At 75.0% G+C, this 902,070-nt stretch carries 880 protein-coding genes, 7 tRNA genes, 3 rRNA genes, 6 pseudogenes and 4 riboswitches (2 of these 900 cut by a window edge); of the genes and pseudogenes, 403 read left to right on the top strand and 493 right to left on the bottom strand.

Annotated features, from left to right (window positions below):
• The 8 genes from FHX36_RS02365 to FHX36_RS02400 form a co-directional block, all read left to right on the top strand.
• On the top strand, positions 1-312 hold the 3' portion of the coding sequence (locus tag FHX36_RS02365; RefSeq protein WP_110552505.1) for a VOC family protein. The gene continues 60 nt to the left of window position 1, outside the view; the window shows 312 of its 372 coding nt (coding positions 61-372); its start codon lies beyond the left edge, outside the window; its stop codon occupies positions 310-312.
• A gap of 240 nt (positions 313-552) precedes the next feature.
• Entirely contained in the window at positions 553-1,869 is a 1,317-nt protein-coding gene (locus tag FHX36_RS02370; RefSeq protein WP_181428778.1) for an aminotransferase class V-fold PLP-dependent enzyme, read from the top strand.
• Positions 1,870-1,981: 112 nt separating this feature from the next.
• Positions 1,982-2,320 carry an ArsR/SmtB family transcription factor gene (locus FHX36_RS02375; protein WP_110552507.1) on the top strand — a complete coding sequence of 113 codons (339 nt, stop codon included), beginning with the start codon at positions 1,982-1,984 and terminating at the stop codon, positions 2,318-2,320.
• Positions 2,317-2,793, top strand: a complete 477-nt coding sequence (locus tag FHX36_RS02380) for an SRPBCC family protein (RefSeq protein ID WP_110552508.1) — start codon at positions 2,317-2,319, stop codon at positions 2,791-2,793. Before FHX36_RS02375 ends, FHX36_RS02380 begins: the two co-directional genes overlap by 4 nt.
• Positions 2,793-3,413: a dihydrofolate reductase family protein gene (locus tag FHX36_RS02385; protein ID WP_110552509.1), complete on the top strand. Its 621-nt coding sequence runs from the start codon at positions 2,793-2,795 to the stop codon at positions 3,411-3,413. Before FHX36_RS02380 ends, FHX36_RS02385 begins: the two co-directional genes overlap by 1 nt.
• Positions 3,414-3,578: 165 nt before the next feature.
• Positions 3,579-4,361, top strand: a complete 783-nt coding sequence (locus FHX36_RS02390) for an amino acid ABC transporter substrate-binding protein (RefSeq protein WP_110552510.1) — start codon at positions 3,579-3,581, stop codon at positions 4,359-4,361.
• On the top strand, positions 4,358-5,026 hold the full coding sequence (locus tag FHX36_RS02395) for an amino acid ABC transporter permease (protein ID WP_110552511.1): 669 nt from the start codon (positions 4,358-4,360) through the stop codon (positions 5,024-5,026). Before FHX36_RS02390 ends, FHX36_RS02395 begins: the two co-directional genes overlap by 4 nt.
• Positions 5,023-5,778, top strand: coding sequence for an amino acid ABC transporter ATP-binding protein (locus tag FHX36_RS02400; protein ID WP_110552512.1), 756 nt, complete (start codon positions 5,023-5,025; stop codon positions 5,776-5,778). Before FHX36_RS02395 ends, FHX36_RS02400 begins: the two co-directional genes overlap by 4 nt.
• A gap of 26 nt (positions 5,779-5,804) precedes the next feature.
• Here the strand turns inward: FHX36_RS02400 and FHX36_RS02405 are convergent, their stop codons facing one another.
• Positions 5,805-7,007 (bottom strand): MFS transporter, encoded by a 1,203-nt coding sequence (locus tag FHX36_RS02405; RefSeq protein WP_183513462.1) that lies wholly within the window; start codon positions 7,005-7,007, stop codon positions 5,805-5,807.
• A gap of 63 nt (positions 7,008-7,070) precedes the next feature.
• Positions 7,071-7,919: a helix-turn-helix domain-containing protein gene (locus FHX36_RS02410; RefSeq protein ID WP_110554019.1), complete on the bottom strand. Its 849-nt coding sequence runs from the start codon at positions 7,917-7,919 to the stop codon at positions 7,071-7,073.
• Between the two features lie 102 nt (positions 7,920-8,021).
• Here FHX36_RS02410 and FHX36_RS02415 point away from each other — a divergent pair, with 102 nt between their 5' ends.
• Positions 8,022-8,762: an SDR family oxidoreductase gene (locus FHX36_RS02415; protein ID WP_110554018.1), complete on the top strand. Its 741-nt coding sequence runs from the start codon at positions 8,022-8,024 to the stop codon at positions 8,760-8,762.
• A gap of 11 nt (positions 8,763-8,773) precedes the next feature.
• On the opposite strand, the gene FHX36_RS02420 is transcribed toward FHX36_RS02415, so the two are convergent.
• The gene (locus tag FHX36_RS02420) at positions 8,774-9,136 is read right to left on the bottom strand and encodes a DUF4267 domain-containing protein (protein WP_110554017.1); all 363 of its coding nucleotides are present in this window, start codon (positions 9,134-9,136) and stop codon (positions 8,774-8,776) included.
• 57 nt (positions 9,137-9,193) lie between these two features.
• Here FHX36_RS02420 and FHX36_RS02425 point away from each other — a divergent pair, with 57 nt between their 5' ends.
• Positions 9,194-9,736: a TetR-like C-terminal domain-containing protein gene (locus tag FHX36_RS02425; RefSeq protein WP_110554016.1), complete on the top strand. Its 543-nt coding sequence runs from the start codon at positions 9,194-9,196 to the stop codon at positions 9,734-9,736.
• 9 nt (positions 9,737-9,745) lie between these two features.
• Here FHX36_RS02425 and FHX36_RS02430 read toward each other — a convergent pair whose 3' ends face one another.
• The gene (locus tag FHX36_RS02430) at positions 9,746-10,570 is read right to left on the bottom strand and encodes an SDR family NAD(P)-dependent oxidoreductase (protein WP_110554015.1); all 825 of its coding nucleotides are present in this window, start codon (positions 10,568-10,570) and stop codon (positions 9,746-9,748) included.
• Between the two features lie 92 nt (positions 10,571-10,662).
• Between FHX36_RS02430 and FHX36_RS02435 the strand changes: the two genes are divergently transcribed.
• Complete coding sequence (locus tag FHX36_RS02435) at positions 10,663-11,586, top strand: LysR substrate-binding domain-containing protein (RefSeq protein WP_183513464.1); 924 nt, start codon at positions 10,663-10,665, stop codon at positions 11,584-11,586.
• Positions 11,587-11,673: 87 nt separating this feature from the next.
• Here FHX36_RS02435 and msrA read toward each other — a convergent pair whose 3' ends face one another.
• The 12 genes from msrA to FHX36_RS02495 form a co-directional block, all read right to left on the bottom strand.
• Positions 11,674-12,186, bottom strand: a complete 513-nt coding sequence (gene msrA, locus FHX36_RS02440) for a peptide-methionine (S)-S-oxide reductase MsrA (protein ID WP_110551534.1) — start codon at positions 12,184-12,186, stop codon at positions 11,674-11,676.
• Positions 12,187-12,297: 111 nt separating this feature from the next.
• Positions 12,298-12,516, bottom strand: a complete 219-nt coding sequence (locus FHX36_RS02445; protein ID WP_110551533.1) for a hypothetical protein — start codon at positions 12,514-12,516, stop codon at positions 12,298-12,300.
• On the bottom strand, positions 12,513-13,496 hold the full coding sequence (locus tag FHX36_RS02450) for a 2Fe-2S iron-sulfur cluster-binding protein (RefSeq protein ID WP_181428706.1): 984 nt from the start codon (positions 13,494-13,496) through the stop codon (positions 12,513-12,515). The genes FHX36_RS02445 and FHX36_RS02450 overlap by 4 nt, the downstream gene beginning before the upstream one ends.
• Positions 13,497-13,522: 26 nt before the next feature.
• Positions 13,523-14,701 (bottom strand): sugar ABC transporter substrate-binding protein, encoded by a 1,179-nt coding sequence (locus FHX36_RS02455; RefSeq protein WP_181428705.1) that lies wholly within the window; start codon positions 14,699-14,701, stop codon positions 13,523-13,525.
• 41 nt (positions 14,702-14,742) lie between these two features.
• On the bottom strand, positions 14,743-15,816 hold the full coding sequence (locus tag FHX36_RS02460; RefSeq protein ID WP_110551531.1) for an ABC transporter permease: 1,074 nt from the start codon (positions 15,814-15,816) through the stop codon (positions 14,743-14,745).
• Positions 15,813-17,396, bottom strand: a complete 1,584-nt coding sequence (locus FHX36_RS02465; protein ID WP_181428704.1) for a sugar ABC transporter ATP-binding protein — start codon at positions 17,394-17,396, stop codon at positions 15,813-15,815. The genes FHX36_RS02460 and FHX36_RS02465 overlap by 4 nt, the downstream gene beginning before the upstream one ends.
• 243 nt (positions 17,397-17,639) lie before the next feature.
• Positions 17,640-18,590, bottom strand: coding sequence for an MBL fold metallo-hydrolase (locus tag FHX36_RS02470; protein WP_258372637.1), 951 nt, complete (start codon positions 18,588-18,590; stop codon positions 17,640-17,642).
• On the bottom strand, positions 18,587-19,528 hold the full coding sequence (locus FHX36_RS02475; RefSeq protein ID WP_110551529.1) for a fumarylacetoacetate hydrolase family protein: 942 nt from the start codon (positions 19,526-19,528) through the stop codon (positions 18,587-18,589). The genes FHX36_RS02470 and FHX36_RS02475 overlap by 4 nt, the downstream gene beginning before the upstream one ends.
• Positions 19,525-20,556, bottom strand: a complete 1,032-nt coding sequence (locus FHX36_RS02480) for an amidohydrolase family protein (protein WP_181428703.1) — start codon at positions 20,554-20,556, stop codon at positions 19,525-19,527. The genes FHX36_RS02475 and FHX36_RS02480 overlap by 4 nt, the downstream gene beginning before the upstream one ends.
• A gap of 26 nt (positions 20,557-20,582) precedes the next feature.
• Positions 20,583-21,713, bottom strand: coding sequence for an FAD-dependent monooxygenase (locus FHX36_RS02485; RefSeq protein WP_110551528.1), 1,131 nt, complete (start codon positions 21,711-21,713; stop codon positions 20,583-20,585).
• A 19-nt stretch (positions 21,714-21,732) separates the two neighbouring features.
• On the bottom strand, positions 21,733-22,671 hold the full coding sequence (locus FHX36_RS02490) for a VOC family protein (RefSeq protein WP_110551527.1): 939 nt from the start codon (positions 22,669-22,671) through the stop codon (positions 21,733-21,735).
• Between the two features lie 32 nt (positions 22,672-22,703).
• Positions 22,704-23,693, bottom strand: coding sequence for a fumarylacetoacetate hydrolase family protein (locus FHX36_RS02495; protein ID WP_110551526.1), 990 nt, complete (start codon positions 23,691-23,693; stop codon positions 22,704-22,706).
• A 280-nt stretch (positions 23,694-23,973) separates the two neighbouring features.
• Between FHX36_RS02495 and FHX36_RS02500 the strand changes: the two genes are divergently transcribed.
• Complete coding sequence (locus tag FHX36_RS02500; RefSeq protein WP_181428702.1) at positions 23,974-24,933, top strand: LysR family transcriptional regulator; 960 nt, start codon at positions 23,974-23,976, stop codon at positions 24,931-24,933.
• A gap of 18 nt (positions 24,934-24,951) precedes the next feature.
• Here FHX36_RS02500 and FHX36_RS02505 read toward each other — a convergent pair whose 3' ends face one another.
• On the bottom strand, positions 24,952-25,623 hold the full coding sequence (locus FHX36_RS02505) for a GntR family transcriptional regulator (RefSeq protein WP_110551524.1): 672 nt from the start codon (positions 25,621-25,623) through the stop codon (positions 24,952-24,954).
• 306 nt (positions 25,624-25,929) lie between these two features.
• On the opposite strand from FHX36_RS02505, the gene FHX36_RS02510 reads away from it, so the two are divergent.
• A complete protein-coding gene (locus tag FHX36_RS02510) occupies positions 25,930-26,673 on the top strand; it encodes an alpha/beta fold hydrolase (protein WP_110551523.1) in 744 nt (247 codons plus the stop codon).
• Between the two features lie 57 nt (positions 26,674-26,730).
• Here FHX36_RS02510 and FHX36_RS02515 read toward each other — a convergent pair whose 3' ends face one another.
• From FHX36_RS02515 to FHX36_RS02530, 4 genes are read right to left on the bottom strand one after another with little or no spacing between them, the layout of a single operon-like run.
• A complete protein-coding gene (locus FHX36_RS02515; protein ID WP_110551522.1) occupies positions 26,731-27,630 on the bottom strand; it encodes an SDR family oxidoreductase in 900 nt (299 codons plus the stop codon).
• Positions 27,627-28,382, bottom strand: a complete 756-nt coding sequence (locus FHX36_RS02520; protein ID WP_110551521.1) for an SDR family oxidoreductase — start codon at positions 28,380-28,382, stop codon at positions 27,627-27,629. The genes FHX36_RS02515 and FHX36_RS02520 overlap by 4 nt, the downstream gene beginning before the upstream one ends.
• A gap of 59 nt (positions 28,383-28,441) precedes the next feature.
• A complete protein-coding gene (locus FHX36_RS02525) occupies positions 28,442-29,284 on the bottom strand; it encodes a helix-turn-helix domain-containing protein (RefSeq protein ID WP_246405697.1) in 843 nt (280 codons plus the stop codon).
• On the bottom strand, positions 29,284-30,135 hold the full coding sequence (locus FHX36_RS02530) for a helix-turn-helix domain-containing protein (RefSeq protein WP_110551519.1): 852 nt from the start codon (positions 30,133-30,135) through the stop codon (positions 29,284-29,286). Before FHX36_RS02530 ends, FHX36_RS02525 begins: the two co-directional genes overlap by 1 nt.
• A gap of 136 nt (positions 30,136-30,271) precedes the next feature.
• Here FHX36_RS02530 and FHX36_RS02535 point away from each other — a divergent pair, with 136 nt between their 5' ends.
• The gene (locus FHX36_RS02535) at positions 30,272-30,955 is read left to right on the top strand and encodes an SDR family NAD(P)-dependent oxidoreductase (RefSeq protein WP_110551518.1); all 684 of its coding nucleotides are present in this window, start codon (positions 30,272-30,274) and stop codon (positions 30,953-30,955) included.
• On the top strand, positions 30,952-32,157 hold the full coding sequence (locus FHX36_RS02540) for an MFS transporter (RefSeq protein WP_221202744.1): 1,206 nt from the start codon (positions 30,952-30,954) through the stop codon (positions 32,155-32,157). Before FHX36_RS02535 ends, FHX36_RS02540 begins: the two co-directional genes overlap by 4 nt.
• Before the next feature lie 42 nt (positions 32,158-32,199).
• Here the strand turns inward: FHX36_RS02540 and FHX36_RS02545 are convergent, their stop codons facing one another.
• From FHX36_RS02545 to FHX36_RS02560, 4 genes are read right to left on the bottom strand one after another with little or no spacing between them, the layout of a single operon-like run.
• Positions 32,200-32,658: a MaoC family dehydratase gene (locus tag FHX36_RS02545; protein WP_110554405.1), complete on the bottom strand. Its 459-nt coding sequence runs from the start codon at positions 32,656-32,658 to the stop codon at positions 32,200-32,202.
• Positions 32,655-34,199 carry a long-chain-fatty-acid--CoA ligase gene (locus tag FHX36_RS02550; RefSeq protein ID WP_183513465.1) on the bottom strand — a complete coding sequence of 515 codons (1,545 nt, stop codon included), beginning with the start codon at positions 34,197-34,199 and terminating at the stop codon, positions 32,655-32,657. The genes FHX36_RS02545 and FHX36_RS02550 overlap by 4 nt, the downstream gene beginning before the upstream one ends.
• Positions 34,196-35,059, bottom strand: coding sequence for an amidohydrolase family protein (locus FHX36_RS02555; protein ID WP_110554308.1), 864 nt, complete (start codon positions 35,057-35,059; stop codon positions 34,196-34,198). Before FHX36_RS02555 ends, FHX36_RS02550 begins: the two co-directional genes overlap by 4 nt.
• A gap of 8 nt (positions 35,060-35,067) precedes the next feature.
• A complete protein-coding gene (locus tag FHX36_RS02560) occupies positions 35,068-35,991 on the bottom strand; it encodes an SDR family NAD(P)-dependent oxidoreductase (RefSeq protein WP_110554307.1) in 924 nt (307 codons plus the stop codon).
• Between the two features lie 78 nt (positions 35,992-36,069).
• On the opposite strand from FHX36_RS02560, the gene FHX36_RS02565 reads away from it, so the two are divergent.
• Positions 36,070-36,498, top strand: coding sequence for a MarR family winged helix-turn-helix transcriptional regulator (locus tag FHX36_RS02565; RefSeq protein WP_183513466.1), 429 nt, complete (start codon positions 36,070-36,072; stop codon positions 36,496-36,498).
• Positions 36,499-36,519: 21 nt separating this feature from the next.
• On the opposite strand, the gene FHX36_RS02570 is transcribed toward FHX36_RS02565, so the two are convergent.
• The gene (locus FHX36_RS02570; protein WP_183513467.1) at positions 36,520-37,389 is read right to left on the bottom strand and encodes a PaaX family transcriptional regulator C-terminal domain-containing protein; all 870 of its coding nucleotides are present in this window, start codon (positions 37,387-37,389) and stop codon (positions 36,520-36,522) included.
• A gap of 165 nt (positions 37,390-37,554) precedes the next feature.
• Between FHX36_RS02570 and FHX36_RS02575 the strand changes: the two genes are divergently transcribed.
• The 6 genes from FHX36_RS02575 to FHX36_RS02600 all read left to right on the top strand — a co-directional run bounded on the left by FHX36_RS02575 (position 37,555) and on the right by FHX36_RS02600 (position 44,841).
• Positions 37,555-39,117 carry an ATP-binding cassette domain-containing protein gene (locus FHX36_RS02575; RefSeq protein ID WP_110551579.1) on the top strand — a complete coding sequence of 521 codons (1,563 nt, stop codon included), beginning with the start codon at positions 37,555-37,557 and terminating at the stop codon, positions 39,115-39,117.
• Positions 39,118-39,190: 73 nt separating this feature from the next.
• On the top strand, positions 39,191-40,084 hold the full coding sequence (locus FHX36_RS02580; protein ID WP_110551580.1) for a branched-chain amino acid ABC transporter permease: 894 nt from the start codon (positions 39,191-39,193) through the stop codon (positions 40,082-40,084).
• Positions 40,077-41,237 (top strand): branched-chain amino acid ABC transporter permease, encoded by a 1,161-nt coding sequence (locus tag FHX36_RS02585; RefSeq protein ID WP_110551581.1) that lies wholly within the window; start codon positions 40,077-40,079, stop codon positions 41,235-41,237. The genes FHX36_RS02580 and FHX36_RS02585 overlap by 8 nt, the downstream gene beginning before the upstream one ends.
• Positions 41,234-42,502, top strand: coding sequence for an ABC transporter substrate-binding protein (locus FHX36_RS02590; RefSeq protein ID WP_110551582.1), 1,269 nt, complete (start codon positions 41,234-41,236; stop codon positions 42,500-42,502). The genes FHX36_RS02585 and FHX36_RS02590 overlap by 4 nt, the downstream gene beginning before the upstream one ends.
• 3 nt (positions 42,503-42,505) lie before the next feature.
• Positions 42,506-44,068, top strand: coding sequence for a class I adenylate-forming enzyme family protein (locus FHX36_RS02595; protein ID WP_110551583.1), 1,563 nt, complete (start codon positions 42,506-42,508; stop codon positions 44,066-44,068).
• A complete protein-coding gene (locus FHX36_RS02600) occupies positions 44,065-44,841 on the top strand; it encodes a TIGR03084 family metal-binding protein (RefSeq protein ID WP_110551584.1) in 777 nt (258 codons plus the stop codon). Before FHX36_RS02595 ends, FHX36_RS02600 begins: the two co-directional genes overlap by 4 nt.
• 62 nt (positions 44,842-44,903) lie before the next feature.
• Here FHX36_RS02600 and katG read toward each other — a convergent pair whose 3' ends face one another.
• Positions 44,904-47,132, bottom strand: coding sequence for a catalase/peroxidase HPI (gene katG / locus FHX36_RS02605; protein ID WP_110551585.1), 2,229 nt, complete (start codon positions 47,130-47,132; stop codon positions 44,904-44,906).
• A complete protein-coding gene (locus FHX36_RS02610) occupies positions 47,129-47,599 on the bottom strand; it encodes a Fur family transcriptional regulator (RefSeq protein ID WP_110551586.1) in 471 nt (156 codons plus the stop codon). Before FHX36_RS02610 ends, katG begins: the two co-directional genes overlap by 4 nt.
• A 117-nt stretch (positions 47,600-47,716) precedes the next feature.
• Here FHX36_RS02610 and FHX36_RS02615 point away from each other — a divergent pair, with 117 nt between their 5' ends.
• From FHX36_RS02615 to FHX36_RS02625, 3 genes are all read left to right on the top strand, one after another.
• Entirely contained in the window at positions 47,717-48,310 is a 594-nt protein-coding gene (locus tag FHX36_RS02615; protein WP_220035875.1) for a TetR family transcriptional regulator, read from the top strand.
• Positions 48,311-48,460: 150 nt separating this feature from the next.
• On the top strand, positions 48,461-48,679 hold the full coding sequence (locus FHX36_RS02620) for a hypothetical protein (RefSeq protein WP_146251550.1): 219 nt from the start codon (positions 48,461-48,463) through the stop codon (positions 48,677-48,679).
• A 127-nt stretch (positions 48,680-48,806) separates the two neighbouring features.
• A complete protein-coding gene (locus FHX36_RS02625; RefSeq protein ID WP_183513468.1) occupies positions 48,807-49,445 on the top strand; it encodes a phosphoribosyltransferase family protein in 639 nt (212 codons plus the stop codon).
• Positions 49,446-49,463: 18 nt separating this feature from the next.
• Here the strand turns inward: FHX36_RS02625 and FHX36_RS02630 are convergent, their stop codons facing one another.
• Positions 49,464-50,090 (bottom strand): dihydrofolate reductase family protein, encoded by a 627-nt coding sequence (locus FHX36_RS02630; RefSeq protein ID WP_110551588.1) that lies wholly within the window; start codon positions 50,088-50,090, stop codon positions 49,464-49,466.
• A gap of 137 nt (positions 50,091-50,227) precedes the next feature.
• Here FHX36_RS02630 and FHX36_RS02635 point away from each other — a divergent pair, with 137 nt between their 5' ends.
• The 3 genes from FHX36_RS02635 to FHX36_RS02645 are packed head-to-tail and all read left to right on the top strand — an operon-like array spanning position 50,228 to position 52,565.
• Complete coding sequence (locus FHX36_RS02635) at positions 50,228-51,010, top strand: ABC transporter ATP-binding protein (protein WP_110551589.1); 783 nt, start codon at positions 50,228-50,230, stop codon at positions 51,008-51,010.
• Positions 51,007-51,768: an ABC transporter permease gene (locus FHX36_RS02640; RefSeq protein WP_110551590.1), complete on the top strand. Its 762-nt coding sequence runs from the start codon at positions 51,007-51,009 to the stop codon at positions 51,766-51,768. Before FHX36_RS02635 ends, FHX36_RS02640 begins: the two co-directional genes overlap by 4 nt.
• A 23-nt stretch (positions 51,769-51,791) precedes the next feature.
• A complete protein-coding gene (locus FHX36_RS02645) occupies positions 51,792-52,565 on the top strand; it encodes a MerR family transcriptional regulator (protein ID WP_110551591.1) in 774 nt (257 codons plus the stop codon).
• Positions 52,566-52,580: 15 nt separating this feature from the next.
• Here FHX36_RS02645 and FHX36_RS02650 read toward each other — a convergent pair whose 3' ends face one another.
• Positions 52,581-53,480 carry a helix-turn-helix transcriptional regulator gene (locus tag FHX36_RS02650; RefSeq protein WP_110551592.1) on the bottom strand — a complete coding sequence of 300 codons (900 nt, stop codon included), beginning with the start codon at positions 53,478-53,480 and terminating at the stop codon, positions 52,581-52,583.
• A gap of 137 nt (positions 53,481-53,617) precedes the next feature.
• On the opposite strand from FHX36_RS02650, the gene FHX36_RS02655 reads away from it, so the two are divergent.
• Together FHX36_RS02655 and FHX36_RS02660 are read left to right on the top strand one after the other, a co-directional pair.
• On the top strand, positions 53,618-54,658 hold the full coding sequence (locus tag FHX36_RS02655; RefSeq protein WP_110551593.1) for an NAD(P)-dependent alcohol dehydrogenase: 1,041 nt from the start codon (positions 53,618-53,620) through the stop codon (positions 54,656-54,658).
• Positions 54,655-55,920 carry an MFS transporter gene (locus FHX36_RS02660; protein ID WP_258372643.1) on the top strand — a complete coding sequence of 422 codons (1,266 nt, stop codon included), beginning with the start codon at positions 54,655-54,657 and terminating at the stop codon, positions 55,918-55,920. Before FHX36_RS02655 ends, FHX36_RS02660 begins: the two co-directional genes overlap by 4 nt.
• Before the next feature lie 36 nt (positions 55,921-55,956).
• Here the strand turns inward: FHX36_RS02660 and FHX36_RS02665 are convergent.
• From FHX36_RS02665 to FHX36_RS02675, 3 genes and pseudogenes are all read right to left on the bottom strand, one after another.
• Positions 55,957-56,979 (bottom strand): annotated as a pseudogene (locus FHX36_RS02665) (DUF2332 domain-containing protein); the annotation flags it as partial.
• Between the two features lie 225 nt (positions 56,980-57,204).
• Positions 57,205-57,555 (bottom strand): helix-turn-helix domain-containing protein, encoded by a 351-nt coding sequence (locus FHX36_RS24105; RefSeq protein ID WP_258373055.1) that lies wholly within the window; start codon positions 57,553-57,555, stop codon positions 57,205-57,207.
• Positions 57,556-57,792: 237 nt separating this feature from the next.
• Complete coding sequence (locus FHX36_RS02675) at positions 57,793-58,767, bottom strand: helix-turn-helix transcriptional regulator (protein ID WP_110554213.1); 975 nt, start codon at positions 58,765-58,767, stop codon at positions 57,793-57,795.
• Positions 58,768-58,876: 109 nt separating this feature from the next.
• Between FHX36_RS02675 and FHX36_RS02680 the strand changes: the two genes are divergently transcribed.
• Positions 58,877-59,308: a VOC family protein gene (locus tag FHX36_RS02680; RefSeq protein WP_110554212.1), complete on the top strand. Its 432-nt coding sequence runs from the start codon at positions 58,877-58,879 to the stop codon at positions 59,306-59,308.
• Positions 59,309-59,357: 49 nt separating this feature from the next.
• Here the strand turns inward: FHX36_RS02680 and FHX36_RS02685 are convergent, their stop codons facing one another.
• Positions 59,358-60,314 (bottom strand): leucine-rich repeat domain-containing protein, encoded by a 957-nt coding sequence (locus tag FHX36_RS02685; protein ID WP_183513469.1) that lies wholly within the window; start codon positions 60,312-60,314, stop codon positions 59,358-59,360.
• 37 nt (positions 60,315-60,351) lie between these two features.
• On the opposite strand from FHX36_RS02685, the gene FHX36_RS02690 reads away from it, so the two are divergent.
• On the top strand, positions 60,352-60,948 hold the full coding sequence (locus FHX36_RS02690) for a 5-formyltetrahydrofolate cyclo-ligase (RefSeq protein ID WP_183513470.1): 597 nt from the start codon (positions 60,352-60,354) through the stop codon (positions 60,946-60,948).
• Between the two features lie 2 nt (positions 60,949-60,950).
• Here FHX36_RS02690 and folP read toward each other — a convergent pair whose 3' ends face one another.
• From folP to FHX36_RS02745, 11 genes are all read right to left on the bottom strand, one after another.
• Positions 60,951-61,790, bottom strand: a complete 840-nt coding sequence (folP, locus tag FHX36_RS02695) for a dihydropteroate synthase (RefSeq protein WP_343056557.1) — start codon at positions 61,788-61,790, stop codon at positions 60,951-60,953.
• Positions 61,787-63,118 (bottom strand): glutamate ligase domain-containing protein, encoded by a 1,332-nt coding sequence (locus tag FHX36_RS02700; RefSeq protein WP_183513471.1) that lies wholly within the window; start codon positions 63,116-63,118, stop codon positions 61,787-61,789. The genes folP and FHX36_RS02700 overlap by 4 nt, the downstream gene beginning before the upstream one ends.
• Positions 63,115-63,756, bottom strand: coding sequence for a cyclodeaminase/cyclohydrolase family protein (locus FHX36_RS02705; RefSeq protein ID WP_110552536.1), 642 nt, complete (start codon positions 63,754-63,756; stop codon positions 63,115-63,117). The genes FHX36_RS02700 and FHX36_RS02705 overlap by 4 nt, the downstream gene beginning before the upstream one ends.
• Positions 63,753-65,558: an aminodeoxychorismate synthase component I gene (pabB, locus tag FHX36_RS02710; RefSeq protein ID WP_110552535.1), complete on the bottom strand. Its 1,806-nt coding sequence runs from the start codon at positions 65,556-65,558 to the stop codon at positions 63,753-63,755. Before pabB ends, FHX36_RS02705 begins: the two co-directional genes overlap by 4 nt.
• Positions 65,558-66,418, bottom strand: coding sequence for a bifunctional methylenetetrahydrofolate dehydrogenase/methenyltetrahydrofolate cyclohydrolase FolD (folD, locus tag FHX36_RS02715; RefSeq protein WP_110552534.1), 861 nt, complete (start codon positions 66,416-66,418; stop codon positions 65,558-65,560). The genes pabB and folD overlap by 1 nt, the downstream gene beginning before the upstream one ends.
• Before the next feature lie 51 nt (positions 66,419-66,469).
• A complete protein-coding gene (locus FHX36_RS02720; RefSeq protein WP_110552533.1) occupies positions 66,470-67,333 on the bottom strand; it encodes a methylenetetrahydrofolate reductase in 864 nt (287 codons plus the stop codon).
• A 268-nt stretch (positions 67,334-67,601) separates the two neighbouring features.
• On the bottom strand, positions 67,602-68,873 hold the full coding sequence (locus FHX36_RS02725; protein ID WP_110552532.1) for an ABC transporter substrate-binding protein: 1,272 nt from the start codon (positions 68,871-68,873) through the stop codon (positions 67,602-67,604).
• Complete coding sequence (locus tag FHX36_RS02730; protein ID WP_110552531.1) at positions 68,870-70,021, bottom strand: branched-chain amino acid ABC transporter permease; 1,152 nt, start codon at positions 70,019-70,021, stop codon at positions 68,870-68,872. The genes FHX36_RS02725 and FHX36_RS02730 overlap by 4 nt, the downstream gene beginning before the upstream one ends.
• On the bottom strand, positions 70,021-70,911 hold the full coding sequence (locus FHX36_RS02735; RefSeq protein WP_181428782.1) for a branched-chain amino acid ABC transporter permease: 891 nt from the start codon (positions 70,909-70,911) through the stop codon (positions 70,021-70,023). The genes FHX36_RS02730 and FHX36_RS02735 overlap by 1 nt, the downstream gene beginning before the upstream one ends.
• The gene (locus FHX36_RS02740) at positions 70,908-71,765 is read right to left on the bottom strand and encodes an ABC transporter ATP-binding protein (RefSeq protein ID WP_110552529.1); all 858 of its coding nucleotides are present in this window, start codon (positions 71,763-71,765) and stop codon (positions 70,908-70,910) included. Before FHX36_RS02740 ends, FHX36_RS02735 begins: the two co-directional genes overlap by 4 nt.
• A complete protein-coding gene (locus FHX36_RS02745) occupies positions 71,762-72,526 on the bottom strand; it encodes an ABC transporter ATP-binding protein (protein ID WP_220035962.1) in 765 nt (254 codons plus the stop codon). The genes FHX36_RS02740 and FHX36_RS02745 overlap by 4 nt, the downstream gene beginning before the upstream one ends.
• Positions 72,527-72,768: 242 nt before the next feature.
• On the opposite strand from FHX36_RS02745, the gene FHX36_RS02750 reads away from it, so the two are divergent.
• The 8 genes from FHX36_RS02750 (at position 72,769) to FHX36_RS02785 (ending at position 79,963) form a co-directional block, all read left to right on the top strand.
• The gene (locus FHX36_RS02750) at positions 72,769-74,604 is read left to right on the top strand and encodes an acyl-CoA dehydrogenase (protein WP_183513472.1); all 1,836 of its coding nucleotides are present in this window, start codon (positions 72,769-72,771) and stop codon (positions 74,602-74,604) included.
• 130 nt (positions 74,605-74,734) lie between these two features.
• Positions 74,735-76,387: a sensor histidine kinase gene (locus FHX36_RS02755; protein WP_246405391.1), complete on the top strand. Its 1,653-nt coding sequence runs from the start codon at positions 74,735-74,737 to the stop codon at positions 76,385-76,387.
• A complete protein-coding gene (locus FHX36_RS23755) occupies positions 76,384-77,046 on the top strand; it encodes a response regulator (RefSeq protein ID WP_110552766.1) in 663 nt (220 codons plus the stop codon). Before FHX36_RS02755 ends, FHX36_RS23755 begins: the two co-directional genes overlap by 4 nt.
• 160 nt (positions 77,047-77,206) lie before the next feature.
• Entirely contained in the window at positions 77,207-77,506 is a 300-nt protein-coding gene (locus tag FHX36_RS22370) for a 2Fe-2S iron-sulfur cluster-binding protein (protein ID WP_220035980.1), read from the top strand.
• Between the two features lie 179 nt (positions 77,507-77,685).
• Positions 77,686-78,423, top strand: a complete 738-nt coding sequence (locus FHX36_RS02770) for an alpha/beta hydrolase (protein ID WP_110552768.1) — start codon at positions 77,686-77,688, stop codon at positions 78,421-78,423.
• Between the two features lies 1 nt (position 78,424).
• The gene (locus FHX36_RS02775; RefSeq protein ID WP_110552769.1) at positions 78,425-78,703 is read left to right on the top strand and encodes a muconolactone Delta-isomerase family protein; all 279 of its coding nucleotides are present in this window, start codon (positions 78,425-78,427) and stop codon (positions 78,701-78,703) included.
• Between the two features lie 50 nt (positions 78,704-78,753).
• A complete protein-coding gene (ligA, locus tag FHX36_RS02780) occupies positions 78,754-79,116 on the top strand; it encodes a protocatechuate 4,5-dioxygenase subunit alpha (protein ID WP_110552770.1) in 363 nt (120 codons plus the stop codon).
• The gene (locus FHX36_RS02785; RefSeq protein ID WP_110552771.1) at positions 79,109-79,963 is read left to right on the top strand and encodes a class III extradiol dioxygenase subunit beta; all 855 of its coding nucleotides are present in this window, start codon (positions 79,109-79,111) and stop codon (positions 79,961-79,963) included. The genes ligA and FHX36_RS02785 overlap by 8 nt, the downstream gene beginning before the upstream one ends.
• Before the next feature lie 61 nt (positions 79,964-80,024).
• Here the strand turns inward: FHX36_RS02785 and FHX36_RS02790 are convergent, their stop codons facing one another.
• Together FHX36_RS02790 and ligM are read right to left on the bottom strand one after the other, a co-directional pair.
• Complete coding sequence (locus tag FHX36_RS02790; protein WP_110552772.1) at positions 80,025-81,386, bottom strand: aminomethyltransferase family protein; 1,362 nt, start codon at positions 81,384-81,386, stop codon at positions 80,025-80,027.
• Between the two features lie 264 nt (positions 81,387-81,650).
• Positions 81,651-83,051 carry a vanillate/3-O-methylgallate O-demethylase gene (gene ligM / locus FHX36_RS02795; RefSeq protein ID WP_110552773.1) on the bottom strand — a complete coding sequence of 467 codons (1,401 nt, stop codon included), beginning with the start codon at positions 83,049-83,051 and terminating at the stop codon, positions 81,651-81,653.
• Between the two features lie 338 nt (positions 83,052-83,389).
• On the opposite strand from ligM, the gene FHX36_RS02800 reads away from it, so the two are divergent.
• The 6 genes from FHX36_RS02800 to FHX36_RS02825 all read left to right on the top strand — a co-directional run bounded on the left by FHX36_RS02800 (position 83,390) and on the right by FHX36_RS02825 (position 89,536).
• Entirely contained in the window at positions 83,390-84,628 is a 1,239-nt protein-coding gene (locus FHX36_RS02800) for an MFS transporter (RefSeq protein WP_183513473.1), read from the top strand.
• A gap of 207 nt (positions 84,629-84,835) precedes the next feature.
• Complete coding sequence (locus FHX36_RS02805; protein WP_110552043.1) at positions 84,836-85,618, top strand: ABC transporter ATP-binding protein; 783 nt, start codon at positions 84,836-84,838, stop codon at positions 85,616-85,618.
• The gene (locus FHX36_RS02810; RefSeq protein ID WP_110552044.1) at positions 85,605-86,315 is read left to right on the top strand and encodes an ABC transporter ATP-binding protein; all 711 of its coding nucleotides are present in this window, start codon (positions 85,605-85,607) and stop codon (positions 86,313-86,315) included. Before FHX36_RS02805 ends, FHX36_RS02810 begins: the two co-directional genes overlap by 14 nt.
• 1 nt (position 86,316) lies before the next feature.
• Positions 86,317-87,198 carry a branched-chain amino acid ABC transporter permease gene (locus tag FHX36_RS02815; protein WP_110552045.1) on the top strand — a complete coding sequence of 294 codons (882 nt, stop codon included), beginning with the start codon at positions 86,317-86,319 and terminating at the stop codon, positions 87,196-87,198.
• Positions 87,198-88,283 (top strand): branched-chain amino acid ABC transporter permease, encoded by a 1,086-nt coding sequence (locus FHX36_RS02820; protein WP_110552056.1) that lies wholly within the window; start codon positions 87,198-87,200, stop codon positions 88,281-88,283. Before FHX36_RS02815 ends, FHX36_RS02820 begins: the two co-directional genes overlap by 1 nt.
• A complete protein-coding gene (locus FHX36_RS02825) occupies positions 88,280-89,536 on the top strand; it encodes an ABC transporter substrate-binding protein (RefSeq protein ID WP_220035923.1) in 1,257 nt (418 codons plus the stop codon). The genes FHX36_RS02820 and FHX36_RS02825 overlap by 4 nt, the downstream gene beginning before the upstream one ends.
• 75 nt (positions 89,537-89,611) lie before the next feature.
• Here FHX36_RS02825 and FHX36_RS02830 read toward each other — a convergent pair whose 3' ends face one another.
• Positions 89,612-90,385: an IclR family transcriptional regulator gene (locus FHX36_RS02830; RefSeq protein ID WP_110552047.1), complete on the bottom strand. Its 774-nt coding sequence runs from the start codon at positions 90,383-90,385 to the stop codon at positions 89,612-89,614.
• A gap of 156 nt (positions 90,386-90,541) precedes the next feature.
• On the opposite strand from FHX36_RS02830, the pseudogene FHX36_RS23760 reads away from it, so the two are divergent.
• From FHX36_RS23760 to FHX36_RS02870, 8 genes and pseudogenes are all read left to right on the top strand, one after another.
• Positions 90,542-91,465 (top strand): annotated as a pseudogene (locus tag FHX36_RS23760) (PDR/VanB family oxidoreductase); the annotation flags it as partial.
• Between the two features lie 13 nt (positions 91,466-91,478).
• A complete protein-coding gene (locus tag FHX36_RS02840; RefSeq protein WP_110552049.1) occupies positions 91,479-92,687 on the top strand; it encodes a cytochrome P450 in 1,209 nt (402 codons plus the stop codon).
• 110 nt (positions 92,688-92,797) lie between these two features.
• Positions 92,798-93,448, top strand: a complete 651-nt coding sequence (locus FHX36_RS02845; RefSeq protein ID WP_258372701.1) for a GntR family transcriptional regulator — start codon at positions 92,798-92,800, stop codon at positions 93,446-93,448.
• Positions 93,445-94,146, top strand: coding sequence for a 4-carboxy-4-hydroxy-2-oxoadipate aldolase/oxaloacetate decarboxylase (locus FHX36_RS02850; RefSeq protein ID WP_110552050.1), 702 nt, complete (start codon positions 93,445-93,447; stop codon positions 94,144-94,146). The genes FHX36_RS02845 and FHX36_RS02850 overlap by 4 nt, the downstream gene beginning before the upstream one ends.
• Positions 94,143-95,222, top strand: a complete 1,080-nt coding sequence (locus FHX36_RS02855) for a 4-oxalomesaconate tautomerase (protein ID WP_110552051.1) — start codon at positions 94,143-94,145, stop codon at positions 95,220-95,222. Before FHX36_RS02850 ends, FHX36_RS02855 begins: the two co-directional genes overlap by 4 nt.
• A gap of 101 nt (positions 95,223-95,323) precedes the next feature.
• A complete protein-coding gene (locus FHX36_RS23765; RefSeq protein WP_110552052.1) occupies positions 95,324-96,280 on the top strand; it encodes a VOC family protein in 957 nt (318 codons plus the stop codon).
• The gene (locus FHX36_RS02865) at positions 96,277-97,056 is read left to right on the top strand and encodes an NAD(P)-dependent oxidoreductase (protein WP_110552053.1); all 780 of its coding nucleotides are present in this window, start codon (positions 96,277-96,279) and stop codon (positions 97,054-97,056) included. Before FHX36_RS23765 ends, FHX36_RS02865 begins: the two co-directional genes overlap by 4 nt.
• Positions 97,053-98,069 (top strand): amidohydrolase family protein, encoded by a 1,017-nt coding sequence (locus tag FHX36_RS02870; RefSeq protein ID WP_110552054.1) that lies wholly within the window; start codon positions 97,053-97,055, stop codon positions 98,067-98,069. The genes FHX36_RS02865 and FHX36_RS02870 overlap by 4 nt, the downstream gene beginning before the upstream one ends.
• A gap of 22 nt (positions 98,070-98,091) precedes the next feature.
• Here the strand turns inward: FHX36_RS02870 and FHX36_RS02875 are convergent, their stop codons facing one another.
• Positions 98,092-98,721 (bottom strand): putative quinol monooxygenase, encoded by a 630-nt coding sequence (locus tag FHX36_RS02875; protein ID WP_309147307.1) that lies wholly within the window; start codon positions 98,719-98,721, stop codon positions 98,092-98,094.
• 255 nt (positions 98,722-98,976) lie between these two features.
• Between FHX36_RS02875 and purU the strand changes: the two genes are divergently transcribed.
• A complete protein-coding gene (purU, locus tag FHX36_RS02880) occupies positions 98,977-99,849 on the top strand; it encodes a formyltetrahydrofolate deformylase (protein WP_110552055.1) in 873 nt (290 codons plus the stop codon).
• Between the two features lie 148 nt (positions 99,850-99,997).
• Positions 99,998-101,107 carry a transglycosylase family protein gene (locus FHX36_RS23770; RefSeq protein WP_343056559.1) on the top strand — a complete coding sequence of 370 codons (1,110 nt, stop codon included), beginning with the start codon at positions 99,998-100,000 and terminating at the stop codon, positions 101,105-101,107.
• A 14-nt stretch (positions 101,108-101,121) separates the two neighbouring features.
• Here the strand turns inward: FHX36_RS23770 and FHX36_RS02890 are convergent, their stop codons facing one another.
• Positions 101,122-101,691 (bottom strand): hypothetical protein, encoded by a 570-nt coding sequence (locus FHX36_RS02890; protein ID WP_183513474.1) that lies wholly within the window; start codon positions 101,689-101,691, stop codon positions 101,122-101,124.
• 81 nt (positions 101,692-101,772) lie between these two features.
• Here FHX36_RS02890 and FHX36_RS02895 point away from each other — a divergent pair, with 81 nt between their 5' ends.
• The gene (locus FHX36_RS02895) at positions 101,773-103,011 is read left to right on the top strand and encodes a 3-deoxy-7-phosphoheptulonate synthase (protein ID WP_110554030.1); all 1,239 of its coding nucleotides are present in this window, start codon (positions 101,773-101,775) and stop codon (positions 103,009-103,011) included.
• Positions 103,012-103,060: 49 nt separating this feature from the next.
• On the opposite strand, the gene aztD is transcribed toward FHX36_RS02895, so the two are convergent.
• From aztD to aztB, 4 genes are read right to left on the bottom strand one after another with little or no spacing between them, the layout of a single operon-like run.
• Complete coding sequence (aztD, locus tag FHX36_RS02900; RefSeq protein WP_110554029.1) at positions 103,061-104,299, bottom strand: zinc metallochaperone AztD; 1,239 nt, start codon at positions 104,297-104,299, stop codon at positions 103,061-103,063.
• Positions 104,300-104,342: 43 nt separating this feature from the next.
• Positions 104,343-105,251 (bottom strand): zinc ABC transporter substrate-binding protein AztC, encoded by a 909-nt coding sequence (aztC, locus tag FHX36_RS02905; RefSeq protein WP_110554028.1) that lies wholly within the window; start codon positions 105,249-105,251, stop codon positions 104,343-104,345.
• Entirely contained in the window at positions 105,248-106,489 is a 1,242-nt protein-coding gene (locus FHX36_RS02910; RefSeq protein ID WP_183513476.1) for an ABC transporter, read from the bottom strand. The genes aztC and FHX36_RS02910 overlap by 4 nt, the downstream gene beginning before the upstream one ends.
• Positions 106,490-106,520: 31 nt before the next feature.
• Positions 106,521-107,336: a zinc ABC transporter permease AztB gene (aztB, locus tag FHX36_RS02915; RefSeq protein WP_110553320.1), complete on the bottom strand. Its 816-nt coding sequence runs from the start codon at positions 107,334-107,336 to the stop codon at positions 106,521-106,523.
• Positions 107,337-107,385: 49 nt separating this feature from the next.
• On the opposite strand from aztB, the gene aztA reads away from it, so the two are divergent.
• The 6 genes from aztA (at position 107,386) to FHX36_RS02945 (ending at position 113,331) form a co-directional block, all read left to right on the top strand.
• Positions 107,386-108,051: a zinc ABC transporter ATP-binding protein AztA gene (gene aztA / locus FHX36_RS02920; protein WP_220036028.1), complete on the top strand. Its 666-nt coding sequence runs from the start codon at positions 107,386-107,388 to the stop codon at positions 108,049-108,051.
• Positions 108,052-108,191: 140 nt separating this feature from the next.
• The gene (locus FHX36_RS02925) at positions 108,192-109,814 is read left to right on the top strand and encodes an ABC transporter substrate-binding protein (RefSeq protein ID WP_220036029.1); all 1,623 of its coding nucleotides are present in this window, start codon (positions 108,192-108,194) and stop codon (positions 109,812-109,814) included.
• On the top strand, positions 109,796-110,845 hold the full coding sequence (locus tag FHX36_RS02930; protein ID WP_258372919.1) for an ABC transporter permease: 1,050 nt from the start codon (positions 109,796-109,798) through the stop codon (positions 110,843-110,845). The genes FHX36_RS02925 and FHX36_RS02930 overlap by 19 nt, the downstream gene beginning before the upstream one ends.
• Positions 110,838-111,659, top strand: a complete 822-nt coding sequence (locus tag FHX36_RS02935) for an ABC transporter permease (protein ID WP_110553321.1) — start codon at positions 110,838-110,840, stop codon at positions 111,657-111,659. The genes FHX36_RS02930 and FHX36_RS02935 overlap by 8 nt, the downstream gene beginning before the upstream one ends.
• A complete protein-coding gene (locus tag FHX36_RS02940; RefSeq protein WP_110553322.1) occupies positions 111,656-112,639 on the top strand; it encodes an ABC transporter ATP-binding protein in 984 nt (327 codons plus the stop codon). Before FHX36_RS02935 ends, FHX36_RS02940 begins: the two co-directional genes overlap by 4 nt.
• Positions 112,633-113,331, top strand: coding sequence for an ATP-binding cassette domain-containing protein (locus FHX36_RS02945; RefSeq protein WP_183513477.1), 699 nt, complete (start codon positions 112,633-112,635; stop codon positions 113,329-113,331). Before FHX36_RS02940 ends, FHX36_RS02945 begins: the two co-directional genes overlap by 7 nt.
• A gap of 26 nt (positions 113,332-113,357) precedes the next feature.
• Here FHX36_RS02945 and FHX36_RS02950 read toward each other — a convergent pair whose 3' ends face one another.
• The 7 genes from FHX36_RS02950 to FHX36_RS02980 are packed head-to-tail and all read right to left on the bottom strand — an operon-like array spanning position 113,358 to position 120,343.
• Entirely contained in the window at positions 113,358-114,797 is a 1,440-nt protein-coding gene (locus FHX36_RS02950) for an NAD-dependent succinate-semialdehyde dehydrogenase (protein WP_343056560.1), read from the bottom strand.
• Positions 114,794-116,032: an iron-containing alcohol dehydrogenase gene (locus FHX36_RS02955; protein ID WP_146251509.1), complete on the bottom strand. Its 1,239-nt coding sequence runs from the start codon at positions 116,030-116,032 to the stop codon at positions 114,794-114,796. The genes FHX36_RS02950 and FHX36_RS02955 overlap by 4 nt, the downstream gene beginning before the upstream one ends.
• On the bottom strand, positions 116,025-116,780 hold the full coding sequence (locus FHX36_RS02960) for an SDR family NAD(P)-dependent oxidoreductase (RefSeq protein ID WP_110550762.1): 756 nt from the start codon (positions 116,778-116,780) through the stop codon (positions 116,025-116,027). Before FHX36_RS02960 ends, FHX36_RS02955 begins: the two co-directional genes overlap by 8 nt.
• Complete coding sequence (locus FHX36_RS02965) at positions 116,777-117,577, bottom strand: HpcH/HpaI aldolase family protein (protein WP_110550763.1); 801 nt, start codon at positions 117,575-117,577, stop codon at positions 116,777-116,779. The genes FHX36_RS02960 and FHX36_RS02965 overlap by 4 nt, the downstream gene beginning before the upstream one ends.
• Positions 117,574-118,485 (bottom strand): hypothetical protein, encoded by a 912-nt coding sequence (locus FHX36_RS02970; protein ID WP_110550764.1) that lies wholly within the window; start codon positions 118,483-118,485, stop codon positions 117,574-117,576. The genes FHX36_RS02965 and FHX36_RS02970 overlap by 4 nt, the downstream gene beginning before the upstream one ends.
• A complete protein-coding gene (gene kce / locus FHX36_RS02975) occupies positions 118,482-119,423 on the bottom strand; it encodes a 3,5-dioxohexanoate:acetyl-CoA acetone transferase (protein WP_110550765.1) in 942 nt (313 codons plus the stop codon). The genes FHX36_RS02970 and kce overlap by 4 nt, the downstream gene beginning before the upstream one ends.
• Positions 119,423-120,343 carry a DUF6282 family protein gene (locus FHX36_RS02980; RefSeq protein ID WP_110550766.1) on the bottom strand — a complete coding sequence of 307 codons (921 nt, stop codon included), beginning with the start codon at positions 120,341-120,343 and terminating at the stop codon, positions 119,423-119,425. The genes kce and FHX36_RS02980 overlap by 1 nt, the downstream gene beginning before the upstream one ends.
• 181 nt (positions 120,344-120,524) lie before the next feature.
• Between FHX36_RS02980 and FHX36_RS02985 the strand changes: the two genes are divergently transcribed.
• From FHX36_RS02985 to FHX36_RS03015, 7 genes are all read left to right on the top strand, one after another.
• Positions 120,525-121,313 (top strand): IclR family transcriptional regulator, encoded by a 789-nt coding sequence (locus FHX36_RS02985; RefSeq protein WP_181428624.1) that lies wholly within the window; start codon positions 120,525-120,527, stop codon positions 121,311-121,313.
• 16 nt (positions 121,314-121,329) lie between these two features.
• Positions 121,330-122,250 carry an ABC transporter permease gene (locus FHX36_RS02990; protein WP_110550768.1) on the top strand — a complete coding sequence of 307 codons (921 nt, stop codon included), beginning with the start codon at positions 121,330-121,332 and terminating at the stop codon, positions 122,248-122,250.
• The gene (locus tag FHX36_RS02995) at positions 122,247-123,098 is read left to right on the top strand and encodes an ABC transporter permease (RefSeq protein ID WP_110550769.1); all 852 of its coding nucleotides are present in this window, start codon (positions 122,247-122,249) and stop codon (positions 123,096-123,098) included. The genes FHX36_RS02990 and FHX36_RS02995 overlap by 4 nt, the downstream gene beginning before the upstream one ends.
• Positions 123,099-123,108: 10 nt before the next feature.
• Positions 123,109-124,233, top strand: a complete 1,125-nt coding sequence (locus tag FHX36_RS03000; RefSeq protein WP_110550770.1) for an ABC transporter ATP-binding protein — start codon at positions 123,109-123,111, stop codon at positions 124,231-124,233.
• Between the two features lie 263 nt (positions 124,234-124,496).
• A complete protein-coding gene (locus tag FHX36_RS03005; RefSeq protein WP_181428625.1) occupies positions 124,497-125,597 on the top strand; it encodes an extracellular solute-binding protein in 1,101 nt (366 codons plus the stop codon).
• A gap of 62 nt (positions 125,598-125,659) precedes the next feature.
• Positions 125,660-126,421, top strand: a complete 762-nt coding sequence (locus FHX36_RS03010) for an IclR family transcriptional regulator (protein WP_110550772.1) — start codon at positions 125,660-125,662, stop codon at positions 126,419-126,421.
• 41 nt (positions 126,422-126,462) lie between these two features.
• Entirely contained in the window at positions 126,463-127,113 is a 651-nt protein-coding gene (locus FHX36_RS03015; RefSeq protein ID WP_110550773.1) for a nuclear transport factor 2 family protein, read from the top strand.
• A gap of 7 nt (positions 127,114-127,120) precedes the next feature.
• Here the strand turns inward: FHX36_RS03015 and FHX36_RS03020 are convergent, their stop codons facing one another.
• The gene (locus FHX36_RS03020; protein ID WP_146251510.1) at positions 127,121-127,399 is read right to left on the bottom strand and encodes a hypothetical protein; all 279 of its coding nucleotides are present in this window, start codon (positions 127,397-127,399) and stop codon (positions 127,121-127,123) included.
• Positions 127,400-127,723: 324 nt separating this feature from the next.
• On the opposite strand from FHX36_RS03020, the gene fabG reads away from it, so the two are divergent.
• From fabG to FHX36_RS03035, 3 genes are read left to right on the top strand one after another with little or no spacing between them, the layout of a single operon-like run.
• Positions 127,724-128,428, top strand: coding sequence for a beta-ketoacyl-ACP reductase (gene fabG / locus FHX36_RS03025; RefSeq protein WP_110550803.1), 705 nt, complete (start codon positions 127,724-127,726; stop codon positions 128,426-128,428).
• Positions 128,429-128,430: 2 nt separating this feature from the next.
• The gene (gene fabI, locus FHX36_RS03030) at positions 128,431-129,213 is read left to right on the top strand and encodes an enoyl-ACP reductase FabI (RefSeq protein ID WP_110550775.1); all 783 of its coding nucleotides are present in this window, start codon (positions 128,431-128,433) and stop codon (positions 129,211-129,213) included.
• 7 nt (positions 129,214-129,220) lie between these two features.
• The gene (locus FHX36_RS03035) at positions 129,221-130,399 is read left to right on the top strand and encodes a ferrochelatase (protein ID WP_110550776.1); all 1,179 of its coding nucleotides are present in this window, start codon (positions 129,221-129,223) and stop codon (positions 130,397-130,399) included.
• A gap of 84 nt (positions 130,400-130,483) precedes the next feature.
• Here the strand turns inward: FHX36_RS03035 and FHX36_RS03040 are convergent, their stop codons facing one another.
• A complete protein-coding gene (locus FHX36_RS03040) occupies positions 130,484-131,224 on the bottom strand; it encodes a hypothetical protein (RefSeq protein ID WP_110550777.1) in 741 nt (246 codons plus the stop codon).
• A 112-nt stretch (positions 131,225-131,336) separates the two neighbouring features.
• Between FHX36_RS03040 and FHX36_RS03045 the strand changes: the two genes are divergently transcribed.
• Together FHX36_RS03045 and FHX36_RS03050 are read left to right on the top strand one after the other, a co-directional pair.
• The gene (locus FHX36_RS03045) at positions 131,337-131,768 is read left to right on the top strand and encodes an NfeD family protein (RefSeq protein WP_110550778.1); all 432 of its coding nucleotides are present in this window, start codon (positions 131,337-131,339) and stop codon (positions 131,766-131,768) included.
• Between the two features lie 137 nt (positions 131,769-131,905).
• Entirely contained in the window at positions 131,906-133,144 is a 1,239-nt protein-coding gene (locus FHX36_RS03050) for an SPFH domain-containing protein (protein ID WP_110550779.1), read from the top strand.
• Between the two features lie 57 nt (positions 133,145-133,201).
• Here FHX36_RS03050 and FHX36_RS03055 read toward each other — a convergent pair whose 3' ends face one another.
• Together FHX36_RS03055 and FHX36_RS03060 are read right to left on the bottom strand one after the other, a co-directional pair.
• Entirely contained in the window at positions 133,202-134,140 is a 939-nt protein-coding gene (locus tag FHX36_RS03055; protein WP_110550780.1) for an RNA polymerase sigma factor SigF, read from the bottom strand.
• Positions 134,137-134,628, bottom strand: a complete 492-nt coding sequence (locus tag FHX36_RS03060; protein WP_110550781.1) for an ATP-binding protein — start codon at positions 134,626-134,628, stop codon at positions 134,137-134,139. Before FHX36_RS03060 ends, FHX36_RS03055 begins: the two co-directional genes overlap by 4 nt.
• Positions 134,629-134,919: 291 nt before the next feature.
• Here FHX36_RS03060 and FHX36_RS03065 point away from each other — a divergent pair, with 291 nt between their 5' ends.
• Positions 134,920-135,909, top strand: a complete 990-nt coding sequence (locus FHX36_RS03065) for a DNA topoisomerase IB (RefSeq protein ID WP_110550782.1) — start codon at positions 134,920-134,922, stop codon at positions 135,907-135,909.
• Between the two features lie 57 nt (positions 135,910-135,966).
• Here FHX36_RS03065 and FHX36_RS03070 read toward each other — a convergent pair whose 3' ends face one another.
• Entirely contained in the window at positions 135,967-136,326 is a 360-nt protein-coding gene (locus FHX36_RS03070; RefSeq protein ID WP_110550804.1) for an STAS domain-containing protein, read from the bottom strand.
• Between the two features lie 283 nt (positions 136,327-136,609).
• Positions 136,610-137,149 carry a hypothetical protein gene (locus tag FHX36_RS03075; RefSeq protein ID WP_110550783.1) on the bottom strand — a complete coding sequence of 180 codons (540 nt, stop codon included), beginning with the start codon at positions 137,147-137,149 and terminating at the stop codon, positions 136,610-136,612.
• A gap of 179 nt (positions 137,150-137,328) precedes the next feature.
• On the opposite strand from FHX36_RS03075, the gene FHX36_RS03080 reads away from it, so the two are divergent.
• The 9 genes from FHX36_RS03080 (at position 137,329) to FHX36_RS03120 (ending at position 145,281) form a co-directional block, all read left to right on the top strand.
• Positions 137,329-137,919, top strand: a complete 591-nt coding sequence (locus FHX36_RS03080; protein ID WP_110550784.1) for a DUF1360 domain-containing protein — start codon at positions 137,329-137,331, stop codon at positions 137,917-137,919.
• A gap of 180 nt (positions 137,920-138,099) precedes the next feature.
• Positions 138,100-139,101, top strand: a complete 1,002-nt coding sequence (gene ku, locus FHX36_RS03085) for a non-homologous end joining protein Ku (RefSeq protein WP_110550785.1) — start codon at positions 138,100-138,102, stop codon at positions 139,099-139,101.
• A 6-nt stretch (positions 139,102-139,107) separates the two neighbouring features.
• Complete coding sequence (ligD, locus tag FHX36_RS03090; protein WP_110550786.1) at positions 139,108-140,586, top strand: non-homologous end-joining DNA ligase; 1,479 nt, start codon at positions 139,108-139,110, stop codon at positions 140,584-140,586.
• Positions 140,583-141,497: a non-homologous end-joining DNA ligase gene (gene ligD, locus FHX36_RS03095; RefSeq protein ID WP_110550787.1), complete on the top strand. Its 915-nt coding sequence runs from the start codon at positions 140,583-140,585 to the stop codon at positions 141,495-141,497. Before ligD (FHX36_RS03090) ends, ligD (FHX36_RS03095) begins: the two co-directional genes overlap by 4 nt.
• Positions 141,498-141,650: 153 nt before the next feature.
• A complete protein-coding gene (locus FHX36_RS03100; RefSeq protein WP_110550788.1) occupies positions 141,651-142,286 on the top strand; it encodes a DUF6518 family protein in 636 nt (211 codons plus the stop codon).
• A gap of 72 nt (positions 142,287-142,358) precedes the next feature.
• Complete coding sequence (locus FHX36_RS03105) at positions 142,359-142,805, top strand: Fur family transcriptional regulator (RefSeq protein WP_110550789.1); 447 nt, start codon at positions 142,359-142,361, stop codon at positions 142,803-142,805.
• A 21-nt stretch (positions 142,806-142,826) separates the two neighbouring features.
• Complete coding sequence (locus FHX36_RS03110; protein WP_110550790.1) at positions 142,827-144,491, top strand: catalase; 1,665 nt, start codon at positions 142,827-142,829, stop codon at positions 144,489-144,491.
• 138 nt (positions 144,492-144,629) lie between these two features.
• Entirely contained in the window at positions 144,630-144,926 is a 297-nt protein-coding gene (locus FHX36_RS03115) for a hypothetical protein (RefSeq protein WP_110550791.1), read from the top strand.
• A 10-nt stretch (positions 144,927-144,936) separates the two neighbouring features.
• Positions 144,937-145,281 (top strand): nuclear transport factor 2 family protein, encoded by a 345-nt coding sequence (locus FHX36_RS03120; protein WP_110550792.1) that lies wholly within the window; start codon positions 144,937-144,939, stop codon positions 145,279-145,281.
• 78 nt (positions 145,282-145,359) lie between these two features.
• Here FHX36_RS03120 and FHX36_RS03125 read toward each other — a convergent pair whose 3' ends face one another.
• Both FHX36_RS03125 and FHX36_RS03130 read right to left on the bottom strand, forming a co-directional pair.
• The gene (locus FHX36_RS03125; RefSeq protein ID WP_110550793.1) at positions 145,360-146,313 is read right to left on the bottom strand and encodes a proteasome assembly chaperone family protein; all 954 of its coding nucleotides are present in this window, start codon (positions 146,311-146,313) and stop codon (positions 145,360-145,362) included.
• A gap of 28 nt (positions 146,314-146,341) precedes the next feature.
• Positions 146,342-147,721, bottom strand: a complete 1,380-nt coding sequence (locus FHX36_RS03130; RefSeq protein ID WP_110550794.1) for an AI-2E family transporter — start codon at positions 147,719-147,721, stop codon at positions 146,342-146,344.
• 95 nt (positions 147,722-147,816) lie between these two features.
• Here FHX36_RS03130 and FHX36_RS03135 point away from each other — a divergent pair, with 95 nt between their 5' ends.
• Genes FHX36_RS03135 through FHX36_RS03145 form a run of 3 tightly spaced genes read left to right on the top strand, consistent with a single transcriptional unit; the run spans position 147,817 to position 149,438 of the window.
• The gene (locus FHX36_RS03135; protein ID WP_110550795.1) at positions 147,817-148,281 is read left to right on the top strand and encodes a PPOX class F420-dependent oxidoreductase; all 465 of its coding nucleotides are present in this window, start codon (positions 147,817-147,819) and stop codon (positions 148,279-148,281) included.
• Between the two features lie 54 nt (positions 148,282-148,335).
• On the top strand, positions 148,336-148,920 hold the full coding sequence (locus FHX36_RS03140) for a hypothetical protein (protein ID WP_110550796.1): 585 nt from the start codon (positions 148,336-148,338) through the stop codon (positions 148,918-148,920).
• Positions 148,917-149,438, top strand: a complete 522-nt coding sequence (locus FHX36_RS03145) for a hypothetical protein (protein WP_110550797.1) — start codon at positions 148,917-148,919, stop codon at positions 149,436-149,438. The genes FHX36_RS03140 and FHX36_RS03145 overlap by 4 nt, the downstream gene beginning before the upstream one ends.
• A gap of 12 nt (positions 149,439-149,450) precedes the next feature.
• Here FHX36_RS03145 and FHX36_RS03150 read toward each other — a convergent pair whose 3' ends face one another.
• Positions 149,451-150,995 carry a helix-turn-helix domain-containing protein gene (locus FHX36_RS03150; RefSeq protein WP_110550798.1) on the bottom strand — a complete coding sequence of 515 codons (1,545 nt, stop codon included), beginning with the start codon at positions 150,993-150,995 and terminating at the stop codon, positions 149,451-149,453.
• Positions 150,996-151,198: 203 nt separating this feature from the next.
• Here FHX36_RS03150 and FHX36_RS03155 point away from each other — a divergent pair, with 203 nt between their 5' ends.
• From FHX36_RS03155 to FHX36_RS03165, 3 genes are read left to right on the top strand one after another with little or no spacing between them, the layout of a single operon-like run.
• On the top strand, positions 151,199-151,750 hold the full coding sequence (locus tag FHX36_RS03155; protein ID WP_110550799.1) for a hypothetical protein: 552 nt from the start codon (positions 151,199-151,201) through the stop codon (positions 151,748-151,750).
• Between the two features lie 37 nt (positions 151,751-151,787).
• Positions 151,788-152,540: a dienelactone hydrolase family protein gene (locus FHX36_RS03160; RefSeq protein ID WP_110550800.1), complete on the top strand. Its 753-nt coding sequence runs from the start codon at positions 151,788-151,790 to the stop codon at positions 152,538-152,540.
• 58 nt (positions 152,541-152,598) lie between these two features.
• Positions 152,599-152,988 carry an ankyrin repeat domain-containing protein gene (locus FHX36_RS03165; protein ID WP_110550801.1) on the top strand — a complete coding sequence of 130 codons (390 nt, stop codon included), beginning with the start codon at positions 152,599-152,601 and terminating at the stop codon, positions 152,986-152,988.
• Between the two features lie 2 nt (positions 152,989-152,990).
• Here FHX36_RS03165 and FHX36_RS03170 read toward each other — a convergent pair whose 3' ends face one another.
• A complete protein-coding gene (locus FHX36_RS03170) occupies positions 152,991-154,394 on the bottom strand; it encodes an MFS transporter (RefSeq protein ID WP_343056561.1) in 1,404 nt (467 codons plus the stop codon).
• A gap of 162 nt (positions 154,395-154,556) precedes the next feature.
• Between FHX36_RS03170 and FHX36_RS03175 the strand changes: the two genes are divergently transcribed.
• Both FHX36_RS03175 and FHX36_RS03180 read left to right on the top strand, forming a co-directional pair.
• Positions 154,557-155,879, top strand: coding sequence for an alpha-amylase family protein (locus FHX36_RS03175; RefSeq protein ID WP_183513478.1), 1,323 nt, complete (start codon positions 154,557-154,559; stop codon positions 155,877-155,879).
• A gap of 58 nt (positions 155,880-155,937) precedes the next feature.
• A complete protein-coding gene (locus tag FHX36_RS03180; protein WP_110554358.1) occupies positions 155,938-157,284 on the top strand; it encodes an MFS transporter in 1,347 nt (448 codons plus the stop codon).
• 13 nt (positions 157,285-157,297) lie between these two features.
• Here the strand turns inward: FHX36_RS03180 and FHX36_RS03185 are convergent, their stop codons facing one another.
• From FHX36_RS03185 to FHX36_RS03215, 7 genes are all read right to left on the bottom strand, one after another.
• Positions 157,298-157,972, bottom strand: coding sequence for a polyamine aminopropyltransferase (locus FHX36_RS03185; protein ID WP_220036125.1), 675 nt, complete (start codon positions 157,970-157,972; stop codon positions 157,298-157,300).
• Between the two features lie 4 nt (positions 157,973-157,976).
• Positions 157,977-158,900, bottom strand: coding sequence for an alpha/beta fold hydrolase (locus FHX36_RS03190; RefSeq protein ID WP_183513480.1), 924 nt, complete (start codon positions 158,898-158,900; stop codon positions 157,977-157,979).
• 91 nt (positions 158,901-158,991) lie between these two features.
• Positions 158,992-161,208, bottom strand: coding sequence for a winged helix-turn-helix domain-containing protein (locus tag FHX36_RS23320; protein WP_183513481.1), 2,217 nt, complete (start codon positions 161,206-161,208; stop codon positions 158,992-158,994).
• A gap of 32 nt (positions 161,209-161,240) precedes the next feature.
• Entirely contained in the window at positions 161,241-162,092 is an 852-nt protein-coding gene (locus tag FHX36_RS03200; RefSeq protein ID WP_183513482.1) for a 5-oxoprolinase/urea amidolyase family protein, read from the bottom strand.
• Entirely contained in the window at positions 162,089-162,700 is a 612-nt protein-coding gene (locus FHX36_RS03205; RefSeq protein ID WP_183513483.1) for a 5-oxoprolinase subunit B family protein, read from the bottom strand. The genes FHX36_RS03200 and FHX36_RS03205 overlap by 4 nt, the downstream gene beginning before the upstream one ends.
• Complete coding sequence (locus tag FHX36_RS03210; protein ID WP_181428886.1) at positions 162,700-163,467, bottom strand: LamB/YcsF family protein; 768 nt, start codon at positions 163,465-163,467, stop codon at positions 162,700-162,702. The genes FHX36_RS03205 and FHX36_RS03210 overlap by 1 nt, the downstream gene beginning before the upstream one ends.
• A gap of 14 nt (positions 163,468-163,481) precedes the next feature.
• Positions 163,482-164,735 carry an NRAMP family divalent metal transporter gene (locus FHX36_RS03215; RefSeq protein WP_110553585.1) on the bottom strand — a complete coding sequence of 418 codons (1,254 nt, stop codon included), beginning with the start codon at positions 164,733-164,735 and terminating at the stop codon, positions 163,482-163,484.
• 159 nt (positions 164,736-164,894) lie between these two features.
• On the opposite strand from FHX36_RS03215, the gene FHX36_RS03220 reads away from it, so the two are divergent.
• A complete protein-coding gene (locus FHX36_RS03220; RefSeq protein ID WP_110553583.1) occupies positions 164,895-165,602 on the top strand; it encodes a GntR family transcriptional regulator in 708 nt (235 codons plus the stop codon).
• A 2-nt stretch (positions 165,603-165,604) separates the two neighbouring features.
• A complete protein-coding gene (locus tag FHX36_RS03225) occupies positions 165,605-166,402 on the top strand; it encodes a putative hydro-lyase (protein WP_110553581.1) in 798 nt (265 codons plus the stop codon).
• A 10-nt stretch (positions 166,403-166,412) separates the two neighbouring features.
• On the opposite strand, the gene FHX36_RS03230 is transcribed toward FHX36_RS03225, so the two are convergent.
• Together FHX36_RS03230 and FHX36_RS03235 are read right to left on the bottom strand one after the other, a co-directional pair.
• The gene (locus FHX36_RS03230) at positions 166,413-167,432 is read right to left on the bottom strand and encodes a hypothetical protein (RefSeq protein ID WP_110553579.1); all 1,020 of its coding nucleotides are present in this window, start codon (positions 167,430-167,432) and stop codon (positions 166,413-166,415) included.
• Positions 167,429-167,971 (bottom strand): SigE family RNA polymerase sigma factor, encoded by a 543-nt coding sequence (locus FHX36_RS03235; RefSeq protein ID WP_110553578.1) that lies wholly within the window; start codon positions 167,969-167,971, stop codon positions 167,429-167,431. Before FHX36_RS03235 ends, FHX36_RS03230 begins: the two co-directional genes overlap by 4 nt.
• Before the next feature lie 125 nt (positions 167,972-168,096).
• Here FHX36_RS03235 and FHX36_RS03240 point away from each other — a divergent pair, with 125 nt between their 5' ends.
• Positions 168,097-168,870, top strand: a complete 774-nt coding sequence (locus tag FHX36_RS03240) for a putative protein N(5)-glutamine methyltransferase (RefSeq protein WP_183513485.1) — start codon at positions 168,097-168,099, stop codon at positions 168,868-168,870.
• Positions 168,871-168,919: 49 nt separating this feature from the next.
• On the opposite strand, the gene FHX36_RS03245 is transcribed toward FHX36_RS03240, so the two are convergent.
• Both FHX36_RS03245 and FHX36_RS03250 read right to left on the bottom strand, forming a co-directional pair.
• Complete coding sequence (locus FHX36_RS03245; protein ID WP_110550272.1) at positions 168,920-169,756, bottom strand: HpcH/HpaI aldolase/citrate lyase family protein; 837 nt, start codon at positions 169,754-169,756, stop codon at positions 168,920-168,922.
• Between the two features lie 43 nt (positions 169,757-169,799).
• Positions 169,800-170,399: a hypothetical protein gene (locus FHX36_RS03250; protein WP_110550273.1), complete on the bottom strand. Its 600-nt coding sequence runs from the start codon at positions 170,397-170,399 to the stop codon at positions 169,800-169,802.
• A gap of 53 nt (positions 170,400-170,452) precedes the next feature.
• Between FHX36_RS03250 and FHX36_RS03255 the strand changes: the two genes are divergently transcribed.
• A complete protein-coding gene (locus tag FHX36_RS03255) occupies positions 170,453-171,208 on the top strand; it encodes an SDR family oxidoreductase (RefSeq protein ID WP_110550274.1) in 756 nt (251 codons plus the stop codon).
• On the opposite strand, the gene FHX36_RS23775 is transcribed toward FHX36_RS03255, so the two are convergent.
• Positions 171,166-173,673: an arginase family protein gene (locus tag FHX36_RS23775; protein WP_309147299.1), complete on the bottom strand. Its 2,508-nt coding sequence runs from the start codon at positions 173,671-173,673 to the stop codon at positions 171,166-171,168. The two genes, FHX36_RS03255 and FHX36_RS23775, sit on opposite strands and share 43 nt — an antisense overlap.
• A 174-nt stretch (positions 173,674-173,847) precedes the next feature.
• Here FHX36_RS23775 and FHX36_RS03270 point away from each other — a divergent pair, with 174 nt between their 5' ends.
• Entirely contained in the window at positions 173,848-174,156 is a 309-nt protein-coding gene (locus FHX36_RS03270; RefSeq protein ID WP_110550276.1) for a hypothetical protein, read from the top strand.
• Positions 174,157-174,204: 48 nt separating this feature from the next.
• Here the strand turns inward: FHX36_RS03270 and FHX36_RS03275 are convergent, their stop codons facing one another.
• The 4 genes from FHX36_RS03275 to FHX36_RS03290 all read right to left on the bottom strand — a co-directional run bounded on the left by FHX36_RS03275 (position 174,205) and on the right by FHX36_RS03290 (position 177,488).
• Positions 174,205-175,941: a pyruvate dehydrogenase gene (locus tag FHX36_RS03275; RefSeq protein WP_110550277.1), complete on the bottom strand. Its 1,737-nt coding sequence runs from the start codon at positions 175,939-175,941 to the stop codon at positions 174,205-174,207.
• 65 nt (positions 175,942-176,006) lie between these two features.
• Positions 176,007-176,153: a hypothetical protein gene (locus FHX36_RS03280; RefSeq protein ID WP_181428590.1), complete on the bottom strand. Its 147-nt coding sequence runs from the start codon at positions 176,151-176,153 to the stop codon at positions 176,007-176,009.
• Positions 176,154-176,161: 8 nt separating this feature from the next.
• Complete coding sequence (locus FHX36_RS03285; RefSeq protein ID WP_110550291.1) at positions 176,162-177,073, bottom strand: Dyp-type peroxidase; 912 nt, start codon at positions 177,071-177,073, stop codon at positions 176,162-176,164.
• A 25-nt stretch (positions 177,074-177,098) separates the two neighbouring features.
• Entirely contained in the window at positions 177,099-177,488 is a 390-nt protein-coding gene (locus FHX36_RS03290; protein WP_110550278.1) for a cupin domain-containing protein, read from the bottom strand.
• Positions 177,489-177,634: 146 nt separating this feature from the next.
• Here FHX36_RS03290 and FHX36_RS03295 point away from each other — a divergent pair, with 146 nt between their 5' ends.
• The 7 genes from FHX36_RS03295 (at position 177,635) to FHX36_RS03325 (ending at position 184,135) form a co-directional block, all read left to right on the top strand.
• Entirely contained in the window at positions 177,635-178,048 is a 414-nt protein-coding gene (locus tag FHX36_RS03295) for a DUF5709 domain-containing protein (protein ID WP_110550279.1), read from the top strand.
• Between the two features lie 163 nt (positions 178,049-178,211).
• Positions 178,212-178,754 carry a universal stress protein gene (locus tag FHX36_RS03300; protein WP_110550280.1) on the top strand — a complete coding sequence of 181 codons (543 nt, stop codon included), beginning with the start codon at positions 178,212-178,214 and terminating at the stop codon, positions 178,752-178,754.
• A 2-nt stretch (positions 178,755-178,756) separates the two neighbouring features.
• A complete protein-coding gene (locus FHX36_RS03305; protein ID WP_110550281.1) occupies positions 178,757-179,398 on the top strand; it encodes a class I SAM-dependent methyltransferase in 642 nt (213 codons plus the stop codon).
• A gap of 166 nt (positions 179,399-179,564) precedes the next feature.
• A riboswitch (cyclic di-AMP (ydaO/yuaA leader) is annotated at positions 179,565-179,714 on the top strand.
• A gap of 16 nt (positions 179,715-179,730) precedes the next feature.
• A complete protein-coding gene (locus FHX36_RS03310) occupies positions 179,731-180,663 on the top strand; it encodes a lytic transglycosylase domain-containing protein (RefSeq protein WP_246405398.1) in 933 nt (310 codons plus the stop codon).
• 284 nt (positions 180,664-180,947) lie between these two features.
• On the top strand, positions 180,948-181,547 hold the full coding sequence (locus tag FHX36_RS03315) for a YceI family protein (RefSeq protein ID WP_110551684.1): 600 nt from the start codon (positions 180,948-180,950) through the stop codon (positions 181,545-181,547).
• Positions 181,548-181,667: 120 nt separating this feature from the next.
• Entirely contained in the window at positions 181,668-182,918 is a 1,251-nt protein-coding gene (mftD, locus tag FHX36_RS03320) for a pre-mycofactocin synthase MftD (RefSeq protein ID WP_110551683.1), read from the top strand.
• 68 nt (positions 182,919-182,986) lie between these two features.
• On the top strand, positions 182,987-184,135 hold the full coding sequence (locus tag FHX36_RS03325; protein ID WP_110551682.1) for a serine hydrolase domain-containing protein: 1,149 nt from the start codon (positions 182,987-182,989) through the stop codon (positions 184,133-184,135).
• 3 nt (positions 184,136-184,138) lie between these two features.
• Here the strand turns inward: FHX36_RS03325 and FHX36_RS03330 are convergent, their stop codons facing one another.
• From FHX36_RS03330 to FHX36_RS03350, 5 genes are all read right to left on the bottom strand, one after another.
• The gene (locus FHX36_RS03330; protein ID WP_343056562.1) at positions 184,139-185,026 is read right to left on the bottom strand and encodes a maleylpyruvate isomerase N-terminal domain-containing protein; all 888 of its coding nucleotides are present in this window, start codon (positions 185,024-185,026) and stop codon (positions 184,139-184,141) included.
• Positions 185,023-185,871: an alpha/beta fold hydrolase gene (locus FHX36_RS03335; RefSeq protein ID WP_110553961.1), complete on the bottom strand. Its 849-nt coding sequence runs from the start codon at positions 185,869-185,871 to the stop codon at positions 185,023-185,025. Before FHX36_RS03335 ends, FHX36_RS03330 begins: the two co-directional genes overlap by 4 nt.
• A 22-nt stretch (positions 185,872-185,893) precedes the next feature.
• Positions 185,894-186,523: an FMN reductase gene (locus FHX36_RS03340; RefSeq protein ID WP_110553960.1), complete on the bottom strand. Its 630-nt coding sequence runs from the start codon at positions 186,521-186,523 to the stop codon at positions 185,894-185,896.
• Positions 186,520-187,665: an LLM class flavin-dependent oxidoreductase gene (locus tag FHX36_RS03345; RefSeq protein WP_110553959.1), complete on the bottom strand. Its 1,146-nt coding sequence runs from the start codon at positions 187,663-187,665 to the stop codon at positions 186,520-186,522. Before FHX36_RS03345 ends, FHX36_RS03340 begins: the two co-directional genes overlap by 4 nt.
• A gap of 101 nt (positions 187,666-187,766) precedes the next feature.
• Positions 187,767-188,642, bottom strand: coding sequence for a helix-turn-helix domain-containing protein (locus tag FHX36_RS03350; protein ID WP_110553958.1), 876 nt, complete (start codon positions 188,640-188,642; stop codon positions 187,767-187,769).
• 110 nt (positions 188,643-188,752) lie between these two features.
• Between FHX36_RS03350 and FHX36_RS03355 the strand changes: the two genes are divergently transcribed.
• Entirely contained in the window at positions 188,753-189,400 is a 648-nt protein-coding gene (locus tag FHX36_RS03355; RefSeq protein ID WP_183513486.1) for a TIGR04222 domain-containing membrane protein, read from the top strand.
• A gap of 40 nt (positions 189,401-189,440) precedes the next feature.
• On the opposite strand, the gene FHX36_RS03360 is transcribed toward FHX36_RS03355, so the two are convergent.
• Together FHX36_RS03360 and FHX36_RS03365 are read right to left on the bottom strand one after the other, a co-directional pair.
• The gene (locus tag FHX36_RS03360) at positions 189,441-190,577 is read right to left on the bottom strand and encodes an acyl-CoA dehydrogenase family protein (RefSeq protein WP_110553003.1); all 1,137 of its coding nucleotides are present in this window, start codon (positions 190,575-190,577) and stop codon (positions 189,441-189,443) included.
• Positions 190,578-190,584: 7 nt separating this feature from the next.
• Positions 190,585-191,760 (bottom strand): acyl-CoA dehydrogenase family protein, encoded by a 1,176-nt coding sequence (locus FHX36_RS03365; RefSeq protein WP_110553002.1) that lies wholly within the window; start codon positions 191,758-191,760, stop codon positions 190,585-190,587.
• 259 nt (positions 191,761-192,019) lie between these two features.
• On the opposite strand from FHX36_RS03365, the gene FHX36_RS03370 reads away from it, so the two are divergent.
• Genes FHX36_RS03370 through FHX36_RS03380 form a run of 3 tightly spaced genes read left to right on the top strand, consistent with a single transcriptional unit; the run spans position 192,020 to position 196,498 of the window.
• Positions 192,020-194,092, top strand: a complete 2,073-nt coding sequence (locus FHX36_RS03370) for a putative bifunctional diguanylate cyclase/phosphodiesterase (protein ID WP_343056563.1) — start codon at positions 192,020-192,022, stop codon at positions 194,090-194,092.
• A 43-nt stretch (positions 194,093-194,135) separates the two neighbouring features.
• Complete coding sequence (locus tag FHX36_RS03375) at positions 194,136-194,960, top strand: HDOD domain-containing protein (protein ID WP_181428839.1); 825 nt, start codon at positions 194,136-194,138, stop codon at positions 194,958-194,960.
• 47 nt (positions 194,961-195,007) lie between these two features.
• Positions 195,008-196,498: a mannitol dehydrogenase family protein gene (locus tag FHX36_RS03380; protein ID WP_110552999.1), complete on the top strand. Its 1,491-nt coding sequence runs from the start codon at positions 195,008-195,010 to the stop codon at positions 196,496-196,498.
• A gap of 4 nt (positions 196,499-196,502) precedes the next feature.
• Here FHX36_RS03380 and FHX36_RS03385 read toward each other — a convergent pair whose 3' ends face one another.
• Positions 196,503-198,227, bottom strand: coding sequence for an amidase (locus tag FHX36_RS03385; protein WP_183513487.1), 1,725 nt, complete (start codon positions 198,225-198,227; stop codon positions 196,503-196,505).
• Between the two features lie 144 nt (positions 198,228-198,371).
• Between FHX36_RS03385 and FHX36_RS03390 the strand changes: the two genes are divergently transcribed.
• Positions 198,372-199,226, top strand: a complete 855-nt coding sequence (locus FHX36_RS03390) for a hypothetical protein (protein WP_183513488.1) — start codon at positions 198,372-198,374, stop codon at positions 199,224-199,226.
• Position 199,227: 1 nt separating this feature from the next.
• Here FHX36_RS03390 and FHX36_RS03395 read toward each other — a convergent pair whose 3' ends face one another.
• Positions 199,228-200,319 (bottom strand): DUF3616 domain-containing protein, encoded by a 1,092-nt coding sequence (locus FHX36_RS03395; RefSeq protein WP_110554272.1) that lies wholly within the window; start codon positions 200,317-200,319, stop codon positions 199,228-199,230.
• A 98-nt stretch (positions 200,320-200,417) separates the two neighbouring features.
• On the opposite strand from FHX36_RS03395, the gene FHX36_RS03400 reads away from it, so the two are divergent.
• Entirely contained in the window at positions 200,418-200,663 is a 246-nt protein-coding gene (locus FHX36_RS03400) for a hypothetical protein (protein WP_110554273.1), read from the top strand.
• A gap of 75 nt (positions 200,664-200,738) precedes the next feature.
• Positions 200,739-201,095, top strand: a complete 357-nt coding sequence (locus FHX36_RS03405) for a TFIIB-type zinc ribbon-containing protein (protein ID WP_246405401.1) — start codon at positions 200,739-200,741, stop codon at positions 201,093-201,095.
• Here the strand turns inward: FHX36_RS03405 and FHX36_RS03410 are convergent.
• Complete coding sequence (locus FHX36_RS03410) at positions 201,076-201,492, bottom strand: VOC family protein (protein WP_110554275.1); 417 nt, start codon at positions 201,490-201,492, stop codon at positions 201,076-201,078. The genes FHX36_RS03405 and FHX36_RS03410 overlap by 20 nt on opposite strands.
• Before the next feature lie 106 nt (positions 201,493-201,598).
• Here FHX36_RS03410 and FHX36_RS03415 point away from each other — a divergent pair, with 106 nt between their 5' ends.
• The 4 genes from FHX36_RS03415 to FHX36_RS03430 all read left to right on the top strand — a co-directional run bounded on the left by FHX36_RS03415 (position 201,599) and on the right by FHX36_RS03430 (position 205,289).
• Positions 201,599-202,543, top strand: coding sequence for a helix-turn-helix transcriptional regulator (locus tag FHX36_RS03415; RefSeq protein ID WP_183513489.1), 945 nt, complete (start codon positions 201,599-201,601; stop codon positions 202,541-202,543).
• A 62-nt stretch (positions 202,544-202,605) separates the two neighbouring features.
• Positions 202,606-203,673 carry an SDR family oxidoreductase gene (locus FHX36_RS03420; protein WP_221202757.1) on the top strand — a complete coding sequence of 356 codons (1,068 nt, stop codon included), beginning with the start codon at positions 202,606-202,608 and terminating at the stop codon, positions 203,671-203,673.
• Positions 203,674-203,682: 9 nt separating this feature from the next.
• A complete protein-coding gene (locus tag FHX36_RS03425) occupies positions 203,683-204,033 on the top strand; it encodes a hypothetical protein (RefSeq protein WP_110553093.1) in 351 nt (116 codons plus the stop codon).
• Between the two features lie 149 nt (positions 204,034-204,182).
• Positions 204,183-205,289, top strand: coding sequence for an NAD(P)-dependent alcohol dehydrogenase (locus FHX36_RS03430; protein ID WP_110553094.1), 1,107 nt, complete (start codon positions 204,183-204,185; stop codon positions 205,287-205,289).
• Between the two features lie 44 nt (positions 205,290-205,333).
• On the opposite strand, the gene FHX36_RS03435 is transcribed toward FHX36_RS03430, so the two are convergent.
• Positions 205,334-207,163, bottom strand: coding sequence for an alkaline phosphatase D family protein (locus FHX36_RS03435; RefSeq protein ID WP_220036008.1), 1,830 nt, complete (start codon positions 207,161-207,163; stop codon positions 205,334-205,336).
• A 211-nt stretch (positions 207,164-207,374) separates the two neighbouring features.
• Here FHX36_RS03435 and FHX36_RS03440 point away from each other — a divergent pair, with 211 nt between their 5' ends.
• Positions 207,375-208,799, top strand: a complete 1,425-nt coding sequence (locus tag FHX36_RS03440) for an NADP-dependent succinic semialdehyde dehydrogenase (protein WP_110553095.1) — start codon at positions 207,375-207,377, stop codon at positions 208,797-208,799.
• 9 nt (positions 208,800-208,808) lie between these two features.
• Here FHX36_RS03440 and FHX36_RS03445 read toward each other — a convergent pair whose 3' ends face one another.
• From FHX36_RS03445 to mrf, 4 genes are read right to left on the bottom strand one after another with little or no spacing between them, the layout of a single operon-like run.
• Positions 208,809-209,201 carry a hypothetical protein gene (locus FHX36_RS03445; protein ID WP_183513490.1) on the bottom strand — a complete coding sequence of 131 codons (393 nt, stop codon included), beginning with the start codon at positions 209,199-209,201 and terminating at the stop codon, positions 208,809-208,811.
• On the bottom strand, positions 209,198-209,359 hold the full coding sequence (gene rpmF, locus FHX36_RS03450; RefSeq protein WP_110553097.1) for a 50S ribosomal protein L32: 162 nt from the start codon (positions 209,357-209,359) through the stop codon (positions 209,198-209,200). The genes FHX36_RS03445 and rpmF overlap by 4 nt, the downstream gene beginning before the upstream one ends.
• Positions 209,360-209,362: 3 nt before the next feature.
• On the bottom strand, positions 209,363-209,629 hold the full coding sequence (locus FHX36_RS03455) for a type B 50S ribosomal protein L31 (RefSeq protein WP_110553098.1): 267 nt from the start codon (positions 209,627-209,629) through the stop codon (positions 209,363-209,365).
• Positions 209,629-210,909 carry a ribosome hibernation factor-recruiting GTPase MRF gene (mrf, locus tag FHX36_RS03460; protein WP_221202758.1) on the bottom strand — a complete coding sequence of 427 codons (1,281 nt, stop codon included), beginning with the start codon at positions 210,907-210,909 and terminating at the stop codon, positions 209,629-209,631. The genes FHX36_RS03455 and mrf overlap by 1 nt, the downstream gene beginning before the upstream one ends.
• A 90-nt stretch (positions 210,910-210,999) precedes the next feature.
• On the opposite strand from mrf, the gene FHX36_RS23330 reads away from it, so the two are divergent.
• The 8 genes from FHX36_RS23330 to FHX36_RS03495 are packed head-to-tail and all read left to right on the top strand — an operon-like array spanning position 211,000 to position 217,750.
• On the top strand, positions 211,000-211,122 hold the full coding sequence (locus tag FHX36_RS23330; protein WP_258373092.1) for a hypothetical protein: 123 nt from the start codon (positions 211,000-211,002) through the stop codon (positions 211,120-211,122).
• Positions 211,122-211,289: a 50S ribosomal protein L33 gene (rpmG, locus tag FHX36_RS03465; RefSeq protein WP_110554442.1), complete on the top strand. Its 168-nt coding sequence runs from the start codon at positions 211,122-211,124 to the stop codon at positions 211,287-211,289. The genes FHX36_RS23330 and rpmG overlap by 1 nt, the downstream gene beginning before the upstream one ends.
• Before the next feature lie 16 nt (positions 211,290-211,305).
• Positions 211,306-211,593: a 30S ribosomal protein S14 gene (rpsN, locus tag FHX36_RS03470; RefSeq protein ID WP_425487825.1), complete on the top strand. Its 288-nt coding sequence runs from the start codon at positions 211,306-211,308 to the stop codon at positions 211,591-211,593.
• Complete coding sequence (rpsR, locus tag FHX36_RS03475) at positions 211,590-211,814, top strand: 30S ribosomal protein S18 (protein ID WP_258373060.1); 225 nt, start codon at positions 211,590-211,592, stop codon at positions 211,812-211,814. Before rpsN ends, rpsR begins: the two co-directional genes overlap by 4 nt.
• A gap of 46 nt (positions 211,815-211,860) precedes the next feature.
• Positions 211,861-213,420, top strand: coding sequence for an ABC transporter substrate-binding protein (locus FHX36_RS03480; RefSeq protein WP_110554248.1), 1,560 nt, complete (start codon positions 211,861-211,863; stop codon positions 213,418-213,420).
• A 10-nt stretch (positions 213,421-213,430) separates the two neighbouring features.
• Positions 213,431-214,384 (top strand): ABC transporter permease, encoded by a 954-nt coding sequence (locus FHX36_RS03485; RefSeq protein WP_110554247.1) that lies wholly within the window; start codon positions 213,431-213,433, stop codon positions 214,382-214,384.
• 49 nt (positions 214,385-214,433) lie between these two features.
• A complete protein-coding gene (locus FHX36_RS03490) occupies positions 214,434-216,938 on the top strand; it encodes an ATP-binding cassette domain-containing protein (RefSeq protein ID WP_183513493.1) in 2,505 nt (834 codons plus the stop codon).
• A complete protein-coding gene (locus FHX36_RS03495) occupies positions 216,935-217,750 on the top strand; it encodes a class I SAM-dependent methyltransferase (RefSeq protein WP_110553610.1) in 816 nt (271 codons plus the stop codon). The genes FHX36_RS03490 and FHX36_RS03495 overlap by 4 nt, the downstream gene beginning before the upstream one ends.
• Before the next feature lie 44 nt (positions 217,751-217,794).
• On the opposite strand, the gene FHX36_RS03500 is transcribed toward FHX36_RS03495, so the two are convergent.
• The 5 genes from FHX36_RS03500 to FHX36_RS03520 are packed head-to-tail and all read right to left on the bottom strand — an operon-like array spanning position 217,795 to position 222,978.
• Positions 217,795-218,679, bottom strand: a complete 885-nt coding sequence (locus FHX36_RS03500; RefSeq protein ID WP_258372969.1) for a metal ABC transporter permease — start codon at positions 218,677-218,679, stop codon at positions 217,795-217,797.
• On the bottom strand, positions 218,673-219,401 hold the full coding sequence (locus FHX36_RS03505) for a metal ABC transporter ATP-binding protein (protein ID WP_258372970.1): 729 nt from the start codon (positions 219,399-219,401) through the stop codon (positions 218,673-218,675). The genes FHX36_RS03500 and FHX36_RS03505 overlap by 7 nt, the downstream gene beginning before the upstream one ends.
• Positions 219,392-220,363, bottom strand: coding sequence for a metal ABC transporter substrate-binding protein (locus FHX36_RS03510; protein ID WP_110553611.1), 972 nt, complete (start codon positions 220,361-220,363; stop codon positions 219,392-219,394). Before FHX36_RS03510 ends, FHX36_RS03505 begins: the two co-directional genes overlap by 10 nt.
• A 57-nt stretch (positions 220,364-220,420) precedes the next feature.
• Complete coding sequence (locus tag FHX36_RS03515; RefSeq protein ID WP_183513494.1) at positions 220,421-222,664, bottom strand: heavy metal translocating P-type ATPase; 2,244 nt, start codon at positions 222,662-222,664, stop codon at positions 220,421-220,423.
• Positions 222,664-222,978 (bottom strand): DUF1490 family protein, encoded by a 315-nt coding sequence (locus FHX36_RS03520; protein ID WP_183513495.1) that lies wholly within the window; start codon positions 222,976-222,978, stop codon positions 222,664-222,666. Before FHX36_RS03520 ends, FHX36_RS03515 begins: the two co-directional genes overlap by 1 nt.
• A 176-nt stretch (positions 222,979-223,154) precedes the next feature.
• On the opposite strand from FHX36_RS03520, the gene FHX36_RS03525 reads away from it, so the two are divergent.
• The 8 genes from FHX36_RS03525 (at position 223,155) to FHX36_RS03560 (ending at position 229,348) form a co-directional block, all read left to right on the top strand.
• Positions 223,155-224,060, top strand: coding sequence for a permease (locus tag FHX36_RS03525; protein ID WP_220035995.1), 906 nt, complete (start codon positions 223,155-223,157; stop codon positions 224,058-224,060).
• Positions 224,057-224,773 carry a TIGR03943 family putative permease subunit gene (locus tag FHX36_RS03530; protein WP_110552941.1) on the top strand — a complete coding sequence of 239 codons (717 nt, stop codon included), beginning with the start codon at positions 224,057-224,059 and terminating at the stop codon, positions 224,771-224,773. The genes FHX36_RS03525 and FHX36_RS03530 overlap by 4 nt, the downstream gene beginning before the upstream one ends.
• A 106-nt stretch (positions 224,774-224,879) precedes the next feature.
• Positions 224,880-225,797, top strand: a complete 918-nt coding sequence (locus FHX36_RS03535; protein ID WP_110552942.1) for a metal ABC transporter solute-binding protein, Zn/Mn family — start codon at positions 224,880-224,882, stop codon at positions 225,795-225,797.
• 21 nt (positions 225,798-225,818) lie between these two features.
• Entirely contained in the window at positions 225,819-226,637 is an 819-nt protein-coding gene (locus FHX36_RS03540) for a metal ABC transporter ATP-binding protein (protein WP_110552943.1), read from the top strand.
• On the top strand, positions 226,634-227,533 hold the full coding sequence (locus FHX36_RS03545) for a metal ABC transporter permease (protein WP_110552944.1): 900 nt from the start codon (positions 226,634-226,636) through the stop codon (positions 227,531-227,533). Before FHX36_RS03540 ends, FHX36_RS03545 begins: the two co-directional genes overlap by 4 nt.
• 4 nt (positions 227,534-227,537) lie before the next feature.
• Positions 227,538-227,936, top strand: a complete 399-nt coding sequence (locus tag FHX36_RS03550) for an ArsR/SmtB family transcription factor (protein WP_110552949.1) — start codon at positions 227,538-227,540, stop codon at positions 227,934-227,936.
• A complete protein-coding gene (locus tag FHX36_RS03555) occupies positions 227,933-228,355 on the top strand; it encodes a Fur family transcriptional regulator (RefSeq protein ID WP_110552945.1) in 423 nt (140 codons plus the stop codon). The genes FHX36_RS03550 and FHX36_RS03555 overlap by 4 nt, the downstream gene beginning before the upstream one ends.
• A gap of 45 nt (positions 228,356-228,400) precedes the next feature.
• Positions 228,401-229,348, top strand: coding sequence for an NADP-dependent oxidoreductase (locus FHX36_RS03560; RefSeq protein WP_110552946.1), 948 nt, complete (start codon positions 228,401-228,403; stop codon positions 229,346-229,348).
• A 49-nt stretch (positions 229,349-229,397) separates the two neighbouring features.
• On the opposite strand, the gene mgrA is transcribed toward FHX36_RS03560, so the two are convergent.
• The 8 genes from mgrA to FHX36_RS03600 form a co-directional block, all read right to left on the bottom strand.
• Entirely contained in the window at positions 229,398-230,435 is a 1,038-nt protein-coding gene (gene mgrA, locus FHX36_RS03565; RefSeq protein WP_110552947.1) for an L-glyceraldehyde 3-phosphate reductase, read from the bottom strand.
• A gap of 22 nt (positions 230,436-230,457) precedes the next feature.
• Complete coding sequence (locus FHX36_RS03570; RefSeq protein ID WP_110552948.1) at positions 230,458-231,942, bottom strand: amino acid permease; 1,485 nt, start codon at positions 231,940-231,942, stop codon at positions 230,458-230,460.
• A 17-nt stretch (positions 231,943-231,959) separates the two neighbouring features.
• A complete protein-coding gene (locus FHX36_RS03575) occupies positions 231,960-232,802 on the bottom strand; it encodes a pentapeptide repeat-containing protein (RefSeq protein ID WP_183513497.1) in 843 nt (280 codons plus the stop codon).
• Positions 232,803-232,822: 20 nt separating this feature from the next.
• A complete protein-coding gene (locus FHX36_RS03580) occupies positions 232,823-233,497 on the bottom strand; it encodes a response regulator (protein WP_110554372.1) in 675 nt (224 codons plus the stop codon).
• Positions 233,494-234,714, bottom strand: a complete 1,221-nt coding sequence (locus FHX36_RS23335; protein ID WP_183513498.1) for a histidine kinase — start codon at positions 234,712-234,714, stop codon at positions 233,494-233,496. The genes FHX36_RS03580 and FHX36_RS23335 overlap by 4 nt, the downstream gene beginning before the upstream one ends.
• A gap of 2 nt (positions 234,715-234,716) precedes the next feature.
• On the bottom strand, positions 234,717-235,439 hold the full coding sequence (locus FHX36_RS03590; RefSeq protein ID WP_110554067.1) for a hypothetical protein: 723 nt from the start codon (positions 235,437-235,439) through the stop codon (positions 234,717-234,719).
• The gene (locus FHX36_RS03595; protein ID WP_110554066.1) at positions 235,436-236,350 is read right to left on the bottom strand and encodes an ATP-binding cassette domain-containing protein; all 915 of its coding nucleotides are present in this window, start codon (positions 236,348-236,350) and stop codon (positions 235,436-235,438) included. Before FHX36_RS03595 ends, FHX36_RS03590 begins: the two co-directional genes overlap by 4 nt.
• Before the next feature lie 90 nt (positions 236,351-236,440).
• A complete protein-coding gene (locus FHX36_RS03600; protein WP_110554065.1) occupies positions 236,441-236,629 on the bottom strand; it encodes an RGCVC family protein in 189 nt (62 codons plus the stop codon).
• A gap of 189 nt (positions 236,630-236,818) precedes the next feature.
• On the opposite strand from FHX36_RS03600, the gene FHX36_RS23340 reads away from it, so the two are divergent.
• Positions 236,819-236,941, top strand: a complete 123-nt coding sequence (locus FHX36_RS23340; protein ID WP_258373035.1) for a hypothetical protein — start codon at positions 236,819-236,821, stop codon at positions 236,939-236,941.
• 22 nt (positions 236,942-236,963) lie between these two features.
• Here FHX36_RS23340 and FHX36_RS03605 read toward each other — a convergent pair whose 3' ends face one another.
• From FHX36_RS03605 to FHX36_RS03620, 4 genes are read right to left on the bottom strand one after another with little or no spacing between them, the layout of a single operon-like run.
• Entirely contained in the window at positions 236,964-237,440 is a 477-nt protein-coding gene (locus tag FHX36_RS03605) for a heme-degrading domain-containing protein (RefSeq protein WP_110554064.1), read from the bottom strand.
• Positions 237,441-237,442: 2 nt separating this feature from the next.
• Positions 237,443-238,294, bottom strand: coding sequence for a pyridoxal kinase PdxY (gene pdxY, locus FHX36_RS03610; RefSeq protein ID WP_181428935.1), 852 nt, complete (start codon positions 238,292-238,294; stop codon positions 237,443-237,445).
• A 34-nt stretch (positions 238,295-238,328) separates the two neighbouring features.
• Positions 238,329-239,159 (bottom strand): IclR family transcriptional regulator domain-containing protein, encoded by an 831-nt coding sequence (locus FHX36_RS03615; protein ID WP_183513499.1) that lies wholly within the window; start codon positions 239,157-239,159, stop codon positions 238,329-238,331.
• A gap of 13 nt (positions 239,160-239,172) precedes the next feature.
• Entirely contained in the window at positions 239,173-240,672 is a 1,500-nt protein-coding gene (locus FHX36_RS03620; protein WP_110552248.1) for an amidohydrolase family protein, read from the bottom strand.
• Between the two features lie 216 nt (positions 240,673-240,888).
• Between FHX36_RS03620 and FHX36_RS03625 the strand changes: the two genes are divergently transcribed.
• Genes FHX36_RS03625 through FHX36_RS03650 form a run of 6 tightly spaced genes read left to right on the top strand, consistent with a single transcriptional unit; the run spans position 240,889 to position 247,227 of the window.
• Entirely contained in the window at positions 240,889-242,079 is a 1,191-nt protein-coding gene (locus tag FHX36_RS03625) for a CaiB/BaiF CoA transferase family protein (RefSeq protein ID WP_110552249.1), read from the top strand.
• Positions 242,076-242,900: a citryl-CoA lyase gene (locus FHX36_RS03630; protein WP_110552250.1), complete on the top strand. Its 825-nt coding sequence runs from the start codon at positions 242,076-242,078 to the stop codon at positions 242,898-242,900. Before FHX36_RS03625 ends, FHX36_RS03630 begins: the two co-directional genes overlap by 4 nt.
• Positions 242,901-242,917: 17 nt before the next feature.
• Positions 242,918-243,805, top strand: coding sequence for a DODA-type extradiol aromatic ring-opening family dioxygenase (locus FHX36_RS03635; protein ID WP_110552251.1), 888 nt, complete (start codon positions 242,918-242,920; stop codon positions 243,803-243,805).
• Positions 243,802-244,161 carry a hypothetical protein gene (locus FHX36_RS03640; protein ID WP_110552252.1) on the top strand — a complete coding sequence of 120 codons (360 nt, stop codon included), beginning with the start codon at positions 243,802-243,804 and terminating at the stop codon, positions 244,159-244,161. Before FHX36_RS03635 ends, FHX36_RS03640 begins: the two co-directional genes overlap by 4 nt.
• A gap of 40 nt (positions 244,162-244,201) precedes the next feature.
• A complete protein-coding gene (locus FHX36_RS03645; protein WP_110552253.1) occupies positions 244,202-245,977 on the top strand; it encodes an FAD-dependent oxidoreductase in 1,776 nt (591 codons plus the stop codon).
• 14 nt (positions 245,978-245,991) lie between these two features.
• The gene (locus tag FHX36_RS03650; RefSeq protein ID WP_181428763.1) at positions 245,992-247,227 is read left to right on the top strand and encodes an acyl-CoA dehydrogenase family protein; all 1,236 of its coding nucleotides are present in this window, start codon (positions 245,992-245,994) and stop codon (positions 247,225-247,227) included.
• A 12-nt stretch (positions 247,228-247,239) separates the two neighbouring features.
• Here FHX36_RS03650 and FHX36_RS03655 read toward each other — a convergent pair whose 3' ends face one another.
• The gene (locus FHX36_RS03655) at positions 247,240-247,569 is read right to left on the bottom strand and encodes a putative quinol monooxygenase (protein ID WP_110552255.1); all 330 of its coding nucleotides are present in this window, start codon (positions 247,567-247,569) and stop codon (positions 247,240-247,242) included.
• A gap of 214 nt (positions 247,570-247,783) precedes the next feature.
• Here FHX36_RS03655 and FHX36_RS03660 point away from each other — a divergent pair, with 214 nt between their 5' ends.
• Positions 247,784-250,234 carry an endo-1,4-beta-xylanase gene (locus tag FHX36_RS03660; protein WP_181428764.1) on the top strand — a complete coding sequence of 817 codons (2,451 nt, stop codon included), beginning with the start codon at positions 247,784-247,786 and terminating at the stop codon, positions 250,232-250,234.
• Positions 250,235-250,297: 63 nt separating this feature from the next.
• Here the strand turns inward: FHX36_RS03660 and FHX36_RS03665 are convergent, their stop codons facing one another.
• Complete coding sequence (locus tag FHX36_RS03665; RefSeq protein ID WP_110552257.1) at positions 250,298-250,798, bottom strand: NADPH-dependent FMN reductase; 501 nt, start codon at positions 250,796-250,798, stop codon at positions 250,298-250,300.
• Positions 250,799-250,863: 65 nt separating this feature from the next.
• Positions 250,864-250,977, top strand: a riboswitch (SAM riboswitch).
• 36 nt (positions 250,978-251,013) lie between these two features.
• Between FHX36_RS03665 and FHX36_RS03670 the strand changes: the two genes are divergently transcribed.
• Positions 251,014-252,396, top strand: coding sequence for an aminotransferase class V-fold PLP-dependent enzyme (locus FHX36_RS03670; RefSeq protein ID WP_183513500.1), 1,383 nt, complete (start codon positions 251,014-251,016; stop codon positions 252,394-252,396).
• Between the two features lie 8 nt (positions 252,397-252,404).
• On the opposite strand, the gene FHX36_RS03675 is transcribed toward FHX36_RS03670, so the two are convergent.
• Complete coding sequence (locus FHX36_RS03675; protein WP_246405405.1) at positions 252,405-253,313, bottom strand: glycoside hydrolase family protein; 909 nt, start codon at positions 253,311-253,313, stop codon at positions 252,405-252,407.
• Between the two features lie 56 nt (positions 253,314-253,369).
• Between FHX36_RS03675 and FHX36_RS03680 the strand changes: the two genes are divergently transcribed.
• From FHX36_RS03680 to FHX36_RS03690, 3 genes are read left to right on the top strand one after another with little or no spacing between them, the layout of a single operon-like run.
• Positions 253,370-254,377, top strand: a complete 1,008-nt coding sequence (locus tag FHX36_RS03680) for a sulfotransferase (RefSeq protein WP_110553699.1) — start codon at positions 253,370-253,372, stop codon at positions 254,375-254,377.
• Positions 254,374-254,724 carry a beta-class carbonic anhydrase gene (locus FHX36_RS03685; RefSeq protein ID WP_110553700.1) on the top strand — a complete coding sequence of 117 codons (351 nt, stop codon included), beginning with the start codon at positions 254,374-254,376 and terminating at the stop codon, positions 254,722-254,724. The genes FHX36_RS03680 and FHX36_RS03685 overlap by 4 nt, the downstream gene beginning before the upstream one ends.
• A 3-nt stretch (positions 254,725-254,727) precedes the next feature.
• Positions 254,728-255,528 (top strand): DUF1684 domain-containing protein, encoded by an 801-nt coding sequence (locus FHX36_RS03690; protein ID WP_110553702.1) that lies wholly within the window; start codon positions 254,728-254,730, stop codon positions 255,526-255,528.
• Between the two features lie 38 nt (positions 255,529-255,566).
• Here FHX36_RS03690 and FHX36_RS03695 read toward each other — a convergent pair whose 3' ends face one another.
• The 3 genes from FHX36_RS03695 to FHX36_RS03705 all read right to left on the bottom strand — a co-directional run bounded on the left by FHX36_RS03695 (position 255,567) and on the right by FHX36_RS03705 (position 258,612).
• On the bottom strand, positions 255,567-256,070 hold the full coding sequence (locus tag FHX36_RS03695; RefSeq protein ID WP_110553704.1) for a GNAT family N-acetyltransferase: 504 nt from the start codon (positions 256,068-256,070) through the stop codon (positions 255,567-255,569).
• 53 nt (positions 256,071-256,123) lie between these two features.
• The gene (locus FHX36_RS03700) at positions 256,124-257,647 is read right to left on the bottom strand and encodes an HNH endonuclease signature motif containing protein (RefSeq protein WP_181428895.1); all 1,524 of its coding nucleotides are present in this window, start codon (positions 257,645-257,647) and stop codon (positions 256,124-256,126) included.
• Positions 257,648-257,739: 92 nt separating this feature from the next.
• Positions 257,740-258,612 (bottom strand): LysR family transcriptional regulator, encoded by an 873-nt coding sequence (locus FHX36_RS03705; protein WP_183513503.1) that lies wholly within the window; start codon positions 258,610-258,612, stop codon positions 257,740-257,742.
• 84 nt (positions 258,613-258,696) lie between these two features.
• On the opposite strand from FHX36_RS03705, the gene FHX36_RS03710 reads away from it, so the two are divergent.
• Positions 258,697-259,422, top strand: a complete 726-nt coding sequence (locus FHX36_RS03710; protein ID WP_110551875.1) for an SDR family NAD(P)-dependent oxidoreductase — start codon at positions 258,697-258,699, stop codon at positions 259,420-259,422.
• A gap of 4 nt (positions 259,423-259,426) precedes the next feature.
• Here FHX36_RS03710 and FHX36_RS03715 read toward each other — a convergent pair whose 3' ends face one another.
• From FHX36_RS03715 to FHX36_RS03740, 6 genes are all read right to left on the bottom strand, one after another.
• Positions 259,427-260,533, bottom strand: coding sequence for an FAD-dependent oxidoreductase (locus FHX36_RS03715; RefSeq protein ID WP_343056564.1), 1,107 nt, complete (start codon positions 260,531-260,533; stop codon positions 259,427-259,429).
• 35 nt (positions 260,534-260,568) lie between these two features.
• Complete coding sequence (locus tag FHX36_RS03720) at positions 260,569-261,564, bottom strand: ABC transporter substrate-binding protein (protein ID WP_110551874.1); 996 nt, start codon at positions 261,562-261,564, stop codon at positions 260,569-260,571.
• A 26-nt stretch (positions 261,565-261,590) separates the two neighbouring features.
• Entirely contained in the window at positions 261,591-262,565 is a 975-nt protein-coding gene (locus FHX36_RS03725) for an ABC transporter substrate-binding protein (RefSeq protein ID WP_110551873.1), read from the bottom strand.
• 91 nt (positions 262,566-262,656) lie between these two features.
• Complete coding sequence (locus FHX36_RS03730) at positions 262,657-263,463, bottom strand: amino acid ABC transporter ATP-binding protein (protein WP_110551872.1); 807 nt, start codon at positions 263,461-263,463, stop codon at positions 262,657-262,659.
• On the bottom strand, positions 263,460-264,428 hold the full coding sequence (locus tag FHX36_RS03735; RefSeq protein ID WP_110551871.1) for an amino acid ABC transporter permease: 969 nt from the start codon (positions 264,426-264,428) through the stop codon (positions 263,460-263,462). Before FHX36_RS03735 ends, FHX36_RS03730 begins: the two co-directional genes overlap by 4 nt.
• Entirely contained in the window at positions 264,425-264,976 is a 552-nt protein-coding gene (locus FHX36_RS03740) for a GNAT family N-acetyltransferase (protein WP_110551870.1), read from the bottom strand. Before FHX36_RS03740 ends, FHX36_RS03735 begins: the two co-directional genes overlap by 4 nt.
• Positions 264,977-265,205: 229 nt before the next feature.
• Positions 265,206-265,317, bottom strand: a riboswitch (SAM riboswitch).
• Between the two features lie 269 nt (positions 265,318-265,586).
• Between FHX36_RS03740 and FHX36_RS03745 the strand changes: the two genes are divergently transcribed.
• Genes FHX36_RS03745 through chrA form a run of 5 tightly spaced genes read left to right on the top strand, consistent with a single transcriptional unit; the run spans position 265,587 to position 271,995 of the window.
• Entirely contained in the window at positions 265,587-267,500 is a 1,914-nt protein-coding gene (locus tag FHX36_RS03745; protein ID WP_110551869.1) for an FAD/NAD(P)-binding protein, read from the top strand.
• Between the two features lie 14 nt (positions 267,501-267,514).
• Positions 267,515-268,711 (top strand): LLM class flavin-dependent oxidoreductase, encoded by a 1,197-nt coding sequence (locus tag FHX36_RS03750; protein ID WP_110551868.1) that lies wholly within the window; start codon positions 267,515-267,517, stop codon positions 268,709-268,711.
• A 10-nt stretch (positions 268,712-268,721) separates the two neighbouring features.
• Positions 268,722-270,068 carry an NtaA/DmoA family FMN-dependent monooxygenase gene (locus FHX36_RS03755; protein WP_110551867.1) on the top strand — a complete coding sequence of 449 codons (1,347 nt, stop codon included), beginning with the start codon at positions 268,722-268,724 and terminating at the stop codon, positions 270,066-270,068.
• A complete protein-coding gene (locus FHX36_RS03760) occupies positions 270,065-270,556 on the top strand; it encodes a flavin reductase family protein (protein ID WP_258372672.1) in 492 nt (163 codons plus the stop codon). Before FHX36_RS03755 ends, FHX36_RS03760 begins: the two co-directional genes overlap by 4 nt.
• A 50-nt stretch (positions 270,557-270,606) precedes the next feature.
• Positions 270,607-271,995 carry a chromate efflux transporter gene (chrA, locus tag FHX36_RS03765; RefSeq protein ID WP_110551866.1) on the top strand — a complete coding sequence of 463 codons (1,389 nt, stop codon included), beginning with the start codon at positions 270,607-270,609 and terminating at the stop codon, positions 271,993-271,995.
• Here chrA and FHX36_RS03770 read toward each other — a convergent pair.
• A complete protein-coding gene (locus tag FHX36_RS03770; protein ID WP_183513504.1) occupies positions 271,992-273,653 on the bottom strand; it encodes a Na+/H+ antiporter in 1,662 nt (553 codons plus the stop codon). The genes chrA and FHX36_RS03770 overlap by 4 nt on opposite strands.
• A 46-nt stretch (positions 273,654-273,699) precedes the next feature.
• The gene (locus FHX36_RS03775) at positions 273,700-274,656 is read right to left on the bottom strand and encodes a PfkB family carbohydrate kinase (RefSeq protein ID WP_343056565.1); all 957 of its coding nucleotides are present in this window, start codon (positions 274,654-274,656) and stop codon (positions 273,700-273,702) included.
• A 179-nt stretch (positions 274,657-274,835) separates the two neighbouring features.
• Here FHX36_RS03775 and FHX36_RS03780 point away from each other — a divergent pair, with 179 nt between their 5' ends.
• From FHX36_RS03780 to FHX36_RS03800, 5 genes are all read left to right on the top strand, one after another.
• Positions 274,836-275,459: a DUF4956 domain-containing protein gene (locus FHX36_RS03780; RefSeq protein ID WP_183513507.1), complete on the top strand. Its 624-nt coding sequence runs from the start codon at positions 274,836-274,838 to the stop codon at positions 275,457-275,459.
• A complete protein-coding gene (locus FHX36_RS03785; RefSeq protein WP_110553332.1) occupies positions 275,456-276,250 on the top strand; it encodes a polyphosphate polymerase domain-containing protein in 795 nt (264 codons plus the stop codon). The genes FHX36_RS03780 and FHX36_RS03785 overlap by 4 nt, the downstream gene beginning before the upstream one ends.
• Entirely contained in the window at positions 276,247-278,022 is a 1,776-nt protein-coding gene (locus tag FHX36_RS03790) for a carbohydrate-binding domain-containing protein (protein ID WP_110553331.1), read from the top strand. The genes FHX36_RS03785 and FHX36_RS03790 overlap by 4 nt, the downstream gene beginning before the upstream one ends.
• A gap of 156 nt (positions 278,023-278,178) precedes the next feature.
• Complete coding sequence (locus FHX36_RS03795; protein WP_110553330.1) at positions 278,179-279,570, top strand: hemolysin family protein; 1,392 nt, start codon at positions 278,179-278,181, stop codon at positions 279,568-279,570.
• The gene (locus tag FHX36_RS03800) at positions 279,567-280,592 is read left to right on the top strand and encodes a hemolysin family protein (protein WP_110553329.1); all 1,026 of its coding nucleotides are present in this window, start codon (positions 279,567-279,569) and stop codon (positions 280,590-280,592) included. The genes FHX36_RS03795 and FHX36_RS03800 overlap by 4 nt, the downstream gene beginning before the upstream one ends.
• 96 nt (positions 280,593-280,688) lie before the next feature.
• Here FHX36_RS03800 and FHX36_RS03805 read toward each other — a convergent pair whose 3' ends face one another.
• Positions 280,689-281,756: a Gfo/Idh/MocA family protein gene (locus tag FHX36_RS03805; protein WP_110553328.1), complete on the bottom strand. Its 1,068-nt coding sequence runs from the start codon at positions 281,754-281,756 to the stop codon at positions 280,689-280,691.
• 62 nt (positions 281,757-281,818) lie between these two features.
• On the opposite strand from FHX36_RS03805, the gene FHX36_RS03810 reads away from it, so the two are divergent.
• A complete protein-coding gene (locus FHX36_RS03810) occupies positions 281,819-282,406 on the top strand; it encodes a DUF1349 domain-containing protein (RefSeq protein ID WP_110553327.1) in 588 nt (195 codons plus the stop codon).
• Positions 282,407-282,482: 76 nt separating this feature from the next.
• Here the strand turns inward: FHX36_RS03810 and FHX36_RS03815 are convergent, their stop codons facing one another.
• On the bottom strand, positions 282,483-283,355 hold the full coding sequence (locus FHX36_RS03815) for an alpha/beta hydrolase (RefSeq protein WP_183513508.1): 873 nt from the start codon (positions 283,353-283,355) through the stop codon (positions 282,483-282,485).
• A gap of 102 nt (positions 283,356-283,457) precedes the next feature.
• Here FHX36_RS03815 and FHX36_RS03820 point away from each other — a divergent pair, with 102 nt between their 5' ends.
• The 12 genes and pseudogenes from FHX36_RS03820 (at position 283,458) to FHX36_RS03880 (ending at position 294,688) form a co-directional block, all read left to right on the top strand.
• Positions 283,458-283,913 carry a MarR family winged helix-turn-helix transcriptional regulator gene (locus tag FHX36_RS03820; protein WP_220035764.1) on the top strand — a complete coding sequence of 152 codons (456 nt, stop codon included), beginning with the start codon at positions 283,458-283,460 and terminating at the stop codon, positions 283,911-283,913.
• A gap of 75 nt (positions 283,914-283,988) precedes the next feature.
• Positions 283,989-284,834, top strand: coding sequence for an SDR family oxidoreductase (locus FHX36_RS03825; RefSeq protein WP_110550266.1), 846 nt, complete (start codon positions 283,989-283,991; stop codon positions 284,832-284,834).
• A 230-nt stretch (positions 284,835-285,064) separates the two neighbouring features.
• Positions 285,065-285,901, top strand: a complete 837-nt coding sequence (locus FHX36_RS03830; RefSeq protein ID WP_110550265.1) for an ABC transporter ATP-binding protein — start codon at positions 285,065-285,067, stop codon at positions 285,899-285,901.
• Positions 285,901-286,773, top strand: coding sequence for an ABC transporter permease (locus FHX36_RS03835; RefSeq protein WP_220035763.1), 873 nt, complete (start codon positions 285,901-285,903; stop codon positions 286,771-286,773). Before FHX36_RS03830 ends, FHX36_RS03835 begins: the two co-directional genes overlap by 1 nt.
• Positions 286,770-287,876 (top strand): hypothetical protein, encoded by a 1,107-nt coding sequence (locus FHX36_RS03840; RefSeq protein WP_220035762.1) that lies wholly within the window; start codon positions 286,770-286,772, stop codon positions 287,874-287,876. Before FHX36_RS03835 ends, FHX36_RS03840 begins: the two co-directional genes overlap by 4 nt.
• Before the next feature lie 28 nt (positions 287,877-287,904).
• Positions 287,905-288,186 carry a hypothetical protein gene (locus tag FHX36_RS03845; protein ID WP_110550264.1) on the top strand — a complete coding sequence of 94 codons (282 nt, stop codon included), beginning with the start codon at positions 287,905-287,907 and terminating at the stop codon, positions 288,184-288,186.
• Positions 288,183-289,547 carry an FAD-dependent oxidoreductase gene (locus FHX36_RS03850; RefSeq protein WP_220035761.1) on the top strand — a complete coding sequence of 455 codons (1,365 nt, stop codon included), beginning with the start codon at positions 288,183-288,185 and terminating at the stop codon, positions 289,545-289,547. Before FHX36_RS03845 ends, FHX36_RS03850 begins: the two co-directional genes overlap by 4 nt.
• The gene (gene ilvD / locus FHX36_RS03855; RefSeq protein ID WP_220035760.1) at positions 289,544-291,214 is read left to right on the top strand and encodes a dihydroxy-acid dehydratase; all 1,671 of its coding nucleotides are present in this window, start codon (positions 289,544-289,546) and stop codon (positions 291,212-291,214) included. The genes FHX36_RS03850 and ilvD overlap by 4 nt, the downstream gene beginning before the upstream one ends.
• Before the next feature lie 24 nt (positions 291,215-291,238).
• A pseudogene (locus tag FHX36_RS24110) lies at positions 291,239-291,772 on the top strand (UGSC family (seleno)protein).
• A 110-nt stretch (positions 291,773-291,882) separates the two neighbouring features.
• The gene (locus FHX36_RS03870) at positions 291,883-292,707 is read left to right on the top strand and encodes an IclR family transcriptional regulator domain-containing protein (RefSeq protein WP_146251482.1); all 825 of its coding nucleotides are present in this window, start codon (positions 291,883-291,885) and stop codon (positions 292,705-292,707) included.
• A 26-nt stretch (positions 292,708-292,733) separates the two neighbouring features.
• Entirely contained in the window at positions 292,734-293,936 is a 1,203-nt protein-coding gene (locus tag FHX36_RS03875) for a pyridoxal phosphate-dependent aminotransferase (RefSeq protein ID WP_110550260.1), read from the top strand.
• Positions 293,933-294,688, top strand: a complete 756-nt coding sequence (locus FHX36_RS03880; RefSeq protein ID WP_110550259.1) for a nitrilase-related carbon-nitrogen hydrolase — start codon at positions 293,933-293,935, stop codon at positions 294,686-294,688. Before FHX36_RS03875 ends, FHX36_RS03880 begins: the two co-directional genes overlap by 4 nt.
• A 9-nt stretch (positions 294,689-294,697) precedes the next feature.
• On the opposite strand, the gene fahA is transcribed toward FHX36_RS03880, so the two are convergent.
• From fahA to hppD, 3 genes are read right to left on the bottom strand one after another with little or no spacing between them, the layout of a single operon-like run.
• The gene (fahA, locus tag FHX36_RS03885; RefSeq protein ID WP_110550258.1) at positions 294,698-295,891 is read right to left on the bottom strand and encodes a fumarylacetoacetase; all 1,194 of its coding nucleotides are present in this window, start codon (positions 295,889-295,891) and stop codon (positions 294,698-294,700) included.
• Between the two features lie 7 nt (positions 295,892-295,898).
• Positions 295,899-297,104, bottom strand: a complete 1,206-nt coding sequence (locus FHX36_RS03890) for a homogentisate 1,2-dioxygenase (protein ID WP_110550267.1) — start codon at positions 297,102-297,104, stop codon at positions 295,899-295,901.
• Positions 297,105-297,132: 28 nt separating this feature from the next.
• Positions 297,133-298,338 (bottom strand): 4-hydroxyphenylpyruvate dioxygenase, encoded by a 1,206-nt coding sequence (hppD, locus tag FHX36_RS03895; RefSeq protein ID WP_110550257.1) that lies wholly within the window; start codon positions 298,336-298,338, stop codon positions 297,133-297,135.
• 171 nt (positions 298,339-298,509) lie between these two features.
• Here hppD and FHX36_RS03900 point away from each other — a divergent pair, with 171 nt between their 5' ends.
• The 3 genes from FHX36_RS03900 to FHX36_RS03910 all read left to right on the top strand — a co-directional run bounded on the left by FHX36_RS03900 (position 298,510) and on the right by FHX36_RS03910 (position 300,990).
• On the top strand, positions 298,510-299,040 hold the full coding sequence (locus FHX36_RS03900; RefSeq protein ID WP_110550256.1) for an Lrp/AsnC family transcriptional regulator: 531 nt from the start codon (positions 298,510-298,512) through the stop codon (positions 299,038-299,040).
• 110 nt (positions 299,041-299,150) lie between these two features.
• Positions 299,151-300,257 (top strand): cold-shock protein, encoded by a 1,107-nt coding sequence (locus FHX36_RS24115; protein WP_183513509.1) that lies wholly within the window; start codon positions 299,151-299,153, stop codon positions 300,255-300,257.
• Positions 300,258-300,264: 7 nt separating this feature from the next.
• A complete protein-coding gene (locus FHX36_RS03910; RefSeq protein WP_110554420.1) occupies positions 300,265-300,990 on the top strand; it encodes a DUF72 domain-containing protein in 726 nt (241 codons plus the stop codon).
• 28 nt (positions 300,991-301,018) lie between these two features.
• Here the strand turns inward: FHX36_RS03910 and FHX36_RS03915 are convergent, their stop codons facing one another.
• Positions 301,019-302,905: a sigma factor-like helix-turn-helix DNA-binding protein gene (locus tag FHX36_RS03915; RefSeq protein WP_183513510.1), complete on the bottom strand. Its 1,887-nt coding sequence runs from the start codon at positions 302,903-302,905 to the stop codon at positions 301,019-301,021.
• Between the two features lie 106 nt (positions 302,906-303,011).
• Between FHX36_RS03915 and FHX36_RS03920 the strand changes: the two genes are divergently transcribed.
• The gene (locus FHX36_RS03920; RefSeq protein ID WP_220036135.1) at positions 303,012-303,785 is read left to right on the top strand and encodes a group II truncated hemoglobin; all 774 of its coding nucleotides are present in this window, start codon (positions 303,012-303,014) and stop codon (positions 303,783-303,785) included.
• Positions 303,786-303,789: 4 nt separating this feature from the next.
• On the opposite strand, the gene FHX36_RS03925 is transcribed toward FHX36_RS03920, so the two are convergent.
• From FHX36_RS03925 to FHX36_RS03940, 4 genes are all read right to left on the bottom strand, one after another.
• A complete protein-coding gene (locus tag FHX36_RS03925; RefSeq protein ID WP_183513512.1) occupies positions 303,790-304,755 on the bottom strand; it encodes an NAD-dependent epimerase/dehydratase family protein in 966 nt (321 codons plus the stop codon).
• Positions 304,752-307,283: an alpha/beta fold hydrolase gene (locus FHX36_RS03930; protein WP_343056566.1), complete on the bottom strand. Its 2,532-nt coding sequence runs from the start codon at positions 307,281-307,283 to the stop codon at positions 304,752-304,754. The genes FHX36_RS03925 and FHX36_RS03930 overlap by 4 nt, the downstream gene beginning before the upstream one ends.
• Positions 307,280-308,305 carry a 3-oxoacyl-ACP synthase III gene (locus FHX36_RS03935; protein WP_110553302.1) on the bottom strand — a complete coding sequence of 342 codons (1,026 nt, stop codon included), beginning with the start codon at positions 308,303-308,305 and terminating at the stop codon, positions 307,280-307,282. Before FHX36_RS03935 ends, FHX36_RS03930 begins: the two co-directional genes overlap by 4 nt.
• Positions 308,306-308,497: 192 nt before the next feature.
• Complete coding sequence (locus FHX36_RS03940) at positions 308,498-309,715, bottom strand: esterase-like activity of phytase family protein (RefSeq protein ID WP_220036026.1); 1,218 nt, start codon at positions 309,713-309,715, stop codon at positions 308,498-308,500.
• 299 nt (positions 309,716-310,014) lie between these two features.
• Here FHX36_RS03940 and FHX36_RS03945 point away from each other — a divergent pair, with 299 nt between their 5' ends.
• Positions 310,015-311,115 (top strand): L-dopachrome tautomerase-related protein, encoded by a 1,101-nt coding sequence (locus FHX36_RS03945; RefSeq protein WP_110553304.1) that lies wholly within the window; start codon positions 310,015-310,017, stop codon positions 311,113-311,115.
• A 10-nt stretch (positions 311,116-311,125) separates the two neighbouring features.
• On the opposite strand, the gene FHX36_RS03950 is transcribed toward FHX36_RS03945, so the two are convergent.
• The 3 genes from FHX36_RS03950 to FHX36_RS03960 all read right to left on the bottom strand — a co-directional run bounded on the left by FHX36_RS03950 (position 311,126) and on the right by FHX36_RS03960 (position 314,717).
• Positions 311,126-312,397 carry a cytochrome P450 gene (locus tag FHX36_RS03950; protein ID WP_258372917.1) on the bottom strand — a complete coding sequence of 424 codons (1,272 nt, stop codon included), beginning with the start codon at positions 312,395-312,397 and terminating at the stop codon, positions 311,126-311,128.
• A gap of 191 nt (positions 312,398-312,588) precedes the next feature.
• On the bottom strand, positions 312,589-313,839 hold the full coding sequence (locus FHX36_RS03955; RefSeq protein WP_183513513.1) for an MFS transporter: 1,251 nt from the start codon (positions 313,837-313,839) through the stop codon (positions 312,589-312,591).
• On the bottom strand, positions 313,836-314,717 hold the full coding sequence (locus FHX36_RS03960; protein WP_110553062.1) for a PhzF family phenazine biosynthesis protein: 882 nt from the start codon (positions 314,715-314,717) through the stop codon (positions 313,836-313,838). Before FHX36_RS03960 ends, FHX36_RS03955 begins: the two co-directional genes overlap by 4 nt.
• Positions 314,718-314,800: 83 nt before the next feature.
• Here FHX36_RS03960 and FHX36_RS03965 point away from each other — a divergent pair, with 83 nt between their 5' ends.
• Complete coding sequence (locus tag FHX36_RS03965; protein ID WP_110553063.1) at positions 314,801-315,715, top strand: LysR family transcriptional regulator; 915 nt, start codon at positions 314,801-314,803, stop codon at positions 315,713-315,715.
• A gap of 37 nt (positions 315,716-315,752) precedes the next feature.
• Positions 315,753-316,355 (top strand): hypothetical protein, encoded by a 603-nt coding sequence (locus FHX36_RS03970; RefSeq protein WP_181428844.1) that lies wholly within the window; start codon positions 315,753-315,755, stop codon positions 316,353-316,355.
• A gap of 3 nt (positions 316,356-316,358) precedes the next feature.
• Here FHX36_RS03970 and FHX36_RS03975 read toward each other — a convergent pair whose 3' ends face one another.
• On the bottom strand, positions 316,359-316,631 hold the full coding sequence (locus tag FHX36_RS03975; RefSeq protein ID WP_110553064.1) for a YciI-like protein: 273 nt from the start codon (positions 316,629-316,631) through the stop codon (positions 316,359-316,361).
• A 96-nt stretch (positions 316,632-316,727) separates the two neighbouring features.
• On the opposite strand from FHX36_RS03975, the gene FHX36_RS03980 reads away from it, so the two are divergent.
• The 4 genes from FHX36_RS03980 to FHX36_RS03995 all read left to right on the top strand — a co-directional run bounded on the left by FHX36_RS03980 (position 316,728) and on the right by FHX36_RS03995 (position 319,345).
• Entirely contained in the window at positions 316,728-317,876 is a 1,149-nt protein-coding gene (locus FHX36_RS03980) for a zinc-dependent alcohol dehydrogenase (RefSeq protein WP_110553065.1), read from the top strand.
• Between the two features lie 14 nt (positions 317,877-317,890).
• Positions 317,891-318,475 carry a hypothetical protein gene (locus FHX36_RS03985; protein WP_110553066.1) on the top strand — a complete coding sequence of 195 codons (585 nt, stop codon included), beginning with the start codon at positions 317,891-317,893 and terminating at the stop codon, positions 318,473-318,475.
• A gap of 49 nt (positions 318,476-318,524) precedes the next feature.
• A complete protein-coding gene (locus FHX36_RS03990; RefSeq protein ID WP_110553067.1) occupies positions 318,525-318,773 on the top strand; it encodes a hypothetical protein in 249 nt (82 codons plus the stop codon).
• A gap of 254 nt (positions 318,774-319,027) precedes the next feature.
• Positions 319,028-319,345: a hypothetical protein gene (locus tag FHX36_RS03995; protein ID WP_110553068.1), complete on the top strand. Its 318-nt coding sequence runs from the start codon at positions 319,028-319,030 to the stop codon at positions 319,343-319,345.
• A gap of 16 nt (positions 319,346-319,361) precedes the next feature.
• On the opposite strand, the gene FHX36_RS04000 is transcribed toward FHX36_RS03995, so the two are convergent.
• Positions 319,362-320,654: a glycosyltransferase gene (locus FHX36_RS04000; RefSeq protein WP_281371726.1), complete on the bottom strand. Its 1,293-nt coding sequence runs from the start codon at positions 320,652-320,654 to the stop codon at positions 319,362-319,364.
• A gap of 208 nt (positions 320,655-320,862) precedes the next feature.
• Here FHX36_RS04000 and FHX36_RS04005 point away from each other — a divergent pair, with 208 nt between their 5' ends.
• Both FHX36_RS04005 and FHX36_RS04010 read left to right on the top strand, forming a co-directional pair.
• Entirely contained in the window at positions 320,863-321,822 is a 960-nt protein-coding gene (locus tag FHX36_RS04005; protein ID WP_110553069.1) for a Gfo/Idh/MocA family protein, read from the top strand.
• Entirely contained in the window at positions 321,819-322,901 is a 1,083-nt protein-coding gene (locus tag FHX36_RS04010) for a zinc-dependent alcohol dehydrogenase (protein WP_343056567.1), read from the top strand. Before FHX36_RS04005 ends, FHX36_RS04010 begins: the two co-directional genes overlap by 4 nt.
• A 37-nt stretch (positions 322,902-322,938) precedes the next feature.
• Here FHX36_RS04010 and FHX36_RS04015 read toward each other — a convergent pair whose 3' ends face one another.
• The 3 genes from FHX36_RS04015 to FHX36_RS04025 are packed head-to-tail and all read right to left on the bottom strand — an operon-like array spanning position 322,939 to position 325,780.
• Positions 322,939-323,967 (bottom strand): NAD(P)-dependent alcohol dehydrogenase, encoded by a 1,029-nt coding sequence (locus FHX36_RS04015; protein ID WP_110550282.1) that lies wholly within the window; start codon positions 323,965-323,967, stop codon positions 322,939-322,941.
• Positions 323,964-324,725 carry an iron-sulfur cluster assembly protein gene (locus FHX36_RS04020; protein WP_110550283.1) on the bottom strand — a complete coding sequence of 254 codons (762 nt, stop codon included), beginning with the start codon at positions 324,723-324,725 and terminating at the stop codon, positions 323,964-323,966. The genes FHX36_RS04015 and FHX36_RS04020 overlap by 4 nt, the downstream gene beginning before the upstream one ends.
• An 11-nt stretch (positions 324,726-324,736) precedes the next feature.
• Entirely contained in the window at positions 324,737-325,780 is a 1,044-nt protein-coding gene (locus FHX36_RS04025) for an amidohydrolase family protein (RefSeq protein ID WP_110550284.1), read from the bottom strand.
• Between the two features lie 205 nt (positions 325,781-325,985).
• Between FHX36_RS04025 and FHX36_RS23780 the strand changes: the two genes are divergently transcribed.
• The gene (locus tag FHX36_RS23780; RefSeq protein WP_183513514.1) at positions 325,986-327,431 is read left to right on the top strand and encodes an AAA-type ATPase lid domain-containing protein; all 1,446 of its coding nucleotides are present in this window, start codon (positions 325,986-325,988) and stop codon (positions 327,429-327,431) included.
• On the opposite strand, the gene FHX36_RS04035 is transcribed toward FHX36_RS23780, so the two are convergent.
• The 5 genes from FHX36_RS04035 to FHX36_RS04055 form a co-directional block, all read right to left on the bottom strand.
• On the bottom strand, positions 327,428-327,856 hold the full coding sequence (locus tag FHX36_RS04035; protein ID WP_181428771.1) for a nuclear transport factor 2 family protein: 429 nt from the start codon (positions 327,854-327,856) through the stop codon (positions 327,428-327,430). The two genes, FHX36_RS23780 and FHX36_RS04035, sit on opposite strands and share 4 nt — an antisense overlap.
• A gap of 118 nt (positions 327,857-327,974) precedes the next feature.
• Entirely contained in the window at positions 327,975-328,829 is an 855-nt protein-coding gene (locus tag FHX36_RS23785; protein ID WP_220035943.1) for an AraC family transcriptional regulator, read from the bottom strand.
• Positions 328,830-328,918: 89 nt separating this feature from the next.
• Positions 328,919-329,791 carry an NAD-dependent epimerase/dehydratase family protein gene (locus FHX36_RS04045; protein ID WP_110552378.1) on the bottom strand — a complete coding sequence of 291 codons (873 nt, stop codon included), beginning with the start codon at positions 329,789-329,791 and terminating at the stop codon, positions 328,919-328,921.
• Positions 329,792-329,910: 119 nt separating this feature from the next.
• The gene (locus FHX36_RS04050) at positions 329,911-331,485 is read right to left on the bottom strand and encodes an AbgT family transporter (RefSeq protein WP_220035944.1); all 1,575 of its coding nucleotides are present in this window, start codon (positions 331,483-331,485) and stop codon (positions 329,911-329,913) included.
• Positions 331,482-332,825, bottom strand: coding sequence for a M20 family metallopeptidase (locus tag FHX36_RS04055; protein WP_110552379.1), 1,344 nt, complete (start codon positions 332,823-332,825; stop codon positions 331,482-331,484). The genes FHX36_RS04050 and FHX36_RS04055 overlap by 4 nt, the downstream gene beginning before the upstream one ends.
• Positions 332,826-332,868: 43 nt before the next feature.
• Between FHX36_RS04055 and FHX36_RS04060 the strand changes: the two genes are divergently transcribed.
• The 5 genes from FHX36_RS04060 to FHX36_RS04080 are packed head-to-tail and all read left to right on the top strand — an operon-like array spanning position 332,869 to position 337,352.
• On the top strand, positions 332,869-333,618 hold the full coding sequence (locus tag FHX36_RS04060) for a 3-hydroxybutyrate dehydrogenase (protein ID WP_110552380.1): 750 nt from the start codon (positions 332,869-332,871) through the stop codon (positions 333,616-333,618).
• Complete coding sequence (gene mug / locus FHX36_RS04065) at positions 333,603-334,154, top strand: G/U mismatch-specific DNA glycosylase (RefSeq protein ID WP_258372743.1); 552 nt, start codon at positions 333,603-333,605, stop codon at positions 334,152-334,154. The genes FHX36_RS04060 and mug overlap by 16 nt, the downstream gene beginning before the upstream one ends.
• Before the next feature lie 30 nt (positions 334,155-334,184).
• Positions 334,185-335,081 (top strand): alpha/beta fold hydrolase, encoded by an 897-nt coding sequence (locus FHX36_RS04070; RefSeq protein WP_110552381.1) that lies wholly within the window; start codon positions 334,185-334,187, stop codon positions 335,079-335,081.
• 53 nt (positions 335,082-335,134) lie between these two features.
• On the top strand, positions 335,135-335,521 hold the full coding sequence (locus tag FHX36_RS04075) for a DUF6394 family protein (RefSeq protein ID WP_110552382.1): 387 nt from the start codon (positions 335,135-335,137) through the stop codon (positions 335,519-335,521).
• 13 nt (positions 335,522-335,534) lie between these two features.
• A complete protein-coding gene (locus tag FHX36_RS04080) occupies positions 335,535-337,352 on the top strand; it encodes an NAD-binding protein (RefSeq protein WP_181428772.1) in 1,818 nt (605 codons plus the stop codon).
• Positions 337,353-337,562: 210 nt separating this feature from the next.
• Here FHX36_RS04080 and FHX36_RS04085 read toward each other — a convergent pair whose 3' ends face one another.
• Positions 337,563-338,630: a sensor histidine kinase gene (locus tag FHX36_RS04085; protein ID WP_110552383.1), complete on the bottom strand. Its 1,068-nt coding sequence runs from the start codon at positions 338,628-338,630 to the stop codon at positions 337,563-337,565.
• Positions 338,631-338,633: 3 nt separating this feature from the next.
• Complete coding sequence (locus tag FHX36_RS04090) at positions 338,634-339,293, bottom strand: response regulator transcription factor (protein WP_110552384.1); 660 nt, start codon at positions 339,291-339,293, stop codon at positions 338,634-338,636.
• A 122-nt stretch (positions 339,294-339,415) separates the two neighbouring features.
• Here FHX36_RS04090 and FHX36_RS04095 point away from each other — a divergent pair, with 122 nt between their 5' ends.
• Positions 339,416-339,976: a VanZ family protein gene (locus tag FHX36_RS04095; RefSeq protein ID WP_183513515.1), complete on the top strand. Its 561-nt coding sequence runs from the start codon at positions 339,416-339,418 to the stop codon at positions 339,974-339,976.
• A gap of 1 nt (position 339,977) precedes the next feature.
• Here the strand turns inward: FHX36_RS04095 and FHX36_RS04100 are convergent, their stop codons facing one another.
• From FHX36_RS04100 to pnuC, 5 genes are all read right to left on the bottom strand, one after another.
• Positions 339,978-340,712 carry a DivIVA domain-containing protein gene (locus tag FHX36_RS04100; protein ID WP_110554300.1) on the bottom strand — a complete coding sequence of 245 codons (735 nt, stop codon included), beginning with the start codon at positions 340,710-340,712 and terminating at the stop codon, positions 339,978-339,980.
• Positions 340,709-341,848 (bottom strand): globin domain-containing protein, encoded by a 1,140-nt coding sequence (locus FHX36_RS04105; protein WP_110554299.1) that lies wholly within the window; start codon positions 341,846-341,848, stop codon positions 340,709-340,711. The genes FHX36_RS04100 and FHX36_RS04105 overlap by 4 nt, the downstream gene beginning before the upstream one ends.
• A 21-nt stretch (positions 341,849-341,869) precedes the next feature.
• Complete coding sequence (locus tag FHX36_RS04110; RefSeq protein WP_110554298.1) at positions 341,870-342,238, bottom strand: group I truncated hemoglobin; 369 nt, start codon at positions 342,236-342,238, stop codon at positions 341,870-341,872.
• A 158-nt stretch (positions 342,239-342,396) separates the two neighbouring features.
• Complete coding sequence (locus tag FHX36_RS04115) at positions 342,397-343,548, bottom strand: CaiB/BaiF CoA transferase family protein (protein ID WP_183513517.1); 1,152 nt, start codon at positions 343,546-343,548, stop codon at positions 342,397-342,399.
• Between the two features lie 39 nt (positions 343,549-343,587).
• Positions 343,588-344,259 (bottom strand): nicotinamide riboside transporter PnuC, encoded by a 672-nt coding sequence (gene pnuC, locus FHX36_RS04120; RefSeq protein ID WP_110552684.1) that lies wholly within the window; start codon positions 344,257-344,259, stop codon positions 343,588-343,590.
• A gap of 143 nt (positions 344,260-344,402) precedes the next feature.
• Here pnuC and FHX36_RS04125 point away from each other — a divergent pair, with 143 nt between their 5' ends.
• From FHX36_RS04125 to FHX36_RS04160, 9 genes and pseudogenes are all read left to right on the top strand, one after another.
• A complete protein-coding gene (locus FHX36_RS04125) occupies positions 344,403-345,590 on the top strand; it encodes an ROK family transcriptional regulator (RefSeq protein ID WP_110552683.1) in 1,188 nt (395 codons plus the stop codon).
• 191 nt (positions 345,591-345,781) lie between these two features.
• A pseudogene (locus tag FHX36_RS24120) lies at positions 345,782-346,210 on the top strand (ATP-binding cassette domain-containing protein); the annotation flags it as partial.
• Between the two features lie 387 nt (positions 346,211-346,597).
• Positions 346,598-347,293, top strand: a pseudogene (locus FHX36_RS24125) (ATP-binding cassette domain-containing protein); the annotation flags it as partial.
• Complete coding sequence (locus FHX36_RS04135) at positions 347,290-348,441, top strand: ABC transporter permease (protein ID WP_258372797.1); 1,152 nt, start codon at positions 347,290-347,292, stop codon at positions 348,439-348,441. The pseudogene FHX36_RS24125 and the gene FHX36_RS04135, both read left to right, overlap by 4 nt.
• A 149-nt stretch (positions 348,442-348,590) precedes the next feature.
• Complete coding sequence (locus FHX36_RS04140; RefSeq protein WP_110552682.1) at positions 348,591-349,649, top strand: substrate-binding domain-containing protein; 1,059 nt, start codon at positions 348,591-348,593, stop codon at positions 349,647-349,649.
• 62 nt (positions 349,650-349,711) lie between these two features.
• A complete protein-coding gene (locus tag FHX36_RS04145) occupies positions 349,712-350,905 on the top strand; it encodes a Gfo/Idh/MocA family protein (RefSeq protein ID WP_110552681.1) in 1,194 nt (397 codons plus the stop codon).
• Complete coding sequence (locus FHX36_RS04150; protein WP_110552680.1) at positions 350,905-351,912, top strand: sugar phosphate isomerase/epimerase family protein; 1,008 nt, start codon at positions 350,905-350,907, stop codon at positions 351,910-351,912. The genes FHX36_RS04145 and FHX36_RS04150 overlap by 1 nt, the downstream gene beginning before the upstream one ends.
• Positions 351,913-352,031: 119 nt before the next feature.
• Entirely contained in the window at positions 352,032-352,856 is an 825-nt protein-coding gene (locus FHX36_RS04155) for a class I SAM-dependent methyltransferase (RefSeq protein ID WP_110552679.1), read from the top strand.
• Between the two features lie 47 nt (positions 352,857-352,903).
• On the top strand, positions 352,904-354,550 hold the full coding sequence (locus FHX36_RS04160; protein WP_183513518.1) for a LuxR C-terminal-related transcriptional regulator: 1,647 nt from the start codon (positions 352,904-352,906) through the stop codon (positions 354,548-354,550).
• A gap of 6 nt (positions 354,551-354,556) precedes the next feature.
• Here FHX36_RS04160 and FHX36_RS04165 read toward each other — a convergent pair whose 3' ends face one another.
• Positions 354,557-355,825, bottom strand: coding sequence for a D-arabinono-1,4-lactone oxidase (locus tag FHX36_RS04165; protein ID WP_258372774.1), 1,269 nt, complete (start codon positions 355,823-355,825; stop codon positions 354,557-354,559).
• Positions 355,826-355,905: 80 nt separating this feature from the next.
• Between FHX36_RS04165 and FHX36_RS04170 the strand changes: the two genes are divergently transcribed.
• From FHX36_RS04170 to FHX36_RS04180, 3 genes are all read left to right on the top strand, one after another.
• Complete coding sequence (locus tag FHX36_RS04170) at positions 355,906-356,277, top strand: ArsR/SmtB family transcription factor (RefSeq protein ID WP_110552584.1); 372 nt, start codon at positions 355,906-355,908, stop codon at positions 356,275-356,277.
• On the top strand, positions 356,274-356,894 hold the full coding sequence (locus FHX36_RS04175; protein WP_110552585.1) for an SRPBCC family protein: 621 nt from the start codon (positions 356,274-356,276) through the stop codon (positions 356,892-356,894). The genes FHX36_RS04170 and FHX36_RS04175 overlap by 4 nt, the downstream gene beginning before the upstream one ends.
• A gap of 81 nt (positions 356,895-356,975) precedes the next feature.
• The gene (locus FHX36_RS04180; RefSeq protein WP_110552586.1) at positions 356,976-358,004 is read left to right on the top strand and encodes an LLM class flavin-dependent oxidoreductase; all 1,029 of its coding nucleotides are present in this window, start codon (positions 356,976-356,978) and stop codon (positions 358,002-358,004) included.
• 9 nt (positions 358,005-358,013) lie between these two features.
• Here FHX36_RS04180 and FHX36_RS04185 read toward each other — a convergent pair whose 3' ends face one another.
• Positions 358,014-358,601 carry a dihydrofolate reductase family protein gene (locus FHX36_RS04185; RefSeq protein WP_110552592.1) on the bottom strand — a complete coding sequence of 196 codons (588 nt, stop codon included), beginning with the start codon at positions 358,599-358,601 and terminating at the stop codon, positions 358,014-358,016.
• Positions 358,602-358,670: 69 nt separating this feature from the next.
• A complete protein-coding gene (locus FHX36_RS04190) occupies positions 358,671-359,156 on the bottom strand; it encodes a hypothetical protein (RefSeq protein ID WP_110552587.1) in 486 nt (161 codons plus the stop codon).
• A 72-nt stretch (positions 359,157-359,228) separates the two neighbouring features.
• Between FHX36_RS04190 and FHX36_RS04195 the strand changes: the two genes are divergently transcribed.
• On the top strand, positions 359,229-360,773 hold the full coding sequence (locus tag FHX36_RS04195) for an HNH endonuclease signature motif containing protein (RefSeq protein ID WP_110552588.1): 1,545 nt from the start codon (positions 359,229-359,231) through the stop codon (positions 360,771-360,773).
• Positions 360,774-360,944: 171 nt separating this feature from the next.
• On the opposite strand, the gene FHX36_RS04200 is transcribed toward FHX36_RS04195, so the two are convergent.
• Complete coding sequence (locus FHX36_RS04200) at positions 360,945-361,085, bottom strand: hypothetical protein (protein WP_181428791.1); 141 nt, start codon at positions 361,083-361,085, stop codon at positions 360,945-360,947.
• Positions 361,086-361,237: 152 nt separating this feature from the next.
• On the opposite strand from FHX36_RS04200, the gene FHX36_RS04205 reads away from it, so the two are divergent.
• Positions 361,238-361,825 (top strand): hypothetical protein, encoded by a 588-nt coding sequence (locus FHX36_RS04205; protein WP_110552589.1) that lies wholly within the window; start codon positions 361,238-361,240, stop codon positions 361,823-361,825.
• A gap of 13 nt (positions 361,826-361,838) precedes the next feature.
• Here the strand turns inward: FHX36_RS04205 and FHX36_RS04210 are convergent, their stop codons facing one another.
• Positions 361,839-363,371, bottom strand: coding sequence for an ATP-dependent DNA ligase (locus tag FHX36_RS04210; protein WP_110552590.1), 1,533 nt, complete (start codon positions 363,369-363,371; stop codon positions 361,839-361,841).
• Between the two features lie 40 nt (positions 363,372-363,411).
• Here FHX36_RS04210 and FHX36_RS04215 point away from each other — a divergent pair, with 40 nt between their 5' ends.
• Positions 363,412-363,873: a flavodoxin family protein gene (locus tag FHX36_RS04215; RefSeq protein WP_110552593.1), complete on the top strand. Its 462-nt coding sequence runs from the start codon at positions 363,412-363,414 to the stop codon at positions 363,871-363,873.
• Positions 363,870-364,955, top strand: coding sequence for a lysylphosphatidylglycerol synthase transmembrane domain-containing protein (locus FHX36_RS04220; protein ID WP_181428792.1), 1,086 nt, complete (start codon positions 363,870-363,872; stop codon positions 364,953-364,955). The genes FHX36_RS04215 and FHX36_RS04220 overlap by 4 nt, the downstream gene beginning before the upstream one ends.
• 17 nt (positions 364,956-364,972) lie before the next feature.
• Here the strand turns inward: FHX36_RS04220 and FHX36_RS04225 are convergent, their stop codons facing one another.
• Both FHX36_RS04225 and FHX36_RS22620 read right to left on the bottom strand, forming a co-directional pair.
• A complete protein-coding gene (locus FHX36_RS04225; protein WP_181428793.1) occupies positions 364,973-365,116 on the bottom strand; it encodes a hypothetical protein in 144 nt (47 codons plus the stop codon).
• Between the two features lie 92 nt (positions 365,117-365,208).
• The gene (locus FHX36_RS22620; RefSeq protein ID WP_221202762.1) at positions 365,209-366,132 is read right to left on the bottom strand and encodes an EamA family transporter; all 924 of its coding nucleotides are present in this window, start codon (positions 366,130-366,132) and stop codon (positions 365,209-365,211) included.
• Between the two features lie 70 nt (positions 366,133-366,202).
• Between FHX36_RS22620 and FHX36_RS04235 the strand changes: the two genes are divergently transcribed.
• The 9 genes from FHX36_RS04235 to FHX36_RS04275 all read left to right on the top strand — a co-directional run bounded on the left by FHX36_RS04235 (position 366,203) and on the right by FHX36_RS04275 (position 376,561).
• Positions 366,203-367,099: a LysR family transcriptional regulator gene (locus tag FHX36_RS04235; protein WP_110554134.1), complete on the top strand. Its 897-nt coding sequence runs from the start codon at positions 366,203-366,205 to the stop codon at positions 367,097-367,099.
• A gap of 90 nt (positions 367,100-367,189) precedes the next feature.
• Positions 367,190-368,329: a heme/hemin ABC transporter substrate-binding protein gene (locus FHX36_RS04240; RefSeq protein ID WP_110554133.1), complete on the top strand. Its 1,140-nt coding sequence runs from the start codon at positions 367,190-367,192 to the stop codon at positions 368,327-368,329.
• Positions 368,326-369,411, top strand: a complete 1,086-nt coding sequence (locus FHX36_RS04245) for an iron chelate uptake ABC transporter family permease subunit (RefSeq protein ID WP_221202763.1) — start codon at positions 368,326-368,328, stop codon at positions 369,409-369,411. Before FHX36_RS04240 ends, FHX36_RS04245 begins: the two co-directional genes overlap by 4 nt.
• The gene (locus tag FHX36_RS04250; RefSeq protein WP_221202765.1) at positions 369,408-370,226 is read left to right on the top strand and encodes a heme ABC transporter ATP-binding protein; all 819 of its coding nucleotides are present in this window, start codon (positions 369,408-369,410) and stop codon (positions 370,224-370,226) included. The genes FHX36_RS04245 and FHX36_RS04250 overlap by 4 nt, the downstream gene beginning before the upstream one ends.
• The gene (locus tag FHX36_RS04255) at positions 370,223-371,467 is read left to right on the top strand and encodes a hypothetical protein (protein WP_183513520.1); all 1,245 of its coding nucleotides are present in this window, start codon (positions 370,223-370,225) and stop codon (positions 371,465-371,467) included. Before FHX36_RS04250 ends, FHX36_RS04255 begins: the two co-directional genes overlap by 4 nt.
• On the top strand, positions 371,464-373,500 hold the full coding sequence (locus FHX36_RS04260) for a hypothetical protein (RefSeq protein WP_183513521.1): 2,037 nt from the start codon (positions 371,464-371,466) through the stop codon (positions 373,498-373,500). Before FHX36_RS04255 ends, FHX36_RS04260 begins: the two co-directional genes overlap by 4 nt.
• A 97-nt stretch (positions 373,501-373,597) precedes the next feature.
• Positions 373,598-374,776 carry an HtaA domain-containing protein gene (locus FHX36_RS04265; protein ID WP_110551863.1) on the top strand — a complete coding sequence of 393 codons (1,179 nt, stop codon included), beginning with the start codon at positions 373,598-373,600 and terminating at the stop codon, positions 374,774-374,776.
• Positions 374,777-374,867: 91 nt separating this feature from the next.
• Positions 374,868-375,908: a WxL protein peptidoglycan domain-containing protein gene (locus FHX36_RS04270; protein ID WP_110551862.1), complete on the top strand. Its 1,041-nt coding sequence runs from the start codon at positions 374,868-374,870 to the stop codon at positions 375,906-375,908.
• Positions 375,905-376,561, top strand: a complete 657-nt coding sequence (locus FHX36_RS04275) for a biliverdin-producing heme oxygenase (RefSeq protein WP_110551861.1) — start codon at positions 375,905-375,907, stop codon at positions 376,559-376,561. The genes FHX36_RS04270 and FHX36_RS04275 overlap by 4 nt, the downstream gene beginning before the upstream one ends.
• A 6-nt stretch (positions 376,562-376,567) precedes the next feature.
• On the opposite strand, the gene paaE is transcribed toward FHX36_RS04275, so the two are convergent.
• From paaE to paaA, 5 genes are all read right to left on the bottom strand, one after another.
• Entirely contained in the window at positions 376,568-377,644 is a 1,077-nt protein-coding gene (gene paaE / locus FHX36_RS04280) for a 1,2-phenylacetyl-CoA epoxidase subunit PaaE (RefSeq protein WP_110551860.1), read from the bottom strand.
• Positions 377,644-378,120, bottom strand: coding sequence for a 1,2-phenylacetyl-CoA epoxidase subunit PaaD (gene paaD, locus FHX36_RS04285; RefSeq protein ID WP_110551859.1), 477 nt, complete (start codon positions 378,118-378,120; stop codon positions 377,644-377,646). The genes paaE and paaD overlap by 1 nt, the downstream gene beginning before the upstream one ends.
• A gap of 80 nt (positions 378,121-378,200) precedes the next feature.
• Positions 378,201-379,109 (bottom strand): 1,2-phenylacetyl-CoA epoxidase subunit PaaC, encoded by a 909-nt coding sequence (paaC, locus tag FHX36_RS04290; protein WP_110551858.1) that lies wholly within the window; start codon positions 379,107-379,109, stop codon positions 378,201-378,203.
• Between the two features lie 11 nt (positions 379,110-379,120).
• Positions 379,121-379,486: a 1,2-phenylacetyl-CoA epoxidase subunit PaaB gene (gene paaB, locus FHX36_RS04295; protein ID WP_110551857.1), complete on the bottom strand. Its 366-nt coding sequence runs from the start codon at positions 379,484-379,486 to the stop codon at positions 379,121-379,123.
• Entirely contained in the window at positions 379,483-380,433 is a 951-nt protein-coding gene (paaA, locus tag FHX36_RS04300) for a 1,2-phenylacetyl-CoA epoxidase subunit PaaA (protein WP_110551856.1), read from the bottom strand. Before paaA ends, paaB begins: the two co-directional genes overlap by 4 nt.
• Before the next feature lie 131 nt (positions 380,434-380,564).
• On the opposite strand from paaA, the gene paaK reads away from it, so the two are divergent.
• The 3 genes from paaK to FHX36_RS04315 all read left to right on the top strand — a co-directional run bounded on the left by paaK (position 380,565) and on the right by FHX36_RS04315 (position 382,964).
• Positions 380,565-381,929, top strand: a complete 1,365-nt coding sequence (gene paaK / locus FHX36_RS04305; protein WP_110551855.1) for a phenylacetate--CoA ligase PaaK — start codon at positions 380,565-380,567, stop codon at positions 381,927-381,929.
• Positions 381,926-382,564, top strand: a complete 639-nt coding sequence (locus FHX36_RS04310) for a TetR/AcrR family transcriptional regulator (protein WP_110551854.1) — start codon at positions 381,926-381,928, stop codon at positions 382,562-382,564. Before paaK ends, FHX36_RS04310 begins: the two co-directional genes overlap by 4 nt.
• Positions 382,565-382,670: 106 nt before the next feature.
• A complete protein-coding gene (locus FHX36_RS04315) occupies positions 382,671-382,964 on the top strand; it encodes a hypothetical protein (RefSeq protein WP_183513522.1) in 294 nt (97 codons plus the stop codon).
• A gap of 4 nt (positions 382,965-382,968) precedes the next feature.
• On the opposite strand, the gene FHX36_RS04320 is transcribed toward FHX36_RS04315, so the two are convergent.
• A complete protein-coding gene (locus tag FHX36_RS04320) occupies positions 382,969-383,274 on the bottom strand; it encodes a hypothetical protein (RefSeq protein ID WP_110551852.1) in 306 nt (101 codons plus the stop codon).
• A gap of 181 nt (positions 383,275-383,455) precedes the next feature.
• Positions 383,456-383,607, top strand: a riboswitch (cyclic di-AMP (ydaO/yuaA leader).
• Between the two features lie 213 nt (positions 383,608-383,820).
• On the opposite strand from FHX36_RS04320, the gene FHX36_RS04325 reads away from it, so the two are divergent.
• A complete protein-coding gene (locus FHX36_RS04325; RefSeq protein ID WP_183513524.1) occupies positions 383,821-384,738 on the top strand; it encodes a VldE C-terminal domain-containing protein in 918 nt (305 codons plus the stop codon).
• A gap of 31 nt (positions 384,739-384,769) precedes the next feature.
• Here the strand turns inward: FHX36_RS04325 and FHX36_RS04330 are convergent, their stop codons facing one another.
• From FHX36_RS04330 to FHX36_RS04350, 5 genes are all read right to left on the bottom strand, one after another.
• The gene (locus FHX36_RS04330) at positions 384,770-385,216 is read right to left on the bottom strand and encodes an ATP-binding protein (protein WP_110551850.1); all 447 of its coding nucleotides are present in this window, start codon (positions 385,214-385,216) and stop codon (positions 384,770-384,772) included.
• Between the two features lie 149 nt (positions 385,217-385,365).
• Positions 385,366-386,829, bottom strand: a complete 1,464-nt coding sequence (locus FHX36_RS04335; protein ID WP_110551849.1) for a protein adenylyltransferase SelO — start codon at positions 386,827-386,829, stop codon at positions 385,366-385,368.
• A gap of 10 nt (positions 386,830-386,839) precedes the next feature.
• Positions 386,840-387,754: an NAD(P)H-binding protein gene (locus FHX36_RS04340; RefSeq protein ID WP_110551848.1), complete on the bottom strand. Its 915-nt coding sequence runs from the start codon at positions 387,752-387,754 to the stop codon at positions 386,840-386,842.
• A 119-nt stretch (positions 387,755-387,873) separates the two neighbouring features.
• On the bottom strand, positions 387,874-390,063 hold the full coding sequence (locus FHX36_RS04345) for an MMPL family transporter (RefSeq protein ID WP_110551847.1): 2,190 nt from the start codon (positions 390,061-390,063) through the stop codon (positions 387,874-387,876).
• Between the two features lie 3 nt (positions 390,064-390,066).
• Positions 390,067-390,660 carry a TetR family transcriptional regulator gene (locus FHX36_RS04350; RefSeq protein ID WP_183513525.1) on the bottom strand — a complete coding sequence of 198 codons (594 nt, stop codon included), beginning with the start codon at positions 390,658-390,660 and terminating at the stop codon, positions 390,067-390,069.
• A gap of 95 nt (positions 390,661-390,755) precedes the next feature.
• Between FHX36_RS04350 and FHX36_RS04355 the strand changes: the two genes are divergently transcribed.
• The 8 genes from FHX36_RS04355 to FHX36_RS04390 all read left to right on the top strand — a co-directional run bounded on the left by FHX36_RS04355 (position 390,756) and on the right by FHX36_RS04390 (position 397,539).
• The gene (locus FHX36_RS04355; RefSeq protein WP_110553933.1) at positions 390,756-391,646 is read left to right on the top strand and encodes an LLM class flavin-dependent oxidoreductase; all 891 of its coding nucleotides are present in this window, start codon (positions 390,756-390,758) and stop codon (positions 391,644-391,646) included.
• A gap of 2 nt (positions 391,647-391,648) precedes the next feature.
• The gene (locus FHX36_RS04360) at positions 391,649-392,485 is read left to right on the top strand and encodes an alpha/beta hydrolase (RefSeq protein WP_258373021.1); all 837 of its coding nucleotides are present in this window, start codon (positions 391,649-391,651) and stop codon (positions 392,483-392,485) included.
• Between the two features lie 149 nt (positions 392,486-392,634).
• Positions 392,635-393,894 (top strand): aldose epimerase family protein, encoded by a 1,260-nt coding sequence (locus tag FHX36_RS04365; protein ID WP_183513526.1) that lies wholly within the window; start codon positions 392,635-392,637, stop codon positions 393,892-393,894.
• 55 nt (positions 393,895-393,949) lie between these two features.
• A complete protein-coding gene (locus FHX36_RS04370) occupies positions 393,950-394,597 on the top strand; it encodes a class I SAM-dependent methyltransferase (protein WP_110553935.1) in 648 nt (215 codons plus the stop codon).
• Complete coding sequence (locus FHX36_RS04375) at positions 394,594-395,154, top strand: hypothetical protein (RefSeq protein WP_183513527.1); 561 nt, start codon at positions 394,594-394,596, stop codon at positions 395,152-395,154. The genes FHX36_RS04370 and FHX36_RS04375 overlap by 4 nt, the downstream gene beginning before the upstream one ends.
• A 6-nt stretch (positions 395,155-395,160) precedes the next feature.
• Positions 395,161-395,538 (top strand): DUF4267 domain-containing protein, encoded by a 378-nt coding sequence (locus FHX36_RS04380; RefSeq protein WP_183513529.1) that lies wholly within the window; start codon positions 395,161-395,163, stop codon positions 395,536-395,538.
• Between the two features lie 181 nt (positions 395,539-395,719).
• On the top strand, positions 395,720-396,706 hold the full coding sequence (locus tag FHX36_RS04385; protein WP_110551935.1) for an ATP-binding cassette domain-containing protein: 987 nt from the start codon (positions 395,720-395,722) through the stop codon (positions 396,704-396,706).
• Entirely contained in the window at positions 396,703-397,539 is an 837-nt protein-coding gene (locus tag FHX36_RS04390; RefSeq protein WP_110551934.1) for an ABC transporter permease, read from the top strand. Before FHX36_RS04385 ends, FHX36_RS04390 begins: the two co-directional genes overlap by 4 nt.
• A gap of 15 nt (positions 397,540-397,554) precedes the next feature.
• Here the strand turns inward: FHX36_RS04390 and FHX36_RS04395 are convergent, their stop codons facing one another.
• A complete protein-coding gene (locus tag FHX36_RS04395; protein WP_110551933.1) occupies positions 397,555-397,950 on the bottom strand; it encodes a VOC family protein in 396 nt (131 codons plus the stop codon).
• 83 nt (positions 397,951-398,033) lie between these two features.
• On the opposite strand from FHX36_RS04395, the gene FHX36_RS04400 reads away from it, so the two are divergent.
• Complete coding sequence (locus FHX36_RS04400; RefSeq protein WP_110551932.1) at positions 398,034-399,263, top strand: saccharopine dehydrogenase family protein; 1,230 nt, start codon at positions 398,034-398,036, stop codon at positions 399,261-399,263.
• 61 nt (positions 399,264-399,324) lie between these two features.
• On the opposite strand, the gene FHX36_RS04405 is transcribed toward FHX36_RS04400, so the two are convergent.
• Positions 399,325-399,528 (bottom strand): cold-shock protein, encoded by a 204-nt coding sequence (locus FHX36_RS04405; protein ID WP_110551931.1) that lies wholly within the window; start codon positions 399,526-399,528, stop codon positions 399,325-399,327.
• 477 nt (positions 399,529-400,005) lie between these two features.
• On the opposite strand from FHX36_RS04405, the gene FHX36_RS04410 reads away from it, so the two are divergent.
• Complete coding sequence (locus tag FHX36_RS04410; RefSeq protein WP_181428740.1) at positions 400,006-401,229, top strand: right-handed parallel beta-helix repeat-containing protein; 1,224 nt, start codon at positions 400,006-400,008, stop codon at positions 401,227-401,229.
• Positions 401,230-401,271: 42 nt separating this feature from the next.
• On the opposite strand, the gene helR is transcribed toward FHX36_RS04410, so the two are convergent.
• The 3 genes from helR to FHX36_RS04425 form a co-directional block, all read right to left on the bottom strand.
• Positions 401,272-403,422, bottom strand: a complete 2,151-nt coding sequence (gene helR / locus FHX36_RS04415; RefSeq protein ID WP_110551929.1) for an RNA polymerase recycling motor ATPase HelR — start codon at positions 403,420-403,422, stop codon at positions 401,272-401,274.
• Positions 403,423-403,529: 107 nt separating this feature from the next.
• On the bottom strand, positions 403,530-404,624 hold the full coding sequence (locus FHX36_RS04420; RefSeq protein ID WP_110551938.1) for an epoxide hydrolase family protein: 1,095 nt from the start codon (positions 404,622-404,624) through the stop codon (positions 403,530-403,532).
• A gap of 71 nt (positions 404,625-404,695) precedes the next feature.
• Positions 404,696-405,541: a helix-turn-helix domain-containing protein gene (locus tag FHX36_RS04425; RefSeq protein WP_110551937.1), complete on the bottom strand. Its 846-nt coding sequence runs from the start codon at positions 405,539-405,541 to the stop codon at positions 404,696-404,698.
• Positions 405,542-405,664: 123 nt separating this feature from the next.
• Here FHX36_RS04425 and FHX36_RS04430 point away from each other — a divergent pair, with 123 nt between their 5' ends.
• The gene (locus FHX36_RS04430) at positions 405,665-406,405 is read left to right on the top strand and encodes an SDR family oxidoreductase (protein ID WP_110551928.1); all 741 of its coding nucleotides are present in this window, start codon (positions 405,665-405,667) and stop codon (positions 406,403-406,405) included.
• 3 nt (positions 406,406-406,408) lie between these two features.
• On the opposite strand, the gene FHX36_RS04435 is transcribed toward FHX36_RS04430, so the two are convergent.
• From FHX36_RS04435 to FHX36_RS04450, 4 genes are all read right to left on the bottom strand, one after another.
• A complete protein-coding gene (locus FHX36_RS04435; RefSeq protein ID WP_110551927.1) occupies positions 406,409-408,538 on the bottom strand; it encodes an MMPL family transporter in 2,130 nt (709 codons plus the stop codon).
• Positions 408,539-408,714: 176 nt separating this feature from the next.
• A complete protein-coding gene (locus FHX36_RS04440) occupies positions 408,715-409,695 on the bottom strand; it encodes an NADPH:quinone reductase (RefSeq protein ID WP_110551926.1) in 981 nt (326 codons plus the stop codon).
• Positions 409,696-409,822: 127 nt separating this feature from the next.
• Positions 409,823-410,662: an NAD(P)H-binding protein gene (locus FHX36_RS04445; protein ID WP_110551925.1), complete on the bottom strand. Its 840-nt coding sequence runs from the start codon at positions 410,660-410,662 to the stop codon at positions 409,823-409,825.
• Positions 410,659-411,369 (bottom strand): hypothetical protein, encoded by a 711-nt coding sequence (locus FHX36_RS04450; RefSeq protein ID WP_183513530.1) that lies wholly within the window; start codon positions 411,367-411,369, stop codon positions 410,659-410,661. The genes FHX36_RS04445 and FHX36_RS04450 overlap by 4 nt, the downstream gene beginning before the upstream one ends.
• Positions 411,370-411,526: 157 nt before the next feature.
• On the opposite strand from FHX36_RS04450, the gene FHX36_RS04455 reads away from it, so the two are divergent.
• The 3 genes from FHX36_RS04455 (at position 411,527) to FHX36_RS04465 (ending at position 414,257) form a co-directional block, all read left to right on the top strand.
• Complete coding sequence (locus tag FHX36_RS04455; protein ID WP_221202767.1) at positions 411,527-411,829, top strand: GNAT family N-acetyltransferase; 303 nt, start codon at positions 411,527-411,529, stop codon at positions 411,827-411,829.
• A gap of 104 nt (positions 411,830-411,933) precedes the next feature.
• Positions 411,934-412,680 (top strand): M15 family metallopeptidase, encoded by a 747-nt coding sequence (locus FHX36_RS04460; protein ID WP_183513531.1) that lies wholly within the window; start codon positions 411,934-411,936, stop codon positions 412,678-412,680.
• Positions 412,681-412,781: 101 nt separating this feature from the next.
• Positions 412,782-414,257 (top strand): FAD-dependent oxidoreductase, encoded by a 1,476-nt coding sequence (locus FHX36_RS04465; protein WP_110553926.1) that lies wholly within the window; start codon positions 412,782-412,784, stop codon positions 414,255-414,257.
• Between the two features lie 7 nt (positions 414,258-414,264).
• On the opposite strand, the gene FHX36_RS04470 is transcribed toward FHX36_RS04465, so the two are convergent.
• The 8 genes from FHX36_RS04470 to FHX36_RS04505 form a co-directional block, all read right to left on the bottom strand.
• A complete protein-coding gene (locus FHX36_RS04470; protein ID WP_110553925.1) occupies positions 414,265-415,098 on the bottom strand; it encodes a CmcJ/NvfI family oxidoreductase in 834 nt (277 codons plus the stop codon).
• The gene (locus FHX36_RS04475; RefSeq protein WP_110553924.1) at positions 415,098-415,553 is read right to left on the bottom strand and encodes a hypothetical protein; all 456 of its coding nucleotides are present in this window, start codon (positions 415,551-415,553) and stop codon (positions 415,098-415,100) included. The genes FHX36_RS04470 and FHX36_RS04475 overlap by 1 nt, the downstream gene beginning before the upstream one ends.
• Before the next feature lie 68 nt (positions 415,554-415,621).
• Positions 415,622-417,334 carry an MFS transporter gene (locus FHX36_RS04480; RefSeq protein ID WP_183513532.1) on the bottom strand — a complete coding sequence of 571 codons (1,713 nt, stop codon included), beginning with the start codon at positions 417,332-417,334 and terminating at the stop codon, positions 415,622-415,624.
• Between the two features lie 5 nt (positions 417,335-417,339).
• A complete protein-coding gene (locus FHX36_RS04485; RefSeq protein WP_110550727.1) occupies positions 417,340-418,059 on the bottom strand; it encodes a DUF2652 domain-containing protein in 720 nt (239 codons plus the stop codon).
• Between the two features lie 64 nt (positions 418,060-418,123).
• Positions 418,124-418,888 carry an acyl-CoA thioesterase domain-containing protein gene (locus FHX36_RS04490; RefSeq protein WP_110550726.1) on the bottom strand — a complete coding sequence of 255 codons (765 nt, stop codon included), beginning with the start codon at positions 418,886-418,888 and terminating at the stop codon, positions 418,124-418,126.
• Positions 418,885-419,583: an SDR family oxidoreductase gene (locus FHX36_RS04495; RefSeq protein ID WP_110550725.1), complete on the bottom strand. Its 699-nt coding sequence runs from the start codon at positions 419,581-419,583 to the stop codon at positions 418,885-418,887. The genes FHX36_RS04490 and FHX36_RS04495 overlap by 4 nt, the downstream gene beginning before the upstream one ends.
• Positions 419,584-419,672: 89 nt before the next feature.
• The gene (locus FHX36_RS04500; protein ID WP_110550724.1) at positions 419,673-419,984 is read right to left on the bottom strand and encodes a hypothetical protein; all 312 of its coding nucleotides are present in this window, start codon (positions 419,982-419,984) and stop codon (positions 419,673-419,675) included.
• A 28-nt stretch (positions 419,985-420,012) separates the two neighbouring features.
• On the bottom strand, positions 420,013-420,216 hold the full coding sequence (locus FHX36_RS04505) for a zinc-ribbon domain-containing protein (RefSeq protein WP_110550733.1): 204 nt from the start codon (positions 420,214-420,216) through the stop codon (positions 420,013-420,015).
• A gap of 105 nt (positions 420,217-420,321) precedes the next feature.
• On the opposite strand from FHX36_RS04505, the gene FHX36_RS04510 reads away from it, so the two are divergent.
• On the top strand, positions 420,322-421,749 hold the full coding sequence (locus tag FHX36_RS04510; protein ID WP_110550723.1) for an APC family permease: 1,428 nt from the start codon (positions 420,322-420,324) through the stop codon (positions 421,747-421,749).
• A gap of 3 nt (positions 421,750-421,752) precedes the next feature.
• Positions 421,753-422,211, top strand: coding sequence for a universal stress protein (locus FHX36_RS04515; protein WP_110550722.1), 459 nt, complete (start codon positions 421,753-421,755; stop codon positions 422,209-422,211).
• Positions 422,212-422,251: 40 nt separating this feature from the next.
• Here the strand turns inward: FHX36_RS04515 and FHX36_RS04520 are convergent, their stop codons facing one another.
• The 3 genes from FHX36_RS04520 to FHX36_RS04530 all read right to left on the bottom strand — a co-directional run bounded on the left by FHX36_RS04520 (position 422,252) and on the right by FHX36_RS04530 (position 427,442).
• Complete coding sequence (locus FHX36_RS04520) at positions 422,252-423,454, bottom strand: alpha/beta hydrolase family protein (RefSeq protein ID WP_110550721.1); 1,203 nt, start codon at positions 423,452-423,454, stop codon at positions 422,252-422,254.
• Between the two features lie 114 nt (positions 423,455-423,568).
• Positions 423,569-426,502 carry a BTAD domain-containing putative transcriptional regulator gene (locus FHX36_RS04525; RefSeq protein ID WP_183513534.1) on the bottom strand — a complete coding sequence of 978 codons (2,934 nt, stop codon included), beginning with the start codon at positions 426,500-426,502 and terminating at the stop codon, positions 423,569-423,571.
• A gap of 193 nt (positions 426,503-426,695) precedes the next feature.
• A complete protein-coding gene (locus tag FHX36_RS04530) occupies positions 426,696-427,442 on the bottom strand; it encodes a hypothetical protein (RefSeq protein ID WP_110550719.1) in 747 nt (248 codons plus the stop codon).
• A gap of 530 nt (positions 427,443-427,972) precedes the next feature.
• Here FHX36_RS04530 and FHX36_RS23345 point away from each other — a divergent pair.
• The 3 genes and pseudogenes from FHX36_RS23345 to FHX36_RS04540 all read left to right on the top strand — a co-directional run.
• Positions 427,973-428,191 (top strand): annotated as a pseudogene (locus FHX36_RS23345) (OB-fold nucleic acid binding domain-containing protein); the annotation flags it as partial.
• 146 nt (positions 428,192-428,337) lie between these two features.
• A complete protein-coding gene (locus FHX36_RS04535) occupies positions 428,338-431,184 on the top strand; it encodes an amino acid--tRNA ligase-related protein (RefSeq protein WP_183513535.1) in 2,847 nt (948 codons plus the stop codon).
• Between the two features lie 16 nt (positions 431,185-431,200).
• A complete protein-coding gene (locus FHX36_RS04540; protein WP_146251504.1) occupies positions 431,201-432,616 on the top strand; it encodes an amino acid permease in 1,416 nt (471 codons plus the stop codon).
• A 4-nt stretch (positions 432,617-432,620) separates the two neighbouring features.
• Here the strand turns inward: FHX36_RS04540 and FHX36_RS04545 are convergent, their stop codons facing one another.
• Positions 432,621-433,514, bottom strand: a complete 894-nt coding sequence (locus FHX36_RS04545; protein ID WP_220035804.1) for a DMT family transporter — start codon at positions 433,512-433,514, stop codon at positions 432,621-432,623.
• A 7-nt stretch (positions 433,515-433,521) separates the two neighbouring features.
• Complete coding sequence (locus FHX36_RS04550; RefSeq protein WP_110550715.1) at positions 433,522-434,724, bottom strand: cation:proton antiporter; 1,203 nt, start codon at positions 434,722-434,724, stop codon at positions 433,522-433,524.
• Positions 434,725-434,900: 176 nt separating this feature from the next.
• On the opposite strand from FHX36_RS04550, the gene FHX36_RS04555 reads away from it, so the two are divergent.
• Together FHX36_RS04555 and FHX36_RS04560 are read left to right on the top strand one after the other, a co-directional pair.
• Entirely contained in the window at positions 434,901-436,154 is a 1,254-nt protein-coding gene (locus FHX36_RS04555) for an alpha/beta fold hydrolase (protein ID WP_110550714.1), read from the top strand.
• 54 nt (positions 436,155-436,208) lie between these two features.
• A complete protein-coding gene (locus FHX36_RS04560) occupies positions 436,209-436,622 on the top strand; it encodes an STAS domain-containing protein (RefSeq protein WP_110550713.1) in 414 nt (137 codons plus the stop codon).
• Here FHX36_RS04560 and FHX36_RS04565 read toward each other — a convergent pair.
• Positions 436,563-439,427, bottom strand: coding sequence for an AfsR/SARP family transcriptional regulator (locus FHX36_RS04565; protein ID WP_110550712.1), 2,865 nt, complete (start codon positions 439,425-439,427; stop codon positions 436,563-436,565). The two genes, FHX36_RS04560 and FHX36_RS04565, sit on opposite strands and share 60 nt — an antisense overlap.
• Before the next feature lie 174 nt (positions 439,428-439,601).
• Here FHX36_RS04565 and FHX36_RS04570 point away from each other — a divergent pair, with 174 nt between their 5' ends.
• The 3 genes from FHX36_RS04570 to FHX36_RS04580 all read left to right on the top strand — a co-directional run bounded on the left by FHX36_RS04570 (position 439,602) and on the right by FHX36_RS04580 (position 442,731).
• Positions 439,602-440,084 carry a DUF1269 domain-containing protein gene (locus tag FHX36_RS04570; protein WP_146251503.1) on the top strand — a complete coding sequence of 161 codons (483 nt, stop codon included), beginning with the start codon at positions 439,602-439,604 and terminating at the stop codon, positions 440,082-440,084.
• A gap of 90 nt (positions 440,085-440,174) precedes the next feature.
• Positions 440,175-440,810, top strand: coding sequence for a hypothetical protein (locus FHX36_RS04575; RefSeq protein WP_110550710.1), 636 nt, complete (start codon positions 440,175-440,177; stop codon positions 440,808-440,810).
• Positions 440,811-441,000: 190 nt separating this feature from the next.
• Positions 441,001-442,731 carry an alpha-keto acid decarboxylase family protein gene (locus tag FHX36_RS04580; protein ID WP_110550709.1) on the top strand — a complete coding sequence of 577 codons (1,731 nt, stop codon included), beginning with the start codon at positions 441,001-441,003 and terminating at the stop codon, positions 442,729-442,731.
• Positions 442,732-442,879: 148 nt separating this feature from the next.
• On the opposite strand, the gene FHX36_RS04585 is transcribed toward FHX36_RS04580, so the two are convergent.
• Positions 442,880-442,964 (bottom strand) — tRNA-Leu (locus FHX36_RS04585).
• Between the two features lie 90 nt (positions 442,965-443,054).
• Here FHX36_RS04585 and FHX36_RS04590 point away from each other — a divergent pair.
• Together FHX36_RS04590 and FHX36_RS04595 are read left to right on the top strand one after the other, a co-directional pair.
• Positions 443,055-444,383: a M20/M25/M40 family metallo-hydrolase gene (locus FHX36_RS04590; protein ID WP_110550708.1), complete on the top strand. Its 1,329-nt coding sequence runs from the start codon at positions 443,055-443,057 to the stop codon at positions 444,381-444,383.
• Positions 444,384-444,411: 28 nt separating this feature from the next.
• Positions 444,412-445,203 carry an SDR family oxidoreductase gene (locus FHX36_RS04595; RefSeq protein WP_110550707.1) on the top strand — a complete coding sequence of 264 codons (792 nt, stop codon included), beginning with the start codon at positions 444,412-444,414 and terminating at the stop codon, positions 445,201-445,203.
• A 3-nt stretch (positions 445,204-445,206) separates the two neighbouring features.
• Here the strand turns inward: FHX36_RS04595 and FHX36_RS04600 are convergent, their stop codons facing one another.
• A complete protein-coding gene (locus FHX36_RS04600) occupies positions 445,207-445,947 on the bottom strand; it encodes a GAF and ANTAR domain-containing protein (RefSeq protein ID WP_181428614.1) in 741 nt (246 codons plus the stop codon).
• A gap of 135 nt (positions 445,948-446,082) precedes the next feature.
• Between FHX36_RS04600 and FHX36_RS04605 the strand changes: the two genes are divergently transcribed.
• Together FHX36_RS04605 and FHX36_RS04610 are read left to right on the top strand one after the other, a co-directional pair.
• Positions 446,083-447,039, top strand: a complete 957-nt coding sequence (locus FHX36_RS04605) for an NADPH:quinone oxidoreductase family protein (protein ID WP_110550706.1) — start codon at positions 446,083-446,085, stop codon at positions 447,037-447,039.
• 125 nt (positions 447,040-447,164) lie between these two features.
• A complete protein-coding gene (locus FHX36_RS04610) occupies positions 447,165-448,037 on the top strand; it encodes an endonuclease domain-containing protein (RefSeq protein ID WP_110550705.1) in 873 nt (290 codons plus the stop codon).
• Between the two features lie 54 nt (positions 448,038-448,091).
• Here the strand turns inward: FHX36_RS04610 and FHX36_RS04615 are convergent, their stop codons facing one another.
• Positions 448,092-448,295, bottom strand: a complete 204-nt coding sequence (locus FHX36_RS04615; protein ID WP_014740592.1) for a DUF5703 family protein — start codon at positions 448,293-448,295, stop codon at positions 448,092-448,094.
• A 137-nt stretch (positions 448,296-448,432) separates the two neighbouring features.
• Between FHX36_RS04615 and FHX36_RS04620 the strand changes: the two genes are divergently transcribed.
• A complete protein-coding gene (locus FHX36_RS04620; protein ID WP_110550703.1) occupies positions 448,433-448,687 on the top strand; it encodes a hypothetical protein in 255 nt (84 codons plus the stop codon).
• Between the two features lie 2 nt (positions 448,688-448,689).
• On the opposite strand, the gene FHX36_RS04625 is transcribed toward FHX36_RS04620, so the two are convergent.
• On the bottom strand, positions 448,690-449,685 hold the full coding sequence (locus FHX36_RS04625; protein WP_110550702.1) for an NHL repeat-containing protein: 996 nt from the start codon (positions 449,683-449,685) through the stop codon (positions 448,690-448,692).
• A gap of 78 nt (positions 449,686-449,763) precedes the next feature.
• On the opposite strand from FHX36_RS04625, the gene FHX36_RS04630 reads away from it, so the two are divergent.
• Complete coding sequence (locus FHX36_RS04630) at positions 449,764-450,264, top strand: hypothetical protein (RefSeq protein ID WP_110550701.1); 501 nt, start codon at positions 449,764-449,766, stop codon at positions 450,262-450,264.
• Between the two features lie 28 nt (positions 450,265-450,292).
• On the opposite strand, the gene rpsD is transcribed toward FHX36_RS04630, so the two are convergent.
• On the bottom strand, positions 450,293-450,898 hold the full coding sequence (gene rpsD, locus FHX36_RS04635) for a 30S ribosomal protein S4 (protein WP_110550700.1): 606 nt from the start codon (positions 450,896-450,898) through the stop codon (positions 450,293-450,295).
• A gap of 69 nt (positions 450,899-450,967) precedes the next feature.
• Between rpsD and FHX36_RS23350 the strand changes: the two genes are divergently transcribed.
• Entirely contained in the window at positions 450,968-451,762 is a 795-nt protein-coding gene (locus FHX36_RS23350; protein ID WP_110550699.1) for a DUF2470 domain-containing protein, read from the top strand.
• A 53-nt stretch (positions 451,763-451,815) separates the two neighbouring features.
• Here FHX36_RS23350 and FHX36_RS04645 read toward each other — a convergent pair whose 3' ends face one another.
• Genes FHX36_RS04645 through FHX36_RS04655 form a run of 3 tightly spaced genes read right to left on the bottom strand, consistent with a single transcriptional unit; the run spans position 451,816 to position 455,069 of the window.
• Positions 451,816-452,085, bottom strand: coding sequence for a GlsB/YeaQ/YmgE family stress response membrane protein (locus FHX36_RS04645; RefSeq protein ID WP_220035803.1), 270 nt, complete (start codon positions 452,083-452,085; stop codon positions 451,816-451,818).
• Positions 452,086-452,139: 54 nt separating this feature from the next.
• Positions 452,140-454,086, bottom strand: coding sequence for an AAA family ATPase (locus FHX36_RS04650; protein ID WP_110550698.1), 1,947 nt, complete (start codon positions 454,084-454,086; stop codon positions 452,140-452,142).
• Complete coding sequence (locus tag FHX36_RS04655) at positions 454,083-455,069, bottom strand: aldo/keto reductase (RefSeq protein WP_110550697.1); 987 nt, start codon at positions 455,067-455,069, stop codon at positions 454,083-454,085. Before FHX36_RS04655 ends, FHX36_RS04650 begins: the two co-directional genes overlap by 4 nt.
• Positions 455,070-455,228: 159 nt before the next feature.
• Here FHX36_RS04655 and FHX36_RS04660 point away from each other — a divergent pair, with 159 nt between their 5' ends.
• From FHX36_RS04660 to FHX36_RS04695, 8 genes are all read left to right on the top strand, one after another.
• Entirely contained in the window at positions 455,229-456,047 is an 819-nt protein-coding gene (locus FHX36_RS04660) for an undecaprenyl-diphosphate phosphatase (RefSeq protein ID WP_110550696.1), read from the top strand.
• A 9-nt stretch (positions 456,048-456,056) separates the two neighbouring features.
• On the top strand, positions 456,057-456,761 hold the full coding sequence (locus FHX36_RS04665) for a histidine phosphatase family protein (protein WP_110550695.1): 705 nt from the start codon (positions 456,057-456,059) through the stop codon (positions 456,759-456,761).
• A 9-nt stretch (positions 456,762-456,770) separates the two neighbouring features.
• A complete protein-coding gene (locus FHX36_RS04670; protein ID WP_110550694.1) occupies positions 456,771-457,322 on the top strand; it encodes a DUF3090 family protein in 552 nt (183 codons plus the stop codon).
• A gap of 16 nt (positions 457,323-457,338) precedes the next feature.
• Positions 457,339-458,196 (top strand): SCO1664 family protein, encoded by an 858-nt coding sequence (locus FHX36_RS04675; RefSeq protein ID WP_110550693.1) that lies wholly within the window; start codon positions 457,339-457,341, stop codon positions 458,194-458,196.
• 39 nt (positions 458,197-458,235) lie between these two features.
• Positions 458,236-458,622: a VOC family protein gene (locus FHX36_RS04680; protein WP_110550692.1), complete on the top strand. Its 387-nt coding sequence runs from the start codon at positions 458,236-458,238 to the stop codon at positions 458,620-458,622.
• Positions 458,623-458,706: 84 nt separating this feature from the next.
• Positions 458,707-459,990 (top strand): cysteine--1-D-myo-inosityl 2-amino-2-deoxy-alpha-D-glucopyranoside ligase, encoded by a 1,284-nt coding sequence (mshC, locus tag FHX36_RS04685; protein ID WP_110550729.1) that lies wholly within the window; start codon positions 458,707-458,709, stop codon positions 459,988-459,990.
• Positions 459,987-461,036: an HD domain-containing protein gene (locus FHX36_RS04690; protein WP_110550691.1), complete on the top strand. Its 1,050-nt coding sequence runs from the start codon at positions 459,987-459,989 to the stop codon at positions 461,034-461,036. The genes mshC and FHX36_RS04690 overlap by 4 nt, the downstream gene beginning before the upstream one ends.
• A 7-nt stretch (positions 461,037-461,043) precedes the next feature.
• Complete coding sequence (locus FHX36_RS04695) at positions 461,044-461,505, top strand: AAA family ATPase (RefSeq protein ID WP_220035802.1); 462 nt, start codon at positions 461,044-461,046, stop codon at positions 461,503-461,505.
• 83 nt (positions 461,506-461,588) lie between these two features.
• Here the strand turns inward: FHX36_RS04695 and FHX36_RS04700 are convergent, their stop codons facing one another.
• Complete coding sequence (locus FHX36_RS04700; RefSeq protein ID WP_110550690.1) at positions 461,589-462,455, bottom strand: PAC2 family protein; 867 nt, start codon at positions 462,453-462,455, stop codon at positions 461,589-461,591.
• A 224-nt stretch (positions 462,456-462,679) separates the two neighbouring features.
• On the opposite strand from FHX36_RS04700, the gene metH reads away from it, so the two are divergent.
• Both metH and FHX36_RS04710 read left to right on the top strand, forming a co-directional pair.
• On the top strand, positions 462,680-466,495 hold the full coding sequence (gene metH, locus FHX36_RS04705; protein ID WP_110550689.1) for a methionine synthase: 3,816 nt from the start codon (positions 462,680-462,682) through the stop codon (positions 466,493-466,495).
• Positions 466,496-466,509: 14 nt separating this feature from the next.
• Positions 466,510-467,250 (top strand): HAD family hydrolase, encoded by a 741-nt coding sequence (locus tag FHX36_RS04710; RefSeq protein ID WP_258372572.1) that lies wholly within the window; start codon positions 466,510-466,512, stop codon positions 467,248-467,250.
• Positions 467,251-467,271: 21 nt separating this feature from the next.
• Here FHX36_RS04710 and FHX36_RS04715 read toward each other — a convergent pair whose 3' ends face one another.
• On the bottom strand, positions 467,272-467,958 hold the full coding sequence (locus tag FHX36_RS04715; RefSeq protein WP_183513536.1) for a metalloregulator ArsR/SmtB family transcription factor: 687 nt from the start codon (positions 467,956-467,958) through the stop codon (positions 467,272-467,274).
• A gap of 60 nt (positions 467,959-468,018) precedes the next feature.
• On the opposite strand from FHX36_RS04715, the gene FHX36_RS04720 reads away from it, so the two are divergent.
• From FHX36_RS04720 to FHX36_RS04730, 3 genes are all read left to right on the top strand, one after another.
• Positions 468,019-468,594 (top strand): hypothetical protein, encoded by a 576-nt coding sequence (locus FHX36_RS04720; RefSeq protein ID WP_220035979.1) that lies wholly within the window; start codon positions 468,019-468,021, stop codon positions 468,592-468,594.
• A complete protein-coding gene (locus FHX36_RS04725) occupies positions 468,591-469,385 on the top strand; it encodes an isocitrate lyase/PEP mutase family protein (RefSeq protein WP_220035978.1) in 795 nt (264 codons plus the stop codon). Before FHX36_RS04720 ends, FHX36_RS04725 begins: the two co-directional genes overlap by 4 nt.
• A gap of 63 nt (positions 469,386-469,448) precedes the next feature.
• Complete coding sequence (locus FHX36_RS04730; protein WP_110552761.1) at positions 469,449-469,745, top strand: DUF1905 domain-containing protein; 297 nt, start codon at positions 469,449-469,451, stop codon at positions 469,743-469,745.
• On the opposite strand, the gene FHX36_RS04735 is transcribed toward FHX36_RS04730, so the two are convergent.
• Positions 469,732-470,664 (bottom strand): RecB family exonuclease, encoded by a 933-nt coding sequence (locus FHX36_RS04735; RefSeq protein WP_110552760.1) that lies wholly within the window; start codon positions 470,662-470,664, stop codon positions 469,732-469,734. The two genes, FHX36_RS04730 and FHX36_RS04735, sit on opposite strands and share 14 nt — an antisense overlap.
• Positions 470,665-470,748: 84 nt before the next feature.
• On the opposite strand from FHX36_RS04735, the gene FHX36_RS04740 reads away from it, so the two are divergent.
• The 12 genes from FHX36_RS04740 (at position 470,749) to FHX36_RS04795 (ending at position 482,515) form a co-directional block, all read left to right on the top strand.
• Positions 470,749-471,702 (top strand): tRNA (adenine-N1)-methyltransferase, encoded by a 954-nt coding sequence (locus tag FHX36_RS04740; RefSeq protein WP_110552759.1) that lies wholly within the window; start codon positions 470,749-470,751, stop codon positions 471,700-471,702.
• A 140-nt stretch (positions 471,703-471,842) separates the two neighbouring features.
• On the top strand, positions 471,843-473,621 hold the full coding sequence (gene arc / locus FHX36_RS04745) for a proteasome ATPase (protein ID WP_110552758.1): 1,779 nt from the start codon (positions 471,843-471,845) through the stop codon (positions 473,619-473,621).
• A gap of 94 nt (positions 473,622-473,715) precedes the next feature.
• Positions 473,716-475,221: a depupylase/deamidase Dop gene (dop, locus tag FHX36_RS04750; RefSeq protein ID WP_110552757.1), complete on the top strand. Its 1,506-nt coding sequence runs from the start codon at positions 473,716-473,718 to the stop codon at positions 475,219-475,221.
• A 75-nt stretch (positions 475,222-475,296) separates the two neighbouring features.
• Positions 475,297-475,506: a ubiquitin-like protein Pup gene (locus FHX36_RS04755; RefSeq protein ID WP_110552756.1), complete on the top strand. Its 210-nt coding sequence runs from the start codon at positions 475,297-475,299 to the stop codon at positions 475,504-475,506.
• A gap of 538 nt (positions 475,507-476,044) precedes the next feature.
• On the top strand, positions 476,045-476,149 hold the full coding sequence (locus FHX36_RS23355) for a hypothetical protein (protein WP_281371952.1): 105 nt from the start codon (positions 476,045-476,047) through the stop codon (positions 476,147-476,149).
• Between the two features lie 105 nt (positions 476,150-476,254).
• On the top strand, positions 476,255-477,100 hold the full coding sequence (gene prcB / locus FHX36_RS04765) for a proteasome subunit beta (protein WP_181428815.1): 846 nt from the start codon (positions 476,255-476,257) through the stop codon (positions 477,098-477,100).
• Between the two features lie 3 nt (positions 477,101-477,103).
• A complete protein-coding gene (gene prcA / locus FHX36_RS04770) occupies positions 477,104-478,018 on the top strand; it encodes a proteasome subunit alpha (protein WP_183513537.1) in 915 nt (304 codons plus the stop codon).
• A 59-nt stretch (positions 478,019-478,077) separates the two neighbouring features.
• The gene (pafA, locus tag FHX36_RS04775) at positions 478,078-479,436 is read left to right on the top strand and encodes a Pup--protein ligase (RefSeq protein WP_110553967.1); all 1,359 of its coding nucleotides are present in this window, start codon (positions 478,078-478,080) and stop codon (positions 479,434-479,436) included.
• 22 nt (positions 479,437-479,458) lie between these two features.
• A complete protein-coding gene (locus FHX36_RS04780; protein ID WP_110553968.1) occupies positions 479,459-480,448 on the top strand; it encodes a GNAT family N-acetyltransferase in 990 nt (329 codons plus the stop codon).
• 39 nt (positions 480,449-480,487) lie between these two features.
• Positions 480,488-481,174 carry an alpha/beta fold hydrolase gene (locus tag FHX36_RS04785; protein ID WP_110553969.1) on the top strand — a complete coding sequence of 229 codons (687 nt, stop codon included), beginning with the start codon at positions 480,488-480,490 and terminating at the stop codon, positions 481,172-481,174.
• On the top strand, positions 481,171-481,728 hold the full coding sequence (locus tag FHX36_RS04790) for a GNAT family N-acetyltransferase (protein WP_110553970.1): 558 nt from the start codon (positions 481,171-481,173) through the stop codon (positions 481,726-481,728). The genes FHX36_RS04785 and FHX36_RS04790 overlap by 4 nt, the downstream gene beginning before the upstream one ends.
• A 37-nt stretch (positions 481,729-481,765) precedes the next feature.
• Complete coding sequence (locus FHX36_RS04795; RefSeq protein WP_183513539.1) at positions 481,766-482,515, top strand: SDR family oxidoreductase; 750 nt, start codon at positions 481,766-481,768, stop codon at positions 482,513-482,515.
• 23 nt (positions 482,516-482,538) lie between these two features.
• On the opposite strand, the gene FHX36_RS04800 is transcribed toward FHX36_RS04795, so the two are convergent.
• Positions 482,539-483,657 (bottom strand): DUF3866 family protein, encoded by a 1,119-nt coding sequence (locus FHX36_RS04800; protein ID WP_110554228.1) that lies wholly within the window; start codon positions 483,655-483,657, stop codon positions 482,539-482,541.
• Positions 483,658-483,696: 39 nt separating this feature from the next.
• On the opposite strand from FHX36_RS04800, the gene FHX36_RS04805 reads away from it, so the two are divergent.
• The 8 genes from FHX36_RS04805 to FHX36_RS04840 all read left to right on the top strand — a co-directional run bounded on the left by FHX36_RS04805 (position 483,697) and on the right by FHX36_RS04840 (position 492,174).
• Positions 483,697-484,674, top strand: a complete 978-nt coding sequence (locus FHX36_RS04805) for a helix-turn-helix transcriptional regulator (protein WP_110554227.1) — start codon at positions 483,697-483,699, stop codon at positions 484,672-484,674.
• Positions 484,671-485,636 carry a helix-turn-helix transcriptional regulator gene (locus tag FHX36_RS04810; RefSeq protein ID WP_183513540.1) on the top strand — a complete coding sequence of 322 codons (966 nt, stop codon included), beginning with the start codon at positions 484,671-484,673 and terminating at the stop codon, positions 485,634-485,636. Before FHX36_RS04805 ends, FHX36_RS04810 begins: the two co-directional genes overlap by 4 nt.
• A gap of 39 nt (positions 485,637-485,675) precedes the next feature.
• Positions 485,676-485,894, top strand: coding sequence for a hypothetical protein (locus FHX36_RS04815; protein ID WP_110554397.1), 219 nt, complete (start codon positions 485,676-485,678; stop codon positions 485,892-485,894).
• A gap of 97 nt (positions 485,895-485,991) precedes the next feature.
• A complete protein-coding gene (gene tatA, locus FHX36_RS04820; protein WP_110554398.1) occupies positions 485,992-486,342 on the top strand; it encodes a Sec-independent protein translocase subunit TatA in 351 nt (116 codons plus the stop codon).
• A gap of 25 nt (positions 486,343-486,367) precedes the next feature.
• Positions 486,368-487,312: a twin-arginine translocase subunit TatC gene (gene tatC, locus FHX36_RS04825; protein WP_258373085.1), complete on the top strand. Its 945-nt coding sequence runs from the start codon at positions 486,368-486,370 to the stop codon at positions 487,310-487,312.
• Entirely contained in the window at positions 487,313-488,215 is a 903-nt protein-coding gene (locus FHX36_RS04830) for a diacylglycerol kinase family protein (protein ID WP_343056568.1), read from the top strand.
• 34 nt (positions 488,216-488,249) lie between these two features.
• On the top strand, positions 488,250-491,111 hold the full coding sequence (locus FHX36_RS04835; protein WP_183513541.1) for a DEAD/DEAH box helicase: 2,862 nt from the start codon (positions 488,250-488,252) through the stop codon (positions 491,109-491,111).
• A gap of 109 nt (positions 491,112-491,220) precedes the next feature.
• Positions 491,221-492,174 carry a DUF4333 domain-containing protein gene (locus FHX36_RS04840; RefSeq protein ID WP_110552688.1) on the top strand — a complete coding sequence of 318 codons (954 nt, stop codon included), beginning with the start codon at positions 491,221-491,223 and terminating at the stop codon, positions 492,172-492,174.
• Positions 492,175-492,181: 7 nt separating this feature from the next.
• Here FHX36_RS04840 and FHX36_RS04845 read toward each other — a convergent pair whose 3' ends face one another.
• Entirely contained in the window at positions 492,182-493,090 is a 909-nt protein-coding gene (locus FHX36_RS04845) for a 5'-3' exonuclease (protein WP_110552689.1), read from the bottom strand.
• A gap of 75 nt (positions 493,091-493,165) precedes the next feature.
• Between FHX36_RS04845 and FHX36_RS04850 the strand changes: the two genes are divergently transcribed.
• On the top strand, positions 493,166-494,314 hold the full coding sequence (locus FHX36_RS04850; protein WP_258372798.1) for a M24 family metallopeptidase: 1,149 nt from the start codon (positions 493,166-493,168) through the stop codon (positions 494,312-494,314).
• Positions 494,289-494,777: an Lrp/AsnC family transcriptional regulator gene (locus tag FHX36_RS23790; RefSeq protein WP_110552691.1), complete on the top strand. Its 489-nt coding sequence runs from the start codon at positions 494,289-494,291 to the stop codon at positions 494,775-494,777. Before FHX36_RS04850 ends, FHX36_RS23790 begins: the two co-directional genes overlap by 26 nt.
• A gap of 9 nt (positions 494,778-494,786) precedes the next feature.
• On the opposite strand, the gene FHX36_RS04860 is transcribed toward FHX36_RS23790, so the two are convergent.
• On the bottom strand, positions 494,787-495,401 hold the full coding sequence (locus FHX36_RS04860) for a TetR/AcrR family transcriptional regulator (RefSeq protein WP_110552692.1): 615 nt from the start codon (positions 495,399-495,401) through the stop codon (positions 494,787-494,789).
• A 91-nt stretch (positions 495,402-495,492) separates the two neighbouring features.
• Here FHX36_RS04860 and FHX36_RS04865 point away from each other — a divergent pair, with 91 nt between their 5' ends.
• Together FHX36_RS04865 and FHX36_RS04870 are read left to right on the top strand one after the other, a co-directional pair.
• Entirely contained in the window at positions 495,493-496,212 is a 720-nt protein-coding gene (locus FHX36_RS04865) for an SDR family NAD(P)-dependent oxidoreductase (RefSeq protein ID WP_110552693.1), read from the top strand.
• Between the two features lie 128 nt (positions 496,213-496,340).
• Positions 496,341-496,883 (top strand): dihydrofolate reductase family protein, encoded by a 543-nt coding sequence (locus tag FHX36_RS04870; RefSeq protein WP_221202771.1) that lies wholly within the window; start codon positions 496,341-496,343, stop codon positions 496,881-496,883.
• A 13-nt stretch (positions 496,884-496,896) separates the two neighbouring features.
• On the opposite strand, the gene FHX36_RS04875 is transcribed toward FHX36_RS04870, so the two are convergent.
• Complete coding sequence (locus FHX36_RS04875) at positions 496,897-498,192, bottom strand: ArgE/DapE family deacylase (protein ID WP_110552694.1); 1,296 nt, start codon at positions 498,190-498,192, stop codon at positions 496,897-496,899.
• 74 nt (positions 498,193-498,266) lie between these two features.
• Between FHX36_RS04875 and FHX36_RS04880 the strand changes: the two genes are divergently transcribed.
• Positions 498,267-498,815 carry an Lrp/AsnC family transcriptional regulator gene (locus tag FHX36_RS04880; protein WP_181428806.1) on the top strand — a complete coding sequence of 183 codons (549 nt, stop codon included), beginning with the start codon at positions 498,267-498,269 and terminating at the stop codon, positions 498,813-498,815.
• A gap of 281 nt (positions 498,816-499,096) precedes the next feature.
• Positions 499,097-501,253 (top strand): intein-containing Rv2578c family radical SAM protein, encoded by a 2,157-nt coding sequence (locus FHX36_RS04885; protein WP_183513542.1) that lies wholly within the window; start codon positions 499,097-499,099, stop codon positions 501,251-501,253.
• 1 nt (position 501,254) lies between these two features.
• Here the strand turns inward: FHX36_RS04885 and FHX36_RS04890 are convergent, their stop codons facing one another.
• Positions 501,255-502,100 (bottom strand): hypothetical protein, encoded by an 846-nt coding sequence (locus FHX36_RS04890; RefSeq protein WP_110553113.1) that lies wholly within the window; start codon positions 502,098-502,100, stop codon positions 501,255-501,257.
• Positions 502,101-502,351: 251 nt separating this feature from the next.
• Between FHX36_RS04890 and FHX36_RS04895 the strand changes: the two genes are divergently transcribed.
• The gene (locus tag FHX36_RS04895) at positions 502,352-503,512 is read left to right on the top strand and encodes a glutamate--cysteine ligase (protein WP_110553114.1); all 1,161 of its coding nucleotides are present in this window, start codon (positions 502,352-502,354) and stop codon (positions 503,510-503,512) included.
• A gap of 53 nt (positions 503,513-503,565) precedes the next feature.
• Positions 503,566-504,426: a lysophospholipid acyltransferase family protein gene (locus FHX36_RS04900; protein ID WP_110553115.1), complete on the top strand. Its 861-nt coding sequence runs from the start codon at positions 503,566-503,568 to the stop codon at positions 504,424-504,426.
• Here the strand turns inward: FHX36_RS04900 and FHX36_RS04905 are convergent.
• The 3 genes from FHX36_RS04905 to FHX36_RS04915 form a co-directional block, all read right to left on the bottom strand.
• Positions 504,410-505,852: a lipase maturation factor family protein gene (locus FHX36_RS04905; protein ID WP_110553116.1), complete on the bottom strand. Its 1,443-nt coding sequence runs from the start codon at positions 505,850-505,852 to the stop codon at positions 504,410-504,412. The genes FHX36_RS04900 and FHX36_RS04905 overlap by 17 nt on opposite strands.
• A 15-nt stretch (positions 505,853-505,867) precedes the next feature.
• Positions 505,868-506,380: a GNAT family N-acetyltransferase gene (locus FHX36_RS04910; RefSeq protein ID WP_110553117.1), complete on the bottom strand. Its 513-nt coding sequence runs from the start codon at positions 506,378-506,380 to the stop codon at positions 505,868-505,870.
• A 96-nt stretch (positions 506,381-506,476) separates the two neighbouring features.
• Positions 506,477-507,838 carry a KamA family radical SAM protein gene (locus tag FHX36_RS04915; protein ID WP_110553118.1) on the bottom strand — a complete coding sequence of 454 codons (1,362 nt, stop codon included), beginning with the start codon at positions 507,836-507,838 and terminating at the stop codon, positions 506,477-506,479.
• A gap of 117 nt (positions 507,839-507,955) precedes the next feature.
• On the opposite strand from FHX36_RS04915, the gene kdd reads away from it, so the two are divergent.
• The 8 genes from kdd to FHX36_RS04955 all read left to right on the top strand — a co-directional run bounded on the left by kdd (position 507,956) and on the right by FHX36_RS04955 (position 516,983).
• A complete protein-coding gene (gene kdd, locus FHX36_RS04920; protein ID WP_220036010.1) occupies positions 507,956-508,990 on the top strand; it encodes an L-erythro-3,5-diaminohexanoate dehydrogenase in 1,035 nt (344 codons plus the stop codon).
• The gene (locus FHX36_RS04925; RefSeq protein WP_183513543.1) at positions 508,987-510,504 is read left to right on the top strand and encodes an amidohydrolase family protein; all 1,518 of its coding nucleotides are present in this window, start codon (positions 508,987-508,989) and stop codon (positions 510,502-510,504) included. The genes kdd and FHX36_RS04925 overlap by 4 nt, the downstream gene beginning before the upstream one ends.
• 118 nt (positions 510,505-510,622) lie before the next feature.
• Positions 510,623-512,194, top strand: a complete 1,572-nt coding sequence (gene kamD, locus FHX36_RS04930) for a lysine 5,6-aminomutase subunit alpha (protein ID WP_110553608.1) — start codon at positions 510,623-510,625, stop codon at positions 512,192-512,194.
• A gap of 76 nt (positions 512,195-512,270) precedes the next feature.
• Positions 512,271-513,017 (top strand): lysine 5,6-aminomutase subunit beta, encoded by a 747-nt coding sequence (gene kamE, locus FHX36_RS04935; RefSeq protein ID WP_110553606.1) that lies wholly within the window; start codon positions 512,271-512,273, stop codon positions 513,015-513,017.
• Entirely contained in the window at positions 513,014-513,418 is a 405-nt protein-coding gene (gene kal / locus FHX36_RS04940) for a 3-aminobutyryl-CoA ammonia lyase (protein ID WP_110553605.1), read from the top strand. The genes kamE and kal overlap by 4 nt, the downstream gene beginning before the upstream one ends.
• Before the next feature lie 576 nt (positions 513,419-513,994).
• On the top strand, positions 513,995-515,620 hold the full coding sequence (gene lnt, locus FHX36_RS04945) for an apolipoprotein N-acyltransferase (RefSeq protein WP_110553603.1): 1,626 nt from the start codon (positions 513,995-513,997) through the stop codon (positions 515,618-515,620).
• A complete protein-coding gene (locus FHX36_RS04950) occupies positions 515,617-516,423 on the top strand; it encodes a glycosyltransferase (protein ID WP_183513545.1) in 807 nt (268 codons plus the stop codon). Before lnt ends, FHX36_RS04950 begins: the two co-directional genes overlap by 4 nt.
• A 38-nt stretch (positions 516,424-516,461) precedes the next feature.
• Positions 516,462-516,983 carry an FxsA family protein gene (locus tag FHX36_RS04955; protein WP_110554072.1) on the top strand — a complete coding sequence of 174 codons (522 nt, stop codon included), beginning with the start codon at positions 516,462-516,464 and terminating at the stop codon, positions 516,981-516,983.
• A gap of 64 nt (positions 516,984-517,047) precedes the next feature.
• Here FHX36_RS04955 and FHX36_RS04960 read toward each other — a convergent pair whose 3' ends face one another.
• From FHX36_RS04960 to FHX36_RS04980, 5 genes are all read right to left on the bottom strand, one after another.
• Positions 517,048-517,392 carry an RNA polymerase-binding protein RbpA gene (locus FHX36_RS04960; protein WP_110554073.1) on the bottom strand — a complete coding sequence of 115 codons (345 nt, stop codon included), beginning with the start codon at positions 517,390-517,392 and terminating at the stop codon, positions 517,048-517,050.
• A 192-nt stretch (positions 517,393-517,584) separates the two neighbouring features.
• On the bottom strand, positions 517,585-518,319 hold the full coding sequence (locus tag FHX36_RS04965) for a thymidine kinase (RefSeq protein WP_110554074.1): 735 nt from the start codon (positions 518,317-518,319) through the stop codon (positions 517,585-517,587).
• Positions 518,316-519,704 carry an MFS transporter gene (locus FHX36_RS04970; RefSeq protein ID WP_110554075.1) on the bottom strand — a complete coding sequence of 463 codons (1,389 nt, stop codon included), beginning with the start codon at positions 519,702-519,704 and terminating at the stop codon, positions 518,316-518,318. Before FHX36_RS04970 ends, FHX36_RS04965 begins: the two co-directional genes overlap by 4 nt.
• Positions 519,705-519,750: 46 nt before the next feature.
• Positions 519,751-520,632: a lysophospholipid acyltransferase family protein gene (locus FHX36_RS04975; protein ID WP_183513546.1), complete on the bottom strand. Its 882-nt coding sequence runs from the start codon at positions 520,630-520,632 to the stop codon at positions 519,751-519,753.
• Positions 520,629-521,405, bottom strand: coding sequence for a glycerophosphodiester phosphodiesterase family protein (locus FHX36_RS04980; protein ID WP_181428917.1), 777 nt, complete (start codon positions 521,403-521,405; stop codon positions 520,629-520,631). The genes FHX36_RS04975 and FHX36_RS04980 overlap by 4 nt, the downstream gene beginning before the upstream one ends.
• A 116-nt stretch (positions 521,406-521,521) precedes the next feature.
• On the opposite strand from FHX36_RS04980, the gene FHX36_RS04985 reads away from it, so the two are divergent.
• Complete coding sequence (locus FHX36_RS04985) at positions 521,522-521,965, top strand: hypothetical protein (protein ID WP_246405414.1); 444 nt, start codon at positions 521,522-521,524, stop codon at positions 521,963-521,965.
• 87 nt (positions 521,966-522,052) lie between these two features.
• Here the strand turns inward: FHX36_RS04985 and FHX36_RS04990 are convergent, their stop codons facing one another.
• From FHX36_RS04990 to FHX36_RS05005, 4 genes are all read right to left on the bottom strand, one after another.
• A complete protein-coding gene (locus FHX36_RS04990; protein ID WP_110553912.1) occupies positions 522,053-522,304 on the bottom strand; it encodes a hypothetical protein in 252 nt (83 codons plus the stop codon).
• Between the two features lie 484 nt (positions 522,305-522,788).
• Positions 522,789-523,181 carry a hypothetical protein gene (locus FHX36_RS04995; protein WP_110553913.1) on the bottom strand — a complete coding sequence of 131 codons (393 nt, stop codon included), beginning with the start codon at positions 523,179-523,181 and terminating at the stop codon, positions 522,789-522,791.
• 87 nt (positions 523,182-523,268) lie between these two features.
• Complete coding sequence (locus FHX36_RS05000; RefSeq protein WP_110553914.1) at positions 523,269-523,715, bottom strand: SRPBCC family protein; 447 nt, start codon at positions 523,713-523,715, stop codon at positions 523,269-523,271.
• Between the two features lie 96 nt (positions 523,716-523,811).
• Positions 523,812-524,195 (bottom strand): VOC family protein, encoded by a 384-nt coding sequence (locus FHX36_RS05005; protein ID WP_246405416.1) that lies wholly within the window; start codon positions 524,193-524,195, stop codon positions 523,812-523,814.
• Positions 524,196-524,290: 95 nt separating this feature from the next.
• On the opposite strand from FHX36_RS05005, the gene FHX36_RS05010 reads away from it, so the two are divergent.
• From FHX36_RS05010 to FHX36_RS05020, 3 genes are all read left to right on the top strand, one after another.
• Positions 524,291-525,040, top strand: a complete 750-nt coding sequence (locus FHX36_RS05010; RefSeq protein WP_183513547.1) for a DinB family protein — start codon at positions 524,291-524,293, stop codon at positions 525,038-525,040.
• A 32-nt stretch (positions 525,041-525,072) separates the two neighbouring features.
• Positions 525,073-528,780, top strand: coding sequence for an ABC transporter ATP-binding protein (locus tag FHX36_RS05015; protein WP_183513548.1), 3,708 nt, complete (start codon positions 525,073-525,075; stop codon positions 528,778-528,780).
• A 62-nt stretch (positions 528,781-528,842) separates the two neighbouring features.
• Entirely contained in the window at positions 528,843-529,202 is a 360-nt protein-coding gene (locus tag FHX36_RS05020) for a VOC family protein (protein WP_110552126.1), read from the top strand.
• A gap of 42 nt (positions 529,203-529,244) precedes the next feature.
• Here the strand turns inward: FHX36_RS05020 and FHX36_RS05025 are convergent, their stop codons facing one another.
• Together FHX36_RS05025 and FHX36_RS05030 are read right to left on the bottom strand one after the other, a co-directional pair.
• A complete protein-coding gene (locus FHX36_RS05025) occupies positions 529,245-530,030 on the bottom strand; it encodes an ABC transporter permease (protein WP_110552127.1) in 786 nt (261 codons plus the stop codon).
• A complete protein-coding gene (locus FHX36_RS05030) occupies positions 530,027-530,938 on the bottom strand; it encodes an ABC transporter ATP-binding protein (protein ID WP_110552128.1) in 912 nt (303 codons plus the stop codon). The genes FHX36_RS05025 and FHX36_RS05030 overlap by 4 nt, the downstream gene beginning before the upstream one ends.
• Positions 530,939-531,087: 149 nt before the next feature.
• Between FHX36_RS05030 and FHX36_RS05035 the strand changes: the two genes are divergently transcribed.
• Together FHX36_RS05035 and FHX36_RS05040 are read left to right on the top strand one after the other, a co-directional pair.
• A complete protein-coding gene (locus FHX36_RS05035; protein WP_110552129.1) occupies positions 531,088-532,398 on the top strand; it encodes a sensor histidine kinase in 1,311 nt (436 codons plus the stop codon).
• On the top strand, positions 532,395-533,066 hold the full coding sequence (locus tag FHX36_RS05040) for a response regulator transcription factor (RefSeq protein ID WP_110552130.1): 672 nt from the start codon (positions 532,395-532,397) through the stop codon (positions 533,064-533,066). Before FHX36_RS05035 ends, FHX36_RS05040 begins: the two co-directional genes overlap by 4 nt.
• 51 nt (positions 533,067-533,117) lie before the next feature.
• On the opposite strand, the gene FHX36_RS05045 is transcribed toward FHX36_RS05040, so the two are convergent.
• Positions 533,118-533,732 (bottom strand): putative antibiotic biosynthesis monooxygenase, encoded by a 615-nt coding sequence (locus tag FHX36_RS05045; RefSeq protein WP_110552135.1) that lies wholly within the window; start codon positions 533,730-533,732, stop codon positions 533,118-533,120.
• A 95-nt stretch (positions 533,733-533,827) separates the two neighbouring features.
• Here FHX36_RS05045 and FHX36_RS05050 point away from each other — a divergent pair, with 95 nt between their 5' ends.
• A complete protein-coding gene (locus FHX36_RS05050) occupies positions 533,828-534,535 on the top strand; it encodes a M50 family metallopeptidase (protein WP_110552131.1) in 708 nt (235 codons plus the stop codon).
• A gap of 61 nt (positions 534,536-534,596) precedes the next feature.
• Here FHX36_RS05050 and FHX36_RS05055 read toward each other — a convergent pair whose 3' ends face one another.
• The 3 genes from FHX36_RS05055 to FHX36_RS05065 all read right to left on the bottom strand — a co-directional run bounded on the left by FHX36_RS05055 (position 534,597) and on the right by FHX36_RS05065 (position 539,126).
• Positions 534,597-535,880, bottom strand: coding sequence for an alkaline phosphatase family protein (locus tag FHX36_RS05055; RefSeq protein WP_110552132.1), 1,284 nt, complete (start codon positions 535,878-535,880; stop codon positions 534,597-534,599).
• Positions 535,881-536,025: 145 nt separating this feature from the next.
• The gene (locus FHX36_RS05060; protein WP_110552133.1) at positions 536,026-538,398 is read right to left on the bottom strand and encodes a glycoside hydrolase family 65 protein; all 2,373 of its coding nucleotides are present in this window, start codon (positions 538,396-538,398) and stop codon (positions 536,026-536,028) included.
• On the bottom strand, positions 538,395-539,126 hold the full coding sequence (locus FHX36_RS05065; protein ID WP_110552136.1) for an HAD family hydrolase: 732 nt from the start codon (positions 539,124-539,126) through the stop codon (positions 538,395-538,397). Before FHX36_RS05065 ends, FHX36_RS05060 begins: the two co-directional genes overlap by 4 nt.
• Before the next feature lie 107 nt (positions 539,127-539,233).
• On the opposite strand from FHX36_RS05065, the gene FHX36_RS05070 reads away from it, so the two are divergent.
• The 3 genes from FHX36_RS05070 (at position 539,234) to FHX36_RS05080 (ending at position 541,638) form a co-directional block, all read left to right on the top strand.
• On the top strand, positions 539,234-539,605 hold the full coding sequence (locus tag FHX36_RS05070) for a YciI family protein (protein ID WP_110552134.1): 372 nt from the start codon (positions 539,234-539,236) through the stop codon (positions 539,603-539,605).
• Complete coding sequence (locus FHX36_RS05075) at positions 539,602-540,858, top strand: sigma-70 family RNA polymerase sigma factor (protein WP_183513550.1); 1,257 nt, start codon at positions 539,602-539,604, stop codon at positions 540,856-540,858. Before FHX36_RS05070 ends, FHX36_RS05075 begins: the two co-directional genes overlap by 4 nt.
• Before the next feature lie 240 nt (positions 540,859-541,098).
• Complete coding sequence (locus FHX36_RS05080; RefSeq protein WP_110554418.1) at positions 541,099-541,638, top strand: YbhB/YbcL family Raf kinase inhibitor-like protein; 540 nt, start codon at positions 541,099-541,101, stop codon at positions 541,636-541,638.
• A gap of 33 nt (positions 541,639-541,671) precedes the next feature.
• Here FHX36_RS05080 and FHX36_RS05085 read toward each other — a convergent pair whose 3' ends face one another.
• Complete coding sequence (locus FHX36_RS05085) at positions 541,672-542,520, bottom strand: GNAT family N-acetyltransferase (protein WP_183513551.1); 849 nt, start codon at positions 542,518-542,520, stop codon at positions 541,672-541,674.
• Between the two features lie 90 nt (positions 542,521-542,610).
• On the opposite strand from FHX36_RS05085, the gene coaA reads away from it, so the two are divergent.
• The 3 genes from coaA (at position 542,611) to FHX36_RS05100 (ending at position 544,930) form a co-directional block, all read left to right on the top strand.
• Entirely contained in the window at positions 542,611-543,573 is a 963-nt protein-coding gene (gene coaA / locus FHX36_RS05090) for a type I pantothenate kinase (RefSeq protein ID WP_110554383.1), read from the top strand.
• Positions 543,574-543,731: 158 nt separating this feature from the next.
• Positions 543,732-543,929, top strand: coding sequence for a DUF5999 family protein (locus tag FHX36_RS05095; RefSeq protein ID WP_110554382.1), 198 nt, complete (start codon positions 543,732-543,734; stop codon positions 543,927-543,929).
• A gap of 89 nt (positions 543,930-544,018) precedes the next feature.
• Positions 544,019-544,930 carry an LppW family protein gene (locus FHX36_RS05100; protein WP_183513552.1) on the top strand — a complete coding sequence of 304 codons (912 nt, stop codon included), beginning with the start codon at positions 544,019-544,021 and terminating at the stop codon, positions 544,928-544,930.
• Positions 544,931-545,012: 82 nt separating this feature from the next.
• On the opposite strand, the gene FHX36_RS05105 is transcribed toward FHX36_RS05100, so the two are convergent.
• From FHX36_RS05105 to FHX36_RS05160, 12 genes are all read right to left on the bottom strand, one after another.
• The gene (locus FHX36_RS05105) at positions 545,013-545,849 is read right to left on the bottom strand and encodes a hypothetical protein (protein WP_183513554.1); all 837 of its coding nucleotides are present in this window, start codon (positions 545,847-545,849) and stop codon (positions 545,013-545,015) included.
• 50 nt (positions 545,850-545,899) lie between these two features.
• A complete protein-coding gene (gene gcvP / locus FHX36_RS05110) occupies positions 545,900-548,914 on the bottom strand; it encodes an aminomethyl-transferring glycine dehydrogenase (RefSeq protein WP_343056569.1) in 3,015 nt (1,004 codons plus the stop codon).
• A 58-nt stretch (positions 548,915-548,972) separates the two neighbouring features.
• On the bottom strand, positions 548,973-549,542 hold the full coding sequence (locus FHX36_RS05115; protein ID WP_110553167.1) for a MerR family transcriptional regulator: 570 nt from the start codon (positions 549,540-549,542) through the stop codon (positions 548,973-548,975).
• Positions 549,543-549,780: 238 nt separating this feature from the next.
• On the bottom strand, positions 549,781-550,275 hold the full coding sequence (locus FHX36_RS05120) for a bifunctional nuclease family protein (RefSeq protein WP_110553168.1): 495 nt from the start codon (positions 550,273-550,275) through the stop codon (positions 549,781-549,783).
• A gap of 148 nt (positions 550,276-550,423) precedes the next feature.
• A complete protein-coding gene (gene ftsR / locus FHX36_RS05125) occupies positions 550,424-551,149 on the bottom strand; it encodes a transcriptional regulator FtsR (protein WP_258372887.1) in 726 nt (241 codons plus the stop codon).
• A gap of 52 nt (positions 551,150-551,201) precedes the next feature.
• Positions 551,202-551,747, bottom strand: a complete 546-nt coding sequence (gene odhI / locus FHX36_RS05130) for an oxoglutarate dehydrogenase inhibitor Odhl (RefSeq protein ID WP_221202774.1) — start codon at positions 551,745-551,747, stop codon at positions 551,202-551,204.
• Between the two features lie 306 nt (positions 551,748-552,053).
• Positions 552,054-552,458, bottom strand: a complete 405-nt coding sequence (gene gcvH / locus FHX36_RS05135) for a glycine cleavage system protein GcvH (protein WP_110553171.1) — start codon at positions 552,456-552,458, stop codon at positions 552,054-552,056.
• A gap of 92 nt (positions 552,459-552,550) precedes the next feature.
• The gene (locus FHX36_RS05140) at positions 552,551-553,423 is read right to left on the bottom strand and encodes a DUF881 domain-containing protein (protein WP_220036013.1); all 873 of its coding nucleotides are present in this window, start codon (positions 553,421-553,423) and stop codon (positions 552,551-552,553) included.
• On the bottom strand, positions 553,420-553,752 hold the full coding sequence (locus FHX36_RS05145; RefSeq protein WP_110553172.1) for a small basic family protein: 333 nt from the start codon (positions 553,750-553,752) through the stop codon (positions 553,420-553,422). Before FHX36_RS05145 ends, FHX36_RS05140 begins: the two co-directional genes overlap by 4 nt.
• A gap of 3 nt (positions 553,753-553,755) precedes the next feature.
• Positions 553,756-554,721, bottom strand: coding sequence for a DUF881 domain-containing protein (locus FHX36_RS05150; protein WP_110553173.1), 966 nt, complete (start codon positions 554,719-554,721; stop codon positions 553,756-553,758).
• Positions 554,718-555,392: a cardiolipin synthase ClsA gene (gene clsA, locus FHX36_RS05155; RefSeq protein WP_110553174.1), complete on the bottom strand. Its 675-nt coding sequence runs from the start codon at positions 555,390-555,392 to the stop codon at positions 554,718-554,720. The genes FHX36_RS05150 and clsA overlap by 4 nt, the downstream gene beginning before the upstream one ends.
• 110 nt (positions 555,393-555,502) lie before the next feature.
• A complete protein-coding gene (locus tag FHX36_RS05160; RefSeq protein WP_183513555.1) occupies positions 555,503-556,825 on the bottom strand; it encodes a lytic murein transglycosylase in 1,323 nt (440 codons plus the stop codon).
• Positions 556,826-557,013: 188 nt separating this feature from the next.
• Here FHX36_RS05160 and FHX36_RS05165 point away from each other — a divergent pair, with 188 nt between their 5' ends.
• Complete coding sequence (locus FHX36_RS05165) at positions 557,014-557,709, top strand: NRDE family protein (protein ID WP_258372889.1); 696 nt, start codon at positions 557,014-557,016, stop codon at positions 557,707-557,709.
• Between the two features lie 10 nt (positions 557,710-557,719).
• Here FHX36_RS05165 and FHX36_RS05170 read toward each other — a convergent pair whose 3' ends face one another.
• The 10 genes from FHX36_RS05170 to xylA form a co-directional block, all read right to left on the bottom strand.
• A complete protein-coding gene (locus FHX36_RS05170; RefSeq protein ID WP_181428851.1) occupies positions 557,720-557,887 on the bottom strand; it encodes a hypothetical protein in 168 nt (55 codons plus the stop codon).
• Positions 557,888-558,096: 209 nt separating this feature from the next.
• Positions 558,097-559,458, bottom strand: a complete 1,362-nt coding sequence (locus FHX36_RS05180) for an amidase (RefSeq protein WP_110553183.1) — start codon at positions 559,456-559,458, stop codon at positions 558,097-558,099.
• Positions 559,459-559,554: 96 nt separating this feature from the next.
• Positions 559,555-559,628, bottom strand: a tRNA-Pro gene (locus FHX36_RS05185).
• A gap of 77 nt (positions 559,629-559,705) precedes the next feature.
• Entirely contained in the window at positions 559,706-561,076 is a 1,371-nt protein-coding gene (gene der / locus FHX36_RS05190) for a ribosome biogenesis GTPase Der (protein WP_110553180.1), read from the bottom strand.
• Positions 561,073-561,762, bottom strand: a complete 690-nt coding sequence (gene cmk / locus FHX36_RS05195) for a (d)CMP kinase (RefSeq protein WP_110553179.1) — start codon at positions 561,760-561,762, stop codon at positions 561,073-561,075. Before cmk ends, der begins: the two co-directional genes overlap by 4 nt.
• On the bottom strand, positions 561,759-562,121 hold the full coding sequence (gene aroH / locus FHX36_RS05200; RefSeq protein ID WP_110553178.1) for a chorismate mutase: 363 nt from the start codon (positions 562,119-562,121) through the stop codon (positions 561,759-561,761). Before aroH ends, cmk begins: the two co-directional genes overlap by 4 nt.
• A 96-nt stretch (positions 562,122-562,217) precedes the next feature.
• A complete protein-coding gene (locus FHX36_RS05205; protein ID WP_110553177.1) occupies positions 562,218-563,135 on the bottom strand; it encodes an aldose 1-epimerase family protein in 918 nt (305 codons plus the stop codon).
• Positions 563,132-564,205, bottom strand: coding sequence for an ABC transporter ATP-binding protein (locus tag FHX36_RS05210; RefSeq protein WP_110553176.1), 1,074 nt, complete (start codon positions 564,203-564,205; stop codon positions 563,132-563,134). The genes FHX36_RS05205 and FHX36_RS05210 overlap by 4 nt, the downstream gene beginning before the upstream one ends.
• A gap of 95 nt (positions 564,206-564,300) precedes the next feature.
• Positions 564,301-565,719, bottom strand: a complete 1,419-nt coding sequence (xylB, locus tag FHX36_RS05215) for a xylulokinase (RefSeq protein WP_183513556.1) — start codon at positions 565,717-565,719, stop codon at positions 564,301-564,303.
• 25 nt (positions 565,720-565,744) lie between these two features.
• On the bottom strand, positions 565,745-566,935 hold the full coding sequence (gene xylA, locus FHX36_RS05220; RefSeq protein ID WP_110554231.1) for a xylose isomerase: 1,191 nt from the start codon (positions 566,933-566,935) through the stop codon (positions 565,745-565,747).
• 152 nt (positions 566,936-567,087) lie between these two features.
• Between xylA and FHX36_RS05225 the strand changes: the two genes are divergently transcribed.
• Positions 567,088-568,308, top strand: coding sequence for an ROK family protein (locus FHX36_RS05225; protein WP_183513557.1), 1,221 nt, complete (start codon positions 567,088-567,090; stop codon positions 568,306-568,308).
• Between the two features lie 32 nt (positions 568,309-568,340).
• Here the strand turns inward: FHX36_RS05225 and FHX36_RS05230 are convergent, their stop codons facing one another.
• From FHX36_RS05230 to FHX36_RS05240, 3 genes are read right to left on the bottom strand one after another with little or no spacing between them, the layout of a single operon-like run.
• Entirely contained in the window at positions 568,341-569,252 is a 912-nt protein-coding gene (locus FHX36_RS05230; RefSeq protein ID WP_110552737.1) for a carbohydrate ABC transporter permease, read from the bottom strand.
• Positions 569,249-570,127, bottom strand: a complete 879-nt coding sequence (locus FHX36_RS05235; RefSeq protein WP_110552738.1) for a carbohydrate ABC transporter permease — start codon at positions 570,125-570,127, stop codon at positions 569,249-569,251. The genes FHX36_RS05230 and FHX36_RS05235 overlap by 4 nt, the downstream gene beginning before the upstream one ends.
• Positions 570,128-570,162: 35 nt before the next feature.
• The gene (locus FHX36_RS05240; protein WP_258372807.1) at positions 570,163-571,347 is read right to left on the bottom strand and encodes an extracellular solute-binding protein; all 1,185 of its coding nucleotides are present in this window, start codon (positions 571,345-571,347) and stop codon (positions 570,163-570,165) included.
• 439 nt (positions 571,348-571,786) lie between these two features.
• On the opposite strand from FHX36_RS05240, the gene FHX36_RS05245 reads away from it, so the two are divergent.
• Together FHX36_RS05245 and FHX36_RS05250 are read left to right on the top strand one after the other, a co-directional pair.
• Positions 571,787-572,788 carry a LacI family DNA-binding transcriptional regulator gene (locus FHX36_RS05245; protein ID WP_110552740.1) on the top strand — a complete coding sequence of 334 codons (1,002 nt, stop codon included), beginning with the start codon at positions 571,787-571,789 and terminating at the stop codon, positions 572,786-572,788.
• Positions 572,789-572,882: 94 nt separating this feature from the next.
• Positions 572,883-575,255 carry a beta-xylosidase/alpha-l-arabinosidase gene (locus tag FHX36_RS05250; RefSeq protein ID WP_220035976.1) on the top strand — a complete coding sequence of 791 codons (2,373 nt, stop codon included), beginning with the start codon at positions 572,883-572,885 and terminating at the stop codon, positions 575,253-575,255.
• Between the two features lie 72 nt (positions 575,256-575,327).
• On the opposite strand, the gene FHX36_RS05255 is transcribed toward FHX36_RS05250, so the two are convergent.
• Both FHX36_RS05255 and FHX36_RS05260 read right to left on the bottom strand, forming a co-directional pair.
• Positions 575,328-575,840: a DinB family protein gene (locus FHX36_RS05255; protein WP_110552741.1), complete on the bottom strand. Its 513-nt coding sequence runs from the start codon at positions 575,838-575,840 to the stop codon at positions 575,328-575,330.
• Between the two features lie 43 nt (positions 575,841-575,883).
• Positions 575,884-576,726, bottom strand: a complete 843-nt coding sequence (locus FHX36_RS05260) for a pseudouridine synthase (RefSeq protein ID WP_181428811.1) — start codon at positions 576,724-576,726, stop codon at positions 575,884-575,886.
• A gap of 168 nt (positions 576,727-576,894) precedes the next feature.
• Between FHX36_RS05260 and FHX36_RS05265 the strand changes: the two genes are divergently transcribed.
• Positions 576,895-578,118: an HNH endonuclease signature motif containing protein gene (locus FHX36_RS05265; protein ID WP_110552742.1), complete on the top strand. Its 1,224-nt coding sequence runs from the start codon at positions 576,895-576,897 to the stop codon at positions 578,116-578,118.
• A gap of 4 nt (positions 578,119-578,122) precedes the next feature.
• Here FHX36_RS05265 and scpB read toward each other — a convergent pair whose 3' ends face one another.
• The 4 genes from scpB to FHX36_RS05285 all read right to left on the bottom strand — a co-directional run bounded on the left by scpB (position 578,123) and on the right by FHX36_RS05285 (position 581,407).
• A complete protein-coding gene (scpB, locus tag FHX36_RS23795) occupies positions 578,123-579,028 on the bottom strand; it encodes an SMC-Scp complex subunit ScpB (protein WP_183513558.1) in 906 nt (301 codons plus the stop codon).
• A complete protein-coding gene (locus FHX36_RS05275; protein WP_110554202.1) occupies positions 579,025-579,879 on the bottom strand; it encodes a segregation and condensation protein A in 855 nt (284 codons plus the stop codon). The genes scpB and FHX36_RS05275 overlap by 4 nt, the downstream gene beginning before the upstream one ends.
• Positions 579,880-579,915: 36 nt before the next feature.
• Positions 579,916-580,413, bottom strand: a complete 498-nt coding sequence (locus tag FHX36_RS05280) for a hypothetical protein (RefSeq protein WP_110554201.1) — start codon at positions 580,411-580,413, stop codon at positions 579,916-579,918.
• 73 nt (positions 580,414-580,486) lie between these two features.
• Entirely contained in the window at positions 580,487-581,407 is a 921-nt protein-coding gene (locus tag FHX36_RS05285) for a ParA family protein (RefSeq protein WP_110554200.1), read from the bottom strand.
• 162 nt (positions 581,408-581,569) lie between these two features.
• On the opposite strand from FHX36_RS05285, the gene FHX36_RS05290 reads away from it, so the two are divergent.
• Complete coding sequence (locus tag FHX36_RS05290; RefSeq protein ID WP_183513559.1) at positions 581,570-582,304, top strand: arginase family protein; 735 nt, start codon at positions 581,570-581,572, stop codon at positions 582,302-582,304.
• A 1-nt stretch (position 582,305) separates the two neighbouring features.
• Here FHX36_RS05290 and xerD read toward each other — a convergent pair whose 3' ends face one another.
• The 4 genes from xerD to FHX36_RS05310 all read right to left on the bottom strand — a co-directional run bounded on the left by xerD (position 582,306) and on the right by FHX36_RS05310 (position 585,996).
• Positions 582,306-583,220 (bottom strand): site-specific tyrosine recombinase XerD, encoded by a 915-nt coding sequence (gene xerD, locus FHX36_RS05295; protein WP_110553880.1) that lies wholly within the window; start codon positions 583,218-583,220, stop codon positions 582,306-582,308.
• A gap of 35 nt (positions 583,221-583,255) precedes the next feature.
• Positions 583,256-584,371 carry an alanine dehydrogenase gene (ald, locus tag FHX36_RS05300; protein ID WP_110553879.1) on the bottom strand — a complete coding sequence of 372 codons (1,116 nt, stop codon included), beginning with the start codon at positions 584,369-584,371 and terminating at the stop codon, positions 583,256-583,258.
• Between the two features lie 150 nt (positions 584,372-584,521).
• Positions 584,522-585,061 (bottom strand): dihydrofolate reductase family protein, encoded by a 540-nt coding sequence (locus FHX36_RS05305; protein WP_110553878.1) that lies wholly within the window; start codon positions 585,059-585,061, stop codon positions 584,522-584,524.
• Positions 585,058-585,996, bottom strand: a complete 939-nt coding sequence (locus FHX36_RS05310; protein ID WP_110553877.1) for a helix-turn-helix domain-containing protein — start codon at positions 585,994-585,996, stop codon at positions 585,058-585,060. Before FHX36_RS05310 ends, FHX36_RS05305 begins: the two co-directional genes overlap by 4 nt.
• Positions 585,997-586,124: 128 nt before the next feature.
• Here FHX36_RS05310 and FHX36_RS05315 point away from each other — a divergent pair, with 128 nt between their 5' ends.
• Positions 586,125-586,760, top strand: a complete 636-nt coding sequence (locus FHX36_RS05315) for a hypothetical protein (RefSeq protein WP_110553876.1) — start codon at positions 586,125-586,127, stop codon at positions 586,758-586,760.
• Between the two features lie 27 nt (positions 586,761-586,787).
• Here the strand turns inward: FHX36_RS05315 and FHX36_RS05320 are convergent, their stop codons facing one another.
• The 10 genes from FHX36_RS05320 to steA form a co-directional block, all read right to left on the bottom strand.
• Entirely contained in the window at positions 586,788-587,201 is a 414-nt protein-coding gene (locus FHX36_RS05320) for a GlcG/HbpS family heme-binding protein (RefSeq protein ID WP_110553875.1), read from the bottom strand.
• Positions 587,202-587,251: 50 nt separating this feature from the next.
• Positions 587,252-589,018: a serine/threonine-protein kinase gene (locus tag FHX36_RS05325; RefSeq protein ID WP_343056570.1), complete on the bottom strand. Its 1,767-nt coding sequence runs from the start codon at positions 589,016-589,018 to the stop codon at positions 587,252-587,254.
• 121 nt (positions 589,019-589,139) lie between these two features.
• Entirely contained in the window at positions 589,140-589,724 is a 585-nt protein-coding gene (locus FHX36_RS05330) for an NUDIX domain-containing protein (protein ID WP_258373051.1), read from the bottom strand.
• On the bottom strand, positions 589,724-591,463 hold the full coding sequence (pyrG, locus tag FHX36_RS05335) for a CTP synthase (RefSeq protein ID WP_425487820.1): 1,740 nt from the start codon (positions 591,461-591,463) through the stop codon (positions 589,724-589,726). Before pyrG ends, FHX36_RS05330 begins: the two co-directional genes overlap by 1 nt.
• Positions 591,420-593,840, bottom strand: a complete 2,421-nt coding sequence (locus tag FHX36_RS05340) for a hypothetical protein (RefSeq protein ID WP_183513560.1) — start codon at positions 593,838-593,840, stop codon at positions 591,420-591,422. Before FHX36_RS05340 ends, pyrG begins: the two co-directional genes overlap by 44 nt.
• A complete protein-coding gene (locus FHX36_RS05345) occupies positions 593,837-594,994 on the bottom strand; it encodes a glycosyltransferase family 4 protein (protein ID WP_343056571.1) in 1,158 nt (385 codons plus the stop codon). Before FHX36_RS05345 ends, FHX36_RS05340 begins: the two co-directional genes overlap by 4 nt.
• Positions 594,987-596,621 carry a lipid II flippase MurJ gene (gene murJ, locus FHX36_RS05350; protein WP_183513561.1) on the bottom strand — a complete coding sequence of 545 codons (1,635 nt, stop codon included), beginning with the start codon at positions 596,619-596,621 and terminating at the stop codon, positions 594,987-594,989. Before murJ ends, FHX36_RS05345 begins: the two co-directional genes overlap by 8 nt.
• Before the next feature lie 25 nt (positions 596,622-596,646).
• On the bottom strand, positions 596,647-597,483 hold the full coding sequence (locus tag FHX36_RS05355; RefSeq protein WP_183513562.1) for a hypothetical protein: 837 nt from the start codon (positions 597,481-597,483) through the stop codon (positions 596,647-596,649).
• Entirely contained in the window at positions 597,480-598,433 is a 954-nt protein-coding gene (locus tag FHX36_RS05360; RefSeq protein ID WP_183513564.1) for a copper transporter, read from the bottom strand. Before FHX36_RS05360 ends, FHX36_RS05355 begins: the two co-directional genes overlap by 4 nt.
• A complete protein-coding gene (gene steA / locus FHX36_RS05365; protein WP_110554332.1) occupies positions 598,430-599,614 on the bottom strand; it encodes a putative cytokinetic ring protein SteA in 1,185 nt (394 codons plus the stop codon). The genes FHX36_RS05360 and steA overlap by 4 nt, the downstream gene beginning before the upstream one ends.
• A 163-nt stretch (positions 599,615-599,777) precedes the next feature.
• Here steA and FHX36_RS05370 point away from each other — a divergent pair, with 163 nt between their 5' ends.
• Positions 599,778-600,755, top strand: coding sequence for a TetR family transcriptional regulator (locus FHX36_RS05370; RefSeq protein ID WP_183513565.1), 978 nt, complete (start codon positions 599,778-599,780; stop codon positions 600,753-600,755).
• A 54-nt stretch (positions 600,756-600,809) separates the two neighbouring features.
• Here FHX36_RS05370 and FHX36_RS05375 read toward each other — a convergent pair whose 3' ends face one another.
• Both FHX36_RS05375 and FHX36_RS05380 read right to left on the bottom strand, forming a co-directional pair.
• Complete coding sequence (locus FHX36_RS05375; RefSeq protein ID WP_110554086.1) at positions 600,810-602,009, bottom strand: fatty acid desaturase family protein; 1,200 nt, start codon at positions 602,007-602,009, stop codon at positions 600,810-600,812.
• A 31-nt stretch (positions 602,010-602,040) separates the two neighbouring features.
• The gene (locus FHX36_RS05380) at positions 602,041-603,144 is read right to left on the bottom strand and encodes a ferredoxin reductase (protein ID WP_110554085.1); all 1,104 of its coding nucleotides are present in this window, start codon (positions 603,142-603,144) and stop codon (positions 602,041-602,043) included.
• Positions 603,145-603,251: 107 nt separating this feature from the next.
• On the opposite strand from FHX36_RS05380, the gene FHX36_RS05385 reads away from it, so the two are divergent.
• Positions 603,252-604,427: a PucR family transcriptional regulator gene (locus FHX36_RS05385; protein ID WP_343056572.1), complete on the top strand. Its 1,176-nt coding sequence runs from the start codon at positions 603,252-603,254 to the stop codon at positions 604,425-604,427.
• 4 nt (positions 604,428-604,431) lie between these two features.
• Here FHX36_RS05385 and recN read toward each other — a convergent pair whose 3' ends face one another.
• The 4 genes from recN to FHX36_RS05405 are packed head-to-tail and all read right to left on the bottom strand — an operon-like array spanning position 604,432 to position 608,414.
• Entirely contained in the window at positions 604,432-606,267 is a 1,836-nt protein-coding gene (recN, locus tag FHX36_RS05390) for a DNA repair protein RecN (protein WP_183513566.1), read from the bottom strand.
• Entirely contained in the window at positions 606,242-607,306 is a 1,065-nt protein-coding gene (locus FHX36_RS05395) for an NAD kinase (protein ID WP_220036083.1), read from the bottom strand. The genes recN and FHX36_RS05395 overlap by 26 nt, the downstream gene beginning before the upstream one ends.
• The gene (locus FHX36_RS05400) at positions 607,303-608,100 is read right to left on the bottom strand and encodes a TlyA family RNA methyltransferase (protein WP_110554094.1); all 798 of its coding nucleotides are present in this window, start codon (positions 608,098-608,100) and stop codon (positions 607,303-607,305) included. The genes FHX36_RS05395 and FHX36_RS05400 overlap by 4 nt, the downstream gene beginning before the upstream one ends.
• Entirely contained in the window at positions 608,100-608,414 is a 315-nt protein-coding gene (locus tag FHX36_RS05405) for a hypothetical protein (protein WP_110554093.1), read from the bottom strand. The genes FHX36_RS05400 and FHX36_RS05405 overlap by 1 nt, the downstream gene beginning before the upstream one ends.
• Before the next feature lie 204 nt (positions 608,415-608,618).
• On the opposite strand from FHX36_RS05405, the gene FHX36_RS05410 reads away from it, so the two are divergent.
• Positions 608,619-608,936, top strand: a complete 318-nt coding sequence (locus FHX36_RS05410) for a sterol-binding protein (RefSeq protein ID WP_221202783.1) — start codon at positions 608,619-608,621, stop codon at positions 608,934-608,936.
• A gap of 28 nt (positions 608,937-608,964) precedes the next feature.
• Here the strand turns inward: FHX36_RS05410 and FHX36_RS05415 are convergent, their stop codons facing one another.
• On the bottom strand, positions 608,965-610,044 hold the full coding sequence (locus FHX36_RS05415) for an HAD-IIA family hydrolase (protein ID WP_183513567.1): 1,080 nt from the start codon (positions 610,042-610,044) through the stop codon (positions 608,965-608,967).
• Positions 610,045-610,072: 28 nt separating this feature from the next.
• The gene (locus FHX36_RS05420) at positions 610,073-610,474 is read right to left on the bottom strand and encodes a tetratricopeptide repeat protein (protein ID WP_110554443.1); all 402 of its coding nucleotides are present in this window, start codon (positions 610,472-610,474) and stop codon (positions 610,073-610,075) included.
• Between the two features lie 107 nt (positions 610,475-610,581).
• On the opposite strand from FHX36_RS05420, the gene FHX36_RS05425 reads away from it, so the two are divergent.
• Positions 610,582-611,913 carry a DUF1015 family protein gene (locus tag FHX36_RS05425; RefSeq protein ID WP_183513568.1) on the top strand — a complete coding sequence of 444 codons (1,332 nt, stop codon included), beginning with the start codon at positions 610,582-610,584 and terminating at the stop codon, positions 611,911-611,913.
• A gap of 12 nt (positions 611,914-611,925) precedes the next feature.
• Here the strand turns inward: FHX36_RS05425 and FHX36_RS05430 are convergent, their stop codons facing one another.
• The 15 genes from FHX36_RS05430 to FHX36_RS05500 all read right to left on the bottom strand — a co-directional run bounded on the left by FHX36_RS05430 (position 611,926) and on the right by FHX36_RS05500 (position 630,652).
• Positions 611,926-612,285, bottom strand: a complete 360-nt coding sequence (locus tag FHX36_RS05430) for a single-stranded DNA-binding protein (RefSeq protein ID WP_110554341.1) — start codon at positions 612,283-612,285, stop codon at positions 611,926-611,928.
• Positions 612,286-612,369: 84 nt separating this feature from the next.
• Positions 612,370-613,275, bottom strand: a complete 906-nt coding sequence (locus FHX36_RS05435) for a tetratricopeptide repeat protein (RefSeq protein WP_183513570.1) — start codon at positions 613,273-613,275, stop codon at positions 612,370-612,372.
• A gap of 1,794 nt (positions 613,276-615,069) precedes the next feature.
• Positions 615,070-615,186: ribosomal RNA gene (gene rrf, locus FHX36_RS05440) — 5S ribosomal RNA — on the bottom strand.
• A gap of 138 nt (positions 615,187-615,324) precedes the next feature.
• Positions 615,325-618,446: ribosomal RNA gene (locus FHX36_RS05445) — 23S ribosomal RNA — on the bottom strand.
• 547 nt (positions 618,447-618,993) lie between these two features.
• A 16S ribosomal RNA gene (locus FHX36_RS05450) occupies positions 618,994-620,514 on the bottom strand.
• Together the 16S, 23S and 5S rRNA genes form the textbook arrangement of a ribosomal RNA operon.
• Positions 620,515-620,860: 346 nt before the next feature.
• Positions 620,861-622,159, bottom strand: coding sequence for a tyrosine--tRNA ligase (gene tyrS, locus FHX36_RS05455; RefSeq protein ID WP_110550336.1), 1,299 nt, complete (start codon positions 622,157-622,159; stop codon positions 620,861-620,863).
• Entirely contained in the window at positions 622,152-622,805 is a 654-nt protein-coding gene (locus tag FHX36_RS05460) for a DNA-3-methyladenine glycosylase (RefSeq protein ID WP_343056573.1), read from the bottom strand. The genes tyrS and FHX36_RS05460 overlap by 8 nt, the downstream gene beginning before the upstream one ends.
• A gap of 5 nt (positions 622,806-622,810) precedes the next feature.
• A complete protein-coding gene (gene argH / locus FHX36_RS05465) occupies positions 622,811-624,253 on the bottom strand; it encodes an argininosuccinate lyase (RefSeq protein ID WP_110552537.1) in 1,443 nt (480 codons plus the stop codon).
• Entirely contained in the window at positions 624,250-624,795 is a 546-nt protein-coding gene (locus FHX36_RS05470; protein WP_110552538.1) for an arginine repressor, read from the bottom strand. The genes argH and FHX36_RS05470 overlap by 4 nt, the downstream gene beginning before the upstream one ends.
• Complete coding sequence (gene argF / locus FHX36_RS05475; RefSeq protein ID WP_110552539.1) at positions 624,792-625,742, bottom strand: ornithine carbamoyltransferase; 951 nt, start codon at positions 625,740-625,742, stop codon at positions 624,792-624,794. Before argF ends, FHX36_RS05470 begins: the two co-directional genes overlap by 4 nt.
• Positions 625,739-626,923 (bottom strand): acetylornithine transaminase, encoded by a 1,185-nt coding sequence (locus tag FHX36_RS05480; protein ID WP_110552540.1) that lies wholly within the window; start codon positions 626,921-626,923, stop codon positions 625,739-625,741. Before FHX36_RS05480 ends, argF begins: the two co-directional genes overlap by 4 nt.
• Positions 626,920-627,915, bottom strand: a complete 996-nt coding sequence (gene argB, locus FHX36_RS05485; RefSeq protein WP_110552541.1) for an acetylglutamate kinase — start codon at positions 627,913-627,915, stop codon at positions 626,920-626,922. The genes FHX36_RS05480 and argB overlap by 4 nt, the downstream gene beginning before the upstream one ends.
• Complete coding sequence (gene argJ / locus FHX36_RS05490) at positions 627,912-629,063, bottom strand: bifunctional glutamate N-acetyltransferase/amino-acid acetyltransferase ArgJ (protein WP_110552542.1); 1,152 nt, start codon at positions 629,061-629,063, stop codon at positions 627,912-627,914. Before argJ ends, argB begins: the two co-directional genes overlap by 4 nt.
• Positions 629,060-630,100: an N-acetyl-gamma-glutamyl-phosphate reductase gene (gene argC, locus FHX36_RS05495; protein WP_220035963.1), complete on the bottom strand. Its 1,041-nt coding sequence runs from the start codon at positions 630,098-630,100 to the stop codon at positions 629,060-629,062. Before argC ends, argJ begins: the two co-directional genes overlap by 4 nt.
• 54 nt (positions 630,101-630,154) lie before the next feature.
• Positions 630,155-630,652, bottom strand: coding sequence for an Lrp/AsnC family transcriptional regulator (locus tag FHX36_RS05500; RefSeq protein WP_220035964.1), 498 nt, complete (start codon positions 630,650-630,652; stop codon positions 630,155-630,157).
• Between the two features lie 62 nt (positions 630,653-630,714).
• On the opposite strand from FHX36_RS05500, the gene FHX36_RS05505 reads away from it, so the two are divergent.
• The 4 genes from FHX36_RS05505 to FHX36_RS05520 all read left to right on the top strand — a co-directional run bounded on the left by FHX36_RS05505 (position 630,715) and on the right by FHX36_RS05520 (position 633,400).
• Positions 630,715-631,584: an EamA family transporter gene (locus FHX36_RS05505; protein ID WP_110552544.1), complete on the top strand. Its 870-nt coding sequence runs from the start codon at positions 630,715-630,717 to the stop codon at positions 631,582-631,584.
• Positions 631,585-631,648: 64 nt separating this feature from the next.
• The gene (locus tag FHX36_RS05510; protein ID WP_110552545.1) at positions 631,649-632,530 is read left to right on the top strand and encodes a diacylglycerol/lipid kinase family protein; all 882 of its coding nucleotides are present in this window, start codon (positions 631,649-631,651) and stop codon (positions 632,528-632,530) included.
• Between the two features lie 46 nt (positions 632,531-632,576).
• Positions 632,577-632,978, top strand: coding sequence for a VOC family protein (locus FHX36_RS05515; RefSeq protein ID WP_110552546.1), 402 nt, complete (start codon positions 632,577-632,579; stop codon positions 632,976-632,978).
• Positions 632,979-633,079: 101 nt separating this feature from the next.
• A complete protein-coding gene (locus FHX36_RS05520) occupies positions 633,080-633,400 on the top strand; it encodes an STAS domain-containing protein (RefSeq protein ID WP_181428784.1) in 321 nt (106 codons plus the stop codon).
• A gap of 4 nt (positions 633,401-633,404) precedes the next feature.
• Here FHX36_RS05520 and FHX36_RS05525 read toward each other — a convergent pair whose 3' ends face one another.
• The 3 genes from FHX36_RS05525 to pheS are packed head-to-tail and all read right to left on the bottom strand — an operon-like array spanning position 633,405 to position 637,733.
• Positions 633,405-634,211 (bottom strand): SDR family NAD(P)-dependent oxidoreductase, encoded by an 807-nt coding sequence (locus tag FHX36_RS05525; RefSeq protein WP_183513571.1) that lies wholly within the window; start codon positions 634,209-634,211, stop codon positions 633,405-633,407.
• A complete protein-coding gene (pheT, locus tag FHX36_RS05530) occupies positions 634,204-636,666 on the bottom strand; it encodes a phenylalanine--tRNA ligase subunit beta (RefSeq protein WP_183513572.1) in 2,463 nt (820 codons plus the stop codon). Before pheT ends, FHX36_RS05525 begins: the two co-directional genes overlap by 8 nt.
• Positions 636,666-637,733 carry a phenylalanine--tRNA ligase subunit alpha gene (gene pheS, locus FHX36_RS05535; RefSeq protein ID WP_183513573.1) on the bottom strand — a complete coding sequence of 356 codons (1,068 nt, stop codon included), beginning with the start codon at positions 637,731-637,733 and terminating at the stop codon, positions 636,666-636,668. The genes pheT and pheS overlap by 1 nt, the downstream gene beginning before the upstream one ends.
• Positions 637,734-637,860: 127 nt before the next feature.
• Here pheS and FHX36_RS05540 point away from each other — a divergent pair, with 127 nt between their 5' ends.
• Positions 637,861-640,110 (top strand): diguanylate cyclase domain-containing protein, encoded by a 2,250-nt coding sequence (locus FHX36_RS05540; RefSeq protein ID WP_183513575.1) that lies wholly within the window; start codon positions 637,861-637,863, stop codon positions 640,108-640,110.
• A 12-nt stretch (positions 640,111-640,122) separates the two neighbouring features.
• Here the strand turns inward: FHX36_RS05540 and FHX36_RS05545 are convergent, their stop codons facing one another.
• On the bottom strand, positions 640,123-640,437 hold the full coding sequence (locus FHX36_RS05545) for a DUF4873 domain-containing protein (protein ID WP_110552846.1): 315 nt from the start codon (positions 640,435-640,437) through the stop codon (positions 640,123-640,125).
• A complete protein-coding gene (locus tag FHX36_RS05550; protein ID WP_181428824.1) occupies positions 640,434-641,090 on the bottom strand; it encodes a TetR/AcrR family transcriptional regulator in 657 nt (218 codons plus the stop codon). The genes FHX36_RS05545 and FHX36_RS05550 overlap by 4 nt, the downstream gene beginning before the upstream one ends.
• Positions 641,091-641,205: 115 nt before the next feature.
• Between FHX36_RS05550 and FHX36_RS05555 the strand changes: the two genes are divergently transcribed.
• The gene (locus FHX36_RS05555) at positions 641,206-642,135 is read left to right on the top strand and encodes an AurF N-oxygenase family protein (RefSeq protein ID WP_110552848.1); all 930 of its coding nucleotides are present in this window, start codon (positions 641,206-641,208) and stop codon (positions 642,133-642,135) included.
• Positions 642,136-642,211: 76 nt separating this feature from the next.
• On the opposite strand, the gene FHX36_RS05560 is transcribed toward FHX36_RS05555, so the two are convergent.
• From FHX36_RS05560 to FHX36_RS05580, 5 genes are all read right to left on the bottom strand, one after another.
• Positions 642,212-643,009 (bottom strand): TrmH family RNA methyltransferase, encoded by a 798-nt coding sequence (locus tag FHX36_RS05560; RefSeq protein ID WP_110552857.1) that lies wholly within the window; start codon positions 643,007-643,009, stop codon positions 642,212-642,214.
• A gap of 109 nt (positions 643,010-643,118) precedes the next feature.
• Positions 643,119-643,508: a 50S ribosomal protein L20 gene (gene rplT, locus FHX36_RS05565; RefSeq protein ID WP_110552849.1), complete on the bottom strand. Its 390-nt coding sequence runs from the start codon at positions 643,506-643,508 to the stop codon at positions 643,119-643,121.
• Positions 643,509-643,544: 36 nt separating this feature from the next.
• Positions 643,545-643,739, bottom strand: a complete 195-nt coding sequence (gene rpmI / locus FHX36_RS05570; protein WP_110552850.1) for a 50S ribosomal protein L35 — start codon at positions 643,737-643,739, stop codon at positions 643,545-643,547.
• A 76-nt stretch (positions 643,740-643,815) separates the two neighbouring features.
• Complete coding sequence (infC, locus tag FHX36_RS05575) at positions 643,816-644,418, bottom strand: translation initiation factor IF-3 (RefSeq protein WP_110552851.1); 603 nt, start codon at positions 644,416-644,418, stop codon at positions 643,816-643,818.
• Positions 644,419-644,725: 307 nt separating this feature from the next.
• Positions 644,726-645,220 (bottom strand): PH domain-containing protein, encoded by a 495-nt coding sequence (locus FHX36_RS05580; RefSeq protein WP_110552852.1) that lies wholly within the window; start codon positions 645,218-645,220, stop codon positions 644,726-644,728.
• 76 nt (positions 645,221-645,296) lie between these two features.
• Here FHX36_RS05580 and FHX36_RS05585 point away from each other — a divergent pair, with 76 nt between their 5' ends.
• Positions 645,297-646,496 carry a uroporphyrinogen-III synthase gene (locus FHX36_RS05585; RefSeq protein WP_110552853.1) on the top strand — a complete coding sequence of 400 codons (1,200 nt, stop codon included), beginning with the start codon at positions 645,297-645,299 and terminating at the stop codon, positions 646,494-646,496.
• Positions 646,497-646,536: 40 nt separating this feature from the next.
• Positions 646,537-646,860 carry a DUF6221 family protein gene (locus FHX36_RS05590; protein ID WP_110552854.1) on the top strand — a complete coding sequence of 108 codons (324 nt, stop codon included), beginning with the start codon at positions 646,537-646,539 and terminating at the stop codon, positions 646,858-646,860.
• A 58-nt stretch (positions 646,861-646,918) separates the two neighbouring features.
• Here FHX36_RS05590 and FHX36_RS05595 read toward each other — a convergent pair whose 3' ends face one another.
• Entirely contained in the window at positions 646,919-648,301 is a 1,383-nt protein-coding gene (locus FHX36_RS05595; protein WP_110552855.1) for a nitrate/nitrite transporter, read from the bottom strand.
• A 145-nt stretch (positions 648,302-648,446) separates the two neighbouring features.
• Here FHX36_RS05595 and FHX36_RS05600 point away from each other — a divergent pair, with 145 nt between their 5' ends.
• The 7 genes from FHX36_RS05600 to FHX36_RS05625 all read left to right on the top strand — a co-directional run bounded on the left by FHX36_RS05600 (position 648,447) and on the right by FHX36_RS05625 (position 654,069).
• Entirely contained in the window at positions 648,447-649,241 is a 795-nt protein-coding gene (locus FHX36_RS05600; RefSeq protein WP_110552856.1) for a hypothetical protein, read from the top strand.
• A gap of 49 nt (positions 649,242-649,290) precedes the next feature.
• A complete protein-coding gene (locus tag FHX36_RS05605) occupies positions 649,291-651,108 on the top strand; it encodes a hypothetical protein (protein WP_183513576.1) in 1,818 nt (605 codons plus the stop codon).
• Between the two features lie 98 nt (positions 651,109-651,206).
• Entirely contained in the window at positions 651,207-651,713 is a 507-nt protein-coding gene (locus FHX36_RS05610; protein WP_110552375.1) for a SigE family RNA polymerase sigma factor, read from the top strand.
• Positions 651,713-653,152, top strand: coding sequence for a hypothetical protein (locus FHX36_RS05615; RefSeq protein WP_110552374.1), 1,440 nt, complete (start codon positions 651,713-651,715; stop codon positions 653,150-653,152). Before FHX36_RS05610 ends, FHX36_RS05615 begins: the two co-directional genes overlap by 1 nt.
• On the top strand, positions 653,145-653,270 hold the full coding sequence (locus tag FHX36_RS23370) for a hypothetical protein (protein WP_258372742.1): 126 nt from the start codon (positions 653,145-653,147) through the stop codon (positions 653,268-653,270). The genes FHX36_RS05615 and FHX36_RS23370 overlap by 8 nt, the downstream gene beginning before the upstream one ends.
• Positions 653,267-653,683, top strand: coding sequence for a hypothetical protein (locus tag FHX36_RS05620; protein WP_110552373.1), 417 nt, complete (start codon positions 653,267-653,269; stop codon positions 653,681-653,683). Before FHX36_RS23370 ends, FHX36_RS05620 begins: the two co-directional genes overlap by 4 nt.
• A complete protein-coding gene (locus FHX36_RS05625) occupies positions 653,680-654,069 on the top strand; it encodes a hypothetical protein (RefSeq protein ID WP_146251597.1) in 390 nt (129 codons plus the stop codon). The genes FHX36_RS05620 and FHX36_RS05625 overlap by 4 nt, the downstream gene beginning before the upstream one ends.
• 6 nt (positions 654,070-654,075) lie before the next feature.
• Here the strand turns inward: FHX36_RS05625 and FHX36_RS05630 are convergent, their stop codons facing one another.
• Entirely contained in the window at positions 654,076-654,864 is a 789-nt protein-coding gene (locus tag FHX36_RS05630; protein ID WP_110552371.1) for an AraC family transcriptional regulator, read from the bottom strand.
• Between the two features lie 50 nt (positions 654,865-654,914).
• Here FHX36_RS05630 and FHX36_RS05635 point away from each other — a divergent pair, with 50 nt between their 5' ends.
• Positions 654,915-655,346, top strand: coding sequence for a DUF2000 domain-containing protein (locus FHX36_RS05635; RefSeq protein WP_110552370.1), 432 nt, complete (start codon positions 654,915-654,917; stop codon positions 655,344-655,346).
• A 49-nt stretch (positions 655,347-655,395) separates the two neighbouring features.
• Here FHX36_RS05635 and FHX36_RS05640 read toward each other — a convergent pair whose 3' ends face one another.
• From FHX36_RS05640 to arfB, 6 genes are all read right to left on the bottom strand, one after another.
• Entirely contained in the window at positions 655,396-655,719 is a 324-nt protein-coding gene (locus FHX36_RS05640; protein ID WP_110552369.1) for a Rieske (2Fe-2S) protein, read from the bottom strand.
• Positions 655,716-658,256, bottom strand: coding sequence for a nitrite reductase large subunit NirB (nirB, locus tag FHX36_RS05645; RefSeq protein WP_220035942.1), 2,541 nt, complete (start codon positions 658,254-658,256; stop codon positions 655,716-655,718). Before nirB ends, FHX36_RS05640 begins: the two co-directional genes overlap by 4 nt.
• Positions 658,256-660,832, bottom strand: coding sequence for a molybdopterin oxidoreductase family protein (locus FHX36_RS05650; protein WP_258372741.1), 2,577 nt, complete (start codon positions 660,830-660,832; stop codon positions 658,256-658,258). The genes nirB and FHX36_RS05650 overlap by 1 nt, the downstream gene beginning before the upstream one ends.
• 137 nt (positions 660,833-660,969) lie before the next feature.
• Complete coding sequence (locus tag FHX36_RS05655; protein ID WP_181428770.1) at positions 660,970-661,293, bottom strand: MmcQ/YjbR family DNA-binding protein; 324 nt, start codon at positions 661,291-661,293, stop codon at positions 660,970-660,972.
• A 2-nt stretch (positions 661,294-661,295) separates the two neighbouring features.
• On the bottom strand, positions 661,296-661,673 hold the full coding sequence (locus FHX36_RS05660) for a VOC family protein (RefSeq protein ID WP_110552366.1): 378 nt from the start codon (positions 661,671-661,673) through the stop codon (positions 661,296-661,298).
• A 28-nt stretch (positions 661,674-661,701) separates the two neighbouring features.
• The gene (arfB, locus tag FHX36_RS05665) at positions 661,702-662,139 is read right to left on the bottom strand and encodes an alternative ribosome rescue aminoacyl-tRNA hydrolase ArfB (protein ID WP_110552365.1); all 438 of its coding nucleotides are present in this window, start codon (positions 662,137-662,139) and stop codon (positions 661,702-661,704) included.
• A 66-nt stretch (positions 662,140-662,205) separates the two neighbouring features.
• Here arfB and FHX36_RS23380 point away from each other — a divergent pair, with 66 nt between their 5' ends.
• From FHX36_RS23380 to mmuM, 3 genes are all read left to right on the top strand, one after another.
• Entirely contained in the window at positions 662,206-662,700 is a 495-nt protein-coding gene (locus FHX36_RS23380; protein WP_110552364.1) for a SixA phosphatase family protein, read from the top strand.
• 146 nt (positions 662,701-662,846) lie between these two features.
• Positions 662,847-663,629: a hypothetical protein gene (locus FHX36_RS05675; protein WP_183513577.1), complete on the top strand. Its 783-nt coding sequence runs from the start codon at positions 662,847-662,849 to the stop codon at positions 663,627-663,629.
• Between the two features lie 16 nt (positions 663,630-663,645).
• The gene (gene mmuM, locus FHX36_RS05680; RefSeq protein ID WP_183513579.1) at positions 663,646-664,611 is read left to right on the top strand and encodes a homocysteine S-methyltransferase; all 966 of its coding nucleotides are present in this window, start codon (positions 663,646-663,648) and stop codon (positions 664,609-664,611) included.
• On the opposite strand, the gene yidD is transcribed toward mmuM, so the two are convergent.
• From yidD to FHX36_RS05695, 3 genes are all read right to left on the bottom strand, one after another.
• Complete coding sequence (gene yidD, locus FHX36_RS23800; RefSeq protein WP_220035965.1) at positions 664,541-665,011, bottom strand: membrane protein insertion efficiency factor YidD; 471 nt, start codon at positions 665,009-665,011, stop codon at positions 664,541-664,543. The genes mmuM and yidD overlap by 71 nt on opposite strands.
• Positions 665,012-665,015: 4 nt before the next feature.
• Positions 665,016-665,873: an SDR family oxidoreductase gene (locus FHX36_RS05690; protein WP_110552558.1), complete on the bottom strand. Its 858-nt coding sequence runs from the start codon at positions 665,871-665,873 to the stop codon at positions 665,016-665,018.
• Positions 665,874-666,142: 269 nt separating this feature from the next.
• Positions 666,143-666,292: a hypothetical protein gene (locus FHX36_RS05695; RefSeq protein WP_181428788.1), complete on the bottom strand. Its 150-nt coding sequence runs from the start codon at positions 666,290-666,292 to the stop codon at positions 666,143-666,145.
• Positions 666,293-666,447: 155 nt separating this feature from the next.
• Between FHX36_RS05695 and FHX36_RS05700 the strand changes: the two genes are divergently transcribed.
• A complete protein-coding gene (locus FHX36_RS05700) occupies positions 666,448-669,054 on the top strand; it encodes a DEAD/DEAH box helicase (protein ID WP_220035966.1) in 2,607 nt (868 codons plus the stop codon).
• Here FHX36_RS05700 and FHX36_RS05705 read toward each other — a convergent pair.
• Positions 669,051-669,575: an SRPBCC family protein gene (locus FHX36_RS05705; RefSeq protein WP_220035967.1), complete on the bottom strand. Its 525-nt coding sequence runs from the start codon at positions 669,573-669,575 to the stop codon at positions 669,051-669,053. The two genes, FHX36_RS05700 and FHX36_RS05705, sit on opposite strands and share 4 nt — an antisense overlap.
• A gap of 166 nt (positions 669,576-669,741) precedes the next feature.
• On the opposite strand from FHX36_RS05705, the gene FHX36_RS05710 reads away from it, so the two are divergent.
• The 7 genes from FHX36_RS05710 to FHX36_RS05740 all read left to right on the top strand — a co-directional run bounded on the left by FHX36_RS05710 (position 669,742) and on the right by FHX36_RS05740 (position 675,001).
• Positions 669,742-671,271 (top strand): GGDEF domain-containing protein, encoded by a 1,530-nt coding sequence (locus tag FHX36_RS05710; protein WP_183513580.1) that lies wholly within the window; start codon positions 669,742-669,744, stop codon positions 671,269-671,271.
• Between the two features lie 55 nt (positions 671,272-671,326).
• Positions 671,327-672,112 carry a sulfite exporter TauE/SafE family protein gene (locus FHX36_RS05715; RefSeq protein WP_110552561.1) on the top strand — a complete coding sequence of 262 codons (786 nt, stop codon included), beginning with the start codon at positions 671,327-671,329 and terminating at the stop codon, positions 672,110-672,112.
• Complete coding sequence (locus tag FHX36_RS05720) at positions 672,109-672,870, top strand: sulfite exporter TauE/SafE family protein (RefSeq protein ID WP_110552562.1); 762 nt, start codon at positions 672,109-672,111, stop codon at positions 672,868-672,870. The genes FHX36_RS05715 and FHX36_RS05720 overlap by 4 nt, the downstream gene beginning before the upstream one ends.
• A 79-nt stretch (positions 672,871-672,949) precedes the next feature.
• Complete coding sequence (locus FHX36_RS05725) at positions 672,950-673,690, top strand: hypothetical protein (RefSeq protein WP_110552563.1); 741 nt, start codon at positions 672,950-672,952, stop codon at positions 673,688-673,690.
• An 89-nt stretch (positions 673,691-673,779) separates the two neighbouring features.
• A complete protein-coding gene (locus FHX36_RS05730) occupies positions 673,780-674,142 on the top strand; it encodes an ArsR/SmtB family transcription factor (RefSeq protein ID WP_220035968.1) in 363 nt (120 codons plus the stop codon).
• A complete protein-coding gene (locus FHX36_RS05735; RefSeq protein ID WP_110552565.1) occupies positions 674,139-674,621 on the top strand; it encodes an SRPBCC family protein in 483 nt (160 codons plus the stop codon). Before FHX36_RS05730 ends, FHX36_RS05735 begins: the two co-directional genes overlap by 4 nt.
• Positions 674,618-675,001, top strand: a complete 384-nt coding sequence (locus FHX36_RS05740; RefSeq protein WP_181428789.1) for a DoxX family protein — start codon at positions 674,618-674,620, stop codon at positions 674,999-675,001. Before FHX36_RS05735 ends, FHX36_RS05740 begins: the two co-directional genes overlap by 4 nt.
• On the opposite strand, the gene FHX36_RS05745 is transcribed toward FHX36_RS05740, so the two are convergent.
• From FHX36_RS05745 to FHX36_RS05755, 3 genes are all read right to left on the bottom strand, one after another.
• Complete coding sequence (locus FHX36_RS05745) at positions 674,976-675,617, bottom strand: hypothetical protein (RefSeq protein WP_183513581.1); 642 nt, start codon at positions 675,615-675,617, stop codon at positions 674,976-674,978. The two genes, FHX36_RS05740 and FHX36_RS05745, sit on opposite strands and share 26 nt — an antisense overlap.
• 129 nt (positions 675,618-675,746) lie before the next feature.
• On the bottom strand, positions 675,747-677,426 hold the full coding sequence (locus FHX36_RS05750) for an alpha-amylase family protein (RefSeq protein WP_110554130.1): 1,680 nt from the start codon (positions 677,424-677,426) through the stop codon (positions 675,747-675,749).
• 28 nt (positions 677,427-677,454) lie between these two features.
• A complete protein-coding gene (locus tag FHX36_RS05755) occupies positions 677,455-678,504 on the bottom strand; it encodes a TIGR03885 family FMN-dependent LLM class oxidoreductase (protein WP_110554129.1) in 1,050 nt (349 codons plus the stop codon).
• Between the two features lie 162 nt (positions 678,505-678,666).
• Between FHX36_RS05755 and FHX36_RS05760 the strand changes: the two genes are divergently transcribed.
• The gene (locus tag FHX36_RS05760) at positions 678,667-679,032 is read left to right on the top strand and encodes a nuclear transport factor 2 family protein (protein ID WP_110554128.1); all 366 of its coding nucleotides are present in this window, start codon (positions 678,667-678,669) and stop codon (positions 679,030-679,032) included.
• Positions 679,033-679,087: 55 nt separating this feature from the next.
• Here FHX36_RS05760 and FHX36_RS05765 read toward each other — a convergent pair whose 3' ends face one another.
• Complete coding sequence (locus FHX36_RS05765; protein ID WP_183513582.1) at positions 679,088-679,744, bottom strand: radical SAM protein; 657 nt, start codon at positions 679,742-679,744, stop codon at positions 679,088-679,090.
• A 23-nt stretch (positions 679,745-679,767) separates the two neighbouring features.
• Positions 679,768-681,858, bottom strand: coding sequence for an elongation factor G-like protein EF-G2 (locus FHX36_RS05770; RefSeq protein ID WP_110554115.1), 2,091 nt, complete (start codon positions 681,856-681,858; stop codon positions 679,768-679,770).
• An 87-nt stretch (positions 681,859-681,945) separates the two neighbouring features.
• Between FHX36_RS05770 and hrpB the strand changes: the two genes are divergently transcribed.
• From hrpB to malQ, 5 genes are read left to right on the top strand one after another with little or no spacing between them, the layout of a single operon-like run.
• Positions 681,946-684,426 (top strand): ATP-dependent helicase HrpB, encoded by a 2,481-nt coding sequence (gene hrpB, locus FHX36_RS05775; RefSeq protein ID WP_183513583.1) that lies wholly within the window; start codon positions 681,946-681,948, stop codon positions 684,424-684,426.
• Between the two features lie 38 nt (positions 684,427-684,464).
• Positions 684,465-685,034 carry a sugar O-acetyltransferase gene (locus tag FHX36_RS05780; RefSeq protein WP_110552810.1) on the top strand — a complete coding sequence of 190 codons (570 nt, stop codon included), beginning with the start codon at positions 684,465-684,467 and terminating at the stop codon, positions 685,032-685,034.
• Positions 685,031-685,615, top strand: coding sequence for a TetR/AcrR family transcriptional regulator (locus FHX36_RS23805; RefSeq protein ID WP_110552811.1), 585 nt, complete (start codon positions 685,031-685,033; stop codon positions 685,613-685,615). Before FHX36_RS05780 ends, FHX36_RS23805 begins: the two co-directional genes overlap by 4 nt.
• Entirely contained in the window at positions 685,612-686,820 is a 1,209-nt protein-coding gene (locus FHX36_RS05790; protein ID WP_220035983.1) for an MFS transporter, read from the top strand. The genes FHX36_RS23805 and FHX36_RS05790 overlap by 4 nt, the downstream gene beginning before the upstream one ends.
• Before the next feature lie 57 nt (positions 686,821-686,877).
• On the top strand, positions 686,878-688,791 hold the full coding sequence (malQ, locus tag FHX36_RS05795; RefSeq protein WP_110552812.1) for a 4-alpha-glucanotransferase: 1,914 nt from the start codon (positions 686,878-686,880) through the stop codon (positions 688,789-688,791).
• 44 nt (positions 688,792-688,835) lie between these two features.
• On the opposite strand, the gene FHX36_RS05800 is transcribed toward malQ, so the two are convergent.
• On the bottom strand, positions 688,836-689,660 hold the full coding sequence (locus tag FHX36_RS05800; protein WP_110552813.1) for an alpha/beta fold hydrolase: 825 nt from the start codon (positions 689,658-689,660) through the stop codon (positions 688,836-688,838).
• A 251-nt stretch (positions 689,661-689,911) separates the two neighbouring features.
• Here FHX36_RS05800 and FHX36_RS23390 point away from each other — a divergent pair, with 251 nt between their 5' ends.
• The 4 genes from FHX36_RS23390 to FHX36_RS05820 all read left to right on the top strand — a co-directional run bounded on the left by FHX36_RS23390 (position 689,912) and on the right by FHX36_RS05820 (position 692,392).
• Positions 689,912-690,919, top strand: coding sequence for a helix-turn-helix domain-containing protein (locus tag FHX36_RS23390; RefSeq protein WP_110552814.1), 1,008 nt, complete (start codon positions 689,912-689,914; stop codon positions 690,917-690,919).
• Between the two features lie 83 nt (positions 690,920-691,002).
• Complete coding sequence (locus tag FHX36_RS05810) at positions 691,003-691,326, top strand: hypothetical protein (protein ID WP_110552815.1); 324 nt, start codon at positions 691,003-691,005, stop codon at positions 691,324-691,326.
• An 86-nt stretch (positions 691,327-691,412) separates the two neighbouring features.
• Positions 691,413-692,102, top strand: a complete 690-nt coding sequence (locus FHX36_RS05815; protein ID WP_110552816.1) for an NADPH-dependent F420 reductase — start codon at positions 691,413-691,415, stop codon at positions 692,100-692,102.
• Between the two features lie 86 nt (positions 692,103-692,188).
• Complete coding sequence (locus tag FHX36_RS05820) at positions 692,189-692,392, top strand: hypothetical protein (RefSeq protein ID WP_110552817.1); 204 nt, start codon at positions 692,189-692,191, stop codon at positions 692,390-692,392.
• 26 nt (positions 692,393-692,418) lie between these two features.
• On the opposite strand, the gene FHX36_RS05825 is transcribed toward FHX36_RS05820, so the two are convergent.
• Together FHX36_RS05825 and FHX36_RS05830 are read right to left on the bottom strand one after the other, a co-directional pair.
• Entirely contained in the window at positions 692,419-693,630 is a 1,212-nt protein-coding gene (locus FHX36_RS05825) for an MFS transporter (RefSeq protein ID WP_110552818.1), read from the bottom strand.
• Between the two features lie 44 nt (positions 693,631-693,674).
• A complete protein-coding gene (locus FHX36_RS05830; RefSeq protein ID WP_183513585.1) occupies positions 693,675-695,192 on the bottom strand; it encodes a UDP-N-acetylmuramyl-tripeptide synthetase in 1,518 nt (505 codons plus the stop codon).
• Positions 695,193-695,300: 108 nt separating this feature from the next.
• Here FHX36_RS05830 and FHX36_RS05835 point away from each other — a divergent pair, with 108 nt between their 5' ends.
• The gene (locus tag FHX36_RS05835; protein ID WP_183513586.1) at positions 695,301-695,741 is read left to right on the top strand and encodes a hypothetical protein; all 441 of its coding nucleotides are present in this window, start codon (positions 695,301-695,303) and stop codon (positions 695,739-695,741) included.
• On the opposite strand, the gene FHX36_RS05840 is transcribed toward FHX36_RS05835, so the two are convergent.
• Positions 695,716-696,048, bottom strand: coding sequence for a YnfA family protein (locus tag FHX36_RS05840; protein WP_110553441.1), 333 nt, complete (start codon positions 696,046-696,048; stop codon positions 695,716-695,718). The two genes, FHX36_RS05835 and FHX36_RS05840, sit on opposite strands and share 26 nt — an antisense overlap.
• Before the next feature lie 49 nt (positions 696,049-696,097).
• Here FHX36_RS05840 and FHX36_RS05845 point away from each other — a divergent pair, with 49 nt between their 5' ends.
• Positions 696,098-696,904, top strand: a complete 807-nt coding sequence (locus FHX36_RS05845; protein ID WP_110553439.1) for a DUF998 domain-containing protein — start codon at positions 696,098-696,100, stop codon at positions 696,902-696,904.
• Positions 696,905-697,042: 138 nt separating this feature from the next.
• Here the strand turns inward: FHX36_RS05845 and FHX36_RS05850 are convergent, their stop codons facing one another.
• A complete protein-coding gene (locus FHX36_RS05850) occupies positions 697,043-697,492 on the bottom strand; it encodes a heavy metal-responsive transcriptional regulator (protein ID WP_110553438.1) in 450 nt (149 codons plus the stop codon).
• A gap of 51 nt (positions 697,493-697,543) precedes the next feature.
• The gene (locus FHX36_RS05855; RefSeq protein WP_110553437.1) at positions 697,544-697,903 is read right to left on the bottom strand and encodes an ArsR/SmtB family transcription factor; all 360 of its coding nucleotides are present in this window, start codon (positions 697,901-697,903) and stop codon (positions 697,544-697,546) included.
• A gap of 89 nt (positions 697,904-697,992) precedes the next feature.
• On the opposite strand from FHX36_RS05855, the gene FHX36_RS05860 reads away from it, so the two are divergent.
• The gene (locus tag FHX36_RS05860) at positions 697,993-699,381 is read left to right on the top strand and encodes an FAD-dependent oxidoreductase (protein ID WP_110553436.1); all 1,389 of its coding nucleotides are present in this window, start codon (positions 697,993-697,995) and stop codon (positions 699,379-699,381) included.
• Positions 699,382-699,612: 231 nt separating this feature from the next.
• Here FHX36_RS05860 and FHX36_RS05865 read toward each other — a convergent pair whose 3' ends face one another.
• From FHX36_RS05865 to arsB, 3 genes are all read right to left on the bottom strand, one after another.
• The gene (locus tag FHX36_RS05865) at positions 699,613-700,110 is read right to left on the bottom strand and encodes a DUF4396 domain-containing protein (protein WP_110553435.1); all 498 of its coding nucleotides are present in this window, start codon (positions 700,108-700,110) and stop codon (positions 699,613-699,615) included.
• Between the two features lie 62 nt (positions 700,111-700,172).
• Positions 700,173-700,586 (bottom strand): arsenate reductase ArsC, encoded by a 414-nt coding sequence (locus tag FHX36_RS05870; protein ID WP_110553434.1) that lies wholly within the window; start codon positions 700,584-700,586, stop codon positions 700,173-700,175.
• Positions 700,583-701,716 (bottom strand): ACR3 family arsenite efflux transporter, encoded by a 1,134-nt coding sequence (gene arsB / locus FHX36_RS05875; protein WP_110553433.1) that lies wholly within the window; start codon positions 701,714-701,716, stop codon positions 700,583-700,585. Before arsB ends, FHX36_RS05870 begins: the two co-directional genes overlap by 4 nt.
• Before the next feature lie 98 nt (positions 701,717-701,814).
• Here arsB and FHX36_RS05880 point away from each other — a divergent pair, with 98 nt between their 5' ends.
• The gene (locus FHX36_RS05880) at positions 701,815-702,171 is read left to right on the top strand and encodes an ArsR/SmtB family transcription factor (protein ID WP_258372942.1); all 357 of its coding nucleotides are present in this window, start codon (positions 701,815-701,817) and stop codon (positions 702,169-702,171) included.
• A gap of 16 nt (positions 702,172-702,187) precedes the next feature.
• On the opposite strand, the gene FHX36_RS05885 is transcribed toward FHX36_RS05880, so the two are convergent.
• Together FHX36_RS05885 and FHX36_RS05890 are read right to left on the bottom strand one after the other, a co-directional pair.
• Positions 702,188-703,399, bottom strand: coding sequence for an amidohydrolase family protein (locus FHX36_RS05885; RefSeq protein ID WP_183513587.1), 1,212 nt, complete (start codon positions 703,397-703,399; stop codon positions 702,188-702,190).
• Positions 703,400-703,443: 44 nt separating this feature from the next.
• On the bottom strand, positions 703,444-704,361 hold the full coding sequence (locus tag FHX36_RS05890; protein ID WP_110553144.1) for a DMT family transporter: 918 nt from the start codon (positions 704,359-704,361) through the stop codon (positions 703,444-703,446).
• Positions 704,362-704,492: 131 nt separating this feature from the next.
• Here FHX36_RS05890 and FHX36_RS05895 point away from each other — a divergent pair, with 131 nt between their 5' ends.
• Complete coding sequence (locus FHX36_RS05895; RefSeq protein WP_110553143.1) at positions 704,493-704,891, top strand: SRPBCC family protein; 399 nt, start codon at positions 704,493-704,495, stop codon at positions 704,889-704,891.
• Position 704,892: 1 nt separating this feature from the next.
• Here FHX36_RS05895 and FHX36_RS05900 read toward each other — a convergent pair whose 3' ends face one another.
• The 4 genes from FHX36_RS05900 to FHX36_RS05915 all read right to left on the bottom strand — a co-directional run bounded on the left by FHX36_RS05900 (position 704,893) and on the right by FHX36_RS05915 (position 709,897).
• Positions 704,893-705,651, bottom strand: a complete 759-nt coding sequence (locus tag FHX36_RS05900; protein ID WP_110553142.1) for an SDR family NAD(P)-dependent oxidoreductase — start codon at positions 705,649-705,651, stop codon at positions 704,893-704,895.
• 81 nt (positions 705,652-705,732) lie between these two features.
• Positions 705,733-706,386, bottom strand: a complete 654-nt coding sequence (locus tag FHX36_RS05905) for an NUDIX domain-containing protein (protein WP_110553141.1) — start codon at positions 706,384-706,386, stop codon at positions 705,733-705,735.
• A gap of 84 nt (positions 706,387-706,470) precedes the next feature.
• Positions 706,471-707,916 (bottom strand): uracil-xanthine permease family protein, encoded by a 1,446-nt coding sequence (locus tag FHX36_RS05910; RefSeq protein WP_110553140.1) that lies wholly within the window; start codon positions 707,914-707,916, stop codon positions 706,471-706,473.
• Positions 707,917-708,061: 145 nt separating this feature from the next.
• Entirely contained in the window at positions 708,062-709,897 is a 1,836-nt protein-coding gene (locus FHX36_RS05915; protein ID WP_221202789.1) for a PucR family transcriptional regulator, read from the bottom strand.
• Positions 709,898-710,287: 390 nt separating this feature from the next.
• Here FHX36_RS05915 and FHX36_RS05920 point away from each other — a divergent pair, with 390 nt between their 5' ends.
• On the top strand, positions 710,288-711,295 hold the full coding sequence (locus FHX36_RS05920; RefSeq protein WP_183513588.1) for an oxamate carbamoyltransferase subunit AllH family protein: 1,008 nt from the start codon (positions 710,288-710,290) through the stop codon (positions 711,293-711,295).
• Between the two features lie 12 nt (positions 711,296-711,307).
• Here the strand turns inward: FHX36_RS05920 and FHX36_RS05925 are convergent, their stop codons facing one another.
• The 8 genes from FHX36_RS05925 to rpe all read right to left on the bottom strand — a co-directional run bounded on the left by FHX36_RS05925 (position 711,308) and on the right by rpe (position 717,096).
• On the bottom strand, positions 711,308-711,733 hold the full coding sequence (locus tag FHX36_RS05925) for an SSI family serine proteinase inhibitor (protein ID WP_110553972.1): 426 nt from the start codon (positions 711,731-711,733) through the stop codon (positions 711,308-711,310).
• A gap of 11 nt (positions 711,734-711,744) precedes the next feature.
• Positions 711,745-712,611, bottom strand: a complete 867-nt coding sequence (gene hisG, locus FHX36_RS05930; RefSeq protein WP_110553973.1) for an ATP phosphoribosyltransferase — start codon at positions 712,609-712,611, stop codon at positions 711,745-711,747.
• A 90-nt stretch (positions 712,612-712,701) separates the two neighbouring features.
• Entirely contained in the window at positions 712,702-712,965 is a 264-nt protein-coding gene (locus FHX36_RS05935; RefSeq protein WP_110553974.1) for a phosphoribosyl-ATP diphosphatase, read from the bottom strand.
• A complete protein-coding gene (gene ribH / locus FHX36_RS05940; protein ID WP_110553975.1) occupies positions 712,962-713,471 on the bottom strand; it encodes a 6,7-dimethyl-8-ribityllumazine synthase in 510 nt (169 codons plus the stop codon). The genes FHX36_RS05935 and ribH overlap by 4 nt, the downstream gene beginning before the upstream one ends.
• Positions 713,468-714,763, bottom strand: a complete 1,296-nt coding sequence (locus FHX36_RS05945; protein ID WP_110553976.1) for a bifunctional 3,4-dihydroxy-2-butanone-4-phosphate synthase/GTP cyclohydrolase II — start codon at positions 714,761-714,763, stop codon at positions 713,468-713,470. The genes ribH and FHX36_RS05945 overlap by 4 nt, the downstream gene beginning before the upstream one ends.
• Entirely contained in the window at positions 714,760-715,377 is a 618-nt protein-coding gene (locus tag FHX36_RS05950) for a riboflavin synthase (RefSeq protein WP_110553977.1), read from the bottom strand. The genes FHX36_RS05945 and FHX36_RS05950 overlap by 4 nt, the downstream gene beginning before the upstream one ends.
• A 1-nt stretch (position 715,378) precedes the next feature.
• The gene (ribD, locus tag FHX36_RS05955; RefSeq protein WP_343056575.1) at positions 715,379-716,434 is read right to left on the bottom strand and encodes a bifunctional diaminohydroxyphosphoribosylaminopyrimidine deaminase/5-amino-6-(5-phosphoribosylamino)uracil reductase RibD; all 1,056 of its coding nucleotides are present in this window, start codon (positions 716,432-716,434) and stop codon (positions 715,379-715,381) included.
• Positions 716,431-717,096, bottom strand: coding sequence for a ribulose-phosphate 3-epimerase (rpe, locus tag FHX36_RS05960; protein ID WP_343056576.1), 666 nt, complete (start codon positions 717,094-717,096; stop codon positions 716,431-716,433). Before rpe ends, ribD begins: the two co-directional genes overlap by 4 nt.
• Before the next feature lie 82 nt (positions 717,097-717,178).
• Between rpe and FHX36_RS05965 the strand changes: the two genes are divergently transcribed.
• The 3 genes from FHX36_RS05965 to FHX36_RS05975 all read left to right on the top strand — a co-directional run bounded on the left by FHX36_RS05965 (position 717,179) and on the right by FHX36_RS05975 (position 719,939).
• Positions 717,179-717,676 (top strand): hypothetical protein, encoded by a 498-nt coding sequence (locus tag FHX36_RS05965; protein WP_110553843.1) that lies wholly within the window; start codon positions 717,179-717,181, stop codon positions 717,674-717,676.
• Positions 717,676-718,203 (top strand): SRPBCC family protein, encoded by a 528-nt coding sequence (locus FHX36_RS05970; protein WP_110553845.1) that lies wholly within the window; start codon positions 717,676-717,678, stop codon positions 718,201-718,203. Before FHX36_RS05965 ends, FHX36_RS05970 begins: the two co-directional genes overlap by 1 nt.
• Before the next feature lie 116 nt (positions 718,204-718,319).
• Entirely contained in the window at positions 718,320-719,939 is a 1,620-nt protein-coding gene (locus FHX36_RS05975) for a tannase/feruloyl esterase family alpha/beta hydrolase (protein WP_146251697.1), read from the top strand.
• A gap of 40 nt (positions 719,940-719,979) precedes the next feature.
• Here FHX36_RS05975 and FHX36_RS05980 read toward each other — a convergent pair whose 3' ends face one another.
• A complete protein-coding gene (locus FHX36_RS05980) occupies positions 719,980-720,480 on the bottom strand; it encodes an N-acetyltransferase (protein ID WP_110553847.1) in 501 nt (166 codons plus the stop codon).
• A 65-nt stretch (positions 720,481-720,545) separates the two neighbouring features.
• Positions 720,546-720,917: a winged helix-turn-helix transcriptional regulator gene (locus FHX36_RS05985; RefSeq protein ID WP_110553848.1), complete on the bottom strand. Its 372-nt coding sequence runs from the start codon at positions 720,915-720,917 to the stop codon at positions 720,546-720,548.
• An 81-nt stretch (positions 720,918-720,998) separates the two neighbouring features.
• Between FHX36_RS05985 and FHX36_RS05990 the strand changes: the two genes are divergently transcribed.
• Positions 720,999-721,409, top strand: coding sequence for a RidA family protein (locus FHX36_RS05990; RefSeq protein ID WP_110553849.1), 411 nt, complete (start codon positions 720,999-721,001; stop codon positions 721,407-721,409).
• A 27-nt stretch (positions 721,410-721,436) separates the two neighbouring features.
• Here the strand turns inward: FHX36_RS05990 and FHX36_RS05995 are convergent, their stop codons facing one another.
• From FHX36_RS05995 to pyrR, 18 genes are all read right to left on the bottom strand, one after another.
• On the bottom strand, positions 721,437-722,852 hold the full coding sequence (locus FHX36_RS05995) for a transcription antitermination factor NusB (protein ID WP_183513589.1): 1,416 nt from the start codon (positions 722,850-722,852) through the stop codon (positions 721,437-721,439).
• Positions 722,849-723,790: a methionyl-tRNA formyltransferase gene (gene fmt / locus FHX36_RS06000; RefSeq protein ID WP_183514118.1), complete on the bottom strand. Its 942-nt coding sequence runs from the start codon at positions 723,788-723,790 to the stop codon at positions 722,849-722,851. Before fmt ends, FHX36_RS05995 begins: the two co-directional genes overlap by 4 nt.
• On the bottom strand, positions 723,787-724,344 hold the full coding sequence (def, locus tag FHX36_RS06005; protein ID WP_110554410.1) for a peptide deformylase: 558 nt from the start codon (positions 724,342-724,344) through the stop codon (positions 723,787-723,789). Before def ends, fmt begins: the two co-directional genes overlap by 4 nt.
• Positions 724,345-724,391: 47 nt before the next feature.
• Positions 724,392-726,338, bottom strand: coding sequence for a primosomal protein N' family DNA-binding protein (locus FHX36_RS06010; protein ID WP_183513590.1), 1,947 nt, complete (start codon positions 726,336-726,338; stop codon positions 724,392-724,394).
• Between the two features lie 55 nt (positions 726,339-726,393).
• On the bottom strand, positions 726,394-727,605 hold the full coding sequence (gene metK, locus FHX36_RS06015) for a methionine adenosyltransferase (protein ID WP_110554336.1): 1,212 nt from the start codon (positions 727,603-727,605) through the stop codon (positions 726,394-726,396).
• A gap of 136 nt (positions 727,606-727,741) precedes the next feature.
• Positions 727,742-728,977, bottom strand: a complete 1,236-nt coding sequence (gene coaBC / locus FHX36_RS06020) for a bifunctional phosphopantothenoylcysteine decarboxylase/phosphopantothenate--cysteine ligase CoaBC (protein WP_183513591.1) — start codon at positions 728,975-728,977, stop codon at positions 727,742-727,744.
• 163 nt (positions 728,978-729,140) lie between these two features.
• On the bottom strand, positions 729,141-729,404 hold the full coding sequence (gene rpoZ / locus FHX36_RS06025) for a DNA-directed RNA polymerase subunit omega (protein ID WP_014741310.1): 264 nt from the start codon (positions 729,402-729,404) through the stop codon (positions 729,141-729,143).
• A 66-nt stretch (positions 729,405-729,470) separates the two neighbouring features.
• Positions 729,471-730,076 (bottom strand): guanylate kinase, encoded by a 606-nt coding sequence (gene gmk / locus FHX36_RS06030; protein ID WP_110554346.1) that lies wholly within the window; start codon positions 730,074-730,076, stop codon positions 729,471-729,473.
• 44 nt (positions 730,077-730,120) lie between these two features.
• Entirely contained in the window at positions 730,121-730,477 is a 357-nt protein-coding gene (gene mihF, locus FHX36_RS06035; RefSeq protein WP_110554345.1) for an integration host factor, actinobacterial type, read from the bottom strand.
• 208 nt (positions 730,478-730,685) lie between these two features.
• On the bottom strand, positions 730,686-731,201 hold the full coding sequence (locus tag FHX36_RS06040) for a hypothetical protein (RefSeq protein WP_183513593.1): 516 nt from the start codon (positions 731,199-731,201) through the stop codon (positions 730,686-730,688).
• Positions 731,198-732,088: an orotidine-5'-phosphate decarboxylase gene (gene pyrF, locus FHX36_RS06045; protein ID WP_110554210.1), complete on the bottom strand. Its 891-nt coding sequence runs from the start codon at positions 732,086-732,088 to the stop codon at positions 731,198-731,200. The genes FHX36_RS06040 and pyrF overlap by 4 nt, the downstream gene beginning before the upstream one ends.
• The gene (locus FHX36_RS06050; RefSeq protein ID WP_110554209.1) at positions 732,085-733,098 is read right to left on the bottom strand and encodes a dihydroorotate dehydrogenase; all 1,014 of its coding nucleotides are present in this window, start codon (positions 733,096-733,098) and stop codon (positions 732,085-732,087) included. Before FHX36_RS06050 ends, pyrF begins: the two co-directional genes overlap by 4 nt.
• A complete protein-coding gene (locus tag FHX36_RS23810) occupies positions 733,098-734,159 on the bottom strand; it encodes an iron-sulfur cluster-binding protein (RefSeq protein ID WP_258373054.1) in 1,062 nt (353 codons plus the stop codon). Before FHX36_RS23810 ends, FHX36_RS06050 begins: the two co-directional genes overlap by 1 nt.
• Positions 734,156-737,470: a carbamoyl-phosphate synthase large subunit gene (carB, locus tag FHX36_RS06060; RefSeq protein ID WP_183513596.1), complete on the bottom strand. Its 3,315-nt coding sequence runs from the start codon at positions 737,468-737,470 to the stop codon at positions 734,156-734,158. The genes FHX36_RS23810 and carB overlap by 4 nt, the downstream gene beginning before the upstream one ends.
• A gap of 3 nt (positions 737,471-737,473) precedes the next feature.
• Positions 737,474-738,703 (bottom strand): glutamine-hydrolyzing carbamoyl-phosphate synthase small subunit, encoded by a 1,230-nt coding sequence (gene carA / locus FHX36_RS06065; RefSeq protein WP_258372892.1) that lies wholly within the window; start codon positions 738,701-738,703, stop codon positions 737,474-737,476.
• Positions 738,700-739,986, bottom strand: coding sequence for a dihydroorotase (locus FHX36_RS06070; RefSeq protein ID WP_110553203.1), 1,287 nt, complete (start codon positions 739,984-739,986; stop codon positions 738,700-738,702). Before FHX36_RS06070 ends, carA begins: the two co-directional genes overlap by 4 nt.
• On the bottom strand, positions 739,983-740,903 hold the full coding sequence (locus tag FHX36_RS06075) for an aspartate carbamoyltransferase catalytic subunit (RefSeq protein WP_110553202.1): 921 nt from the start codon (positions 740,901-740,903) through the stop codon (positions 739,983-739,985). The genes FHX36_RS06070 and FHX36_RS06075 overlap by 4 nt, the downstream gene beginning before the upstream one ends.
• A complete protein-coding gene (gene pyrR, locus FHX36_RS06080) occupies positions 740,900-741,487 on the bottom strand; it encodes a bifunctional pyr operon transcriptional regulator/uracil phosphoribosyltransferase PyrR (RefSeq protein WP_110553201.1) in 588 nt (195 codons plus the stop codon). The genes FHX36_RS06075 and pyrR overlap by 4 nt, the downstream gene beginning before the upstream one ends.
• A 253-nt stretch (positions 741,488-741,740) precedes the next feature.
• Between pyrR and bldD the strand changes: the two genes are divergently transcribed.
• Positions 741,741-742,289 (top strand): transcriptional regulator BldD, encoded by a 549-nt coding sequence (bldD, locus tag FHX36_RS06085; RefSeq protein WP_183513597.1) that lies wholly within the window; start codon positions 741,741-741,743, stop codon positions 742,287-742,289.
• 116 nt (positions 742,290-742,405) lie between these two features.
• Here bldD and FHX36_RS06090 read toward each other — a convergent pair whose 3' ends face one another.
• The 18 genes from FHX36_RS06090 to FHX36_RS06175 all read right to left on the bottom strand — a co-directional run bounded on the left by FHX36_RS06090 (position 742,406) and on the right by FHX36_RS06175 (position 763,673).
• Entirely contained in the window at positions 742,406-745,030 is a 2,625-nt protein-coding gene (locus FHX36_RS06090) for a helix-turn-helix transcriptional regulator (RefSeq protein ID WP_183513598.1), read from the bottom strand.
• A gap of 269 nt (positions 745,031-745,299) precedes the next feature.
• Positions 745,300-748,341 carry a hypothetical protein gene (locus tag FHX36_RS06095; RefSeq protein ID WP_183513600.1) on the bottom strand — a complete coding sequence of 1,014 codons (3,042 nt, stop codon included), beginning with the start codon at positions 748,339-748,341 and terminating at the stop codon, positions 745,300-745,302.
• Positions 748,342-748,451: 110 nt separating this feature from the next.
• The gene (locus FHX36_RS06100; protein WP_183513601.1) at positions 748,452-748,697 is read right to left on the bottom strand and encodes a hypothetical protein; all 246 of its coding nucleotides are present in this window, start codon (positions 748,695-748,697) and stop codon (positions 748,452-748,454) included.
• Between the two features lie 298 nt (positions 748,698-748,995).
• A complete protein-coding gene (gene nusB, locus FHX36_RS06105; RefSeq protein ID WP_110553689.1) occupies positions 748,996-749,400 on the bottom strand; it encodes a transcription antitermination factor NusB in 405 nt (134 codons plus the stop codon).
• Positions 749,401-749,404: 4 nt separating this feature from the next.
• Positions 749,405-749,965 carry an elongation factor P gene (efp, locus tag FHX36_RS06110; protein WP_110553688.1) on the bottom strand — a complete coding sequence of 187 codons (561 nt, stop codon included), beginning with the start codon at positions 749,963-749,965 and terminating at the stop codon, positions 749,405-749,407.
• Positions 749,966-751,060 carry a M24 family metallopeptidase gene (locus FHX36_RS06115; RefSeq protein ID WP_110553686.1) on the bottom strand — a complete coding sequence of 365 codons (1,095 nt, stop codon included), beginning with the start codon at positions 751,058-751,060 and terminating at the stop codon, positions 749,966-749,968.
• The gene (gene aroQ / locus FHX36_RS06120; protein ID WP_110553685.1) at positions 751,057-751,491 is read right to left on the bottom strand and encodes a type II 3-dehydroquinate dehydratase; all 435 of its coding nucleotides are present in this window, start codon (positions 751,489-751,491) and stop codon (positions 751,057-751,059) included. Before aroQ ends, FHX36_RS06115 begins: the two co-directional genes overlap by 4 nt.
• Positions 751,488-752,546, bottom strand: a complete 1,059-nt coding sequence (aroB, locus tag FHX36_RS06125) for a 3-dehydroquinate synthase (protein WP_110553683.1) — start codon at positions 752,544-752,546, stop codon at positions 751,488-751,490. The genes aroQ and aroB overlap by 4 nt, the downstream gene beginning before the upstream one ends.
• Entirely contained in the window at positions 752,543-753,079 is a 537-nt protein-coding gene (locus FHX36_RS06130; protein ID WP_110553681.1) for a shikimate kinase, read from the bottom strand. The genes aroB and FHX36_RS06130 overlap by 4 nt, the downstream gene beginning before the upstream one ends.
• Positions 753,076-754,254: a chorismate synthase gene (aroC, locus tag FHX36_RS06135; protein ID WP_110553680.1), complete on the bottom strand. Its 1,179-nt coding sequence runs from the start codon at positions 754,252-754,254 to the stop codon at positions 753,076-753,078. Before aroC ends, FHX36_RS06130 begins: the two co-directional genes overlap by 4 nt.
• A gap of 37 nt (positions 754,255-754,291) precedes the next feature.
• The gene (locus FHX36_RS06140) at positions 754,292-754,948 is read right to left on the bottom strand and encodes a prepilin peptidase (protein ID WP_183513602.1); all 657 of its coding nucleotides are present in this window, start codon (positions 754,946-754,948) and stop codon (positions 754,292-754,294) included.
• Between the two features lie 7 nt (positions 754,949-754,955).
• The gene (locus FHX36_RS06145; RefSeq protein WP_183513603.1) at positions 754,956-755,750 is read right to left on the bottom strand and encodes a shikimate dehydrogenase; all 795 of its coding nucleotides are present in this window, start codon (positions 755,748-755,750) and stop codon (positions 754,956-754,958) included.
• Positions 755,751-755,789: 39 nt separating this feature from the next.
• Positions 755,790-757,982 (bottom strand): endolytic transglycosylase MltG, encoded by a 2,193-nt coding sequence (mltG, locus tag FHX36_RS23815; RefSeq protein ID WP_183513604.1) that lies wholly within the window; start codon positions 757,980-757,982, stop codon positions 755,790-755,792.
• Positions 757,979-758,410 (bottom strand): Holliday junction resolvase RuvX, encoded by a 432-nt coding sequence (ruvX, locus tag FHX36_RS06155; RefSeq protein ID WP_258373099.1) that lies wholly within the window; start codon positions 758,408-758,410, stop codon positions 757,979-757,981. Before ruvX ends, mltG begins: the two co-directional genes overlap by 4 nt.
• A 387-nt stretch (positions 758,411-758,797) precedes the next feature.
• The gene (alaS, locus tag FHX36_RS06160) at positions 758,798-761,467 is read right to left on the bottom strand and encodes an alanine--tRNA ligase (RefSeq protein ID WP_183513605.1); all 2,670 of its coding nucleotides are present in this window, start codon (positions 761,465-761,467) and stop codon (positions 758,798-758,800) included.
• Between the two features lie 53 nt (positions 761,468-761,520).
• A complete protein-coding gene (locus tag FHX36_RS06165) occupies positions 761,521-761,817 on the bottom strand; it encodes a hypothetical protein (RefSeq protein ID WP_110551479.1) in 297 nt (98 codons plus the stop codon).
• Positions 761,817-762,242: a DUF948 domain-containing protein gene (locus tag FHX36_RS06170; protein ID WP_110551493.1), complete on the bottom strand. Its 426-nt coding sequence runs from the start codon at positions 762,240-762,242 to the stop codon at positions 761,817-761,819. The genes FHX36_RS06165 and FHX36_RS06170 overlap by 1 nt, the downstream gene beginning before the upstream one ends.
• Positions 762,243-762,338: 96 nt before the next feature.
• Positions 762,339-763,673, bottom strand: a complete 1,335-nt coding sequence (locus tag FHX36_RS06175) for a replication-associated recombination protein A (protein ID WP_110551480.1) — start codon at positions 763,671-763,673, stop codon at positions 762,339-762,341.
• Positions 763,674-763,794: 121 nt separating this feature from the next.
• Between FHX36_RS06175 and FHX36_RS06180 the strand changes: the two genes are divergently transcribed.
• On the top strand, positions 763,795-764,655 hold the full coding sequence (locus FHX36_RS06180; protein ID WP_110551481.1) for an aldo/keto reductase: 861 nt from the start codon (positions 763,795-763,797) through the stop codon (positions 764,653-764,655).
• A gap of 204 nt (positions 764,656-764,859) precedes the next feature.
• Positions 764,860-765,738, top strand: coding sequence for a hypothetical protein (locus FHX36_RS06185; RefSeq protein ID WP_110551482.1), 879 nt, complete (start codon positions 764,860-764,862; stop codon positions 765,736-765,738).
• Between the two features lie 79 nt (positions 765,739-765,817).
• On the opposite strand, the gene aspS is transcribed toward FHX36_RS06185, so the two are convergent.
• The 4 genes from aspS to FHX36_RS06205 form a co-directional block, all read right to left on the bottom strand.
• Positions 765,818-767,578 (bottom strand): aspartate--tRNA ligase, encoded by a 1,761-nt coding sequence (aspS, locus tag FHX36_RS06190; RefSeq protein WP_110551483.1) that lies wholly within the window; start codon positions 767,576-767,578, stop codon positions 765,818-765,820.
• 24 nt (positions 767,579-767,602) lie between these two features.
• The gene (locus FHX36_RS06195; protein WP_258372634.1) at positions 767,603-768,628 is read right to left on the bottom strand and encodes an aldo/keto reductase; all 1,026 of its coding nucleotides are present in this window, start codon (positions 768,626-768,628) and stop codon (positions 767,603-767,605) included.
• Positions 768,625-769,887: a histidine--tRNA ligase gene (gene hisS / locus FHX36_RS06200; protein ID WP_110551484.1), complete on the bottom strand. Its 1,263-nt coding sequence runs from the start codon at positions 769,885-769,887 to the stop codon at positions 768,625-768,627. Before hisS ends, FHX36_RS06195 begins: the two co-directional genes overlap by 4 nt.
• Before the next feature lie 70 nt (positions 769,888-769,957).
• Complete coding sequence (locus tag FHX36_RS06205; RefSeq protein ID WP_110551485.1) at positions 769,958-770,641, bottom strand: MBL fold metallo-hydrolase; 684 nt, start codon at positions 770,639-770,641, stop codon at positions 769,958-769,960.
• A 162-nt stretch (positions 770,642-770,803) separates the two neighbouring features.
• Here FHX36_RS06205 and FHX36_RS06210 point away from each other — a divergent pair, with 162 nt between their 5' ends.
• Complete coding sequence (locus FHX36_RS06210) at positions 770,804-771,658, top strand: peptidylprolyl isomerase (RefSeq protein ID WP_110551486.1); 855 nt, start codon at positions 770,804-770,806, stop codon at positions 771,656-771,658.
• Positions 771,659-771,699: 41 nt separating this feature from the next.
• Positions 771,700-772,344 (top strand): class I SAM-dependent methyltransferase, encoded by a 645-nt coding sequence (locus FHX36_RS06215; protein WP_110551487.1) that lies wholly within the window; start codon positions 771,700-771,702, stop codon positions 772,342-772,344.
• A gap of 18 nt (positions 772,345-772,362) precedes the next feature.
• Here the strand turns inward: FHX36_RS06215 and FHX36_RS06220 are convergent, their stop codons facing one another.
• The 23 genes from FHX36_RS06220 to FHX36_RS06330 form a co-directional block, all read right to left on the bottom strand.
• Positions 772,363-774,768 carry a RelA/SpoT family protein gene (locus FHX36_RS06220; RefSeq protein ID WP_110551488.1) on the bottom strand — a complete coding sequence of 802 codons (2,406 nt, stop codon included), beginning with the start codon at positions 774,766-774,768 and terminating at the stop codon, positions 772,363-772,365.
• Between the two features lie 87 nt (positions 774,769-774,855).
• Positions 774,856-775,431, bottom strand: coding sequence for an adenine phosphoribosyltransferase (locus tag FHX36_RS06225; protein ID WP_110551489.1), 576 nt, complete (start codon positions 775,429-775,431; stop codon positions 774,856-774,858).
• The gene (secF, locus tag FHX36_RS06230) at positions 775,428-776,834 is read right to left on the bottom strand and encodes a protein translocase subunit SecF (protein ID WP_110551490.1); all 1,407 of its coding nucleotides are present in this window, start codon (positions 776,832-776,834) and stop codon (positions 775,428-775,430) included. Before secF ends, FHX36_RS06225 begins: the two co-directional genes overlap by 4 nt.
• A complete protein-coding gene (gene secD / locus FHX36_RS06235) occupies positions 776,831-778,480 on the bottom strand; it encodes a protein translocase subunit SecD (RefSeq protein WP_110551491.1) in 1,650 nt (549 codons plus the stop codon). Before secD ends, secF begins: the two co-directional genes overlap by 4 nt.
• 14 nt (positions 778,481-778,494) lie before the next feature.
• Positions 778,495-778,839 (bottom strand): preprotein translocase subunit YajC, encoded by a 345-nt coding sequence (yajC, locus tag FHX36_RS06240; RefSeq protein WP_110551492.1) that lies wholly within the window; start codon positions 778,837-778,839, stop codon positions 778,495-778,497.
• Positions 778,840-778,994: 155 nt separating this feature from the next.
• Positions 778,995-780,122: a Holliday junction branch migration DNA helicase RuvB gene (gene ruvB, locus FHX36_RS06245; protein WP_183513606.1), complete on the bottom strand. Its 1,128-nt coding sequence runs from the start codon at positions 780,120-780,122 to the stop codon at positions 778,995-778,997.
• The gene (gene ruvA / locus FHX36_RS06250; protein WP_258373037.1) at positions 780,119-780,775 is read right to left on the bottom strand and encodes a Holliday junction branch migration protein RuvA; all 657 of its coding nucleotides are present in this window, start codon (positions 780,773-780,775) and stop codon (positions 780,119-780,121) included. Before ruvA ends, ruvB begins: the two co-directional genes overlap by 4 nt.
• A complete protein-coding gene (ruvC, locus tag FHX36_RS06255; RefSeq protein WP_110554112.1) occupies positions 780,754-781,320 on the bottom strand; it encodes a crossover junction endodeoxyribonuclease RuvC in 567 nt (188 codons plus the stop codon). The genes ruvA and ruvC overlap by 22 nt, the downstream gene beginning before the upstream one ends.
• An 89-nt stretch (positions 781,321-781,409) precedes the next feature.
• Positions 781,410-782,168 carry a YebC/PmpR family DNA-binding transcriptional regulator gene (locus FHX36_RS06260; protein WP_110554111.1) on the bottom strand — a complete coding sequence of 253 codons (759 nt, stop codon included), beginning with the start codon at positions 782,166-782,168 and terminating at the stop codon, positions 781,410-781,412.
• Positions 782,165-782,857: a pyridoxal 5'-phosphate synthase glutaminase subunit PdxT gene (gene pdxT / locus FHX36_RS06265; protein WP_110554114.1), complete on the bottom strand. Its 693-nt coding sequence runs from the start codon at positions 782,855-782,857 to the stop codon at positions 782,165-782,167. The genes FHX36_RS06260 and pdxT overlap by 4 nt, the downstream gene beginning before the upstream one ends.
• Positions 782,854-783,771 carry a pyridoxal 5'-phosphate synthase lyase subunit PdxS gene (pdxS, locus tag FHX36_RS06270; protein ID WP_110554110.1) on the bottom strand — a complete coding sequence of 306 codons (918 nt, stop codon included), beginning with the start codon at positions 783,769-783,771 and terminating at the stop codon, positions 782,854-782,856. Before pdxS ends, pdxT begins: the two co-directional genes overlap by 4 nt.
• Before the next feature lie 54 nt (positions 783,772-783,825).
• Entirely contained in the window at positions 783,826-784,368 is a 543-nt protein-coding gene (locus tag FHX36_RS06275; protein WP_183513607.1) for a LemA family protein, read from the bottom strand.
• Between the two features lie 11 nt (positions 784,369-784,379).
• A complete protein-coding gene (locus FHX36_RS06280) occupies positions 784,380-785,609 on the bottom strand; it encodes a glycosyltransferase family 4 protein (protein WP_110554370.1) in 1,230 nt (409 codons plus the stop codon).
• Positions 785,609-786,571 (bottom strand): phosphatidylinositol mannoside acyltransferase, encoded by a 963-nt coding sequence (locus FHX36_RS06285; protein ID WP_183513608.1) that lies wholly within the window; start codon positions 786,569-786,571, stop codon positions 785,609-785,611. The genes FHX36_RS06280 and FHX36_RS06285 overlap by 1 nt, the downstream gene beginning before the upstream one ends.
• A complete protein-coding gene (pgsA, locus tag FHX36_RS06290; protein ID WP_183513610.1) occupies positions 786,568-787,227 on the bottom strand; it encodes a phosphatidylinositol phosphate synthase in 660 nt (219 codons plus the stop codon). Before pgsA ends, FHX36_RS06285 begins: the two co-directional genes overlap by 4 nt.
• Positions 787,228-787,824: an HIT family protein gene (locus tag FHX36_RS06295; RefSeq protein WP_110553809.1), complete on the bottom strand. Its 597-nt coding sequence runs from the start codon at positions 787,822-787,824 to the stop codon at positions 787,228-787,230.
• Positions 787,821-789,872: a threonine--tRNA ligase gene (thrS, locus tag FHX36_RS06300; RefSeq protein ID WP_110553808.1), complete on the bottom strand. Its 2,052-nt coding sequence runs from the start codon at positions 789,870-789,872 to the stop codon at positions 787,821-787,823. The genes FHX36_RS06295 and thrS overlap by 4 nt, the downstream gene beginning before the upstream one ends.
• Positions 789,873-789,947: 75 nt before the next feature.
• Positions 789,948-790,517 (bottom strand): MOSC domain-containing protein, encoded by a 570-nt coding sequence (locus tag FHX36_RS06305; RefSeq protein ID WP_258373002.1) that lies wholly within the window; start codon positions 790,515-790,517, stop codon positions 789,948-789,950.
• Positions 790,514-790,912: an HNH endonuclease gene (locus tag FHX36_RS06310; protein ID WP_181428904.1), complete on the bottom strand. Its 399-nt coding sequence runs from the start codon at positions 790,910-790,912 to the stop codon at positions 790,514-790,516. The genes FHX36_RS06305 and FHX36_RS06310 overlap by 4 nt, the downstream gene beginning before the upstream one ends.
• Positions 790,913-790,995: 83 nt before the next feature.
• Positions 790,996-791,067: transfer RNA gene (locus FHX36_RS06315), tRNA-Val, on the bottom strand.
• A gap of 25 nt (positions 791,068-791,092) precedes the next feature.
• Positions 791,093-791,443, bottom strand: coding sequence for a TIGR02611 family protein (locus FHX36_RS06320; RefSeq protein WP_343056677.1), 351 nt, complete (start codon positions 791,441-791,443; stop codon positions 791,093-791,095).
• Positions 791,444-791,562: 119 nt separating this feature from the next.
• Positions 791,563-792,453 carry an anti-sigma factor gene (locus FHX36_RS06325; RefSeq protein WP_246405419.1) on the bottom strand — a complete coding sequence of 297 codons (891 nt, stop codon included), beginning with the start codon at positions 792,451-792,453 and terminating at the stop codon, positions 791,563-791,565.
• Complete coding sequence (locus tag FHX36_RS06330; RefSeq protein WP_221202801.1) at positions 792,450-793,076, bottom strand: sigma-70 family RNA polymerase sigma factor; 627 nt, start codon at positions 793,074-793,076, stop codon at positions 792,450-792,452. The genes FHX36_RS06325 and FHX36_RS06330 overlap by 4 nt, the downstream gene beginning before the upstream one ends.
• Before the next feature lie 172 nt (positions 793,077-793,248).
• Here FHX36_RS06330 and FHX36_RS06335 point away from each other — a divergent pair, with 172 nt between their 5' ends.
• From FHX36_RS06335 to FHX36_RS06350, 4 genes are all read left to right on the top strand, one after another.
• Positions 793,249-793,731 carry an SsgA family sporulation/cell division regulator gene (locus FHX36_RS06335; RefSeq protein WP_110553782.1) on the top strand — a complete coding sequence of 161 codons (483 nt, stop codon included), beginning with the start codon at positions 793,249-793,251 and terminating at the stop codon, positions 793,729-793,731.
• 102 nt (positions 793,732-793,833) lie between these two features.
• Positions 793,834-793,905, top strand: a tRNA-Gly gene (locus tag FHX36_RS06340).
• 44 nt (positions 793,906-793,949) lie between these two features.
• Positions 793,950-794,020 (top strand) — tRNA-Cys (locus FHX36_RS06345).
• A 51-nt stretch (positions 794,021-794,071) separates the two neighbouring features.
• Positions 794,072-794,143 (top strand) — tRNA-Val (locus FHX36_RS06350).
• A 73-nt stretch (positions 794,144-794,216) separates the two neighbouring features.
• Here FHX36_RS06350 and FHX36_RS06355 read toward each other — a convergent pair.
• Positions 794,217-794,708 carry a VOC family protein gene (locus FHX36_RS06355; protein WP_110553781.1) on the bottom strand — a complete coding sequence of 164 codons (492 nt, stop codon included), beginning with the start codon at positions 794,706-794,708 and terminating at the stop codon, positions 794,217-794,219.
• Positions 794,709-794,797: 89 nt separating this feature from the next.
• Positions 794,798-795,394 (bottom strand): dephospho-CoA kinase, encoded by a 597-nt coding sequence (gene coaE / locus FHX36_RS06360; protein WP_110553780.1) that lies wholly within the window; start codon positions 795,392-795,394, stop codon positions 794,798-794,800.
• A 194-nt stretch (positions 795,395-795,588) separates the two neighbouring features.
• Between coaE and FHX36_RS06365 the strand changes: the two genes are divergently transcribed.
• Positions 795,589-795,846, top strand: coding sequence for a hypothetical protein (locus tag FHX36_RS06365; RefSeq protein ID WP_110553778.1), 258 nt, complete (start codon positions 795,589-795,591; stop codon positions 795,844-795,846).
• 331 nt (positions 795,847-796,177) lie between these two features.
• Here FHX36_RS06365 and rpsA read toward each other — a convergent pair whose 3' ends face one another.
• Positions 796,178-797,647, bottom strand: a complete 1,470-nt coding sequence (gene rpsA / locus FHX36_RS06370) for a 30S ribosomal protein S1 (RefSeq protein ID WP_110553776.1) — start codon at positions 797,645-797,647, stop codon at positions 796,178-796,180.
• A gap of 232 nt (positions 797,648-797,879) precedes the next feature.
• Here rpsA and FHX36_RS06375 point away from each other — a divergent pair, with 232 nt between their 5' ends.
• Together FHX36_RS06375 and FHX36_RS06380 are read left to right on the top strand one after the other, a co-directional pair.
• A complete protein-coding gene (locus tag FHX36_RS06375) occupies positions 797,880-798,740 on the top strand; it encodes a class I SAM-dependent methyltransferase (RefSeq protein ID WP_183513612.1) in 861 nt (286 codons plus the stop codon).
• Between the two features lie 143 nt (positions 798,741-798,883).
• A complete protein-coding gene (locus tag FHX36_RS06380; RefSeq protein WP_110551254.1) occupies positions 798,884-799,891 on the top strand; it encodes a zinc-dependent alcohol dehydrogenase in 1,008 nt (335 codons plus the stop codon).
• 97 nt (positions 799,892-799,988) lie between these two features.
• Here the strand turns inward: FHX36_RS06380 and polA are convergent, their stop codons facing one another.
• Positions 799,989-802,730: a DNA polymerase I gene (gene polA / locus FHX36_RS06385; RefSeq protein ID WP_110551253.1), complete on the bottom strand. Its 2,742-nt coding sequence runs from the start codon at positions 802,728-802,730 to the stop codon at positions 799,989-799,991.
• 70 nt (positions 802,731-802,800) lie between these two features.
• Here polA and FHX36_RS06390 point away from each other — a divergent pair, with 70 nt between their 5' ends.
• From FHX36_RS06390 to FHX36_RS06410, 5 genes are all read left to right on the top strand, one after another.
• Entirely contained in the window at positions 802,801-803,220 is a 420-nt protein-coding gene (locus tag FHX36_RS06390) for a PaaI family thioesterase (RefSeq protein ID WP_110551252.1), read from the top strand.
• 370 nt (positions 803,221-803,590) lie between these two features.
• Positions 803,591-804,811, top strand: coding sequence for a branched-chain amino acid ABC transporter permease (locus FHX36_RS06395; protein ID WP_110551251.1), 1,221 nt, complete (start codon positions 803,591-803,593; stop codon positions 804,809-804,811).
• Between the two features lie 4 nt (positions 804,812-804,815).
• The gene (locus tag FHX36_RS06400) at positions 804,816-805,814 is read left to right on the top strand and encodes a branched-chain amino acid ABC transporter permease (RefSeq protein WP_110551250.1); all 999 of its coding nucleotides are present in this window, start codon (positions 804,816-804,818) and stop codon (positions 805,812-805,814) included.
• Positions 805,804-806,853, top strand: a complete 1,050-nt coding sequence (locus FHX36_RS06405) for an ABC transporter ATP-binding protein (protein WP_110551249.1) — start codon at positions 805,804-805,806, stop codon at positions 806,851-806,853. Before FHX36_RS06400 ends, FHX36_RS06405 begins: the two co-directional genes overlap by 11 nt.
• Positions 806,850-807,701, top strand: a complete 852-nt coding sequence (locus tag FHX36_RS06410) for an ABC transporter ATP-binding protein (RefSeq protein WP_220035845.1) — start codon at positions 806,850-806,852, stop codon at positions 807,699-807,701. The genes FHX36_RS06405 and FHX36_RS06410 overlap by 4 nt, the downstream gene beginning before the upstream one ends.
• A gap of 116 nt (positions 807,702-807,817) precedes the next feature.
• On the opposite strand, the gene FHX36_RS06415 is transcribed toward FHX36_RS06410, so the two are convergent.
• The 4 genes from FHX36_RS06415 to FHX36_RS23820 form a co-directional block, all read right to left on the bottom strand.
• Positions 807,818-808,243, bottom strand: a complete 426-nt coding sequence (locus tag FHX36_RS06415) for a DUF1772 domain-containing protein (protein ID WP_110551248.1) — start codon at positions 808,241-808,243, stop codon at positions 807,818-807,820.
• Positions 808,240-808,563, bottom strand: a complete 324-nt coding sequence (locus FHX36_RS06420; protein ID WP_110551247.1) for a hypothetical protein — start codon at positions 808,561-808,563, stop codon at positions 808,240-808,242. Before FHX36_RS06420 ends, FHX36_RS06415 begins: the two co-directional genes overlap by 4 nt.
• 107 nt (positions 808,564-808,670) lie before the next feature.
• Entirely contained in the window at positions 808,671-810,008 is a 1,338-nt protein-coding gene (locus FHX36_RS06425; protein WP_110551246.1) for an ABC transporter substrate-binding protein, read from the bottom strand.
• A gap of 235 nt (positions 810,009-810,243) precedes the next feature.
• Positions 810,244-810,861 (bottom strand): ANTAR domain-containing response regulator, encoded by a 618-nt coding sequence (locus FHX36_RS23820; protein WP_110551245.1) that lies wholly within the window; start codon positions 810,859-810,861, stop codon positions 810,244-810,246.
• A gap of 68 nt (positions 810,862-810,929) precedes the next feature.
• On the opposite strand from FHX36_RS23820, the gene FHX36_RS06435 reads away from it, so the two are divergent.
• Both FHX36_RS06435 and FHX36_RS06440 read left to right on the top strand, forming a co-directional pair.
• Positions 810,930-811,006, top strand: a tRNA-Leu gene (locus FHX36_RS06435).
• Between the two features lie 104 nt (positions 811,007-811,110).
• Positions 811,111-812,898 (top strand): aminotransferase class V-fold PLP-dependent enzyme, encoded by a 1,788-nt coding sequence (locus tag FHX36_RS06440; protein WP_343056577.1) that lies wholly within the window; start codon positions 811,111-811,113, stop codon positions 812,896-812,898.
• 13 nt (positions 812,899-812,911) lie between these two features.
• On the opposite strand, the gene FHX36_RS06445 is transcribed toward FHX36_RS06440, so the two are convergent.
• From FHX36_RS06445 to FHX36_RS06530, 18 genes are all read right to left on the bottom strand, one after another.
• A complete protein-coding gene (locus tag FHX36_RS06445; protein ID WP_110551244.1) occupies positions 812,912-813,796 on the bottom strand; it encodes an acyl-CoA thioesterase in 885 nt (294 codons plus the stop codon).
• On the bottom strand, positions 813,793-815,208 hold the full coding sequence (gene pyk / locus FHX36_RS06450; RefSeq protein WP_110551243.1) for a pyruvate kinase: 1,416 nt from the start codon (positions 815,206-815,208) through the stop codon (positions 813,793-813,795). Before pyk ends, FHX36_RS06445 begins: the two co-directional genes overlap by 4 nt.
• Before the next feature lie 161 nt (positions 815,209-815,369).
• A complete protein-coding gene (locus FHX36_RS06455) occupies positions 815,370-816,857 on the bottom strand; it encodes a glutamate synthase subunit beta (RefSeq protein WP_110551242.1) in 1,488 nt (495 codons plus the stop codon).
• Positions 816,850-821,526 carry a glutamate synthase large subunit gene (gltB, locus tag FHX36_RS06460; protein ID WP_220035844.1) on the bottom strand — a complete coding sequence of 1,559 codons (4,677 nt, stop codon included), beginning with the start codon at positions 821,524-821,526 and terminating at the stop codon, positions 816,850-816,852. Before gltB ends, FHX36_RS06455 begins: the two co-directional genes overlap by 8 nt.
• 448 nt (positions 821,527-821,974) lie before the next feature.
• Positions 821,975-823,009: a prolipoprotein diacylglyceryl transferase gene (gene lgt / locus FHX36_RS06465; RefSeq protein WP_183513613.1), complete on the bottom strand. Its 1,035-nt coding sequence runs from the start codon at positions 823,007-823,009 to the stop codon at positions 821,975-821,977.
• A complete protein-coding gene (trpA, locus tag FHX36_RS06470) occupies positions 823,006-823,803 on the bottom strand; it encodes a tryptophan synthase subunit alpha (protein WP_110554100.1) in 798 nt (265 codons plus the stop codon). The genes lgt and trpA overlap by 4 nt, the downstream gene beginning before the upstream one ends.
• On the bottom strand, positions 823,800-825,194 hold the full coding sequence (trpB, locus tag FHX36_RS06475; RefSeq protein WP_110554101.1) for a tryptophan synthase subunit beta: 1,395 nt from the start codon (positions 825,192-825,194) through the stop codon (positions 823,800-823,802). Before trpB ends, trpA begins: the two co-directional genes overlap by 4 nt.
• Positions 825,195-825,267: 73 nt before the next feature.
• A complete protein-coding gene (gene trpC, locus FHX36_RS06480) occupies positions 825,268-826,077 on the bottom strand; it encodes an indole-3-glycerol phosphate synthase TrpC (RefSeq protein ID WP_183513614.1) in 810 nt (269 codons plus the stop codon).
• Between the two features lie 177 nt (positions 826,078-826,254).
• Positions 826,255-826,881 carry a TIGR02234 family membrane protein gene (locus FHX36_RS06485; RefSeq protein ID WP_110554265.1) on the bottom strand — a complete coding sequence of 209 codons (627 nt, stop codon included), beginning with the start codon at positions 826,879-826,881 and terminating at the stop codon, positions 826,255-826,257.
• The gene (locus FHX36_RS06490; RefSeq protein WP_110554266.1) at positions 826,874-828,394 is read right to left on the bottom strand and encodes an anthranilate synthase component I; all 1,521 of its coding nucleotides are present in this window, start codon (positions 828,392-828,394) and stop codon (positions 826,874-826,876) included. The genes FHX36_RS06485 and FHX36_RS06490 overlap by 8 nt, the downstream gene beginning before the upstream one ends.
• Positions 828,381-828,752 (bottom strand): phosphoribosyl-AMP cyclohydrolase, encoded by a 372-nt coding sequence (gene hisI / locus FHX36_RS06495; protein WP_110554267.1) that lies wholly within the window; start codon positions 828,750-828,752, stop codon positions 828,381-828,383. Before hisI ends, FHX36_RS06490 begins: the two co-directional genes overlap by 14 nt.
• Before the next feature lie 33 nt (positions 828,753-828,785).
• Positions 828,786-829,418, bottom strand: coding sequence for a hypothetical protein (locus FHX36_RS06500; protein ID WP_183513616.1), 633 nt, complete (start codon positions 829,416-829,418; stop codon positions 828,786-828,788).
• Complete coding sequence (locus tag FHX36_RS06505; RefSeq protein ID WP_110553287.1) at positions 829,415-831,070, bottom strand: FAD-binding dehydrogenase; 1,656 nt, start codon at positions 831,068-831,070, stop codon at positions 829,415-829,417. The genes FHX36_RS06500 and FHX36_RS06505 overlap by 4 nt, the downstream gene beginning before the upstream one ends.
• A gap of 9 nt (positions 831,071-831,079) precedes the next feature.
• On the bottom strand, positions 831,080-831,622 hold the full coding sequence (locus FHX36_RS06510) for a hypothetical protein (RefSeq protein ID WP_110553286.1): 543 nt from the start codon (positions 831,620-831,622) through the stop codon (positions 831,080-831,082).
• A 41-nt stretch (positions 831,623-831,663) separates the two neighbouring features.
• A complete protein-coding gene (locus FHX36_RS06515; protein ID WP_110553285.1) occupies positions 831,664-832,089 on the bottom strand; it encodes a hypothetical protein in 426 nt (141 codons plus the stop codon).
• Between the two features lie 64 nt (positions 832,090-832,153).
• A complete protein-coding gene (locus FHX36_RS06520; RefSeq protein WP_110553284.1) occupies positions 832,154-832,480 on the bottom strand; it encodes a hypothetical protein in 327 nt (108 codons plus the stop codon).
• Positions 832,481-832,529: 49 nt separating this feature from the next.
• A complete protein-coding gene (locus tag FHX36_RS06525) occupies positions 832,530-834,359 on the bottom strand; it encodes an ABC transporter ATP-binding protein (RefSeq protein ID WP_110553283.1) in 1,830 nt (609 codons plus the stop codon).
• Positions 834,356-836,161 carry an ABC transporter ATP-binding protein gene (locus FHX36_RS06530; RefSeq protein ID WP_110553282.1) on the bottom strand — a complete coding sequence of 602 codons (1,806 nt, stop codon included), beginning with the start codon at positions 836,159-836,161 and terminating at the stop codon, positions 834,356-834,358. The genes FHX36_RS06525 and FHX36_RS06530 overlap by 4 nt, the downstream gene beginning before the upstream one ends.
• A gap of 132 nt (positions 836,162-836,293) precedes the next feature.
• Between FHX36_RS06530 and FHX36_RS06535 the strand changes: the two genes are divergently transcribed.
• Both FHX36_RS06535 and FHX36_RS06540 read left to right on the top strand, forming a co-directional pair.
• A complete protein-coding gene (locus FHX36_RS06535) occupies positions 836,294-836,923 on the top strand; it encodes a TIGR03085 family metal-binding protein (RefSeq protein WP_183513617.1) in 630 nt (209 codons plus the stop codon).
• A gap of 55 nt (positions 836,924-836,978) precedes the next feature.
• The gene (locus tag FHX36_RS06540) at positions 836,979-837,509 is read left to right on the top strand and encodes a pyridoxamine 5'-phosphate oxidase family protein (RefSeq protein WP_110553158.1); all 531 of its coding nucleotides are present in this window, start codon (positions 836,979-836,981) and stop codon (positions 837,507-837,509) included.
• A gap of 393 nt (positions 837,510-837,902) precedes the next feature.
• On the opposite strand, the gene FHX36_RS06545 is transcribed toward FHX36_RS06540, so the two are convergent.
• The 10 genes from FHX36_RS06545 to priA all read right to left on the bottom strand — a co-directional run bounded on the left by FHX36_RS06545 (position 837,903) and on the right by priA (position 849,291).
• Positions 837,903-839,543, bottom strand: coding sequence for an HNH endonuclease signature motif containing protein (locus tag FHX36_RS06545; RefSeq protein WP_181428850.1), 1,641 nt, complete (start codon positions 839,541-839,543; stop codon positions 837,903-837,905).
• 233 nt (positions 839,544-839,776) lie between these two features.
• Positions 839,777-841,351: a glycosyltransferase family 39 protein gene (locus FHX36_RS06550; RefSeq protein WP_110553156.1), complete on the bottom strand. Its 1,575-nt coding sequence runs from the start codon at positions 841,349-841,351 to the stop codon at positions 839,777-839,779.
• A gap of 11 nt (positions 841,352-841,362) precedes the next feature.
• The gene (locus FHX36_RS06555; protein ID WP_181428849.1) at positions 841,363-842,988 is read right to left on the bottom strand and encodes a glycosyltransferase; all 1,626 of its coding nucleotides are present in this window, start codon (positions 842,986-842,988) and stop codon (positions 841,363-841,365) included.
• Between the two features lie 5 nt (positions 842,989-842,993).
• Positions 842,994-844,265 (bottom strand): family 8 glycosyl hydrolase, encoded by a 1,272-nt coding sequence (locus FHX36_RS06560; RefSeq protein WP_146251659.1) that lies wholly within the window; start codon positions 844,263-844,265, stop codon positions 842,994-842,996.
• Positions 844,255-845,739 carry a glycosyltransferase family 4 protein gene (locus FHX36_RS06565; protein ID WP_183513618.1) on the bottom strand — a complete coding sequence of 495 codons (1,485 nt, stop codon included), beginning with the start codon at positions 845,737-845,739 and terminating at the stop codon, positions 844,255-844,257. The genes FHX36_RS06560 and FHX36_RS06565 overlap by 11 nt, the downstream gene beginning before the upstream one ends.
• The gene (locus FHX36_RS06570) at positions 845,739-846,470 is read right to left on the bottom strand and encodes a dolichyl-phosphate beta-glucosyltransferase (RefSeq protein WP_181428724.1); all 732 of its coding nucleotides are present in this window, start codon (positions 846,468-846,470) and stop codon (positions 845,739-845,741) included. Before FHX36_RS06570 ends, FHX36_RS06565 begins: the two co-directional genes overlap by 1 nt.
• Before the next feature lie 51 nt (positions 846,471-846,521).
• Complete coding sequence (locus tag FHX36_RS06575; protein ID WP_110551778.1) at positions 846,522-847,013, bottom strand: GtrA family protein; 492 nt, start codon at positions 847,011-847,013, stop codon at positions 846,522-846,524.
• Positions 847,014-847,379: 366 nt separating this feature from the next.
• The gene (hisF, locus tag FHX36_RS06580; RefSeq protein WP_110551777.1) at positions 847,380-848,174 is read right to left on the bottom strand and encodes an imidazole glycerol phosphate synthase subunit HisF; all 795 of its coding nucleotides are present in this window, start codon (positions 848,172-848,174) and stop codon (positions 847,380-847,382) included.
• The gene (locus FHX36_RS06585; protein WP_110551776.1) at positions 848,171-848,563 is read right to left on the bottom strand and encodes a Rid family hydrolase; all 393 of its coding nucleotides are present in this window, start codon (positions 848,561-848,563) and stop codon (positions 848,171-848,173) included. The genes hisF and FHX36_RS06585 overlap by 4 nt, the downstream gene beginning before the upstream one ends.
• A complete protein-coding gene (gene priA, locus FHX36_RS06590; protein ID WP_110551775.1) occupies positions 848,560-849,291 on the bottom strand; it encodes a bifunctional 1-(5-phosphoribosyl)-5-((5-phosphoribosylamino)methylideneamino)imidazole-4-carboxamide isomerase/phosphoribosylanthranilate isomerase PriA in 732 nt (243 codons plus the stop codon). Before priA ends, FHX36_RS06585 begins: the two co-directional genes overlap by 4 nt.
• 61 nt (positions 849,292-849,352) lie before the next feature.
• Here priA and FHX36_RS06595 point away from each other — a divergent pair, with 61 nt between their 5' ends.
• Entirely contained in the window at positions 849,353-849,952 is a 600-nt protein-coding gene (locus FHX36_RS06595) for a nitroreductase family protein (RefSeq protein ID WP_110551781.1), read from the top strand.
• 16 nt (positions 849,953-849,968) lie between these two features.
• A complete protein-coding gene (locus tag FHX36_RS06600; protein WP_110551774.1) occupies positions 849,969-850,739 on the top strand; it encodes an SDR family NAD(P)-dependent oxidoreductase in 771 nt (256 codons plus the stop codon).
• A gap of 13 nt (positions 850,740-850,752) precedes the next feature.
• On the opposite strand, the gene hisH is transcribed toward FHX36_RS06600, so the two are convergent.
• Complete coding sequence (gene hisH / locus FHX36_RS06605) at positions 850,753-851,391, bottom strand: imidazole glycerol phosphate synthase subunit HisH (protein ID WP_110551773.1); 639 nt, start codon at positions 851,389-851,391, stop codon at positions 850,753-850,755.
• Positions 851,392-851,408: 17 nt separating this feature from the next.
• The gene (locus tag FHX36_RS06610) at positions 851,409-851,897 is read right to left on the bottom strand and encodes a GNAT family N-acetyltransferase (RefSeq protein WP_110551772.1); all 489 of its coding nucleotides are present in this window, start codon (positions 851,895-851,897) and stop codon (positions 851,409-851,411) included.
• A 119-nt stretch (positions 851,898-852,016) separates the two neighbouring features.
• Between FHX36_RS06610 and FHX36_RS06615 the strand changes: the two genes are divergently transcribed.
• A complete protein-coding gene (locus FHX36_RS06615) occupies positions 852,017-853,486 on the top strand; it encodes a SulP family inorganic anion transporter (protein ID WP_110551771.1) in 1,470 nt (489 codons plus the stop codon).
• Positions 853,483-853,845 (top strand): MerR family transcriptional regulator, encoded by a 363-nt coding sequence (locus FHX36_RS06620; RefSeq protein ID WP_110551770.1) that lies wholly within the window; start codon positions 853,483-853,485, stop codon positions 853,843-853,845. Before FHX36_RS06615 ends, FHX36_RS06620 begins: the two co-directional genes overlap by 4 nt.
• Here the strand turns inward: FHX36_RS06620 and FHX36_RS06625 are convergent.
• The 4 genes from FHX36_RS06625 to hisD are packed head-to-tail and all read right to left on the bottom strand — an operon-like array spanning position 853,830 to position 857,021.
• On the bottom strand, positions 853,830-854,009 hold the full coding sequence (locus tag FHX36_RS06625) for a hypothetical protein (RefSeq protein ID WP_110551769.1): 180 nt from the start codon (positions 854,007-854,009) through the stop codon (positions 853,830-853,832). The two genes, FHX36_RS06620 and FHX36_RS06625, sit on opposite strands and share 16 nt — an antisense overlap.
• Positions 854,006-854,602 carry an imidazoleglycerol-phosphate dehydratase HisB gene (hisB, locus tag FHX36_RS06630; protein ID WP_110551768.1) on the bottom strand — a complete coding sequence of 199 codons (597 nt, stop codon included), beginning with the start codon at positions 854,600-854,602 and terminating at the stop codon, positions 854,006-854,008. Before hisB ends, FHX36_RS06625 begins: the two co-directional genes overlap by 4 nt.
• 5 nt (positions 854,603-854,607) lie before the next feature.
• On the bottom strand, positions 854,608-855,720 hold the full coding sequence (locus tag FHX36_RS06635; RefSeq protein ID WP_110551767.1) for a histidinol-phosphate transaminase: 1,113 nt from the start codon (positions 855,718-855,720) through the stop codon (positions 854,608-854,610).
• On the bottom strand, positions 855,717-857,021 hold the full coding sequence (hisD, locus tag FHX36_RS06640; RefSeq protein ID WP_110551766.1) for a histidinol dehydrogenase: 1,305 nt from the start codon (positions 857,019-857,021) through the stop codon (positions 855,717-855,719). Before hisD ends, FHX36_RS06635 begins: the two co-directional genes overlap by 4 nt.
• 82 nt (positions 857,022-857,103) lie before the next feature.
• Here hisD and FHX36_RS06645 point away from each other — a divergent pair, with 82 nt between their 5' ends.
• Positions 857,104-858,024: an LON peptidase substrate-binding domain-containing protein gene (locus FHX36_RS06645; RefSeq protein WP_110551765.1), complete on the top strand. Its 921-nt coding sequence runs from the start codon at positions 857,104-857,106 to the stop codon at positions 858,022-858,024.
• Between the two features lie 61 nt (positions 858,025-858,085).
• On the opposite strand, the gene FHX36_RS06650 is transcribed toward FHX36_RS06645, so the two are convergent.
• The 6 genes from FHX36_RS06650 to lspA all read right to left on the bottom strand — a co-directional run bounded on the left by FHX36_RS06650 (position 858,086) and on the right by lspA (position 865,506).
• Positions 858,086-858,778 (bottom strand): DUF2567 domain-containing protein, encoded by a 693-nt coding sequence (locus FHX36_RS06650; RefSeq protein WP_110551764.1) that lies wholly within the window; start codon positions 858,776-858,778, stop codon positions 858,086-858,088.
• 43 nt (positions 858,779-858,821) lie between these two features.
• Entirely contained in the window at positions 858,822-862,379 is a 3,558-nt protein-coding gene (gene dnaE, locus FHX36_RS06655; protein ID WP_220035893.1) for a DNA polymerase III subunit alpha, read from the bottom strand.
• Positions 862,380-862,622: 243 nt separating this feature from the next.
• On the bottom strand, positions 862,623-863,114 hold the full coding sequence (locus tag FHX36_RS06660) for a GNAT family N-acetyltransferase (protein WP_183513619.1): 492 nt from the start codon (positions 863,112-863,114) through the stop codon (positions 862,623-862,625).
• Positions 863,111-863,902, bottom strand: a complete 792-nt coding sequence (locus FHX36_RS06665; protein WP_183513620.1) for a CPBP family glutamic-type intramembrane protease — start codon at positions 863,900-863,902, stop codon at positions 863,111-863,113. Before FHX36_RS06665 ends, FHX36_RS06660 begins: the two co-directional genes overlap by 4 nt.
• Before the next feature lie 4 nt (positions 863,903-863,906).
• Positions 863,907-864,875 (bottom strand): RluA family pseudouridine synthase, encoded by a 969-nt coding sequence (locus FHX36_RS06670; RefSeq protein WP_110554324.1) that lies wholly within the window; start codon positions 864,873-864,875, stop codon positions 863,907-863,909.
• A 55-nt stretch (positions 864,876-864,930) separates the two neighbouring features.
• Positions 864,931-865,506 carry a signal peptidase II gene (gene lspA / locus FHX36_RS06675; RefSeq protein WP_110554325.1) on the bottom strand — a complete coding sequence of 192 codons (576 nt, stop codon included), beginning with the start codon at positions 865,504-865,506 and terminating at the stop codon, positions 864,931-864,933.
• 298 nt (positions 865,507-865,804) lie between these two features.
• Between lspA and mqo the strand changes: the two genes are divergently transcribed.
• A complete protein-coding gene (gene mqo, locus FHX36_RS06680) occupies positions 865,805-867,235 on the top strand; it encodes a malate dehydrogenase (quinone) (protein ID WP_181428881.1) in 1,431 nt (476 codons plus the stop codon).
• 81 nt (positions 867,236-867,316) lie between these two features.
• On the opposite strand, the gene FHX36_RS06685 is transcribed toward mqo, so the two are convergent.
• Positions 867,317-868,828, bottom strand: coding sequence for a potassium/proton antiporter (locus tag FHX36_RS06685; protein ID WP_110553505.1), 1,512 nt, complete (start codon positions 868,826-868,828; stop codon positions 867,317-867,319).
• A gap of 96 nt (positions 868,829-868,924) precedes the next feature.
• Between FHX36_RS06685 and ileS the strand changes: the two genes are divergently transcribed.
• Complete coding sequence (ileS, locus tag FHX36_RS06690; RefSeq protein ID WP_110553506.1) at positions 868,925-872,071, top strand: isoleucine--tRNA ligase; 3,147 nt, start codon at positions 868,925-868,927, stop codon at positions 872,069-872,071.
• 37 nt (positions 872,072-872,108) lie between these two features.
• Here the strand turns inward: ileS and FHX36_RS23405 are convergent, their stop codons facing one another.
• The 20 genes from FHX36_RS23405 to mraZ form a co-directional block, all read right to left on the bottom strand.
• On the bottom strand, positions 872,109-872,831 hold the full coding sequence (locus FHX36_RS23405; protein WP_183513621.1) for a hypothetical protein: 723 nt from the start codon (positions 872,829-872,831) through the stop codon (positions 872,109-872,111).
• Positions 872,832-872,954: 123 nt separating this feature from the next.
• Complete coding sequence (wag31, locus tag FHX36_RS06700) at positions 872,955-873,692, bottom strand: DivIVA-like cell division protein Wag31 (protein ID WP_110554143.1); 738 nt, start codon at positions 873,690-873,692, stop codon at positions 872,955-872,957.
• 97 nt (positions 873,693-873,789) lie between these two features.
• Complete coding sequence (locus FHX36_RS06705; protein ID WP_110554144.1) at positions 873,790-874,089, bottom strand: YggT family protein; 300 nt, start codon at positions 874,087-874,089, stop codon at positions 873,790-873,792.
• A 53-nt stretch (positions 874,090-874,142) separates the two neighbouring features.
• A complete protein-coding gene (locus FHX36_RS23410; RefSeq protein WP_181428945.1) occupies positions 874,143-874,970 on the bottom strand; it encodes a cell division protein SepF in 828 nt (275 codons plus the stop codon).
• 69 nt (positions 874,971-875,039) lie between these two features.
• A complete protein-coding gene (locus tag FHX36_RS06715) occupies positions 875,040-875,840 on the bottom strand; it encodes a YggS family pyridoxal phosphate-dependent enzyme (RefSeq protein WP_309147326.1) in 801 nt (266 codons plus the stop codon).
• Positions 875,822-876,559: a peptidoglycan editing factor PgeF gene (pgeF, locus tag FHX36_RS06720; RefSeq protein WP_343056578.1), complete on the bottom strand. Its 738-nt coding sequence runs from the start codon at positions 876,557-876,559 to the stop codon at positions 875,822-875,824. Before pgeF ends, FHX36_RS06715 begins: the two co-directional genes overlap by 19 nt.
• Positions 876,560-876,623: 64 nt before the next feature.
• Positions 876,624-877,904 (bottom strand): cell division protein FtsZ, encoded by a 1,281-nt coding sequence (gene ftsZ / locus FHX36_RS06725; protein WP_183513622.1) that lies wholly within the window; start codon positions 877,902-877,904, stop codon positions 876,624-876,626.
• Between the two features lie 312 nt (positions 877,905-878,216).
• Entirely contained in the window at positions 878,217-878,804 is a 588-nt protein-coding gene (locus tag FHX36_RS06730) for a peroxidase-related enzyme (RefSeq protein ID WP_110553850.1), read from the bottom strand.
• Positions 878,805-878,887: 83 nt separating this feature from the next.
• The gene (locus FHX36_RS06735; protein ID WP_110553851.1) at positions 878,888-879,703 is read right to left on the bottom strand and encodes a cell division protein FtsQ/DivIB; all 816 of its coding nucleotides are present in this window, start codon (positions 879,701-879,703) and stop codon (positions 878,888-878,890) included.
• The gene (murC, locus tag FHX36_RS06740; RefSeq protein ID WP_110553852.1) at positions 879,700-881,148 is read right to left on the bottom strand and encodes a UDP-N-acetylmuramate--L-alanine ligase; all 1,449 of its coding nucleotides are present in this window, start codon (positions 881,146-881,148) and stop codon (positions 879,700-879,702) included. The genes FHX36_RS06735 and murC overlap by 4 nt, the downstream gene beginning before the upstream one ends.
• A complete protein-coding gene (murG, locus tag FHX36_RS06745) occupies positions 881,145-882,311 on the bottom strand; it encodes an undecaprenyldiphospho-muramoylpentapeptide beta-N-acetylglucosaminyltransferase (protein ID WP_425487821.1) in 1,167 nt (388 codons plus the stop codon). Before murG ends, murC begins: the two co-directional genes overlap by 4 nt.
• The gene (gene ftsW / locus FHX36_RS06750; protein ID WP_183513623.1) at positions 882,308-883,963 is read right to left on the bottom strand and encodes a putative lipid II flippase FtsW; all 1,656 of its coding nucleotides are present in this window, start codon (positions 883,961-883,963) and stop codon (positions 882,308-882,310) included. The genes murG and ftsW overlap by 4 nt, the downstream gene beginning before the upstream one ends.
• A 5-nt stretch (positions 883,964-883,968) precedes the next feature.
• Positions 883,969-885,381 carry a UDP-N-acetylmuramoyl-L-alanine--D-glutamate ligase gene (gene murD, locus FHX36_RS06755; RefSeq protein ID WP_183513624.1) on the bottom strand — a complete coding sequence of 471 codons (1,413 nt, stop codon included), beginning with the start codon at positions 885,379-885,381 and terminating at the stop codon, positions 883,969-883,971.
• A complete protein-coding gene (mraY, locus tag FHX36_RS06760; RefSeq protein WP_110554283.1) occupies positions 885,381-886,460 on the bottom strand; it encodes a phospho-N-acetylmuramoyl-pentapeptide-transferase in 1,080 nt (359 codons plus the stop codon). The genes murD and mraY overlap by 1 nt, the downstream gene beginning before the upstream one ends.
• Entirely contained in the window at positions 886,457-887,893 is a 1,437-nt protein-coding gene (locus tag FHX36_RS06765; protein ID WP_183513625.1) for a UDP-N-acetylmuramoyl-tripeptide--D-alanyl-D-alanine ligase, read from the bottom strand. The genes mraY and FHX36_RS06765 overlap by 4 nt, the downstream gene beginning before the upstream one ends.
• Before the next feature lie 73 nt (positions 887,894-887,966).
• Positions 887,967-889,511, bottom strand: a complete 1,545-nt coding sequence (locus tag FHX36_RS06770; protein WP_183513627.1) for a UDP-N-acetylmuramoyl-L-alanyl-D-glutamate--2,6-diaminopimelate ligase — start codon at positions 889,509-889,511, stop codon at positions 887,967-887,969.
• An 87-nt stretch (positions 889,512-889,598) separates the two neighbouring features.
• On the bottom strand, positions 889,599-891,464 hold the full coding sequence (locus FHX36_RS06775) for a peptidoglycan D,D-transpeptidase FtsI family protein (RefSeq protein ID WP_343056579.1): 1,866 nt from the start codon (positions 891,462-891,464) through the stop codon (positions 889,599-889,601).
• A 3-nt stretch (positions 891,465-891,467) separates the two neighbouring features.
• Positions 891,468-892,064, bottom strand: coding sequence for a hypothetical protein (locus FHX36_RS06780; RefSeq protein ID WP_183513628.1), 597 nt, complete (start codon positions 892,062-892,064; stop codon positions 891,468-891,470).
• A complete protein-coding gene (gene rsmH / locus FHX36_RS06785) occupies positions 892,061-893,038 on the bottom strand; it encodes a 16S rRNA (cytosine(1402)-N(4))-methyltransferase RsmH (RefSeq protein WP_183513629.1) in 978 nt (325 codons plus the stop codon). The genes FHX36_RS06780 and rsmH overlap by 4 nt, the downstream gene beginning before the upstream one ends.
• 312 nt (positions 893,039-893,350) lie before the next feature.
• Positions 893,351-893,785 (bottom strand): division/cell wall cluster transcriptional repressor MraZ, encoded by a 435-nt coding sequence (mraZ, locus tag FHX36_RS06790; RefSeq protein WP_110553223.1) that lies wholly within the window; start codon positions 893,783-893,785, stop codon positions 893,351-893,353.
• Positions 893,786-894,058: 273 nt separating this feature from the next.
• On the opposite strand from mraZ, the gene FHX36_RS06795 reads away from it, so the two are divergent.
• The 4 genes from FHX36_RS06795 to FHX36_RS06810 all read left to right on the top strand — a co-directional run bounded on the left by FHX36_RS06795 (position 894,059) and on the right by FHX36_RS06810 (position 899,476).
• The gene (locus FHX36_RS06795) at positions 894,059-895,063 is read left to right on the top strand and encodes an AAA family ATPase (protein ID WP_110553225.1); all 1,005 of its coding nucleotides are present in this window, start codon (positions 894,059-894,061) and stop codon (positions 895,061-895,063) included.
• A 13-nt stretch (positions 895,064-895,076) separates the two neighbouring features.
• The gene (locus FHX36_RS06800; RefSeq protein WP_110553222.1) at positions 895,077-896,483 is read left to right on the top strand and encodes a DUF58 domain-containing protein; all 1,407 of its coding nucleotides are present in this window, start codon (positions 895,077-895,079) and stop codon (positions 896,481-896,483) included.
• Positions 896,480-898,828, top strand: a complete 2,349-nt coding sequence (locus FHX36_RS06805) for a transglutaminase TgpA family protein (protein WP_110553221.1) — start codon at positions 896,480-896,482, stop codon at positions 898,826-898,828. The genes FHX36_RS06800 and FHX36_RS06805 overlap by 4 nt, the downstream gene beginning before the upstream one ends.
• 216 nt (positions 898,829-899,044) lie before the next feature.
• Positions 899,045-899,476, top strand: coding sequence for a hypothetical protein (locus FHX36_RS06810; protein WP_183513631.1), 432 nt, complete (start codon positions 899,045-899,047; stop codon positions 899,474-899,476).
• Here the strand turns inward: FHX36_RS06810 and FHX36_RS06815 are convergent.
• Complete coding sequence (locus tag FHX36_RS06815) at positions 899,464-899,907, bottom strand: DUF3040 domain-containing protein (RefSeq protein WP_258372895.1); 444 nt, start codon at positions 899,905-899,907, stop codon at positions 899,464-899,466. The genes FHX36_RS06810 and FHX36_RS06815 overlap by 13 nt on opposite strands.
• Before the next feature lie 132 nt (positions 899,908-900,039).
• On the bottom strand, positions 900,040-901,248 hold the full coding sequence (dinB, locus tag FHX36_RS06820) for a DNA polymerase IV (RefSeq protein ID WP_343056580.1): 1,209 nt from the start codon (positions 901,246-901,248) through the stop codon (positions 900,040-900,042).
• A gap of 224 nt (positions 901,249-901,472) precedes the next feature.
• Between dinB and FHX36_RS06825 the strand changes: the two genes are divergently transcribed.
• Both FHX36_RS06825 and FHX36_RS06830 read left to right on the top strand, forming a co-directional pair.
• Positions 901,473-901,769 (top strand): hypothetical protein, encoded by a 297-nt coding sequence (locus FHX36_RS06825; RefSeq protein ID WP_110554334.1) that lies wholly within the window; start codon positions 901,473-901,475, stop codon positions 901,767-901,769.
• A 2-nt stretch (positions 901,770-901,771) separates the two neighbouring features.
• A protein-coding gene (locus tag FHX36_RS06830) for a JmjC domain-containing protein (protein ID WP_183513633.1) crosses the window boundary here: on the top strand, positions 901,772-902,070 show its start. It continues 1,033 nt past the right edge of the window; 299 of the gene's 1,332 nt are visible here — the first part of the coding sequence; it begins with the start codon at positions 901,772-901,774; its stop codon lies beyond the right edge, outside the window.

Genomic DNA, 902,070 nt, shown 5'->3' on the forward strand with positions numbered 1-902,070 from the left:
CGCTTCTACGAGGAGCGTCTCGGCCTGCGCCGCGCGCCCGTGGCCCCGCCCGGCGCCGTCGTCTTCGCCACCGAGCCGATCGCCTTCGCCGTCCGCACGCCGCTGCCGGGCACCGACCTGGACGCCGTCCGGCCCCGGCCGGGCGCCGGGGTGGCGCTGTGGCTCGCCGCCGACGACGCGCAGGCCCTGCACGACGACCTGGTGTCGCACGGCGTGCCGGTGCTCGCGCCGCCGTTCGACAGCCCCTTCGGCCGCACCTTCACCTTCGCCGACCCGGACGGCTACGCGGTCACCGTGCACGACCGGGCCTGAGGGTGGCCCGGGCGCCGGTCCGGCCGAGGTGGCCGCGGCGTGGTGCCCGGGGTGGCCCCGGGTCGTGGCACGTCGTCACCGTCCGGCGACGCCCGACGTATCTGCACCCGCCTGTCGAGCCTCTCCTGGGACGAGGGCCCGATCGTGCGCGGTCGCCGGCCGTCATCGGGGACCAGGGGTGGGACGCTTCGGAGCGGTGGCCCACCCACCGCGCGGGGTCATGACAGGAGCCTGATGGCAATGACGTCCTCGTCCGGAGCAGGCACCCTCCCTCGCCGGGAGCCGCTCGTCGGCGGCGACCTCCACGTCCCGGTCGGCGGCGAGCTGCGTCGCTACGTGGACCTGGACGCCGCGGCCACCACGTCGGCGTCGGCGGCCGTCGTCCGTGCCGTGGCGGACTTCCTGCCGTGGTACTCCAGCGTCCACCGGGGAGCCGGGCAGAAGTCGCAGGTCGCCAGCGCCCGGTACGAGCAGGCCCGCGAGAGCCTCGTCCGGTTCGTGGGAGCGGACCCGGCGACGCACGTCGCCCTGTTCCCGCGGAACACCACGGAGGCCCTGAACCTGGTCGCCTTCCGGCTCGGTCTCACCCGGGACGACGTCGTCGTCACGACCGCGGTCGAGCACCACGCCAACCTGCTCCCGTGGCGGCGGCACGCGCGGTTGCGGGTCGTCGACGTCGACCGGACCGGCACCTACGACGTCGAGACGGTCATCGCCGCCCTGGACGAGCGCCCCGCGCCACGCGTGCTGGCGGTCTCCGGGGCGTCCAACGTCACCGGCTGGCTGCCCGACCTCGCCGCGATCGCCGCGGCGGCGCGGGACCGTGGCGTGCTGGTGGTGGTCGACGGCGCGCAGCTGGTGCCGCACCGGCAGGTGGAGATGGCGGCGCTCGGCATCGACGTGCTGGCCTGGTCCGGGCACAAGATGTTCGCGCCCTTCGGCGCCGGTGGCCTGGTCGTCCCGCGGCGGTTGCTCGCCGACGGTGAGCCCTTCCTCGTCGGGGGTGGGTCGGTCAAGGCGGTCTCCTACGACGAGGTCGTCTGGGCGGACACCCCCGACCGGGACGACGCGGGCTCGCCCAACGTCGTCGGCGTCGTGGCGCTCGCCGCGGCCGCCGAGGAGCTGGCCGCCGGCCGCGGGCGGGACCGGGTCCGGGAGGAGGCGCTCGTCCACGCGCTGGACGACGAGCTCGCCACCGTCCCGGGGCTCCGTCGCCTGGGGGCCACCACCGGCGACCGGCTCCCGGTGGCCGCCTTCGTCATCGACGGGGTGCACCACGGCGAGGTCGCCGCCCGGTTGGCCCGCGATCACGGGATCGGGGTGCGCAGCGGCTGCTTCTGCGCGCACCCCTACCTGGGCCGCCTGCTCGAGCTGACCGCGAGCGAGGTGGAGCAGTTCCACCGGGACGCCCGCGCGGACCTCCACGACCGGCTCCCGGGGGCGGTGCGCGTCAGCTGCAGCTCGGCCACCCCGCTGGCCGACGTCGCCCTGCTGGGCGGAGCCCTGCGCGGGATCGCCTCCTCCGTGCCGCAGCGACGCCTGACCGCCGTGCCCTGACGTCGAGAGCTGCGCGTTCGTGCGCGGATCGCGGTGTCCGCGGGCCGGACACCGCGATCCGTGCACAGCGGCGTCCCGGTGATACATGCTCATATGGGTATATGGTGCCGCCATGGCCAGAGCAGCAACGACGTCGGACGTGTTCAACGCGATCGCCGAACCGCAGCGCCGCCGGATCCTGGTGCTGCTGCGAGGGGGCGAGCGGCCGGTGACCGAGGTGGCCCGGGAGCTGGGGATGCCGCAGCCGGGCGCCTCCAAGCACCTGCGGGTGCTCCGCGAGGTCGGGCTGGTGCGCGACCGCACATCGGGCAGGCAGCGGCTGTACGGCCTGGACGCCCGTGGGTTGCGGCCGGTGCACGAGTGGACCGGCGGGTTCGAGGAGTTCTGGGCCGGGAGCTTCGACCGGCTGGACGCGTACGTGCAGGAGCTGGCGCAGGAGGAGCGGCGATGAGCGCGACGGCCGATCGGGAGATCGTCGTCTCGCGGGTCGTCCACGCCCCACCGGAGCTGGTGTTCGAGGCGTTCACCGAGGTGCGGCACCTGTCGCGGTGGTGGGGCCCCGACGGGTTCAGCACCACCACGCGGTCCTTCGCGTTCCGCCCCGGTGGGGAGTGGGAGTTCGTGATGCACGGACCGGACGGGACCGACTACCCCGAGTGGATCTCCTGGACCGAGATCGTCCCGCCGGAACGGATCGCGCTGCTGCACGGTGAGCGCCCCGGCGACCCGGACGCCTTCGAGTCGGTGATCACGTTCGCGCCCGACGGTGCGGCGACCCGGGTCGAGATGCGCACGGTGTTCGCCACCCGGGCGCAGCGCGACGAGGCCGTCGAGCGGTACTCGGCGATCGAGGGCGGCCGGCAGACCCTGGCCAACCTGGCCACGTACGTCACCGAGGTCGGCCGGACGGGGGCCCAGGGCTGATGGCCGGGAAGGTGTTCTTCAGCGTGTCGATGTCGCTGGACGGGTTCATCGCGCCCGAGCCGCCCGAGGAGCTCATGGGACGGCAGTGGCGGGAACTGCAGGCGTGGGTCTTCCCGCAGCGGTACTTCCGCGAGCGCCTCCACCTGGGCGAGGGCGGAGAAGAGGGGCGGGACAACGACGTCCTGCGGGAGACGTTCGAGCGCACCGGCGCGAGCGTGATGGGCAGGCGGATGTTCGACGCCGGTGAGCACGCGTGGCCGGAGGAGGCGCCGTTCCGCACACCGGTCCTCGTCGTCACGCACCAGGAGCGGGACCCGTGGGAGCGACCGGGCGGCACCACCTTCTCCTTCGTCACCGACGGCATCGAGGCCGCGCTCGACCGGGCCCGCGAGGCCGCCGGTGACCGGGACGTCCGGATCGCGGGCGGCGGGGCGACGATCGGGCAGTACCTGGACGCCGGCCTGGTCGACGAGTTCTCGGTCGCGGTCTCCCCGGTGCTGTTCGGCTCCGGCGTCCGCCTGTTCGACGGGGTGGACGCCGGCCGGGTGGCCTTGGAGCAGGTCCGCGCGGAGTCCACGGCGCGGGTGACCCACCTGACCTACGCCGTCCGGCGGCGGTGACCTCGCCCCGCTGAGCGTGCGCGGCCGACCGGTCCGGCGGCCCGCGGTGTGCGTCCGGCCACCCGTGGAATGCTGCTGCCCGCAGGAGCGGTTCCCCGTGGCGGCGGCGGGGAACCGACCTGCCGGACGCCGAACACCTGACCCCCATGAACCCGGAGCCCCACCGTGCGCACGCGCCTGCCCGTCACCGTTGCCCTCGCCACCGCTCTGCTGCTGACCTCCTGCGGCGGCGACTCCGACGACGCCGGGGGCGGCAGCGGCTCGGGCGACGTGCTGCGCGTCGCCACCGAGGGCACCTACGCGCCGTTCTCCTTCCACGACCCGGACAGCAACGAGCTGACCGGCTACGACGTGGAGGTGGCCCAGGCCGTCGGCGACGAGCTCGGCATGGAGGTCGAGTTCAGCGAGACGCAGTTCGACGCGATCTTCGCCGGCCTGGAGGCCGACCGGTACGACGTGATCGCCAACCAGATCGGCGTCAACCCCGAGCGCGAGGAGAAGTACCTGTTCTCCACGCCGTACACCTACTCCAACGGCGTGGTGATCACCCGCGCCGACGACACCAGCGTCAGCTCGCTGGCCGACATCGCGGGCAAGACCAGCGCGCAGTCGACGACGAGCAACTTCGCCGAGGTCGCCACCGAGGCCGGCGCGACGATCGAGGCCGTCGAGGGCTTCACGCAGGCGATCACGCTGCTCAAGCAGGAGCGGGTCGACGTCACCGTCAACGACAGCCTGGCCTTCCTGGAGTACCAGAAGACCACCGGTGACCAGGACGTGAAGGTCGCCGCCGAGATCGACGACCAGAGCCGGTCGGCCTTCGCCTTCCGGCAGGACAGCGCCGACCTGCAGGGCCGGGTGGACGAGGCCCTGGAGTCGCTGCGCGCCGACGGCACGCTGGCCGAGATCTCGGAGAGGTACTTCGGCGAGGACGTCAGCGCCGAGTGAGCGCGATCGACTGGGACCTGGTCCGCTCCAGCCTCTGGCCGCTGGGCCGGGAGCTGCTGCGCGGGACGCTGCCGCTGACGGCGGTGAGCTTCGCGCTGGGGTTGGCGCTGGCCGTGCTGGTCGCGCTGATGCGGCTGTCGGGCAACCGGCTGATCGCGGCGCCCGCCCGGTTCTACGTCTCGGTCATCCGCGGCACCCCGCTGCTGCTGCAGCTGTTCATCATCTTCTTCGGGTTGCCGTCCTTCGGCGTCACGATCGACCCGTGGCCCAGCGCGATCATCGGCCTGTCGCTCAACGTCGGGGCCTACGCGTCCGAGGCGGTGCGGGGCGCGATCCTGGCGGTGCCGCGCGGGCAGTGGGAGGCGGCGATGACGGTCGGGATGGGGCGGGTGACCACGCTGCGCCGGGTGGTGCTGCCGCAGGCCGCCCGGATCGCCGTCCCCTCGCTGAGCAACACGCTCATCTCGCTGGTCAAGGACACCTCGCTGGTCTCCGTCGTCCTGGTCACCGAGCTGCTCCGCCAGGCCCAGGTCATCGCCGGGCAGACGTTCGAGTACTTCACGCTCTACGGCGTCGCGGCCGTCTACTACTGGGTGGTGTGCCTCGTGCTGTCCTTCGGTCAGACCCGGCTGGAGACCCGGCTGTCGCGGCACGTGGCCGCATGACCGCCCCGCTGCTCGAGGCCCGCGGCCTGGTCAAGACCTTCGGGGAGAACCGCGTGCTGCGCGGCGTCGACGTGGCGGTGCCGGCGGGCTCGGTCACCTGCCTCATCGGACCGTCGGGCTCGGGCAAGACCACGGTGCTGCGCAGCCTCAACGGGCTGGAGGCGCCGGAGTCCGGGACGGTGCGGATCGGCGACGTCGAGCTGGACTGGGCTTCCCGGCCCGACGCGCGCGCGGTGGCCCGGTTGCGCGGTCAGAGCGGCATGGTGTTCCAGGCCCACAACCTCTTCCCGCACCTCACCGTGCTGCAGAACGTGACCTCCGGGCCGGTGTTCGCCCAGGGCCGGCCCCGCGCGGAGGCGGAGCAGGAGGCCCGGGCGCTGCTCGAGCGCGTCGGTCTGGCCGAGAAGGCGGACGTCTTCCCGGTGCAGCTGTCGGGTGGGCAGCAGCAGCGCGTCGGCATCGCCCGCGCGCTGGCCACCCGCCCGCAGGTGGTGCTGTTCGACGAGCCGACCAGCGCCCTCGACCCCGAGCTGGTCGGCGAGGTGCTCCAGGTCATGCAGTCGCTGGCCGCCGAGGGCTGGACGATGGTCGTGGTGACCCACGAGATGCGGTTCGCCCGGCAGGTGGCCGACCAGGTGCTCTTCCTGGACGGCGGGGTCGTGGTGGAGCAGGGCCCGCCGTCCGAGGTGCTGGTCGAGCCGCGCGAACCCCGCACCCGGCAGTTCCTGCAGCGCCTGCTCGACCCGCTGTGACCCGCCGTCCGCGCTGGCGTCCGAGATCAGCCGCCGTCGCCCGGTCGCGGGGTCAGCAGCAGCAGGACGAGCGCGACCGCGGCGAGCGCCGCGCCGGTGAGCGCGAGCACCGGGGGGTCGGCGACCGCGAGCTCCCGGCCGCCGAGCAGCGCACCGCCGGCGATGCCGATGTTCGTGGTGGCGTTGGTGATGCCCGGGGCGGCGTCGCCGGCGTCCGGGGTGGCGCGTCGGGCCGCCGTCTGCAGCAGCGTCGGCTGGGCGCCGAACGCCACCCCCCAGACGACCGTGGCCACCACGGTGACCACCAGCGAGCCGCCCGCCGAGCCGATGGCGGCGAGCGAGAGCCCGACGACCACGATCGCGCCGACCAGCGCGGGCCGCGGGAACCGGTCGGCCAGCGCGCCGGCGAGCACCAGGCCCAGGGCCCCGGCGGCCCCGTAGCCGAAGAGCACGAGGCTGGTCGAGGCCTCACCGACACCGGCGGCCCGCAGGATCGGGGACACGTACGTGAACGCCGTGTAGTGCCCGAGCGTGAGCACCACGCTGACGGCGACGACCAGCAGCACCGGGCGGCGGCGCAACACCTGGCGCAGCGGGGTGGGGTCGGCCGCGGCCGGCGGCGGTGATGCCGGCAGCAGGGCGGCCGCGGCCCCGGCCAGCAGCAGCAGGAGCGCGGCGATGCCGGCGAAGGCCCAGCGCCAGCCGACCGCCGTCCCCAGTGCCGTGCCGGCCGGCACCCCGAGGGTGAAGGCGAGCGTCACCCCGGCGAAGACCCAGGCGGTCACCCGCCCGGCGCGGGAGGGCGGGACCAGGCTCACGGCGGCGCCGACGGCCACGGAGAAGAACCCGGCGTGCGCCAGCCCGGCCAGCAGGCGGGCGGCCACCGCCACGGCGTAGCTGTCGGTGGCGGCGAAGACGGCGTTGCCCACCGCGTAGGCGAGCAGCAGCCCGGTCAGCGCGCGCCGGCGGGGCCAGCGGCCGAGCAGTGCGGTGAGCGGCAGGGACGCGACCGCGACCACGACCGCGTACGCGGAGACCAGCAGGCCGACCCGCGGCTCGGTCGTGCCGAGGTCGCGGGCGATCATCGACAGCAGCCCCACCGGCAGCGTCTCGGCGGTGACGGCGGCGAAGGTCGCCACGGTGAGCACCGCCAGTGCCGCGGCGACGCGGCGTCCTCCGGGCGGGGGAGTGGTCGCGGTGGTCGCCGGGGACGCGACAGGCGGGGTCACCCGGCCATCCAACCCCGGGGCCGAGCTCGGGCAGGCGACCCCCGGTCGGTGCCGCCGGCCGGCTCAGCTCTCCTGCTGGACGGCGGCGGGCGGCCGGCTGCCGGCGCGCGCCAGCGAGGCCAGCGCCTGCAGCTTCCCGGCGCTGTCGCTGCCCACGTCGGCGTAGTAGAGCACCAGGGTCAGGCCGGCGACGGGCAGCTTGTCGCGGTGCAGCCGGAGCTCGCCGACGACCGGGTGGACGACGGTGGTCGTGCCGCCCTCGAGCCGGCGGACGTCGTGGCGGGCCCACAGCGCACGGAACCGCGCGCTGGCCAGGGACAGCTCGCCGACCAGCTCGACGATGCGCGGATCGCCGTCGTCGGCACCGACGGACCCGCGGAACGACCCGACGAACTCCGCCGTCGCCGCCTCCCAGTCGACGTGGAACTCGCGTTCCTCGGGGTCCAGCAGCAGCGACCGCAGCCGGTTCTCGCCGGGGCGCAGCCGGGGGGAGAACGCGAGCGCGAGCGGGTTCGAGGCGAGCACGTCGAACGCCCGGCCCTCCACGAACGCCGGCACCTCGAGGGCGGCGAGCAGGTGGTGCAGCCGGTCGGGGACGCGTTCGGGCCGTACGCGGGGGCGGGCACGGCGCGTCGGCGTGGCCAGCGCGAGCAGGTGCTGGTGCTCGACCTCGTCCAGGTGGAGCACGCGGGCGAGGGCGGAGAGCACCTGCGGCGAGGGGTTCGTGTCCCGCCCGCGCTCCAGCCGCAGGTAGTAGTCCGCGCTGATCCCGGCCAGCAGGGCGACCTCCTCGCGCCGGAGCCCGGCGACCCGGCGGTGCGATCCCGGGGGGATGCCGGCCTGCTCCGGTGTCACCAGGCCCCGCCGCGCCCGCAGGTAGTCGCCCAGCCGGTTGGCCCCTCCGTCGTCCACACCTCGACGCTAACCGGGCCCGGGCCCGGGAGAGGGGGCCCTGCCACTACCCGGACCAGCGGGGAGTCCCCGGCGGGCGAGCGGCCGGGCGAGCGTGGGTCCATGCAGATCACCCACCGCACAGTCCTCGTCGTCGGCGGCACCTCCGGGATCGGCCGCGGCCTCGCGCAGCGGTTCGCCGACGCCGGCAGCACGGTCGTCGTCGGCGGCCGCGACCCCGGCCGACCGGCCGGCCTGGAGACCGTCCGCATCGACGTCACCGACCCGGAGTCCGTGCTCCGCGCCCGCGACGAGGTGCTCGACGCGCACCCCGACCTGGACGTCGTCGTCACGATGTCCGGCGTCATGCTCACCGAGGACCTGCGCGACCCCGCGCACATCGCCGCCGCCGAGACGACGATCGCCACCAACCTGCTCGGCACCATCCGGGTCGTCGACGCCTTCACCCCCCACCTGCTCGCCCGGGGACACGGGACGATCCTGACGGTGAGCTCGGGCATCGCCTTCCTCCCGTTCCCGCTGATGCCCAGCTACGGCGCCTCGAAGGCCGGTGTGCACGCCTACACCGAGGCGCTGCGGGCGCAGCTGGCCGGGACGGGGGTCGAGGTCGCCGAGCTGGTGCCGCCCGCCGTCGCCACGGCCGGGCAAGAGCGGGTGAACCCGGCGGCCCTGCCGCTCGACGCGTACCTGGACGAGGTGGTGGAGCTGCTGGCCGCGGAGCCGACGCCCGCCGAGGTGCTCGTCGAGGGCGTGCGCATGCACCGGTGGGCCGAGCGCGACGGCACCTACGCCGAGCTGGTGGAGCGGAGGTCGCAGTCGCTGCGCACGCTGCCCGGCCGCTGAGGCCCGGGCGCTCACCCCAGCGCCAGCACGAGCCCGGCTGCGACGAGCAGTGCAGCGGTGACGCCGTGGACGCCGAACGCGGTGGCCGGCCTGCCGCCGTTGGTCAGCACGATCACCGCGTCCGCGGCCGGGGTGAGCGCCGCGGCGACCAGCCCCCAGCCGAGCGCGGTCTGGCCGGCGGCGGCCCACACCACCAGCAGCACGGTGCCGGAGGTGATGTCGCGGACGCCCTTGATCGCGGTCAGGGCGCGGGTGCTGCCCGGCGCGACACCGAAGCCGGCCGTCGCCTGCCGCGGTCGCAGCAGGAAGCGGACCCCCAGGGCGATGATGCCGGCGCAGGCCAGGACGGCGAGCACGAGTGCGGGAACGGTCATGCGGAGGAGCTCCTCAGGTTGGCTAGCGCCGTTATCTAACGATGCTAGAGTCTCCGCATGTCACCGCGTCCAGCCCCGGACCTCGACACGAGGCGGGACCAGGTCGCCCGCGCCGCCCGGGAGCTCGCCGAGGCCGAGGGCTGGCCCGCCGTCACGATGCGCCGCCTCGCCGGCGAGCTCGGCGTCACCCAGCCGGTGCTGTACTCGGCGTTCGCCGGCCGTCAGGCGCTCGTCGACGCGGTGGCGCTGGACGGCTTCGCCGAGGTCGCCGCGGCGCTCGAGGCGGTGGAGGCCGTGCCGGTGGCGCGGATGCGGGCCTACCTCGACTTCGCCGCGGCGCACCCCCGGGTGTACGAGGCGATGTTCTCGCTGCCCTCGGGCCTGGCCTTCGCCGCCGAGGGCACCCCCGCGCCGCTGCGGCGCGCCTTCGCCGGCATCAGCGAGGTGTTCCCGGGTGAGGCGGGCACCCGCGCGGAGGTCGCCTGGTCGACGCTGCACGGGCTCGCCACCCTCGCGGCCGGCGGACGCCTGCGCGCCGGGGAGGCGGCGGCCCGGCTCGACCTCGCGCACCGCCTGCTCACCGGGGAGGGCACCGGCTGACGACGTCGCTCAGCGCTGCGGGGAGCCGAACGCCTCGAGCGCGACCGGCTCCCACTCCCGCCAGGTGTCCAGCCGGTCCTGGTAGATCGCGGCGACGTCGCTGAACGAGCGCCCGAAGAAGACCCGGTGCGGCGGCTCGGGGGAGTCGACCACCTGCAGCATCGCGGCCCGGGTCGCCGCCGGGTCGCCGAGCTGCCAGCCGCCCTCGCCCGCGGCGCGCACCGCGTCGTACGCCGGCAGCGGCGCGCTGGTCCGCGACCCGCGCGCCAGCCAGTCGGTGGCGTAGGGGCCCGGCTCCACGTTGGTCACGTGGATGCCCATCGACCCGACCTCCTGCCACAGCGACTCGGACAACCCCTCCACGGCCCACTTGGAGGCGTGGTACGCGCCGATCCCCGGGAAGGCGCGGACGCCGCCCTCGCTGGTCACCTGCACCAGGTGCCCGTGCCCCTGGGAGCGGAACACCGGCAGCGCCGCCTGGGTCACCCAGACGGCGCCGAAGAAGTTCGTCTCCAGCTGGTCGCGCAGCTCCTGCTCGGTCAGCTCCTCGACCATCCCGAAGTGGCCGTAGCCGGCGTTGTTGACCACCACGTCGAGCACGCCGAAGTGCTCCTGCGCTCGCTGCACCGCGGCGCGGACCGCCTCGCGCCCGGTGACGTCGAGCTCGAGGGTGAGGACGTCGCGCCCGAAGCGCTCGGGGTAGTCGGCGATGGTCTCCGCACGCCGGGCGGTGGCGACGACCCGGTCGCCGCGCTCCAGCGCCGCCTCCGCCCAGTGCCGCCCGAACCCGGTCGACGTCCCGGTGATGAACCACGTCTTGACTGCTGTTCCCATGCCCCCACCCTGCGCTGCGGCCGGGCCCCCCACCAGCGACGATGCGGCACCCGGCGCATTCCCCCGAGGACTGGCAGGAGGACGATCGGCGTGTGCCCCTGGACCTGACGACGCAGTCGCTGCGGTCGCTGAAGGCGGTCGCCGAGGCGGGCTCGTTCACGGTGGCCGCCGAACGGCTGGGCTACACCCAGTCCGCGGTCTCCAAGCAGGTCCGGGCCCTGGAGACGGCGACGGGCGCGACGCTGTTCACCCGCACCGCCCGCGGGGTGCAGCCGACCGCTGCGGGGCGGGCGCTGCTGCAGCGGGCCACCGCGATCCTGGACCAGCTGGACGCCGCCCAGCACGACGTCGACGCCCTCGCCGGGCGGCCCGCCGGCCGGGTCACGCTCGGCGGCTTCCCGGCCACCGCCGTCCAGCTGGTGCCGCAGGCGCTGGCCCAGCTGGCCGTCGACCACCCGGACGTCGAGGTCGAGTTCCGGGCGCTGTCGACGCCCGCCCAGATTCGGCAGCTGCGCTCGGGGCGCATCGAACTCGGGGTCATCGCGGTCGGCGAGGCGCTGCCGGACTACGACCTCACCGGCCTGGAGACGGCGGTGCTGCCCGGCGGCCCGATGCTCGTGGCCGTCTCCGCCGAGCACCGGTGGGCCGGCCTGGCACGGGTGTCGCTGGACGAGCTGCGCACGGAGCGCTGGATCGAGGGCCGGGGGGAGGCGGGCGAGCCGCAGTTCGGCGTCTGGCCGTCGCTCGGGGCGGCCGACGTGGTCCACACGGCGCGGGACTGGTCGACGCGGCTGGGCCTGGTGGCCGCCGGGCTGGGCGTGACCACCGTGCCCAGCCTGCTCGCCGCGGGGCTCCCGCGGACCGTCGCGGTGGTCCGGGTCGACGACCCGTCGCTGCCGGCGCGCCGGCTGACGCTGGCCTGGGCCGGCCGGCCCTCGCCGGCGGCCGCGGCGGTGCGCGCCGCCGTGGGCGCCGCCGCGGAGTCGATCGCCCGGACGTGGTCGGGCGCGCGCTGACCCGGCAGCGCTGCGACCCGGGCCCACGACGCAGCGAGGGGTGGACGCCCCGGTCGGGACGCCCACCCCTCGTGTCGCTGGTGGTGGCTAGGCGGTCTGCGCCGCCCGGCGCGGGAGCACCCAGTCCGGCCGCACGAAGTGGCAGGTGTAGCCGAACGGGATCTTCTGCAGGTAGTCCTGGTGCTCCTCCTCGGCCTGCCAGAAGGGGCCGGCCGGCTCCACCTCGGTGACGACCTTGCCGGGCCACAGCCCCGAGGCGTCCACGTCGGCGATCGTGTCGAGCGCGACCCGCTGCTGCTCCTCGGACGTGTAGTAGATCGCCGAGCGGTAGCTGCGGCCCACGTCGTTGCCCTGCCGGTCCTTCGTCGACGGGTCGTGGATCTGGAAGAAGAACTCCAGCAGCTCCCGGAAGGAGATCACCTCGGGGTCGAAGACGATCTCGACCGCCTCGGCGTGGTCACCGTGGTTGCGGTAGGTGGCGTTCGGGGTGTCACCCCCGGAGTAGCCGACGCGGGTCGAGATGACGCCCGGGCGCTTGCGCAGCAGGTCCTGCGCGCCCCAGAAGCAGCCGCCGGCGAGGATCGCGGTCTCAGTGGTCACGGTGTGCCTCCCTCTTGTCGAGCACGTGGGGTGAACACCGGGACCGGTGCCCGTGCTTCCCGCCTCCGACGGGCCCGCGCCCGACCACCGTAGGTGGTGGGTGGGCAGCGGTCAGCGAGGGTCCGCGGGGCTGCCCGGTGCCGCTGCGGCAGCGGGCAGGAAGCCGACGGAGGTGACCAGCCGGCAGGTCCGGCAGAGGCTCGCGCCGTCGTGGGCGCACGCCGCCGTCTCCAGCCGCCGTTCCAGCGACGCCACCAGGTGCCGCGCCCACCGCTGCTGCCACCGCTGCCGCCACCCGGTGCCCGGACGCCGCCCGGCCGCCGTGCTCACGCGTCGAAGTCCACGGTCACGGTCCGGCTGAGCGGCCGGGTCCGGCAGGTGAGCACCGCCCCCGCGGCCACCTCGGCCGCGCCGAGCTGGTGGTTGGTCACCATGTCGACCTCCCCGTCGACGACGCGGGCCCGGCAGACGCCGCACATCCCGCCCAGGCAGGAGAACGGGACGTCCAGCCCCAGCCCGCGGGCGGCGTCCAGCAGCCACCGGGACCGCGGGACGGTCGAGGTGACGGCCGCACCGCCGGACAGCAGGCGCACGGTGCTGGCACCGCCGAGCGGGGCCACCTCGGCCGGGGTGGCGTCGAACAGCTCGGTGTGCACGCGCCGGTGCGGCACGCCCAGCGAGGCCAGGACCGGCCGCAGCTCGCCGACCAGGCCCTCGGGCCCGCACAGCCACACGCCGGCCAGCCGGGACAGCGGGCCGTCGGCCCCGAGCAGCCGGCGCCAGTCCTTCGCCGACGGGCGGCCGGCGCCCGGCGTCCGGGTCCAGACCTGGGTGCGGGAGAACCGGCCGGGGTGCTCGTCGAGCAACCGGTCGACCTCGGCGCCGAACAGCCGGCTGGACGGCTCCCGGTCGACCTGGACCAGCCGGATCCGAGCCCGGGGGTCGCGCAGCCGGGTGGCGACGACGGACAGCACCGGGGTGATGCCGGCGCCGGCGGCCACGAACAGCGCGTCGCCACCGGGGGCACCCGCCCCGAAGGTCCCGGCCGGTTCGCCGACCTCGACCAGGTCACCCGGTGCCAGCCGGTGCACCAGCCACGAGGACACCCGCCCGCCCCCGGGGCGTTCCCGCACCCCGATGCGGAGCGGGCCGCCGGCCGGCGCGCAGACCGAGTACGACCGGCGCAGCTCCGCACCACCCACCCGGCGGCGCACGGCGACCCACTGCCCGGCCCGGAAGGCGAAGCGGCCGCGCACGGCAGCCGCCACCTCGAAGGTGACGGCTGCCGCGTCCGGGCCCAGGCGGTCCACCCGGGCGACGGGCAGGGTGTGGAAGATCAGGAGAGGCCCCAGACCTGCCGGTACACGTCGGTGTAGGTGTCCCCGCCCCACAGCGACTCGTCGTCGAAGCTGGACTGGTCCACCTCCACGGAGTCGATGTTCGAGGAGTCGAACGCGCGGCTCGGGCCGATCGAGGTCTCCAGCGGCTGGGCACCGGTCAGCATCCGGAGCACCTGGTCGGTGATCGCCCAGCCCGCCCAGCGGTTGCTGCCCAGGGCGTCGTAGGCCTGCTGCCCGGAGGCGACCCGCTCCAGCGAAGCGATGTCGCCGATCGCGCTGACCACCTTGACGTCCTTGCCCGTGGGCGCGTTCTGCAGGCCCTGGAGGATGTAGCTGACGTTGGCGTCGAACTCCGACACGACGTAGTCGATGTCCGGGTTCTGCAGCAGCTCGGTGCTGACCTGGCTGCCCAGCTGGGTGAGCTGGGACGCGGTCGTGGTCGTCACCGTCGTCGTGCAGTCGGGGCACACCTCCTCGAAGCGGGGGATCAGGCCCTCGTCGATGTAGGCCTGCTGCCGCGGGCTGTCGGCCTGGGCGACGACGAGCACGTTCGCGTCGCCCCCGGAGTCGACGGTCACCCAGTCGGCCATCGAGGTGATGATCTCCGCGCCTCCGGTGTCGAGGTAGGCCAGCTCCGCGGTGCCGGGAGCCGGCTCCTGCCCGCTGACCAGGATCGAGATGCCGGCCGCCTGGAGCTGCGCGACACCCTGCGCCGCGAGGCCGAGCGGGACCTGGTCGAGCACCACGACGTCGACGTCCTGGGCGAGTGCCTGGTTGATGCAGGCCGCGACACCGGCCGGGTTGAACTTGCCGTCGCAGGAGCTCACCTCCATGCCGACCTCGCCGGTGGCCTCCTGCACCGCCGCGTACACCGACTGGAACGCCGGGATCTGCAGCGAGATCGGGATGTAGAGCACCTTCTTGCCGGCCACCTGGTCGACGCCCTCGAGCGCCGGACCGGGGGCCTCGAACGGCTCGGGGACGGCGAGGTCCTCCTCCACGGCCGCCTGGGCGTCGCTGTTGACCTCGGCGGAGGTGCCGCTGCCGCCGTCCCCGGCCGACGCGGCGTCCGCGTCCTCGGCGGACGAGCAGGCGGCCGTCAGCAGCAGCGTGCCGGCGCAGGCCAGGGCGGTGAGGCCTCGGACCACGACGGTGTGGCGAGGGGGTGTCGACATGGGTGTCCCTTTCTCAGGAGGTGCGGGGTGGGGGAGGAGCGTCAGAACCGGGACCTGCGCCGACGCAGCAGCGTCGACACCGTCACCGCGACGACGAGCGAGCCGCCGAAGAAGACGTCGCTGATCCAGCCGGTGAGGCCGAGCAGCTGGAGCCCGACGATGCCGGTCGCGAGGAAGAACACCGCGATCCAGGTGCCGAGCGGGTTGAACCGGCCGGGGAAGAGGATCGCCGTGCCGAGGAAGGTGGCGGCCAGGGCCGGGAGCAGCTGGATGCCCGAGCTGGTCGGGTCGAAGCCGCCGATGTTGGCCGCGAGCAGCACCCCGGCGAGCCCGGCGATCGTGCCGGCGAAGGTGAACGCGCCGAAGCGCATCCGGTCGACCCGGATCCCGGCCAGCCGGGCGACCTCCCGGTTGGCGCCGACGAAGGCCATGTGCCGGCCGAGAGGCGTGACGTGCAGGACGTAGGCGAAGGCCAGGGTGAGGGCCAGGCCGTACCAGAAGAACAGCGGCATCCCCAGGAACCGGTCGGTGACGACCCGGCCGAAGGAGACCGGCAGCCCGGTCACCGTGCTCATCCCCGAGATCCAGAGCGCGACGCCCTGCAGGGCGGTGGCCACCCCGAGGGTGGTGATGATCGGGTCCACGCCCAGGACGACGACGATGAAGCCGTTGAGCGCACCGGCGAGGGCGCCCAGGAGCAGTGCGAAGGCCACCGCCGCGGGCAGGCTCCAGCCCTGCTGGGCGTACATGACGGTGACCGTCACGCCGGTCATGCCCATCACGCCGGCGACCGAGAAGTCGAACTCGCCGACGCAGAACGGGGCGAGCACGGCCATGCAGAGGAAGACCAGCTGGCCGTTCGCGCCGAAGACGATGTTGAACGTCCCCTCGCGGAGGAACAGGTCGGGGTTGGCCACCGCGAAGGCCGCGGCCATGGCGATCCACAGCAGGACCACCGCCCACCGCCGGAGCAGGTCGGCGCCGGACACCCGGCGACCGCCGCGTGCCGGGCGGTTGGGTGCGCCAGGGCCGGCGGGGGCCGGGGCGCCGGTGTGCTCGGCCGGCGGCTGGTCCGCGGCGCCGGAGCGGTCGGCGGCGGAGACGGAGGTGCTCATGCGGGCTGCCCTTCGGTCGTGGTCTCGGAGCGGAAGACGGCGTCGAGGACCTGGTCGGCGGTGAGCGGTGCCCGCAGCTCGCCGGCCACCGCCCCGCCGTCCAGGACGAGGACGCGATCGCAGACGCTGGCGAGGTCCTCGTTGTCGATGGAGGAGACGAGGACGGCGGCACCGGCCGCGGCGGCCTCGCGGACGGTCCGCAGGATGTCCCGCCGGGCGCCGACGTCGACGGCCTGCGTCGGCTCGTGCAGCACCAGCACCCGGGGTCCGGCGACCAGCCACTTGCCCAGCAGCAGCTTCTGCTGGTTGCCCCCGCTCAGCGCCGCCACCGGGAGGTCGCCCTGCGGCGGGGTGATGCCGAGCCGCTCGACGACCCAGGCGAACTCGTCGCGCTGCCAGTCCCGGGTCACCCGCCAGGGCCCGCTGCGGGCGCGCACCCGCGGCAGGCACAGGTTGTCCTGGGCGGTCATCGTCACCGCGAGCCCCTGCTGCGCCCGGTCCTGCGGCACCAGCGCGAGCCCGGCGTCGAGCAGCGCGCGGGGGTCGGCGCCGGTCAGCTCGACCTGCTGGTCACCCACCCGGACGCTGCCCCGGCCGGGGCTGACGCCGGCCAGCACGTAGGGCAGCTCGTCGTGGCCGGACCCGGTCGTGCCGGTGACACCGACGACCTCGCCCGCGTGCACGGTCAGGTCGAGCCCGTGGAGGGTGGGCGAGGTGACGCCGCGCAGCTCCAGCACGGCCGCACCGGGCCGGGTGGGGACGGCGTCGTGCAGGGCCTGGGTGTCGGCGTCGGCACCGAGCATCAGCCGGGTGATCTCCCGGCGGCTGGTCCGCGCGGTCGGGATCCCGGCGGCCGCGACCCGCCCGTCCTTGAGCACGGTGACCCGGTCGGTGAGGGCGATGACCTCGTCGAGCTGGTGGCTGACCAGCAGGACCGCGCTGCCGGCCGCGGCGAGCTCGCGGACCGTCGCGTAGAAGCCGGTGAGCACCTCGCGGGGGAGCGACTGGGTGGCCTCGTCGAAGACCAGCACGCCGCCGTCGCCGCTGTTCTGCAGCGCGCGGGCGATCGCCACCAGGGCGCGGTCGGCGGGCGGCAGCGTCGCGACCAGCGCGTGCGGGTCGATGTCCGAGCGCAGCCGGGCCAGCGAGGCGGCGACCGCCTGCGCCTCGAGGTCGCGGCGAACCCGGCGGCTGAACCGGCCGCGCTGGTAGCGGCCGACCCGGACGTTGTCCAGCACGGTCTGGTTCTCGACCAGGCCCAGGTCCTGGTGCACGAACGCGACGCCCAGGGCGTCGAGCTGGGCCACGCTGAGCGGCAGCGGGTGGCTCTCCCCGCCGCTGACGGCGGAGCCGGCGTCCGCCCGGTGCAGCCCGGAGAGGACCTTGATCAGCGTCGACTTGCCCGAGCCGTTCTGGCCGACCAGGCCGTGCACCTCACCGGCGTGCAGCTCGAGGCTGACGTCGTCGAGCACCCGGGCCGGGCCGAAGCTCTTGGACACCGAGACCAGGGCCAGCGCGGGACCGGCGCCCGGTGCGCGCTCGGCGCCGGGGCGGACGGGTGCGGACGACGTCGTGGGCACCTGCGACCTCGCTTCGGGTGGGGGGACGGGGGAGCCGCTCCCGGCGCCGGTGTGACCCGGGCTACATCGGGAGTGGGGAGAGCATGGGAGCAGCCGAGGGCCCGGCGGAAACGCCGTTCGCGTATGGCCGACCATCAGGCCGGCGGATGCCCGGGCCCCGGCGCGGCGTCCCCGCGCACGGCTCGGGACCGGCAGCCGTCCGGGGGACGGCTGCCGGTCCGGCAGCGAGCGGGCGACCCGGGGTCAGGCCAGGCAGGTCAGCGGGCGGCCGTCGTTGTAGGCGACCATCTCCCGCAGGGCGGCCATCACGTCGATCGGCCGGCCGCGTTCCCCGGGCGTCCCGGACAGGTCGGCGTAGGCCCGGTGCAGGTTCCCCACGATGCGCTCGGGGTCGCTGAGCTCGGCGAAGCGGCCCAGGTCGGTGGCTCGGGCCAGCTCCAGCGGCGTGACCCCCGCTGCCAGCCCCTCACGGGCCAGGGACTCGACGAAGTGCAGGTAGGCCAGCACGTCGTCGATCACCTCCGGACCGGTGACGGCGCCGTGCCCGGGCACGATCGTGCGCGCGCCCAGCGGCCGGACGAAGTGCTCCAGGACGTCGATCGCCCCCAGCACCGACCCGGACAGCAGGAACGGCGTGCCCCCGTTGAACAGCAGGTCGCCGGCGAAGAGCACCGAGCGGTCGGGGATCCACACCACGACGTCGTTGGTGGTGTGCGCCGGGCCGCCGCTGTGCACGACCTGGCACTCGAGGTCGTCGGACCACAGGGTGACCCGGTCGGTGAAGGTCAGGAACGGCGGCGCCAGCGGCACGTCCCCGAAGTCGATCGGCGTCCAGATCGGGCCGTTGCCCACCTGGCCCAGCGCCAGCACCTCCCGGCGCGCGTCCTCGTGGGCCACGATCGTGGCCCCGGTGAACAGGCCGTTGCCGCCGGTGTGGTCCGGGTGGCTGTGCGTGTTGACCAGCGTCCGCACCGGCGCGGGGCTGCGTTGCGCGATCGCGCCGAGCAGGTCGCGGGTGCGCCGCTCGGTGGAGGCCGCGTCGATGACGCTCACCCCGGTGCTGCCGACGACGAAGCCGGCGTTGTTGATCATCCAGCTGCCGTCGGGCTGGACGAAGGCGAAGACGCCGTCGGCGACCTCGTCGGCCCGCCCCGGTCCGAGGGCCAGCCGGTCGACGGCGTGGTGGGCGCTCACGCGGTCCGCCAGGGGGTGATCGGGTGCCGGGCCGCGCCGGGCACGACCCGGTTCCGGGTCCCGCCCAGCGCCTCGACCGACGTCGTCACGACGTCGCCCGGCCGCAGCGGCGGCAGGTGGTCGCGGCCGTACCGGCCCCACAGCTCCGCGAGGCAGCCGTTCTGGCAGGTGCCCGAGCCCAGCAGGTCGCCGGGGCGGACGTCGGCACCGCGCGAGGCGTAGGCCAGCAGCGCCTCGAACGACCAGGACATGTTCGCCAGGGTGTCGCCGCCGATGAGCTGGTCGTTGACCCGCACCTCCATCCGCAGGTCGTAGGAGGGGCCCGAGCGGAACGGCGCCAGCTCGTCGGGGGTGACGAAGAACTGCCCGAGCGTGGTGCTGCCGTCCTTGCCCTTGGCCGGGCCCAGGCCCATGCGCATCTCGTGGAACTGCACGTCGCGGGCGGAGAAGTCGTTGACGACGACGAAGCCGGCGATGTGCTCGGCAGCCTCCTCGACCGGGACGTCCCGGCCGGCCGGCCCGACGACCGCGCCCACCTCGAGCTCGAAGTCGAACAGCTCGCAGCCCGGCGGCACCGGCACGTCGGCGTACGGGCCGGTGATCGCGTGCGGGTTGGAGAAGTAGAAGGTCGGGATCTCGAAGAACTCCGGGGCGACCCCGCCCTCCGGCCGGCCGTTGCGGGAGATGCCGTTGGCGTGCTCGTAGAACGTCGAGAAGTCGCGGAAGGTCGGCGGCGCGAGCGGCGCCAGCAGCTCGGTCCCCGCCAGCGGGACGACGTCCGCCCGGAACCGCAGGGCCGCCTCGGCGGCGGCCGCCAGGCGCCCCGGGGTGCCGATGAGCTCGGGCAGCTCCACCCCGGCGTCCAGGCCGACCAGCTCGTCGCCGTCGACGACGGCCAGCCGCGGCCGGCCGCCCGTCGCGTGCCGGGTGATCCTCATCGGGTCGCCTCCTGGGTCGCGGGGGTGTCGAGCCCGAGCAGCCGGGCCGCGTTGCCACCGCGCACCGCCTCCGTGGTCGCGGCGTCCAGGCCGGCGGCCTCGAGCCGGTCGACGGGGTCCTCGACGCCCATGTCGAAGGGGTGGTCGCTGCCCAGGGTCACCTGGGTCGGGCCCATCACCGCGACCAGGTGCCGCAGCTGCTCGGGGTCGTAGACCAGGGAGTCCACGTAGGTGCGGCGCAGCAGCTCGCTCGGCGGCGCCTCGGTGGTCCGGGCGTCGCCCCGTACCCGCCACGCGTGGTCGGCCCGGACGGCGTAGCTGCCCAGGTAGCCACCGCCGTGCGCGGACCAGATGCGCAGCCCGGGGTGCCGCTCCAGCAGGCCGGAGAAGACGATCCGGGAGAGCGCCAGCGCGGTCTCCGTGGGGTTGCCGACGGTGTTGAACAGGTAGTACGCGTCCAGCCGCTCGCCGAGCGTGCACCCCCAGGGGTGGATCAGCACCGCCGCGCCCAGCTCCTCGGCGGCGGCCCAGAACTCCGCCAGCGACGGGTGGTCCAGCTCCCGGCCCGGGCCGGCCGAGGTGGAGATCTGCACCCCGCGGAGCCCGAGGTCGCGCACGCCGGTGCGCAGCTGCTCGACGGCGAGGTCCGGCTCGTGCAGCGAGACCGTGCCGATCGGCAGCAGCCGCCCGGGAGCCTTGTCGCAGTACGCCCGGACCCCCTCGTTCGTCGTCGTGACGAACCGGTCGGCCAGCTCGCGGTCGGCCCAGTGCGCCGGCGCCGGCATGGGGCTGACCACCTGGAGGTCGACCCGCGCGGCGTCCATCGCGGCCAGCCGCAGGTCGAGGCCGACCAGGCGGGGCATCAGCTGGGCGAGCTGGCCGATGTTGTACTGCAGGGACGCCTGCCCGAGCGTCGCGGCGTCGGCGCGCCGCTGCTCGGCCAGCCCGGCGGAGCCGTCGAGCAGGGCGTCGACCTGGGGGAGGGCGACGTGCGCGTGCACGTCGATGGTGGGTGGGGGCGTCGTCACTGGCACTCCTCGGGGGTGGTGGGCGCTCAGGCCGGCTGGGCGATGACGGCCTGGACGCCGCCCATGAGCCCGGGCAGGTCGCCCTGCACGTGCTCGAGCTGCCAGCGGGCCAGCGTCACCGAGCCCTCCACGACCGCCTGCACCCGCGGGAGCCGGCGGGCGTGGAACTGGTCCCACAGCTCGTCGTCGACGGTGGTCGCTGCCCGGAGCAGCTCGGTCAGCACCAGCGCGTCCTCCAGCGCCAGCGCCGCGCCCTGGGCGAAGGTCGGCGGGCAGACGTGCGCGGCGTCGCCGATGACCACGACCCGGCCGCGGTTCCACGGCGCCGGGAGCAGGTGCTCCTCGAACTGCGTGTAGTGGATGGCGTCCGGGTCGGTGATCGACTCGCGGATCTCGTCCCAGGGGCCGGAGTAGTGCGAGGCCAGCTCGCGCACGATCGCGACCTTCTCCTCCGGCGTCACCTGCGAGCGGTCCTGCGCGTCCTCGACCAGGAAGGCGTAGAGCCGGTCGGCCGAGGTGGGGGTGTACCCGGCGATGTAGCAGTGGCCGCCGTAGTACAGCTCGCCGGTGGGCACGTCGGCCGGCCGCGGCGCGAACACCCGCCAGATGCCCATGCCGAGCGGCCGGGTCTCCAGGTCGATGCCGAGCTGGGCGCGGGTGGCCGAGCGCACGCCGTCCGCGGCGACGACCAGGTCGTAGCGGCGCACCGAGCCGTCGTCCAGGGTCACGTCGACGCCGTCGTCGTCCTGGTCGAGCTGCGCCACCGTGGTCGCGAACCGGAAGCGGACGCCGAGCTCCAGCGCCCGCTCGGTGAGCAGCCCGGCCAGGGCCGGCCGGTACATGCCGATGGCGTTCGGGAGGTCGGTCGGCCCCCGGCCCTCGGCGCCCATCGTCGCCAGCACGGTCGCCTGCGGGTCGGGTGCCCGCAGCCGGAGCTGGGTGGAGTCGGCGCCCTCGACCAGGCACTGGTCGAGGATCCCGACCTCGCGCAGCACCCGCAGGGCGTTCGCCTGCAGGGTGATGCCCGAGCCCAGCGCGGACACCTCGGGCTTGGCCTCCACCAGGTCGACCTGGACACCGGCGTCGGCCAGCAACGCCGAGGCGGTCAGGCCGGCGGCACCGGCACCGATCACCAGGACCTTCTGCACTGCGGTCATCTCAGCTCCTCCGTGCCGCTCAGACCGGGGGCGCGACGTAGACGCCGGGGTCGGGGTCGTTGAAGCTGGCCGTGCCGACGAGCTCGTCGAACGGGTTGGCCGTGCCCCACTGGTCCTGCACCTCGAGGTCGGTGACGTCGTAGAGGCTGGGGTGCCAGCTGTCCTCGTCGAGCTGCTCGAGCTCGGTCGTGTACTCCATCGTGTTGCCGTGCGGGTCGATGAAGTAGCTGAAGGTGTTGTCGCCGGCGAGGTGCCGGCCCGGGCCCCAGATCATCTTCGTGCCGGCGCGCAGCAGCCGGCCGGTGCCCCGCATGTACTCGTCCAGCCCGCGCATCTCGAAGGAGACGTGGTGCAGCGAGGCGTGCGGCGCCTTGGCGACGGCGAAGCTGTGGTGCTGGGGGTTGCACCGCATGAACGTCATCAGGTCGCCGACGTAGGGGTGGGTGAGCTTGTCGGAGGTGGCGAACCCGAGGTGCTGCTCGTAGAACGCCTGGGTCCGGGCGGTGTCGGGGGAGTTGACCACCACGTGGCTCAGCCGCACCGGGATGGCCTCGCGGTCCTCGATCCGGCGGTGCTGCCGGTTCTCCACCTCGGTGGAGATCTCGACGGTGCGGCCGTCGCAGTCGAAGAACCGGAAGCCGTAGCCGCCGCCCAGGGTCTGCAGGACGTCGGGCTCGCTGACCAGCTGCACGCCGGCCGTGCCGAGCTGCGCGGCCATCGTGTCGACGTCCTCGCGGGAGGCCGCGCCGTAGGCGATGAGGTCCAGCCGCTTGTCGGCGTCCTTGCGCAGCCGGACGACGTACTGCTCCGGGGAGCCCTCCGCCGCCAGGTAGACCAGGCCGCTGTCCTCCGCGACCGGGGTGAGACCCCACAGCTGGGTGTAGAACTCGCGCTGCTTGGCGTAGTCGGGCACGGCGATGTCGACGTGCCGCAGGTGGGTGATGAGCCGGTCGGACATGGCTGCCCTCTCACGGTGCGGTCGGTGGGTGGTCAGGTCTCGTCGACGCAGCGGTTGGACTGCGCGCCGAGGCCGGTGATGGTGGAGTGCATGACGTCGCCGGCGCGCAGCAGCCGGCCGTGGGCCAGGCCGTTGCCGGCGGGGCTGCCGGTCAGCACGAGGTCACCGGGCAGCAGGGTCGCCACCTCGGAGCAGTAGGCGACCAGCCGGGCGACGTCGACGACCATGTCCTTCGTCGACTCGTCCTGCATGACGTCGCCGTTCAGCCGCAGCGTGAGGCGCAGGTCGCCGGGGTCGGGCAGCGCCTCGCGGGGCACCAGCACCGGGCCGGTCGGCAGGAACGTCGGGGAGTTCTTGGCGGCCAGCCAGTCCGCGCCCAGGGCGGGGGAGTCCTTGCGGAAGACCTTCTCCCGCAGGGTGAGGTCGTTGACGATCGTCCAGCCGGCCACCACGTCCAGGGCGTCGGCCACCGGCACCCGGCGGGCCCGCCGGCCGATGACCACGGCCAGCTCCAGCTCCCAGTCCGGCTGCTCGCCGTCGCGGGGCAGCACCACGTCGTCGGAGGCGCCGCAGATGGCGCTCGGCAGCCCCTGGAACACGAACGGCGGGAGCGCCAGGCGCTCGTCCATGTGCGCCGCGGCGTCCGCCCGGACCTGCTCCGGGGTGCGGCCGTCCGAACCGTCGTGGTGCGCGACGACCAGGTCGAGCACGTGGGTGCGGTAGTTGGCGCCGGCCTGGAACACCTGCCGGGGCGTGACCGGGCTGAGCAGCGTGGACCCGGCCAGCGGGGCCCAGCCCTCGGTGCTGCGGGCGAGCTCGCGCAGCACCGGCAGGACGTCGTCCCACCGGTCGAGCAGCGGCGCGGTGCCGTCGGGGCGGCCGAGCTCCGCGCGGTCGGACAGGTCCAGGACGCGGTCCCGGCTGACCAGGGCGGGGAACACCCGGCCGGCCGCGTCCTGCAACCGGGCCAGGGCCCACGTCCCCGCGTGGTCGATCTCCGCCACGCCGGCGTCGCTGTGCATCTGGGTGGGCCCCTCACGTGTGGCTCGTCGGTGGACGCCGTCGCGGACCAGGGCGTCCGGAGGCGGGCCCAGCATCTGCGACGGGCGTCACACGGCGGAAACGCCGGTTGGGTATGGCCGGTCATCCGCGCGCCTTATGCCGGGCCGTCGTCCGGGGGCTCGGAGCGGGCCGGAACCCGCCCGGACGGGTGGACGAGGCGCCGCCTGGTCCCCGGAGCGCGTCGGCCGATCTACGATCCCGCGGCAGCCCGGTCACCGACGACCTGGAGGAGGAGAGCGCATGGAGCTGCCCAGCCTCGACGTGAACCTGGTGATCGTCCTGCACGCGCTGCTCGAGGAGCGCAACGTGACCCGGGCCGGCGAGCGGGTGGGCCTGAGCCAGCCGGGCACCAGCGCGGCGCTGGCCCGGCTCCGCCGCCACTTCGACGACCCGCTGCTGGAGCGGACGGGCACGACCTACGAGCTGACGCCGCTGGCGCACGCCCTGCGCAGCCAGGTCAGCGACACCATCCAGCGGCTGGAGCGGCTGCTCAACGCCCGGCCGGACTTCGACCCGGCCACCTCGGAGCGCCAGTGGGTGCTGCAGTGCTCGGACTCGGTGCAGACGCTGCTGGGGCCGGGCATCGTGCGGGCGGTGATGGCCGAGGCGCCGCACGTGAGCCTGGACTTCCAGCCGCTGGACCCCCGGTTCGCGCTGGACCCGCTGGGCTCGGCGCGCGACATCGACGTGATGATCGCCCCGCGGGGGCTGTTCACCGCCCCCACGCTCACCGACGTCGAGCTCTACAGGGACCACTGGATCTGCGTCACCTCGGCGGGCAACACCTCCGTGGGCGACCGCCTCGACCCGCAGCAGATCGCCGACGCCCGGTGGGTCGTCTCCTTCCGCGACCCCCCGATGAACTCCCCGGTGGACGCCGCCCTGGCCGCGCTCGGCATCGACCGGCGCAGCGCGGTGAAGGTGCAGAACCTGACGCTGCTGCACCGCCTGGTCGCCGGCACCGACCTGCTGGTCCTCGCCCACGAGCTGGTCGCCGGGGACCTCGCGTCGCAGGGCCTGCGCCGGGTCGAGCTGCCGCTGGAGCTGCCGCCGGTGATCGAGACCGCGTGGTCGCACCCCAGCCGGCAGCTGGACCCCGGCCACCACTGGCTGCTCGGCATGCTGCAGCGGGTGGCGGCCGGGGTCGAGTGCGCACCGCAGCGGGACCGGGTGCCGCTCGCGGTGACCGCGCCGGCCTGACGTCCCGGCCGCCGGGCCTCAGCCGGTGCGGTCGGCGGCCGGCAGGTCGCCGGTCGGGAGGCTGTGCCAGGTGTCGTAGGCGACGCCGGCCGCACCGGCCACGTCGCCCGCGGCGCAGAGCCGGATGAACTCCTCGTGCCGGGCCACGGACGCGTGCCCCTGCGCCGAGCCGAACTGCAGTCGCTCCGCACGGCGGATCGTCGGGGTGAACTGCTCGAGGACCGTGGCGAGCGCGCGGTTGCCGCCGACGGTGACCGGGACGCCGTGCAGCTCGTCGTCCGCCTGCAGGGCCGCCTCGACGTCGCCGCGGTCGACGGCCGCGGCGAACCGGCGGTTCGCGTCCCGCATGGCGGTCAGGTCGGCCTCGGTGAGCGCGGGGACGGCCTCCCGGACCGCCACCTCGTGCATCGCCGCGACCACGTCCCGGGCGTCGCGGATCTCCCGGACGTCGAGCGGGCTCACGATGGTCGACCGGCCGGGCTGCGCCAGGACCAGGCCGCTGTGCGCCAGCCGCAGCAGCGCCTCGCGGACCGGGGTCCTGCTGACCCCGAGCCAGGTCGCGAGCTCCAGGTCCCGCAGCTGCTCGCCGGGCGCGAAGGTGCCGTCGACGATGGCGTCGCGGAGCCGGCGGTGGACGTCGTCGCGCAGCAGGGTGCGGCCGACGCCGGGGTCGTTCGGCGGGATCGGCATGCAACATGTTGGGCCGACCGCGCGCCGTTCCGCAAGCCCGCCTCCCGTCGGGGTGATCCGGCATCGAACTGGACCTCTGTGCGGGAGACCCTTGACCGACCAGGGAGCCGCATCCAATATATCGCGCATGCCAGTTGGTCGGCCTGTCGTCCACGACGGGTGCCGCGGGGGCGGGCGACCGGTGTGCGGCGATCAGCACGGACGGGTGGCCCTCCGGCCAGGTCGCCGTGCCTCGCAGACCCGCGGCACCCGCGCCGCGGCGTCGGGCAGGGCGGTCCACCGCCCGCGATCGAGAGGAACCCCCTGATGTCCCTCAGCACCGGAGCCCGCCCAGCAGACGCGACCACGCCGACCGTGGTGCTCGTCCACGGGGCCTTCGCCGAGTCGTCCAGCTGGAACGGGGTGATCGAGCGGTTGCAGCGCAGCGGCCTCCCGGTCGTGGCGGCGGCCAACCCGCTGCGCGGCCTGCGCTCCGACGCGGCGGACCTGCGCAGCGTCCTGGACCAGCTGACCGGCCCGCTCGTCGTGGTCGGGCACTCCTACGGGGGCTCGGTGGTGAGCGAGGCAGCCGACGGCCACCCCGGCGTCCGGGCGCTCGTCTACGTCGGGAGCTTCCTGCTCGCCGAGGGGGAGAGCACCGGCGAGCTGGCCGGGAGGTTCCCGGGCAACGAGCTGGGGTCCGCCCTGGTCCAGGTCCCGGTGCCCGGCAGCCCGCCGGTGACCGACCTCTACATCCAGCCGGACAGGTTCCGGCCGGTGTTCGCCGCCGACGTCCCGGCGGAGGTCACCGAGCTGATGGCCGTCACCCAGCGGCCCATCACCTCCGACGCGCTCGAGGAGAAGGCGACGCGGGCGGCCTGGCGGACGATCCCGTCGTGGACCCTGGTCACGCTCCAGGACCTCGCCGTCCCGGCCGCGGCGCAGCGCTTCATGGCCCAGCGCGCCGGCTCCACCGTGGTGGAGGTCGACGCCTCGCACGCGGTCGCGGTGTCCCGGCCCGACGTGGTCGCCGACCTGGTCCTCGAGGCCGTCCGCGCCACCGCCGGCTGAGCCGTGCGACCCCGGCCCGCCCCGTCGACGGACGACGGCGCGGGCCGGGGCCGGTGGTCAGTCCACCCGCGGGGTGAGCAGGTCCGGCAGACCGATGCGGTCGTAGAACTCCCGCCGGACCCGGTCGCCGACGCCGTAGACCTCCTCGGCGCCGTCGCCGGCCGGGTCGATGTGCACCCGGTAGGGCCGGCTGCCCCGGGGCGCGTCCACCGCGGCGACGATCTGCCGGGCCACCTCGGCCGGGTCGGCGTCGGGCGGGGACAGCTCCGCCAGCCGCGCCGACACCTGGTCCATGAGCCCCGCGTAGCGCTCCTCGTAGGCAGCCGCGACCGCCTCGTCGGCGGCGTGCCCGGCGTTGGCGAAGTGGTGGGTGCCGGTGGTGAACGACCCCGGGACGACGATCGTCGTCTCGATGCCGAACCGGGCGAGCTCGGCGGCGTAGCTGACCGCCAGCGAGTCCTCGGCCGCCTTCGCCGCGAAGTACGGCGCCAGGTAGGGCGGGGTGCCGCCGCGCGCGCTGGAGGACCCGACCCAGACCAGCAGGCCCCGCCCGCGGGCGCGCATCGAGGGCAGCACCGCCCGGTTGACCCGCTGGGTCGACAGCACGTTGACGTCGTAGGTGGCCGCCAGCTGCTCGGGGGTGAAGGCCTCGGTCGGGCCCAGCACCATGTGCCCGGCGTTGTGCACGACGACGTCCAGGTGGCCGTGCTCGGCGAGCACCTCGGCGACCCCGGCGTCCACCGACGCCTGGTCGGACACGTCGAGCTCCACCGCCCGCACGTCGGCGCCGTGCTCGGCGGCGAAGGCCGCCAGGTCGGCCACCGCCTGCGCGTTGCGGCCGGTGGTCGCGCGCATGCCGGCCCACACCGAGTGCCCGGCCTCGGCCAGGGCCCGCACGGTCATGGCGCCGAAGCCGCTGGAGGCCCCGGTGACCAGGACGCTCTGCCCGGCGGTCACCGGGCCACCCCGCCGTTGACCAGCAGCACCTGGCCGTTGACCCACCGGCCGGGACCGGCGAGGAAGGCGACGGTCTCGGCGATGTCGTCGGGCTGCCCGAGCCGCTCGAGCGGTGGGGCGGCGGCCAGCCGGTCGATGGTCTCCTGGTCCTTGCCGTCCAGGAACAGCGGCGTCGCCGTGGGCCCGGGGGCCACCGCGTTGACCGTCACGTCGCGGCCGCGCAGCTCCCTGGCCAGCACCATGGTGAGCGCGTCGACCGCGCCCTTGGTGGCGACGTAGGCGCCGTAGGTGGGCAGCGCCAGCGAGGTGACCGACGTCGAGAAGTTGACCAGCGCGCCGCCGGGCCGCAGCCGCCGCACGGCCTGCTGGTCGACGACGACGGTGCCGCGCACGTTGGTCCGGTGCATCCGGTCGAAGTCGGCCAGGTCGAGCTCCGCCAGCGGGGCCAGCAGCATGATGCCGGCGGTGTGCACGACGACGTCGACGCCGCCGTGCGCCTGCTCGACGCGGTCGAAGAGGGCGGCGACCTCGCCCTCGTCCGCGACGTCGGCCTGCTCGGCGGTGGCCTGCCCGCCGGCGGCGACGATGTCGGCCACGACCTGCTCCGCCCGGTCCGGCCGCCCGGCGTAGGCGACGACCACGGTCATGCCGTCCCGCGCCAGCCGCCGGGAGACAGCGGCGCCGATGCCGCCCGAGCCGCCGGTCACGACGGCGACCCGCGGGAGCCGTTCTGGGAGGGGTGTCTGCGTCATGCGGGGACGCTCGCGCGGCGCGGGCGGTGACCGCTTCCACCGCGTTGCTGCCCGACCGCCTACTTCTTGCGGTGCCCGCCCACGTCCGCCCGGTAGCGGGTGGGCGTGGTCTGCAGCTCCCGCCCGAACGCGGCGGTCAGGTGGCCGGGGCTGCTGAACCCGCAGGCGTAGGCGATGTCGGTGACCGACCGCGCCGTCGTCCGCAGCAGGTGCTGCGCCGCCTCCACCCGCAGCCGGGCCACGAACCGCATCGGCGTGCTGCCGGTCTCGGCCTTGAACACCCGGAGGAAGTGCCAGGGCGAGAGGTCGGCGACCGCGGCCAGCTCGGCGAGGGTCAGCGGCTCGGCCAGGTGCGCGGTGACGTAGGACCGGACCACCGCCGTTCGCCGGGTCTCCGGGCGCGGTGCCGGCAGCGGGGGCAGGGCGCCGTACCGGGTGAGCAGGTGCACGGCCAGGAACTGGGCGGCGGTCTCGGCGTACAGCTCCGGCGCGCCGCTGGCCCGGGCGCGCGCCAGGGCGGTCACGACGGCGACGGTGGTGTCGTCGGCGGCGTCCAACCGGTCCATCTCGGGGAGCGTCGTCCGGCCCCACAGCTGTGCGGCGACCTCGCCGATCGTGCGGCCGGGGATGCCCACCTGGACGGTGACCACCGGCTCGTCGGACGTCGCGCGCCACCGCAGCCGGGTGCCGCGCCCCGGGGCGGTCAGGCTCACCGTGCCCGGGCCGTGCTCGGCCCCCCGCCACTGCCCGGAGGAGCCGGACTCGATGCGCTTGTGGCCGCTCTCCAGGACCACCACCCGCTGGACGTCGGCCGGCGCGATCCGCAGCTCCTCGACCTCCGCCGGGTCGTGCACCCGGCGGACGGACAGCGACCGCCAGGGGCTGCTGTCCAGGTCCAGCATCACGGCCGGGAGCTCCGCGCGACGTCCGGTGCCGTGGCGGCGGCGGAGGCGAGGAGGGTCAGCTTCTCGGCGTCGCTGGAGCCGGCATCGGGGTGGTAGACGACCAGGTTCAGGTCGTCCGCGCCGTCGATGGCCAGCCGCTCGCGGTTGAGCGTCAGCTCCCCGACCTGCGGGTGGTCGAACAGGATCGGCGTCCCGCGCTGCCCGCGCACCTCGTGCCGCGCCCAGAGCTGGCGGAACCGGGCGCTCGCCAGGCACAGCTCGCCGGTGAGCTCGATGAACCGGGGGTCGTCGACGTCGGTGCCCACCGCCTGCCGCAGGTTCGCGACGTAGCACTCCGTGACGGCCTCCCACTGGACGTGCAGCGCCTGCACGGCCGGGTCCAGGAAGAGGTCGCGCAGCTGGTTGGTGCCGACGGCGAAGGTGGGGGAGAGCGCCGTGGCCAGCCGGTTGACGGCCAGCACGTCGAAGTAGCGGTCCTCGATGAAGGCCGGCTGGGCGAGGGAGTCCAGCAGCTTGAGCGCCCCCGGGGGCGGGGCCTGCCGGCGGGGCCGGCGCCTGCGCTGCCGCGGGACCTCGGCGACCAGCGACAGCAGGTGGGCGAAGTGCTCGTCGTCGAGCTGCAGCACCCGGGCGATGGACTCCAGCACCTGGACCGAGGGGTGGCGGTCGCGGCCGCGTTCCAGTCGCAGGTAGTAGTCGGCGCTGATGCCGGCGAGCATCGCGACCTCCTCGCGGCGCAGCCCCGGCACCCGCCGCACACCGACGTCGGGCACGCCCGCCTGCTGCGGGGTCACCAGCCCGCGGCGGGCCCGCAGGAAGGCCCCGAGCGCGTTCGTCGACTCACTCACCCGCCGAGCGTAGGACGCCGCGCGCCGGTCAGCGGGGGTCCTGCCACACCCCAGGCTGCGCAGGGCTCTGGGTGGACCGGGCCGCCGTTCCTAGCGTCGTCGACGGCTCAGCCGAGCCACCGACGAGAGAGAAGACATGACCGTCACACTGATCACCGGGGCCAACAAGGGCATCGGGTACGAGACCGCCCGGCAGCTCCTGGAGCGGGGGCACGAGGTCTACCTCGGCGCCCGGGACGTCGAGCGCGGGGAGAAGGCCGCCGCGGAGCTCGGGGCGCGCTCGGTCCAGCTCGACGTCACCGACGACGCGTCGGTGGGCCGCGCGCTGGCGACGATCGAGGCGGCCGAGGGCCGGCTGGACCTCCTGGTGCACAACGCGGGCGTGCTGGAGACCGGGCTGGACGGCCCCGCCGCGCTGCGCTCCTTCGACGTCAACGCGGTCGGGATCGTGCGGGTCACCGAGGCGGCGCTGCCGCTGCTGCGCAGGTCCGCCGCGCCGAGGGTGGTCACGATCTCCAGCAGCATGGGGTCGTTCTGGGCGGTCACCAACCCGGACCGGCCGGAGTCCGCCATGCCGCTCGCGCTGTACGCGGCGTCCAAGGCCGCCGCCACCATGCTCACGCTGCAGTACGCCAAGGCGCACCCGGGCATCACGTTCACCGCGCTCGAGCCGGGCACCACGGCCACCGACATGACCGCCGCCTTCGGGATCGGGCGGCCGGTGGCCGACAGTGCCCGGGTCGTCGTCCGGCTGGCCACCCAGGACCCGGCCGGTCCGTCGGGGACCCTGCAGGACGAGGCGGGCCTGCTCCCGTGGTGACCACCGGTGAACGGGTCGACGTCCCCGCTGCGCCGCCGCGGGGTGCGTCCTGGGCCGGCGTCGTCTCGCTGGGCCTGGGGGTCTTCGCCATCGTCATGTCGGAGTTCCTGCCGGCCAGCCTGCTGCCGCGGATCGCCGACGACCTGGGCGTGTCCGCCGGCACGGCCGGTCAGAGCGTCACGATGACGGCCCTCGCGGCGGCGGTCTCGGCGCTGTGCATCTCGGTGGTCCTGCCCCGCGCGGACCGGCGCCGGGTGATGATCGGGCTGACCGCGCTCGCGGTCGTCTCCGACGTCGTCGTCGCGCTGGCGCCGAACCTGGTGGTGCTGCTGGCCGCGCGGCTGCTGCTGGGCGTCGCCCTCGGCGGGTTCTGGGCCATGGCCACCGCGATGGCGGCACACCTGGTGCCCGCCGACCACCTGGGGCGCGCGCTGACCGTCATCAACGCCGGTGTCGCGCTGGCCACCGTCGCCGCCGTCCCGCTGGGGTCGTGGCTCGGCGAGGTGTGGGGGTGGCGCGGCGTCTTCGCCCTGGGCGCCGGCGTCGCGGTGCTGGCGCTGACCGTGCAGGCGGCGACCCTGCCGCGCGTCCCGCCCACCGCGGCGAGCGGGCTGCGGGCGCTGGGGTCGGTGTTGCGCTCCCGTGTCGTGCTGCTCGGCCTGCTCGCGCTGCTGTTGGTGTTCGGCGGGCACTTCAGCGGCTTCACCTACATCCGGCCGGCCGTGCAGGGCATGTCCGACGTCGGGGCCGCTGGGCTCGCCGCGCTGCTGCTCGTGTTCGGGATCGCGAGCTTCCTCGGCACGGCGGTGAGCGGGCCGCTGGCCGACCGGGCGCCGCGGGTGGGGGTCATCGGCTTCCCCGCCGTCCTCGGGGTCGGGATGCTGGCCCTGCTCGCCGGCGGCGGGTCGACCGTCGGCCTGTTCGGCGCGGCCGTGCTGTGGGGGTTCGGCTTCGGCGGTGTGCCGACGACGGTGCTGAGCTGGGGTGCCCGGACCGAGCCGGCCCGGCTGGAGCAGGTCGGCGGGCTGATCGTGACGGTCTGCAACGTCGCGATCGCCGTCGGGGCGATCGCCGGCGGGTTCCTGGTGGACGGCGTCGCCACCGGCGCGCCGCTGGTCGCCGGCGGCGTCGCCGCGATCGCCGGCGCCCTGGTGTTCAGCGGCCTCCGGGGCGGGGAGCGCGTCCCCGCCCCGGCGGGCTGAGCTGCCGGCGGGGCGCCCCTGGACCGCAGGGGCGCCCGCGGGTCAGCCGCCGTAGGTGCGGGTGACCCACTCGGCGATGCAGACGGGCTTGTCGCCGCCCTCCCGCTCCACGGTGACGGCCAGGGTGTTCTGCACGCCGCCGGCGACCTGCTCGACGTCCTTGAGGGTCACCCGGGCGCGGACCTTCGACCCGACCGGGACCGGGGCGGGGAACCGGACCTTGTTCAGGCCGTAGTTCACGCCCATGGTCGCGTCGGTGACCGTGTAGGTCTGCGAGACCAGCGGCACGATCAGCGACAGCGTCAGGTAGCCGTGCGCGATCGGGCCACCGAACGGGCTCTCCGCCTTGGCCCGCTCGACGTCGACGTGGATCCACTGGTGGTCACCGGTGGCCTCGGCGAACAGGTCCACCGCCTGCTGGGTCACCTCGTACCAGTCGCTGGTGCCCAGCTCCTGGCCCACGAGCTCGGGCAGCTCGGCGATGGTCGTGGTGGTGGTCATGCGTCCTCCTCGGTGGGCACGTAGGTGTGCCGCAGGTCGGGCTTGCGGATCTTGCCGGTGGCGGTCTTCGGCAGCTCGGTCACGTAGCGGACCTGCTTGGGGACCTTGAACCCGGCGAGGCGGGCGCGCAGCGTCGCGCGGAGCGCGTCGCCGTCCTGCGGGGCGCCGGGCGCCGGGACGACGATCGCCAGGCCGACCTCGCCCCAGTGCGGGTCGGGCACCCCGATCACCGCGACCTCCTGCACCTCGGGCAGCTCGAGCATCACGGACTCGACCTCGGCGGGGTACACGTTCTCCCCGCCCGAGATGATCATGTCCTTGTACCGGTCGCGGATGTAGAGGTAGCCGTCCTCGTCGGTCGAGCCGGCGTCCCCGGAGTGGTACCAGCCGTCGACGATCGCCGCCGCGGTGGCCTCCGGGGCGTTCCAGTAGCCAGCCATGATGTTCGGCCCGGAGAGCACGATCTCGCCGACCTCGCCGGGCAGGCACTCGGTGCCGTCGGGCCGCACCACCCGGACGTCGGTGAAGAACTGCGGCTTGCCCGCCGACCCGACGTGGCTGACCGCGTCGGCGCTGTCCAGGGCCGTGCCGGCCGGCGCCGACTCGGTCATCCCGTACGCCTGCTGGACGGTGACCCCGCGGTCGAGCCAGGTGCGCAGCAGCGGCAGGGGGAGCGGGGCCCCGGCCGCGCCGATCGTGCGCAGCGCCGACAGGTCCAGGGTGGTGAAGCCGGGCTGCCGGCTGAGCGCGTCCAGCATCGTCGGGACGGCGAAGAACGACGTCACCCGCTGCTCGGCGATGACCGCCAGGGTGGCCGGGGGGTCGAACCCGCGGACCAGCACCCCGCACCCGCCGCGCAGCAGGGTCGGGTTGAGCGTGCCGTTCAGCCCGCCGATGTGGAACAGCGGCGCCAGGGCGAGGGTGCGCTCGTCGGGGGTGAAGTCGAACCCGAGCACCTGGCTCATGCAGGCCCAGGTCATGTTGCCGTGGGTCAGCACCGCGCCCTTCGGACGGCCCGTGGTGCCCGAGGTGTACATGATCAGGCAGTGGTCGTCGAGGGTGACGGTCTCGTCGCGCTGCACCGGCTCGGCGGCGGCGAGCAGCTCCTCCCAGTCCAGGGAGCCGGCACCGCCGGCCAACGGCGGCTCGGCCGCGACCCACGCCCGGACGGCGGGCAGGGCGGCGCGCAGCACGTCGGCCGTCCCGCCGTGCTCCCGGCCGTGCACGACCAGCGAGGCGCCGGAGTGCTCGAGCACGTACTGCGCCTCCGGCGGGGTCAGCCGGGCGTTGACCGGCACCCAGGTCGCGCCCAGCTGACCGCAGGCGTAGAGCGTCTCCAGCCCGGCGGGGTGGTTGGCGCCCAGCCAGGCGACCCGGTCACCCCGCTGGACGCCGAGCCCGGCCAGCGCCGACGCGGCCCGCCGGACCCGCAGCGCGAACTCGCCGTGCGTCGTCGTGGCGCCCTCGAACCACAGCGCCGGCTTGTGCGGCGAGCTGCGCAGGTGCCGCTCGGGCCAGGAACCCAGACCGGCGTTCCTCACCGCAGCCCCAGGGCCCGGATCGCGTTCTCCTTCATGATCAGCGGCACGACCTCGGGCTTGACGTCCAGCTGCGCGAAGTCGGCGATCCAGCGCTCCGGACGCAGCAGCGGGTAGTCGGAGCCGAAGAGCACCTTGTGCTTGAGCAGCCCGTTCGCGGCCTTGACCAGCTGCGGCGGGAAGTACTTCGGCGACCAGCCGGACAGGTCGATGTAGGCGTTGGCCTTGTGCGTGGCCACCGAGATGGCGGCGTCCTGCCAGGGCACCGACGGGTGGGCCATGATGATCGTCAGCCCGGGGAAGTCGGCGGCGACGTCGTCGAGCAGCATCGGGTCGGAGTAGCGCAGCTTGATGCCCCGCCCGCCCGGCAGCCCGGCGCCGATCCCGGTCTGGCCGGTGTGGAAGAGCGCCGGCACGCCCAGGGACTGCAGCTCCTCGTACAGCGGGTAGACCGCCCGGTCGTTGGGCTCGAAGCCCTGCAGCGACGGGTGGAACTTGAACCCCCGTACGCCGTGGTGCTCCACCAGCTTGCGGGCCAGCCGGATGCCGGCCACCCCGCGGGCCGGGTCGACCGAGCCGAACGGGATGAGCACGTCGGGGTGCTCGGCCGCCAGGTCGGCGATCTCCTCGTTGGACAGCGGCGGCTGCCCGGTGGCCATCTCGGTGTCGACGGTGAAGACCACCGCGGCCATGTTGCGGGCGCGGTAGTCGGCGGCGATGTCGGGCACCGTCGGGTCGTAGGGGTCGCCCTTGAAGTACCTCGAGGCCGCCGCCGACAGCTCGTCGTCCAGCGCCATGTGGCCGTGGGTGTCGGCGTGCACGTGGGTGTGCACGTCGATGGCGACCAGCGCGTCGAGGTCCAGCTGCAGGGTCACTGCGCCGTCTCCTTCGCGGGCGGCTCCGGCAGCTGCTGGCCGACGGTCTGCAGCGAGCCGGCGAAGGCCTTCGGCCACACCTCGTCGATGGCGTCCGCGGACCAGCCGGCGCCGTCGGCGAACTCGACGACGACCTCGGTCGGGTGCGACCAGAGCGCGAGCCGGTCGCCGCCGATGCCGATGGCCTGGCCGGTGATCCCGGCGGCGGCGTCGGAGGCGAGGAAGGCGACCAGCCCCGCGGCGTCCTCCGGGGTGCCGAAGCCGAGCTCCTGCCGGGCGAAGGACGGCAGCGGCTCGCCCTTCTTCAGCATCTCGATGTAGGGCTGCACGAACGGCACGGTCTCGGTCATCGCCGTGGCCGCGACCGGGATGACCGCGTTCACGGTGATCTGCGCCCGGGCCAGCTCCATGGCCCAGGTGCGGACCATGCCGACGATGCCGGCCTTGGCCGCGGCGTAGTTGGTCTGGCCGAAGTTGCCGACCTGGCCGGTGGGGGAGCCGATGCAGATGACCCGCCCGCCCTCACCCTGCTCGCGCATCCGGACGGCCGCGGCGCGCGTGCAGGTGAAGGTGCCGCGCAGGTGGGTGGTGATCACGGCGTCGAACTGCTCGTCGGTCATCTTCCACAGCGTCGTGTCCCGCAGGATGCCGGCGTTGTTCACCAGCACGTCGAGGCGACCGAACTCGTCGACCGCCCGGCCGACCAGCGCCTGCGCGGCCTCGCTGGTACCGACGGGGACCACCTCGGCGACGGCGGTGCCGCCGGCCGCGGTGATCGCCGCGACGGCGGCCTCGGCGACCTCGGCCTCGACGTCGTTCACCACGACGGCGGCGCCCGCGCGGGCCAGTTCGGTGGCGTAGGCGAGGCCGAGGCCCCGTCCGGATCCGGTGACGACGGCGACCTTGCCGGTCAGGTCCACGGGTGCTCCTCATCGAGACGGGGGTGGTGCGGCGACGGTAGGTGCGTATCTTGGAGGTTGTCAACGATGGAGGTGACCATGGGACGCACGTTCGCCGACGACCTCGGCTTCCTGCTGTCGCGGGCCAGCGGGGTGGTCGTCCGGGCGACCAACGCGGCCCTGGCCGAGCACGGGCTGCGGGTGCGCCAGTACTCCGTGCTGGCCCTGGCCGAGGAGTCCCCGGAGGGGCTGTCGCAGCGCGAGCTCGGCACCGTGCTGGGGCTGGACCCCTCCCAGGTCGTGCTGCTCGTCGACGAGCTCGTCGCCGCCGGGCTGGTCGAGCGGCGGACGTCCCCGTCGGACCGGCGCACCCGGCTGGTGGTCGCCACCCCTGAGGGGCGGCGGGTGCGCGAGGCGGCCGGGCAGGCTGCCGACGCCGCCCTGGAGGGTCCGCTCGCGCTGCTCGGCGAGGCCGAGCGCGACCGGCTGAGGGACATGCTCACCCGGGTCTGGACCGCCGCGGGCTGACGGGGCCCCGCCGCCCGGAGGTCAGCGGGAGGTGGCCCGCCGGAGCGCTGCGGCAGCGGCCGGCTGGAGGGCCGCGGCCACCCGCGTGTAGAGGGCGGTGCTGGCCGCCGCCGGGTCGTCGGCGCCCAGCTGGCCGGCCGGCAGCCCGGGGTCGGTGCGCAGCAGCAGCAGCCAGTCCGCGCCCAGCAGGGTGCGCTGGGCCAGCGAGCCGGTGACCCGGGGCGGGGCGCTCCAGTCGGCGACGAACCGCAGGTGGGCGCGGCGCAGGGCGGCCACGTCCCAGGCGCGGCGCACCAGCCGGTCGACGTCGGTGCCCGGCAGCGGCCGGGCCGCGAAGGCGTCGGCGAGGTCGGCCGCCTCGGTCAGCTCGCCGGGGGCCAGCACCGCGCCGACGTCGACCGTGCCGGGGGCGATCCACAGCCCGTCGCGCAGCCCGCCGAACCCCGCCCAGGTCAGCCGGGAGCGGACCTTGTGCCGCAGGTCGCGCCGGCTCTCCGGGACCGAGTAGCTCAGCAGCGTCCACTCGCCGGGGGGATGGGCGAACGGCGCGGGCGAGCTCACCCGCTCGTCGGCCCGGCGGAGCACCCGCTCGGCCAGCGGGGTGAGCGTGTACTGGGCGGACCGGCCGACCTGCCCGCGGTCCAGCAGGCCCCGCTGGGTCATCCGCTTCAGCGTCGCCCGGGCCGCCGCCTCGGTGACGCCGAGGTCGGCCAGCACGTCCAGCAGCACGGCGGAGGGCACCGGTGGCAGCTCCTGGTCGAGCACCACCGACCCGAGGAGGCTCAGCAGCAGCGTCTGCGGCCGGTGCGCGGGCGCGGCGGCCGGTGTCGCGCCCTGGTCCGCGCCGAGGTCCGGCCACGGGTCGTCCGGTTCAGCTGCCAGCGCGCTCATGACCCTCCCCGGTCCTCGGCCGATTCCAGCACGAGCGGCCGGAGTCAGCCGGGACGTTAGACACAGTCTTGACGGACGTCGAGATGCTCTCTAGCTTTTCGGTGACTCCGACCACAGCGACCCGTTGTCGGAGCGGCCCCCTGGCGCAGCCCTGGAAGGACGTCGATGTCCGCACCGCTGTTGTCCGTCGAGCACCTCGACGTGGTCTACGACGGCACCATCACCGCGCTGTCCGACGTCTCGCTGACCGTCGACGAGGGCCAGGTGGTCGCCGTGCTCGGGTCCAACGGCGCGGGCAAGACCTCGCTGCTGCGCGCGGTGTCCCGGGCGCTGGACTCCTACGGCGGCGCCGTCACCGGCGGCACCGTCCGGTTCGGCGGCGAGGACCTGGCCGGCCTGGACACCGCGGCCGTCGTCCGGCGCGGGCTGGTGCAGGTGCCCGAGGGGCGGCGGGTCTTCCGCGACCTGACCGTCGAGGACAACCTGCGGGCCGGCGGCTACACCGTGCGCGACGGGAAGGCCCGGGCGGAGGCGCGCGACCGGGTCTTCGACCTGTTCCCCATCCTGGCGGAGCGGCGCGACCAGCCCGGCGGCCTGCTCTCCGGCGGCCAGCAGCAGATGCTGGCGATGGGCCGGGCGCTGATGGTCTCGCCGCGGCTGCTGCTGCTCGACGAGCCCTCGCTGGGGCTGGCACCGCTGCTGGTCGACCAGATCGGCGAGATCATCACCGAGATCAACCGGCAGGGCACCGCGGTGCTGCTGATCGAGCAGAACGCGGTGATGGGCCTGCGGGTCGCCGACGCGGCCTCCGTGCTCGAGGTCGGCCGGGTCACCGCCGCCGGCTCGGCCGCGGAGCTCTCGGCCAGCGACGAGGTGCAGGAGCGCTACCTCGGCGTCGCCGTCCCGGTGGTCGCCACCGAGCCGGTCGCCGCCGAGCCGGAGGTCCCGACGGCCGAGCCGCCGCGGCGGCTGCGGGTCGAGGGCCTGACCGTGCGCTTCGGTGGGATCACCGCGCTGTCCGACGTGAGCTTCACCGTCGAGCCGGGCACCGTGCACGCGCTGATCGGCCCCAACGGCGCCGGCAAGTCCACGCTGGTCAACGTCCTGGGCGGGGCCTACCGGGCCACCGAGGGCACCGTCCACTACGGCGACGAGGAGCTCACCGCCCTGCCGGCGCACCGGGTGGCCGGCCTCGGCGTGGCCCGCACCTTCCAGAACATCTCGCTGGCCCTGGAGGACACCGTCGAGGACAACCTGCTGGTCGGCCGGCACCGGCTGATGAAGGGCGGGGTGGTGGCCGGGGCCTGGCGCTCGCCGCGGGTGCGCCGCGAGGAGCGCGAGCACCGGGAGACCGTCGCCGGCATCGCCGAGCTGCTCGGGATCGCGCACCTGCTGCGCACGCCGGTGCACACGCTGGCCTACGGCGACCGCAAGCGGGTGGAGATGGGCCGGGCGCTCGCGGCCCGCCCGTCGCTGCTGCTGCTCGACGAGCCGGTCGCCGGGATGACGCACGGGGAGTCGCAGGCGATGGCCGAGACCATCCGGCAGGTCCGGCGCGACCTGGGGTTGTCGATCGTGCTGGTCGAGCACGACATGCCCTTCGTGATGGGGCTGGCCGAGCAGGTCACCGTCCTGGACTTCGGCAAGAAGATCGCCGAGGGCACGCCTGCCGAGGTGCAGCGCGATCCCGAGGTCGTCCGGGCCTACCTGGGAGCGGCAGCAGCGTGAGCGACCAGCGAGCGAGCATCGCAGCGAGGTCTGCGAGCGAGGAGCGGGACGAGCGCCGGAGCGGGGTCGCAGCGTGAGCTACTTCCTCGAGCAGGTCCTCAACGGGCTCTCCTTCGGCCTGGTGCTCAGCCTGATCGCCGCGGGCTTCGCCATCGTCTTCACCTCCACCGGCGTGCTGAACTTCGCGCACGGGTCGGTGGTGCTGCTGGGCGCCTACCTCGTCGCCGTGCTCCACCCGACCATCGGCTTCTGGCCCTCGCTGCTGGTCGCCATGGCCGGGGCGGCGCTGGTCGGGGTGCTGATCAACACCCTGCTGGTGCGCCACCTGGCCGACCAGAACGCCGGCACCGCGGCGATCCTGATGCTCGGCGTCGACATCGTCCTGCTGACCGAGCTCACCCGGCGGATCGGCAACCAGGTGCTCACCCTGGGCGCGCCGTGGGGTGCCTCGGTGGTGCGGGTGGGAGACGTGTCCCTGCCGACCGGCCGGGTGGTCGCCGCCGGCGTGACGGTCGTGGCCTTCGCCGCGCTCTGGTACCTCTTCTCCCGCACCGACCTCGGCGTGGGCATGCGCGCCGCCGCGGCCGACGGGCCGACCGCCTCGCTGATGGGCATCCGGCTGTCCCGCACCGCGGCCACCGGCTGGGCGCTCGCGGGGGTGCTGGCCGCCGTCGCCGGTGTCTTCCTCACCTCGTTCCCCGCCCCCGGGGTGGCCCCGACGGTCGCGCTCAGCGCCTTCGCCGCGATCCCGGCCTGGGTGCTCGGCGGCTTCGACTCGGTGCCCGGCGCCGTCGTGGGCGGCCTGGTCATCGGGCTCACCAGCGCGCTGGTCACCGGCTACGAGGGCGACCTCGAGCGGTTCGTCGGCACCGGCTTCGGCGAGATCGCCCCCTACGTCGTCATGATCATCGTCCTGCTCGTGCGGCCCTCGGGCCTGCTGGGCAGCAAGGAGGCCGTCCGTGTCTGAGCTGCCGCGCCGGGTCGCCGGCGCCGTGCTCGTGCTGGTCGCCCTCGCCCTGCCCCTGGTGCTGTCGGACTTCTGGCTGCAGACCGGCCTGTTCGTGATGGCCACCGCCATCGGTGCGGTCGGGCTCACCCTGCTGGTCGGCGTCGCCGGGCAGCTGTCGCTCGGGCACGCCGCCTTCGCCGCGATCGGCGCCTACGTCTACGCCTGGTCCTCCGGCGAGTCGACGACGACGGTCGACGGGGCCGGCCTGCCGCCGCTCGTCGGGCTGCTGCTCGCCGCGGTGGTCAGCGCGCTGGTCGGGGCCGCGTTCTCCCCGGTCGCCGGCCGGTTGCGCGGCATCTACCTGGGGCTGGCCACGCTGGGGCTGGTCTTCGTCGTCCGGCACCTGCTGGTCAACCTGGACCAGTGGACCGGCGGGTTCACCGGCCGCTCGGTCGAGCCCTTCGCCCTCGGCGGCTTCAGCTTCAGCAACTCCGACCCCGACTACCTCGCCGTGGGCGGCGTGGAGTTCGAGGGGCTGCACCGGCTCTGGTACCTGTTCCTCGTCCTCGCCGTGGCCGCCTGCTGGCTGGCCGGGAACCTGCGGTCGGGTCGCACCGGGCGGGCCTGGGCGAACGTCCGGGACTCCGAGACCGCCGCGGCGGCCATGGGGATCGGGGTGGCCCGGGCCAAGGCGTCGGTGTTCGTCGTCTCCTCGGCCTACGCCGGGCTGACCGGGGCGATGCTCGCGCTGGCCTACGGGCGGGTGGCCCCCGACGTCTTCAGCCTCACCGCGTCCGTCGACTTCCTGGTGATGATCGTGCTCGGCGGGCTGGGCTCGGTGGGTGGCGCGGTCGTGGGGGCGCTGTTCGTCACCGCCCTGCCGCTGGTGCTCGCCGAGTACAGCTCCGCGCTGCCGTTCCTGGCCGCGCCCGGGTCCGGCGGGCTGGACCCCTCGACGGCCTCCCGGCTGGTCTACGGGCTGGCGATCATCGCCGTCCTGCTGTTCCTCCGCGGCGGGCTGGCCGGTGCGGCCCGCCGGCTCCGGCAGCGCACCTCCCGCGGCTCCACCGCGCCCCCGGCGGGCCCCGCCCCGCGCGACCCCCTCAGCACCGATGACGTCGGCCGCCCGGCCGCGGTCACTCCATCACGGTCGAAGGAGACCACCCGATGAAGCACCTGCCCCGCGCCCGTGCCCTCTCGCTCGCGGCCGTCACCGCACTCGCGCTGGCCGCCTGCAGCACCACCGACCCCGACGACGCCGGTGGCTCCGACAGCGCGGGCTCGGGCGACGTGGAGACCGGCAACGGCGTCTCCGACAGCGAGATCCGGATCGGCATGCTCACCGACCTCTCCGGGCCGTTCGCCGCCGGCGCCGCGGTGCAGGTCACCGAGACGCAGGCCTACTGGGACCAGGTCAACGCCGACGGCGGGGTCTGCGAGCGCGACGTCGTCGTCGACGTGCAGGACCACGGCTACGACCCGCAGCGGGCGGTGACCCTCTACCGCAGCATGGCCCCCGACGTCATCGCGCTGCAGCAGGTCCTCGGCGGCCCGACCAGCGCCGCGGTGCTGCCGCTGGCCGAGCAGGACCAGGTCTACGTCGGGGGCGTCGGCTGGACGGGCTCGGCGCTCGCGTACGAGAACAACCAGCTGCCCGGCGCCTCCTACGCCATCGAGGGGGCCAACGCGATCGACTACCTGGTCGACGAGCTGGGCGTCGCCGAGGGCGCGAAGGTCGGCGTCGTCTACTTCGCCGGCGACTACGGCGCCGACGCGCTCGCCGGTGCCGAGCACGCCGCCGAGGAGCGCGGGCTGGAGATCGTCGCGCAGGAGATCACCTCGGCGACGACGGACCTCTCCTCCCAGGCGTCCGCGCTCGCCCAGGAGGGCGTGGCCGGCGTCGTGCTGGCCGCCGCCCCCACCCAGCTCGCCTCGCTGGCCGGCGTGCTCGCCTCGCAGGGCGCCGACGTCCCGCTGATCGGGATGAACCCGACCTTCAACCCCTCGCTGCTGACCACCCCGGCGGCCGACGCCCTGCTGGCGAACGCCTACTCGATCACCAGCGTCGCGCCGTACGCCTCGGACGCGGAGGGCGTGCAGACGGCCAACGAGCTGTACACCCAGGCCGACCCCGACGGTGCGATCGGCTGGGAGGTGCCGCTGGCCTACGTGCAGGCCGAGCTGCTCAAGCAGTCGCTGGACGGGGCCTGCGAGTCCGGTGACCTGACGCCCGAGGGCGTCGTCGCGGCGCTGCGCGAGAGCACGTCGGTGGACACCCGCGGGCTGCTCCCGGACGGCCTGGACTACTCGGAGGTCGGCCAGTCGCCGACCACCACCGTGTACCTGTCCAAGGTCGACGCGGACGCCCCGGCCGGGCTCGCCCTGCTGGAGGAGCTGAGCGGGCCCAGCGCGGAGTCCTTCCGCTACGGGGACTGACCGGTGGCCGCACTCGCCGTGAGCGAGCTGCGGGTACCGGCCACCGGCCCGGCGGACGGCGTCCTGGGTGACGTCCTCCGCCGGGCCGTCCGGCTCGCGCCCGACGCGGTCCTGCTCTCCACCCCGGAGACGGGCGAGCGCTGGACCGCCACCGAGCTGCTGGACGCCGCGGGGTCCGTGGCCGCCGGGCTGCTCGCCCGGCACGCGCCGGGCGCCCGGGTCGCGACCTGCCTGGGCAACGGGCCGGCGGCCGTGCTCCTGCAGCTGGGCACGGCGCTGGCGGGCATGACGCTGGTGCCGGTGAACCCGCGCTCGCGGCCCGCGGAGGTGGAGCACGCGCTCCGGCTGTCCGGCGCGGTCCTCGCGGTGGCCGCCGAGGAGGTCGCCGGCAACCCGGTGGCCGACCTCTGCGCCGCCGTCGAGGGGGTCGACGTCGTCCGGGTGGGCGTGGACTGGCGGGCGGCCGTGCCGTGGGCGACGCCGGGTGAGCTGCCGGCCGTGGACCCGCAGTCGCTGGCCCAGGTGCAGTTCACCTCCGGGACGACCGGCCGGGCCAAGGGCGTGCGGATCACCCACGCCGGGATGGTCGCGACCGGGACGGCGTTCGCCGAGCGGCTGGGCCCGACCACCGGCCGGGTCTGGTGCAACCCGATGCCGCTGTTCCACACCGCCGGCAACGTCCTCGGCGTGGTCGGGGCGCTGGCGTCGGGCGCCGAGCACGTCGTGCTGCCCTTCGCGCCGGGCCCGGTGCTCCGGGTCGTCGAGGAGCGGCAGGTGACGCTGCTGTCGGCCGCGCCCACCCTGCTGGACCTGCTCGCCGCCCACCCCGACCTGGCCCGCACCGACCTGTCGTCCCTGCGGGTGCTGTTCACCGGCGGCATGACCGTCACCCCGGCCTTCGTCGACCGGGTCGAGCAGGTCTTCGGTGCGCGGCTGTCGATCACGTTCGGCATGACCGAGACCTGCGGCGCCGTGCTGCAGACGTCGCCGGAGGACCCCGACCCGGTGCGCCGGGAGACCGTGGGGGCACCGCTGGCGGGCACCGACGTCCGGATCGCCGGCCCGGACGGCGCCGCCGTGGCACCGGGGACACCGGGGGAGCTGTGGGTCCGCGGCGAGCGGATCACCCGCGGCTACCTCGACGACCCGGTCGCGACCGCCGAGGCGATCGACGCCGACGGCTGGCTGCACACCGGCGACCTGGCCGAGATGGACGGCCGGGGCGCCTGCCGGGTGGTCGGCCGGCTCAAGGACATGATCAAGACCGGCGGGGAGAACGTCTCGCCGGTCGAGGTCGAGGAGGTGCTGGTGGCCCACCCCGACATCGCCCGGGCCGCCGTCGTCGGCGTCCCCGACCCGCGGTGGGGCGAGCTGGTGGTGGCCTTCGTCGTCCCGGCCGGTGACCGGGACCCGAGCCCGGACGAGCTGACCCGGCACTGCCGCGACCGGCTCTCCCCGTTCAAGGTGCCCCGCCACTGGCGGGTGGTCGACGAGCTGCCGATGACCGCCTCGGCCAAGGTGCAGCGCGCGGAGCTGCGCCGGATCGCCGCGGCGGACGCCGGATGAGGGCGGCGCTGCTGGCCGACCTGGCGGCCGAGGGTTCGGCGCTCGAGGAGCTGCTCGTGCCGCTCGACGCCGCGGGCTGGGCGCGGCCCACCCCGGCGGCGGGCTGGTCGGTCGCCGCCCAGGTGGCGCACCTGGCCTGGACCGACGACGTGGCCCTGCTCGCCGTGACCGACCCCGCGGCCTTCGCCGCTCGCGCAGCCGTTGACCCGGCGGGGGGCGGGGACCGCGGCGCGTCGACGGGCGCCGGCTTCGCGCCGGAGGTGCTGCTGGCCCGGTGGCGCGCCGGCCGGCAGCGGCTGCTCGATGCGCTGGCCGCCGCGCCCGAGGGCGCCCGGCTGCCCTGGTTCGGCCCGCCGATGAGCGTGGCGTCGATGGCGACCGCCCGGCTGATGGAGACCTGGGCGCACGGGGTCGACGTCCGCGATGCGCTCGGCCGGGCCGTCGAGGGGTCCCGACGGCTGGACCACGTCGCCCACCTCGGCGTCCGCACCCGGGCCTTCGCGTTCGGCGCCCACGGGCTGCCCGCCCCCGAGCAGCCGATCCGCGTCGAGCTCACCCGGGCCGACGGGTCGCGGTGGGCCGACGGTCCCGAGGACGCCGGGCAGCGCGTGACCGGGCCGCTGCTCGACTTCTGCCTGCGGGTGGTCCAACGCCGCCCGCGCGCGGCCCTGCAGCTGGTCGCCGTGGGCCCGGACGCCGACCGGTGGCTGGACGTCGCCCAGGCGTTCGCCGGGGAGCCCGGCGCCGGCAGCGAGGGCCCGCGCCGGTCCTGACCAGCGCCGGACGTGCGGAAGCCCCGGCCCGCAGCGCGGACCGGGGCATCCAGACGAGGTGCCTACCGCAGGTCGAAGCGGTCGAGCTCCATGACCTTCACCCAGGCAGCGGCGAAGTCCCGCACGAACTTCTCCTGGGCGTCGTCGGCGGAGTACACCTCGACGATGCCCCGCAGGATGGAGTTCGAGTTGAACACCAGGTCGGCCGCGGTGGCCGTGCGCACGACGGTGCCGTCGGCGTCCAGCCCCTCGTAGACGTCCTCGGCCTCGGCCGAGGTGCGCCAGGAGATGCCCAGGTCGAGCAGGTTGCGGAAGAAGTCCTGCGACAGCACGCCGGGCCGGTCGGTGAAGACGCCGTGCGTCACGCCGCCGGTGGTGGCGCCGAGCACGCGGAGCCCGCCGAGCAGGACCGTCATCTCCTTCGGGGTCAGCTCGAGCATGTAGGCGCGGTCGACCAGCAGCGTCTCCGGCGCGAGCTTGGCGCCCGGCTGGAGGTAGTTGCGGAAGCCGTCGGCCCGCGGCTCGAGCCAGCGGAAGTTGTCGACGTCGGTCTGCTCCTGTGAGGCGTCGGTGCGGCCCGGGGAGAAGGGCACGGTGACCTGCACACCGGCGTCGGCCGCGGCCTTCTCCACGGCGGCGGTGCCGCCGAGCACGATCAGGTCGGCGAGCGAGACCCGCTTGCCGGTCTGCTGCTCGAACTCGCCCTTCACCCGCTCGAGCACCGGCAGGACGTCGCGCACACCCTCGTTGGCCGCCCAGCTGATCTGCGGCTCCAGCCGGAGGCGGGCGCCGTTCGCCCCGCCGCGCTTGTCGGTGCCGCGGAACGACGCGGCGGCCGACCAGGCGGTGTGCACCAGCTGCGGGACGGTGAGGCCGGAGGCCAGCAGGCGCTGCTTGAGGTCGGCGACCTCGGCCTCGCCCACCAGCTCGTGGTCGACCGCCGGCACCGGGTCCTGCCAGATCAGCTCCTCGGCCGGCACGTCCGGGCCGAGGTAGCGGGTCCTCGGCCCCATGTCGCGGTGCAGCAGCTTGAACCAGGCGCGGGCGTACTGGTCGGCGAAGTACTCGGGGTCGTTGTAGAACCGCTCGGAGATCTCCCGGAAGCCGGGGTCGGCCATCAGCGCGAGGTCGGTCGTCGCCATCATCGGCGGGTTCTTCTTGCCCTCGATGTGCGCGTCGGGCACCAGCTCCTGCGCCTCGGCGTCCTTCGGCTTCCACTGCTTCGCGCCGGCCGGGCTCTCGGTGAGCTCCCAGTCGTAGCTGAACAGCATCTCGAAGTAGGTGTTGTCCCAGGTGGTCGGCGTCGGGGTCCAGGCGCCCTCGAGACCGCTGGTGATGGTGTCGGCGCCCTTGCCGGTGCCGTGCTGGTTGGTCCAGCCCAGGCCGTTGCCGTGCACCGGGCAGCCCTCCGGCTCCGGGCCGACGAGCTCGGGGTTCCCGGCGCCGTGCGTCTTGCCGAACGTGTGCCCGCCGGCAATCAGCGCGACGGTCTCCTCGTCGGTCATCCCCATCCGGCTGAAGGTGACCCGGATGTCGTGGGCCGAGGCGAGCGGGTCGGGCCGGCCCTGCGGGCCCTCCGGGTTGACGTAGATCAGGCCCATGGTGACCGCCGCGAGGTGGCCCTCGTCGAGGTCGAGCGGGTCGTCGCCGCCGTAGCGCTCGTCGCCGAGCCAGGTGTCCTCCGGACCCCAGAAGACCTCGTGCGGCTCCCAGACGTCCTCTCGGCCGAAGGCGAACCCGAAGGTCTTCAGGCCCATGTCGTCGTGCGCCACGTTGCCGGCCAGCACCAGCAGGTCGGCCCAGGAGAGCTTGCGGCCGTACTTCTGCTTGATCGGCAGCAGCAGGCGGCGCGCCTTGTCCAGGTTGGCGTTGTCCGGCCAGCTGTTCAGCGGGGCGAAGCGCTGCTCGCCGGCGCCGCCGCCACCGCGGCCGTCGGCGATGCGGTACGTGCCGGCGGCGTGCCAGGACATCCGGATGAAGAGCGGGCCGTAGTGACCCCAGTCGGCCGGCCACCAGTCCTGCGAGGTGCGCATGACCTGGACGACGTCGCGCTTGAGCGCCTCGACGTCCAGCGTCGCGAACTCGGCCCGGTAGTCGGAGTCACCGAGCGGGTCGGAGTCCTTCGACGGCTTGTTCAGCACGCCCAGGTCGACCTGGTTCGGCCACCAGTCGCGGTTGCTGCGCGGGCGCTGGTCGGTGTGCGCCTTCGGCGCGGGGATCGCCGGGTTCTCGCTCTCGCTGGTGCTCTCCGTCGGGGTCTTGTCGTAGACGGTCTCGTCGGTCTGGCTCACGGAGTACCTCTCTCTGGTGCGGCGTCGGGCTCGTGCGGGGTCGCCGGGGCCGCTGCGCAGGACCGGCACCGGCCCCAGTAGACGACCTCGGCGTGGTCGACGAGGAAGCCCCCGTCGACCGGGGGAGCGAGGCAGGAGGTCTCCCGGACGGCGCCGTCGACGTCGCTGACGGCACCGCAGGAGCGGCAGACCAGGTGGTGGTGGTCGTCGCCGACCCGCGCCTCGTACAGCGCGACGGAGCCCTGCGGCTGGATGCGCCGCACCAGACCCCGGTCGGTGAGCACGCGCAGCACGTCGTACACGGCCTGGTGCGAGACCGCGCCGAGCTGGGCCCGGGCGGCACCGATCAGCGCCTCGGTGTCGGCGTGCGGGTGCGCGTGGACGGCGTCCAGCACCGCCAGGCGGGGACGGGTGACCCGCAGACCCGCCGTGCGCAGGACCCGCTCGAGGTCAGCGGCGTCCGGCACGGGCCCATCGTCACGGCTTCCCTTGACCCGGTCAAGATCCGGCCGCGACGTGCCCGGCCGGGTGCGCCACCAGGCACACTGGGTCGCCCGACCGGTGCCGAGGCGGAGGGGGTCCGGGTGGCGAGCGAGCTGGACGACCGCGGCGTCGCAGGCGTCCGCGAGCGCAAGCGGGCGCACAGCCGCGCTGCCACGGTCGACGCCGCGCTGGCGCTGTTCGCCACCCGCGGCTACGACGAGGTCACCGTCGCCGACATCTGCGAGGCGGCCCAGATCGCGCCGCGGACGTTCTTCCGCTACTTCCCCAGCCGGGAGGACGTCCTCGCCGAGCCGGCCCGGCAGATGGCCGCCCGGCTGACCGCGGCGATCAGCACCGCTCCCGAGCAGCTGGGGGACGCCGGGACGCTCGACCACGCACTGCGCTCGGTGGGCGGCTACGTGGTCGACCACCGCGACCGGCTGGCCCTCTTCCTGCGCGTGGCCGCCGAGTCCGCCGCCTCCCGGCCGAGCCCGTTCCTGCACCTCGCCGACCGCGAGCGCGACGTGGCCGAGCGGCTGCTGGCCCGGCGCGGGGCCCTGCCGCCGGCGGACTGGCGGACCCGGCTGGTCGTCGCCCGCGGGGTGGCCACCTTCCGGGTGTGGCTGGACGACGTGATCGCCCGCGACGTGCCCGACCCGCTGGGCCACCTGGACGAGCTGCTCGCCACCCGCTGACCCGGCGGGGTCGGCCAGGCCGGCCGTCACCCCCGCGAGCAGCTCGGGGACGGCGTCATCGGCGCCGACTTCCCAACCGCCGGAGCACGTCGCACACTGCGCGGTGTGCCGCAGGTCACCGGCGACCTGCGCGGCTGGACGGAGGTCCCCGTGTCCGAGACGACCGCCACGTTCCTGGACATCGTCGGTCCCCTGCGGGCCGAGTTCGCCATCGACCCGGTGACCGGCGATCTGGTGGGCCGCCGTCCGCGGCTGCTGGTGCGGCTGCTCCGCGGGCTCGCCGTGCTCGGCTGCGTGCAGGGGCACGCCCTGGTCACCCCGGCGGTGCTGGGCACCGACGCGGCCGAGGGCCGCTCTCCGGAGGCGTGACCCGCTCGACGGGCGGTGCCCACCGCCGCGAGCCGCGGGCAGCCTGAAGCGGTGCCGGCCAGGCCGTGTCGCGCGGCCGTGGCGGTGGCCCTGGACAGCCGGGCCGCGGGCGCCGAGGGTCGTGGCCGTGCGGTGGTTCCGCGACCGGGCCGACGCCGGCCGGCAGCTGGCCGGGCGGCTGGCCCACCTGCGCGGTGCGCACCCCGTGGTGCTCGGTCTCCCGCGCGGCGGGGTCCCGGTCGCCGCCGAGGTGGCCGCCGCGCTGGGCGCCCCGCTGGACGTGGTCGTCGTCCGCAAGCTCGGGGTGCCGGCCCGGCCCGAGGTGGCGATGGGGGCCGTCGGCGAGGGGGGCGTGCTGGTGGCCGACGACGAGGTGCGCGCCCTGGCCGGTGTCGGCGCGGCGGAGTTCGCCGACGTCGCGCAGCGCGAGCGCCGGGAGCTGGAGCGGCGGGCCTCCCTCCTCCGCCGCGCCCGGCCCCGGGTGCCTCTGCCCGGCCGGACCGCGCTGGTGGTCGACGACGGGATCGCCACCGGCGCGACGGCACGGGCCGCCTGCCAGGTCGTCCGCGCGCAGGGGGCCGCCCGCGTGGTGCTCGCGGTCCCGGTGTGCGCGCCCCGGGCCGCCGGACGCCTGCGCGCGGAGGTGGACGAGCTCGTCGTCGTGGCGACGCCGGGCGACTTCTCCGCCGTCGGCCGGGCCTACGTCGACTTCGCGCCGGTGACCGAGCAGCAGGTCGTCGACCTGCTGGCCCGGGGCCCGGCGTAGGCCCCGGACCGGCGTCCGTCAGGCGCGATCGGTCATGTCCCCGGTCGCGGGCGTGCCCGGGACCAGGCCGTAGCGCAGGTACACCGTGCCCGACGGGCCGGCCGCGGGTGGCTCGAGGAGGGTGGTGTTCGTCGGCACCGCGCCGCCGGCGAAGACCTTCTTCCCGACACCGAGCACGACCGGGTGGAGCCACAGGTCGAGCCGGTCGAAGAGCTTCTCGCGCAGCAGCGTCTGCACCAGGTCCAGGCTGCCGACCACCGCCACGTGCTCGTGCCGGTCGCGCACCTCGCGCACCGAGGCGGCCAGGTCCGGGCCGAGCTGGGTGGAGCCGGCCCACGACAGGTCGGGCGTCCCGCGGGAGGCCACGTACTTGGGGACGCGGTTGAACAGCGTGGCGATCTCGTCGTCCTCGCCGCCCTGCTGGTGCGGCCAGAAGGCCGCGAAGATGTCGTAGGTCCGCCGGCCGAGCAGCAGCGCGTCGGTGCCCTGGTACGCCGCGGAGACCTGCGCCCCGGCGACCTCGTCCAGCAGCGGGGCCTGCCAGCCGCCGAACGGGAACCCGCCCTCCGGGTCCTCCTCGGGTCCGCCGGGCGCCTGCCCGACGAGGTCGAGGGTCGCGAACAGCTCGATGTGGATGAGGCCCATGCCGCGCTCCCTGCGGTCGGTCGTCCCGGTCGAGGTGTGGACCGCTGCCCGCCGGCGAACTCATCGCTGCCCCGGCGGGAGGTGCTCGGCAGGTCGGGCTTGACCTTGACGCAGCGTCAGGGCTCGACGCTGTCGCCATGACACCGACACCAGCCATCGAGATCGCCGGGCTGACCAAGTCCTACGGCGACCACGCGGTGCTCCGGGGGGTCGACCTCACCGTCGCCCCGGGCACCGTGCACGCCCTGCTGGGCTCCAACGGCGCGGGCAAGACCACCGTGGTGAAGATCCTGGCCACGCTGCTCCGGGCCGACGGCGGGACCGCCGCCGTCCACGGGCACGACGTCGCCACCCGGGCCGCGCAGGTGCGCGCGTCGATCAGCCTCACCGGGCAGTTCGCCGCTGTCGACGAGGTGCTGACCGGGCGGGAGAACCTCGAGCTCATCGCCGAGCTGCGGCACCTCGCGCGGCCCCGCCGGGTCGCCGACGACCTGCTCGACCGGTTCGACCTCACCGCGGCCGCCGGGCGCCCGGCGGCGACGTACTCCGGCGGGATGCGCCGTCGCCTGGACATCGCGATGAGCCTGATCGGCGACCCGCCGGTGCTCTTCCTCGACGAGCCGACGACCGGGCTGGACCCGCAGTCGCGGATCGAGGTCTGGACGACGGTCCGGGAGCTCGCCGGCCGGGGCACCACGGTGCTGCTCACCACCCAGTACCTCGACGAGGCCGAGCAGCTGGCCGACCGGATCTCGGTCCTGCACGGAGGACGGGTCATCGCCGACGGCACGCTGGCCGAGCTCCGAAAGCTCCTCCCGCCGGCGCGCGTCGAGTACGTCGAGAAGCAGCCCAGCCTGGAGGACGTCTTCCTCGCGATCGTCGGCCACGGCACCCCCACCGAGCAGGAGACCGACCGATGACCAGCACCGTCGTCCGCGACACCGTCACCCTGACCAAGCGGTCGCTGCGCCACGTGCTGCGCAGCCCGGACACGATCATCACGACCGCCGTCACCCCGATCGCCATGCTGCTGCTGTTCGTCTACGTCTTCGGCAGCGCCATCGACGTCGGCGGCGGCCGGTACGTCGACTACCTGCTGCCCGGGATCCTGCTGGTCACCGTCGCCTCGGGGATCGCGTACACCGCCTTCCGGCTGTTCACCGACGTCTCGGGCGGGCTCTTCGAGCGGTTCCAGTCGATGCCGATCGCCCGGTCGGCGGTGCTCTGGGGGCACGTGCTGACCTCGTTGGTGGCGAACCTGGTCTCGCTCGTGCTCGTCGTCCTCGTCGCCGTCGCGATGGGCTTCCGCTCCGGTGCCGGCCCGCTCGCCTGGCTCGCGGTGCTGGGGGTGCTGGCGCTGTTCACCCTGGCGCTGACCTGGCTGGCCGTCGTCCCCGGGCTGACCGCCACCTCGCTGGACGGGGTGAGCGGCTTCTCCTACCCGCTGGTCTTCCTGCCCTTCATCAGCTCCGCGTTCGTACCGACCGCCGGCATGCCGGGACCGGTGCGCTGGTTCGCCGAGCACCAGCCCGTGACGTCGATCGTCGCCACGCTCCGCAGCCTCTTCGCCGAGCAGCCGGTCGGCGACGACGGCTGGACGGCCCTGGCCTGGTGCCTCGGCCTGCTGGTGGTGGCCTACGCGCTCGCGATGCGCACCTACCGGCGGAAGATCAGCTGACCGAGGAGAGGGGACCCAGCTCGATGCTCACCATCAGCCAGCTCGCGTCGTACGCCGGCGTGACCGTGCGCGCGGTCCGGCACTACCACGCCACGGGGCTGCTGCCCGAGCCCGAGCGCGACCGCTCCGGCTACCGGCGCTACGACGCCGCGGCCGTCGTGGAGCTGATCCGGATCCGCACGCTGGCCGAGGCCGGCGTCCCGCTGTCCCGGGTGCAGGAGCTGCTGGCGGCCGACGAGGAGGAGTTCGCGGCGGCGGTCGAGGACGTCGACCGCCGGCTGCGGGCCGAGATCCGCGACCGCCAGCGGCACCGGGCGCGGATCGCCCGGCTGGTGGCCGGCGACAGCCTGGCGCTGCCGCCGCCGGCGGCGGCCTACGTCGACCGGATGCGCGAGCTCGGCTTCCCCGAGCGGCTGGTCGAGATCGAGCGGGACAGCTGGATCCTGATGGCCGCGCAGATGCCCGACCAGGTGCCGGCGATGATGGCGGTCAAGCACGCGCAGCTGGAGGACGAGGACCTGCGCCGGCTGTACCTGGACGTCGGGGAGCTCGCCGACTGCACGGCCGACGACCCGCGGCTGCCGGCGCTCGCCGACCGGGTGGTCGCCTTCCTCGAGGCCGCCGCCGCCCAGTCCGCGGGGGTCGAGCACCCCGAGCCGGTCGGCGACGACGTGATCGCGCTGCTCGACGCGCTGTTCCTGGCGTTCTTCCCGTGCGCGCCACGCCTGCTCCAGCTCCTGGAGGAGCGCGGCTTCACCGGGTGGACGAACATCCGGCGGCTGGACCCGGCGACCTGACCGGGCCGGCCGGGGTCAGTCGGTGCGGGCGCCCGGGGCGGGACGCGGGGCCTGCACGTCGGCGGTCGCGGCCCAGCTGGCCAGCAGCTTCAGGGCGTCCTCGGACGGCGATCCGGGTTCGGCCGTGTAGATGGTCAGCCGGCGGACCGACGCGTCGTCGCCGGAGAGGTCCAGGGTGCGGTAGGTGAGGTCCAGCGACCCGACGACGGGGTGCTGGAACTGCTTGGCGCCGTTGTGGTGGATGCGCACGTCGTGGGCGGCCCAGCGGACGCGGAACTCCTCGCTGACCGTGGAGAGCTCGCCCACCAGCTCGCGCAGCTGGGCGTCGTGCGGGCGTCGGCCGGCCTCGGTGCGGAGCAGGGCGACGGTGACGCTGGCCGCGCCCGCCCAGTCCGGGTAGAAGTCCCGCGCCCGCGGGTCGAGGAACTGGAACCGGGCGAAGTTCGCCGTCCCGCGCGGGTTGTCGAACAGCGGGGCGTGCAGCGCCCAGCCCAGGCTGTTGGTGGCGACGATGTCCAGCCGGCCGTCGGCGACGAAGGCAGCCGACCCGGTCATCGAGTCCAGCATCCACTGCACCCGCGGCTCGATCGGCGCGCTGCCGCTGCTGCTGCGCCGCTGCGGACCCCGGGGCCGGGCGGCCGCGCGGGCCAGGTCGAACAGGTAGGTGCGCTCGGCCTCGTCCAGCTGCAGCGCCCGGGCGACCGCCTCGAGCACGTCCTCGGAGACGCCGGTGATGTGGCCCTTCTCCAACCGGGTGTACCAGTCGGTGCTGACCCCGGCGAGGACGGCGACCTCCTCCCGCCGCAGCCCGGGCACCCGCCGACGTCCGCCCCCGGGCAGCAGCCCGGCCTGCTCGGGGCTGATCCGCGCGCGACGGGTGGTGAGGAAGTCGCGGATGTCGGAGCGGTTGTCCACGCCCTCGACGCTACGTCGGCCATCCGCCGGAGGGAGGTCGAGCTTCCACCCCCCACAGACCCGCCCTCCCACGCGTGGTCCGCGAGGCGTTCCGTGGTGCCCAGCCCCACCGAGAGACCACGAAGAGGAGCACCACCGTGCAGGTGAACGCCTACGCCGCCCCCGCCGCCGGCCAGCCGCTGGCCCCGACCACCATCGAGCGGCGGGACGTCGGCCCCACCGACGTCCTGATCGAGATCGAGTACGCCGGCATCTGCCACTCCGACATCCACACCGTCAACGGCGACTGGGGGCCGCAGCCCTTCCCGGTCGTGCCCGGCCACGAGATCGTCGGCGTCGTCGCCGAGGTCGGCTCCGAGGTCACCCGGCACCAGGTCGGCGACCGGGTCGGCGTCGGCTGCATGGTGAACTCCTGCGGCGAGTGCGCCAACTGCCGCAACGGCGACGAGCAGTACTGCCTGAACGGCATGGTCGGCACCTACGCCGCGACCGACCGCGACGGCACGACGACCCAGGGCGGCTACTCCACCCACGTGGTGGTGGACGCCGGGTTCGCGCTCCGGGTGCCCGAGGGCCTCGACCCGGCGGCCGCCGCGCCGCTGCTCTGCGCCGGCATCACCACGTGGTCGCCGCTGCGCCGCTGGGGCGCCGGTCCGGGCCGGCGGGTCGCGGTCGTCGGCCTCGGCGGGCTCGGCCACATGGCGGTCAAGCTCGCGCACGCCATGGGCGCCGAGGTGACCGTGCTGTCGCAGTCGCTGAAGAAGCAGGAGGACGGTCTGCGGCTGGGTGCCGACGCCTACTTCGCCACCAGCGACCCGGAGACCTTCACCGAGCTCGCCGGCCGGTTCGACCTGGTCGTCAACACGGTCAGCGCCACCATCGACGTCGACGCGTACCTGTCCCTGCTCGCGGTGGACGGCACCCTGGTGAACGTCGGCGCCCCGGCCGAGCCGCTCAGCCTCAACGCCATGTCGCTGATCAGCGGCCGCCGGTCCTACGCGGGCTCGATGATCGGCGGCATCGCCGCGACCCAGGAGATGCTCGACTTCTGCGCCGAGCACGGGCTGGGCGCCGAGGTCGAGGTGATCTCCGCCGACCGGGTCAACGAGGCCTACGAGCGGGTGCTCGCCTCCGACGTCCGCTACCGCTTCGTCATCGACGCGGCCACCCTCCGGTGACCGCGGGCCGCCTCGCCCCGCCCGACGTCCGCGCCGGGGCACCGCAGCCGGGCCGGGCGCAGGCGGCCCGCCTGCCGTTCGTGGTGTACGTGCTCGCGGTCGGCACGTTCCTCATGCTCACCACCGAGTTCGTCGTCGCCGGGCTGCTGCCCGAGATAGCCGGCGACCTGCGGGTCGGCGTGGCCCAGGCCGGGCTGCTGATCACCGTGTTCGCGGTGGGCATGATCGTCGGCTCACCGGCGATGGCGCTGCTCACCCGGCGGGTGCCCCGGCGGGTGACGCTGGTGCTCGCCCTGGCGGTCTTCGCCGTCGGGCACGTCGTCGTCGCGCTCGGCAGCAGCCTCCCGCTGCTGCTGGGGGCGCGGTTCGTCACCGCCTTCGCCACCGGTGCCTTCTGGTCGGTGGCGTCCGTGGTCGCGACCCGCGCCGCCGGCCCGGCGGCGAGCGCCCGCGCCCTGGGGCTGGTCGGCGCCGGGGGCATGCTCGCCAACGTCGTCGGGGTGCCGCTCGGCGCGTTCGCCGGTCAGCTGTCGGGCTGGCGCGGGCCGTTCTGGGCACTGGCCGCGCTGGCGGTGGCCGCCGTGCCGCTCATCGCCCGGCACGTCCCGCCCGAGGACGGCGACCAGCAGCCGGTGCCGCTGCGGCAGGAGCTGGGCGCGATGCGCTCCGGCCGGCTGTGGCTGGTGCTGGCCGCCTGCGCGACCACGACCGGCGGCGTGCTGTCGGCGTACTCCTACGTCTCCCCGCTGCTCACCGACCGGGCCGGCATCGCGGTCGGCCTCGTCCCGCTCGTCCTGGTCGGCTTCGGCGTCGGGTCCCTGGTCGGCACGATCTGGGGTGGCCGGCTCGGCGACGTCCGGCCGCACACGACGACGGTCGTCGTGCCGGTCCTGACCACGGTCGTGCTGGCGGCGGTCTGGCTGTTCTCCGCCCAGGCCCTGCCCACCGTGCTGCTCGTGGTCCTGCTCGGCCTGCTGGGGCTCAGCGCCAACCCGGTGCTCTCCGCGCTGGCCGTCCGGTTCGCGGGCGTGGCACCCACCCTGGGCGTGGCGATGTCGGTCTCCGCCTACAACCTGGGCACGGCGGCGGGCTCGTGGCTGGCCGGGCACGCGCTCGGCTCCGAGCTGGGGGCCGGCGGCCCGGTCCTGGTCGGCACCGGCATCGCCGCCCTCACCATGGTGCCCGCGGTCGCCCTCGCGGTGGTCCAGCGGCGGGCCGGCTCGCCCGGAGTCGGCGAGCCAGGAGAGCAGCCGGCCGCGTGACCAGCAGCGGCCGACCGCCGCGACGCGCAGCGCCGACCCGGCGGACACCGCCACGCCGATCGTGCTGTGCCCGGAGGCCGGCCGGTCGCCGAGCGTGGGCACCCCCGGCGCGACCCCGACGCCCTCGACCGACACCCACGCCAGCGGCCGTCCGGCCGCCGCCTCCTCCAGGCGGTGCCGGAACCGGAGCCGGGCAGGGGGCGGCAGGCGGGAGAGCGACCAGGTCGTGAGCACCACCGGCAGGGCGTCGGCGGGCACCCGGGCGAGGGCCTCGTGCAGCAGGTCGACGACGTCGCCGCGCACCAGCTGCGGGGGAGCGGCCACCGCCAGCGCGATCTCCGCGTCCAGGCGCGCTGCCTCCTCCGGGCGGCCCGGCCCCAGGCAGCCGCGCAGCCACCGGACGTCGTCCGGGTCGGTGACGTCGAGCGGGTCGCGGCCGACACCGACCCGCGCCACGACCGCGGGCAGGGAACGGTCCGGTACAGGGTGGTCGCCCACGACCGTCGCCGACAGCTGCACCGGTGACGACGGGTCGCCCAGCAGCTGCGCGGTGCCGGAGCCGGTGCGGTAGCCGGTGCCGACGCGGTCCAGGTGCAGCTCGAGCCCGGCCGGCGAGCCGACGCCGACCAGCCCCACCGCGTCCGCGCCCGCCCGGTGGGCCGCCTCGGCGACGGCCGGGTGCAGCACCGCGCAGCGCTGCGACTCGAACGACCGCACCGGCCGGCGGGCGGCGACGGCCACCACCTGACCGGTCTGCCGGGTGAGCGTGCCGATGGCGGCGACGGCTGCGGCGTCGGCGTCCTCCGCGGCGCAGGCCGCGGCGAGCTCCGGCGCGTGCCCGGCGAGGGCCAGCGCGTGCAGCGCGGCGAGGACCGGCTCGGGGCCCCGGGCGCGGGCGGGCGCCGTCCCCAGCGCGCGCAGCGCCTCGGCGGACCCGCTCACGGCGAGGGCGACGCGGGCCCGCAGCGGCGACCTACCGGTGTCGCCCTCGCCGAACCGCCGGTACCGGTCGGCCAGGGTGCGGCCGCGGGTCGCGGGGACGGCGTCTGCTGCGGGCATCCCGCTGATCCTCGCGCACGCGGCGGCCCCCGGCGGCGTCAGCGGCTCGCGGCACTCGGTCCGGGGAGGCGGGACGCACGGCGCGCTCTGCTGCGGCGGATGGCCGGGCCGCACCTCGGCGCCGGAGCGCAGCACGCCGCGCTCGACTCCGTCGGCGGCCTGGAGGAGCGGTCGGGCTTCGGCGACCTCTTCCCTGCCGTGGAGGGGCCGCCGTCCTGGGACGGGTCAGGCGACGTCGGTGCGCGCGCCGGCCAGGTACTGGCGGACGGCCGACTCCGGGACCCGGAAGGACCGGCCGACGCGGACGGCGGCCAGCTCGCCGCCGTGCACGAGGCGGTACACCGTCATCTTGGAGACGCGCATGATCGCGGCGACCTCGACCACGGTGAGGAAGGCGACCGCGGGGCGCGGCGTGGGCCGCTCCATGACCGGGCGGGGGGCCATCGGCTGGGGAGCCGCCGGGCGCATGCCCAGCGGGCGCTGGCCGGCCGGGACGGCGGGCCGGGCGTAGGGGCGCTGGGTCGGGACGGCGGGACGGGCGAGGGCGGGGGCTGCGGTGCGCTGGGGCGTGGTCACGGGAGGTTCCTCTCGAAGGCGGTGGGCGGGGCGCGGGCCCGGCTCGTTCGCCAGGGACGGTGCGCTTCCGTGCTGGTACCGACGGTAACGGCGAGGTCACGACACCGCGAGGACCACGGCAGACGAGGCGGGCCGGACCGCTTCGTCACATGTTGACCGTGCGCCTGGCGTGACCCGTGCGTCGCCGCAGGTGACAGGCTGCGCCGGGCGGCCGCGCCGGAGCACGCCGACCGGCGGTCAACCGGCCGCCGCGTCGGCGAACCGGCGGGCGAGGGTGGCGAAGGCGTCCCGCAGCTGCGGCGGGTCGACGACGTGGACGGCGGTGTCGAAGCGGCCCAGCGTGGCGGCCAGCCCGGTCCAGGACCAGGCGCCCAGGGTGAGCCGGCAGCGGTCCGGGCCGAGCGCCTCCACCACCCCGTCGAGGGCGAACGGGGCGACGTCGGCGGCCGGGAGGTCGAGCTCGACCACACCCCGGCAGGGCCACGCGTCGGCGCCGGTCGATCCCTTGAAGCGGGCGGAGACGAACGCCGCGAGGTCGCCGCCGGGCAGCTCGCGCGGCGTGAAGCGCGGGCCGGTGGGCGTGCGGGGGGTGATCCGGTCGGCCCGGAAGGTCCGCCAGTCGGCGCGGTCGAGGTCCCAGGCGACGAGGTACCAGCGGCCGCCGCGGGTGACCGTGGCGTGCGGCTCGACCCGGCGGGGCGGCGGGAGCTCGCCGGGGACGGCGCCGGCACCGGTCGCGTGGTCGAAGCGCAGCACCTCCCGGGCGCGGACCGCGGCGGTGATCGCGACCAGCACCGCGGGGTCGACGTCCTCGCCGCCGGGGCGGGTCGGCAGCGGGGTGACCTGGACGGCGTCGACGCGGTGCCGCAGCCGGGCCGGCAGCACCTGGCGCACGGTGACCAGGGCGCGGGCCGCCGCCTCGCCGATCCCGGCGCCGCCGGCCGCTGCGGCCTGCAGGGCGACGGCGAGGGCGACCGCCTGCTCGTCGTCGAACAGCAGCGGCGGCAGCTCGGCGCCCGCGGCCAGCCGGTACCCGCCGTCCGGCCCCTTGACCGCCTGCACCGGGTACCCGAGCTCCCGCAGCCGGTCGACGTCCCGCCGCACGGTGCGCGGCGTGACCCCGAGGCGCTCGGCCAGCACGCCGCCCGGCCAGTCGCGGCGTGCCTGCAGCAGCGACAGCAGGGCGAGCAGCCGTGCGGAGGTCCCGGTCACGGGTCTGATGATGCCCGCAGTAGAGGACCGGACCTGTCCGCTTCCCCTGTGAGGGTGAAGCCGGACCGCCGGCGAGGACCGCCGGCGGCACGACACCGAGGAGCCCGGCATGAGCATCACCACCACCACCCACCTGAACTTCCGCGGCCAGGCGCGTGCGGCGCTGGACTTCTACGCGTCCGTGTTCGGCGGGGAGGTCATGGCCTTCACCTTCGCCCAGGGCGGCGACGAGCGGGACACCGCCGACGGCGCGGTGGCCGAGCAGCTGAAGTGGGGCGGGGTGCAGGCACCGAACGGGTTCGCGGTCATGGCCTTCGACGTGCCGCCCGCGCGCCCGTACGACGCCGGCACCGACGCCGTCTACGTCTCGGTGCGCGGCACGGACACCGACGAGGTCACCCGGTACTGGCAGGCGCTGGCCGTCGGCGGCACCGTGCGGGCCGAGCTGGCGCCGGCCGGCTACGCCCCGCTGTACGGCATGGTCACCGACCGCTTCGGCGTGACCTGGGTGCTCGACGTGCTGCCGCCGTACAACGGCTGACCTGCGCCGGGGCGGGGGACCGGGCAGGTCCCCCGCCCGTCAGCGGGGCTCAGGCCAGGCCGTTGACGCTCACGCCGGCGGCGCGCAGCTCCTCGATCCCGGTCAGCCGCGAGGCGTCGGTCTCGTCCAGCCCGAGGTTCACCAGCGACCGCACCGCCACCAGGGGCGTGAGGTCGGTCAGCGGGTTGGCGCCCAGCTGGAGCTCCTGCAGCAGCGGTGCCGCCGCCAGCCCGCGGACGTCGGCGATCTGGTTGCCGAAGACGTCGAGGACCAGCAGCGTCGGGATGGTGCCCAGCGGCGTCGGGTCGACGACGCGGTTGCCGGCCAGCCGCAGGGTGTCCAGCGTGGGCAGCCCGGCCAGCGGCGAGACGTCGCTGATCGCGTTGCCGGAGACGTCCAGCTCGCGCAGCGCGTCGGCGCCGGCCAGCGGCGCGATGTCGGTGAGCGCCGCGCCGGCCACCCCGAGGGCGCCGAGGGTGGTCGTGCCGGCCAGCGGCGTCAGGTCGGTGATCGGGTTCTGCGACAGCCCGAGGTCGAACAGCTCCAGGCCGGCCAGCGGGGACAGGTCGGTGATCGCGTTGCTGGTCAGCGTCAGCGTGCCCAGCCGGGGGAGCGAGGCCAGCGGCGTCAGGTCGGCGATCTCGTTCCGCGGCGCGTCCAGGCTGGTCAGCGCGGTCAGCCGCTCGATGCCCGCCAGCGAGCGGACCGGACCGAGGGCGGAGCCCTGGCCGTCGCAGTGCAGCTCGGTGACCCCGTCGAGCGCGGCGTCGGTGACGGCGGCGGCCGCGTCGGGCAGGCCGGCGGCGGTGGCCACGCAGGCGGCCAGCGCGGCGTCGGCGACGAGCTGGTCGACCGGCCGGCCCGGTGCGCCGGGCTCGCCGCCCGGGGACGCGCCGCACCCGGCGAGCCCGGTGAGCAGCACCAGCACCGCGGCGGCGGCCGCGGGGCGCAGGGTGGGGACGATGGTCGGTACCTCCGGGGTCGGGGGCCAGTGGCCTGCCGCCATCCTGCCAACGGCGCGCCCGCCCACCTAGGCTGCCGTGGTGAGCCATCCCGTCGAGTCCGCCGTCGCCAAGGACGCGCTGCGCGCGGACCTCCTCGCCCGCCGGCTGGCCCGCCCGGCCGAGGAGCGCGCCGCCGCCGCGGAGGCGATCGTGGCTGCCCTGCTCCGCGGGCTGGACGGTGTCGGCACGCTGGCCGCCTTCGTCCCCGAGCCCGACGAGCCCGGCGCCGGCCTCCTGCCGCGCGGCTACGCCCAGCTCGGCGCCCGGGTGCTGCTCCCGGTCGTGCTGCCCACGGGCCGGCTGATGGACTGGGCCGTCGACACCGGTGAGCTGGAGACCGGCCGCTTCGGGCTGCTCCAGCCGGTCGGCCCGCGGCTCGGGCCCGAGGCGATCGGCGCGGCGGACGCCGTCGTCGTGCCCGCGCTCGCGGTCGACGGGCTCGGCTTCCGGCTGGGCCGCGGTGGGGGCTACTACGACCGGGCGCTGGTGCACGCCCGCCCCGACGCCGTGCTGGTCACCGTGGTGTTCGACGACGAGCGGCTCGACGAGCTCCCGCGGGAGGTGCACGACCAGCCGGTGACCGCGGTGGTGACGCCGTCCGCCGGCTGGGTGGACCTGGTGCCCACCCAGCGCTGAGGTCAGGCCGGCAGCAGCGCGCCGGAGCCGACCGCGGCCAGGACGCGGACCGCGTCGGCGCTGCCGGCGACGTCGTGCACGCGCACGCCCCACGCCCCCGCGGCGGCGGCGAGCACCGAGGTGGCGACGGTGGCGCTGTCCCGCTGGTCCGGAGGCCGCGGCCGCCCGTCCGCCGCGGCCAGCACCGCGCCGAGGAACCGCTTCCGCGAGGCGCCGACCAGCACCGGGAAGCCGAGGTCGGTGATCCGGTCCAGGCCGGCCAGCAGGGCGAGGTCGTGCTCGGGGTGCTTGGCGAACCCCAGCCCCGGGTCGACGACGAGCCGCTCGGCCGCCACGCCCGCCGCCATCGCCGCGTCGACCCGCCGGCACAGCTCCCGCCGGACGTCGGCGACCACGTCGTCGTAGCGGGCCTGCGCGTACATGTCGCGGCTCTCCCCCCGGCGGTGCATGAGCACCCAGGGCACGCCGGCCTCGGCGACGACCGGGCCCATGGCGGGGTCGGCGAGACCGCCGCTGACGTCGTTGACCAGCACCGCGCCGGCGGCCACGGCGGCGGCGGCGACCGCCGAGCGGGTGGTGTCGATGCTGACCGCGACGCCGCAGCGGGCCAGCTCGGCCACCACGGGCAGCACCCGCCGCAGCTCCTGCTCGGCCGCCACCCGGTCGGCGCCGGGCCGGGTCGACTCCCCGCCGACGTCGACGTAGTCGGCACCTGCGGCCACCATCGCCAGCCCGTGCGCGACCGCCGCCGCCACGGTGCCGTGGCGGCCGCCGTCGGAGAAGGAGTCCGGCGTGACGTTGAGGACGCCCATCACCACGCACCGGCCGGGGCGGGCGATCACGCGGCGCCCGCCCGCAGCAGCGCGCCGGCCTCACCGGCGGTGACCACGCTGCCGGTGACCAGGACGGCGGTGCCCGGGTCGCCGGCCAGGTCCAGCGCCGCGCGCAGCGCGCGCGGGAGGTCCGCCTCGACGGTCACCCGGTCACCGCCCAGCACGCCGGCGGCGCGGTCGGCGAGGGCAGCGGCGGGCATCCGCCGCGGCGAGGAGTTCTCGGTGACCAGCACCGTGGCGGCGGTGCCGCGCAGGGCGGGCAGCATGCCGTCGACGTCCTTGCCCTCCAGCACGGCCAGCACGACGACGAGGCGCTGCACCGAGGGCAGCTCGCGGACGGCGGCGACGGTGGCGGCCATCCCGGCCGGGTTGTGCGAGGCGTCGACCCACACCCGGGGTGCGGCCCGTACCGTCTCCAGCCGGCCGGGGGACTGCACCCGGGCCAGCACCTCCCGGACGGTCGGCGTCGCCAGCTCGCGGCCCGCGCCGGCCAGGAACGACCCCGCGGCGGCGACCGCGGTCGCCGCGTTGCCGGCCTGGTGCAGGCCGAGCAGCGGCAGGTGCAGGTCGCGGTGCTCGCGCCCGGCCCCCTGCAGGTCGAGCAGCTGGCCGTCGTCGCGCGGGGTGCGGCGCAGCACCGTCGCCGCGAGCCCCGCGTCGACCACCGTGGCGCCCACCTGCCGGGCCCGGTCGAGCAGCACCGCCCGCGCCGCGGCCGGCTGGTCGGCGAGGACCGCCACCGAGCCGGGCTTCACGATGCCCGCCTTCTCCCGGGCGATCGCCGCCACGTCGGGGCCGAGGTACTCGGTGTGGTCCAGCGAGACGGGGGTGACGACGGCGACCCGCCCGTCGGCCACGTTGGTCGCGTCCCAGGTGCCGCCCATGCCGACCTCGAGGACGACGGCGTCCAGGTCGGCGGCGGCGAACGCCTGGAAGGCCATGGCGGTGACCACCTCGAAGAACGAGAGCACGCCGTGCCGGGCCTCCACCTGCTCGAGCGCGGGCTGCAGCGCCTCGTGCGCGGCGGCGAACCGCTCCTCGTCCAGCGGGGCACCGTCGACGACGATGCGCTCGCGCACGGTCTCCAGGTGCGGGCTGGTGCAGCGCCCCACCCGCAGGCCGGAGGCGCGCAGCAGGTCGTCGACGACGCGCGCGGTGGTCGTCTTGCCGTTCGTCCCGGTCAGGTGCACCACCGGGACGGCGTCCTGCGGCCGGCCGAGCGCGTCGGTGAGGGCCCGGATGCGGTCCAGCGAGGGCTCCAGCCGGCTCTCCGGCCAGCGCCGGAGCAGGTCGCGCTCGACGGCCTCGACCGGGCGGAGGGACGGGAGCCCGGTCACCGGGACATCTGCTCGCGCACCGCGACCTCGATCTCGTCGGCCTGCCGGATGAGGTCCTCGACGCCGGCGACGGCCGACCGGAGCTCGGCCACCGCCGCCTCGTCGTCGATCCCGCCGAGGTTCGCCTCCACGGACAGCCGGGCGGTCGTGGCGGCGGCCCGGGCGGCGGCGGTGGCCGCGGCGACGTCGCTGACCAGGTTCGGGTTCGCGACCGGCAGCACCCGCGCCGCCAGCGCCACCAGCTCGGCGGCCGAGCCGAGGACGGCCAGCGGTGGCCGGGTCGCTGCGAGCTGCGCCTCGGACAGCCGGGCGCGCCGGGTCTCCTGCTCGGCCGCGGTGCCGTGCGGCAGCTTCATCGCCGCGGCGACGGCCGAGAACGCCGCCTCGTCGTCGGCCGCGGCGGTGAGGCACCGGTCGCGCTGCGCGTCGGCCGCCGTCACCACCTCGCCCACCAGCTCGGCGTGCTCCTCGTCGGTGCTGAACCGGCCGACCATCGCGACGAGCGACGCCGACAGGGCGGCCTCCACGGCGGCGGTCGCGCCGGCGCCCGGCGCGGCCATCCGGGCGGCCAGCTGGCCGAGGAAGTCACCGAGCGACTGGGAGTCGAGCTCGTCGCGGCCGTCCGGCGGGCCGGTCACGAGGCGGCTCCCGGCGCGCTCTCGACGGCGAGCCCGGGTGCGGTCGTGCCGGGCAGCAGCACCGCCGGGCGCCAGCCGCGCAGCGAGTTGAGCACCGCGACCTCCTCGGCGTCGCGGAGGTCGCCGACGTGCAGGACGCGCTCGTGCAGCCGGCCCAGCCCCAGCAGGCGGACGCGCTCGACCCCGGGCAGGCAGCCGGAGGAGGTGGGCGGCGTCCACCAGGTGCCGCCGATCCGCAGCGCGAGGTTGGCCGTGGTGGTCTCGGTCAGCTCGCCGTGCTGGTTGACCAGCACGACGTCGTCGGCCTCGGGGTGCCGCAGCGCCCGGGTCAGGTAGACGTCACGGCGGGTGGACTTGTGCTGCAGCCACGGGCTGGCGGCGTCCACCGGGTCGTCGTCCAGCGCCAGCCGCACCGGCAGCGGCCCGGCCGGCGGCAGGGCCTGCAGCTCCACCTCGACCTGCCCCGACCGGGACAGCAGGACGCGGACCCGGGCCGGCTCCGCGCGGCCGGCGACGGCCTGCTCCAGCAACGCCAGCACGGCGCCGCGGTCGAACCGGAAGCCGGCCCAGCCGGCCGAGTCGGCCATCCGGTCGAGGTGGCCCTCGACCGTGCGCAGCCCCTCGCCGGGCAGGAAGGCCAGCGTCTCCAGCAGCCGGTGCTCGGTCACGTCGTGGCCCAGCACCGCCGTCTTGGCGCGCAGCTCGGCCCGCTCCGCCGCGGCCACCGACCCCCAGGTGATGCCACCGCCCGCGCCGTAGACGCCCTCGCCGGTGCTGCGGTCGACGACGGCGGTGCGGATGGCGACGTTGAACCTGGCCCGGAACGGCGCCGACGGGGGAGCGACCAGGCCGACGGCGCCGCAGTACACCCCCCGCGGTGTCGGCTCCAGGTCGTCGATCAGCTGCATGGTGCGGCGCTTGGGTGCGCCGGTGACCGACCCGCACGGGAAGAGCGCGCGGAACAGGTCGAGCAGCCCGGTGCCCGGCCGGGTGCGGGCGCTCACCTGCGAGGTCAGCTGCCAGACGGTCGGGTAGCGCTCGAGCGTGAACAGCTCGTCGACCACCACGCTGCCGACCTCGGCGACCCGGCCGAGGTCGTTGCGCAGCAGGTCGACGATCATCAGGTTCTCGGCCTGCTCCTTGCTGCTGGCGCGCAGCCGGCTGCTCTGCTCCCGGTCCTCGGCGGTGGTGCGGCCGCGCGGGGCGGTGCCCTTCATCGGCCGGGTGCGCACCACGTCGCCGGCCCAGTCGAAGAACAGCTCCGGGCTGGCGCTGGCGATGACGTGCCGGCCGAGGTCGAGGTAGACGTTGTGGGCGCCGCGCTGGGCGAGGGCCAGCCGGGCATAGAGCTGCTCGGGGTCGCCGGCGGCGGTGGTGCGCAGCCGGTCGGTGAGGTTGCACTGGTAGGTCTCACCGGCGGCGATGTGCTCGCGGACGGTCTCGACCGCACGGGCGTGCTCGTCGTCGCTCCAGTCCGGCAGCCACGGCCCGGCCGGCGCACCCGCCTCGGCCGGCGGCGTCGGTGGCGCCACCTCCTGGGGCTCCCCGCACAGCCCGAACCACACGAGCGGCAGCTCCCCGGCCGTCGTCGAGCCGCCCGGCAGCAGCGGGTCCAGGCCGGCGGCCGCCTCGTAGGCCACGTAGCCGAAGGCCCAGCTGCCGGCCTCGGTCGCGTCGGAGACCTGCTGCAGCACCCCCGCGACCTCGTCGGGCGTGGTGGCGGTGAGCACCCGCGACGGCGGCGGGCAGCGCAACGACCGACCCGTGCGCAGGTCGTCGAAGCGCGCCCACGGCCCGGTCATCAGCTGGCGCGGCCCTGCTGGACCGTGGCCGCGGTCAGGGTGTTGGCCAGCAGCATGGCGATCGTCATCGGGCCGACCCCGCCGGGCACCGGCGTGATCGCACCGGCCACCTCGGCGACGGCGTCGTACTCGACGTCCCCGTGCAGGCCGTCCTCGCCGCGGTGGATGCCGACGTCGATGACGGTCGCGCCGGGCTTGACCGCGTCGGCGCCGACCAGCCCGGGGATGCCCGCCGCGACGACCAGGACGTCGGCCCGGCGGCAGACCTCGGCCAGGTCGCGGGTGCGCGAGTGGGCGATGGTCACCGTCGCGTTCTGGGCGAGCAGCAGCTGCGCCATCGGCTTGCCGACCAGCACCGAGCGGCCGACCACGACCGCCTCGGCGCCGGACAGCGCGACGTCGTACTCCTCGAGCAGGGTCATCACGCCGGCCGGCGTGCACGGCCGCAGCCCGGGCCGGCCCTGGGCGAGCAGCCCGGCGTTCGCCGTGGTCAGCCCGTCGACGTCCTTCTCCGCCGGGATCCGGGCGATCAGCGCCTCGGAGTCCAGGTGCTCCGGCGTCGGCAGCTGCAGCAGGATGCCGGACACCGCGGGGTCGGCGGCCAGCTCGTCGAGGAGCGCGGCCACGGTCGCCTGGTCGACGTCACCGGGCAGGTGGCGGTGGTGGTCGGCCATGCCCGCGGCGACGCAGAGCCGGCGCTTGTTCCGGACGTAGACCTCCGACGCGGGGTCCTCGCCGATGAGCACCGTGGCCAGCCCCGGAGCGGTCCCGCCCTCGGCCAGCAGCTTCTCGACGCCTCGGGCGACGTCCTCCCGTACCCGTCGTGCGACGGCCGTGCCGTCGATCACCCGTGCGGTCACCGGGTCCTCCTCGGTCGGGCGGGCCGGGCGTGGTGCCCGGCGGTACGGGGGTCAGGCAAGGTCCCTCAGCATCTGCTGGCGCCAGGCCTCGGTGGGTGCCAGGTCGTTGAAGGTGAAGACGTGGAAGCCCTCGAGGTGGTTGTCCGGCTTGCCGATGTGCGGGGCCAGCCCCTTGATGATCTTGTCAGGGCTGTACCCGCCGGGGATGAAGAACCTCCAGAGCAGGTTCTGCTGCTTCTTGAGGAACTTCGCCGACTCGCCGATCCCGAGGCCACCGGAGACCCGCATCAGCTTCTGCCGGTGGACCGCGCCGGGCACGCCCACGTGGATCGGCAGGTCGATGCCACGGTTCTTCAGCTCGCGGGCCCAGGTCAGGATGACCTTCGGGTCGAACACGATCTGAGTCTTGATGTGGTTGGCCAGCGGCGCCTTGTCCTTGAGCGCCTGGAACAGCAGCTCGGCCGGCGCGCTCGGGTGGCCCTCGGGGTGGCCGCCGATGCCGATGTCGGTGAACCCGTGGTCCAGCTCGTGCAGCGCCACCAGCAGCTCGTGGGCGTTCTTGAAGCCGGTGGGCTCGTCGGTCGGGTCGCCGCCCACGACGAACACGTCGGTGATGCCGGCCTCGCGGCAGCGGGCGACGACGTCGGTCAGGTGGGCCCGGTCGCGGACCTGCTGGGCGGACAGGTGCGGGGCGACCGAGTACCCGTGGCCGGCCAGGGCGATCGTCAGGTCGATGGTCGCGTCCTGCCCCTTGGCGGGGGAGGCGGTCACGGTCAGCCGGACGTCCTTGGGGACGTTGTCCAGCACGGCCTGCTCGGTCTTCTTGAACGGGATGACCTCGAACCCGAGGTCGTTGATCGCCCGCTTCAGCGACTCCCGCGTGGCTCCGTCCCGGACGGTCAGCGCGCGCTTCACGTGGTGTCTCCCTCTGCACTGGTCGGGCGAGTTCCCGCCGCGGCGGACGGTCGGCGGCAGCCCGGCGTCGTCCGCCTGACCTCCATGGTGACCTGGACCACCCGGGCCCGGGACGGTGGCATGACGGCACCTGCGGCACCGGATCGGTCGCCGCCCGTAGGTCAATCGTCGCGGTCGCCCCGGCTGCGGCGCCGGGACCGGCCCCGGACGACGGACGCCCGCTCCCCCTGGTGGTCCGGGAGGAGCGGGCGGGTCCGGTCGGTCGAGGTCAGAACAGCGGGTCGGTCTCCTCGGCCTGGTACTGCACGGCGACCGCGCTGAGCCCGTAGGGCGTCGCGGGGTCGTAGGAGTAGATGGTCGTCGACTGGGGGAGCACCCGGTCCTCGGGCTGGCCGAGGGTCAGGTCGCCGTTGAGCCCCTGGAAGTCGATCTTGTCCATCTCGGTCAGGGCCTGGCGCAGCCCCGGGCCGGAGAGGTCGCCGTCCTCGACGGCCTGCTCGAGCAGCGTGGTGACGGCGACGGCCTGGATGTAGCCGTAGACGTGCTGCAGGGTCAGGTCGGTGTCGCCCAGCGACTCCTTGAGGATCCGGATCCCCTCGATGGACTCGTCGCTGAGGTCGGCGCCGGGCCCGGTGAAGAGGACGTTCTCCTGGAGGTACTGCGCGATCGGGGTGCCGGCGAAGGCCGTCGAGTTGGCGATGAACTCGGCGATCCACTGCGGCTTGAAGTCCAGCTGGGTGGCCGCGGCCACCATCGCCGGGGTGTTGTTCACCGCGCCGCTGAAGGCGACGACCTCGCAGCCGGCCTGCTTGAGCTCCTGCATCTGCGCGGTCAGCGCGGTGTCCAGCGGGGCGTACCGCTGCACCGAGGTGACCGTGGTGCCCAGCTGCTCGGTGGCGAAGGTCAGCCCCTCCTCGACCGCGTCGCCCCACTCGCTGTCGTAGCCGAGCTCGCAGTAGACGGCGTCCTTGAGCGAGGGGTCCTGCTCGTTGAGGTAGGCGACCGCGTTGACCACGTTCGTCTGGTACGAGGGGAAGACCGGCAGCAGGGCCGGCTCGTCGCGCAGCTCGGCCGCCTGGTTGCTCGGCACCGCCACCGCCTCGTCGCGGTTGAGGATCGGCACCAGCGCCTTGACCGAGGGCGTGCCGAGGATGCCGGAGAGCATCACGACCTCGTCCTTGATCTGCTGGTAGGCCTGCACCGTCACCTGGGCGTCGTACTGGTTGTCCGCGGTGACCAGCTCGATCTCGTACTCACCGGCGATGCCGCCGTTGGCGTTGACCTCGTCGAACCAGGCCTGCTGGCCGAGCAGCTGCTCGCGCGCCGTGGCCGAGATCGGGCCGCTGAGCGCGACCAGGTTGCCGACCGCGATGGTGCCGGCGTCGGGGTCGAACCCGGGCACGGCGGCCGGCGCGCCGCCGGACCCGGAGTCGTCGCTCCCGCCGGTGGTGCTCTGCGCACCGCACGCCGTCACGGCCAGCGCGGTGCTCAGGATCAGAGCGGGGATCGGCAGGCCGAGCCCCCGGGGACGGTGCCTCATTGCGTGTCCTCTCGGTGGGTGGTGCGGGGAGGTCGGCCGGCGGTGCCGCCGGACGGTCGGACGGCGCGACGGATGCGTCCGAGGGTGGCCACCAGCCCCTTGGGCTCGGCCAGCAGGAAGACGACGATCATCGCGCCGTAGAGGATCAGGCTCAGGTCGGTCGTGGTGAGCCCGGCGTTCCCGCCCTGGGCCATGAACGGCAGGCTGGTGGCGAACTGGTCGACGAACACCGGCACCAGCGTCACGAACACCGCGCCGAGCACCGGGCCCCACAGCGAGGCCAGCCCGCCGATCACGATGATCGCCAGGTACTGCACCGACAGGTCGATGTTGAAGCTGTCGGGGCGGATGTACTCCAGGTTCACCGCGAGCAGCCCGCCGGCGATGCCGCCCAGGGCGGAGGCCAGCACGAAGGCGTTGGTCTGGGTGCGCATCATCCGGACGCCGAGCACCTCGGCGGCGACGTCGTGGTCGCGGACGGCCTGCATGGCCCGGCCGCCGCGGGTGCGCATCACGTTGGCCACGACCAGCAGGACCAGCCCCAGGACCGCCCAGATGAGGATGAACAGCCCCTGCTCGCGGGCGAACACCAGCGTGCCGAGGGTGAGCTCCTCGAAGTCGATCGGCCCCAGGGTGGCCCGGGCCTCGACGATCGTGCCCTCGTTGCCGCCGGTGATCGATCGCAGGTTGCGGGCGACGTAGATGCCGATGAAGACCAGCGCCAGCGAGACGATCATCAGGTACGGCCCGCGCAGCCGGAGGGCGAAGGGCGCAACCGCTGCGCCGACCAGGCCGGCCGCGATGCCCGCTGCCGGCAGCCAGAGGACCATCGGCAGGTCGAGGATGCCGCCCACCCACTGGGCGACGAAGGCCCCGAGCCCGACGAAGAAGGCGTGGCCGAGGGAGAGCTGGCCGGCGTACCCGGTGAGCACGTTCAGCCCGACCGCGGCGATCGCCGCCACCCCGGCGGCGTTGAGGATGCCCAGCCAGTACGTGCTGGTCATGTTCAGCGGCACCGCGATCACCAGCACGATGAAGACCAGCACGCCGATCCGGCCGGCCCGGGAGCCCACCAGCCGCAGCGGTGGCACCGTCCGCTGGGGGGTCGCGAGGGTCGAGCCCGTCGGTGTGGAGACGTCGGTGGCCATCAGATCCGCCTGACCTTCTTGGTCCCGAACAGGCCCTCGGGACGGACGAGCATGACCACGAGCATGAGCAGGTAGGGGACGACCTCGTAGAAGCCGGCGCCGAAGGACTCGGGGACCCGGACGACGGCGAACTGCTGGACGATGCCGACGAACAGGCCGCCCAGGACGGCGCCCAGCGGCGACTCGAGGCCGCCCAGGATGATCACCGGGATCGCGAGCAGCGCGTACTGCTCGAGGCCCGGGCCGAGGCCGGCGCCGGCCGTGGTGGCCAGCATCGTGCCGCCGAAGGCGCCGAGTGCCCCGGCGATGCCCCAGGAGAGCCGGTGGACGGTGCGGTCGCTGACCCCCTGGGCCAGCGCCGCCTCCGGGTCCAGGGCGGTGGCCTGCATGGCCAGGCCGAGCCGGGAGAACCGGAAGAAGGCGCCGAAGGCGGCCAGCAGGACCAGGGTCGAGATGATCACCGCCAGGTCGCGGTGGGTGATGGTCAGGTCGCCCACCCGGAGGACGTCCAGCCCCCACGGGTCACCGAGGTTCTTCTGGTCCGGCCCCCAGATCCCCGCGGCGACCGGGGGGATGATGATCAGCAGGCCGAAGGTGACCAGGATCGGCGTGAAGAGGTTCGCGGTCGCGATCCGGTGCACGATCGTGGCCTCGAGGAGCACCGCCAGCGCGGACACCAGCACGATCGACAGCAGCACCGCCAGGACGAAGGGCAGCCCCCACGTCTGGTGGGCGGTGTAGCTGAGGTAGCCGCCCAGCACGACGAAGCCGCCCTGGGTGAGGTTGAAGACCCCGGTGGACTTCGCCACGACCACGAAGCCGAGCGCCAGCAGCGCCAGCACGCAGCCGAGCGAGATGCCCGAGATCAGGATCTGCAGGTTCGCGGTCACGTGCGTGCTCCGGAGTCGGGACCGGCGTCGGCGGTGGGGGTGTGCAGGCCGGCCGTGGCCCGGTCGACCAGGGCGTCGCCGCTGCCGCCCAGGTAGGCGCGGATGACCCGGGGGTCGGAGACGGCGACGTCGGGGGTGTCGCAGCAGATGACCTCGCCGAAGTCGAGGACGAGCACCCGGTCGGCGACCTTGGTCACCAGCGCCATGTCGTGCTCGATCATCACCACGGTGAGGTCCAGCTCCTGCTTGGCGGCGAGCACCCACCGGGCCAGCTCGTTGGTCTCCTGGCTGTTCATCCCGGCCACCGGCTCGTCGAGGAGCAGCAGCGTGGGCTGCATGGCCAGCGCCCGGGCCAGCTCGATCCGCTTCTTGACGCCGTAGGGCAGGTCGTGGACCACCTCGCCGCTGATCTCGTCCAGGCCCATCAGCTCCAGCAGCGGGAGGCAGTCCCGGCGGGCCTCCTGCTCCTCGCGGCGGGCCCGGCCGAACCACAGGGCGCCGGAGACCAGGCCGGCCTTCATCAGGTGGTGCCGGCCCAGCACCACGTTGTCCAGGACGGTCATCTCCTCGAACAGCGCGAGGTTCTGGAAGGTGCGGGCGATGCCCAGCGCCGCGATCTGCGCCGGCTTGCGGCCCAGCAGCGACCCGCCCTGGAAGGTGACCGACCCCGAGCTGGGGCGGTAGACGCCGTTGAGCACGTTCAGCAGCGAGGTCTTGCCCGCGCCGTTGGGCCCGATGACGGCGAAGAACTCGCCCTGCTGGACCTCGAAGGAGACGTCGCTGATCGCGGTGATGCCACCGAAGGTCAGCCGGAGGTGCTCGGCCTGCAGCAGCGGCTGCCCGGCGGCGGTCACGCCGGGGCCCCGTTGCCGGCCGGTGCGTGCTCGTCCGCGGCCTCGTCGAGCCCCAGGTAGAAGGACTGGATGTCCGGGTCGGCCAGCAGCTCCGACGAGGGACCGTGCTTGGTCACCGCACCGTGGGACAGGATGTAGCCGTGGTCGGAGACGGCCAGCGCCATCATCGCGTTCTGCTCGATCAGCAGGACGCTGGTGCCGGCGTCCCGGATGGTCCCGATCGTCTCCCGGATCTGGTCGACGATGATCGGGGCGAGGCCCAGGGACGGCTCGTCGAGGACCAGCAGCTCCGGCGACTGCATCAGGGCGCGCCCCAGGGCGAGCATCTGCTGCTCGCCGCCGGAGAGGTAGCCGGCCCGCTGGTCCAGCCGCTCCCGCAGCTTGGGGAACAGGTCGAGCACCCGGGTGCGGCTGTCCTTGAGCGCCTGGTCGTTGCGCCGGCTCATCCCGCCGACCGCGAGGTTCTGGTCGACGGTCAGCTCGGCGAAGATCCGGCGCCCCTCCAGCGTCTGGCTCACGCCGGCCCGGACGACCTGGCCCGGCTTGCGGCCCAGCAGCGAGCGCCCGCGCCAGGTGATGTCGCCGCCGACGACCGTGCCGGAGTGGAAGGGGAGCATGCCGGTGACGGCGCGGGCCAGGGTGGTCTTGCCGGCGCCGTTGACGCCCATCAGCGCGACCACCGTGCCGGCCGCCACCTCCAGGTCGACGGACCGCAGTACGGTGATGGCCCGGCCGTAGCGGACGGTGAGGTCCCGGATCACGAGCCCTCCCGACCCAGCTGGCTCCGGTGGCTGACGGTTCACGACCGCGCTCCTCAGGGCTGGGTGCGACCCTCGTTGGCCGACGGCCGAAACGTAGTGACGGGGGCGGGGGCGCACGAGAGTCCTATGACGTGGGTCACTCACCAACTCTCCCGATGGGCCTACGTCATCTGTCCCGGAGCCGGGCGGCCACCGCTCGCTAGCGTCGGGGGACCGACGAGGCAGCGACGAGGTCAGGGGACATGAGCCACTACACCGCCGACCTCCGCGACCTGGAGTTCGACCTGTTCGAGTTCCTGGACTCCCGGGAGCGCTTCGGCACCGGACCGTTCGCGCAGGTGGACGCCGAGACCGCCCGCGGGGTGCTCGCCGAGGTGCGCCGGCTGGCCGAGGGGCCGGTCGCCGCGTCCTACGTCGACGCCGACCGCCACCCGCCGGTGTTCGACCCGGCCACCTCCTCGGTGACGCTGCCCCCGTCGTTCGTGGCCTCGTACCGGGCCTGGCGGGCGGGGGAGTGGTTCCGGCTCGACCTGCCCGAGTCCCTCGGTGGCTTCGGCGCACCGGCGACGCTGCGCTGGGCGGCCACCGAGATGCTGCTGGGCGCCAACCCGGCCCTGGTCATGTACGGCACCGCGACCACGATGAGCACGGTGCTGCACGCGCTGGGCACGCCCGACCAGCAGCGGCTCGGCGAGCTGATGATCGAGCGGGGCTGGGGCGCGACGATGGCGCTCACCGAGCCCGAGGCCGGCTCCGACGTGGGCGCCGGGCGCACCAGGGCGGTGCGGCAGCCCGACGGCTCGTGGCACCTCACCGGCGTGAAGCGGTTCATCACCGGCGCCGAGCACGACCTCAGCGACAACATCGTCCACCTGGTGCTGGCCCGACCCGAGGGCGCCGGGCCGGGCACCAAGGGGCTGTCGCTGTTCGTCGTCCCCAAGGTGCACGTCGACCTGGCCACCGGGGAGCTGGGCGAGCGCAACGGCGTCCACGTCACCGGCGTCGAGAAGAAGATGGGCCTCAAGGTCTCCACCACCTGCGAGCTGAGCTTCGGCGACACCGGCGTGCCGGCGCAGGGCTGGCTGGTGGGGGAGGTGCACGACGGCATCGCGCAGATGTTCAAGGTCATCGAGTACGCCCGGATGGTGGTCGGGGCCAAGGCCGTGGCCACGCTGTCGGCCGGGTACCAGGTCGCGCTGGCCCACGCCAAGGAGCGGGTGCAGGGCGCCGACCTGACCGCGACGACGAAGGACGCCCCGCGCGTCACGATCACCCGGCACCCCGACGTCCGCCGCTCGCTGATGCTGCAGAAGGCCTACACCGAGGGCATGCGCGCGCTGTACCTGTACACCGCGAGCCTGCGCGACCAGGTGTCGGCGGCGGGGGAGGACGACGGGGAGGCGGCGGCGCTCGCCGAGCGGGTGAACGACCTGCTGCTGCCGGTCGTGAAGGGCTTCTGCTCCGAGCGGGCCAGCCAGCTGCTGACGGCGGAGACGCTGCAGACCCTGGGCGGCTCCGGCTACCTGCAGGACCACCCGGTCGAGCAGTACGTGCGCGACTCCAAGATCGACACCCTCTACGAGGGGACGACGGCGATCCAGGGCCAGGACCTCTTCTTCCGCAAGATCGTCCGGGACGGCGGGGTGGCCCTGGGCTGGCTGGTCGGCCAGGTCGGCGCGACGGCCGCGCCGCGCACCGGGCCGGACGCCCTCGCGGTCGAGCGGCGCCGGCTCGCCACGGGCCTCGCCGACCTGCAGGGCACGGTGGCCGCGCTGTTCGGCTTCCTGGCCGACGCGGAGCAGGACCGCACGGCGCTCTACCGGATCGGGCAGCACACCACGCGGCTGCTGCTGGCCACCGGCGACCTGCTCACCGGCTGGCTCCTGGTGCGCCAGGCCGAGGTCGCGCTGGCCGCGCTGGCCGGCGAGGTCCCCGAGGCCGACCGGTCCTTCTACGAGGGGAAGCTGGCGGCGGCGCACTTCTTCACCGGCGAGGTGCTGCCCCGGCTCGCGGCCGACCGGGTCGTGGTCGAGAGCACCGACGACTCGCTCATGGCGGCGCCCGAGCGCGTGCTCTGACCCCGCCGGTGGTGGCCCGCGGCCCCGGCCGGTGACGCGACCGGGCGCCCGCTCCTTAGGGTGGGCCCGGCAGCTGCGCCGCCCGCCGGGCGCGCACGCGTGCCACGATCTCCCCAGGGTGGCCGGGGCCATGGCCACGACCGCGGCGACGATGCCGTGCTGGAAGGTGGGTCCGGTGGAGGCATCAGGAGGAACGGCGGTCGGCACGCGGACCGCTGCGGTCACGGCGGCCGACGACGTCGTGCGGCACGCCCCCGACGGCCTGGCCGTCATCGACGCCGACGCGCGCTTCGTCGAGGCGAACCCGGCCGCCGTGCTGCTGTGCGGCCTGGACCCGGAGCGGGTCGCGGGTGCGCCCTCGCCGTTCGCCGCCCCCGACGAGGCGGCCGCCGCCGGCCGGTCCGGTGAGCTGACCGTGGCCTGGGAGCCGGTGGCCGGCCAGCGGCGCGAGTTCGCCTACGTGCTCTCCCCGGTCCCCGGCCAGCGCCGGTGGATCGTGTCCTTCCGCGACGTCACGCTGAGCCGGCTCCGCGAGCGGCGGCTCGCCGCGATCGCCAAGGCCGCCTCCAGCGTCGCGTCCAAGCGCTCGCTGGTCGGCACCCTGGAGGCGCTGGCCCACGAGGTGGCGCGCACGGACTCGCTGGCCGGCGTCCAGGTGATGACGGTCAACTCGACCGGCAACCGGCTGCACGTCGTCGGCGCCTCCGGGTTCGGGCGGCACGCCGACTTCTTCGACAAGCTGATGGAGTGCCGGGCGCTCGGCGCCCGGCTGATGATGCTCGAGGCGCTGGAGACCCGGCAGCCGATCGTGGCGCCCAGCCGCTACGAGGCCGTCATGCGCGACCCGGCGTGGGCGCCGCTCAAGGAGCTCATGCGCCACCCCCGGTGGGACTGGTTCGTCAGCGTCCCGCTCCTCGCCGGCGGCGAGCCGGTCGGCATCCTGAACGCCTTCTTCGCCCCCGGCCAGGTCGTCGGGGACACCGAGCTGGAGTTCCTGCTGGCGATGGCCGAGCAGGCCGCGATGGCCGTCGACCACGCCGCACTGCTGGAGTGGGAGCGCGACGTCGCCCGGCGCGAGGAGCGCCAGAAGCTGGCCCGGGACCTGCACGACTCGGTGGTCCAGCAGGTGTTCTCGATGATGATGCAGGCCCGGTCGCTGGGGGTGCTGGTGGCCCGCGGGCTGCCGCCCACGCCCGAGAAGCTGGCCCAGGTGGCCGACGACCTGAGCAGCAGCGCCCAGGACGTGCTGGTGGACCTGCGCGGCATGGTGGTCGAGCTGCGGCCCGCGGCCGCCACGGCCGGGGGGCTCGCCGCGGCGCTGCGCTCGCTGGTCGACAGCACCGCCGCGCGCACCGGCATGACCGTCTCGCTGGACGTCGTCGACCAGGCCGACGAGCTGGCCGCGCTGGACGCCGCCCTGCTGGAGGACGTCTACCGGGTGGTGGCCGAGGCGCTGCACAACAGCGTCAAGCACGCCGAGGCCGACCAGATCCACGTCCGGCTGGCGGTGACCGCCCACGGGCGGCGCCGGCGGCTGGTCGCCGAGGTCACCGACGACGGCCGGGGGATGGGCGCCTCGAGCGACGCCGCCCGCACCGCGGACTGCGCCTCGAGCGGGTTCGGCATGACGGTGATGCGCGAGCGCGCCGCCCGCTGGGGCGGCGCCGTCCGGGTGCGGCAGCCGGCCGCCGGTGGCACCAGCGTGCTGCTGAGCCTGCCGCTGCCGACCTCGCTCCCGGCCACCCCGGCCAGCCCGCCGACCCACGAGGAGAACGCACCGTGACCGCACCGGACCCGATCCGGGTCCTCGTCGTCGACGACCACGCGGTGGTCCGCCGGGGCGTGGTCGCCTACCTGGAGGCCCTCGCCGACGTCGAGGTGGCCGACGAGGCCGGCGACGGGCAGGAGGCGCTGGACCGGCTCGCCCGGGCGTCCGCGCACGGCGAGCTGCCCGACGTCGTCCTGATGGACCTGCAGATGCCCGGGATGGACGGGGTCACCGCGACCGCGGAGGTGCTGCGCCGGTTCCCGCAGCTGAAGGTGGTCATCCTGACCAGCTTCGGGGAGACCGAGCGGGTGCACGCGGCCCTGGCCGGCGGGGCCTCCGGGTACCTGCTCAAGGACGCCGGCCCGGCCGAGGTCGACGCCGCGCTGCGGGCCGCGGTCCGCGACGAGGTCTTCCTCGACGCGGCCGTCACCCGGCGGCTCACCCAGGAGATCCGGGCGCCGCGCACCGGGATCGGCGTGCTCACCGCCCGGGAGAAGGAGGTGCTCGTGCTGGTCGCGGAGGGCCGGTCCAACAAGGACATCGCCGAGCACCTGGTGATCAGCGAGCGGACGGCGCGCACCCACGTCAGCCACCTGCTGGCCAAGATGGGGCTCACCTCCCGGACGCAGGCTGCCCTGCTGGCGGTCAAGGAGGGCCTGGTCCAGCCGCGCTGACGCCGGGTGCCGTCATTTGTCGCGCCCGCCGCGCGACAGCGGCGCGCACCCGGACCGTCAAGCGGGCGATCCGCCGACCTCCCCGGCTCCCTACCGTGGCTCTCGGCAGGGCATCCGGCGACCTCGTCGCGGGCCCGACCGCTCGCTGGAGGGAGGCCCCGTGACCGCCGCTCCCGAGCCTGCCGCCGCCCTCGCCACGGTGCACGTCGTCTGCGCGGCCGCCGGCATCTCCCTCGCCGTCCCGCCGGGCGTCTCGGTGCTGGAGTGCGTGCGGGCGGCCGGGCTCGAGGTGCCGGCCCCGTGCGCCGACGGCCGCTGCGGGGAGTGCGAGACGCGGGTCCTCGAGGGCACGCCCGAGCACCGCGACGGCGTGCTGACCGCCGAGGAGCGCGCCTTCGGGGAGACGATGATGATCTGCGTCTCCCGGTCGGTGACGCCGCAGCTGGTGCTCGACCTCTGACCGGCACCCGACCCGGACGGGTGGGCCGCCACGACGGATGACGTAGCCGGCTCCTGCCGCGGCGGTGGCCACGTCGTGACATCGGGCCGATCCCGTCCGCCGTCGCCGTGCCTAGCGTGGGGCGGGAGGATCCCCCTGCGTCCGCCCGGACGCCGACGTCCCCCCGAGGAGGCCTGAGCATGACCGCGTTCGTCCTCGTGCACGGGGCGTGGCACGGCGGGTGGTGCTGGGACCGGGTCGCCTCCCGGTTGCGCGCCGCCGGCCACGAGGTGCACGCGCCGACGCTCACCGGCCTCTCGGAGCGGGCGCACCTGCTCACCCCGCTCGTCGGCCTGGAGACGCACGTCGAGGACGTCGTCCGGCTGGTCGACGTGCTCGGCCTCACCGACGTGGTGCTGGTCGGGCACAGCTACGCCGGGCAGGTCGTGACCGCCGTCGCCGACCGCCGCCCCGGGGCGATCGCGCAGCGGGTGTACCTCGACGCCTTCGTCGGGGCCGACGGCGAGGCCGCGCGCGACCTGCTGCCGGAGACCGTCGAGCACCACTGGGCCGAGTCCGCGGCCGAGCAGGGCTTCGGCTGGCTGGTGCCGGTGCGCAAGCTCTCCGTGCTGGGCGTCACCGAGCAGGCCGACGTCGACTGGCTCACCCCCAAGCTCACCCCGCACCCGTGGAAGACCTACACCGACCGGCTGCGGCTGACCGGCGCCGTCGACGACGTCCCCGCGGCGTTCGTCGAGTGCGTCAGCTGGATGCGCGTCTTCGCCGGCCAGGCCGACCGCGCCCGGGCGCACGGCTGGCCGGTGCACGAGCTCGAGACCGGGCACGAGGCGATGGTCACCGCCCCCGAGGAGCTGGCCCGGGTGCTGGCCGGGATCGCCGACCGGCTGCCGGTGCCGTCGCTGCAGGAGGAGAGCTGAGATGGAGTTCCTGGTCCGGTCGGAGAACCGGCTGCCGGTCGACACCCCCGCCGAACGCCGGGAGGAGCTGCGGGCGGGGGAGCGGGCCCGGGCGATGGAGCTGCGCGCCGACGGCGTGCTGAAGCGGCTGTGGCGGGTTCCCGGCCGCAACGCCACCATCGGTCTCTACGAGGCCGCGGACCCGGCCGCGCTGCACGACGCACTGATGTCCCTGCCGATGGCCCCGTGGCTCGACGTCCACGTGGAGGCGCTCGCCACCCATCCCCAGGAGCGGACATGACCCACCAGCTCGCCACCGCACCGGTCCGGGAGAGAGGACACACGAGAGCCATGAGCACAGGGGCCGGACGTCTCGACCTGCCGGGCACGCCGATCTTCGACGGCGACACCAGCCGCCGGGGGCTGCGGATGAACAAGCTCTTCATGAGCCTGCGCGACGCCGCGAACCGCGAGCGGTTCCTCGCCGACGAGGCCGCCTACTGCCAGGAGTTCGGGCTCACCGCCGAGCAGCAGCAGGCCGTGCTGGCCCGCGACTGGCAGGCGATGATCGACCTGGGCGGCAGCATCTTCTACGTCTACAAGCTGGCGATGATGGACGGCCGGTCGATGCAGTACCTCGGCGGCGTGTTCACCGGGATGGGCGAGGACGACTTCCTCGCCGCGATGCGCGCCGGGGGCCGCCGCGATGGCTGAGGTGATCTGGGGTCTGGCGACCTCGCACGTGCCCTCGATCGGGGCGGCGATGGACCGCGGCAAGACCGACGACCCGAACTGGAAGGCGCTCTTCGACGGGTACGCCCCGGCGCGGGCGTGGCTGGCCGAGCACCAGCCCGACGTCGCGATCGTCGTCTACAACGACCACGCCAACGGGATCGACCTGGACTTCATCCCGACCTTCGGGCTCGGCACGGCCGAGCGGTACGAGGTCGCCGACGAGGGCTTCGGCCGGCGCCCGGTGCCCGACGTGCTCGGCCACCCCGAGCTCTCCTTCCACCTGGTCGAGAGCCTGGTCGACGAGGGGTTCGACCTGACCGTCTTCCAGGAGCTGGCCGTCGACCACGGGTTCACCGTGCCGCTGTCGGTCTGGACCCCCGACCCGGGCGACGCATGGCCGTGCCCGGTCATCCCGCTGCTGGTCAACGTGATCCAGTACCCGCAGCCCACCGCGGCGCGCTGCTACGCGCTGGGCCAGGCGCTCGGCCGGGCGATCCGCAGCTACCCGGACGACCTCACCGTGGGCGTGCTGGGCACCGGGGGCATGTCCCACCAGCTGGCCGGCACCCGCGCGGGGTTCATCAACCCCGACTTCGACCACATGTGGATGGAGTCGATCGAGACCGACCCGGCCCGGCTGGCGGCGCTGTCCCGCGAGGAGCTGATCCGACAGGCCGGCTCGGAGGGGATCGAGCTGATCATGTGGCTGATCATGCGCGGGGCGATGCACGACCAGGTCACCAAGGTGCACTCGGACTACTTCGTGCCGGCGTCCAACACCGCCGCCGGCATCGCGCTGTTCGACAACACGCCGCCCGCCGGCTGAGCCGCACCGCCCGCCGTCGAGGCCCCCGGGACCGCTCGGTCCCGGGGGCCTCGGCGTGCGGTCAGCGGGAGCGGTAGCCCTCCCGGGCGAAGTCGACGAACGGGACCGGCGCGACGGTGGCCCGGATCTCCACCTGGCGGTGCTCCTCGACCGCCGGCTTGCCCGAGACCGGCTGCTCGCCCCACAGCACCGTCACCTCGGTGCCCGGCGCGGCGTGCTCGTTCGCGATCGTGGCCAGCGAGACCATCGCCCGCTCGTTGGCCAGGTAGCCGCAGTCCAGCGAGATGCCGACCTGCTGCCCGTCGACGAGCACGGCGTCCTCGTGGTGGGTGGCGTAGCGGATCTTGGGCAGGTCCATGTACTTGGCGCCCGGGCCCGGCCGGTAGAGGGAGCCGATCGCGGCGGTCACGTCGTCGGCGTCCCAGACCAGGGTCACCTTCTGCCGCGGCGGGGCCTCGGCCAGCCGCTCCAGGGCCGCCCGGCCGATGAAGTCGTGGTCGAACTTCACCGTCTTGCCGTACCCGAGGTCGTACGGCGTCAGGTACCAGTCGGCGATGTCGGTGGCCGCGTGGCTGCCGCCGATGGAGCCGACCTTCGTCGCGGGCAGCCACTCGCGGTACTCGGCCATCAGCGGGTCGTCGCCGAAGAGCGCGGTCATCGGCGCGGGCGCCCAGCCGGACTCCAGGTTGGCGGTCGAGTACGCCTTCGCGCCGACCCGGACCAGGCCGTGCCGGGCGTCGGCGCCGAGCAGCGCGCCCAGCACCGCCTCGGCGTCCTCCCAGGGCCCGAAGAGCTCGTAGCCGGGCTGGCCGGCCATGCCGTGCCGCAGCGCTCGGACCCGGCGGCCGGCGATGGTGAACTCCGCCATGGCGAAGAACCTCACCTCCGGGAGCGGACCGCCGGTCACCTCCTCCATCAGCGCCGCGGCCGTCGGCCCCTGCAGCTCGTAGCGGTACAGCCGCGGCGGCCCCGAGGCGCGGACGGCGGAGTTGTCGTCGCGCTCCGCGGTGGCCTCGTAGCTGCCCCGCTCGAGGTTGAAGGTGACCCAGTCGATGACCATCGGGTGCCCGACCAGGTCGAACAGCTCGTCCTCGAGGTGGAAGAGGATGGCGTCGCCGATCAGGTGGCCGTCGGGGGAGACGGCGACGAACTGCTTGGCCCGGCCCACGCCGAAGTTCGCGAACGTGTTGACGCCGACGTCGCTGAGCAGCTGGAGCGCCCCGGGGCCGGAGAGGAACAGGTCGGTCATGTGGTGCGACTGGTCGAGCAGCGCGCAGGACTCCACCCACGACCGCTGCTCGGAGCGCCAGTTGGTGAACTCGGGCTGCACCGGGAACGTGCTGGGCGGGAACGCGAGGTTCCGCAGCAGCTCGACCGGGCTGCCGGCGCGGGCGAGGGCTGCAGCGAGTGTCTCGGAGGTCATGTCGGGTGGGGGCCTCTCGTCGTCGGACGGGCAGGCGGTGCGTGCCCGGAGGGGCCGCCGCAGGCGGTGCGCGCTGCTGGCGGGTCGTCCTCGACGCTAGGGAGTCCCGCTGTGCCGCGGATCACGCAGATGACCATGATCTCGGGTCACCCGGTACCGGGGCGGACGCGACATCTGACCTACCGCCCCGCGGAAGGGGGCTGGACACAGCTGTGGCCGGGCGACGAGTCGTCGTCGCCCGGCCACAGCCGCGGATCAGGTGCGTCAGGCCTTGCCGGTGGTGCGCCAGCCGCCCTGGTAGGTCTCCCGCGCCATGGTGGCGTAGGGGACCGGGCTGACGATGGCGCGCACCTCGAACTGCTCGTGCGGCTCGACGGTGGTCTTCTTGCTGCCGCCGTCGGGCTCGCCCCAGACGACCTTCACCTCGGCGCCGTGCGGCACGTCGGGGCTGATGGTGGCCAGCGAGAGGCCCTTCTTCTCGTTGGCCGAGATGCCGGTGAACATCGAGACGCCCAGGTCGGTGCCGTCGGCGTCGATGACCCGGTCGAAGTTCGACGACCCGTAGTTGGCGTTCGGCAGGTCGAAGAACTGGTAGTTCGCACCCTCGACCTGGTTGGACAGCAACTTGGCGAGGTCCTCGGAGTTCCACTCCAGGGTCACCTTGCGGCGCTGGGCGTCCTTGTCGATCGACTCCAGGGCGTCGCGGCCGATGAAGTCGTGGTCGAACTTGACGAAGGAGCCGTAACCGAGCTCCCACGGGTTGGTGTAGTAGTCCTCGATGTCGCTGGAGACGAAGCTGCCGGCGATGGCGTTGGTCGCCTCGTAGCTGTCGGCGCCGAGCCACTCGCGGTACGGGCGCAGCTCCTCGCCGGTGTAGATGGCCGGCAGCGGCGAGGGGATCCAGCCGGACTCGAGGGTGTTGGTCGAGTAGGCGCGCGAGCCCACGGGCTCGATGCCGAACTCCCGGCCGGCCTCGAGGATGGCCTCGCGGATCCGGTCGTAGCTCTCGTAGGCGCCCCAGATCTCCAGGCCCGGCGCGCCGGCCATGCCGTGCCGCAGCGTGCGCACGCGCTCGCCGGCGATGGTCATCTCGCCCATCCGGAAGAACTTGAGCTGCTCGACCGTGCCGCCGTTGAGCTTCTCGATGATCGGCCAGGCGTTCGGGCCCTGGATCTGGAAGCGCCACAGGTCGCGGGTGACGGCCTTGCCGTACGGCCGGGACGGCGAGCGGGGGTCGTTGCGGATCTGGACGTCGTAGCCGCCGGTCTCGCCCTTGAACTGCAGCCAGCTGGCGCCGGGCGCGCGGCCGACGTAGACGTACTCCTCCTCGGCCAGGCGGAAGAGGATGCCGTCACCGATGACGTTGCCGGCGGGGGTCACCGGGACGAACTGCTTGGCCATGTTGACCGGGAAGTTGGCCACGCTGTTGATGCCGGTGTCGGAGATCAGCTTGATCGCGTCCGGACCGGTCATGAAGAGGTTGAACATGTGGTGGGACTGGTCGAAGAGCACCGCGGTCTCCCGCCATGCCTTCTGCTCCCGCCGCCAGTTCGTGAACTCCGACGGGACCACCGGGTAGATGTAGGTGCCGAGCTGGGAGTTCCGCAGCAGTCCGACGGTGTCACCGGTCTGGTCGAGGAGTTCCTGGAGGTTCTTGGCAGTCATGTCCGTCCGTTCTCGTCGGGTGTCACTCCTGTGGGCCGGTGGACCCGGCCCGTGGCCTGCACGCGGACCCGGTGCACTGCCCTTCGGTGTCCCCGCAGGCGACCACGGGCGTGCGTGTCCGGTGGCCGGCGCAGAGCGTGCCCCCGCAGCCTAAGGCGGCTGCTGTGCCGCAGCACACAGTCATGCGTCACCCAGCGGCGGCCGTTGTGGCCGCCCGCGGCGCGTCGAGATGACCGCCCCTCTCGGTCATTTGACGTATCTCTGCCCGGCACCGGGGTGCCCGGGGCGGCGGCGTGGTCCAGTGCGGGTCGAGGTCGGTCGGCGCGAGGGAGCAGGCGATGGCGCGGAGACCGGTGGGCCGGGGTGCCCCGCCGGAGACCGGTGCGGCAGCTGGGTCGACGTCGTGGGCGGCGGTGGCCGGCCTGATGGGCGCCGGCGTGGTCGCGGCCGCGCAGATCGGCGGTGCGTCGGCGGCGCTGCCGGTGCTGCAGGACGAGTTCGGGCTGAGCTCGACGACGGCTGCCTGGTACCTGTCCACCGTGAGCGCGCTGAGCGCGGTCGCCGGCGCGCTGCTCGGCTGGCTGGGGCAGAGCCTCGGACCGGCGCGCCAGGTCCGGCTGGGCCTCGTGGTGATCGTCCTCGCCGACGTCGCCGGCGCCCTGGTCGACTCGCTGCCCGGCCTGCTGGCCGCGCGGGTGGGGGAGGGCGTCGGGCTGGTCATGGTGATCCTGGCGGCGCCCGGTCTGCTGTTCACGGTGGCCACCCCCGCGCACCGGCGGCTGGTCGCCGGCATGTGGGGCGCCTACATGCCGGTGGGCGCGGGACTGGCCGCGCTCCTGGTGCCGCTGGCGATCCACTGGGTGGGCTGGCCGGGGGCGTCGCTGCTGGACGCCGTCGTGGCGGCGTGCGTGCTCGGGGCCGTCGTCCGCTGGGTGCCGGCGTCCGGCCCGGCGCGGTGGCCCGGGTCGCTGGCGGGGCTGCTGGGCGCGCTCCGCTCGCCCACGGTCCTGGTGATCACCGGCTGCTTCGGCCTCTACGCCGCCCAGTACCTGGCCGTGGTCGGCCTGCTGCCCGCGTCGCTGGTGGCCGACGAGGGCGTGTCGGTCGCCGCCGCCGGGCTGCTGGGCGCCGTCGTCTTCCTGGTGAACGCACCGGCCAACCTGCTCGGGGCCTACCTGCTGCACCGCGGCGCGCCGCTGCGGTGGGTGATCCCCACCGGCTGCGCGGGCATGGCCGTCACGGTCTGGGGGGTGCTCGACCCGGGGTTGCCGCTCGGGGTGCGGGTCGCGTCGGCGGTGGCGTTCTCCTTCATCGCCGGGCTGGTGCCGGCCGCGCTCTTCGCCGGCGTGGCCGTGGTCTCGGCGGGCACCGGCTCGGCGGGTGCGGCGATCGGCCTGGTGACCCAGGGCTCGGGGGTGGGCCAGCTGCTCGGTCCGCCGCTGGTGGTCGCCGTGGGCACCGGGCTGGGTCCCGGCGCGGCCCAGTCGGCGCTGCTGGTGTGCCTCGCCGGCCTCGTCGCGCTCGGCGCGGTGCTGCTGCCGCGGGGCGAGCGGATCCCCGGCACCGTGCCGCCGTGACCCACGGTGGGCTGCGGCTGTGACCCCCGGCGGCAGGCGGCCGGGCGGCGGGCTGCAGGATGCGCGTCCCGGGCTGCGGCAGGGATGACAACAGCTCGGCAACACTCGCAACAAGATCGTTGACAATCGTCAGCGGGGTCCTTACGTTGCCCCGGCGGGTCGAGGCCCGAGCGGGCCGGTGCAACGGAGCAACGGGGAGGCGGAACGATGGCGGCTGAGCTGGTCCTGCAGGACGTGGACCTGCAGTTCGGCGGCATCAAGGTGCTGCAGGAGGTGTCCTTCACCGTCGAGCCGGGCCAGATCTTCGGGCTGGTCGGTCCGAACGGTGCCGGCAAGACCTCGCTGTTCAACTGCATCAGCGGGCACTACACGCCCACCGCGGGCGCGGTGCGCATCGACGGCACCGAGGTGCAGGGGGCTCGCCCGGCGACCCTCGCCCGGCACGGGCTGGCCCGCACCTTCCAGCACCCCGCGCTGCAGCTGCACGAGACGGTGCTGGAGAACGTGCTGCTCGGCGGGCACTCCCGGCTCCCGGGCAGCCCGCTGGCGTGGGCGGTGCGCACGCCGGGCACCCGCCGCGCGGAGAAGGACCTGCGGGCCGAGGCGCTCGACCTGCTGGAGCGCAACGGCCTGGCCTGGGCCGCCCACCTGCCGGCCGACGAGCTCTCGCACGGTCTGCACAAGGGCGTCGAGCTGTGCCGCGCCCTGCTGATGAAGCCGCGGCTGCTGCTCCTCGACGAGCCCGCCGCCGGCCTCCCGCACGCCGAGGTGGAGCAGCTGATCGCGACGGTCCGGCGGCTGCGCAGCGAGGACGACATCACCGTCGTCATCGTCGAGCACCACATGGGCCTCATCGCCGCCCTCACCGACCGCGTGGTGGTGCTCGACCACGGACGCAAGCTCATGGAGGGGACTGCTGCCGAGGCGCAGTCCGACCCCCGGGTCATCGAGGCCTACATCGGGAAGGACGCCGCGGATGACGCTGCTTGAGCTCGAGGACGTCACGGCGTCCTACGGCCCGGTCCAGGTGCTGGAGGGGGTGTCGCTGAGCGTCCCGGAGAACGGCGCAGTCGGCATCCTCGGTGCCAACGGCGCCGGCAAGACCACCACCCTGCGCGCGATCAGCGGCACCGTCCGCGCGGGCGGCCGGATCGTGTTCGACGGCAAGGACATCCGCGGCCTGCGCCCGGACCAGGTGGCGGCGCTGGGCATCGCGCACGTGCCCGAGGGGCGCGGCACGCTGGGCGACCTCAGCGTCCGGGACAACCTGCGGGTCGGCGCGTACCTGCGCAAGGACCGCAAGGGCGTCGCGGAGGACATCGACTTCTGCCTCGACCTGTTCCCGAACCTGGCCGAGCGCATCACGTCCAACGCCTCGGCGCTGTCCGGTGGCGAGCAGCAGATGCTCGCGGTGGGCCGGGCGATCATGAGCAAGCCGCGGCTGCTGCTGCTGGACGAGGCCTCGCTCGGCCTCGCGCCGAGCACGGCCAAGAACGTCTACGACGCGATCCGCAAGCTGCGGCTGACCTCGGGCATCGCGATGCTCGTGGTCGAGCAGAACGCCAACCTCGCCTTCACCCTCGTCGACAGCGCCACCGTCCTGGAGACCGGGCGGAGCGTGCTCACCGGCACCTCCGCCGAGCTCAAGGGCATGGACGAGATCCGTCGCGCCTACCTGGGAGGTTGACATGGGCACATTCGTCCAACTCGTCGTCGACGGCCTGTCGACCGGCTCCGTCTACGCCGCGATCGCCCTGGCCATCGTGCTGGTCCACCAGGCCACCGGGCTGATCAACTTCGCCCAGGGCGGCATGGCCGTCCTCGCCGTCTACATCGCCTGGTGGCTGACCACCAAGGACGTCCCGCTGATCCTGGCCATCCTGGTGTCGATCGCCTTCTCGATCGCCTTCGGCGCCGTCGTCGAGCGGTTCCTGATGCGGCGCTTCGAGCGCGGCGACCCGGACACCGCGGTCGTCGTCACGATCGGCCTCCTGACGCTGATCACCGGCGTCGCCGGCTGGCTCTGGACGTACAACAACCAGCAGTTCCCCTCGCTGTTCTCGCTGGACACGGTGAACTTCCTCGGTGTCTCGGTCAGCCAGCGCTCGCTCGGGACGACGGCCGTGATCATCGTGGTGATGGTCCTGCTGCAGGCGCTCTTCGTCGGCACCAAGCTCGGCCTGGCGCTGCGGGCGGTCGCCAACAACCCGGAGTCCGCGGCGTTCTCCGGCCTCCCCGTCGGGCGCCTGCTGATGGTCGGCTGGGGCCTGGCCGCCGCGCTCGGCGCCGTCGCCGGCGCCCTGGTGGCCCCGCAGCTGACGCTCACTCCCGGCATGCTCGACAACGCCCTGGTGTACGCGCTCGCCGCGGTCATCCTCGGCGGGCTCACCAGCCCGGTCGGCGTCGTCGTCGCGGCGTGGCTGATCGGCGTGCTGGAGAACCTCGCCGCGGTGTACGTCTCCTTCATCGGCTACGACCTCAAGGTGGCCGTGCCGTTCATCCTGATCTTCGTCGTCCTCATCGTCCGACCCCAGGGCCTGTTCGGCCGGAAGACCGTGGTGCGCGTGTGATGGCCCGAGCTGTGGACACCTCCCCCTCGTCGTCCCTGCGGCAGAACCCCTGGCTCCGCCGCGCGGTCCCGCTGCTCGTCGTCGTCGTGCTCGCCGTGCTGCCGCTGGTGCTGACGGAGAACACCAACGACACGCTCGCCCGGATCGGCGTCTTCGCCGTCGCGGTGCTCGGGCTCAACGTGGTGATGGGCTACACCGGGCAGGTCTCGCTCGGCCAGATCTTCTTCGTGGGCCTGGGCGCGTACGTCACCGGCTACGGCGTCCAGCAGGGCTGGAACGTCGTGCTGGCGTTCCTCGCGGCGTGCCTGGCGGCCGCCGTCGCCGGGCTGGTCGTGGCGCTGGCCGCCGCGCGGCTGGGCGGTCTGGCGATCGCCATGGTCACGATCGCGCTGCCCATCGTCGGGGTGCCGCTGGCGAAGCGGCTGAGCGACGTCACCGGCGGTTCCCAGGGCCTGTCCGCGCGCTTCGCGGAGGCTCCGGAGGCGACCGGCCTCTACGACGACCAGTGGGTGCTCTACGTCGTGCTGGTCATCGGCGGCGCCGTCTTCCTGCTGACCCGCGCCCTGGTGCGCGGCAAGTACGGCCGGGCCTTCGCGATCGTCAAGGGCAACGAGGCCGTGGCGTCGTCCATGGGCATCTCGCCGTACCGCTACAAGGTGCTGGCCTTCACCATCGCCTCGCTCATCGGCGGCATCAGCGGCTTCCTCTACATGTTCGTCATCCAGTACACGTCCCCGGAGACGATGAGCTTCGGGCACTCGATCGAGCTGCTCGCCGCGATGGTGATCGGCGGCGCGGGCAGCATCATCGGCTCGCTCCTCGGCGGCGCGTACTACGTGCTCGTGCCCGAGCTGACGAACCAGGTCGACTCGAGCCTCACGGCCCTGCTGCAGGGCGTGATCCTGCTGGCCGTGCTGTTCGTGCTCCCCGGCGGCCTCGCGTCGCTCCTCCGCAGGCTGACCCGCGGCCGGCGGCGCTCCGGCGCCGGGTCCGGTGCTGCGGCACCCCCGACCACTCCGTTGTCGACAGCAGTGTCGGGCACCTCGGCGGAGGAACCAGGAAAAGAGAGGCAAGGACACGCATGAACATGCACTCTCGATCGCGGAAGGCGCTCGGCATCGCCGTGGCGTCGGCGCTCGCGCTCACCGTCTCGGCCTGCGGCCGTGAGGGAGGGGACGGCGGCGACCGGGGCTCCGGCGGGGAGGCCAGCCCCGGCATCACCGACGACTCGGTCACCCTCGGCATCTCCACCCCGCTCAGCGGTGCGACGGCGGGGCCGGGCACCTGCACGGTCGCCGGCATCACCGCGTACTTCGGCATGAAGAACGCCGAGGGCGGCGTCGAGTTCGGTGACGGGAAGACCCGCACGGTCGAGATCGAGGCGCTGGACGACACCTACGACCCGCAGCAGGCGAAGGCGAACTACGACCAGCTCAAGGACGACGTCTTCGCGATGACCGCGGGGCTGGGCACGCCGACCAACCGCGCCTGGCGCGACGCGGCCATCGCCGACGAGGTGCCGCAGGCGCTGATCATGACCGGCGACCCGCTGTTCAGCGACCCCGAGGAGAGCCCCTGGCAGCTCGGCTTCGTGCCGATCTACCAGAACGAGGGTGAGGCCTTCGGCGAGCTGCTGGCGAGCTCCGGCCAGCAGCACCGGGTCGCGATCCTGTCGCAGAACGACGACTACGGCGAGGGCTACGTCGAGGGCTTCAAGTCCGCCGTCGAGGGTGCCGACAACATCGAGATCGTCGAGGAGCTCACCTACGAGGCGACCGACACGTCGGTCGACGCGCAGATGACCGAGCTGGCCGCCAGCGACGCCGACGTCATGTTCAACGCGATGTCGCTGGTGCCGCTCGCGGTCTCGGCGCTGCAGAAGGCGCAGCAGCTGAACTGGACGCCGAGCTGGTTCCTGCCCTCCAACACCTCCAGCCCGGGCGGGGTGCTCACCCCCGGCGGTGCGACGGCGTTCCCCGGCGTCTACTCGGTGGCGTTCTCCAAGGCGCCGGCCGGCCCGGCCGCCGGTGACCCGGACGTCGTGGAGTACCTGGCGGCGCTGAAGCAGTACGGCGACTACCAGGACCCGCCGGCGTTCCCGCACTGCCAGTGGAGCTGGATGGTCGGCGCGACGCTCGAGCAGGCCTTCGGTGAGATGACCGAGCCGACGCGGGAGAACTTCATGGAGGCGCTGCGTGGCATCAGCGGCTTCGAGGCCCCGCTGATGCTGCCCGACACCTCGGTGGACACCACCGAGGCCGGGCAGCCCGCGGTCTCGACCGTGGTCGTGCAGAAGTACAACGGCAAGGGCTACGACACGGTGACCACCTTCGAGTGACACCGGCGTGGCAGGGGCGGCCCGTCCTCGGGCGGGCCGCCCCGCACGACCGCCCGGTGACCTGCCCGGGATGACCTAGCCGGGGCGTGCCGGGTCGGCTGTCGGTCTGCGCAGCGCCCGGGAGATGCCGAGCGCGCTGGCCAGCAGCAGCGGCACCAGCGCCGGTCCCCGGCCGTCGTTGGGCACGATCACCGACAGCGAGGCGACGACCCGGCCGCCGCCGTCGCGCACCGGGACGGCCACCCCCGTCGCGTCCTCGTGCTGGTGGCCGTCGAGCACGGCCGCGTGGCCGCGGCGCACCTCGGCCAGGGCGGCCCGCAGCACCGCGGGGGAGCGGAACCCGGCCGGGGTGATCGGCCGCAGCGGTGCGGCCAGCACCTGCTCCTGCAGCTCGTGCGGGGCGTGCGCGAGCAGCACCAGCCCCGACGACGAGGTGGGCAGCGGCAACCGGCCGGCGATCCGGGAGAAGTTGACCACGGCGTCGCGTGCGGTGAGCCGCTCCAGGAACAGCACGTCGGTGCCGTCGAGCACCCCGAGCTGGACGTGGTGGCCGACGACCGCGTGCACGTCCTCCAGGAACGGCATGGCGGCGTCCCGCAGGGTGAGCGTCGGGGAAGCCCGCGCGCCCAGCTCCCACAGCCGCACGCCGACTCGCACCCGGCGGTCCGGCGTCCGCTCCAGCAGCCCGTGCGCGACGAGCTCGCCGACGATCCGGGACGCCGTGGCGACGTGCAGGCCGCTGCGCCGGGCGACCTCGCCCACGGTGAGCGTCGGCTCGTCGGCGGTGAAGGCGTCGAGCACCCGCACCGCACGTGCCAGCACCGACTCGCCGGTCGGGGTCCGCGCCATGCCCCGAGTGTGACACCGGTCTCCCGTCCATTGAGAAGCCGCTTCTGCCCCCTCCGTCCGGGCCGCACGCTGGGCGACGACGACGAGGAGGTCGGCGTGCTCGGAGTGGAGCAGGTGGACGCCCGCTGGCGCAGCGGGACGGACCGCACGGTGGTGCGGGTGCAGGACAAGGTCCAGGTGGCCGAGGGCGTCGTGACGCTGACGCTCACCGCCCCGGACGGCGGGCGGCTGCCGGACTGGACGCCCGGGGCGCACGTCGACCTGACCCTGGAGAACGGCCTCACCCGCCAGTACTCGCTGTGCGGCGACCGCTGGGACGCGCACAGCTACCGGGTCGGCGTGCTGCTGGAGCCGGCCGGGCGCGGCGGGTCCAGCTACGTGCACGAGCAGCTCGAGCCGGGGCACGTCCTCGGGCTCGGCGGCCCGCGGAACAACTTCCCGCTGGTGCCGGCGGAGTCCTACCTGTTCGTGGCCGGGGGCATCGGCATCACCCCGGTCCTGCCGATGATCGCCCAGGCCGACCTGCTGGGCGCTGACTGGCAGCTGCTCTACGGCGGCCGGACCCGCAGCTCGATGGCGTTCCTGGACGAGCTGTCCGCGCACGGCGACCGGGTGCAGGTGCGCCCCCAGGACGAGTTCGGGCTCCTCGACCTGCCCGCCTTCCTCGGCGAGCCGCGGCCCGGCACGCCGGTCTACGCGTGCGGGCCGGCGCCCCTGCTGGCCGCGCTGGAGACCGCCTGCGCCGGCTGGCCGGCCCGCGCGCTGCACACCGAGCGCTTCGTCGCCGCCGACCAGGGCGCCCCGGTGCGCACCACGGCCTTCGACGTCGAGCTGCACCGCTCCGGCCGCACCGTGACGGTCACGCCGGACACCTCGGTGCTCGAGGCGCTGGCCGCGGCCGGCGTCGAGGTGCTGTCCTCCTGCCGGCAGGGCACCTGCGGCACCTGCGAGACCACCGTGCTCGCCGGCGTGCCCGACCACCGCGACTCGCTGCTGGACGACGACGAGCGGGCCGCCGGCGACTGCATGTACCCCTGCGTCTCCCGGTCGTGCAGCGACCGCCTCGTCCTCGACCTCTGATCCGGAGAAGACCATGACGCTGCTCTCCACCTCCGCCGACCTGCCGGTCGACGACACCGACCCCTTCGGGCACGAGGTCCTCGAGGACCCGCTCCCGTTCCACCACGCCCTGCGCGAGGCCGGGCCGGTGGTGTACCTGAGCCGGTACGACGTCCACGCGCTCGGCCGCTACGAGGAGGTGCACGCCGCGCTCGTGGACTGGCAGCGGTTCCAGTCCGCCGCCGGCGTGGGCCTGTCCAACTTCCGCACCGAGGAGCCGTGGCGGCCGCCGAGCCTGCTGCTGGAGGCCGACCCGCCGCGGCACGACGCGCCCCGACGGGTGCTGGCCTCCGTCCTCGGCCCGCGGGCGCTGCGCACGCTGCGGGACCGGTGGACCGCCGATGCCGAGAGCCTGGTCGACGAGGTCCTCGCCGCAGGCACCGAGTTCGACGTCGTCCCCACGTTGGCCGAGGCGTTCCCGCTGCGGGTCTTCCCCGACGCGGTCGGCATCGGGAACGAGGGGCGGGAGAACCTGCTGCCCTACGGCGACCACGCGTTCAACGCCTTCGGCCCGGCCAACGACCTGGTGGCCAAGGGCGCGCACCGGGTCGCCGAGCTGTCCGGCTGGGTGGGCGAGCAGTGCGCCCGCGACGCGCTCACCGACGACGGCTTCGGCGCCGCCATCTGGGCGGCCGCCGACCGCGGTGAGATCACCCCGCAGCAGGCGCCGCTGGTGGTCCGGTCGCTGCTCACCGCCGGCGTCGACACCACGGTGCACGCGCTCTCGGCGATCCTCTACGCCTTCGCGACGAACCCCGACCAGTGGGCCCGGCTGGTCGCCGACCCGTCGCTCGCCCGGGTGGCCTTCGACGAGGCGATCCGCTGGGAGTCACCGGTCCAGACCTTCTTCCGGACCACCACCACCGACGTCCGGATCGGCGACGTCGTCGTCCCCGAGGGCCGCAAGGTGCTGATGTTCCTGGCCGCGGCCAACCGCGACCCGCGGCGCTGGGCCGACCCGGACCGCTTCGACCTCGGCCGCGACCCCTCCGGCCACGTCGGCTTCGGCATGGGCCTGCACCAGTGCGTCGGCCAGCACGTCGCCCGGCTGGAGGCCGAGGCGGTGCTGACCGCGCTGACCCGCCGGGTGCGCACGATCGAGCTCACCGGGCCGACGCAGCGGCACCACAACAACACGCTGCGCGCCTTCGGCAGCGTCCCCGTCAGGCTGACCGTCCGCTGACCGCCCGCTGACCGTTCGTGTCCGCCACCCGGTGCGGGTGGCGGACACGATTGTTGACGATCCCGCGCACCGCGCACTAGCTTCCAGGTCACCGGACCGAGGAGGCGACGGTGAGCGGAGCGCACGAGGACGCGGCGCGGACCCTGCGAGCTGCGATCTCCCGCGGGGACATGCCGCCCGGGCTCCGGCTCGTCGAGGCCGACCTGGTCGAGCAGCTCGGCGTCAGCCGCGGCAGCGTGCGGCTGGCCATCGACGTGCTCGTCGCCGAGCGCCTGGTCGAGCGGTTCCCCAACAAGGGCGCCCGGGTCCGGGTCGTCTCCCTCGAGGAGGCCGTCGAGATCACCGAGTGCCGGATGCCCCTCGAGGCGCTGCTCGCCCGCAAGGCCGCCGAGCGCGTCACGGGTGCCGAGGCCGACCGGCTGCGGGCCCACCTGCACACCATGGCCGGCGCCGTCGACTCCGGTGACGTGCTCAAGTACGGCGAGCTCATCCAGCAGCTGCACGGCATGGTCGGCGAGGCCGCCCGGCACGCGGTCGCCGCCGACCTGGTCGGCAAGCTGCAGGCGCAGCTGGTCCGCCACCAGTTCCGGCTCTCGCTCCGGCCCGGGCGCGCCCGGGTCAGCCTCGGCGAGCTGACCGAGCTGGTCGCCGCCATCACCGACCGCGACCCCGACCGGGCCGACGCCGCCGCGGTCGCCCACTTCCGCAGCGTCATCGCCGCGCTGTCCGAGCCGCACCCCGACCCCGGAGGACCAGCATGAGGAACGTCGTCGTCACCGACCCGCCCCGCGCCGACCAGGCGGACGCCGAGACCCTGGGCGGGTTCGGCGTCGCCACCGTGCACGAGGCCCTCGGGCGGGTCGGCTACCTCGGCCCCGCGTTCCGGCCGGCCTGGCCGGGCGCGCGGATCGGCGGCACCGCCGTCACGGCGCTGTGCTGGCCCGGCGACAACCTGATGATCCACGTCGCCGTCGAGCAGTGCCGGCCCGGCGACGTGCTGGTGGTGGCCACCAACTCCCCGTCGACCGACGGGCTGTTCGGCGAGCTGTTCGCCACGGCGCTCGCGCAGCGCGGGGTGCGCGGGGTGGTGCTGGGCAGCGGCGTCCGAGACGTCGCCGAGCTGCGCGAGATGGGCTTCCCCGCCTGGTCGACCGCGGTCAGCGCGCAGGGGTCGGTCAAGGCCACCCCCGGGGCGGTCAACGTCCCGGTCGTGCTCGGCGGCCAGCAGGTCTCGCCCGGCGACGTGGTCGTCGCCGACGACGACGGCGTGATGGTGGTGCCCCGGGCCGACGTGCCGCGGGCGCTGTCGGCCTCGCAGGCCCGGCTGGACAAGGAGGCCGCCAGCCGCGCGGCCTTCCAGCAGGGGGAACTGGGCTTGGACCGCTACGGCCTGCGCGACAAGCTCCCAGACCTCGGCATCGAGTACGTGCCCTACGAGAAGTGGGCGGAGGAGCGATGACCTACGACGAGACCGGCGTCCGCTGCACGATGCTGCGCGGCGGCACCTCCCGGGGGCTGTTCTTCGAGGCCCGCGACCTGCCCGCCGACCCCGCCGAGCGCGACGACCTGCTGCTGCGGCTGATGGGCACGCCCGACCCGCGGCAGATCGACGGCCTGGGCGGCTCGACCACGCTGACCAGCAAGGTGGCGGTGCTCTCGCCGTCCGAGGACCCCGACGTGGACGTCGACTACCTGTTCCTCCAGCTCGGCGTGGACACCGCGACGGTCAGCGACCGGCAGAACTGCGGCAACATCCTCGCCGGGGTGGGCCCGTTCGCCGTCGAGCGCGGGCTGGTGCCGGCCGGCGACGGCGAGACCAGCGTGCGCATCCGGATGGTCAACTCCGACAGCGTCGCCGTCGCCACGTTCCCGACGCCGGGCGGCCGGGTCGAGTACCGCGGTGACGTCGAGATCGCCGGCGTCCCCGGGACGGCGGCGCCGGTGGTGCTCGCCTTCACCGACACCGAGGGCTCGGCGACCGGTGCGCTGCTGCCCACCGGCCACGTCCGGGACACCGTCGAGGGCATCGAGGTGACCTGCGTCGACAACGGCATGCCCGTCGTCCTGGCGATGGCCGACGCCTTCGGGCTCACCGGGTACGAGCCGCACGAGGAGCTGGCCGCCGACGCCGCGCTGCTGGAGCGGGTCGACGCGTTCCGCCGCAAGGCCGCCGAGCTGATGGGGATGGGCGACGTGTCGACGTCCTCGGTGCCCAAGACCGTGCTGCTGGCCGCACCGCGGGACGGCGGCCAGGTGAGCACCCGGTCGTTCATCCCGGTGCAGCCGCACACCTCGATCGGCGTCCTCGGCGCGGTCAGCGTCGTCACCGGGATGCTGCTGCCCGGGGCGGTCGGGCACGAGCTCACCGCCGGCTGGCCGGCGGGGACCTCGCAGGTCGACGTCGAGCACCCGACCGGCCACCTGCTGGTCGACGTCGTCGTCGACGCCGACTCCACGCCACCGCGGGCGGTCCGCTCCGGTGTCGTGCGCACCGCCCGCAAGCTGTTCGACGGCACGGCCTTCCCGCGCGCCTGATGCAGGGCCTCGTCCTCCTCACCCCTCGCACGCTCGGGGTGCGCCTCGGGACGAGGCCGTGAGACCGCCCCCGCACGACACCTGACTCGAAGGAGAGCCCCGTGCCGCCGCTCCACGACATCGCCCACCTCGCCCACGTCGAGGTCCTCACCGACAAGCCCGACGAGTGCCTGGACTTCTACGTGCGCTACCTCGGGATGACCGAGAACGGGCGGGCCGGCGACTCGGTCTTCCTGCGCGCCTGGGACGACTACGAGAACGCCACCATCAAGCTCACCGCCGCGCCGCAGCCGGGGGTGGGGCGGACCAACTTCCGGGCGAGCACGCCGGAGGCGCTGCAGCGGCGGGTCGCGGCGATCGAGGCCACCGGGCTCGGCCGCGGCTGGCAGGACGGCGACCCCGGCTACGGCCCGGTCTACGTCTTCACCGACCCCGACGGCCACGAGATGGGCGTCTACTACGAGACGGAGTGGTACCGGCCGGAGGGCGACCTCAAGCCGGCGCTGAAGAACCAGGCGCAGGCCTACCCCGGTCGCGGGGTCAGCGTGCGGCGCATCGACCACATCAACTACCTGGGCGTGGACCCGGTCGCCAACCGCGACTTCGCCGTCGACGTGCTCGGCGGGATGGTCACTGAGCAGATCGTGCTCGACGACGGGGTGGCCGGCAGCTGGACGACGTTCACCAACAAGGGCTACGACGCGGTCTGGACCCGGGACAACACCGGCACCGCCGGCCGGCTGCACCACCTGTCCTTCGCCGTCGACAGCCGGGACGACGTCATCCGGGCCGCCGACCTGGCGCTGGAGCACGGCATCCACATCGAGACCGGGCCGCACAAGCACACCATCCAGCAGAGCTTCTTCCTCTACGTCTGGGACCCGGCGGGCAACCGGATCGAGCTGGACAACCCCGGCGCCCGGCTGGTCTTCGCCCCCGACTGGAAGCCGATCGACTGGTCGGCGGCGGAGCGCGCCAAGGGGCAGGCGTGGGGGCTGCAGACGATCTCCACCTTCCACACCCACGGCACGCCACCGGTGCCGCAGCAGCAGGCGTGAGCACCCGGATCGCCGTCCTCGGCCTCGGTGAGGCCGGCTCGGAGATCGCCCGCGACCTGGTCGCCGCCGGGGCCGACGTGCGGGGCTACGACCCCAAGGGGCTCCGGGTGGGCGGCGTGCAGGAGCGGGGGAGCGAGGCGGCGGCGGTCGCCGACGCCGACTGGGTGCTGAGCGTCAACAGCTCCCACGACGCGATGACCGCGCTGACCAACGCGCTGCCCGCGCTCCGGCCCGGCACCGTCTGGGCCGACCTCAACACCGCCGCCCCGGCGCTCAAGACCGCCCTCGCGGCGGCCGCCGGGGAGGCGGTGCAGGTGGTCGACGTGGCGCTGATGGCGCCGGTGCCGGGCAAGGGGCTCCGGACGCCGATGCTGGTGTCCGGGCCGGCGGCCGAGCGCTACGCGACCGTGCTGTCCGGCCTCGGTGCCGAGGTCACCGTGCAGCCCGGGCCGGTCGGCGAGGCCATCTCCCGCAAGCTGCTGCGCAGCGTGTTCTACAAGGGGCTGGCGGCGGCGGTCGTGGAGGCCCTGGCCGCCGCCGAGCAGGCCGGTTGCGCCGACTGGCTGCGGGGCAGCATCAGCGCCGAGCTGGCCGGCTTCGACGACCGCTCGATCGACCGGCTGGTCGACGGCACGCACCGGCACGCCCGCCGTCGGGCCGACGAGATGGCCGCCGCCACCGAGCAGCTGGTCGACCTGGGCGTGCAGCCGCGCATCGCCGCGGCCGCCCGCGACCTGCTCGTCCAGCTCCGCGACACCCAGGAGGCAACACCGTGATCATCGACTGCCACGGCCACTACACGACCGCGCCGGCCGCGCACACGGCCTGGCGGGAGGCGCAGGTCGCCGCCTGGGAGGCCGGCACCAGCGCACCGGCCTACCCGGTGATCAGCGACGACGAGATCCGGGAGACGATCGAGGGCAGCCAGCTGCGGCTGATGGACGAGCGCGGCATCGACCTGACGGTCTTCTCCCCGCGCGCCTCGGCGATGGCCCACCACGTGGGCGACGCCGCGGTGAGCCTGGAGTGGGCTCGCCGCTGCAACGACCTGATCGCCCGGGTCACCGCCCTCTACCCGGACCGGTTCGTCGGCGTCGCGCAGCTGCCGCAGTCGCCGGGCGAGCCGATCGAGGGCTCGATCGCCGAGCTGCGGCGCTGCGTCGAGGAGCTGGGCTTCATCGGCTGCAACCTCAACCCCGACCCCAGCGGCGGGTTCTGGACGTCGCCGCCGCTGACCGACCGCAGCTGGTACCCCTTCTACGAGGCCATGGTCTCCCTCGACGTGCCGGCGATGGTGCACGTCTCGGCGTCGGCGACCCCGGTGTTCCACGCGACCGGCGCCTACTACATCAACGCCGACACCACGGCGTTCATGCAGCTGCTGCAGGGCTCGCTCTTCACCGACCTGCCCGACCTGCGGCTAGTGATCCCGCACGGCGGGGGAGCGGTGCCATACCACTGGGGCCGCTACCGCGGGCTGGCGGACATGCTCGGCCAGCCGCCGGTGGAGTCCAACGTCATGGGCAACGTCTTCTTCGACACCTGCGTCTACCACCAGCCGGGCATCGACCTGCTGCTGGACGTGATCGACACCCGCAACGTGCTGTTCGGGTCGGAGATGGTCGGCGCGGTGCGCGGCATCGACCCGCGGACCGGGCACCACTACGACGACACCCGCCGCTACGTCGAGGCGTCCGCGCTGGACACCGACGCCCGGACGGCGGTCTTCGAGGGCAACGTCCGGCGGGTGTACCCGCGGCTCGAGGCGCGGCTGGGCGCCCAGCGGTGACCCCGGTCCCCGGGGCGGCCGCTCAGGTCGTCTCGGGGACCCGCAGGTGCGCGATCGGCACGTCGAACTCGGCGCTGTCGACCACCTCGATGCCCATCGCGGGGGCGAACTCGTCGCGGAACTCCCGCGCGCCCTCGCCGGCCTGCGCGAACGTGTCGTCGCTGTCGTAGGAGATGGCGGCGACGGCCAGCCCCTCGGACCGTCGGACCATGATGCTGACGCTGCAGAACCCCGGCAGGTCGTCGAGCTTGGGCATCAGCGACAGCCGGACGGCGTCGACGGCGCGGTCGACGGCGTCGGGGGCGGTGCGCAGCCAGGTCACCCGCGAGCGGGCCGCCTGCCGCGCCTCCAGCACCCGGTGCATCGCCGCGATCTCCCACTCCTGCAGCTCCGGCTCCCCGCCGAGGATCTCCGCGGTGCGCTGCGCCGAGGCGCGCACGCCCTCGCGGCTGGCGCGCATCGCCGCCTCGTCCCGCCAGGAGGTGGTCACGATGCACCGGCCCGAGGCGGGGTCGGCCAGCATCGACAGGCCGACGCAGCCGTCCATCGCCCGGACCTCCGGCATGACCTCGTCGCGGACGAAGTCCGTCGCCGCGCCGACCGAGCCGGGGTCGCCGTGGATGGTGGTGGACCGGGCGTGCATGTCGGCCATGCGTCCTCCTGGTGCAGCAGGGGCGTCGTCCACGCCGGTGGCGCAGCAGACAGCGTGCCCGCTGCCGGGCGGGGGGCGACAGTCACGGACGACCGGTCCGGCCTACGTCGATTGTCGCGGCCTGGGTCACACCTCCTGCACGCCGGGAGAGGTCATCTGCGGTACCCGTCACACCGTTTCGCTGCGTAGGTTCACGACGGCACCACCTGCTGAGGCCGGACCGGCCTCGGGCACCCGACCGGAGGAGGAGACCCGATGACGCGGCCTGCTGACGCCCAGCACGGAGTCCTGGTGCTGAGCTGCCAGGATGCCCCGGGCATCGTCCACGCGGTGTCCGGCCTGCTCGTGCAGGAACGGTGCACCATCCTGGAGAGCCACCAGTTCGACAGCCCGGCGAGCGGCATGTTCTACATGCGCGTCGAGTTCGCGCACGTCGACGGCGAGCCGCTGGACTTCGACCACCTGCGCCAGGCGTTCGAGGAGACCGCCGGCCGGTTCGACATGAGCTGGCGGATGAGCGACACCGCCGTGCGCCAGCGGGTGCTGATCATGGTCAGCCAGTACGCGCACTGCCTCAACGACCTGCTGTTCCGCAACTCCATCGGCGAGCTGCACCTCGACGTGGTCGCCATCGTGTCCAACCACCCGGACCTGAAGGGCATCGCCGACTTCTACGGCGTCCCGTTCCACCACGTGCCGGTCACCCGGGACACCAAGCCGGAGGCCGAGGCCCGGCTGCTGGAGATCGTCCGCGCCGAGCAGGTCGACCTGGTCGTGCTGGCCCGCTACATGCAGATCCTCTCCGACGGGCTGTGCCGCGAGCTGGCCGGCCAGGCGATCAACATCCACCACTCGATGCTGCCCAGCTTCAAGGGCGCCCGGCCCTACCACCAGGCGCACGCCCGCGGCGTCAAGTTCATCGGCGCGACCGCCCACTACGTCACCGCGGACCTGGACGAGGGCCCGATCATCGAGCAGGAGATGCTCCGCGTCGACCACTCGCTGAGCCCCGAGCAGCTCGCCGCCCGGGGCCGCGAGGCCGAGACCCGGGCCCTGGCGCACGCCGTCCGCTGGCACACCGAGAACCGGGTGCTCGTGCACGGGAGCCGCACGGTCGTCTTCGAGTGACGGCGGCCGGTCGGCCGGTCCGGGCACGCTGAGCCGGGACCGCCGGGGCCATAACCGCCGGGCCGGGGAGGCCGGGCGGGGGCACACTGGGCCGAGGGCGCTCTCCGCGGCGGTCCCGGACCGTAACCGCCGACGAGGGGGACGCTGCGTGCAGGAGCCGACGCGAGCTGGTGGACCGCGGGCCCGATCGTGGACCGGCCGGCTGGCCGCCGTCGCGATCGCCGGCACGCTGGGGTGGTCCCTGGCGCCCGGCGCGGCCGGTGCCGCGCCGTCCGACGAGCAGGTCAGCGCCGCGCAGCAGGCCGCCGATGCCGCCGCCGCGCAGGTGGGCCAGGCGCTCACCGAGCTGGGCGACGCGCAGGCGGCGATCACCGCGGCCGAGTCCGCCGCCGCGACGGCCCGCGCGCGCTACGACGAGGGCCTGTCCGGTCAGCGCGCTGCCCAGGACGCCGCGGCCACCGCGGCCGGCGCCGCGCAGCAGGCTGAGCAGGAGGCAGCGGTGGCCCGCGGGGCGGTGGCCGACTTCGCCCGGGACAGCTACATGGGCACGACCACCTCGCCGGGCCTGCAGGCGCTGCTGACCGCCGACGACCCGGCCCAGGTGCTGGAGCGGGCCGCGCTCCTCGACGCCGTGGGGCGCAGCCGGTCCGCGGTCGCCGACCGGCTCACCGACACGCAGCAGCAGGCCGCCGACGCCGCCGCCGCGGCCGAGTCCGCGGTGGCCGAGGCGGCGGACCTCGCGCAGCGCGCCGCCGCCGACCTGGCCGCCGCCGAGCGGCAGGCGCAGGAGGCCCGCCGGCAGGCGGCCGAGCTGGCGGCCCGGCAGGCCGCGGTGCAGGCCGAGCTGGCGGCGGCGCGGGACGCGGTGGTGGCGCTGCAGGCCGAGCAGGCCCGGAAGGCCGAGCAGGCGCCGCCGCCCGCCCCGGCGAGCCCGCCGCCGAGCACCCGGCCCGCCCCCGCGGCGAGCGCCCCGGCGCCCGCGCCGGCCGCCCCCGCCCCGGCTGCCCCGCCGCCGGCCGCGGGGAACGACTGGGACGCGGTCGCCCGCTGCGAGTCCGGCGGCAACTGGAGCATCAACACCGGCAACGGCTACTACGGCGGCCTGCAGTTCAGCCAGTCGACGTGGGCGGCCTACGGCGGCACCGCCTACGCCTCGCGTGCCGACCTGGCCAGCCGGGAGCAGCAGATCGCGGTGGGCGAGGAGGTGCTGGCCGGTCAGGGGGCGGGCGCCTGGCCGACCTGCGGCAAGCTGCTCTGAGCTGACCCGGCCGCTCAGTCGGCGTCGCGCTGCCGGTCGATCTCCCGGAGCACGGTCTTCCGCCCCCGGCCCAGCTCCTCCTCGGCGCGCCGGGCCCGGTCGAGCTGGCTCGCACCGTGCATCCCGGCCACCCGGGCCCGCGCCTCGGCCGCGGGGAGGTCGATCAGCTCGGCGGCGGCCCGGGCCTCCCGGGCCGCGTCGGTGTTCGGCGCGTGCTGCTCGTCGGCGTCCCGCTTGGCCCGGTCGGTGGCCCGCTGCTCGGCCGGGGTGAGCAGCTGCCAGGCGGCGTCGGGAAGGTAGCGCGCGGTGCCCCCGCCGTCCCGGGCCCGGGTGCTGCCGTCGGCGGTGTGCCAGTCCTGCCCGGTCCACTGCTGCAGGTGCTCCTGCGACTCCGTCCGCCGGCCCTCGTGCCGGTAGCCGCCGCCGTGCTGCTCGTACTCGGTGACCAGCAGCTGGCTCTTCCGGGCGCTCCACTGGCCGGGCCGGCCGCCGCGGTCACCCGCCTCGAGCTCCTCCTTGAGCCGGGCCCGCAGCTCCGGGTCGGTGTAGTCGTCCGCGTAGTCGTCCGCCGTCTTGCCGCTCATCCCGCGCCGGTACCCCGTAGCGCCGGGGCACGCGCGCCACCCGGCGCCCGCGCCGCGGACCCGTGCACCGAGACTGGTGGCATGAGCGCACCCACCACGGCCGACCAGCTGCTGGACGAGGCGACCCGGGTCGCCGACCACCTGCTGGAGGTCCAGACCCGGGTGAACGCGCAGATCGACGCGACGCTGGCCGAGCTGCTGCCCGGCGTGCAGCAGCGGCTGGGCGTCGCGCCGGCGGCGGAGGGCGACCTGGCCGGCCTGGTGAACGCGCGGATCACCGGGCTCAGCGTCGTCGTCACCCCGGCAGCGGTCGCGGCCGTCGTCCCGCTGTCGGCGGCCTCGGTCGCCACCACCCGGGACGCGCGCCGCGCCGTCACCGACGTGCTGGCCGGCCGCGACGACCGGCTGGCCGTCATCGCCGGGCCCTGCTCGATCCACGACCCGGCGGCGGCGCTGGAGTACGCCGGCTTCCTCGCCCGGATGCGCGAGCGGCACGGTGCCGACCTCGAGGTGCTGATGCGGACCTACACGGAGAAGCCGCGGACCGAGGTGGACTGGAAGGGCTTCGCCTACGACCCGTTCCTGGACGGCTCCAGCCGGATCAGCGTCGGGTTGGTCGCCACCCGGATGCTGATGCGCGCGATCACCGCCCTGGGCGTGCCGGTGGCCGCCGAGCCGCTGAACGCGCTGACGCCGCAGTACGTCAACGGGCTGGTCACCTACAACGGCGTGGGCGCGCGCAACGTCACCGACCAGACGGCCCGGGAGCGGGTGTCCGGCTTCTCCTCCGTCGTCGGCTTCAAGAACTCGCCGGAGGGCAGCATCGACGCCGCGATCCAGGCGGTGATGACCGCCCGGGCCCCGCACGAGTTCCTCGGCGTGGACGCCCACGGGGTGACCGCCCAGCTGTCGACCACCGGCAACGACACCGGCCACGTCATCCTGCGCGGCGCCAAGGACGGCCCGAACTACTCCGCGGCGCACGTCGCCGACCTCAAGCGGGCGCTGGCGGCCCGCGGGCTGCCGGAGGTCGTCGTCGTCGACGCCTCGCACGGCAACAGCCAGAAGGACCACCGCCGCCAGGCCGAGGTGGTGCGCGACCTCGCCGGGCAGGTCGCCGGGGGCGAGCAGGCGATCCGCGGCGTGATGGTGGAGAGCAACCTGGTCGCCGGACGGCAGGACCTGGACCGCCGGCACCCGGAGGCACTCGAGTACGGCAAGAGCGTCACCGACGCCTGCGTCGACCTGCCGACCACCGAGGCGCTGCTGGCCGAGCTGGCCGCGGCCGTCCGGGCCCGCCGGGGCACCGCGGCCGGCTGACCGCGACGGCGGAGCTGCGCCGGGAGCGCAGCTCCGCCGCGGGGCACCGTCAGCCGGTGACGACCGCGATCTCGTTCGGCGTGGCCGGCAGCTCGGCGGTGGCCAGCACCTCGCCGGTGGCCAGGTCGACCGCGTGCACCGCGTCGGTGGCCGGCTCGGTCACGTAGGCGGTGCCGTCGTGCACCTTGACCGCCGGGTGCGGGTCCTGCCACTCGGCCGGCCCCTCCCAGGGAGCGATGACCGGGTGGCTGGCGAGCAGCTCACCGGTCTGCTCGTCGAGCACGTGCAGGCTGCCGTCCGTGCCGAGCACCACCGCCTCGCCCGCCGGGCCGCGCGCCAGGTCGCGGAAGGTGTACTGCACGCCGGCCGGCAGCGGGACGACGCGCAGGGTGGCCGTGGCGGTGTCGATCAGCGCGAGCTGGCTGAGCAGGTAGCCCTCGGCGTCGGGGTCGGCGTTGTAGTCGCCCAGCGCCACCGGTGAGTCCTCGGTGGTGAAGACGTTGCCGGTGCGGCCGTAGGCGTCGGGCGCGGTCAGCTTGGTGAAGGCGCCGTCGTAGAGCAGCACCCCGTCGGTGCAGCCGAACACCGCGACCTCCCCGGGCACGGTGCCCTCGCCGTGCACGTTCGGGCAGTCCTCGGACCGCGCCACCTCCTCGCCGGACGGGTCGAGCACCCGCACGCCGGTGCGCGACTCCTCGTCGCCGAGGGTGGACAGCAGCGACCCGTCGGCCAGCTCGATCGCGACGCCGTGGTGCGCCGCCTCCGACGTCCAGCTGCGCGTCTCCGGCAGCCCGTCGGCGGTGAGCAGCTCCTCGGTGCGGAAGGAGCTGATGTCGCCGGTGCCGTCGGCGAAGAGCACCGTGCGGTCGCCGTGCACCACGACGTGGCCGGCGGTGTCGGCCGCGAACACGTCGTCGGTGAGGGCGGGGTCGGTGGCGTAGGAGGTGCCGTCCTGGGTCCAGACGCCGGCATCGAGGACCTGGAAGCCCTCCTCGGTGGTGACCAGGGCGTGCCGTCCGTCGCCGGCGGCGTTGACCCGGAGGAACCCGTCCAGCGCGTGGTCGCCGACCACGTCGAGGGTCTCGGCGTCCAGCACCAGCAGGCCGCCGTCGTAGGTCAGCGTGAGCCGGGGCTGCGGCGCGGGCACCGTCTCGGCGGCGGTGTCCGTGGCGGTGGTGGACGGGGCGGAGGCGTCGGCGTCGGTGCTCGAGGAGCAGCCGACCAGGAGCAGGCCGGCGGCGCCCAGGCCGAGCAGCCGGGCCCGGGGCCGGGGGTGAGTGGTGGTCATGGAACCGACTCTAACGGGAACCGTTCTCATTCTCATCAGCGGGTCAGCTCAGCCCGGCCACGATGTCCTCGGTGTTGGCGCGCATCATCTGCAGGTAGCTCTCCGCGCCACCGCCCGGGCCGGTCAGCGACTCGGTGAACAGCGGCACGACCGCCACCTGGACGCCGGCCTGCTCGGCCAGCACCTGCACGAGCCGGTCCGGCTGCGACGAGTCGGCGAACACCGTGCGGACACCGGCCTCCCGGATCGCCCCGGCCAGGTCCTCGAGGTCGCTCGCGCTCGGCGAGGCCAGCGTGGTGCCGCTCGGGACGACCGCACCGACGACGGTGAAGCCGAACCGCGCCGCCAGGTAGCCGAAGACGTGGTGGTTGGTGACCAGGTCCCGGCGCTCGGCCGGGATGAGCTCGAACTGGGCGCCCATCCAGGCGTCGAGATCCTCGACCTCGGCCCGGTAGGTCGCGGTGTCGGCCGCCAGCCGGTCCAGGTCGACGTCCGGGACGTGCTCGGCGACCGCCTCGGACACCGCGTCGACGACGGCGACCATCTGCTGCGGGTCGGTCCAGAAGTGCGGGTCCACCCCCGAGGCGTCCTCGGTCGTCCACTCGACCGGGTCGACGGCGTCGCCGGCCTCGACCACCGGCACGCCGTCGTCGCGGGCCGCCTGCACGTGCACGGCGAGCCCCTCCTCGAGGCCGAGGCCGTTGGCCACCAGCAGGTCCGCGGCCCGCATCCGGGCGGCCTCCTGCGCCGACACCTCGAACGAGTGCGGGTCGGCGCCGTCGGGCATGAGCACGACCACCTCGGCCTGCCCGCCCACCAGCTCGCCCACCACGTCGCCGAGGACGTTCGTGGTGACCACCACCAGCGGCCGGTCGTCGGCGGTGGCCCCGCAGCCGGCGAGCGCGCCGGCGGTCAGCAGCAGGGCGGCGGCGGTCCGGGTGAGTGCCCTCATCGCCCGGTCTCCGCGAGGTGGTCCGGGGTGACCGCGGTCGGGAAGGTGCGCGCGAGCCGGGCGCCGTCGGCGTAGTCGACCTCCACCAGCTGGTCCTGGTCCGGCACGTTCAGGTACGCCCGGTCGGCGTCCACCTGCAGGACGACGTCGGCAACCTGGTCGGGTGCGACCAGCGGCTCGGTGGCGGCCAGGGCGCCGGTGGCCGGTTCCAGCACGACCACGCGGCCGCCGGTGTCCAGGCCCACCACCCGGTCCTGCGCGTCGTCGGCGGCGACCGCCTGCGCCCACGGCGTGGCGGTCGGCACCAGCTGCCAGCTGCGGGCCCGGGTGTCCAGCAGCCACACGCCGTGCTGCCCGGCGGGGGCGGCCAGCACGGGCCGCCCGGCCCGGTTGGCGAGCGAGACCGCCCGGTCCCCGTCGGCGACGGGCGACGGGTAGGGGATCCGCTCGAGGGTCACCCCCTCGGCGGTCTCGGTGGCGAGCACGGCCCCGTCGGCGCAGGACACGACCACCCCCACCCGGGTGGCCGCCCCGCCGCGCGGGTCGGTGCAGGGGGCCTCGGTCCCGGTGGGGTCACCGCCGTCCTCCCGCACCTCGACCGACGCCGGTCCGGTGGCGACGACCCGGCTGCCCAGGGGCACCAGCGCGCCGTCGTGCGGTACGCCCGCCGAGGTGGCGACGGTCTCGATCTCGCCCTGGCCGAGGGCCGCGCGGTCGAGCACCACGCCCGCGCCCGTAGTGGGGGAGAAGAGCGCGGTGAGCGTCTCCGAGGAGGCCGCCCGCACCTCCCCGGACCACGCCAGCGTGCCGACGACGCGGGCCGGTGCCCGGTAGTAGTGCACGTGGTCGCCGTGGTCCACGGTCCAGGTGCCGGTGTCGACGACGCTGAGCCGGCCGGCCGGGCCCGAGGTGAACAGGAACCGCCCGTCGCTGGCCACCGCGTCGGTGCGCCCGACCTCGCCCACCGGGGCGGACTCGCCGGTGAGCAGGTCGAGGGCGTGCACCGAGCCCGCCTCGTCCAGGTGGGTCAGCTGGAGCTGGGGCTCGCCGAGCTCCTCGGCCCCGGCGACGTACCCGTGACCGCCGGTGGGAGCCGGTCCGGCCCCGGTCGTGCCGGCGGGGGAGTCGGCGGCGGAGTCGGCGGCGCACCCGGTGGCGAGCAGCGCGGTGGCGCAGGCTGCGACCACCGGTGCGGACCAGCGGGTGCGCGGGGCGGGCGGGGGCAGGGGGCGGGGCACGAGGAGCTCCTCGGTTCGGGTCGGGTGGGGTTCAGCGGCGGACGACGGCGCGGGCCACGACGGACAGGCCGACCGACCCGACGGCGCAGGCTGCGATGGAGGCGCCGCCGGCGGTGCCGGCGTGCCAGGACAGGAGCAGGCCGGCCAGCACCGACAGCGCCCCGAGGAGGGCACCGAGCGCCATGGTCGAGGGCACCCGCCGGGTCCACTGGCGGGCCGCCGCGGCCGGTGCGAGCAGCAGCGCCACGACCAGCAGCGAGCCCAGCGACTGGTAGGAGGTGACGACGGCGGCGGTGACGGTCAGCACCATGACGACGTGGGTCGACCGCGGGCGCAGGCCCAGCGTGGCGGCGGTCCGGCGGTCGAACGCCAGGGCCAGGAACGAGCGGTGGAACAGCGCGCAGACGCCGACCAGCACCACCAGCGCGGTGCCGACGACGAGCAGGTCCGGCGTGCGGATCGCCAGCACGTCGCCGAAGAGGATCGCGGTGACGTCGGTGGCGAAGGACCGCGAGCGGGAGACGATCACCACCCCGAGCGCCAGCATGCCGACGAACAGCAGCCCGATGGACGTATCGGCCGACAGCCGGGCCCGGCGGGCGACGACACCGACCCCGACGCTCATCACCCCGGCGCTGACCGCGGCGCCGAGCACGGGTGGCCAGCCGGCGAGGGTGGCCACCGCGACCCCGGGGAGCATGCCGTGGGCGAGCGCCTCGCCGAGGAACGCCATCCCGCGGACGACGACCCAGGTGCCCACCACCGCGCACATCGCCGCGGCGAGGACCCCGCCGAGCAGGGCGCGCTGCATGAAGGGCAGCGTGAACGGGTCGATCAGCCAGGCCATGCCGGAGGACTGTACTGGGAACGATTCTCAGTCTTGCTAGCCTGGTCCGGTGCCGGGAGCCGAGGTCGACGTCGTGGGGCTCACCGTCCGGCGCGGCGAGGTGCTGGCCCTGGACGGGGTGTCCGCCCGGCTGCCGGCCGGCGCGGTGACCGCGCTCGTCGGCGGCAACGGCGCCGGGAAGTCGACGCTGCTCGACGTGCTCGCCGGGGTGCTGGAGCCGACCTCGGGTCGGGTGGACCGGCCGGCCGGGACGACGGTGGCCTACGTGCCGCAGCGCAGCGCCGTGCCCGACGACCTGCCGGTCACGGTGGGCGACACGCTCGCCATGGGCCGCTGGCGGGAGCTGGGCCGGTGGCGGCGGCTGCGCGCCACCGACCACGCGCTGGTCGCCGAGTGCGCCGACCGGCTGGGGCTCACCGGCGTGCTCGGGGTGCCGCTGTCCGCGGTGTCCGGCGGGCAGCGGCAGCGGGCGCTCGTGGCGCAGGGGCTGGTCGCCCGGGCCGGCCTGCTGCTGGTCGACGAGCCGACCGCCGGGGTGGACGCCGCCACCCAGGCCGTCGTCCTGGCGGCGCTGGCCGAGGAGGCGGCGCGTGGGGCCGTCGTCGTCCACGCGACCCACGAGCGGGCCGCCGTCGACCGCGCCGACCGGGTGCTGACCCTGGTGGCCGGGCGGGTCGACGGCGACCGGACCACGGCGTCGCTGCCGGCCGGCTGACCCCGGGCCGGGAGCGGCCGGCGGGTGTTCACCCGGTCGTCGCCGGGCCGCCTTGTTGCAACGCGTGTGCAACAACTAGCTTCTTGCCACGAGTTCGCAACAAGGCTGCCCAGGGTGGGCCGTCGGAACGGAGCCCCTGCGTGACCCCGCACCACGCCCGACCCGCTCTGCTCGGGGCCGGCCTGGCCGCCCTCGCCGTGCTCACCGGCTGCACGGCCCCCGGCTCGGCCGGTGACGACCCGGCCGAGGTGGCGCGGCTGGTGCTGGCCGACGCCTACGAGCCGGAGGCGTTCAACCCGGTCGCCGGCCACGGCGAGACCGGCGCCTCCAAGGTCTACGACGGGCTGGTCCGGCTGGCCGGTGGATCCGGGCTGCCCGAGCTGGAGCCCGCGCTGGCCGCAGAGCTGCCCTCGGCCGACGCCGCCGGCACGACGTGGACCGTCCCGCTCCGCGAGGGCGTCCGCTTCTCCGACGGCACCACCTTCGGCGCCGAGGACGTGGTGGCCACCTACCGGGCGGTGCTCGACCCGGTCTTGGCCTCGCCCATCGCCACGAACTACGCGATGGTCGCCGAGGTCACCGCACCCGACCCGCTGACCGTGCAGTTCCGGCTGGCGTACCCGTACGCGCCGTTCCCGACCAAGCTGCTGCTCGGCATCGCACCGGCCGAGGCGCTGGCGACCCCCGGCCCGGCCGAGGAGAGCCCGCTCAACACCGAGCCGGTCGGCACCGGCCCGTACCTGCTCGCCGAGCGGCGCGGTGACCGCACCGTCTACACCGCCAACCCGGGGTACTGGGACGGCGAGCCCGAGGTCGGCGAGCTCGTCGTCGTGTACGTGCCCGATGACAACACCCGGGCCCAGCGGATGGCCGGGGGTGAGTTCGACGGCACGACGCTGCCCCCGCTGCTGGCCGACACCCTGGCCGGCACCGACGGGCTCACGGTGGTGGGCCACCCCAGCGCCGACACCCGCTCGGTCTCGCTGCCGGCCGGCGACCCGGTGACCGGTGACCCGGCCGTGCGGCTCGCGCTCAACCACGCCGTCGACCGGGACGCCATGGTGGCCTCGATCCTCGGCGGGCACGGCGTCCCCGCGTCCACGCCGGTCCCCGAGGTGCTCGGCGACGCCTTCGAGCCCGCCGCCACGTTCGACCACGACCCCGACCGGGCCCGGCAGCTGCTCGACGCCGCCGGCTGGGTGCCCGGGCCGGACGGCGTCCGGGTGCGCGACGGTGTCCGGGCGGAGTTCACGCTGATGTACTTCCCGGAGGAGACGCTGCGCCGCGACCTGGCGCAGGCCTTCGCCTCCGACGCCCTGGCGGTCGGGGTGGAGGTCGACCTCGAGGCGGTGGACCGGCCGCAGTTCCGCCCGCGGATCCCGGTGGACGCCGGCCTGCTGGGCGGCGGGGACGTCCCCTACGACCCGGACACCCTGCTGTACGCGGCGCTGCACTCGGTCTACACCCGCGACGGCGTCGGCGGCCCGTTCGACAACCCGAGCGACCACGTCGACCCCGAGGTGGACGCCGCGCTCGACGCGGGCCGGCGGAGCAGCGACCCGGCGGTCCGGACGGCGGCCTACCGCTCCGTGCAGCGCGAGTTCGTCGCCGACCCGCCCGCGGTGGTGCTGGTCTTCCTGGAGCACGTCTACGTGGTGCGGGACGGCGGCTGGACCGGCGCCGAGGAGGTGCTCGAGCCGCACTCGCACGGGGTGAGCTGGGGCCCGTGGTGGAACGTGCGCGAGTGGCGGCGCGCCGGGTGACGGCCGCGCTGCTGGACGCTCCCGGGGCGCAGCGCCCGGGCGGGCAGCCGTCCTCGCGCCGGGCGGCCGCGGCCCGGATGGCCGGACGGCGGCTGCTGCACGCGGTGCCCGTCGTGCTGGCCGTGTCGGCCGGGGTGTTCGCGGCGGCGGCGGCCTCGCCGTTCGACCCGCTGGCCGGGTACCTCGGCGACCGCTACCTCACCGCCAGCCAGGCCACCCAGGACGAGATCGCCGCCCAGCTGGGCACCGACCGGCCATGGCCGGCGCAGTACCTGGGCTGGCTGGGCGACCTGGTCACCGGTGACCTGGGGACGTCGCGGTCCTTCGGGCAGCCGGTGGCGCAGGTGCTGGCCGAGCGGCTGCCCTGGACCCTGCTGCTGGTGGCGGTCGCGCTGCTGGCGGCCGTCGTCCTGGCGTTGGTCCTGGGCACCTGGACCGCGGCCCGTCGCGGCGGCTGGGTCGACCGGCTGGTGACGCCGGGCTGCCTGCTGCTGCAGGGGCTGCCGCCCTTCGTGGTGGCGCTCGGCGGGGTCGCGGTGTTCGGCGTCGCGCTGTCCTGGCTGCCGGTGGCCGGGCTGACCGACGCGGGCGCGGAGCTCACCGCCGGGCAGGTCGCCCGGCACCTGGTGCTGCCCGCGCTGGTGCTCGCGCTGTCGCAGCTGCCGTGGCTGCTGCTCAACGTGCGCCAGTCGCTGCTGCGGTCGCTGGGGGAGGACCACGTGGCCGGGGCGCGCTCCCGGGGGCTGGCCGAGCGCACCGTCGTCCTGCGGCACGCGCTGCCCACCGCCCTGCTGCCGTTCGCCACCCTGCTGGGTGCCCGGCTGCCCGAGCTGGTGGTCGGTGCCGTGCTGGTCGAGGAGGTCTTCAGCTGGCCGGGGCTGGCGCAGGCGGTGGTCACCTCGGCCACCGAGCTGGACTTCCCGCTGCTGGCGTTCCTCACCGTGCTCACCACCGTCGCCGTGCTGGTCGGCTCGCTGGTCGCCGACGTGGCCTACGTGCTGCTCGACCCCCGGGTGGCCGCGGATGGCTGACCGACGGCTCGTGCTGGGGCTGGCCGTGCTCGCGGTGCTGGCCGCCTACGCCGTCCTGGTGCCGGCGGTGGCCGGGGTCGACGACCGGGTGACCGACTTCGCCGCGGCCCGCCAGGCACCCTCGGCCGACCACCCGTTCGGCACCGACTCCGCCGGCCGCGACCTGTTCGTCCGCACTGCGGCGGGCCTGCGGGTCTCGCTGCTGATCGCGGCGGTCTGCGCGGTGCTGTCCACGGTGATCGGTGCGCTGGTCGGGGCGCTGTCCGGGGTCGCCGGCGGCTGGGCCGACCGGCTGGCCATGCGGGTGGTCGACGGGGTGAACGCGGTACCGCACCTGCTGCTGGGGATCGTGCTGGTGGCGCTGTTCCGCGGCAGCCTGGTCGCGGTCGTCGCCTCGATCGCGCTGACCCACTGGACCCAGGTGGCCCGCGTCGTCCGGGCCGAGGTGCTGTCGTTGCGCGACCGGCCGCACGTCGACGCCGCGGTGCTGGGCGGGGCCACCCGGTGGCGGGTCGTGCACCGGCACCTGCTGCCCGCGGCCCTGCCGCAGGCCCTGGTCGCCGCGGTCCTGCTGCTGCCGCACGCCGTCTGGCACGAGTCGACGCTGAGCTTCCTCGGTCTCGGCCTGCCGCCGCACCGGGCCAGCCTGGGCACGTTGCTGGAGGAGGCGCGCAGCTCGCTGCTGCTCGGCGGCTGGTGGACGCTGGCCTTCCCCGCGCTCGGCCTGGTGCTCGCCACCCTCGCGGTGGCGGCGGTCGGCTCGGCGCTGCGTGACCGGGTCGCGCTGCCCCAGCGGGTCGAGGTGCCCCGATGACCCCGACGCTCGCGGTGCGCGACCTGACGGTCCGGTTCCCGCTGCGCCCCGCCCGCCGGCGGGCGCCCGGGCCGGTGGTGCACGCGGCGACGGAGGTCTCCTTCGACCTGCACCCCGGCCGGGTGCTCGCCCTGGTGGGGGAGAGCGGCAGCGGCAAGTCGGTGCTGGCCTCGGCGCTGCTCGGGCTGCTGCCCGCCACCGCGGTGGTCACCGGGTCGGCCCTGCTGACCGGCGGTCCGCCGGTGGAGGTGCTCGCCGCGCCCACCCGGGTGCTGGGCACGCAGGTCCGCGGACGGCGGATCGCCCTGGTGCCGCAGTCGGCGGCCACCTCGCTGACCCCGGTGCGCACCGCCCGCAGCCAGCTCGAGGAGGCGGTGCGCGAGCTGGCACCGGGGGCCGACCCGCGGGCCCGCGCCGACGCGCTGGCGGAGCGGGCCGGCCTGGACCCGGGCGACCTGGACCGGTTCCCGCACCAGCTCTCCGGGGGCATGGCCCAGCGGGTGGTGGTCGCGCTGGCGCTGGCAGGCGACCCGGAGGTGGTGCTGGCCGACGAGCCGACCGCCGGGCTGGACCGGCCGCTGGTGGACCGGACCCTGGCGCTGCTGCGCGAGGTGGCCGACGCCGGCTGCGCGGTGCTCCTGATCACCCACGACCTGGGCGCGCTGCTGCGCACGCCGGGGGCGGCCGACGACCTCGCGGTCATGTACGCCGGCCGGCTGCTGGAGACCGGCCCGGCCCGCGCGGTGCTCGACGAGCCGGCGCACGACTACACCCGGGACCTGCTGGGCGCGCTGCCCGCCGGTGGTCTGGTGCCCATCCCGGGCGCACCGCCGGAGCTCACCGACCCGCCGGACGGGTGCGCGTACCACCGGCGCCGTCCGGACGCCGGGGCCTGCGACGGCGGCAGGCTGCACGCCGCCGGCAGCCGGTCGGCGCGCTGCCGCCCGCTCCCGGCCCTGGTCGGGGTGCGGCCGTGCTGACCGCGGCCGGGGTGGTCGTCGGACACGCCCCGGGGGAGCCGGTGCTCGACGGGGTGAGCCTCGCGGTGGCGCCGGGTGAGGTGGTCGGGCTGGCCGGGCCCAGCGGGAGCGGCAAGTCCACCCTGGCCCGCGTGCTGGCGCTGCTGCTCGCCCCGTGGGTGGGGGCGGTGCGGGTCGACGGCGTCGCGCCGGCCGGAGTGCGGTACCGGACGCAGCGGGAGCTGCGCACCGCGGTGGGCATGGTCTTCCAGTCACCGCGGCTGTCGGTCGACCCGCGGTTGACGCTGGCCGCGGTGGTCGCCGAGCCGCTGCGGGTGCGCGGCACCACGACCGCCGGCCGGGCCGGGGCGGGCGCGCGCGAACGGCGGGTGCGCGAGCTGGCGGAGCGGGTCGGCCTCACCGCGGACCTGCTCACCCGCCGTCCGCACGAGGTCAGCGACGGTCAGCTGCAGCGCGCCTGCCTGGCCCGGGCGCTGGCCCAGCAGCCGCGCTACCTGGTCTGCGACGAGATGACCGCCATGCTCGACGCCTCGACCGCGGCGTCGCTGGTCGCCGCCGTCTCCGCCGACGTCGCGGCCGGCCGGCTGGGCGTGCTGGCCGTCAGCCACGACGAGGACCTGCTCGGCGCCTGGGCCGACCGGACCGTGCGCCTGCCCGGTGCCGGCTCCGCGGCGGTCACCGGGGCCGGCTGAGCTGCCGGCCCCGGCGACCGCGCCGGTCAGGCGGTCAGCGCGATGTACTTCTGCTCGAGGAACTCCAGGATGCCCTCGGAGCTGCCCTCCCGGCCCAGCCCGCTCTGCTTGACCCCGCCGAACGGCGCGGCCGGGTCGCTCACCACGCCGCGGTTGACCGCGACCATCCCGGCCTCCAGCCGGCGGGCGACCGCCATCGCCGCCCGCTCCTCGCCGAACACGTAGGCCATCAGCCCGTAGACCGTGTCGTTGGCCATCCGGACCGCCTCGTCGACGTCGTCGAACCGCACCACCGCGGTCACCGGGCCGAAGATCTCGGTCCGGTTGATCGTCGACCCGTGCTGCACACCGGTGAGCAGCGTGGCGTCGTAGAACGCGCCCTCGGCCGAGGAGGTGCCGCCCCGGACGACGGTCGCCCCCGCGGCCACCGCGCCGTCGACCAGCTCGGCGACCTTGTCGCGCTCGTGCACCGACACCAGCGCCCCGAGGTCGTTGCCGCGGTCGAGCCCCGGGCCGACGGCGACCTCCCCCAGCGCGGCGTCCATCCGGGCGACGAACTCGTCGTGCAGCGAGCTGTGCACGTAGAAGCGGTTGGCGGCGGTGCAGGCCGAGCCGCCGTTGCGCATCTTCGCCAGCAGGGCGCCCTCGACGGTGGCGTCCAGGTCGGCGCCGGGCAGCACGATCAGCGGGGCGTTGCCGCCGAGCTCCATCGAGGCGCTGACCACGCTGTCCGCGCAGGCGTGCAGCAGCTCGCGGCCGACCTCGGTCGACCCGGTGAACGACAGCTTGCGCACCTCGGGCCGGTCGACCATCGCCTTCACCAGCGGGCCGGTGGGCACCGGCGTCACCAGGTTCACCACGCCGCGCGGCACCCCGACCCGGCGGAGCACGTCGACGACGTAGGCGGCGGTCAGCGGCGTCTCGCGGGCGGGCTTGAGGATCGTGGTGCAGCCGGCGGCCAGTGCCGGGGCGAGCTTGCGGGTCGCCATGGCGGCGGGGAAGTTCCACGGCGTGATCAGCAGCGAGACGCCGATCGGCTGCCGGTCGACCACGATCCGCTTGTCACCGGCGGGGGAGAGCCGGTAGTCACCGGGCACCCGCACCGCCTCCTCGGCGAACCAGCGGAAGAACTCCTTGGCGTAGCCGGCCTCGCCCATGGCGTCGCCCCAGGACTTGCCGTTCTCCCGCACCATCAGCGCGGCGAAGTGCTCGACCTCGTCGGTCAGCACGTCGTACGCGGCGCGCAGCAGCTCGCTGCGCTCCCGCGGCGCGGTCGCCGCCCAGGCCTCCTGCGCGGCGGCCGCGGCGTCCACGGCGGCGTGGCAGTCGGCCTCGGTGGCGATCGCGAAGTGGGCGATGACCGAGGAGTCCGACGGGTCGACGACGTCGAAGCGGCGGCCGTCCGAGCCGGGCCGCCACTGCCCGTCGATGAACAGGTCGGTCTGCAGGTCGGCGGGCGGGGTCACGCGGGGCTCCGATCGGTGAGGGTGCCGGCGAGGGCGTGCTCGAGGACCTCGAGCAGCAGCTCCCGGGTGGGGTCGACGGGTGCGATGGCCAGCAGTCGGGCCGAGCGCAGCGCGAGGTCGGCGACGTGCGGCAGCTGGTCGCGGGTCAGGCCGATGGCGGCCAGGTCGGTCGGGACGCCGATCTCGGCGTTGATCGCCACGACCCGCGCGAGGGTGCGCTCGGCCGACGCCTCGTCCGCCGGGATGCCCTCCAGCGCCGCGCCGAGGGCGGCGATCCGGGCCGCCGTGCCGGCGTCCTGCCGGAGCAGGTCGAGCACGTAGGGCAGCACCAGCCCGGTGCCGAGCCCGTGCGGGGTCTTGGTCAGCGCACCGATCGGGTACTGCAGCGCGTGGCACAGGTGGGTGCCGGTCGAGCCGAACGCGATGCCGCCCAGCAGCGCCCCGCGGGCGACCTCCGAGCGGGCCTGCCGGTTGCCCGGCTCCCGGACGGCGACCGGCAGCCACGGCCCCAGGTGCGCGGCCGCCTGCAGCGCGATCGGCTCGATCAGCGCGTTGCGGCCGGTGAACACCGGCTGCGGCGCGGACCAGTCGACGTCCAGCTCGCGGGCGGTGTACGACTCCACGGCGTGCACCAGCGCGTCGATGCCGGAGAACGCCGTCACGCTCGGGGGCGCGCCGACCGTCAGCTCCGGGTCGACGATCGCGGCGACCGGGACCAGGAACGGGCTGGAGATGCCCACCTTGAGCTCCCGGTCGGGGTCGGAGACGACCGCGACCGGGGTCACCTCCGAGCCGGTGCCGGCGGTGGTGGGCACCGCGACGATCGGCACGACCGGCCCGGGCACCAGGTTCTCGCCGTAGTAGCCGGACAGCGGGCCGTCGAAGCGGGACAGCAGGGCCACGACCTTGGCGGCGTCCAGCGCGCTCCCGCCGCCGATGGCCACGATGACGTCGGCCCCGTACTCCCGGGCGACCTCCGCGGCGGCGGTGAGGGTGTCGACGGGCAGCTCGGGGGTGATGTCGGCGTAGACCCGCACCTCGATGCCGGCCGCCGTCAGTGCCTCGACGGTCTCGGTGAGCACCGGGGTGCCGACCAGGAACGGGTCGACGACGGCGAGCGCGCGGCGGCCGTGCAGGCCGACGACCTCGGGCAGCTGGGCCCGGGCGCCCCAGCCCACGTGCACCCGGGCGGGCAGCCGCAGCGTGCCGATCTGCATGCCGGTCTGCTCAGGCAACGAACCCACCGTCCACCGGCAGGACCACGCCGGACAGGTGGCTGGCCCGGTCGCTGAGCAGGAAGGACACCACGTTGCCGACCTCCGGGCCGGTGCCGGCCTTGCGCAGCGGCGTCGCAGCGATCCGGGCCTCGACCCCGCCCGGGATCGCCTCCCGGGTCTTCTGCAGCATCGGCGTCTCGGTCGGCCCGGGGGCGACGACGTTCACCCGGATGCCGAGCGGCCCCACGTCGTGCGCGGCGGTGCGGGTGAGCCCGATGACCGCGTGCTTGCTGGCCTGGTAGGCGCCCATGCCCGAGCTGCCGCGCAGCCCGCCGATGCTGCTCACGTTGACGATCGAGCCGGAGCCCTGGGCCTCCATCACCCGGACCTCCTCCCGCAGGCACAGCCAGGTGCCCTTCACGTTCACCGCCATGAGCTGGTCGAAGTCGGCCTCCGGCACCTGGTCCAGCCGGCCGGCCTGGGTCATCGCGGCGTTGTTGAACGCACCGTCGAGCCGGCCGAACCGGGCGACGGTCGCGCCGACGAACCGCGCGACGTCGTCGGCGGAGGAGACGTCACCGGTGGTGCAGGCGACGTCGTGGCCCGCGGCCTGCAGCTCCTCGGTGAGCGCCGCCAGCGGGCCCTCGTTCCGGGCCACCAGCATCAGGCTCGCGCCGTCGGCGGCCAGCACCCGCGCGGTGTCCGCACCGATCCCGGCGCTCGCGCCGACGACCAGCACGACCGTGCCGGCCAGGGGGTCGCTCATCTCGTCTCCTCGTCGTGGAAGGTCACGCTGCGGCCCGCGTCGACCGCCGCCCGGGCGGCGGAGCCGAGCAGGGTGGCGTCGTTGCTGAGCATGGTGAAGGTGAAACCGGTGTCGACGGCCGCGCGCACCGCGGCCGCGGTGGCCGCCCCGGCGTTGCCGACCGGCACCCCGGCGGCGCGGCCCTGCGCGATCGCAGAGGCGATCAGCGCGACGACGTCCGGGTCGGACGGGGTCTTCCCCTCGCTCACCGAGAGGTCGGCCGCACCGACCAGCAGCGCGTCCACACCCGGGACGGCGGCGATCTCCCCGGCGTTCGCGACGCCGAGGGCGCTCTCGACCTGGGCGATCAGCACGACCTCCTCCTGGCCGCGGCGCAGGTACTCCGCCAGCGGGAGCGCGCCCCACGCGCCGGCCCGGCTGGTGGCGCCCACCCCGCGGGTGCCCAGCGGCGGGAAGCGCACCGCCGCCGCGGCGGCCCGGGCCTGCTCCGGGGTGTCGACGTGCGGCACCATCACGCCCTCGGCGCCGGCGTCGAGCACCCGCTGCACCAGGCCGGGATGCAGGTCGGCCACCCGGACGATCGGGGAGACGCCGGTGTGCAGCGCCGTCCCGATCAGCCGGAACGCCGACTCCAGGTCGATGGGGGAGTGCTCCAGGTCGATCACGACGAAGTCGAAGCCGGCCAGCGCGACCAGCTCCACGACCTCCGTCGCCGGGATCTTCACCCAGGTGCCCAGGGCGGGCCCCCGGGCGTCGGCGAGGGCGGCGCGGAAGAGGCTGGCCCGGGGTCCGGTCACGCCGCCGGGTAGTCGTCGGCGTTGAGCACCCAGCCGGAGGCGGAGAAGTCGACCCGCGGCGGGGAGAAGAGGTCGATCAGCTGCTGGTGGTCCCCGACGCCCTGGGTGGTGTGCACCGTCGGCGGGGGGATGACGCAGATCGACGGGGTGGGGATCTCGCGGCTCTCGTCGGGGCGCCACTGGGTGGCGTCCGGGCCCCACGGGTAGCGGATGTGGTGCACGAACCGGCCCTTGACCGCCAGCGAGACCTGCTCGAAGTCGTCGTGGTGGTGCGGCGACAGCTTCTGCACGTTGCGCGGGGCCGGCTCCTCGGCGAGGAAGTTGACCATCACGTTCGTGGTCCGGAAGATCCGGCCGAACCGGCCCTCGGCGATCGGGGTGTCGGCCAGCCGGTAGACCCGGAGCCGGAAACCGCCGACCGGGTCCGGCCACGGCACCAGCGGCGCGGCGCGCGGGTCGGGCTCGGCGTAGACGTCGGCGTTGACCGCGGCCGCCGCCAGGTCCTCGGCCCGCGGGGAGAACAGCCGGATCAGCACGCCGTCGGCGTCGACGCGCACCTCGCTGTCGCCGGGCGGGACGACGACGAACGCCTCCTCGGCGACCTGCTCGGTCCGCCCACCCGCGGTCACGGTCACCGGGGCGCTGTCGGAGTACAGCAGCACCGAGTACTCGTCGGGCTGGCCGCTGCGGGTGAACACGTCACCGGCCTTGGCGTCGGTGTAGGCGATCACCAGGTTCGCCGCGCGGGCGACCCACGTGCGGCTGCCGTTCGGCGCGGTCCCGGTCGGCGGCTGCTCGAGGAAGGCGATCCACTGCGACGGCCGGATCGGCGTGCTGGGGTCGACGGTCCGCACCGGCGCGGCGGTGGCCAGGCCGGACCGGATGTCGTCGGCGGCGTAGGTGGTCATGCGAGAGCACTGCCCTTCGGTGAGGTGCGTCCGCGCAGCGCGAGCATCGCGCGGGCGTCGTCCGGTGTGGCGATCTGCTTGCCGAGGTCCTCGACGACGGCGCGGATCTTGGTGACCTGCTGGGCGTTCGTCTCCGCGAGCTGCCCCTTGCCCAGCCACAGGCTGTCCTCGAGCCCGACGCGGACGTGCCCGCCGAGCCAGGCGCTGTGGGTGGCGAACTGCATCTGGTCCCGCCCCGCGGCGAAGGCGGAGAAGGAGTAGTCGTCGCCGAAGAGCTTGTCGGCGATCCGCACCATGTGCTCGAGGTTCTCGTGGTCGGCCCCGATGCCGCCGAGGATGCCGAACACGCCCTGGACCAGCAGCGGCGTCGGGGCCAGGCCCCGGTCGACGAAGTGGGCCAGCGAGTACAGGTGGCCGATGTCGTAGCACTCGTACTCGAACCGGGTGCCGGTCGCGCCCAGCGTGCGCAGGGTGTGCTCGATCCGGTCGAAGCTGTTGACGAACGGGTGGGAGTACGTGTTGAGCACGTACGGCTTCTCCCAGTCGTGCTTCCAGTCGGTGACCCGGTCGGCGATCCCCGAGTACACGAAGTTCATCGACCCCATGTTCATCGAGGCCAGTTCCGGCTGGAACCGGGTCGCGCCGGCCAGCCGCTGCTCCATGGTCATCGCCGAGGAGCCGCCGGTGGTGATGTTGACGACCGCGTCGGTGGCCTCGGTGATCCGCGGGACGATCTGCTCGAACACCTCCGGCTCCCAGGCCGGCCGCCCGTCGGGGTGCCGGGCGTGCAGGTGGACGACGGCCGACCCGGCCTCGATCGCACCGAGCGCCGCCTCGACCACCTGGTCGGCGGACAGCGGCAGGTACGGGCTCTGCGACGGGACGTTGACCGACCCGGTGACCGCGGTCGTGATGACGACCTTCTCGGCCTTGCGCATCAGCTGGTCTCCTCCAGGCCGAGGAGGAAGGCGGTGTTCCGGCAGATCATCTGGCGGATGTCGGCGGCGGGGATGCCGTGGTCGAGCAGCTGCTGGACCACCAGCAGGTAGGCGTCGACCGGCAGCGGGTTGCCCACCTGGCCGAGGTCGGAGTCGATGACGGTCCGCTCCGGGCCGATCTTGCGGATCCAGTCGACGAGCTGCTCGATCGGCCAGTCGGGCGCCTTCACCCGCGGGTCGTACATGGACAGCTCGTGCTCGACGAAGGCGCCGAGGCTCAGCATCTTCTCGATCGCCTGGTCGGAGGCCTTGATGATGTAGTCGGGGTGGTGGACCAGCATCCGCGTCACCCCGTTGCGGCTGGCGGTCTCGAAGAAGGCGACCATCGAGTCGCCGTCCAGGTGCCCGCCGGTGAGCAGGATCCCGGCGTCGGCGACCAGCCGGGTGACCAGGTCGGTCTGCTCGGAGACCTCACCGGAGGCGTCGAAGACCGACACCTCGGTCTCGTGGAGGTTGCCGGTGTTGTGCGGGAAGCCGTCGTCGTGCCGGTGGGCCTCGATGTGCTGCGCCGCCGAGACCGTCGGGCCCCAGACGCACTTCCCGCCCATGTTGATCGCCACCGCGACGGCCGACGGGTTCATCCCGCCCACCTCGGAGTTGAGCGCCACGCCGCCGTACATCGGCGTCGGCGCGTCTGCCAGCCGCGGGCCCATGGCCAGCAGGTCCATGACGGTGTTGTGGTGGTGCGACTTCACCAGGGCCGCCCGCATGCCGATCCGCGCGCCCTCGTAGGAGGCCTCGACGTGGTCGAGGCGGCGGGGGAACGGGCTGGGTCCGGAGTGGCAGTGCAGGTCGACCGTGCCGTCCAGGACCTTCAACAGTGCCGGCGACGGCTCGACGGCGGTGCCTGCGGTGACCATCGGGGCGCTCCTCGTGTTCGGGATGTGACGTCGATGTTCAACCTATGCACAGCGACTCGGCCGTGTCCAGCACTGCGACGGCCTGATGTTCATGATGCGAAATCGGTGATTGCATCCTGAACTCATGGCTGCTTCACTCTGTGACGCAGAGCGCACCGGGCGCTCGCGGGAGGAGCAGCACATGGAGGTCGCCGTCCGCGGCCAGCAGGCCCCGCCGGCACCGCCGGCGGGCCGCACCCCGGTGGTCGCCGACCCAGAGCGGGCGCTCATCCAGGCGATCGACCGGGCGGCCAACGTGCTGGCGCTGCTCGACCAGGACACCCGCCGGCTGACCGCGCCCCTGGTCGCCGAGCGGCTCGGCCTCAACCGCACGACCGCGCACCGCTACCTGCAGTCGCTGCAGCAGGCCGGGTTCCTCAGCGCCAGCGCCGGCCCCGGGCCGCTGCTGGACCAGCTGTCCGCCCTGGTCTCGGTGCGCCAGCAGCTGATCACCTTCGCGCCCTCGATCATGCGCCAGCTGGCCGACACCACCGGCCTGACCAGCGTGCTCAGCTTCCTCGGTCGCACCGGCGCCGTGGTCACGCTGGTCGAGGAGCCGCAGCAGACCACGATCCTGCTCACCGTCCGGGTCGGCACGGTGCTCGAGGTGAAGGCGGCGCAGACCCGGGTGCTGCTGGCCTTCCAGTCCGACCCGCGCGCGGTCACCCGGGCGCACGCGACGCTCACCGAGGCGCAGGCCGCGGTCGAGCGGCAGGCGCTGCACGACGTCCGGCGGCACCGGCTCGCCTGGGCCGACCTCGACCGGGTCGGGCTCGCGTCGGTGGCCGTCCCGGTGCTGGCGACCTACGACGTCCAGGCGGCGATGGCGCTGATCGGCACCAGCACGATGCTCAACCCCTCCGACTCCGCGGAGCGGGTCCACGCCCTCCAGGAGGCGGCGTCCACGCTCGGCTCCATGGTCGCCGGCTGAGTCGGAAAGGGCTCCCATGGCAACGCTCGACACCGCTTCGACCACGAGTCCCCCGACGAGGCACCCCGCACGCACCGACGGCGCCACCCGGCGGACGCCGAAGCCGCACTGGCTGCTGCTGGTCCCGGCGCTCGCCCTGCTCGGCGTGGTGCTGCTGCTCCCGCTGGCGCAGAGCTTCCTGCGCAGCGTCGGCGCACCGGACCTGACCGACGAGAACTACCGGACGCTGTTCACCGACGGCGTGACGATGCGGGTGCTGCTGCGCACCGTGCGCACGGCCCTGCTGGTCACCGTGATCGCCTTCGCGTTCGGCTACCCCTACGCGTACGTGATGACCCGGGTGGGCCCGCGGATGCGCGCCGTCCTGCTGGTGATCGTGCTGGTGCCGTTCTGGACCTCGGTGATGGCCCGCAACTTCGCCTGGATCCTGATCCTGCAGCGCGGCGGCCCGGTCAACGAGTTCTCCAAGCTGTTCGGGCTGGACGTCGTGCTCTACGGCAACGTCTCCGGCGTCGCGATCGCGATGAGCCAGGTGCTGCTGCCGTTCATGGTGCTGCCGCTGTTCAGCGCGCTCGGCGGCATCGACCGCCGGCTGCTGCTGGCCGCCCGCGGCCTCGGCTCCTCGCCGGTGGTCGCCTTCTGGAAGATCTACTGGCCGCTGTCCCGGGCCGGCGTCACCGCCGGGCTGATCCTGGTCTTCACCCTGAGCCTGGGCTTCTACGTCACCCCGGCCCTGCTCGGCACGCCCCAGGAGTCGCTGATCGCGCAGCTGCTGGCCCAGCGCACCACCCAGCTCCTGGACTTCGAGGGCGCCGGCGCGCTCGGGATGGTCGTCCTGGTGATCACCCTGGTCCTGGTGGCCTGGGCGAACCGCATCGGCGGCACCGTCTCGGCCATCGGCGTCGTCGCCACCTCCGGCACGAAGGAAGCCCGATGACCGCGACCGAGCTCGACGTCCCCGCCGCGCCCGCTCCGCCGCGCGCCCGGCGCCGCTCCCGGGGGGTGGACGCCGTCCCGTGGTGGCTGCGGCTGGTGGTCGCCGCCGGGGCCCTCTACTTCGTGCTGCCCACGCTGTTCGTCATCCCGATGAGCTTCAGCTCGTCGACGACCTTCAGCTTCCCGCCGGAGGGCTTCTCGCTGCAGCTGTACCGGAACTTCTTCACCGACCCGGTGTGGCTGACCTCGCTGCGCAACTCGTTCGTCGTCGCGCTGGTCGCCGCGACGCTGGCCACGCTGGTCGGCACCGCCGCGGCCGTCGGGCTGCACCACCTCACCGGCCGGCTGGCCCGGCTCGCCCGCACGGTGCTGATGATCTCGATCGTCACGCCGGGCATCGTGATCGCGGTCGTCGTCTACATCTCCTTCCTCAAGTGGCACCTGGTCGGCAGCTTCGCCGGGTACGTGCTGGCGCACGCCGCGCTCGGCATGCCGTTCGTGCTGGTGTCGGTCACCAGCGCGCTGAGCGGCTTCGACTCCAAGCTGCTGCGCGCCTCGGCGTCGCTGGGGGCGACCCCGCTGCGCACCTTCACGCGGGTGACCATGCCGCTGATCAGCCGGGGCATCGTCACCGGCGCCGTGTTCGCGTTCGTGACCTCCTTCGACGAGGTGGTCATCGCGCTCTTCCTGCGTTCCCCGACCTTCCAGACGCTGCCGGTCCAGATGTTCAACAGCGTCACCTTCGAGGTCGACCCGACCATCGCCGCGACGTCCTCCCTGGTGGTCAGCGCGGTCACCGTTGTCTGCCTCGTCCCGCTGCTGCTGGGCAGCCGGCGCAAGAACCGATAAGGAGCTGGCCATGCCCGCCACCACCGTCCTCCCGCCCGTCGCCCCCGTCCTGGCCAAGGCCGGGACGCAGATCCGGCTGACCGACGTCGTCAAGGACTACGGCCTGGCCGTGCCCGCCGTCGACGGGGTCTCCCTGACGATCGAGCCGGGGGAGTTCATGACCCTGCTCGGCCCGTCGGGCTCGGGGAAGACCACGACGCTGAACCTCATCGCCGGGTTCGAGACGCTCACCTCCGGGCACATCTCGTTCAACGGGGACGACGTCAGCACGCTCCCGCCGCACAAGCGGAACCTCGGGATGCTCTTCCAGAACTACGCGCTCTTCCCGCACATGACGGTGGCGCAGAACGTGGCCTACCCGCTGCGCGAGCGGAAGGTGCCCAAGCCCGAGATCGCCCGCCGGGTGGCCGAGGTGCTCGAGCTCGTCCAGCTCACCGGCCGCGACGACAACGTGCCCGCGCAGCTGTCCGGTGGGCAGCAGCAGCGGGTGGCGCTGGCCCGGGCCATCGTGTTCGGCCCGAAGGCGCTGCTGCTCGACGAGCCGCTCGGCGCGCTCGACCGCAACCTGCGCGGCGCCCTGCAGGCGGAGATCCAGCGCATCCACCGGGAGGTCGGGTCGACGTTCGTCTTCGTCACCCACGACCAGGAGGAGGCCATGAGCCTCTCCGACCGGATCGCGCTGTTCAACAACGGGAAGATCGAGCAGGTCGGCTCACCCGAGACGCTGTACAAGGCGCCGGAGACGCTGTTCACCGCCCGCTTCCTCGGCGACTCGAACGTCTTCGAGCTGGCCCAGGCGCCGGGCAGCACCGTGGTGTGGGCCGACCGCAGCTGGTCGGTCGAGCCGCGCACGGTGTCCGACCGGGCGCGGGCGGGGTCGCAGGCCGCGCTGGTGGTGCGGCCGGAGGACGTGCACATCGCGGTGAGCGCCGACGCCGTCCCGGCCGGTGTCTCCGCGGTGCCGGCGACGGTCACCGATGTCCAGTACCTCGGCTCGTACCGCACCGTCGTCCTCGCCTACGCCGGCGGCGTGGTGGGCCGCGCGCGGGTGGACGCATCGGAGACGCAGCTGGCCGTCGGCGAGCAGGTGACGGCCTGGTGGCGGGTCGAGCGGCAGCGGGTGGTCTCGCGCTGACGACGTCGCGCGGCGCCGCCCGGGAGACCCCGGGCGGCGCTCAGCCATGCCCGCGTCCGGCGCCGCCGATGAGCCGCTGACCTGCGCGTTCACCATGCGGACCGCTGCGTCGCACGGCAGTGCAACTTTCTCAGATGCCGTCTCCGACATGCTTGCTCCACCACTTCCAGCGGGGCTAGCGTTCACATCGCGATGGCATACATCACATGCCGAACATCTGGTCCGGGGCTCTCGGTCCCGCAACTCAAAGGGAAGTGACAACGGTGCCACGATCCAAGCGCGCGTTCGGAGCCCTCGGTGCGATCGTCCTGACGGCCTCGCTGGCCGCGTGCGGGAGCGACGACGACGGCGGTGGTGACGCCGCCGCCACCGGTTCCGCCGGCGGCAGCTCCGCCGCGGACGAGGCCCAGCTGACCTTCGTCGGCTACGGCGGCGACGGCCAGGACGCGATGATCAAGGACTGGCAGGAGCCCTACACCGCCGAGAACTCCGGTGTCACCTTCGTCAACACCTCGCCGCCGGACGTCGCGCAGGTCAAGGCGCAGGTCGAGGCGGGGGCGGTCTCCTGGGACGTCGTCGCCGTCGCGCCGGCGGCCGCGCAGCAGAACTGCGGCACGCTGTTCGAGGAGATCGACTACTCCGGTGTCCCGGAGGCCGACCTGGTCGAGCAGGCGGTCGGCGAGTGCTACGTCGGCGGGTTCATCAACTCCACGCCGCTGGCCTACCGCACCGACGCCTTCCCGGACCCGAGCAAGGCCCCGAAGACCGTCGCGGACTTCTTCGACACGGAGGAGTTCCCCGGCCAGCGGGGTTTCGTGACCAACGTGCAGAACGGCATCCTCGAGTACCCGCTGCTGGCCGACGGCGTGGCGCCCGACGAGCTGTACCCGCTGGACGTCGACCGGGCGCTGGAGAAGCTGGACTCGATCCGCGACGACACGACCTTCGCCCCCAACGTCGGCGCGCTGCAGCAGGCGGTCGGCTCCGGCCAGGTCGACATGTTCTTCCTGCCCGACTCGCGGCTGGTGCCGCTGCTGGACCAGGGCACCGACATCACCGTGGTCTGGGACCAGACCGTCACCACGCTGAGCGCCTTCGCGGTGCCGAAGGGCGCGCCGAATGCCGCGGCCGCCGGGCGGTTCGTCTCCTCGCTCACCAGCCCGACCGCCTCTGCCGCGATCTCCGAGGACCTGGGCACCGCGCCGGTCAACACCAGCGCCGAGCCGCAGCTCTCGGAGAACCAGAAGGCGGTCGAGGTGTACGGGCCGGTGAACGAGGGCGAGACCGTCATGCAGGACGTCGACTGGTACGCCGACAACTACAACGACGTCACCGCCCAGCTGACGAACTGGCTGGCCGGCTGACCTCTCCTCCGGGCGGGTGGCGTCGCGTCCCCGGAGTCCTCCAGGCGAACTAGTCTTCGCGCATGGCGAACTCCGAGGACGCGACGTCGACCGCCGACATCCGCGCCGTCGCCCGCGTCGGCCAGATCTGCGCCCTGTTCGGCCCGGGGGTCGTCGAGCTGTCGGCGGCGGACATCGCCGACGCGACCGGGCTCAACCGGACGACGGCCTACCGCTACTGCGCCTCCATGGCGGCGGCCGGGATCCTGGAGCGGGGGGTCCGGCGGGGGACCTTCGCGCTGGGCCGGCTGATGCTCGAGCTGGGCATCCAGGCGCTGGGGCGCCAGCGGATCGTGGAGATCGCCGGGCCGCACCTGCAACGGCTGCGGACGGCGGTGCGGATGACGGCGGTGCTCAGCATCCGCGGGGCCAACGGCCCGGTCGTGGCGCTGGCCGAGGAGGACACCAGCCGGGTCGTGGTGGTGACCGTGCACCCCGGGACGAAGCTCGACCCGACCGCGGCCCAGTCGCAGCTGATGCTCGCCTACGGCGACGCCGCCGCGATGGAGGCGGCCACGGCCGGGCTGCCGGCGGCGCAGCGGGCACGCCTGGAGACCGACGTCTACTCCGCCCGGCGGCAGGGCTACAGCGTGGTCTGGAACGACAGCACGTACGCCGTGGCCGCCCCGGTGTTCGACGACAAGGGGCTGGTGGCGACCGTGGCACTGCTCGGTGCCGGCGAGCTCGACCTCGAGCAGACCCTGGAGCAGCTGCTGGCGACCGCCGACGCGCTCAGCGCCGAGCTCGGGCACGCGAGGGACTCCTCGCCCCGCGTCGTCGGCTGACCGATCGACCTGCGCGACGCGCGCGGACAGGAGAGAGCTCGATGACCCCGGACCCGACGGGCCCCGCCGACGCAGCGGTCCGGCAGGAGCTGTTCGACCTCGTCCGGCGCGAGCGCTTCGCCCGTGACCAGCGGCGGTTCGCCGTGATGGCCGACTGCTTCCACGAGAACGCCTGGGTGCGCACCACCTGGTACGACGGCGTCGGGGGGCAGGCCTACGTCGACTCGACGCGCGACCTGCTGGGCGACGCCCCCGCGGGCCCGTTCTCCGGGAAGCACTGGGTCTTCCCGGCCTTCGCGACCGTGGCCGGCGACCGGGCGACCGTGGAGAGCCCGGCGAAGATCTTCCTGCGGGAGGAGGTCGGCGGCGTCCAGGCCGACGTGCACACCTGCTGCCGGTTCTTCTCCCGGGCGGTGCGGCAGCACGGCCGGTGGCGGCTGCTGACCTTCCACGTCCTGTTCGAGTGGGACGAGCTGCGGCCGGTGGTGCCCGGCCAGGTGCCCGACCTGGACCACGAGCTGCTCGCCACGATCCGCCCGTCGTACCGGTACCTCGGCTACGTCCAGCGGACGCGGGGCGTGGACCTGGACCCCGACCTGCTCGGCGACGACCGGTGGGCCGACCTGGTCGCCTTCCACGAGCGCGAGGACGCCTGGCTGGCCGGCGTCGGGTCGATCGACGACCCGAGGTAGCCCCGGTTCAGGCGGACACGGCGAGGGCCGCGGGCGTGGTGACGCCGACGGTGAGCACGCTGGGCAGCCGGTGCAGCCGGGAGGTGACCAGGTCGATCTCGTGCTCGGTGGCGACCAGGTCGAGGTTGACCGTCCACCGGCCACCGCCGGCCTCCTCGGCCTCGAGCCGGGTGAAGGCGTGCTGGCGTCCCATCAGCATGGTGACGACGCGGTGCAGGCCCGGCGCGTCGGTGACGACGACGCGGACCTTGGCGGGGGTGGTGGCAGGAGCGGGGTGCGCGGGCATGGGGGCCTCCGGGCCGGGTGCGGCCCTGGTCAGCGGGTGAGCGACCTCGACGGGCATGCGCTCGGACCCGCCGGTGCGAGGGTCAGTCGCCGGCGGGCCCGCAGGTAATCAGCTGCCCGGCCACGGGGGCACGGTATCCCTGACGGCGCCCGCCGGACAACCGCCCCGCCGTCCCGTGCCGCCCACCCGGCCCCGGAGATGGCCATCTCCGGGTGGGGGCGGCCGTGCTCCCGGCTGCGGCCGGACCGGGCTCGCGCGGGTGTGACGTGGGCCCACCGGATAGGTTCACCGCGACGGACAGCGGCACGGACGAGGGTGGGCACGGTGGGCAGATCGGTGCTGGTGACCGGTGGGAACCGGGGGATCGGGCTGGCGATCGCGCGGTCGTTCGCGGAGGCCGGTGACTCCGTGGCGGTCACCCACCGCGGCAGCGGCGCACCCGAGGGTCTGTTCGGCGTGCAGTGCGACGTCACCGACGCCGCGGCCGTCGACCGCGCGTTCACCGAGGTCGAGGAGCACCAGGGCCCGGTCGAGGTGCTGGTGAGCAACGCCGGCATCACCCGCGACGGGCTGCTGCTGCGGATGGGCGAGGACGCGTTCACCGACGTCATCGACGCCAACCTCACCGCCGCCTACCGGGTCGCCAAGCGTGCGGCGCCGAAGATGGTGCGCGCCCGCGCCGGCCGGATGGTGTTCATCAGCTCGGTGGTCGGCCTGCTCGGCTCGGCCGGCCAGGTCAACTACGCGGCGAGCAAGTCCGGGCTGGTCGGGCTCGCCCGGTCCATCGCCCGCGAGCTGGGCAGCCGCGGCATCACCGCCAACGTGGTGGCCCCGGGGTTCGTGTCCACCGACATGACCGCGGAGCTGCCCGAGAAGCGGCAGCAGGAGATCCTCGGGCAGGTGCCGCTGGGGCGGTACGCGCAAGCCGAGGAGGTCGCCGGCGTCGTCCGCTTCCTGGCGAGCGACACGGCGGGGTACATCACCGGGGCGGTCGTCCCGGTCGACGGCGGACTGGGGATGGGGCACTGACCATGGCAACCGAGGCAAAGGGCATTCTCGAGGGCAAGAAGATCCTCGTCGCCGGCGTGCTGACCGAGCAGTCGATCGCGTTCTCGGTCGCGCGGATCGCGCAGGAGCAGGGCGCCACCGTCGTCCTGTCGAACTTCGGCCGGGCGCTGTCGCTGTGCCAGCGGATCGCCAAGCGGCTGCCGAAGGAGGCGGCCGTGGTGGAGCTCGACGTGACGAACACCGAGCACCTGGCGACGCTGGCCGACCGGCTGCGCGAGCACGTCGACGGGCTGGACGGCGTCGTCCACTCGATCGGCTTCGCCCCGCAGGAGGCGATGGGCGACGGGTTCACCGAGGTGGCGTGGGAGCACGCCGCGACCGCGTTCCAGGTGTCGACCTGGTCGCTGGCCTCGCTGACCCAGGCCTGCCGCCCGCTGTTCGGCGACACCGCCTCGGTGGTCGGGCTGACCTTCGACGCGACCGTCGCCTGGCCGGTCTACGGCTGGATGGGCGCGGCCAAGGCCGCCCTGGAGTCGACCTCCCGCTACCTGGCCCGCGAGCTGGGCCCGGAGGGCGTGCGGGTGAACCTGGTCGCCGCCGGTCCGCTGCGCACCATGGCGATGAAGTCGATCCCGGGCAGCGCGCAGTTCGAGGAGGCCTGGGAGGGTCGCGCCCCGCTGGGCTGGTCGGTCACCGACACCGAGCCCGCCGGCAAGGCCGTCGCCGCCCTGCTCTCGGACTGGTTCCCGGCCACGACCGGTGAGATCGTGCACGTCGACGGCGGCTTCCACGCCGTGGGGGTATGACGGTCTGGTGACCGACCTCGCTCGCCCCCGGCACCCCCTGCCCGCGGGTGCCTCCATCACCCCACCCGGCCAGCAGCCGAACGAGGACCCCTCGCTCGCCGTGCGCAACAACGGCGGCGTCGCGCCGTCGGCGTCGCCCGCGCCGGCCGGGCGCCGCGAGGCGCTGCTCGTGCTCGGTTTCGGCGGGCCCGAGGGCACCGATGACGTGATGCCGTTCCTGGAGAACGTCACCCGGGGGCGCGGCATCCCGCCCGAGCGGCTGCTCGACGTCGCCGAGCACTACCACCACTTCGGCGGCGTCAGCCCGATCAACGAGCAGAACAAGGCGCTGGTGGCGGCGCTGGAGGGCGAGCTGGCCGCGGCCGGCATCGACGTGCCGGTGTACTGGGGCAACCGCAACTGGGCGCCCTACGTCGAGGACGCCTGGCGGCAGATGGCCGAGGACGGCATCGAGCACGCCTACGTGCTGGCGACGTCGGCCTACGCCTCGTTCTCCGGCTGCCGGCAGTACCACGAGGACGTCGCCCGGGCCCGGGTCGCGCTGGAGTCCGACCCCGCCGCACCGGCCGGCCCGACCGCGGAGAAGCTGCCGCACTACTTCGACGCCCCCGGGTTCGTGCAGGCCAACGCCGACGCGCTCGCCGCCGCGCTGGCCGAGCTGCCGGCGGAGCTGCGCGACACCGCGCGGCTGGTCGCCACCGCGCACAGCATCCCGAACGCGATGGCCGCCGTCGCCGGACCGCAGGGCGGGGCCTACGAGGCGGAGCTGACCCGGGCCGCCCAGCTCGCCGTGGACGCCGCCGCCCCGGGGCGCCCGTTCGACCTGGTGTGGCAGAGCCGCAGCGGGCCGCCGTCGGTGCCGTGGCTGGAGCCCGACGTCAACGACCACCTCCGGGCGCTGGCCGAGCAGGGGGAGAAGGCGGTCGTCGTCTTCCCGGTCGGCTTCATCAGCGACCACCTCGAGGTCATCTGGGACCTGGACAACGAGGCCGAGGAGACCGCCGGCGAGCTCGGCCTCGCGTTCGTCCGCGCCGGCACGGCCGGGACGCACCCGGCGTTCGTCGCGTCGCTGCGGCAGCTGCTCGAGGAGCGCCGGGCCGGGGGAGAGCCGCGCCTGGGCACCAACTGCCCGGCGCACTGCTGCTTCGTGCAGCGCCCGGCCCGCCCGGGAGCCCCCGCCGCCTAGTCGCTGCCCGTTGCACGCGTTCTGCACGCGGTGCACGTGCTGCGGCACGTGCACCGCGCACGAACGGCGTGCGATGCCGCCCGGCTACCGGCGCGGCACCCAGTTGTAGGCGGCGACCGTCGCGTGCCGGACGGCGTCGGCCAGCGGGCGGAGCGCGTCGTCGCGGGCCGCGGCCTGGGCGTGGGTGACGGCGGCCCCCGGCGCGTCGGCCATCGCCAGGTCCAGCACCCGGGACAGCCGCTGCGCCCGGCCGAGCACCGACAGCGCCAGCGGCTCGTGGTCGGCGGGCAGCCCCGGCGCCAGCGTCGTCCGGGCCAGCCCGGCCAGCAGCGTGGGCACCTCCGGGTTCCACCGCGCCAGGTCCAGCGAGACCAGGGTGCGGGCCGCGTCGCCCACCGCGAGGTCGAGCTCGCCGGAGACCGCCCGCAGGCTGCCCTCGACCGGCGGCGGCAGCGGCGGCGTGCCGGTGAGGTCGAACGCCGTCCAGGACACGGCCTCCGGGCCCAGCTCCTCGGGCACCAGGGCGACCCGCCCGCCGACCGCGGCCTGCCCGGACTCCAGCGCCGTGGCGACCAGCGGGGGCAGCGGCGGCAGCCCGCGGGTGTCGCCCGGGACGGGCAGCACCAGCCGCAGCCGCTGCTCGCCGAGGCCGCGCAGCGCGCTCAGCGCCCAGCCGAGCGGCACGGCCTCGTCGGTGCCCGGCAGACCCACCACCCGGTGGGCGGTGTCGCCCAGCAGGGCGTCGAGGGCGGCGTCGTAGGAGGCCCGGCCGGTGAGCCAGGCGGTGGCCCAGACGGCGACGCGGCCGGCGGCGATGTCGTGCACGACTGCCGAGGCTACGACCCCCGCGCCAGCCGGGCGTGCGGGGTCCCGACCCACCGCACCCGGGCAGCTGGACGGCGGCTCATCCGGTCGTCCACGTGCCAGACTGCGGAGCGTGGCTGCCTGGTTGCTCTGGTTGATCGCCGCCGGCCTGTTCGCCGGTGGCGAGGTGGCGAGCCTGGACCTCGTGCTGCTGATGTTCGCCGGCGGCGCCCTGGGCGGGATGACCGTGGCCCTGCTCGGGCTCTCCGTGCCGATCCAGCTGCTGGTGTTCGTGGTGGTCTCCGCCGGGCTGCTGTTCGTCGTCCGGCCGGTCGCGAAGCGGCACCTGCTCGACCGCACCCCCGAGCAGATCGACGGGGTGGCGAGCTACGTCGGGCGCACCGCGGTGGTCAGCCAGCGGGTCGACAACCATGCGGGCCGGGTGCGGATGGGCGACGACGAGTGGTCGGCCCGCACCCAGCTGGACGACGAGGTCTTCGACGTCGGCGCCGAGGTGCGGATCGTGCAGATCGAGGGCCCGATCGCCTACGTCAGCCACTGCTGAGCGCACGGCCGAGCCCACTGGCGAGCCCGCTGCCGGGCCCCGCGTCCGGGTGACCCGTGGCGCGGGGTGGTGACCGCGGGTATCGGACGGTGCAGGATCGGCACCACGCACCACCTCCTAGGAACGGAGCCCTCCCCGTGGAACCCGCCCTGATCGCGCTGATCGTGATCGCCCTGTTCGTGGTCGTCGTCCTGGCCAAGAGCGTGACGATCGTGCCGCAGGCGCAGGCGAAGGTCGTCGAGCGCCTCGGCCGGTACAGCCGCACGCTCTCGCCCGGTCTCGCCCTGCTCGTCCCGTTCGTCGACCGCGTGCGCGCGACGATCGACCTGCGCGAGCAGGTCATCTCCTTCCCGCCGCAGCCGGTGATCACCGCCGACAACCTGCAGGTCGGGATCGACACCGTCGTCTACTTCCAGGTGACCGACCCGCGGCTGGCCGTCTACGGCATCGCGAACTACATCACCGGCATGGAGCAGCTGACGACGACGACGCTGCGCAACGTCGTCGGTGGGCTGAACCTCGAGGGCGCGCTGACCGGCCGGGACGGCATCAACTCCCAGCTGCGCACCGTGCTCGACGGCACCACCGGGCCCTGGGGCCTGCGGGTGGCCCGGGTGGAGATCAAGGCCATCGACCCGCCGCCGTCCATCCAGGACTCGATGGAGAAGCAGATGCGCGCCGACCGCGACAAGCGCGCGGTCATCCTCACCGCCGAGGGGCAGCGGCAGTCGGCGATCACCACCGCCGAGGGCCAGAAGGCCGCCGCGATCCTCTCCGCCGAGGGCAAGAAGCAGGCCGCGATCCTCGACGCCGAGGCCGAGCGGCAGAGCCGGATCCTGCGCGCCGAGGGTGAGCGGGCCGCGCTGTTCCTGCAGGCGCAGGGCCAGGCGAAGTCGATCGAGACGGTCTTCCAGGCCATCCACGACGGCAAGCCCGACCAGGGGCTGCTGGCCTACCAGTACCTGCAGACGCTGCCGAAGATCGCGCAGGGCGACGCCAACAAGATGTGGATCGTCCCCAGCGAGTTCAGCAAGGCGCTGGAGGGGCTGTCCCGGCTCGGTGGCTCGGACGGCGAGAGCCGGTCCTGGCTGGACGTCGACGGCGCCGGCGGCAACGGCGCGGCCGGCAACGGGACGGCGCCCGCCCCGGCGAACGCCCCGGCGTCGGCCCCGGCCACGTCGCTGGACACCAGCAGCTGGTTCGACTCGAACCTGCCGCCGGCCGCCGAGCAGCCCGAGGCCAAGATCTCGCTGTCCAGCATCGGCGTGGAGCCGACGCTGCCCAGCGCGGCACCGCCGCGGCCGTCGCTGTCCCAGGCGACCGAGGAGGTCCGCAGCACGCCCCCGCAGCTCGGCCAGGCCCCCGAGCAGGGGTGACCCAGTGAACGCCAGTGGCCCAGGACCGGTGCGGTCCTGGGCCACTGGCGTTCAGCGTCAGTCCTTGAGCAGGCCCTCGCGGAGCTTGGCCAGCGTCTGGCTGAGCAGCCGGCTGACGTGCATCTGCGAGATGCCGATGTCCGCGGCGATCTGCGACTGGGTCATGTTGCCGAAGAACCGCAGGATCAGGATCCGCCGCTCGCGGGCCGGGATGGTCGCCAGCAGCGGCTGCAGCGACTCGCGGTACTCCACGCCCTCCAGCGCGGCGTCCTCCTCGCCCAGCGTCGCCGCCAGGGTGGGGGAGTCCTCCTCGCCGGAGAGCCGCTCGTCCAGCGAGCTGCTGCGGTAGGCGTTGGCCACCGCCAGGCCCTCGAGGACCTCGGCGCGCGGGATGCCCAGGTGCTCGGCCAGCTCCGACGGGGTCGGGGCGTGACCGTTCTTCTGGGACAGCTCGCTGACCGCCGCGTTCAGCGACAGGTGCAGCTCCTGCAGCCGCCGCGGCACCCGCACCGACCAGCCCTGGTCGCGGAAGTGCCGCTTGATCTCCCCGGTGATGGTGGGGACGGCGAAGGACAGGAACTCGACACCGCGGGTCGGGTCGAACCGGTCGATGGCCGCGATGAGCCCCAGGGTGCCGACCTGCAGCAGGTCGTCGAAGGGCTCGCCGCGGTTGCTGAACCGCCGGGCGAAGTGCCGGACGAGGGGGAGGTGCTCCTCGACCAGGATCTCCCGCAGCCGCTCCCGGCGCGGGTCGCCCTTCTCCAGGGTGGCCAGCTCGGCGAACAGCGGGGCGGTCCGCATCTGCCGGCTGCGGTTCTCCGACACCGGTACCGGGGTGTCCGCGACGGTGTCCGGCGCGACGACGTCGCTCCCCGAGGGGACGGTCATCGGCTGGGTGGGCTCGTCGGCGGGGGACCGGGGGCGGGTGACCTCACCGGCCTTCTGGACGGCGGCGTCGTCGGCGGCCGGGGAGTCCGTGGCTGCCGACCGGGTCACCGCAGTACCGACACGTCGGCGTCGTCGGCCAGGACGTCGCTGGAGCTGTACCGCCGCAGCTTCTTCACCAGCGAGATGCTGGCGGCGGGGGTGGCGTCGCCGTTGCCCGCGGGCACCGTCGCCTGGTCGCTGGGGCCGGCCTCCACGGTGTCGACCAGGGTGTGCAGCACCGCCCAGCCGAAGCCGTCGCGGGGCACGTCGACCCCGGCGGCGGTGGGCACCCAGGCGTCGATCCGCAGGCCCTCGCGGGTGGCCTCGAAGACCACTGTGAGCGAGTCACCCTGGGCGACCGCGGCGAGGGTGGCGCAGGCCTCGTCCACGGCCAGGCGCAGGTCCTCGACCGCGTCCAGGTCGAAGTCCATCCGCATCGCCAGGTCGCCGGCCATCGCCCGCACCGCCGGGAGCTGCGTCGGCGAGGTCGGGACCCGCAGTTCCAGTCGCTCGGCGCGCCGCTCGCCCGTGGGGGCGGCGCCCGTCGTGTCGACCATGCGTCGTTGCTCCTTCGTCGTCCCCGCGCTCCCGGGCGGGAGCGCGGCTGTCCATCTCAGCGCACCCGCCCGCGGCTCCGGTTCGGAGTGCGAGCGACGAACGGCCGCCCCGCGGGTGCCCGGGTCGTGCCCGGTGCCCCCGACGGTAGACCGACCGCCTGGCTGCGTTGCCCGCCGGGCCGCTGCGGCAAACACCGATCCGCCGCCACGTCCGGGTGACCGGGTGCGCGTCCGGGTTTGAGACCACCCGGTCGTGCCCATCCCTTGCGGGTGAGACTCCGCCGTAGTGACGTGCACGCCCCCGGCTGGACCCGGCGCCGGGCAGGACGGGGGTTCGCCTACTACGACGTCGACGGCTCGCTGATCCGCGACGAGCGCGTGGACCGGGTGAAGCAGCTCGCGATCCCGCCGGCCTGGAAGGACGTCTGGATCTGCCCGTGGCCCAACGGGCACATCCAGGCGGTCGGCACCGACGCCGCCGGCCGGCGGCAGTACCGCTACCACGAGCAGTGGCGGCTCAAGCGCGACGCCGCCAAGCACGAGCGGGTGGTGGAGATCGCCCACCAGCTGCCCGACGTCCGGGACGCCGTGCTGGACGCCCTGAGCACCCGCGGCCTCAACCGCGACCGGGTCCTGGCCTGCGGCGTGCGGCTGCTCGACCTCGGCGCCTTCCGGGTCGGCAGCGAGCAGTACGCCGACGACAACGGCACCTTCGGCCTGGCGACGCTGCGTCGGGAGCACGTCGAGGTGCGCGGCGAGCGGGTCTTCTTCCACTACACCGCCAAGGGCGGCATCCAGCGCGAGCTCGAGCTGATCGACAAGCCGACCGCGCTCGTCGTCCGCGAGCTGCTCAAGCGGCCGGCCGACCAGGGCGAGGAGCTGCTGGGCTACCCGCTCGAGGACGGCAGCTGGCACGACGTCACCAGCACGGAGATCAACGCCTACCTCAAGGAGATCAGCGGCGCGGAGATCACCGCCAAGGACTTCCGCACCTGGACGGCGACGGTGATGATGGCCGCCTCGCTGGCCGAGGAGCCCCCGCCCCGCAGCAAGACCGCCCGCACCAAGGTGGTCAAGCAGGCCTACGTGCGGGTGAGCGAGCAGCTGGGCAACACCCCGACGGTGGCCAAGAACAGCTACGTCGACCCGCGGGTGGTCGACCGCTGGGAGCACGGCGAGACCGTGGCCGAGGCGCTCGCCGAGGCGGCCGGCGCACCGGACGACCGCAGTGCCCAGCGGACCCTGGAGCAGGCCGTCTGCCAGATGCTCACCAGCGCCTGACAACGACGACGGGCGCCCCTCCCGGAGGAGGAGCGCCCGTCGTCGACGTGCTGGGTGTTACGCCTTCTCGGCGATGGTGAAGAGGTCGATGAGGCCGGTGACCTCCAGCGGGCGGGTGACGGCGCGGGTGTTGGCCACCAGCCGCAGCCCGACGTCGCGGGAGCGCGCCGACTTCTGGGTCTCCACCAGCACGGCCAGACCGGCCGAGCCGAGGAACTGGACACCGCACAGGTCGATCACCAGCGCGGTCGGCTGCTGCTCGAGCTGGGTGTCCAGCGAGGCCCGCAGGACGGGCGCGGTGAAGGTGTCGACCTCGCCGACGACCGTCACGGTGACCGTGCCGTCGTCGTCGGTGGACGTCGACAGCGTGATCACGTCGTCGAAGGGCGCTTCGTTCGAGTCAGCCGGGGCCGACACGTCGCGCGAGCCTTCGGCGGGTGAGTCGGATGAGGTCACGGACTGCAGCTCCTCTCAGCGGCGTTGCCCGTCGGGCACGCGTTCGCCCGGACAATGTACTGCTGTACGTCGTCCGGTCCGAAGCGGCCCGGGACACGCGGGTTCCGGACCACCCACCCAGGGGACCGGGCGGGCGACGGCTGGCTGCTCAACCGTGGCGCCCAACGTAGTCGCGCCACACTCGGGGCACCACTCCGGCCCGGCGGCCGCGGCGTCGGGCGCCGCGGCCGCACCGCCGTGCGGGTCAGCCGTCGGTGAGGTGCATGGCCCGCTCCTCGGGGCCCTCGCCGCCGGTGGGCTCGTCGCCGCTGGCGATCACGTCGTCGCTGACGCTGTCGGTGAAGGAGTCGGCCTGGTCGGACAGCCCGTCCTGGCTGAGCTGCGGCACCGTCCGGTCGTGGGTCTCCGCGGCCCGGACGTCGTCGGTGGGGTCGAGCCCGGTGTCGGGCACCTCCCGGTCGAGCCGGCCGGACAGCGACTCGCCCTCGGACTGCTCGCGGGCCGTGGTGCCGAAGTCGGTGCTCGCGCCGGAGCGCTCGCCGGGCACCGGCGCGAACTCCGGGTCCTCGGCCATCGACTCGGTGGGGTGGTCGTCGTCGGCGATGTCCGGCACGCCGTCGTCCTCGTAGGAGATGTCGCGGGCGGTCTGGCCGGCCGGGTCGCCGCCCGAGGTGTCGGCGTCCGTCGTGCCGGTGAGGCCGCGCTCGTCGTCGGGGAACTCCGCGTCGTTGAGGGCGGAGTCGCGGGCCGCCTGGTCGGTGTCCAGCTCGTGGGCCTCGGTCATGGTGGTGCCTCCGATCTGCGTGCTGCGGTGGGCGCACGCTCGTCCGTCCGGGAGGACGGGGGAGCCGGTCGGGTGACCGGCGTCGTGGTGTCGCCCTACCCGCCCGCCCCGGCGCCATGCGTGACCCGTCTCCCGCCGGCTCCGGCATGGCGGCCGGTGTACGGGGGTAGCGGCAGACCATGGCGATCACGGACGAGGTCCAGCGGCTCGGCGCACCGGTGCGACGGTGGGCCCGCACGCAGCAGCAGGAGTACACGCAGGGCGAGCCGCGCCCGCTGGCCGCCGACCTCGGGGCGATGGGCGTCTACCTCTCCCTGGTCGGCACCGCCGCGACCGCGATCCGGGTCTCCGGCCGTGAGCTGCCCACCCGCATCCCGCTGGCCGACGCCGTCCTGCTGACCATCGGCACCTTCCGGCTGGCCCGCCGGATCGCCAAGGACCCGGTCACCGCACCGCTGCGGGCCCCGTTCGTGAGCTACCAGGGCACGTCCGGCGAGGCGGAGGTGGCCGAGGAGGTGCGCGAGCACGGCGGTGTGAAGCACGCGGTGGGGGAGCTGCTCACCTGCCCGTTCTGCATGGCGCAGTGGGTCGGCACCGGCTTCGTGCTCGGCTACGTCACCGCGCCGCGGGCCACCCGGCTCGCCGCGCTGACGATGACCATGGTCGCCGGCTCCGACGTCCTGCAGTTCGTCTACGACGCCATCCAGAACGGCGCCCTGAAGCCGGGCGGCGGGGACGAGGCGGGCGGCCCCACCGGCCAGGGGGTCTGAGCAGCCGACCACTCACCCTCCGTGGTCGGCGGCGGCGGTCCCAGGCCGCTGCGCCGGTCACCCCTCCGGGTGGCCGACCACGCTGCGTGGCCGTCTCGCGCTGCCGGAGGAGGCCTCCAGCGCCTATCCTGCGATCTTGACGAGACGGGTGTCGCGGGACCCCGGGGCCAGGAGGTAGGCGTGCGGTCGATCTGGAAGGGCGCGGTCTCCTTCGGCCTGGTCAGCATCGGGGTGAAGCTGTACTCGGCGACCGAGGACCACGACATCCGCTTCCACCAGGTGCACAAGACCGACGGTGGCCGGGTCAAGTACAAGCGGGTCTGCTCGGTCGACGGCGAAGAGGTCGAGTACAACGACATCGCCAAGGGCTACGAGCTGCCCGACGGCCAGCTGGTCGTGCTGACCGACGAGGACTTCGACCAGCTCCCGCTCGGCACCACGCACGAGATCGAGGTGCTCCAGTTCGTCGACCAGGAGCAGATCGACCCGATCCACTTCGAGAAGACCTACTACCTGGAGCCCGACGGGGTGGCCACCCGCCCCTACGTGCTGCTGCGCACCGCGCTGGAGAACGCCGGCCAGGTGGCGATCACCAAGATCGCCATCCGGCAGCGCGAGTCGCTGGCGGCGCTGCGGGTGCGCGAGGGCGTGCTGGTGCTGCACACCATGCGCTGGCCCGACGAGATCCGCCGTCCCGGCTTCGGCTTCCTCGACGAGGAGGTCCCGGTGCGGCCGCAGGAGCTCGCCATGGCCGAGTCGCTGATCTCCACGATGGCCGGCGACTTCGACGCCTCGGCCTTCACCGACGACTACCGCGAGGCGATGCAGGCGCTGCTGGAGGCCAAGCAGTCCGGCGGTGAGGTGCAGCAGGCGCCCGACGCCGTCGACGACGGCGGTGGCGCGGTGGTCGACCTGATGAGCGCGCTGCGCCGCAGCGTCGAGCGGGCCGGCGGCAGTGCTCCGGCCGGCGGGGACGACTCCGCCGACGATGACGAGGACTCCGCCGCCGACGCCGCGCCGGCGAAGAAGACCGCCGCCCGCAAGCCGGCGAAGAAGGCGACCACCGCGGCGACGAAGGCGCCGGCCAAGAAGGCGCCGGCGAAGAAGGCCGCCGCCGCGAAGGCCGACGACGAGCCGGCCAAGCCGGCCAAGCGCGCCTCCCGCGCCCGCAAGACCGCCTGACGCCGGGTGGCCGCGCCCGACCCGCTCGCCACCTACCGGGCCAAGCGGGACCCTGCCCGCACCGCCGAGCCGGTCCCGCCGCCGGACCAGCCGCTGCCCGCCGGGAACGGCGACACCTTCGTCGTCCACGAGCACCACACCCCCCGGGGTCGCACCGGGGAGCGGGTGCACTGGGACCTCCGCCTGGAGCGCGACGGCGTGCTCAAGAGCTGGGCGGTGCCCAAGGGCCCGCCGACCCAGCCGGGGCTCAACCGGCTCGCCGTCCCGACCGAGGACCACCCGCTGGAGTACGCCTCGTTCTCGGGCACGATCACCGCCGGCGAGTACGGCGGCGGCCGGGTGAGCATCTGGGACGCCGGCCGCTACGCCGCCGAGAAGTGGGACGACGACCACGTCACGGTCTCCTTCGACGGTCGCCGGCTGACCGGCCGCTACGTGCTGTTCCGGTTGCCCGACCGCACCTGGAACGTGCGCAAGCTGGACGCCGACCCGGTCGTCGACGAGCCGGTCGCCGGGGTGCCGGAGGACCTGCCGCCGATGCTCGCCGCGATCGGCGAGCTGCCGCGCAGGGACGACCTGCGCTGGGGCTACGAGTTCAAGTGGGACGGCGTCCGCGCGCTCGCTCACGTGCGGGCGGGGAGGGTGCGGCTGCGGGCCCGCAGCGGCAACGACGTCACGGCCAGCTACCCCGAGCTGCACCGGCTGCCCGAGGCGCTCGCCGGGCACGACGCCGTGGTCGACGGCGAGGTGGTCGCGATGGACGGCCGCGGGCGACCGGACTTCGGGCTGCTGCAGGGCCGGATGCACCGCACCGGGCCCGAGGTCGCCCGGATGGCCGCGGCCGCGCCGGTCACCTACCTCGTGTTCGACCTGCTGGCGCTGGACGGCGAGAGCCTGCTCGGGCTGCCCTACACCGCCCGGCGCGAGCGGCTGGACGCCCTCGGGCTGGTCTCGGACCGCTGGGTCACCACGCCCTGGTTCCGCGGCGACGCCCCCGGCGTGGGCGACCAGGTGCAGGCCGCCAGCCTGGAGAACGGTCTGGAGGGCGTGGTCGCCAAGCGGCTGGACTCGCCCTACCGGCCCGGTGGCCGCGGCCCGGACTGGCGCAAGGTCAAGAACATCCGCGCCCAGTCGGTCGTCGTCGGCGGCTGGCGGCCCGGGGCCGGGCGGCGGGCCGGGGGCATCGGCTCGCTGCTGCTCGGCGTGCACGACGACCGCGGCCGGTTCGTCTTCGCCGGGCACGTCGGCACCGGCTTCACCGCCCGGGCGCTCGCCGAGCTCGAACCGCTGCTCACCCCGCGTTCGTCGTCCCCGTTCGCCGACGCGCTGCCCCGCGAGGTCACCCGGGACGCGCACTGGGTCGAGCCGCTGCTGGTGGGGGAGGTCGCCTACACCGAGTGGACCCGCGAGGGCCGGCTCCGGCACCCCTCGTGGCGCGGCCTGCGCGACGACCTCCCGCCCGCCCAGGTGGTGGTCGAGCCATGAGGCAACGCGTGCACATCGAGGGCCGGCAGCTCGAGGTCTCCAACCTGGACAAGGTGCTGTTCCCGGAGGTCTCGTTCACCAAGGCGCAGGTCATCGACTACTACGTGCGGATCGCGCCGGTGCTGCTGCCGCACGTCGCGCACCGCCCGGTCACCTTCACCCGCTGGCCGAACGGGGTCGACGGGCAGGCGTTCTTCGAGAAGAACAACGCGCGGCACGCCCCGGAGTGGGTGCGCACGGTGACCGTCCCCTCGCCGGGCAGCTCCCGCGGCCGGGAGACGCTGGACATGGTGCTGCTCAGCGCCGTCCCGGACCTGGTCTGGTCGGCGAACCTGGCCGCGCTCGAGGTGCACGTGCCCCAGTGGCAGGTCGACGACGACGGCGCGGCGCAGCTGCCCGACCTGCTCGTGCTCGACCTGGACCCGGGGCCGGGCACCGGCGTCGTCGAGTGCGCCGCGGTGGCGCACCGGCTGCGGGAGCGGCTGCTCGCCGACGGGCTGGACCCGGTGGTGAAGACGTCGGGCTCCAAGGGGCTGCAGGTGTACGCGCCGATCAGCTGCGCGGACAAGGACCACCCCAGCCGGTACGCCAAGGGGCTGGCCCAGGCACTCACCGGGGAGACCCCCGAGGACGTCGTCTGGCGGATGGAGAAGGCGCTGCGCCCGGGCAAGGTGCTGGTCGACTGGAGCCAGAACAACACCGCGAAGACGACGGTCGCCCCGTACTCGCTGCGCGCCCGCCCGCTGGCCACGGTGTCCACGCCGCTGCTGTGGGACGAGGTCGACGAGCTGCGCGACGGCGGCGACCCGGAGCAGGTCCGCTTCCGCACCGACGACGTCCTGGCCCGGGTCGAGGAGCACGGCGACCTGTTCGACGTCAGCGACCGGCACCGCGCCGCCCTCCCCGGCTGACCCGTCCCGCGCCGCCCCTGCCCCTCGCCCCGGAGATGGCCATCTCCGGCCTCCTCCCGGAGGGCGGAGATGGCCATCCCCGCCCTGGGGTGGACGGCGGGTCCGACCGCAGGGCGATGTGCGCGGACGCCGGGAGGCGGCACGCTCGACGCCATGATCGACACCGCGCCCGCCCCCGCAGAAGTCACACAGACCGCACCGCGCTGGTGGCTGCCGGTCGTCGTGCTCCTGCTGGGCGCCGGCGGGGGAGTGCTCACCGAGTGGCTGCAGGGCGTGCTCGACGACCCGTGGGCCGCCTGGGCGAACTCGGTGGCGGCCTGGTGCCTGCCCGCCTTCGCCGTGGGCGCCCTGGCCGGCCGGGTGCGAGTCGCCGTGGTGGCCGCGGTCGCCACCGAGCTGCTGCTGGTCGGCTCCTACTACGTCTCCCAGTACGCCCAGCTGCTGCCGGTCGACGGGGTCACGGTCGCCGGCTGGCTGGTCGCCGGCGTGCTGGCCGGGGTGGTGTTCGGGGTGGCCGGGCACTGGTGGCGCGCCGGGGAGCCGCGGACCGCGGTCGCGGGGGCCGCGCTGATGAGCGGTGCGGTGGTGGGGGAGGGGCTCTACCGGGCGGTGGCCTTCCCCTGGCAGGGCAGCTCCGGCGCGGTGATGGCCGCGGCGGGCGTCGTCCTGGCGGTGCTGCTCGGCCGCACGTGGCGGCAGCGGCTGACCGTGCTCGGGCTGCTGGCCGCCGTCGTCCCGCTGGCCTGGCTCGGCACCGTGGTCGTGGACGCCGCCTTCGCCACCTGGTGAGCCCGCCGGACGCCCGGAGTTCACCCGCTCTTGATTTGACTGACTCAAGACAACAGGGTTGAGTGGTCGGCGATGGAGACGGCCTGGGACGAGCAGCTGCGGCACGCGGGGCTCCGCGTCACGCGGCCCCGGCTCTCCGTGCTGGGGGTGCTCGCGCAGCACCCCCACGTCGACGCCGACACCATCGCCACCGCCGCGCGCACCGTGCACCCGTCGATCTCGCCGCAGGCGGTCTACGGGGTGCTCAAGGCGCTGGTCGGTGGCGGCCTCGCCCGCCGCATCGAGCCGGCCGGAGGGCCGGCGCTGTACGAGCTGCGGGTCGGCGACAACCACCACCACCTGGTCTGCCGGGAGTGCGGGTCGGTCGCCGACGTCGACTGCGTGGTGGGGGCGGCGCCGTGCCTGGCCCCCTCCGACGCGGCCGGCTTCGAGGTGGACGAGGCGGAGGTCGTCTTCTGGGGGCTCTGCGGCGACTGCCAGGTCGCCCGCAGGAAGCACGGCAACCAGCACCAGCAGTGAGATCCGAAGAGGAGTGGGCACATGACCGACGTCGCATCGCAGGGCCCGGCAGCCAGTGAGGCTGACCGCGCCGTCCTGACCAACCGTCAGGGCCATCCGGTCTACGACAACCAGAACCAGCGCACCGTGGGTGCCCGTGGCCCGGCCACGCTGGAGAACTACCAGTTCCTCGAGAAGATCAGCCACTTCGACCGCGAGCGCATCCCGGAGCGCGTGGTGCACGCCCGCGGCTTCGTGGCCTACGGCGAGTTCGAGGCCACCGGCACGTGGGGCGACGAGCCGATCGAGCGCTACACCCGCGCCAAGCTGTTCAACACCCCGGGCAAGAAGACCGACCTGGCGATCCGCTTCTCCACCGTCATCGGCGGCCGGGACTCCTCCGAGGCGGCGCGCGACCCGCGCGGCTTCGCGGTGAAGTTCTACACCGAGGACGGCAACTGGGACATCGTCGGCAACAACCTCGCGGTGTTCTTCATCCGCGACGCGATCAAGTTCCCCGACGTCATCCACTCGCTGAAGCCGGACCCGATCACCTTCCGCCAGGAGCCGGCCCGGATCTTCGACTTCATGTCGCAGACCCCCGAGGCCATGCACATGCTGGTCAACCTGTTCTCGCCGCGCGGCATCCCCGCCGACTACCGGCACATGCAGGGCTTCGGCGTGAACACCTACAAGTGGGTCAACGCCCAGGGCGAGACCAAGCTGGTCAAGTACCACTGGCTGCCCAAGCAGGGCGTCAAGAGCCTGACCGAGGCCGACGCCGCGGTCATCCAGGGCCAGGACCTCGGCCACGCCTCGAAGGACCTCTACGAGGCCATCGAGCGCGGCGACTTCCCGCAGTGGGACCTCTACGTCCAGCTGATGGACGACGGCGAGCACCCCGAGCTCGACTTCGACCCGCTCGACGACACCAAGGTGTGGCCGGAGAACGAGTTCGAGCCGAAGCTCGTCGGGACGATGACGCTGAACCGCAACGTCAGCGACCACCACAACGAGAACGAGCAGAGCGCGTTCGGCACCGGTGTGCTCGTCGACGGGATGGACTTCTCCGACGACAAGATGCTGGTCGGGCGCACGTTCTCCTACTCCGACGCGCAGCGCTACCGGGTGGGCCCGAACTACCTGCAGCTGCCGGTGAACTCGGCCAAGAACGCCGCGGTGCACACCAACCAGCGCGGCGGGCAGATGTCCTTCGGCGTGGACCTGGGCCCGGGCCAGAACCCGCACGTGAACTACGAGCCGTCGATCACCGGCGGCCTGCGCGAGGCCGAGTACCCCACGCACGACGAGCAGGGGCCGGAGATCACCGGGCGGCTCACCCGCAAGCGGATCCCGCTGACCAACGACTACACGCAGGCCGGTCAGCGGTACCAGCTCATGGAGCAGTGGGAGAAGGACGACCTGGTCGCCAACTTCGTGGAGCTGATCGGGCAGGCCGTGCCCGAGGTGCAGCAGCGCATGGTGTGGCACTTCTTCATGTGCGACGACGAGCTCGGCGCCCGCGTCGGCGAGGGCCTGGGCATCAGCGCGGACGACGTCCGCGGCCTGGAGCCGCTGCAGACGCAGACGCTGTCCGCCGACGAGCTGCAGCGCGCGGCCAACCTCGGCAAGAACGGCCCGCGCGACGTCACCGGCCTGACGATGACGCACACCGTGCCGAACGAGCGCGTCGTCCTCGCGAAGTGACCGACCGCGGCTGAGTAAGGACCCCGCTGCCCCCCACCGCTCGCACGCTCGCGGCGGGACCCTGCAGCGGGGCCGAACTGCGGGCCACGACCGGACACCGGTCGTGGCCCGCAGTGCCGTCCGGGGCAGGATCGGGGCATGGACGACGCCCGGCTGCTGCTCGCCGCCGCCGACCGGCTGGAGGCGCTGGCCGCCCGCACCACCGGCGGCACCTGGACCGTGCGCGGGCTGCTGGCCAGCCGCCCCGAGGTGGTCGCCCAGCTGCCCGACGGCAGCACCGAGCACGTCGCGGAGGCCCGCGCCCGGACGGGGGAGTGGATCAGCACGCTGACCCCGGCGCTGGCCGGGCCGCTCGCCGGCTGGCTGCGGACCGCGTCGACCGCGGACCCGCACGCCCTGGCGGTGGCCCGGCTGCTGGTCGAGCGGGATCGGTAGCGTCCCGGCCATGGACCGCCTCGCCGGGCTCTACGACGCGCTCAACGCCCGGGACGTCGACGCGGCGCTCGCGCACTGCGCCCCCGACGTCGACTGGCCCGACGCGATGCAGGGCGGCCGGGTGGTCGGCTCCGACGCCGTCCGGGCGTACTGGCTGGCCCAGTGGGAGGTGGTCGACCTGGCGCTGCACCCGCGCCGGGTGCGCGAGCTCCCCGACGGCCGGGTGGAGGTGCTGGTCGAGCAGCACGTCCGCGACCGGGACGGCGACCTGCTCGCGCACGCGTTCGTGCTGCACACCCACACGTTCAGCGGCCCGCTGGTCAGCCGGGTGGACGTCGGCGACCCGCAGGCCTGAGAGAGGACCCCGTCCTCCTCACCCCTCGCACGCTCGGGGCGAGCCTCGCGACGGGGCCGGAGGAGCCGGAAGTGGGTCCTATTCGCCCGGGCGGTCGCCGTCCTGCTCGGCGAGGAACTGCTCGATCTGGGCGCCCAGCTCCTCGCCGGTGGGCATCTCCCCGCCGAAGCCGAGCAGGCCGGTGTCGTCGCGGGAGGCGGTGAAGGAGTCGAACTGCTCCTCGAGCGCGGCGACGACCGCGGTGTTCTCGCTGCTCCGGCCGATCTGCTCGTCGACCTCGGTGCGGTTGGCCTCCGCGGCCTCGCGCAGCGCCTCGGTCGGCACGTGCAGGCCGGTCAGCTTCTCCAGGTGCTCGAGCAGGGTGAGCGAGGCGGCCGGGTAGGTGGCCTGCGCCAGGTAGTGCGGGACGTGGGCGGCCACGCCCAGCGCGTCGATGCCGGCCTCGCCGAGCCGCAGCTCGAGCAGGGCGCCGACGCTGCCGGGGATGCGCATCTCGCCCCAGTAGACCGGGTAGGACTCGATCAGCTGGCGACGGGTGGCGTGCGCGGTGACGGTGACCGGGCGGGTGTGCGGCACCGGCATCGGGATGGCGTGCAGCGCGACGACCTGGGTCACGCCCATCCGCTCGACCAGCTGCAGCACCGCGGCGATGAACCGCTCCCAGGCGTAGTCCGGCTCGGCGCCGTGCAGCAGCAGGAACGGCTCGCCGCCGTCGTCCTCCAGGGCGTAGATGCCGATCTCCGGCGCGGTGACCGACTCGTAGCGGTCGCCGGAGAAGACCATCCGCGGCCGGTGCCCGCGGTAGTCGACCAGGGAGTCGACGTCGAAGCGGGCGATCAGCTCCGACGGCAGCGCGTCGAGCAGGTGGGCACCGGCGAGGGCGCCGGCGTGGGCGGCGTCGAACTCGCCGGCGAGGTCGTGGACGAGCACCAGGCCGCGGCGCTCCTCGGGGGAGCGGACCGCCGCCTCGCGGGCGAGCAGGGGCTCGGCCTCGGGGAGGAGCTCGACGAGGTCCTCCGGTCGCTGCGGCACGGTGGTCCTCCTGCTGATCGGGTGTCTGCTAGCGGTGAAGGCCCAGACGGCGCCGCGCATTCCCGAGCCGGCTGACCCGTCCCTCGCCCTCGGCCACCTGCCCGGCCGGCTCGGCGTCCTCGGAGTCAGGGTTGACCGACGGCTCGATCTCGGCCTGCCGGCGCACCAGCTGCGACCCGGAGGAGTCGCCGGTCAGCTGCGCGGTGGTGCCGTCGGCGGCGACCTCGGGCGTGAGCCCGTCGAGCATGTCCCGGCCGTAGCGGTAGAAGACGGCGATCAGCGCCGCGACCGGCACGGACAGGAAGGCGCCGATGATGCCGAACAGGCTGCTGCCGGCGGTGACCGCGAGGATGACGACCGCGGCGTGCAGGTTGAGGCCGCGGCCCTGGATGATCGGCTGCAGCACGTTGCCCTCGAGCTGCTGCACGGCGACCACGATGGCCAGCACGATCAGCGCGGTGGTGAAGCTGTTGCTGACCAGCGCGATCACCACCGCGAAGGCGCCGGCGACGAAGGCGCCGATGATCGGGATGAAGGCGCCGAAGAAGGTGAGCACCGCCAGCGGCAGCACCAGCGGCACGTCGAGGATCCACAGGCCCATGCCGATGAAGAAGGCGTCGACGAAGCCGACCAGGGCCTGCTGGCGGATGAACTCCGACAGCGTCGACCAGGTCTTCAGCGACAGCGCGGACACGTGCGGGGCGGCCCGCGGGCCGGTCTGCGCCGCCAGCCAGGGCACCCACTTGGGGCCGTCCTTGAGGAAGAAGAAGGACAGCAGCAGGGCGAGGACCAGGTTGATCAGGACGTTGCCGATGGTGGCGGCGGTGGTGACGGCGTAGCCGGCGATGTTCTGCGCGTTGGACTGCACCGAGTTGATCACCGAGTCGACGGCGTTGCCGACCTGGTCGTCGTCCAGGTTGAGCGGCGGCCCGGCCACCCAGTCCTGCACCTGCTGCAGGCCACCGCTGAACTGGTCGGCCAGGTCCTCGACCTGCCCCACCACCTGGGGGGCGATGACCGCGATGATCCCGCCGAACGCGCCGAGGAAGAGCAGCACCGTGGTGGCCGCGGCCAGGGCCGGGGGCCAGGCGTGGTTGCGCAGGAAGCGGGCGAGCGGCCACATCACCGTGCTGAACAGCAGCCCGAGGGTGACCGGCAGCAGGACGACCCACAGCCGGCCGAAGACGTACCCGAGGATGATCAGGGCCGCAGTGATCAGGATGAGCTCGCCGGAGGCGATGGCGACCCGGCGGGTCGCGGCGTGCAGCCGCTCGGTGCGCTGCGGGCCGGGCGCGGGGGCCCGGGTGGCGACCATCACGGAGTCCTGCTCGTCCGACGCGACGACGGAGGCACCCGAGTCCGCGGCGGTGGGCGGGACGGCGGGGTCGGCGGAGCGGTCGTCGGGCATGCGCTGATCCCAGCACACCCCGGGCCGCTCGACTCGTCGTACGGCGAGTGTCACGTCGGCGCGACGGTGTCGGACCCTCGTCGTAGGTTCGACCCATGCCGAGAACCGCCACCGCCGACCGGGTCGAGCGCGACGAGCTGCTGGCCTTCCTGCGCCCCCGGCACAAGGCGCTGCTGCTCACCCACCGGTCCGACGGGTCGCCGCAGCTGTCGCCGGTCACCTGCGGCGTCGACGCCGAGGGCCGGGTCGTCGTCTCCACCTACCCGCAGCGGGCCAAGGCGGTCAACGCCCGCCGCGACCCGCGGGTCTCGCTGTGCGTGCTCTCCGACGACTTCGACGGCCCCTGGGTGCAGGTCGACGGCCAGGCGGAGGTGCTGCACCTGCCCGAGGCCCTGGAGCCGCTGGTCGACTACTTCCGCGCCATCAGCGGCGAGCACCCCGACTGGGACGAGTACCGGGCCGCGATGCAGCGCCAGGGCAAGGCGTTGCTGCGGGTGACGATCGAGCGGTGGGGGCCGGTCGCCACCGGCGGCTTCCCGCCCGAACTCACTCCGTCCTGACATCCGCAAAGCCAGAGCCTTGCATTTGCTGCTGCAAGCTGGTGGACTTGCGGGGTGCCGTTCGTGCTGACCGTGGACCAGCGGGGCAGCCGCCGGGGCACCGACCGGGTGCCCGGTGCGCTCGCCGCGCTCGCCGCCGTGCCCACGGTGCTCCGCTTCGAGCGCACCGCCGGCGACGAGTTCCAGGGCGTGCTCGACGACCCGGCCGTGGTGGTCGACGTGGTGCGCCGGCTGGTGCGTGACGGCGGCTGGAGCATCGGGATCGGGGCCGGGCCGGTGCAGACGCCGCTGCCCGGCAGCACCCGGGCGGGGGCCGGTCCGGCGTTCATCGCCGCCCGCGGCGCCGTCGAGGCGGCCAAGCGCCGTCCGGTCCGGGTCGCCGTCCGGGGTGCGGTGGCCGAGCCGGCCGCCGACGCGCAGGCGGTGCTGACCGCGCTGGCCGCCCTGGTCGAGCGCCGCAGCGACCAGGCATGGGAGGCGATCGCGCTGGTCGAGGGCGGCCGCACCCAGGCGCAGGCCGCCACCGAGTTGGGCGTCACCCGGCAGGCCGTCGGTCAGCGGCTGTCCGCCGGGCTGTGGGAGGTCGAGAAGGACCTGCGCCCGACCGCGGCCCGGCTGCTGGCGAGGGCGGCGGGATGAGCGTCGCCGTCCTGGTCGTGCTGGCCGGCCTGGTCGCCGCCGGTGCCGTGCTGACCCCGCGCAGCGACACCCGGCGGAGCGGGCTGAGCGCGGTGCTGCTCGTCGTCGGCCTCGGGGTCGCCGCGGGCCTGGCGCTGCGGGCCGGCCGGGTCGGCGACTGGGTCGAGACGGGCGGCGTGCTGCTCGCGGTGGCGGCCGCGGCGCTGGGCGGGGGGCCGGTCGCCACCGCGGTGCTGCGCGCGGCCGACCCCGACCGCGGGCCGTCCCGCCGCCGCGCCTCCGACCCGGAGGTGCTGCGCGGCGGCACCTGGATCGGCGTCCTGGAGCGGACGGCGATCGCCGTCACCGTGCTGGCCGGGTTCGAGGAGGGGCTGGCCGTGCTGATCGCGGTCAAGGGGCTGGGCCGGTTCAACGAGCTGAAGGCCCCGGTCGCCTCGGAGCGCTTCATCATCGGCACCCTCGCCAGCGGCCTGTGGGCCCTCGGCTGCGTCGGCGTCGCCGTCCTGCTCCGCTCCTGAGCCCGTCCCGCGCTAGTCGGTGAAGACCTCGATCTGGGCGCCCATCTCCACCAGCCGCTCGTAGAGCTGCTCGTAGCCGCGGGCGATGATGTCGACGTTCCGCAGCACCGAGTGGCCCTTGGCCGCGAGCATCGCCAGCAGGATCACCACCGCCGGGCGCAGCGCCGGCGGGCAGACGATCTCCGCCCCCGACCAGCGGGTCGGCCCGGACACCAGCACCCGGTGCGGGTCGAGCAGCCGCACGTCGGCGCCCAACCGGGTCAGGTCGGAGAGGTGGATCGCCCGGTTGTCGTAGACCCAGTCGTGGATGACGGTCTCGCCGGTGGCCGTCGCGGCGATGACGGCGAAGAACGGCAGGTTGTCGATGTTCAGCCCCGGGAAGGGCATCGGGTGCACCTTGTCGATCGGTGCCCGCAGCTCCGAGGGGTGGATGGTGACGTCGACCAGCCGGGTGCGGCCGTTGTCGGCGGCGTACTCCTCGGACAGGTCGAAGCGCAGCCCCATCTCGGCCAGGATCGCCAGCTCGATCTCCAGGAACTCGATCGGCGCGCGGCGCACGGTGAGCTCGGAGCCGGTGACGATCCCGGCGGTCAGCAGGCTCATCGCCTCGACCGGGTCCTCCGACAGCGGGTAGTCGACGTCGGCGTCCAGCACCGGCTGCCCGGTGACCACCAGCGTCGTCGTCCCGAAGCCCTCGATCCGCACGCCGAGCTTCTCCAGGTACAGGCACAGGTCCTGGACCATGTAGTTCGGGCTGGCGTTGCGGATCGTGGTGGTGCCGTCGTGCCGGGCGGCGGCGAGCAGCGCGTTCTCGGTGACGGTGTCCCCGCGCTCGGTCAGCACGATCGTCCGGTCCCGGCCGGCCGAGCGGGTGACGGTCGCGTGGTACTCCCCGGCGCGGGCCTCGACCTCCAGCCCGAAGGGGCGCAGCGCGATCATGTGCGGCTGCACGGTGCGGGTGCCCAGGTTGCAGCCGCCGGCGTAAGGCAGCTCGAAGACGTCGGCCCGGTGCAGCAGCGGCCCCAGGAACATGATGATGCTGCGGGTGCGGCGCGCGGCGTCGGCGTCGATCGCGGTCAGGTCCAGCTCGTCGGGGACGACGATCGTCAGGTCGCGGCCGGTCTCGTCCCAGGTCGCGGAGACGCCGATGGAGACCAGGACGTCGAGGATCCGGTCGACCTCGACGATCCGGGAGACGTTGCGCAGCGTGGTGCGGCCCCGGTTGAGCAGCGAGGCGCACAGCAGCGCGACCGCGGCGTTCTTCGACGACTTCACCGTGACGCTGCCCGACAGCGGCGTGCCGCCGCTGACCCGCAGGTGCGTCGGGCCGGAGCGGCCGACGGTGATCAGCTCGCTCTCCAGCGCGGCGGAGAGCCGGCCGAGCAGCTCCAGGGTCAGGTTCTGGTTGCCCTGCTCGATCCGCGCGATCGCGCTCTGGCTGGTGCCGAGCCGGTCGGCGAGCTGGGTCTGGGTGAGGCCGTGGTGCCGCCGGGCGTCCCGCACGAGGGTGCCGATCTGGCGCAGCGACTGGCCGGTGGCTTCTTCGGTGAGCGTCATCGGCGGCCACGATATCTCACACGTGATATGCCCGTTGCAGGTCGGTGTGGGAGCCGAGGCGGGCGGCCCGCTCGGTCCGGACCAGTCCTGGACCAGCTGGAGCCGGCGGAACGGTCGCCGAGCCGGCGCCCCGCGCGTGCCCCTCAGGTGATCACCGGGCAGGATGAGGCGCCGACCCCGGCACGAGCTGCGAGGAGACCAGAGTGACCGAGACCCCGGCACCGTCCGGCACCGTCGCCCACCCCGAGCTGCTGGCCATCTACGTCAACGACCACATCGCGTCGGCGGCGGGCGGCATCGAGCTGGTGACCCGGATGATCGGTGCGCACAAGGGCAGCAGCTACGAGGCGGGGCTGCGCCAGCTGCTCGACGAGCTGCGCCAGGAGAAGACCGACCTGACCGCCACCGCTCGCTCGCTGGGCCTGCCGGTGCGCCAGTACAAGCAGGTCGCCGTCTGGATCGCGGAGAAGGCGTCCCGGCTCAAGCTCAACGGGCACGTGCTCAGCCGCTCCCCGCTCAGCTCGCTCGTCGAGTTCGAGTTCCTCGCCTCCGCCGTCCGGGGCAAGCGCAGCGGCTTCGAGACGCTGCGGATCGCCGCCGAGGTCGACCCCCGGATCGACAAGGTGCTCCTGGACAGCCTCATCGACCAGGCCAACCGCCAGTTCGAGTGGGCCACCGACGTCCGGCGCGAGGTCGCCGCGCAGGTCTTCGGCGGCGACCCGGCCGCGGTGGCCGACGCGGACACCGACGCCTGACCGCGCGGACGCCCCGGTCCGCCGGTAGACACGGGGCATGTGCCACGACCACGACAGCCGCCCGCCCGCACCGCCCCGCTCCGGGGACGTGGCCGAGCGCGGCACCCTCACGCTGACCGCCGCTGACGGCACCGAGTTCTCCGCCGCGTACGCCGCGCCGGCCACCACCCCGCGCGCCGGGGTCGTCCTCCTCCCCGACATCCGCGGTCTGCACCCGTACTACGTGGCCCTCGCCGAGCGGTTCGCCGAGGCCGGGCTGGCCGCGGTGGCGATCGACTACTTCGGGCGCACCGCGGGCCCGGCGGCCACCGGTTCCCGCGAGGAGGACTTCGACTGGCAGACGCACATCCCGCAGACCACGCCGGCCGGTGTCGACGCCGACACCACCGCGGCCGCCGAGTACCTGCGCAGCCGCACCGAGCCGACGCTGCCGGTGGTCACCGTGGGCTTCTGCTTCGGCGGCAGCCACGCCTGGCGGCAGTCCGCCGCTGATCTGGACATCGCCGGCAGCGCCGGTTTCTACGGGAAGCCCGAGATGGTCGGGGAGGCCGCGAGCCAGGCGCGCCGGCCGGTCGTCATGATCATCGCCGGCGCGGACTCCGCGACACCGGTGGCCGACCAGCTCCAGCTCGCCGCCACCATGCGGGCGGCCGGCGCCGAGGTCGACGACGTGGTCTACGAGGGCGCACCGCACTCGTTCTTCGACCGCGCGTTCGGCGAGTGGGCCGAGGCCTGCCAGGACGCCTGGCAGCACGTGCTCGCGCTCACCGACCGGGTCGCCGCGCGCTGACGGCGGTCCACCCCGACGAGCGAGGTCGGGCCCGGCGCGCCGACCTACGCTGGACGGCGTGAGCGAACCGATCGAGCAGGGCGTCATCGACCTCGCCGTCCGGGTGTTCGGCCTGGCCCGGGCCGGCGAGACCGAGGAGCTGGCGGCCTACGTCGACGCCGGGGTGCCGGCCGACCTGACGAACGAGAAGGGCGACACCCTCCTCATCCTGGCCGCCTACCACGGGCACGCCGACACGGTCTCCGCCCTGCTCGCGCGCGGGGCGGACCACTCCCGGGCCAACGACCGGGGGCAGACCGCGCTGGCGGCCGCCGTCTTCAAGCAGTCCACCGACACCGTGCAGGCGCTGCTGGCCGCCGGCGCGGACCCCGACGGCGGCCAGCCCAGCGCGCGGGCGACGGCGCAGTTCTTCGAGCTGCCGGCGATGACGGCGCTGCTCGACGCCTGAGCTCAGCGGGTCGTGGCGCGGTCCGGCAGCGTGGCGGTGAGCACCGCCAGGACGACGCAGGCGCCGAGGCCGATCAGCCCGATGCCCTCGTAGCCGGTGGTCGCCGGGCTCTCCTCGCCGGCCGCGGTCGCGGCCTCCAGCACCGTGGCGCCGGCCGCGCTGCCGATCGCGAACCCGACGTAGCGCATGACCTGGTTGAGGCTCATCGCGCTGCCGGTCTCCCCGGGCGGGACGGTGGACACGATGAGCCCCGGCAGGGCGGCGAACACCGTGCCCACGCCCAGCCCGGCGACGGCCATCGCGGCGAACAGCTGCCACAGGTCCTCCCGGACGAAGCCGACCAGCACCTCGCCGATCCCGAGGACGACCGCGCCCACGGGGATCACCAGCCGCTGCCCGACGGCGCGCCGCAGCTGCGGGGCGAACCGGCCGCCCAGGAAGCTGGCCACCGAGAACGGCAGGAGCGCCAGCCCGGCGACGACGATCGAGGCGCCGAAGCCGTAGCCGGTGGACTCCGGTTCCTGGGCCAGCCGCGGCACCGAGGACAGCAGCAGGTAGTTGGCCAGCCCGACCAGCAGGGCCGCGCCGTGGGCGGTGGCGGCGGTGCGGCTGCGGGCCAGCCGCAGGTCGACCAGCGGTGCCTCGGCGCGCAGCTGCCACACCGCCCAGGCCACGACGGTGACCAGGGAGAGGGCGGTCAGCCCCAGCACCGCCGGCGACGTCCAGCCCCACCGCTCGGCCTCGCCCAGCGCGAGCAGGCCGGCGCTCAGCGCCGTCCCGAGCAGCACCGCGCCGGCGACGTCCAGCCGGCGGGGCGGCACGTCGGCCGACGGCGGGTACACCAGCGCGGCCGCGACGATGGCGACCGCGCTGGCGGCCGCGCCGAACCAGAACGCCGCGTGCACCCCGCCCACCTCGGCGATCGCCCCGGTCACCGGGTAGCCCAGGCCCACGCCGGCGGCCACGGTCACCGAGAGCGCCGCGGCGGTCGACCGGGCCTGGTCACCGGCCAGCGCGGTGCGCGCGGTGGCGATGGCCAGCGGGGTGACGCCCAGGCCGAGCCCCTGCAGGCCACGCCCGGCGACCAGCCAGCCCAGGCCGAGGGGGAGGGCGGCCAGCACGCTGCCGAGCAGCACGATCGAGAGCACGACCAGGACGACGGCCCGCCGGTGCCGCCCGTCGCCGAGCCGGCCGATCACCGGGGTGGCGACCGCACCGACGACGAGGGTCACGGTCAGCGACCACTGCGCGCTGGTGACCGAGACGTCGTTCGCCTCGGCGATCGCCGGGATGAGCGGGGCGCCCAAACTGCTGATCACCGCGACCAGCATCGCCAGGTAGATCAGCACCGGCACCAGGGCGGGCCGGACGGCAGGGGGCGCGGTGCTGGTCGCCGGGGAGCTCACGCCGTCCGACGGTAGTTGTACGGTGCGCCTGGTCGGTGGCCCGCCTTCCGCCCAGCGGTCACCGGTCCCTGACACGGCCCTGTCCGCAGTGGGGGTGGGTCGGTCGGCGGCGCGGGCGGACGCCGTAGCGTCGGGGCCTCGCCGGGCCGACCAGGGAGTGCCATGCCGGAGTGGGTGCAGGACGCGGTGTGGTGGCACGTCTACCCGCTGGGGTTCGTCGGGGCGGAGCGTGAGCTGCCCGCGGACGGGGCCGTCACCCCCCGCCTCGGCAGGCTGACCGGCTGGCTGGACTACGCCGTCGAGCTCGGCGCCAACGGCCTCGCGCTCGGCCCGGTCTTCGCCGCCAGCACCCACGGCTACGACACCGTCGACCACCTGCGGATCGACCCGCGGCTGGGCACCGACGCCGACTTCGACGCGCTGGTCGCCGCCGCCCACGACCGCGGGCTGAAGGTGCTGCTGGACGGCGTCTTCAACCACGTCGGCCGCGAGCACCCCGCCTTCCGCGCCGTCCTCGAGCAGGGGCCCACGGCACCCACGGCCGGCTGGTTCCGGCTGCGCTGGCCGGGCGGGCCGGACGCCGAGCCCGAGTACGACACCTTCGAGGGCCACGGCCAGCTCGTCGCCCTCGACCACTCCTCGCCGGCCGTCGCCGACTGGGTCACCGAGGTGATGACGCACTGGCTGGACCGCGGCGCCGACGGCTGGCGGCTGGACGCGGCCTACGCCGTCCCGACCTCCTTCTGGGCCACCGTGCTGCCCCGGGTGCGGGAGCGGCACCCGGACGCCTACGTCGTGGGCGAGGTGATCCACGGCGACTACGCCCGGGTGGTCACCGAGTCGGGGATGGACGCGGTCACCCAGTACGAGCTGTGGAAGGCGGTCTGGAGCTCGCTCAACGACGGCAACCTGCACGAGCTGACCCACGCGCTCGGCCGGCACGACGGGTTCCTGGACACGTTCGCGCCGCTGACCTTCGTCGGCAACCACGACGTCACCCGGATCGCCAGCCGGCTGACCGAGCCCGCGCACCTGCCGCACGCGCTCGCCGTGCTGTTCACCGTCGGCGGCACGCCCTCGGTCTACGCCGGCGACGAGCAGGCCTTCACCGGCGTCAAGGAGGACCGCGCCGGTGGCGACGACGCCGTCCGGCCGCCCTTCCCGGGCACCCCCGAGGAGCTGGCGCCCTACGGCTGGCCCACCTACCGGCTGCACCAGGAGCTGATCGGCGTGCGCCGCCGGCACCGCTGGCTGCACCGCGCCCGGACGACGCCGCTGCACCGGGCCGACCGGCAGCTCAGCTACGCGGCGAGCGCCGACGGGCAGCGGCTGGTCGTCGCGCTGAACCTGGCCGGCACCCCGGTCACCGTGCCGGCGCCCGGGGCCGGGGCGCTGCTGGCCGGCGCGGGCACCGTGCAGCGGCCGGGCACCGACGGCGCGGCGGTCGAGCTGGGGGCGCACGGCTGGGCCGTGCTGGACGGGTGAGCGACCGCACAGCGCCGGGCGGGAATGCGCGGACGGCGCGTCGGCGTCGTCCCTGCACGTGACCGGACCCGCGACCCGAGCGCCGCGGCGCGCCTACGCCGTCTGGGCGGTGGGGCTCGTCGCCTACGCCGTCGCGATCTTCCACCGGGCGTCGCTGGGCGTCGCCGGGGTCGAGGCGCAGGAGCGCTTCTCGGCGGGCGCGTCGGCGATCTCGCTGTTCCTGGTGCTGCAGCTGGCGGTCTACGCCGGGATGCAGGTGCCGGTCGGGGTCGCGCTGGACCGGTTCGGTTCGCGCCGCATGATCGTCGCCGGTGCGCTGACGATGGCCGTCGGCCAGCTGGTGCTCGCCCTCGCCGGCGACGTGCCCACCGCCGTGCTCGCCCGCGTGCTGGTCGGCGCCGGGGACGCGATGACCTTCATCAGCGTGCTCCGGCTGGTGCCGCTGTGGTTCCCCGGCCGCACCGTGCCGGTGATCACCCAGCTCACCGGCCTGCTGGGGCAGATCGGCCAGATCGTCGCGGCGTACCCGCTGGTGGCGCTGCTGCACTCGGCCGGCTGGACGCCGACGTTCCTCGGCGCGGCCGCCGTCGGCGTGCTGGTCGGCGTGCTGGTGCTGGTCTCGCTGACCGACGCCCCGCCCGGGGTCGAGGTCTCCGCGCCGACCGGGCTGGCCGAGGTGCGCAGCAACCTGGTCGCCACCTGGCGCGAGCCGGGCACCCGGATCGGGCTGTTCACCCACCTGGTCACCCAGTTCTCCGGCACCGTGTTCGCGCTGCTCTGGGGCTTCCCGTTCCTCACCGTCGGGCAGGGGATGTCGGCCGGCGGCGCCGCGACGCTGCTCAGCCTGCTCGTCGTCGTCGGCATGGGCTTCGCCCCGGTGCTCGGCCAGCTGGTCGGGCGCTGGCCGCTGCGCCGGTCCGACCTGGTGTTCGGCATCCTCGCCGCCACCGTCACCGTCTGGACCGTGGTGCTGCTCTGGCCGGGCCGGGCACCGCTGTGGCTGCTCGTCGTGCTGGTCCTGGTGCTCAGCACCAACGGGCCGGGGTCGATGATCGGCTTCGACTTCGCCCGCACCGAGAACCCGGTCGAGCGCACCGGCAGCGCGACCGGCGTGGTCAACGTCGGTGGCTTCGTCGCCTCGCTGCTCACCGTGCTGGCGATCGGGGTGGTGCTCGACGCGATGACGCCGGGGAGCTCGACCGACTACTCGCTGGACGCGTTCCGGGCGGCGTTCGCCGTGCAGTACGTGTTCTGGGCGATCGGGCTGGTCGGCGTGCTCACCCACCGGCGCCAGCTGCGCGCCCGGCTGGCCCGCGACGGCGTCGTCCTGGCCCCGCTGGTGGTCGCCGCCCGCGCCCGGCTGCGCGGCACCTCGGCCTACGCGCGGACCACCGACCAGGACTGAGCCCCGGCGCGGTTCAGCCGGCGCGGCGGGCGACCACGACGGCGTAGTCGAACCGGCGGCCGTCCCGATCGACCGGCAGCACGAGGTGCTCGACGTCCGCTGCGCCGGGCAGGGCGGCCAGCCGGTCGGCGAGCTCCGGCGCCGGGTCGGCCGACCAGATCGCCAGCACGCCGCCCGGGCGCAGCGCCGCGAGCGCGGTGGACAGCCCGGGCTCGGCGTAGAGCCCGGCGTTCGTCTCGTGCACCAGGAACGCCGGGCCGTTGTCCACGTCCAGCAGCACGGCGTCCCAGCGGCCCGGCGACCCGGCCAGCGCGTCGGCGACGTCGGCGGTGCGCAGCCGGAGCCGGTCGGGCAGCACCGGCAGCCCGGGCAGCAGCCCCTCCCCGGCCCAGCCGACCAGCGCGGGTTGGAGCTCTACGACGTCGGCCTCGGTGACCCGCGGGTCGGCGAGCACGGTCGCCGCCGTCCAGCCCAGCCCGAGACCGCCGACCAGCACCCGCAGCGCGTCGCCGGTGCACCGGCGCAGCGCCTCGGTGGCCAGCGCCCGCTCGGTGGAGGTGTCGACGTCGTCCATGGCGAACACGCCGTCGACGATCAGCTCGGTCACCGCGCCCCGCCGGCGCAGCACCACCTCGCCGTGCGCCCCCGACGCCCGCCCCAGCTCCTGCAGCTCGTCGTGCTCGATCACCGCGTCACTGTGCACCAGCGGCCAGCCAGCCGGTGATCCGGTCCTCGGTCCACGCCGGGTCCTCCAGCGCGAGCAGGTGGCCGGCGCCGGCGCGCAGCTCGAACGGCCAGTCCGGCCGGGTGGCGGCCAGCGCGGCGGCGTCGTCCGGGTCGGCCAGCGGGTCGTCGGCGCCCTGCAGCCACAGCGTCGGGACGGCGACCCGGGCCAGCGTCGCCCGCCAGGCCGCGGCCCGGCCCAGCAGAGCCATGGTGTCGGTGATGCCGGCCCACTGCACCGCCTGGGCCCGGTCGGCGTCCGGGTCGCCGGACCGCTCCCGGGTCTCGGCCACGGAGGCGGCCACCACCTCGGGCGGGATGCGGTCGGCGTGCGGCGTGGCCTGGCGCAGCTGCTGGTCGACGACCTGCTCGGGGGTGAGGCCGGCCAGCTTGCGGCGCACCGCGCCGGCCACCCCGGGCACCCGCAGGACGGCGCGCTTGGCCAGCATCGCGAGGTCGAGCCGGCCCGCCGTGCCGGGTACCGGCGGGCTGAGCAGCACCAGCCGGTCGACGGTGCCCGGGTGCTCGGCGGTGTGCTGCAGCGCGAGCACCCCGCCCATCGAGTGCCCGACCAGCACGACCGGCTCGCCGACCACCTCGGTCAGGAAGCGGTGCAGCATCCGCCGGTCGGCCGCCAGGCCTGGCGCGGCGGGCAGCCCGCTGCGGCCGTGCCCGAACAGGTCGAGGGCCAGCACCCGGTGGGTGCGGGCGAGCCGCGGGCCCAGGAGGCCCCAGTTGAGCGCCGAGCCGCCGAGGCCGTGCACCGCGACGACCGGCGCGCCGGCCGGGCCGCCCAGGTCCAGGTGCCGCACCGGGCCGTCGAGGTCGGTGACGTGCGAGGTGGCGCCGGCCGGCCACTCGAGCCGGGCGGGGGACGCGCTGAGGTCGGTCACGGGGAGCTCCTGGTCGGAGGGATCGTGACCGCAGCGTGCCGTCGGGCCGGGTGGCCGCGCACCACCCACCCGGCCGGACCACCCCGGGTGGTCAGCCCAGCCCGAGCTCGGCCGCGCGGGTGACGGCGTCCGCCCGGGAGTCCACCCCGAGCTTCCGGTACAGCGCGGCCGTGTACCCCTTCACCGTGTTCACCGACAGGTGCAGCTCGGCCGCGATCTGCCGGCGGCTGAGCGGCCCGCGCAGCAGCCGGAGCACCGTCACCTCCCGCTCGGTCAGCGGCTCGGCCAGCACGGCGCGGCTGGACCGGGCGACCCCGCTGCCGGCCTCGGCGCCGAGCGCGACGAGCCGGGCGGCCAGCGCCGGCGCCGGCGGCGCGTCGCGGGCTGCCTCCCTCGCCTGGTCCAGCAGCGCCAGCGCGGCGCGCGCGTCGCCGCAGCGCAGCGCCCACCCGGCTGCGTCGACGAGCACCAGCACGGCGACCGCCGGGTGCGCCTGGACGGTGACCAGGTCAGCGGCGCGGGCGGAGCGGCGGCGGGCCGAGCGCAGGTCGCCGTCCACGCCGGACAGCCGGGCGGCGACGGCGTGCAGCAGGGCGACCGCACCGGCGGCCGCGTCGCCCAGCGCCGACTCCAGCGCGGTGACCTCCGCCGCCGTGGTGCGGACCACCCCCCGGGCCCGGTCCGGGTCGTCGGCCTCCAGGAGGCACCAACCCAGCAGGCCGGCGACCTCCAGGCGGGAGGAGGCCGGCAGCACGGCGACGGCCGGGGCCGACCACGCCCGGTCGAGCACCGGCAGGGCGGCGGCGGGGTCCCCGCCGGCGAGGAGGGCGCCGCCCAGCGCGACGTGGGCGGCGACCCAGCCGGGCAGCCCCGGGTCCGTCTCGGCGGCGACCGCGGTCTCCGCTGCCGTCCGGGCCGCGCCCGGGGCGGCGGTCGGGGGCGTGCCGTACACCGAGCGGAGCGACGCGAGGGCGCCGGCCGTGGTGGCGAAGCCGGGGTAGCCGGGGTCGGGTGCCCCGTCGCGCAGCAGCCGTTCCGCGCGGTCCAGCAGCGCCGGCACCCGGTCGAGCCGGCCGGTCACCCCGGCCGCCCAGGCCAGCGACGCCAGCAGCGGCACCGACGCGGTCGCCGCCGGCTCGAGCAGCGCGCCGAGCTGGGCGAACACGCCCACCCGGCCGGTGCCGAGGAAGACCCCGGTGGAGGCGACGAGCACGTCCGCGGCGGCCGGGTGGTCGCCGGCGGCGAGGAGGGCGCGGACGGCGTCCTCGGGCAGCCCGGCGTCGAGCGACCAGCGGGCGGCGCGGGTGAGCAGCTCCCTCGTCCGGGCCGGGTCGGTCTCGCGGAGCAGGGCGGCCCGGGTGAGCTCGTGCATCCGGTACCACTCGCCGTCGGCGGTGCCGACGAACGTGCCGGTCCGCTCCAGGTCGGCCAGCTCGCCCGCCGACCCGCGCCGGTCCAGCACGGCGTCCAGCAGCGCACCGCTGGCCCGGTCCAGCACCGCGACGGCGGTGAGCAGCTCGCGCCGCGCGGCGGGCTGACCGGCGAGCACCTCGGCCGCCAGGTACTCCAGCGCGTGCTCCCGCCCCGGCGGGCCGGGGCGCGGCGCGTGCCCGGCGGCGGCGCCCCGCAGGGCGAGCGCGCCGAGTGCCAGGCCGGCGGCCCACCCCTCGGAGCGGGAGACCACGCCGGCGGCGGCGTCCCCGTCGCCCTGGGGCGTCCCGGCCAGCAGCTCGCGTGCCTCGGCGTCGGTGAAGCGCAGGTCCTCGCGGCCGACCTCGACCAGGCGGCCGCGGGCGCGCAGCCGCGCCAGCCCGGGGACGGGGACCCCGCGGCCGGCGAGGACCACGCGCAGCGCCGGTGGCTGGTTCTCCAGCAGGAGCTCCAGGCCGGCCGCCACCCGCCCGTCCGTCACCTCGTGCAGGTCGTCGAGCACCAGCAGGGCCGGAGCGGTGCGCTCGGCCAGGCCGTTGAGCAGCAGGGGCAGGGCGACGTCCACGGGGTCGACCGACGGCACCCCGAGCGCGGCGAGCGCCGGCCCGGTCGCCTCGGGCGCCGGTCCGGACAGCGCGGTCGCGACCAGCGTCCAGAACCGGACCGGGTCGCCGTCCAGCGGGCCCACGGTCACCCAGGCGACCGGCGACCTCGCCCGGCGCACCCACTCGGCGAGCAGCGTCGTCTTGCCCCAGCCGGCGCCGCCGGTGACCACCGCGACCGGCACCTGCGCCAGGGCGTCCAGCCGGGTGGTGAGCCGGGGGCGGGGCACCAGCGTGCGCGGGGTGCGCGGCACCCGGAGCTGGGCGGTCAGCACGGGGCGGGCACCCTCCACCCGAGGAGTGTCGGTCACGCCGCGCGCGGGCGGAAGCGCATCACCTGTCCCGGTCGCAGCTGCGCGCAGCGGTCGACGTCGGCGTCGGTCACGTACCCGATCACCGGGTAGCCGCCGGTCACCGGGTGGTCGGCGAGGAACAGCACCGGGGTGCCCGACGGTGGCACCTGCAGCGCGCCGCGCACCATGCCCTCGCTCGGCAGCTCGCCCTCGCGCAGCCGCTCCAGCGGGACGCCGTCCAGCCGCAGCCCGACCCGGTTGCTCTCACTGGTGACCGACCACGGCTGCCCGGTGAGCCCGGCCCACCCCGGCTCGCCGAACCAGTCGGCCCGCGGCCCGGGCAGCACGGCCACGGTCACCTCGCCGGCCGGCGGGTCGGCGACGGGTGCGAGGTCCACCCCGGGCAGCGGTGCGGACGGCTCGCCGACGGGGAGCACGTCGCCGGCGGCGACGACCGCGGGGCCGAGCCCGGCGAGCACGTCGGTGGCCCGCGACCCCAGCACCGGCGGGACGTCGATGCCGCCGCGGACGGCGAGGTAGCTGCGCAGCCCGCTGGCCGGTGCGCCGAGCCGCAGCTCCTGGCCGCGCCGCAGCACGGTGGGGGCGGCGTGCGGCGCGCCCGGGCAGCGGGCGCCGGTGGTGACCACCAGCAGGTCGGCCTCGGCGCGCACCGCCAGCCCGCCGAACGTGACCTCCAGCAGCGCGGCACCCGCCGGGTTGCCGACGAGCCGGTTGGCCAGCGCCGCCGACGCCCGGTCGCACGCGCCGGAGCGGCCGATGCCGAGCGCGGCCTGCCCGGGCCGGCCCTCGTCCTGCACCGTGGTCAGCGGGCCGGGGCCCAGCACGGTCAGCGCGCGGGGGGTCACGACGCCACCACGAAGCGCACCCGGGTGCCCGGCCGGAGCAGCGCGGCCGGGTCGCGGTCGAGGTCGAAGACGGCGACGTCCGTGCGCCCGATGAGCTGCCAGCCGCCGGGGGACTCCCGCGGGTAGACGCCGCTGAACTCACCGGCCAGCGCCACCGAGCCCGGCGGCACCTTGGTGCGCGGGGTGGAGCGGCGCGGGACGTCCCACTCCGCGCCGCGCTGGGTGAGGTAGCCGAAGCCGGGGGAGAAGCCGCAGAAGGCGACCGTCCACTCGCTGCCGGTGTGCCGGGCCACCAGCTCGTCGGGGCTCAGCGACAGCAGCGCGGCGGCCTCGGTGAGGTCGGCGCCGTCGTAGCGGACCGGCAGCTCCACGGTGTCGCCGCCCTGCTGCGCGCCGGGCACCGGGGTGGTCCGGCGGACGGCGTCGGCCACCGCGGCGAGCGTGGTGCGGGCCGGGTCGGTCACCAGCAGCACCGTGCGGGCCGCGGGGACGACGTCGAGCACGCCGTCGGGCGGGGCGGCGGCCAGCGCGGCGTACAGCGCCAGCACGTCGTCCAGCCCGTCGAGCTCGACCAGCAGGGCGGCGCTCCCGCTGGGGAGCAGCCGCATCAGGCGGCGAAGGGGGCCAGCGCGACCCCCGCGGACGTCAGCGCCTCGCGCACCTGCCGGGCGATCTCCACCGCGCCGGGGGTGTCGCCGTGCACGCAGATCGACCCGGGCCGCAGGGTCAGGTCGCCGCCCTCGACGTCCCGGATCGGCTCGCCGGCGGCCATCGCCACGCACCGCGCGGCGATCTCGGCCGGGTCGTGCAGCACCGCGCCGGGCAGCCGCCGGGAGACCAGCGTGCCCTCGGGGGTGTAGGCGCGGTCGGCGAAGGCCTCGTGCACGACGGTGAGCCCGGCCTCGCCGGCCAGCCGGAGCCACGCCGAGCCCGGCAGCCCGAGCACCGGCAGCGTGCGGTCGTAGGCGACCACCGCGGCGACCACGGCGGCCGCCTGCTCCTCGTGGTGCACGATCGCGTTGTAGAGCGCGCCGTGCGGCTTCACGTAGCGCACCCGGTCGCCGGCGATCCGGGCGAAGGCCTCCAGCGCGCCGATCTGGTAGACGACGTCGGCGGTCAGCGACTCGGGCTCCACGTCGATGAACCGCCGACCGAAGCCGGGCAGGTCCCGGTAGCCCACCTGGGCGCCGATCGCGACACCGGACTGCACGGCCTGCGCGCACACCCGCCGCATGATCGTGGCGTCGGAGGCGTGGAAGCCGCAGGCGACGTTCGCGCTGGTGACCACGCCGAGCAGGGCGTCGTCGTCGCCGAGGGTCCACTGGCCGAAGCCCTCGCCGAGGTCGGAGTTCAGGTCCACGCGCACCTGGGTCATGCCGACAGCCTCCCTCACGAGAAGAGCTCGATCACCGGGCGGACCGAGTTGACCGCCAGGTAGAGGGTCAGCAGCCAGGCGACCCAGCCGACGGCGAGCAGCCAGCGCGGGTAGCGGTACCCGCCCAGCAGGTCGGTGCGGCGGGTGGCGACCCACAGCAGTACGGCGATGCCGATCGGCAGCAGCAGGCCGTTGAAGGCGCCGGCGAAGACCAGCAGGGTGGTCGGGGCGGTGCCGATCACCAGGTAGGCGAGCGCGGTGACCGCGATGAACCCGACGACCAGCAGCGTGCGGGTGCGGTCGGAGGTCCTCGTCCGGGAGGTCACGAAGGAGACCGACGTGTAGGAGGCGCCGATGACGCTGGTGATCGCCGCCGCCCAGAGCACGATGCCGAACACCCGCAGGCCGACCTCGCCGGCGGCCTGCTCGAACGCCGAGGCCGCCTGGTTGTCCGGGTCCAGCGCAGCGCCGCCGGAGACGACGCCGAGGATGGCGAGGAACAGCACGACCCGCATCACCGCGGTGATCAGGATCCCGGTGATCGAGCCGCGGGTGATGTCCCGGACGTGCGCGGGGCCGGTGACGCCGGAGTCGAGCAGCCGGTGGGCGCCGGCGTAGACGATGTAGCCGCCGATCGTGCCGCCGACCAGCGTGGTGATCGCCAGGATCTCCACCTGCTCGGGCAGCACCACGTTCTTCAGCGCGTCGCCGACCGGAGGTCCGGAGGTGATCGCGATGTAGGTGGTCAGCGCGATCATCGCCAGCCCCAGGACGACGACGATCCGGTCGACCGCCACCCCGGCCTTCTTGCTGAGGAAGATGCCGATCGCGATCAGCGCCGAGAGCGCGCCGCCGAGCTTCGGGTCCAGGCCCAGCATCGCGTCCAGCCCCAGCCCGGAGCCGGCGACGTTGCCGATGTTGAACACCAGCCCGCCGACGACCAGGAAGCCGGCCATCACCCAGCCCAGCCCGGGGGCGACCAGGTTGCCCAGCTCCTGGGCGCGCCGGCCGCTGACCCCGATCACCCGCCAGACGTTCAGCTGCAGGGCGATGTCGACCAGGATCGAGATGACGATCGCGAAGGCGAAGGCCGCGCCCAGCTGCACGGTGAAGGTCGTGGTCTGGGTGATGAAGCCCGGGCCGATGGCCGAGGTGGCCATCAGGAACATGGCGCCGAGCAGGGTGGAGCGGGTGCTGCTGGCGAGCCGGCCGCCGGTGGGCGTGGGCTGCGCGGGGCTGGACGGCGGGCTGTCCGGAGTGGATGCCATGGCTGCTCCCGGTTCGGTCAGGCGGCTGTACCCGCATCGGTGCGGATCAGTGCAGGCGCCTCAGACCGCTGAACCTAGAGAGTTGTTCAACAATCCTTCAAGGGGATGCGACCACAATTAACTGTTCCGACACATGCTGCGGCGGGGCAGGATGGCGCCATGACCTCCGCCCCGGACGCACCCTGGCTGCGCACGGTCGCCGACGAGGTGCGCTCCTTCGACCGCTCCAGCACCGCCGAGCGGGTCGCCGAGCTGCTCCGCCACCGGGTCATCGAGGGTGACCTGCCGCCGGGCACCCGGCTGTCGGAGGAGCAGCTGGTCGAGGTGCTTCGGGTCTCCCGCAACACCCTGCGCGAGGCGTTCCGGCTGCTGACCCACGAGGGCCTGCTGGTGCACCACCTGCACCGCGGCGTCTTCGTGCCCGAGCTGGACGAGGACGACCTGGTCGACCTCTACCGGCTGCGGCGGACCATCGAGTGTGACGTGGTCCGCCGGTTGCAGCGACTGGAACCAGCGCGCCTCCGACCGCTGCACGACGACGTCGCCGCAGGTGAGGACGCCGCCCGGCGCGGCGACTGGCCGGCGGTGGGCACCGCGAACATGCGCTTCCACCAGCACCTGGTGGCGCTCGCCGGCAGCCGGCGGCTCGACGAGACCGCGGCCCGGCTGCTCGCCGAGCTGCGGCTGGCCTTCTCCGCCGTCGCCGAGCCCCGGCGGCTGTACGAGCCCTACGTGAGCCGCAACCGGGGGCTCCTCGACCTGCTCGTCGCCGGAGAGTGCGAGCGGGCGGCCAAGGAGCTCGAGGACTACCTGCACGACTCGGAGGCCGAGCTGCTGGCCGCCCACCGCGAACGCCCCAGGAGCTGACCGTGACCACGATCGTCCCCGCCGCCGCCGCCGCCGACCCCGCCACCGCCCGGGGCCGGTTCCGCGCCGGGGTGGCGGTGCCGTCGTCGGGCTGGGCCCCCGGGCACACCCAGGCCAACCTCGTGGTCCTGCCGCGGGACTGGGCCTGGGACATGCTGCTGTTCGGGCAACGGAACCCGCAGCCGGTGCCGCTGCTGGACGTCACCGACCCCGGCGCCGTGGGCACCGTGCTCGCGGCCGGTGCCGACCTGCGCACCGACCTGCCGCGGTACCGGGTCTGGCGCGACGGCGAGCTCGTCGACGAGCCGACCGACGTCGCCGCCCTCTGGACCGACGACCTGGTCGCCTTCCTGATCGGCTGCAGCTTCAGCTTCGAGACCGCGCTGCTGGACGCCGGGGTGCCGGTGCGCAACATCGAGCAGGGCCGGAACGTGTCGATGTACCGCACCGACCGCGCCTGCCGCCCGGCCGGCCGGCTGTCCGGGCCGCTGGTGGTGTCGATGCGGCCGGTGCCGGCCGCGCTGGTGGCCACCGCCGTCCAGGTGACCGCCCGGATGCCGCAGGTGCACGGGGCGCCGGTGCACGTCGGCTCACCGGCGGACCTGGGCATCGCCGACCTGGACCGGCCCGACTTCGGCGACCCCGTGGAGCTCGCCCCCGGGGACGTGCCGGTGTTCTGGGCCTGCGGGGTCACGCCGCAGGCGGCGCTGATGGCCTCCCGGCCGCCGTTCGCGATCACCCACGCGCCGGGGCACATGTTCGTCACCGACGTGCCCGACGCCGCCTACCGGCAGCTCTGAGCCCCGGCGGTCAGCCGCCACCGGTGGCGACCGCGAAGCAGCCCTCCACGGCCGCTTCCCGCTCGGCCTGCTCCGCGCTGCTCAGCCGGCCGGTGCTGGAGTCGGTCCAGGAGGCGCCGCCGCTGCCGTCGAGCTCGACGTCGATGCCCAGGGCGGCCATGCACGGCGTGAGGACGGCGGGGTCCGGCATGCCCGTCCCGTACACCAGCGTGGACACCGGGTGGCCGGTCCGCAGCAGGTCGAGGTCGATCCGGTGCCCGTCGCGCACCAGCAGGACCTGCCCGGCGTCCCAGGTGATCGGGGTGGTCACGGTGCCCAGCGGCACGCCGTCCACCACGGGCAGCGGGGCGAACTGCCGGGCCAGGGTGCCGTCGGGCATCCGGTCGAGGCTGGGGGAGTACTCGGCCCCGTCGCCGGGCCGCCCCAGCACCACCAGCGGGCCGCGGGGCGCCGACATGTCGACCAGCGCGAGCACGTGACCCCGGACGATCCGCTCCGGCGGGAGCGCCAGCTCGAGCTCGTCGGGGTCGGCGCCCGCCGGTCCGCGGAACCAGGCGTACATCCACTGCACCCCGGACCTGCCGAGGACGACGGCCCACCGGTGCCCGCCAGGGACGTCGGCGGCGTAGACCACCCGGCGGCTGCCCGGGTCGGTGCTCCACGCCTGGCCGTTGATCACCGTCTCCGACCAGTCCAGGGCAGCCACGCCCGCCAGGAACTCCTCGTCGCCGGCGAGGGAGCCCCGGGGCGGCAGCTCGTAGGCGTCGGGGACGGTGCGGGCGGCCAGGACGGCGGCCGGCGTGCGGGTGTCGGCGACGAGCGAGGGAGCGGGGGACTCCGGCCGGGTGAGCAGGGCGGTGCTGGCGACCACGACGACGGCCACCGCGGCGACCGTCCGGCCCAGGGCACGCCGGCGGCGGGTCCGGTCGTGGAAGGCCGCCCGCTCGGCCGTCGAAGGGCCGCCCGGTGGCCCGGCGAGGGTGGCGAGCTCGCGCAGCCGCTCGGCGACGCGCTCCTCGGTGGGGGTCACCGGGGCCGCCGGTAGATGGCGTACGGGTCGTCGTCCGCGGGGTCGTCGGGTGGATCGACGGCCGGAGCCGGTGCGGCGACGGGTGGCGGCTCCGCCGCCGGCAGCAGCGGCTCGAGGGTGTGCAGCGCGGTCTGCAGGTCGGCGACCGCGGTGGCCGGGTCACAGCCGAGCAGGTCCGCGGTGGCGGTGGCGTCGAGGCCGTCGTGCAGTTGCAGCACCGCGGCGGCCCGGGTGCGCGGCGCCAGTCGGTGCAGTGCCTGCAACCAGCGGTGGTCGACGGGGGAGGGGCCCGGTCCGCCGGCGTCCTCGACCTGCTGCGGGGCGCCCGGCTGCAGCGCAGCGGCCACCAGCGACCGGCGCGCCTCCTCGGTCGCGGCCTGCACCGAGCCCAGTCGGCGCCAGCGGCGGTGCACCTGCGCCAGGGCGGTCAGCACCAGGGCCTCGGCGTCCCGCCGGGAGCCGGTGAGGAGGAAGGCGGTGCCGAGCAGCTCCGGCTCGGCCACGGCGACGAACGCCGGGAACCCGTCGGCACGGTCCACCCCGCTCGCCTCCTCGCCCCGGTGCGTCGTGGCCCGCAGTCTCGCGCGGTCGGTGGCCGTCGCGCACCATCCGGCACGATCTCGTTCCGGTCACGGCTCCGTCCGGGCGGGCAGGATGTCCGCTGATGACCGTCGACCACCCGGACCTGCCGCAGGTCGTCACCCGGCTGCGCGCCGCCGGGTGCGTCTTCGCCGAGGACGAGGCGGCGCTGCTGCTGGCGGCGGGAGCCGACGGCGGCGACCTCGACGCGCTGGTCACCCGGCGGGTCGAGGGCGAGCCGCTGGAGCAGGTGCTCGGCTGGGCTGAGTTCTGCGGCATCCGGTTCGCCGTCGAGCCCGGGGTGTTCGTGCCCCGGCAGCGCACCCGGCTGCTGGTGCGCGAGGCCGTGGCGCTCACCTCGCCGGGCGACGTCGTCGTGGACCTGTGCTGCGGCACCGGCGCGGTGGGCGTGGCCGTCGCGGCGGCGGCGGGCCCGGTCGAGCTGCACGCGGCGGACGTCGACCCGGCGGCGGTGCGCTGCGCGCGGCGGAACGTGACCGGCGCGGTGCACCTCGGTGACCTGTTCGACGCCCTCCCGGCGGGCCTGCGCGGCCGGGTGGACGTGCTGGTGGCGAACGCGCCCTACGTGCCCACCGAGGCGATCGCGCTGATGCCGCCGGAGGCCCGCGACCACGAGGCCCGGGCGGCGCTGGACGGCGGCGCGGACGGGCTGGACGTGCAGCGCCGGGTGGCCGCCGGAGCGCCGGCATGGCTGGCGCCCGGCGGCGCGCTGCTGATCGAGACGAGCGGCCGGCAGGCAGCGGGGACGCTGGCTGCCGTCACCCGCGCGGGCCTGGCCGGCCGGGTCGTCGTGGACGAGGAGCTGGCCGGCACGGTCGTCGTCGCCGTCCGGGCCTGAGACGACGAACGGCCCCCCGGGTGGTGGAGGGGCCGTTCGTCGGTGGGTGTCAGCTGGGCTGGACGCCGAAGGCGGTGGCGAGCTTCTCGATCTTGCGGGCCCGGCCGAGCCGGGGCAGGTCGCTGCCGTCGCGGATGACCTGTCCCCGTGCCTCGAAGTCAGCGAGGAAGTCCCGGGCCCAGGCCACGTCCGACGGTGCCGGGCTGATGACCTCGTTGATCACCGGCAGCTGGTCCATGTCCAGGCAGAGCTTCCCGGTGAGGCCGAGCGACACGGTGAGCGCCGACTGCTCGCGGAGCACCGGGTGGCTGGAGCTCACCGTCGGGCCGTCGATCGGACCGGGCAGGCCGCCGACCCGGCTGGCGACCACCAGGCGGGACCGCGGGTAGGCCATCGCCAGGTCGTCGGCGCTGGTGCCGGTGTCGCGGCGGTAGTCGCCGCTGCCGAAGGCGAGCCGGAAGGCGCCGCGGGCCTTGGCGATGTGCACGGCTTCCTCGATGCCGAGCGCCGACTCGACCAGCGCGAGCACCGGGGTGCCGCCGCCGAGCCGGTCGAAGGTCTCGGTGACGTGCTCGGCGGCCTCGGTCTTGGCGAGCATGACGCCGGCCAGGCCGGGCTGGCCCTTGAGCTCGTCGACGTCGCCGGACCAGAACTCGGTGGAGCGGTCGTTGATCCGCACCCAGGCGCGCTTCTCGCCGGACGACAGGTACTGCACGACGTCCGCGCGGGCGGCCGGCTTGCGCGCCGGGTCGACCGCGTCCTCGATGTCGAGCACGATCTGGTCGGCGCGGGAGTCGTGTGCGCTGTCGAACAGCTCGGTGCGGGCGCCGTTCACCAGCAGCCACGATCGGGCGATCCCGGGGTCTACGTTCCGTCCTCTGTGCACCCGGCCATTCTGCGGGCCGGGCCGGGCCGGGTGCCGCGCGGGGTCAGGCGGCTGAGCTGCGCAGCCGGTCGAGCAGGCCGACGTGCCAGTCGACGTCGACCCGCCGGCCGCTGGAACCGCGCGGGCGCACCAGGTCGAACCTGACCAGCTCGGGATCGCGGCCCGGCGTGCGCGAGTCGGCCCACAGCAGCGCCAGGTGCTCTCGGCGGCCCGGGTCGCCCGGGACGGTGTCCAGCGCGAGCTGGAGGCGCAGCTGGGCGGTGGGCGCCTGCGCGTAGAAGTCACGCAGACCCTGGGTCTCGGCGGCGGGCAGCTCGCCGTCGTCGGAGTGCCAGACCCGCAGCACCTCGGTGGGGGTGCGCAGGATGAGCCCGCTCATCGGCAGGCCGAGGTTCTCGTTGGCCGGCTCGAGCAGCTCCAGCTGGGTGCCGAAGGGGTGGTCGTGGTGCTCCGCGTAGGGCCGCAGCCGCTCCATCGCCTCGCGGCGGACCAGCTGGTGGTCCAGGTGCCGGTCGGCGCCGGGCTGCCAGTCGTGCTCGGCGTGGATCGCCCGGCTGACGGCGAGGCCGCGGACGAGGGCGTCGCGGACCTCGACGAGCAGCGGGTGCAGCCGTCGCACGACGGCGTCCGAGGGGTGCTCCACGCCGCTGAGTCTGCCGGGCGGGTGTGACAGTCGGCGCGGGGGAGGATGCCGGGGTGCCCCCCTCACCCCGCCCGCTCACCCTGGTCACCGGCGGCAGCCGCGGCATCGGCGCCGCCACCGCCCTCCACCTCGCCGGGCTGGGGCACGACGTGGTCGTCGGCCACCGGACCGGGCGGGACGAGGCCGCCGCCGTCGTCACCGCCGCGCAGGCGCGTGGGGTGCGGGCGGTCGCCGTCCAGGCCGACGTGACCGACCCCGCCGAGGTCGACGCGCTGTTCGCCGCAGCCGGCGAGCTGGGCCCGGTCACCGGGCTGGTGGCCAACGCCGGGCTGACCGCGCACCTGGGCGACCTGGCCGACACCCCGGTCGACGTCGTCCGGCAGGTGGTCGACGTGAACCTGCTCGGCGTCGTCTGGTGCGTCCGGCGGGCGGCGCAGGTGATGTCCCGGAGCCGCGGCGGGGCCGGTGGCGCGATCGTCGCCGTCTCCTCCAGCGCGGCGACGCTGGGCTCGGCGCACGAGTACGTGCACTACGCGGCGGCCAAGGCGGGGGTGGACGCGCTCGTCGTCGGGCTGGCCAAGGAGCTCGCCGGCGAGGGGGTGCGGGTCAACGCCGTGGCGCCCGGGCTGGTGCGCACCGGCATCCACGCCGGCGCGGGCGACGCCGGGCGGCTGGACCGGGTCACCGGCCGGGTGCCGATGGGCCGGCCGGGGGAGCCGGACGAGATCGCCCCGGCCATCGCCTGGCTGCTCGGCCCCGAGGCGGGTTACTGCACCGGCGCCGTCCTGCGCGTCGCGGGCGGGCTCTGACCCGGCGTCAGCGCCGCGGCCACGACCTCGACGATCCGGGGGAGCAGCACACCGTCCGGGTCGTGGTCCGGGTTCACCTCGGTGAGCACGAGCCCGGCCAGGGCGTCGCTGCTGCAGAAGACCGCGAGCGCGGCTGCGACCTCGTCCAGGGCGAGCCCGGCCGAGTGCGGGAAGTTGGCCAGCGGGAAGTCGTTGGTGTCCAGCACGTCGACGTCCAGGTGCACGAGGACGGCGTCGGCGGCGGCCTCCAGCCGGCGCAGCGCGGCGGCGGCGTGGCCGGCCGGGTCGGTGCGGACGACGGGCGCCGGGGTCGCGGAGAGCCGGTGCGCCACCAGCTGGGTCCACTGGTCGGTGTCCAGCTCCCCGGGGTCGAATCCGAAGAGCTCGAGGTGGTCGTCGGGCAGCAGCGGCACCCGGGGGCCGAGGCCGGCCAGCGCGGGGGCGCCGCCGCCGAGCAGGTGGGTGGTGCCCATCGTGTCCAGGACGCCGGAGGTGCTGCCGCCGGGGGTGTTCAGGTCGGCGTCCCCGTCGACGTAGGCGAGCCCGACGTCGACGTGCCGGGCGAGGCCTGCGACCACGCCGAGGGTGACCGTGCAGTCGCCCCCCAGCACCAGCGGGCGGCGCCCGGCGGCGTGCACCTCGGACACCCGGTCGGCGACCTCGGCGGCCAGCTCGACGACCCGGTCCAGGTCGCGGACGCCGTCGACCGGTGGGGTCGGCCGGTGCCGGCGGACGGCGAGGTCGCCGGTGTCCTCGACGTCGACGCCGGCCGCACGCAGGGCGTCGACCAGCCCCGCCGCGCGGAGCGCCGCCGGTGCCTTCTCCTGGCCGGCGTTGTGCGAGCCGGCGGTGGTGGGGACCCCGATCACGCCGATGCCCTGCGTCATCGTCCGAGGCTGGCACCGGTCACCGGGCGGCGACCAGCGCGCGGGCCGGGTTGGCAGCCGAGCGACGGTCGTTGGCGGCCCGGTTGCCGAGGCCACCCGCCGCGGGGCCCTAGAACGGTGGCGGCTCATCTGGCGGGGGTGGCGGGGGTGGCTCAGGTGGTCGTGGTCGCAGGCCGGGTGGTCGTGGTCGCAGGCCGGGTGGTCGGGTCGTCCGGGTGACGCCCGAGGGTGTGGTGACGTGCAGGGTGCCGTTCCCGTCCAGGGTGAACCGCCAGCCGGGGGCGAAGGTCTTGAGCCGGTGGTGGGAGCGGCACAGGCAGCACAGGTTGGTGCAGTCGGTGGCTCCACCGCAGGCGTGGGCGGTGACGTGGTCCAGGTCGGTCCAGCCGGTGCGTTGCCCGCAGTTGGGGACCGGCAGCGGCGGTCGCGGACGGCCAGGAACGCCCGCTGCCGGTCGGTGGGGGCGTAGGCGTCGGTCGGTGGCGGCGGGCCCAGCACCGGACACCCGCAAGCTGCGACGGGGTGGGTGGAGCAGCCGCGGCGGGCCAACCGGGCCAGCTCCGCGGGGGTGGTGGTGGCCAGCAGCTCGCCGTCCGGGCCGGTGAGCGCGTAACGCAGGGTGCCGCCGTCGGGGGCGGTGGCCCCGAGGGCGCCGAGGCGGGTGAGGAGCTCGCGCAGGTGGGTGGCGGTGATCGGCAGCCCGTTGACCTCACCAGGGGTGTGGCCGGCTCCGGTCAGCGCGGCCAGGTCGGCGGTGATGGTCAGATCGGCGCGTACGTCCGGTAACCCATGATCAGCGGGGCGGCGGACCAGCAGCGACAGCACGTGCGCCCGCAGCGCGCCGATCGGGCGGTCGTCGCCGGCGGCCTGGAGCATCCCGGCGAGCTGGTCGACCACGTCGTAGCACTCCACCGCCTCCTCGCCGGGCAGGTCCGCGGCGAGAGTGGCCCGGCCGTCGGTGGCCGAGGGGTGCAGGTGCACGTCGGCGGCCTTGGCCGCGGCCTGCCGGCGCTGCTCGGCGGCAGCGGCGTCCAGGCGGAGCATCTCCTGGGTGGCGCGGGCCGTGAGCCGCGCCACCGACAGGTCCCGGGCCTCGCTCAGCAGGGTGGCCTCGACCTGGCCGGCGACATCGGGGCTGGTGTGCATCAGCACCTCGGCCAGCTGGGTCGCCCGGCGCTCGTCCAGCTCGCCGGCGGCCAGCGCGGCGAAGGTCGCGGGCAGCTTGGTCAGCCAGGTGCGGGCGCGGGCGTGCCGGTAGTCGGCGGTGCCGCGGCCCAGGTTGAGCACCGCGGACAGCTCCGCGGTGAAGAACTCACTCACCCCGCCGTCCACACCCCCACCGGTCCAGCTCCGCCGGCGGGCACCAGGGGCACCGGCGGGTGGGTCCAGCGCGGCCGGGCGGGCGTGGGCTAAGGCCACGATCAGCTCCGCCTCGTAGGCGGCGTCCGCAGCCCGCCGCCGCTGCACCGCCTGCAGCTCCCGGGCGATCTTGTCGTCCGACAACCAGGAGATCGGCAGCCGTGACGGGGCGACCCGGTGCGGGGACACCAGGTCGATCAGCACCGCCGTCTCGGTCACGGGTCGAACATACGTTCGGGGTACGACAGTTCTGGCGAGCTGCGCGACTGCCGGGCGAGTGGCCGGTGGTGCAGGTGTGACGAGAGAGCCCGGAGGGGAGAGACGTGCAGGTCGGACGCCAGTGCGCTGCTGGTTCGAGTCACGGTCGGCCCGCATCGGGCCGATAAGACCATCGTGACCCGTCATCACCTCGGTGAGAGCTCCCCGCGGAGCCCGCAGTGGTTCGACTCCGCGCACCAGGCCGACATCCTCGCGGCCTTCGACACCGTGCTGGCCGCCGGGCTGCACGAGCGCGCCCACGGGCACGGGCACAGCCATGCCGGGCCCCGCCCGGAGCGGGTCCGCGAGCTCGGCCAGCTGGCCGCCGCCAGCGCGCTGCCCGCCCGGGCCGCGCTGCTGCGCTGGGGCGCGCTCTCGCCCACCGTCCGGCACCAGCTGCTGACCAGCTGGTACGGCAGCACCCAGCGCGCCTCCGCCGCCTGACCCGCGGTCAGCCGCGGCGGACCCGCCCGCGGCCTGCGGACAGCCCCCTCAGGGGCGCGGCACGTTGCGCAGGTTGCTGCGCGCCAGGTCGATCATCTTCCCGACCCCGCCGCCGAGCACCATCTTCGACGCCGAGGTCGCGAACCCCCGGATCTGCTCCCCGGTGATCGCCGGGGGGATCGACAGCGCGTTGGCGTCGGTCACGAACTCCATCAGCACCGGGCCCGGCTCTGCCAGCCCCTTCTCCAGCGTCGAGCGCACCTCGCGCGGGTCCTCCACGCGGTAGGCGGGGATCCCGACGCCGGCGGCGATCGCCGAGAAGTCCGTCGGCTCGTGGTCGGTCTCGAAGTCGGGGATGCCGTCGACCATCATCTCCAGCTTCACCATGCCGAGCGACGCGTTGTTGAACAGCACGATCTTCACCGGGAGCCGGTGCAGCCGGACGGTGATCAGCTCGCCGAGCAGCATGGCCAGCCCGCCGTCCCCGCTCATCGAGACCACCTGCCGGCCGGGTGCGGCGAACTGCGCGCCGACCGCGTGGGGGAGCGCGTTCGCCATCGAGCCGTGCCGGAACGAGCCGATCACCCGGCGCCGCCCGTTGGGGGTCAGGTACCGGGCGGCCCAGACGTTGCACATGCCGGTGTCGACGGTGAACACGGCGTCGTCGGCAGCCAGCTCGTCCAGCTGGGCGGCCACGTACTCCGGGTGGGTCGGCCGCATCTTCTCCACCCGGTGGGTGTAGGCGTCGACGACCTTCTCCAGCGCGTGCGCGTGGTCGCGCAGCATGCCGTCGAGGAACCGGCGGTCGGTCTTGCGCTCCAGCAGCGGCAGCAGGGCCCGGATCGTCTCGCCGACGTCCCCGTGCACCGCCACCTCCAGCGGGGTGCGGCGCCCCAGGTGCGAGGGGTCGGCGTCCACCTGCGCCGTCCGGGCCTGCGGCAGGAAGTTCGTGTACGGGAAGTCGGTGCCCAGCAGCACGAGCAGGTCGGCCTCGTGCGTCGCCTTGTGCGCCGCCCCGTAGCCGAGCAACCCGTTCATCCCGACGTCGTAGGGGTTGTCGTACTGCACCCACTCCTTGCCGCCCAGCGCGTGCCCCACCGGCGCCAGCACGTGTCCGGCCAGCTCCATGACGTCGTCGTGGGCGTCCTTGCAGCCGGCGCCGCAGAACAACGTCACCGTGCGCGCGGCGTTGATCGCGTCGGCGAGAGCCTGCACCTGCTGAGCCGCCGGGCGCACCGGTGAGGGCTCGGTGACCACGGCGCTGGGCACGGTGGGCCCGCCGGACTCCTCCGCGGCGAGGTCGCCCGGGAGCACCACCACGGAGACGCCGCGCTTGCCGACCGCCGTCTGGATCGCGACCCGCAGGTTGTGCGGCATCTGCTTCGGGGTGACGACCTCGCACCAGTACGAGCACTCCTGGAACAGCCGCTCGGGGTGGGTCTCCTGGAAGAAGGCCATCCCGATCTCCTGGGACTGGATGTGCGAGGCGATCGCCAGCACCGGCGCGCCGCTGCGGTGGGCGTCGTACAGCCCCTGGAGCAGGTGGGTGTTCCCCGGCCCGCACGATCCGGCGCAGACGGCGAGCCGGCCGGTCACCTGGGCCTCGGCGGCCGCCGCGAAGGCGCCGCCCTCCTCGTTGCTGACGTGCACCCACTCGATGCCGTCGGTGTGCCGGACGGCGTCGACGACCGGGTTGAGGCTGTCGCCGACGACGCCGTAGATCCGCTGCACTCCGGCGTCCCTGAGCATGGTCACGAGCTGGGCGGCGACGGTGGGGTTCGCCATGGCGGGCTCCTCGGGAGGTGGTTGGCTGCTGCACCCCTACCCGGAGGGACGCAGCCGAACATCGGTCAGCCGGCGTCCCAGACCTCGCCGCACGCCGCGCACCGGCCCGACGGCAGCCGCTCGGCCAGCCGCCCGCACGCCGGGCACACCTGGTCGACCCAGCACGCCGGGTCGCCGCCCTCCGGCTCGCGTGGGGGCTCCTCGTCGCTCACGACGCGGCTCAGTCCTCGTCCGGCGGCGCGAAGCGCGCGAGCGCGTCGATCGACGGGCAGGTGTAGTACGCCCCGCTCAGCGGCTTCAGGTAGTTCGTCAGGCCGTCGCGGACGCCGTCGGTCGCCCCGGCCATCCGCCGCAGCATCTCGTGCAGCCGCCAGCGGTCGCGGGCGAAGCCGACGAACGCCGTCCCGTGGTCGGTCACGCCGCCGTAGGCGACATTGCGCCGGAAGATCTGCTTCTCCTCCCCGTCCACCTCCAGGGTGGTGCGTGCGACGTGCGCGCTGGGCAGCATGACGTCCTCGGGCAGCTCCACGCTGTCGGGCTTCGTGCGCCCCATGTTCATCTCCTGGCCGTACATCCCCAGCGACTCCCAGGTCGCGCTGTCGTGCCGCCAGACCTGCACGAGCACGATGCTGGCCCCGGCGCCGGGCTCGCCGGCCGGGACGGCGGCGACCGCGGCGGCGGTGAGCAGCGAGGGGTTCTCGGTGCCGTCGATGAAGCCGGTCAGGTCGCGGTCGTGCTGGTACAGCCAGCCGGTGATCTCGCGGCCGACGGTGGCGACGCCCTTCAGCGCGGCGAGCACGGCGCGGGCGTTGTCGAAGACCGCCGTCCGGTTGCCACCGGCGACCCACACCCAGGCGTCGTGCTGGGTGGCCGGCATCCGGAAGCGACCGGCGCCCACGATGTCCTCGGTGAAGCCGGCTGCGTCGGCGGGGGCGTCGTCGGGGGCGACGGAGGCCCACAGCTCGGGGCGGAAGCCCACGACGAGGTTGACCCCACCGGTGGAGGAGAGGGGGCCGGTGAGCCCGGCGACCCCGCGGACCAGGTCCTCCGCGGAGCTGCCGGGCTCCAGGTCGAGCTCGAGGTAGCAGTGCTCGGGGGTGCCGAGCGCGAAGATGCCGGGCTGGGTCGTCACGCCCGACACCCTCTCAGGCGCACCCTCAGTCGGTCGGCGGCTTGTCCTTGCCTGCCTCCTCGAGGGCGTCGGCCTCCTCCTTGGTCTTGTGCACCGCCTTGTCGGCGTGCTCCGGCGGCCCGTAGACCGTGTAGAGGACCAGCGGGTTGACCCCGGTGTTGAGGAAGTTGTGCTTCTTGCCGGCCGGGACGACGACCAGGTCACCCTGGGCGACGTTCTTCTCCTGCCCGCCGACCTTGGCCTTCCCGGTGCCGCTGACGAAGGTGAGGATCTGGTCGACCTCGTGCACCTCCTCGCCGATCTCCCCACCCGGCGGGATCGTCATGATCACCAGCTGGGTGTGCTCGCCGGTCCAGAGCACGCGACGGAAGTCGGCGCTCTCCTCGGCGACGGTGGCGATGGTGAAGTGCTCCATGGCTGCCGTTCCTCCTCGATGGTCGTCGTGCTGCCGGCACCCGCCGGCTCATGATCATTCAAGAGCAGACCGGGCTCCCGCGCGATCCGAGACGGCCGAGGAGCAAGATCCAGGGCACACCGCCCAGGACGACGGAGGAGACCCCCATGCGCAGCGAGACCGACGGCACCGACCCGCAGATCCTCAGCACCGTCTCGGACAGCCTCGAGGGCGACATCGACGACGACACGGCCGGCTACTCGCCCGCCGACCGCCCCTGGGCGTCGAACGACTGGGGCACGACCGAGCGCGAGGAGGAGGCCGGCGAGAGCCTCGACGGCCGGCTCGCCCGCGAGCTGCCCGAGGGTGCGACCGACGAGGGCGACGGGCTCGGCGACTCCTCCGACACCGACGGCGAGCTGCTGGACGACGAGGTGGGCGACGACCGCGCCGGCCGGCTGGCCGACTCGGGTGAGGACGGCGTGGTCGACCGAGAGCCCGAGCTGTACGCCGAGGACGAGGGCATCGACGGCGCGGGCGCCTCGGCCGAGGAGGCCGCGGTCCACGTCGTCCGCGACTGACCGGGCCCGGCGTCGTCAGGGGCCGGACGCCACCGACGGGGGAGAGCGGGACGCCTGCCCTGCCGCCGGCGAGCGGGGTGCGAGAGGCTGTCCCCGGTCAGCGGTCTCCGCTGGCCGAGGAGCAGTGCCCGGGCAGTCGCCGGGCGGAGGACGGGAGACGGCGATGACGGAGCAGTCACGGGAGGCGGCGCTGGCCGCGGAGCGCGACGAGGTGGCGGCCGAGCTGGTCGGTGCCGAGGCGGAGGTCTCGACGCGGGCGGTGCCCGAGGGCGGCGTCGTCGTGGGCCACGACGGTTCCGGCTGCGCCCAGGAGGCGCTGACCTGGGCCGCGGCGATGGCCGAGCGGGCGAACTGGCCGCTGCACGTGGTGCGGGCCTGGCGGATCGCCACCGCGCCGCAGCCGCCCACCTGGGAGCCGGGCTACGTCCCGCCGATCACCGACTACGAGAAGGCGGTGCAGGCCGACCTCGAGGCCGACGTCGCCGCGGTGCTGGGCGCCGAGCGGGCCCGCACGGCCACCTGCCACGTCGTGCACGCCCCGGCCGTGAAGGCCCTCATCGAGGCCGCGCAGGGCGCCGACCTGCTCGTCGTCGGTGCGCGCGGCCGCGGCGGCTTCGCCGGCCTGCTGCTGGGCTCGGTGAGCGACCAGGTCACCCACCACGCGCCGTGCCCGGTCACCGTGGTGCGCAGCGACCGCAAGGACTGAGGGTGCCCGGCACCGTCTCCCCGGAGTTCCTGCGCGCGCACACCCGCACGGCCCGGCCGACGCTCGTCCCCGAGGTGCAGCTGCACGTCGCCGACGACGTCGTCGGGCTGTGGGAGGCGATGGAGACCGAGGGCGGCGGCGCCGGCCAGGACCCGCCGTTCTGGGCCGCCGCCTGGCCCGGTGGTCAGGCGCTGGCCCGCTACGTGCTCGACCACCCCGCGACCGTGGCCGGCCGCCGGGTGCTCGACCTAGGCGCCGGCAGCGGCCTCGTCGCCGTGGCGGCGCTGCTGGCCGGGGCCACCGGCGTGCTGGCCAGCGACCCGGACCCGTACTCGCACGCCGCGATCGCGCTCAACGCCGAGCTCAACGGGGTCTCCGGCATCGAGGTGGCGGGCGACCTGCTCGACGACGACCCGCCCGCCGTCGACGTCGTCCTGGCCGGCGACGTCTGCTATGACCGGGAGATGACCGGCCGGGTGCTGCCCTTCCTCGGGGCCGCCTGGCTGGGTGGCGCCGCGGTCTTCCTCGGCGACCCGGGGCGTGCCTACGTGCCGAAGGAGGGGCTCGTCGAGCAGATCGCCTACGACGTCGTCGACGCCGACGGCGGGCCGGCCCGACGGACGACGGTGTGGCGACTGCCCTGATCAGAGGCCTGTCCCAGCCGTCCCATGCGCACGCTCACAACCCACATCTGGTGCCCGCGCGTGGCAGATCACCACGAAATGTGGTGCCGGGGATTGTCACGTCCGGGTAACGGCATCTACCTTGGCGGAGTCCGGTCGGACGTCAGGTCCTCATCCGAGGAGCCCGTACCGGATGCCGCCGAGTCGCTCATCGCAGCGAGCCGGGGACCCACCGCAGCACTGGGGTGAATCCTGACCTGGGCAGAGTCCAGGCCGGGTAGGGCGACTTCCAGCCCGAATCCGTCAGCTAACTCGGTAGGCGGCCGCGGAAGACCCACGGAGCCCCTCCCTTCATGTCCCGTCGCACCACCGCGCACACGTCGAACGAGCAGTCCCTCCCCACGGAGGTCCTCGAGCAGGTCGCCGACGCGACCGCCGAGATCGACGCCGCCGAGACCCACGCCGCAGCCGTCCCCGCCGCCGAGACGGTCGGCAGCCACCGCGCCACCGGTCGTCGCCGGCCGCCGATCGGGCTGCGCCGTCCCGCCTTCTTCCTGGCCGCCGCCGCGGCCGGCGGGATCGTGGTCAACGTCCTGGTCGCCGGCCAGCCCGACGCCGCCGCCGCTCCCGAGCCGGTCAGCGTCGCCAGCCAGCTGGGGCTGAGCTCGCAGGACACCGCCACCGCCCTCTCCGACGGCTCGGTCGGCGACCGCCTGGGCGAGCTGGCCGCCAACCGCAGCCAGCGGGAGGCCGAGCAGGTCGCCGCCGCGCAGTCCCAGGCCGCCGCCGACCAGGCCGCCCTCGAGGCGAAGGCCGCCGCGGAGGCGAAGGCCGCCGCCGAGGCCCAGGCCGCCGCGGAGGCCCAGGCCGCCGCCGAGGCCGCTGCGAAGGCCGCCGCCGAGCAGGCCGCAGCCGCCGCCGAGGCGGCGGAGGCCGAGAAGGCCGAAGAGGCCGAGGAGTCGGCCCCGGCAGCCTCGTCGGGCTCCGCGTCCGCGTCCGGCTCCTACCAGGAGTACGCGCTGGCCCAGCTCGGCGGCAACGCGAGCGAGTTCTCCTGCCTCGAGAGCCTGTGGGGCAAGGAGAGCGGCTGGAACCCCAACGCGCAGAACCCGACCAGCACCGCCTACGGGATCCCGCAGTTCCTGGACTCGACCTGGAAGGGCACCGGCATCGCCAAGACGTCGGACCCCTACCGGCAGATCGACGCCGGGCTGATCTACATCGACTCGCGCTACGGCTCGCCGTGCGGCGCGTGGGCGCACTCGAAGTCCACCGGCTGGTACTGACGCCGCGATCGGCGCAGCGGTCAGGAGGGGTCACCCGGTCTCGGGTGGCCCCTCCTGCGCGTCCGGGGCCGGGCCGGCCGAGCGGCCTCCTCCAGGCAGGGCGGATCATGGTGCATCCGGTCACGTCCCGGACTGCGAAGAGCCCCCGGGGTCGTTGCACCTCGACGTCACCGGCCGGGCTCCGGACGTCGTCGTCCGCAGCGACCGGGGCACCACCCGTCCCTCCCGGGACGGGCATCGGTCACGATGGACCGGTGGAACACCCAGACGAGGAGCGCTGAACCGTGGGCAGACACCGCGCACCCGAGGGCGCTGCGACGGACTTCGACGCCGCCACCAGCGCGCTGGCCGACGTCACCGGCGACTACACCGTCGACGTGGCGCACACCCGGATCGGCATCCGGGCCCGGCACGCCATGGTGACCACCGTCCGTGGCGCCTTCACCGAGTTCTCCGGCACGGCGCACCTGGACACCGCCAAGCCGGCCGCCAGCAGCGTCACGCTGCGGATCGCGACCGCCAGCATCGACACCGGCACCCCCGACCGGGACGCGCACCTGCGCTCGCCGGACTTCCTGGACGTCGAGCGGTACCCCGAGATGGTCTTCCTCTCCACCGGCGTGGAGCAGGTCGACGACGACGTCTACCGGGTGACCGGCGACCTCACGATCAAGGACGTCACCCGCTCGGTGAGCATCGACTTCACGCTCACCGGCTCGGCCCTGGACCCGTTCGGCAACACCCGGGTGGGCTTCGAGGGCGCGCTGGCGATCAAGCGCAGCGACTGGGAGCTCACCTGGAACACCGTGCTGGACACCGGCGGCGTGCTCGTCAGCGACCGGATCCAGGTGGAGTTCGACGTCTCGGCCATCAAGGCCTCCTGAGCCCCACGTGGGCCAGGTCACCGCTAGGGTGGCACTCAGTGCCACGCCGCCCGGCGGCGGTGCGCACTCCAGCCGGACGACGGCGTCCGGCGGGGAGACCGAGCATCAGGAGGTCCGCAGGTGGCGAACGCGTGGTTCGAGTCGGTGGCCGAGGCGCAGCGCCGGGCGAAGAAGCGGCTCCCGAAGGGCGTCTACGGCGCACTGGTGGCGGGGTCGGAGCGGGGCCTGACCGTCGATGACAACATCGCGGCCTTCGCCGAGCTCGGCTTCGCCCCGCACACCGCCGGGCTCAGCAACGACAAGCGGATGGCCACCCGCGTCATGGGGCAGGACATCTCGCTGCCGGTGCTGATCAGCCCCACCGGTGTGCAGGCCGTGCACCCCGACGGCGAGGTCGCCGTCGCCCGGGCCGCGGCCGCCCGCGGCACCGCGATCGGGTTGTCCTCCATGGCGAGCAAGCCGATGGAGGAGGTCATCGCGGCGAACCCGAAGACCTTCTTCCAGCTGTACTGGGTCGGCGACCGGGACGTGATGGCCGCCAAGGTCGAGCGGGCCCGCAACGCCGGTGCAGCGGGGCTCATCGCCACGCTGGACTGGTCGTTCTCCTACGGCCGCGACTGGGGCAGCCCGTTCATCCCGGAGCGGATCAATCTCGAGGCGGTCCGCCGGTACGCCCCGCAGGTGGCGCTGAAGCCGAGCTGGCTGTGGGAGTTCGCGAAGACGAAGAAGCTCCCCGACCTCACGGTGCCCAACATGGTGGCCACCCCGGGTGCGCCGGCGCCCACCTTCTTCGAGGCCTACGGGCAGTGGATGCAGTCGCCGATGCCCACCTGGGCCGACGTCGCCTGGCTCCGCGAGCTCTGGGGCGACAAGCCCTTCATGCTCAAGGGCGTCATGCGCGTGGACGACGCCAGGCGCGCCGTGGACGCCGGGGTCAGCGCGATCTCGGTGTCCAACCACGGCGGCAACAACCTCGACGGCACCCCGGCGGCGATCCGGGCGCTCCCCGCGGTCGCGGCAGCCGTCGGCGACCAGGTCGAGGTGCTGCTCGACGGCGGGATCCGCCGCGGCGGCGACGTCGCGAAGGCCCTCGCGCTGGGCGCGAAGGCCGTGATGATCGGCCGGGCCTACCTGTGGGGCCTCGCGGCCAACGGCCAGGCCGGCGTGGAGAACGTGCTGGACCTGATGCGCGACGGCCTGGGCTCGGCGCTCATCGGGCTGGGCCACGAGTCGGTCGACCAGTTCACCCCCGACGACCTCGTGATCCCGGCCGGGTTCGAGCGCCGGCTCGGCGCCGAGATCGCCCAGCAGGCGGTCGAGCAGGCCGCCACGGCGGCGCCCGCGCAGCCGCGGAAGACCACCGCCGGCTGAGCCGCCGATGAGTTCTCCGCCGCGGCGGGGTCTGCACTGCTGACCCCGTCGCAGCAGGAGGCCCGGCCATGGCGCACCCGTCGCACCTCTCCCGGTTCGTGACCGTCTGGTCCGGGCTGCAGGCGCAGGTGGCCCGCGGCCGGCTGCCCGGGTTCGCCGCCGCCGTCCGGTACCGCGGGGTCACCGAGGTGCACGCCGGCGGCTGCCTCGAGCTGGGCGGCACCACCCCGGTGCGCCCGGACTCGCTGTTCCGGCTGGCGTCGCTGTCCAAGCCGTTCGCCGGCGTGCTGGCGCTGTCGGTGGTCGAGGACGGGCTGCTGGGCCTCGACGACCCGGTCAGCCGGTGGCTGCCCGAGCTGGCCGAGCCCCGGGTGCTGGTCGACCGGGCCGGCCGGCTCGACGACACGGTGCCCGCCGAACGCCCGATCACCGTGCGGCACCTGCTCACCAGCACCCCCGGGTTCGGCGGTCTGTGGGACGACTCGCCGCTGGACCAGGCGGTGCACGCGGCCGGCCTCGGGCCGGGGCCGCTGCCGCCGGAGCTGGTGCCGGAGGAGTACCTGGCCCGGCTCGGCGAGCTGCCGCTGGCCGCCCAGCCCGGGGCGAGCTGGCTCTACCACCTGAGCACCGAGGTGCTCTCGGTGCTGCTGGCCCGGGTCGCCGGTCAGCCGCTGCACGAGCTGCTGCACGCCCGGGTCACCGGTCCGCTGGGTCTCGCCGACACCGGCTTCTGGGCGACCGACCCGGCCCGGCTCGGCCCGGCGTACCTGCCGGACGGCGCCGGGTTCGAGCTCATCGACCCCGCCGACGGGCGGTCCTCCCGGCCACCGGTGTTCGAGGGGCTGGCGGCCGGGTTGGTGTCCAGCGCGCCCGACGTGCTGGCGTTCTTCGCCGCGCTGGCCGACGGCGGTGCACCGGTGCTCGGCCCGGGCTCGGTGGCGGCGCTGACCAGCGATGCGCTGACCGGGGCGCAGCGGGCGGAGGCGGCGACCTTCCTGGGCGCCGGCCGCTCCTGGGGCCTGCAGGTCGGGGTGCAGGTCGAGGCGGCGGAGCCGTGGGCGCAGCCGGGCCGGTGGGGCTGGGACGGCGGTACCGGCACGACCGCGTACGCCGACCCGGACCGCGACCTCGTGGCGGTGCTGCTGACCGCGCGCGGCACCTCACCGGCCGAGTCGTTCCTCGGGGACTTCTGGCAGGCCGTGCACCGCTGCCTCTGAGGCTCAGCCGCGGCGCATCCGGCCGAGCAGCCCGCCGGTGCTGTCCAGGGTCCGGGCGGCCAGCTGGAGGACAGGGCCACCGGGGATGCCCGGCGCCGACTGGACGATCGGCGCCAGCTGCAGCAGCCCGGCCAGCTGGTGCACCCGCAGCCGGCGCCGGGCCAGCGCGACGACCGGGTTGACCCGGCCCGAGGCGGCGTCCAGCAGCAGGTCGGCGGCCGCCTCGACGGCCGTGCCCGGCACCTCGCCCGGGGCCAGCCGGCGCACCGTCCAGCCTGCGTCGTCGGCCGCGAACGCCCAGCCGCCGTCCGGGGTGACCAGCGCGGCGCCCGCGGTGATCCCGCCGGCCGACGCCAGCGCGCCGGTGACGTCGGCGAGCGCGGCGAGACCCGACTGCAGCACCTCGGCCGGCGGTGCGGGCGCGCCGGCGGACACCAGGTCCAGGCCGTGCACCGCAAGCTCGTAGGCCTGCCCGAGCACGACGCTGAGCATCGGCAGCCGGCCGACCGTGGAGACCGTCGGTGCGGTGTCCAGCTCCGCCGGCTCGTCGGTCAGGTAGCGCTCGGTCGCCTGCCGGGCGGCCCGGACGGCCGCGAGCACCTCCTCCCGCGACGCGTCGCGGTGGGCGGCGGTGACCTGGGCGTTGACCGCGTCGGGGTCGGCGGCCCGGCCGGTGCCGCCGGACCGCGCGCCGGCGGTCAGCCCGGCCAGCGCCGCGTGGTCGGGCCACACGCCCAGGTGCACGCACACCTCGTGCGCGCGCCAGCCCGGCAGCCGGGTGCCGCGCTGCAGGTCCACCGCCCCGGCCTGCGCGAGGAAGGCGTCCCAGGCGCCGAGCACCCGCCGGCCCACCTCGTCGCGGCCGGCGTCGGCCATCCCGCGGCTGCTCACCGCGCCGGTGCGCCCAGGGCGAGCACGGTGCGCAGCGCGGCGACGAGGGCCAGCGGCTGGTCGAGCATCGGGTGGTGGCCGGCGTCGGGCAGCTCGACCACCGGCATCGGCCCGCGCACCAGGCCGGTCATCTCGGCGGCCATCCCCGCCGAGACCAGCCCGTGCTCGCAGCGCAGCAGGGTCAGCGGGACGGCGACGCCGGGCAGCAGGTCGCGCAGCCGCAGCCGGGTGCCGAAGAAGTCGGGGTCGAACGCCCACGTCCAGCCCCCCTCGACCGCGCGCAGCGAGCCGCGGGCGACGTGCTCGCGGACGTAGGGGAGCAGCACCTCCTGCGGCGGCAGGGTCCGGAACCGGCCCATCGCGTCGGCGACCGTCGGGTACACCCGGTGCGGACGGCGGCGCTGGCGGAGCCGCTCCTCGTCCGGCGGCTGGTCGTTGAGCGGGGAGTCGATCACCACGATCGAGGAGACCTCGGCGGGGTGCTCGACGCCCACGGTGACCGACACCCAGCCGCCCATGCTGTGCCCGACGACGACCGGGCGCTCCAGCTCGGCCGCGGCGGCGACGGCGGCGACCTCGCGGGCCCAGAGCAGCGGGTCGTACTCGGTGCGGCGGTCGCTTGCCCCGTGACCGGTGAGGTCGAGGGCGGCCACCCGGTGGCCGGTGAGCAGCGGGCCGACGTGGTCCCACCACCCGGAGTGGGCGGCGCCGCCGTGCACCAGCACCACGCCCGGGGCGCCGGCCGGGCCCCAGACCCGGTAGGCGACCCGGGCGCCGGCGACGACGACGTCCCGGTGCTCGGGCGCGACGGCGAGGGCCTGGGTGAACCACGTCGGTGTGGGCATGCCCGGATCCTGCCCGACCGGGTCAGCGGCCCTTCAGCAGCTCCTCGAACGAGGTCGTCGGGTCGGCGAACGGGTCGGCCGGCCGGGTGGCCGCCGGTCGGCCGGCAGCCCGTCCGACGAGGACGTCGGCCAGCTCCCCGGCGGCCCGGTCGACCCGGCCGGCCAGCGCGGTGGAGCCACCGCCGGCCCAGTCCTCGCTGGCGGCGAAGACCCCGGTGGGCACCGGGACCGCCCGCAGGTAGGCGAACAGCGGCCGCATGGCGAACTCCACGACCAGCGAGTGCCGCGCCGTCCCGGCGGTGGCGCCGAGCAGCACCGGGGTGCCGATCAGCGCGTCCTTGTCGATGACGTCGAAGAAGGTCTTGAACAGGCCGCTGTAGGAGGCGGAGAACACCGGTGTCACGGCGATCACCGCGTCGGCGCCGACCACCGTGTCGATCGAGGCCTGCAGCGACTCGTTGGCGAAGCCGCTGGTCAGGTTGTCGGCCAGGTCGCGCGCGTGCCCGCGGAGCTCGACCACCTCGACGGTGGCGTCGTCCCCGCGGGCGCGCAGCGCCTCGACCGTGGCCGCGGTCAGCCGGTCGGCCAGCAGCCGGGTGGAGCTGGGGTTGCCCAGCCCGGCGCTGACCACCGCGATCGTCCGGGTGGTCATGCCTGCGCCACCTCGGCGGTGCGCCCGGTGACGTCGTCGGCCGGGGCGTGGACGGTGACGTCCTTCGCCCCGCCGGCGGCCGCGACCAGGCTGGCGTGCGTCGGCGCGTCCGGCACGTGCGCCGGCTTGAGGGCGGCGAACTCGCGGCGGAGCACCGGCACGACCTCCTCGCCCAGGATGTCCAGCTGCTCGAGCACCGTCTTCAGCGGCAGGCCGGCGTGGTCGACGAGGAACAGCTGGCGCTGGTAGTCACCGACGTAGTCGCGGAAGCCGAGCGTCCGCTCGATCACCTGCTCCGGGGAGCCGACGGTGAGCGGGGTCTGGGTGCTGAACTCCTCCAGCGACGGCCCGCCGCCGTAGACCGGCGCGGCGTCGAAGTAGGGCCGGAACTCCCGCACGGCGTCCTGGCTGTTCTTCCGCATGAACACCTGCCCGCCGAGCCCGACGATCGCCTGGTCGGCGCTGCCGTGGCCGTAGTGCTCGAACCGGCGGCGGTAGAACTCGACCATCCGCTGGGTGTGCTCCGGCGGCCAGAAGATGTGGTTGTGGAAGAAGCCGTCGCCGTAGTACGCGGCCTGCTCGGCGATCTGCGGGCTGCGGATCGACCCGTGCCAGACGAACGGCGGGACGCCGTCCAGCGGGCGGGGCGTGGAGGTGAAGCCCTGCAGCGGGGTGCGGAACTGGCCCTCCCAGTCCACGACGTCCTCACGCCACAGCCGGCGCAGCAGCTGGTAGTTCTCCACCGCCAGCGGGATGCCGTCGCGGATGTCCTTGCCGAACCAGGGGTAGACCGGGCCGGTGTTGCCACGGCCCATCATCAGGTCGACGCGGCCGTCGGCCACGTGCTGCAGGGTGGCGAAGTCCTCGGCGATCTTCACCGGGTCGGTGGTGGTGATCAGCGTCGTGGACGTCGACAGGACGATCTTCTCGGTCTTCGCCGCGATGTAGCCCAGCGTCGTGGTGGGGGAGGAGACGACGAACGGCGGGTTGTGGTGCTGGCCCTGCGCGAAGACGTCGAGACCCACCTCCTCGGCCTTGAGCGCGATGGCGATCATGCTCTTCAGCCGCTCGGCCTCGGTGGGCGCGCGCCCGGTCGTCGGGTCGGGCGTGACGTCGCCGACGGTGAAGATCCCGAACTGCATCTCGTGCTCCCTCTCGTCTGAGCCGCACTGGTTGAGAGTGCAACTACTGGCCGGTGGAACCGTACCCGGACCGCGGGCATTCCCCGGGGCGCAGCCCGGCGTCAGCAGCCGGCCAGCTCCCGGGTGACCAGGGCGCGGGAGGCCGCCGGGTCCAGCGCCATCTCGCTGATCAGGTCGAACGCCCGGGTGTACCGGTGCAGCTCGGCCTCGGCGTCGATGAAGAAGATCCGCGTCTTGTTCTCCAGGTAGACGACGTCCGGTGTCCCGCTGGCGGGGGAGTCGAGGACCGCGAAGGAGCCGGCGGTGACCGGCGGCAGGCCGGCGGCGAAGGGCAGCACCTGCAGGGTGACGTTGGGCAGGTCGGCGACCGCGGCCAGCCGCTCCAGCTGCCCGCGGCGGACGGCGCTGTCCCGCGCGGGGTCGCGGGGCACCGCGCTGCGCCGCAGGACCGACTCGTCGACGACCGCGTGCAGCAGCAGCCCGCCGTCCGCGCGGCCGGTGTCGAGCACCTCCTGGCGTCGGCGGCAGACCTCCACGCGGCGCTCCACCTCGGCCGGGGACGGCCGCTCCCAGGTCGACAGGATCACCTCGCGGGCGTAGTCGGTGGTCTGCAGCAGCGCGTGCGGCACCAGGGCGCCGTAGCAGCGCAGCGCCTGCGAGCCGGACTCGAGCCGGACCAGGTTGGCGTACCCGGGCGACAGCGTCTCGGCGTAGGCGTCCCACCAGCCCCGCGGCCGCACGGAGGGGGCGAGCCGGCGCAGGTAGCCGGCCTGGGCGTCTGGCACCCGGTACAGCTCCACCAGCCGCTCCAGGTCGGCCTCGCCGATGCCGGTGCGGCCGTTCTCGATGCGGGACACCTTGGACGCCGACCAGCCCAGGGTCGCGGCGACGTCCTTGCCGTGCAGTCCGGCCGTGGTGCGCAGCGCCCGGAGCTCGGAGGCCAGGCGTCGTTCCCGGACCGACGGCGTGTCCACCATGGCGGCACGCTGGCAGCCGCCGTGCAATCTTGCAAGCCACCTGTCGCCCGGGCGGCGGAGGTGCGACCGTCCGCACACCCGAACGGCCCCCGACCGGAAGGCGGCGCACCGTGACCAGCACCCGCACTCCCTCGCTCACCACCCGGGACGTCTACGACGTCGCCCAGCTGACCGGCGGCCTCCACCGGGTCGTGGACACGGCCGTGGTCGTCCTGCTCCAGCGCGGCCGGCTGACCGCCGACGGCCTGGGCCGGCTGCAGGCGGTCGGCACCGCGGTGCACCCGGCGGAGGCCGCCGTGCTGGCGCTGGCCGGTCCGCGCCCGCTGCGCTCGGTCAGCAGCATCCGGGCACGCGCCCAGGAGGACCCGCGGCTGGCCGGCATCGTGGACCGGCTCGTCGCCGACGGTCTGCTGCGCCGCAACCCGGTGGCCGGGCTGTCCCGCCGGTGGCCGGTCCACCTGCGCACGGCGGCCGGCAACCGGGTGCTGGCCGAGTGGCGCGCCGCGGCACCGGCGGGCAGCGGCACCGCGGTCGCCCTCGGCGGTGTGGCGGCGGCCGATCCCGCCGTGCGGGCGGTCGTCTTCCCGGGACCCGTGCCGAGCCGGGTCCGCCGCCCCGTCCGGCGGGACGGCGCCCTCGTGGTCGACACCGGCGGCGGCTGGGGGGCGAGCTGGGGTGGCCACGGCGGTGGTGGTGGCGGCTTCGACGGCGGTGGCTGCGGGGGCGGCGACGGCGGAGGTGGGGGCGGGGGCTGCTGAGCCGGTGGCGCCCCCTCCGGCCGAGGGGGCGCCACCGACGTCAGGCGAGCGGGTCGACCGTCTCGTGCGCGTCGACCGAGCCGGCGAGCCGGGCCAGCGCCCAGTCGCCGTCGCCGAGCAGGTGGTCGATCGCGGTGAGCCGGCTGGTGTAGTGGCCGACCTTGTACTCGGCGGTCACCCCGATCCCGCCGTGGAGCTGGATCGCCTCCTTGCCGATGTGCCGGGACGCCCGGCTGGTCTGCAGCCGGGCGCGGTCGGCCGCGGCCACCACGTCGCCGTCGGCGTCGACCACCAGCGTGGCCCACATGACGGTGCTGCGGGCCAGCTCCAGCGAGACGTACATGTCGGCCGCCCGGAAGGTCAGCGCCTGGAACTTGCTCAGCGGGACCCCGAACTGCTTGCGCGCCTTGAGGTACTCGGCAGTGGTGGTCAGCGCCGTCTCCATGGCGCCGAGCGCCTCGTGCCCGTAGGCCACCCGAGCCCGGGCCAGCGCCTTCTCCACCGCCCCGGACCGGTCGCCGGTGCCCTCGCCCAGCGGTTGGGCCGGGGTGCCGGCGAACTCGACCTTCGCCGACCGGGTGCCGTCGTGGTTGCGGTGGCCGGTGCGGGTGAGCCCCTCGGCGTCGCCCTGCACCAGGAAGAGCCGGGTGACCCCGCCCGCCACCGCGCTGACCACCAGGACGTCGGCGCGGGCGCCGTTCGGCACCGGCTCCTTGACCCCGGTCAGCCGCCAGGAGCCGCCGTCCTCGGTCGCGGTGACCGCCGCGGCCGTGGGCTCCCAGCGGGTGCCGGTCTCGGCGTGCGCGAACGCCGGCACCAGCGAGCCCTCGGCCAGCGCCCCGAGCACCTCGGCCCGCTGCGCGTCGGTGCCCAGGTCGGCCACCAGCCCGCCGGCGAGGACGACGGCCTCGACGAACGGCTCGGGTGCCAGCACCCGGCCGATCTCCTCGGCGACGATGGACACCTCCACCGGGCCGGCGCCCATCCCGCCGTCGGACTCGGCGAAGGGCAGCCCGAGGACGCCCATCTCGGCCAGCCGGCTCCAGGTCTTCTCGTCGAAGCCGGGATCGCCGGCGACCACCCGGCGGCGCTGCTCGCTGTCGGCGTAGGCGCGGCCGAGCAGCGCGCTCACCGCCTCGCGGAGGCCGTTCTGCTCGTCGTCGTAGCTGAAGTCCACGGTGAGATCACAACCCCAGGATCGAGCCGGCGATGATGGTGCGCTGCACTTCGTTCGAGCCCCCGTAGATGGAGACCTTGCGGTAGTTCAGGTAGTTCGGCGCCGCGACCTGCGCCCAGTCCGGGACGTCGGAGTCCTCGCCGGCGAAGGAGGCCACCGACAGCGGCCCGGCGACGTCGACCAGCAGCTCGGTGGCCGCCTGCTGCAGCTCCGAGCCGCGCAGCTTGAGCACCGAGGACGCCGGGTGCGGCCGGCCGCCGGCGGAGTTGGCCACCACCCGCAGCGCGGTGAGCTCCAGCGCGAGCAGCTCGTTCTCGATCTCGGCGATCCGGGCGCGCAGGTACGGGTCCTCCGACAGCGGGGCGCCGTTGGCGGTGATGCCGCGGGCGTGCTCCTTGGCCTCGACCAGCATCCGCTTGGTCGAGCCGATCCGGGCGATGCCGACCCGCTCGTTGCCGAGCAGGAACTTGGCGTAGTCCCAGCCGTGGTTCTCCTCGCCGACCAGGTTCTCCGCAGGAACCCGGACGTCCTCGAAGAAGACCTCGTTGACCTCGAAGCCGCCGTCGAGCAGCTCGATCGGCCGCAGCGTCACGCCGGGGGAGTCCATCGGGAACAGCAGCAGCGAGATGCCGCGCTGCCGCTTGTCGGCGGTGGGGTCGGTGCGCACCAGGCAGAAGATCCAGTCGGCGTGCTGGCCGAGCGTCGTCCAGGTCTTCTGGCCGTTGACCACCCAGTCGTCGCCGTCGCGGACGGCGGTGGTGCGCAGCGAGGCCAGGTCGGAGCCGGCGTCGGGCTCGGAGAAGCCCTGGCACCACCAGATGTCCAGGTTCGCGGTGGCCGGCAGGAAGCGCTCCTTCTGCTCCTGCGAGCCGAACGTCGCGATGACCGGGCCGATCATGCTGGCGTTGAAGGCCAGCGGCTCGGGCACGCCGGCCAGCTGCATCTCCTCGCGCCAGATGTGGCGCTGCAGCGGCGTCCAGTCGCGGCCGCCCCACTCGACCGGCCAGTGCGGGACCGCCAGCCCCGCCGCGTTGAGGACCTGCTGGGCCTCGACGAACTGCTCCTTGGTCAGCTCCCGGTGGGCCGCGACCGCGTCCCGGATCGACTGCGGCACCCGGGTGGTGAAGAAGGTGCGCATCTCGTCCCGGAAGGCCTGGTCCTCCGGCGACAGGCTCAAGCGCATGGGACCTCATTCCTGACGGCAGCCCTGCCGTCTCGACGTGGGGGACCCCGAACATCCCACATCGCCTACCGCCGGGTAACTCCGGGTCTGCGGCCGGGGTCACACCGCGTGGTGGACCGGCGGAGCACCCCGCCCGTTGGGGGGAAGTCGGCCGGATGCGCTGGAGAGCCCGGCACGGGAGGCCGAGGGTGGGGTGGAGGGCGGACAGCACCCTCCGGCGACGGGGCAGGGAGACGGGTTGGCAGCCAGAACACGCGTGGTGGACGACCACCACGCGTCACCGGAGGTGATCGCCGCCGTCTTCCACGGGGTCGCCGTCAGCGACGCGACGGCGATCGTGGTCGTCGAGCCGGTCGACGGGGCACTGCACGTCAGCTGGAGCAACGAGAAGGCCGTGGGCCTGCTCGGCTACGCGCGGGAGGACCTGCGGGTGCTGCCCGTCGAGCAGCTGCTGCCCACCCTGGCCGGCGGCGAGCTCAAGCTGCTGCTGCGCCGGGAGCGCGCCGTCCGGATGACGCTGCCGGTGCGCGGCGCCAGCGGCGCCCTGCTGGAGTGCGTCGTCTCCGCCGTCCCCGCGCCGGCCGGCCGCCGGTGGACCGTCCGGCTCACCTCGACGGCCAACGAGACCGAGCGTGCGCTGCGCGCCACCGCCGACGCCCACGAGCGGCGCTTCTCCACCCTGACCGAGCGCTCACCGATCCCCACCCTGCTCTCCGAGCAGGGCATGCGGCTGGCCCACGTCAACGACGCCTTCTGCGCCCTCGTCGGGCGGCAGGCCGAGCAGCTGCTGGGCACCGGCTGGATGTGCACCGTGCACCCCGACGACCTGGACGCGGTGATCGAGGAGGCCGCCGCCGTCCTCGGTGGTGGCGGCGAGGCCGGCGAGGGCGAGGCGACGGCCCGGCTCGTCCGGGCCGACGGCACCGAGCGGACGACGGTCATCCGGTTCTCCCACCTGTTCACCCCGGGGGTGGGGGCGGGCTTCGTCGGCACGATCGAGGACATCACCGAGCGGCTGGCCTTCGAGGCGCGGCTGGCCCACCAGGCCAACCACGACCCGCTGACCGGCCTGCCCAACCGCACGCTGCTCGCCGACCACGTCGCCGCCCGCTTCCGGCCCGGCGAGGGCCGGCTGGCCTGCATCTTCCTGGACCTGGACAACTTCAAGGTCGTCAACGACTCGCTCGGGCACGCCGCCGGCGACCAGCTGCTGGTCGAGCTCGCCCGCCGGCTGCGCGCCACCGTGCGCCCCGGCGACCTGGTCGCCCGGTTCGGCGGCGACGAGTTCGTCGTCGTCTGCCAGGACGTCGGCGAGGCCGCCGCTGTCGCGCTGGCCGAGCGGATCGGCGAGGCGCTGCGCCAGCCGGTGGCCCTCGGCGGGGTCGAGCTGCGCCCGGCCGCCAGCGTCGGCGTCACCGTGCAGACCGCCGAGCACACCGCGGCCGAGGAGCTCATCCGCGACTGCGACATCGCGATGTACCAGGCCAAGGCCGGTGGCAAGGGGCGGATCACCGTCCTGGACTCCCAGGCCCGGGCCCGCGCGCGGGAGAAGCTGCTGCTGGTCGCCGAGCTGCGCGAGGCCATCGAGCGGCGCGAGATCACCCTGATGTACCAGCCGATCTTCAGCACCGAGGACGGCACCGCCGTCGCGGTCGAGTCGCTGGCGCGCTGGCAGCACCCGGTGCGCGGGGCCATCACGCCCAGCACGTTCGTGCCGCTGGCCGAGGAGAGCGGCCTGGTCTCCGGCCTGGGCCTGCTGGTGCTCGACGAGACCTGCCGGCAGCTGGCCGCCTGGGACGCCGAGCTCGGCCCGGCCGCGCCGGCCCGGGCCAACGTCAACGTCTCGGCGCTGCAGCTGGACGCCAACCTGCACGGGCACGTCGAGTCCGCGCTGCAGCGGCACGGTCTGCACCCCTGCCGGCTGTCGATCGAGATCACCGAGTCGGCGCTGATGAAGGACCCCGCGGCCGCCCGCACGGTGCTGCTGGAGCTCCGCGACCTCGGCGTCCAGGTGTCCATCGACGACTTCGGCACCGGCTACTCCTCGCTGGCCTACCTGCGGCGGCTGCCCGTCGACTGCCTCAAGGTCGACCGCTCGTTCGTCGCCGAGCTCGCCGACGGCCACTCCGAGATCACCTCCGCGGTGATCGCGCTGGCCAGCAGCCTCGGGCTGTGCACCGTCGCCGAGGGCGTGGAGACCCTCGAGCAGGCCGAGCAGCTGGCCCTGCTCGGCGCCACCTACCTGCAGGGCTTCTGCCTCGCCGCACCGCTCACCGGCACCGATGCCGCCACCTGGTTCGCCGCCCAGCACGACGCGGAGGCGCGACCGTGACCCCGTTGCCGACCCACCACCCCGATCTGGAGACGACGTGACCATGTCCGCCGCCCCGTCCCTGGCCGTCCCGCCGACCTTCGACCTGGAGCGGGTGCTGGCCAGCATCGACACGATGGCCGCCCAGCGGCCGGTCGCCGCGCAGATCGTCTCGGTGGCCAACGCCGACGAGGCCAGCGCCAAGGAGCTGTCCCGGATCCTCGCCTCCGACGTCGCGCTGGCCGGTCGGGTGATGAAGCTGGCGAACTCCGCCTTCTACGGCATGCGCGGCCGGGTGACCTCGCTGCAGTTCGCCGTCACCGTGGTCGGCTTCGCCACCGTGCGGACGATGGCCACCGTCGCGCTCACCGACCTGGACGACGAGTCGCGGCTGCCCGAGGACTTCTGGGAGGTCAGCACCAGCCTCGCGCTGGCCGCCTCGACGCTGGCCCCGCGGTTCGCCGAGCGGCCGCAGGACGCGCTGTGCCTGGGTCTGCTGGCCCAGCTGGGCGTCGCGCTGCTGCACCACAACGACCCCGACGGGTACGCCGAGCTCTGGCACGACGAGCGGTCCTTCGCCGGCCGCCGGGCCGCCGAGGTGCAGCGCTACGGCATCTCCGCGCTGCGGCTGACCTCGGTCGCGCTGGAGCAGTGGTCCTTCCCGCCCGGGATGGTCCTGCCGCTCAAGCAGGTCGACGACGCGGCGTCCTTCCAGGGCGCCCTGCTGCGGGCCGTCTTCGAGATCGCCGGCCGGCTGACCGACCGCGACCACGAGGAGATCCCGATCGAGCGGGTCAGCTGCGGCCAGCTGCGCGAGCGCGACGTGCTGCCGGTGCTCGACCAGGTCCGGGTGGACGCCGAGGAGCTGCGCCGCGCCATGCTCGGCTGAGGAGGGACCCCCTGCGGGGGGCCGGACGGAGGTGCAGCCTGGCACTCGTGGCCCGACTCGACTCGACGACCGTCCGCTCCCTGCCGGCGGGGGTCGCCGTGCCGTCGTACGACCGGTCCGCCGTCAGCACCGGCATCGTGCACCTGGGGGTGGGTGGGTTCCACCGGTCCCACCAGGCGATGTACCTGGACCGGCTGATGTCGCGCGGGCAGGCGCTGGACTGGGGGATCTGCGGGGTCGGTGTGCTGCCCGGTGACCGGCGGATGCGCGACGTGCTCACCGCGCAGGACGGGCTGTACACGCTGCTGCTCGCCCACCCCGACGGCCGGCTGGAGGCCCGGGTGGTCGGGTCGGTGGTGGAGTACCTGTTCGCCCCGGACGACCCGGAGGCGGTGGTGGCCAAGCTGGCCGACCCGCAGACCCGGGTCGTGACGATGACGGTCACCGAGGGCGGCTACCACGTCTCGCCGGCGACCGGCCGGTTCGACGCCGACGCCCCCGACGTCCTCGCCGACCTGCAGCTGGGCGCGGTGCCGCGGACGGCGTTCGGCCTGCTGGTCGAGGCGCTGGCCCGCCGCCGCGCCCGGGGAGCCGCCCCGTTCACCGTGGTCTCCTGCGACAACATGGCCGGCAGCGGGGCCGTCGCCCGCGCCGGCGTGAGCGCCTTCGCCACCCTCCGCGACCCCGAGCTGGGGGCCTGGGTGCACGGGTCGGTGCCGTTCCCGGACTCGATGGTCGACCGGATCACCCCGGTGACCACCGACCGGCAGCGCGCGGAGGTGGCCGACCTGCTCGGGGTCGAGGACGGCTGGCCGGTGGTCTCCGAACCGTTCGCCCAGTGGGTGCTCCAGGACAGCTTCAGCTGCGGCCGCCCCCCGCTGGAGGAGGCCGGCGTCCAGCTGGTCGACGACGTCGAGCCCTACGAGCTGATGAAGCTCCGGCTGCTCAACGCCGGTCACCAGGTCCTCGGCTACCTCGCCGCCCTGGCCGGGCACGAGCACGTGGACGACGCGGCCACCGACCCGCTGCTGCGCGCGTTCCTCGCCGGCTGGATGGCCGAGGAGGCCACCCCCACCCTCCGCCCGGTGCCCGGCATCGACCTGGCCGGGTACCGCGACGTCCTGCTGGAGCGCTTCAGCAACCCGCACGTCCGGGACACCGTCGCCCGGTTGTGCGTGGAGAGCTCGGTGCGGGTGCCGCGGTTCCTGCTGCCGGTGGTCCGCGACGACCTGGTCGCCGGCCGGGACGTCACGCGGTCGGCCGTGGCGGTGGCGGCCTGGGCCCGGTGGGCCGAGGGCACCGACGACGCCGGCCGGCCGCTGGGGATGACCGACCCCCGGGCGGACCGCCTGCGCGCCGCCGCGAGCAGCCAGCACGCCGAGCCGCTGGCGTTCCTGGCCGATCGCGAGCTGTTCGGCGACCTCGCGTCCGACCCCCGCTTCACCGGGCCGTACCTGGCCGCGCTCGGGTCGCTGCACGAGCGGGGCGCCCGGGCGACCGTGCAGGCGGTGCTCGACGGCACGCTGCTCGACGGGTGACCGCTCAGGTGCCCGGCTGGGGGTTGTCCGGCTGCGGGTCGGCCCCGACGGTGGGCAGGTAGCCCGGCTCCTCCCGGGCCGCGGCCTGGTCCTCGAAGTCCGCGGCGATGTCCAGCAGCTCGGCGTCGGCCCAGCGGGCGCCGAAGAACGACACCCCCACCGGCAGCGCGCCGCGCAGCCCGGCGAACCCGGCGGGCACCGACACGTTCGGGTAGCCGGCGACCGCGGCCGGGCCGGACGTGCTGTAGACGAACGCGTCGGCCTGCCCGTCCACGCTCTGGTACCGGGTCTGCCAGGCCGGGGTGTTGGTCAGCCCGACGACGGCGTCCAGGTCGTCCTCCGGGCCGGGCCCCTGGGCCAGCACCTCGTCGATCGAGGCGCGGGCCAGCTGCCGGATCCGGTCCCGGGTCGCCTGGACCGCCGGGTCCTCGGCCGGGACGGTCGCCGCCTGCGCCTGCTCGAAGAGCTCCTGGCCGAAGTAGGCCAGCTCGACCGGGTCCTGCGCGTTGAACTCGATCAGCCCGGCCAGGTCCGCCGGGTGCTCCCCGGGGGTCTGCGCCAGGTACGCGTTCACGTCGCGCTTGAACTCCGCGAGCAGCGCCGGGGTCTCGCCGGCCCCGATCTCGTCCTGGTACGCGAGCTGCACCGGCACCGGGGTGGCGCCGGCGGCCTCGAGCTGCTTCACCGCTGCGGCGAACACCGCCTCGGTGTCGTCCTCGACCTGCGCGGCCTGCTCGGGGGTCAGCGTCCAGACCCCGATCCGGGCGCCCTGCAGCGCGTCCAGGTCCAGGTCGGCGAAGTCGGCGTCCAGGTCGGCGGGGATCTCGGCGGTCGCGGCGTCGGCGTCGTCGGTGCCGGCGACCACCTGCAGCAGGATCGCCGCGTCGACGGCGTGCCGGGCCATCGGCCCGGCGGTGTCCTGCTCGGCGGAGATCGGCACGATGCCGTCGCGGCTGACCAGCCCCAGGGTGGGCTTGAGCCCGACGACCCCGTTCTGGCCGGCCGGGCAGACGATCGAGCCGTCGGTCTCGGTGCCGATCGCGACCTGGGCCAGCGAGGCGGCGACACCGACCCCGGAGCCGGACGACGAGCCGCACGGGTTGCGGTCGAGCACGTAGGGGCTGGCCGTCTGACCGCCCACGGCGCTCCAGCCGCTGGTGGAGTCCGCGCCGCGGAAGTTCGCCCATTCCGAGAGGTTGGCCTTGCCGATGACGATCGCGCCGGCCTCGCGCAGCCGCCGGGTGATCGTCGCGTCGTCCGGCTCGCTGTCCAGCAGCGCCCGGGAGCCGGCGGTGGTCGGCATCTGCTCGGTGTCCACGTTGTCCTTGAGCAGCACCGGGATGCCCTCCAGCGGGCTGCGCGGGCCCTTCCGCTGCCGGGTCCGGTCGCTGGCCGCGGCGTCCTCCAGCGCCTTCGGGTTGACGCTGAGCACGGCGCCGAGCTCGTCGTCCAGCGCGACGATCCGGGCCAGGTAGGCCCCGGTGAGCACCACCGAGCTGAGCCGCCCGGCGTCCATCCGGTCCTGCAGCTCGGGGATGGTCAGCGCGTCGAGGTCCAGGTCGCGCAGCGGCAGGGTGCCCGAGCCGGCCGCGCCGGCGGCGGTGCCGAGCACCCCCGGGTCGCCGGGGGCGGCCGACACCGTGCTGGCCGGGACGAGGAGGGCGGCGGCGACGGCGGCGGTGAGCGCGGCCCTCCGTCGCAGCGGGCGGGGGCGGGACTCGGCGCGCATGGGCTCCTCCGTGGACGCGTGCGGCTGTCGCGGTGCCCCGCACGCTAGGCCCGTCGCTGGGCCGCCGCTGGGTCAACGCACAGCGGGCGCACCGGATCGCGCCGACGACGGGACGGCGGCGGCTCGGCGGGGGATGGTGGAGGGGTGTTCGACAGCGACTTCGGCCCCGACCCCCTGGCCCTGCTGACCCGGGAGGTGCTGCGCGAGCGCACCCCCGCGCTGATCGCCGAGGCCTGCGCCTGGGCGGTCGGCCTCTCCGACCAGCCGCACCACCTGCGGGTGCGTGGGCGGGTGGTCACCACCGGTCTGACCATCGGCGCCCGCGCGGCGACCGGTCAGCTGCTCAGCGGCGAGGAGGACGGCCGGCTCGAGCTCGGTGACGCGCGCCCGGGGAGCTTCCAGGACGCGCTGAACTCGGTCACCGCCGACGGCACGCTGATCGCCGAGCACTTCGACCGGGAGGTGGTCGAGCCCTTCGTCCTGGCCACCTGCGTGCAGGCCGCCGAGCGGGCCCGCGACACCAGGGCCGCCGCCTGGTCGGAGCTGCTGGACGAGCTGGGGGAGGACGGCGCGGACCTGGTCGAGGTGGTCCGGGTGGCGGAGTGGGAGGCGCCGCTGCGGATCGACGCCGAGCACCTGGTGCTCGCCGCGCTGGGCGCCGTGCCGCTGGTCGAGGTGGAGGCCGAGGGGCTGCCGCTGTCGCTGGTCCGGGCCGCGGAGGCGGTCACCCGGGCGGCCGCGCCGCCCCCGGTCCGGCCGGCCGAGCCCGGCCGCCCCGACGAGCTGGCCGGGGCGCTCTTCCTCGCCGAGGCCGCGCTGCAGGGCTCCGGCCTCACGCTGCCGGTGCCGCTGGCCCAGGCCGACCGGCTGCTCGACGTGCTGCTGGCCGAGGGGCTGCTGCCGGAGGAGGTGCCGGCGCTGCTGGCCCACCTGCCCGTCGAGCCGGTGACCGCAGCCGAGGTGCGGGCCACCCTCGCCACCCTCGGCCCGGGGCTCTGACTCAGCCGCCGGTGCCCGCGCCGGGCAGCCGGACGACGTCGGCGGTGACGCCGTGCTCGTGCAGCCGATCCGGCGCCGGGCTGTCGTAGACGACCAGCAGCTGCGCGCCGCCGGGGCCGTCGGCGACCAGCCCGATGCCCTCGGCGTGGTCGACCCCGACGCCGAAGGGCAGGTCGACCTCCCGGGTCAGCAGCTCGTCCCGCACCACCTGCGGGGTGTCGGCGGTCAGCGCGCCGTGCCAGCGGAACACGTGCACGGGGCCGTCCAGGTCCATCGTCGGGCCGGCCAGCACCAGCAGGTCCGAGCCGTGCGGGCACAGGTCGCGCACGCCCAGCCCGGCCATCCGCAGCACGTGCTTGCGGTAGGGGCGGCCGTCGGCGAACGGGCGCAGCAGCAGCCGGGCGGGGTCGTCGGGGTCGACGGCCGGGCGCAGCTCCAGCACCACCGCCCAGCCCCGCAGCACCGGCCCGCGCAGGCCGAGGTACACCCGCTCGCCGGCCACCGCGATGCCCTCGACGTCCAGGCCGTTGTCCTTGCCGGGGATCGGCAGGAACGGCGCCAGGTGCTCGTCGTCGGCGAGCAGGTCGCGCAGGTCGCGGCCGGAGCTCCCGAACACCGCCGCGACGTGCGTGCGGCCGTCGACGGTCAGCTCGCGCACCGGGGTGGGCAGGCCGTCGACGTCGGCGACCGGCAGCCGCACCAGCACCTGGCGGTTGGCCTGCCCGGTGACCCGGGCCAGCCGGCGCAGCGCCTTCTCCCCGCTGTGCCGGGCCTTCACCTGGCGCCGGCGCAGGCTGTGCGAGCCGACCGCCCAGAGGAAGTGCCCGTGCCGGGCCAGCCCCTCGACGTCGGCCTCCTCGTCGGCGTCCTCGCCGGGCAGCGGCACCAGGTCGGCGAGCCGGAAGCTGGTCTGCCCCGCGTACTCCCGCGGCCGGTCGGGGTCGTCGGCGACCAGCCGCTCGATCGTCGCGGTCTCGTCGCCGGCCACCCACAGCACCGGGCCGTCGCTGCGCACCGCGGAGAGGTTGGTGTGGGTGCTGGCCGCGCGGGCGTCCGCGGAGAAGGACAGCCGGACGGTGTGCTCGATGCTCACGCCCACCACCCTGGCACGCCGCGCGCACGGCCCCCTTCCGCGCACCCGCCGGCGGGGCGACCATGGCAGGGCACGCATGCTCCCGGAGGGACAGTGCCATGAGCAGCTCTGCGAACCCGAACCCGAGCCCGGACGACCGGCGCCGCCGGCCCGCCCCGGACCCGCTCACGATGACCCCGGCGGAGAAGCTGATCGCCGAGTGGGAGGCGCGCCACGACGTCGCCGCCCGCGGGGCGCGGGCGACGCCGGGGGCGGTCCAGCACTACCTGTCCGAGACCCGTTCGCGCGAGCGGTGCGACGAGGCGGCGCGACCCCGCCCCGCCCACCGGGCGGACCGGCACTGACACCCCGGGGAACCGTGCGGCGGCCGTCGCCGTTGGCCGCGCATGGACCTGGTCTGCCCGAAGTGTCAGGGGACGATGCGCACGTACGAGCGCAACGGCGTCCACGTCGACCAGTGCGCGGACTGCCGCGGGATCTTCCTGGACCGCGGTGAGCTCGAGCGCCTGGTCGACGCGGAGAACGCATGGCACGGCGGGGCCGCCACCCCGCCGCCGGCCGCGGCCGCGCCGCAGCAGTCGAGCCACCAGCAGCCGTTCTCGCACCCGCAGGCGACCCACCCGCAGCAGTCGCACGGGCAGGCCCAGCCGGCGGCCTCGCTCGGCGCGGTGGTGAGCGAGGTGCTCGGCCAGGTGCGCAGCAGCTCGAGCTCCTCGCACGGCTCCTACGGCAGCAAGCCGCGCAAGAAGTCGTTGATCAGCGAGCTGTTCGGCTGATCCGGGCGGCCCGCATCTCCCGGTGGTGCGGGTTGACCATCACGCCGAGCACGTTGCCGAACGGGTCGACCACCGAGGCGGTCGCGAAGCCCGAGCCGTCCCCGTGCTCGGTCAGCGGCTCGTGCGCGGTGGCGCCCAGCGCCACCAGCTGCTCGATCGCGGCCGGCAGGTCGTCGACGTCCCAGTAGACGACGGCGTCCGGCGGCGTGGCCGGAGCCGGCGTCCGCCGGTAGCGGGCGTCGATCAGGCCGAGCTCGTCCTCGCTCTCGCCGACCCGGAACTCCAGGTAGCCGGGCACCGAGTAGTAGGGCTCGATGCCCAGCAGCTCGGTGTACCACCGGCCGGCCGCGGCCAGGTCGTCGGCGTAGAAGGAGACGGTCGCCAGTTCTCGCAGCATCGGGGTGCCTCTCGTCGGGGCGGCGGGGGAGCCGCTGGGGTGTCGAGGTCCACGATCCGCGCTGAAGTGCTCACCTCCTGACCACTTTGCGCGGCATCCTCTGCGCATGCGGGCGGACCGGCTGGTGGCAGTGCTGCTGCTGATGCAGACCCGCGGCCGGGTGACGGCCGCGGAGCTGGCGGCCGAGCTGGAGGTCTCGGTGGCCACCGCCCGCCGCGACCTGGAGGCGCTGTCAGCGGCCGGCGTCCCGGTGTACCCGCAGGCCGGGCGGGGCGGCGGCTGGTCGCTGGTGGGCGGGGCCCGCACCGACCTCACCGGGCTGACCGAGCCCGAGGCGCAGGCGCTGTTCGCGCTGCTCGGGACGGCGGCCGGGGCGGCACCCGAGGCCCGCACGGCGCTGCGCAAGCTGCTCCGGGCGCTCCCCGGCACCTTCCGGGCCGGCGCCCAGGCGGCGGCCGAGGCCGTGGTCGTCGACGCCGCCGGCTGGGGAGCGGGCGACCGGCGCCGTCCCGAGCTGGCCGACGCGCTGCAGTCCGCCGTCGTCCGGCGCCGCCGGGTGCGGCTCACCTACCGCGGCCGCGACCGGTCCGCGGCCGAGCGGCTGGTCGACCCGTGGGGCCTGGTCGACAAGGACGACGTCTGGTACCTCGTGGCGGGCACCCCGGCCGGGCAGCGCACCTTCCGGCTGGACCGGGTGGTGGCCGCGGTGGTGACCGACGAGCCGGCCGAGCGCCCGGCGGACCTGCGGCTGGCCGAGGTGTGGGAGCAGGTGGTGGCCGAGATGGAGGGGCGCCGGTCGACGGTCGCGGCCACCGTGCTGGTGCCGGCCCGGCTGCTGCCGGTGCTCCGCCGGGTCCTCGGCCGGCACTGCACCGGCGACGAGCCGGCCGAGGACGGGCGGGTGCGGGTCCGGGTCGCGGCGCACACCGCGCGGTCGGTCGCCGAGCAGCTGGCCGGGTTCGGCGGCGCGGTGGAGGTGGTCGAGCCGCCCGAGGTGCGCGCCGAGCTGGCCCGGCTGGGCGCCGAACTGGTCGAGCGCCACAGCAGCTGACCGGTTCGCCGCGCGGTGGCCGGGCATGGGGCATCCCGGGACGACGTCGACGGAGGGGTGCAGTGGTGGCAGGACAGGGCAGCGTGCTGGTGACCGGGGCCGGCGGGGTGATCGGGGCGCACGCCGCCGCCGAGCACGCGAAGGACCCCGGCCGGCGGGTGCGGGGGCTGAGCCGCCGGGCGCCGCGGGAGACCGGCTGGGAGCACCTCGCCGTCGACCTGCGCGACCCCGGGGCGTCCCGGGCGGGGCTGGCCGAGGCCGGCGACGTGACCCACCTGGTGTTCGGGGCCTACGCCGAGCGCCCCACCGCCCGGGAGCTCTCGGAGGTCAACGTCGGGATGCTGCGCAACACGCTGGACGGGCTGGCCGCGGCCGGGGCGCCGCTGGAGCACGTCACCCTCTACCAGGGCGGCAAGGCCTACGGCGCGCACATGGGGTTCTTCAACACCCCGGCCAAGGAGCGCGACCCGCGGATCGTCCAGCCGAACTTCTACTACGACCAGGAGGACCTGCTCCGCGAGGTCGCCGCCGAGCGCGGGTTCCGGCTCACCGTGTTCCGGCCCGAGGGCGTGATCGGGTACGCCGTGGGCAACCCGATGAACCTGCTCATGGTCCTCGCCGTCTACGCGGCGATCAGCCGGGAGCTGGGCCAGCCGCTGCGGTTCCCCGGCAGCCTCGCCGCCTACGACGCGCTGTACCAGGTCACCGACGCCGAGCTGCTGGCCCGGGCGACCGTGTGGGCCGGGGACGAGCCGGCCGCCGACGGCGAGGTCTACAACGTGACCAACGGCGACCAGGTGCGGTGGCGGCACCTGTTCCCTGCGTTCGCCCGGGCCTTCGGCATGGAGCACGCCGAGCCGCAGCCGGTGCCGCTGGCCGAGGCGATGGCCGACCGGCGCGACGTCTGGGAGCGGCTGGCCGCCCGGCACGACCTCGTCCCGACGCCGTACGAGGACCTGGTCGGCTGGGAGTTCGGCGAGTTCATCCTCACCTCCGGCTTCGACAACGTCAGCTCCACGATCAAGCTGCGCCAGGCCGGGTTCGCCGACTGCCTGGACACCGAGGACCGGTTCCTGGAGCTGTTCGAGCAGCTGGCGGCGCGGAAGGTGATCCCGCCGCTGGCCGGGTAGGGGAGCGGCATGCCCGACTACACCGTGAACGAGGCCGGCGTCGCCCATGCCCGGGAGCTCATCGACGCCGGGGAGTACGACGCCGACACCGAGTGGTCCCAGGCTGCGCCCTCGGCTGCGGAGCAGAACGAGGAGCGGGACGACGAGGGCCAGGAGGGCTACGCGCAGTGGCACCTGGCCGTCGACGAGTCCAAGGGCGAGGGCACCAAGGGGCGGTACCGGTTCCCCTACGGCGACTTCAGCCGGGTCAACCGGGCGGCGTTGATCCACGCGAAGCAGCGGGCCGCCCAGAACGACCACCCGGAGATCGAGCGGGCCGCCGACCAGCTGCTGGAGCGCCTGGACGCCGCCCGGGGCTGACGCAGCCCGGCCCGCCCAGCGGAAGCCGGGACGCGGCCGGGCCCCCGCGTCGGCAGACTGCGGGAGCGCCCCGGCGACGGAGCCGGGCGCCCGGCGGGCCCGCGGGCACCGGGCGGCCGCCGGCCGGCACACCCGGTGCAGGAGCGCACATGCGGATCACCGCCGCCGTCGTCGAAGAGCAGCACACCCCGTTCGTCGTCCGGGACGTCGAGCTGGACGACCCGGGCCCCGGGGAGGTGCTGGTCCGGGTCGCGGCCGCCGGCTTCTGCCACACCGACGGCCTGGCCCGCGACGGCGAGCTGCCGTTCCCACTGCCCGGCGTGCTGGGCCACGAGGGCGCCGGCACGGTCGTCGCCGTGGGGGACGGCGTCACCTCGGTGCGCGAGGGCCAGGCCGTCGTCATGGGCTGGCCGTGGTGCGGGGAGTGCCGCAACTGCCTGGACGGCGAGCCGCGGTACTGCCTGCAGCTGGGCGCGCTGTGCTTCAGCGGGCAGCGGCCGATCGGCAACTCCGGTCTGCGCACCACGGGCGGCGACCCGGTGGCCGGTGCCTTCTTCGGCCAGTCCTCCTTCGCCACCCACTCGCTGGCCACGGCCACCTCGCTGGTGCCCGTCCCGGACGGGCTGCCGGTCGACCTGATGGGACCGCTGGCCTGCGGGCTGGCCACCGGCGCCGGGGCCGTCTTCCACACCGCGCGCCCGCTGCCCGGCTCCTCGATCGTGGTCTACGGCGCCGGGACGGTCGGCCTGGCCGCGGTCATGGCCGCCCGGAACTCCCCGGCCAGCACGATCATCGCCGTCGACCGGCACGCCTCCCGGCTGCAGCTGGCCCGCGAGCTGGGGGCCACCGAGGTCATCGACGCCACCGACACCGACCCGGTGCAGGCGGTCGCCGACATCTGCGGCGGCCCGGCGGACTTCGCCGTCGAGTGCACCGGCATCATCGCCGTCGTCCGGCAGGCGATCGACTCGGTCGGCATGCGCGGTCAGGCGATCCTCATCGGTGGCGCCCCCGCCGGCGCCGAGTTCAGCGCCGACCACATGACCACGCTGTGGGGGAAGTCGATCGTCGGCACGCTGGGCGGCAGCGGCCGCAGCCAGCGGCTGATCGGTGGGCTGATGGACCTCTACGCCGCCGGGCGCTTCCCGATCGACCGGCTGGTGGAGCGCTTCCCGCTGGAGCGGATCGGCGAGGCCATGGAGGCCTCCTACAGCGGCGCCGTGGTGAAGCCGGTCATCACCATGCCGCAGGGCTGATGCCGTGGCGGCCGGCACCCGGGTGGGTGCCGGCCGCCACCGGCCTACCGGGTGCTGGCCGCGGCCCGCTCGAACTCGACGACGTCCCGCCAGCCGCCGCGCGGCACCGACGCCGTCCGCGGCTCGTCGGACCGCCGGCCGAGCTGGCCGGCCGGGCCGGTGACCTGCCGCGACCCCTTGGTCGAGACGTAGGAGGTCTCGTAGCCGACGGTCGCCTGCGGGTCCAGCCGCGGGTCGACGAGCAGCCCCTTGTCGCCTCCGCTGCGGATGAAGAAGAAGTCCGCCTGCACCCGGGCCGGGGTGACGTCCAGGACGGTGAACCCGTGGCCGATGCCCTCCAGGTAGCGGACCCAGGGGTTCACGGCCTGGAAGGCGGCGGTCGCGGCCTGCGCGGTGGCCGCGGAGCCCAGCGACTCCTTGAACCCGTTGCTGGTCACCGACGGGCAGACGAACTCCACGCCCACGGAGTTGCGGTCCAGCGGGTAGCGGGTGGTGTCCCGGGGCAGGTCGTTGGCCCACGAGGAGTGGATGTCGCCGGTGAGCACGACCGGGTCGGTGCGACCGGCGGCCATCGCGTCCAGCAGCGCCCGCTGGTCGGCCTGGTAGCCGTCCCACTGGTCGGTGTTGAACACCTGGCCGGGCAGCACCCCGGCCCGCGGCAGGGCGTACACCCGGGTGAGCACCGTCTGGTTGCCGACCAGGTGCCAGGCCTTGCTGCTGCCGGTGATCCCGCGGGTGAGCCAGTCCAGCTGCTGCGGCTCGGGCAGGTGCCGGGCGGGGTCGGTCAGCGCCGGGTTGAGCGTGCTCGCCGCCGTCGTCGGCACCTGCTGGCTGCGGTTCTGCCGGGTCTCGATCACCGACAGCTCGGCCAGGTCGCCGAAGCTGAACCGGCGGAAGAACTGGGTGCCCTGGTGCGGCTGGGGCTGCCAGCTCCCCGGCTCGCGGATCGGCATCCACTCCAGGTAGGCCTGGAACGCCAGCGCCCGGCGGGCCAGGAAGTCGCCCTCGGGACGGGTGCCCGCCGGCTGGCCGGGGCCGGTGTAGGAGGTGTCCGGGTCGTCCTGCGTCTCGTGGTTCTCCGCGCCGGTGTCGTAGGCGTCGTTGGTGATCTCGTGGTCGTCGAAGACCACGATCCACGGCTGCCGGCGGTGCGCCTCGCGCAGGTCGGGGTCGGTCTTGTAGAGCGCGTGGCGCAGCCGGTAGTCGGCGAGGGTGACCACCTCGGTGGCCGGCTGGTGGTCGCGCACCCCGGCCAGCTCGGCGGGGCCGTAGCGGTCCTCGTCGTTGCCGTACTCGTAGAGGTAGTCGCCCAGGTGCAGCACGAAGTCCAGGTCGTCGCGGGCGGCCAGCCCCCGGTAGGCGGTGAAGTACCCGCCGGTGTAGTTGCTGCAGCTGACGAACGCCAGCCGCAGGGCGTGGGTGCGGCCCGGCTCGTCGGGAGCGGTCTGGGTGCGGCCGATCCCGGAGATCGCACCGCACGCGGCGAACCGGTAGTAGTACCGGGTGTAGGGGGTCAGGCCGGAGACGACGACCTTGACCGTGTGGTCACGCGAGGCGTCGGTCGTGGTGGTGCCGATCCTGACGATCTTGCGGAAGCCCGGGTCGGCGGCGACCGCCCAGATGACCCGGGTCCGGCGGCCGCGGCCGCTGCCCGGGGTGGCGTCCGGCGACGGCGTCACCCGGGTCCACAGCAGCAGCTCGGTGGCGGTCGGGTCGCCGCTGGCGATGCCGAAGCCGAACACCCCCGACCGGGCCGTCTCGTCGACCGTGGCCCGGGCCTCCTCGGTGGTGAGCCCACCCAGGGTGAGCGCGGCGGCCGCGACGGCCCCGCCCTTGAGCATCGTCCTGCGGGACAGCGGCGTCTCGATGGCCATGCCTGGACTGTGTCCGGGCCGGGCGACGCCCGGGCGGGTGCCGGGTGAACAACGGCGGTCGCGGCCCTGGCCGGTGGCCGACCGCTCGTTTTCCGGGCGCGACCGCCGGGCAGGGGAGGGAGACCGCGGTGCGCGTCCCGACCGCCCGAGCGCCCTGCGCAGCGAGCGCCGCCGTCCGGACCGCACCCTCCGCCCACCGACGGGAGCCCCCATGGCCATCGCCACCACCAACCCCACCACCGGCGAGGTGCTGAAGACCTACGAGCCGCTGCCGGACGACGCGCTCGAGGAGAAGATCGCCCGCGCCGCGGCCGCCTTCCGCAGCTACCGGCTGACCTCGGTCGAGGACCGGGTCGGCTGGCTGCGCGCGGCCGCCGACGTGCTGGACGCCGACACCGACGCGGTCGCCGAGCTGATGACCACCGAGATGGGCAAGACGCTGGCGTCGGCCAAGGCCGAGGTGGCCAAGTGCGCCACGGCGCTGCGCTACTACGCCGACCACGGCCCGGCGATGCTCGAGCCCCAGCAGCTGGACGCCGACGCGGTGGGCGCCCGGCAGGCCTACGTCACCTACCAGCCGCTGGGCGTCGTGCTCGCGGTGATGCCGTGGAACTTCCCGCTGTGGCAGGCGATGCGCTTCGCCGCCCCGGCGCTGATGGCCGGCAACGTCGGGCTGCTCAAGCACGCCAGCAACGTGCCGCAGACCGCGCTGTACATGGAGGAGCTGTTCCGCAGGGCCGGCTTCCCCGCCGACGTCTTCCAGACCCTGCTCATCGGCTCGGCCACCATCGAGCGGGTGCTGCGCGACGACCGGGTGGTCGCCGCGACGCTGACCGGCAGCGCCCCGGCCGGGCAGTCGGTGGCCGCGATCGCCGGCGACGCGCTCAAGCCCACCGTGCTGGAGCTCGGCGGCTCCGACCCGTTCATCGTGATGCCCTCGGCCGACCTCGCGGCCGCGGCTGCGGTGGCGGTGACCAGCCGGAACCAGAACAACGGGCAGAGCTGCATCGCGGCCAAGCGGTTCTTCGTGCACGCCGACGTCGCCGAGGAGTTCACCCGGCTGTTCGCCGAGAAGATCGGCGAGCTGACCGTGGGCGACCCGATGGACCCGGACACCCAGGTCGGCCCGCTGGCCACCGAGTCCGGGCTGCAGGACGTCGTCGAGTACGTCGAGGACGCCGTCGGCAAGGGCGCGACCGCGGTCGTCGGTGGGCACCGCGTCGACCGGCCCGGCTGGTTCTACGAGCCGACCCTGCTCACCGGCGTCACGTCCGAGATGGCGGTGCACGCCGAGGAGGTGTTCGGCCCGGTCGCCGCGCTGTACACGGTGCAGAGCCTGGACGAGGCGATCGAGATCGCCAACAGCCACCCGTACGGGCTCGGGTCCAACCTGTGGAGCGAGGACGAGGCCGAGCGGGCGCAGTTCGTCCGGGACATCGAGGCCGGCATGGCGTTCGTCAACGGGATGACGACGAGCTACCCGCAGCTGCCCTTCGGCGGGGTGAAGCAGAGCGGCTACGGCCGCGAGCTGACCGAGTTGGGCATGCGCGAGTTCATGAACGCGAAGACCGTGTGGGTCGGGGCGCCCAGCAGCGAGCAGGAGCAGGGCGCCTCGGCGGGCTCGGCGAACGAGTGACCCGCGGGATCAACGGGGCGGGCCGACGCGGACCGGCGGCCCGACCCCGGTGACGGCGGTGCGCAGGCTCGCCGGCAGCGGGCCGGCGCCCGCACCACCCACGCCCGGCCCGCCGGCGGTCACCCAGGCGACCAGGCCCGCGGTGCGCTCGGGGGTCTGCACCTCCGACAGCCACACGGCGGGCCCCGGCTGCCCCGTGCCGGGCGCCCGCCGGGCGAGGGCGGCCAGCGCCGCGCGGTCGCACCCGCCCAGGCAGCCGGCGGTGACCAGCACCGCCCCGGACGTCGACCGGACCGCCTCGGCGACCCGGTCGACGCCGTCCGCGGTGCCGGCCAGCCGGCGCAGCGCGGCGCAGCGGTGCCCGACGCAGAGCGCGACCAGCGGCCCGCCGGTGTCGGTCACGGCAGCAGGCCCCGCTCGGCGGCCCGGCGGAGCTTCTGCGGCACCAGCCGGACGACGCCGTTCACGGTCACCGGCACCAGCGGCACCGGGGTGGCCTTCCACTGCGCGCGGCGGGACCGGGTGTTGGACCGGGACGTCTTCCGCTTCGGGACGGCCACCGGTCAGCCCTGCTTCCGCGCCGGCCGCGCGATGCTGCCGTAGCGCTGGTGGAACCGCTCGACCCGGCCGGCGGTGTCCAGCACGCGCTGGTTGCCGGTCCAGAAAGGGTGGGACGCCGCACTGATCTCCACGTTGACCACCGGGAGGGTCTCGCCGTCCAGGTCGATGGTCTGGTCGGTGCTGACCGTGGAGCGGGTGCGGTAGGTCGCCCCGCTGGCCGTGTCCCGGAACACCACGGTGCGGTACTCGGGGTGGATGCCGTGTCTCATCAGGCTCGGTCCTCTCGGTCGGTGAGGTGCAGGTCTGCGTCGTCCGCGGGGCCGGATGCCTCGCAGGGGTCGTCGTGCCAGTCGCCGAAGGGGTCGGGCCAGGTCGCCCAGACCTCCGGGCCGGCTGCGTACTCGTCGTCGGTGAGGACGGCGGAGAACAGCGCCGCGGTGATCGCCAGCGGTGCCTGCCGGTGCGTCAGCACGACCAGCTGGCTGGCCCGGTCACCGTGCAGCGGGTCCCAGCGCAGGGCGGCGGCGGCCGCGCGCTGCGGGTCGACCTGGGCCCACAGCTCCGGGTCGTCGGGCAGCGTGGCCAGCCACGGTCCGGCGTCCCCGACCTGGAGCCCACCGCCGGCCGACTCCAGCCAGAGCGCGCGGTCCTGGCGGGTGGCCAGCCACAGCCGACCGCGGCTGCTGACGACGCCGTCGAGGAGGGCGTCGATCGCCTCGTGCAGCCGTTCCGGGTGCAGGGGGCGGTCGGCCTCGAACCGCACCAGCGACACCCCGGCGTCCTCGTCCAGCGGGGGCTGGCCGGCGAGCAGCGGGTCGTGCGGCGTGGGCAGCCGACCGCGCCGGGCTTCCGCGCCCAGCCCGGCGAGCACCGGCCCGGGCTGCCAGCCGCCCAGCGGGAGCCGCGCGGCGCTGGGGCAGAGGCGGACGAGGACGGCGTCCAGCTGGGCCGCGGCCCAGGCGTCGTCCGGCTCACCAGCCAGCAGCAGCACGTCGGCGAAGGCGGTCTGACCGACGACGACGTGAGCCACGGTCCGCTCGTCGTCGGCGGTCGCGGCCAGGCCACGGTCGGCCATCGTCTCCTCGCCCGAGGCGTCGCCGAGCCAGGTCGCCGCGTCGAGCGCGGCGACCACCGCCTCCACCTCGACCCAGTCCGCGGCCGTCTCGGGCTCGCCGACCGGTTCGTCGTCCAGCAGCACCTCCGCGATCGCCCAGCACAGGTGCTCGGGCTCGAGGGCCGGGTCCAGCTGCAGCACGATCCGGGTGACGTCGGGCCGGGCGGCCAGCGACCGGAGCAGCGGCAGCACGTCGAGCCGCAGCGTGCAGGACAGGCAGCCGTGCGCGAGCTCGATCGCGGAGCGGTGCTCGACCACCCCGGCCGGTCCCGGCTCGCGGAGCGTCCGGAGCACGACGCCCTGGCCGAGCTCTCGGACGTCGTGGTGCACGAGCACCGTCCCGGGGGCGGCGTGGAGCAGGTCCTGCGCGGCCCGCGCGGTCAGCGCGGGCTGCAGGCCGGTCACGAGGACGAGGGGGGTCCGGGTCTGGCTCACGAGGGACACCCTACTGCGAGAACGAGAACCGTTGTCAGTTAGGTTGTCGCTCGTCCGGCTCCGCGGAGGAGCCCCGACCCGAGGAGCACGATGTCCGACTGCTGTTCGTCGACCAGCTGCACGCCCGAGCCCGCCACCCCGCCCGCCCCCGGCGCGGTCGACCGCCGCAACCGGGCCGAGCGCCGGCGCGACGCCCGCAAGGCCGGGCGCTGATGGCCCGCGGCAACGACGTCCGCCCGATCATCAAGCTGAGGTCGACGGCTGGGACCGGCTACACCTACGTGACCCGCAAGAACCGCCGCAACGACCCCGACCGGCTGGTGCTGCGCAAGTACGACCCGGAGGTGCGCCGACACGTCGACTTCCGCGAGGAGCGCTGAGATGGCCAAGCAGTCCATGATCGCCAAGGACCGGCAGCGCCGGGACGTCGTCGCGCGGTACGCCGAGCGCCGGGCCGAGCTCAAGCAGGCGGCTCGCACGGCGGCCACCCCCGAGGAGCGGGCCGAGGCGCAGGCCGCGCTGCAGCGGCTGCCCCGCGACGCCAGCCCCACCCGGCTGCGCAACCGCGACGTCGCGGACGGGCGCCCCCGCGGGCACCTGCGCACGTTCGGCCTGTCCCGCGTGCGCTTCCGGCAGATGGCGCACGCCGGCGAGCTGCCCGGCATCACCAAGAGCAGCTGGTGACCCCCGCCGCGCGGCCGGTCCGGCCGCGGAAGAAGCGCCGGCTCGACGGTCCGGTCGACTGGAAGGACGTGACGCAGCTGCGCACGTTCATCTCCGACCGCGGCAAGATCCGCGCCCGCCGGGTGACCGGGCTGACCCCGCAGCAACACCGCCAGGTGACGACGGCGATCAAGAACGCCCGGGAGATGGCGCTGCTCCCGTACCCGTCGCGCGGTCGCTGAGGCCGCGGCCTCCACCCCCATGCCACGAGAGAGAGAAGGCACGACCATGTCCGGCCCCCGCTCCACCGCCGCCCTGCTCGCCGGCGCGTTCGTCCTCGCGCTGTCCGGCTGCGGCCTGTCCGGCGACGACCCCGCCGCCGCCGAGGGCGAGCAGGTGCTCCGGGTCGCCCTCGCCGACCCGGAGGCGTCGCTGTCGGTCCAGGACTACACGACGTCGTCGTTCACCGTGCTGGACCAGCTGTTCGAACCGCTGGTGCGCTACCAGGCCGACGGGTCCTTCGCCCCCGCGCTCGCCGAGTCCTTCGAGATCAGCGACGACGGGCTGACGATGACCTTCGCGCTGCGGCAGGGCGTGACCTTCACCGACGGCACGCCCTTCGACGCGGAGGTGGCCCGGGCGGACCTGCTGCGCTGGGTCGACGACCCGGACAACGGCTTCCTGGGGCTCACCGGGGTCACCGAGTCGATCGAGGCCACCGACGAGGCCACCATCACCTGGCGGCTCAGCCAGCCGTACTACTCGGCCCTCAACGAGCTGGCGCTGACCCGCCCGGTGCGGTTCACCAGCCCGGGTGCGGCCGACGGCGAGCCGGTGGGCACCGGGCCCTACCGGCTGGAGCAGCTGGACGAGCAGCAGATCGTGCTGGTGCGCAACGACGACTGGTGGGGCGGTGAGCCCTCGCTGGACCGGGTGGTGTTCGAGGTCATCCCCGACGCCGCCGCGCGGGTGGCCGCCCTGCAGGCCGGGGAGGTCGACGTCATCGGGGGCGACTACACGGCTCCGCTGGCGCTGGAGGACGTGCCCGCGCTGCAGGCCGACGACGACGTCGAGGTGCTCACCGCCGACAGCACCACCAACCTGCTGCTCACCGTCAACGCCGACACCGGCAACCCGGCCCTCGCTGACCCGGCCGTGCGGCGGGCCATGGCGCTCGCCGTCGACCGGGCGGGCATCGCGGCCGGGCTCTTCGACGGCGCGGCGACCGCGGCGACGACGGTCTTCCCGGCCAACGTGCCCTACGGCCCGCAGCCCGACGACGAGGTCGTCACCGACCCCGACGCCGCTCGGGCGCTGCTCGACGGCGCCGGCTGGACCGGCTCCGGCGTGCGCAGCAAGGACGGCGTCCCGCTGCAGCTCACCCTGGTGCTCGACCCCGGGCTGCTGCCGCAGGCGGTGTCGTTGAGCCAGGCGCTCGCCGACCAGCTCGCCGACGTGGGCATCGGGGTCACCATCGACTCGCTGGACACCACCGCCTACGGCGCCCGGGTGTCGGCGCGGGACTTCGACCTGCGCTTCTACTCCACCTACGGCGCTCCCTACGACCCGTACAGCACGTTGACGGCGAACTTCCGCACCGAGTCCGACGGGCACCTGTTCGCCTCGCCGGAGCTCGACGCGCAGATCCCGGTGGCGTTGGCGGCGACCAGCGACGAGGCCCGGCAGGCCGCCTTCGACGACGTCTGGGCGACGCTCGGCGAGCAGGTCGCGGCGGTGCCGCTGGTGCAGCTGCCCCGGCTGTGGGCGGCCAGCACCGACGTGCGCGGGTTCGAGCTCGGGGCCACCGAGTACGACCTGCCGCTCACCGACGTCACCGTCACCCGCTGAGCCGTCCGCCGTGCGCAGCGCAGCACTGACGGCGGCCGGCCGGCTGGCCGGCCGCCGGTTGGTCGAGGGCGGGCTGGTCCTGCTCACGATCTCCGTCGCGACGTTCGCGCTGCTGTCCCTCACCGACGGCGATGCCGCCACCGCGATCGTCCTGGAGCGGGACGGCGCGGTCACCGAGTCGGCGGTGGCGGCGGTCCGGGCCGAGCTCGGGCTCGACCTGCCGGCGCCGGTGCGCTACCTGGACGGGCTGGTCGCGATGCTGCACGGCGAGCTCGGCCTGTCGCTGCGCACCGGCCGGCCGGTGGCCGACGAGCTGGTCGGCCGGGTCCCGCTCACGGTCACCCTGGCCACCGCGGGGGCGGTGGTCGCGGTCGTGCTGGGCCTGGCCGCGGGCGTGGCCGGCGCCGTCACCGACCGGCGGGGCGTTGTCGTCCCGCTGCGGCTGGTCACCCTGGCGCTGCTGTCGCTGCCGGCCTTCGCCCTGGCCTACCTGGGTGTGCTGGCGCTGGCCCTGGGCCTCGGTCTGGTGCCGACCCAGGGCGTCGACGGCTGGCCGTCGCTGGTGCTGCCGGCGCTGGTGATCGGTCTGCCGCTGGCCTCGGCGATCGCGCGGGTGACCGACGCGCGGCTGCGGGCCACGATGACCGAGCCCTTCGTGGTCACCGCCCGGGCGCGGGGGCTGTCCCGGTCGCGCTCGGTGGTCACCCAGGCGCTGCCCGCCGCCGCTGCGCCGCTGCTGGTCGTGGTCGGCAACCAGGTCGGCCACGCGATCGCCGGCACGCTCGTCGCCGAGACGGTGTTCGGCTGGCCCGGGCTGGGCGACTACCTGGTCCGCGCGCTGCAGTTCCGGGACTGGTACCCGCTGCAGGCGGCCGTGCTGCTCATCGCCGCGGCCGCCGTCCTCGCCCGCGGGCTGGCCGGCTCGCTGGCCGCGCTGGTCGACCCCCGTGCCGGGCGGGGCTGACGTGCGACGGGGCGGTCGGCCGTCGTGGCCGAGGCTGGTCGCGGCAGCGGTGCTGGCGGTCGTCGTCCTCGCCGGCCTGCTCGGGCCGCTGGTGAGCCCGTGGTCGCCCACCGCCACCGACCTGACGGCCGTGCGGACCGGACCGTCGGCCGCCCACTGGCTGGGCACCGACCAGCTGGGCCGGGACGAGCTGACCCGGCTGCTGGTCGCCGCCCGCACCTCGCTGCTCGCGGTCGCCGCGGTCACCGCCCTGGCGCTCCCGCTCGGGCTGGCGCTGGGCGCGCTCGCCGGCTGGCGGGGCGGCCTGGTCGACGCGCTGGTGCTCCGGGTCACGGACGTCACCGTCGCGCTGCCCGCCCTGCTCACCGGGCTGGTGCTCTCCTCGGTCCTCGGCGCCGGCCTGGGCGGCGTCGTCCTGGCGCTGGCCTCGGGCAGCTGGGCGGCCTACGCCCGGCTGGTCCGCACGGAGGTGCGGCTGCTCCGCGACCAGCCGGCCGTCCAGGCGCTCGTGCTGCTCGGGGCGCGACCTCCGCGGATCCTGTTCCGGCACGTGCTGCCCGCGGTGCTGGGCTCGGTGCTGGTGCTCACCAGCACCCAGGTCGCGACGACGGTGCTGGCCATCTCCACCCTCACCTTCCTCGGCCTCGGCGTGCGCCCGCCGACGCCGGAGTGGGGGTCGATGATCGTCGAGGCCCGCCCCTTCCTGGCGAGCGACCCGCACCTGTTCCTGCTGCCGACGCTCGCCGTCGGCGTCGTGGTGCTGGCCGTGAACGTGCTGGCCGAGGACGCCGGCCGCTGGGTCACCCACGGCGCGTCCAGCACGCCGCGACGCCCGGCACCCGCCGCCGTCTCAGCACCCGCCGCCGTCCCGGCACCCGGGGCCGGCCCGCGGACGGCGACGGGCGCGGAGCTGCTGGTGGTCCGCGACCTGGTGGTCGAGCTCAGCGGGCCGGCCGGTCGGCGTCGGGTGGTCGACGGGCTGGACCTCACGCTGGACCGCGGTCAGGTGCTGGCGGTGGTGGGCAGCAGCGGGTCGGGCAAGAGCATCACCGCCCACGCCCTGCTGGGGCTGCTCCCGGAGGGGGTCGGTGCGGTCGCCCGGGGCTCGGTGCGGATCGCCGGCCGCGAGGTGCTCGGCAGGTCCGACCGGGAGCTGCGCCGGCTGCGCGGCGGGCAGGTGGCCCTCGTGCCGCAGGACCTCGCCGCGGCGCTCCACCCGCTGCGCCGGGTGGGCGCCCAGGTCGCGCAGGCGGCCCGGCTGCACCGGTCGATGAGCCGCCGCGAGGCCGACCGGACCGCCCGGGAGCTGCTGGGGTGGGTCGGCCTGACCGACGTCGACCGGGTCGTGCGGCTGCGCCCCGACGAGCTCTCCGGCGGGATGCGCCAGCGGGTGCTCATCGCCGCGGCGCTGGCCGGGCGCCCGGACCTGCTGGTCGCCGACGAGCCGACCAGCGCCCTGGACAGCACGGTGGCCCGGCAGGTGCGGCAGCTGCTGGCGCGGGTCCGCGACGAGCTCGGCACGGCCGTGCTGGTGGTCACCCACGACCTGGCCGCCGTCGCGGGCTGGGCCGACACCGTCGCCGTCGTCGACGCCGGCCGGGTGGTCGAGTGCGGCCCGACCGGGCAGTTGCTGCAGCGACCCCGGCACCCGGCGACCTGGGCGCTGGTGGCCGCCACCCGGCCGGTGGCACCGCCCCCGGTCACCCCGGCCGGCGGCGCACCCCTGCTGCGCGCCACGGGCGTCTCGGTCGTCTACCCCCGGCGCGGCCTGCGGGGCCACCCGCGCCCCGCGCTGGCCGACGTGTCGCTCGACCTGCCGGTGGCCGGGGCGGTCGGGCTGGTGGGGGAGTCGGGCAGCGGGAAGTCGACGCTGAGCCGGGTGCTGGTCGGGTTGCAGCAGCCGACCGGGGGGACCGTGGAGCTGGCCGGCAGACCCCCGGTGCCCCGGGAGGGGCGCGCCCAGCTGGTGTTCCAGGACCCCAGCGCGGCCCTGGACCGGCGGCAGACCGTCGGTTCGGCCCTCGCCGAGGCGCTGGAGCTCGCCCGGCGCCGCGGACTGCCGGCGACCGGGGACGTGCACCGGCTGCTGGACCGGGTGGGCCTGGGCGCCGAGCACGCCGACCGCCGGCCGTGGCAGCTCTCCGGCGGCCAGCGCCAGCGGGTGGTCATCGCCCGGTCGTTGGCCGCCCGCCCCGACGTGCTCGTGCTCGACGAGCCGGTGAGCTCGCTGGACGCCGTCGTCCGGGTCGGCGTGCTCCAGCTGCTCCGCGCGCTGCGCCAGGAGGGCGTGGCCCTGGTCGTCGTGTCGCACGACCTGGCCGCGGTGGAGGCGCTGGTGGACGAGGTCGTGGTGCTGCACCGGGGCGCGGTCGTCGAGCGCGGACCGACCGCGCAGGTGCTCCGCGCCCCTCGCCACCCCGTCACGGCCGCCCTCGTCGCCGCGGCCCACCCGGCCCGGCCCACCCCGGAGCCCCCGCACGCCGCCGTCCCGGCGGACCACCGACCCGGAGCCGCCGTCCCGGCGGGCCGACCGAGAGAGAGGACCACCCCATGACCACCCCGAGCGAGACGACTCCCGGCACCGCTGCCGACTGGAGCCGGCTGCTGGCCGACTGGGACGCCCAGCAGAGCGGCTACCTGCGGGCCCGCGAGGAGCGCTTCACCGCCGCGCTGGACGCCGTCGAGGTGCTGCGCGCCGACGTCCTCGACGACCCGTTCACCGTGCTCGACCTCGCCTGCGGGCCGGGGTCGTTCAGCCAGCGGGTGCTGGCCCGCTTCCCGGCGGCCCAGGTGGTCGCGGTGGACGTGGACCCGGTGCTGCTGGCCGTCGGACGGCACGCGCTGGGTACGGCCGAGGGGCGGCTGCAGTGGGTGGACGCCGACCTGCGCGACCCCGCGTGGCCGGCCCGGCTGCCGGTGACCGGCGCCGACGTCGTCGTCTCCTCCACCGCCCTGCACTGGCTCTCCGCCAGCCAGCTCGCGGCGACCTACCGGCGGGTGGGCGCCCTGGTCCCGGCCGTTGGCCTGTTCCTCAACGCCGACAACATGGCCCACGACCCCGGGCAGGCGGTGCTGACCCGGCTGGCCGAGGCCGCGGAACGCCGCCAGGCCAGCGCGGCGTTCGAGCGGGACGGCGTGCCGGACTGGGACACCTGGTGGGCCGAGGTGCTCGCCGTCCCCGAGCTCGCGGAGGCCGCCGAGGAGCGCCGCCGGCGGACCGCCGGGCGCGGCGTCGACGACCACGAGCCCGGAGCCCGGCTGACCGGCCTCCGCACCCACGTCGCCGCCCTGGTCGAGGCCGGGTTCACCGAGGTGGGCACGATCTGGCAGGACCACGACGACCGGGTGCTGCTGGCCGTCCGCTGAGCCCCGGCGCCACGGGCCGGCCCTCGGCCCGTGGCGCCACCCGGTCAGCCGGGCAGCCGCAGCTCGGGGGTGGCGGCCGCCGGTGGGGCGCCCTGCGCGGGGCGGCCCGGGGGCCGGAGCCGCGGGAGCGGGCGGCGGAGCACGAGCCGGCCGGCGGCCAGCAGGCCGAACGCGGCGATCGCCGTCAGCACGATGGTCGCGCCGGAGGGGGTGTCGGCGTGGAAGGACACCACCGTCCCGCCGACCGACGTCGAGACGCCCACCAGGGCGGCGACGCCCAGGCTGGACCGGAAGCTGGGGGCGACCAGCCGGGCGCACGCCGCAGGCAGCACCATGAGCGCGCTGATCAGCAGCAGGCCCAGCACCCGCATCGACAGCACCACCGTGCCGGCGGTCACGGTGGCCAGCAGCAGGTCGAGCCGGAGCACCGGCAGCCCGCTGGCGGCGGCGTACTCCTCGTCGACGGCGATGGTGAACAGCTGGCGGCTCAGGCCGATGGTCACGGCGAGCACGCCCACCGCCATGGCGGCGAAGACCACCAGGTCGCCGCGCGTGGTCGTGGTCAGGGCGCCGAAGAGGTAGCTGTCCAGGTTCGCCGGGGTCCCGGCCGGCGCGCGGCTGACGACGACCACCCCACCGGCGATGCCGCCGTAGAAGAGGACGGCCAGGGCGACGTCGGCGCTGGCGGACCGGCGGTGGCGCAGCAGCTCGACCAGCAGGGCCCCGGCCACGGCGGTGGCCAGCGCGGTCAGCACCGGGGCCGAGCGGGTCGCCAGCCCGATCGCGACCCCCAGCAGCGCCATGTGCCCCAGGCCGTCGCCGATCAGGGACAGGCGCCGCTGCACCAGGTGGACCCCCACCGTCGGGGCGGTCAGCCCGACGAGCACGGCGGCGACCAGCGCCAGCCGCATGAACTCGTAGCTCAGCACGCCCGGGCCCCCGCGGCGGGCGCGGCCGGCGTGCCGGACGGCGACACCGTGCGGGTCACCACCTCCGCCAGGGGCCCGGGGTCGTGCACGACGACCACGATGGTGGTGCCGGTGGCGGCCAGGCCGGCGAGGGTGGCGGCGAGCACCCGCTGGCTGGCCGCGTCGACGCCGGCGGTCGGCTCGTCGAGCACCAGCAGCTCCGGGTCGTCGGCCAGCGCGCGGGCGACCAGCGCGCGGCGCTGCTGACCGCCGGAGAGCTCCGCGAGCGGCCGCCGGTCGAAGCCGGCCAGACCCACCCCCTCCAGCGCGCAGTCGACGGCGCACCGGTCGGCCGCACCGAACGACTGCCAGGTCCGGAGCCGGGTGAGCCGCCCGGAGGAGACGAGCTCCCGGACGGTCACCGGGAGGGTGCCGGCGACCGTGTGCCGTTGGGGGACGTAGCCCACCCGGTGGCGGTCACGCCCGGTCCCTCGCGGCCGGCCGAAGAGCAGCACCTCGCCGGCCAGCACCTCGGCCAGCCCCAGCAGGCCGCGGACGAGCGTGGACTTGCCGGTGCCGTTGGCCCCGCGGACGGCGAGCACCTCCCCGTGGTGGACCGTGAGGTCGACGCCGGTCAGCACCGGCTGCCGGGCGTACCCGAACGACGCCCCGCGCAGCTGGACGACGGCCCCGGCCCGGTCGGCCGGGGGAGTGGTCGGCCCGGACCGCTGCGTCAGGAGCACTGCTGCCCCGCGCGGAGGCTGGCCAGGTTGGCGCGCATGAGCGCCGGGTAGTCCGAGCCCTGCGACTCGTCGGTCAGCCCCTCGATCGGGTCCAGCTGCCGGGTCCGGGCGCCGGTCTCCCGGGCCACCGTCTCGGCGACCGCCGGGCTGACCAGCGTCTCGAAGTAGATGGTGCCGACGCCGTGCTCGCGGACGAACGCGGTGGCGTCGGTCAGGGCGCTCGGTGCCGGCTCCTCGTCGGGGGCGAGGCCGCTGATGCCGACCTGGTGGAGGTCGAAGGCGTCGGCGAGGTACCCGAAGGCGCTGTGGCTGGTGACGACGTCCCGGCTGGCGCAGGTCGCCAGCCCGGCCCGGAACTCGGCGGCCAGCGCCTCCATCTGGTCCCGGAGGCCCGCCGCGTTGGCGGTGTACACGTCGGCGTTCGCCGCGTCGGCCCGGCCGAGCTGCTCGGCCAGCGCCTCGCCCACGGCGGCCATCCGCAGCGGGTCGTGCCAGAAGTGCGGGTCGGTGACCGCGCCGTCCGGCCCGGCGGGCTCGTCGTCGGCGGCGTGCTCGTCGCCGTGCTCGTCGCCGTGGTCGTCCGTGTAGACCAGGTCGAGGTCGGCGACGGCGCCGGCGTCGAACGCGGTGCCCGCCGCCTGCTGCTCGACCGCCTCGTCGACCGACGGCTGCAGGGTCGGCAGGTACACGACCAGGTCGGCCTCGGACACCGCCGCGACGTCCTGCGGGGTGAGCTCGTGCTCGTGCGGCTCGGCGCCCGGGGGTGTCAGCGAGGTGACCGTGGCCCGGTCGCCGGCCACCTGCTGGCTGAGCCACTCGAGCGGGTAGAACGACGCGACCACCCGCAGGTCTCCGCCGGCCGCTGCCGCCGGGTCGGTGCCGCCTGCGGAGCAGCCCGCCAGGCCCAGCGCAGCGGCGCAGAGGAGGGCGGGCAGGGCAGGGCGCGGGGTTCTGGAGTGCATGGGCCGATCGTCGAGCACATGACAATCATTGTCAAAACCGATCCGCCCTCGTCCCGGTCAGCTCCCGGCGGGGCCGGCCGGCACCATCCCGTCCGGCTCGATGGCCGGGTCGTGCCGCTCCACCCCGCGGTAGCGGACCAGGCGGGCCGAGTTGCCGGCCACCGCGACGGACGAGGCGTTGTGCAGGACCGCCGCGAGCACGGGGGAGAGGGCACCGCCGCCGGCGACCAGCAGCCCGATGCCGTTCACCGCGATCGACATGCCGTAGTTCTGCCGGACGATCTGCAGCGTGCGCCCGCCCAGCTCGCGCAGGTCGAGCAGGTGTCGCAGGTCGTCGCCGACCAGGGCGACGTCGGCGGTCTCCACCGCGACGTCGGTGCCCGAGACCCCCATGGCGATGCCGATGTCGGCCGCGGCCAGCGCCGGGGCGTCGTTGGTGCCGTCGCCGACCATCGCCACGGTGTGCCCCTCGGCCTGCAGCGCGGCAACGGCGTCCTGCTTGTGCTCGGGGAGCACCTCGGCCTGCCACTCGGTGACGCCGAGCTCGGCGGCGACCGCTGCTGCCGTCGCCGCGTGGTCGCCGGTGAGCATGACGATGCGCTCGACGCCGGTGGCGCGCAGCGCGTCGAGCACCTCACGGGCCTCCGGCCGCACCTCGTCGCGCAGGCTGACCAGCCCGACCAGCTCGCCGTCCACCGCGAGCAGCAGCGGTGTCTCCGCAGCGGCGCGCAGCCGGTCCAGCCAGTCGCGGGCGTCCGCGCCGACGGTCACCCCCTCGCTCGCCATCAGCGGCTCGCTGCCCAGCAGCAGCACCCGGCCGTCGGCCTGGGTGCGCATGCCCAGCCCCAGCAGCACCTCGCACTCCTCGTGCGGCGGGATGAAGACGTGCCGCTCCTCGGTCGAGCGGATCACCGCCTGGGCCAGCGGGTGCCGCGAGTGCACCTCCGAGCTGGCCGCGTAGCCCAGCACCTCCTCGGGGGTCCAGGCCGCGGAGAAGGAGACGATGTTGGTGACCACGGGCCGGCCGATGGTCAGCGTGCCGGTCTTGTCGAACACCACGGCGTCGATCCGGCCGGCCGCCTCCAGGTGGGCGCCGCCCTTGATCAGCACGCCGCGCGAGGCGCCGTTGCCGATGGCGGCGCTGACCGCGGTCGGCGTCGACAGCCCGACCGCGCAGGGGCAGGCGACCAGCAGCATCGTCATCGCCCGCCGGACGTCCCGGGTGACCAGCCAGGTCAGCCCGGCCAGCGCGAAGGACGCCGGGACGAAGCGCCGGGAGAAGTTCTCCCCGACGGTCTGGATCGGCGCCCGGTCGTCCTGGGCCTGCTCGACCCGGGCGATGATCCGGCCGATGGCGGTGTCCGAGCCGGTGGCCGACGCCCGGACGACCAGCCGCCCGCGCAGGTTGACCGACCCGGCGTGGACGACGGCGCCCGCCGTCACCGACACCGGCAGCGGCTCGCCGGTGATGGCGGCCTGGTCGACCACGCCGGCGCCCTCGATGACCGTCCCGTCGACCGGGAGGGTGGTCTGCTCGTGCACCACGACCAGGTCGCCGACCCGCAGCTGGGCCAGGTCGACCTGGCGCTCCACGTCGGGCTCGCCGCCCTCGCCCGGGACGACGACCCAGGCGGTGGTCTCGGTGCCGGCCAGCAGCGCGGAGATGGCCCGGCGGGTGCGCCGCAGGGTGAGCGTCTGCATCCACTCGCCGATGTTGAGCAGCCACAGCACGGTGAGGGCGACGACGTTCTCCCGCAGCAGCAGGCTGGCGAACGTCGCGGCGGTGACCAGCGCGTCGGTGCCCGCCGTCCGCTTGCCGGCGAGCGCGCCGAAGGCGCCCTTCACGAAGGGGTAGCCGGTGAACAGGGTGATCGCGCTGGCCACCAGCCGGCTGCGGCCGGACAGCACCGGCGGGCGGCCGAACCCGTAGCGGCGGATGCCGAGCAGGGCGAGGGCGGCACCGCCGATGCCGATCCGCAGCAGCTCGGTGTTGGCGACGTCGGCCGACCGGGGGCGGCGGGCCACCGCGGCGTCGGCCGGCAGCTCGCGCGCGCCGGCGACCACGGCCAGCACCTCGGCCCGGTCGGCGTCGCGGGTCAGCCAGACGACGACCTGGCCGGTGACCGGGAACGCCTGCACCGCCAGCACGCCGGGCACCTCGTCGAGGGCGTCCTCGAGCCGGACGGCGCGCGCCGACCGCCCGGTCAGCGCCGGCACGGCGATCCGCAGCCGGCCACCGGCATCGGCGACGACGACCGGGTCCCCTCCGCCGCCGTCGGGCAGTGCCGTCGCGCCCGGCATCAGTGGCTGTGGTCGTGGCCGCCGGTGGACCGGTCGGCCGGCGGCGGGGCCTGCTCGCCGAGGTCGGCGTAGGCCTGGGCGCGGACGTCGCCGGCGGCCAGGCGTGCCTTCTCCACCGCCACCTCGGCGCGGCGGGTGCCGAGGATGCCCCAGCGGGTGGCCGTGACGGCGATCCGGCGGGGCAGCGGCCCGCCCTCACCGCGCTCGGCGGCGCGCACGACGGCGACGCCGACCACGCCGGTGGCCACCGTGCCCGCGGCCTTGCGCAGCAGGCGGCCGGCGGTGGCGGTCCGGTTCTTCCTCGACTCGGCCATGGGCGGGCTCCTCGGTTCTCGGCGCTGGGGGCGGGGCATGCGATCGTGGGCCTGCACACGGTAACGGGAACCGTGCTCACGAGCGCAGGGAGGCGGAGATCACCGAGCTGCCGCTGCCCGGCCACCGCGCCGCCCGGGTCCGCAGCACCGACCTGCTGGCCGGTCTCGTCGCGCTGGTGGTCGTGCTGCACTTCGCCGCACCCGACGTCCTGGACCGGCCGGCCGTGCTGGCCTGGAGCACCGTCTTCGTCGCGGTCTGCCTGCAGGCGCTGCCGTTCCTGGTGCTGGGCGTGGCGTTGTCGGCCGCCATCGGCACGCTGGTGCCGCCGTCGTTCTTCGCCCGGGCGCTGCCGCGCCGGCCGGCCCTGGCGGTGCCGGTCGCCGGCGTGGCCGGCGTCGTCCTGCCCGGCTGCGAGTGCGCGTCGGTCCCGGTCGCCGGCAGCCTGGTGCGCCGGGGCGTGACCCCCGCCGCGGCGCTGGCCTTCCTGCTCGCCGCGCCGGCGATCAACCCGGTGGTGCTGGTGGCCACGGCGGTGGCGTTCCCCGGCCAGCCGGAGGTGGTGGCGGCGCGGTTCGCCGCCTCCCTCGGGGTCGCGCTGGTGATGGGCTGGCTGTGGACCCTGGTGGGCCGCGCCGACTGGCTCCGGCTGCCGGCCCCCGCGGCGGGCGTCCCCGGCGCCTCCCGGGCGGCGGTGTTCCGCGACGCGATGCAGCACGACCTGGTGCACGCCGGGGGCTTCCTCGTGGTGGGCGCCGCGACCGCCGCCACGCTCAGCGCGCTGGTGCCGCGCCGCTGGCTGGACGAGGTCGCCGGCTCGCCGGTGCTGTCGGTGCTGGTGCTGGCCGCGCTCGCCGTCGTGCTGGCGATCTGCTCGGAGGCCGACGCGTTCGTGGCCGCCAGCCTCACCTCGTTCTCGCTCACCTCCCGGCTGGTCTTCCTGGTCGTCGGCCCGGCGGTCGACGTCAAGCTGGTCGCGCTGCAGGCGGGCACCTTCGGCCGCCGCTTCGCGCTCCGGTTCGCACCGGTCACCCTGGTGGTGGCCGTGCTGGTGGCCGTCGGTGTCGGCGAGGTGCTGCTGTGACCGCCCGCCCCGACCGCACGACCCAGCACGTGCTCCTGCTGCTGCTGGGCGTCGTGGTGCTGGTGGTGGCCGGCAGCGACCGGTACCTGGACTACGTCCGGCCCGGCTTCCGGCCCTTCCTGCTGGCGGCGGGCGTGGTCGTCGTGGCCCTGGCGGCCACCGGGCTGCTCCGCCGTCCGGGCGGGCCCCGGGCCGGGCACGAGCACCCTGGGCCCGCGGTCGGCTGGCTGCTGGCCGCGCCGGTCGCCGTCGTGCTGGTCGTGGCGCCGCCCGCCCTCGGCGCGTACAGCGCGGCCCGGCTGCCGACCGCCCCGCCGGCCGTGCCCGCCGCCCCGCCGTCGCCGGGCATCGGGGCGGACGACCCGGGCGCCGACCACCGCACGATGACCCTGCTGTCCTACACGATCTGGTCGCAGCAGCCCGATCCGTCGCCGCTGGCGGACCGGCGGGTGCGCCTGGTCGGCTTCGTCACGCCGCGGGAGGCCGGTGGGTGGTACCTCACCCGGTTCCGGATCAACTGCTGCGCCGCCGATGCGACCGCGCTCCGGGTGGCCGTGATCGACGGGTCGGCGGAGTTCGCGCCCGACCAGTGGGTCGAGGTGGTCGGGCACTTCACCGAGCCGGTGGTGGACCCGGTGGCCGGGTACGCCCTGCCCGCCATCGAGCCGGCCTCGACGCGGCTCGTGCCGCCGCCGGCCGAGCCCTACGAGTGAGCGGCCGGGGCGCCCCGGGGCGGGGGCCGGCGACCCGGTGGGCGCGCGGTGGCCGAGCGCGGCTACGCTAGTGGTAACCGTTCCCGTTCCAAGGAAGAGAAGACCCATGCGCATCGCCCGGATGGGCGTGGCCCTCACCGCCGCGTCGACACTGCTGCTGCTGAGCGCCTGCGGGTCGGACGACGACTCCGCCGCTGCCGCGGAGGACGGCGTCTCCGTCGTCGCCTCCACCAACGTCTACGGCGCGATCGTCTCGGCGGTCGCCGGCGACGACGTCGAGGTCACCGCGATCATCGACGACCCCTCGGCCGACCCGCACTCCTACGAGGCGAACACCCGCACCCAGCTGGCCATCTCCGAGGCCGACCTGATCGTGGAGAACGGCGGGGGCTACGACGACTTCGTCGACACGATGGTCTCGGCCAGCGACACCGACGCCCCGGTGATCAACGCCGTCGAGCTCTCCGGTCGCGAGGCCGAGGCGGAGGACGCCGGCGAGGAGCTCAACGAGCACGTCTGGTACGACCTGGAGACCGTCGAGAAGCTCGCCGACGAGCTGGTGACCCAGCTCAGCGAGATCGACCCGGACGGCGCCGAGACCTACGAGGCCAACGGTGCCGAGTTCACCGAGCAGCTGCAGGCGCTGGTGGCCGCCGAGCAGGAGGCACGGGCGGGCACGGAGGGTGCCGGCGTCGCGATCACCGAGCCGGTCCCCGGCTACCTGCTCGACGCGCTGGGCGCGGAGAACCGCACCCCCGAGGAGTTCTCCGAGGCGATCGAGGAGGGCGGCGACGTCTCCCCGGCCGTGCTCCAGGAGACCCTCGACCTGTTCAGCAGTGGCCAGGTGCAGGCGCTGGTCTACAACGAGCAGACGACGGGCGCGGAGACCGAGCAGGTCCTCGCGGCGGCCGAGGCGGCCGGCGTGGCCGTCGTGCCGGTGACCGAGACCCTCCCCGAGGGCGAGGACTACGTCAGCTGGATGCAGGCCAACATCGACGCCGTCGCCGGCGCGCTGTCGGCCTGACCAGCCGGGCGGGCGACCGGGGTGAGCGCTCCGCTCTCGGCGCGGGGGGCCGCGGTCCGCTTCGGCGACCGGGTGCTGTGGAGCGACCTCGACGTGGACGTGCAGCCGGGGGAGTTCCTGGCGGTGCTCGGGCCCAACGGGGCGGGGAAGTCCACCTTCCTCAAGGCGGCGCTGGGGCAGCAGCCGCTCTCGGCGGGTGAGCTGCAGGTCGCCGGCCGCCCGCCCGGGCGGGCCGACCGGTCGATCGGCTACGTGCCGCAGCAGAAGTCGATGGGTGCGGCGACCCCGCTGCGCGCCCGCGACCTGGTCGGCCTGGGCATCGACGGCGACCGGTACGGAGTGCGCCGTCGGAGCCGGGCCGACCGTGCGCGGATCGACGAGGCGCTCGGGGCGGTGGGGGCTGCCGGGTACGCCGACGCCCCGATCGGCCTGCTCTCCGGGGGCGAGCAGCAGCGGGTGCGGATCGCCCAGGCGCTGGTCGGTGACCCGCAGCTGCTGCTCTGCGACGAGCCGCTGCTCTCCCTGGACCTGGGCCACCAGCGGGCCGTCACCGGGGTGATCGACCGGCGCCGGCGGGAGCACGGGACGGCCGTCGTCTTCGTCACCCACGAGATCAACCCGGTGCTCGGGCTGGTCGACCGGGTGCTCTACATCGCCGCCGGGCGGCACCGGCTGGGCACCCCGGCCGAGGTGTTCACCTCCGAGTCGCTCAGCGACCTGTACCGGACGCCGGTCGACGTGCTCACCGTCCAGGGGCGGGTCGTGGTGGTCGGCACGCCCGAGCACCCGTCCGCCGGGCACCACGACCTGCCGCCCGCGCTGCAGGTGGCCCACCGGTGAGCGACGTCGTCAGCTTCGACGACTACGGCCGGCTGCTGGCGCTGGTGCAGAACTCGCTCCTCGCCGCCGCCCTCCTCGGGGTGATCGGTGGCCTGGTCGGCGTCTTCGTGCAGATGCGCGACATGCAGTTCGCCGTCCACGGGATCAGCGAGCTCTCCTTCGCCGGCGCGGCGGGGGCGCTGCTGCTGGGCGTCGACGTGGCGCTGGGGTCGGTGCTGGGCTCGCTGCTGGCCGGCTTGCTGATCGGGTGGCTGGGGGTGCGCGCCCGCGACCGCAACTCGGTGATCGGCGTGCTCATGCCCTTCGGCCTGGGCCTGGGCGTGCTCTTCCTGGCGCTCTACGACGGGCGGGCGGCGAACAAGTTCGGGCTGCTCACCGGGCAGGTCGTCTCGGTGGACACCGTCCAGCTGGGCTGGCTGATCGGCCTGTCGGCGGTGGTCCTGGGCGGGCTGGCGGTGATCTGGCGACCGCTGGCCTTCGTCAGCGCCGATCCCGAGGTCGCGGCGGCCCGCGGGCTGCCCGCCGGGGTGCTGTCGGTGGCCTTCACCCTGCTGCTGGCCCTGGCGGTCTCGCTGGCCGTCCAGGTGATCGGCGCCCTGCTGGTCCTCGCCCTGCTGGTCACCCCGGCGGCCGCCGCGCTGCGGGTCACCGCCTCCCCGGTGCTCGCCCCGCTGCTGAGCGCGACGTTCGGCGTGGTGTCCGCGGTCGGGGGCATCCTGGTGGCCCTGGGCACCAGCGTGCCGATCAGCCCGTTCGTCACGACGATCAGCTTCGGCATCTACCTGGCCTGCCGGCTGGTCTCGGTCCGGCGGTCCCGCCGGGGCTGGGGGAGCCGCGGCGGCGGGGACGCGCTCGGCACCCCAGTCGACAACAGTTCTCACATGGCCCTATCCTGATGTGATGACCGCCGCACCGCGTCGAGAGGACGCCGCAGCACCGCGGGTCCACCCGGGCACGGTGCAGGCGGCCAGCTCCCTGTTGGCCGCCCTGGCGGCCCCGATGCGGCTGTCGATCGTGGCCTCGCTGCTCCAGCACGAGACCCGGTGCGTCCACCAGCTGGTGGACGAGCTCGGCGCCGCCCAGCCGCTGGTCTCCCAGCACCTGCGGGTGCTCCGGGAGGCCGGCCTGGTGGTGGGCGAGCGGCGGCACCGCGAGGTGCACTACGCGCTGGTCGACCAGCACGTCGGGCACATCGTGCGCGACGCGCTCGACCACGTGTCGCACTCGGCGGAGGGAGCTGGACCCGCGTCCGTCGAGGAGGTCGACGCGGGGTGCCGAGTGGACGAGGGGACCCGATGATCCGCAACACCCGCCAGCGAGCCGCGGTCAACGCGGTCTTCGACGAGCTCGAGGGCTTCCACAGCGCCCAGGAGGTGCACGCCCGGATGCGGGCCGCGGGCGACTCGATCGGGCTGTCGACCGTCTACCGGGCGGTGCAGGCCCTGGTCGACGACGGCGAGCTGGACTCGATCCGCACCGACGGTGGGGAGTCGATCTACCGGCGCTGCAGCACCCGGCACCACCACCACCTGGTCTGCCGCAGCTGCGGCCGCACCGAGGAGGTGGAGGGCCCGACGGTCGAGCGGTGGGCCGACCGGGTGGCCGCCGAGCACGGCTTCGTCGACGTCCGGCACACCCTGGAGATCTTCGGCACCTGCCAGGCCTGCCACCGCGCCGACCAGGCCGCCCCGGTCACCTCGGGGGACGGCCAGGGCTGAGCCCGCGGGCGGAATCCCGTCCGGCAGCGCAGGGTTGGCGCCGGCATGAGCCGCGTCGTCGTCGCCACCGCGTTCGGTGGTCCCGAGGTCCTGTCCGTGGTCGAGCAGCCGACGGGCTCGCCGGGCGCCGGGCAGGTGCTGCTCGAGGTCCGCGCCGCCGGCGTCAACCCGGCGGACTGGAAGGGCTACACCGGCGCCTTCGGCACCGACCCGGCGAAGCTGCCACTGCGGCTGGGCTTCGAGGCCTCCGGCGTGGTCGCCGCCGTCGGCCCGGACGCCGTCGGCCCGGCGGGGCCGCTCGCGGTGGGCGACGCGGTGATCGGCTTCCGGCTGCGCGGTGCCTACGCCTCCTCCCTCGTCGTCCCGGCCACGGCGCTGGTGCCCAAGCCCGCCGCGCTCGACTGGGCCGAGGCGGCCGGGCTCATGCTCACCGGCGCGACGGCGGTGCACGCGCTGACCGCGATCGGTGCCGGAGCCGGGGACACGGTGCTGGTGCACGGTGCGGCCGGGGGAGTGGGCCAGGCGCTGGTGCAGCTCGCGGTGGCCGGCGGTGCGCGGGTGATCGGCACGGCCGGGGCGTCCGGCGCGGAGACGGTGCGCCGGCTGGGCGGCGAGCCGGTGGGCTACGGCGACGGGCTGGCCGAGCGGGTGCGGGCGATGGCGCCGGACGGCGTCACCGCCGCCGTCGACGCGGTCGGCACCGACGAGGCGCTGGACACCTCGCTGGAGCTGGTCGGCGACCGGCAGCGGATCGCCACCATCGCCAACTTCGCCCGCGGCGGGCAGGCCGGCATCAAGGTGCTGGGCAGCGGGCCCGGCGCCGACCCGGGCACCGCGCTGCGCGACGCCGCCCGGTTGGGGCTGACCGCGCTGGTGGAGGCCGGCCGGCTGGAGGTGCAGGTCGCCGGCCGGTACCCGCTGGACGACGTCGCCGCCGCGCACCGCGAGGGCATGACCGGGCACAGCCACGGCAAGCTCGTGCTGGTCCCCTGAGCCCCAGAAGCCGGAGATGGCCATCTTCGGGGTGCAGGGGGGCGTCAGGTCAGAGGGTGCCCTCGCGGGCGCCCTTCCAGATGTCGATCCCGGCGTCCACCGCGTGCTGGTCGATGCTCGCCAGCTCCTCGGCGGAGAACTCCAGGTGCTGCGTCGCCGCCACGTTCTGCTCGAGCTGCCGCACGCTGCTGGCGCCGATCAGCACCGAGGTGACCCGCGCGTCGCGCAGCGCCCAGGACAGCGCCAGCTGGGCCAGGCTCTGCCCGCGGGACTGCGCGATCTCGTTCAGCGCCCGCACGTGGGTGAGGTAGGCCTCGGTGATCATGCTCTGGTCCAGCGACTTGCCCTGGGTGGCGCGCGACCCCTCGGGCACGCCGTCCAGGTACTTGTCGGTGAGCATCCCCTGGGCGAGCGGGGAGAACGCGATGCAGCCCGCGCCCACCTCGGCGAGGGTGTCCAGCAGGCCCTCGGTCTCGATCCAGCGGTTGAGCATCGAGTACGACGGCTGGTGGATCAGCAGCGGCGTCCCGAGCTCGCGGAGGATCCGCGCGGCCTCGGCCGTCATCTCCGGCGAGTAGGAGGAGATGCCGGCGTAGAGCGCCTTGCCCGACTGGACGGCGGTGTGCAGCGCGCCCATCGTCTCCTCGAGCGGCGTCGTCGGGTCGGGCCGGTGACTGTAGAAGACGTCGACGTACTCCAGCCCCATCCGCTGCAGCGACTGGTCGAGGCTGGCCAGCACGTACTTGCGCGAGCCGCCGCCCTGGCCGTACGGGCCGGGCCACATGTCCCAGCCGGCCTTGGAGGAGATGACCAGCTCGTCGCGGTAGGGGCGGAAGTCGTCGGCCAGGTGGCGGCCGAAGTTCGTCTCGGCCGAGCCGTAGGGCGGGCCGTAGTTGTTCGCCAGGTCGAAGTGCGTGACGCCCAGGTCGAACGCCCGGCGCAGGATGTCGCGCTGCCGGTCGAAGGGGACGTCGTCGCCGAAGTTGTGCCAGAGCCCCAGGCTCACGGCGGGCAGGTCGAGGCCGCTCGACCCGGTCCGTCGGTAGGGCATGGCGTCGTAACGGGTGCTGTCTGCGCTGTAGGCCACGGTGCTGATCGTGCCGTGCCGTTCAGCGGCTGCCCACCGCGGCCTGCTGCGGCTGGTCGCGCAGCCGCGAGTGCCGACGCCCGTAGCCGGCGTAGACCACCAGGCCGATCAGCAGCCAGGCCAGGAACCGCAGCCAGGTCTCGACCTCGAGGTTGAGCATCAGGTAGAGGCAGGCCAGCGCCGACAGCACCGGGACTATGGGGGAGAAGGGCACCCGGAACGCCCGGGGCAGGTCCGGCCGGGTGCGGCGCAGCACCGGGACGGCGGCCGACACCAGCACGAAGGCGAACAGCGTGCCGATGCTGACCAGGTTCGCCAGGCTCTCCAGCTTCACGAAGGTCGCCGCGACCAGCACCAGCACCGCGTACAGCAGGGTCATCCGCACCGGGGTGCCGGTGCGCGGGCTCACCCGGGCGATCGACTGCGGCAGCAGCCCGTCGCGTCCCATCGCGAACCCGATCCGGCTGACCGTGACCAGGTCGACCAGGATCACCGAGGTCAGCCCGGCGACGGCGGCGATCGAGATCAGCGCCGAGGCCCAGCCCAGCCCGACCTGGTCGAACGCGTCGGCGATCGGCGCACCGGCGTCGATGTCGGTGTACTCGACCATCCCGACCACGACGAACGCGACGCCGATGTACAGCGCGGTGGCCACGCCGAGGGTGCCGAGCAGGCCGAGCGGGATGTCCCGCGAGGGCTTGCGGGTCTCCTCCGAGAGGTTCGCGACCGCCTCGAACCCGGTGTAGGCGAAGAACACCACGGCGGCGGCGGTGAGCACGCCGCCGATGCCGAAGGTGGCCGGCTCCAGCCCGGCGATGGCGGAGATGAGCGGCTGGGTCAGGCCACCGGAGCCCTCGGTCGGCTCGCCAGCCGGGACGAACGGGGTCAGGTTGGCGCCCTTGACGAACCAGATGCCGGTGACGACGACGAAGACGCAGACCGCCACCTTGACCAGCACCAGCACATTGGTCACCCGGGCCGACTCCCGGATGCCCAGCACCGCCACCAGGGTGAGCACCACGACGATGGCCGCCGCACCCACGTTGACCGGGGCCTCCTCGCCGAACAGCGAGGTCGGCAGGTCGAGCAGGTTGCCGATGTAGGCCGACCAGCCGCGCGCCACCACGGCGGCACCGAAGGCGAACTCCAGGAACAGGTCCCAGCCGATGACCCAGGCCAGCAGCTCGCCGGTGGTGGCGTAGGCGTAGGTGTACGCGCTGCCCGCCGTCGGCACGCTGGAGGCCAGCTCGGCGTAGCAGAGCCCGGCGAGCAGGGCGACCAGCCCGGCGATCGCGAAGGAGACGACGACGGCCGGGCCGGCGGTCTCCCGGGCCTGGATGCCGGTGAGGGTGAAGATGCCGGTGCCGATGACGACGCCGATGCCGAAGCCGATCAGGTGCCGCGCGGACAGCCGCTTGCGGAGGTGCCCGACCTGCCCGCCGCCGCCGTCGTCCCCGCTGACGTCGGACTGGATGGCCTCGAGCGACTTGGTCCGGAAGAGCTGCACCGGAACACGTTAGGTCGCTATCGGCGACGCCGCTGCTCGAGCCGGGAGGCGGCCCAGTGCGCCGGCCGGGCCAGCGCCGCCGGCAGCCGGGTGGCCGCGTCGCCGGTCGCGGCGGTCAGCTGCGGCTGGGTGAGGAAGAGGGCGCCGGTGAGGTCCGCGCCGCGCAGGTCGGCGGAGCGCAGGTCGGCGCCGAGGAGGTCGGCCCGGCGCAGGTCCGCCCCGCGCAGGTCGGCGCCGATCAGGTAGGCGCCGCGCAGGCTCGCCCCGCGCAGCGACGCCCCGCGGAGCGCGGCGCCCATCAAATCGGCACCCCGCCGGTCCCGGGCCCGGCCGGGCACGTCGGCCCGGGCGCGCTCGCTCACCTGCCCGAGCAGCTCGCCGGCCTCGGACCGGAGCGCGCCGACGTCGGCCCGGGCGAGCTCCGCCGCCGGCGACCGGGTGAGCTGCTCGACCCGGTCCAGCAGGGCGCCGACCGCGGGGTCGGTGGTGAGCGTGCGGGCCTCGGTGAGGTGCCACAGCAGCTCGGTGAGCTGGCGCATCACCGGGAACGTCGCGGCCATCTCCCGGGCGGTGGCCGGGTCGTCGCGCCAGCTGCGCCCGGCGAAGGTCGACCGGGTCAGCCGCTGGCCGGCGCCCAGGCAGTCGAAGACGACGCAGCCGGGGAAGCCCCGCTCGCGCAGCTGGTCGTGCATGCCGCAGCGGTCGTCGGTGAGCAGGTTCAGGCAGGGGGTGCCGGCGGGCTTGTCGACGGCGAAGTCGGCGGACGCGGCGAAGGCCGGCAGCACGCAGCAGAGCGCGGCGCACCGGCTGCAGTCGGCGGTCAGCTCCCGCCGGGCGGCGGCGAGGTCAGCGGAGGGCACAGCGGGAGTCTCCTCCTGGGTCAGGAGCGCGGTGCCAGCCCCGTCTCGTAGGCGACGATGACCGCCTGCACCCGGTCCCGCAGGTGCAGCTTGTGCAGCACCCGGCTCACGTGCGTCTTGACCGTGGCCTCCGCCAGCCGGAGCCGCTGGGCGATCTCGGCATTGCTCAGGCCGCCGGCGAGCTCGCCCAGCACGTCCCGTTCCCGGTCGGTCAGCGCCGCCAGCGCCGGGTGGTCGCGCCCCCGGCGGGGCGCCTCGAGCGGGCCGGTGGGGAGGTGGTGGGCGTAGGCGTCCAGCAACCGCCGGGTCAGCGCCGGGGCGACCACGGCGTCCCCGCGGGCGACCGCCCGGATCGCGCCGGCGAGCTCGGCCGGTGGGACGTCCTTCAGCAGGAAGCCGCTCGCGCCGGCGCGCAGCCCGGCGAAGGCGTGCTCGTCGAGGTCGAAGGTGGTCAGGATGAGCACCCGCACCGACGGGGCGAGCTCGGCCAGTCGGCGGGTCGCCTCGATGCCGTCCATCCGCGGCATCCGCACGTCCATCAGGACGATGTCGGGGCGCAGCCGCAGCGCCTGGTCGACCGCCTGCCGGCCGTCCGCGGCCTCACCGACGACCTCGAGGTCGTCCTCGCCACCGAGGACCAGGCCCATGCCCTGCCGCAGCAGCGGCTGGTCGTCGGCGAGCAGCAGCCGGATCACCGGTGCACCTCCCCGGCCGCTGGCGACGCCGGCGTGGGCGCCGGCAGGGGGAGCCGCAGCGCCACCTGCCAGCCGCCCTGCGCCGCGGGGCCGGCGGTGAGCTGGGCGTCGTGCAGCGCGGCCCGCTGGCGCATGCCCAGCAGCCCTCGTCCGGCGCCGGCAGCCACCGCACCGGCGCCGTCGTCGACCACCACCAGCTCCACGCCGTCGTCGGCGGTGCGCAGCCGGACGTCGGCCCGGGTGGCGGAGCGGGCGTGACGCAGCACGTTGGTCAACGCCTCCTGGGCGACCCGGTAGAGGGTCAGCTGGGCGATCGGGTCGAGCGACCGGGCCGCGCCCTCGACCGACAGCGACGCGGCCAGCCCGGACTCCCGCACCCGTTGCACCAGCTCACCGAGCTGGTCGAGGCCGGGCTGCGGCGCCGAGCCGGCGTCCGGGCCGTCGGCCGGGGCGAGCACCCCGAGCAGGCCGCGCAGCTCCCGGAGCGCCTCCCGACCGGTGGCCGACACCTGGGCCATCACCTCGCGGGCCCGCTCCGGCGCCCGGTCCAGCGCCACCTGGGCGCCGTCGGCGAGCGACACCATCACCGTGACCTCGTGGGCCACGACGTCGTGCAGCTCGCGGGCGATCCTCGCCCGCTCGGCGGCCAGGGCCTGCTCGGTCCGCCGGGCCTCCGCCCGCACCCGGTCGGCCTCCCGCTCCTGGGCGCGCTCGGCGAGCACCACCCGCCGCTCCCGGGCCAGCCGGCCGGCCGAGCCCACGGCCACCGCGGCGACCAGCGCGGCGACCCCGGCGACCAGCTCGTCGTCACTGGCGCCGCCGGCGAGGGCGACCAGCACCGCCACGCCGACCGCGGTCGACGCGGTGGGCACCGCGGCCGCCGCCCAGCTGGGCGCGGCGGTGACCGCGGTGGCCAGCGCGACCAGCAGCGCGAGCTCGCCGCCCATCGTGCCGACCGACCCGACCGAGACCGCCGCGACGGCCAGCACGGCGGCCAGGACCCGCAGCGGCGCCCGGCGGCGCCAGACCAGCGGCGCCACCAGCACCAGGTTGACCGCCGCCCCCAGCCACCGGCCGCCCGGCTCCGTCTCCTCGGCGGTGGTGGTGACGGCCAGGGTGAGCACCGCCCACAGCAGCAGGGCCAGGCCGGCGTCGACGAGCAGCACGTGGCGGGTGGTTGCCCGCCGGAGGCGGCCGGCCGGCCCGTCGTCGGTCACGGTCACACGTCCCGCCGCCGGAGCACGACCCCGGCGAGCACCGCGGACCCGGCTGCCCAGGCGACGAGCACGAGACCGGCGGCCCACGGCGGCAGCAGGTGCGCCTCCGGAGGTGCGGGCGGCAGGACCAGGGCCTGGAGCGCCCGGCCGGGCAGGTACGCGGTGACCTCCGGGGCGGTGACCACGACGACCGGGACGACGAGCAGCACGAAGGTCGTGGTGAGTCCGGCAGCGGGGGACCGGGTCAGCATCCCCACCGCGACGCCCAGCACGACGACGCAGCCCAGGGCGAGCACCGTGCCGAGCGCCGCCCGGAGCACGAGCGGGTGGGCGGGACCGTGGACGGCGTCCGGCGCGGCCACCGCGGCGACCGACCACCCCACCGCGGCCGCGAGCACCAGCAGGGCGACCACCGCGCCGGTGTGCACGACGAACCTGGCCAGCAGCACCCGCGCGCGGCGGGGCACGGCGGTGAACGTCGTCCGGGCGGTGCCGGCGCTGTGCTCCCCGGCGCCGGCGAGCACGGCGGTGCCGGCGACCAGCAGCTCGGCCAGCAACAGGGCCGTGAGCGCCGAGTCGTACCCACCGGCCTCCGGCAGCAGGAGGTAGAGGCCGTAGAGCGCCACCAGGACCGTGGCGATCACGGCGTAGCAGGCCACGGTCGAGCGCAGGCTCCGCAGCTTGACCCACTCCGAACGGACGGCACCGGACAGCCCGGCGGTCACCGGGTCACCGGGCCAGCGTCGAACTCGACGGCGTCCCGGGTCAAGGCCAGGAAGGCGTCCTCCAGCGACGGGCGCTCCTCTACCAGTTCGCGCAGGCCGATCCCGTGCCGGCGGGCCACCTCCCCGACCTCCGCCGCTGGCAGCCCCTCGACCACCAACTCGTCGGGGGCCGGGGTGCGGAGCGTCGCCCCCGGGCGGGCCAGCAGGTCGCGCAGCCGGTCGGGGTCGGCGGTGCGCACCCGCACCGTGGCCGGTGCCACCGAGTCGACCAGCTGGGCCACCGAGGTGTCGGCGACGAGCCGGCCACGGCCGATCACCACCACGTGCTCGGCGGTCGCGGCCAGCTCGCCCATCAGGTGGCTCGAGACGAACACGGTGCGTCCCTCGGCGGCGAGCCGGCGCAGCAGGCCGCGGACCCAGACCACCCCGTCGGGGTCCAGCCCGTTCACCGGCTCGTCCAGCAGCAGGACGGCCGGGTCGCCGAGCAGCGCCGCTGCGATGCCCAGCCGCTGGGACATGCCCAACGAGAACGCGCCGGTCCGGCGGCCACCGACCTCGGTCAACCCCACCTCGGCGAGCACCTCGTCCACCCGCCGGCGGCCGAGGCCGTGCGTGACGGCCAGGGCCAGCAGGTGGGCCCGGGCGGTGCGCCCCGGGTGCGCGCCCCGGGCCTCGAGCAGCGCGCCCACCTCGGTGAGCGGGGCGGCGTGCTCGGCGTACCGGCGTCCGCGGACGAGCACCCGGCCGCTGGTGGGTGCGTCCAGGCCGACGACCATCCGCATCGACGTGGACTTCCCCGAGCCGTTGGGCCCTAGGAAGCCGGTGACCCGGCCGGGCCGCACCGTGAGGGTCAGGTCCTGCACCGCCCACCGCTCGCCGTACCGCTTGCTGACGTCCTCGAACTCGATCACGGCACCGACGCTAGGGACGCGCCCGCGGGACGTCGTCCGTCGCGAGGACCATCATCGGGCGGGTGGGCTACACCCCCCGGAGGACGGTCGTCAGCCGACGCGGCAGACGCAGCCCCGGCCCTCATCGCTGCTCGCCACGGTGGCCTGGCAGAACCGGACGCCGATCCGGTCGTGGGCGCTCATCGGGTGCGGGCACGCCGGGCAGCGCTCCTCGGTGCCGACGGCGTCGGACGGCTTGGTCCCGGGGACGGTGCCGGGGGAGTACGTGGGGGCGGTCATGGCGTCGGCCTGACTCCGCCGACGGCTCGGCGGTGGTGGGCGTCGTCGCGGCGGGGGTGCCGGGACGGACGCGGTGGGACCGTGCCCCCGACGCTACGCCGGTGGCGCGGTCGGGCGGAGCCGCTGGGGCGGCGGAGCGCGTAGCGTCGGCCTCCCGGGGCCGCGTGGCTCCCCGACGAGGGAGTGGTCATGGTCGACAAGCGCGCGTCCAAGAAGTCCGGCTCGAGCATCAAGGAGAAGCGGGCTGCCAAGAAGGCCGCCGCGGAGACCACCTCGGGCATGGAGAAGCTGACCCACCCGACCAAGCGCTGACCGCGCGGCCGGGGCTCCCCGGTCAGCCGCGCTGCTGCGCGACGAGCTCCCGCAGGGCGTCGACGACCACCCGGTGGTCCTCGACCTGCGGGAGCCCGGACACCACGACGACCCCGATCGGCCCGACGTCCCGGACCAGCAGCGGGAACCCGCCGCCGTGGGCGACGTAGCGCTCCGGGTCCAGGCCGAACTGCTCCTCGAACGTCGTGCCGGCCTCCCGCGACCGCTGCCCGACGTAGAGCGAGCTGTGCCCGAACCGGTGCACCGTGGCCGCCTTGCGGGCGATCCAGGTGTCGTTGTCCGGGGTGGCGCCGGTGAGGGCCGCGTGGAACAGCTGGTGCCCGTGCCGGGACACCTCGATCGCCACCGGCAGCTGCTCGGCCCGGGCGCGGGCGACCAGCGCCGACCCGAGCGCCCAGGCGTCGTCGTTGGTGAAGCGGGTCAGCTGCAGCTCGTCCTCCTGGGCGGCGAGCTCGGCCAGGGCGGGGAAGTCGGTCACGGTCAGACCTCGGTGACGTCGAAGGTGCGGGTGGGGGAGGTGTACTCGTCCTGTGCGGCGACCAGCAGGATCTCCCGGGAGCCCGCCTCCGCCGTCATCCGGAGCAGCCCGAACACCGAGGCGGCCGCGCGGCCCAGCGCCTCGCCGGCCGAGCGGGTGTCCAGCCAGTGCGCCAGGAACAGCGCGGCGATCGCGTCCCCGGCGCCGTTGACCGACAGGTCCAGCCGCGGGGTGCGCACCCGGAAGTGCCGGCCGCCCTCGCTGGCCAGCAGGTCGACCGCGTCGTCCGGGGTGTCCTCGGCGACCAGGGAGGTGGTCAGCACGACCCGCGGGCCCATCGCCTGGACGGCGGCGACCGCCTCCGTGACCGACGCCAGCGAACCGGTCGCCCGCTGGGCCAGCAGCTCCAGCTCGAAGTGGTTGGGCGTCACGATGTCGGCAGCCGGGACGGCGACCTCGCGGAGGAACTCCGGGATGCCCGGGCGGACGAAGACCCCGCGGCCGACGTCGCCGATGACCGGGTCGCAGCACCACACCGCCGCCGGGTTGGCGGCGCGCACCTTGGCCACCGAGCCGAGCACGGCGTGCCCGATGTCGGCCGAGCCGAGGTAGCCGGAGAGGACGGCGTCGCAGCTGCCCAGCACGCCGCGGTCCTCGATGCCCTGCACGACCTCGTCGACGGCCTGGCCGTCGAAGACCCGGCCGGTCCACGCGCCGTAGCCGGTGTGGTTGGAGAACTGGACGGTGTGCACCGGCCAGACCTCGATCCCCAGGCGCTGCAGGGGGAAGACCGCCGAGGCGTTGCCGGCGTGGCCGTAGGCCACGTGCGACTGGATCGACAGGACGTTCACCATGCGCTGACCGTCGCACACCGCCCGGGCCGGGCCGTCAGGCGGTCGCCGGACCCGCCTGCGGCCGGCGGGCGACCTCCACGTGCGGGCGCGACTGCCACAGCGCCCACTCGGCGCTGACGTCGCCGGCGGTGCGCAGCAGCTGGGGCAGGTGCTCGCCCAGCAGCTGGTCGGTCGAGGTCTCCGCGGCGTGCACGGTCACGTTCATCGCGGCCCGGACCCGGCCCTCGCCGTCCCGCACCGGGACGGCGACCGACCGCACCCCCGGGGCCAGCTCCTCGTCGGCGAGCGCCCAGCCGCGGGCGCGCACCTCGGTGAGCTCGTCGGCGAGCTGGCCGGCGGTGCGGCCGATGTAGGGCGGCAGGCCCGCCCGACTCGGCTCGGCCAGCGTGCGGGCCAGCTCGTCGGGGGAGAGCGCGGCCAGCAGCACCTTGCCCTGGGAGGTCTGCGCGGCCGGGAAGCGGGTGCCGATCTCCACCCGCAGGGTGATCAGCTTCGGGACGGCGACCCGGGCGACGTAGACGATGTCCGACCCGTCGAGCTGGGCCATCGAGGAGGACTCGCCGGTGCGGGCGACCAGCTCCGCCAGGTGCGGCCGGGCGATGTCCCACAGGCCCAGCGCGCCGACGTACGCCATGCCGAGGGTCAGCACCCGGGGGGTGAGCTGGAACTGGCCGCCGGTGCTGCGGACGAAGCCCAGCTCCTCCAGCGTCAGCAGCAGCCGGCGCGCCGTCGGCCGGGCGAGCCCGACCCGGCCGGCCACCTCGCTGAGCGACATCGCCGGGCGCTCGGTGCTGAAGCAGGCGAGCACGTCCAGCCCGCGGGCCAGCGCCTCGACGAAGTCCGGTCCCTGACCGCGACCAGCCATCCCGGGCCCCCGGTCAGCCCGCGTCGCCGGAGTCGCCGGAGTCGCCGAAGACGCTGCCGCGGGCACCGTGGGTGCTGGCCGACTTGTACTCGGTGTACGTGTACGGGTTGTCCAGCACCTCGTCGCCGGGCAGGGCGGGGTTCATGCCCTGCACCCAGGTCTCCTCGCCCATCTCGCCGCGCAGGTGCTCGACCGTCGCGTCGACCGCCCGGCGGACCGCCGGCAGGTCGGCGCCGACCAGCCGGTGGGCGTGCTTCACGACCCGGCCGTCGACGAGCACGGTGTGCACGTCGCCGCGCTGGGCCTGGAAGGCGACGTGGCCGTAGGGGTTGAGCAGCGGGAAGGACACCGGCGAGGCGTCGTTCTTGATCAGCACGACGTCGGCGCGCTTGCCCGGCTCCAGGCTGCCCAGGTCGTCGCGGCCCAGCGCCCGGGCACCGCCGCGGGTGGCCCAGTCGACGACCTGCTCGGCGCGCAGGTGCACCTGGGTGACGGTCTCGCCCTTGGCGTGCGCCTCCAGGTGCTCCCGGGACCGGTCGGCGCCCAGCGTGGTGCGCATCGCGGAGAACAGGTCGCTGCTCCACCAGACGCTGGTGTCCATCGACAGCGACACCGGGATGCCGTGCCGGCGCACCTGCCAGGTGGGCGGGTAGCCCTGGCCGGCGCTCTGCTCGGACTCGGTGGAGACCGAGATCGAGCCGCCGGTGGCGGCGATCCGGTGGTAGGAGTCGGTGCTCAGGGTGGCCGCGTGCACGTACACCGTCTCGGGGGCCATGAAGCCGTGCTCGTGCATGAGCCGGATGCCCTCGTCGTTCGTCGCGCCCCAGACCCCGGCGTGGGTGGTGACCGGGAGGCCCAGCTCGCGGGCGACCTCGAAGGCCGCCTTCTCCGGGAAGGCCGGGTCGCCGGTGACGTCGAAGGCCAGCTGCAGGCCCAGCCGGCCCTCGTCCTGCCGGCGGCGCAGGAACGACTGCACCGCCGGGTCGGCGGTCCACTCCCACGGGCCGGCCTGGATGTTGCCGTAGGCGAGCACGAACCGGCCCGGGACGGCGAGCAGCGCGTCGGCGGCGGCCTCGGCGTGGTCGACGCTCTGCAGGCCGTGCGACCAGTCGACGGTGGTGGTGACCCCGGCCTCCAGGGCGTCCCAGGCGGAGAGCAGGTTGCCGGCGTGCACGTCCTCCGGGCGGAAGGCGCGGCCGTGCTCGAGGTAGTACCAGACGAAGTACTGGGTGAGCGTCCAGTCGGCGCCGTAGCCGCGCATCGCCGTCTGCCACATGTGCCGGTGGGTGTCGACCATCCCGGGCATGACGATGCCCCCGCGGGCGTCGATCTCGGCGGTGCCCTCGGGCACCTCCAGCGCGGTGCCGACGGCGGCGACCCGGCCGTCGACGACCAGCACGTCGGCCTCGGGCAGCAGGGTGTGCGCGTTGTCCATGGTCAGCACCGTGCCGCCGCGCAGCACCACGGGCTGGCCGGCTGCCGGGGCCACGACGTCGGCGTCGGGGTGGGACATGGACTCCTCCTGAGAGCAGCACCGGCACCGGCGGACGAGTGTCCGCACAACGGTCAACCCGGATCTGCGCCTCACCTTCCGGGTGACCCGGCCCACATGTCAAGAGGGCTCGCGCCGAGCCGGTCCTGCTGTTGACAAGCGACGTCGGACCGCCCAAGACTCCGGGCCACCAGCGGACGCCCGTCCGCACCAGGTCGACGAGGAGCGAGCGGACCGATGACCGGACCACGGGCAGTGCCCGGCGCCACCGCGGCCAGGGGCCCGCTGGCCGGTCTGCTGGTCGCGGACTTCTCCCGGGTGCTGGCCGGCCCGTACGCCACGATGCTGCTGGCCGACATGGGCGCCGAGGTGGTGAAGGTCGAGGGCCCGGCCGGCGACGACACCCGCAGCTGGCAGCCCCCGGTCCGGGACGGCGTCTCCACGTACTACCTGGGGGTCAACCGCAACAAGCGGTCGGTGGCGCTGGACCTCAAGGACCCCGACGACCGGGCGGTGGCGCAGGAGCTGGCCCGCCGGGCCGACGTCGTGGTGGAGAACTTCAAGACCGGCGGTCTGGCCCGGTTCGGCCTCGACTACGACTCGGTGGCCGCGGGCAATCCGCGCGTCGTCTACGCCTCGATCACCGGTTTCGGCAGCCAGCCCGAGGGCGCGCCGCTGCCCGGCTACGACCTGATCGTGCAGGCGATCTCCGGCCTGATGAGCCTCACCGGCGACCCGGACGGCGAGCCGTTCCGGGCGGGGATCTCGGTCTTCGACGTCATGGCCGGGCTGCACGCCACCATCGGCGTGCTGTCGGCGCTCAACCTGCGGCACGAGACCGGCCGGGGCCAGCACGTGGAGGTCAACCTGCTCTCCTCGGCGCTGTCCGGGCTGGTCAACCACGCCAGCGCCGTCGTCGCCGGCGGCGTCGTGCCGTTCCGGATGGGCAACAGCCACCCCAGCCTGTTCCCGTACGAGCCGCTGCCCTGCGCCGACGGCGACCTGATCATCACCGCGGGCAACAACGGCCAGTTCCGCAAGCTGGTCGAGGTGCTGGGCGTGCCGGAGCTCGCCGACGACCCACGGTTCGCCCGCAACGAGGACCGGACGGCGAACCGGGACGAGCTGCGGCCGCTGCTGGTCGACCGGCTGCGCACCCGGTCCAAGCAGGACTGGTTCACCGACATCATCGCCGCCGGCGTGCCGTGCGGGCCGATCAACACCGTCGACCAGGGCGTCGCCTTCGCCGAGCGGATCGGCCTGGACCCGGTGGTCACGGTGGGGGAGGGCGGCGCGGGCATCCCCTCGGTGCGCAACCCGATCACCTTCTCCGAGACCCCGGCCGACTACCGGTTGCCACCACCGGCGCTGGACGAGCACGGTGCGGAGATCCGCCGCTGGCTGGCCACCCCCGAGGAGCAGGCGTGACCGAGTACCCGACCGCACTGGGCGCCTCCAGCCGGGACGCCATCACGCTGCTCGGCCACGACCTGGCGCGCGACGTGATGGGCTCCGTCGGCTTCGGGGAGCTGGCCTTCTGGCTGGCCACCCAGCGCCGTCCCGCCCCGGGGGAGACCCGGGTCTTCGAGGCGGTGCTCGCGGCGCTCGCCGACCACGGGTTCACCCCCACCGCGATCGTCACCCGGCTCACCTACCTGTCCGCGCCCGACTCGGTGCAGGGCGCGCTGGCGGCCGGGCTGCTCGGCGGCGGCTCCCGCTTCCTCGGGGTCACCGAGGACTGCGGCCGCTTCCTGCACGACGTGCTCACCGGGGTCGAGGGTGACCTGCCCACCGACGACGCCGGCTGGGACGCGCTGGCCCTGGAGACCGTGACCGCCCAGCGGGCGGCGCGGCGCTTCGTCCCCGGCCTCGGGCACCACGTGCACAAGGACGGCGACCCGCGCACCCCGAGGCTGCTGGAGATCGCCACCGAGGAGGGGCTGTTCGGCCCGCACCTGTCGCTGTTCGCCGCCATCGGGCGGGTGCACCCCCAGGTGCTCGGGCGGACGCTGCCGCTCAACGGCGCCGGGGTGTGCGGCGCCGCGCTGGCCGACCTCGGGCTGCCGCTGGACCTGCTGCGCGGCTTCGCGCTGCTCGCCCGCACCGCCGGGCTCATCGGCCAGCTCGCCGAGGAGCTGCGCCACCCGGTGGCCAACGACGTCTTCCTCTCCGTCGACCTGGCCAACCGGTCGGTCGACCCCGACCCGTACGTGCCCGACCCGCTCCCGGGTCCGCACCCCGCGCACTGAGACCAACGGAGGTCGTCATGGCTGAACTGGCCGCGGTCATCGCGTCCACCCACCACCCCTTCTACTACCGCGCGAGCACCGCCACCGGGGCGGACCGGCCGCCGTTCGCCGACGAGTGGGTGGCGAAGATCGAGCGGTTCCGGGAGACCCTCACCGCCGCCGAGCCCGACGTGCTGGTGATGGTGGGCAGCGACCACTTCCACCAGCTCTGGCTGGACAACATGCCGCAGTTCCTGGTGGGCAAGGCGCCGTTCTTCGACGCCAACTGGCACAACGAGGAGCGCGAGTTCGGGCTGCCGCGGATGACGCTGCGCGGCGAGGAGGACCTCGCCGCGCACATCCTGCGCGACGGGCTGGACCGCGACTTCGACCTGGCGTTCAGCAACGAGCTGCGGATCGACCACAGCATCACCTGCCCGATCATCACGCTGCGGCCCGAGGCCGACCTGCCGATCGTGCCGGTCTACACCAACATCTTCGCCCCGCCGATGCCGCAGCCCAAGCGCTTCGTCCAGCTCGGCCGGGCGCTGCGGGAGATGGTGGAGTCGTGGGAGAGCGACAAGCGGGTGGCCATCATCGGCACCGGCCACCTGTCGCTCGAGCTCGGCGGCCCGCGCCAGTTCGGCGAGCACGGCCCGGACCCGGAGTTCGACCGCAAGGCGGTGGAGTGGATCGCCAGCGGTGACATCGAGGGCTGCCTGGCCGAGGTGACGCTGGAGAGCCTGCACCACCCGGGCAACGCCACCCACGGGTTCATGGACTTCATGCTGATGATGGGTGCGGCCGGGGAGGGCCAGAAGGCCGACCACGTCGACACCCTGGACCTGTTCCACACCATGGAGGCCTACTTCACGTGGTACCCGAACGGGGTGCCGTCCCGGGGCGCTGCGGAGGTGCGGTCGTGAGCAAGTACCTGCTGGACAAGTTCCTGTTCACCGTCGACCGCGACCCCGAGCTGACCGAGCGGTACCGCGAGGACCCGGCCGGCACGGTCGAGTGGTGGGAGCGGGAGATGGCGGGCACGCTGCTCAACGCCATCGCGGCCGAGAAGACCACCTGGCTCGCCTTCGACGACGAGGAGCGCCGGGCGCTGCGCGAGCACGACCACGTGGCGCTGTTCCAGATGGGGGCGCACCCGTTCCTGACCCTGACCCTGTTCATCGCCGTGTTCGAGCGCGACCACGGCCCGCTGGAGTACCAGAAGGCCTACGGGAAGGCGATGGAGCACGTCACCATGCCGTACCCGGACATCACCACCTGACCTGCCCGAGCCCGCCCGAGCCCCCGACGACGAGGACCTCATGAGCGACGCAGCCACCCCCTCTCCCACCCACGACACCGACGTCCTGGTGGTCGGCTCCGGGCCGGCCGGTGCGGCCGCGGCGCTGTTCCTCGCCACCTACGGCACCCGGGCCCTGCTGATCACCAAGTACGGCCGGCTCTCCGACACGCCCCGGGCGCACATCACCAACCAGCGCACGATGGAGGCGCTGCGCGACGTGGGCCTCGAGGAGCGGCTGATGCGCGAGGCGACGCCGTGGGAGTACATGGGCAACACGACGTTCTGCACCAGCCTCGCGGGGGAGGAGCTGGGCCGGATCCCGTCCTGGGGCACCGACACGGTGCGGCACGCCGACTACGAGCTGCAGAGCCCGTGCACGATGCTCGACGCCCCGCAGACCATCACCGAGCCGGTCATGGTGCAGGCCGCCCAGGAGCGCGGGGCCCGGGTCCGGTTCGACACCGAGTACCTCTCCCACTCCCAGGACGACGACGGCGTCACCACCACCGTCCGCGACCGGCTGACCGGCCGGGAGCACACCATCCGCTCCCGGTACCTGATCGGCGCCGACGGGGCGCGCAGCAAGGTCGCCGCCGACCTGGACCTGCCGTTCGAGGGCCCGGGCGCGGTGGGCGGCGCGATGAGCATCGTGTTCGAGGCCGACCTGTCCCACCTGGTCGCCCACCGCCCCTCCGTCCTCTACTGGATGCTCCAGCCGGGTGCGGAGAAGGAGGGCGTCGGCCTGGGCGTGCTGCGGATGATCAAGCCCTGGACCGAGTGGATGCTCATGTGGGGCTACGAGGTCGCCGCCGGGCCGCCGACCTTCACCGACGAGGTCGTCCGCGAGCTCGCGGTGGCCCTGGTCGGCACCGACGACTTCGAGATGCGGGTGAAGTCCGCCTCGCCGTGGACGGTCAACCACCACTTCGCCACCACGATCGCCCGCGGCCGGGTGTTCTGCGCCGGCGACGCGGTGCACCGGCACCCGCCGACGAACGGGCTGGGCTCCAACACCTCGATCCAGGACTCCTACAACCTGGCCTGGAAGCTGGCCCACGTCGTCGCCGGCACCGCGGACCCCTCGCTGCTGGACAGCTACGACGCCGAGCGGGCGCCGATCGCCCGGCAGGTCGTCGAGCGGGCCAACCAGAGCATCGCCGACACCGGCCGGATCCTGCAGGCGCTGGACCTCTCCGACACCACCGACGTCGGCAAGCTCGAGGCCCAGCTCGCGCTGCGCAAGGCGCCCGGGCCGGAGGGGGAGAAGGTGCGGGCCGCGCTGCGCGAGGCGATCGCCTACAAGGCCCACGAGTTCGACGCCCACGGGGTGGAGCACAACCAGCGGTACGCCTCCTCGGCGGTCGTGCCCGACGGCACCCCGATGCCCGAGTACCGCCGGGACCCCGAGCTGTACGCCCAGCCGACGACCTGGCCCGGCGCGAAGCTGCCGCACACCTGGGTCACCCGCGGCGGCCACCGGGTCTCCACCCTGGACCTGGTCGGCAAGGGGTCGTTCAGCGTGGTCACCGGCATCGGCGGCGAGCCCTGGCTGGAGGCCGCCGCCGAGCTCGCGGCCGAGCGGGGCCTGACCATCACCCCCGTCTCGATCGGCCCGGGCCGGCCGATCGAGGACCCGTACGGCACCTGGGCCGACCTGCGGGAGATCGGCGACGCCGGCGTGCTGCTGGTCCGCCCGGACCTCTACGTCGCCGGCCGGCACGCCGGTGCCCCGGCCTCGGCCGACGCCGCCCGGGCCTGGTTGTCCGACGTCCTCGGCGCGGTGCTCGGCCGCTGACCGGGAGGGACGACGTGGCGCTTCCCGAGGAGACGACGTCCGACCCCACCCCCCGGGAGCTGCTGGCCCGGGCCGCCGCGCTGCGGCCGCTGCTGCGCGCCCAGGCCGAGGACGCCGAACGGCGCGGGCACTACGGCGAGGAGGTGCACCGGGCGCTGGTCGACGCCGACCTCTACCGGGTGCTCACCCCGCGCCGGTACGGCGGCCTGGAGGTCGACCTGTCCACGTACGCGCGGCTGGTCATCGAGGTCTCCCGCGGCGACCCGTCGACCGGCTGGTGCTACGGCCTGGGGCACAACCACAACCTGACCACCGCCGCCCACTGGGGGCAGGCGGCGCAGGACGAGGTGTTCGCCGCGCCGGCCGGCTACTACCGGTCCTCGCACAGCATCGCCGGCGCGAGCACCGCCGTCCGGGTGGACGGCGGGTACCGGGTCAGCGGCCGGTCCCCGTACCAGTCCGGGGTGCCGTACTCGACCCACTCGACGGTGAACGCGGTCGTCGAGGGCGAGACCCGGGCGGACGGCGCGCCGCTGCTGATCGCGGCGATCATCCCGCACGAGGAGGTCACCGTGCTCGACGACTGGGGCGGTGACCGCACGCTGGGGCTGCGGGGGAGCGGGTCGAACACGGTGGTGGTGTCCGACGTCGTCGTCCCCGAGCACCGGGTGTGCCGGTTCGACTGGATCACCCACGACTACACCGGCCCCTCGATCGGCACCGAGCTGCACGGCAACCCGCTGTACCTCGGCCCGGTCGCCGGCTTCCTGCACATGTCCCTGGCCAGCCCGGTGGTGGGCGCGGCGCGGGCGGCGCTGGACGAGTACGAGCAGATCATCACCACCCGCAACTCGCCGTTCCCGCCGTTCGCCCCGCGCCGGGAGGACCCGCTGCACCAGCTGGACCTGGGCACCGCGATGACCATGACCGACGCCGCCGAGGCCGTGCTGGTCCGCTGCGGCGACCTGTACATGGAGCACGCCGAGGCGACCGTGCGCCACGGGGTGCCGTTCACGCTGGAGACCGACGCCCGGCTCTACGGGATGGCGCAGCGGGCGTCGGAGCTGGCCAGCGAGGCCGTCGGCCTGCTGTTCCGGTCCGCCGGCTCGTCGGCGGCGATGGCCGGGCACCCGATGCAGCGGTACTACCGGGACGTCGCGATGGTGCGGGGCCACCTGTCCTCGCAGTACGCCTGGACGGCGATGAAGCTCGCCCAGGTGCACCTCGGGCTGCGGGTGGGCCCGTACTGAGCCGGCCGGGGCTCAGGAGCGGGGCTGCACCTCGCCCATCGGGCCCCAGCCGGCCAGGTCGGGGGAGTCGACGTACATGATCGACGGGGTGGCCGAGACCCAGTCCGGCATCTCCCCGATCGCCTTCTGGAAGTGGTCGGACGCGGTGTGCACGGCGCCGGCCCCGGCGTCCCGGAAGCCCTCGACGAGCACCCAGGTGTGCGGCTCCTCCACGCTGCGCGACCACTCGAAGAAGACGTTGCCGGGCTCGGCCCGGACGGCCTCGGTGAACTCGCGGACCAGCTCCGGCCACCGGTCGTCGAACTCGGGACGGACCGGCCACTTCACGACGATGAGGATCACCCGGCCAGCCTAGGTCGGGCCCGCGGGGCCGGCAGCAACGGAACTCCGTCGTCTCGTGGGCGTTGACCGGGGCTCCGGTCGTGGGGTTCACTCTCTCGGGGGAGTTCCGATAACTATCGGAAGTTCTCCAGGTCACGCAGCAACGCTGCTACGCGCACCGACCCGAGGGGACACGGGACACATGGGACGACGACGTCTGGGAGCCGGAGCAGCGATGCTCGGCATGGTGGCCACCGCGGGGGTGACGGTCGCGCCATCGGCCGCCGCCGCACCCGCCACCGTGCACACGGCGGACTTCGAGCAGGGCACCGGCGGCTGGTACGGCCGCGGTGGGGCGCAGGTCGCGCCGAGCACCACGACCGCGCGCAGCGGTGCGCAGAGCCTGGCCGTCACCGGCCGCACCCAGGCCTGGGAGGGCCCGGGCCTGGACGCGCGCACGCTGCTGCCGGCCGGCACGTACGACGTGGAGGCATGGGTGCGGCTGGCCGACACCGCGCCGGAGCTGGAGACCGACGTGGTCACGCTCAGCGCCGCGCGCACGCCCACCGGGGGCACGACGGCCTACGACACCGTCGCCTGGCAGGTCGCGGTCTCCGACAGCACCTGGACCAGGGTCGGCGGCACCTACCAGGTCGGCACCAGCAACAGCGCGCTCGAGCTGTACCTGGAGAGCCCGGACGCCACCCAGGCGTTCTTCGTCGACGACGTGACGATCACCGGGGAGGCCGCCGGCCCGGCGGAGCCCGGCACCCGGACCGACCTGGCCGCGGACTTCGAGAGCGGCCTGGCCGGCTGGGGTCCGCGCGGGGCCGCGCAGGTCGCGCTGACCACCGACGACGCGCACGCCGGCGCCACCAGCCTGCGGGCGACCAACCGGCTGGAGGCCTGGCAGGGCCCGACGGTCGACGTCACCCAGGGCCTGGCCGTCGGCGAGACCGTGCAGGTGTCGGTCTGGGCCAAGCTCGCGCCGGGCTCCGCGCCCGCCTCGCTCAAGGCCTCGATCCAGCGGGACCGCGGGACGAGCACGAACTACGACAACGTCGCCGGCGCCAGCGCGGTCGTCACCGCCGACGCCTGGACCGAGCTGCGGGGCACCTACACCCTCGGCGCGGCCATCGACCGGGCCCAGCTCTACGTCGAGGGCGACGCCGGTGTCAGCTTCCTCATCGACGACTTCTCCCTCGCCGGGTTCACCGAGACCCCGGTGCAGGACGTGCCCGGCCTCAAGGACGTGCTGGGCGAGGACGGCTTCGAGCACGTGGGCGTCGCGATCGACCAGCGGGAGACCGTCGGCCGCCCGGCGCAGCTCGTGCAGCGGCACTTCAACGCCTTCACCCCGGAGAACGACGGGAAGCCCGCCGAGGTGCAGCCGGTCGAGGGGCAGTTCACCTTCGGCGACCTCGACGCGCTGCTGGACTTCGCCGACGCCACCGGCACGCAGGTCTACGGCCACGTGCTGGTCTGGCACTCGCAGACGCCGGACTGGTTCTTCCTGGACGGTCAGCGGCCGCTGACCAGCAGCCCGGCCGACCAGGCCCTGCTGCGCGCCCGGATGGAGGCGCACATCAAGGCCATCGCCGACCACGTGAACGCCCGGTACCCCGACGGCGACAGCCCGATCTGGGCGTGGGACGTCGTCAACGAGGTCATCGCCGACGGTGACAACGCCAACCCGCACGACATGCGCGACAGCCGCTGGTTCCAGGTGCTCGGCGAGACCTTCGTGGACACCGCCTTCCGGCTGGCCGACCGCTACTTCCCGCAGCAGGCGCTGTTCATCAACGACTACAACACCGAGATGCCGACCAAGCGGGCCGACTACCTGGAGCTCGTCTCCAGCCTGATCGCCCGTGGCGTGCCGATCGACGGGGTGGGCCACCAGGCGCACGTCGACTTCGCCCGGCCCGTGCAGTGGCTCGACGACTCGCTGACCGCGGTGGAGAAGCTCTCCGCCCGGACCGGCCGGCCGCTGCTGCAGGCGATCACCGAGCTGGACGTCAGCGACTCCAAGGAGAACAACGGCGCCGACGTCAGCAACGGCACGGTGCCGCAGCACTCCCCGGCGATGGCCGACCAGGACCAGGCCGAGACCGAGCTCGGGTACTACTACCGGGACCTGTTCGACGTGCTGCGCAAGCACTCGGGGTCGATCGAGTCGGTGACCTTCTGGGGCATCAGCAACGGCCGCAGCTGGCTGCGCACCTGGCCGGCGGCCCGGCCGTGGGAGTCGCCGCTGCCCTTCGACGACGACCTGCAGGTCATGCCCGCCTACTGGGGCATCGTCGACCCGGCACAGCTCGCAGCGCGCCCGGCCGACGTCCTGCCGCCGCGCATCGCCGGGCACGACGCCGTGCCCGCCACCGCGAACCGCACCGGCACGGCGCGGGTGACCTACACCGCTCCCGAGGCCGGGGACACCCGGGACCGCTCGGTGAAGGTCGACTGCACTCCCAGGTCGGGCTCGCAGTTCACCGTGGGCACCACCCAGGTGACCTGCACCGCGCGGGACAAGGCCGGCAACGTGGCCACCCCGGCGACCTTCGACGTGGTGGTCACCGCTGCCCCGGCGCAGCCGCCGGCCGCGGAGCACCCGGTCGTCACCGCGGTCAAGCGGCTGATCAGCGGCATCCTGGACGCCGTCCTCCGGCTGGTGGGCCGGCGCTGACCGGCTGACCGACCCGGTGCCCCCGTCCGCCTCCCGGTGGGCGGGGGCACCGTGCCGTCCGGGTCAGCCGGCGCGGTGCCCGCGGGCGGCGGCGACCTGCGGACCGGCGGCGACCAGCCAGTCGTCCAGCGCGCCGGGGGAGTCCCAGGCCTTGTCCAGCAGGTAGAGCCCCCGGGTCGGGGTGGTCGCGCCGAGCTCGACCAGCACCGGCTTGAGCAGCAGGTCCGGCGCCAGGGCGTGCCCCGGGCCGGCGCCCAGCATGAGCGGGACCGCGACCACGCCGGCCAGGTCGCCGGTGCCCACCTGGTCCAGGAAGAGCTTGAGCAGGCCGGTGTAGGTGGCCTTGTAGGTGGGGCTGGCGACGACGGCGACCTCCGCCTCGCGCAGCGCGGTGACCGCCTCGGCGACCGCCGGGTCGCCCCACCCGAGCAGGCCCGCGCCCAGGTCGATGACGTCGACGACGAGGTCCGGCGGGGCGCCGGTCAGCCGCTCGACCACGAGCTCGGCGGCGGAGCGGGTGCGGGAGCGGGGCTTGGGGTTGCCGACCACGGCGATCGTGCTCACGACGCAAATCTCACCATGTCGATCGTATTTGACGGGATGCGGGTCGGTCTGCCACTCTCGGCTCAGGTCACGAGTGCCAGCGCGAAGCCCCGGCTCGCTGGCCGGCAACCCTCCTCCGCGAGCGGGTGCCCCGGGTGACGACCTGGCGGTCGCAGTTCCGCGACCGCAAAGCGCGGACCCGTGCCCCGGGTCCCCGGCCCGTCAGGAGCACCACCGTGTCCAGCGCCGTCCTCTGCGCCCCCGCCGCCGTCCAGCCCGCCGCCGTCGCGCCGATCGTGCCGGGGGCCACCCCGCTGCTCCCCGTGGTCGGCGCCGACACCCGGGTGCCGCTCGTGCCCGGCGGCACCGCCCGCTACGTCGACCTGGACACCGCCGCCAGCAGCCGGGCGCTGGAGCAGGTCGCCGCCCGGGTCACCGAGGCGTTGCCGCTGTACTCCAGCGTGCACCGGGGTGCGGGGTACCTGTCCCAGGTCTCCACCGCGCTCTACGAGGACGCCCGGGCCACCGTGGCCGGCTTCGTCGGCGCGCGCGGCGACGACGTCTGCGTGCTGGTGCGGCACACCACCGACGCGCTCAACCTGCTCGCCGGCTGCGTGCCCGACGGCGGCGCCGTGCTGGTGCTCGACTGCGAGCACCACGCCGACCTGCTGCCCTGGCAGCAGCGCGGCCCGGTCACCGTGCTGCCGACCGGGGCCACCGTGGTCGAGACGCTGCGCGCGCTGGGCACCGAGCTGGCTGCCGCGCCGTACGCGCTGATCGCCGTCACCGGCGCCTCCAACGTCACCGGCGAGTCGCTGCCGCTGGACGAGGTGGTGCAGCTGGCCCACGCGGCCGGCGCCCGGGTGCTGGTCGACGGCGCGCAGCTGGTGCCGCACCGGCGGTTCTCCCTCGCCGGCTCCGGCGCCGACTACGTGGCGTTCTCCGGGCACAAGACCTACGCGCCGTTCGGCTCCGGGGCCCTGGTCGGCCGGCGCGACTGGCTGGACGCCGCCCCCGCGTACCTCGCCGGCGGCGGGGCGGTGCAGGAGGTGACCGTCGAGCGGACCAGCTGGGTGGCCGCGCCGCACCGGCACGAGGGCGGCTCGCCCAACGTGCTGGGCGCGGTGGCGCTGGCCGCGGCGTGCGACGCGCTGGCCGCGCTGCCCGCCGGGGCGCTGGCCGAGCACGAGCGGGCGCTGCGCGAGCGGCTGGTGGCCGGGCTGGCCGCGCTGCCGGGCGTGCGGGTGCTGCGCATCTGGGCCGACTCCGCCGAGCCGACCGGCGTCGTCTCCTTCACCGTGGCCGGCGCCGACCCCGGCCTGGTCGCCGCGTACCTCTCCGCCGAGCACGGCATCGGGGTGCGCGACGGCCGGTTCTGCGCCCACCCGCTGCTGGCCCGCCTCGGCGTGCCGGCGGGGGCGCTGCGGGCCAGCGTCGGCGTGGGCAGCAGCCTGGACGACGTCGAGGCGCTGCTCGGCGCGCTGGACGCCTTCCTGTCCGCCGGGCCGCAGGTGCCCTACGCGCAGGTCGCCGGCCGCTGGCAGCCCGCCGACGACCCGCGGGCCACCGATCTCTCCTCGGCCGCGCGGGGCGCCGGCTGCGGGCCGTCGGTGCGGTGACCGGCCGCTCAGCGCGGCAGCAGCACCGTGCGCAGCTCGTGGGCGCCGTCGGCGCGGGTCGCCTCGTAGAACCAGCGGGCACCGCCGCCGGGCAGCGCCACGACGTCGGCGTACCGCAGGCCGGCCGGCGGGTGCGGGCTCTGCAGCAGCGGTCCGCCGGCGGCGGCGGTGAACGCGCCGTCGCCGTCCTGCACGGCCAGGCCGGTGCGCTCCTCCCAGTTCTCCGCCGCGGTGGCCCGGCCGTCGTAGAGCGCCCAGCTGCGGTCGCCGTCCAGCACCACGGTCGCGACGCGGACCCCGCGGGCGTCCCAGCTGCCCGGGGTGCCGGCCAGCGCGGTGCCCTGCCAGGTCCACTCGACGCCGTCGGGGCTGGTGGCGTGCTCGGTGGTCATCCGGTCGGTGGCGTCGGGGTCGTCGAGCGGGTGCACCGAGGCCCACAGGTGCCACCGGGTGCCGTCGTGCCGCAGCACCGGGTCCTTGACCGCGGCCGCGTCGCTGCCGGGCAGCACGGTGCGCGGGGTCGCGGTCGCCAGCCCGGCGACCGTGCCGGCCTCGAGCAGGTCGACCCGCCAGTGCTTGGTGCCCGGCGTCGCGCAGCTGACGTAGAGCCGCCAGCGGCCCTCCGGCGTGTGCACCAGCGCCGGGCGCTCCAGCGACTCCGCGCCGAACGCGTCCTTGCCGATCGCCACGACCGGCTCGAAGCGGACCCCGTCGTCGGAGCGGGCGACCACGTTGGCGAAACCGCGGCCCTCGCCGACCGGCCGGCGCAGCCGGTAGGCCAGCCACCACGTGCCGTCGACCAGCTGCGCCGAGGGACCACCGGCCCAGGAGCCCGGGCGCGGGTCCTCGGGGGCGAGGACGACGTCCGCCTGCGACCAGAAGGGGCCGGGCTCGGGGGGCTGGGGTCTGCTGGGCACGGCGCCAGTCTGCACACCCCGCCGCCGTCGCCCGCACCCCTCCCGGAGGCCCGCCCGTGACCACCGACCGCCTGCCCCAGTTCGTGATCGCCGGCGCGCCCAAGGCCGGCACCACGGCGCTGCACGCCGCGCTGGCCACCCACCCCGGGCTGTTCCTGTCGCCGGTGAAGGAGCCGAAGTACTACCTCACCGACGGCCGGCCACCCCCGCGCAGCGGCCAGCGCGGGCCCGGCGACGCGCACAGCGCGCGGGAGTGGGTGTGGCGGCGGGAGGAGTACCTGCGGCTGTTCGCCGGGGCCCCGGCCGGCACGGTGCGCGGCGAGAGCACGCCGTTCTACCTCTACGACCGCGCGGCGCAGCAGCGGCTGGTCGCCGACGTCCCCGACGTGAAGGTGGTCGTGGTGGTGCGCGACCCGGTCGACCGGGCGCACTCCAACTGGGCGCACCTGCGGGCCGACGGTCTGGAGCCGGAGGCCGACTTCCTGGCCGCCGTCCGGGACGAGGAACGGCGGGTCGCCGCCGGCTGGGCGCCGTTCTGGCACTACCGGGGCCTGGGCACCTACGGGATCCAGCTGCGCGACCTGCACCGGCTGGTGCCCCGCGAGCGGGTGTTCCTGCTGCGCTACCGGCAGCTGGTCGACACCCCGGCGGAGACCCTCGACCGGGTCAGCCGGTTCCTCGGCGTCGAGCCGGGGCTGGCGCACACCGTGGCGCCGGAGAACGTCAAGCCGCACGTCCCCGACTCCCCGCGGTACCGGCTGCTGGCCCGGGTGACCCGGGCCGGTGCCGCGCTCGGCGCGTACGCACCGCCGCAGGTGTGGCGGCAGGCCAGCCGGCCGCTGCTCGCCGCCCTGCACGCCGGCCGCGCCCCGCGCCCGCCGCTGCCGGTGGAGGTGCGCCGGGAGGTGCTGGCCCCGCTGCTGCCCGACATCGAGCTGCTCGAGGAGCTCACCGGCGAGGGCTTCGCCGACTGGAAGGGCGACACCGGGCGCGGGGACTTCCGCTCCGCAGCGCCGCCCGCTCCTGAGACCCCGCACCACCTACCGAGGAGAGGTCGCCCGTGACCACCACCGACGAGCTGCTCGAGGGGAACGCCCGCGACGCCGAGTCGTTCTCCGGCCTGATCCGCTCCCTGGCGATCAGCCAGCGGCTGCTCGGCACGCGGGAGGTGGTGCTCGTGCACCACACCGACTGCGGCATGCTGACCTTCAGCGACGAGGACTTCCGGTCCGGCATCGAGGCCGAGGTCGGCAGCCGGCCCGAGTGGCACTCGGAGGCGTTCGCCGACCTGGCGGACGACGTCCGGGCGTCGCGGCAGCGCATCCTGGACAGCCCGTACATCCCGGTGAAGGACAGCGTGCGCGGATTCGTGTTCGACGTCGCCACCGGCCTGCTCACCGAGGTGGACTGACCCATGAGCCTGACCGACACCGACACGTTCGCCGCCGACTGGGCGGACTGGCACGCGCAGCACGAGGCGGCCCGCGCCGACCGGCACGGCTTCCTGGCGATCACCGGCCTGCACTGGCTGACCGGCGAGCCGCAGCGGCTCGACGGCGCGCCCGGGGAGTGGTGGACCGGCGCGGACGGGCCCGTCGTCCGGCTGGCCGACGGCGAGGAGCTGGTCGTCGACGGGCAGCCGGTGCACGGCGAGCACGCCTTCGGCGTCATCCCCGAGCGCGGTGGGGTGACCGTCGGGTACGGGGACGCCGTCATCGAGGTGGCCCGGCGGGGCGGCTCGGACGTCGTCCGGCCGCGGCACCCGTCGAACCCGGTGCTGGTCGGCTACCCGGGGACGCCGGCGTACCCGGCGGACCCGCGGTGGGCGCTGACCGGGCGGTACGTGCCGTTCGACGAGCCGCGGCCGACGACGGTCGGCGCCGTGGTCGAGGGGCTGCAGCACGTCTACGACGCCCCCGGCCGGATCGAGTTCACCCTCGACGGGCAGCAGCTGGCGCTCACCGCGTTCAACGGCTCGACGCCGGGCAGCCTGTTCGTGCTGTTCACCGACGAGACGTCCGGGGTGACCACGTACGCGGCGAACCGCTCGGTGCAGGTCGCGCCGCCGGCGGCCGACGGCACGGTGACCTTGGACCTGAACCGGGCCACCAACCTGCCGTGCGCCTACACCGCGTTCGCCACCTGCCCGCTGCCGCCGGCGGAGAACCACCTGCCGGTCGCGGTCGAGGCCGGGGAGAAGAAGCCGGTCGGCTGAGCGGTCAGGTCCTGACGGGCGGTGCGCCGCACCGCCGGTCAGGTCCTCCTCAGGTCGGCACGGTGGACCAGCGCCTCGCGCCCGTGGTACTCGGCACGCTTCCAGAAGCTCAGCCCGGCCTTCTCGGCCACGCGGACTGACGCGGTGTTGCCCGGGTCGATGATGGCGATGACGTGGTCCACGCCTCCTCGCAGCCGGACGAACTCCGTGACGGCCCGGGCAGCCTCGGTGGCCAGGCCCTTCCCCTGGTGCCGCGGCAGGACGTGGTAGCCGAGCTCGAGCGACTCACCGTCGATCGGCTGCCACGTCAGACCGCAGTCCCCGACGAAGTCGCCGTCCTCGGTCTCGATGACCCAGAGCCCGAAGCCGTCCCTGGCGTAGTTGCGCACGTTCCAGTCGATCCAGTTCCGGCACTCGCTCCGGGACATCGGGTGGTCGTAGTGCTCCATCACGACGGGGTCGCCGAGCAGCGACTCCATGAGGTCCAGGTCGCCGTCGGACATCCTGCGGAAGCGGAGGCGGGGGCTGTCGGGTACGTCCACGGCGGGAGGCTAGGGGAGCTGACCGCGCCGCTGCGCACGAACGTTTCGCAGGCCTAGAAGGGTGGCGGGTCGCCGGGCGGTCCGGTCGGCGGTCGAGGGGTGCGACCGGGCGGTGGCGCGTCATCGGCCGGGTGCCCGTCGGGCCAGGTGGTGAGCACCTGACCGGTGGGGGTGGTGAACCGGAGGCCGCCGGCCGGCAGGGCGTGCAGCTGCCAGCCGGGCGCCTGGTGGACGAGCCGGTGGTGGTGGCGGCACAGGCAGCAGAGGTTCTCCGCGGCGGTGTCGCCCGCGGGCCAGCGGGTGACGTGGTGCTGGTCGCAGCGCCGACCGGGGCGCCGGCAGCCGGGGAACCGGCACCGGCGGTCACGGAGCTGGACGAAGCGGCGCAGCGGGTCGGTGGGCCGGTAGGCGTCGGTCGGTGGCGGCGGCCCGAGGGCTCGGCCGGCGCGGAGACCGCCGCCGTCGGTGAGGGCGAGGAGCTGGCCGGTCAGCTCGTCGACGAGGCCGATCTGCGGCCGTGCGGCGAGCGCGGTGTCGCAGAGGCTGCGGGTGTCCAACAGGTGAGCGAGGTCCGTGCAGTCGGTGGCGGCGCTGTCAGCGGTGGCGGCGCTGCCGTCGGCCGGGTCGTCGGCCGGGTCGTCGGCGGGGAGCAGGCCGAGGGCACGAACGGTCTCGGCCGGGACCACGTCGCCGCCGACCTCGCCGGGTTCGTCACCGCCCAGCAGGGTGCGCACGGTGGCGAGCACGGTGAGCTGCGCCTGCACCGGGGCCAGCCCGTGCTCACCGGGCCGGAGCACGAGGTCGACGAGGCAGTCGGCCATCCGCTGCTGCCGGGTGCGCGGGTCGTCGGGCGCCGAAGCGGCGTCGGCGTACTGGCGCAGTGCGTCCTCCATGGCGCGCAGGACGGGCAGCGGCAGGTCGGTGACCGCCAGCGTGCCGAGGCCGTCGCCGGTGGGGTGCACGGCGACCGCCCGTGCGCGGAGGGCCGCCTGCACCCGCCGGGTGATGGCCTGGCCGTCGAGTCGTTGCACGACCCGGTGCGCGGCGGCGCGCAGCTGCGTCGGGGTCTTGTGCCCGAGCCGGGCCAGCAGTCGGCCCTCCGCCTCGGCGCGCAGGTCGTCGTCGAGCGGGGCGAGGACCTGGCACATCGCGGTGGCGTGCTCCCAGGTGAGCTCGCCCTGCTCCAGGGCCGCCAGGGTGGCGGGCAGCCGGTGGACCAGCTGCAGCGACTGCACCATCCAGGACTGTGCGGTCGCCGAGGTCACCGAGAGGGCGGCGGCGACCTCGTCCACGGCCCACTCGCTGACGCTGAGCAGCACCTCCGGCCGACCCGCGCGGGTGGCCGCCGCGGCGGCACCGATCTCGGTGTCGGGCCGGTCGTTGCCGGCAGGCCGAGCGCGGCAGAAGTCGGCGATCCACCGCGCTCGCCAGGCCTGGGAGGAGCTGATCGCCTGCTGTTCCTCCCGGAGCAGGTCGAGCAGGATGCCGCCCTGCTCCAGGAATGCCCGCAGCGGCGCGAAGGCCGCGTCGGACCATCCCGCGCGGGGTGGCGCCTCAGCGACAATGGAGTCGAACACACGTTCGATGATACCGAGGCGCCAGCCCGCTGACCAGCAGAGACGACGTCTGTGGACAACGGCGCGATCGCCGGAGCAGGTGGGCGTCCCGGCTACGGGGCGGGGGTCCCGGCGTCGCGCAGCCCGGTTGCTGCGCGGACCAGGGACGCGACGGCAGGGGACCGGCTGCCCGCGGGCCAGGCGAGCACCGTGGTGATGGCCGGTGCGTCGGGGACCGGCACCGCGACGTGCTCGGGCCACTGCCAGGCGCGGCTGGACGCCGGGATGACGAGCAGGGTGCGGCCGAGCGCCACGAGCTGGGCGAGCTGGGACTGGGTGTGCACCTCCGGCCCCGGCCCGTCCGGGTAGGAGCCGTCGAGCCGGGGCCACCGGGCGATCGGCAGGTCCGGCACGTCGCTCACCTCGGCCATCGTGAGCCGGTCACGCGCGGCGAGCGGGTGCCGGGCGGGCACGATCGCCACCTGGCCCTCGACCAGCAGGTCCTCGGTGTCGAACCCGTCGAGGTCGTCGACCGGCCGGTGCATCACCGCGACGTCGGCGCTGCCGTCGCGGAGCAGGCCGGCCTGCTCGCCGACCTCGCAGAGCAGCACCTCGACCGGGGGCTGACCCGGGTCGCCGGCGACCGCGTCCAGCAGCCGCTGCAGCAGCTCGTGCGACGCCCCGGCCTTGGTGACCAGCACCAGCGGGCGCGCGGGGTCGGCGGCCCGCCGGGTCCGGCGGCCGGCGGCGGTCACCGCGTCCAGAGCCGTGCGGGCCTCGCGGAGCAGCACCCGGCCGGCGTCGGTGAGCGCCGTGCCCCGGCGGTCGCGGTCCAGGAGCCGGACCCCGAGCCGGTGCTCGAGCTGGCGGATGGCGCGGGACAGCGGCGGCTGCGCCATGCCGAGCCGGTCGGCGGCCCGGCCGAAGTGCAGCTCCTCCGCGACCGCGACGAAGTACCGGAGCTCGCGGGTCTCCAGGTCGGTCACCGGCCGAGCGTACGGCGCTGATACCCGCCGGGTACCTCAACCGACCGGATCGGTCGTGGACACCGGCTGCCCGGCCCGCCGAGCATGGCCGACGTGGACGACACGAGGACGGCGCTGGTCACCGGCGCGAACAAGGGCATCGGCTACGCCATCGCGGCGGGCCTCGGCGAGCTCGGCTTGCGGGTGGCGGTGGGCGCCCGGCACGACGCCCGGCGCGCGGAGGCCGTCGCCCGGCTGCGGGCCGCCGGTGTCGACGCGTTCGGGGTGGCCCTGGACGTGACCTCCGACGACAGCGTGGCCGCGGCCGCGGCGGTGATCGAGCGGACGGCGGGCCGGCTCGACGTGCTGGTGAACAACGCGGGCATCTCCGGCCGGACCGACGGCGGCGCGCAGGACCCGACGACCCTGGACCTGGACGTCGTCCGCACGGTGCTGGACACCAACGTGTTCGGCGTCGTCCGGGTGACCAACGCGATGCTGCCGCTGCTCGGTCGCGCGCAGTCGCCGCGCATCGTCAACGTGTCCAGCACCATGGGCTCGCTGACCCTGCAGCCCGGCCCGGTGATGGCCGCCTACTCGCCCTCGAAGACGATGCTCACCAGCCTCACGACCCAGTACGCCCGCCGGCTGGCCGGCACGGCGGTCATCGTCAACGCCGCCTGCCCGGGCTACGTCGCGACCGACTTCACCGGCTTCGACGGGGAGCGGACGCCCGAGCAGGGGGCGGCCGTCGTGATCCGGCTCGCCACCCTGCCCGACGACGGGCCGCGCGGCGGGTTCTTCGAGGAGGCCGGCGTCGCGCCCTGGTGAGCCGTCAGGCCGGGACGGCGTGCGCGGCGACCCGGAACGGCGCCGCGTCGGGGGCCGCACCGACGGCGAGGTCCGCGAGCACCCGGCCGACCGCCGGCGCGGACTTGAAGCCGTGCCCGCTGAAGCCGGCCGCCACCACCACCGCGCCGATCCGGTCGAGCACGAACTCGCCGGTCGGCGTGGTGGTGTAGGTGCACGAGATCGGCTCCGGCGCCGAGGCGTCGAGCCCGGGCAGCCACCGGCGCACATACTCCTGCAGCTGCGCCAGCTGCCCCGGTTCCGGCAGGTGGTCGCGCCGGTCGGGGTGCACCTCCGGCCCGGTGCCGTGGAAGCCGACCTTCACGCCCTCGTTCGGGCTGGCCAGCCCGTACACCCCGCTGGGCCAGCCCTCGGCCGGGTCGGGGTCGGCGGTGAACGCCGGCCACCCCGCCGCCGGGTCCAGCGGCCGGAAGTGCGCCGGCTGCTCCTGGGTGACCCGCAGCGGGGGGAGCACCAGCCCGGGCAGGACGTCGGCTGTCCAGGCGCCGGCCGCCACGACGGCGGTGCGCGCCCGCACCACCGCCCCGGCCGCCGAGCGGACCAGCACCCCCTCGCAGTCCGGTTCGACGGCGGTGACCCGGCGGTGGTGCCGGACCACCGCCCCGTGCGCGGCCGCCGCCGCCTGCAGCGCGGTCACCGCGGCGTCGGCGTCCACCCGCCCGGCGGTGGCCGGCTCGTGCAGCACCGGCCCGGGGAACCGCATCCCCGGCCAGCGCTGCTCGGCCTCGGCGGCCGTGAGCCACTCGTGCGGCACCCCGGCGGTGGTCATCGCCGCGGCGACCTCCCGCAACCGCCCGAGGTCGGCCACCGGCGCGGTGGCGACGCCCGGCGCCGGGTGCAGCACCCGGGCTCCGGACTCCTCCTCCAGCTCCGCCCACAGCCGCCGCGCCTCGGCCACCAGCGCCTGGTGGTGCGGCTGGGCGTAGGTGCTGCGGTAGATCCGGGAGCGGCCGTGCGAGGCGCCGTGCGCGTGCCCCGGCCCGAACCGCTCCAGCAGGACGACGTCCACCCCGCGCCGGGCCAGCGCCCAGGCGGTCGCCGAGCCCATCACGCCCCCGCCGACCACCACCACGTCGGTGCGGCGCGGGGTGGCCGGGCCGGCCGGGGTCAGGACGCCACCTGCGGGTTGACCACGGGCTCGTCGACGGCCTCGTCGGTGAGCCCCCAGCGCTCCAGGGTGGCGGTGTAGCTGCCGTCGTCGAAGACGTGCTGCAGGCCGGCCTGCACCGCCTCGACCAGCCCGTTGCCCTTGAGCGTCGTGGCCGCGACGTAGGTGGTGTTGGGCCAGCCGGCGTTGACCGTGCCGACGATCGCCACCTGCCCCTTGCTCTCCTGGTAGACCGCGTTGGGGTTGGGCCCGAGGTAGGCGTCGACCCGGCCCGACCGGATGGCGAGCAGCGCGTCGGCGGCGTTGGCGTAGTAGTCCAGCGTCGCGGGCTCCAGCCCGGCGGCCTCGTTGTCGGCGTTCCAGTCCAGCAGGATGCGCTCCTGGTTGGTGCCCGAGCCGACCGCGAGCGTGAGGCCGGCGATGTCGGCGGCCTCGGCGATCTCCAGGTCGCTGCCGCTCTGCGCGGTGAACGCCATGATCCCCTGCCGGTAGGTGGCGAAGTCGAACAGCTGCAGCCGCTCGGCGTTGACCCCGACGTTGCTGAACACCGCCTCGACGTCGCCGCTCTGCACCGACAGCGGCCACTGCTCCCAGGAGATGTTGCGCAGGTCGAGCTCGAGGCCCAGGGAGTCGGCGACCAGCGAGGCGATGTCGACCTCGCTGCCGACGACGGTGCTGTTGTCGTCGGCCAGGAAGCCCAGCGGGGGCTCACCGGTGCCCACGACGCCGACGGTGAGCCGGCCGTCGGCGGCGATCGCACCGGGCACCAGGGCGGCGGCGTCGGGGTCCTCGTCGCTGCTGACCCGGTCGGCCTGCTCGGGGCTGGTGTCGACGGAGAGCGGCTGGGCGGACCCGGCGTTGCTGGACTCGGCCCGCTCCTCGGCCTCGATGTCGGCCGACGAGCTGCAGGCCGAGAGCAGCGTGACGGTGAACAGCAGCAGCGCGCTGGTCACCGGGAGGACCGGGCGGGTACGGGGCGTGCGGGTGCGGGTCATGGTGGGGTCCTCTCGGATGGGCGAGGTCAGGCGGCCGGGAGGCCGGGCGGGTTGGTCTCGGAGCGCTCGATCGCCTCGCTGGTCAGGCCCCAGCGCTCGAGCACCTCGGCGTAGCTGCCGTCCTCGATCGCGGCGTTCAGCGCGGCGGTGACCGCGGGTGCCAGCCCGTTGCCCTTCGCGGTGGCGACGGCGATCTGGGCGGTGTCCGGCCAGCCACCGTTCACGGTGCCGACGACCGCGAAGTCCTCCGGCGACCGGGCGGCCTTGTAGGCGGCGGTCGCGTTCGGGCCGAAGGAGAGGTCGAGCCGGCCGGACTGCAGGGCCAGCGTGGTGTCGCCGTCGTTCTCGAAGTACTCGACCTGCACCGGGTCCAGCCCGGCGGCGCGGTTCTGCTCGTCCCAGGCCAGCAGGATCTTCTCCTGGTTGGTGCCCGAGCCGACCGCGACGGTCAGCCCGGCGACGTCCGCCGGCTCGTCGATCTCGACGTCCGAGCCGGCCTGGGCGAGGAAGCCCAGCTCGTCCACGCGGTAGGAGGAGAAGTCGAACAGCTGCTTGCGCTCCTCGGTCACCGTGACGTTGGAGATGGTGACGTCGACGTCGCCGGACCGGGTGGCCAGCGGCCAGTTCGCCCAGTCGGTCGGCACCAGCTGCAGCTCCAGGCCCAGCCCGTCGGCGACCAGCTGGGCGATGTCGGTCTCGTTGCCGATCGCGGTGGCGTTGTCGTCGGCGTAGAAGGACAGCGGTGCGCTGAACGGCGACGTCGCCACCCGCAGCACGCCGTCGTCGACCAGGCCCGGGGGCAGCAGGGCGATCGCCTCGTCGCTGGGCTCGGTGCGCACGCGGTCCTGCTCGGGGCTGGTGTCCACGACCAGGGCGGTGCCGCCCTCGTCGGCGGCGGCCGCGCTCTCGATCTCCCCGGAGCTGCTGCACGCCCCGAGGGCCAGTGCGGACACGGCGGCCAGGGCGGCGACGAGCGGGGCTCGTCGGGTACGTGCGGTCACGGTCTGTCTCTCCTCGGATGGGGCACACGGGCGTGTGCCATCGCCGGGCGGCGCACGGTGCGCCGTCCAGTCGGACTGTGGGTGGGGTCGGTTAGAGAACGCGCGCGAGGAAGGCGCGGGTGCGGTCGTGCTGCGGGGCGTCGATCACCTGCTCGGGCGGGCCCTGCTCGACCACCCGGCCCTCGTCCATGAAGACGACCTGGTCGGCGACCTCGCGGGCGAAGCCGATCTCGTGGGTGACCACGATCATCGTGGTGCCGCTGCGGGCGAGGTCCTCCATGACCGCGAGCACCTCACCGACCAGCTCCGGGTCCAGCGCCGACGTCGGCTCGTCGAAGAGCAGGACCGCCGGGCGCATGGCCAGCGCCCGGGCGATCGCCACCCGCTGCTGCTGCCCGCCGGACAGCTGCCGCGGGTAGGCGCCCTCGCGGCCGGCCAGCCCGACCCGGGCGAGCAGCTCGCGGGCCTCGGCTTCGACCTCCCGGCGCCCGCGGCCCTGCGCGGAGACCGGGGCCTCGACGACGTTGTCCAGCGCGGTGAGGTGCGGGAAGAGGTTGAAGGACTGGAAGACGAACCCGAACCGGGTGCGCTGCCGCAGCACCTCCTTCTCCTGCAGCTCGTGCAGCCGCTCGCGCCCGCGGTGGGGCTTGCGGCGGTAGCCGACCAGCTCGCCGTCCAGCGCGACGAACCCGCGGTCGACCTTCTCCAGGTGGTTGATGCTGCGCAGCAGCGTCGACTTCCCCGAGCCCGACGGCCCGAGGACGACGGTCACCGTGCCCGGCTCGACCACCAGGTCGACGCCGTGCAGCACCTCCACGCCGGCGTAGGACTTGTGCACGCCGTGCACCTCGACCCGGCCGGGCCGGGTGTCGGTGGTCGGGAGCTCGACGGCGGTCATCGGGTGGCTCCGCGCGGTGCGCCGAAGCGGGAGAGGACGGCGCCGAGCTCGGACCGGACCCGCTGCAGCGGTGTGGGTGGCAGCGTCCGGACCGCGCCGCGGGCGTAGTGCCGCTCGACGTGGTACTGGACGACGGTGACCACGGTGGTGAGCACGACGTACCAGACCGCGGCGACCACGAGCATCGGCAGCACCCGCTGGGTCCGGCCGTAGATGACGCTCACCGTGTAGAACAGCTCGCCCAGCGCCAGCACGTAGACGATGGAGGTGCCCTTGAACAGGCCGATCACCTCGTTGACCGCGGTCGGCACGATGGTGCGCATGGCCTGCGGCAGGACGATCCGGGTGGTCTGCCGGCGGCGCGGGATGCCCAGCGAGGCGGCCGCCTCGTGCTGGCCCTGGTCGACCGAGAGGATCCCGGCGCGGACGATCTCCGCCGAGTAGGCGGCCTGGTGCAGGCCCAGCCCCAGCACGGCGGCGCCGAACTTGTCGATCAGCGAGAGGGTCTCGACGCTGGCGAAGGACGGGCCGAACGGGATGCCGATGTCCAGGTGCTGGTAGAGGTAGGCGAGGTTGTACCAGAGCAGCAGCTGCAGGATCAGCGGCACCGAGCGGAACACCCAGGTGTAGCCCCAGCTGACCGCCTGCAGCAGCGGCGAGCGGCTCAGCCGCATCAGCGCCAGCACGGTGCCCAGCGCGAAGCCGAGCACCGCGGTGATCGCGGTCAGCTGGATGGTGGTGAGCACCCCGCGGACGATCGACTCCTCGGTGAGGTAGGCGCCGACGACGTCCCACTCCCACCGCGGGTTGGTGACCAGGCTGTTGAGCACCATCGCCAGCAGGACGGCGACGACGGCGGTGGCGACCCAGCGGCCGGGGTGCCGGGCCGGCACCACCTGGAGCTGGTCGTAGGGCGTGCCCGCCGGCGACGCGGCGGCCGCCGGACGGGTCTCCAGCGTGGTCATCTCGGGTCTCCCGGGAGCTGCTTGTCGAAGGCGTAGAGGCGCTGGTCGACCGGCAGGGCGCGCAGCGTCTCGGTGTCGGTGGGGCGGGGGACGGCCGGGTCGAACAGCGGCGTCCAGCCGGCGGCCAGGTAGAGGTCGCGCGCCTCGGGCTGGCGCGGGCCGGTGGTCAGGTGCATCCGCCGGTAGCCCTGCTGGGCGGCGCGGAGCTCGAGCAGCGTGAGGACCCGGCGGGCCAGGCCGCGGCGACGGTGGGTGGCGGCGGTCCACATCCGCTTGACCTCGGCGGCACCGGAGGGGTGCCGCATGAAGGCGCCGCCGGCGACGGCCACGCCGTCGTCCAGCAGCAGGACGAAGTCGCCGTCCGGGGGGAGGAAGGCCTCGGCGGGGTAGCGGGTGAGCTCCTGGGACGCGCCGCCGAACAGGTCGCCGTAGCGGCTGTCGTACTCGGCGGCGAGCTCGGCGAACAACGGCGCCGTGAGCGGGTCGTCGGGGTGGACGCGGACCACCTGGAGCTGGTCAGGGGTGGTCGCGGACAGGGACGTGGACATGCGGAGGGGACTCCTGCGGAGGGAGGTGGGCGCGCCGGACGCCGCCGCGGGCGGCGGGGTGGGTGCGGGGGAGGAGCGGGAGGGTGGCGCCGGGTCAGCGACAGAGCGCGCTGTCGGTGCGCAGCAGGTCGACGGTCGGCCGGCCGACCAGGTCGGCGGAGACGGCGCGCACCAGGCGCGAGCTGGTCTCTCCCACAGTGCTGCTCCTCGTTCGTCCCCTCGGGGAGGGGGCCGCTGCTTGCCGGGCGCGGACGCGCACGGCCAGGTCGTCACCCGGGGCACCCCGTCGCAGGGAGGGTTGCCGGCCAGCGAGCCGGGGCTTGACGCTGGCGCTCAGGACCTGCGGCGGACTGTAGGGCCCCACCCCGGCTGTCGTCAAATACGATCGACTTGGTAGACATACGCAGCCACCGACACGCCGGGACGGGAACAGCCCGCCCCCGCGGTCGCTTGGTCCCGACGAGCCCCGCAGGAGAGAGGAGACGCCCGTGCCCAGCACCGCCCTGGTCTGCCGCCGGCACGTCGACCTCCTGCGGACGTCGAGCGCGCAGTGTCGGCCGAGGCCTGCGACCCCGCGTCCCTGACCGCTCGTCCCTCCCCGGGAGCCCGCTTGTCCGCGTCCCCCGCACCCTCCCTCGGTCACCCCGGCCCGTCGATCGCCGTCGTCGGCGCCGGCCCGACCGCCATCGGCCTGCTCGAGCGGCTGATCGCCAGCGCGCCAGAGCTCGGCGACGGCAGCAGGCTGCAGGTGCACCTGGTCGACCCGCACCCGCCCGGTGGCGGGCGCGTCTGGCGCGCCGCCCAGCCGTCCCTGCTGTGGGCGAACTCGCTGGCCGCCGACGTCACCGTGCTGCCCGACCCCTCGGTCACCGTCGACGGTCCGGTGGGGGAGGGCACCACCCTGTGGCAGTGGGTCGAGGCGGTCGGCCGCGGCCTGCCGGCCGGCGACCCGGTGGGGGAGGAGGCCCGGCGGACGACGCCGACGTCCTTCCCCTCCCGCCCGCTGGTCAACGCCTACCTGGGGTGGGTGCTCGCCGAGGTGGTGGCCGCCGCCCGCCCGTGGGCCGACGTCCACCTGCTCGAGACCCGGGCGGTCGACGTCCGGGTGCGCACCGAGGGCGTCGACGTCGAGCTGGCCGACGGCCGGGTGCTCGCGGCCGACCTGGCCGTGCTCGCCCAGGGACACCTGGACGCGCACGCCACCCCTGCCGAGCAGGACGTGCAGCGGCGGGCCGACGCCGCCGGGCTCACCTACCTGCCCACCGGCTACACCGCCGACCTGGACCTCTCCCGGCTGGCGCCCGGTGAGGACGTGCTGGTGCGCGGCGCCGGCCTGGCCTTCGTCGACCTGATGGTGCTGCTCACCAGCGGTCGCGGCGGCCGGTTCGAGAGCGACGGCGACCGGCTGCGGTACCTGCCCTCGGGGCAGGAGCCGGTGCTGCACGTCGGCTCCCGGCGCGGGGTCCCGTACCGGGCCAAGCTCGGCTACGTCTGGCCCGGCCCGCCGGTGCCGCTGCGCTTCTTCACCCCCGAGGCGATCGACGACCGGTTCGGTGCCGACCGCCGGCTCGACCTGCGCGCCGACCTGGCCCCGGTGATCGTCCGGGAGCTCGGCTGGGCGCACTACACCGAGCTGTTCCGCACCGCTCCCGAGCGCACCACGCTGCCCTGGGCGGAGTTCGCCGCCGAGTACGCGGCGACCGACGACCCGGTGCTGGTCGCCGACCTGGTGGCCCTCGCCGTCCCGGACCCGGCGGACCGGTTCGACCTCGCCGCCCGGGACCGCCCGCTCGGTGGTGCCCGGTTCGGCAGCGCCGACGAGCTGCAGGAGGCGGTGCGCGGGCTGGTCCGCGCCGACCTCGCCCGCTCGGCCGACCCCCGGCACAGCGCCGACCAGGCCGTGTTCACCGCGCTGCTGTTCTGCCACGGCACCATCGCCGGGCTGGTCGGCGCCGGCCGGCTGACCCCGCGGTCGGAGGCCGAGGACGTCTCCGGCTGGTGGATGAACCTGTTCAGCTACCTGGCCAGCGGGCCGCCCGCGCCGCGGCTGGCCGAGCTGCTCGCCCTCTCCGAGGCCGGCGTGATCCGGTTCCTCGGTGCCGACACCCGGGTCGAGCTCGACGTCGACGCCGGGATGTTCCGCGCCCGGTCGGCCTCGGTCGACGCGGTGGTCACCGCCCGGGCGCTGGTCGAGGCCCGCATCCCGGCCCCCGCGGTGTCCGCCACCCCCGACCAGCTGGTCACCTCGCTGCTGGCCCGCGGGGTGGCCGCGGAGAAGACGGTCGGTGGGGGCATCGGCACCGGCCGGCTCGCCGTCGACCCCGGTCAGCGGGTGGTCAGCGCCACCGGGCAGGTGCAGGAACGGCTCTTCGCGGTCGGCTTCTGGACCTCCGGCGCGCAGGTGGCCGCCTTCGCCCGGCCCCGCACCAACGCCCCGTTCTTCCGCCAGAACGACGCCCTGGCCCGCCGGCTGTGGCAGGCCGTCGTCCCCGCCGCGCGCGCCCTCGCCGCGTCCGCCGCCTGAACCCCCGGAGAGACATGAGCACCCACCTCCACCTCGCCGTCGCCCTGGACGGCGCCGGCTGGCACCCGGCCGCCTGGCGCGAGCCCGGCGCCCGCCCCACCGAGCTGCTCACCCCCCGGTACTGGGTCGACCTGGTCCAGGAGGCCGAGCGCGGCCTGCTCGACCTGGTGACCATCGAGGACGGGTTGTCCCTGCAGTCCACCGACCGCAGCGGCCCCGACGGCCGCACCGACCAGGTGCGCGGCCGGCTCGACGCCGTCCAGGTCGCCGCCCGGGTGGCGCCGCTGACCCGCTCGATCGGGCTGGTGCCGACCGCGGTGGTCACGCACACCGAGCCGTTCCACCTGTCCAAGGCGATCGCGACCCTCGACTACGTCAGCACCGGCCGCGCCGGGGTCCGGGTCAAGGTCAGCGGCAGCCCCGCGGAGGCGGCCCACTTCGGCCGCCGCACCCTCCCCGAACTGGGCAGCCTCGACCCCGCCGACCCGCAGACCCAGGCGGCCCTGCGCGAGCTCTTCGACGAGGCCGCCGACTGGGTCGAGGTGCTCCGCCGGCTCTGGGACAGCTGGGAGGACGACGCGGAGATCCGGGACGTCGCGACCGGCCGGTTCGTCGACCGGGAGAAGCTGCACTACATCGACTTCGAGGGCCGGTCGTTCTCGGTGAAGGGCCCGTCGATCACCCCGCGCCCGCCGCAGGGCCAGCCGGTAGTGGCCGCCCTGGCCCACCAGGCCATCCCGTTCGAGCTGGTCGGGCGCAGCGCCGACCTCGGCTTCGTCACGCCCGCCGACCGCGCCGACGCCGGCCGGGTCGTCGGGGAGGTGCGGGCGGCGCAGCAGGCCGCCGGCCGGGCGGGGGAGACCGTGCACGTCTGGGGTGACCTGGTCGTCTTCCTGGACGACGACGCCGCCACCGCCCGGGCCCGCCGGGAGCGGCTCGACGAGACCGCCGGCGCCGCGTACACCAGCGACGCGCTGGTCTTCACCGGCACGCCCGCCGAGCTCGCCGACCTGCTCACCGACTGGGCCGCGGCCGGGCTGACCGGCTACCGGCTGCGTCCGGCCGCGCTGCCGCACGACCTCCGGCAGGTCACCACCGGGCTGGTCCCGGAGCTGCAGCGCCGCGGTCTGTTCCGCACCGCCTACGAGGCGGACACCCTGCGCGGCCTGCTCGGGCTGCCGCGCCCCGCCAACCGCTACGCCACTGTCTGAGGACGTCGACATGACCAAGCAGGTGCACCTCGCCGCGCACTTCCCCGGCGTCAACAACACCACCGTGTGGAGCGACCCGGCCGCCGGCAGCCACATCGAGTTCGGCTCGTTCGTCCGGTTCGCCGAGGCCGCCGAGCGCGGGAAGTTCGACTTCCTGTTCCTCGCCGAGGGCCTCCGGCTGCGCGAGCAGAACGGCGCCATCTACGACCTGGACGTCGTGGGCCGCCCGGACACCTTCACCGTGCTGGCCGCCCTGGCCGCGGTCACCGAGCACCTCGGCCTGGCCGGCACGATCAACTCCACCTTCAACGAGCCCTACGAGGTGGCCCGCCAGTTCGCCTCGCTCGACCACCTCTCCGGCGGCCGGGCGGCCTGGAACGTCGTCACCTCCTGGGACGCGTTCACCGGGGAGAACTTCCGGCGCGGGGGCTTCCTCGCCCAGGACCAGCGCTACGAGCGGGCCCGGACGTTCCTGCAGACGGTGACCGAGCTGCTGGACAGCTGGCGGGGCGACGAGGTGGTCGCCGACCAGCAGAGCGGCGTGTTCCTGGCCGACCCGGACGCCGGCCGGTTCGCGCACTCCGACGCGCACTTCGACATCGCCGGCCGGTTCGACGTCCCGCGCAGCCCGCAGGGCCGGCCGGTGGTCTTCCAGGCCGGTGACTCCGAGGAGGGCCGGGAGTTCGCGGCCTCGGCGGCCGACGCCATCTTCAGCCGGCACGGCACCAAGGAGGCCGGGCAGGCCTTCTACACCGACGTCAAGGGCCGGTTGGAGAAGTACGGCCGCCGCCGAGAGGACCTGCTGATCCTGCCGGCCGCCACCTTCGTCATCGGCGACACCGACGCCGAGGCCGCCGAGCTCGCCGCCGAGGTGCGCAAGCAGCAGGTGTCCGGGCAGACGGCGCTGCGCAAGCTCGAGGAGGTCTGGAACCGCGACCTCTCCGGCTACGACCCCGACGGCCCGCTGCCCGAGGTCGACCCGCTGGTCGGCGAGCACACCGTGGCCAAGGGGCGGGCCAGCGTGCGGATGAACCGGGACCCGCTGGCCGTCGCGCGGGACTGGCGCGAGCAGGCCGAGGCCAAGGGCCTGTCCATCCGCGAGCTGATGATCGAGGTCAGCAGCCGGCAGAACTTCATCGGCAGCGCCGCGACCGTGGCCGAGCAGATCGACGACCTGGTGCAGTCCGACGCCAGCGACGGGTTCATCCTCGTCCCGCACCTGACCCCCGGCGGGCTCGACCCGTTCGTCGACGCCGTCGTCCCGCTGCTGCAGGAGCGCGGCGTGTACCGCACCGAGTACCCGGGGACGACGCTGCGCGACAACCTGGGCCTGCCGCCGCTCGGGGCCCCGGCGTGAGCGCCGAGCTGGCCACGGGGCTGGCCGCGGAGTTCCGGGCGGTGATGGCCGGGGTCGCCACGCCGGTCTCGGTGGTCACCACCCTCACTGACGGGCACCCGCACGGGACGACGGTGAGCGCGTTCGCGTCGCTGTCGATGGCGCCGCCGATGGTGCTGGTCTCGCTGGACCGGGGCTCGGAGCTGCTCGCCCGGCTGGGGCACGGCAGCGTGTTCGGGGTCAACGTGCTCGGCAGCGACCAGGCCTCGCTCGCGCTGGCGTTCGCCCGCAAGGGCAGCGACAAGTTCGCCGGCGTGCGGTGGTCGGACGACGCGGGCGCGCCGCGGCTGGCCGGCAGCCCGGGCTGGCTGGCCTGCACCGTCACCCAGCTGGTCGAGGGCGGTGACCACGTGATCGTGCTGGGCGAGGTGCAGCGCGCGGCGACCACCGCCGCGGCGCCGCTGACCTACCACGCCCGCACGTTCGGCACGCACGCCGCGGCGTCGTGACGGGGTCTGACATCGTCTGACCCTCGCACCACCGACCCGACGGAGACGCCGTGCCCAGCGACGCCCCTGCCTCCCCGCCCGCCACCCCGGGGGAGACCGTGCCGCTGCGCACGGCGACCCGGGCGTGGTTCCTCATCTCGCTGCAGACCTTCGGTGGGCCGGCCGGCCAGATCGCGGTGATGCAGCGGACGCTCGTCGACGAGCAGCGCTGGATCGGGCAGCGCCGGTTCCTGCACGCGATGAACTACTGCATGCTGCTGCCCGGCCCGGAGGCGCAGCAGCTGGCGACCTACGTGGGGTGGCTGCTCAACGGCGTCCGCGGCGGGCTGATCGCCGGTGGGCTGTTCGTGCTGCCCGGCGTGGTCGCGCTGCTGGCGCTGTCCGGGGTGTACGTGGCCTACGGCGACACGACCGCGGTCGGTGCGGTGTTCGCCGGGCTCGCCCCCGCGGTCGTGGCGATCGTCGTCCAGGCGGTGGTCCGGGTGGCCAAGCGGGCGCTGAACAGCACCGCGCTGGTGGCCATCGCGGTGGCTGCCTTCCTCGCGCTCGCGCTGTTCGGGGTGCCGTTCCCGGTCGTCGTCGCGCTCGCCGGGGTGGCCGGCTGGGCGCTGGCCCGGCGGCGTCCCGGGTCGGTGCCCGAGGGGCCCACCGACAGCGCCGACGACGGCCCGGCACCGGTGATCAGCGACGACGTGCTGCACACCGAGCGGCCCTCCACCCGGCGCAGCGTGCGGGTGCTGGTGATCGGCCTGCTGGTGTGGAGCGCGCCGGTGCTCGCGGTGCTGCTGCTCACCGGCCGGGACAGCGTCTTCGCCCAGCAGGGGCTGTTCTTCTCCGGGGCCGCGGTGGTGACCTTCGGCGGCGCGTACGCGGTGCTGGCCTACGTCGCCCAGCAGGCGGTGCAGGTCTACGGCTGGCTGGCGCCGGGGGAGATGGTGCGCGGTCTGGCGCTCGCCGAGACCACCCCCGGGCCGCTGATCATGGTCGTGCAGTTCGTCGCGTTCCTCGGCGCCTACCGCGACCCGGGGTCCCTGGACCCCTGGGTCGCCGCGGTCCTCGGCTCGTTCCTGGTCGTCTGGGTGACCTTCGTGCCCAGCTTCCTGTTCGTGCTGCTCGGCGCGCCGTACATGGAGCGGCTGCGGGGCAACCGGTCGCTGTCGGCGGCGCTGACCGGGATCACCGCCGCGGTGGTCGGGGTGATCGCCAACCTGGGCCTCTACTTCGCGGTGCACACGCTGTTCCGCGACACCGTCTCCGTCGACGCGTCGGTGCTGGCGCTCGAGCTCCCCGACCTCACCGAGCCGCGCTGGGTGGCGTTCGCGATCGCCGCGGTCGCCGCCGTCCTGCTGTTCCGGGTGAAGTGGTCGGTGCTGCGGACGCTGGGTGTCTGCGCCGCCCTCGGGCTCGTCGCCGGGCTGGCCGGGCTGCCGGTCGGCTAGCGCTCGCGGGCGGGCAGCAGGCCCTCCTCGTGGTCCAGCTCGCGCTCCAGGATCCGCAGCCCCTCGTCGGGCAGCCGCGCGCCGTCGCGCCAGCGCAGCAGCTCCTCGCGCTGGGCGGCGATCACCGCGCGGCGCAGCCGCAGCGCCGCCTCGTAGGTGGGGGACAGCGGGATGTCGCCGCCCTCGGCGCTGCTCAGCACGTCCAGCCGCTTGCGGTAGCGGTCCAGCCGGCCGCTCAGCTGCGCCCGCAGGTAGCCGATCGCCTGGTCGTCGACGGCGTCGTGCTCCTCCGACTGCAGCGACTCCAGCCGGGCCAGCCCGGCCTCTGCCGCGGCGATCCGGGCCTGGTTGCGCAGCCGCGCCTCGTCGGCCTGGTCGGCGCGGCAGCCCAGGGCCCGCACCAGCGGGGCGAAGGTGACGCCCTGCCCGACCAGGGTGACCAGCACCGCCAGGAACGCGCAGAACAGCAGCAGGTCGCGGTCGGGGAACGGCGCGCCGCTGTCGGTGACCAGCGGCAGCGTGAAGATCGCGGCCAGGCTGATCACCCCGCGGGTACCGGCCCAGCTGAGCACCACGATCTCGCGGATGCTGAGCCGGCCGCTGAACGGCCCGGTCGGCGGGCCGTCGTCCGCGTCGTCCATCTCCTGCCCACCGAGCTGGCTGTGCGCCCAGCGCGGCAGCGACTCGGTGAGCAGCAGCCACAGCGGCCGGACGAGCAGCACGCAGCCCACGGTGATCGCGGCCGCGGTGACGATCGTGGAGGTCTCGTACTGGCCCAGCCCACGGATCACGGTGGGCAGCTGCTGGCCGATGAGCAGGAAGACGATGCCCTCGAGCAGGAAGTCGACCAGCCGCCAGACGGCGTCGGTCTGCAGCCGGCTGGCCCCCGACGTCCAGTACGGGGTGTTGTGCCCGATGACCAGGCCGGCGACGACCACGGCCAGCACGCCGGAGACGTGCACCGCCTCGCCCAGCAGGTAGGCGACGAACGGGGTGGCCAGCGAGATGGCGTTGGAGGACAGCGGGTCGCGGCGGAGCCGGCGCAGCGGGCGGACGCCGTAGGCCACCACCAGGCCGGCGGCGACGCCGCCCGCGGCGGCGATGACGAACTCGCCGACGGCGGCCGGGGTGGAGAAGCCGTCGCCCTGGGCGGCGGTGACCGCGACGGTGAGCAGGGTGAGCGCGGTCGCGTCGTTGAGCAGCCCCTCGCCCTGGATGAGGGTGATCAGCCGGGGCGGCAGGCCGACCTTGCGGCCCACCGACAGCGCCGCCACCGGGTCCGGCGGGGCGACGGCCGCGCCCAGCGCGATGCCCGCCGCCAGCGTCGCGCCGGTGACGAACAGCGCGAAGCCGGCCCCGATCAGCACCGCGGTGACCAGCACCAGCAGCACCGACAGGCTGACCACCGTGCGCAGGTTGCGCCGGATCGCGGTGAGCGAGGAGTCCAGCGCTGCGCTGTAGAGCAGCGGCGGCAGCACCAGGGTGAGCACGAGGTGCGGGTCGAGCGTCACGTTCGGCCCGGGCAGGAAGGCGTAGCCGATGCCCGCCAGGGTGAGCAGCGCCGCCGCCGGCAGCCCGGTGTGGTCGGCGACCCAGCGCACCGCGACGATCACCGCCACCGCGCCGAGGACCAGCAGCAACATCGTCTCGGCGCTCACCCGGTCAGTCTCCCCGACCGGGTGCCGCGCTCCGGGGAGGTGTGGGTCAGCGGCGGGCGGCCGCCAGCTCCGCGGCGGTCGGCGGGTCGGCGCCGGCGCGGGTGCAGGCCAGCGCCGCGGCGAGGGCGGCGTCGTCGAGCAGCGGCGCCAGCTCGTCGTCCGGCAGGCCGGCGAGCGCGTCGTGGGTCAGCGTCCCGGTGCGCACCAGCCCGGAGAACAGCGCGGCGGCCAGGGTGTCGCCGGCGCCGACGGTGTCCACGACGGCGACCGCCGGGGGCTGCCGGCGGAGCAGCGGCCGGCCGGGGCGGGCGGCCCGCAGCGGCGCACCGCCGTCGGTGACCACGACCAGCGCCGGCCCGTCGTCGGCCCAGCGCAGCGCGGCCTCGTCCAGGTCCGCGCCGGGCTCGAGCCACTCGAGGTCCTCGGCGCTCACCTTGACCAGGTCGGCGGTGCGGCGCAGCTCCTCGATCCGCGCCCGGACGGCGTCCTCGTCGCCCATCAGCGAGGCGCGGACGTTCGGGTCGAAGCTGACCAGCGCGCTGCCCTCGGCGCGCACCCGGCGCACCAGCCCGGCGATGGCGTCCGACCCGGGCGGCGTCCAGCTGGAGATGGAGCCGATGTGCACGACCCGGGTGCCGGCCGGCCAGTCGCGGGCCAGCTCCTCGGGGGTCCACTGCCAGTCCGCGGCGCCGACGGTGTGGAAGGAGTAGCCGGCCGACCCGTCGTCCCGCAGCTCGACCACGGCCAGGCTCACCGGCTCAGGCGCGTCGACCATCGCGTCGGTGGCCACGCCGTTGCGGGCTGCGTGCCCGCGCAGCAGCGAGCCGAACGGCCCGGGGCCCACCCGGGACATCAGGTGCACCTCGTTGCCCAGGCGGGCGGCGGCGACGGCGACGTTGAGCGCGTTGCCGCCGGGGAAGGCGGTGTACTGCGGTGCGCCGGCACCGGCACCGGCGGCCACCGGGATGAGGTCGACGACGAGCTCGCCACAGACGGTGATCACGGCCACACGGTAGCTGCGGGCTCGTGCGCGGTCGCAGCGCCCGGGGAGCACGCACAGCGACGGCACAGCGGACGACCAGTACCGGGACATCGGCCGCCGGTTCCCTGAGGCCTGCGCGTCGCCGTGCGTCCACCGCACGGCCGTCGCGGGTCCACTGAACCGTCACCCGAGGGAAGCCGATGTCCCCGTTCCTCCTGCCCGCCGCCGACCTCGTCGCGATCACCCTGCTGACGTTCGGCGTCTACTTCCCCCGGCACCGCCGGCGCGACCTGGTGGTCGCCTACCTGGCGGTCAACGTCGGCGTGCTCGCCGTCGCGAGCGTGCTGGCCGACAGCACGGTCGGCGCGGGGCTGGGGCTGGGGCTGTTCGGGGTGCTGTCGATCATCCGGCTGCGCTCGACCGAGCTGGACCAGCACGAGGTCGCCTACTACTTCTCCGCGCTCGCCCTCGGCCTGCTCGGCGGGCTCGGCTCCACCTCCGCGCTGCCGCTGATGGCCCTGGTCGTCGCCGTGCTGTACCTGGCCGGGCACCCGCGGCTGCTCCGCCGGCACCGCCAGCACGCGATGGTGCTGGACCGCGCCTTCACCGACGAGGCAGCGCTCACCGCGCACCTGGAGGGCGTGCTCGGCGCCCGGGTGCACCAGGTGACCGTGCAGCGGGTCGACCTGGTGAACGACACCACGCTGGTCGACGTCCGGTACCAGGCGGTCGACCGGCTCGGTGAGCACCGGGCGGCGGCCGTCGCCGCCGGGTTCCCGGCCGGCACCGCCGCCCCGGCCCCGCTCGGCTCGGTCGCCCGGTGACGGCGCTCGCCGCCGTCGCCGGCCTCGCGCCGATCACGCTCGAGGAGCTGGTCGAGCAGGCCGCGCTGCAGACCCGGGTCGACCGCAAGTACGTCGTGCCGGTCACCGTCGCCGAGCAGCTCGTGGCCGGGCTGGCCGGCTGCGCCCGGGTGCTGGACGTCGGCGGTCGCCGCGACCTCGGGTACGCCTCGCTGTACTTCGACACCCCCGAGCTGACCAGCTACCTGCTGGCCGCGCGGGGCCGGCGGCGCCGGTTCAAGGTCCGCCGCCGCACCTACGCCGACACCGGGCAGTCGTTCCTGGAGGTGAAGACCCGCGGCGGCCGGGGCTGCACCGTCAAGGAGCGGACGCCGGACGACGACGGGCACGCCCTCGCCCTGGACGCGGCCGGTCGGCGGTTCGTCGACGAGGTGCTCGGCCGCGCCGGGATCGACCCGGTCGCCGCCGAGCTGGTGCCGGTGCTCACCACCCGGTACGAGCGCACGACCCTGCTCCTCCCCGCACCCGCCAGCCGGGTCACCGTCGACACCGGTCTGCGCTGGGCCGTCCCCGGCGGCCCCGACCTCGGGCTGCCCGGGCTGGCGATCGTCGAGACCAAGTCCAGCTCGACGCCGTCGGTCGCCGACCGCCGGCTGTGGCGGGCCGGCCACCGCCCCAGCCGGGTCTCCAAGTACGGCACCGGACTGGCCGCGCTGCACGAGCACCTGCCGGCCAACAGGTGGCACCCGGTGCTGCGCCGGCACTTCGACCCCGACCCCACCCCGACTCCCCAGGAGCGCACCGCCTCATGAAGCTCGCCACGATCCGGCACACCCTCTCCGCCGCCGCGCTGGCCGCCGTCCTCGCCGGCTGCTCGGCGTCGGGCAGCACCACCACCGGCACCGCGACCGCCGACACCTCCACCGAGGTGTCGGACGCGGTCGCGGCGAGCGCAGGCACGAGCGTGGCCGACGCCCTCGCCGCGAACGCCGCGACCACCGACCAGAGCAGCGACGCCGGCTACGACGAGGCCGCCGCCGTCGCGGTGGACCTGGGGGCGGACTCCACCGACGCGGCCGGGGTGGTCATCGCCGACGGCACCGTGACCATCACCGCCGCCGGCACGTACGTGCTCAGCGGCACCCTGGCCGGTCAGGTCGTCGTCGACACCGACGGCGCGGCGACCCTGGTGCTCGACGGGGCGGACGTGACCTCGGAGACCACCGCGGCGCTCGCGGTGATGAACGCCGAACGGGCGGTCGTCGTGCTGGCCGACGGCTCGACCAACTCGCTGGCCGACGCCGCCGAGTACGCCTCGGCCGACGAGGAGCCGAACGCCGCGCTGTACAGCGCCGCCGACCTGACCCTCACCGGCACCGGGGAGCTGACCGTCACCGGCAACGCCAACGACGGCATCGCCGGCAAGGACGGGCTGGTCGTGCAGTCCGGCACGATCACCGTCGACGCGGTGGACGACGGCATCCGCGGCAAGGACCACCTGGTGGTCCGCGACGGCTCGGTCACCGTGACCGCCGGTGGTGACGGGCTCAAGGCCGACGACGCCGAGGACGAGACGGCCGGCTACGTGCTCGTCGCCGGCGGCACGGTCGACGTCACCGCCGGGGGCGACGGCGTCCAGGCATTCACCGACGTGGTCGTCTCCGGCGGCACGCTGGACGTGACCGCAGGTGGCGGGAGCTCGGCGACCGTCGCCGACGACGCCTCGGCGAAGGGGCTGAAGGGCGAGGTCAGCGTGGTGGTCGGCGGCGGCACGGTGTCCGTCGACGCCGCCGACGACGCGGTGCACAGCAACGGCGCGGTGAGCGTGCAGGACGGGACGCTGACCCTGGCCAGCGGCGACGACGGCGTGCACGCCGACACCGACCTGACCGTCGCCGGCGGGACCGTCACGGTGATCGGTGCCTACGAGGGGCTGGAGAGCGCGGCGGTGACCATCGCCGGCGGGGACGTCGACGTCACCGCGAGCGACGACGGGATCAACGTCGCCGGGGGCAACGACAGCTCGGCGGAGCAGGGCCCCGGCGGTGCGGGCGACGCGTTCGCCGCGACCGGCGACCTCCTGCTGACGATCAGCGGCGACACCCTGGCCGTCGACTCCGGTGGCGACGGGCTGGACTCCAACGGCTCGGCGGTGATGACCGGCGGCACGGTGACCGTGAGCGGGCCGACCGACGCGGGCAACGGCGCGCTGGACGTCAACGGCACCTTCGACGTCTCCGGCGGGACGCTGCTGGCCGCCGGCAGCTCGGGGATGCTCGTCTCGCCGTCGACCGACTCGGCCCAGGGCTGGCTCGCCGCCGTGCTGACCACGACGGCGTCGGCCGGCGACACGGTCGAGATCGTGGCGGGCGACGGCACCGTGGTCGCCAGCTCCACCGTCGCGAAGGACGCCCAGTCGGTCGTCTTCTCCTCGGCCGACGTCACGACGGGGGAGACGTACACGGTCACCGTGGACGGCGCGGACGCCGGCACCGCGACCGCCGGCGAGGCGGCCGAAGGCGGCATGGGCGGCGGTGGCATGGGCGGCGGTGGCCCGATGGGCGGCCGCCCCGGCGACAACTGAGCCGGCCGGCGCGGTGCCGGAACCGGGGGACCCGGCGCCGCGTTGGGTCTCAGGCGGGGCTCGGACGCCCTGCCGTCCCCGACCAGAAAGAGCCATGAGCCCCAGTCACAGTCCCCAGGCCACGCACCCCGCCTCCGCTGAGGGGGTGCGTGGCCGGTGACCGAGGTCCTGTCCCTGTTGCTCGGCGTGGTGGTCGTGCTGGCGATCACCGTCGTCACCGGGTACTTCGTGGCCCAGGAGTTCGCCTACATGGCGGTGGACCGGGCGACTCTGGCCGCTCGCGCCGCGGACGGTGACAGCACCGCCGCGCGCGCCCTCGCGGTCACCCGCCGCACCTCCTTCATGCTCTCCGGCGCCCAGCTGGGGATCACCGTCACCGGCCTGCTGGTCGGCTACGTGGCCGAGCCCCTCATCGGGGACTCCCTGGGCGCGCTGCTGGGCGGCGTCGGCATCCCGACGGCCGTCAGCGTCGCCGTGGGTGCGGTGCTCGCCCTGCTGTTCTCCACCGTCGTCCAGATGCTGTTCGGCGAGCTGTTCCCCAAGAACCTGGCCATCGCCCGCCCCGAGCCGGTCGCCCGCTGGCTGGGCACCTCGACGACGGTCTACCTGAAGGTCTTCGGACCGCTGATCTGGGTGTTCGACCAGGCGTCGAACCTGCTGCTGCGGGCGTTGCGGATCGAGCCGGTGCACGACGTGGAGCACGCCGCGACCGCCCGCGACCTCGAGCACATCGTCGAGGAGTCCCGGGACAGCGGTGACCTCCCGGCGGAGCTGTCGATGCTGGTCGACCGCATCCTGGACTTCCCGGACCGGACCGTCGAGCACGCCATGATCCCGCGGCCCCGGGTGGGCACGGTGGCGACCACCGACACGCTCGGGACGCTGCGCACGCTGATGAGCCGGGGCCACTCCCGCTACCCGGTGTCCGACGCCGGCGACGTCGTCGGCGTGGTGCACCTGGCCGACCTGCTCGCCACCCCGGAGCCGGACTCGGCGCCGGTCACCGCCATCGCCCGCGAGTGCCCGGTCGTCTCGACGTTCACCCCGCTGCCCGACGCCCTGCGGCTGCTCACCGAGACCGGCGAGCAGCTGGCCTGCGTCATCGACGAGTACGGCGGGTTCGCCGGGGTGCTCACCCTGGAGGACCTGGCCGAGGAGCTCGTCGGCGAGATCACCGACGAGCACGACGCCGACGTCGACCCGGCGTACGTGCCGGTCGAGGGCGACGGCGTGTGGGAGATGGCCGGCGACGTGCACGTCGACGAGGTGGAGCGCTCGCTCGCCGTCGACCTGCCGCGCGGCCCCTACGAGACGATCGCCGGCCTGGTGATCGCGGCGGCCGGGGAACTGCCCCAGCCCGGCGCACGGCTGACCGTCGAGCTGCCGCCCGACCCGGGCGACCTGGTCCACGACGACGACCCCCGGCCCCGGCTGCTGCACGTCGAGGTGCTGGCCGTGGAGCGGCACGTGCCGGCGCGGGTGCGGCTCGAGCTGCCCGACCGCGCCCTGTCCGGTGCGGCCGCCACCGCCGAGGAGGGCTCCCGATGAGCGACGACCCGCGGGTGGTGATCGCCGCGACGGTGGTCATCGTCGCCCTGTCCGCCTTCTTCGTCGCCGTCGAGTTCGCCGCGCTGGCGGCCAAGCGGCACCGGCTGGAGGAGGCGGCGCCGACCAGCCGGTCGGCGCGGGCCGCGCTGCGCAACTCCGCGGAGCTGACCCTGCTGCTGGCCGGCTCGCAGCTGGGCATCACCGCCGCCACCCTGGCCCTCGGCGCGATCAGCAAGCCGGCGGTGCACCACTGGCTCACCCCGTTGTTCGAGGACTGGGGGCTGCCGGTCGTCGCCGCCGACGTCGTCGGCTTCGTGCTGGCGCTGCTGGTCGTGACCTTCGTCCACCTCGTCGTCGGCGAGATGGCGCCGAAGTCCTGGGCGATCGCCCACCCGGAGCGGTCGGCCACCCTGCTGGCCGTGCCCATGCGGGCCTTCATGGCCCTGTTCCGGCCGGTGCTCCGTGCGCTGAACTCCGCCGCCAACCGGCTGGTGCGCGCGGTGGGGGTGGAGCCGACCGACGAGCTCGCCGTCGGGCACAGCCCCGACGCGCTGCGGCACCTCGTCGAGCACTCGGCGAACGTGGGCGCTCTCGACGCCGGCTTCTCCGCCCAGATCTCCGGCGCGCTGGAGCTGGAACGGCTCACCGTCCGCGACCTGCTCACCGCCGGGGCACCGCTGGCCGCGGTGCCCGCGGGCGCCACCGTGGGCGACGTGCGGGAGGCGACCCGGCGCACCGGGCACCTGCGCATCCTGCTCGGCGACCGGGCGCAGCTCACCGGCGTCGTGCACGTCCGCGACACCCTCGCCGCCACCGCCGGGGAGCCGGCGGCTTCCCTCGCCCGCCCGGTGTTCGCGCTCCCGGCCGGCACGACCGTGCACGCCGCTCTCCGGTCGATGCGGGAGACCCGCAACCACCTCGCGGTCGTCACCGACGGCGGTGCGGTCCTGGGGGTGGTGACGCTGGCGGACGTGCTGCGCCGGCTCCTCCCGCAGCCGGGGGTCGTGGCCGCGACCGGCTGAACGGACCGGGGCGGCGCCGGTCGTGCTGGTCCGCGGGAGCTCGTGCTCTGCTCACCCCTGGGGAGCAGAGCACGAGCGTCGACGGTGGGTCTGCCCTCAGAGGTCGTTCGGGTAGACCACGCCGAGCTGGGCGCGGACGCCGTCGAGCAGCCGCATCGTGGCCAGCGAGTGCTCCAGCGGCATCACCGGGCTCTCGGCGAGCCCCTGCTGCAGGCACCGGGTCACCTCGCGCAGCTCGTGCACGTAGCCCGACCCGATCAGCTCGAACTCCTCGGTGCGCACCTCGGCGTCACCGGCCTGCACGTCCAGCCGGGTGGGCCGGTAGACCGAGTCCGGGCCGGTGGCCCGCACCCAGCCCTCGCTGCCGCAGACCATCGCGGTGTGCGGCGAGCGGGCCAGCAGCGACGTGGTCAGCTGCGCCTGCGCACCCGAGGCGTAGGAGAGCGTGAGCGCGTTCTGCGCGTCGACGCCCTCGGCGTTCAGCGTGCCGACGGCGGACACCGAGTCGGGCAGGCCGAGCGTGCCCCAGGCCCACAGCAGCGGGTAGACGGCGAGGTCGAGCAGCGCCCCGCCGCCGTCCGCCCGCGCCCAGATCCGGGCGGTCGGGTCGAGCGGCGCGGGGAACGCCACCTCGGCGGTCACCCAGTGCACGGTGCCGATCTCGCCCGAGGCGGCGATCTGCAGCGCCCGCTGCATCGCCGGCAGGAACCGGGTCCAGAGCGCCTCCATCAGGAACAGCCCGCGCTCCCGCGCCAGGTCGACCAGCTCCTGCGCCTCGCGGGCGTTGATGGTCACCGGCTTCTCGCACAGCACCGACTTGCCCGCGGTCAGCGCCGCCCGCACCACCTCGGCGTGCTGCGCGTGCGGGGTGGCCACGTAGACGACCTCGACCTCGGGGTCGGCCAGCAGCGCCTGGTAGCCCAGCTGCTCGCCGGTGTCGGAGTACGACGCCGCGAAGCCGAACTGGTCGGCGAACGCCGCGGCCTTGTCCGCCCGCCGGGAGCTGACGGCCTGCAGGACGGCGTCGGGCAGCTGCGCCAGGTCCGCGGTCACCGTGGCCGCGATCGCGCCGGTGGCCACCACGCCCCAGCGGACCGGCCGGCCGGTCGCGGTGCGCGGGTCGGCGTCGAGCAGCTCGGGACGGGCGATGAAGGGGGAGGTCACGCGCTCACGCTAGGGGAGCGCTCCCAGCCCCCGCGCACCGTGCGGCTGGCTACCGTGCCGGGATGAGCGAGATGCAGGTGCAGCCGTGGAGCGCCGGCACGTGGACGACGCCGCCGGTGGCGGTGACCGAGGACGGGCCCGACCTGCTGGTCACCGCCGCTCAGGGAAGCGACGCCTGGCGGCACACCAGCTACGGCTTCGTGCACGACGACGCGCACGCGCTGCTGGCCCCGCTGCCGTCCCCCGGCGCGGTCGAGGTGACCTTCGACCTCGGCTGGGACGGCCAGTTCGACCAGGCCGGGCTCGTGCTGCGGGCCGACGCCGAGACCTGGCTCAAGGCCGGGGTCGAGTTCTCCGACGGCAGCCCCCAGGTCGGCGCCGTGGTGACCCTCGGCCGGTCGGACTGGTCGGTCGCGCCGGTGCCGGGGTGGGCCGGCCGCCGGGTGACCGTGCGGGCCAGCCGGGCCGGCGACGCGGTCACCGTCCGGGCCCGGGTGGACGACGAGCCGTTCCGCCTCGTCCGGCTGGCGTACCTCCCCCCGGACGTCGCGGTGCAGGCCGGGCCGTACTGCTGCGCCCCCACCCGCCCCGGCCTGGTCGTGCGGTTCCGCCGGTGGGCCACCGGACCGGCCGACACCGCGCTGCACTGAGCCGCCGTCCCGCTGGACGGCGCCGCCGGCATGCCCGCCGTCGCCGGCGCGGTGGTCGCGCACCGGGCGTGCGCCCTCAGCCGCGCTCCAGCACCCGGCGCAGGAAGGTCCCCACCCGCTGCAGCGCCGCATCCGCGGCCGGGTCGGTGCCGTGGTGCAGCTGGAACACGTGGGTCGCCCCGGCCTCCACCTCGAGGGTGACGGGGACGCCGGCCGCCGCGGCCCGCGCGGCCAGCCCGGTGGCGTCGTCGAGCAGGACCTCCGCCGAGCCGACCTGCACCAGCAGCGGCGGGAGGCCCCGCAGATCGGCGAAGAGCGGGCTGACCAGCGGCTCGCCGACCCCGGCCGCGCCGGCGTACTGCGCGGCTCGCGGAGCGAGGGCGGCCGCCGAGAGCACCGGGTCGAGGGCGGCGCGCTCGTGGTGGCTGGCACCGGACAGGGTGAGGTCGGTCCACGGCGAGAACACGACCGTGCCGGCCGGCTGCGGCAGCCCGCGGTCGCGGAGCACGACCTCGAGCGCCAGGGCCAGCCCACCCCCGGCCGACTCGCCGACGACGACCACCTGCTCCGCGCGGACCCCGGAGGCCAGCAGCGCGACGTAGCAGGCGACCGCGTCCTCGACCGCAGCGGGGTGCGGGTGCTCGGGCGCCAGCCGGTAGTCGACCACCACGGCCCGGGCACCGCCCGCCCGGGCGACCGCCGAGGCCAGCCGGACCGACGCGCGCGCCGACCCCACCACGTAGGCGCCGCCGTGCAGGTACAGCAGCACGCCGCCGGGGTCGGGTGCGCCGTCGACGCGGACGTCGACCACCGGCACGCCGCCCAGGTCGGTGGTGGCCGCCCGGACGTCGGCCTTGGCCGGGGTGGCGGTCAGGAACGCATCGAAGGCGGCCCGCGCGAGGGCGAGGTCACCGGTGAGGTCGAGAGGGGCAGGCCGAACGGTGTCCATGGTGTCCTCCTCCAGGGGGGCGTGACCGCCCCGCTCGGTACGGTGAAGCCGATTCCAGGAAACAATCTTCCGCGTAATGCATTCTGTCAACGAGGAGGCCGCGTGAGCACGGACGAGCTGGACCTGGTCGACGTCCTGGACAGGTTCGTCCGGCTGGAGACCGTGCTGTGGAACGCCCTCGACGCCCGGCTGGTCGATGCCTCGGACGTGACGCTCGGCCGGCTGCAGACGCTGCGCGTGATCCAGCGGACGCCGGACTGCCGGGTGCACGACGTGGTGCAGCAGCTGGCCATCACGGTGGGCGGCGCGAGCAAGGCGGTCGACCGGATCGAGGCCGCGGGCCTGTGTCGCCGCCGGGCGCACCCCACCGACCGGCGGTCCTCGATCCTGGAGGTGACGCCGGCCGGTGAGCGGCTGATCGCCGACGGCACCGCGCTGCTGCGGGCCGAGCTCACCCGGCGGATGGGAGCCGTGCTGCCCGACGGGACGCTGCGGGAGTTCGCCGCCGTCGTCGACCGGCTGCTGGCCGCACACGACGACATCGAGGCAGGCGGCTGACCGGCCATGCCCGCAGCGGTGCGTCCCGATCAGGTACCGGGACGCAGCACGAGGGCTGGGGGTGATGATCGGGCGATGAGCGCAGCCCCCACCGTCGGCACCACCGGTTCCACCGGCCACCTCGGGAGCCGGGTCGCCCGGCGGCTGGCCGCGGCGGGCGTCCCGCAGCGGCTGCTGGTGCGCGACCCCGCGCGGGCTCCGCAGCTGCCCGGCAGCACGGTGGCCGTCGCGCCCTACGACGACGCGGCAGCGGTGCGGACGGCGCTGGACGGGTTGTCGACCGTGCTGATGGTGTCGGCGGCCGAGCACCCCGACCGGGTCGGCCAGCACCGCACGTTCATCGACGCGGCCGCGGACGCCGGGGTCGAGCACCTGGTCTACGTCTCGTTCCTCGGCGCCGCGCCCGACGCGACGTTCACCCTCGCCCGCGACCACTGGGCCACCGAGCAGCACGTCCGGGCCCGGGGGCTGCGCGCGACGTTCCTGCGCGACTCGCTCTACGCCGACTTCTTCCCGTACCTCACCGGCGAGGACGGCGTGATCCGCGGACCGGCGGGCGAGGGCCGGGTGGCCGCCGTGGCCCAGGACGACATCGCCGACGCGGCGGCGGCGGTGCTGCTGGACCCGGCAGCGCACGCCGGCGCCACCTACGACCTGACCGGCCCGGAGGCGCTCACGCTGGGCGAGGTGGCGGAGACGATCACCGCCGTCACCGGACGCCCGGTGCGCTACGTCCCCGAGACCGTCGAGGAGGCGTACGCGTCCCGCGCCTCCTACGGCGCCCCGGACTGGCAGGTGGACGCCTGGGTGTCCACCTACACCGCCATCGCGGCCGGCGAGCTGGCCACCGTGTCGGGCGCAGTCGAGGCGCTGACCGGTCACCCCGCGCGCGGCCTCGCCGAGGTGCTGCGCGCCGGGTGACCTCCGGTCCGGCCGGACGGCGTCCGCCCGGGCCCTGTCGTCCCGACCTCGGGCGCTACGTCAATTGACCCGTTTCTGCCCGCGGCCGGCCCGCCGGGCCGGTGCGTCCTTGACCGGTGCTGTGAGCGGGGTCATGCTCGACGTGCGACATCGCACCAGGCGTTCAGATATCGCACACCGCGAGACGGCCCGGTCCGATACGACCCGTCCAGCGCCCGACGGAGGCGACGATGACCCGCAGCACGGCAGAACGAGCGCCCGCCCCGGTGGCGGCCGATGCCGCCCCCCGCCCGCAGCTCCAGGTGAGCGGGGTGAACAAGACCTACCAGGCCCGCCGGGGTGAGGTGCACGCCCTCAGCGACGTGAACCTGACCATCGGGCGGGGGGAGTTCATCTCCCTGGTCGGCCGGTCGGGGTGTGGGAAGACGACGTTGCTGCGGATCCTGGCCGGGCTGCTGCCGCCCACCTCGGGGGTGGTGGAGGCCGACGGGGAGAGCATCTGGCGCAACGGCAAGCGCAACGACGAGGCGTTCAAGCAGTTCGGGTTGGTGTTCCAGGACGCCAACCTGTTCCCCTGGTACACCGTGGCGGAGAACGTGTCGCTGCCGCTGAAGCTGCGCGGGATGGGCAAGAAGGCCCGCCTGGCGCGGGCGGGGGAGCTGTGCGAGCTGGTCGGGCTGCCCGGCTTCGAGAACGCCTACCCCCGGGAGCTGTCCGGTGGGATGCGGCAGCGGGCGGCGATCGCCCGCGCGCTGTCCTACGACCCGACCATCCTGCTGATGGACGAGCCCTTCGGCGCCCTGGACGCCCTCACCCGGGACAAGATGAACCTGGAGCTGCAGAACATCCACGCCCAGGCCGGGGCCACCGTGGTGTTCGTGACCCACTCCATCCCCGAGGCGGTGTTCCTGGCCGACCGGGTCGTGCTGCTCACCCCCCGACCGGGCCGGATCCGGTCGGTCACCCCCGTCTCGCTGGCCCGCCCCCGCTCGCTGGTCACCGAGACCAGCCAGGAGTTCCAAGACGTCGTCCGGGTGCTGCGCAGCGAGCTGGACGAGGAGGACTGATGACCACCACCAGCAACCACCCGATCAGCGAAGACGCCACCCCCGCCAGCGCCACCGATGGTGGCGCGCGCAGGTCGGGGTTGTTCGGGGACCGGGAACGGCTGATGAAGGTGCTGCCCTGGATCTCCAGCCCCATCCTGCTGCTCCTACTGCTGGGCAGCTGGCAGTTCGCCGTCTCGGTGGTCGGGGTCTCGGAGTTCATCCTCCCCGCCCCCTCTGCCGTCTGGGACTCCCTGGTCACCCTGCTGTCCGGGTCGGCGGTCTACCACGACATCTGGATCACCCTCACCGAGGTCCTCATCGGCTTCGCCGTGGCACTCATCGCCGGGGTCGCGATCGGCGCGGTGCTGGGCCGGGTCGTCTGGCTCGAGCGCGCCGTGCAGCCGGCGATGGTCGCCTTCCAGGTCGTGCCCAAGGTCGCGTTCATCCCGATCTTCGTGATCTGGTTCGGCTTCGGCACCACCTCCAAGATCATCATGGCGGCGATCCTGGCGTTCTTCCCGATCATGCTCAACGTGATGCTCGGGGTCCGCTCGGTCGACCGCGGTCACCGCGACGTCATGCGCGGGCTGGGTGCGACCCGCTGGGCCACCTTCCGCAACCTGGAACTGCCCTCCACGCTGCCCTACGTGTTCGCCGGCGCCGAGGTCGCCATCGTCTTCGCCGTCATCGGCGCCATCGTCGGGGAGTACCTCGGTGGCAGCGAAGGCCTCGGCCACCTCGTCGTCTCCAGCCTCAACGCACTCGATGCACCCCAGCTGTTCGCCGTGATCATCCTGCTCGCCCTGATGGGCTCCCTGCTGTATCTCGCCGTCACCACCACCAAACGCCTGGTCATCCCCTGGCACGACTCCGTCGCAGGACAGCAGTGAGCGTCGAGGCGGCAGCCGGCAGCGAGGTGGACGTCGACATCGACGACGTCCGCCGGGCGCTGGAGCACTACGCGAGCAAGGGCTGGAGTGACGGCCTGCCGGTGATGCCGGTGACCGAGAGCTACCTGGCCGAGTTCCTGGCCACCACCGACCGCGCGCCGTCGGACGTGGTCTTCGAGATGCCGCACCTCAACCGCACCTGCACGGTGCGCGCGGCGGCGATCAACGCCGGGCTGGCCGGCTGCCTGCCGGAGTACTTCCCGGTGGTGCTGGCCGCCTGGGAGGCGCTCACCCTGGACGGCTACGCGACCCGTGGCATCTGGCAGAGCACCACCGGCACCGCACCGCTGCTGATCGTCAACGGCCCGGTGCGCGAGCGGATCGGGCTGAACAGCCGGGGCAACGTGTTCGGCTCCGGCTTCCGGGCCAACGCCACCATCGGCCGGGCCATCCGGCTCACCGCCATCAACGTCTTCGGGCTGCGGCCGCACGAGCTGGACCAGGCGACCCAGGGCACGCCGGCGAAGTACACCGCCTGCATCGCCGAGAACGAGGAGCAGAGCCCCTGGCCGGCGCTGCACGTCGAGCACGGGATGAGCGCGGCCGACAGCGCGGTCACCGGCATGGTCGTCCGCTCGGTGCTGCACATCGAGGCCCGGCACACCGTCGTCCCCGAGCAGCTCGCGCTGGACCTGGCCGGCTCGCTGGCCCGCACCGGCGCGCTGATCCACGAGACCATCAGCGGCTGCCTGGTGCTCGGCCCCGAGCACGCCGAGCTGTTCGCCCGGGCCGGCTGGAGCAAGACCGACGTCCGGCAGGCGGTGTACGAGCGGGCCTGGAACAGCCGGGAGGCGCTGGCCGCCGTCGGCAAGGACGCGGTCTCCCGCAGCACCCGCTGGCGGGTGCCGGCCGACCACCCCGACGCCGTCCCCGACCGGGCGTCGGAGGCCGGCGGCGACCGGGTCGAGGTGCTGAACTCGCCCGAGGCCCTGCTCGTCGTGGTCGCCGGTGCCAACAACTCCGGCGTCTCCGCCGTCATCGAGACCTTCGGCCCGCGCGGCGGTGCACCGTCGACCGCCCGGGTGGCCGAGCCCCGCCCATGAGCACCACCCCCACCGAGAGGACACCGCGATGAGCACCGTGGACACCACCGGGCAGCAGACCCCGGCCGGCGACGACCAGCAGGTCGACGAGGCGCTGCAGGGGCTGCGCGACGTCCTGGCCGCCGACGGGTACGTGCTGGGCTGGTCCCGGCAGGGCGACGCCGAGCTGGTCGTGCAGGTCGCCGCGGGTGAGGGCGCCTGCGAGGACTGCCTGGTCCCGGAGACGGTGATGCACGCGATCCTCACCGACGCGCTCACCTCGACCCCGTACTCGGTCGCCCGGGTCGAGCTGCCGGCCGGAGCCAAGTGACGGCGGTCCGCCCGGGCGCTGCGACGCTCGTCGAACCCAGCCGGGAGATCCCGGTCCACGGCGAGTTCGACGTCGTGGTCATCGGCGGCGGCCCGGCCGGGCTGATGGCGGCCACCGCGGCCGCCCGGCAGGGCCGCTCGACGCTGCTGGTGGAGCGCTACGGCTTCCTCGGGGGCGCCGGCACCGCCGGCGGGCTGAGCACCTTCTGCGGGCTGCACGCCAAGGTGCACGGCGAGCACGTCCAGGTGGTGCACGGGCTGGCCGACGAGCTGCTCGAGCGGCTGGCCAAGCTCGACGGGCTCTCGGCCCCGCACCTGACGATCAACGACGGCATCCTGGCCCAGGCCTTCGACATCTCCAGCTACAAGCTGGCCGCCGACGAGCTGGTCACCGGTGCCGGGGCCGGGCTGCTCTTCCACGCCATGGCCGTGGCGGTGGTGATGACCGACGAGGCCACCATCGACGCGGTGGTCATCGAGTCCAAGTCCGGCCGGGCCGCCGTCCGCGGTCGGGTGTTCATCGACGCCTCCGGGGACGCCGACGTCGCCGCCTGGGCCGGCGTCCCGTTCGAGACCTCGCCGCACCTGCTCTTCCCGTCGATGATGTTCCGGATCAACGGGGTCGACGTGGCAGCGGCGGGAGAGCGGCCCTGGCGCACCGTCGAGCGGCTGATGGACGAGGCCGAGCAGGCCGGCACCCACCGCTTCCCGCGGAAGAAGCCGATCGTCCGGCCGCAGCGCAACCCGCTGGAGTGGCGGGCCAACCTGACCCAGCTGAGCAACGCCGACGGCAGCGCGATCGACGGCACCGACGTCGAGCAGCTGACCCGCGGCGAGCTGCAGGGCCGCCAGCAGGTGTTCGACGCCTTCGCCTTCATCCGCGACCGCACCCCGGGCTTCGGCAGCTCCTACATCGTCGACATCGCCCCGCAGGTCGGCATCCGGGAGACCCGCCGGGTGGTCGGCGACCACGTGCTCACCGAGGACGACGTGCTGGACTGCGTGGACTTCCCCGACACCATCGGGGTCAACGGCTGGCCGGTCGAGGCGCACGTCGCCGGCACCGTCGAGTTCCGCTGGCAGCGCGGGGAGGACTCCCGCGGGTTCAACCAGCTGCCCTACCGGATGCTGCTGCCGCAGCGCGTGGACAACCTGCTCGTCGTCGGCCGGTGCGCCTCGATGACGCAGATGGGCCAGTCCTCGGCGCGGGTCACCGGCCCGTGCTTCGCCATGGGCCAGGCCGCCGGTACCGCGGCCGCCCTCGCGCTGGACGACGGCAGCACGCTGCGCGGTGTCGACGTGGGCCGGCTCCAGCAGCGGCTGCGCGGCGACGGCGCCTTCCTCGGGGACGAGCCGGCGTGAGGGAGCTGCGGAGCAACTTCGAGCCCGGCACCACCCGCTGGGCGATGCGGCGGGCGCAGTGGACGGCGCTGGGCATCCCCGAGGCGGACATGGAGAAGCCCAAGATCGCCATCGTCAACAGCTCGTCGGGGCTGGCCAGCTGCTTCAGCCACCTCGACGGCATCGTCGGCCCGTTGAAGGAGGCCGTCCGGGCGGCCGGCGGGGTGCCCTTCGAGGTGCGGACGGCGGCGCCCAGCGACGCGATCACCAGCGCCGGCCGGGCCGGGCAGTACATCCTGCCCACCCGCGACCTGGTGGCCAGCGACATCGAGGTGGCCGTCGAGGGGGCGCTGCTGGACGGCATGGTCACCCTCGCCTCCTGCGACAAGACCACCCCCGCCCAGCTGATGGCCGCCGCCCGGCTGGACATCCCGACGATCGTGGTCGGCTGCGGCTACCAGCCCTCGGGGCTGTTCCGCGGTGAGCACGTCGACTTCGAGGACGTCTTCCTCTACGCCGGGCACGTGGCCACCGGGAAGATGACGGTCGAGGACCTCGCCGAGATGGCGAGCAACGCCGTCACGGGCCCGGGCGTCTGCGCCGGGATGGGCACCGCCAACTCCATGCACATCGCCACCGAGGCGCTGGGCATGGCGCTGCCGGGCAGCACCCCGGTGCTCGCGAACAGCCCGCGGATGTGGGACGCGGTGCGGGCAGCCGGTGCCCGGATCGTCGAGATGGTCGACGAGGACCTGCGCCCGCGCACCGTGCTCACCCCGGGTGCCTTCCGCAACGCGGTCGCCGCTGTGCTCGCCGTCAGCGGCTCGGTCAACTGCGTGAAGCACCTGCAGGCGGTGGCCGTCGAGGCCGGCTGCGACGTCGACGTGATCGCGCTGTTCGAGGAGCTCGCCGGGCAGGTGCCGCTGCTGTCGGCGGTCAAGCCCAACGGCGACCGGCAGATCGACGAGTTCGAGGCCGCGGGCGGGGCGCAGGCGCTGCTGCACCAGCTGCGGCCCTTCCTGGACCTGGACCAGCTGACCGTGTCCGGCGCGACGCAGCGGGAGGTGCTCGGCGGGGTCACCGTCGCCGACCCCGACGTCATCCGCCCGGTCGGGGACCCGCTGGCCCGCCACCCCGGGGTGATGGTCGTCCGCGGGTCGCTCGCCCCGGACGGCGCGCTGGTCAAGCGCACCGTCGCCGACGACGGCATCAAGCAGTTCAGCGGCCCGGCCCGGGTGTTCCGCTCCCGCGAGGAGGGGCTCGCCGCGATCCGCGGCGGCGAGGTGCGGGCCGGCCAGGTGCTGGTGCTCAGCGGGCTGGGCCTGCGCGGCGCCCCGGGGATGGGCTTCACCTCGGCGTTCATCTTCGCCCTGGACGGCGCCGGCCTCGGCGACGAGGTGGTGGTGGTGACCGACGGGCAGATGTCCGGCCTGGTCAACAAGGGCCTGGTGGTGGCCGAGGTCGCGCCGGAAGCGGCGCTCGGCGGCCCGCTGGCGCTGGTCGAGGACGGCGACGTCATCAGCGTCGACGTCGAGGCCCGCACGGTCGACCTGGACGTCGACCCGGCCGTGCTCGAGGAACGGCGGGGCCGCCTGGCGCCGCCGGAGACGCCCAGCGGCTGCGGCTGGCTGTCGGTGTACGCCCGGTCGGTCCAGCCGGTGTCCCGCGGCGCCACGCTCGGCGCCTGACCGACCGATGAGGAGGAGACAGACGTGACCCGCGAAGTCCTGCTCGACCCGACCGGCGACGGCGACGGTGCCGGCGACACCCGGCTGGCGCCGCGGCTGCGCAGCCTGAAGGGGGCGCGGATCGGCCTGCTGGACAACACCAAGCCGAACGCCTCGGTGGTGCTCGCCGAGGTGGCCCGCCAGCTGCGCCGCGACTTCGACGCCGGCGAGGTGACCACCTACGTCAAGGGCTACTTCGGCACCCCGGTGGAGGAGAGCCAGATTCAGCAGATCCTCAAGAACTGCGACTTCGTCGTGGCCGGGATCGGCGATTAGGGCTCCTGCAGCGCGGCCAGTGTGGCCGACGGAGTCCTGCTGGAGCGGGCCGGTGTGCCCGCCGTCAGCATCTGCACCGACGCGTTCCGGGTCCCTGGCGAGGCGATGGCCAAGGCCTACGGGTTCCCCGGCTACCGGTTCCTGGTGGTCCCGCACCCGCTCGCCAGCCTGGACCAGCAGCAGATCAGCGAGCGGGTCTCCACCGCGCTCGCCGAGCTGGTGGGCATCGTCGTCAGCGGCTGAGCCGACGGTGGGGGTGGGGTCGCCCGGGAGGGCGGCCCCACCTCGGCGGCACCGGCCGGCCGGCGGTCGTGGCACACTCCGGGCCCGCGCACGACCACCGGGCCGACGAGGTGACTGACACGGAGCAGGACGAGTCCCTGGAGCGGGGCGACCACTACGCCAAGACCTTCGCCCGGGGCCTGGAGACGATCCGGGCGTTCAGCCCCGAGGAGCCCGAGCTCTCGGTGAGCGACGTCGCCCGCAAGACCGGCATGCCGCGGGCCGCCGCCCGCCGCTTCCTGCTCACCCTGCTCGACCTCGGCTACGTCGGGGTCACCGCCGAGCGCCGGTTCTTCCTGCGCCCCGCCGTGCTCGAGCTGGGCTTCACCTACCTGTCGACGCTGACGCTGCCGCAGCTGGCCCGGCCGCGGCTGGTCGAGCTGACCGCCGAGCTGGGGGAGACCACCAGCCTCGGCGTCCGGGACGGCGACGACATCGTCTACGTCGCCCACGTCCCGGTGCGCCGCACGTTCAGCGCCGGCATCACGGTCGGCACCCGGGGCCCGGCGTACCTCAGCTCCCACGGACGGGTGCTCCTCGGCGCGCTGCCGCCGGCCGAGCTCGAGGCCTACCTGCAGCGGGTCCGGCTGGAGCGGCGCACCACGCACACCGTGCCCGACCGCGAGGCGCTGCGGCAGCGCATCGAGGAGGGCCGCGCCCAGGGCTGGGTCGCCGTCGACGAGGAGCTGGAGGACGGCGTCACCTCCCTCGCGGTGCCGGTGCACGGACCGGACGGCGACGTCGTCGCCTCGCTCAACCTCGCGAGCCACAGCAACCGCGAGTCCGTCGGCGCCCGGCGGCCGCAGACCATCGCCGCCCTCCAGCGGACCGCGGCCGCGCTCACCCGGGAGCTGCGGCTGCTGGGCGGGACCACCGACACCCGCAACCGGCTCTGAGCGGTCGGCCACGGCAGGATGAGCCGGTGACCTCCGTGCCGCACCTCGCGTCCCGGCTGCAGGGCTTCGGGACGACGGTCTTCGCCGAGATGAGCGCGCTGGCGGTGGCCACCGGCTCGATCAACCTGGGCCAGGGCTTCCCCGACCAGCCCGGCCCGGCCGAGGTGCTCGACGTGGCCCGCGCGGCGATCGGCACCGCGCACGACCAGTACCCGCCCGGCCCCGGCCAGCCCGACCTGCGCGCGGCGATCGCCGAGCACCACCGGCGGTTCACCGGGCTGGGCTACGACCCGGCCGACGAGGTGCTGGTGACCGCCGGGGCGACCGAGGCGCTCACCGCCGCGCTGATCGCGCTGCTGGAGCCCGGCGACGAGGTCGTGCTGTTCGAGCCGATGTACGACAGCTACGCCGCCGCGGTCGCGATGGCCGGCGGCGTGCTGCGCCCGGTGCCGCTGCGGCCCCCGCCGGCCGCCGCCGGGGAGGTCACCACCGGGGCGTGGACCTTCGACGAGGCCGAGCTGCGCGCCGCGGTCACCCCGCGGGCCCGGCTGCTGCTGCTCAACACCCCGCACAACCCGACCGGCAAGGTCTTCACCCGCCCCGAGCTCGCCGTGCTGGCCGACGTCGCCGAGCGCGGCGACCTGCTCGTGCTCACCGACGAGGTCTACGAGCACCTGGTCTTCACCGGCAGCGAGCACGTCTCCCCGGCCACCCTGCCGGGCATGCGCGACCGGACGCTGGTGGTCGGCAGCGGCGGCAAGACCTTCAACACCACCGGCTGGAAGATCGGCTGGGTCTGCGGACCGGCGCCGCTGGTCTCCGCCGTCCGCACCGCCAAGCAGTTCCTCACCTACGTCAACGGCGGGCCCTTCCAGCCGGCGATCGCCGCCGGGCTGCGGCTGCCCGACGACTTCTTCCGGCGGGTGGCGCACGACCTCGAGCAGCACCGCGACCTGCTGGTCACCGGGCTGGCCGAGGCCGGGCTGCCGGTGATCAGCCCGCAGGCCACCTACTTCGCCACCGTCGACGTCCGGCCGCTCCAGCCCGACGGCGACGGCTGGGCGTTCTGCCGGTCGCTGCCCGAGCGGGCGGGGGTGGTCGCCGTCCCGACCGAGGTGTTCTACGCCGCCGACCACGCCCCGCTCGGCCGGCACCTGGTGCGGTTCGCGTTCTGCAAGCACGAGGAGGTCCTCGGCGAGGCCGTGGCCCGGTTGAGGAGGATGCGATGAGGATCGCCGCGGTCCAGCACGACATCGTCTGGGAGGACCGGGCGGCGAACTTCGACCGGCTCGCCCCGCAGGTGGCCCGGGCGGTCGGCGCCGGTGCCGAGCTGGTGCTGCTCAGCGAGACCTTCTCCACCGGCTTCTCGATGACCCCGGGGATCGGTGAGCCCGAGGGCGGCCCGTCGTCGCAGTTCCTGGGCGCGCAGGCCGCCGAGCACGGGGTGTGGGTGGCCGGCACCTGCCCGGAGACCGACGCCGGCGGGGAGCTGCCCTACAACTCCTTCGTGCTGGCCGGCCCCGACGGCAGCACGCACCGCTACCGCAAGCTGCACCCCTTCGCCGCCGAGCGCGACCGGTTCCGCTCCGGCGAGGGCCCGGTGACCGTGCAGGTCGGCGACCTGCGGGTCACCCCGTTCATCTGCTACGACCTGCGCTTCGCCGACGTGTTCTGGCAGACCGGGCCGGGCACCGACGTCTTCCTGGTGCCGGCGAACTGGCCCAGCGCCCGGCGGCACCACTGGACGACGCTGCTGCAGGCCCGCGCGATCGAGAACCAGGCCTACGTCGTGGGCTGCAACCGGGTGGGCGTCGCGGGCGACGGCACCGAGCACGCCGGGGACAGCCGGGTCATCAGCCCGATGGGCGAGCTGCTGGCCACCGCGTCGGGGGTGGAGACGATCGTCCTGGCCGACGTCGACCCGGCCGAGGTGGCCGCCACCCGCGACCGGTTCCGGTTCCTCGCCGACCGCCGCGGCTGACGGCGTCCGTCAGCAGCGGGCCGGTTCCACCCGGCCGGTCACCTCGCCCAGGCCGATCCGGCTGCCGTCGGTGCCCGGCGCGGTGGCGGTGATCGTCACGACGTCGCCGTCCTCCAGGAAGGTGCGGGCGGTGCCGTCGGGCAGCGGCAACGGCTGCCTCCCACCCCAGGACAGCTCGACCAGCGACCCCCACTGGTCCGGCGCGGGCCCGGAGACGGTGCCGGAGGCGTAGAGGTCGCCGGTCCGCAGCGCCGCGCCGTTGACGGTGAGGTGCGCCAGCTGCTGCGCGCCGGTCCAGTACGTGCAGCCGAAGGGCGGGCAGCTGACCAGGTGCCCGTTGACCCGCACCTCCAGCGCCAGGTCGAGCCCCCACGGGTGGTCGTCGTCGCGCAGGTAGGGCAGCGGCTCGGGGTCGCGCTCCGGCGCCGGCACCCGGGCGGCCGCCAGTGCGGCCAGCGGCACCACCCACGGCGAGACCGAGGTGAGGAAGGACTTGCTGAGGAACGGCCCGAGCGGCTGGTACTCCCAGGCCTGCAGGTCGCGGGCCGACCAGTCGTTGACCAGGCAGACGCCGAACACGTGGTCGGGGAAGGCGCTGACCGGCACCGGCGTGCCGGGGGCGGAGCCGGCGCCGACGACGAAGCCGACCTCGGCCTCCAGGTCCAGCCGCTGCGTCGGGCCGAACACCGGCGGCTCGTCCCGGGTCTGCGACTGCCCGTGCGGCCGGACGACGGCGGTGCCGGAGACCGCGACCGAGCCGGCCCGGCCGTGGTAACCGATCGGCAGGTGCCGCCAGTTGGGGCTCAGCGGCGGGGTTCCCGGGCGGAGGATCCGGCCGAGGTTCTCCGCGTGGTGCCGGGAGCTGTAGAAGTCGACGTAGTCGGCGACCTCGACCGGCAGGTGCAGCGCGACGCCGTCCCGCGGGTGCAGGTGCGGCTCGACGGCGCCCCGGTGCGCCGGGTCGGTGACCCAGCCGGTCAGCTGCGCCCGCAGCTCCGCCCAGGCGCGTGGCCCGCGGGCGAGGAAGGCGTTGAGCGTGCCGGTGGCGTGCACCGGGTCGCCGGTGGCCGCGGCCAGGTCGAGCACCAGGTCACCGATGGCGACGCCGGTCCGCCGCCGGTCGTCGCCGGCCGGGGAGAAGACGCCGAGGGGCAGGTTCGCCGGGCCGAACGGGGTGCCCGACGGCAGGTCGAGCCAGCTCACGTCGGGCTCACCTGCTGGGCCCCCGCCCCGACCAGCTCCAGGCGTAGCGGCCGTCGTCGACCGCCGTCCCGCCCTCGCCGAGGGACAGCGGCCGGAAGGTGTCGACCATGACGGCGAGCTCGTCGAACCGCTCGGCCCCCAGCGACGCCTCGATGGCGGCGGGCTGCGGCCCGTGGCTGTGCCCGCCCGGGTGCAGCGACACCGAGCCCGTGCCGATGCCGGAGCCCTTGCGTGCTTCGTAGTCGCCGGCGACGTAGAACATGACCTCGTCGGAGTCGACGTTGGAGTGGAAGTAGGGCACCGGCACGGCCAGCGGGTGGTAGTCGACCTTGCGCGGCACGAAGGCGCAGATGACGAAGCCGGTGCCCTCGAAGACCTGGTGCACCGGCGGCGGCTGGTGCACCCGGCCGGTGATCGGCTCGAAGTCGCTGACGTCGAACGCGTAGGGGTAGAGGCAGCCGTCCCAGCCCACGACGTCGAAGGGGTGCTCCGGGACGACGTGCACCGTGCCGGCCAGCCCGCCGGGGCCGGCGCCGCGGTGCTTGACGACGACCTCCACGTCGGTGCCCTCGGCCAGCAGCGGCTCGGTCGGCGCGCGCAGGTCGCGCTCGCAGTACGGCGCGTGCTCGAGGAACTGCCCGTACCGGGACAGGTACCGCTTGGGCGGGGTGACGTGCGAGTTCGCCTCGACGGCGTAGCTGCGCAGCGGCTCGGCCCCGGTGGGCAGCCAGCGGTGGGTGGTCGCCCGCGGGATCACCACGAAGTCGCCCGGGCCGACGTCCAGCGCGCCGAAGACGGTCTCCACGGTGGCGGTGCCGCGCTCGACGAACACGCACTCGTCGCCGGTGGCGTTGCGGTAGTACGGGCTGGGCAGGCTGCTCACCGCGTAGGAGATCCGCACGTCGGCGTTGCCCAGCACCAGCCGGCGGCCGGTCACCGGGTCCGTCGCCTCGTGCTCGTCGCCGGGGAACAGCTCGGGCAGCCGCAGGTGCCGGGGGAGCAGCGGGGTGTTGGGCGTCAGCGCCTGGTCGGGCAGCTCCCACGGCCGGGCGTCGACCAGCGAGGACGGGATGCCGCGGTGGTAGAGCAGCGCGGAGTCGGCGGTGAAGCCCTCCTCGCCCATCAGCTCCTCGGCGTACAGCCCGCCGTCCGGACGCCGGTGCTGGGTGTGCCGCTTGGGCGGGACGTCCCCCACCCGCCGGTAGTACGCCATGGTCTCCACCCTTCGGGCCGTTGCTCGTTCAGAAGTTGCCGCGGAGCTCCTGCTCGCGCTCGATCGCCTCGAACAGCGCCTTGAAGTTGCCGATCCCGAAGCCCAGCGACCCGTGCCGCTCGATCAGCTCGAAGAAGACGGTCGGCCGGTCGCCGAGGGGCTTGGTGAAGATCTGCAGCAGGTACCCGTCCTCGTCCCGGTCGACGAGGACCCCGCGGCGCTGCAGCTCCTCGATCGGCACCCGCACCTCGCCGATCCGGGCCCGCAGCGCGGGGTCGGAGTAGTAGGAGTCCGGGGTGGCGAGGAAGACGACCCCCTCGGCCCGCAGCGCGTCGACCGCGCCGAGGATGTCGTTGGTGGCCAGCGCGACGTGCTGGGCGCCCGGGCCGCCGTAGAACTCCAGGTACTCGTCGATCTGCGACTTCTTCTTGCCCACCGCCGGCTCGTTGAGCGGGAACTTGACCCGGTGGTTGCCGTTGGACACCACCTTGCTCATCAGCGCGGAGTAGTCGGTGGCGATGTCCGCGCCGACGAACTCGGCCATGTTCGTGAAGCCCATGACCCGGTTGTAGAACTCGACCCAGCGGTCCATGGCGCCGAGCTCGACGTTGCCCACCACGTGGTCGATCGCCTGGAACAGCCGCCGCGGGGCGCCGGGTCGCTTGACGAAGGTCGAGCTGCGGGCGACGAACCCGGGCAGGTACGGGCCGTCGTAGCGCGAGCGGTCGACCAGGGTGTGCCGGGTGTCGCCGTAGGTGGTGATCGCCGCCAGCCGCACCGTGCCGTGCTCGTCGGTGAGGTCGTGCGGTTCGGTGAGCACGGTGGCCCCGCTCGCCCGGGCGTGCGCGATGCAGGTGTCCACGTCGGGCACGCCCAGCGCGATGTCGGCGATGCCGTCGCCGTGCCGGCGGTGGTGGTCGGCGAGCGGGCTGGCCGGGTCGTAGGCCCCGGTGACCACGAACCGGGCCGCGCCGCTGGTGAGCACGTAGGCGTGGGAGTCGCGGTTGCCGGTCTCCGGCCCGGAGTAGGCGACCAGCTCCATGCCGTAGGCCGACTGGAAGTAGTGCGCGGTCTGGGTGGCGTTGCCGACGACCCAGACCAGCGCGTCCCAGCCGCTGACCGGGAACGGGTCGCGAGAGGCGTCGTGGTCGACGAGCCCGACCAGCTGCTGCAGCTGCTCGAGGCTCAGCTCGGCCAGCTTCTCCTCGTCGGTGAGGGTCTGCTCGAGGGTCACGGCTGCTCCTCGCGGGCTCCGGGGGCGGGGGAGCAGAGCGCACCGCACCCCCTGCGCACTGCGCAATCAGCCGGGTGGCGGCTGGGCACCCGGTACATCCCGCCTGCCCGGACGGCGCCGCTACTGTGCGCATCGACCAGTTGTGACCGCGATCACCCGAGGAGCCCCGCGATGGCCCGGCTGGACACCCTGGACCTGGCGCTGCTCCGGGCGCTGACCGAGCACCCCAAGGCCGGCGCGCTGGAGCTGTCCCGGCGGCTCGGGGTGGCCCGCGGCACGGTGCAGGCGCGGCTGCAGCGGCTGGAGGAGTCCGGCGTCGTCACCGGCTACGGCCCGGACGTCGACCTCCCGGCGGCCGGCTTCGGCGTCCAGGCGTTCGTCACCCTGGAGATCGCCCAGGGCGCGCTGGACGACGTCACCGCCGACCTGACCGCGATGCCCGGCGTGCTCGAGGCCCACGCGACGACCGGCTCCGGCGACGTGCTGTGCCGGGTGGCCGCGCGCTCGCACGGCGAGCTGCAGCAGACCCTGCTCCAGCTGGGCCGCTCGGGTTCCGTCGTGCGGTCGACCAGCGTGGTCGCGCTGTCGGAGCTGGTGCCGCGCCGGGTGCTGCCGCTGCTGGCCGCCGTCGAGGACGCACCGCCGGCCCGGGCGCCCGGGCACCGCGCCGTCGGCACCCCGGGACCGCGGCCGCCCGGCTGAACCGCCCCGGACGGGGCACTGGCGGCCCGCCGGGCCGGGGAAGCTGGGAGGATGGTGTCCATCGGTGCCGCCACGGGGCCGAGGACGTCGAGATGTGCAGGAGTCGCAGGATGCCGCAGGGCACGGTCAAGTGGTTCAACGCCGAGAAGGGATTCGGGTTCATCGAGCCCGACGACGGCGGGCAGGACGTGTTCGCGCACTTCTCGGCGATCGCCGACGACGGGGGCTACCGCAGCCTCGACGAGGGCCAGCGGGTCGAGTACACGGCGAGCCCGGGCGACCGCGGCATGCAGGCCGACTCCATCCAGCCCCTCGGCGGCGGCGGGCGCCCGCCGGCCCGCGAGCAGCGCGGCCACCGCGACGACCCCCGCCAGGTGCGCGCCCCCCGCGCTCCCCAGCGCGGCGGCGGTGGCAGCGAGGGCACGGTGCGCTGGTTCAACGCCGAGAAGGGATTCGGATTCATCGAGCCCGACGAGGGCGGCGACGACGTGTTCGTGCACTTCTCCGCGATCGTCGACGACGGCGGGTACCGCAGCCTGGAGGAGGGCCAGCGGGTCGAGTACACCGCCAGCCCCGGCCAGCGCGGCCTGCAGGCCGACTCCGTGCAGCCCCTCGGTGGCGGCCGCGCGCCGGCCCGCGACGACCGCCGGCAGAGCGGCCCCCGCGACAGCGGCCACGACCGCGCCCCGCAGCGCGGCGGCGGTGGCAGCGAGGGCACGGTGCGCTGGTTCAACGCCGAGAAGGGCTTCGGGTTCATCGAGCCCGACGGCGGCGGCGAGGACGTGTTCGTGCACTTCTCCGCGATCGCCGACGACGGCGGCTACCGCAGCCTGGAGGAGGGCCAGCGGGTCGAGTTCTCCGCCAGCCCCGGCCAGCGCGGCCTGCAGGCCGACCACGTCCAGCCCCTCGGTGGCGGCGGCCGCCCGCCGGCCCGCGAGCCCCGCCGCGACGACCGCCGGCCGAGCGCGCCCCGCGACCGGGCACCGCGCGCCCCCCGGGGCGGCGGCGCCAGCGGGCAGGGCACCGTGCGCTTCTTCAACGCCGAGAAGGGCTTCGGCTTCATCGAGCCCGACGACGGCGGCGACGACGTGTTCGTGCACTTCTCCGCGATCGCCGACCGGGGCGGCTACCGCAGCCTGGACGAGGGCCAGCGGGTCGAGTACTCCGCCAGCCAGGGCGACCGGGGCATGCAGGCCGACTCGGTGGACCCGCTCTGAGCTGACCGTGGCCGTCGCCGTCGGGACGTCGGGCTGGAGCTACGCGCACTGGGACGGCGTGCTCTACCCGCCCGGCACCCCGCCGGCCGACCGGCTGGGGCACTACGTGCGGCGCTTCGGCACCGTCGAGCTCAACGCGAGCTTCTACCGCTGGCCGCGGACGGCGACGTTCGCGAGCTGGCGGCGCCGGCTGCCCCCGGGGTTCCAGCTGTCGGTCAAGGCCCCGCGCGGGCTGACCCACGCCAAGCGGCTGTACGCGCCGGAGGCGTGGGTCGACCGGCTGGTGGCCTGCTGGCACGAGCTGGGCGACAAGCGGGCGGTGCTGCTGGTGCAGCTGCACCCGGCGCACGAGCGGGACGACGCCCGGCTCGACTTCCTCCTCGGCCGGCTGCCCGGCTGGATGCGGGTGGCCGTGGAGTTCCGGCACCCCAGCTGGCACGACGAGGCGGTGTACCGGCTGCTCGAGCGGCACGGTGCGGCCTACGTCGTGATGAGCGGCGCCGGGCTGCCCTGCGTGCTGCGGGCGACGGCGCCGTTCGTCTACGTGCGGATGCACGGCCCCGACCCGCAGCACCTCTACGCCGGGTCGTACCCGACGGCGGACCTGCGGTGGTGGGCCGACCGGGTGCGTGAGTGGTCCGCCGGCGGCCGGGACGTGTTCGTCTACTTCAACAACGACGGGTACGGCCACGCGGTGCGCAACGCGGAGGAGCTGCGCGGCCTGCTCGGCTGACCGCCCGGGGACCTGCGGGGCTGACCGCTCAGCGGGCCGGGCCGGAGCCGAAGTCGCCGAAGGGCTCGGTCGGCGACGGCGCGACCGGCGTCTCCCGGAGCTCCCGGCCGCCGGCGCCCAGGGTGCGCACCGAACGGGCGCCCCCGGGCAGGGTGAGCACGGCGCTGCCGTCGACGAGCGCGAGCGTCTCCAGCACCCGGCCGCGGCCGTCGAGCACCTCGCCGGTGACCGCGTCCGGTGGTGCGGTGACCACCAGCCAGCGGCCGTCGTCGGTCTGGCCGAGGCCGGGCAGCGCCACGTCGCAGACCCGCGCCACGGTCAGCGTGCCGACCTCCGTCGTACCGGGTGGGGTCTGGGTGCCGCAGGAGACGCCGCTGCTGCCGACCCCGGCCCAGGTGGTCACCACCAGCGCACCACCCGGGCTGCGGGCCACGACCACGGCGACCGTGCCGGTGCCGCGGGTGAGCGGCAGCCCGGCCGACCAGAGCAGCTCCGGCTGCAGCGCCGCGGGCTCCACCCCGAGCGGCACCGCGACGTCGGTGAGCGCCGACTCGACCACCCGCGGGTCGGGTCGGCCCGGTCCCGGCCGCACCGAGGACAGCGCGGGCAGCGGCGCCGCGGCGGCCGCGTCCTGGTCCGGCCAGTCGACGGCGGAGCGGTAGACCTCGCGGCCCTCGCGGGTGACCCGGACCGACAGGGCCGGCCCCAGCGCGGTCGTCCGGGCGGGCACGACCGCCAGGCCGTCCGCGGTGCCGACCGGCGCGTAGGTGCGCCCGACCGTGCCGCGCGGACCGGTCATCAGCCGGTCGGAGACCGCGATCACGTCGCCGGGGGCGGCGACCGCGACGAGGGTCGCGTCGCCCGGCCCGCCGAGCAGCAGGGCGAGCGGGCGGCCCCGGCCGAGCTGCCGGGGCAGGTGCGGCACCAGGTCTCCGGGGGCGGCGCCGACCGGGCCGGTCAGCCACACGCCGCGGAAGTCCTCCAGCACGGTGCCCACCACCAGCGCGACCCGCCCGTCGGGGGTGTCCGTCGCGAGCACCACCTCGCGGTCGGCGGGCGGCGGCGCCTCCTGGGCCCCCCAGTCGGCGCCGCGCAGCTCGTCGAGGAGCGCGGCGTCGCCCGCCAGCGAGCCGCGGGTCGGGCCGGTGAGCACCGGGACCGCCGGGGTGACCACGGGCGCGGAACTCGTTGCGGCGACCGACGGGGGAGCGGCGGCCGTCGGCTCGGCCGGCAGGTCGGGCGCCCAGCGGGCCAGCGGGACGGCGATGCCCACCACGCACGCCGCGGCGACGGCCCCGGCAGCCAGCCGCCGGCGGGCACCGGAGCGGCGGGCCGCCAGGTCGCCGACCGCCTCGGCGGGGTCGAGCCGCCACCGGGCGGGTGCCCCGGCGAGCCGGGCGAGCTGCCCGGCCAGCCGCTGCTCGGCGGGGAGCTCGGCAGCGGCGCGCTCGTAGGCGCTGGGTGCGAGCGCCGGGCGCAGCTGCTGCAGCCCGCGGGCCGCCTCGGCGGCGACCACCGCGACCGGGACGTGCAGCAGCTCGGCGATGCGGGGCTCGGGGAGCCGCTCGTGCCAGCGCAGCACGACCACGGTGCGGGTGCGCGGGGCCAGCTCGCGCAGCGCTGCCGCCAGGTCGGGGACGTCGGTCGGCGGGGCGGCGAGCGGGTCGGGCAGCGCCTCGATGACCTGCTCGGTGCGGGTCAGCCGGGCCCACCGCCCGGTCGCGCCGGCGACCAGGCCCTGCAGGACGGCGGTCTCCGGGTCGCGCGGCCAGCTCCGCCGGGCCTTCCCGAGCGCCCGCTGGGCCAGCTCCTCGGCGGGGCCCCGGTCGCCGGTGAGCAGGAGTGCGGTGCCCAGCAGCGCAGGCCGCCGGTCGACGACGAACGCGGCGAACCCGGCGCCGACCGCGTCGTCCACCAGCTCTCCCCTCGATCGCCCTGCCGGGTGTTCGTACCCAGCCGGCGCCCGGTTCACCGGCCCCTTGACCCTCGAGCCGTGTAACGGTGTAATCGGCCTGCCGAGCATGGGAGCCGACATGATCGTCGAGTACGTCCGGTACCGGGTCGACGAGGAGCGCTGGGCGCAGTTCCTGGCCGACTACGCACGGGCGGCCCGCGTGCTGGCCCGGGCCCCGCAGTGCGTCGACCACGAGCTCAGCCGGTGCGTCGACGAGCCGGCCTGCGCCGTCCTGCGGATCACCTGGACCTCCGCCGAGGACCACCTGCAGGGCTTCCGCGGCGGCGAGCTGTTCCCGGAGTTCCTCGCCGCGGTGCGCCCCTACGTCGGCGACATCGAGGAGATGCGGCACTACGAGCGCACCCCGGTGCGGGGCGCGGGGGGCTCGGTGCCCTCGCTGTACGACTGGGCCGGGGGTGCGCCGGTGCTCGAGCGGCTGACCCGGGTCTTCTACACGCACGTGCTCGCCGACGACCTGATCGGCCCGCTGTTCGCGCACATGGACGACGAGCACCCGCAGCACGTGGCGATGTGGCTCGGCGAGGTCTTCGGCGGCCCGGACCGCTACACCCGGGAGCGCGGTGGCTACCCGGCGATGCTCGGCCACCACCTGGGCAAGGCGATCACCGAGCCGCAGCGCCGGCGGTGGGTCTCGCTGCTGCTGGACTCGCTGGACGAGGCCGGGCTGCCCGACGACCCGGAGTTCCGGGCGGCCTTCGTCGGCTACGTCGAGTGGGGCACCCGGCTGGCGCTGACCAACTCCCAGCCCGGCGCCGCGGTGGTGCGCGACGCCCCGGTGCCGCGCTGGGGCTGGGGGGTCGCGCCGCCCTGGCTGGGCTGAGCGCTCAGCCGGCGTAGGCGGTGGCCAGCCGGGCGAAGCCCTCGTCCAGCGGCACCCGGGGCGACCAGCCCAGCGCCGCCCGGGTGCGCCGCTGGTCGAACCAGTGCGCCGTGGCCAGCTGCTCGGCGAGGAACCGGGTGAGCGGCGGGGTGTCCCGGCGCGAGGTCGCCGCCCACACGCCCTCGACCGCGGCGCCGGCGACCCAGGCCAGCGGGAAGGGCACCCGGCGGCGGGGTGCGGGGACGCCGGCCGCCCGGCACAGCCGGGCGATCACCTCGGCCACCGGGCGCGGCTCGCCGTTGGAGACGACCAGCGCCTCGCCGTGCACCGGACCGCACGCGTCGACCGCGGCGACCAGCGCGTCGGCGGCGTTGTCGACGTAGGTGGTGTCGATCAGCGCGGTGCCGGACCCGATCAGCGGCAGCCGCCCGGAGCGGGCCCGCTCGACGATCCGCCCGACCAGCTGGGTGTCACCCGGGCCCCAGACCAGGTGCGGCCGGACGACCAGGACGGCGAGGGAGGGCGAGTCCGCGGCCAGCGCGTCGAGCTCGGCGGTGGCCTTGGACCGCGAGTAGTGCCCGCGCGCCCGCTCCGGGTCGGCCGGGCCCGCGCCGACGCCGACCAGCGCCGAGCCGCCGTGCGCCACCGAGGGGGAGGAGACGTGCACCAGCCGGCCCACCCCGGCCCGCCGGCACGCCGCGACGACGGTGCGGGTGCCCGCGACGTTGGCCCGCACGTACTCCGCCCAGCGGCCGGTCACGTCGACCTTGGCGGCCAGGTGCAGCACGGCGTCCTGGCCCTCGACCGCCCGGGCGACGGTGCCGCCGTCGGCGACGTCGCCGAGCACCTCGCGGAACGGCAGCCCCGCGCTGCGGCGCTGCAGCACGGTCACCTCGTCGCCCCGCTGGGCCAGCGCGGTCGCCGTGGCCCGGCCCAGCATCCCGCTGGCGCCGGTGACGAGCACCCTCATCGGCCGGCCAGCACCCGGGCGGCCCGCCGGGCGACCTCGCGCCGGTCGATCTTCGACTGGTGCCGGACGTCGACCGGCAGCTCACCGGTGACCAGCACGGCGGCGACCTCGACCCCGGCCGCCGCGCGCACCGCGTCGGCCAGGGCGGGGTCGGCGAGCGCCGGGCGCCGGGGCCCGCCGGCCGCCGGGACGACGACCAGCACGACCACCTGGGCGCCCGCCGGGCCGACCCCGGCGACCGCCGCGGCCGACACCCCGTCCAGCGCCTCGACCCGCTGCTCGACGCCGACCGGGGTGACGACGCCGGTCGCGGTGGTGACCACGTGCGGCAACCGGCCCTCGATCCACAGCCGGCCCTCGGCGTCCAGGTGCCCGACGTCGCCGGTGCGGTGCCAGCCCGGGTCCCGCGAGGCGGCGCGCTCGGTGATCCACAGCGCGTCGTAGCGGTCCTTGACGTGCGGCCCGCGGACGCAGACCTCGCCGGTCGTGCCGGGCTCGGCGGTGAGCGCACCCCCGGCCGCGCCGTCGGCGGACAGCGGGCTGACCCGCACCTGCACCCCGGCGAGCGGCCGGCCGACGCAGACGCCGTCCCCAGCGCCCGCGGCCTCGATCTCGGTGGCGGACACGTCGGTGACCGGCAGGGCCTCGGTCATCCCGTACGGCGTGTGCGCCTCGGCGGCGGGCAGCACCTCGCGCAGCGCGCGGAGCAGCGGCAGCGGCACCGGGGCGCCGGCGGACATGAGCAGCCGGACGCGGCCCAGCGCCGCCCGCTGGTCGGCGGTCAGCCCGGCCGCGGTGGCCACCACCCGGCGCAGCGCGGCGGGGGAGGCGAAGACCACGGTGCCGCCCACCGCGGCCGCGGCGTCGGCCAGCTTCGCCGCGGTGAGCGAGCCCGGGGCGGTGACGTCGATGTCCGGCACGGCGGAGCCGATGCCCAGCGCCGGCCCGAGGATGGCGAACGGCGCGAAGGCGGCGACCAGCCGGTCCTCGGCGCCGAGCCGGTAGGTGCTGCGCACCAGGTCCAGCTGGGCCTGCGCCTGGCGGCGGGTGTAGACGACGCCCTTCGCCGGCCCGGTGGCCCCGGAGGTGAAGAGCACGGCGCAGTCGGCGTCGGCCGGGCCCTCGGGCGGCGGGGGCGCTGACCGACCGAGGTGCTCGAGCTCGTCCAGGGTGTGCGCGGCCCCGAGTGCCCGGGCGGCGCGCGCGGGCACCCCGGCCGCGATCCGGCGGCCGGGCAGCCGCATGGCCCGCGCGGCGGCCAGCCCCTGGGCGCTGCCGATGACCGCGTCGACGCCGGCGCTGCGCAGCGCCCGGCGCATGCCGCGCAGCCCCAGGCCCTTGTCGGCGACCACGATGACCGCGCCGGCCCGCCAGATCGCGTAAACGGCGGCGGTCAGGTCGGCGGAGGGCTCGACGAGCAGGCCGACCCGGTGCCCGGGCGCGACGCCGGCGGAGGCCAGCCCGGCGGCCAGGCGCTCGACCCGCTGGTGCAGCTGCGCCCAGGAGACGGTGCCGCCCGACACCTCGACCACGGCGGGGGAGTCGTCGTCGGCCCGCGCGGTGAGCGCGGCCCACGGGGAGCCGGTGAGCGGGGCGGCAGGCTCGGCCGGGACCGGCCGGTCGGCGTCGAGGTCGGTGACCCACTGGGCGATCGCGGTCGCGTACTGCGGGGCGTCCTCGGGCAGCAGGTGCGAGGCGCCCTCGAACCGGTGCAGCTGGGCGTGCGGCACCCGCTCGCGCAGGTCGGCCAGGTAGCGCTCGCCGAACACCGGGTCACGCGGGCCCCACAGCAGCAGCGCCGGGACGTCGAGGCCGCGGATGCCCTCGGCGATCGCCTCCTGCGCGGACCGGGAGGGGTGCGCGGGGGAGAACGGGATGTCGGCGACGAAGTCGCCCACGGAGCGGCGGCGGGCCGGTGAGCCGTAGGGGGCGGCGAAGGCGTCGCGGACGTCGGCGGGCAGCGGCGGCCAGGACAGCGCGGTGGTGGCCCGGACGAACACCGGGGTGCCGACGGTGACCGCGGCGCGCACGCCCGGGGCGTGGGCCAGCCGGATCAGCGCGGGCCCGAGGTCGCCCTCGGGCATGGCGACGGCGGTGTTGGCCAGCACGACGCCGCGCAGCTGCTCGCGGTGCTGCAGCGCCCAGCCGAGGGAGATGACGCCGCCCCAGTCGTGGCCGACGGTGACGACCGGGCCGGTGAGGCCCAGCGCCGCGGTGAGGTCACCGAGGTCGGCGACCCGCTGGGCCAGCGGCCGGGGGGCGGCGAGCCGCTCGGAGAAGCCCATGCCGAGCTGGTCGACGGCGACGACCCGCCAGCCGGGCGGCGCGGCGGCGAGCAGCCGGCGCCACAGGTAGGACCAGGTCGGGTTGCCGTGCACGCAGAGCAGGGTGCCGACGGGGTCGGGGACGCCGTTGTCCAGCAGGTGCCAGTCGTGCTTGGTGCCCGCGGCGTCGGCGACGGTGAGGTGCCGCGACCAGGCGGGGTCGAGCCCGGGGAGGCCGGCCGGGAGGGAGGTGGGAGCCCTCACCAGGCGATCTCGAGGCAGGAGACGTTCAGGCCCGAGCCGACGCCCATCAGCAGCACCCGGTCGCCGTCGTCCAGCGAGTCCTGCTCGCCGGCCAGGGTGAACGGGACCGACGCCGGGCCGAGGTTGCCGCGGGTCGGGAAGGTGGTGGGCACCAGTGCCTCGTCGATGCCGAACCGCTCGCACATCGCGGCGGTGTGCACCTTGGAGACCTGGTGGATGACGTAGCGGTCCATGCCCTGGGCCCAGTCGAACTCCGCGCGGGCCTCGCGCCACATGTCCTCGGACAGCTCCATGCCGGCGTCGAGCAGGCCTTTGAGGTCGGTGCGCATCATGGTGAAGTCGCCGACGCACAGCTCGTGGTGCTCGGTGGCCGCGCGGGTGACCGAGCCGACCATCCGGTGGCCCTCGGGGTGCTGGTCGGTGCGGCCGAGCACCATCGCGGCAGCGCCCGAGCCGAGCGTGAGCGTGGCGAACTCGGCGATGACGTCCTTGCTGGTGGTGCCCGGGCCGTTGAGCCGGTCGATGGTGCGCTCCTGGGCGATCTGCGGGTCCTCGCCGTTGACGATCAGGGCGTGGTCGATCATCCCGGAGTCGATCATCGCGGCGGCCAATTCCATGCCGTTGACGAAGCCGAGGCAGGCGTTGGTGACGTCGAAGTTCTGCGCGGAGCGGGGGAGGCCGAGCGCGGAGTGGACGGCGACCGCCGTCGAGGGCTCCAGGTACTTGCGGCTCACCGAGGTGTTGATCATGAGGCCGATGCCGGCCGGGTCGACGCCGCTCTCGCTGATCGCCTTGGCGCCGGCCATGGCGGCGCCGTCGACGAAGCTGACGCCCTCGGCCCACCAGCGCCGTTCGCGGATGCCGCAGAGCCGCTCGAGCAGCCCGGGGCGCAGCCCCACCCGCTGGTAGGTGTCCAGCAGGCGCTCGTCGAGGGCGTCGGAGGTGATGACCTGCGAGGCGTCGGCGGTCTGCACGGTCAGGATGCTGGTGTTGCGGAAACGGTGCGTGGCATTGCCACTCATGGGCGGGGTCCAGTCGTCGGGAGGGCCGACTCTTCCACGTGCGCCGCCCTGTTCCCCCGGGCAGTACCCGGCCCGGTTCCCGGTATGCCGCCCGCCGTCCACCTGGATGTCTGCTGCGTCACGTCGCCGGCGGGCCGTGCGCGCCCGGGCCCGGCGGGGGAGGCCGGGCCCGGACGGCAGGTCAGCGGCGGGTCAGCGGCGGGGAGCCGCCACGTCGAGGTCCTGGTCGACCTGGATGAACGCGTACTCGTTGTCGTCGGGCACCCCGGCGGTGCGGCCGTTGGAGCCGGGGAAGTTGTTGTCGTTGCCCACGACGATCGTGTGGTCGTCCAGCACGGCGAGCTGCTCGATGGTCACGAACGGGAAGGTGAAGAACGAGCCGGGGGCGCCGGCGACGCCCTCCGGGTCCGGGATCGCGAGCAGGTTGACCAGCAGCTCCTTGTCGGCGAAGCCGTCGCGGTCGGCGTCGCGGGTGTCGAGCAGGTAGACCGCCTTGAGCTGGGACGCCGGGCCCTGCGCGTTGTCCCGCTCGATCACCAGGAAGCGGTCGTCGTCCAGCGCGACCAGGTCGCCGATGGCGTCGCCGGGGCTCTCCAGCCGGAACTGGCTCTTCAGCCCGGTGTACTTCCCGGTCCTGGTGTCGAAGGAGTAGATCCGCAGCGTCTGCGGGTCGTCGCCGGCCACGGCGCCCTCGAGCATCGGGTAGAGCGTGCGGCCGTCGGGCGAGAGCGCCATGCCCTCGAAGCCCTTGCTCGAGCCGATCGTCGGCTGGCCGCCGGCCAGGTCCGGGGCGTCGGGCGAGCGCACGCCGGCCGGGGCGACCGGGGCGGACAGCACCCGGCCCTGGGCGTCGGTGTGCAGCAGCGAGGGGCCGAACTCCTCGCCGAACCAGAACGTGCCGTCGGGCATCCGCTGGAAGGACTCCGGGTCGAAGTCGGCCCCGGTCAGCCGCCGGTCGGCGCGGGTGAGCGGCTGGGTCAGCACCTTTCGCGGGTCGGACAGGCCGAACCCGCCCACCACGGTCACCTCGCTGGTGACCACGTCGACCCGCAGCCGGTTGACCCGCAGCAGGTAGTCGGCGCTGTTGGCCTTGGTGCCGTAGCCGTTGTCGGAGAGGACGAACGCCTCCCCGCCGTTCTGAACCAGCAGCCCGGAGAAGCCCTGCACCGGCTGGGCGGGGAACGGGGCGTCGACGCCGTTGGCGTCGGCCACCAGCGCCCCGGAGGGGATCTGCTCGCCGAAGGTGAGGGCGGGCAGCACCGCGTGGCCGACCAGCTCGGCCTGCTGCAGGCCGGAGCCGCGGGGCACCGGCCCGGACGGTCCGGCCAGGGCCGGGACGGCGAGGCCGCCGAGGAGGAGCCCGACCAGCGCGGATGCGCCGGCGAGCACGAGGGGGCGGGGACGACGCACGGGATGACCTCCAGAGGGGGTGCACAGCGGACGTCCAGGACGCTGCACCGGCGGGGGGGACGGCGGACGACCCGCGCGTGCACGGCCCGCGACGCCACCGTGAACGCCGCCGTGGACGCCGGTCGGGGCGGTCTGCCGCCGACCGGCCGGTGGGGACGCCCGCGGTCGTCCCGGGACCGGCAGGTGGAGGTGCGCGTGGTCGGCTCGACCGGCTGATCGTGTTCCGCAGCCGTCCGGCCGGGTAGGCGGCGGGGGAGACCGCACCGGGACCCGGTGCGGCGCGACCCCGTGGAGGCCCCGTGTCCGAGCCCGCCGTCGACGAGACCCTCGGTGAGCTGGAGGTCGTGCACCTGTTCGGCGACGCGATGCCGACCGGGGTGAGCGTCTCGCACGCCGGCCGGGTGTTCGTCTGCTACCCGAAGTGGGGCGACGAGGTGGTGTTCACGGTCGGCGAGCTCCGCGACGGCGAGGTCGTCGCGTTCCCGAGCCAGGAGCTCAACGACAACCGCTCGGACGCCGACGCCGAACGGCTGGTCTCGGTGCAGAGCATCGTCGTCGACCCGGCCGACCGGCTGTGGCTGCTGGACACCGGCAGCCCGCTGTTCCAGCCCACCGAGCACGGCGGGCCGAAGCTGGTCTGCGTCGACCTGACCACCGACACCGTCGCGCAGACGATCCTGTTCCCGACCGACGTCGCGCTGCCGACCACGTACCTCAACGACGTGCGGTTCGACCTGCGCCGCGGCGAGGCCGGGACGGCGTACATCACCGACTCCTCCGACTCCGGGCCCAACGGCCTCATCGTGGTCGACCTGGCCACCGGGGAGAGCTGGCGGCGGCTGCACGAGCACCCGGCCACCAAGGCGGTGCTCCCGCCGGACCTGCGGATGGTGGTCGAGGGCCAGGAGTTCACCGAGCGGGCCGAGGACGGCAGCACCTCGCCGATCCGGATGGGCGCCGACGGGATCGCGATCGCCGCCGACGGCAGCCGGCTGTACTGGTGCCCGATGGCCGGGCGGCGCTGGTACTCCGTCTCGGTGGACGCGCTCACCGACCGCTCGGTCGACGACGACGCCGTCGGGGCCACCGTCGTCGACGAGGGGGACAAGGGCTGCGTCAGCGACGGCCTGGAGACCGACGACCAGGGCCGGCTGTACGTGACCGACGGCGAGCACGACGCGATCCACCGGCGGCTGCCGGACGGCACCTGGGAGACGGTCGTGCACGACCCCCGGCTGCTCTGGCCGGACACCATGTCGGTGGCCGCCGACGGGCACCTGTACGTGACGGCGAACCAGCTGTACCGGCAGGACAAGTACCGCGGCGGGCGGGACGAGCGGCGCAGGCCCTACGTGCTGTTCCGCACCCCGATCGACGCCGGACCGGTGCGGCTGCGCTGAGCTGCCCGGCTCAGAAGGTGACCGGCAGCTCGTCGATGCCGAAGACGAAGGAGAGCTGCCGGAAGCTCAGCTCCTCCGCGGGCACGGCGAGGGCCAGGTCCGGGAAGCGGCGGAGCAGCGCGGGCAGCACCACCCGCAGCTCCATCCGGGCCAGCTCGGCGCCGATGCAGCGGTGGATGCCGTGCCCGAACGCGAGGTGCCCGCTGCTGGGCACCCGGGCCGGGTCGAAGGTGTCCGGGTCCGTGCCGGCGCTGGCCGGGTCGCGGTTCGCGCCGCTGAGCGAGGCGATGACGACGTCGCCGGCCTTGAGCTGGTGGCCGTCGATCTCCAGGTCGTGCTTGGCGAAGCGGGGGAAGGCCACCTGCACCACCGACAGGTAGCGCAGCAGCTCCTCGACCACCCGGTCGACGTCCTTGCGAGAGCCGCCGCGCACCAGCGCGGCGTGCGCCGGGTCGCGCAGCAGCACCATCGTGGACAGCGAGATCATCCCGGCGGTCGTCTCGTAGCCGCCGGTGAAGACCCCGTCGGCCAGCCCGGCGAGGTCGACGTCGGAGATCAGGTCGCCCTCGTCGCGGATGATCTGGCCGATCAGCCCCGGGCCGGGCTCCTTGCGCTGCCGGGCGACGGCGTCGAAGAGGAACTCCCGCTGCTCGGAGACGGCGCCGAAGGCACCCGCGGCGCCACCGGTGGCGTCGAAGCGCTGCACGCCGAGGCGGGCGAAGGCGTCGCGGTCGTCGAGGTCGAGGCCGAGCAGCGCGCAGATGGTCTGGAACGGCACCGGGAAGGAGACCAGCTTGGCCAGGTCGGCGCCGGGGCCGGCGGCCTCGAGCTCGTCGAGCTGCTGCTCGACGAAGCGCTCGATCATCGGCTCGAGCCGGGCCAGCCGGCGCATCGTGAACTCGGGGGTGACGATCTTGCGCAGCCGGGTGTGCACCGGGGCGTCGGTGAAGCCCAGGCCGCCGACGTCCTCGGCGGTGGTCGGGCCCGTGCCGGGCAGCAGGTGCCGGATGTCGTTGCTGTAGCTGTCCCGGTCGGCCAGCACGGCGCGCACCTGGTCGTGACCCGTGACCAGGTGCACCCGGAAGTCGAAGGGCAGCTTCAGCCGGTGCACCGGGTCGGTGGCGCGCAGCTGGGCCAGCCGGGGCACCGGGTCGGTGCCGACGCGCTGCAGCGGCACCTTCGCCTTCTCCGGGATGAAGGTGAGGGCGGAGAGGTCGATGCCCTTGCGCTGGATGCGGCGGGCGACGAGGCGGCCGGCCCAGGCGCGGGCCCGGGACCTCACTGCTGGTGCCACTCGGCGGCCCCGCAGACGGCGCCGGGCCGTCGGGACAGTGCGCTGGCGGTGCAACCGGTCCGGGGTGCCGAACACGAGGCCCCTTCCGGGATGTCGAAGACGATGTCGTCTTCGTACTCCAGGACCCTCTCCGTGATCAAGGCCGCCACGCCCCGGCGGGTCGCCGGGCGCCGCATCCGTCACACGTGCGCCACCGGTTCGGGTGCGGCCGCGGAGAGCCCCGGGCGGGGAACGGGGCGGGCCGCGTGCCAGCCGCAGCCCAGCTGCAGGGCCAGGGCGGCGAACAGGACGACGAAGGGGCCGGTCCAGCCGGTACCCGCGTACAGCCGGCCGACCAGCAGCGGACCGGTGGCGGCGAGCAGGTAACCGGCGCCCTGGACGAACGCCGACAGCGAGGCGGTCTGCGCCGGGGTGTCCGAGCGGAGCCCGATCAGGGTCAGCGCCAGCGGGTAGGTGCCGCCGCCGACGCCGAGGAGCACCGCCCACACGCAGGCGCCGGCCACCGGCGCGGTCAGCATGACCAGGTAGCCGGCGAGGTAGCACAGCGCCAGGGCGACGACGACCGGCCGGGGCGAGGCCAGCCGGGTGGCCAGCCGGGGGACGACGAGCGACACGGGCACCGCCAGCGCCAGGCTCAGGGCCAGCAGCCAGCCCGCCGTCGCGGCCGGGACGCCGGAGTCCCAGGCGAACTGGGCTGCCCAGCCCACGGTGACGAAGGCCATCAGGGACTGGGCGCCGAAGTAGCCGGCCAGGGCCCAGCCGGTGGTGCTGCGTGCCGGGCCTCGGACCGCCGGGCGCCCGCCGGCCGGTGCGGGCGCGGGACGGCGGGCGGCGACCGCGAGCCACAGCAGCGCGGTGACCGCGGCCGGGAGCGCCCAGACGCCGATCGCGGTCCGCCAGCCTCCGGCGGCGGACCCGCGGCCGGCCCACTCGGCCAGCGGCACGGTGGTGCCCGCCGCCAGCGTGGCGCCCACCGCCAGGGCGGTGCTGTAGGCGGCGGTGAGCGATCCGACCCGGTCGGCGAAGTGCTCCTTGACCAGCACCGGCAGCAGCACGTTCCCCACCGCGCCACCGACCAGCGCCAGCGCGGTGCAGGCCAGCAGGGTGCCGGGGGCGTCGCTGACCGCGCGGAGCAGCAGCCCGGCGGCCATCAGCGCCATCGCGGCGGCGAGCGTGCGGTAGGAGCCCAGTCGTCGCGCGGTCGCCGGTGCCGCGGACCCGACGACGGCGAAGCAGACCAGCGGCAGGGCGGTGAGCTGCCCGAGCAGCTGGGCGGACGCGCCGGTGCCCGCCCGGAGCTCGCTGAGCACCGGTCCGATGCTGGTCACGGCGGTGCGCAGGTCGAGCGCGGTGAGCAGGACCGCGGCCAGCAGCAGCCGGCCGGCTCCCCGCGACGTGCGGTCCAGCGGCTGGGAGAGCGTGCTCGTCATCGGCCCGCGGCGGCGTGCCGGGTCACCGGCGCCAGGGCCGGGAGCCGGGTGGCGGCACCGGTGACCCGGACCCGGGCGCTGCCCGGCACGAGCTCGACGAGCAGCCGGCTGGGGGAGCCCATGTCGGCGCCCTGCAGCACCGTCAGCCTCCCGGTGGCGGGCGCGCGACCGAGGTCCCGCAGGTAGCCCCCGAACGCCGCGGCGGCCGCTCCCGTGGCGGCGTCCTCGACCACCCCGCCGGGTGGGAAGGGGTCGCGGGCGGAGAACGTGGCGGGGTCGTCGGCCACGAACAGGTGGACGGTGGTCCAGCCCTCGGCGGCCATGAGCTGCTGCAGGGCCGGGAAGTCGTAGTGCAGGTCGCGCAGCCGGGCTCGAGTGCGCACGCCGAGCACCAGGTGGTCGTTGCCGGCCGAGGCGACGGCGGCCGGGAACCGGGGGTCGAGGTCTGCGTGCGCCCAGCCGAGGGCGGCCAGGGTCGCGTCCAGCTGGGCGGCGGTCGCCGGGCGGCTGGTGGCGGGCACGGAGGTGAGGGTCGCCGTCGTCCCGTCCGGACCGGACGCCGTCGTGACCTCGACCGGGCCGGCGGCCGTGGCGAGGAGGAGCCGGCCCGGCCCGTCCCGCTCGGCCAGCGCGACGGCCGCCGCGACGGTGGCGTGGCCGCAGAAGGCGACCTCGGCCAGCGGGGAGAAGTACCGGACGGTGTGCTGGCCGGGGGCGGCCCCCGGGACGAGGAAGGCGGTCTCGGAGTACCCGACCGCGGCGGCGGTGGCGAGCATCGCGGCCTCGGTGAGGCCGGTGGCGTCGAGGACGACGCCGGCCGGGTTGCCGCCGCGGCCGCCGTCGGTGAAGGCGGCGTACCGCAGGACTGGGGAGGACATGGACCCACCATCGAGCTGACCGGCGATCGCGTCCAACGAAGATGCATGATGACGGCCATCGGCTTGGCCGATAGCCTGTTGCGGTGGAGACCGAGCTGCTGCGCACCTTCCAGGCCGTCGTCCGGGCGCGCAGCTTCACCGGGGCCGCCGCTGAGCTCGGGTACGTCCAGTCGACGGTGACCGCCCACGTCCAGTCGCTGGAGCGCCAGCTCGGCACCCGGCTGCTGGACCGGCTGCCCAGCGGTGCCGTCCCGACCGCGGCGGGGCTGCGGTTGATGCCGGCGGCCGGGGACCTGTTGGCCCTGGAGGAACGGTTGCGCCGCGAGGTGCCGGAGGCCACCGGCCCGCTGTCGGGGGCGGTGACACTGGTCGCCCCCGAGTCGTTGTGCGCCCACCAGCTGCCGGTGCTCATCGCCGCCATGCGCGAGCACGCGCCCGGGGTGCGGCTGGCGCTGCGGCCGGCCGGCACCGCCCGCGCGCTGCAGGGGGTGCGCGACGGGGAGGTCGACGCCGCGCTGGTGGTCGATGCCGGGCTGAGCGCGCCGGACCTGCGGGTGCGGCACGTGCGCGACCTGCCGCTGGCGGTGCTGGCGGCCCCGTCCTCGCCGCTGACGCGCGGGCGGCGCAGCTGGGCGGACGTGGCGCAGGAGTGCGCGCTGCTGCTGGAGGAGGGATGCAGCTACAGCGACGCCGCGGCCACCCTGCTCGCGGCGGCCGGGCAGCCGCCGGTCAAGCGCTCCCGGTTCGGCAGCGTGGAGACGGTGAAGCGCTGCGCCGCGACCGGGCTGGGGGTGACGGTGCTGCCCGTCGTGACCGCCGAGCGCGACCTGGCCGACGGCACGCTGGCCGTGGTCGCCGGCCCCGAGCTGCCCGACCACGCCGTCGTGCTGGTCACTCACCCCGGCCGAACGTCCACCCCCGCGGTCGACCTGCTGGTCGACCTGGCGATGGACCTGCTCGGTGGACCCGCCGGCGCCCGTCCCCGGCAGGTGGCCTGACCGGTTGGGCACCGCCGCTCCCGGATACCGGGAGCCGGTGACGCGACTGCAGTTCGACGGCTGGATCCTCGGGCTCGGCACCACGTCGGGCACCCGGGTCGTCCTGGGGCACTGGGCGCGCTCGCCGCTGGGGCCGATCTCCGACGTGATGGTCCAGCGCCCCGACGGCCACCGGGTGCTGCTCGCGCCGACCGAGGAGGTCGCCGCCTTCGTCGGGAGCACCTACACCTTCGACGAGGTGCGGCTGGTCCCGGTGACGGTCGGCCGGCCCGACGGCACGACCTGGACGGTCGACGCCGGCCCGCTGCAGGGGCGCGTGCGCACCGGGCCGCGGCCGGCGTTGGGCCGGCTCCTGCACGCGGTGCCCGCCCGGCTCGCGCGCACCCCGGCCTGGGTCGGGCTGCTCGACCTGCCGGCTCGGCTCAGCACCGGCCTGCGCACGAAGGGCTCCGCCGGGAACGGCCGGACCGAGTGGTACGGCGTGCAGGACCTGCACACGCTGACCGGGGTCGACGCCCGCTGGGACGGCGAGCCGCTGGGGGCGCTCACCGCGGTGCGGCCGCCGGTCACCTTCGGCTTCGGCTCGGTGCCGCCGCGGCCGTCGGTCGTCCGGGTCATGACGACCGTGCAGCTGCCCTGACGTTCAGCCGCCGACCACGACGGCCCACTCCCGCACCGTCCAGCCGGTCACGAGCCCCCGGACGACGTAGGGGTCGGCGGCGGCGAACGCCTCGACCACCTCCCGCGGGGCGGTCCACACCAGCAGCGCCCGGTCGAAGGGGTCGGGCAGCGCGCCGGCCAGCAGCAGCTCACCGCGGTCGTGCGCCGCCCGGGCCAGCGCGAGGTGCTCCTCGCGCAGCGCCGCCCGGCGCTCGAGGTAGTCGTCGGCCAGCGCGTACTCCAGGACCAGGTACATGCCCCGACCCTCACACACCGCCGCCCGGGCGGGTCGGTTTCCCCGGCGCCGGGGCGGGCACTGGCCAGCGGACGAGCAGTCCCCCCAGGAGGCACCATGCGCGCGATGACGTACCGCGGCCCGTACAAGCTGCGGGTCGAGGAGAAGGACAAGCCCCGGATCGAGCACCCCAACGACGCGATCGTGAAGGTCCAGCTCGCCGCCATCTGCGGCTCCGACCTGCACCTCTACCACGGGCTGATGCCGGACACCCGGGTCGGCCACACGTTCGGCCACGAGTTCATCGGCGTCGTCGACGAGGTCGGCCCGTCGGTGCAGGACCTGCAGGTCGGCGACCGGGTGATGGTGCCCTTCAACATCTTCTGCGGGTCGTGCTGGTTCTGCGCCCGCGGCCTGTACTCCAACTGCCACAACGTGAACCCGAACGCCACGGCGGTCGGCGGGATCTACGGCTACTCGCACACCACCGGTGGCTACGACGGCGGCCAGGCCGAGTACGTGCGGGTGCCCTTCGCCGACGTCGGCCCGGTCAAGATCCCGGACTGGATGCACGACGAGGACGCCGTCCTGCTCACCGACGCCGCCGCCACCGGCTACTTCGGCGCCCAGCTGGGCGAGATCGCCGAGGGCGACACCGTGGTGGTGCTCGGTGCCGGGCCGGTCGGCCTGATCGCCGCCCAGTCGTCGTGGCTGATGGGCGCCGGCCGGGTCATCGTCATCGACCACCTGCCCGAGCGGCTGGAGAAGGCCCGCACCATGGCCCACGCCGAGACGCTCGACTACGACGAGCACGACGACATCGTCGTGGAGATGAAGAAGCAGACCGACTTCCTCGGCGCCGACGTGGTCATCGAGGCGGTGGGCGCCGAGGCCGACGGGAACGCCCTGCAGCACATCGCCGGCACCAAGCTCAAGCTGCAGGGCGGGTCGCCGGTCGCGCTGAACTGGGCGATCGACGGCGTCCGCAAGGGCGGCACCGTCTCGGTGGTCGGCGCCTACGGGCCGATCCCGAACGCGGTGAAGTTCGGCGACGCGCTGAACAAGGGGCTGACCCTGCGGATGAATCAGACGCCGGTGAAGCGGCAGTGGCCACGGATGTTCGAGCACGTCCGCAACGGCCACCTCACCCCGCGGCAGATGGTCACCCACCGGTTCCCGCTGGAGGACATCTCCGAGGCCTACCACGTCTTCTCGAGCAAGCTCGACGGCTGCATCAAGCCGCTGATCCTGCCCAGCGCGTCCTGAGAGCGGAGCCCACCATGACCGAGAGCGACATCCCCAGCGCCTACGTCCGGGACAAGCGGACCCCACCCCCGAGCCGGGAGGAGCTGCGGGCCCGCATCCCCGGCTGGGGCGCGGACCTCGACCCGGCCGACCGGCCGTCCTACCCGAAGCTGCAGTACCCGGCGCAGACCGGCGCCCACTGGGACTTCCCCGACCGCCAGCCCGGGTCCGCGGGGCGGGAGCGGTCGATCGAGCACGCCTTCGTCACCCCGGCGTTCGGCACCGCGCAGCCGCTGCACGGGCTCTCCGGCGCCATCCGCCGGTTCGCCTACGAGCGGTTCAGCGAGGGCCGCAACGCGCACTGGCTGCTGCTCATCGTCGGTGACCGGGTCGACGCCTGGGGGAGCCACCTGCGCTCGTTCGCCTCGCTGCACCCGGACAACCCGGTCACCGAGACCGGCGTGCTCAGCGAGCTGTCCGCCAGCGGGACGGCGCGCAGCGGGCGGTCGGACCGGCGGCACCAGCTCCTGGACCCGGTCGTGGTCGCCGGGCCGTGGGTCGCCGGGGCCGGGGCTGCGTTCCTGGGCGTCCGGAAGGTCGTCCGCGCACTGCGCGGCTGACCCCGGCTCAGCCGCTGCCGGGCGGTGCGCGCAGGAGGACGCTGACCCGATGGACATCACGACCGTCAACGACCGGCACCTGTACTCCGCGACGGTCCGGCTGCGCGACCCCGGGCGGCCCGAGGGCTCGGTAGAGCTGGCCGGGCGGGTCGTCCGGTTCGGCCCGCCCGGCTGGCTGACCGTCGCCGACGGTCCGGGGGAGGGCAGCGACATCCAGCTGGTCCCGACCGCGCAGGTGCTGGCGGTGACCCACCTCGGCGAGGTCGACCGGCCGGTCGGGGACCACGGTGCCGCCTGACCGCACCACCTGCGGGTAACGTCCCCCCGGACGTCGCACGGCGTTCAGCCCCTCCGCTGGCGGAGGGAGATCGGCGGTCCTCGTGGGCCCCACACATCCGCACGCACCCGACGCCCCGCGGCGTCCCGACCCCCGCGACATGCCGCGGCGGTCGGTGCTCGTCGCCCGCCCCGTGGTCGTCGACCGGCCCGCTCCGGACGACGGCCCGGCGGACCCGGACGCAGCGACCCCCACCCCGCGGGCGTGACCCTGCCGTGCTGAGCACCGCCGTCGTCCTCCCGGGCGGCACCCCCGACGTCCCGGGACCGGCCACGGTGGGCGCAGCACTGCCCGTCGTCCCCGAGCCGGTGACCGACGGCTGCGGTGACCGGCTGGTGGTGGTCAGCGCCACCGCCACCCCGGACCGGCCCTCGGCGACCCTGCTCGCCGCTCAGCAGCTGTCCGACGAGGCCGACCGGCGCCCGCGCCGGGTCCGCGGGCTGGACACCTCGGCCGGGGACCGCCGGCTGCGCCGGCAGCGCGCCCTGCTGGCCGAGCGCCGCGCAGAGCGGTCGCACTGCCCGGGCACGTGAGCCCCGGCCCGCCCGGTCAGCCCCGGTACGCGGGCACCGACCGCGGCGGCCGCCGGCCCGCGGTGGCGGCCTGGCGCAGCACCTGCGCGTACAGCCGCTCGTAGCCGTCGGCCATCACGGCGGGGGAGAACCGGCGGCGGGCGTCCGCCGCGCACGCCTCCGGGTCGAGCTCGTCCAGCCGGGACAGCGCGGCGGTGAACCCCACCTCGTCCGCTGCCAGGAACCCGGTCACGCCGTCGTCCACCAGCGACGGCAGGCACCCCAGCGCCATCGCGACGACCGGCGTGCCGGCCGCCAGCGCCTCGCAGACCGCGGTGCCGCCCGGCTCGGGCCAGCGCACCGGGGTCAGCACCGCCCGGGCCCGCCGCAGCAGGTCCTCCTTGGCGGGCCCGGAGACGGTGCCCACCCAGCGCACCCGGTCGCCGTCGACGTACGGGGCGACGTGCTCGGTGAACCACGCGACGTCGGGGTGCTCCGGACCGGTGCGCGCCGGGTCGGCCAGGGCCGCGTCGAGCTCGGCCCGGTCCCGGTACGGGCCCACCGGGCCGGCCAGCACCAGCGGGATCCCGGCGGCGCGGCAGGCCCGCACCGCGGTGTCGACGCCCTTGGCCGCGCAGAGCCGGGAGAGCACCAGGACGAAGTCCGCGCGCGCGGTGCGGGGCAGCGGCGGGCCGGCCGGCAGGGGCACCGCGAGCGGCACCGCCCCGAGCGTCTGCCGCCGCAGGGCCGCGGGCCCCCGGGCGACCTGGGAGCGGGAGACGCCGGCGAAGAAGACCCGGTCCCGACCGTCGAAGGCGGCGTAGAACTCCGCGTTGCGGTGCAGGTCCCAGTGCAGCGTGTGCAGCGCCGGGGGCGCCTCGGGGCCCAGCGCGGCCAGCAGGGCCGGCCCGACCACCTGCAGGTGGGTGTGCACCAGGTCGAACGGCGTGCCGGCCGACGCCTGCCGTCGGACCTCGTCGACCACGGCCAGGGCGTGCGTCGTGGCCACGCCGGCCGCGTCGGCGTAGGAGTCGGCCAGCCGGCCGAACTGCCCCTGCGCGAAGGCGGACACCCGGCCGTCGCTGGGCAGCCGGCTCTCGCCCACCGTGGCCAGCACCACCTCGTGGCCGCGGCGGCGCAGCTCGGTGGTCAGGGTGGCGACGACGTTCTCCAGCCCGCCGTAGCCGTCGGGGGGCACGGCCAGCCACGGGCCGGCGTCCATCAGCAGCCGCAGTCGCGGGCCGCGCGGCGACGGCACGGCCGCCGGGAGCGGGCGGACGTGCACCGACCGGGTGCGGGCGGTCGGCCGGTGGGGAGCGCCTGGACGCATGGCGGAGTCCTTCCGTCGTGCGGCGCCGTCGGCGCCGCCCCCCGTGCCAGTGGTGCCGGTCACACTGACCGATCCGGGCGCCGAGCGCGACAGGGTGTGCGACGGTGCTCGGCGTGACCTCTGCGCGCAGGCCGCCCCCAGCCGGGACCAGCAGTATGCGGAGCACGACAGCCCGGGCAGCCGGTGCCGGACGACGTCCGGGTGAACAGTGAGCGACCTGCGGGTGGGCGTGGTCGGCGCCGGCGGGGTCGGGGCGCGGCACGCCCGCACGCTGGCCGGCCTGCCCGACGTCGAGGTCGTCGGGATCTGCGACCCGGTGCCCGCCGGCCGGGACGCGCTCGCCGCGGAGCTCGGGGTCGCGCCGCTCGCCGACCTGGGCGCACTGCTGGCGGCGCGGCCGGACGCCGTGTGGCTGTGCGTGCCGCCCTTCGCCCACGGTGAGCCGGAGCGGGCGGTGCTCCGCGCCGGCCTGCCGTTCTTCGTCGAGAAGCCGCTGGCCGCCGACCTCGGGACCGCCGAGCGGGTGGCGGCGGCCGTCGCCGATGCCGGGGTGCCGACGGCCACCGGCTACCACTGGCGGCACCTGGACACCGTCGCCGGGGCGCGGGAGGCCCTGGCCGGTGCCCCGCTCCGGCTGGTCCAGGCCCGGTGGTGGGGCACGACACCACCGCCGGCCTGGTGGTCGCAGGCCGACCGCTCGGGCGGCCAGGTCGTCGAGCAGGCGACCCACGTGCTGGACCTGCTGCGGGTGCTCGCCGGCGAGGTCGCCGAGGTGACCGGCCTGGCGGCCGCGTCGACCACCGCGGGCCGGGACGTGCCCGACGCGACGGCGGCGGTGCTGCGGCTGGCGTCCGGCGCGGTGGGCACGGTGACGACCTCGTGCGTGCTGCCGGCGCTGACCGCGGCCGGGCTGGACCTGGTGGCCGACGGCGTCGCGGTGCACCTCACCGAGACCGCGCTGCGCACGGCGACCCCGGCGGGGGAGACGACCGCCGAGCCCACCGTGGACGCGCGGACCGCCGTGGACCGGGCGTTCGTCGACGTGCTCCGCGGCCGCCCCGCCGCACCGGGGCTGGTCGACGTGGCCGAGGCGCTGCGCACCCACCGGCTGGCCTGGGCGGTGGCCGAGGCCGGCCGGACCGGCACCACCGTGCGGGTGACCGGGTGACCCGGCCGCCGGTGCGCACCCTGGTGGTGCCGCGCCCCGGCGTGCTGGAGGTCGCCGAGACGCCCGAGCCGCCGCTCGAGGACGGCCGGTTCCGGGCGGCGACGGTGGTCACCGGCCTGTCCGCCGGCACCGAGCTCACCTGGTTCCGCGGCACCAGCCCCTACCTGGCCACCGGGTGGGACGCCGAGCTGGGCCTGTTCGGCCGTGGCGAGCCGCAGGGCTTCCCGGTGCGGCGGCTGGGCTACATGGAGGTCGCCCGGGTCACCGACAGCCGCACCCCGGCGGTGCCCGAGGGGTCGCTGGTCGCGATGGCCTACGGGCACTCCACCGTGGTGCACGGCGACCCGGTCACCCAGCACGTGGTGCAGCTGCCGGCCGGGCTCGACCCGCTGCTCGGCGTCTACGTGGCCCACCTCGGCCCGATCTGCGCGAACGGCCTGCTGCACGCCGCGGCCGACGTCGGCGGCAGCGAGCTGGCCGACGGCGTGCGCGGGCGGCTGGTCGTGGTCACCGGGGGCGGCGCGATCGGCCTGCTCGTGGGGCTGCTCGCCCGGGTGCACGGCGCCGCGGAGGTCGTCGTCGTCGACCCGACACCCCTCCGCCGGGCCGCGGCCACCGCGCTGGGGCTGACCGCCGTCGACGACACCGCCGAGGTGGCCCGGGAAGTGAAGACCCGCTGGCGGCACGGGCCGGCCGACCACGGCGCCGACGTGGTGTTCCAGTGCCGCGGGACCGCGGCCGCCCTGGCGACCGCGCTGCGCTGCCTGCGGCCGCAGGGCACGGTGGTCGACCTGGCCTTCTACACCGGCGGTGCCGGCGAGGTGGCGCTGGGCGAGGAGTTCCACCACAACGGGCTGTCGGTGCGGGCAGCGCAGATCGGCCGGGTGCCGCGCGGGCTCGGCTCCGCCTGGGACCGCCGCCGGCTCTCGCAGGAGACGCTGGCCCTGCTGCGCGAGCACGGGGACGCCGTCCGCGCGCACCTGCTCACCGACGTCGTCCCCTTCGACGACGCCCCGGCGCTGTTCACCGAGCTGAGCGAACGGCGCCGGCACGTGCTCTCCGCGGCCTTCGCGGTCTGAGCGGTGCCCCGCCCCGACGGGCGAGGCACCGCTGGCGTCACGGGACGAGGATCGCCCGGGTGCCGGGCAACCGGCCGCCGTCCAGGTCGTCGAGCGCCTCCAGCGCGGAGGCCAGCGGGTACTGCTTCGTGGAGAGGGTCACCAGCCCGCGGGCGGCCAGCGCCATCAGCTCGCGCAGATCGGTGTAGGAGCCGACCTTGTTGCCGACGATGCTGATCTCCCGGTTGATGATCTCCAGCGTCGGCACCTCGACCGCCCCGCCGTAGCCGATCACGTAGTACGAGCCGGTGTCCCGGGTCATCGCGATGCCCTCCGCCTCGGTGCCGTGCTCGCCGACGAAGTCGAACACCACCTCCGCGCCGGTGCCGCCCAGCGCGTCGAGCACCTCGGCGACGGTGTCGTCGCCGGCCTGCACGGTCCGGTGCGCGCCCAGGCTCGCGGCCTTGGCCAGCGCGTCGGCCGACCGGTCGACCACGGTCACCTCGGCCGGCGTCATCGCGAGCAGGCACTGCAGGCCGATGTGCCCCAGGCCGCCCGCGCCGATCACCACCGCCCTGGCCGTGGCGGGCAGCAGCGGCACGGCCTTGCGGACGGCGTGCTGGGCGGTCAGCCCGGCGTCGGCCAGCGCCGCCACGTCGACCGGCGCCAGCCCCTCGGCGAGCCGCACCACCGAGCGGGCATTGGTGCGCAGGAACTCCGCCATCCCGCCGTCCCGGCTGATGCCCGGGAACTCGCCGTTCTCGCAGTGCACGTCGTCGCCGCGGCGGCAGGGCGGGCACAGGCCGCAGGTGACCAGCGGGTGCAGGATCACCTTGTCGCCGACCGCCACGTTGCGCACCGCGTCGCCGACCTCGACGACCGTGCCGGCGTTCTCGTGGCCGATGACGTAGGGCAGGCCGACCCCGCTGGCCTCGGCCCACTGGCCCTCGATGATGTGCAGGTCGGTGCGGCACACCCCCGCCGCGTCGACGTGCACCAGGACGTCGAGCGGGCCCTGCAGCGTGGGCTCCGGGACGTCGTCGATCGACGGGGGCTTGCCGTACTCGTGCACGCGGACCGCCTTCACGGCAGCACCTCCAGGGGGAGCAGGGGACGGGAGTCGACCGAGGGGCGCGGGGCCTGGTCGGCCTCGGCACCGGGGTAGCGGGTGGTGAGCAGGCCGCGGCAGAAGTGCGCGTTGCCGTCGACGGAGATGCGCACCGAGCGGGCCCGGCGCAGCGTGGCCGGCACCGCGTCGGCCGGGGGCACCGAGCCGTCCGGGGCGAGCAGCACCGGCGACCCCGGGTCCACCGGCAGCCCGAGGGCCGCCCGCCGGCTGAGCAGGGCGTCCGTGGTCGGGCCCGGGGGCAGGTCACCGAGCATCAGGGCGCCGACCGCGGTCTCCGGCCGGGTGGGGTCGGCGCGCAGCCACGCGGTGAGCGCCCGCTCCATCGCCGCGGTGTGCGCCTTGCGCTGGAAGGTCGCCCGCAGCTCGTCGAGCGAGTCCTCCGCCTCGTGGCCGAACGTGCCGCGGTAGCCCGCGTCGGCGGCCAGCCCCCGGTTGATCAGCTCCGAGTCGTGGTGGTCGTCGAGCTGGACCACCACCCGGCCCGCCCCGGGCAGCGCGGTGACGGCGTCCCGGGCGTCGGAGGCCATCAGCCAGGCGAAGTTCGGCGCGCAGAACGACGTCGGCAGCCGCAGGTGCACCTCGACCCGGTCGCCGTCCACCGCGACCGAGCGGACGAACCCCAGGTCGGTGATCGGCTCGTCGAGCTCGGGGTCGACGACGGAGCCCAGCGCGGTGCGGACGTCGGCCTCGGTCAGCCGGGTGAGCAGGCTGGTCACCAGTGCCCCCGTCACGCCATCGCCAGGTCGGCGCTGCCCGGCTCGCGGGGACCGGTCGCGGTCTCGTCGGCGTCCGGGAGCTGCAGCTCGGCCGGCACCGGGACGTCGTACATCTTCGCCGCGTTGAGCCCGAGCACCTTCTTCTTCTGCGCGGTGGTCAGCGGCCCGTACTCGGTCATGTCCGCCGGGATCTGGAAGTCGACGAACGCCTCGACCAGCCACTTCGGCGTCCAGAGCGCGTAGTCGCTGGAGAACTGGATGCGGTCCTCGCCGATCCAGTACATGAGCTCGCCGATGATCTGGGCGAAGTAGCGCGGCCGGGTGTGGATGAACGGCATCGCCACCGCCAGCCCGGCGTGCACGTTGGGCTCCTGGGTGGCGATCCAGCAGAAGTCCTCCAGCCGGGGCAGCCCGCAGTGCTCCACGACGAAGTCGAGGTCGGTGAAGTCGGTGGCCGCGTGGTCGACGTCGGCGACGTCGAAGGCGTCGCGGTCCAGCGGCCGGATGGTCGGGCCCTTGTGCACGTGGATGTTCCGGATGCCCAGCTCGCGGCAGACCTCGAGGTACCGGTAGGTCCAGGGGTCGCTCAGCTTGTAGCCGCGGGAGTCGCCGTGCCACTCCGCGGTGTAGAGCTTCACGCCCTTGAGACCGAAGCGCTCGGCGTCCGCGCGCAGCTGGTCCAGGCCCTGCTCGCCGTTGCGCGGATCGAAGTTGTGGTTGTACGTCAGCTTGTCCGGGTGCTGCTGGGTCAGCGCCCAGGCCTCCTCGGTCTGGCCGAAGCCGCGGTGGTAGAACTCGCCCAGCGCGGCCGGCTGGAAGACCGCGTGGTCGACGATGCCGTCGGCGAAGACGTCGCGCATCAGCCGCTCGCCGCCCTGGTAGAGGTACTCCTCGTAGGGCCAGACCTCGGACTCCGGGCTGAGGTTGCGGTGGTAGTCGTAGAAGCAGTCGATGAACTGCTTGCCGTGCACGTTGCGCTGGTTCTCCGGGCGGGCGTCCCACAGCGCGATGTGCGCGTCCACGATGAAGTACTTCTCGCCGTCCTTGGTGTACACGGGTCCTCCTCGACCGGTACCGGCTCGTCGAGTGCGAGCTGGGTCACACCGGACGCTAGGACGGTCGCGAGCCCTCGCGAGGGGGTCCGGTGTCTCACTTTGAGACACCGGGGCCCTGCGGCCGCCGGGCCGGGACGGCGACGATGGGACCGGCGGCGGCCTACAGTCGGCCGCGACGCAACGGCGCGTCTGGAGGTGGTGCCCCGTGACGGATCTCCCTGCCGTCCGGCCGCGGGCCCGGGTGCGGGCCTCCTGGGCGCGCAGCGAGCGGTACGGCGTCTCGCCCGAGGCCGTGGAGCCGGTGTTCAGCGGCTCGCTGTCGACCGACTCGCTGTTCTACGAGTGCGGAGCCGAGGTGCTCGGCCGGCTGCACGGCACGCTGGTCAACGAGCCGCTCGGGCTGATGATCACCGACGCCGAGGGGCTGGTGCTGGCCCGCTGGTCCGAGGACGCGGACATCAACCGCTCGCTGGACCGGGTGCACCTCGCGCCGGGCTTCTACTTCGGCGAGCGCACCGCCGGCACCAACGGGCTCGGGCTGGCGCTCGCCGACCGGGTGCCGGCGCTGGTGCGCGCCGACGAGCACTTCGTCGCCCCGCTGCGCCGGTACACCTGCGCCGCGGTGCCGGTGCTCGACCCGCGCAGCGGCGACCTGGTCGGCAGCATCAACATGACCACCTGGTCCGACGCCTCCTCCGACCTGCTGCTGGCGCTGGCCCAGTCCGCGGCCGGCAACACCAGCGCGCTGATGCACGTGCGGGCCGGCGGCCACCCGGTCCGGCCGATGCCGCGCGGCGAGGTCTTCCACGTCTTCGCCGACCGGCTCCCCGGTGCCGGCCCGGACCCCTGCCCGTCCCCGGCCTGGCGGGCGGCCGTCGCCGCGGCCCGGGAGGCGGTCGCCGGCGGGCGGCTGCTGGCCGTGGTGGGGGAGCCGGGCGCCGGCAAGTCCGCCGTCGCGACCCTGGCCCGGCACGGTGGCCGGCGCCGCGAGCGGGTGCTGGTGGCCCGGCCGCCGCAGGCCGCCGACGTCGGCTCCTGGCTGGCGCTGTGGGCCCCCGAGCTCACCGCCCGGGACACCTGCGTGGTCGTCTCCGGCGCCGACGTGCTGCCGGCCTGGGCCGCCGACGAGCTCGCCGCCGTCCTGGGGACGGCGACCGGGCCGCTGCGGCCGGTGGTGCTCACCGCGTCGACGCTGGACGCCGTGCCGGCCTCGCTGGCCGCGCTGGTCGACTCGGTGGTCGAGGTGCCGGCGCTGCGGCACCGGGTCGAGGACGTCGAGCCGCTGGCCCGCTCCTTCGCCCGCGAGCTGCGGCACCGCGACGTCGAGTTCACCCCGCGGGCGTTGCGCGCGCTGGCCGCGCACTCGTGGCCGGAGAACGTGCGGGAGCTGCGCTCCGTCGTCCGGGAGGCGGTGGCCCGCACCGACGTCGTCGACGTGCACCACCTGCCGCCCGCGGTGCTCAGCTCGGGCTCCCGCACCCTCACCCGGCTCGAGCAGCTGGAGCGCGACGAGATCCTGCGCTGCCTGACCCGGCCGGGCACCACCGCCGTGCAGGCGGCCACCGAGCTGGGGCTCTCCCGGGCGACGCTCTACCGGAAGATCGCCCAGTACGGGCTGCGGGTGCCCGGCCGGGTCGCGGACCAGCCCTAGCCGGCCGCAGTGCTCGCGCCGGCCGGCGCGCGCAGCGCCGCCTGCATCGCGGCGTCGTCCAGGTAGGCCTCGAAGCGGGTCACCACCCCGTCGCGGACGGTCCAGACGTGCACCTCGGCCACGTCGAACCCGGCTCCGTTGGCCCGGACGACGCCGCGCGTCCGGCCCACCTGGACCACGTGCCCGTCCCCGTCGGCGAAGAGCTGCTGGCTCTCCGGCACCGACGCGACGTGCCCGGTGAGCGTGCCGAGGAAGTGCCCCAGCCCGGCGTGCCCGTGGTGGGTGCCGCCCCAGGGCAGGGCGGGTGACTGGGCCACCGTCCCGTCCTCGGCGAACCGCGCCGTGATCGCTGCGACGTCCCCCCGGCCGAACGCCTCGTACACCCCGCGGACCACCGCCAGGTCCTGCTGCTCTGTCGATCCCATCGTCTGCCCCCTCCGGCTCGTCGTGTTGCTGGCAGGACGAGCCTGCTGGTCGGCCGACGTGCGGTCTGGTCCTGAGCTGCGCGGCCGTGGTCGATCCGTGCTCCGGGTCAGTCCCGGGTCAGCGGCCGCGGGCCGCCGCACGGACGGCGGCGGGGGTCGCGCCCAGCCGCCTGCGGACCACCCGGGTGAGGTGGCTCTGGTCGGCGAAGCCGCAGCGGACGGCGACATGGGCCAGCGGCAGGTCCGTGCCGGTCAGCAGCTCCCGGGCCCGGGCCAGCCGCCGGTCGAGGACGTACTGGTGCGGGCTGACGCCGGTCGAGGCCCGGAACAGCCGGCTGAAGTGGAAGACGCTGACGTGCGCCCGGGCGGCGAGGTCGGCGACCGGCAGCGGCCCGGGCAGCTCCTCCTCGACCAGCCGGAGCACGGCCTGCAACTGCGTCCGGCCCAGCTCGGGCGGCGGCGCCGGGGGAGGTGGCCGGGTGGTCGTGTGGTCGCGGACGACGGTGGCCGCCAGCGCCGTGCCGAGCGACTCCACGGCCGACCGGCCCAGCCCGGTCCGGTCGGCCAGCCCGGCGTGCAGCAGCATGCCGAGCTGCGCCACGCCGGGGGAGCGCGTGCCCACGACCCCGGCCAGCTCCGACCGCGGGCTCACCCCGGCCGCGTCCAGCACCTCCGCGACGAGGTCGGGGGAGAGCAGCACCAGCAGGGCGGACAGGGGTTGCGGGGTGCCGTCCAGCGAGGCGGCCGTCAGCGGGACGCCGGCCGGCACGACCGCGACGTCGCCCGGGGCCCCGGGTGTCGGCCGGAGCACGTCGCCGAGCGTCTCGACCAGGCGGTAGGGGCGCCCCACGTTGACCAGCACCCGGTGCTCGGCGAGCGTGCTGGCCACCGGCTCGGTCACGGTCCTGCGCAGCTCCAGGACGGCCAGGCCCGGCCGCAGCTGCCGCAGCCCGGGCGGTTCCGTACCGGCCACCTGGCACCTCCGGCGTGCACCGGTGCCCGGAACCGGGCACCGGTGCCGATCCTGCCGGGCCCGTGCGCCGAGGTCGACGGGTTCCCGCGTCAGCCGGCGGGCTGCCCGCCGACCTCGTCGCGCCAGGAGTGCTGCGGTTCGAAGCCGAGCACCCGGCGGGCCTTGTCGATCGACAGCAGCGTCTCGTTCGGGCCCAGCTCCCGGGTGACCGGCACCCCGGGGAACTCCGCGGCCAGCAGCTCGGCGTTCGGCCGGGACATCACCGTGTCGGCGTTGGCCACGATGAACACGTCGGCGCCGGGCTCGGTGTGCTCCAGCCCCCGTCGCACCGCCTGGGCGCCGTCGCGGGCGTCGATGTAGCCCCACAGGTTCCACCGGCGCACCGCCGGGTCGGCGTCCCAGCCCGGGAACTCGGCGTAGTCCTCGGGGTACATGACGTTGCTGAACCGCAGGCCGGTCATCGACAGGTCCGGGTGCCACCGGCACAGCTGCCGGGCCAGCTCCTCCTCCAGCGTCTTGACCAGCGAGTAGGTGGTGGTCGGCCGCGGGGCGTACTCCTCGTCGACCGGCACGTACGGCGGCGGCTCGTCGAAGGGCAGGCCGAGCACGGTCTCGCTGGACGCCCAGACGATCTTGCGGACGCCGGCCCGCAGCGCCGCGCTGTAGACGTTGTAGGACGCCGTGGCGTTGTTGGCGAAGGTGGCCGCGTCGGGCCGGAGCCCGGGCGCCGGGATGGCCGCCAGGTGCACCAGCGCGTCGATGCCGGCCCGGTGCTCGTCGAACCCGCCGAGCGCCTCCACCGCCTGGCCGTGGTCGGTCAGGTCGACGACCGAGGACTCCACCCCGGCGACCGGGCTCGGCACCCGGTCCAGCGCCAGCACGTCCCAGCCCTCCTCGAGCAGGTGGGTGACCACCGCCCTGCCGAGCTTCCCGCTGCTGCCGGTGACCGCTGCCCGTGCCATGTGTCGCCTCTCGCCGGTGGACGTGCCCGGCGGACCCTGCCCACCCCGGGCACTCGGCACACCCGGCTCGGCACACCTGGCTCGGCACACCTGGCTCCGCACACCCGGGGAGGCGGCGGTCACTCCAGCCGGGCGTACTGACCGGGGCCGAAGGGCAGGTCGAGGAAGAACCAGACGGCGAGCACCGCGGCCCAGGCCAGCCAGAAGAACACCGTGAACGGCAGGAACCGGGAGATCAGCGTGCCGAACCCGGCCTGCGGCTCGTAGCGCCGCAGCATGGCCAGGATGATCACCAGGTAGGGGTTGAGAGGGGTGAGGATCTGGGTGGCCGAGTCGCCGATCCGGAACGCGGCCTGGGTGAACCCGGGCTCGTAGCCCAGCAGCGCGAACAGCGGCACGAAGACCGCGCCCATGATCGTCCACATCGACGAGCCCGAGACGATGAACAGGTTCAGCAGCGAGCAGAGCAGCACGAACGCGAGCACCGCGGGGAAGCCGGTGAAGCCCAGCCCGGCGAGCGCGTCGGCCCCGGTGACCGCCAGCACCGTGCCGACGCCGGACCAGTTGAACAGCGCGATGAACTGGCCCAGCACGAAGGCCAGCACGATGAAGGAGGCCATGTCCTTCACCGCCTCGGTCATCGCGAGCGGGACGTCGGCGGCCTTCCGGAAGGCGCCGGTGGCGTAGCCGTAGACGATCCCCGGGACCGCCAGCAGCGCCGAGACGATGAAGACCACGGAGTCCAGCAGCGGCGACTCGGGCAGGTAGCCGCCGGTCTCGTTGCGCAGCGGGGCGCCCGGCAGCACGGTCAGCAGCACGACCGCGGTGGCGGTCACCGCGAAGGCCAGCCCGGCCAGCCGCATCCCGCGGCGGGCCCGGTCGTCGACCTGCAGGTCGGTGACGTCCTCGACCGCGCCGAGCCCGTCACCGGTGTCGGTCTGCTCGCGGGGCACCCGCAGCCGCTCCAGCCGCGGCTCCAGCACCTTGGTGATGAGCAGCCCGCAGACGACGGTGAGCACGAGCGAGCTGGCGATGTTGAAGAACCAGTTGGACACGGGGGTGACCGGGGTGCCCGGGTCGGGGAGCGACCCGGTGACCGCGGAGGTGATCCCGGCGAACAGCGCGTCCAGGCTGGTGACCAGCAGCGAGGTCGAGTACCCGGCGCCGGCGGCGGCGAACGCGCCCAGCAGGCCGGCCACCGGGTGCCGGCCCGCCGCGGCGAACACCATGGCGGCCAGCGGCGGCAGCACGATCATCACCGAGTCGGCCATGACGCTGCCGACGGTGCCGACCAGGGCCACGGCGTAGGGCAGCGCCCAGGACGGCCAGCCGGAGAAGCTCCGCTTGATCACCGTCGACAGCAGCCCGCTGCGCTGGGCGATGCCGACCGCCAGCAGGATCACCACCACGGTGCCCAGCGGCGGGAAGCCGACGAAGTTGTCCACCAGCGTGGTGGTGAACCACCGGATGCCCTCGCCGGTGAAGAAGCCGCGCACGACGGTGGGTTCATCGGTGCCCTCGACCTGGGCCTGGACGTCGCCCAGCGCCAGCGCCGTCGACACCACCGCGAGCACGGTGAACAGGCCGACGAAGAGCACGAACGGCTCGGGGATCCTGTTGCCGGCCCGCTCGATGCCGCCGAGCAGCCGGTCGGCGCGGGTCGGCGCGGGCGCCGGGTCGTCCATCCGGGTCATCCCAGGACCTCCTCCAGGTCGAGCACACCGCCTGCCGCCTCGAACTCCGCGCGCACGGCGGCGAGCAGCGCCGGGTCCGCGAGCACGTCCAGCGCCGTGAGGGCCAGCCCCACCGCGCCGTCCAGCACGGCCCGGTCACCGGCCGGTGACGCCGCCGCCGCGGCGAACTGCGTCGTGTGCATGGAGGTGTCCGGGCCCGCGATGGCGATCATCGGGTGGATCGAGGGCACCCGCACGCTGACGTTGCCCAGGTCGGTGGAGCCGGCCAGCGACGACGGCGTGACGCCGGGCGGCAGGGCGGTCCGGCCCCGCCGGGCCTGGTGCCGGGTCCAGCGCGCCGCGAGCTCCAGGTTGGCCCGGATCGGCAGGTAGGCCGGCAGCTCGTCCCAGTGCAGCTCGTACCCGCAGCCGGTCATCGCGGCCGCGCCCGCCATCACCGCCTCCATCCGGCGGGAGAGGTCGGCCAGCGTCCCCGGCGTCGCCGAGCGCACGTAGTAGAGCGCCTCCGCGGTCTCCGGGACGACGTTGGGCCGCTGCCCGCCGTCGGTGATCACGCCGTGCACCCGGTCGGTGTCGGGCACGTGCTGGCGCAGCATGGCCACGCCGTTGTAGCCGGCGACCACGGCGTCCAGCGCGTTGCGGCCCATGAACGGCTGGGCCGAGGCGTGCGCGGCGATGCCCCGGAAGGTGACCCGGAGCTGGCGGCGGCCCAGGAAGGGCTGCACGGCGGCGTCGTAGGAGAACGGGTGCAGCATGACGACGGCGTCCACCCCGTCGAAGGCGCCGTCGCGGGCCATCAGCTCCTTGCCGCCACCGCCCTCCTCGGCCGGGGTGCCCAGCAGGACCGCCGTGCCCGGGACCGCCCCGTCGGCCAGGACGGCGGCCAGGCCGAGGAACGCGCCGACCGCCGACGAGCAGATGACGTTGTGCCCGCAGCCGTGCCCGATGCCCGGCAGCGCGTCGTACTCGGCGAGCACCGCGACGGTCGGGCCCGCCCCGGACCCGGCGGTGGCGCGCAGCGCGGTGTCCAGGCCGTGCACGCCGACCCGGGCCTCGATGCCGTGCGCGGCGAGCAGGTCGGCGACGGCGCGCACCGACCGGTGCTCGGCGTAGCCCTCCTCCGGGTGGGCGTGCAGGTCGTGGCTGAGCCCCAGCAGCGCGGGGCCGGCCGCCTCGACCGCCTGCTCGGCCCGGGCGAGCAGCTCCTCGGCGGCGCCCGCGTGCGACGAGGGGAGCGGCGCGGCCGTGGCGGCGGCGCGCTCGGTGGCGGCCCGCAGCTGGTCCAGGTGCGAGCGGTCGGCGGGCAGCGGGGTACGGCGGTCGGCGGCGTCCTCGGTCATGCGGTGCTGTCTACCCGGTGCCCGCGGGCCTAGCCTGCCCGGCATGACTGCGACGCTGGCGGGACGACGGGCGATGGTCACCGGAGGGGCGTCGGGCATCGGCCGGGCCTGCGCCGAGCGGCTGGCCGCCGAGGGCGCGCACGTGGTCGTCGTCGACCGGGACCTGGCCGGCGCCCGCGCCGTCGCGGACGCCGTCGGGGGCACCGCGGTCGGGGTCGACCTGGCCGACCTCGACGCCGTCGACGCGCTGGACGTCGACGTCGACGTGCTGGTCAACAACGCCGGGCTGCAGCACGTCGCGCCGGTGCACGAGTTCCCCGTCGACCGGTTCGGGCTGATCCTGCGGCTGATGCTGGAGACGCCGTTCCGGCTGGTGCGCACCGCGCTGCCGCACATGTACGAGCGCGGCTGGGGGCGGGTGGTGAACATCAGCTCGGTGCACGGGCTGCGGGCCTCGCCGTACAAGGTCGCCTACGTGGCCGCCAAGCACGGGCTGGAGGGGTTGAGCAAGGTCGTCGCGCTGGAGGGCGCCGCGCACGGGGTGACCAGCAACTGCGTCAACCCCGGGTACGTGCGCACGCCGCTGGTGGAGGGCCAGATCGCCGACCAGGCCAAGGCGCACGGGATGAGCGAGGGCGACGTCGTGGCGCAGGTGATGCTCGGCCCGGCGGCGCTCAAGCGGCTGCTCGAACCCGCCGAGGTCGCCGACGCGGTGGCCTGGCTCTGCTCGCCGGCCGCCCTGTCGGTCACCGGCACCTCGCTGGTGATGGACGGCGGGTGGAGCGCGCACTGAGCGCCGGGCAGCCGGGCGGGACGCCGAAGCCGCTGCCCGACGTCGTCGCCGACGGCCTGGACGTGCTGTTCTGCGGCATCAACCCCTCGCTGCTGTCGGCCGAGCGCGGGCACCACTTCGCCCGGCCGGGCAACCGGTTCTGGCCGGCGCTGCACCTGGCCGGCCTCACCCCGCGCCGGCTGACCCCCGACGAGGACCGCGAGCTGCCGGCGTACGGCCTCGGCGTCACCAACGTGGTCGCCCGCCCCACCCGGACGGCGGCCGAGCTGACCCGCGAGGAGCTGCGGGCCGGCGGGGCGGAGCTGGCCGCGCTGGTCGAGCGGTACCGGCCGCGGCTGCTCGCCGTCCTCGGCGTCACCGCCTGGCGGCTGGCCTTCGACCGGCCGCGGGCGGTGCTCGGCCGGCAGCCGGAGCGGATCGGCGGCGTGCCGACCTGGGTGGCGCCGAACCCCAGCGGGCTCAACGCCCACCACCAGCTGCCCGACCTCGCCCGGCTGTACGGGGTGTTGCGCAAGGCCGCCCGCGCGGCAGGGTGAGCGGCGCCCGTCCCGTCACCGAGGAGCGCGATGTCCACCCACCCGGGGTTCGAGGGGTTCGAGCTGTCGTCGGTCGACGTCGGGGAGGTGTCGCTGCGGGTGCGGGTGGGCGGGTCCGGCCCGCCGTTGCTGCTGCTGCACGGCTACCCGGAGACCCACCAGATGTGGGGCCCGGTCGCCGCCGACCTGGCCCGCGACTTCACCGTCGTCGCCCCGGACCTGCGCGGCTACGGCGGCAGCTCGCAGCCGGCGACGGTGCCGGGCCACGAGACGTTCGGCAAGCGGGCGATGGCCGCCGACGGCGTCGCGCTGATGCGCGGGCTGGGCTTCGACCGGTTCGACGTCGCCGGGCACGACCGGGGCGCCCGGGTCGCCTACCGGATGGCGCTGGACTCCCCGGACGCCGTCCGGCGGGTCACCGTGATGGACGTCGTCCCCACCGGCGAGGTGTGGGCCCGGGCGGACGCGCGCTTCGTGCTCGGCTACTGGCACTGGGCGTTCCTGGCCCAGCCCGAGCCGCTGCCGGAGACGGTGATCGGCGCCGACCCGGTGCGCTTCTTCCTCGACCTGCAGTTCGGCCGGCGGCTGCGGGACGTCGTCGCGCCCGAGGCGCTCGCCGACTACGCCCGGGCGCTGTCGGACCCGGCCGTGGTGCACGCCGTCTGCGAGGACTACCGCGCCGGGGCGACCTGCGACCGGCAGCTGGACGACGAGGACCGGGCGGCCGGCCGCACGATCGCCGCCCCGCTGCAGGTGCTGTGGGGGGCCACCGGCGCGCTGCCGGCCTGGTACGACCCGCTGGAGGTCTGGCGGCCGTGGGCCGACGACGTCGTCGGCTCGGCGCTGGACTGCGGGCACTTCGTGGTCGAGGAGCAGCCGGCCGCCACCCTCGCCGCGCTGCGGGCGTTCCACACGGCCGGGCGTTGAGCAGGGCGTTAGGGTCCTACGGTGCAGATCGCTGACCTGAGCCGGGGCACCGGGTGAACCTCGAGAAGGTGGTGTTCGGGTTCTTCGTGACCCTCGCCGCCACGCTGAACTTCGGCTTCTTCATCGGCGACATCTCCGACCCCGAGCTGCACAACGAGTACGAGTTGTTCGCCGCGGTGGTGGTGAACCTGATCGCCACGGTGCTCAAGTTCGGCGACCGCACCCAGATCGGCGCGGTGCACCTGTCCACCAGCCTGGTGGCCGACCTGCAGCTGATCGCGGCCACCGTCTTCTGGGCCTTCGCGGCGCACGTCTCCGACGAGGGGCTGACCGCCGGCGCGACCGCCAGCATCGTCTCGCTGTCCGGCGGGGCGCTGGTGGCCAACATCGTCTCGCTGGTGCTGCTCGTGGTCGAGACCAGCTCGTTCCGCCGTTCCTGACGGGCGGGCGACGGTGACCAGGGCACCCGGGACGGGCCGCCGCCCGGCGGTCGAGGGCCCCGCGCCGCCCGGGCACCGCCGGCTGCCGGCCGGGGTGGTCTCGACGGTGCAGGCGTCGGCACCGATCTTCCTGGTGCTGCGCCGGATGCGCGCCCCGCTGATCACGCTGATCCTGATCTTCGCGATCAGCGTGCTGGGGCTCAGCCTGATCCCGGGGATGGACTCCGACGGGCAGCCGGCGCGGATGAGCATCTTCCACGCCTTCTACGTGATGAGCTACACGGCCACCACGATCGGCTTCGGCGAGCTCCCCGACCCGTTCACCGACGCCCAGCGGCTGTGGGTCACCGGCACCATCTACCTGTCGGTGATCGGCTGGGCCTACGCGATCAGCGCCCTGCTGTCGCTGCTGCAGGACCGGGCGTTCCGGGCCGCGCTGGCACTGCAGCACTTCAGCCGCAAGGTCAGCCGGCTGCGCGAGCCGTTCCTGCTGATCGCCGGCTACGGGCAGACGGGGGAGCTGCTCGGCCGCTCCTTCGACGAGCTCGGCCGCCGGTTCACCGTCATCGACCTGCGCGAGGCCCGGATCGACGCCCTGGAGCTGGACACCCTGCGCGCCGACGTGCCCGGCCTGGTCGGCGACGCCCGCAACCCGCACGACCTGCAGGTCGCCGGGCTCACCCACCCCTGCTGCGAGGGGGTGCTCGCGCTGACCGACGACGACGAGGCCAACCTCGCCGTGGCGATGACCGCGGCGCTGCTGCGCCCGGAGCTCACCGTGGTCACCCGGACGACGTCGCCGGTGGTCGCGGAGCGGATGTCCTCCTTCGGCAGCCCGACGGTGATCAACCCCTTCGACCGGTTCGGCGACCACCTGCGGCTGGCGCTGCACTCACCGGCGGCCTACCAGCTGATGACCTGGCTGGAGAGCGGCCCGGGGGCCGAGCTGCCCGAGCGGTCCTCGGCGCCCGCGCCGGGCCGGTGGGTGGTGTGCGGCTACGGCCGGTTCGGCCGGCACTTCGCCGCCGACCTGCGCAGCGAGGGGCTGGAGGTGACCGTCGTCGAGCCCAAGCCGGTCCGCGACCCCGACCCCGACCCCGGGCTGCACCTGGTGGTCGGCGACGAGTCCGACCCGGAGGTGATGGCCAGCACCGACCTGGGCACCGCCGTCGCCTTCGTGGCCGGCACCGACAACGACACCACCAACCTCTCGCTGGTGGCCGCGGCCCGCCGGGTCAACCCGGACCTGTTCGTCGCGGCCCGGCAGAACGCGCCGACCAGCGCGGCGCTGTTCGTGGCGATGGACGTCGACGCGCTGCTGGTGCCGACCGAGGTGATCGCGCACGAGATCTACGCCCGGCTGAGCACCCCGCTGCTGTGGCGGTTCGTCCGGGAGCTGCCGGGTCAGGACGACGCGTGGGCCGCCGAGCTCACCGACCGGCTGATCGACACCTGCGGGCACCACCTGGGGGCGCTGTGGAAGGTGCGGCTCAACGAGCACGAGGCGCCGTCCCTCGGCAGGTGGCTGGAGCAGGGCGACCTGCGCCTCGGTGACCTGCTGCGCAACCCCGACGAGCGCGAGCACCGGCTGCCCGTGGTGCCGCTGCTGCTGCTCCGCGACGGCGAGGAGTGCGTGCTGGCGCCCGACGAGGGCACGGTGCTGCAGGCCGGCGACGAGCTGCTGCTCGCCGGCCGCCCGGTGGCCCGGCGCGCGCTGGAGAAGACCCTGATGGTCGACGCGGTGCCGGAGTACCTGGTCACCGGCCAGCGGGTGCCCTCCGGCTGGTTCTGGCGGCGGATCACCCGCTACGAGGAGTCCCCGCGCCGCTGAGCCCCGCGTCGCTGAGCCCCGCGTCGCTGAGCCCGGAGCCGCGGGAGCCGGCGGTCGTACCGCCGCGCGCCGGCCTCGTCGGCCAGCTGCCGGGCCGCCACGAGCACGGCCGAGGAGTCCGTCGGTGGGGGAGCCTGCTCGGTCATGCCGCGCAGCCTGCCCGCGGCCCGGTCTCGGCGGCGTCCAGCTTCCGCTTATGGCCTGCTTATCTCAGCGGACCGGCGGGAACCGGACCTGGACGCCGAGGCCACCGCCGGGATCGGCCCGGGCCTCGACGACCGCGCCGTGGGCGGCCGCGATCGACCGGACGATGGTCAGCCCCAGCCCGACGCCACCGCCGTGGTCCAGCCGCTCGCCGGACATCCGCCGGAACGGCTCGAACAACCCGGCGACCAGCTCCGCGGGGATGGTCGGGCCGGTGTTGGACACGGTCAGCCGGCCGGCCTCGTCGACGGTGACCGCCACCGCCCCGCCCGGCACGTTGTACTTCACCGCGTTGGACAGCAGGTTGGCGACCAGCCGCTCCAGCAGCGGCCGCTCGCCGGAGACCTGCACCGGGGCGAGGGTGGTGGTCAGCTGCAGGCCCTGGCGCTCGGCGGTGGGCCGGTGCTCGGCGGCCACCTCGGCCACGATCCGGTCCAGCGCCAGGGTGCTGCGGGTGAGCACCCCGCGGTCGCTCTCGGCGAGGGTGAGCAGCCCGTCGATCAGCCGCTCGTTGCGCTCGTTGGTGGCCAGCAGCTGCCGGGACAGCAACTCCAGCTGCTCGCCGGTCAGCGCCGAGCTGAGGCTGACCTCGATCAGCGCCCGCTGGGTGGCCAGCGGGGTGCGCAGCTCGTGCGAGGCGTTGGCGGCGAACCGGCGCTGCGCCTCGTAGCCCTCGGCCAGCCGGTCGAGCATCGTGTCGATGCCGTCGGCCAGCTCCCGGGTCTCGTCCCGCGGCCCGCCGGCGCGCAGCCGCAGCGCCAGGCTGTTGGGCCCGAACCGGCCCACGGTCACCGCCATGTCGTGCACCGGGTACAGCACCCACCGGGCGAGCAGGGTGGCGGCCAGCACGGCCAGCGCGGTGGCCACCACCAGCTCGACGACCGCCAGCGTCGGGCTGAAGGACGTGCAGCTGTTGAACAGCCGCGGCCAGCCGCCGCCGCAGGAGATGAAGCCGCTGCGCAGGTAGTACAGCAGCGCCCGGACGGTGTAGAGCGCCCAGTCGCACCAGAAGTAGGCGAACGGGAACGTGACCAGGACGGCGATGACGGCCCGGCGCCGCGGGGTGAAGACCACCGCTCAGCCGCCGAACCGGTAGCCCACGCGCGGCACGGTGTGCACCACCGGGGGGTCGCCCAGCTTGCGGCGCAGGGTCATCACCGCGACCCGGACGGCGTTGGTGAAGGGGTCGGCGTACTCGTCCCAGGCCTTCTCCAGCAGCTCCTCGGCGCTCACCACCTCACCGGCGGACCGCATCAGCACCGACAGGACGGCGAACTCCTTGGGCGTCAGCTCCAGCAGCCGGCCGTCGCGGAAGGCCTGGTGCCGCGGCACGTCGAGGACCACGCCGTCGCGGTCCAGCACCGGCGCGGTGCGCACCGGCGGACGCCGGGCCAGGGCCTGGATCCGCGCGGCGAGCTCGGCGAAGGCGAAGGGCTTGGTCAGGTAGTCGTCGGCGCCCAGGCCGAGCCCGTCGACCCGGTCCCGGATGCCGCTGGCCGCGGTCAGGATGAGGATCCGGGTGCCGATGCCCTGGGCCACCATCCACCGGCACACCTCGTCGCCGGTCGCCCGGGGCATGTCCCGGTCGAGGACGGCGACGTCGTAGGAGTTGACCCCGAGCCGTTCCCGCGCGGCCTCGCCGTCGTAGCAGACGTCGACGGCCATCGCGAGCTTGCGCAGCCCCTCGGCGACGGTGTCGGCCAGGAGGCGCTCGTCGTCGGCCATCAGGATGCGCACGGTCAGCGGACTCCGGTGGGGGGAGGGCAGGGGACCCGGGCAGTGGACCACATGCCGGGATAAGCGGGGCGTAAGGAGCAGCCGAACGCCCGGGCGACGGGTCGCTGCGCACGCTGGGGTCCATGATCGAGGAGTCCGTGGGCTGGATGGCCCTGGTCGGCAGGAGCGGCACCGTGCTGGCGGCGACGAGCATGCTCGCGCTGCTGGCGCTGGCGGTCGCCGTGCTCGCACCGTCGTCCCGGCTGCTGGTGGCCGGCACCGGCCTGTCGCTGGCGGCGGTGCTCGGGGTGACCGTGGTGCCCACCGGCGGCTGGCGGCAGTTCGCCCTCACCCCGGGGGCGCTGGACAGCATCGTGGCGAACCTGCGGCCGCAGGCCGGCGACCTGACCGCGTGGGCGTACGCCTCCGACGGCCCGCCGAACGTCGCCCTGTTCGTCCCGCTGGGGTTCTTCCTGGCGCTGCTGCTGCGCCGGCCGCTCGCCGCCGCGGTCGTCGCGGTCGCGCTGTCGCTGGCGATCGAGTGCTACCAGGCGGCGCTGACCACCCGGGTCGGGGCGTTCGCCGACGTCGTCGCCAACGGGCTGGGCGCGCTGGCCGGCGCCGCGGTCGCCGCGCTGCTGCTGGCGCTCGCGCCACGGGCCCGGCACCACCGCGGTGCCGGGCCCGTGCGCCAGCGCGTCTGACTCAGGACGGTGACCGGGTGGCCGGCACCGCCGCCCGGTCGCCGTCGCCGGTCGCGTCGTCCGCCGCGTTGTCCCGGAAGCTCATCGCGGTGCTGCCACCGGGGTCGGGCTGGTGGTCGAGCAGGGCCGGGGGCAGCACGGCCGGGTGCGCCCGGCCCCACTCGGTCTCCACGTCGCGCAGCAGCGCCTCGAGGTAGGCGCGCAGCTGCACCCGGGTCGCCTGGCCGAACGCCTTGAGGTAGGCGACCTGCTCCTGCAGCTCCTGGGTGTCCGGTCCGGCCCCGCCCGGGCCACCGCCGGCGGCCGCGATGGCCGTGCGGGCCTCGGTCGCGGCCTGGATGATCGCCCCGGCCCGCTCCCGCGCCCGGGTGAGCTGCTCCTCGTACTGGGCGCGGGCCTCGCTGGTCATCTGCCGGCTGAAGTCCTCCGCCTCCGCGACGTACTCGTCGGCGGTGAGCTGGGCGGTGGCGAGGATGCCGACCGCCTGGTCGCTGGGGGAGGGGCGGGCGGCCGCCTCCGCCAGCTGCTCCTGCAGCGCCTGCAGGTGCTGGCGCAGCTGGGCGTTCTCGTCGGTGAGCCGGGCGAGCTCGTCGGCCACGCGGGCGACGAACTGGTCGACCTCGCGATCGGTGTAGCCCGGGTGGAGCATGCTGGCCTGCGTGAAGGACACGCGGCGGAGGTCGTCGGCCGTGGGCGGCCCCGCCTCGTAGCCGCGGCCGGTGTCGCTGGTGGTCATTCGGTCACCTTCCCGTCAACGGTCGGGCTCGGTCGGCTGGGTGCGAACACCTCGGTGCGGATGCGGCCCATGGGCAGGCCGTGCTGGTGGAGCCGGACGACGGTGTCCTCGACCGTCGCCGGGTTGCCCGCGACGTAGGCGTCCCGGCTCGTCCAGGGGCCGTGCCGGAGCACGACGTCGGCGATGTCGCCGTGCTCGAGCGAGGACCCCTTCTCCTGGGAGACGGCGCAGGTGACCGTCAGCCAGGGGTTCTCCTGCTCCAGTCGTCGGAGGTCGGCCCGGTCGTAGAAGCCGTCCTCGGTGCGGGCCCCCACGAACAGGTCGACCCGGCGCGGCGGCCCCTGCCGGGCCACCTGGTCCACGATCGCCTTCAGCGGTGCCAGCCCGGTGCCGCCGGCGACCAGCAGCAGGTCGCGGTCCGACGCCGTGTCCAGCGCCAGGTGGCCGACGGGTGGCCCCAGCCGCAGGACGTCGCCGACCTGGGCCAGCCGGACCAGCGCGCTGCTGACCGGTCCGCCGTCCCGGGCCTTGACGTGCAGCTCCAGGACCCCGTCCGCGCGGGGCGCGTTGGCCGGGGAGTACCAGCGCCACAGCCGGGGGCGCAGCTCGCTCTCCAGCGAGATCGCCTGGCCGGGCAGGTACTCGAGCGGTGCGTCCGGACGCACGCGCAGCACGGCGACCTCCAGCGTGCGGCGCTCGTGCGCCACCACCTCGGCCTCCCACCAGGCCGGCTGGTCGGCCTGCCCGTCGGCCGCCCCGATCATCACGTCGGCGATGACGCCGTAGGCCTCGGCCCAGCTGGCCGCGACCGCGTCGTCCCACTGGTCGTCGAAGTGCTCCAGGGTGGCCAGCAGGCTGGCGCCGACCGCCGGGTAGTGCGCGGCCACGGCGCCGAACTTGCGGTGGTCCCGGCCCAGCTGCTGCAGGATCGGCACCAGCGCGTCCAGGTCGTCCACCCGCGCCATCACCTCACCCAGCGCGGCGAACAGCCGGTCGCGCTGGGTGGCCATCGACACGGGGAACATGGCCCGCGTCTCGGGGTGGGTGAGGAACAGGTGGGAGTAGAACCACAGCGGCACCTGGTCGCCGTGCGCGCCGGCCCGGGCGAAGCTCGCCCGCATGGCGGGGACGTCCACGTCGCTCCTCGCTCGCCGGGGTCAGCGGACCGGTTCGGCGGCGGTGACGATGTCGTCGCGGTGGGCGGTGAGCGCGGCCCCCACCTCGCCGATGTCCTCGGCGGGGACGCCGAGCGCGGTGAGCGTGTCGACGAGGTGGCCGACCACCCGGTCGAAGTCGGCCGGGGTGATGCCGAGCCCGGCGTGGCCCTCGGCCAGGCTGCGGCCGGAGTAGTCGACCGGGCCGCCGGTGACCTGCACCAGCAGCGCGGTCTGGTGGCGGCGCAGCCGTGGGAGGTCGATCCCCTCGAAGAAGTGGGCGAGCTGGGGGTCGGAGACCACCCGTGCGTAGAAGTCGTCGACCGCGGTGCGGATCCCGACCTCCTGGCCGAGCCGTTCGTACAGCGACATGCGCAGGACCTTCCGTTCGACCCCCGTGAACGGACAACGTGGCTGGTCCGGGCGCCGGCGGCTGCCGACGTCCCGGTCACCTTCCCCCGCGACGCTAGTGCCCGCCCCGCCCTCCTGTCATCACCGGCAGTAGCTGAAGGCGCACGCAGGGGCGGCCGTCAGCCGCTGCGGCCCGGGGTCTCGGCGACCGCGCCGGCGGCCAGGAGCGCGTCGACGTCGTCGATGCCCCAGTCGGCCAGCGCGGCCCGGGTGTGCTCGCCGGCGCGGGCCGGCGGGCGGACCAGCGTGGCCGGCGTGCGGGAGAACCGGGGCGCCGGGGCGGGCTGCACGACGCCGTCCCGCTCCAGGTAGGTCTGCCGGGCCGCCAGGTGCGGGTGCTCCCGCGCCTCGGCGAAGGACAGCACCGGGGCCACGCAGGCGTCGCTGCCCTCGAACACCGTCACCCACTCGTCCCGGGTCCGCTGCCGGATGGTGCCGGCCAGCAGCCCGCGCAGCGCCTCCGGGTCCGCGCCGGCCCGGTCGGGGGCGACGTCGGTGAGCCCGAGCCGGTCCAGGAGCTGGGCGTAGAAGTGCGGCTCGAGCGCGCCGACCGCCAGGTGCCGGCCGTCGGCGGTCTCGTAGACGTCGTACCAGGGCGCGCCGGAGTCCAGCAGGTTCACCCCGCGGGTGTCCTGCCACGTTCCGCCGGCGAGCATCCCGACGACCATCGTGGCCAGGTGCGCGGTGCCGTCGACGATCGCGGCGTCCACCACCTGGCCGCGGCCGCCGGCCCGGGCCTCCAGCAGCGCCGCCAGCACCCCGACGACCAGGTACATCGCCCCGCCGCCGAAGTCGCCGACCAGGTTGAGCGGTACCTGGGGCGGGCCGCCCGCGCGGCCGATGGCGTGCAGCACCCCGGTGACGGCGACGTAGCCGACGTCGTGGCCGGCCGTCGTCGCCAGCGGTCCGTCCTGCCCCCAGCCGGTCATCCGCCCGTAGACCAGCCGCGGGTTGCGGGCCAGGCACTCCTCGGGGCCGATGCCCAGCCGTTCGGTGACCCCGGGCCGGAAGCCCTCCAGCAGCACGTCGGCCCGCTCGGCCAGCCGGCGGACCAGCTCGACGCCGTCGGGGTGCTTGAGGTCGACCGCCACCGAGCGGCGGCCCCGGGCGAGCAGGTCGTGCTCGGGGTCGCCGACGAGCGGCCGCGCGCCGGGGCGGTCGACCCGGACGACGTCGGCGCCCAGGTCGGCGAGGAGCATCGCGGCGAAGGGGCCCGGGCCGATGCCGGCCAGTTCCACGACGCGGAGTCCGCTGAGGGGTCCGGTGGTCATGCCCGACCCGACCGCACGGCGGTGGCGGCCGTCAAGCTGTCAGCCGACGGTCTCCAGGGCGGGGTCGGTGGCCCGCGGGGCGGGGCCGCGCAGCCGAAGCCAGGCGCGGAAGCCCAGCACGCAGAAGGCGCCGTAGACGACGTAGAGCAGCGCCGAAGGGTAGTAGCCGGCCCGCAGCAGCAGCGGCACGCCGACCGCGTCGACGGCCACCCAGACCAGCCAGAACTCCAGGTACCCGCGCGCCATCCCGTAGGTGGCGAGCAGGCTGCCGACGAAGATCCAGGCGTCGGCCAGCGGCCCGTAGCTGCCCAGCCGGGTCAGCGCCCACCAGGCCACCGCGACGCCGGCCGCGGTGGCCAGCAGCAGCCCCAGCCGCTCCCGCCCGGTCGCCCAGCGCGGGGTGACCGCCGCGGCGTCCGCGCCGGTGGCCCGGTTGCGGTGCCAGCGCCACCAGCCGTAGGCGCTCACCGAGAAGAACAGCACCTGGCGGCCGGCCTGCCCGTAGAGGTCGGTGTCCTGCGGGGTGGCGAACACCCCGCCGAGGAAGACGGTGAACAGCAGCACGTTGGCGACCATGCCGACCGGCCAGGCCGCCGTCCGCCGGCCCATGCCGAGGACGGCGCTGGCCAGGCCGATCGCGTTGCCGATGACCTCCCGCCAGAGCACGTCGGCACCCAGCACGTGCACGTGCGCGTCCAGCAGCCAGCCCATCCCGGGTCCCCTGTCGTCCGCCGTGCCGATCGTCCGGGAGGCGCCAGCGCTGCAGCGGCCCCGGTTCTTCCCGCCGGCGTCGCAGGGGTGAGCCGGGCCCGGTCGCGGCACCGGGCACCCGGATCGCGTGCCACCATGGCGCGGTGGCCCACCCCTCCGCCTCCGCGAGCGCGCTGCTGCACCACGTGCGCACCGGCCGGGCGCGGAGCCGCGCGGAGCTGATCGCGCTGACCGGGGCGTCCCGGAACACGGTGAGCGCGCGGGTCGACCAGCTCATCGCCGCGAACCTGCTGGAGGAGGGCGGGCGCGGCTGGAGCACCGGCGGCCGGCCGCCCACGCTGCTGCGGTTCAACAGCCGAGCCGGCTGCGTGCTCGCCGTCGACCTCGGGGTCACCAGCGTCGACGTCGCCGTCACCGACCTGTCCGCGGAGATCCTGGCGACGGTCGGCCACCCGATCGACATCGCCGAGGGCCCCGGCCCGGTGCTCGCCGAGGTCGACCGGCTGGCCGGGCTGGTGCTGGCCGAGGCGGGGCTGACCCCGGCCGACGTGTGCGCCGTCGGCGTCGGCGTGCCCGGCCCGGTGGAGTTCTCCACCGGGCGGCCGGTGCACCCGCCGATCATGCCCGGCTGGCACGACCACCCGATCCCGGCCGCCTTCGCCCGCTACGACTGCCCCGTGTACGCCGACAACGACGTCAACGTGATGGCGCTGGGCGAGATGGGCATCGCCGGATCGGTCGAGGACGTGCTGGTGATCAAGGTGGGCACCGGCATCGGCTGCGGGATCATCGTCGACGGGCAGGTCTACCGCGGGGCGCAGGGCAGCGCGGGCGACATCGGGCACATCTCGGTGACCCCGCCGGACGGCCGGACCGTGGTGTGCCGCTGCGGCAACGAGAACTGCCTCGAGGCGATCGCCGGTGGTGGCGCCCTGCTGCGGGACGCGATCGCAGCCGGGCTGCCGGTGACGACGACGCGCGAGCTGGTCCAGCTGGCCGCGCACGGCGACGGGCGGGCGCTGGAGCTGGTCCGCGACGCCGGCCGGACCATCGGCACGGTGCTGGCCAGCCTGGTCAACTTCTTCAACCCGCACCGGATCGTGATGACCGGGGGAGTGGCGCAGGCCGGCAACCCGCTGCTGGCCGGCATCCGCGAGGCCGTCTACGGCCGGTCGCTGCCGCTGGCCGCCCGGGCGCTGGACATCACCGTCAGCGACGCCCCGGACCTCTCCGGCCGGCTCGGTGCCGCGCTGATGGCCATCGAGGGGTACCTCGACGAGGACTCCGTGCACCGGGCCGCCGCCGGCAGCTCCGACGCCTCCACGCGCTGAGCCGCGACCCACCGCTCGCTCCCCGCTCGCCGGCCGCTGGTTGCGGTTCGGTAACGGCTCCACGGCGTCTTGACCCGCTTGTGACGGGGGACATAGTGTCCGGCCTCAACGTACTTCTGTTCAGTGCTGAGCAAAAGTCTGGAGAGGGTCGACATGGTCCGAGTGACCGCATGACGGCGCCGCTGCTGGAGATGCGCGGCATCGTCAAGGAGTTCCCGGGGGTCCGCGCGCTCGACGGCGTCGACCTCGACGTCCGGGCCGGCGAGGTGCACTGCCTGCTGGGCCAGAACGGCGCCGGCAAGTCGACGCTGATCAAGGTGCTGGCCGGTGCCCACCAGCCCGACGCCGGGCAGATCAGCTGGGACGGCGCACCGGTCACCCTGGGCGACCCGCAGGCGGCGATGAGCCTCGGCATCGCGACGATCTACCAGGAGCTGGACCTCGTCGCCGGGCTCACCGTGGCCGACAACGTCTTCCTCGGCCGGGAGCGGTCCCGGTTCGGGCTGTCCCGCCCGGCGCACGCCAACCGGGCCGCGGCCGAGCTGCTGGCCCGGCTGGGGCACCCGGAGATCCGGCCCACCGCCGAGGTCGGCCAGCTCTCCGCGGCCTCGCAGCAGATGGTGAGCATGGCCCGCGCGCTGTCCCAGGACGCCCGGCTGATCGTGATGGACGAGCCGTCGGCGGTGCTGGACGGCGAGGAGGTCGAGCACCTGTTCCAGGTGATCCGCGACCTCACCGCCGAGGGCGTCGCCGTCGTCTACATCTCCCACCGGCTGGAGGAGATCCGCTCGGTCGGCGACCGGATCACCGTGCTCAAGGACGGCCGCACGGTCGCCACCGGGCTGCCGGCACGCGAGACCGGCACCCGAGAGGTCATCACGCTGATGACCGGCCGCACGATCGAGTACGTCTTCCCGCCCCGCCGGCCCCTCGCCGACCCCGGTGCGGCCCCGCTGCTCGAGGTCGCCGACCTGTCGCTGGCCGGCCGGTTCGCCGGGGTGTCCTTCGCCGTCCGCCCGGGCGAGGTGCTCGGCCTGGCCGGCCTGGTCGGCTCGGGCCGGTCGGAGATCCTGGAGACCGTCTTCGGCGCCCGCAAGGCGACCACCGGCACGGTCACCGTCGCCGGGAAGCGGCTCCGCCACGGGGACGTCGCCGCCGCCGTCGCCGCCGGGGTGGGGCTGGCGCCGGAGGAGCGCAAGAGCCAGGGGCTGCTGCTCGGCGAGCCGATCTACCGCAACATCACCGTCTCCAGCCTGGCCCGGTTCGCCCGCGGCGGGTTCCTGTCCGCCGGCGCGGAGCGGCAGGCGGCCCAGGAGCAGGCGGACGCGCTGGACCTCCGCCCGGTCGACGTCGACCGGGAGGTGCGCACGCTGTCCGGCGGCAACCAGCAGAAGGTCGTGCTGGCCCGCTGGCTGCTGCGCGACTGCCAGGTGCTGCTGCTGGACGAGCCGACCCGGGGCGTCGACGTCGGCGCCCGCTCGGAGATCTACGCGCTCATCCGCGCGCTGGCCGACCGCGGTGTGGCCGTGGTCGTGGTCTCCAGCGAGATCCCGGAGGTGCTGGGCCTGGCCGACCACGTGCTGGTGGTGGCCGACGGCGCCGTCGTCGCCAGCGCCGGCGCCGGCGAACTCGACGAGCACCGGGTGCTCGACCTCGTGATGCAGGGCGCGGCACCCGCCGCCGGACAGGGAGATGCAGCGTGACCTCGACGACGACGCGGAGTTCCGAGCCCGCCGGGGGCGCCTCCGCCGCCCGGCCGCCCCGGACCCGCCAGAGCGTGATGGCCGGCCCGGTGGGGCGCAACCTCGGCCTGGTGGTCGCCCTGGTGCTGCTGTGCATCGCCGGGGTCGTCACCGCCGGCGACCGGTTCGCCGACATCGACAACGTGCTGACGATCCTCCGGCTGGCCTCGGTCATCGGCGTGGTCAGCATCGGGATGACCTTCGTCATCATCGGCGGCGGGATCGACCTGTCGGTGGGGGCGCTGGTCGCCCTCTCCTCGGTCTGGGCGACCACGCTGGCGACCCAGCAGATGGCCGAGGACACCCACTGGATCGTCATGGTGTTCACCGCGCTGGTGGTCGGCTCGGTGGCCGGGCTGGTCAACGGCGTGGTGATCGCCTACGGCAAGCTCGTCGCCTTCATCGCCACGCTGGCGATGCTCGCCGCCGCCCGCGGCCTGGCCGAGATCATCGCCAACCGGCGCACCCAGATCGTGCAGGACCGGGACTTCGTCCGGTTCTTCTCCGGTGACGTGCTCGGCATCCCGACCCTGGTCATCGTCTTCGCCCTGGTCTCGATCGCCGGCTGGGTGCTGCTCAACCGGACGACGTTCGGCCGGCGCACCTTCGCCGTCGGCGGCAACGCCGAGGCCGCCCGGCTGGCCGGCATCCGGGTCCAGCGGCACACCGTGCTGCTGTACGTGCTGTCCGGCTTCACCTGCGGCATCGCCGCGGTCCTGCTGATGGCCCGGACGACGACCGGCAGCAGCACCCACGGCACCCTCTACGAGCTCGACGCCATCGCCGCCGTCGTCATCGGCGGGACGCTGCTCATCGGCGGCCGCGGCACCATCGTCGGCACCGTGCTCGGGGTGCTGATCTTCACCACGCTGGGCAACGTCTTCACCCTCAACGACCTGTCCAGCTCCGCGCAGGCGGTCGCCCGTGGCGTGATCATCGTCGCCGCCGTCCTGCTCCAGCAGCGGCTGGTCACCGGGTCGGCCACGATGCGCACCCCGCGGTCGATGTCAGCGACCTCCGGCGGGCCGGCCGGTGCGACCTCCGGCGGCTCCGCGGTGCCCGGTGGCCCGGCCGGCGACGGACCCGGCGGCGACCCGACCGCCCCCTGACCTGGCCGGCGCCCACCCGGGCGCCGTCCGGAACCACCTCCGCCGGCCAGCGGCCGCCGGGGCGCAGCACCCCGCACGTACGACCGACACCCCTGTTCCTGGCCCTGCCTCCCGGCACGGCCAGCCCGGTTCGATGCAAGGAGAGACCGATGTCTGCAACGCCGCAGCGGCCGTTCCGTCGCCTGTTGTCCACCACCGTCTGCCTGGTCGGAGCCAGCGTCCTGGTGGTGGGCTGCACCAGCAACTCCTCCGACGACGACGAGTCCTCGGGCGGCGGCGGCAACAACGCCGTCAGCGCCAACGACGACACCGGCGACACCGTCACCATCGGGTTCTCCGCCCCGGCGGCCGACCACGGCTGGATGGCCGGCATCACCGAGGCCGCCCGCGCCGAGGCCGACAAGTACGAGGACGTGGAGCTGCGGGTCGCCGAGGGCACCAACGACGTCAGCACCCAGATCAGCCAGGTCGAGACCTTCATCAACGACGGCGTCGACGCGATCGTGCTGCTGCCCTTCGACGGCGCGGCGCTGACCCCGGTCGCGCTGGAGGCGATGGAGGCCGGCATCCCGGTCATCAACGTCGACCGCGAGTTCGACAGCCCGTTCGCCGCCCGGGCCACCGTGCTCGGCGACAACTACGGCATGGGCGTCTCGGCCGGCACCTACGTCTGCTCCCAGCTGGGCGACAAGCCCGACGCCGTGGTCGCCGAGATCGCCGGCATCGACTCGCTGCCGCTGACCCAGGACCGCAGCCAGGGCTTCGCCGACGCGCTGGCCGACTGCGGCCTGGACGTCGACAACCGGGTCGCCGCGGAGTTCACCGTGGAGTCCGGTGAGGAGGCGGCGTCCAACCTGCTGCAGGCCGCACCGCAGATCGACGCCATCTGGAACCACGACGACGACCAGGGCGTCGGCGTGCTGGCCGCGATCGAGAACGCCGGCCGCGACGAGTTCTTCATGGTCGGCGGCGCCGGCTCCGCAAACGCGATGCGCGCCATCCAGGCCGGTGACTCGGTCCTGAAGGCCACCGTCATCTACCCGTCCACCCAGGCGGCCGACGGCGTCCGGCTGGCCCGCCTGCTGGCCCAGGACAAGTCGCTGTCCGACCTCGTCGAGGTGGAGATCCCGCGGCAGATCGTGCTCAACGCCCCGGTCGTCACCGAGGACAACGTCGACCAGTACATCGACACGGCGTTCGAGTCCTGACCGGCGCGCCGGGTGCCGTCGCCTCCCCGGCGGCGGCACCCGGCACCACCCCTGGAGTCCCGATGACCTCTGCACCACGGCCGCCGCTGCGCGTCGGCCTCCTCGGCTACGCCTTCATGGGCGCCGCCCACTCCCAGGCCTGGCGCACCGCGCCGCACTTCTTCGACCTCCCGCTCCGCCCCGAGCTCACCGTGCTGGCCGGGCGGGACGCCACCGCGCTCGCCGCTGCGGCGGGCCGGCTGGGCTGGGGGAGCACCGAGACCGACTGGCGCCGCGTCGTCGAGCGCGACGACGTCGACCTGGTCGACATCTGCACCCCCGGCGACACCCACGCCGAGATGGCGATCGCCGCCCTCGAGGCCGGCAAGCACGTGCTCTGCGAGAAGCCGCTGGCCAACTCGGTCGCCGAGGCCGAGGCGATGACGGCGGCCGCCGAGAAGGCGGCCGCGCACGGGGTCCGGGCGATGGTCGGCTTCACCTACCGGCGGGTGCCGGCGGTGGCGCTGGCCCGCAAGCTGGTCGCCGACGGGCGCCTCGGGCAGATCCGGCACGTCCGCGCGCAGTACCTGCAGGACTGGATCGCCGACCCCGCGGCGCCGCTGTCCTGGCGGCTGCAGAAGGAGAAGGCGGGCTCGGGCGCGCTGGGCGACATCGGCGCGCACATCGTCGACCTCACCCAGTTCATCACCGGCCAGACGGTGACCGGGGTGAGCGCCGTGCTGGAGACCTTCGTCCGCAAGCGCCCGCTGCCGGCGAGCACCGGCACGCTCGGCGGGGTCGCCGGGGAGGGGATGGGCGAGGTCACCGTCGACGACGCCGCGGTCTTCCTCGGCCGCTTCACCGGCGGCGCGCTGGCCACCTTCGAGGCGACCCGGTTCGCGCTGGGCCGCAAGAACGCGATCCGGATCGAGGTCAACGGGTCGGCCGGCAGCCTGGCCTTCGACTTCGAGGACATGAACGTGCTGAAGTTCTTCGACGGCGCCGAGCCGGGGGAGACCGCCGGCTTCCGCCGGATCGTCGTCACCGAGCCCGAGCACCCCTACGTCGCCGCGTGGTGGCCGGCCGGGCACGGGCTGGGCTACGAGCACGGCTTCACCCACCAGGTCGTCGACCTGGTGACCGCGCTGGCCGCCGGCGAGCAGCCGACTCCGTCGTTCGCCGACGGGCTGCAGGTGCAGCGCGTGCTGGACGCCGTCGAGCGCAGCGCCGCCGACCGCTCCACCTGGACCGACATCGACACCGAGGGAGTGCACTGATGCCCCGTCCCGTCACGCTGTTCACCGGCCAGTGGGCCGACCTGCCGTTCGAGGAGGTCTGCCGGCTCGCCGCGGGCTGGGGCTACGACGGCCTGGAGATCGCCTGCTGGGGCGACCACCTCGACGTCGTCCGGGCCGCCGAGGACGAGTCCTACGTGCGTGAGCGGCTGGGGCTGCTCGAGCAGCACGGCCTGCAGGTGTTCGCGATCTCCAACCACCTCAACGGCCAGGCCGTCTGCGACGACCCGATCGACGAGCGGCACCGCGGCATCGTGCACCCGCGGGTGTGGGGCGACGGTGACCCGGAGGGCGTGCGGCAGCGGGCCGCCGAGGAGATGAAGGCGACCGCGCGGGCCGCCCGCGCGCTCGGGGTCGACGTCGTCGTCGGGTTCACCGGGTCGAAGATCTGGAAGACCGTCGCGATGTTCCCACCGGCGCCGGAGTCGATGATCTCCGACGGCTACGCCGACTTCGCCGCCCGCTGGAACCCGGTGCTCGACGTCTTCGACGAGGTGGGCGTGAAGTTCGCGCACGAGGTGCACCCGTCGGAGATCGCCTACGACTACTGGACGACGGTGCGCACCCTGGAGGCGATCGGCCACCGCGAGGCGTTCGGGCTGAACTGGGACCCCAGCCACTTCGTCTGGCAGGACCTGGACCCGGTCGGCTTCCTCTGGGACTTCAAGGACCGGATCTACCACGTCGACTGCAAGGACGCGAAGAAGCAGGTCGGCAACGGGCGCAACGGCCGGATGGGCTCCCACCTGCCCTGGGCCGACCCGCGGCGCGGCTGGGACTTCGTCTCCACCGGGCACGGCGACGTCCCGTGGGAGGCGTGCTTCCGGATGCTGAACACCATCGGCTACGACGGCCCGATCTCCGTGGAGTGGGAGGACGCCGGGATGGACCGGCTGGTCGGCGCCCCCGAGGCGCTGGAGTTCGTCCGCCGCCTGGCGTTCGACCCACCGGCCGCCGCCTTCGACGCGGCCTTCTCCAGCGGCAACTGAGCGACCGCCCCATCCGGTGCCCGGCGACCGCCGGGCACCGGATGGGGAGTTCGCCCGATGCGCCGGCCGCTCGGCGGCGGCCACCCTCGGCAGCACCACCACCGAGGAGAGGACCGGCGATGACCGCCACCGCAACCGACACCGAGCTCAAGGCACGACACCGCGCGATGTGGGCCTCGGGGGACTACCCCCGGATGGTCGACTCGTTCCTGACCCCGCTCGGGCCCCGGCTCGTCGAGGCCTGCGGGGTCACCGCCGGCGACCGGGTGCTCGACGTCGCCGCCGGCACCGGCAACGCCGCGCTGCCCGCGGCCGCCCGCGGCGCCCGGGTCACCGCCAGCGACCTCACCCCGGAGCTGCTCGCCGACGGCCGCCGCCGGGCCGAGGCCGCCGGGCTGGAGCTGGAGTGGACCGAGGCCGACGCCGAGCACCTGCCCTTCGACGACGCCTCCTACGACGTCGTGATGTCCGCGATCGGCGTCATGTTCGCCCCGCACCACCAGGAGTCGGCCGACGAGCTGGTCCGGGTCTGCCGCCCGGGCGGCCGCATCGGCCTGCTCAGCTGGACGCCGGAGGGCATGATCGGCAAGCTCTTCGCCACCATGAAGCCGTTCATGGCACCCCCACCGCCCGGCGCCCAGCCGCCGCCGCTGTGGGGCGGCGAGGAGCACCTGCGGGGGCTGTTCGGCGGCCGGGTCGACTGGAGCTCGCTGGACCGGGGCACGCTGAAGGTCACCGCGTTCCCGGGGCGGCACGAGTTCGCCCGGCACTTCACCAGCTGCTACGGCCCGACGATCGCGGCGCGGGCCAACGCGGCCAGGGACGGGCGCGAGCAGCAGCTCGACGATGCGCTCGACGCGTTCGTCGACGAGTGGGACCGCGGCACCCCGGGTGCGGCGCGGTACGAGATGGAGTACCTGCTCGCCGTGGGCACCCGGCGCTGAGCGCCGGAGGGCTCCTCACCGCGCCCGGTCCGTGGGACGCTCGGCGGGTGCAGCGGGCCGACGGGGCCGCACTGCTGCGGACCGGCAGACGGGCGCTCGAGCGGGCGGACTGGGAGTCCGCCCGCTCGGCGTACAGCGCTGCCCTGGGCGCAGGCGCCGGCGTCGCCGACGCCCGGGACGGCCTGGCCCAGGCTCAGTGGTTCCTCGGCCGGGTCGCCGAGGCCATCGCGCTGCGCGAGCAGGCCTTCGAGGAGCACGTGCGGGCCGGCCGGTGCGCCGAGGCCGCGCGGTGCGCGGTCTGGGTCGCCCACCAGCACCTGCTCGGCGGGCACGCCGCGGCCGCCCGCGGCTGGCTGGCCCGGGCCGAACGGGCGCTGGCCGACGCGGCACCGTGCGCCGGGCACGGCTGGGTCGCGGTCGAGCGCGCCCGGCAGGCGGCCACCGTGGCCGACCAGGCAGCCGCGGCCTCGGCGGCCCTGGCGGTCGCCCGCACGACCGGGGACGCCGACCTCGAGGTGCTCGCGATCAGCCTGCTGGGCCGGGCGGAGGTGCGCGCCGGGCGGCGCGAGCCGGGCCTGCTGCTGCTGGAGGAGGCGATGGCCGCGGCGACCGCCGGGCAGGCCCGCGACGTGCACACCCTGGGGGAGGCCTACTGCAACCTGGTGCTGGGCTGCGCCGGGGCCGGCGAGTGGACCCGGGCGGACGAGTGGTGCGCGCACGTCGAGGCCTTCGCCCGCGACCGCGCCATCGCCCCGCTTTTCGGGGCGTGCCGGACTGTGCACGCCGAGCTGCTGCTCGCCGGCGGGCGGTGGGCCGCCGCCGAGCAGGCCCTGCAGGACGCGCTGGCCGCGCGGTCACCGGACCTGCCGGAGGTGAGCGCGCCCACGGTGGCCGCGCTGGCCGAGCTGCGGGTGCAGCAGGACCGGCTGGCCGACGCCGAGCAGCTGCTGGCCGGCCGGGCGGAGCACCCCGCCGTGCTGCGCGCGCTCGCGCTGCTCCGGCTGGCCGGCGGGCGCCCCCGGCAGGCGGTGACCCTGCTCGAGCGCGGCCTGCGCGCCGCGCCGGACGACGCGGTCGTGACCGGGGGGCTGCTCTCGCCGCTGGTGCACGCCCGGCTGGCCCTCGCCGACCTGCCCGGCGCCCGGCGGGCGGCCGCGGAGCTGGCGGCGCTGGGCGAGGCGACCGGGATCCGGCTGCTGGCGGCGCGGGCGCAGCTCGCCGCCTCCGCCGTCGAGCTGGCCGCGGGCCGGGCCGGGGAGGCGGCCGAGCCGGCCCGCCGGGCCCTCCGCGGCTTCACCGCACTGCACATGCCCTTCGACGCGGCGCTCGCCCGGCTCGCGCTGGCCCGGGCGGTCGCCCCGGCGGACGGCGGGACCGCGCGGGACGAGGCCGCCGCGGCGCTCACCGCGTTCCGGGAGCTCGGCGCGGCCCGCGCGGCGGAGGCAGCCGCCGCGGTGCTCCGGGAGTGCACCGACGCCGACCGCCACCGGGTTCCCGGTGGTCTGTCGGCCCGGGAGGAGGAGGTGCTGGCGCTGGTCGCCCGGGGGCTGTCCAACGCCGGCATCGCCCGCGCGCTGGTGATCAGCGAGAAGACCGCCGGGCACCACGTCAGCCACATCCTGGCCAAGCTGGGCGCCCGGAACCGGGCCGAGGCCGCGGCGCTGGCCGTCCGGCGCCAGCAGCCGGCCGGCTGACCTGCCTCAGCTGCCGAGGACGTACCGCTCCAGCCAGTCGTTGCGGAAGGCCCCGCGCGGGTCCAGCCGCTCGACCAGCCGGACGAAGTCGGCGTGGTGGGGGTACCGCGGCGCCAGCGTGCCGGCGTCGGCGAGGAAGAGCTTGCCCCAGTGCGGCCGGGCGCCCAGCGGCAGCAGCGCGGCCTCGAGGTCGACCAGCAGCTCCTCGACGGCCTGCTGCGCCTGGACCCAGGTGAAGTGCAAGGCGACGGAGTCCTGGGCGTGGGCGGTGCTCATCCAGAGGTCGTCGGCGGCGATGGTGCGGATCTCGCAGGTCTGCAGCAGCGGCCGCACCCGGGGCCCCAGTCGGAGCAGCGCCTCCAGCGCCGGGACGGCGTTCGCGCGGGGGAGCAGGTACTCGGACTGGATCTCGTCGCCGTTGCTGGGCGTGAAGCCCATCCGGAAGTGCGGCAGCCGGTCCGACCACAGCCCCGGCTCGGCGAGCTGCGGGGTGGTCGGCGTCGGGTCGATGCCCGGGATGGGGTGGCGCTCGCCGTCGGCCTCGGTGGCACCGAAGAGCTCGCCCACCGGTGCGGGGCCGGCGTCGGTGCGGGCCTTCACCCACACCATGTCGACGTCCCCGCCGAGCAGGGTGAACAGGCTGACGCTGTACGCGCTGGAGACGACCTCGTCGAAGTGCTCGAACAGCGCAGCCCAGGGCAGGTGGTCGAACACCCGCTGCTGCACCTGGAACTCCGGCTCGACCTCCAGGGTGATCCGGGTGACGACGCCGAGGGCGCCCAGGCCGACGACCATCCCGGCGAAGTCGGCGTCGCCCCGGGCGGCCCGCACCAGCTCGCCGCTGGAGGTGACCAGCTCCAGGCCGGCGACGGCGCCGGCCAGGTTGCGGTTGCCGACCCCGCTCCCGTGGGTGGCCGTGGCCACCGCGCCGGCGACCGAGATGTGCGGCAGCGAGGCCAGGTTGTGCAGCGCCAGGCTCTCGCGGTGCAGCGCGGTGGCCAGCTCGCCGTAGCGCAGGCCGGCGTCGACGGTCACGGTCCGCCGGTCGGGGGCGACCGCGACCGCCTCGCCGGTCATCGCCTCGAGGGTGACCAGCTCGGCGGAGTCGGGGATGGCGGTGAACGAGTGCCGCGAGCCCAGCGCCCGCAGCCGCGGGGTGGCGGCGACCAGCTCCTGCAGCTCGGCCAGGCTCTGCGGCCGGTGCAGCTCCGTCGCGTCGTACCGGTAGTTCCCGGCCCAGTTGTTGCCTGCCCACTGCACTGCCACGTCGGTCACGCCCCAGTGTCCCGCGTTACCGCTCGATGTGCCGCCGTCGGGGTTGCTCTCCATAAGCGTCGACTTATACAGTCGCTGCCGTGCACGCCTTCGACGTCCTCGGGGACCCGGTGCGACGCCGGCTGCTCGAGCTGCTCGCCGAGGGGGAGCAGCCGGCCGGCCGGCTGGCCGCGGTCGTGCACGACGAGTTCGGCATCTCCCAGCCCGCCGCCTCCCAGCACCTGAAGGTGCTGCGGGAGAACGGCTTCGCCCGGGTGCGGGCCGAGGGCACCCGGCGGCTCTACGCCGTCGACACCGCCGCGCTGCGCGAGGTCGATGCCTGGCTCGACGGCTTCCGGAGGTTCTGGGACCAGCGGCTCGACGCGCTGGCCACCGAGCTCGCCCGGGGGAAGCGGTCCCGTCCCACCACCGCGGGCGAGGGTCCCGCGGTGCCCATGGAGGAGGAGACATGAGAGACCTGGTCGACGAGATCGTCGCCGCGCACCGGGACGTCGTCCGTCGGGGGGACGATGACGCCGAGCTGATCGCGGTCACCGCCCGCCGGCGCTACGACGCGGCGGTCGCCGACGTGTGGGACGCCGTCACCGACCCGGCGCGGCTGGCCCGGTGGTTCGCGCCGGTGAGCGGCGAGCTGCGGGTCGGCGGCGCGTTCCAGGTGGAGGGCAACGCCGGGGGAGAGGTGACCGAGTGCGACCCCCCGCACGCGTTCACCGTCACCTGGGGCGGCCCGCAGAGCGTCGTCCGGCTGCGGCTGACCCCCGACGGCGAGGCCACCGAGCTGTCGCTGGAGCACTCGGTGCCGGTGGCGTTCGCCGGCAGCGGGGCGGGTGCGCTGTACGTGGGGCCGGGCTGGGACGTCGCCGTCCTCGGGCTGGCGCTGCACCTGCGCGGCGAGGAGGTCGGCGACCCGGCCGCCTGGGAGGGGACGCCGGAGGTCGCCCGGTTCAACGCGGCGACCATCGACGCCTGGGCCGAGGTGGTGCGGGCCAGCGGCACGGCGCAGCCCGAGGAGGTCGACGGGGCCGTCGCCGCCGCCCGGGCGCAGTTCGCCCCCGACGCGGTGGGGTGACGCCCGGCGTCTGGTTCACTGGTGGTTGAGCGTTTGACGGAATCGGTCCGTCGGCGCCGGTGAGCCTCCGGGAGGACCCCCATGCACGTCGGTGTCGACAGCTTCGTGTCCGCGGTGACCGACCCCTCCACCGAGCGCCTGATCGGGCCCGAGGAGCGGATGGAGCACCTGCTCGAGGAGATCGCCCTCGCCGACGAGTCGGGGCTGTACTCCTTCGGGATCGGGGAGCACCACCGGCCGGAGTACTACGACTCGGCGCCGGCGGTCATCCTGGGGGCGGCGGCGGCCCGCACCTCGCGGATCCGGCTCGGCAGCGCGGTCAACGTGCTCAGCGCGGCCGACCCGGTGCGGGTGTTCCAGGAGTTCGCCACCCTGGACCTGATCTCCAAGGGCCGGATCGACCTGGTCGTCGGGCGCGGCTCGTTCACCGAGGCCTTCCCGCTGTTCGGCCTCTCGCTCGCCGACTACGACACGCTCTTCACCGAGAAGCTTGACCTGCTGCTGCGCATCCGGGAGTCCACCGAGGTCACCTGGTCCGGGCGGCACCGGCCCTCGCTGACCGGGCAGGGCGTCTACCCGCGGCCGCTGCAGGACCCGCTGCCGATCTGGGTCGGCGTCGGCGGGTCGCCGGAGTCGTTCGCGCGCGCCGGCCTGCTCGGCCTGCCGCTGATGGTGGCGATCATCGGTGGTGAGCCGCGGCAGTTCGGCCCGCTCATCGACCTGTACCGCCGGGCCGGTGCGCAGGCCGGGCACGCGCCGGAGGCGCTGCAGGTGGGGCTGCACGTGTTCGGCTTCGTCGCGGAGAGCACCCAGGCCGCGGCGGACACGATCTACCCGGGCTGGCACGAGATGTTCACCAAGGTCTCCCGCGAGCGCGGCTTCGCGCCACCGTCCCGGGGGCAGTTCGACGCCACCAGCGGCCCGAACGGCGCCTTCTTCATGGGCGACCCGGAGACGGTGGCCGAGAAGCTGGTGCGGATCTCCGGTCAGCTCGGCGGGGTCGACCGGATCTCGCTGCAGATGACCAACCCGCGGCTGGCGCACGCCGACCTGCTGCGCGGCATCGAGCTGCTGGGCACCGAGGTCGCGCCCCGGGTGGCCGACGCCTGAGCCGCGCTCTCAACGGCGCACGGGGAACCTGAGGTGGGTGACCCGGTCGCCCTGCACCGTGGTGGTCGGGTCGCCTAGCAGCACCTGGGTGGTGCTGCAGGTGACGTAGGGCCGGCCGGCGCCGAGCACGACCGGGACCAGGTCGATCGACACCTCGTCGAGCAGGCCCAGGTCCAGGCACTGGCTGCCGACGGTGCCGGCGGCCACCCCGACGGTGGCGTCGCCGGCGATCTGCTGCGCCCGGGCGACCGCGGCGCCGACGTCGGTGGCGAACTCGGTGTGGTCGCCGGCGTGCGCCCAGCCGCTCGGTGGCCGGTGGGTCACCACGACGACCGGTACGCCCAGCGGGTGGTTGCCGCCCCAGCCGTCGGTGAGGTCGAACAGCCGGCGACCGACGACGAGCGCGCCCAGTTCGGCGACCCAGGAAGCCCAGTGCGCGGCGCTCGCCTCGGACAGGTGGAACGTCAGCTCGGCCGCGGCGGTGCGCACCTCGACCGGGCCGTTGTCGTACCAGTCGAACAATGCTCCGGGGGTGTCGTCGGGGTGGGCGACGTAGCCGTCCAGGGACATGGACGCGGATGACACGACGGTGCCCATGGTCGCTCCCGTGTCGGGGCGGGGCCCGGTGCCCACCGCTGCAGGTCAGACCGCGCGCGGTCCGCGGACTCATCGGAGGAGGCGGACCCGCTCGCCGAGTCCGTCGAGCGGCCCCAGCTCGAGTTCGGTGCTGTGCTCGGCCAGCCCGGCCTGCGGCCAGCCGACGGTGAGCCGGAGCCGCCCGTCGCTGGGCAGGGCTCCGATCCAGTAGCCGGCCCGCAGGTGAAAGTGGTCGGCTGAGCCCGTCGTGGTGCGGCCGGCCGGGTCGACGGGGCGGGTGGCGCCGTCCAGCTCGGCGGTCAGCAGGACACCGGACCAGGGGTCGCGGTCGGCGCGGTCGTCCCCCGGCCGCCAGCCGGCGCGCCGGCCGGCCGCCTCGGCCTGGACGCCCTCCGCGCGGAGCACCAGGGGCAGGTGCAGGCCGGTGGGGTGGGCGAAGACGCAGCGCAGCCCAGCGGCGATGCCCGGCGAGCGCGCGAGCACGACCGGCCCGTGGACGACGGCGCCCAGCTCGTCGTCGGGCGGGAGCTGGGCGGGCCACCGCAGCCTGGTCACGGCGGCAGTATGGCGAGGGTCGTGCGTCCCTGACCAGCCAGAACTGTCGTACCCCCGCTCTAGGTTGAGGGTGTGTTCGAGGCGGCGGGGTACGGGGTGGCGCTGACGATCGCGCCTGTCCTCGAGTCGCCCGAGCCGGTGCCCTCACCGGCGACGTCGGGGGTGTCCCGTCGGCGGTCCCGGTTGACCGACGTCCTCGACCCGGCCGGGTTCGACGACGCCGCCTGGGCGCGGGAGATGTCGGCCGTCTCCGTGGGCGCCGCGAAGCTGGCGGCCTACGAGGCGGCGCTGGTGGCCAGCATGGCGGCGCGTCGGCCGGCGCAGACCGACCTGACCGCCGACCAGCCGGGGCACCGGGTCGAGGGGTGGACGGCGGAGCGCGTCCCGGTCGGGGTCAGCGAGTTCTTCGCCGACGAGCTGGCGCTGGTCAAGGGCATCTCCCGGACGGCGGCCACGGTGCTGGCCGAGCGGTCGCTGGTGCTGGTGCACGAACTGCCCTCGACCTGGGGCGCCCTGGCTGACGGGTTGATCGACCCGCCGCGGGCGACCGCGATCGTCAAGGCCCTCGGTGGGCAGTCGGTGGAGGCCGGCGGTGCGGTGGAGCCGGCGGTGGTGGCCGAGGTGGAGGCCCGGGCGCTGGCGTGGGCGCGGGCGGGGGAGACCCCGTGCCGGCTGCAGGACCGGGTCGTCGCCGCCCTGATTGCGGTCGACGAGGCCGCGGCCGACCGGCGCCGCAAGCGGGCCGAGCGGGCGGCGGACGTCACGGTGCGGTCGCTGCCCGACGGGATGGCCGAGTTCACCGCGACCCTGCCCGCAGCGGTCGCCGCGGCCTGCCGGGAGACGCTGGACTGCTACGCGCGGATGGCCAAGGCCGACGGTGATGCGCGGCCGATCGGTCAGCTGCGCGCCCAGGTGCTGGCCGATCTGGTGCTGCGCCCGTGGGACACCTCCCGGGAGCCGGTCACCGCCCACCTGACCCTGCTCGCCCCGTTGCCCGACCAGCCCGGCGACACCGACGCGGCCAGCGTCGACGGGACGCCGATCACCGCCAGGCAGCTCCGCGACCTGCTGGAACGTCTGGACGCGCTGTGCCCCGGCGGGCTGCAGGCCCCGACCGGGGGCAGCCTGGGCATCGACCTCACCGACCCGGTCACCGGGGCGCTGCGGGCCACGGTGACCCGCCGGGAGTTGGAGCGGCTGGCCCGCCGCGGCTGCATGGATCACCCCGACGATGAGTGTGGCTGCGCGGTGCTGGACCGGCCACCGCCGGTCGACCGGTACACCCCCAGCCCGGCCCAGCGCCGGTTCCTCGCCGCCCGCGACCGGTCCTGCCGGCACCCGGGCTGCCGCCGGCCGGCGCGGTGGACCGACGCGGACCACGTCGTCGCCCACGCCGACGGCGGCCCGACCGACTGCAGCAACCTGTGCTCGCTGTGCCGCCGGCATCACCGGCTCAAGACCCACGCCCCCGGCTGGCGCTTCGTCATGGACGACGACGGCACGCTGCACGTCATCACGCCGTCCGGCGTCACCCGCACCACCAGACCACCAGGCATGCACCAGCCGCTGATCACCAGCGGCGCATCACCGGGAGCCGACGACCCACCACCGTTCTGAGTCGCCGAGTGGCCGAGTCGCTGTGTCGGCTGATCGCCATGTGCCCGTGTCGGTGAGTCGCCGTGTCGCCGTGTTGCCGAGTCGCCCAATCGCCGTGTCCCTGTGTCACCGAGTCGAAGTGTCGCTCTGTCGACTCAGCGACACGTCGCCCGGCACCGGGGGAGCGAGGCGTCAGGTGGCGTGGCCGTCCTCGGCGTCCGCGCCGTCGGGCAGGTCCTGCGGCACACCCTCCGACGGCGCGCGGTGCCGGCCCCGCGGGAGCTCCTCGGCCAGTCGCTGCTCCACGTCGGTGGTCTGCTCGGGCTCGCTCATGGACACGCCTCTCGTCGGGGGCCGGCCCACCGCGGACCCGCCCGATCGGACCAGCTGTTCCCGGAACCCGGACGGTTCATGTGCCGCGCCGCACGGGTAGCCCTCCCGGGTCCGAGCCCACGGACGTCCGGCCGACCCGACGAGGCCCCCCGATGACCGACAGCGACAACCACTACATGGCCCAGGCCGTCCACGACCTCGGCTCCGCCCTCTGGTTCGGCGGCACCGTGATGGGCGTGGCCGGCGTGAACAAGTCCGGTGCCGACCTCACCCAGGGCATCGACCGCGTCCGGGTCGCCAGCGCGGCCTGGAGCCGGTTCGCCCCCGCCCAGTGGGCCGGCATCGCCGCTACCCTCGTCGCCGGCCTCCGGCTGACCCAGGTCGGCGGCCGGCGGGTCGCCCTCCAGCAGGGCTTCGCCCGGGTCGGTGCGATCAAGGCCGGCCTGGCCGTCGCCGGTGCCGGCGCGACCGCCTACTCCGCCTACAGCGGCGCGAAGATCGGCAAGCTCGCCGAGGAGGCCGACCGGCAGGGCAACCTGCTCGAGGTCAAGGACGCGACCATCCCCACCCCGGCCACCCCGCCGGAGATCGCCACGTGGCAGCGCCGCCAGCGGGCCACCCAGTTCGTCGTCCCGCTGCTCGCCGGGGCCAACATCGTCTGCAACTCGTGGCTGGTGCAGTCCTACCGGGCCGGCTCCACGCTCAAGGGCGTCACCCGGCGCCTGCTGCCCGGCCGCTGACCCGGCAGCCGGCTCAGCCGCCGGCGAGCAGCGCCCGGACGGCGTCCAGGGAGTCCGCCTCGGCCGGCGTCTTGTCCGGCCGGTAGCGCAGCACCCGGGCGAACCGCAGCGCCACGCCGCCCGGGTAGCGCGGGCTGCGCTGGGCGCCGTCCAGGGCGATCTCGACCACCAGCTCCGGCCGCAGCAGCACGCCCCACCCCGGCTGCTCCCGCGCCAGCCCGGGGAACGTCGCGGTCTGCCACTCGAGCAGCTCGTCGGTCATCCCCTTGAACGTCTTGCCGACCATCACCGGCTCGCCGCCGTCGGGGTCACGGGCGCCCAGGTGGATGTTCGACAGCTTCCCGGACCGCCGCCCGTACCCCCACTCCGCGCCCAGCACGACCAGGTCGAGGGTGTGCACCGGCTTGACCTTCTGCCACGCCCTGCCCCGCCGGCCGGCCGCGTACGGCGCGTCCAGCGCCTTCACCACCACGCCCTCGTGCCCCGCGGACAGCGCGCCGTCCAGCACCTCCGCCGCCTCCTCCGGCGACGGCCGCCGCACCCCGGGCATCCGCAGGGCCGCGTGCCGGTCGTCGGCGAGCAGCCCGGCCAGCGCGTCCAGCCGGACGGCGAGCGGCTCGTCGAGCAGGTCCCGGCCGTCCAGGTGCAGCACGTCGAACAGGAACGGGCTCAGCAGCACGCCCGCGTCGGCGGAGTCGCTGCCGAACCGGCTCATCGTGTCCTGGAACGGCCGCGGCCGTCCGTCGTCGTCCAGTGCCAGCGTCTCGCCGTCCAGCACCGCCGTCTCGCACGGCAGCGCCCGGACCCGGTCGACCAGCTCGGGCACCCCGTCGGTCACCTCGCGCAGCGTGCGCGTCCACACCCGGACGACGTCGCCGTCCCGGTGCACCTGGATGCGCGCCCCGTCCAGCTTGAACTCCACGGTGACGTCGGAGCCCAGGTCGGCGAGCGCGGCGTCCAGCGACGACCCCGGGCTGGCCAGCATCGGCCGCACCGGCCGCCCGACCTCCAGCCGCACCGCGTCCAGCGCCGTCACGCCGCCGGTCAGCGCGAGCGCCGCGGTCTCCGGCAGGCGGCCGGAGAGCATGAACGCCCGGCGCACGCTCGCGGCCGGCACGTCGGCCGCGGTCGCCACCGCGTCCAGCACGACGCCCTCCAGCGCGCCCTGCCGCAGCTCACCGGTCAGCAGCCGCACCAGGAACTGCTGCTCGTCCGCGGTCGCCGCCGACAGCAGCCCGCCGACGGCGGCGTCCCGGCGCGCCGCCGAGCCCGGTCCTGACGTCCCGGCCAGCTCGGCGAGCGCCCCGTCGACGGCACCGACGGTGAGCGACGGCGTGGCCGCCGGGTCGCCGGTCAGCCGGGACAGCGTCCGCCAGCCCAGCCCGAGCCGGCCCTGGCGCGGCTCGCCGGAGAGCCAGGCGGTGACCGGCTGCACCTCGTCGTGGTCCGCCCGGCGCAGCAGCTCGGCGATGGCCTGCGCCTTCGCCGTCCGGGACCGGGTGGCGGTGACCGCGGCGGAGGCGGCGAGGACGTCGGCGAGGAGCACGGCGCCATGCTCCCAGCCCCCGGCTTGGGAGGATGGCCGCGTGCCCGTCCTGCTGGTGGTCCACCACACCCCCTCGCCCGCCCTGCAGGCGGTGCTGGCGGCGGTGCGGGAGGGCGCCGCGCTGGTGGACGACGTCGAGCTGACCGTGCGGCCCGCGCTGTCGGCGGGGGCGGCCGACGTGCTGGCCGCCGACGGCGTGCTGCTCGGCACCCCGGCCAACATCGGCTACATGTCCGGTGCGCTCAAGCACTTCTTCGACACCGTCTACCACCCGTGCCTGGACGCCACCGCCGGCCTGCCCTACGGCGTCTACGTGCACGGCAACGACGACACCGCAGGCGCGCTGACCAGCGTCCAGCGGATCACCGGTGCGCTGCGCTGGAGGCAGGTCGCCGCACCGCTCAGCCTCACCGGCGCGCCCGGCCCCGCGGACCTGGAGGCGGTGCGCGAGCTGGCGGCCACCGTCGCCGTCGGGCTCGGGCAGGGGAGCATGGGGGCGTGAGCGGCGACGGGACGGCGGAGCACGTGCCCCCGGCGCCGCCGTTGACCCCCGCCGCGCCGCGCCGCCGCGGCCGCCTGCAGGTGCTGCTGCGGGCCGCCGGCGTGCTGGCCGTGGTGGTGCTGGTCGTGGTGTTCCGGCACCGCATCGCCGAGTGGTGGGACGGCCTGGTCGGGGTGGCCTGGGGCTGGGTGCTGCTGGCCGCCGTCGTCCAGCTGGTGTCGATGCAGTGCCTGGTCCAGCAGCTGCGGGTCCTGCTCCGCGCCGGCGGCGGGGACGTCGGGCTCGCCGCGGCCACCAGCACCCTCTACGCCGGCAACACCATCTCCGCGTCGCTGCCCTTCGCCGGCGCGGCCGCCAGCACCGCCTACACCTACCGGCGGATGCACGCGCTGGGCAACAGCGCCGCCCTGGTCGGCTGGGCGCTGGCGGTCTCCGGCATCGCCTCCACCGCCAGCCTGGCCCTGGTGCTCGCCTTCGGCTCCGCCATGACCGGGTCGGTCGCCGGCGCGCTGGGTGCGTTCGTCGCGACGGCGGCCGGCGTCCTGCCGGTGCTGGGCATCGTGCTGGCCTTCCGGCACGCCCGGACCCGCGCCGGGCTGGTCCGGGTGGTCAGCCGGGTGGCCCGGCTGCTGGGCCGCTGGGTCCCGGCGTTGCGCACCGGCCCGGTCGAGGAGAAGGTCGAGGACCTGCTCACCTCGCTCGGCTCGTTCCGGCTGCGCCTCCCGGCCGCCGCCGGCACCGGCGTGCTGGCGCTGGCCAACTGGGTGCTGGACGCCGGGTGCCTCGCGCTGGCCCTGGTGGCGGTCGGCGCCCCGGTGCCGTGGCAGGGCCTGGTGCTGGTCTGGGCGGCCGGCGCGCTGGTCTCCTCCGCGCGGCTGACCCCCGGCGGCATCGGCGTCGTGGAGGCCGCGCTGGCCTCGGCGCTGGTGGCCAGCGGGCTGCCCGCCAGCCAGGCCGTGCCCGCGGTGCTGGTCTACCGGCTGGTCAGCCTCTGGCTGCTCGTGGCGATCGGCGCGGTGTTCCTGCTGGCCACCCCCGGCCGCGGCCGGCTGCGCAGCGAGCCGGCCGCGGACGCCGGCTGAACCGAACCGCCGCGGGATCAGCGGCGGGCGGCCAGCGCGGCGATCTCGTGGGCCGACTCGAGGGTCGGTGCGGCGGCCACGGCGCGCTCGATCGCCCGGTCGTCGCGGAGGTGGGCGCGCAGCTCCCGGTGCCGGCGCAATGCGGTGTGCAGGCTGGTCATGACGGGTCCTCCATCTCATCCGACGGTCCCTGCGACGTCCTCCCGGCGTCGTCAGTCCGTAAATCAAACCGTCCTCTCGGAGTGGCCGTTCGTCAAGCGGCACCGTCGTCCCGGGCCGGGAGCAGGCCGGCCGGCTCCAGCTGGCCGACCTGCTCGACCGCGGACCCGGCTGACCCGCGCCGCGGCAGGGCCACCGCCGCGGCGTTGGCCAGCACGACCACCGCGATGCCGACCCACTCGTGCAGGTCGAGCACCTGCCCCAGCAGCACCAGGCCGACCACCGCGGCCAGCACCGGGTGGACGCTCATGAAGACGCCGAAGGACCGGGGCGGCACGTAGCGCAGCGCGGTGAGGTCGGCGGCGTACGGGACGACGGAGGACAGCACGCCGGCGACGACGGAGAACCCGAGCGCCGCCGCGGTCAGCCGGCCCTGCACGGCCAGCAGCACCAGCACCGGGGCGTAGGCCAGCGCGCACAGCCCGGCGGCGACCGCGGGCGCCTGCACCCCGGGCAGCCGCGCGCCGGCGACCCGGTTCAGCACGATGTAGGCCGCCCAGCAGGCGCCGCCGGCCATCCCGACGGCGATGCCCCACCCGTCGCTCGAGGGGCCGGGCAGCACCAGCACGTAGACGCCGGCCGCCACCGCCGCGGCGATCAGCAGGTCGCGCCGCGAGCGGGACGCGGCCAGCGCGACGCCGAGCGGACCGAGGAACTCCAGGGTGACGGCCAGGCCCAGGCCGATGCGGTCGATGGCGGTGTACAGCGCCAGGTTCATGCAGCCGAACACCACGGCGAGCAGCAGCACCGGCCACCACTGCGGCCAGGTCATCCGGCGCAGCGGCGGGCGGGCGACCGGCAGCAGCACCGCCGCCGCGACGACCTGGCGCACCGCGACGACGCCCGGCGGGCCGATCGCCCCGAAGGCGTGCGCCCCCACTGCAGCGCCCACCTGGTTGCTCAGCGCACTGCCCAGCATCGTGGTCACCCCGCGCAGGGGACGGGGTTCGGCGGGCACCTGGTCGAGTATCGGCACGTCAGCGGCGCGAGGGAAATGCCGGCGGCGGCACCGTCGATACGCTTGCCGTATGGATCCCGAGGTGCGCCAGCTGCGCGCGCTGCTGGCGGTGGTCGAGGCGGGCACGTTCACCGGGGCGGCGTCTCTGCTGGGCGTGTCCCAGGCGTCGGTGTCGCGCACCGTCGTCGCGCTCGAGCGCGCGCTCGGGGCGCGGGTGCTGCAGCGGACCACCCGGGCGGTGGCCCTCACCCCGGTCGGGGAGCGCGTCGCGGCGCACGCCCGGCGGGTGCTGGAGGAGGTCGCCGCCATGCGGCGCACCGCCGGCCAGGACCGCGGGGAGCTCCGGATCGGCTTCGCCTGGGCGGCGCTGGGCCGGCACACGGTCGCGGTGCAGCGGGCGTGGTCCCGGGCCCGTCCCGGCACGACGCTCGTCTTCGTCCAGTCGGTCACCCCGACCGCCGGGCTGGCCGAGGGCCTCGCCGACGTCAGCGTGCTGCGCCGCCCGGTCGACGACCGCCGGCTGCGCAGCGCGGTGGTGGGGGAGGAGCGGCGCTACGCCGCCGTGGCCGCCGACGACCCGCTGGCCCGCCGGCGCAGCCTGCGCCTCGCCGACCTGCACGGGCGGACGCTCGCGGTCGACCGGCTGACCGGCTCCACCACCGACGAGCTCTGGGGCTCGCTCCCTACGCCGCCCGCGACCCGGTCCGTGCGCGGCGTCGACGAGTGGCTCACCGTGATCGCCGCCGGGCAGGCGGTCGGCATGACCGCCGGGGCCACGGCGGCGCAGCACCCCCGCCCCGGCGTCGTCTACCGGCCGGTCCGGGACGCCCCGCCGGTGGCGGTGCAGCTGACCTGGTGGGCGGACAGCCCGCCGGAGGGCCTGGCGGCGCTGCGCGCCCTGGTCACCGCCCAGTACGCCGGTGAGCGGTCGCCGTCCGGGGCGATGAGTAAGGGCACCCTTGGTTAGGTGAGCCTCACCTGTGTACGGTGCGCTCGGCGGTGATCATGACCGCCCCGGCGGCCACGGGGCGCCGGCCCGCCCGCCCCCGGAGGACCCGTGCCCGCCCGCTCCCGCACCCTGGCCCGCGTCGCCCTGCTCACGGTGGCCGCCACGCTGGCCGGCTGCGCCGGTGCCGTGGACGACGGGGGAGCGGCCCCCGACGTGCCGGTGGTGCGGCTGGCCGATGCCACGGTGCTCGCCGACCCGAAGAACTACGTCGGCGCCAGCACCGCGGTGCTCGGCGCGGCCGACGGCGCGGAGGTGGCGCCGGCCGAGCCGGAGCTGCCGGTCACCGTCACCGACGTGCAGGGCACCGAGGTCACCGTCACCGACGTCAGCCGGGTGCTCGCGCTGGACCTCTACGGCTCGCTCTCCCAGATCACCCACGACCTCGGCCTCGGCGACCGGCTCGTCGGGCGGGACACCTCCTCGTCCTTCCCGGGCAGCGAGGACCTGCCGCTGGTGACACCCAGCGCGCACCAGATCAACGCCGAGGCGGTGCTGGAGCTGGCGCCGACGCTGCTGGTCACCGACACCACGCTGGGCCCCTGGGACGCCGTGCTGCAGGTGCGGGAGGCCGGGGTGCCGGTCGTCGTCGTCGACGCGCACCGCGACCTGGCCGGGGTGGGCACGCTCACCGAGCAGGTCGCCGCCGCCCTCGGCGTGCCGGAGCGCGGCGCCGAGCTGGCCGCCGCCACCACCGCGGAGGTCTCCGCCAAGGTCGCCGAGATCGCCGCCGTCGCCCCGCAGGACCCGGCCCGCCGGGTGCGGATGGTCTTCCTCTACGTACGCGGCCAGGCCGGCGTCTACTACATGTTCGGCCAGGGCTCGGGCGCGGACTCGCTCATCTCCGCGGTCGGCGGCGTCGACGTGGCGGCCGAGATCGGCTGGACCGGGATGAAGCCGCTCACCGACGAGGGCCTGGTCGCCGCCCAGCCGGACCTGGTCCTGGTGATGACCGAGGGGCTGGCCTCCGTCGGCGGGGTCGACGGGCTGCTGGAGCAGGTGCCCGCGCTGGCGCAGACCCCCGCCGGCCAGCACCGCCGGGTGGTCGACATGGCCGACACCCAGGTGCTCAGCTTCGGCCCGCGCACCGCCGACGTGCTGGACGCGCTGGCCGTCGCCGTCTACGCCCCCGGCAGCCAGCCGGCGCCCGAGGCCGGCACGGCCGGCACCCCGGTCGAGCTGCCCCGGTGACGCTGCTCCGCGACGCCCCCGCGACCCGGCCGGCGGTCGCCGACCCGCGCCGGACCCGCACCCGGCTGACCTTCCTGGCCCTGACGGCGGCCCTCGTCGTCCTCGCCCTCGTCGCGGCCGGCACCGGCCAGCTGCACGTGCCGCCGGCGGAGGTGCTCGGGTCGCTGCTGCACCGGCTGGGCCTGGACGCCGGGCCGGTGCCGACCCACCCCAACGGCGACGCGACGCTGTGGGCGATCCGGTTCCCGCGGGTGGCCATGGCGGTGCTGGTCGGCGCCGCGCTGGCCGCCGCGGGCGCGGTGATGCAGGGCGTCTTCGGCAACCCGCTGGCCGAGCCCGGCGTCGTCGGCGTCTCCTCCGGCGCGGCGCTGGCCGCCAGCAGCACCATCGTCTTCGGGTTCACCTTCCTGGGCGGCTGGACGATGGCCGCGTTCGCCTTCGCCGGCGGGCTGGTCGCCGCGCTGCTGGTCTACGGCCTCTCCCGCGCCGACGGCCGCACCGAGGTGGTCACCCTGGTGCTCACCGGGGTCGCGCTGAACGCGTTCACCGGCGCCGGGCTGGCCTTCCTCACCTTCCTCGGCGACCAGCAGGCCCGGGAGCAGATCGTCTTCTGGCAGCTGGGCAGCCTCAACGGGGTCCGGTGGGAGCACGTCGCCGTCGTCGCCCCGCTGGTCGCCGTCGGCCTGGCCGGCGTGCTCACCCTCAGCCGCCGGCTGGACCTGCTGGCGCTCGGCGACCGGGCGGCCCGGCACGTCGGGGTGGACGTCGAGCGGCTCCGGCTGGTCAGCGTCGTGCTGGTCGCGCTGCTCACCGCCGCCGCGGTCGCGTTCTGCGGGGTGATCGCCTTCGTCGGCCTGGTCGTGCCGCACCTCGTGCGGATGACCTGCGGGCCCGGCCACCGGGTGCTGGTGCCGGCCTCGGCGCTCGGCGGCGCCGTGCTGCTGCTCGCCGCCGACCTGGTCGCCCGCAACGCCGTCCCGTACGCCGACCTGCCGATCGGCATGCTCACCTCGCTGGTGGGCAGCCCGTTCTTCTTCTGGCTGCTCCGCCGGTCACGCCGGTCGGCCGGGAGCTGGGCGTGAGCGCCGCGGTCACCGAGCGGGCCGGCGTCGTGCTGGAGGCGGCCGGGCTGTCGGTCGCGCTCGACGGCACCCCGGTGCTGCACGACGTCACCCTGCCGGTGCGGGCCGGCGAGCTGCTGGTGCTCGCCGGGCCCAACGGCGCCGGCAAGTCCACCCTGCTCGGCGCGCTCGCCGGCGACCTGGCACCGACCGCGGGGTGCGTCCGCCTGGCGGGGGCCGACGTCCGGCGGCTGCGCGCCGACGAGCTCGCCCGCCGGCGGTCGGTGATGCCGCAGGACCACCGGGTCGCCTTCTCCTTCCGGGTGCGCCAGCTGGTAGAGATGGGACGCGCGCCCTGGCGGCGCACCCCCCGGGCCGACGAGGACGACGCCCTCGTCGACGCCGCCCTGGCCGCCGCCGACGTGCCGCACCTGGCCGACCGGCTCTACCCGACGCTCTCCGGCGGCGAGCGGGCCCGCACCGCCTTCGCCCGGACGCTCGCGCAGGACTGCCCGGTGCTGCTGCTCGACGAGCCCACCGCGGCGCTGGACGTGCAGCACCAGGAGCGGCTGCTGGCGCACACCCGGTCGCTGACCCGCGGCGGCGCAGCGGCCGTGGCGGTGCTGCACGACCTCAACCTCGCCGCCGGTCACGCCGACCGGGTCGCGCTGCTCGCCGGCGGGCGGCTGCGGGCCCTCGGCACGCCCGCGGAGGTGCTCACCGCGGACCTGCTCAGCGAGGTCTACGAGCACCCGATCGACGTCCTGCCCCACCCCGTCGGCGGCGGACCGCTGGTCCTGCCGCGCCGGCCGAGCCACCCGGAGGACCCCCGATGACGACCGCCGAACCCACCGGGCTGCTGCGCCGGCTGCTGGCGCTCGCCGTGCTCGCCGCCGCGGTGGCCGCCGCCACCGTGCTGACCGCCGCTCCGGCCGCGGCCGCGCCGCGGGTCACGGTGGCCGACGAGTCCGGCGCCGCCCGGGCCGACACCACCTACGCGACCACGCTCACCGTCTCCGGCACCGGCTTCCAGTCGGTGAGCGGCGGCTTCGGCGGCATCTACGTGCTCTTCGGCTGGGTCTCCGGTGCCGGGTGGCAGCCCAGCGCCGGCGGGACCAGCGGCACCGACTACCGGTTCGTCCCGGACTCCCAGGCGGCGGAGAACGCCGGCTTCCAGCGCTTCGTCGCCTTCCCCGGCAGCTCCACGGTCGCCGAGGCGAACGGCGGCACGATCGCCGCCGACGGCTCGTGGTCGACCCGGCTGATGGTGCCCGGGGCGACGTTCCAGACCGTCGACGGCAGCGGGGCCACCGTTCCCGTCGACTGCCGCACGGTCACCTGCGGGGTGATCACCATCGGCGCCCACGGGGTGGTCAACCCGGCGAACGAGAGCTTCACCCCGGTGGCCTTCGCCGACCTGCAGACCACCGACCCCGGCACCGGCCCGGCGGCGGAGCAGACCACCGAGGCGCCGGCGGCGGGCAGCCCGGCACCGGCTGCACCCCCTGCCGGGGCGCCCCCGGCGGCCACCGCCCCCGCCGTGCTCATCGACCCGGCCACCGCGGTCGCCGGGCGGGTGCTCTCCTTCACCGGCAGCGGCCTGGTCGCCGGCGAGCAGGTGCTGGCCACCCTGGACGACGGCGTCGCGTCGGTCGGTCCGCTGCTGGTCAGCGCCCAGGGCACGGTCGCCGGTCTGCTGGAGCTCCCGGCCGAGCTGCCCGGCGGCAACCACGAGCTGCGGGTCACCGGCACCACCACCGGCGGCGTCCCGGTGCTGACCTTCGCCGTCGAGTCCGACGCCGGGGCGCTGTCGGTGCCGGTCGCCCCGACGGCGAGCTCGCGGCCGTCGACCGCGGCGCTCTTCTTCGTCGCGGCGGCGGCGCTGGTGCTCGTCGTCGTGCTGACGGCAGCGGTCACCCGGCGCCGCACCCGGGCCCGTCTTCGCCGGGCGGCAGTGCCCGCCCCCGCCGGTGCCCCCGGCGGCCCGCCGGCCGGACCGCCTACGCCGCCCAGCCGCCGGGTACGCCGGGCGCTGGCCCGGCGGGAGACCGAGCTCGCCCGGACGGTCGCCCGGTGAGGCGGCCGGCCGCGGCGGTCGCCGCCGGGGTGCTGGGCGCCGCGCTGCTCGCCGGCGGTGCGCCGCCGGCGGCCGCCGCCGAGCAGGCCGTCACCGGCGCGGTGCTCCGCTGGGGCGTCAGCGCCGAGGCCGGGAACGCCGGCGCCTCGCCGGGCACGGTCAACGCCCTCGCCGCCGGCCGGGTCGGCGACGGGGACGGCAACGGCCGGATCGACGAGCCGGAGTGGTCGGCGTCGGCCGGCGCGGTGGCGGTCGAGCAGCAGCGGGCCGACGGCACGTCGGCGCCCGCCACCTTCGCCGGGCTGCGCAGCACCCCCGACGGCACGCCGCTGACCGACCCGGGCGCGGGGCTGACCTCCGGGCTCGTCGCCGTGCTCACCGGCGGCGCCGGCACCGTCGACCCGCTGACCGGCGCCGCCGACGTGCGCTGGGACGGCGACCTCACCGTGGTGCTCGCCGACGGCGCGGGCCTGGTCTGGGTCGCCGACCCGCGGCTCGAGGTCTCCGCCGACGGCAGCGGCCGGCTGCTCGCCCAGGTGCAGGCCGCCGGCCGGGGAGTGACCACGGGCGCGGCCGAGGTCACCCTCGCCGAGCTGGATGCCGTCGACGTCGCCGCCGGCACCCAGCAGCTGACGCCGGCATTCCTCGGCGTCGGGTGGTCCGGGACGCCCCCGCAGGACACCACGGGCAGCAGCTGGGGCGCGTTCCCCGCCTCGTTCCTCGACCTGGTCGGGCAGGCCGGGCTCGCCGTCCCCTGGTACTCCACCGGCGACCCGGACGACGCGGCCAAGCCCCCGCTGCCGGTGCACCTGCAGCTGCCGGCGCCCGAGCCGCCGCCGTCCCCGCTGCCGTCCCCACCGACGTCCCCACCGCCGGATCCCGGTGGTGTCGACGTCACCGACGCCCAGTTCCGCTGGGGCCTCAACCAGGAGGTCGGCAACGCCGCCTTCGCCCCCGGCACCGTCAACCTGCTGTCCGCCGGCCGGGTCCCGAGCACCGGCCCCGACCAGCAGATCGGTGCCGACCGCTGGGCAGCGACCGCGGGCAGCGTGCGGATCGAGAAACGCCAGCCGGACGGGTCCTACGCGCTCGCCACCTTCGCCGGCACCCGCACCACCCCGGCCGGGCAGCCGCTGACCACGCCGTCGGCCGGGCTGTGGAGCGACCACCAGGTGGTGCTGGACGGCGGGACGGGGCAGGTCGACGTCGCCGCGGGGGAGGCGACCGTCCGCTGGGACGGCGACTTCACCGTCGCGCTCTACAGCGGGCTGACCTTCTTCCACGTCTCCGACCCGGTGCTCACCGTCGCCGCCGGCCGCGGCCAGGTGACCGCCACCCTGGGCGGGTACGCCGCCGACCGGGCCGACCCGACCGCCTGGCTGCCGCTGCCGGAGACCCCCGTCGTCCTCGCCGACCTGGGTGGTGTCGTGCTCGGCGCGCAGGGGTTCACCGCCACCCCGGCCTACCTCGGGGTCGGCTACGACCCGCCGCCGGGGAGCAGCACCGCCGTGCAGCTGCGGGAGGGCGCGACCTGGGGCTCGTTCCCGCGCAGCTTCGTCGACTTCCAGGTCGCCGTCGGGCAGGGCTCCTACTGGTACTCCAGCGGCGGACCGACCGACCGGTTCAAGGTCGCCCTGCCGCTCACGGTCAGCTTCGACGCGAGCGACCCGGTGCCCCCGCCGGCTGCCGCACCCGGGGTCGCGGCACCCGCCCCGCCGGTGACCAACCCGGTCGTCCCGCCACCGGCGCGCACGCCGACCGCGAGCACCGGCTCCCCACCACGCACGGCGCCGCGGCCTCCCGCCGCACCGCCGGCATCCCCGCCGCTGACGACGGCCGACGCCCTCCTCGACGCTCCGGGCACCGTGCGCGTCGGGCGCGACGGCACCGACCTCGCCGGCCTGCTCACGCCCGTGCCGGGGCCGCGCGACCTGGGCTGGTGGACGGCCGGGGGCGCCTTGCTGCTGACCGCCCTGCTGACCTGGCTGGTCAGCTCCGGGCGGCTGACGCTCGGCCGCCGTGACCGACCGTGACCGGGGTCCCGGGAATCGATCTTGACACTCACTCGGGTGGGCTATTAGGTGAGGCTTGCCTAACTAACTGGTGGGCACACCCGTACCGAGGAGAACCATGACGCACACCTCCGCACGGCCCCGGCGGGCGACCCGAGTGGTCGCCGCCGCAGGGACCGCTGCGATCGCCTCCGGCCTGCTGCTGGCCGGAGCAGGGTCGGCCGCGGCGGCGGAGACCGCCGACGGCGGCTCGCTGAGCTGGGGGGTGAAGGCCTCCTTCCGCAGCTACATCGCCGGCCCGATCGCCCACGGGTCGATCACCACCGGCGGTGGGGCGACCACCGCCGCCAACGGCACCTACGCCTTCCCGGCCACCGCCGGCACGGTCGACGGCAGCAGCGTCGACGCGGCCTTCGCCGGCAGCGTCCACTTCACCGGCCACGCCGGGCAGCTGGACATGACGCTCACCGACCTGAACGTGGTCATCGACGGCACCACCGGCGTGCTCTACGCCGACGTGGACTCCAAGTCGCTGTCCTCCGGGTCGCTCGTGCACTACGAGGACGTCGACTTCGCCGCGCTGGACCTGAGCGCGGTCACCGCCCAGCCCACCGCCGACGGCTACAGCTGGACGGCGATCCCGACCACGCTGACCGCGAACGGCGTGCCGGCGTTCGCCGACTTCTACGCCGAGGGGACGGCGCTGGACCCGCTGAGCTTCACCCTCGACGTCGCCGAGGCCACCGACCCCGACCCGGGCACCGACCCCGACCCGGGCACCGACCCCGACCCGGGCACGCCGACCCAGGCCGAGCAGGACCTGACCGTGGTCGTGCCCGAGGGCACCGAGGAGCCGGAGCCGGGGACGTTCGGCTGGGAGGTCACCGGTGACGGCTCGGCCGTCAGCCTGGGCACCGCGGCCGACGCCGGTGACCACCTCACCGCGACCGGGCAGCTCGCGCCGGTCGTGGTGACCGACACCCGCAGCACCCGGTCGGCGTGGTCGATCACCGCCCAGGTCAGCGACTTCACCGCCGGCAGCACCACCCTCGCCGGCAAGCACCTGGGCTGGACGCCGCGGGTCGTCACCGCCGGGGGCGGGGCCGTCGCCGGCGCCGCCGTCACGCCCGGCCTGGTGTCCGGCAACGGCCTGGCGCAGACCGCCACCCTGGGCAGCGCCCCGACCGGGCACGACCTGGGCACCGCCACGCTCGGCGCCGACCTGGAGCTGCAGCTGCCGTCCGACACCGAGGCCGGCACCTACGGCGCGACGCTGACGCTGACCGCGCTCAGCTGACCCGACCGCCGGGACCGGCCCCCGGGACGCAGCCGACGCGCCCCGGGGGCCGGCCCCGGCATCCTCCACCACCGCACCCCGAGAGGCCCGGATGACCACCGCACACCCACCCCGACGGGCCACGGCCGCCGCCGCCGTCCTGGCGCTGCTCGTGCTGGCGGTGCTCGGGGGCTGGGCCACCGCCCGGCCCGCCGCAGCCGAGACCGTGCAGTGGTCGGTCGGCCCGCGCACCGGCGACGCGGGCGCCCGGGCCAACTACGGCTTCGTGCTCGACCCGGGGGCGGTGGTGCAGGACGCGCTCGTGGTCACCAACCAGGGGCAGACCCCGCTGACCCTCGGCCTCTACGCCGCCGACGGGTTCACCACCGACACCGGGCAGCTCGACGTGCTGCCCACCGGCGCCGCCTCGACCGACCTGGGCAGCTGGATCGCGCTGCCGGCCAGCAGCGTGCAGCTCGCCCCGGGGGAGCGGGTGGAGGTGCCGTTCACCCTCACCGTGCCCGCCGACGCGGCCGCCGGTGACCACTCCGGGGCCATCGTCACCTCGCTGGTCTCCGGCAGCGGCACCGCCGGCGTGAGCCTGGACCGGCGGCTCGGCGTGCGGGTGCACACGCTGGTCAGCGGCGACCTCACCGCGGGGATGCAGGTCGGCGGGCTGGCCGTGGACTACCGGCCCGCTGCGGTGCCGTTCGCCGCGGGCTCGGCGGTGGTGACCTTCACCCTGACCAACACCGGCAACACCCGGGTCGCCGCCGACCAGGTGGTCCGGGTCAGCGGCCCGTTCGGGCTGGGCACCCGCACGCTGACCGCCACCACCCCCGAGCTCCTCGCCGGGGCGTCGGTGCCGGTCTCGCTGACCGTGCCCGACGTGCCACCGGTCGGCCGGCTGACCGCGGAGGTGGCGCTCGCCCCGGCCGCGGTCGGCGCCAGCGACGTCACGGCCGACCCGGTGCTGACCAGCGCCGCCGGGCCCGCGCTGAGCTGGACCACCCTGGCCCTGCTGGCCGCCGTCGTCCTGGTGCCGCTGCTGGTGGCCCTCCGCCGCCGGCGCCGCCGGCTGCAGCAGGACCTGGACGCGTTCCTGCGCACCACCCCCGACCCGACCGACGACGCCGTGGAGGCCTCCCGATGACCAGCACCGCCGTCCCCACCGGCTTCGCCGCCCGGCTGAGGACCGCCACCCAGGCCGACCACACCGCCGCCGAGGGGTCGGCGTTCGTCGACGACCTGCTCTCCGGCCGGCTGCCGCGCACCGCCTACGCCGCGCTGCTCGCCCAGACGCACCTCGTCTACGACGTGCTCGAGCAGGCCGTCGCCGCGCAGGCCCGGGTGCCCGAGGTGCAGCCCTTCCTGCACCCGGGGCTGGTCCGGCTGCCGTCCCTCGCCGCCGACCTGGAGCACCTGCTCGGCCCGGCCTGGCGGGAGGCCCTGGTGCCGCTGCCGGCCACCCAGCGCTACGTCGACCGGCTGCGCGAGGTGGCCTTCGACTCCCCGGCGCGCCTGGTGGCCCACCACTACCTGCGCTACCTCGGCGACCTCTCCGGCGGGCAGGTCATCCGGCGGCTGGTCGGCCGGGCCTACGGGCTGGAGCTCGACGGTGTCCGGTTTCACGTCTTCGACGCCCTCGGCAAGGCCAAGCCGTTCAAGGACGCCTACCGGGCCGCGCTGGACGCCGCGCCCTGGACGCCGGAGGAGCAGGACCAGCTGATCGCCGAGGTCGCCGTGGGCTACCGGCTCAACGCCGAGCTGTTCCGCGACCTCGGCGCCCGGCACGCCGTCGGCTGACCCCGGTCAGGCGTCGTAGTCGACGGTGACCGCGTCGGAGACCGGCAGGCTCTGGCAGGTGAGCACGTACCCGGCGTCGACCTCGCGCGGGTCGAGGGCGTAGTTGCGGCGCATCTCCACCTCGCCGTCGGTGACCCGGGCCCGGCAGGTGCCGCACACCCCGCCCTTGCAGGCGAACGGCAGGTCGCCGCGGACCCGCTGGGCGGCGTCGAGCACCGGCACGTCGCGGGGGAGCGCCAGGGTGGTCGACCGGCCGTCGAGCACGATCGTCACCGCGGAGCTCGGCCCGTCGACGGTCTCCTCGTCGCCGCGCACCGGCTGCGGCGGGACGTCGTCGACGAAGAACAGCTCCTGGTGCACCCGCTCGGCCGGCACGCCCAGCTCGGTGAGCAGTGCCTGGGCCCCGGTGACCAGGCCGTGCGGCCCGCACAGCCACCAGTGGTCGACCTCCGGGACGTCGACCAGCGCGCCGACCAGGGTGCGCAGCCGGTCGCCGTCCAGCCGGCCGCTGGTCAGCTCGGCGTCCCGCGGCTCCCGGGAGAGCACGTGCACCAGCTGCAGCCGGGTGCCGTACCGGTCCTTGAGGTCGGCCAGCTCGTCGGCGAACATCACCGTGCTGGTGCGGCGGTTGCCGTAGAACACGGTGACCGTCGACTCCCCGTCGCCCAGCACCGACGCGGCCAGGCTCAGCGCCGGGGTGATGCCGGAGCCGGCGACGACGAACACGTGGTCGGCCGGGGCGGACAGGTCGGCGGTGAAGGTGCCCGACGGTGGCAGCACCTCGATCTTGTCGCCCGGGCGCACCTCGTGCACCAGCCAGGCGGAGAAGAACCCGCCGGGCACCTCGCGGACGCCGACCCGCGGCGCGGCACCGACCGGCGCGCAGATCGAGTACGAGCGGCGCTCGTCGCGGTCGCCGTCCACCCGGCGCAGGGTCAGGGCCTGACCGGGGGAGAAGGCGTAGTCCCCGGCCAGCGCGGCCGGGACGTCGAAGGTCACCGCGACCGCGTCGTCGGTGAGCCGCTCCACCTGGGCGACCCGCAGCGGGTGGAACTGCGGCCGGCGGCGGGCGGGGGCGGACATCAGATCTCCTTGACGTGCTCGAAGGGCTCCAGGCAGGCCCGGCACCGGCGCATCGCCTTGCACGCGGTGGCGCTGAACTCGCTGACCTCCTCGGTGTCCGGCGACCCGCACTGCGGGCAGGTCGCCGTCCGCCGGGACCGGCCCAGCTGCAGCGGCACCGGGCCGGGAGTGCGCACCGGTGCCGGCCCGGGCGGGGCGATGCCGCCGGCGGCGAGCTTGCGGCGGCCCTCCGCGGTGATCCAGTCGGTGCTCCAGGCGGGGGAGAGCACGGTGCGGACGTCGACGTCGGCGAACCCGGCCCGGTGCAGCGCGTGCACCAGGTCCGCGCGCATGACGCCCATCGCCGGGCAGCCGGAGTAGGTGGGGGTGATCTCGACGACCACGGTGCCCTGCTCGTCGCGGACGTCCCGCAGCACGCCGAGGTCGGCGAGGGTCAGCATCGGCAGCTCGGGGTCGGTGACCGTCTCCGCCACCACCCGCGCCCCCCGGAGATGGCGATCTCCGGGGTCGTGGGCTGCCCGGAGATGGCCATCTTCGTGGAGGGCGTGCACCGCGGTCACCAGGTGGCCGCGGGGTGCTCGCGGGCCAGGCCCTGGAGGTCGGCCAGCAGTGCGATCAGCTCGGGGCCGTGCTCGCCGGCGCGGCCACGGCTGGGCTGCTCGGCCGGCCACGCCGGCACGGCCAGCGTCGCCCGCTCGAGCACCAGGGTGAGCACGTCGCGGACCTCCTCGCGCAGCTCCGCGGGGTCGACGGCGACACCGGCCGCGGTCAGCCGCCGCTCGACGTCGGTGGCGGTGAACAGGTCGGCCAGCAGCGGCCAGACGGCGTCCACCCCGGCCTGCGTGCGGCGGTGCGACTCCGGCGTCCCGTCACCGAGCCGGAGCACCCAGCGGGCGGCGTGGTCGCGGTGGTAGGTCAGCTCGGGAACGCCCTTCGCGGCGATCGCGGCGAGCACCGGGTCGCGCGACCCGCGCAGCCGGGTGAACAGCGCCAGCCGCCACGCGGACGCGGCGAGCAGCCGGACGACGGTCTGGCCGAAGTCGCCGTTGGGCGCCTCGACCAGGGCGCTGTTGCGGAACTCGTCGGCGTCCCGGAAGTAGGCCAGCGCGTCCTCGTCCGGGATCGACCCGGTGGCCAGCGTGCGGCTGCGGCCGAGCACGCCCACCGAGCCGGCCCGGGCCAGCAGCAGCCGCGCCTGGCCGAGCAGGTCCAGCCCGCAGTTGGCGAGCGCGACCTCCTCCTCCAGCTCGGGGGCGTTGGTCACCCACTGGGTGAGCCGCTGGCAGAGCACCAGGGCGTCGTCACCGAGCATCAGGCAGTAGGCGCCCAGGTCCGCGGGGTCGATGCCCTCGGGCACGGTGGTGTCCACCCCGGCCAGCGGCTCGTCGAACCCGGTGCCGAACGCCCACTGGCCCTCGCCCCCGTGCGCGTGGTCCAGCGCGTCGTACACGGTCTCTTCGTGCATGGTGGCGCCTCCTACATGTGGGGGACGTCGTCGGGGATCGCGTAGAACGTCGGGTGCCGGTAGACCTTGTCGCCGCTGGGGGCGAACATCGGGTCCTTCTCGTCCGGGCTGGACGCCGTGATGTCGGCGGCCCGCACCACCCAGATGCTCACGCCCTCGTTGCGCCGGGTGTAGAGGTCGCGGGCGGAGTGCACCGCCATCTCGTCGTCGGGGGCGTGCAGCGAGCCGACGTGCACGTGGTTGAGCCCGCGCTTGCCGCGCACGAAGACCTCGTAGAGCGGCCAGTCGCGGCGGCTGACCGCCGGCTGGTCGGCGACCGGCACCTGCGGGCCGGTCGGGACGGCGCCGTGCCCGCCCTCGCTGGTCAGGTCGGTCATGCGTGCTTCTCCGCGTAGACCGACGCGGCTTCCGTGACCCAGGCGTTGCCGTCGCGGGCCGCGCGCCGCCGGGCGATCCGCTCGTCGTTGCACGGGCCGTTGCCGGCGAGCACCTGCTTGAACTCCGCCCAGTCGATCGGGCCGAACCGGTACCGCCCGGTCTGCGGGTCCAGCTCCAGGTCCGGGTCGGGCAGCGTGACGCCCAGGACGGCGGCCTGCGGCACGGTCATGTCGACGAAGCGCTGCCGCAGCTCGTCGTTGCTGTGCCGCTTGACCCCCCAGCGCATCGACTGCGCCGAGTTGGGGCTGTCGTCGTCCGGCGGGCCGAACATCATCAGCGAGGGCCACCACCAGCGGTCGACGGCGTCCTGCACCATCGCCCGCTGGGCGTCGGTGCCGCGCATCATCGTCATCAGCAGCTCGTAGCCCTGCCGCTGGTGGAAGGACTCCTCCTTGCAGACCCGGATCATCGCCCGCGCGTAGGGGCCGTAGCTCGACCGGCACAGCGGCACCTGGTTGCAGATTGCGGCGCCGTCGACCAGCCAGCCGATGACCCCGACGTCGGCGTAGGTCAGCGTCGGGTAGTTGAAGATCGAGCTGTACTTCTGCTTGCGCTCGATGAGCTTGTCGGTGAGGTCGGCCCGGTCGGCGCCCAAGGTCTCCGCCGCCGAGTAGAGGTACAGCCCGTGGCCGGCCTCGTCCTGCACCTTGGCCAGCAGGATCGCCTTGCGCCGCAGGCTGGGGGCGGCGAGCAGCCAGTCACCCTCGGGCTGCATGCCGATGATCTCGGAGTGGGCGTGCTGGGCGATCTGCCGGATCAGCCCGTTCCGGTAGGCCTCCGGCATCCAGTCGCGCGGCTCGATCCGGTGGTCGGCGGCGATGGTGGCGTCGAACTGCGCCTGCAGCGCGGCGGTGTCCGACGGGCGGTCCAGAGCGGGGGCGGACATCGCATCTCCTGGCGCAGTGGGCGGTCCGGGATTTACCGACCGGGTGTTCAGTAATAGTGTGACCCGGCACACCGCGGTCCACAAGCGCCGGCGCGCACTGCGCCCGGCGCGCTGCTGAGGGGACGTCGACGATGACGACGACCGAGCCGACGACGACCCAGCCGACGACGACCCAGGGCACCCGGCGGCTGGGCGCGGCGCCCGACCCCGAGCTGCTGGACCCCGCCGAGCGGGTGGGCCTCGACGAGCTCCGCGCCCTGCAGCTGGAGCGGCTGCGGTGGAGCCTGCGGCACGCCTACGACAACGTGCCGCACCACCGGGCCGCCTTCGACGCCGCCGGCGTGCACCCCGACGACTGCCGCGAGCTCGCCGACCTGGCCCGCTTCCCGACCACCAGCAAGGCGGACCTGCGCGAGGGCTACCCGTTCGGCATGTTCGCCGTCCCCCGGGAGCAGGTCCGGCGGGTGCACGCCTCCTCGGGCACCACCGGCCGGCCGACGGTGGTCGGCTACACCGAGCGCGACCTCGCCACCTGGGCCACCGTGATGGCCCGCTCCATCCGGGCCGCGGGCGGGCGCGCCGGCGACCTGCTGCACAACGCCTACGGCTACGGCCTGTTCACCGGCGGGCTCGGCGCGCACTACGGCGCCGAGGCGCTGGGCTGCACCGTCGTCCCGGTGTCCGGCGGCATGACCCCGCGGCAGGTGCAGCTGATCACCGACTTCGGCCCCCGGGTGATCATGGTGACGCCCAGCTACATGCTCACCGTCATCGACGAGTTCGAGAAGCAGGGGCTGGACCCGCGCGCCTCGAGCCTGCAGATCGGCATCTTCGGCGCCGAGCCGTGGACCGAGCAGATGCGCCGGGAGATGGAGCAGCGGCTGGACATCGACGCGGTCGACATCTACGGCCTGTCGGAGGTGATGGGGCCCGGCGTCGCGCAGGAGTGCGTGGAGACCAAGGACGGGCTGCACGTCTGGGAGGACCACTTCTACCCCGAGGTGATCGACCCGGTCACCGAGGAGGTGCTGCCCGAGGGCGAGGTGGGGGAGCTGGTCCTCACCTCGCTGACCAAGGAGGCGATGCCGGTCGTCCGCTACCGCACCCGCGACCTGACCCGGCTGCTGCCGGGCACGGCGCGGCCGGGGATGCGCCGGATGGAGAAGGTGACCGGCCGGACCGACGACATGATCATCCTGCGCGGGGTGAACCTGTTCCCGACCCAGATCGAGGAGGTCGTGCTGCGCACCCCGGGGCTGTCGCCGCACTTCTCCCTGGAGCTCACCACCCGCGGCCGGCTGGACCACCTCACCGTGCACGTCGAGGCCCGCCCGGACTGCCCGGCCGACCGTCGCGGTCCGGCCGCCCGCGAGGTCGAGCAGGCGGTCAAGGACACGATCGGCACCAGCGTCGAGGTGGACGTCGTCGACCCGGAGACGCTGGCCCGGTCGGTGGGCAAGCTGCAGCGCCTCACCGACCGCCGGGAGCGCGGGTGACCGCCGTCCCGGCGCGGCGGGGGAGGCCGGGGCACTCGCTGGACTCGCTGCTGGACGTCGCTGTGGCGGTGTTCAACGAGCGCGGCTACGAGGCGACCAGCATGGACGAGCTGGCCGCCCGGCTCGGCGTCACCAAGTCCGCGATCTACCACCACGTGCCCAGCAAGGTCGAGCTGCTGCGGTTGGCCCTGGACCGCGCGCTGGACGCGCTCTTCGCCGTCCTCGACGAACCCGGCGCCACGTCCGGGCCGGCCATCGACCGGCTGGAGCACGTCGTCCGCGGCTCGGTGCGGGTGCTGACCACCCACCTGCCCGTCGTCACCCTGCTGCTGCGGGTGCGGGGCAACTCCGAGGTCGAGACCCAGGCGCTGCGCCGCCGGCGGGAGTTCGACCGGGTCGTCACCGACCTGGTCCGCGCCGCGGAGGAGGAGGGCGACGTGCGGCCCGACGTCGACCCGGCGGTCACCAGCCGGCTGCTGTTCGGCACCGTCAACTCGCTCACCGAGTGGTACCGGCCCGGGCGCGGGCTGGACGCCGACGCGCTGGCCGACGCGCTCGTCACCACCACCTTCAGCGGTCTGCGCACGGCCGCCCGCCCGGCCGCCGGCCCGGTCGCCGCGGAGCGGGGCCGCTGACCGACGTGTCGGCTTGCGGCTCGCCCGGCAGGAGCGGGACCGTTCCGGGACCGTCGCGGACCCACGGGGACCGGAACCACCGCGACCGCCCTGGGGGTGAGTCGGGATGTGGGAGCTGGCAGGGATCGCGGTGGCCTTCCTGGCCGTCTCGGTCGGCGTGGCCGCGCTGGCCCGCCGGACGACGGCCCGCTGGGAGCGGGAACGCGAACGGCGCGCCGAGCGGGCCCGCCGGCGGGCGGTGACCGACCCACCGGTCGGTGCCCGCGGCCGGCGCGAGGGGCACCGGCCCGGCGCGGCACTGCCGCGGCTGGCCCGGCACCTCGCCCAGCGGACGTCGTCCCGGCCGCCGGGCCGCTCCGGTGCGCAGCGCCCCGGCGGCGGGGTAGACCCCCCGGACTGAGCGGTCAGCGGTCCCGGGCCGCGGCCAGCAACCGCTCGACCTGCGGGGAGCGGCGGACGACGACCGGCCGCCCGGCGGACGCGGCCGCGTCCAGGTGGTCCAGCAGCAGGTCGAGCGCCGGTCCCGACAGGTGGGTGACCGAGCCGGTGTCGATGGCCTCGACCCGCGCCGGCTCGCGGCCGTAGCGGCGGAGGAAGGCGTCGACGGCGGCTCCGTCGACCTCGCCGGCCAGGCAGAGCACCCGCCCACCGGCGGTGTTGAACAGCCGGACGACGCCCCGCACGCCGGGGCCCGCGCTGGGCAGCGTCACCGGTCCAGTCTCGCCCCCCGGTCCGGCTCCGGCGAGCCCGGGCACCGCTCCTGGGGCCGGCAGCGCGACCCCCGCGACGCTCGTCACTCGACGAAATCCGCTGCGGATGATTGTCACGACTGCATAACGCCGTTACCTTTGCTGCGTCGGTTCGGTCATCACGTCCCCGTCCGGGGAGCCCGAGCAGACGCCGCCGAGTCGCCCTCCGGGGCGAGCCGGGGACCCACCGCACAACTGGGGTGAATCCAGCTCCCGGGCACCTGCCCGGAGCCGGTAGGGCTGCTTCCCGCCCGAACCCGTCAGCTAACTCGGTAGGCGGCGACCGGAAGAAGTGGAGAGCCGCCGGATGGCGTGCCCCTGTACCGCGCTGCCCAGCACGACCCTCCGCACCGGGGTGCGCCCCCGCACCTGACGCCGCTGCCCGCCGGTGACCCGCTCCCGGCGCCCGGCATGCCGGCCCCACCCCGCTGCACGGACCACCACCGCAGCCCGCCGCCCTCCGGGGCGCCGGCGCCGCGCCCGCACACCCTCGGAGCACCTCTCCCCATGGCACCCCGCACCACCACCTCCGGCCGCGCTGCCGCCCGCCGCGACCGGGCCTCCTCCGGCCATCGCCGCCCGCCCGCCGGCGTCCGCCGTCCGAGCCTCCTGCTCGGCGCCGCCGCGGCCGGGGCCGTGCTGGTCAACGTCCTCGTCGGCGCCGAGCCCGCCGCCCACGCCGAGGCCGGGGCGTCCGAGCAGCTCAGCGTGGCCGAGCAGCTCGGCCTGACCTCGCAGACCTCGACCGCCACCGACGCCCCGGACCTGGCACCGCTCGAGGAGCTGGCCGCCAGCCGCAGCAGCCGCGAGGCGGCGCAGACCGCCGCGCAGGCGTCGCAGGCTGCCGCCGACCAGGCGGTGCTCGACCAGCAGCGGGCCGCCGCGGAGGCCGAGGCCGCCCGGGTCGCCGCCGAGGCGGCCGCCGCCGCGCAGGCCGCCGCAGCAGCCGAGGCCGCGGAGGCAGCCGAGGCCGCGGAGGCCTCGGCAGCGCAGGCCGCCCCGACCGCCGCGGAGCGGGCCGAGAAGCCCGCGGCGACCAGCGGCGCCGCCCTGGCGACCGCGGTCGCGAAGATCACCAACAGCTCGGGCAGCGTCAAGCCCGTCGTGCAGGCTGCCGCCAACGCGGTCGTCTCCAACGTCCCGGGCGCGGCCGGCATCACCCTCGGCGGCACCCGGCCCAGCGCCACCGACCCCGGCGGCCACCCGTCCGGCCTCGCGCTGGACTACATGGTGATGACCAACAGCGCCCTGGGTGACGCGATCACGCAGTACCACATCGACCACTGGGACGAGCTGGGCGTGGAGTACATCATCTGGGAGCAGCGGATGCTCAGCTCGCCGGGTGGCTCGTGGAAGGCGATGGAGGACCGCGGGGGCACGACCGCGAACCACTACGACCACGTGCACGTGAACTACCAGGGCTGACCCGGCCGGGTCCGGCTGGACCCCTGCCGGGTCAGGCGGGGGCCAGCACCGCCCAGACGTGCTTGCGCCCGCCGTCGCTGCACCAGCCGTAGGCCGTCGTCAGGTCGGCGACCATCCGCAGCCCGAGCCCGCCGCGGGCGGGGTCCCGGTCGGGGTCCGGGTGCGGCGGGACGGTGGCCGCGGCGTCGGACACCACCAGCAGCCAGGACGACGCCGTGCGGCGGACCAGCCCGGCCACGGGAGCCCGGCCGTGCCGCAGCGCGTTGGACAGCAGCTCGTCCATCAGCAGGACCAGCCGCTCGTGCAGCTCCTCCTCCTGCTCGGCGGCCGCGTCCGACGTGTCGGCGACCAGCGAGCGGCGCAGCTCGCGCCGGATCAGCGGCAGCTCGGAGAGCAGCTGGGGCCGCCAGGACCAGCGGTCCTGGCCGGCGGGCGGGGCCTCGTGCGGCCAGCGCCCTGAGTTCTGCGTCGTCGACATGGTGCGGTGCCTCGCAGAGAGCCCGGCCAGCGGGTGCCACGGCAACTCTGCGGCCGCTGCTCGACCAGGTGACCGCGCCCGGGAGAACCGGAACGGGTCATCCCCTTTGTAGCCCTCCCGGCCCGGGAGTGCCACCGCGAGCCCGGAGCTCAGGTGCCGCAGAAGGTCCGGTAGGCGCCGAAGTCGGCCGGCGCCGGCTCGGCGTAGCGCTCCCGGCCGGGCCGCTCGACGAAGGGGTCGGCCAGCACGGCGAGCAGCCGGTGCAGCGGGTCCAGGTCGCCGTCGGTCCCGGCCGACAGCGCCTCCTCGACCAGGTGGTTCCGGGCGATGTAGACCGGGTTGACCCGGTCCATCGCCTCGGCGTCCGGTGCCAGCGCACGCCAGCGGGCCAGCCAGCCGTCGAAGCCGGCGAGGTCGAGGAAGAGCAGCCGCGCGGGCTCGGCGTCCCCGCGGGCGGCGCCGGCCAGCCGGCGGAAGAACGAGGTGCCGTCGACGTGGTCGGCCTGCAGGAGCCCGAGCAGCTCGTCGACCAGCGGGGACGCGACCGCCTCGTCCAGGTCGGCGGGCAGGCCGAGCTTGGCGCGCATGCCGGCCGACCAGGCGGCGTCGTAGCGCTCCCGGAAGCCGCCGAGCGACTCGACCGCGCGGGCGATCGCCTGCTCCTGGTCCTCGTCGACGAGCGGCAGCAGCGCCTCGGCCAGCCGGGCCAGGTTCCACTCGGCGACCACCGGCTGGTTGCCGTAGGCATAGCGGCCGCCGGTGTCGATCGAGCTGTACACGGTGGCCGGGTCGAAGGCGTCCAGGAAGGCGCACGGCCCGTAGTCGATCGTCTCGCCGGAGATCGTGCTGTTGTCGGTGTTCATCACCCCGTGCACGAAGCCCACCAGCATCCACCGGGCGACCAGCGACGCCTGCGCCGCGACCACCGCCTCGAACAGGGCGAGGGCGGGCCGCTCGGCGTCCGCGGCGGCGGGGTGGTGCCGGGCGATCGCGACGTCGGTGAGCCGGCGCAGCAGGTCCAGGTCGCCGGTGGCCCGCGCGTACTGGAAGCTGCCGACCCGCAGGTGGCTGCTCGCCACCCGGGCGAGCACGGCGCCGGGCAGCACGGTCTCGCGGCGCACCGGCCGCCCGGTGGCCACCACGGCGAGCGAGCGGGTGGTGGGGATGCCCAGGCCGTGCATCGCCTCGCTCACGACGTACTCGCGCAGCATCGGCCCGACGGCGGCCAGGCCGTCGCCGCCGCGGGCGAACGGGGTGCGCCCCGAGCCCTTGAGGTGCAGGTCGCGCAGCCGGCCGTCGGCACCGGTCAGCTCGCCGAGCAGCAGCGCCCGGCCGTCGCCCAGCCGCGGGTTGAACCCGCCGAACTGGTGCCCGGCGTAGGCCTGCGCCACCGGCGTCGCGCCGCCGGGGACGGCGGTGCCCACCAGCAGCCGCACGCCCTCGTCGCTGCGCAGCGCGGCCGGGTCCAGGCCGAGCTCGGCGGCCAGCGGCTCGTTGAGCACCAGCAGGCGCGGGTCGGGGGCCTCGGCGGCCTGCCAGGGGACGGCCATCTCCGGCAGCTCGCGGGCGAAGCGGCTCTGCAGGACGACGGTCGGTGCCGGTGCGACGCTCACCCCGACCAGGCTACGTCGGCAGCTCCGCCGGGGCAGGCCGGTGCGCCGGGGCGGGGCCGAGCAGCGGGGGCAGGTGCTCCGCGGCCCAGGACCGCAGCGTGGTCGGCGTCGTCGTCAGCAGGGTCCGCGGGTCCTCGGGCGTGAAGCCCTCCCGCAGGCCGGCCGACATCAGCACGAAGCCCTCGACCTGGCGCTCGGACATGCCCACCGCCCGCAGGCCGGCCCGCAGCTCGTCGTCGCCGATCTGCCGGGCCTGCACCGGCCACCCGGTCACCTCGCCGACCACCGCGGCCACCTGCGCGAAGCTGAGGTCGGCAGGCCCGTGGACGGCGAGCACCCGGCGGCCGGACCAGCCGGGGGAGAGCAGGTTGGCCACCGCGACGTCACCGACGTCCCGCGGGTCGACCCAGGGCAGCGGCCGGTCGGTCGGCATCGTCGTGCTGAGCACGCCGGCGCGCAGCTGGTCGAGGTCGTAGGCCAGGTTGGTCATGAAGTACCCGCAGCGCAGGTGCAGCACGTCGGCGCCGGTGCCCTCCAGCAGCTCCTCGGTGCGGGCCAGCCCGTCGATCTGCCCGACGCCGACGCGCTTCTCGGCGCCCACGCTGCTCTGGAACACCACCCGGGGGACGCCGTTCGCCCGCACCTCCGCGGCGGCCGCGGCGCCCATCCGGGCGGAGCCGGCGACCGGGTCGTCGGCGTCGGTGGGCGGATCGACCCAGTACAGGGCGTCGGCGCCGGCGGTGGCCCGCTGCACGGCGGCCGGGTCGCCCTGGTCACCGGTGACCAGGTCGACGCGCTGCCGGGTGTCCGGGTCCAGCCGGGCGGGGTCGCGCAGCAGCAGGGTGGGGCGCAGCCCCGCCTGCAGCAGCAACCTGACCACCCGTGAGCCCACGTGCCCGGTGGGGGTGGTGACGACGACCTTCACGGCGGACCTCCCTGCGGTGCAGCTGACCGGTTCCCCGGCATGGCAGCACAGGGGTCCGACAGTCCTCCCGGACGCGAGCAGGGCCCGCCTCCCGGGGGAGACGGGCCCTGCTCGTCGGGTCAGCGGGCGCCGGCGCCGACCGGCTCGGGGTCCCGGCGGGCGGGGGACCGCTCCAGCGCGGCGCCCTCGACGTCGAGCTCGGGGAGCCAGCGCAGCCAGCGGGGGAGCCACCAGGCCCGCTCGCCCAGCAGCGCGAGCGCCGCCGGCACCAGCACCATCCGGACCACGAAGGCGTCGAACAGGATGCCCGCGGCCAGCGCGAAGGCGATCGACTTGATGGTCGCGTCGCCGGCCGGCACGAACCCGGCGAACACCGAGAACATGATCAGCGCCGCGGCCACGACGACCGGTGCCGCCTGCCGGAAGCCGGTGCGGACCGCGTCCATCGGCGACGCGCCGTGGCTGTGCGCCTCGTGCATCCGGGAGACCAGGAAGATCTGGTAGTCCATCGCCAGCCCGAACAGGATCCCGATCACCAGGATCGGCGTGAGGCTGATCAGCGGGCCGGTGGTGTCCAGGTTGACCGCGCCGGCCAGCCAGCCCCACTGGAACACCGCCACCGTGGCGCCCAGCGCGGCGCCGATGGTGAGCAGGAAGCCCAGGACGCCGACCAGCGGCACCAGCAGCGAGCGGAAGACCAGCACGAGCAGCACCAGCGCCAGCCCGACGACCAGCACCAGGTAGACCGGCAGCGCGTCGTCCAGGGACTTCGCGACGTCGACGCTGACCGCCGTCTGCCCGGTGACGTAGGCGTCCACGCCGTCCAGGTCGGCCAGCGCCGCGCGCAGGTCGGTGACCAGCTGCTCGGTGGCCTGGGTGGTGGGGCCGGACTCGGGGACGACGGTGAGCAGCGCCGCGGCCCCGTCGGGGCTGGGCACCGCCGGGCTGACCTGCGCGACGTCGTCCAGGCCGGTGATCGTGCCGGTGGCCCCGGTCGCGGCCTCGACGGCGGAGTCGCCCTCGAACAGCACGGTGATCGGGCCGAGGGAGCCCTCGCCGAAGCCGTCGGCCAGCAGCTGCTCGGCGCGGGCCTGGGTGCTGTCGGTGGCGGGGGTCTGGACGAGCGTGGTCTGCATGGAGAAGAACGGGACGGAGACCACGCCGAGGGCCACGACCGTCAGCAGCAGCGACAGCGCCCGGTGGCGGGTGACCGCCGCGATCCAGCCGGCGAGCAGCCCCCGGCCGCCGGTCGGCGCGGTCGCCTCGTCGCCCACGGGTGCGGCACCGCGGTGCTTCTTCGGCAGGGCGCGCTGCCCGAGCAGCCCCAGCACCGCGGGCACCAGGGTGAGCGCGATCAGCACCGCGACGACGATCGTCGCGGCGGCGGCCAGGCCCATCTGGGTGAGGAACGGGATGCCGACGACCGAGAGCCCGGCCAGCGCGATCACCACGGTGAGGCCGGCGGTGACGACGGCCGAGCCGGCGGTGCCCACGGCGGTGGCGACCGCTGTCGCGACGTCGGAGCCGCGCCGCAGCTCCTGCCGGTGCCGGGTGACGATGAACAGCGTGTAGTCGATGCCGACCGCCAGGCCGAGCATCGCCGCCAGCGTCGGGGTGGTGGAGGACAGGTCGGTGAAGCCGGTGGCGATGGTGATGCCCAGGACGCCGATGCCGACGCCGACGACCGCGGTGAGCAGGTTCATCCCGGCGAGCGCCAGCGACCCGTAGGTGACGGCGAGGACGATCAGCGCGACGACCACGCCGACCACCTCGGTGGGGCCGCCGACGTGCGGGGCCTCCTGGGTCGCGTCCCCGGTCGCCTCGACGGTGAGCCCGCCGTCCCGGGCGTCGGCGACGGCGTCGAGCAGGGCGTCCTGCTCGGCGACGGTCACCTCACCGGGGACGCCGGAGTAGGTCACCGTGCTGTAGCCGGTGGTCTGGTCGGCGTTGACCGCGCCCGCGGCCGGGTCGAGCGGGTCGGTCGCGGAGACCACCCCGGGCAGCCGGCCGAGCGTGCCGACCAGCTCCTGGACCGCCGCGGCGTTCGTGCCGTCGGTCAGCGTCTGCCCGTCGGGGGCCTGCACGACCACCCGGGCGGTCGCGCCCTCGCCGCCGGCACCGAACTGCTCGCCGATCTTGTCCAGGGCGACCGTGGACTCCTGGCCGGGGATCGAGAACGTGCTCGACGTCTCGCCGGCGAGGGTGGCGGCGCCGACGCCGCCGCCGACGAGGACGACCAGCCAGAGGCCGACGACGGCCAGCCGGTGCCGGTGCGAGAGGGCACCGAGTCGGGACAACAAGACAGCCATGGGTCAGGCCTCCACCTGGTCGGGACGGGACGGTGTGGCGCCGGGACGGCGGTGGCCGAGCGCGTCGGTGCAGGTGGCGACCACGAAGGGCCGCCACGCGGTGGTCTGGTCGTGCTGGTCGGCGGCGAGGGCGAGGACGGCGACCGCGGCCAGCGCGCCGATCACCCGGACCACCCGCTCGGTGTCGGCGGTCTCCGGGTCGACGCCGAAGGCCCGCAGCGCGGCGGCGCCGGCCCCGGCGGCCTGCGCCTCGCCGGGGTCGCCCTGGGTGACCGGTGCCAGCAGCAGCGCGACCATCCCCGGGTGCGCGAGGGCGAAGTCGACCATCGCCTCCACCGCGGCCCGGTCGCGCGCCACGCCGACCGGCAGGTGGTCGACCTGGTCGACGACCCGCTGGCCGAGGTCGGCGGACTGCGCGAGCACCGCGGCGTGCAGCGCGTCCTTGCTCGGGAAGTGGTGCAGGAGCCCGGCCTTGGACAGCCCCACGGCGTCGGCGACCGCCTGCACCGACGTGTGCTCGAACCCGTGCCGGGCGAACAGCGCCGCCGCCCGGTCGAGGATCTGCTCGTCGGCCTGCTGCCGGAACGTCCGTGTCACGGGAGCGAGGCTACGCCCGGCCCGACCAGATCGGTCGGTCCACCGACCAGATCGGTCGGTGTGGTCCCTCACACGGGGTGGGCCAGACTGTCCCGGTGAGCTCCGCGCCCGTCCCGACCCTGTCCGCGCTCGTGCTGCCCGACCGGCACCCGGTGTCCACCTTCGTCGCCGAGGTGCAGGACGCCGAGCGGTTCGGCGTCCGCGCGGTGTTCACCTACGACCACCTGACCTGGCCGCTGCTGGCCGACGGGCCCTGGTACGGCGCCGTCCCGCTGCTCGCCGCCGCCGCGGCGGCCACCGACCGGGTGCGCCTGGGCACCCAGGTCGCCTCGCCGAACTTCCGGCACCCGGTGCCGTTCGCCACCGAGCTGGTCACCCTCGACCAGCTCTCCGGCGGGCGGCTGGAGCTCGGCGTGGGTGCCGGCACGGAGAGCCTGGACGCGAAGGTGCTGGGCGACCCGCCGCTGAGCCGCCCGGAGCGGATGACCCGGTTCGAGGAGTGGCTCACCCTGCTCGACCAGCTGCTGCGGGAGCCGGTCGTCACCGTGCACGGCGAGCGGTACACCGCGATCGACGCCCACCAGCTGCCCGGCTGCGTGCAGACGCCGCGGCTGCCGTTCACCGTCGCCGCCACCGGTCCGCGGGCCCTGCGGCTGGCCGCCCGGCTCGGCCAGCGGTGGGTGACCTACGGGCCCTACGGCGCCGACGTCGAGCCCGAGGCCTGGTTCGCCGCGGTCGCCGAGCAGTCCGCGCGGCTGACCGACGCGCTGGCCGAGGACGGGCGCGAGCCGTCGTCGATGCGGCGCAGCGCCCAGCTCGGGCTGGAGACGTACTGGCCGTTCGAGAGCCGCGAGCGGTACGCCGACACCCTCGGCCGGCTCACCGAGGCCGGCATCGACGAGGTGAGCGTGCACTGGCCGCGCCCCGACGGGCGCGGCGTGCCGACCGCCGCGCTGCCGGTCCTGGCGGAGGCCCACGGGCTCTGACCGTGGCCGGCACCCGGGCGCTGCGGCGCGTGCTCCGGCCCGCGCTGGTCGTCGTCCTCGTGTTGGCTGTGCTGGTGGGTCTGCTGTGGGCGTTCCAGCGGCGGCTGGTCTACCTGCCCGACGCCGGGCCGGTGCCGGCCGCCGCGGACGCGGTGCCCGGTGCCCGCGACGTCGAGCTGACCACCTCCGACGGGCTGACCCTCGGCGCCTGGTTCGTGCCCGGCGCGACGGCCGACGTCCCCACCGTCCTGGTGGCCAACGGCAACGGCGGCCACCGCGGGATGCGCGCCCCGCTGGCCCGGGCGCTGTCGGCCGCCGGGCTGGCCGTGCTGCTGTTCGACTACCGCGGCTACGGCGGCAACCCGGGCAGCCCGTCGGAGGAGGGGCTGGCCCGCGACGCCCGGGCGGCGCGCAGCTGGCTGCTCGAGGACGCCGGGGTGCCGCCGGGGCGGCTGCTGTACCTGGGGGAGAGCCTGGGCTGCGCCGTCGTCACCGGGCTGGCCGTCGAGCACCCGCCGGCCGGCCTGGTGCTGCGCTCGCCGTTCGTCGACCTGGCGGCGGTGGGCGGCGAGCACTACCCGTTCCTGCCGGTCCGCCTGCTGCTGCGCGACCGGTACCCGGTGGCCGAGCAGGTCGCCCGGGTGCAGGTGCCCACCACCGTCGTCGTGGGCAGCCGGGACTCGATCGTCCCGCCCGCGCAGAGCCGGCAGGTGGCCGACGCGGCCGCCCGGCTGCACCGCCTGGTCGAGGTGCCCGGCGCCGACCACAACGACGCGGTGCTGCTCGACGGGCGCGCCCTCGTCGACGCCGTGCTGGAGCTCGCCGCGCTGACCGGCTGAGACCCGCCCGTTGACACCGCCGCACCTGCCTTCCTACGGTCACAGGGCGTTCTAGGACTGCTCACAGGGGCCGGAGCTGCACTCCGTTCGGGGGGCCCCATGCCACCGTGCGACGACGCCGGTGGACCGCCACCGACATCGGAGTCCCCATGCCCGAACGCCCGTCCCTCCCGCTCTTCACCGCCCCGGCGCCGCGGCGCCGGTGGCTGGTCGTCGCCGGCCTGAGCGTCGCCGTGCTGGTCGGTGGGGCCGCCGGCCCGGCCGTGGCCGGTGACCGACCCGGCGGGGGCCACCACGGCGGCTGGCCCCACCCCGGCCGCGATGCCTCGACGACGGTCGAGCCGTTCGGCACCGCACCCGACGGCACCCCGGTCGAGCGCTGGACGCTGGCCAACGGCGACATGACCGTCCGGGTGCTCACCTGGGGCGGGGTGATCCAGACGCTGGAGGTGCCCGACCGGCGCGGGAACGTGGAGAACGTCGTCCTCGGCTTCCCCGACCTGGCCGGCTACGTCTCCGACGACGACCCCTACTTCGGCTCGCTGATCGGCCGGTACGGCAACCGGATCGCCGGGGGCAGCTTCACCCTGGACGGGACGACGTACCAGCTGCCGCAGAACGACGGCCCGAACACCCTGCACGGCGGACCGCAGGGCTTCGACGACCAGGTCTGGACCGCCACCCCGGTCGGTGACCAGGACGTCGCCGCGCTGCGCCTGGAGCTGGTCAGCCCCGCCGGCGACCAGGGCTTCCCCGGCACGCTGACCACCGCGGTCACCTACAGCCTGGACGACCGCGAGCGGCTGAGCGTGCACTACGAGGCGACGACCGACGCCCCGACCGTGGTCAACCTGACCCAGCACACCTACTGGAACCTCTCCGGCGAGGGCTCGGGGACCATCTACGACCACCAGCTGCGGATCGACGCCAGCGCCTACACGCCGGTCGACGAGACGCTCATCCCGACCGGGGAGATCGCCCCGGTGGAGGGCACGCCGTTCGACTTCCGCCGGCCGACGGCGATCGGCGAGCGGATCCGCGAGTCCGACCAGCAGCTGCTCTACGGGCAGGGCTACGACCACAACTGGGTGCTCGACCGCGAGGACGACGGCGCGCGCCCGGGCTCGGACGCCGAGGACGCGCTGGAGGAGGCCGCCCAGCTGCGCGACCCGGAGAGCGGCCGGCGGCTGACCATCTCCACGACCGAGCCGGGGCTGCAGTTCTACTCCGGCAACTTCCTCGACGGCACGCTCGTGGGCACCAGCGGCCGCACCTACCGCCAGGGCGACGGGCTGGCGCTGGAGACCCAGCACTTCCCGGACTCCCCGAACCAGCCGCAGTTCCCCTCGACGGTGCTGCGCCCGGGCGAGGTCTACGACAGCACCACGGTGTTCGAGCTCGACGACTGAGGGGGCGGCGCGGCCGGGATCGTTTTCCGGCCGCGCCACCGGGCACAGCTCCATCGTGCCCAACGAGTCCGCGCGGGGCCGCGCGCCCGGCGACGTCCCGCCCACCCTGCTCGACGCCAACCGGCTGTGGGTCGACTCCCGCGTCCGGGCCCTCGTGCAGCAGCGGGTCGAGGCGCCGCTGCTGCTGCGGCTGGGCGGCCCGGTGCCCGGCGGCCGGGTGCTGGAGCTCGGCACCGGACGGCGGGGGACCGGGCTCCGGCTGGCACTGGACGTCTTCGGCGCCGCGCACGCCGACGGGGTCGAGCTGCACGAGGCGAGCGTCGCGGCGTGCCGGGCGGCCGTGCGCGACCTGGGCGACCGGGTGGCGGTGCAGCGCGGTGACGCCACCGCGCTGACCGCGGCAGCGGGCTCCTACGACGCGGTCTTCGGCTACCACGTGCTGCACCACGCCGACGCCTGGCGGGACGTCGTGGCCGAGGCCGCGCGGGTCCTCCGCCCGGGCGGGCGCTTCTACTCCTGCGAGATGACCGCCCGGTTCGTCGACAGCCGGCCGCTGCGCGCCGTCTCCCGGCACCCCGCGGACGGCGACCGGCCCACCCCGGACGGGATCGCCGCGGCCTGCCGGGACGCCGGGCTGACCGTGGCCGGTCAGCAGACCCGGGTGGCCGGCTGCTGGACCGCGCTGGTCGCGACCCGGCGGTGAGCCCGGCGCCCGGGGTCCTGCGGTCCGCCCTGCACCTGCTGCGCCGGCACTGGCGCGCGGCCTACCTGGCGTCGCTCGCGGCCACGCTGGTCAACACCGTGCCCGACGTGCTGCGCCAGGTGCTCGTCTGGGACGACCCCCGGGTGGCCGCCGCCGTCGCGGTGGACGTGGTCGGCTTCGGCACCGCGCTGGTCGCCCAGCTGTGGGTGACCGGGGCGGTGGCCGGGCTCCCGGACGGCGGTGGGCTGACCCCGGCCGGGGCGCTGCGCCGCGGCGCGGGCCTGGCCTGGACCGCCGTCCGGCGCGCGCCGGGCTCGGTGGCGGCCGGCGTCGTCTGCGGTGGCGCGGTGTCGGCGCTGCTCACCGTCCCGGCGTCGGTGGCCGCGCTGGGGTGGCACCGGGTGCTCGGGCCGCTGGACTCACCTGACCCGGGCGCGTTCGCGGTGGCGACCGCCAGCGACCTGGTGGCCAGCGCCGTCACGCTGCCGTTCCTGGCGCTGGTGCTGGTGCTCGTCGCCGGCGGCCGCCGGTTGGCCCGCACGCCGGCCGGGCAGTAGCCGACCATGGCCAGGGACTGGGACCTCACCCGCAAGAGCATCGGGACGCTGTCGATCTGGCTGGGCACCGGTGCGCTGTTCGCGCCCCGGGCGATCACCAGCGTGCTCGGCGTCGACGACACCGCCGCCCGCACCGACACCGCGCTCCCGCTGCTGGTCCGGCTGATCGCCGCGCGCAACATCGCCATGGGCGCCGCGCTGCTGGTCACCCCGGCGCCGCAGGCCCGCCGCACCACCGAGGTGACGATGCTGCTGACCGTGCTGGACGCGGCCGCCGTGCTGGTCGCCCGCCGGGGCGGCGACGTGGCGCAGCGCAGCGCGGGCCTCTCGCTGACCGTGCTGGCCACCGCGGCCGCCGGGGCGGTGCGCTGGCACCGCCGCTGACCGCTCGTCGGGTCGGCGCACCGCGCCGCACGGAAACCACTTGACCTCCAGTGGGCTGGAGGGTCGACGCTGCTCTGCGACCGGCGGGGGCGGACGGTCGCCGGAGGACCGATGAGTTCTCCGGCCGCCTCCCGTCCCAGCTGGCAGAGACGTCGTCCTGCAGCTCGAGGTGAGGAACCCGATGACCACGCAGACACCGCTCGCCATCGAGGCGAGCGGGCTCAGGAAGTCCTTCGGCACCACCCGCGCCGTCGACGGGGTCGACCTGGCCGTCCCGGCCGGCTCGGTCTACGGGGTGCTCGGGCCGAACGGTGCGGGCAAGACCACGACGATCCGGATGCTCGCGACGCTGATCGCACCGGACGCCGGCAGCGCCCAGGTGCTCGGCCACGACATCGTGCACGAGGCCGACACCGTGCGCGGGCTGGTGAGCCTCACCGGCCAGCTCGCCTCGGTCGACGAGGAGCTCACCGGCCGGGAGAACCTGGTGCTGCTCGGCCGCCTGCTCGGCTACTCCCGGCCCGCCGCCCGGGACCGCGCCGACGAGCTGCTGGAGGCCTTCGACATCGCCGAGGCCGGCGGGAAGCTGGTCAAGCACTTCTCGGGGGGCATGCGCCGCCGGCTGGACATCGCCGCCAGCATCGTCGTCACCCCGCGGCTGATGTTCCTCGACGAGCCGACCACCGGGCTCGACCCGCGCTCACGCAACCAGGTGTGGGAGATCGCCCGGGCCCTGGTCGCCGAGGGCACGACGATCCTGCTCTGCACCCAGTACCTCGAGGAGGCCGACCAGCTCGCCGACGGCATCGCCGTCATCGACCGCGGCCGGGTCATCGCCGAGGGCACCCCCGGCCACCTCAAGGCGTCGGTGGGCACCGGCTCGCTGCGGGTCCGGCTGCTGGACCCGGCCCGCCGGGGCGAGGCGGCCGGGGTGCTCGAGCGCGTGATCGGCCCGGTGGTGCTGGAGGCCGAGCCGGCGGCGCTGTCGGCCGCGGGGGCCGACCCCGCGCAGGCGGCCATCGGCGTCGCCGAGCTGGCCCGGGCGGGCATCCCGCTCGCGCACTTCTCGCTCGAGCAGCCCAGCCTCGACGAGGTGTTCCTCGCCCTCACCGGCCACGCGGCCGAGGAGACCACCGTGCCGTCCCAGACCCTCCAGGAGCTGTCGTGACCACCACCACCCGCACCCCGGGCACGGCCGACACCGCCGCGGTGCGCCGGGCCATCTCCTCGACCGCCCGGCCCGCCCGGCCCGGCCGGCTGTCGACCGCGCTGACGTTCGGCTGGCGGGGGATGCTCAAGGTCAAGCACGTGCCGGAGCAGCTGCTGGACGTGACGATCACGCCGGTCATGTTCGTGCTGATGTTCACGTACCTGTTCGGCGGCGCGATCGCCGGCTCGACCGGGGCCTACCTGGACTTCATCCTGCCCGGGATGCTGGTCATGTCGGTGCTGTTCACGACCGTCTACTCCGGGGTCTCGCTGAACACCGACCTGACCAAGGGCGTGGTGGACCGCTTCCGGTCGCTGCCGATCTGGCGGCCGTCGCCGCTGCTGGGCTCGCTGCTGGGCGACAGCGTCCGCTACGTGATCGCCGGGACGGTGATCATCGTGCTGGGCGTCGCGCTGGGGTTCCGGCCCGACGGCGGGTTCGTGGGGGCGCTCTCCGCGCTGGCGCTGGTGGTGGTCTTCTCGTTCGGGCTGTCCTGGGTGTTCTCGGTCCTCGGCCTGCTGCTGCGCTCCCCGAACGCGGTGATGAACGCCGGGTTCATGGCCATCTTCCCGCTGACCTTCCTGTCCAACGTCTTCGTCGACCCGGCGACCCTGCCCGGCCCGCTGGAGGCGTTCGTCGGGGTCAACCCGATCTCGGTGCTGGCCACCGCGTCCCGGTCGCTGATGGCCGGCGAGCCCGACGGCACGGCGATCGCCGTCTCGCTGGCGGTGGCCGCGGGTCTGGCCGCGGTGTTCCTGCCGCTGACGACGCGGCTCTACCGCAGCCGCTGAGGTGCGCCGACCGGCTCAGAACGCGTCGCCGGTGCGCCAGGGCATCTCCTGCAGGGTGAGGGTGTTGCCGTCCGGGTCGCTGAACCAGGCGTACCGGACCCTGCCGCCGACGTCCTGCACCTCGCCGACCTCGACGCCCCGGCCGACGAGCTCGGCGCGGGACCGCTCGATGTCGGCGACGACCAGGTGCAGCCCGCGCACCGAGCCGGGCGCGGTGTCGGAGATGCCGGGCATCCCGGTGCCGATGACCAGCGAGCAGGCCGAGCCCGGGGGAGTCAGCTGGACCACCCGCATGCCCTCGGTCGGCCGGACGTCGACGTCGGCGACGAACCCCAGCTGGTCGACGTAGAAGGCCTTGGCGCGGTCCACGTCGGTCACCGGCACCGGGACGAGCTCGAGCTTCATGTCCATGACGCACTTCTACGGACCCGCGCGCCGTCTGGGAAGAGGCGGCAGCGGTGGAGGTCCGCCGGCCGCCGGGTGAGGATGACCGGATGACAGCGGACGAGCGGACCCACGACCTGGTCGTCTACGGCGCCAGCGGCTTCGTCGGGCGGCTGCTCGCCGCCCACCTGGCCGAGCACGCGCCCACCGCCACCCGGATCGCGCTCGCCGGCCGGTCCCGCGAGCGCGTGGCGGCGGTCCGCGACGGGCTCCCCGGCGCCGCCCGGGAGTGGCCGGTGCTGGCGGCGGACTCCGACGACCCCGCGTCGCTGGCCGCCCTCGCCGCGCAGACCCGGGTGCTGGTGACGACGGTCGGCCCCTACCTCCGCTACGGGCTGCCGGTGGTCGAGGCCTGCGCCCGCGCCGGCACGCACTACGCCGACCTCAGCGGCGAGGTGCTGTTCGTCCGGGAGGCGATCGACCGGTGCGACACCGTCGCCAGGGAGACCGGCGCCCGCATCGTGCACGCCTGCGGGTACGACTCCGTCCCGTCCGACCTGGCGACCATGCTGCTCGCCGACCGGGCTGCCGCCGACGGTGCGGGCGGGCTCACCGACGTCCGCCTCGTGGCCACGGCGCGGGGCGGCTTCAGCGGCGGCACGATCGACTCCGCCCGCGCCCAGGCCGAGGCCGTCGGCCGCGACCGCACCCTGCGCCGGGTGCTCGCCGACCCGTTCGCGCTGAGCCCCGACCGGGCCGCCGAGCCGGGCACCCGGCAGCCGCGGGACGCTGCCCCACCGGCACGCACCCCGGACGGCCGGTGGACCGCGCCGTTCGTCATGGCGCCGTTCAACACCCGCGTCGTCCGGCGCAGCAACGCCCTGCAGGGGTGGCGGTACGGCCGGTCGCTGAGCTACGGCGAGGTGATGGGCGCCGGCCGGGGGCCGCAGGGCGCGGCGACCGCCGTCGGGGTCACCGCCGCGCTGGCCGGGGTCTTCGGCGCGATGTCGTTCCCGCCCACCCGCGCCGTCCTGGACCGGCTGCTGCCGGCCCCGGGCAGCGGCCCGAGCGCCGCGGTGCGGGAGAAGGGGTGGTTCCGCTCGGTCGTCGACGCCGGCACCGAGGACGGCCGGCGCTACCGGGCCACCGCGGCCGGCCGGGGCGACCCGGGGTACGCGGCGACCGCGGTGATGCTCGGCGAGACGGCCCTGGCGCTCGCCCTGGACGGCGACCGGCTGCCCGACCGCGCCGGGTCGCTGACCCCGGCCACCGCGCTCGGCGACGTGCTGGTCGAGCGGCTGCGCGCGGCCGGGCACACCTACGAGGTACAGCCCGCCTGATCCGGGCCCGGACATGACGAAGGGCCGTGACGCGGTGCGTCACGGCCCTCCGTCGATCACGTCAGAGGACGCGGACGTTCTCCGCCTGCGGGCCCTTCTGGCCCTGCGTGACGTCGAACTCGACCTGCTGGCCCTCGTCGAGGGACTTGTAGCCGTCGCCGCCGATGGCGGAGTAGTGGCAGAAGACGTCAGCGCCGCCGCCGTCCTGGGCGATGAAGCCGAAGCCCTTCTCCGCGTTGAACCACTTCACAGTGCCCTGAGCCATGTTGATCTTCTTCCGTGCTGGGGTGTCGGGACCGGAAGAGCCCGGAACCGGGTCGCCGCACCGACCGGCAGGACCGAGAGGAACGTCAGGCAGAGACGACTGCGGACGTCCGTGAACGAAGCAGAGGCGCAACAGCGACCGAGCAGGACCCTACCCTGCCGACCGCGCCCGGGGGCGGGAACCCGCTCCGCGCGAGGTCCGGTGGACGATCCGGGGCGCGGATGACCAGCCGGAGCGGACCCGCGACCGAGGTCGGGGGCGGGCGCGCGACCCCGGCATGGAAACACCCGGGGCCCCTCGCGCGTCCCCGCACCGCCCTCCCATGGTGGCGGGGGCGCACCGGCCGCCGGGCCCGACCAGCGCCGGCCCGGACGGCACCCAGCAGGTCCGTGAGCACGCCTCGACCAGGGAGGGCCCATGCACCACGTCAGCGCAGGACGAGGGGGACGACGCGGCGGGGGAGGGCGACGGCTGGCGGTGACGACCTCGCTGGTCGTGCTGTTCACCGCCCTGCCGGGCACGGCGGCGTGGGCGGGTGGCGGGAGCCGGACCTGGGTGGTCCACCCCGGCGAGTCGATCCAGGCCGCCGTCGACCGGGCGGCGTCCGGGGACACGATCCGGATCGAGGCGGGGACCTACCAGGAAGCCGTCTGCGTCGCGGGCAAGGGCCTGACCATCGACGGTGCCGGTCGGGACGCGACGCGCATCGTCTGGCCGGAGTGGTCGACGACGGCCGACCTCCCCGACGTCGAGTCGAACGCCTGCTGGGAAGCGCAGGACGACGCGGACCCGCAGAGCGTCCCCGGCACGCTGGCCGACGACGTCTCCGGCATCTTCTTCCTGGACCCCGACGGCCCGGTCGACGTGAGCCACCTGTCGACCTGGCACCACCCGGCCAACGGGATCGCCGCCTGGGGCGCCGACGGCTTCCGCGTCTACAAGACGAAGGGGCACGGGCACGACCGCTACGGCGTCCTGGCGGCCGACTCGACCCACGTCCGGATCCAGCGGAACATCGAGGAGGGCGTCGACCGGGGCACGCCGGACCAGCCCGACAGCGGGACCGCCGGCATCGGCTCCACCGACTCCGACGAGGCGTACGCCGACATCGTGGCCAACGACGTCCAGGGCTACAACATCGGCGTCTTCGCCCGCGAATCGCGCGTCGGCCAGATCAGGAACAACTACGTGGCCGGCAACTGCGTCGGCGTGCTCGTCTTCGACGACGCCGCCACCGAGGTCCCCGACACCTCCCGGGAGATCGAGGGCGGGGACTGGACGATCCGGTCGAACGAGTCGTCGGCCAACGACCGCTTCTGCCTCGCCGGGATCGGTGAGGTCGAGGGGGCACTGCGGGTCTCGGGCACCGGCGTGGCCGTGGTCAACGCCGACCACGTGGGCATCCACGACAACCGGATCCGGGACAACCGCCCGGCCGTGGACCCCGCGACGCTGCAGTTCCCCGCCGCGGGGGTCGCACTGCTGACCCTGCCGCCGTTCAACGACCAGTCGGGCGCCGACCCCGGCCCGGTCACCGCGGTGCAGGTGCGGGGCAACACCATCACCGGGAACAGCCCGGTCGACGTCCTGCGCGGCTGGCCGCCGCCCCTGGACGCCCAGTTCCCGCCGGTCGGCGCCGACGTGTCGGTCCGCGGCAACACCTGCACCACCAGCATCCCGGCCTCGATCTGCGGCTCCTGACCCGTGCGCCGGAGACGCCCGAGGAGTCTCCGGCACCGGCCGTCAGGAGCTGGTCAGGACGACGAGCCGCTGGGTCGCCCGGGTCATCGCGACGTAGCGGTCGACCGCCCCCTCGATGCCGCTGCCGAACGCCTCGGGGTCGACCAGCACGACCAGGTCGAACTCCAGCCCCTTGGCGAGCTCGGGGGTCAGCGACCGGACCCGGGACGTCGCCGGGAACGCCGGGTCGCCGATGACGCAGGCGGTGCCCTCGTCGTGCTCGGCGAGCCAGCGGTCGAGGATCGGACGCAGCTCGGAGACCGGCCCGTGCACCACCGGGACGCCGGTGCTGCGGACGGAGGTCGGCACGTTGGCGTCGGGCAGCACGGCCCGGATGACCGGCTCGGCCTCGGCCATCACCTCCGCCGGCGTCCGGTAGTTGATCCCCAGCGAGGCCACGGTGACCCGGCGCAGCCCCACCCGCTCCAGCCGCTCCGGCCACGACTCGGTGAACCCGTGCCGGGCCTGGGCGCGGTCCCCGACGACGGTGAAGCTCCCGGACGGGCAGCGGAGCCGCAGCACCTGCCACTCCGCGTCGGTCAGCTCCTGCGCCTCGTCCACCACGACGTGCGCGAACGGGCCGGCCAGCTGGTCGGGCTCGGCGGTCGGCAGCGCGTCCGGGTCGACCAGGGCGTCGCGGAGGTCCTCGTGCCGCAGGGTGGTCATCAGCAGCAGCTCGGAGTCGTCGGTCGCGATCAGCTCGTCGATGACGTCGGCCATCCGCGCCCGCTCGGCGGCGGACACGACGGCCTGCCGGCGCGTCCGCCGGGCGGCCTTGGCGTCCCCGAGCCGCTGCCGGGCGGCGTCCAGCAGCGGCAGGTCCGCCGTCGTCCAGGCACGCGGGTCGGGCCGCTGCAGGGTGCGGACGTCGGCGGCGCTCAGCCACGGGGCGCAGTGCCGCAGGTAGGCGGGCACCGACCACAGGTCGCCGATGACGTCGGCGGCCTCCAGCAACGGCCAGGTCCGGTCGAGCACGGCGCGCAGCTCCCCGTCCCGGCGCAGCGCGGCGCGCACCTCGTCGGGGGAGGCCTCCTCGGTGTCGTGCGCGTCGACCAGGATGCCCAGCAGCGCCTCCCACACCTGCTCGCGGGCCTCGTTGTGCGGGGTGCCGGGCTCGGCCGCCGCGAACGCCTCCGCCCAGTCGTCCGGGCCCAGCCGGACGTCGGCCCACGGGGTGGCGACGACCGTGCCGCGGGCGGGCGGCTCCTCGTGGAACCGGACGGCCGCCTCGATCGCCGTCACCATCTCCGCCGACGACTTCAGCCGGGCCACCTCCGGGTCGCGCTCGACCACGGCGGTCGCGCCCTCGGGCACCAGGTCGCGCAGCGTGCAGGTCCGCACGCCCTCCTCGCCGAGGCTGGGCAGGACGTCGGCGACGTAGGCGAGGTAGGGCTGGTGCGGGCCGACGAACAGCACGCCACCCCGGCGGTGGCCCAGCCGCGGGTCGGCGTAGAGCAGGTAGGCGGTGCGGTGCAGGGCGACGACGGTCTTGCCCGTGCCGGGGCCGCCGTCGACGACCAGCGCGCCGTCCGAGCCGGCCCGGATGACGGCGTCCTGGTCGGCCTGGATGGTGCCCAGCACGTCGCGCATCCGCGCCGACCGGTGGGCGCCCAGGCTGGCGATGAAGGCGGACTGGTCGTCCAGCGCCGCGTGGCCCGCCAGCCCGTCGGCGGTGAACACCTCGTCCCAGTAGTCGGTGACCCGGCCCCGGGTCCAGCGGTACCGGCGGCGGCTGGCCAGGCCCATCGGGTCGGCGTGGGTCGCGCCGAAGAACGGCTCGGCGGCGGGGGAGCGCCAGTCGAGCAGCAGCCGGCGGCCGGTGCGGTCGGTGAGCCCGAGCCGCCCGACGTACACCGGCTCCGCGCCGTCGGCCGCGACGATCCGGCCGAGGCAGAGGTCCAGGCCGAACCGGCGCAGCGTCCGCAGCCGGGCGGCGAGCCGGTGCACCTCCAGGTCGCGGTCCAGGGCGGCCTGGCCGGTGCCGCCGGGTGCCCGGCGCTCGGCGTCCAGCCGGTCGGTGAGGTCGGCGATCGACTCGGCCAGCGTCTGCGCGATGGCCGCGAAGTGCTGCTCGTCGCCGGCGACGAGCGCCGGGTCGGCCTTGGCGGCGAGGTGGTCGGGGAGGTCGAAGGCAGTGGTGGTGGAACGGCTCACGATGTCATCTCCGCAGGTCAGGGCCACGGGCGATGAGTGTGGGGGCCACCGGGGGGCTTGCCGCAAGGCCCCCGGTGCGCTATACGTTCGAGTGGGCGGAGAGGTCGTCAGCCGCGGGCCAGCGCCACCGCCTCGGCCAGCCCTGCCGCGTACGCCTCGGGCTGCTCCCAGGCGGCGAAGTGACCACCGGCGGGCTCCTCGTGCCAGCCCCGGACGTCGAAGACGCGGGCGGCGAACTCCCGGGGCGCGTTGACCAGGTCGCGGGGGAAGACCGTGACGACGGTCGGCGCCACCGGCTGCCGGCCGGGCACCGAGCTGTGCGCGTACGGGGTGAACGACGTGCCGATGGCCCCGCTGACCCAGTACGCGGTGATCCAGGTCAGCAGCTCGTCGCGGGAGAACACCCGGTCCAGCCGGCCACCGTGGTCGGTCCAGGACGTGTACTTCTCCAGCAGCCAGGCGGCCAGCCCGGCGGGGGAGTCACCGAGCCCGACGGCGAGGGTCCGCGGCTTGGTCTTCTGCTCGTGCATGTAGCCGCCCTCCGCCTCCTGCCACCGCCGGCCGTGCTCGACGTAGGCCTGCTCGGTGCCGCTGAGGTCGTCGGGCAGGGCCGCGAGGAAGTGGTACTGCGACACGTCGGTGAGGTGGAGCGCCGCGACCGCGTCCGAGTGCTCGGCCGCCAGCGCCTCCGCCACGTCGCAGCCCACGTCGCCGGCCGACACGACGTAGCGGTCGTACCCCAGCTCGGTCATCGCCTGGGCGACCGCCTCCGCCATCTCCGCCGAGCTGAGGCCGCCGTCGGGCACCGGAGCGGCGAACGGGTAGCCCGGCAGCGCCGGGACGACGACGTGCTGGCCGGCCAGCAGCGGCAGCACCCGCTCGAACCGGAGCACGGAGTCCGGCCAGCCGTGCAGCAGCACGACGGGGACGGCGTCGGGGGCGGGGGAGCGGCGGTGCACCAGGCGCAGCGGCCCCCGGTCGGTCGAGGTGAGCACCCAGGGCAGCGACCGGATGCGCTCCTCGTGCGGTCGCCAGTCGTACTCCTCCGCCCAGGCGGCGAGCAGGTCGGCGAGCTCCGCGGGGTCGACCCCGTGCTCGTCCCGCAGGGTCGCCGCCACCGGCACGGGGCGGTACCGGCGGAGGCGGTCGCGCAGGTCGTCCAGGACCTCCTGCGGCACGGGTTCGGGCGCGCTGTCGATCATGGCGGCCATCGTGCCCTCCCGCCCCCGACGGTGACCAGACCGGACGTCCGACCTGCGACGACGCGGTGGCCTCAGTGCTCGGGCAGCTCCTGCGCCTGGTCCCGCTCGGCAGCGAGGGAGCCCAGCAGCCGGAGGGCGTCGGAGTCGCTCGAGCCCGGCTCGGCCAGGTAGACGACGAGCTGCTGCCCGGGCGCGCTGCGGACGTCGAGGGTCTGCATCCGCAGGGTCACCCGGCCGACGCCGGGGTGCAGGAACGTCTTCTCCTCGGCGCTCTTGCCGCGTGCCTCCTGCCGCGCCCAGATCCGGGCGAAGTCGGGGCTCTGCTGGGTCAGGTGCCGCACCAGGTGCCGGGCACGCGGGTCGCCCGGCCGGGCGCCGTGCTGCAGCCGGAACCCGGCGACGGTGTTGACCGCCGCGCGCGACCAGTCCGCGTAGAACGTGCGCGCGGCGGGGTCCAGGAACACGTTGAGCAGCAGGTTGCCCGAGTGGGTGAGCGGGGCGAACAGCGCCGCGCCCAGGCGGTTGCCGGCCAGCACGTCGTAGCTGCGGCCGAGCACCAGCGCCGGGTTGTCCGGCCAGGCCTCCATCAGCCGGAGCAGGTCGGGGTCGACCCGCTCGGGCGAGGTGTCCACCGCCGGCAGGGGTGCGACGTCGGCCAGCCGGTAGAGGTGCAGCCGGGCGTCGTCGTCCAGCAGCAGCACGCCGCTGAGCGCGTCCAGCACCTGCACCGACGGGTGCCGCTCGCGGCCCTGCTCGAGCCGGACGTAGTAGTCGACGCTCACCCCGGCCAGCAGCGCCACCTCCTCGCGGCGCAGGCCCGGCACCCGGCGCCCGTGCCCCGGCGCCAGGGCCACCTGGGCGGGCGTGACCAGCGCGCGGTGGGCCCGCAGGAAGGCGCCCAGCTCACCAGAGGACATGCCCTGACCGTAGGTCCCGCGGCACCGGCCCGGGTGGGTGCGGCACACCCAGGAGGACCGCGGCACCCCAGCGACCGGGCGGCCGGCCGACGGTGGGAGCACCCCACCGATGGAGGAGCAGCCATGACCAGCACACCGTCCAGCCCCCGGGTCGTCCTCGTCACCGGCGCCAGCAGCGGCATCGGCGCCGCCACCACCCGCCGGCTCGCCGGGGAGGGGCACGTCGTCGTCGCGGCCGCCCGCCGCACCGGGCACCTGGAGGCGCTGGCCGCCGAGTGCGCGAAGACCGGCGGCCGGGTCGAACCGCTGGCGCTCGACGTCACCGACCGCGCCGCCGTCGCCGCGGCGGTCGACGGCGTCGTCGACCGGCACGGCCGGGTCGACGTCCTGGTCGCCAACGCCGGGGTGATGCCGCTGTCCCGGCTGGACGCCCTGCTCGTCGAGGAGTGGGACCGGATGATCGACGTCAACGTGCGCGGTCTGCTGCACGGCATCGCCGCGGTGCTGCCGCACTTCCAGCGGCAGGGCAGCGGCCACGTCGTCACCCTGGCCTCGATCGGCGCGCACGCGGTGTCGCCGACGGCGGCGGTCTACTGCGGCACCAAGTACGCCGCCTGGGCGATCACCGAGGGGCTGCGGCAGGAGGCCGACCCGAGCATCCGGGTCACCACCATCTCCCCGGGGGTGACCACCTCGGAGCTCGCGGAGAGCATCTCCGACCCGGTCGCGCAGGAGGCGATGCGCACCTACCGGGCACAGGCCATCCCCGCCGACGCCGTGGCCGGCGCGATCTCCTTCGCGTTGGCGCAGCCGGCCGAGGTGGACGTCAACGAGATCGTCATCCGGCCGGCCGCGCAGCGCTGACCCTCAGCTCTGCGCCGAGGCCCCGGACCCGCTGGCGACCGGGCTGCCCTCGCCGACCGGCGGCTCCGCCTCGTCGGGCCGGCCGGCGAGCCGGCTGGGCCACCACATGTGCCGGCCGACGTCCAGGGTGAGGGCGGTGACCAGCACCGAGCGCACGATGATCGTGTCCAGCAGCACGCCGAGCGCCACCGCGATGCCCAGCTGGGTCAGGAACGTCAGCGGCAGCGTGCCGAGCACCGCGAACGTCGCCGCCAGCACGCACCCGGCCGAGGTGATGACGCCCCCGGTGGCCGCCAGCCCGATCAGCGCGGCCCGGCGGGTGCCGTGGTCGGCCGCCTCCTCCCGCACCCGGGTCATCAGGAAGATGTTGTAGTCGATGCCCAGGGCGACGAGGAACACGAACACGAACAGCGGGAACGAGCTGTCGGTCGCGGTGACCCCGATGGTCCAGTCGAAGATCAGCGCGCTGAGCCCCAGGGCGGCGCCGAAGGACAGCACCACGGTGGCGATCAGGATCACCGGTGCGACCAGCGCCCGGAGCAGCAGGCCGAGCACCACCAGGACGACGAGCATGATCAGCGGGATGATCACCACGTTGTCCCGCTGGGCGGCGTCCTGGACGTCGAGGTTCAGCGCGGTGTTGCCGCCGACCAGCGCCTCGCCGTCGCCGGCGTCGTCCAGCGTCGTCCGCAGCCGCTCGATGGTGCTGTAGGCCGCGGGGCTGTCGAAGGGGTCGGCCAGCGAGGCCTCGATGAGCGCCCGGTCGCCGACCACCTGCGGCTCGCCGGCCTCGGCGATGCCCCGGGTCGCGGCGGTCGTGTCGGCCACCTCGGCGACGGAGTCGGCCGTGGTGACGACGTAGACGGAGTTGCCCGCGACGGCCGGGAAGTGCTGGGCCGCCACCCGCTCGCCCTCGATCGACTCGGGGGTGCCCCGGAAGCCCTCCGCCTGGGTCAGCCCGTTGGGGGAGAGCAGCAGCACCCCGGCGCAGGCCACCAGCAGCAGCGCCCCGGTGACGACCCAGGTGGCCCGCGGCCGAGGCTTGATCCGGGCACCCACCCGGGCCCAGATCCCGGTCGCGCTGGGCTCGGCGCTGCCGAAGGTGGGGCGCACCGGCCAGAAGACCCACCGGCCGCAGATCACCAGCAGCGCGGGCAGCAACGTCATCAGCACCATCAGGGTGACGGCGACGCCGATCGCGGCCACCGGGCCCAGCCCGGCGGTGGAGTTCATCTCCGCGACGACCAGGCACAGCATGCCGAGCACGACCGTGCCGCCGCTCGCGAGCACGGCGGGGCCGGCCCGGTGCACCGCCTCGGTCATCGCCTCGTGCCGGTCGGTGTGCAGCCGCAGCTCCTCCCGGTACCGCGCGACCAGGAGGAGGGCGTAGTCGGTGCCGGCCCCGACGACCAGCACGGTCAGGATGCTCGCGCTCTGCGCGTTGACCGTGAGGTCGGCGTAGCGGGCCAGCAGGTAGATGACCGCCTGCGAGACGAACAGGGCGATGACCGCGGAGAAGATCGGCAGCACCCACAGCACCGGGCTGCGGTAGGTGATCAGCAGGATGAGGACGACGACGCCCAGCGCCGCGAACAGCAGCGTGCCGTCGATCCCCTCGAAGGCCTCCGCCGAGTCGGCGGCGCTGCCCGCCGGGCCGGTCACGTAGGCGGACAGGCCGTCGGGGCCGTCCGAGGCCTCGGCGCGGATGTCGTCGACGAGCGGGGCGATCTGCTCCCAGCCGTCGTCGCCGACGTTGAGCGGGACGATCAGCTGGACGGCCTCGCCGTCCTCGGCGGGGATCGGTCCGGTGACGGTGCCGTCGAGGGCCTCGAGCTGCCCGAACTCCGCCACGTCGTCGGTGACCGCCGCGGTGTCGGCCTCGGTCAGCCCCCCGCTCCGCTCGTAGACGACCACGGCCGGGATGAGGTCGGGGTCCGACCCCAGCTCGGTCTGCAGCTGCAGGGCGCGGGTCGACTCCGCGTCCGACGGCAACCACGCCGCGATGTCGTTCTCCTGCTCGTCGGTGAGGCCACCGGCCAGCGGCGCCGACGCGGCGGCCACCACCAGCCAGAAGACCAGCACCACCCACTTCAGGCGCGGATGGCTGACGCGGGACGCGAACGACCTGCCCATGGGGACCCCCAGGGAGAGCCGGGTCGGCAGACCCGGACGGCGACGGGTGCGGCGGGGACGCTAGCGAGACCGGGCGGTCTCGTCACCGCCTTTTCGCGCGATCGGTAGAGCGCTCCCACGCCCGACGGCACGGGCCTCCGGCCCGTGATCATGTGCTCGCCCGCGGTGACCGGAGGTCAGGCGTCGACGTCGACGAGGACGCGCTCCCGGCTCCCGGCGTCGACCCGCTCGTGCGCGTCGGCGATCGCAGCCAGCGGGAACGGGACGGCGGTCGGCACGCGCAGCGCGCCGGCGGCCGCCGCCGCGGTGAGGTCGGCGGCGGCCTGCCGCTTGGCGGCGACGGGGAAGTCGTCGCTGCCGAGCAGCCGGATCGTCACGTTGTCGAAGAGCATCGGCCAGAACGGGAAGGCGGGCCGGTCCTCCCCGGTGGCGTAGGCGGCGATCACCGTGCCGACCCGGCTCACCGCGGCGTCCAGGTCGGCGTTGGCGGAGAAGGACACCTCCACGACCCGGTCGACGCCGTCGGGCGCGACCGCCCGGACGGCCGCAGCCGGGTCCGGCCCGTCGAGGGCGACGGCGTGGACGACGCCGGCCGCCTCCGCAGCGGGCAGGTCGCGGCCGCGGCGGACCGTGCCGATGACCGTCGCCCCACCCCAGCGGGCCAGCTGGGCGGCGAGCGCGCCGACGCCGCCCAGCACCCCGTGCACCAGCACGGTCGCCCCGGTGACCGGGCCGTCGCCGAAGACCGCCCGGTGCGCGGTGATGCCGGGGATGCCCAGGCAGGCGCCCAGCTCGTCGGTCACCCCGTCGGGCAGGTCGACGGCGAGCGCCTCGGGCACCACGGTGAACTGCGCGGCGGTGCCGGCGGCCCGGTAGGACTGCGCGCCGTACACCCACACGCGCCGGCCGATCCGAGCGCGGTCGACCCCCTCGCCGACGGCGTCGACGACCCCGGCGGCGTCGCTGTGCGGGACCACCTGCGGGTGGGGCATGGCGGAGCCGAGCCAGCCGCGACGCTTCTTGGTGTCCCCGGGGTTGACGCCGGAGAGGCGGACCCGGACCCGCACCTCCCCGGCGGCCGGTACGGGGGCGGGCAGGTCCTCGACGTGCAGGACGTCGTGGGCCGGGCCCTGGCGGTCGTACACGGCTGCGCGCATCGGAGCTCCAGGATGTGAGACGTCGGAAGATGCTTCCTAGGAATACGCTCCACCATGGAGCCGCGCAAGGACGACCGCCGGCAGCTGATCGGCGCGCTGGACCGTGCCGGGACGCGCGCCGAGCGCGTCAGGCCGGCCGCAGCACCGCCTCGTGGTCGGCGAGGAAGGTCTCCAGCGACCGCGCCGGCCGCCCGGTCACCCGCTCCACCGTGCCGGTCACCGGCGCGAAGACGCCGGCCCGCACCCGCTCGAACGTGAGCACGGACAGCTCCCGCTCAAAGCCCTCGGTCCCGGCCACGGCCTCGTCCACCGACACCTCGCGGTGCACCACCGGTCGCCGGGTGGCGGCCGCGAGCAGCTCCGCCGTGCGCGGCAGGGTCAGCGACCCCGGGCCGGAGAGCTCGAGCACCTGCCCGGCCAGCCCCCGGTCGAGCAGCGCCCGCTCGGCCACCGCGGCGATGTCCCGCGCGTCGATCCAGGCGACGCTCGCGCCCCCGCTCACGAACGGCAGGTCGCCACCGTCGCGGAGCCGGCCGAGGTAGAAGCGCGGGTCGGTGAACACCTGCATGAACCAGCTCGGCCGCAGCACCGTCCAGCTCCGCCCGCTGCCGCGGACGACGTCCTCGGCCCGCACCGCCCACCCGTCGGGGCCCACCTGGTCGGCGTCGCGCTCGGACAGCAGGACGACGTGCGTGTCGGGCGCCGTCGCGTCGAGCAGCGCGCCGATCAGCTCGGGCGCGTCGGCGCGGTCCGGCCGGACGACGTACACCGCGTCGACGCCGTCGGTCGCCGCGGGCCAGCCGGCCGGGTCGTCCCAGGAGAACGGGGTCGGCCGCACGCCCGCGGCGTCGACCGTGGCCGGGTCGCTGCTGCCGCCGAGCACCTCGACGCCGGTCCGGGCCACCAGCAGCTCCGCCAGCGGCGCGCCGGTCTTGCCCCGGACCCCGGTCAGCAGGACGCGGCTCACGACGGCCCGCCCGTGCTCCGGCGCCCGCCCGGCGGGAGCCCGGGCAGCGGGGGAGCGGACGGCGCGGTGAGCTCCTCGTAGGCGCTGGTGTGCGCGCGCAGCGCGGAGACCGCATCGGTGACGTCGGTGGCCGGCCGGGCGGCCCGGGAGGCCACCCGCTCGGCCTGGCGCAGCGCGTCGCAGACGTCGGCGACCGTGGCCAGGTGCGCCTGGACCTCCGACTCCAGGTCGGCACCGTCGGCCGGGCCGGTGTCGAGCGCCCGCTGCCGCAACCGCTGCTCGAGCCGGCGTCCCTCGGCCTCCAGGTGCGGCACCACGTCGGGAACGTCACCGAGGTGGGCCCCCGCGGCCCGGGCGCCGTCCAGCTGGCGGCGCAGCCCGTCCCGGGTCCGGGCCACCTCCAGCTGGAGCTCGGCGGCGGCGCGCCGGTGGCCCGGCGGCAGGCGGCGGGCCGCGACGGCCGTGGCCCCCTGCGAGCCCAGCTCCCGGCCGCGCTGGGCGAGCTCCCGGCTCCGGGCCACCAGCGGGCTGCGGCGGACCCGCCGCAGCACCAGCCACCCGGCGAGCGCGGCGAGCAGCAGGAGCACGACCAGCGTGCCGCCGAGGACCGCGAGCACCGTGGGGTCCAGCGAGAGCAGCCACGACAGGTCCTCGTCGTCCTCCAGCTCGAGGGCGACGACGGCGCCGGTGGGCAGGGGGGTGGTCATGCGGCTCCTCGTCCGGGCGGTGTCGGCCCCTGGGGAACGGTCCGGCTCCGTCCCGCGGTTCCCGCCCGTCCGGGCGGAGTGGTCAGGAGCCCACCCGCTGGGGTCTACTCCTCCGGTGTCGACGAGTCCAGGAGAGGGGCCGGCCGTGCAGGTGACGGTGACGGACGCCGCGGAGCAGCACCGGTACGAGGGGCGGGTCGACGGGCAGCTGGCCGCGATCGCGGAGTACATCGCGACCCCGGACCTGGTCGTCTTCACGCACACCGAGGTCCTCCCCGGGCACGAGGGACGCGGGATCGCCTCGCAGCTCGTGCACCAGGCGCTGGACGACGTGCGGCGGCAGGGCTCCAAGGTGCTGCCGCTGTGCCCCTTCGTGGCCGGCTGGATGCAGCGGCACAGCGAGGGCTACGGCGACCTGGAGTACCGCTCGCGGACGACCATCACGGCCTCGACCGGCTGAGCCGCGGGAGCAGCCGGACGGCGGAGGGTACGAGCCGGCGGATGTGGCGGGCGTAAGGGGAACCGCGAACGCCCGGGCGACACGACGGCGCCTTCACTCGCCGCATGAACGGGAGCAGAGGAGCACGACCGGCCACCCGCCGAGCGCCGCGGGCCGTGGCCGCGGGGTTGCTGGTGGTGCTCGCCGCGGCCGTCGCCGTGCTGGGCCTCCGGTCGCTGGCGGGACCGTCGCCGCTGACCGGGTCGCCGGGGGCCGGGTCGACGGCTACCGCCGCGACCCTGAGCGCCGTCCCGCCGGACGCTGCCCCCGCAGCCGGCTCCCCGGGAGCCGCGCCGCCGCCCGCCGACCCGCCGCCCGGGGTGCTGCCCCGCGACGGCCGGACCATCGACGAGGCCGACGGCCTGCTCCCGGGCGGCGCGACGGTCGACGACGAGCGCCCAGGGGTGGCCGCGCTCGACCCGGCCCTGCTCGAGGCGCTGCGCCGGGCGGCCGCGGCCGCCGCGGACGACGGTGTGACGTTCTCGGTCACCAGCGGCTGGCGGTCCGCGCAGTACCAGGAGCAGCTGCTCCGCGAGGCGGTCGCCGAGCACGGGACGGCGGAGGAGGCCGCGCGGTGGGTCGCCACCCCGGAGACCTCCGCGCACGTCTCGGGGGAGGCGGTCGACGTCGGTCCCACGGACGCGATGAGCTGGCTGTCCCAGCACGGCGCCGCGCACGGGCTGTGCCAGGTCTACGGCAACGAGCCCTGGCACTACGAGCTGCGCCCGGAGGCGATCGGCGAGGGCTGCCCGGAGATGTACGACGACCCCACGCAGGACCCGCGGATGCAGGTCGCCGGGGCCCACCGCTGACGACCCGGCGGCGCAGCCACCGCGCGGCGGAAGTGCGGTGGCGCTCGGCCCGGGCGTCGGTGAGTGTGGGAGGCCGGAGCGGGGCGAAGGGGCGATGACGCATGACGGTCGGCGGCGCAGGGTTCAGCGGCAACCTCGGGGAAGGGGAGTACCACCCGGGTCGGGAGGAGGGCTACTCGACCGACGGCACGCTGCACCTGGAGGAGCCCGCGGCCCCGGTCGACCTGGGCACGGTGCACGAGCCAGCCCGGGACACGGTCGTCTACGCCGAGACCGACGTCCTGGTCGTCGGCGGCGGGCCGGCGGGGTGCGCCGCGGCGATCGCCGCCGCCCGGGCCGGCGCCCGGGTCACGCTCGTCGAGCGGTACAACCACCTCGGTGGCCTGTCCACCGGCGGCCTGGTGATCTGGATCGACCGGATGACCGACTGGACCGGGTTCCCGGTGATCTCCGGGTTCGCCGGCGAGATCCTCGACCGGCTGCCCGCCGACGCCGTCGCCGGTGCGCCGCGCGAGCTGTGGGGCTCCACCGACCCGGTGCACGTCGAGCACTGGCGCGAGCGCCTCGGGGCGGCCCGGGAGACGGTGACCTGGTCGCCGATGATCGACCCCGAGTGGCTGAAGACGGTCTCCGCCGAGCTGGTGCACGCCGAGGGCGTCACGCTGGTGCTGCACTCCTGGGTGGTCGGCACGCTCGTCGAGGGCCGCACCGTCCGCGGCGTGCTGTTCGAGAGCAAGGAGGGCCGGCGCGCCATCCTGGCGAAGGTGGTCATCGACGCCACCGGCGACCTCGACGTCTGCGCCGGCGCGGGGGTGCCCTTCGAGTCCGACGTCGACAGCGACGAGAGCCCCGTGGCGCACTGCCTGAACACCAGCTGGATGTGGGCCGGCATCGACTTCGGCCGCTGGCTGGAGTTCCGCCGGACCGATCCCGCCGGGCACACCGCGCTGATGGCGCTGGCGCGCCAGGAGCTGGGCTACGTGGAGCGGCCGTTCGTGGGCTGGCGCGACGACGTGGCGGTGTTCCTCGGGCCGCGGCTGTCCGGCTACAGCGGCCTCAAGGTCGCCGACCTCACCGCGGTCGAGCTCGAGTCGCGGCGGCGGATGCTGGCGCACCTGGAGTTCTTCCGCGCGCACGCTCCCGGCTTCGAGCGCGCCTGGCTGATGCTGTCGGCGCCGCAGCTCGGCATCCGGCACACCCGCCGGCTGATCGGCCGGCACAAGATGAGCCGCGCGGAGTGGATGGAGGCCGTCGTCCACCCGGACGAGATCGGCGTCTCGCCGTCACCGTCGCAGAAGTACGCCAACATCTCGGTGCCCTACGGCGCGCTGGTGGCACGGGACCTGGACAACGTGCTCGCCGCCGGCCGGCACGTGGCCAGCGACCCGGCGACGCAGGCCTTCATGCGGGAGATCCCGCAGTGCTGGATGACCGGGCAGGCCGCCGGGGTCGCCGCCGCCCTCGCCGTCGCCACCGGCACGACGACCGCCGCGGTGGACGTCGGGCTGGTGCAGCAGGAACTGCTCCGCCAGGGCGCGCACCTGCGGCCGGCTGCCGCACGCGTCCCGGCGGGCTGAGGGTCGGTCAGCCGAAGTAGGCGAAGGTGCGGAACTCGATGCTGTGCCGGGGCACGCCGCCCTGACCGGCGGGGTCGGGGAACGCGGTGTGCGGCGCCGACCACGCCCCGCCGCGGTCGGTGTCGCCCAGCTTGATCAGCAGCACCTCGTCCCGCGTCATCCCGGGGAAGTACCACCACTGCTGCTCCGGGCGGTGGTGCACCTTCCAGCTGCTGCCGACCGGCTTCAGGTGGTCGACCGGGCCGGCGGGGTCGGCCGGCAGCTCGTCGACGAACCACGTGGTCACCGGTGCGCCGTCGTCCGCGGCGACGGTGCGGGCGTCGCACAGCGCCAGCGGCCAGTCCTGCGGCGGCGGGCTGAACACCCGCCAGGTGCTGGTGACGACGGCCCGTCGGTACCCGGGACCGTCCGGGAAGTGCCGTCGGTAGGCCCGCGTGACCATGCCCGGCACGTGGTCGGGGGCGTAGTCGACGTGCACCCCGCCGGCCGGCGGCTGCGCCCCGTGCTCGGCCGGGGCGACCGAGCGGCGCAGCTCCCAGCCGCGCGAGAGCACCTGGTCGGCGCCCAGCCGCTGCTGCACGAACCGGCACACCTCGTCGACGTAGACCTGCTCCAGCTGGCCCTGGTCGGTGAAGTCGGTGACCGCGCTGCGGTGGTCGACCACCTCGAAGCCCTGGACGTCGAGGGCGAAGGTGCCCTGCACCGGCCGGCCGTCGCGGACGTCGACCGGGTGCTGCACGCTGCGCTCGGTGGACACCCGGGCGCCGGGGGCGATGAACTGCCGCAGCGGGGTCGTCCCCGGGTCGAGGAAGGTCAGCTCCACCCGGACCGGTGAGCCCATCAGCCCTCCTCCGCCGGGGCCGGGAGCCACCAGAGCGCGGTCGTCAGCGCCCCGTACAGCAGCGCCGGGCCGGTGTGCGGCAGCCGCTTGCCCGCGGCCGCCCGCCGTTCCCCGCGGCGGAACACCGACCGCTCCGCGGCGACCGCGCCGCGGACGGCCAGGACCAGCGCGGCGGTTGCCGACCCGAGCAGCACGGCCTTCTTCCCGGCGGGCAGCGACCGGACGTCGATCGAGGGCAGCGGCTCGCCGTCGACCTCGGGCCGGCGGCGCGCGGCGGCCCACGCCGCCCGCAGCTCCGGTGCGGCCGCGACGAGCGAGACGGCGACGATGCCGGTCTTGGCCCAGGCCCGAGCGGTGCGGGAGGCGATGACGTCGGGGGTGGCGTAGTAGGCGGCGGTCGCCAGCCCGGAGACGAGGACGGTCCCAGCACGGGGGGACGGCGGTCGGGTGGTCATGCGGCCCATCCTGGCGTGCGCGCGGGGCGGGGACGAGGTCAGGGCGACGTTCCCGCCGTCCGTGGGCCTCAGCCGCGATCGGGGTCGGCCCTCGGTGCGCCGGCGTGCCGCTGCCGGTCCTCGGACAGGTAGCCGCTCACCCGCTGCTCGGCCGTCGAGGAGGTGGCGGTGGAGCCGGTGACCGCCGCGACGAACTCCGGGCCGCTGAGGACGACCAGGTCGGTGTCCTCGAGCGCACGCACGGTCGCCGTCCGGGGGACCGCGCGCAGCAGCGCGATCTCGCCGAAGGAGTCACCGGGGCCCAGCCGGCGGATCTCGACGCCGTCGTCGAGCACCGCCACCCGGCCGGACCGGATGACGTAGAACGCGTCGCCCAGGTCGCCCCGGGCGAACACGTCGGTCTGCGCCGGCACGTGCGACTCGCGCAGGCGCAGCGCCAGGCTCTCGATCGCCGGGACCGGCAGGAGCCGCAGCATGGCGACCCGGCGCAGCAGCACGATCCGGTCCTTGCGCACCCCGATGTCGGCGTCGATGGCCCGGAGCCCGGTCCACCGCACCAGGACCACCAGCGGCAGGAGGCAGCCGGTCGCGACGAGCGCGCCGGTGCCGCCGAGCGCGGAGAGGACGAACGGGACGGCCAGCGAGCCGAGCGCCAGGGCGAGGGAGAACGCCGCCTCGGTCAGGGCGAGCACCCGCGCCAGGGTCTGGTCGGGGACGAGCCGCTGGAGCAGGGTGAACCCGGCGACGTCGACGACCGCGTTGGCGGCGCCGATGACGACGAAGGCGCCGACCGCCACCGGGCTGCCCGTGAGCACGCCGATCAGCACCACCGGGAGGCCCCACAGGGCGATCCCGAGCCCGAAGAGGGTGCCGAGCCGGGCGCTGCCCGCCGCGCCGATCGAGGCGATGGCCGCGGCGAACCCACCCACCCCGAACGCGGCCCAGAGCAGGCCGACGCCGGGCCGCCCCAGGTCGGTCACCTCCACGGCCACCACCACGGCCAGCACGGTGAGCGCGCCGCGCACCAGGCACTGCGCGCCGCCCAGCACGATCACGTCGAGCGCCCGGGGACGGCGGCGCAGCTCGGCCAGCCCGTCGACCACGTCCGCGACCACGCCGCCCGGTCCGGCCCCCGCGTCGGTCGCGACCGGGCGCGGGGACTCGTACCGCAGGCCGGCAGCCAGCACGCCGGCGACGCCGGCGAGCAGGCCGACCGCGAGGAAGGCGGCCGCCGGGTCGTACGCCGCGAGCAGCGCGGCCGCGGCCAGGGGGCCGACCAGGGCGGCCGCGCCGTCGAGCACGGCCCGCACGGCGTTGACCCCGGTGAGCTCCTCCGGGGTGGTGCACAGCGTGGGGAACAGCGCGGCGAGCACCGGCCGGTAGGCGGCATGGCAGACGGTCGAGAGGGTGAGCAGCGCGTAGACCACCGTCGGCTGGGCGACGGCCGCCGCGGCGCCGGCCGCGGTGACCGCGCGCAGCGTGCAGGCGGCCACCAGCAGCCCCCGGCGGGACACCCGGTCGGCCAGCGCGCCCAGCCAGGGGAGCGCCAGCGTCGCCGGCAGCACCCGCAGGAAGCCGACCAGCCCCACCCCGGCGGCGCCGTCCTGGTCGAAGGCGTAGACCGTCATCGCGGAGAGGAACAGGAACTCGCCGGTCCAGGCCGACAGGGACGACGCCTGCGCGAGCCGGAGGTTGCGGTTGCGGGTCACCGAGGCCCACGCCTGGCGGTAGGGGCCGCGCACGCCGACGGCGGTCCGCGCCCTGGACGTCGGCTCGGGCACGGGCCTCAGCCGGACGGGACGAGCGACCGCGGGCGCCGCCGCGGGACGACGTGGGGGAGCCCGCGGCCGACCATGTCCAGCGTGGCGCCGATGCGGACCAGCCAGGACGGGTCCCGGGACGGGGCGGGCGGCGGGGCCAGGTCCGCCACGTCTGCGTAGAACGTCTGCACCCGCCCGATGCCCTCGAGGTCCTGCGCGAGCTCCTGGACGACGAGCTCGGCCGAGCTGGGCCCGCCGGCCTGGTAGAGCTCGTCGGAGACCAGGAGGTACTCGGGCACCGGGACCGGGTTCTTGAGCAGCCGGTGGACGTGGATCACGTCCACGCCGACCAGCTTCTTCCGGCGCCTGATCGTCTGGGTGGCGACGTCGCCGACGTGCGCGACGAACTTCAGCTTCAGCGCGCTCGTCCGCGTGCAGCTCTTGCAGGGGCACATGTTGAGCTCGACGAGCCGGCGCTGCGCGTGGAACGCCCGGTGCATCGCGACGGCGGCACCGGTGACGGCGGACAGCGTCGCCGCCCCGTCCAGCCCGTCGGCGTCCCGGGAGAGGAAGGCGGCGTCGCCCTCGATCTCGACCAGGTCGAAGCCCGGCGCGGCGTCGACGATCTGGTCGAGCAGCCGCCTGGTGACCGCCTCGGCGTGCCCGAGCATGCTGCGGTGGAACTGCATGTACTCGGTGTAGCCGCCCATGTCCGCGATCAGCAGCAGTGCCCGCCGGGTGGCCATGGCGGACAGTAGCGCCGCCGACCACGTCGTGGCTGCCCCTCCGTCGCGGGACGAGCCCGCTCGGTCACCGCTCGGGAGCCTGCGGCCGGGGGACGCGGCGGGTCTGCCGCACCCGGGCCAGCAGCGCACCGCCCTCGGCACGCAGCTCCGCGTCGTCCACGGCGACGTCCGCGTCGTGCCAGGTCGTCCACTGGTCGATCCGCACCCAGTCCGCGGGCCCGGGAGCCGCGGCCGCCAGGTGCGCGGTCAGCTCGACGGTCGCCATCGGCAGCGGGGTGGTGCGGACGGCGAACAGCGACGGGGGCAGCGCGTCGAACAGCACGCCGAGCCGCACGAGCGGCGCCAGGTCGCCGTTGACGCGCACCCAGGCGCACAGCCGCGGGTCGCCGCCGCCGGCGAGCGGCCGGTCGGCCCCCAGCGCGCGGATCTCGGTGTGGTCGGCGATCGGCACGAGGTCGCGGGGGAGCGCGAAGGGCTCGCCGTCCTCGGGGCGGCCGACGGCGACCGGTGGGCCAGGGGTGACGACCGGCGACACCGGGACGGCGACCGTCAGCGTGCGCGCCACCGCACGCAGACCGCCGTCCTGGTGCAGCTCGCTGCGCACGCTCGCCGTCCGGCCCGGCCGGTCGACGGCCGCGGCCACGCCGACCTCAGCGCCGGCCCGGACCGGCCCGAGCAGGTGGGCGCTCACCGACCGCGGCGCGGCGCCGGTCAGCCCGGCCGCGGCGTCGAGCAGGTGGCCGACCAGCAGGCCGCCCTGGATGCTGCTGAACGACCGCCAGCTCGGCTCGAACTGCAGCACCCGCCGGCCGTCGAGGAGCCCGGTCACGGCAGCTGCGGGTAGAGGGCGGCGACCCCACCGGCCAGCCCGGCCTGCACCTGGCGGCTGACGTCGTCGGCGAGGACCTCGTGGGCCCCGGCGGCGATGCCGTCGACGGCGGTGCGGGCGACGTCGGCCGGGTCGGACTTCGGCACCGACAGCCCGGCGGTCATGTCGGTGTCGACGTAGCCGACGTGCAGCCCGGCGACCCGGATGCCGCGGGGGGCGAGCTGGACCCGCAGCGCGTTGGTCATCGCCCAGGAGGCGGACTTGGCCGCGCAGTAGGCCCCGGTGCCGGGGAACGCGATCCAGGACAGCGCGGACAGCACGTTGAACACCGACCCGCCGCCGTTGGCCTCGATCTGCGGGACGAACGCCCGGGTCATCGCCAGGGTGCCGTAGCAGTTGGTCCGCATCTCGTCCTCGATCGCCGACCAGTCGCCGTCGAGCAGGTCGACCCGGGTGTCGATGCCGGCGTTGTTGACCAGCAGCGTGACGTCCCCGGTCGCTGCGACGGCCGAGGCCACGGACGCCGGGTCGGTGATGTCCAGCGCGACCTCCGTGGCACCGGGCAGGTCGACGGAGCCCGGCCGGCGCGCCCCGGCGTAGACCGTGGCCCCGCGGGCGAGCAGCTCCCGGGCGAGGTGCCGGCCGATGCCGCGGTTGGCGCCGGTGACCAGCGCGGTGGTGGTGGACAGGTCCATGCGGGCTCCTGGGCGGACGGGTCGGTTCGGTTGTCGAACCGACAGCGCCCGGACGCTACCGCACTCGGTTGGGGATCCGTACCGACTGGTCAGCCTCCGGCGGGCGCGGCTCCGGGCGCGGGCGGGTCGTCGCCGTCGGGCCGCGCGGCCGCGCCGTCGGTGCGCTCGAGGCGCTGGCGGATCGCGGCCACGTTGAGGGCCAGGTCCTCCAGCGCCTCGACGGCCCGGGTGGCGAGCGCGAAGGTCAGGTTCTCCCTCTGCTGACCCGGGCTGGGCTCGCGGTTGCCCCGGGCCGCCGCGTCCCACGGCTCGGGCCCTCCGGACGCGCCGCCGAACAGCTCGCGCATCATCTGCTGGGCCCGCTCGAAGAACTCGCTGGGGTCGGGCCGGTCGCTCGACATCCGTGCTCCTGTCTCCGGTGCTGCTGGATCAGACCTCGACGGCCGTGCCGCAGATGCCGCAGACCTCGAGCCGGCGTCGTCCCCACCGGGCGATCGGGACGAAGAAGACGGTGACCTGCTTGACCGTCTGCACCCGGGCCCACGTCGTGGTGTTGCCGCAGTGCGGGCAGGTGCGCACCTCGCCAGGACCCAGGTCCTTCTCCTTGGTGCCGAAGCCGAAGAGGAAGAACATCCCGCCACCGTAGGCAGCGTGCGCGGCCACCGCCTGGGGAGCGGTGCTGCTCCCGGTGCACCGTCGACATGTGCCCGTCATCACACAGCCGTAGCGTCATCCCGCATGACCACTTCCGCCGCCGCGGAGAACACCGAGCGCACCGGGCTCAAGCGTTCGATCACGGCCACGCAGCTCTACTTCTACGTGGTCGGTGACGTCCTCGGGTCGGGCATCTACGTCCTGATCGGCCTGGTGGCCGCAGCCGTCGGCGGTGCGTTCTGGATGGCCTTCCTGGCCGGGGTCGCGGTGGCCGCCGTCACCGGCCTGGCCTACGCCGAGCTCGTCACCAAGTACCCGCAGGCCGCCGGCGCCTCGCTGTACGTCAACAAGGCGTTCCGCCGGCCGGTGCTCACCTTCTTCATCACCATCTGCATGCTGTCGGCCAACATGGCCGCCGTCGGGTCGCTGGCCTCGGGTTTCGTCCGCTACTTCGCCGGGGTCGTCGGGATGTCCGAGGACGCGGTCATCCCGACCCTGCTGATCGCGCTGGCCTTCATCACCCTCATCACGGTCGTCAACCTGATCGGCATCAGCGAGTCGGTCGCGGTCAACGTGGTCATGACGTTCATCGAGCTCAGCGGCCTGCTGCTCATCATGGTCATCGGCGTCATCGCGATCTTCCAGGGCATCTCCGAGCCCGGCGTGCTGCTGGAGTTCAGCGGCGAGGGCAGCAAGGCCATCGCCGTGGTCTCCGGCGTCTCGCTGGCGTTCTTCGCCATGACCGGGTTCGAGAACGCGGCGAACGTGGCCGAGGAGACGATCGACCCGTCTCGCGCCTTCCCGCGGGCGCTGATCGGCGGCATGGTGACCGCCGGCGCCGTCTACGTGCTGGTCTCCATCGCGGCGGCGCTCGCCGTGCCGATCGACACCCTGGCCGGCAACACGCTGCTGGAGGTGATCCGCGCCGACCTGCTGCCCATCTCGGCGAGCGTCATGCTGGTCGTCTTCGGCCTCATCGCCATGGTCGCGATCAGCAACACCGCGCTGGTCACCGTGGTCGCCCAGTCGCGGATCCTCTACGGGATGGCCCGCGAGGACGTCGTCCCGGGCGTGTTCGCCACGGTCCACCCGACCCGCCGCAGCCCCTACGTCGCACTGCTGTTCGGCGCCGCCGTCGTGGGCTCGCTGCTGGTGATCGGCGCGGTCTTCCAGCTCACCGGGTCCGACCTGGACATCGTCGACCGGCTGGCCACCATCACCGTGGTGTTCCTGCTGTTCATCTACGCGCTGGTGATCGTCGCCTGCCTGAAGCTGCGGGGCAGCGACGAGACGCCGGACACCTACCGGGCGAACACCCCGCTGCTGGTCCTCGGCATCATCGGCAACCTGCTGGTGCTGGCCTACACGGTCATCGACGACCCGGCCGCGCTGCTGTGGGTGGCCGGGCTGCTGGCGATCGGGCTGCTCCTCTTCCTGGCCGAGTACTCCAGCAAGAAGCGGGCCCGAACCGGCACTCCCGCCGACGCACCGCCGACCGACAGGGGACTGTGAGCCGTGCACGTCATCGTCGCGACCGACGGGTCCCAGGCCTCGCTGGCCGCAGCCGGGCAGTTCCAGTGGATCGCGGACTCCCGCGAGATCACCGAGGTCACCGTGGTGGCCGTGGTGAGCCCGTACGCCGCTGTCCCGTTCGCCAACGAGCTCACCGAGCGCCGCAACGTCGAGCCGACCGACTTCAGCTTCCAGGCGGAGGCCGCGGCCGCGGTCGACGTGGTCGCCGGGCTGTTCGACGGCTGGGGGCCGACCATCCACACGCAGGTGCGCAGCGGCTCGCCCGCCGCGGAGATCATCCGGGCGGCCCAGGAGGTCGGCGCGGGCCTCATCTCGCTGGCGTCGGGCAGCCGCGGGCTGACCGCGACCATCCTGCTGGGCACCACGGCGTCACGCGTGCAGCACTCCGCACCCTGCCCGGTGCTGGTCTGCCGGCCCACCCGCACCGCCGACGGCGGCTGAGCGGCCCGGCGGCTGATCCCGGGGACCTCCCCGGCCCCTGTCAGGCCGGCACGTGCTCGTCGAGCCAGTCGAAGACCCGTTCGCCACGCAGCGCCGCCGCCGCCGGTTCGCAGTGCGCGCCCGCCCCTTCGGCAGCCGAGAAGGGCAGGAGCGTGACGGGGCAGGTCAGCGCCGCCGCCATCCGCGCGGACTGACCGGGCCAGAACTGCTCGTCCTCGGGATCGGTGATCAGCATCGGGCAGCGGATCCCGGCCAGCTGCTCGGCGGTCAGCGCGTACTCGCGCGCCGCGGTGAAGAAGTCGAACGGCGAGGTGACCCCGTAGGGCCGCATCCGCCAGGCCAGCAGGGTGCGGGTCGCGGGGGACACCTTGAGTGCCCAGGACATGTCGGTGTCGAACTTCTGCCGGTCCCCGGCGTCCAGCAGCTTCACCAGGAAGCGGGGGAGCTGCTGGAGCATGGTGGTGGAGACGTCGACGACACCCGGGTCGGCGACCGCGGCGGCGATGCGGTGCTCGACGGTGGCGGCCCGTGGCACCCAGTAGCCGCCCTGGCTGATGCCCATCACCGCGATCCGGTCTGGGTCGACGTCCGGCCGCTTCGCGAGGTGGTCGATCACGGGGGTGAGGACGTTCTCCCAGTCGGGCCGGAAGGGGAGGCCCTGTCGCACGAGGGCGGCGTTCTGCCCCGGGCCGTCGTAGGTCATGGCGTTCCAGCCGCGGGCGAGGGCCTCGGCGATGCCGCGGCCCCAGGCGCCGGTCACCGAACCGTCGCTGCCGTTGGTGTAGACCAGCGTCCGCCGGGCCTCGGTGGCCGGGCCGCGCCGGAAGCAGTAGCCGGGCAGGGTGGTGTCCTCGTAGGGGATGGCGATCCGCTCCACGACCACGTCGCCCTCCTCCGTGGTGAGGTCGACGAAGCGGTCCCACGCCGAGCGGTGCCGCTCCCACAGCTCGGTGAAGCCGCCGGTGGCATCGGCCTTGTCGCACGCCTCGGAGTAGTAGCTGGACGCGCGCAGCCAGCGGGCCGCGGCCGTCCGGACGTGGTGGGCGGCCTCGGCGGCCTGCGCCTCCTCCGCGATGCGGTCGGCCGTCGCCGTCCACTGGGCGACCCACGCCTCGGCGTCCCCCTCGGGGATCCGGTCGACGGTCGTCAGGACCTCACCGATGTCGGCCGCGCGCCCGTAGGTGGTGCCGAGGACGCCCTCCACGGAGAACTGGAAGTCGTGGTCCTTGAAGAAGCGGTGCATGTCCGGTCTCCGTTCGCAAGCCCCCGGCGACGGGCGCGTGGTCGTGGGACCTGACGGTGCCCGGGGCACCTCCAAGGCCTCTCCAACGGCAGTCCGGACCGAACGGTGGGCCGGTCAGGCCGGGGCGGCCTCGGCGGCGCGCGGCCCGGGGAGGACGTCGGCCAGGGTGAGCGTCGCACCGGCGGCGCGGAGCCGCTCCGCCTCGGCCGGCTCCAGGGAGCGGGTGACCTCGGCGAGCACGGAGGCCGTCGGCTCCGCCGCGGGCCAGCGCAACCCGTTCCGCAGCGCCTGGGTCCGGGCGGCCGAGAACAGTCGGACCGCCTCGCGCGGGCGGCCGCTCATGGCCGTGACCAGGCCACGCAGTTCGAAGGCGACGGGGCCGTCCGTGTTCCCCAACGTGAGCCGGTGGGCGACCATCCGGTCCGACCACGCCAGGCCCCGGGCCGGGTCGCCGTCCCGGATCGCGGCGATGACGGCCGTCCCCGCGGCGAGCAGGGCCACGTACACGTTGCCCAGGTCCAGTGCGCGGCGGTGCAGGGCAGCCAGGTCCTCGTCGGTCGTCAGACCGTCGCCGCTCACCAGGTGCGCCGCGCAGATCTCGGCGAACAGGTGGAGCTCCGGCTCGTCGCCGGTGTCGGCCACCGTCCGCACCCGCTCGGCCACCTCGCGCGCGCGCTCCACCCCGCCGGCGATGGCCAGCGAGTGCGTCAGCAGGGTCAGCGACTCCACCACGGTGCGCGTCGTGGCGTGCCCGCTGGCGTCGAGGGATGCGAGGGCCGTGCCGATGTGCGGGTCCGCGAGGTCGCGCAGGGCGGCGGAGGACAGCAGGTGGGCGAGCGTCAGGCGGACGAGTGCGGCCGACAGCGGATCGGCCAGGTGCTCGTGCTCCAGGGCCCGCTCGGCCCAGAACCGGCCCTCGACGGACTTGCTGCGGAAGTACCAGAAGCTGCCCAGCCGGCCGGCCAGCCAGACGCCCTCGGCGGAGGGCGCCTCCATGAGCAGGTGCTGCAGGGTCGCTCGGAGCGCGGGCAGGTCGTCGTCGAGGGCGTCGAACCACGCGCTCTCGGTCACGTGCCCGAGCGGCGGCTTGTCCCGGACGAGGCCGATCACCCAGGAGTCCCGGGACCGGCGCAGCCGATCCGCCTCCGCCGCGGCCGCGTGCCCGGCGTGTCCCCGGATCGTGGTGAGCTGGGTGAACAACGACGGTCCGCCCGGCCGGGCAGGGCCCACCGGGACCAGCAGCGAGTGGTGCACGAGGCGGGCGACGAGGTTGCCCGTCTCCTCGAGGTCTCCGTCGGCCTCCGAGCCGCGGTGGACGGCGTCGGCCGCGGCCACCGAGAACGGGCCGGGCAGCGCGGAGACGCTGCGGTGCACCGCGGCCTCGTCGGGGGGCAGCGCGGCGTAGCTCTGCTCGATGGCTGCGCGCACGGTCCGGTGGTGGTCGCTCCCGCGCCCGATGCGGGCCAGCTGGCTCGGGTCGGCGGTGACCTGGTGGGCGATCTCCTCCAGGGTGAAGGCCCGCGCGCGGCCGGCCGCCAGCTCGAGGGCCAGGGGCACGCCGTCCACGGCGGTCGCGATCCGCACCGCGGCGGTCAGCAGGCCCAGGTCCTCGCGGTCCGCGCCCGCGGACGCCAGCCGGTCGAGCAGGAGCGCGACGGCGGGTGAGGTGCTCGCGTCGTCCAGGTCCGTGGGCACCGCGAGCGGGCCGACCGGGTGCACCCGCTCGCCGTCCACCTCCAGGGGCTCCCGGCTGGTCGCAAGGACCGACAACCGGCTCGGCCCGCGGAACCAGTCGTCGACCAGGCCGGCGACCGGGTCCAGGACCTGCTCGCAGTTGTCCAGCACCAGCAGCGCGCGCCGGTCGCGCAGGAAGCCGCGCAGGGCCTCGCCCGGCCGTGCCGTGTCCGCCGGCCCGGAGGCCAGCGCCGACATGACGGCGGACAGCACCGAGCCGGCGTCCCGCGTGGCCGTGAGGTCGACGAACCAGACCCCGCCCGGGAACCGGTCGGCGAGGGTCCGGGCCACCTCGACGGCCAGCCGCGTCTTGCCGCAGCCGGCGGCGCCCACCAGCGTGGTGAGACCGGTCCGCGGCACCTCCCGGACCAGCTCGGCCAGGTCCTGCTCGCGTCCCACCAGCGCGGACGTCCGATGGGGGAGGTGCACCTCGCCGGAGGCACCCTCGACGGGCCGCTCCCCGGCCGTGGGAGCGGGCGCCGGACCCGCCGGGGGGCCGTCGGCGACCGCAGCCGGTGCCGGACCCACGAGCGCGGGGTCCTCGGCCAGGATCCGGCCGTGCAGCTCGCGCAGCTCCGGACCCGGCTCGAGGCCGAGCTCGTCGAGGAGCACCGTGCGGACCTCCGTGTAGCTGCGCAGCGACTCCTCCGCCCGTCCCAGGCGGTGCTGGGCCAGCATGCGCAGCGCCCAGAGCCGCTCGCGCAGCGGTGTGTCGGCCAGGCCGGGCCCCAGCGCGAGCAGCGCACGCTCCGGCGAGCCGGCGCGGAGGAGGGCATCGGCCTGCAGCTCGCGCAGCTGGTCGCGGACCTCCGTCAGCCGGGCCACCGTCGCCACGGCCCACGGTTCGTCGGCGAAGCCGGCGTAGGGCCGCCCCCGCCACAGCCCCAGCGCGCGCTCGGCGCACCGGCAGGCGTCGGCGGCCCGGCCGGTGGCGAGCAGCTCGCGTGTCTCGTCGGCCGCTGCCGTGAAGCGCGCCGAGTCGACGCTCACCGTGTCGGGCACCAGCCGGTAGCCGCCGTGGTCGTGGCGCAGCACCGACGACGGGCGCCCCCGCTCCCGCTGCGGTTCGAGGGCCTTGCGCAACCGCCAGATGTGCGAGTCGAGGGTCGAGGGCGACCGGGCAGGTGACTGCGCTCCCCACATGGCGTCCGACAGGGAGTCCACGCCGACGTGCTGGCCGGCGTTGACCAGCAGGAGGGACAGCGCGGCAGCGAGCCGGGTGCCGCCCAGGCCGACCGGAGTGCCCGCCCGCTCGACCTCGAGGGGCCCGAGATCTCGGATGCGGAGGGCTCCCGCGGGTGGTTCGGACAGCACGGGCCCTCCTGGCGAGCCGGCCCCGTGGCGTCGCGGTGAGGAGGTCCCCCACCTCGGTGACGCGGGTGCGGTCAGCATCCGTGCCCCGGTCGTCCCGGGGCGCCGTCGGACCACTGCGTACCGCATCTGCGCCGGTCGCGGTAGGTCCCCGACGCCGGGTGGGCCGAAAGGGGACGCTGCCCGTCACCGGGGATCACCGGGTGCGGGCGGGACCCGTCTGCTCGACCGGGCGGGGGACCGCGGCGAACACGTCGACCAGCCGGTCCCACCGGTTCCGCCGACCGGCTGGGAACCGGCGGTGAGCGCGAGTGGCGCGGCGGTCACCGTCCCGGTACCACCGGCGCGCGAAGAAGGACGACGGCCGCGCCAGTCGCACGGCTGCGCAGGCGGCGACCAGGGGCACGAACACGCCCACGACGCCGAGCACGACCCGGCCCTTGAGGATCGCGACGGCAGCGAAGAGCAGGTTCAGCAGGATGGTCAGGGCCACGACGCCCTCGCCCCGCGACCGGTCGGCGTCGAACGGGTTGGCGCCGATGAGCAGGAACACGCCCACCACGGCCGCGATGAGCACCGCGTCCACCGAGCTGCGCCCCTCCCGCGACCAGTACACGTCCTCCAGGTGCAGCCAGAGCGCGAACTCGTCGAGCGTGAGAGCCGCCCCGGCACCGAAGAGGACGGCGAGCAGGGCCGCCCAGCCCCCGTTCGGGCGGTAGGCGAACTCGGCGGTCCCCGTCCCCAGCAGCAGGAAGATGCCGTACACCTCGTGGTGGACGTGCACGCCGCCCACGCTCGCGTCGCGGAAGGGGCCCCGGCCGCTGCGGATGGCGTGCGTGATGAACCGGGTGACCAGGAAGGTCGCCAGGAACCCGATCACCAGCCACGCCACGAGCTCGCGGCGACCGGTGACCGCCGGCAGCAGCTCTGGTCCCCAGCCCACGACGACCTCCCCGTCTACCGCACCTCCGCCGGTGCCACCCCACCGGACGGTCGAGTGGCGCAGAGCCTGCGCGGGACGGCTCCAACACCACGCCAACGCCGCCGCTCCCACCGACCGGCGCCGGTGCACCGGGCAGGTTGGAGCGTCCTTGGAGCGGTGCGCTCGACAGTGCCTCCCCGTGCGGCCGGTTCGATCGCCGGCCCGGGAAGTGGGGAGGACACGGTGGAGACCTCCACCTCGCGCGGGCCGTGGTGCCCCGGGCCGACGGTTCGGGGCGTCGACGCCCTGCAGGCCGCGGGCCGCACGCTGGTCAGGGTGCAGGACCTGCTGGGACCGACCGCGCCCGGTGAGACCAACCGGTGACCGCCGACCGTGCGGCCGACCAACGGGCCCGGCGCCTGGCGAAGCTCGAGGCGCTCAAGGCCCGCGGCGCGGGCGCCTACCCCTACCGCTTCCCGACCGACGCCACCGCCGCCGACGTCGTCGCCCGGCACGACGCCCTCCCTCCCGGCGAGCGCACGACGGAACGGGTGCGGCTGGCCGGGAGGGCCGAGCTGGTCCGCCGTCAGGGGCACCTCACCTTCGCCGCGCTGCGCGACCGCACCGGGGTGATCCAGCTGTTCGTGGACACGTCGGTGCTGGGCGCCGGACGTCATGCCGAGTTCGACGACGTCGACCGCGGCGACTGGCTCGGCGTCGAGGGCACCGTGATGCGGACCCGCCGCGGGGAGCTGTCGGTGTGCGTCGGTGACTTCGCCGTCCTGGGCAAGGCCCTGCTCGAGCCGCCGGACAAGCACCGCGGGCTGCCCGACGTCGAGACCCGGTACCGGCAGCGCTACACCGACCTGGAGGCAACGAGCGGACCCGGGAGGTGTTCCGGATCCGGCACGCGGCCGTGCGCGCCATCCGACGGCACCTGGAGGACCGCGGCTTCACCGAGGTCGAGGGCCCGGTCCTGCAGACCATCCAGGGCGGCGCCAGCGCACGGCCGTTCGTCACCCACCACAACGCGCTCGACCTGGACCTCTACCTGCGGATCGCCCTCGAGCTGCACCTCAAGCGGCTGATAGTCGGCGGCATGGAGCGCGTCTTCGAGATCGGCCGGGTGTTCCGCAACGAGGGGATCGACACCCGGCACAACCCCGAGTTCACGATGCTCGAGGCCTACCAGGCCTTCGCCGACTACGGCGACATGATGGACCTCGTCGAGGGCATGGTGACCGATGCGGCCCGCGCCGCCCTCGGGGACGAGCTCACCGTCCACTACGGCGGTCACGCCATCGACCTGTCCGCGACGCCGTGGCCCCGCCGGCGGTTCGCGGACATGATCGCCGAGGTCACCGGCGCGACCATGCACCCGGCCATGCCGCTGGACGAGGCACGGGCGGTGCTCGACCGGCTCGGCATCTCCCACGAGGCGGGCTGGGGGGCCGGGCGCCTGATGAAGGAGGTCTACGACGAGCGCGTCCAGCACACGGTCGTCGGCCCCGTCTTCTGCACCGACTACCCGCGCGAGGTGTCGCCGCTGGCCCGCACGCACCGCGACGACCCCGCCTACGTGGAGCGCTTCGAGCTGATCGTCGCCGGCTTCGAGCTGTGCAACGCCTACTCCGAGCAGAACGACCCCGTCGAGCAGCTGGCCGCCTTCGAGGCCGAGGCGCGGGCGAAGCAGCACGGCGACCCGGAGGCCGGCGACGTGGACCTCGACTACGTGCGGGCGCTGGAGCGGGGCATGCCGTGCACCGGCGGCCTGGGCGTCGGGATCGACCGGCTGGTGATGCTGCTGGCCAGCGTCGACTCGATCCGCGAGGTGATCCTCTTCCCGACGCTGCGACCGGAGTCCGCCCCATCGCCCGGCGGGGGACAGGACGGCGGGGGACAGGACGGGCCCCCGCACCTTCCCGCGGTGCCCGGTCCGGAGGTCCCCGGGACAGCCTCTCCGGGTGGGGCCTCCGTCGTCGCCCTGCCGGACAGCGCGCCCTCGGCGCACCCGCTGCCGGCGGTTCCACGCGCGGGCGGTCACCGCCTCGCGGTCCGGGTGCTCGCCGGCCTCACCGCGCTGTGCGGCGTCCTGCAGTTGCTGATCCGCCTCCCGGTCGTGCACGACCGGGTCGGGGGCGGGGCGCCCGACCTCGACCCGCTGTGGGTGCCGGTCGCCGGCGCGGTCGGCTCGGTGGTCGCCGGGGCGCTGCTCCTCGTCGTCGCCGACCAGCTCGCCCGGCGCCGGCGCCGGGCCTGGCAGGCGGCGGTGGTGCTGTTCGGACTCGCCGGCGTCGCGCACGTGCTCGAGGGCCGGCACCCGGTCGCGGCAGGGGCGTGCGCCCTCGTGCTCGCCGGGCTGGTGCGCCACCGGCGGGCGTTCACGGCCCCGGCCGACCCGCCCTCGCTGCTGCGCGCCCTCCGGCTCCTCCCGATCTACGTGGGAGCCGTCCTGCTGTTCGGGCTGACGACGCTGTGGGCCGAGCGGGACCGCGTCGAGCCGGGCCTGGGTCTCGGCGGGGCGCTGCAGACGGTGCTCGGTGGGCTGGTCGGCATCGACGGCCCCTACAGCTACCGCTCGGGCTTCGTGGCGGCCTTCCTGCCCGGCGCCCTCCTCGCGCTCGGGATCACCGGCCTGGTGCTGCTCGCGGTCCTCCTGCTGCGGCCGGTGGTGGCCAGCCAGCCGCACACCGAGGAGGACTGGCAGCGCGCCACCCGCCTGGTGCGGACCCACGGCTGGGACACCCTGGCGTACTTCTCGCTGCGCGACGACAAGAGCTTCTTCTTCTCCCGGGACGGCGAGGCGTTCGTCGCCTACACCTACATCGGCGGCTACGCGCTGGTCTCCGGTGACCCGGTGGGTGCCCGCGGGTCGGTGGTCCGCGTGCTGGACGAGTTCCTCGCCATGTGCGACGAGCGCGGCTGGACACCGGCCCTGCTGGCGGCGCGGGAGGCCAGCATGCCGCTGTACTCCTCCCGCGGTTTCACCTCGGTGTACCTGGGCGACGAGGCGATCATCGACTGCCGCCGGTTCAGCCTGGAGGGATCAGCGCGCAAGGGCCTGCGGCAGGCGGTGCGGCGCGTCGGCCGCAGCCACGAGTTCCGGCTGATCGCCGAGTCCGACGCGCCGCCGGAGCTGGTCGACCGGCTGAACGCCATCAGCGCCCGCTGGCGCGGGAAGCACCCTGAGCGCGGCTTCACCATGTCGCTGTCCCAGGACGTGCGGGGCGCCGGCGCCGACCCCGAGTTCCTGCTCTGCGTCGCCATCGGCCCGGACGGTGTCCCCGGCGGGTTCCTGCGGCTGGTGCCCGCCTACGGCCCGTCGTTCGGCTACACCCTCGACCTGATGCGCCACGACCCCGACGCCCCCAACGGGATCACCGAGTTCCTCATCGCCTCGGCCGCCCGGGTCCTGCGCGACCGCGGGGTGGCGCGACTGTCGATGAACTTCGCCATGTGGGGTCGCCTGTTCGCCGACGACGTGCCCTTCACCGCCGGCCAGCGGCTGGCCCGGTGGGCGGTGGGCGTGCTCAACCCGTTCTTCCAGATCGAGTCGCTGCGTGACTTCAACGCCCGGTTCGACCCGGAGTGGCTGCCGCGGGTGCTGGCCGTGCGCTCGCTCACCGACCTCCCGCGGGTGGGCCTGCGCTACGCCGGCGCCGAGGGGTTCCTCGCCGTGCCGGGACTGGGCGACCTGCTCGTGCCCAGGGCCGTCGGTGGCGTCCCCGCGCCGTCCGCGCCACCGGGACCGGGCGCGGCATGACCCGCCGGCGCGCCCGGTGAGCGCGCCGGCGCGGACCGCGCGCCTCGGCGTGCTGGCGCTGGCGATGATCAACGTCGCGTCCATCGTGAGCGCCCGGAACCTGCCGGTCATGGCCGAGTACGGCTGGTCGATGCTCGTGCTGTTCGCACTCTCGATCGCGGTGTTCCTCGTCCCCGTCTCGATGGCTGCCGCCGAGCTCGGCACCGCGTTCCCGCGGGACGGCGGCGTCTACGCCTGGGTGAAGGAGGCGTTCGGCGGGCGCACCGGCTTCCTCGCCGTCTGGTGCGACTACGCGGAGAACGTCGCGTGGTTCCCCACCGTGCTCTCGTTCATCGCGGCGTCGCTGGCGTACGCGATCGACCCGGCGCTGGCCACGGACAAGACGTACCTGGTCGTCGTGATGCTCGTGTTCTTCTGGGGGACGACGGCGGCTGCCCTCCTCGGGGTGCGGACATCGTCGACGATCGGGGCGGTCGGCACGGTGGCCGGGTCGATCCTGCCGGCCCTGCTGGTCGTCGGCCTCGGCGCGGCCTTCCTGCTGCGCGGGGACGCCTCGCAGATCCCCTTCTCGGCCGGCGCCCTCGTGCCCGAGGTCCAGCTCGACGACCTGGCTTTCCTCGGCGGGGTGATCCTGTTGTTCACCGGCATGGAAATGGCCGGCTTCCACGCGCGGGACACCCGCGATCCGGGACGGACCGTGCCCCGGGCCATCGCGCTGGCCGTGGCGATCACCGTCACCTTCTCGGTGCTGGGCTCGCTGTTCATGGCCTTCGTGCTCCCGCAGCAGGAGATCAGCCTGGTCTCCGGGACGATGGAGCTGTTCTCCCGCGTGCTGGAGACCTTCTCCGCCGGCTGGCTGCTCGCGCCGCTGGCCCTGGTGGTCGCCATCGGCGGCATCGCGCACCTGACGCCGTGGATCCTCGGCCCGGCCACGGGCGTGGCGGTGGTGGCGCGGGAGGGGCTCGCTCCCTCGCGGCTGGGTCGGGTCAACCGCAACGACGTCCCGGTCGCCCTGCTCGTCGTCCAGGGCGTCGCTGGGTCGGTGTTCGCGCTGCTCTTCGTGGTCGTGCCGAGCGTGAGCACCTCCTACTGGATGCTGTCGGCGGTGACCGCGCAGGTGATCGTGGCGATGTACGCGCTGGTGTTCGCCTCCGTGATCCGCCTGCGCTACACCCGCCCGGAGGTGCTCAGGCCGTACCGGATCCCCGGCGGCCTGCCCGGGGTCTGGTTGGTCGGCGGGCTGGGACTGCTGGGCTGCGGAGTCTCCTTCTTCCTGGGCTTCGTCCCGCCGAGCCAGCTCGCCACCGGGGACACCGCCGGCTACGTGCTGCTGCTGGCGCTGGCCACCCTGGTGCTGTCCCTGCCGCCGTTCGTCTTCGCGTTCCTGACCCGCCGCCGGACCCGGGCGGACGCCGTGGTCCCCGCCCGCTGACGGGTCAGCCGGCGGCCGGCACCTCGGCCTGCCGGGCCGACAGCTCGGCCAGGGCCGCCGTGGCCGCTGCCATCACCACGACGAGCACCGCCACGAGCACCCATTCGGTCCCGCCGGCCTGCAGTCGCTCCCCGAGCACGGTGATCCCGAGCACCGTGGCGACGACCGGTTCCCCCACGGTGGCCGCCGGCAGCGACGCCTCCAGCGATCCCGCCTGGTACGCCGACTGCTGCAGGACGGTGCCCCCGAGCAGGCACGCGGCCAGGAGACAGGTGCTCCAGTGCGTGAGCACCGCCGCCGGACCGTCGGCGAGCAGGTCGACCACGCCCTTGGTGAGCGGTGCGGCGAGCCCGTACAGCAGACCCGCGGCCAGCGCCAGCAGCAGCGCCCGTGAGGTGCCGCGGGCGATCGCGGCGCCGAGCAGGCACGCCCCGCCCGCGAGGCCCAGCCCGATCCACGCCGGCACCCACGCGCGCCAGCCGGCGCTGTCCACCCCCGCGGTGGGATCGCCGGTGGCCACGAACGCGGCGAGCGCCAGCGCGAGCACCGCCGCCCAGACCCAGTCCGACCGGTGCAGCCGTCGCCCCGCCCACCGGGCGCCCAGCGGGAGGGCGAACAGCACGGTCGTCACCAGCAGCGGCTGCACGAGCAGCAGCGATCCAAGACCCAGCGCCGCGGCCTGCGCGACGTACCCCGCGACGTCGGCCAGCGTGCCGGTCCACCACGACGGCGAGCCCAGCAGCGACCGCATGAGCCGCAGCCCACGCGCGTGCTCGTCCGGCACCGCCGCTGCGGACCGCTGCTGAACCGCCGAAGCCAGCGCGAAGAGCGCGGCGGAGACCAGCGCGAGCGCGGCGGCGAGCCAGGCGGCCGTACCGGAGTCCACGGCGGAGGTCACCGCCCGGTCATCGGGTCGGTCCGAGCGGGTTCCTCCGCGGCGTGTGCGCCGGCTCGGCCCGACGGCGTTCCAGCGCGACCACCAGGGCCGGCAGCACGAGCACCGTCAGGACACCAGCGCCGACGAGGGCCGCGGCGTCGTCCGTGGTCATGGTGCCGCTGCGCACCGCGATCTCGGTGAGCGCGACGAGCACGGGCAGCGCGGTCGCGCTCACCAGAGCGGTCTGCCAGCGCTCGCGTCGCGCCAGCACGCCCCGGTAGAGCACCAGTACCGGCCCGCCCCGCACTGCGAGCATGAGGACCAGGAGGAGCGCCAGGAGCAACGGCGCCTCGGCGATCGCGTCGAGGTCCAGGCCCATTCCCGAGTAGGCGAAGAACAACGGGACGAAGAACCCGTAGCCCACGGCGTCCAGCTTCGACTCGAGCAGTGGTGCGGCCGCGCCCACCCACCGGCGCAGCACCAGGCCGGCGAGGAACGCCCCCAGCACCGCGTCCAGGTGGAAGCGGTCGGTGACCGCGACCAGCACGAGGAGGAGCAGCAGGGTGCCGCGCAGGGTGATCTGCGCCGTCTCGTTCCGCCCGGCCCGGACGACGTCGGCCAGCCGGCTGCCTTCCCGGATGCCGTGCCGCAGCAGGCCCAGTGCGACCGCCAGCACGGCGACGCCGCCGAGCGCTACCAGCGCGCTGAGGCGGCCCTGGCTGCCGAGGAACACCGCGATCACCAGGACCGGCAGCAGCTCACCGACCCCGCCTGTGGCCAGCAGGTGCCGCCCCAGCCGCCCGCGCAGCAGCCCGGCCTCCCGCAGGACCGGCAGCAGGGTCCCCAGCGCCGTGGTGGTGAGGCCGAGGGCAACCGGCAGGAACGCCTCGACCAGTCCGGCGGTGGTCAGGACGCCCACGACGCCGGTGGCCAGGCCGAACGAGATCGCCCAGGAGAGCAGTGCCCGCCGGCCGGCGTCCTCGCGGAACAGGCGCAGGTCGATCTCGTACCCGGCCAGCAGGAACACGAAGCCCAGCCCGACGTCGGCGAGCACCCGCACGTCCGCCGGCGACCCGAGCCCCAGGCCGTCGGGTCCGATCAGGGCGCCGCCGGCGAGGAGCAGGACCACCTGCGGGATCGGCAACCGGGGGAGGAGCCCCACCAGCAGAGCCGCGACCAGCGCGACTGCAGCCACCGCCGCGAGCGTGTCGATCGAGGTGACGTCGTCCACCGGCTCTCCCCTCGGCCCCGCGACCGGCGCAGCTGCGTGTCGCGGATCGTGGCGCGCGCCGGTCCAACCGCACTCCAAACGCCACGGCGGCACGGTGCGCTTGGAGTGCCGTTGGAGCCGCCCGGCGGAGCGTCCGCCTGGACCTGATCGGCGCACCACCGGACCTGGAGAGCGCGATGAGCACGGCGGCCCGGGACGACCACGGCGATCACGGGGCTGCCCGGCCGGTGCAGCGGCACCGGCGGCTCCGGCGGCGGGTGGTCGCGACCGTCGGGGCCACCGTCCTCGCGTTCGCCGGTGTCCTGGTCGTCCTGGAGGGGCCGCGGGTCCTCGGGGACGCCGCCGAGCGCCCGGGGCTCGACGCCTTCTACGAACAGCCGCCGGGTGCGACCGACGGCGCCCCGGGCACGCTGGTGCGCGACGAGGCGCTCGAGGGCACCCCGCCCGGGTCACGCGCGTGGCGGGTCATGTACCGGTCCACCGACCTGGACGGTCGGACCGTCGTGGTGACCGCAGCGGTGATCACGCCGCTCGGCCCCGCCCCGTCCGGAGGCCGCACGGTCCTGGTGTGGGGCCACCCCACGACCGGGACCGCCGCCTCCTGCGCCCCCTCCCGTGGGTTCGACCCGTTCATCGGCATCGAGGGGTTGCGGCTGATGCTGGACCGCGGGTACACCGTCGTCGCTCCGGACTACGTCGGGATGGGCACCGACGGGCCGGACTCCTACCTGGTCGGGGCCACCGCCGCCCACACCCTGCTGGACGCCGTCCGTGCGGCCCAGCACGTCGAGGGCGCCGAGGCCGGCAGTCGGGTTGTGCTCTGGGGACACTCGCAGGGCGGGCAGGCGGTCCTCCTGGCGGCCGAGGACCAGCCGGGGTACGCCCCCGAGCTGGACGTCGCCGCGGTGGCTGCCGCCGCCCCTGCGGCCGACCTGACCGCGCTGGTGCGCTCGCACCTGGACGACATCTCCGGGGTCACGATCGGTTCGTATGCCTTCCCGGCCTTCGCGCAGGCGTACGGGGGCAGCGTGCCCGGCGCCCGGCTCGAGGACGTCCTGACCTCCGCAGCCAGGCAGGCGCTTCCGGGGATGAACCGGCTCTGCCTGCTGTCGCACCTCGGCGAACTGCACCGCATCGGCGAACCGCTCGTCGGCGACTTCTTCTCCGTGGACCCCACCACGACCCAGCCGTGGGCCGCCCTGCTGCGTGAGAACTCGGCGGGTTCGCGCGTCATCTCCGCGCCGGTGTTCGTCGCGCAGGGGGCGGAGGACGAGCTGGTGCTGCCCGCCGACACGGACGCGTTCGTGCAGGCGGCCCGGCAGCGGGGGGACGACGTCCACCTCGAGCCCGTCGCGCACGCGTCGCACGCGACGATCGCCTACCTCTCGCTGCCGGCGCTCGGCCGGTGGCTCGACGAGCAGCACGTCTGACCGGCCCGCCGTGCCCACGTCCCAGCTGCACGTCCCGAGCCGAGAGGGTGCGCCATGACAGCCCCGGTGATCCGCGCACCGGCCCCCGCGCCCGGTGGCGACGAGGTGGTCGTGGTGCTCACCTCGGCCCTGCTGGCCGGCGGGCCGGCCGACCTCCGGTGGCTGCTGCAGGGCGTGCTGCTGAGCGGAGCGCGCCGGATCGTCGTCGACCTCGGGGAGGTCGACTCCGTTGCCGGCCGGGCGCTGGCGACCCTCCTCACGGCGCACCGCATCTGCCGCGCCCGGGGTGGGGGAGTGGTCCTGCGGGGCGCCGACCCGCGCACCCGGGACACGCTGCGCCGCACCGGCCTCTGGCGGGTGCTGCACGTGCAGTGCGGATCCGGCCCGGCGCAGGCGCGGTCCGGGACGTCAGCCGACGAGGCCGGGGAGCAGCGCCGGGCCGAGCTGCCGCTCGCCGTCGTGCCATGACCGGTCGAACTCGCCGGGCCCCAGGGCCCCACGGGCCTCCCGCATGAGGTCACGGGTGGCAGGGTTCATCGGCCACGTCAGCCCGGAGCGGCGCAACTCCCGCCGGGCGGCGGCGAACAGCCGGACGGCCTCGCGGTGCTGCCCGGCGGAGACCATGAGGCCGGCACGGACCTCGGCCCAGATCCCGACGTCCCGGGAACCGACCAGGAGCACCGCCTCGGCCACCCGGTCCCACCACCGGAGGGCGTCCCCGGGCGTGTCCGCCTGTGCCGTCGCGGCCGTCGCCGCGACCCAGGCCACGAGCGGGTTCCCCTCAGCGCGGGCCTGCTCGTGGACGTCCGCTGCCGCGGCCGACGGCGTCCCCGTGCGCTGCGGAGCGGCGGTGAGCAGAGCCAGGGCGTCGGCCAGCAGCCGGACCTCGCGGTCGCCGGTGGTGTCCGCGATGCCTGCCACCGCGACCACGAGCCGGGCGGCCTGGTCGTCGGCCTGCCGGGTGTGGGCGGCGAGAGCGCACGTGGCCATGAGCTCGGCCAGGTCCACGAGGCGGTCGGTCGACGCGGCACCGATCGGCGCCAGGGCGGCGTCGAGGTGCGGTAGGGAGAGGTCGGAGCGCCCGCGGAGGAGCTCGTGCCCGAGCAGGGTGAGGTGAGCGCTCGCGGTGTCGGCGGGGTCCAGGCCGGGCAGCTCCAGGGCGAGTCGCAGCCAGCGCCCCGCCTCGACGGTGCGCTCGCGGTAGTACCAGAACATCGACAGGTGGGAGAGCAGCCGTCCAGCGGTCGGGTCCGGTGCCTCGACGAGGAGGTGCTGCAAGGTGGCGCGCACCGTGGCATAGGCGTCGGCCACGGCGTCGTACCAGTCGCCGCCGGCTGCGCTCAGGCGCGGGCGGCCGGCGAGCAGCGAGGCGACCCAGGTGTCCCGGCGGCGCACGGCGGCCGCGGTCTCGTCGTGCGCGGCCAGGCTGTGGGCGGCGTGGCCGCGAACGGTGGCCAGCTGGCTGAAGAGGGACGGTCCGGGCGCGCGGCCGAGCCGGACGGGGTGCAGCAGGGACCGGTGCGTCAGCAGGGCGAGCAGCTCGGGCACATCGGCGGCCTCCACCGGGTCGGCCGCGGCCACCGCGGTCGCCGCCGAGCGGGTGATCGGTCCGGGGAGCACGGACAGTCGACGGTGCACCGCCTGCTCCTGCGGGCTGAGCAGCCGGTGGCTCCACTCGATCGCCGCCCGCACGCTCTGCCGGTGGTCTGCCCCGGCCCGACCGAGCCGGCGCAGGCCGCTGGCGTCTGCCGACACCTGGTCCGCGATCTCCGTGAGGGTCGCCGAGCGGACCCGCGCGGCCGCCAGCTCCAGGGCGAGGGGAACCCCGTCGAGCGCCTCGCAGATCCGCTCGGCGACGACCACCACGTCGTCGTCGACGGTCAGAGTCGGATCGGCGGACCCCAGCCGTGCCAGGAACAGCTCCAGCGCCGGCGACCGGCCGGGCCCCTCCTCCGGATCCGCGGCGAGAGGGTCCGCTGACGCGGTGAGGGGCAGGGGTCCCAGTGGCCACACCACCTCGCCGGGCACGGCGACGGGCTCACGGCTGGTCACCAGGAGAACGCACTGCCCCGCACCGGCCTGCACCTCGCCGACGACCTCGGCGACGGCGTCGAGCAGGTGCTCGGCGTTGTCGAGGACGACGAGCATGCGCCGGTCGCGGAGGTGGTCACGGAGTGCGTCGCCCGCGCTCCCGCTCACCGGGGCGGCGAGGCCGAGCGTGGTGGTGAGGACGTCGACCACGAGCTCGGGGCGGTCCACGGCGGTGAGGTCGACGAACCAGGCCCCGTCGGGGAAGGCCTCGACGACCGCCGCCGCCACCTCGACAGCCAGGCGGGTCTTCCCGCAACCGGCGGCTCCGGTGACGGTGACGAGGCGTCGCGTCCGGACGAGATCGGTGAGGGCCTGCAGGTCGGTGGCGCGCCCGATCAGCGGTTCGGCGCGGGCCGGGAGGTGTGCGGCCGGAACGGTGGCAGACCGGCTCGGCCGCACGGTCACCGGTGGGGGAGCGGGCGCCAGTGCCGGGTCCTGGGCGAGCACCCGCCGGTGCACTTCCCGCAGCTCCGTCCCGGGTTCGGTGCCCAGCTCGTCGAGCAGCCTCGTGCGGGCCCGCTGGTAGGCCTGCAGGGCCTCTTCCGCGCGGCCGGTGCGGTACAGGCCGATCATCCGCTGGGCCCAGAGCCGCTCGCGGTAGGGCGTCTCCTCGATCAGCCGGGCGACGTCACTGAGGGCGCGGTCGGTGGCCCCCGTGCCGAGCAGAGCGTCGATCCGGCGTTCCCGGAGCTCGGCGGCGATCTCCTCCAGGCGCACCAGGAACGGGACGATCCACTCCTGCGCGGCGATCTGCTCGTATGGGGTGCCGCGCCACAGCGCCAGTGCCTCGTCGCACCGGGCCAGCACGTCGGCCGGCTCGCCGTCGGTGGCCAGCGCGCGCGTCTCGTCGGCGAGGTGCTCGAACCGGGCGCTGTCGACCTGGTCGGCTCGCGCCAGCAGGCGGTATCCACCGCTGTCGTTGACCAGGACGCCCGGCGCCTCGCCGCGGCCGCGACCGGGCTCGAGCAGCCGACGCAGGCGCCACACGTGCGACTCGAGGGTCCCCTCGGCCTTGGCGGGGGGCCGACCGGCCCACACCACCTCGAGGAGCGTGCTCACCGCGACCCGCCGGTTCGCGTGCACGACCAGTGCGGCGAGGAGTGCCGAGGGCTTGAGCCCCGGCGGCGGGTGCTCGGCCCCGTCCAGCTCCACGACGAGCGGGCCGAGGTCGCGGAACTGCACGCGCGGACCGTACAGGGGGCGGCGACCGCCCGACCAGCACGATCACCTGATCGGCGTGCGCTGCCAGCGCTCCAGCGCTGCCAGCGCTCCCAGCGCTTCCAGGGCTCTTGGAGCGGCGTCGGCAGGCTGGTCGCCACTGCCGGTGACGACCGCGGACGACGAGGAGGGGAGCCGTTGACGACCTTGGTGGTGTGGACGTTCCCCGACGTGGCTGCGGCCGGGCGCGCCGAGCGGCTGCTGGTCCCCGTGTCGGCGAGGCAGGACATGGCGGTCCACGACGGCGCGGTCCTGACCTGGCCGGCCTCCGCGCGACGGCCACGGACCCGCGGGCTGCACAGCATCGCCCTCGACGACGCGGTGGGTGGCGACTTCTGGGCCGTGCTCTTCGCCGTGGTCTTCCTCCTGCCGATCCTGCCCGGTCCGGACGACGCCCCGAACGACGCCGGAGTGAGCGTGCTCGCCGGGGTCGGGATACCGGATGCCTTCACCGCGGAGCTGCGCCGGGTCGCCGGTCCCGGTACCTCGGCGCTCGCCGTCCTCACGGGGACCCCCCTGCCGGCGGCCGAGACCGCGTTGGCCGCGTTGCGGCCGCGCCGCACGTCGACCGTGTTCAGCGCGGCGGGTCTGCGCACCTTGCGCGACGTCTTCGCCGGGTGACCCGCGCCACTCGGTGGCGCGCGCGGGGCCCGCGCGCCCGCGCTCGATGTTGGAGCCCGGTTGGAGTGCACGCCGGGATCGTCGCCGGCCATGAAGCCACTCTCGCTCGTCCTCGGGTTCTTCCCCTGGATCGTGTTCACCTTCGCGGCCAACCGGATCGCGGCCGACGCAGTGGCCTGGAGCGCCCTCCTCGCCGTCGCGATCACCGCCGTCGCGCTGGCCCTCGGGGTGCGCAGGCGTGCGCCGGTGACCCTGGACCTTGCCTCCCTCGCGCTGTTCGGCGGGATGGCGGTCGCCGGCTTCGCCGGTGGCGCGGGCATGGACGACTGGCTCTTCCGGTGGGGACGGCCACTGGTCGGTGTGGTCCTCGGCCTGTACGTCCTGGCTGCCGCCGGCGTCCGGCCTTTCACCGAGGAGTACGCGCGGCAGTCCACCCCGCGCGAGCACTGGGGGTCACCGGCCTTCCGGTCCATCAACCGGGTCCTCAGCGCGGCCTGGGGTGCGGGGCTCGTCGTCATCGGCCTGGCGGGGGTCCTCGTGACGCTCATCGACGAGCACGCGACCGGCCGCTCCTCAGGCCACCTCGCCGAGCTGGCGCTGAACTGGGCCGTGCCCATCGCGGTCATCTGGGGGCTGATCGCGCTCACCGGCTCCTATCCCGACCGGGTGATGTCCCGACTGCAGCCGGAAGCCGCTGCCGGGCGGCGCAGCCCCAGCCACGCCTGATCCCCGGCCGGGCACACCGCGGGTGGACCGGCCGTGGGAGCACTCCCGCGGACGTGGGGCTCCGGGGGCGCTCCTCCGCGTCACGCCCGCCGTCGTTGGAGCCGGCGTGGGAATCGCTTCAGCACAGTGCGTCGGTCCGCCGGAGACGCTGCTCGGCGATCCGGGACCGGGACCACGGAAGGAGAGCGACGTGCACGCCAGCACCGAGAACGGAGCCGATCCGGCGGCGCCGCCGTACACCGTGGGGGACCACCTCGTCGACCGGCTGGCCGGATTGGGCGTCGACCGCGTCTTCGGGGTGCCAGGGGACTACAGCCTCCGGCTGCTGGACCACGTCGCCGCCCACCCGACGGTGCGCTGGACCGGCTGCGCGACCGAGCTCGGCGCCGGCTACGCGGCCGACGGGTACGGCCGGCTGCGCGGGATGGCGGCCCTGTTCACCACCTTCGGCGTCGGTGAGCTCAGCGCGGTCAACGCCGTCGCCGGCAGCTACGCCGAGCACGTGCCCGTGGTGCACGTGGTGGGCGCGCCCGCACTGGCCAGGCAGGCCGAGCACCGGGCGCTGCACCACACGCTCGGCGACGGGTCGTTCGAGCACTTCGCGGCCATGCACGCCGACATCACCTGCGCCCGCGCCGTCCTCGCCCCGGGCACCGCCGTCGCGGAGATCGACCGGGTGCTCATGGAGGTCAGGGACCGCCGGCTGCCCGGCTACCTGCTCGTGCCGGCGGACGTCGCCGAGCTGCCCGCCGAGCGCGCGGCGGCCCCGCTGCCCCCGCGCGCGGACGGCACCGATCCCGAGGTGCTCGAGGCGTTCGCCACCGCCGCCGGCCGGTTGCTCGCCGCCGCGGGCTCCACCGACCGGGTCACGGTCCTCGCCGGTCTCCTGGCGCACCGCTTCGGTGCGCAGGACGACCTGACCGCGCTGCTCGCGGCGGGACCGCTGCCGCACGCCACCACCCCGTGGGCCAAGAGCCTGCTGGACGAGACCGCGCCGGGGTTCTCCGGCACCTACGCCGGCGCGGCCGGCAGCACGGAGCGGACCCGGGAAGTCGTGGAGGACGCCTCGGTCCTGGTGCTGGCCGGCGTGCAGTTCACCGACCTCAACAGCGGGTTGTTCAGCCAGGTCGTCACGAGGGCCCGGACGATCGAGCTCAACGCCGGGTCGGCCGCCGTCGGGGCCGCCGTCTTCACGCCCCTGGAGCTGCCTGCCGCCCTCGGCGCCCTCCGGCCGCTGGTCGCGGCACTGCGCCCCGGCGCGCTGCCCGCCGCTCTCGAGGCGGACGACGGGACCGACGACGGGACGGACGACGAGGACCACGCCCCGCTGAGCCAGGCGGCGCTGTGGCGCGCGACCGCCGCCGCCCTCCGTCCCGGGGACGTCGTGCTCGCCGACCAGGGCACCTCCTTCTACGGCATGGCACCGCACCGGCTGCCCGCCGGCGTCACCTTCATCGGCCAGCCGCTCTGGGCCTCCATCGGCTACACGCTGCCGGCGCTGCTCGGCGCCGGCACAGCCGCGCCCGGCCGTCGTGGCGTCCTGCTCATCGGGGACGGCGCCGCCCAGATGACCGTGCAGGAGCTCTCCACGGTGCTGCGGGAGGAGCTGCCGGCGCTGGTGGTCGTGGTGGACAACGACGGCTACACCGTCGAGCGGGCCATCCACGGCCCGGACCAGCCGTACAACGACGTCCCCCGCTGGGACTGGACCGCACTCCCGGCCGTCTTCTGCCCGGGTGGGCGCGTCCGCGCGGTGCGGGCGAGCACCGTCGGCGCGCTGCGACGGGCCTACGCCGAGGCCGCTGCCGATCCCGGCGGTCTCACCCTCGTCCAGGCCGTCGTCCCTCGCGACGACGTGCCGGCACTGCTCGCCACCCTCACCCGAGCGCTGGGCCGTGGCACCGCCGGCGGCGACCGGTGAGGCCGTCGCCGGTCGAGACCGCAGCCCCCGGGACCCCGGCGAGGGCGTGGCGGCGACGGCGTGCCGGGACAGGCGCCACGGGCCCATCCGGCCCAGGAGACGCGAGCGCCCCGGGCCCCCGACGAGGGGAGGAACCGGGGCGGTGCTGTGTCCGAGGGGGGACTTGAACCCCCACGCCCGATAAAGGGCACTAGCACCTCAAGCTAGCGCGTCTGCCATTCCGCCACCCGGACGAGGTGGACGCCCTCCGCGGAGGGACCGTGGAAGAGCATAACCGAGCCTCCCGGCGGCCCGGGACAGGGGCCGGTGGCAGGATCGTCGGCATGTCGGAGACCAGCCCCACGCCGCTCGCAGGTGCCCAGTCCGAGGTGGCTGAGCTGCTGTCGGACCTGATCCGGATCGACACCACCAACACCGGCGACTCGGCGACGAGCGCGGGGGAGCGGGTAGCGGCGGAGTGGGTCGCCGGCAAGCTCGACGAGGTCGGCATCAGCAGCGTCATCCACGAGTCCGAGCCCGGCCGGGCCAGCCTGGTCGCCCGGATCGAGGGCGCGAACCGAGACCGCCCGGCGCTGCTCGTGCACGGCCACCTGGACGTCGTCCCGGCCGACCCGAGCGAGTGGAGCGTGCACCCGTTCAGCGGCGAGGAGCGCGACGGCTACGTCTGGGGCCGCGGCGCGGTCGACATGAAGGACATGGACGCGATGACCCTGGCGCTGGTGCGCGACTGGGCCCGCAGCGGCGTCAAGCCCGACCGCGACATCGTGCTGGCCTTCGTCGCCGACGAGGAGGCCGGCGGCCGCAAGGGCGCCCACTACCTGGTCGACCACCACGCCGAGCTGTTCGAGGGCTGCACCGAGGCGATCAGCGAGGTCGGCGGGTTCAGCATCACCGTCCGCGACGACCTGCGCCTCTACCTCGTGCAGACGGCCGAGAAGGGCCTGGCGTGGATGAAGCTCACCGCCGCGGGCCGCCCGGGCCACGGCTCCTTCGTGCACGACGACAACGCCGTCACCCGGCTGGCCCAGGCCGTCTCCCGGATCGGCTCGACCCGGCTGCCCACCGTGCTCACCCCGCCGATGCGCCAGTTCCTCACCGAGGTCGGCGACGCCTACGGCATCGAGATCGACCCCGACGAGCCCGACGAGGCGCTGGCGAAGCTGGGCAGCATCAGCCGGATGATCGGCGCGGCGCTGCGCAACACCGCCAACCCCACGATGCTCGACGCCGGCTACAAGACCAACGTCATCCCCGGCACGGCCAGCGCCACCATCGACGGCCGTTTCCTCTACGGCCAGGAGGCCGAGTTCGAGAAGCAGCTCGACGAGCTGGTGGGCGAGGGCGTCACCCGCGAGTGGATCACCTACGACCAGGCGGTCGAGACGACGTTCGACGGGCCGACCGTCGACCTGATGGTCGAGGCGCTGAAGGCCGAGGACGCCGGGGCCCGCGCCGTCCCGTTCACCATGAGCGGCGGCACCGACGCCAAGAGCTTCGAGACCCTCGGCATGCGCTGCTTCGGCTTCTCCCCGCTCAAGCTGCCGGCCGACCTGGACTTCGCCTCGCTGTTCCACGGCATCGACGAGCGGATCGCCGTCGACTCGCTGCACTTCGGCATCCGGGTGCTGGACCGGTTCCTCCGCAAGGCGTGACCGGAGCGGGGCGTGATCTGATCGGGGCGTGACCCCGAGCCCGGGCAGCGTTGCCCTGATCACCGGAGGGACCGGCGGTTTCGGCCGCGCCCTCGCCACCCTGCTCCGCCGGCAGGAGGTGACCGTCGTCCTCGCCGACCTGGACACCCCCGCCAACCGCGAGGTCGCCGCGGCCCTGGGGGCCTCCTTCGCCGCCCTCGACGTCACCGACCGGGCGGCCAACGCCGCCGTCGTGGCGCAGGTCGAGGCCGAGCACGGCCGGCTGGACGCCGCGTTCCTCAACGCCGGGATCGCCGGGAAGAGCCGCGACGCCCTGGACGTCGACGAGTTCCTCAAGGTGGTGGACGTCGACCTGTTCGGCGTCGTCTACGGCACCGAGGCCGCGTTGCCGGCGCTGCGCCGGGCCGGTGGGGGCTCGATCGTGGTGACCGCGTCGCTGGCGGGGCTGGCCCCGGTCGCCACCGACCCCGGCTACAGCGTGGCCAAGGGCGGGGCGATCGCCTTCGTCCGGTCGCTCGCGCCGCGGCTGGTCGGCGACCGGATCACGATGAGCGCCATCTGCCCCGGCTTCGCCGACACCGCGATCATCGACCCGCTGCGCGACGAGTTCGCCGCCGCCGACTTCCCGGTGCTGTCCGCCGAGGAGGTGGCCGAGGCGATGCTCGCGGCGTGGGGCGGCGCCGAGCCGGGCGCGGCCTACGTCGTCCAGCCCGGCGTCGGGGCCGTCCCCTACAAGTTCAAGGGCGTCCCGGCAGCGCGGACGGCGAGCGGCGAGACCGCCGTCGTCCCGCAGGCGCTGATGCCGCCGTCGCCGGCCTGAGCCTCAGAGCTCCAGCGAGCCGGTGTGCACGATGCCCTCGGCGAGCGCGAGCATCTTCCGGTTGGTGCGCTGGCTCGCCTCGGTGAGCCACAGGTGGGCCTGCTGCTCGGTGCGGCCGGTGCGGGCCATGACGATGCCGATGGCCATCGCGATGACCCGGTTGGTGACCAGGGCCCGCTCGAGGTTCGCCGTCCGCTCCATGGCCTTCGCGCCGGCGGCCAGTGCCGAGTCGAGGGCGGCGGCGTCGCGCTCGCGGGCCGCCGCGACGGTGACCAGGTCGGCGGCCAGCCCCAGCACGAACAGCTCCGACTGCTCGAAGGCAGCGCGGGTGCGGCTGCCCAGCGAGAGCGTGCCCAGCACGTTCCCGCGGGAACCGAGCGGGAAGCTGGCGTAGGCGGTGACGCCCAGCTCCCGAGCCAGGGACAGGCGCTCGTCGGGGTCGGTGTCCACCCGGGCGTGCGCCTCCGGCTGGGCGCGCTCGGCGACCCGGCCGCAGACCGCCTCGCCGACGGGCAGCTCGCGCAGCGTCCCCAGGTAGGGCGCCGGCACCCCGGGCGCGCTGTGCAGGCGCAGCGCCGGGCTGCTCGGCGGCAGCTCGTAGTGGATGGCCAGGTCGACGCCGAACGGCCGGCTCAGGTCGGCGGCGATCTCCTCCACCAGGCTGGTCGAGCGGGCGCCGCGGGCGAGGTCGGTGCCGAGCCGGCGGATGGTGTCCAGTGCCGGGAGACCGGCGGGCGAGCTCACGAGGGGTGTCCTCCGGTCCGAGCGGGGACGCCGTCCAGTCGACGTCGAACGTGCACGATGGAACCCGTCCCGGGCGAGCACGTTTCCCGCCACCCGGGTGACCCGCGTCACCGTACTTCTGGCACTGTCCCAGCCATGCGTGCATGGCGAGTCCACTCCCTCGGCGACCCGGCCGAGGTCATGTCCCTCGACGAGGTCGACCAGCCGACGCCGGGCGACGGCCAGCTGCTGGTGCGGGTGCTGGCGGCCGGGCTGAACTTCCCCGACGTGCTGATGACCATGGGCCAGTACCAGGAGAAGCCGCCGCTGCCGTTCACCCCCGGCGTCGAGCTGTGCGGCGAGGTGGTCGGCACCGGGCAGCGGGTGCTCGGCTCGCCGTCCGGCGGCCCCGGCGCCTTCGCCGAGTACGCGCTGGTGGACGCGGCCGCCGCCTGGCCGGTGCCCGACGGGATGTCCGACGAGCAGGCGGCGTCGCTGTACCTGACCTACCAGACCGGCTATGTGGGGCTGCACCGTCGCGCCGCGCTGCAGGCGGGGGAGTGGCTGCTGGTGCACGCCGGCGCGGGCGGCGTCGGGACGGCGGCGATCCAGCTCGGCAAGGCCGCCGGCGCGAAGGTCATCGCGACCGCCGGCGGCGAGCGCAAGACCGAGGTGTGCCGCCAGCTCGGCGCCGACCACGTCATCGACTACACGGCGGAGGACTTCGTGCCCCTGGTCAAGGAGATCACCGGCGGGCACGGGGCCGACGTCGTCTACGACCCGGTCGGCGGGGCGGTGTTCGACGGGTCACGCAGGTGCATCGCCTTCGAGGGGCGGATCGTCGTGGTCGGCTTCACCAGCGGCACCATCCCGCAGGCGCCGGTCAACCACGCGCTGGTGAAGAACTACAGCATCGTCGGGCTGCACTGGGGGCTGTACCGCAAGCACGAGCCGTCGCTGATCGGCGAGGTGCACGCCGAGCTCTGCCGGCTGTTCGAGGCCGGCGCGATCGCCCCGCTGATCGGGTCGTCGCTGCCGCTGGCCGAGCTGCCGCAGGCGATGGCGGCGATCGCCGACCGCAGCACCGTCGGCAAGGTCGTGCTCACGCCCTGAGGAAGGCCGCGCGGTCGCGCAGTCGTCGGGGTGTCCGGGGCTCAGGTCACCCCGGGGACTGCGCACCGGCGCCGGCCTGTGGACGACGCCCGCGCGGGCAGCCCGCCGTCCGGCACGGTGCTCGGGTGCCACCGACCGCCGCCGCGCCCGCACAGCTCCGCGGCCGGGTCTTCCGCGGTTCGGCCGCCGTGCGGGCCGGCCTCCTGACGCCTGACCAGCTGCGCAGCTCGCCCTGGCGGCGGCTGTACCGCGACGTCTACGTCCCGAGCGACGTCCCGGTCGACCACCTGGTCCGCACCCGGGCCGCCGTGCTCCTGCTCCCGGGTGCGGTGGTGACCGGCCGGAGCGCAGCGGTGCTGTGGGGCGTGCCGCTGGCCGGGGACGACGACCCGGTCGAGCTCTCGCTGCCCAGCGGCGCCCGCCAGGTGCGGGTCGCCGGCGTCCGGGTGCGCCGTCGGGACCTGGCTCCCCCCGAGGTGACGAGGCGGGCGCGGCTGGCCGTCACCACCCCGGAGGCGACCGCCGTCGACCTGGCCGCGTCGCTGCCGGACGACGAGGGCGTCGTGGCCGTGGACATGGTGGTGGGCTCGGGCACCGCGGACCTGACCCGGGTGCGTGCGGTCGCGGCCGGCCGCACCGGTCCCGGGTCCCGTCGGGCGCGGACCGTCTGCGCGCTGGCCGACGGTCTGGCCGGGTCACCGCAGGAGACGAGGCTCCGCATGGTGCTGGTCCGCAGCCCGCCGCCGGCGCCGGTGGCCCAGTTCGGGGTGCTCGTCGACGGCAGGTTCGTGGCCCGGGTCGACTTCGGCTGGCCGGCCCGCCGGGTGGCGCTGGAGTACGACGGCCTCTGGCACGCCGAGCCGGGGCAGTTCCGGCGGGACCGGGAGCGGCTGAACCGGCTCACCGCGGCGGGCTGGCGGGTGGTGTTCGCGACCGCGGCCGACCTGCGCGACCCGACCGCGCTGCTCGCGCGGCTGGCCGTGGAGCTGGCCCGGTGAGTGCGCAGTCGTCGGGGTGTCCGGGGCTCAGGTCACCCCGGGGAGTGCGCAGACTCAGACCATCGGGCGGGGGAGGTACGACAGCCGCATCCGGCGCCGCATGATCACCTTGCGGGTGCCGTCGGCGTGCAGCTGGAGCCGGGCGAGCTCCCAGCCGCCGGTGTCGGACTGCATGCTCATCAGCTGCGCGGCCGCCGAGCGCGAGGTGCCCGCGGGGATGCGCAGCGGGGCGTACTCGTACTCGCCGGGTGCTGACACGCGCTCGATTGTGCCCGCCGGACGCCGGTCGGTCATGTGGCGGCCACCACGTCGTCACCGGGGAGGGTGTCAGCGGCCGGCGACAGGGGCAGGGTGACGACGCCGGGTCGACCGGCAGAGCGACGAGGAGGAACCCCGTGACCGAGCCCGAAGCGACCGACGCCGACCGCCAGGAGCAGCAGCGCCTGGCCACCCCGCCCGTCCCCGAGCTCGCCGACGAGGCGGCCCCGCTGGCCGACGACGTCCCGGAGGCCGACGGCATCGAGCAGCAGCTCTCCGCGGTGCCCGGCAGCACCGGCGGGTACCGCGAGGGCGGTGCCGAGGCCGACGAGTACGACCGGCTGGAGCAGCAGGCCGCGGTGCCGGCCGACGAGGACGACGTCCGCGACTGAGCTCAGGGGTCGATGAGCTGCAGCTCCCCGGTGGCCCGGCTGCCGACGAACACCCGCCCGCTGCCCGGGTCGACCGCGACGGTGTTCGGCTGGCGGACGGTCGGCAGCCGGGCCACCTCGGTGAGCTCGTCACCGGCCGTGGACAGCGCGACCACCTCGTTGGTGCCGGTCAGCGTCACCCACAGCAGCTGGTCGGCGGCGTCCAACGCCAGCCCGTAGGGCTCGCCGTCCAGCGGGAGCGACCCGACCTGCGCCAGCGGGTCGGCGCTGAAGGTGAGGACGGCGTTCCCGCGGGTGTCGGCGACCAGGAAGCGGCCGCGGGCGTCGGCGACCAGGTGGGTCGGGCCGTCGCCGGCGTCCACCACGTCGAGCAGCTCACCGGCCGGGACGTCGTAGGTGGTGAGGCTGAACGCGCCGACGTCGACCACGCCGGCGACGTCCCCGACGACGGCGACACCGCCGGGCTGGGTCTGGCTGGTGAGCGTGGTGGTGACCTCGCCGTCCTCCACGACCGACAGGGTGCCGCCCTTCTCGTCGCCGACCAGCACCTGCCCGCTGGCCACCTGCGCGGCGTCGTGCGGGTAGCTGCCGACCGGCGTCTCGCGCACCGCGCCGTCGGGCAGCGACACCTCGACCAGGGAGTTGGAGTCCTCCGCCGGCACCAGCACCGGACCACCGGGGGCGGCCAGCTGCAGGTGGCGGGCGTGCCCGGGCAGCGGCACCTCGAGCACGGCGGTGCCGTCGCGGTCGACGAGGACCAGCCGGTTCGGGTCGCGGACGGCCACCGCGAGCAGGCCGGTGACCGGGTCGAACACCATGCCCTCGGCGTCGGGGTCCAGCGGGACGACCGTGCCGGCCGGGTCGGTGGTCAGCTCGGGGGAGTCGGCGGGTTCAGCGGCCTTCGCCGGGGCCGGGTCGGCCGCCGGCTCGGACGACGAGCAACCGGCCAGTGCCAGGGTCAGGGGCAACAGGACGGCGGCGAACCGAGCTCGGGGCATGCCGCGATGGTCGGCCACATCCGGTCTTCGTGCCGGGCGCCGGGATCGGATGGGTCGCGCCATGATGGACCGGCGGTCATGATCATCGCCGTGGTTGTCGCCTGGGTCGCCGTGGTGCTGCTGCTGTTCGCCCTGCCGGTGCTGGCGTGGTGGGTCGGCGCCCGGGACGTGTGGAGCCGGCCGGGCAAGCGGACCGAACCCGACCTGTACCGCGAGATGGTGCGCCGGCACGGACTGCGCCCGGCGGAGATCGCCGAGGTCGAGGGCGCCCTGACCTGGGGGCGTGAGCTCGACGACCCACGCCTGCGGGCTGCGGTCGTCGACTGGGCGCAGACCCTGCAGCAGCTGGTGGAGGAGCGACGGGCCCGCTACCCCCGGGCTCGTCGGGTGGCCCGGTTGCTGTGGCTGGTGTGGGTGGTGCTCGCGGTGGCGGCGCTCGCTTTCGCCGTGGCGCGCCGGGAGTGGGGACGGGTGTTCAACACGCTGTTCTGGCCACTGGTGCTGGCCTGGCCGATGAGCCGGGCGGTCGGCGGACCACGGCGGGCCATCGAACGGAACAGCGGGGCGCCGGCGTCCTGAGCCCGGGACCCAGGACGCCGGCGGTGCGTCAGCGGGAGTAGTACTCCACGACCAGCTGCTCCTCGCAGATCACCGGCACCTCGTCGCGCCGCGGCCGCCGGGCCACCACGCACCGCAGGTCGGCCAGCCGCACCTCGAGGTAGGCCGGGGCGGCGGCGTGCGCGCCGGAGGCGGCGACCTGGAACGGCGGCTTGGACTTGCTGCGCTCGGCGATCTCCACCACGTCGTAGGGCTGCACCTGGTAGCTGGGCCGGTCGACCCGCTTGCCGTTCACCGTGACGTGCTGGTGGCTGACGATCTGGCGGGCCTGGTAGATCGTCCGGGCGAAGCCGGCGCGCAGGACCGTGGCGTCCAGCCGGGCCTCGAGCTGGTGGGTGATCAGCTCCTCGCCGGTCTTCCCGCCGCTCCGCCGGGCCCGGTCGAACGCCGACCGCAGCTGCGTCTCGCTGATGTCGTACTGGGCGCGCAGCCGCTGCTTCTCCAGCAGCCGCGTCTTGTAGTCGCTGGTGTTCTTGCGCTTGCGACCGTGCTCACCCGGGGGGTACGGGCGGCGCTCGAAGTAGCGGACGTCCTTCGGGGTGAGCGGGATGCCCAGCGCACGACTGCGCCGGACCTTGGGGCGGGAGTTGTTCACACGGTCCTCCGGGTTCGGTTAGGCTCACCTTACCCCGCTGCAGCACCGCCCTGGACCCCGGAGTGCCCCATGACACGATCGACCCGACCCGCCGCCCCCGGGCCGTCCGCGGACGCCGTGCGGCCCACGGTCGCCGAGCGGGCCCGCACCGTCGCCGCCCGGCCGGCCGCCGCGGTCTGCGCCGCCGGCATCGACGGCAGCCGGGTGCTCGGGCACGCCACCACCGACGACGGGCAGGTGCTGCTGGTCGTCCCCACCGACGGCGAGGTGTGCACCGCCGTCCGGCACTCCGCCGACGGCGACCTGGCCGCGCTGCTGATGGTCACCGACCACGCACCGGTGCAGCTGCGCGAGCCGGTGCGGGCCCAGGTGTGGCTCTCCGGCTGGCTCACCCCGGTGCCCCCGGCGGACGAGCGGGCGGCCGCGCTGGCCTTCGCCGACGTCGCCCCGGTGAGCGCGCTGCTCGACGTCGGCCGCGGGACGACGCTGCTGCGGCTGGACCTGGCCGAGGTCGTGCTGGGGGAGTGCGGCACGGTCACCGAGGTTGCGCCGGAGGACTACCTGGCCGCGGCGCCCGACCCGCTGGCCGCGGTGGAGGCGCACGCCCTGCAGCACCTGGACGAGGCGCACCCGGAGGACCTGGCGCTGCTGCGCTCCCGGGTGCCGGGGCGGTGGCTGGCGAAGGGCGACGTGGTGCGGCCGCTGGGGCTGGACCGGTGCGGCTTCCGGCTGCGGATCGAGCAGCGGTCGGGTCACCGCGACGTGCGGGTGCCGTTCGCCCAGCCGGTCAGCACCGCCGACGAGCTCGGCCGGGCGGTGCACCAGCTGATGTGCGCCACGAGACGCGGCTGCCCGGAGCGCTGACCGTCCGGTCGGCGCCCCGGGCAGGGGTGGTGCTGGTGCGGGAGCGGGGTCGGTCAGCGCACGGAGCGCCGGCGGCCGCCGGAGGCGCCCTCGGCGACACCGATCAGCAGCACCGCGGCGATGATCGCCACGACCGCGCCCAGGATGTTCAGCTCGAAGAAGTCACCGGTGCCGAAGAACTTGGCGACGACGCCACCGATCAGCGAGCCGACGACACCCAGCAGGAGGGTGGCCACGAGGCTGAGGTTCTGCTTGCCGGGCTTGATGAGGCGCGCGAGCGCCCCGACGACCAGGCCGAACACGAGGAATCCGATGATGCCCATGGCAGCGTCGGTTCCCACAAGATCAACCGCTCAAACGCGGCTCACCCGGGCGGGTCAGTCGGCGAGCTCGGCCAGCAGCCCCGCCAGCCGGGTCCGGCGCGGCCGGACGTCGACCTCCCGCACCGCCCGGGCCAGCGCCGCACCGCTGGCGTGCACGATCGACAGGTGCTTCTGGGCGCGGGTCAGCGCGGTGTAGACCAGCGGCCGGGAGAGCATCCCGCCCGCCTCCGGGGGCAGCACGACGACGACGCCCGGCCACTCCGAGCCCTGCGCCCGGTGCACGGTGATCGCCCAGCCGTGCCGGAGGTCCGACAGCGCGGAGCCGGTGACGGTGACCGGGCCGGAGCTGAAGTCGATCGACAGCGAGCCCTCGCCGGTGCCGGTCACCACGCCCACCTCGCCGTTGGCGAAGCCGATCGGCTCGATGTCCAGGTGGTTGGCGGTGGCCACCACCCGGTCGCCGACGTCGAAGCCGAACACCGTGCCGTCGCCCGGGTTGAGCTGGGCCTTGAGCGCCTTGTTCAGCTCGATCGTGCCGGCCGGCCCGCGGTGCACCGGGGTGACGACCTGGACGGTGGCCGGGTCGATGCCCAGCGCGCGGGGGATCGAGTCGGTGACCAGCTGCACCACCCGCTTGGCCGCCTCCGCGCTGCCGGTGGCCGGCACGATGACCACCTCGCGGTCGGGGGACTCGACCTGCACCAGCTCGCCGCCGCGCACCCCGGTGGCCAGCCGGGCGATCGCGCCACCGGCGGCCTGCCGGTGCAGCGTGGTCAGCTCGGTCACCGGCACCACGCCGGAGTCGATCAGGTCGCCGAGCACGTGCCCGGGGCCGATCGAGGGCAGCTGAGCGGGGTCGCCCACGAGCAGCAGGTGCGTGCCGTCCTTGCAGGCCTCCAGCAGCGCCGCGGTCAGCTCGACGTCGAGCATCGAGGCCTCGTCGACCACGACGACGTCGGCGTCCAGCGGCCACTCCTCGTTGCGCGAGAAACCCCCGGTCATGCCCTGCGCGCCCAGCAGCCGGTGCACCGTGACGGCCGGGTGGTCGGTGAGCTCCTCCAGCCGCTTGGCGGCCCGCCCGGTCGGGGCGGCGAGCGCCACCTCGGTGCCCTTGGCCTGCAGCAGCTTCACCAGCGACGCCACCGTCCGGCTCTTGCCGGTGCCGGGACCGCCGGTGAGCAGTGAGATGCCGGCGCCGAGCACCTGGGCGACCGCGGCCTGCTGCGCCGGGTCCAGCCCCTTGGCCACCGACCGCACCGAGGCCGGGTCGGCGATCCGCCCGCTGGTGGCCGCCAGCCGGTGCACGTTCTCCGCGACGGCCTCCTCGGCCATCCCGTAGCGGGCCAGCGACAGGGTGCGCAGCGCCGGGTCGGGCTCGGGCAGCTCGTCGTCGGAGTCCTCGTCGAACTCCGGCAGGGGCGGCTCGTGCTCGAGCACGTCGCCGGACTCCACCGCGGCCACGATCGCCGCCGCCGGGTCGCTGATCTGCTCGGCGCGCAGCGCGGCGACCACCAGGTCGGCGGGGAGCACGGTGTGGCCGTCGCGGGTGGCGGTGCGCAGCGTCAGCGCGACGATCGCCCGGCCCCGGCGGGTGTCCTGCCGGTCCGCGCCGGAGAGCACGGTGATCGCCAGCCGGTCGGCGTCGGCCAGCGTGACGCCGGTGAGGCTCAGCAGCGCCCACGGGTCGTCGCGCAGCCGGCGGGCGGCGTCCGGGCCCAGCAGGTCCGCCGAGCTGACCGCCAGCCGGGCGTTGAGCCCGGCGCCGACGAGCAGCTCCACGACCTCGTAGGTCGGCCCCGCGGCCAGGAAGGAGCTGAACAGCCGCTCGGCGCGCTGCCGGCCCACCCGGGGCAGCTTCTGCAGCCGGTCGGCGGAGACCTCGTCGGGGCTGGTGATCCCCGCCGCCGGCAGGTCGGCCGCCGTCCGCTTGCCCAGCCCGGGCCACAGGCCGGCGGCGCAGAACGCGGCGAACACCGGGTCGCCGGTCACCGGGCCGCTCATGCCCGCTGCTCCGGCCGGTGCTCGGGGTAGGAGAACGGCGGCGAGGAGACGTCGTCCAGCGCGGTGACGATCGCCGGGGGCAGCCGCACCCCGTCGGCGTCCAGGGTGGCCTGCAGCTGCTGGGCGGTGCGGGCGCCCACGATCGGCGCGACCACGCCCGGGCGGTCGCGCAGCCAGGCCAGCGCGACCCCGAGCGGCGTCGTCCCCAGCCCCTCGGCCGCGGTGATCACCGCCTCGACCACCCGGTCGGCGGTCGCCGAGCGCAGCCCGTCGATGAACCCGGCCCACTGCGGCGAGGCGCCACGGGAGTCACCGGGCGTGCTGTGCCGGTACTTGCCGGTGAGCAGCCCGCGGCCCAGCGGCGACCACGGCAGGATGCCCAGCCCCAGCGCCTCGGCCGCGGGCACGACCTCGCGCTCCACGCCGCGCTGCAGCAGCGAGTACTCCACCTGGGTGCTCACGATCGGCGTGCGCCCGGGCCAGGCGCGCTGCCAGGTGGCGGCCTGGGCGGTCTGCCAGCCGGAGTAGTTGCTGATCCCGACGTAGCGGGCCCGGCCCGAGGAGACGGCGAGGTCGCAGGCGGCCAGCGTCTCCTCCACCGGGGTCGCGTCGTCCCAGGAGTGCAGCTGCCACAGGTCGACGTGGTCCAGGCCGAGGCGCTCCAGCGAGGCGTCCAGGGCGGCGAGCAGGTGCCCGCGGGAGGCGCCGCGGCCCATCGGCCCCGGCCCGGTGCGCCCGACCGCCTTGGTGGCGACCAGGACGTCGTCGCGCGGGACGACGTCGGACAGCAGCCGGCCCAGCGTGCGCTCGCTCTCCCCGTCGGCGTAGACGTCGGCGGTGTCGACCAGCGTCCCGCCGGCGTCGACGAAGGCGGTGAGCTGCATGGCGGCCTCGTCCTCGTCGGTGTCCCGGCCCCACGTCATGGTGCCCAGACCGAGCCGCGACACGACCAGGCCGCTGCGCCCGAGCGCCCGCTGTTCCACGACGGGTCAACCTACCGGGGCCGCGGGTGTGTCCCGGTCAACGCCGGCGCACCGGACGGTCGCACCGGGACCGGCGCCCACGGGCCCTAGGGTGCCTGCCGTGCAGTCGATCCCCGCGTGCCCTGACCGCGTGCCGGCCACCCCGCGGGTGGCCTGACGATGGGCTGGGTCGAAGCGGTCGTCCTGGGCCTGGTGCAGGGCCTCACCGAGTTCCTGCCGATCTCCTCCAGCGCCCACCTGCGCATCTTCGGGGAGGTCTTCGGCTGGGGCGACCCCGGTGCGGCGTTCACCGCCATCACCCAGATCGGCACCGAGACCGCCGTCCTCATCTACTACCGCAAGAAGATCGGCCGGGTCATCACGACCTGGCTGCGGTCGCTGCGCGACCGGGGGCTGCGCAGCGACCCGGACGCCCGGATGGGCTGGCTGATCATCATCGGCAGCATCCCGATCGTGGTGCTCGGCCTGCTGCTGCAGGACCGCATCGAGTCAACCTTCCGCGACCTGCGGATCGTCGCGATCGCGCTGGTCGTGTTCTCGCTGATCCTGTTCTGGGCCGACCGGGTGGGCAGCACGCAGCGCGAGCTGCCCGACCTCACCGTGCGGCACGGGCTCTACTTCGGTCTGGCCCAGGCGATGGCGCTCATCCCCGGCGTCTCCCGCTCGGGCGGCACGATCACCGCCGGCCGGTTCCTCGGCTACTCGCGCTCGGCCGCCGCGGACTACTCGTTCCTGCTCGCCGTCCCGGCGGTGCTCGGCTCGGGCTTCTTCCAGGTCTACGAGTCGCTGGACGGCGGGGTCGACTGGGGCCCCACCCTGCTGGCCACCGCGATCGCCGCCGTCGTCGGCTTCGCGGTCATCTCCTGGCTGCTGCGCTACCTGTCCCGGGGCAGCTTCACCCCGTTCGTCGTCTACCGGGTGGTGCTCGGCCTGCTGCTGCTCGCGCTGGTCGGCGCCGGGGTGCTCGACCCGACATAGGCTCCGCTCGTGACCACCGTCGTGCTGCTGCGCCACGGCCGGACGACGGCCAACACCGCGGGCGTCCTGGCCGGCTGGACCCCCGGGGTGCGACTGGACGAGACCGGCTCGGCGCAGGTGGCCGCGGTCGCCCAGCGGCTGTCCGGCGTGCCGCTGGCCGCGGTGGTCAGCAGCCCGCTCGAGCGCTGCCAGCAGACCGCCGGCGCCGTCGTCGAGGGCCGCGAGCTGGAGCTGCAGACCGACGACCGGCTCGGCGAGGCCCGCTACGGCGACTGGACCGGCCGGCCGATCAAGGAGCTGGTCAAGGAGCCGATGTGGAAGGTCGTCCAGCAGCACCCCTCGGCCGCGGTGTTCCCCGGCCCGGAGGGGGAGGGGCTGGCCCAGACCCAGGCCCGCGCGGTGGCCGCCGTCCGGGAGTGGAACGCGACGCTGGGACCGGACGCCGTCTGGGTGGCCTGCAGCCACGGTGACGTGATCAAGGCGGTGCTGGCCGACGCGTTCGGCATGCACCTGGACGCCTTCCAGCGGATCGTCGTGGACCCGGCGTCGATCTCGGTGGTCAGCTACACCGAGACCCGGCCGTTCGTCGTCCGGGTCAACGACACCGGCGGCGACGTCTCCGCGCTCATCCCGCCGCCGAAGAAGAAGCGCGGCCGCCGGAAGCCCTCGTCCGACGCCGTCGTCGGCGGCGGCGCGGGCAGCGGCGCCGCGTAACCTGATCTCGTGCCCCGTCAGGTCTACCTCTTCGACCGTCCCACCCGGTTCGTCGCCGGCACGGTGGGCCAGCCCGGCGACCGCACCTTCTACCTGCAGGCCTCCGACGAGGCCGGCCGCACGATCAGCGTGGCGCTGGAGAAGTCGCAGGTCCAGGTGCTCGCCGACCGGATGAGCGAGCTGCTCGACGAGGTCGCCACGCGCGCCTCGGTCGTCGTCCCGCCCGAAGCCGACGTCGACGACCTGGACCCGCTCACCGCCCCGGTCGACGAGGAGTTCCGGGTCGCGGCGATGGGCCTGGCCTGGGACGGCGAGGCCGACGCGGTCGTGGTCGAGGCCGTCGCCGCGGGCGAGGAGCCGATCGAGGAGGACGCGATCCTCTCCGACGCCGACGAGGGCCCCGACGCGCTGCGCGTGACGATCACCCCCACCGCGGCCCGGGCGTTCGTCGCCCGCGCCCGCCGGGTCATCGCCGCCGGCCGGCCGTCCTGCCCGCTGTGCTCGATGCCGCTCGACCCCGCCGGGCACGTCTGCCCCCGGCAGAACGGCTACCGGCGCTGAGCCGGAGGTCCCGGCCATGAGCGCATCCGAGCCCGGCCCCACGCCCGACGACGAGCTCCTCGACGAGGAGCTCGGGTACGACGACGAGGCCGACGAGGACGACGACGGTGACGTCGTGGAGCTGGACCTCGCCGCGTTCGACCACGGCGACCGCCGCGCCCCGTCAGGCACCGACGAGATCGCCACCCTCCTCCGCGACGGCGAGCTGGACATGGAGGGGCGGCTGCTGGACGCCAGCAACGTCACCCTGGTCGGCGCCGTCCGCACCGAGACGCTGGCCGCCACCTGCGTCTACAAGCCGGTGGCGGGGGAGCGGCCGCTGTGGGACTTCCCCGACGGCACCCTCGCCGGCCGGGAGATCAGCGCCCACCTGGTCTCCGAGGCCACCGGCTGGTCGGTCGTGCCGCCGACGGTGCTGCGCGACGGGCCCTACGGCCGCGGCATGGTGCAGCTGTGGATGGACGCCGACCCGGGCATCGAGCTCACCGAGTTCGTCCGCCGCGACGACCCGGGGCTGCGCCGGATGGCGGTCTTCGACGCCGTGGTGAACAACGCCGACCGCAAGGGCGGTCACATCATCCCGATGCCCGACGGCCACGTGTACGGCGTCGACCACGGCATCTGCTTCTCCGCCGACCCGAAGCTGCGCACCCTGCTGTGGCGCTGGGCCGGCCGGCCGCTGCTGCTGGAGCACCTGGCGGTGCTGGAGCAGCTGGCCGAGCAGCTGCGCGGCGACCTGGGGGAGCAGCTGCACGAGCACCTGACCCGGCGCGAGGTGCGGCGCACCCAGCAGCGGGTCGACGAGCTGCTGCGCACGCAGCTGCACCCACAGCCCAGCGGCGAGTGGCCCGCGCTGCCCTGGCCGCCCTTCTGACCGCGGCCCCACCGGCCTCCTGCTGACACGATGCGGTCCATGCCGCACCGCAGCCGCCTGTCGATCCTCCTGCTCGACCTCCCGCCCGAGCACCACGCCGCCGGCCGCGACTTCTGGTCCGCGGCCACCGGCCACCCGGTGGTGCCGGACACCGCCGACGCCACGTGGAGCTCGCTGGGCACCTTCGCCGACGGCTTCCACCTGGAGGTGCAGCGCACCGGCGAGGGCACGCCGCCGCGCTGGCACGTGGACGTCGAGACCGACGACGTCGAGGCCGAGGTCGAGCGGCTCGAGGGCCTGGGCGCCCGCCGGCTGGCCGACATGGGCCGGTTCTGGCAGCTGACCGACCCCGCGGGCCTGGTCTTCTGCGTCGTCGGCGTCCAGACCGGCGAGGAGTTCGACCGGCACGCCACCACCTGGCCCTGACCCTCACCCTGCGGTGGAGGGTCAGGTGGCCGCTCCGGCCGGGTGCCGTGCCCGACCGTCGGTGCCCGGAACTACGCTCCTGACGTGCTCTCCTGGCCCGCTCCGCTCCTCCCGACCCTGCCCGGGTCCGGGCCCGCCCTGCGGCTGCACGACACCGCCCGCGGCGAGGTCGTCCAGACCACCCCGGGCCGCATCGCGCGGATGTACGTCTGCGGGATCACCCCCTACGACGCCACCCACCTCGGGCACGCCGCCACCTACCTCGCCTTCGACCTGGTCAACCGGGTCTGGCGGGACGCCCGGCACGCCGTGCACTACGTGCAGAACGTCACCGACGTCGACGACCCGCTCTTCGAGCGCGCCGACCGCGACGGCGAGGACTGGATCGTCCTCGGCATGCGCGAGACGGCGCTGTTCCGCGAGGACATGACGGCGCTGCGGGTGCTCCCGCCGGAGGACTACGTCGGCGCCGTCGAGGCGATCCCGCAGATCGTGGCGAAGGTCGAGACCCTCTGGGACGCCGGCCTGGCCTACCAGCTCGACGACGGCACCGGCGACGTCTACCACGACGTCTCCCAGGCCCCCGGCTTCGGCGGGGAGTCCGGCTACGACGAGGCGACGATGCTGCGGCTGTCCGCCGAGCGCGGTGGCGACCCCGAGCGCCCGGGCAAGCGGCACGCGCTCGACCCGCTGTTGTGGAAGGGCGCCCGCGACGGCGAGCCCAGCTGGCCCGGCCCGCGCGGGGTCGCCGGCCGCCCCGGCTGGCACGTCGAGTGCGCCTCCATCGCGCTGGACACGATCGGCACCGGCTTCGACGTCCAGGGCGGCGGCAGCGACCTGGTCTTCCCGCACCACGAGTACTCCGCGGTGCACGCCGAGGCGCTGACGGCCACCAAGCCCTTCGCCCAGGCCTACGTGCACGCCGCGATGATCGGGCTGGACGGCGAGAAGATGAGCAAGAGCCGGGGCAACCTGGTGTTCGTCTCCCGGCTGCGCGGCGAGGGCGTCGACCCGATGGCCATCCGGCTGGCCCTGCTCTCCGGGCACTACCGCACCGACCGCGCCTGGACCCCCGACCTGCTGGAGACCGCGCTGCAGCGGCTGGCCACCTGGCAGCGGGCGGTCGACCTGCCCCTCGGCGCCCCGGCCGGCCCGGTGCTGGCCGCCGTCCGCGAGCGGCTGGCCGACGACCTGGACACCCCCGGCGCCATCGCCGCCGTCGACGCCTGGGCCGCCGCCAGCCTGGCCGAGGCGGCGTCGGGCAGCGGCACGCCCGCGGCGCAGGCCACCGACGACTGGGACGAGCAGTCCCCGGCAGTGGTGCGCGACCTGGTCGACGCGCTGCTGGGGATCGCGCTCACGCCGTGACCGCGCCCGGGTCCCCGTTCCGGCTGGCCGACCGAGCGGCCCGGGAGCGGGCGGAGGAGCAGCTGGCCCCCGCCGCCGCCCGCTCGGCGCGCACCCGCGGCCGGGCCCGGCCCGAACCCGAGGACGACCTGCGCACCGCCTACGAGCGCGACCGCGACCGGATCCTGCACGCCAAGGCCTTCCGCCGGCTCAAGCACAAGACCCAGGTCTTCCTGCACCCCGACGGCGACCACTTCGTCACCCGGCTGACCCACACGCTGCAGGTGACCCAGGTGGCCCGGTCGCTGGCCGCGGCGCTGTCGCTGAACGAGACGCTGGCCGAGGCCATCGCGCTGGCCCACGACGTCGGGCACTCGCCGTTCGGGCACATCGGCGAGGAGGCGCTGGACCCCTACGTCGCCGGCGGCTGGCACCACGCGGCCCAGGGGGTGCGGATCGTCGAGGTGCTCGAGGACCTCAACCTCACCTGGGAGGTGCGCGACGGGGTGCGGGCGCACAGCTGGAAGATCAGCCCGCCGCCGGACACCCGCGAGGGCGAGTGCGTGCGCTACGCCGACCGGATCGGCTACCTGTCGCACGACGCGCTGGACGCCGTCCGGGCCGGGGTGCTGCGCCCCGGTGACCTGCCGGCCCGCACCCGCCAGGTGTTCGGCGAGCCCGGCAGCGCGATGGTCGGCTCGATGATCGAGGCGGTCGTCGCCGGCAGCCTGTCGCCGGCCAACACCGGCGGCGCGGTCGTGATGGACCCCGACGCGCTGGAGGCCATGCAGGAGCTGCGGGTGTTCATGTTCGAGCGGGTCTACGAGTCCGACACCGCGGCCGGGCAGAAGAACGTGGCGATCGACGTCATCCGCCGGCTGGTCGACCACCACCTGGCCCACCCGGAGCTGATCCCGGCCAGCTACCGCGACACCGAGGCCGACGCCGTCACCCAGGTCGTCGACTACGTCACCGGGATGACCGACCGGTTCGCCCTCGCCGCGCACGACCGGCTCTTCGACGACACCGCGTCGCTGCGGATGCGCCCGCTGCTCGTCGTCCCCTGAGCCGGCCGTGGCCGTGGTGCTGGTGACCGGGATGTCCGGGGTGGGGAAGTCGACGGTGCTCGCCGAGCTCGCCCGGCGCGGTCACGCCGTGGTCGACACCGACGACGGCGGCTGGATCGAGCAGGCGCCCGAGCCGCTGTGGCGGGAGGACCGGGTCACCGCCCTGCTCGACGGGCACACCGCCGGGCACCTGTTCCTGGCGGGCACGGTGGCCAACCAGGGCCGGTTCTACCCGCGCCTCGACGCGGTGGTGCTGCTCAGCGCGCCGGTCGAGGTGCTGCTCGAGCGGGTCGCGTCGCGGACGACGAACCACTTCGGCAAGACCGCCGACGAGCGCCGGCGGATCGTCGCGGACACCGAGCAGGTCGAGCCGCTGCTGCGCGCGGGGGCGACGGTGGAGGTGGACACCCGACGTCCGCTGGCCGAGGTGGTGGACGCCGTCCTGCGCGCCGCCACTGCCGGGTCCTGATCGCCGGCGCCTCCGACGAGAACGCGCTGAGTGCTGCCACCCGGCTCGGGTGACAGCACTCAGCGGGCCGTGATCACGGGTGCTCAGTTCGACGACGTGCCGCCGCGGCGGCGCAGGTACCTCTCGAACTCCTTGGCGATCTGGTCGCCGTTGGCCTGGGACAGGTCGCTCTGGGTCGCGCGCTCCTCCAGCGAGCGCACGTACTCGACGACCTCGTCGTCCTCGTTGGCCATCTCGTCGACGGTCTTCACCCAGTCCTCGGCCTGCTGCGGGAGCGCACCGAGCGGCACCGGGAGCTCCAGCACCTCCTCCACCCGCTGCAGCAGGGCGACGGTGGCCCGCGGCGAGGGCGGCTGGGAGACGTAGTGCGGGACGGCGGCCCAGAAGCTGACCGCCGGCAGGCCGGACTGCACGCAGGCGTCCTGGAAGACGCCGAGGATGCCGGTCGGCCCCTCGTAGCGGGAGGTCTCCAGGCCCCAGTTGGCGGCGGACTCGGCGTCGTACGCCGACCCGGTCACCGGGGTGGGCCGGGTGTGCGGCGTGTCGGCGAGCAGCGCGCCGAGCGCCACCACCGTGGTGGCGCCCAGCTCCTGGACCAGCTCGATCAGCTCGTCGCAGAAGCTGCGCCAGCGCATGTTCGGCTCGATGCCGCGGATCAGGACGACGTGCCGGTCGGCGCCCGGCGGCTTGGCGACCGAGATGCGCGTGGTGGGCCACTCGATGCGGCGGCTGACGCCGTCGACGAGGGAGACGGTGGGCCGGTTGACCTGGAAGTCGTAGTAGTCCTCGGGGTCCAGGGCGGCCAGCGGCTCGGCGTCCCAGATCAGCTCCAGGTGCTCGACCGCTCCGGTGGCGGCGTCCCCGGCGTCGTTCCACCCCTCGAAAGCGACCACGACCACGGGGTCGTCCAGCTCGGGCAGGTCGTCTGCGGTGGACTTGGGATCGATCACCCTTCGAGCCTACGTCGGTCCCGGCGTCCCGCCGTGGTCCTGCTGGGGTGCCTGGGGCAGCCCGGACGAGGAGATCGGCGCCGGTGGGCCCGTCCGGCGGCGAGAGGTGCGATCATGGGGTGCTGTTCGAGGACGACGAGGTGGCTGACCGCCCGTCGTAGTTGCCAGGGCCCTGGCGCCGGACGTCTCTGTGACCGTGTCCGATCGATCCCGAGGACTGCCCCGTGCCCGAGTCCCCAGCGCCAGCCACGCCCGACCTCCGCCCGGACGCCACCGCCGCCCTGACGGCGCTGCTGCAGCAGCGGATCCTGGTCCTCGACGGGGCCATGGGCACCGCCATCCAGCGCGACCGGCCCGACGAGGCGGGGTACCGCGGTGAGCGGTTCGCCGACTGGCCCAGCGACGTGCAGGGCAACAACGACCTGCTCAGCATCACCGCCCCCGCGATCATCACCGGCATCCACCGCGAGTACCTCGAGGCCGGCGCCGACCTGCTCGAGACGAACACCTTCAACGCCACCCGCATCTCGCTGGCCGACTACGGGATGTCCGAGCTGGCCTACGAGCTGAACCACGCCTCTGCCCGGCTGGCCCGCGCCGCCTGCGACGAGATGACCGCCCGGACGCCGGAGAAGCCCCGCTACGTGGTCGGCGCGATCGGCCCGACCAGCCGGACGGCGTCGATCTCGCCGGACGTGAACGACCCCGGCGCCCGCAACGTCAGCTACGACGAGCTGGTCGAGGCCTACCTGGAGCAGGCCAACGGGCTGGTCGACGGCGGGTCCGACGTCCTGCTGATCGAGACCATCTTCGACACCCTCAACGCCAAGGCGGCTGTCTTCGCGCTGGAGACGCTGTTCGAGGAGCGCGGACGCCGCTGGCCGGTGATGGTCTCCGGCACGATCACCGACGCCTCCGGGCGGACGCTGTCCGGCCAGGTCACCGAGGCGTTCTGGCACTCGATCCGGCACGTCCAGCCGCTGCTGGTCGGGCTCAACTGCGCGCTGGGAGCGAAGGAGATGCGGCCCTACATCGCCGAGGTCGCCCGCGTCGCGGACACCTTCGTCTCCTGCTACCCGAACGCCGGGCTGCCCAACGCCTTCGGCGAGTACGACGAGTCGCCGGCCGAGACCGCGGAGGTCCTCGAGGAGTTCGCCACCGCCGGGTTCGTGAACCTGGTCGGCGGCTGCTGCGGCACCACTCCGGCGCACATCGCCGCGATCGCCGCCGCCGTCGAGGGCAAGGCGCCTCGCACCCCGGTGAGCGTCGCTCCGGCGCTGCGGCTGTCCGGCCTGGAGCCGGTGACCATCGACGAGTCCTCGCTGTTCGTCAACGTCGGCGAGCGCACCAACATCACCGGGTCGGCCCGCTTCCGGAACCTGATCAAGGCCGGCGACTACCCGGCCGCGCTCGCGGTCGCCCGCCAGCAGGTCGAGGCCGGCGCGCAGGTCATCGACGTCAACATGGACGAGGGCATGATCGACGGCGTCGAGGCGATGGACCGCTTCCTCAAGCTGATCGCCTCCGAGCCGGACATCTCCCGGGTGCCCACGATGATCGACTCGTCCAAGTGGGCGGTCATCGAGGCCGGCCTCAAGTGCGTGCAGGGCAAGCCGATCGTCAACTCCATCTCGATGAAGAACGGCGAGGAGGAGTTCGTCCGGGAGGCCCGGCTGTGCCGCAAGTACGGCGCCGCGGTGGTCGTGATGGCCTTCGACGAGAACGGCCAGGCCGACACCCTGGAGCGGCGCCAGCAGATCTGCCGCCGGGCCTACGACATCCTCACCGAGCAGGTCGGCTTCCCGGCCGAGGACGTCATCTTCGACCCCAACGTCTTCGCCGTGGCCACCGGCATCGAGGAGCACGCCCGGTACGGGCTGGACTTCATCGAGGCCACCCGGTGGATCAAGCAGAACCTGCCCGGCGCCCTGGTGTCCGGCGGCATCTCGAACGTCTCGTTCTCCTTCCGCGGCAACAACAAGGTCCGCGAGGCGATCCACGCCGTCTTCCTGTACCACGCGATCCGGGCCGGCCTGGACATGGCGATCGTCAACGCCGGGGCGCTCGAGGTCTACGACGAGGTGCCCGAGCTGCTGCGCGAGCGGATCGAGGACGTCGTCCTCGCCCGCCGCCCGGACAGCACCGAGCGGCTGCTGGAGATCGCCGCGGACTTCGCCGGCGACGGCTCGGTCAAGGAGGTCGCGACCGAGGAGTGGCGGTCGCTGCCGGTGGGGGAGCGGATCACCCACGCCCTGGTCAAGGGCATCGACGCGTTCGTCGAGGACGACACCGAGGAGCTGCGCCAGGACATCAGCGCCCGCGGCGGCCGCCCGATCGAGGTGATCGAGGGCCCGCTGATGGACGGCATGAACGTCGTCGGCGACCTGTTCGGCGCCGGCAAGATGTTCCTGCCCCAGGTGGTCAAGTCCGCCCGGGTGATGAAGAAGGCCGTCGCCCACCTGATCCCGTTCATCGAGGCCGAGAAGCAGCCCGGCGACGTCGAGCGCAGCAACGGCAAGGTCGTCATGGCCACCGTGAAGGGCGACGTCCACGACATCGGCAAGAACATCGTCGGCGTCGTCCTGCAGTGCAACAACTACGACGTCGTCGACCTGGGCGTGATGGTGCCCGCCCAGCGGATCCTGGACGCCGCCAAGGAGGAGGGCGCCGACGTCATCGGGCTCTCCGGGCTGATCACCCCGTCGCTGGACGAGATGGTCAACCTGGCCTCGGAGATGGAGCGCCAGGGCTTCGACATCCCGCTGCTGATCGGCGGGGCCACCACCTCTCGGGCGCACACCGCGGTGAAGGTGGCGCAGAAGTACCACGGCCCGGTGATCTGGGTGAAGGACGCCTCGCGGTCGGTGCCGGTGGTCGCGGCGCTGCTGTCCGACGAGCAGCGGCCCCGGCTGCTGGCCGAGACCGACGCCGAGTACGAGACGCTCCGCGAGCGGCACGCCGCGCGCAACGACACCCGCTCGCTGCTGCCGCTGGCCACCGCCCGGGCCCAGGCGCCGGAGCTCGACTGGAGCGACTACCAGCCACCCCGGCCGCGGATGCTGCTGCAGCAGGCCCGGGACGTCTGCACCGGCCCGGACTGCGACCACCAGCACGGCCAGGCCACCCAGTTCGTCCGGAGCTTCTCCGACTACCCGCTGGAGGAGCTGCGCCGCTACATCGACTGGCAGCCGTTCTTCAACGCCTGGGAGATGCGCGGGCGGTTCCCCGACATCCTGAACAACCCGGCCAGCGGCGAGGCCGCCCGCCGGCTCTACGACGACGCGCAGGCGATGCTCGACCAGCTGATCGCGGAGAAGTGGCTGCGCGCCGCGGGTGTGTTCGGCCTGTTCCCGGCCAACCAGGTGGACGGCGAGGACATCGAGGTCTACACCGACGAGTCGCGCTCCGCCGTCCGCACCACGCTGCACCAGCTCCGCCAGCAGACCGAGGGCCGCGACGGCTCGGCCCGCAAGTCGCTGGCCGACTTCGTGGCGCCCAAGGCCACCGGGCTGCGCGACCACGTGGGCGCGTTCGCCGTCACCGCCGGGCTCGGCTCGGCGGAGAAGGTCGCGGAGTTCAAGAAGGACAACGACGACTACAACGCGATCCTGCTGGAGTCGCTGGCCGACCGGCTCGCCGAGGCCTTCGCCGAGCGGCTGCACGAGCGGGTGCGCAAGGAGTTCTGGGCCTACGCCCCCGACGAGCACCTGGACGCCGAGGGCCTGATCGCCGAGAAGTACCACGGCATCCGGCCGGCGCCGGGCTACCCGGCCTGCCCGGAGCACACCGAGAAGCGGACCATCTGGGAGCTGCTCGACGTCGAGGCGCGGACCGGCATCGAGCTGACCGAGAGCATGGCCATGTGGCCGGGCGCCGCGGTGAGCGGGCTGTACTTCTCCCACCCGCAGTCGCAGTACTTCGTGCTCGGGCGGCTGGGCCGTGACCAGGTCGAGGACTACGCCCGGCGCAAGGGCTGGACGGTGTCGGAGGCCGAGCGGTGGCTGTCGCCGAACCTGGGCTACCGCACGGAGGACGAATGAACCAGAGGACCCCCGTGCCCCCCACGACTCGCTCCGCTCGCCGCGGGCCCCTGCACGAGGGCCGACTGCGGGCGGTGCTGTTCGACATGGACGGGACGCTGGTGGAGACCGAGGAGCTGTGGGGCGAGGCGATGGGCGCCCTGGCCCACCAGCTCGGCGGTGAGTTCTCCGACGAGGCGCGCGAGCGGACCGTCGGGACGTCGATGACCGTGGCGATGCAGGTCCTCTACGCCGACCTCGGGGTCGAGCGCACCGAGCAGCAGCACCGGGACGACGCCCGCTGGGTCGAGGACGAGACCGCGGCGCTGATGACCAGCCGGGGGATCCCCTGGCAGCCCGGCGCCCGCGAGCTGCTCACCGCCGTCCGGGACGCCGGGCTGGCCACCGCCCTGGTGACGACGACGCCCCGGCGGATCGCCTCGATCGTGCTGGACCGGATCGCCGCGGAGCTGGGCGGCTCACCGTTCGACGTCACCGTGTGCGGCGACGAGGTGCCCGCCCGCAAGCCCGACCCGGCGCCCTACCTCCAGGCGATGGCCGCGCTGGGGGTCGAGCCGGGGTCGAGCCTCGTCGTCGAGGACTCGCTGGTCGGCGTCACCGCTGGGCTGGCCGCCGGCGCCGCCGTGCTCGGGGTGCCGTCGTTGCAGCCACTGGAACCACTGCCGGGCCTGGTGCTGCGGGCCTCGCTCGCCGGGCTGACCGTGGCCGACCTGCAGGTGCTCGGCTCCACCGAGGAGGTCGGCGTCCCCGGCTGACGCCGGAGGCGGCGACCAACGTCACCCGCCGAGCCGGGCCGGGTCGGCGAGCAGCCGCTCGCCGACCGGCGTCACCCGCAGCGCGCGCGGGTGGGCGGCGACCGGCTCCACCCAGCCGGCGGCCAGGGCGTGCCGGAGCAGCGCCGCGCCGAGCTGGCCGCCCAGGTGGCTGCGCCGCTCGGTCCAGTCCAGGCACTCCCGGAGCAGCGGGCGCCGACCGGCCGGCACCCCGACCGCGCCCACCTCGGCGGACCAGCGCCGGCCCGCCGGGGTGAGCGCCAGCCCGCCGTCGACGCTGAGCAGGCCGCTGGAGACGAGCGCGTCGTACAGCGACACACCCCACCGGCCGGCCAGGTGGTCGTAGCAGGTCCGCGCCCCGGTCAGCAGCGAGTCGGCCCGGGCGGCGCGCAGCGAGCTCGGCCGCACCCGCTCGCCCACGGCGGCACCGAGCTCCTCGATGACGGCGGCCGCCTCCGGGCCGGCGAGCTGCAGGTAGCGGGCCCGGCCCTGCCGGCGCTCCACCAGCAGCCCGGCGCGGACAAGCGCGGTCAGGTGCTCGCTCGCCGTGGACCGGGCGATCCCGACGTGCCGGGCCAGCTCGGCCGCCGTCCAGGCCCGGCCGTCCATCAACGCGAGGCACACCTCGACCCGGCTGCGGTCGGCGAGCACCGCGGCGAACCGGGCGATCGACTCGGCGGAGACGGGCACCCGCCCATCCTGGAGCACGGTTCGGCCCCCACCGAACACCCGGCGCCCCAGGCTGGCTGCATGCTGCCCGCCGCCGTGCTCCTCGACCCGCGCTACCGGGTGCCCCCCGCACCGCCCGCCGACGCCGGGGTCGCCTGGCTGCGGGCGTCGGTGCCCCGGTTCACCGACGGCCCGGCGCACACCCGCCGGCGGGCCCTCGTCGACCGGCTGCTGGCCGGGCTGCCCGGCCTCCCCGACCCGGGCGGCGACCCGACCACGGCCCTGCTGCTCGCGCTCGGCCTGCCCGCCGGCTGCCGGGCCGACGTCGAGCTGGTGGCGGGGGCCTACCAGCCGCACGCTCCGCAGTCGGCGGTGGCCGACGCCGCCGCCGACCGGCTGGTCGACCGCTGCGGCGGTCGCACCGAGGAGGCAGCGGCGCGGGTCTGCGTGCTGGTCCAGGCGCACGCCGCGATGCAGGCGCTGCTCGCCCAGCTGCGGGCCGGCGCCCCGGGGCCGCCCGTCCCGGTCACCCGCCGGGTCGGCCCGGACGGGCGCACGGTCGAGGTCGACCTGGCAGGGGCGCCGTTCGGCGCGGGACCGCACGCCTGCCCGGGGCGGGCTCTCGCCGAGGCCCGGGCCGCGGCGGTGCCCCGGTGACCGCCGACCTGGAAGGCCGCCGGGCGGCGTTCGCGGCGCTGCACCGCGGCCCGGTGCCCCTGCTGCTGCCCAACGCCTGGGACGTCGCCTCGGCGCTGGCCCTGGTGGCCGACGGTCACCCGGCGGTCGGCACCACCAGCCTGGGCGTCGCGGCCGCCGCCGGGCTGCCCGATGCGACGCGAGCCGGGCGGGCGCGGACGGTCGAGCTGGCCGCCCGGCTGGCGGACCTGCCGGTGGCGGTGACGGTCGACCTGGAGGACGGCTTCTCCGACGACCCCGCCGAGGTGGCCGAACTGGTCGGGCAGCTGCCGGTCGCCGGGGTCAACCTCGAGGACAGCACCGCCGGCCGGCTGGTCGACCCGGCCCGGCACGCCGCCCGGGTGGCCGCGGTCAAGCAGGCCTGCCCGACGGTGTTCCTCAACGCCCGGGTGGACACCTGGTGGCTGGGGGAGCAGGCGGGGCTCACCGCCACCGTGGCCCGGGCCGAGCGCTACGTCGCGGCCGGCGCCGATGGGGTGTTCGTGCCCGGCCGGCTCACCGCGGCGGAGATCGGGACGCTGACCCGGGAGCTGCCGGTGCCGGTCAACGTGCTGGCCACCGCCGACCACCCGCTGCCCCGGCTCGCCGACCTGGGCGTGCGCCGGGTCAGCACCGGCTCGCTGCTGTTCCGGGCGTCGCTGGACGCGGCGGTGGCGGTCGCCCGCGCGCTGCGGGACGGGCAGCCGGCCCCACCGGCGACCTCCTACGCCGAGGTCGACGCCCGCAGCGCCGCGCTGGACGGCCCGGGCTGAACCGATGAGTTCCGCCCCGCTGCGCCGTCCTGGTCCCAGGCGACGACGAGGAGGGGGTCCACGGTGGAGCTCGACAGGCAGTTCGACGCGGTCCTGCAGAAGAGCCCGGAGAAGGGCGGCTGGACCTACGTGGTGATGCCCGGGTCGGCGGAGTTCTTCGGCACCCGGGGGCTGGTGAAGGTGCGGGGCGAGGTGGACGGCCACCCGTTCCGCAGCTCGTTCATGGCGCTCGGGGACGGCACGCACAAGCTTCCGGTCACCGCGGAGGTGCAACGGGCCATCGGCAAGCAGCCCGGCGACGTGGTGACCGTCCGCCTGGAGGAGCGGATCGAACCGGGCGCGGCGGTCAGAGGGGGGTGACCGGCAGCGTGGTGCGCCAGCCGGCGGCCGCGGCCGCCTCGGCCGGGAACGGCGGGGGAGTGCCACCGAACGCCGGGCACAGCGCCTGGTGGTCGCACCAGCTGCACAGCCGGCTCTTGTTGGCCCGGAAGTCGCCGGTGGCCACGGCCCGCTCGATCGCCGCCCAGATGGCCTGCAGGGTGCGCTCGAACCGCAGCAGCTCCGCCTCGTCGGGGGAGTAGGTCAGCGCGTCGCCGTCCTTGAGGTACAGCAGCTTGAGCTGGGCGGCGACCACCCCGCGGGTGCGCCACAGCACCAGTGCGTAGAACTTCATCTGGAACAGCGCCTTGGCCTCGAAGGCCTCCCGCGGCACCGCCCCGGTCTTGTAGTCGACCACCCGCAGCGCCCCGGTGGGGGCGACGTCCAGCCGGTCGACGTAGCCGCGCAGCAGCAGGCCGTCGGGCAGGGTGACCTCGACCAGCTCCTCGCGGCCTTCCGGCTGGATGCGGGTCGGGTCCTCCAGCCGGAAGTAGGTCTCCACCAGCTCACCGGCCGAGGCGAGCCACGCCTCCAGCCCCTCCTTCTCCGGTAGGGCCTCGCCCTCGGGCGCCTCGAACAGCTCGGCGATGCCGGGCTCCTCCCGCAGCTGCGCCCAGGCCGGCTCGAGCAGCGTCTGCGCCGCCTCGACCGTGCGCTGGCCGGCCGGGAGGTCGTAGAGCTTCTCCAGCACGGCGTGCACCAGCGTGCCGCGGACGGCCGCCCGGGACTTCTTCTCCGGCAGCCGGTCGATGGTGCGGAACCGGTAGAGCAGCGGGCAGGACTTGAAGTCAGCGGCCCGGGAGGGGGACAGCGAGGGGCGGCGGGGAGCCGTGTCCGCGGTGCTGGTGCGCTCCGCCGTCGCCGGCTGCACGGGCCGGCCGGTCTCCAGGGTCACCGTCATGGCTCGAGGTTAGGTCGGCCCTCCGACAGTTCCGAGCGTGCGCGCCGGGAGCCCGCGGATCCGTCGTCCGTACCCTGCTCCCACGTGGACGTACAGCAGCAGCACCCGGCCGGCACGACCCCGACCGCCGCGGAGGCGCTCGCCGACGTGCCGCTCGAGCCCGTGGTCGTCGAGGGCGACGCTCTCGATGCCCCCGCCGAGCCGGCCGAGCCGGTCGAGGGCGCCTTCCGGGTCGGTGACCGCGTGCAGCTCACCGACCCCAAGGGCCGGCACCACACCGTCGTCCTGGAGCCGGGCAAGGAGTTCCACACCCACCGGGGGGCGATCAGCCACGACGCGCTGATCGGCGCACCCGAGGGCTCGGTCGTCCACTCGACGGCCAACACCGGTTACCTGGCGCTGCGGCCGCTGCTGGCGGACTTCGTGCTCTCCATGCCCCGCGGCGCGCAGGTCATCTACCCCAAGGACGCCGCGCAGATCGTCGGCTTCGGCGACATCGGCCCCGGCATGCGGGTGCTGGAGGCCGGCGCGGGCTCGGGCGCGCTGAGCTGCTCGCTGCTGCGCGCGGTGGGGGAGCACGGCACGCTGACCAGCTACGAGCGGCGCGAGGACTTCGCCGACGTCGCCCGCGGCAACGTCGGGGCGTTCTTCGGCGAGGTGCCGGCCAACTGGTCGCTGCGGCTGGGCGACCTGGACCAGCACCCGGCCACCGAGGTCGTGGACCGCGTCGTCCTGGACATGCTGGAGCCCTGGGCCGTGCTGCCCACGGTGGCGGCCGCACTGCGGCCCGGCGGCGTCCTGGTCGGCTACGTGGCCACCACCACCCAGCTGTCGGTGTACGTCGAGGCGCTGCGGGCGCAGGGCGTGTGGACCGAGCCGTACGCCTGGGAGACCCTGCTGCGGCCCTGGCACGCCGAGGGCCTGGCGGTGCGACCGGAGCACCGGATGGTCGCCCACACCGCCTTCCTGGTCACCGCCCGCCGGCTGGCCGAGGGCGCCGTCGCGCCGATGCGCCAGCGCCGCAAGAAGCTGGCCTGACGCCCGTCCCCGGTCCCCGGCACGTGTCCGGGGGATGACACCTCGACCCACCGCGCGCACCTGCTCCGGAGGTGCGGCGCGGTCGGTGCCCGCGTGTATAGATTGGCTTCCTGGCCCCCGATGGTGTGCGGAGGTGCGCGATGACCGTGGGTCCCGACGAGTTCCGAGCGCGACGTGAGCGTGACGTCGCCTCGCTGGTGAGCCAGATCTCCTACCTCGAGGAGGAGATCGGTCTCCTGCGACGCAAGGTGTCCGACAGCCCGCGCCAGGTGCGCGCACTGGAGGAGCGGCTCGCCGAGGCGGAGGGCCGGGCGGCCTTCCTCTCCGAGCGCAACGACAAGCTGGCCGGCACGCTGCGCGAGGCGCGCGAGCAGCTGGTGACGCTCAAGGAGGAGGTCGAGCGGCTGGGGCAGCCGCCGTCCGGCTACGGCGTCTTCCTGGAGCGCTTCGAGGACGGCACGGTCGACGTCTTCACCAGCGGCCGCAAGCTGCGGGTGGCGGTCTCCCCGGCCATCGAGGTCGAGGAGCTGCAGCACGGCCAGGAGGTCATGCTCAACGAGGCGATGAACGTCGTGGCCGCCCGCGGCTTCGAGCGGGCCGGCGACGTCGTCCTGCTCAAGGAGCTGCTCGAGCCGCTGCCCGGCGTGCCCCGCCGCGCCCTGGTCATCGGGCACACCGACGAGGAGCGGGTCGTCTACCTCGCCGACTCGCTCGAGGGGCAGCCGCTGCGCAGCGGCGACTCGCTGCTGCTGGAGTCGCGCTCGGGCTACGTCTACGAGCGGATCCCCAAGAGCGAGGTCGAGGAGCTCATCCTCGAAGAGGTCCCCGACATCGACTACGAGGACATCGGCGGCCTGTCCCGGCAGATCGAGCAGATCCGGGACGCCGTGGAGCTGCCGTTCCTGCACGCCGACCTGTTCCGCGAGTACGAGCTGCGCCCGCCGAAGGGCATCCTGCTGTACGGCCCGCCCGGGTGCGGGAAGACGCTGATCGCCAAGGCGGTGGCCAACTCGCTGGCCAAGAAGGTCGCCGAGCTCAACGGCGACTCCGACCGGAGCCAGGGGAAGTCCTTCTTCCTCAACATCAAGGGCCCCGAGCTGCTGAACAAGTACGTCGGGGAGACCGAGCGGCACATCCGGCTGGTCTTCCAGCGGGCCCGGGAGAAGGCCAGCGAGGGCACGCCGGTCATCGTCTTCTTCGACGAGATGGACTCGATCTTCCGCACCCGCGGGTCCGGGGTCTCCTCCGACGTGGAGAGCACGATCGTCCCGCAGCTGCTCAGCGAGATCGACGGCGTGGAGGGCCTGGAGAACGTCATCGTCATCGGCGCCTCCAACCGCGAGGACATGATCGACCCGGCGATCCTGCGGCCCGGCCGGCTCGACGTGAAGATCAAGATCGAGCGGCCGGACGCCGAGGCCGCGCGGGACATCTTCAGCAAGTACCTGACGACGACGCTGCCGATCCACGCCGACGACCTGGCCGAGCACGGCGGCAGCCGCGAGGCCACGATCGCCGGGATGATCCAGAGCACCGTCGAGCGGATGTACACCGAGACGGAGGAGAACCGCTTCCTGGAGGTCACCTACGCCAACGGTGACAAGGAGGTCCTGTACTTCAAGGACTTCAACTCCGGCGCGATGCTGCAGAACATCGTCGACCGGGCCAAGAAGATGGCGATCAAGGACCGGCTGGAGACCGGCGTCGGCGGCCTGCGGGTCGGCCACCTCATGGCGGCGTGCGTGGACGAGTTCAAGGAGAACGAGGACCTGCCCAACACGACCAACCCCGACGACTGGGCGCGGATCTCGGGCAAGAAGGGCGAGCGGATCGTCTACATCCGCACGCTCATCAGCGGCAAGGGCGCCGAGAGCGGCCGGGCCATCGACACCGCGACCAACACCGGCCAGTACCTGTAGTCGAAGCTGACCTCCGACCGGCCCTCGCTGCACCTGCGGCGGGGGCCGGTCGGCGTCCCGGCGGCCGACGTGCGGGGCCGCCTAACCTGGGGCCATGAGCGTGCGACGGGTGATGGGCACGGAGCTCGAGTACGGGATATCCGTGCCGGGACAGCCAGGGGCGAACCCGACGACGCTGTCCAGCCAGGTGGTGAACGCCTGGGCGGTGGCCGAGGCGCCGACGCCGCGGCGGCCGCGGTGGGACTTCGAGGAGGAGTCGCCGCTGCGCGACGCCCGCGGGTTCGACCTCTCGCCGGCGACCGCGCTGGACCACAACGACCTCGACGAGGACGCCGGGATGGCCAACGTCATCCTCACCAACGGCGCCCGGCTGTACGTCGACCACGCGCACCCGGAGTACTCGACGCCGGAGGTCACCAACCCGCGCGACGTCGTCCTGTGGGACAAGGCGGGGGAGCGGGTGATGGCCGAGGCCGCCCGCCGCGCGGCCCGGATCCCGGGCACCCAGCCCATCCAGCTCTACAAGAACAACACCGACGGCAAGGGCGCCTCCTACGGCGCGCACGAGAACTACCTGATGAGCCGCTCGACGCCGTTCATCGACATCATCCGCGGGCTCATCCCGTTCTTCGTCACCCGGCAGGTGTTCGCCGGGGCCGGGCGCGTCGGGATCGGCACGGAGGGGCGCACCCAGGGCTTCCAGCTCTCCCAGCGGGCCGACTTCTTCGAGGTCGAGGTGGGGCTGGAGACGACGCTGAAGCGGCCGATCATCAACACCCGCGACGAGCCGCACGCCGACGCCGACAAGTACCGCCGGCTGCACGTGATCATCGGCGACGCGAACCTGGCGGAGCTGTCGACCTACCTCAAGGTCGGGACCTCAGCTCTCGTCCTGGCGATGATCGAGGCGCGGGCGCTGACCCAGGACCTCACCATCGAGGAGCCCGTGGAGGCGCTGCAGGCGGTCAGCCACGACCCGTCGCTGACCCACCGGGTGCGGCTGCGCGACGGCCGGCAGCTGACCGCCCTCGAGGTGCAGCAGGAGTACCTGGCGATGGCGCGGAAGTTCGTCGCCGAGCGCGGGGACGACGACGAGCAGACCCACGACGTGCTGCGGCGCTGGGCCGAGGTGCTCGACGAGCTCGCCATCGACCCGATGCGGCTGGCCGACCGGCTCGACTGGCCGGCGAAGCTGCGGCTGCTCGAGGGCTACCGGACGCGCGACGGGCTCGAGTGGGGCGACGCCCGGCTCAAGCTGGTCGACCTGCAGTACTCCGACGTCCGCCCGGACAAGGGCCTGTACCACCGGCTGGTGGCCCGCGGCTCGATGCAGCGGCTGCTCACCGACGAGGAGGTCACCCGGGCGATGACGTCGCCGCCGACGGACACCCGGGCCTACTTCCGCGGCGAGTGCCTGCGCCGCTACCCCGCGCAGGTCGCCGCGGCGTCCTGGGACTCGGTGGTCTTCGACGTCGGCCGGGAGAACCTGGTGCGGATCCCGACGATGGAGCCGCTGCGCGGGACCCGCGAGCACGTCGGCGCGCTCTTCGAGTCGACGTCCACCGCTGCCGAGCTGGTCGACACCATCACCGGTTCGTGATCTCCGGGCAGCTTCCCGTCACACCCCGCGGGTAACTTCACGTCCAGCACGGTCCCCAGAGCTCCGGAGGTTGAGATGGCCACGAAGGACACCGGTGGGCAGCAGCGGTCCACGCGTTCGCGCGAGGAGACCGAGGAGGTCGAGGCGTCGGTCGACACCTCGGCCTCGGAGCGCACCAAGGAGGTCACCGACGACGTCGACTCCCTGCTCGATGAGATCGACGGGGTCCTCGAGGAGAATGCGGAGGAATTTGTGAGGGCTTACGTACAAAAAGGGGGCCAGTGAATAACTTCGAGCAAAATCGACATGGACACGAAGTTCTGTCGAGATTGTCGAAGTCACCGGCCAGTCTCCGAGTTCTCCAAGAACGCGCGATCGCGCGATGGGCTGGCGTTCTACTGTCGGGAACACCTGGCTGAGCGGGCCCTGAAGAGCCGCGAGGCCCGGCGTACCTCGCCCCGCGTCCAGCGAGTTGCGCCGACGGAACTGGTGATCCCGGAGGGCCACAAGTGGTGCCCTGACTGCAATCAGGTCCTCCCGCTCACCGACTTCGTGCGAACCAGACGGACGTCGAGCGGCTACCACGCCTACTGCAAGCCCTGTCACAACATCCGCAGTCGGGCATCTCGGGACAAGGTGGGGGGCTCCCGGACCTATCACCTCTCGCGGCGGTACGGGATCACCGCCGCCGAGGCCGACGCGATGCTGGCCGACCAGGGCGGCGTCTGCGCGATCTGCGCCGCGGCACCGGCTGTGCACGTCGACCACGACCGACGCGACCGGCGCGACGAGGCAGCTGCTGTGCTTCAACTGCAACGGCGGCCTGGGCCAGTTCAAGGACGACCCGGAACTGCTGCGGGTGGCCGCCCGGTACCTCGACGCCCACCGCGCCGGGCAGGCCGCCGGGCCGCTGCCCGGGCAGGCGTGAGGCGCCCAGCCCGCTGGTGAGCCCGCCGGTAGGGTCGCAACGACGTCCGCCGGCGACCTGGCGGGCGGTGCTGAGGAGCCGCGGAGCGGCAGGAGAGGCGGGCGCGTGAACGAACAGTCGACTGGCCGGAGCGGGTTCACCCCCGCCTACCTGGACCGGGTGGGCTCCTCGTTCACCGACTTCCTGGGCACCACCGCCCCCGACCTGCTGCCCGGCCGGCGCACGCTGCCGGCCGTCCCGGTCGGCGAGCTGTCCCCGCACGCCACCACGATCGTCTCGGTCACCTTCGACGGCGGCGTGCTGATGGGCGGCGACCGGCGGGCGACCATGGGCAACCTGATCTCCAGCCGGGACATCGAGAAGGTCTACGCCGCCGACTCCTGGTCGGTGATCGGCATCGCCGGTGCCGCCGGGATCGCGATCGAGATGGTCCGGCTCTACCAGGTCGAGCTCGAGCACTACGAGAAGATCGAGGGGATGACGATGTCCCTGGACGGCAAGGCCAACCGCCTCGCCGGGATGATCCGCGGCAACCTCGGCGCGGCGATGCAGGGCCTGGCCGTCGTCCCGCTGTTCGCCGGCTACGACCTCGACGCCGCCGAGGGTGCGAGCCCGGGCCGCATCTTCAGCTACGACGTCACCGGCGGGAACTACGAGGAGCGCGGCTACGCCGCCGTCGGCTCCGGCTCGCTGTTCGCCAAGAACTCGCTGAAGAAGACCTGGCGGCCCGGCCTGTCCGCCGACGCCGCCACCCGCACGGTGGTGGAAGCCCTCTACGACGCCGCCGACGACGACTCGGCCACCGGCGGCCCGGACACCGTCCGGCGGCTCTTCCCGATCGTCTACCGGGTCGACGCCGAGGGGGCCGCCCGGCTCACCGACGACCAGGTGGCCGCCGTCGCCGACGCGATCGTCGCCGACCGGTCCGCCGCCGAGAACCGGGAGGCCTGAGCCATGACCATGCCCTACTACGCCTCCGCCGAGCAGGTCATGCGCGACCGCTCGGAGTACGCCCGCAAGGGCATCTCCCGCGGTCGCAGCGTCGCCGTCCTCACCTACGACGACGGCGTCCTGTTCATCGCCGAGAACCCCAGCTCGACCCTGCACAAGGTCAGCGAGCTCTACGACCGGGTCGGGTTCGCCGCGGTCGGCCGGTACTCGGAGTTCGAGAGCCTCCGGGTCGCCGGCATCCGGCTGGCCGACGTCCGGGGGTACTCCTACAACCGCCGCGACGTCACCGGCCGGGTCATCGCCAACGCCTACGCGCAGACCCTCGGCGAGGTCTTCACCCAGCAGATGAAGCCCTTCGAGGTCGAGCTCTGCGTCGCCGAGGTCGGCGACACCCCCGAGTCCGACCAGCTGTACCGGCTCACCTTCGACGGGTCGATCGTCGACGAGCCCGACTTCGTGGTCATGGGCGGCCAGGCCGACGCCGTCACCAGCAACCTGCGCCAGCACTTCAGCCACGGCCTGCCCTTGGCCGAGGCGCTGCGGGTGGGCGTCCAGGCGCTGTCCGCGGTCAGCCCGTCGACGGCGGCCAACGGGGGAGGGCACGAGCAGCTCCCCGCCGAGCAGCTCGAGGTCGCCGTCCTCGATCGCCGCCGTCCCAAGCGGGCCTTCCGCCGGGTCGTCGGCCCCGCGCTGCGCGCCCTGCTGGCCGACGAGCCGGTGCCCGCCGAGACGGCCACCCCGGCGGAGGCCGCGGCCACCCACGTGCCCAGCGCGCCGGCCCCCGGCACCCCGGCCGGCCTCGGCGACCCGCAGGCGGTCGACACCGCCGGTGGCACCGAGGAGGCCTCGGCCCAGCCGAGCACCCAGGACGGCGTCGGCGGCGGCACCGACGGCGACGCACCGGACGACGGGCAGTGAGCGGCGCGGCGCACTCGGGACACGAGCCGAGTGCGCCGCGGGCGCCTAGGCTCGGCGAGGTGGAACGACGGATCTTCGGCATCGAGACCGAGTACGGCGTCACGTGCACCTTCAAGGGCCAGCGACGCCTGTCACCCGACGAGGTGGCCCGCTACCTGTTCCGCCGGGTCGTCTCCTGGGGGCGCAGCTCCAACGTCTTCCTGCGCAACGGCTCCCGGCTCTACCTGGACGTCGGCAGCCACCCCGAGTACGCCACCGCCGAGTGCGACGACCTCACCGAGCTGGTCGTCCACGACAAGGCCGGCGAGCGGATCCTCGAGGGCCTGATGGTCGACGCGGAGCAGCGCCTCAACGAGGAGGGCGTCACCGGCGACATCTACCTGTTCAAGAACAACACCGACTCCGCGGGCAACAGCTACGGCTGCCACGAGAACTACCTCGTCGGGCGGCATGGCGAGTTCAGCCGGCTGGCCGACGTGCTCATCCCGTTCCTGGTGAGCCGGCAGATGGTCGTGGGCGCGGGCAAGGTGCTGCAGACCCCGCGCGGCGCGGTCTACTGCGTCAGCCAGCGGGCCGAGCACATCTGGGAGGGCGTCTCCAGCGCCACCACCCGGTCCCGGCCGATCATCAACACCCGCGACGAGCCGCACGCCGACGCCGAGAAGTACCGCCGGCTGCACGTGATCGTCGGCGACTCGAACATGAGCGAGACGACGACGCTGCTCAAGGTCACCATCACCGACCTGGTGCTGCGGATGATCGAGACCGGCGTGGTGCTGCGCGACATGACGCTGGAGAACCCGATCCGGGCGATCCGCGAGATCAGCCACGACATGACCGGGCGGCGCAAGGTCCGGCTGGCCAACGGCCGGGAGATGTCGGCGCTGGAGATCCAGCAGGAGTACCACGACCGGGCCGCGGAGTTCGTCGACCGCGAGGGCTACGGCCCGGTGCACCGGCAGATGCTCGAGCTGTGGGGCCGCACCCTCAAGGCCGTCGACAGCGGCGACCTCTCGCTGATCGACCGCGAGGTCGACTGGGCCATCAAGTACCAGCTGATCGAGCGGTACCGGGCCAAGCGCGACCTGCCGCTGTCCAGCCCGCGGGTGGCCCAGATGGACCTCGCCTACCACGACATCCGGCGCAACCGCGGGCTGTACTACCTGCTGGAGAAGGCCGGGCAGGTCGAGCGGGTCACCCACGACCCGGCGATCTTCGAGGCGAAGAACGTGCCGCCGCAGACCACCCGGGCCAAGCTGCGCGGCGAGTTCATCCGCCGCGCGCAGGAGAAGCGCCGCGACTTCACCGTCGACTGGGTGCACCTCAAGCTCAACGACCAGGCGCAGCGCACCGTGCTGTGCAAGGACCCGTTCAAGTCCGTCGACGAGCGGGTGGAGAAACTGATCGCCAGCATGTGAGGCCGGCGGCCACACTGCGCCGGTGACCGACGCGCCGGGCCTCACCATCGACCAGGTCGACCCGCAGGACGAGCCGGCGCTGCGCCGCTGGTACGACGTGCTGGCCGGGGCGGCGCGGTCCGGCCGGGCCGCGCCGCTGGTGGTCACCTGGGCGTCGATCTCCGCCTCGCTGCAGCACCCGGGGGAGTCCCGGCGGCGCACCGCGGTCGCCGCGGTGCGCGGCGGCGAGTTCGTCGGCGCGATGCTCGTCGAGCTGCCGCTGCTGGAGGACCTGGCCACCGCGACGGTCGAGGTCGACGTCCCGCCGCAGCACCGCCGCCAGGGCATCGGCCGGGCGCTGTGGGCCTGGGCGGTCGAGCACCTCGACCAGCAGGGCCGCACCGTCGTCCAGACCGAGGTGCACGTCCCGGACGGCGAGAGCGTGCGCACCTGGCCCGGCGCCCGGTTCGCCGAGGCGCTGGGCTTCGGCTCGGAGAACGTCGAGGAGCACCTGGTGCTGCCGCTCCCCGCGCACCCCGCCCCGGTGCCGCCCGCACCCGGGTACCGGCTGGTGTCCTGGGCGGGCGCCTGCCCGGCGGAGTTCGTCGACGCCTACGCCGCGATGTGGTCGGCGATGAGCGGCGACGTGCCCACCGGCGGGCTGACCCGCGAGGCGGCCCGCTGGGACGCCGCCCGGGTGCGCGCGACCGAGGCGCGGCTGGCCCGCACCTACCGGTCCCTGGCCACCCTCGCGCTGGCCGCCGACGGCGAGCCGGCCGGCTACACGCTGGTCTACGCTGACCTCGAGCAGCCCGAGGAGGCGCTGCAGGACGACACGTTCGTCCTCCCGCAGCACCGCGGCGCCGGCCTCGGCTACCGGCTCAAGCTGGCCAACCTGGCGCAGCTGGACGGCGGCCCGCGCCGGCTGCACACCTGGACGGCGACCGGCAACGCGCCGATGCAGCGGGTCAACGCCCGGTTCGGCTTCCGCCTCGTCGAGCGCACCCACGAGTACCAGCTGATCCTGCGCTGAGGACGCCGACCGTCCGGAACCCGCTCTAGCCTGCCCGCCATGGACATCCTGCTCATCGCCGGCCTGTGGCTCGACGCCTCCGCCTGGGACGACGTGCTGCCCACCCTGACGCAGCTGGGTCACCGCCCGGTGCCGGTCCAGCTCCCGGGGCAGGGCGACGGCGCGGCCGGCGCGACCCTCGACGACCAGCTCGCCGCGGTGCTGGCCGCCGTCGACGGGGCGGACGGGCAGCCGCTGGTCGTCGGCCACTCCGCGGCGGCCACGCTGGCCTGGCTGGCCGCCGACGCACGGCCGGAGCGGGTCGCCGGCGTCGTCCTGGTCGGCGGCTTCCCGGCAGCGGACGGCACCGCCTACGCCGACTTCTTCGAGCCGCAGGACGGGCTGATGCCGTTCCCCGGTTGGAGCGCGTTCGATGGGCCGGACTCCGCCGACCTGGACGAGGCGGCCCGGCGCGGCCTGGCGGCCCGGATGACCCCGGTGCCGGTGGGCGTGAGCCGCGGCGTCGTCCGGTTCACCGACGAGCGGCGGTTCGGGGTCCCGGTCGTGCTGGTCTGCCCCGAGTTCAGCGCCGGTGACGCACGCGGGTGGATCGGCGCGGGCGACGTCCCCGAGTTGGCCCGGGCCGAGCACCTGGAGTACGTCGACCTCGACTCCGGCCACTGGCCGATGGTCAGCCGGCCCGCCGAGCTGGCCCGGGTGCTGGCCGCCGCGGCGGACGGGCGGTGAGCTGGACGACCCGGCCGCTGGGGCCGGACACCTGGGACGTCTTCGCCGAGCTGGTCGAGCGCAACAACGGCGTCTTCGGCGGCTGCTGGTGCACCGGCTGGCACCCCGAGCGCGGGCAGCGGGGCATCGACCACCGGGAGCTCAAGCGCGAGCGGGTGCTCAGCGACCGGGCGCACGCCGCGCTCGTGCTCGACGCGGACGGCGTCGCGCAGGGCTGGTGCCAGTTCGGCGACCCCGACGAGCTGCCCACCATCAAGCACCGGCGGGTGTACGACCAGGACCCGCCGCCGCGCCCGGACTGGCGGGTCACCTGCTTCTACGTCGACCCCCGGCACCGCGGGCAGGGGATCGCCCGGGCCGGGCTGGCCGGCGCGCTGGAGGAGATCGCCGCAGCGGGCGGTGGGCTGGTGGAGGCCATCCCCGAGGTGACCGCGGGCCGCACGGCGCACGGCCGGTTCCTCTACAGCGCCACCGTCGAGCTCTTCGAGGAGCACGGCTTCGACCGCGTCCGCCAGGTCGGCAAGCACGCGTGGGTCGTGAGCCGGGTGGTCTGACCCGGAAACGGCTCGCGCGCCCGGCGAGACTGCCCCCATGGGCACCGCACTGGTCACCGGGGTCAGCCGCCGCGCGAGCATCGGGACGGCGGTCGCCCGGCGGCTGCTGGACCGGGGCGACCGGGTCGTCGTGCAGTCGTGGGCACCGCACGACGCGGAGCAGCCCTGGGGCGCCGACGACCTGCCCGCGGTGCTGGCCGAGCTGGGCGACCCACCCCACCTGAGCGTCGACCTGGCCGACCCCGCGGCGCCGGCCGCGCTGGTCGCCGCCGCCCGGGACGCCGTCGGGCCGCTGACCACGCTGGTGGCCGCGCACGCCCGCAGCGCGCAGGGCCGGCTCGCCGACGTCACCGCCGCCGAGGTCGACCTGTGCTTCGCGGTCAACGCCCGCGGCAGCCTGCTGCTCACCCAGTCCTTCGCCGCCCAGCACGAGGTGTCCGCCGGGCCGGGCTCGGTCGTCCTGTTCACCTCGGGCCAGCACCTCGGCCCGATGCCCGACGAGCTGCCCTACGCGATCAGCAAGGGCGCCGTCCAGCAGATGACGCTGTCGCTGGCCGACGCGCTGATCGGCGCCGACATCACCGTCAACTGCCTCAACCCGGGCCCGACCGACACCGGTTGGGCGTCGGCGGCGACCCAGGACGTCGTCGCCCGGGCGATGCCCCGCGGGCGGTGGAACACCCCGGCCGAGGCGGCCGCCGTCGTCGCCTGGCTGACCGGCCCCGACGCCCGCTCGGTGACCGGCCGGACGATCGACGCCGAGGGCGGCTTCCGCCGCGGCGCCTGACCGCTCGGGCGGGCAGCGTGGGCTCAGGCCGGCAGCGGGCCGAACAGGGTCAGCTGGGCGGCGTACCGGCCGGCCGCCGCGGCGGCCAGGAAGTAGGCGCGGTCCTCGGCCAGGCCGCGGCCCATCGTCGACAGCGTCACCGGCAGCCCCTCCAGCGCGGTCTCCAGCCCCTCGGTGTCCACCCACTCGACCCGGTTGCGCTGCGGCTGGCCGGCGAGGTCCTCCTCGACCTGGCTGCCCAGCTCGGAGCCGAGCCCGCGGGGCGCCACCAGGGCCACCCCGCCCAGGGCGACCCGGCCGAAGGCGGTCAGCGAGTGGTGGGAGACCCCGCGGTGCCGCGGCCGCGGGTCGGCGTCGGAGATCCGCAGCGCCCCCACCGTCTGCCCGCCGAGCACGTGCACGGCGTTGCAGGCCTCACCGGCCGCGACGCCGGAGAACCCCCACGGCGTGCCGGTGCCCAGGTTGCCCGGGCCCTGGGTGACCACGGTGACGTCGGCCTGCAGCACGTGCCGGGCGGCCAGCAGGCCGGTGTGCACGGTGACCGCCTCGAGGTCGCCGCCGAAGGCCTGCCCGACGGTGACCACGCCGGCCAGCGACCCGGCCAGCGCGTCGAGCGTCCGGGAGAACGCCGCGGGCAGCGCTCCGCCGTCGGTCATCACGTAGGCCACCCGCAGCGCCGGGTCGGTGGCCTGCACGCCGGCCAGCACCGCGGGCAGCGCGGAGTGCAGGTCGGCCACCACGACCGGCATGCCGGCGATGTCCTCGGCCGCGGCGATCACCGCGTGGTGCTCGGTCTCCTGCTCGTCGACGCCCTGCACGGTCACCTGCAGCGGCGAGTAGCGGCCCTTGACCAGGTGCCCCGGCCCGGTGGGGTCGGCCGGCAGCCGGTCGGGGACGGCGACGACCAGCGCGTACCCGCCGGTGCCCAGCCGCTGCGCCCACGCGGTGGTGTTGAGCAGCACCTCGTCGCCCACCACCGGGGAGCCCACGACCGAGGGGTGCGCCAGCGCCCGCAGCGTCCCGTCGCCGGGCACCTCGACGGTCATCTCCTGCGCGTCGCGCCAGGACCGGCCGAGCGCGACGACCCGGCCGCGCCGCCAGCGGATGCGGGGACCGGGAGCGGGGGAGGGGGTGCTCGTCACCCGCAGAGGCTAGCGAGCGCGGGGCACTAGCCTGTGCCCGTGGCAGCCAAGCGGGCGGAACGACTGGTCAACCTGGTCATCGCCCTGCTCGGCACCCGGCAGTACGTCTCGGCGGCGAAGATCCGCGCCACGGTGCCCGGCTACGAGCCCGACGACGGCACGGAGCGGGCCGACGAGGCGTTCAAGCGGATGTTCGAGCGGGACAAGGCCGAGCTGCGGGAGATCGGGGTCCCGCTGGAGACCGGCCGCACGAGCGTCTTCGACACCGAGGACGGCTACCGCATCGCCCGGGCCGAGTACGAGCTGCCGGAGATCACGCTGACCGGCGAGGAGGCCGCCGCCGTCGGCCTGGCGCTGCGGCTGTGGCAGTCCGCCCAGCTCGCCGGCGCCGCGCAGAGCGCCCTGGTGAAGCTGCGCGCGGCCGGCGTCGAGGTCGACCAGTCCCGGGGCATCCCGATCCAGCCGCGGCTGGACGCCGGGGAGCCGGCGTTCGAGCCCTGCTACGCCGCCGCCCGCGACCGCCGGGTGCTCACCTTCGACTACCGCCGCCCCGACGCGGACAAGGCGTCCCGCCGCCGGGTCCAGCCGTGGGGCGTGGTCGCCTGGCACGGCCGCTGGTACCTGGTCGGGCACGACCTGGAGCGGGCCGCACCCCGGGTGTTCCGGCTCTCCCGGGTGACGGGCACGCCCAAGGCCAGCGGCCCCGCGGGCGCCTTCGAGCCCCCGGCCGACCTGGACCTGGCCGCGGTGGTGGCCGGCCAGGAGGCCCGCGAGGAGCACCTGGTGATCGTCCGGGCCCGGCCCGGCACCGCGATCGGGCTGCGCCGGCACGCCGAGCCGCTCGGCTCGGCCGAGGACGGCGACGACCGGCTGCAGGTGCGCACCACCGAGCCGTGGTCGCTGGCCGACCAGCTGGCCGCCTACGGGCCCGACGTGCTGGTGGAGGCGCCGCAGCGGATGCGCGAGGCCGTCGTCGAGCGGCTCACCCGGCTGGCCGCCCTGGACGGCCGGGCATGACCGCGCCCAGCACCGCCGAGCGGATGACCCGGCTGCTGGCCCTGGTGCCCTACCTGCAGGCCCGGCCCGACGGCGTCCGGCTGGCCGACGCGGCCGGCGACTTCGGCGTCACCGAGGCCCAGCTGCGCCGCGACCTGGACCTGCTGTGGGTGTGCGGGCTGCCCGGCCACGGCCCCGGCGACCTGATCGACCTGGCCTTCGAGGGCGACCGGGTGCGGGTGACCTTCACCGCGGGCATGGTCCGCCCGCTGAAGCTGTCCACCGACGAGGCGGTCGCGCTGATCGTCGCGCTGCGCACCCTGCTGGAGCTGCCCGGCCTGGCCGAGGGCGAGGCGGTCAGCCGCGCGCTGGCCAAGGTCTCCGCGGCTGCGGGGCACCCCGCGGAGGCCGCCGCCCCGGTCGTGGTCAGCGTCGACGCGCGGGAGCAGTCGCTGGCCGTCGTCCGCGCCGGGCTGGAGCGGCACCGCGCGCTGCACCTGCACTACTACGTGCCCAGCCGCGACGAGCGCACCGAGCGCACGGTCGACCCGATGCGGCTGCTGCTGGTCGACGGGCACTGGTACCTGGAGGCGTGGTGCCGCAACGTCGAGGGCACCCGGCTGTTCCGGCTGGACCGGATCGACGAGGTCGCCGTGCTCGACGAGCCGGCCGCCCCGCCGCCGGAGGCGCACGAGCGCGACCTGGACGACGGGCTGTACCAGCCGGCGGCCGAGGCACCGCTGGTGCGGCTGCGGCTGGCCCGCACCGCCCGCTGGATCGCCGACTACTACCCGGTGGAGGAGCAGTCCGAGGTCAGCGACCCGCCCGGCGGGCTGGCGGTGACGGTGCGCACCTCCGACCTGGCCTGGGCCCGCCGGCTGGTGGCCTCCCTCGGGGGCGCGGCGACCGTCGACGAGCCCGCCGAGCTCGCCGCCCAGGTGGCCGGCGAGGCGCGGGCCGCGCTGGCCCGCTACACGGGCTGACGGCGCAGCGGCCGCATCCTGGCGGCTAGGGTCGTCCCCGTGTTGCTGATCGTGTGGATCGCCGTGGCCGTGCTCGCGCTGCTCGTGCTCGGCGTCCTGGGCTACGGCCTGCTCGGCGCCGCCGGGCGGCTCGGCCGTGAGCTGCGCGGACTCGAGCGCGACGTCCAGCCGCTGCTCGCCGAGGCCCAGGCAGCGGCCGCGCGGGCCGCCGCGCAGCGGGCCGAGCAGGGCGCCGACCGACCGGCGTCAGCCGACTGAACCGCAGGTGGACGGGGCACGTACAGCTCCCGCAGCCCCTGGTACCGCGACCTCCCCGGCGTAGAGTCGGGCCCAGTCCCACGTCACGGAGGAACCCATGCTCGGACTCGGCGCACCGGAGATCGGCCTGATCATCCTGGCCATCCTGCTGCTCTTCGGCTACAAGAAGCTGCCGGACGCCTCGCGCTCGCTGGGCCGCTCGCTGCGGATCTTCAAGGGCGAGATGAAGGGCATGAAGGACGACGACGTCCGCACCAAGGACGAGGCGCGCGTCAGCCCGGTGACCGGCACGATCGTGCCCCCGGTGACCCCGACCGCCGCCCCCGCCGTCGACTACGAGGCCGAGGCCCGCGCGGCCGAGGCCCGTGCCGCCGACGCCCGGGTGCGCGCCGAGCAGGCCCGCGCCGAGCAGGCCCGCGCGTCGGCTGCTGCCCCCGACCACCGCTGACCGCAGCACCGGCAGACCTGCGCCCGTGACCCTGGCAGGGCGAACGCGCGACCGCCGCCCGCGGCGTCCCGAACGGGACGCCGCGGCGACGATGTCGCTGATCGGCCACCTCCGCGAGCTGCGCAACCGCATCGGGATCGCCCTGTTCTTCGTGCTGATCGGCACCGCGGTCGCGTTCTGGTGGTACGAGCACGGGCTCGGCGACTTCATCCGGGCGCCCTACTGCAACCTGCCCGACGACCTCCGCTACAACGACGCCGACGGCAGCTGCGGGCTGCTGGTCACCGACGTCTTCGGCGGTGCGCTGATCCGGCTGAAGATCTCCTTCATCGCCGGGATCGTGCTGTCGGCGCCGTTCTGGCTGTACCAGGTCTGGGGCTTCCTCACCCCGGGCCTGAAGAAGAACGAGAAGCGCTACGGCCTGTCGTTCGTGGCCGCCTCCACGCTGCTGTTCGCCCTCGGTGCGGCGCTGGCCTACCTCTCCCTGTCGGCCGGCCTGCGGCTGCTGCTGAGCCTGGCCGGTGACGGCGTGGTGGTGGCGCTGACCGCGCAGGACTACATCGGCTTCGTCATCTCCCTGCTGCTGGCCTTCGGGGTGAGCTTCGAGCTGCCGCTGATCGCCGTGGTGCTGAACCTGATCGGCGTCCTGTCGCACTCCGTGCTGTCCAAAGCAAGGCGCTGGATCTACTTCCTGACCATCGTCTTCGCCGCGTTCATCACCCCCACCCAGGACCCGTTCACCATGCTGCTGATGGCCGGGCCGATGTGCGTGCTGTTCGAGATCGCCATCCAGGTCGCCCGGTTCGTCGACAAGCGCCGGGCCAAGCGCGAGGCGGCCCTGGGCCTGGCCGACCTGGACGACGACGAGGCCTCCCCGCTGGACGCGGCCCCCAGCCCGCTGGACTCCGCCCCCAGCCCGTTGGACCCCGCCCCCAGCCCGCTCGACGCGCCGGCGCACACCCAGAACTGAGTGCCCGTGCCGCTGCCCGAGGTGGCCGTGCTGGTCAACGGCGCCGCCGGCCGCGGCCGCGCGCTCCGCGCCCGGGCGGCGGTCACCGATGCGCTGACCGCCGCGGGCGTCCGGCCGCGGGTGCTGGCGGCCGCCGACCGGGACGACGCCGCGCGGCAGGCCGCGGCCGCGGTGGCCGACGGGGTGGCGGCGGTCGCCGCGCTGGGCGGTGACGGCGCCGCGCACGCCGTCCTGCAGGCCGTCGCGGGCACCGGCACACCGCTGGGCGTGCTGCCGGCCGGCACCGGCAACGACCTGGCGCTGGCCCTCGGCGTGCCGGCCGACCCGGTCGCCGCGGCCCGGGCGCTGGCCGAGGACGTGCTCACCGGCACCGCCCGGCGGATCGACGCCGCCCGCACCGGCGACCGCTGGTGGGCCACGGTGCTGTGCTGCGGCTTCGACTCGGCGGTCACCGACCGGGCCAACCGGCTCCGCTGGCCGCGCGGCCCGCGGCGCTACGACATCGCCATCCTCGCCGAGCTGGCCCGCCTGCGGCCGCGCCCGGTGGCGCTGACCGTCGACGGGGCGGGCAGCGAGCGCGACGTCACCCTGGTCGCCGTCGCGAACACCGCCTGGTACGGCGGCGGGCTGCGGATCGCCCCGGGCGCCGACCCCGCCGACGGCCTGCTCGAGGTGGTCGTCGTCGGGCCGGTGAGCCGGCGGGAGCTGGTGCGCACCCGCCCCCGGCTGGCCGCCGGCACCCACGTCGGCCACCCGGCGGTCACCGTGCTGCGCGGCCGCGAGGTGTCGCTGCACGGCGCCGGCCTGACCACCTACGCCGACGGCGAGCCGGTCTGCGCCCTGCCCGCGCTGACGGTCTGCGTGCCCGGGGCGGTCGGCGTCGTCGGCACCGGGAGGACCTGAGGCCGGACCGCCCGCGCGCGCATACGGTGGGGGCATGTCCAGCCCGGCCGAGCGGTACGCAGCTGCCCGCCGGCGCACCGCGCACCCCACCCTCTCGGACTTCACCGCTGAGCTCGGCTTCTCCCTGGACCCGTTCCAGGTGGAGGCCTGCGAGGCGCTGGAGGAGGGCTCCGGAGTGCTCGTGTGCGCCCCGACCGGCGCCGGCAAGACCGTCGTCGGCGAGTTCGCCGTGCACAAGGCGCTGCAGGAGGGCCGCAAGGCGTTCTACACGACGCCGATCAAGGCGCTGTCGAACCAGAAGTACAGCGACCTCTGCGACCGGTACGGCGCGGCGAAGGTCGGCCTGCTCACCGGGGACAACGCCATCAACGGCGACGCACCGGTGGTGGTGATGACCACCGAGGTGCTGCGCAACATGCTCTACGTCGACTCCCCGGCGCTCACCGACCTCGGCTACGTGGTGATGGACGAGGTGCACTACCTCGCCGACCGGTTCCGCGGCGCGGTCTGGGAGGAGGTGATCATCCACCTGCCCGAGCACGTCCGGCTGGTCTCGCTGTCGGCGACGGTGAGCAACGCCGAGGAGTTCGCCGACTGGCTGGTCACCGTCCGCGGCGACACCAAGGTCGTGGTCAGCGAGGTGCGGCCGATCCCGCTGTGGCAGCACATGCTGGTCGGCGGGCGGGTGTTCGACCTGTTCGCGCTGCGGCCCGCCGCGCACGCGGGGGAGTGGGAGCAGACCCCCCGGGGGCTGTCGACCCGTGAGCGGGGCCGCGCGGTCGTCGACCCCGAGCTGGTGCGCTACGTGCACGAGCAGGAGCGGCGGTTCGACTCCTGGCACGGCGGCGGTGGCGGCGGGCTGCGGAGCACCGGCGGGAGCGGCCACAAGCCCCGCTACCGGCCGCCGTCCCGCCCCGAGGTGATCGACCGGCTGGACCGTGCCGGGCTGCTGCCGGCGATCACCTTCGTCTTCAGCCGCACCGGTTGCGACGCCGCCGTCCACCAGTGCCTGGGCGCCGGCATGCGGCTCACCGACGAGAACGAGCGGGCCGCGATCGCCGAGGTCATCGATCGGCGCACCGGCTCGCTGCCCGAGGAGGACCTGCACGTCCTGGGCTTCTGGGAGTGGCGAGAGGGCCTGCTGGCCGGGGTCGCCGCCCACCACGCCGGTCTGGTGCCCGCGTTCAAGGAGACCGTCGAGGAGTGCTTCGTCCGCGGCCTGGTCAAGGCGGTGTTCGCCACCGAGACCCTCGCGCTGGGCATCAACATGCCGGCCCGCACCGTCGTGCTCGAGCGGCTGGTGAAGTGGAACGGCGAGGCGCACGCCGACGTCACGCCGGGGGAGTACACCCAGCTCACCGGCCGGGCCGGCCGCCGCGGCATCGACATCGAGGGCCACGCGGTGGTGGTCTGGGCGCCCGGGGTCGACCCGGCGGTGGTCGCCGGGCTGGCCAGCACCCGCACCTACCCGCTGCGCTCGTCGTTCCGGCCCAGCTACAACATGGCGGTCAACCTGGTCGGCGCCTTCGGCCGGGAGCGCGCCCGGGAGCTGCTCGCCTCCTCCTTCGCCCAGTTCCAGGCCGACCGCTCGGTGGTCGGGCTGGCCCGGTCGGCCGCCCGGCACGAGGAGGACGCCGCCCGGCTGCTCACGGAGATGAACGGCGGGCTGCCCGACTCCGCCCTGGACGTCGCCGGGTACGCGCGGCTGCGGCTGGAGATCTCCGAGCGGGAGAAGGCGCTGTCCCGCGACTCGCAGGCGAAGCGTCGGATGGAGGCGACCGAGTCGCTGGCCGCGCTCCGCGCCGGCGACGTCATCCGGGTGCCGAGCGGGCGCCGGCAGGGCCTGGCCGTGGTGCTGGACCCCGGCACCACCGAGCTCTCCGAACCCCGCCCGCTGGTGCTCACCGAGGACAAGTGGGCCGGCCGGCTGGGCTCGGTGGACTTCCCCTCACCGGTGACGGCGCTGGCCCGGGTCAAGGTGCCGAAGAACTTCAACCACCGCAGCCCGCACGCCCGCCGCGACCTCGCCGCCACGCTGCGCACCGCACGGGTCGAGAACGACCTGGGCGCCCGACGCACCCGGGGCCGCTCGGCCGCCGCCGACGACCCGGTGCTCGCCGACCTGCGGCACGCCATGCGGGCCCACCCGGTGCACTCGCTGCCCGACCGGGAGGAGCGGGTGCGCGCCGCCGACCGCTGGCTGCGCGAGCTGCGGGACGCCGAGCGGCTGCACCGGCAGATGGCCGAGCGCACCGGCTCGCTGACCCGGCAGTTCGACCGCACCTGCGACGTCCTGCAGGAGCTCGGCTACCTGCACCCGGTGGCCGAGCTGCCGGTCGAGCCACCGGAGGACGGCTTGCCCCCGGAGGAGTCGCCGGTGGTGACCGACGACGGCCGCCGGCTGAGCCGGATCTGGTCGGAGACCGACCTGCTCACCGCCGAGTGCCTGCGGGCCGGCGTCTTCCGCGGGCTCACCCCGGCCGAGCTGGCCGGCTGCGTCTCGGCGCTGGTCTTCGAGGCCCGGCGGGAGGGCCCCGGCTCGCCGTCCGTGCCGGCCGGGAAGGTGACCACCGCGCTGGCCGAGATGCGCCGGGTGCACGCCCGGCTGGCCGACGTGGAGCGGGAGCACGAGGTGCCGGTGACCCGGGACCTCGACCTGGGGTTCGTCTGGGCGGCGTACCGCTGGGCCGACGGGCAGAGCCTGGACCGGGTGCTGGCCGGCGCCGAGCAGGCGGGCACCGAGCTGTCCGGCGGTGACTTCGTGCGGTGGGCCCGGCAGCTGATCGACCTGCTCGACCAGCTCGCCAAGGTCGCCGACCAGCCGCTGGCCGGGATCGCCCGCGCCGCGGTCGGCCGGGTGCGCCGCGGGGTGGTGGCCGTCGCGGTCAGCGGCTGAGCGCGCCGCACCGGACGTGCTGGGTGAGCGGGGCCGCGGTAGGACACAATCGGGCGCCCCGCGCGGAGCCACCGCGCCCGGGAGCCCGACGTCCGACCGAGGAGCGACGATGAGCCAGCCGCCGCAGGGCGAGGAGCCGCAGGACCCCCGCCCGCCCGCGCCCGGCTGGGGCCAGCACCCCGACCAGCAGCCGGACCCGTCGCAGCAGCGGGGCCAGCAGCCCACCGGCCCGGACCGCGGCTGGGGCCCGCCGTCCGGTGCGTCCGGTGCGCCACAGCGGGACACCGGCTGGGGTCCACCCTCCGGGTACGGCAACCAGTCCGGTCAGCAGGGGCAGTACGGCCAGCAGCCGGGCCAGTACGGGCAGCCCGCCCAGTACGGCGGCCAGTACGGCCAGCAGGGCGGGTACGGGCAGCAGGGCGGGTACGGGCAGCAGGGCCAGTACGGGCCGCAGGGCGGGTACTCGCCGCCGAGCCAGTACGGCACCCCCGGCCAGTACGGCGCGCCCGCGGGTCACGGGCAGCCGGGGCAGTACGGGCAGCCAGGGCAGTACGGCCAGCCAGGGCAGTACGGCCAACCAGGGCAGTACGGCGGCCAGTACGGCCAGCCGGGTCAGCAGCAGGGCCAGTACGGCCAGCCGGGCCAGTACGGCGGCCAGTACGGGCAGCAGGGCGGCTACGGGCAGCAGGGCGGCTACGGGCAGCAGGGCCAGTACGGCCAGTACGGCGCGTGGGGGCAGCCCGAGCAGCCGGCCCGGAAGAAGTCGCGGTCGCCGAAGGTCGTCGGCCTCGTCGTCCTCGCGGTGCTGGTGATCGGTGCGGCGATCACGCTGCCGTTCCTGCTCGGCTCGACCCGGCTGGACCCGCAGTCGGTGCAGCGCGACGTGGCCGAGCAGTTCGAGCAGCGCGAGGGCGTCGCCCTCGACCTCAGCTGCGACCAGGAGATGACCGTCGAGACCGGCGAGAGCTACCAGTGCGACGGCACCACCGCCGACGACGACCCGGTGACGATCACCATCACGATCACCAGCGAGGACGGGGCCTACACCTGGTCGGACAGCTGAGCCCGGCTCAGTCCTGCGGCCAGCCCAGCGCCGCGCCCAGCCGCCGCACCGACGACTCCAGGCCGTGCTGCTCGGCGAGGGCGGCCAGCGCCTCGGGGTCCGCGGGGCGGCGGGGCAGCTCGCCGTCCACCGGCGGCAGGTCGATGGTGGTGACGACGGCGACGACGGCCGGCGCGGCGTCCATGTAGTCGGCCGCCGCGTGCAGCCGCTTCAGCACCGCGGCGGTCAGCGGCGGCTTCGGGACGACGGCCCGCTCGGCGGCCGCCCGGATGCCGGCCAGCGAGCCGAACTCGTTGATCAGCGCCGCCGCGGTCTTGGCGCCCACCCCGGAGACGCCGGGGAGCCCGTCGCTCGGGTCGCCGCGCAGCACCGCGAAGTCGGCGTAGGCCCGGCCGGGGATGCCGTACTTGGCCGCGACGGCGGCCTCGTCGACGAACTCCAGGTCGTTGATCCCGCGGTTGGTGTAGAGCACCCGGACGGAGCGGGCGTCGTCGACCAGCTGGAAGAGGTCGCGGTCGCCGGTGACGATGTCGACCGGCCCGCGGGCCCGGGTGGCCAGGGTGCCGATCACGTCGTCGGCCTCGTAGCCGGGTGCGCCGACCCGCTCGAGCCCGGCCGCGGCGAGCACCTCGACCAGCACCGGCACCTGCGGGCCGAGCTCGTCGGGAGTCTCCTCGCCACCCTCCGGCGCCACCCGGTGCGCCTTGTAGGTGGGCAGCGCGTCGACCCGGAACGCCGGGCGCCAGTCGTCGTCCCAGCAGGCCACCCAGCGGTCGGGGCGGTGCGCGACGACCAGCCGGGCGGTCATGTCCAGGAAGCCGCGGACGGCGTTGATCGGACGGCCGTCGGGGGTGGTGACGCTGGTCGGCACCCCGTAGAAGGCGCGGAAGTACAGGCTGGCGGCGTCCAGCAGCATGGTCGTCACGGCTGGCACCGTAACGGTGCGGTGACGAGGGTCGGAGCTGCCGGAGCTGCTGGTTAGTCTGCGCACGTGGTCGCCGTTCCCCCCTCCCCGTCCCCGCTGGTGCCCGTCGACCGGGTGCACGCCGCCCGCGCGGTCGCCGACGAGGTCGGCGTCGACGTCCTCGTGGTCACGCCCGGCTCCGACCTCCGCTACCTGACCGGCTACCACGCGCACGCCATGGAGCGGCTGACCGCGCTGGCGGTGCCGCGCCGCGGTGAGCCGCTGCTCGTGGTGCCCCGCCTGGAGGCCCCGATGGTCGACGCCTCCCCGGCCGGCGCGCTGGGCCTGGAGGTGCTGGCCTGGGACGAGACCGACGACCCGTTCGCCCGGCTGGCCGAGGCGGTCACCGCCCGGCTGGGCGCCGCCCCCACCCGGGTGGCCGTGGGCAACCGCACCTGGGCCGAGCACGCGCTGGGCATCCAGCGGGCGCTGCCCGGCGCGACGCTGGAGCTGGGCAGCCCGGTGGTCGACCGGCTGCGGATGGTCAAGACCCCCGCCGAGGTCACCGAGCTGGCCCTGGCCGGCGCGGCCATCGACCGGGTGCACGCCCGGATGGGGGAGTGGCTGCGGGTCGGCCGCACCGAGGCCGAGGTCGGCGCCGACATCGCGGCCGCGATCCTGGCCGAGGGGCACGTCGCGGTCGACTTCACCATCGTCGGCTCCGGGCCGAACGGCGCCAGCCCGCACCACGAGCTCTCCGACCGGGTCGTGCAGGCCGGTGACGTGGTGGTCGTCGACATCGGCGGCGAGACCGCGACCGGCTACCGCTCCGACTGCACCCGCACCTACCTCGTCGGCGGCGTCGCCGCCCGCAGCCTGCGCGAGTGGTACACGGTGCTCCAGCGGGCCCAGGCGGCCGCCGTGGCAGCCGTGCGGCCCGGGGTCACCTGCGCGCAGGTCGACGCCGTGGCCCGCCAGGTGATCACCGACGCCGGGTGGGGCGAGTACTTCATCCACCGCACCGGGCACGGCATCGGCCTGGACAGCCACGAGGCCCCCTACATCGTCGAGGGCAACGACCTGCCGCTCGAGCCGGGCATGGCCTTCTCCGTCGAGCCGGGCATCTACCTGCCGGGCCGGTACGGCGCGCGCATCGAGGACATCGTCGTCTGCACCGACGACGGCGTCCGGAACCTGAACGAGGGCACCCGTGAGCTCGTCGAACTCCCCGGCTGACCCGGCGCCGGGTCAGCCCACCGTCGCTCTCGACGTCGACCGGGCCCTGCTCAGCGCGCTCGCCCGCGACGGGCGGGCCAGCTACACCGACCTGGCCGAGCTGGTCGGGCTGTCGGTGTCCGCGGTGCACCAGCGGGTGCGCCGGCTCGAGCAGCGCGGCCTGATCACCGGTTACGCGGCACACCTGGACGCCAAGGCGCTCGGGCTGCCGCTGACCGCATTCGTGTCGATCACGCCGATCGACGTCGGCCAGCCCGACGACGCCCCCGCCCGGCTGGCCCACCTGTCGGCGATCGAGGCCTGCCACTCCGTCGCCGGGCTGGAGAGCTACATCCTCAAGGTGCGGGTGGCCTCGCCGGACGCGCTGGAGGCGCTGCTGCACGAGATCCGGGCCGCGGCGAACGTCAGCACCCGCACGACCGTCGTCCTGTCCACGTTCTACGAGGACCGCCCGCCCGTCTGACCGGCTCGGTCAGGAGCCGGCCGGGGGCCAGGCCTGCAGCGCCAGGTCGGCCACCAGCTGGAGCTCCTCGCGGGGGGTGCCGCCCGCCGCCTGGACGGCGATCCCGTTGGCCACGGTCATCAGGTACCGGGCGAGCAGGGCGGGATCTGCCCCGGCCGGCAGGTCGCCCTCGTCGACCGCCCGCTGGAACCGGTCGCGCAGGTGGGCGGTGCCCCCCTCCCGCCAGGCGGCGAGCGTGTCGCGGGCCGGGCGGCCGGGCTCGCCGGCCGCGAGCGCGCCCTGCACGCCGAGGCACCCGGTGGGGGAGTCCGGCTGGGTGGTCGACCGGACGGCGCCGAGGAGGAACGTGCCGGCCACCTCTCGGGCGGTCGGCTGCTCCAGGGCGCGGACGACGTAGGACGCCGTCCCCTCGGTGTAGCGCTCCAGGGCCTGGCGGAAGAGCTCCTCCTTGTTGCCGAAGGCCCGGTACATGCTCGTGCGGGTGATGCCCATGGCGCCGGTCAGGTCGTCGAGGCTGGCGCCCTCGTAGCCGTGCGCCCAGAAGACCCGCACCGCCCGGTCGAGCGCCTCGTCGACGTCGAACGCCCGCGGTCTGCCGATGGGCGCCGTCCGCCTGGTCTCCACGAATCCCAGGCTACGCCTTCGGTATCGATCGGTACACAAGTGCTACGTTCGTTCGGTACCGATCGATACCGAATGAGGCGGAGGACGTGCCGTGGGCAGAGTCGTACTGATCACCGGAGGCACCTCGGGCATCGGCCTGGCGCTCGCCGAGGCCTTCGAGGCGGACGGGGCCGAGGTGGTCGTCTGCGGGCGGTCGCAGGCCGCCCTCGACCGCTTCGCCCAGGCGCACCCCCGGGCGCTCGCCGTCCGGGCCGACGTGACCGCGCCGGACGCGAGAGCAGCCCTGCTCGACGCGGTCTCCGAGCGGTTCGGCCGGCTCGACGTGCTGGTCAACAACGCCGGCACGTTCGTCGAGCGGGACTTCACCGGGGACGACGCCGCCACCGGGGAGCTGGACGCCGAGGTCGACCTCAACCTCACCGCGCCCATCCACCTGACCGGCGAGGTGCTGCAGCGCTGGCCGGCCCTGGGTGCGGTCGTGTTCGTGACCTCGGGGTTCGCCCTGGTGTCGCCCACCAGGGCCCCGACCTACGGCGCCGTCAAGGCCGGGTTGCACGGTTTCGCCGACGGCCTGCGCCGGCAGCTCGCCCCCCGGGGCACCCACGTTCTCGAGGTCCTCCCGCCGACCACGGACACCCCGATGAACACCGGCACCACCGGGCCGAAGCTGTCCCCGGCCGAGGTCGCGGCGGTCACGCTGCGCGCGCTCCGGGGCCGCCGGCCGATGGCCCTGCCGGGCCAGACGCGGCTGATGCCGACCATGCTGCGGATCGCCCCGCAGTCCCTCGGCCGGATGGTCTCCCGGCTCTGACTCCCGGCGGCGTGGTCGTCGACCGACGCCCGGTGGGGCGGGACCGATGAGTTCTCCGCGCCGTGCGGGTCTGCCCCCTCGACACCGACCCACCGGAGGATGACCCCGTGCGGAGACTGACGTTCGGCATGAGCACGTCCCTGGACGGCTACGTCGCGGCGCCGGGGGACGACCTCAGCTGGGGCGTGCCGAGCGACGAGCTGTTCCAGTGGTGGTCCGACCGGGTGGGGGCGACCGGCCTGGCGCTGTACGGGCGCCGGCTGTGGGAGGGGATGAACGCGCACTGGCCGACCGCCGACCAGCAGCCCGGCGCCACCCCCGCGGTGGTCGAGTACGCCCGCCGCTGGCGGGACGTGCCGAAGGTGGTGTTCTCCGCGACGCTCCGCGCGGTCGACGGGAACGCCCGCCTGGTCACCGGGGACGCGGTCACCGAGATGACCCGGCTCAAGGCCGAGGACGGCGGTCCGATGGACGTCGGCGGCGCCACCCTCGCCGCAGCGGCGGTGCGGGCCGGGCTGGTCGACGAGTACGCGGTCGTCACCCACCCGGTCCTGGTCGGCGGCGGCACGCCGTTCTTCCCGGCCCTGGACAGCCGGGTGGCCCTGACCCTGGTGGAGACCCGGACGTTCCCCGGCGGCGTGGTGCTGACCAGGTACCAGGTCAGGCGCTGAGCGCCCGGCGCGCTCAGGCCACCCCGCAGGTGCGCAGCGCCAGCAGGGCCAGGCTGCGGGCCGACAGCAGCAGGTCCTCGACCGGCACCTGCTCGCCCGGACCGTGCGCCAGCCGCAGGTCGCCCGGGCCGTGGTGCAGCGCGGGGATGCCGGCCGCCGCGTAGAGCCGCAGGTCGGTACCGGCGGTGAGCGCCCGCTCCGGTGGCCGGGCGCCGCCGGCGTCGGTGACCGCCTGCTGGACGGCCGGGAGCAGCGGCGAGCCGGCCGGCAGCCGTCCGCTGGCGTACGTGCCCCCGACCCACTCGACCTGCGCCGGGTGGTCGGCCAGCCAGGGGTGGGCCGCGCACGCCGCGGCCACGCAGCCCTCGAAGGCCGCCCGGGCCGCGTCCACCGGCTCGCCCAGCCGCACGCCGAACCGCCCCTCGGCGACCAGCCGGTCGGGCACGGTGCTCGCCCAGTCGCCGGCTCGCAGCCGGCCGATCGAGAGCCCGTAGGGGAACGGGTGGTCGCCGAACCGCGACCGGTCGGTGGGCTGGCGACCGGCCTCCAGCGACCGGATCGCCGCGTGCACGTGCTCGAAGAGCTCGACGGTGCTGACGCCGAGGTGCCGGTTCGCGGCGTGCGCGGCCAGCCCGGTGAGGGTGAGCCGGAAGGTGAGCGCGCCGGCGTGCGCGGTCATCACGGCCCCCGCGGTCGGCTCCGGGATGACGCAGGCGTCACCGCGGTGCCCGCGCCGCAGGGTGGCCCACGCGCCGAGCCCGCCGTCCTCCTCGCCCAGGACGCTGTGCACGGCCAGTGGCCGGGCCAGCCGGACGCCTGCCGTCCGCAGGGCCTGCACGGCGGCGAGCGCGGCGACCAGGCCGCCCTTCATGTCGCAGGTGCCGCGGCCGTGCACGGCACCCTCGTCGACCCGGGGCGTGAACGGGTCCCCGGGCCACAGCGCCGGGTCACCGGCCGGGACGACGTCGGTGTGCCCGCAGAGCACCAGCGCCGGCTGCCCGTCGTCCCGCCCGGGCAGGGTGCCCACGACGCCCCACGCCTCGCTCCGCTCCACCTCCTGGCCGGGCGCGTCCGGAGCGGCCGCGGCCTCGGCGAGGTCGATGGCCCAGCGGTCGACGTCGGTGCCGAGCTCGTCCAGCCAGCCGGCCACCAGGTGCTGCGCCTCGCACTCGGCGGCCGTACCGCCGAGCGAGGGGACCGCGACCAGCGTGACCAGCCGGTCGACCAGCCACGGCGCGTCGACGGCGTCGAGGACCGCAGCCTCGAGGGTGGAGAGCCCGGTGCCGGGGAGGGCAGGTGAGGAGGTCATGACCGGACGGTGCGACGAGATCCCGCAGTGGCGCAACTGCGCGGGTCCGCGCCATGCTCAGGCACAATGACGTTGTGCCGAACACCGCTCTGGACGCTCTTGATTGCGCGATCGTCGATGTGCTGCAGCGACAGGGGGACGTCCCCAACGTCGAGCTGGCCCGTGCCGTGGGGCTCTCCCCGGCGGCGACGTTGCGGCGGGTGGCCCGGCTGCGCGCCGACGGGGTGATCACCGGGGTGCACGCCCGGGTCGACCCCGAGCGGGTGGGTGCCGGGCTGCAGGCGTTCGTGCTGGTGGTGCTCGACGAGCACGACGAGGGCAGTGCTGAGCGCTTCGCCCGGGCCGTGGGGGAGATGCCGCAGGTGCTGCGTGCCGACGCGGTCAGCGGTGCCGACGACGTGCTCCTGCACGTGGCCGCAGCCGGGACCGCTGACCTGCAGGACGTGCTCCGGGCCCTCCCGCGGATCGGGGCGCGCCGGGCGACGACCATGCTGCGGCTGGGGCCGGTGAAGGAGCAGAGCCCCACCCCGCTCGGCCCCGCTCCCGCGTCCGGCGTGGCGCAACGCTCCGCGAGGTCGACGGGAACGCCCGCTCGGTCGCCGGGGACGCGGTCGCCGAGATGAGCCGGCTCGCGGCCGAGGACGGCGCTCCGGTGGACGTCGGCCGCGGCACTGAGCGGTGACCGGAGAGCGGTGCACGAAGCGCCGCTACCGCGACGAGGCGGTCGCGCAGCTGGCCCTCGCCCGCATCCAGACCGTGGGTGAAGCGCGGGAGAAGACGCCGCAGCGCGTCTACAGGTGCCCGCGCTGCCGCGGTTGGCACCTGACCTCGCGCGAGTGACGGTCCCGGCGCCCACGGGGACGCCCTCATCGACAACTCGTCGAACGTGTGTTCGGATGGGGCCATGCGATGGGACGCCCAGCGGCTCGACCTCGAGGAGCCGGAGGTGCTGCCGGGGCTGCCCACGGTGCGCGGCCTGCTGCGCAGCATCGAGGTGCCGGAGTTCCCGGGGCTGACGTTCCACGAGGTGCGGGCGAAGAGCGCGCTGAACGCCGTGCCGAAGGGCTCGGCCATGCCGTTTGCCTACACGGTCAACACCTTCCGGGGCTGCTCCCATGCGTGCGTGTACTGCATGGCTGGAGACACGAACGTGCTGATGGCCGACGGGTCACAGCGTCGGATCGCCGATCTCCGGGTGGGCGATCGGATCATCGGGACCGACAAGCGGGACGACTACCGCTTCTACGTGGAGACCGAGGTGCTCGCGCACTGGTCGACCGTGAAGCCGGCACACCGGGTCAGCCTCGCCGACGGCACGCAGCTCGTGGCCAGCGGCGATCACCGGTTCCTGACGGGCCGCGGCTGGAAGCACGTGACCGGCACGGGTCCCGGGCTCGGCCAGCGCCCGCATCTCACGACCAACGACAGCATGCTCGGCTTCGGGCGCACGGCGCCGACGACACCGGCGTGCCCGGACTACCGCCGGGGCTACCTGACCGGCATGGTCCGCGGGGACGCACACCTCACGGTCTACCGGTACCAGCGTGCCGGCCGCGTGCACGGCGACGTCCACCGGTTCCGCCTCGCCCTGGCCGACGTGGCCGGCCTGCACCGGACCCGGGCGTACCTCTCCGAGGAGGGCGTCGCGACCGACTGGTTCGAGTTCTCGCCGGGCAGCGACCGCCGGCGACCCATGAGCGCGATCCGGACGTCGGCGGCCGCCTCGGTCGCCCGCATCGCCGATGTCGTCGAGTGGCCGGTGGCGCCGTCCCTGGCATGGCACCGGGGTTTCCTGGCCGGTGTCTTCGACGCGGAGGGGAGCAGCAGCCAGCACGTCCTGCGGATCACCAACGCGGACGACGAGATGCTGGCCCGGACGATGGACGCCTTCGCCGCCTGTGGCCTGGATGCCGTGCTGGAGGACCGGGGGCTGCCGAACGAGGTCCGGACCGTGCGACTGCGCGGTGGGCTCGGGGAGCACATGCGATTCGTCCACCTCGTGGACCCGGCCATCCGCCGGAAGTGCCAGGTGCAGGGAACGGCGATCACGTCGACGGCCGACCTCCGGGTCGAGCGGGTGGAGGACCTCCATCTGGAGATGCCGATGTACGACATCACCACCGGGACCGGCGACTTCATCGCCAACGGCGTGGTGAGCCACAACTGCTTTGCCCGGAGCACGCACGAATGGCTGGAGCTGGACTCCGGGAAGGACTTCGACCAGCAGATCGTCGTCAAGACCAACGTCGTCGACGTGCTGCGCCGAGAACTGTCCCGGCCGGGCTGGAAGCGCGAGCACGTGGCGCTGGGCACGAACACCGACCCCTACCAGCGGGCCGAGGGGCGGTACCGGCTGATGCCGGGCGTCATCGACGCGCTGGCCCGGTCCGGCACCCCGTTCTCCATCCTGACCAAGGGCACGCTGGCCCGCCGCGACGTCCCGCGCCTGGCCGCCGCCTCCCGCGACGTCCCGATCGGGATGGGGGTGTCCATGGCGATCTGGGACGACGACCTGCACTCCGCCCTGGAGCCCGGTGTCCCCACCCCCCGGGCCCGGCTGGACCTGGTGCGGGCGATCACCGACGCCGGGCTGCCGTGCGGGGTGTTCCTCGCTCCGGTGCTGCCCGGGCTCACCGACCGGATGGACCACCTGGAGGCGGCGATCGGTGCCATCGCCGAGGCCGGCGCCACCGGTGTCACCGTGCTGCCGCTGCACCTGCGCCCGGGGGCCCGGGAGTGGTTCACCGCCTGGCTGGCCCGCGAGCACCCCAGCCTGGTGAGCCGCTACCGGCAGCTCTACGGCCGGGGGGCCTACGTGCCGGCCGAGTACCGCAGCTGGCTGGCGGCCCGGGTCGCGCCCGTGCTGGCCCGGCACGGCCTGGACCGGCAGAGCGGCGGCACCGCCCGAGGGCTGGCCGGCAGCACCGGCGCACCCGCCGGCTCGGACACCGGGCTGCCCGGCGACGAGTCCGCCGGCTTCCCGGCCGGCAGCCTCCCGGTGCGGCTGGACGACCGGGTGGCCGTCGCCCCGGAGGAGCCTGAGCAGCTGTCGCTGTGCTGAGTCAGCCGGCCCGCCGGGCGGCCCGGTGCACGCTGCGCAGCGCGCGCACCGCACCGCGCGGGCCGACCGGTTCCGCGCCGCCGGCCAGGGCCAGCCGCCGGTAGGAGTCGTAGGAGAGGGTCAGGTAGTCGGCGGCGAGCGCCTCGGCGTGCTCCCGCCGGCCGGGCGGTGCGGTGGCGCGCAGGGCGGCGGCGGTGCGGACGGCGTGCTTGGCGAACGTCACCTGCAGCGCCTGCGTGGACAGCTGGCCGCCGACGTGCGACTCGATGCCCGGTCCGCGGCGCAGCGCGGGCAGCACCCACGGGCTGGCGGCCAGGGCGGGGAAGCGCCCGCGGACGGTCTCCCAGGCGTGCCACGCGGTCAGCGCACCGGGCACCGCCCACTCGCCGTCCGCGGTGGAGATCAGCAGCCGGCGCGCCGTGGCACGGACCTGGTCGCGGCGCAGCGACCGGAACTGGCCCACGGTGCCGGGCCAGCCCAGCGCGATCGCGCACCAGGTCACCGAGCGCAGGTGCTCGGGGGCCTCACCGCGCACCCGGGTGAGCTCGCGGAGGTCCAGCGTCGGCGGGTCCGGCTCCGGAGTCGGGGGCTGCGGCACACCCACCCCGCCGTACCGCGCCACCTTGCTGTAGAGCGCGACGGTCGCCGGCTTCCAGTTCCGCGCCGCGACCAGCGGGGCCATGCCGGTCTCGGCCAGCGCGTCGGGACCCAGGTCGAGCTCCAGGGCTGCCTCGACGAGCCGCCGCCACTGCGGCTCGTAGCCCAGCGGGGGAGTGAGGCGAGCCCAGGCACGGGCAGCGGGCGGCGCCGGCATGTCCGGCAGCGGCGGCTGCCATCCACCTCTCATGCACGAACACTACCGTTATCCCCAACAATGTCGCGCTTCTTCTTTGTGGTCACCTGCCGATGCAGACAACGGCGCCCTCCGGGCGCCGCATCACCAATCGCGGAATGGCGGCGCGCGGGCCGAGGTGACCACAGGAGGCGGGACCGGAGGTCCCGTTCTGAGATCCCGGGACAGATCTTGGGCATAACGGGACTGCCACGGCGAGTGCCCCACCGTGCAGATCGGCGGGCACCGGCGTGATCATGACGTCCATGCGCACGGTGGGAGTCGAGGAAGAACTGCTGGTCGTGGACCCCGGGGGCCGCCCGGTGCCGCTGGCCCCCGAGGCGCTCGCGGTCGCCGCCCGCCGTGGTGAGGGAGAGACCGTCGAGGAGCACGACCGGGCCGAGCAGGCGGGCATCCGGCCGGCCGGCGACGGGCGCTCCGGTCCGGCTGCCCACCTGGTGCCCGAGCTGAAGGAGCAGCAGATCGAGCTGGGCACCCGGGTCTGCCGGGAGCTCGGCGAGGTCGCCGGCGAGCTGCGGCACTGGCGGTCCCGCGCGGACGCCGCGGCAACCTCCGTGGGCGCCCGGGTGGCCGCGCTGGCGACGTCCCCGGTCCCGGTGCGGCCGGTGGCGACCCGGGGGGAGCGGTACCAGCTGATGCTGGACACCTTCGGGCTCACCGCGGTGGAGCCGCTGACCTGCGGCTGCCACGTGCACGTCTCGGTGGGCGACGACGAGGAGGGCGTCGCCGTCCTGGACCGGGTCCGGGGGTGGCTGCCGGTGCTCACCGCGCTCAGCGCCAACTCGCCGTTCTGGTCGGGGGAGGACTCCGGCTACGCGAGCTTCCGGTCCCAGGTCTGGGCCCGTTGGCCCTCAGCCGGGCCGACCGGCCGCTTCGGCACGCCGGCGGCCTACCACCGGGTCGTCGCGGACCTGCTGGCGAGCGGGACTGTGCTGGACGACGGGATGGTCTACTTCGACGCCCGGCTGTCCGCCACCTGGCCGACCGTGGAGGTCCGGGTCGCCGACGTCGCCCTCCGGGTCGAGGACGCCGTCCTGCTCGCGGGCCTGGTGCGCGGGCTGGTGGAGACCGCGGCCCGCGACTGGCGGGCCGGCCGCCCGGCGCCGGACGTGCGCACCGAGCTCCTCCGGGTCGCCGCCTGGCGAGCCGGGCGCTCGGGGGTGTCCGCGGACCTGGTCGACCCGCGCAGCGGGCGGCCGGCACCGGCGGCCGAGGTCGTCGCCGCCCTGCTCGACCACGTGCGCCCCGCGCTCGAGGACAGCGGTGACCGGGAGCTGGTGGAGCACGGGGTGGCCGAGGTGCTGCGCCGCGGCACCGGCGCCGACCTGCAGCGCCGGGCGTTCGCCGAGACCGGCGACCTGGCCGCCGTCGTCCGGGCCGCGGTGGCGGCCACCCACGGGCGCTGACCGGCAGGTGGTCGGCTGAGCCAACCAGCAGGACCGTTGGTTAGGGTCCCGCCATGTACACCGCCAGCTGGGGCGACGTCGCCCGCCGCGACCTCTTCGGGTCCCGCCCGGACCGGCGCGACCGCCCGTACCGCATCGTCATCCGGCTGGCGCTGATCGTCTTCCGGCTCTTCCGCTTCCGCTTCGACGTCCGCGGCCAGGAGCACGTGCCCACCGAGGGCGGGGCGATCATCTGCAGCAACCACGTCAGCTTCTTCGACTTCACCTACCTGGGGCTGGCGGCGCTCCCGCAGCACCGGCTGGTGCGGTTCATGGCGAAGGCGTCGGTCTTCACCCACTGGTTCTCCGGGCCCTTCATGCGGGCCATGCAGCACATCCCGGTCGACCGGAAGGCCGGCGCGGCGGCGTTCGACTCGGCGGTGCGCGCGCTCAAGGACGGTCAGGTCGTCGGGGTGTTCCCGGAGGCGACGATCAGCAGCTCGTTCACCGTCAAGGACCTCAAGGCCGGCGCTGCCCGGATGGCCATCGACGCCGGGGTCCCGATCATCCCGGCGGCCGTCTGGGGCGGGCACCGGATCGCCACCAAGGGCCACGATGTCGTGCTCCGCCGCAACGTGCCGGTCACCGTGCTGCTCGGTGAGCCGCTGGTGCCCGAGCCGGGGGAGCGGGCGCAGGCGCTGCTGCGCCGCACCCGCGCGGCGATGGAGGCCCTGCTCGACGAGGCCCAGCAGTCCTACCCCGACCAGCCGGCCGGCGACGACGACCGCTGGTGGCTGCCGGCACACCTGGGGGGCACCGCGCCGACGCCCGAGCAGGCAGCCGAGAAGGACGCCGCTTACGCCGCCGGGCACAAGGTGAAGGCGACGCGCACCCCGCCGCTGCAGCAGCTGAGGAAGCTCATCTCCCGCCGCTGACGCCCGGCAGGTCGGCGGCGGTCAGCGGGGCGACCAGCTGCCGCTCGTACGTGCGGTGCCACCACGCCCCGGTCTCCCGCCGCTCGGCCCGGGTGGTGAACCGGTAGCGGTAGAGCAGCACCCGCACGGCCGCCGGGCGGTCCGACCCGGACGGCGCGGACCGCAACAGCCGCAGGGTCGCCGGGTCGGCCGCCAGCAGCTTGCCGAGGAACGTCGTCAGCCAGGCGCGGCCGTAGGCGGGGGAGAGGGCGACGAACCACATCAGCCAGTCCAGCCGCAGGTGGTACGGGGCCCACTGCGGGGGGCGTCGGTGCACGTCACCGGGCTTGCCGCGGAACTCGTACTCCCGCCAGACGGCGTCCGGGCCGAGCGCCTCGGTGGCCTCGACCACCAGCTCCCGCCGCACCCGGGTGACCGACCCGAAGGCGCCGTAGCTGTTGACCAGCCGCAGCGGGTCGAAGCTGGTGTTCATCCGCTGGGCGGGGGAGAGCAGGTTGCGCACCGGACCGACGCTGAGCACGGCGACGACGACGGCCAGCGCGATGCCGGCGGCGGTGTACCAGGTGGGGGAGGAGAGCTGCTCGGGCCGCTCGACCGGCAGCACGGCGGCCAGCCACCGGCCGTCGAGCACCGAGAGCCCCAGCACGAGGGTCAGGGCGTTGAGCCAGGCGAAGTTCCCGCTGATCAGCAGGTAGCCCTGGGTCACCACCATGACCGCCGCGGCCACCCCGGCGACCGGCTGGGGGAGCAGCAGGCCGAAGACGACGACCAGCTGGGTGACGTGGTTGGCCAGCGTCTCGACCCGGTGCAGCCGCGGGCTCAGCCGGTGGAACCACCAGCTCAGCGGGTTGGGCATCGGCTGGGTCTCGTGGTGGTAGGCCAGGCAGGTGAGGTCGCGCCAGCACCGGTCGCCGCGCATCTTGATCAGCCCGGCGCCGAACTCCAGCCGGAACAGCAGCCAGCGCAGCAGCCACATCCCCAGGGTGGGCGGGGCGACGTGCGCGGGGCCGAGGAAGACGGTCAGGAACCCGGCCTCCAGCAGCAGCGTCTCCCAGCCGAACCCGTACCAGATCTGCCCGACGTTCACGATCGACAGGTAGAGCGCCCAGAGCACCAGCCACAGCGCCATCCAGCCGGCGACCGGCAGCTGGTCGGCGAGCCCGACCAGGGCGGCCAGGGAGAGGACGACCCCGGTCCAGCAGCAGCCGGCGAAGAACCGGTCCGACCAGTGCAGGTGGAACAGGCTGGGCGCCCTGCGCCAGTCGGCGTGGCCGAGGAACCGGGGCACCGGGGTCAGGCCCTGGGTGCCGATCAGCGCCGGACCCTGGCGCAGCGCGGCGGTGAAGGCGATCAGGTAGACCAGCGCGATGCCGCGGGTGAACACCAGCCGGCCCATCCAGGCACCGGGGTCGGAGAACCACTCCACAGCTGCCCTCCCGGCTCAGTCGGCGGGCGCCTCGAGCCGGAAGGCCTCCAGCTCCCGGCCGTACCACCGGGTGGTGCGCCCCAGCGGCTGCATGCCCAGCCGCCGGCAGACGGCCAGCGAGGGCTCGTTGCCGGGACGGACGACGGCGAAGACCTCCAGCAGCCCGTCGTCGAAGGCCCGGTCGACGACCGCGCGGGCCGCCTCGGTGGCGTAGCCGCGCCCCCAGCTGTCCGGGTGCAGGTGCCAGCCGACCTCGACCTCGCCGACCCCGTCGGGCAGCGGCTTGAGCAGCACCGTGCCGGCCGGGGCACCGCCGTCGAGCGGGTCGACCGCCCAGCAGCCGTGCGCCGGGTCCAGCTCGTGCACCAGCCGCCACCGCTCGACCAGCTCGGCCGGGGTGACCGTGGGCGGGCCGCCCAGCCAGCGGGTCACCTCGTCGCGGCCGTAGAGGTCCGCGAGCCGGGCGAGGTCGGCGTCCGCCGTCGTCCAGGCGCGCAGCCGCAGCCGGCCGGTGCAGAGCAGTTCCACCCGGGGGGAGCTACCCCTCCGGCCGGGGCGAAACCCCGGGAGGACCCCGTCCTCCTCCCCCTCGCAGGCTCGGGGCGAGCCTCTGGACGGAGCCGCTCAGGCGGGGACGAGGTCCTCGGCGCGCTGGGCGGCCCACCACTCGCGGCCCTCGGCGGGGAGGGTGTGGATCGGGTCGTAGTAGGCGTAGCGGCGGTCCAGCGCGTCGGCGTCGGTGCGCTCGATGCCGGTGCGGTAGTTCTTCGTCCAGTAGCTGATGCCGCGCTCGCGGTCGTACTCGGCGACCTGGTGCACCCAGCGCTTCCCGACGTAGGGCACGTCGCAGACGATCCGCGGCGTCGCGAAGCCGGGCAGGTAGCCCATCAGGTCGTGCTGCAGGGTCTGCGCGGTGGCCAGCGACACCCGCCAGTGCTCGGCGCTGGGGATCATGTCGCACATGTAGAAGTAGTAGGGCGTGATGGAGGCGCCGTCGAGCAGGGCGAAGCAGAGGTCCAGCAGCTGCCCGGCGCTGGCGTTGACCCCGTCGAGCAGCACGCCCTGGTTGCGCACGTCGCGCACGCCGACCTCGAGCAGCGCCCGCGCCGCCTCGGCGACCAGCGGCGTCACCGACTGGGCCGCGTTGACGTGGGTGTGCACGGCCAGCGAGACGCCGCGGGCCTGCGCGGTGGCGGCCAGCCGGCCCATGCCCTCGACGACCTCGGGCTGCAGCCAGTGCTGGGGCAGGCCCATCAGCGCCTTGGACGCCAGCCGGATGTCGCGGATCGAGTCGATCTCCAGCAGCCCGGCGACGAAGGCCTCGAGGTTCTTGAACGGCAGGTTGGCCACGTCGCCGCCGGAGACGACGACGTCGCGGACGCCGGGGGTCTCCCGCAGGTACTGCAGCATCGCGCCCTGCCGGTCGACCGGCTTCAGCTCGAACTTCAGCTTCGGGACGGCGGGGGTCGAGTTGCCCACCAGGTCCATCCGGGTGCAGTGACCGCAGTACTGGGGGCAGGTGGACAGCAGCTCGGCCAGCACCTTGGTGGGGTAGCGGTGGGTGAGCCCCTCGACCGCCCACATCTCGTGCTCGTGCAGCGAGTCGCGGGAGGCGTAGGGGTGGCTGCCCTGGTCGCCGGGCAGCCGGTCGGAGGCCACCGGGAGCATGTAGCGCCGCACCGGGTCGGCGAGCATCGCCGCGGTCGTGGGCGCCGCCGCCGGCACCATCGTGTTCAGCATCTGCGGCGGCAGCAGCAGCGACATCGTCGCGCGCCCAGCCTGGTCGGCCTCGACGTCGGCGTAGAACGCCTCGTCCAGCAGGTCGCCGTAGACCCCGCGGAGCTGGCGGACGTTCTTCACGCAGTGCGACCGCTGCCACTGGGCGCTGCGCCACTCCTCGGCGGTGACGTCGGCGAAGCCGGGCAGCCGGCGCCAGTCGGGCTCGACGAGCTCCCGGGCGGTGTACTCGTACGGCTGCTCCAGCACCGGTGCTCCATCCCAGGACGACGACGACACGGCGACCCTACGGGAAGAACTTCGGTGGATCGAGCAGATGACGATAGGTTCTCCCGTGTTGGGTGAGATGTGACGAGAGGGACGACGGTGGAGACCAGCGCACTGCAGCGCAGCCTCGGGGTGCACCGGGTGCTCGAGCCGGTGGGTGTGCTGCCCCAGGCGGCCCAGCGGCTGGACGCCGACCCGGCCGTCGGCCCCGACGAGATGCGGATCGCCGTCCGGCGGCTCAACCTCGACGCCGCCTCCTACCGGCAGCTGTCGGAGGCCCACGGCGGCGACGGCGAGGCGGTCCGCGCCGCGGTGCTCGGCATCGTCGGCAGCCGCGGGAAGATGCACAACCCGGTCACCGGCTCCGGCGGCATGCTCATCGGCGTCGTCGACGAGGTCGGCCCCGACTCCCCGCTGGGCCTCGAGCCCGGGCAGCGGGTGGCCACGCTGGTCTCGCTCACCCTCACGCCGCTGCGGATCACCGACGGGCTGGCCCGCTGGGACGGCCGCAGCGAGCAGGTCCCGGCCACCGGCACCGCCGTGCTGTTCGCCCGCTCCATCGCCGCCGTGCTCCCCGACGACCTGCCCGAGGAGGTGGCGCTGGCGGTGCTCGACGTCTGCGGGGCCCCGGCCGCCACCGAGCGCGTCGTGCACCGCTCGGGTCACCGGCCCTCGGTCGCCGTCCTGGGCGCGGCCGGGAAGTCCGGCTGCCTGAGCCTGGCCGCCGCCCGCGACGCCCGCGCCGGCCGGCTGGTCGGCGTGGTCCGCGACGAGCGGGAGGCGACCGCCCTGCGCGCGGCCCGGCTGGCCGACGAGGTCGTCGTCGCCGACGCCACCGACCCGCTCGCCGTCGCCGCGGCGGTGGGGGAGCCGGTCGACGTGACCGTCGTCTGCGTCGACGTGCCCGGCGCCGAGCACGGCGCGGTCCTCGCGACGGCCGACGGCGGCACCGTGGTCTTCTTCTCCATGGCCACGTCCTTCTCGGCGGCGGCCCTCGGCGCGGAGGGGATGGCGGCGGACGTGACGATGCTGGTGGGCAACGGCTACACGCCGGGGCACGCGGCCCTGGCGATGGACCTGTACCGGCGGTCGCCGGGCGTGCGGTCCCTGATCGACCCGCGGGTGCGCGCGTGAGCTCACTGCTCGTCCGCGACGTGACGGTCGGCGACCGGCCCGGCCGCGCGGTGCACGTGGCCGACGGCCGGATCGGCTGGCTCGGCGACGCCGCCGAGGCACCACCGGCCGACCGCACGCTCGACGGTGGGGGAGCGCTGCTCACCCCGGCCTTCGTCGACGCGCACGTGCACGCCACCGCCACCGGGCTCTCCCTCACCGGCCTGGCCCTGCACGGCGCCGGCAGCCTGCGGGCCGCGGTCGCGCAGGTGGCCGACCACGCCGGCCCCGCGCCGACCGGCACGGTGCTGGGCACCGGCTGGGACGAGACCGGCTGGCCCGAGGGCCGCGGGCTGACCCGGCACGACCTGGACGCGGTGGTGGGGGAGCGGCCGGCCTACCTGGCCCGGGTCGACGTGCACTCCGCGACGGTCTCCACCGCGCTGCTGGACCGGGTGCCCGGCATCACCGACCTCCCGGGCTACAGCCCCGACGGCCGGCTGCGGCTCGACGCGCACCACGCCGTCCGGCAGGCCGCCTACGGGTCGGTGCCGCCCGGGCAGCGCCGGGCGGCGCAGCAGGCCACGCTCGCCGCCGCGGCCGCGCTGGGCATCGGCAGCGTGCACGAGATGGCCGGCCCGGAGGTGTCCAGCGCCGAGGACCTCGCCGGGCTGCTCGCGCTCGCCGCCGGGGCACCCGGCCCGCGGGTCGTCGGCTACTGGGGCGAGCTGTCCGAGCGGGGCGGGCTGGACGTCGTCCGCGAGCTCGGCCTGGCCGGCGCCGGCGGCGACCTCTTCTGCGACGGCGCGTTCGGCTCGCACACCGCCGCGCTGTCCACCCCCTACCGCGACCGCCCCGAGACCGCCGGCAACCTGCGCTTCGACACCGGCTCGCTGGTCGAGCACCTGCGCGCGTGCACCCGGGCGTCGCTGCAGGCCGGGTTCCACTGCATCGGGGACGCCGCCGTCGACCAGGTGCTCGCCGCGGTCGCCGCCGTCGTCGAGGAGCTGGGGCGGGACGCCGTCCGGGTCTGCCGGCACCGGCTGGAGCACGTGGAGATGGTCAGCGACGCGGCGATCGAGCAGCTGCGCGACTGGGGGATGGTGGCCAGCGTCCAGCCGGCGTTCGACGCCGCCTGGGGCGGGGCGAGCGGGATGTACGCCGAGCGGCTGGGCGTCGAGCGGGCCGCCGGCTGCAACCCGCTGGCCGACTTCGTCGACGCCGGGGTGGCGGTCGCGCTCGGCAGCGACGCCCCGGTCACCCCGCTGGACCCCTGGGGCGGTGTGCACGCGGCGATCGACCACACGACACCCGGCTCGGGCCTGCGCCCCTTCGACGCCTTCGACGCCGCCACCCACGGCGGGTGGGTCGCCGCGCGTGCCGAGCACCCGGAGGGGCCGCTGTCGGTGGGCGCGCCCGCGGACCTCGCCCTGTGGGCGACGAGCGAGACCCTCTCCGCCGTCCTGGCGGCCCGCGCCCGCCCCACCTGCCGGCAGCTCGTCGTCGCCGGCGACCTGATCGGAGACCCCCGTTGACCACCACCTCGGCGTTCAGCGCCGAAACCCGGCCGGCTGCCAGCGCCGAAACCCGACCAGGTCTCGGCGCCGAAAGTGAGACCGTCGTCCTCACCTCCCGCGCGGGAGGTGGAGCTCCGTGAGCCGGCTGGAGCTGGACGGCGAGCTGGTGCGCCGGGCGCGGGAGCTGGCCGCCCGGGCCGCCGCCCCGGTCATCGACCTCGGGCGCACGCACACCACCGTCTCCGTCGAGCGGGCGACGCTGCGGCTGGCCGGGCTCACCGGCACCGACCCCGTCCTGGGCGACGGCGAGGTGCCCTGGGTGAACCGGGTCGTCGACGCCGTCCGCGAGCAGGTCGGGCTGGAGCACGGGGTCGCGCTGCCGGTCTGGCACGCGCTCACCTCCGGGGCGGCGCCGGACCTGCAGGCGCTGGCCGAGCAGGTGGGCGCGGGCACCGCCCGGTTCGCCCTGCCCGACGACCCTGAGCCCGCCCGCGAGGCCGCGCGCGCCGCGGTGGGCGCCGGTCTGGCCCGGATCGACGCCAACCGGGCCCGGCGCGAGGAGCTGGTGACCACCCACGGCGACCCGCCCCGCCGTCCGTGGATCTACCTGATCGTGGCCACCGGCGACATCTACGAGGACATCCCGCAGGCCCAGGCCGCGGCCCGCGCCGGGGCCGACGTCATCGCCGTCATCCGCTCGACCGGGCAGTCGCTGCTGGACTACGTGCCCGAGGGCGCCACCCGCACCGGGTACGCCGGCACCTACGCCACCCAGGAGAACTTCCGGCTGATGCGGGCCGCGCTCGACGAGGTCAGCGCGGAGCTCGGCCGTTACGTGCGGCTGACCAACTACGCCTCCGGGCTGTGCATGCCGGAGATCGCGGTGCTCGCCGGCCTGGAGCGGCTGGACATGATGCTCAACGACGCGATGTACGGGATCCTCTTCCGCGACATCAACCCGCGGCGCACCTTCGTCGACCAGCGGTTCAGCCGGATGGTGCACGCCCGCGCCGGGATCATCATCAACACCGGCGAGGACAACTACCTCACCACCGCCGACGCCGTCGACGAGGCGCACACCGTCACCGTGAGCCAGCTGCTCAACGAGACGCTGGCGCACGAGGCCGGGCTCGAGGACTGGCAGCTGGGCCTGGGGCACGCGTTCGAGATCAACCCCGCGGTGCCGCAGTCGTTCCGGCTGGAGCTGGCGCACGCGCTGCTGGCCCGGGGCCTGTTCCCCGACGCCCCGCTGAAGTGGATGCCGCCGACCAAGCACATGACCGGCGACGTCTTCGGCGGCTACCTGCTCGACGGCTTCTTCAACCTGGCCGGGGCGCTGACCGGCCAGGGCATCCTGCTGGTCGGCATGATGACCGAGGCCGTGGTGACCCCGTGGCTGTCCGACCGGGACCTGGCGCTGCGCAACGTCCGCTACGTGCTGGAGGCCGCCGGCGAGCTGCACGAGGACTTCGCGCCCCAGCCCGGCGGGTTCATCGACCGGCGCGCGCACACCGTGCTCACCGAGGCGGTGCAGCTGCTGGAGCGGATCGCCGACCACCCGCAGGGGCTGATCCAGGCGATCGCCGACGGCACCTTCGGCATCACCAAGCGGACCCCGGACGGCGGCAAGGGCGCCACCGGGGTGTTCCGGACGGCGCCGGGGGCCTACAACCCGGCCCTCGAGCTGATGGAGCGCGTCGATGCCTGACGACAGCCGCGGGAGCATCGCAGGGAGCGCCAGCGACCGAGGAGCGGACCGCGGCGCGGAGTCAGGCCGTCCCGCCATGCCTGACGGGACGATCGTGCGGCCCTACGGGGACACCACCGGCGACGGGATGGTGCAGACCTCGTTCACCCTGCCCGTCCCACCCGGGCCCAAGGCCGAGGGCGCGGCGCTGCAGCTGGCCACCAAGATGGGCATCGAGCCGGCGATGGTCGTGCACAGCCACGGCATCGGCGAGGGCTACACCTTCTTCGTCGTCTACGGCAGCGTGCGGCACCTGGTCGACCTGGACGCCGTGCACGTCGAGGAGCGGCCCTACCCGCTGCTCTCGCCCGGCGAGGTCAACGCCGCGATCAAGACCCGGCTCCGCCGCAGCCTCGTCGTCCTCGGCGCCTGCATCGGCACCGACGCGCACACGGTGGGCATCGACGCGATCCTCAACCTCAAGGGGTTCGCGGGGGAGAAGGGCCTGGAGTACTACCGGGAGCTGCAGGTCGCCAACCTCGGCGCCCAGGTCAGCGTCCCGGAGCTGGTGCACACCGCCCGCGAGCGCCGGGCCGACGCCGTCCTGGTCTCCCAGGTGGTCACCCAGAAGGACGCCCACCTGCGCAACACCCGCGAGCTGGCCGGCGCCTTCCGCGAGGCGATGGGGGAGTCCCGGCCGCTGCTCGTGGTCGGCGGCCCCCGGTTCGACCCGCAGATGGCCGCCGAGCTCGGGGTCGACAAGGTCTTCGGCCGGGGGACGACGCCCGGCGAGGTCGCCAGCTACCTGGTCCACGCACTCGTCCCGGAGGAGAGCCCCGCATGAACCCACCCCAGGACGCGGACCCGAGGGTCGGGCTGGTCGTCACCCACCGCCGCTACGTGCCCTACGCGCACGCCCACTACGGCGGGAACCTGGTCGACGGCGCGTACACCCTCGGCCTGTTCGGCGACGTGGCGACCGAGGTGGCCATCCGCACCGACGGTGACGAGGGGCTGCTGGCCGGCTACTCCGAGGTCCGCTTCCTCGCCCCGGTGCAGGCCGGCGACGTGCTGGAGGCCTCCTGCGAGGTGGTCCGGGTGGGCCGGCGCAGCCGCGAGCTGCGCTGCTGGGCCGAGGTGGTCGCCCGCGCCGAGCCGGCCCGCGGGAGCTCGGCGGCCCGGGTGCTCGACCCGCCGCTGCGGGTCGTCGAGGCGGTCGCGGCGCTCGTCGTCCCCGGGAGCTGACCGCCGCCGACATGTCGCCAGGTCGACATGTCGGCTCCACCCGGACGCCGTGCGGAGCCGGGATGCTGCGGAGTTCGGCGCGACCCGCCGGAGAGGTCTTCCCTGCACGCGTGCGGCTGCCTACTGTCGTGCGGGTCACACACCGGGAGACCGGGGTGTGCTTCCCCCTCGGCACAGCCGCACGCCCGCCCTCGGCGACGTCGGTCGCGGCGCCCCTCCGGCGCCGTCCTCCGGCGTGCCGCCAGGCCGAGGGGGAGCCGTGGACCCGAGGGGTACGCACCCCGCCTCCTGACGTCCGCCGTGCGGGGCCCCGCGTCACCAGACAACGGTGCACCGGCCGCAGCCAGCGACCGGTCCCACCGGCCCGAAGGCGCGGGGTGCCCGGCCCGGAGGACGTCGGCCCGGCTGCCCGGCCACCGTCGCCCCACCTCCGATGCCCGGCGGTGGAGTCGTGCCCGGCCGGCCCGCCCGGGGTGGGATGCTGGGACCGGTCGCGGCGCCCTGCCGCGGCCCGGGTCCCGCGCCGCGGGGCCCTCGACGTCCCGGGCGCCGCCCGGGCCAGGCGGGGAGGCAGGGGTGCCGGCAGTGGTGGCGACCGGCACGGTGGCGGCGGACGCCGGAGCGGCCCCGCCTCCGCAGACCCCGCGCCGGCGGCGGCCCTGGCGCACCGCGCTGGCCGCCCTCGGTGGCGCCGCCCTGGTGCTCTCCTTCCCCGGCTACGACCTGCCCTGGCTCGCCGTCCTCGGCCCGGCCGCCCTCGCGCTGGCCGTCCGCGGCCAGCGGGTGCGCAGCGGCGCCTGGCTCGGCCTGGTGCTGGGGCTGGTCTTCATGGTCCCGCTGCTGTCCTGGACCGGCATCTACGTCGGCCCGCTGCCGTGGCTGGCCCTGGCGGTCACCGAGGCGCTGTACTTCGCCGTGCTCGGCGCCGCCGCGGCCGCCACCTCCCGGCTGCCCGGCTGGCCGGTCTGGGCCGCCGCCCTGTGGGTGGCCGACGAGGCGCTGCGCGGTCGCTGGCCGCTGGGCGGGTTCCCGTGGGGCCGGCTGGGCTTCAGCCAGGTGGACGGTCCGTTCACCGCGCTCGCGGCCTACGGCGGCGTGCCGCTGGTCAGCTTCGCCGTGGCGCTCACCGGCGCCCTCCTGGCCGCCGCCGTCCTCGTGGTCGCCCGGGTGCTGCGCAGCCCCGACCGGGCGACCGGGCGGCGGGCGGCCGTGCTGGCCGTCGTCGGGGCGCTCGCCGTCCCGCTGGTCGGTGCCGTGGCCTGGCTGCCGCTGGCCGGCCCCTCGCTCACCGAGGGCGGGCCCACCCGCACGGTGGCGGTGATCCAGGGCAACGTGCCGCGCGCCGGGCTGGACTTCAACGCCCAGCGCCGGGCCGTGCTGGACAACCACGCCACCCAGACCGAGGAGCTCGCCGCCGCGGTGGCCCGCGGTGAGGCGGCCCAGCCCGACCTGGTCGTCTGGCCGGAGAACAGCTCCGACATCGACCCCTACGCCAACGCCGACGCCGCGCGGGTCATCTCCCGGGCCGCCGAGGCCATCGGTGCGCCGATCCTGGTGGGCGCGGTGGTCGACGGCCCGGGGCGGTTCATCTCCAACACCGGCATCGTCTGGGACCCGGTCACCGGGCCGGGGGAGACCTACGTCAAGCGGCACCCGGTGCCGCTGGCCGAGTACGTGCCCGCCCGGTCGTTCTTCCGCTTCTTCAGCCCGCTGGTCGACCGGGTCACCGACTTCGCGCACGGCACCCAGGACGGCAACCTCACCATCGCCGGGGCGAACGTCGGCGACGTCATCTGCTTCGAGGTCGCCTACGACGGGCTGGTGGGCGACGTCGTCGACGGCGGCGCCGGGATGGTCGTCGTCCAGACCAACAACGCCACGTTCGGCTTCACCGACGAGAGCGCCCAGCAGCTGGCGATGAGCCGGCTGCGCGCGGTCGAGTTCGGCCGCACCGTGGTGGTGGCGGCCACCAGCGGCATCAGCGCGATCGTCGCCCCCGACGGCTCGCTGGTGCACCGCTCGGAGCTGTTCACCCCCGACACCTTCGTCGAGCCGATCGCCCAGCGGGACTCCCGCACGATCGCCGAGCGGCTCGACGCCACCCCGGAGTGGGTGCTGACCGCGCTGGCCCTGGGCGCCGTCCTCGCCGTCGCCGTCCCGGGTCTCACCCGCCGGCGGGCGGCCCGCCGGTCCGCCCGGTGACCGGCCGGGCACAGCCGCTGGGCCCGGTCCTCGTCGTCGTCCCGACGTACGACGAGGTGGCGAACCTGGGCCCGGTGCTCGACCGGCTGCACGCCGCGGTGCCCACGGCGCACGCGCTCGTGGTCGACGACAACTCCCCGGACGGCACCGGCGCCCTCGCCGACGCCCGGGCGGCCGCCGACGAGCGGGTGCACGTGCTGCACCGCACCGCCAAGGCCGGGCTGGGCCCGGCCTACGTGGCCGGCTTCACCTGGGCCGCCGAGCACGGCTACGCGGTCGTCGTGGAGATGGACGCCGACGGCTCGCACCCACCGGAGCGGCTGCCGGCGCTGCTGGCCGCGCTCGAGGACGCCGACCTGGTGCTCGGCTCGCGCTACGTGCCCGGCGGCGAGGTCGTCGACTGGCCGCCGCACCGGCTGGCACTGTCCCGGGCCGGGAACCTCTACACCCGCTGGGCGCTACGGCTCCCGCTGGCCGACGCCACCGGCGGCTTCCGGGCGGCGCGGATGGAGCTGGTGGCGTCGCTGCCCTTCGACGAGGTGGCCAGCCAGGGCTACTGCTTCCAGGTCGACTGGGCCTGGCGCGCGGTCCGGTCGGGGGCCCGGGTGGTCGAGGTGCCGATCGCCTTCAGCGAACGCACAGCCGGGCGGAGCAAGATGAGCGGCTCGATCGTTGGAGAGGCACTGGCACGGGTGACCTGGTGGGGAGTCCTGGACCGGCTGGCCGATCGGCTGCCCGGACGGGTGACCCGTCCCGTGCCGGGACGTGCCCGAGGTGGGTGGCGGACGAAGGTGCTCCGGTAGGGGGCACCCGCCGCCCACCGGGCGGAGGAGGAGCGCACATGGCCACCGGCTACTCGGCGCAACGGACGTCACGCCGCCCGTCGTCGCGACTGCGGACGGCGATCGGGCTGGGAGCCCTGGCCGAGGTCGTGGTCTACGTCCTCGTCGCCTCCTGGATCGGCGTGGGCCTGACCGTGCTCGCCACGCTGGCCACCAGCGCCCTGGGCTGGGTGCTGCTGGCCCGGCAGGGCACCAAGGCCCTGGGCGAGCTGCGCCAGCGGGCGGAGGAGCACCGCGCCCCCGGGCGCGCCCTGGGCGACGCCGGGCTGATCGCGCTCGGCGGGCTGCTGATGGTGCTGCCCGGCTTCATCGGCGACCTGCTGGGCCTGCTGTGCCTGCTGCCGTTCACCCGCGCGCTGCCCCGGGCGCTGTTCGCCCGGGCCCTGGCCAACCGGCTGCCCGACGCGATGCGCGGCCCGGTGCGGGTGCGCTCGGTGCGCACGGAGACCGTCAGCGGTCCCCAGGAGCCGTTCCGCGCCGGCCCGGCCACCCGGGTCATCGAGGGCGAGGTCGCCCCGTAGCGGACCCCGGACGCACGAGAGCCCCAGCGGGCGGACCCGCTGGGGCTCTCGTGCAGTGCTGGGTTCAGCTGGCGCGCGTGCGCCGCCCGCGGAGCACCTCGAGGCGCTCGGCCAGGACCTCCTCGAGGTCGTCCACCGAACGGCGCTCCAGGAGCATGTCCCAGTGCGTGCGCGGCGGCTTCACCTTCTTGGGGGCCGGCTCGGCGCCACCGACGAGCTTGGCGGCCGAACCGTCGTACTTGCACTCCCACGTGTCGGGGAGCTCCGCGTCGTCGGCGAAGGGCACCGTGACGAGGTGGCCCTGAGGGCACCGGTACTCGGCGTACTGCCGCTCGATGGGCGCGGTGTTGCGCTCGGTCTCATAGCTCACGCTGCCCAGTCGGCTTCCGCGCAGGGATCGCTCGCCCATGGCACACCGTCCTCTCGTGCTGATTCGGTCAGTCCTGGATGCCCGGGCAGCCGCATGCTCACGCATCCGGTGCGGGGTGTCGCAGGGGTCAACGACAGATGAAGGAAAAAGATTTCCGCGTCGTCAGCGCTCGATCATCCCACATGATGAGAGATCGACCGGCGGCCACCCCCAGCGGGTGAGGTGCCGGCCTCAGCGCAGGGCGAGCTGACCCGGCCCGGTCGGCATCGGGCCGAGCTGCCCGCGGCTGTAGTGACGGCGGCACAGCACCTGGTACCGGACGGCGTCAGCACCCTCGCCGTCGGCCGCCGCGGCGGCCTCGGGCGCCGGGGCGGTGTCGGCGACCACCACCGTGGCGCCCTCGCGCACCATCTCGCCCCCGACGACGCGGGCGTTGAGCAGCCCGCGCAGGCCGCACCAGCACAGCACCTCGACCTGGACCCGCTGGACGTCGTCGGCGAGCTCGAACAGCCGCTGGGTGCCGGGGAAGAGCCGGGTGCGGAAGTCGGTGGTGAGGCCGAAGGCGTAGACGTCGACGTGGAACTCGTCGACCAGCTCGGCCAGCTGCTCGACCTGCGCGCCGGTGAGGAACTGCGCCTCGTCCACGATCAGGTAGTCGACCCGGTGCCCAGCGGCCCAGCGGTCGCGGACCAGCAGCCGCACGTCGGTGCCGGCGTCCAGCTCGACCGCCGCGCGGCGCAGCCCCACCCGGGAGCTGATCTGCGGGCTGCCGGAGCGGTCGCCCTGGGTCAGCAGCACACCGTGCCGGCCCTGCCGGCTCTGGTTGTGGTCGACCTGCAGCGCGAGGGTGGACTTCCCGCAGTCCATCGGGCCGTGGAAGAACACCAGGTGCGCCGGCGCGGGGTGCCGGCGGCGGTCGCCCGACGCCGGGACGGAGTCGGGCGCGGTCAGGGGGGAGGGGGTCACAGGCGCTCCGGAGGGGTGTTGCCGGCCTCGACGATCGCCTGCCGCAGGTCGAGCTTCGCCAGCAGGACACCGCCCACGACGAAGAAGACGACCAGGCTGATGATGGCGTAGCGGTAGGAGTCGGTCAGCTGGAAGGTCAGCGCGAACAGGAACGTGCCCAGCCAGCTCGTCCCGCGGTCGGAGATCGTGTAGAAGCCGAAGTACTCGGCCTCCTTGCCGGCCGGGATCAGCTGGCTGAACAGCGACCGGGACAGCGCCTGGGTGCCGCCGAGCACGAAGCCGATGACGACGGCGAGCAGGTAGAACTGCACGGCGGCACCGGCGGTGAGGAAGCACGCCGCCACCAGGACGCCGACCCAGACCACCAGCGAGCCGAGCACGGTGCGCTTGGCGCCGGCGGACTCGGCGACCCGGCCCATCGCCCGGGCACCGACGAAGGCGACCACCTGGACCAGCAGGATGGCCGACACCAGGGTGGTCTGGGACAGGTCCAGCTCCTCGGAGCCGAACTGCGCCGACACGGTGATCACCGTCTGGACGCCGTCGTTGAACAGCAGGTAGGCGCCGAGGAACCACAGCGTCAGCCGGTACTGGCGCATGTCGCGCAGGGTGGCGCGCAGCTGGCGGGTCGAGGTGCGCAGCGCCTGCCCGGTGGTGGGCACGACGACGCCGTCGCCCGGCCGGCGGTTGCGCAGCAGCGCGATGCTGACCACGGCGAACGCCGCCCACCACACCCCGGCCGAGGACAGGCAGATGCGCACCGCCTCGGACTCGGTGACCCCCAGCTGCTCGTACTGGGTGTAGAGCACCAGGTTGGCCGCCAGCAGCAGCGCGCCACCGAGGTAGCCCAGCGCCCAGCCCCGGCTGGAGACCGCATCCCGCTCGTCGGGGCCGGCCAGGTCGGGCAGCCAGGAGTAGTAGACGACGGTGGCCGCGCCGAAGGCGATGTTGGCCACGATGAACAACCCGGAGCCCAGCAGGTAGCCGTCGCCGGCCAGGAAGAACAGCGCCATGGTGCACAGCGACCCGACGAGGGTGAAGGCGGCCAGCAGCTGCCGCTTGCGCCCCGAGCTGTCGGCGACCGCGCCGGCGACCGGCAGCACGATCACCTGCAGCACCACCGACAGCGACACGACGTACCCGAACAGGCTGCCCGGCGGGATGCTGATGCCCAGCGGGTGGATCCGGCCGTCGGCGTCGGCGGCCGCCTCGGCCACCGAGGTCAGGTACGGCGCCAGGAAGACGCTGATGACCGTGGTGTTGAAGGCCGACATCGCCCAGTCGTAGGAGTACCAGCCGAGCCGTTCCCGGCGCAGTGCCGGGTCGGCGGCGGCCGGCGGGGACGTCGGGGACGTCGCCCCGGCGGGGGCAGCGTGGTCGGTCACGGGCGGAGGGTGCCAGCCGGGCGGGGCCGGGTCCAGCAGGAGGTGGTCACGGGATGTCGTCCGGGACGACGCCGCCCGGGAAGGCGGCGACCGCGGTGGCCGGGCGGGTGGCGTCGGGGAAGGCGATCCGGTCGGCCGGCTCCCCGGCCCGCAGCGGCGCCAGCCCGCGGGTCAGCGCGGCGGCGATCCGGGTGCGGGCCCGGTGGGCGTCGCCGAGCCGGCCGGGCGCCAGGTCCTCGAAGAACACCGGTGGTCCCAGGTGCACCCGCAGCGCGGGCCGCCGCCGGACGGCGCTGAGCAGGGTGCGCACCTTCCCCCAGTCGGTGCGGTACTGCAGCACCTCGTGGGCGCCCCACTGGCTGACCGGCACCACCGGGACGCCGGCGGCCAGCGCCATCCGGGCCAACCCGGTGCGGCCGCGCTCAGGCCAGCCGTCCGGGGTCAGCCCGATCCGGCCCTCCGGGTAGGCGACGACGTGCCCGCCGTGGGCCAGCGCCACCTGGGTGACCCGCAGCGCATGCGGGGCCAGGTCGGTGCCGCGCTCCACCCGGATGCCGCCGCAGCGCTCCAGCAGCGGGCCGACGACCGGGACGGTCATGATCCCGCTCTTGACCAGGAACCGCGGCCGCACCCCGGCGCGGTGCAGCGCGACGCCGATCACGAAGGTGTCGAAGTCGCCGATGTGGTTGACCGCCAGCAGCAGGGGCCCCTCGCGCAGCTTCGGCGGGATGCTGCCGGTGACCTCGATGCGGCCGAAGACGCCCGGCACCCAGCCGAACCAGCGGAGCACGAACCCCCAGAACCACCAGTGCGGCGCCGCGGCGATGGCCAGCTCGCGGGCGAACCAGTCGGGGTCACCGGGCTGCAGCTGGTCGGCGAGCCCGGGTGGCAGCGGGGGAGCGGGCGGCCGCCAGTCGCGCAGCGTCATGCGCCGGTCCACTGACCCCGGGAGACGAGCAGGTCGCGGAGCATGGACGGGCGGTCGGTCATCACGCCGTCGACGCCCAGGTCGAGCATCTCGGTGGCCGCGGCCTCGGTGTCGACGGTCCAGACGTGCACCTGCAGGCTGCGGGCGTGGGCCGCGTCGATGAACCGCTCGTCGACCAGCGGCCGGCCACCGAGCTGCAGCGGTACCTGCGCGCAACCGGCCTGGATGCGCACCAGCCCGGCCGCGCGCGGCGAGTAGGAGGACAGCCGCAGCGCCGCGACCCCCCGCGGGCCCAGCGAGGTGCAGACGTCGGGGCCGAACAACCGGCGGGCGGCCGCGATCCGGGCGTCGGAGAACGAGCCGAGGCAGATCCGGTCCTCCACCTGCAGCCGGCGCACCAGCCGCACCAGCGGCGCGAGGACGCCGGCGGCCTTGATGTCGAGGTTGAACCGGACGTCGGGCCAGGCGCCGAGCAGGTCCTCCAGCCGCATGATCGGCTCGCGGCCGCCGATCAGCGCCGTCCGCACCTCCCGCCAGGGCAGCGACTCGACCCGGCCGCTGCGGTCGGTGACCCGGTCCAGCGTCGGGTCGTGGAAGACCACCAGCTCGCCGTCGACGGTGACCCGGACGTCGGTCTCCAGGTAGCGGTAGCCCAGCGCCACGCACGCCTCGAACGCCGGCATGGTGTTCTCCAGGTGCTCGATGGCGCCCCCGCGGTGCGCCATCGCCACCGGGGTCGGCCCGTCGAGGAAGGCGTAGCGCGGGCCCGGCACGCCTCCACGCTAGTGCCGTGGTCGGACGGCGTGTCGGGGGGTTCCGGACGGCGGTGGTCGGCGGCCGCTGGCGTGTCCGGCCGGGACTGTCAGCAGGGGCGTCTACCGTCGCTGGCGTGGCGGTGGACCGGGCTGAGCAGCAGGCCGAGCGCAGGGCCGAGCATCCGGCCGAGCACGGGCTGCGCGCCCGGCCGGCCCCGCGGAAGCGGCGTGCCGACGGCGAGGAACGGCGCTGCGGCTGGTGCCGCAGCGTGCTGCCCGCCCAGGAGTCCGTGGGCCGGCCGCGGCTGTACTGCGGCCAGGCCTGCCGGCAGCGGGCCTACGAGCAGCGGTCGGCGACGGCGAAGGCGGGGTTGTCCGCCGACGTCGTCCTGGTCACCCGGGCCGAGCTCGACGGCCTGCAGGACCGGCTGTTCCAGCTGCGCTGCGCGATCGAGGATGTGCAGACCCTGCTGACCGAGAAGCCGACCAAGGCCGAGCTCGAGCGGTCGCTCGCCGAGCTGGTCCGGTCGACGGGCCGGCTGGACCGGCTGTGGCTGAACGGCAAGACACCCGGCTGATCGCCTCGATACCGTCACTGTGACGGTGATCACCCGGGGGAGCGAGCACCACAGGGGAGGGGCACCCGGAGCACCCCTCCCCGCGGGTCAGTTGTTGTCGCCGTCCTCGTTGTTGTCCCGGTCCTCGTTGCCGGTGGTGTTGCGGTCGTCGTTGTCCGGCAGGTTGCCCTGCGAGGTGCCGCCGGGGTTCGCGCCGGAGGTGTTGGTGCCGTCGTCGTCGGTCGTACCGTCGTTGCGCTCCTGACCGCCGCCGGCCGGGCTGCAGGCGGTCAGCGAAGCCGGTCCGCCGACCAGGGCCAGTGCGATGAAGATGCCAGCGACCGGGCGTCGGATGTTCATGGCTCGACCCTACGAAGGGATCCGCCCGGCCGCCCGTCGGAACGGCCGAACCTGGTTGATTTCGTCAGAGTGACGTATCGAGGCGGGTGCGGCGAGACCGGGGGACCGAGGGGTGGACGGCGTCCGACCCATCGACGGGCAGCACAGGGGCGCACGGGCCATGCCGGTGGGCGGAGCCGGTCACGATCACCATGGCGGGGGAGTTGATCATGGGGATCGAGGCCGGCGAGCATGATCGACATCATCGGAACGGCCGAGCCGGGACGACGTCGACCCGGCGGCCTGGTGCGCGCACGAACGGTGTCGGAGGCGGGACTAGGCCGGCCGGCGTCCGGAGACCGCCCGGCAGTCGACGACGGCGTCCCGACCGGCTCACGAGCACGCATCGGCGGACGACGAGATCAGCTGACGGATCAGCCCCTTCCGGCCCGCAGGCTGTCCGCCGATAATCGACATTATGTCAAGTAGTGCAGAGCGGAGTGGTTCAGGACCCGCTGCCCCGGAGTCCGTCGACCAGCCGCTTCGCCGTTGTCAGGCTCAGCCTCGGGTCGGCCCTCCGCAGCGCCGCGATCAACGCCACCGGGTCGCCGGCCGGATCGACGCGGTGCTCGGCGGCGAGGGCCCGCAACCGCTCCGGTGACCACTCGGTCACCGCGACAGCCTCCCGCTGGTCCCGCTCCCGGACCGCGCCCGGACGGCTGCGGCGCAACCCGATCAGGCCGCCGACCGCCACGAGGCGACCCAGCAGGGCCCAGTACCAGCTCCCGGTGACCAGCGCCGCCACCAGCACGACTGCGCCGGCGACGGTCCAGCCGGCCTCCAGCCACCAGGTCAGCGCAGGACGCTCGTTCCGTCGTCCCCCCGCGGTCGACGTCATCGGTCCCTCACCGGTTGCGGGTCCACTCGACCAACGTATCGCCCGTTCCCGCTCACCCGGTGAACGCGACGTCGGATGCCGGCTCGCTCAGTGCCAGTCGCTGACCTGCACGTCCCGCGGCGCGGGCGCGCCACGACCCGTCTCGACCAGCGACTTCAGGCTGAGCAGGAACGTCGCCCACTTGGTGCTGCAGTGGTGCATGAACTCCACCGGCTCGCGCCAGCCCGCGTGGGTGAACAGCACGACCGTCCAGTCGCCGTCCTGGCGCAGCTCCCAGTCGACCGTCGTCCCCACCCACTCCGCCGGGCCGTCGACGACCCGCCAGGTCACCCGCTTGCCCGGCGTCGCCTCGAGCACCTCCATGTCGAAGCCGCCGACCGGCGGGAACCGGAACTCCAGGACGGCGCCCACCTCGGTGCTCCCCCGGACCTCGGCGGTCCACCAGCCGACCAGGCCCTCGACCGTCGTCAGCGCCTCGTACACGCGCTCCGGCGTCGGGGTCCGGACCCCGACCCGGTGCAGGACGTCCACCATCTCGCTCCTCCTGACTCGTGCAACCCTTGGTTGCACAGAAGGTTAGCCACGCGGAACCAATATGTGCAACCCCTGGTTGCGCATGGCAGGAACCGCTCACCCGTCGTCGCGCACCAGGCAGAACGGGTGCCCGGCCGGGTCGAGCAGCACCCGGACGTCCGGCTGCGGCTGGTGGTCGGCGAGCATGGCGCCCAGCGCCACCGCGTCCTCGACGGCGGAGTCCAGGTCACCGACCTGGAAGTCCAGGTGCACCATCGGCCGCTGCTCTCCCGCCACCGGCGGCCACACCGGCGGCCGGTAGTCGTCCGCCTGCTGGAACACGACGAACACCGAGCCCTCCGGAGCGGCCAGGACCGTCGTCCCCGGCTCCTCGTGACCGATCGGCCAGTCCAGCAGCTGGGCGTAGAAGCGGGCGAGCGCGCCGGGGTCGGGCGCCTCGATCGCCGCTCCCCACCACATGCCCGTCGTCCGGGATCGCATGCCGAGCAGCCTGCTGGTCGCGACCGGCCCGCGTCCACGGCGCCGGGGTGTCCTCCGGACGCGCACTGTCCGGATGGCCCGTTACGGTCCGCGCCATGGCCGAGTTCGCCGACGCCGACCTGCGCGGCTCCCGCTTCTCCCGCGTCGACCTCTCGGGCAGCCGGTTCGCCGAGGTGGTGCTCACCGGCGCGGTGCTCCGCGGCGTCGAGCTCGTCGACGTCGAGATCGACGGGTACCTGCAGCACCTGGTCGTGAACGGGGTGGACGTCGTCCCGCTGGTCGAGGCGGAGCTCGACCGCCGGGACCCCGACCGGGCGCTGCTGCGCCCCACCGACCCGGCCGGCTTCCGCGCGGCCTGGGACGTCGTCGAGCGCCGGTGGGCGGCCACGGTCGAGCGGGCCCGCCGGCTCGACCCCGCGCAGCTGCACGAGTCGGTGGACGGCGAGTGGTCGTTCGTCGAGACCCTGCGGCACCTGGTGTACGCCACCGACGCCTGGGTGCGGCGAGCCGTGCAGGGCGACCCCGCGCCGTGGCACCCGTGGGGCCTGCCGGCGGACGGCCTGCCCGGCGACCCGGGCGCCTCCCGCGACCCGGCGGTCCGGCCGTCGCTGGACGAGGTGCTCGCCGTGCGGCGGGAGCGGATGGCCGGCGTCCGCGCGCTCGTCGACGGCCTGACCGCGGAGTCGCTGGCCGCGGACACCGAGCCGGTGGCCGCCTCGGGGGGCTGGCCGCCGCCGGTCAGCCACCGGGTCGCCGACTGCCTGCGGGTGGTGCTGGACGAGGAGTGGGAGCACCGGCGGTTCGCCGAGCGCGACCTGACCGTGCTGGAGTCGCGTCCGCAGTGACCAGGAGCCCCTCCTCCCCTGGGTTCGACCCGATGACCGCCGAACGAGGGCCTGGCGACGAGCGGCCGAGCTGGCTGCGCCGGCTCTGGGGCTACGCCCGCCGGCACCCGGGCGTCGTCGCCGCTGCCGCCGCCGCGGCGCTCGCCGGTGCGCTGCTGCCCGCCGGGGTGCCGTTGCTCGTCCGCCACGTGCTCGACACCCTGGTGGCCGACCCGGGCAGCGACGTCCGGCCCTGGCTGGGCGTGCTGCTGGCCGTGGCGGTGGCCCAGTACGGCGTCAGCTGGGCCGGGCGCTACAGCTCCGCCCGGCTGGGCTTCGGCATCCAGCACGACGTGCGCACCGACCTGTTCGCGGCGCTCACCCGGCTGGACGGGCGCGGCCAGGACCGGCTGGACACCGGGCAGGTGGTGAGCCGGTCGGTCACCGACCTGGCCGTCCTCGGCGGGGTGCTGGTGTTCGCCCCGGCGGTCGCGTCGGGCCTCGTGCTGTTCGGCCTCTCGCTGGCCGTGATGCTGGTGCTCTCCCCGCTGCTCACCCTGGTCACGGTGAGCGTCGCGCCGGCGCTGTGGTGGCTGTCCCGGCGCACCGCGCGCGACCTCTTCCCGGCCAACTGGGACGCCTCCCAGCGGGCCGGTGAGCTGGTCGGGCACGTGGACGCCGCGGTGGCCGGCGTCCGGGTCGTCAAGGGCTTCGGCCAGGAGGAGCGGGAGCTCGACGGGCTGGACCGGCAGGCGCGGCGGCTGTACGCCAGCCGGTTGCGGGCCGTCCGGCTGCAGTCGCGCTACGGGCCGGCGCTGGCCGCCGTCCCGATGCTCGGGCAGGTCGGGGTCCTGCTGCTCGGCGGCCTGCTGGCCCTCGACGGGCAGATCACCCTGGGCACCCTGCTCGCCTTCGCCACCTACCTGTTCCAGCTGGTCGCCGCCACGCAGATGCTCTCCGAGATGCTGGTGGTCGGCCCGCAGGCCAGGGCCGGGCTGGAGCGGATCGGCGAGCTGCTGGACGCCCCCGCCGGCGTGCAGGACGCCGAGGACGCCGTCGACCTGCCCGGCGGACCGCTCGCGGTCGAGTTCGACGACGTCTCGTTCGGCCACGGCGGCCGGCCGGTGCTCGCCGGGTTCAGCCTGACCATCGCGCCCGGCGAGACGGTCGCCGTCGTCGGCGCCTCCGGCTCGGGCAAGTCGACGCTCGTGCAGCTGCTCGGCCGCTGGTACTCCCCCGACGCCGGCGCGGTGCGGGTGGGCGGCATCGACGTCCGCCGGCTCCGGTCGGCCGGCCTGCGGGGCAGCACCGGCACCGTCTTCGAGGAGAGCGTGCTCTTCTCCGACACGGTGGCGGCGAACATCGCCCACGCCCACCCCGACGCCGACCGCACCGAGGTGACCGCGGCCGCCACGCTGGCCGAGGCCGACGGTTTCGTCACGGCCCTGCCCGACGGCTACGACACCGTCGTGGGCGAGCGCGGGCTCACCCTCTCCGGCGGGCAGCGGCAGCGGCTGGCCATCGCCCGGGCGGTGCTGGGCGGCCCGCGGCTGCTGGTGCTCGACGACGCCACCTCCGCGGTCGACCCGCGGGTCGAGGCGCGGATCGTCGGGCGGCTGCGCGACGCCCCCGCCCGGACGACGCTGCTCATCGCGCACCGCCGCTTCACGCTGCAGCTGGCCGACCGGGTGGTCGTGCTGGCCGGCGGCCGGGTGGCCGCCGTGGGCACGCTCGCGGAGCTGGAGGCCACCAGCCCGGAGTTCCGCCGGCTCTTCTCCCCCACCGACGACGACGCGCAGGTCAGCAGCCACGCCCGGACGGCGCTCGCCGCCACCACGGCGAGCGCGTTCCGCTCGCCGCTGATGGGCGGCCAGGCTCCACCGCAGGGCGTGGGCGTGTCCGGGAGCATCGCCGGGGCAGCGGTGGCCGACCCCGAGCTGCTCGCCCGGGTCGCTGCCCTTCCCCCGGCCACCGGCGACCCGGAGATCTCCCCCGACCTGGCCCGCTCCCCCGACCCGGGGTTCTCCCTGGCGCGGCTGGTCCGCCCGGTGCGCCGCTGGCTGCTCGTCGGGCTGCTGCTGGTCGGGCTGGACGCCGCTGCCCGGCTGGTGCTCCCCGCGCTGGTGCGCAGCGGCGTGGACTCCGGGGTGACGGCCGGCTCGTCCGCCGTCCTGCTGGCCGTCAGCGCCGCCGGGCTGGCGCTGGTGCTCGCCGACTGGCTGGTCGCCGCCGCCTCGGAGCGGGTGAGCGGGCGCACCGGTGAGCGGCTGCTGTACCTGCTGCGGGTGAAGACCTTCGCCCACCTGCAGCGGCTGGGGCTCGACCACTACGAGCGCGAGCCCGCCGGCCGGACCATGACCCGGATGACCACCGACGTCGACGCGCTGTCGGCGTTCCTGCGCACCGGCCTCAGCACCCTGGTGGTCAGCGTGCTGACGGTGCTCGGCGTGCTGCTGGCCCTGGTGCTGCTGGACGCCTCGCTGGCGCTCGTCGTGCTCGCGGTGCTCCCGCTGCTGCTGGTGGCCACGGTCGTCTTCCGGCGCACCACCGTGCCGCTGTACGCCGAGGCCCGGGACCGGGTCAGCGGCCTCAACGCGACGCTGCAGGAGACCGTCGCCGGGCTGCGGGTCGTGCAGGCCGACGTCCGGGAGGAGCACGACCGCCGGCGCTTCACCCGGCAGTCCGCCGAGCACCTGGCCTCCCGGCTCCGCGCCCAGCGGCACATGGCCACCTACTTCCCGCTGGTCGTGCTGGTCAGCGACGTCGCCGCGGTCGTCGTCCTCGGGCTCGGCGCCTCCGGGCTCCGCGACGGCACGCTGACCGCCGGCGTCCTGATCGCCTTCTTCCTCTACCTCGACGCCCTGCTCGGGCCGGTGCAGCAGCTGTCCCAGGTGTTCGACGGCTACCAGCAGGCGTCGATCGGGCTGACCCGGCTGCGGGAGCTGCTGCGCACGGCGACGAGCACCCCGCAGCCGGCGCACCCGGTGCCGGTCGGGCGGCTGCGCGGCGAGATCAGCCTGGAGGGCGTCGCCTTCGGCTACGGCGGTGCCCACGACGTCCTCGCCGGCCTGGACCTGCACGTCCCGGCCGGGCAGACCGTCGCGATCGTCGGGGAGACCGGCGCGGGCAAGTCGACCGTGGTGAAGCTGGTGGCCCGGTTCTACGACCCGGCCCGGGGCACCGTGCGGGTCGACGGGCACGACGTGCGGACCCTCGACCTGGGCGGGTACCGCCGCCGGCTGGGGCTGGTGCCCCAGGAGCCCTACCTGGGCGCGGGCACGGTCGCCGAGGCGATCGCCTACGGCCGCCCGGAGGCGACCCCGGCCGAGGTCGAGGCGGCAGCCCGCGCGGTGGGGGCGCACGACGCGCTCGCCGCGCTGCCCGCCGGCTACGCCACCCAGGTCGGCGAGCGCGGCCGCAACCTGTCCGCCGGGCAGCGCCAGCTCGTCGCGCTGGCCCGGGCCGAGCTGGTCGAGCCCGACGTGCTGCTCCTCGACGAGGCGACCGCTGCGCTGGACCTCGCCAGCGAGGCCGTCGTGGCACGGGCGACCGCGCAGCTCACCCGCCGCCGGACGACGCTGGTCATCGCCCACCGGCTCAGCACCGCCGCCCGCGCCGACCGGGTGCTGGTGCTCGACGGCGGGCGGGTCGTCGAGGACGGCACCCACGCCGACCTGCTCGCCGCCGGCGGGAGCTACGCCGAGCTGTGGGCCTCCTACGCCGACCGGCCGATCGAGAACGCCCCGCGCCCGAGCGGCTGACCGATGAGTCCGCCGTCCGGCGCCGGTCTCCACCAGCAGTGCCCACCGACCGGAGGTCCCCCGTGCCCAGCACCGTCCAGCCCGTGATCGTCAGCCGCGACCTCGAGCGGCTGGCCGGCTTCTACCGGTCCCTGCTCGGTGCCGTGGAGACCGAGCGCGTCCCCGCCGAGGGGCCCACCTTCTTCGTCGGCCTGCGGATCGGCGACTCCGACCTCGGCGTGGTCTCCGACGGCGACGTCCCGGACGGCCCGCAGCGGATGCTGCTCAGCGTCGAGGTCCCCGACGTCGACGCGCTCCTCCCCCGGGTCACCGAGCTCGGCGGGCGCGTCTCCGGGCCGGCGAACGACATGCCGTGGGGCCAGCGGGTCGCCCACGTGCAGGACCCCGACGGCAACACCGTCAACCTCACCCAGCAGCTCTGACCCGCCGCCCGGGAGGCCGGGCGGCGGGTCGGAGCCGGGGGCTCAGGCGATCTCGGACCGCTGGATCCGGACCCACCCGATGGCCATCGGCAGCACGATCCACACCACGGCGGAGGTGGCCAGCTGCACCCAGCCCTGGCCGTCGAGCTCACCCTCGAACATCGGCTGGGAGGTGGTGCCCAGGTCCAGCCAGTCGCGCACCCAGTCCAGCGCGCTGACCAGGTTCACCACGATGGTGAACACGGTCGGGAGCACGAAGTACAGGACGATCGCCAGCGGCGAGCTGAGCAGCAGCATGCCGAACGCGACCCCGGAGAGCACGAACAGCACCTGCACGAGCAGCACCTGCCCGGCCTGGGCGCCGGACAGCGACCAGTCCATCGCCTGGTCGGTGACGACCGGGGTCAGCACCGTGGCCAGCACCGTGGCCGCCACCGTGGCGAGCACCCCGAGCACGCCGAGCACCGAGGCCGCCAGCACCTTGGCGGTGAGCACCCGGGACCGCCGGGGCACCAGGGTGAACGTGGTCATCGCGGTGCGCTGCGACCACTCGCTGGTGACCAGCAGGATGCCGAGCACCGGCAGCAGGATGGCGACCGGGAGCTGGGTGAAGGAGAAGTAGTCGGGGAACGTCTTGGGCGCGTCCTCGACGAACAGCGAGATCGCGACGACGGCCAGCGCCGCCAGCCCGATGGTGACCAGCAGCCACTTCCCGGCCCGGGTGTCGTAGGACTTGCGCAGCTCCACCCGGACCAGCGTGGGCAGGCTCGGCGGGGTCGGCTCCGGCAGCGTGCGGGGCCGGCCGGCGTCCAGGGTCGCGGCGCTCATGCCAGCACCTCCTCGACCTGCTGGCCGGCGCCGGCGTGACCGGTGAGCGACCGGAAGAGCCCTTCCAGGCCCTCTCCCCCGGCGGGGCGCAGCTCGGTCAGCACGACGCCGGCCGCGGCCACCGCCTGGCCGACCGCGAGCGCGTCGGCGTCGGCGAGGAGCGCGTCCTCCGGCCCCGGGCTCACCGCGATCCCGGCCGCCTGCAGCGCCCTGTCCAGCAGTGCCCGGTCGGGGCCGCGCACCAGGGTGCCCTTGCCGGCGAGCAGCTCGTCCTTGCTCCCCTGCGCCACGATCCGGCCGCCGGAGATGACCACCAGCTGGTCGGCCACCGCCTCGATCTCGTGCAGCAGGTGCGAGGAGAGCAGCACCGTGCCACCGCGGTCGGCGAACCCGCGCAGCAGGCCGCGCATCCAGAAGATGCCCTCGGGGTCCAGCCCGTTGGCCGGCTCGTCGAGCACCAGCACCTGCGGGTCGCCCAGCAGGGCGGTGGCCAGGCCGAGCCGCTGGCGCATGCCCAGCGAGTAGTTGCCCAGCCGCTTGCCGGCCGGCCGTCCCGCCAGGCCGACCCGGCCCAGCACCTCGTCCACCCGCTCCGGGCCGACGCCGAGCACCATCGCGGACAGGCTGAGCACCTCCCGGCCGGTGCGGCCGGCGTGCTGGGCGCCCGCGTCGAGCAGCACGCCCACCTGGCGGCCGGCGTTGGGGAGGTCGGCGTACCGGCGGCCGGCGATGGTGGCCGTGCCGCTGGTGGGGGTGGCGAGGCCGACCAGGGACCGCAGCGTCGTGGACTTGCCCGCGCCGTTGGGGCCGAGGAAGCCGGTGACCGTGCCCGGCTGGCAGCTGAAGGAGACGTCGGAGACGGCGACCTGCGCGCCGTACCGTTTGGTCAGGTGATCGATCGTGATCATGGTGCAGAGCCTGGCCGGGCCGGGTGGCTGCGCGCATCGGCCGGGAGTAGGACATCCGCGGGGCCGGCAGGCCGGAAGACGCTCCCCACCCGGGTGGAGGTAGACCTTCGTCGGTTCCGGTGGACCGGCCGGGCTCGTAGCCTCCGACTGTGAGCGTGACCGCCGGAGCCCCGGCCGCACCGGACCCCGGCCTCGAGCACCCCTCCCTGGTCCCGGCCCAGCTGCTCGCCGCCGCCGACGCGGCCCCCGAGCGCGGTCCGGACGGCGTCGGCAGCACCGGCGGCCGGCGCCGCGTCCAGCGCTCGGTCCGCGACTGGGTCGTCGACGTGACCTGCTTCCTGCTCGCCCTGCTGTCCGGCGCGGTCTTCGTCGGCGCAGCGCTGTCGGAGACGCCCCCTCCCCCGGACGGGCTCGTCCTCGCCGACGTCGTCGCCGGGGTCGCCGGGTGCCTGCTGCTGTGGTGGCGGCGGCGCTGGCCGGTCGCGGTCGCGGTGCTGCTCGCGCTGCTCGGCACCTTCTCCGACATGGCCAGCGGCGCCGTGGTCATCGCGCTGTTCACCGTCGCGGTGCACCGGCGGCTGCCGGTCGTGCTCGGGGTGGTGGCGGTCGGCCTGGCCAGCTTCGTCGTCTACACGGTCGTGCGGCCGACCGACGAGGTGCCGTACCCGATCGTGCTCGGGTTCGGGGTGCTGCTGTCGGCCGCGGTGGTGGCCTGGGGCATGTTCGTCCGGGCCCGCCGCCAGCTCGTGCTGAGCCTGCGCGAGCGTGCCCTGCGCGCCGAGCGCGAGCAGGTGCTGCAGGTCGACCGGGCCCGGCAGATGGAGCGCACCCGGATCGCCCGGGAGATGCACGACGTGCTGGCCCACCGGCTGTCGCTGCTGAGCATGCACGCCGGGGCGCTGGAGTTCCGGCCCGACGCCTCCCCCACCGAGATCGCCCAGGCCGCGGGCGTGGTGCGGGCCAGCGCGCGGCAGGCGCTGGAGGACCTGCGCGAGGTGATCGGCGTGCTGCGCGAGGGGCCGGACGGGAGCTCCAGCACCCGCCCCCAGCCCACCCTCGGCGACCTCCCGGCGCTGGTCGAGGAGTGCCGGCGGGCCGGCGTGCGGGTCCGGGCCGAGTACCGGGTGCCCGACCTGGGCTCCGCTCCCCCGGCCACCGGCCGCAACGCCTACCGCGTCGTCCAGGAGGCGCTGACCAACGTCCGCAAGCACGCCCCCGGCACGGTGGCCTCCGTCCGGGTCGAGGGCGGCCCGGGCACAGGGCTGACGATCGAGGTGCGCAACCCGCCCCCGGCCGGCGGTGAGCACCTGGTCCCGCTGCCCAGCGCGGGCACCGGCCTGGTCGGCCTGCTGGAGCGGATCAGCCTCGGCGGCGGCCACCTCGAGCACGGCTGGACGGCGGACGGCGAGTTCCGGCTGCTGGCGACGCTGCCCTGGCCGGCCGACTGGGCGTCCGCGTGAGGGAGCCGGTCCGGGTCCTCGTCGTCGACGACGACCCGCTGGTGCGCGCCGCGCTGGCGATGGTGCTGGGCGGGGCCGAGGACCTGGAGCTCGCCGGCGAGGCGACCGACGGCGACGAGGTGGCCGCGGCCGTCGAGGGCTGCTCCCCCGACGTCGTCCTGATGGACATCCGGATGCCGCGCACCGACGGGCTGACCGCGACCGAGCAGCTGCTGGCCCGCCGCGACGCCCCCGAGGTGATCGTGCTGACCACCTTCGACGCCGACGACCAGGTGCTGCGCGCGCTGCGGGCCGGGGCGAGCGGCTTCCTGGTCAAGGACACCCCGCCGGCGGCGATCGTCGAGGCGGTCCGCCGGGTGGCGGCCGGCGAGCCGATGCTCTCCCCCACCGTCACCCGCCAGCTCATCGCGCACGTGGCGGCCGCGGCCCCGGCCGCGCCCGGCGACGCCCGCGCCGACCGGGCCCGGGCGCGGCTGGACCAGCTCAGCGACCGGGAGCGCGAGGTGGCCCTGGCGGTCGGCCGGGGGCTGTCCAACGCGCAGATCGGCGCCGAGCTGTACCTGAGCGTGGCGACGGTGAAGGCGCACGTGTCCCGGCTGCTGGTGAAGCTGGACGTCGCCAACCGGGTGCAGATCGCGCTGCTGATGCACGACGCCGACCTGGTCTGATGGAGGACCCTCACGCCCCCTGCAGGAGGGCCGAGAGGGACGGGTTCCTCCTCAGCGGTCGCGCCAGGGCCTCCCCTGGAGCCACCACTGCAGCCGCCGGGTGACCCACGGCAGCAGCAGGTAGGTCATCACCGGGGTGAGGGTCAGCGTCATCGCGGCCACCCGCCAGACGACGTGCACGTCGGCCAGCAGCGCGCCCAGCGTGACCGTGGCCAGCAGGTTGAGCGGGAAGAAGACCAGCCAGATGGTGACCGCCTGCTTCCAGCGCGGCGGTGCGGCCGGCAGCGGCGCGGTCGGGATCTCGGCGGAGGCGTCGACGGGTGCGTCGAACCACCCCTCGATGCCGGTGCGGCGCTCGGTCCGGGTCATCTCGGCCAGGCCCTGCGCCGAGCCGAGCCACCAGCGGCGCTCCGAGCTGGCCTCCCAGGCGGCGAGCGTGGCCGGCGAGGCGAAGCGGCACAGCATGTGCCACTCGTCCGCGCCGTGCCGCGGGCGGACCCAGCCGCCGCCGAGGAAGCCCGGGAAGCTCTCGGCCAGGGTGAGGCCGGAGCGGATCCAGGCGGTCATCTCCACCGCGTGGGCCGGGTCGGCCCGCCTGGTGAACGAGACGGTCACCGGCAGCTCCGGGGTCTCCGCAGCCGTCGGCACCGGGGTGGTGCTCTCCATGAGCACCAGCATCGCTGGCCGACGTGACGGACGCGTGACGCGGGTGCCCGCGCGGCGCACCGCCGGCGCACAGCCGGGCTGGTGATGATCTCGGCATGGAGGTCCTCGAGCGGTTCTGGACGCGCGTCTCGGCCACCTCTCCCCCGCTGCCCGGCTGGCTGCTGGCGGTCTGCGCGGTGGCCGCCCTGCTGGTGGTCGGCTCGCCCGCGGTGTGGCGGCGGGCCCGGCACGCGGTGACGATCGCGCACGAGGGGGCGCACGGGCTGGCGGCGCTGGTCACCGGGCGCCGGCTGGCCGGCATCCGGCTGCACTCGGACACCTCGGGGGTCACCGTCTCCGCGGGCCGGCCGAGCGGCGCAGGGATGGTGCTGACCATCGCCGCGGGCTACACCGGGCCGGGGCTGTTCGGGCTCGGTGCCGCCGCGCTGCTGGCCGCCGGCGCCGCCGTCGGGCTGCTGTGGGCGCTGCTCGGCCTGCTGGCGCTGCTGCTGGTGCAGATCCGCAACTGGTACGGGCTGTGGTCGGTGCTGGTCACCGGGGCCCTGGTGTTCGCCGCGACGTGGTGGCTGCCCGCCGAGGGGCAGTCCGCCTTCGCGCACGGCGTCACCTGGTTCCTGCTGCTGGCCGCCCCGAAGACGGTGGTGGAGCTGCAGTCCAAGCGCCGCCGCCGAGGGGGTGCCCCGGACTCCGACGCCGACCAGCTGGCCCGGCTCACCCGGCTGCCAGGGCTGTTCTGGGTGGCGGTGTTCCTGCTGGTCGACGTCGGCGCGCTGGCCCTGGGCACCTGGTGGCTGCTGCGCTGACGGCCGCCCTGCAGGGGCCCGCCGCGAGCTCGCGAGCGGTGGGGGGCAGCGGGGTCCCCGTTCAGGCGGTGGGGATGCGGCTGAAGCCGTCGGTGCGGACCAGGCCGTCGTAGCCGCCGCGCGGGGCGCCCAGGCCGAACAGCGCGCCCACCAGCGGGGCGACGTCGACCGTGCGCACCGGGGCACGGCTCGTCGTCCCCGGGCGGAGCGCCGGGTGGCCGCCGGTGACCATGAACGGGATCGGCTCGGTCGCCGGGTGCCCGTGGTTGCCGGGGATGGGGTTGGACAGCGGCTGCGGGTCGGTGAACCGCCAGCCCGGCCGGGCGTAGGCGACCAGGTCGCCGGCCTCCGGGCCGAGCCGCAGCTCCTTCGGCTCGTGCACCGAGAGCACTCCGGGGTGGGCCGCGACCAGCCGCCGCACGTCCCGCAGGCCGGCGGTGCGGGTCGCCGCCGGGCCGGTCCAGTAGAGCAGGTCGGCGCCGCCGTTCTGGGCGATCTGCACCGCGCGCTGCAGGTCCGGGCGGGCCGCGAGCACCCGGTTGACCGAGATCAGCGCGGTGGGCAGCGACCAGTCCATCGAGTGGTCGGCCAGCACCACCAGCACGCTGCGCTCCCAGCGACCGGTCGCCTGCAGGTGGTCGACGAACCGGCCGACCTGCAGGTCGGTGGAGACCAGCGCCAGCTGCCGGGCCACCTGCAGCGAGGTGCCGGTGAGGTCGGCGTGCCCGACCCGGTCGACGTCGCCGAGGTTGACGAACACGAGGTCGGGGTCCGGGCCGTCGACCATGGCCAGCAGGGCGTCGGTCGTCGCGGCGTCCGGGGCGTGGCCGGTGACCGGGAGGACCGGGAACGGCTCCCACCGGTAGGTCGCCCGCTCGCCGAAGATGCCGAACAGGTACTCCTTCGACAGCACCGTGCCGGTGGTCCGGCCCTTCTGCCGCAGCCGCTCCAGCACGGTCGGGAAGCGCAGGTCGGTGGGGCGGTCCAGGTCGCGCACCACGCCCTCGGCCCGGTCGAACACCGTGTTGCTGGGCACGCCGCTCCGGTCCGGCCGCACCCCGGCCATCATCATCGTGTGGTTCGGGATGGTCTCCGTCACCGGCAGCGAACGGGCGGCGGAGAACCAGGTGCCCTGCTGGCGGAGCCGGGCCAGCCGCGGGGTCAGCACCGGGCTGACCTCCTCCGGCCGACACCCGTCGACGACCAGCACGTAGACCCGCAGCCCTCCCCCGGCCGCCCGGGCGGTCGGGGCGCCGGCGGCTCCGGAGAGCACCACCGCCGCCCCCGTCGCGGCGCCGGTGGCGAGGAAGCGGCGACGGCTGAGCGAGCGCTGGGCGGGGGCCATGCGCTGTACATGGCCCCCGGACGCCGGGGGTAACGGCTCCCGCCCAGGGTTCACCCGACGTTCGCCGCCCGGTGACGTGCTGGAACGGCCCCCTCGCAGGGACCCGGGCCGACCCTGCGAGGCCCGGGGGCGAGGGGGTCCTTCGTCAGTCGCTGGTGGGGCGGTTGCGCCGCCGGGGGGCGGCGTGCGGCGGCTGCCGCACCGGCTCCACCTGCGGCGCGGGCGGGATCTCCAGGTCGGTCGGCTCGTGCGAGACGGTGAAGGGCTGCCCGTGGTGGGCGAGCTCCAGCGGCTCGTCGCCGTAGACCAGCCGGTAGGTGGCCCGCTGCGCCGTCACGGTCACCGCCAGGCAGCGGCCCCGGAAGACCACCCGGAACGCCAGCCGGCGGATCCGCGGGGGCAGCCGCGGCGCGAAGCTGAGCTGCCCGCCGTGGTCGCGCATCCCGCCGAACCCGGCGACGGCGACCGTCCACCCGCCGGCCAGCGAGGCGATGTGCAGCCCGTGCCCGCTGTTGCCGTGCAGGTTCTGCAGGTCGGTCAGCGAGGCCTCGCCCCAGTAGTCGTGGGCCAGCTGCAGGTGCCCGGTCTCCGCGGCGACGACCGCCTGCTGGGCCGCCGACAGCGAGGAGTCGCGCACCGTCCGGGCCTCGTAGTAGGCGAAGTCGGCGATCTTCTCCTCGGCGGTGAAGGCGTCGCCGCGCAGGTGCAGCGCCATCACCAGGTCGGCCTGCTTGACGACCTGCTTCCGGTAGATGTCGAAGTAGGGGAAGTTGAGCAGCAGCGGGTACTGGTCGGGCCGGGTGCCCTCGAAGTCCCACTCCTCGTGGTGGGTGAAGCCCTCCGACTGCTCGTGCACGCCGAGCGCCTCGTTGAACGGCACCCGCATCGCCTCGGCCGCCCGCGACCACAGCTCGACCTCGTCGCGGGACACCAACAGCCGGCCCGCCGTCTCCGGCTGGCGCTCGACCGCGGCGACGGCCTCGCGCAGGTTCCGCTGCGCCATCAGGTTCGTGTAGACGTTGTTGTCCACGATGGCGTCGTACTCGTCGGGCCCGGTGACCCCGTCGATCCGGTAGCCGCGGCCGTCGTCGAAGTGCCCGAGCGAGGCCCACAGCCGCGCGGTCTCCACCAGCAGCTCGGTGCCGTAGTCGCGGTCGAACTCCTCGTCCAGGGTGGCGGCGAAGTAGCGGGCGACGGCGTCGGCGATGTCGGCGTTGATGTGGAAGGCCGCCGTCCCGGCCGGCCAGTAGCCCGACGTCTCCTCCCCCCGGATGGTCCGCCACGGGAAGGCCGCGCCGTCGTGGCCGAGCACCCGGGCGCGCTCGCGGGCCAGGTCGAGCGTCGAGTGCCGCCACAGCAGCGCGTCGCGGGCGGCGGCCGGCACGGTGTAGGTGAGAACCGGCAGCACGTAGGTCTCGGTGTCCCAGAAGGTGTGCCCGTCGTAGCCGTCGCCGGTGAGCCCCTTGGCCGGGATCGGCTGCCGCTCCGCGCGCAGCCCGGCCTGCAGGACGTGGAACATGCCCACCCGCACGGCCTGCTGCAGCTCGTCGTCGCCCTCGATCTCGACGTCCGCCTCGTCCCAGTGCCGGTCCAGCAGCTCGCGCTGCTCGCGCACCAGCCGGTCCCAGCCGGCCAGCTTGGCGGTGGCCAGCGCCCCCTCGACCTGGTCGCGGATGGCCGGCGCCGAGCGGCGGCTGGACCAGCCGTAGGCCAGGTACTTCACCAGCCGCAGCCGCGAGCCGGCCGGCAGCCGGGCGGCCAGGGTGTAGCGGGCCAGGTCCGGGGAGGTCTCCAGGTCCTCGCTGGCGGAGTCCGGGACGTCGACCTCGTGGTCCATCCCGGCGGCCATCCGCAGCCGGCTGCGCTTGGTCTGGTGCACCAGGACGGCGTGCCGCCCGCGGCCCACGTGCAGCTCCGAGGCCAGCGGCCGGTCCATCGCCGAGGCGGCCCGCGGGTCGTCGGTCGCGGCGGTGTTGCGCACCTCGTTGGCCAGCAGGTCCGACTGCAGGGCGATGTAGAGGTCGCCCTGGTCGTCGGTGCACTCGACCGTGTACTCCACCGCGGCGATCGACCGCCGGGTCAGCGACACCAGCCGGGTGCTGGTGACCCGCACCTGGCGGCCGCTGGGCGAGCGCCACTCGGTGGTGCGGCGGAGCAGGCCGCTGCGCAGGTCCAACGTGCGGCGGTGGTCGATGACGTCGCCGTACTGCAGGTCCAGCGGGGTGTCACCGACCAGCAGCCGGATGACCTTGCCGTCGGTCACGTTGACCACGGTCTGGCCCTGCTCCGGGAAGCCGTAGCCGGCCTCGGCGTAGGGCAGCGGCCGCTCCTCGAAGAAGCCGTTGAGGTAGGTGCCGGGGACGACGACCGGCTCGCCCTCGTCCAGCGAGCCGCGCATGCCGATGTGCCCGTTGGCCAGCGCGAAGACCGACTCGTTGACCCCCAGCGAGGCCAGGTCGACACCGATCTCGGTCAGCGACCAGGGCTCGACCAGGAAGTGCGCGCGCCCCTCGGTCACCGGTCGCCGTCCAGCAGCTCGTCCAGGTCCTGGACGACGACGTCCGCGCCGCGCTCGCGCAGCTGCTCGGCCTGGCCGACCCGGTCGACGCCGACGACGAACCCGAAGTCACCGGCCCGCCCGGCCGCGACCCCGGCCAGCGCGTCCTCGTAGACCGCGCAGCGGGCCGGCTCGACGCCCACCGCGCGGGCGCCGGCGAGGAACCCGTCGGGTGCGGGCTTGCCGCGCAGCCCGTCGCGCTTGGCCACCACCCCGTCGACGCGGGCGTCGATCAGGTCGGCGAAGCCTCCTGCGGCGACGACCTGCGCGCCGTTGGCGGAGGCGGTCACCACGGCGGTCGCCAGGCCGGCCTCCTTGGCCGCGCGCAGGTACCGCATCGAGCCCTCGTAGACCTGCACGCCGTGCTCGTCGAGCTCGCGCAGCAGCAGCTCGTTCTTGCGGGTGGCCACGCCGCGGACCGTCTCGGCGTCGGCCGGGTCGGCGTCGGTGCCCTCGGGCAGGGTGATCCCCCGGCTGGCGAGGAAGTCCCGGACGCCGTCCTCGCGCGGCTTGCCGTCGACGAACTGGTTGTAGTCGGCCTGGCTGAACTCGGCCGCGCCCGGGTCGCGCCTGCGCAGGAACTCGTCGAAGGTGCGCTTCCAGGCGGCCTGGTGCACCTTCGCCGTCTGCGTCAGGACCCCGTCGAGGTCGAACAGGCAGGCCCGGATGTCTTCGGGGAGTCCCAGCACGCCCGACACGCTACGGCGAGATGATCGTCGGGACCTGTCGAATCCCACGGGGTCGCCCGTCGAGGGGGTGTCGACCGGATCGGCCGGCGACATCGAGGAGGCCTGCCATGCCGCAGTACCTGTTCATGCTGTACGACCGCGAGGACCTCTACGCCGAGGGGGGCGAGGAGCTGGCCGACCAGACCGTCCAGCGGCACCGCGACTTCACCGCGGCCGTGGCGGCCACCGACGGCGCCCGCGTGCTGGGCGGTGAGGCGCTGCAGGACCAGGCGACGGCGACCACGGTGCGCCGGACGAGCCCGGACGGCGAGCCGCTGGTCACCGACGGCCCGTTCCTGGAGGCCAAGGAGGCGTTCGGCGGCTACTACCTGATCGAGGCCCGCGACCTGGACCAGGCGCTCGAGCTGGCGAAGGTCTGCCCGGTGCTGGCCGGGGGCGTCGAGGTGCGGCCGATCTGGGACACCAGCGAGCTGGGGTGACCACCGCCGGGGACGTCGTCGCCGAGGCCGTGGAGGCCGCCCACCGGGCGCACTGGCCGGTGCTGGTGGCCACCACGGTGCGGCTGCTGCGCGACCTGGACGCGGCCGAGGACTGCGTCCAGGACGCGTTCGCGGCCGCCGTGCGCACCTGGCGCACCGACGGCGTCCCCGGCAACCCCGCGGCCTGGCTGACGACCGCGACCCGCAACCGCGCGCTGGACCGGCTGCGCCGGTCGGCGACCGAGCGCCGGGCGCTGCCCGCGCTGATCGGCGAGAGCCAGCGGCTGGAGCGGGACGGTCCCGGCCGGGCGGCCGACGACGGCGTCCGGGACGACGGCGAGGACCTGCTGCGGCTGGTGCTGCTGTGCGCCCACCCCGCGCTGGCCCCCGAGTCGCGGGTGGCGCTGACCCTGCGGGCCCTGTGCGGCGTCCCGACCGGCGCGATCGCCCGGGTGATGCTGGTGCCCGAGCCCACCCTGGCGGCCCGGCTGACCCGGGCGAAGAAGAAGATCGCCGGCGCGGGCATCCCGCTGCGGCTGCCGGCGGCCGCGGAGCGTGCCCAGCGGGTGGCGGGCGCCCTGGACGTCGTCCACCTGGTGCTCACCTGCGCGCACGACGACCCGGCCGCCGACGACGGGCTCGCCGCCCGGGCGGTGATGCTCGCCCGCGCGCTGGTGCGGCTCGCGCCCGAGGACACCGAGGCGCGCGGCCTGCTGGCCCTGGCGCTGCTCACCGGCGCCCGCTCCGCCGCCCGCCGGGACGACGCCGGTGCGGTGGTGCTGCTGGCCGACCAGGACCGGTCGCGCTGGGACGCGGCGGCGATCACCGAGGGGCTGGCGCTGGTGCGCGGGCTCCTCCCCCACCCCGCCGGCCGGTTCACCCTCCAGGCGGCGATCGCCGCCGAGCACGCCCGGGCGGTGACCGCCGCGGCGACCGACTGGCGGCAGGTGCTGCGGCTCTACGACGCGCTCCTGGCCGAGTGGCCGACCCCCGTGGTGGCGCTCAACCGGGCGGTCGCGCTCGCCGAGGTGGACGGTCCGTCAGCGGCCCTGCGGGCGCTGCGCGCGGTCGCCGACGACCCGGTGCTCGCCCGGTACCCGTGGCTGCCGGCGACCCGGGCCGAGCTGCACCGCCGGTCCGGCGACCCGGTCGCGGCCGCCGCCGAGTACCGGGCCGCGTTGGCGATGCCGGTGTCCCCCGCGGACGCCGCCTTCCTCCGGGCCCGGCTGGCCGCGGTGACCGACGGTCGCTGATCGTCTCGTTGCCGCGTGGTCCTCATCCCTCTGCCTGTCCGCCGGCCGGTCCTCCCTGCCGGGGACGGCGGGGGTCTCCGACCCCGACCGTGTTGGGGATAACGGTCGTACGTCCGGCTGCGGACCGGGTCGGTGGCGGGCACCCGGGCGGTACCCCACCGGGCTGCCTAGGGTCGTGACCAGCAGCGGCGCCGCCGCACCCCGGCCCGGCCGGGGACCTGCGACCGAGGAGGACCCGGCATGGCCGATCGGCCCACCGTGCCCAACCCCTACGACTTCCTCCCCCCGGTGCCCTCGTTCGAGGTGACCAGCACCGACATCGCCCCCGGCGAGCGGCTCCCCCTGCCCCACGCCAGCGGCGCGATGGGCGTCCCCGGCGGCGAGGACCGCTCCCCGCAGCTGAGCTGGTCGGGTTTCCCGGCCGAGACCAGGGGCTTCGCGGTCACCGTCTACGACCCCGACGCCCCCACCGGCAGCGGCTTCTGGCACTGGGCGGTCGCCGGCATCCCGGCCTCGGTGACCGAGCTGCCCAGCGGCGCTGCCGACGGCGGCCTGCCCGCGGGCGCGGTGCAGCTGCGCAACGACACCGGCTCCCCCGGGTTCGTGGGCGCCGCTCCCCCGGCGGGGCACGGCACGCACCACTACTACGTGGTGGTGCACGCGCTGGACACCGACGACCTGGGCGTGCCGGCCGAGGCGACCCCGGCCTACCTGGGGTTCACCCTGTTCAGCCGCACGCTGGCGCGCGGCACGATCGTGGCGACCTTCGACGTCGAGTGACCCCCGGCCCCGCTGGGCCGGCCCGGCGCCGGCTCAGCGGGGCGGGCGCTCCGCCGGGCGCTCGGCCAGGCAGCTGGTGCCCACCCGGGCGAAGCCGGCCCGCTCGTAGACCCGGGCCACGTCGTCGTCACCGGCGGAGAGGAACACCAGGTCGGCGGTCTGCCGGGCGTGCTCGACCAGCGCCGAGGTGAGCCCGGCGCCGAGCCCGCGGCCGCGGAACCGGGGCAGCGTGGCCACCCCGACGACCTCGCTGACCTCGGTGCCGTCGACGTCCACCGGCTGGTGCGAGCCGATCGCGACCGGCTGGCCGTCGTCGACGGCGACCATCATCACCGTGCGGCCCGACGCCACCCGCTCGCGCAGCGCCTCGGTGGGCGGCAGCTCGCCCGGCCCGGGGTCGCCCAGCGCCACGTCGGGCACCCCGCCGCCCGCGCCGGCCGGCACGGTGGCGGCCGGCCTCGGGTTGGCGAACGCCAGCTCGGCCAGCCGTTGGTACAGCCCCAGCCGCGGGTCGTCGGCGCCCACCAGGTACAGCCGAACCTCCGCCGGCAGCAGCACCTCGACCGGGTCGTCGGCGACCAGCAGGGGGAGCTCGTCGACGGCCAGGCCGGCGGAGCGGGCGACGGTGGCCAGCCCCCGGCAGCGGTCGCCCAGCCACTCCAGGGCGGCCGGCAGCCCGGCCTGCTCCTGCAGCGCGACGGCGGCGCGCACGTCGGCCAGGGTGACCTCGCCCTCCCGGCCGGGGAGCGGCCGGGCGGGGTAGGGCCACTCCGGCGAGCCGATCGGCACCTGGAGCGGGCCGACGGTCCGCACCTGGGCGTCCGCCAGCGGCGCGAGGCTGAAGTAGCGCTCGATCCGGTCGAGCAGCCGTGGCGACGACACGCCCAGGACCCTAGACGCCCGTGCCGGCCCGGGGACCCCGCGCGCCCTGCGGACCACCCGGTCGGGGGGCCGGTGGAGCCCGACGGCACCATGGGCGCCGTGACGGTCGGTCAACGCGCGCAGGTCTCGCCCTTCACGGCGTTCGACCGGGAGTCCTGGCGGGCGCTGGCGGCCGGCTCCGAGCTGCCGCTGGACGCCGCCGACGTCCGGGCGCTGGCGAGCCTCGGCGACCGGATCGACCTGGACGAGGTGGCCACCGTCTACCTGCCGCTGGCCCGGCTGCTGCACCTGCACGTGACGGCCAGCCGGCGGCTGTGGGCCGCGCAGACCCAGTTCCTCGGCGCCCGCACCGAGAAGGTGCCCTTCGTGATCGCGGTCGCCGGCAGCGTCGCCGTCGGCAAGAGCACCACCGCCCGGCTGCTGCAGGCCCTGCTGGCCGCGGCCCCGGACACCCCGCGGGTCGACCTGGTGACCACCGACGGCTTCCTGCTGCCCAACGCGGTGCTCGAGCAGCGCGGGCTGCTGGGCCGCAAGGGCTTCCCGGAGAGCTACGACCGGCGGGCGCTGCTGCGCTTCCTCGCCGACGTCAAGAGCGGCCGGCCCGAGGTCAGCGCACCGCTGTACTCGCACCTGTCCTACGACGTGCTGCCCGACCAGCGCCAGCTGGTCGACTCCCCCGACGTCCTGGTGCTCGAGGGCCTCAACGTGCTGCAGGCCGGCGGCCGCCCCGACGGCCGCGTCCCGGAGGTCTTCCTCTCCGACTTCTTCGACTTCTCCGTCTACGTCGACGCCACCGAGGCCGACATCTCCCAGTGGTACGTCGAGCGCTTCCTCGCGCTCCGGCGCACCGCCTTCTCCGACACCGCCGCCTACTTCCACCGGTTCGCCGACCTCACCGACGAGGAGGCGACGACGACGGCGCGCGGCATCTGGTCGGCGGTCAACGAGCCCAACCTGCGGCTGAACATCGCCCCCACCCGGTCCCGTGCCCGGCTGGTGCTGCAGAAGGCCGCCGACCACTCCGTCCGGCGGGTCCTGCTGCGCAAGCTCTGAGCCGCTGACCGGGGAGGCGACACACTCTGCCAACCCCGGTGGGTGACCTCGTCACCTCCCGCCCGGTCGGCCCGACGTGACCGCGCGCACACTCGGGTCACCGCACGGATGCGGACCGACCCGTCCCCGCTCGCCGGGGCGACCAGGAGTTGACCAGGATGTGTGCTCACGTACTGCCCTGCCCGTCCGCTGACGCCGACGACCGCGTGCTCGCCGTCCCCGTCAGCCGGCACCCCGAGCAGGGCTGGGCCCTGCTGTGCAACGGCGTCGTCCTGTTCGACGACGACGGTGAGCTGCTCCCCGACGGCCAGGTCGTGCTGACCCGCCCGTGGACGCTGGCCGCCGTCCCCGCCTGACCCGGGGCCCCTCGGGGCCGACCCCGTTCTGAGCACTCGCACCTGCCCGGCACAGGTGGCCCACAGCGGCACCGCCGACCGTCGGGGGCATGCCCGGCCACTCCTCCCCCACGACCTCCCGGGTGCGGCGGTGGCTGCTGGCGACCGTGGCCGTGCCGGCCGTGGCCCTGGCCGGCGTGCTGGCGTGGCCGGGCGGCGGCGAGCGCACCAGCCCCGCCGCGGCGGTGGAGGTCCCGATCGACGCGACCGTGGCCGACGGACCCGCCACCGTCCCCACCGTCGGCAGCGCGGCGGTGCTCTCCGCGGTGGGCGCCGCGGCGGCCCAGGCCGGCGGCAGCATCGCGGTGGTGGTGCTGGACGCCGCCGGTGCCCCGCTGGTCACCGGCGACGCCGCGGACGACGCCGTGCCCACCGCCTCGCTGGTGAAGCTGCTCGTCGTCCAGCAGCTGCTGGCGCGGGACGCCGCCGGGTCGCTCAGCCTGGACGACGACGACCTGGCGCTGATGGAGCGCGCCGTCGAGGCCTCCGACGACGACGCGATGAGCAGCCTGTGGGTGGAGTTCGACGGCGCCGCGCTGGTGGCCGACGCGGCCGCCGAGTTCGGGCTCACCGGGACCGCACCGCCGGAGACCGCCGGTCAGTGGGGCGGGTCGACGACCACGGCGCGCGACCAGGCGACGTTCCTCGCCGCGCTGGACGAGCACCTCTCCCCGGCGGACCTGGCGACGCTGACCGGCTGGATGCAGGCGACGACCGGCACCGCGGCCGACGGCTTCGACCAGGCGTTCGGGGTGCTGGCCACCGGCTCGGGGGCCGGACCGGTCGCGGCCAAGCAGGGCTGGATGTGCTGCGTGGACTCCCGGCGGCAGCTGCACTCGGCCGGCGTGCTCGCCGACGGCCGGGTGGTGGTGCTGCTCGGCGACTTCCCGTCCGGCACCGGCTGGGCCGAGGCCCGGGCGGCGCTGGACGCCGCCGCGCGGGCCGCGGTGACCGCCGGCTGACCGGCGAGCCCGGCGGTCACCGGCCGGGCGCGGGGCGCCCGGCGGCTGCTCGGCGAGCGCGGCCAGGTCGGGGGCGACGCGGTCAGCCGACGTCGGCGGCGTCCGCGGCCTGGGTCAGCAGGGCGGTGAAGCCGGCCTGGTCGGGGGCGGCGCCGGCCGTGCCGGTCTGCGCCAGCAGCACCGCGCGCGGCCCCTCGGACACGATCCCGACCAGCGAGGAGACGGTGCCCAGCTGGTGGGTCAGCGTGATCGAGGCGGCGCCGGAGGAGTCGCCCCGGGCGGGGACGTCCACCGCGGCGACGGCGACGCTCACCTGCATCCCCCACGGTGCGTCGACGGTCGCCGAGGCGCAGGCCTGCACCAGCTGGTCCACCCGCAGCGCCAGCCCGTCGAGCGCTGGGCCCTCCGCGACCACCTGGTAGGTGCGCACCGCGTCGGTGGCGGCCACCTGGGCGGCGACCTCGGGCAGCTCGGCGTCCTCGAGGGTGGGCAGCGCGGCCAGCGCGTCGGCGCACGCGGCGGGCTCGATCGCCGGCTCCGCCGCGTCGTCGCCGCCGTGCCAGCCCCAGCCGTGGTGGCCGGACCCGCCGTGGTGGCGGTCCCACCAGCCGTGGCCGTCGTCGTCCCCATCGGCGTCGTCCCCGCCGCCGTGCCACCAGGACCCCGGCCAGGGCCCCGACCCGTCGGCGGGCAGCTGGTGCACGTCGGCGTCCGGCCCGAACGCGGACTCCGGCAGCAGCAGGCCGGTGAGGTCGTCGGGAGCGGGTTCGGCGCTGCTGGGGGCAGCGCTGCCGGTCGCCGCGGCCTCGCTGACCGCGGTCGGTCCGCCCGCGTCGGGCTGGCCGCCGCAGGAGGCGAGCACCGCCGTCCCGGCCAGCACCACCGCACCGAACGCCGACCGCCGCACCGAGGTCCTCATGGACCGATGGTCCGCCTCCCCGGCTGCGGCGTCGACCCCCCTGCGGCGTGTCAGGACTGCGCGCCGACCACGTCCCGCGTCGTCCCCAGGTCGTCGGGGGCGCCCTCGGCGCGGCTCGGCTCGGTCGCCACCGGCGGGTGCGCCTCGTGCGGCTCCTCGAAGGCCTCCGGCGACGGGCACGAGCAGACCAGGTTGCGGTCGCCGTAGGCGCCGTCGATGCGGCGCACCGGGGCCAGGTAGCCCCGGCCGGCCAGCCGCGGCACCGGGTACACCGCCACCTCGCGGGGGTACGGGTGGGTCCACTCCCCCGCCAGCATCTTCAGCGTGTGCGGGGCGTTGCGCAGCGGGTTGTCGGTGGCGTCGTACTCACCGGTGGCGACCTTGTCGATCTCGGTGCGGATGAGCACCATCGCCTCGACGAAGCGGTCGAGCTCGGCCTTGTCCTCGCTCTCGGTCGGCTCGACCATCAGCGTGCCGGCGACCGGGAAGCTCATCGTCGGGGCGTGGAAGCCCAGGTCGATCAGGCGCTTGGCGATGTCGTCGTTGGTCACGCCGGTCGCCTTGGTCAGCGGCCGGATGTCCAGGATGCACTCGTGGGCCACCAGCCCGGTGGCGCCGGTGTAGAGCACCGGGTAGTACGGCCGCAGCCGCTCGGCCACGTAGTTGGCCGCCAGGATGGCGTGCTCGGTGGCCCGCAGCAGCCCGTCGGGGCCCATCAGCCGCAGGTAGGCCCAGGAGATCGGCAGGATCCCGGCCGAGCCGAACGGGGCGCCGGAGACCGCCGGGCCCTGCCCGCCGGTCTCCACCAGCGGGTGGCCGGGCAGGAACGGCACCAGGTGCTCGCGGACGCCGATCGGGCCGACGCCGGGGCCACCGCCGCCGTGCGGGATGCAGAAGGTCTTGTGCAGGTTGAGGTGGCTGACGTCGGAGCCGAAGCGGCCGGGCCGGGCGAGCCCCACCAGCGCGTTGAGGTTGGCGCCGTCGACGTAGACCTGGCCACCGGCGTCGTGCACCGCGGCGCAGATCTGCTGCACCTCGACCTCGAACACCCCGTGCGTCGACGGGTAGGTGATCATGATCGCGGCGAGCCGCTCGGCGTGCTGGTCGACCTTCGCGTGCAGGTCGGCGAGGTCGACGTTGCCCGCGTCGTCGCAGGCCACGACGACGACCCGCATCCCGGCCATGACGGCGCTGGCGGCGTTCGTCCCGTGCGCCGAGGACGGGATCAGGCACACGTCGCGCTGGGTCTCGCCCCGCGAGCGGTGGTAGCTGCGGATGGCGAGCAGCCCGGCGAACTCGCCCTGCGAGCCGGCGTTGGGCTGCACGCTCACCGCCGCGTACCCGGTGATCTCGGCCAGCCCGTCGCACAGCTCCTGGACCAGCCGGGCGTACCCGCGGGCCTGCTCGACCGGGGCGAAGGGGTGCAGCCCGGCGAACTCCGGCCAGGTGACGGCGGCCATCTCGGTGGCGGCGTTGAGCTTCATCGTGCAGGAGCCCAGCGGGATCATCGTGCGGTCCAGCGCCAGGTCCTTGTCCGACAGCCGGCGCAGGTACCGCAGCATCGCGGTCTCCGAGCGGTGCTCCGCGAAGACCGGGTGGGTGAGGAACGGGGTGCGCCGGTGCAGCCCGGCCGGCAGCGCGTCGGCGCCTGCGCCGTCCAGGGCGGCCTCGTCGGCGGCCACCCCGAAGGCCGCGGCGACCAGCCGCAGCACCTCCGGCGTCGTGGTCTCGTCGCAGGCGACCGCGACGGTGTCGGCGTCGACCAGCCGCAGGTTGACCCGGCGCTCCGCGGCGGCGGCGACCACCTGGGCGGCGCGGCCGGGCACCGGGACGGTGACGGTGTCGAAGAAGTGCTCGTGCACCGGCGCCAGGCCACCGGCGCGCAGCCACCCGGCGAGCACCTGGGCGCTGCGGTGCACCCGGGCGGCGATGGCGGTGAGGCCCTCGGGACCGTGGTGGACGGCGTAGGCGCCGGCCATGACCGCGAGCAGCACCTGGGCGGTGCAGATGTTGCTGGTCGCCTTCTCCCGGCGGATGTGCTGCTCGCGGGTCTGCAGCGCCAGCCGGTAGGCGACGTCGCCGTCGGCGTCGACCGAGACGCCGACCAGCCGGCCGGGCAGCTGGCGGGCCAGCCCCTCGCGCACCGACAGGTAGCCGGCGTGCGGACCGCCGTAGCCCATCGGGACGCCGAAGCGCTGGGTGGTGCCGCAGGCGACGTCGGCGCCCCACTCCCCCGGTGCCTCGAGCAGCGTCAGCGCGAGCAGGTCGGCGGCGACCACGACGGCGGCACCGGCCTCGTGCGCGGCGGTGGCGAGCGCGCGGTGGTCGCGCACCGCGCCGCTGGCCCCCGGGTACGCCAGCAGCACGCCGAACGCGCCGGCCTCGGGCAGGTCGGTGGGCCAGCCGGCGGACAGGTCGGCGACGTGCAGGCCGATGCCCAGCGGCTCGGCGCGCGTCCGCAGCACGGCGAGGGTCTGCGGCAGGGTGTCGGCGTCGACGACGAAGACGGCGTCGGCCTTGGCCCGGCCGGCCCGGCGCACCAGCGTCATCGCCTCGGCGGCGGCGGTGGCCTCGTCGAGCATCGAGGCGCCGGCGACCGGCAGGCCGGTGAGGTCGGCGACCATCGTCTGGAAGTTGATCAGCGCCTCGAGGCGGCCCTGGCTGATCTCGGGCTGGTAGGGCGTGTAGGCGGTGTACCAGGCCGGGTTCTCCAGGATGTTCCGCTGGATCACCGCGGGGGTGACGGTGCCGCTGTAGCCCAGCCCGATCATCGAGGTGAAGACCTCGTTGGCCGCGGCCCGCTCGCGCAGCTCGGCCAGCACCGTCGCCTCGTCGGCGGCGGCCGGGAGGTCCAGCGGGGTGCGATCGCGGACGCCCTCGGGGACGCACGCGTCGGCCAGCGACGCCAACGAGGGGTGCCCCACCGCCGCGAGCATCGCCTCGGTCTCGCCGGCGCGGGGGCCGATGTGCCGGCCCGCGAAGGAGCCCTGCGTCGAGAGGGCGGAGAGCGCCGGGAGGGCCCCGGTCAGGAGCGGTGCGTCAGCGCCAGGAGTTCGGTCGGCCACTGCATCGACGCTACCAGCGCCATGTCACGCGCCCGCGGCGCGCGCAAGAGCTCTTCCGTCAGGCGGAGGCGGCGCGGCGACGGCGGCGCTGCGAGAGCTCGTCGTCGGCGTGCGGGCCGCCGTCGAGCCGCTCGGCCGGCAGCTCGGCCAGCTCGCCGGAGAGCTCGCGGAGCGCGCCGGAGACGGCGATGCCGAAGACGCCCTGACCGCCGGCGAGCAGGTCGACGACCTCCTCGGCGGAGGTGCACTCGTAGACCGTGGCGCCGTCGGAGAGCAGCGTGATGTTGGCCAGGTCCTTGACCCCGCGGGTGCGCAGGTGGTCGACGGCCTTGCGGATGTTCTGCAGCGAGACCCCGGTGTCCAGCAGCCGCTTGACGACCTTGAGCACCAGGATGTCGCGGAAGGAGTAGAGGCGCTGCGTGCCCGAGCCGGTGGCGGTGCGGACCGACGGGGCGACCAGACCGGTGCGTGCCCAGTAGTCGAGCTGCCGATAGGTGATACCAGCGGCGGCGCACGCCGTCGGACCGCGGTACCCGACCGACTCGCTGTCGACCTCGTCGTAGGAGGGAGCGCCCACTGCGGCGTCGCTGAACAGCTGACCCTGCGAACCGTCGTCCTGGTCGCTCATCCAGCGCCTCCTCGATCTCTGCACCCAGCAGCTGGGCCGCCGCCGGCAGTGGCCGGCGGGGTCACCTGGGCGTGGCTCATGGAGTCACACGCACGTGATTCGCTGACGGTAGGCCCGGGCCGGGACCCGGTCAACCGAGACGCGCGGTCGAGGCGCGCTGGCACCCTCCGCAGGGTGAGCTACGGCCCCCTCTCCCCCGCCCCGAGCCTGCGAGGGGTGGGGGAGAGGGGGCCCTTCGTCAGGTGGGGGTGCTGCCGCCGGAGCCGGAGCCGGCGCCGAAGTCCTCGGGACTGATGTTGTCCAGGAACTCCCGGAACTTCTCCACCTCGTCCTCCTGCTCGTCGGGGATCTCGATCCCGACCTCGTCGAGCAGCGACTCGGCGCCGTAGATCGGGGCACCGGTGCGGACGGCGAGGGCGACGGCGTCGGACGGGCGGGCGCTGACGGTGCGCTCGTCACCGAAGAGCAGCTCGGCGATGTAGATGCCGTCGCGCATCTCGGTGATGTGCACGGCCTCGAGGTTGGCGCCGAGGGCACGCACCACCTCCCGCAGGAGGTCGTGGGTCATCGGGCGGGCCGGGCGGACGCCCTGCTGCTCGAAGGCGATCGCCGCCGCCTCGGTCGCGCCGATCCAGATCGGGAGGTAGCGCTCCCCCTGGGTCTCCTTGAGCAGCAGGATGGGCTGGTTGCCGGGCAGCTCGACCCGGACGCCGACGACTCTGAGCTCCTGCACGTCTGGCTCCCCTCCGCTGAGGTCCCCCGTTGGGTCCCGCTGGTGCGCGCTGCTGGTGCCCTGCTGCGGTGCCCTGCCTGCGGCCGGCGGGACCCCGGTGGGCGGGGCACCCGGGGGTGCCCGCTCCCCCGCAACGGTACGCCAGCGGTCAGCCGCCGAGGACCTCGCGCAGGCGGGCCTCCAGCAGGGCGCCGTGCAGCTGGGCGGAGAGCGCGGCGAGCTCCTGCAGCTGCTCGGTCGCCCGGGTGCGGGCCTCCTCCGCGCGGGACAGCAGCACCGGCGCGACGAGCTGCTCGAGCAGCGCCGCCTCCCGTTCCGCGCCGGTGCGGTACACCCGCAGGTGCCGGGGCTCGATGCCGTGCCGGGCCAGCCCGGCGGCGGCCCGGGCCACCGGCAGGTCGACCGGCCGGTGCCGGCCCTGGGAGTCGGGGGCGACCAGGCCGAACTGCACGCAGTCGGCCAGCTGCTCGTCGGTGAGCCCGGCCGCGCGGGCGAACTCCGCCGCCGGCAGCGGGGCGGTGGCCACCGGCTCCTCGGCCGCCGGTCCGGCCGCGGCGTCGCCGTCGGGCCGGCCGGGGAGCTCTTCGCCGCGGTCGAGCGCGTCGAGATGCTCCTTGATCACCCGGAGCGGCAGGTACTGGTCACGCTGGGCGGCCAGCACGTACCGCAGCCGGGCGACGTCGGCGGCGGAGAACTTCCGGTAGCCCGAGGGGGTCCGCTGGGGGTGGACCAGCTCCTCGGACTCCAGGTACCGGATCTTGCTGATCGTCACGTCCGGGAAGTCCCCGCGCAGCGCGCCGAGGACCCCACCGATCGTGAACCGGGGTGCCGTGTCGTCGGTGTCCCGGTCCGCGCTTCCGCTGGGCTGGGGCACCGCGCTCACTGCTCTCGTCCGCTCGCGTCCCGCGCTCGGCTGGCAGCGGAGGTCATGCGCCGGCCGGCTCGCCCGTCCGCGGCCCGGTCAGGTACACCAGGCGGAACTTGCCGATCTGCACCTCGTCGCCACCGGCCAGCGAGGCGACGTCGACCGGCTCGCGGTTGACGTAGGTGCCGTTGAGGCTGCCGACGTCGTGCACGGTGAAGCCGCCGCCCTCGCGGTGGAACTCGACGTGCCGCCGGCTGACGGTGACGTCGTCGAGGAAGATGTCGCTGTCGGGGTGCCGACCGGCGGTGGTGACCTCCTGGTCGAGCAGGAAGCGGCTGCCGGCGTTCGGGCCGCGCTTGACCACGAGCAGCGCCGAACCGGCGGGCAGCGACTCGACGGCACCCGCGTGCGCGTCGGCGGTCGACTCGGCGACCTCGGCCTGCTCGCCGGAGTCCTCGCCGCCGACCTTGGGGATGATGCTGGTCGACTCACCGACCCGCTCGGGGCTCAGGGCGGACCCGCACTGGGCGCAGAATCGGCTGCCCTCGGGGTTCTGGTGGCCACATCGAGTGCAGAGCACGTCGGTCTCCTCCGGTGCAGGCGGCACCGCCGCGGGCCTGGTGGTACGGCCGCGGTCGGCCGGCGGACGACGGGCCGGTCGGCTCGTCGTAGGTCGGCCACCGCGGGTTCGCGGTCGGGCCGGGGGTCATGGAACCAGCGGCTGACCCGAGGGTCAACCGGACGTACAGGCTGAGGGTCGGGGGTCCCGCGGGAACTCACGGGCCGACCGTCTGGGGGAATGATAGTGATCTACGGTCCACCCGCGGGCACGGCGGGGGGTCCGGGCGGGTCCTGGCCGGTCCGGCGGCCCACCGGTCCCGGGAACGGCCCGGCAGGCGGCCCGGAGGGCGGCTCAGGACGCGTTGACGACGGCCTCGTAGGCCGCGGCGTCCAGCAGGTCCGCCGTGGGGTCGCCGCCGTCGCCGGTCACCCGGATCTCGACCAGCCAGCCGGCCCCGTAGGGGTCGCTGTTGACCGTCTCGGGGGTGTCGGCGAGCGCGTCGTTGACCGCGGAGACCACCCCGGACACCGGCGAGTAGACGTCGGAGACCGACTTGGTGGACTCGACCTCGCCGATCGGGTTGCCCGGCCCGACCTCGGCACCGACCTCGGGCAGCTGGACGAAGACGATGTCGCCCAGGGCGTCCTGGGCGTGGTCGGTGATCCCGACCCGGACCACCGTCTCCGCCCCCTCGGAGCCCTGCACCAGGGCCCACTCGTGCTGGTCGGTGTAACGACGGTCGTCGGGCGTGGCCATGCAGCATCTCCAGGTGGGTGTCGGTGCGGGTACGGCCCCCTGCAGGGACCCGGCGCGAGCGCAGCGAGGGTCGGGGGGCAGGGGGTCCTTCTTCAGTCCCCGTCGTCGGGGTCAGCGTATTGAGGCTCGTCGAGCGGCCGCAACGCGTCCACCACGACCAGGTCGGACTGGACGATGTCGACGCTGCCGCCGCGCCCGCCGACCCGGCTGACGACGCCGCCGGGGATGCTCATCGCGGTCGCCATGTCCTGCGCGGAGCCGATGACCACGAACGTGTAGGGCGCGGTCACCCGCTTGCCGTCGATCCGCAGCTCGCCCGGGCTGCCGGTGACGGCGCTGCTGACGCCGATCCGGACGTCGTCGACCTGCATGGTCTCCGCCCCCGCCCCGCGGAGCTCCTGGATGGCGGTGAGCAGCACCGCGGAGGGGATGGAGCCCTCCGGGTCGCGGACGGTCATCGTGATCCCCGGCCCCTGGGCGGCGATGGTGCCGTTGAGGATGCCCAGCGCCTCCGCCCGGTCGCGGGCCTCCTGCAGCGCGGCCGCCGCCTGGCTGTCGGAGCTGCCCAGCTGGTCCAGCGCGGCCCGCTGGTCGGCGATCTCCTGCCGCAGCCGGTCCTCCTGGGCGGTGAGGTCGTCGAGGATGCGGACCAGGTCCTCCTCGCGGGCCCCGGCGAGCTGCTCGTCGGTGTCGGTGCTGCGCACCTGGACGGCGAAGGCGAAGCCCAGCAGCAGGGTGAGCACGCCGATGAGGACGGCGGCCAGCCGGTCGCTGCGCCGCCGCGGGCTCGGCCGGGCGGCGTCGTCCGGGCGCGGCTCGGGCGCGGGCTCCGGGGCGGGCTCCGCGACGGCGTCGTCCCCGGTGACCGGGTCGGTGTGCTCCGGGGCGGGGCTCGGGTCCGGGTCCGACGCCCGGATCGAGCCCGGGTCAGCCGGGTCGGGGCCGGTGCCCTGCTCGGCGCTCATGCCCGGAACAGGTGGCGCCGGATCGCCGCCGCGTTGCCGAAGATCCGGATGCCGAGCACGACGACGACGGCGGTGGACAGCTGCGCGCCGACGCCCAGCTGGTCGCCGAGGAAGACGATGAGCGCCGCGACGACGACGTTGGACACGAAGGACACCACGAACACCTTCGCGTCGAAGATGCCGTCGAACCGGGCGCGCACCCCACCGAAGACGGCGTCCAGCGCCGCGACGACGGCGATCGGCAGGTACGGCTGCAACCACAGCGGCACGCTGGGGTCCAGCAGCAGCCCGAGCACCACGCCGACCGCGAGTCCGAGGATCGGGATCACGGGTCAGCCTCCGTCGGTGGTGGTCTCGGGGGTGGCCGCGTCGGTGCCGGCGCCCGTCCCGGTGGTCTGGTCGGTGGCGCCGGCCTGGTCCAGCGGCTCCGCGGACCGCAGCTCGGCAGCGGTCGCGGCGGGCAGGTCCAGGTCGTCGACCTGCCCGACGTTGAAGACCACACCGTATTGGGGGGTCAGCTGACCGAGGAGGCGGGCCTCCGGCGTGCCGAGGAAGGCGTTCTGCAGGTCCTGCGGGTCACCGATGGCCAGCACCTCGTAGGGGGCCGCGATCGGCCGCAGGTTGACCAGGATGGCGTCGCCGGCCTGCCGGACGGTGGTGGTGGCCCCGATCCGCTGGCCGTTGATGGCGATCGCCTCCGCGCCCGAGGCCCACAGCGCGTTGAGCAGCAGCCGCAGGTCGTTGTCCTGCACGATGCCGGGCTGCGCCACCTCCTCGGAGCCGCCCACCGGGTCGCTGTCGGCCTCCGGCGGGGCGTTGTCCATGGTCACCCGCATGCCGGGGCCGGAGACGGCGACCGTGCCCGCCCCCTGCTCGGCCTCGGCGAGTGCCTCCAGCGCCCGCTGGCCGGTCGAGCTGGCCTCCAGCGCCCGTTCCCGGGTGCGGGCCACCTCGGCGGTCAGCTCCTCGAGCTGGGCCACGAGGGCGTCGGAGGTCTCGGACTCCGCCGCGATGTCCGCGCGCAGCGCCTCGCGGGCCTGCTCGCGGCCCTGCGCCCCGGCCGCCGCCTCGCGGTAGGTGACCGACGCCAGCAGCCCGGCGATCAGCAGCGTGAGGGCGACCAGCAGCTGCCCCCGGTGCCGGCGCAACCAGGGCGATCCACCGACGGGCGCGCCGGGGGCCGACGCGCGCGCCGCGCGGTCGGCGGCTGCCTGCGCGTAGGCCGGGTCGAGGGTCTCGGCGAGCACCTGGTCCAGCAGCGACGCGCCCAGCGACCGCTGCCGGCCGGGGGCGGTCACGAGCGGGCCCCGGCCCGCCGGTCCCCCGCCAGCAGACCGGCTGCCTGCACGACGTAGAGGACGCCGGCCAGCACGTACAGCGCCGCGCCCCACACGGTGAGGGCGTAGGCGATCGGCTGGGCGACCGACGCCACCGGGTTGTCGCCGTCGGCGAGCAGCAGCAGCGGGAAGGCGTAGAGCAGCAGGAAGGTGGCGGCCTTGCCGAGGTAGTGCACCTGCAGCGGCGGCCAGCCCGCCCGGCGCAGCAGCAGCAGCGTCACCGCCAGCACCAGCTCGCGCCCCAGCAGGACCAGGACCACCCAGAGCGGGATGACGTCGCGGATGACGAAGGCCACCAGCGTGGCGACGATGTAGAGCCGGTCGGCCGCCGGGTCGAGCAGCGCGCCGAGCCGGCTGGACTGGCCGAGGGCGCGGGCCAGCTTGCCGTCGGCCCAGTCGGTGAACCCGGAGACGGCCAGCACGACGATCGCCCAGCCGTCGGCGTGCGGGCCGAGCAGCAGCCAGAGGAACAGCGGCACCCCGAGCAGTCGCAGCAGCGACAGCGCGTTCGGGATGGTCACCACCTGGTCGCCCAGGGAGTCGCGGTCGGCCAGCCGGTCCTCCGGCCGGGCCGCGTGCTCCGCCGGGGTGCCCACCGGAACGCCGGTCGCCCGGTCGTCCGCCGTCGTCATCGCCGCTCCACCTCGCCGTCCACCGGTGGCCAGGCTAGTGCCCGCCGGTGACCTCCCCCGCCACGACCGGCCCGGCGTCGGTCAGCGGGCCGGCCGGGCGGGCGGAGGGGTCAGCCCGGCACGCAGCCCTGCTGCAGCGACGGCAGCACGTTCGGCAGGCAGATGGGCAGCGGGACGGGGAGCGGCGCCGGCACCGGGACGTCGATGGTCGGCAGCGGGAGGGGCACCGGCACCGGCTGCGGCGCCGGCGGGAGGGCCGGCGCGGACGGGGGCGCGGGCGCCGGCGGGACCTGCTGGCCACCGGCGCTGCTGCCCGAGCCGCCACCTGACCCCGCTCCGGGACCCGAGCCCGCCCCGGAGCCCGTACCGGAGCCGGAACCGCTCCCCGCGCCCGTCCCACCACCACCGGATGCCGGCGGCTCCCCGGCCGGTGCGCCGGCCGGCTGCGGCTCGCTGCCCGCGGCGGCGGGAGCCGGTTGGCCGGGCAGCACGGTGGGCTGCCCGGGCCGGCTCGGGGTGCTGTCGCCGGCCCCGATGGCCGGGCCGGGCGCCGCCGGGCCGCTGCCCGCACCCGACGGGGCGGGCACCGGGCTGGTGGTGTCACCGACCAGCGGCAGGTCGGCCACCGGGATCCCGGCGGCGTACGCCGCGGCCAGCGCGAGCACCTGGTCGACGTAGCTGTCGGAGTGGTTGTAGGCGAGCAGGGCGCGGCGGCGTCCGGCGTCGGTGGTCAGGTCGCCGCCGGCGACGCAGAGGTAGGAGGCCGCGGCCAGGGCGGCGTCGTCGATGTCCGTGGGCTGCTCGTCGCCGTCGCCGTCGCCGTCGACCCCGTAGGAGCGCCAGGTGCCGGGGATGAACTGCATCGGCCCGACGGCCCGGTCGTAGCTGCGGTCGCCGTCCCACTGGCCGCCGTCGGAGTCGCTGATGAAGGCGAACTGCACCCCGTCCAGCGGCGGGCCGATGATCTGCGGGGTCGACGTGCCGTCGTCGTTGAGCACCGCGCCGCCGTACCGGCCGTGGTTGGACTCGACCCGCCCGATGCCGGCCAGCAGGGACCAGTCGAGGCCGCAGCCCGGCCGGGTGGCGGTCATCCGGGTGGCCGCGACCCGGTAGGCGTTGAGCGCCACGTTGGGGATGCCGTTGGCCGCCAGCCCGGTGATCACCGGGGCGTCCGCGGGCTCGGGCGCAGCGACGAGCACCGGGGCCGCCGGCAGGGTGACCGCACCGGCGGGCGGCACGGTGAGGTCGACGGCGCCCGCGGCTTCCCCGGCGGCGGAGGCGTCGCGCAGCACGGCCGCTCCGCCACCCGACGACCCGCCGGTGCTGGCGGCGGAGACGGCGCTGACCGTGGCCAGCACCAGCGCGGCGACGAGCAGCCCCTGGGTGCGCCGTCCGGCGGGTGGTGCGTCCGTGTCGCGCGGCTGCTCTGCCACTGCTGCTCCCCGAGGTCGGTCCGGCCGGCCGTGCCGCAGCAGGGAGCGGCCCCGAGCGCTGCGCAACCGCTGCTCGATCGCCGACTCCACGCTGAGAGGCTCGGTGGGCCGCCGTACCCGGTGGTGATCAGTCCATGCACGGACCGGTCGCCGCCCGGCGCCGTCCGGCCCGGGCGCAGGATGGGCGCGTGTGCACCGTGGTGGTCCGACGCTCCGGAGGCCGGCCGGTCCAGGTCCTCGCGCTGCGCGACGAGCTGACCAGCCGGCCCTTCGACGACCCCGGGCGGTGGTGGCCCGAGTTCCCCGACGTGGTCGGCGGCCGGGACGCCACCGCGGGCGGGACCTGGTGCGCCACCCGGGTCGGCACCGGCGCCACCGCCCTGGTGCTGAACCGCCCGCAGCGACCGGTGGCCACCCCGGGCGCCCCCAGCCGCGGCGTCCTCCCCCTGCTCGGCGTCACGCACGGCGCGGACTGGACCGCTCACGTCGACCCCACCGGGATGGCGAGCTTCCTGCTCGTGCTGGCCACCCCCGACCGGCTGGTCACCTGGGACTTCGACGGCACCCACCTCCGCGAGCAGGAGCACGGGCCGGGGACGCTGATGGTCACCTCGGGCGGCCCCGAGGACCGCAAGGCCGAGCGCTTCCTGGACCGGTTGACCGCCGCCGGCTCCCGGGACGAGTGGCGGCGGCTCGTCCAGGCCGCGCCGCCCACCGACGACCCGGGCGCGCTCGTGGTGCGCCACGAGCGCGACGGGAAGGTGTTCGCGACCGTGTTCGGCCAGCTGATCGAGGCCGAGCCCGGCCGGCTGTTGCTCGAGCACAGCCGCCGGCCGTGGACGGGTGAGCCGTGGACGACGCTCGCGGTGGGCGCACCCGGCTGACCGGCCGGGCTCAGCTGCTGATGTCGCCGGCGGGCAGCCCGCCGATGATGACGCGGGCCAGCTCGTCGTCCCGCGGCGGGCCGCGCCACTCGACCCTCAGCAGCGAGGCGTCGTCGTTGGTGCGACCGCCGCGCACCGCCATCAGGGCGTTCGAGAGCCGCCGGACGGTCTCGGCCACGCTCAGCCGTTCGGCGGTGGTCGGCTCGACCAGCTCCCCGAGCCGAAATGGTCCCCACCGGCCAGCCGCTCCTCGACCACGCCGTCGGTGAAGGAGAGCACCCGGTCCCCCGGCGTCAGCTGCACCGGCTCAGCACCACCGGCTCAGCACCACCGGCTCAGCACCGCCCCGCACGGCGAGGCGGTCGGCCCGGCGTCGAGGGCCCTCGATCACCAGGCAGGGCGCCGGCCACGCACGGCGCTGACGGACTCCAGCTGCTCGGCGAGCTGGAGCAGCTCGTCGTCGGCACCCCACCGGCCGACCAGCTGCACGCCGATCGGGAGCCCACCCGCGGTGGTGCCGAAGGGCAGCGACACCGCGGGCGACCCGGTGAGGTTGAAGGGCACCGTCGCCCGCATCACGTGCCGGGCGGGCACCGTCGTGCCGCCGACCTCGAGGCGGCCCCGGGCATGGGGCGGCGCCGCGAAGGGGACGACCGGGCACAGCAGGACGTCGTGGTCGTCGAACCACCGGGCGGCCGAGGCGCGCAGCGCGGCGACCTCCTGCTCGGCCGCCGCCACCTCCGCGGGCGTGACCTCCGGCGCGGCCATCGTGCGCGTGAGCACCGGGTGCAGCTCCGCCTCGCGACCGGCGGTCAGCTCGCGGAGGTACGGCCCGATCTCGGCGGTGAAGAGGGTGGCCGACAGCTCCGTGCAGTCGCGCGACGCCAGCCAGGGCACCGTCACCTGCCGGCAGTCGGCGCCCAGCCCGGCCAGGGCCTCGGCCGCGGTCGCGACGGTCGCCGCGACGTCGGGGTCGATCGGCCCGAAGGCGTCGGTGGTCCAGCCGACGCGGTACCCCGACGCCGGGCCACCGCGGGCCGCCCCCGCCGTGGAGGTGCTGCCCGGCCCCACCAGCAGTCCCAGGGCGAGGCGCAGGTCCGCCACGCTGCGCGCCATCGGTCCGGCGTGCCACCACCGCGCGAGCGCGCCCGGGAAGTGACCGGTCGTCGGGACCCGTCCGTGGGTGGGCTTGATCGACGCGATGCCGGTGTCGTGCGCCGGGCCGCGCACGGAGATCGCCACGTCGCTGCCCAGACCCAGCGGCGACAGCCCGGTGGCGATGGCCGCCGACTCGCCGCCGCTGGACCCGCCCGGCGTGCGCTCCGGGTCGTAGGGGTTGAGCGACCGACCGGCCAGCCGGTTGTCGGTCTCGGTCCAGTAGGAGAACTCCGGCAGGTTGGTCTTGCCGAGCAGGATGCCGCCGGCGGCCCGCAGCCTGGCCACCGCGGGGGCGTCCAGCGCGGGCACGTGATCGCGGAACAGCAGGGAACCCCGGGTCGTCCGCACCCCGGCGGTGTCGAAGGAGTCCTTGACCGTGAACGGCACACCGCCCAGCGGCCCGGGCATCGGGCGGCGGGCGGCCTCGAGGCTCTCCTCGGCCAGCACGGTGACGAAGGCGTTGACCCGGTCGCCCACCGCACCGATGCGGTCCAGGTGGGCCTGGACCACCTCGACCGAGCGGACCTCACCGGCCGCGATCAGGCGCGCGAGCTCCCCGGCGTCGAGCCAGACCAGGTCAGCTGCGTCCACCCGCCGCACGCTACGCACCGGGCCCGGCGCGGCCGAGGCGCGACGCAGCAGAGGGGCTCCGTCCTGTCGGACGGAGCCCCTCTGCTGCGTGCTCTGTCGGGCTGACAGGATTTGAACCTGCGACCCCTTGACCCCCAGTCAAGTGCGCTACCAAGCTGCGCTACAGCCCGAGCTCCGAGCGCCTCGCGGCGTCGATCGCTGCCGGAGCAGATTACCGCACGCGCTCAGCGCCCCCGACGGGCGGGGATCAGCCCTTGTGGTGGTCGCGCGCCTTGGTCTCCCGCACCTTGACCGACACGTCGATCGGGGTGCCGTGGAAGCCGAACTGCTCGCGCAGCCTGCGCTCCAGGAACCGCCGGTAGCCCGCCTCCAGGAAGCCGGTGGAGAAGACGACGAACCGCGGCGGCCGGATGTCGGCCTGGGTCACGTACTTGATCTTCGGGGCGCGGCCACCGCGGGCCGGCGGCGGGGTCTCCTGCACCAGGGCCCGGATGAAGGTGTTGAGCTCCGCGGTGGGCACCCGGGTCTCCCAGCCGGCCAGGGCGGTCTTCAGGTGGTCGGCGAGCTTGTTCACCCCGCGCCCGGTCAGCGCCGAGATGTTGACCCGGCTGGCCCACTTGACCCGGGCCAGGTCGCGGTCGATCTCCTTCTCCAGCTGGGCGTGCCGGTCCTCGTCCAAGGTGTCCCACTTGTTGAAGGCGATCACCAGCGCGCGGCCGGCGTCGATCACCTGGGTGATCACCCGCTGGTCCTGCTCGCTGATCACCTCGTCGGCGGCCAGCAGCACGACGGCGACCTCGGCGGCCTCGATCGCGGCCTCGGTGCGCAGGCTGGCGTAGTACTCGGTGCCGCTGGCGGTGTTCACCCGGCGGCGCAGCCCGGCGGTGTCGACGAAGCGCCACTCCTCACCGCCGAGGGTGACCAGCGAGTCGACCGGGTCGACGGTGGTGCCGGCGACGGAGTCGACGACCGAGCGCTCCTCCTTCGACAGCCGGTTGATCAGGCTTGACTTGCCGACGTTCGGGCGGCCGACCAGCGCCACCCGGCGCGGTCCGCCGACCTCCTCGGTCTCCCGCGGGGCCTCGGGCATCGCGTCGAGGACGAGGTCGAGCAGGTCACCGCTGCCCCGGCCGTGCAGCGCGCTGACGGTGTAGGGCTCGCCGAGGCCCAGCGACCACAGCTCGGCCGCGTTGGCCTCGCCGCGCTCGTCGTCGACCTTGTTGGCGACCAGGATCACCGGGCGGTCGCTGCGCCGCAGCACCTTGGCCGCGGCCAGGTCGGTCTCGGTCGCGCCGACCGAGGCGTCGACGACCAGCACGATGACGTCGGCGGTCTTCATCGCGTACTCGGCCTGCCGGGCGATCGCCGCGGCCATGCCGGTCGCCTTGGGCTCCCAGCCGCCGGTGTCGACGACGGTGAAGTTCTTGCCGTTCCACAGCGCCTGGTACGGGATGCGGTCCCGGGTGACCCCGGGGATGTCCTGGACCACCGCGGCGCGGCGGCCGATGAACCGGTTGACCAGGGTGGACTTGCCGACGTTGGGCCGGCCGACGACGGCCACGACGGGCAGCGGCCCGGTGGGCTCGTCGAGGTCCGGGGGCAGGTCGATGTCGCTCATGCGGGCTCTCCTACTGCTGTGCGGGCCAGCTCGAGCACGCGCTCGACGACGGCCTCGCGGTCAAGCCCGGTGCTGTCGACGACCACGGCGTCGGCAGCTGGGCGCAGCGGGCTGTCGGCCCGGCTGCTGTCGTACTCGTCCCGGCGGCGCAGGTCGGCGGCGATCTCGGCGATCCGGCCGGGGTCGGTGACCCCGAGCTGGCCGGCCCGCCGTTCGGCGCGCGCCTCGGGAGCGGCGGTCAGGTAGATCTTGAGCGTGGCGTCGGGCAGCACGACGGTGCCGATGTCGCGGCCCTCGACGACGACGGCGTGGGCCTCGGCGACGAGCGCCCGCTGCCGGTCGACCAGCAGCCGGCGCACGGCCGGGACCGCGGAGACCGGTGACACGGTGCGGGTCACCTCGGCGCCCCGGATCCGCTCGGCCACGTCGACGCCGTCGACCGTCACCAGCTCGGCGTCGGCCGTCGTCCCCACCTGGATGTCGGCGGCGGAGACGGCGCGGGCGATGGCCTCGGCGTCGGAGAGGTCGACGCCGGCGTCCAGCACGGCGACGGTGGCCGCCCGGTACATCGCGCCGGTGTCCAGGTAGGCCGCGCCGAGCTGGGTGGCCACGGCGCGGGCGACGCTGGACTTGCCGGTGCCCGACGGCCCGTCGAGGGTGACCTGACCGCGGAACTGCCCGCTCACTGGGCGATGTCCTGCCGCAGGGCCACGGCACCGCGCAGGTACACGTGCTGCACGTCGGCGCGGGCCTTCGGCGTCTCGACGTGCGCCATCAGCCGCAGCACCCGGGGCAGGGCGTGCGGGACGGCGATCTCGGTGGCGCACATCAGCGGGACGTCACCGAGACCGAGCTCGCGCGCGGCCAGCGCGGGGAACTCCGACACCAGGTCGGGGGTGGCGGTGAACAGGATGCTGATCAGGTCCGCCGGGTCGAGCTCGTTGCGCTCCAGGACGGTGCTGACCAGCTCGCGCGTGGCACCCAGCACCTCGTCGCGGTCGTCGGCGACCACCTGCGTCGCACCCCGGATGGCTCGGACGGCCACAGCACTCTCCTCGATCGATGCGGTGCGCGGGTCGCCGTGCACCTCGGTCGAGTCTACGGAGCCCCCGCCACCTCCCCCGCCGCGCGGCGGGAGGGGTCAGCCCAGCGGCGCGAGGCCCCACGTGCCGGTCGTCGACTCCCCCGGCTCCAGCCGGATCACCGACTCACCGGTCGCGAACGCGTTCGGCGGGCAGGTCATCGGCTCGACGGCCAGGCCCTGCCGGCGGCGCGGCTCGGGCACCACGTCGCCGGTGAACAGCTGCAGGTGGCTGTAGGCGCCGTCCATCCAGACCGCGGTGCCCCGGCCGTCGGGCCCGGTCAGCCGCACCCAGGCCAGCCCGTCGGCGTCCCGCTCGAGGTCGGTGAAGCAGTGGTCGATGACCAGGTCGCCGATGAGCCGGCCCTCGCGCAGGTCGTAGGGCGTGCCCTCGACCTTGTCCGCCCCGGTGGGCAGCGCCCGCTCGTCGGTCTCCAGCCGGGTCGCGCCGGGCGCGACCAGCGTGCAGTCGTCGACGTGCAGGCCGACCCCGGCGGCGAGGTAGGGGTGGTGCCCCTCGCCGTAGGGCAGCGGGACGTCGCCCTCGTTGGTGGCCGTGGTCCGCACTCGCAGCCCGGCCGGCGAGAGCTCGTAGCCGACCTGCAGCCGCAGCGTCCAGGGGTAGCCGGGCTGCGGGTGCAGCAGGTGCTCCAGCCGCACCGAGTCGCTGGTCCGGTCGACGACCCGCCAGGGCGCGTAGCGGACCAGTCCGTGGATGGCGTTGCCGGTCTCCGGCTCCGACAGCGGGGTCTCGTGATCCTCGCCGTCCCAGCGGAAGCGGCCGTCGCGCAGCCGGTTGGGCCAGGGCGCGAGGACGTGCCCGCGCGCGTTGCCGGCCATCTCCCGCTCGCCGAAGCCGTCGAGCAGGTCGCGGCCGGCCGACCGGTAGGTGCGCAGGCCGCCGCCGACCTCGACGACGACGGCCTCCGCGTCGGCGCTGCGCAGCACGTACTGCTCGCCGGTGGGCAGCACGCTCACCCGAGCCGCTCCCCGCTGCCGACGTCGAACAGGTGCACGTGCCCGCGGCGCGGCGTGACGTGGAAGGTCTCGCCCTTGGCCGGGGGACGGCGGCCGTCGACGCGGGCGATGATCTGGTGCTCGCCGTCGCCGACCTTGGTGCGCCCGTAGACGTAGGCGTCCGCGCCGAGCTCCTCGACGACGTCGACCTCGATCGGCAGGCCGTGGCCGGACACCTCGAGGTCCTCCGGGCGCACGCCCAGGGTGACCTGGCGGTCGCTGGTGCGGCCCAGCACGTCGCGCGAGACCGGGTAGACGTCGTCGCCGAAGGAGACGCCGCCGTCGACCTGGTCGAGGGTGAAGAGGTTCATCGCGGGCGAGCCGATGAAGCCGGCCACGAAGACGTTCTTCGGCTGGTCGTAGAGCTCGCGGGGCTTGCCGACCTGCATCAGCAGCCCGTCCTTGAGCACGGCCACCCGGTCGCCCATGGTCATCGCCTCGACCTGGTCGTGGGTGACGTAGACCGTGGTGACCTGCAGGCGGCGCTGCAGCTGGGCGATCTGGGTGCGGGTCTGCACCCGCAGCTTGGCGTCCAGGTTGGACAGCGGCTCGTCCATCAGGAACACCTGCGGGCTGCGCACGATCGCCCGGCCCATGGCCACCCGCTGCCGTTGCCCACCGGACAGCGCCTTGGGCTTGCGGTCCAGGTAGGGCTCGAGGTCCAGGAGCCGCGCGGCCTCCTTGACCCGGGTGGTGATCTCGTCCTTGCCGACCTTGGCCATCTTGAGCGCGAAGCCCATGTTGTCCGCGACGGTCATGTGCGGGTACAGCGCGTAGTTCTGGAACACCATCGCGATGTCGCGGTCCTTGGCCGGGACGTCGGTGACGTCGGTGCCGCCGATCCGGATCGACCCGCCGTCGACCTCCTCGAGCCCGGCCAGCATCCGCAGCGACGTGGACTTGCCGCAGCCGGACGGGCCGACCAGGACCAGGAACTCGCCGTCCTCGACGCTCAGGTCCAGCGCGTCGACCGCGGGGCGGTCGCTGCCGGGGTAGCGGCGGGTCGCGTGGTCGTAGGTGACAGACGCCATCGTGTGCTCCTCCTACCGGCAGGAACGTGCCGGACGATCCGAGTGGGTGGTGCCCCCGACGCGGTCGCGGGTGCGGCCGGTCGCGGTGGTTCAGCTCAGCTGCGGTCCGCGGTCAGGTCGCGGACCTCGGCGTACCGCTCCCGCACGTGCGGCACGGGGTCGGCCTGGTAGGTCTCGGTGCTGGTCGCCGGCCACACCGGCGGCGTGCTGCCGCCGGCGAGCACCCAGGCCGCCTGCCGGGCGGCGCCGTCGGCGACGTACTCCCCCGGCGGCGGGACGAGCACCGGCACCCCCAGGACGGCGGGGGCCAGCCGGCGGACCGCCTCCGAGCGGGCGCCACCGCCGACCAGGAACACCCGGCGGACCGGGTTGCCCAGGGCCGCGATCGCCTCCAGCCCGTCGGCGAGCCCGCACAGCAGGCCCTCGACGGCGGCCCGGGCCAGGTGCGCCGGGTCGGCGGTGGCCAGGGTGAGGCCGTGCAGCGCCCCGGTGGAGTGCGGGCGGTCCGGGGTCCGCTCGCCCTCCAGGTAGGGCACCAGCACCAGCCCGCCGGCGCCGGCCGGCGCGCTGAGCGCCAGCCGGGACAGCTCGTCGTGGTCGACGCCCAGCAGCCGGGCGGTGGCGTCGAGCACCCGCGCCGCGTTGAGGGTGACCGCCAGCGGCAGGAAGTTGCCCGTCGCGTCGGCGAACCCGGCGACGGTGCCCGACGGGTCGGAGCTCGGGGTGGTGGAGACGGTGGAGACGACCCCCGAGGTGCCGATCGAGACGACGACGTCGCCGGGCTCGGCGTTGATCCCCAGCGCCGCGGCGGCGTTGTCGCCGGTGCCCGGGCCGAGGACCGCTCCCCCGTCGGCGCCCAGGGCCCCGCCGGCGACCACCCCGGCCCGCTCGGCCGGGCCGAGCACCCGGGGCAGCACGGGCCTGCGGCCGAACGCCCGCTCCAGCAGGTCGGGCCGGTACTCCTCGGTCAGCGGCGACCAGTAGCCGGTGCCGCTGGCGTCGCCGCGGTCGGTGACCAGGGCATCGAGGCCCGGTGTGCCGGCCAGCTGCCAGGTCAGCCAGTCGTGCGGCAGGCAGACCGCCGCCGTCCGCGCGGCGCTGGCCGGCTCGTGCTCGGCCAGCCAGCGCAGCTTGGTGACGGTGAACGACGCGACCGGGACCAGCCCGACCGCGTCGGCCCAGGCCTGCCCGCCGCCGAGCTCGGCGGTCAGGTCGGTGGCGGCCCGGGCCGACCGGGTGTCGTTCCACAGCAGCGCCGGGCGCACCACCTCGCCGTCCTCGTCGAGGCAGACCATCCCGTGCTGCTGCCCGCCGACGGCCACGGCAGCGACGTCGGCGAAGCCCCCGGCCTCGCCGATCGCCGTCTGCAGCGCCGCGGCCCAGGCGGCCGGGTCGACCTCCGTGCCGTCGGGGTGCGGGGCGCGGCCCTCCCGGACCAGGGCGCCGGTCTCGGCGTCCCGCACCACGACCTTGCACGACTGGGTCGACGAGTCGACCCCGGCCACCAGTGTCATCTCCGAGCTCTGCCGTCGTCCGGGGTCAGCGGGCGCCGAGCAGGTGCTCGATCATCAGCTGGTCGACCCGGACCACGCCGGCACCGCGCGCGGCCACGGCCGGGACGTCGAGGTCCTCGAAGGACGAGCGGTCGGCCAGCAGGTCCTCGAAGGTCTCGCCCTCGGCCAGCGTGCTGGTGCGCAGCTCCGGCACGCGGGCGGCGGCGAGCGCCTCCTGCACCTCGGGGTCGGCGCGGAAGGCCGCGGCCCGCTCCTTGAGCAGCAGGTAGGTGCGCATGTTGGCCGCGGCCGAGCGCCACACGCCGTCCATGTCCTCGGTGCGCAGCGGCTTGTAGTCGAAGTGCCGCGGGCCCTCGTAGGCCGGGCCGCCGGCGAGGCCGCCGTTCTCCAGCAGGTCGACGGTGGAGAAGGCCTGCAGCAGGTCACCGTGGCCGAACACCAGGTCCTGGTCGAACTTCGGGCCGTGCTGGCCGTTGAGGTCGATGTGGAAGAGCTTGCCGGCCCAGATCGCCTCGGCGATGCCGTGGGTGAAGTTCAGGTTGGCCATCTGCTCGTGCCCGGTCTCGGGGTTGAGGCCCACCAGGTGCGAGTGCTCGAGCTTGGCGATGAAGCCCAGCGCGTGCCCGATGGTGGGCAGGAAGATGTCGCCGCGGGGCTCGTTGGGCTTGGGCTCCAGCGCGAAGCGGAGGCCGTAGCCGCGGGCCTCGGAGTAGGCGGCCAGGGTGTCGATGGCCTCGGCGTAGCGGTCCAGCGCGGCGATGAGGTCCTTGGCCATGTCGACCTCGGCGCCCTCGCGGCCGCCCCACAGCACGTAGGTCTGCGCCCCCAGCTCGGCGGCCAGGTCCATGTTCCGCATGACCTTGCGCATCGCGTAGCGGCGGACCTCGCGGTCGTTGGCGGTGAGCCCGCCCTCCTTGAACACCGGGTGGGTGAACAGGTTCGTCGTCACCATCGGGACGACCAGGCCGGTCTCGTCGATCGCGGCGCGGAAGCGCTTGATGTGCTCGTCCCGCTTGGCGGTGTCGCTGCCGAAGGGGATGACGTCGTCGTCGTGGAAGGTGACGCCGTAGGCGCCCATCTCCGCGAGCCGGTGCACCGACTCGACCACGTCGACGTCGGCCCGGGTGGCGTCACCGAAGGGGTCGCGCGCCGGCCAGCCCACGGTCCACAGGCCGAAGGTGAACTTGTCCTCGGGGGTCGGCTGCAGGGTGCTCATCAGTGAGTTCCTCTCGCTGGGTGGAGCTGACGGGTGCGGTGCGGGTGCCGGTGGACGGCCGGTGCGGGCCGGTCGAGCGGCCGGGTCACCCGGTGGGGGAACGAATTTGTATCGCCTCGAAACATAAGGCCTCGAGCGGCTAACCTCAACCGGTGACGCAGCGACTGGCCGCAGTGCCCAGCGGGGCCCGGCAGTCGACGCTGCGCACCACGAACCTGGGGCTGGTGCTGCGCACGGTCTGCGCCTCGCCGACCCCGACCTCGCGGTCGGAGATCGCCGCGGCGACCGGGATGACCCGGGCGACGGCGGCCCGGCTGGCCGACGAGCTGGTGGCCGGTGGCCTGCTCGACGAGGTCGACCGCGACGCCGTGGAGCCCGACGCCCTCCCCCGCCGCGGCCGGCCGGCCACCCCGCTGCTGCCCGGGGCGCGGTTCGCCGCGCTGGGCCTGCAGGTGGATGCCGGCCTGGTCGCGGCGCGGGTGCTCGACCTGCGCGGCCGCACCGTGGCCGAGCGGGTCGAGCAGGGCGACTTCCGCGGCAGCGACCCGGCGGTCACGTTCGCCCGGCTGGGCGAGGTGACCGCCGACGTCCTGGCGGGCCTGCCGGCGGACCTGCGCCTGGTGGGCGGCGGGCTGGCCCTGCCCGGGCTGGTCGACGAGGGCGCCGGGGTGCTGCTCCGCGCCCCCAACCTCGGCTGGTCCGACCTGCCCACCGCCGACCTGCTGGCCCGGTGCGTGCCCGCCGGGCTGGACGTGGCGCTGGGCAACGAGGCCGACCTGGCCGCCCGCACCGTCGCCGCGGAGGCGCCCGGCCGGGCGGGCCCGCACCGCGACTTCCTCTACCTCTCCGGGCAGATCGGCATCGGTGGGGCCGTCGTGCTCGACGGCCGGGTGGTGACCGGCAGCTCCGGCTGGGCCGGCGAGGTCGGCCACGTCTGCGTCGACCCCGACGGGCCGCCCTGCACCTGCGGGTCCACCGGCTGCCTCGAGCTCTACGCCGGACGGCACGCCCTGCTCCGCGCCGCCGGCCTGCCGCTGGACGTGGCCCCCGGTCAGCTGGCCGAGCTGGCCCGCTCCGGCGACCCCGCGGCGACCGGTGCGGTGGAGAGCGGGGCGTGGGCCCTCGCGGTGGCCCTGGCCGGGGTGGTCAACGTCGTCGGCATCCCGACCGTGGCCCTCGGCGGGCACCTGGCCGAGCTGGCCGAGCTGCTGCGCCCGGCCCTGGAGGGGCACCTGGCGAGCCGGGTGCTCTCCGCCCGCTGGCGCCGGCCGCGGATCGTCGGCGTCCAGGGCCCACCCGCGGCCGGCGCCGGTGGCGCCGCGCTGCGCGCGCTGGACGTCGTCCTGGCCGACCCGGCACGCCGGCTGGCCTGACCCGACGGGCACGGTGCCCACCCGCGGTCCCGCTACTTGCCGAAGCCGGCGGTGAGCCCGCCCAGCAGGTAGCGCCGGCCCACGAGGTAGACCGCGAAGATCGGCAGCAGGGACAGCGTGACGGCGGCGAGCAGCCCCGGCACGTTGGTGCCGAACTGGCTCTGGAACGTCGTCAGGCCCAGGGTCAGGGTGCGCTGGTCGGCCGACTGGGTGAGCACCAGGGGGAAGAGGAACCCGTTCCAGGCGTTCATCGCGGTGAAGACCACGACGGTGGTGATCGCCGGCTTGGCCAGCGGCAGGACCAGGTTGCGCAGCGTCCCGAAGGCACCGGCGCCGTCGAGGGTCTGCGCCTCGTACAGCTCGTTGGGGATGTCGCGGAGGCTGTTGGTCATCACCAGCATCGCCACCGGCAGCGCGAACGCGGCCGTCGGCAGGATGACCGCCAGCAGGGTGTCGTAGAGCCGCATCTGGTTGATCAGCAGGAAGACCGGGATGATCGTCGCCTGGGCCGGCACCGCCAGGCCGATCAGCATGACCGAGAAGCCGCGCTGGACCAGCGGGCTGGCGTTCCGCGCCACCGCGTAGGCCGCCGGGACCACGAGCGCGACCACGATCGCGACCGTGCCCACGGTGACGATGATGTTGTTCAGGAAGTAGCGGCCGAAGCCCCCGGTGAAGACCGACTCGTAGTTCTCCAGCGTCGGGTTGCCGGGCGGGGCCAGCGGGTTGTCGCGCAGGTAGTCCTGGCGGGTGCGGAAGCTGCCGTTGACCAGGTAGTACAGCGGCACCAGGACGAGGACCAGCCAGAAGACCGACAGCACGCCGGCCAGCCAGTTGGGCCGCTCGCGGCCGACCTTGCGGCGCCGCCGGCCGGTGACCGGCCCGGCGGGGTCGGTCGAGGCCGGCACCAGGGCCGTCGGGACGCCGGACTGGGTGAGGCTCACAGGCCCTCCTGCTGGCTGGTCATGGCGCGGAAGCCGGTGAGCCGGGTGACGGCGAGGGACAGCGCGGCACCGAGCACCACCAGGATCACGGCGATGGCGCTGGCGTAGCCGAACTCGTACCCGCTGAAGCCGGTGATGTACATGTACAGCGGCGCGATGCGGGTGGCCGTGCCCGGGCCGCCCCCGGTCAGGATCAGGATCGTGTCGAAGGTGGTCACCGAGCCGACCAGCATCAGCACGGTCGAGGTGATCACCGTGTAGCGCAGCAGCGGCAGGGTGATCCGGAAGAACTGCTTGTAGCGGCCGGCCCCGTCGATGGTCGCGGCCTCGTAGATCGAGACCGGGATGCCGCGGGCGGCGCTCTGGTAGAGCAGCGTGTGGAACGGGACGTACTGCCAGGTGAGCACCCACGCCACCGCGTAGATGACGACGCTGGAGTCGCCCAGGAAGTTGATGTCCCGCAGCAGCGGGATCTGCTCGGTGAGCCCGAAGTTGGGGTCGAACACCGAGTTCCACAGCAGCGCGATGGCCGCGGTGGACAGCAGCACCGGCAGGAAGAAGATCGCGCTCAGCACTGCCCGGTTGCGCTGCCGGCCGGCCGCCCAGACCCCGATCACGAGTGCGATCGGGGTCTGGACGACCCAGCCGAGGACCATGAACACGAGCGTCAGCCTCAGCGAGCTCCACACCTGGCCGTCCTCGACGAGGCGGGACCAGTTGCCCGCCCCGGACAGCGCCGGGAAGCCGAAGCCGTCCCAGTCGGTGAAGCTGAGGTAGACGACGAGCACCATCGGCAGGACGGCGAACACCCCGAAGAAGGTCACCGCCGGCGCCAGGTACCAGCCGGAAGGACGCTCTCGTCCCGTGACTGCCATGTCAGGTCCTCTGTGTCAGTGCGCGAGCAGGTGGATCAGCCGGCGAGTGCGGAGACGAAGCCCTCCGGGGTCTGCTCGCCCAGGAAGAAGTTCTGCAGCTCGGTCAGCATCTTGGTCGCCACGTCCGACTGCAGGTCCTGGTCCCAGGAGAGCTGGAAGTTGGCCGCCTCGGCCACCTGGTCGTAGATCGTCGTGGTGTAGTCGGCGTTGTCGCCGGCGGCCAGCTGGTCGCGGACACCGGTGATCGGCATGACGTCGCCGGCCTCGACCAGGTCGGTCACGTAGTCCTCGTCGGTGAGGGCGGTGCGCACGTACTCCAGCGCCGCGTCCTTGTTGTCCGAGTCCTTGGTCACCGAGTAGAAGTTCGACACGTTGCCGACCAGGTTCGACGGGTCACCCGCGCCGCCCTCGACCGCCGGGAACGGGCCGTAGCCCAGGTTGCCGGCGTTCACGAAGTCCGGGCTCTGCCCGAGCTGGTTGGTGAACTCCCACGAGCCCATCAGGTGGAACCCGGCCTGGCCCTCGGCGAGGATGGTGGAGGCACCACCGACGTCGTAGCCGACCGAGGCGAAGTCGTCACCGAAGGCACCGGCGTCGATGAGCTGCTTGAGCATGGTCATCGCCTCCAGGACCTCGGGCTGCTCCCAGCCGCCGTTCTTGCCGTCCCGGATGTTCTGGAACACCTCGGGGCCGCCGACGCGGTCGAGCAGGTACTCCGCCCACATCAGCTCGGTCCACGACTGCGAACCGGCCAGCGCGATCGGGGTGATGCCCTTGGCCTTCAGCGCCTCGACGTCCTGGAGCAGCTGGTCCCAGGTGGCCGGGGACTCGGTGATGCCGGCCGAGGCCAGCACCTCCTTGTTGTTGAACAGCAGGACCGGCTGGACGCCGCGCATCGGCAGGCCGTACTGCTTGCCGTCGATCTCGGCACCGGCGAGCACGCTGGGCAGGAAGGCGTCGCGGAGCTCGGGGTTCTCGTCGAGCATCGGGGTCAGGTCCTCGATCTTGCCCGCGTCGACGTACTCCTTGAGGTTGCCGCCACCCCAGTTGAAGAAGACGTCGGGGGCGTTGGCCGAGTTGATCGCCGTGCGCAGCCGCTGCTTGTACGGGTCGTTGCCGAACGTCTGCAGCTCCACCTCGCCGACGTCGGAGGTCTCGTTGAAGCGGTCGATCGAGGCCTGCTCGATCGGGTTGAGGGTCGTGTCCTGGAGGGCCCACACCTGGGCGGTGCCTCCGTCGCCGCCGCCCCCGCCGCTGGGGCCCGAGGAGCCACAAGCGACCAGAGAACCAGCCAGGACAAGGGTCGTGGCCGTCGTGGCCACGCGGGTCAAGCGCCGGGGGGACATCCCACCGCCACCTTCCTGTTTCGTCGTTGAAAACCGAAAGTTTCGAGCAGTTGCGAGAACGTAAGCCACGTCACCGGGGGGTGTCAACGCAGCCCACAATCCGCGCGTCGCTGCGAGACCGAACCGTTGCACAGCCTCGTCCGGACACTCCGACGAGAGCCGCGAAAGGGCCGTGGCGACTACCGGATCTCCGAAAGTTTCGATACCGTCCACCGCACGCCGACAGCGACGCCGGCCTGACCGCTCCCGGTGAGGTGGGCTGGCTCGAGCCACCCGGGTCGGCACCGATCGAGGACCGGGAGGGCCGTACCCAGTGCCACCACCAGAGCTGGGCAGACCGACGCTGGCGAGCATCGCCGCGGCGGCCGGGGTCTCGCTGCCCACCGTGTCCAAGGTCGTCAACGGCAAGCAGGACGTCGCGCCGGCCACCCGGGCCCACGTGCAGCAGCTGCTCGAGCAGCACAACTACGTCCCGGTGGTGCGCAAGGCGCCCACCGACCTCCTGGTCGACGTGGTCTTCACCGCGCTGGACAGCCCCTGGGCCGTCGAGATCCTGCGCGGGGTCACCGAGAGCGGCCTGGAGGTCGTCGTCTCCTCCCAGTCCCGGACGGCGGAGACCGACTGGGTGCAGTCGCTCATCGCCGGCGGCCGCCGCGGCGCGCTCGTCGTCACCTCCCGGCTCACCGCGGCCGACCAGCGCCGGCTGGGCCGCTCCCAGCTGCCGGTCGTGGTGATCGACCCGGTCGACATGCCCGGCCAGGACGTGCCGAGCGTCGGCGCCACCAACTGGGCCGGCGGGCTGGCCGCCACCGAGCACCTGGTCGACCTGGGCCACCGGCGCATCGCCGTGGTCGGCGGGCCGCAGGACTACCTCTGCAGCCGCGCCCGGATCGACGGCTACCGGGCCGCGCTCGAGCGGGCCGGCATCGCCGTCGACCCGGTGCTGCTGCGGCACGGCAACTTCCGCCACCAGGGCGGTTACGACCAGGCCCGCGCGCTGCTGGAGCTGCCCGACCCGCCGACGGCCATCTTCGCCGGCAGCGACGAGCAGGCCTTCGGCGTCATGGAGGCCGCCCGCCAGGCCGGCCTGTCGGTGCCCGACGACCTGAGCGTGGTGGGCTTCGACGACCTGCCGATGGCCCGCTGGTCGTCGCCGCCGCTGACCACCGTGCGCCAGCCGCTGGCCGACATGGGCCGGATGGCCGGGCGGATGCTGCACGAGCTCATCAACGGCGGCCGGCTGGCCAGCCAGCGCGTCGAGCTGGCGACGCACCTCGTCCCGCGCGCCTCCACGGCCGCACCCCGCCACCGCTGACCCGCACCCCTCCCGCCGTGACCCGGCACTGCCCACCGGCGCTGACCCGCCGCGCGCCTCCCCGGCGCCCTGACCACCCCCAGGAGCCCCGCTCGTGACCGAACGCCAGTCCCCGCCTGCCCTCGACGCGGAGGCGTCGGCTGCCGCCGCCGTCTGGCGCGACCCGGCCCGCCCGCTGCCTGAGCGCGTCGCCGCGCTGATGGGCGTGATGACCCTCGAGGAGAAGGTCGCGCAGCTCTACGGCGTGTGGACCGCCATCTCCGAGGGCGAGGAGGTCGCGCCCAACCAGCACGAGTTCTCCGAGCCGCTGCCGCCGTGGGAGGAGCTGACCGCCCCCGGCCTCGGCCAGCTCACCCGGGTGTTCGGCACCGGACCGGTCGAGCCGGCGATCGGCGCCAAGGTCCTCGCCCAGACCCAGCGCGGCATCATCGACGGTTCCCGGCTGGGCATCCCGGCGATCGCCCACGAGGAGTGCCTGACCGGCTTCACCGCCTGGGGTGCCACGGTCTTCCCGACCCCGCTGGCCTGGGGCGCCTCCTTCGACGCCGTCACCGTGCACGCGATGGCCCGGGGCATCGGCGAGGTCATGCGCTCGGTCGGGGTGCACCAGGGCCTCTCCCCCGTGCTGGACGTCTCCTTCGACCACCGCTGGGGCCGCACCGAGGAGACCATCGGCGAGGACCCGTACCTCGTCGCCGCGCTCGGCTCCGCCTACACCCGCGGTCTCGAGGACGCCGGCATCGTCGCCACCCTCAAGCACTTCGCCGGCTACTCCGGCTCCTCCGCCGGGCGCAACCACGCCCCGGTCCGCATCGGCCCGCGCGAGTTCGCCGACGTCGTGCTGCCGCCGTTCGAGGCGGCGCTGCGCGAGGGCGGCGCCCGCTCGGTGATGAACAGCTACGCGGCCGTGGACGGCGTCCCCGCCGGCGCCGACCCGGGCCTGCTCACCGACCTGCTGCGCGGCCGCCTCGGCTTCGACGGCGTCGTCGTCGCCGACTACTTCGCCGTCTCCTTCCTGGAGACGACGCAGGGCGTGGCCGGCTCCCCCGCGGACGCCGCCGCCCTGGCGCTGACCGCCGGTATCGACGTGGAGCTGCCGACGGTGCGCTGCTACGGCGAGCCGCTGCTGGACCTGGTCCGCTCCGGGCAGCTGCCGGTCGAGCTGGTCGACCGGGCGCTGGAGCGGGTGCTGCGGCAGAAGGCCGAGCTGGGCCTGCTGGACGCCGGCTGGGACCCCGAGCCCGCCGCGCTGCGGGCCGCCGAGGAGCTGGACTTCGACCCGCCCGCGATGCGGGCGCTGGCCCGCACGCTGGCCGAGCGCTCGGTCGTGCTGCTGGACGACCGCGCCGGCGTGCTGCCGCTGCGGGAGCCGGCGTCGGTCGCCGTCGTCGGCCCGTGCGCGGACGACGTCCTGGCGCTGATGGGCTGCTACGCCTTCCCCAACCACGTCGGCGTGCAGCACCCCGGCATGCCGCTGGGCATCGAGCTGCCGACGCTGCTGGACCAGGTGCGGGCCGAGTTCGCGTCAGCCTCGGTGACCTACGCGCCGGGCTGCCCGGTGCAGGAGCCGGACGCGAGCGGCATCGCCGAGGCCGTGCGCACCGCGCAGGACGCCGACGTCGTGCTGGCCGTGCTCGGCGACCGGGCCGGCCTGTTCGGGCGCGGAACCTCCGGCGAGGGCTGCGACGCCGACGACCTGAGCCTGCCGGGCTCGCAGGCCGAGCTGCTCGACGCGCTGCTGGACACCGGCAAGCCGGTGGTCGTCGTGCTGCTCACCGGCCGGCCCTACGCGCTGGGCGCGGTGGTCGACCGCGCGGCCGCGATCGTGCAGGCGTTCTTCCCGGGCGAGGAGGGCGCCGGCGCGGTCGCCGGCGTGCTCAGCGGTCGGGTCAACCCCTCCGGCCGGCTCCCCGTCCAGGTCGCCCGCACCCCCGGCGGGTCGCCGGCGACGTACCTGGCGCCCGCGCTGGCCCGCAAGAGCGGGATCAGCTCGGCCGACCCGACGCCGGCCTTCCCGTTCGGGCACGGCCTGTCCTACACGACCTTCGACTGGTCGGACCTGGCCGTGACCGGGGCCGCCGACGGCGCGTGGCCCACGGACGGCTCGGTCACCGTCTCCTGCACGGTGCGCAACACCGGCTCGCGGTCCGGCGCCGACGTGGTGCAGCTCTACCTGCACGACCCGGTGGCCAGCGTGGTGCGCCCGGTGCGCCAGCTCGTGGGCTTCGCCCGGGTCGAGCTGGACGCCGGTGCCGCCGCCCGGGTCACCTTCACGGTGCACGCCGACCGCACCTCGTTCACCGGGCGCGACCTGCAGCGCGTCGTCGAGGGTGGGGACGTCGTCCTGCAGCTGGGCGCCTCGAGCGAGGACCTGCGGCTGGAGGCACCGCTGCGACTGACCGGCCCGGACCGCGTCGTCGGCGCCGACCGGGTGCTCTCCACGCCGGTGGAGGTCTCCGCGGTCTGACCCCCGCCGATCGGCCCTCCTACAGGGGCCCGCCGCGAGCCTGCGAGCGGTGGGGGGCAGGAGGGTCCTTCATCAGGTGCCGGTCGCGCCGTCGATGCGCTCGCGCAGCAGGTCGGCATGGCCGGCGTGCCGGGCGTACTCGCCGATCATGTGGCTGTACACCCACCGCAGCGTCACCTGGCCGCCCATGAACGGGCTGGTCTCGTCCAGGCCGCGCGCCGCGCAGGCGTCCCGGCTGCGCGCCACCTCGTCCTCCCAGGTCGCCCGGGCGGCCGCGAAGGTGGCGTCGTCAGCGAGGTCGAAGCCGCCGTCGTGGCCACTCGCGTCGTCGGCGCCGTCGTAGATGGCCGGCACGTCCTCCCCCAGCAGCACCCGGCGGAACCAGTTCCGCTCCACCTCCGCCGCGTGCTGGACCAGGCCGAGCAGCGTGAGGGTCGAGGGCGGTGCCGCGGGGGTGCGCAGCTGGTCGTCGGTGAGCCCGTCGCACTTCCCGAGCAGGGTGGCCCGGTAGAAGTCCAGCCAGCCGGCGAGGGTGGCCCGCTCGTCGGCCTGTAGCGGGGGCATCGGGCGGTCGGTCGTCGTCACGACCCGATCCTGGCAGGGGGCGACTCGGCCCCCTGCCGCGCCGTCAGAGCCCGACGAGCTCGTGCAGGGCGCCGACCTCGGTACGGGTCAGCTTGCGGATCGTGCCGGTGCGCATCCGGGCCAGGTCGATCGGGCCGACAGCGGTGCGGGTGAGCCGGTTGACCGGCAGCCCGACCTCGGCCAGCAGCCGGCGGACGATGTGCTTGCGGCCCTCGTGCAGCACGACCTCGACCACGGACTGGCCGGCGTGGGTGTCGACCACCTGGAACGAGTCGACCTTGACCGGGCCGTCCTCCAGCTCGACGCCGGCGCGCACCCGGCGGACGAGGTCTCGCCCGATCGAACCGCTGACCTGCGCCAGGTAGGTCTTCTTCACCTCGTAGGACGGGTGGGCCAACCGGTGGGCCAGCTCCCCGTCGGTGGTGAGCAGCAGCAGGCCCTCGGTGTCCTGGTCGAGCCGGCCCACGTGCACCAGGCCGGTGGCGAGGTCGCCCATCATGTCGCCGACGGTGGGGCGGTTCCGGTCGTCGCTCATCGCGGTGATGACCCCGAAGGGCTTGTTCATCGCGTAGGTGACCTTGTCGTTCTTGATGTCGATGCGCCGGCCGTCGACGGCGATCACCGCGGTCGCCGGGTCGATCCGCATGCCCTGCACGCGGACGACCTTGCCGTTCACGCTGATCCGGCCCTGGTCGATCATGTCCTCGCTCACCCGGCGGGAGCCGACGCCGGCGCGGGCCAGCACCTTCTGCAGTCGCTCGCCGGGGCGGTCGTCGTCGGGCTCGGTCTCCTCGACGTCACGGGGGTGGAACGGAGCCAGCTCCATGTCCTCGGACCAGCCCTCGCCGCCCTCGGTGGTGGACTCGTCGTCCGGGGTGGTGTTCATCCCTGCCATTCTCCCATCTCTGCCGTGCCGCGATCACCACCCGACCAAGCGGTACGTCGAGGGGCGTCCGACATCTGTGGACAGGCGTCTGACCTGCGGACACGGGTGGTCGCGGCGCTCCTGTTCGACTGGACTTCGTACACGTGTTCGAGTCGGTCGGGAGGTGTCGTGAGCGAGCTGCGGTCGGTCCTGGATGCGCTCGCGGGCGACGACCTACACGGCCTCGCGGACGGTCAGGTGCTGGAGCGGGTCGCCCTGCTCGTGGCGGTGGGCAACCGGGTTGCCGCTGAGCTGACCCGCACGGTGCGGCACGCGGAGACGACTCAGGCCGCCGAGCACGACGGACTCAAGAGCATGCGGTCGTGGCTGATCGGGCACGTCCGGCTGGCGCCGGCGGAGGCGTCCCAGGTGGTGCGGTCGGGGCGGGCGCTGGAGCACTTCCCGGCGCTGGCCGCGGGGTTCGCCGAGGGTGTGGTGACCGCCGAGCAGGTGGACGTCGTCGCGCGCACGGTCGGCCCGGGCGAGGTCGCGCGCGCCGAAGAGCAGGGCATCGACCTGGCGCCGTTCGACCAGGCGTGGACGGCGGTGGCCGAGGGTGCGCCGCACGCGATGCTGGTCACCGCCGTGCAGGCCTTCGACGCCGCCCTGGACCCCGATGGTCCTGAGCCCGACCCGACCGAGGGTCGTCGGCTGTCGATCGCCCGGCACGCCGACGGCTCGGTCACCGGCCGGTTCGACCTCGATGCCGTCGGTGGGGAAAAGGTGCAGGCCGCGATCGAGTCGATCGTGCAGGCCTCCCGCCCGAAGAGCGACGACCGCACCCGCGGCCAGCAGAACGCCGACGCCCTCGTCCAGCTGTGCGACAACCAGCTCGCCGCCGGGAGCCTGCCCACGCTGCGGACGGTGAAGCCGCACGTCGTGGTCACCATCGACGCCGACGACCTCGCCGACACCTCCACTACCGGCCCCGGTGCTGCGGCGACCGGGTTCGGTGCCCGGATCTCTGCCGCTCGGGCCCGCTGGCTGGCCTGCGACGGCACCGTGTCCCGGATCGTGATGGGCCCCGACGGCCTGCCGCTGGACGTCGGGCGCACCCACCGGGTGGTGCCCGCCCACATCCGCCGGGCGGTCGAGCAGCGCGACGGGCACTGCGTGTTCACCGGCTGCTCGGCACCCACGCACTGGTGCGACGTGCACCACCTCGCGCACTGGCTGCACGGCGGAGACACGTCGTTGCACAACTCAGCACTGCTCTGCGAACGCCACCACGGCAAGGTCCACCACGGCTTCCGGGTCGAACGGGATCCCGGCGGGCGGTGGCGCACCTGGCGACCCGACGGCACCGAGATCCTGCTCGGCACACCGCTGATCAGCGCACCGCTGCGCGTCTGATCGGTCAGGAGTCGGGGTGCTCGTCCAGCATCGAGCCGGTGTCCGGCAGCAGCGGGGCGAGCTCGGGCAGCTCGTCCAGGCTGGTCAGCCCGAGCCGCTCCAGGAACAGCGGCGTCGTCACGTAGAGCCCACCGCCGGTGTCGGGGTCCGAGCCGGCCTCCCGGATCAGCCCTCGCGAGGTGAGCGTCCGCACGACGGCGTCCACCCCCACCCCGCGGATCGCCGACACCCGCGCCCGGGTCACCGGCTGCCGGTAGGCGATCACCGCAAGGGTCTCCAGCGCCGCCTGGGTCAGCCGGTTGCGCTGCCCCTCCAGCAGGTGCCGCTCGACGACCGGCGCGTGCTCCTCCCGGGTGTAGAGCCGCCATCCCTCCCCCACCCGGCGCAGCACGATGCCGGCCCGGCGGGCGTCGTAGCCGGCGGCGAGCGCCGCCAGCTCGTCGCGCACCCGGCGCACCGGGCAGCGCAGCGCGGCCGCCAGCGTCGCCTCGTCCACCGGGGCGTCGACCACGAACAGCAGCGCCTCCAGCCCGCCGCGCAGCGCCTGCGGGTCCAGGTCGAGGTCCAGCTCCTCCTGCTCGGGCTCCCCGGCCACCGGCGCCGCGGCCTCCTCCACCGGCGCCTCGCGCTCGGGCACGACCTCCAGCTCGACCGGGGGCGCCGCCGGGGCGCGGCCGAACGCCAGCACCGGCCCCTCCTCGACCGTGGTCGCCTCCTCGGCGGCGGCCGGGTCCGCGGGGCCCAGCAGGTCCGCCGGCCCGCCGAGGTCGGCGGCCAGCTGCCGGGCGACGACGTCCCACCCCTCCACCGGGACGACGTCGCCGTCCTCGAGCCCGGCGGCGACCTCCGCGGCGACGGCGTCCCAGGAGAAGGGGCGCGGCTCCGGCGGGGTGTCGTCCGGGTCGCTCACGTGTAGTCCTCCAGGTCGGCGGAGAGGTGGGCGGTGGCGTCGGCGGTGGGGCCGGCGGTGTCGGCGGCGATCTCGTCCGGCAGCCGGCCGCCGACCAGCTGCGGCCCGGTCCACCGCACGTGCAGCTCCCCCAGCGGCGACACCTGGTCGAAGGTCACCAGCTGCTGCCGGTACAGCTCCAGCAGCGCCAGGAACCGGGCCACCACCTCCAGGGTGTGCGCGCAGTCGCTGCTCAGCGAGCGGAAGGTCGCCGTCCCCGACGCCGCGATCCGGCTGCGCACCAGCACCAGCTGCTCGGTGACGCTGACCGCCGGCGCGTGCAGGTGCGAGACGCTCACCGTCGGCGGCGGCTTGGGGGTCAGCGCCTCGTGCGCCAGCGCGGCGAACTGCTCCGGGGTCACTCCGAGCAGCACCTCGGGCAGCAGGTCGGCGAACCGCTGCTCGAGGGCGACGTCGCGCGGGAACCGGCGGGCCGCCTCGGCCTCGCGCCGGCGGAGGAACTCGGCCGCCCGCTTGTAGGCGCGGTACTGCAGCAGCCGGGCGAACAGCAGGTCCCGGGCCTCCAGGACGGCGAGGTCGTCCTCGTCCTCGACGTCCGCGGCGGGCAGCAGCCGGGCGGCCTTGAGGTCGAGCAGCGTGGAGGCCACCACGAGGAACTCGCTGGCCTGGTCGAGGTCCAGCTCGTCACCGAGGGCCCGCAGGTGCGCGATGAACTCGTCGGTGACGGTGGACAGCGCGATCTCGGTGACGTCGAGCTTGTGCTTGCCGATCAGCTGCAGCAGCAGGTCGAACGGGCCCTCGAAGTTGGTCAGCCGGACGGTGAACCGCCCGTCGACCTCCCCCGCCGTCACGGCAGCAGCCTAGATGTGGCCCGGGAGGGCCCCCGGCTACTTCCGCAGCCGGCGGACGAGGACCGAGTCCTCGCCGTGCACCTCGAGGTCGGCCAGCAGGACGGCGATGGCCTCCCGCACGATGCGGCCGCGGTCGGCGGCGACACCGTGCTGCCCGCGCAGGGTGAGCCGCGCGGTCTCCAGGGCCAGCAGCTCGTCGGCCGAGCAGTAGACGGTGATCTTCTCCTCGTGCCGGGTGCGGTTCTTCTCCGCCTTGGCCCGGGTGGCCGGCTTGGGTGCGGCCGCCGGCAGCGTCTGCCGGTGCGTAGCCAGCTCGTCGACGACGATGCGCGGGGCACCACCGGCGACGTCCGGAACCAGCTGCAGCGGCGGGTTGGCCGCGTCGGCGTCCCGCTGGGCGGCGGAGCGCAGCGCCGGCGAGGCCTGCGCGGCGGCGAGGGTCGGCAGCTCGGTGACGGGTGCCGGGTTGGTCGCGGCGATGTCGGTCCGGCGGAACAGCTCTGCAGCGCCCGGGAGCACAGGACGACGGGTCACGCGGCCACCTCGCCGGCGCTCGTTGGCCACGTGACCTGGGGTGCTCTGCTCATCGGTGAGCTCACGAGCTCGCTCACAGGGCCAGGACCTCCTTGGCCAGGTCGCGGTACGCCGCAGCGCCCGACGACGTCGGAGCCCACTGGGTGATGGGCTGCCCGGCGACGGTCGTCTCCGGGAAGCGCACGGTGCGGCTGATGACGGTCTGGAAGACGGTGTCGCCGAAGGCCTCGACGACGCGGCTGAAGACCTCGCGGCAGTGCACGGTGCGGGTGTCGTACATGGTGGCCAGGATCCCGGAGATCTCCAGGGACGGGTTGAGCCGCTCCTTGACCTTGTCGATCGTGTCCACCAGCAGGGCGACGCCGCGGAGCGAGAAGAACTCGCACTCCAGCGGGATGATGACGCCCTGCGCGGCGGTGAGCGCGTTGACCGTCAGCAGCCCGAGCGAGGGCTGGCAGTCGATGAGCACGTAGTCGTAGTCGTCGCGGACCGGCGCGAGCACCCGCATCAGGGTCTGCTCGCGGGCGACCTCGCTGACCAGCTGCACCTCGGCGGCGGACAGGTCGATGTTGCTGGGCACCAGGTCCAGCCCCGGGATGTTGGTGGCCACCCGGACGTCGGCGAGCGTCGTCCGCGGCTCCATCAGCGCGTTGTAGATCGTGCGGTCCAGCTGCTGCGACGGGATGCCCAGCCCCACCGACAGCGCACCCTGCGGGTCCAGGTCGACCAGAAGGACCCGGCGGCCCTGCTCGACGAGCGCGGCGCCCAGGTTGATGGTGGACGTCGTCTTGCCGACGCCGCCCTTCTGGTTGCACATCGCGATGATCTGGGCCGGCCCGTGCTGGGTGATCGGCTTGGGGTCGGGCAGCTTCCGCTGCCGAGCCCGGGCGGGGTCGACGCGGCTCGTCGGGATGCCCATCTCGGCGTCGCCCGCCGGGGCCCCTCCGCGCGGGAGCGCGACGGCGGAGGCCGCCGCCTCGGCTCGTGTCGACATCGTCTGTGCCTCTTCCCTGGGGTGCTCAGCGGACCGGGACCGGGTGCGGTTCCGGTGGGTGGACGTGTGCGACCGGCGGGGGGAAGCCGCCGACCCGTTCTCCCGCATCCCTCATCGGCAGGGTCTGCGCCGACCGTGACCACCGCACGGCACCATGTCCGCATGCGGCTGCTGAGCGTCCCCTTCCACCTCGACGAGCGCCTGGCCGGGTTCGACCTCGGCGTGCCGGCCGACGCCGAGATCACCGCCGAGCTGCCGGCGGGCGACCCGTGGACCCGGATGGCAGCGCTCTACGAGCAGGTGGCGGCCGAGGTCGGCGACGGCGCGGTGGTCGTCGCCTCCGGTGACTGCACGACCAGCCTCGGCGTGCTCGCCGCCCTGCAGCGGTCCGGCCGGGACGTCGGGGTGGTCTGGTTCGACGCGCACGCCGACTTCCACACCGCCGCGAGCACGACCTCGGGCTACCTCGGCGGCTTCCCGCTGGCGCTGGCCGTCGGCCGCGGCGACCTCGCCCTCCCCACCGCGCTCGGGCTGCGCCCGGTCGCCGAGGACCGGGTCGTGCTGGTCGACGCCCGGGACACCGACCCCGGCGAGCACGCGCTGCTCGCCGACTCGGCCGTCACCCGCACGTCCGTCGCCGACCTGCCCGGCGTGGTGCCCGGCGGCGATCTCTACGTGCACCTGGACGTCGACGTCGTCAGCCCCGCCGAGCTGCCCGACCTGCTCTACCCGGCCGCGGGCGGGGTGGCGGTCGCCGACGTGCTGGCCGCGGTGCGCGCGCTGGTGGCGACCGGCCGGGTGGCGGCGATCGGCCTGGCGGCGACCTGGCACCACCGCAGCCCCGCCCGGCGCGAGCACGCCGACCTGGTCCGCGGTCTCCTGGCGGCCGCGGGGTGAGTCAGCGCAGCGCGCGCGGGTGGCTGGTGGCGTAGACCTCGCGCAGCCGCTCGACGGTGACCAGCGTGTAGACCTGCGTCGTCGTCACCGACGCGTGGCCCAGCAGCTCTTGCACCACGCGGACGTCGGCGCCGCCATCGAGCAGGTGGGTGGCGAAGGAGTGCCGCAGGGTGTGCGGGGACAGCTCGGCGTCGATGCCGGCGCGCTCGGCGGCGTCCCGCAGGATCGACCAGGCGCTCTGCCGGGACAGCGGCCCGCCGCGGGCGTTGAGGAACAGCGCCCCGCCGCGCACCCCGGACCGCCCCTTCTCCGCCAGCGCGGGGCGGGCCCGCACCAAGTACTCCTCCACCGCCCGGACGGCGTAGCTGCCCACCGGGACGACGCGCTCCTTGCCGCCCTTGCCGGCCAGCCGCACGGCGGCCGAGCCGAGGTCCAGGTCGTCGACGGCCAGCCCGACCGCCTCGGAGATGCGCGCGCCGGTGCCGTACAGCAGCTCCAGCAGCGCCCGGTCGCGCAGCCCGCGCGGCCCCTCGAGCGAGCCGGCGGCGGTGATGAGCGCCTCGACCTGCTCGACCGGGATCGCCTTGGGCAGCCGCCGGGTGGGCGCCGGCGGCTTCACCTCGGCCGCGACGTCGTCGCCCACCAGCCCGTCGAGCAGCGCGAAGCGGTGCAGCCCCCGCACGGCGACCACCGCGCGCGCGGCCGAGGTCGCCGACAGCGGCGGGTGGTCGTCGTCCCCGGAGCGCAGCGCGACCAGGAACGCCGCGACGTCGGACTCCCCCACCTCGCCCATGCCCTCGACACCGGCCCCGGCGAGGAACTCGGCGTACCGGCGCAGGTCGCGGCGGTAGGAGGCGATGGTGTTGGCGGCCAGGCCGCGCTCGACGGTCAGGTGGTCCAGGTAGCCCGAAACCACCCGCTCGACGGCGGGTCCGGCACTCGTGACAGCCGTCAGGACAGCACCTCCTGCCACGGGACGCTGGGCAGCGCGTGCGCGTCGGCGACACCGGCGTGCACCAGCTGCCCGCCCGCGACGTTGACCCCGCGGGCCAGCGCCGGGTCGGCGGCCAGCGCACCGGCCGTGCCGTTGGTGGCCAGCGCGAGCACGTAGGGCAGCGTCACGTTGGTCAGCGCGTAGGTCGAGGTGTGCGGCACCGCGCCGGGCATGTTGGCCACACAGTAGAAGACCGACTCGTGGACGCCGAAGGTCGGGTCGTCGTGCGTCGTCGGCCGGGTGTCCTCGAAGCAGCCGCCCTGGTCGACCGCGATGTCCACCAGCACCGAGCCCGGCTTCATCCGGCTCACCAGCTCGTTGCTGACCAGCGTCGGGGCCTTGGCGCCGGGCACCAGCACGGCGCCGATCACCAGGTCGGCGTCGAGCACCGCCCGCTCCACCTCCAGGGCGTTGGAGGCGACGGTCTGCAGGTGCCCGCGGTAGAGCCGGTCGGCCGCGCGCAGCTTCTCCAGGTCGCGGTCGAGCACGGTCACCTGGGCCTGCATCCCGAGCGCGATCGTCGCGGCGTTCATCCCGGAGACCCCGGCGCCCAGGACGACGACCTTGGCCGCGTGCACGCCGGAGACACCGCCGAGCAGCACGCCGCGGCCCCCCGACGCCCGCTCCAGCGTGTGCGCGCCGACCTGCGGGGCCATCCGGCCGGCGACCTCGGACATCGGGGCCAGCAGCGGCAGCGCGCCGCCGTCGGTCTGCACCGTCTCGTAGGCGACCGCGGTGGTGCCCGAGGCCAGCAGCGCGTCGGTGCACTCGCGGGAGGCGGCCAGGTGCAGGTAGGTGAAGAGCGTCTGCCCGGCGCGCATCCGGCCGTACTCCTCGGCCACCGGCTCCTTGACCTTGAGCAGCAGGTCCGCCGCGCCCCAGACGTCGTCCGCGGTGGGGACGATCCGGGCGCCGGCCGCGGTGAAGTCGGCGTCCGGGATCGAGGAGCCGACCCCGGCGTCGTGCTCGACCAGCACCTCGTGCCCGGCGGCGACCAGCTCGGTCACCCCGGAGGGGGTGAGGGCGACCCGGTACTCGCGGTTCTTGACCTCTCGGGCGACACCGACCCGCATCGTTCGAACTCCCCGTCTCGGCGACCCGCCACCGGGGTGTCGGTGGTGCCACCGCGTCTGGGCGGCCCGGTCGGGGCGCGCCTCGGGCGGAGTCTAGGCATGCCGGGCGTCGGGGACGTCTCGTGCGGGTGGCGTCGGCAGGTCGCGGGGTCAGGCGGCGGTCGGCGTCCGCCGGACGGCGTACCGGACGCAGACGAACTCGCCGTTGCGGGCGCACTCGAGCACCTCCAGCTCGACCCGGCGCGGCAGCAGCGGCGCACCCGCACCGAGGGTCACCGGGGCGATCGCCACCACCACCTCGTCCAGCAGGCCGAGGTCGGCGAACTGGCCGGCCAGGTCGCCGCCGCCGACGACGTAGACGTCCTTGCCGCCGGCCGCCGCGACCATCTCCGCGTGCACCTGCGCCACGTCCGCCGCGGTGAACCGGAGGTCCGCGCCGGGCAGCGCCGGCAGGTCGCGGTGGGTGAAGACCCAGGTCGGCCCCTCGGGCACCCAGCCAGGGTCGTGGTCGCGCACCCAGGTGTAGGTGGTGGCGCCCATCGCGACGGCGCCCACGCCGGCGATGAAGCCGTCGTAGCCCATGGCGCCGTCGGGGTCGTTGTCCCGGCTGACCAGCCAGTCCAGCGAGTGGTCGACGGTGGCGATGAAGCCGTCCAGCGACGTCCCGGTGTAGTAGACGGTGCGGCTCACGAGGTCCTCCTGCTCAGCCAGTCGATCGGGTCTCCGTGGTCGACCGGCACGCCGGCCTCCCGCAGCCAGTGCCGGGCCAGCTGCCGGCGGTGCGCGCCGAAGGTGAGCACGTGGGCGACCACGCTGCCCACCACGAACGTCTCCGGCGGGTCGCACAGCGCGTCGACCAGCCGGTCGCTCCAGGCGCCGCGCCGGGACACGTCGCGCACGAAGGCCAGCCAGCGGGGCGCGGCCTCGTCGTGCCGGGCGATCAGCGCGGCCGGGTCGTCCGCGCCGCGCACCGGGTGGTCGGCGCCCTCGACCGAGGCCAGCCAGACCTCGACCGCCCAGACCAGGTGCTCCAGGACGGCGGCCAGCGACTCCTCGGGCCCGTCCCAGCTGAGCACCTGCAGCCCGGGCGCGCGGGGCCGCCGGTACTCGTCGGCGGGCAGGCCCTTCGCGAGGTCCAGCAGCGCGCGGGTGTCCTCCAGCGCGTGGTGCACCAGCAGCGCGGTCACCTCGTCGCCGCCCCGGTGCCCCTGCTCGCCGGTCAGCCACAGCGAGGTCGGCGGGTGGAAGTGGACGCCGTTGGGCGCCGGCAGCCAGTGCGCGTCCCGGGTGGCCGGCCCCGGCCCGGCGGGCACGGTCCCCGGCGAGCGGCCGTAGGCCCGGCTGAACGCCCGGCTGAAGCCCTCGACCGACTCGTACCCGGCCGCGAACGCCACCTCGGTCACGCTGCGGCCGCCCTGCAGCTGCCAGGCCGCGCGCTCCAGCTCCACCCGCCGGCGCAGCGCCACCGGCGACTCCCCCGCGCCGCGGGCCACCTGCCGGCTGAAGTGCCACGGTGAGGCGAAGGCGTCGCCGGCCATCTCGGTGAGCGTCCGGTTGTCCTCGTCCAGCACCGCGTCGAGCAGCTCGCGCAGCCGGTCGCGGCCGGCGGGCACGTCCTGTGTCATGCGGCCAGTCTCGTGCGCCGGGCCGCGCCGGCGCCCGACCGTTCTTGCTCGGTCCGGATCGCCCCGGGCGCCCCGGTGACGCACCATGCCGGGGACCCCCCCTCGCCCGTCCTCCGGAGAGCTACCCCATGCGCCTGTACGCCGACCGCCCCGACCACCGCGCGCGGCAGCTGGTCGCCGACCTGGGCCTGCTGGCCTGGGCGGTGCTGTGGGTGCTCGTCGCCCGGGTGGTGCACGGCGCGGTGCTGGTGCTCGCCGAGCCCGGCCGCGCGGTGGCCGACCTGGGCCGGTCGATCTCGGACACCATGGGCAACGCGGCAGGCGCGGCCGAGGACGTCCCGCTGGTCGGCGACGAGCTGTCCAGCCCGTTCGACGCGCTGGGTGAGGCGGGCGGCGCGGTCACCGGGGCCGGCGAGGGCGCGACCGACGCCGTGCAGACCCTGGCGACCGTGCTGGCCGTCGTCCTGGTGGTGCTGCCGGTCGGCTGGCTGCTGCTGCGCTGGCTGCGGTGGCGGCTCGGGTGGTCGCGCGAGGCGACCGCGGCCGACCGGCTGTTGCGCTACGGCGCGGACGGTCTGCCCGACCTGGAGCTGCTGGCCGCGCGGGCCATGGCCACCGCACCGCTGCCCCAGCTGGCCCGCCTGCCGGCCGGCACCGGGGCCGGCTGGCGGGCGGGCGACCCGGCGGCGCTGCGCGCGCTGGCCGGGCTGGAGCTCAGGCGGCTGGGCCTCCGCGTGCCGCAGCCCGACGAGCGGGTGAGCTGAGAGCGGTCCCGGTCGCCGGCGCTCCCGTCAGCTGACGGAGAACCCGCAGGCGGCGACGGCGGCGGCGCAGACGTCCTCGTCCTGCTGGCCGGTGCCGCCGCTGCCACCGAGGGCGCCGACCAGCTGGCCGTCGGAGTACACCGGGACGGCGCCGGTCTGCGGGGTGAACCGGCCGTGGGTCATCGTGGTGACCGCCGAGGCGAAGTTCGGCATCGGCTCCATCTTGGCCTTCTGCGCGGCGCTGGGTGCCCCGTAGGCCGCGGCGGTCCACGCCTTGCCCTGCGCGACGTCGGCGGAGATCCACGGGGCGCCGTCCATCCGGACCAGCGCCACGAGGTGGCCGGCGGGGTCCATGACGGCGAAGGACATCGGCACGCCGAGCGACGTGGACTCCTCGCGCGCGGCCTGGAGCAGGGACAGGGCCTGGTCGTGTGTCAGCACCCGGCCACCTTCGCCCGGACGGCGTGCCGCTGGCAAACCGGGCGGCCCGCTCAGCCGCCGGTCGGGGCGGCCGCGGCGTCGGTCTCCGCGGCCGTCGACGTGCCGGCCGGGTCGCTGCTCGGCGCGGCACCGGTGGTCGGGGACGTCGGGGCGCTGGTGTCCGCAGGCTCCGACGGGCTGGTCGGCGTGACCGTCTCCACCGGTGCACCGTCGGTGGCCTCGGGCGCGGTGGTGTCCGTCGCCCCCGGGTCCGGGGTCTCGATGGCACCGGAGCCCGCACCGTCCGTCGCCGCCGGGTCGGTGGTCCCGGTGCCGGTGGCTCCAGTGCCGGTGGCTCCCGTGCGGGGCGCCGGCGCGGGCTCCACGGACGGCGCCGGCGTCACCGCCGCGGCGTCCCCGCCGGCCGTCGTCCCGGGCCCGCCGGGTGCGGAGCCGACCGCCGCGTCGAGCGGCACACCGGTCTGCCCCTGCTCCGTCGAGCCGACCTGGGTCGCGCCGGTGCCGGGCTCCTGCTCCGGCGCGGCGGCCTCACCCGCGGCGTACACGACCGTGACCACGTCGCCGGGCTGCAGGGCGGCGCCCAGCGGGGACAGCTGCGTGACGGCGTCCGGTGCGGCGTTCCCCGCCGCCGCGGCCTGCTGCTGGACCGACAGCCCCAGCGCGGCGAGCTCGCGGGCGACCTCGTCGACCGGCCGGCCGACGTAGTCCGCGCCGTCCAGCACGATCGCCGCGTCCTGCCCGACCTCGTCCGCCTGCGCCGCGTCGGTCGGCGGGTCCGCTCCGCCACCGGGCAGGTCGACCAGCCCCACCAGGGCGACGAAGCCGGCCGCGAGCACCGCCAGCACCGCCGCCAGCAGCACCGCTCGCCGCCGGGGCCCCGAGGCCGGAGCAGGGCCGCTCGGCCGGGCACCGGTGGCCGCCGCGGGCGGGCGGGCGACCAGCGGCAGGCCCTGGGTGCTGGGCACCACGTCGTCCAGCGGCCGGCCCGCCTGCACCCGGTCGATGGCGGCCACGAAGGCGTCGCCGTTGGGGAGCCGCTCGTCCGGGTCCTTCGCCACCGCGACGTCGACCAGCTCGCGGACGCCGGGGGGCAGGTCCTCGGGCAGCGGGGCGGGCTCCTCGTTGACCTGCTTGAGCGCGACGGCCACCGCGTTGTCCCCGGCGAAGGCCGGCTCCCCGGTCAGGCACTCGTAGCCGACCAGGCCGAGGGAGTAGACGTCGCTGGCCGGGCTCGGCGACCCGCCCACCGCCAGCTCCGGCGACAGGTACTGCGGGGTGCCCAGCACCTGCCCGGCCTGGGTCAGCGGCACGCTGCCGGCCGACCACGCGATGCCGAAGTCGGTGATCTTCACCTGCTCGTCCGGCCGGACCAGGATGTTGCTGGGCTTGACGTCCCGGTGCACCAGACCGACGTGGTGGGCCTCGGCGAGCGCCTCGGCGGTCTGCCGCAGCACCGCCAGCGTGTCCTCCGGGCTGAGCGGCCCCTCCTCGCGCAGGAGGGTGGACAGCGGCTCGCCCTCCACCAGCTCCATCACCAGGTAGGCGAGGTGCTCCCCGCCGTCGTCGGCCGGGACCTCGCCGTAGTCGTAGACGGCGGCGATGTTCGGGTGGCTCAGCGCCGCGGCGTGGGTGGCCTCCGCGCGGAAGCGGGCGAGGAACGTCGGGTCCTCGCTGTACTCGCTGCGCAGCACCTTGATCGCGACCGGGCGGCCGAGCAGCGTGTCCCGGCCCCGCCAGACCTGGCCCATGCCGCCGCAGGCGATCAGCGTCTCGAGCTCGTACCGGCTGCCCAGGACCCGTTCGGCGTGCTCCCCCACCGTCCGTGGATCCCCCGACGACCCGGTGATCACACCCCAGGAAGCGGTACGGAACTGACCGGTCTCGTAGCAGGGCCGCCGGACCGGGCGGCCCGCCCCGGTGCCGGGGCGGGCCCTCCGGTCAGTCCGTGTCGAGCGGGCGCAGCCGGGGTGCGGTCGCGCGGAGCTGCGCGGCGGCCAGGATGCCGATGACCGCGAGGGAGTTGCGCACCGTGCCGTCGAAGACCCACTGCACCGCGTCGCTCAGCGGCACCCGCTCCACGGTCATGTCCAGCTCCTCGTGCTCGACCGTGAAGCCCTCGGGCCGGTCGGCCGGCTGCAGACCCTCGGCGAGGTAGAGCAGCACCCGCTCGTCGCAGAACCCCGGCGTCGGGTAGTGCGTGGTCAGCAGCGACCACCGCTCGGCGGACAGCTCCACCTCCTCGGCGAGCTCCCGGCGCGCGGTCTCCACCGGCGGCTCGCCGTCCACGTCCCGCAGCCCGGCCGGCAGCTCCCACAGGTGCTCGCCGACCGGGTGCCGGTACTGGCGCAGCATGACGACGCGGTCCTCGTCGTCGATCGCGACCACGCCCACCGCGCCGGTGTGGTGCACGACCTCGCGGACGCTCTCCCCGCCACCGGGCATGGCCACGGTGTCCTTGCGCAGCGAGAGGATGCGGCCGGTGTAGACCTCCTCGCTGGCGAGGACCTCCCAGGAGTGCGCCACTAGATGCCCACCGGCTCTTCCTCGGGCACCGGCAGCCGCGCCGACTCCTGGTAGCCGACCGCGGCCTGCACGAACGCGGCGAACAGCGGGTGCGGCCGGGTCGGCCGGCTCTTCAGCTCCGGGTGCGCCTGGGTGCCGACGAAGAACGGGTGGACGTCGGCGGGCAGCTCGGCGAACTCGACCAGCGTCCCGTCCGGGGAGGTGCCGGAGAAGACCAGGCCGGCGGCGCTGAGCCGGTCCCGGTAGGCGTTGGCGACCTCGTAGCGGTGCCGGTGCCGCTCGGTGACCTCTGTGGCCCCGTAGGCGGCCGCGACGACCGAGCCCTTCTGCAGCTGAGCCGGGTAGCTGCCCAGCCGCATGGTGCCGCCCATGTCGCCGCGGCCGGCGACCACGTCGAGCTGGGTGGCCATGGTGGAGATGACCGGGTCGGGCGTCTCGGGGTCGAACTCGGTGGAGTTCGCGCCCTCGATGCCGGCCAGGTGCCGCGCTGTCTCGATGACCATGCACTGCAGGCCCAGGCACAGCCCCAGGGTCGGGATGCCGTTGACCCGGGCGTGCCGGATGGCGCCGAGCTTGCCCTCGATGCCCCGCACCCCGAAGCCGCCGGGGATGCAGACGCCGTCGACGCCGGCCAGCGCGGCCGCGGCGCCCTCGGGGGTCTCGCAGTCGTCGGAGGGCACCCAGCGGATCTGCACGCGCGAGCGGTGCGCGAACCCGCCGGCCCGCAGCGCCTCGGTCACCGAGAGGTAGGCGTCGGGCAGGTCGATGTACTTGCCGACCAGCGCGACGGTGACCGTCTGCTTGGGCGCATGGACCCGGTCGAGCAGGTCGCCCCACACCGTCCAGTCGACGTCCCGGAAGGGCAGGCCGAGCCGGCGGACGACGAAGGCGTCCAGGCCCTCGCGGTGCAGCACCTTGGGGATGTCGTAGATCGAGGGCGCGTCCGGGCAGGAGATGACGCCCTCGGCCTCGGTGTCGCACATCAGGCTGATCTTGCGCTTGAGGCCCTCGCTGATCTCCCGGTCCGACCGGCAGACCAGCGCGTCGGGCTGGATGCCGATGCTGCGCAGCGCGGCGACCGAGTGCTGGGTGGGCTTGGTCTTCAGCTCACCGGAGGGGGCGATGTAGGGGATCAGCGAGATGTGCAGGAAGAAGCAGTTGTCCCGGCCGATCTCGTGCCGCACCTGGCGGGCGGCCTCGAGGAAGGGCAGCGACTCGATGTCGCCGACCGTGCCGCCGATCTCGGTGATGACGACGTCGACCCGCTCGGCGGAGTCGGCCCCGGCGAGGATCCGTGCCTTGATCTCGTTGGTGATGTGCGGGATGACCTGGACGGTGTCGCCGAGGTACTCCCCGCGCCGCTCCTTGGCGATCACGTCGGAGTAGACCTGGCCGGTGGTCACGTTGGCCCGGCCGGTCAGGTCGGTGTCCAGGAAGCGCTCGTAGTGCCCGATGTCCAGGTCGGTCTCGGCGCCGTCCTCGGTGACGAACACCTCGCCGTGCTGGAAGGGGTTCATCGTCCCCGGGTCCACGTTGAGGTAGGGGTCCAGCTTCTGCATGGTGACCCTGAGGCCACGGCTGGAGAGCAGGGCCCCCAGGGAACTTGCCGTCAGTCCCTTGCCCAGTGACGACACGACGCCGCCGGTGACGAAGACGAACTTCGTCGGCTGGGAGTTGGGGAGAAGAGGTCCGCGGTCACGAGGTTCTGCCAGTCGACCCACGGAGGCCCACGTTAACACGCTGGTCCGGCGGCCCCCCGGGGACGTCCTCCGCCGCGCCGTCGGCTCCGTCCGCCGGGTCGTCGGACGCCGCCGGTGCCCCGGCCGCCAGCCACACCAGCAGCGGCACCAGCAGGGTGGCCGCGGTCGCCGGCAGCGCGACGCCGCTGTCGTTGACCAGCGCCCCCACGGCGAGGCTGAGCGCGATGGCGGTGAGCGCGGCCCGCAGCACCCGGACGTCGCCGGCCGCCAGCCCCGCCACCCCGCCGTCGGCCCCGCTGCGCAGCAGCCCACCCGGGCGCAGCAGCCAGCCCGCGGCGAGCAGCGCCACCAGCAGCATCCAGGCCAGCGGGCTGCCCAGCAGGATCGCCACGTTCGCCTCGGCCTTGCGGCTGACCACGGTCCACGCCTGCCCGTCGAGCAGCTGGGCGACGAACCGGCCCAGGTGGCTGCGCTCGGCGGCCGGGCGCAGCCAGTCCAGCACCGCCACGACGCCGACCACCGCGACCGCGGCGGCGAGCACCACCACCAGCCGGCCCAGGGTCACCCGGATCCGGGCCAGCAGCATGCCCAGCACCAGGAACCCGGGGACCGCGGCCAGCACGCCGCCGAAGTCCCGGCCCAGCGGCGGGGCACCGATCAGCACGACGCAGACCGCCCCGGCGGCCAGCACCGGCAGCAGCCAGGAGCGCCGGGTGCCCGTGCCGGTGCCGGTGCGGCGCACCAGCGCGGCGGCGGCGCCGGCGGTGAGCAGCAGCGCGCTGACCGAGAGCAGCCCGAAGGTGAGGTTGCCGTAGCCGGTGAACCGGCCGGCGACGATCGCGTCGTAGCCGAGCAGCCCGTCCAGCTCCAGGCGGGAGCCGGTGAGCACGTCGCCGGCCAGGGTGACCAGGGTGACGGCCAGGACGACGACCGCCGGCCCCAGCCGCCGGCGGCGCCACGGCCCGAGCACCGCGAGCGCGGTGACCGCCAGCGCGGCGGCGACCACCGCGGCGGCCAGCGCCCAGCGCGGCGAGCCGCTGCGCTCCCACGGCACCAGGTTGGCCAGGTAGGTCGCCACCGGCAGCGACGCGACACCGATGGCGACCCCGCGCAGCAGGCCCCTCCCCCGCCGGACCGGCCGGCGTCGGCGCAACCAGCCCCGCACCCGGTCGCGGCCGCGGGAGCGGCCGGGGAGCCAGCCGCGGTCCCAGCCGCCCAGCAGCACCGCGCCGGTGACGACGACGGCGGCGTTGACCAGCACGAGCAGCCAGAAGGTGAGCGCGGTGCTCCGGTAGTGGACGACGGCGCTGGTGTTCGCCCGGTCCAGCTCGGCCAGCGCGTCGACCAGGTCCGGCCGCTCGGCGGTGACGCTGAACGGCTGCCCGTTCATCGAGGCGGGCACGTCCAGGTCCAGCGCGCGCAGCACGGTCGGGGCGACGTCGATCAGCTGGGCGAACGGGGCCCGGCCGGTGCTGGCCGACGTCAGCCAGCCGGTGGTCATGCCCGGCCCCGACGCCATCCCCACGTGCAGCTGCGGCCGGCCGCCGTTGACCTCGGAGATGCCCTGCAGCAGCAGCAGCGTGTCGCCGTCCAGCGCCTCGGCGGCGGTGCGCAGCCGGCCCACGGCGGCGTCGACGGCCTGCACCGCGGCGTCCCGGGCGCTGGGCACGGTGCCGTCGTCGGTGGCGTCGGCGCCGGGTGCCGCGGCGTCGCTGAGCTGGCCGAGCGAGACCAGCGTCAGCGGGCACTCCCCCAGCAGCTGGGTCAGCGCCGCGTCGTCGGCGGGCAGCTGGTCGCGCACGGTGAACACGGCGCCCTCGCCGGCCACGGCCAGCGCCGCGGCCCGGCCGACCACCGTGCTGCAGGAGACGGCCTGGCCCAGCGCGCCGGGTTCGGCGCCGAAGCGGGCCGTCGCCTCGTCCTCGGCGACCCGGGTGACCGTGCGGCCGGGCTCCGCGAGGCCGACCTTGGCGACCTGCTCCTCGAGCCCGCAGTAGGACAGCCGGCTGTCGACCGGCGGCGCCGCGGCCTCGCCGGCCGGGCCGGGCAGCGCGCCACCGGCGTCCGGCAGCGGGAGCGTGGGCTGGGGCACCGGTGCGATCGGCTCGACCGGCCCTGGGTAGCGGGCCCGGTTGCCCGCACCCAGGGTCGCCCAGCCGTCGAGCAGGCAGGTGGTGGAGCGCCCGGCGCGCACCGAGAGCGCACCGATCGCGGAGTCCTCGGCCAGCGACCACAGCTGCGGGGTGAGCTCGGGGTCCAGGTCGGACCAGACCAGCCCCGGGACCCCGATGGTGAGCACCTGGTCGGCCCGCCACCGGTCGTCGCCGTCGGCCGCCGACGCGGGCGCCGCCGACCCGGCCACCAGGGCGACCAGCAGCGCGAGCAGGACGGGGACCAGCGACCGCCGGGCGTTCATCGCCGCGGTCCGAGCAGCTCTCGGTAGAGCTCGACCAGCTGCTGCGCGGTCGCCGCCTCGTCCGGCCAGGTGGCCGCCTGCCGGGGGCCGGCGGCGCACAGCCGGGCGGTGCGGACCGGGTCGCTGAGCACCAGCGTCACCGCCTCGGCCAGCGCCTCGGCGTCGCCGGCGGGCACCAGGTCCGCGGCGTCGCCGACGAGCTCGGGGATGCCGCCGACGGCGGTGGCCACCAGCGGCGTCCCGGCCCGCAGCGCCTCCTGGGCGGTGAGCGAGCGGGCCTCCCACACCGAGGGCAGCACGCACACGTCGGCCGCGCCGAGCAGGTCGGCGACGTCGGTGCGCCGCCCCAGCAGGGTCACCGGCAGCCGCTCGGCCGCGATCCGGGCGGCGAGCTCCTCGTGCAGCGGCCCGTCGCCGGCGATCGCGACCAGCGGCGCCGGCCGCAGCCGGGGGTCGGCGACCCAGCGGGCGACGGCGTCGAGCAGGACGTCGTAGCCCTTCTGCGGGTGCAGCCGGCCGACCGCGACCACCAGCGGGCGCTGGTCGTCGTCCAGGCCGAGATCCCGGCGGACCACCGGCCGGGGGCGCTGGGCGGGTGGCAGCGGCGGCGCGGCGACCGGGGCGACCCGCACGTCGCGGGCGCCCAGCCGGCGGGCGTTCTCGGCCAGGTCGCCCGAGGCGGCCAGGACGACGTCGGCGCCGCGGATGGTGGCGAGCTCGGCGGTCTGCAGCACCTGCCGCTTCAACCCGCCGCCACCGGGCAGCGCGTTGTGCAGGGTGAGCACCAGCGGCCGGCTGCGCTCCCCCGCGAGCCGGCGCGCCGCGGCGGCGACCAGGCCGGCGCGCAGGCCGTGGGCGTGCACCAGGTCGGCGCCGGTGGTGGCCCGGCGCAGCGCCAGCACGGCGCGCAGGTCGGCCACCGGGGCGAGGCCGGCGGAGATGCCGACCTCCCGGAAGTCGGCGCCGGTGGCGGTGAACGCGAACAGCTCCTCGGTGGCCCGCGGGCCGCAGACCCGGACCGAGGCGCCGGCCCGGCCGAGCGGGGCGAGCAGCGAGCGCAGGTGCGTGCCGACACCGCCGGTGCTGGTGGCCAGCACCTCGGCGACCCGGCGGTCGGCGAGGGGACGGCCGGGGGGCGACACCCGCTCAGACACCCGCCACCTCCTGCTCACCCGATCGACGGAGCCCGGAGACGGCGGCCAGCAGCGGCCCCCGGGAGGTCACCATCATGACCGCCGCAGCGACGAGCAGCACGACTCCACCGGCTCCCACGCCGATGCCGATGGCGGCGGGCACCCCGCCGTCGGGCACCGGGTCGGCGCCCAGCGCCCGGGCGGTCAGCAGCCCGGCCGCACCGGCCAGGACACCGGCGAGCACCGCCGGCAGCCCGGTCCGGGCCACCCCGGACAGCGCCGCGGCCCCGGCCACCCGGGCGACGACGACCAGCAGGGCGACCCCGGCGACGGTGACGCCCACGCTGTGCCCGGCGGCCAGCGCCAGCGCCCGGTCGTCGTCGGGCAGCACCGCGGCCAGCACGACGTCGGCGGCGACCGCGACCAGCCAGCCACCGGCCACGCACGCCGTGGGCGCCTGCCACAGCCCGCGCGCGTAGAGCGCCCGGGACAGCAGCGCGACCAGCCCGTAGCCGACCAGCCCGGGGGCGAAGGCCGCGATCGTCGGCTGCAGCGCGGCGGCCGCGTCGGCGTCGTCCGGGGAGGCCAGGAAGACCCGGGCCATCGGCCCGGAGACGGCGACCAGCCCGGCGGCGGCGAGCGCGCCGGTGACCACGGTGAGGACGGCGGCCGGCGCGAGCGTGGCCGCGTACCCGGGATCGTCGCGCTCGGCGGACCGCTCGCTGAGGCCCGGGTAGACCGAGGTGGCCAGCGGCACGGCGAGCGCGGCCCAGGGCAGCAGGAAGACGGTCATGCCGGCGAAGTAGACGACCTGGGTGCCGTCGGGGGCGTCGGCGTTGGCCAGCCGGATGGCGACGATCGCGACCAGCTGCTGACCGGCCAGGGTGAGCACCCCGGCCAGCGCCAGCCGGCGGGCCCGCGGCGCGACGCCGACCGGGAAGCGCAGCGTCGGGCGCAGGCCGAGCCGGAGCCCGCGCAGCGGCAGCAGCAGCGCGGCGGCCAGCGCGACCACGCCGAGCGTCGTCCCCACGCCCAGCACGAGCTCCGCGGAGGTGGTCAGCCCCTCGACGTCCCGGCTGCCGCCGCTGCCGGCGAACAGCAGGTAGGCGCCGGCGACCACGATCGACGACAGCAGCGGCGCGAGCGCCGGCGCGGCGAACCGGCGGTGCGCCTGCAGCACGCCGGTGAGCACGACGGCGATGCCGTAGAGCACGACCTGGGGGGCGAAGACGACCAGGAAACGGGCGGCGACGTCGACCTTCGCCGGGTCGCCCGCGTCACCGCCGAGCAGCGCGGTCGCGATCGGCCGGGCCAGCAGCGCCAGCAGCACGGCGAGCGGCACCAGCACCAGCAGGGTCCAGCCGAGCAGCGCCGAGGCGGTGCGGCGCACCTGGTCGCGGTCGCCGGCCGCGATCCCGCCGGCCAGCATCGGCACGACCAGGCTGGCCAGCGCCCCGCCGGCGACCACCTCGAACACGATGTTGGGCACGTTGTTGGCGGCCTGGTAGGTGTCGCCGGTGCTGCCGGCGCCCACCGCGTTGGTGAGCACGACGGTGCGGCCGAACCCGGCGAGCCGGGACAGCAGGGTGAGCGCCGCGATCAGCAGCGCGGCCCCGGCCGCCCCCTGGGCGAGGCGCCGGCCGGTCACCGCCGTCCGCCGCGGCTGACGGCGCTCACGCCGGGCGGCGGCCGAGCCGGTCGAGCTCGCGCAGGCCGGGGGTCGACTCGATGACCGAGGTGAAGCTGACCTTCTCGCTGGCCAGGGTGAGCGCGGTGACGACGCCGAGCAGCCCGGCCCGGGTGCCGCGGCCGGGCAGCGCGGCCAGCCGCAGGCCCAGCAGCGCACCGACCGCGTTGGCGCCGCAGTCGCCGAGCATCACCCGCTCGCGGAGATCGGCGGGGAGCACCCCGAGGGTGGCACCGAGCGGCCCGGCGACCAGCCCGCCGGCCGGCCCGCCCAGGGTCGCGCCGGCCAGCAGCGCGGCGGCCTTGCCGGCCCGCCCGGGCCGCAGGTCGAGCAGGTTGACCAGGTTCGCGGTCCCGGCGACCAGCCCGGTGGTGAGCACGCCGTCGGCGAGCGCGGCGGCGCCGCTCCCCCGGCGGGTCAGCACGGCGGCGACCGCGGCGGCCGCGCCGATGCCGGCCACCTTGACCGCCCCGGCGGAGACCCGGCCCTGCCGGAGCGCCGCCAGGTGGCCGGCCAGCCCCTTGTCCCGGGCCTGCTCGGGCCGGGCGCCGGCGAGGTCGTCGTAGCCGCCGACGACCCCGGCGACCGTGCCGACGACGAGCGCGGCGGCCCGCTGACCGGCCGGGGCGCCGGCCGCCGCGGTGGCGGTGGCGGCCGCGGCGAGCACCGGGCCGCCGAGCAGGGTCACCGGCCGGCCGGCGTAGTTCGTGCGGCGCCACGGGGCGCCGGCGTCCCGGGCGGTGAGCGCCGCGGCGCCGGCCAGCCCCAGCCGTGCCGCGACCGCACCGGCGGCGGCCAGCCCGGCGCGGGCTGCGGGGCTCACGAAGCCGGCGGCGGGACGGGCTGGGTGTCCTCGCCCACGCCGTACTCCCCGGAGGTGCCGCGTCCCTCGGCGGCCAGCGCGAGCACGGTGCTGATCCGCCCGGCCGCGGTGGTCACGTTGTCCACCGTCGACACCACGCCGGTCGCCGCCGAGTCGCCGCGGAGCGCGGACACCAGGCCGCCGTCGCCGTTGGCGGCGAGGTCGCCGGCGACGACGGCGCCGGAGCCCTCCTCGTCCAGCGCGGTCGCCAGCTGCACGAGGGCGGTGGTCCGGGCCTCGGCGTCCTCTCCGCCGACGGCGCCGGTGGTCAGCACGACGGCGAAGTCGGCGGCGCTGACCGACGTGGTGTCGCGGCTGAGCACCTCGAGCTCCTCGAGCCCGGCCAGCACCGTGGCGGTGTCGGCCGCGCTGGGGGCGGTGCCGGCGTCCACGGCGCCGACCCCGGGCACCATCAGCACCTGGGCCAGCACCGAGGCGACGGCCGCACCCGGGTCGTCGGACTCCGGCTGGGACACCGACAGCGGCACACCCGGGCCGCTGAGGAAGGTCTCCAGGGTGTCCGCGGTCGCCTCGTCGGCGTAGGCGTCGGTGAGCCGGATCGTGCCGGTCACCGTCGACCCGGCGCTGCCGAGCAGTGCGGTGAGCCCCTCGACGACCTCGGCCTCGACCTCGCCGCCGGCGACGACCAGGACGACGCTGCGGCCGGCCAGGGTGCCGTCGACCAGCGAGGGGCCGACGGCCTCCTCGAAGCGGCCGACGTCGTCCAGCTGGGTCTGCAGCAGCTGGGTCTGGTCCTCCAGGGACCGCTTGTCCTCCTGGAGCGCGGTGACCTGGCCCTGCAGGTTGTCCGTCAGCGGCCCGTTGAGCTGGGTGGTGCCGATGACGATCCCCAGCGCGACGGCGAGGAACACCGCGATCAAGGAGACGAGGTGGTACCGGAAGTCGATCACGAGAAGAGGTTCTCCAGCCAGAACACGAAGCTGTCCCATTGGTCGACGAGCAGGTCGAAGTAGATGTGGCTGGCCGTGGAGACCGCCAGCGCCGCGGTGATCGAGACCAGCGCGGCGAGCACGAGCAGGACCAGGGCCAGGGTGGAGATCCGGCTGCGGTACAGCCGGCTCACGCCCTTGGCGTCGACGAGCTTGCCGCCCAGCCGCAGCCGGGTGAGGAAGGTCGAGGCCATGCCGCCGCGGCCCTTGTCCAGGAACTCGATCAGCGTGGCGTGGGTGCCGACGGCGACGATGAGCGAGGCGCCCTTCTCGTCGGCCAGCAGCATGGCGATGTCCTCGCTGGTGGCCGACGCCGGGAAGGTGATCGCCTCGACGCCGAGGTCGAGCACCCGCTGCAGACCCGGCGCGCGCCCGTCGGCGTAGGCGTGCACGACCACCTCGGCGCCGCAGCGCAGCACGGAGTCGCTCACCGAGTCCATGTCGCCGATGATCATGTCCGGCTGGTAGCCGGCCTCGATCAGCGCGTCGGCGCCGCCGTCGACGCCGACCAGCACCGGCCGGTAGTCGCGGATGTAGGGCCGCAGCGCCTGCAGGTCCTCCTTGTAGTCGTAGCCCCGGACGACGACCAGCACGTGCCGGCCCTCGATCTGGGTCGTGACGTCGGGGACGCCCACACCGTCGAGCAGCAGCGCGCGCTCGCGCTTCATGTACTCCATGGTGTTGGCCGCGAAGGCCTCCAGCTGCGCCGAGAGCCCCTCGCGGGCCTCGGCCATCGAGACGGCCACCGTCTCCGGGGTCTGCTCGACCCCCTCGGCGACGACGGTCTCGCCGGCGTAGAGCGTGCCGCCCTCCAGCCGGACCTCGGTGCCGTCCTTGAGCGCGGTCAGCACGTCCTTGCCCACGTTGTCCACCAGCGGGATGCCGGCGTCGACCAGGATCCCGGGGCCGAGGTTGGGGTAGCGCCCCGTGGTGCTGGGGGCGGCGTTGACGACCGCCGCGACCTTGCACGCCACCAGCGAGTCGGCGGCGACCCGGTCGACGTCGGCGTGGTCGATGACCGCGATCTCGCCGGGCCGCAGCCGCTTGGTGAGGTTCTTGGTCCGCCGGTCCACACGGGCCGTGCCGGTCACGCCGGGTGCCGTCTCGGACGGCCGCCCGCGTCGCAGGGTGCCGATGCGCATGACCGTGATCGTCCCACGGGCTCCTGGGCGGTCGGCCCCGACGCGCAACAGCGACCGATCGATCACGCACCGTGAGCGACACCGGCTACCACCGGAAACCGGTCCGCGTTGCCCGGGTGTCGCTCCCCCGGGACGGGACCGGCCCGTCACTAGCGTGACTGGTGTGACTGCAGGGGCCTCCGCGAGCCGGAGCACAGCGACAGTTCTCGCCGACGAGCTGGTCGGGGAGCTGACCGGCCGCCGCGATCCCGAGGCCGCGGCGACCGCAGCCGTGCAGGACGTCGCTCCCCCGGACGCCGGCGGCGCGGCGGCAGACCACCCCGGGACGACGGACGCGCAGGTCGTGGCGCTGACGCCGCGTGCCCCCGTCGACGCCCCGCTGGTCACCGACGGCGCCGGCGCCCCGCCGGCCGAGGCCCCGCCTGCCGCGGCGCCCGAGACCCCGGTGGCCGGCCCGCCGCCGGTCGACGCGCCCGGTCCCGGGCGGCGCCCGAGGCGCCGGGAGCGCCGCGGCCCGACGCTGCGCGAGCAGCGCCGGCAGCGGACCCGCGAGGCGATCGTCGACGCCGCCGCCGAGCTGTTCACCGAGCGCGGCTTCGACCACGTCAGCGTGGTGGAGATCGCCCAGCGCGCCGGCGTGGTGGAGAAGACGGTCTTCAACCACTTCCCGGTCAAGGAGGGGCTGGTCTTCGAGACCGACCCGCCGATCCGCGCCGCGCTGCTGGAGGCCGTCCGCCGCCGCCCGGCGGGCCAGTCGGCGGCCGCCGCCGCGGGCGACTTCGTGGTGGCCGCGGTCAGCCAGCTGGGCTCCCCCGCCGCGGCGGAGGGCGTGGCCGAGATGGCCCGGGTCATCCGCGGCAGCCGCACCCTGCAGGTGCGCGAGCGGGAGATCCTCGGCACCCTCACCGACACGCTGGCCGAGCAGATCACCCTGGAGACCCGCCCCGCCCCCGGCGAGCTGGAGCCCTGGCTCGCGGCCAACGCCGTCACCGGGCTGTACACCGCACTGCTGGAGCTCGCCCGCGACCGGGTGCTGGCCGGGGCGTCCGGGCCCGAGCTCGTCGCCGAGCTGCGCACCCGCGGCCAGCGCGGGCTGGCGCTGCTGCAGTTCGGCCTGGCCGGGTACGCCAAGCGCCGCTGAACGACGAACGGCCCCCCTCCCGTGCGGGAGGGGGGCCGTGGCGTGGCGCGTCGGTCAGGCGGCTGCCTGCTGCTGCAGCGCGCGGCGGACCTTGGGCCCGCCCGTCGTCATCTTGTAGAGCTTGGCGACCTGGGCCGGCGCGTTGGCCGGGGTGGTCTGGGCCAGCCAGCCGTTGGGCAGCGACAGCCGGATCACCTTGTGCCACGCCGACCCGACCTGCCGGGGCAGCGACGCCGAGTGGTACCGCAGGCCGTACCGGTCGAACAGGTCCTTCACCTTCGGCGCGATCTCGGCGTACCGGTTGCTCGGCAGGTCGGGGAACAGGTGGTGCTCGACCTGGTGGGACAGGTTGCCGGTCATGATGTGCATGGCCTTGCTGCCGGAGATGTTGGCCGAGCCGAGCATCTGGCGCAGGTACCACTCACCGCGGGTCTCGCCGTCGATCGACGTCTTCTCGAAGGTCTCGACGCCCTCCGGGAAGTGGCCGCACATGATCACCGAGTGCGACCAGAGGTTGCGCACCACGTTGGCGGTGAAGTTCGCGGCCAGGGTGGGCAGGAACGACGGGCCCGACAGCAGCGGGTGGACGACGTAGTCCTTGGTCATCTGCTTGCGGATCTTCTTCAGCACGGCCTTGCCGCGCGCCCGGAAGTCGGGGTCGGCGCGGCGCTTCTTGGTGGCCAGGTTCTTGCCCAGCTCCAGGTCGTAGGCGGCGATGCCGTACTCGAAGAAGCAGGCGTTGACGAAGTTCCACAGCGGCTGCGCCAGGTAGATCGGGTGCCACTTCTGGTCCTCGTCGACGCGCATGATGCCGTAGCCGAGGTCGTTGTCCTTGCCGATCACGTTCGTGTACGTGTGATGCAGCTCGTTGTGCGAGTGCTTCCACTGGTCGGCCGGGCTGGCCATGTCCCACTCCCACGTCGTGGAGTGGATCTTCGGGTCGCGCATCCAGTCCCACTGGCCGTGCAGGATGTTGTGCCCGATCTCCATGTTCTCCAGGATCTTGGCCACCGACAGGCCGACGGTGCCCACGACCCAGGCCGGCGGGAACTTCGACAGCAGCAGCACGGCCCGGCTGGCGAGCTCGAGCTTGCGCTGGACGTCGATGACGCGGCGGATGTAGGCGGCGTCGGACTCACCGCGGTCGTCCATGACGCCCTGGCGGATGGCGTCGAGCTCCTTGCCGATGGTCTCGATGTCCTCGGCCGACAGGTGCGCGATCGGGTCCTCGGTCTTGTTCTGCAGTGCGGTCACGAGCAGCTCCTTCAGGTCGGGGGCAGCGGGTTCAGTGGTCGATGTCGCAGGCGCCGGCGGCGGCGCTGATGCAGGTCTGGACGAGCACGCCGTCGCCGGGGGCGGCGGTGGTGACCTCGCCGGTGCGCAGGTCGCGGACGGCGCCCTCGCGCAGCGGCAGGACGCAGCCGTAGCAGATGCCCATCCGGCACCCGCTGGGCATCAGCAGCCCGGCCTCCTCGGCGGCGTCCAGGATCGGGGTGGCGCCGTCGACGTCGAGGGTCCGGTCGGACCTGGTGAAGCTGACGGTGCCGCCCTCGCCGGTGACCAGCACACGGGGCCGGAAGCGCTCGGTGTAGAGCCGGTCGGCGATGCCCTCGGTCTCCCAGTGCTCCTCGAGCGCCTCGAGCAGGCCGACCGGCCCGCAGGCCCAGGTCGACCGCTCCGCCAGGTCGGGGACGAGGTCGGCGAGCGCGGCCGCGTCGAGCAGGCCGTCGGTCGCGGTGTGCCGCTCGACGAGCCGGATCTGCCCGGTGCGGGCCAGCTCGCGCAGCTCGGCGCCGAAGATGACGTCGTCGGCGGTGGGCGCGGAGTGCACCACCACCACGTCGTCGTGCTCGTGCACGTGGTTGCGCAGGATGCCCATCACCGGGGTGACGCCGGACCCCGCGGTGACGAACAGGCACTTCTCCGGGCGCTCCGCGGGGAGCACGAAGTCACCGGTCGCCTGGTCCAGCTGGACGATCGTGCCCGGCTGGACACGGTGCACCAGGTGGTTGCTGACCTTGCCGCCGGGGATCGCCTTGACCGTGACGGTGAAGCAGCCGTCGGCCCGGCCGAGCACCGAGGTGATCGAGTAGGCGCGCCACTGCCGGACGCCGTCGACGTCGATGCCGATCCGGACGTACTGGCCGGGGGTGTGCGGCAGCCAGTCCCGGCCGGGGCGGATGACGATCGTCGCGGCGTCCCGGGTCTCGGGGCGCACCGCCTCGATCCGGCCGCGGAGCGCGGCACCGGAGCGCAGCGGGTCGACGAGGTCGAGGTAGTCCGACGGCAGCAGGGGCGTGGTCACCAGCTCGGCCACCTTGACGACGCGGTCGCGCAGCCTCGCCAGCACCGGCCGGGCCGAGGTCGGGCGCGGGACGGTTGCGGTCATACAGAGAGTCTTCCCAGTCCGCGCGCTGGTTACCTGTGCCCTCGACGTGAACGTGGCGGTACGTTTCATCCCCTGCGAACAAGGAAGAGGTGGGGACGACGAGCGATGTGATCACCTTTCCGCCCGTGGTGGTGGAGGCGATGCAGGCCGAGCTGCCCGCGGTGGCCGAGCAGACGGTGGCCACCATCGTCGTCGAGGTGCCCAGCTACGCCGACGCCTTCTCCGGTGAGATGGGCCGGGCGATCTCCAACGCCGTCCAGCTCGCGCTGGGCGGCTTCCTGGACCTGGCGACCGCGCGCGGCGGGGTCGACCCCAGCCTGCCGATCGGCCCGGCGCTGGAGGGCGCGTACGCGCTGGGCCGCGGCGAGGCCCGCAGCGGCCGGTCGATGGACTCGCTGCTGGCCGCCTACCGGGTGGGCGCCCGGGTGTCCTGGCGGCACATGAGCGACACCGCGGTCGCCGCGGGGCTGGACGCCGGGTCGCTGGCGCGCTTCGCGGAGCTGGTGTTCGCCTACATCGACCAGCTCTCGGCATCCAGCGTCGCCGGGCACACCGACGAGCTGGAGACCACCGGCCGGGCCCGCCGCCACCACCTGGAGCGGCTGGGCGCGCTGCTGCTGGCCGGCCGGCCGTTGCACGACCTGACCGCCGCGGCGGAGCGGGCCGACTGGTCGCCGCCGCGCACGCTGACCGCCGTGCTGCTGCCCGAGGGCCGGGTCCGCGGGGCGCTGGCGCTGCTGGACACCCGCACCCTGCAGGTCACCGACGACCCGCCGGGGATCGAGCCGTCGGCGGAGCTGACCGTGCTGCTGGTGCCCGACGCCGGCGAGCGGGCCCGGCCCGGGCTGCTGCGGGCGCTGGAGGGCCGGGCGGCGATCGTCGGCCCCGCCCGCCCGTGGGCGGCCGTCGCCCGCTCGCACGCGCGGGTGCTGCGTGCCCTGCGGCTCGGGCTGACCGCCCGGGGCACGGCGCCGCTGGACACCGAGCAGCGGCTGCCCGAGCTGGTGCTGCGCGCCGACGAGGAGGCGCTGGGCGACCTGCGGGCGGCGGCGCTGGCGCCGCTGGACGGGCTCAGCGAGGGGGTCCGGGAGAAGCTGACCGCGACGCTGCGGTCGTGGCTGCTGCACCACGGCCGCCGGGAGCAGGTCGCCGCCGAGCTGTTCGTGCACCCGCAGACCGTCCGCTACCGGATGGGCCAGCTCCGCGAGCTGTTCGGCGACCGGCTCGAGGACCCGCAGAGCGTGCTGGCGCTGACCATCGCGCTGGGCCCGCGCCCGGTGTGACCGGTCAGGCCCGGGCCTCCGCGGCGACCGCCAGCAGCTCCCGGGCGTGCGCCTGACCGGTGTCGCTGTCGGCCAGCCCGGACAGCATCCGGGCTAGCTCGCGCACCCGGTCCTCGTCCCGGACCGCCCGGATGTCGGTGGCGGTGACGCCCTGGGCGGTGTCCGGTGACTTGTCGACCACCACGTGGGTGTCGGCGAAGGCGGCCACCTGGGCCAGGTGGGTGACCACCACGACCTGGTGCTCCTGGGCCAGCCGGGCCAGCCGCCGGCCGATCTCGCCGGCCGCCTGACCCCCGACCCCGGCGTCGACCTCGTCGAAGACCATCACCGGCACCGGGTCGGCCCCGGCGAAGACCACCTCGATGGCCAGCATCACCCGAGAGAGCTCACCGCCGGACGCGCCCTTGTGCACCGGCCGCGCCGGGGCGCCGGGGTGCGGGGAGAGCAGCAGGGCGACCTCGTCGGCGCCGTCGGGCCCGGGCCGGCCGGGGTCGGTGTCGATCCGGAAGGACACCTGGGCGCTCTTCATGGCCAGCCCGGCGAGCTCGGTGCCCACCTCGGCGGCGAACCCCTCGGCGGCGGCGCGGCGCCCCTCGGTGACCCGGGTGGAGAGGGTCGCCAGCTCCTCCCGGGCGGCGTCGCGCTGCGCCTGCAACGCCTCGAGCGCCTCGTCGGAGACGTCGAGCTGGGACAGCCGCGCCTCGGCGTCGGCGGCCCAGGCGAGCACCCCGGCCAGCCCCTCCCCCGGCTCGGCGTACTTGCGCACCAGCGCGGTGATCGCCGCCCGCCGGTCGAGCACCTCGGCCAGCCGCGCGGGGTCGGCCTCCAGGTCGGCGACGTAGCCGGCCAGCTGCACCGAGACGTCGGAGACCACGGCCACCGCGTCGGCGAGGTCCTGGGCCAGCAGCACCAGCGTGGGGTCGTCGGAGCCGGCCAGCGCGCGCTCGGCGGCGGCCAGCGAGCTGGAGGCGTCCTGCCCGAGGTCGGCGCCGCCGAGGTCGCCGGTGACGTCGCCGACCAGGGCGAGCCGGGCCGCGTCGGCCGCCGCGCGCAGGGCGTCGGCGTCGCCCAGCCGCTTGGCCAGAGTGTCCAGCGCCTCGTCCTCGCCCGGCTCGGGGGCGAGGGCGGAGATCTCCTCCAGCCCGTGCCGGAGCACGTCGGCGGTCTGCGCGAGCTCGCGGGCCTGGCCGCGCCGGCGGTCCAGGTCGTCGGCCAGCGCGCGCCAGGCGGCGTGCGCGGCGCGGTGCTGCTCGACCAGCGCCAGGTGCGCAGGCCCGGCGTACCGGTCCAGCGCGCGGCGCTGCTCGGCCGGGCGGGTGAGCCGGAGCTGGTCGGTCTGCCCGTGCACGGCCAGCAGGTCCTCGGCCAGCTCGGCGACGACGCCGACCGGCACGCTGCGCCCGCCCAGGTGGGCCCGGGACCGGCCCTCGGCGCTGACCGTACGGGCCAGGATCAGGCTGCCGTCCTCGTCGGGTTCGGCGCCGGCGTCGGCCGCCCGCGCCCAGATCGGGGAGTCGGGGGGCAGCACCAGCCGGCCCTCGACCCCGGCCCGCCCGTTGGCCCGGACCCGGCCGGGGTCGGCGCGGCCGCCGAACAGCAGGGTCAGCCCGGTGACGACCATCGTCTTGCCGGCGCCGGTCTCACCGGTGACCACGGTCAGGCCGGGCCCCAGCTCGAGCGTGACGTCGTCGATGGAGCCCAGGCCGCGGATGTGCAGCTCGGTCAGCGCGCCGTGCGGGGCGGTCGCCGGGCCGGCGGGCGGCGCCGGGGCCGCCCGCTTGGCCGCCCGCGGGGCCCGCTGCTCCGGCCGCTGGTCAGGCCGTGCCGTGCGGGTGGCCACCGCCCACCTCCTCCGGGGTGCGGAGCGCACCGTCGCTGGTGTTGACGTCACCGGTGAGCACGTTCGTGCGGGTGATCGGCGCCTCGTGGCCCGGCCCGTGCGAGCGGGCGTCCCGGAAGCCGCGCACCGGGAGCCCGAACTTGGCCACCAGCCGATCGCCGAAGGACGTCGGGTTCACCCGGGCGATGCGGACCGGGCGGTCGGAGCGGCGGACCTCGACCCGGCCGCCGTCGGGGACCTCGACGATGCGCCGGCCGTCGGCGGAGATCCGGGCCCGGGTGCCGTCGGGCGGCACCGCGACGGTGAGCACCGAGGTCGGGGAGGTGACCAGCGGCCGCGCGAAGAGGGCGTGGGCGTTGGTCGGCACCAGCAGCAGCGCCTCGACGTCGGGCCAGACGACCGGCCCGCCGGCGGAGAACGCGTAGGCGGTGGACCCGGTGGGGGTGGCGCAGAGGATGCCGTCGCAGCCGAAGCTGGTCAGCGGGTGCCCGTCGACCTCGAGCACGACGTCGAGCACCCGGGAGCGCTCGACCTTCTCCACCGAGACCTCGTTGAGCGCCCAGGTGCCCTCGCCGGTGGGCCGGCCGTCGGCGTCGAGGACGGTGGCGTCCAGGGTCAGCCGCTCCTCGACCTCGTACTCGCACTTCTCCACCGCGGTGAGCATCTCCTCGACCGCCTCGGGCTCGGTCTCGGCGAGGAACCCGACCCGCCCGAGGTTCACCCCGGTGATCGCGGCGTCGGTGTTGCGGGCCAGCTCGGCGGCGCGCAGGAACGTGCCGTCGCCGCCGAAGACCAGGACGATCTCCACCCCGTCGGCCGCGCCGGGCCCGAAGGCGCAGACCTCGGCGCCGGGGACGGCCATCGCCTCCGCCTCGTCCTCCAGCAGCCGGACGACGATCCCGGCGTCGGTGAGCCGGGCGGCGGCGGAGCGGGCGAGCTCGACGATGTCGGCCCGGCCGGTGTGCACCGCCAGCAGGACCCGGCGGGTCCGCTCCCCGGACTCGCAGGCAGCGGTGCCCTCGGTCGCACGGTCGCTCACTGTGGTCCTTCCTGAACTGCTCGGTCGATGGCGTCGCGGTCGGGTGGTGGTGCGTCCCGGCGCAACCAGAGGAAGAACTCCACGTTCCCGGCCGGGCCGGGCAGCGGGCTGGCCACCACACCGGCGGTGCCCCAGCCGAGGTCGGCGGCGGCCCGGGCGACGGTGGCCACGGCGTCGGCCCGGTGCGCCAGGTCGCGAACGACGCCACCGGTGCCCAGCCGCTCCCGGCCCACCTCGAACTGCGGTTTCACCATCGGCAGCAGGTCGGCGGCCGGGTCGGCGCACGCGGTGAGCGCGGGCAGCACCAGCCGCAGCGAGATGAAGGACAGGTCGGCGACGACCAGCTCGACCGGGCCGCCGATCGCGTCGGGGGTGAGCTCGCGGACGTTGGTGCGCTCGTGGACGACCACCCGGTCGTCGGTGCGCAGCGACCAGGCCAGCTCGCCGTAGCCGACGTCGACCGCCACGACCTCGCGGGCGCCGCGGCTGAGCAGCACCTCGGTGAACCCGCCGGTCGAGGCGCCGGCGTCCAGGGCCCGGCGGCCCTCGACGGCGACCGGGAAGGCCGCCAGGGCGCCGACCAGCTTGTGCGCGCCGCGGGACACCCAGCTGGGGGTGTCCGGGTCGGTGCGCACCACCACCGGGGCGCCGGCCTCCACGCCGGTGGCCGGCTTGGTGGCCGCCTGCCCGCCGATGGTGACCCGCCCCTCGGAGATCAGGCTGACGGCGTGCTCGCGGGAACGGGCGAGCCCGCGGCGCACGAGCTCGGCGTCGAGCCGGCTGCGTCGGACCATCAGAGCTGGTCGATGGTGGACAGTTCGCGCTGCAGCCGGTCGTGCTCGGCCTCGAACACCGCGACGTGCTCGGCCACCGGGCGGTCGGCGAGGTCGGCGAAGCGCGGGGCGGCACCCGGGGCAGCAGGGCTGGGTGCCGCGCCGGGGGCAGGGCTGGTGGCGGTGCCCGCGGCGGCGCCGGGCGGGCCGGGCCGGGCGCCGGCCGCCACCGGACCCGGGGCCGGCCGCGGAGGGCCGGGGACCGGTCGCGGCGCTGCTGGTTCGGTCACGGTCTCCTCCTCCGTCCGGTCGGGCAGGTGCTGGTCGGCGTCCATCTCGCAGGTTACCGGCCGGCACCGACCGGCGAGGGCGTGCAGCGGGAGCCGGTGGACGGAGCCGGCTGCACCCCCACCTCGGCCGGGGCGGCGGTGCGGCGGCTCCCGGTGCGCCGGTAGCCTCCCGCTGCGGACCGCCCGGCCGGGACGAGCCCGGTCCCTGGCTGATGGAGGCACCCGCACGTGGCGACGCTGGAAGAGTGCATGACCGCCCTGGACGGCTTCGTGGGCAAGCTGGCCGCCGCGGACGCCGCCCGGGACCTGGACCGCAGCGTCTCCTGCCGGCTGCCCGACCTCGGGCAGGTCGTCGCCGGGCGCATCGCCCGCGGCGCCGTGCACGACCTGGCCGCCGAGCCCGACGGCCCCTCGCTGCCCAAGGCCGACATCCGGCTGACGATGAGCAGCGACGACCTGCTGGCGCTCACCTCTGGCCGGCTGGCGTTCACGCCGGCCTGGGCCAGCGGACGGGTGAAGCTCGAGGCCGGCCTGCGGGACATGCTCCGGCTGCGCTCGCTGCTCTGAGCCGCCGCCCGCGCGCTCCGCGGGCCGCTCATCCGGCGTCCAGCCCCCAGCCGCTCAGCGCCGCCGCGGCGTCGTCGTCGCCGGCGGTGACGGTCGGCGCCGCCCCCTGCTCCGGGTGCCGGGCCCAGTGCGCCACGGCGAGCGCCCGCAGCCCGTCGAGCCCGTCGCCGTCCCGGTGCGCGCCGACCGACCGCAGGGTCAGCCGCTCCCCGGTGGCCTCGGCCTGCCAGCCGGCGCACCGCCAGGCGCCCTCGACGGCGGTGACCTCCGGGTGCGGCACCAGCACGCCCGCGGCGTCCGGGGCCAGCAGGTCGGGGCGGTGGTCGGGCCGGGCGGCCAGCAGGTCGGCCGGGGTGGCGACGCCGGTGAGGACGAGCAGGCTCGCGGCGCCGGCGCGGCGCGCGCCCTCGATGTCGGTGTCCAGCCGGTCGCCGACCACCAGCGGCCGGCGGGCGCCGGTGCGCCGGACGCACTCGGCGTGCATCGCCGGGTCGGGCTTCCCGGTGACCAGCGGCTGCTGGCCGGTGACCGTGCTGACCACCCCGACCAGTGCGCCGTTGCCGGGCAGGACGCCACGCGGCGAGGGGATGGTGGCGTCGGTGTTGGTGGCCACGTGGCGGGCCCCGCCGCGGACGGCGACCACCGCCTCGGCGAGCTGGGCCCAGCCGACCCCGGGGCCGTAGCCCTGCACGACGGCGGCCGGGGAGTCCTCGGCCCGCTCGACCACGGTCAGCCCTGCGGCCGTCAGCGCCGCCGCGACGCCGGGGCCGCCGACCGCCAGGACCCGCCCGCCGGGGCCGACGAGGTCGGCGACGACCGAGGCCGCGGCCTGCGAGCTGGTGATGACGTCGTCGGGCTCGGCGGCGACGCCCAGCTCGGTGAGGTGGGCGGCCACCTGCTCGGGGGTGCGGGCCGCGTTGTTGGTGACGAAGCCCAGGCGCATGCCCTGCGCGGCGGCCCGGTCCAGCGCCTCGGGTACGCCGGGCACCGCGGCCGGCCCCACGTAGACGACGCCGTCGAGGTCGAGCAGGGCGACGTCGTAGGTGCGGGCGGGCGGCTCGGGCGCCCCGGCGCTCAGCGGCACCGGCTCGCGGGCGGCGCCGGTCATGCCGCGGCCGCTGACGGGTGGGCGGTGCTCATGGCAGCTCCTCTGCGAGGCCACGCCGGGCGCGGACGCCGCGCAGCGCTCGTGCGTAGTGGCCCAGGTCGGGGCGCATGGCCACGGCCAGGGCGAGGTGCTCGGCGGCGAGCTCGAGGTCCCCTGCCCTGCTCGCGGCCAGGCCGAGGCCGAACTGGGCGTAGTCGTCGGTCGGGTTGTCGGTGGTGAGCCGGGTGAAGCTGTCCATCGCGTCCCGGTAGCGACCCGCGTCGTACTGGGCCCGGGCGAGCGCCTCCAGGACGCTACGGGAGCCCGGCTCGGCCGCCAGCGCACGCTCCAGCAGGGTCGCCGCCGCATCGGGGTTGCCGTCGCCGAGCAGCTGCAGCCCGCGCTGGTACCACTCGTAGACCCCGCCGTCCGGCTGTCCCGGCTCCAGCACCGCAGCTCCTCCCCTGGCGCGCCGCCTGCAACCGCGGGGACCGGGCGGACCGCACCCGGCGGACGCCGCCCCCGGCTCGCCGCCGGCGCGCTCCTACGATCGACCTCGTGCCCTCGACGTCGGCGGACGCCCCGCCTCCTGACGCGACGGGTCTCGACGTCCGACCGTTCCGTGCCCTGACCTACCGCGACCACACCCCGGAGCACCTGGCGCGGGTGAGCTCGCCGGCGTACGACCTGGTGACCGCAGCGGGCCGCGACCGCCTGGCCGCGGCCGATCCGCACAACATCGTCCGCCTGATCCTGCCGCACGTCGACCCGGCGCCCGGTGAGCCGGGCGGCCGGTCGGCCCGCGACCGCCGGTCGGCCGAGGCGGCCGCGGGGACGCTGCACAGCTGGCTGGACCAGGGCGTGCTCGTCCGCGACGACGTGCCGGCGCTGTGGCGCTACGAGATGGCGGCGCCGGGCACGGAGCCCACGACCGGCTGGCTCGGCGCGGTGACGCTGCCGCCGGCGGGGTCGTCCGCCGTGCTGCCGCACGAGGACACCTTCGCGCCGGCCGTGGCCGGCCGCACGGCGCTGCTGGCCGCCACGCACACCGACCTCGAGCCGATCGTGCTCGCCCACGACCCGGACCCCGCCGTCGCCGAGCTGACCCGCCAGGCCGGGCTCGGCCCGCCCGCACCCGAGGTCGCCGACCCCGACGGGGTGGTGCACCGGCTCTGGCGGGTGACCGACCCGGCCACCCTGCACCGGCTGACCCGTGCGCTGGCCGGCACGCGTGCGGTGATCGCCGACGGGCACCACCGGTTCGCGGCGGCCCGGGAGCACGTCGCCGCCGGTCACCTGGACGCCCCCGGTGAGGACAGCGGCCACGGCCGGGTGCTCGCGCTGCTGACGCCGATGGGGCCGGGCGGGCTGCAGGTGCGGGCGATCCACCGGGTCGTGCCGGACCTGCCGCTGACCGACGCCCTGAGCCTGGCCGGCGCCGGTTTCCGGGTCACCGAGGTGGAGCCGGTCCACGGGGACGTCCGGGCGACGGCCATGGCCTGGACCACCCGGCCGGGCGGGCCGGCGTTCCTGGTCACCGACGGGGTGCGGGTGGCCGAGCTGGCCGAGCCGTCGCCGCAGCTGCAGGCCGCCGTCCCGGCCGAGGCGCCGGCCGCCTGGCGGGGGCTGGACGTGGTGCTCGCGCACGCCGCGCTGATCACCGGGCTGTGGGGGCGCGATGACGACCCGGCGTCGGTCCTCGTCGCGCACGACGTCGACGAGGCGTTGCGGCTGGCCGAGGAGCGGGCGGGCGTGGCGCTGCTGCTGCGTTCCCCGTCGCCGTCGGACGTGGCCGCCGTGGCGCGGGCCGGCGCGCGCATGCCGCGCAAGTCGACGCTGTTCGTGCCGAAGCCGCGCACCGGTCTGGTGCTGCGACCGCACGGCGACTGACCGGCGCACGGCTCAGGCCGACCGTGGCGCGGCGCGGTGCGTGCCGCGGGCGACCTTGCGCCCGCGGCGGCAGTTGACCTCGTAGGCGACCGCCGTCCCCGTCGGGGTGCGCCAGAACCGGCGCTGCAGCGCGCCCTCGACCTCGACCACGTCCTCGGTGGTCCAGGCCGTGGCGTAGCGCTGCAGCGCCGGCACCAGGCTCACGCAGGTGATCACGTCCGACTTGGGACCGCGCGGGCGCGGGTTCTCCCGTCGTACGACGAGCTTGAACAGCAGCAGCGTGTCGCCGCTGGGCAGCGGGCGCAGCTCCGGTGGCGCGGACAACCGCCCGCGCAGGACGACGTCGTTCCGGTCGATGACAGCAAGGCTCATGCAGCGAGCCTCGCTGTCACCCCGTCCCCCGGACAGGGCCGTCGACGGTCTGTGGACGGCCCTGCCCGTTGTGGACGCCGGTGCTCAGACCGTCGGGGGCTGCTGCTCCTCGTCGGACGCCGGCTCCTGGAACAGCCGGGTGTGGTCCCGCTCGACCGGCGGTGGGACCTCCCCGAGCAGCTCGGCGACCTCGGCCTCGATGTCGTCTTCGGTGACCTCGCCGCCGACCTCGTCGGACAGCTCGCGCCCGAGGTCGTCGTCGTCGACGGTCTCCTCGGCCCCCTCGTCCCCGTCGGTGTCGCCGTCGGCGTCGGTGCCCGGCGCGAGGTCGGTGAGGTCCTCGTCGTCCTGGTCGTCGTCCTCGTCGTCGTCCGTGGAGAAGTACTCCGAGACGCCGGTCAGGTCGTCGGGGTCTGCCGCGGCGATCGCCGAGTACCACTCGTGGGCGAGCTCCGCCTCGCCGCGGGCGGAGAGCAGGTCGGCGTAGGCGGTGGCCAGCCGCAGGTGCCCGAGGTCGGGCTGCCCGAGGCCGGCCGGGGTGGGCCGGCCGCCGAGCGCCCCCTCGAGGACGAGCGCGGCAGCGGCGCCCTCGCCCAGGTCCTGGCGGGCACCGGCCTCGACCAGGCGGAGCTCGACCAGCTCCTCCTCGTCCGGGTGCGCCGCGAGCGCCTCCTGCACCAGCCGGAGGGCGTTCTCCGGCCGCCCGAGGGCGCGCTCGCAGTCGGCCAGGACGGCCCGGTAGCTCTCGTCGCCGCTCATCCGCGCGTAGGCGCGGAGCTCGCGGGCGGCCTCGGCGAAGTCGCCGGCGTGGTACGCGGCGACACCGACGGCCTCGCGGACGGGGGCGAGCCGGGAGGCGCGGTCACGGGCGGCCCGGGCGTGCTCGAGCGCGAGCTCCGGGTCCTCCTCGATCAGGCCGCCGGCCGCGACGAGGTGCCTGCCCACGGCGTCGGCGTTGCGCGGGTCGAGACCGCGCAGCGCGGAGCGCACCGAGACGTCGAGCTCGCGGGCGTCCGCCCAGTCCGGCAGGGCCGGTCCGGGTGCCCGGCGCGGGGCCGAGTCCTCCCGGTCGGCAGGTCGGCCTGCCGGACGGCGGTCCTGCCAGGCGGGGCGGTCGGCGTCGGAGCCGGCGGGGCCACCGGCGCGCTGCGGACGGCGGTCCTGCCAGGCCGGACGGTCCGCACCGGACCGGTCACCCTGCGGGCGGTCGCGCTGGGGGCGGTCGCCGCCGGGGCTGCGGTCCTGCCACTCACGACGGGGCCCACCCGAGGACTGCGGGCGGTCCCCACCGGGACGACGGTCCTGCCAGGCCGGACGGTCCGCTCCGGCGCGGTCACCCTGCTGCGCCCGCTGCCCACCGGGGGCGCGGTCCTGCCAGGCCGGACGATCGCCCTGCTGGCGGCCACCCGAGGACTGCGGACGGCCGGCACCGGGGCTGCGGTCCTGCCACTCACGGCGCGGGCCACCCGAGGACTGGGGACGGTCCCCACCCGGGCGACGGTCCTGCCATGCCGGACGGTCACCCTGCGGGCGGCCACCGGAGGACTGCGGCCGGCCACCACCGGGGCTGCGGTCCTGCCACTCACGACGGGGCCCACCCGAGGACTGCGGACGCCCACCACCGGGGCTGCGGTCCGGCCACTCACGACGGGGCCCACCCGAGGAAGGCGGACGGTCGCCGCCGGGGCGACGGTCCTGCCAGGCCGGCCGGTCACCCTGCGGGCGGCCACCGGAGGACTGCGGCCGGCCACCACCGGGGCTGCGGTCCTGCCACTCACGGCGCGGGCCACCCGAGGACTGCGGACGGTCCCCACCGGGCCGGCGGTCCTGCCAGGCCGGCCGGTCACCCTGCGGGCGGCCACCGGAGGACTGCGGACGCCCACCACCGGGGCTGCGGTCCTGCCACTCACGGCGCGGGCCACCCGAGGACTGCGGACGGTCCCCACCGGGCCGGCGGTCCTGCCAGGCCGGCCGGTCACCCTGCGGGCGGCCACCGGAGGACTGCGGACGCCCACCACCGGGGCTGCGGTCCTGCCACTCACGGCGCGGGCCACCCGAGGACTGCGGACGGTCCCCACCGGGCCGGCGGTCCTGCCAGGCGGGACGGTCACCCTGCGGGCGGCCACCGGAGGACTGCGGACGCCCACCACCGGGGCTGCGGTCCTGCCACTCACGGCGCGGGCCACCCGAGGACTGCGGACGGTCCCCGCCGGGCCGGCGGTCCTGCCAGGCCGGACGATCCCCCTGCGGGCGGCCACCCGACGACTGCGGTCGGCCACCCTGCGCACGCTCGCCGCCCTGCGGACGGCCACGCTGCGGACGGTCGCCACCCTGCGGTCGGTCACGCTGCGGGCGCTCGCCAGCCGGGCGGCGCCCCCACTCACCGCCGGCGGCACCACCACGGGCGCGGTAAGCATCGTCACGTGACGACCCGCCACGGGAGGGTGCGCCCTCGTTCCCCTCCACCGGGCGGGATCCGCGGTGGCCGGCCGGGCGCTGCGGACGGCCGCCGGCACCCTGGCGGGAACCGCCGCCGCTCGTGCCACGGGGACCGCCGCCGCTGCCGCGGCCTCCGGCTGAGCCACCCGGCCCACGTCGAGGAGAAGTCATGATCTGTTGGTACCTCACTGGTGAACGGCGCACGCCCGGTGGGGGCACCTGAACGGCATCGCATCCACCCTGCCGAGCTGCGGAGCAGCACGGCACGGTCGGTCGACGAAAGCGGACAAACGCACGAAACGGGAGCCGGAGCGCGATGCTCCGACCCCCGTTTCGTTGAGTTATGTCCGGCGGCGTCCTACTCTCCCACCCAGTCCCCCGGGCAGTACCATCGGCGCTGAAAGGCTTAGCTTCCGGGTTCGGAATGAGACCGGGCGTTTCCCTTTCGCCATGACCGCCGTAACACTGTGAACTTGTCCCCCACCCCACACCCGACCCACGCGACCAGAACACAAAGCTCTGGTGGTGAATCAGGGGGGTGGGTTCCGTACGTTCAGAACCACACAGTGGACGCGAGACAAACACATAGCTGGATGATGTGTGGTCAAGCCCTCGGCCTATTAGTACCGGTCAGCTCCACGCATTGCTGCGCTTCCACCTCCGGCCTATCAACCCGCTGGTCTGGGCGGGGGCCTTACCCGGTTGACCCGGTGAGAGACCTCATCTTGAAGCGAGCTTCCCGCTTAGATGCTTTCAGCGGTTATCCCTGCCGAACGTAGCCAACCAGCAGTGCTCCTGGCGGAACAACTGGCACACCAGAGGTTCGTCCGTCCCGGTCCTCTCGTACTAGGGACAGCTCTTCTCAAGTCTCTTACGCGCGCGGCGGATAGGGACCGAACTGTCTCACGACGTTCTAAACCCAGCTCGCGTACCGCTTTAATGGGCGAACAGCCCAACCCTTGGGACCTACTCCAGCCCCAGGATGCGACGAGCCGACATCGAGGTGCCAAACCATCCCGTCGATATGGACTCTTGGGGAAGATCAGCCTGTTATCCCCGGGGTACCTTTTATCCGTTGAGCGACACCGCTTCCACATGCCGGTGCCGGGTCACTAGTCCCAGCTTTCGCTCCTGCTCGACCCGTCGGTCTCGCAGTCAAGCTCCCTTGTGCACTTGCACTCGACACCTGATTGCCAACCAGGCTGAGGGAACCTTTGGGCGCCTCCGTTACATTTTGGGAGGCAACCGCCCCAGTTAAACTACCCACCTGACACTGTCCCTGATCCGGATCACGGACCGAGGTTAGACATCCAATTCGACCAGAGTGGTATTTCAACGATGACTCCACGAACACTGGCGTGCCCGCTTCACAGTCTCCCACCTATCCTACACAAGCCGAACCGAACACCAATATCAAGCTATAGTGAAGGTCCCGGGGTCTTTCCGTCCTGCCGCGCGTAACGAGCATCTTTACTCGTAGTGCAATTTCGCCGAGCCTGTGGTTGAGACAGCTGAGAAGTCGTTACGCCATTCGTGCAGGTCGGAACTTACCCGACAAGGAATTTCGCTACCTTAGGATGGTTATAGTTACCACCGCCGTTTACTGGCGCTTGAGTTCTGAGCTTCGCCCCGAAGAGCTAACCCGTCCCCTTAACGTTCCAGCACCGGGCAGGCGTCAGTCCGTATACATCGTCTTTCGACTTCGCACGGACCTGTGTTTTTAGTAAACAGTCGCTTCTCACTGGTCTCTGCGGCCACCCACCGCTGCCCACCGCAAGGGTGATGACAGTGAATGGCCCCCCTTCTCCCGAAGTTACGGGGGCATTTTGCCGAGTTCCTTAACCACAGTTCGCTCGATCGCCTTGGTATTCTCTACCTGACCACCTGAGTTGGTTTGGGGTACGGGCCGCTAAGAACTCGCTAGAGGCTTTTCTCGGCAGCATAGGATCATCCAATTCGCCTCATTCGGCTATGCGTCAGGCCTCACCCTCGTGTCCGACGGATTTACCTATCGGACGGGCCACACCCTTGCACCGGTACTACCACTCACCGGTAGGACTACCTTCCTGCGTCACCCCATCGCTTGCCTACTACCAGTCCAGGTCCCGCGCTCCCCCGGATCAGACCCGAAGGTCAGTCACCGGCTTTGGGCGGTTAGTATCGCTGGGTTCAGCATGGGCGTTCTTTCGCGGGTACGGGAATATCAACCCGTTGTCCATCGACTACGCCTGTCGGCCTCGCCTTAGGTCCCGACTCACCCTGGGCGGATTAGCCTGGCCCAGGAACCCTTGGTCATCCGGCGGGGGAGTTTCTCACTCCCCTTTCGCTACTCATGCCTGCATTCTCACTCGTGTGGCGTCCACGGCTGGATCACTCCGCCGCTTCAATCGCCACACGACGCTCCCCTACCCATCCACACACCTGGCCGCCACCCGAAGGCGACGACGGGTTCATGTGAATGCCACAGCTTCGGCGGTGTGCTTGAGCCCCGCTACATTGTCGGCGCGGAACCACTTGACCAGTGAGCTATTACGCACTCTTTCAAGGGTGGCTGCTTCTAAGCCAACCTCCTGGTTGTCACTGCGATCCCACATCCTTTTCCACTTAGCACACGCTTAGGGGCCTTAGCTGATGATCTGGGCTGTTTCCCTCTCGACTACGAACCTTATCGCCCGCAGTCTCACTGCCACGCTCTCACTTACCGGCATTCGGAGTTTGGTTGACTTCAGTAAGCTTGTGGGCCCCCTAGGCCATCCAGTGCTCTACCTCCGGCAAGAAACGCGTGACGCTGCACCTAAATGCATTTCGGGGAGAACCAGCTATCACCGAGTTTGATTGGCCTTTCACCCCTACCCACAGCTCATCCCCTCCATTTTCAACTGAAGTGGGTTCGGTCCTCCACGCGGTCTTACCCGCGCTTCAACCTGGCCATGGGTAGATCACTCGGCTTCGGGTCTAGAGCACGCGACTGTGCCGCCCTGTTCGGACTCGCTTTCGCTACGGCTACCCCACACGGGTTAACCTCGCCACGTACCGCTAACTCGCAGGCTCATTCTTCAAAAGGCACGCAATCACCCCCACGCACAAGTGCGCATAAGGCTCTCACGGCTTGTAGGCACACGGTTTCAGGTACTATTTCACTCCCCTCCCGGGGTACTTTTCACCTTTCCCTCACGGTACTTGTCCGCTATCGGTCACCAGGGAGTATTTAGGCTTAGCGGGTGGTCCCGCCAGATTCACACCGAATTTCACGGGCTCGGTGCTACTTGGGATACAACTCGGGAGGCCTTGTGTTTTCGTGTACGGGGCTCTCACCCTCTACGGCGACCCCTTCCAGAGGCCTTCCACTAACACAAGACTTTCTGACTCCCTGCACCCTCGGCAGAAGGCACTGAATCGTCCCACGACCCCGACCACACAACGCCTGCCGGCTTGACATGCGATCGGTTTAGCCTCATCCGCTTTCGCTCGCCACTACTCACGGAATCACGGTTGTTTTCTCTTCCTGTGGGTACTGAGATGTTTCACTTCCCCACGTTCCCTCCACACGCCCTATGTGTTCAGGCGCGGGTCACACCACATGACTGGTGCGGGGTTCCCCCATTCGGAAATCCTCGGATCAACGCTCGGTTGACAGCTCCCCGAGGCTTATCGCAGCCTCCTACGTCCTTCATCGGCTCCTGGTGCCCAGGCATCCACCGTGTGCCCTTAACAACTTGACCACACAAACACCCACGCCCACCCACAACACAACGAGCCCAACCACCACCCCCACAAGGAGAGCCAGATGACCGGACCCGGAGACGTTCATGGATCAGCGCAGATATCCAGATACATACCTACAAACTTGCTAGATGCTCGCGTCCACTGTGCAGTTCTCAAAGTACGGAAAGTCACTCCACATCCCCCACCGCCAGACCCCGATGACAACCCTTCCAGGCACACCGGGCGGTACGACGAGCATGAAGCCCTCCGAGAAGAAACACCCACTCCCACCACGCAAGCAGCGGAGGCGGCCCGTTCCCTCAGGACCCAACAGCGTGCCTACGACCAGCCCCCCACCACCACCGCGTTCCACACCCACCCCAGAAGGGCAGGCCGTACTAGCAGCGACACCAGGTCACCAGCCGAACTGGTCAGCGTTCCACCCTCGAGCTCCGTCACGAACACCCGCACCCACCCGAAATTGGGCGAGCATCACGGTCCGTGCACGGCTCTGGACCAACCACCACGAGGAACCCCGTGCAATGGCCGGCCAGTGCTCCTTAGAAAGGAGGTGATCCAGCCGCACCTTCCGGTACGGCTACCTTGTTACGACTTCGTCCCAATCGCCGATCCCGCCTTCGACGGCTCCCTCCACAAGGGTTGGGCCACCGGCTTCGGGCGTTACCGACTTTCGTGACGTGACGGGCGGTGTGTACAAGGCCCGGGAACGTATTCACCGCAGCGTTGCTGATCTGCGATTACTAGCGACTCCAACTTCATGGGGTCGAGTTGCAGACCCCAATCCGAACTGAGACCGGCTTTTTGGGATTCGCTCCACCTCGCGGTATCGCAGCCCTTTGTACCGGCCATTGTAGCATGTTTGCAGCCCTAGACATAAGGGGCATGATGATTTGACGTCATCCCCACCTTCCTCCGAGTTGACCCCGGCAGTCTCCTATGAGTCCCCACCATAACGTGCTGGCAACATAGGACGAGGGTTGCGCTCGTTGCGGGACTTAACCCAACATCTCACGACACGAGCTGACGACAACCATGCACCACCTGTGCACGACCCGATAAAGGACCTGCCATCTCTGACAGATTTCCGTGCATGTCAAGCCTAGGTAAGGTTCTTCGCGTTGCATCGAATTAAGCAACATGCTCCGCCGCTTGTGCGGGCCCCCGTCAATTCCTTTGAGTTTTAGCCTTGCGGCCGTACTCCCCAGGCGGGGCGCTTAATGCGTTAGCTGCGGCACGGAGACCGTGGAATGGCCCCCACACCTAGCGCCCAACGTTTACGGCGTGGACTACCAGGGTATCTAATCCTGTTCGCTCCCCACGCTTTCGCTCCTCAGCGTCAGTTACTGCCCAGAGACCCGCCTTCGCCACCGGTGTTCCTCCTGATATCTGCGCATTTCACCGCTACACCAGGAATTCCAGTCTCCCCTGCAGTACTCTAGTTTGCCCGTATCGACTGCAGGCCCGAGGTTGAGCCTCGGGTTTTCACAGCCGACGTGACAGACCGCCTACGAGCTCTTTACGCCCAATAATTCCGGACAACGCTTGCACCCTACGTATTACCGCGGCTGCTGGCACGTAGTTGGCCGGTGCTTCTTCTGTAGGTACCGTCACTTTCGCTTCGTCCCTACTGAAAGAGGTTTACAACCCGAAGGCCGTCATCCCTCACGCGGCGTCGCTGCGTCAGGCTTTCGCCCATTGCGCAATATTCCCCACTGCTGCCTCCCGTAGGAGTCTGGGCCGTGTCTCAGTCCCAGTGTGGCCGGTCACCCTCTCAGGCCGGCTACCCGTCGTCGCCTTGGTGGGCCGTGACCCCACCAACAAGCTGATAGGCCGCGGGCCCATCCTCAGCCGATGAATCTTTCCACCACCAGACCATGCGGTCAGCGGTCACATCCGGTATTAGCACCAATTTCTTGGAGTTATCCCAGAGCTGAGGGCAGGTTGCCCACGTGTTACTCACCCGTTCGCCGCTAGGGCACCCCCCGAAGGAGGGCCTCGCTCGACTTGCATGTGTTAAGCACGCCGCCAGCGTTCGTCCTGAGCCAGGATCAAACTCTCCGTAGATGATTTGATCACAGGCTGAGACCGAGAGTTGGCACTCTCGTTCAATCAACCAAAGGAACCCAACGACATCCAAAGGACGCCGAATGGGGATTTGTTACTTGGCACTGACTTTCGGCACGCTGTTGAGTTCTCAAGGAGCGGACGCGCGAGGAACCAGACCCTCTCAGGCCTTCGTCCACGGCTTGTGTTGTCCTGCTCGGCGCCCGGTCCCGGCCTCGCGGTCGTTCCCGGCGCAGAGAGAAAGTTACGTGGCTGTCGGAGCCGTGTCAAACCCGGGGGTCGGTGACGCGCGCCACCTGGACGGAACGTCCCCGTCACCTGGCGTTCACACGCGACGAGGCCCTGCTCAGGCGGCCGGTCCGGCCCCCGGCCGGTGCACGCCGGCGACCGAGCGCTTGCCCCGGCGGAGCGCCAACCACCCACCGGGCAGCCAGTCCGACTCCGCCGGCACGGCCTCGGGGTCGGTGACCCGCTCGTTGTTCAGGTAGGCGCCGCCCTCCTTCACCGTGCGCCGCGCCTCGGACAGGCTGGACACGAGCCCGGTCCGCTGCAGCAGCACCGCCACGGTGGGGGTCTCCTCCCCCGCTGCCAGCTCGGTGCCACCGGCCTCGCCCAGCGCGGCGGTGAGCGTCCGCGGCCCGAGCGTGGAGAGCTCCTCCCGACCGAACAGGGCCCGCCCGGCCGCCTCGGCCTGGGCCAGCTCCTCGGCGCCGTGCACCAGCCGGGTGAGCTCCTCGGCGAGCGCCCGCTGCGGTGCCCGGGACGCCGGCCGCTCGAGGGACTCCGCGATCAGCGCCTCGACCTCCTCGGCCGGCCGCTCGGAGAACAGCGGCAGCCAGGCCCGTGCGTCGACGTCGTCGATGGTGAGCCAGTACTGGAAGAAGGCGTAGGGGCTCGTCAGCTCCGGGTCCAGCCAGACCGTCGCCCCCTCGGTCTTGCCGATCTTCTTGCCGTCCGCGGTGGTGATCAGCGGGGTGGACAGCGCGTGGGTGCCCGCGCCCTCGGTGCGGCGGACCAGGTCGACGCCGGCGGTGATGTTCCCCCACTGGTCGGAGCCACCGCTCTGCAGCGTGCAGCCGTGCCGGCGGAAGAGCTCGAGGAAGTCGTTGGCCTGCAGGATCTGGTAGCTGAACTCGGTGTAGCTGATCCCGGCGTCGCTGTTGAGCCGCGCGGACACCGCCTCCTTGGCCAGCATCCGGTTGACCCGGAAGTGCTTGCCGAGGTCGCGCAGGAAGTCCAACGCGGACAGCTGCCCGGTCCAGTCGAGGTTGTCCACGTAGACCGGGGCGCGCAGCCCCTCCTCGGCGGCCGGCCGGTCCAGGAAGGGGGCCACCCGCTGGCGGATCCGGTCCACCCAGGTCGCCACCGTGGCCGGGTCGTTGAGCACCCGCTCGGAGCTCATCCGCGGGTCGCCGATCAGCCCGGTCGCCCCGCCCACGAGCACGATCGGCTGGTGACCGGCCCGCTGCAGCGCCCGGAGCACCATGAACTGGATCAGGTGGCCGACGTGCAGGCTCTGCGCCGTCGGGTCGAAGCCGCAGTAGTAGGTCACCGGCCCCTCGGCGAGGTGGGCCCGCAGCGCCTCCTCGTCGGTGCTCTGGGCGATCAGCCCACGGCGGTGCAGCTCGTCGATCACGTCAGTCACGGCGTTGATCCTGCCTGGCGGCCCCGCGGCGGGGCTTCCCGCCCGCCCGGAACACGCTCACCGACGGCGCACCGGTCTCCCAGAATCGCCAGGGCAGCTCGGTCGCGACGCTGATCCCGACCCGCGGGCCGGCGGAGACCGCAGCCGGCGCCGGGCCCCGGTGCAGCCGCACGGCGGACGCCGGGTCGAGCAGGTCCGCGCCGCGGTCGTCCGGGCCGATGGCCAGCGCCTGGGTGAGCCGGGCCGGCCCGCGGGCCAGGTCGCGGGCCACCCGGGCGGCGGGCCGCCGCGACCGGGCCAGCGGCTCCCCCACCACCACCTCGCCGGCCCGCATCAGCACGGCCGACCCGCGACCGGCCGGGCCGACCACCACGTTGGCGCACCAGTGCACGCCGTAGCTGAAGTAGACGTAGAGCAGCCCGGGCGGGCCGAACATGATCTCCGCCCGCGGGGTGGGACCGCGGTGGGCGTGCGACGCCGGGTCCTCCCCCTGGCCCGAGTAGGCCTCGACCTCGGTCAGCCGCAGCGCGACCCGCCCCTCGGGCCGGTCGGTGACCACCCAGCAGCCCAGCAGCCGGGCGGCCACCTCGGCGACCGGCCCGAGCAGGTCCTCGGCCCGCAGCAGCGGACCGGGCTCGCCGGTCACCGAGCTCAGAGGGCCGCCGCCACCGGCGACCACGAGGCCCACTCGGTGTGCTGCCGGGCCAGCTCGGCCAGCGACCCCAGCTGCTCGGCGACCCGCTCGGGCGCCGTCCCGCCGCGGGCCTTGCGAGCGGCCAGCGCGCCCTCGACGTGCAGCACGCTGCGCACCTCGGGGGTGAGCCGCTCGTCGATGCCGGCCAGCTGCTCGTCGTCCAGCTCGTCGAGCTCGAGACCGGCCTCCTCGCAGAAGGCGACCATCTCCCCGCTGATCTCGTGGGCGGACCGGAACGGGACGCCGGAGGAGACCAGCCACTCCGCGACGTCGGTGGCCAGCGCGAAGCCCTGCGGCGCCGCGGCCTCCATCACCTCGGGGCGGAGCGTCAGGGTGGCGACCATGCCGGTGACCGCCGGCAGCAGCAGGAGCAGCTGCTCGACGGAGTCGAAGACCGGCTCCTTGTCCTCCTGCAGGTCGCGGTCGTAGGCCAGCGGCAGGCCCTTGAGCATGGTCAGCAGCCCGGTCAGGTTCCCGACGAAGCGGCCGGCCTTGCCCCGGGCCAGCTCGGCGATGTCCGGGTTCTTCTTCTGCGGCATGATCGACGACCCGGTCGCCCAGGCGTCGTCCAGCCGGGCCCAGCCGAACTCGGTCGAGGTCCAGAGCACGATCTCCTCGCCCAGCCGGGAGAGGTGGACGCCCAGCAGCGCGGCGACGAAGCAGAACTCGGCGGCGAAGTCGCGGTCGCTGACCGCGTCGATGCTGTTGTCCGACGCGCGGTCGAAGCCGAGCTCGGCGGCGACGGCGTCGGGGTCCAGCGCGAGCGAGGACCCGGCCAGCGCGCCGGAGCCCAGCGGGCTGACCGCGGCCCGCTTGTCCCAGTCCAGCAGCCGGTCGACGTCGCGGGAGATCGAGTGCGCGTGCGCCAGCAGCTGGTGGGCGATGAGCACCGGCTGGGCGTGCTGCAGGTGGGTCATGCCCGGTGCGGCGACGTCCCGGTAGCGCAGCGCCAGGCCGATCAGCGCGTACTCCAGGGAGGCCAGCTCGCCGACCAGCCGCCGCACGTTGTGCCGCAGGTACAGCCGCAGGTCGGTGGCCACCTGGTCGTTGCGGCTGCGGCCGGCGCGGAGCTTGCCGCCGAGCGTGCCCAGCTTGTCCAGCAGGCCGCGCTCGAGCGCCTCGTGCACGTCCTCGTCGGCCTCGATCGGCGCGAAGGTGCCGTCGGCGACCTCGGCCGACAGCTCGGTGAGCGCGCCGATCATCCGGGCCAGCTCGTCGACGGTGAGCAGCCCGGCCCGCTCCAGCACGCGGGCGTGCGCCCGCGAACCGGCCAGGTCGTAGGGCGCCAGCCGCCAGTCGACGTTGGTGGACTTGGACAGCGCGGCCATCGCCGGTGACGGCCCGCCCCCGAAGCGGCCGCCCCACAGTCGGGTCTGGCTGCCGGCGTTGCCCTCGGTCACTCTGCGCTCTCCTCCACGTCGCCCTGCAGGTCGGTGTCGTCCCCGTGCGCCGGGCGCGCGCGCTCGGCGAGGGCGCGCAGCCGGTCGGCGAGCGCGGGGCCGCCGTCCGGGTCGCGCGAGACGACCATCAGAGTGTCGTCCCCGGCGATCGTGCCCAGCACGTCGGGGAGGCCGACCTTGTCCAGCCCGGAGGCGAGGAACTGGGCGGCCCCCGGCGGCGTGCGGACGACGGCCAGGTTGGCGCTCCCCTCCGCGGAGGTGAGCAGGTCGGCCAGCAGCCGGGTGAGCCGGGCCGGCGCGGACTGCGCGGGGCGCAGCGGCGCGTTCTCCGGCGGCAGCACGTACGACGCCGGCGCCCCGTCGGAGCCGCGCAGCTTGATGGCGCCGAGCTCCTCCAGGTCGCGGGACAGGGTGGCCTGGGTGACGTCGACCCCGGACTCCGCCAGCAGCCGGGCGAGCTGGGTCTGCGAGGTCACCGGCCCGGCGCTGATCAGCTCGGCGATCCGGGCGTGCCGGGCAGAGCGGGTCAGGGCCGTGGTCATCCCGAGCGCTCCAGCAGCCAGAGCAGCAGCGCCTTCTGCGCGTGCAGCCGGTTCTCCGCCTCGTCCCACACCGCGCTCTTCGGGCCGTCGATCACCTCGGCGGCGATCTCCTTGCCGCGGTAGGCCGGCAGGCAGTGCAGCACGACGGCGTCGTCCGCGGCCCGGGCCAGCGCCGGCTCGTCGACGGCGTAGGGCAGGAACGGCGCGGTGCGGGTGTCGTACTCGTCCTCCTGGCCCATCGAGACCCAGGTGTCGGTGACCAGCACGTCCGCGCCGTCGGCGGCGGCGGCCGCGTCGGCCGTCCACTGCACCGAGCCCCCGGTCTCCGCGGCGATCTCCGCCGCCCGCTCCAGCACCGCCGGGTCGGGCTGGAAGGACTCCGGCGACCCGACCCGCACGTGCATGCCGGCCAGCGCGCCGCCCAGCAGGTAGGAGTGCGCCATGTTGTTCGCGCCGTCGCCGAGGTAGCTGAAGGTGAGCCCGGCGAGCGTGCCCTTGCGCTCGGCGACGGTCTGCAGATCGGCCAGGATCTGGCACGGGTGGTAGGCGTCGGTGAGCGCGTTGACCACCGGTACCCGGCTGACCGCGGCCATCGCGTCCAGCCGGTCCTGGCCGAAGGTGCGCCAGACGATCGCCGCCACCTGCCGGTCCAGCACCCGGGTGGTGTCCTCGACCGGCTCGCCGCGGTTGAGCTGGGTGGAGCCGGTGTCGATGACCAGCGGCGAGCCGCCCAGGTCGGCGATGCCCACGGAGAAGGACACCCGGGTGCGGGTGGAGGGCTTGTCGAACAGCACCGCGACCGTGCGGGCCGAGCCGTTGGGCGCGCGCAGCGGGGTGGGCGCCTGCGCGGTGTGCCGGCTCGCCTTGAGCTGGGCGGCCAGCGCGAGCACCTCGGCCTGCTCGGCCGGGCTGAGGTCGTCGTCCTTGGTGAAGTGCCGGACCGTCACTGGTCTGCCTCCTGGAGAGCGGCGTCGAGGGCCGCCGGCAGCGCGGCGACGAAGGCGTCGATCTGGGCGTCGGTGACCACCAGCGAGGGGGCGAGCCGGACGACGTCCGCCGCGACCCCGTTGGTGAGGAAGCCGGCGGTGCGCAGCTGCGCCTCCAGCGCGGCGGCGACCGGCGCGGTGAGGACGACGCCCAGCAGCGCGCCCTGGCCCCGCACCCCGCTGACGCCCGGGTGGCCGAGCGCCTCGATGCCGGCGGTGAAGCGGTGCTCGATCTCCTTGGCCCGCTCCAGCAGCCCCTCGTCGCGGATGGTGTCCAGCACCGCCAGCGCGGCGGCCGCGGCGATCGGGTTGCCGCCGAAGGTGGAGCCGTGGCTCCCGGCCGTCAGCAGGTCGGCCGCCGTGCCGAAGGCCAGGGTGGCGCCCAGCGGCAGCCCGCCGCCGAGCGCCTTGGCCAGGGTGACGACGTCGGGCTGCAACCCGTCGGCCTGGTGGGCGAACCAGTGCCCGGTGCGGCCGGTGCCGGTCTGCACCTCGTCGACGGCGAACAGCGCACCGGCGTCGCGGGCGGCGGTCGCGGCGGCGGCCAGGTAGCCGGCCGGGGCCGGCAGCACGCCGCCCTCCCCCAGCATCGGCTCCAGCAGCACCATCGCCGTCCGGTCGGTCAGCTGCAGGGCGTCGGCGTCGCCGTAGGGCACGTGCCGCACCCCGCCGGGCAGCGGGGCGAAGGCGGCGGCCTTGCCGGGCTGGCCGGTGAGCGCCAGGGCGCCCATCGTGCGGCCGTGGAACGACCCGACGGCGGTGACCACCTCGGGCCGGCCGGTCAGCCGGCTGATCTTGAACGCGGCCTCGTTGGCCTCGGCGCCGGAGTTGCAGAAGAAGACCCGGCCGGGCCGGCCGGCGAGCTCCAGCAACCGCTCGGCGAGCAGCACGCCCGGCTCGTGCATCGCCAGGTTGGACACGTGCCCCAGCAGCTGCGCCTGGGCGGTGATCGCGTGCACGACCGCCGGGTGCGCGTGGCCGAGGATCGTGGTCGCGATCCCGCCCAGCAGGTCGGTGTACTCGGTGCCGTCGACGTCCCAGACGGTGGCGCCGGCGCCGCGCGCCAGCGCGACCGGTGGCGTGCGGTAGTTGCCCATCATCACGGCCGACCAGCGGGTGGCCAGCTCCTCGGTGTGCGTCATGGTGCGGCCCCCTCCTCCTGATCGGCCGGGACGACCATCGTCCCGGTGCCCTCGGTGGTGAACATCTCCAGCAGCAGGGCGTGCGGCAGCCGGCCGTCGACGACGGTCGCCCGCTTCACTCCGCCCTCGACCGCCCGCAGGCAGGCGGCCATCTTCGGGATCATCCCGGCGTCCAGGGTCGGCAGGATCTCGGCCAGCTCGGTGGCGTCGATCTGCTCGACCAGCGAGTCGCGGTCGGGCCAGTTGGCGTAGAGCCCCTCGACGTCGGTGAGGACGACGAGCTTCACCGCCCCCAGCGCGACCGCGAGCGCGGCCGCCGCGGTGTCGGCGTTGACGTTGTGCACCTGGCCCTCGGCGTCCGGGGCCACGGTGGCGACGACCGGGATGTGCCCGGCCTCGATGAGCGCGGTGACCGGGGTCGGGTCGACGGCGACGACGTCACCGACCAGCCCGACGTCGACGGGCTCGCCCTCGACGACGGCGTGCGTGCGCTCGGCGGTGAACAGCCCGCCGTCCTCCCCGGACAGGCCGACCGCCAGCGGGCCGTGCTCGTTGATCAGCCCGACCACCTCGGGGCTCACCTGGCCGGTGAGCACCATCCGGACGACGTCGATCGTCTCCTCGGTGGTGACCCGCAGGCCGCCGCGGAACTCGCTGGTGATGCCCAGCCGGTTCAGCATGGCGCTGATCTGCGGGCCGCCGCCGTGCACGACGACCGGGTAGATGCCGCAGGTGCGCAGGAAGACCATGTCCTCGGCGAAGGCGCGGCGGCACTCCTCGTCGACCATGGCGTGCCCGCCGTACTTGACCACCACGACGTTGCCGTGGAACTCGCGCAGCCAGGGCAGCGCGCCGGTGAGGACGGCGACCTTGGCGGCGTCGCCAGCCGGGTCGTTGACCCGCATGACCCGGTGCGTGCCGATCGTGCGGCGCGGCGGGGTCTCGTCGATGGCGACGTCGGGCGGGGTGGGGTCCTGCGCGGTGTTCGTCATGTCGAGTAGGCCGAGTTCTCGTGCACGTAGGCGAGGGACAGGTCGTTGGTCCAGATCGTGGCCTGCTCGGTGCCGGCCCGGAGGTCGACGTCGATGCTGATGGCCCGGCCGGTGAGGTCGACGCCGTCGCGCGGGTCGCCGATCGCGCCGCCGCGGCAGACCGTGACGCCGTTGATCGCGACGTCGACCTGGTCGGCCTCGAACGCGGCGTCGGTGGTGCCGATGGCCGCCAGCACCCGGCCCCAGTTCGGGTCGTTGCCGAACAGCGCCGTCTTGAGCAGGTTGTTGCGGGCGCAGGCCCGGCCGGCGGTGAGCGCGTCGGCGACGCTGGCGGCGCCGCGGACGGTGATCGCGATGTCCTTCGTGGAGCCCTCGGCGTCGGCGAGCAGCTGCATCGCCAGGTCGGTGGCCGCCGCCGTCAGCACGGCGGTGAACTCCTCGGCAGTGGGCGTGACACCGCTGGCGCCGTTGGCCATCACGATGACGGTGTCGTTGGTGGACAGGCACCCGTCGGAGTCGACCCGCTCGAAGCTGGCGCCGGTCGCGGCCCGCAGGGCGGGCTCCAGCACCTCGGCGGGGACGACGGCGTCGGTGGTGAGGACGACGAGCATGGTGGCCAGCGACGGGGCGAGCATGCCCGCGCCCTTGGCCATCCCGCCCACGGTCCACCCGCTGCCGGCCTGCACCGTCGTCTTGGGCACCGAGTCGGTGGTCATGATCGCCCGGGCGGCGTCCGGACCGCCGTCGGCGGACAGCGCCTGCGCCGCCGCGGTGGCGCCGGCCAGCAGCAGGTCCATCGGCAGCCGCACGCCGATCAGCCCGGTGGAGGCCACCGCCACGTCGATGGCGCCGATGCCCAGCTGGTCGGCGACGTGCTCGGCAGTGGCGTGGGTGTCGCCGAAGCCCTCCGGCCCGGTGCAGGCGTTGGCCCCGCCGGAGTTCAGCACGACCGCCTTGAGCCGGTGGCCGCCGAGCACCTGCCGGCTCCACAGCACCGGCGCGGCCGGGAAGCGGTTGGTGGTGAAGACGGCGGCCGCGGCGTCGTCCGGCCCGTCGTTGACGACCAGCGCGACGTCCGGGGCGCCGGTGGACTTCAGCCCCGCGGCCACGCCGGCCGCCCGGAACCCCTGCGGCGCGGTGACGCTCACGGTGCCACCCCGACCAGCGGCAGGCCGGTGGTCTCCGGCAGGCCGAGGGCCAGGTTGGCGCACTGCAACGCCCCGCCCGCGGTGCCCTTGGTCAGGTTGTCGACGGCGGCGACCACGACCAGCCGACCGGCGTCCGGGTCGACGGCGAGCTGGACCTGCACCGTGTTGGCGCCGAGCACCGCGGCGGTGGTGGGCCACTGGCCCTCCGGCAGCAGCTGCACGAACGGCTCGTCGGCGTAGGCCTCCTCGTAGGCGGCCCGCGCCGCGGCGGCGTCGATGCCCGGGGCCAGCGGCGCCGAGCAGGTGGCCAGGATCCCCCGGCTCATCGGCACCAGGGTGGGCGTGAAGCTCACGCTCACCGGGGCGCCGGCGGCCTGGGACAGGTTCTGCACCATCTCCGGGGTGTGCCGGTGGACCCCGCCGACGCCGTACGCGCTGGCCGAGCCCATCACCTCGCTGCCCAGCAGGTGGGTCTTGGCCGACTTGCCGGCCCCGCTGGTGCCACTGGCGGCGACCACGACGACGTCCGGGTTCACCAGCCCGGCGGCGAGCGCGGGGGCCATCGCCAGGGTGACCGACGTCGGGTAGCAACCGGGGACGGCGATCCGCCGGGCACCGCTGAGCTTCTCCCGCTGGCCGGGCAGCTCGGGCAGGCCGTAGGGCCAGGAGCCGGCGTGCTCGCCGCCGTACCAGCGGGCCCAGGCGGCCGGGTCGTCGAGCCGGTGGTCGGCGCCGCAGTCGATGACCAGGGTGTCGGCCGGCAGCTGCGCGGCGATGGCCGCGGACTCACCGTGCGGCAGGGCCAGCACGACGACGTCGTAGCCGGCCAGCTCGGCGGCGTCGCTGCCCCCGACCACGAGGTCGGCGTAGGGCGTCAGGTGCGGCTGCAGCTCGCCCAGGCGTCGGCCGGCGCTCGAGTGGGCGTGCACCCCGGCCAGCTGCAGCTGCGGGTGCCCGGCCAGCAGCCGGCACACCTCACCGCCCGCGTAGCCGGTGGCGCCGGTGACCCCGACGGTCCACGTCTGTGCGCTGTTCACGGTGCATGACCATACACAGTCGTGCATGAGCGTGCACGCCTGGTCCCGGTCGTGTCACCCGGGCCCGGGCGCCGGCGTCCGGGCCGGCACGGGGGTGGCGACCACGAACGACGACGTCGTCTGGCCGTGCACCAGGAACCGGTCCAGCACGGCCTCCAGCGCCTCGATCGAGGCCACGTGCACCCGCAGCAGGAAGCAGTCCTCGCCGGAGATGCGGTGGCACTCGGCCACCTCCGGCACCCGGGCGGCGAGGTCGGCGATGCGGGTCAGCTGCCCGGGTCCGGGGCGCACCCGGACCCACGCCGTGACGGGCAGGCCCAGCGCCGCCGGGTCGACGTCGAGCCGGTAGCCGCGGATCACGCCGGCCTCCTCGAGCCGGGTGACCCGTTCCCGCACGGCCGGGGCGGACATGCCGACCCGGCGGGCGAGCTCGGCGGCGGTGCGCCGCGGGTCCTCGGCGAGCAGCTCCAGCAGCCGGGCGTTGACGTCGTCCAGCAGCGACCTTCCCGCGGGAACGTCGAGCGCGATGCGGGGGGCTCGTCTCGTCGGCACGGCGGCACCTCGGCCTTCGATCGCTGCTGTCCCCCGCGTTCTACACCGCGCAGGCTCGTCCCATGACCACTCCGGCGCGCGCGACGACGATCAGCCGGGTCCCGCCGCACGCCTGGTTCGCGGTCAGCGCCGTCTTCCACTACCTCGGCCCGGCGTTCGCGGTGCTGCTCTTCGCCCGGGTCGACGCCCTGGGGGTGGCCTGGCTGCGGATCGCCTCCGCCGGGCTGGTGTTCGCCCTCTGGCGCCGTCCCTGGCGGGTGCTCGGCCGGCTGGACCGGTCGGCCCGGCAGCTGCTGCTCGCCTGGGGCGCGGTGCTCGCCGCGATGAACGCCTGCTTCTACCTGGCCATCGACCGGCTGCCGCTGGGCACCGTGGCGGCGATCGAGTTCCTCCCGGTGATCGCCCTCGCCGCGCTGGGGGCGCGCACCGGCCGCAACCTGGGAGCGCTGGCCGCCGCCGTCGCCGGGGTGTACCTGCTCACCGACGTGCACCTGGTCGTCGAGCCCGCCGGGTTCGCGTTCGCCGCCGCCAACGCCGTCCTGTTCGCCGGGTACGTCGTGCTGGGGCACCGGGTCGCGCAGAGCGAGCTGCCCGGGATCGACGGGCTCGCGCTGTCGATGCTGGTGGCGACCGTCGTGGCCCTGCCGATCGGCGTCGGGTCCGCGGCGGCCGCCTTCACCGACCCGGTGGCCCTCGCCGCGGCGATCGGGGTGGGCATCGCCTCCTCGGTGGTGCCCTACGTCTGCGACCAGCTGGCCATGGCCCGGCTCACCCGGGGCGCCTACGCCCTGCTGGTCTCGCTGCTGCCGGCGACGGCCACCGTCATCGGGATCGTGGTGCTCACCCAGGTGCCCGGCGTCCTGGAGCTGCTCGGCGTGGCGCTGGTGGTGGCCGGCGTGGCGGTGCACCGGGAGCCCGGCGACCCGCCCTGAGCCGGGGCAGACTGCGGGCGCCGGGCACGCCGACCCGCACCCGTGCCCCGAGGAGCCCGCCGCCGTGAGCCCGTTCGACCGGATCGTCCTGGTCTTCAACCCGCACAGCACCGGCGACGCCGCGGCCTCGGCGGAGGAGCTGCGGGCCGAGCTGGCCCGGCGGCTGCCCGACGTGCCGCTGGAGCTGCGCCCCACCGAGCACGCCGGCCACGCCCGGGAGATCGCCCGCGAGGTCGCCGCGACCGGCCGGCCGCTGCTGGTCTCGGTGAGCGGCGACGGCGGCTACAACGAGGTCGTCGACGGCGTCGTGCAGGCCGGCAACGACGACGCCGTCTGCGCGGTGCGGGCCGCCGGCAACGCCAACGACCACCGTCGGACGACGCGCGAGCACCACCTGGCCGACGCGATCGTGGCCGGCGACGTCCGGCGGATCGACCTGCTCCGGCTCACCCTCGGCACCGGCGCCGAGGCGCAGACCCGCTACGCGCACTCCTACATCGGCGTCGGGCTCACCCCGGTGGTCGCGGTGGACCTGGAGGAGGGCGGCAAGGGCTCGTGGCGGGAGATCGTCGCGGTGGTGCGCGGCTTCGCGCGCTTCCGCCCGTTCCCGATCCGGCTGGAGGACGGGCAGCGCCGCACCATCGACAGCCTGGTCTTCGCCAACATCGGCGAGATGGCCAAGTACGCCCGGCTCAGCGAGGGCGGCCGCCCCGACGACGGGGTGTTCGAGGTGGTCACCCAGCGGCGCACCGGCAGGCTGCGGGTGCTCGCGACCGCGCTGCGCGCGGCGACCCGCGGGCTGGGCCCGCAGCCCAGCGCCACCCACTTCGCGTTCACCGCGCTGGCACCCATGCCGTTGCAGCTGGACGGCGAACTGGTCGAGCTGGCGGCCGGCACCCTCGTCTCGGTGGACATCGCCCCGCGGGCGCTGGCCACGGTCGTGTGACCCGCTCCCCCCGATGAGTTCGGGCCGGAGCACCGGTCGTACCGACATGACGCAGACCCAGCACACCACCCTGACCCAGCTGGCCGTGGCCATGTTCAGCGTCTCCGACCAGGACGCGGCCCGTGACTTCTACACCGGCGTCCTCGGCTTCGAGGTGCGCGGCGACGAGCGATTCGGCGCGGACGGCGAGGCCCGCTGGCTCGAGGTCGCGCCGCCCGGCTCGACGGCGCGGCTGGCACTCAACCCCCCGATGGGCGGCACGCCCGGCGGCGGCGCGATCGGGGTCGAGTCCACCGACGTGCTGGCCGAGCACGCCCGGCTGGCTGCCCACGTGGGCGTCGACGTCGACCCGGAGCCGATGCGGGCACCGGGAGCGCCGCTGATGTTCGCCGTGCGCGACCCCGACGGGAACTCGATCTGGGTGGTCGAGGCCCCGTCGGCCGGCTGAGCTCCCAGCAGGTCCGCAGCCGACGGCGGCCGTTCTGTCAGACCCCCTCGGCACAGTGGGCGGCGTCCCGGCATCCGGTGCCGGGCAGAGGGAGGAACGCCGTGCTGAGGGACGTCGAGCAGCTGCCGGACGGGATCGACCTGGTCGTGGAGGACGGCGTGGTCGTGCTCCGGCTGCGCGGGGAGGTCGACGGCCTGGTGGTCGACGCCTGGGATGCCGCTCGGTCGGACACCTCCGGCGCGGCGGCCGTCGACCTCTCCGCGGCCACCTTCCTCGACGGCCGCGCGCTGCGGATGCTGGTCCGGGAGACCGAGCAGTCGCGGCGGACGGGACGGGTGCCCGAGCTCCGCGGGCCCTCCCGCACCGTCCGGCGGATGCTGGAGATCACCGGCGCCGCACCGCTGTTCGCGGCGGTCTGCTGAGCGGTCAGCCGATCGGGTCGGTGTCGCCGTAGGGCCGCAGCCGCAGCTGCCGGGCGGTGCCGGTGGGCGTGGTGGCGCGCAGGGTGTCCAGGTCGTCGGCGCCGGCCCGCAGGAACCGGCCGGACCACTGGTCCAGCTCACCGGCGGCGATGGCCACGGCGAGCGCGACGACGTCCTCCGGGCGGGTCCACTCTGTGCGCCCGGCGTGCATCGGCATCGCCCGGGTCATCTCGGTGTCGATCACCCCGGGCGCCAGGTCGAAGGCCCGCACCCCGTGCGCGGCGCCGGCCAGGTCGATGCCCTCGGTGATCCGCATCTGCGCGCTCTTGCCGGCGGAGTAGGCGCTGTAGACGTCGCTCCCCCGGGTGCCCAGCCCGCTGCCCAGCCCGATCACCCGGCCGCCCCCGGCGGCGATCATCCCGGGGACGACCGCCCGGGAGACCAGGAACGGACCGCGCACCTGGCTCTCGACCACCTGCCACCACTGGTCCGGGTCGGCCTCCCACAGCGGCACCTCGGCGGCGTCGATCAGCCCGGCGTTGTTGACCAGCAGCGTCACCGGACCCAGCTCGGCGACCACCTGGGTGACCGCGGTCTGCACGGCGTCGGGGTCGGTGACGTCGGCCGCGACCGCCAGCGTGCGGGCGCCGGTGGCCCCGGCGACGTCGTCCATCGCCGCCATCAGCCGGTCGGCGGAGCGGGCCAGGCCGGCGACGGTCGCGCCGCGCTCGGCCAGCCCCTGCGCGAGGTACCGGCCGATGCCCGCCGACGCACCGGTGACCAGCGCGACGGTGCCGCTCAGGTCAGGCACGGAGGGCCGCCCCGGTGCGCTCGACCGCCAGCGCGACCGCGGCGTCGCGGGCGGCGTTGGCCTCCTCGCCGGTCAGCGTGCGGTCGGGCGCGCGCAGGGTGAGCGCGTAGGCCAGCGAGCGAGACCCGGCCGGCACCGGGGCGCCGGTGTAGACGTCGAAGAGCCGCAGCGCCTCGAGCAGCTCGCCGGCGCCCTCGCGGAGCGCGGACTCGACGGTGGCCGCCGGGACGTCGTCCGGCACGACCAGCGCGAGGTCGACCAGCACCGGCGGGAAGGTGGAGACGTGCGGCCCCACCGGGATCGGGGCGGCGGGCAGCGCGTCGACGTCGAGCTCCATCGCGCAGGTGCGCGGCGGCAGGTCCAGCGCCGCGACCACGCGCGGGTGCAGCTCGCCGGCGTGCCCGACGACGACGTCGCCGACCAGCAGCTCGGCGCAGCGGCCGGGGTGCCAGGGCGCCAGGGCGCCAGCGCGCACGGTCAGCTGCACGCCGGCGGTCGCGGCGACGACCCGGGCGGCCTGGACGGCGTCGGCCCAGTCGACCGGGCGGCCGGGCCCCCACCAGCCGCGCGGCTCGCGGTTGCCGGTCAGCGCGACGGCGACGTGCCACGGCTGCGGCGGCACCGCACCGAGCAGCGCGGCGAGGGTCTCGTCGTCGGGACGGCGGTCGACGCCGGGCACCGGGGCGGGCGTGCGGCGGTCGCCGGGGAACACCGAGCCGTGCTCGAAGACGGCGACGTCGCGCTGGCCGCGGGAGAGGTTGCGGGCCAGGGTGGCCAGCAGCCCGGGCAGCAGCGTGGTGCGCAGCGCCGGCTCCTCCTCCGACAGCGGGTTGCGCACCACCACGACCTGCCGGCGGACGTCGTCCGCGGGCAGGCCCAGCGCGTCCAGCGCCGCGGTGCCGACGAACGGGTAGGCCGGCGCCTCGACGTAGCCGGCCTCGGCGAGAGCGCGGCCGATGCTGCGCCGGCGGCGCTGCCGCTCGGTCAGGCCGCGGCCGGGCGGCACGCTGGGCAGCACGGAGGGGATGTCGTCGTAGCCGGCCAGCCGGACGACCTCCTCCACCAGGTCGGCCGGGTCGGTGAGGTCGGGCCGCCAGGACGGCGGGGTGACCTGCAGCATCGCCCCGTCGGCGTCGACGGAGGCGCCGACCGCGGTGAGCGACTCGATGACCTGCGAGGTGGGGTACTCGACCCCGGAGATGCGGGACGGCCGGCCGGCGTCCAGCGCGATGACCGGGCGCGGGCCGCGGGTGTCCGGGTCGACGGGGGCGCCGACGACGCGGGCGCCGCCGTACTCGCCGAGCAGCGCGGCCGCCCGGGCCAGCGCCACCACGGTGACCTCGGGGTCGGTGCCGCGTTCGAAGCGCTTGGCCGCCTCGCTGGGCAGCTTGTGCCGGCGCACCGTGCGGGCGATGCCGGTGGGCTCCCAGTGGGCCGCCTCCAGCAGCACGTTCGAGGTGCCGTCGCCGATCTCGGTGGACGCGCCGCCCATCACCCCGGCGAGGCCGATCGGGCCCGAGTCGTCGGTGATCAGCACGTCGTCGGGGTCCAGCGCCCGGTCGACGCCGTCCAGCGTGGTGAGCCGCTCCCCCGCCGTCGCCCGGCGGACGACGATCGGCCCGCGCACGGTGTCCCGGTCGAAGGCGTGCATCGGCTGGCCCAGCTCGAGCATCACGTAGTTGGTGACGTCGACGGCCAGCGAGATGCTGCGGATCCCCGACTGGGCCAGCCGGCGGCGCATCCACCAGGGGCTCGCCGCGGTCGGGTCCAGCCCCTCCAGGGCGATCATCGAGAACCGGTCGCAGCGATCGGCGTCGGCGACCTCGACCTGCCAGGCCGGCTCGCCGGACCAGGCCGGCGGGGTGACCGCACCGGGGTCGCGCCAGTCGACGGCCAGCCCGGTGCCCATCTCCCGGGCGATGCCGCGCATCGCGAGGCAGTAGCCCCGGTCGGGGGTCACGTTCAGCTCGATGACGACGTCGTCCAGCCCGAGGACGCCGGCGGCCGGGGTGCCCGGCTCGTAGCCGTCCCGCCCCAGCACCAGGATCCCGGCGTGGTCCTCGCCGATGCCCAGCTCCCGGACCGAGCAGATCATCCCGTCGGAGACGTGGTCGTAGGTCGTCCGGGCCGCGATCGCGAAGCCACCGGGCAGCACCGCACCCGGGAGCGCGACGACGACCAGGTCGCCGACGGCGAAGTTGCGGGCACCGCAGACGATGCCGCGGGGTGCGGCCTCGCCGACCTCCACCTGGCAGTACCGGATCGGCTTCTTGAAGCCGGTCAGCTCCTCGATCTCCAGCACCCGGCCGACGACCAGCGGGCCGGTGGTCTCCGGCGTGCGGTGGACCTCCTCGACCTCCAGGCCGAGCCGGACGAAGGCGGTGTCGAGGTCCTCGACCGTCGTGCCCGCGGGCAGGTCGACGTGCTCGGCCAGCCAGCCGATGGGGACGCGCACTACTGCTCAACTCCGAATGCCGTGGTGAAGCGGACGTCGCCCTCGACGATGTCGCGCATGTCGCCGACCTCGTGGCGGAACTGCAGGGCGCGCTCGATGCCGCAGCCGAACGCGAACCCGGTGAACTCCTCCGGGTCGATGCCGCAGGCGGTCAGCACCCGGGGGTTGACCATGCCGCAGCCACCCCACTCCACCCAGCGCGGCCCGTCGCGGTGCTCGGGGAACCAGACGTCGAACTCCGCCGAGGGCTCGGTGAACGGGAAGTAGGAGGGCCGCCAGCGGGTGACCGCGTCGGCGCCGAACAGCTGCCGGGCCAGGTGGTCCAGCGTGCCGCGCAGGTGCGCCATGGTGAGCCCGCGGTCGACGGCCAGCCCCTCGACCTGGTGGAACACCGGGGTGTGCGTCGCGTCGAGCTCGTCGGTGCGGTAGACCCGGCCGGGGGCGATCACGTAGATCGGCGGCCGGCGCTCGAGCATGGTGCGGGCCTGCACCGGGCTGGTGTGCGTGCGCAGCACCAGACCGGAGTCCGCAGGTGCCACGAAGAAGGTGTCCATCATCGACCGGGCCGGGTGGTCGGTGCTGATGTTCAGCGCGTCGAAGTTCAGCCACTCGGCCTCGAGCTCGGGGCCCTCGGCGACCTCGTACCCCATCCCGACGAAGACGTCGGCGATCCGGTCGGTCAGCGTGGTGAGCGGGTGCCGGGCGCCGCGCGGGGCGCGGTCCCAGGGCAGCGTGACGTCGACCCGCTCCTCGGCCAGCACCCGCTCGTCGCGCTCGGCCTCCAGCTGGGCGAGCCGCGCGGCGTAGGCGTCGGTGACGGCGACCCGGGCGGCGTTCACCCGCTTGCCGGCGTCGGAGCGGGCGGCCGGTGGCAGCGCGCCGAGCTCGCGGCGGGCCAGCAGCACCGGCGCGCGGTCGCCCAGGTGGGCCGGCCGGACGGCGGCCAGCGCCTCCAGGTCGGCGGCACCGGCGAAGGCCTCGGTCGCGGCGCTCACCGCGGCGTCGAGGGCCTCCGCGGACAGCGCGGCGACCTGCTTGGGGTCGTAGGGGTCGTTGGCGCCAGACACGGGAGGCCATTCTGCCCGGCGGGCCCCCGGGCCCGCGCGTGGGTTCCGGCCGGCGGCCTCCACCGGACGGGTGCCCCCCGGCCCGGGACCACGCGTGCCGGGCCGGGAACGTGCCGATCCTCCGCACGTGACCTCGACCGCAGCACCGGCCTCGTCGATCGACGAGGTGCTCCGCACCGGCTCCGTGCACAGCGTCTACCAGCCCATCGTGGAGCTGGACAGCGGACGCGTCGTCGCCTACGAGGCGCTCGCCCGCGGGCCGGAGGGCCCGCTGTACACCCCCGACACGCTGTTCGCCGCCGCCCGGTCCGCCGGCCGGCTCGCCGAGCTGGACGCGCTCTGCCGCTCCGCCGCCCTGCGCGGCGCCGTGGCCGCGGAGCTCGGCCCCCCGCTCACCGTCTTCGTCAACGTCGAGCCCGAGGTGCTGGAGTCCGCGCCGCTGGACGAGCTGCTGGCGATCGCGACCGCCGCGCCGGCCGGGCTGCGCGTCGTCGTCGAGATCACCGAGCGCGCGCTGGCCACCCGCCCCGCCGACCTGCTGCGCACCGTGCAGCGGGTCCGCGAGGTCGGCTGGGGCATCGCCCTGGACGACGTGGGCGCCGAGTCGATGTCCCTGGCCTTCATGCCGCTGCTGCGGCCGGACGTGGTCAAGCTGGACCTGCGGCTGGTGCAGCAGCGGCCCGGGCCGGCGGTCGCGGAGATCATGAACGCCGTCAACGGCTACGCCGAGCGGACCGGTGCCCTGGTGCTCGCCGAGGGCATCGAGGACGAGGCCCACCTGGCGATGGCGCACGCGCTGGGCGCGAGCCTCGGGCAGGGCTGGCACTTCGGCCGCCCCGGTCCGGGCGCGGTGCCCGGCAGCACGGTCGGCCGGCTGGAGCTGCCGTCGTCCGGTGCGCTCGGCGGGGACGCCGACGCCTCCCCCTTCAGCTGCCTGCCGGCCGGCACCCAGCTGCGCACCGCCCCCAAGGCGCTGCTGATCGAGCTGAGCAAGCACCTGGAGCGCCAGGCCATGCGGCTGGGTGAGACCTGCGTCGTCGCCTCGACCTTCCAGGAGGCCCGGCACTTCACGCCCGCCACCGCGCTGCGCTACCGCGACCTGGTCGCCCGCACCGGCTTCGTCTGCGCCCTGGGTGCCGACCTGCCGGTCGAGCCGCTGCCCGGCGTGCGCGGCGCGCACCTGGCCGAGGACGACCCGGTGCGCGGCGAGTGGGACGTCGTCGTGCTCAGCCCGCACTTCAGCGCCGCCCTGCTCGCCCGCGACCTCGGCGACGGCGGCCCGGACCTGCAGCGCCGGTACGAGTACGCGCTCACCTACGACCGGCAGACCGTCGAGCGGGCCGGCGTCTCGCTGGTCGCCCGGGTGGCCGCCGAGCCCGCACCGCCGGCCCCCGAGGTGGCAGCGGGCGACGTCGCGGCCCCGGCCGCGGTGACGGCCCGCCCCACCGGGCTCACCCCCGACGAGGTGCTGCTGCACCGCGCGCTCGCCGCGACCACCAGCGGCGTGGCGATCGCCGACATGACCTCCCCGGACCAGCCGCTGGTCTACGTCAACGCCGCTTTCGAGCAGCTGGCCGGGCTCACCCCCGGCGAGGCGCTGGGCCGCAACTGCCGCTTCCTGCAGGGGCCGGACACCGACCCCGGCACGGTGGACCGGATGCGCCAGGCGATCCGCGAGGGCAAGGAGTTCCGGGCCACCCTGCTCAACCACCGCGGCCCCGAGCGGGAGCCCTGGTGGAACGAGATCCACCTGGCGCCGGTGGTGGACGCCGCCGGGGACGTCGTCCAGTACATCGGCGTGCAGTCCGACGTCACCGCCCGGGTCACCGCCGAGCGCGAGCTGCTGCAGGAGCGCGACCGCACCCGCCGGCACCTGGCCCAGATCGAGGAGCTCGCCTACACCGACCCGCTCACCGCGCTGCCCAACCGGCGCCGGTTCGAGGAGCGGATGGAGGCCGCCCTCTGGCAGGCCCGGCTGGACGGCTCGGCGGTGGCGCTGCTGTTCCTGGACCTCGACGGGTTCAAGGCGGTCAACGACGCGCTCGGCCACGCGGCCGGCGACGAGCTGCTGCAGGTGGTGGCCGACCGGCTGCGCGGCCGGCTCCGCCGCGGCGACCTGCTGGCCCGGCTCGGCGGCGACGAGTTCCTCGTCGGCCTGCTCGGCCTCGACCCGGCGACGGCCGAGGCGGAGGCGGGGCGGGTTGCGGACCAGCTGCACGCCGTGCTCACCGAGCCGGTCGTGCTCGGCGCGCGGACGGTGCAGGTGCGGGCCAGCGTCGGGGTCAGCGTGCACCCCGACGACGGCGCGGAGTTCGGGCAGCTGCTGCACCGGGCCGACGCGCGGATGTACGCCCGGAAGCACCCGACCGCGGTCTGACCGGCCGCCGGCTCAGTGGCCGGTGGCGTCCAGCAGCTCCACCGGGAAGGGCGGGCGGTCCAGCCCGCGGACCCGGGTGTTGCCCCAGACGTCGTGCTCGGTGGTCTCGGCCCGCCCCTCGCCGTTCGGGGTGCGGACCACGACGACGGTGCGCACCGGCAGCCGGCGGTCGACCCGGCCGACCCACACCGTGGTGCCGGCGAGCGGGTCGAACCGGGCGACCAGGTGCGCCCGGGCGGCCTGCTCGGCGCCGTCGGGCAGCACCAGCACCACCGGGCCCTGGTGGCCCTCCGGCTCGTCGGGCCCGGCCGTCGTCGGCTCGCTCATCGGGGGCTCCCGTAGGGCAGCAGGGTGGACAACCCGCCCCAGGCCAGCGCGGTGAGCTGGTCGACCAGCGCGGCGGCCGGGACGGTGCGCGCGCCGGACCACCAGTGCGCGGCGAGCTGGACCATGCCGACGACCCCGTACGCCCAGGTGGCGGCGCCCTCGGTGGGCCGGCCGACGGCGGCCAGCCGGTCGCGCATCAGCCCGGCGAGCGCCTCGGCCACGGCGAGCTCGGTGCCGGCCACCGCGTCGGGCCGGCCGGAGCGCCCGGCGTGGGCGTAGGCGAAGCCGTAGAGCGCCGGCTCGTCCTCCACGAACTGGACGAACGCGCCGATGACCGAGCGCAGCCGCTCCAGGTCGTCGGCCCGCTCGATCGCGAGCTCGCCGAGCAGCCGGGGCAGCAGGACGGCGGTGGCCACCTGCTCCAGGACGGCGTCGACCAGCTCCTCCTTGTCGGCGAAGTACCGGTAGATGACCGTCTTCGACACCCCGGCGGACCGGGCGACGTCCTCGACGGCGAACTCCGGCCCGGCCAGCCGCACGGCCTCGACCCCTGCCGCGACGAACTCCTCGCGCCGGGCGCGCCGGTGCTCGGTCCAGCGGGAGCTGCGGCCGTCACCCGGTGGGCGCGGTGGCGTGCTGACGGCCTCCTGCATGCGCCGAAGATAGCCGACCTCTTGCATGTGTCGGACGATAACAGTTACTTTTCGACACGCCTACTGCACCGCCGTCCAGCAGGCACCACCGACCTCCGACGAGGGAGACCCACCGATGGCCGCGACGCTCACCGACGAGACCGCCAGCCGCCCGCCGTCCAAGGCCCCGGTCGACCGGCAGGAGATGTCCACCCGGCTGCTGCGGTCCGCGGCGAAGCGGTCCTACGACCCGGTGGTCGACATCGACTGGGCCGCCGACGTCCCGGCCGACCTCTACGGGCTGTCGCCGGAGTGGTCCTCGCTGTACGGCACGCCGCTGTGGGAGGAGATGACCCACGAGCAGCGGGTCACCCTGACGGTGCACGAGTACTGCTCGATCTCCGGCGTCGGCATCTGGTTCGAGGTGCTGCTCATGCAGCTGGTGCTCCGCGACGTCTACGGCGACGACCCGGCCCAGCCGCACTTCCAGTGGGCGCTGACCGAGATCGCCGACGAGTGCCGGCACTCGGTGATGTTCGCCCGGACGGCGGAGAAGTTCGGGGCGCCGTCCTACCAGCCGTCGGCGAAGGTGCTGGCGCTGGGCCGGGCGTTCGCCGCCAAGGGCAACGGGCCGGCCGCGTACGCCGCGATCCTGGTGGCCGAGGAGATCCTGGACATCTTCCAGCGTGACCTGATGAAGGACGAGCGGGTGCAGCCGCTGACCCGGGCGACCAGCCAGATCCACGTCGTCGAGGAGGCGCGGCACATGCGCTTCGCCCGCGAGGAGATCACCCGGCGCACCCCGCAGCTGTCCCGCTGGCAGCTGCGCAAGCAGCGCACGGTCGTGGCGGTGGTCGCCTCGATCATCGCCGACAACCTGGTGCAGCCCTCGGTCTACGCGGCCGCCGGGCTGGACGTCGACCGGGCGGTCGCCGCGGCTGAGGCCAACGACCACCACGCGGCCAAGCTCCGGGAGTCCGCGAGCGGCCTGGTCGGCTACCTGCGCGGCGTCGGCCTGATCGGCGGCCCGTCCGAGAAGCTCTGGCACCGCGCCCGCCTCCTCTGACGCCCCCCTGCCCCGAAGACGGCCATCTTCGGGGTCCACACGGCCCCGAAGACGGCCATCTCCGGGTGGGGCGGGGTCAGCGCTGGGCGAGCTGGGTGGCGTAGAGGCAGATCGAGGCGGCGACCGACAGGTTGAGGCTCTCCGCCCGGCCGCGCATCGGGATCCGCACCCGGGCGTCGGCCAGCGCGCCCAGCGCCGGGTCCAGCCCGCGCGCCTCGTTGCCGAACAGCCAGAGGACGGGTGCCGCGAGCAGCCCCTCGTCGGCGGCCTCGTCCAGGGCCACCTCTCCCCCGCCGTCGGCGGCGAGCACGGTCGTCCCGGCCGCCTGCACCCGCGGCACCAGCTCGGCCAGCGGTGCGCTGCGGACGACGTCGACGTGGAACAGGCTGCCGGCGCTGCTGCGCACGACCTTGCCGTTGTAGGGGTCGGTGGAGCCGGCGCCGAACACGACGGTGCTCGCACCGCACGCGTCGGCGGTGCGCAGGACGGTGCCGGCGTTGCCCGGGTCGGCGAGCTCGGCCAGCGCAACGGCCAGCCGCGGCGGGTCGCTGACCAGGGTGTCCGGGGCGACGTCGCGCAGCGCGCAGACCGCCACCAGGCCCTGCGGGGTCACCGTCTCCGACAGCGACGCGGCGGCCCGGTCGGTGAGCAGGTGCACCGGCACCCGGGTGGCGGCCAGCAGCTCGCGGTGGGTCGTCGCGGCCGCCTCGGTCGCGAACACCTCCAGGACGGCGCCCGGGTCGGTCTCCGCCTCGGCCAGCGCCTCGGACACCGCCTGCCGACCCTCGGCGAGGAAGGCACCGGCGTCGTCCCGGCCGCTGCGGCGGGTGAGCTTGCGGGCGGCGGCGACCCGAGCCGAGCGCTCGGTCAGCATCTCGGGCACGGGGCTCCTCTCGTGGGTGCGGACAGACGACGACGCCGTCGCGGGGAGGCGGGCTCCCCGCGACGGCGTCGTCGGGTGGTGTGCGGGTGTGCTGCCTGGATCAGGCGGCAGCGGCGCCGGTCGCCTCGGGGTTCGCGGCCAGGGCGGCGCGAGCCGACTCGACCAGCGAGGCGAAGGCGGCGGGCTCGTTGACGGCGAGCTCGGCCAGGACGCGGCGGTCCAGCTCGATGCCGGCCAGCTTGAGGCCCTGCATGAACCGGTTGTAGGTCATGTCGTTCTGCCGCGCCGCGGCGTTGATCCGGGTGATCCACAGCTTGCGGAAGTCACCCTTGCGGACCTTGCGGTCGCGGTAGTTGTAGGTGGCCGAGTGGAGGATCTGCTCCTTGGCCTTGCGGTACAGCCGCGAGCGCTGGCCGCGGTAACCGCTGGCCGCCTCGAGGGTGCTGCGACGCTTCTTCTGGGCGTTGACCGCCCGCTTCACGCGTGCCACGTGGAAGCTCCGTTCTGCTCGTGTGGAAAGGGGCGGTCAGAGACCGAGGAGCTTCTTCATCCGCGGCGTGTCGGCCTTGGAGAGGACTCCGGTGCCACTGATGCGGCGCTTCCGGGAGGAGGACTTCGCCTCGAACTTGTGCTGGTTGTTCTGGTGCTCACCCACCAGCTTCCCGGTGCCCGTGACGCGGATGCGCTTGGCAGCGCCCTTGTGGGTCTTGTTCTTCGGCATCTGTGGTCCTGTTCGTGTCAGCCCGGCGCCGCGCAGCAGTGCTGCGCGGCGCGGGTGCGTCGGGGGTGGTGCCGGCCTAGGCCGGGGGCGCCTGCTCGGCCGTCGCGGGCTCGTCGTGCGCAGCCTGCTTCTCCTGCTTGGCAGTTCGCCGCGCCGCGTCCGTCGCCGCCTGGTTCCGGTGCGGGGCGATCACCATGACCATGTTCCGGCCGTCCTGCTTGGGGTTGGACTCCACCACCCCGAGGTCGGCGACGTCGCCGGCCAGCCGCTGCAGCAGCTTGTAGCCCATCTCGGGGCGGGACTGCTCGCGACCGCGGAACATCACGGTGATCTTGACCTTGTCGCCGCCCTTGAGGAAGCGCTCGACGTGGCCCTTCTTGGTCTCGTAGTCGTGCGGGTCGATCTTCAGGCGCAGCCGCATCTCCTTGATGACGGTGAGCGCCTGGTTCCGCCGGGCCTCGCGGGCCTTCTGGGCGGCCTCGTACTTGAACTTGCCGTAGTCCATGAGCTTGACGACGGGCGGCCGGGCCATGGGCGCGACCTCGACCAGGTCGAGTTCGCTGTCCTGGGCCAGGCGCAGCGCCTCGCCGATCGACACGACGCCGACCTGCTCGCCCTCGGGTCCGACGAGACGGACCTCGGGGACGCGGATGCGGTCGTTGATGCGGGGCTCGGTGATGGCCTCTCCTCTGCTGCTGCGGTGAGGAGCCGGTGTCCCACCCGGGTCGCCGACGGGAAAAGGCCCCGTGAGCTCGTGCTCACGGGGCCCACTCGCCGGACGCCGACGGGCACCCCGGGGCGGGGGTGCTCGTGCGGGCCACGCACGCCGGAGAACCGGCCTGCGCGATCCGGGGACCTGGGTGCCTGCACGGCGCCAGGTGGGAGCGGGCTCCTCTTTGGTAGGCGGCCCGGGGGCCGCCGTGGTTCACGCGCCTCGATGTAGCGGGGGGAGGCGCGCTCAGAGTACAGCGTCCGCCCCCCTCCCGTCATTCCCGGGGGTACAGCAGGTCCTCGCGCGGGACGGCGTGCCGGGCCTGGTGGTCGGCCAGCAGCGCGCGCAGGCCCCGGACGGCGAGCAGCGCGCGCTCGCCGTCGGCCGCCTGCACCGCGGAGACGGCCAGCTCGTCGTCGTTGGTGAGCAGCAGCGTGGCCCACGGCGAGTGCCGGTCGAACCGCACCGAGCGCACCGCCGACCACGGCACGTCGTGGTTCATCACCACGTTGCGCACCCGGATGCCGTCGGCGTCCGCGTCGACCCGGGACCGGCCCACCATCAGCACGCCGGCGCCCATGGCCAGGCCCAGCCCGACCATCGCGACCTGGTCGGCGGTGTGGAAGGCGACCACGCCGGTGGTCGAGGACTTCAGCAGCACGGCGACGACGGTCATCACCGCGACCAGCCCGCCCGCGGCCAGCGCGGTGATCAGCCGCAGCCGCCGCGGGACGGCGGACACCGGGGAGGGCGAGGAGTCGGCGGGCACGCTCCCATGGTGCACTGCCGGTGCCGGCGGGGGTGTGCGTCACACGGTTGGAACACCGAGGCCGCACCATGGAGGGGTGACCGACCGCGCGCTCGACCGTCCCGTGGGCGGCCGTGCCGACGGCGCGGCCGCGCAGCCCGCCGCCGAGCCCGCGGCCGGCGTGCCCCCGGAGGGGACCACCGAGGAGCTGCTGCCGCTGCGCGGTTACACGGTGGCGGTGACCGCCGCCCGCCGGCGCGAGGAGCTCGGCGCCCTGCTCGACCGCCGCGGCGCCCGGGTCGTCTACGCCCCGGCCATCCGGATCGTCCCGCTCTCCGACGACGCCGACCTGGTCGCCGCGACCCGGGAGGTGCTGGCCGCCCCGGTCGACCTGGTGGTCGCGACGACGGGGGTCGGGTTCCGCGGCTGGCTCGAGGCCGCCGAGGCCTGGGACCTCCCGCTGCGCGAGCACCTGCAGACCTCCCGGGTGCTCGCCCGCGGCCCCAAGGCGCGCGGCGCGATCCGCGGCGCCGGGCTGGTCGACGCGTGGTCGCCGGGGTCGGAGAGCTCCGCGGAGGTGCTGCAGCACCTGCTGTCCGGCGCGGAGGGGCCGATCGAGGGCCGGCGGGTCGCCGTCCAGCTGCACGGCGACCCGCTGCCGGACCTGGTGTCCGGGCTCCGCCAGGCCGGGGCCGACGTGCTCACCGTGCCGGTCTACCGGTGGGTGCTGCCGGAGGACACCGCCCCGCTGCGCCGGCTGGTGACCGCGATCGCCGCCCGCGGCGTGGACGCCGTCACCTTCACCAGCGCCCCGGCCGCGGCCAGCCTGCTGCAGGTCGCCGCCGACGAGGGGGTGCGCTCCGCGGTCCTCGCCGCCTTCGCCGACGCCGTCCTGCCGGTGGCCGTCGGCCCGGTGACAGCCGGGCCGCTGGAGGCCGTGGGCATCCGCACCGTCCAGCCGGAGCGGGCCCGCCTCGGCGCGCTGGCCCGCTCGGTCGTCGCCGAGCTCCCCGCCCGGCACCCGGTGCTCACCTCCGGTCCGCACACGCTGCAGGTGCGCGGGCACGCCGCGGTGCTCGACGGCCGCCTGGTCGAGCTGCCGCCGGGGCCGATGGCGGTGCTGCGGGCGCTGGCCCGCCGGCCGGGCGTCGTCGTCTCCCGGCCCGACCTGCTCGCCGAGCTGTCCGGCGGCGGCGACGCGCACGCCGTGGAGATGGCTGTCACCCGGCTGCGCGCCGCGCTGGGCGCCCCGGTGGTCGAGACGGTGGTCAAGCGCGGTTACCGGCTGGCGGTCTAGACCGGGAGCGCACTGCCGTCCGGGAGGGGAGACTCGACCCATGGAACCGCCCGTGATGGACCTGGTCGGTTTCCTCCTGGCCCGGATGGCCGAGGACGCGCGCACCGCCGCCGACCTCGCCGCCGCGCAGGGCGAGGAGGGCACCGCCGAGCGACTCCGCGCCGACTGCGCGGCCAAGCGGAAGGTCGTGCTGGCCTGCCAGGCGGCCGCACCGGACCTCAGCTTCCTCGGCTCCCGGCCGCAGGGGCTGGCCGACTTCCCGATGCCGCCCAAGGACGCCCACCAGCTGGCCGCGGTCACCCTTGCTCTGCTGGCGACCCCGTACGCCGACCACCCCGACTACCAGCAGGTCTGGCGCCCATGAGGGACCCCTCTGCCCCCCACCGCTCGCAGGCTCGCGGCGGGCCCCTGCAGAGGGGCCGTCAGACGCCGGCGAGCTCGTTGCCGGGGCGCAGGTAGACGACCCAGGTGACCACGACGCAGACGGCGTAGAAGGCGATGAACGCGACGTACGCGCCGTCCCCGCTGCCGGTGGAGAGGAACGACTGGCGGAAGGCCAGGTTCACCAGCACCCCGCCGAAGGCGCCGATCGCGCCGGCGATGCCGATCAGCGCCCCGGACATCCGCAGCGCGTGCTTGTCCGCGACCGCGGAGTCGGTGCCGGCGGCGACCGCGTCCATCGCCCGGGCCCGGAAGATCGCCGGGATCATCTTGTAGGTCGAGCCGTTGCCGATGCCGCTGAGGACGAACAGCAGCACGAAGCCCACCAGGAACAGCGGCAGCGACTCCACCTGGCTGGCGGTGAGGACGACGCCCGCGCCGACCGCCATCGCGACGAAGTTCCAGAAGGTGATCCGGGCACCGCCGTACCGGTCGGCCAGCGAGCCACCGAGCGGCCGGATCAGCGAGCCCAGAAGCGGCCCCAGCCAGGTCAGCTGGGCGGCCGCCAGCGGCGTGGCGAAGTCGTCGGCGAACTGGTTCTGCAGCACCTGGCCGAAGGCGAACCCGAAGCCGATGAACGAGCCGAAGGTGCCGATGTAGAGGAAGGACATGATCCAGGTGTGGCCCTCGCGGGTGGCCTCCCGCATGGCCCGCGGCTGGTTGCGCGCCGTCGTCAGGTTGTCCATCACCAGCGCAGCCCCGACCGCGGCGACCACGATGAACGGCAGGTAGACGAAGAGCACGATCCGCGGGTGCTCGGCCCCGGCGGTCGCCAGCACCAGCAGTCCGATCAGCTGGATCACCGGGACGCCCAGGTTGCCGCCGCCGGCGTTGAGGCCGAGCGCCCAGCCCTTGAGCCGGGTCGGGTAGAAGGCGTTGATGTTGGTCATCGAGCTGGCGAAGTTGCCGCCACCGACGCCGGCCAGGCAGGAGACGACCAGCAGCGTCGTGTACGAGACGCCCGGCTCGAGCACGACCGCGGTGGCGATCGTGGGCACCAGCAGCGCCGCGGCGCTGATGATCGTCCAGTTCCGGCCGCCGAACTTGGCCACCGCGAAGGTGTAGGGCAGCCGGACGACGGCACCCAGCGCCGTGGGCAGCGTGGTGAGCAGGAACTTCCCGGCCGGGTCGATGCCGAAGACGGGCTCGGGCAGGAAGAGCACCATCACCGACCACAGGCTCCAGATGGAGAACCCGATGTGCTCGGAGAAGACCGAGAAGAACAGGTTCCGGCGGGCCACGCCCTTGCCGGTGGACTCCCAGAACTCGGGGTCCTCGGGTCGCCAGTCGTCGATCCACCGGCCGCCGAGCCGGCCGGGGGCGTGCTGCTGGAGGGGGGCGCCGGTCTGGGTGGCTGTGGCCATGCCGGAACGGTGGCGGCCCGGCGTTCCCCCGCCGTTGCCGTGGCGGTGAACTCGTGTTCCGTTGTGCTCACGCCCCCTGCCCCGCTGTGGTGAGGGGGCCCGCCCGCCAGGTGCGTTCCGCTCTCGCGCGCGCCATGATCGCGGCGTGAGGGACTCCATCGGCGACGAGCGCGCGCCCGGCCGGGACCTGGTGGAGACCGGGGAGCTGGTCGCCGGGTCGATGAGCCGTGCGGTCGCCGGCCTGCTGTTCGCGCCGGAGTCGAGCCCGCTGCGGCTCGACGACCGGCTCGCCTCCTGCCTGCGCGACGCCGCGACCACCGCCGCCGAGCTGCCGCTGACCTGGGAGCGCGCCCGGGCTGGTGCGGTGCTGGCCTTCGCCGCGGAGCTGTCGGTCACCCGCGCCCACCAGGGCCGCGCCGTGCGCACCGACGGGTTCTTCAGCGTCAGCACCGCCGCCCGGTCGGCGGCCGAGCGGCTGGTCGAGGACGTCGTCCAGGCCGCCCGGCAGACCACCGAGGAACGACGGGTGCGGCACCTGGGCTACCTGCTGGCCGAGGTCGTCGTCTCCCCCGACATCGACGTGGCGCTGGCCTCCCGCGCGCTGCAGCTCGCCGAGTCCTGCAGCTGGCGCCAGCTGGTCTACCTGGCCGCGGTCGGCCGGCGGGACCGTTCCCCGCTGCCGATGGGCTCGCTGGAGGAGGAGGCGCGGGGCTGGCGGGCCTGGGGCGCCCGCGAGGACGTCGCCGACCTGCAGCGCGCCGACCTGCTCGACCCGCCGCTGGCACCGGCCCGCCCGGGGCTGCGGCCCGAGCTGCGCCCGGCCGACCTGCGGCTCACCCGCCGCGGGGTGCTGGTGCACCGGCTGCTGGCGCTGGACTTCGTCCGCGAGGACGACGTCCAGGCCGCGCTGACCGACCTGGACCTCCCGCCCGCCTCGTGAAGGACCCGCTCGCCCCGCATGACCTGCGGCGGCAGCGGAGGATCAGGGCATGAGCCGCGACGACGAGCCGGGTCCCGACCCGGCGGTCGACGCCGTCACCGGGCTGCTCCCCCGGCTCGGGCCGCTCGCCGTGCTGCTCACCGACGACCGGGCCGACGCCGTCCGGCTGCTGTCCGCGGCGCTGGCCACCCCCAGCGCGCTGGACGACGCGGCGACGGCCCGCCGGGCGCTGACCGCTCCCCGGGACCGGCCCCGCTGGGCCGCCGAGCAGGTGGTCGGGACGCTCGCGCCGGTCGTCCCGGCCGACGAGGACCCGGTGCTGGCCGCGGCGCTGCGGTCGCTGCCCGCCGGCGTCCGGGCGGCCGCCGTGCTGCGGCTGGTGGACGGCCCGCCCGCCGGGGACGACGACGCCGTCGCCGCGCTCGCCGCGGCCGTGGCCCGCGGCGACGACGAGCAGCGCCGCGAGCGCGACCGGGCGACGGCGGCGTTCCGGGCCCCGGGGGCGGCAGCCGGTCCCGCGGCGCCGGCCGTGCCGCTCGCCGACCGGCTCGCCCGGCTGGCCGCCGGCCGTCCCCTCCCGCCGACCGCCGCCGCGGAGGTCGCCGCGGCGGTCGCTGCCGCCCGGCGGGGCCGGCGCCGCCGCCGGTACCGGCTGGTGGGTGCCGCCGCGCTGGTCGCCGTCCTGCTCGCCCTGGTCCCGCTGCTGCCGCAGCCCGGACCGCCGGCCCCGGTCACCGACGTCTACGCCGGGAGCCCGCGCGGCTCGTTGGCCGGCGACGAGGAGTTCCTGCGGGAGATGCGCGCGCAGAGCTGGTCGGGCACCGACCTGGCCACCACCTCGCCGCCGGCCACCCGCCGGGTGGTGTTCGCCGGCGACGTGCCCGGCGGCCGGTGGGCGCTCGTGGTGACCGGGGAGGGGGCCAACCGGGCGGCCGCCTGGTTCTCCGGCCCGGAGGGGGCCCAGGCCGGGCGGCTCCGGCTGCGGTCGGTGGCCCTGGACCCGGACCCGGCGCTCCCGGTGTCGCTGGCCGACCCGTCGACCGGGGCGCTGGTCGTGGTCGGCGCCCCGGGCGACACCGTGGCGGTGTCCGAGCGGCCGGAGGTGACGGCCGACGGTTCCCTGGCGCGGGAGACCACCGACGTCCCCGCCCCCGACGGGGTGGCCGTCGCCGCGCTCACGCCGCTCCCGGGTGCCCCGCAGAGCGCCGTCCGGGTCGAGGTGGAGCGGGACGGTCGCCGGGTCGACGTCGCCCCGCCGGTGTTGCTCACCCCCGACGGTGCCGACCGCGCGGTGCTGCCCGAGGGCACCCGGCTGCGGCCGGCACCGCGACCGGCGGTCGGCGACTCCGCCGTGGCCGTCCGGCTCGCCACGGTGCTCGGCCAGCTGGGGCAGTCCCCGGCCACCGCGCAGGTCACCACCCTGTGGGCCGGCGACCTCCCCGGCCCCAACGACCAGCCGACCCGGCTCACCGTCGTCGCCCTCCCCCAGCCCTCGGGCGCCGTCGTGGTCACCGCTCCCTACGGCTACGCCGCCGACCTGTCCGGCCGGTCGGGCAGCTCGTGGTGCGGCACCGGGGTGCTGCCCGCCGGCGAGCCGCTGGACCAGCGGGTCGTCGCGGTGCAGTGCGACCTCAGCGACGGCCGGGTGACCCGGGAGATCAGCCGGTTCCTCGTCGTCCTCGCCCCGCCGACGGCGACCTCGGTGCAGCTGCTCGACGCCGGCGGGGTGCTGCTGAGCGCGCACCCGATGGCCGACGGCGTCGCGGTCGTCCGGTCACCGGGCGAGGTCGCGATGGTGACGGTCACCGGTGCCGACGGCGGGACGGCGATGGCGGCCCCGCTGGTGGACACCCCGCTGGACGGCTGAGCCGGGTGATCGTGACCGGTTCGTGACCGGGGCTGTGGGTCTGCTGGGCGTCCCACCTCGTGTAAGAGGTGACGGACGGCGAGAGGGGACCCGCGGGCGTGGGCACTGGGGACGGCAGCAGCTTCGAGGACTTCGTGTCCCGGGAGCAGCCTGCCCTGCTGCGCCTGGCGGTCCTGCTCACCGGCGACCGCGGACATGCGGAGGACCTGGTGCAGACGGCCCTGCTGAAGACCTACCGGCACTGGGGGCGGATCGCCCGCACCGGAGAACCGACCGGCTACGTGCGCCGGGTGCTGGTCACCACGCACACCAGCTGGCGACGGCGGCTCTGGACGACCGAGCAGGTGGTGGACGCCCTGCCCGACCGGGTGGACCCCACCGTCGTGCCGGACGGCGACGAGGAGCTGCGCGCCGCGCTCCGGTCGCTGCCGCCGCGGATGCGCACCGCGGTCGTGCTGCGCTTCTACGCCGACCTCTCGCAGCTGCAGACCGCCCAGCTGATGGGCTGCTCGGAGAGCACCGTGAACACCCAGACCGCCCGCGGGCTGACCCGGCTGCGCACGCTGCTCGCCGCCCCGGTGTTCGCCGCGGAGGAGGGATCGTGATGGACGAGACCGAGCTGCAGCACCGGCTCACCCGGCTGGCCGAGCGGACCGCTCCCCCGCCGCGCGAGTCGCTCGCCGAGGTCGTCGTCGCCCGGCACCGCAGCCAGGGCCGGCAGGTCGCCGGCATCACCGCGCTGGTGGCCGCCGTGGCCGCCGTCGTGGTCGCCGTGCCGTCGCTCACCGGCGGGCCGGCCCAGCCGACGGCCGCGACGTCGGCCGACGGGCTGCCCGCACCCGTCGACGACTGGGCCGGCGGCCTGCTCACCACCCCCACCCGCGGCTCGCTCGCCGCCGACACCGCCTTCGTCGAAGGTGTCCGCCAGCTGTCCTGGCAGAACCCGATGGCCGGGCCCCACGACGACGACCCGGACGCGCCGCTGGACACCCGGGTCGTCGTCTACGCCGGCGACGTCGCCGGGGCCCGGTTCGCCCTGGTCGCCGGGGAGAACACCGCCCAGGTCGATGACGACCCCGCGCTGCAGACCGACGCGGGCGTGCTGAGCGACGTCGCCATCGCCTGGTACCTCGGCCCGGCGGGCGCCGCAGCCGGCGACATGACCCTGCAGAGCGTGCCCCGCGGCGTCGACTCCTACGGCGGGCCGGCCGGCTTCTTCGACGGCGCCACCGGGGCGCTGGTCGTGGTCGGCGAGCCGGGTGACGCGATGACGGTCTCGCCGCGCCCGGTGGTGGCCGCCGACGGCTCGGTGGTGCGCGAGCAGGTGCCGGTCGAGGCGCCGGACGGGATCGGCACGGCGGTCTTCCCGGCCGGCTCGGTCTCGGGGACGTCCCTCCGCTACACGGTCGTCCGGGGCACCGAGTCCTGGACGTCCAGCCCCAGCTGGACCGGTTCCGACTCGTCGGCGCCCCAGGTCCCCGTCACCTGGCTGCGCCCCGCGCCGGCACCAGGACCGGTCGACTCGCTGGCCGAGTGGGAGCCGCAGCAGCTGCTCGAGCGCCTCGGCCTGCTGGCCGAGGAGGTGCAGTTCTCGATGGTCTGGGCCGGGGACGTCCCCTCACCGGTGGAACGCACGTCCCGCGTCAGCCTGCTCGCGGCGACCCTCCCGTCCGGAGCGGTGTACCTGCAGTGCTCGCTCGGGCTCGACCTCGGCAACGGCAGCGCCGGCGGGACCTGGTGCGGGAGCGGGATCCGGCCCGCTGGGACGCCGCTGGCCGAGCAGACCGTCGTCGTCCGCTCCGACGCCACGGACATGTCCAGGAACTCCGACGTCGTCAGCAGCCTGATCGTCGTCGCACCGCCCACCGCGGTGGCGGCCCGGGCCGTCGACCTCGACGGTGCGGTGCTGGCCGGGTTCCCGCTGGTCGACGGGGTGGCCGTGGTGCCGTTCCCCGAGCGCGCGGCGACCGTCGAGACGCTGGCCGCGGACGGCACGGTGCTGGAGAGCACCCGCCCGCTGACGATGGCCGACCTCGGTGACTGAGCTCCCGGCCGAGCCCGCCTCGGTGATCGCCGCCCGGCAGCTGGCCGAGGAGGCACGGGTCCGGCGCACCGCCGTGCGCCGGTCACCGCTGCGCCCGGCCCCGCACCCCGTGCCGTGAAGGGCCTCCTCGCCTTCGGGGCGGCTCTGGCCGCCGTGCTGGTCGTCCTCACCTGGGGCCACGGCGACGTCGCCTGCCCGGCGATCGGCTGGGGCTCGACGGTCCGGGTCGAGCTGGCCGGGGACTGGTCGGGCCAGCCGCTGGGGGTGGTCGAGCTGACGTGCACGCCCGGGTGCGAGCCCCTCACCGTGCTCGACGAGGTCACCGGCGAGCCGGTGCAGCTCGGGACCGCGCCGGACCCGCTCGTCCGGCCGGTGTTCGGGGAGCAGCCCAGGTCAGCGGTCGCGACGGTGCGCGCGGCCGACGGGACCGTGCTGGCCCGGGTGGAGTCCGCGCTGCGGTTCGAGCGGGTCGGCGGCACCGAGGAGTGCGGTGGGCCGACGGAGGCGGTCGTGGCGGTGCCCGCGCCGTGAGGGTGGTCGTGGCGGTCGCCGTCCTCCTGGCGCTGGCCGGCTGCGAGGACGAGGCGACGGTCTGCCCGGCGTCCGCGGCGGTCGTGCTGCCGAACGTGGTGGTGCAGCTCGAGCGCTGGCCGGCCGCCGACTCCGCCGTCCTGCAGTGCGCGCCGGCCTGCGTGCCGGGCCTGGCCGGCGACGACCGCACCGAGCTGACCGTGCCGGTGGTGGACGGCGTCGCCGGGTTCGACGTGTTCGCCAGCCCGGCCACGGTGGCGGTCACCGTGCTCGCTGCCGACGGCACGGAGCTGACCCGGCTGGAGACCGAGCTGGACTGGGCGCGGGTCGGCGGCAGCGAGGAGTGCGGCGGTCCGGTGGTGGCGACCGTCGACGTCCCCGGCTGAGCGGCGTCAGGCCGCCGAGCGCGCGTAGGCGGCCGGCGTCGTGGCGAGCATCCGGCGGAAGTGCCGGGTCAGGTGCGGTTGGTCGGCGAAGCCGGCGACGGCCGCGACCTGCGCGACCGGCATGCCGTCCAGCAGCAGCCGGCGGGCCAGGTCGATCCGGCGGCCGGTGAGGTACCGGTGCGGCGGCAGCCCGTGCCGCCGGGTGAACGCCCGGACGACGTGGGTGGGGTGCACCCCGAAGAGCGCGGCCGCCTCGGCCAACGGGAGCCCCTCCGCGACCCGGGCGTCGATCAGCTCCCGCACCCGGTCGGCCAGCGCGTCGTCCCGCACGTCCGGTGCCGCGACGACGGCGCGGTCCAGGTGCTGGCCGAGCCGCTCGAGCACGAAGCCGAGCCGGCTCTCCGCCTCCAGGGCGTCCCCGCCCGCGCGCAGCACCCCGTGCAGCACCGACAACCGCTCGCGCAGCGCGGCGTCGTCGAAGGCCGGCTGGTCGACGCACCGGCCGGCCCGCTCGGCGCCGAGCGTGGCCGGCGCCAGGTAGAGCACCCGCTTGCGGAACCCGGCCGGTGACTGCGACCGGCCGTCGTGCGGGACGTCTGGCGGCAGCAGGGTGACCAGCCCGCGGGTGGCGCCGTGCGCGTGCCGGTCCAGGTCGTAGCGGACGGCGCCGTCGTCGACCAGCAGCAGCGTCCACGCCCCGTGGGTGTGCGAGGGGTAGACGTGGTCGGTGAAGTGGGCGTGCAGCACCTCGGTCAGGCCGGGGACCTCCGGCCGCCAGGCGACCACCTCGCTCACGGTCAGGAACGTACAAGAACGCCGCGGCGCCGGGCTCCAGGCTGAGCAGCATGGACACCCCCGACGAGGCACCCCGCTGGGCCACCAAGATCGCCGTCCTGCTGCGCGAGGACCTCGCACCGTGGCAGGCCCTCAACGTCACGTCGTTCCTGGTCAGCGGGATCGTCGCGACCGGGCCCGAGCTGGTCGGCGAGCCCTACGAGGACGCCGACGGCACCGGTTACCTGCCGATGATCCGCCAGCCGGTGCTCGTGCTGGCCGGGCCGGGCGAGCTGCTGCGCACCGCGCGCACCCGGGCGCTGGAGCGCAGCCTGACCCCCGCCGTCTTCACCGCCGAGCTGTTCAGCACCCCCGGCGACGTGCAGAACCGGGCCGCGGTCAAGGCGGTCGCCGGCGCCGACCTGGACCTGGTGGGCCTCGCCGTCCACGGCCCGAAGAACGCGGTCGACAAGGTCGTGAAGGGCGCCCGCATGCACCCCTGAGCAGGTTTCGGCGCCGAACCCGAGCAGGTCTCGGCGCCGAGACCCGGGCTCACAGCTGGACGACGAGGTGGCCGTCCTCCTCGTGGACCGGGTAGACCTGCACCGGGGCGTTGCCGCTGGTCGAGGAGCCGTCGCGCCACCGGTAGGCGTACAGGTGCAGCGGGCAGACCAGCACGTCGGCGTCGGTCTGCCCGTCGGCCAGCGGCCCACCCGCGTGCGGGCAGGCGGCCTGGGTGGCGTGCAGCGAGCCGTCGCGCAGCCGGAACACCGCCACCTGGACGTCGCCGGCCACGAACGCCCGCCCCTCCCCCGGCGGCACGTCCTCGACTCGGCCGACCACGTGCCCGGACGTCGTCTGCGCGGTGACGCTCATCGGACCGGCACCTCCGGCAGCGCGACCAGCGGCAGCGCGGGGCGGAACTGGCCCGGGGTGGCCGGCGTCCGGCCGTCCTGCCCCCAGGGGTCGGTGTAGGCGTCGATCGAGCGCTGCATGCCCTCGTCGAGGTCGGCGCAGATGCCCTCGGAGTCCTCCAGCAGCACCTGCTTGATCGTCGCCAGCCCGACCCTGGGCACGAAGTCGTAGGTGCGCTCGAGCCAGTTGGCGTTCTCCCGGTAGTACTGCATGAAGCGGCCGGTCAGCTCGATGACCGCCTCCGGGGAGTCGACGGTGGCGAGCAGGTCGCCCTTGCGGACGCTGGCCCCGGCGGCGCCGCCGACGTAGACCTCCCACCGGCCACCGCCGACCGCGACGACGCCGACGTCCTTCACGTAGGCCTCGGCGCAGTTGCGCGGGCAGCCGACGACGGCGAGCTTCATCTTCGCCGGGCTCTCGATGCCCTGGAAGCGGGTCTCCAGGTCGATGCCCAGCTGGGTGGAGTCGCCGAGCCCGAACCGGCAGAAGTCGCTGCCCACGCAGGTCTTCACGGTGCGGAAGCTCTTGCCGTAGGCGTAGCCGGAGGGCATGCCCAGGTCGGCCCACACGGCGGGCAGGTCCTCCTTGCGGATGCCGAGCAGGTCGATCCGCTGGCCACCGGTGACCTTGACCATCGGCACCTCGTACTTCTCCGCGACGTCGGCGATCTTCCGCAGCTGCGCCGGGGTGGTCACCCCGCCCTTCATCTGCGGGACGACGGAGAAGGTGCCGTCGCGCTGGATGTTGGCGTGCACCCGGTCGTTGATGAACTTCGCGTCGTTCTCCTGGACGAAGTCCGCGCCCCAGATCATCCGCAGCAGCGACGTCAGCGCCATCTTCGACTTCGCGTCCTCCTGCCCACCGGGGGCGAGCGCGGCGAACACCGCCGAGACGCTGAGCAGGCCCTGCTCGCGGATCGCCGTCATCAGCGCCGGCTTGGCCATCGGGATGCCCGGCACGTACCAGCCGGCGGTCGGGTCCTCGACGACGTCGCCGTCGGCGGCCCACTCGACGATCTGCTTGACCAGGCCCTTGCACGACCCGCAGCCCTTGCCGGCCCGGGTGGAGTCCATGACCGCGCCGACGGTGCCGCAGCCGCCGGCGACCGCGTCGCAGATGGCCTGCTTGGAGACGCCGTTGCAGTTGCAGACCTGCGAGTCGGCGGGCAGCTCGGCGACGCCCACCTCCTCCGCGCCGTCGGAGAGGTCGACCAGCAGCTTGATCCGCTCCTGCGGGAGCGGGGCGCCGCGGTCGAAGGCCTGGGTCAGGAACGCGACCTTGCGGGTGTCGCCGAGCAGCGTCGCGCCGATCAGCCTGTCGTCGCGGACGACGACGCTCAGGTGCACCCCGCGCCGCGGCTCGGAGATGACCAGGAACTCGTCGGTGTCCCGCTCGGGCCGGTTGACGCCCATGGTCGCGACGTCGACGCCGGCCACCTTGAGCTTCGTCGCCGTCCGGGAGCCGTGGTACTCCGCGTCCGGGTCGGCGCCGGTGAGCAGGTCGGCGAGCACCCGGGCCTGCTCCCACACCGGGGCGACCAGGCCGTAGAGCTCGCCGCGGTGCTGGGCGCACTCGCCCACCGCGTAGACGTCGGGGTCGTCGGTGCGCAGCTGGTCGTCGACGACGATGCCGCGCTCGACCTCCAGCCCGCTCATCAGCGCGACCTCGGTGACCGGGCGGATGCCGGCGGCGATGACGAGCACGTCGGCGTCCAGGGCGCGGCCGTCGGCCAGCACGACGCCGCGCACCCGGTCGGGCCCGATGACCTCGGTGGTGCGGGTGGCCAGGTGGACGACGATGCCCAGCGACTCGACCGACTGCCGGAGGATGGCGCCGCCGTCGGGGTCCAGCTGCTGGTTCATCAGGTGCGTGCCGGCGTGGACGACCTCGACGGCCAGCCCGTGGCCCTGCAGCGCGCGGGCCGCCTCCAGCCCGAGCAGCCCGCCACCGACGACGACCGCCTTCTCGTGCTCGGCGGCGGCCGCGAGCAGCGCCCGGGTGTCGTCGATGGTGCGGAAGCCGAAGACGCCGGGCAGCAGCTGCTCGTCGTCGCGGTGCAGCCCGGCCATCGGCGGGATGAACGAGCGGCTGCCGGTGGCGAGGACCAGCTGGTCGTAGGGGGCCGTCGTCCCGTCGGAGGCGTGCACGACCTTGGCGTGGGTGTCGACCCGGTCGACCCGGACGCCGGCGCGCAGCACGACGCCGTTGTCGGCGTACCAGTCGTGGCTGTTGAGGACGATGTCGTCCTCGTGCTCCTCGCCGGCCAGCACGTGGCTGAGCATGATCCGGTTGTAGTTGCCGTGCGGCTCCTCGCCGAAGACGGTGATCGCGAACTGCTCGCCGCCGCCCCGCTCGAGCACCTCCTCGACCACCCGGGCGCCGGCCATCCCGTTGCCGACGACGACCAGCTTCTGCCGGGTGTCGATGCCGTCGGCCTCGTCCATCGCGAAGTGCAGCGTGCTCACGCCCTCGGGGCGCCCGCCCAGGACGGCCGTCATCAGACCTCCACCAGACCCAGGTCGACCACGACCTCGCCGGTGACGCCCAGCGGCGCCGCGGCGTGCAGCTCGACGACGGTGCCGCCGTCGAGGTCCTCCACCACCCGCAGCGGCACGTGGCAGTCGCCCTTCGCGCCGATCGGGAACCAGCGCATCGGCTCGCCGTCGCGCACCAGCAGCAGGTAGACCAGCTCGCCGGTGGAGTTGCCGCCGCGGAAGTACAGCGCCTGGGCGGTGCGGCCCTCGGGCACCTGGTAGCGCAGCGCGGGGTCGAGCGGGCCGGGTCTGCCCAGCCCCTCGCCGGTGATCGGGTAGACGCCGTGCAGGAAGCGCGGGGTGCTCTTCACGCGGGTGGTCCTCCTCCGTGCCGGGGTGTGCGGGGTGTGGGCCGTGGGTGCCTGGTGCGGCCGGGGCTGCGGCTGCAGCGCCGGCTCGGGGGGCGGGATGCGCTCCTCGGGCCCGCCGACCCGCCGGACGGCGACCGCGCAGACCTTGAAGGCCGGCATCCGGCTGGTCGGGTCGAGCGCGGGGTCGGTGAGCGCGTTGGCGCTGGAGCCGCCGCCCCAGTGGAAGGGGGCGAAGACGACGTCGGGGCGCACGGCGTCGGTGACCAGGGCGTGGAAGCGGGCCCGGCCGCGGCGGGTGGCCAGCTCGACCACGTCGTCCGGCCCGATGCCGAGCGTGCGGGCCAGGTCGGGGTGCAGCTCCGCCCGCGGGGTGGGGGCGACCAGCTGGAGGCTGCGCGAGCGGCGGGTCTGGGTGCCCGACTGGTACTGGCCGAGCACCCGGCCGGTGGTGAGCACGTAGGGGTACTCGGCGTCGGGCACCTCGTGGGCGTCGACGTGCTCCACCCGCCAGAACCGGGCGCGGCCGTCGGGGGTGGCGAACCGGTCGGTGAACAGCCGCGGCGTGCCGGGGTGGTCGAGCGAGGGCACCGGCCAGAAGAGGCCCTGCTCGGCGTCGATGCGCTGGTAGGTGATGCCGGAGTAGTCGGCGGCCCCGCCGGCGCTGGCCCGGCCGAGCTCGGTGAACACCGTCTCGGCGTCGCCGCTGAACTTGTCGCCGGCGCCGAGCCGGCCGGCCAGCTCGGCGAGCAGCTGCAGGTCGTCGCGGACGCCCGCGGGCGGGTCCATCGCCCGGCGCCGGCGGATCACCCGGCCCTCGAGGTTGGTCATCGTCCCCTCCTCCTCCGCCCACATGGCGCTGGGCAGCACCACGTCGGCGAGCTCGGCGGTCTCGGAGAGGAAGAAGTCGCTGACGGCGAGGAAGTCCAGGTCGCCGAGCCGGCTGATCACCCGGCGGGCGTCCGGCGCGGACACGGCGACGTTGGAAGCCATCACCAGCAGCGCGCGCACCCCGCCGTCGGTGCCGAGCCGGTCCAGCAGCTCGAAGGCGCTGCGCCCGGGCCCGGGTATGTCGTCGGGGTCGACGCCCCAGACCGCGGCGACGTGCGCGCGGGCGGCCGGGTCGGTGATCTTCCGGTAGCCGGGGAGCTGGTCGGCCTTCTGCCCGTGCTCGCGGCCGCCCTGGCCGTTGCCCTGCCCGGTGACGGTGGCCCAGCCGCTGCCCTCGCGGCCGGGCAGCCCGAGGGCGAGCGCGAGGTTGATCCACGCCTGGGCGGTGTCGGTGCCGCTGCGGTGCTGCTCGGCGCCGCGGGCGGTGAGGATGATCGAGCGCTCGCCGCGGGCCAGCGCGAACACGATCCGGCGCTGCTGCTCCACCGGCACCCCGGTGAGCCGCTCGACCCGGTCGGGCCAGTAGCCGGCGACCCCGGCCCGGACGTCGGCGAAGCCGGTGGTGCGCGCCGCGACGTACCCGGCGTCGACGAGCCCCTCGGCGACCGCGATGTGCAGCAGCCCGTTGGCCAGCGCCAGGTCGGTGCCGGGCAGCGGCTGGACGTGCAGGGAGGCGTGCCTGGCGGTGTTGGTGCGCCGCGGGTCGATGACGACGTGCTCGGCGCCGCGCTCCCGGCCGGCGTCGAAGTACTGCATCGCCGGGGGCATGGTGTCGGCCGGGTTGCTGCCGACCAGCACGACGACGTCGGCCGCGCCGATGTCGGCCAGCGGGAACGGCATGCCCCGGTCGATGCCGAAGGCCCGGACCGCCGCGCCGGCCGCCGAGGACATGCAGAACCGGCCGTTGTAGTCGATGGCGCTGGTGCGCAGCGCGACCCGGGCGAACTTGCCGAACTGGTAGGCCTGCTCGTTGGTCAGCCCGCCACCGCCGAAGCAGCCGACCGCGTCGTGGCCGTGGCGGGCCTGGGTGGCGCGGACGGCGGTGACGATGCGGTCCAGGGCGTCGTCCCAGGTGCTCTCCACCAGCGGGCTGGAGCGGTCGCCCGGGTCGGCGCGCACCAGCGGGCGGGTCAGCCGCTCGGGGTGGTCCAGCAGCTCCGGCGCCGACCAGCCCTTGGAGCACAGGCCGCCGCGGTTGGTCGGGAAGTCGGCCGGCACCAGGGTGGCCGGGCGGTCGCCGGCGGTCATCGTCACCCCGCACTGCAGCGAGCAGTACGGGCAGTGGGTCTCGGTGGTGCGCGTGCTGGTGCCCGGGTCCGGGAGCGACACGGCAGCGGGCACAGGCTGAGGTTCCGGGGGCGCGGTTTCCCGGCCGCATCGGTCAGGTCAAGGTCGCGTTCCGTCGACCTCACACCCGCCGTCCGCCGTCCGTGCGGTGCCCGGCGTTCCCCGAAGACGGCCATCTTCGGGGTCGGGGGTCACGGCTCCGGACGGCGGAGGGCGGCGGGGGCGCGGCGGGCCCAGGCGTCCTGCAGCAGCTCGTCCAGCAGCGCCGCGTCGACCAGCGCCAGCTCCACCCGGACGCCGGACAGCTTCTGCCCCCACCACAGCAGCTCGACGCCGGGCTGGGCGCTCACCGCGTGCGCGAGGTCCTCCCCGACCAGCACGTTGAGCACCCCGTCCGCGGGCACCGTGGCCAGCACCTTGCCGCCGCCGACCCGGAACGAGCGGCGGCCGTGGTGGTCGGCCTCGGTCACGCCGGGCAGGGCGAGGGCCGCGGCGGCCGCGGCGTCGACGTCCACGGTCAGTAGACCGAGATCTCGACCAGGTTGGCGTCCGGGTCGCGGACGTACACGCTGCGCATCGCCCCGAGCGCGCCGTGCTTGGTCACCGGGCCGACCTCGACCGGCACGCCGTGCGCGGCGAGCTCGTTCCTGACCTCGTCCAGCGGGGTCTCGGTGACCAGGCAGAAGTCCGCGGTGCCGGTGCCCGCAGCGGCGGCCCGCGGCTCGAACTCGGCGCCCCGCACGTGCAGGTTGATCTTCTGCCGGCCGAAGTGCAGCGCCGTCCGCCCGTCGCCGAACGTCTCCGCGGTCATGCCGAGCACGGCCGTGTAGAAGCCGACGGTCCGGTCGAGGTCGGCGACGGTGAGCACCAGGTGGTCGATCCGGTCGATGTGCACCCGCCCGTCCTACACCCCCGGCGACCGCTCAGTCCCAGCTGCGGCGCAGCCGCTTGGTCTCGCCGCGCTCCTTCTTGGCCTTGATCCGCCGCTCCTGCGACCCGCGCGAGGGCTTGGTCGTCCGGCGCTTCGGCGGCGGCGCGGCGACCGCGGCGCGCAGCACGGCGGCCAGCCGGGCCCGGGCCGCCTCCCGGTTGCGCAGCTGCTGGCGGTGCTCGCTGGCGGCGATGGTGAGCACCCCGTCGACCAGCCGGTCACCCAGCCGCTCGACGAGCCGCTGCCGCTGCACGTCGCTGAGCCCGGGCAGCGCCAGCGGCGACACCGACAGCTCGACCCGCGAGTCGGCGGTGTTCACGCCCTGCCCGCCGGGCCCCGACGACCGGGAGAAGCGCCACGTCAGCGCACCGGCCGGGACGACCAGGCGGTCGCTCACCGGCAGGTCGGCGTAGGCGTCGTCCCCGGGCACGCCGCACAGTCTCCCGGACGGCGGCCGCCCGGACGACCGGGTTCCCGGCGGTGCCAGACTCGGCCGGTGCCCCCTCGCCGCCTCGTGCTCGTCCGCCACGCCCAGGCCGCCGACGCCGCGGTCGACGCCGACCGGCCGCTGACCGGGCACGGCGCCCGCCGCGCCGCCGCGATCGGCACCTGGCTCGAGCAGCAGGGACTGACCCCGGACCGGGTGGTCGTCTCCCCCGCCGTCCGGGCCGTGCAGACCTGGGAGCGCGCCGGCGGGGCGGCTCCGGTCGTCGAGCCGCGGGTGTACGACAACACGGTCGAGGCGCTGCTCGAGGTGATCGCGGAGGTCCCGGACGAGGTGCACCAGCTGGTCGTGGTGGGCCACAACCCGTCGATGAGCGAGCTCGCCGCCGTCCTGGACGACGGCGACGGCGACGACGCCGCCCGCCGCGGGACGGCCGGGGGCTTCCCGACCGGCGCGGTGGCGGTGTTCGACGTCGGGACGCCGTTCGCCCAACTGGCGCCCGGCACTGCCCGGCTCGCGCTGTTCGCGGTGCCGGGCAGCGGTTGACCGGGGCGGCCCGCCGTCCACGGTCGGGTGAACGGCGCCCCCCGGAGGGCGTGTCGGACCGCGGCACGCCGTCCGGCTGTCGCCCGGACCGGTGATGCGCACCGGTTCACCTGGCCGCACCCGTGACTCGGTGTGACGCTCAGGGGGTGACGCAGGAAGCCTCCCCCCGGCTCCACCTGGTGACCGGCAACCACGTCGACCGCCTGCCGGACGACGGCCAGCCGGACGACGGTCGTGCGGCCGCGCCGGTGGTCGCCGAGGGCTCCGTGCTGGCCGACCTGCTGCGCCGCGCCGAGGCCCTCGACGCGCAGGTGGCCGCCGCCTCCACTCCCCGGCTGCCGCGCGGCAGCGGGGTGGTCCTGGCCGGCGCGGCGCTGACCGTGGTCCTGGCGCTGCTCGGTCGGCAGGCCTGGCAGCTGCCGCAGCGGGGCCCCGGCGGTGTCGCCGACGTCACGCAGTCGCTGGTCACCTTCCTGCTGCTGTGCGCCGCGCTCTGCGTCTGGTCCGCCGGCCGGCTGGTCCGGCCCGCCGAGCTGCTGCCCTCCCGCGGTGCCGCCCCGCTGTGGTGGGCGCTCGTCGCCGGGTCGGCGCTCGTCTCGCTGGCCGCCGCCCTCTCCCTCGCGTCGTACGCGGGCACCGGCGAGCGCCCGGCGGACCTGCTGCTGCGCTGCGCCGTGCCGCTGGTCCCCGCGGTGCTCGCCGGGGTGCTCGCGGCGGACGCCGGCCGGCCCGCCCGGGTGCGCGCGGCACTGGGCACCGGGCTGGTCACCGTGCCGATGGTCGCGGTCGGCTGGGCGCTGCTGTCCTCCGCCGCCGGGTCGGCCGACCTGGGCGACGTGCTGGGCATGACCCTGCTGTCCGGCGTCGCCCCGTTCGGCGTGGCGGTGGCGTTCGTCGCCGCCGACCGCCGGCACCGCCGCGCCGGCTGAGGGCATCATCGCGGGGGTGACCACCCTCGCCGAGGCGCTCGCCGCCAGACCCGTCGTGCTGGACGGCGGGCTGTCGACCGAGCTGGAGTCGCGCGGGCACGACGTGACGTCGGCGCTGTGGTCCGCGCGGCTGCTGCGCGACGACCCGGGCGCGATCGCCGCCGCGCACGCCGCCTTCGCCGCGGCCGGCGCCCAGGTGGCGACGACCGCCAGCTACCAGGCGACCTTCCCCGGGTTCGCCGCCGCCGGGATCGACGCCGCGCAGGCCCGCACCCTGATGACCCGCTCGGTGCAGCTGGCCCGCGAGGGCGCCCCGGAGGGCTGGGTCGCCGCCTCGGTCGGCCCGTACGGCGCCTACCTGGCCGACGGCTCGGAGTACACCGGCGGCTACGCGGACGACGTGACCGTGCACCAGCTGCGGGAGTTCCACCGGCCGCGGCTGCAGGTGCTCGCCGACGCCGGGCCCGACGTGCTGGCCTGCGAGACGCTGCCCGCCGCCGCCGAGGTCGAGGCCCTGCTGGCCGAGCTCGACGACCTCGGCGTCCCGGCCTGGCTCTCGCTGACCGCCGTCGTCGACCCGGCCGGCGTCCCGCGCACCCGCCGGGGGGAGCTGCTGGCCGACGTCCTGGCGATGACCCGGGACGTCGACGCGGTGATCGCCGTGGGGGTCAACTGCACCGACCCGGCCGGTGTGCCCGCCGCGGTGCGGGTCGCCGCGGCCGCCAGCGGCACGCCGGTGGTCGCCTACCCCAACAGCGGCGAGGCCTGGGACGCCGTCGCCCGCCGGTGGACCGGCCAGGCCGGGGTCGGTGACGTGACGGGCTGGCTGACCGCCGGCGCGCGGCTGATCGGCGGCTGCTGCCGGGTGCGGCCGGACGACGTCCGCGCGGTGGCGGACGCCGTCCGGCAGCTCAGCAGGCGGGGACCGGGTCCGCGCCCCGCCGACCGCCCGGCCGGCAGCGGACCAGCCGCCGCACGGTGAGCCAGCTGCCCCGCAGCGCACCGTGCCGCTCGATCGCCGCCACGGCGTAGGCCGAGCAGCTCGGGGTGAAGTGGCAGCACGGTGGGCGGCGCGGGCTGACCTCCCGCTGGTAGAGCCGGACGGCGGCGACCAGCCGGTCGGCGACCCGTCCACCTGGGCTGTCCGCCCGCACCCGGCGCACCGTCGAGGGTGCGACGAGCAGCATCTCCATGCCGCAGCCGAGGGCCTGGGCCAGGCAGCAGCCGGTGTTGAGGAACAGCAGGTCGCGGAAGCACGAGTCGTTGCGCCGGTAGCCGTACCCCGGCCCGTAGCCGTAGCCCGGCGGTGGGCCGTAGCCGCGCCGCCCCCAGCCTCGCCGACGTCGCGGCCCGCCGCCGCCCCAGCCCCAGACGAAGACCACCGGGTTACAGGATCGGGTTGCCGCCGGTGACCGCCACCCGCGCTCCGGAGACGTAGCTGGCCTCGTCGCTGGCGAGCAGCACGTAGACCGGCGCGAGCTCGGCGGGCTGCGCGGCCCGGCCCAGCGGCACCTGCGACCCGAAGCTGGCGACGTCCTCGGCGGGCATGGTCGCCGGGATCAGCGGCGTCCAGACCGGACCGGGGGCGACGCTGTTGGCCCGGATGCCCTTGTCGCCGTACATCTGGGCGAGGCTCGCGGTGAAGTTCGCGATGCCGGCCTTGGTCATGGCGTACGGCGCCAGCGTGGGCTTGGGCATGTCGGAGTTGACCGACGAGGAGTTGACGATCGCCGAGCCCGGGCCCATGTGCGGGATGGCGTCCTTGCACAGGGTGAACATCGCCGAGAGGTTCACCGCCACGGTGTGGTCCCACTCCTCGTCGCTGATCTCGTCGAGGGTCTGGTGGGTCATCTGGAACGCGGCGTTGTTGACCAGGATGTCGATCCCGCCGAGCTCCTCGACGGCCTTGGGGATGATCGTCTTGACGTGCGCGCGGTCCGCCAGGTCACCGGCGACCAGCACGCACTTCCGGCCGGCCTCCTCGACGTACCTGGCGGTGTCCTTCGCGTCGTCGTGCTCGTTGAGGTAGGAGATGAGGACGTCGGCGCCCTCGCGGGCGAAGGCGATGGCGACGGCTCGGCCGATGCCGCTGTCGCCGCCGGTGATGACCGCGCGCTTGCCGGTGAGCTTCCCGGAGCCGCGGTAGCTCTCCTCGCCGTGGTCGGGCTTCGGCGTCATCTCACCGAGCACGCCGGGCGGGGTCTGGGTCTGCTCGGGCTGGGACTCGGGGCGGGGTGAGGTCATGGTGGTTCCTCCTGCGTGGCTCGGGCGGCGGCACCCCTGCGCTCTGCTCGCGCGGCCGGCTCGTCGTGCGCACCGGCCCGGTGCCGCGTCGTCCACCGCCTACCCCGGGACGCCGCGCGGCGAACCGTCCCGCCCGGACAGCCCGCGACCCGGGAGGTGCCGAGGGCGCTCTGCGGTGAGCTCCTCGACACCACCCGGGTCGCGGGTGTCCTGCCTCCTGCAGCGTCCCGCCACGAGCTCACGAGTGGTGGGGGGCAGGAGGTCCTTCGTCAGGCGGCGTGGGCCGCCACGGACGAGCGGTCGCGGGTGGACAGGGCCGTCACGGTGCCCGGCCGGGTCCACTGCATCTCGAGCCGACGGCGTCCCGAGCCGTCGACGACGGCGACCCACCGGCACTGGGGGCAGTTCTGTTCGCGCATCTCTGTTCCACCTCTCGTTCACCTGTTGTTCACCTTGTGTCCAGGAAGCGGCAACCTTACGCCCCGAGACGCGGACCGTTGCCGATTCGTGACCGCGTGTCCCCCGGAGGAGTCGGTGCGAGGACCCACCGGTCATCGGGCACCCTGGGGGCACGATGACGCTCTCCCCCGCCGGCACCCACACGACCCCGGCCGACTCCCCCGCTGCCGCGCTGCCCTCCCCCGACGTGCGGTCGCTGATCGGCGACCCGTCCGACCTCACCGAGCTGCAGTCGCGCGCCGGTGACCCCGACGCGCTGTTCACCCACTTCGCGGAGTGGGCCGAGGCCGCCGGCACGGTGCTCTACCCGGCGCAGGAGGAGGCGCTGATCGAGCTGGTCAGCGGCGCGAACGTCGTCCTGGCCACCCCGACCGGCTCGGGCAAGTCGCTGGTCGCCACCGGCGCGCAGTACGCCGCGCTCGCCGGAGACCGGGTCAGCTTCTACACCGCGCCGATCAAGGCGCTGGTGAGCGAGAAGTTCTTCGCGCTGTGCGGGGTGTTCGGCGCGGAGAACGTCGGGATGCTGACCGGCGACGCCAGCGTCAACGCCGACGCACCGATCATCGCCTGCACCGCGGAGGTGCTGGCCAACATCGCGCTGCGCGAGGGTCCGGACGCCGACATCGGGCTGGTCGTGATGGACGAGTTCCACTTCTACGGCGACCCGGACCGCGGCTGGGCCTGGCAGGTGCCGCTCATCGAGCTGCCCAAGGCCCAGTTCCTGCTGATGTCGGCCACCCTCGGCGACGTCACCGCGCTGCGGGAGGACCTCACCCGGCGCACCGGGCGGCCCACGGCGCTGGTGGCCCACGCCGAGCGCCCGGTGCCGCTGCACCACTACTACGCGACGACGCCGATGCACGAGACGATCGACGAGCTGCTGTCGACCAAGCAGGCGCCGGTCTACGTCGTCCACTTCACCCAGGCCTCGGCGCTGGAGCGGGCCCAGGCGCTGATGAGCGTCAACGTGTCGACCAAGGAGGAGAAGCAGGCGATCGCCGACCAGATCGGCGGCTTCCGGTTCTCCTCCGCCTTCGGGACGACCCTGTCCCGGCTGGTGCGGCACGGCATCGGCGTGCACCACGCCGGGATGCTGCCCAAGTACCGGCGGCTGGTCGAGCAGCTGGCGCAGGCCGGGCTGCTCAAGGTCATCTGCGGCACCGACACCCTGGGCGTGGGCATCAACGTGCCGATCCGCACGGTCGTGTTCTCCGCGCTGAGCAAGTACGACGGCACCCGCACCCGGCTGCTCAACGCCCGTGAGTTCCACCAGATCGCCGGGCGGGCCGGCCGGGCGGGCTACGACACCGCGGGCACCGTCGTCGTCCAGGCCCCCGAGCACGAGGTCGAGAACCTCAAGCAGTTCGCCAAGGTCGCCGACGACCCGAAGAAGCGCCGCAAGCTGGTCCGCCGCAAGGCGCCCGAGGGCATGGTGCCCTGGAGCGAGGCGACCCAGCAGCGGCTCATCGCCGCCGACCCCGAGCCGCTGAGCAGCCACTTCCGGGTCTTCACCGGGATGCTGCTGAACGTGCTGGCCCGGCCCGGCGACCCGGTCGCGGCGATGCGCGAGCTGCTCACCGACAACCACGAGCCGCGCAAGCGGCAGCTGCGGCACATCCGCGAGGCGATCGGCATCGCCCGGTCGCTGATCACCGCCGGGGTCATCGAGCGGCTCGACGAGCCCGAGCCCGACGGACGGCGCTTCCGGCTGACCGTCGACCTCCCGCCGGACTTCCAGCTCAACCAGCCGCTGTCGACCTTCGCGCTGGCCGCGATCGGGCTGCTGGACGCCGAGAGCGACACCTACGCCCTGGACGTCGTCTCGGTGATCGAGGCGACCCTCGACGACCCCCGGCAGATCCTGGCCGCCCAGCTGAACAAGGCCAAGGGCGCGGCGGTGGCGCAGATGAAGGCCGAGGGCATCGAGTACGACGAGCGGATGGAGCTGCTCGAGGAGATCACCTACCCCAAGCCGCTGGAGGAGCTGCTCGGGCACGCCTTCGAGATCTACGTGGCCGGCAACCCGTGGGCGGCCGACGCGCAGCTGTCACCGAAGTCCGTGGTGCGGGACATGTGGGAGCAGGCGATGACCTTCCGGGAGCTGGTGAACACCTACCAGCTCACCCGCTCCGAGGGCGCGGTGCTGCGCTACCTGTCCGACGCGTTCAAGGCGCTGCGCTCGGGGGTGCCGGCCGACGCCCGCACCGAGGAGGTCACCGACCTGGTCGAGTGGCTCGGCGAGCTGGTCCGGCAGGTCGACTCCTCGCTGCTGGACGAGTGGGAGCAGCTGACCAGCCCGGACCAGCCGCTGGACGCCCCGGTCGCCGTCCCGGCCCGGCCGCGGCCGCTGACCGGCAACGAGCGGGCGTTCACCGCGATGGTGCGCAACGCGCTGTTCCGCCGGGTCGAGCTGTTCGCGCTGCGCCGCTGGTACGACCTGGGCCAGCTCGACCAGGGTTCGGGCTGGGACGCCGACCGCTGGGGCGAGGTCGTGCAGGCGTACTTCGCCGAGCACGGCGAGCTGAACACCGGCGGCGACGCCCGGGGGCCGGCGCTGCTCATCGTCGACAAGTCGGAGCCGCGGGTCTGGCGGGTGCGGCAGATCCTCGACGACCCGGCCGGCGACCACGACTGGGGCTTCGACGTCGAGGTCGACCTGGACGCCTCGGACGAGGAGGGCGTCGTCGTCATGCAGCTGGTGGCGGCCGGCCGCAAGGACTAGCGGCGGAAGGTGGGGCCCGGCGGGGGCGGGACGACGGCGGCCGGGTCGCGGCGGCGGCGCAGCTCCAGCGCCAGGCTCTGCTCGCCGCGGGCCATCGCCCAGCGGTGGTTGGCCTCGAACACCGGGCGGAGCAGCCAGCTCAGCCGAGCCAGCAGCGGCTTGGTCGCCGCGACCCGCCAGTCGTAGCTGATCACCACCTCCGGCCCGTCCTGGGCGAAGGTCCAGCGCCCGGTGCCGGCCAGGTCACCGCTCGCGGCGAGCGCGAAGCCGGCGTCGGTCATCGTCTCGGTGATCCGCAGCGTCCAGCGCAGCGTGTACGGCAGCCAGCCCTTGGTGAACACCTCGACCGTGCGGCCCACGCCGTCCGGGTCGCCGTCCGCGACCGGTACGACGTCGAGGTACACCGCCGGCCACCACCGCGGCAGCGCCGCGCTGTCGCTGAGCACCGCGCGGACCTCGGCGATCGTGCCCGGCACCCGCCAGACGGTCAGGAAGCAGTAGGACGGCGCGGGGCGGGGCACACCCGGCACTCTGCCCACCCGCGCGGGGGCTGTCCACGCCGACCGCAGGAGCAGCGGGACCGAGCGGGAGTTGCCCCGGACGGGTGATCCAGGTCTCAGCGCCGGACGCCGATGACCTCGGTGGACGCACCGGCGGGCAGTGCCGGGGCCACGGACGAGGAACGACATGCCCTCACCCCCGGCGACGCGGCCGGCCACCCGCCGGTCGCCCTTCCGCCGCCCCACCGACCTGGTCGAACGCACCCGGTGGCTGTTCGGCGTCTGCGCCGTGGTCTCCCTCGTCCTCACCTCCTCCGGAGCGGCGGCCGAGGCGGGCACCGGGCGGCTGACCGCCATCGCGCTGTCCGGCGCGGCGCTGATCGCCTCCTGGCTGCACCGCTACCAGGCCCGCCGCGGCACGGTCCCCCTCGACCTCCTCGACGCCGTGGCCGTGTGCGTCCTCGCCCTCGCCTCGCCGGTGCCGGCGGTCGCCCTGGGCGTCACCTTCTCCGCGCTGTGGTTCCGCGCCGTCTACGGCCGCACCTGGGAGATCTGGTTCTACGCCACCGCCCAGTGCGCCGGCCTGGTCGCCGCGCTCGCGCTGTGGCAGGTGGTGCCCGGTCACGCCGCCGCGGCCCCGGCAGCCCCGCTGCTCGGCGCCCTGCCGATCGCCCCGCTGCTCGCCGTCGTCGCGCGCCACCTCGCGGCGGTGCTGCAGGAGCACCAGCTCGCGCAGGCCTGGGACGCCACGCTCGCCCGGCTGGTCACCCAGCTGCTCGGTGTCACCGACGTCGGGCAGATCCGGCAGCGCGGCTGGGAGGCCGCCGACCAGATCTGCCGGCTCACCCCCGGGCTGGTCGTGGTCGTCGTCGAGGACGACGGCGAGCGGCTGCTCGTGCAGGGAACCGTCGGCCCGGTGCAGCACCTGCCCGCCACCCTGGACCGGGCACCGGTCGGCACGGACCTGGCCTCCGCCGCGGCGAGCCAGCGACCCGGGCGGATCACCGCCCCGGACGAGCTGGTGGCGTCGGCGGGCGGCGTGACCAGCTGGGTGGCGATCCCGCTGCCGGACGAGCCGGGCAGGTTCCTGCTGCTCGGGGGCAAGGTGCTGCACCCCGAGGGCGTGGTGCTGGTCCAGTCGTTGGTGAACCAGGTGGCGCTGGCCATCCGGGCGACCAGCGCGCACCGGGAGCTGCAGGTGCAGGCGCGCACCGACGCGCTCACCGGGCTGGCCAACCGCAGCACCTTCTCCGCCGCCCTCGAGGCCGCGGCCCTCGAGGCCGCCGCACCCGCGGCTGCCGACTCCCCGTGGGTGCTGTTCGTCGACCTCGACGACTTCAAGCTGGTCAACGACCGGCTCGGCCACGCCGCGGGCGACGAGCTGCTGCGCGCCGTGGGCGCCCGGCTGGCCGGCGCGGTGCGCGAGCCGGGGCTGTGCGCCCGGCTGGGCGGCGACGAGTTCGCCGTCCTGGTGCACGCCGCCGACGCGGCGGAGGCCGAGGCGCTGGGCCGGCGGCTGGTCGAGGTGGCCTCCTCGCCGGTGCGGCTGGGCACCGGGACCGCCCGGGTGGGCGCCAGCGTGGGAGCGGCGCGCGTGCTGCCCGGCACCTCGTGGACCACCACCCTGCAGCAGGCCGACCTGGCCATGTACGCGGCCAAGGCCGCGGGCAAGAACCGCGTCGTGGTGGCCGACGAGGGAGCGCTCGCCTCGGCCTGACCGCGGTGTGCGGGCTCACAGCGACCGGCTGTGACACCCTCGCCGCGATGCGGGCATGACGGCGTGGGAGATGGTCGCGGTCGCCCTCGCCGGGCTCGCCGCCGGGTCGATCAACGCCGTCGTCGGCTCGGGCACCCTGGTCACCTTCCCGGTGCTGCTGGCCGTCGGGCTGCCCCCGGTGACCGCGACCATCTCCAACTCCCTGGGGCTCGTGCCGGGCAACCTGACCGGCGCCATCGGCTACCGCCGCGAGCTGGCCGGGCAGCGCCGGCTGCTGCTGCGGCTGATGCCCGCGTCGGTGCTCGGCGCGCTGACCGGGTCGTTCCTGCTGCTGCACCTGCCGGCCTCGGCGTTCGAGGCGATCGTGCCCGGGTTGGTCGGCCTGGCCGTCGTCCTGGTCGCCGTCCAGCCGCTGCTGCAGCGCCGGCTGGCCGCCCGCCGGGCCCGGGCCGGCGATGACGGGGACACCACGGTCGGCGGCGGCCGGCTGGCCGCGCTCTTCGCCGGCGCCTACGCCACCGGCACCTACGGCGGCTACTTCGCCGCGAGCCAGGGCGTGCTGCAGATCGGCATCTTCGGGCTGCTGCTGCGCGAGCCGCTGCAGCGGCTCAACGCGATCAAGAACGTGCTCACCCTCGGCGTCAACGCCGTCGCCGCGCTGGCCTACGTGGTGGTCGCGACCGACCGCATCGACTGGCGGGCCGCCGGGCTGGTGGCCGGGGGGTCGCTGGTGGGCGGCTTCGTCGGCTCGACGCTGGGCCGGCGGCTGCCCGCCCCGGTGCTGCGGACGGCGATCGTGGCCCTCGGCCTGGTCGCGATCGTGGTGCTGCTGACCCGATGAGCGTGCTGGAGTTCGTGCTGCTGGTGCTGGCCGGGGTGGCCGCCGGGCTGGTCGGCAGCGTCGCCGGGCTGGCCTCGCTGTTCAGCTACCCCGCGCTGCTGGCCACCGGCATCCCGCCGCTGACGGCCAACGTCACCAACACCGTCGCGCTCGCCTTCAGCAGCATCGGCTCGGTCAGCGCGTCCCGCCCGGAGCTGGTCGGGCAGCGCCGCCGGCTGGTGCCGCTGTGCGTCGCCGGGCTGCTGGGCGGCGTGACCGGCGCGGTCCTGCTGCTGCTCACCCCGTCGTCGTCGTTCGAGAGGCTCGTCCCGTTCCTCATCGCCGGGGCGTCGGCGGCGATCCTGGTGCAGCGGCCGCCGCGGGAGCTGGCGGCCGAGGGCGCCGCGCACCCGCAGCGCGACTCGCGGTGGCTGGTCGTCGGCACGTACCTGGTCTCGATCTACGGCGGCTACTTCGGCGCGGCCGCCGGCGTGCTGATGCTCGCCATGCTGCTGCTGGTCACCGGCGAGGGGGTGCCGCGCAGCAACGCGGCGAAGAACGTCGTCCTCGGGGTGGCGAACTCGGTGGCCGCCCTCGGCTACGCGTTCTTCGCCGACGTCGACTGGCTCGCTGCGCTGCCACTGGCGATCGGCTTCCTGGTCGGCGGCTCGCTCGGCCCATGGGTGGTGCGCCGGGCCCCGCAGCAGCTGCTCCGCCGGCTGATCGCCGTGGCCGGGCTGGGGCTGGCCGTGCACCTGGGCCTGGACGCCTTCGGGTGATGATCTCCGGTGGTGCCGACCGGCCACGACCGGCAGGCTGGTGCAGGCGCCGCCCGGCGCTCGGACGACAGGAGCAGGGATGACCAGCCCGGGACCAGCGGCGCAGCGCTTCGTGCAGGAGCTGGACCAGCTGCCGCCGCCGGAGCTGCGCGGGCCGGAGATGCTCGCCGCCCGGCTGTCCCGGGCCTGCGTGGCCGCGCTGCCCGTCGACGGCGCGGGGCTGAGCATCCACGACATGAACGGGCTGCGGACGCCGATCGGCGCCAGCGACCCGGTCGCCTCCCAGGCCGAGCGGCTGCAGTTCACCCACGGCGAGGGCCCCTGCCTGCGGGCGCACGACGACGGCGTGGCGATCGCCTTCGACGAGTCGGCGATCGCCCGCAACTGGCCGGGCCTGCACGCCTCGCTGATCGGCGAGACGCCGTTCCACGGTGTGCTCTCGGTGCCGCTGCTCCCGCCGCTGGGGCCGCTGGTCGTGCTCGACCTCTACGTGCGCGAGGCCGACGCGCTGCCGGCGACCGACCGGGACGACGTCGAGGACGTCACCATCGCGCTCACCCGCGCCATGGTCGCCGCCGCGCTCGGTGCGCCGATGCAGGAGGGCCGCCGCGGTTGGTGGGACGGCCCGGACGCGCTGCGCCGGGCCCGGGTCTGGCAGGCGACCGGCATGGTCAACGTCGCCCTCGGGCTGGACACCCCGGACGCGCTGTCGGTGCTGCGGGCGCACGCCTTCGCCGCCGGCCGGGTGGTCGACGACGTGGCCGACGACCTGGTCGAGGGCCGGCTCTCCCTCGCCGAGCTCAGCTCCTCCGACAACTGAGCAGCTTCCTCAACTGAACGGTTGACAACACTCCCGCCGGAGGCCTAGCTTCTTCATCAACCAAACGGTTGATGAAGAGAGGAGGCCGAGTGGCGGCAGATGCCCTGTCCCGGGTGTTCTCGGCGCTGGCCGACCCCACCCGGCGCGACATGGTGGCCCGGCTCGCCGTCGGCGACGCCACCGTGAACGAGCTCGCCGCGCCCTACGACGTGAGCCTGCAGGCGGTGTCCAAGCACCTCAAGGTGCTCGAGGACGCCGGCCTGGTCAGCCGCAGCCGGGAGGCCCAGCGCCGCCCGGTGCACCTGGAAGCGCAGGTCTTCGACCTGATGACGAAGTGGATCGAGCGCTACCGGCGCGAGGCCGAGCAGCGCTACCGCCGGCTCGACGACGTCCTGGCCGCGATGCCGGACGACGTCTCCCCCACCCCACCCCCGAAGGGCAGCCCGTCATGACCAGCACCGGCACCGCCGAGACCCAGATCGTCGCCGACCCCGACGTCCCCCTGGTCCGGATCACCCGCGAGTTCGACGCCCCGCGCGAGAAGGTCTTCCGCGCCCACACCGACCCCGAGCTGGTCGTGCAGTGGCAGGGCCCGAACGGGATGGAGGCCCGGGTCGAGCACTTCGACTGCCGCACCGGCGGCTCGTACCGCTACGTGCACACCCAGGACGGCCAGGAGTACGGCTTCCACGGCTGCTTCCACGAGGTGCGGCCGTCGGAGCTGATCGTCCAGACGTTCACCTACGAGGGCTTCCCGGACGGCGTGGCGCTGGAGCGGCTGGTGCTGGAGGAGCTGCCCGGCAACCGCACCCGGCTCACCGCCACCTCGCTGGTCGACTCCTTCGAGGGCCGCGACGCCTTCCTGGCCAGCGGCATGGACACCGGCGTCCGCGAGGGCTACCAGCGCCTCGACGCGCTGCTGGCCCGGTGAGCACCACCGCCGCACCGGTCCGTACCGGGCCGCGGCCGCAGCGGGTGCTCGGCCGGGTGCTCCGGATCGGGCTGGCCGTGGTGTTCCTCGCGGCCGGGCTGTCCAAGCTCGCCGGTGCACCCGAGCTCGTCGACCTGTTCGACGACATCGGCGCCGGCCAGTGGCTGCGCTACCTGGTCGGGGTCTGCGAGGTCGCCGGCGCCGTGGGGCTGCTCGTCCCCCGGCTCACCCGACCCGCGGCGCTCGGGCTGACCGCCCTGATGGTCGGCGCCACGGTGGTGAACGTCGCGGTGCTGCAGGTCAGCCCGCTGGTGACGGTCGTGCTCGCGCTGGCCGCGGGCACGACCGCCGCGCTCAGCCCCGGGTCACGTAGGCGCTGAGCAGCAGGGAGAACGCGCTCGCGGTGATCAGCAGGCGGGCCGGGGTGAGGCCGTTGAGCAGTCCGGCGATCGCGCCGACGTCGGCGGACCGCACCTCGGCCGCCTGCGTCCCGCGGCGCAGCAGCCGCACCTCGTCGGCCAGCAGGGTGCCGCCGGCTCCGAGCAGCGCCAGGCCCAGGACGACGAAGACCAGCGACAGCCGCTGGGCGAAGGTGTCCACCGCCGGCGCGAGCAGCAGCACCACGACCACGCCGAGCAGCAGCCCCACGGCGGCACCGGCGACCGGCGCCCACGGGCCCATCCGGGTCAGCGGGTCACGCCGGGGCAGCCGCGGCCGCGGTCGCGGCCGGGCCGCCACGTCGACCGGGGTCGTCGGGTGCGCGGTCGGGCCGGGGTCCCCGGCCGGTGCCGGAGCTGGGGCGGCCGGCGCCTCGACCTCCGGACCCGGGACCGGCGCCGCCGCGGGCACCTGGTCCGGCGGTGGCGCCGGCTCGCCCTCGGTCCGCTGCCCGGGCACCACCGCTGCCGTCGCCCCCGTCTCGCCCTGTCGTCCGCCCTGCCGCCCACCGCGTGGGTCGACCCACCCGGCAGCCACCAGGTCCTGCTCCTCGCCCACTGCGATCACCTCGGTGCGCGACGCTAGGTGGGTGCACCCACGGACCCGGTCAGGTCACCGGGTGTGGCGGACGGGACGGGTGGGACCCCGGCGCGGGCTCACCCTGCGTGCCGCGCCGGGGCCTCAGAGTCAGACCAGCCGGCGACTGTCCTCGGCGACCACCCGCAGCCAGCGGTACCCGTAGCCCTCCAGCGCCAGCTCGACCGAGCCGTCGTCGGCCAGCGCCGTGCTGCCGGTCTGCAGCAGGTCCTCCAGCCGGTGCGTGGCGCCGCAGCCGGGCAGCACCAGCGGCACGGTGCGCGGCTCGGAGCCCAGGTTGTGCAGGGCCACCAGCGCGCCGTCGTCCCAGCTGGTGAGGTGGGCGAGCACCTGCGGGTGCGGCTGCCCGAGCACCTCGAAGGTGCCCCAGCCCAGCTCCGGCGACTCCCGGTAGCGGCGGATCAGCAGCTTCATGAACGACAGCAGCGAGTCCGGGTCGCGCCGCTGGTCGGCGACGTTGACGAACTCCGGGGAGAACCCGCCCTCGACCACCGGACCGGGCAGCTTCCCCGGCGCGGCGGTGGAGAACCCACCGTTGCGCCCCGCCGTCCACTGCATCGGCGTGCGCACGGCCAGCCGCCCCTCGGCGGCCAGGCTCTCCCCCATGCCGATCTCCTCGCCGTAGAAGAGCACCGGGGTGCCGGGCAGGGAGAACATCAGGCTGTAGACCATCCGCACCCGCCGTGGGTCGCCGGACAGCATCGGCGGCAGCCGGCGGGTGAGGCCGCGGCCGTAGACCTGCATCCGCTCCTCGGGGCCGAACGCGGCGAACACCTCGGCGCGCTCGTCCTCGCTGAGCTTGTCCAGGGTCAGCTCGTCGTGGTTGCGCACGAACATCCCCCACTGGGCGTCCGGGGAGATGGCCGGCCGGCTGGTCAGCGCGTCGACCAGCGGGGTGACGTCGCACCGGGCCAGCGACAGGTACATCGCCTGCATCGCGATGAAGTCGAACTGCATGGTCAGCTCGTCGCCGTCGGTGCCGCCGAAGAACTCCGCCTGCTGGTCGTGCGGCAGGTTCACCTCACCGAGCAGCACGCCGGCTCCGGCGCGGCGGTTGAGCAGCTGGCGCAGCGCGCGCAGGTACTGGTGCGGGTCGGGGAAGCGCTCGGCCTCCTCCTCCGGGATGCCGGAGGTCTCCAGCAGGAACGGGACGGCGTCCACCCGGAAGCCGTCGAGGCCCAGCTGGAGCCAGAACCCCATGACCTTGGCGATCTCGTCCCGGACCTCGGGGTTGGCGACGTTGAGGTCGGGCTGCTCCTTGTAGAACTTGTGCAGGTACCACTCCCCCGTCTTCTCCTCCAGCTCCCAGATGCTGTCCTCCTGGTCGGGGAAGACGACGTCGGCGGAGGTGTCCGGCGGCGGGTCGGCGCGCCAGACGTACCAGTCGCGGTACGGGGAGTCCTTCGACGACCGGGCCGACCGGAACCACGGGTGCTTGGCCGAGGTGTGGTTGACCACCAGGTCGACGATGACCCGCATGCCGCGGTCCTTCGCCGTCCGGATGACCTCGACCAGGTCGCCGTGGGTGCCCAGCCGCGGGTCGACGCCGTAGAAGTCGGTGATGTCGTAGCCGTCGTCGCGCTCGGCGGTCGGGTAGAAGGGCATCAGCCACAGGCAGGTGACGCCCAGGTCGGCGAGGTGGTCCAGCCGCTGGGCGAGGCCGGCGAAGTCGCCGCACCCGTCGCCGTCCCAGTCCATGAACGTCTCGACGTCCAGGCAGTAGACGACGGCGTTCTTCCACCACAGGTCGGCGGTGTCGGTGATCCGCATGGTTGCTCCTCTGCTCGGAACGGTCGGATCAGGGCAGGACGGCGGGCTGCGGCGTCTGCTCGGGGCGCAGCGGCTCGGCCGGGCCCGGCGGGTCGATGGCGACCGCGGGAGCCGGTGAGGTGACGTCGAGCTGCGGCAGCACGTGCTCGCCGAAGGCGTCCAGGAACGGGATCTGGTCCTTGGGCACGTGGTGCAGGTAGACCTGGTCGAAGCCGAGGTCGACGTACTCCTGGATCCAGGCGGCGTGCTGGGCCAGGTCGCTGGAGATGCGCACCGCGTCGTGCATGTCCTCGGGCCGGACGTGCGTGCTGGCCTGGTCGAAGGCGCGGGTGGTGTCCAGGTCCCAGCACAGCGGCGGCGGGAAGACGTTGCTGCGCCACTGGTCGTGGGCCAGGGCGAGCGCCCGGTCCGGGTCGGGGTCCCAGGAGACGTGCACCTGGATCGTCAGCGTGCCCCGCCCGCCGGCGCCGCGGTAGGCGTCGATGACCTCGCGCAGGGTGTCGTGCGGCTGGTTGATGGTGACCAGGCCGTCGGCCCACTCGGCGTGCCGGGCCGCGGTCCTCGCCGTCACGGCCGGGGCGATCAGCGCGGGCTGCTGCTCGGGCAGCGTCCAGATCCGGGCGCGGTCGACGGTGACCAGCCCCTCGTGGCTCACCTCCTCACCGGCCAGCAGCGCGCGGATGACGTCGACGCACTCGCGCAGCCGGGCGTCGCGCAGCTCCTTGTTCGGCCAGACGTGCCCGGTGACGTGCTCGTTCATCGCCTCGCCGGAGCCCAGCGCGACCCAGAACCGGCCGGGGAACATCGAGCCGAGGGTGGCGATGGCCTGGGCGACGATCACCGGGTGGTACCGCTGACCGGGGGCGTTCACCGCGCCGAACGGCAGCCCGGTGGTGGCCAGCGCGGCGCCGAGCCAGGACCAGGCGAAGCCCGAGTGCCCCTGCCGCTCGTTCCACGGCTCGAGGTGGTCCGAGCACATGGCCGCGGTGAAGCCCACCTGCTCGGCGTGCTGGACGGCCCGCAGCAGGTCGCTGGGGTGGACCTGCTCGTGGGAGTTGTGGAAGCCGATCACGGTCATGCCCCATGCCTACCGATGATCACGATCACCTGCAGGGCGGGTGCAGCTCGCAACGAGTCGCCGGCATGACCTGGCAGGTCATCGACGCCCCGCGCGCGGCCGCCCAGGCTCGACGGCGACGGCCCGGTGCGGGCCGCTCCACCCCGATCCCGAGGAGACGCCATGAGCAGCTTCGACGACCTGGCCCGGCGCTACATCGCCGCCTGGAACGAGACCGACCCGGAGGCCCGCCGGACGGCGGTGGCCGCGCTCTACGCCGAGGACGCCCGCTACGTCGACCCGCTGGTCGACGCCGAGGGCCGGGAGGCGATCGCGGCCACCATCGGCGCGGTGCAGGAGCAGTTCCCCGGCTTCGTGTTCCGGCTGGCCGGGCCGGTCGACGCCCACCACGACCAGGCGCGGTTCCACTGGGAGCTCGGGCCGGCCGACGCCGCCGAGGCCCCCGTGGTCGGGTTCGACGTCGCGGTGCGGGACGACGCGGGGCGGCTGCGCAGCGTGTACGGCTTCCTGGACCGGGTGCCGGGCTGACCGGGCCGGTGATCACCTCCCGCTGGGCGGGGTCTCCGCGCTCGCGAGACCCCGCTCAGCCCGAGGTGATCGACGCTGCCACCCCGCCCGCCCGGGCGGCGACGTCCAGGTGGCTGCCCCGGCCGTCGCCCAGGACCGGCCAGCCGCGTGCCCGCGCCTCGGCGGCGTCGCGGTCGTAGCCGGGCGACAGCTGCACGTAGCGGACGTCGTCGTCGGGCCAGGACGCGGGCACCGGGACGGCGACGGAGTAGAAGTCGGCGGGCAGCTCGGGGGCCTCGGCGGCGACGGCGGCGCGCAGCGCCGGGTCGGGCAGCTCCGCGGCGAGCACCTCCGGCGGCCACCAGGTCGGCCAGGGGGCGAAACGGTCGCCGCGGACGAGCCCGGCCAGCTGGGCGAGCCGCTCCGGCGGCGTCACGGTGAGCCCCACGACGGCCGGCACGAGCGCATCGAGCCAGACCACCCGGTGCGCCCGCACCGCAGCGGCCACCGACGGCAGCACGACACCGGCGCCGGAGAACCCGAGGACGACGTCGGCCGGCCCGCCCGCGGCGGCCAGGGCGGTGCACCGGTCGGGCCAGCCGGCCGCCGTCCGCACCGCGTCGCGCAGGTCGGGCACCCGGACGGCGTTCCCGCGGGAACGCAGCTCGGCGGCCAGCGGCCCGAGCACCGCCGGCCCGAGCAGCGGCGGGTGCACCAGCAGCCAGGAGGTCACGCCGCCGGCCTGCTCGACGCCCGTCAGGCGGGCTGCAGGTCGGCGACGACGGCGGCCGGGGCGGGCTCGTGGCGCAGCGGGCGGCGGGTGAACCGGCCGGTGCCGTGCGACACCGAGCGCAGCGCCCCGGCGTAGCTGAGCAGCTCCCGCTCCGGCACCTCGGCCTGCACCGTGGTGGCGTCGCGGTCGGGCTCGGCGACGCTGCCGGTGACCCTCCCCCGCCGTCCGGCGAGGTCGCTGAGCACCGGGCCGACGTGCTCGGCCGGCACCGTCACCTCGACCGCGCACCACGGCTCGAGCACCTGGGTGCCGGCGGCGGCCGCCAGCTCCCGCACCCCGAGAGCGCCGGCGGCCTGGAAGGCGGCATCGGAGGAGTCGACCGAGTGCGCCTTGCCGTCGACCAGGGTGACCTCGACGTCGACCAGCGGCCGGTCGTGCGCCACGCCCCGGGCGGCCTGGGCGCGCACGCCCTTCTCCACGCTGCCGTGGAACTGCGTCGGCACCGCGCCGCCGACGACCCGCTGGCCGAAGGTGATCCCCGACCCGGGCGGCCCGGGTCGCCCCTCCAGCACGACGACGGCGTACTGCCCGTGCCCGCCGGACTGCTTGACGTGCCGGGCGGTGACCGTCGCCGGTCCGGCCAGCGTCTCGACCATCGGCACCCGCACCGGCGGGGTGTGCAGGCTCACGCCGTACCGGGTGCGCAGCCGGTCCAGCAGCACCTCGGCGTGCGCGTCGCCGACGGTCCACAGCAGCAGCTGCCCGGTGTCGACCCGCCGGTCGACCCGCACGGTCGGGTCCTCGGCGGCCAGCCGGGTGAGCGCCGCGGCCAGCCGGTCCTCGTCGCTGCGCGAGGCGGCGGCCACCGCCACCGGCTGCTGCGGCACCGGCAGCGGCCAGGGCGTGACCACCAGCGGGCGGGCCGGGTCGGAGAGCGTGTCGCCGGTCTCCGCGGTGGTCAGCCGGGCCACCGCGCAGACGTCGCCGGCCGGGCACTCGGCGACCGGCCGCAGCACGCTGCCCAGCACGCTGGAGATCGTGCCGACCCGCTCGTCGGCGTCGTGGTCGGGGTGCTGCTCGCCCCAGCCGTGGCCGGTGCCGTGCCCGCAGACGTGCACCGCGGCGTCCGGGCGCAGCGTGCCGGAGAAGACCCGGACCAGCGAGATCCGGCCCAGGTAGGGGTCGGTCGTCGTCTTCACGACCTCGGCGACCAGCGGCCCGGCGGGGTCGCAGCCGACCGCGCCGGCCGGGGTGCCGTCGGGCCGGGCGACCTCCGGGCAGGGCCGCTCCAGCGGCGAGGGGAACCCGCTGACCAGCAGGTCGAGCAGCTCGGCTACGCCCAGCCCGGTGAGCGGGGCGGTGCACAGCACCGGGTGGAACGCGCCGCGCGCCACCGCGGTCTCCAGGTCGGGCACCAGCTCGGGCACCGAGACCGGCTCGCCGGCCAGGTAGGACTCCATCAGCGCCTCGTCCTCGCTCTCGGCGATCACCGCCTCGATGAGCTCGGCGCGCAGCCGGTCGGCCTCCGGGTCGCCCTGCTCGGGCTCCAGCAGCGAGGTGACCGCGCCGGCCGTCACGACCTGCAGCGGGTGCACCCCGAGCCCCAGCTGCTCCTGGCAGGCGTGGACGACGGCCGGCACGTCGGCGCGCGGCCGGTCGACCTGGGTGACGACGACGGCGCGCGGCAGCCCGACCGCGGCGCACTCGTCCCACAGCTGCACGGTGCCGGCGTCGACGCCGGTGACCGCGGAGACCACGAACAGCGCCGCGTCGGCCGCCCGCAGCGCGGCCCGCAGCTCACCGAGGAAGTCCGGCGCCCCGGGGGTGTCCAGCAGCGTGACCCGGTGGCCGGCGTGCTCGACGGTGGCGGCGTGCAGCGTGACCGAGTGCTGCAGCCGCACCTCGACGTCGTCGGTGTCCAGGCAGGTGGTGCCGTCCTCGACCCGGCCGGCCCGGGGCAGCGCGCCGGTGGCGACCACCAGGGCCTCGGCCAGCGTCGTCTTCCCCGCCCCCGGCCGACCGACGAGGGCGACGTTGCGCACCCGTTCCGGTGACCGGGGCGCGGGCGCCCCGGAGGCCTCCCGGCCGTTGTCCTTGCTCCCGTGTGCAGCCACGCGGACCTCCGGTGAGACGTCGTCGTCCCCAGTGGTGCCAGCGTGGCCCCGCGGGGGCGCCGGGACAAGGGGCGACAGACTGGCCGGGTGCTGCCACCGACCGGGACGCCGGGCACCGACCTCCCGGTGCGGTCGGCGCTGCCCGGTCTGGCGGCCGCACTGGACCGGGCCGGGGCGGCGGTGCTGGTCGCCCCGCCGGGCACCGGCAAGACGACGCTGGTGCCGCTCGCGCTGGCCGGCCGGGTGCCCGGGCGGGTGCTGGTGGCCGAGCCCCGCCGGGTCGCCGCCCGGGCCGCGGCCCGCCGGATGGCCGCCCTGCTGGGCGAGCCGGTGGGCGGGTCGGTCGGGTACAGCGTGCGCGGCGACAGCCGGCGCAGCGCCGCCACCCGGGTCGAGGTGGTCACCACCGGCCTGCTGGTGCGCCGGCTGCAGGCCGACCCGGAGCTCCCCGGCGTCTCGGCCGTCGTGCTCGACGAGTGCCACGAGCGGCAGCTGGACACCGACCTGGCGCTCGCCTTCAGCCTCGACGTCCGGACGGCGCTGCGCCCGGAGCTGCAGCTGCTGGCGATGTCGGCGACCGCGCAGGCCGGCCGGCTGGCCGAGCTGATGGGCGGCGACGACGGGCCGGCACCGGTGGTCGAGGCGACCGGGGCGCTGCACGACGTCGAGCCGGTGTGGTGCCCGCCCAGCCCGCCGGTGGCCCCGCCGCACGGCACGAGCGTCGACCCCCGGCTGCTCGCCGCGGTGGCCGCCGCGGTCGTCCGGGCGCTGGCCGAGACCACCGGCGACGTGCTCGTCTTCCTCCCCGGCGCCGCGGAGATCGCCCGGGTCGGTGGCCTGCTGCACGGGGTGGACGCCGACGTCCGGCCGCTGCACGGGCGGCTGCCCGCCGCCCAGCAGGACGCCGCGCTCACCGCGGGCCCGCGCCGCCGCGTCGTGCTCTCCACCGACGTCGCCGAGACCAGCCTGACCGTGCCCGGCGTGCGCACCGTGGTGGACGCCGGCCTGGCGCGGGTGCCGCGCTTCGACGTGGCCCGCGGCATGGGGGCGCTCAGCACCGTCCGGGTGTCCCGGGCCTCGGCGGTGCAGCGCGCCGGGCGGGCCGGCCGCGAGGCGCCGGGCCGGGTGTACCGGCTGTGGTCGCAGGCCGAGCACGACCGGCTGCCGGCCGCGGCCGAGCCGGAGATCAGCGGCGCCGACCTCACCGGGCTGGCCCTGGAGCTGGCCTGCTGGGGCGCCCCGGACGGCGCCGGGCTGGCGCTCCCCGACCCGCCACCGGCCGCGGCGTTCACCGTTGCCCGGGAGACGCTCCGCCGGCTCGGCGCGGTCGACGACGCCGGCCGGGTCACCCCGCGCGGCCGGTCGCTGACCGCGGTGGGCGCCCACCCGCGGTTGGCCCGCGCGCTGCTCGACGGCGCTCCGCTGGTCGGCCGCCGGCGGGCCGCGGAGGTGGTGGCGCTGCTGTCCGGCGACGTCCCCGCCCGGACCGACGACCTGGTCGCCGGGTGGCGCGAGGTCCGCCGCAGCCGCGACGGCCGGTGGACCGACGAGGTCGCCCGGCTGTCCCGGGCAGCCCCGGCCGCACCGGACACCGGTGTGCCCGACGACGCCGCGGCCGGGCTGGTCGTCGGCCTGGCGCACCCGGAGTGGCTGGCCCGCCGCCGGCCGGACGCCGAGCGCACCTACCTGCTGGCCGCCGGCACCGGCGCCGAGCTGCCGCCGGGCACCGCGCTCGGCGGGGCGGACTGGCTCGCGGTCGCCGCGGCGGACCGGTCGCCGGGCCGCCGTGACGCCCGGGTCCGGTCGGCGGTCGCCATCGACCAGGCGACCGCGCTGGAGGCCGGGGCGGTCGCGCACACCGACGGGCCGGAGGTGGCCTGGCGGGACGGCGACGTCGCCGCGGCCCGGGTCGAGCGGCTCGGCGCGATCGTGCTCGCCGAGCGCCCGCTGCCCGACCCCGACCCGGCCGCGCTGGCCGCGGCGGTCGCCGAGGGGCTGCGCACCGAGGGGCTCGGCCTGCTGAGCTGGACGCCGGCCGCGGTGTCGCTGCGCGAGCGGCTGGCCGCCGCCCGGGCCGGCCTCGGCGAGCCGTGGCCGGCGGTCGACGACGACTCCCTGCTCGCCGCGCTGTCCGGGAGCCCCGCGCTCACCGGGGCCAGGCGCCGGCGCGACCTGGCCCGGGTCGACGTCGTCGCCGCGCTGCGCGCGCTGCTGCCCTGGCAGCTGGCCGGCCGGCTCGACGAGCTGGTGCCCGAGCGGGTCGAGGTGCCGACCGGCTCCCGGGTCCGCGTCGACTACGGCGACCCGGCGGTGCCGACGCTGTCGGTGCGGGTGCAGGAGGTGTTCGGCTGGGCGGCGGCGCCGGTGGTCGCCGGCCGGCCGCTGCGGCTGCAGCTGCTGTCCCCCGCGTCCCGGGTGGTCGCGACGACCGCGGACCTGGCCGGGTTCTGGGTCACCGGCTACCCCGCCGTCCGCAGCGAGCTGCGCGGCCGGTACCCGCGCCACCCGTGGCCCGAGGACCCGGCCGCCGCCGTCCCGACCCGCCGGGCGAAGCCACGCGGGAGCTGATGTGTACGGACGTACACCCGTTGTGTACGGTCGTACACATGGCCGAGGACCAGCGCTCGATGCGCGACCGCATGCTCGCCGGTGACCCCTACATCGCCGACGACCCCCAGCTGGCCGCGGAGAGCACCCGCGCCCGCCAGCTGCAGCACCGGTACAACACCATGGACCCCACCGACGGCGCCGCCCGCCGTGCCGTGCTCGAGGAGCTGCTGGGCGCCTTCGGCCCGGGCAGCGAGCTGCGCGCCCCGTTCCACTGCGACTACGGCTACCGGACGACGGTCGGCGCACGCGCCTTCGCCAACTTCGGGCTGGTCTGCCTGGACGTCGCGACGATCACCATCGGCGACGACGTGCAGATGGGGCCCAACGTCCAGCTGCTCACCGCCACCCACCCGGTCGAGCCCGGCCCGCGGCGGGACAAGTGGGAGTCCGCCGAGCCGATCGTGCTGGAGGACAACGTCTGGCTCGGTGGCGGCGTGATCGTCTGCCCCGGCGTCACGATCGGGGCGAACGCCGTGGTCGGCGCCGGCTCGGTGGTCGTCCGCGACCTGCCGGCCGACGTGGTCGCGGTGGGCAACCCGGCCCGCGTCGTCCGGTCGATCGGGTGACGGCCGCCGCCGACCGCCCGGCCCGCCGGCACGACCCCGACCGCGCCTCGCGGATCGTCGACGCGGCCATCGAGGTCATCGCCGAGCACGGCGTCGCGGGCACCACGCACCGGCTGATCGCCGCCGCCGCCGACGTCCCGCTGGGCTCGCTGACCTACCACTTCACCGGCCTCGACGACCTCCTCACCCAGGCCTTCACCCGGCACGCCGAGCGGATGGCGGCCGACTACGAGGCCCGCTTCGCCGACGTCCGGAGCACCGAGGACTTCGTCGAGGCGGTCACCGGGCTGGTCCACGCCGACGCCGACGCCGACGACCGCGACTGGGCCGTCGCCTACGAGCTGAACCTCGCCGCGGTGCGCGACCCGGCGCTGCGCGCGGTGACCGAGTCCTGGATGCGCCGCAGCCGCAGCGTGCTGGAGCGGTTCGTCGACCCCACCACCTCCCGCGGCGTCGACGCGCTCATCGAGGGCCTGGTCATGCACAAGGTCCTCTCCACCCGGCCGGTCTCCCGCGCCGAGACCCACGAGATCATCGCCCGGGCCGTGCGGCCCACGGGCTCAGGACAGGAGCACCCGTGACCACCACCGACGCCCGACGCGCACCGGGCCCGGCCCAGGTGACGGCGGCGATGCGCGCCGTCTACGTGGCCTTCATCGGTGCCGGCTTCGCCTTCGCCAGCTGGGCCTCGCGCATCCCGCAGGTCCGCGACCGGCTCGACCTCGACCCGGCCGCCCTCGGGCTGGTGCTGCTGGCGCTGGCCGCCGGGTCGGTGATCGCCCTGCCGCTGGCGGGCACGCTGATCGGCCGGATCGGCTCGCAGCGGACGGTCGTGGTCATGGCCCTCACGCTTGCCGCGGCGCTGGGCGTGATCGCGCTCGGCTCGGTCAGCACGGTCGCCGTCCTGGCGGTCGGGCTGTTCGTGATGGGGTTCGCCAACGGCGCCTGGGACGTCGCGATGAACGTGCAGGGCGCGGTGGTCGAGCGGCACCTGGGCCGGGTGGTCATGTCCCGCTTCCACGCCGGGTTCAGCTTCGGCACCGTCGCCGGCGCGCTGCTGGGCGCCGCGATGGTCGCCCTCGGCGTCCCGGTGCCCGCGCACCTGACCGGTGTCGCCGTCCTGGTCGCCGTCGCGGTGCCGCTCGCCGCCCGGGCGTTCGTCCCCGACGTGGACACCGGCACCGACGGCGAGCCCGCCCCGCAGGGCAGCGCGCTGGCCGCCTGGCGGGAGCCGCGCACCCTGCTCGTCGGCGTCGTCGTGCTCGCCTTCTCCTTCGCCGAGGGCACCGCCAACGACTGGCTCGGCGTCGCGCTCATCGACGACCACGGCACCTCGGAGACGGTGGGCACGCTCGGCTTCGCGCTGTTCCTCACCGCGATGACCCTGGCCCGCTGGTTCGGCGGCTCGCTGCTGGACCGGTACGGCCGCGTGCCGGTGGTGCGGCTGCTGGCCGGGCTCGCCGTCGTCGGACTGCTGCTGTTCGTGTTCGGCTCCCCCACCGTCGCCTTCCTCGGCGCGCTGCTCTGGGGGGCCGGTGCCTCGCTGGGGTTCCCGACCGGGATGAGCGCCGCCGCCGACGACCCGGCCCGGGCCGCCGCCCGGGTGAGCGTGGTGGCCAGCATCGGCTACTGCGCCTTCCTGGCCGGCCCGCCGCTGATCGGGCTGCTCGGGCAGCAGGTGACGGTGCTGCGCGCGCTCACCGTCGTCGCCGTCCTGCTCGGCATCGCGGTGCTGGTCGCGGGCTCGCTGCGGCCGCTCCCGGCGGAGCCGCGCGCGGAGGTGTGACCGCCCGCGCACCGGCCCCACCGGGCAGGCCGGGCGCCGACCGGAGAGGATCGGTGCGTGACGAGCACCGCCCACCCGCCGAAGCCCACCACCGACGCGTGGGGCATCGACGCCAGCTGGCTCGACGCCCTCGACGAGGAGCACACCGTCGCGCCCGCGACGATCGAGCGCCTGCGGGAGGTCATCGGCACCCCGCCGGACGACCTCGCCGAGCGGGCGCCGATCGTCGCGCGCCCCGGTGACCCGCTCGAGGTCGACGAGGCCGAGGTGGCGTGCGAGGACGGCACCACCCGGCACGTCGACGGCGAGCTGCCCGAGGACTTCCCGCTGGGCTACCACCGGCTGCGCACCCCCGACGGCCGCGACCGCCGGCTGATCGTCTCCCCGGGCCGCTGCTGGCTGCCCGAGGGCTGGCGTGCCTGGGGCTGGGCGGTGCAGCTCTACGCCAGCCGCGGGGCGGGCAGCTGGGGCATCGGCGACCTGGGCGACCTGCGCACCATCCGCGAGTTCGCCCAGCAGCAGGGCGCCGGCTACGTGCTGGTCAACCCGCTGCACGCGGTCGCCCCGACGGCGGGCCAGGAGGACAGCCCCTACCTGCCGGCCACCCGCCGCTTCCGCAACCCGGTCTACCTGCGGATCGCCGACGTGCCCGGCGCCGACTCCGTCGACACCGAGGCCGACGCCGGGCGGGCGCTCAACGACGGCGAGCTCATCGACCGGGACGCGATCTGGGCGCTCAAGCGCCGGGTGCTGCAGCGTGTCTTCGACGCCGGCTCCGCCACCCCCGAGGCCGAGCAGCCCTTCCGCGACTGGTGGTGGCACCAGGGGCAGCCGCTGATGGACTGGGCCACCTGGTGCGCGCTCGCCGACGAGCACGGCCCCGACTGGCACGAGTGGCCGGCGGAGCTGCGCGACCCCCGCGGCGCGGCCGTCGCCGCCTTCGCCGCCGCGCACGACCGCGAGGTCGCCTTCCACGCCTGGCTGCAGTGGCTGCTCGACGTCCAGCTGCGGGCGGCCACCGAGGGCATCACCGTCATCCAGGACCTGCCGATCGGGGTCGCCGGCGGCGGCGCCGACGCGTGGGCCTGGCAGGACGTGCTGGCCCAGGGCGTGAGCGTGGGCGCCCCGCCGGACGCGTTCAACAGCCTCGGCCAGGACTGGGGCTCGCCGCCGCTGGTGCCGTGGCGGCTGCAGGCCGCCGACTACGAGCCGTTCGTCCAGTCGATCCGGGCCACCATGGCCGGCGCCGGCGGGCTGCGGGTCGACCACGTGATGGGCCTGTTCCGGCTGTGGTGGGTGCCCTCGGACGGCAGCGCCGCGGACGGCGCCTACGTCCGCTACCCCTACGAGGACCTGCTGGACATCGTCGCGCTGGAGAGCCACCGGGCGCAGGCGATCGTCGTCGGCGAGGACCTGGGCACCGTCGAGGACGGCGTCCGCGAGGCGATGGCCGAGCACGGCATCCTGTCCTACAAGCTGCTGTGGTTCGAGGACGACGACCCGGCGCAGTGGCCGGCCGAGGCGATGGCCGCGGTGACCACCCACGACCTGCCCACCATCCCGGGGCTGTGGACCGGGTCGGACCTGGCCGAGCAGCGCGAGCACGGGCTGGGCACCGACGAGGAGCTCGAGCGCGGGCGCGCGTCCCTGCTGGCGCACCTGGGCAAGGTGGCCAAGCGCGCCACCCCCGCCCAGGCGGTGGAGGCGGCCTACCGGCGGCTGGCCGGGGCGCCGTGCACGCTGCTGTCGGCGACCCTGGACGACGCCTTGGCCGAGGAGCGGCGGCCGAACATGCCCGGCGCGAACGAGCGGCCCAACTGGCGCCTGCCGCTGCCGGTGCCGACCGAGGAGCTGGCCGCCCACGCCGGCGTCCAGGCCGTGGCCGGGGTGCTGGCCGAGGGGCTGCAGCCGGCCAAGACCCCGGCGAAGAAGAAGCCGTCGGCCAAGGGCCGCACCAGCAAGAAGAAGTGACCCGGTGGGGTCAGGCCGGGCGGCCGGACCCCACCGGGTGACCGTCAGGAGCGGATGAACTCCAGCAGGTCGGCGTTGATCGTCGCGGCCTCCGTGGTGGGCATGCCGTGCGGGAAGCCGGCGTAGGTCTTCAGCGTCCCGTTCGGCAGCAGCTCCGCCGAGAGCGGCCCGGAGTCGGCGTAGGGCACGACCTGGTCGTCGTCGCCGTGCATGACCAGCACCGGCACCGTGATCTTCTTCAGGTCGTCGGTGAAGTCGGTCTGGGAGAAGGCGACGACGCCGTCGTAGTGGGCCTTGGCGCCGCCCATCATCCCCTGCCGCCACCAGTTCTGGATCACGGCCTCCTGCGGCTCCACGCCGGGCCGGTTGAAGCCGTAGAACGCGGTCGCGGGCAGCTCCCGGTAGAAGTTCGACCGGTTGGTGGCGACCTGCTCCTGGATGCCGTCGAAGACGCTCTTGGGCAGCCCGCCCGGGTTGGCCTCGGTCTGCACCATGATCGGCGGCACGGCGCTGATCAGCACCGCCTTGGCGACCCGGTCCTGACCGTGCCGGGCGATGTGGTGGGCGACCTCGCCGCCGCCGGTCGAGTGGCCGACGTGCACGGCGTCGTGCAGGTCCAGGTGCGCGACGACGGCGGCGAGGTCGTCGGCGTAGTGGTCCATGTCGTGGCCGTCGCCGGTCTGGGTCGAGCGGCCGTGGCCCCGCCGGTCGTGGGCGACCACGCGGTAGCCGTGCTGGACGAAGAACATCAGCTGGGCGTCCCAGTCGTCCGAGGACAGCGGCCAGCCGTGGCTGAACACGATCGGCTGCCCGGTGCCCCAGTCCTTGTAGAAGATCTCGACGCCGTCGGTGGTGGTGACGATGGGCATGGTGCTCCTCCTGGGTTCGGAGTCGTGCGGGACGGTTCGGTCGGCGCTGACCCGGCCGCGGCCGGTCCGACCGCGGGCCGCCCCGGACGTTAGGTCGGGGGCCCGCCGCCGGGTGTGCTGTGCGTGCCGGGCTCCGGACCGTGGCTGCCACTCCGCGGCTCCGTGAGATCCTTTACACGGCCGCTCGCCGGCCAGCAGGATCCCCACCGTCAGGGCAGCGCCGCCGTGGAAACACCCCCCAGGAGCGCCCCGTGGTGACCGTGCTCGACACCGACCGGCTCGCGCCGCCCGACCGCCGGCCCGCCGAGGTCGCCGCCCGGCTCGAGGCCGCGATGGTCTCCACGGTCCGGATCAGCAGCTCCCCGCTGCCGGTGCGCGCCCGGCTGGACACCTGGGACCTCGGTGGCATCTCGGTGCTCCGCGCCGACCTCACCGGCGAGCTGGCGTTCCGGCGCTCGCCGCGCCAGGCGCGGGAGGACACCGTGCCGACCGTGTCCTTCACCGTCCAGGAGGTCGGCGAGGGGCTGCACGACCACCTGGACCGGCGGCAGGTGGTGCCGTGCGGCGGGCTGGCGCTCACCGAGGTCTCGACCGCCTACGACTACGCCTGGACCGGCCGCGGGGTGTGCCGGGCGCTGACGATCCCCGTGCACCGGCTGGGCCTGCCGGTCGACGTCGTGCGCCGCGCGGTGCCGCTGGCCCACCGCAGCCCGTTCCACCCGCTGGTCGCCGCCCACCTGGACCAGGTCACCCGGGACGTCGCCCAGCTCGCCGGCCGGCCGCTGGTCGACGCGCTCGCCGCGGCGACGATCGACCTGACCCGCACCCTGCTCGCCTCCGCCGCCGCCGGCGACCGCGCGCGGGCGGACGTGGCGGCGGAGACCCTGCTGACCCGGGTGCGCGCGTACGTGCGCCGGCACCTGGACGAGCCGGGGCTGGACGCCGAGCGGATCGCCGCCGCGCACGCCATCTCGGTCCGCCAGCTGTACCGGCTCTGCGCCGCGGGCGGGTTCAGCCTCGAGCAGTGGATCATCGAGGAACGGCTGGAGGGAGCCCGGGCCGAGCTCGCCTCCGCGCCCGGCCGCCAGGGTCCGGTCGCCGTGGTCGCCCGCCGGTGGGGCTTCTCCGACCCCTCGTACTTCAGCCGCCGCTTCCGGCGGGCCTTCGGCCTGACCCCGCGCGAGTGGCGGCAGGCGTCGGCCGCGCCGTCGGCCCCGCCTCCGCAGCTGCCCCGGCCACGCCCCCGCGACGACGGCTGACGCCGGGCAGCCGGCGCGGTACGACGCGCCGGTGTCGAACAGGTGTTCGATCCGCGTGAGAGCATCACCGGGTGGCAGGTGGGATGAGCCGGGGGCGGCACGGCGGGTCGCTGGCCGACCGGGCCGCCCGGTCCGGGGTCCCCGCCCCACCGCCGCCAGCACCCACACCCCCGGCACCCCCGCCGTCCGGCCGGCCGCCGGTGCGCCGGCCCGCCGGCGAGGGGCACGGCCGGCACTGCTGGGTGCACGACCCGCCGGACGCCCCGGGCACCTGGCCGGGCCTGCTGGTGGAGTGGCGCCAGCGGGAGGACGGCTGGCACGGCCGGGTGGCCTACACCGTCGTCGGCGACCACGGCCCGGTGCTGGTGGAGGCCTGGCTGCCCGCCGAGCAGCTCAAGCAGGGCTGATCTCCGCGCGGGCCCGCCCGGCGTCCGGAGCCGGGGGTGTGGCAGGGCCCCCGCTGAACGCTCCGGCGCGACCTAGGTTGGCGTTCGTGAGCACCCTCGGGATCATCGGCGCCGGCCAGGCGGGGAGCACGCTCGCCCGGGTGTCGATCGCGGCCGGCTACGACGTCGTGATCGCCAACTCGCGGGACCCCCGGACGCTGGCCGGGCTCGTCGGCGAGCTGGGCCCGCGGGCGCGCGCCGCCTCCGCCGCCGAGGCCGCGGCTGCGGCGGACTTCGCGTTCCTCGCGTACCCCTACGCACCCACCGACCACCTCCCGGTCGAGGAGCTCGCCGGGAAGGTGGTGATCGACAACAACAACTACATGGCCTGGCGGGACGGCCACCTCCCCGAGGTCGACTCCGGCCGGACGACCGTCCACGAGCTGCGCCAGCAGCAGCTGCCCACCTCGAAGGTGGTCAAGGCCTTCACGCACGTCCAGTTCCACGAGCGCTCGCCCGTGCGGGTGCCCAGCGACCTGCTGCCCGCCGTCGTCCGGTTGGCCCGGCCGGCCGGAGCACCGGACCGGAAGGCGCTGGTCGTCTCCAGCGACCACGCGGACGCGGTCGAGCTGGTGACCCGCTTCTACGACGACCTGGGGTTCGACGCGGTGGACAACAGCCCGCTGAGCGAGTCGTGGCGCAGCGCGCCCGGCACGCCGATGTGGCGCCACCACGTCGACGGGCAGAGCCGCGAGGAGCTGGTCCGCAACCTGCGGCTCGCCCGGCGCCCCGGCTGAGCCGGTCGGTTTGGGCGGACCCCGTCGCGGGATACCGCAGGACCAGCACGCCCGGAACCGCTGGGCGGCGAGAGCGGAGGACGAGGATGACCAGCCCGCACGACGAACCGACGCTCGACGACGTGATCCTCCCCGAGGAGCCGGTCACCCGGGACCGCACCCAGCACGCCAAGGACCCGCACCCGTCCGACGAGGTGCTCGAGCACCGCACCGAGCTGGAGCGGCAGGCCGTGGGCTCCGACGACGCCGACCCCGCGGGCGCCTACGAGCACGACGCGACCGAGGCCTGAGACCCGCGGTCCCTGGGCGCGGCGGGTCAGCCGCGCTCCAGGGACCGGGTCCGGCCCAGCAGCACGGTGAGCAGCAGCGCGGCCAGCGTGGACCCGCCGGCCAGCAGCGCCACCCCGGTCCAGCCGGCGTCGGACCAGGCACGGCCGGCCAGCGTGCCGCCCACCGAGGAACCGACGTAGTACCAGAACGAGTAGAGCGACGAGGCCTGCCCGACGGCCCGCCCGCCCAGCTGCGCGCGCACCGCCACCCAGCCGCTGGCCACCCCGTGCGCGGCGAAGAAGCCGGTGGTCAGCACGCACAGGCCCAGCACGACGCACCACAGCGGCGTGGGCAGGGTGAGGGCGATGCCGGCGCCCATCACCAGCACCGCGCCGGGCACCACCAGCCGCCGGCCGAACCGGTCGGCCAGCGCACCGGCGGTCGGCGAGCTCGCCGAGCCCAGCAGGTAGGCCAGGAACACCAGCCCGGCCAGCGCCGGCGTCAGCGAGTAGGGCTCGGACTCCAGCCGGAAGGTACCGGCGTTGTAGACGGCGACGAAGCCGCCCATCAGCAGCGCCGCGATCCCGTACAGCGCGAGCAGCGCGGGGTCGGTGAACGCCCCGGCGAGCTGGCGGAGCAGCGGCCCCTGCCGGAGCACCGGGGCGAACCGCCGGGACGGCGGCAGCAGCAGCCGGACGGCGACCGCGCAGCCGACCGCGAGCACGGCCGCGCCGCCCAGCGCCGCCCGCCAGCCGCCCAGCTCGGTGAGGAACCCGCTGAGCAGCCGGCCGGTGAGCCCACCGATCGCCGTGCCGCTGACGTACAGGCCGATCGCCCGGGAGCTGACCGCCGGGTGCAGCTCCTCCCGCAGGTAGGCGACGGCGACCGCGGGCAGCCCGGCGAGCGCGAAGCCCTGCAGCCCGCGCAGCACCAGCAGCACCCACCACGACGGGGCGAGCGCGATGAGGACGGCGAGCAGCGCGGCGGCGGCGAGGCTGGCGTGCAGGATGCCGGTGCGGCCCCGCCGGTCGGAGACGGGTCCGAGCACCAGCAGCCCGACGGCGAGCGCGCCCGTGCTGGTCGAGATGGCCAGGGTCGAGGACGCCGGGGAGACGCCGAAGGACCGGGTGAGCTCGGGCAGCAGCGCCTGCGGGGCGTAGAGCGTGGCGAAGACGGCGACCCCGGCGAGGAAGACCGCGAGCGCCGCCCGCCGGAACGCCGGTTCACCGACCTGGTGCCCCGGCCACGCCTCCGTCACCCGGTGCAGCCTGCCCCTGTGAGCGCGGGCACCCCGCGCAGGGGTCAGGAGGCCTGCTCGGCCACCAACGCCTCGGCGAGGGAGTCCAGCGCCTCGCGGGCCACCTCGGCGTCGTCGAAGGCCACCGGGGCGCCGTCGTCGGTGAGCGTCTTCTCGTGACCGCGCCCGACGACGAGCACGACGTCCCGCTCCCCGGCCGCCTGCACCGCCTCGGTGATGGCCTCCCGCCGGTCCAGCACGGTGTGCACCACGCCGCTGCCGCCGATCAGCCCGACCCGCAGCTCCTCGACGATCGCCTCGGGCCGCTCGCCGTGGCTGCCCTCGTTGGTCAGCCAGACGGCGTCGGCGGCGCGCGCCGACACCCCCAGCCCCTGCCGCTTGTAGCGGTCCCGGCGGCCCCGGGCCCCGAGCACCAGGTGCACCCGGCCGGCCGGGCCGGTGAGCCCGCGCGCGGTCTGCAGCGCCTCGGCCAGCGCGCGGGGGGTGTGCGCGTAGTCGACGACCACCAGCGGGCCGCCCGCACCGCGCAGCAGGGTGTTGCGGCCGGCCGGTGGTGCGGTCGCGGCCAGCCCGGCGGCGACGGTGTCCGGGGACAGCCCCAGCGAGCGGCCGGTGGCCCAGGCGGCAGCGAGGTTGCTGACGTGCACCCGACCCACCAGCGGTGAGCAGATCCAGTGCCGGCCGTCGGGGTCCTCGAGCACGAGGCTGGTGCCCTCGGCCCCGGTGCGCCAGCTGATGACCCGCACGTCGGCGTCGGCGTCCGCGCGGGTGGAGACCCGGGTGACCGGCACCCGGGTCTGGTCGGCCAGCCGCCGGCCCCACGGCTCGTCGACGACGACGACCGCGCTGTCGGAGCGCTCGGGGCTGAACAGCAGCGCCTTGCTGGCCCAGTACTGCTCGATGGTGCCGTGGTGGTCGAGGTGGTCCTCCTCGAAGCCGGTGAAGACCGCCACCTCGACGTGCACGCCGTCGACCCGGCCGACGTCCAGCGCGATCGAGGACGCCTCGACCACCGCGCTGGTGGCCCCGGCGTCGCGCATCCAGCGGAGCAGGCCGTGCAGCTCCGGGGCCTCGGGCGTGGTCAGCCGGGTGCCGCGCTCCTGCCCGGCGACCCGGGCACCCAGCGTGGTGACCACCCCGGCGCACTCCCCCGCGGCCTCGAGCACCCCGCGCACCAGCGTGCTCGTCGTCGTCTTGCCGTTGCTGCCGGTGACGCCGACCAGCCGGAGCTCGTCGGCGGGGTCACCGGCGAGCAGGGCGCCCAGCGGGCCGAGCAGGGCGCGCACCGAGGGCACCTGCAGCCGGGGCGCGTCCCCGGGCACCGGGCGGTCGGTGAGCAGGGCGGCCGCCCCGGCGGCCACGGCGGCCTCGGCGAAGCGGTGACCGTCGCTGCTGCCGCCGCGCACGCAGGCGAACAGCGACCCCGGCGTGACCGCGCGGGAGTCGGTGACCAGCCCGCGCAGCAGGAGGTCGTCAGCACCCCCGGAGCGGGCGACCGGGCCGGTGGCGACGGCGCGAGCCCGGTGTTCGACGGCTGACCAGGTCACGGGCGGGAGCGACACCCAGGGAACGCTAAGGCCGAACGGCCAGGTCGGCAGCGCGAGACCGGAATGCGCGGCACCGAACGGGCTCCGGCGGCGGCCCGGTGCAGCCGCTGGTTGGCTGGGGGCGTGCCGCGACTGGAGCCGGGCGACGTCGCCTGCTGGGTGGTCAAGAGCAGTTCCCCGCTGGACGTCGTGGCCCCGGGATGGGCACCGGGGACCACCCGGGAGCTGGTCCGCTGCCTGCGTCGCTCCTACCGGCTGGACCTGATGGGCCCGGGCCAGCCGTGCCTGCTGTGGGTCAGCGGCCGCGACCGGCCGGGCGTGCACGCGGTGGGCGAGCTGACCGCGGTCCCCGCGGCAGGCGGGAGCGGGCCGGAGGTCGCCGTCCGGCTGACCCGGCTGGCGGAGCCGGTCGACCGCGCCGACCTGCTGGCCGACCCGGGGGCGCGCGCGGCGGAGGTGCTGCGGATGCCGGCCGGCAGCAACCCCTCGTGGCTGTCGCCGGCCCAGTACGCGGCCGTGCTCGCCCAGCTGGCGCCGGTCAGGAGCCCCGCGGCGCGTACATGAGGATCCCCACGCCGACCAGGCAGACCAGGGCGCCGGCGGCGTCCCAGCGGTCCGGCCGGAAGCCGTCGGCGACCGCGGCCCACAGCAGCGACCCGACGATGAAGACCCCGCCGTAGGCCGCCAGCACCCGGCCGAACGCCGCGTCCGGCTGCAGGGTCGCCACCACCCCGTACAGCGCGAGGGCCACCGCGCCGGCGCCGACCCACGCCCAGCCGCGGTGCTCGCGCAGGCCCTGCCAGACCAGCCAGGCGCCGCCGATCTCCAGCAGCGCGGCGAGCACGAACAGGGCGATGGAGCGGGCGGTCACGGCGCCCACTCTGCCGCCTCCCCGGCCGGGGCTGGGACCATGGCTCCTCGTGACGGACAGCCGGTACCGCTGGGGCGGGCTCGCGTGGGCACTCACGCTGCAGTTCTTCGTCGTCGAGGCGATCGCCGCATCGCAGTTCGGCGGCTACTCCTACTCGGGGGACGTGATCAGCGACCTGGGGACGGCGGACTCGGCCGCCCGGGTGCTGATGAACGCCTCGTTCGTCGTCCAGGGGCTGCTGATCGCCGCGGGCGCGCTGCTGCTCGGCCCCGGGCTCGCCGGCACCGGCGGGCGGCTGGCCCGGGTGCTGCTGGTGGTCGCCGGCCTCGGGGTGCTGGTGGTGGGCCTCTTCCCCTCCGACGGCAACGCCACGGTGCACGGGATCGGCGCCACCGCGCACCTGCTGGGCGGTGGGCTCGGGCTCATCGCGCTGGCGTACGGGGTGCGCCCCCGGTCCGAGGAGCTCGGCACCACGCTGGCGGTGCTCGGGCTGGTCGGGGTCATCGGCACGATCTTCTTCGGCTCGGCCGTCTTCCTGCTGCTGGGCGAGGGCGGCATGGAGCGGGTGGCCGGCTACGTCATCCCGCTCGGCCTCACCGCGGCCGGCATCGCGCTGTGGCGGCAGAAGGACGACTGGCTGGCGCTGACCAACCCCGACGGCACGCCCAGCCGGCGGCAGCTGCGCGAGGACGCCCGGCTCGAGCGGCTGCAGCGCGCCGCCGAGCGCGACGCCGCCCTGGAGGCCGCGGCCCGTCGGCCGGCGGAGCGCCCGGCGCCGCCGGCCGCTGCACCGCGGGCGGCCGACGAGGACGACGACTTCGACCCCGAGGACCCCTGGGCGCCACGCCGCCGCTGAACGCGCCCGGCCCGAGAGGCGGGGACGGCCACCCCCGCCCGCTCGGTCACCGCCCTCGGGATGGCCGTCCCGGAGCGGTGTCGGCGTCACCGGTTCAGCAGCAGCCGGTGTCCGTGCACTCGCAGCCGCAGTCGCAGGTCATCGTGGGCATGCGCGGTCCCCTCCCTCCGGTTCCTCGGTCGGCGGGCACCAGGTGCCCGGGGCCGGTGGCGGGCAGTCGGCCTGCGGCAGCGCGGCGGCCATGGCGGCCATCTCCGTGCGCAGGGCGACCAGCCGGGCGATCTCCGCGTCGACCTCGGCGAGGCGGCGGCCGAGCAGCTCACCGGCGGGTTCGCAGGGGCACTCCCCGGTGTCCCGGACGGCGAGCAGGTGCCCGATGTCGACCAGCCGGAGGCCCAGCCGCTGGGCGCCCTGGATGAACCGCAGCCGGTCGACCGCGCCGGCGTCGTAGTCGCGGTAGCCGCCCGCGGTGCGCCGGGGCGGCGGGAGCAGGCCGACCCGCTCGTAGTAGCGGACGGTGTCGGTGGGCACGCCCACGGACCGGGCGAGCTCGGCGACCCGGAGCCCGCGGGCGGTCGTCGTCGTCATGCCGCCATCGTCGACCCTGGACCCGGGTCCGGGGTCAAGCCCGCTCGCCGGTCAGGAGCAGCAGGCGTCGGCGCCCTCGGGGGTGAGCGCGGCGAGGGTGGCCAGCGCCTTCACCGGGCCGGCGAGGGCCTCGCAGCACAACGCGTACACGTTGCTGCGGCCCTTGGGGGTGATGGTGACCAGCCCCTGCTCGCGCAGCGGGGCGAGGTGGTGGCTGACCAGGGTCTGGCTCATCCCGGCCGCGTCGGTGAGCTCGCGGACGGTGCGCGGGCCCTCGGCGAGCAGCAGCAGCAGGTGCAGCCGGTTCGGGTCCGACAGCGCCTTCAGCTGGGGGGCGAGCAGCCGGGCGCGGTCGGCCGGCGAGGTCTGCTCGTCGACGTCGAGGAGGCGGACGTCCAGGGCCTGCGTCATGCGGCCAGTCTGCCACATCGCCGTTGCTGTCAACAGCATCCGCTGTTAATGTCCCTCGACGTTGGTGGACGACGAGGACGGAGCACGCCATGAGCGCAGACACGACGGACGACCTGCCGGTCGTGGTGATCGGGGCGGGGCCGGTCGGCCTGGCCGCCGCCGCCCACCTGCTCGAGCGCGGCCTGGAGCCGCTCGTGCTGGAGGCCGGGCCCACGCCCGGGGCCGCGGTGCGCGCCTGGGGGCACGTCCGGCTGTTCTCGCCCTGGGAGTACGACGTCGACGCCGCGGCCGCCCGGCTGCTGGCCGCCGAGGGCTGGACGGCGCCCGACCCGGACGCGCTGCCCACCGGCGCCGAGCTGGTCGAGGGCTACCTCGCCCCGCTCGCGGCGACCGCAGCCCTGGCGCCGCGGATCCGCACCGGCGTGCGGGTGACCGCCGTGTCCCGGGCCGGGGTGGACAAGACCCGCACGGTGGGCCGCGAGGGCCGGCCCTACCTGGTGCGGACCGTCGTCGACGGCCGGGTCGAGGACCTCCCCGCGCGAGCGGTCGTCGACGCCTCGGGCACCTGGGGCCAGCGCAACCCGCTGGGCACCGCCGGGCTCCCCGCCGTCGGCGAGCCGGAGGCCGCACCGTGGCTGACCGGCCCGCTCCCCGACGTGCTCGGCGCCGACCGGGCCCGGTTCGCCGGGAAGCACACCCTGGTCATCGGCATGGGGCACTCCGCCGCCAACACGCTGCTCGCCCTGGTCGCCCTCCGGGAGACCGTGCCCGGCACGGAGATCAGCTGGGCCATCCGCGGCCGCTCCCCCGCCCGGCTCTACGGCGGCGGCGACGACGACGGCCTCCCGGCCCGCGGCCTGCTGGGCTCGCGGCTCGAGGAGGCGGTGCAGGCCGGCGCCGTCACCCTGCACCGCGAGGTGGCGGTCACCGCCCTGACGCCGTCCGCCGGCGGCCGGCTGAGGGTCACCGGCACCGCCCGCGACGGCGCGGCCCTCGCGCTCGACGTCGACGCGGTCGCCGCGGCGACCGGTTTCCGCCCCGACCTCGCGATGCTCCGCGAGGTGCGGCTGGACCTCGACCCGGCGCTGGAGGCGCCGGTTCGGCTGGCGCCGCTGATCGACCCGAACTCCCACTCCTGCGGCACCGTCCCGCCGCACGGGCACCGCGAGCTGGCCCACCCCGACGAGGGCCTCTACCTGGTCGGGATGAAGTCCTACGGCCGGGCGCCGACGTTCCTGCTGGCCACCGGCTACGAGCAGGTCCGCTCGGTCGCCGCGGCCCTCGCCGGCGACACCGCCGGCGCCGACCAGGTGCAGCTGCACCTGCCCTCCACCGGCGTCTGCAGCACCGACCTCGGCGCCCGCGAGGACGCCGAGACGTCTGCGGCGAGCTGCGCGACGCCGGTCGGCTTCAGCACCGGACGGGAGCACGGCTGGTCCGCGGAGCACGACGACGAGGTCGCCGTCGCCGGCGCGTGAGCCCGCCACGCGAGCAGATCGCTCCCCCGCTGGTGCTCTTCGCGCTCTGCGCGACGCCCGCACCACCCCGGCCGGCCGGACGGTGGCGATCGTCGCCGCCCCGGCGGCCGCCCTCGCCCTGCTGGCGGGCCGTGCCCGGACCGGGTGCCGCTGCTGATCGGACTGGCCGGGCTGGTCGCCGCCGCGGCGGGCGCGGCGGCGCTCAGCTCGTCCCGGTGACCGCCGTGCCGGTCAGTGGTGGGCGTGGACGACGGCGTGCCCCTTGCCGCGGCCCATCAGCCACCGGTTGACCGGCGTCGTGATCACGAAGGCCAGCGCCAGCGATGCCGCGAGCGCGCCCCAGAAGAAACCGCTGGCCAGGCCGGCGTCCATGGCCCCCGGGATGAGCAGCATCGCCGAGTTGTCGATGACCTCCATGACGGCGATCGAGATCGTGTCCGCGGCCAGCGCGACGCCCAGCGCCTGCCGGAGCGGGAGGCCGGCGCGCAGCACCCCGCGCATGGTCAGCGCGTAGCCGAACACGAACGCCAGCGCGATCGCGAGGGCCACGGTGGCCAGCTCGTGCAGGCCCAGCGAGGTGCCGATCACCATGCCCAGCACCTCACCGATCGCACAGCCGGTGAGGCAGTGCAGCGTGGCCTGGGCGGCCATCGCCCAGCTGACCGGGCCGCGGTGCCCGACGTGCCCCGCGGGTCGGTCGTGCAGGGACGGGGCGGGGTGCTGGTGCATCGGTCCTCCTCGGGTCGGCCGGTGCGACCTTTATACCCCCCGGGGGTATCCGTGTCACCCCCTCAGCGCCCGGCGGCGGGCACCTGCAGCTCGGCGAGCAGGCCGCGGACGCGGCCCTCGATCTCGTCGCGGATCGGGCGCACCGACTCCACGCCCTTGCCGGCCGGGTCCTCGAGCACCCAGTCCAGGTACCGCTTGCCGGGGAAGACCGGGCAGGCGTCACCGCAGCCCATGGTGATGACCACGTCGGAGGCCTCGACCGCGTCGGTGGTGAGCACCTTGGGCTGCTGGTCGGAGATGTCGATGCCGACCTCGGCCATGGCGACGACGGCCGAGGGGTTGACCTGGTCGCCCGGGACCGACCCGGCCGAGCGGACCTCGACGGCGTCGCCGGCCAGGTGGCGCAGCCACCCTGCGGCCATCTGGGACCGGCCGGCGTTGTGCACGCAGACGAACAGGACACTGGGGGTGCTCATGCGCTCCTCCGGGAGGGCTCGGTGGTGGTGGGGACGGTCGGGTCGCCGGGGAACCAGCGGCGGGCGGCCCGGAGCGAGACGTGGACGAGCGCGACGAGCACCGGCACCTCGATCAGCGGGCCGACGACGCCGGCGAGGGCCTGGCCGGAGGTGACGCCGAAGGTGCCGATCGCCACGGCGATGGCCAGCTCGAAGTTGTTGCCGGCGGCGGTGAAGGCGAGCGTGGCGGTCTTCGCGTAGCCCAGCCGCAGCCGCATGCCGAGCAGGAACGAACCGCCGAACATCAGCGCGAAGTAGGCCAGCAGCGGCAGCGCGATCCGGACGACGTCCCAGGGGTTCGACGTGATGGCGTCGCCCTGCAGGGCGAACAGCATGACGATGGTGAACAGCAGCCCGTAGAGCGCCACCGGGCCGATCCGCGGCAGGAACCGGCCCTCGTACCAGTCGCGGCCCTTGCTGCGCTCGCCGATCGTGCGGGTGAGGAACCCGGCGACCAGCGGGATGCCGAGGAAGACCAGCACCGAGACGACGATGGCCCACACGCTGAACTCCGCCGAGGTGGTCGGCAGGCCCAGCCAGCCGGGGAGCACCTGCAGGTAGAACCAGCCGAGCGCGCCGAAGGCGAGGATCTGGAACACGGAGTTGATCGCGACCAGGACGGCGGCGGCCTCCCGGTCACCGCAGGACAGGTCGTTCCAGATCAGCACCATGGCGATGCACCGGGCCAGGCCGACGATGACCAGGCCGGTGCGGTACTCGGGCAGGTCGGGCAGCAGCACCCAGGCCAGGCCGAACATCAGCGCCGGCCCGATCAGCCAGTTCAGCACCAGCGAGGCGGCCAGCAGCCTGCGGTCGCCGGTGACCCGGTCCAGCTCGGAGTACCGGACCTTGGCCAGCACCGGGTACATCATCAGCAGCAGCCCGACCGCGATCGGCAGGCTCACCTCGCCGACCCGGACGGCGTCCAGCGCGTCGTCGAGGCCCGGCACCAGCCGGCCGAGCAGCAGACCGGCGACCATCGCCACCAGGATCCACACCGGCAGGAACCGGTCCAGCGTCGACAGCCGGGCCAGCACCGGGGTCTCCACGTCGGTGGCCGGCCGGGGGGTCTCGGCGACGGTGTCGCTCATGCGGGGGCTGCTCCTCGGGTTCATCGACACCGGTCGATGTCCGTGGTGAGGATGCCCGGGGTATCGACAGCCGTCAATGTCCGGCCGATACTGGCCCGGTGGACACCGCGCGGACGCAGCTGCTGGAGCTGGTCGACGTCGGCTGCACGCCCGCGGCGCTCGCCGACGCCATGAGCGCCGAGGCCGCCACCGAGCTCGCCCGCACGCTCAAGGCGCTCGCCGACCCGGCCCGGCTGCGGGTGCTCTCCCTGGTCGCCGGCGCCGAGGGCCGCGAGGTCTGCGCCTGCGACCTGACCACCCCGCTGGGGCTCTCCCAGCCGACGGTGTCGCACCACCTGAAGGTGCTCGTCGACGCCGGCTTCCTGCAGCGCGACAAGCGCGGCGTCTGGGCGTACTACTCGCTGGTGCCCGGCGCGCTGGACCGGGTCACCGGCGCGCTGCCCGGCGCGCGCTGACCCCGCCCGCGCCTGCTCAGCCCAGCAGCACTCCCCCGCGCACCACGACCCGCGGCGCGGCGTGCCGGGCCAGCAGGTCGACGGTGCGGGTCGCGTCGTGCACCAGCAGGTCGGCCGGCCCGCCGACCCGCAGGCCGTACCCGCCCAGCCCGAGCACCCGGGCCGCCGACGTGGTCACCAGGTCGACGAGCACCTCCTGCTGCGGCCCGGTGCGCATGTCGAGCAGGTGCGCGGCGAGGAAGGCCACCTCCAGCAGGGAGTGCCGGCCGAACGGGTAGTAGGCGTCCTCGATGTCGTCCTGGCCCAGCGCCACCGCCACGCCCATCGCGACCGCCCGCTCCACCGGGAGCGCGACCGACCCGGTGTGCGGGTCGCTGACCAGCCCCAGGCCGACCTCGCGGGCCAGCGCGAGCACCGCGGCCTGCCGCTCGGCGTCGTAGTGCCCCAGCGCGCGGGCGTGGCAGGCGACCCCGCGGCCCGCCAGCCCGTGCCGGCGCATCGCCTCGGCCAGCATCCGGGTGGTGTCGTAGCCGGGGTCCGGGGCGTCGTCGGTGAGCATCGCCACCCGCCGGCCCAGCCGGGCGGCCAGCGCGCAGGCCCACTCGACGTGCGCCTCCTGGTCGGCGGCCGACTCCTCGATCCACGGGATGCCGCCCACCACGTCGGCACCGGTGGCCAGCGCCTCCTCGACCAGCTCGGCGGCGCCCGGGTCGCGCAGCACGCCGTCCTGCGGGAAGGCGACGACCGAGACGTCGACCCGGCCGCGGAACTCCTCCCGGGCGGCCAGCACCGCCTGCACCCCCACCAGCCCGGCCGCGGTGTCGACGTCGGCGAAGGCCTGGACGTGCAGCACCCCGTGCCGTTCGCCGTCGGCCAGCGCCTGCCGGACCGAGGGCAGCAGCCGCTCGAGCGTGTACTGCTCCTTGACCGCCCGGGCCAGGTCGATGCCCCGCGCGGAGTCGGCCATCCCGTCGCCGGTGTAGGCCTGCAGCGCCGCGTCGCCGATCCAGGGCAGCGTGCGCACCTTGTCCAGGTGCAGGTGCGCGTCGACGAAGGGCTCGGTGACCAGGCCGCCGTCGGCCGCGACGACCACCGCGCCCGCCGGGACCGGTTGCGCGCCGGCCGGCGGCAGGGCGGTCACCACGCCGCCGGCGCAGTGCACGTCGACGACCGCACCGCTGCGCAACCGCGCACCGGTGACGACGAGGTCAGCTGGGTCGGTGGTCACGGCAGAGTCGTAGCAGGCGCAGATGTCGGCCCTGCTACGACGGCTCAGGTGGCGGAGCCGGCCTCCTGCGGCACGGGCACCGGCGGGCGCGGCCGGTCGCGGCGGCGGGACAGCGCCACCCCGGCCAGGCAGACCGCCCCGCCGACGAAGGCCAGCCCCGGCGGCACCTCGTCCAGCAGCAGCCAGCCCAGCAGCACGACGATCGGCGGCACCAGGTAGGTGGTGGCGCCCAGCCGGCCGGCGTCCATCCGGGACAGCGCGTACGCCCAGGTGCTGAAGGCGATCGCCGTCGGGACCACGCCGAGGTAGACCATCCCGGCGATCGAGGAGCCCGGGGCGTCGGCGAGCTCGCCGGTCAGCACGCCCGCCCAGGGCAGGCAGCAGACCGCCCCCATCGCGCACGCGGTGAAGGTGACCTGCAGCGGCGGGAGCCTGCGCAGCAGCGGCTTCTGCGCCACCACGCCGCCGGCGTAGGTGACCGCGGCGACCACGCACAGCGCGACGCCGAGCAGGTCGGCCCCGGCGCTGCGGGTGGCGACCCCGATGAGCAGCACCCCGCAGAAGGCGACGCCCAGCCCGATCACCAGCCAGCGCGGGAAGCCCTCGCCCAGCAGCAGCCCCGCGAACACCGCGATCAGCACCGGGCCGATGTTCACCAGCATCGCCGTCGTCCCGGCGTCCAGGTGCTGCTCGGCGGCGTTGAGCGCGACGTTGTAGATGCCGAACCAGCCCACCCCGCAGACCACCAGCAGCCGCCACTCACCGGCGGTGGGCCGCACCCAGCCGCGCGGGGCCAGCAGCACGCCGAGCACCAGGGTGCCGACGACGAGCCGGCCCAGCGCCAGGGCCCCGGGCGACAGGTCCTCCCCCACCGCGCGGATGCCGATGAAGGCCGACGCCCAGGCCAGCACGGTGACCACCACGGCCAGCAGGGTCAGCGGAGCTCGCGTCGCGGTGGGCACGACCGAGAACCTACGGACGCCGGACGGCGGGGTCTCGCGGGTTCCGGACGCGGCATCCGGGCTGGCCGTCGACCGGCGGTCTCTGGCGGGATGGGTGCGGTCCGGTCGGTGCGGCAGGGCACGATGCGCACATGACCGAGTCCCGCCACCTCACCGTCTCGATCGACCGGCCCGCCGCAGCCGTCTACGCCTACGTCCGCGACCCCGCCCACCTGCCGGAGTGGGCCGCCGGGCTGGCCGGCGGCATCCGGCGCGAGCGCGGCGAGTGGGTGGCCGACTCCCCGATGGGCCGGGTGCTCGTGCGGTTCGTCCCGGTCAACGAGTACGGCGTGCTCGACCACGACGTGGTGCTGCCCGACGGGACTACCACCACGAACCCGCTGCGCGTGCTGGCCGACGGCCCGGATCGCAGTGACGTGGTGTTCACCGCGCGCCGGCAGCCGGCGATGACCGACGAGGAGTGGGCCGCCGACACCGACGCGATCACCGCCGACCTCGGCACCCTCAAGCGGGTGCTCGAGGCCGGCTGACTCAGCGCTCCTGGTCGGTGGGGCGCACCAGCACCTCGTTGACCGCGACGTGCGGTGGCTGGGTGACCAGGAAGAGCACGGCGCGGGCGATGTCCTCGGCCTGCAGCGGCGTCATCGCCTGCGCCATCTCCTTCGACGCGCGCTTGGCCTCGGGCTGGGTGATGTGGTCGGTCAGCTCGGTCGCCACCGCACCGGGCTCGACCAGGCCGATCCGCACCCCGCGGCCGGTCACCTCCTGGCGCAGCGACTCGCTGAAGGCGTTCACCGCCCACTTGCTGGCGTTGTAGACCCCGGCGCCCTTGCGGGCCACCCGCCCGGCCACGCTGGACACGTTGACCACGTCGCCGGAGCCCTGCTCGACCATGCCCTCGATGGCGGCGTGGGTCATGTAGAGCACGCCCATGACGTTGGTCTGCAGCATCCGGCGCCAGTCCTCGGTGTCGGCGCCGACGATCGTGCCCAGCAGCATCACCCCGGCGTTGTTGACCAGGACGTCGAGCCCGCCCAGCTCTTCCCGGGTGCGGGCCACGGCGGCGGTGCAGGCCTGCTCGTCGGTGACGTCGAGGTCCAGCTGCAGCAGCCGGGCCCCGCCGTCGCGCAGCTTGCCGGCCAGCGCGTCCAGCCGGTCCCGGCGCCGCGCGCCGATCGCGACGGCGGCACCGGCCTCGGCCAGCGCGATCGCCGTCGCCTCCCCGATGCCCGAGGACGCCCCGGTCACCAGGGCGACCTTCCCGGCCAGTGGCTGCGTGCTCCCGCTCATGCGTGCCCCTCCTCCGGGCCGCCGGTGCGACCCCTCGCCGAGGCCTGTGCCCCGCCGGGGCGGGCGCCACGCGCCCGCGGTTCAGCGGGCGAACGGCCCGGCCAGCACCGCCCACTGCAGCAGCAGGACGGTCTTGGCGTCGACGATCCCGGTGCCCACCTGCGCGAGCGCCTCGTCGATGCCCAGCTCGACGACCTCGATGTCCTCGCCCTCGTCGGCCAGCCCGCCGCCGTCGGTCTGCCGGGTGCCGCTGCCGTACGGGCCGGCGAAGAAGTGCAGCCGCTCGGTGACCGAGCCCGGGCTCATGAACAGGTCGAAGACGTGGGTGAGCTCGCCGACCCGGTGCCCGGTCTCCTCCTCGGCCTCCCGGCGCACCGCGGTCGCCGGGTCGTCGTCGTCCAGCAGGCCGGCGGCGGCCTCCAGCAGCAGGCCGTCGGGGTGGCCGTTGACGTAGGCGGGGAACCGGAACTGGCGGGTGAGCAGCACCGTCCGGCGGTCCGGGTCGTAGAGCAGCACGGTGGCGCCGTTCCCGCGGTCGTAGGTCTCCCGCTGCTCGGTGCTCCAGTGCCCGTCGCGGTGCCGCATGTCGAACGTCGTCCGGCGGAGCACGTACCAGTCGCTGCTCAGCAGCTCGACCTCGCGCACCCGGACGTCGTCGTTGCCGGTCAGGTCGCGGCCCACCCGGTCCAGGCCGGTGCGGCCCCGCCGGTCCGGCTCGTCGATCCCCGCGGTCATGCCAGTTCTCCCTGCTCGGTGCGGACACGGTGCGGCCCGGCTCCTCCGCGGAGGAGCCGGGCCGGTCGATCGGTGTGCTGGCGGTCAGCGCGGTGGGTTGGCCCGGTCGACGTCGGACGGGTCGGCCCCGCCGGCGCCGGCCCGGTGGCCACCGGTGGCGCCCAGCGCCGGGCCGGTGCCGCCGGCGAAACCGCCCTCGTCGTAGAGCGCCGCCTTCATCTCCGCCGGTGCCAGTGCCCGGGCGAGGTGCCAGCCGGCCACGGCCACGATCGTGCCCAGGGCGATGCCCCCGAGGGAGAAGTTGTCGGTGAACGTCAGGTTGACGTTGCCGATCCCGATGATGATCCCGGCGGCCAGCGGCACCAGGTTGATCGGGTTGGCGAAGTCGACCCGGTTCTCCTTCCAGATCTTGGCGCCCAGCAGACCGATCATCCCGTAGAGGACGACGGTGATCCCGCCGAGCACGCCGCCCGGGGTGGCGTTGACGATCGCGCCGAACTTGGGCACCAGGCCGAGCAGGATCGCCACCAGCGCCGCGACGTAGTAGGCCGCGGTCGAGTAGACCCGGGTCGCGGCCATGACGCCGATGTTCTCCGCGTAGGTGGTCGTGGGCGAGCCGCCGACGGAGCTGGCGACCACGGTGCCGACGCCGTCGGCGAAGACCGCCCGGCCGAGCACCGGGTCGAGGTTGCGCTTGGTCATCTCGCCGACCGCCTTGACGTGCCCGGCGTTCTCCGCGACCAGCGCGATCACGGCCGGCAGCACCAGCAGCGAGAAGTTGACCGAGAACGACGGCGCGGTGAGGTCGGGCAGGCCGAACCAGTCGGCCTGGCCGACCGCGTCGAGGTTGACCCGGTCGCGGGTGACCACCGCGCCGGTGCCGTCGGGGGAGGTGATCTGCCCGGCGGTGGCGTCCAGCAGCAGCGAGAGCAGGTAGCCGAACACCAGCCCGAGCAGGATCGAGATGCGGGCCCAGAAGCCGCGCAGCGCCAGCGAGACGACGATGACGAAGGTCATCGTGGCCAGCGCCGCCCACTGGTCCTGCGGCCAGTACGTGGCCGCGGCGACCGGGGCGAGGTTGAAGCCGATCAGCAGGACGACCGCGCCGGTGACGGCCGGCGGCAAAACCTTGTTGACCACGACGGTGCCGGCCCGCTGGATCAGCAGCCCGACCAGGGCCAGCACGATGCCGGAGACCAGGATCGCGCCGACGACGTCGCCGCTGTCACCGCCCTGCGCCCGCACCGCGGCGACGCCGCCGACGAACGAGGCGCTGGTGCCCAGGTAGGACGGGACCTTCCCCTGCACGATGAGCAGGAAGATGATCGTCGCGATGCCGCTCATCATGATCGCGAGGTTCGCGTCCAGCCCCATGATGAGCGGGAAGACGAACGTCGCGCCGAACATGGCGACGACGTGCTGCGCGCCGATGCCGACGGTCAGCGGCCACGACAGCCGTTCGTCGGGCGCCACCGCCTCACCCAGCGGCGGGGTCTTCCCGTCCCCGTAGAGCTTCCAGCCGAACGCCATCAGGTCCTCCTCGAGCAGCCCGCCGAGCGAAGTAGCTCAGCGCTGAGGGATCGCACAATGACAGCCGAACAGCCCGCGCACCAGAGGGCTGGAGGACACGTTCACGTCACGGCGAACGCGTGCGACGGGGCGTAACACCACCGACTCACCCGAGTGACTCGAGCCCGTCGTCGAGGACCACGGAGGCCAGGCTCTCCAGCGGCGGGCGGTGCGGCTGGTCGAGCCCGCGCATCCGGGCGGCGTGCAGCGCGAGCAGCAGGTTCAGCCGCAGCGTCGGGTCGGTGGTGAAGGGCCCGAGCAGCCGCTCCAGCTTGCCGATCCGGTACCGCATCGTGTTGTAGTGGAAGTGCAGCCGGCGGGCGGACTCGGCGACGTTGAGGTTGGTCTCCAGCAGCACCCGCAGGGTGTCGCGGAGGTCGGTGGAGTCGACGTCCGAGGAGTCGGCCAGCGGGCCGAGCACCTCGTCGACGTAGGACCGCAGCTCGTTGCTGTCCGGGATGAGCGACAGCAACCGGAAGACGCCGAGCTGGTCGAAGTGGGTGACCGCGTGCCCGCCGTGGATCTCCTGGCCGACGACGAGGGCCCGCTGCGCCTGCTGGTAGGCCTCCGACAGCGCCGACAGCGACTCGGCCGGGCGGCCGATGCCGGTGCCCAGCAGCCGGCCGACCCGCCGCAGCCGGGCGTTGACCCGGGCGGTGACGGCCGCGACCAGCGCGGAGAGCTCCTCGGGGGTGCGCCCGTCCAGCGGCAGCACGGTGACGATCTCGGTGGCGAGGCCCGCGACGGCGGCCCCGGCCACCTCGGCGTCGATCGCGGCCCGCCAGCCGTCGGCGAGCCGGTCGAGCACGTCGAGCGCGCGGGTCGGGTCGGCGCTGGCGTCGGCGACCGTCTCGGTGCCGCTCACCAGGACCACGACCGGCCCGTCGAGCCGCCAGCCGAAGGAGCGGGTGTAGGCCAGCGTCCGCTCGGTGTGGCCGACCACCCCGCCGACCAGCCGGCGCACCAGGTCGCCCTGGAACCGGAGCTCGACGGAGTGCACGGCCTGGGAGCGGATCTCCGACAGCGCGGCGATGACCGCCGCCTGCTCGAGCACCGCACCGGCGCCGAGCAGCATCGGCCCGTGCCGGTTGACCGCGACGAGCCAGCCGTGGCGCTGCTCGCCGGCCATGATCGGGGCGACGGCGTACTCGCCGACCCCGCCGGGCAGCTCGTGGTGACCGGGCACCAGCAGGATGCCGTCGGCCGGGGAGAGGTCGGCGTCGGCGAGCACCTCGGCCGGGGTGACCACGCTCTGGTCGGCGCGGTTGCCCGACAGCCGCCGGGCCGGGGTGAGGTCACCGAAGGCGTCGTCGGCCGCGGCGTCGAGCAGCCACAGCCAGTCGCGGATCTCGGTGACCTCCTCCGGCGGGCCGGCGCTGGTCGCGACCTCGCGGTCGGGACCCAGGCCCAGCACCGCGGCGCCCGCCAGGAAGGTGGACACCTGGGTGGTGACCTCCGCCAGCCCACCGCCGGAGAGCGCGACGTCGATGAACTGGTTGTGCATCCGGTTGGCGAGCGACAGCGCCTGGGTCTGCTTGTCGATGATCGCGCCGAGCACCTCGGCGACGACCTCGTCCAGCCGGGTGGAGCTGGGCAGCGCCAGCACCGGGAAGCCGCGCCGGTCGGCCTCGGCGAGCACCTCGGCGGGCATCTCCCCCGCCGCGTTGCCGACCCCGGCCTCGGACCGGTAGGCCAGCGCGCCGTTGCCGCCGCGGTGCAGCCGCTCGATCAGCGCCCGGCTCTGGGCCGGGTCGGCCTGCGGGAGCCGTGAGGCGAGGATGACCAGGACGTCGGGCCCACCGGCGAGCGGGTCGGCCGGGTCGTCGACGGCGACGTGCCGGACGATCCGCCGGGTGCCGGTGGCGCCACCGACGACGATGGTGCCCTCGAGTCCAGGGAGCTGCAGCAGCTGGTCGACGGTGAGCCCCATGCTGTCCTGCATCGCGGTGCGGTCAGCCGGCGGGAGCTGCGAGAGGACCGGTTCCAGCGAGGCCGGGACGGTACTGAACGTAGCCGCCCGATCGCTGTGTGCAGCGTATGTCACGGATGCCTCACGTTCAGTCACTGTACGTACCCCCAAAACGCCGTGCCCGAGACATCTGCCCGAGATTCTGTCAGACGTCTCTGGACGGCGACAGCAACGCTTGGCGAGAATCGCCATACAGGCCCGGGGGACGCGCCACTTAGGTTCGTGACCCGGACACCTGTGCCTGGCACGGATGGTAGGTCGCTCCCGGCTGCGGACCGGGCGCGGGCTCCCGTCCGTCCGGGGAGCAGAGCCGGGACGGCGCCACACGGGGCGGCCGCCGTCGACCGCACGGGTGGAGGGCACATGCGCACCATCGACGAGAGCGCCGGCGGCCAGACCGCTGGCACTCACCACACCACGACCCACCGCACGACGCACCCCGGGCGCGCAGCCCGCGCCGGCGTGCCCACCCTGCACCTGCCCCGCAACTCGCCGGAGAACGGCGCCGCGGGCAACCGCGCCTCCGTCCCGGCGCAGGCCAGCACCGGTGTGGCAGACCTGCTGCGCGGGCCGGTGCGCTCCGCCCGCGTGCTGCTCAGCGTCCCGGCCGCGGTGTACCTCACGGTGCAGACGCCGCAGGGCCCCGACGTCGTCGGCGTGCTCACCTCCGACGCCGCCCGGCTGCCGCTGGGCTGCGTCCTCTTCCGCCCCTCCAACGGCCGGCCGCTGGTCTCGGTCCCCAGCGGGGCGCCGGCGCGGGTGGGCGGCGGCCGGCTGGTGGTCGGCGACCTCACCGTGAGCGCCGCTGCCTGGTGGGACCCGCGGCCCAAGCTGCCCACGGCCCGCCCGGCGCTGCTCCCCGAGGGCGTCCGCCAGCTCCGCGCGGCGCTCTACGGCGAGGGTGTGCCGCACAGCGCCTTCGTCCTGCCCGGCCTGCCCAGCGGGCCCAGCGGTCCGCTCGCCGCCCTGCGCGGCGCCGTCCGCCGGGCCGACCTGGACGCCGCGCTGCGCACCGCGACCCGGCTGGTCGGGCTCGGGCCCGGCCTGACCCCCGCCGGTGACGACGTGCTCGCCGGCACCACCGCCGGACTGGTGCTGCTCGGCCACCCGGCCGCGGAGCGCTTCGGCGCCGGGGTCACCGCCCTGGCCGCGGGCCGCACCACCGAGCTCTCCCGGGCGCTGCTGCGGCACGCCGCCGCCGGGCGGGTCAGCGGTGAGTTCGCCGCCGTCCTGCGCGGTCTGGTCGGCGACGGCGCGCTGGCCCCGGCGATCCAGGCCCTGCTGGCCACCGGCTCGACCAGCGGCCGGGCGCTCGCGCTGGGCCTGTGCACCGCGATCGACCTGGTCGACCGCACCACACGGCCGCGCTGAGCCGCCGGCGGGTCAGCCGAGGTCGACGGGGAGCAGCGGGGCCAGCCGGTTCCACTGGTCGATGGTGCAGCCGTTGGTGCGGGCGAGCTCCAGGCTGACGTCCTCCCCGGCCCACCGGCCGGTGACCCGGGCGGTCTGCGGGCCGCCGTACTGCTCGGTGCACACCTGGTCGGCCGGCAGCGGCGCGAGCGGGTCGGCCGTGGCCTCGAGCTGGTCGCAGACCGCCGCCGGGTCGGGGTAGGTGCCGCTGGGCTCGGGCTGGCAGACCAGGGTGTGCGCGACGGCCGGCGTGCCGTCGCCCGGGTCGACCTCGACCTGGAGGAACGACTCGGCCGGCCCGGCGGAGGACGGCTCGGGCGGCCCGGGGAACGCCGTGTCGTCCTGCGCGGCGCAGCCGGCGAGCAGCAACGGCAGCAGGCAGAGGACGGCGCGCCGCACGGTCGTGCCCGCTACAGCCGGGACGCCGCGATGGTGGTGACCAGGATCGCCCGGGCACCGAGCTCCCAGAGCTCGTCCATCACCCGGTTGGTGTCGTCCTTGGCCACCATCGCCCGCACCGCGGACCAGTTCTCGGTCTGCAGCGGGCTGACCGTGGGGCCTTCGAGGCCGGGGGTGATCGCGGTGGCCCGGGCCAGCAGGTCGTTGGGGCAGTCGTAGTCGAGCATCACGTAGCGGCGGGCGACCAGGACGCCCTGCAGCCGGCGGCGCAGCTGCGCCACGGCGGGCACCTCCTCGGCACCGGCGCGGCCGACCAGCACCGCCTCGCTGGCCAGCACCGGGTCGCCGATGATCCGCAGCCCGGCCGCGCGCAGCGTCGTCCCGGTCTCGACCACGTCGCAGACGGCGTCGGCGACACCGAGCCGGCAGGCGGTCTCGACCGCGCCGTCGAGCTTGACGACGGATGCCTTCATGCCGGTCTCGTCGAGGAAGCGCTGCAGCAGCCCCGGGTAGGCGGTGGCGATGCGCCGCCCCTCGAGCTTGGCGACCTCGTCGACCGGTGAGTCGGCGGGGCTGGCGAAGCGGAAGGACGAGCGGCCGAAGCCCAGGGGCATGACCTCGGCGGCCACCGCGCCCTCGCCGTCGCTCGGGGTGGTCTCCAGCAGCATGTCGCGGCCGGTGATCCCGACGTCCAGCGTGCCGGCGGCGACGTAGATCGCGATGTCGCGCGGGCGGAGGTAGAAGAACTCGGTGTCGTTCTCCGGGTCGTAGACCGCCAGCTCGCTGGTGGTCCGGCGCTGCCGGTACCCGCTCTCGGCGAGCATCGCGGCCGCGGGCTCGCTCAGGACGCCCTTGTTGGGCACAGCGACGCGCAGCACGGCAGGACTCCCGGTGAGGTGATGGAACGGCCCCGTCCCCGGGCCCCGCGGCGTGCGAAGCGCGTCGTGGGGAGGGACGGGGTCCTTCTTTTAGAGGTGAGCGTAGACGTCGTCGAGCGAGAGCCCGCGCGCCAGCATGAGCACCTGGACCCGGTAGAGGAGCTGGCTGATCTCCTCCGCCGTGCGCTCGGGCCCCTCGTGCTCGGCGGCCATCCACGACTCGGCCGCCTCCTCCACGACCTTCTTGCCCGCGGCGTGCACGCCGTCGCGGACGGCGGTGACCGTGCCCGACGCGGGGTCGCCGGCGGCGACCTTCTCGGTCAGCTCGGCGAAGAGCTGGTCGAACGACTTCACGCCGGGTTCACGCCGAATCCGGTGCTCTGCTTGGGCGTGCGCAGGTCGCGCAGCACCAGGGCGGTCTGCAGGGCGGCCGCGGTGGCCTCCCAGCCCTTGTCCTCCCCGGACTCGTCCATGCCGGCGCGGTCGCGGGCCTGCTGCTCGCCCTCGGTGGTGAGCACGCCGTTGCCGACGGGCTTGCCGCTGTCCAGCGACACCCGGGTCAGGCCCGCGGTGAAGGAGTCGCAGACGTACTCGAAGTGCGGGGTGCCACCGCGGACGACCACGCCGAGCGCCACGACGGCGTCGTGGGTCTGGGCGAGGGCCTGGGCGACGACGGGCAGCTCGATGGCCCCCGGCACGCGCACCACGGTCGGCGAGGTGACGCCCGAGGCCTCGGCGCAGGCGACGGCCCGCTCCAGCAGCGAGTCGCTGATCTCCCGGTGCCAGGTGGCCGCGACGATGCCGAGGGTCAGCCCGGCGGCGTCGACCGGCTCCTGGGTGGGGGCTCCGGCGCCGCTCATGCCGGTTGCTCGTTCTGGCGCATCGGGATGTCGCTCCCCTCGGCGGCCTGCGGGCCGCCCGTGTCGTGGGTGGGCTCGATGATCTCGAGCAGGTGTCCCATCCGGTCCCGCTTGGTGCGCAGGTACCCGACGTTGTCGGCGGTGACGTGCGTGGGCAGCCCCACCCGACCGGTGATCTTGAGGCCGTAGCCCTCCAGCCCGGCGCGCTTGGCCGGGTTGTTGGTCAGCAGCCGCATGGTGTGCACGCCCAGGTCGACCAGGATCTGGGCGCCCGTACCGTAGTCGCGCGCGTCGGCCGGCAGGCCCAGGTCGAGGTTGGCGTCGACCGTGTCGACCCCGGTGTCCTGCAGCTGGTAGGCCTGCAGCTTGTGCAGCAGGCCGATGCCCCGGCCCTCGTGGCCGCGGATGTAGAGCACGACGCCACGGCCCTCCTGGGCGACGGCGGCCAGCGCTGCGTCCAGCTGCGGCCCGCAGTCGCAGCGCAGCGAGCCGAACACGTCGCCGGTGAGGCACTCGGAGTGCACCCGGACGAGCACGTCCTCGCCGTCGGCGATGTCGCCGTAGACGAAGGCCACGTGCTCGCGCTCGTCGTAGGAGCTGCGGTAGCCGACGGCGACGAACTCCCCGGCGCGCAGCGGCACCCGGGCCTCGGCGACCCGCTCGACGAGCTTGTCGAAGCGCTTGCGGTAGGCGATCAGGTCGGCGATGGAGACCATCACCAGGTCGTGCTCGTCGGCGAAGACGCGCAGCTCCTCGCCGCGGGCCATGCCGGTGGGGTCCTTCTCGCTGACGACCTCGCAGAGCGTGCCCGAGGGGCGCAGCCCGGCCAGCACGGCCAGGTCGACGGCGGCCTCGGTGTGCCCGGGGCGGCGCAGCACGCCGCCGTCCTTGGCGCGCAGCGGCACCACGTGGCCGGGCCGGGCGAGGTCGGCGGAGCCGGTGTCGGCCGCGGCCAGGGTGCGGATGGTGTGCGCCCGGTCAGCGGCGGAGATGCCGGTGGTGACGCCCTCGCGGGCGTCGACGGTGACGGTGTAGGCGGTGCCGCGGCGGTCCTGGTTCACCCGGAACATCGGGGGCAGGTCCAGCCGGTCGGCGTCCTCCTCGGTGACGGCGACGCAGATGTAGCCCGAGGTGTAGCGGACCATGAAGGCCACCAGCTCGGGGGTGGCGAGCTCCGAGGCGAAGATCAGGTCGCCCTCGTTCTCGCGGTCCTCGTCGTCGATGACCACGACGGGGCGCCCGCTCTTGACCGCCGCGATGGCGTCCTCGATCGAGTCCAGGTGCAGGGTCACCGACGTGCTCCCAACAGTCGTTCGACGTACTTGGCGATGACGTCCACCTCCAGGTTGACGGGGTCACCGGGAGCGCGGTCGCCCAGGGTGGTCTCCCGCAGGGTGGTCGGGATGAGGCTGACCTCGAACCACGGCTCCGGCTCGTCCGCCAGCGCGCTGACCGTCAGCGAGACCCCGTCGACGGTGATCGACCCCTTCTCGACCACGTAGCGCGCCAGGTCGGCCGGGACGGCGATCCGCACGACCTCCCAGTCGTCGCCGGGCGTGCGGGACACCACGGTGCCCACGCCGTCGACGTGGCCCTGCACGATGTGCCCGCCCAGCCGGGTGGTCGGGGTGACGGCGCGCTCCAGGTTCACCGGGTCGCCGGCGCCCACCTCCCCCAGGCTGCTGCGCCGCAGCGTCTCGGCCATCACGTCGGTGCTCCAGACGCCGCTGCCGTCGGCGTCGGGCTCGACGGCGGTGACGGTCAGGCACACGCCGTTGACCGAGATCGAGTCGCCCAGCGCGACGTCCTGCACGGCCTTGCGGGCACGGATGCGGAGCACGGCGCTGTCCGCGCCGTCCTCCCGCGCGACCAGGGTGCCGAGCTCTTCCACGATGCCGGTGAACACGTCAGCTCCCTCCGCCGGTCGTCCCCGGCCCACCAGTGTGCCGGGTGGGCCGCAACCGGATCTGCACGTCCCCGCCCGTGCGGGTGACGTCGGTGACGTGCAGGTGCAGCGCGTCGGTGATCGTGCTGATTCCCAGCGCCCCCACCATGGGGGTGCCGGCCCCCAGCAGCTGCGGGGCGAGGTGCACCACGGCCTCGTCGACCAGGCCGGCGGCGAGGAAGGCGGCGGCCAGCGTCGGGCCGCCCTCCAGCAGCACCCGGCGGACGTCGCGGGCGAACAGCTCGGTCAGCAGCGCGGCCGGGGTCGCGGCGGTGCTGACCAGGGTGGGGGCGGCGTCGTCGTGCACCCGGGCGCTGGCCGGCACCCGGCCGCGGCGGTCCAGCACCACCCGCAGCGGCTGCCGCTCGGCGTTGCGGCCCTCGGCGTCGCGGACGGTGAGCTGCGGGTCGTCGGCGAGCGCCGTCCCGGAGCCGACGAGCACCGCGTCGCAGCCGGCCCGCAGCCGGTGCACCTCGGCGCGGGCCTCCGGGCCGGTGATCCAGCGGCTGGTGCCGTCGGCGGCGGCCACCCGTCCGTCGAGGGTGGTGGCCACCTTCCACACCACGTGCGGGCGCTGCTCGCGGACCCCGGTGAGCCAGGCCGCGAGCGCGCCCTCAGCCGCCTCGTCCTGCTCGGCGCCGAGCTCGACGTCGACGCCGGCCGCCCGCAGCCGGGCGGCACCGCCGGTGGCCAGCCGGGTCGGCTCGGGGACGGCGACGACGACCCGGGCGACGCCCGCGGCGACCAGCGCGTCGGCGCACGGCCCGGTGCGGCCGGTGTGCGCGCACGGCTCCAGGGTGACGACGGCGGTGCCGCCGCGGGCCCGCGCACCGGCCTGGGCCAGCGCGTGCACCTCGGCGTGCGGGCCGCCGGGGGGCGAGGTCGCGCCCTCCCCCACCACCGCGCCGCCGGCGTCCAGCACCACGGCGCCGACCGGCGGGTTGGGGCTGGTCGTGCCCAGCACCCGCAGTCCGAGCTCGCGGGCCCGGGCCATCGCCGCGTGCTCGGCGGCGTTCACCGGGCGCCGGCGGCCAGGGCGCGCAGCGCGGCGATCGCCTTGGCGGGGTCGTCGGCGCCGTAGACCGCGGAGCCCGCGACGAAGACGTCGGCGCCGGCCGCGGCGGCCTGCTCGATGGTGTCGGCGTTGATGCCGCCGTCGACCTCGAGGAACAGCTGCAGGTGCCCGGTCTCCACCAGCCGTCGCGCCTCGGTGACCTTGGGCAGCACCTCGGGCATGAACGACTGACCGCCGAAGCCGGGCTCCACGGTCATCACCAGCAGCGTGTCGAACTCCGGCAGCACGTCGAGGTAGGCCTCCAGCGGCGTGCCCGGCTTGATCGCCAGCCCGGCCAGCGCACCGGCGGCCCGGAGGTCGCGGGCGACCGCGCGCGGGTCGGTGCAGGCCTCGGCGTGCACCGTGACGTTGCGGGCGCCGGCCTCGGCGTACCCGGGCGCCCAGCGCTCGGGGTCCTCGATCATCAGGTGGCAGTCCAGCGGCACCGGGCTCACCGCCTGGATCGCCTGCACGACCGGCAGGCCCAGGGTCAGGTTGGGCACGAAGTGGGCGTCCATGACGTCGACGTGCACCCAGTCGGCGTCGGCGATGCGCTGCACCTCGTCGGCGAGCCGGGCGAAGTCCGCGGACAGCAGGCTGGGCGCGATCATCGGTTCCCGGGACACGCGTAGATCGTAGGTGGGCCGGCCCGGGCCCTCGCCGGTGCTCGAACCTGCAGGTCCTGGCCATGATCACTACGGTCGACCCATGAGGTCCGACGCCCTGCTCCGAGCCGGGCTGGCGTGCGCCTGGTGGAGCTGCCTGGTCTGGGCCGGCTGGTCGGTGGTGAGCGCCTGGCTGCCCGGGGACGTCGTGGTCATCATCGTCGTCGCCAGCCTCCCGTTGAGCTGCTGGGAGGCCTGGCACGAGTGGAAGGCGGAGCCGGGCCGCCCGCCCACCGCCGACGCCCTCCGCCTGCACCGGGACCCGGGGCCCGACCTGCGCACCGCCGTCGACGAACGCGCCCGCGACCTCCTGCGCCCCTCCCCGGAGGCGTGGTGGATCGGCGGGCTCTCCGTCGCGCTGGCCGCGGGCTCCACGACTGCCGCCGTGCTGCGCGACCAGCCGGTGCTCGGCCTCCCTGCGGTGCTGCTCCTCGCCCTGGCGGCCTGGATGGCCGCCCGGGTCACCGTGATGCGCAGCCGGGCCAGGCGCTGGCTGACCGACCCGCCGTACCCGGTCGACGCAACCCCGGCGGAGAGCTGATGGCGCAGGTCGAGGCGGAGGTCGTCGTCCCGGTCGAGCCGGCGCTGGCCTTCGCGGTGTCGCAGACCACCGGCGAGGCCCGGTACCGCTGGGACCCGTTCGTGCGCGAGCAGCACTTCCTCGACGGCAGCACCCGGCCGGCCAAGGGGGTGCGCACCTCGACCCGCTCCCGGCACGGGCTGGGCATGGTCAGCGAGTACGTCTCCTTCGTGCCGCCGTCGCACGTGGGCATGCGCATGACCAGCGGGCCGTGGTTCTTCGCCGTCTTCGCCGGCAGCTGGCGGTTCACCCCGACCGCGGACGGCGGCACCCGGGCGGTGTGGCGGTACGTGTTCCGCTGCCGCCCGGGCTGGCTGGCCCCGCTGGCCGAGCGGATCGGCACGCGGGTGCTGGGCCGGGACATCGAGCGCCGGATCGCCGGGTTCGCCCGCGGCTGCAGCGACCCGGTCGTGCTCGCCGCGGCCCGCCAGGCCCTCGACCGGCCCGCCGACCGCCCCGGCCAGGAACCGCCGCACCGCGACGGATGACGTAGCCCGGCCGGGACAGCCGCCGACGTGGTGCACATCACATCTGTGTGAGGCTGCTGTGGGCGGACGCCCCGGCGTGCCGCGCGACCCGGACCACGGACGGAAGCGAGACCCGGATGCGACTCCCTGCGTTCCTGCGCACGCTCCTCACCGCGACGGCGGCCGGCGCACTGCTGGTGACCGTCGCCGTCAGCCTGCCCACCGCCGGCGCCACTCCCCCGTCGCCGGCCGGACCACCGACCGGACCACCGGCCGGCGGTCCACCGGTGGCCTCCTGCGAGAGCCTGCTCGCCCTGGACCTGCCGGACACCACCGTCGACTCCGCCGTCGAGGACCCCGGTGACGCGACCACCCCGCCGTCCTGCCGGGTGCAGCTCACCGTCACCCACCCGCCCGCCGGCGATGCCGTCACGGTCTGGGTGCACCTGCCCAGGGACTCGTGGAACGGCCGCTTCCAGGCCATGGGCGGCGGCGGGTTCAGCGGCGGCTCACCGGACTCGCTGCTCGAGCCGCTGCAGGCCGGGTACGCGACCGCGGCCACGGACGCCGGCCACGTGGGCCCGACCGCCGACTTCGCCCTGGACCCGGACGGCACGCTGAACTGGCAGCGGATCCGCGACTTCGGGCACGTCGGGGTGCACGACATGACCGTCACGGCCAAGGCGGTCATCGAGGCCTACTACGGCCGCGGCCCCGCCTACTCGTACTGGAACGGCTGCTCCACCGGCGGGCGCCAGGGCCTGATGGAGGCCCAGCGGTACCCCGACGACTACGACGGCGTCCTCGCCGGCGCACCGGTCATCAACTTCCCGCAGATGCAGACCGGCCAGATCTGGGGCCAGGTCGTCATGCTCGACCGGCAGAACCCGGTGCCGCCGTGCAAGTTCGAGGCCGCGCTGGCCGCCGTCGTCTCCGCCTGCGACCTGGTCGGTGACGGCGTCGCCGACGGGGTGATCGGCGACCCGCTCGGCTGCGACTTCGACCTGACCACGCTGATCGGCCAGCAGACCCCGTGCGGGGAGATCACCGCCGCCGACGTCGAGGTGATGCAGCGGATCGGCGAGGGTCCGCGCACCGCCGAGGGCGAGTTCCTCTGGTACGGGCTGCCCCCGGGCGCGCCGTTCGCCGGGCTCAACGACACCGTCGAGGTGGACGGCCGCTGGGAGGGCAGCCCGTTCGTGTTCGACCTCTGGTGGATCAGCCTCTTCCTGGAGCAGGACCCGAGCTGGGACTGGCGGACCCTGACGCCCGAGGCGTTCGAGGCGTACTTCGCCCAGGCCGTCGAGATGTACTCCGACGTGCTCGGCGCCGACGACCCGGACCTGTCGGCCTTCCGCGACCAGGGCGGCAAGGCGCTGCTCTGGCACGGCGCAGCCGACTTCGGCGTCCCCGTCCAGGGCACGATCGACTACTACGAGCGGGTGCGCGACCTGATGGGCCGCGGGCAGACCCAGGACTTCCTGCGGCTGTTCGTCGCCCCCGGCGTCGGGCACTGCGGCGGCGGGGCCGGGCTCCAGCCCACCGGTCAGTTCGAGGCGCTGGTGGAGTGGGTCGAGCACGGCCGGGCGCCGCAGACGCTGCAGTCCCAGCGGGTGGACGACGCGGGCACCGTGACCGCGACCCGGCCGATCTGCCAGTACCCGGAGGTCGCCCGGTGGACCGGGCGCGGTGACCCCGACGACGGGAGCACCTACCGCTGCCGCAAGGGCACCCGGCTGGAGGTGCCCGCCCGCTGAACGGTTCCCGGCGGGTCCGCCCTGCGCGGGCCCGCCGGGATCAGCGGTCCAGCTCCGGCAACGCCAGCCACTCCGCCCAGCTGAGGTCACGACCGACGAAGCGGGGCGCGGTCAACGGCCACTCGGCCGCCAGCCACCGGGGCACGAAGTCGTCGAACGCGCGCTCGACCTCGGTGCCGACCAGCCCGTCGACCACCCACCAGGAGACCTCGGCGTCCGCGCCGCCCACCCGCTCCGGCGGGTCGACGTAGAGGCAGCCGAGCAGCTCGGCCTCGTCCTCGGCGAACAGCCCGTACAGGAAGCTCTGGTGGGTGGCGATCTCCCGCGCGTGCCGGGCGAGGTCCTCCCGGTCCTGCGCCACGGTCATCGTCGCCGGCGGCCACCCCCAGGCCTGGCCGTAGACCGACCACAGCCGCTCCCGCGACCCCATCACGGCCGGGAAGTCGATCTCGGTGTCGGCGTCGCTCATCGGCCGGAGGTGGTGCCCGGTCGGCAGGTCGGCGCGGAGCGGGTGGGCGAAGTCGTCAGGCAGCCACGGCACGGAGCGGGAGGGTAGCGGCGGGGCGCCCGTCCGGTCACCGGGTTTCCGGAGCGGGTCCCGACGGGTCAGGCGTCGGCGTCGTACCTGGCCCGGGCCCGCTCGACGTCGGCCATGTTCTCCATCGACCACAGGAACAGCGCGTCGACGAGGTCCTGCAGGGTGCGGCCGAGCGGCGCGATGCGGTACTCGACGGCGATCGGCCGCGAGCTGGTGACCACCCGTTCGACCATGCCGTTGCGCTCCAGCCGCCGGAGCGCCGCGGTGAGCGACTTCTGCGTCACGACCGGGAGCGCCCGGCGCAGCTCGTTGAAGCGCAGCGGCCGCTCGCACAGCTCGTCGAGCACCTGCAACGACCACTTGTCCAGCACCTGGTCGAGCAGTTCGCGGTGGTGTGCGAGCAGCGGCAGCCGCTCGGCGTGCGCGGTGGTCTCCGTCATGACACCTGGTCTCGTTGAAGTTGCCTCTGTGTACCAGGTAGACCTGGGATACCGCAGTGACCGACCACCGAGAGGCCTCCCGTGACCGTGCAGCTGTCCAGCCCCGACGGCATGCTCCAGCCCGTCCCCTACCAGCACGTCTCGGTCGCCAGCGGCACCCGGCAGGTGCACGTGGCCGGCCAGATCGCCCGCGACGCAGCCGGCCGGCCGGTGGCGACCGGCGACCTGACCGGCCAGGTCGCCCAGGCGCTGCGCAACACCGCGCTCGGTCTCGCCGGCGCGGGCGCGACCTTCGCCGACGTCGTCCGGCTGCGGTTCTTCGTGACGCAGTGGACGCCGGACCGGATCGGGGCGTTCCTGGCCGGCGTCGAGGAGGTCGCGGACGAGCTGGGGCTGCCCCGGCCGCTGCCCCCGGCGTCGCTCATCGGCGTCGACGTCCTCTTCGAGAGCGACGTGCTGGTCGAGGTGGAGGCCGACGCCGTCCTCGACTGACCGCCCGCGTGCCGGGGGCTGCGTCCCTCAGCGGGTGCGGCGGAGCAGCGCCATGAACATCGCGTCGGTGCCGTGCCGGTGCGGCCAGAGCTGGGCCGCGTCGCCGCGGGCGAGGTCGGGGACCTCGGGGAACAGCGGCGCCACGGGCAGCACCTCGACGTCGTCCCGCCGGGCGGCCGCGGCGACCACGTCGACGGTCTCGGCGGTGTGCGGCGAGCAGGTCACGTACGCGACCACCCCGCCCGGCCGGACCGAGGCCAGCGCGCTGTCGAGCAGCCGGCGCTGCAGGTCGGCCAGCGGCGCGACGTCCTCGGCGGTCCGCCGCCAGCGCACCTCGGGCCGGCGGCGCAGCGCCCCCAGGCCGGTGCAGGGGGCGTCCAGCAGCACCCGGTCGAACGAGCCGGCCGGCCAGCCGGGCTCGGTGCCGTCGGCGACCAGCACCTCGACGTCGTCCTCGCCGGCCAGGGCGCCGCGGACCAGCTCGGCCCGGTGCTCGCTGCGGTCGGCAGCGGTCAGCCGCACGCCGGCCGGCCGGACGGCGGCGAGCAGCCCGGCCTTGCCGCCGGGGCCGGCGCACATGTCCAGCCAGGCGGCGTCCGGGCCCTCCAGCGGTGCCCGGACCAGGGCCAGGGCGGCCAGCTGGCTGCCCTCGTCCTGCACCGCGGCGGCGCCGGAGCGGACGGCGGCCAGCTTGCCGGGGTCGCCGCTGGGCAGCCGGACGGCGAAGGGCGACCACGGCCCGGCAGCCCCGCCGCTCTCGGTGGCCAGCTCGTCGCGGTCGACGTGCCGGGCGACCAGGTGCACCTCGGGCGCGGTGTCGTCGGCCAGCAGCGCCGGCTCGACCTCGGCCTCGTCGGCCAGCGCATCCCGCCACGCCTCGACGATCCAGCGCGGGTGGTCGGTGCTCAGCGACAGCCGCTCGTCCTCGTCGGCGGGGGCCAGCGCGGCCAGCCAGGCCGCCCGGTCACCGCCGGCGGAGACCTTGCGCAGCACCGCGTTGACCAGACCGGAGGCGCCGGTACCGACGATCGCCCGGGTGAGCGCCACCGTGGTGTCGACGGCGGCGTGCGCCGGCACCCGGAGGTCGATCAGCTGGTAGGCGCCCAGCCGCAGCAGGTCCAGCACCTTGGGGTCGAGCTCGGCCAGCGGCCGGGAGACCAGGGTGGTGAGCACCGCGTCCAGCGTGCCGGTGGCGCGCAACGTGCCGTAGGCGAGCTGGGTGGCGAAGGCCGCGTCGCGGGGCTCCAGCTGCCGCTCGCGCAGCAGCTGGGGCAGCAGCAGGTTGGCGTAGGCGGCGCGGCTGGAGACGCCGTCCAGCACGTCGTAGGCGGTCAGCCGGGCGCCGTCGAGCACCGGCCGGTGCCGCCGGGACTGGGGTCGCTGGTTGCCCGTGCCCGGGTCGTTGCGCCGCTTGTGGCCGGCCCGCCGGGCCGGGCCGGTCACGCGCCCACCTGCTCGCCGAGCCGCTCGCCGGGCTCGGGCCGGGCGCCGCGCGCCCAGTCCGCCGCGGGCAGCATCTTCTTGCCGGCCGGCTGCACCTCGGTGAGCCGGACGGCGCCGCGACCGGTGCCCACGAGCACCCCGGTCGTGCCGAGCGACAGCTCGCCGGGCGCCAGGGCGAGCGACGAGCCGAGCGGCTCCACCGGGGCCAGCCGGAGCCGGTTGCCGCGCCAGGTCGTCCAGGCACCGGGGGCCGGGGTGACCCCGCGGACCCGGCGGTCGACGACGTGCGCCGGCAGCGTCCAGTCGACCTGGGCGTCGGCGGTCTCGATCCGCGGCGCGAGGCTCACGCCCTCGGCCGGCTGGGGCTCGGCGCGCAGCGAACCGTCGGCGATGCCGTCCAGGGTCGCGACGAGCAGCCCGGCGCCGCTCACCGCGAGCCGCTGCAGCAGGTCGCCGGCCGTGTCCCGCGGGCCGATCGGCTCGGTGACGACCCCGAACACCGGGCCGGTGTCCAGCCCGGCCTCGAGCTGGAAGGTCGCGGCCCCGGTGACCTCGTCACCGGCCATGACCGCGTGCTGCACCGGCGCCGCACCGCGCCAGGCGGGCAGCAGCGAGAAGTGCAGGTTGACCCAGCCGTGCCGCGGCAGCTGCAGGGCCGCCGGCGGCACCAGCGCGCCGTAGGCGACCACCGGGGCGCAGTCGACGGCGAGGTCGCGGAGGGCGTCGAGGAACTCGGGCTCGCGCGGCGACCGGGGCTGCAGCACCGGGATCCCGGCGGCGTCGGCACGCCCGGCGACCGGGGAGCGGCTGGTGCGGCGGCCCCGCCCGGACGGTGCGTCCGGGCGGGTGAGCACGGCGACGACCTCGTGCGACGACCCCAGCAGCGCGTCGAGCGCCACCACGGCCGGTGCGGGGGTGCCGGCGAACAGGAGCCTCAGTGGGGGCTCACCTTCACGATGGGCGGGACGACGGGCTCGCCGTTGGGCAGGTAGGACTGCTCGCCCTGCCACGCCGCCTCGCTGAGCACGGCCAGCGCGGCCTCGCGGGCCTCGGCGTCCAGCCGGTCGACGAACAGCACGCCGTCCAGGTGGTCGGTCTCGTGCTGGATGGCGCGGGCGAGCTTGTGCGAGCCCTCGACCCGGATCGGCTCGCCGTGCATGTCCCAGCCGGTCGCGGCCACGTACAGGTGCCGGCGGCAGTCGAAGCGGAAGCCGGGGATCGAGAGGCAGCCCTCGGCGTCCTCCTCGGTCTCCTCCCCCACCGGCGTGACGTCGGGGTTGACCAGGTGGCCCACCTCGCCGTCGACGTACCAGGTGAACACCCGCAGGCCCACGCCGATCTGCGGCGCGGCGATGCCGGCCCCGCCGGCGGCGTGCATGGTGTCGGTCAGGTCGGCGACGAGCTGCCGCAGCTCGGCGTCGAAGTCGACGACGGGGGCGGCGGGGGTGCGCAGCACCGGGTCGCCCATGATCCGGATCGGGGTGACGCTCACCGGACGATCCTAGGCGGCCGACGCGGACCGCTGCGCCGCCGGGACGGCTACGCGAGCTCCAGCGGGTCGAGCTGCACCCGCACGTGCTCGGTGACCTTCCGGGCGCTGCGCACCCCCTGCACGTCGTGCAGCGCCCGGGCCAGCGCGACGCCGTCGCTGCGCCGCACCCGCACCAGGTACCGCTCCCGCTCGCCCTCCTGGCCCGGCCGCGGCAGCTCGGGCACGGGCCCCAGGACGTCGGCGCCCTCCGGCAGCCGCAGGGCGGCCAGGAAGTCGGCGAGCGCGGCCGGGGACGCCGACAGCGACGCCATCCGGGTCACCGGGGGGAAGCCCAGCGCCCGGCGGTCGGCCAGCTCGCGCTCCGCCAGCCCGGCCGGGTCCCAGCGCACCAGCGCCTGCACCACCGGGTGCGCCGCGTCGGCGGCCACCACCACCTGGCCGCCGGGGCGCACCAGGGCCGCCGCGTTCACCCAGCGGCGCATCGTCTCCTCGCCGGCCCGCAGGTCGGCCCGGCCGAGCAGCGCCCAGGCGTCCAGCAGCAGCGCGGCCCCGTAACCACCCTCGGCCACCGGCTCGGCGCCGGGGGTGGCGACCACGATCGCCGGGTCGGCGGGGACGGTGGCCAGCACGCCGGAGGTTCGGCCGGACACCCGCACGGCCGCGCCCGGGAAGGCCCGGCCCAGCTCCTCGGCGGTGCGGGAGGCGCCGATGACGGCCGCCCGCAGCTTGGTGCCGTGGCAGTGCGGGCAGTCGAAGGTCGCCGCCGGCCGCGCGCACCACCGGCAGGCGGCGATCCGCACCCCGCCCTGACCCGGCGACGGGGCGATGCCCAGCGGCCCGGCGCAGTGCCCGCACCGTGCCGGGGCGCGGCACCGGTCGCAGACCAGCGAGGGCACGTACCCGGACCGGGGCACCTGGATGAGCACCGGCGCCCCCGCGTCCAGCGCCCGCCGGGCGGCGGCGAACCCCAGGGTGGGCAGCCGCGCGGACCGGGCGGCCGGGTCGCGGGCCAGCTCGAAGTCGCTGCCCAGCGCCTCCACCCGGGGCGCCGCGGCCCGCAGGGTGGCCCGGTCGGCGACCAGCTCGTGCGCCCAGCCGGACTCCACGAGCAGCGCGGCCTCGGCGGTGCGCGCGGTGCCGGCCACCACCGCGGCGCAGGAGGCGAGGTGGGCGCGGTGCACCAGCACGTCGCGGGCGTGCGGGTAGGGCGCCCGCGGCTCGGCGTGCAGGTCGTCGCCGTCGTCCCAGATCGCCACCAGGCCGAGGTCGCGGACCGGGGCGAACACCGCACCCCGGGTGCCGAGCACCACCTGGGCGCTGCCGCGCGCCGCGGCGAGGAAGCGGCCGTAGCGGGTGTCCGGGGAGGAGTCGGCGCGCAGCACCGCCACCGAGCCGGCGGGCAGCGACCGCTCGGCGGCGGCCGCCAGCCGGTCGAGGTCCTTGCCGTCCGGGACGACGACCAGGGCGCCGCGCCCGCCGGACAGCGCCGCCTGGCAGAGCTCCACGAGCCGGGCCGGCCAGTCCTCACCGGGCAGCGCCGTCCACACGGCGCGGGCGGGGCGGCCCTCGGCGACGGCGGCCAGCAGCTGCGGGCCGGTCGGGTACCGCGCGAAGCCGGCCGGGTCGGGCGCGGCCGGCGCCGACGGCGGGTCGAGCCGTGGCCGCTTCTCCGGTGCGCCCCGGCGGGGCGGGAGCGCCAGCCGGAGCACGTCGGTCAGCGACCCGGCGTAGCGGTCGGCGACCGACCGGGCCAGCTCGGCGACCTCCGGGGTGAGCACCGGTTCGGGTGACACGACCTTGGCCAGCGGCGCCAGCTTGCCGGTGTGGTCGGTGCTGCCGGCGAGCTCCAGGACGACGCCGTCCACCAGCTTGCCGGCGAACCGGACCCGCACCCGGCAGCCGGCCACGACCTGCTCGGCGAGCTCGTCGGGGACGGCGTAGTCGAACGGCCGGTCCAGGTGCGCCAGGGGCACGTCGACGACGACCCGGGCCACCCGTTGCGCACGGGTGCCCGGGTCGTCGAGGGCGGGGGCCGGTCCGCTCAGCGGGTTATACGGAGAGGGTCGACTTGAGCGCGTCGACCCGGTCCAGCCGCTCCCACGGCAGGTCGAGGTCGGCGCGGCCGAAGTGGCCGTAGGCGGCGGTCGGCGCGTAGATGGGCCGCAGCAGGTCCAGGTCGCGCACGATGGCGCCCGGGCGCAGGTCGAACACCGAGGCGATCGCCTTCTCCAGCGCCTCCTCGGGCACCGTGTTGGTGCCGAAGGTCTCGACGAACAGGCCGACCGGGTGCGCGGCGCCGATCGCGTAGGCGACCTGCACCTCGCAGCGGCGGGCCAGCCCGGCGGCGACGACGTTCTTGGCGACCCAGCGCATCGCGTAGGCCCCGGAGCGGTCGACCTTCGACGGGTCCTTGCCGGAGAAGGCGCCGCCACCGTGCCGGGCCATGCCGCCGTAGGTGTCCACGATGATCTTCCGGCCGGTCAGGCCGGCGTCGCCCATCGGGCCACCGATGACGAACTTGCCCGTCGGGTTGACCAGCAGCCGGTAGTCGGTGGTGGGCAGGCCCAGCGCGGCGAGCTCGGGCTCGACGACGAGCTCCTGCACGTCGGGGGCGAGCAGGGTGTCGATGGAGATGTCCTCGGCGTGCTGCGAGGAGACGACCACGGTGTCCACGGCGACCGGGCGGTCGTCCTCGTAGACCACGGTGACCTGGGTCTTCCCGTCGGGCCGCAGGTAGGGCACCGACCCGTCCTTGCGGACGGCCGCGAGCCGCCGGGAGAGCCGGTGGGCCAGCGCGATCGGCAGCGGCATCAGCTCGGGGGTCTCGTCGGTGGCGTACCCGAACATCAGGCCCTGGTCGCCGGCGCCCTGGCGCTCGATGAGGTCGTCGGCCGCGGCGGCCCGGTGCTCGGCACCGGTGCGCGCCTCGTAGGCGGTGTCGACGCCCTGCGCGATGTCCGGCGACTGGGCACCCAGCGAGACGCTCACGCCGCACGAGGCGCCGTCGAAGCCCTTGCGGGAGGAGTCGTAGCCGATGCCCAGCACCGTGCGCCGGACGATGTCGGCGATGTCGACGTAGCCGGAGGTGGTGACCTCACCGGCGATGTGCACCTGACCGGTGGTGATGAGGGTCTCGACGGCCACCCGGCTGCGGGGGTCCTGCTCCAGCATCGCGTCCAGGATCGAGTCGCTGATCTGGTCGGCGATCTTGTCGGGGTGGCCCTCGGTCACCGACTCGGAGGTGAACAGACGGCGTGGCACTCGGTACTCCCTGCGGTCGGCTGCCGCACGCGGTCGCGTCCGGTAGGCGGGTGGCCCTGGCGGCTGAGGCTACCGGGGCGCGACGACGTGCGTTCGATCCGGCGGGTGGGTGGGGACGGCGGGACGGGAGGGGCGGTCAGCCGGCCGGCAGCGCGGCGGCGACGGCGTCCCAGATCCCGGCGGCGACGGCGTCCTTGCGGCCGGACAGCAGCGGGGTCGCGCTGCCGTCGGCGGCCAGCACGGTGACCTCGTTGTCGGCCCGCCCGAACACCCGACCGGCGGAGACGTCGTTGACCACGAGCAGGTCGACGCCCTTGCGCACCAGCTTCGCCCGGGCGTGGGTGAGCACGTCGCCCTCGGCGTCCCCGGTCTCGGCGGCGAAGCCGACCACGAGCTGACCGGCCGGGCGCCGCTCGACCAGCTCGACCAGGACGTCGGCGTTGCGCACCAGCTCGACCGCGGTCGGCTCGCCGGCGCTGCCCTTCTTCAGCTTGCTGGTCGCCACCGTGCCAGGTCGGAAGTCGGCGACGGCCGCGGCCATGACCACCACGTCGGCCGGGCGGTCGGCCCCGTCGCCGGCGGACTCGGCGTGCATCGCGGCGCGCAGCTCCTCGGCGGACTCCACCGGGACGACGCGGACGCCGAACGGCGCGGGGGCCTCCACGTTCGCCGCGACCAGCACCACCTCGGCGCCGCGGGCGGCGGCGACCCGGGCCAGCGCCCAGCCCTGCATGCCCGAGGAGCGGTTGCCCAGGAAGCGCACCGGGTCCAGCGGCTCGCGGGTGCCGCCGGCGCTGACCACCACCCGACGTCCGGCGAGGTCCGGGCGCAGCGCCGCGGCACCACCGGTGAGCACCAGCTCGGCCAGCGCGGCGACGTCGGCGGGCTCGGGCAGCCGGCCGGGGCCGGAGTCCGGGCCGGTGAGCCGGCCGACCGCCGGGGGCAGCACGACCGCACCGCGGCGGCGCAGCGTGGCCACGTTGTCCTGGGTGGCCGGGTGCAGCCACATCTCGGTGTGCATCGCCGGCACGAACACCACCGGGCAGTGCGCGGTGAGCAGGGTCGCGGTGAGCAGGTCGTCGGCCCGCCCGGCAGCCGCGCGGGCCAGCAGGTCGGCGGTGGCGGGGTTGACCAGGACGAGAGCTGCGGACTGCCCGATCCGCACGTGGGCGACCTCGGGGACGTCGTCCCACACCTCGGTGGAGACGGGGTTGCCGCTCAGCGCCTCGAAGGTCGCCGCACCGACGAAGCGCAGCGCCGACGCGGTCGGCACCACCCGCACGTCGTGCCCGGCCTCGGTCAGGGCGCGCAGCAGCAGCGCCGACTTGTAGGCGGCCACGCCGCCGCCCACCCCCAGCACGATCTTGCTCATGCCGCCCATCCTCCCCCAGGCACGACGAAGCCCCCGGTACCGAGTACCGGGGGCTTCACCACAACGGGTCGTGACGGCCGGGCGGACCGCCACCAGCCGTCGGCCCCGGTCCAGAGGCTCACCCCCGAGCCTGCGAGGGGGTGAGGAGGACCGGGGTCCTTCGTCAGTTCTCGCCGGCGGTGTGGGTGAGCAGGCCCTCGTTGATCTCGCGCAGCGCGATCGAGAGCGGCTTCTCCTGGGGCGCGGTGTCGACCAGCGGGCCGACGTACTCCAGCAGGCCCTCGGAGAGCTGGCTGTAGTAGGCGTTGATCTGGCGGGCCCGCTTGGCGGCGTAGATGACCAGCCCGTACTTGCTGCTGGTGCGCTCGAGCAGCTCGTCGATGGGCGGGTTGGTGATGCCCTCAGGGGCGGGTGCGACTCCGGACACGGGCGAGCGTGCTCCTTCTTCGTTTGCGGGAGTGGACCTGGCCGGCTGGACGCAACCGGACCGCTCTCACTCGGGGGCGCTGCCGTCCGGCGGTCCCTCGAGGGGCCTGGACGGTGGCGCAGTCAGCAATCGTACCAACTCGTCCGCTGCCCGGGCCACGTCGTCGTTGACGACCACCACGTCGAACTCCCCGGCGGCGTCCAGCTCGGCCTGCGCGAGGGCCAGCCGGCGCTCCTGCACCTCGGGGTGCTCGGTGCCCCGGCCGGCCAGCCGGCTGACCAGCTCGGCCCACGACGGCGGCGCCAGGAAGACCAGCTGGGCCTCGGGAGCGCGGGCGCGCACCTGCCGGGCGCCCTGCAGCTCGATCTCCAGCAGCGCCGGGGACCCGGAGGCCAGCTGCTCCTGCACCGGGGCCACCGGCGTCCCGTAGCGGTTGCCGGCGTACTCGGCCCACTCCAGCAGGCCGTCGTTGGCGATCAGCCAGTCGAAGTACTCGCCGTCGACGAACCAGTAGTGCTCGCCGTCCACCTCGCCCGGCCGGGGCTTGCGCGTGGTGACCGACACCGACACCCACACCTCGGGGTGCCGGCGCCGGACCTCGGCCACGACGGTGCCCTTGCCCACCCCGGACGGACCCGACAGCACCGTCAGGCGAGCAGACGGTCGGGCCACTCCGGGAGTCCTCGGGGCAGGGGTCGGTCGGGAGAGCGAGGTGCTCAGGCGAGGCCCTCGGTGGGGACCTGGTCGGGCTGGACCTGCTCACCGGCGAACTCGGCCTCCAGCGCCTTGCGCTGGTTGGCACCCAGACCACGGACGCGCCGGGTCGGGGAGATCTCCAGGCGCTCCATGATCTTGGCCGCGCGGGCCTTGCCGACGCCCGGGAGGGACTCGAGGACGGCGGACACCCGCATCTTGCCGATGACCTCGTCGGTCTCGCCCTGCTTGAGGACGTCGCCGACCGTGGTGCCCTTGCTCTTCAGCCGCTCGCGGAGCTCGGCACGGGCCTTGCGGGCCGCGGCGGCCTTCTCCAGGGCTGCGGCGCGCTGTTCGGGGGACAACTCGGGAAGGGGCACGGAGCAACCCAATCGTGTTCATGCCGGCGTGGTGCCCGGCGGTGTTGTTCGGTGTGTACTTCGACTGCGGTGCGGCCCGCGTTGTGAGCCTGGCGGCGACCCTAGTCACTGCGAACCGGCTGGTCACCCGGGACCCCGGTGCGACTTCGGGCCGACCGGTGTGCTGCACCACCGGGCGACCGGACCGAACGGTGCCGTAACTGGTGCGTCACTGCTGGTCAGACCGCCGGTCACCGGCCGGCCACCTCCCGGCCACCGCACCGACGACCAGCCCACCGGCCAGCGCGGAGGCCGCGCCCGGCCAGCGCCCGTCGCCCCGCGCCGGGTCGCCCACCTGCTCGCACGCCGGCCAGCCGGGGCAGCCCAGCGGTTCGTAGCTGCCGCCGTGGGCGGTCACCCGGGTGCCGTCGGCGGCGCGGAGCAGCAGCAGCCCGGCGACGACCAGGCCCGCGGCGGCGACGCCGACCAGGCACGCGACCCGGGTCGCGTGCCGGGCTCCCCCGGTCAGCAGCCGGCCGGCCAGCGCGCCCAGCAGGGCGGCGCCGGCGACGAGCAGCAGCCGGCCGGCCGCGGCCCGCCGCCGGGCGCCCCGCAGCTGGTCGAACTGCTCGGGCGAGAGGAACTCCAGCCCGCCCCCGGCGTCCCCGCCCCGGACGACGAGCACGACGCCCAGGACCAGCAGCGCCGCGCCGACGGCGAGGAGCCAGGGCGCCGCCCGCCTCACGCGCCGAGCTCGGCCGTCCAGCGGTCGGCCGCGGCGCGCAGGGCGGCGACGTCCGGGCCGGCGTTCAGCACGTCTCGCGAGACGGTGGGGACGACGGCGCGGCCGGACCCGAACAGCCGGCGCAGGTCGGCCACCGAGCCGCCCTGCGCGCCCAGGCCCGGGGCGAGCACCGGCCCGCGCAGGCCCGCGAGGTCGACGTCCAGCTCGGGCAGCGTCGCGCCGACGACCACACCGAAGGAGCCGGTGAACGCCCCCCAGCGCCCCTGCTGGTCGGCGAAGGCGGCCGGGTCGGGCGCCGGGTCGCCCACCAGCCAGTCGGGGGTGTTCCAGCGGCCCACGGCGTCCACCACGTGCTGGGCGACGCTGCGGCCGCCGGCCGTCGCGTGCTGCACCTCGCCGCCCTCCGGGTTGGAGGTGCGGGCCAGCACGAACAGCCCGCCGCCGGAGGCCCGGGCGGTGCGCGCGGCGGGGTCGAGCGAGCCCGGGCCGAGGAACGGGCTCACGGTGAGCGCGTCGACGGCCATCGGGTGCTCGGGGCGCAGGTAGTCGGCGTAGGCGTCCATCGTGGAGCCGATGTCGCCGCGCTTGGCGTCCAGCAGCACCAGTGCCCCGGCAGCCCTGGCCCGCACGACCGCCTCCTCCAGCACGGCGATGCCGCGGGAACCGTGCCGCTCGTAGAACGCCGACTGCGGCTTGAGCAGCGCCACCCGCCCGGCCAGCGCCTCGACGACCAGGTCGGTGAACCGGCGCAGCCCGTCGACGTCGTCGGTCAGGCCCCAGTCGAGCAGCAGCGAGCGGTGCGGGTCGATGCCGACGCACAGCGGGCCGCGGTCGGCGACCGCCTCGGCCAGCCGGCGGCCGAAGGGGACGGCGTCCGGTGCGGTCACTGCAGGCCCCGCGAGTGCCGGCCGGCCGGCGGGTCGGGACGGCGGTGGGCGTAGCCGATGGCGTCGGCGAGCCGGCCGAAGCCCCGCTCCCCCAGCGCGTCGGCGAGCTCGGCGTGGATCCGGGCGGGGGCCGACGGGTCGTTGAAGACCGCCGTCCCCACCGAGACGGCGCTGGCGCCGGCGAGCACGAACTGCAGCGCGTCCAGCCCGCTGCGGATGCCGCCCATGCCGAGGATCGGCACGTTGGGCAGCGCCTGGTGCACCTGCCACACGCAGCGCAGCGCCACCGGGCGGATCGCCGGGCCGGAGAGGCCGCCGGTGACCCCGCCCAGCACCGGGCGCATGGTGTCCGGGTCGATGACCAGCCCGAGCAGGGTGTTGATCATCGACAGGCCGTTCGCCCCGGCCTCGGCGCAGGCGGCGGCCACCGAGACGATGTCGGTGACGTCCGGGCTGAGCTTGGCGTAGACCGGCTGGGCCGGGTCGGCGACCTCGCGCACCGCGGCGACGACGTCGGCCGCGGCCACCGGGTCGCAGGCGAACACCTCGCCGCGGCTCTCGACGTTCGGGCAGGAGATGTTGACCTCCAGGCCGAGCACCCCGGGCACGCCGCGCAGCCGGGCGGCGAGCTCGGCGAAGTCCTCGACCCGGGTGCCGGCGATGGAGACGAACGCGCGGACGCCGCGCTGCGCCAGCCACGGCAGGTCCTCGGCCAGCAGCCCGTCGATGCCGGGGCCCTGCAGGCCGATGGAGTTCAGCATCCCGCTGGGCGTCTCGGCCATCCGCGGCGTGGGGCGACCCGAGCGCGGCCGCAGCTGCACCGACTTGGTGACCACGGCACCGATGGAGGTGAGGTCGAAGAACGGGTCGAGCTCCTGGCCGAAGGCCGAGCAGCCCGAGGCGGTGAGCACCGGGCTGACCACCGGCACCCCGCCGATCGAGGCCTGCATGTCGACGGTGGGGACGGAGAGCGCCTCGGCCGGGGCGGGCAGCGTGGGCTCGATGCTCATCAGGGCTCCAACCGGATGACCTGGGTGCCACCGGGGCGGTCCGCGGGCGGCGGGGGCGGCGGCGGGGGCGCGCCCCCGATGTAGGCGGTGACGTCGTCGTGGTCGGGGTCGGCGGCAGCCGGCGGGGGCGGCGCGACCGGTGCAGCGGCCGGCGGGGCAGCCGGGGCCGCCATCAGCCCCATCGCGTCGGCACCGACCACGTCGGCGGGCAGGGTGCCCACGTCGGCGAAGCGCACCCGGTCGCCGCCGAACACCGGGCCCTCGACGCAGGACCGGGCGAACCGGGTGCGGCCGTCGGCGCCGACCACCGGCAGCACGCAGGTCATGCAGACCCCGATGCCGCAGGCCATCGACTCCTCGACCGCCACGTAGCCGGGGATGCCCGCGGCGACGGCCTGGTCGCTGACGGCGCGGAGCATGCCCATCGGCCCGCAGGCGTAGACCACCCCGGCGCCGCGGATCAGCTCGGCCACCGCCTGGGTGACCCAGCCCCGGCGGCCGGCGCTGCCGTCGTCGGTGGTGACGACGAAGGGTGCGGCCAGCGCGCCGAGCTCCGGCACCGAGCACAGCCGGTCGGCCGAGGCGGCGCCGGTGACCGCGGCGACCTCGTGCCCGCCGGCGCGCAGCCGGGCGGCCAGGCCGACCAGTGCCGCCGCGCCGTAGCCGCCGCCGACCAGCAGCGCGGGCGTGCCCGGCGGGGGCAGCGGGAACGGCCGGCCGAGCGGCCCGACGACGTCGACCTCGGCACCCAGCTCCAGCCCGGCCAGCCAGGTGGAGCCGACGCCCTTGGCGGAGACGACCACGTGCACCCGGCCGGCACCCACGCCGGCGATCGCGATCGACCGGCGGAGCAGGTTCGCCGAGGTCGGCCCGCCGACGGCGAAGGCGACGAACTGACCCGGCTCGGCGGCCTCGGCGATGTCCGGGGCGAAGAACCCCAGCTCCACGTAGGCGCCCATGGTGCGACGGGAGGCGACCTCGGCCATGCCCTGCACGGGCGGGTTGCGGGCGGGCGGGACGGGCGGGGTGAACACCGGCCGGCCGCCCGGCTGCTCGGTCACGCGCCGGCCTTGGCCGCCGCCTGCGCCGCGGCCAGCGCCGCGTGCAGGTCCTGCAGGCTGCGGACGCCCAGGTCGCCGCGGCGCAGCGCCTCGACGCCCTGCACGGTGGCCGCCATCCCCTGCACGGTGGTGATGCACGGGATGCCCATGCTCACCGCCGCCGCGCGGATCTCGTACCCGTCGAGCCGGGGGCCGCTGTTGCCCGGTGTGCCGAACGGGGTGTTGACGACCAGGTCGACGTCCCCGGCCAGGATCCGTTCGACCACGTTGCCCGGCCCCTCGGAGTACTTGCCGACCACCTGGCAGGCCACGCCGTTGCGGCGCAGCACCTGCGCGGTGCCGACCGTGGCCAGCACGGTGAAGCCGAGGTCGGCCAGCCGCTTGACCGGGAAGACCGCCGAGCGCTTGTCCCGGTTGGCCAGCGAGACGAACACCGTGCCGGAGGTGGGCAGGTTGCCGTAGGCGGCCGCCTGGGACTTCGCGAACGCGGTGCCGAACTCCGCGTCGATGCCCATCACCTCACCGGTGGACTTCATCTCCGGTCCGAGCACGGTGTCCACGCCCTGGCCCTCGACGGTGCGGAACCGGTGGAAGGGCAGCACGGCCTCCTTCACCGAGATCGGCCCGTCGACCGGCAGGTCGGTGCCGTCACCGGTCTCCGGCAGGACGCCGGCGGTGCGCAGCGAGGCGATGGTCTCCCCCACCGCGATCCGGGCGGCCGCCTTGGCCAGCTGGACGGCGGTCGCCTTGGACACGAACGGCACGGTGCGGCTGGCCCGCGGGTTGGCCTCGAGGACGTACAGGACGTCGTCCTTGAGCGCGTACTGGACGTTCATCAGCCCGCGCACCCCGATGCGTGCGGCCAGCGCCTCGGTGGCCGCCCGGATGGTCCGCAGGTCCGAGCCGCCCAGCGTGATCGGCGGCAGCGCGCACGCCGAGTCGCCGGAGTGGATCCCGGCCTCCTCGATGTGCTCCATGACCCCGCCCAGGTACAGGTCGGTGCCGTCGTAGAGGGCGTCGACGTCGATCTCGACGGCGTCCTCGAGGAACCGGTCGACCAGCACCGGGTGGTCGGTGCTCACGTCGGTGGCCTTGCGGATGTAGGCCTCGAGCGTGGCGTCCTCGTAGACGATCTCCATGCCGCGGCCACCGAGCACGTAGGAGGGCCGCACCAGCACCGGGTAGCCGATGGTCGCGGCGATCGCCTTCGCCTCGGCGGCCGTGGTGGCCATGCCGTGCTTGGGGGCGAGCAGCCCGGTGTCGGCGAGCACCCGGGAGAACGCGCCGCGGTCCTCGGCGGCGTCGATCGCCTCCGGGGAGGTGCCGAGCACCGGGACGCCGGCGTCCTTGAGCCGCTGCGCGAGCGCGAGCGGGGTCTGCCCGCCCAGGGTGCAGATGACCCCGGCGACCGGCCCGGCCGCGCGCTCGGCCTCGACGACCTCGAGCACGTCCTCGAAGGTGAGCGGCTCGAAGTACAGCCGGTCGGCGGTGTCGTAGTCGGTGGAGACGGTCTCCGGGTTGCAGTTGACCATCACCGCCTCGTAGCCGGCGTCCTGCAGGGCCATCACCGCGTGCACGCAGGAGTAGTCGAACTCCACGCCCTGCCCGATCCGGTTCGGGCCGGAGCCCAGGATCAGCACGGCCGGGCGCTCGCGCGGCTCGACCTCGGTCTCCTCGTCGTAGGAGGAGTAGTGGTACGGCGTGCGGGCGGCGAACTCGGCCGCGCAGGTGTCCACCGTCTTGTAGACCGGCCGGATGCCCAGCCGCCAGCGCAGCCGCCGGACGCCGTCCTCGCCGGCCAGCTCCGGCCGCAGCTCGGCGATCTGCCGGTCGGACAGCCCGTGCCGCTTGGCCAGCCGGAGCAGCTCCGGGGTCAGCGAGGGCTCGTCCCGCAGCTGCTCGCCGACCTCGGTGACCAGCGCGATCTGGTCGACGAACCAGGTGTCGAAGCCCGACGCCCGCGAGACCTGCTCGACGGTGGCGCCGGCGGCCAGCGCGCGCTGGGCGGTGTAGAGCCGGCCGTCGACCGGGGTGCGCAGCTGCTCGAGCAGCTCCTCGGCGCTGGCGCCGTCCTCGGGGGTGGTCCAGAAGCCGGACGCGGCGGTCTCGGTCGACCGCATCGCCTTGCCGAGGGCCTCGGTGAAGTTGCGGCCCATGGCCATGACCTCGCCGACGCTCTTCATCGTCGTGGTCAGCCGCGGGTCGGCGCCGGGGAACTTCTCGAAGGCGAACCGCGGGATCTTCACCACGACGTAGTCCAGCGCCGGCTCGAACGACGCCGGGGTGACCCCGGTGATGTCGTTGGTGATCTCGTCGAGGGTGTAGCCGATGGCCAGCTTCGCGGCGATCTTGGCGATCGGGAAGCCGGTGGCCTTGGACGCCAGCGCGCTGGACCGGGACACCCGCGGGTTCATCTCGATGACGACCAGCCGGCCGGTCTCGGGGTGCACGGCGAACTGGATGTTGCAGCCGCCGGTCTCGACGCCGACCTCGCGCAGCACCGCGATGCCGACGTCGCGCATCTCCTGGTACTCGCGGTCGGTGAGGGTCATGGCCGGGGCCACGGTCACCGAGTCGCCGGTGTGCACGCCCATCGCGTCGATGTTCTCGATCGAGCAGACGACCACCACGTTGTCGCTGCGGTCGCGCATCAGCTCGAGCTCGAACTCCTTCCAGCCCAGCACCGACTCCTCGATGAGGACGGTGTGCACCGGGGAGTCGGCCAGGCCGTGGCCGGCCATCCGGCGCAGCATCGGCTCGTCGGTGGCGATCCCGGAGCCGAGCCCGCCCATGGTGAAGCTGGGCCGGATGACGACCGGGTAGCCGACCTCCTCGGCGGTGGCCAGCGCCTCCTCGACGCTCGCGCAGACCGTCGAGCGGGGCGCGTCGGCGCCGATGGAGCGGACGATGTCCTTGAACAGCTGCCGGTCCTCGCCGCGGTTGATCGCGTCGACGTCGGCGCCGATGAGCTGGACGCCGTACTTCTCCAGCACGCCGTTCTCGTACAGCCCGATGGCGATGTTCAGCGCGGTCTGCCCACCGAGGGTGGCCAGCAGCGCGTCGGGGCGCTCGGCGGCGATGACCCGCTCGACGAACTCCGGGGTCAGCGGCTCGACGTAGGTGGCGTCGGCGATCTCCGGGTCGGTCATGATCGTCGCCGGGTTGCTGTTGACCAGGCTGACCCGCAGGCCCTCGGCCTTGAGCACCCGGCAGGCCTGGGTGCCCGAGTAGTCGAACTCGCTGGCCTGGCCGATCACGATCGGCCCGGAGCCGATCACCAGCACGTGCTGGAGGTCTGTCCGCTTGGGCACGACTCAGGCCTCCCCACCGTTGCGCCGGCTGGATGACGATCTGGCCGGGTCGTCCACCGTCGCCTTGGTCATTGCGGAGTTCTCCCCCGTGCTCTGCTCGACGACGGGTGCCGGTGTCACGGCGCTGCCTTCCCTCGATGCGGCCATCAGGTCGACGAACCGGCCGAACAGCGGGTTGGCGTCGTGCGGGCCGGCCGCGGCCTCGGGGTGGAACTGCACGCTGAACGCCGGGGCGTCGATCAGCCGCAGGCCCTCGACAACCTGGTCGTTGAGGCCGACGTGGCTGACCTCGACCGGGCCGAACGGGGTGTCGACGGGTGCGTCGAGCGGGGCGTCGACGGCGAAGCCGTGGTTGTGGCTGGTGACCCGGACGGTGCCGCTGACCCGGTCGAGCACCGGCTGGTTCAGGCCGCGGTGGCCGAAGCGCAGCTTGTAGGTGCCCAGGCCCAGCGCCCGGCCGAGGATCTGGTTGCCGAAGCAGATGCCGAACAGCGGCCGGCGGGCCTCCAGCACGCCCCGGACGGCGGCGACGGCGTAGTCGGCGGCCGCCGGGTCGCCCGGGCCGTTGGAGACGAACACCCCGTCGATGCCGTGCTCGAGCAGCTGCTCGGCGGTGGCCGTGGCCGGCAGCACGTGGGTCTCGACGCCGAGCGCGGCCAGGTACCGCGGGGTGGCGGTCTTGATGCCCAGGTCCAGCGCGGCGATGGTGAACCGCTTCTCCCCCACGGCCGGGACGACGTAGGGCTCGGTGGCGCTCACCGACGGCGCCAGGTCCGCCCCGCTCATGCTGGGGCTGCCGGTGACCCGGGCGAGCAGCTCGTCGGCGCCGAGCTCGGTGCTGATGCCCGCGCGCATGGCGCCCCGGTCGCGCAGGTGCCGGGTCAGCGCGCGGGTGTCGATGCCGCTGATCCCGATGACGCCCTGGGCGACCAGCTCGTCGTCCAGGCTGCCGGTCGCCCGCCAGTTCGCCGGGCGGCGGGCCGGGTCGCGGACGACGAACCCGGCCACCCACATCCGGCGGCTCTCGTCGTCCTCGCCGTTCACGCCGGTGTTGCCGATGTGCGGCGCGGTCATCGTGACGATCTGGCCGGCGTAGCTGGGGTCGGTGAGGGTCTCCTGGTAGCCGGTCATCCCGGTGGAGAACACCGCCTCGCCGACCGTCGTGCCGGTCGCGCCGTAGGTCTGGCCGCGGAACGTGCGCCCGTCCTCGAGCACGAGGAGCGCTTCCTTCACTTGACTGCCTTCCCGTCCATCACGGTCGCGACGCCCCGCAGGAACGTGGCGACCACCCGGCCGGGGAGCTCCCGGCCGGCATAGGGGCTGTTGCGGCTGCGGCTGGCCAGCGCGGCCGGGTCGACGACGGCCCGGTGCGCGGGGTCCAGCAGCAGCAGGTTGGCCGGCTCGCCGACGGCGAGCGGGCGGCCGTGGCCCTCCAGGCGGCCGATGGCCGCGGGGCGGACCGACATCCGGTCGGCGACGCCGCGCCAGTCGAGCAGGCCCGGCTCGACCATGGTCTGCACGACCACCGAGAGGGCCTGCTCGAGGCCGAGCATGCCCGGGCGGGCCGAGGCCCACTCGCTCTCCTTGTCCTCCACCGCGTGCGGGGCGTGGTCGGTGGCGACCGCGTCGATCGTCCCGTCGGCCAGGCCGGCCCGCAGCGCCTGGACGTCGGCGTCGGTGCGCAGCGGCGGGTTCACCTTGAACACCGGGTCGTAGCCCTCCGCGCACTCGTCGGTGAGCAGCAGGTGGTGCGGGGTGACCTCGGCGGTCACCTGCACGCCCCGCGACTTCGCCCAGCGCAGGATCTCCACCGAGCCGGCCGTCGAGACGTGGCAGACGTGCAGCCGGGCGCCGACGTGCCCGGCCAGCAGCACGTCGCGGGCGATGACCGCCTCCTCGGCGGCGGCCGGCCAGCCGGCCAGCCCGAGCCGGGCGGAGCGGTCGCCCTCGTTCATCTGGGCGCCCTCGGTCAGCCGGGGCTCCTCGGCGTGCTGGGCGACGACGCCGTCCAGCGCCTTGACGTACTCCAGGGCGCGGCGCATCAGCGCGGGGTCGGCGACGCAGTGCCCGTCGTCGGAGAACACCCGCACCCGGGCAGCGGAGTCGGCCATCGCGCCGAGCTCGGCCAGCCGCTCGCCGCGCAGCCCGACGGTCACCGCCCCGACCGGGACGACGTCGACCAGACCGGCCTGCTGCCCCAGCCGCCAGACCTGCTCGACCACGCCGGCGGTGTCGGCGACCGGGTCGGTGTTGGCCATCGCGTGCACCGCGGTGAACCCGCCCAGCGCCGCGGCCCGGCTGCCGGTCTCGACGGTCTCGGCGTCCTCGCGGCCCGGCTCGCGCAGGTGGGTGTGCAGGTCGACCAGGCCGGGCAGGGCGACCAGCCCGGCGGCCTCGACGACGTCGGCGCCCGGCACGGTCAGCGAGTCGCCGACGGCGGCGATCCGGCCGTCCGCCACGAGCACGTCCACGGCGTCCTTGCCGTAGGGCCTCGCGCCCTTGATCAGGATCGTCATTCGGGAGCCCCTCCCAGGAGCAGGTAGAGGACCGCCATCCGGACCGAGACGCCGTTACCGACCTGGTCGACGATCGTGGAGCGGGCGGAGTCGGCCACCTCGGCGGCGATCTCCATGCCGCGGTTCATCGGGCCGGGGTGCATGACGATCGCGTCGTCGGGCAGCACGCCCATCCGTCGTCCGTCCAGGCCGTAGCGGCGGCTGTACTCGCGGGCGCTGGGGAAGAACGAGGCGTTCATCCGCTCGGCCTGCACCCGCAGCATCATCACCACGTCGGACTTGGGCAGGACGGCGTCCAGGTCGTAGCTGACCTGCACCGGCCAGCTGCCCACGCCCACCGGCAGCAGCGTCGGCGGGGCGACCAGGGTCACCTCGGCGCCGAGCGTGCTCAGCAGCCAGACGTTGGAGCGGGCCACCCGGCTGTGCAGCACGTCGCCGACGATCGCGACCCGGACGCCGTCCAGCCGGCCCACCCGCTGCCGGATCGTGTACGCGTCGAGCAGCGCCTGGGTGGGGTGCTCGTGGGTGCCGTCGCCGGCGTTGACCACGCTGCCGGCCACCCACTGCGCCAGCCGGTGCGGGGCGCCGGAGGCACCGTGCCGGACGACGATCGCGTCGCTGCCCATCGCCTCCAGGGTCAGCGCGGTGTCCTTGAGGCTCTCGCCCTTGGAGACGCTGCTGCCCTTGGCCGAGAAGTTGATGACGTCGGCGGACAGCCGCTTGGCGGCCAGCTCGAAGCTGATCCGGGTGCGGGTGGAGTCCTCGTAGAAGAGGTTGACCACGGTGCGCCCGCGCAGCGTCGGCAGCTTCTTGACCTCGCGGCCGGCCAGCGCGGACTCGATCTGCGCGGCGGTGTCGAGGACCAGCGTGGCGTCGGCCCGGTCCAGGTCGCCGGCCTCCAGCAGGTGCCGCTTCACTGCCCACCTCCGGTCAGCAGGACCTCGTCGACCCCGTCGATCTCGGCCAGGTGCACCTTGACCGACTGGCTGCGGGACGTCGGGACGTTCTTGCCGACGTAGTCCGCGCGGATCGGCAGCTCCCGGTGGCCGCGGTCGACCAGCACGGCGAGCTGGACGGCGCGGGGCCGGCCGAGGTCGCGCAGCGCGTCCAGGGCGGCACGCACCGAGCGGCCGGAGAACAGCACGTCGTCCACCAGCACCACCAGGCGCCCGTCGATGCCGGACCCCGGCAGCCAGGTGTCCTCCAGCGCGCGCACCCCGCGCAGGCGCAGGTCGTCGCGGTAGAGGGTGATGTCGACGGTGCCGACGTCGATCGCGGTGCCGCTGAAGGCCTCGATGCGACCGGCCAGCCGGCGGGCGAGCGGGGCGCCGCGGGTGGGGATGCCGACGAGGACCAGGTCGGCGAGGTCGGGGCCGGCCTTCTCGATCAGCTGGTGGGCGACGCGGTCGACCACCCGGGCGACGTCGTCGGCGGTGAGCAGCGGTGCGACGGCGGGCTGGTCGGCGGGCGGTGTCGAGGGCGCGGCAGATGACTCGGTCATCAGGCCTCCTTCCCCGCCTCACGGGACGGGTCGTTAAAGGAGTTGGCCGTCGTCGACGCGGCTGCGCCGGCGACGGTGTGGACCGCGGACGACGGTACTGCACGGGCCGGTGTGAGCCGCACCGCGCCCGCGGGACCACCAGGTGGGACAGATCTGCCCCATCAGGGGCACCTGACTGTCGCCGAGCACGTCCGACCAGTACTCTGCGTGACCAGTACCGTCCCGATCCGACGACAGTCAGTGAGCAGAGGTCATGAGCACCGACTACTCCAGGGCGCTGGGCGCCCGCCTGCGGGCCATCCGCAACCAGCAAGGGCTGTCGTTGCAGGGCGTGGAGGACAAGTCCCACGGCCGCTGGAAGGCCGTGGTGGTCGGCTCCTACGAGCGCGGCGACCGGGCGGTCACCGTGCAGCGGCTCTCCGAGCTGGCCGTCTTCTACGGCGTCCCGGTCTCCGAGCTGCTGCCGGACCCCCGACCGAGCTCCGCGGTCACCAAGAGCACCAAGATCGTGCTGAACCTCGAGTCGCTGGGCTCGCTGCCCGCCGACGAGGCCGGCCCGCTCGCCCGCTACGCCTCGACCATCCAGGCGCAGCGGCACGACTACAACGGCAAGGTGCTCTCGATCCGCGCCGAGGACCTCAAGTCGCTGGCGATCATCTACGACATGAGCCCCGACGAGCTGACCACCCGGCTGATCGAGTGGGGCGTGCTCTCCCCCGGCGCCGACGGCAGCATCTACGCCACCGAGGACGACGACGACTCGGCGTCCTGGGGCGGCGACCGGCGGCGCACCCCGCGCTGACGCACGGCTGCCCGCGGACGGCCCACCCCGGCTCCCGGGGTGGGCCGTCCGCGTTCCCGGCCACCCGGTGCAGCTCGTCCAGCCGCCGGCGACGACGGGCACCTCACCCCGGCCGGTCAGCCCAGCAGGTCGGCCAGCTGACGACGACCGCTGATCCCGAGCTTGGCGTAGACGTGCGCCAGGTGCGTCTCCACCGTCCGCACCGACACCACCAGCCGGTCGGCGATCTCCTGGTTGCTGGCGCCCTGCGCCGCCTGGCGGGCCACCTCCTCCTCCCGGCTGGTCAGCGGGCCGACCGCGGTCTCGTGCAGCACCGTCTCCCCGCCGACCTCGCACCGGCGGGCCAGCGCGGCCGCTGAGGCCCGGGCCGCGGCGGCCGCTCCCCGGTCCCCGGCGCGGGCGTGCGCCGTGGCCGCGTCCGACGCCGCGTCGGCGGCGAGCAGCACCGCGCCCATCGCCTCGAACCGGGCGCTGACCGCGGTGAGCGCGAGGCCGTCGCCGTCCACCGCGGCCCGCACGTGGGTGGCGCAGGCCGCGACCAGCCCCGACTCGGTCGCGCAGCCCAGCGCGGTGATCCGGTCCACCACGTCGGCGCCCCGGCCGAAGCGCGCGGCGGTGTGCAGCAGCAGCGCCTCGACGGCCCACTGGTCGGTGGCCGCCGCCTCGGCCGCGGCGTCCAGGGCACGCGCCCCCGCCTCGGTCAGCCGCCCCGTGCTCGCCGCCAGCCACGCCTCGGCGGAGCGCACGGTCGGCCGGAACGCCGCCGGCACCCGGTGGGCCACCCCGTGCCCGCTCTCGAGCATCCGGCGGGCACCCGCGGCGTCGCCGGTCACCACCTTGGCGATGGCCAGCTCCGCCACGCACAGCGGCAGCACCCCGGTGGGGTCGCGCTCGTCGAGCCCGGCGAGCGCCTCGACCAGCCAGCGCACCGCCTGGCGGGCGCGGCCGGCGGCCAGCGCGGCGCAGCCCCGGTAGAGCGCGATGACGGCGTCCCCCGCCCAGCGCGGGGCCTCCAGGTTGTGCCGCTGCAGCTCGGCGGCCCGCCGTTCCAGCTGGTCGATCCGGCCGCCGTAGCGCAGCGCGAGCACCTCGGCCTGCGCCAGCGCCAGCCGACCCAGGCCCACCTGCGGGCCGGCCGGCGCCTCCCCCAGCGCCGCCCACCCCTCGGTGACCGTGGCCAGCGCCGCGTCGGTGCGGCCCGACACCGCGAGCCCGGCCCCCGCGGCGGCGGCCGCCAGGGGCCGGGCACTGCCCCGCCGCGGGGCGTCCGCCATCGCCCGGGTCGCCAGGTCCACCGCGCGCCGCGGCCGCCCGGACAAGAACTCCAGCACCGCCTCGGTCGCGGTCAGCAGGGCGGTGCCGTCGGTGGTCCGCACCGCCGGGCGGGCGTCGGCGAGCACCGCGAACGCGTCCTCCGTGCGCCCCAGCCCGCAGGCGAGGCCGATCGACCGCAGCGCGGTGAGCTGGCTGAGGTCCTCCTGCGACGCGGTGGTGGTCAGCGCCTCGGCGGCCAGCCGGTCACCCCGGGCCGGGTCGCCCTGCCACTGGGTCGCCTCCACCAGCGCCACGCAGGCGGCCGCACCGCCACCCGCGGCGATCCCGGCCTCGGCGAGGCGCTCGGCGAGCGGGTGGTCCAGCAGGGCGTTGGCCCGCCGGGCGGCCTCGGTGAGCCGCTGCCCGTCGGGCTCACCGGACTCCCGGTCCAGGATCAGCGCGGTGTGCCGGCGGAGCGCGGCGTTGGTGGTGGGCAGCGGCTGCCCCTCGCCCAGCTGCCGTCGGACGTCCCGCAGGGCGGCCCAGGGCGCCCGGCGGCGCACCACCTCGGTGAGCAGCGGGTGGGCGGCCCGCACCTCCCCCGACCCGCCCGTCACCAGGTCGACGAGGACGCCCCGGCGGGCCAGCTCGGTGACCGCGCCGGCGCTGCTGAGCTCGACCAGGCGGTCGGCCGGCAACGGCTCGCAGGTGGCCAGCACCTCCAGCACCCGCCACTCCTCGGCGCTCAGCTCACCGAGGTGGTTGAGCACGATCTCGGACAACCGCTGGGACGGCGTCATCGCCCCCTCCCAGCGCCACACCCCGTCGTGGTCGCGGAGCTGACCGGACCGCCGGCCGTCCTCCAGGAGCTCGCGCAGGTACAGCGGGTTGCCGCCACCCAGCCGCCACAGCTGCTCGCCGGTCCGGCTGTCCACCGCCCCGCCCAGGAGGGCCGCGGCCAGCTCGTCGGCGTGCGCGCGCGACAGCGGGTCGAGCTGCACCCGGCTGACCAGCCCGTCCTTCCACAGCGCCGCGACCGGGTCCGGCGTCGCCGGCGACGTGCGGACCGTGAGCACCAGCGACACCTGGCCCCCGGCGCCCAGCTGGTGCAGCAGCGTCAGGGAGAGCCGGTCGAGCAGGTGCACGTCGTCGACGACCAGCACCGGTCGCTGGCCCGACGGGTCGGTGACGACCGCCTGCGCCGCGCGCTGCAGCAGCACCAGCGCGTCGGTGGCGCCGTCGACCGGCGGCAGCAGGTGGGCCAGCGCGCCCAGCGGCACCGCGGCGGCCGCCGGGCTCGCTCCCGCCCACCGGGTCGGTCGGCCCAGCCCCTCGGCGATGGCCACGGCCTCGCGGGCCAAGCGGGTCCGCCCGACCCCCGACGGGCCGGCCACGACGACCCCGCGGGACTCGACGTCGGCCAGCGCGGCGGTGACCGTCGCGCACTGCGCCTCCCGCCCGACCAGCGGCGGTCCGAGCTCGGACATCAGCGCGAGTGCCCGGTGCCGGGTACGCGGCGTGCGGCCGGCTGCCACCTCCTCGGCTCCGGTGTCCAGCGACGATCACGCTCGGTGAGTCCCCTGATGGCCACGATGCCCCCCGCACTCCAGCCCGAGGTCACGGTAGGGCTCGGCAGCAGCGGCACACCAGCCGGATCGGACCGCAGGGGCCGCCGGGACGGCGGCACGGTCCCGGCACGCCGGGCGCACTCACCGTCGGTGACCGGGTCCGTGGGTGCGTGCACACCCGCGGAGGGTCAGCCCCCCAGCAACGGCACCGGGGCGGGCAGCGACCACTGCACCAGGAGGCCGCCGGGCTCCGTCGCCACCGACGCCGGGGCCAGCGGTGCCCGTTGGGCGTCCAGCCACCGTCGGAGCAGGGCGGCGACGGCCGGCTCGCCGGCGGGCCGGCCGTCCAGCCCGGTGACCAGCAGGGCGTGCGGCGGCGCGGCCGCCGGGTCCTCGCCCGGCACCGGCGGCAGGGCACCGACGGAGACCGTGCGCTCCCCCATGAGCCCGGCCAGCACCAGGAGCAGCCGGGAGTCGACCTCGCCGGTGCGGACCGCCTCCCGCACGATCGCCGGGGCGTCCAGCCGGGGGTTGGCCGCGAGCAGCGCGCCCAGCGTCTGGCGGCGGGCCGCCTCCTGCGCTGCGGCCGCCGGGTCGGCGCTCGCCGCGGCGGGCGCCAGCACGGTGAGCGCCCCCTCGCCCGCACCGAACCTCGCCACGACCCGAGGGCCCGGCGGCACCTCGCCCTGGACGACGGCCCAGCCGGGGCCGGCGGTCCCCTGCCCCGCCAGGGCGCTGAGCCGCTCGTCGGGCACCCCGTCCCGCACGAGGTCGGCCCACAGCCGGTCGGGCACCTCCACCGGCACCGTCGGCGCGGTGGGCTGCGCCAGCCAGCCGGCGAGCTCCGCGTGCGCGACCGGCGCGGCGGCGGCCGGGGCGAAGAGCCCGCCCACCACGACCACCAGCAGCAGCGGGACGGCGAGCGCGGACGACACCAGCGGGTGCGGGCGCTCGGCCACCGGTCCCCCGGCCAGCGCCTGGACGAGGAGCACCCCCAGCGGGACGACGGTCACCACGACCAGCGGGAGCGCCGCGGCCGCGACCGCCCAGGGCAGGGCCCCGGCGAGGACAGCGGCACCGGCCGCGGCCGCCCACGGGCGGAGGTGCCCGACCGCGGCCCCGCCGACCACGACCAGCGCGGCCACCAGCAGCAGCACCGCCCGGTCGGCTGCCGCCATCGGGGGCGGCTCCCCGGGCATCGCCCCGAGCAGCGCGCCGCCGAGCCCGAGGGCCAGCAGCCCGGCCACGGCGGTCCACCGGGCCGACCGCGGCAGCCCGGCGCCGACCCTCCCCTGACCGACGGCGACCGCCGCGGCGGCGGCCACCGGGAGGACGACGACCGGGCAGGTGGCCACCCCGACGAGCAGCGCGGCCAGCCCGACCGCCGGCGCCGCCGGACGCCGCGCCACCTGGTGGCGCGGGCGGGCGTGCGGGCGCAGCAGCAGGAGCAGGCCGACCGCCGCCCACGCCGCACCCACCAGGGCGGCGCTGACCCCGGCCAGCAGCCCGACCACCGGGCCCATCACCAGCACGCCGGCGGTCGGCAACCCCACGGCCAGCGGCCGCACCCGCCGGCGGGCGGCCAGCACGAGCAGGCAGCCCAGGAGCACCGCGGTGGCCAGCAGCGCCACCTCGCGCCCGCCGGTCAGCACGTCGGCGTGCCGGTCGAACGCGCCGGTCAGGCCGGCGTACCCGGCGACCAGCTGGCGCACGAGCAGATCGGCCCCGGGCACGGCCACCGGGGCCGATCTGGGGTCGACGGCGGCGAACGCGCCGCTGGTGACGCCGACCTCGCGGGCGGAGGCGGGCAGCGACGCCGCGACCTGCCACACCCGGGCAAGCACCAGCAGCAGCAGCGCGGCGCACGCCGAGCGCGCGAGACCGCGGGTGACCCGGCTCCAGGTGCCCGCCGGCACGCGGCCGCGCCCCCAGCGCGCGACGGCCGCGCGGCGCAGCATCCCGCCGATCATCACGGTGATCAGCACCGTGCCGATCCAGGGCAGCAGCAGCAGCGAGAACTGGCCGACCCCCAGCACGACGGTCAGCACGTCGCCGTCCCGGACGGCGCGCTGCAGCCCGCGCCCGTAGTCGACGACCGCGGCCGCTGCGGCGGGCAGGGCGCGCGGCAGCAGGAGCAGGAATACCACGAGGAGGCCGCCGAGCGTCGGGACGACCGCGAGCACCCAGCCCACGATCACCCGGCGCGACCAGGGCTTGAGCCGGCTCACTGCCGGGTCGGCCGGCCGGCCGGGCAGCAGGCTGCGCAGCACCGGGCGGAGGTAGCCGAACAGCTCGGGGACGCCCACCAGGTCGGCGAGCACGTAGTACCCGTCGAGCCGGATCGACGGCAGGAACTGCCACAGGGCGCCGCTCAGCAGGCCGAGCACGAGGAGCAGCAGCCACGGCTGGCCGGTGGCCAGGTACACCGCGGTGAGGCCTGCGATGAACAGCGCGTTGAAGTACACCCCACCCAGGTCGGTGCGCAGCCGGCCGACACGGCCCAGCCGGTAGGAGTCGGTGACCGTGCTGTAGAGGGCGGGCCAGACGATGTAGAGCCCGATCCCCATGTCGCCCGGCCGGGCCCCGCCGTAGCGGCAGGCGGCCACGTGACCGCACTCGTGGAACACGGCCGACGCGAGGGACAGCCCGAGCATCGCCAGGGTCAGGGTCGGGTGCTGGACGACCTGCGTGACGCCGCCGACCGCGGCGTCGACCAGCCCGCCCCGCAGGACGGCGGCGACGAGCAGCGCCACGAACGCGCTCAGGCCGGCGGCCCACACCGGGCGGCGGAAGAACAGCTGGAAGAGCCCGGCGACCCGCCAGACCACGCCCGCGGGCACGATCCCGATCCGGAACCGCAGCGCGAGGAGGGGGTCGGGGCGGACGAGCACCACCTCGGGGCCGGCGGTGGCGCCGTCCGCGGCGACGATGCCGACCGGGCGGAGCCGCTCCTCGACCAGGAAGCCGACGTCGTCGGCGGTGAGCTCCTGCCCGAGCTGGCGGGAGAGGTCGGCGGCCAGCGCGGCGTCGTCGCGGCCGTTGAGCGAGGCGGCCACCCGGTACAGCAGGTGCGGCAGCTGCATCACCTGCCCGTCGACCCGGCGGATCAGGTACGTGGGGACGTCGAGGCCGGAACCCTGGTACTCGCCGAGCAGTTCGGTCCCCTCGGCGAGCCGGTGCACCGCGGGCGCGCCCGGGGCCGGTGGCGGGGTGAGCGTGCTGTCGAGCACGGTGCGTCCTCCTTCCGGGGCGGCCGGGACGGCACGGAGGGACGGCCTCGCGGCCGCCCCTCCGGTCACCACGGCGGCGCGGGGACGGGGACCCCGCGCCGCGGCAGCTGTCAGCCCGCGGAACCGCCGGCGCCGCCGGCCCCACCGGCGCCGCCGTTGGCGCTGCCTCCGGTCGCGTCACCGAAGACGCTCACGGCCGGCGAGATGGCGATGCCGCCGTTGCCCCCGGCGCCCCCGGCGCCACCGGCGCCGCCGACCAGGACCTGGTAGAAGAAGCCGCCGCGCGACTTCCGTCCTCCGTAGCTGCTCATGACGGTGCGGGCGGGGAGCAGCTCGACCTTCTGGTCCTCGAACATGACATCTCCTGTCTGCTGGACTTCCCTGGAGCCGAGCCGCATGCCACGGATCTCGGCTCCCCCATGCTCGGCGCGGCGTGAGGGCGGTCACAATCGTGGTCACCACGTATCTCCCGCCCGGCGACGCCGGTCCCGTGCTCGACCGGTACGTAGCCGGTGGGGCGGCACCACGGAGGCCGGCGGGCCGACCACGTACGTCGTGCGGCCGCAGGGACGCCGAGAGCCCACCCCGTGGTCGGGGTGGGCTCTCGGCGTGCGGCGTTCGGCGCCCCGGCTGCAGCAGCAGCGGGGCCCGTGCTCAGGTGGGGATCTCGGCCCGGACGATGCCGCCCAGCACGCCGTTGACGTAGGCCGGGGAGTCGTCGGTGGACAGCGCCTTGGCCAGCTCCACCGCCTCGTCGATGACCACGGCGTCCGGGACGTCGTCGACCCACAGCAGCTCGTAGACCGCCATCCGCAGGATGGCGCGGTCGACGTCGGGCAGCCGGTCCAGCGACCAGCCCGAGGCGTGCTCCTCGATCAGCGCGTCGATGCGCTCGCGCTGCTCGACCGCGCCCTCGACCAGCCGGACGGCGTGGTCGGGCACCGGCGGGTTGGCGTCGGCGAGCCGGTCGCGGAGCACCGCGAGCGGGTCGGAGCTGCGCAGGTCGGCCTCGTAGAGGACGTCGACCGCGCGCTTGCGCGCCTTGGAACGGGCGGCCACCGGGTCAGCTGACCCGGCCGAGGTAGCGGCCGTCGCGGGTGTCGACCTTCAGCTTCTCGCCGGTGGTGATGAACAGCGGGACCTGGATCTCCGCGCCGGTCTCCAGCGTCGCCGGCTTGGTGCCGCCGGTGGACCGGTCGCCCTGCAGGCCCGGGTCGGTGTGCTGCACGACCAGCTCCATGCTCACCGGGAGCTCGACGTACAGCGGGGTGCCGTCGTGCACCGCCACGGTGACCTCGGTGTTCTCCAGCAGGTAGTCCTTGCCGCTGCCGAGGGTGGCGGCCGGGACGTAGATCTGCTCGAAGGTGTCGCCGTCCATGAAGACGTAGTCGGTGCCGTCGGCGTAGAGGTAGGTCATCGACCGCTTGTCCACGTTCGCCGTCTCGACCTTCGTGCCGGCGTTGAACGTGCGGTCGACGACCTTGCCCGACAGCACGTTCTTCAGCGTCGTGCGGACGAAGGCGCCGCCCTTGCCCGGCTTCACGTGCTGGAAGTCGGTGACGGTCCACAGCTGACCGTCCAGGTTCAGGACGGTGCCGTTCTTGAGGTCGTTGGTGGTAGCCATCTAGAGGACCAGGAGTTCCTTGCTCGTGAGGGTCAACAACTCGGGCTCGTCGTCCGTGACGACCAGGGTGTCCTCGATCCGGACACCGCCGTGGCCGGGCAGGTAGACGCCTGGCTCCACGGTGACGGCCATGCCAGCGCTCAGGGTACCTGCGCCGAGGGCGGAGATGCCCGGAGCCTCGTGGATCTCCAGCCCCACGCCGTGCCCCAGGCCGTGGGTGAAGTGCTCGCCGTGGCCGGCGGCGACGATGACGTCGCGGGCCGCGGCGTCCACCGCGGTCACGTCGGCGCCCACCGCCAGGGCCGCGCGGCCGGCCGCCTGCGCGGCCGCGACCAGCTCGTAGACCTCGCGCTGCCAGTCCGCCGGGTGCCCCAGCACCAGGGTGCGGGTCATGTCGGAGTGGTAGCCGGCGACGGTGGCGCCGAAGTCGAGCTTGAGCAGGTCGCCGTCGCGCAGCACCGTCGCGTCGGGGCGGTGGTGCGGGATCGCGGAGTTGGCCCCGGTGGCCACGATCGTCTCGAAGCTCGGCGCCTCGGCACCCAGCGTGAGCATCCGGGCGTCCAGGTCCCGGCCGACCTCCAGCTCGGTGCGCCCCGGCCGGAGCGCGCCCTCGGCGGCCAGCTCGGCCAGCGCCCGGTCGGCGACGGCGCAGGCCTGGCGCAGCGCGTCGACCTCGGCGTCGTCCTTGACCGCGCGCAGCGCCTCGACGGCCCGGTGGACGCTGACCAGCTCGACGGCCCCGGCACCCTCGCCGGTCGCGCGCTCCAGCCCGCGCAGCCCGTCGACGGTCACCACGTGCGACTCGAAGCCGAGCCGGGTCGCGCCGGCCGCCACGGCGGCGCGGGCCAGCGCCAGCTCGGTGCCCCGGTCGACCAGCAGCTCGACGTCGGGCACCTGGGTGCCGGCCTGGGTGGTGTACCGGCCGTCGGTGCCGAAGAGGTCGGCGCCGTCGGTGCGCAGCAGCAGCGCGCCGTTGGACCCGGTGAACCCGGTCAGGTAGCGGACGTTGAGCAGGTTCGTGACCAGGACGGCGTCCAGGCCCGCCTCGGCCGCTGTCGCTCGCAGCCGCTCCCGGCGCTCGGCCGTCGCCGTCATCGCACGCCCTTCCCGGCCAGGTAGCGCAGCGCCAGCTCGTAGCCGATCACGCCCAGCCCGGCGATGACGCCGTCGGCGACCCCGGAGACGTAGGAGTGGTGCCGGAACGGCTCGCGGGCGTGCACGTTCGTCAGGTGCACCTCAACCAGCGGGCCGGTCAGCCCGGCCAGCGCGTCGCGGAGCACGACCGAGGTGTGCGACCAGCCGCCCGGGTTGATCACCACCGCTTCGCCGGCGTCGGCCGCGTCGAACACCCAGCGGAGCAGCTCGGCCTCGGAGTCGGTCTGCCGGACGACGACGTCCTGGCCGAGCCCGGCGGCGGCGGCCTGGACCAGCTCCACGAGCTCGGCGTACGTCGTCGTCCCGTACTTCTCCGGCTCCCGCTTGCCGAGCCGGCCCAGGTTGGCCCCGTTGAGCACCTGTATGGTCATCGCGTTCCTCCACTCACGGCCGCCCAGGCGGCGTCGAGCCAGGCCTGGTCGGGGTCGGTCAGGATGGTCGGGTTGCCCAGGCCGTCGAGGACGACGAAGCGCAGCGAGGCGCCGCGGGCCTTCTTGTCGATCCGCATGACCGCCTGCAGCGCGGCCCAGTCGCCGCGGTAGCTGGTGGGCAGGCCCATCGCCGCGACGAGCTCGCGGTGCCGGTCGGCGTCGGCGCGGCTGAGCCGGCCGGCCGCGGCGGCGAGCTCGGCGGCGAAGACCAGCCCGACCGCGACCGCCTCGCCGTGCCGCCAGCCGAAGTCCTCGACCCGCTCGATCGCGTGGGCCAGCGTGTGGCCGTAGTTGAGGAACTCGCGGCGGCCGGTGTCGTAGAGGTCCTCGCCGACCGCGTCGGCCTTCACCTGGACGGCGCGGGCGATCAGCTCGGTGGTCTCCGCGCGCCCGGACGGGTCGGCCGCCAGCAGCTCCAGCACCCGGCCGTCGGCGATGAACCCGCACTTGACGACCTCGGCCAGGCCGGAGCGGAACTCCGCCTCGGGCAGCCCGGCCAGCGCGTCGGTGTCGGCGAGCACGGCGGCCGGCGGGTGGAACGCGCCGACCAGGTTCTTGCCCGCGGCGGTGTTGATGCCGGTCTTGCCGCCGACCGCGGCGTCGACCATGCCCAGCAGGCTGGTGGGCACCTGCACCACCCGCACCCCGCGCAGCCAGGTGGCGGCCAGGAACCCGGCCAGGTCGGTGACCGCTCCCCCGCCGACGCCGACGACCGCGTCGGAGCGGGTCAGCCCGAGCCGGCCGAACTCCTCCCAGGCGCCCGCGGCGACCTCGGCGGTCTTGGCGGCCTCGCCGTCGGGCACGACGACGGCCTCGGCGGCCACCCCGGACTGCTGCAGGGTCTCCACGGCCGCGCCGGCCGCGGCGGCCAGCGACCGGCTGTGCACGACGGCGGCGCGGGGCGTGCCGTCGAGCACCAGGCCCAGCTGCGCCTGCACGCCCGGGCCGATGAGCACGTCGTAGGGCCGCTCACCGGCGACGGTGATCCGCCTCATCGCGCGGTGCCGGCCGCGGCGACCAGGGCGGCCACGTCGGCGACGACGTCGGCGGGCTCGCGGCCGCCGGTGGGCACGGTGGCGCTGGACACCTCGGCGTACAGCGGGGCCCGGGTCTCCAGCATCTGCCGGAGCATCGCGCGCGGGTTCACGCCGAGCACCGGCCGGTCGCGGGAGAGCCCGACCCGTTTGGCGGCCGACGGCAGGTCGACGTCCAGCCAGACGACGACGCCCCCGGCCCGCCCGTGGGCGACCAGCAGCTCGCGGGTGGCCGTGCTGGTGACGGCACCGCCGCCGAGGGCGAGCACCCCGGTGTGCTCGGCCAGCGCGCGGGCGACGGCCTGCTCCTCCAGCGCCCGGAAGTGCGGCTCGCCCTGCTGGACGAACAGGTCGGCGACCGTCGTCCCGGTCTGCTGCTCGACGTCGGCGTCGGTGTCCCGGAACGGCACGCCGAGCTGCCCGGCGACCCGGGTGCCCACCGTGGTCTTGCCCGCGGCGGGCGGCCCCACCAGCACCAGCACCGGCCCGCTCATCGCAGGGTCAGCGCGTCGAGGTAGCCCTGCACGTTGCGGCGGGTCTCGGTGACCGAGTCGCCACCGAACTTCTCCAGCACGGCGTCGGCGAGCACCAGGGCGACCATCGCCTCCATCACCACGCTGCCGCGGGGCACGGCGCAGGCGTCGCTGCGCTGGTTGATCGCGACCGCCGGCTCGCCGGTGGTGGTGTCGATGGTGGCCAGCGCGCGGGGCACGGTGCTGATCGGCTTCATCGCGGCGCGGACCCGCAGCACCTCGCCGTTGGTCATGCCGCCCTCGATGCCGCCGGCCCGGTCGGTGCGCCGGGCCAGCTGGCCGTCGACCAGGTCGATCTCGTCGTGGGCCACCGACCCGCGCCGGCGGGCGGTCTCCAGGCCGTCGCCGACCTCCACCGCCTTGACCGACTGGACGCCCATCAGGGCCCCGGCCAGCCGGGAGTCCAGCCGGCGGTCCCAGTGCACGTGGCTGCCCAGGCCGGGGGGCAGGCCGTGCACGACGACCTCGATCACGCCGCCCAGGGTGTCGCCGGACTTCCGGGCGTCGTCGATCTCGGCGACCATCTGCTCGCTGGTGGCCGGGTCGGCGCAGCGCACCGGGTCCTCGTCGATCCGCGGGTTGTCGTCGGGGCCGGGCAGCACGCCGGCGGGGACGACGACCGGGCCGATGCCCACCACGTGGCTCACCACCCGCACGCCGAGCACCTGCTGCAGGAACGCCTGCGCCACGGTGCCCAGCGCGACCCGAGCTGCGGTCTCCCGCGCGCTGGCCCGCTCGAGCACCGGGCGGGCGTCGTCGAAGCCGTACTTCTGCATGCCGGCCAGGTCGGCGTGGCCGGGCCGGGGTCGGGTGAGCGGCGCGTTGCGGGCCTGCCCGGCCAGCACCTCGGCGTCGACCGGGTCGGCCGACATCACGCTCTCCCACTTGGGCCACTCGGTGTTGCCGATCTGGACGGCGATCGGCCCGCCCTGGGTGACCCCGTGCCGGACGCCACCGCTGAGGGTGACGACGTCCTCCTCGAAGCTCATCCGGGCGCTGCGGCCGTGGCCCAGCCGGCGCCGGGCCAGCTGGGTGTCGAGGTCGGAGGTCTGCACCTGCACCCCGGCCGGGAGACCCTCCAGCACGGCGGTGAGCTGCTGACCGTGCGACTCACCTGCGGTCAGCCAGCGCAACATGCCGGCGATTCTGCCAGTAGCCCGCCGGGGGCCCGCATCAGCCGACGGGCAGCGGCGCCGCGAGGCACAGCGCGACGTACGCACCGGCGAGCAGGGGCGGGCCGAGCGGCACCCGGGTGCGCCAGCTCGCCCACCCGGCGGCGATGAGCAGCAGCGACCCCGTGGCGCCGAGCAGGAGGCCGGCCAGCACGCCGCCGGCCAGCACGCCCCAGCCGGCCCAGCCGAGCACCAGGCCGAGCAACCCGAGCAGCGGCACGTCACCGCGGCCCAGCGCGTCGGGCCGGACCAGCCGGGCGGCCGTGGCCAGCCCGTACGCCGCGGCGGCGCCGGCGGCGGCCCGCACCAGCGCCGGCCACCCACCGGTGGCCACCGCGTCGGCGGTCAGCGCGACGGCGCACCCCGCCAGCGCCGGGACGACGACCCGGGTCGGCAGCCGGTGCACGGCCAGGTCGACCCCGGCCAGGACGACGGCGGCCAGGCCGAACCAGGCCAGCGCGACGGCGGCCGGGCGGTCGCCGGTCAGCGCCGGCGCTGCGCCGACCGCGGCGGCGGCGACCACCGCGGTGACCGCGACCCGGCGGCGGGAGGGCCGGGCGGTGTCGTCGCGGCGGGCCAGCCGCACCGTGGTCGCGGCCAGCCACGGGCCGAGCAGCAGCCCCAGGACGCCGCCGGCGACGGTCAGCGCGCTGCGCACGGACCGGTCAGGCGTCCAGGGCGGCGCGCATCGCCGCGATCGGCGCCGACCGGCCGGTCATCAGCTCGACCTGGACCGTGGCCTGCCAGAACAGCACCTCGATGCCGCTGATCGAGTGCCCGCCGGCCCACTCGACCCGCTGCGCCAGCGGCGTCGGCCAGCCGGCGTACAGCACGTCCAGCACGGTCTGCTTCGCCCGCCACCCCAGCTCCGCGACCACCGGCTGGCCCTCGGCAGGGACCGTGCTCACCACGACCGGGGCCTCGACGGTGCGGACGTCGTCCAGCCGCTGCACGTGGCTGACCACGCCCAGCACCTCCAGCACCCGGACCACCTCGGTGGCCCGCGCCGGCTCCCGGACGACGACGTCGACCTGCCGGGCGCCGAGCGAGGCCAGGGCGACGGCGGCGGCCACCGCCGTCCCGCCGGCGCCCAGGATCGCGGCGTGCTGGACCTCGTCGATCCCACCGGCCCGCAGCGCGGTGCCGAGCCCGGCGACGTCGGTGTTGTCGGCCCGCCAGCCCCCGCTGTCGAGCCGGGTGAGGGTGTTGGCCGCACCCAGCAGCCGCGGCAGCGCGTCGACCTCGTCGGCGACCTGCACGGCGGCCCGCTTGCAGGGCATGGTGACCGAGAAGCCGCGCCACTCCGGCCCGAGGCCGGCCAGCAGCACCGGCAGGTCCTCGGCGCCGATGTCCAGCGCGTCGTAGGTCCAGTCGGTGAGGCCCAGGGCGGTGTAGGCCGCCCGGTGCAGCAGCGGGGACAGGGAATGGCCGACGGGCCGGCCGAGGACCGCTGCCCTCATGCCGGCCCGCCTGCGGGTCCGTTGCTCAACCGCGCGACCTCAGTTGCCCGGGTTGTCCCGCAGCCACTGCTGGAACAGCAGCACGTTCGCGTCGTGCTCTTCCTTGGTGGCCGCGAACCGGGTCTCGCCGGTGTCGGGGTCGACGACCACGAAGAACAGCCAGTCACCCGGGGTCGGGTTCTGCACGGCGCGCAGCGCGTCCTCGCCGGGGTTGCTGATCGCGCCCGGCGGGAGCCCGGGGTTCGCGTAGGTGTTGTACGGCGAGGGGTTGGCCCGGTCCTCCGCGGTCGTGGTCACCCCGCTCTTGCCGTTGGCGTAGTTCACCGTGGTGTCCAGCTGCAGCGGCATGCCGATCGCCAGCCGGTTGTCCAGCACCCGGGCGACCATGCCCATGTCCTCGACCGAGCCGGCCTCGGCCTGCACGATGCTCGCCTCGGTGAGCACGGCGAGCCGCTCGGCCTCGGGCACCTGGAGCTCGTCGAGCACCCGGACGGCGCCGGCCACCATCTCCGACAGCACGGTGGCCGGGGTGTCGCCGGGCTCGATGTCGTAGGTGGCCGGGAACAGCCAGCCCTCGAGCACGCCGTTGGCGTAGGGCGGCAGGCCCAGCGCGGCGGTGTCGGCGGCCGCGGCCTGCAGGTCGGCCAGCGGCATCCCGGTCTGCTCGGCCAGCCGGTCCAGGATCTGCACCTGCGTCAGGCCCTCGGGGATGGTGACCTTGGAGACCTGCCGGGACGCGGGGTCCAGCAGCAGGTCCAGCGCGGCCTGGCCGGACATCTGCGACCGCAGCCGGTAGACGCCGGGCTGGATCCCGGTGGCCGCGGGGTTGGCGTCGGCCGCCTCCTCGAACGGGTCGCTGGAGGCGATGACGTCGGCGTCGACCAGCGTCGCGGCGATGGCGCGGAGGGAGTCGCCCTCCTCCACCCGGACGTCGACCTCCCCGGTCCCGGTGCCGGTGTAGTCCTCGGCGACCGGGTTCAGCTGGTCCCACAGCGCCTTGCCGCCGATGCCGATGCCGGCCACCAGGCCGACCAGCACGAGCAGCGAGAGCACGATGGTGATCGGGCCACGGCGCTTGCGGCGCCGGCCGGAGCCGCCGCCCCGGCCACCGCGGCCACCGCGCCGGCCGCGACCGCCGCCGCCACCGGAGCCGCCGTCGTGGCCGTCGTGGTCGTCGTGGTCGTCGATGACGACGACCTCGAGCCCACCGGTCTCGTCGAAGACCATCGACCCGGCGGCGTGGTCGTCGTGCAGGTGGTCGTCGTGCAGGTGGTCGTCGTGCTCCTCGTGCGGGTGGGCGTCGACGTGCTCGTGGTGCTCGGGCTCGTCGTCGAACTCGCCCCGGTGCCGGGCGGAGGCCGCCTGCCAGCCGTGGTCGTCCTCCACGTCGTCGAACCGGTCGGCACCGACGGCGGCGTGCACCTCGGTGGCCAGCTCGGGCAGCGGCTCGGACGGGTGCCCGGCGGGCAGCCCGGTGACCGGCGGAGCGGTGAAGAGCGAGGCGAGCGTGCCCGCGGCAGCGGCCTGCGGCTCCGCGGCTGGCGGGGCCACCGGCGGGGCGACCGGCCGGGCGACGGGCTGAGCCACCGGCGAGGCGGCACGCGGGGGCACCGGCACGGCGGCCTGGTGCACGGGCCGTCCGGTCGCGGAGAGCCAGCCGGGGTCGGTGTCGGCGTCGGCGAACCGGTCGGCCACCACCCGGTCGGCGACGCTCGGCTGGGCGGTTACGCGGGGTGCCGGCGCGAGGCGCCGGTCGATCTGCGGCGCGTGCCCGGCCGCGGCGTCGTCGGTCAGGTGCGGCACCGCCGGCGGGACGGCGAGCATCTCGGTGGTGCGGGGGGCCGGGTCGGCGGCCTGACCGGTCCACGACGAGCGCGCGGGCCGGGAGTCGGTGCTGCGCCGGGGCGCCTCGGCCCGGTCGATGCCGTACGCGCTGAGGTCCAGGCCGGCGGCGGCCAGGCCGACGTCGGCGATGCCCGTGGCGGCCAGTCCGGTGATCCCCACGTCGGCGACGTCGGCGGCGGGGCGGGGCGGGAGCACCTGCACGCCGGCCGCGTCGGTCTCCGGGGCGTGGCGCCGGCGGCGGCGCGGGCGCATGGTGTCGTCGTCGGCGAGCTGCAGGGTGTCCGCTCCGGCCCAGGAGGCCAGCAGCTCGGACGCCGGGCGCCCCGCGTCGGCACCGTCGGGTTGGGAGTGGCGGCCGCGCGAGCGCGGCGGGGTCGGGTCCGTCACGAGTGGCGCCCCCCGGTCTCGGGGCCAGTGCGTGGACGCCCGTCGAGATGGCTCTGCAGGATGACCACGGCCGCTGCCTGGTCGATCACCGGGCGCTGGCGACGGGCAGGGATGCCCCCGGCGCGCAGATGAGTCGCAGCGGTCACGGTGGAGAGCCTTTCGTCGACGAGGTGCACCGGGACGTCCCCGATGCGACTGGCCAGGGCTTCAGCGTAGGCACTGGCATCTCTTGCCGACGCGCCCGACGCACCGGACAGGTGCCTCGGCAACCCCACAACCACCTCGACCACCTCGTGTGTCACAACCAGCCCAGCGAGGCGGTCCAGATCGCTCTGGTCCTTGGCGCGGCGGAGCGTCTCCAGCGGGCTGGCGAGGGTGCCGGTCGCGTCGGAGAGGGCGACGCCGACCCGTACGGTGCCGACGTCCACGCCCAGTCTCCGCCCAGGGACCCAGGTCGCGCTCGTCCGGTCATCGGGCACGGTGCGCGCCGCCGTCCGGGGCCGGGTCGTCGGGTGGGTCCTCGTCACGGGCGACGGACCGGTCGTCCCCGGCGGGGCGGTGCCGCCCGGGCACGCGGGGTGGGTAGCCCCCGAGGTCCAGCTGCCCGGTGGCCGGGGCCGCCGCCGGCGGGGCACCGGGCGCGTCGTCGGCCGTGGGCTGCGCCGGGAGCGGCGGCAGCGGGAAGGGCACCCGCTCGGTGCGGCGCTGGCCGCCCGTCCCGGGGGCAGGTCGGTCCGACGGCGGCGCGGGGGGCACGGGCGGTCGTCCGGCCTGGGTGACCGGCTCCTCCCCCTGCGTGCCGTCGGGCCGCTCGGTCACGACGCGGCCGCCCCGATCGCCTGCTCGACGGCCGCCAGGGCCGCCGGGATCCCCGCCGGGTCGGTGCCGCCGCCCTGCGCGACGTCCGGCTTGCCGCCACCGCGTCCGCCCACCGGGCCGGCCGCGGCCTTGAGCAGGTCGTTGGCCGAGAGCCCGCGCTGCTGGGCGGGCGGGTTGACCGCGGCGATGAGCGCCACCTTGCCGTCGGCCGCCGACGCCAGCACCACCGCGGCCGGCTTGTCGCCCAGCCGCCCGCGGACGTCCAGCGCCAGGCTGCGCAGGTCGCCGCCGGACAGGCCGGCCGGCGCAGCGGTCACGACCGCGACGCCGCCCAGGTCGCGGGCCGAGGCGGCCAGGTCACCGGCGGCGGCCAGCGTCTGCTGGGCGCGCAGGTCGGCGAGCTCCTTGTCGGCGTCGCGGAGCCGGCCGAGCATCCCGTTCACCCGGTCGACGATGCCGTCCTGCGGCGTCTTGAGCAGGTCGGCGAGCTGGCGGACGAGGTCGCGCTCGCGGGCCAGGTAGCGGAATCCCTCGAGCCCGACGGCGGCCTCGACCCGGCGGGCTCCCGAGCCCACCGAGCTCTCCCCGGTCAGCGCGAGCGTGCCGATCTGCGCGCTGCCGCGCACGTGGGTGCCACCGCAGAGCTCGCGCGACCACTCGCCGCCGATCTCCACGACCCGGACCTGCTCGCCGTAGGTCTCGCCGAACAGCGCGAGCGCACCGAACTCGCGGGCCTCGGGCAGCGTCATGTACAGCGCCCGCACCCCGTGGTCCGCGCGGACGGCGGCGTTCGCGACGTCCTCGATGTCGATCCGCTGCTGCGGGGAGAGCGCGCCCTGCCAGGCGAAGTCCAGCCGCAGGTAGCCGGGCCGGTTGTACGAGCCGGACTGCAGCGCCTGCGGGCCGAGCACCTGGCGCAGCGCGGCGTGCAGCACGTGCGTGCCGGAGTGCGCCTGGCACGCCGAGAGCCGCCACTCGCGGTCGACCTGGGCGCGCAGCTCGGTGCCGGCGCGCAGCTCGCCCTCGAGCACCCGCACCTGGTGGGCGACCAGGCCCTTGACCGGCCGCTGGACGTCGATGACCTCGGCACGGCCGCCGTCCCAGGTCAGCTCGCCGGCGTCGGCGACCTGCCCACCGGACTCGGCGTAGAACGGCGTCCGGTCCAGCACGACCCGGGTGATCCCGCCGGGGCCGACCACCGGCTCGCCCTCGTCGTCGGACTCGTCGACCACGCCCAGCACCCGCGACTCGGTGTGCAGGGTGTCGTAGGCCCGCCAGTCGGTGGGGCCGAACTCCTGCAGCAGCCGGCGGTAGGCCAGCACGTCGACCGACCCGGTGCGCTTGGCCCGGGCGTCGGCGCGGGCCCGCTCGCGCTGCTCGGTCATCAGCGCGCGGAACCCGGCCTCGTCGACGGTGACGCCCTGCTCGGCCGCCATCTCCAGGGTGACGTCGATCGGGAAGCCGTAGGTGTCGTGCAGCGAGAACGCCTGGGTGCCCGACAGCGCCGGGGTACCGGCCGCCTTGGCCTGGGCGACGGCGGTGTCGAACAGCGCCGTCCCGGCGGTGAGGGTGCGCCGGAACGCCTCCTCCTCGGCGTAGGCGATGCCGGAGATGCGCGCGAAGTCGGTGCCGACCTCCGGGTAGCTGGCCTGCATCGCGTCCCGGGAGACCGGCAGCAGCACGGGCAAGGTCGCCTCGTCGACGCCGAGCAGCTTCATCGACCGGACGGCGCGGCGGAGCAGCCGGCGCAGGATGTAGCCGCGGCCCTCGTTGCCCGGGGTCACGCCGTCGCTGATCAGCATCAGCCCGCTGCGCACGTGGTCAGCGACCACCCGCAGCCGGACGTCGGCCTCGTGGTCGGCGCCGTAGCGGATGCCGGCCAGCTCGGCGGCCCGGTGCAGGACCGGGGCCACCTCGTCGATCTCGTACATGTTGTCGACGCCCTGCAGCAGGAAGGCCACCCGCTCCAGGCCCATGCCGGTGTCGATGTTCTTCTTCGGCAGGTCGCCGAGGATCGGGAACTCCTTGCCCTCCCCCGGCCCCCGCTCGTACTGCATGAAGACGAGGTTCCAGATCTCCAGGAACCGGTCACCGGCCGGGTCGGCCTCCGGACCGCCGTCGGGGCCGTACTCCGCACCCCGGTCGTAGTGGATCTCCGAGCACGGCCCGGCCGGGCCGGCCGCGCCGGTCGACCAGTAGTTGTCGTCCTTGCCGCGCCGCTGGATGCGCTCGGCCGGCACGTAGGCCTGCCACGCGTCGAAGGCCTCGTCGTCGTCCAGGTAGACCGTCGGCCAGATCCGCTCGGGGTCCAGGCCCAGGCCACCGTCGGCGACCGGGCCGGTGACGAGCTCCCAGGCGAACTGGATCGCCTCGGCCTTGAAGTAGTCCCCGAAGGAGAAGTTGCCGTTCATCTGGAAGAACGTGCCGTGCCGGGTGGTCTTGCCCACCTCCTCGATGTCGAGGGTGCGCACGCACTTCTGCACGCTGGTGGCCCGCGGGTAGGGCGCGGGCTCCCGGCCGGTGAGGTACGGGATGAACGGCACCATCCCGGCCACGGTGAACAGCAGCGAGGGGTCGGGCGACACCAGCGAGGCGCTGGGCACCACGGTGTGGCCGCGCTTCTCGAAGTGCTCGAGGAAGCGGCGGCGGATCTCGGCGGTCTGCATGCGGGAGGTCTCGGTCCTTCAGCGAACGTGGTGGCCGGTCGGCCGGGAGGAGGTCAGTTGTCCGCGGCGTGGGCGCCGCGGCGCGGGAGCGCCGACGGGAGCTCGACGCTGCCGCGGTCGGGCAGCGGGGCGTCCAGCCCGGTGCCGGCGCGCAGCTCGTCCTCGCGGACGGCGGCGGCGGCCCGGACGTCGGCGCCGAAGTCACCGATCGCCTCGGCCAGCTCGCGCAGACCGTCGGCCAGCGAGCCGGCGATGCCCTGCGGGGTCAGCTTCTCCGCGGCCCGGGACAGCCGGCGGACGACGAGGGCGCCGATGGTGATGCCCATGGCGAGCCAGAACAGCCGGCGCATCAGGAGGACCGCCGGTTCGCACGCCGGGCCCGGCGCTCGTCCTTGGCCGACTGCTGCGCCGAGGCGAGCGCTGCGCCCTCGCGCTTCTTCTTGGCGGCGCTGCGCACGCCGTAGCTGAAGGCGGCGACCTTGATCAGCGGGCTGCCGAGGGTGGCGGCGAAGACGCTGGTCAGCGCGGCGACGTTGCTCGACACGTTGGCCGCGTTGCCGGTGATGTCGTCGACCCGCTCGAGGTTGGCGTTGACGTGGGTGACCGTCGTCGACGCCTGGCTCAGGATCGGCTGGCTCTGCTCCCGGACCTGGCGGATGGTGAGCGTGGTCTCGTCCAGGGTGCGCCCGAGCTTGAGCAGCGGCACCGCCACGATGACGACGAGCAACGCCACGGCGATGGCCGCGACCAGCCCCGCGATCTCTCCTACGGACACGTGGTGGGTCCCCTTCATCGTCTCGAGTGCGCCGGTGGAGCGACCACCGGTCGAGCAACACTAGCCGCGGCGGACGACGGTCGTCGTCGCGCTTCCTCAGCTGCGGCGGCGGATGATCGCCCGGAGCTTGGCCAGCCGGGCACCGATCTGGGCCTCGACGCCCCGGCCGGTGGGCCGGTAGTAGTCGCGGCCGACCAGCGCGTCGGGCGGGTACTGCTGCGGCACGACGCCGTCGGGGTGGGCGTGCGGGTACACGTAGGTCTTGCCGTGGCCGAGCTTCTTGGCCCCGGCGTAGTGGGCGTCGCGCAGCCCCGGGGGCACCGGGCCGGCCAGCCCCGCGCGGACGTCGGCGACCGACTCGCCCATGGCGGTGGTGATCGCGTTCGACTTCGGCGCGGTGGCCAGGTGGACGACGGCGTGCGCGAGCGGGAAGTGCCCCTCGGGCATCCCGATGAAGGCGACGGCGTCCGCGGCGGCGACGGCGGTGAGCAGCGCGGTCGGGTCGGCCATCCCGATGTCCTCGCTGGCGGAGATGACCAGCCGGCGGGCGATGAACCGCGGGTCCTCCCCCGCCTCCACCATCCGCGCCAGGTAGTGCAGCGCCGCGTCGACGTCGCTGCCCCGGATGCTCTTGATCAGCGCGCTGGCGATGTCGTAGTGCTGGTCGCCGGAGCGGTCGTAGCGCACCGCGGCCTGGGCGACCGCCGTCTCCAGGGTGGCCAGGTCCAGCACGTCGGAGCCGACCGCGCGGGCCGCACCGGCGCCGCTCTCCAGGGCGGTGAGCGCCTTGCGGGCGTCGCCGCCGGCCACCCGCAGCAGGTGCTCCTCGGCCTCTTCGGTGAGCGTGACCGCGCCGTCCAGCCCGCGGTCGCTGGTGAGCGCCCGGCGCAGCACGGTGCGGACGTCCTCGTCGGCCAGCGGCTGCAGGGCGAGCACCAGGCTGCGGGACAGCAGCGGGCTCACCACGGAGAAGAACGGGTTCTCGGTGGTCGCCGCGATCAGGCTGACGATCCGGTCCTCCACGGCCGACAGCAGGGAGTCCTGCTGGGTCTTGGAGAACCGGTGCACCTCGTCGATGAACAGCACGGTGCGCCGGCCGGCGTGGGTGAGCTCGCGCTTGGCGTCGGCGATGACCGCGCGCACCTCCTTGACCCCGGCGTCCAGCGCGGACAGCTGGACGAAGGAGCGCTGGGTGGCCAGCGAGATGACGTGCGCGAGCGTGGTCTTGCCGGTGCCGGGCGGGCCGTAGAGCACCAGGGACATCGGCTCGTCGGCCTCGACCAGGCGGCGCAGCGGCGCGCGGGGGCCGAGCAGGTGCTGCTGGCCGACCACCTCGTCCAGCGACCGCGGGCGCATCCGGACCGCGAGGGGCGCGCCGGGGTCGACCGGCGGCGGCCCCTCGTCGGGTGCGGGGTCGAACAGCGAGCTCACTGCTCCCCCTGCTCGCTGCCGCGGCGCGCTCCGCTCTTCGGTCGCTGGCGCTCCCTGCGATGCTCACCCGCCTGTCCGCTCACGGTTGCGAAGTTACCCGCGGGCCACGACGGTCTGGTCCATGCAGCAGCGACGCATCGGCACCGCCACGGTCAGCGCCATCGGGCTCGGGGCGATGCCCCTGTCCACCAAGGAGCACCGGCCCTCGCCGGAGGAGGCGGAGTCCGTCGTCCACGCGGCGCTGGACGCCGGGGTCACCCTGGTCGACACCGCCGACGCCTACGCGGCCGACGAGGCCGAGTTCGGGCACAACGAGGAGCTCGTCGCCCGGGCGCTGGCCTCCTACGGCGGCGACACCTCCGAGGTCCTGGTGGCCACCAAGGGCGGGCACACCCGACGCGGCCAGGACTGGGAGCTGGACGGCACGCCGCAGTACCTGCGCCGGGCGTGCGAGGGGTCGCTGCGCCGGCTGGGCGTCGAGGCGATCGGGCTCTACCAGCTGCACCGACCCGACCCGGCCACGCCGTGGGAGGAGTCGATGGGCGCGCTGCGGTCGCTGGTGGACGACGGCCTGGTGCGGATGGCCGGCATCTCCAACGCCGACCTGGCCCAGATCGACGCCGCCCGGGCGATCGTCGGCGACGCGCTGGTGAGCGTGCAGAACCAGTTCTCGCCGGCCTACCGGTCCTCGGCCGGCGAGCTCGCGCACTGCGCCGCGACCGGGCTGGCCTTCATTCCGTGGAGCCCGTTCGGCGGGGTGTCGGCGGCGAAGTCGCTGGGCTCGACGGCCGACGAGTTCGCCGCCGTCGCCACCGAGCTCGGGGTGTCGGTGTACCAGGTGACGCTGGCCTGGCACCTCGCCCAGGCCGACGTCGTGGTGCCCATCCCCGGGGCGTCCCGGCCGCAGTCGATCGTCGACTCCGCGGCGGCGGTGCACGTGCAGCTGAGCGCGGAGCAGCTCGCCCGCCTGAACGCCGCCTGACGCGGCCGGCCTCACTGCCCCCTCTGCGTTGATCATGGGCGTCTGGCCTCGGACACGCCGCGGCTGCGCGTGTCGACGTGCCAGACGCCCATGATCAACCGGACGGACGGCTGACTACAGCCACTGCATCCACAGGCGTCCGCCTCGTCCACAGATCGCCGTCGCCCGTGGGCCTGCCGCGCCGCGACGGCCACCGTCGACCACGTGGACGGCATCCCGCTCGGCAGCAGCTACACCTGGGCGTCGGCGCGAGCGGCCGGTGTGACCCGTCGGCAGATCGAGCGGGACGGACATCGCATCGGCCAGGGGCTCTACCTGTCGCAGGCCGTCGAGCCGACCTTGCTGGAGCGCTGCCGGGCATGGAGCCGGCTGCTCCCCGCCGAGGCGTCGTTCGGTGGAGCGACCGCGGCCGTGCTGCGGGGCGCACCGCTCGCCGAGCCGTCGCGGCCGACCGTCGTCCTGCCCCCGCACCTCGTCGTACCGGCCCGCCGGGAGCTGGTGCGGCTGGTCCGCACGCTGGGGCCCGAGGACGTCGGCGACCACGCCGGAATCCGGGTGACCTCCGGGCCGCAGACCTTCCTCGACCTGGCCGCAGCGCTGCCGCCGCACGAGCTGGTCGCGGTCGGCGATGCCCTGATGCGGGGCGGTCACCTGGACGCCGTCGGGCTGGTGCGGAGGCTGGTCCGGGCCGACCGGGTGCGCGGCGTGGTCCGGGCGCGGGCGTGCGCGCCGTTGCTCAACGGGCTCGCGCAGTCCCGCCCGGAGAGCCACCTGCGCTACTGGCTGAGCACCAGCACGCTGCCTCCACCCGAGGTGCAGGTGCCCGTGCGCGACCGGCGCGGGCGGGTGGTGGCGCACGGCGACCTCGGTTACAGCCGCTGGAAGGTCCTGCTCGAGTACGAGGGCCGGCAGCACGCCGAACGGGACCAGTTCCGCCGGGACGTCGACCGGTACTCGCTCATGGCGATCGACGGGTGGCTGCTGCTGAGGTTCGCCGACCACCACCTCGGCGGACCGTTCGCCGTGGTCGAGCGGACCCGCCGTGCGCTGCTCAGCCGCGGCTGGCGCCCGGACCCCTGTTGATCATGGGCGCCTTGCCGACGACACGCCGAGACACGGCCGGTCACCGGACACGACGCCCATGATCAACGACAGACAGACCTCAGGCGGTGGGCTCCGCGGCTGCGGCGGGGGCGTCGTCCGGCTCGGGCACGAAGTCGATGCCGGCCTCCGCGCGCTGGGCGTCGGAGATCGGCGTCGGCGCACCGGTCAGCGGGTCGTAGCCCGCGCCGGTCTTCGGGAAGGCGATGACCTCGCGGATCGAGTCGACCCCGGCCAGCAGCGCGGTGAGCCGGTCCCAGCCCAGCGCGGCACCGGCGTGCGGCGGCGGGCCGTAGGCGAAGGCCTCGAGGAAGAAGCCGAACCGCTCGCGGGCCTCCTCCCGCGACATGCCCAGGGTCTCGAACACCCGCTCCTGCAGGTCGGCGTCGTGGATGCGGACCGACCCGCTCATCAGCTCGTTGCCGTTGACGACCAGGTCGTAGGCGTCCGAGAGCGCCGCGCCCTTGTCCTCGGCGAACCGCTCCCGCCACTCGGGGGTGGGCGAGGTGAAGGGGTGGTGCATGAAGGTCCAGTCGCCGTCCTCGGTCTCCTCGAACATCGGGAAGTCGACGACGAACAGGAACGACCACGACCCCGGCTCGATGAGCTCCAGCCGCTTGGCCACCTCGTTGCGGGCGGCGCCGAGCAGCTCCTGCGAGGAGCGGCGAGCGCCGGCGGCGAAGAAGACGCAGTCGCCGGGCTTCGCGCCGACCGCCTCGACCAGCCCGGCCCGCTCGGACTCGGAGATGTTCTTGGCCACCGGCCCGCCGAGGGTGCCGTCCTCGGCGATCGTCACGTACGCCAGGCCCTTGGACCCGCGGGAGCGCGCCCAGTCCTGCCAGGCGTCGAACGCGCGCCGCGGCTGCGAGCCGCCGCCGGGCATCACGATCGCGCCGACGTAGGGCGACTGGAACACCCGGAACGGCGTCTCGGCGAAGTACTCGGTGAGCTCGGTCAGCTCGATGCCGAAGCGCAGGTCGGGCTTGTCGGAGCCGAACCGGTCCATCGCCTCGCGGTAGCTCATCCGCGGGATCTCCGGCACCTCGTAGGAGGCCAGCTCCCGCCACAGCTGCCGGACGACGTCCTCGGCCACGGCCAGCACGTCATCCCGGTCGACGAAGCTCATCTCGAAGTCCAGCTGGGTGAACTCCGGCTGCCGGTCGGCGCGGAAGTCCTCGTCCCGGAACGCGCGGGCGATCTGGTAGTACCGCTCCAGCCCACCGATCATCAGCAGCTGCTTGAACAGCTGCGGCGACTGCGGCAGCGCGTACCAGGAGCCGGGCTGCAGCCGCACCGGGACGACGAAGTCGCGGGCGCCCTCGGGGGTGGACCGGGTCAGCGTCGGGGTCTCGACCTCGACGAACCCGTGCCCGGCCATGACGGTGCGGGCGATCCGGTTGATCTCCGAGCGCAGCCGCAGCACCGAGGCCGGGCCCTGGCGGCGCAGGTCGAGGTAGCGGTACTTGTAGCGGACGTCGTCCCCGGCGGCCTGCGCGGTCTCGATCGGGAACGGCAGCGGCGCGGACGACGAGAGAACGGTCAGCTCGCTGGCGACGACCTCGATGTCACCGGTCGGCAGGTCCGGGTTCTCGTTGCCGGCCGGGCGGGCCTGCACCTGCCCGGTGACCAGCACGCAGTACTCGTTGCGCAGCGCGTGCGCCTCCTCCTCGCGGACGACGACCTGGGCGTAACCCGAGGCGTCGCGCAGGTCGAGGAAGACGACCCCGCCGTGGTCGCGCCGGCGGGCGACCCAGCCGGCGAGGGTGACCGTGGAACCGGCGTCGGTCGCGCGCAGCGTGCCGGCGTCGTGGGTGCGGAGCACTTCAGGGCCTTTCGAGAGAGGGCTTCACCAGCGGTCGTGCACGTGGGCGCGGATGCGCTCGTCGTACACGCGCTCGAGGTCGGAGAGCTGGCTGTCGGACAGCGGCGGGAGCGCCGCGGCGGCGACGTTGCCCAGCGCCTGCTGGACGTTGCGCGCGCCGGGGATGACGGTGGTGACGCCGGGCTGGTCGATGACCCAGCGCAGCGCGAACGCGGACGTGGCGACGTCCGGGCCGGCGATCTCGGCGACCTCGCGGGCCGCGGCGACACCGACCTCGAAGGGCACCCCGGAGAACGTCTCGCCGACGTCGAAGGCCTCGCCGTTGCGGTTGTAGGTGCGGTGGTCGTCCGCGGCGAAGGTGGTGTCGGTGGAGTACTTGCCGGTCAGCAGCCCGCTGGCCAGCGGGACCCGGGCCAGGATGCCGACCTCGGCGCGCTGCGCGGCCGGCAGCAGCTGCTCCAGCGGCTTGCGCCGGAAGATGTTGAGGATGACCTGGATCGACTGCACGCCGGGGTGCTGCAGCGCGGTGAGCCCCTCGGCGACGGTCTCCACCGAGACGCCGTAGCCGGCGATGGCCTGCTCCGCGACGAGCGCGTCGAGGGTCTCGTACACCCGCTCGTCGGAGTAGACGGCCGGCGGCGGGCAGTGCAGCTGCACCAGGTCCAGGGTCTCGACGCCGAGGTTGCGCCGCGAGCGGTCGATCCAGGCCCGCAGGTTCTCCGGGGTGTACTGCTCGGCGGTGAACGGGTCGGCGCGGCGGCCGGCCTTGGTCGCGACGAACGGCCGCTCGCCGCGGGCGGCCAGCGCCTGGCGGATGCGCACCTCGGAGCGGCCGTCGCCGTAGACGTCCGCGGTGTCCAGCAGGGTGACCCCGGCGTCCAGCGCGGCGTCGAGCACGGCGGCGGCGTCGTCCTCCGAGACGTCGCCCCAGTCGCCGCCCAGCTGCCAGGTGCCCAGACCGACCACCGACACGTCGGCGCCGGTGCGGCCCAGCGGGCGGGTCTCCATCGGGGTGTTCGCGGCCTCTGCGATGCCGTCAGTCACTGTCACGGGCCAACCGTGCCACGCACCCGGTCGAACAGCTCACCCAGGGGGACGGCGACCTGCTCGTGCGTGCGCAGGTCGCGCAGCTGGGCCACGCCCTCGGCGAGGTCCCGGTCACCGACGACCACCGCGTGGGTGGCCCCGGAGCGGTCGGCGGCCTTCATCGCGCCCTTGAGCCCGCGGTCGCCGTAGACGGTGTCGGCGGAGACCCCGGCCTCGCGCAGCTGGCCGACGAGCTTCACGGCGTACCGCTTCGCCTCCGCCCCCAGCGGGACGACGAAGGCCTGCACGCCCGAGGACGCGGCGATGTCCAGCCCCTCGGCGTGCACCGCGAGCAGCGTCCGGTCGACGCCGACGGCGTAGCCGATGCCGGAGAGGTTCGGGCCGCCGAGCGCCGCGGACAGCCCGTCGTACCGGCCGCCGCCCCCGATCGCCGACTGCGAGCCGAGGCCGGAGTGCACGAACTCGAACGTCGTCTTCGTGTAGTAGTCGAGCCCGCGCACCAGCTTGGGCGCCTCGGTCCAGCTCACCCCGAGGTCGGCCAGGTGCTCGCGGACGGCGTCGTAGTGCGCCTTCGTGGAGTCCGACAGGTGGTCGACCATCAGCGGGGCGTCGTCGAGCTGGGCCTGCACCTCCGGGCGCTTGTCGTCGAGCACCCGCAGCGGGTTGATCTCCGCGCGGCGCCGGGTCTCCTCGTCCAGGTCCAGCTTCTCCAGGTACTCGACCAGCAGCTCGCGGTACTGCGGCCGGCAGGTCGCGTCGCCCAGCGAGGTGAGCAGCAGCTCGAACCCGGTCAGCCCGAGGTCGCGGAAACCCTGCACCGCCAGCGCGATCACCTCGGCGTCCAGCGCCGGGTCGTCGACGCCGAGCGCCTCGCAGTCGACCTGGGTGAAGTGCCGGTAGCGGCCGGCCTGCGGGCGCTCGTAGCGGAACGCCGACCCGACGGCCCACAGCTTCACCGGCAGCGCGCCGGAGTACAGCCGGTGCTCGATGAAGGACCGCATCAGGCCGGCGGTGAGCTCCGGGCGCAGCGTCAGCGAGCGGCCGCCGCGGTCGGTGAACGTGTACATCTCCTTGGAGACGACGTCGGTCGACTCCCCGACCCCGCGGGAGAACACCGCGGTGTCCTCGAACGTCGGCGTCTCGATGTAGCCGTAGCCGGCCCGGCGCAGCGGGGCGGTCAGGGTGTCCCGGACGGCGAGGAACTGCGCCGACGCGGGGGGCAGCGTGTCGAACGTGCCCTTCGGGGCGGTCAGCCCGCTCACAGTGTCATCACTCGCTTCGCTCGTGGGTTCGTTCCGCTCCTCGCTCGCTGGCGCTCGCTGCGATGCTCACTCACAGGGAACGTCCCTTCGGTGCCGAGGCGGCCTCGGCGAGGTAGGGGTTGGTGGCGCGCTCGCGCCCGATCGTGGTGGCCGGGCCGTGGCCGGGCAGCACGACGGTCTCGTCGTCCAGCGGCAGGACGACGTCGCGCAGCGAGCCGAGCATCGACTCCCACGAGCCGCCGGGCAGGTCGACCCGGCCCACCGAACCGGCGAACAGCACGTCGCCGGCGAGCAGGCCCGGGGAGTCGTCGAGGTCCACGGAGAACACCACCGAGCCCTGGGTGTGGCCCGGCGCGTGCCGCACGGTGAGCTCGACCCCGGCCAGCGACAGCACGGCGCCGTCGTCCAGCGGGAGGACCCCGGCCGGGTCCGGCAGCCGCACGCCGGTGATCAGCGGCGCCAGCTGCGGGCCGTGCCAGCGCGCGGGGTCCGACAGCATGCCGGAGTCGGCCGGGTGCAGGTAGGCCGGGATGCCGTAGCCGTCGCAGACCGGCAGCACCGAGAAGGTGTGGTCCAGGTGCCCGTGGGTGAGCACGACCGCGACCGGCTTCAGCCCGTCCGCGGCGAGCATCGCGGCCAGCGGCTCGACGGCGTCCATCCCCGGGTCGACGACGACGCACTCGGCGCCGGGTCCGCTGGCCACCGCGTAGCAGTTGGTGCCGAAGGCGCCGGCGGGGAAGGAGCGGATGAGCACCCGTGCAGGTTACGCGGGGCGACGGGGCGCTCCGCGGCGCTGCCAGGGAGCCGACAGGTGCCCGCCCTACACTGCGCACTCGACACCGCGGGGTGGATGGCGTCGGCTCGACGAGCGGGGCCGCCCCCGCGTCCGTGCAGATGCCCGAGGAGCCCGAGAAGAGTGCCGACCAACAAGCAGCGCCGTCAGGCCGCGCAGCGACGGCTGCAGCGCCAGCTCGAGCGGCGCGAGGAGCTCGCCCGCAAGCGCCGCACCCGCCTGCTGATCGGCGTCACGGTGGTGGCCGTCCTCGCGGTGGTCGGCGCCGCGCTGATCATCACCAACCTCGGTGACGACGACAGCAGCACGACGGCCTCCCCCACCACCTCCTCCGCCCCGGCCGGGGACCCCGCGTCGTCCGCGGCCGCGACGGCGACCAACGCCGACGGCACGGTGGCCTGCAACTTCGTCCCCGACGACTCCGGCAACACGAACCTCACCGACGTCGGCACCCCGCCGGACGCCGCGAACACCCCGACCACCGGCACCTCGACGCTGCGGATGAGCACCGGCCAGGGCGACCTCACCCTCACGCTGGACCGCGCGGGCGCCCCCTGCGCCGCCTCGAGCTTCACCTACCTGGCCTCGCAGGGCTTCTTCGACGGCAGCCCCTGCCACCGCGAGGTGAACCAGGCGACCTTCGGCGTCCTGCAGTGCGGCGACCCGACGGGCACCGGCCAGGGCGGCCCCTCCTACAAGTTCGGCCAGGAGGTCAGCGCGGAGACGACCTACCCGCGCGGCACGATCGCGATGGCCAACAGCGGCCAGCCCAACTCCACCGGCAGCCAGTTCTTCCTCTGCTTCACCGACACCCAGCTGTCGCCGGACTACACGGCCGTGGGCACTGTCGACGAGGCCGGGCTGGCCGTGCTGGACCAGATCGCGGCCGCGGGCAACGACGGCTCCTTCGAGCCCAGCCCCGGTGGCGGTGCCCCGAACACCCCGGTGACCATCACCTCGATGACCGTCGTCGGCTGACGGGCGGGCGGGGACGCGTCCCCGCCCGCACACTGGGCGCGATGGACGCCGATCCGTACGCGGGCTTCCCCCCGGGCTTCTTCGACCGCGGTGACGAGAGCCCGGACGCCGTCTTCTACGACGTCCCCCGGCTGGTGACCCACATCGACGAGGGGGCCGTCGCCGCGGTCGGGCGGCTGTACGCCGAGCTGGGGATCGACGGCGACGCACCCCGGCCGGTCCGGGTGCTGGACCTGATGTCGTCCTGGGTGTCGCACTTCCGCACGCCCCCGGCCGAGCTCGTGGTGCTCGGCATGAACGGCGCGGAGCTGGCGGCCAACCCGGCGGCGACGGAGCGGCTGGTGCACGACCTCAACGCCGACCCGCGCGTCCCGCTGCCCGACGGCGACGTGGACGCGGTGGTGTGCTGCGTGTCGATCGACTACCTCACCCGGCCCGTCGAGGTGCTCGCCGAGGCCGGCCGGGTGCTGCGGCCGGGCGGGCAGCTGGCGGTCACGTACTCGAACCGGTGCTTCCCGACCAAGGCGGTCCGCGGCTGGTTGGCCACCGACGACGAGCAGCACGGCGCCGTCATCTCCGAGCTGGTGCGGCGCAGCGGTCGGTTCACCGAGCCGGCGGTCCAGTTGCGCACGCGACCGGGCGCCGGCGACCCGCTGTACGCCGTCACCGCCACCCGGCTCCCCTGACGAGGGAGCCGGCACCGGCTAGGCCGTCACGCGCTCCACGTCGAAGACGCCGTCGACGTTGCGGACCGTCTGCAGCACCGAGCCCAGGTGGGCGGGGTCGGCGAGCTCGAAGGTGAACCGGCTGATGGCCACCCGGTCGCGGCTGGTCTGCACCGAGGCGGACAGGATGTTCACCCGCTCGTCGGCCAGCGCCCGGGTGACGTCGGAGAGCAGCCGGTGCCGGTCCAGCGCCTCGACCTGGATCGCGACGAGGAACACCGCCCCCGGCTGCGACGCCCAGTCGACCTCGACCAGCCGCTCGGGCTTGCGCTGCAGGTCCGCGGCGTTGGTGCAGTCGGTGCGGTGCACGCTGACCCCGCCACCGCGGGTGACGAACCCGAGGATGTCGTCGCCGGGCACCGGGGTGCAGCACTTGGCGAGCTTGGCCCACACGTCGTGCATGCCGTGGACGACGACGCCCGGGTCGCCGCTGGCGGTGCGGGCGACCGACCGCTTGGTCGGGATCGCGGTCTCCGCGATGTCCTCGGTGGCGCCCTCGGAGCCGCCGAGCGCGGTGAGCAGCTTCTCGACCAGCGAGTGCGCCGAGACCTGGTTCTCCCCCACCGCGGCGTACAGCGCGCTGACGTCGGGGTAGTGCAGGTCGGCGGCGAGGGTGGCCAGCGACTCGCCGCCCAGCAGGCGCTGCAGCGGCAGGCCCGCCTTGCGCATCGCCTTGGTCAGCGCGTCCTTGCCGGCCTCGACGGCGTCCTCGCGGCGCTCCTTGGTGAACCACTGGCGGATCTTGGTCCGCGCCCGGGAGGAGCCGACGAAGGCCAGCCAGTCCTGCGAGGGAGCGGCCGTGGGCGAGCGGGAGGTGAAGACCTCCACCACGTCGCCGTTGGACAGCTTGCTGTCCAGGGAGACCAGGTTCCCGTTCACCCGGGCGCCGATGCAGCGGTGGCCGACCTCGGTGTGCACCGCGTAGGCGAAGTCGACCGGCGTCGACTCGCCGGGCAGGCTGATCACGTCGCCCTTGGGCGTGAAGACGAAGACCTCCTGCGGACCGAGGTCGTAGCGCAGCGTCTCCAGGAACTCTCCGGGCTCCTGCGCCTCGCGCTGCCAGTCCAGCAGCTGGCGCAGCCACAGCATGTCGTCGCCGGCGGAGCCCGGGGGCGGCCCGGCCTCGCTGGTCTTGCCCCCGCTGCGGGCGTTCTCCTTGTACTTCCAGTGCGCGGCGATGCCGTAGTCGGCGATCCGGTGCATGTCGTGCGTGCGGATCTGCAGCTCGACCGGCTTGCCCTGCGGGCCGATCACCGTGGTGTGCAGCGACTGGTACATGTTGAACTTCGGCATCGCGACGAAGTCCTTGAAGCGCCCGGGCACCGGCTGCCAGTGGGCGTGCATGATGCCCAGCGCCGCGTACACGTCGCGCACCGAGTCGACCAGGATCCGGATGCCGACCAGGTCCCAGATGTCGGTGAAGTCGCGGCCGCGCACGATCATCTTCTGGTAGATCGAGTAGTAGTGCTTGGGCCGGCCGGTGACGACCGCCTCGATCTTGGCGGCCTTGAGCTGCTCGGTCACCGCCGAGGCGACCTCGGCCAGGTAGGTGTCCCGGGACGGCGCACGCTCGGCGACCAGCCGGACGATCTCGTCGTAGCGCTTGGGGTACAGCGTCGCGAACGCGAGGTCCTCGAGCTCCCACTTGATGGTGTTCATGCCCAGCCGGTGGGCCAGCGGGGCGAGGATCTCCAGCGTCTCGCGCGCCTTCTTCTCCTGCTTCTCCGGCGGGAGGAAGCGCAGCGTGCGCATGTTGTGCAGCCGGTCGGCGAGCTTGATGACCAGCACCCGGGGGTCGCGGGACATCGCGACGATCATCTTGCGGATGGTCTCGGCCTGCGCCGCGTCGCCGAACTTGACCTTGTCGATCTTGGTGACGCCGTCGACCAGGTGGGCGACCTCGGGACCGAACTCGGTGCGGATCGTCTCCAGCGTGACGCCGGTGTCCTCGACCGTGTCGTGCAGCAGCGCGGCGACCAGCGTGGTGGTGTCCATGCCCAGCCCGGCCAGCACGGTGGCGACCGCCAGCGGGTGGGTGATGTAGGGGTCACCGCTCTTGCGCTTCTGCTGGGCGTGCGCCTCCTCGGCGACGTCGTAGGCGCGCTGCAGCAGCACCAGGTCGGCCTTGGGGTGGCTCTGCCGGTGCAGGGCGGCGAGCGGCTCGAGCACCGGGCGGATGCCGGTGGACCGCTGGCCGGCGACGATCCGGCGGGCCAGCCGGTCGCGCACCCGGCGGCGGGGTACCGCCTCGTTCTCCCCGCCGGGTTCCGGTGCGACGTCGTCGGGACGGCGGACGGCGGGGCGCTCGGGCAGCGCGGGCCTCGGCGCTGCCTCCTCCGTGGGGGGCGCGCCGGACGTCCGGGGTGCGACGACGTCAGAGGCCACAGGTGCTCCTGCTCTGTTGAGGAGGCGGTCCCTCCCCATGCTAGCCGCGGTACGGCGCGGGCCGCCGCCCGTGCTCACCCGTGGTGGTCAGGTGGTCCAGAGGGCGTGCACGGGGTGCGGGGCGATGCGCTGGCGACCCCCCAGGGCCGCCAGCTCGATGACCACCGCGACCGCGGTGACCACCCCGCCCAGCTGCTCGATCAGCGCGATCGCGGCCTGGAGTGTTCCCCCGGTGGCGAGCACGTCGTCGACGAGCAGCACCCGCTGCCCGGGCCGGATGGAGTCGGTGTGCAGCTCCAGCGTGGCGGTGCCGTACTCCAGGGCGTACTCGGCCGACACGGTCTCGCGCGGCAGCTTGCCGGCCTTGCGCACCGGCACCACCCCGGTGCCGGCGTCCAGCGCGACGGCGGCGGCCAGCAGGAAGCCGCGCGCCTCGACCCCGGCGACGACGTCGAAGCCGGGCCCCCCACCGCTGAGCGCCGCCGCCCGCGGGTCGACGTCGGCGGGCTCGGTGAGCGCGTCGACCACCCGGCGGAACGCCCCGGCGTCGGCGAACACCGGTGTCAGGTCGCGGAAGACCACCCCGGGCTCGGGGAAGTCGGGGACGTCGACCGCGATCGAGGCGATCAGCTCGTCGACCGGCAGGTCGGCGACCTCGCTCACCGGCGCTTCTTGCCCGCCGGGCGCTGGGCCGGCTTCTGCCCCGGCCGCTGCGGGCGCTGCCCCGGCTTGGGCGTCGTCGTCCCGCCCCGGCCGGTCGGCTGCACCGACTCCGGCGACTCGACCTGCACGTCGGCGTCGGGCCGGTCCGGCAGCACCTCGGGCCGCTCGGCCACGGCCACCGCGGACCGCCGGGCGGTGCTGGTGGCCCCGCCCGCGCGGCGGGCGCTGGCCACCGGCCCGCGCGGCGTGCCGGACGCGCTCGCCCGCGCCTCGGCCGCGCGGCGGGCGAGCACCCGCTTGCGCAGCGCCTGCTGCTCGGGCTCGCGCTCCTTGAGCTCGGCGAGCACCGGGGTGGCCAGGAAGATCGAGCTGTAGGCACCGGCGGCCAGGCCGACGAACAGCACCAGGGCCAGGTCCTTGAGCGTGCCGGCACCCAGCAGCCCCGCGCCGACGAAGAGCAGGCCGGCCACCGGGAGCAGCGCGATGACCGAGGTGTTGATCGACCGCATGAGGGTCTGGTTGACCGCCAGGTTCGCGGCCTCGCCGTAGGTCGACCGGGCGCTCTTGGCCAGGTCCTTGGTGTTCTCGTCGACCTTGTCGAAGACCACGACGGTGTCGTAGAGCGAGAAGCCGAGGATGGTCAGCAGCCCGACCACCGTGGACGGGGAGACCTCGAAGCCGATCAGCGCGTAGACGCCGGCGGTCACCACGAGGTCGTGCAGCAGCGCGACGATCGCGCCGACCGCCATCTTGGGCTCGAACCGGACGGCGAGGAACGCGATGACCGCGACCAGGAACACCAGCAGGGCGATCAGCGCCTGGTTGGTGACGTCGCCGCCCCAGTCGGCGCTCACCGACTGCGGGCTCACCTCGGAGGGGGCCACGCCGGCGGCCTCGGCCACCGCGGCCACGACGGCCTCCTCGGCGTCGGGGTCCAGTGCCTCGGTGCGCAGCAGGACCGAGTTGCCGCCGACGACCTGGGCGCTGGAGACCTCGGCGCCGGCCTCCTCGGCCGCGTCGCGGATGTCGCCCAGCTGCGAGCTCTCCGCCGGCACCCGCACGCTGTTGCCGCCGGCGAACTCGATGCCGAAGTTGAAGCCCCGGAACACCATCGCGGCGACGCAGAGCAGCACCACGACCGCCGTGACCCGGAACCAGAAGCGCCGCTTGCCCACGACGTCCAGGCCGGCCTCGCCGTTGTAGAGCCGGTGGGCCAGCGAGCTGCGGGCCGGGGCCCGGCGAGCCGCCTGGGCGGCGGACTCCCCCTCCGCGGGCAGCCCCGCGTCGGCCAGCGCCTGGTCGCCAGTGCTGTCGCCGGCGGCGTCGGCCAGGACCGCGCCGTCGTCGACCGTCTCGTCGGCGTCGGTGCCCAGCGGCACGTCGGCCTGGTCGCGGGGGGTCATCGGTTGCTCCCGTTCGTGCTGCTCGCGCCGACCAGGTCGCGGTCGGTCCGGGCCGGTGGGGCCGGCCGCCGGCTGTGGTCGACCTGGCCGAGGCCGGAGAAGCGGTTGCTGCCGAAGGACCTGACCCGGCTCAGCACCGCCATCAGCGGGTGGGTGAAGAGGAAGACGACGACCAGGTCCAGCACCGTCGACATGCCCAGGGTGAACGCGAAGCCCTTCACGTCGCCGATGGCCAGCCAGTACAGGATGGCCGCGGCCAGGAAGCTGACCGCGTCGGCGGAGAGGATCGTGCGCCGCGCGCGGACCCAGGCCCGCGGGGTGGCGCTGCGCAGGCTGCGCCCCTCGCGCACCTCGTCCTTGAGCCGTTCGAAGTAGACGACGAAGGAGTCGGCGGTGATGCCGATCGAGACGATGAACCCGGCGATGCCGGCGAGGCTGAGCGCGAACCCGATCTGCCGGCCCAGCAGCACCAGGGTCGCGTAGACCACCACCGCCGACAGCACCAGGCTGGCGATCATCACCAGCCCCAGCAGCCGGTAGTAGACCAGCGCGTACAGGAACACCAGGGCGACGCCGATGCCGCCGGCGATCAGCCCGGCCCGCAGCTGCTCGCTGCCCAGCTCGGTGGAGATCGACTGCGCGGTCGCCTGGGTGAAGGTCAGCGGCAGCGCGCCGTACTTCAGCTGGTTGGCCAGGTCGGTGGCGGTCTCCTGGTCGAAGGAGCCGCTGATCTCGGTGGTGCCGCCGTTGATGGCGCCGTTGATGGTCGGCGCGGAGACGACCCGGCCGTCGAGGGTGATGCCCACCGCGTTGCCGACGTTGGCGGCGGTGTAGGTGGCCCAGGCCTCGGAGCCGGAGTTGTTCAGGTCCAGGGTGACGATCCACTCGCCGGTGGCCGCCTGGGTGCCGGCGGCGGCGTCGGTGACGTCGGTGCCCTCGAGGACGGCGGGGCCCAGCAGGTACTTCGCCGTGCCGTCGTCGGAGCAGGCTGCGATGAAGTCGCCGGGCCGGTCGACCTCGGTGGTGGTCGTGTCGCAGGTGAGCGTCGCGTACTCCGCGGCCGCCACCTCCTGCGTCACGGCCGGGGCGTCGGGGTCGGGGGCGTTGGTGTCGGTGGCCGCACCGCTCCCGGTCGTCGCCGGGTCCGCGGTCGGCGCAGCCGAGTCCGTGGGCGCAGCGGAGTCGGTCGGCGCAGCGGAGTCGGTCGGCGCAGCGGAGTCCGTCGGCGCAGCCGAGTCGGTGGGCGTCGCGGGGTCCGTGGCCGGCGTGGCGGCCTCCGGGCCCTGCACCACCGGCCGGAACCGCAGCTGCGCGGTGGCGCCCAGCTCGCGCGCCTGCTCGCCGTCGTCCCCGGGGACGGAGATGACGATGTTGCTGTCGCCCTCGGTGACGACGTCGGCCTCGGCGACGCCGAGCCCGTTGACCCGCTGCTCGATGATCTGGCGGGCCAGCTCGAGGTCGTCGGGGTCGGGGGCGTTCCCGTCGGGCGTGCGGGCGGTCAGCGTCACCGTCGTCCCGCCCTGGAGGTCCAGGCCCAGCTGGGGCGTGCGGGTGTCGCCGGTGAGGTAGATCAGCGCGTACATGCCCGCGACGATCAGGACGAAGACGGCGAAGTAGCGCCGTGCGGGGAGCTGGCGGGCGGCCATGCGGGGTACCCGGCTCAGCGGGTGGGGTCGGTGGGGTCGCCGTCGCCGTCGACGAACCCGGTCGCGCCCGAGGCGGACCCCGGGGCGGCGGCGTCGCCGGCCGGCGTGCGGATCTCCATGATCGCCGGGCGGGCGACGGTCATCACGACGCCGGGCGCGATCTGCAGGTCGACCGTCGTGTCACCGAGCGCAGCGACCGTGCCGTGGATGCCGCTGGTGAGCATCACCGGCGTCCCGATGGTGAGCGAGTCCTGCATCGCCTGGGCGTTCGCCTGGATCTTCTTGCGCTGCCGGGAGGGCAGGACGAAGAGGACGACGAACGCGAGCGCGACCAGGATGAGCAACGGCAAGGATTCCACGACAGGTGAGCCTCTCTACCGCGGCGTCATCGCGCGGTGGGTGCGGCCCAGGGCGGGCCGCTCGGGTACATCGGCGCCGGCGCTCCCCTGCGGGCAGGGCGACCGGGGCGCGGTCGGCCCGGGACGTCCCGGGTTGCGCGCCAGCGCGGTGGAGTCTAGGCGTCGAACAGCGTCTGTGACGAAGCCCCGTCCGACGGCGGGTCGGCTGTGCCCCCGCTGAGCGGGAGACCGCCGCGCGGGACAGGGTGCCCCAGGTGCCGGAAGGCGGCCTCGGTCGCCACCCGGCCACGCGGCGTGCGGGCCAGCAACCCGGCGCGCACCAGGAAGGGCTCGCACACCTCCTCGACCGTGTGCGGCTCCTCCCCCACCGCCACCGCGAGGGTCGCGACGCCGACCGGGCCGCCGCCGAACCGGCTGACCAGCGCCTCCAGCACCGACCGGTCGAGCCGGTCGAGCCCGAGGTCGTCGACGTCGTAGAGGGCCAGCGCTGCCCGGGCCACCTCCAGGGTCACCCGGCCGTCGGCGCGCACCTCCGCGTAGTCGCGGACCCGGCGCAGCAGCCGGTTGGCGATCCGGGGGGTGCCGCGCGACCGGCCGGCGATCTCCGCGGACCCGTCGGCGGTGAGCTCGACGCCCAGCAGGTCGGCGCTGCGGGCCAGCACCCGCTCCAGGTCGGCGGTCTCGTAGAACTCCATCTGGCCCACGAAGCCGAACCGGTCGCGCAGCGGGCCGGTCAGCAGCCCGGCCCGGGTGGTGGCGCCGACCAGGGTGAACGGGTTGATCTCCAGCGGGATGGCGGTGGCGCCCGGGCCCTTGCCGACCACGACGTCGACCCGGAAGTCCTCCATCGCCATGTAGAGCAGTTCCTCGGCCGGCCGGGCGATCCGGTGGATCTCGTCGATGAACAGCACGTCGCCGGGCGACAGGTTGGACAGCATCGCGGCGAGGTCGCCGGAGCGCTCGATCGCCGGGCCGCTGGTGATCTTCACCGAGGTGCCCAGCTCCGAGCCGATGATCAGGGCCAGGCTGGTCTTGCCCAGCCCGGGCGGGCCGGACAGCAGCACGTGGTCCGGCGGCCGGCCGCGCCGCTTGGCGCCCTCCAGCACGAGGTCCAGCTGGCGGGCGACCTTGGGCTGGCCGATGAAGTCCGCGAGGGAGTGGGGGCGCAGGGCCGACTCGACGACCCGCTCCTCGTCGCCGGCCCGCGGGTCGACGGCGTCGTCGGGCAGCCGCCCGGGGCCCGCGTCGGCGGCGGGCAGCCGGCGGTCGAAGGGCGAGCTCATGCCCGGCCCAGCAGCCGCAGCGCCTGCCGCAGCAGGACGGCGATCTCCACCCCACCGGTGGCGGCGACCTGCTCGTCGGCGACCGGGGCGAGCTGGGACACCGCGCCCTCGGCCTCCTTGCCGGTCCAGCCCAGGCTGACCAGCGCGGCGGTCAGCTGGTCACGCCACGGGGCCACCGGGGTGACCGAGCCCAGCCCGGCCGGGGCCGGCCCGTCGAGCGAGGTGTCGGAGCTGGTGGTGCCCAGCCGGTCGCGCAGCTCGAGCACCAGCCGCTCGGCGCCCTTCTTGCCGATCCCGGGCACCTGCATCAGCGCCTTGAGGTCGCCCATGGACACCGCGCGGCGCACCTCGCGGGGCGGGTGGATCGCCAGCACCGCCTGGGCCAGCCGCGGCCCCACGCCGTTGGCGGTCTGCAGCAGCTCGAACAACTGGCGCTCGTCGTCGTCGGCGAAGCCGTAGAGGGTCAAGGAGTCCTCGCGCACGACCAGGCTGGTGGCCAGCCGGGCCTGCTCGCCCACCGCCAGCCGGGCGATCGTGCCCGGGGTGCACTGCACCGACAGGCCGACCCCACCGACCTCGACGACCGCGCCGTCCGGGGAGACCGCGGCCACCCGGCCGCTCACGCTGGCGATCACCGGGAGATCCCGGTCCACCGGGGCAGCGTCGTGGCCCGCACCGGGGCGCCGATGCCGCCGGCGATTGCGGCCACCCGGAGCCGGTCCTGGGCCGGGCCGCGCCACACGTGGCAGACGGCGAGCGCCAGGGCGTCGGCGGCGTCGGCCGGCTTGGGCGCGGTGGCCAGCCCGAGCACCCGGGTCACCATCAGGGTCACCTGGTCCTTGTCGGCCCGGCCGTTGCCGGAGATGGCCGCCTTGACCTCGCTGGGGGTGTGCCAGGCGACCGGGACGTCGGCCTGCGCAGCAGCCAGGGCGGCGACGCCGGCGGCCTGCGCGGTGCCGGTCGCCGTCCCCTTGTTGTTCTGGTGGAACACCCGCTCGATCGCCATCGCGGTGGGGCGGTGCTCGCGCAGCAGCGCGGTCACGGCGGTGTGCACCTCCAGCAGGCGGAGCTCCAGGTCCAGCTCGGGGTTGGTGCGGACGACGCCGACCCCCAGCGCCGTGGGCCGCGACCCCGGCCGCCCCTCGACGACACCCCAGCCGCACCGGGTCAGGCCCGGGTCGATGCCGAGCACCCGCATGGCCACTCCCCCAACGATCGCACGAACACGTGTTCGACCAAAGCTAACCGGGGATGCGGTCAGGAGGTGCTCACGACGCGCCGGGGGCGTCAGGCGTCGGCGCTGACCTGCTCCATGACCTCGTCGGAGACGTCGTAGTTCGCGTAGACGTTCTGCACGTCGTCGAGGTCCTCGAGCGCGTCGATCAGCCGGAAGACCTTGACCGCGCCGTCGGCGTCCAGCTCGACCTGCACGCTGGGCACGAAGCCCATGTCGGCCGAGTCGTACTCGATGCCGGCGTCCTGCAGGGCGGTGCGGACCGCGACCAGGTCGGAGGGGTCGCACACGACCTCGAAGGTGTCGCCGAGGTCGCGGACCTCCTCGGCACCCGCGTCGAGCACGGCCATCAGGACGTCGTCCTCGGTGTGGCCGGCGGACGGCACCACCACGACGCCCTTGCGGGAGAACAGGTAGGACACCGAGCCGGGGTCGGCCATGTTCCCGCCGTTGCGGGACATCGCCGTGCGCACCTCCATCGCCGACCGGTTCTTGTTGTCGGTGAGGCACTCGATGAGCACCGCCACACCGCCGGGGCCGTAGCCCTCGTAGGTGATGCCCTGGTAGTCGACGCCGCCGGCCTCGAGGCCACCCCCGCGCTTGACCGCGCGGTCGATGTTGTCGTTGGGCACCGAGCTCTTCTTCGCCTTCTGGACGGCGTCGTAGAGCGTCGGGTTGCCCGAGAGGTCAGCGCCGCCGGTGCGCGCCGCGACCTCGATGTTCTTGATCAGCTTGGCGAAGAGCTTGCCGCGCTTGGCGTCGATCCCGGCCTTCTTGTGCTTGGTCGTCGCCCACTTGGAATGCCCGCTCACGGCCGTCTCCCCTCACTGGCTGCGCCGGCTCCGGCGCCACCGCCTGCTGCATGGTCTCGTGCCCGCCCGGCCGCCGCCTCCCGCACCAGCTCCACGAAGAGCGCGTGCACCCGGAGGTCCCCGGTCAGCTCGGGGTGGAAGCTGGTCGCCACCAGCCGGCCCTGGCGGACGGCGACGATCTTACCGTCGGCCGGGCCGCCCTCGACCCGGCCGAGCACCTCGACGCCGGGACCCACCCGCTCCACCCACGGCGCGCGGATGAAGACGGCGTGCACCGGCGGCCCGGGCACCCCGTCCAGCCGCACCGGGCTCTCGAAGGAGTCGACCTGGCGGCCGAAGGCGTTGCGGCGGACCGTGACGTCCAGCCCGCCGATCGTCGCCTGGCCGTCGACCGCGTCGAGCACGGTGTCGGCCAGCATGATCATCCCGGCGCAGGAGCCGTAGGCCGGCAGGCCGGCGCGCACCGCGGCCCGCAGCGGCTCGAGCATCCCGAACCGGCCGGCCAGGTTGGCCATCGTGGTCGACTCGCCACCGGGCACCACGAGCCCGTCGAGCTCGGCGAGCTCCTGGGGGCGGCGCACCGGCCGGGCCTCGGCGCCGACCGCGCGCAGCGCGGCGAGGTGCTCGCGCACGTCGCCCTGGAGGGCCAGCACCCCGACGACCGGGGTGCCGGCGACGGCGGTGGTCACCACCCGCGGGTGGCGTAGCGCTCGCTCTCCGGGAGCGTGGAGACGTTGATGCCCACCATCGGCTCGCCCAGGCCGCGGGAGACCTTGGCGATGACCTGCGGGTCGTCGTAGAACGTGGTGGCCTGCACGATCGCGGCCGCGCGCTGCGCCGGGTCGCCGGACTTGAAGATGCCCGAGCCGACGAAGACGCCCTGGGCGCCCAGCTGCATCATCATCGCCGCGTCGGCCGGGGTGGCGATGCCGCCGGCGGTGAACAGGACGACGGGCAGCGCACCGAGCCGGGCCACCTCGACGACCAGGTCGTGCGGCGCGCGCAGCTCCTTGGCGGCGACGAACAGCTCGGTCTCGTCGAGGGTGGACAGCCGCTTGATCCCGGCCCGGATCGAGCGCATGTGCCGGGTGGCCTCCACGACGTTGCCGGTGCCGGCCTCGCCCTTGGAGCGGATCATCGCCGCGCCCTCGGAGATCCGGCGCAGCGCCTCGCCCAGGTCGGTGGCCCCGCAGACGAACGGCACGGTGAACTCGCCCTTGGCGATGTGGTGCGCCTCGTCGGCGGGGGTCAGTACCTCGGACTCGTCGATGTAGTCGACCCCGAGGGCCTGCAGCACCTGCGCCTCGACGAAGTGGCCGATCCGGGCCTTGGCCATCACCGGGATGGAGACCGCGCCGATGATCCCCTCGATCATGTCCGGGTCGCTCATCCGCGCGATGCCGCCCTGGGCCCGGATGTCGGCGGGCACCCGCTCCAGCGCCATGACCGCGACCGCGCCGGCGTCCTCGGCGATCTTCGCCTGCTCGGCGTTGACGACGTCCATGATCACGCCGCCCTTGAGCTGCTCGGCCATGCCGCGCTTGACCCGCTCGGTGCCGGTGGCAGCAGGGGTGGCGGGGGCCGGGCTGTCGTTCAGGGACACGGGACTGCCTTCGGTCGGTCGGTCGTCGGGAGGGACGACCCAGCCTACGGCCGGTCAGCCACGGCCCTGCGGGCCGCTGCTGCGGGGCGCCGGCCCGGTGAGCACGGCGTCCAGGCCGTCGTCGATGTCGAAGTACCGCGGGAGGGGCCGGCGGCCGTGCAGCCGCAGCACCCGGGCCAGCCGGCCGCGGCGCAGCGCGCGGGTGTCGCGGACGGCGTCGTTGTAGAACCGCCGGGCCAGCGCGACCCGCATCCCGGCGTCGGCGAGCTCGGGGGTCAGCGCGCTGCCCGGGACCCGGCGGAGCAGCCGGCCCAGCCGGTTCTCGGCGGCCTCGCGGTCACCGGCGCTCGGCGCCCGGGCCCCCGCGGCCGCCTCCCCCAGCGGGACGGCGAGCTCGGCCCCCAGCTCCCCGGCCTGCTCGCGGGCCAGCGCCGCGGCCAGCTCGGCCCGGCGCAGCAGGGCGGCGTCGAGCACCTCGCGCGCCCGGCGGACCCGGCCGGCCAGCCGGCGTAACCGGGTCAGCGTGAACGCCGTCGAGGCCAGCAGCAGGGCGAGCAGGACCCCGGCGGCGAGCAGCAGCCAGGCTCCGGAGGTCACAGAGCGTCAGGCTAGCGCCGTACCCGCCGCCGGAACGGTCCTGCCGTCGCCGCACCTGCCTCGCCCGGGGGAGGCGGGCCCCCGAGCAGCGCGGCGTCGTCGTCCGAGGACGCGGTGACGCCGATGCCACCGGTGGGGGCGACGGTCTCGTAGACGGCGAGGATCCGCCGGGCCACCACCGACCAGTCGTAGGCGGCGACCTCCCGCCGGCCGGCCGCGGCCAGCTCCGCGCGCCGGGCCGGCTCGGCGAGCAGCCCGGACAGCGCGGTCGCCAGCGCGGCGACGTCGCCCCGGGGCACCAGCACGCCCGCGGTGCCGTCGGCGAGCACCCGGCCGAAGGCGTCCAGGTCGCTGGCCACGACGGGGGCGCCGGCGGCCATCGCCTCCAGCAGGATCACCCCGAAGGACTCCCCCATCAGGTTGGGCGCGCAGTAGACGTCGACCGAGCGGAGGAACGCGGCCTTCTCGGGCTCGGCGAGCTCGCCGAGCAGCGTCACGTGCGGGGCGAGGTCCTCGCCCACCAGCTCGGCGAACTCCTCGGGGTCACCGCGGCCGGCCACCAGCAGCCGGGCGCGCGGGTGCGCGCGGACCACCTCGCGCATCGCGTCCAGCAGCACCGGCAGGCCCTTGCGGGGCTCGTCGTAGCGGCCGAGGAAGCCGATGGTCGGGACGTCGGAGCCGCGGGCGTGCCCGGGCAGCGGCGGGCCCTCGGCGAAGGCCGGGACGTGCACGCCGTTGGGGATGACCACCGCGTCGCCGCCCAGGTGCTCGACCTGCACCCGGCGGGCGAAGTCCGAGACGGCGATCCGGCCGCTGATCTTCTCCAGCCACGGCCGCACCCACGGGCCCCAGGCGGCCAGGAACTTCGACCGGGTGGTCGCGGCGTGGAAGGTGGCGACGATCGGCCCCTTGGCGATGATGCAGACCAGCAGCGACGCCGAGGGCGGGGCCGGCTCGTGCACGTGCACGACGTCGAAGGCGCCCTCGCGCAGCCAGCGGCGGACCCGGGCCGCGGAGACCAGGCCGAACTGGAAGCTGGCCATCGACCCGTTGTACGGGACCGGCACCGCCCGCCCCGCCCAGGTGACGTGCTCGGCGGGCAGGTTCTCCTCGTGCTCGGCCGGGGTGAGCACCTCGACGTGGTGCCCCATCCCGCGGAGGGTCTCGGCGAGGTCGCGCACGTGGTACTGGACGCCGCCGGGGACGTCCCACTGGTACGGGCAGACCAGGCCGATCCGCATCAGCCCGCCTCCGCCCGGTCGGCCTCGGGGACGGCGAGCGGTGCCGGCCGCCCCTCCGGGCCCACCTCGGGCCAGATCCGGCCCAGCACGTGCCAGTCCTCGGGCTGCTCGGTGATGGTCGCGGCGAACGCGTCGGCGACCTGCTGCATCGCGGCGGTCACCCGGTCGCGGAGGCGGCCCGGCCCGTCGACCGGCACCGGCGGGTGGACGACGAACCGCCAGCCGGCGCCGTCGAACTGGCAGACCGCCGGCAGCAGCGCCGCACCGGTCTGCGCGGCCAGCAGCGCGGGGCCGCCGGGCATCGTGGTCCGCCGGCCGAAGAAGGTGACCGGGATGCCGGCCCCGGAGAGGTCGCGGTCGACCAGCAGGCAGGCCGTGCCGCCGCCGGCGAGCCACTCCCGCACCACCGTCGAGCTCGGCCGCTCGCCGCCGGTCAGCGGGACGACCCGCATGCCCAGGCCCTCGCGGAACTCCACGAACCGCCGGTACAGCGACTCCGGCTCCAGCCGCTCGGCGACGGTGACGAAGGGCCCGCCCAGCCAGTCGACCAGCCACACCCCGGCGGCGTCCCAGTTGCCGCTGTGCGGCAGCGCCAGCACCACGCCGCGGCCCTCGGCGCGGGCCCGCTCCAGGTGCTCCTGGCCGGGCATCCGCGAGCCGGCGACGACCCGCTCGCGGCTCAGCGCCGGCAGCCGGAACGCCTCCTCCCAGTACCGGGCGTAGGACGTCATCCCCCGCCGGGTCAGGTCGTCCAGCGCCGCGTCGTCGAGCCGGCCGCCGGTGACGACGTCGAGGTTCGCGCGCAGCTGCCGGACCCGCCGGCCGCGGCGCCGGGCGGCGAGGGCTCCCCCGCCGGCGAACAGGCCGCGGGCCACCGGCTCGGGCAGCAGCCGGACGGCCCGCCACCCGGCGGCGTACCCCGCGTCGGTCAGCCGGTCGCGCAGCTGCGCACCGCGGCTCACGGCGTGGGCGGGCCGGCCGGCTCGTCGGCCGGTGCGGCGGGGCCGGGCAGCCGCATGCCCCGGGAGCCGGTGCGGACGGCGGCGAACCGCTGCCCGACGGTGATCGCGCTGCCGACGGCCAGCACCCAGAGGCAGACGTGCAGGGCGTAGGGGATGCCCAGCCCGGTGAAGCCGGTGCCGACCAGCACCAGGATCAGCCGCTCGGTGCGCTCGACGATCCCGACCTCGACCCGCAGCCCCATCCCCTCGGCGCGCGCCTTGACGTAGGAGGTCAGCACGCCGAGCACCAGGCAGACCAGGCTCAGCAGCACGATCAGCCGGTTGTCGCCCTCGCCGCCGTACCACCAGACCAGGCCGGCGAAGATCGCCGCGTCCGCCGCCCGGTCGCCGGTGGAGTCCAGCACCGCGCCGAACACCGACCCGCCACCGCGGGCCCGGGCCAGGGCGCCGTCCAGCATGTCCAGCAGCACGAAGAGGGTGACCGCGAAGGCACCCCAGAACAGCTCGCCGTTGCCGATGAGGAAGACCGCGGCCGCGACCGCGCCGAGCGTGCCGGTGAGGGTGACCGCGTCGGCGGTCACCCCGGCGCGCACCAGACCGCGCACCACCGGGGCCCAGAACCGGCCGACGGCGGGCCGGAGATTGACGCCGAGCACCTACGCCACACCCGCCCCGGGCCGGTCCACCGGCGGGGCCGGCGCGACCGGCCACTGCGCCGCGAGCAGCGCCCGGGTCTCCGCGAGCACCTGCGGCAGCACCCGGGTCAGCCCGACCACCGGCATGAAGTTGGTGTCCCCGCCCCAGCGGGGCACGGCGTGCTGGTGCAGGTGGTCGGCGATGCCGGCACCGGCCACCGAGCCCTGGTTCATCCCGATGTTGAACCCGTGCGCGCCGCTCACCGAGCGGACGACCCGCATCGCCGTCTGGGTGAAGGCGCCCAGCTCGGCGACCTCGGCCAGGGTCAGGTCGGTGTAGTCGGGCACGTGCCGGTATGGGACCACCATGAGGTGGCCGGCGTTGTACGGGTACAGGTTGAGCACGGCGAACACCGTCTCGCCGCGGGCCACGATGAGCCCGTCCTCGTCGCTCATCCGCGGGATGAGGCAGAACGGGCAGTCGTGGTCGCCGGTCGGCTTGCCCTCACCGCGGATGTAGGCCATCCGGTAGGGCGTCCACAGGTGCTCGAAGACCGCCGTCGGGCCGCCGTCGTCGTTGACGACGGGGACCCGGAGGGCGTCGGGACCCTCGGTCATCCCAGCGGGACCTCGGCGGTCGGGTCGGCGTTGTGCCGCGCGGCGACCCAGGCGACCACCTGGGCGACGGCCTCGGCCACCGGCACCCCGTTGCGCTGGGAGCCGTCGCGGTAGCGGAAGGAGACCGCCCCGGCCTCGGCGTCGGTGGCCCCGGCGATGAGCACGAAGGGCACCTTCTGCTTGCTGGCGGTGCGGATCTTCTTCTGCATCCGGTCGTCGGAGTCGTCGACCTCGACCCGGATGCCCTTCTCCCGCAGCAGCAGCGCGACGTCGGTCAGGTAGGGCACCTGCTCGTCGGTGATCGGGATGCCGACCACCTGGACCGGGGCCAGCCAGGCCGGGAAGGCACCGGCGTAGTGCTCGGTGAGGACGCCGAAGAACCGCTCGATCGAGCCGAACAGCGCGCGGTGGATCATCACCGGCCGCTGCCGGGAGCCGTCGGCCGCGGTGTACTCCAGGTCGAACCGCTCGGGCAGGTTGAAGTCGACCTGGATGGTCGACATCTGCCACGACCGGCCGATGGCGTCGCGGGCCTGCACGGAGATCTTGGGGCCGTAGAAGGCCGCACCGCCCGGGTCGGGCACCAGCTCGAGGCCGGACTGCACGGCCGCCTGGCGCAGCGCCTCGGTGGCGACCTCCCAGCTCTCGTCGGTGCCCACCGACTTGTCCGGGTTGCGGGTCGACAGCTCCAGGAAGAAGTCGTCGAGCCCGTAGTCGGCGAGCAGCCCGAGCACGAAGTCCAGCAGGCCGCGGAGCTCGCCGGCCATTTGCTCGGGGGTGCAGTAGATGTGCGCGTCGTCCTGGGTGAAGCCGCGCTCCCGGGTCAGCCCGTGGATGACGCCGGACTTCTCGTACCGGTAGACGGTGCCGAACTCGAACAGCCGCAGCGGGAGCTCCTTGTAGGAGCGGCCACGGGACCCGAACACCAGGTTGTGCATCGGGCAGTTCATCGGCTTGAGGTAGTAGTCCTGCCCCTGCTTGCGGACGTTGCCCTCGTCGTCGCGCTCCTCGTCCAGGTGCATGGGCGGGAACATGCCCTCGGCGTACCAGTCCAGGTGCCCGGAGGTCTGGAACAGCTGCGCCTTGGTGATGTGCGGGGTGTTGACGAAGGAGTAGCCGCCGTCCTCGTGGCGCTGCCGGCTGTAGTTCTCCAGCTCCCGGCGGATGATGCCGCCCTTGGGGTGGAACACGGCCAGCCCCGACCCGATCTCGTCGGGGAAGCTGAACAGGTCCAGCTCGGCGCCGAGCTTGCGGTGGTCGCGGCGCTCGGCCTCGGCCACCTGCTCCAGGTACGCCTTGTGCGCGTCCTTGCTCTCCCACGCGGTGCCGTAGACCCGCTGCAGCTGCGGGTTCTGCTCGCTCCCCCGCCAGTAGGCGGCCGCGCTGCGGGTGAGCGAGAACGCCGGGATGCCGGAGGTGCGCGGCAGGTGCGGGCCACGGCACAGGTCGGTCCAGACCCGGTCGCCGGTGCGGGCGTCGAGGTTGTCGTACATGGTCAGCTGCGAGCCGCCGACCTCGACGTCGGCGCCCTCGGCGGCGTCCGCGCCGCCCTTGAGCCCGATGAGCTCCAGCTTGAACGGCTCGTGCGCGAGCTCGGCCCGGGCGTCGTCGTCGCTGATCTCCCGGCGGCTGAAGTGCTGGCCGGCCCGGACGATCTCGGTCATCTTCTTCTCGAGGGCCTGCAGGTCCTCGGGGGTGAAGGGCCGCTCGGGGTCGAAGTCGTAGTAGAAGCCGTTGTCCACCGGCGGGCCGATGCCCAGCCGGGTGCCGGGGAACAGCTCCTGCACGGCCTGGGCGAGCACGTGGGCGGTGGAGTGGCGGATGACCGCGCGGCCGTCGGCGCTGGCGGCCGGGACCGGCTCCACCTCGGCGTCGGCGTCGGGGGTCCAGGCGAGGTCCTTGAGCTCGCCGGAGGGCAGCTCCCGGACGACGACCGCACCGTCGGGGCCCTTGAGCGGCACCCCGGCGTCCTTGAGCGCCTGCGAGGCCGTCGTCCCCGCCGGCACCCTGATCGGGCCGGCAGCGGTGGGCGAAGGCGCGGTGGACACGGCAGAGCTCCTCGGGGTGTGCGGGTGCCGCTGAGCGGCGGGCCGACCGTCAGGGTAGTGCCCGGCGGCGAGCGGTCAGCCCAGTTCGTCGGTGAGGACGACGGCGTCGCCCTCGGCCACCCGGCCCGGGTGCCGCACCTCGGCGTAGACGCCCAGGCAGTGCTTGGGGGTGCGGACGACCTCGAGCAGCGCCTCCCCCACCCGCAGCCGGCGGCCGACCCAGGAGCGCTCGTCGCCGTCGCCGGTCAGCTCGAGCACCAGGTTGGCCCGCGGGTCGTCGGCCGAGCAGCCCTCGGGGACGTCGCCCTCGGCGGCCCGGGCGATCGCGCCGCGGGAGACCAGGTGCACGGCCGCGGCGTCGACCTGCGGGCCGGCCGCCGAGCGGGCCAGCCGCACCGGGCGGCCCAGCACCTCGGTGAGGGTGATCGTGTCCGCCTCGGTGTCCCCGGTGGCGACGACCTCGCGCATCCGCGGCGTCGTCTTGACGGTGACCCGCTCACCCGTGCCGGCGTCGACCACCGACCAGGCCCGGTCACCGCGCAGCCCGGCCTCGTCGACCTCCGCCGCGGGGACCGTCCGCCCGCCCAGGGACTTGACCGGGTAGACCGAGATCGAGGCCACCTGGCCCACCGTGCTGTCGCTCACCCGCCCGACGCTACGCGACGGTCGTCCCCGCCCCGGCGGCGCAACCGGCGCAGCTGGGCGTCCAGGTAGGGCCGGGCCCGGCGCTGCCCGCCGCGCTCGGCGATCGCCGCGGCCAGCGCGGTGAGCACCCGGGTCAGCCGCTGCTCGTCGGGCTGCCAGCCGCGGCGCTGGCACTCCTCCAGCCACTCCACCGGCGCGGTGTGCCCGCGGTCGGCGTTGCACCGGCGGCAGGCGGCGACCTCGTTCTCCAGCCAGGAGGGGCCGCCCTTGACCCGCGGGACGACGTGCTCGGTGGACGGGAGGACCTGGTCGGTGAACGTGCGGCCGCACCAGATGCAGGTGGGGCCGTCGCGCTGCACGGCCGCGTGCAGGCGGGCCACGCGGTCCAGTGCCATCGCCGGCCATGGTGCGCCGGTTGCCCGGCCGGCGCCGGGGACGACGAAGGCCCCAGGTCAGCGACCTGGGGCCTTGCGTCCGGTGGGCGATACTGGGATCGAACCAGTGACCTCTTCGGTGTGAACGAAGCGCTCTACCGCTGAGCCAATCGCCCGGACTCGGTCAATTCTGCCAGATGCTCAGTGCCACAGCGGCACCCACCCCGGGACCCACCCCGGCACGCCCGTGACGTGCAGCGTCACCACCAGCACGCCGTAGACGAACGCCGCGGTCAGCAGCGCCACCCCGACCCGGACCCACAGCGCCTGCCGGCCCAGCCACTCGGTCCACTGGGCCACCCGGCGCCGGGTGTACTCCAGCAGCCGCTCGGCCCAGGCGAACTCGGTCGCGAGCACGAACAGCCCGGCGATGACCGTCAGCCAGCCGGGGCCGGGCAGCGGGATGGTGACGATGCCGAAGGCGACGACGACCGCGCCCACCAGGCCGACCAGCACCCGGTAGGGGGTGTCCAGGCTGCGGCGGGCGCTGATCCGGCGCCGCCAGCGGGACTCGGCGACCCGCTCGCGGAGGCTGCGCGACTCCTCGGCCTCGACCGGCGGGAGGTGCTCGCCGGGTGCCGGGACGGTGTCCCCGCCGGCCGGTCTGCCGTTCAGCTCGCCACCTCACCTTGCCCGATGATCTCCGTGGGGAACGACGGAGCCTGACGACCCGGCTCGATGCTGATGGCGTACACGGGGTACTCGTCGAGCCCGGTCGCGGTCGAGCCTACGGTCCGCAGGTCCATCTGTGGAGTGACCACGTCGAACACCCCGAGCGCCTGCGGCAGGCCGCCGTCGGCCAGACCCCAGACGACGTAGGTCTGGGCGTTGTCGTCGTTGACCGGCAGGCCGTCGCTGACCACCCGCAGCTCGTCCTCCCGGGCGACCACGGTGGCGACCGTGCGGCCGTCCTCGACGACCGGGGCGACGGCCGCACGCCCGGGCTCGAGCAGGGCGTCCAGCATCTCCGACTGCTCGGCGGCGGTCGCCTGCGCGGCGTCCCGGTCGCTGGTGAGGGCGACGTTCCAGGCACCCAGCGAGAGCACCGCGGCGACGGCGGCGGCGACCAGCGCGGTGGGCAGCACCCGGCGCCAGGACGGGCGGTGGTCGGCGGTGCGCACCGGCCGCGGCGGGCGCAGGTCGCCGAACCCGCCGCCCGCGGGCACGGGCACCGGCACCGGCGCGGGCCGCAGGACCGGCGGTGCGGCGGGCTGCTCCACCGGGCGCGCGGCCGGCGGCAGCTGCTCGGTCTCCTCGACGGCGGCGCGCAGCCGCTCCCGCAGCCCGTCGGAGGGCTCGGCCTGCGGCAGGTCGCCGGCCATGGCGGCCATGACCTCGACGGTCTCGGCGACGGTCTCCGCGCAGCGGTCGCAGCCGGCCAGGTGGTCGGTGAACCGGGTCTCGTCCTCCGGCTCCAGCGCGTGCAGCGCGAAGCCCACGGCGAGCTCGTCCCAGCCGCGGTGCTCCTCGTCCCGGTGCTCCGGGCCCATCGCGTGGCTCATCGTGCGGTCCCGTCGGCGGGGGTGGAGCCGGGCAGACCGGTGCCCAGCGTGTCCTTCAGCCGGCGCATCCCGGCCAGCATGCGGGTCTTCACGGTGCCCAGCGGGGTGTCGGTGAGGGCGGCCACCTCCCGCTGGGTGTAGCCGCCGTAGTAGGCGAGCGTCAACGCCTCCCGCTGCGGGGCCGGCAGGGCGTGCAGCGCGCTGCGCACCCGCTCGGCGACGATGCGCTCCCAGGCGGTGTCCTCGACGTCGGTCGTCTGGGTCGGCGCGGAGAGCACGAGGTCCTCCTCGGCCCGGGCCTGCCGGCGGCGGTGCGACTCCTCGCGGCGGACGGCGTCGACGGCCTTGTGGTGCACCATCGCCAGGAGCCAGGAGGCCACGCTGCCGCGGGTGCCGTCGAAGGCGCCCGGGTCGCGCCAGATGCCCAGGAACACGTCCTGCAGCACGTCCTCGGCCAGCACGTCGTCGCCGAGCACCCGGCGGGCGAGCGCGAAGGCCGGCCGGCGGAAGCGCTGGTAGAGGTCGTCGACCGCGCCGCGGTCGCCGGCGGCGACGCGGCGGACCAGCTCGAGGTCAGCCGCGCTGTCCTCGGGGCTGCGGGGAGGTCGGCTCACGAGGCCCATGGTCACATGCGGCGTTCGCTGCGTCCCCCCTCTCCGGTTCAGCGCGCCCGGGCGTTCCTCCCGACGGGTCGGGTGCGTGGCGGGTGGGGCAGGACGGGACTGCTGGGACTCCAGAGGCGCGACACGCCGAGGACATGCGTGACCAAGGGCCGTTCTGGGTCGTTAAGGGGACATGGCGCGCTACCCGAGGTCCGGCTGCACTGCTCGCACCACCTTCCACCTGGTCGGCCCCCAGACCTGGACGGCCGTCCCGGCCGCCCTGGTCTACGACTCGGCCGACCCCTTCGCGGTCCGGGTGCGCTTCGGCGACGACGGCCCCGACGACGTCGACGGCACGACCTACGACGCCCCGGACGACGACGGCGGCGTGGAGTGGCTGCTGAGCCGCGACCTGCTGCGCACCGGCCTCACCGCCCCGGTCGGCGAGGGCGACGTGCGCCTCTGGCCGGCCCGCGGCGGCCTCGACGTGGTCTTCCTGCAGCTGCGCGCCCCCTCGGGCGAGGCGCTGTTCGAGCTGTCCGGTGCCGTGGTCGGCGACTTCCTCCGGGAGACCGAGCTGCTCGTCCCGGCCGGCACGGAGAGTGACGCGCTCGGCGTCGACGACGAGCTGTCGGCGCTGCTGCGCGGCGGCACGGACAACCCCACGGGGCGCTGACCTGCAGGGAAACCCCGGACGGACCTTCCGGGACCCCCCCTGTTCGCACCCCGGAAACGGGGTTGTTAGAGTTCTTCCCGTAACGCGGACTTGATCCGCAGCGCGGATGTGGCTCAGTGGTAGAGCATCACCTTGCCAAGGTGAGGGTCGCGGGTTCGAATCCCGTCATCCGCTCGGAACTACCCCGGGCGCTGGTCGCGAGACCGGCGCCCGAGTGCGGTGGAGTGGCCGAGAGGCGAGGCAACGGCCTGCAAAGCCGTCTACACGGGTTCAAATCCCGTCTCCACCTCGTCCTCCTCGGAGCACGAGCGCGGAGGTGGTCCGGCCGTCAGGCCGGGAGGGGCGATTGGCGCAGCGGTAGCGCGCTTCCCTGACACGGAAGAGGTCACTGGTTCGATCCCAGTATCGCCCACAGCAAGGCAAGGCCCCGGGTCACCGACCCGGGGCCTTCGTCGTCCCCGGGGTCCCCCGCGGGCACCGCCGGCTCAGCCGACCGGCACGCCGTCCGCGGCGGCCCGCAGCGCGGCCACGTCGAGCTTCGTCATCTGCAGCATCGCCTGCACCGCGCGCTGGGCGCGGGCAGGGTCCGGGTCGGCGAACAGCTCCTCCATCCCCCGCGGCACGACCTGCCAGGACAGCCCGTACCGGTCCTTGAGCCAGCCGCACTGGCTCGCCTCGCCGCCGTCGGCGAGGAAGCGGTCCCAGAACCGGTCGACCTCGGCCTGGTCGGCGCAGTCGATCTGGAAGGACACGGCCTCGGTGAACGGGAACAGCGGCCCGCCGTTGATGCCGACGAAGCGCATGCCGCCGGCCTCGAAGTCCACCGACATCACCGTGCCGGCGGGGCCGGGCGCGCCCTCCGGGTAGTGCGTGAGGCCGATGACGCGGCCGGAGCCGAGGACGTCGATGTAGTAGTGCGCCGCCTCCTCGGCCTGGCTGTCGAACCACAGGTTCGGGATGATCTTCTGCTCGGGCATGACAGGTCCTCTCCCTGACGGTGCCCCGGTCCGGGGCCCTACGGGGAAGACCGGCGCCGCCCGGCGGACTCATCGCTCACCGGCGGCGCTCAGCGCAGGGCCGGCTCGACCCGCTCGGTCCAGAACCGCGCCACCTGCTCCGCCAGGGCGGCCCGGTCGCCGTCGTTGCGCAGCACCACGTCGGCCACCGCGCGGCGCTCCTCGTCGCTGGCCTGGCTGGCGATCCGGGCCCGGGCGTCCTCGGCGGGCAGCCCGCGCTCGACCAGCCGGGCCACCCGGGTCTCCAGGTCGGTCTCCACGACGAGCACGAGGTCGTAGGAGCCCGCCTGCCCGGTCTCCACCAGCAGCGGGACGTCCTGGACCACCACGCCGTCCGGCGGGGCGGCAGCGACCAGCTCGGCGGCCCGCGCGCGCACCAGCGGGTGGACGACGGCGTCCAGACGAGCCCGGGCGGCGGGGTCGGCGAACACCACGGCGGCCAGCGCCGGGCGGTCCAGGGCGCCGTCGGCGGTCAGCACGCCCTCGCCGAACTCCGCGACGACCGCGGCCAGCCCCGGCGTGCCCGGCGCCACGACCTCCCGCGCGATCCGGTCGGCGTCGACCATCCGGGCGCCGCGCTCGGCCAGCAACGCGGCCACGGTGCTCTTGCCCGATCCGATCCCGCCGGTCAGCCCGATCCTCAGCACGCCGCGGACCCTAGAAGGACCCTCCTGCCCCCCGCCACTCGCACGCTCGCAGCGGGCCCCTGCAGGAGGGCCGAAGGTCTCGGGCAGGTCACGGCGCGCCGACACCCGGCGCGTCGCACGAGTCCCACCAGTCACACGAATTAGCTTTCGTCCCGGTGGACTTCCCCCGCCACAGCAGCAGAGAGGCAGCGATCATGTCCCGTTCCACACTCGAAGGCGCTCCGTCGGCCACCGGCACCCCCCGCCGCGGCCGGCACCGGATCGACAACCCCGCCGGGGTCCGTTGCTCCGAGCTGCCCGGCGTGCGCGAGCGGCTGCCGCAGACCCGCCGGGGAGCCGCCTTCCTGCGCGCGCTGATGCCCAGCGTCCCGTCCGGCCGGCACACCTGGGACTTCCTCGCCAACGCCGGTGGCCGTCCCCGCACCGCGTTCGCCATCATCCTGAGCCTCTGATCGCGGCCTGAGCGGTCCCGGCCGGCCTCAGCCGGCCCGAGCGCGACCCCGTCCTGCGTCGGTACGCGAGGGGAAGACCACCGACGACGTGGACGACGCCCGCGCTCCTGCTCCGGCCCCCCGGACGGCTCACGGACGAGCCGGTACGACCGTCCACGACTCACGGATGAGTGGGACGCCCCGACGACCCCGTCGACCACCGCGGTCGGCGGGGTCGTCGTCGTGCTGGCCCGGTCGGCGGTCGGACTCCCGGCCCGAACGACAGTGCGCCGCCCACCGCGAACGGTGGACGGCGCACTGCCAGGTGCTGCGGCTCAGCTGAGCCGCGGGGTCACTCGCCGCCGGCGAGCTTCGCCCGCAGCGCGGCCAGCGCCTCGTCGGAGGCCAGGGTGCCACCGCCCGTGGACGGGACGTCACCCTCGGGCTCGGCGGCGCTGGAGTAGCTGCCACCGGCAGCGGCCTCCGCGTCGGCCGCCTTGGCCTCGGCGATCTGCTTGCGGTGCGCCTCGAAGCGGGCCTGGGCCTCGGCGTACTGCCGCTCCCACTCCTCGCGGGCCGAGTCGTAGCCCTCGAGCCACTCGCCGGTGTCGGAGTCGAAGCCCTCGGGGTAGACGTAGTTGCCCTGGTCGTCGTACTGGGCAGCCATGCCGTAGGCGGCGGGGTCGAACTGCTCCTCGTCGCCGATGACGCCCTCGTTGGCCTGCTTGAGGGACAGCGAGATGCGGCGGCGGTCCAGGTCGATGTCGATGACCTTGACCAGGATCTCGTCGCCGACCTGCACGACCTGCTCCGGGATCTCCACGTGACGCTCGGCCAGCTCGGAGATGTGCACCAGGCCCTCGATGCCCTCGTCGACGCGCACGAACGCACCGAAGGGGACCAGCTTGGTGACCTTGCCGGGGACGACCTGCCCGATCTGGTGCGTGCGGGCGAACTGGCGCCACGGGTCCTCCTGCGTCGCCTTCAGCGACAGGGAGACCCGCTCGCGGTCCAGGTCGACGTCGAGGACCTCGACGGTGACCTCCTGGCCCACCTCGACGACCTCGGACGGGTGGTCGATGTGCTTCCAGGACAGCTCGGAGACGTGCACCAGGCCGTCGACGCCACCCAGGTCCACGAAGGCACCGAAGTTGACGATCGAGGAGACGACGCCCGTGCGGACCTGGCCCTTGGCGAGCTTGTTGAGGAACTCGCTGCGGACCTCGGACTGGGTCTGCTCCAGCCACTGGCGACGGGACAGGACGACGTTGTTGCGGTTCTTGTCGAGCTCGATGATCTTCGCCTCGAGCTCGCGGCCCACGTAGGGCTGCAGGTCGCGGACGCGGCGCATCTCGACCAGCGAGGCGGGGAGGAACCCGCGCAGGCCGATGTCGAGGATCAGGCCGCCCTTGACGACCTCGATGACGGTGCCGGTGACGACCTCGTCGGCTTCCTTCTTGGCCTCGATCGTGCCCCAGGCGCGCTCGTACTGAGCCCGCTTCTTGGACAGGATGAGCCGGCCTTCCTTGTCCTCCTTCTGGAGGACGAGGGCTTCCACCTCGTCGCCGACCTTGACGACCTCGGTCGGGTCGACGTCGTGCTTGATGGACAGCTCACGCGAGGGGATGACGCCCTCGGTCTTGTAGCCGATGTCCAGCAGCACCTCGTCCCGGTCGACCTTGACGATCACGCCTTCGACGATGTCGCCGTCGTTGAAGTACTTGATGGTCTGGTCGATCGCGGCGAGGAAGTCCTCGGCGGTGCCGATGTCGTTCACCGCGATCTGGGGGGTGCTGTCAGGACGGACCTGGGTGGAGGTCATGTGGTCGAGTGCTCCGGACGGGGGATGCGTAGGGACAGGATCACCCGAGGCCCAGGCGGACCGCGGGGAGGTTCACGGGAGACGGCGATGTCGACCCCCGTACAGGGAGGTCAACGCCACAGACCTCTGGCGTGATTCCCCATCGTACGGACCTGGCGGGGGCCGGTCCACCAGGGGTCCGGGCCGCCCGGGGCCGGGAGCCGCGGTGACGGCGTGTCACCATCGGCGCGTCATGGACGGCACCTCCGCGGGACCCCTCCCCGCCCCTCTCCCCCTGGCCGCCGACGGCTACCCGGCGGCCGGTGGCGTGACCCGGCGCCCGGCCGGCCAGGCCGAGTCCGCGCGGGCCAACCGCGGCTGGTGGGACGCCGCCGCGCCGGCCTACCTGGCCGAGCACGGCCGCGACCTCGGCGACGCGGACTTCCTCTGGTGCCCCGAGGGCCTGCGGGAGGCCGACGCCCACCTGCTCGGCGACGTGACCGGCCGCCGGGTGCTCGAGCTCGGCTGCGGGTCGGCGCCGTGCTCGCGCTGGCTCCGCCGCGCCGGTGCCGAACCGGTCGCCCTCGACGTCTCCGGCGGCATGCTGGCCCGGGCCGCGGAGCTCAACCGGGAGACCGGCCTGCCCGTGGCGCTGCTGCAGGCCGACGCGGGGGCGCTGCCGCTCGCCGACGACAGCGTCGACCTGGCCTGCTCGGCGTTCGGCGGCCTGCCGTTCGTCGCCGACGCCCGCGCGGTGCTCGCCGAGGTGGCCCGCGTGCTGCGCCCCGGTGGCCGGTTCGTCGCCTCGGTGAACCACCCGATGCGCTGGCCGATGCCCGACTCCCCCGACCCCGACGACCTGCGCGTCGTCTCCTCCTACTTCGACCGCACCCCGTACGTGGAGACCGACGACCGCGGCCGCACGGTCTACGTGGAGCACCACCGCACGGTCGGCGACTGGGTGCGCGCGGTCGTCGGCGCGGGGTTCACCCTCACCGACCTGGTCGAGCCCGAGTGGACGCCGGGCCGCACCGAGACCTGGGGCCAGTGGTCGCCGGAGCGCGGCGCCCTGGTGCCCGGCACGCTCGTGCTGGTCTGCGACCTGCCTGGCTGACCCGCGGCCACCGGGCACGGCCGACCTCGTCTTCCCCGTGGCGGAACCGGGGCCGCCCCGACGGCCGGGACGGCTAGCGTCGGCGGCCACCGGAGCCGGGCCGGCGCGGTCGACCCGTCCGACGTCGCAGAGGAGCGATCGAGATGAGGGCCGTCGTCTGCGTGCCGGGGGGCACCGAGCTCACCGAGCTGCCCGACCCGCGACCCGCTCCGGACGGCGTGGTCGTCGAGGTCGCCGCCTGCGGGCTGTGCGGCAGCGACGTGCACGCCGTCGAGCGCGGCCACACCACCGAGGGGCAGGTGCTCGGCCACGAGTTCGGCGGCACCGTCGTCGAGGTGGGCCGGGACGTCGAGGGCTGGCGGGTCGGGCAGGCGGTGGCGGTCGACCCGCTCGGGTCGTGCGGCCGGTGCCGCGAGTGCCGGCGCCGGCTGCCGTTCCGCTGTGCCGCGCTGCCCAACCTGGGGCTCACCGCGCCCGGCGGCTACGCGGAGTACGCCGCGGTGCCGGCCGCGCAGCTGGTCGCCCTCCCCGACCAGGTGCCGCCGGAGTGGGGAGCCCACGCCGAGCCGCTCGCGGTCGCCACCCGGGCGGTCGCGCTGGCCGGGGTCGGGCCCGGTGACACGGTGCTCGTGCTCGGGGTGGGCACCATCGGGCTCAACGCGGTGATCGCGCTCCGGGCCGCCGGCGTCGAGACGGTCGTCGGTGCCGGGCGCTCGGCCGGACGGCGCCGCGCAGCGGCCCGCGCCGGGGCCGACATCGTCATCGACACCCGCGCGGTGTCGCTGGCCCAGCACGTCGAGGAGACGGGCCGGCCGTTCGACGCCGTCCTGGAGTGCTCCGGCTCGCCCGGCACGGTCGCCGAGTCGATGGCGGTGCTCGCGCCGGGCGGCACCTGCGTGGAGGTCGCGCTCTCCGGCGAGGCGGCGGCGGTGCCGCTGGGCCCGCTGGTCGGCGCCGGGCTCACCCTCACCGGCAGCTGCGCGTTCACCCGCGCCGACTTCACCGCGGCCGTCGCGCACGTGACCACCGGCGACCCCCGGGTCACCGGACTGGTCAGCGAACGGGTCGCGCTCGCCGACGTGCCCGACGCGCTGGTCCGGCTGCGGCAGCCGGAGGACCTGGTGCGCGTGCTGGCCGTGCCCGGCGCCTGACCCACCCGGCACCGGCGCCCGCCCGACAGGTCCCTCCGGCCACCCTGCAGGGGCCCGCCGCGAGCGTGCGAGTGGTGGGGGGCAGGGTGGTCCTTCTTCAGTGCGCGGCGGCGTCCCAGCTCGCGCCGAAGCCGACCGAGACCTCCAGCGGCACCGAGAGCTGGGCCGCACCGGCCATCTCTCGGCGCACCAGCGCCTCGAGCACGTCGTGCTCACCGGCGGCGACCTCCAGCACGAGCTCGTCGTGCACCTGCAGCAGCATCCGCGAGCGCAGCCCCTCGGTCTGGATCGCCCGCTCCACGTTGAGCATCGCGACCTTGATGACGTCGGCGGCCGAGCCCTGGATCGGTGCGTTGAGCGCCATCCGCTCGGCCATCTGCCGCCGCTGCCCGTTGTCGCTGGTCAGGTCGGGCAGGTAGCGCCGCCGCCCCAGCGTCGTCTCGGTGTAGCCGGTCTGCCGGGCGTCGTCGACCACGCCGTCCAGGTAGTCACGGATGCCGCCGAAGCGCTCGAAGTAGGCGTGCATCTGCTCCCGGGCCTCCTCGACGGAGATGTTCAGCTGCCCCGACAGCCCGTAGGCGCTGAGCCCGTAGGCCAGCCCGTAGCTCATCGCCTTGATCCGGCGGCGCATCTCCGGGTCGACCTGCTCGATCGGGATGCCGAACGCGCGGGAGGCGACGAAGGAGTGCAGGTCCTCCCCCGAGGTGAAGGCCTCGATCAGCCCGGCGTCCTCGGAGAGGTGGGCCATGATCCGCATCTCGATCTGGCTGTAGTCGGCGGTCATCAACGACTCGTAGCCGGCGCCGACGACGAACGCCTGCCGGATCCGGCGGCCCTCGGCGCTGCGGATCGGGATGTTCTGGAGGTTCGGGTCGGTCGAGCTCAGCCGCCCGGTGGCCGCGATCGTCTGCTGGTAGGTGGTGTGGATGCGCCCGCCGTCGTCGACCATCGGGATCAGGCCGTCGATGACCGTGCGCAGCCGGGTGACGTCGCGGTGCCGCAGCAGGTGCTCGAGGAACGGGTGCCCGGTCGAGGCCAGCAGCGAGGTCAGGGCGTCGGCGTCGGTGGTGTAGCCGCTCTTGATCTTCTTCGTCTTGGGCAGCCCGAGCTCGTCGAAGAGCACCGCCTGCAGCTGCTTGGGCGACCCGAGGTTGATCTCCTTGCCGATGACGGCGTAGGCCTCCTGGGCGGCGTCGGCGACCGCGGCGGCGAACTCGGTCTGCAGCTCGTGCAGGGAGTCCAGGTCGGCGGCGATCCCGCGGAACTCCATGCTGGCCAGCACCCGGGTCAGCGGCAGCTCGATGTCGCCGAGCAGGTGGTCGCCGCCGCGCTGGCCCAGCACCTGCTCGAGGGCGTCGGACAGGTCGTTGACCGCCACGGCCTTGAGCACGTCGGCCTTGGCGGCCTCGCGGGCGACGTCGTCCTCGCTGGGGCCGAGCCCGTCGAGGGTGAGCTGCCCGTCGGTCTCCGCGGCGTCCTTGAGCTCGCGGCGCAGGTACCGCACGGCGAGGTCGCCGAGGTCGAAGCTGCGCTGCCCCGGGGTGGCCAGGTAGGCGGCGAGCGCGGTGTCGCTGGCCACGCCTGCGAGGTCCCAGCCGCGGGCCCAGACCGCCAGCAGCGGGCCCTTGACGTCGTGCACGACCTTGGTGGTCGCCGGGTCGGCGAGCCACGCGGCCAGCGCCTGCTCGTCGGCGGTGTCCAGGGCCGGCCCGAGGTCGACGAAGGTGGCGTGGTCGTTGGCCGCGGCCAGCGCGACGCCGGTCAGCTCGCCGGTGCCCCTCCCCCAGGTGCCGCGGAACACGACGCCGGTGGCCCCGGTGGCGGCGTTGGCCTGCAGCCACCCGCCCAGCCCACCGGCCGGCACCTCGTCGACGGCGACGTCGAAGCCGCCGTCCACCTCGGGCTCCGGCGCGGAGAGCGTGGCGAACAGCCGGTCGCGGAGCACCCGGAACTGCAGGTTGTCGAAGAGGGTGTGCACCTCGTTGCGGTCCCAGGACTGGACGCCGAGGTCGGCCGGCCCGACCTCCAGCGGCACGGCCCGGTCCAGCTCGGTGAGCCGGCGGTTCTGCAGCACCGAGGACAGGTGCTCGCGCAGCTTCTCCCCGACCTTGCCCTTGACGGTGTCGACCTGGTCGACCAGCGCGTCGAGCGAGCCGTACTCGCGCACCCACTTGGCGGCGGTCTTCTCCCCGACGCTGGGGATGCTCGGCAGGTTGTCGCTGGGGTCGCCGCGCAGCGCCGCGAAGTCCGGGTACTGCGTCGGGGTCAGGCCGTACTTGGTCTCGACCTCCGCCGGGGTGAACCGGGTGAGGTCGGAGACGCCCTTGCGCGGGTAGAGCACGGTGACGTGGTCGTTGACCAGCTGCAGCGCGTCGCGGTCACCGGTGCAGATCAGCACGTCCATGCCCTGCTCGACCGCCTGCACGGTGAGCGTGGCGATGACGTCGTCGGCCTCGTAGTTCTCCGCGGTGATCACCGGCACGTGCAGCGCGCCGAGCACCTCCTGGATCAGGCTGACCTGCCCGCGGAAGTCCGTGGGGCTCTCCGAGCGGTTCGCCTTGTACTCGGCGTAGATCTCGCTGCGGAAGGTCTTCCGGCTGACGTCGAACGCCACCGCGAGGTGGCTGGGCTGCTCGTCGCGCAGCACGTTGATCAGCATCGACGTGAAGCCGTAGACGGCGTTCGTCGGCTGCCCGGTCGTGGTGGAGAAGTTCTCCACGGGCAGGGCGAAGAAGGCCCGGTAGGCCAGCGAGTGGCCGTCGAGCAGCAGCAGCCGCGGACGGGCGCCCGAGGGCACGGTGGCGGGAGCGGGCGCGGAGGTGCTGACCGGTGCGGACATCGCCTCAGATCCTAGGTGCGGGCACCGACGGTCCCGACGGTGGAACCGGCCCCCTGGTTAACGTGCGGGCATGACCACGCCCCGCCCCGACTGGCTCCCGCAGCACACCCAGGGCCCGCTGGACGACAAGCTCGGCATCCAGATCACCGACTTCGACCCCGAGCGGCTGGTCGCGACGATGCCGGTGGCCGGCAACGAGCAGCCCTTCGGCCTGCTGCACGGCGGGGCGACCTGCGCGCTGGCCGAGAGCATCGGCTCCTGGGCCGGGATGTTGCACGCCGGCCCGGGCGGGAACGTCGTCGGCATCGAGCTCAACGTCAGCTACCTGCGGGGCGCGACGTCCGGGCTGGTGACGGCGGTCTGCACGCCGGTGCGCCGCGGGCGCACGCTGGCCACCTTCCTCATCCAGGTCAGCGACGACGCCGGCCGGCCCACCGCCAGCGCCCGGCTCACCGTGATGGTCCGCCCGGCCCGCCGGGCCGACGGCTGAACAGCCTCGCCGTCCGCCGACCCGGTGAGCGGCCTGCCGGGGAGACGGCACGGAGCGTGCCCGGGCCCTGACCGAACGTGTGGTGGCCCTGCCGGTCGTGTGCAACCGGTCCGAGCACATCGGCGTGTCGCAGAAGGGTCACAGTGCGTCCCAGCAGGTCGATCCGCGTAACACGGGTGGGTTACTGTCCCCGCTCAACCAACGGCTGGGAGGTCGAGTGACGCACGCGCCGCACCGCGCCCGAGGGCACGGTGAACGCAGCTCCACCGGTGAGGTACCGGTGGGGCGACCAACGACCGGCGGGCGCCTGGAACGGTGGCGCACAGGGCGCCGACCGCTGGTCCTCGCGCTGCTCGTCGCTGCGTTCGCCATGGCCCTCGCCACGCTGATCCCGGGTGTGGCCAGCGCCGAGGGCGAACGCCTGGTCGGCACCCTGCAGACGAGCCGCAGCGGTCCCATCGAGGGCGTCGAGGTCACCGTCGAGTCGGCGGCCGGCGAGGAGGTCGACTCGGTCGAGACCGACGAGGACGGCCGCTTCGCCATCGACCTGCCCGGCCCGGGCCAGTACACGATCAGCCTGGACGAGGAGGCGCTGCCCGACGGCGTCGACCTGGGCACCGGGGGTGCCAGCCGCGACGTCACGGTCGACACCGGCCGCGCGCAGCCGGTCAACTTCGGCCTCGTCGACGGCAGCTCCAACGCCGGCGGCGGGTCGATCGAGGCCGTCCAGCTGCTGGTCGACGGCATCCGGTTCGGCCTGCTCATCGCCGTCTGCGCCGTCGGTCTCTCGCTGATCTTCGGCACCACCGGGCTCACCAACTTCGCCCACGGCGAGCTGGTCACCATCGGTGCGGTCATCGCCTGGTACGTCAACGTGCGCGGCGGCGTCCCGCTCATCCCGGCCACGATCATCGCGATGGTCGCCGGCGCCGCGGTCGGAGCGCTGAACGAGCTGGCGATCTGGCGGCCGCTGCGCCGCCGGGGCACCGGCCTGGTCGCCGCGCTGGTGGTCTCCATCGGCCTGTCGATGCTGCTGCGCTACCTGGTCCAGATCGTCTACGGCGGGTTCTCCAACCCCTACGGCGACTACCAGAGCCAGCGGGCCGTCGACTACGGCGTCTTCACCATGACCAACCGGTCGCTGGCCTCGATCGTCATCTCGGTCGTCGTGCTGGTGCTGGTCGCGCTGATGCTGCAGAAGACCTCGATCGGCAAGGCGATGCGGGCGGTCTCGGACAACCGCGACCTGGCCGCCTCGTCGGGCATCGACGTCAACCGGGTCATCCTGGTCGTCTGGATGATGGGCGGGGCGCTGGCCACCCTCGGCGGTGTGCTGCTCGGCCTGTCCGACCAGGTGCAGTGGGACATGGGCTTCCGCCTGCTGCTGCTGATGTTCGCCGGGGTCACCCTGGGCGGGCTCGGCACGGCGTACGGCGCCCTCATCGGCAGCCTCATCGTCGGTGTGTTCGTGCAGATGTCCACCCTCGTCATCCCCAGTGACGTGAAGTACGTCGGAGGGCTGCTCCTCTTGATCGTCATCCTCGTCGTGAAGCCCCAGGGGATCCTGGGCTCCCGGGCTCGGATCGGCTGACGCCATGTCCGAACTCCTCGACGCGTTCCAGGTCGCCGGCAAGGCCTTCTTCGGCTTCCAGGCGATCTTCTTCGCCCTGCTCGCCATCGGCATCAACGTGCACTTCGGCTACACCGGTCTGCTGAACTTCGGGCAGATCGCGTTCGCCATGCTCGGTGGCTTCGGCATCGCCATCTCGGTGAGCCAGTGGGGCCTGCCGTTCTGGGTCGGCGTGCTCGTCGGCATCGGCGCGGCCGTGGTGCTGGCCCTGCTGCTCGGTCTGCCCACCCTGCGGCTGCGGGCCGACTACCTGGCCATCGTCACCATCGCGATGGCCGAGGGGCTGCGGTTGCTCTTCCGGTCGGTGGGCGCCACGCCCGTCACCGGTGGCACCCGCGGCCTGTCCGCCTTCAACGTCGACTTCATCTCCCTCGCCCCGTGGGACACCCAGCGGCGCTACAACATCCTGGGCACCTCGTGGAGCGGTGGCGAGCTGTGGGTCGCCCTCATCGGGTGGCTCGTGGTGACGCTGTTCAGCTTGCTGGTCTGGCAGCTCATGCGCAGCCCGTGGGGCCGCGTGGTCAAGGCCATCCGGGAGGACGAGGACGCCGTCCGCGCGCTGGGCAAGAACGTCTACGCCTACAAGATGCAGGCGCTGGTGCTCGGTGGCGTGATCGGCTCGTTCGGCGGCATGGTCTACGCGATCGGCACCGGCTCGGCGATCCCCGACCAGTACCAGAACGCCAACACGTTCCTGGCCTACGCCGCGCTCATCCTGGGCGGGGCGGCCCGGGTGCTCGGACCGGTCATCGGGTCGATGCTGCTGTTGTTCATCCTGCAGTTCGCCGACACCGGGCTCCGGGCGCTGATCTCCAACGGCGTCATCCCCGACACCCTGCTGACCTCCACCGACGTGGCGCAGATCCGCTTCGTCCTGGTCGGCATCGGGCTCATGCTGTTGCTGGTGTTCCGACCCCAGGGCATCTTCGGTGACCGACGAGAGGTGATGCTCGATGCCCGCTGACCCCGGCTCGCACGGCGCCCACGCCGCACGCCCCGACGAGGTCCCCGCGGCCGCGAACGCCCCGACCCGCGAGTCCGCTGCCGGGCGCGTCCCGCAGCGGCTCGCCCAGGCCGCGCTCAAGGACCTCCCCTGGGAGGTCGGCGTCGCCAAGCCCGACCCGGCGATCGTGGTCGACAAGGTCACCCGCACCTTCGGTGGCCTGACCGCGGTCTCGGTCGACCACCTGGAGGTCCAGCGCGGTGGCATCACCGGGCTGATCGGCCCCAACGGTGCCGGCAAGACGACGCTGTTCAACCTGCTCACCGGGTTCGACCAGCCCAACACCGGCACCTGGTCCTTCGACGGGCGCGACCTCGGCCGGCTGTCGCCGCACCAGGTGGCCCGGCTCGGCGTGGTGCGCACCTTCCAGCTCACCAAGGCGCTGTCCCGGCTCACCGTGCTGCAGAACATGCTGCTCGGTGCCCAGGGGCAGCGCGGCGAGAGCTTCCTCCGGGCCCTGGTGCCCGGCGGGTGGCGGGCGCAGGAGAAGGAGAACACCGAGCGGGCGATGGACCTGCTGCGGCGGTTCAAGCTGGACGCCAAGAAGGACGACTTCGCCGGGATCCTCTCCGGTGGTCAGCGCAAGCTGCTGGAGATGGCACGCGCGCTGATGAGCGACCCCAAGGTGGTCATGCTCGACGAGCCGATGGCCGGGGTGAACCCCGCGCTGACCCAGAGCCTGCTGGGCCACGTCAAGGACCTCCGCGAGGAGGGCATGACGGTGATCTTCGTCGAGCACGACATGGACGTCGTCCGGGACATCAGCGACTGGGTGGTCGTCATGGCCGCCGGCAAGATCATCGCCGAGGGCCCGCCGGAGTCCATCTCGCAGAACAAGGCCGTCGTCGACGCCTACCTGGGCGCCCACCACGACGCCCCGCTGACGGTCGAGGAGGAGGACCGGGTGCTCGCCGAGGCCGAGGCCGAGGTCGCCCGCGAGCTCCACGGCGGTCAGCCGGGCACAGACGTGATCAGCGACGGTCCGGGAGGACGGCGATGAGTGATCCCCTGTTCGAGGTCGACGAGACCGGGGAGGACGTCACCCGCGCGCAGACGGTGAGCACCGGGGAGCTGTCCCCCGCCGAGAAGGCGGCCACCCGCGAGGAGCACGTCAAGCTCGCCGAGGGTGCGCTGGTGCGCGCCGACGACCTGGTCGCCGGCTACGTGCCGGGGGTCAACATCCTGCGGGGCTGCGACTTCTACCTTCAGGACGGCGAGCTCGTCGGCATCATCGGGCCCAACGGCGCCGGCAAGTCGACGCTGCTGAAGAGCCTGTTCGGGCTCATCCCGGTCCGCTCGGGCGCGGTCACCCTGCGCGGCGAGGACATCACCGGCGCCCCCGCGCACCGGCTGGTGTCGATGGGCGTCGGGTACGTCCCGCAGAACAACAACGTGTTCCCCTCGCTCACCATCGAGGAGAACATGCAGATGGGCGTGTACCTGCGGCCCAAGACGTTCAAGGACCGCTTCGACTACGTCATCGACCTGTTCCCGCTGCTCGGTGAGCGGCGCAAGGGCAAGGCCGGGGCGCTGTCCGGCGGCGAGCGGCAGATGGTCGCGATGGGCCGGGCGCTGATGATGGACCCGTCGGTGCTGCTGCTCGACGAGCCCTCGGCCGGTCTCTCCCCCGCCCTGCAGGACGAGGTGTTCATCCGCTGCCGGCGGATCAACGCCACCGGCGTCTCGATCATCATGGTCGAGCAGAACGCCCGCCGGTGCCTGCAGATCTGCGACCGCGGCTACGTGCTCGACCAGGGCCGCAACGCCTACACCGACACCGGCCAGTCGCTGATGAACGACCCGAAGGTCATCGAGCTCTACCTCGGGACGCTCGCCAAGGCGCAGTAGACGAAGGACCTCGCTGCCCCCCGAACCTCACGAGTTCGGCCCGGGCCCCTGCACCGAGGCCGCGGACGGCGCCGCTCCCCCACCCGGGGGCGGCGCCGTTCGCCGTTCCGGGCCGGTCAGCCCAGCACGGCCCAGGCGCTGGCCGCCACGTTGGCGGCGGCCGCGACCAGCCGCACCGTGTCGACGCGCAGCAGCGCCGCGTACGCGGCGGGGTCGAACCCCGCACCGAGCCGCCGGTGCTGCGGCACCGCCCCCCACGCCGTCACCGCCAGCACGACCGCCAGGCAGGCGGCGCTGCCCAGCACCGCGGCCGGGACGACGCCCGCCGGCCGGGCGAGGAGCAGCCAGCCGGTGGTGACCAGCTGACCGGCGAACAGCGGGCCCACGACGACGCTGATCCGCCTCGAGTGGCTCTGCTCGTAGCCGGCGAAGGCACTGGCCGGGACGGCGGTGAACTGCGGGTAGACCAGCGCCCGGACGGTGCCCTGGAAGCCCGCGTACCCGCCGACGAGCAGCAGGTGGGCCACCGCCACCGCGCTCACGCGGAGGCGCTCTTCGGCCGCCTGCCGCGCCAGGCGAGGCTCTGCGCGTCGAGCCGGCGCAGCAGCGGGTCGCCCTCGGCCGCGATCTGCTCGGCGAGGGCCACCGCCGCGGCCAGCCGCTCGTCGTCCAGCTGGGCGAAGGCCGGCGAGCGCCGCCGGTCCAGCACGTCGTACCAGCGGCCCTGCACGGCGTGGTCGAGCACGATCCGGCCGAAGCAGTGGTCGGCGGTCACGACCCAGCGCTCGGCCCGCGCCCGGCGCGGCAGCTCGTCGAGCACCAGCTGCCGGTACCGGCTCAGCAGTCGTCCGCGGTCGTCCACCCGACGAGTGTCTCCCCCGCGCAGCACTGCGGCCCGGCACCCTGGTGGGTGCCGGGCCGCAGCCTGGTGCTGGTGTCACATGCCGATCAGCCGATCAGCGGGAGGTGTCAGCGCTGGGGGCCGACACCATTCGTGTTCAGGCCCTGGATGATCCGCGAGGACTCCTCGAACCCGATGACCACGATGGCGTCCGGGCTGAACTCGGTCATCTGCTGCACCTCGGCGTCGTAGTTCGCCGCCTGCGGGTCGTAGATGACGGTCTGGATCGAGTCCTCCGGCAGGCCGTCGGCGATCAGGTTGTTCTTGGTGTTCTCCGCCAGCCCGGTGCCGTAGGGGTCGTTGGTGGCGAGGATGCCGACGGTGTTGTTGCCGTCGGCGCCGATCAGGTCGGCCAGCGCCCGAGCCTGCAGCAGGTCCGGGGGCGCGGTGCGGAAGTACAGCCCCTGGTCGTTGTAGTTCGTGAACTGGTCGGACGTGTTGGCGGGCGAGATCTGCATGACGCCGGCCTGGGTGATCGTGTCGATCACGGTCAGGCTCACGCCGGAGGACGCCGCACCGATGATCGCGTTGACGCCGGACTGCAGGAGGCGGTCCACGGTCTGGGTGGCGGTGTCGGTCGAGGCGTCGCCCGAGTCACCGGTCACCAGGGTGACCGGCTGGCCGAGCACACCACCGGCGGCGTTGATGTCGTTGATCGCCAGCTGCACGCCGGCGACCTCCGGCGGGCCGAGGAAGGCCAGGTTGCCGGTCTCGGGCAGCAGGGTGCCGATGGTCAGCGGCGTCGGGCTGGTGGCACCGGCGGCGACCGGCGCGGGGCCGGGCTCGCTGGTGGCGTTGGCCTCGTCGCCGGCGACCTGGAACTCGGTCTTCGAGTCGTCGAGGGCGTTGTCGTCGCCGAACTGCAGCAGACCGAAGCTCGCCTGGGCCGGCTCGCCGGCGTCGGTGAAGCTCAGCGGGCCGGAGAAGCCGTCGAAGTCGACGTCGCCACCGGCGTTGATGATCTCGAGGCACGCGGCAAAGTCGGAGCACTTGTCGCCACCCACGGTGAGGGCGTTGACGTAGGGGCCGAAGACCGTCGCCTGGGTGCTGCCGGCGGACTGGGCAGCGAGCGCGATCAGCATCGCGGCGTCGTAGGACTCAGCGCTGTAGTTGTAGTCCTGCAGGTCGGGGTCGACCTCGAGCAGCCGGTCGGTGAAGTCCGAGGAGAGCTCCGTCAGCGGCGTGGTGCCCTTCATGCCGGCCAGCGCGCCGTCCTCGTCGAAGTCCTCGCCGAGGGCGTTGCCCATGTTGCCGTCAGTGCCGTAGACGTTGACCTGCTTCTCGCTGCTCGCGCCGCTGTCGCCACCGCTGTCGCCGCTGTCGTCGCTGCTGCCGCCACAGGCGGTCAGCGCGAGCAGGGCAGCACCGGAGAGCGCGGTCGCGCGGGCGAAGGTGCCTGTGCGCATCAAGGAACTCCCAGAGATCTGAATACATGTCCACCGGCGCTCGCAGGCAACATCGCCTGTCGGGGTGCCGATCAGTGCGGAGAACCTAACCGGCCGGTGAACGGCCGGAGCCGCCTCTGGTCGCACCGTGACGGTGTTGTGACCTGCCCGTCGCGCCGCCGCCACATGCGCCACCGGCGCGTCACACGGCTGCAACCAGCCGTGCGACGCGCCGGTGGGCGACGTGAGGTGGGTCTCAGGAGCCGGCGGTCCCGCCGGTCGGGGTGGCCTCGTCGGCGACCTCGGTGGTGAGGATCGCCTGCGCCAACGCCTTCATCGAGGTGCGCTCGTTCATCGCCGTGCGCTGGATCCAGCGGAATGCCTCGGCCTCGGTCATGCCGCGCTCGGCCATCAGCCGGCCCTTGGCCTGCTCGACGACCTTGCGCGCCTCGAGCCGCTCCTTGAGGTCGGTGACCTCGGCGTCCAGGGCGTGCATCTCCTGGAACCGGCCGACCGCGACCTCGATCGCAGGGACCAGGTCGTTCTTGGAGAACGGCTTGACCAGGTAGGCCATGGCGCCGGCGTCGCGGGCCCGCTCGACCAGCTCGCGCTGGCTGAAGGCGGTCAGCACGATCACCGGCGCGATGCGGGCCGCCGCGATCTGCTCGGCGGCGGCGATGCCGTCGAGGACGGGCATCTGGACGTCGAGGACGACGAGGTCGGGCCGCAGCTCCTTGGCCTGGTCGACGGCCGCCTGGCCGTCGCCGACCTCGCCGACGACGACGTACCCCTCCTCCTCCAGCATCTCCTTGAGGTCGAGGCGGATGAGTGCCTCGTCCTCAGCGATGAGGACCCGGGTCGGTGCGTTGCTCACCGGGTGATCCTATCGACCGCGGCCAGCCCCCGACCGCCCGATACGCTGCGGGTCACCCGGTTGTGCTGGCCCCCGTACCCCAATCGGCAGAGGGAGCGGATTCAAAACCCGCGCAGTGTGCGTTCGAGTCGCACCGGGGGCACCATCGCGCAAGGACGAACTGCAGCGATCCACAACCCGCGCAGTGTGCGTTCGAGTCGCACCGGGGGCACCCGAGGGAACGGCCCGCTCGCCGCCTAAGTTGGCTCCGTGACCGGCCACATGACCCCCGAGCAGTTCCGCCAGCACGGCCACGAGGTGGTCGACTGGATCGCCGACTACTGGACCCGCATCGGGTCGTTCCCGGTCCGCTCGCAGGTCTCCCCCGGCGACGTCCGCGCCTCGCTGCCGGCCAGCGCCCCCGAGCAGGGCGAGCCGTTCTCCGCCGTCCTCGCCGACCTGGACCGCGTCGTCCTGCCCGGGGTGACCCACTGGCAGCACCCGGGCTTCTTCGGCTACTTCCCGGCCAACACCTCCGGCCCCTCGGTGCTCGGCGACCTGGTGTCCGCGGGGCTGGGCGTGCAGGGCATGTCCTGGGTGACCAGCCCGGCCGCGACCGAGCTCGAGCAGCACGTGCTCGACTGGTTCGCCGAGCTGATGGGTCTGCCCGAGTCGTTCCGCTCCACCGGCACCGGCGGGGGCGTCGTCCAGGACTCCAGCTCCGGCGCCAACCTGGTCGCGCTGCTCGCCGCGCTGCACCGGGCCAGCAAGGGCGCCACGGTGCGGCACGGCGTGCGGCCCGAGGACCACACCGTCTACGTCTCCGCCGAGACGCACAGCTCGATGGAGAAGGCGGCCCGCATCGCCGGGCTCGGCACCGACGCCATCCGGGTCGTGGAGGTGGACGGCGACCTGGCGATGAGCCCCGGTGCGCTGCGCCAGCGGCTCGCCCGCGACGTCGCCCGCGGCTACACGCCGGTGCTGGTCTGCGCGACGGTCGGCACCACCTCGACCACCGCGGTCGACCCGCTCGCCGAGCTCGGCCCGATCTGCCAGGAGTACGGCGTCTGGCTGCACGTGGACGCCGCCTACGCCGGTGTGAGCGCCGTCGTCCCGGAGCTGCGCGCCCTGCAGGCCGGCGTCGAGTGGGCCGACAGCTACACCACCGACGCGCACAAGTGGCTGCTCACCGGGTTCGACGCGACGCTGTTCTGGGTCGCCGACCGGGCCGCCCTCACCGGCGCGCTGGCGATCCTGCCCGAGTACCTGCGCAACGCCGCCACCGACACCGGCGCGGTCGTCGACTACCGCGACTGGCAGATCGAGCTGGGCCGCCGGTTCCGCGCGCTGAAGCTGTGGTTCGTCGTCCGCTGGTACGGCGCCGAGGGGCTGCGCGAGCACATCCGCAGCCACGTGGCGTGGGCCCAGGAGCTGGCCGGCTGGGCCGACGCCGACGACCGGTTCGACGTCGCCGCGCCGCACCCGCTGTCGCTGGTCTGCCTGCAGCCGCGCTGGGCGGCCGACGTGGACGCCGACGTCGCCACGATGACCCTGCTGGACCGGCTCAACGACGGCGGCGAGGTGTTCCTGACCCACACCACCGTCGGCGGCGCGGCGGTGCTGCGGGTGGCCATCGGCGCCCCCACCACCACCCGCGAGCACGTGCAGCGGGTGTGGACCCTGCTGGGCGAGGCGCACGACTGGCTGGCCAACGACTTCGCCGAGCAGGCCCGGGAGCGCCGCGAGGCCGAGCGCCGGGAGAAGGCCGCCGCCGAGGAGCAGTTCCGGGCCAACCGCGCGGCCCAGCTCGAGGCGGAGGCGGCCGCAGCCGCCGAGGCCGCAGCCGCCGAGGCAGCAACCGTCGAGGCGGCAGCCGCAGCACCCGAGGTGGAGACCCCCGCCGCCTGGGACGAGAGCGCGAGCCAGGCCGCCGCGCAGGCCGACCTCGCCGAGGCCGACCCCGAGCCGCAGGCCGACCCCGAGCCGCAGGCCGACCCCGAGCCGCAGGCCGACCCCGAGCCGCAGGGCGACCCCGCGGCGGAGGCCGGCACCGACTGACCGCAGGAGGGGCTCAGCCGAGCGAGCGGATGAGCCCCTCCTGGGCCACGGTGGCCACGTGGGTGCCGTCGGCCGCCCAGATCTGGCCGAAGCACAGCGCCCGGCCGCTGGCCGCCGCCGGGCTGTCGGTCTCGTACAGGAACCACTCGTCGGCGCGCACGGGCCGGTGGAACCAGACGGCGTGGTCCAGGCTCGCGCCGACCGTCGAGCCGCCCCAGCCGCCGCCGGTGCGGGCCAGGCCGGCCGACAGCAGGGTCAGGTCGCTGACGAAGGTGAGCGCCGCGGCGTGCACCGCCTCGTCGTCGGGGAGCGTGCCGGTCACCCGGAACCAGATCCGGGTGGCGGTGTCCGGGGGCAGCCGCGGTTCGGGGTCGAACGGGTCGGCGAGGTAGCGCTGCTCCACCGCCCGGCCGATCGCCCGGGACGCCGCGGCCTGCTCGGGGTGCGCCTTGGCGACCTCGTCCAGCCCGGGCAGGGACTCCGGGCCGGGGACCTCGGGCATCGGCAGCGAGTGCTCCACCACCGCCCGCTCCCCCGCGGTGAAGTCCGCGGTCAGCGCGAAGATGGCGACGTCGGCGCCCTTGCGGGTCTGCCGGGCCACCACCCGCCGGGTGCTGAACGTCCGGCCCTCGCGGATCCGGTCGACCTCGTAGCGGATCTCCTCGTGCGGGTCACCGGGCCGCAGGAAGTACGAGTGCAGCGAGTGCACCGGGCGGTCGGTGGAGACGGTGGCCTGCGCAGCCGTGAGCGCCTGCGCGGCCACCTGCCCGCCGAAGATCCGCTGCAGCGGCGTCGTCGGGGTGGTGCCGACGTACAGGTCCGGACCCCGCTCCTCCAGGTCCAGCACCTGCATCAGGTCCGAGGCCGGGCCCGAGGACACCCCCGACGACGACGTCACGCCTCGGTACCCACCTCGTGCACCCGGACGAGGTTCGTCGAGCCGGCGGTGTTCGGCGGCGAGCCGGCCACCACGACGACCTTGTCGCCCTCCTTGAGCCGGCCGATGGACAGCAGCGAGAAGTCGACCTGGCCGACCATGTCGTCGGTGTGCGTCACCTCGGGCACCAGGAAGGTCTCCACGCCCCAGGACAGCGCCAGCCGGCTGCGGACCGCGGGGTCGGTGGTGAAGGCCAGGATCGGCAGCCGGGTGTGCAGCGCGGCCAGCAGCTGCGCGGTCTTGCCGGTGAGGGTGAAGGCGGCCAGCGCGGCCACGTCGAGCGCCTCGCCGATGTCCTTGGCGGCCCGCACGATCGCGCCGGAGCGGTTCTTCGCCGGGCGGAGCAGGTCGGGCACCCGGACGGCGTCGGACTCGACGGCGTCGATGATCCGCTCCATCGTCTTGACCGCGACGATGGGGAACTTCCCGACCGAGGTCTCGCCGGACAGCATCACCGCGTCGGCACCGTCGAGGACGGCGTTGGCGACGTCGGAGGCCTCGGCGCGGGTGGGCCGGGAGTTCTCGATCATCGACTCGAGCATCTGGGTGGCCACGATGACCGGCTTGTTGCGCTCGCGGGCCACCTGCACGGCGCGCTTCTGCACCAGCGGCACCTGCTCCAGCGGCAGCTCGACGCCCAGGTCGCCGCGGGCGACCATGATGCCGTCGAAGGCCTTGACGATCGCCTCGAGGTTCTCGACCGCCTCGGGCTTCTCCAGCTTGGCGATGACCGGGACCTCGACGTCCTCCTGGCGCATGATCTCGCGCACCAGCTCGACGTCGCGGGCGTGCCGGACGAAGGACAGCGCGATGAAGTCGACGCCCAGCGAGAGGGCGAAGCGCAGGTCCTCGGCGTCCTTGTCGGACATGGCCGGGACGCTGACGGCGACACCGGGCAGGGACAGGCCCTTGTTGTTGGAGACCGGGCCGCCCTCGAGCACCAGGCAGAACACGTCGGGGCCCTTGACGTCGACCACGGTCAGCGCGAGCTTGCCGTCGTCGACCAGCAGGCGGTCACCGACGCGGGCGTCGTTGGCGAGGTCCTTGTAGGTGGTGGAGACGCGGTCGGCGGTGCCCTCCACGTCGTCCACGGTGATGCAGACCCGGCTGCCGGTCTCCCACTGCACCGGGCCGTCGGCGAACGTGCCGAGGCGGATCTTGGGGCCCTGCAGGTCGGCCAGCACGGCCACGGCGCGGCCGACCGTGTCCGACGCCGTCCGGACGTGCCGGTAGGCGGTCTCGTGGTCGGCGTGCTTGCCGTGGCTGAAGTTGAGGCGGGCGACGTCCATACCGGCCTCGACGAGGGCGGTGATCTGCTCCAGGGAGCCGGTGGCCGGGCCCAGGGTGCAGACGATCTTGGCGCGACGAGACATGGGGCAAAACTAGCCGCTGCCGCAGGGGGCACGGCCGACCGGGTCGGCCGTGTCCCCCCGAGGTGGCGCAGTCGTCCTGGACGTCCTGACGTGCTGGAACGGCCCCTCCGCAGGGGCCCGCGGCGCGCGGAGCGCGGCGTGGGGAGCGGAGGGGTCCTTACTCATCGCAGCGGGACGGCGTCCGGGGTGACCGGCCGGGGCAGCATCGAGTTCCCGGTCAGCCAGTTGTCGACCGCGCCCGCGGCGGCCCGGCCCTCGGCGATCGCCCAGACGATCAGCGACTGCCCGCGACCCATGTCACCGGCGACGAACACGCCCGGGACGCTGGACATGTACTCGGCGTCCCGGGTGACCCGGCCGCGGTCGTCGACGCCGCAGCCCAGCTCCTCGACCAGCCCGGTGGTCTCCGGGCCGGTGTAGCCCAGCGCCAGCAGCACCAGGTCGGCGGGGAGCTCGCGGGTGCTGCCCGGCTTGGGCTGGCGCGTGCCGTCGACGATCTCGATCTCCACGACCTCGATGGCCCGCACCCGGCCCTGGTCGTCGCCCAGGAAGGCCTCGGTGTTGACGGCGAACAACCGCTCGCCGCCCTCCTCGTGGGCCGGGGAGACCCGCAGGATCATCTCGTAGGTCGGCCACGGGTTGTCCTGCGGCCGGGAGCCCGCCGGCGCCGGCTTGTAGTCCAGCTGGGCGACCGAGGCCGCACCCTGCCGGTGCGCGGTGCCCAGGCAGTCCGCGCCGGTGTCACCGCCGCCGATGATCACCACGTGCTTGCCCTCGGCCGACAGCGGCGGGTCGTCGAGCTCGCCGAGCGCCTCGCGGTTGCCGAAGGGCAGGTACTCCATCGCGAAGTGCACGCCGTCGAGCTCGCGGCCCGGCAGCGGCAGGTCGCGGGCGACCGGCGTCCCGATGGCCAGGACGACGGCGTCGTACTCGGCCCGCAGCGCCTCGGTGGTGATCGCGCCCTCGCCGGTGCCGCCGACGTGGGTGTCGGTGACGAACCGGGTGCCCTCGGCGCGCATCTGGTCCAACCGCCGGTCCAGGTGGCGCTTCTCCATCTTGAACTCGGGGATGCCGTAGCGGAGCAGGCCGCCGATCCGGTCGTCGCGCTCGTAGACGGTGACCTGGTGCCCGGCCCGGGTGAGCTGCTGGGCGGCGGCCAGGCCGGCCGGCCCGGAGCCGACGACGGCGACCTTCCGGCCGGTCAGCTCCGCCGGCGGCTGCGGGGTGACCCAGCCGTTGAGGAACGCCTGGTCGATGATCTCCCACTCGATCTGCTTGATGGTGACCGGCGCGTTCTCCAGGTTGAGCACGCAGGCGGACTCGCACGGCGCCGGGCAGAGCTTCCCGGTGAACTCCGGGAAGTTGTTCGTCGCGTGCAGCCGCTCGATCGCCTCCTGCCAGTCGTCCCGGCGGGCGAGGTCGTTCCACTCCGGGATCAGGTTGCCCAGCGGGCAGCCGTGGTGGCAGAACGGGATGCCGCAGTCCATGCAGCGCGCCGCCTGCTCGCGGACGGCCTGCACCGGGAAGACGGCGTCCTCACCCGTCTCGCGGGTCAGGTACACCTCCTTCCAGTCCAGCAGGCGCAGCTCGACCGGCCGCCGGGGCGGCATCTGGCGGTCGAACTTCAGGAACCCGGTGCTGTCAACCACGTGCCGCCTCCATGACAGCTCGGTCCACGTCGTACCCCGCGGCCTCGGCGGCCCGCTTGGCCTCCAACGCCCGGCGGTAGTCCCGCGGCATGATCACGCTGAACCGCTCCGACCAGCGGCCCCAGTCGGCCAGCAGGCTGGTCGCCACGGCCGATCCGGTCGCCTCGCGGTAACGCTCGAGGACGTCGCGGAGCCACTGCGAGGCCTGCCCGTCCAGCGCCTCGACGTCCACCATCTCGCTGTTGACCCGGTGCCGGGCCAGGTCCAGCACGTAGCCGATCCCGCCGGACATGCCCGCGGCGATGTTGCGCCCGGTCGGCCCGAGGACGATCGCCGTCCCGCCGGTCATGTACTCCAGCGCGTGGTCACCGACGCCCTCGACGACGGCCAGCGCACCGGAGTTGCGCACGCAGAACCGCTCGCCGACCCGGCCGCGCAGGAACAGCTCGCCGCTGGTCGCGCCGTAGCCGATGACGTTGCCGGCGATGACGTTGTCCTCGGCCGGGAACGTCGCCTCCGGCGCGGGGCGGACGACGATGCGGCCACCGGACAGGCCCTTGCCGACGTAGTCGTTGGCGTCGCCGACCAGGGTCATGGTGATCCCGCGGGGCAGGAAGGCCCCGAAGGACTGCCCTGCCGACCCGGTGAAGGTCAGGTCGATGGTGCCGTCGGGCAGGCCCTCGCCACCGAAGCGGCGGGTGACCATCGAGCCCAGCATCGTGCCGACGGTGCGGTTGACGTTGCGCACCGGCAGCTCCAGGTGCACCGGGCGGGCGTCGAGCAGCGCGCCCTCGCAGAGCTGGATGAGGGTCTGGTCCAGCGCGACGTCCAGGCCGTGGTCCTGGTCGCGCACCTTGCGCCGCGGGGTGCCCTCGGGCAGGTCGGGCACCGCGAGGACCGGTGTGAGGTCCAGGCCGGCGGCCTTCCAGTGCGAGATCGCGGGCTTCACGTCCAGCAGCTCGGCGTGGCCGACGGCCTCGTCGATGGAGCGGAAGCCGAGCTCGGCCAGGAACTCGCGCACCTGCTGGGCGATGAACTCGAAGAAGGTCACCACGAACTCGGGCTTGCCGGTGAACCGCTTGCGCAGCTCCGGGTTCTGGGTGGCCACACCGACCGGGCAGGTGTCCAGGTGGCAGACGCGCATCATCACGCAGCCCTCGACCACCAGCGGGGCGGTCGCGAAGCCGAACTCCTCGGCCCCCAGCAGCGCCGCGACGATCACGTCCCGGCCGGTCTTCATCTGCCCGTCGACCTGGACCACGATCCGGTCGCGCAGCCCGTTGGCCAGCAGCGTCTGCTGGGTCTCGGCCAGGCCGATCTCCCACGGGGTGCCGGCGTGCTTGAGCGAGGTCAGCGGCGCCGCACCGGTGCCACCGTCGAAGCCGGACACCAGGACGACGTCGGCCTTGGCCTTGCTGACGCCGGCCGCGACCGTGCCGATCCCGGACTCCGAGACCAGCTTGACGTGCACCCGCGCCTCGTTGTTCGCGTTCTTGAGGTCGTGGATGAGCTGCTTGAGGTCCTCGATCGAGTAGATGTCGTGGTGCGGCGGCGGGCTGATCAGGCCGACGCCGGGCGTGGAGTGCCGGGTGCGGGCCACCCACGGGTAGACCTTGCTGCCCGGCAGCTGGCCGCCTTCGCCGGGCTTGGCGCCCTGGGCCATCTTGATCTGGATGTCGTCGGCGTTGACCAGGTACTCGCTGGTGACACCGAACCGGCCGCTGGCCACCTGCTTGATCGACGAGCGGCGCAGGTCGCCGTTGGGGTCGGCGGTGAACCGGTCGGGGTCCTCGCCGCCCTCGCCGGTGTTCGAGCGCCCACCGAGCCGGTTCATCGCGATGGCCAGGGTCTCGTGCGCCTCGGCGGAGATCGATCCGTAGCTCATCGCCCCGGTCTGGAAGCGCTTGACGATCTCGCTGACCGGCTCCACCTCGTCCAGCGGGACGGCGGGCCGGGCACCGGTGCGCAGGTTGAACAGGCCGCGCAGCGTCGCCGCCTCGGCCGAGAGGCCGTCGACGGTCTCGGTGTAGCGCTGGAAGACGTCGTACTGCCGGGACCGGGTGGCGTGCTGGAGCAGGAACACCGTCTCGGGGTTGAACAGGTGCACCTCGCCCTCGCGGCGCCACTGGTACTCGCCGCCGGTCTCCAGCCGCCGGTGCGCGGTCTCGGTGGGGTTGGTCGGGTAGGCCCGGCGGTGGCGCATGACCACCTCTTCGGCGAGCACGTCCAGCCCGACGCCGTCCAGGGTGGCCGACGTCCCGGTGAAGTACTCGTCGACGACGGCCTTGCTCAGCCCGACCGTCTCGAAGATCTGCGCCATCGTGTACGAGCCGACGGTGCTGATGCCCATCTTGCTCATCACCTTCAGCACGCCCTTGCCCATGGCCTTGACCACGTTGCGGACGGCCTGGGCGGGCTGGACACCGGTGAGCGTGCCGGTGCGGATCAGGTCCTCGACGCTCTCGAACGCCAGGTACGGGTTGACCGCGGCCGCGCCGTAGCCCAGCAGCAGCGCGACGTGGTGCACCTCGCGGCAGTCGCCGGTCTCGACGACCAGGCCGACCTCCATCCGGGTGCGCTCGCGCACCAGGTGGTGGTGGACGGCGGCGGTCATCAGCAGCGACGGGATCGGGGCGCGCTTCTCGTCGCAGTCGCGGTCGGACAGCACGATGACCCGCGCGCCGGCGGCGATGGCCTTGCTGACCTTGGTGCGCAGCTCGGTGATCGCCTGGGCGAGCGCCGGCCCGCCACCGGTGACGTCGAAGTGGCCGGTGATCCGGACGGCGGCGAAACCGGGCAGGTCGCCGTCGTCGTCGATGTGCAGGATCTTGGCCAGCTCGTCGTTGTCGATGACCGGGTAGGGCAGGAAGACCTGCCGGCAGGAGGCCGGGGTGGCCTTGAGCAGGTTCTGCTCCGGCCCGAAGGTGCGGCCCAGGCTGGTCACCAGCTCCTCGCGGATGGCGTCCAGCGGCGGGTTCGTGACCTGGGCGAACAGCTGGGTGAAGTAGTCGAACAGCTGGCGCGACCGGTCCGACAGCGAGGCGATCGGGGTGTCGGTGCCCATCGAGCCGATCGGCTCGGCGCCGCTGGCCGCCATCGGCTGCACCAGCACGCGCAGCTCCTCCTCGGTGTAGCCGAAGAGCTGCTGGCGGCGGACGACGGACTCGTGGCTGGGCCGCGACCGGCGCCGCTCGGGCAGGGCGGGCAGGTGCACGAGGCCGGCGTGCAGCCAGTCGTCGTAGGGCTCGGCGGTGGCCAGGGCGCCCTTGACCTCCTCGTCCTCGACGATCCGCCCGGCGGCGGTGTCGACGAGGAACATCCGGCCCGGCTGCAGCCGGCCCTTGGCGACCACGTCGGCGGCCGGGATGTCCAGCACGCCGGCCTCGCTGGCCAGCACGACCAGGTCGTCCTTGGTGTGCCACCAGCGACCGGGGCGCAGGCCGTTGCGGTCCAGCACGGCGCCGATCAGGGTGCCGTCGGTGAACGCCACGCAGGCCGGGCCGTCCCAGGCCTCGATGATCGAGGAGTGGTACCGGTAGAAGGCCCGGCGGGCCGGGTCCATCTCGTCGTGGTTCTCCCACGCCTCCGGGATCATCATCAGCACCGCGTGCGGCAGCGAGCGGCCGGACAGGTGCAGCAGCTCGAGCACCTCGTCGAAGGTGGCCGAGTCGCTGAAGTCGCTGGCGGTGACCGGGAAGATCCGCTCCAGCCCGAGCTCGCTGGCCGGGCCGGCGGGGCCGTCGAACAGCTCGGTCTCCAGCTTGGCCTCGCGGGCCCGCATCCGGTTGCGGTTGCCCTTGATCGTGTTGATCTCGCCGTTGTGCGCGATGAAGCGGAACGGGTGGGCCAGCGGCCAGCTCGGGAAGGTGTTGGTGGAGAACCGGCTGTGGACCAGCGCGATCGCCGACTCGTAGCGCTCGTCGCGCAGGTCGGGGAAGAACGCGGGCAGCTGGTCGGTGGTCAGCATGCCCTTGTAGGTGATGGTGCGGGAGGACAGCGAGGCGATGTAGCAGCTGCTGCCGGCGTCCCGGGCCGCCCGCTCCACCCGCTTGCGCAGCACGAACGAGCGGCGCTCCAGGCGGGTCACCCCGTGCGGGGCCACGGTGCCGCCGAAGGCAGCGGCGTCGGCGCGGGCACCGATGGTCTCGGCGACGAAGAGCTGGGCGAAGTGCGGCATGACCCGGCGGGCGGTCGGCCCGAGGTCGGCGCCGTCGGGGTCGACGGGCAGCTCGCGCCAGCCCAGGACGGTCAGCCCCTCCTCCGCGGCCAGGCCGGCGACGGCGTCGACGACGCCGGCCCGCTCGGTCTCGTCGGCGGGCAGGAAGGCGATGCCGACGGCGTACTCACCGCTGGGCGGCAGGTCGAAGTCCACGCTCTCCCGGAGCAGCGCGTCGGGGACCTGGGTGAGAATCCCGGCGCCGTCCCCCGAGTTGGGCTCGGAGCCGGCGGCGCCGCGGTGGTCGAGGTTGTGCAGGGCGGTCAGCCCGGCGGCCACGATCGACCGCGAGCGGCGGCCCCGGGCGTCGGCGACGAAGGCGACACCGCAGGCGTCGTGCTCCCGGGCCGGGTCGTAGAGACCGGCGGCGGCCGGGAGGGCGGAGAACGGCACGGCGGTGCCCGGGGCGGTCGAGAAGGACGGGCCCGGGGTGGGGGCGGCGAGGTCGGACATGTCACTCCCGTCGTCGGCTGGCCGCGGCGGCCCTCCACCGGTGACCCCGCGAGCGGAGCCGGGAGGGGAGGCGCTGGTGCGGGGGGTCACGAGGACCCCGCCGGGTGGTCAGAGCGGTGGGGCGGTGCGGTGGAGCGGCGGTCAGTGGGGCCGGTCGGAGGACCGGGGGCCCGACGAGTGGGGCAGCAGCGGCCGGCGGGACGGTGCGTCCGAGCCTGCCCGAGGACCGCGCACCCGCGGGGGCGGGTGGCCGCGGGGTGGTCGTGCTCGGGGCAACGCTGGCCCGGTTCCGACATCGCCGGCCTGCCCAGGATCACTGGTCGGCCGACGATGAGCGTACACAGAGCTGTCACCTCGGCGACATGTCCGAACGGTGTCACACATGTCTCGTCGGGACGTCGGCGGACCGGTGCGGGACGGGGCGTCCGCGGCCCCTCCGGCCGGTGGCTCAGCCGGGTGTCGGGCGCCCACCCTCGTCGGTGGACGTCGTCCGCCGCTCCCCTACCCCGTCGGCCGCGGTCTCCACCGCGTCCGCGGCGGGTCGCCCGGCGTCGGCGGTGGCGGCCGTCGAGCCGGCCGGCGCGTCGTCCGCGTCCTCGCGCTCGCCGGCGTCCTTGCCCGCGCTCTCGGCCCGGTCCTTGCCGCGGGTGATGACCTCGCGGGGCCGGCCGCGCTGCAGCCAGAGGTACACGACGGCGGCCAGCCCGACGACGATCGAGGTGAAGACGTTGAGCCGGACGCCGAAGAACTGCTCGGCGGTGTCGATCCGGAGCGCCTCGATCCACACCCGGCCGGCGCAGTAGGCGGCGACGTAGAGGGCGAAGGCCCGGCCGTGCGAGAGCTGGAAGCGGCGGTCGGCCCAGATGACCAGCAGCGCGACGCCGACGTTCCAGAGCAGCTCGTAGAGGAACGTGGGGTGGAAGGTGCCCAGCACCTCCGGCTGCCCGTTGGCCCCGGTGATCGCCTGCCCGGCCGAGGAGTCCCAGCGGTAGATGGTCAGGCCCCAGGGCAGGTCGGTCGCCTTGCCGTACAGCTCGTTGTTGAACCAGTTGCCCAGCCGGCCGACCGCCTGCGCCAGCACGATGCCCGGCGCGAGCGCGTCGGCCCAGGCCGGCAGCGGGATGCCGCGGCGGCGGCAGCCGATCCACGCGCCGACCCCGCCCAGGGCGATGGCGCCCCAGATGCCCAGGCCGCCCTCCCAGATGGCCAGCGCGCGCACCGGGTCGCCGCCCTCGCCGAAGTAGGGCTCGGGGGTGGTGAGCACGTGGTAGATGCGCCCGCCGACGATGCCGAAGGGCACCGCCCACACGGCGATGTCGAGCACGTCACCGGGGGCGCCACCGCGGGCGACCCAGCGGCGTTCACCCAGCCAGCAGGCCACCACGATGCCGGCGATGATGCACAGCGCGTAGCCGCGCAGCGGGAACGGGCCGAGTTCCCAGACCCCCTGGGTCGGGCTCGGGATCGCGGCGAGCACGGTCATGCCCGCACCTTCGCACGTCGGACGCCCGCGGCGAGCTCCTGGGACAGGACACGCACGCCGTCGGCGCCCCGCCCCTCGAGCAGCGTGCGGACGTAGGCCGAGCCCACGATCACCCCGTCGGCGAAGGCGGCGACCTCGGCGGCCTGGTCGGCGTTCGAGACCCCCAGCCCGACGCAGACCGCGGTGTCGCTGACCTCGCGGGTGCGGGCGACCAGCCGCTCGGCGGCGTCGCCGACGGTCGCCCGGGTGCCGGTGACGCCCATCGTGGAGGCGGCGTAGACGAAGCCGCGGGAGGCCTCGGCGGTGGCGGCCAGCCGGGCGTCGGTCGAGCTGGGTGCCACCAGGAACACCCGGTCCAGCCCGGTGCGCTCGCTGGCGGCCAGCCAGGCGCCGGCCTCGTCCGGGATGAGGTCGGGGGTGATCGCCCCCGCTCCCCCGGCGGCGGCCAGGTCGTCGGCGAACCGGTCGACGCCGTAGCGCTCGATCGGGTTCCAGTAGCTCATCACCACGGGGACGGCGCCGGCCGCGGCCACGGCCTCGACGGCTCGCAGCACGTCGCGCAGCCCCACGCCGGCCCGGACGGCGACCTCGACCGCCTCCTGGATCACCGGCCCGTCCATCCCCGGGTCGGAGTACGGGACGCCGACCTCGATGACGTCGGCCCCGCCCTCGACCGCCGCGACCATCGCCGCGATGGAGCTGTCGACGTCGGGGTAGCCCACCGGCAGGTAGGCGATCAGCGCCGCCCGACCCTCGGCCTTCGCCCCGGCGATGACGTCGGAGAGGGCGCTCATGCCTGCTCCCCCGCGTCCTGCCCGGAGACGGCCCGGTGGTTGCTGACGGCGCCCTCGGTGGCCTGCTGGTCGTCGTCCAGCCCGGGGCCGGGTTCCGCGCCGCGGCCGGCCTCGACGGCGCGCTCGTCACCGTCGGTCGGCGCGGTCTCCTCGCCCAGGCGGAACCACGCGCTGGCGGTCTCGACGTCCTTGTCGCCGCGGCCGGAGAGGTTCACCAGCAGCAGGGCGTCCGGGCCGAGCTCCGTGCCCACCTTCATGGCGCCGGCCAGCGCGTGCGCGGACTCGATCGCCGGGATGATCCCCTCGGTGCGGCAGAGCAGCGCGAAGGCCTCCATCGCCTCCGCGTCGGTGATCGGGCGGTACTCGGCGCGGCCGATGTCGTGCAGGAAGGCGTGCTCCGGGCCGACGCCGGGGTAGTCGAGCCCGGCCGAGATCGAGTGCGACTCGATGGTCTGGCCGTTGTCGTCCTGCAGCAGGTAGGACCGCGCGCCGTGCAGCACGCCCGGGTCGCCGCCGGTGATGGTGGCCGCGTGCCGGCCGGTCTCGACGCCGTCGCCGCCGGCCTCCAGGCCGACCAGCCGGACCGCCGTGTCGGGCACGAACGCGGTGAAGATGCCGATGGCGTTCGAGCCGCCGCCCACGCAGGCCAGGACGACGTCGGGCAGCCGGCCCTCGCGGTCGAGCACCTGCTCGCGGGCCTCGTCGCCGATGACCCGCTGGAAGTCGCGGACCATGGTCGGGAACGGGTGCGGGCCGGCGACGGTGCCGAACACGTAGTTCGTCGTCTCGACGTTGGTCACCCAGTCGCGGAACGCCTCGTTGATCGCGTCCTTGAGGGTGCGCGAGCCGGTGGTGACCGGGATGACCTCGGCGCCGAGCAGCCGCATCCGGGCGACGTTCAGCGCCTGGCGCCGGGTGTCCTCCTCGCCCATGTAGACGGTGCAGGACAGCCCCATCAGCGCCGCCGCGGTCGCGGTGGCCACGCCGTGCTGGCCGGCGCCGGTCTCGGCGATCACCCGGGTCTTGCCGATGCGCTTGGTCAGCAGCGCCTGGCCCAGCACGTTGTTGATCTTGTGCGAGCCGGTGTGGTTGAGGTCCTCGCGCTTGAGCAGCACCCGGGCGCCGCCGCAGTGCTCGGCGAACTTCGGCACCTCGGTGACCGGGCTGGGCCGGCCGGTGTAGTCGCGCTGCAGCCGGGCGAACTCCTCGATGAAGGCCGGGTCGACCCGCATCGCCTCGTAGGCGGCGGTGAGCTCGTCGAGGGCGGCGATCAGCGCCTCGGGGACGAACCGGCCCCCGTAGGGACCGAAGTGACCGGTCGCGTCCGGCCACTCGGACGGCGCCGTGGCGTCGGGGACGTCAGGGGCCGGAGCGTGCGCGGAGAGGGTCATGCCCCCAGAGTAGGGACCTCCCTGCCCCCCATCGCTCGCAGGCTCGCGGCGGGACCCTGCAGGGAGGCCGCGGCTAGCGGGCGGCGCGCGGAGTGGCCGGGTGCGATCCGGCCGTGACCAGGTCGGCCACCGCCTGGCGCGGGTCACCGGCGGTGACCAGGCCCTCGCCGACCAGCACCGCGTCGGCACCGGCCCCGGCGTAGCTGATCAGGTCGTGCGGCCCCCGCACACCGGACTCGGCGACCTTGACCACCCCGCTGGGCAGGCCCGGCGCGATCCGCTCGAAGGTGCCGCGGTCGACCGAGAGGGTGGTGAGGTCGCGGGCGTTGACCCCGATGACGGCGGCGCCTGCGTCCAGCGCGCGGTCGGCCTCGCCCTCGGTGTGCACCTCGACCAGCGCCGTCATGCCGAGGGACTCGACCCGCTCGAGCAGGCCGGTGAGCACGTTCTGCTCGAGCGCGGCGACGATCAGCAGGACGAGGTCGGCGCCGTGCGCCCGCGCCTCGTGCACCTGGTAGCTGCTGACCACGAAGTCCTTGCAGAGCACCGGGACGCCGACGGCCGCGCGGACGGCGGCGAGGTCGGCGTGCGAGCCACCGAAGCGGCGGCCCTCGGTGAGCACGCTGATCACCCGGGCACCGCCGGCGGCGTACTGGGCGGCGAGCGCGGCCGGGTCGGTGATCTCGGCGAGCGCGCCCTTGCTCGGGCTGCGCCGCTTGACCTCGGCGATCACGCCGACCCCCGGTGCCCGCAGCGCGGCGAGGGCGTCCAGCGCGGGCCGGGCGTCGCGGGCTGCGGCCTGCACCTCGGTCAGCGGGGTGGCGGCCTGCCGTGCCGCGACGTCCTCACGGACGCCGGCGACGATGTCGTCGAGGACGCTCATGACCCCTCCTCGGACCGCTCAGGATGAACCACCGGACCGGCCCTCACCACCTGGACCGTGGCGATCACTGTAGTGAAGTGCCTCTCGCGTCCCTGCCGGGGGCCTGTCGCCCCACGGGCACGGCCCTGCTGTAGGGGCCCGCCGCGAGCTCGCGAGCGGTGGGGGGCAGCAGGGTCCTCACTCCGTCGGGTCGTCGCCGCGGTCGAGGGCCTTCCAGGCCGCCTGGTGGCGGTCCTCGTCGGTCTCCGGGCGGGCGGGCCGGGCCGGCCGGGCGCCCTCGGCGGGCGCGGCCGCCGTCCCGGTGCGCTCGTAGCGGCGGCCCATGCCCGGCCAGCGCCGTCCGCGCAGCACCACCAGCAGCCCGGCGAGCACGGCGAGCACCCCGGCGACCAGGGCCAGCACCGGCCAGCCGGCCACCGGGTCGGTGGTCACCTCGGCCCGGCCCAGCCCCACCGCGTCGGTGACGTCGGCGACGTCGAGGTCCAGCCCGCCGGTGACGCCGCGCAGCCCGGACCACGCCAGCACACCGCCGGCGACGGCGACCAGCAGGCCGACCAGCACCCGGCCCACGCCGCGGACGGCGATCACCGCGACGGCGGCGGCGAGCAGCAGCAGGCCGCAGGCGCCGACCAGCGGTGCTGCCTGGCCGCCGGTGAGCACGTCCGACGTCGGCGGCAGCGGCGCCCGCCGGGTCACGGTGACGTCGGCCCACGGCTGCGACGACGAGGAGAGCGCCAGCGCACCGGCCAGCGCGCACAGCAGCAGCGCGACGGTCAGCTCCCGCCGCGACGACGACTCAGCCACCGAGCTCCCGGAGCCCCTCCGCCGTCGCGATCGCCGACAGCACGGCGCGGGCCTTGTGCCGGGTCTCGGCCTCCTCGGTCGCCGGGTCGCTGTCGGCGACCACCCCGGCGCCGGCCTGCACGTAGGCCCGCCCGTCGTGCAGCACGGCGGTGCGGATGGCGATCGCCATGTCCATGTCGCCGCTGGCGTCGACGTAGCCCACGGTGCCGGCGTACAGCGCCCGCCGGGTCGGCTCCAGCGACTCGATGACCTCCATCGCCCGCGGCTTGGGTGCCCCGGAGACGGTGCCGGCCGGGAACGTGGCGTCGAAGACGTCCAGCGCGTCGCGACCGGCCTGCACCTGGCCGGCCACGGTGGAGACCAGGTGCATGACGTGGCTGTACCGCTCGATCCGCATGAAGTCCGCGACCTCCACGGTGCCCGGCACGCAGACCCGGCCCAGGTCGTTGCGGGCCAGGTCGACCAGCATCACGTGCTCGGCCCGCTCCTTGGGGTCGGCGAGCAGCTCCTCGGTGAGCCGGACGTCGTCCTCCGGGGTCGCGCCGCGCGGCCGGGTGCCCGCCGGCGGGTGCACGATCGCCCGATCGCCGGTCACGGTGACCAGCGCCTCCGGCGAGGAGCCGACGACGTCGAACGGCGACTCGCGCCCGGCGAAGCGCAGCAGGTACATGTACGGCGAGGGGTTGGTGGCCCGCAGCACCCGGTAGAGGTCGAGCGCGTCGACGTCGGTGGCCAGCTCGAAGCGCTGGCTGAGCACGGTCTGGAACACGTCGCCGGCGCGGACGTGCTCGCGGACCCGCTCCACGCCGTCCTCGAACACCCCGGGCGCCATGTTGCTGGTGACCGGCGGCGCGTCGGCGGTGGCGAGCGTGGCCACGCCCGGGGGCACCGCCTTGGTGAGGTCGGCGGCCATCGCGTCGAGCCGGGTCACCGCGTCGTCGTAGGCGCCGGGCTCGTCGCCCTGCCGCCCGGCGCCGCGCACCACGTTGGCGATGAGCAGCACGGTGCCGTCGGTGTGATCGAGCACCGCCAGGTCGGTGACCAGCGACAGCGCCAGCTCGGGCATGCCCAGGTCGTCGGTCGCGGTCTCCGGCAGCCGCTCCAGCCGGCGGACGACGTCGTAGCCCAGGTAGCCGACCAGGCCGCCGGTCAGCGGCGGCAGGCCGGGCGTGCGGGACGAGCGGAAGCGGCGCGCCAGCGTGCGGACCGCGGCGAGCGGGTCCGCGGGCAGGTCGTCGGTCAGCCCGGGCAGCGGGTCGCCCAGCCAGGTCGTCGCGCCGTCGCGCTCGGTGAGCACGCCGGCGCTGCGGACGCCCACGAAGCTGTACCGCGACCACTGCTTGCCCTGCTCGGCGGACTCCAGCAGCACCGTGCCCGGCCGGTTGCCGGCCAGCTTGCGGTAGATGCCGACGGCGGTCTCGCTGTCGGCGAGCAGCCGCCGGGTGACCGGCACGACCGGGGCGGTGGCGGCGAGGAACTCCGTGCGCGAGGGCGTCGTCTCACCCAGCCGCACGCTGCACCTCCAGGTCGCGGTGGAAGCAGCTGCGCTCGCCGGTGTGGCAGGCCGGCCCCTCCTGGTCGACGAGCAGCAGCAGCGCGTCGCCGTCGCAGTCCAGCCGGACGTCGCGCACCCACTGCCGGTGCCCCGACGTCTCGCCCTTGACCCAGTACTCCTCGCGGCTGCGCGACCAGTAGGTGGCCCGGCCGGTGGTCAGCGTGCGGTGCAGCGCCTCGTCGTCCATCCAGGCGACCATCAGCACCTCACCGGTGTCGTGCTGCTGGACGACGGCGGCGACCAGGCCGGCCGGGTCGCGGCGCAGCAGCGCGGCGACCGCCGGGTCCAGCTGGGTGTCGGGGGCGGGGGCGGACATGGCCTGATCGTCCCACCCCCGGGTCCACCCCGGTCAGCCGCCCGCGGCGGGCGACGGCGCCGGGCGCGCGGGCCGGCGGCGCGCGTCGGGCAGCAGGGTCAGGCCCCCGGCGAGCAGCGCCAGCGCGACGTAGAGCAGCGGGAGCACCCGGACGGTGTCCTGGAAGACCGAGGACGCGATGTCGCCGAGCACCAGGAACCAGTACCCGCACAGCGCCAGCTGCAGGACGGCCGCCCCCCACAGCCAGCGCGGGTCACCGGCCAGCGCCCGGACCCCGCCCACCACGAGCAGCGCGGCGAGGGCGACCTGGAGCAGCGCGAACCAGCCGCTCATCCCCTCGTCGGGGCCGCGGGCCAGGCTGACCAGCGCACCGAAGGCCGCGGCGTACAGCGTGCCGATCAGCACCAGGACGGCGGAGACGAAGCCGACCACCGCGGCGGCGATGAGCGACCCGGGCCGCTGCGGCGCCCGGGGCGGCCAGCCGGGCTGGGGGTACCCGTACGGCGGCGGCGCCCACTGCGGCTGCGGGGGCTGGCCGTACGGCGGGGGTGCGTACTGCGGGGGCGCGTACTGCTGCGGCACGTACGGCTGGGTCGGGTACTGCTCCGGCGCGTACTGCGGCGGGCCGGCGTACGGGCTGGTCGCCTCCCAGTCCGGTGAGGTCACAGCGCGGCCGCCAGGGCCCGGCCGGCGACCCGGCCGGAGAAGATGCAGCCGCCGAGGAAGGTGCCCTCCAGCGAGCGGTAGCCGTGCATGCCGCCACCGCCGAAGCCGGCGACCTCGCCGGCCGCGTACAGCCCGGGGAACGGGTCGCCGCCGGCGCGCAGCACCCGGCCGGAGAGGTCGGTCTCCAGCCCGCCGAGGGTCTTGCGGGTGAGCAGGTTGAGCCGGACGGCGATCAGCGGCCCGGCCTCGGGGTCGAGGATGCGGTGCGGCTGGGCGACCCGGATCAGCTTGTCGCCGAGGAAGGTGCGGGCCTGGCGGATCGCGGTGATCTGCAGGTCCTTGGTGAAGGTGTTGGCGATCTCCCGGTCCCGGGCGACGACCTCGCGCTCGACGGTGGCGAGGTCCAGGTGCGGGGTGTCGCCGGTGACCCGGTTCATCCCGGCGACCAGCTCGGGCAGCGTGGCCGCGACGACGAAGTCCTCGCCCTTGTCCAGGAACGCCTGCACCGGGGCAGCCGCACCCGACCGCACCCGGGTGAGCAGCAGCTTGAGGTCCTTGTTCGTGAGGTCGGGGTTCTGCTCGGAGCCGGAGAGGGTGAACTCCTTCTCGACGATCTTCTGGGTGAGCAGGAACCAGGTGTGCTCGTGGCCGGTCGTCCCGATGTGCGCCAGCGTGCCCAGGGTGTCGAAGCCGGGGAACAGCGGGACCGGCAGCCGGGCGCCGGTCGCGTCGAGCCACAGCGACGACGGGCCGGGCAGGATCCGGATGCCGTGCCGGGCCCAGATCGGCGAGTGGTTGGCGATGCCCTCGGTGTAGTGCCACATCCGGTCGGGGTTGATCACCCGGCCACCGGCCTCCTCGGTGATCTGCAGCATCCGGCCGTCGACGTGGGCGGGCACCCCGGACAGCAGCCGCTGCGGCACCGGCCCCAGCCGGGCCGGCCAGTTCTTGCGCACCAGGTCGTGGTTGCCGCCGATGCCGCCGGAGGTGACGACGACGGCCTGCGCGGCCAGCTCGAACTGCCCCGCCTCGACCCGCGAGGTCGCCGTCCCCCGCTCGGCGTCGCTGGGCTCGAGCACCGCGCCGCGGACCCCGGTGACAGCGCCGTCGGTGACCACCAGGCCGTCGACGCGGTGCCGCGGGCGGAAGTCGACGAGCCCGCGCTCGACCGCCTCGGTGACCCGGCGGGCGAAGGGGGCGACGACGCCGGGGCCGGTGCCCCAGGTGATGTGGAAGCGGGGCACCGAGTTGCCGTGACCGGTGGCGGTGTAGCCGCCGCGCTCGGCCCAGCCGACGACGGGGAAGAACCGCATGCCCTGCTCGCGCAGCCAGGCGCGCTTCTCGCCGGCGGCGAACTGCAGGTAGGCCTCGGCCCACTGGCGCGGCCAGTGGTCCTCCGCGCGGTCGAAGCCCGCGGTGCCGAACCAGTCCTGCCGGGCGAGCTCCAGGGAGTCCTTGACCCGCAGCCGGCGCTGCTCGGGGGTGTCGACGAGGAAGAGCCCGCCGAAGGACCAGTGCGCCTGACCGCCCAGCGAGCCGGCCGGCTCCTGGTCGAGCAGGAGCACCCGCTTCCCGGCGTCGGCCAGCTCCGCGGTGGCGACCAGTCCGGCCAGCCCCGCTCCCACCACGATGACGTCAGCGTCGGTGCTCACGGCCAGACGCTAGCGGGAACCGCGCCCCGGTCGCCCCGGCGACGCGACCCGGCTGCCGCGCGTCCACCGCCGCACCGGCCGCTGCAGCGCCAGGGCCAGGCCGCCGATCGGGCCGACGAGCAGCAGCAGCGCCCACCACACCGCCTGGCCGCCGCCGAGCAGCGCGAAGAACACGGCCAGGCCGAGCAGACCGAGCAGCGGGACCAGGCAGGCGAGGGCGAGCACCGCCGAGCCGCTGACCCGCCGGCTCAGCGACCGCCCGCGCAGCACCAGCAGCGCGCCGGCCAGCGCGGCGACGGCGGGCAGCGCGGGCAGCAGCAGGTACCAGCCCCAGCCCGGGTCGGCGTCCCAGAGGAGCCAGCCGAGGTAGGCGTCCTCCGCGGCGACGAGCACGCCGAACGCGGCGGCGAACGGGGCGGCGAGCGGGCGCACCGGGGCGGTGGGCGCGGCGGTGAAGCCGCGGCCGAGGGTGCGGGAGCGGGTGGTCGCCGAGGTCGCGGGGGCGGCCGGGGCGGCGCGCCGGGGTGACCTCCGGGTCGGCGGGGTGGGCATGCCGGGCAGCGTAGGGACGCCGGCTGGGGGCCCGCTGCGGGTCAGCGGGTGAGGCGCTCCAGCTTCCGGGCGGCGACCCAGCGGCGCACCGGGCGGAGGGCGGCGAGCAGCGCGGTGAGGGTGGGCAGCGCCCAGACCAGCACGGCGAGGCCCCCGCTGTCCTCGATCAGGCTCTCGGCCAGGATCAACCAGACCAGCACCAGGGCCAGCGCGGCGGCGGGCAGGAAGACGGCCAGCCAGGAGCGGCCCACCAGCAGGAGCAGCGCGCCGGCCAGCAGCCACAGCGCCAGCACCGCGGGGACGGTGACGACCAGCCAGCCGCCGTCGGCGAACTGGCCGTTGGAGAAGGCCAGCGCGACCAGCCCGAAGAAGGCCAGGAACAGCGCGCTGAGCACCGCCAGGGGCACGACGGCGAGGACCGCCAGCGGCGGACGGCGGCGGACGGGGGCTTCGACGGCGGCGTGCACGCGAGGAACGTAGAGGTCAGCGGCCCGTCGCGGACCCCGCCCCGCCGCGGTGTGACGGCTGGGGTCAGCCGGTGGGTCGGGAGGCGCCGGGCGAGGTCCAGCGGCGGACGGCGGGACCGGACCACCACCCCGCGAGGCCGGCGCACACGGCGGCGGGGACGGCCACCGCCAGCCAGGACCGCCCGGTCCAGAGCCGCACTGCCCCGACCAGCAGCAGCAGCGCGAGCACCGTCCGGCCGGCCGGGTGGACCAGGACCTCGGGCTCGCCGCTGCCGAGCAGCCACCAGGTGCAGGAGACGAGCACGGCCAGGGCGGCCACCGTCGCCGCGGGGGCTGCGACCAGGACCGGCAGCGGCCGTCGCCGGCGGACCAGGGTTGCGGTCGCGGTCATGAGGCCGACCTGGGCCCGCCGCGCCGCTGGTCCGGGCTGCCGCGCGGGGTCAGACCGCGGGCTGGGTCTGCCGTCCCGAGCTGCGCCGCCAGGAGGCGTGCAGCCGGGCGTAGGGGCCGTCGGCGTCCACCAGCTGGGCGTGCGTGCCGCGCTGCGCGACCCGGCCGGCGTCGACGACCAGCACCTCGTCGGCCCGCTCGGCGGTGGAGAGCCGGTGGGCGATGGTCAGCGTGGTGCGCCCGGTGGTGAGCGCGTCGAGCGCCCGGGTCAGCCGCATCTCGGTGGCCGGGTCGACGGCGCTGGTGGCCTCGTCGAGCACCAGCAGGTCGGGGTCGGCGACGTAGGCGCGGGCGACCGCCACCAGCTGCCGCTCCCCCGCCGACAGCGACTCGCCGCGCTGGCCGACGGCGGTGCCGACGCCCTCGCCGAGGCCCTGCACCCAGTCGCCGAGGCCGAGCTCGTCGAAGGCGGTGGCGATCTGCGCGTCGGTCATCCCGGGCCGGCCGTAGCGGACGTTGTCGGCGACCGTGGCGTCGAAGAGGAACCCGTCCTGGGGCACCATCACGACCCGCTCGCGCAGCGAGGAGAAGGCGACCTCGGTCAGCGGCACGCCGCCGACGAGCACCCGGCCCTCGGTGGGGTCCATCAGCCGGGTGACCAGCTTGGCGAAGGTGGTCTTGCCCGAGCCGGTCTCCCCCACGATCGCCACCCGGGTGCGCGGGGCGATGGTCAGGTCGACGTCGTCCAGGGCCTTGCGGCCGCCGGCGGTGTAGGCGAACCCGACGTGGTCGAAGGTGACGTCGAGCGGGCCGGGCGGCAGCGTGCGGGCGTGCGCCGGGTCGGCGACCGCGGGGTCCTGCACGTCGGGGTCGGTGTCGAGCACGTCGAGCACGCGGCGGAAGCCGGCCACGGCGTTCTGCGCCTCGTTGAGCACCTCGCTCGCGGTCTGCACCGGCGCGACGAAGAGGGTGACCAGGAAGAGGAAGGCGACCAGCGTGCCGGCGGAGATCTCCCCCGCGACGCCGAGCAGCACGCCGACGACCACGACGGCGGCGTTGGCCACCGCGGCGACGAACTCGCCGCTGACGTAGACGGCCGCGGTGGTCCGCTGCGCGTCGACCGAGGCCCGGTAGTGCCGGTCGATGGCTCGGTCGATGCGCGCCGCCGTCCGGGCCCGGATGCCGTACGCGCGCACCGTCGGGGCGCCGACCACCGACTCCCCCACGGCGGCGAGCACGTCGCCGACCCGCTCGCGGACGATGCCGTACACGTGGGCCAGCCGGCGGGCGAAGAACTTGACCGCGAACGCCAGCGGGATGAAGCAGACCAGCACCAGCAGGGTCAGCTGCCAGGAGTAGACGGCCATGACGACGACCGCGACCACCAGCTGGCCCAGGCTGACCAGCCCGAGCACGCCGCCCCACTGCATGAAGACCGACAGCTGGTCGACGTCGCTGGTGACCCGGGAGACCAGCGAGCCGCGGCGCTGGCCCTGCTGGTGGAGCACCGACAGGTCGTGGACGTGCCGGAACGCGCGCACCCGCAGCCCGGCCAGCGCGGTCTCGGTCGTGCGGAACAGCCGCACGTTCATCCGGTAGACCGCGAACGCGGTGACCAGGACGACGACCGCGCAGATCGCGACCAGCTCGCGGACCAGCCCGATGTCCGGGCCGCCCGGCGCGTTCAGCCCGCGGTCGAGGGTCTGCTGGACGGCGATCGGCACGACGACCCGACCGGCGGTGGCGATCAGCGCGAGCAGGAAGGTGACCGGCAGACCGCGGCGGAACTCCGGCATCATCCGCAGGCCCCGGCGGAGCGTGGCGGTGGCGCTCTCGTCGGGCCTGTCCATCGGCAGCACGACCTCGGCGGCGGCGGTCATGCCTGCGCCCCGGCGGTCTCGGGCTCGGCCGCGTCGGGCTCGGGCGGCTGGTAGGCGCGCACCAGCCGGGCGTAGCCGGGCACCTGGGCGAGCAGCTCGTCGTGCGAGCCACGGGCGACCAGCCGGCCGTTCTCGATCCAGACCACCTCGTCGGCCAGCGAGATCGTGGCCTGCCGGTAGGCGACGACCACCACGGTCACCGGGCGGTCGGCGGCGCGCAGGGCGTCGAGGATGCGGGCCTCCACCGAGGGGTCGACGGCGCTGGTGGCGTCGTCCAGGACGAGCAGCCGGGGACGGCGGATGACGGCCCGGGCCAGCGCGAGCCGCTGCCGCTGGCCGCCGGACAGGCTGGCGCCGCGCTCGCCGACGTGGGTGTCCAGGCCCTCGGGCAGCCGGGCGACGAAGTCGTCGGCGGCCGCGACGCGGAGCGCCTCGTGCACCTGCTCGTCGGTGAAGTCGCCGCCGAGGGTGACGTTGTCGCGGACGGTGTCGTCGAAGAGGAAGGCCGACTGGGACACGAACGCGACCTGGCTGCTGACCTCGCCCTCGCGCATGGTGCGCAGGTCGACGCCGTCGAGCAGCACCGCGCCGCTGTGCGGGTCGACGAGCCGGACCAGCAGGCCGGCCATCGTGGACTTCCCCGAGCCGGTGGGGCCGACGACGGCGAGGGTGCGGCCGGCGGCCACGTCGAAGGTGACGCCCTGCAGCGTGGGTCGGGCGGCGCCGTCGTAGCGGAAGGCGACGTCGCGCAGGCCGAGGGGCGCGCCGCCCTCGCCGGCCGGGGCGCCGTCCGGGCCGAACGGGATCTCCCCGGTGGCCTCGAGCACCGGGGTGACCCGGTCGAAGCCGGCCATCGCGCGCGGCAGGTCGGCGAGCACCCAGCCGATCGCCCGGATGGGCAGCGCGAGGAGGGTGAAGAGGTAGGCGATGGAGACCAGGTCGCCGGCCCCGGTGGCGCCGGCGGCGACCCGCTCGGCGCCGACCAGCAGGACGGCGAGGGTGCCGAGGTTGGGCAGCGCCTCCATCAGCGGGTCGAACAGGCCGCGCACCCGGCCGACGGCGACCAGCCCGTCGCGCAGCTCGTCGGCCTTGACCGCGAACCGCCGGGCCTCGTCGTCCTCCCGGCCGAGGGTCTTGACGACCAGGGCGGCGTCGAAGCTCTCGTGGGCGATCTCGCTGACCTCGGCGCGCAGCTGCTGGGCGCGCTCCATCCGCGGCGACATCACCTGGCTGTAGACGGCGTTGGCCGCGAAGACCAGCGGGAAGACGACCAGGCCGACGACCGCCAGCAGCGGGTCGGTGAGCACCAGCGCAGCCACGGTGATGGCGACCATGACCAGGGCGCCCACGGCGAAGGGCAGCGGGGCGACGAAGAACCAGCTGGACTCGACGTCGGAGTTCGCGTTGGACAGCAGCTGGCCGGTGGGGTGGCGCTGATGCCAGGACAGCGGGAGCCGCAGGTACTGCCCGGTGACGCGGCGGCGGTAGTCGGCCATCAGCCGGTAGCTCATGATCCCGGCGAACAGCCGGCGGCCGATGATGCCGATGATCTTCAGGACGGCGACGACGAGGATCGCCAGCGCGGCCAGCGAGAGCGCCCGGGCGGTGGTGGAGCCCTCGTCGAAGGCCGGCAGCAGGACCCGGTCGGTGATGCCGCCGATGACGTAGGCGCTGGCCACCGTCATGCCGCCGTAGAGGCTGCTCCCCAGCACGGCGAGGACGAAGATCCGCGGCTGCTCGGACACGGCGCGGCCGACGTGGCGGAGCCCGCGCCGGACGACGGCGTCTCTGCGGCGCGGCACAGGTGTCCTCCTCGGCTGGTGGTGCGGGCGGTGGGGCCAGCCTACGCGCGCTCGTTACCCGGTCTAACTGGTTGAGCTGGAGCCGTCGTCGCGGCCCGCCGCGGCCCGGCCCCCGGGCGCTAGCCTCGGGTGGTGCCGACCTCCGCCGTCCCCGTGTCCCGGTCGGAGCGTGCCGCGCTGGCCGATCTGCTCGAGCAGCTCGGGCCCGACCAGCCGACCTGCTGCGAGGGCTGGACGACGCAGGACATGGCCACCCACCTGGTGCTCCGCGACCGGCGGCCGGACGCGATGCCCGGGCTGGCCCTGGGCGGCCCGTTCGCCGCCTGGACGGAGCGGGCGCACGCGCACGCCCGGTCGGCCCGGCCCTACGGCGTGCTGGTGGCCGAGGTGCGGTCCGGCCCGCCGCGGTGGCTGCCGACCTCCTGGCCGGTGCTGGACCGGCTGCTGAACACCGCCGAGCTGGTCATCCACCACGAGGACGTGCGGCGCGCGCAGCCCGGCTGGGCGCCGCGGGAGCTGCCCCGGGCCGTGCAGGACCAGCTCTGGCGCACGGTGCCGTTCCTGGCCCGCGGCCGGGCGGCGGCGCGGCCCGAGGGCGGGCTGGTGGTGTGCCGGAGCGACGTGCCCGACGGTGCGCCGGGCAGCGCGCGGCGGCTCTGCAAGGGCGCGCCGACCACGACCGTGACCGGCGCGCCGCTGGAGGTGCTGCTCTGGCTGAGCGGCCGCCCCGAGGTCGCCTGCGTGGACCTGACCGTCGAGTAGCGGCGGCGCGGCCGGTCGCCGATGAGTTCGGCGGACCGGTGGGGTCCTCATCGACGTGGACACCAGGAACCTCGCCGAGCTCTACGGCTCCCCGTTGATCGACTGGGCGCGGGTGGAGCAGCGGCTCTCCCGCGGCCTCGAGCAGGCGCCCGGCAGTGCCGGACCCGGCCGGCACACCTGCTGGCTCGCGACGACGAACGCCGACGGCACCCCGCACCTGACCGGCATCGGCGCGCTGTGGGTCTCCGGGGCGTTCTTCTTCGAGACCGGCGAGACGACCCGCAAGGGCCGCAACCTGGCCCGCGACCCGCGGTGCTCGCTGAGCGTCGCGACGCAGGAGTTCGACCTGTTCGTGGACGGGGCGGCGACGATCGTGGACGACCCGGCGGTGGTCGCGGACCTGGCCGCCCGCTGGGCCGCGGACGGCTGGCCGGCCAGCGTCGACGCGTCGGGCACCGCGCTGACCGCGGAGTTCAGCGCACCCTCGGCCGGTCTGCCGCCGTGGCGGGTCTACCGGCTCGAGGTCCGGCAGGCCACCGCGCTGCTCACCGTGGACCCCGGCGGGGCCACCCGCTGGCGGTTCTGAGGCGGCGGGACGTGGCCGCGGTGCGGCGACTGCCGCGCACCCGCCGCCGGGCACCGGTGACGTGCGTCCGGCCGGGTGGTGGCCCGTGCACCGCCGTGCCCCGGCCGGCCGAGCGCGATGCCCGGTCCCCCTGCCCGACGTGCGGCTGCGTGCGCTGACCGTCGGCCGGCACAGGCGATCGGCAGGTCTCTCTCGCTCGGGTGGACGCCTCACACCGACGTGGTGCGAGGCTGCGGTCCGTGGCGATCGACGTCGAATCCGTTCCCACCCGGTGTGGACCGTCACCCTCGACGGCCGCGAGTGGGAACTCGGCCGCCGGTGGAGCCGCCCCCACCCTCCCGACTGAACGCTCACCGACGGCAGCCACTGCAGTCGGCTACAAGTCGTACCGGGTCAGAAGGGCGGCGGCTCGTCCACCACGACGTCGGCTGGTGGCCGATCGGGTGGACCGTCACCGTCGCGGGGCAGGTCGTCGTCGGCTCCGAACCTCGGCGGGTGGGTGGTCGCGACGATCCCGCCGGGCGTCGTCCACTGCAGCCCGCCGTCGGCGAGACCACGCAGCCGCCAGCCCGGCGCCTGGTGGCTCAGCCGGTGGTGGTGCCGGCACAGGCAGCACAGGTTGTCGGAGCTGGTCGACCCTCGCGGCCAGGGGATCCGGTGATCGAGGTCGCAGCGCGTCGCCCGGGCCCGGCAGCCGGGGAACCGGCACCGCCGGTCGCGCAGCCGGACGAAGCGGTCGAGCTCGCGTCCCGGTCGGTAGCCCGGCGAGTCGCCTGGCGGACCGAGGGCGCCGCCGTGGCGGAGCCCGGTCGCGTCGGTCAGCGCGACCAGCTGACCGCTGAGCTCGTCGACCAGCGCCACGTGCGGACGGTGGCCGAGCGACGAGCCGGCGACGGTGCGCGAGCGGAGCAGTGCGGCGACGGCCTCGACCGTCCCCGGGTCGGCCGGCTCCCCGTGGACCACGCGGTCGACGTCCGACCGCGCCTCAGCTGTCCCGTCCGCCGGGAGCAGGCCGAGGGCGATCGCCAGCTGCCGCACCATCTCGGCAGGCACCACGTTCCCGTCGACCTCGCCCGGCTCGTCGGAGCCGAGCAGCGTCTCCACCGCGGCCACCAGGGTCAGCCGCGCCTGCACGGGTGGCATCCCGTGCTCACCCGGCCGGAGCACCAGGTCGACCAGGCAGTCGACCATCCGCTGGGCCGTGGTGCGCTCGTCGCCATCGCTGGCGGCGGCGTCGGCGTACTGCCGGAGGGCGTCCTGCACGGCGCGCGCGACCGGGACCGGCAGCACCGCGGAGAGGGTCGCCATGCCGTCCTCGCCCGGGTACACGGTGACCCGGCGCTCGCGGACGGCCTGCGCCGCGCGGGCGAGCAGGGCCGCGGCGTCCAGCCGCTGCACCACCCGGCGGGCGGCGACCCGCAGCTGGCTGTGCGTCTTGCCGTCGACCCGGGCGAGCAGCCGCTCCTCGGCGACCGGCCGCAGCGCCTCGGGCAGGCGGGCCACCACGTCGGTCATCACCCGGGCGTGCCGCCAGCTGATCCGCCCTGCCCGGAGCGCTGCCAGCGTCGCCGGCAGCCGCTCGACCAGGAGGACGGAGTCGGCGAGCAGCTCGGACGCGGCGGCCGACGTCAGGCTCAGCGCCACGGCCACCTCGTCGACGGCCCACTCGCTCACCGCAGTCAGCGCCGCCGGCCGGGCCGCCCGGCTCTGGGCCGCTGCTGCACCGACCTCCGTGTCGGGCCGGTCCATCGAGACCGGCCGGGAGCGGGCGAACCCGGCCAACGCCTCCGCCCGGTCCGCTGCGGCCCGGGCCGCGAGCCGGTCGGCGGCCACGGCGCGGTCGAGCAGCCCGCCGCCCTCGACCAGCAGCCGCTCCAGCTCGGCCGCCCCCGGGAGCAGCGGCTCGGCAGGCGCCGCCCGGTGGTCGGCGTACTGGTCGGAGAGCTCGAGGACCAGCTCGTCGACCAGCACGCGCAGCTGCTCCTCCAGGACCGACTCACGGTCCCGGGTCAGCTCCGCAACCCGCCCGAACACGTGTTCGATCATACCGACCGGACACCGCGCTGACCAGTGGGAACGGGACCTGTGGACGACTCGCGAAGCCGCTGGAGACCCGTGCCGGGGCGGCCACCGGCTCCACCCGGAGGCCGGCGCACGGGCGCGCGCCCTGCGCCTGGCAACCGACCGGAGCGGCCGACCGTGGACGGTCACCGGCGGGCACGCGGTCCAAGGGGTCGAAGGCGCCCCGGAGCGGCCGCCCGGTCAGGTCAGTCGGCGACCGGCTGCACCGCGCTGTAGCCCACCCGGTACACCAGCAGCTGCAGCCCGGGCGACGGCGAGTAGGCGGCTGTCTGCTCGAAGTTGCCGGCGAAGTACTGGTAGACCGTGTCCTCGTAGCCCTGGTCGTAGCTGAGCAGCAGGTAGACGTACTGGTGGCCCGCAGCGAGGCCGGCGACGTCCTCCGGCAGCGTGTCCGGGTCGAAGGTGGGCTGCGTCAGCTGCCGGTTCCACACCGGCAACGTGGTCACCCGCGCGGCGCCGTCGTAGTAGTACTCGAACGGGTAGACGGTGAACGGCGAGCTGATCACGACCAGGTCCGAGGGGCTCGCCTGCTCGGCCAGCTCCGCCGCCGTCCGGTAGTCCTCCTGGACCGGCGTGTCCGGGTTGGCCGCCTGCACGACCGTCCCGGCGATGGTGATCGCCAGCAGGCCGACGGCCAGCACCCGGGCCACCGGCTTCGTCAGGCCGCTGATGAAGACCACCACGATGACCAGCAGCGCCGGGAGCGCGGGGGCCATGTACCGGCTGAGGAAGAACGGCGTGATCGCGTGGCTGACCACGAACGCCAGCAGCACCGGCACGAAGGCGGCGACGATCAGGTACCCCGTCGTCCGGTCGAGCTTGCCGCCGATCCGCACCCCGGCGAGGGCGGCCAGCACCAGCAGCGGCCAGGCCGAGACGACGGTGGTGTTGATCGCGTCGCTCTGGAAGCCGAAGAGGAACTGCGAGTAGACGTTGGAGAAGTCCACCGACGACGGCGACGGCAGGCTCGGCCGGGTCCCGGACGCCGACCCCTTCGCCCGGAAGTACAGGTACCAGGGCGCGATGGCGGCGGCCACGAAGACCGCGACCCCGGCCATCCGGAGCACGGCGCCACGCCCCAGCCGGCGGTGCAGCGCCAGCACGTACAGGCCCTGCGCCACCAGCACGAAGCCGAAGAAGTAGTGCACGTACAGCCCGGCGGCGGCCGCGACGGCGTACCCGACCCAGGCCGACGTCCGCCCGGCGCCGATCACCTTGAGGAAGGCGTACTGGCTGACCAGGGTGAGGAACAGCAGCATCGAGTACATCCGCGCCTCGTTGCCGTACCACTGCGCGAAGGGCGAGCAGCTGAACACGACGACGGCGAACAGCGCCCACGGCCGGGTCAGGCAGCTGCGCGCGACCAGGTACACCATCGGCACCGACGCGAGCAGGAAGACCAGCGACAGCGCCCGGGCGGTCTCGACGTCCGGGCCGAGCACGAGCCGCCAGGTGCGCAGCAGCACGTGGTAGAGCGGCGGGTGCACGTCCTCGGCGACCAGCTCCAGCAGGTAGCCGTAGCTGTGGTTGGTCTGCCAGAGGCTCTGCGCCTCGTCCAGCCGGATGCTGTTGTGCACGAACGACAGCCGGGACCCCAGCACGATGACGCCGAGGCACAGCAGGTGGACGGCGAGCACCGGGGCGGCGCGGAAGCGGCCGCCGCGGGACGGCCGGGCCACGGCGACGGCACCGGTGCCCGGGCGCGCCGGGACGGGCGGGGACACCCGGGGGCGGACGACGGGCTGCAGGTCGGTCGGCACGGCTCCCCCGCTCAGTCGTGCGCCGGCTGCAGCGCCGGTGCGGTCGTCGGGGCGAGGGGCTGGGTGCCGGTGCGGGCCGGCCGGGGCAGCGACGCCGGGGCGGCGTGCCGCGGCCCCCGCTTCCGCGACGGCGAGGCAGCGACGATGAACGGCACGGAGATCGCGACGTGCACCGTGAGCCAGGCGACGTTCGCCATCAACGAGGGGCTGAACCCCTCCCGGCCGGCGCCCACGCCCAGGGCGGCGGCACCGACGGCGGCGAAGACCAGCTGCGGCACCACCAGGCGGAGGAAGTTGGGCCGGGCGCCGTCGTGCGTGGTCTTGCTGGTCACGGCGAACGACGTCTTCCGGTTGGTGAGCACGGCGGCCAGGGCGGTCAGCTGCAGCCACCACGCGCTCAGCGAGAACGCGATGGCCTGGAAGCTGTAGGTGAAGTTGCTGGTCCGCTGCAGCACGTAGAGGTTGATCCACATGTAGGGCACGAAGACCAGCGCCAGGGTCATCGTCGAGGTGACGATCGGCGTCTGACCGGTCAGCAGGAAGACCACCGGCAGCATCGCGTCCAGGATGATCACCGAGCCGGACAGGTAGTAGCTCGCCGAGATGAGGTACTGCAGCCGCTGGCTCCAGGTCAGGCCCCGGCGCAGCAGCGGGTTGTACTTGAAGATCACCTCGAGGCTGCCGCGGGTCCAGCGGAACTGCTGCTTGTAGTAGTTCAGGAAGTCGTCCGGCGCGAGCCCCTCGGCGAGGACCTTCGGCACGTAGACGCTCTGCCAGCCCTTCTCGTGCATGAACAGCGAGGTGAGGAAGTCCTCGGCGATGTTCTCCTCGCACATGCCCCCGGCCTCGAGGACGGCGCTGCGCCGCACGGCCATGTTCGTGCCGCACATGAACGCCGAGCCCAGCCGGCTCTTGCCCGCCATGATCGGCCCGAAGAACAGCGTCTGCTGGTCCCAGGCGACCCGGGTGATCCGGTTCTGGTCCTGGTTGGCGTAGTACTGCGGCGTCTGGACGAAGCCCATCCGGTCGTCGACGAACCAGCCCATGACCTCGGCGAGGAAGCTGGGCGCCGGCACGTGGTCGGCGTCGAAGACGACGAAGAACTCGCTGTGCGTGCGGGCGAGCGCGTGGTTGATGTTCCCGGCCTTGGCGCCGCCCGGGGTGACCCGGGTCAGGCAGGTGACGCCGAGCTCGTCGGCGAGCTCCTCGATCTCGCGCCAGTCCGCCTTGCCGGCGACCAGCCCGTCGTTGAGGAGGTACACCTGCACCGGCCCCGGGTAGCGCATCGCCAGCGCGGCCTGCGCCGTCCGGCGCACGATGTCGACCGGCTCGCCGCAGACGGTGATCAGGACGTCGACCGGTGCGCTGAACGACGGGTCGAAGGCCCGTTCGCGGTCCCGGCCCCACACCGTCCAGCAGTAGCCGACGATCTGCACCAGGTGGAACAGCTCGGTGGCGATCAGGGCGGCGAACAGCACCGGGTTGCCGTGCTCGAAGGCGAAGGTGATCACCAGCGTGTAGACGACGGCGAGCACCACGTTGCCCACCAGGAAGCCCCGGTTGGGCAGGTGGGTGAGGAAGGCGTGGGCGTCCGGGGCGGACGCCTGTGCCTGGGTCTGGGTCGGGGTCAGGTCCACGGCGTCTACCGCTCCGTCACGGTCAGGTCGGGCAGGGCGTCGAGGTGCAGGGCCATGCCGAACCACACCCAGTTGGAGTCGTAGTAGCCGAGCTGCTCGGCCAGGTTGCCGGTGTCCGCGTCGTACACCGGGAGCAGCTCCTCGGTGTAGACCTCCTCGGCCAGGTCGGGCTCGACGACGGTGAAGTAGCCCATCGCCCCGCCGTACATCGCCGGCGCCTCGTAGTCGACGACCGGCGTCCCGTCGCGGCCGTAGACCGCGGCCAGCTCGCCCCGCGACGTCCACTCCTCGGCGAGCAGCGACTGCCGCTCGAGCAGCGCCACGGCGCGCTCCTCGTCGTGCCAGCGGGCGTCCAGCGCCAACCGCCACGGCAGCCGCAGCGCGTCGTAGCTGAACCGGGTGGTCAGGGTGTCGCTGACCGGGCTGAACGCACCGGTCTCCCGGTCCATGAACACCCAGTCCGGCGGCAGCCCGGCGGAGCGGGCGGCGTCCAGCGGCTGGTCCTCGAGCGCCTCGAGGACCTCGTAGGTGTTGTCGACCAGGCCCGGCCAGTCGTGCTCCAGGTCCACCGCGGCGAACACCCGGTAGGCGTAGGGCGCGAAGTAGGAGGGGTTGACCAGCACCCGCTCGGTGTCGAACTGCTCGAGGTCGTTGGCCGCCAGCACCGGTTCCCCGGCGACGGCGACGACCTCCTCGGTCCAGATGCTGTCGATGATCGGGAGGGCGTCGTAGAGGAAGACGTCCTGCTTCCACCGCGAGTACGCCATCAGCAGCGCGAGGGCGATGTCGGCGTCGGCGTCGGAGGCGGTGTTGTCGCCGCCCAGCTCCTCCTGCACGCCGTAGCTGCCGTCGGACCGCGGGCCGAACCGCCAGGACATCAGGGAGTCCGCGCGCTGGAGGTTGTCCTTGGTCCACTGCCAGCTGTCGGTGAAGGTCTGCAGGTCGTCGGACCACACGGCGCGCAGCATCGTGTAGCTCTGGCCCTCGGACGTGGTGATCCCGCCGCTCTGCGGGTCGAGCGTCCGGTTGGTGCCCTCTTCCAGGTAGTTCTCCGTGTAGACCCGCCACAGGTCGTCCAGCACCGTGCGGTCGGAGACCGCCCGGGGCTCGTCGGCGGCGACGGTCGCCACGGCGTCGGTGATGTCGTCGGCGTAGACCGTCCCGGCCACGCCGAGCACGACCGCGAGGACCAGCGCGACGAGGGCGGCCAGCCGGCCGCGCCGCCGGGGCCCGGGCTGCGGCCCGTCGGCCGGGACGGCCTCCTGCTCACGCAGCATGCCGGTCACCACCCTGGTCGTCGCTGCGGACCTCGACCGGACGACCGACGGCCTCGGCCAGGTCGATCGCGTCCTCCGGGTCCGACCACTGGCCGAGCAGGTCGGCGTGCCGGGCGACCAGCACGCTGACGGCGGGGTCGGTCCGGTCGACGTCGAGCCGGTCCAGGATCCCCTGGACGTCGCCCTCGTCTGCGCCGGCGAGCAGCCCGCGGACGACGGTGCCGTCGGACACCCAGACGTCACCCGCCCGCCGGGAGGTCTGCCACTCCCCGCGGATCGCGGACTCCGGGACGCTCAGCACGACCACCAGGTCGTTGCCGGCTCGCCGCTCGGCGAAGCCGTGCCGCCGGCGCTCCAGGCGCGCGTCCTCCAGACCGACCGCCGTCAGCAGACCGGCAGCCGTGCCCGTCCAGGTGAAGCGGGCGGCCCACGAGCGGGCGCGCCCGGCCATCGTGGCGGCCACGACAGGGTCGGCGAGGACGGTGAGCGCCCGGGAGACGGCCGCACCGAGCTCGGCGGAGGTGCCGTCGACCAGCCAGCCGGTGCGGCCGTGCCGTACGGCGTCGGTCATGCCGCTGACCCGCCGGGCCAGCGCCGGGACACCGGCGCCGTTGGCCTCGATCAGCGACGGCGCCCAGTCACCGCCGTCGGAGGCGCTGACGGTCAGCCAGGCCGCGCCGAGCACCGCGTCGCGCTCGGCGTCGGGGAGCCGGCCGTGGAAGACGACCCGCGCACCGACCGCGCGCGCCCGCTCCTCCAGGCCGGTGCGGGCGGGCCCGCCACCGACCAGGTGCAGCTCGGCCTCCGGGTGCCGCGCCTGTACCTCCGGCATGGCGTCGACGAGCGCGTCCAGCCGCTTGAGCGCCGTCAGCCGCCCGACGACGACGACGCGGGGCGTGGCCGACCGCCGGCGCTCGACGCCGAGGCTGTCGGCGCCGCAGGGCACCACGACGACCGGGCCGTCGAAGCGCAGCCGCCGCCGCACCGCGGCCCTGGCCGACGGGGACAGCACCACGACGGTGCGCCGCCGGTACACCCGGCGGCTGGCCGGGCCCTCGAGCCAGCGGGCCAGCCGGGCCGCCGCCGGGCGCAGCGCCCGGGCGAAGAGGTCCTGGTGGACGTGGTGCACCAGCAGCACGACCGGGACGTCGCGGCGGGTGACCAGCGGGCTGAAGAACGGGATGCCGTTCTGCGAGTCGACGACCGCGCCGACCTCGGCGCGGTGCCTGAGCAGCCACAGCAGGGCGAGCGGGTAGACGCTCCACCAGCTGCCGAGCCGTCGGATCTGGTAGCCGTCGAGCTCTTCCCGGGCCGGCGTGCCGGCCGGGCGGCTGGTCACCAGCACGACCGACCGCCCCTGGCGGGTCAGCTCGCGGGCAGCGCGCTCGCAGTACAGCTCCGCGCCGCCGGCAGCAGGGTGCCGGCGGTCGCGCCAGTTGAGGACGATCAGGCGGGACCCCCGTGCCGCCGTCATCAGGCCATCCGTCCCAGCGCTGCGTGCACCGCACGCACCTCGGAGAGGACCCGTCGGCCGTGCGTCCACACGTGGAAGGACGAGCCCTCCTGGTCGGTCCAGCGGACCGGCACCTCGGTGACCGGCAGCCCCAGCCGGGCGGCGACGGCGAGGACCTCGACGTCGAAGGCGAAGCCGTTGGCGGTCACCCGGCTGAAGATCTGCTCGGCGGCCTCGGCGGAGAAGAACTTGAAGCCGCACTGGGTGTCCGCCACGTCGCCCACGAGGGGCCGGGTCATCATCCGGAACGTGCTCGACCCGAGCCGCCGGAGCAGCGGCTGCGCGACCTCGTAGCCGGCGCCGGTGATCCGCCGCGAGCCGATGACGACCGGGTCGCCCTCCTGCAGGTGGCCGACGACGTCGGTCAGGACCTGCGGCGGGGTGGAGAGGTCGGCGTCGCAGAAGCCGCGCCAGCGGGCGGTGCCGGCCAGCAGACCGCGGCGCACCGCGGCGCCCTTGCCCTGGCGGGAGCAGCCGATCAGGCGCACGGAGGTGTTCTCCGGGGAGCGCGCGGCGACGTCGTCGACCACCTCGGCGGTCCGGTCGACGGAGCCGTTGTCCACCACGGTGAACCGGACGCTCAGCGGGAGCGTGGCGGCGTGGGCGGTCAGGGCGCGGAGCGTCGGGCCGAGCCGCTGCTCCTCGTTGAAGACGGGGACGACGACGTCGAGGTCGATCACTGGCTGGCTCACGCGGTGGTCACCTTTCACGGGGAGGGGCGGCGGGCGCCGTGGGACGAGCGGTCATGGGCGGGACCGGTCACCGCCGGGGACCAGCTGGGGCTGCGGCAGTGCGAGGGGCAGGACCGGGGCCACGTCGGCGGTCAGCGCGGGGCGCCGGAACACCAGGCGGGAGCTGAGCAGGAACGACGCCCCGGCGCTGGCCACGGTCCCGACGAGGGCGCTGGTCATCGCGGTGGTGCCGATGACCCGGTAGGCCAGCGAGAAGACCGCGGCGTTGACGCCGAACCCGGCGGCGGCGGAGCCGTTGAAGAGGGCGGCCCGGCGCAGGACCGAGCCGACCGTCTCCCGGCCGGGGGTGCGGCGCGAGGACCAGGTCCAGTAGTAGCTGACCGCGAAGTTCACCTGGGTGGCCACCAGGAAGGCGACGACGTTGGCCGCCTCGGCGACGACCCAACCCGACGCCAGCCGGAAGACGGCCAGGTGGAGGACGGTCATGGCCACGCCGACGACGGCGAACCGGACGACGGTGGCACTGCGGAGCGCACGCAGCATCCAGGCTCCTGACTCGCACGACGGGTGGGCGGCACACAGGCGCACTTCGTCGTGGAGCCCCGTGAGAACGCCTCGGAAGTTACGCGCTTCGTTGAGGCTTCACGCTCTGTCCGTGACCGAGGCGATCACGAACGGTGACGGTCACACAGCGGTCGTGGCGCGACGCGCGCGTGGCCGACGGCTCGTTCGTGAACATCGCGTTACCCGCGATTAGGTTGCCCGCGACCCAGATGGATCAAGGAACGTGCAGGTCACGGCGGCGCGCCGTCTGCCCGGCCGGCGAGGGTGAGCGCGTGCGTATAACGATCCGGTCACGATGGAGGATCTGGCACGGAACCGTCCCTGACGGCTGCGTGGCCGAGCCGCTCAGCCGAGCGGGTGGTCGGACTCCTGCCGGATCGGCACGCCCGCCGCGGCCAGACCGCGCTTCACGTCACCCACCCGCAGCTGGCCGAAGTGGAAGACGCTGGCCGCCAGGACGGCGTCCGCCCCGGCCTCGACCGCCGGTGGGAAGTGGTCGACGGCGCCCGCTCCCCCACTGGCGATCAGCGGCACGCTGACCTCCCGGCGCACGGCGCGGATCAGGTCGGTGTCGAAGCCGGCCCGGGTGCCGTCGGCGTCCATCGAGTTCAGCAGCACCTCGCCGACCCCGAGCCCAGCCGCCTGCACGACCCACTCCACGGCGTCCCGGCCGGTGCCGCGCCGCCCGCCGTGCGTGGTGATCTCGAAGCCGGAGTCGGTGACCGCGCCGTCCTGCACCCGGCGGGCGTCCAGGGACAGCACCAGCACCTGGTTGCCGAACCGGTCGGCGATCTCGGCGATCAGCTCCGGCCGGGCGACGGCGGCGGTGTTCACCGCGACCTTGTCCGCCCCGGCCCGCAGCAGCTTGTCGACGTCGGCGACGCTGCGCACCCCACCGCCGACGGTCAGCGGGATGAACACGCTCTCCGCGGTGCGCCGGACGACGTCGTAGGTGGTCTCCCGGTCACCGGAGCTCGCGGTGATGTCGAGGAAGGTGAGCTCGTCGGCGCCCTCGGCGTCGTAGACCCGGGCCATCTCCACCGGGTCGCCGGCATCGACCAGGTCGACGAAGTTCACGCCCTTGACCACCCGGCCGGCGTCGACGTCCAGGCACGGGATCACGCGGACGGCGAGACTCACGACCCCGCCCCCCGGACCGCGTCGGCCTCGACCTCCACCAGCATCGCCGGGTCGATCAGCGCCGCCACCTGCACCATCGAGGTGGCCGGCCGGACGTCGCCGAAGAACTCCCCGTGCACCCGCCCGACCTCCTCCCAGCGGCTGATGTCGGTCACGTACACCCGGGTGCGGACGACGTCGCCAGGCACGAAGCCGGCCTCGGTCAGCGCCCGGACGACGCCCTGCAGCGCCACCCGGGTCTGCCCCGCGGTGTCACCGGCGTGCACCACGGCGCCGTCGACGGTGGCGGTCGTGCCGCTCACCCACGCGGTGTCCCCGACGACGACGACCCGGCTGTAGCCGACGACCGCCTCGTACGGGCCGCCGGACCCCAGCCGCAGCGCCGTCACGCCAGCTCCTCGGTCAGCCGCAGCGCCTCGGGCAGGGTGAACTGGCCGGCGTAGAGCGCCTTGCCCACGATCGAGCCCTCGACGCCGATCCCGGTCAGCCCGGCCAGCGCGCGGATGTCGTCCAGCGAGCTCACGCCCCCGGAGGCGATGACCGGGCGCGGGGTCGCGGCGCACACCTCGCGCAGCAGGTCCAGGTTGGGGCCGCGCAGCGTGCCGTCCTTGGTGATGTCGGTGACCACGTACCGGGCGCACCCCTCGGCGTCCAGCCGGGCGAGGGTCTCGTAGAGCTCGCCGCCCTCCTGGGTCCAGCCGCGGGCGGCCAGCCGGGTCCCGCGCACGTCGAGGCCGACGGCGACCCGGTCACCGTGCTCGGCGATCGCCCGGGCGCACCACTCCGGCGACTCCAGCGCGGCGGTGCCCAGGTTGACCCGCCGGCAGCCGGTGGCCAGCGCCGCGGCCAGCGACTCGTCGTCCCGGATGCCGCCGGACAGCTCCACGTCGACGTCCAGGGCGCCGACCACCGAGGCGAGCAGCTCGCGGTTGGACCCGCGGCCGAACGCGGCGTCGAGGTCGACCAGGTGCACCCACTCGGCGCCGTCGCGCTGCCAGGCCAGCGCGGCCTCCAGCGGGTCACCGTAGGAGGTCTCGCTGCCGGCCTCGCCCTGCACCAGGCGGACGGCGAGACCGTCGGCGACGTCGACGGCGGGGAGCAGCTGCAGCTTCGTCACGGGTCAAGCCTAGGGAAGCCCTGCGCGCCCGCTGTCGGAGCGGTGCGGCAGGGTGCTGGCCATGGAGTTCCGCGACGTCGTCCGCAGGCGGCGCATGGTGCGCGACTACGACCCCGACCGGCCCGTCCCGGCCGACGTCCGCGAGCGGCTGCTCGAGCACGCCGTCCGCGCCCCCTCGGCCGGGTTCAGCCAGGGCTGGGCGTTCCTGGTGCTGGAGACCGCCGAGGACCGCGACCGGTTCTGGGCCGCGACCACCGGCGAGGGCGCGCCCGACGGCTGGCTGACCCGGATGCGGCGGGCTCCGCTGCTGGTCGTGCCGCTGTCGCACAAGGACGCCTACCTGGACCGCTACGCCGAACCGGACAAGGGCTGGACCGACCGCGACGAGCGCCGCTGGCCGGTGCCCTACTGGCACGTCGACACCGGGATGGCCTCGCTGCTGGTGCTGCTCACCGCGGTCGACGAGGGGCTGGCCGCGTGCTTCTTCGGCATCCCGCCGGAGCGCATCGACGCCTTCCGCGACGCGTTCGGCGTGCCGGCGGCCTACACCCCGATCGGCTGCCTCTCGGTCGGCTACCCGGGCAGCGAGGACAAGCGCTCCCCGTCCCTGCGGCGCGGCCGCCGGGCCACCGAGGAGGTCGTGCACCGCGGCCGGTGGTGACTGGTTGACTCCTCCCGTGCCGAACGAGCCCGAGCAGACCTCCCGCGCCGTCCTGGTCACCGGCGCCTCCCGGGGCATCGGCCGCGCCATCGCGCTGGCCTTCGCCGCGCAGGGCGACCGGGTCGCGGTGCACGCCAACACCTCGCGCGCGCAGGCCGAGGAGGTGCTGGCCGAGCTGCCGGGCGAGGGGCACACCGTCGTGCAGGCCGACGTCGCCGACCCCGAGGCGATCGGCCGGGCGGTCGACGAGGCGGCCGCGGCGCTGGGCGGGCTGCACGTGCTGGTCAACAACGCCGCGGTCTTCACCGCGCACCCGCCGCTGGAGACCAGCTACGCCGAGTGGCAGGCCGCCTGGTCGCGCACGCTCGCGGTCAACCTGCTCGGCCCGGCCAACGCGACGTTCCGGGCGCTGCCGCACCTGATCGCCTCCGGCGGCGGCGCGGTGGTCAACGTCTCCAGCCGGGGCGCCTTCCGCGGCGAGCCGAACACTCCCGCCTACGGCGCCTCCAAGGCCGGGCTCAACGCCTTCGGCCAGTCGATGGCGCTCGCGCTGGCCCCGCACGGCATCTCGGTGGGCACGGTGGCCCCCGGGTTCGTGCAGACCGAGATGGCCCGCGAGGTGCTCGACGGCCCGGGTGGCGACGCGGTGCGCGCGCAGTCGCCCTACGGACGGGTGGCCCGGCCGGAGGAGGTCGCCGCGGCGGTGCTGTGGCTGGCCTCGCCGCAGGCCAGCTTCTCCACCGGCACGATCATCGACGTCAACGGCGCGAGCTACCTGCGCAGCTGACGAAGGACCCTCCTCAGGCCAGCGAGTCCAGCCAGTTGGTGAGCAGCTGGGCGCCGGCGTCGCCGCTCTTCTCCGGGTGGAACTGGGTCGCCGAGAGCGGCCCGTTCTCCACCCCGGCGACGAACCGGTCGCCGTGCTCGGCCCAGGTGACCGACGGCGGGGTCAGCCGCCCGGTCACGCCCGGCTCGGCCAGCGGGAACTCGCGGACGCCGTAGGAGTGCACGAAGTAGAAGCGCTGGTCGGCCAGGCCGGCGAACAGCGTGCTGCCCTCCGGCGCCTGCACGGTGTTCCAGCCCATGTGCGGCAGCACCGGGGCCTTCAGCTGCTCGACCACACCGGGCCACTCACCGCAGCCCGCGGTGTCCTGGCCGTGCTCGACCCCGCGCTCGAAGAGCACCTGCATGCCCACGCAGATGCCCAGCACCGGGCGGCCACCGGCCAGCCGGCGGCCGATCACCTGGGGCCCGTCGACGGCGCGCAGACCGTCCATGCAGGCGGCGTAGGCGCCCACGCCCGGGACGACGAGGCCGTCGGCCTCCAGCGCCGCATGCGGGTCGGCGGTCACCGTGACGTCAGCGCCCACGCGGGCCAGCGCCCGCTCGGCCGAGCGCAGGTTGCCCGACCCGTAGTCCAGCACGACGACCTTCTTCACAGCTGCCACGCTACCCATCAGCCGAGAAGGGGGCCGTCGTGTTCCCGTCCCGGCAGGACGAGCTCCCCGACCACCTCGCCGAAGAGCTCCTCCCCCGTCGGCCGGAAGCCCAGGCGCAGGTAGAACTCCTCGGGCCCGTGCTCGTGCCGCTCCCAGAGCACGGTGATCCGGTCGTTCCCGCGCCGGCGCGCCTCGTCGGCGACGGCCTGGACGGCGAACCGGCCCACCCCCTGCCCCTGCGCGTGCGCCGCGACGTTGAGCCGCCAGATGCCGCAGCGGAACGCGGGGACCTCGTTGCCCGGGTCGAAGCTGCCCATCACGAAGCCGACGACCGGCCCGCCCTCGCCGTCGGTGACCAGCCGTGGCCAGGCGACGTCCGGGCTGGCGTAGGCCTCGGCGAGGGAGGAGGCGACCGGGGCGACGACGCCCTCCTGCTCCGGCCGGATGGCCAGCCGGCAGGCGTCGGCCACGTTGTCGGGGGTCACGGGTACCAGCCGCAGGTCCATGCCGGGAGACTGCCGGACCCGTACGACAGCCTCCGGACCAACCCTCCTCTCACGTGAGGGTAGGGTGCCGGCGAGCCCGCAGTGCCGCGGTCGAACCACTCCCGATCGCGAACGGTGCCATGACCGCTGCCCTCTCCCTGCCCCGCCCTGCCTGGCTCAGCCCCCGCGTCGCCCGCACCGAGGTGCTGGCCGGCCTGGTCGTGGCGCTGGCGTTGATCCCCGAGGCGATCTCGTTCTCGATCATCGCCGGCGTCGACCCGCGGGTGGGCCTGTTCGCCTCCTTCACCATGGCCGTCACCATCGCGTTCACCGGCGGGCGGCCGGCGATGATCTCGGCGGCCACCGGGGCGATCGCGCTGGTGATCGCCCCGCTGGTGGAGAGCCACGGCCTGCCGTACCTCGTCGCCGCCGTCCTGCTCGGCGGGGTGTTCCAGGTGGCCCTCGGGCTGCTCGGCGTCGCGAAGGTCATGCGGTTCGTGCCGCGCAGCGTGATGGTCGGCTTCGTCAACGCGCTGGCGATCCTGATCTTCACCGCGCAGCTGCCGCAGCTGGTCGACGTCCCGTGGGCGGTCTACCCGCTCGCCGCCGTCGGCCTGGTCGTGGTCTTCGGCCTCCCCCGGCTGACCACCGCGGTGCCGGCCCCGCTGGTGGCCATCGTGCTGCTCACGGTGTTCACCGTGACCGTCGGCGTCTCGGTGCCGACCGTCGGCGACGAGGGCGAGCTGCCCGACAGCCTGCCCGGCCTGGGCCTGCCCGACGTCCCGTTCACCCTGGACACCCTGCGGGTCATCGCCCCCTACGCGCTGGCCATCGCGCTGGTCGGGCTGATGGAGTCGCTGATGACCGCCAAGCTGGTCGACGAGCTCACCGACACGACCTCCAGCAAGACCCGCGAGTCGATCGGCCAGGGCATCGCGAACCTGGTCACCGGCGCCTTCGGCGGCATGGGCGGCTGCGCGATGATCGGCCAGACGATGATCAACGTGCGCTCCGGCGCCCGCACCCGGCTGTCGACCCTCCTCGCCGGGGTCTTCCTGCTGGTCCTGGTCATGGCGCTGAGCCCGGTCGTCGCGGTGATCCCGATGGCGGCGCTGGTGGCGGTGATGGTCTTCGTCTCGATCGCCACCTTCGACTGGCACAGCCTGCGCACGCTTCGGCGGATGCCGCGCAGCGAGACCGCGGTCATGCTCGTCACCGTCGCCGTGGTCCTGGCGACGTCCAACCTGGCGATCGGCGTCGGGGTCGGCGTCCTGGTGGCCTGCGTGCTCTTCGCCCGGCGGGTGGCGCACCTGGTCACCGTCACCCCGGTCGACGAGCCCGACGGCGGCCGGCGCTACGTCGTCCGCGGTGCGCTGTTCTTCGCCTCCACCAACGACATGGTCGGCCGGTTCGACTACGCCGGGGACCCCGACCGGGTGGTGGTCGAGCTGTCCGGCGCGCACGTCTGGGACGCCTCGTCGGTCGCCGTCCTGGACGCCGTCGCGCACAAGTACGCGCTGCGCGGGAAGACCGTGCAGCTCACCGGGCTGACCGAGGTCACCGGCCACTACCACGACCGGCTGGCCGGGCGCCTGGGCGGCGGCGAGTGACCGCCGAGCGCCGGATGCAGATCGGCGAGGTCGCCGAGCAGATCGGCCTGTCGCTGCGCACCATCCGGTACTACGAGGAGGTCGGCCTGGCGGTGCCCTCGGCGCGGTCCGAGGGCGGCTTCCGGCTGTACGTGGCCGCCGACGTCGAGCGGCTCCGGGTGATCATGCAGATGAAGCCGCTGGGGTTCAGCCTCGAGGAGATGCGCGAGCTGCTGGAGCTGCTGGACGCCGGCGGGGCCGCCGACCCCGCCCGGCTCACCGCGTTCCGCGCGCAGGCGGCCGAGCGGGTGGCCACGCTCCGCCGCCAGCTGCGGACGGCGGAGGAGTTCGCCGCCCGCCTCGATCAGCCGACGAGGTAGAGGACCCCGGCGACGCTGGCCAGCAGGGCGGCCACCAGCAGGACGACGGCGAACCCGACCTGCGGGCCGGTGCGCCCCTCGGTGTCCGAGTCGGCCTTCCAGATGCTCCAGGAACCGCCGAGGAGGAAGCCGCCCACGAGGAGCAGCGCCACCCCGAAGGTCACAGAGCGCCCTTCGTGGAGGGGACGTCGGTGACCCGCGGGTCCAGTGCCACGGCGGTGCGCAGCGCCCGGGCGAGCGCCTTGAACTGGCCCTCGACGATGTGGTGGGCGTCGCGGCCGGCGTAGAGCACCCGCACGTGCAGGCTGATCTTCGCGTTGAAGGCGAAGGACTCCAGCACGTGCTTGGTGAGCGACGTCGGGTAGTCCGGCCCGATCATCGGCGTCATGTTCTCCGGCTCGGCGTGCACGAAGTACGGCCGGCCGGAGAGGTCGACGGCGGCCTGCACCAGCACCTCGTCCATCGGGATGGTGGCGTCGCCGTAGCGGGTGATGCCGCGCTTGTCGCCCAGCGCCTCGGCGAAGGCCTGGCCCAGCGCGATGGCGACGTCCTCGACGGTGTGGTGGGCGTCGATGTGCAGGTCGCCGTCGGCGCGCACCGTCAGGTCGATCCCGCTGTGCTTGGACAGCGCGGTGAGCATGTGGTCGTAGAACCCGACCCCGGTGGCGACGTCGGCCGTGCCGGTGCCGTCGAGGTCGACCTCGACGACGAGCTTGGTCTCGTTGGTCGCCCGCTCGACGCGTGCAGTGCGAGTCATGGTGGTCATCCTCCCAGAGCGGTGCGGTGCCCCGGCGCGATCTCACCCAGGGCGGTGAGGAAGGCGTCGGTCTCCTCGGTGGTGCCCGCGGTGACCCGCAGCCAGCCGGGCAGCCCGACGTCGCGCACCAGCACCCCGCGGTCCAGCAGCGCCTGCCAGGCCGCCGCGGCGTCGGCGAAGTGCCCGAACAGCACGAAGTTCGCGTCGCTGGGCACGCTGGTCAGGCCGAGGCCGGGGAGCGCCTCGACGATCCGGTCCCGCTCGGCCTTGACCGCGTCGACGGTGTCCAGCAGCTGCTCGGTGTGCGCCAGCGCGGTCCGCGCCGCGGCCTGGGTGAGCGAGCTCAGGTGGTAGGGCAGCCGCACCAGCTGCAGCGCGTCGACCACCGCGGGGTCGGCGGCCAGGTAGCCCAGCCGCAGCCCCGCCATGCCGAACGCCTTGCTCATCGTGCGGCTCACGATGAGCCGGGGCCGCCCGGGCAGCAGGGACAGCGCGGAGACGGTGCCCTTCCGGGCGAACTCGGTGTACGCCTCGTCGACGACGAGGACGCCCTCGGTCGCCTCGTACAGCGCGGCGACGGTGTCCAGGTCGACCGCGGTGCCGGTCGGGTTGTTCGGGCTGGTGACGAAGACGACGTCCGGGCGGACCTCGCGCAGCTGCGCGGTGGCGGCCGCCGGGTCGATGGTGAAGTCGGCGCGCCGGTGCCCGTCGACCCACGCCGCCCCGGTGGCCGCGGTGATGATCGGGTGCATCGAGTACGACGGGGTGAACCCCAGCGCCGTCCGCCCGGCGCCGCCGAAGGCCTGCAGCACCTGCTGCAGCACCTCGTTGGACCCGTTGGCCGCCCACACCATCGCCGGGGTGACCGGCTCGCCGCTGGTGCGGGTCAGGTAGCCCGCGAGGTCGGCGCGCAGCGCCGTCGCGTCCCGGTCCGGGTAGCGGTTGAGGCCCTGCGCGGCCTCGGCCAGCGCCACCTGCAGGTCGGCGAGCAGCGCCGCCGGCAGCGGGTGCGGGTTCTCGTTGGTGTTCAGCGCGTACCGGACGGCGAGCTGCGGGGCCCCGTAGGGCGTGCGGCCCCGCAGCTCCGGCCGCAGCGGGAGCTCCTCCATCGCCGTCATGCGCGCTGGCGGGCCCGGACGGCGGCGGCGTGCGCCGGCAGGTCCTCGGCGTTCGCCAGGGCGTCGATGTGCCCGGCGACCTCGGCGAGCGCCTGCTCGTCGTACTCGACGACGTGGATGCCGCGCAGGAACGACTGCACGCTCAGCCCGCTGGAGTGCCGGGCGCAGCCGCCGGTGGGCAGCACGTGGTTGGACCCGGCGGCGTAGTCGCCGAGGGAGACCGGCGCCCACGGGCCGACGAAGACCGCACCGGCGTTGCGCACCCGCATCGCCACGGCGCGGGCGTCCCGGGTCTGGATCTCCAGGTGCTCGGCGGCGTAGGCGTCGACGACGGCCAGCCCGGCGTCCAGGTCGTCGACCAGCACGATGCCGGACTGGCTGCCGGACAGCGCGGTGCTGATCCGGTCGCTGTGCTTGGTGGCCGCGACCTGACCGGGCACCTGGTCCAGCACGGCGTCGGCGAGCTCCTCGCTGGTGGTGACCAGCACCGCGCCGGCCAGCGGGTCGTGCTCGGCCTGGCTGATCAGGTCGGCGGCCACGTGCACCGGGTCGGCGGTGTCGTCGGCCAGCACGGCGACCTCGGTGGGGCCGGCCTCGGAGTCGATGCCGACCAGCCCGCGCAGCAGCCGCTTGGCCGCGGTCGTGTAGACGTTGCCCGGCCCGGTGACCATGTCGACCGGCGCGCAGGACCCGGCGCCGTAGCCGAACATCGCGATCGCCTGGGCCCCGCCGACGGCGTAGACCTCGGTGACGCCCAGCAGCGCGCAGGCAGCCAGCACGCCGGGGTCGGGCAGCCCGCCGTTGTCGCGCTGCGGGGGGCTGGTGACCGCGATCGACTCGACGCCGGCGATCTGCGCGGGGACGACGTTCATCACCACGGAGCTCAGCAGCGGGGCGAGCCCGCCGGGCACGTAGAGCCCGACCCGGCGCACCGGCACCCAGCGCTCGGTCACGGTGCCGCCGCGGACGACGTCGGTGGTCACGTCGGTGCGGCGCTGGTCGGCGTGCACCGTGCGGACCCGGCGGACGGCCTCCTCGAGCGCGGCGCGCAGCGTGGGGTCGACCGTGGCGAGCGCCTCGTCGAGGGCGGCCTGCGGGACGGCGATGTCCGGGACGTCGACGCCGTCGAGCCGGGCGGTGATCTCGCGGACCGCCTGGGCGCCGCGGAGCCGGACGTCCTCGCAGATCGGGCGGACCACGGCGAGCACCGAGTCGATGTCGGTGGCGGCCCGGGGCAGCAGCTGCGCGAGCTCCCGGGGCCCGGGCAGGGCGGACCCTCGCAGGTCGATGCGGGACAGCACGGAGCACCTCCGGGTACGAACGGGAGAACACCCCACGGTAGACGCCCGGGTGAGCGGCCCCTGCTGCCCGTAGGCTCCCGCCGTGAGTTCCGCGGGCGGGTCAGGCAGCTCCAGCAGCCGGGAGGTCATCCCGCTGTTCCCGCTGGAGACCCCGTTGTTCCCCGGCGTGGTGCTGCCGCTGCAGATCTTCGAGCCGCGCTACCGGCGGCTGGTCGTCGACCTCACCTCGCTGCCCGAGGGCACCGAGCGCCGGTTCGGCGTGGTCGCCATCCGGCAGGGCTGGGAGGTGGAGCGGGTCGCGCCCGCCGAGGCGCTGTTCGACGTCGGCTGCACCGCGGTGCTGCGGATGGTCGCCCCGCAGCGCGACGGCGGGTACCGGGTCGCCGCCGTCGGCGGTGAGCGCTTCCGGCTGCTCGACGTGCTGGTGCCCTCGGAGAGCAGCGGGGAGCACAGCGACGAGCCGCCGTACCTGCAGGCGCTGGTCGAGTGGCTGGCCGAGGAGGAGGCCGCCGAGGAGGCGGCCGGCGACGCCGGCGAGCTGGTCGGCGCGGACGCCGCGGCCGGGATCGTCCCGGACGACGTGGTCACCGAGGTGGCCCGCGGTTCGCTGGACCTGCTGGCCCGCAACGTCCGCGACCTGTTCGCCCGCTACGTCGCCGACGTCGCGGTGCGCCAGGGCGGGGCACCGGAGGGCCTGCCCGACGACGTGCTCGACGCGCTCGGCCCCGACGACCTGCCCGACGACGAGGCGGCCGGCGACGTGGCGGCCACCGCGGCGCTGCTGCGCGAGGTGAGCGACGACGCCCGCGGGCTGTCCTACCTGGTGGCCTCCTCGGCGCTGCTCACCACCGACGACCGGCAGGCGCTGCTGGCCGAGTCGGCCACCCGGCGGCGGCTGGCCATGGAGTCCCGGCTGCTGCGCCGCGAGCTCACCCTGCTCCGCACGCTCGGCGCGGTGCCGGTGCCGCTCCGGCAGTTCGCCACCCCGATGACCTCGAACTAGACGGAGGACCCCCTCCTCCTCATCCCTCGCACGCCCGGGGTGGGCCCCTGCGAGGGGGCCGTCACGCCCGGCTCACGGGCGGGGGCACCGGGGGCAGCGGCGGGCGGAGCGGGCCGGACGCGGGCTCCTCCTCGGCGCGGCCGAGGTCGTCGCGCGAGGTGAGCGCGGTGGCCACCAGGTAGGTCAGCACCGCGACGAACGGGCCGACGGCGAGCGCCGCGGTGGCCCCCAGCGACAGCGCCGTGGTCACCGTGGTGCCCACGGCGGCGAGCTCGGCGTCGGTGGGACCGGGGCCGGCCCACTCCCCCAGCAGCCAGGCGACGACGCCGGCGGCTAGCATCCCGGCGGCGAGCGCCGTGAGGGTCAGCGCACCGCGGCGGCGCCGGTGCAGCCACACGGCGGTGCCGGCCAGCAGCCCGAGCCCGGCCAGCACGACCACGAACACGCCGTCGTCGGCCATGAACAGCTCGGCGGACGGCGCCGGCCCGACCGGCTCGACACCGGACGCGGTGACCCGGTAGTCCGCCCGCGGGGCCAGCCAGATCCACAGGCCACCGGCGACCAGCCCGGCAGCGGCCAGGGCGAGCACGGTCAGCAGCGCGCTGCGCAGGTCCGACCGGGTGCCGCGGAGACCGGGCACGCCGACGGGCACGGCGGGCTGCCAGGGTGCCGGCAGTCCACCGGAGGGGCTACCCGGCGGGCCGCCCGGCGCGGAGGGCGAGGGCACCAGGCCCTGCGGATGCGCGTCGGTCACGCCACCATCTTCGTCGTCGTGGCTGGGAGGGACGTGCCGCCCCCTAGAGGAGGGCGACGCTGGTGGGTCCGAGCAGCGCCTTGATGTCGCCCATCAGCGCGGTGCTCGGCCGCACCCGCAGGCCCTGGTCGAGCCGGAGCACCGTCTCCCGGCCGCCGTTGAGCAGCTTGAGCTGCACCTCGGTGGTGCCCGGGTGGCTGCCCAGCACCTCGCGCAGCCGCTCGACGACCGGCGGGGTGCAGCGGGCGGCGGGCATCGAGACCAGCACCGGCCCGCGCGGGCCCTCGGTGAGCTCCGGGACGGTGACCTCGGCGGCGAACAGCGAGGGGGTGTCGTCGCGGCGGCTGATCCGGCCCTTGACCACCACGATGGCGTCCCGGACCACCTTGTCCGCGACCTGCGCCCAGGTCTTGGGGAAGAACAGCACCTCCAGGCCCGCCTCGAGGTCCTCGATGGTGGCGATCGCCCAGGGGGCGCCCTGCTTGTTGGTGCGCGGGCCGACCGCGGTGAGGATGCCGGCCACGGTGACGTTGGCGCCGTCCTCGACGCCGCCGGCGAGGATCTCGGCCAGCGCGGTGTCGGCGTGCGAGGTGAGCACGTGCTCGACCCCGTGCAGCGGGTGGTCGGAGACGTAGAGGCCGAGCATGTCGCGCTCGAAGACCAGCTTCTCCGACTTCGACCAGTCCGCGGTCGGGATGGCGATGTCCAGCGAGGCGGCGAACGGGTCGTCCTCGGCGTCACCGAAGCCGCCGAACAGGTCGAACTGCCCCTCGGCCTCCTTGCGCTTGAGGCTCATCGCCGAGTCGACGGCCTGGGCGTGGATCGCGGCGATGCCCTGCCGCGAGTGGCCCAGCGAGTCGAACCCGCCGGCCTTGGCGAGGGACTCGATGACCTTCTTGTTGCAGGCGACGGTGTCGATCTTGCGCATGAAGTCGGCGAAGTCCTTGAACGCGCCCTTCTCCTCGCGCGCCCGGACGATCGAGTCGACGACGTTGTGCCCGACGTTGCGCACCGACGCCAGGCCGAAGCGGATGTCGTTGCCGACGGCGGTGAAGTCCCAGGAGGACTCGTTGACGTCCGGCGGGAGCACCTTGATGCCCATCCGGCGGCACTCGGCCAGGTAGACCGGCCGGCGGTCCTTGTCGTCGCCGACGCTGGTGAGCAGCCCGGCCATGTACTCGGCCGGGTAGTTGGCCTTGAGGTAGGCGGTCCAGTAGGACACCAGCCCGTAGGCGGCCGAGTGCGCCTTGTTGAAGGCGTAGTCGGCGAAGGGCACCAGGATGTCCCAGAGCGTCTTGACCGCCGCCGCGGAGAAGCCGTTGGCCTTCATCCCGGCCTCGAAGCCGACGTACTCGGCGTCCAGCACCGACTTCTTCTTCTTGCCCATCGCGCGGCGCAGCAGGTCGGCCTTGCCGAGGGAGTACCCGGCGACCTTCTGCGCGATCGCCATGACCTGCTCCTGGTAGACGATCAGGCCGTAGGTCTGACCCAGGATCTCCTCGAGCGGCTCGGCCAGCTCCGGGTGGATCGGGGTGATCTCCTGCTGGCCGTTCTTGCGCAGCGCGTAGTTGGTGTGCGAGTTGGCACCCATCGGGCCCGGCCGGTAGAGCGCGCCGACGGCGGAGATGTCCTCGAAGTTGTCCGGGCGCATCAGCCGCAGCAGCGACCGCATCGGCCCGCCGTCGAACTGGAAGACACCGAGGGTCTCACCGCGGGAGAGCAGGTCGTAGGTGGCCGGGTCGGTGAGGTCCTTGCTGATCTCGTCGAGGTCGACCGGCTCCTTGCCGTTGATCACGATGTTGCGCAGCGCGTCGTCGATGACCGTGAGGTTGCGCAGGCCCAGGAAGTCCATCTTGAGCAGGCCGAGCGTCTCGCAGGTCGGGTAGTCGAACTGCGTGATGATCGCGCCGTCGGCCTCGCGCCGCATGATCGGGATGCTGTCGATCAGCGGGTAGCGGCCGATGATGACGCCGGCCGCGTGCACACCCCACTGGCGCTTCAGGCCCTCGAGCTTGCGGGCCTGGTCGATGACCTCCGCGGCGCCCGGGTCGGACTCGTAGCGCGCCCGGAACTCCGCGGCCTCCTTGTAGCGCTCGTGCTTGGGGTCGAAGATCCCCGACAGCGGGATGTCCTTGCCCATGACGCCCGGCGGCATCAGCTTGGTCAGCTCGTCACCGACCGAGTAGGGCCGGTCGAGCACCCGGGCAGCGTCCTTGATCGCGGCCTTGGCCTTGATCGTGCCGTAGGTGACGATCTGGCTGACCCGGTCCTCGCCGTACTTCTGCGAGACGTACTGGATGACCTCGCCGCGCCGCCGGTCGTCGAAGTCGATGTCGACGTCGGGCATGGAGACGCGCTCGGGGTTGAGGAACCGCTCGAAGATCAGCCCGTGCGCCAGCGGGTCGAGGTCGGTGATGCCCATGGCGTAGGCGGCCAGCGAGCCGGCGGCCGAGCCACGGCCCGGGCCGACCCGGATGCCGTTGTCCTTGGCCCAGTTGATGAAGTCGGCGACCACGAGGAAGTACCCCGGGAAGCCCATCTGGACGATGATCCCGACCTCGTAGTCGGCCTGCTTGCGGACGTGGGCGGGGATGCCGCCGGGCCAGCGCTTGTGCAGCCCGCGCTCGACCTCCTTGATGAACCAGGAGGTCTCGTCCTCGCCCTCGGGGAGCGGGAAGCGCGGCAGCAGGTCGGCGCCCTCGGTGAACTGCACCTCGCACTGCTCGGCGATCAGCAGCGTGTTGTCGCAGGCCTCGGGGTGCTCGCGGAACAGCGCGCGCATCTCGGCGGCGGACTTGAGGTAGTAGCCGTCGCCGTTGAACTTGAAGCGGTTGGTCTCGTTGAGCCGCGAGCCGGTCTGGATGCACAGCAGGGCGTCGTGCGCCTGGGCGTCCTCGCGGTGGGTGTAGTGCAGGTCGTTGGTGCCCAGCAGCGGGATGCCGAGGTCCTTGGCGATCTCCAGCAGCGCCGGCTTGGTCTGCTTCTCGATGGACAGCCCGTGGTCCATGATCTCGGCGTAGAAGTTCTCCCGCCCGAAGATGTCCTGGAAGTCCGCCGCCGCCTGGCGGGCCCGGTCGACCTTGCCGGCGCGCAGCCACATGTTGACCTCGCCGGACGGGCAGCCGGTGGTCGCGATCAGGCCCTTGCCGTAGCGCTCGAGCAGGTCGCGGTCGAAGCGCGGCTTGCGGTACTGGCCCTCGAGGCTGGCCAGCGAGGAGATCCGGAAGAGGTTGTGCATCCCCTCCGTGGTGCGGGCCAGCAGCGTCATGTGGGTGTAGGCGGCCTTGCCGCGGTTGTTCCCGCCGTCGCCCTCCTCGTCGATCAGCTTGTCGCCGAAGTCGAACGGGGCGCGGTCGAACCGGGAGCCGGGCGTGTAGTAGCCCTCCATGCCGATGATCGGCTTGACCCCGGCGGCGTTGGCCTGCTTGTAGAAGTCGTAGGCGCCGAACACGTTGCCGTGGTCGGTCATCGCCAGCGCCGGCATCCCCTCGGCCGCGGCGGCCTTGGTGACCTCACCGAGCTTGGCCGCCCCGTCGAGCATCGAGTACTCGGTGTGCACGTGCAGGTGCACGAAGTTCTCTGCGGGGGACGGGGTGCTCACGGTGCGGGGTGCTCCTCACGGGTCGTGCGGCCGCCTGCCCGCCAGCGGCGGGCAGGGGCGGCGGGTCGTTCTGGGTGACCGGCGGGGAAGGCCGTTCGAGGTCGAGCTGGGCACTACGGGTGGCGCTGCCGGGGCGACGCCGTCACCACGGGTGGGGGCCGTTCGCGGTGTCCTGATCCTCGCACCTCCGGAGGTCTACCCGAAGGGTCTGACAGTTCGTGTCTCGGGATCGGGACCACTCCGTCACACCGCTCCCGGGGGCCCCTGCCGGCCGGTGCCCGGGAGTCGCCTGGTCATCGTCACGTGGGCGATGCCGGCCTCCTGGTACTCCGCGCCGACGGCGGTGTAGCCGGCCCGCTCGTAGAACCGGCGCGCCGCCACCTGCGCGTGCAGCTCGACCTCCGCCTGGCCGCGCGCGGCGGCCTGCTGCTCCAGCACGGCCAGCACCGCGGCGCCGTGGCCACGACCCCGGACCGCGCGGTCGGCGGCCATCCGGCCGATCACCGCCCGCCCCGGCCCCGCGGCGTCGGGCAGCAGCCGGCCGACGGCGACCACCCGCCCGGCGTCGTCCCGGCTGAGCGCGTGCACGGCGGTGGCGTCGGCGTCGTCCCGCTCGAGGTCGGCCGGCACCCCCTGCTCGACCACGAAGACCCGGTGCCGCAGCCCGGCGACGTCCGGCCAGTCGGCGGCGGTCGCCACGGCCGCGGTCGGCCCGATGGAGGTCGGTCCGGTCACCGCACGGCCGCCGGCAGCGCCGAGGAGGGCACCAGCAGGAACCGCAGGTCGATGGCGGCGTGCAGCAGCACCGGCAGCAGCAGCGACCCGGTGGCGAGGTAGACCCCGGCCAGCACCCCGCCGAGCACGCCGGTGGTGACCACGCCCGACAGCCCCTGGTAGGCGTGCGCGAGCCCGAAGGCGGCGCCGGCGACCAGGACCAGGACGGCGTCCGGCAGCGACGGGGCCACCGCCACGACGACGGCGAGGAAGAACCCGCGGTACAGCCACTCCTCGCACACCCCCGCGGTCACCCCGACCAGCGCGAACAGGTGGCGCTCGGACCGGCTGCGCGGGAGCAGGGCCAGCGTCGCGTGGCCGGGTGGCTCGGCGTGCCGGGCCTCGCCGGGCCGGGTGCGGCGCAGCACGTCGGGCGGCGGGCCGGCCAGCGCCCCCGAGCGGAGCGTCCGGGTGGAGACCAGCACGAGCACCAGCAGGGCGGCGCACGCCAGCCAGCTGAACGGGCCCGGCCAGCGCTGCGGCAGCACCAGGCCCACCTGCGCGGCGCTGACGTCGGACGCGGCGACCCAGACGACCAGGGTGACCAGCGCCAGCCCCCACTCCAGCACCAGCAGCCGGCGGTAGAAGGACCGCCGGGCCGCCGGGTCGGTGCGCAGCCGGCCCTCGAACCGCCGGTGCAGCACGTACCCGACGAAGGGCTCCCCCACGACCAGGTAGACCGCGATCACCGCCGCCGACAGCTGGGCCGGACCGAAGTCGGCGAAGGAGGGCAGGTCGGACCCGGTCACGCGGTCAGTTCTCGGCGCGCAGGACAGCGAGGGCACCGGCCAGGTCGGCCGGGTAGTCGCTGGTGAACTCCACCCACCGCCCGTCCGCCGGGTGCGCGAAGCCCAGCCGGACGGCGTGCAGCCACTGGCGGCTGACCCCGAGGCGGGCGGCGAGGGTCGGGTCGGCGCCGTAGGCCGTGTCGCCGACGCAGGGGTGCCGCAGCGCGGAGAAGTGCACCCGGATCTGGTGGGTGCGGCCGGTCTCCAGGTGGATGTCGACCAGGCTGGCCGCCGGGAAGGCCTCCACCACCTCGTAGTGGGTGACCGAGGGCCGGCCGCCGGCGATGACCGCGAAGCGCCAGTCGTGCTTGGGGTGCCGGTCGATGGGCGCGTCGATGGTGCCCTTGGACGGGTCGGGGTGGCCCTGCACCAGCGCGTGGTAGCCCTTGTCGACGGTGCGCTCCTTGAACGCCGCCTTGAGCAGCGTGTAGGCGCGCTCGCTCTTGGCCACGACCATCAGGCCGGTGGTGGCGGCGTCCAGCCGGTGCACGATGCCCTGCCGCTCCGCTGCACCGCTGGTGGAGATCCGGTAGCCGGCGGCGGCCAGGCCGCCGGTGACCGTCGGGCCGGTCCAGCCGGGGCTGCCGTGCGCCGCGACGCCGGCCGGCTTGTCGATCACCACCACGTCGTCGTCGTCGTGGACGACGGTCATGCCCTCGACCGGCTGGGGCGGGGCCGGCTCGCCCGGCGGGGGCGGCAGCTCCACCTCCAGCCAGCTGCCGGCGGTGAGCCGGTCGCCCTTGCCGCGGGGCCGGCCGTCGACGACGACCTGACCGGCGTCGGCGAGGTCCGCGGCAACGGCCCGGGTCAGGCCGAAGAGCCGGGTGAGCGCCTGGTCGACCCGCTGCCCCTCCAGGCCGTCGGGCACCGGGAGCGAGCGGTGCTCGCCGGGGCGTCCGCCGGCGGTCGTGGTCGGGCCGGGACTGCTGGTCACGTCCTCATTGTGAACGGTGGGACAACCGGCCTGGTCGCGCCGGGCCGCGGGGCCCTCAGTCGCGGACGGCGGCGTCGTCGTCCGCGCCGTCGGCGTCCCGGTCACGGGCGCGCCCGCCGTCGAACTCGATGCCGCGGAAGGCCAGCAGCGCGCCCAGCACGCCGCCGCAGACGATCGCGGAGTCGGCGACGTTGAAGATCGGCCACACCCGGCCGTAGGGGTCGAAGAGCGAGACGAAGTCGACGACGCCGCCGCGGAGGAAGCCGGGGTCGCGGAACACCCGGTCGACCAGGTTGCCGACCGCGCCGCCCAGCACCAGCGCCAGCGAGACGGCCCAGCCGGTGGAGAACAGCCGGCGGGCGCTGCGCACGATCACGACGACCACCGCGACGGCGATCAGCGTGAAGACGACGGTCGCGCCCTCGGCGAAGGAGAACGCGGCGCCGGTGTTGCGCGCCTCGGTCAGGTAGACCGCGCCACCGAGCAGCCGCAGCGGCTCCCGGTCCGACAGCGTGGCGACGACCAGCAGCTTGGTGCCCAGGTCCAGCGCCAGGACGGCGGAGGCCAGGCCCAGCAGCAGCCGCGCCCGGGACCGCCGGGGGCGCACCGGGTGGTCGGGTTCCTCGCTCACCGCGCCGTCCTCCCCGCCGCGCGGCCCGGGCGGCCACGTCGCGACGACGATAGCCGGGGCGGCGGCGGTGCCCGGCGCGACGGCGCGCGACCCCCCGCCCTGCGGTCCGGGGCGGAGGCGGGCACCCTCGACCTGTGACCCATCTCATCACCCCAGATCGGGGGTCACCCCCGGTTCGGGACGTGCGGACCCCGTCACGGGACGACGATGGGGTGCAGCAGTCCCGAGTGCACGGAGGCAGATCTTGACCACGGGTGGTCCCTCGAACCCCGACGTAGTCCTCGTCGGTGGCGGCATCATGAGCGCGACGCTGGCGTCGCTGCTGGGCATCGTCGCCCCGGACTGGACCGTCGAGGTCTTCGAGTCCGGCAGCGCGGTCGCCGAGGAGAGCTCCGGACCGTGGAACAACGCGGGCACCGGGCACTCGGCCCTCTGCGAGCTCAACTACACCCCGGCCCGTCCCGACGGCAGCGTCGACCCGGCCAAGGCCGTGGGCATCAACGAGCAGTTCCAGGTGTCCCGGCAGTTCTGGTCGCACCTGGTGCGCGCCGGGCTCACCGACTCCCCCAAGTCGTTCATCACCTCGGTGCCGCACATCAGCTTCGTCACCGGCGACGACGGCCGGGCCTACATGCGCAACCGGTTCGCCGCGCTGGCGCCGCAGCCGCTGTTCGCCGGGCTGGAGTTCTCCGAGGACGCCGCCGAGCTGGCCTCGTGGGTGCCGCTGATGATGGCCGACCGGAGCGCGAAGGAGCCGGTCGCCGCCACCCGCTCGCTGGCCGGCACCGACGTCAACTTCGGCGCGCTGACCCGGCTGATGCTCGACGCCGCCGTCAGCCGCGGCGTCCAGCTGCACCTGCAGCACCGGGTGCTCAAGGTCCGCCGCGACGGCAACGGCCGCTGGGCGACCACGGTGCGCGACCAGGCCACCGGCAAGCGCCGCACCGTGCGCAGCCGCTTCCTGTTCGTCGGCGCCGGCGGCGGTGCGCTGCCGCTGCTGCAGGGTGCCGGCATCCCGGAGATCAAGGGCTTCGGCGGGTTCCCGGTCTCCGGCCAGTTCCTGCGCACCCGCAACCCGCAGCTGGTCGGTCAGCACCAGGCCAAGGTCTACGGCCAGGCGAAGGTCGGCGCTCCGCCGATGTCGGTGCCGCACCTGGACCTGCGGCTGATCGACGGCGAGCAGGCGCTGCTGTTCGGGCCCTACGCCGGCTTCTCCCCCAAGTTCCTCAAGTCCGGCTCGCTGTGGGACCTGCCGCGCTCGGTGCGCACCGGCAACCTGGGCTCGATGCTCGGCGCCGGCTGGGCCAACATCCCGCTGACGAAGTACCTGATCGGTCAGGTGCTGCAGTCGGAGAAGTCGCGGTTCCGGGCGCTGGAGGAGTTCGTGCCCACCGCGGAGTCCGACGACTGGGAGCTCATCACCGCCGGCCAGCGGGTGCAGGTCATCAAGCAGGACGACGCCGGGCGCGGGGTGCTGCAGTTCGGCACCGAGCTGGTGGTCGGCGCCGACGGCTCGATCGCCGGCCTGCTCGGCGCCTCGCCGGGTGCCTCGACGGCCACCTCGGCGATGCTCACCCTGCTCGAGCGCTGCTTCCCCGACCGGGTCGAGCAGTGGAAGCCGCTGCTGCAGGAGGCCATCCCCTCCTACGGCCACAAGCTCTCCGAGGAGCCGGCGCTGCTGGCCGAGGTCTTCGCCGACACCACGAAGACCCTCGAGCTGCACTCCTGACCGACCGACCCAGCCCCCCACGTCGGCCCCCTGCAGGGTCCCGCCGCGAGCCTGCGAGTGGTGGGGGCAGGGGGCCCTTCCTCAGTCGGTCTCCGACGGGTCGCCGGCCTCGCCCCGCCAGGTGGCGAGCCGGCCGGCCCGGCTGACCGCGCGCAGCCGGCGCTCGGCCTCGCGCCGCGATCCGCGGGCCGACACCAGCAGCGCCTGGTCACCGCGCATCAGCCGGGTGGTCCGGTCCGGCACGAACGGGCGGCCGTCGCGGACGACGAGCACCACCGCCGCGTCCTCGGGCAGCCGGAGCTCGGGCAGGTAGACCCCGTGCAGCTGCGAGGTCTCCGACACCCGCAGCTGCATCAGCTCCGCGCCGAGCTCGTCCAGCGGCGCGGACTCCACGTCGACGTCCCGCGGGGTCACCGGGGTGGCGATCCGCAGCAGCCGGGCCATCGCCGGCAGCGACCAGCCCTGCACCACGGTGAAGACGACGACGATCACGAACACCGTGTCGAACACCCGCGTCGCCCCGGGCACCTCCGCGGCGATCGGGAAGGTGGCGAGCACGATCGGCACCGCGCCGCGCAGCCCCGCCCAGGAGATGAAGACCTGCTGGCTGAAGGGCAGCCGGAACCAGACGAGGCTGGCCCACACCGAGAGCGGCCGGGCGACCAGCAGCAGCACCCCGCCGATCAGCAGCGCCGGCAGCACGGCCTCGGGCAGCCGGGACGGCGACACCAGCAGCCCGAGCAGCACGAACAGCCCGATCTGGGCGAGGGAGGCCAGCCCCTCCGCGAAGCCGATCGTGCCGGCCCGGTGCGGCAGCGAGGCGTTGCCCAGCACCAGCCCGCAGAGGTAGACCGCGACGAAGCCCGAGGTGTGGGCCAGGTCGGCGGAGGAGAAGGCCAGCACGCACAGCGCCAGGGTGGCCAGCGGGTAGAAGCCGGCCAGCGGCAGCGCGAGCCGGCGCAGCAGCCAGGCGCCGCCGAACCCGATGCCCACCCCGATCACCGAACCGCCGGCCAGCTCGCCGACCACCTCGGCCAGCACCAGCCACCAGGCGTGCGTCTCCCCGCCGGTGAGCTGCTCGGACAGCGCCAGCACCAGCAGGATGACCGGGGCGTCGTTGAGCCCGGACTCCAGCTCCAGCGACGCGACCATCCGCCGGGGCAGCGGCAGCCGCCGCAGCGAGGAGAACACCGCCGCGGCGTCGGTGGAGGTGACGACGGCGCCGACCAGCAGCGCGAAGGGCCAGGAGAAGTCCAGCAGCCACCAGCCGACCGCGGCGATGACCGCGACGCTGACGACGACCCCGACGGTGGACAGCACGACGCCCGGCCCGACCGCCCGGCGGACGTCGGCCCAGCGGGTGGTCAGCCCGCCCTCGGCCAGGATGACCACCAGCGCGGCCACGCCGAGGGTCTGGGTCAGGGCGACGTCCTCGAACTCGACGCCCAGCCCGCTCTCCCCCAGCGCCACGCCGAAGGCCAGGTAGAGCAGCAGCGAGGGCAGCCCGATCCGGTCGGCCAGCCGCAGCGCGACGGCGGCGACGAGCACCACGAGGGCTCCCACGGCCAGCGCGACGGTGACCGTCGTGTTCATCCGCGGGCCCCCATGGGCGCAGTCTCCCGTACCGGCATCTCCGGCAGATGACGACGGTTGCGCGAAGGCACTGGCGGGGTCGGGGATGATGGAGCCGTGAGTGCACCTTCCGGGCCCTTCCAGGCCCTTCCCCCCCAGGTCGACCTGCCGGCCCTCGAGCACGAGGTCCTCGAGCAGTGGGAGGCCGACAAGGTCTTCGCGAGGTCGCTGGAGGGCTCGGCCGACAAGCCGCAGTGGGTCTTCTACGAGGGCCCGCCCACCGCCAACGGCCGGCCGGGCACGCACCACATCGAGGCCCGGGCCTTCAAGGACGTCTTCCCCCGGTTCAAGACGATGCAGGGCTTCTCGGTGCCCCGCCGGGCCGGCTGGGACTGCCACGGCCTGCCGGTGGAGATCGCCGTCGAGCAGGAGCTGGGCTTCGCCGGGAAGCCGGACATCGAGCGCTTCGGCATCGCCGAGTTCAACGCCAAGTGCCGGGAGTCGGTGGAGCGGCACGTCGACGCCTTCGCCGAGCTGACCAGCCGGATGGGCTACTGGGTCGACATGTCGACCGCCTACCGGACGATGGACGCCAGCTACATCGAGAGCGTCTGGTGGTCGCTCAAGCAGGTCTTCGACAAGGGCCTGCTGGTCGAGGACCACCGCGTGGCCCCGTACTGCCCGCGTTGCGGCACCGGCCTGTCCGACCACGAGGTCGCCCAGGGCTACGAGACCCTGACCGACCCGTCGGTCTACGTCCGGCTGCCGGTCACCAGCGGCGAGTGGGCCGGCAAGGCCGACCTGCTGATCTGGACGACGACGCCGTGGACGCTGCCGAGCAACACCGCCGTCGCCGTGCACCCGGAGGTCGGCTACGTCGTCGCGCGCACCGACGCCGGCACGTTCGTCGTCGCCGAGCCGCTGCTGGCGGCCGTGCTGGGCGAGGACGCCGAGGTGCTCGCGCGCACGCCGGGCCGCGACTGGGAGGGCGTGCACTACCAGCGGCCCTTCGAGCTGGTCGACTTCCCCGCCGACGTCGACACGCACTACGTCGTGCTGGCCGACTACGTCACCGTCGAGGACGGCACCGGGCTGGTGCACCAGTCCCCCGCCTTCGGTGCCGAGGACTTCGCGGTCGGCCGGGCCTACGGGCTGCCGGTGGTCAACCCGATCGACCCGTCGGGCCACTTCCTGCCCGACGTGCCGCTGGTGGGCGGGCACTTCTTCAAGGGCGCCGACCCCACGCTGGTGCAGGACCTGCAGGACCGCGGCGTGCTGTTCCGCGAGCTGCGCTACGAGCACAGCTACCCGCACTGCTGGCGCTGCCACACGCCGCTGATGTACTACGCGCAGCCGTCCTGGTACATCCGCACCAGCCAGGTCAAGGACCAGCTGCTGGCGCAGAACGAGCGCACGAACTGGCACCCGGAGAACATCCAGTGGGGCCGCTACGGCGACTGGCTGAACAACAACGTCGACTGGGCGCTCTCCCGCGACCGGTACTGGGGCACGCCGCTGCCGATCTGGCGCAACGACGCCGACCCGAGCCGGATGGTCGTCGTCGGGTCGCTGGCCGAGCTGTCGGAGCTGACCGGCACCGACCTGTCCGACCTGGACCCGCACCGGCCGTTCATCGACGACGTCACCTTCACCGTGCCCGGTGAGGAGGGCACCTACCGGCGGGTCCGCCAGGTCATCGACGCCTGGTACGACTCCGGCTCCATGCCGTTCGCCCAGTGGGGCGCCCCGCACCGGAACAAGGCGGAGTTCGAGGCGGCCTACCCGGCGCAGTTCATCGCCGAGGCGATCGACCAGACCCGCGGCTGGTTCTACACGCTGATGGCGGTCGGCACGCTGGTCTTCGGCCAGAGCTCCTACGAGAACGTGCTCTGCCTGGGGCACATCCTGGCCGAGGACGGCCGGAAGATGAGCAAGCACCTGGGCAACATCCTGGAGCCGATGCCGCTGATGGACCGGCACGGCGCCGACGCCGTCCGCTGGTTCATGCTCGCCGGCGGCTCGCCGTGGTCGGCCCGCCGGGTGGGCCACGAGACGCTGTCCGAGGTGGTCCGCAAGGTCCTGCTGACCTACTGGAACACCGCCAGCTTCTTCACCCTCTACGCCGAGACCAACGGCTGGGACCCGACGACCTCACCGGCCCCGCCGCGGGCCGAGCGGCCGCTGCTGGACCGCTGGGCGCTCGCCGAGCTGGCCTCGGTCACCGCCGGGGTCACCGAGGCGCTGGAGGACTTCGACACCCAGACCGCCGGGCGCCTGATCGCCGGGTTCGTCGACGACCTGTCCAACTGGTACGTCCGGCGCAGCCGCCGCCGCTTCTGGGACGGCGACCCGGCTGCGCTGGGCACGCTGCACGAGGTCCTCGACGGGCTGACCCGGCTGATGGCGCCGTTCACCCCGTTCGTCACCGAGCGGGTGTGGCGCAGCGCGGTGCTCCCGGGTTCGGCCGGGGCGGTCGACTCGGTGCACCTGGCCAGCTGGCCCACCGTCGACGCCGACGCCCGCGACGACGTCCTGGTGGAGCAGGTGGCGCTGGTCCGCCGGCTGGTGGAGCTGGGCCGCTCGGCCCGCACCGCGGCCAAGGCGCGCACCCGCCAGCCGCTGGCCCGGGCGCTCGTCGCCGCCTCCGGCTGGTCGCAGCTCCCCCGCGACCTGGTCGCCGAGGTCGCCGACGAGCTCAACGTCGCCGAGCTGACCGAGCTGTCGGCGGTCGAGGGGTCGCTGGTCGACGTCTCGGTCAAGGTCGACTTCCGGGCCGTCGGCCGGCGGCTGGGCAAGCAGGTCCAGGCCGTCGCCGCGGCGGTCGCCGCCGCCGACCCGGTCGAGCTGGTCGCCGCCTACCGGGCAGGCACCGCCACGGTGCCGGTCGACGGCACACCGGTGGCGCTCGAGGAGGGCGACCTGGTCGTCACCGAGACCCCGCGCGAGGGCTGGACGGTGGCCTCGGCCGCCGGGCTGACCGTGGCGCTGGACCTCACCCTCACCCCGGAGCTGGAGCGGGCCGGCCTGGTGCGCGAGGTCGTGCGGCTGGTGCAGGACGCCCGCAAGTCCACCGGGCTGGCGGTCAGCGACCGGATCGAGCTGTGGTGGACCGGGGGCGGCGCGATCGCCCGGGCGCTCACCGAGCACGCGGAGGCGCTCGCCGGGGAGGTGCTGGCCACCACCGTGCACGCGGGTGAGGCCGGCACCGGTGAGGGCCTCGAGGCCCCCGCCGGCGCCCGGGTCTGGATCGCCAAGGCCCGCTGACCGGCGGGCCCCGCTCCGGTCCAGGCCCCGTCGCTCCTCAACCGGAGCGGCGGGCCCGTTCCCGGTGCGCCAGGTTGCGGTCGGGGGCGCAGGTGCCGCACGGGGTGAAGCCGTCGGTCCGCGCCTCCACCATCGGCAGCGGGATGCTCTCGACGCCGGCCGTGTGCGGGCAGCCGGCCAGGTGGTAGCGGGGGTGCTCGTCGACCACGAGCACCTCGTCGGTCAGGTCCAGCACGAGCAGCAGGTCGGTGACCTCGACCTCCTCGACCGGCGGCTCGCCGTCGGGCCCCAGCGCCGGGACCGCGGCGTGCGCTCCGGCGGGTGGGCCGGTCCGCTCCGCCGCGTGGGCGGCACTGCGCTCCGGCGCCGGTTCGGCGGGCACCGCAGGCTGCAGCGCCGGCTGGACGGCGGGCGCCTCGGCGACCGGCTCGGACGTCGGGTCCGGCCCCGGGTGGGCCACCGGGTCGACGTGCGGAACGGGCGGGGCGGCCGGGAGCGCGGGCTCCGCGGCCCGGGGCGGAGCCGCGGCCGGGGCGGACACCAGGGCGCCGACCTCGGCCTCGGCCGGGACGTCGGCCTCCTCCTGCGGGGCCCCGGCGGCCTCGGCCCGGCGGCGGCGCAGCTCCCCGACCGCGAGGACGAGGGCGGCCAGCGCGCTGGCGGCGAAGGAGCCCCACTGCAGCGGGGCGGACCCCTGGGCCAGCCCGCCTGCGAGCAACCCGAGGGCGACGAGCAGCAACAGCGCTGCGACACCGATCACAGGCGGATGCTAGCCGCGCGCTGTGGGACCGGCCGCCGGAGCGCCGGATGCCGGGCCGGACGCGACGGAGCCCCGCCGGACCGTGGTCCGGCGGGGCTCCGTGGTGGCGCTGGGTGCCCTGGTTCAGGCGCTGACGTGCTGGTTCTGCCGGTTGTTGGTGGCCGGCTCGGCCGAGCCGCGGCTGTCCAGGTCACGCAGGTGCGACTCGAGGTAGGAGCGCAGCCGGGTGCGGTACTCCCGCTCGAAGGTGCGCAGCTCCTCGACCTTGCGGTCCAGGCTGGCGCGCTTCTCCTCCAGGGAGCCCATCGCCTCGACGTGCTTGCGCTCGGCGTCCTGGGCCAGCGCGGTGGCCTTGGCGCGCGCCTCGCGCTCCATCGTGTCGGCCCGGGTGCGGGCGTCGCCGAGCATGGAGTCGGCGCGGTTCTTGGCCTCGCTGACCATCTGCTCGCTCTTGGCGCGGGCCTCGGACAGCATCCGCTCGCTGGTGCTCTTCGCGCTGCCGACCATCTGGTCGGCCTGGGCCTTGGCCTCGTTGACGTGCCGCTCGGCCGTCTCGGTGGCCAGCGCCAGCATCCGGGACGCGCGGATCGCCTCGTCCTCGCGGACCGAGGGGGCGGTCGGCTGGGCCGGCGGGGGCGGCGGCGCGGCGACGGTCATCGGGGCCGACTCGGGACGCTCGTCCCGGGCCGGGGACCCGCTGCCGCCGGAGGCGCGCAGGTCGTTGTTCTCCTCGATGAGTCGGGCCAGCTCGGCCTCGACGACGTCGAGGAAGGCATCGACCTCGTCCTCGTCGTAACCGCGCTTTCCGATCGGCGGCTTCTTGAAGACGACGTTGTGCACGTCGGCGGGAGTCAGTGGCATGCGGCTCACCTCAGGTCGGACGGGAGGAACTGGAACGGACGGGGACCGGCGGCTGACCGCTTCGGGTCCACACCCCGCTCCGGGCTGGTACGAGGGGTCATGCGACGGAGCCCGCGAGGGCACCCACCAGGTTGCGCAGGAGGATGACGGCGATCAAGAGCACCATAAACCCCAGGTCCAGACGGATGGACCCGAGGTTCAGCGGCGGGATGACCTTCCGCACGGCCTTGAGCGGCGGGTCGGTCGTGGTGTAGACGACCTCGAGCCCGGCCGCGACCAGACCCTGCGGGCGCCAGCTGCGCGCGAGCACCATCACCCAGTCCACGACGAACCGGGCGAACAGCAGGATCAGGAAGACGAACAGGACCGACGAGACGATCTGCAGGAGAAGAGCCACGGTCCTCGCTCGTTCGGGGCAGCACGTGGGCGGGCACCACGTGCTGCACGGGATCAGGACTGGCTGAAGAAGCCGCCCTCGCGGATCCGGGCCTTGTCCTCAGCCGTCACGTCCACGTCCTGCGGACTGAGCAGGAAGACCTTGGCCGTGACGCGCTCGATACTACCGTGCAGGCCGAACGTCAGGCCGATGGCGAAGTCCACGAGCCGCTTCGCGTCGGCGTGCTCCATCTCGGTGAGGTTCATGATCACCGGCATGCCGTCCCGGAAGCGCTCACCGATCGTGCGGGCCTCGTTGTAGGAGGCCGGGTGCACGGTGGTGATCCGGTAGGACTTGGACTTCGGCTCCGGGGCCGGCGCCGGCTCGGGTGCCGGGGTCGGGTCGACCGCCACCGGCTCGCTCATCGCCAGCCCGGCCGAGCCGGAGACGCCACCGGCGAGCCCGCCGGAGATCCGGCTCCGCCCGGCGGACGCGCCGATGCCCGAGCCGCCGGCTGCACCCAGACCGCTGCCGCCCAGCCGGGCGGCCGTGCTGCCGCCGGAGGTCGGGGCCAGGCCCAGGGTGCGGGGCGTGGCTGGACGCCGGCCGAGGGAGACCTCGGGCTCGGGGGCGCGCTCCTCCACCCGGTCGTCGGCGGCGGCCTCGACCGGGTAGTCGGTGTCGTACCCACCGGCCCCGTAGCCGGTGCCGTAGCCGTAGCGGTCGTCGGTCAGCGGCTCGTCGTGGCCGTCGGCGGCGTACCGGTCGTACCCGCGGTCGTAGCCGCGGTCGTCGTGGTCGTAGTCGCTCTGCCGAGCGGCGTAGCGGTCGTAACCGCCCCGGGCGTCGTCGTCCTCGACGAGGCCCAGGTAGACCCCCATCCTTCGCATGGCTCCGGCCATCGGACGTCTCCCTCTGGTCTCGTCGCAGGACGACTCGTGCTGGCAGGCGGCTGATCGGTGGTGCTGGTGTCACGGGTGGTGCTGGTGTGACTCGTGAGAGCGCACGGGGTCCGTGGCGGTCTCCTCACGCGAGGCTAGGGGGCGCGCGCCGAACAACGCGGTACCGACACGCACCACTGTCGCCCCAGCTGCCACAGCCGCCTCCAGGTCGCCGCTCATGCCCGCCGATGTACCCGATGCCCCGGGGTGGTCGGCCCGCACCCGGGCGGACAGCTGCGCCAGCCGGGCGAACGCCGGGGCGGGGTCCGCCCCGCGCGGCGCGACGGCCATCAGGCCGCGCAGCTCCAGCCCCGGAGCCGCGGCCACGGCATCGGCCAGGGCCGGGGCGTCGGCCGGCTCGGCGCCGCCGCGGGCACCGATCTCGCCCTCCGGGCCCCCGAGGTCGACCTGGACGAAGACGCCGATCTCGCGCTGCTCGCGCTCGGCGGCCCGGCTGAGCGCCTCGACCAGCGACGCGCGGTCGACCGAGTGCACGGTCGCACCGAGCCGGACGACGACGGCGGCCTTGTTGCGCTGCAGCTGGCCGACCAGGTGCCAGCGCAGGTCGGGCAGGTCGGCCAGCGCGGCCGCCTTGCCCGACAGCTCCTGCACGCGGTTCTCGGCGAAGTCCCGCTGCCCCAGGCCGGCGAGCACCCGGACGGCCTCGGCAGGCCAGGTCTTGCTGACCGCGAGCAGCCGCACCTCGGCCGGGTCGCGCCCGGCCGCGCGGGCGGCGGCGTCGATCCGCCGGCGCACCTCGCGGAGGTTCTCGGCCAGCTGCTCGGCCGAGGGCCCGTCGGTTGCGTCGCTGCTCAGCGGGCGTCCAGCCAGACGACACCGGCCTGCCGGCCGGTCACCCCGTCGCGGCGGTGGCTGAACAGCCGCGGGTCCTCCACGGTGCACCGCGGGTCGTGCACGACCTGCCGCACCCCGGCTCCGCGCAGCACCTCGGCGATGCCGGCCCGCAGGTCCAGGCCGGGCGTGCCCTGCCGGGTGCGCACCGCGGCCGCCGGGGCGACCCGGGCCACCTCGGCCTGCATGGCGGCGGGCACCTCGTAGTCCCCCCCGCAGACCGCCGGGCCCAGCAGCGCCTCGACGTCGCCGGGGCGGGCGCCGAGCCGGGTCATCGCGGCCAGCGCCGCGGTCACCACCCCCCGCCGGACGCCCTCGCGCCCGGCGTGCACCGCCGCGACGACGCCGGCCACCGGGTCGGCGAGCAGCACGGGGACGCAGTCGGCCACCAGCACGCAGAGGACGAGCCCCGGCGTGGCGGTGACCAGCGCGTCGACGTCGGCCACCGGGTTCTCCCCGGCGTCCTCGACGATCGCCACCCCGGTGCCGTGCACCTGGGTCATCCAGACCAGCTGGTCGGCGGGGACGCCGAGCTCCCCCGCCAGCCGCTCCCGGTTGGCGGCGACGTCCGCCGGGTCGTCGCCGACGTGCCCGCCCAGGTTGAACGAGTCGTACGGGGACGCGGAACGGCCGCCCCGGCGGTCGGTGACGACCCGTCGGGGTCGCACCGCCCCCGGAGCGGCCGGACGCGACGTCACGTCAGCGGCCCTCTTTCAGGGTCCCGCCCCGAGCCTGCGAGGGGTGGGGGGAAAGAGGGTCCTCTCACTGGGAGCGGAGGAACTCGGGGATGTCGAGCTCCTCCTCGAAGTCCTCCGAGGCCAGCGGACGGCGGGTGCCGCTGCCGGCGCCGGCGATCGGCGGGAGCGGCGGCACGGTGATCCCGCCACCCTGCGGTGCCTGACCGGGCTGCCCCGGGCGGGGGGCGGCCGGCGAGGCCGGGGCCGCGGCCGTGGGGGCCGGGGTCACCAGCCGCTCGCCGGTCTGCGCCGGGACGGCCGGCCGCGGGACGGCGGTCGTCGCCGGGGCCGCCGGTGCGGGCGCCACCGGGGCGGCCGTGGCGAGCGAGGTGGTCCCGGCGTCCTTGCGGTTGCTGGGCTTGCCCCCGTCGAAGCCGGCGGCGATCACGGTCACCCGCACCTCGTCACCCAGGGCGTCGTCGATGACGGCGCCGAAGATGATGTTGGCGTCCGGGTGCGCTGCGTCGGAGACCAGCGAGGCGGCCTCGTTGATCTCGAACAGGCCCAGGTCCGACCCGCCGGAGATCGACAGCAGGACGCCGTGGGCGCCCTCCATCGAGGCCTCCAGCAGCGGGCTGGCGATCGCCTGCTCGGCGGCCAGCAGCGCGCGGTTGTCGCCGCGGGCGCTGCCGATGCCCATCAGCGCCGAGCCCGCCCCGGACATGACCGACTTGACGTCGGCGAAGTCCAGGTTGATCAGGCCGGGCGTGGTGATCAGGTCGGTGATGCCCTGGACACCGGAGAGCAGCACCTGGTCGGCGGTCCGGAAGGCGTCCATGACGCTGACGTTCCGGTCGCCGAGCTGCAGCAGCCGGTCGTTCGGGATCACGATGAGCGTGTCGCACTCGTTGCGCAGCTCCTCGATCCCCGTCTCGGCCTGGACGGCCCGCCGCTTCCCCTCGAAGGAGAACGGGCGGGTGACCACGCCGATGGTCAGGGCACCGAGCTTGCGGGCGATGGAGGCGACGACCGGGGCACCACCGGTACCGGTGCCACCGCCCTCGCCCGCCGTCACGAAGACCATGTCGGCGCCCTTGAGCACCTCTTCGATCTCCTCGCGGTGGTCCTCTGCGGCCTGGCGGCCGACATCGGGCTGCGCGCCCGCGCCCAGGCCGCGGGTGAGCTCGCGGCCGACGTCGAGCTTGACGTCCGCGTCGCTCATCAGCAGTGCCTGTGCGTCGGTGTTGATCGCGATGAACTCGACCCCCTTGAGGCCGACCTCGATCATGCGGTTGACCGCGTTCACCCCGCCGCCGCCGATGCCGACGACCTTGATGACCGCGAGGTAGTTGTGCGGAGGTGTCATGCTGCGCTCCCCAACTGGACCCTCATCCTCAGGTTAAGCCTTATAGTTATGTCAAGTGAGTCCGTGTGAGGACGAAGTTAGGTGTGCCCCGACGGGGCAGCAAGCACCCTTCCCCGGTCGGCGTGTCCACCGGGCGGAGTCGCACCAGAATCGGCTGACCCGTCTGTCACATCCGGCTCACGAGAAGTGACGACCCGCCTGGTGGGCGTCTCACGCCCGGGTCCAGACGTCGGCGTGCACGACCGGCGCGCCGGACGACGAGGACTCGCACACGGTTTTTCGCCCGGGCGTGTCGTGGACGTCGCCTTCCGGTCACGTCCGGGGCACCCGGCCCAGCAGGTGGAACTCCTCGTTGGGCGGCACCGCGGCCCAGTGCACCAGCCGGTTGGACAGCGCGAACAGCGCCACGATGGCGCCCACGTCCCACACGTCGCCCTCGGTGAGCCCGTGCCCGCGGAGGCCGGCCTGCTGCTCGGCGGTCACCCGCACCGGGTCGACGGCCAGCAGCACCCCGACCTCGACCACCGCCCGCAGCCGCGGCGACAGCGGCGCCTTGCGCCAGTCCACGGCCACCTGGTCGGCCAGGTACCTGTCGCGCGCCCGGATCCGCACCAGCGCGCCGTGGGCCACGACGCAGTAGAGGCACCCGTTGGCCGCGCTGGTCGCCACGACCAGCACCTCACGGTCGGCCTGGCTCAGCCCGGGGGTGTCCTTGTCCATCAGCGCGTCGTGCAGCGCGAAGAACGCCCGCGCCTCCGCCGGGCGCCAGGCCAGCGCGGCGAACACGTTGGGCAGGAAACCGCTCCTGTCGGCGACCTCGGCGAACCGCGCGCGGAGGTCCGCGGGCAGCTCGGCCAGGGGCACGACGGGGAACCGGCTGATCGGCGGCTGGTCGCTCATGGGAGGACTCTCCCGCCCCGACGGCCGCGCTGCGAGGTCCCGCCGCGCGCTCGCGGGTGGTGGGGGGCAGCGGGGTCCTCCACCTACCGCAGGACGACGGAGTCCGGCGTGCTCACGTCCAGCGTGGTCGCGGGCTCCAGCGCCCCCTCGTCGATCTGCTCCAGCAGCGCGCCCAGCACCTCGGCCTTGCGCTCGGTCTGCGCCGCGCTCCCCCACAGCACCGACCGGCCGTCGGTGAGCGTCAGCGTGACGTCGTCCGCCGACCGCGCGGCCACGCCGGTCACCTCGGCCCGGACGTCGCGGGGCAGGGCGGTGAGCGCGCCGAGGGCGGCGGTGGTCGCCGCGTCGTCCGGCCCGGGGTCGGGCACGTCCAGCGGCACCACCCCGGCCGGGGTGGACCCGCTGATCGTGTCGTAGACGACGCCCTCGGCGTCGACCAGCCGCCGGGTGCCCCCGTCGACGACCAGGGCGACCGGCACCCGCTCGGCGAGGGTGACGACCACGGTGTTCGGCCAGCCGCGGGTCACCTCGACCGAGTCGACCTGCGGCAGGGCGGCGACCCGGGCCGCCGCGGCGGCGGTGTCGACCCGCACCAGCGGGGTGCCCTCGGTGATGCCGGCGGTCTGCACCACCTGCTCCTCGGTGAGCCCGGACGCGCCGTCGACCTGGACGGTGCGCACGGCCAGCAGGGGGCTGCCCAGCAGCACCCAGGCCAGCGCGCCGGCCAGCAGCACGGCGGCCGCGACCACGGTCAGCAACCGGCGCCGCGGGTGCACCGGACGGCGCGACCGCCGGCGGCGCGGCCGCAGCGGGGTGACCGGGGGTGGGACGTCGCCGCGACCCGGCCGCCCGTCCCGGCCGCCCCTGGCCCGGTCGCGGGTGGTCGCGGCGCGGCTCACCGCGCCGGCTCCGACCCGTCCCCGTCCGCGGGGTCGCTGAGCGCGGCCAGCACCTCCGGGCCGACCATCGACACGTCGCCGGCCCCCATGGTGACCACCAGGTCGCCGGGCCGGGCGCGGGCGGCCATCGCCCCGGCGGCCGCCGACCAGGAGGGCTCGAAGGCGACCCGGCCGGGCGGCAGCGGGACGGCGTCGGCGACCAGGGCGCCGGTGACCCCGGGCACCGGGTCCTCGCGGGCGCCGTAGACCTCCATCACCACGACCTCGTCGGCGAGCCCGAGGGCCTCGCCGAAGCCGGTGGCGAACTGGGCGGTGCGGCTGTACAGGTGCGGCTGGAAGAGCACCAGCAGCCGGCCGTTGCCGACCACTGCCCGGGCGGCCCGCAGCTGGGCGGCCACCTCGGTCGGGTGGTGGGCGTAGTCGTCGAAGACCCGGACGCCGGCGGCCACGCCCTTGAGCTCGAACCGCCGGTGCACGCCGCCGAACCGGCCCAGCCCACCGATCAGCCCGGCGGCGGGGAGCCCGAGCTCGAGCCCGGCCAGCAGGGCCGCGGCGCTGTTGAGCGCCATGTGCGCCCCCGGCAGCTGGATGTGCACCTCGCCGAGGTCCTCGCCGTCGAGCACCGCGGTGTACCGGGTGCCGTCGGGGGCCACCCGCAGGTCGACCAGCCGCAGGTCGGCGTCCGCACCCTGCCCGTAGGTGCGCAGCCGGGCCGCGGAGCCGCTGCCGGCGAGCCGGGCGGCACCCGGGTCGTCGGCGCAGATGACCAGGAAGCCCTCGGCGGGCACGGTGCGGGCGAAGGTGTCGAACGCCGCCTCGACCGCGGCCAGGTCGCCGTAGTTGTCCAGGTGGTCGGCCTCGACGTTGGTGACGATCGCGCCGTAGGGGGCCAGCAGCAGGAACGACCGGTCGCTCTCGTCGGCCTCGGCGAGGAAGACGTCGCCCTGCCCGGCGTGCGCGTTGGAGCCGGACTCGTTGAGCGTGCCGCCGATGGCGAAGGAGGGGTCGACGCCGCACGCCTGCACCGCGACGGTGAGCATCGACGTCGTCGAGGTCTTGCCGTGGGTGCCGGCCACCGCGACGCTGCGCCGTCCGGCCATCACCGCGGCCAGCGCGACCGCGCGCGGCACGACCCGCAGGCCGCGCTCGCGGGCCGCGGACAGCTCCGGGTTCTCCGGGCGGATCGCGGTGGAGACCACCACGGTGGACGCGTCGCCCAGGTGCGCGGCGTCGTGGCCCACCTCGACCCGGGCGCCGAGCGCGGCCAGCGCGCGCATCGCGGGCGAGTCACGGCGGTCGGTGCCGGAGACCTGCAGGCCCCGGGCCAGCATGATCCGGGCGATGCCGCTCATCCCGGCACCACCGATGCCGATGAAGTGCACCGCGCCGAGCTCCTCCAGCGCCGGGATGGGGTCCTTCCAGGCGGCGACGTCCGCAGCGCTCATCGTCCTGCCACCTTCCCTGCCACCCCGATCACCATGTCGGCCAGCTTCTCGTCGGCGTCCGGGATGCCGGCCGCCGCGGCGTGCCCGGCCAGCGCCAACAGCGCTGCCGGGTCGGTGAGCCGGGGCACCAGCTGGGCCTCGATCCAGGCCGGCGAGAGCTCGGCGTCGTCCACCAGCAGCCCTCCCCCGGCCTCCACCACTGGCAGCGCGTTCAGCCGCTGCTCGCCGTTGCCGATCGGCAGCGGCACGAACGCGGCCGGCAGCCCGACCGCGGACAGCTCGGCCACGGTGACCGCGCCGGACCGGCACAGCGCCAGGTCGGCGGCGGCGTAGGCGAGGTCCATCCGCTCCAGGTAGTCGACGACGACGTACGGCGCCGCACCGGCCGGGCGGGCCGGCACCCCGACGTCGGTGTTCTTGGGCCCCCGGGCGTGCAGCACCTGCACCCCTGCGGCGGTCAGCGCGTCGGCGGCGCCGGTCGCCGCCCGGTTGAGCGAGGCCGCGCCCTGGGAGCCGCCGAACACCAGCAGCGTGGGGCGGTCGGCGTCCAGCCCGAAGGCGGCCCGGGCCTCGGCCCGGTGCGCCGCCCGGTTCAGCCCGGTGATCGAGGTGCGCAGCGGCATGCCGACGTGCTCGGCACCGCGCAGCGGGGTGCCGGCGGTGGTGACCGCCACCCGGGCAGCGCGGCGGGCACCGATCCGGTTGGCCAGCCCGGGCAGCGGGTTGCCCTCGTGCACGACCACCGGCACCTTCGCGCCGCGGGCGGCGAGGTAGGCCGGCAGCGCCACGTACCCGCCGAAGCCGACCACCACGTCGGCGCCCAGCTCGGTGAGCAGCGCACGGGTGTCGGCCACGGCGCGGCGCACCCGGCCCGGCACCCGGAGCAGGTCGAGGGTGGGCTTGCGGGGCAGCGGGACCGGCGGGATCAGCCGCAGCTCGTACCCGCGGGCGGGCACCAGCGTGGTCTCCAGCCCGCGGGCGGTGCCCAGGCAGGTGATCCGGACGGCGGCACCGCCGACGGTGCGGCGGCTCAGCGCGTCGGCCAGGGCGAGCATCGGCTCGATGTGGCCGCCGGTGCCGCCACCGGCCAGCACGACGTGCAGGGCGGAGGACGAGGGCTCAGCCGCTCCAGGGGTGCCCGGGGCGGGCTGGGGGTGGGTCACTGCGGGCGTCCTGGCCGTTCCGTTCTCGGGGGGCGGGACCGCGGCGCCGGCCGCACCCGCGCGGCGGGGGGCTCGCCGGACCTCGGCCGCTCGCGGGGCAGGTCCCGGGGGACGGGCCCCGCAGCGGCTCCGGACCGGCGTGGGACGGACGGGCGGTCACCGGCGTTCTGCCGGCCGGGCACAGTCTGCCGCTCCGGACCCCTCCGGCGCTCGGCTGGGGTCTCCCGGGGAGGCAGCGGCACCCGACGGTCGTCGGGCACGCGGGCCACCATCCGGCCACCGCGCGGCTCCGGGCGGCGGCCCGGGTCGGGACGCCGGGCGGCGCGGCCCTCGTCGGCGCGGCTCGTGCGACGTCGCCGGGAGGGCACCGGGTCGACGGCCGCGGCGGGCACCGGCAGCAGCAGCCGGGCCAGCCGGCCACGGGGGTGGGCCCGCTGGTGGGCGATGGCCGCGGGCTCGGAGCGGGCGAACCGGGCCAGCAGCCCGATCACGAAGAGGGTCAGCACCAGCGAGGTGCCGCCGGCCGAGATCAGCGGGAGCGTGACGCCGGTGACCGGCAGCAGCCCGACGACGTAGCCCATGTTCATCGTCGCCTGGCCGATCAGCCAGACGGTGATGGCGATGCTGGCCAGCTGGATGAACCGGTCGGTCGAGCGGCGGGCGATGCGGAAGCCGGCCCAGCCGAGGATGGCGTAGAGGCAGACGACGACCAGGCAGCCCAGGAAGCCGAGCTCCTCGCCGATGATGGCGAAGATGTAGTCGGACTCCGCGTGCGGCAGCAGGTTCCACTTCATCGCGCTGTTGCCCAGGCCGACGCCCCAGAAGCCGCCGGTGGCGAGCGCGTACAGGCCGTGGCAGGCCTGGTAGCCGCTGTCGCTGGCGTCCGAGCACGGGTCGATGAAGCCGGTGATCCGGGCCATCCGGTACGGCGCGATCACGACCATGAGCGTGACCAGGCCGGCGACGGCGACCACCGCCCAGCCGACGTAGCGACGGGACAGCCCACCGGCCCACATCAGCCCCGCGATGACCAGGCCGAGGCTGACCACCGCACCCATGTCCGGCTCGGCGAGCAGCAGCAGCGACATCAGGCCGAAGACCGGGATCACCGGCACCAGCAGCGACCGGGTGGTCAGGTACTTCTCCCGGGTCGCGATGACGTGCGCGCCCCACAGCGCGAAGACCAGCTTGGCCAGCTCGGAGGGCTGGAAGTTGGTGAACCCCAGGTCGAACCAGGCGCGCGCGCCGTTCAGCTCGAGGGTCACCCCGGGGATCGGCAGCAGCACCAGGGCCAGCAGGGCGAAGACGAACAGCATCGCCCGGGGCGACCACTGCCGCAGCCGGCCGATCGGCAGCCGCATCGCGACCAGCATGCCGACCAGCCCGATCAGCGCGAAGGCGATCTGCCGGACGCCGGGCAGCCAGGCCGGCAGCCCCGCCTTGGCCGCCTCGATCGAGGAGGCGGAGAACACCATGACCAGGCCGACGACCAGCAGCAGCCCGGCCGACCCCAGCACCAGGTGTGAGGTCGTCATCGGGCCGTCGAGCCAGGCCGGGCCGCGCAGCCGCAGCCCGCCCGCGGTGCGGGCGCCCGACGGCGCCCGCTCACGGGCGGCCGGGCGGGTGGCCCGCTCCCGCGTCGAGGTCGCCACCGGGCTCAGCCCAGGGCGCGCACCGCGTCGGCGAAGGCCCGGCCGCGGTGCGCGTAGTCGGTGAACACGTCCATCGAGGCGGCCGCGGGAGCCAGCAGGACGGTGTCACCGGGACGCGCGAGCCGGACGGCGGCCGCCACGACCTCACGCATCACGCTGTCCCCATCCGTCACCACCGCCCCATCGTCGCCGCTCGGGACGACGGTGCGTGGGACCGACGGGGCGTGTCGCGCCAACGACCTGGCCAACTGCTCCCGGTCGCGGCCCAGCAGGACCACCCCGGCCAGCCGCGGGGCGACCGCGGCGACCAGCGGGTCGACGTCGGCGCCCTTGAGCAGGCCGCCGGCGATCCACACCACCCTCGGGTAGCTGGCCAGCGAGGCACCGGCGGCGTGCGGGTTGGTGGCCTTGCTGTCGTCGACGAAGTCGACCCCGTCGACGCTGCCGACCAGCACGTTGCGGTGGGCTCCGCCGCGGAACCCGGCCAGGCCGCGGCCGACGGCCGCCGCGTCGACGCCGGCGACCCGGGCCAGCGCGGCGGCGACCAGGGCGTTCACGGTGTTGTGCGGCCCGCGCACCTGCAGGGCGTCCAGCTCGACGAGCAGCTCGCCGGCCGGGGTGGCGCTGAACGCGCGGTCGACCAGCGCCCCGGCGCGCACACCGAGCTGGCCGCGCTGCGGCTCGCCGAGGGTCACCGTGACCGGGTGCCGGTGCCCGGCGACGAGCGAGGAGGCGACCGGGTCGCCGGCGTCGCCGACGGCGACCGGGGCCAGCCGCAGCAGCCGGCCCTTGGCCTCGCGGTAGGCGTCGAAGGAGCCGTGCCAGTCGACGTGGTCGTCGGCGACGTTGAGCACCGCTGCGGCCGCCGGGGCGATCGAGGACGACCAGTGCAGCTGGAAGCTGGACAGCTCGACGGCGATCGCGTCGAAGGAGGGCCGGCCGTCGGCGTCCCGGGCGGTGACGACCTCGACCAGCGGCCGGCCGACGTTGCCGGCGGCGACCGCCCGCAGGCCGCCGGCCTGCAGCACCGCCTCCAGCATCGTCACCGTGGTGGTCTTGCCGTTGGTGCCGGTGACGGCGTACCAGGGCGCGGGCTCCCCGCCGTCCGGGCCGGGGGCACGCAGCCGCCAGGCGAGCTCGGGCTCCCCCACGACCTCGAGGCCGCGCTGGGCGGCGGCGACCAGCAGCGGGTGGTCCGGGCGCCAGCCCGGTGAGGTGACGACGAGGTCGACGTCCTCCGGCGGGGTGCTCACCGGGCCCAGCCAGCGCGCCCCGGCGGCGACCAGCTCGGCCACGACGGCGGGCTCGGCCGCGTCGGTGAGCAGGACGTCGTCACCCCGCGCGAGCAGCACCCGGGCGGCCGCGGCGCCGGAGACGCCCAGCCCGGCGACGAGGACGGTGCCCAGCCGGCCGGCCATCACAGGCCCGCGAAGGAGAGCCAGTCGGCGTAGAACAGCCCGATCCCGAACGCCACCGCCATCCCGGTGACCAGCCAGAAGCGCACGATCACCGTGTTCTCCGTCCAGCCGGCCAGCTCGAAGTGGTGGTGCAGCGGCGCCATCCGGAACACCCGGCGGCGGGTGGCCCGGAAGAACGCCACCTGGATGACGACCGACAGGGTCACCGCCACGAACAGGCCGCCCAGCACCACCAGCAGCAGCTCGGTGCGGGTGACGATGGCCAGCCCCGACATCAGCCCGCCCAGGGCCAGCGAGCCGGTGTCGCCCATGAAGATCCGCGCCGGTGAGGTGTTCCACCACAGGAAGCCCAGGCAGGCGCCCATCGCCGCGGCGGCGATCAGCGTGACGTCGAGCGGGTCGCGGACGGTGTAGCAGCCGTCGGTGGCGAGCGCGCTGCCGCAGTCGTGCCCGAACTGCCAGAACGAGATGATCACGTAGGAGGCGAACACCATCGCCGAGCAGCCGGCGGCCAGGCCGTCCAGGCCGTCGGTCAGGTTCACCGCGTTGGAGAACCCGGCGATGAACAGGTAGGCGACCGCGACGAAGAGGAAGGTCGGGAGCACCAGCGGCTCGATGTCCCGGACGAAGGAGATCGCCGTGGTCGCCACCGCCGGGCCGCTGCCGTCCTCGACCAGCGCCAGCACCGCGAAGGTGACCCCGATGACCAGCTGGCCGACCAGCTTCGCGGTCTTGTTCAGCCCCAGGCTGCGCCGGTACCGGATCTTCAGGTAGTCGTCGAGGAAGCCGACCGTGCCCAGCCCGATGAGCAGGAACAGCAGCAGCAGGCCGGTCTTGGTGACCCCGCGCCCCTCCTGGTCCAGCAGGAACAGGTGGGCCGCCAGGTAGCCGAGCACGGTGGCCAGCACCATGACGGTGCCGCCCATCGTGGGCGTGCCCTTCTTGGACAGGTGGCTCTCCGGGCCGTCGTCCCGGATCTCCTGGCCGAAGCCGTGCTGGCGGAACGCCTTGATCGCCAGCGGCGTCACCAGGATCGAGACGATCAGCCCGACGGCCGCGGCGATGAGGACGGACTTCACGAGGCGGCCCCGTCCGGGCCGTCGCCGGTGGCCAGCAGGTCGGCGGCGAGCTGCTCCAGCCCGTAGGAGCGGGAGGCCTTGACCAGGACGACGTCGTCCGCGCCGAGGGCGTCGGTCAGCAGCCGGCGGGCTGCCTCGCGGTCCGGCACGTGCTGCACGCTGTCCAGCGCTCTTCCCTCCGACGGTCCTGCGCCGCCCGCCGACAGTTCGGCGAGGGCTCCGGTGTGCACCCCGATGGCGTCCGGCCCGACGGAGACCAGCAGGTCCACCCCGGCCCGGACGGCGTCCCGGCCGAGCCGGGCGTGCGCGGCGTCCGCGCCCGGGCCCAGCTCGCCCATCGCGCCGAGGACGGCGACCCGCCGTCGTCCCGGCAGCCGGACGAGGGCCTCCAGCGCGGCGCGCATCGACTCGGGGTTGGCGTTGTAGGCGTCGTTGACGACGGTCAGCCCGTCGGGCCGGCGGGAGACCTCCATCCGCCAGCGGCTGCGCGGCTCCGCGGCGGACAGCGCGGCGGCGACCGCGGCGGGCGCCATGCCGGCGGCCAGCGCGGCGGCGGCCGCGGACAGCGCGTTGGGCACCTGGTGGGCACCGACCACCTGCAGCGCGACCGGGTGCTCCTCGCCGCCGGCGACCAGGGTGAACACCGGCCGCGCGGCGTCGTCGAGCTCCACGCCGGTGGCCCGCACGTCGGCGTCCTCGCCCAGCCCGGTGGTGACCACCCGGGCGGCGGTGCGCGGCGCCATGCCGATGACCCGGTGGTCGTCGGCGTTGAGCACCGCGGTGCCCTCGGCCGGCAGCGCCTCGACCAGCTCGCCCTTGCTGGTGGCGATCACCTCGGCGCTGCCGAACTCGCCCAGGTGGGCCGAGCCGACGTTGAGCACCACGCCGATGTCCGGCCGGGCGATGCGGCAGAGCCGGGCGATGTGCCCGGGGCCGCGCGAGCCCATCTCCAGCACCAGGTACCGGGTGCCGGTGCCGGCGGTGAGCACGGTCAGCGGCAGGCCGATGTCGTTGTTGAAGGAGCCCTGCGGGCTCACCGTGGGGCCGGCGGCGGCGAGCACCTGGCCGAGCAGGTCCTTGGTGGAGGTCTTGCCCGACGACCCGGTGATGCCGACGGTGACCAGCCCGGCCTCGGCGAGCTGGCGGTGCACCGCGGCGGCCAGCAGGCCCAGGGCGGCGACCGGGTCCGGCACCACGACGCAGGGCAGCGCGGGGTCGGGGCGGGTGGTGAGCGCGCCGACCGCACCGGCGGCGGCGGCCGCGGGCACGTAGTCGGCACCGTCGACCCGCTCCCCCGGCAGCGCGACGAACAGGTCGCCGGCGCCCAGGGCGCGGGAGTCGACGAGGACCGAGCCGGTGACGACGGCCGAGCCGTCGCCGCTGAGCTCGCCGCCGACCGCCTCGGCCACCTCGGCCAGGCTCAGCTCGATCACGCGTCCACCTCGCTGGCGCTCGTCGGACGCGTGCTCGGCGATGCTGCGCCCCTGCGTGACCTCGCGAGCTCGGTCACGCGCCCACCATCCGGGCCTGCAGCACCTCGCGGAGCACGGCGCGGTCGTCGAAGGGCAGCACCTGACCTCCCACCTCCTGGCCGGTCTCGTGTCCCTTGCCGGCCACCAGGAGGGTGTCACCCGGCTGCGCCAGCGCCACCGCGGCGGCCAGCGCGGCGCGCCGGTCGCCGACCTCCAGCACCTCGGCCCGGGTGTCGGCCGGGACGCCGGCGCGCATGGCGGCACGGATCGCCGCCGGGTCCTCCGACCGCGGGTTGTCGTCGGTGATCACCAGGACGTCGCTGCCGGCCGCCGCGGCGGCGCCCATCGCCGGCCGCTTGCCCGGGTCGCGGTCACCGCCGCAACCGAGCACGGTGAGCAGTCGCCCGCCCGTCGCGGACCGCAGCGCGGCGAGCGCGGTCTGCACCGCGTCGGGCGTGTGCGCGTAGTCGACGACGGCGACGAAGGGCTGGCCGGCGTCCACCGGCTCCATCCGGCCCGGGACGACGGTGTCCGCGACCCCGGGCAGCGCGGTCTCCGGCGGCACCCCGACGGCGTCCAGCAGGGCGACCGCGAGCACCGCGTTCGCGACGTTGAAGTCACCGGGCAGCCGGAGCCGGGCCGGCCAGCTGCGCCCGCCGGGGCCGTGCAGGGTGAAGGTCGACCCGCCCGTGGGGACGGTGGCGACGTCGGTGGCCGACCAGTCGGCGTCCGCGCCGCGGGTGGAGACGGTGACCGTGCCGGGGCGGACCAGCCGGCGGCCGGCCTCGTCGTCGACGTCGACCACCTCGACCGCGGCCCGCCCGTCGAACAGCAGCGCCTTGGCCTGGAAGTAGCTCTCCATGTCGTGGTGGTACTCGAGGTGGTCGCGGGAGAGGTTGGTGAAGCCCGCGGCGGCGAACCGCACGCCACCGACCCGGCCCATGACCAGCGCGTGGCTGGACACCTCCATGACCACGGCCCGGACGCCGGAGGCCACCATCCCGGCCAGCAGCGCGTGCAGCTCGGGCGCCTCGGGGGTGGTCCGCGCGCTGGGCATCTCGGTGGTGACCGGCGCCCCGTCGGCGTCCCGTCCCCGGGTGCGGGTCTGCACGGTGCCGATCAGCCCGCTGGTCCAGCCGGCCGCCGCGAAGCCGGCCTCCACCAGGTAGCTGGTCGTCGTCTTGCCGTTCGTGCCGGTGATGCCGATGACGGTCAGCTGCTCGCTCGGCAGGCCGTGCACCCGCCCGGCGACGGGCCCGAGCACGGCGCGCGGGTCGTCGACGACGCACACCGGCAGGCCGGTGGCCCGGGCGGGCCCGGCACCGCTGGGGTCGGTGAGCACCGCGACGGCGCCGCGCCCGACGGCGTCGGGGGCGAACCGGACGCCGTGCGCGTTGGCCCCGGGCAGCGCGGCGAACAGGTCACCGGGGCGGACGGCGCCGGAGGCGAGCGTCACGCCGGTGACCGGGGTGGCGGGGTCGCCCTGCACGGGCGGGCCGACGAGGTCGGCCAGGTCGGCGAGGGTGAGCGGCCGGTCCCCGGCTGGCCGGGGACCGGACCCGGGCACGGTCGGGGTCACGTCTGTCCAATCTACCGGCGGCTGCCGCTGGGGCCCGATGATCACCGGATCGTCCACGTGTCGGCGTCGGCCGGGGCCGGCCGGGGGTCAGTCGACGCGGAGGGTGAAGTCCGGGCGGGGGGTGCCGGAGGGGACGACGCCGCCGGCGGTCAGCGCGTAGCGCATGACGTCGGAGAACACCGGTGCGGCGACCTGGCCGCCCTCGGCGGAGCTGGTCGGGCGCTCGAGGTCGACGGCGACCACGTACTGCGGGTCGTCGGCCGGGGCGTAGCCGACGAAGGTGGTGAAGTAGCCGCCGCCGGTGTAGCAGCTGCAGTCGGGGTTGGCGCGCTGCGCGGTGCCGGTCTTGCCGACCACCCGGAAGCCGTCGACCTCGCCGAGCGGGGCGGTGCCGCCCTTGCCGACGACCGCCTCGAGCATGTAGGTCAGCTGGCCCGCGGTGTCCTCGCTGACCACCCGGGTGCCCTCGGGGCGCGGGGCGTCGGTGACCGTGCCGTCGGCGGCGGTCACCGAGGAGACCACCCGCGGCGGGACGCGGACCCCGCCGTTGGCCAGGGTCTGGTACACCGACGCCATCTGCAGCGTGGTGACCGAGATGCCCTGGCCGATGGGCACGTTGGCGGCGCGGCTCTCGGTCCAGTCCGCGGAGTCCTCGAGGATGCCCGCGCTCTCGCCGGGCAGCTCGATCCCGGTCTCGGAGCCGAGCCCGAACGCCCGGAGGTAGCGCTCCAGCGTGCTGTTGCCCACCTCGCGGGCCAGCATGATCGACCCGACGTTGCTCGACTGCGCCAGGATGCCGGTGACGGTGAAGTCGATCGGCTCGTGGTCGTGCGCGTCGGTGACGACCGCGTCCCCGGCCTGGATGTGCCCGTTGACGGTGAGCACGGTGTCCTTGGTCGCCTTGCCCTCCTCGATGGCGGCGGCCAGGGTCACCGCCTTCATCACCGAGCCCGGCTCGTAGACGTCGGAGACCACCGGGTTGCCCAGCAGGTCGGGGTCGGTCTCGTTGTAGCGGCCCGGGTCGTAGCCGGGGCAGGAGGCCATCGCGGCGACCTCGCCGGTGTGCACGTCCAGCACGACCGCCGAGGCCGAGGTGGTGGCGCCGTCGGCGCAGGCGCTGTCCAGCCGCTGCTGCACCACGTACTGCAGGTCCTCGTCCAGGGTCAGCTGCACCGAGCCGCCGTCGGTGGCCGGGGTGGTCTCGTCGATGCCCGAGGGGATCTCGTTGCCGCTGTTGTCGACCTCGACCCGCTTCTCCCCGTCGGTGCCGGCCAGCACGTCCTCGTGGGTCTGCTCGATGCCGGCCAGGCCGTCGCCGTCGCTGCCGACGAACCCGACGACCTGGCCGCCGACCGCCCCGGCGGGGTAGAGGCGCACCGGGTCGTCCTCGAAGACCAGCCCGGAGCGGGTGGCCAGCGGGAGCTCGCGGATCACCTCGGTGACGTCGGTGGACACGTGCCGGGCGAGCACCACGTAGCGGGAGTCGCGGGACAGCTGCTCGGTGAGCTCGGCGACCGGGACGTCGAGCAGCGTGGTGAGCGCGAGCGCCGTCCGGGTGGGGTCCTGAACGACCGCGGGGTCGGCCACCACCCGCTCGGCGCCCACGGAGTAGGCCAGCACCTGCCCGTTGCGGTCGGTGATCTGCCCGCGCACCGCCTCGATGGGGTACCTGGCCATCCGGTCGTCGGTGGCGGCCTGCGCGTAGGCCGCCCCGTCGACGCCCTGCAGCACCACCAGCCGGCCGACGACCACCACCAGCAGGGCGATCAGGAAGAGCAGCCCCCACCGGTTGCGCTGCTCGCGGTGGGCGAGCCCCAGCGGCTGGCGCCGCCGGCCGCCCGGCTCGCGGCGCGGCCGCAGGTCACCGCGCCCGGCCGGACCGGTCGCCCGGGCAGGGGCGCGCCGCGCTCCGCTGGAGCGGGGCGGCGGCGTCGGCGGACCTGCAGGGGCCACGGATCAGTTCCCGGGGGTCGTGGGGGCGGGTTCGGGGGCGGGCGCCGGTTCGGCGGTGCCGAGCAGCACCGAGGTGCCGTCGGGCTGCAGCACCAGGTGGGCCGCGGCCCCCGGCTGGACCAGCCCGGCGGCGGCCGCCGCCCGGGCGAGCTCGGCAGCAGTGTCGGCAACGACCACCTGCTGCTCCAGCCGAGCGACCTCCTCGGCCTGCTCGGCGATCGCGGCCCGCTGCTGGTTGGCCTCCAGCGAGTCGACGGCGATGGCGGTGTTCAGCAGCAGCAGCCCGACCGTGGTCGCGACCAGCATCGCCACCAGCAGGACGACGAACGGTGCGCGCCGCCGGGCCGCCGGCCGCACCCGGGGCGGGGTGCGGGTCGGCGTGGTGCGGGCCGGCGGGACCAGCCGCAGCTGCGGGCCGGTGCCGACCGGGCCGGTGCGCCGGGTGGTGCCGGGACGCGGCACGTGGACCGGGCCGGTGCCGGGGCGGGGCGCGGTGCGCGCGGTCGCCGTCCGGGCGGTGGCGGTGCGGTTGGTCGCCGTCCTCGCGGTGGCGGTGCGGGCCGCCGTCCTCGCCGTCGTGGCGTGGGCCGGCTGGCTCACGAGGCCCTCCGGATGCGCTCGGCGGCGCGGACGCGGGCGGAGGCGGCCCGCGGGTTGCGGGCGACCTCGGCCTCGCCGGGCGCCTCACCGCCGCGGGTGACCAGCCGGAGCACCGGGGCGTGCTCGGGCATCGGCACCGGCATGCCGTGCGGGGTGCGGTCGACCGCCTCGGCGGCGAGGGTCTGCTTCACGATGCGGTCCTCGAGGGAGTGGAAGCTGATCACGACCACCCGGCCACCGACGGCGAGCGCCTCGATGGCCGCGGGCAGGGCCCGGTCGAGCACGCCGAGCTCGTCGTTGACCTCGATGCGCAGCGCCTGGAACGTCCGCTTGGCGGGGTGGCCGCCGGTGCGGCGGGTGGCGGCGGGGATGGCGTCGCGGACCAGCTCGGCGAGGCGGGCGGTGCCGGTGAACGGCTCGCGGGCCCGCTCCCGCTCGATGGCCGAGGCGATCCGGCCGGCGAAGCGCTCCTCGCCGTAGACCTTGAGCACCCGGGTCAGCTCACCGCGGGAGTAGGTGTTGACGACGTCGGCGGCCGTGCGGGGGCCGCTGGGGTCCATCCGCATGTCCAGCGGGGCGTCGGTGGAGTAGCTGAAGCCGCGGGTGGGGCGGTCGAGCTGGAGCGAGGAGACGCCGAGGTCGAACAGCACCCCCTGCACCTCCGCGATCCCGAGGTCGGCCAGCACGTCGGGCAGCTCGTCGAAGACCGCCGGCACCAGGGTGGCGCGGTCGCTGAAGCCGGCGGCGGCGATCCGGGCGCCGGCCTCCGCGCGGGCGTCGGGGTCGCGGTCCAGGCCGACGAGCCGGAGCCCCGGGTGGGCCGACAGCAGGGCCAGCGAGTGGCCGGCCAGGCCGAGCGTGCAGTCGACGAGGACGGCGCCGTCGGCCTCGAGGGCCGGGGCCAGCAGCTCGGTGACCCGCTCGAGGAGGACGGGGACGTGCAGCGCGGGCCCGGCGGGCTCGGGGCTGCTCATCGACTGCTCCTCGGGGTCAGGGGGCGGTGCGCTCCGGGCGGTGGGGAGCAGTGGGGCGGGTGGAGCCGGGTGGAGCGGAGGTGGAGCCGTGGTGGGGCCCGGTCCTGGCCCGCCGCCCCGCAGGGCCCGCCTGGCGCCGGGGAAGCGGTGCCAGGAGGTGCCCTGCTGGGGCGGCTGGGCGGGTGGAGCAGGTCCTGCCGTGGGCACCGAGCCGAGGGGAAGTCGGCTCGCTGCCCGGGTCCCGGTCGAGCCGCGGGGAAGTCGGCTCGTCCGAGGTGGTGGTGCGGGGTCTCGGTGGGGCGGGGTCGGGGGTCAGGACAGGGTCGGCATCCCCTCGCTCTCCATCGCGGCGAAGACCGCCTCCTGCTCGGCCACGTAGGCCTCCCAGGTCGCGGAGTCCCAGATCTCGAAGCGGGTGTCGACACCGACGACCACGACGTCGCGGTCCAGGCCGGCGTACTCCCGCAGGCTGGCCGGGATGGTGATCCGCCCGGTCTTGTCCGCCTCGACCTCGACCATCGAGCCGAAGCTCATCCGGGCGTGCATGCGGGCGGCGTTGGTGTCCGAGGGCGCCATCGCCTTGAGCGCGGCGCTCTGCTCGGCGACCCGGGCCATGGTGAGGCCGTAGACGCAGCGCTCCTGGCCCTTCTTGATCACCATGCCGTCGGCCACCAGCTCGCGGTAGCGGACAGGGAGGGCGAGCCGGCCCTTCTCGTCCAGACGCAGGGGGTAGCTGCCGACGAACACCGGATCACCCCCAACATCTGTCCTCCTGTGGTCGTGCAAGGCACCATCCGTGGCCCCCGCCTCCCCATTGCGCGACACAGTAACCCACTGGCCCCCACTGGACACCACTCAACGACGTGTCGCCCCCTCTTCTCCACGGCGCCCCACCGGCTCCCCACCCGCCCTGCGCGCGCGTGCGCCGCCCGGCCCTCCCCCGGCGCTCCACCCCGCCCCTCGGGCGGGGTGGAACGGATCCACCCCGCGACCCCCGGAACAGCACGTACCGTGGGTCGGGTGACGGAGAGCACGGCTGCGCTGGACGCCGCGGGGACCGACGCCGTACCGACCTCCGGCACCGAGGTCGACGTCGCCGCCGAGGGGGCTCGACTGGCCGCGGCGATCAGCCGGGTCGTCGAGGGCAAGCCCGACGTCGTCCGGCTGGCGCTGGCCGTGCTGCTGGCCGAGGGCCACCTGCTCATCGAGGACGTGCCCGGCGTGGGCAAGACCACGCTGGCCAAGGCGCTGGCCCGCTCCATCGACGGCAGCGTGCGGCGCATCCAGTTCACCCCGGACCTGCTGCCCAGCGACGTCACCGGCGTCGCGGTCTACGACCAGGAGTCGCGGGCCTTCGAGTTCAAGCCCGGCGCCGTCTTCGCCAACATCGTGGTGGCCGACGAGATCAACCGGGCCTCGCCGAAGACCCAGTCCGCGCTGCTGGAGTGCATGGAGGAGCGCCAGGTCACCGTCGACGGCGTCACCTACGAGCTGGCCCGGCCGTTCATGGTGGTGGCGACGCAGAACCCGCTGGAGATGGAGGGCACCTACCCCCTCCCCGAGGCCCAGCGCGACCGGTTCACCGCCCGGGTCTCGATGGGCTACCCCGACCGCGAGGCCGAGCTGGCGATGCTCGACGAGCGCGCCACCACCGACCCGCTGACCGCGCTGACCCCGGTCACCGACGCCGCCTCGGTGCGCGCCCTGGTCGCCGCCGTGGGCCGGCTGCACGTCGCGGAGCCGCTGCGCCGGTACGTCGTCTCGCTCGTCGAGGCCACCCGCCGCTCCCCCGACCTGCGGCTGGGCGCCTCCCCGCGGGCCGGGCTGCAGCTGCTGCGGGCCGCCCGGGCCACCGCCGCCCTGGCCGGCCGCGACCACGTCCTCCCCGACGACGTGCAGGCCATGGCGGTGCCGGTGCTCGCCCACCGGCTGCTGCTCACCCCCGACGCCGCGCTGGCCCGGCGGGACACCCAACGGGTGGTCACCGACCTGCTGGCGACGGTCCCGGTCCACCGCACCCGCTGAGCGCGCCCCGCTGATGGCACGCACCCGGATCGCCGACGCCGCCTCCTCCCTGACCCTGCGCGGCCGCTGCCTGGTCGCCGGGGGGATCACCCTCGGCCTGCTCGGCGCGCTGCTCGGTGAGCGCGCGCTGGTCCAGCTGGCCGTGTTCGTGCTCGCCCTGCCGGTGATCTCCGCCCTCGGCGTGGCCCGCCAGCGGTTCCGGATCGCCACCCGCCGCACGGTGACCCCCGCGCGGCTCCCCCGGGGCGACGACGCCGACGTGCTGCTCGAGGTGGCCAACACCGACCGGCGGGCCGGTGGCCTGTGGGTGCTCACCGAGCAGCTGCCGCCGGAGCTCGCCACCCGGCCCCGGTTCGTGGTGGAGCGGCTGGCCAGCGGCGCCACCGCGCCCCTGCGGTACCGGCTGCACGGCGGCCGCCGCGGCCGGTTCTCCCTCGGCCCGGTCCGGCTGCGGCTGGTCGACCCGTTCGGGCTGGTGCTGCGCACCGCGGCCGGCAGCGACACCGCAGCCCTGCTGGTCACCCCGCGGGTGCGGCCGCTGCAGGGCAGCGGCTCGCTCACCGGTGCCGGCGGCAACGGTGGCGAGGGCTCGCGCCGGTCGATCGCGGTGCACGGCGAGGACGACGTGAGCACCCGCGAGTACCGCTACGGCGACGACCTGCGGCTGGTGCACTGGCGGGCCACCGCCCGCACCGGCGAGCTGATGGTGCGGCTGGAGGAGCGGCCCTGGCGGGCGGCGGCCAGCCTGTTCCTGGACTCCCGGCTCACCGCCCACCTCACCGGCGGGCAGGTCACCGGCCCTCCCGGCGACCCCGCCGCCCCACCGGACACCCTGGAGTGGGTGGTGGAGGCCGCGGCCAGCATCGGCGTGCACCTGCTGCGCCGGGGCGCCGGCCTGCGGGTGGTCACCGAGACCGGCGAGCTGACCCCGGCCCTGGGGCGCGGCCCGCTCGGCCCCGAGGAGCTGCTCGAGCGGCTGGCCGAGCTGGGCGGCTCCCGGCACGCCGGGCTGCAGGCCGGCATCGAGGCGCTGCGCCGGGCCGGCGTAGACGGGCCGGCGATCTGCCTGCTCGGCCTGGTCGGGCCGGACGACGTGCACGCGCTGGTCCGGGCCCGCTCCGGCCCCGGCACCGACGTCGCCGTGCTGGTCGACCCCGAGGCGTGGCTGGACGCCGGGGTCACCCGGGGCCGCCGGCCGCTCGCCCCCGCCGCCCGCGCGGAGCTGTGCACCCAGCAGCGGCAGGCGGCCGACCTCCTGCGCAGCGCGGGCTGGCAGGTCGTGCAGGCGCGGCCGGACCAGTCGGTCGACGAGGTGTGGAGCCGGCTGAGCGGACCGGAGACCGGGCTGGGCGGCGCGGCCACCTACGGGGCGCCGTCGATCAGCGCGGCCGGCAGCGCCGCCGGGCAGGTGCCGGCATGAGCCGCGACGCCGACGAGCTGCCCCGCGCCGCGCAGGGCCGGGCCAGCACTGCGGTGGCCGCCGGGGTCGCCGTCGGGCTCGGCGCGCTCGCCCTCGACCCGGTGTTCGCCGCCCGCTCGTGGATCCCACCGGTGGTGGTCGTCGTCGCGGCGGTGTCCCTGGGTGGGATCGCGCTGCGCGCCGGCCTGGCCCGGCTGGCCGAGTCACGGGGCCCCGGCGCTGCCGTCCCCGCACTCGGCCGCGCGCTGGTGCCGGCCGGGCAGCTGCTGCTGGTGCTCGTCGTCCTGACCCGGATCTTCACCCCGGAGCAGTCGTGGGCCGGGTTGGTGCCCACCCCGGCCAGCGTCGGCGACCTGCTCGCGCTGCTCGGCGACGGCCTGGCGGAGATCCGCGAGCAGGCCACCCCGGCGCTGCCGCTGAGCGGGCTGGTGGCGCTGACCACGCTGTTCGTCGCGCTCGTGGCCCTCGCCGTCGACCTGCTCGCCGTGCCCGCCCGCCAGCCGGCCCTCGGCGGCCTGGGGCTGCTGGTCCTCTACTGCGTCCCGGTGAGCACCGTGACCGGCGGCGTCGCGTTCATCTCCTTCGCCGCCCCGGCCGCCGGCTTCGCCGTCCTGCTCTGGGCCGACCAGCGCGGCCGGCTGGGGACGAGCGCCGACGGCGGCAGCGGCGCACCGCTGGGCACCGGCACGCTGCCCGCGCTGCGCACCGGCGCGCTGGCCCTGGTCGCGGGGCTCGTGCTGCCGCTGTTCGTGCCGACGCTGGCCGAGGGGTCCCTGGCCAGCGGGATCGGCGGCTCGGGCACCGGCGACGGGGTGGGCTCGGCCCTCGACCCGGTCGCGGAGATGCAGGGCCAGCTCAACCTGCCCGAGCCGATCGACCTGCTGTCGCTGGACACGTCGGTCGACGACCCCGGCTACCTGCGCGCGGTCGCCCTGGACGAGTACGACGAGGACGGCTGGCACCTCACCAACCTCAACGGCCAGCAGTCGATCGCCCAGGAGCGGCCCCTGGCCCCGCTGCCCGGCCGGACGCCCAGCCGCGAGGTGCGCGAGCGGATCACCGTGCTCGACCACGACGACCAGTTCCTGCCGGTGCCCTACTCGCCGCAGCAGGTCGAGGTGCGCGACGCCGCCGACGACGACTGGCGCTTCGACCGGGCCGGCAGCACGGTCTTCGGCCGCGACGTGACCACGGAGGACCTGGAGTACGAGGTCGTCGCCGAGCAGCCCGAGCCCTCGGTCGAGGACCTGGAGGCCGCCCCCGCGCTCGACCCGGACGACGACATGCTCCGGTACACCGAGCTGCCCGAGCTGGCTCCGAGCGTCCGCGACCTGGCCGCCCAGCTGAGCACCGGCGCCCGCACCCCCTACGACCGGGTGCGCGCCGTGCTCGACCACTTCACCGACCCGGCCAACGACTTCGTCTACAGCCTGTCGACGACGCCGGGCACCACCGGCGACGACCTGGCCGACTTCCTCCGGCTCAAGCGCGGCTACTGCGAGCAGTACGCCGGGGCGATGGCCGTGCTGGTGCGGGCGACCGGGGTCCCGGCCCGGGTGGTGCTCGGCTACACCCCCGGCCAGGAGCAGGCCGACGGCGCCCGGGTCGTCACCAGCGACGACGCGCACGCCTGGGTGGAGGCCTGGTTCGCCGGGATCGGCTGGATCCCCTTCGACCCCACGCCGATCGCGGCCAACCGCGCCGTCGAGCTGCCCTGGGCACCTCGGGTGGACGCCACCGTCGACGAGACCGTGGTCGAGCCGCCCGTCCCCGGCGCCGAGCTGCCGCTGCCCTCGGGCCCGACGGCCGAGCTCGACCGCGACGACGAGTTCACCCCGCTGGACACCGACGCCCTGGCCGACGACCCCTCACCGCTGCCCTGGCTGGCCGGCACCGGGGCGGCGGCGCTGGTGCTCGCGCTGGCCGCGCTCCCTGCCCTGCAGCGCCGCCGCACCCGGCGCCGCCGGCTGGACGACGGGACGCCCGGCGAGCTGTGGGCCGAGCTGCTGGCCACCACCACCGACCTGGGCATCACCGTGACCGGCACCTCCACCGCCCGCCAGCTCGCCCGGCAGCTGGCCGAGCAGCTGAGCGGCGCCGAGCCGGCCGCGGTCACCGCCGTGCGCACGCTCGCGCTCGCCCAGGAGCGGGCGGTGTACGGGCCGCCGGGCACGGCGGGTGCCGACCCGGCCGCGGCGACCGCGCTGCGCACCGTGCGGCGGGGACTGCTGCGGCAGGCGACCCGGGGCCAGCGGCTGCGGGCGAACGTCTGGCCGGCGTCCACGCTGGCCGACGCGGGCCGCTGGGTCACCGCCCGCACCCCCCGCCCGCTCCGCGCCGCCTGACGAAGAACCCGCCCGCCCCTCACAGACCGGCGATCATGGCGCCAGGACCAGGTCAGGACGGCGCGGCGTGGTCGCGGCGCCATGATCGTCGCGGGGTGAGCATCGCGCGGGCGGCCGTGTCAGCCGGGCAGCACGGCATCCAGCCGCGCCTCGTCGACCGTTCCGGACACCAGGCCGCGCAGCCCGGCTGCGAGAGCGTGCAGGTACCCGTGGGTCGTGGGCACCTCGATGCGCACCTCGCCGCGGGCCAGGAGCGGTGAGCTGATCGGTCGCGGTGGCCAGCCGGACGACCACGGTCACCTGCCCGCGGACCCCCACCACGACGTGCAGGTCGATGGTGCCCGTCGACCCGGTGCCGCCGGCGACCGAGAACCCCGGGTCGCCGGGCTCGTGGCTCGCCAGTCGGGCGGCGAACTGCAGCAGGGCGTCGTCGTCGAACCACGCCGTCGCCCTCCCGGCGAAGCCGGCCACGTCGGCGGCGAGATCGCCGGTCGCGTCGCTGTCCCGGTAGGCGTACCGCAGCACGAGGGCGTCGCGTCGCTCGTCCACGGCGCCGAGCCCAGGGAGTGGCGGCCACGAACGGCAGCAGCCGCCGTCCCGGAGGACGGCGGCTGCTGGCGGGGTGAGGGGACCGGCTACTGGTCGTAGCGGCGGCGGAAGCGCTCCTCCAGCCGGTTCTTCAGCGGCTGGCGACGGGCCTTGGAGCTGCCCTTGCCACCGCGACCGGGACCGGGACGCCCGGCCGGGCCGGGGGCGGCACCGGCCTCGACCGCGCCGGTCGCGTTCTTGTAGTTCAGGACGACGAGCGCGGCCCCGCCGAACGCCACCAGGAAGCCGGCGACGCCGACCAGGACCTGGGGCAGCACGGCCCCGCCGAGGACCACCGCCAGACCGACGACGACCAGCCCGATGCCCACCTGGACCTTCCGGCGGGCCTTCTGGCGGCGGTCGCCGGTACGTACGGTCGAAGCGAACTTCGGGTCGTCGTCGACGAGGGCACGCTCGATCTGCTCCAGCAGACGCTGCTCGTGCTCGGAGAGCGGCACGTCGACCTCCAGGTGCGCAGTGCTACAAGCCACCGGCGGCAGTCCGCCCGCAGTGACACCGAGGATACGAGCCGATTGCAGGGTGCGAAAGGCGAGGCGCCACCGACACACCCGTCGGGGCTGTCGTCCCGCACACAGAACCGGCCGGTCCGGCGGAACTGCAGGTCAGCGACCCGAACCCGGCGAGGGCCGGCGACCACCCGGACCGGCTCCCGGACGGTGGGTGCGGGTGATCAGCGTCGCCGGGCGGACCGCGCCGGCCCCGAACCGGCGCGCGGCGCGGTCCGCGGCCAGCTCGGCGTCCCGCCGGCCGTGCTCGCGGGCGCCCAGTTCGAGCTGCCGGGCGGTGCTCCCGGCCTCCACCAGGCCCTCGGCCCGGACCCCGACCAGCCGGATCCGGGCGCGGTCGAGCCCCAGCGCGTCGTAGAGCGCCCGGGCGGTCTCGTAGAGCTCCTGCCCGACGTCGGTGGGCACCTTGAGGGTGCGCGAGCGGGTGATCGTGGTGAAGTCGGCGAAGCGCACCTTGATGCTCACCGTGCGGGTCAGGTGACCGGTCGAGCGCAGCCGCCCCGCCGTGCGCTCGGCCAGGTGCAGCAGCTCGCGGTGGATGACCGCGGGGTCGTCGACGTCGGTGCCGAAGGTCTCCTCCGCCCCGGTCGACCGGTCGGGCTCGTCGGGCACCACCCGCCGCGGGTCGCGGCCCCAGGCGAGCTCGTGCAGGTGGCTGCCCGCCGCGTGCCCGACCGCGCGCTGCAGGGTGCGCGCGGGCACGTGGGCGAGGTCGCCCACGGTGCGCAGGCCCAGCCGCAGCAGCACCTCCTCGGTCTTGGGGCCGACGCCCCACAGGGCGCCCACCGGCAGCGGGTGCAGGAAGTCCATGACCTCGGCCGGGCGCACCACCATCAACCCGTCGGGCTTGGACCGGGTGGAGGCCAGCTTGGCGACGAACTTGCTGCCGGCCACCCCGACCGAGCAGGTGATGCCCTGCTCGTCGAAGACCCGGGCCCGGATGTACTCCGCGATGGCCACCGGGTCGCCCAGCCGGCGCCCGGAGCCGGAGACGTCGAGGAACGCCTCGTCCAGGCTCAGCGGCTCGACCAGGGGCGTGATCGTGCGGAACAGCGCCATGACCGAGCGGGAGACCTCGGCGTAGAGCTCGAGGTCGCCCGGCAGCACGGTGGCCGTGGGGCACAGCCGCAGCGCCCGGGAGGTGGGCATGGCGCTGTGCACCCCGTACCGGCGGGCCTCGTAGGTGGCCGAGGTGACGACGCCGCGGTTGCCCACCCCGCCGACGATGACCGGGGTGCCGGCCAGCTCCGGGTGCCGGCGGACCTCGACGCTGGCGAAGAACGCGTCCATGTCGACGTGCAGCACGGTGCAACCGGTAGCGCGATCGGACACCTCGCACCCCCACCCCTCGTGGTCGAACACCTGTTCGACCGATGGGAGGACAGTACCGGTCGCGGGCCTGCCGGGCGCCCCGGCACGCGGTCGCGGGCCGGCGGACCCCTGCCAGGTGTGCGGAGTCGATCATCGCGGTAGAACTGCGGTGGGTGGTCGCCGTCCGGCGGTCACGACCCCCGACGATCGGAGGAGCCATGGCGCTCGACGACGAGGACATGACCAGCACGGAGGGCCCCGCCGACGGCGGTGCCGAGGGCACCACGGGCCAGCACGACGGCGGCGCTGACGGCGGTGCCGATGGTGGCGCTGACGGCGGTGCCGATGGCGGCGCCGATGGCGGCGCGGACGGCGGCGCCGATGGCGGCGCGGACGGCGGTGCCGATGGCGGCGCGGACGGCGGCGCGGACGGCGGCGCCGAGGGCCCCCTCGACTCCGGCGCCGGCGGCGGCACGCCGGGGCAGCAGGACGGTGGCGCGGACGGCTCGGCCTGAGCGTGTCCGACCGTGAACGGCAGGACCGGGCGCCGTCCTCCCCCCGGGAGGGCGGCGCCCGCCCGGCGCTGCGCCGCTGCATCAGCGTCGACCCGCAGGTCTTCGCCGCCGAGCACTGGTCGCGCCGGCCGCTGCTCTCCACCGCCGAGGAGCTCGGCGGCACCTTCACCGACCTCCTCGACCTCGACGCCGTCGACGAGCTGCTGAGCACCCGCGGCCTGCGCACGCCCTTCCTGCGGATCGCCAAGGACGGCGCCGTCGTCGACGCCAAGCGCTTCACCAGCTCGCAGGGCGCCGGCGC

Origin of the sequence: Modestobacter versicolor (assembly GCF_014195485.1) — a bacterium.
Lineage (GTDB): Bacteria > Actinomycetota > Actinomycetes > Mycobacteriales > Geodermatophilaceae > Modestobacter > Modestobacter versicolor.

What these genes read in the sequence shown, in the direction of transcription:
- FHX36_RS03290 (WP_110550278.1), bottom strand. Translation starts at nt 177,488, where the DNA reads ATGGAGCACTTCACCATCGCCACCGTCGCCGAGGAGAGCGCCGACTTC.
- FHX36_RS05725 (WP_110552563.1), top strand. Translation starts at nt 672,950, where the DNA reads ATGACCAGCCCGGGACCAGCGGCGCAGCGCTTCGTGCAGGAGCTGGAC.
- FHX36_RS04785 (WP_110553969.1), top strand. Translation starts at nt 480,488, where the DNA reads ATGGACATCCTGCTCATCGCCGGCCTGTGGCTCGACGCCTCCGCCTGG.
- FHX36_RS03955 (WP_183513513.1), bottom strand. Translation starts at nt 313,839, where the DNA reads ATGACGAGCACGCTCTCCCAGCCGCTGGACCGCACGTCGCGGGGAGCC.
- FHX36_RS04995 (WP_110553913.1), bottom strand. Translation starts at nt 523,181, where the DNA reads ATGACGTCGACCGCGGGGGGACGACGGAACGAGCGTCCTGCGCTGACC.
- FHX36_RS04555 (WP_110550714.1), top strand. Translation starts at nt 434,901, where the DNA reads ATGAGCACGGCGGCCCGGGACGACCACGGCGATCACGGGGCTGCCCGG.
- FHX36_RS05010 (WP_183513547.1), top strand. Translation starts at nt 524,291, where the DNA reads ATGGCCGAGTTCGCCGACGCCGACCTGCGCGGCTCCCGCTTCTCCCGC.
- FHX36_RS05900 (WP_110553142.1), bottom strand. Translation starts at nt 705,651, where the DNA reads ATGAGCGGGAGCACGCAGCCACTGGCCGGGAAGGTCGCCCTGGTGACC.
- FHX36_RS05850 (WP_110553438.1), bottom strand. Translation starts at nt 697,492, where the DNA reads ATGACGACGACGACCGCCCGCGGGCTCCGGGTCGCCGAGCTCGCCCGG.
- FHX36_RS02640 (WP_110551590.1), top strand. Translation starts at nt 51,007, where the DNA reads ATGACCAGCACCGTCGTCCGCGACACCGTCACCCTGACCAAGCGGTCG.
- arsB (WP_110553433.1), bottom strand. Translation starts at nt 701,716, where the DNA reads ATGAGCGACACCGTCGCCGAGACCCCCCGGCCGGCCACCGACGTGGAG.
- FHX36_RS02985 (WP_181428624.1), top strand. Translation starts at nt 120,525, where the DNA reads ATGGAGGTCGCCGTCCGCGGCCAGCAGGCCCCGCCGGCACCGCCGGCG.
- FHX36_RS04575 (WP_110550710.1), top strand. Translation starts at nt 440,175, where the DNA reads ATGAAGCCACTCTCGCTCGTCCTCGGGTTCTTCCCCTGGATCGTGTTC.
- FHX36_RS06635 (WP_110551767.1), bottom strand. Translation starts at nt 855,720, where the DNA reads ATGACGGCGATGGAGGAGCTCCCGCTGCGGCCGGAGCTGCGGGGCCGC.
- FHX36_RS05380 (WP_110554085.1), bottom strand. Translation starts at nt 603,144, where the DNA reads ATGACCGCAACCGTCCCGCGCCCGACCTCGGCCCGGCCGGTGCTGGCG.
- FHX36_RS05515 (WP_110552546.1), top strand. Translation starts at nt 632,577, where the DNA reads ATGACGCAGACCCAGCACACCACCCTGACCCAGCTGGCCGTGGCCATG.
- FHX36_RS06730 (WP_110553850.1), bottom strand. Translation starts at nt 878,804, where the DNA reads ATGAGCGACCAGCCGCCGATCAGCCGGTTCCCCGTCGTGCCCCTGGCC.
- FHX36_RS02635 (WP_110551589.1), top strand. Translation starts at nt 50,228, where the DNA reads ATGACACCGACACCAGCCATCGAGATCGCCGGGCTGACCAAGTCCTAC.
- FHX36_RS05905 (WP_110553141.1), bottom strand. Translation starts at nt 706,386, where the DNA reads ATGACCGCGGGGATCGACGAGCCGGACCGGCGGGGCCGCACCGGCCTG.
- aztB (WP_110553320.1), bottom strand. Translation starts at nt 107,336, where the DNA reads ATGGCCTGGCTGATCGACCCGTTCACGCTGCCCTTCATGCAGCGCGCC.
- murC (WP_110553852.1), bottom strand. Translation starts at nt 881,148, where the DNA reads ATGAGCGCTGCGGACGTCGCCGCCTGGAAGGACCCCATCCCGGCGCTG.
- FHX36_RS02630 (WP_110551588.1), bottom strand. Translation starts at nt 50,090, where the DNA reads ATGGGCCTCATCCACATCGAGCTGTTCGCGACCCTCGACCTCGTCGGG.
- FHX36_RS04440 (WP_110551926.1), bottom strand. Translation starts at nt 409,695, where the DNA reads ATGCGCGCAGCCGTGTACGACCGCCAGGGCCCGGCCCACGACGTCCTG.
- FHX36_RS03890 (WP_110550267.1), bottom strand. Translation starts at nt 297,104, where the DNA reads ATGGCGTACTACCGGCGGGTGGGGGACGTCCCGCCCAAGCGGCACACC.
- FHX36_RS03925 (WP_183513512.1), bottom strand. Translation starts at nt 304,755, where the DNA reads ATGAGGGTGCTCGTCACCGGCGCCAGCGGGATGCTGGGCCGGGCCACG.
- FHX36_RS05025 (WP_110552127.1), bottom strand. Translation starts at nt 530,030, where the DNA reads ATGAGCGCCGCGACCCTGGACGCCGGCCGGCCCCGCACGCTGCCGGAG.
- FHX36_RS03735 (WP_110551871.1), bottom strand. Translation starts at nt 264,428, where the DNA reads ATGACCACGCTGGAGACCCGTCCGGCGGCCGCCGCGTCGCCGGCGGGC.
- FHX36_RS04270 (WP_110551862.1), top strand. Translation starts at nt 374,868, where the DNA reads ATGACCACCGCACACCCACCCCGACGGGCCACGGCCGCCGCCGCCGTC.
- FHX36_RS02800 (WP_183513473.1), top strand. Translation starts at nt 83,390, where the DNA reads ATGGCGCGGAGACCGGTGGGCCGGGGTGCCCCGCCGGAGACCGGTGCG.
- FHX36_RS03550 (WP_110552949.1), top strand. Translation starts at nt 227,538, where the DNA reads ATGACCGCCGCACCGCGTCGAGAGGACGCCGCAGCACCGCGGGTCCAC.
- FHX36_RS06615 (WP_110551771.1), top strand. Translation starts at nt 852,017, where the DNA reads ATGACCGCTGCCCTCTCCCTGCCCCGCCCTGCCTGGCTCAGCCCCCGC.
- ruvB (WP_183513606.1), bottom strand. Translation starts at nt 780,122, where the DNA reads ATGAGCTCGCCCTTCGACCGCCGGCTGCCCGCCGCCGACGCGGGCCCC.
- argB (WP_110552541.1), bottom strand. Translation starts at nt 627,915, where the DNA reads ATGACGAACACCGCGCAGGACCCCACCCCGCCCGACGTCGCCATCGAC.
- kamE (WP_110553606.1), top strand. Translation starts at nt 512,271, where the DNA reads ATGCCTGACGGGACGATCGTGCGGCCCTACGGGGACACCACCGGCGAC.
- FHX36_RS03880 (WP_110550259.1), top strand. Translation starts at nt 293,933, where the DNA reads ATGAGGATCGCCGCGGTCCAGCACGACATCGTCTGGGAGGACCGGGCG.
- FHX36_RS05595 (WP_110552855.1), bottom strand. Translation starts at nt 648,301, where the DNA reads ATGGCCACAGCCACCCAGACCGGCGCCCCCCTCCAGCAGCACGCCCCC.
- FHX36_RS05985 (WP_110553848.1), bottom strand. Translation starts at nt 720,917, where the DNA reads ATGACGGAGACCACCGCGCACGCCGAGCGGCTGCCGCTGCTCGCACAC.
- FHX36_RS03415 (WP_183513489.1), top strand. Translation starts at nt 201,599, where the DNA reads ATGCGGGCGGACCGGCTGGTGGCAGTGCTGCTGCTGATGCAGACCCGC.
- FHX36_RS04495 (WP_110550725.1), bottom strand. Translation starts at nt 419,583, where the DNA reads ATGGACCTGTCCACCACCACCGCGCTGGTCACCGGCGCCAACCGCGGC.
- FHX36_RS03815 (WP_183513508.1), bottom strand. Translation starts at nt 283,355, where the DNA reads ATGGACACCGTTCGGCCTGCCCCTCTCGACCTCACCGGTGACCTCGCC.
- FHX36_RS03845 (WP_110550264.1), top strand. Translation starts at nt 287,905, where the DNA reads ATGAGCACCGTGGACACCACCGGGCAGCAGACCCCGGCCGGCGACGAC.
- FHX36_RS02785 (WP_110552771.1), top strand. Translation starts at nt 79,109, where the DNA reads ATGGCTGAGGTGATCTGGGGTCTGGCGACCTCGCACGTGCCCTCGATC.
- FHX36_RS03960 (WP_110553062.1), bottom strand. Translation starts at nt 314,717, where the DNA reads ATGTCCTCCCCAGTCCTGCGGTACGCCGCCTTCACCGACGGCGGCCGC.
- FHX36_RS03990 (WP_110553067.1), top strand. Translation starts at nt 318,525, where the DNA reads ATGGACATCACGACCGTCAACGACCGGCACCTGTACTCCGCGACGGTC.
- FHX36_RS03405 (WP_246405401.1), top strand. Translation starts at nt 200,739, where the DNA reads ATGCGCACGTACGAGCGCAACGGCGTCCACGTCGACCAGTGCGCGGAC.
- FHX36_RS02810 (WP_110552044.1), top strand. Translation starts at nt 85,605, where the DNA reads ATGACGCTGCTTGAGCTCGAGGACGTCACGGCGTCCTACGGCCCGGTC.
- alaS (WP_183513605.1), bottom strand. Translation starts at nt 761,467, where the DNA reads ATGCAGACCGCCGAGATCCGCCGCCGCTTCCTCGAGCACTTCGAGAAG.
- trpB (WP_110554101.1), bottom strand. Translation starts at nt 825,194, where the DNA reads ATGACCCTCTCCGCGCACGCTCCGGCCCCTGACGTCCCCGACGCCACG.
- paaB (WP_110551857.1), bottom strand. Translation starts at nt 379,486, where the DNA reads ATGACCGACCTGACCAGCGAGGGCGGGCACGGCGCCGTCCCGACCGGC.
- FHX36_RS05070 (WP_110552134.1), top strand. Translation starts at nt 539,234, where the DNA reads ATGCCGCAGTACCTGTTCATGCTGTACGACCGCGAGGACCTCTACGCC.
- paaC (WP_110551858.1), bottom strand. Translation starts at nt 379,109, where the DNA reads ATGCACGAAGAGACCGTGTACGACGCGCTGGACCACGCGCACGGGGGC.
- hisB (WP_110551768.1), bottom strand. Translation starts at nt 854,602, where the DNA reads ATGACTCGCACTGCACGCGTCGAGCGGGCGACCAACGAGACCAAGCTC.
- FHX36_RS04510 (WP_110550723.1), top strand. Translation starts at nt 420,322, where the DNA reads ATGACCACTTCCGCCGCCGCGGAGAACACCGAGCGCACCGGGCTCAAG.
- FHX36_RS06180 (WP_110551481.1), top strand. Translation starts at nt 763,795, where the DNA reads ATGCAGCAGCGACGCATCGGCACCGCCACGGTCAGCGCCATCGGGCTC.
- der (WP_110553180.1), bottom strand. Translation starts at nt 561,076, where the DNA reads ATGAGCGACATCGACCTGCCCCCGGACCTCGACGAGCCCACCGGGCCG.
- FHX36_RS02680 (WP_110554212.1), top strand. Translation starts at nt 58,877, where the DNA reads ATGAGCATCACCACCACCACCCACCTGAACTTCCGCGGCCAGGCGCGT.
- ftsZ (WP_183513622.1), bottom strand. Translation starts at nt 877,904, where the DNA reads ATGACACCTCCGCACAACTACCTCGCGGTCATCAAGGTCGTCGGCATC.
- FHX36_RS04435 (WP_110551927.1), bottom strand. Translation starts at nt 408,538, where the DNA reads ATGGGCAGGTCGTTCGCGTCCCGCGTCAGCCATCCGCGCCTGAAGTGG.
- FHX36_RS03900 (WP_110550256.1), top strand. Translation starts at nt 298,510, where the DNA reads ATGGCCCGGCTGGACACCCTGGACCTGGCGCTGCTCCGGGCGCTGACC.
- FHX36_RS02600 (WP_110551584.1), top strand. Translation starts at nt 44,065, where the DNA reads ATGAGGGCGGCGCTGCTGGCCGACCTGGCGGCCGAGGGTTCGGCGCTC.
- FHX36_RS23410 (WP_181428945.1), bottom strand. Translation starts at nt 874,970, where the DNA reads ATGGCCGGAGCCATGCGAAGGATGGGGGTCTACCTGGGCCTCGTCGAG.
- FHX36_RS02490 (WP_110551527.1), bottom strand. Translation starts at nt 22,671, where the DNA reads ATGTCCGACCGGCTCATCACCCACCTGCGGCACGTCGACATCGCCGTG.
- FHX36_RS04235 (WP_110554134.1), top strand. Translation starts at nt 366,203, where the DNA reads ATGGATCCCGAGGTGCGCCAGCTGCGCGCGCTGCTGGCGGTGGTCGAG.
- FHX36_RS03275 (WP_110550277.1), bottom strand. Translation starts at nt 175,941, where the DNA reads ATGGCGAACCCCACCGTCGCCGCCCAGCTCGTGACCATGCTCAGGGAC.
- FHX36_RS06685 (WP_110553505.1), bottom strand. Translation starts at nt 868,828, where the DNA reads ATGAACACGACGGTCACCGTCGCGCTGGCCGTGGGAGCCCTCGTGGTG.
- FHX36_RS04315 (WP_183513522.1), top strand. Translation starts at nt 382,671, where the DNA reads ATGTGGGAGCTGGCAGGGATCGCGGTGGCCTTCCTGGCCGTCTCGGTC.
- paaA (WP_110551856.1), bottom strand. Translation starts at nt 380,433, where the DNA reads ATGTCCGCCCCCGCTCTGGACCGCCCGTCGGACACCGCCGCGCTGCAG.
- FHX36_RS05735 (WP_110552565.1), top strand. Translation starts at nt 674,139, where the DNA reads ATGACCAGCACCGGCACCGCCGAGACCCAGATCGTCGCCGACCCCGAC.
- FHX36_RS05095 (WP_110554382.1), top strand. Translation starts at nt 543,732, where the DNA reads ATGTGTGCTCACGTACTGCCCTGCCCGTCCGCTGACGCCGACGACCGC.
- bldD (WP_183513597.1), top strand. Translation starts at nt 741,741, where the DNA reads ATGAGCACCGACTACTCCAGGGCGCTGGGCGCCCGCCTGCGGGCCATC.
- FHX36_RS02725 (WP_110552532.1), bottom strand. Translation starts at nt 68,873, where the DNA reads ATGAGGCACCGTCCCCGGGGGCTCGGCCTGCCGATCCCCGCTCTGATC.
- FHX36_RS05340 (WP_183513560.1), bottom strand. Translation starts at nt 593,840, where the DNA reads ATGAACGCCCGGCGGTCGCTGGTCCCCGTCCTGCTCGCGCTGCTGGTC.
- FHX36_RS04660 (WP_110550696.1), top strand. Translation starts at nt 455,229, where the DNA reads ATGGGCTGGGTCGAAGCGGTCGTCCTGGGCCTGGTGCAGGGCCTCACC.
- FHX36_RS02840 (WP_110552049.1), top strand. Translation starts at nt 91,479, where the DNA reads ATGACGCTGCTCTCCACCTCCGCCGACCTGCCGGTCGACGACACCGAC.
- FHX36_RS06365 (WP_110553778.1), top strand. Translation starts at nt 795,589, where the DNA reads ATGTCCCGTTCCACACTCGAAGGCGCTCCGTCGGCCACCGGCACCCCC.
- FHX36_RS03345 (WP_110553959.1), bottom strand. Translation starts at nt 187,665, where the DNA reads ATGCAGTTCGGGATCTTCACCGTCGGCGACGTCACGCCCGACCCGACG.
- FHX36_RS03835 (WP_220035763.1), top strand. Translation starts at nt 285,901, where the DNA reads ATGACCACCACCAGCAACCACCCGATCAGCGAAGACGCCACCCCCGCC.
- rpsA (WP_110553776.1), bottom strand. Translation starts at nt 797,647, where the DNA reads ATGACCTCCACCCAGGTCCGTCCTGACAGCACCCCCCAGATCGCGGTG.
- clsA (WP_110553174.1), bottom strand. Translation starts at nt 555,392, where the DNA reads ATGACGACGGCGGACGACCGGGCGACCGGCGTTCCGGTGGGCACCCCG.
- FHX36_RS06100 (WP_183513601.1), bottom strand. Translation starts at nt 748,697, where the DNA reads ATGTTCGAGGACCAGAAGGTCGAGCTGCTCCCCGCCCGCACCGTCATG.
- FHX36_RS02520 (WP_110551521.1), bottom strand. Translation starts at nt 28,382, where the DNA reads ATGACGCAGACACCCCTCCCAGAACGGCTCCCGCGGGTCGCCGTCGTG.
- FHX36_RS04890 (WP_110553113.1), bottom strand. Translation starts at nt 502,100, where the DNA reads ATGAGAGGTGGATGGCAGCCGCCGCTGCCGGACATGCCGGCGCCGCCC.
- FHX36_RS04755 (WP_110552756.1), top strand. Translation starts at nt 475,297, where the DNA reads ATGGCCACGAAGGACACCGGTGGGCAGCAGCGGTCCACGCGTTCGCGC.
- FHX36_RS03400 (WP_110554273.1), top strand. Translation starts at nt 200,418, where the DNA reads ATGAGCAGCTCTGCGAACCCGAACCCGAGCCCGGACGACCGGCGCCGC.
- FHX36_RS02815 (WP_110552045.1), top strand. Translation starts at nt 86,317, where the DNA reads ATGGGCACATTCGTCCAACTCGTCGTCGACGGCCTGTCGACCGGCTCC.
- FHX36_RS05545 (WP_110552846.1), bottom strand. Translation starts at nt 640,437, where the DNA reads ATGAGCGAGCCGACGACGGCCGGGCCCGACGAGCCGGAGGGCCACCAG.
- FHX36_RS04505 (WP_110550733.1), bottom strand. Translation starts at nt 420,216, where the DNA reads ATGTTCTTCCTCTTCGGCTTCGGCACCAAGGAGAAGGACCTGGGTCCT.
- FHX36_RS05505 (WP_110552544.1), top strand. Translation starts at nt 630,715, where the DNA reads ATGACCACTCCGGCGCGCGCGACGACGATCAGCCGGGTCCCGCCGCAC.
- FHX36_RS05750 (WP_110554130.1), bottom strand. Translation starts at nt 677,426, where the DNA reads ATGCGGATCACCGACACCGCCGACCTGTGGTGGAAGAACGCCGTCGTC.
- gcvH (WP_110553171.1), bottom strand. Translation starts at nt 552,458, where the DNA reads ATGGCCACGCCCGACGACCGTCGTTACACCGACCAGCACGAGTGGGCC.
- FHX36_RS06355 (WP_110553781.1), bottom strand. Translation starts at nt 794,708, where the DNA reads ATGCCCGAGCAGAAGATCATCCCGAACCTGTGGTTCGACAGCCAGGCC.
- FHX36_RS05975 (WP_146251697.1), top strand. Translation starts at nt 718,320, where the DNA reads ATGCGACTCCCTGCGTTCCTGCGCACGCTCCTCACCGCGACGGCGGCC.
- FHX36_RS04050 (WP_220035944.1), bottom strand. Translation starts at nt 331,485, where the DNA reads ATGACCCGGATGGACGACCCGGCGCCCGCGCCGACCCGCGCCGACCGG.
- FHX36_RS02475 (WP_110551529.1), bottom strand. Translation starts at nt 19,528, where the DNA reads ATGAGGATCACCCGGCACGCGACGGGCGGCCGGCCGCGGCTGGCCGTC.
- FHX36_RS04380 (WP_183513529.1), top strand. Translation starts at nt 395,161, where the DNA reads ATGGCCAGGGACTGGGACCTCACCCGCAAGAGCATCGGGACGCTGTCG.
- FHX36_RS05050 (WP_110552131.1), top strand. Translation starts at nt 533,828, where the DNA reads ATGGAGGTCCTCGAGCGGTTCTGGACGCGCGTCTCGGCCACCTCTCCC.
- FHX36_RS04810 (WP_183513540.1), top strand. Translation starts at nt 484,671, where the DNA reads ATGACCGCGCCCAGCACCGCCGAGCGGATGACCCGGCTGCTGGCCCTG.
- FHX36_RS04180 (WP_110552586.1), top strand. Translation starts at nt 356,976, where the DNA reads ATGCACGTCGGTGTCGACAGCTTCGTGTCCGCGGTGACCGACCCCTCC.
- FHX36_RS06375 (WP_183513612.1), top strand. Translation starts at nt 797,880, where the DNA reads ATGGACGGCACCTCCGCGGGACCCCTCCCCGCCCCTCTCCCCCTGGCC.
- FHX36_RS03750 (WP_110551868.1), top strand. Translation starts at nt 267,515, where the DNA reads ATGAGCACCCACCTCCACCTCGCCGTCGCCCTGGACGGCGCCGGCTGG.
- coaA (WP_110554383.1), top strand. Translation starts at nt 542,611, where the DNA reads ATGGGCGCCGTGACGGTCGGTCAACGCGCGCAGGTCTCGCCCTTCACG.
- FHX36_RS04675 (WP_110550693.1), top strand. Translation starts at nt 457,339, where the DNA reads ATGAGCGCATCCGAGCCCGGCCCCACGCCCGACGACGAGCTCCTCGAC.
- kal (WP_110553605.1), top strand. Translation starts at nt 513,014, where the DNA reads ATGAACCCACCCCAGGACGCGGACCCGAGGGTCGGGCTGGTCGTCACC.
- FHX36_RS02940 (WP_110553322.1), top strand. Translation starts at nt 111,656, where the DNA reads ATGACCCCGACGCTCGCGGTGCGCGACCTGACGGTCCGGTTCCCGCTG.
- secD (WP_110551491.1), bottom strand. Translation starts at nt 778,480, where the DNA reads ATGGCCGCCCGCCAGCTCCCCGCACGGCGCTACTTCGCCGTCTTCGTC.
- FHX36_RS03325 (WP_110551682.1), top strand. Translation starts at nt 182,987, where the DNA reads ATGGCGCACCCGTCGCACCTCTCCCGGTTCGTGACCGTCTGGTCCGGG.
- FHX36_RS04520 (WP_110550721.1), bottom strand. Translation starts at nt 423,454, where the DNA reads ATGCACCGCTTCTTCAAGGACCACGACTTCCAGTTCTCCGTGGAGGGC.
- FHX36_RS03480 (WP_110554248.1), top strand. Translation starts at nt 211,861, where the DNA reads ATGTCCGGCCCCCGCTCCACCGCCGCCCTGCTCGCCGGCGCGTTCGTC.
- FHX36_RS05415 (WP_183513567.1), bottom strand. Translation starts at nt 610,044, where the DNA reads ATGACCGGCGCCGCCCGCGAGCCGGTGCCGCTGAGCGCCGGGGCGCCC.
- FHX36_RS05690 (WP_110552558.1), bottom strand. Translation starts at nt 665,873, where the DNA reads ATGACCTCACCCCGCCCCGAGTCCCAGCCCGAGCAGACCCAGACCCCG.
- FHX36_RS02525 (WP_246405697.1), bottom strand. Translation starts at nt 29,284, where the DNA reads ATGCTGGACCTGGACAGCAGCCCCTGGCGGTCGCTGTCCGTCCGCCGG.
- polA (WP_110551253.1), bottom strand. Translation starts at nt 802,730, where the DNA reads ATGTCCGCACCGGTCAGCACCTCCGCGCCCGCTCCCGCCACCGTGCCC.
- FHX36_RS06395 (WP_110551251.1), top strand. Translation starts at nt 803,591, where the DNA reads ATGGCCCTCGCCACGCTGATCCCGGGTGTGGCCAGCGCCGAGGGCGAA.
- pabB (WP_110552535.1), bottom strand. Translation starts at nt 65,558, where the DNA reads ATGACCGGGCCGTGGGCGCGCTTCGACGACCTGCGCACGGGTCGGTCG.
- purU (WP_110552055.1), top strand. Translation starts at nt 98,977, where the DNA reads ATGACGCGGCCTGCTGACGCCCAGCACGGAGTCCTGGTGCTGAGCTGC.
- FHX36_RS04460 (WP_183513531.1), top strand. Translation starts at nt 411,934, where the DNA reads ATGAACGGGAGCAGAGGAGCACGACCGGCCACCCGCCGAGCGCCGCGG.
- FHX36_RS06310 (WP_181428904.1), bottom strand. Translation starts at nt 790,912, where the DNA reads ATGGCACTGGACCGCGTGGCCCGCCTGCACGCGGCCGTGCAGCGCGAC.
- FHX36_RS03150 (WP_110550798.1), bottom strand. Translation starts at nt 150,995, where the DNA reads ATGACGCTCACCGAAGAAGCCACCGGCCAGTCGCTGCGCCAGATCGGC.
- FHX36_RS02535 (WP_110551518.1), top strand. Translation starts at nt 30,272, where the DNA reads ATGACCGTCACACTGATCACCGGGGCCAACAAGGGCATCGGGTACGAG.
- FHX36_RS03515 (WP_183513494.1), bottom strand. Translation starts at nt 222,664, where the DNA reads ATGCCGGGCGCGACGGCACTGCCCGACGGCGGCGGAGGGGACCCGGTC.
- FHX36_RS05030 (WP_110552128.1), bottom strand. Translation starts at nt 530,938, where the DNA reads ATGATCACGATCGATCACCTGACCAAACGGTACGGCGCGCAGGTCGCC.
- FHX36_RS02895 (WP_110554030.1), top strand. Translation starts at nt 101,773, where the DNA reads ATGAGCGCACCCACCACGGCCGACCAGCTGCTGGACGAGGCGACCCGG.
- FHX36_RS06380 (WP_110551254.1), top strand. Translation starts at nt 798,884, where the DNA reads ATGAGGGCCGTCGTCTGCGTGCCGGGGGGCACCGAGCTCACCGAGCTG.
- FHX36_RS05005 (WP_246405416.1), bottom strand. Translation starts at nt 524,195, where the DNA reads ATGCGATCCCGGACGACGGGCATGTGGTGGGGAGCGGCGATCGAGGCG.
- FHX36_RS04150 (WP_110552680.1), top strand. Translation starts at nt 350,905, where the DNA reads ATGCCCCGTCCCGTCACGCTGTTCACCGGCCAGTGGGCCGACCTGCCG.
- FHX36_RS23340 (WP_258373035.1), top strand. Translation starts at nt 236,819, where the DNA reads ATGGTCGACAAGCGCGCGTCCAAGAAGTCCGGCTCGAGCATCAAGGAG.
- murD (WP_183513624.1), bottom strand. Translation starts at nt 885,381, where the DNA reads ATGGCCGGCCGGCTGGGCACCGTCCTCGTCGCCGGGCTGGGCGTCTCC.
- FHX36_RS05115 (WP_110553167.1), bottom strand. Translation starts at nt 549,542, where the DNA reads ATGAGCGACCAGGACGACGGTTCGCAGGGTCAGCTGTTCAGCGACGCC.
- FHX36_RS03375 (WP_181428839.1), top strand. Translation starts at nt 194,136, where the DNA reads ATGTCCGCCGCCCCGTCCCTGGCCGTCCCGCCGACCTTCGACCTGGAG.
- FHX36_RS03340 (WP_110553960.1), bottom strand. Translation starts at nt 186,523, where the DNA reads ATGACCACCCGGACGATCGCGGTGGTCAGCGCCGGGCTGGGCAACCCC.
- FHX36_RS04365 (WP_183513526.1), top strand. Translation starts at nt 392,635, where the DNA reads ATGCCCGAACGCCCGTCCCTCCCGCTCTTCACCGCCCCGGCGCCGCGG.
- rpsN (WP_425487825.1), top strand. Translation starts at nt 211,306, where the DNA reads ATGATCGCCAAGGACCGGCAGCGCCGGGACGTCGTCGCGCGGTACGCC.
- pyk (WP_110551243.1), bottom strand. Translation starts at nt 815,208, where the DNA reads ATGTCTCGTCGCGCCAAGATCGTCTGCACCCTGGGCCCGGCCACCGGC.
- FHX36_RS06325 (WP_246405419.1), bottom strand. Translation starts at nt 792,453, where the DNA reads ATGAGCCACGCGATGGGCCCGGAGCACCGGGACGAGGAGCACCGCGGC.
- FHX36_RS05000 (WP_110553914.1), bottom strand. Translation starts at nt 523,715, where the DNA reads ATGGTGGACGTCCTGCACCGGGTCGGGGTCCGGACCCCGACGCCGGAG.
- FHX36_RS04560 (WP_110550713.1), top strand. Translation starts at nt 436,209, where the DNA reads ATGACAGCCCCGGTGATCCGCGCACCGGCCCCCGCGCCCGGTGGCGAC.
- FHX36_RS05560 (WP_110552857.1), bottom strand. Translation starts at nt 643,009, where the DNA reads ATGCTGACCGAGCGCTCGGCTCGGGTCGCCGCCGCCCGCAAGCTCACC.
- FHX36_RS04155 (WP_110552679.1), top strand. Translation starts at nt 352,032, where the DNA reads ATGACCGCCACCGCAACCGACACCGAGCTCAAGGCACGACACCGCGCG.
- FHX36_RS03660 (WP_181428764.1), top strand. Translation starts at nt 247,784, where the DNA reads ATGCTCGGCATGGTGGCCACCGCGGGGGTGACGGTCGCGCCATCGGCC.
- FHX36_RS02730 (WP_110552531.1), bottom strand. Translation starts at nt 70,021, where the DNA reads ATGGCCACCGACGTCTCCACACCGACGGGCTCGACCCTCGCGACCCCC.
- aztC (WP_110554028.1), bottom strand. Translation starts at nt 105,251, where the DNA reads ATGAGGGCACTCACCCGGACCGCCGCCGCCCTGCTGCTGACCGCCGGC.
- FHX36_RS03335 (WP_110553961.1), bottom strand. Translation starts at nt 185,871, where the DNA reads ATGCCCACACCGACGTGGTTCACCCAGGCCCTCGCCGTCGCGCCCGAG.
- FHX36_RS02570 (WP_183513467.1), bottom strand. Translation starts at nt 37,389, where the DNA reads ATGAGCGCGCTGGCAGCTGAACCGGACGACCCGTGGCCGGACCTCGGC.
- FHX36_RS05410 (WP_221202783.1), top strand. Translation starts at nt 608,619, where the DNA reads ATGACCGCCCTGGACGGCTTCGTGGGCAAGCTGGCCGCCGCGGACGCC.
- FHX36_RS05210 (WP_110553176.1), bottom strand. Translation starts at nt 564,205, where the DNA reads ATGGCGTCTGTCACCTACGACCACGCGACCCGCCGCTACCCCGGCAGC.
- FHX36_RS03115 (WP_110550791.1), top strand. Translation starts at nt 144,630, where the DNA reads ATGGACGACGCCCGGCTGCTGCTCGCCGCCGCCGACCGGCTGGAGGCG.
- paaE (WP_110551860.1), bottom strand. Translation starts at nt 377,644, where the DNA reads ATGTCCGCCCCCGCCCGCCGCCGGCCGCAGTTCCACCCGCTGCGGGTC.
- FHX36_RS05700 (WP_220035966.1), top strand. Translation starts at nt 666,448, where the DNA reads ATGACGCTCTCCCCCGCCGGCACCCACACGACCCCGGCCGACTCCCCC.
- FHX36_RS05310 (WP_110553877.1), bottom strand. Translation starts at nt 585,996, where the DNA reads ATGACACAGGACGTGCCCGCCGGCCGCGACCGGCTGCGCGAGCTGCTC.
- FHX36_RS05430 (WP_110554341.1), bottom strand. Translation starts at nt 612,285, where the DNA reads ATGAGCCTTGCTGTCATCGACCGGAACGACGTCGTCCTGCGCGGGCGG.
- FHX36_RS04795 (WP_183513539.1), top strand. Translation starts at nt 481,766, where the DNA reads ATGGGCACCGCACTGGTCACCGGGGTCAGCCGCCGCGCGAGCATCGGG.
- FHX36_RS05400 (WP_110554094.1), bottom strand. Translation starts at nt 608,100, where the DNA reads ATGGTCCGACGCAGCCGGCTCGACGCCGAGCTCGTGCGCCGCGGGCTC.
- FHX36_RS03145 (WP_110550797.1), top strand. Translation starts at nt 148,917, where the DNA reads ATGAGCGTCGCCGTCCTGGTCGTGCTGGCCGGCCTGGTCGCCGCCGGT.
- FHX36_RS06165 (WP_110551479.1), bottom strand. Translation starts at nt 761,817, where the DNA reads ATGCGCCGGCTGTTCTGGCTCGCCATGGGCATCACCATCGGCGCCCTC.
- FHX36_RS05865 (WP_110553435.1), bottom strand. Translation starts at nt 700,110, where the DNA reads ATGCACCAGCACCCCGCCCCGTCCCTGCACGACCGACCCGCGGGGCAC.
- FHX36_RS03810 (WP_110553327.1), top strand. Translation starts at nt 281,819, where the DNA reads ATGAGCGAGATGCAGGTGCAGCCGTGGAGCGCCGGCACGTGGACGACG.
- FHX36_RS05260 (WP_181428811.1), bottom strand. Translation starts at nt 576,726, where the DNA reads ATGAACACCACCCCGGACGACGAGTCCACCACCGAGGGCGGCGAGGGC.
- FHX36_RS03135 (WP_110550795.1), top strand. Translation starts at nt 147,817, where the DNA reads ATGCCGAGAACCGCCACCGCCGACCGGGTCGAGCGCGACGAGCTGCTG.
- aztD (WP_110554029.1), bottom strand. Translation starts at nt 104,299, where the DNA reads ATGACCACCACTCACCCCCGGCCCCGGGCCCGGCTGCTCGGCCTGGGC.
- FHX36_RS02575 (WP_110551579.1), top strand. Translation starts at nt 37,555, where the DNA reads ATGTCCGCACCGCTGTTGTCCGTCGAGCACCTCGACGTGGTCTACGAC.
- tatA (WP_110554398.1), top strand. Translation starts at nt 485,992, where the DNA reads ATGCTCGGACTCGGCGCACCGGAGATCGGCCTGATCATCCTGGCCATC.
- FHX36_RS06145 (WP_183513603.1), bottom strand. Translation starts at nt 755,750, where the DNA reads ATGAGGGCAGCGGTCCTCGGCCGGCCCGTCGGCCATTCCCTGTCCCCG.
- FHX36_RS06805 (WP_110553221.1), top strand. Translation starts at nt 896,480, where the DNA reads ATGAGCCGCGACGCCGACGAGCTGCCCCGCGCCGCGCAGGGCCGGGCC.
- FHX36_RS03790 (WP_110553331.1), top strand. Translation starts at nt 276,247, where the DNA reads ATGAAGCTCGCCACGATCCGGCACACCCTCTCCGCCGCCGCGCTGGCC.
- FHX36_RS05285 (WP_110554200.1), bottom strand. Translation starts at nt 581,407, where the DNA reads ATGTCGACACGAGCCGAGGCGGCGGCCTCCGCCGTCGCGCTCCCGCGC.
- FHX36_RS06575 (WP_110551778.1), bottom strand. Translation starts at nt 847,013, where the DNA reads ATGCTGCGTGCGCTCCGCAGTGCCACCGTCGTCCGGTTCGCCGTCGTC.
- aroC (WP_110553680.1), bottom strand. Translation starts at nt 754,254, where the DNA reads ATGTTGCGCTGGCTGACCGCAGGTGAGTCGCACGGTCAGCAGCTCACC.
- FHX36_RS06130 (WP_110553681.1), bottom strand. Translation starts at nt 753,079, where the DNA reads ATGAGCGGGCCGGTGCTGGTGCTGGTGGGGCCGCCCGCCGCGGGCAAG.
- FHX36_RS04990 (WP_110553912.1), bottom strand. Translation starts at nt 522,304, where the DNA reads ATGAACATCCGACGCCCGGTCGCTGGCATCTTCATCGCACTGGCCCTG.
- FHX36_RS05970 (WP_110553845.1), top strand. Translation starts at nt 717,676, where the DNA reads ATGGCGCAGGTCGAGGCGGAGGTCGTCGTCCCGGTCGAGCCGGCGCTG.
- FHX36_RS02545 (WP_110554405.1), bottom strand. Translation starts at nt 32,658, where the DNA reads ATGACCACCACCACGACCATCGCCGAGCTGCCCGAGCTCGTGGGCCAG.
- FHX36_RS02430 (WP_110554015.1), bottom strand. Translation starts at nt 10,570, where the DNA reads ATGGGAACAGCAGTCAAGACGTGGTTCATCACCGGGACGTCGACCGGG.
- FHX36_RS04420 (WP_110551938.1), bottom strand. Translation starts at nt 404,624, where the DNA reads ATGATCGACAGCGCGCCCGAACCCGTGCCGCAGGAGGTCCTGGACGAC.
- FHX36_RS03295 (WP_110550279.1), top strand. Translation starts at nt 177,635, where the DNA reads ATGCGCAGCGAGACCGACGGCACCGACCCGCAGATCCTCAGCACCGTC.
- efp (WP_110553688.1), bottom strand. Translation starts at nt 749,965, where the DNA reads ATGGCTACCACCAACGACCTCAAGAACGGCACCGTCCTGAACCTGGAC.
- FHX36_RS03080 (WP_110550784.1), top strand. Translation starts at nt 137,329, where the DNA reads ATGGCGATCACGGACGAGGTCCAGCGGCTCGGCGCACCGGTGCGACGG.
- FHX36_RS04630 (WP_110550701.1), top strand. Translation starts at nt 449,764, where the DNA reads ATGATCATCGCCGTGGTTGTCGCCTGGGTCGCCGTGGTGCTGCTGCTG.
- FHX36_RS03385 (WP_183513487.1), bottom strand. Translation starts at nt 198,227, where the DNA reads ATGCGCGCCGAGTCCCGCCCCCGCCCGCTGCGACGGAGGGCCGCGCTC.
- lgt (WP_183513613.1), bottom strand. Translation starts at nt 823,009, where the DNA reads ATGACCGTGCTCGCCGCGATCCCGAGCCCGACCCAGGGGGTCTGGGAA.
- FHX36_RS04900 (WP_110553115.1), top strand. Translation starts at nt 503,566, where the DNA reads ATGTACACCGCCAGCTGGGGCGACGTCGCCCGCCGCGACCTCTTCGGG.
- FHX36_RS04975 (WP_183513546.1), bottom strand. Translation starts at nt 520,632, where the DNA reads ATGACGCTGCGCGACTGGCGGCCGCCCGCTCCCCCGCTGCCACCCGGG.
- ald (WP_110553879.1), bottom strand. Translation starts at nt 584,371, where the DNA reads ATGCGGGTCGGTGTCGCCCGAGAGGTCAAGAACCGCGAGTACCGGGTC.
- FHX36_RS03015 (WP_110550773.1), top strand. Translation starts at nt 126,463, where the DNA reads ATGACCCCGGACCCGACGGGCCCCGCCGACGCAGCGGTCCGGCAGGAG.
- FHX36_RS04200 (WP_181428791.1), bottom strand. Translation starts at nt 361,085, where the DNA reads ATGAGCGAGCCCGAGCAGACCACCGACGTGGAGCAGCGACTGGCCGAG.
- arc (WP_110552758.1), top strand. Translation starts at nt 471,843, where the DNA reads ATGACCGTGGGTCCCGACGAGTTCCGAGCGCGACGTGAGCGTGACGTC.
- FHX36_RS02770 (WP_110552768.1), top strand. Translation starts at nt 77,686, where the DNA reads ATGACCGCGTTCGTCCTCGTGCACGGGGCGTGGCACGGCGGGTGGTGC.
- FHX36_RS03160 (WP_110550800.1), top strand. Translation starts at nt 151,788, where the DNA reads ATGTGCCACGACCACGACAGCCGCCCGCCCGCACCGCCCCGCTCCGGG.
- FHX36_RS05855 (WP_110553437.1), bottom strand. Translation starts at nt 697,903, where the DNA reads ATGACGCAGGCCCTGGACGTCCGCCTCCTCGACGTCGACGAGCAGACC.
- FHX36_RS06410 (WP_220035845.1), top strand. Translation starts at nt 806,850, where the DNA reads ATGAGTGATCCCCTGTTCGAGGTCGACGAGACCGGGGAGGACGTCACC.
- FHX36_RS04650 (WP_110550698.1), bottom strand. Translation starts at nt 454,086, where the DNA reads ATGAGCGGCCCGGTGACCGGCGACCCGGTGTTCGCCGCGTTCTGCGCC.
- FHX36_RS04470 (WP_110553925.1), bottom strand. Translation starts at nt 415,098, where the DNA reads ATGGGCTCACCGGTCCGGGTGGAGCTGACCTTCCTCGACCCGGGGACG.
- FHX36_RS03555 (WP_110552945.1), top strand. Translation starts at nt 227,933, where the DNA reads ATGATCCGCAACACCCGCCAGCGAGCCGCGGTCAACGCGGTCTTCGAC.
- FHX36_RS02495 (WP_110551526.1), bottom strand. Translation starts at nt 23,693, where the DNA reads ATGCACAGCGACGCCGGCGTGGCGGAGATCGACCACGCGGGGACGTGG.
- FHX36_RS02820 (WP_110552056.1), top strand. Translation starts at nt 87,198, where the DNA reads ATGGCCCGAGCTGTGGACACCTCCCCCTCGTCGTCCCTGCGGCAGAAC.
- aroQ (WP_110553685.1), bottom strand. Translation starts at nt 751,491, where the DNA reads ATGACCATACAGGTGCTCAACGGGGCCAACCTGGGCCGGCTCGGCAAG.
- FHX36_RS06595 (WP_110551781.1), top strand. Translation starts at nt 849,353, where the DNA reads ATGGAGTTCCGCGACGTCGTCCGCAGGCGGCGCATGGTGCGCGACTAC.
- FHX36_RS04840 (WP_110552688.1), top strand. Translation starts at nt 491,221, where the DNA reads ATGAGCCAGCCGCCGCAGGGCGAGGAGCCGCAGGACCCCCGCCCGCCC.
- pyrR (WP_110553201.1), bottom strand. Translation starts at nt 741,487, where the DNA reads ATGACCGAGTCATCTGCCGCGCCCTCGACACCGCCCGCCGACCAGCCC.
- FHX36_RS04870 (WP_221202771.1), top strand. Translation starts at nt 496,341, where the DNA reads ATGAGCACGTCCCTGGACGGCTACGTCGCGGCGCCGGGGGACGACCTC.
- FHX36_RS02425 (WP_110554016.1), top strand. Translation starts at nt 9,194, where the DNA reads ATGTCACCGCGTCCAGCCCCGGACCTCGACACGAGGCGGGACCAGGTC.
- FHX36_RS04175 (WP_110552585.1), top strand. Translation starts at nt 356,274, where the DNA reads ATGAGAGACCTGGTCGACGAGATCGTCGCCGCGCACCGGGACGTCGTC.
- FHX36_RS02750 (WP_183513472.1), top strand. Translation starts at nt 72,769, where the DNA reads ATGAGCCACTACACCGCCGACCTCCGCGACCTGGAGTTCGACCTGTTC.
- FHX36_RS05100 (WP_183513552.1), top strand. Translation starts at nt 544,019, where the DNA reads ATGCCCGGCCACTCCTCCCCCACGACCTCCCGGGTGCGGCGGTGGCTG.
- ribH (WP_110553975.1), bottom strand. Translation starts at nt 713,471, where the DNA reads ATGAGCGGCGCCGGAGCCCCCACCCAGGAGCCGGTCGACGCCGCCGGG.
- rpmG (WP_110554442.1), top strand. Translation starts at nt 211,122, where the DNA reads ATGGCCCGCGGCAACGACGTCCGCCCGATCATCAAGCTGAGGTCGACG.
- FHX36_RS04055 (WP_110552379.1), bottom strand. Translation starts at nt 332,825, where the DNA reads ATGACCGAGGACGCCGCCGACCGCCGTACCCCGCTGCCCGCCGACCGC.
- steA (WP_110554332.1), bottom strand. Translation starts at nt 599,614, where the DNA reads ATGCGCATCGGCACCCTGCGACGCGGGCGGCCGTCCGAGACGGCACCC.
- FHX36_RS03220 (WP_110553583.1), top strand. Translation starts at nt 164,895, where the DNA reads ATGACCTCCGCCCCGGACGCACCCTGGCTGCGCACGGTCGCCGACGAG.
- FHX36_RS04450 (WP_183513530.1), bottom strand. Translation starts at nt 411,369, where the DNA reads ATGACCACCCCCCTGCCCACCGGCGCCGTCGTCGCCCTCGAGCTGGAG.
- FHX36_RS04885 (WP_183513542.1), top strand. Translation starts at nt 499,097, where the DNA reads ATGCGATGGGACGCCCAGCGGCTCGACCTCGAGGAGCCGGAGGTGCTG.
- FHX36_RS02850 (WP_110552050.1), top strand. Translation starts at nt 93,445, where the DNA reads ATGAGGAACGTCGTCGTCACCGACCCGCCCCGCGCCGACCAGGCGGAC.
- FHX36_RS05895 (WP_110553143.1), top strand. Translation starts at nt 704,493, where the DNA reads ATGACCGAGTCCCGCCACCTCACCGTCTCGATCGACCGGCCCGCCGCA.
- FHX36_RS02500 (WP_181428702.1), top strand. Translation starts at nt 23,974, where the DNA reads ATGGAGCTGCCCAGCCTCGACGTGAACCTGGTGATCGTCCTGCACGCG.
- wag31 (WP_110554143.1), bottom strand. Translation starts at nt 873,692, where the DNA reads ATGCCACTGACTCCCGCCGACGTGCACAACGTCGTCTTCAAGAAGCCG.
- FHX36_RS03985 (WP_110553066.1), top strand. Translation starts at nt 317,891, where the DNA reads ATGACCGAGAGCGACATCCCCAGCGCCTACGTCCGGGACAAGCGGACC.
- FHX36_RS02370 (WP_181428778.1), top strand. Translation starts at nt 553, where the DNA reads ATGACGTCCTCGTCCGGAGCAGGCACCCTCCCTCGCCGGGAGCCGCTC.
- FHX36_RS02935 (WP_110553321.1), top strand. Translation starts at nt 110,838, where the DNA reads ATGGCTGACCGACGGCTCGTGCTGGGGCTGGCCGTGCTCGCGGTGCTG.
- FHX36_RS04115 (WP_183513517.1), bottom strand. Translation starts at nt 343,548, where the DNA reads ATGACCACCGGACCCCTCAGCGGACTCCGCGTCGTGGAACTGGCCGGC.
- FHX36_RS04955 (WP_110554072.1), top strand. Translation starts at nt 516,462, where the DNA reads ATGGCCACCGGCTACTCGGCGCAACGGACGTCACGCCGCCCGTCGTCG.
- FHX36_RS04100 (WP_110554300.1), bottom strand. Translation starts at nt 340,712, where the DNA reads ATGACCACCAGCGACACCGGCCGCGGCTACGAGGCGGGGCCGCCCACG.
- FHX36_RS02960 (WP_110550762.1), bottom strand. Translation starts at nt 116,780, where the DNA reads ATGAGCGACCCCCTGGCCGGCACGGTCGTGCTGGTCGTCGGCGCGAGC.
- hisI (WP_110554267.1), bottom strand. Translation starts at nt 828,752, where the DNA reads ATGTCCGCCCCCGCCCCCGACACCCAGCTGGACCCGGCGGTCGCCGCG.
- gltB (WP_220035844.1), bottom strand. Translation starts at nt 821,526, where the DNA reads ATGTCCGACCTCGCCGCCCCCACCCCGGGCCCGTCCTTCTCGACCGCC.
- FHX36_RS02990 (WP_110550768.1), top strand. Translation starts at nt 121,330, where the DNA reads ATGGCAACGCTCGACACCGCTTCGACCACGAGTCCCCCGACGAGGCAC.
- FHX36_RS06330 (WP_221202801.1), bottom strand. Translation starts at nt 793,076, where the DNA reads ATGGGCCTCGTGAGCCGACCTCCCCGCAGCCCCGAGGACAGCGCGGCT.
- FHX36_RS04605 (WP_110550706.1), top strand. Translation starts at nt 446,083, where the DNA reads ATGCGTGCATGGCGAGTCCACTCCCTCGGCGACCCGGCCGAGGTCATG.
- FHX36_RS03620 (WP_110552248.1), bottom strand. Translation starts at nt 240,672, where the DNA reads ATGTCCCACCCCGACGCCGACGTCGTGGCCCCGGCAGCCGGCCAGCCC.
- FHX36_RS05480 (WP_110552540.1), bottom strand. Translation starts at nt 626,923, where the DNA reads ATGACGCACACCGAGGAGCTGGCCACCCGCTGGTCGGCCGTGATGATG.
- FHX36_RS03645 (WP_110552253.1), top strand. Translation starts at nt 244,202, where the DNA reads ATGAGCGACGCAGCCACCCCCTCTCCCACCCACGACACCGACGTCCTG.
- FHX36_RS06335 (WP_110553782.1), top strand. Translation starts at nt 793,249, where the DNA reads ATGGCGCGCTACCCGAGGTCCGGCTGCACTGCTCGCACCACCTTCCAC.
- FHX36_RS05780 (WP_110552810.1), top strand. Translation starts at nt 684,465, where the DNA reads ATGGCCGAGGACCAGCGCTCGATGCGCGACCGCATGCTCGCCGGTGAC.
- FHX36_RS04275 (WP_110551861.1), top strand. Translation starts at nt 375,905, where the DNA reads ATGACCAGCACCGCCGTCCCCACCGGCTTCGCCGCCCGGCTGAGGACC.
- FHX36_RS03365 (WP_110553002.1), bottom strand. Translation starts at nt 191,760, where the DNA reads ATGCGCTTGAGCCTGTCGCCGGAGGACCAGGCCTTCCGGGACGAGATG.
- FHX36_RS03615 (WP_183513499.1), bottom strand. Translation starts at nt 239,159, where the DNA reads ATGGCTGGTCGCGGTCAGGGACCGGACTTCGTCGAGGCGCTGGCCCGC.
- FHX36_RS03825 (WP_110550266.1), top strand. Translation starts at nt 283,989, where the DNA reads ATGAGCGCAGCCCCCACCGTCGGCACCACCGGTTCCACCGGCCACCTC.
- FHX36_RS03310 (WP_246405398.1), top strand. Translation starts at nt 179,731, where the DNA reads ATGTCCCGTCGCACCACCGCGCACACGTCGAACGAGCAGTCCCTCCCC.
- FHX36_RS05550 (WP_181428824.1), bottom strand. Translation starts at nt 641,090, where the DNA reads ATGCAGGAGGCCGTCAGCACGCCACCGCGCCCACCGGGTGACGGCCGC.
- FHX36_RS06800 (WP_110553222.1), top strand. Translation starts at nt 895,077, where the DNA reads ATGGCACGCACCCGGATCGCCGACGCCGCCTCCTCCCTGACCCTGCGC.
- FHX36_RS03980 (WP_110553065.1), top strand. Translation starts at nt 316,728, where the DNA reads ATGCGCGCGATGACGTACCGCGGCCCGTACAAGCTGCGGGTCGAGGAG.
- FHX36_RS02890 (WP_183513474.1), bottom strand. Translation starts at nt 101,691, where the DNA reads ATGAGCGGCAAGACGGCGGACGACTACGCGGACGACTACACCGACCCG.
- FHX36_RS02855 (WP_110552051.1), top strand. Translation starts at nt 94,143, where the DNA reads ATGACCTACGACGAGACCGGCGTCCGCTGCACGATGCTGCGCGGCGGC.
- trpA (WP_110554100.1), bottom strand. Translation starts at nt 823,803, where the DNA reads ATGAGCGCCCTCTCCGACGTCATCGCCGGGGCGAAGGCCGAGGGTCGG.
- FHX36_RS04645 (WP_220035803.1), bottom strand. Translation starts at nt 452,085, where the DNA reads ATGGGCATCATCGGATTCCTCGTGTTCGGCCTGGTCGTCGGGGCGCTC.
- FHX36_RS05055 (WP_110552132.1), bottom strand. Translation starts at nt 535,880, where the DNA reads ATGGCCCCCGCCCAGCGCTCGCTCAGCCGTCGCCGCTTCCTCGCCACC.
- FHX36_RS03635 (WP_110552251.1), top strand. Translation starts at nt 242,918, where the DNA reads ATGGCTGAACTGGCCGCGGTCATCGCGTCCACCCACCACCCCTTCTAC.
- FHX36_RS04265 (WP_110551863.1), top strand. Translation starts at nt 373,598, where the DNA reads ATGACGCACACCTCCGCACGGCCCCGGCGGGCGACCCGAGTGGTCGCC.
- FHX36_RS03495 (WP_110553610.1), top strand. Translation starts at nt 216,935, where the DNA reads ATGACCACCCCGAGCGAGACGACTCCCGGCACCGCTGCCGACTGGAGC.
- FHX36_RS04045 (WP_110552378.1), bottom strand. Translation starts at nt 329,791, where the DNA reads ATGGCACGGGCAGCGGTCACCGGCAGCAGCGGGAAGCTCGGCAGGGCG.
- FHX36_RS05590 (WP_110552854.1), top strand. Translation starts at nt 646,537, where the DNA reads ATGGAACCGCCCGTGATGGACCTGGTCGGTTTCCTCCTGGCCCGGATG.
- secF (WP_110551490.1), bottom strand. Translation starts at nt 776,834, where the DNA reads ATGACCCCCCGCGACCAGGCCGACGTGCCGCTGGGCACCGACGCCGAC.
- FHX36_RS05635 (WP_110552370.1), top strand. Translation starts at nt 654,915, where the DNA reads ATGGACACCCCCGACGAGGCACCCCGCTGGGCCACCAAGATCGCCGTC.
- FHX36_RS06050 (WP_110554209.1), bottom strand. Translation starts at nt 733,098, where the DNA reads ATGAGCATCGAGCCCACGCTGCCCGCCCCGGCCGAGGCGCTCTCCGTC.
- pdxY (WP_181428935.1), bottom strand. Translation starts at nt 238,294, where the DNA reads ATGGTGAACGTCCTGTCGATCCAGTCGCACGTGGCCTACGGCCACGCC.
- fabI (WP_110550775.1), top strand. Translation starts at nt 128,431, where the DNA reads ATGGCAACCGAGGCAAAGGGCATTCTCGAGGGCAAGAAGATCCTCGTC.
- FHX36_RS03690 (WP_110553702.1), top strand. Translation starts at nt 254,728, where the DNA reads ATGAGCCTGACCGACACCGACACGTTCGCCGCCGACTGGGCGGACTGG.
- dop (WP_110552757.1), top strand. Translation starts at nt 473,716, where the DNA reads ATGAGCGTGCGACGGGTGATGGGCACGGAGCTCGAGTACGGGATATCC.
- FHX36_RS03350 (WP_110553958.1), bottom strand. Translation starts at nt 188,642, where the DNA reads ATGGTGGACACGCCGTCGGTCCGGGAACGACGCCTGGCCTCCGAGCTC.
- FHX36_RS04070 (WP_110552381.1), top strand. Translation starts at nt 334,185, where the DNA reads ATGTCCACCCACCCGGGGTTCGAGGGGTTCGAGCTGTCGTCGGTCGAC.
- rpmI (WP_110552850.1), bottom strand. Translation starts at nt 643,739, where the DNA reads ATGCCGAAGAACAAGACCCACAAGGGCGCTGCCAAGCGCATCCGCGTC.
- FHX36_RS03000 (WP_110550770.1), top strand. Translation starts at nt 123,109, where the DNA reads ATGCCCGCCACCACCGTCCTCCCGCCCGTCGCCCCCGTCCTGGCCAAG.
- ligM (WP_110552773.1), bottom strand. Translation starts at nt 83,051, where the DNA reads ATGACTGCCAAGAACCTCCAGGAACTCCTCGACCAGACCGGTGACACC.
- ligA (WP_110552770.1), top strand. Translation starts at nt 78,754, where the DNA reads ATGAGCACAGGGGCCGGACGTCTCGACCTGCCGGGCACGCCGATCTTC.
- FHX36_RS04385 (WP_110551935.1), top strand. Translation starts at nt 395,720, where the DNA reads ATGACCACGCAGACACCGCTCGCCATCGAGGCGAGCGGGCTCAGGAAG.
- nirB (WP_220035942.1), bottom strand. Translation starts at nt 658,256, where the DNA reads ATGACGGCCGTCCTGGGCGGGCGCCCCGAGGGCGTGAGCACGCTGCAC.
- FHX36_RS02590 (WP_110551582.1), top strand. Translation starts at nt 41,234, where the DNA reads ATGAAGCACCTGCCCCGCGCCCGTGCCCTCTCGCTCGCGGCCGTCACC.
- FHX36_RS02385 (WP_110552509.1), top strand. Translation starts at nt 2,793, where the DNA reads ATGGCCGGGAAGGTGTTCTTCAGCGTGTCGATGTCGCTGGACGGGTTC.
- FHX36_RS02400 (WP_110552512.1), top strand. Translation starts at nt 5,023, where the DNA reads ATGACCGCCCCGCTGCTCGAGGCCCGCGGCCTGGTCAAGACCTTCGGG.
- FHX36_RS06405 (WP_110551249.1), top strand. Translation starts at nt 805,804, where the DNA reads ATGCCCGCTGACCCCGGCTCGCACGGCGCCCACGCCGCACGCCCCGAC.
- FHX36_RS03410 (WP_110554275.1), bottom strand. Translation starts at nt 201,492, where the DNA reads ATGCTGCGAGAACTGGCGACCGTCTCCTTCTACGCCGACGACCTGGCC.
- FHX36_RS03730 (WP_110551872.1), bottom strand. Translation starts at nt 263,463, where the DNA reads ATGACCGCCGTCGAGCTCCCGACCACCGACACCCGGCCCGGCCGGGTC.
- mqo (WP_181428881.1), top strand. Translation starts at nt 865,805, where the DNA reads ATGAGCGCGACGCTGGCGTCGCTGCTGGGCATCGTCGCCCCGGACTGG.
- FHX36_RS06400 (WP_110551250.1), top strand. Translation starts at nt 804,816, where the DNA reads ATGTCCGAACTCCTCGACGCGTTCCAGGTCGCCGGCAAGGCCTTCTTC.
- FHX36_RS06825 (WP_110554334.1), top strand. Translation starts at nt 901,473, where the DNA reads ATGGCGCTCGACGACGAGGACATGACCAGCACGGAGGGCCCCGCCGAC.
- FHX36_RS04735 (WP_110552760.1), bottom strand. Translation starts at nt 470,664, where the DNA reads ATGACGGTGACCCTGGAGACCGGCCGGCCCGTGCAGCCGGCGACGGCG.
- FHX36_RS04185 (WP_110552592.1), bottom strand. Translation starts at nt 358,601, where the DNA reads ATGGGCACCGTCGTGTCATCCGCGTCCATGTCCCTGGACGGCTACGTC.
- FHX36_RS04625 (WP_110550702.1), bottom strand. Translation starts at nt 449,685, where the DNA reads ATGCCCCGAGCTCGGTTCGCCGCCGTCCTGTTGCCCCTGACCCTGGCA.
- FHX36_RS04330 (WP_110551850.1), bottom strand. Translation starts at nt 385,216, where the DNA reads ATGTCGACGACGCAGAACTCAGGGCGCTGGCCGCACGAGGCCCCGCCC.
- FHX36_RS04255 (WP_183513520.1), top strand. Translation starts at nt 370,223, where the DNA reads ATGACGACCGCCGAACCCACCGGGCTGCTGCGCCGGCTGCTGGCGCTC.
- FHX36_RS05965 (WP_110553843.1), top strand. Translation starts at nt 717,179, where the DNA reads ATGAGGTCCGACGCCCTGCTCCGAGCCGGGCTGGCGTGCGCCTGGTGG.
- FHX36_RS04225 (WP_181428793.1), bottom strand. Translation starts at nt 365,116, where the DNA reads ATGACCAGCCTGCACACCGCATTGCGCCGGCACCGGGAGCTGCGCGCC.
- ligD (WP_110550787.1), top strand. Translation starts at nt 140,583, where the DNA reads ATGAGGCAACGCGTGCACATCGAGGGCCGGCAGCTCGAGGTCTCCAAC.
- FHX36_RS04400 (WP_110551932.1), top strand. Translation starts at nt 398,034, where the DNA reads ATGACAGCGGACGAGCGGACCCACGACCTGGTCGTCTACGGCGCCAGC.
- FHX36_RS04430 (WP_110551928.1), top strand. Translation starts at nt 405,665, where the DNA reads ATGACCAGCACACCGTCCAGCCCCCGGGTCGTCCTCGTCACCGGCGCC.
- FHX36_RS03755 (WP_110551867.1), top strand. Translation starts at nt 268,722, where the DNA reads ATGACCAAGCAGGTGCACCTCGCCGCGCACTTCCCCGGCGTCAACAAC.
- FHX36_RS03130 (WP_110550794.1), bottom strand. Translation starts at nt 147,721, where the DNA reads ATGCCCGACGACCGCTCCGCCGACCCCGCCGTCCCGCCCACCGCCGCG.
- FHX36_RS02790 (WP_110552772.1), bottom strand. Translation starts at nt 81,386, where the DNA reads ATGACCTCCGAGACACTCGCTGCAGCCCTCGCCCGCGCCGGCAGCCCG.
- FHX36_RS02420 (WP_110554017.1), bottom strand. Translation starts at nt 9,136, where the DNA reads ATGACCGTTCCCGCACTCGTGCTCGCCGTCCTGGCCTGCGCCGGCATC.
- FHX36_RS05615 (WP_110552374.1), top strand. Translation starts at nt 651,713, where the DNA reads ATGGACGAGACCGAGCTGCAGCACCGGCTCACCCGGCTGGCCGAGCGG.
- FHX36_RS05800 (WP_110552813.1), bottom strand. Translation starts at nt 689,660, where the DNA reads ATGCCCATCGTCACCACCACCGACGGCGTCGAGATCTTCTACAAGGAC.
- FHX36_RS03720 (WP_110551874.1), bottom strand. Translation starts at nt 261,564, where the DNA reads ATGACCCGCACCCGCACGCCCCGTACCCGCCCGGTCCTCCCGGTGACC.
- FHX36_RS05910 (WP_110553140.1), bottom strand. Translation starts at nt 707,916, where the DNA reads ATGGCGTTCGGCTGGAAGCTCTACGGGGACGGGAAGACCCCGCCGCTG.
- FHX36_RS04960 (WP_110554073.1), bottom strand. Translation starts at nt 517,392, where the DNA reads ATGGGCGAGCGATCCCTGCGCGGAAGCCGACTGGGCAGCGTGAGCTAT.
- FHX36_RS03440 (WP_110553095.1), top strand. Translation starts at nt 207,375, where the DNA reads ATGGCCATCGCCACCACCAACCCCACCACCGGCGAGGTGCTGAAGACC.
- FHX36_RS02565 (WP_183513466.1), top strand. Translation starts at nt 36,070, where the DNA reads ATGGGACGCACGTTCGCCGACGACCTCGGCTTCCTGCTGTCGCGGGCC.
- FHX36_RS04425 (WP_110551937.1), bottom strand. Translation starts at nt 405,541, where the DNA reads ATGTCCTCTGGTGAGCTGGGCGCCTTCCTGCGGGCCCACCGCGCGCTG.
- FHX36_RS03510 (WP_110553611.1), bottom strand. Translation starts at nt 220,363, where the DNA reads ATGCACTCCAGAACCCCGCGCCCTGCCCTGCCCGCCCTCCTCTGCGCC.
- FHX36_RS03560 (WP_110552946.1), top strand. Translation starts at nt 228,401, where the DNA reads ATGAGCCGCGTCGTCGTCGCCACCGCGTTCGGTGGTCCCGAGGTCCTG.
- FHX36_RS05710 (WP_183513580.1), top strand. Translation starts at nt 669,742, where the DNA reads ATGCCCTCACCCCCGGCGACGCGGCCGGCCACCCGCCGGTCGCCCTTC.
- FHX36_RS02645 (WP_110551591.1), top strand. Translation starts at nt 51,792, where the DNA reads ATGCTCACCATCAGCCAGCTCGCGTCGTACGCCGGCGTGACCGTGCGC.
- FHX36_RS05555 (WP_110552848.1), top strand. Translation starts at nt 641,206, where the DNA reads ATGGCCGCGACGCTCACCGACGAGACCGCCAGCCGCCCGCCGTCCAAG.
- FHX36_RS05605 (WP_183513576.1), top strand. Translation starts at nt 649,291, where the DNA reads ATGAGCCGCGACGACGAGCCGGGTCCCGACCCGGCGGTCGACGCCGTC.
- FHX36_RS05715 (WP_110552561.1), top strand. Translation starts at nt 671,327, where the DNA reads ATGACGGCGTGGGAGATGGTCGCGGTCGCCCTCGCCGGGCTCGCCGCC.
- FHX36_RS03215 (WP_110553585.1), bottom strand. Translation starts at nt 164,735, where the DNA reads ATGGCATCCACTCCGGACAGCCCGCCGTCCAGCCCCGCGCAGCCCACG.
- FHX36_RS06525 (WP_110553283.1), bottom strand. Translation starts at nt 834,359, where the DNA reads ATGACCGCCGCCGCCGAGGTCGTGCTGCCGATGGACAGGCCCGACGAG.
- FHX36_RS04875 (WP_110552694.1), bottom strand. Translation starts at nt 498,192, where the DNA reads ATGACCTCCTCACCTGCCCTCCCCGGCACCGGGCTCTCCACCCTCGAG.
- FHX36_RS06560 (WP_146251659.1), bottom strand. Translation starts at nt 844,265, where the DNA reads ATGCTGCGTGAGCAGGAGGCCGTCCCGGCCGACGGGCCGCAGCCCGGG.
- FHX36_RS03020 (WP_146251510.1), bottom strand. Translation starts at nt 127,399, where the DNA reads ATGCCCGCGCACCCCGCTCCTGCCACCACCCCCGCCAAGGTCCGCGTC.
- FHX36_RS06425 (WP_110551246.1), bottom strand. Translation starts at nt 810,008, where the DNA reads ATGCGCACAGGCACCTTCGCCCGCGCGACCGCGCTCTCCGGTGCTGCC.
- FHX36_RS06295 (WP_110553809.1), bottom strand. Translation starts at nt 787,824, where the DNA reads ATGACCGAGGGTCCCGACGCCCTCCGGGTCCCCGTCGTCAACGACGAC.
- FHX36_RS04395 (WP_110551933.1), bottom strand. Translation starts at nt 397,950, where the DNA reads ATGGACATGAAGCTCGAGCTCGTCCCGGTGCCGGTGACCGACGTGGAC.
- FHX36_RS06280 (WP_110554370.1), bottom strand. Translation starts at nt 785,609, where the DNA reads ATGCGGATCGGCCTGGTCTGCCCGTACCAGTGGGACGTCCCCGGCGGC.
- FHX36_RS03935 (WP_110553302.1), bottom strand. Translation starts at nt 308,305, where the DNA reads ATGAGTGGCAATGCCACGCACCGTTTCCGCAACACCAGCATCCTGACC.
- FHX36_RS02685 (WP_183513469.1), bottom strand. Translation starts at nt 60,314, where the DNA reads ATGGCGGCAGGCCACTGGCCCCCGACCCCGGAGGTACCGACCATCGTC.
- FHX36_RS03455 (WP_110553098.1), bottom strand. Translation starts at nt 209,629, where the DNA reads ATGAGACACGGCATCCACCCCGAGTACCGCACCGTGGTGTTCCGGGAC.
- FHX36_RS06565 (WP_183513618.1), bottom strand. Translation starts at nt 845,739, where the DNA reads ATGACGGCGGCACGGGGGTCCCGCCTGATCGTCCTCAACTGGCGCGAC.
- FHX36_RS06090 (WP_183513598.1), bottom strand. Translation starts at nt 745,030, where the DNA reads ATGTCCGAGCTCGGACCGCCGCTGGTCGGGCGGGAGGCGCAGTGCGCG.
- FHX36_RS06610 (WP_110551772.1), bottom strand. Translation starts at nt 851,897, where the DNA reads ATGGACCTGCGGCTGGTACCCGTGACCCCCGACAACGTGGCCGACGCC.
- FHX36_RS03105 (WP_110550789.1), top strand. Translation starts at nt 142,359, where the DNA reads ATGGAGACGGCCTGGGACGAGCAGCTGCGGCACGCGGGGCTCCGCGTC.
- FHX36_RS05640 (WP_110552369.1), bottom strand. Translation starts at nt 655,719, where the DNA reads ATGAGCGTCACCGCGCAGACGACGTCCGGGCACGTGGTCGGCCGAGTC.
- prcA (WP_183513537.1), top strand. Translation starts at nt 477,104, where the DNA reads ATGACCATGCCCTACTACGCCTCCGCCGAGCAGGTCATGCGCGACCGC.
- FHX36_RS04345 (WP_110551847.1), bottom strand. Translation starts at nt 390,063, where the DNA reads ATGGCTGTCTTGTTGTCCCGACTCGGTGCCCTCTCGCACCGGCACCGG.
- FHX36_RS05405 (WP_110554093.1), bottom strand. Translation starts at nt 608,414, where the DNA reads ATGGACGCCGACCAGCACCTGCCCGACCGGACGGAGGAGGAGACCGTG.
- xylA (WP_110554231.1), bottom strand. Translation starts at nt 566,935, where the DNA reads ATGAGCACCCTGCAGCCGACCCCCGAGGACAAGTTCACCTTCGGCCTG.
- FHX36_RS02805 (WP_110552043.1), top strand. Translation starts at nt 84,836, where the DNA reads ATGGCGGCTGAGCTGGTCCTGCAGGACGTGGACCTGCAGTTCGGCGGC.
- FHX36_RS03205 (WP_183513483.1), bottom strand. Translation starts at nt 162,700, where the DNA reads ATGCGGCTGCTCCCCAGCGGGAGCGCCGCCCTGCTGGTCGAGCTCGAC.
- FHX36_RS03800 (WP_110553329.1), top strand. Translation starts at nt 279,567, where the DNA reads ATGAGCGACGACCCGCGGGTGGTGATCGCCGCGACGGTGGTCATCGTC.
- FHX36_RS03240 (WP_183513485.1), top strand. Translation starts at nt 168,097, where the DNA reads ATGACCGTCGACCACCCGGACCTGCCGCAGGTCGTCACCCGGCTGCGC.
- FHX36_RS03435 (WP_220036008.1), bottom strand. Translation starts at nt 207,163, where the DNA reads ATGGCCATCGAGACGCCGCTGTCCCGCAGGACGATGCTCAAGGGCGGG.
- FHX36_RS05920 (WP_183513588.1), top strand. Translation starts at nt 710,288, where the DNA reads ATGCGCACCATCGACGAGAGCGCCGGCGGCCAGACCGCTGGCACTCAC.
- FHX36_RS03100 (WP_110550788.1), top strand. Translation starts at nt 141,651, where the DNA reads ATGATCGACACCGCGCCCGCCCCCGCAGAAGTCACACAGACCGCACCG.
- FHX36_RS02460 (WP_110551531.1), bottom strand. Translation starts at nt 15,816, where the DNA reads ATGAGCACCTCCGTCTCCGCCGCCGACCGCTCCGGCGCCGCGGACCAG.
- FHX36_RS02455 (WP_181428705.1), bottom strand. Translation starts at nt 14,701, where the DNA reads ATGTCGACACCCCCTCGCCACACCGTCGTGGTCCGAGGCCTCACCGCC.
- FHX36_RS02485 (WP_110551528.1), bottom strand. Translation starts at nt 21,713, where the DNA reads ATGACCGCAGTGCAGAAGGTCCTGGTGATCGGTGCCGGTGCCGCCGGC.
- FHX36_RS04895 (WP_110553114.1), top strand. Translation starts at nt 502,352, where the DNA reads ATGCGCACGGTGGGAGTCGAGGAAGAACTGCTGGTCGTGGACCCCGGG.
- FHX36_RS03430 (WP_110553094.1), top strand. Translation starts at nt 204,183, where the DNA reads ATGCGGATCACCGCCGCCGTCGTCGAAGAGCAGCACACCCCGTTCGTC.
- trpC (WP_183513614.1), bottom strand. Translation starts at nt 826,077, where the DNA reads ATGAGCGTCCTCGACGACATCGTCGCCGGCGTCCGTGAGGACGTCGCG.
- FHX36_RS05105 (WP_183513554.1), bottom strand. Translation starts at nt 545,849, where the DNA reads ATGAGGACCTCGGTGCGGCGGTCGGCGTTCGGTGCGGTGGTGCTGGCC.
- ruvC (WP_110554112.1), bottom strand. Translation starts at nt 781,320, where the DNA reads ATGCGGGTGCTCGGCATCGACCCGGGCCTGACCCGGTGCGGCTGGGGT.
- FHX36_RS04000 (WP_281371726.1), bottom strand. Translation starts at nt 320,654, where the DNA reads ATGCGTCCAGGCGCTCCCCACCGGCCGACCGCCCGCACCCGGTCGGTG.
- FHX36_RS03535 (WP_110552942.1), top strand. Translation starts at nt 224,880, where the DNA reads ATGCGCATCGCCCGGATGGGCGTGGCCCTCACCGCCGCGTCGACACTG.
- FHX36_RS06115 (WP_110553686.1), bottom strand. Translation starts at nt 751,060, where the DNA reads ATGACGGCGACGGCCGAGCGCCGGGAGCGGCTGCGAGCGACAGCGGCC.
- FHX36_RS24115 (WP_183513509.1), top strand. Translation starts at nt 299,151, where the DNA reads ATGCCGCAGGGCACGGTCAAGTGGTTCAACGCCGAGAAGGGATTCGGG.
- FHX36_RS02375 (WP_110552507.1), top strand. Translation starts at nt 1,982, where the DNA reads ATGGCCAGAGCAGCAACGACGTCGGACGTGTTCAACGCGATCGCCGAA.
- FHX36_RS04720 (WP_220035979.1), top strand. Translation starts at nt 468,019, where the DNA reads ATGCTGCCCGCCGCCGTGCTCCTCGACCCGCGCTACCGGGTGCCCCCC.
- kce (WP_110550765.1), bottom strand. Translation starts at nt 119,423, where the DNA reads ATGCGCAAGGCCGAGAAGGTCGTCATCACGACCGCGGTCACCGGGTCG.
- FHX36_RS03520 (WP_183513495.1), bottom strand. Translation starts at nt 222,978, where the DNA reads ATGGCCGAGTCGAGGAAGAACCGGACCGCCACCGCCGGCCGCCTGCTG.
- aroB (WP_110553683.1), bottom strand. Translation starts at nt 752,546, where the DNA reads ATGAGGCGGATCACCGTCGCCGGTGAGCGGCCCTACGACGTGCTCATC.
- FHX36_RS03780 (WP_183513507.1), top strand. Translation starts at nt 274,836, where the DNA reads ATGTCCCCGTTCCTCCTGCCCGCCGCCGACCTCGTCGCGATCACCCTG.
- FHX36_RS03010 (WP_110550772.1), top strand. Translation starts at nt 125,660, where the DNA reads ATGGCGAACTCCGAGGACGCGACGTCGACCGCCGACATCCGCGCCGTC.
- FHX36_RS03975 (WP_110553064.1), bottom strand. Translation starts at nt 316,631, where the DNA reads ATGTACCTGGTCCTGGAGTACGCGCTGGCCGACGACTACCTCGAGCGC.
- FHX36_RS04035 (WP_181428771.1), bottom strand. Translation starts at nt 327,856, where the DNA reads ATGGGATCGACAGAGCAGCAGGACCTGGCGGTGGTCCGCGGGGTGTAC.
- FHX36_RS04140 (WP_110552682.1), top strand. Translation starts at nt 348,591, where the DNA reads ATGTCTGCAACGCCGCAGCGGCCGTTCCGTCGCCTGTTGTCCACCACC.
- FHX36_RS04590 (WP_110550708.1), top strand. Translation starts at nt 443,055, where the DNA reads ATGTCGGAGACCAGCCCCACGCCGCTCGCAGGTGCCCAGTCCGAGGTG.
- FHX36_RS06215 (WP_110551487.1), top strand. Translation starts at nt 771,700, where the DNA reads ATGGACGCCGATCCGTACGCGGGCTTCCCCCCGGGCTTCTTCGACCGC.
- FHX36_RS05755 (WP_110554129.1), bottom strand. Translation starts at nt 678,504, where the DNA reads ATGACCGTGATCGGCTTCCACAACTCCCACGAGCAGGTCCACCCCAGC.
- FHX36_RS23350 (WP_110550699.1), top strand. Translation starts at nt 450,968, where the DNA reads ATGACACGATCGACCCGACCCGCCGCCCCCGGGCCGTCCGCGGACGCC.
- FHX36_RS05760 (WP_110554128.1), top strand. Translation starts at nt 678,667, where the DNA reads ATGAGCAGCTTCGACGACCTGGCCCGGCGCTACATCGCCGCCTGGAAC.
- FHX36_RS06070 (WP_110553203.1), bottom strand. Translation starts at nt 739,986, where the DNA reads ATGACGATCCTGATCAAGGGCGCGAGGCCCTACGGCAAGGACGCCGTG.
- FHX36_RS05235 (WP_110552738.1), bottom strand. Translation starts at nt 570,127, where the DNA reads ATGGCAGTCACGGGACGAGAGCGTCCTTCCGGCTGGTACCTGGCGCCG.
- FHX36_RS02980 (WP_110550766.1), bottom strand. Translation starts at nt 120,343, where the DNA reads ATGGTCACCGCAGGCACCGCCGTCGAGCCGTCGCCGGCACTGTTGAAG.
- FHX36_RS04405 (WP_110551931.1), bottom strand. Translation starts at nt 399,528, where the DNA reads ATGGCTCAGGGCACTGTGAAGTGGTTCAACGCGGAGAAGGGCTTCGGC.
- FHX36_RS05810 (WP_110552815.1), top strand. Translation starts at nt 691,003, where the DNA reads ATGAGCCGGGGGCGGCACGGCGGGTCGCTGGCCGACCGGGCCGCCCGG.
- coaBC (WP_183513591.1), bottom strand. Translation starts at nt 728,977, where the DNA reads ATGAGCAAGATCGTGCTGGGGGTGGGCGGCGGCGTGGCCGCCTACAAG.
- FHX36_RS04145 (WP_110552681.1), top strand. Translation starts at nt 349,712, where the DNA reads ATGACCTCTGCACCACGGCCGCCGCTGCGCGTCGGCCTCCTCGGCTAC.
- FHX36_RS02755 (WP_246405391.1), top strand. Translation starts at nt 74,735, where the DNA reads ATGGCCACGACCGCGGCGACGATGCCGTGCTGGAAGGTGGGTCCGGTG.
- FHX36_RS02995 (WP_110550769.1), top strand. Translation starts at nt 122,247, where the DNA reads ATGACCGCGACCGAGCTCGACGTCCCCGCCGCGCCCGCTCCGCCGCGC.
- FHX36_RS05470 (WP_110552538.1), bottom strand. Translation starts at nt 624,795, where the DNA reads ATGACCACGGCCCTGACCCGCTCTGCCCGGCACGCCCGGATCGCCGAG.
- paaK (WP_110551855.1), top strand. Translation starts at nt 380,565, where the DNA reads ATGACGACGACCGAGCCGACGACGACCCAGCCGACGACGACCCAGGGC.
- FHX36_RS05915 (WP_221202789.1), bottom strand. Translation starts at nt 709,897, where the DNA reads ATGCAGGACAGCATGGGGCTCACCGTCGACCAGCTGCTGCAGCTCCCT.
- FHX36_RS04110 (WP_110554298.1), bottom strand. Translation starts at nt 342,238, where the DNA reads ATGTCGCTGTACGAACGGCTCGGCCAGGAGGTCGGGATCCGCACCGCG.
- FHX36_RS05015 (WP_183513548.1), top strand. Translation starts at nt 525,073, where the DNA reads ATGACCGCCGAACGAGGGCCTGGCGACGAGCGGCCGAGCTGGCTGCGC.
- xylB (WP_183513556.1), bottom strand. Translation starts at nt 565,719, where the DNA reads ATGACACTGGTGGCCGGGGTCGACTCGTCGACCCAGTCGTGCAAGGTC.
- FHX36_RS05870 (WP_110553434.1), bottom strand. Translation starts at nt 700,586, where the DNA reads ATGAGCACCCCCAGTGTCCTGTTCGTCTGCGTGCACAACGCCGGCCGG.
- FHX36_RS03710 (WP_110551875.1), top strand. Translation starts at nt 258,697, where the DNA reads ATGGCCGACGTGGACGACACGAGGACGGCGCTGGTCACCGGCGCGAAC.
- FHX36_RS04475 (WP_110553924.1), bottom strand. Translation starts at nt 415,553, where the DNA reads ATGACCACCCGACCGCCGTCCCCCCGTGCTGGGACCGTCCTCGTCTCC.
- FHX36_RS03600 (WP_110554065.1), bottom strand. Translation starts at nt 236,629, where the DNA reads ATGACCGCCCCCACGTACTCCCCCGGCACCGTCCCCGGGACCAAGCCG.
- FHX36_RS03425 (WP_110553093.1), top strand. Translation starts at nt 203,683, where the DNA reads ATGCCCGACTACACCGTGAACGAGGCCGGCGTCGCCCATGCCCGGGAG.
- FHX36_RS05045 (WP_110552135.1), bottom strand. Translation starts at nt 533,732, where the DNA reads ATGGAGAGCACCACCCCGGTGCCGACGGCTGCGGAGACCCCGGAGCTG.
- FHX36_RS03175 (WP_183513478.1), top strand. Translation starts at nt 154,557, where the DNA reads ATGCCGGAGTGGGTGCAGGACGCGGTGTGGTGGCACGTCTACCCGCTG.
- rsmH (WP_183513629.1), bottom strand. Translation starts at nt 893,038, where the DNA reads ATGAGCAGCCCCGAGCCCGCCGGGCCCGCGCTGCACGTCCCCGTCCTC.
- FHX36_RS05290 (WP_183513559.1), top strand. Translation starts at nt 581,570, where the DNA reads ATGCGGCTGCTGAGCGTCCCCTTCCACCTCGACGAGCGCCTGGCCGGG.
- FHX36_RS02505 (WP_110551524.1), bottom strand. Translation starts at nt 25,623, where the DNA reads ATGCCGATCCCGCCGAACGACCCCGGCGTCGGCCGCACCCTGCTGCGC.
- FHX36_RS04095 (WP_183513515.1), top strand. Translation starts at nt 339,416, where the DNA reads ATGATCGAGGAGTCCGTGGGCTGGATGGCCCTGGTCGGCAGGAGCGGC.
- FHX36_RS02380 (WP_110552508.1), top strand. Translation starts at nt 2,317, where the DNA reads ATGAGCGCGACGGCCGATCGGGAGATCGTCGTCTCGCGGGTCGTCCAC.
- FHX36_RS05695 (WP_181428788.1), bottom strand. Translation starts at nt 666,292, where the DNA reads ATGCGCGAACAGAACTGCCCCCAGTGCCGGTGGGTCGCCGTCGTCGAC.
- FHX36_RS02775 (WP_110552769.1), top strand. Translation starts at nt 78,425, where the DNA reads ATGGAGTTCCTGGTCCGGTCGGAGAACCGGCTGCCGGTCGACACCCCC.
- FHX36_RS03060 (WP_110550781.1), bottom strand. Translation starts at nt 134,628, where the DNA reads ATGGTCGACACGACGGGCGCCGCCCCCACGGGCGAGCGGCGCGCCGAG.
- FHX36_RS05860 (WP_110553436.1), top strand. Translation starts at nt 697,993, where the DNA reads ATGAGCGCAGACACGACGGACGACCTGCCGGTCGTGGTGATCGGGGCG.
- FHX36_RS04500 (WP_110550724.1), bottom strand. Translation starts at nt 419,984, where the DNA reads ATGTCGAGCGACCGGCCCGACCCCAGCGAGTTCTTCGAGCGGGCCCAG.
- FHX36_RS06520 (WP_110553284.1), bottom strand. Translation starts at nt 832,480, where the DNA reads ATGACCGCGACCGCAACCCTGGTCCGCCGGCGACGGCCGCTGCCGGTC.
- FHX36_RS05720 (WP_110552562.1), top strand. Translation starts at nt 672,109, where the DNA reads ATGAGCGTGCTGGAGTTCGTGCTGCTGGTGCTGGCCGGGGTGGCCGCC.
- FHX36_RS04845 (WP_110552689.1), bottom strand. Translation starts at nt 493,090, where the DNA reads ATGCTGCTGGACGCCGCCAGCCTGTACTTCCGCGCCTTCTACGGGGTG.
- FHX36_RS04060 (WP_110552380.1), top strand. Translation starts at nt 332,869, where the DNA reads ATGACTGCGACGCTGGCGGGACGACGGGCGATGGTCACCGGAGGGGCG.
- FHX36_RS03110 (WP_110550790.1), top strand. Translation starts at nt 142,827, where the DNA reads ATGACCGACGTCGCATCGCAGGGCCCGGCAGCCAGTGAGGCTGACCGC.
- FHX36_RS06510 (WP_110553286.1), bottom strand. Translation starts at nt 831,622, where the DNA reads ATGCCCACCCCGCCGACCCGGAGGTCACCCCGGCGCGCCGCCCCGGCC.
- FHX36_RS03210 (WP_181428886.1), bottom strand. Translation starts at nt 163,467, where the DNA reads ATGACCCAGGTGCGCGTGGACCTGAACTCCGACCTCGGCGAGGGCTTC.
- pnuC (WP_110552684.1), bottom strand. Translation starts at nt 344,259, where the DNA reads ATGGGCTGGCTGCTGGACGCGCACGTGCACGTGCTGGGTGCCGACGTG.
- FHX36_RS23330 (WP_258373092.1), top strand. Translation starts at nt 211,000, where the DNA reads ATGTCCGACTGCTGTTCGTCGACCAGCTGCACGCCCGAGCCCGCCACC.
- FHX36_RS04465 (WP_110553926.1), top strand. Translation starts at nt 412,782, where the DNA reads ATGACGGTCGGCGGCGCAGGGTTCAGCGGCAACCTCGGGGAAGGGGAG.
- FHX36_RS03120 (WP_110550792.1), top strand. Translation starts at nt 144,937, where the DNA reads ATGGACCGCCTCGCCGGGCTCTACGACGCGCTCAACGCCCGGGACGTC.
- FHX36_RS06390 (WP_110551252.1), top strand. Translation starts at nt 802,801, where the DNA reads ATGACCACGCCCCGCCCCGACTGGCTCCCGCAGCACACCCAGGGCCCG.
- FHX36_RS02415 (WP_110554018.1), top strand. Translation starts at nt 8,022, where the DNA reads ATGCAGATCACCCACCGCACAGTCCTCGTCGTCGGCGGCACCTCCGGG.
- FHX36_RS05080 (WP_110554418.1), top strand. Translation starts at nt 541,099, where the DNA reads ATGGCCGATCGGCCCACCGTGCCCAACCCCTACGACTTCCTCCCCCCG.
- FHX36_RS05315 (WP_110553876.1), top strand. Translation starts at nt 586,125, where the DNA reads ATGCGCCTGTACGCCGACCGCCCCGACCACCGCGCGCGGCAGCTGGTC.
- FHX36_RS03920 (WP_220036135.1), top strand. Translation starts at nt 303,012, where the DNA reads ATGGGAGCCGACATGATCGTCGAGTACGTCCGGTACCGGGTCGACGAG.
- FHX36_RS02510 (WP_110551523.1), top strand. Translation starts at nt 25,930, where the DNA reads ATGTCCCTCAGCACCGGAGCCCGCCCAGCAGACGCGACCACGCCGACC.
- FHX36_RS04485 (WP_110550727.1), bottom strand. Translation starts at nt 418,059, where the DNA reads ATGGCCACCCGGCGGGCACTGCTGCTGATCGCGGACATGGGCGGCTAC.
- FHX36_RS04680 (WP_110550692.1), top strand. Translation starts at nt 458,236, where the DNA reads ATGCCGCACCGCAGCCGCCTGTCGATCCTCCTGCTCGACCTCCCGCCC.
- FHX36_RS02875 (WP_309147307.1), bottom strand. Translation starts at nt 98,721, where the DNA reads ATGGCCGACATGCACGCCCGGTCCACCACCATCCACGGCGACCCCGGC.
- FHX36_RS05820 (WP_110552817.1), top strand. Translation starts at nt 692,189, where the DNA reads ATGACCAGCCCGCACGACGAACCGACGCTCGACGACGTGATCCTCCCC.
- FHX36_RS05140 (WP_220036013.1), bottom strand. Translation starts at nt 553,423, where the DNA reads ATGAGCGCCGAGCAGGGCACCGGCCCCGACCCGGCTGACCCGGGCTCG.
- FHX36_RS03740 (WP_110551870.1), bottom strand. Translation starts at nt 264,976, where the DNA reads ATGTCCACGTCCCTGTCCGCGACCACCCCTGACCAGCTCCAGGTGGTC.
- FHX36_RS03625 (WP_110552249.1), top strand. Translation starts at nt 240,889, where the DNA reads ATGACCGGACCACGGGCAGTGCCCGGCGCCACCGCGGCCAGGGGCCCG.
- FHX36_RS02830 (WP_110552047.1), bottom strand. Translation starts at nt 90,385, where the DNA reads ATGGCGCGGACCCCGACCGGCGAGTCGGTGCTGGCACGTGCGGTGCGG.
- FHX36_RS04205 (WP_110552589.1), top strand. Translation starts at nt 361,238, where the DNA reads ATGACCGACAGCGACAACCACTACATGGCCCAGGCCGTCCACGACCTC.
- FHX36_RS04325 (WP_183513524.1), top strand. Translation starts at nt 383,821, where the DNA reads ATGGCACCCCGCACCACCACCTCCGGCCGCGCTGCCGCCCGCCGCGAC.
- FHX36_RS03830 (WP_110550265.1), top strand. Translation starts at nt 285,065, where the DNA reads ATGACCCGCAGCACGGCAGAACGAGCGCCCGCCCCGGTGGCGGCCGAT.
- FHX36_RS04835 (WP_183513541.1), top strand. Translation starts at nt 488,250, where the DNA reads ATGTCCAGCCCGGCCGAGCGGTACGCAGCTGCCCGCCGGCGCACCGCG.
- FHX36_RS03300 (WP_110550280.1), top strand. Translation starts at nt 178,212, where the DNA reads ATGACGGAGCAGTCACGGGAGGCGGCGCTGGCCGCGGAGCGCGACGAG.
- FHX36_RS02825 (WP_220035923.1), top strand. Translation starts at nt 88,280, where the DNA reads ATGAACATGCACTCTCGATCGCGGAAGGCGCTCGGCATCGCCGTGGCG.
- FHX36_RS03075 (WP_110550783.1), bottom strand. Translation starts at nt 137,149, where the DNA reads ATGACCGAGGCCCACGAGCTGGACACCGACCAGGCGGCCCGCGACTCC.
- FHX36_RS02970 (WP_110550764.1), bottom strand. Translation starts at nt 118,485, where the DNA reads ATGACCACCTACGCCGCCGACGACATCCGGTCCGGCCTGGCCACCGCC.